The 903,013-nt window shown below is 64.0% G+C and carries 880 protein-coding genes, 11 tRNA genes, 4 pseudogenes and 1 riboswitch (1 of these 896 only partly in view); of the genes and pseudogenes, 435 read left to right on the forward strand and 460 right to left on the reverse strand.

Features of this window, described 5'->3' with window-relative positions:
- A protein-coding gene (locus tag GGD62_RS01665; protein WP_183706890.1) for an ABC-F family ATP-binding cassette domain-containing protein crosses the window boundary here: on the forward strand, positions 1-1,127 show its 3' portion. 496 nt of this gene lie to the left of the window's left edge; 1,127 of the gene's 1,623 nt are visible here — the last part of the coding sequence; the start codon falls outside the window, past its left edge; its stop codon occupies positions 1,125-1,127.
- A gap of 166 nt (positions 1,128-1,293) precedes the next feature.
- Here the strand turns inward: GGD62_RS01665 and GGD62_RS01670 are convergent, their stop codons facing one another.
- Positions 1,294-1,827: an REP-associated tyrosine transposase gene (locus tag GGD62_RS01670; RefSeq protein ID WP_179730647.1), complete on the reverse strand. Its 534-nt coding sequence runs from the start codon at positions 1,825-1,827 to the stop codon at positions 1,294-1,296.
- 130 nt (positions 1,828-1,957) lie between these two features.
- Here GGD62_RS01670 and GGD62_RS01675 point away from each other — a divergent pair, with 130 nt between their 5' ends.
- A complete protein-coding gene (locus GGD62_RS01675) occupies positions 1,958-2,833 on the forward strand; it encodes an MBL fold metallo-hydrolase (RefSeq protein WP_183706891.1) in 876 nt (291 codons plus the stop codon).
- A gap of 155 nt (positions 2,834-2,988) precedes the next feature.
- Here GGD62_RS01675 and GGD62_RS01680 read toward each other — a convergent pair whose 3' ends face one another.
- Positions 2,989-3,237 (reverse strand): hypothetical protein, encoded by a 249-nt coding sequence (locus tag GGD62_RS01680; protein WP_018322918.1) that lies wholly within the window; start codon positions 3,235-3,237, stop codon positions 2,989-2,991.
- A gap of 206 nt (positions 3,238-3,443) precedes the next feature.
- On the opposite strand from GGD62_RS01680, the gene GGD62_RS01685 reads away from it, so the two are divergent.
- Positions 3,444-3,911 carry a cupin domain-containing protein gene (locus tag GGD62_RS01685; protein ID WP_092261985.1) on the forward strand — a complete coding sequence of 156 codons (468 nt, stop codon included), beginning with the start codon at positions 3,444-3,446 and terminating at the stop codon, positions 3,909-3,911.
- 15 nt (positions 3,912-3,926) lie between these two features.
- On the opposite strand, the gene GGD62_RS01690 is transcribed toward GGD62_RS01685, so the two are convergent.
- Positions 3,927-4,490 carry a TetR/AcrR family transcriptional regulator gene (locus GGD62_RS01690; RefSeq protein ID WP_183706892.1) on the reverse strand — a complete coding sequence of 188 codons (564 nt, stop codon included), beginning with the start codon at positions 4,488-4,490 and terminating at the stop codon, positions 3,927-3,929.
- A gap of 87 nt (positions 4,491-4,577) precedes the next feature.
- Between GGD62_RS01690 and GGD62_RS01695 the strand changes: the two genes are divergently transcribed.
- The gene (locus tag GGD62_RS01695; RefSeq protein ID WP_018322921.1) at positions 4,578-4,949 is read left to right on the forward strand and encodes a nuclear transport factor 2 family protein; all 372 of its coding nucleotides are present in this window, start codon (positions 4,578-4,580) and stop codon (positions 4,947-4,949) included.
- A gap of 47 nt (positions 4,950-4,996) precedes the next feature.
- Here GGD62_RS01695 and GGD62_RS40700 read toward each other — a convergent pair whose 3' ends face one another.
- Complete coding sequence (locus GGD62_RS40700; protein WP_409333928.1) at positions 4,997-5,308, reverse strand: alpha/beta hydrolase fold domain-containing protein; 312 nt, start codon at positions 5,306-5,308, stop codon at positions 4,997-4,999.
- On the reverse strand, positions 5,259-5,963 hold the full coding sequence (locus GGD62_RS01700) for an alpha/beta hydrolase (protein ID WP_246799993.1): 705 nt from the start codon (positions 5,961-5,963) through the stop codon (positions 5,259-5,261). The genes GGD62_RS40700 and GGD62_RS01700 overlap by 50 nt, the downstream gene beginning before the upstream one ends.
- A gap of 262 nt (positions 5,964-6,225) precedes the next feature.
- Between GGD62_RS01700 and GGD62_RS01705 the strand changes: the two genes are divergently transcribed.
- On the forward strand, positions 6,226-6,390 hold the full coding sequence (locus GGD62_RS01705) for a hypothetical protein (protein WP_246799973.1): 165 nt from the start codon (positions 6,226-6,228) through the stop codon (positions 6,388-6,390).
- A gap of 133 nt (positions 6,391-6,523) precedes the next feature.
- Positions 6,524-6,727 carry a hypothetical protein gene (locus GGD62_RS01710; protein WP_018322924.1) on the forward strand — a complete coding sequence of 68 codons (204 nt, stop codon included), beginning with the start codon at positions 6,524-6,526 and terminating at the stop codon, positions 6,725-6,727.
- 40 nt (positions 6,728-6,767) lie between these two features.
- Here GGD62_RS01710 and GGD62_RS01715 read toward each other — a convergent pair whose 3' ends face one another.
- Genes GGD62_RS01715 through GGD62_RS01725 form a run of 3 tightly spaced genes read right to left on the reverse strand, consistent with a single transcriptional unit; the run spans position 6,768 to position 9,375 of the window.
- Positions 6,768-7,886, reverse strand: a complete 1,119-nt coding sequence (locus tag GGD62_RS01715) for an HD domain-containing phosphohydrolase (protein ID WP_183706893.1) — start codon at positions 7,884-7,886, stop codon at positions 6,768-6,770.
- A 50-nt stretch (positions 7,887-7,936) separates the two neighbouring features.
- Positions 7,937-8,269, reverse strand: coding sequence for a PilZ domain-containing protein (locus tag GGD62_RS01720; RefSeq protein WP_028144927.1), 333 nt, complete (start codon positions 8,267-8,269; stop codon positions 7,937-7,939).
- Positions 8,266-9,375 (reverse strand): DUF2336 domain-containing protein, encoded by a 1,110-nt coding sequence (locus GGD62_RS01725; protein WP_179730640.1) that lies wholly within the window; start codon positions 9,373-9,375, stop codon positions 8,266-8,268. The genes GGD62_RS01720 and GGD62_RS01725 overlap by 4 nt, the downstream gene beginning before the upstream one ends.
- Before the next feature lie 298 nt (positions 9,376-9,673).
- Between GGD62_RS01725 and GGD62_RS01730 the strand changes: the two genes are divergently transcribed.
- Positions 9,674-10,621, forward strand: coding sequence for an AraC family transcriptional regulator (locus tag GGD62_RS01730; protein ID WP_183706894.1), 948 nt, complete (start codon positions 9,674-9,676; stop codon positions 10,619-10,621).
- Between the two features lie 49 nt (positions 10,622-10,670).
- On the forward strand, positions 10,671-11,261 hold the full coding sequence (locus GGD62_RS01735; RefSeq protein ID WP_092261990.1) for an NADPH-dependent FMN reductase: 591 nt from the start codon (positions 10,671-10,673) through the stop codon (positions 11,259-11,261).
- 6 nt (positions 11,262-11,267) lie between these two features.
- On the opposite strand, the gene GGD62_RS01740 is transcribed toward GGD62_RS01735, so the two are convergent.
- Complete coding sequence (locus GGD62_RS01740) at positions 11,268-13,349, reverse strand: methyl-accepting chemotaxis protein (RefSeq protein WP_183706895.1); 2,082 nt, start codon at positions 13,347-13,349, stop codon at positions 11,268-11,270.
- 105 nt (positions 13,350-13,454) lie between these two features.
- Positions 13,455-13,886: a DUF1810 domain-containing protein gene (locus GGD62_RS01745; protein ID WP_183706896.1), complete on the reverse strand. Its 432-nt coding sequence runs from the start codon at positions 13,884-13,886 to the stop codon at positions 13,455-13,457.
- Between the two features lie 189 nt (positions 13,887-14,075).
- Here GGD62_RS01745 and GGD62_RS01750 point away from each other — a divergent pair, with 189 nt between their 5' ends.
- The 3 genes from GGD62_RS01750 to GGD62_RS01760 all read left to right on the forward strand — a co-directional run bounded on the left by GGD62_RS01750 (position 14,076) and on the right by GGD62_RS01760 (position 16,676).
- Positions 14,076-15,041 (forward strand): DUF2778 domain-containing protein, encoded by a 966-nt coding sequence (locus GGD62_RS01750; protein WP_183707575.1) that lies wholly within the window; start codon positions 14,076-14,078, stop codon positions 15,039-15,041.
- A gap of 66 nt (positions 15,042-15,107) precedes the next feature.
- Positions 15,108-15,365, forward strand: a complete 258-nt coding sequence (locus tag GGD62_RS01755) for a hypothetical protein (RefSeq protein ID WP_018322933.1) — start codon at positions 15,108-15,110, stop codon at positions 15,363-15,365.
- 219 nt (positions 15,366-15,584) lie between these two features.
- Positions 15,585-16,676, forward strand: coding sequence for a TRAP transporter substrate-binding protein (locus tag GGD62_RS01760; protein ID WP_183234109.1), 1,092 nt, complete (start codon positions 15,585-15,587; stop codon positions 16,674-16,676).
- A 147-nt stretch (positions 16,677-16,823) separates the two neighbouring features.
- Here the strand turns inward: GGD62_RS01760 and GGD62_RS01765 are convergent, their stop codons facing one another.
- The 6 genes from GGD62_RS01765 to GGD62_RS01790 form a co-directional block, all read right to left on the reverse strand.
- Positions 16,824-17,594: an ABC transporter ATP-binding protein gene (locus GGD62_RS01765; RefSeq protein ID WP_183706897.1), complete on the reverse strand. Its 771-nt coding sequence runs from the start codon at positions 17,592-17,594 to the stop codon at positions 16,824-16,826.
- Positions 17,591-18,646 carry a dihydrodipicolinate synthase family protein gene (locus GGD62_RS01770; protein ID WP_183706898.1) on the reverse strand — a complete coding sequence of 352 codons (1,056 nt, stop codon included), beginning with the start codon at positions 18,644-18,646 and terminating at the stop codon, positions 17,591-17,593. Before GGD62_RS01770 ends, GGD62_RS01765 begins: the two co-directional genes overlap by 4 nt.
- 6 nt (positions 18,647-18,652) lie before the next feature.
- Complete coding sequence (locus tag GGD62_RS01775; protein ID WP_183706899.1) at positions 18,653-19,474, reverse strand: GNAT family N-acetyltransferase; 822 nt, start codon at positions 19,472-19,474, stop codon at positions 18,653-18,655.
- Positions 19,461-20,498, reverse strand: a complete 1,038-nt coding sequence (locus GGD62_RS01780; protein ID WP_183706900.1) for an NAD(P)-dependent oxidoreductase — start codon at positions 20,496-20,498, stop codon at positions 19,461-19,463. The genes GGD62_RS01775 and GGD62_RS01780 overlap by 14 nt, the downstream gene beginning before the upstream one ends.
- A 26-nt stretch (positions 20,499-20,524) precedes the next feature.
- Positions 20,525-21,295, reverse strand: a complete 771-nt coding sequence (locus GGD62_RS01785; protein WP_091956929.1) for an ABC transporter permease — start codon at positions 21,293-21,295, stop codon at positions 20,525-20,527.
- Between the two features lie 83 nt (positions 21,296-21,378).
- A complete protein-coding gene (locus GGD62_RS01790) occupies positions 21,379-22,026 on the reverse strand; it encodes a TetR/AcrR family transcriptional regulator (RefSeq protein WP_018322940.1) in 648 nt (215 codons plus the stop codon).
- A 100-nt stretch (positions 22,027-22,126) separates the two neighbouring features.
- Here GGD62_RS01790 and GGD62_RS01795 point away from each other — a divergent pair, with 100 nt between their 5' ends.
- The 5 genes from GGD62_RS01795 (at position 22,127) to GGD62_RS01815 (ending at position 25,542) form a co-directional block, all read left to right on the forward strand.
- Positions 22,127-23,143 (forward strand): ABC transporter substrate-binding protein, encoded by a 1,017-nt coding sequence (locus GGD62_RS01795; RefSeq protein WP_179730631.1) that lies wholly within the window; start codon positions 22,127-22,129, stop codon positions 23,141-23,143.
- A gap of 224 nt (positions 23,144-23,367) precedes the next feature.
- Complete coding sequence (minC, locus tag GGD62_RS01800; protein WP_018322942.1) at positions 23,368-24,066, forward strand: septum site-determining protein MinC; 699 nt, start codon at positions 23,368-23,370, stop codon at positions 24,064-24,066.
- Between the two features lie 19 nt (positions 24,067-24,085).
- The gene (minD, locus tag GGD62_RS01805; protein WP_018322943.1) at positions 24,086-24,901 is read left to right on the forward strand and encodes a septum site-determining protein MinD; all 816 of its coding nucleotides are present in this window, start codon (positions 24,086-24,088) and stop codon (positions 24,899-24,901) included.
- Positions 24,898-25,179, forward strand: a complete 282-nt coding sequence (gene minE, locus GGD62_RS01810; protein WP_018322944.1) for a cell division topological specificity factor MinE — start codon at positions 24,898-24,900, stop codon at positions 25,177-25,179. Before minD ends, minE begins: the two co-directional genes overlap by 4 nt.
- Positions 25,180-25,356: 177 nt before the next feature.
- Entirely contained in the window at positions 25,357-25,542 is a 186-nt protein-coding gene (locus tag GGD62_RS01815) for a hypothetical protein (protein ID WP_018322945.1), read from the forward strand.
- 19 nt (positions 25,543-25,561) lie between these two features.
- On the opposite strand, the gene GGD62_RS01820 is transcribed toward GGD62_RS01815, so the two are convergent.
- Together GGD62_RS01820 and GGD62_RS01825 are read right to left on the reverse strand one after the other, a co-directional pair.
- Entirely contained in the window at positions 25,562-25,813 is a 252-nt protein-coding gene (locus GGD62_RS01820; RefSeq protein WP_179730629.1) for a hypothetical protein, read from the reverse strand.
- 108 nt (positions 25,814-25,921) lie between these two features.
- Positions 25,922-26,311 (reverse strand): hypothetical protein, encoded by a 390-nt coding sequence (locus GGD62_RS01825; protein ID WP_092262000.1) that lies wholly within the window; start codon positions 26,309-26,311, stop codon positions 25,922-25,924.
- Positions 26,312-26,440: 129 nt separating this feature from the next.
- Here GGD62_RS01825 and GGD62_RS01830 point away from each other — a divergent pair, with 129 nt between their 5' ends.
- Positions 26,441-27,226 carry an SDR family NAD(P)-dependent oxidoreductase gene (locus GGD62_RS01830; RefSeq protein ID WP_183706901.1) on the forward strand — a complete coding sequence of 262 codons (786 nt, stop codon included), beginning with the start codon at positions 26,441-26,443 and terminating at the stop codon, positions 27,224-27,226.
- Here the strand turns inward: GGD62_RS01830 and GGD62_RS01835 are convergent, their stop codons facing one another.
- On the reverse strand, positions 27,227-27,457 hold the full coding sequence (locus GGD62_RS01835; protein ID WP_018322949.1) for a DUF6894 family protein: 231 nt from the start codon (positions 27,455-27,457) through the stop codon (positions 27,227-27,229).
- Between the two features lie 369 nt (positions 27,458-27,826).
- The gene (locus GGD62_RS01840; RefSeq protein ID WP_183706902.1) at positions 27,827-28,870 is read right to left on the reverse strand and encodes a hypothetical protein; all 1,044 of its coding nucleotides are present in this window, start codon (positions 28,868-28,870) and stop codon (positions 27,827-27,829) included.
- Positions 28,871-29,240: 370 nt separating this feature from the next.
- Here GGD62_RS01840 and GGD62_RS01845 point away from each other — a divergent pair, with 370 nt between their 5' ends.
- From GGD62_RS01845 to GGD62_RS01855, 3 genes are all read left to right on the forward strand, one after another.
- Positions 29,241-29,837, forward strand: coding sequence for a L,D-transpeptidase (locus GGD62_RS01845; RefSeq protein WP_177237477.1), 597 nt, complete (start codon positions 29,241-29,243; stop codon positions 29,835-29,837).
- Positions 29,838-29,949: 112 nt separating this feature from the next.
- Complete coding sequence (locus GGD62_RS01850; RefSeq protein ID WP_183706903.1) at positions 29,950-30,936, forward strand: hypothetical protein; 987 nt, start codon at positions 29,950-29,952, stop codon at positions 30,934-30,936.
- 17 nt (positions 30,937-30,953) lie between these two features.
- Positions 30,954-31,136 carry a hypothetical protein gene (locus GGD62_RS01855; RefSeq protein WP_018322952.1) on the forward strand — a complete coding sequence of 61 codons (183 nt, stop codon included), beginning with the start codon at positions 30,954-30,956 and terminating at the stop codon, positions 31,134-31,136.
- Positions 31,137-31,146: 10 nt separating this feature from the next.
- Here GGD62_RS01855 and GGD62_RS01860 read toward each other — a convergent pair whose 3' ends face one another.
- Positions 31,147-31,578 (reverse strand): hypothetical protein, encoded by a 432-nt coding sequence (locus GGD62_RS01860; RefSeq protein ID WP_018322953.1) that lies wholly within the window; start codon positions 31,576-31,578, stop codon positions 31,147-31,149.
- 119 nt (positions 31,579-31,697) lie between these two features.
- Complete coding sequence (locus GGD62_RS01865) at positions 31,698-32,162, reverse strand: MarR family winged helix-turn-helix transcriptional regulator (protein ID WP_026202849.1); 465 nt, start codon at positions 32,160-32,162, stop codon at positions 31,698-31,700.
- Positions 32,163-32,260: 98 nt separating this feature from the next.
- Between GGD62_RS01865 and GGD62_RS01870 the strand changes: the two genes are divergently transcribed.
- The 5 genes from GGD62_RS01870 to GGD62_RS01890 all read left to right on the forward strand — a co-directional run bounded on the left by GGD62_RS01870 (position 32,261) and on the right by GGD62_RS01890 (position 36,677).
- Entirely contained in the window at positions 32,261-34,183 is a 1,923-nt protein-coding gene (locus GGD62_RS01870) for an FAD-binding monooxygenase (RefSeq protein ID WP_183706904.1), read from the forward strand.
- A gap of 171 nt (positions 34,184-34,354) precedes the next feature.
- Positions 34,355-35,371, forward strand: coding sequence for an SH3 domain-containing protein (locus tag GGD62_RS01875; protein ID WP_183706905.1), 1,017 nt, complete (start codon positions 34,355-34,357; stop codon positions 35,369-35,371).
- 212 nt (positions 35,372-35,583) lie between these two features.
- On the forward strand, positions 35,584-35,811 hold the full coding sequence (locus GGD62_RS01880; RefSeq protein WP_244550826.1) for a hypothetical protein: 228 nt from the start codon (positions 35,584-35,586) through the stop codon (positions 35,809-35,811).
- Positions 35,812-36,078: 267 nt separating this feature from the next.
- Positions 36,079-36,285, forward strand: a complete 207-nt coding sequence (locus tag GGD62_RS01885; protein WP_018322958.1) for a hypothetical protein — start codon at positions 36,079-36,081, stop codon at positions 36,283-36,285.
- 71 nt (positions 36,286-36,356) lie between these two features.
- Positions 36,357-36,677 (forward strand): hypothetical protein, encoded by a 321-nt coding sequence (locus tag GGD62_RS01890; protein WP_179731385.1) that lies wholly within the window; start codon positions 36,357-36,359, stop codon positions 36,675-36,677.
- Between the two features lie 14 nt (positions 36,678-36,691).
- Here the strand turns inward: GGD62_RS01890 and GGD62_RS01895 are convergent, their stop codons facing one another.
- From GGD62_RS01895 to GGD62_RS01905, 3 genes are all read right to left on the reverse strand, one after another.
- A complete protein-coding gene (locus GGD62_RS01895; RefSeq protein WP_183706906.1) occupies positions 36,692-37,261 on the reverse strand; it encodes a TetR family transcriptional regulator in 570 nt (189 codons plus the stop codon).
- The gene (locus GGD62_RS01900) at positions 37,261-37,605 is read right to left on the reverse strand and encodes a multidrug efflux SMR transporter (protein ID WP_092262009.1); all 345 of its coding nucleotides are present in this window, start codon (positions 37,603-37,605) and stop codon (positions 37,261-37,263) included. Before GGD62_RS01900 ends, GGD62_RS01895 begins: the two co-directional genes overlap by 1 nt.
- A gap of 189 nt (positions 37,606-37,794) precedes the next feature.
- Complete coding sequence (locus tag GGD62_RS01905) at positions 37,795-38,358, reverse strand: O-methyltransferase (protein WP_183706907.1); 564 nt, start codon at positions 38,356-38,358, stop codon at positions 37,795-37,797.
- Positions 38,359-38,455: 97 nt separating this feature from the next.
- Between GGD62_RS01905 and GGD62_RS01910 the strand changes: the two genes are divergently transcribed.
- Together GGD62_RS01910 and pdxY are read left to right on the forward strand one after the other, a co-directional pair.
- Positions 38,456-39,088: a TetR family transcriptional regulator gene (locus tag GGD62_RS01910; protein WP_183706908.1), complete on the forward strand. Its 633-nt coding sequence runs from the start codon at positions 38,456-38,458 to the stop codon at positions 39,086-39,088.
- Between the two features lie 45 nt (positions 39,089-39,133).
- The gene (gene pdxY, locus GGD62_RS01915) at positions 39,134-39,952 is read left to right on the forward strand and encodes a pyridoxal kinase (protein WP_183706909.1); all 819 of its coding nucleotides are present in this window, start codon (positions 39,134-39,136) and stop codon (positions 39,950-39,952) included.
- A gap of 3 nt (positions 39,953-39,955) precedes the next feature.
- Here pdxY and GGD62_RS01920 read toward each other — a convergent pair whose 3' ends face one another.
- Positions 39,956-41,260, reverse strand: a complete 1,305-nt coding sequence (locus tag GGD62_RS01920; protein WP_183706910.1) for a hypothetical protein — start codon at positions 41,258-41,260, stop codon at positions 39,956-39,958.
- A 333-nt stretch (positions 41,261-41,593) separates the two neighbouring features.
- Here GGD62_RS01920 and GGD62_RS01925 point away from each other — a divergent pair, with 333 nt between their 5' ends.
- The 4 genes from GGD62_RS01925 to GGD62_RS01940 all read left to right on the forward strand — a co-directional run bounded on the left by GGD62_RS01925 (position 41,594) and on the right by GGD62_RS01940 (position 42,935).
- A complete protein-coding gene (locus GGD62_RS01925; protein WP_210317737.1) occupies positions 41,594-41,758 on the forward strand; it encodes a Flp family type IVb pilin in 165 nt (54 codons plus the stop codon).
- 64 nt (positions 41,759-41,822) lie between these two features.
- Positions 41,823-42,077: a hypothetical protein gene (locus tag GGD62_RS01930; RefSeq protein WP_246799974.1), complete on the forward strand. Its 255-nt coding sequence runs from the start codon at positions 41,823-41,825 to the stop codon at positions 42,075-42,077.
- Between the two features lie 172 nt (positions 42,078-42,249).
- Positions 42,250-42,498, forward strand: coding sequence for a hypothetical protein (locus GGD62_RS01935; RefSeq protein ID WP_179730619.1), 249 nt, complete (start codon positions 42,250-42,252; stop codon positions 42,496-42,498).
- 290 nt (positions 42,499-42,788) lie between these two features.
- Positions 42,789-42,935 carry a hypothetical protein gene (locus GGD62_RS01940; protein WP_183230836.1) on the forward strand — a complete coding sequence of 49 codons (147 nt, stop codon included), beginning with the start codon at positions 42,789-42,791 and terminating at the stop codon, positions 42,933-42,935.
- Between the two features lie 18 nt (positions 42,936-42,953).
- Here the strand turns inward: GGD62_RS01940 and GGD62_RS01945 are convergent, their stop codons facing one another.
- A complete protein-coding gene (locus tag GGD62_RS01945) occupies positions 42,954-43,514 on the reverse strand; it encodes a bifunctional transcriptional activator/DNA repair enzyme AdaA (protein ID WP_026202855.1) in 561 nt (186 codons plus the stop codon).
- A 125-nt stretch (positions 43,515-43,639) separates the two neighbouring features.
- Here GGD62_RS01945 and GGD62_RS01950 point away from each other — a divergent pair, with 125 nt between their 5' ends.
- Both GGD62_RS01950 and GGD62_RS01955 read left to right on the forward strand, forming a co-directional pair.
- A complete protein-coding gene (locus GGD62_RS01950; protein WP_183706912.1) occupies positions 43,640-44,062 on the forward strand; it encodes a nuclear transport factor 2 family protein in 423 nt (140 codons plus the stop codon).
- 80 nt (positions 44,063-44,142) lie between these two features.
- On the forward strand, positions 44,143-45,063 hold the full coding sequence (locus GGD62_RS01955; protein ID WP_183706913.1) for a DMT family transporter: 921 nt from the start codon (positions 44,143-44,145) through the stop codon (positions 45,061-45,063).
- Positions 45,064-45,070: 7 nt separating this feature from the next.
- On the opposite strand, the gene GGD62_RS01960 is transcribed toward GGD62_RS01955, so the two are convergent.
- Both GGD62_RS01960 and GGD62_RS01965 read right to left on the reverse strand, forming a co-directional pair.
- Complete coding sequence (locus GGD62_RS01960) at positions 45,071-45,421, reverse strand: zinc ribbon domain-containing protein YjdM (protein WP_018322971.1); 351 nt, start codon at positions 45,419-45,421, stop codon at positions 45,071-45,073.
- 110 nt (positions 45,422-45,531) lie between these two features.
- Positions 45,532-45,705 (reverse strand): hypothetical protein, encoded by a 174-nt coding sequence (locus GGD62_RS01965; RefSeq protein ID WP_177237474.1) that lies wholly within the window; start codon positions 45,703-45,705, stop codon positions 45,532-45,534.
- 390 nt (positions 45,706-46,095) lie between these two features.
- On the opposite strand from GGD62_RS01965, the gene GGD62_RS01970 reads away from it, so the two are divergent.
- From GGD62_RS01970 to GGD62_RS01985, 4 genes are all read left to right on the forward strand, one after another.
- Positions 46,096-46,743, forward strand: coding sequence for a cell envelope biogenesis protein TolA (locus GGD62_RS01970; protein WP_183706914.1), 648 nt, complete (start codon positions 46,096-46,098; stop codon positions 46,741-46,743).
- 162 nt (positions 46,744-46,905) lie between these two features.
- On the forward strand, positions 46,906-47,442 hold the full coding sequence (locus GGD62_RS01975; RefSeq protein WP_183706915.1) for a helix-turn-helix domain-containing protein: 537 nt from the start codon (positions 46,906-46,908) through the stop codon (positions 47,440-47,442).
- Between the two features lie 250 nt (positions 47,443-47,692).
- Positions 47,693-47,974, forward strand: coding sequence for a hypothetical protein (locus GGD62_RS01980; RefSeq protein ID WP_018322975.1), 282 nt, complete (start codon positions 47,693-47,695; stop codon positions 47,972-47,974).
- 410 nt (positions 47,975-48,384) lie between these two features.
- On the forward strand, positions 48,385-48,930 hold the full coding sequence (locus GGD62_RS01985; RefSeq protein ID WP_018322976.1) for a hypothetical protein: 546 nt from the start codon (positions 48,385-48,387) through the stop codon (positions 48,928-48,930).
- 157 nt (positions 48,931-49,087) lie between these two features.
- On the opposite strand, the gene GGD62_RS01990 is transcribed toward GGD62_RS01985, so the two are convergent.
- On the reverse strand, positions 49,088-50,095 hold the full coding sequence (locus GGD62_RS01990; RefSeq protein ID WP_183707576.1) for a hypothetical protein: 1,008 nt from the start codon (positions 50,093-50,095) through the stop codon (positions 49,088-49,090).
- A gap of 115 nt (positions 50,096-50,210) precedes the next feature.
- Positions 50,211-51,005, reverse strand: a complete 795-nt coding sequence (locus GGD62_RS01995; RefSeq protein WP_183234133.1) for a transglycosylase SLT domain-containing protein — start codon at positions 51,003-51,005, stop codon at positions 50,211-50,213.
- Between the two features lie 149 nt (positions 51,006-51,154).
- On the opposite strand from GGD62_RS01995, the gene GGD62_RS02000 reads away from it, so the two are divergent.
- Positions 51,155-51,625, forward strand: coding sequence for an SMI1/KNR4 family protein (locus GGD62_RS02000; RefSeq protein WP_183706916.1), 471 nt, complete (start codon positions 51,155-51,157; stop codon positions 51,623-51,625).
- Positions 51,626-51,797: 172 nt separating this feature from the next.
- On the opposite strand, the gene GGD62_RS02005 is transcribed toward GGD62_RS02000, so the two are convergent.
- From GGD62_RS02005 to GGD62_RS02020, 4 genes are all read right to left on the reverse strand, one after another.
- Entirely contained in the window at positions 51,798-52,313 is a 516-nt protein-coding gene (locus GGD62_RS02005; protein ID WP_183706917.1) for a ParB N-terminal domain-containing protein, read from the reverse strand.
- 588 nt (positions 52,314-52,901) lie between these two features.
- A complete protein-coding gene (locus tag GGD62_RS02010) occupies positions 52,902-53,864 on the reverse strand; it encodes a reverse transcriptase family protein (RefSeq protein WP_183706918.1) in 963 nt (320 codons plus the stop codon).
- Positions 53,861-54,172 (reverse strand): helix-turn-helix domain-containing protein, encoded by a 312-nt coding sequence (locus GGD62_RS02015; RefSeq protein ID WP_183706919.1) that lies wholly within the window; start codon positions 54,170-54,172, stop codon positions 53,861-53,863. Before GGD62_RS02015 ends, GGD62_RS02010 begins: the two co-directional genes overlap by 4 nt.
- Positions 54,173-54,812: 640 nt before the next feature.
- Positions 54,813-58,586, reverse strand: coding sequence for a vitamin B12-dependent ribonucleotide reductase (locus GGD62_RS02020; RefSeq protein ID WP_183706920.1), 3,774 nt, complete (start codon positions 58,584-58,586; stop codon positions 54,813-54,815).
- Between the two features lie 761 nt (positions 58,587-59,347).
- On the opposite strand from GGD62_RS02020, the gene GGD62_RS02025 reads away from it, so the two are divergent.
- On the forward strand, positions 59,348-60,244 hold the full coding sequence (locus GGD62_RS02025; RefSeq protein WP_183706921.1) for a DMT family transporter: 897 nt from the start codon (positions 59,348-59,350) through the stop codon (positions 60,242-60,244).
- A 19-nt stretch (positions 60,245-60,263) separates the two neighbouring features.
- On the opposite strand, the gene GGD62_RS02030 is transcribed toward GGD62_RS02025, so the two are convergent.
- Both GGD62_RS02030 and GGD62_RS02035 read right to left on the reverse strand, forming a co-directional pair.
- A complete protein-coding gene (locus GGD62_RS02030) occupies positions 60,264-62,063 on the reverse strand; it encodes a cache domain-containing protein (protein WP_183706922.1) in 1,800 nt (599 codons plus the stop codon).
- An 8-nt stretch (positions 62,064-62,071) separates the two neighbouring features.
- Positions 62,072-63,022: an ABC transporter substrate-binding protein gene (locus GGD62_RS02035; RefSeq protein ID WP_246799975.1), complete on the reverse strand. Its 951-nt coding sequence runs from the start codon at positions 63,020-63,022 to the stop codon at positions 62,072-62,074.
- Positions 63,023-63,609: 587 nt separating this feature from the next.
- Here GGD62_RS02035 and GGD62_RS02040 point away from each other — a divergent pair.
- On the forward strand, positions 63,610-65,187 hold the full coding sequence (locus GGD62_RS02040; protein WP_183706924.1) for a sensor histidine kinase: 1,578 nt from the start codon (positions 63,610-63,612) through the stop codon (positions 65,185-65,187).
- Between the two features lie 93 nt (positions 65,188-65,280).
- Here the strand turns inward: GGD62_RS02040 and GGD62_RS02045 are convergent, their stop codons facing one another.
- From GGD62_RS02045 to GGD62_RS02055, 3 genes are all read right to left on the reverse strand, one after another.
- Entirely contained in the window at positions 65,281-67,539 is a 2,259-nt protein-coding gene (locus tag GGD62_RS02045; protein WP_183706925.1) for a CHASE3 domain-containing protein, read from the reverse strand.
- A complete protein-coding gene (locus tag GGD62_RS02050) occupies positions 67,536-67,958 on the reverse strand; it encodes a response regulator (RefSeq protein WP_018322990.1) in 423 nt (140 codons plus the stop codon). The genes GGD62_RS02045 and GGD62_RS02050 overlap by 4 nt, the downstream gene beginning before the upstream one ends.
- Positions 67,959-68,323: 365 nt before the next feature.
- Positions 68,324-68,998 (reverse strand): BA14K family protein, encoded by a 675-nt coding sequence (locus tag GGD62_RS02055; RefSeq protein ID WP_183706926.1) that lies wholly within the window; start codon positions 68,996-68,998, stop codon positions 68,324-68,326.
- A gap of 243 nt (positions 68,999-69,241) precedes the next feature.
- Here GGD62_RS02055 and GGD62_RS02060 point away from each other — a divergent pair, with 243 nt between their 5' ends.
- Complete coding sequence (locus tag GGD62_RS02060; RefSeq protein ID WP_183706927.1) at positions 69,242-69,649, forward strand: NADH:ubiquinone oxidoreductase subunit NDUFA12; 408 nt, start codon at positions 69,242-69,244, stop codon at positions 69,647-69,649.
- 364 nt (positions 69,650-70,013) lie between these two features.
- On the opposite strand, the gene GGD62_RS02065 is transcribed toward GGD62_RS02060, so the two are convergent.
- Both GGD62_RS02065 and GGD62_RS02070 read right to left on the reverse strand, forming a co-directional pair.
- Positions 70,014-70,733, reverse strand: a complete 720-nt coding sequence (locus GGD62_RS02065; RefSeq protein WP_183234144.1) for a DUF899 family protein — start codon at positions 70,731-70,733, stop codon at positions 70,014-70,016.
- Between the two features lie 82 nt (positions 70,734-70,815).
- A complete protein-coding gene (locus tag GGD62_RS02070) occupies positions 70,816-71,502 on the reverse strand; it encodes a DJ-1/PfpI family protein (protein ID WP_092262074.1) in 687 nt (228 codons plus the stop codon).
- A gap of 95 nt (positions 71,503-71,597) precedes the next feature.
- Between GGD62_RS02070 and GGD62_RS02075 the strand changes: the two genes are divergently transcribed.
- Entirely contained in the window at positions 71,598-72,536 is a 939-nt protein-coding gene (locus GGD62_RS02075; RefSeq protein ID WP_183706928.1) for a GlxA family transcriptional regulator, read from the forward strand.
- On the opposite strand, the gene GGD62_RS02080 is transcribed toward GGD62_RS02075, so the two are convergent.
- Together GGD62_RS02080 and GGD62_RS02085 are read right to left on the reverse strand one after the other, a co-directional pair.
- Positions 72,533-73,537, reverse strand: a complete 1,005-nt coding sequence (locus GGD62_RS02080; RefSeq protein ID WP_183706929.1) for a Na+-dependent transporter — start codon at positions 73,535-73,537, stop codon at positions 72,533-72,535. The genes GGD62_RS02075 and GGD62_RS02080 overlap by 4 nt on opposite strands.
- A 32-nt stretch (positions 73,538-73,569) precedes the next feature.
- A complete protein-coding gene (locus tag GGD62_RS02085) occupies positions 73,570-74,517 on the reverse strand; it encodes an alpha/beta hydrolase (RefSeq protein ID WP_183706930.1) in 948 nt (315 codons plus the stop codon).
- 208 nt (positions 74,518-74,725) lie between these two features.
- On the opposite strand from GGD62_RS02085, the gene GGD62_RS02090 reads away from it, so the two are divergent.
- Positions 74,726-75,754, forward strand: coding sequence for a DUF2155 domain-containing protein (locus GGD62_RS02090; RefSeq protein ID WP_183256808.1), 1,029 nt, complete (start codon positions 74,726-74,728; stop codon positions 75,752-75,754).
- Positions 75,755-75,765: 11 nt separating this feature from the next.
- On the opposite strand, the gene aat is transcribed toward GGD62_RS02090, so the two are convergent.
- From aat to GGD62_RS02140, 10 genes are all read right to left on the reverse strand, one after another.
- Entirely contained in the window at positions 75,766-76,446 is a 681-nt protein-coding gene (aat, locus tag GGD62_RS02095; protein WP_092262040.1) for a leucyl/phenylalanyl-tRNA--protein transferase, read from the reverse strand.
- Between the two features lie 60 nt (positions 76,447-76,506).
- Entirely contained in the window at positions 76,507-77,610 is a 1,104-nt protein-coding gene (locus GGD62_RS02100; RefSeq protein WP_183706931.1) for a sensor histidine kinase, read from the reverse strand.
- A complete protein-coding gene (locus tag GGD62_RS02105; RefSeq protein WP_018323001.1) occupies positions 77,607-78,047 on the reverse strand; it encodes a response regulator in 441 nt (146 codons plus the stop codon). The genes GGD62_RS02100 and GGD62_RS02105 overlap by 4 nt, the downstream gene beginning before the upstream one ends.
- 5 nt (positions 78,048-78,052) lie before the next feature.
- Complete coding sequence (locus GGD62_RS02110; protein ID WP_183706932.1) at positions 78,053-79,570, reverse strand: CHASE3 domain-containing protein; 1,518 nt, start codon at positions 79,568-79,570, stop codon at positions 78,053-78,055.
- 106 nt (positions 79,571-79,676) lie between these two features.
- On the reverse strand, positions 79,677-81,035 hold the full coding sequence (gene accC, locus GGD62_RS02115) for an acetyl-CoA carboxylase biotin carboxylase subunit (protein ID WP_018323002.1): 1,359 nt from the start codon (positions 81,033-81,035) through the stop codon (positions 79,677-79,679).
- Positions 81,036-81,116: 81 nt separating this feature from the next.
- Positions 81,117-81,605 carry an acetyl-CoA carboxylase biotin carboxyl carrier protein gene (accB, locus tag GGD62_RS02120; protein ID WP_018323003.1) on the reverse strand — a complete coding sequence of 163 codons (489 nt, stop codon included), beginning with the start codon at positions 81,603-81,605 and terminating at the stop codon, positions 81,117-81,119.
- A gap of 37 nt (positions 81,606-81,642) precedes the next feature.
- Positions 81,643-82,110 (reverse strand): type II 3-dehydroquinate dehydratase, encoded by a 468-nt coding sequence (gene aroQ, locus GGD62_RS02125; RefSeq protein WP_092262044.1) that lies wholly within the window; start codon positions 82,108-82,110, stop codon positions 81,643-81,645.
- 258 nt (positions 82,111-82,368) lie between these two features.
- Entirely contained in the window at positions 82,369-83,169 is an 801-nt protein-coding gene (locus GGD62_RS02130; RefSeq protein WP_018323005.1) for a DUF1236 domain-containing protein, read from the reverse strand.
- Positions 83,170-83,377: 208 nt separating this feature from the next.
- A complete protein-coding gene (locus tag GGD62_RS02135) occupies positions 83,378-84,145 on the reverse strand; it encodes a DsbA family protein (protein WP_183706933.1) in 768 nt (255 codons plus the stop codon).
- Between the two features lie 88 nt (positions 84,146-84,233).
- Positions 84,234-85,634 carry a M48 family metalloprotease gene (locus tag GGD62_RS02140; protein ID WP_179730595.1) on the reverse strand — a complete coding sequence of 467 codons (1,401 nt, stop codon included), beginning with the start codon at positions 85,632-85,634 and terminating at the stop codon, positions 84,234-84,236.
- 177 nt (positions 85,635-85,811) lie between these two features.
- On the opposite strand from GGD62_RS02140, the gene GGD62_RS02145 reads away from it, so the two are divergent.
- The 3 genes from GGD62_RS02145 (at position 85,812) to GGD62_RS02155 (ending at position 89,066) form a co-directional block, all read left to right on the forward strand.
- The gene (locus tag GGD62_RS02145) at positions 85,812-86,999 is read left to right on the forward strand and encodes a pyridoxal phosphate-dependent aminotransferase (protein ID WP_183706934.1); all 1,188 of its coding nucleotides are present in this window, start codon (positions 85,812-85,814) and stop codon (positions 86,997-86,999) included.
- A gap of 89 nt (positions 87,000-87,088) precedes the next feature.
- Positions 87,089-87,646 (forward strand): biotin transporter BioY, encoded by a 558-nt coding sequence (locus GGD62_RS02150; RefSeq protein WP_092262049.1) that lies wholly within the window; start codon positions 87,089-87,091, stop codon positions 87,644-87,646.
- A gap of 85 nt (positions 87,647-87,731) precedes the next feature.
- Positions 87,732-89,066 (forward strand): dicarboxylate/amino acid:cation symporter, encoded by a 1,335-nt coding sequence (locus tag GGD62_RS02155; RefSeq protein WP_018323010.1) that lies wholly within the window; start codon positions 87,732-87,734, stop codon positions 89,064-89,066.
- Positions 89,067-89,151: 85 nt separating this feature from the next.
- Here the strand turns inward: GGD62_RS02155 and GGD62_RS02160 are convergent, their stop codons facing one another.
- Together GGD62_RS02160 and GGD62_RS02165 are read right to left on the reverse strand one after the other, a co-directional pair.
- Positions 89,152-90,384 carry an FAD-binding oxidoreductase gene (locus tag GGD62_RS02160; protein WP_018323011.1) on the reverse strand — a complete coding sequence of 411 codons (1,233 nt, stop codon included), beginning with the start codon at positions 90,382-90,384 and terminating at the stop codon, positions 89,152-89,154.
- 68 nt (positions 90,385-90,452) lie between these two features.
- The gene (locus tag GGD62_RS02165) at positions 90,453-92,750 is read right to left on the reverse strand and encodes a ribonuclease E/G (protein ID WP_312014236.1); all 2,298 of its coding nucleotides are present in this window, start codon (positions 92,748-92,750) and stop codon (positions 90,453-90,455) included.
- Positions 92,751-92,771: 21 nt separating this feature from the next.
- Between GGD62_RS02165 and GGD62_RS41645 the strand changes: the two genes are divergently transcribed.
- From GGD62_RS41645 to GGD62_RS02200, 8 genes are all read left to right on the forward strand, one after another.
- Positions 92,772-93,605, forward strand: coding sequence for a hypothetical protein (locus tag GGD62_RS41645; protein WP_312014237.1), 834 nt, complete (start codon positions 92,772-92,774; stop codon positions 93,603-93,605).
- A gap of 616 nt (positions 93,606-94,221) precedes the next feature.
- Entirely contained in the window at positions 94,222-95,517 is a 1,296-nt protein-coding gene (locus tag GGD62_RS02170; protein ID WP_183706936.1) for an N-acetylmuramoyl-L-alanine amidase, read from the forward strand.
- Positions 95,518-95,839: 322 nt separating this feature from the next.
- Positions 95,840-98,350, forward strand: coding sequence for a penicillin-binding protein 1A (locus GGD62_RS02175; protein WP_018323014.1), 2,511 nt, complete (start codon positions 95,840-95,842; stop codon positions 98,348-98,350).
- 108 nt (positions 98,351-98,458) lie between these two features.
- Positions 98,459-99,590, forward strand: a protein-coding gene (prfB, locus tag GGD62_RS02180; RefSeq protein WP_183706937.1) for a peptide chain release factor 2 whose coding sequence is annotated in 2 segments (ribosomal slippage) — positions 98,459-98,527 and positions 98,529-99,590 — 1,131 coding nt in all. Because the reading frame shifts where the segments join, the coding sequence is not laid out codon by codon here.
- Positions 99,591-99,592: 2 nt separating this feature from the next.
- The gene (locus GGD62_RS02185; RefSeq protein ID WP_183706938.1) at positions 99,593-100,474 is read left to right on the forward strand and encodes an NAD(P)-dependent oxidoreductase; all 882 of its coding nucleotides are present in this window, start codon (positions 99,593-99,595) and stop codon (positions 100,472-100,474) included.
- 14 nt (positions 100,475-100,488) lie between these two features.
- Positions 100,489-101,358: a DMT family transporter gene (locus tag GGD62_RS02190; RefSeq protein WP_183706939.1), complete on the forward strand. Its 870-nt coding sequence runs from the start codon at positions 100,489-100,491 to the stop codon at positions 101,356-101,358.
- A gap of 80 nt (positions 101,359-101,438) precedes the next feature.
- Positions 101,439-102,350: a DMT family transporter gene (locus GGD62_RS02195; RefSeq protein WP_183706940.1), complete on the forward strand. Its 912-nt coding sequence runs from the start codon at positions 101,439-101,441 to the stop codon at positions 102,348-102,350.
- Between the two features lie 107 nt (positions 102,351-102,457).
- Positions 102,458-103,693 (forward strand): ABC transporter substrate-binding protein, encoded by a 1,236-nt coding sequence (locus tag GGD62_RS02200; RefSeq protein ID WP_183706941.1) that lies wholly within the window; start codon positions 102,458-102,460, stop codon positions 103,691-103,693.
- Between the two features lie 28 nt (positions 103,694-103,721).
- Here the strand turns inward: GGD62_RS02200 and GGD62_RS02205 are convergent, their stop codons facing one another.
- Both GGD62_RS02205 and GGD62_RS02210 read right to left on the reverse strand, forming a co-directional pair.
- Positions 103,722-105,074 (reverse strand): M23 family metallopeptidase, encoded by a 1,353-nt coding sequence (locus GGD62_RS02205; protein ID WP_026202863.1) that lies wholly within the window; start codon positions 105,072-105,074, stop codon positions 103,722-103,724.
- A 109-nt stretch (positions 105,075-105,183) separates the two neighbouring features.
- On the reverse strand, positions 105,184-105,873 hold the full coding sequence (locus tag GGD62_RS02210; RefSeq protein WP_183706942.1) for a peroxiredoxin: 690 nt from the start codon (positions 105,871-105,873) through the stop codon (positions 105,184-105,186).
- A gap of 204 nt (positions 105,874-106,077) precedes the next feature.
- On the opposite strand from GGD62_RS02210, the gene GGD62_RS02215 reads away from it, so the two are divergent.
- The gene (locus GGD62_RS02215; RefSeq protein WP_183707577.1) at positions 106,078-109,887 is read left to right on the forward strand and encodes a DUF3971 domain-containing protein; all 3,810 of its coding nucleotides are present in this window, start codon (positions 106,078-106,080) and stop codon (positions 109,885-109,887) included.
- A 191-nt stretch (positions 109,888-110,078) separates the two neighbouring features.
- On the opposite strand, the gene GGD62_RS02220 is transcribed toward GGD62_RS02215, so the two are convergent.
- The 4 genes from GGD62_RS02220 to tyrS form a co-directional block, all read right to left on the reverse strand.
- Positions 110,079-111,773 (reverse strand): methyl-accepting chemotaxis protein, encoded by a 1,695-nt coding sequence (locus GGD62_RS02220; protein ID WP_183706943.1) that lies wholly within the window; start codon positions 111,771-111,773, stop codon positions 110,079-110,081.
- Positions 111,774-112,136: 363 nt separating this feature from the next.
- Positions 112,137-112,574 carry a DoxX family protein gene (locus GGD62_RS02225; RefSeq protein WP_179730583.1) on the reverse strand — a complete coding sequence of 146 codons (438 nt, stop codon included), beginning with the start codon at positions 112,572-112,574 and terminating at the stop codon, positions 112,137-112,139.
- Between the two features lie 220 nt (positions 112,575-112,794).
- Positions 112,795-114,042, reverse strand: coding sequence for an MFS transporter (locus GGD62_RS02230; RefSeq protein ID WP_018323025.1), 1,248 nt, complete (start codon positions 114,040-114,042; stop codon positions 112,795-112,797).
- A gap of 57 nt (positions 114,043-114,099) precedes the next feature.
- A complete protein-coding gene (gene tyrS, locus GGD62_RS02235; RefSeq protein WP_183706944.1) occupies positions 114,100-115,353 on the reverse strand; it encodes a tyrosine--tRNA ligase in 1,254 nt (417 codons plus the stop codon).
- A 165-nt stretch (positions 115,354-115,518) separates the two neighbouring features.
- Between tyrS and GGD62_RS02240 the strand changes: the two genes are divergently transcribed.
- The 4 genes from GGD62_RS02240 (at position 115,519) to GGD62_RS02255 (ending at position 118,799) form a co-directional block, all read left to right on the forward strand.
- Entirely contained in the window at positions 115,519-116,622 is a 1,104-nt protein-coding gene (locus GGD62_RS02240; protein WP_183706945.1) for an anhydro-N-acetylmuramic acid kinase, read from the forward strand.
- A gap of 829 nt (positions 116,623-117,451) precedes the next feature.
- Positions 117,452-117,697 carry a hypothetical protein gene (locus tag GGD62_RS02245; protein ID WP_183706946.1) on the forward strand — a complete coding sequence of 82 codons (246 nt, stop codon included), beginning with the start codon at positions 117,452-117,454 and terminating at the stop codon, positions 117,695-117,697.
- Positions 117,698-117,788: 91 nt separating this feature from the next.
- Positions 117,789-118,466, forward strand: coding sequence for a glutathione S-transferase family protein (locus GGD62_RS02250; RefSeq protein WP_183706947.1), 678 nt, complete (start codon positions 117,789-117,791; stop codon positions 118,464-118,466).
- Positions 118,467-118,475: 9 nt separating this feature from the next.
- Positions 118,476-118,799: a multidrug efflux SMR transporter gene (locus GGD62_RS02255; protein WP_018323029.1), complete on the forward strand. Its 324-nt coding sequence runs from the start codon at positions 118,476-118,478 to the stop codon at positions 118,797-118,799.
- A 110-nt stretch (positions 118,800-118,909) separates the two neighbouring features.
- Here GGD62_RS02255 and GGD62_RS02260 read toward each other — a convergent pair whose 3' ends face one another.
- Positions 118,910-119,557 (reverse strand): alpha/beta hydrolase, encoded by a 648-nt coding sequence (locus GGD62_RS02260; protein WP_014495555.1) that lies wholly within the window; start codon positions 119,555-119,557, stop codon positions 118,910-118,912.
- 350 nt (positions 119,558-119,907) lie between these two features.
- On the opposite strand from GGD62_RS02260, the gene GGD62_RS02265 reads away from it, so the two are divergent.
- The 8 genes from GGD62_RS02265 (at position 119,908) to GGD62_RS02300 (ending at position 127,512) form a co-directional block, all read left to right on the forward strand.
- The gene (locus tag GGD62_RS02265) at positions 119,908-121,047 is read left to right on the forward strand and encodes a cysteine desulfurase family protein (RefSeq protein WP_183706948.1); all 1,140 of its coding nucleotides are present in this window, start codon (positions 119,908-119,910) and stop codon (positions 121,045-121,047) included.
- 125 nt (positions 121,048-121,172) lie between these two features.
- The gene (gene sufB, locus GGD62_RS02270) at positions 121,173-122,669 is read left to right on the forward strand and encodes a Fe-S cluster assembly protein SufB (RefSeq protein WP_018323031.1); all 1,497 of its coding nucleotides are present in this window, start codon (positions 121,173-121,175) and stop codon (positions 122,667-122,669) included.
- Between the two features lie 62 nt (positions 122,670-122,731).
- Positions 122,732-123,484 carry a Fe-S cluster assembly ATPase SufC gene (sufC, locus tag GGD62_RS02275; protein ID WP_020508824.1) on the forward strand — a complete coding sequence of 251 codons (753 nt, stop codon included), beginning with the start codon at positions 122,732-122,734 and terminating at the stop codon, positions 123,482-123,484.
- Between the two features lie 11 nt (positions 123,485-123,495).
- Positions 123,496-124,800, forward strand: coding sequence for a Fe-S cluster assembly protein SufD (gene sufD, locus GGD62_RS02280; protein ID WP_183234165.1), 1,305 nt, complete (start codon positions 123,496-123,498; stop codon positions 124,798-124,800).
- Complete coding sequence (locus tag GGD62_RS02285) at positions 124,797-126,044, forward strand: cysteine desulfurase (RefSeq protein ID WP_183706949.1); 1,248 nt, start codon at positions 124,797-124,799, stop codon at positions 126,042-126,044. Before sufD ends, GGD62_RS02285 begins: the two co-directional genes overlap by 4 nt.
- A complete protein-coding gene (locus GGD62_RS02290; protein WP_018323035.1) occupies positions 126,041-126,412 on the forward strand; it encodes an SUF system Fe-S cluster assembly protein in 372 nt (123 codons plus the stop codon). Before GGD62_RS02285 ends, GGD62_RS02290 begins: the two co-directional genes overlap by 4 nt.
- A gap of 49 nt (positions 126,413-126,461) precedes the next feature.
- Positions 126,462-126,860: an iron-sulfur cluster assembly accessory protein gene (locus GGD62_RS02295; protein WP_018323036.1), complete on the forward strand. Its 399-nt coding sequence runs from the start codon at positions 126,462-126,464 to the stop codon at positions 126,858-126,860.
- A gap of 211 nt (positions 126,861-127,071) precedes the next feature.
- Positions 127,072-127,512 (forward strand): TfoX/Sxy family protein, encoded by a 441-nt coding sequence (locus GGD62_RS02300; RefSeq protein WP_092258570.1) that lies wholly within the window; start codon positions 127,072-127,074, stop codon positions 127,510-127,512.
- A 56-nt stretch (positions 127,513-127,568) separates the two neighbouring features.
- Here GGD62_RS02300 and fabA read toward each other — a convergent pair whose 3' ends face one another.
- The 4 genes from fabA to GGD62_RS02320 all read right to left on the reverse strand — a co-directional run bounded on the left by fabA (position 127,569) and on the right by GGD62_RS02320 (position 132,311).
- Entirely contained in the window at positions 127,569-128,099 is a 531-nt protein-coding gene (gene fabA / locus GGD62_RS02305; protein ID WP_179730576.1) for a bifunctional 3-hydroxydecanoyl-ACP dehydratase/trans-2-decenoyl-ACP isomerase, read from the reverse strand.
- 198 nt (positions 128,100-128,297) lie between these two features.
- The gene (locus GGD62_RS02310; RefSeq protein ID WP_092258564.1) at positions 128,298-129,365 is read right to left on the reverse strand and encodes a GGDEF domain-containing protein; all 1,068 of its coding nucleotides are present in this window, start codon (positions 129,363-129,365) and stop codon (positions 128,298-128,300) included.
- A gap of 165 nt (positions 129,366-129,530) precedes the next feature.
- Complete coding sequence (locus GGD62_RS02315; RefSeq protein ID WP_092258561.1) at positions 129,531-131,048, reverse strand: DEAD/DEAH box helicase; 1,518 nt, start codon at positions 131,046-131,048, stop codon at positions 129,531-129,533.
- A 300-nt stretch (positions 131,049-131,348) separates the two neighbouring features.
- Positions 131,349-132,311, reverse strand: a complete 963-nt coding sequence (locus tag GGD62_RS02320; protein WP_183706950.1) for a helix-turn-helix domain-containing protein — start codon at positions 132,309-132,311, stop codon at positions 131,349-131,351.
- Positions 132,312-132,518: 207 nt separating this feature from the next.
- On the opposite strand from GGD62_RS02320, the gene GGD62_RS02325 reads away from it, so the two are divergent.
- The 5 genes from GGD62_RS02325 to GGD62_RS02345 all read left to right on the forward strand — a co-directional run bounded on the left by GGD62_RS02325 (position 132,519) and on the right by GGD62_RS02345 (position 137,465).
- On the forward strand, positions 132,519-134,027 hold the full coding sequence (locus GGD62_RS02325) for a caspase family protein (RefSeq protein ID WP_018323042.1): 1,509 nt from the start codon (positions 132,519-132,521) through the stop codon (positions 134,025-134,027).
- A 226-nt stretch (positions 134,028-134,253) separates the two neighbouring features.
- Positions 134,254-134,472, forward strand: coding sequence for a hypothetical protein (locus tag GGD62_RS02330; RefSeq protein ID WP_018323043.1), 219 nt, complete (start codon positions 134,254-134,256; stop codon positions 134,470-134,472).
- Positions 134,473-134,787: 315 nt separating this feature from the next.
- Positions 134,788-135,039, forward strand: coding sequence for a hypothetical protein (locus GGD62_RS40705; RefSeq protein WP_246799977.1), 252 nt, complete (start codon positions 134,788-134,790; stop codon positions 135,037-135,039).
- A gap of 233 nt (positions 135,040-135,272) precedes the next feature.
- Positions 135,273-136,520, forward strand: coding sequence for an FAD-dependent oxidoreductase (locus tag GGD62_RS02340; protein ID WP_183706951.1), 1,248 nt, complete (start codon positions 135,273-135,275; stop codon positions 136,518-136,520).
- A 180-nt stretch (positions 136,521-136,700) separates the two neighbouring features.
- Positions 136,701-137,465, forward strand: coding sequence for an outer membrane protein (locus tag GGD62_RS02345; RefSeq protein ID WP_018323046.1), 765 nt, complete (start codon positions 136,701-136,703; stop codon positions 137,463-137,465).
- A gap of 115 nt (positions 137,466-137,580) precedes the next feature.
- Here the strand turns inward: GGD62_RS02345 and GGD62_RS02350 are convergent, their stop codons facing one another.
- The 4 genes from GGD62_RS02350 to parE all read right to left on the reverse strand — a co-directional run bounded on the left by GGD62_RS02350 (position 137,581) and on the right by parE (position 142,119).
- Entirely contained in the window at positions 137,581-138,351 is a 771-nt protein-coding gene (locus GGD62_RS02350) for an SDR family NAD(P)-dependent oxidoreductase (RefSeq protein WP_183234175.1), read from the reverse strand.
- Positions 138,352-138,372: 21 nt separating this feature from the next.
- Complete coding sequence (locus GGD62_RS02355; RefSeq protein ID WP_028144810.1) at positions 138,373-138,558, reverse strand: hypothetical protein; 186 nt, start codon at positions 138,556-138,558, stop codon at positions 138,373-138,375.
- 305 nt (positions 138,559-138,863) lie between these two features.
- Positions 138,864-139,646 (reverse strand): outer membrane protein, encoded by a 783-nt coding sequence (locus GGD62_RS02360; protein ID WP_018323049.1) that lies wholly within the window; start codon positions 139,644-139,646, stop codon positions 138,864-138,866.
- 427 nt (positions 139,647-140,073) lie between these two features.
- A complete protein-coding gene (parE, locus tag GGD62_RS02365) occupies positions 140,074-142,119 on the reverse strand; it encodes a DNA topoisomerase IV subunit B (protein ID WP_018323050.1) in 2,046 nt (681 codons plus the stop codon).
- Positions 142,120-142,393: 274 nt separating this feature from the next.
- Between parE and GGD62_RS02370 the strand changes: the two genes are divergently transcribed.
- The 3 genes from GGD62_RS02370 (at position 142,394) to argC (ending at position 144,795) form a co-directional block, all read left to right on the forward strand.
- Positions 142,394-142,924, forward strand: coding sequence for a DedA family protein (locus tag GGD62_RS02370; protein ID WP_018323051.1), 531 nt, complete (start codon positions 142,394-142,396; stop codon positions 142,922-142,924).
- Positions 142,925-143,149: 225 nt separating this feature from the next.
- Complete coding sequence (locus GGD62_RS02375; protein ID WP_183706952.1) at positions 143,150-143,815, forward strand: FMN-binding negative transcriptional regulator; 666 nt, start codon at positions 143,150-143,152, stop codon at positions 143,813-143,815.
- Positions 143,812-144,795, forward strand: a complete 984-nt coding sequence (gene argC / locus GGD62_RS02380; protein WP_183706953.1) for an N-acetyl-gamma-glutamyl-phosphate reductase — start codon at positions 143,812-143,814, stop codon at positions 144,793-144,795. Before GGD62_RS02375 ends, argC begins: the two co-directional genes overlap by 4 nt.
- A 130-nt stretch (positions 144,796-144,925) precedes the next feature.
- Here the strand turns inward: argC and GGD62_RS02385 are convergent, their stop codons facing one another.
- Positions 144,926-145,324 carry an MAPEG family protein gene (locus GGD62_RS02385; RefSeq protein ID WP_018323054.1) on the reverse strand — a complete coding sequence of 133 codons (399 nt, stop codon included), beginning with the start codon at positions 145,322-145,324 and terminating at the stop codon, positions 144,926-144,928.
- A gap of 67 nt (positions 145,325-145,391) precedes the next feature.
- Complete coding sequence (locus tag GGD62_RS02390; protein ID WP_026202867.1) at positions 145,392-147,200, reverse strand: alpha/beta hydrolase; 1,809 nt, start codon at positions 147,198-147,200, stop codon at positions 145,392-145,394.
- A gap of 253 nt (positions 147,201-147,453) precedes the next feature.
- Between GGD62_RS02390 and GGD62_RS02395 the strand changes: the two genes are divergently transcribed.
- The 5 genes from GGD62_RS02395 to GGD62_RS02415 all read left to right on the forward strand — a co-directional run bounded on the left by GGD62_RS02395 (position 147,454) and on the right by GGD62_RS02415 (position 152,541).
- Complete coding sequence (locus GGD62_RS02395; RefSeq protein ID WP_049815128.1) at positions 147,454-147,729, forward strand: hypothetical protein; 276 nt, start codon at positions 147,454-147,456, stop codon at positions 147,727-147,729.
- A 216-nt stretch (positions 147,730-147,945) separates the two neighbouring features.
- Positions 147,946-149,166: an LL-diaminopimelate aminotransferase gene (locus tag GGD62_RS02400; RefSeq protein WP_018323057.1), complete on the forward strand. Its 1,221-nt coding sequence runs from the start codon at positions 147,946-147,948 to the stop codon at positions 149,164-149,166.
- A gap of 29 nt (positions 149,167-149,195) precedes the next feature.
- Positions 149,196-150,512 carry a homoserine dehydrogenase gene (locus GGD62_RS02405; RefSeq protein WP_179730564.1) on the forward strand — a complete coding sequence of 439 codons (1,317 nt, stop codon included), beginning with the start codon at positions 149,196-149,198 and terminating at the stop codon, positions 150,510-150,512.
- A 165-nt stretch (positions 150,513-150,677) separates the two neighbouring features.
- On the forward strand, positions 150,678-151,679 hold the full coding sequence (gene glpX / locus GGD62_RS02410) for a class II fructose-bisphosphatase (protein WP_018323059.1): 1,002 nt from the start codon (positions 150,678-150,680) through the stop codon (positions 151,677-151,679).
- 142 nt (positions 151,680-151,821) lie between these two features.
- Positions 151,822-152,541, forward strand: a complete 720-nt coding sequence (locus tag GGD62_RS02415; RefSeq protein ID WP_183706954.1) for a haloacid dehalogenase type II — start codon at positions 151,822-151,824, stop codon at positions 152,539-152,541.
- Between the two features lie 10 nt (positions 152,542-152,551).
- Here the strand turns inward: GGD62_RS02415 and GGD62_RS02420 are convergent, their stop codons facing one another.
- Together GGD62_RS02420 and GGD62_RS02425 are read right to left on the reverse strand one after the other, a co-directional pair.
- On the reverse strand, positions 152,552-153,892 hold the full coding sequence (locus GGD62_RS02420; RefSeq protein WP_183706955.1) for a TAXI family TRAP transporter solute-binding subunit: 1,341 nt from the start codon (positions 153,890-153,892) through the stop codon (positions 152,552-152,554).
- Between the two features lie 132 nt (positions 153,893-154,024).
- Positions 154,025-154,603: a TetR/AcrR family transcriptional regulator gene (locus GGD62_RS02425; RefSeq protein ID WP_018323062.1), complete on the reverse strand. Its 579-nt coding sequence runs from the start codon at positions 154,601-154,603 to the stop codon at positions 154,025-154,027.
- A 272-nt stretch (positions 154,604-154,875) separates the two neighbouring features.
- On the opposite strand from GGD62_RS02425, the gene GGD62_RS02430 reads away from it, so the two are divergent.
- The gene (locus GGD62_RS02430; RefSeq protein ID WP_183706956.1) at positions 154,876-156,078 is read left to right on the forward strand and encodes an efflux RND transporter periplasmic adaptor subunit; all 1,203 of its coding nucleotides are present in this window, start codon (positions 154,876-154,878) and stop codon (positions 156,076-156,078) included.
- A gap of 5 nt (positions 156,079-156,083) precedes the next feature.
- Positions 156,084-159,230: an efflux RND transporter permease subunit gene (locus GGD62_RS02435; RefSeq protein ID WP_183706957.1), complete on the forward strand. Its 3,147-nt coding sequence runs from the start codon at positions 156,084-156,086 to the stop codon at positions 159,228-159,230.
- A gap of 52 nt (positions 159,231-159,282) precedes the next feature.
- Here GGD62_RS02435 and GGD62_RS02440 read toward each other — a convergent pair whose 3' ends face one another.
- Positions 159,283-160,254, reverse strand: coding sequence for an MBL fold metallo-hydrolase (locus GGD62_RS02440; protein WP_018323065.1), 972 nt, complete (start codon positions 160,252-160,254; stop codon positions 159,283-159,285).
- A gap of 224 nt (positions 160,255-160,478) precedes the next feature.
- A complete protein-coding gene (locus GGD62_RS02445; protein WP_183706958.1) occupies positions 160,479-161,144 on the reverse strand; it encodes a GntR family transcriptional regulator in 666 nt (221 codons plus the stop codon).
- Positions 161,145-161,263: 119 nt separating this feature from the next.
- Between GGD62_RS02445 and GGD62_RS02450 the strand changes: the two genes are divergently transcribed.
- From GGD62_RS02450 to GGD62_RS02485, 9 genes are all read left to right on the forward strand, one after another.
- A complete protein-coding gene (locus GGD62_RS02450) occupies positions 161,264-162,058 on the forward strand; it encodes an enoyl-CoA hydratase/isomerase family protein (protein WP_183256841.1) in 795 nt (264 codons plus the stop codon).
- Positions 162,059-162,068: 10 nt separating this feature from the next.
- Positions 162,069-163,328, forward strand: a complete 1,260-nt coding sequence (locus GGD62_RS02455; protein WP_092258509.1) for a CaiB/BaiF CoA-transferase family protein — start codon at positions 162,069-162,071, stop codon at positions 163,326-163,328.
- Between the two features lie 55 nt (positions 163,329-163,383).
- Positions 163,384-164,376: a tripartite tricarboxylate transporter substrate binding protein gene (locus tag GGD62_RS02460; protein ID WP_179730559.1), complete on the forward strand. Its 993-nt coding sequence runs from the start codon at positions 163,384-163,386 to the stop codon at positions 164,374-164,376.
- Between the two features lie 229 nt (positions 164,377-164,605).
- Complete coding sequence (locus GGD62_RS02465; RefSeq protein WP_092258503.1) at positions 164,606-165,088, forward strand: tripartite tricarboxylate transporter TctB family protein; 483 nt, start codon at positions 164,606-164,608, stop codon at positions 165,086-165,088.
- A 10-nt stretch (positions 165,089-165,098) separates the two neighbouring features.
- Positions 165,099-166,637, forward strand: a complete 1,539-nt coding sequence (locus tag GGD62_RS02470) for a tripartite tricarboxylate transporter permease (RefSeq protein ID WP_018323069.1) — start codon at positions 165,099-165,101, stop codon at positions 166,635-166,637.
- Positions 166,634-167,638: a 4-hydroxythreonine-4-phosphate dehydrogenase PdxA gene (locus tag GGD62_RS02475; protein WP_183706959.1), complete on the forward strand. Its 1,005-nt coding sequence runs from the start codon at positions 166,634-166,636 to the stop codon at positions 167,636-167,638. The genes GGD62_RS02470 and GGD62_RS02475 overlap by 4 nt, the downstream gene beginning before the upstream one ends.
- Positions 167,639-167,770: 132 nt before the next feature.
- Positions 167,771-167,986, forward strand: a complete 216-nt coding sequence (locus GGD62_RS02480) for a hypothetical protein (RefSeq protein WP_179730557.1) — start codon at positions 167,771-167,773, stop codon at positions 167,984-167,986.
- Positions 167,980-168,108: a hypothetical protein gene (locus GGD62_RS41460; RefSeq protein ID WP_018323071.1), complete on the forward strand. Its 129-nt coding sequence runs from the start codon at positions 167,980-167,982 to the stop codon at positions 168,106-168,108. Before GGD62_RS02480 ends, GGD62_RS41460 begins: the two co-directional genes overlap by 7 nt.
- 12 nt (positions 168,109-168,120) lie before the next feature.
- Positions 168,121-169,179, forward strand: coding sequence for a glycosyltransferase family 4 protein (locus GGD62_RS02485; protein ID WP_183706960.1), 1,059 nt, complete (start codon positions 168,121-168,123; stop codon positions 169,177-169,179).
- A 174-nt stretch (positions 169,180-169,353) separates the two neighbouring features.
- Here the strand turns inward: GGD62_RS02485 and GGD62_RS02490 are convergent, their stop codons facing one another.
- From GGD62_RS02490 to GGD62_RS02500, 3 genes are all read right to left on the reverse strand, one after another.
- Positions 169,354-169,770, reverse strand: coding sequence for a cupin domain-containing protein (locus tag GGD62_RS02490; RefSeq protein ID WP_183706961.1), 417 nt, complete (start codon positions 169,768-169,770; stop codon positions 169,354-169,356).
- 50 nt (positions 169,771-169,820) lie between these two features.
- Positions 169,821-170,564 carry an SDR family oxidoreductase gene (locus GGD62_RS02495; RefSeq protein WP_091956819.1) on the reverse strand — a complete coding sequence of 248 codons (744 nt, stop codon included), beginning with the start codon at positions 170,562-170,564 and terminating at the stop codon, positions 169,821-169,823.
- Between the two features lie 363 nt (positions 170,565-170,927).
- Positions 170,928-172,004, reverse strand: coding sequence for a methyl-accepting chemotaxis protein (locus tag GGD62_RS02500; protein ID WP_092258484.1), 1,077 nt, complete (start codon positions 172,002-172,004; stop codon positions 170,928-170,930).
- 280 nt (positions 172,005-172,284) lie between these two features.
- Between GGD62_RS02500 and recJ the strand changes: the two genes are divergently transcribed.
- The 3 genes from recJ to GGD62_RS02515 all read left to right on the forward strand — a co-directional run bounded on the left by recJ (position 172,285) and on the right by GGD62_RS02515 (position 175,894).
- Positions 172,285-174,126, forward strand: a complete 1,842-nt coding sequence (gene recJ, locus GGD62_RS02505; protein WP_183706962.1) for a single-stranded-DNA-specific exonuclease RecJ — start codon at positions 172,285-172,287, stop codon at positions 174,124-174,126.
- A 65-nt stretch (positions 174,127-174,191) separates the two neighbouring features.
- Positions 174,192-175,001 carry an SDR family NAD(P)-dependent oxidoreductase gene (locus GGD62_RS02510; RefSeq protein WP_183706963.1) on the forward strand — a complete coding sequence of 270 codons (810 nt, stop codon included), beginning with the start codon at positions 174,192-174,194 and terminating at the stop codon, positions 174,999-175,001.
- A 95-nt stretch (positions 175,002-175,096) separates the two neighbouring features.
- Positions 175,097-175,894, forward strand: a complete 798-nt coding sequence (locus tag GGD62_RS02515; RefSeq protein ID WP_092258474.1) for an aldolase — start codon at positions 175,097-175,099, stop codon at positions 175,892-175,894.
- 110 nt (positions 175,895-176,004) lie between these two features.
- On the opposite strand, the gene GGD62_RS02520 is transcribed toward GGD62_RS02515, so the two are convergent.
- A complete protein-coding gene (locus GGD62_RS02520) occupies positions 176,005-177,234 on the reverse strand; it encodes a lytic murein transglycosylase (protein ID WP_183706964.1) in 1,230 nt (409 codons plus the stop codon).
- Positions 177,235-177,382: 148 nt separating this feature from the next.
- Here GGD62_RS02520 and GGD62_RS02525 point away from each other — a divergent pair, with 148 nt between their 5' ends.
- The 3 genes from GGD62_RS02525 (at position 177,383) to GGD62_RS02535 (ending at position 178,236) form a co-directional block, all read left to right on the forward strand.
- A complete protein-coding gene (locus tag GGD62_RS02525; RefSeq protein WP_026202873.1) occupies positions 177,383-177,643 on the forward strand; it encodes a hypothetical protein in 261 nt (86 codons plus the stop codon).
- Positions 177,644-177,716: 73 nt separating this feature from the next.
- Positions 177,717-177,968 (forward strand): hypothetical protein, encoded by a 252-nt coding sequence (locus GGD62_RS02530; RefSeq protein ID WP_183234191.1) that lies wholly within the window; start codon positions 177,717-177,719, stop codon positions 177,966-177,968.
- Positions 177,969-178,050: 82 nt separating this feature from the next.
- Positions 178,051-178,236, forward strand: a complete 186-nt coding sequence (locus tag GGD62_RS02535) for a hypothetical protein (protein ID WP_183234192.1) — start codon at positions 178,051-178,053, stop codon at positions 178,234-178,236.
- Positions 178,237-178,243: 7 nt separating this feature from the next.
- Here the strand turns inward: GGD62_RS02535 and GGD62_RS02540 are convergent, their stop codons facing one another.
- Positions 178,244-178,771 (reverse strand): MarR family winged helix-turn-helix transcriptional regulator, encoded by a 528-nt coding sequence (locus GGD62_RS02540; protein ID WP_179730551.1) that lies wholly within the window; start codon positions 178,769-178,771, stop codon positions 178,244-178,246.
- A gap of 54 nt (positions 178,772-178,825) precedes the next feature.
- Between GGD62_RS02540 and GGD62_RS02545 the strand changes: the two genes are divergently transcribed.
- Positions 178,826-179,305 carry a carboxymuconolactone decarboxylase family protein gene (locus GGD62_RS02545; protein ID WP_183706965.1) on the forward strand — a complete coding sequence of 160 codons (480 nt, stop codon included), beginning with the start codon at positions 178,826-178,828 and terminating at the stop codon, positions 179,303-179,305.
- Positions 179,306-179,325: 20 nt separating this feature from the next.
- Positions 179,326-179,829, forward strand: a complete 504-nt coding sequence (locus GGD62_RS02550) for a cupin domain-containing protein (RefSeq protein ID WP_183707578.1) — start codon at positions 179,326-179,328, stop codon at positions 179,827-179,829.
- A 7-nt stretch (positions 179,830-179,836) separates the two neighbouring features.
- Here the strand turns inward: GGD62_RS02550 and GGD62_RS02555 are convergent, their stop codons facing one another.
- The 3 genes from GGD62_RS02555 to efp form a co-directional block, all read right to left on the reverse strand.
- Positions 179,837-180,829 (reverse strand): DUF808 domain-containing protein, encoded by a 993-nt coding sequence (locus tag GGD62_RS02555; RefSeq protein ID WP_018323086.1) that lies wholly within the window; start codon positions 180,827-180,829, stop codon positions 179,837-179,839.
- An 84-nt stretch (positions 180,830-180,913) separates the two neighbouring features.
- On the reverse strand, positions 180,914-182,536 hold the full coding sequence (locus GGD62_RS02560) for a M23 family peptidase (RefSeq protein ID WP_183706966.1): 1,623 nt from the start codon (positions 182,534-182,536) through the stop codon (positions 180,914-180,916).
- Between the two features lie 24 nt (positions 182,537-182,560).
- Complete coding sequence (gene efp, locus GGD62_RS02565; RefSeq protein WP_018323088.1) at positions 182,561-183,127, reverse strand: elongation factor P; 567 nt, start codon at positions 183,125-183,127, stop codon at positions 182,561-182,563.
- Between the two features lie 162 nt (positions 183,128-183,289).
- On the opposite strand from efp, the gene epmA reads away from it, so the two are divergent.
- Genes epmA through GGD62_RS02580 form a run of 3 tightly spaced genes read left to right on the forward strand, consistent with a single transcriptional unit; the run spans position 183,290 to position 185,749 of the window.
- Positions 183,290-184,354 (forward strand): EF-P lysine aminoacylase EpmA, encoded by a 1,065-nt coding sequence (gene epmA / locus GGD62_RS02570; RefSeq protein ID WP_183234196.1) that lies wholly within the window; start codon positions 183,290-183,292, stop codon positions 184,352-184,354.
- A complete protein-coding gene (locus GGD62_RS02575) occupies positions 184,351-185,445 on the forward strand; it encodes a lysine-2,3-aminomutase-like protein (RefSeq protein WP_183234197.1) in 1,095 nt (364 codons plus the stop codon). Before epmA ends, GGD62_RS02575 begins: the two co-directional genes overlap by 4 nt.
- A gap of 43 nt (positions 185,446-185,488) precedes the next feature.
- Positions 185,489-185,749 carry a hypothetical protein gene (locus GGD62_RS02580; RefSeq protein ID WP_183234198.1) on the forward strand — a complete coding sequence of 87 codons (261 nt, stop codon included), beginning with the start codon at positions 185,489-185,491 and terminating at the stop codon, positions 185,747-185,749.
- 59 nt (positions 185,750-185,808) lie between these two features.
- Here the strand turns inward: GGD62_RS02580 and GGD62_RS02585 are convergent, their stop codons facing one another.
- From GGD62_RS02585 to GGD62_RS02615, 8 genes are all read right to left on the reverse strand, one after another.
- Entirely contained in the window at positions 185,809-186,894 is a 1,086-nt protein-coding gene (locus GGD62_RS02585; protein ID WP_183706967.1) for a 3-deoxy-7-phosphoheptulonate synthase, read from the reverse strand.
- Positions 186,895-187,127: 233 nt separating this feature from the next.
- Complete coding sequence (locus GGD62_RS02590) at positions 187,128-187,706, reverse strand: HdeD family acid-resistance protein (protein ID WP_092258444.1); 579 nt, start codon at positions 187,704-187,706, stop codon at positions 187,128-187,130.
- Between the two features lie 69 nt (positions 187,707-187,775).
- Positions 187,776-188,813 (reverse strand): PrsW family glutamic-type intramembrane protease, encoded by a 1,038-nt coding sequence (locus GGD62_RS02595; RefSeq protein ID WP_183706968.1) that lies wholly within the window; start codon positions 188,811-188,813, stop codon positions 187,776-187,778.
- Between the two features lie 283 nt (positions 188,814-189,096).
- Positions 189,097-189,252, reverse strand: coding sequence for a hypothetical protein (locus GGD62_RS40560; RefSeq protein ID WP_210317714.1), 156 nt, complete (start codon positions 189,250-189,252; stop codon positions 189,097-189,099).
- A gap of 59 nt (positions 189,253-189,311) precedes the next feature.
- Positions 189,312-189,569 carry a hypothetical protein gene (locus GGD62_RS02600; RefSeq protein ID WP_183706969.1) on the reverse strand — a complete coding sequence of 86 codons (258 nt, stop codon included), beginning with the start codon at positions 189,567-189,569 and terminating at the stop codon, positions 189,312-189,314.
- A 137-nt stretch (positions 189,570-189,706) separates the two neighbouring features.
- Positions 189,707-190,696, reverse strand: a complete 990-nt coding sequence (locus tag GGD62_RS02605) for an acyl-CoA desaturase (RefSeq protein ID WP_092258438.1) — start codon at positions 190,694-190,696, stop codon at positions 189,707-189,709.
- Between the two features lie 122 nt (positions 190,697-190,818).
- A complete protein-coding gene (locus GGD62_RS02610) occupies positions 190,819-191,445 on the reverse strand; it encodes a pilus assembly protein PilZ (RefSeq protein ID WP_026202874.1) in 627 nt (208 codons plus the stop codon).
- Between the two features lie 215 nt (positions 191,446-191,660).
- A complete protein-coding gene (locus tag GGD62_RS02615) occupies positions 191,661-192,299 on the reverse strand; it encodes a hypothetical protein (protein ID WP_183706970.1) in 639 nt (212 codons plus the stop codon).
- Positions 192,300-192,778: 479 nt separating this feature from the next.
- Here GGD62_RS02615 and GGD62_RS02620 point away from each other — a divergent pair, with 479 nt between their 5' ends.
- The 3 genes from GGD62_RS02620 to GGD62_RS02630 all read left to right on the forward strand — a co-directional run bounded on the left by GGD62_RS02620 (position 192,779) and on the right by GGD62_RS02630 (position 195,118).
- The gene (locus GGD62_RS02620) at positions 192,779-192,982 is read left to right on the forward strand and encodes a hypothetical protein (protein WP_183706971.1); all 204 of its coding nucleotides are present in this window, start codon (positions 192,779-192,781) and stop codon (positions 192,980-192,982) included.
- A 575-nt stretch (positions 192,983-193,557) separates the two neighbouring features.
- The gene (locus tag GGD62_RS02625; protein WP_183706972.1) at positions 193,558-193,998 is read left to right on the forward strand and encodes a hypothetical protein; all 441 of its coding nucleotides are present in this window, start codon (positions 193,558-193,560) and stop codon (positions 193,996-193,998) included.
- Positions 193,979-195,118 carry a hypothetical protein gene (locus tag GGD62_RS02630; protein WP_183706973.1) on the forward strand — a complete coding sequence of 380 codons (1,140 nt, stop codon included), beginning with the start codon at positions 193,979-193,981 and terminating at the stop codon, positions 195,116-195,118. Before GGD62_RS02625 ends, GGD62_RS02630 begins: the two co-directional genes overlap by 20 nt.
- Positions 195,119-195,237: 119 nt before the next feature.
- Here the strand turns inward: GGD62_RS02630 and GGD62_RS02635 are convergent, their stop codons facing one another.
- Complete coding sequence (locus tag GGD62_RS02635) at positions 195,238-195,456, reverse strand: hypothetical protein (RefSeq protein WP_246799978.1); 219 nt, start codon at positions 195,454-195,456, stop codon at positions 195,238-195,240.
- 325 nt (positions 195,457-195,781) lie between these two features.
- Between GGD62_RS02635 and GGD62_RS02640 the strand changes: the two genes are divergently transcribed.
- Complete coding sequence (locus GGD62_RS02640; protein WP_183706974.1) at positions 195,782-196,360, forward strand: hypothetical protein; 579 nt, start codon at positions 195,782-195,784, stop codon at positions 196,358-196,360.
- A 101-nt stretch (positions 196,361-196,461) separates the two neighbouring features.
- On the opposite strand, the gene GGD62_RS02645 is transcribed toward GGD62_RS02640, so the two are convergent.
- Positions 196,462-196,638 carry a hypothetical protein gene (locus GGD62_RS02645; protein WP_183706975.1) on the reverse strand — a complete coding sequence of 59 codons (177 nt, stop codon included), beginning with the start codon at positions 196,636-196,638 and terminating at the stop codon, positions 196,462-196,464.
- Positions 196,639-196,803: 165 nt separating this feature from the next.
- The gene (locus GGD62_RS02650) at positions 196,804-197,055 is read right to left on the reverse strand and encodes a DUF6894 family protein (RefSeq protein WP_179739396.1); all 252 of its coding nucleotides are present in this window, start codon (positions 197,053-197,055) and stop codon (positions 196,804-196,806) included.
- Between the two features lie 322 nt (positions 197,056-197,377).
- On the opposite strand from GGD62_RS02650, the gene GGD62_RS02655 reads away from it, so the two are divergent.
- From GGD62_RS02655 to GGD62_RS02695, 9 genes are all read left to right on the forward strand, one after another.
- Entirely contained in the window at positions 197,378-197,902 is a 525-nt protein-coding gene (locus GGD62_RS02655) for a hypothetical protein (RefSeq protein WP_183706976.1), read from the forward strand.
- Between the two features lie 3 nt (positions 197,903-197,905).
- Positions 197,906-198,490 carry a hypothetical protein gene (locus tag GGD62_RS02660; protein ID WP_183706977.1) on the forward strand — a complete coding sequence of 195 codons (585 nt, stop codon included), beginning with the start codon at positions 197,906-197,908 and terminating at the stop codon, positions 198,488-198,490.
- Between the two features lie 164 nt (positions 198,491-198,654).
- Positions 198,655-199,164: an HK97 family phage prohead protease gene (locus GGD62_RS02665; protein ID WP_183706978.1), complete on the forward strand. Its 510-nt coding sequence runs from the start codon at positions 198,655-198,657 to the stop codon at positions 199,162-199,164.
- Positions 199,161-199,379, forward strand: coding sequence for a hypothetical protein (locus tag GGD62_RS02670; RefSeq protein WP_183706979.1), 219 nt, complete (start codon positions 199,161-199,163; stop codon positions 199,377-199,379). The genes GGD62_RS02665 and GGD62_RS02670 overlap by 4 nt, the downstream gene beginning before the upstream one ends.
- A gap of 6 nt (positions 199,380-199,385) precedes the next feature.
- Positions 199,386-199,589: a hypothetical protein gene (locus GGD62_RS02675; RefSeq protein WP_183706980.1), complete on the forward strand. Its 204-nt coding sequence runs from the start codon at positions 199,386-199,388 to the stop codon at positions 199,587-199,589.
- 455 nt (positions 199,590-200,044) lie between these two features.
- Positions 200,045-200,263, forward strand: a complete 219-nt coding sequence (locus tag GGD62_RS02680; RefSeq protein WP_183706981.1) for a hypothetical protein — start codon at positions 200,045-200,047, stop codon at positions 200,261-200,263.
- On the forward strand, positions 200,260-201,663 hold the full coding sequence (locus tag GGD62_RS02685) for a hypothetical protein (RefSeq protein WP_183706982.1): 1,404 nt from the start codon (positions 200,260-200,262) through the stop codon (positions 201,661-201,663). Before GGD62_RS02680 ends, GGD62_RS02685 begins: the two co-directional genes overlap by 4 nt.
- Positions 201,664-201,798: 135 nt before the next feature.
- Complete coding sequence (locus GGD62_RS02690) at positions 201,799-202,002, forward strand: cold-shock protein (protein WP_091956977.1); 204 nt, start codon at positions 201,799-201,801, stop codon at positions 202,000-202,002.
- 149 nt (positions 202,003-202,151) lie between these two features.
- Entirely contained in the window at positions 202,152-202,316 is a 165-nt protein-coding gene (locus tag GGD62_RS02695) for a hypothetical protein (RefSeq protein ID WP_179736417.1), read from the forward strand.
- Positions 202,317-202,329: 13 nt separating this feature from the next.
- On the opposite strand, the gene GGD62_RS02700 is transcribed toward GGD62_RS02695, so the two are convergent.
- Positions 202,330-202,512 (reverse strand): hypothetical protein, encoded by a 183-nt coding sequence (locus GGD62_RS02700; RefSeq protein WP_183706983.1) that lies wholly within the window; start codon positions 202,510-202,512, stop codon positions 202,330-202,332.
- Positions 202,513-202,600: 88 nt separating this feature from the next.
- Here GGD62_RS02700 and GGD62_RS02705 point away from each other — a divergent pair, with 88 nt between their 5' ends.
- The 4 genes from GGD62_RS02705 to GGD62_RS02720 all read left to right on the forward strand — a co-directional run bounded on the left by GGD62_RS02705 (position 202,601) and on the right by GGD62_RS02720 (position 206,765).
- Complete coding sequence (locus GGD62_RS02705) at positions 202,601-204,706, forward strand: phage tail length tape measure family protein (RefSeq protein ID WP_183706984.1); 2,106 nt, start codon at positions 202,601-202,603, stop codon at positions 204,704-204,706.
- A gap of 111 nt (positions 204,707-204,817) precedes the next feature.
- Positions 204,818-205,597 carry a hypothetical protein gene (locus GGD62_RS02710; protein ID WP_183706985.1) on the forward strand — a complete coding sequence of 260 codons (780 nt, stop codon included), beginning with the start codon at positions 204,818-204,820 and terminating at the stop codon, positions 205,595-205,597.
- Between the two features lie 130 nt (positions 205,598-205,727).
- Positions 205,728-206,003 carry a hypothetical protein gene (locus GGD62_RS02715; protein WP_183706986.1) on the forward strand — a complete coding sequence of 92 codons (276 nt, stop codon included), beginning with the start codon at positions 205,728-205,730 and terminating at the stop codon, positions 206,001-206,003.
- A gap of 3 nt (positions 206,004-206,006) precedes the next feature.
- Positions 206,007-206,765 (forward strand): HNH endonuclease, encoded by a 759-nt coding sequence (locus GGD62_RS02720; protein WP_183706987.1) that lies wholly within the window; start codon positions 206,007-206,009, stop codon positions 206,763-206,765.
- A gap of 151 nt (positions 206,766-206,916) precedes the next feature.
- Here GGD62_RS02720 and GGD62_RS02725 read toward each other — a convergent pair whose 3' ends face one another.
- Both GGD62_RS02725 and GGD62_RS02730 read right to left on the reverse strand, forming a co-directional pair.
- A complete protein-coding gene (locus GGD62_RS02725) occupies positions 206,917-207,135 on the reverse strand; it encodes a DUF6894 family protein (RefSeq protein WP_179739362.1) in 219 nt (72 codons plus the stop codon).
- 296 nt (positions 207,136-207,431) lie between these two features.
- Positions 207,432-207,644 carry a helix-turn-helix transcriptional regulator gene (locus GGD62_RS02730; RefSeq protein ID WP_183707580.1) on the reverse strand — a complete coding sequence of 71 codons (213 nt, stop codon included), beginning with the start codon at positions 207,642-207,644 and terminating at the stop codon, positions 207,432-207,434.
- A gap of 140 nt (positions 207,645-207,784) precedes the next feature.
- Between GGD62_RS02730 and GGD62_RS02735 the strand changes: the two genes are divergently transcribed.
- Genes GGD62_RS02735 through GGD62_RS41795 form a run of 3 tightly spaced genes read left to right on the forward strand, consistent with a single transcriptional unit; the run spans position 207,785 to position 209,820 of the window.
- Positions 207,785-208,252: a hypothetical protein gene (locus tag GGD62_RS02735; protein ID WP_210317715.1), complete on the forward strand. Its 468-nt coding sequence runs from the start codon at positions 207,785-207,787 to the stop codon at positions 208,250-208,252.
- Entirely contained in the window at positions 208,221-208,727 is a 507-nt protein-coding gene (locus GGD62_RS02740) for a hypothetical protein (RefSeq protein WP_183706989.1), read from the forward strand. Before GGD62_RS02735 ends, GGD62_RS02740 begins: the two co-directional genes overlap by 32 nt.
- Positions 208,690-209,820 (forward strand): tyrosine-type recombinase/integrase, encoded by a 1,131-nt coding sequence (locus tag GGD62_RS41795; RefSeq protein WP_409333932.1) that lies wholly within the window; start codon positions 208,690-208,692, stop codon positions 209,818-209,820. The genes GGD62_RS02740 and GGD62_RS41795 overlap by 38 nt, the downstream gene beginning before the upstream one ends.
- Here the strand turns inward: GGD62_RS41795 and GGD62_RS02750 are convergent.
- Positions 209,780-209,854 (reverse strand) — tRNA-Glu (locus GGD62_RS02750). The two genes, GGD62_RS41795 and GGD62_RS02750, sit on opposite strands and share 41 nt — an antisense overlap.
- 227 nt (positions 209,855-210,081) lie before the next feature.
- On the opposite strand from GGD62_RS02750, the gene GGD62_RS02755 reads away from it, so the two are divergent.
- Genes GGD62_RS02755 through GGD62_RS02765 form a run of 3 tightly spaced genes read left to right on the forward strand, consistent with a single transcriptional unit; the run spans position 210,082 to position 210,811 of the window.
- On the forward strand, positions 210,082-210,336 hold the full coding sequence (locus GGD62_RS02755) for a PilZ domain-containing protein (protein ID WP_018323099.1): 255 nt from the start codon (positions 210,082-210,084) through the stop codon (positions 210,334-210,336).
- A gap of 56 nt (positions 210,337-210,392) precedes the next feature.
- On the forward strand, positions 210,393-210,638 hold the full coding sequence (locus GGD62_RS02760; RefSeq protein WP_018323100.1) for a hypothetical protein: 246 nt from the start codon (positions 210,393-210,395) through the stop codon (positions 210,636-210,638).
- Positions 210,639-210,643: 5 nt separating this feature from the next.
- Entirely contained in the window at positions 210,644-210,811 is a 168-nt protein-coding gene (locus GGD62_RS02765) for a hypothetical protein (RefSeq protein WP_091956777.1), read from the forward strand.
- A 228-nt stretch (positions 210,812-211,039) separates the two neighbouring features.
- On the opposite strand, the gene GGD62_RS02770 is transcribed toward GGD62_RS02765, so the two are convergent.
- Positions 211,040-211,678: a glutathione S-transferase family protein gene (locus GGD62_RS02770; protein WP_018323101.1), complete on the reverse strand. Its 639-nt coding sequence runs from the start codon at positions 211,676-211,678 to the stop codon at positions 211,040-211,042.
- A gap of 301 nt (positions 211,679-211,979) precedes the next feature.
- Positions 211,980-212,432: a VOC family protein gene (locus tag GGD62_RS02775; RefSeq protein ID WP_018323103.1), complete on the reverse strand. Its 453-nt coding sequence runs from the start codon at positions 212,430-212,432 to the stop codon at positions 211,980-211,982.
- 276 nt (positions 212,433-212,708) lie between these two features.
- On the opposite strand from GGD62_RS02775, the gene GGD62_RS02780 reads away from it, so the two are divergent.
- A complete protein-coding gene (locus GGD62_RS02780) occupies positions 212,709-212,873 on the forward strand; it encodes a hypothetical protein (RefSeq protein ID WP_183706990.1) in 165 nt (54 codons plus the stop codon).
- A gap of 170 nt (positions 212,874-213,043) precedes the next feature.
- On the opposite strand, the gene GGD62_RS02785 is transcribed toward GGD62_RS02780, so the two are convergent.
- The 3 genes from GGD62_RS02785 to GGD62_RS02795 all read right to left on the reverse strand — a co-directional run bounded on the left by GGD62_RS02785 (position 213,044) and on the right by GGD62_RS02795 (position 214,402).
- Complete coding sequence (locus GGD62_RS02785; RefSeq protein WP_026202876.1) at positions 213,044-213,310, reverse strand: hypothetical protein; 267 nt, start codon at positions 213,308-213,310, stop codon at positions 213,044-213,046.
- 184 nt (positions 213,311-213,494) lie between these two features.
- Positions 213,495-213,797 carry a hypothetical protein gene (locus GGD62_RS02790; RefSeq protein WP_018323106.1) on the reverse strand — a complete coding sequence of 101 codons (303 nt, stop codon included), beginning with the start codon at positions 213,795-213,797 and terminating at the stop codon, positions 213,495-213,497.
- Positions 213,798-213,910: 113 nt separating this feature from the next.
- The gene (locus tag GGD62_RS02795; protein WP_183706991.1) at positions 213,911-214,402 is read right to left on the reverse strand and encodes a hypothetical protein; all 492 of its coding nucleotides are present in this window, start codon (positions 214,400-214,402) and stop codon (positions 213,911-213,913) included.
- Positions 214,403-214,749: 347 nt separating this feature from the next.
- Between GGD62_RS02795 and GGD62_RS02800 the strand changes: the two genes are divergently transcribed.
- Positions 214,750-215,046: an HU family DNA-binding protein gene (locus GGD62_RS02800; protein ID WP_018323108.1), complete on the forward strand. Its 297-nt coding sequence runs from the start codon at positions 214,750-214,752 to the stop codon at positions 215,044-215,046.
- 41 nt (positions 215,047-215,087) lie between these two features.
- Here GGD62_RS02800 and GGD62_RS02805 read toward each other — a convergent pair whose 3' ends face one another.
- Positions 215,088-215,288 carry a hypothetical protein gene (locus GGD62_RS02805; protein ID WP_183706992.1) on the reverse strand — a complete coding sequence of 67 codons (201 nt, stop codon included), beginning with the start codon at positions 215,286-215,288 and terminating at the stop codon, positions 215,088-215,090.
- Positions 215,289-215,717: 429 nt separating this feature from the next.
- Between GGD62_RS02805 and GGD62_RS02810 the strand changes: the two genes are divergently transcribed.
- The 4 genes from GGD62_RS02810 (at position 215,718) to GGD62_RS02825 (ending at position 217,083) form a co-directional block, all read left to right on the forward strand.
- Entirely contained in the window at positions 215,718-215,855 is a 138-nt protein-coding gene (locus tag GGD62_RS02810) for a hypothetical protein (protein WP_162832227.1), read from the forward strand.
- Positions 215,856-215,979: 124 nt separating this feature from the next.
- Positions 215,980-216,228, forward strand: a complete 249-nt coding sequence (locus GGD62_RS02815; protein WP_183706993.1) for a hypothetical protein — start codon at positions 215,980-215,982, stop codon at positions 216,226-216,228.
- A gap of 183 nt (positions 216,229-216,411) precedes the next feature.
- On the forward strand, positions 216,412-216,558 hold the full coding sequence (locus tag GGD62_RS02820) for a hypothetical protein (protein ID WP_177237190.1): 147 nt from the start codon (positions 216,412-216,414) through the stop codon (positions 216,556-216,558).
- A gap of 327 nt (positions 216,559-216,885) precedes the next feature.
- Positions 216,886-217,083 (forward strand): hypothetical protein, encoded by a 198-nt coding sequence (locus GGD62_RS02825; RefSeq protein WP_018323112.1) that lies wholly within the window; start codon positions 216,886-216,888, stop codon positions 217,081-217,083.
- A gap of 8 nt (positions 217,084-217,091) precedes the next feature.
- Here the strand turns inward: GGD62_RS02825 and GGD62_RS41465 are convergent, their stop codons facing one another.
- On the reverse strand, positions 217,092-217,217 hold the full coding sequence (locus GGD62_RS41465; protein WP_283813256.1) for a hypothetical protein: 126 nt from the start codon (positions 217,215-217,217) through the stop codon (positions 217,092-217,094).
- 85 nt (positions 217,218-217,302) lie between these two features.
- Positions 217,303-217,533, reverse strand: a complete 231-nt coding sequence (locus tag GGD62_RS02830; protein WP_179730536.1) for a hypothetical protein — start codon at positions 217,531-217,533, stop codon at positions 217,303-217,305.
- Positions 217,534-217,814: 281 nt separating this feature from the next.
- Between GGD62_RS02830 and GGD62_RS02835 the strand changes: the two genes are divergently transcribed.
- Positions 217,815-218,105, forward strand: coding sequence for a hypothetical protein (locus tag GGD62_RS02835; protein WP_091956770.1), 291 nt, complete (start codon positions 217,815-217,817; stop codon positions 218,103-218,105).
- 68 nt (positions 218,106-218,173) lie between these two features.
- Here the strand turns inward: GGD62_RS02835 and GGD62_RS02840 are convergent, their stop codons facing one another.
- Positions 218,174-218,338: a hypothetical protein gene (locus GGD62_RS02840; RefSeq protein ID WP_162832225.1), complete on the reverse strand. Its 165-nt coding sequence runs from the start codon at positions 218,336-218,338 to the stop codon at positions 218,174-218,176.
- 237 nt (positions 218,339-218,575) lie between these two features.
- Here GGD62_RS02840 and GGD62_RS02845 point away from each other — a divergent pair, with 237 nt between their 5' ends.
- From GGD62_RS02845 to GGD62_RS02865, 5 genes are all read left to right on the forward strand, one after another.
- Positions 218,576-219,337 carry a Sir2 family NAD-dependent protein deacetylase gene (locus tag GGD62_RS02845; RefSeq protein WP_183706994.1) on the forward strand — a complete coding sequence of 254 codons (762 nt, stop codon included), beginning with the start codon at positions 218,576-218,578 and terminating at the stop codon, positions 219,335-219,337.
- A gap of 197 nt (positions 219,338-219,534) precedes the next feature.
- Entirely contained in the window at positions 219,535-220,197 is a 663-nt protein-coding gene (locus tag GGD62_RS02850; RefSeq protein ID WP_026202878.1) for a cold-shock protein, read from the forward strand.
- Between the two features lie 169 nt (positions 220,198-220,366).
- Positions 220,367-220,852, forward strand: coding sequence for a DUF192 domain-containing protein (locus tag GGD62_RS02855; protein WP_018323119.1), 486 nt, complete (start codon positions 220,367-220,369; stop codon positions 220,850-220,852).
- A gap of 111 nt (positions 220,853-220,963) precedes the next feature.
- Positions 220,964-221,040: transfer RNA gene (locus GGD62_RS02860), tRNA-Pro, on the forward strand.
- A 760-nt stretch (positions 221,041-221,800) separates the two neighbouring features.
- Positions 221,801-221,995: a hypothetical protein gene (locus tag GGD62_RS02865; RefSeq protein WP_018323121.1), complete on the forward strand. Its 195-nt coding sequence runs from the start codon at positions 221,801-221,803 to the stop codon at positions 221,993-221,995.
- A gap of 110 nt (positions 221,996-222,105) precedes the next feature.
- On the opposite strand, the gene GGD62_RS02870 is transcribed toward GGD62_RS02865, so the two are convergent.
- Positions 222,106-223,281, reverse strand: a complete 1,176-nt coding sequence (locus GGD62_RS02870) for an OpgC domain-containing protein (RefSeq protein WP_183706995.1) — start codon at positions 223,279-223,281, stop codon at positions 222,106-222,108.
- A gap of 254 nt (positions 223,282-223,535) precedes the next feature.
- Between GGD62_RS02870 and GGD62_RS02875 the strand changes: the two genes are divergently transcribed.
- The 3 genes from GGD62_RS02875 to GGD62_RS02885 all read left to right on the forward strand — a co-directional run bounded on the left by GGD62_RS02875 (position 223,536) and on the right by GGD62_RS02885 (position 225,149).
- Positions 223,536-223,841 (forward strand): ETC complex I subunit, encoded by a 306-nt coding sequence (locus tag GGD62_RS02875; RefSeq protein ID WP_179730534.1) that lies wholly within the window; start codon positions 223,536-223,538, stop codon positions 223,839-223,841.
- Between the two features lie 279 nt (positions 223,842-224,120).
- The gene (locus GGD62_RS02880; protein WP_018323124.1) at positions 224,121-224,612 is read left to right on the forward strand and encodes an Lrp/AsnC family transcriptional regulator; all 492 of its coding nucleotides are present in this window, start codon (positions 224,121-224,123) and stop codon (positions 224,610-224,612) included.
- A 243-nt stretch (positions 224,613-224,855) separates the two neighbouring features.
- The gene (locus GGD62_RS02885; RefSeq protein ID WP_183706996.1) at positions 224,856-225,149 is read left to right on the forward strand and encodes a DUF3551 domain-containing protein; all 294 of its coding nucleotides are present in this window, start codon (positions 224,856-224,858) and stop codon (positions 225,147-225,149) included.
- 89 nt (positions 225,150-225,238) lie between these two features.
- Here GGD62_RS02885 and GGD62_RS02890 read toward each other — a convergent pair whose 3' ends face one another.
- Entirely contained in the window at positions 225,239-226,267 is a 1,029-nt protein-coding gene (locus tag GGD62_RS02890; RefSeq protein ID WP_179730532.1) for an AraC family transcriptional regulator, read from the reverse strand.
- 168 nt (positions 226,268-226,435) lie between these two features.
- Between GGD62_RS02890 and GGD62_RS02895 the strand changes: the two genes are divergently transcribed.
- From GGD62_RS02895 to GGD62_RS02910, 4 genes are read left to right on the forward strand one after another with little or no spacing between them, the layout of a single operon-like run.
- The gene (locus GGD62_RS02895; protein WP_085964294.1) at positions 226,436-227,563 is read left to right on the forward strand and encodes an isovaleryl-CoA dehydrogenase; all 1,128 of its coding nucleotides are present in this window, start codon (positions 226,436-226,438) and stop codon (positions 227,561-227,563) included.
- A 25-nt stretch (positions 227,564-227,588) separates the two neighbouring features.
- Positions 227,589-229,193, forward strand: coding sequence for a carboxyl transferase domain-containing protein (locus GGD62_RS02900; RefSeq protein ID WP_183706997.1), 1,605 nt, complete (start codon positions 227,589-227,591; stop codon positions 229,191-229,193).
- A 4-nt stretch (positions 229,194-229,197) separates the two neighbouring features.
- Positions 229,198-231,201 (forward strand): acetyl/propionyl/methylcrotonyl-CoA carboxylase subunit alpha, encoded by a 2,004-nt coding sequence (locus tag GGD62_RS02905; protein ID WP_183706998.1) that lies wholly within the window; start codon positions 229,198-229,200, stop codon positions 231,199-231,201.
- A gap of 1 nt (position 231,202) precedes the next feature.
- Positions 231,203-232,114 carry a hydroxymethylglutaryl-CoA lyase gene (locus GGD62_RS02910; RefSeq protein WP_183706999.1) on the forward strand — a complete coding sequence of 304 codons (912 nt, stop codon included), beginning with the start codon at positions 231,203-231,205 and terminating at the stop codon, positions 232,112-232,114.
- A gap of 160 nt (positions 232,115-232,274) precedes the next feature.
- On the opposite strand, the gene GGD62_RS02915 is transcribed toward GGD62_RS02910, so the two are convergent.
- The 4 genes from GGD62_RS02915 to GGD62_RS02930 all read right to left on the reverse strand — a co-directional run bounded on the left by GGD62_RS02915 (position 232,275) and on the right by GGD62_RS02930 (position 236,172).
- Entirely contained in the window at positions 232,275-233,201 is a 927-nt protein-coding gene (locus tag GGD62_RS02915) for a dihydrodipicolinate synthase family protein (protein WP_179730528.1), read from the reverse strand.
- 74 nt (positions 233,202-233,275) lie between these two features.
- Positions 233,276-234,259 (reverse strand): TRAP transporter substrate-binding protein, encoded by a 984-nt coding sequence (locus GGD62_RS02920; protein WP_183707000.1) that lies wholly within the window; start codon positions 234,257-234,259, stop codon positions 233,276-233,278.
- A gap of 24 nt (positions 234,260-234,283) precedes the next feature.
- Positions 234,284-235,549 carry a TRAP transporter large permease gene (locus GGD62_RS02925; protein WP_028144739.1) on the reverse strand — a complete coding sequence of 422 codons (1,266 nt, stop codon included), beginning with the start codon at positions 235,547-235,549 and terminating at the stop codon, positions 234,284-234,286.
- A complete protein-coding gene (locus GGD62_RS02930) occupies positions 235,549-236,172 on the reverse strand; it encodes a TRAP transporter small permease (protein WP_183707001.1) in 624 nt (207 codons plus the stop codon). Before GGD62_RS02930 ends, GGD62_RS02925 begins: the two co-directional genes overlap by 1 nt.
- 216 nt (positions 236,173-236,388) lie before the next feature.
- Here GGD62_RS02930 and GGD62_RS02935 point away from each other — a divergent pair, with 216 nt between their 5' ends.
- Positions 236,389-237,072: a GntR family transcriptional regulator gene (locus tag GGD62_RS02935; RefSeq protein ID WP_183707002.1), complete on the forward strand. Its 684-nt coding sequence runs from the start codon at positions 236,389-236,391 to the stop codon at positions 237,070-237,072.
- A 120-nt stretch (positions 237,073-237,192) separates the two neighbouring features.
- Here GGD62_RS02935 and GGD62_RS02940 read toward each other — a convergent pair whose 3' ends face one another.
- Genes GGD62_RS02940 through dctP form a run of 3 tightly spaced genes read right to left on the reverse strand, consistent with a single transcriptional unit; the run spans position 237,193 to position 240,121 of the window.
- Positions 237,193-238,551: a TRAP transporter large permease gene (locus GGD62_RS02940; protein WP_018323135.1), complete on the reverse strand. Its 1,359-nt coding sequence runs from the start codon at positions 238,549-238,551 to the stop codon at positions 237,193-237,195.
- Complete coding sequence (locus tag GGD62_RS02945; RefSeq protein ID WP_092258376.1) at positions 238,548-239,102, reverse strand: TRAP transporter small permease; 555 nt, start codon at positions 239,100-239,102, stop codon at positions 238,548-238,550. Before GGD62_RS02945 ends, GGD62_RS02940 begins: the two co-directional genes overlap by 4 nt.
- Complete coding sequence (gene dctP, locus GGD62_RS02950; RefSeq protein ID WP_179730524.1) at positions 239,099-240,121, reverse strand: TRAP transporter substrate-binding protein DctP; 1,023 nt, start codon at positions 240,119-240,121, stop codon at positions 239,099-239,101. The genes GGD62_RS02945 and dctP overlap by 4 nt, the downstream gene beginning before the upstream one ends.
- 337 nt (positions 240,122-240,458) lie before the next feature.
- On the opposite strand from dctP, the gene GGD62_RS02955 reads away from it, so the two are divergent.
- Positions 240,459-240,704, forward strand: a complete 246-nt coding sequence (locus tag GGD62_RS02955) for a pentapeptide MXKDX repeat protein (protein WP_018323138.1) — start codon at positions 240,459-240,461, stop codon at positions 240,702-240,704.
- 109 nt (positions 240,705-240,813) lie between these two features.
- Here the strand turns inward: GGD62_RS02955 and GGD62_RS02960 are convergent, their stop codons facing one another.
- Entirely contained in the window at positions 240,814-241,161 is a 348-nt protein-coding gene (locus tag GGD62_RS02960; RefSeq protein WP_018323139.1) for a DUF6481 family protein, read from the reverse strand.
- Positions 241,162-241,426: 265 nt separating this feature from the next.
- On the opposite strand from GGD62_RS02960, the gene GGD62_RS02965 reads away from it, so the two are divergent.
- The 3 genes from GGD62_RS02965 (at position 241,427) to GGD62_RS02975 (ending at position 242,940) form a co-directional block, all read left to right on the forward strand.
- Positions 241,427-241,663, forward strand: coding sequence for a hypothetical protein (locus GGD62_RS02965; RefSeq protein ID WP_026202882.1), 237 nt, complete (start codon positions 241,427-241,429; stop codon positions 241,661-241,663).
- Positions 241,664-241,742: 79 nt separating this feature from the next.
- The gene (locus GGD62_RS02970; protein ID WP_179730522.1) at positions 241,743-241,973 is read left to right on the forward strand and encodes a hypothetical protein; all 231 of its coding nucleotides are present in this window, start codon (positions 241,743-241,745) and stop codon (positions 241,971-241,973) included.
- A 175-nt stretch (positions 241,974-242,148) separates the two neighbouring features.
- A complete protein-coding gene (locus tag GGD62_RS02975) occupies positions 242,149-242,940 on the forward strand; it encodes a hypothetical protein (RefSeq protein ID WP_018323141.1) in 792 nt (263 codons plus the stop codon).
- A gap of 454 nt (positions 242,941-243,394) precedes the next feature.
- Here GGD62_RS02975 and GGD62_RS02980 read toward each other — a convergent pair whose 3' ends face one another.
- The gene (locus tag GGD62_RS02980) at positions 243,395-243,553 is read right to left on the reverse strand and encodes a hypothetical protein (RefSeq protein ID WP_183234219.1); all 159 of its coding nucleotides are present in this window, start codon (positions 243,551-243,553) and stop codon (positions 243,395-243,397) included.
- Between the two features lie 700 nt (positions 243,554-244,253).
- Here GGD62_RS02980 and GGD62_RS02985 point away from each other — a divergent pair.
- A complete protein-coding gene (locus GGD62_RS02985; RefSeq protein ID WP_018323145.1) occupies positions 244,254-244,472 on the forward strand; it encodes a hypothetical protein in 219 nt (72 codons plus the stop codon).
- 124 nt (positions 244,473-244,596) lie between these two features.
- Here GGD62_RS02985 and GGD62_RS02990 read toward each other — a convergent pair whose 3' ends face one another.
- The gene (locus GGD62_RS02990) at positions 244,597-244,824 is read right to left on the reverse strand and encodes a DUF2171 domain-containing protein (RefSeq protein WP_179730520.1); all 228 of its coding nucleotides are present in this window, start codon (positions 244,822-244,824) and stop codon (positions 244,597-244,599) included.
- A gap of 116 nt (positions 244,825-244,940) precedes the next feature.
- Here GGD62_RS02990 and GGD62_RS02995 point away from each other — a divergent pair, with 116 nt between their 5' ends.
- Positions 244,941-246,227: a hypothetical protein gene (locus GGD62_RS02995; RefSeq protein WP_183707003.1), complete on the forward strand. Its 1,287-nt coding sequence runs from the start codon at positions 244,941-244,943 to the stop codon at positions 246,225-246,227.
- Positions 246,228-246,260: 33 nt separating this feature from the next.
- Here the strand turns inward: GGD62_RS02995 and GGD62_RS03000 are convergent, their stop codons facing one another.
- Positions 246,261-246,512: a hypothetical protein gene (locus GGD62_RS03000; protein WP_018323148.1), complete on the reverse strand. Its 252-nt coding sequence runs from the start codon at positions 246,510-246,512 to the stop codon at positions 246,261-246,263.
- Between the two features lie 117 nt (positions 246,513-246,629).
- Positions 246,630-246,706 (reverse strand) — tRNA-Arg (locus GGD62_RS03005).
- Between the two features lie 425 nt (positions 246,707-247,131).
- Here GGD62_RS03005 and GGD62_RS03010 point away from each other — a divergent pair.
- From GGD62_RS03010 to GGD62_RS03035, 6 genes are all read left to right on the forward strand, one after another.
- The gene (locus tag GGD62_RS03010) at positions 247,132-252,336 is read left to right on the forward strand and encodes an alpha-2-macroglobulin (protein ID WP_183707004.1); all 5,205 of its coding nucleotides are present in this window, start codon (positions 247,132-247,134) and stop codon (positions 252,334-252,336) included.
- Between the two features lie 122 nt (positions 252,337-252,458).
- On the forward strand, positions 252,459-254,567 hold the full coding sequence (gene pbpC / locus GGD62_RS03015; RefSeq protein WP_183707005.1) for a penicillin-binding protein 1C: 2,109 nt from the start codon (positions 252,459-252,461) through the stop codon (positions 254,565-254,567).
- Positions 254,568-254,617: 50 nt separating this feature from the next.
- Positions 254,618-256,360: a glycosyltransferase family 39 protein gene (locus GGD62_RS03020; protein ID WP_092258356.1), complete on the forward strand. Its 1,743-nt coding sequence runs from the start codon at positions 254,618-254,620 to the stop codon at positions 256,358-256,360.
- A 1-nt stretch (position 256,361) separates the two neighbouring features.
- Positions 256,362-257,207, forward strand: coding sequence for a phosphatase PAP2 family protein (locus GGD62_RS03025; protein ID WP_183707006.1), 846 nt, complete (start codon positions 256,362-256,364; stop codon positions 257,205-257,207).
- Positions 257,208-257,275: 68 nt separating this feature from the next.
- Positions 257,276-258,013 (forward strand): glycosyltransferase family 2 protein, encoded by a 738-nt coding sequence (locus GGD62_RS03030; protein WP_183707007.1) that lies wholly within the window; start codon positions 257,276-257,278, stop codon positions 258,011-258,013.
- Positions 258,010-258,348, forward strand: a complete 339-nt coding sequence (locus tag GGD62_RS03035) for a lipid-A-disaccharide synthase N-terminal domain-containing protein (RefSeq protein ID WP_018323154.1) — start codon at positions 258,010-258,012, stop codon at positions 258,346-258,348. The genes GGD62_RS03030 and GGD62_RS03035 overlap by 4 nt, the downstream gene beginning before the upstream one ends.
- 9 nt (positions 258,349-258,357) lie before the next feature.
- Here GGD62_RS03035 and GGD62_RS03040 read toward each other — a convergent pair whose 3' ends face one another.
- Together GGD62_RS03040 and metC are read right to left on the reverse strand one after the other, a co-directional pair.
- Positions 258,358-260,049 (reverse strand): Na/Pi cotransporter family protein, encoded by a 1,692-nt coding sequence (locus GGD62_RS03040; RefSeq protein ID WP_183707008.1) that lies wholly within the window; start codon positions 260,047-260,049, stop codon positions 258,358-258,360.
- Positions 260,050-260,246: 197 nt separating this feature from the next.
- Positions 260,247-261,431, reverse strand: coding sequence for a cystathionine beta-lyase (gene metC, locus GGD62_RS03045; RefSeq protein ID WP_183707009.1), 1,185 nt, complete (start codon positions 261,429-261,431; stop codon positions 260,247-260,249).
- Positions 261,432-261,820: 389 nt separating this feature from the next.
- Here metC and GGD62_RS03050 point away from each other — a divergent pair, with 389 nt between their 5' ends.
- The 8 genes from GGD62_RS03050 (at position 261,821) to GGD62_RS03085 (ending at position 275,807) form a co-directional block, all read left to right on the forward strand.
- The gene (locus GGD62_RS03050) at positions 261,821-262,837 is read left to right on the forward strand and encodes an amino acid ABC transporter substrate-binding protein (RefSeq protein WP_028144715.1); all 1,017 of its coding nucleotides are present in this window, start codon (positions 261,821-261,823) and stop codon (positions 262,835-262,837) included.
- Between the two features lie 24 nt (positions 262,838-262,861).
- Entirely contained in the window at positions 262,862-264,067 is a 1,206-nt protein-coding gene (locus GGD62_RS03055) for an amino acid ABC transporter permease (RefSeq protein WP_183707010.1), read from the forward strand.
- The gene (locus tag GGD62_RS03060) at positions 264,064-265,584 is read left to right on the forward strand and encodes an amino acid ABC transporter permease (RefSeq protein ID WP_183707011.1); all 1,521 of its coding nucleotides are present in this window, start codon (positions 264,064-264,066) and stop codon (positions 265,582-265,584) included. Before GGD62_RS03055 ends, GGD62_RS03060 begins: the two co-directional genes overlap by 4 nt.
- A gap of 11 nt (positions 265,585-265,595) precedes the next feature.
- Positions 265,596-266,333, forward strand: a complete 738-nt coding sequence (locus GGD62_RS03065) for an amino acid ABC transporter ATP-binding protein (protein WP_183234228.1) — start codon at positions 265,596-265,598, stop codon at positions 266,331-266,333.
- Between the two features lie 101 nt (positions 266,334-266,434).
- Positions 266,435-268,675 (forward strand): tetratricopeptide repeat protein, encoded by a 2,241-nt coding sequence (locus GGD62_RS03070; RefSeq protein ID WP_183707012.1) that lies wholly within the window; start codon positions 266,435-266,437, stop codon positions 268,673-268,675.
- A gap of 114 nt (positions 268,676-268,789) precedes the next feature.
- Positions 268,790-271,063: a tetratricopeptide repeat protein gene (locus tag GGD62_RS03075; RefSeq protein ID WP_183707013.1), complete on the forward strand. Its 2,274-nt coding sequence runs from the start codon at positions 268,790-268,792 to the stop codon at positions 271,061-271,063.
- Between the two features lie 115 nt (positions 271,064-271,178).
- Positions 271,179-273,404: a tetratricopeptide repeat protein gene (locus GGD62_RS03080; protein WP_183707014.1), complete on the forward strand. Its 2,226-nt coding sequence runs from the start codon at positions 271,179-271,181 to the stop codon at positions 273,402-273,404.
- Between the two features lie 162 nt (positions 273,405-273,566).
- Positions 273,567-275,807: a glycosyltransferase family 41 protein gene (locus GGD62_RS03085; RefSeq protein ID WP_183707015.1), complete on the forward strand. Its 2,241-nt coding sequence runs from the start codon at positions 273,567-273,569 to the stop codon at positions 275,805-275,807.
- A 61-nt stretch (positions 275,808-275,868) separates the two neighbouring features.
- Here GGD62_RS03085 and GGD62_RS03090 read toward each other — a convergent pair whose 3' ends face one another.
- Positions 275,869-276,903 (reverse strand): cysteine synthase A, encoded by a 1,035-nt coding sequence (locus GGD62_RS03090; RefSeq protein WP_183707016.1) that lies wholly within the window; start codon positions 276,901-276,903, stop codon positions 275,869-275,871.
- 722 nt (positions 276,904-277,625) lie between these two features.
- Here GGD62_RS03090 and GGD62_RS03095 point away from each other — a divergent pair.
- The 9 genes and pseudogenes from GGD62_RS03095 (at position 277,626) to GGD62_RS03135 (ending at position 289,759) form a co-directional block, all read left to right on the forward strand.
- Positions 277,626-279,110: an efflux transporter outer membrane subunit gene (locus GGD62_RS03095; RefSeq protein WP_183707017.1), complete on the forward strand. Its 1,485-nt coding sequence runs from the start codon at positions 277,626-277,628 to the stop codon at positions 279,108-279,110.
- Entirely contained in the window at positions 279,100-280,503 is a 1,404-nt protein-coding gene (locus tag GGD62_RS03100) for an efflux RND transporter periplasmic adaptor subunit (protein WP_183707018.1), read from the forward strand. Before GGD62_RS03095 ends, GGD62_RS03100 begins: the two co-directional genes overlap by 11 nt.
- Before the next feature lie 37 nt (positions 280,504-280,540).
- Positions 280,541-283,690 (forward strand): efflux RND transporter permease subunit, encoded by a 3,150-nt coding sequence (locus tag GGD62_RS03105; protein WP_183707019.1) that lies wholly within the window; start codon positions 280,541-280,543, stop codon positions 283,688-283,690.
- A complete protein-coding gene (locus tag GGD62_RS03110; protein ID WP_183256882.1) occupies positions 283,690-286,794 on the forward strand; it encodes an efflux RND transporter permease subunit in 3,105 nt (1,034 codons plus the stop codon). Before GGD62_RS03105 ends, GGD62_RS03110 begins: the two co-directional genes overlap by 1 nt.
- A 37-nt stretch (positions 286,795-286,831) precedes the next feature.
- On the forward strand, positions 286,832-287,569 hold the full coding sequence (locus GGD62_RS03115; RefSeq protein ID WP_092258319.1) for a tRNA-uridine aminocarboxypropyltransferase: 738 nt from the start codon (positions 286,832-286,834) through the stop codon (positions 287,567-287,569).
- A 199-nt stretch (positions 287,570-287,768) separates the two neighbouring features.
- The gene (locus GGD62_RS03120) at positions 287,769-288,485 is read left to right on the forward strand and encodes an ABC transporter permease (RefSeq protein ID WP_246799980.1); all 717 of its coding nucleotides are present in this window, start codon (positions 287,769-287,771) and stop codon (positions 288,483-288,485) included.
- Between the two features lie 163 nt (positions 288,486-288,648).
- Positions 288,649-289,254, forward strand: a pseudogene (locus tag GGD62_RS03125) (ABC transporter ATP-binding protein); the annotation flags it as partial.
- An 84-nt stretch (positions 289,255-289,338) separates the two neighbouring features.
- Positions 289,339-289,412: transfer RNA gene (locus tag GGD62_RS03130), tRNA-Cys, on the forward strand.
- 200 nt (positions 289,413-289,612) lie between these two features.
- Entirely contained in the window at positions 289,613-289,759 is a 147-nt protein-coding gene (locus GGD62_RS03135; RefSeq protein WP_018320409.1) for a hypothetical protein, read from the forward strand.
- 83 nt (positions 289,760-289,842) lie between these two features.
- Here GGD62_RS03135 and GGD62_RS03140 read toward each other — a convergent pair whose 3' ends face one another.
- On the reverse strand, positions 289,843-290,040 hold the full coding sequence (locus GGD62_RS03140; RefSeq protein WP_018320410.1) for a hypothetical protein: 198 nt from the start codon (positions 290,038-290,040) through the stop codon (positions 289,843-289,845).
- 260 nt (positions 290,041-290,300) lie between these two features.
- Between GGD62_RS03140 and GGD62_RS03145 the strand changes: the two genes are divergently transcribed.
- From GGD62_RS03145 to GGD62_RS03195, 11 genes are all read left to right on the forward strand, one after another.
- The gene (locus GGD62_RS03145) at positions 290,301-290,561 is read left to right on the forward strand and encodes a hypothetical protein (RefSeq protein ID WP_026202356.1); all 261 of its coding nucleotides are present in this window, start codon (positions 290,301-290,303) and stop codon (positions 290,559-290,561) included.
- A 320-nt stretch (positions 290,562-290,881) separates the two neighbouring features.
- Positions 290,882-292,045, forward strand: a complete 1,164-nt coding sequence (locus GGD62_RS03150; protein ID WP_183707021.1) for a PspA/IM30 family protein — start codon at positions 290,882-290,884, stop codon at positions 292,043-292,045.
- 10 nt (positions 292,046-292,055) lie between these two features.
- On the forward strand, positions 292,056-292,715 hold the full coding sequence (locus GGD62_RS03155; protein ID WP_018320413.1) for an OB-fold-containig protein: 660 nt from the start codon (positions 292,056-292,058) through the stop codon (positions 292,713-292,715).
- Between the two features lie 22 nt (positions 292,716-292,737).
- A complete protein-coding gene (locus GGD62_RS03160) occupies positions 292,738-294,432 on the forward strand; it encodes a flotillin family protein (RefSeq protein ID WP_018320414.1) in 1,695 nt (564 codons plus the stop codon).
- 207 nt (positions 294,433-294,639) lie between these two features.
- Positions 294,640-295,008 carry a hypothetical protein gene (locus GGD62_RS03165; protein ID WP_018320415.1) on the forward strand — a complete coding sequence of 123 codons (369 nt, stop codon included), beginning with the start codon at positions 294,640-294,642 and terminating at the stop codon, positions 295,006-295,008.
- Positions 295,009-295,144: 136 nt separating this feature from the next.
- Positions 295,145-295,219 (forward strand) — tRNA-Asn (locus GGD62_RS03170).
- A 216-nt stretch (positions 295,220-295,435) separates the two neighbouring features.
- Positions 295,436-295,609, forward strand: coding sequence for a hypothetical protein (locus GGD62_RS03175; protein ID WP_018320416.1), 174 nt, complete (start codon positions 295,436-295,438; stop codon positions 295,607-295,609).
- A 137-nt stretch (positions 295,610-295,746) separates the two neighbouring features.
- Entirely contained in the window at positions 295,747-296,400 is a 654-nt protein-coding gene (locus GGD62_RS03180; protein WP_092258300.1) for a protein-L-isoaspartate O-methyltransferase, read from the forward strand.
- 205 nt (positions 296,401-296,605) lie between these two features.
- Positions 296,606-297,991, forward strand: a complete 1,386-nt coding sequence (locus tag GGD62_RS03185) for a TolC family outer membrane protein (protein WP_179731376.1) — start codon at positions 296,606-296,608, stop codon at positions 297,989-297,991.
- 303 nt (positions 297,992-298,294) lie between these two features.
- Complete coding sequence (locus GGD62_RS03190) at positions 298,295-299,053, forward strand: PopZ family protein (RefSeq protein ID WP_183707022.1); 759 nt, start codon at positions 298,295-298,297, stop codon at positions 299,051-299,053.
- 126 nt (positions 299,054-299,179) lie between these two features.
- Positions 299,180-302,056 carry a valine--tRNA ligase gene (locus tag GGD62_RS03195; protein WP_183707023.1) on the forward strand — a complete coding sequence of 959 codons (2,877 nt, stop codon included), beginning with the start codon at positions 299,180-299,182 and terminating at the stop codon, positions 302,054-302,056.
- Positions 302,057-302,166: 110 nt separating this feature from the next.
- Here the strand turns inward: GGD62_RS03195 and GGD62_RS03200 are convergent, their stop codons facing one another.
- Entirely contained in the window at positions 302,167-302,769 is a 603-nt protein-coding gene (locus GGD62_RS03200) for a DNA-3-methyladenine glycosylase (RefSeq protein WP_183707024.1), read from the reverse strand.
- A 130-nt stretch (positions 302,770-302,899) separates the two neighbouring features.
- Here GGD62_RS03200 and lipA point away from each other — a divergent pair, with 130 nt between their 5' ends.
- A complete protein-coding gene (gene lipA / locus GGD62_RS03205) occupies positions 302,900-303,856 on the forward strand; it encodes a lipoyl synthase (RefSeq protein WP_183707025.1) in 957 nt (318 codons plus the stop codon).
- Positions 303,857-303,862: 6 nt separating this feature from the next.
- The gene (locus GGD62_RS03210) at positions 303,863-304,330 is read left to right on the forward strand and encodes a type II toxin-antitoxin system RatA family toxin (RefSeq protein ID WP_183707026.1); all 468 of its coding nucleotides are present in this window, start codon (positions 303,863-303,865) and stop codon (positions 304,328-304,330) included.
- A gap of 110 nt (positions 304,331-304,440) precedes the next feature.
- Here GGD62_RS03210 and GGD62_RS03215 read toward each other — a convergent pair whose 3' ends face one another.
- The 6 genes from GGD62_RS03215 to GGD62_RS03240 are packed head-to-tail and all read right to left on the reverse strand — an operon-like array spanning position 304,441 to position 309,584.
- Entirely contained in the window at positions 304,441-305,256 is an 816-nt protein-coding gene (locus GGD62_RS03215; protein ID WP_026202358.1) for a c-type cytochrome, read from the reverse strand.
- On the reverse strand, positions 305,256-306,878 hold the full coding sequence (locus GGD62_RS03220; protein WP_183234246.1) for a b(o/a)3-type cytochrome-c oxidase subunit 1: 1,623 nt from the start codon (positions 306,876-306,878) through the stop codon (positions 305,256-305,258). The genes GGD62_RS03215 and GGD62_RS03220 overlap by 1 nt, the downstream gene beginning before the upstream one ends.
- Positions 306,865-307,431 (reverse strand): cytochrome c oxidase subunit II, encoded by a 567-nt coding sequence (locus GGD62_RS03225; protein ID WP_038946743.1) that lies wholly within the window; start codon positions 307,429-307,431, stop codon positions 306,865-306,867. The genes GGD62_RS03220 and GGD62_RS03225 overlap by 14 nt, the downstream gene beginning before the upstream one ends.
- Positions 307,428-307,604 (reverse strand): hypothetical protein, encoded by a 177-nt coding sequence (locus GGD62_RS03230; protein ID WP_018320427.1) that lies wholly within the window; start codon positions 307,602-307,604, stop codon positions 307,428-307,430. Before GGD62_RS03230 ends, GGD62_RS03225 begins: the two co-directional genes overlap by 4 nt.
- 7 nt (positions 307,605-307,611) lie before the next feature.
- On the reverse strand, positions 307,612-308,868 hold the full coding sequence (locus tag GGD62_RS03235; protein ID WP_409333929.1) for a cytochrome c: 1,257 nt from the start codon (positions 308,866-308,868) through the stop codon (positions 307,612-307,614).
- Between the two features lie 8 nt (positions 308,869-308,876).
- Positions 308,877-309,584, reverse strand: a complete 708-nt coding sequence (locus GGD62_RS03240; protein ID WP_179730492.1) for a c-type cytochrome — start codon at positions 309,582-309,584, stop codon at positions 308,877-308,879.
- Positions 309,585-310,529: 945 nt separating this feature from the next.
- On the opposite strand from GGD62_RS03240, the gene GGD62_RS03245 reads away from it, so the two are divergent.
- From GGD62_RS03245 to GGD62_RS03255, 3 genes are all read left to right on the forward strand, one after another.
- Positions 310,530-311,306: a mechanosensitive ion channel family protein gene (locus GGD62_RS03245; RefSeq protein WP_104463736.1), complete on the forward strand. Its 777-nt coding sequence runs from the start codon at positions 310,530-310,532 to the stop codon at positions 311,304-311,306.
- A 160-nt stretch (positions 311,307-311,466) separates the two neighbouring features.
- Positions 311,467-313,857, forward strand: a complete 2,391-nt coding sequence (locus GGD62_RS03250; protein WP_183707027.1) for a TonB-dependent receptor — start codon at positions 311,467-311,469, stop codon at positions 313,855-313,857.
- An 18-nt stretch (positions 313,858-313,875) separates the two neighbouring features.
- Positions 313,876-314,694, forward strand: coding sequence for a class I SAM-dependent methyltransferase (locus GGD62_RS03255; protein ID WP_246799981.1), 819 nt, complete (start codon positions 313,876-313,878; stop codon positions 314,692-314,694).
- 10 nt (positions 314,695-314,704) lie between these two features.
- On the opposite strand, the gene GGD62_RS03260 is transcribed toward GGD62_RS03255, so the two are convergent.
- Together GGD62_RS03260 and GGD62_RS03265 are read right to left on the reverse strand one after the other, a co-directional pair.
- A complete protein-coding gene (locus tag GGD62_RS03260; RefSeq protein ID WP_092258255.1) occupies positions 314,705-315,313 on the reverse strand; it encodes a CinA family protein in 609 nt (202 codons plus the stop codon).
- A gap of 3 nt (positions 315,314-315,316) precedes the next feature.
- Complete coding sequence (locus GGD62_RS03265; protein WP_183707028.1) at positions 315,317-316,498, reverse strand: bifunctional 2-C-methyl-D-erythritol 4-phosphate cytidylyltransferase/2-C-methyl-D-erythritol 2,4-cyclodiphosphate synthase; 1,182 nt, start codon at positions 316,496-316,498, stop codon at positions 315,317-315,319.
- Between the two features lie 280 nt (positions 316,499-316,778).
- Here GGD62_RS03265 and dusB point away from each other — a divergent pair, with 280 nt between their 5' ends.
- From dusB to ntrC, 3 genes are read left to right on the forward strand one after another with little or no spacing between them, the layout of a single operon-like run.
- Positions 316,779-317,780, forward strand: coding sequence for a tRNA dihydrouridine synthase DusB (dusB, locus tag GGD62_RS03270; protein WP_183707587.1), 1,002 nt, complete (start codon positions 316,779-316,781; stop codon positions 317,778-317,780).
- Entirely contained in the window at positions 317,777-318,946 is a 1,170-nt protein-coding gene (locus GGD62_RS03275) for a nitrogen regulation protein NR(II) (protein ID WP_092258633.1), read from the forward strand. The genes dusB and GGD62_RS03275 overlap by 4 nt, the downstream gene beginning before the upstream one ends.
- 9 nt (positions 318,947-318,955) lie before the next feature.
- Positions 318,956-320,398, forward strand: a complete 1,443-nt coding sequence (gene ntrC / locus GGD62_RS03280) for a nitrogen regulation protein NR(I) (RefSeq protein WP_028144677.1) — start codon at positions 318,956-318,958, stop codon at positions 320,396-320,398.
- Between the two features lie 206 nt (positions 320,399-320,604).
- Here ntrC and GGD62_RS03285 read toward each other — a convergent pair whose 3' ends face one another.
- Complete coding sequence (locus GGD62_RS03285) at positions 320,605-320,751, reverse strand: hypothetical protein (RefSeq protein ID WP_177237179.1); 147 nt, start codon at positions 320,749-320,751, stop codon at positions 320,605-320,607.
- A gap of 179 nt (positions 320,752-320,930) precedes the next feature.
- On the opposite strand from GGD62_RS03285, the gene GGD62_RS03290 reads away from it, so the two are divergent.
- The 4 genes and pseudogenes from GGD62_RS03290 (at position 320,931) to fabI (ending at position 326,156) form a co-directional block, all read left to right on the forward strand.
- On the forward strand, positions 320,931-323,159 hold the full coding sequence (locus GGD62_RS03290; RefSeq protein ID WP_183707029.1) for a DUF3141 domain-containing protein: 2,229 nt from the start codon (positions 320,931-320,933) through the stop codon (positions 323,157-323,159).
- A 29-nt stretch (positions 323,160-323,188) separates the two neighbouring features.
- A complete protein-coding gene (locus GGD62_RS03295) occupies positions 323,189-324,151 on the forward strand; it encodes a phosphate acetyltransferase (protein WP_183707589.1) in 963 nt (320 codons plus the stop codon).
- Positions 324,152-324,155: 4 nt separating this feature from the next.
- Positions 324,156-325,371, forward strand: a pseudogene (locus tag GGD62_RS03300) (acetate/propionate family kinase).
- On the forward strand, positions 325,368-326,156 hold the full coding sequence (fabI, locus tag GGD62_RS03305) for an enoyl-ACP reductase FabI (protein ID WP_018320440.1): 789 nt from the start codon (positions 325,368-325,370) through the stop codon (positions 326,154-326,156). Before GGD62_RS03300 ends, fabI begins: the two are co-directional and overlap by 4 nt.
- A gap of 10 nt (positions 326,157-326,166) precedes the next feature.
- On the opposite strand, the pseudogene GGD62_RS40715 reads toward fabI, so the two are convergent.
- Positions 326,167-326,810 (reverse strand): annotated as a pseudogene (locus tag GGD62_RS40715) (CoA-transferase).
- 246 nt (positions 326,811-327,056) lie between these two features.
- Between GGD62_RS40715 and GGD62_RS03320 the strand changes: the two are divergent.
- From GGD62_RS03320 to hflX, 4 genes are all read left to right on the forward strand, one after another.
- Complete coding sequence (locus tag GGD62_RS03320) at positions 327,057-329,453, forward strand: PAS domain-containing sensor histidine kinase (RefSeq protein ID WP_179730487.1); 2,397 nt, start codon at positions 327,057-327,059, stop codon at positions 329,451-329,453.
- A gap of 18 nt (positions 329,454-329,471) precedes the next feature.
- Entirely contained in the window at positions 329,472-330,842 is a 1,371-nt protein-coding gene (locus GGD62_RS03325) for a sigma-54 dependent transcriptional regulator (protein WP_018320442.1), read from the forward strand.
- A gap of 312 nt (positions 330,843-331,154) precedes the next feature.
- Complete coding sequence (hfq, locus tag GGD62_RS03330; protein WP_007591126.1) at positions 331,155-331,403, forward strand: RNA chaperone Hfq; 249 nt, start codon at positions 331,155-331,157, stop codon at positions 331,401-331,403.
- 11 nt (positions 331,404-331,414) lie between these two features.
- A complete protein-coding gene (hflX, locus tag GGD62_RS03335; RefSeq protein WP_183707031.1) occupies positions 331,415-332,794 on the forward strand; it encodes a GTPase HflX in 1,380 nt (459 codons plus the stop codon).
- A 159-nt stretch (positions 332,795-332,953) separates the two neighbouring features.
- Here hflX and mazG read toward each other — a convergent pair whose 3' ends face one another.
- Positions 332,954-333,808 (reverse strand): nucleoside triphosphate pyrophosphohydrolase, encoded by an 855-nt coding sequence (gene mazG / locus GGD62_RS03340; RefSeq protein WP_183707032.1) that lies wholly within the window; start codon positions 333,806-333,808, stop codon positions 332,954-332,956.
- A gap of 125 nt (positions 333,809-333,933) precedes the next feature.
- On the opposite strand from mazG, the gene queC reads away from it, so the two are divergent.
- Positions 333,934-334,647 carry a 7-cyano-7-deazaguanine synthase QueC gene (gene queC, locus GGD62_RS03345; RefSeq protein ID WP_183707033.1) on the forward strand — a complete coding sequence of 238 codons (714 nt, stop codon included), beginning with the start codon at positions 333,934-333,936 and terminating at the stop codon, positions 334,645-334,647.
- Positions 334,648-334,745: 98 nt separating this feature from the next.
- Here the strand turns inward: queC and GGD62_RS03350 are convergent, their stop codons facing one another.
- The 4 genes from GGD62_RS03350 to nthA all read right to left on the reverse strand — a co-directional run bounded on the left by GGD62_RS03350 (position 334,746) and on the right by nthA (position 338,263).
- Positions 334,746-336,470, reverse strand: a complete 1,725-nt coding sequence (locus tag GGD62_RS03350; protein ID WP_183707034.1) for a hypothetical protein — start codon at positions 336,468-336,470, stop codon at positions 334,746-334,748.
- A gap of 124 nt (positions 336,471-336,594) precedes the next feature.
- Positions 336,595-336,972, reverse strand: coding sequence for a nitrile hydratase accessory protein (locus GGD62_RS03355; RefSeq protein ID WP_183707035.1), 378 nt, complete (start codon positions 336,970-336,972; stop codon positions 336,595-336,597).
- Positions 336,969-337,631, reverse strand: coding sequence for a nitrile hydratase subunit beta (gene nthB / locus GGD62_RS03360; protein ID WP_018320448.1), 663 nt, complete (start codon positions 337,629-337,631; stop codon positions 336,969-336,971). The genes GGD62_RS03355 and nthB overlap by 4 nt, the downstream gene beginning before the upstream one ends.
- Complete coding sequence (gene nthA / locus GGD62_RS03365; RefSeq protein ID WP_183707036.1) at positions 337,628-338,263, reverse strand: nitrile hydratase subunit alpha; 636 nt, start codon at positions 338,261-338,263, stop codon at positions 337,628-337,630. Before nthA ends, nthB begins: the two co-directional genes overlap by 4 nt.
- A 121-nt stretch (positions 338,264-338,384) precedes the next feature.
- Between nthA and GGD62_RS03370 the strand changes: the two genes are divergently transcribed.
- The 4 genes from GGD62_RS03370 to GGD62_RS03385 all read left to right on the forward strand — a co-directional run bounded on the left by GGD62_RS03370 (position 338,385) and on the right by GGD62_RS03385 (position 342,818).
- Positions 338,385-339,191, forward strand: coding sequence for an enoyl-CoA hydratase/isomerase family protein (locus tag GGD62_RS03370; protein ID WP_183707037.1), 807 nt, complete (start codon positions 338,385-338,387; stop codon positions 339,189-339,191).
- A gap of 111 nt (positions 339,192-339,302) precedes the next feature.
- Positions 339,303-340,775: a DASS family sodium-coupled anion symporter gene (locus GGD62_RS03375; protein ID WP_183707038.1), complete on the forward strand. Its 1,473-nt coding sequence runs from the start codon at positions 339,303-339,305 to the stop codon at positions 340,773-340,775.
- Between the two features lie 236 nt (positions 340,776-341,011).
- The gene (locus GGD62_RS03380; protein WP_183707039.1) at positions 341,012-342,163 is read left to right on the forward strand and encodes a methionine ABC transporter ATP-binding protein; all 1,152 of its coding nucleotides are present in this window, start codon (positions 341,012-341,014) and stop codon (positions 342,161-342,163) included.
- Positions 342,153-342,818, forward strand: coding sequence for a methionine ABC transporter permease (locus GGD62_RS03385; protein ID WP_092258218.1), 666 nt, complete (start codon positions 342,153-342,155; stop codon positions 342,816-342,818). The genes GGD62_RS03380 and GGD62_RS03385 overlap by 11 nt, the downstream gene beginning before the upstream one ends.
- Before the next feature lie 6 nt (positions 342,819-342,824).
- On the opposite strand, the gene GGD62_RS03390 is transcribed toward GGD62_RS03385, so the two are convergent.
- Entirely contained in the window at positions 342,825-343,811 is a 987-nt protein-coding gene (locus tag GGD62_RS03390; protein WP_183707040.1) for a helix-turn-helix domain-containing protein, read from the reverse strand.
- Between the two features lie 181 nt (positions 343,812-343,992).
- On the opposite strand from GGD62_RS03390, the gene GGD62_RS03395 reads away from it, so the two are divergent.
- The 5 genes from GGD62_RS03395 (at position 343,993) to GGD62_RS03415 (ending at position 352,074) form a co-directional block, all read left to right on the forward strand.
- The gene (locus GGD62_RS03395; protein ID WP_183707041.1) at positions 343,993-345,183 is read left to right on the forward strand and encodes a serine hydrolase; all 1,191 of its coding nucleotides are present in this window, start codon (positions 343,993-343,995) and stop codon (positions 345,181-345,183) included.
- A 15-nt stretch (positions 345,184-345,198) separates the two neighbouring features.
- Entirely contained in the window at positions 345,199-347,196 is a 1,998-nt protein-coding gene (locus tag GGD62_RS03400) for a primary-amine oxidase (protein WP_183707042.1), read from the forward strand.
- Between the two features lie 624 nt (positions 347,197-347,820).
- Complete coding sequence (locus GGD62_RS03405; RefSeq protein WP_183707591.1) at positions 347,821-349,815, forward strand: TonB-dependent siderophore receptor; 1,995 nt, start codon at positions 347,821-347,823, stop codon at positions 349,813-349,815.
- A gap of 56 nt (positions 349,816-349,871) precedes the next feature.
- Positions 349,872-351,161, forward strand: a complete 1,290-nt coding sequence (gene fsrB / locus GGD62_RS03410) for a siderophore utilization protein FsrB (RefSeq protein ID WP_183707043.1) — start codon at positions 349,872-349,874, stop codon at positions 351,159-351,161.
- 85 nt (positions 351,162-351,246) lie between these two features.
- On the forward strand, positions 351,247-352,074 hold the full coding sequence (locus GGD62_RS03415) for a hypothetical protein (RefSeq protein ID WP_183707045.1): 828 nt from the start codon (positions 351,247-351,249) through the stop codon (positions 352,072-352,074).
- Between the two features lie 9 nt (positions 352,075-352,083).
- Here the strand turns inward: GGD62_RS03415 and GGD62_RS03420 are convergent, their stop codons facing one another.
- The 7 genes from GGD62_RS03420 to GGD62_RS03450 are packed head-to-tail and all read right to left on the reverse strand — an operon-like array spanning position 352,084 to position 360,960.
- Positions 352,084-353,079 (reverse strand): FAD:protein FMN transferase, encoded by a 996-nt coding sequence (locus GGD62_RS03420; protein WP_183707047.1) that lies wholly within the window; start codon positions 353,077-353,079, stop codon positions 352,084-352,086.
- Positions 353,076-353,648 (reverse strand): nitrous oxide reductase accessory protein NosL, encoded by a 573-nt coding sequence (locus tag GGD62_RS03425; protein WP_179730474.1) that lies wholly within the window; start codon positions 353,646-353,648, stop codon positions 353,076-353,078. Before GGD62_RS03425 ends, GGD62_RS03420 begins: the two co-directional genes overlap by 4 nt.
- Positions 353,645-354,472 (reverse strand): ABC transporter permease subunit, encoded by an 828-nt coding sequence (locus GGD62_RS03430; RefSeq protein ID WP_018320462.1) that lies wholly within the window; start codon positions 354,470-354,472, stop codon positions 353,645-353,647. Before GGD62_RS03430 ends, GGD62_RS03425 begins: the two co-directional genes overlap by 4 nt.
- Entirely contained in the window at positions 354,469-355,389 is a 921-nt protein-coding gene (locus GGD62_RS03435) for an ABC transporter ATP-binding protein (protein WP_018320463.1), read from the reverse strand. The genes GGD62_RS03430 and GGD62_RS03435 overlap by 4 nt, the downstream gene beginning before the upstream one ends.
- Positions 355,386-356,723 carry a nitrous oxide reductase family maturation protein NosD gene (locus GGD62_RS03440; RefSeq protein ID WP_210317744.1) on the reverse strand — a complete coding sequence of 446 codons (1,338 nt, stop codon included), beginning with the start codon at positions 356,721-356,723 and terminating at the stop codon, positions 355,386-355,388. Before GGD62_RS03440 ends, GGD62_RS03435 begins: the two co-directional genes overlap by 4 nt.
- Positions 356,724-356,765: 42 nt before the next feature.
- Positions 356,766-358,712 (reverse strand): TAT-dependent nitrous-oxide reductase, encoded by a 1,947-nt coding sequence (nosZ, locus tag GGD62_RS03445; protein ID WP_183707051.1) that lies wholly within the window; start codon positions 358,710-358,712, stop codon positions 356,766-356,768.
- A 22-nt stretch (positions 358,713-358,734) separates the two neighbouring features.
- Positions 358,735-360,960 carry a NosR/NirI family protein gene (locus tag GGD62_RS03450; protein WP_246799996.1) on the reverse strand — a complete coding sequence of 742 codons (2,226 nt, stop codon included), beginning with the start codon at positions 360,958-360,960 and terminating at the stop codon, positions 358,735-358,737.
- Between the two features lie 251 nt (positions 360,961-361,211).
- Between GGD62_RS03450 and GGD62_RS03455 the strand changes: the two genes are divergently transcribed.
- The 4 genes from GGD62_RS03455 (at position 361,212) to GGD62_RS03470 (ending at position 367,184) form a co-directional block, all read left to right on the forward strand.
- A complete protein-coding gene (locus GGD62_RS03455) occupies positions 361,212-362,087 on the forward strand; it encodes a ferritin family protein (protein ID WP_183707054.1) in 876 nt (291 codons plus the stop codon).
- Between the two features lie 489 nt (positions 362,088-362,576).
- Positions 362,577-363,608: a TRAP transporter substrate-binding protein gene (locus tag GGD62_RS03460; RefSeq protein ID WP_183707056.1), complete on the forward strand. Its 1,032-nt coding sequence runs from the start codon at positions 362,577-362,579 to the stop codon at positions 363,606-363,608.
- 15 nt (positions 363,609-363,623) lie between these two features.
- Positions 363,624-365,513, forward strand: coding sequence for a TRAP transporter large permease subunit (locus GGD62_RS03465; RefSeq protein ID WP_179730469.1), 1,890 nt, complete (start codon positions 363,624-363,626; stop codon positions 365,511-365,513).
- Between the two features lie 21 nt (positions 365,514-365,534).
- A complete protein-coding gene (locus tag GGD62_RS03470; RefSeq protein ID WP_183707058.1) occupies positions 365,535-367,184 on the forward strand; it encodes an acyl-CoA synthetase in 1,650 nt (549 codons plus the stop codon).
- A 90-nt stretch (positions 367,185-367,274) separates the two neighbouring features.
- Here GGD62_RS03470 and GGD62_RS03475 read toward each other — a convergent pair whose 3' ends face one another.
- The 9 genes from GGD62_RS03475 to GGD62_RS03515 all read right to left on the reverse strand — a co-directional run bounded on the left by GGD62_RS03475 (position 367,275) and on the right by GGD62_RS03515 (position 377,090).
- Entirely contained in the window at positions 367,275-368,252 is a 978-nt protein-coding gene (locus tag GGD62_RS03475) for a TRAP transporter substrate-binding protein (RefSeq protein WP_183707060.1), read from the reverse strand.
- Positions 368,253-368,290: 38 nt separating this feature from the next.
- Positions 368,291-369,604 (reverse strand): TRAP transporter large permease, encoded by a 1,314-nt coding sequence (locus GGD62_RS03480; protein ID WP_183707062.1) that lies wholly within the window; start codon positions 369,602-369,604, stop codon positions 368,291-368,293.
- A gap of 2 nt (positions 369,605-369,606) precedes the next feature.
- Positions 369,607-370,155: a TRAP transporter small permease gene (locus GGD62_RS03485; RefSeq protein ID WP_312014239.1), complete on the reverse strand. Its 549-nt coding sequence runs from the start codon at positions 370,153-370,155 to the stop codon at positions 369,607-369,609.
- Positions 370,156-370,365: 210 nt separating this feature from the next.
- Positions 370,366-371,163 (reverse strand): MBL fold metallo-hydrolase, encoded by a 798-nt coding sequence (locus GGD62_RS03490; protein WP_183707066.1) that lies wholly within the window; start codon positions 371,161-371,163, stop codon positions 370,366-370,368.
- A gap of 13 nt (positions 371,164-371,176) precedes the next feature.
- Positions 371,177-371,953 (reverse strand): TatD family hydrolase, encoded by a 777-nt coding sequence (locus tag GGD62_RS03495; protein ID WP_183707068.1) that lies wholly within the window; start codon positions 371,951-371,953, stop codon positions 371,177-371,179.
- 12 nt (positions 371,954-371,965) lie between these two features.
- Complete coding sequence (gene metG, locus GGD62_RS03500) at positions 371,966-373,987, reverse strand: methionine--tRNA ligase (protein ID WP_183707070.1); 2,022 nt, start codon at positions 373,985-373,987, stop codon at positions 371,966-371,968.
- Positions 373,988-374,095: 108 nt separating this feature from the next.
- Positions 374,096-375,142, reverse strand: a complete 1,047-nt coding sequence (locus tag GGD62_RS03505; protein WP_183234276.1) for a DNA polymerase III subunit delta' — start codon at positions 375,140-375,142, stop codon at positions 374,096-374,098.
- Entirely contained in the window at positions 375,139-375,825 is a 687-nt protein-coding gene (gene tmk, locus GGD62_RS03510; protein WP_183707072.1) for a dTMP kinase, read from the reverse strand. The genes GGD62_RS03505 and tmk overlap by 4 nt, the downstream gene beginning before the upstream one ends.
- 2 nt (positions 375,826-375,827) lie before the next feature.
- Complete coding sequence (locus GGD62_RS03515) at positions 375,828-377,090, reverse strand: D-alanyl-D-alanine carboxypeptidase family protein (protein ID WP_183234278.1); 1,263 nt, start codon at positions 377,088-377,090, stop codon at positions 375,828-375,830.
- Between the two features lie 153 nt (positions 377,091-377,243).
- Between GGD62_RS03515 and GGD62_RS03520 the strand changes: the two genes are divergently transcribed.
- A complete protein-coding gene (locus tag GGD62_RS03520; RefSeq protein ID WP_092258146.1) occupies positions 377,244-378,197 on the forward strand; it encodes an alpha/beta fold hydrolase in 954 nt (317 codons plus the stop codon).
- Here GGD62_RS03520 and GGD62_RS03525 read toward each other — a convergent pair.
- Positions 378,194-379,120 carry a septal ring lytic transglycosylase RlpA family protein gene (locus tag GGD62_RS03525; RefSeq protein WP_049814989.1) on the reverse strand — a complete coding sequence of 309 codons (927 nt, stop codon included), beginning with the start codon at positions 379,118-379,120 and terminating at the stop codon, positions 378,194-378,196. The two genes, GGD62_RS03520 and GGD62_RS03525, sit on opposite strands and share 4 nt — an antisense overlap.
- Before the next feature lie 780 nt (positions 379,121-379,900).
- Here GGD62_RS03525 and GGD62_RS41470 point away from each other — a divergent pair.
- Positions 379,901-380,029 (forward strand): hypothetical protein, encoded by a 129-nt coding sequence (locus GGD62_RS41470; protein ID WP_283813258.1) that lies wholly within the window; start codon positions 379,901-379,903, stop codon positions 380,027-380,029.
- Between the two features lie 17 nt (positions 380,030-380,046).
- Here the strand turns inward: GGD62_RS41470 and GGD62_RS03530 are convergent, their stop codons facing one another.
- Complete coding sequence (locus GGD62_RS03530; protein ID WP_183234279.1) at positions 380,047-380,337, reverse strand: hypothetical protein; 291 nt, start codon at positions 380,335-380,337, stop codon at positions 380,047-380,049.
- Between the two features lie 156 nt (positions 380,338-380,493).
- On the opposite strand from GGD62_RS03530, the gene GGD62_RS03535 reads away from it, so the two are divergent.
- Complete coding sequence (locus GGD62_RS03535; protein ID WP_018320482.1) at positions 380,494-381,072, forward strand: TIGR00645 family protein; 579 nt, start codon at positions 380,494-380,496, stop codon at positions 381,070-381,072.
- A 17-nt stretch (positions 381,073-381,089) separates the two neighbouring features.
- Here GGD62_RS03535 and GGD62_RS03540 read toward each other — a convergent pair whose 3' ends face one another.
- Positions 381,090-381,410, reverse strand: coding sequence for a DUF1476 domain-containing protein (locus GGD62_RS03540; protein ID WP_183707074.1), 321 nt, complete (start codon positions 381,408-381,410; stop codon positions 381,090-381,092).
- Between the two features lie 259 nt (positions 381,411-381,669).
- Between GGD62_RS03540 and GGD62_RS03545 the strand changes: the two genes are divergently transcribed.
- On the forward strand, positions 381,670-381,894 hold the full coding sequence (locus GGD62_RS03545; RefSeq protein WP_092258134.1) for a hypothetical protein: 225 nt from the start codon (positions 381,670-381,672) through the stop codon (positions 381,892-381,894).
- 58 nt (positions 381,895-381,952) lie between these two features.
- On the opposite strand, the gene GGD62_RS03550 is transcribed toward GGD62_RS03545, so the two are convergent.
- The 3 genes from GGD62_RS03550 to GGD62_RS03560 form a co-directional block, all read right to left on the reverse strand.
- Positions 381,953-382,144 carry a hypothetical protein gene (locus GGD62_RS03550; protein ID WP_018320485.1) on the reverse strand — a complete coding sequence of 64 codons (192 nt, stop codon included), beginning with the start codon at positions 382,142-382,144 and terminating at the stop codon, positions 381,953-381,955.
- Between the two features lie 159 nt (positions 382,145-382,303).
- Entirely contained in the window at positions 382,304-382,996 is a 693-nt protein-coding gene (locus tag GGD62_RS03555; protein WP_183707076.1) for an endonuclease/exonuclease/phosphatase family protein, read from the reverse strand.
- Positions 382,996-385,029, reverse strand: coding sequence for a VTT domain-containing protein (locus GGD62_RS03560; RefSeq protein WP_183707078.1), 2,034 nt, complete (start codon positions 385,027-385,029; stop codon positions 382,996-382,998). The genes GGD62_RS03555 and GGD62_RS03560 overlap by 1 nt, the downstream gene beginning before the upstream one ends.
- 268 nt (positions 385,030-385,297) lie before the next feature.
- On the opposite strand from GGD62_RS03560, the gene GGD62_RS03565 reads away from it, so the two are divergent.
- Complete coding sequence (locus GGD62_RS03565; protein WP_179730457.1) at positions 385,298-385,906, forward strand: hypothetical protein; 609 nt, start codon at positions 385,298-385,300, stop codon at positions 385,904-385,906.
- A gap of 85 nt (positions 385,907-385,991) precedes the next feature.
- On the opposite strand, the gene GGD62_RS03570 is transcribed toward GGD62_RS03565, so the two are convergent.
- Positions 385,992-386,735: a DUF2786 domain-containing protein gene (locus GGD62_RS03570; protein WP_183707080.1), complete on the reverse strand. Its 744-nt coding sequence runs from the start codon at positions 386,733-386,735 to the stop codon at positions 385,992-385,994.
- A gap of 185 nt (positions 386,736-386,920) precedes the next feature.
- Positions 386,921-387,562: a hypothetical protein gene (locus tag GGD62_RS03575; protein WP_183707081.1), complete on the reverse strand. Its 642-nt coding sequence runs from the start codon at positions 387,560-387,562 to the stop codon at positions 386,921-386,923.
- Positions 387,563-387,750: 188 nt separating this feature from the next.
- Here GGD62_RS03575 and GGD62_RS03580 point away from each other — a divergent pair, with 188 nt between their 5' ends.
- Together GGD62_RS03580 and GGD62_RS03585 are read left to right on the forward strand one after the other, a co-directional pair.
- Positions 387,751-388,830 (forward strand): dsDNA nuclease domain-containing protein, encoded by a 1,080-nt coding sequence (locus GGD62_RS03580; RefSeq protein ID WP_183707083.1) that lies wholly within the window; start codon positions 387,751-387,753, stop codon positions 388,828-388,830.
- Positions 388,831-388,883: 53 nt separating this feature from the next.
- The gene (locus GGD62_RS03585; RefSeq protein WP_183707085.1) at positions 388,884-390,581 is read left to right on the forward strand and encodes a hypothetical protein; all 1,698 of its coding nucleotides are present in this window, start codon (positions 388,884-388,886) and stop codon (positions 390,579-390,581) included.
- Between the two features lie 4 nt (positions 390,582-390,585).
- Here GGD62_RS03585 and GGD62_RS03590 read toward each other — a convergent pair whose 3' ends face one another.
- Entirely contained in the window at positions 390,586-391,224 is a 639-nt protein-coding gene (locus tag GGD62_RS03590) for a recombinase family protein (protein WP_183707087.1), read from the reverse strand.
- A gap of 208 nt (positions 391,225-391,432) precedes the next feature.
- Between GGD62_RS03590 and GGD62_RS03595 the strand changes: the two genes are divergently transcribed.
- The gene (locus tag GGD62_RS03595; protein ID WP_183707089.1) at positions 391,433-392,443 is read left to right on the forward strand and encodes a hypothetical protein; all 1,011 of its coding nucleotides are present in this window, start codon (positions 391,433-391,435) and stop codon (positions 392,441-392,443) included.
- Positions 392,444-392,532: 89 nt separating this feature from the next.
- On the opposite strand, the gene GGD62_RS03600 is transcribed toward GGD62_RS03595, so the two are convergent.
- From GGD62_RS03600 to GGD62_RS03655, 12 genes are all read right to left on the reverse strand, one after another.
- A complete protein-coding gene (locus GGD62_RS03600) occupies positions 392,533-393,285 on the reverse strand; it encodes a hypothetical protein (protein WP_183707091.1) in 753 nt (250 codons plus the stop codon).
- Positions 393,286-393,343: 58 nt separating this feature from the next.
- A complete protein-coding gene (locus GGD62_RS03605; protein ID WP_183707093.1) occupies positions 393,344-394,102 on the reverse strand; it encodes a hypothetical protein in 759 nt (252 codons plus the stop codon).
- Positions 394,095-395,948 (reverse strand): hypothetical protein, encoded by a 1,854-nt coding sequence (locus GGD62_RS03610; RefSeq protein WP_183707095.1) that lies wholly within the window; start codon positions 395,946-395,948, stop codon positions 394,095-394,097. The genes GGD62_RS03605 and GGD62_RS03610 overlap by 8 nt, the downstream gene beginning before the upstream one ends.
- Before the next feature lie 9 nt (positions 395,949-395,957).
- Positions 395,958-396,464 (reverse strand): hypothetical protein, encoded by a 507-nt coding sequence (locus GGD62_RS03615; RefSeq protein WP_183707096.1) that lies wholly within the window; start codon positions 396,462-396,464, stop codon positions 395,958-395,960.
- Positions 396,465-396,475: 11 nt separating this feature from the next.
- Positions 396,476-398,158 carry a site-specific integrase gene (locus tag GGD62_RS03620; RefSeq protein WP_183707098.1) on the reverse strand — a complete coding sequence of 561 codons (1,683 nt, stop codon included), beginning with the start codon at positions 398,156-398,158 and terminating at the stop codon, positions 396,476-396,478.
- A 91-nt stretch (positions 398,159-398,249) separates the two neighbouring features.
- A tRNA-Ser gene (locus tag GGD62_RS03625) sits at positions 398,250-398,339 on the reverse strand.
- A gap of 156 nt (positions 398,340-398,495) precedes the next feature.
- Positions 398,496-398,759, reverse strand: coding sequence for a hypothetical protein (locus GGD62_RS03630; RefSeq protein WP_018318038.1), 264 nt, complete (start codon positions 398,757-398,759; stop codon positions 398,496-398,498).
- Between the two features lie 70 nt (positions 398,760-398,829).
- Positions 398,830-399,000 carry a hypothetical protein gene (locus tag GGD62_RS03635; protein ID WP_018318037.1) on the reverse strand — a complete coding sequence of 57 codons (171 nt, stop codon included), beginning with the start codon at positions 398,998-399,000 and terminating at the stop codon, positions 398,830-398,832.
- Positions 399,001-399,029: 29 nt separating this feature from the next.
- Positions 399,030-399,536 (reverse strand): hypothetical protein, encoded by a 507-nt coding sequence (locus GGD62_RS03640; RefSeq protein WP_183707100.1) that lies wholly within the window; start codon positions 399,534-399,536, stop codon positions 399,030-399,032.
- Positions 399,537-399,592: 56 nt separating this feature from the next.
- Positions 399,593-399,943: a phasin gene (locus GGD62_RS03645; RefSeq protein WP_179736747.1), complete on the reverse strand. Its 351-nt coding sequence runs from the start codon at positions 399,941-399,943 to the stop codon at positions 399,593-399,595.
- 27 nt (positions 399,944-399,970) lie between these two features.
- Positions 399,971-400,834, reverse strand: coding sequence for an alpha/beta fold hydrolase (locus tag GGD62_RS03650; protein WP_018318036.1), 864 nt, complete (start codon positions 400,832-400,834; stop codon positions 399,971-399,973).
- Positions 400,835-400,842: 8 nt separating this feature from the next.
- Positions 400,843-403,350, reverse strand: coding sequence for an alpha/beta hydrolase (locus tag GGD62_RS03655; RefSeq protein WP_183707102.1), 2,508 nt, complete (start codon positions 403,348-403,350; stop codon positions 400,843-400,845).
- A 127-nt stretch (positions 403,351-403,477) separates the two neighbouring features.
- On the opposite strand from GGD62_RS03655, the gene GGD62_RS03660 reads away from it, so the two are divergent.
- The 5 genes from GGD62_RS03660 (at position 403,478) to GGD62_RS03680 (ending at position 406,875) form a co-directional block, all read left to right on the forward strand.
- Positions 403,478-404,404 (forward strand): alpha/beta fold hydrolase, encoded by a 927-nt coding sequence (locus GGD62_RS03660; protein ID WP_183707104.1) that lies wholly within the window; start codon positions 403,478-403,480, stop codon positions 404,402-404,404.
- The gene (locus tag GGD62_RS03665) at positions 404,401-405,003 is read left to right on the forward strand and encodes a hypothetical protein (protein WP_183707106.1); all 603 of its coding nucleotides are present in this window, start codon (positions 404,401-404,403) and stop codon (positions 405,001-405,003) included. The genes GGD62_RS03660 and GGD62_RS03665 overlap by 4 nt, the downstream gene beginning before the upstream one ends.
- A gap of 99 nt (positions 405,004-405,102) precedes the next feature.
- A complete protein-coding gene (locus GGD62_RS03670; RefSeq protein ID WP_026201957.1) occupies positions 405,103-405,750 on the forward strand; it encodes a CoA transferase subunit A in 648 nt (215 codons plus the stop codon).
- Positions 405,751-405,754: 4 nt separating this feature from the next.
- On the forward strand, positions 405,755-406,405 hold the full coding sequence (locus GGD62_RS03675; RefSeq protein ID WP_092258110.1) for a 3-oxoacid CoA-transferase subunit B: 651 nt from the start codon (positions 405,755-405,757) through the stop codon (positions 406,403-406,405).
- An 11-nt stretch (positions 406,406-406,416) separates the two neighbouring features.
- Positions 406,417-406,875, forward strand: coding sequence for a MaoC family dehydratase (locus tag GGD62_RS03680; RefSeq protein WP_026201956.1), 459 nt, complete (start codon positions 406,417-406,419; stop codon positions 406,873-406,875).
- Here GGD62_RS03680 and GGD62_RS03685 read toward each other — a convergent pair.
- Positions 406,861-407,001, reverse strand: a pseudogene (locus GGD62_RS03685) (SDR family oxidoreductase); the annotation flags it as partial. The gene GGD62_RS03680 and the pseudogene GGD62_RS03685 overlap by 15 nt on opposite strands.
- On the opposite strand from GGD62_RS03685, the gene GGD62_RS03690 reads away from it, so the two are divergent.
- Entirely contained in the window at positions 406,984-407,127 is a 144-nt protein-coding gene (locus tag GGD62_RS03690) for a hypothetical protein (protein WP_183707630.1), read from the forward strand. The pseudogene GGD62_RS03685 and the gene GGD62_RS03690 sit on opposite strands and share 18 nt — an antisense overlap.
- A 6-nt stretch (positions 407,128-407,133) precedes the next feature.
- On the opposite strand, the gene GGD62_RS03695 is transcribed toward GGD62_RS03690, so the two are convergent.
- Positions 407,134-408,225, reverse strand: coding sequence for an AI-2E family transporter (locus GGD62_RS03695; RefSeq protein ID WP_018318029.1), 1,092 nt, complete (start codon positions 408,223-408,225; stop codon positions 407,134-407,136).
- Positions 408,226-408,385: 160 nt separating this feature from the next.
- Between GGD62_RS03695 and GGD62_RS03700 the strand changes: the two genes are divergently transcribed.
- On the forward strand, positions 408,386-408,907 hold the full coding sequence (locus GGD62_RS03700; protein ID WP_183707108.1) for a GNAT family N-acetyltransferase: 522 nt from the start codon (positions 408,386-408,388) through the stop codon (positions 408,905-408,907).
- Positions 408,908-409,084: 177 nt separating this feature from the next.
- On the opposite strand, the gene GGD62_RS03705 is transcribed toward GGD62_RS03700, so the two are convergent.
- The 14 genes from GGD62_RS03705 to pncA all read right to left on the reverse strand — a co-directional run bounded on the left by GGD62_RS03705 (position 409,085) and on the right by pncA (position 424,856).
- Positions 409,085-409,408 (reverse strand): hypothetical protein, encoded by a 324-nt coding sequence (locus tag GGD62_RS03705; RefSeq protein ID WP_183707593.1) that lies wholly within the window; start codon positions 409,406-409,408, stop codon positions 409,085-409,087.
- Positions 409,409-409,649: 241 nt separating this feature from the next.
- Entirely contained in the window at positions 409,650-409,967 is a 318-nt protein-coding gene (locus GGD62_RS03710; RefSeq protein ID WP_018318026.1) for a hypothetical protein, read from the reverse strand.
- Between the two features lie 387 nt (positions 409,968-410,354).
- Positions 410,355-412,205 (reverse strand): dihydroxy-acid dehydratase, encoded by a 1,851-nt coding sequence (ilvD, locus tag GGD62_RS03715; protein WP_179736735.1) that lies wholly within the window; start codon positions 412,203-412,205, stop codon positions 410,355-410,357.
- A 242-nt stretch (positions 412,206-412,447) separates the two neighbouring features.
- Positions 412,448-413,308, reverse strand: coding sequence for an ABC transporter permease (locus GGD62_RS03720; protein ID WP_183707110.1), 861 nt, complete (start codon positions 413,306-413,308; stop codon positions 412,448-412,450).
- A complete protein-coding gene (locus GGD62_RS03725) occupies positions 413,305-414,234 on the reverse strand; it encodes an ABC transporter permease (RefSeq protein ID WP_018318023.1) in 930 nt (309 codons plus the stop codon). Before GGD62_RS03725 ends, GGD62_RS03720 begins: the two co-directional genes overlap by 4 nt.
- On the reverse strand, positions 414,234-415,220 hold the full coding sequence (locus tag GGD62_RS03730; RefSeq protein WP_183707113.1) for an ABC transporter ATP-binding protein: 987 nt from the start codon (positions 415,218-415,220) through the stop codon (positions 414,234-414,236). Before GGD62_RS03730 ends, GGD62_RS03725 begins: the two co-directional genes overlap by 1 nt.
- A complete protein-coding gene (locus tag GGD62_RS03735) occupies positions 415,217-416,200 on the reverse strand; it encodes an ABC transporter ATP-binding protein (RefSeq protein WP_183707115.1) in 984 nt (327 codons plus the stop codon). Before GGD62_RS03735 ends, GGD62_RS03730 begins: the two co-directional genes overlap by 4 nt.
- Position 416,201: 1 nt before the next feature.
- Positions 416,202-417,839 (reverse strand): ABC transporter substrate-binding protein, encoded by a 1,638-nt coding sequence (locus tag GGD62_RS03740; RefSeq protein WP_183707117.1) that lies wholly within the window; start codon positions 417,837-417,839, stop codon positions 416,202-416,204.
- A gap of 23 nt (positions 417,840-417,862) precedes the next feature.
- Positions 417,863-418,678, reverse strand: a complete 816-nt coding sequence (locus GGD62_RS03745; RefSeq protein ID WP_183707119.1) for a sugar phosphate isomerase/epimerase — start codon at positions 418,676-418,678, stop codon at positions 417,863-417,865.
- Between the two features lie 449 nt (positions 418,679-419,127).
- Positions 419,128-420,333 carry a DUF1236 domain-containing protein gene (locus GGD62_RS03750; protein WP_246799982.1) on the reverse strand — a complete coding sequence of 402 codons (1,206 nt, stop codon included), beginning with the start codon at positions 420,331-420,333 and terminating at the stop codon, positions 419,128-419,130.
- A gap of 133 nt (positions 420,334-420,466) precedes the next feature.
- Positions 420,467-420,847, reverse strand: a complete 381-nt coding sequence (locus tag GGD62_RS03755) for a GrlR family regulatory protein (protein ID WP_244550681.1) — start codon at positions 420,845-420,847, stop codon at positions 420,467-420,469.
- A 32-nt stretch (positions 420,848-420,879) separates the two neighbouring features.
- Entirely contained in the window at positions 420,880-422,913 is a 2,034-nt protein-coding gene (locus tag GGD62_RS03760; RefSeq protein WP_183707123.1) for an NAD(+) synthase, read from the reverse strand.
- 172 nt (positions 422,914-423,085) lie between these two features.
- Complete coding sequence (locus tag GGD62_RS03765) at positions 423,086-424,201, reverse strand: alpha/beta fold hydrolase (RefSeq protein ID WP_183707124.1); 1,116 nt, start codon at positions 424,199-424,201, stop codon at positions 423,086-423,088.
- Between the two features lie 16 nt (positions 424,202-424,217).
- Entirely contained in the window at positions 424,218-424,856 is a 639-nt protein-coding gene (gene pncA / locus GGD62_RS03770; RefSeq protein WP_018318014.1) for a bifunctional nicotinamidase/pyrazinamidase, read from the reverse strand.
- 247 nt (positions 424,857-425,103) lie between these two features.
- Between pncA and glk the strand changes: the two genes are divergently transcribed.
- The 3 genes from glk to GGD62_RS03785 all read left to right on the forward strand — a co-directional run bounded on the left by glk (position 425,104) and on the right by GGD62_RS03785 (position 426,744).
- Entirely contained in the window at positions 425,104-426,090 is a 987-nt protein-coding gene (gene glk / locus GGD62_RS03775; RefSeq protein WP_183707595.1) for a glucokinase, read from the forward strand.
- 151 nt (positions 426,091-426,241) lie between these two features.
- Positions 426,242-426,445 (forward strand): hypothetical protein, encoded by a 204-nt coding sequence (locus GGD62_RS03780; RefSeq protein WP_018318012.1) that lies wholly within the window; start codon positions 426,242-426,244, stop codon positions 426,443-426,445.
- 143 nt (positions 426,446-426,588) lie between these two features.
- Entirely contained in the window at positions 426,589-426,744 is a 156-nt protein-coding gene (locus tag GGD62_RS03785; protein ID WP_183707125.1) for a hypothetical protein, read from the forward strand.
- 111 nt (positions 426,745-426,855) lie between these two features.
- Here GGD62_RS03785 and GGD62_RS03790 read toward each other — a convergent pair whose 3' ends face one another.
- Together GGD62_RS03790 and GGD62_RS03795 are read right to left on the reverse strand one after the other, a co-directional pair.
- Complete coding sequence (locus GGD62_RS03790; protein WP_018318010.1) at positions 426,856-427,233, reverse strand: response regulator; 378 nt, start codon at positions 427,231-427,233, stop codon at positions 426,856-426,858.
- A gap of 111 nt (positions 427,234-427,344) precedes the next feature.
- Entirely contained in the window at positions 427,345-428,142 is a 798-nt protein-coding gene (locus GGD62_RS03795; RefSeq protein WP_183234301.1) for a Spy/CpxP family protein refolding chaperone, read from the reverse strand.
- Positions 428,143-428,610: 468 nt separating this feature from the next.
- Here GGD62_RS03795 and GGD62_RS03800 point away from each other — a divergent pair, with 468 nt between their 5' ends.
- The 6 genes from GGD62_RS03800 (at position 428,611) to GGD62_RS03825 (ending at position 434,866) form a co-directional block, all read left to right on the forward strand.
- Positions 428,611-429,951 (forward strand): ABC transporter substrate-binding protein, encoded by a 1,341-nt coding sequence (locus GGD62_RS03800; protein ID WP_018318008.1) that lies wholly within the window; start codon positions 428,611-428,613, stop codon positions 429,949-429,951.
- Positions 429,952-430,098: 147 nt separating this feature from the next.
- Positions 430,099-431,037 (forward strand): carbohydrate ABC transporter permease, encoded by a 939-nt coding sequence (locus GGD62_RS03805; RefSeq protein ID WP_018318007.1) that lies wholly within the window; start codon positions 430,099-430,101, stop codon positions 431,035-431,037.
- On the forward strand, positions 431,037-431,948 hold the full coding sequence (locus GGD62_RS03810; protein WP_018318006.1) for a carbohydrate ABC transporter permease: 912 nt from the start codon (positions 431,037-431,039) through the stop codon (positions 431,946-431,948). Before GGD62_RS03805 ends, GGD62_RS03810 begins: the two co-directional genes overlap by 1 nt.
- 6 nt (positions 431,949-431,954) lie before the next feature.
- On the forward strand, positions 431,955-433,055 hold the full coding sequence (locus GGD62_RS03815; RefSeq protein ID WP_018318005.1) for an ABC transporter ATP-binding protein: 1,101 nt from the start codon (positions 431,955-431,957) through the stop codon (positions 433,053-433,055).
- Between the two features lie 34 nt (positions 433,056-433,089).
- The gene (locus GGD62_RS03820) at positions 433,090-434,079 is read left to right on the forward strand and encodes a hydroxyacid dehydrogenase (RefSeq protein ID WP_183707127.1); all 990 of its coding nucleotides are present in this window, start codon (positions 433,090-433,092) and stop codon (positions 434,077-434,079) included.
- A gap of 259 nt (positions 434,080-434,338) precedes the next feature.
- Positions 434,339-434,866 (forward strand): hypothetical protein, encoded by a 528-nt coding sequence (locus GGD62_RS03825; protein WP_183707129.1) that lies wholly within the window; start codon positions 434,339-434,341, stop codon positions 434,864-434,866.
- A 66-nt stretch (positions 434,867-434,932) separates the two neighbouring features.
- Here GGD62_RS03825 and GGD62_RS03830 read toward each other — a convergent pair whose 3' ends face one another.
- Positions 434,933-435,430 (reverse strand): DUF1993 family protein, encoded by a 498-nt coding sequence (locus GGD62_RS03830; RefSeq protein ID WP_183707597.1) that lies wholly within the window; start codon positions 435,428-435,430, stop codon positions 434,933-434,935.
- A gap of 126 nt (positions 435,431-435,556) precedes the next feature.
- On the opposite strand from GGD62_RS03830, the gene GGD62_RS03835 reads away from it, so the two are divergent.
- The 7 genes from GGD62_RS03835 (at position 435,557) to GGD62_RS03865 (ending at position 444,516) form a co-directional block, all read left to right on the forward strand.
- On the forward strand, positions 435,557-436,336 hold the full coding sequence (locus GGD62_RS03835; RefSeq protein ID WP_092258061.1) for a transporter substrate-binding domain-containing protein: 780 nt from the start codon (positions 435,557-435,559) through the stop codon (positions 436,334-436,336).
- 14 nt (positions 436,337-436,350) lie between these two features.
- Positions 436,351-436,839 carry a hypothetical protein gene (locus GGD62_RS03840; RefSeq protein ID WP_183707131.1) on the forward strand — a complete coding sequence of 163 codons (489 nt, stop codon included), beginning with the start codon at positions 436,351-436,353 and terminating at the stop codon, positions 436,837-436,839.
- 201 nt (positions 436,840-437,040) lie between these two features.
- Positions 437,041-437,904: a DUF2147 domain-containing protein gene (locus GGD62_RS03845; RefSeq protein WP_183707133.1), complete on the forward strand. Its 864-nt coding sequence runs from the start codon at positions 437,041-437,043 to the stop codon at positions 437,902-437,904.
- 458 nt (positions 437,905-438,362) lie between these two features.
- Positions 438,363-441,155, forward strand: a complete 2,793-nt coding sequence (locus GGD62_RS03850) for a PAS domain-containing protein (protein ID WP_183707138.1) — start codon at positions 438,363-438,365, stop codon at positions 441,153-441,155.
- Positions 441,152-442,729, forward strand: coding sequence for a CHAT domain-containing protein (locus GGD62_RS03855; protein WP_183707140.1), 1,578 nt, complete (start codon positions 441,152-441,154; stop codon positions 442,727-442,729). The genes GGD62_RS03850 and GGD62_RS03855 overlap by 4 nt, the downstream gene beginning before the upstream one ends.
- Before the next feature lie 16 nt (positions 442,730-442,745).
- Positions 442,746-444,002, forward strand: coding sequence for a hypothetical protein (locus GGD62_RS03860; protein ID WP_183707142.1), 1,257 nt, complete (start codon positions 442,746-442,748; stop codon positions 444,000-444,002).
- Positions 444,003-444,159: 157 nt separating this feature from the next.
- Positions 444,160-444,516, forward strand: a complete 357-nt coding sequence (locus GGD62_RS03865) for a hypothetical protein (RefSeq protein ID WP_092258046.1) — start codon at positions 444,160-444,162, stop codon at positions 444,514-444,516.
- Between the two features lie 86 nt (positions 444,517-444,602).
- Here GGD62_RS03865 and GGD62_RS03870 read toward each other — a convergent pair whose 3' ends face one another.
- Both GGD62_RS03870 and GGD62_RS03875 read right to left on the reverse strand, forming a co-directional pair.
- Entirely contained in the window at positions 444,603-445,007 is a 405-nt protein-coding gene (locus GGD62_RS03870) for a cupin domain-containing protein (RefSeq protein WP_018317994.1), read from the reverse strand.
- Positions 445,008-445,022: 15 nt separating this feature from the next.
- A complete protein-coding gene (locus GGD62_RS03875) occupies positions 445,023-445,721 on the reverse strand; it encodes a ribonuclease activity regulator RraA (RefSeq protein ID WP_018317993.1) in 699 nt (232 codons plus the stop codon).
- Between the two features lie 258 nt (positions 445,722-445,979).
- On the opposite strand from GGD62_RS03875, the gene pxpB reads away from it, so the two are divergent.
- From pxpB to GGD62_RS03890, 3 genes are read left to right on the forward strand one after another with little or no spacing between them, the layout of a single operon-like run.
- Positions 445,980-446,711, forward strand: coding sequence for a 5-oxoprolinase subunit PxpB (gene pxpB, locus GGD62_RS03880; RefSeq protein ID WP_183707148.1), 732 nt, complete (start codon positions 445,980-445,982; stop codon positions 446,709-446,711).
- A complete protein-coding gene (locus GGD62_RS03885; RefSeq protein WP_183707149.1) occupies positions 446,708-447,745 on the forward strand; it encodes a biotin-dependent carboxyltransferase family protein in 1,038 nt (345 codons plus the stop codon). Before pxpB ends, GGD62_RS03885 begins: the two co-directional genes overlap by 4 nt.
- Positions 447,746-447,777: 32 nt before the next feature.
- Complete coding sequence (locus GGD62_RS03890; RefSeq protein ID WP_018317990.1) at positions 447,778-448,548, forward strand: LamB/YcsF family protein; 771 nt, start codon at positions 447,778-447,780, stop codon at positions 448,546-448,548.
- A gap of 127 nt (positions 448,549-448,675) precedes the next feature.
- Here the strand turns inward: GGD62_RS03890 and GGD62_RS03895 are convergent, their stop codons facing one another.
- From GGD62_RS03895 to GGD62_RS03915, 5 genes are all read right to left on the reverse strand, one after another.
- The gene (locus tag GGD62_RS03895) at positions 448,676-448,828 is read right to left on the reverse strand and encodes a hypothetical protein (protein WP_165637618.1); all 153 of its coding nucleotides are present in this window, start codon (positions 448,826-448,828) and stop codon (positions 448,676-448,678) included.
- Between the two features lie 205 nt (positions 448,829-449,033).
- A complete protein-coding gene (locus GGD62_RS03900; RefSeq protein ID WP_183234311.1) occupies positions 449,034-450,647 on the reverse strand; it encodes a sulfite reductase subunit alpha in 1,614 nt (537 codons plus the stop codon).
- On the reverse strand, positions 450,644-452,431 hold the full coding sequence (locus GGD62_RS03905) for a NirA family protein (protein WP_183707150.1): 1,788 nt from the start codon (positions 452,429-452,431) through the stop codon (positions 450,644-450,646). Before GGD62_RS03905 ends, GGD62_RS03900 begins: the two co-directional genes overlap by 4 nt.
- A 337-nt stretch (positions 452,432-452,768) precedes the next feature.
- Positions 452,769-453,932, reverse strand: a complete 1,164-nt coding sequence (locus GGD62_RS03910) for a CmpA/NrtA family ABC transporter substrate-binding protein (RefSeq protein ID WP_092258031.1) — start codon at positions 453,930-453,932, stop codon at positions 452,769-452,771.
- Entirely contained in the window at positions 453,929-454,519 is a 591-nt protein-coding gene (locus GGD62_RS03915) for an ANTAR domain-containing response regulator (protein WP_008564898.1), read from the reverse strand. Before GGD62_RS03915 ends, GGD62_RS03910 begins: the two co-directional genes overlap by 4 nt.
- A gap of 111 nt (positions 454,520-454,630) precedes the next feature.
- Between GGD62_RS03915 and rimO the strand changes: the two genes are divergently transcribed.
- Complete coding sequence (rimO, locus tag GGD62_RS03920) at positions 454,631-455,956, forward strand: 30S ribosomal protein S12 methylthiotransferase RimO (RefSeq protein ID WP_183707151.1); 1,326 nt, start codon at positions 454,631-454,633, stop codon at positions 455,954-455,956.
- 138 nt (positions 455,957-456,094) lie between these two features.
- On the opposite strand, the gene GGD62_RS03925 is transcribed toward rimO, so the two are convergent.
- The 3 genes from GGD62_RS03925 to GGD62_RS03935 form a co-directional block, all read right to left on the reverse strand.
- Entirely contained in the window at positions 456,095-456,514 is a 420-nt protein-coding gene (locus tag GGD62_RS03925; RefSeq protein WP_183707153.1) for a carboxymuconolactone decarboxylase family protein, read from the reverse strand.
- Entirely contained in the window at positions 456,447-456,878 is a 432-nt protein-coding gene (locus tag GGD62_RS03930; RefSeq protein WP_091963536.1) for a MerR family transcriptional regulator, read from the reverse strand. The genes GGD62_RS03925 and GGD62_RS03930 overlap by 68 nt, the downstream gene beginning before the upstream one ends.
- Positions 456,879-457,056: 178 nt before the next feature.
- Positions 457,057-458,004, reverse strand: coding sequence for a hypothetical protein (locus GGD62_RS03935; protein WP_183707155.1), 948 nt, complete (start codon positions 458,002-458,004; stop codon positions 457,057-457,059).
- 125 nt (positions 458,005-458,129) lie between these two features.
- On the opposite strand from GGD62_RS03935, the gene GGD62_RS03940 reads away from it, so the two are divergent.
- From GGD62_RS03940 to GGD62_RS03950, 3 genes are all read left to right on the forward strand, one after another.
- Entirely contained in the window at positions 458,130-459,287 is a 1,158-nt protein-coding gene (locus GGD62_RS03940; protein WP_183707157.1) for a tetratricopeptide repeat protein, read from the forward strand.
- A 96-nt stretch (positions 459,288-459,383) separates the two neighbouring features.
- Positions 459,384-460,025 carry a hypothetical protein gene (locus tag GGD62_RS03945; RefSeq protein ID WP_183707158.1) on the forward strand — a complete coding sequence of 214 codons (642 nt, stop codon included), beginning with the start codon at positions 459,384-459,386 and terminating at the stop codon, positions 460,023-460,025.
- A gap of 269 nt (positions 460,026-460,294) precedes the next feature.
- Positions 460,295-461,485, forward strand: a complete 1,191-nt coding sequence (locus GGD62_RS03950; RefSeq protein ID WP_183707160.1) for an acetylornithine transaminase — start codon at positions 460,295-460,297, stop codon at positions 461,483-461,485.
- A 165-nt stretch (positions 461,486-461,650) separates the two neighbouring features.
- On the opposite strand, the gene GGD62_RS03955 is transcribed toward GGD62_RS03950, so the two are convergent.
- The 3 genes from GGD62_RS03955 to pcsA all read right to left on the reverse strand — a co-directional run bounded on the left by GGD62_RS03955 (position 461,651) and on the right by pcsA (position 464,198).
- Positions 461,651-462,625, reverse strand: coding sequence for a quinone oxidoreductase (locus GGD62_RS03955; RefSeq protein ID WP_018317978.1), 975 nt, complete (start codon positions 462,623-462,625; stop codon positions 461,651-461,653).
- A gap of 74 nt (positions 462,626-462,699) precedes the next feature.
- Positions 462,700-463,434 (reverse strand): TerC family protein, encoded by a 735-nt coding sequence (locus GGD62_RS03960; RefSeq protein ID WP_018317977.1) that lies wholly within the window; start codon positions 463,432-463,434, stop codon positions 462,700-462,702.
- The gene (pcsA, locus tag GGD62_RS03965) at positions 463,431-464,198 is read right to left on the reverse strand and encodes a phosphatidylcholine synthase (protein ID WP_026201945.1); all 768 of its coding nucleotides are present in this window, start codon (positions 464,196-464,198) and stop codon (positions 463,431-463,433) included. The genes GGD62_RS03960 and pcsA overlap by 4 nt, the downstream gene beginning before the upstream one ends.
- Positions 464,199-464,284: 86 nt before the next feature.
- On the opposite strand from pcsA, the gene GGD62_RS03970 reads away from it, so the two are divergent.
- Positions 464,285-465,469 (forward strand): UbiH/UbiF family hydroxylase, encoded by a 1,185-nt coding sequence (locus GGD62_RS03970; protein ID WP_018317975.1) that lies wholly within the window; start codon positions 464,285-464,287, stop codon positions 465,467-465,469.
- A 225-nt stretch (positions 465,470-465,694) separates the two neighbouring features.
- Here GGD62_RS03970 and GGD62_RS03975 read toward each other — a convergent pair whose 3' ends face one another.
- Positions 465,695-466,648 (reverse strand): AEC family transporter, encoded by a 954-nt coding sequence (locus GGD62_RS03975; protein ID WP_018317974.1) that lies wholly within the window; start codon positions 466,646-466,648, stop codon positions 465,695-465,697.
- A 106-nt stretch (positions 466,649-466,754) separates the two neighbouring features.
- Here GGD62_RS03975 and hspQ point away from each other — a divergent pair, with 106 nt between their 5' ends.
- Positions 466,755-467,087 (forward strand): heat shock protein HspQ, encoded by a 333-nt coding sequence (hspQ, locus tag GGD62_RS03980; RefSeq protein WP_018317973.1) that lies wholly within the window; start codon positions 466,755-466,757, stop codon positions 467,085-467,087.
- A gap of 74 nt (positions 467,088-467,161) precedes the next feature.
- Here the strand turns inward: hspQ and GGD62_RS03985 are convergent, their stop codons facing one another.
- Positions 467,162-467,986: an invasion associated locus B family protein gene (locus tag GGD62_RS03985; protein WP_183707162.1), complete on the reverse strand. Its 825-nt coding sequence runs from the start codon at positions 467,984-467,986 to the stop codon at positions 467,162-467,164.
- A 261-nt stretch (positions 467,987-468,247) separates the two neighbouring features.
- Here GGD62_RS03985 and GGD62_RS03990 point away from each other — a divergent pair, with 261 nt between their 5' ends.
- From GGD62_RS03990 to GGD62_RS04000, 3 genes are all read left to right on the forward strand, one after another.
- Positions 468,248-470,092 carry an extracellular solute-binding protein gene (locus GGD62_RS03990; RefSeq protein ID WP_183707599.1) on the forward strand — a complete coding sequence of 615 codons (1,845 nt, stop codon included), beginning with the start codon at positions 468,248-468,250 and terminating at the stop codon, positions 470,090-470,092.
- Positions 470,093-470,096: 4 nt separating this feature from the next.
- Positions 470,097-471,599, forward strand: coding sequence for a class I adenylate-forming enzyme family protein (locus tag GGD62_RS03995; protein ID WP_183234321.1), 1,503 nt, complete (start codon positions 470,097-470,099; stop codon positions 471,597-471,599).
- Positions 471,600-471,684: 85 nt separating this feature from the next.
- Complete coding sequence (locus tag GGD62_RS04000; RefSeq protein ID WP_179736666.1) at positions 471,685-472,908, forward strand: GGDEF domain-containing protein; 1,224 nt, start codon at positions 471,685-471,687, stop codon at positions 472,906-472,908.
- Positions 472,909-473,023: 115 nt separating this feature from the next.
- Here the strand turns inward: GGD62_RS04000 and mfd are convergent, their stop codons facing one another.
- Together mfd and GGD62_RS04010 are read right to left on the reverse strand one after the other, a co-directional pair.
- Positions 473,024-476,542: a transcription-repair coupling factor gene (gene mfd / locus GGD62_RS04005; protein WP_183707164.1), complete on the reverse strand. Its 3,519-nt coding sequence runs from the start codon at positions 476,540-476,542 to the stop codon at positions 473,024-473,026.
- Positions 476,539-476,829: a succinate dehydrogenase assembly factor 2 gene (locus tag GGD62_RS04010; protein ID WP_179736662.1), complete on the reverse strand. Its 291-nt coding sequence runs from the start codon at positions 476,827-476,829 to the stop codon at positions 476,539-476,541. The genes mfd and GGD62_RS04010 overlap by 4 nt, the downstream gene beginning before the upstream one ends.
- A 185-nt stretch (positions 476,830-477,014) precedes the next feature.
- On the opposite strand from GGD62_RS04010, the gene recG reads away from it, so the two are divergent.
- Positions 477,015-479,123 (forward strand): ATP-dependent DNA helicase RecG, encoded by a 2,109-nt coding sequence (gene recG / locus GGD62_RS04015; protein ID WP_183707601.1) that lies wholly within the window; start codon positions 477,015-477,017, stop codon positions 479,121-479,123.
- Between the two features lie 112 nt (positions 479,124-479,235).
- On the opposite strand, the gene GGD62_RS04020 is transcribed toward recG, so the two are convergent.
- The 3 genes from GGD62_RS04020 to glmS all read right to left on the reverse strand — a co-directional run bounded on the left by GGD62_RS04020 (position 479,236) and on the right by glmS (position 482,880).
- Positions 479,236-480,093, reverse strand: a complete 858-nt coding sequence (locus tag GGD62_RS04020) for an NAD(P)-dependent oxidoreductase (RefSeq protein WP_183707166.1) — start codon at positions 480,091-480,093, stop codon at positions 479,236-479,238.
- Between the two features lie 129 nt (positions 480,094-480,222).
- Positions 480,223-480,969 (reverse strand): DUF502 domain-containing protein, encoded by a 747-nt coding sequence (locus GGD62_RS04025; RefSeq protein WP_183707168.1) that lies wholly within the window; start codon positions 480,967-480,969, stop codon positions 480,223-480,225.
- A gap of 84 nt (positions 480,970-481,053) precedes the next feature.
- The gene (gene glmS, locus GGD62_RS04030; protein WP_183707170.1) at positions 481,054-482,880 is read right to left on the reverse strand and encodes a glutamine--fructose-6-phosphate transaminase (isomerizing); all 1,827 of its coding nucleotides are present in this window, start codon (positions 482,878-482,880) and stop codon (positions 481,054-481,056) included.
- Between the two features lie 276 nt (positions 482,881-483,156).
- Here glmS and GGD62_RS04035 point away from each other — a divergent pair, with 276 nt between their 5' ends.
- The 3 genes from GGD62_RS04035 to GGD62_RS04045 all read left to right on the forward strand — a co-directional run bounded on the left by GGD62_RS04035 (position 483,157) and on the right by GGD62_RS04045 (position 486,198).
- The gene (locus GGD62_RS04035) at positions 483,157-484,410 is read left to right on the forward strand and encodes an integrase family protein (protein WP_183707172.1); all 1,254 of its coding nucleotides are present in this window, start codon (positions 483,157-483,159) and stop codon (positions 484,408-484,410) included.
- Between the two features lie 358 nt (positions 484,411-484,768).
- The gene (locus GGD62_RS04040; protein ID WP_183707174.1) at positions 484,769-485,092 is read left to right on the forward strand and encodes a hypothetical protein; all 324 of its coding nucleotides are present in this window, start codon (positions 484,769-484,771) and stop codon (positions 485,090-485,092) included.
- Positions 485,093-485,256: 164 nt separating this feature from the next.
- Entirely contained in the window at positions 485,257-486,198 is a 942-nt protein-coding gene (locus GGD62_RS04045) for a hypothetical protein (protein WP_183707176.1), read from the forward strand.
- Positions 486,199-486,246: 48 nt separating this feature from the next.
- Here the strand turns inward: GGD62_RS04045 and GGD62_RS04050 are convergent, their stop codons facing one another.
- A complete protein-coding gene (locus GGD62_RS04050; protein ID WP_183707177.1) occupies positions 486,247-487,212 on the reverse strand; it encodes a DUF4268 domain-containing protein in 966 nt (321 codons plus the stop codon).
- 1,384 nt (positions 487,213-488,596) lie between these two features.
- Between GGD62_RS04050 and GGD62_RS04055 the strand changes: the two genes are divergently transcribed.
- From GGD62_RS04055 to GGD62_RS04070, 4 genes are read left to right on the forward strand one after another with little or no spacing between them, the layout of a single operon-like run.
- Positions 488,597-489,043 (forward strand): hypothetical protein, encoded by a 447-nt coding sequence (locus GGD62_RS04055; RefSeq protein WP_210317721.1) that lies wholly within the window; start codon positions 488,597-488,599, stop codon positions 489,041-489,043.
- Between the two features lie 4 nt (positions 489,044-489,047).
- Complete coding sequence (locus GGD62_RS04060) at positions 489,048-490,631, forward strand: hypothetical protein (protein WP_183707181.1); 1,584 nt, start codon at positions 489,048-489,050, stop codon at positions 490,629-490,631.
- On the forward strand, positions 490,628-490,942 hold the full coding sequence (locus tag GGD62_RS04065) for a hypothetical protein (RefSeq protein WP_183707183.1): 315 nt from the start codon (positions 490,628-490,630) through the stop codon (positions 490,940-490,942). Before GGD62_RS04060 ends, GGD62_RS04065 begins: the two co-directional genes overlap by 4 nt.
- A 53-nt stretch (positions 490,943-490,995) precedes the next feature.
- Positions 490,996-491,826, forward strand: coding sequence for a hypothetical protein (locus GGD62_RS04070; RefSeq protein WP_183707185.1), 831 nt, complete (start codon positions 490,996-490,998; stop codon positions 491,824-491,826).
- 551 nt (positions 491,827-492,377) lie between these two features.
- Here GGD62_RS04070 and GGD62_RS04075 read toward each other — a convergent pair.
- The 3 genes from GGD62_RS04075 to GGD62_RS04085 form a co-directional block, all read right to left on the reverse strand.
- Entirely contained in the window at positions 492,378-493,409 is a 1,032-nt protein-coding gene (locus GGD62_RS04075; RefSeq protein ID WP_312014240.1) for a serine/threonine-protein kinase, read from the reverse strand.
- A complete protein-coding gene (locus GGD62_RS04080; protein WP_183707187.1) occupies positions 493,406-493,876 on the reverse strand; it encodes a hypothetical protein in 471 nt (156 codons plus the stop codon). The genes GGD62_RS04075 and GGD62_RS04080 overlap by 4 nt, the downstream gene beginning before the upstream one ends.
- Before the next feature lie 113 nt (positions 493,877-493,989).
- Positions 493,990-495,228, reverse strand: a complete 1,239-nt coding sequence (locus GGD62_RS04085; protein ID WP_183707189.1) for a hypothetical protein — start codon at positions 495,226-495,228, stop codon at positions 493,990-493,992.
- 281 nt (positions 495,229-495,509) lie between these two features.
- On the opposite strand from GGD62_RS04085, the gene GGD62_RS04090 reads away from it, so the two are divergent.
- On the forward strand, positions 495,510-495,728 hold the full coding sequence (locus GGD62_RS04090; RefSeq protein ID WP_018317962.1) for a hypothetical protein: 219 nt from the start codon (positions 495,510-495,512) through the stop codon (positions 495,726-495,728).
- A gap of 145 nt (positions 495,729-495,873) precedes the next feature.
- On the opposite strand, the gene glmU is transcribed toward GGD62_RS04090, so the two are convergent.
- Complete coding sequence (gene glmU, locus GGD62_RS04095; RefSeq protein ID WP_183707191.1) at positions 495,874-497,229, reverse strand: bifunctional UDP-N-acetylglucosamine diphosphorylase/glucosamine-1-phosphate N-acetyltransferase GlmU; 1,356 nt, start codon at positions 497,227-497,229, stop codon at positions 495,874-495,876.
- Positions 497,230-497,402: 173 nt separating this feature from the next.
- Between glmU and GGD62_RS04100 the strand changes: the two genes are divergently transcribed.
- From GGD62_RS04100 to GGD62_RS04120, 5 genes are all read left to right on the forward strand, one after another.
- Positions 497,403-498,788 carry a hypothetical protein gene (locus GGD62_RS04100; RefSeq protein WP_183707193.1) on the forward strand — a complete coding sequence of 462 codons (1,386 nt, stop codon included), beginning with the start codon at positions 497,403-497,405 and terminating at the stop codon, positions 498,786-498,788.
- Between the two features lie 175 nt (positions 498,789-498,963).
- A complete protein-coding gene (locus GGD62_RS04105; protein WP_018317959.1) occupies positions 498,964-499,221 on the forward strand; it encodes a hypothetical protein in 258 nt (85 codons plus the stop codon).
- Between the two features lie 230 nt (positions 499,222-499,451).
- Entirely contained in the window at positions 499,452-499,892 is a 441-nt protein-coding gene (locus GGD62_RS04110) for an MgtC/SapB family protein (RefSeq protein WP_018317958.1), read from the forward strand.
- 74 nt (positions 499,893-499,966) lie between these two features.
- On the forward strand, positions 499,967-500,122 hold the full coding sequence (locus tag GGD62_RS04115; RefSeq protein ID WP_183707194.1) for a hypothetical protein: 156 nt from the start codon (positions 499,967-499,969) through the stop codon (positions 500,120-500,122).
- 91 nt (positions 500,123-500,213) lie between these two features.
- A complete protein-coding gene (locus GGD62_RS04120) occupies positions 500,214-500,594 on the forward strand; it encodes a hypothetical protein (RefSeq protein WP_018317956.1) in 381 nt (126 codons plus the stop codon).
- Here GGD62_RS04120 and GGD62_RS04125 read toward each other — a convergent pair.
- Positions 500,554-502,113 carry a beta-(1-6) glucans synthase gene (locus GGD62_RS04125; protein WP_312014241.1) on the reverse strand — a complete coding sequence of 520 codons (1,560 nt, stop codon included), beginning with the start codon at positions 502,111-502,113 and terminating at the stop codon, positions 500,554-500,556. The genes GGD62_RS04120 and GGD62_RS04125 overlap by 41 nt on opposite strands.
- Positions 502,114-502,481: 368 nt before the next feature.
- Between GGD62_RS04125 and GGD62_RS04130 the strand changes: the two genes are divergently transcribed.
- From GGD62_RS04130 to GGD62_RS04155, 6 genes are all read left to right on the forward strand, one after another.
- Entirely contained in the window at positions 502,482-503,072 is a 591-nt protein-coding gene (locus tag GGD62_RS04130; protein ID WP_018317955.1) for a hypothetical protein, read from the forward strand.
- Between the two features lie 234 nt (positions 503,073-503,306).
- Entirely contained in the window at positions 503,307-505,973 is a 2,667-nt protein-coding gene (locus GGD62_RS04135; RefSeq protein WP_179736650.1) for a glycosyltransferase, read from the forward strand.
- A 347-nt stretch (positions 505,974-506,320) separates the two neighbouring features.
- Positions 506,321-506,396, forward strand: a tRNA-Lys gene (locus tag GGD62_RS04140).
- A 287-nt stretch (positions 506,397-506,683) separates the two neighbouring features.
- Positions 506,684-507,331, forward strand: a complete 648-nt coding sequence (locus GGD62_RS04145; protein ID WP_183707196.1) for a hypothetical protein — start codon at positions 506,684-506,686, stop codon at positions 507,329-507,331.
- On the forward strand, positions 507,328-507,615 hold the full coding sequence (locus tag GGD62_RS04150; RefSeq protein ID WP_183707198.1) for a hypothetical protein: 288 nt from the start codon (positions 507,328-507,330) through the stop codon (positions 507,613-507,615). Before GGD62_RS04145 ends, GGD62_RS04150 begins: the two co-directional genes overlap by 4 nt.
- A gap of 14 nt (positions 507,616-507,629) precedes the next feature.
- Positions 507,630-508,286 carry a hypothetical protein gene (locus GGD62_RS04155; protein WP_183707200.1) on the forward strand — a complete coding sequence of 219 codons (657 nt, stop codon included), beginning with the start codon at positions 507,630-507,632 and terminating at the stop codon, positions 508,284-508,286.
- Positions 508,287-508,291: 5 nt separating this feature from the next.
- On the opposite strand, the gene GGD62_RS04160 is transcribed toward GGD62_RS04155, so the two are convergent.
- From GGD62_RS04160 to GGD62_RS04185, 6 genes are all read right to left on the reverse strand, one after another.
- Complete coding sequence (locus tag GGD62_RS04160) at positions 508,292-509,551, reverse strand: DNA-packaging protein (protein ID WP_183707202.1); 1,260 nt, start codon at positions 509,549-509,551, stop codon at positions 508,292-508,294.
- On the reverse strand, positions 509,548-510,183 hold the full coding sequence (locus GGD62_RS04165; RefSeq protein ID WP_183707204.1) for a hypothetical protein: 636 nt from the start codon (positions 510,181-510,183) through the stop codon (positions 509,548-509,550). The genes GGD62_RS04160 and GGD62_RS04165 overlap by 4 nt, the downstream gene beginning before the upstream one ends.
- A 390-nt stretch (positions 510,184-510,573) precedes the next feature.
- The gene (locus tag GGD62_RS04170) at positions 510,574-512,946 is read right to left on the reverse strand and encodes a bifunctional DNA primase/polymerase (RefSeq protein WP_183707206.1); all 2,373 of its coding nucleotides are present in this window, start codon (positions 512,944-512,946) and stop codon (positions 510,574-510,576) included.
- Between the two features lie 14 nt (positions 512,947-512,960).
- Positions 512,961-513,308, reverse strand: a complete 348-nt coding sequence (locus GGD62_RS04175; protein WP_183707208.1) for a hypothetical protein — start codon at positions 513,306-513,308, stop codon at positions 512,961-512,963.
- Between the two features lie 109 nt (positions 513,309-513,417).
- On the reverse strand, positions 513,418-514,056 hold the full coding sequence (locus GGD62_RS04180; protein WP_183707210.1) for a hypothetical protein: 639 nt from the start codon (positions 514,054-514,056) through the stop codon (positions 513,418-513,420).
- A gap of 48 nt (positions 514,057-514,104) precedes the next feature.
- Complete coding sequence (locus tag GGD62_RS04185; protein ID WP_183707212.1) at positions 514,105-514,374, reverse strand: helix-turn-helix domain-containing protein; 270 nt, start codon at positions 514,372-514,374, stop codon at positions 514,105-514,107.
- A 127-nt stretch (positions 514,375-514,501) separates the two neighbouring features.
- On the opposite strand from GGD62_RS04185, the gene GGD62_RS04190 reads away from it, so the two are divergent.
- Complete coding sequence (locus tag GGD62_RS04190; protein ID WP_183707214.1) at positions 514,502-514,882, forward strand: hypothetical protein; 381 nt, start codon at positions 514,502-514,504, stop codon at positions 514,880-514,882.
- Here the strand turns inward: GGD62_RS04190 and GGD62_RS04195 are convergent.
- The gene (locus GGD62_RS04195; RefSeq protein ID WP_183707216.1) at positions 514,879-515,211 is read right to left on the reverse strand and encodes a hypothetical protein; all 333 of its coding nucleotides are present in this window, start codon (positions 515,209-515,211) and stop codon (positions 514,879-514,881) included. The two genes, GGD62_RS04190 and GGD62_RS04195, sit on opposite strands and share 4 nt — an antisense overlap.
- A gap of 581 nt (positions 515,212-515,792) precedes the next feature.
- On the opposite strand from GGD62_RS04195, the gene GGD62_RS04200 reads away from it, so the two are divergent.
- The 4 genes from GGD62_RS04200 (at position 515,793) to GGD62_RS04215 (ending at position 518,629) form a co-directional block, all read left to right on the forward strand.
- Positions 515,793-516,152, forward strand: a complete 360-nt coding sequence (locus GGD62_RS04200) for a hypothetical protein (RefSeq protein WP_183707218.1) — start codon at positions 515,793-515,795, stop codon at positions 516,150-516,152.
- A 309-nt stretch (positions 516,153-516,461) separates the two neighbouring features.
- Positions 516,462-516,704, forward strand: coding sequence for a hypothetical protein (locus GGD62_RS04205; protein ID WP_183707220.1), 243 nt, complete (start codon positions 516,462-516,464; stop codon positions 516,702-516,704).
- Positions 516,705-517,120: 416 nt separating this feature from the next.
- The gene (locus GGD62_RS04210; RefSeq protein WP_183707222.1) at positions 517,121-517,312 is read left to right on the forward strand and encodes a hypothetical protein; all 192 of its coding nucleotides are present in this window, start codon (positions 517,121-517,123) and stop codon (positions 517,310-517,312) included.
- Between the two features lie 450 nt (positions 517,313-517,762).
- Positions 517,763-518,629: a hypothetical protein gene (locus tag GGD62_RS04215; protein WP_183707224.1), complete on the forward strand. Its 867-nt coding sequence runs from the start codon at positions 517,763-517,765 to the stop codon at positions 518,627-518,629.
- Positions 518,630-518,847: 218 nt separating this feature from the next.
- On the opposite strand, the gene GGD62_RS04220 is transcribed toward GGD62_RS04215, so the two are convergent.
- Positions 518,848-519,021 (reverse strand): hypothetical protein, encoded by a 174-nt coding sequence (locus GGD62_RS04220; RefSeq protein WP_183707226.1) that lies wholly within the window; start codon positions 519,019-519,021, stop codon positions 518,848-518,850.
- Between the two features lie 533 nt (positions 519,022-519,554).
- Here GGD62_RS04220 and GGD62_RS04225 point away from each other — a divergent pair.
- The 7 genes from GGD62_RS04225 to GGD62_RS04255 all read left to right on the forward strand — a co-directional run bounded on the left by GGD62_RS04225 (position 519,555) and on the right by GGD62_RS04255 (position 524,930).
- Entirely contained in the window at positions 519,555-520,292 is a 738-nt protein-coding gene (locus tag GGD62_RS04225; RefSeq protein WP_183707228.1) for a hypothetical protein, read from the forward strand.
- 222 nt (positions 520,293-520,514) lie between these two features.
- Positions 520,515-521,279, forward strand: coding sequence for a hypothetical protein (locus GGD62_RS04230; RefSeq protein ID WP_183707230.1), 765 nt, complete (start codon positions 520,515-520,517; stop codon positions 521,277-521,279).
- 91 nt (positions 521,280-521,370) lie between these two features.
- Entirely contained in the window at positions 521,371-522,381 is a 1,011-nt protein-coding gene (locus GGD62_RS04235) for a hypothetical protein (RefSeq protein ID WP_183707232.1), read from the forward strand.
- Positions 522,382-522,447: 66 nt separating this feature from the next.
- Positions 522,448-522,909 carry a hypothetical protein gene (locus GGD62_RS04240; RefSeq protein ID WP_183707233.1) on the forward strand — a complete coding sequence of 154 codons (462 nt, stop codon included), beginning with the start codon at positions 522,448-522,450 and terminating at the stop codon, positions 522,907-522,909.
- 283 nt (positions 522,910-523,192) lie between these two features.
- Positions 523,193-523,495, forward strand: a complete 303-nt coding sequence (locus GGD62_RS04245) for a hypothetical protein (protein ID WP_183707235.1) — start codon at positions 523,193-523,195, stop codon at positions 523,493-523,495.
- A gap of 135 nt (positions 523,496-523,630) precedes the next feature.
- Positions 523,631-524,023, forward strand: a complete 393-nt coding sequence (locus tag GGD62_RS04250) for a hypothetical protein (protein WP_183707237.1) — start codon at positions 523,631-523,633, stop codon at positions 524,021-524,023.
- Positions 524,024-524,186: 163 nt separating this feature from the next.
- Positions 524,187-524,930 (forward strand): hypothetical protein, encoded by a 744-nt coding sequence (locus tag GGD62_RS04255; protein WP_183707239.1) that lies wholly within the window; start codon positions 524,187-524,189, stop codon positions 524,928-524,930.
- Positions 524,931-525,095: 165 nt separating this feature from the next.
- On the opposite strand, the gene GGD62_RS04260 is transcribed toward GGD62_RS04255, so the two are convergent.
- Together GGD62_RS04260 and GGD62_RS04265 are read right to left on the reverse strand one after the other, a co-directional pair.
- Positions 525,096-525,404: a hypothetical protein gene (locus GGD62_RS04260; RefSeq protein WP_183707242.1), complete on the reverse strand. Its 309-nt coding sequence runs from the start codon at positions 525,402-525,404 to the stop codon at positions 525,096-525,098.
- The gene (locus GGD62_RS04265) at positions 525,401-526,126 is read right to left on the reverse strand and encodes a hypothetical protein (RefSeq protein WP_183707244.1); all 726 of its coding nucleotides are present in this window, start codon (positions 526,124-526,126) and stop codon (positions 525,401-525,403) included. The genes GGD62_RS04260 and GGD62_RS04265 overlap by 4 nt, the downstream gene beginning before the upstream one ends.
- Positions 526,127-526,340: 214 nt before the next feature.
- Here GGD62_RS04265 and GGD62_RS04270 point away from each other — a divergent pair, with 214 nt between their 5' ends.
- Positions 526,341-526,610 carry a hypothetical protein gene (locus tag GGD62_RS04270; protein ID WP_183707246.1) on the forward strand — a complete coding sequence of 90 codons (270 nt, stop codon included), beginning with the start codon at positions 526,341-526,343 and terminating at the stop codon, positions 526,608-526,610.
- Positions 526,611-526,741: 131 nt separating this feature from the next.
- Here the strand turns inward: GGD62_RS04270 and GGD62_RS04275 are convergent, their stop codons facing one another.
- The 3 genes from GGD62_RS04275 to GGD62_RS04285 form a co-directional block, all read right to left on the reverse strand.
- The gene (locus tag GGD62_RS04275) at positions 526,742-527,032 is read right to left on the reverse strand and encodes a hypothetical protein (protein WP_183707248.1); all 291 of its coding nucleotides are present in this window, start codon (positions 527,030-527,032) and stop codon (positions 526,742-526,744) included.
- Between the two features lie 139 nt (positions 527,033-527,171).
- Positions 527,172-528,098, reverse strand: coding sequence for a Ku protein (locus tag GGD62_RS04280; RefSeq protein WP_183707250.1), 927 nt, complete (start codon positions 528,096-528,098; stop codon positions 527,172-527,174).
- 139 nt (positions 528,099-528,237) lie between these two features.
- On the reverse strand, positions 528,238-528,972 hold the full coding sequence (locus tag GGD62_RS04285) for a hypothetical protein (RefSeq protein WP_183707252.1): 735 nt from the start codon (positions 528,970-528,972) through the stop codon (positions 528,238-528,240).
- Between the two features lie 133 nt (positions 528,973-529,105).
- On the opposite strand from GGD62_RS04285, the gene GGD62_RS04290 reads away from it, so the two are divergent.
- Positions 529,106-529,816, forward strand: a complete 711-nt coding sequence (locus GGD62_RS04290; protein WP_183707253.1) for a methyltransferase — start codon at positions 529,106-529,108, stop codon at positions 529,814-529,816.
- A 116-nt stretch (positions 529,817-529,932) separates the two neighbouring features.
- Here the strand turns inward: GGD62_RS04290 and GGD62_RS04295 are convergent, their stop codons facing one another.
- On the reverse strand, positions 529,933-530,202 hold the full coding sequence (locus GGD62_RS04295; protein WP_146101412.1) for a hypothetical protein: 270 nt from the start codon (positions 530,200-530,202) through the stop codon (positions 529,933-529,935).
- A gap of 128 nt (positions 530,203-530,330) precedes the next feature.
- Positions 530,331-531,536: a hypothetical protein gene (locus GGD62_RS04300; RefSeq protein WP_183707255.1), complete on the reverse strand. Its 1,206-nt coding sequence runs from the start codon at positions 531,534-531,536 to the stop codon at positions 530,331-530,333.
- 194 nt (positions 531,537-531,730) lie between these two features.
- Between GGD62_RS04300 and GGD62_RS04305 the strand changes: the two genes are divergently transcribed.
- From GGD62_RS04305 to GGD62_RS04315, 3 genes are all read left to right on the forward strand, one after another.
- The gene (locus GGD62_RS04305; RefSeq protein ID WP_246799983.1) at positions 531,731-532,015 is read left to right on the forward strand and encodes a hypothetical protein; all 285 of its coding nucleotides are present in this window, start codon (positions 531,731-531,733) and stop codon (positions 532,013-532,015) included.
- A gap of 63 nt (positions 532,016-532,078) precedes the next feature.
- The gene (locus tag GGD62_RS04310) at positions 532,079-532,423 is read left to right on the forward strand and encodes a response regulator (RefSeq protein ID WP_183707257.1); all 345 of its coding nucleotides are present in this window, start codon (positions 532,079-532,081) and stop codon (positions 532,421-532,423) included.
- A gap of 241 nt (positions 532,424-532,664) precedes the next feature.
- Positions 532,665-534,200, forward strand: coding sequence for an FAD-dependent monooxygenase (locus tag GGD62_RS04315; RefSeq protein WP_183707259.1), 1,536 nt, complete (start codon positions 532,665-532,667; stop codon positions 534,198-534,200).
- Here GGD62_RS04315 and GGD62_RS04320 read toward each other — a convergent pair.
- A complete protein-coding gene (locus GGD62_RS04320; protein WP_183707261.1) occupies positions 534,190-535,815 on the reverse strand; it encodes a recombinase family protein in 1,626 nt (541 codons plus the stop codon). The two genes, GGD62_RS04315 and GGD62_RS04320, sit on opposite strands and share 11 nt — an antisense overlap.
- A 483-nt stretch (positions 535,816-536,298) precedes the next feature.
- On the opposite strand from GGD62_RS04320, the gene GGD62_RS04325 reads away from it, so the two are divergent.
- The 5 genes from GGD62_RS04325 (at position 536,299) to GGD62_RS04345 (ending at position 539,613) form a co-directional block, all read left to right on the forward strand.
- Positions 536,299-536,556 (forward strand): hypothetical protein, encoded by a 258-nt coding sequence (locus GGD62_RS04325; protein WP_210317722.1) that lies wholly within the window; start codon positions 536,299-536,301, stop codon positions 536,554-536,556.
- Between the two features lie 37 nt (positions 536,557-536,593).
- Positions 536,594-537,316, forward strand: a complete 723-nt coding sequence (locus GGD62_RS04330; RefSeq protein ID WP_183707265.1) for an SOS response-associated peptidase — start codon at positions 536,594-536,596, stop codon at positions 537,314-537,316.
- 426 nt (positions 537,317-537,742) lie between these two features.
- Positions 537,743-538,528, forward strand: coding sequence for a hypothetical protein (locus GGD62_RS04335; RefSeq protein WP_183707267.1), 786 nt, complete (start codon positions 537,743-537,745; stop codon positions 538,526-538,528).
- Between the two features lie 396 nt (positions 538,529-538,924).
- Positions 538,925-539,107 carry a hypothetical protein gene (locus GGD62_RS04340; protein WP_312014248.1) on the forward strand — a complete coding sequence of 61 codons (183 nt, stop codon included), beginning with the start codon at positions 538,925-538,927 and terminating at the stop codon, positions 539,105-539,107.
- A gap of 275 nt (positions 539,108-539,382) precedes the next feature.
- Positions 539,383-539,613 carry a DUF6894 family protein gene (locus GGD62_RS04345; RefSeq protein ID WP_183707269.1) on the forward strand — a complete coding sequence of 77 codons (231 nt, stop codon included), beginning with the start codon at positions 539,383-539,385 and terminating at the stop codon, positions 539,611-539,613.
- Between the two features lie 471 nt (positions 539,614-540,084).
- On the opposite strand, the gene GGD62_RS04350 is transcribed toward GGD62_RS04345, so the two are convergent.
- The 8 genes from GGD62_RS04350 to GGD62_RS04385 all read right to left on the reverse strand — a co-directional run bounded on the left by GGD62_RS04350 (position 540,085) and on the right by GGD62_RS04385 (position 547,819).
- Positions 540,085-541,494, reverse strand: a complete 1,410-nt coding sequence (locus tag GGD62_RS04350) for a hypothetical protein (RefSeq protein ID WP_183707270.1) — start codon at positions 541,492-541,494, stop codon at positions 540,085-540,087.
- 433 nt (positions 541,495-541,927) lie between these two features.
- Entirely contained in the window at positions 541,928-542,356 is a 429-nt protein-coding gene (locus tag GGD62_RS04355) for a hypothetical protein (RefSeq protein ID WP_183707272.1), read from the reverse strand.
- The gene (locus tag GGD62_RS04360) at positions 542,353-544,659 is read right to left on the reverse strand and encodes a phage tail length tape measure family protein (RefSeq protein ID WP_183707274.1); all 2,307 of its coding nucleotides are present in this window, start codon (positions 544,657-544,659) and stop codon (positions 542,353-542,355) included. The genes GGD62_RS04355 and GGD62_RS04360 overlap by 4 nt, the downstream gene beginning before the upstream one ends.
- Positions 544,656-544,886 carry a hypothetical protein gene (locus GGD62_RS04365; RefSeq protein WP_183707276.1) on the reverse strand — a complete coding sequence of 77 codons (231 nt, stop codon included), beginning with the start codon at positions 544,884-544,886 and terminating at the stop codon, positions 544,656-544,658. The genes GGD62_RS04360 and GGD62_RS04365 overlap by 4 nt, the downstream gene beginning before the upstream one ends.
- Before the next feature lie 76 nt (positions 544,887-544,962).
- A complete protein-coding gene (locus GGD62_RS04370) occupies positions 544,963-545,616 on the reverse strand; it encodes a hypothetical protein (RefSeq protein WP_183707278.1) in 654 nt (217 codons plus the stop codon).
- 86 nt (positions 545,617-545,702) lie between these two features.
- A complete protein-coding gene (locus GGD62_RS04375) occupies positions 545,703-545,906 on the reverse strand; it encodes an AlpA family transcriptional regulator (RefSeq protein ID WP_183707280.1) in 204 nt (67 codons plus the stop codon).
- Positions 545,907-545,996: 90 nt separating this feature from the next.
- Positions 545,997-546,491, reverse strand: a complete 495-nt coding sequence (locus tag GGD62_RS04380) for a hypothetical protein (protein ID WP_183707282.1) — start codon at positions 546,489-546,491, stop codon at positions 545,997-545,999.
- Positions 546,488-547,819 carry a site-specific integrase gene (locus GGD62_RS04385; protein ID WP_246799984.1) on the reverse strand — a complete coding sequence of 444 codons (1,332 nt, stop codon included), beginning with the start codon at positions 547,817-547,819 and terminating at the stop codon, positions 546,488-546,490. Before GGD62_RS04385 ends, GGD62_RS04380 begins: the two co-directional genes overlap by 4 nt.
- 213 nt (positions 547,820-548,032) lie before the next feature.
- Between GGD62_RS04385 and GGD62_RS40565 the strand changes: the two genes are divergently transcribed.
- Positions 548,033-548,197 carry a hypothetical protein gene (locus GGD62_RS40565; protein ID WP_179736648.1) on the forward strand — a complete coding sequence of 55 codons (165 nt, stop codon included), beginning with the start codon at positions 548,033-548,035 and terminating at the stop codon, positions 548,195-548,197.
- Between the two features lie 1,769 nt (positions 548,198-549,966).
- Here GGD62_RS40565 and GGD62_RS04395 read toward each other — a convergent pair.
- Positions 549,967-550,206, reverse strand: coding sequence for a hypothetical protein (locus GGD62_RS04395; RefSeq protein ID WP_157644262.1), 240 nt, complete (start codon positions 550,204-550,206; stop codon positions 549,967-549,969).
- 379 nt (positions 550,207-550,585) lie between these two features.
- Between GGD62_RS04395 and GGD62_RS04400 the strand changes: the two genes are divergently transcribed.
- Both GGD62_RS04400 and GGD62_RS04405 read left to right on the forward strand, forming a co-directional pair.
- Entirely contained in the window at positions 550,586-550,780 is a 195-nt protein-coding gene (locus GGD62_RS04400; protein WP_018317951.1) for a hypothetical protein, read from the forward strand.
- A 1,313-nt stretch (positions 550,781-552,093) separates the two neighbouring features.
- A complete protein-coding gene (locus tag GGD62_RS04405; RefSeq protein WP_018317950.1) occupies positions 552,094-552,264 on the forward strand; it encodes a hypothetical protein in 171 nt (56 codons plus the stop codon).
- A 52-nt stretch (positions 552,265-552,316) separates the two neighbouring features.
- Here the strand turns inward: GGD62_RS04405 and GGD62_RS04410 are convergent, their stop codons facing one another.
- Positions 552,317-552,523, reverse strand: a complete 207-nt coding sequence (locus GGD62_RS04410) for a hypothetical protein (protein ID WP_183707287.1) — start codon at positions 552,521-552,523, stop codon at positions 552,317-552,319.
- A 211-nt stretch (positions 552,524-552,734) separates the two neighbouring features.
- Here GGD62_RS04410 and GGD62_RS04415 point away from each other — a divergent pair, with 211 nt between their 5' ends.
- Complete coding sequence (locus GGD62_RS04415) at positions 552,735-552,977, forward strand: hypothetical protein (RefSeq protein ID WP_026201940.1); 243 nt, start codon at positions 552,735-552,737, stop codon at positions 552,975-552,977.
- Positions 552,978-553,037: 60 nt separating this feature from the next.
- Here GGD62_RS04415 and GGD62_RS04420 read toward each other — a convergent pair whose 3' ends face one another.
- Both GGD62_RS04420 and GGD62_RS04425 read right to left on the reverse strand, forming a co-directional pair.
- On the reverse strand, positions 553,038-553,706 hold the full coding sequence (locus GGD62_RS04420; protein ID WP_018317947.1) for a hypothetical protein: 669 nt from the start codon (positions 553,704-553,706) through the stop codon (positions 553,038-553,040).
- Between the two features lie 1,193 nt (positions 553,707-554,899).
- Positions 554,900-558,229 carry a DEAD/DEAH box helicase gene (locus GGD62_RS04425; protein ID WP_409333931.1) on the reverse strand — a complete coding sequence of 1,110 codons (3,330 nt, stop codon included), beginning with the start codon at positions 558,227-558,229 and terminating at the stop codon, positions 554,900-554,902.
- Between the two features lie 560 nt (positions 558,230-558,789).
- Between GGD62_RS04425 and GGD62_RS04430 the strand changes: the two genes are divergently transcribed.
- Together GGD62_RS04430 and GGD62_RS04435 are read left to right on the forward strand one after the other, a co-directional pair.
- On the forward strand, positions 558,790-559,029 hold the full coding sequence (locus GGD62_RS04430) for a hypothetical protein (protein WP_018317945.1): 240 nt from the start codon (positions 558,790-558,792) through the stop codon (positions 559,027-559,029).
- A gap of 165 nt (positions 559,030-559,194) precedes the next feature.
- Positions 559,195-559,479, forward strand: coding sequence for a hypothetical protein (locus GGD62_RS04435; protein ID WP_092257955.1), 285 nt, complete (start codon positions 559,195-559,197; stop codon positions 559,477-559,479).
- A 6-nt stretch (positions 559,480-559,485) separates the two neighbouring features.
- Here the strand turns inward: GGD62_RS04435 and GGD62_RS04440 are convergent, their stop codons facing one another.
- Complete coding sequence (locus GGD62_RS04440; RefSeq protein ID WP_018317944.1) at positions 559,486-559,878, reverse strand: NUDIX hydrolase; 393 nt, start codon at positions 559,876-559,878, stop codon at positions 559,486-559,488.
- 143 nt (positions 559,879-560,021) lie between these two features.
- A complete protein-coding gene (locus tag GGD62_RS04445) occupies positions 560,022-561,101 on the reverse strand; it encodes an AI-2E family transporter (RefSeq protein ID WP_018317943.1) in 1,080 nt (359 codons plus the stop codon).
- Between the two features lie 150 nt (positions 561,102-561,251).
- Between GGD62_RS04445 and GGD62_RS04450 the strand changes: the two genes are divergently transcribed.
- The 3 genes from GGD62_RS04450 (at position 561,252) to GGD62_RS04460 (ending at position 562,264) form a co-directional block, all read left to right on the forward strand.
- Positions 561,252-561,464 carry a hypothetical protein gene (locus GGD62_RS04450; protein ID WP_026201938.1) on the forward strand — a complete coding sequence of 71 codons (213 nt, stop codon included), beginning with the start codon at positions 561,252-561,254 and terminating at the stop codon, positions 561,462-561,464.
- Positions 561,465-561,596: 132 nt separating this feature from the next.
- Positions 561,597-561,824, forward strand: a complete 228-nt coding sequence (locus GGD62_RS04455; RefSeq protein WP_018317941.1) for a hypothetical protein — start codon at positions 561,597-561,599, stop codon at positions 561,822-561,824.
- A gap of 137 nt (positions 561,825-561,961) precedes the next feature.
- On the forward strand, positions 561,962-562,264 hold the full coding sequence (locus tag GGD62_RS04460) for a hypothetical protein (RefSeq protein ID WP_018317940.1): 303 nt from the start codon (positions 561,962-561,964) through the stop codon (positions 562,262-562,264).
- Positions 562,265-562,289: 25 nt separating this feature from the next.
- Here the strand turns inward: GGD62_RS04460 and GGD62_RS04465 are convergent, their stop codons facing one another.
- The 3 genes from GGD62_RS04465 to GGD62_RS04475 all read right to left on the reverse strand — a co-directional run bounded on the left by GGD62_RS04465 (position 562,290) and on the right by GGD62_RS04475 (position 563,776).
- Entirely contained in the window at positions 562,290-562,724 is a 435-nt protein-coding gene (locus GGD62_RS04465) for a hypothetical protein (RefSeq protein WP_018317939.1), read from the reverse strand.
- 162 nt (positions 562,725-562,886) lie between these two features.
- Complete coding sequence (locus tag GGD62_RS04470) at positions 562,887-563,105, reverse strand: hypothetical protein (protein ID WP_183707289.1); 219 nt, start codon at positions 563,103-563,105, stop codon at positions 562,887-562,889.
- Positions 563,106-563,491: 386 nt separating this feature from the next.
- Positions 563,492-563,776: a hypothetical protein gene (locus tag GGD62_RS04475; protein ID WP_179736643.1), complete on the reverse strand. Its 285-nt coding sequence runs from the start codon at positions 563,774-563,776 to the stop codon at positions 563,492-563,494.
- Between the two features lie 186 nt (positions 563,777-563,962).
- On the opposite strand from GGD62_RS04475, the gene GGD62_RS04480 reads away from it, so the two are divergent.
- From GGD62_RS04480 to GGD62_RS04490, 3 genes are all read left to right on the forward strand, one after another.
- Positions 563,963-564,550 (forward strand): formyltransferase family protein, encoded by a 588-nt coding sequence (locus tag GGD62_RS04480; RefSeq protein ID WP_183707291.1) that lies wholly within the window; start codon positions 563,963-563,965, stop codon positions 564,548-564,550.
- 172 nt (positions 564,551-564,722) lie between these two features.
- Positions 564,723-565,073, forward strand: coding sequence for a hypothetical protein (locus tag GGD62_RS04485; RefSeq protein ID WP_026201935.1), 351 nt, complete (start codon positions 564,723-564,725; stop codon positions 565,071-565,073).
- The gene (locus GGD62_RS04490) at positions 565,018-565,563 is read left to right on the forward strand and encodes a hypothetical protein (protein ID WP_177237166.1); all 546 of its coding nucleotides are present in this window, start codon (positions 565,018-565,020) and stop codon (positions 565,561-565,563) included. Before GGD62_RS04485 ends, GGD62_RS04490 begins: the two co-directional genes overlap by 56 nt.
- Before the next feature lie 53 nt (positions 565,564-565,616).
- Here GGD62_RS04490 and GGD62_RS04495 read toward each other — a convergent pair whose 3' ends face one another.
- On the reverse strand, positions 565,617-566,015 hold the full coding sequence (locus GGD62_RS04495) for a RidA family protein (RefSeq protein WP_183234336.1): 399 nt from the start codon (positions 566,013-566,015) through the stop codon (positions 565,617-565,619).
- A 152-nt stretch (positions 566,016-566,167) separates the two neighbouring features.
- Between GGD62_RS04495 and GGD62_RS04500 the strand changes: the two genes are divergently transcribed.
- Entirely contained in the window at positions 566,168-567,043 is an 876-nt protein-coding gene (locus GGD62_RS04500) for a DMT family transporter (RefSeq protein WP_179736636.1), read from the forward strand.
- 201 nt (positions 567,044-567,244) lie between these two features.
- Positions 567,245-568,678: a caspase family protein gene (locus tag GGD62_RS04505; protein ID WP_018317931.1), complete on the forward strand. Its 1,434-nt coding sequence runs from the start codon at positions 567,245-567,247 to the stop codon at positions 568,676-568,678.
- 94 nt (positions 568,679-568,772) lie between these two features.
- Here the strand turns inward: GGD62_RS04505 and GGD62_RS04510 are convergent, their stop codons facing one another.
- Together GGD62_RS04510 and cysK are read right to left on the reverse strand one after the other, a co-directional pair.
- On the reverse strand, positions 568,773-569,015 hold the full coding sequence (locus tag GGD62_RS04510; protein WP_018317930.1) for a BrnA antitoxin family protein: 243 nt from the start codon (positions 569,013-569,015) through the stop codon (positions 568,773-568,775).
- Positions 569,016-569,018: 3 nt separating this feature from the next.
- Positions 569,019-569,996 carry a cysteine synthase A gene (gene cysK, locus GGD62_RS04515; RefSeq protein WP_018317929.1) on the reverse strand — a complete coding sequence of 326 codons (978 nt, stop codon included), beginning with the start codon at positions 569,994-569,996 and terminating at the stop codon, positions 569,019-569,021.
- 221 nt (positions 569,997-570,217) lie between these two features.
- Here cysK and GGD62_RS04520 point away from each other — a divergent pair, with 221 nt between their 5' ends.
- Positions 570,218-570,436, forward strand: a complete 219-nt coding sequence (locus GGD62_RS04520) for a hypothetical protein (protein WP_018317928.1) — start codon at positions 570,218-570,220, stop codon at positions 570,434-570,436.
- A gap of 15 nt (positions 570,437-570,451) precedes the next feature.
- On the opposite strand, the gene tgt is transcribed toward GGD62_RS04520, so the two are convergent.
- A complete protein-coding gene (gene tgt / locus GGD62_RS04525) occupies positions 570,452-571,597 on the reverse strand; it encodes a tRNA guanosine(34) transglycosylase Tgt (RefSeq protein ID WP_183707293.1) in 1,146 nt (381 codons plus the stop codon).
- A 190-nt stretch (positions 571,598-571,787) separates the two neighbouring features.
- Between tgt and GGD62_RS04530 the strand changes: the two genes are divergently transcribed.
- The 4 genes from GGD62_RS04530 (at position 571,788) to GGD62_RS04545 (ending at position 576,012) form a co-directional block, all read left to right on the forward strand.
- Positions 571,788-572,996, forward strand: coding sequence for a patatin-like phospholipase family protein (locus GGD62_RS04530; protein WP_183707295.1), 1,209 nt, complete (start codon positions 571,788-571,790; stop codon positions 572,994-572,996).
- A 136-nt stretch (positions 572,997-573,132) separates the two neighbouring features.
- Complete coding sequence (locus tag GGD62_RS04535) at positions 573,133-573,879, forward strand: TetR/AcrR family transcriptional regulator (RefSeq protein ID WP_179736627.1); 747 nt, start codon at positions 573,133-573,135, stop codon at positions 573,877-573,879.
- 251 nt (positions 573,880-574,130) lie between these two features.
- Complete coding sequence (locus tag GGD62_RS04540; protein ID WP_183707611.1) at positions 574,131-574,733, forward strand: PepSY domain-containing protein; 603 nt, start codon at positions 574,131-574,133, stop codon at positions 574,731-574,733.
- Between the two features lie 241 nt (positions 574,734-574,974).
- Positions 574,975-576,012, forward strand: coding sequence for an aspartate-semialdehyde dehydrogenase (locus GGD62_RS04545; protein WP_183707297.1), 1,038 nt, complete (start codon positions 574,975-574,977; stop codon positions 576,010-576,012).
- Between the two features lie 126 nt (positions 576,013-576,138).
- Here the strand turns inward: GGD62_RS04545 and queA are convergent, their stop codons facing one another.
- The 5 genes from queA to coaD all read right to left on the reverse strand — a co-directional run bounded on the left by queA (position 576,139) and on the right by coaD (position 579,368).
- Positions 576,139-577,212: a tRNA preQ1(34) S-adenosylmethionine ribosyltransferase-isomerase QueA gene (queA, locus tag GGD62_RS04550; RefSeq protein WP_183707299.1), complete on the reverse strand. Its 1,074-nt coding sequence runs from the start codon at positions 577,210-577,212 to the stop codon at positions 576,139-576,141.
- A gap of 166 nt (positions 577,213-577,378) precedes the next feature.
- A complete protein-coding gene (locus tag GGD62_RS04555) occupies positions 577,379-577,843 on the reverse strand; it encodes a peptidylprolyl isomerase (protein WP_018317921.1) in 465 nt (154 codons plus the stop codon).
- A complete protein-coding gene (locus tag GGD62_RS04560) occupies positions 577,840-578,262 on the reverse strand; it encodes a hypothetical protein (protein ID WP_092257920.1) in 423 nt (140 codons plus the stop codon). Before GGD62_RS04560 ends, GGD62_RS04555 begins: the two co-directional genes overlap by 4 nt.
- 9 nt (positions 578,263-578,271) lie before the next feature.
- Positions 578,272-578,835 (reverse strand): peptidylprolyl isomerase, encoded by a 564-nt coding sequence (locus GGD62_RS04565; protein ID WP_018317919.1) that lies wholly within the window; start codon positions 578,833-578,835, stop codon positions 578,272-578,274.
- 35 nt (positions 578,836-578,870) lie between these two features.
- Positions 578,871-579,368, reverse strand: a complete 498-nt coding sequence (gene coaD / locus GGD62_RS04570) for a pantetheine-phosphate adenylyltransferase (RefSeq protein ID WP_183707301.1) — start codon at positions 579,366-579,368, stop codon at positions 578,871-578,873.
- A gap of 261 nt (positions 579,369-579,629) precedes the next feature.
- Here coaD and GGD62_RS04575 point away from each other — a divergent pair, with 261 nt between their 5' ends.
- The 3 genes from GGD62_RS04575 to GGD62_RS04585 all read left to right on the forward strand — a co-directional run bounded on the left by GGD62_RS04575 (position 579,630) and on the right by GGD62_RS04585 (position 582,991).
- On the forward strand, positions 579,630-579,887 hold the full coding sequence (locus tag GGD62_RS04575; protein ID WP_183234341.1) for a hypothetical protein: 258 nt from the start codon (positions 579,630-579,632) through the stop codon (positions 579,885-579,887).
- 174 nt (positions 579,888-580,061) lie between these two features.
- Positions 580,062-581,915: a potassium transporter Kup gene (locus GGD62_RS04580; protein WP_183233044.1), complete on the forward strand. Its 1,854-nt coding sequence runs from the start codon at positions 580,062-580,064 to the stop codon at positions 581,913-581,915.
- Between the two features lie 134 nt (positions 581,916-582,049).
- Positions 582,050-582,991: a phosphotransferase family protein gene (locus GGD62_RS04585; RefSeq protein ID WP_246799985.1), complete on the forward strand. Its 942-nt coding sequence runs from the start codon at positions 582,050-582,052 to the stop codon at positions 582,989-582,991.
- Between the two features lie 9 nt (positions 582,992-583,000).
- Here GGD62_RS04585 and gyrA read toward each other — a convergent pair whose 3' ends face one another.
- On the reverse strand, positions 583,001-585,739 hold the full coding sequence (gene gyrA / locus GGD62_RS04590) for a DNA gyrase subunit A (RefSeq protein WP_018317914.1): 2,739 nt from the start codon (positions 585,737-585,739) through the stop codon (positions 583,001-583,003).
- Positions 585,740-586,093: 354 nt separating this feature from the next.
- A complete protein-coding gene (locus GGD62_RS04595) occupies positions 586,094-586,591 on the reverse strand; it encodes a single-stranded DNA-binding protein (RefSeq protein WP_018317913.1) in 498 nt (165 codons plus the stop codon).
- 448 nt (positions 586,592-587,039) lie between these two features.
- On the opposite strand from GGD62_RS04595, the gene GGD62_RS04600 reads away from it, so the two are divergent.
- The 6 genes from GGD62_RS04600 to GGD62_RS04625 all read left to right on the forward strand — a co-directional run bounded on the left by GGD62_RS04600 (position 587,040) and on the right by GGD62_RS04625 (position 594,258).
- Entirely contained in the window at positions 587,040-587,789 is a 750-nt protein-coding gene (locus GGD62_RS04600) for an outer membrane protein (protein WP_018317912.1), read from the forward strand.
- A 235-nt stretch (positions 587,790-588,024) separates the two neighbouring features.
- Positions 588,025-588,699 (forward strand): outer membrane protein, encoded by a 675-nt coding sequence (locus GGD62_RS04605; RefSeq protein WP_018317911.1) that lies wholly within the window; start codon positions 588,025-588,027, stop codon positions 588,697-588,699.
- 220 nt (positions 588,700-588,919) lie between these two features.
- Positions 588,920-589,666 (forward strand): outer membrane protein, encoded by a 747-nt coding sequence (locus tag GGD62_RS04610; RefSeq protein WP_026201934.1) that lies wholly within the window; start codon positions 588,920-588,922, stop codon positions 589,664-589,666.
- 288 nt (positions 589,667-589,954) lie between these two features.
- The gene (gene uvrA, locus GGD62_RS04615) at positions 589,955-592,930 is read left to right on the forward strand and encodes an excinuclease ABC subunit UvrA (RefSeq protein WP_183707305.1); all 2,976 of its coding nucleotides are present in this window, start codon (positions 589,955-589,957) and stop codon (positions 592,928-592,930) included.
- Between the two features lie 80 nt (positions 592,931-593,010).
- Positions 593,011-593,574, forward strand: a complete 564-nt coding sequence (locus GGD62_RS04620) for a DinB family protein (RefSeq protein ID WP_183707307.1) — start codon at positions 593,011-593,013, stop codon at positions 593,572-593,574.
- Positions 593,575-593,619: 45 nt separating this feature from the next.
- The gene (locus GGD62_RS04625; RefSeq protein ID WP_183234344.1) at positions 593,620-594,258 is read left to right on the forward strand and encodes an HAD family hydrolase; all 639 of its coding nucleotides are present in this window, start codon (positions 593,620-593,622) and stop codon (positions 594,256-594,258) included.
- Positions 594,259-594,330: 72 nt separating this feature from the next.
- Here GGD62_RS04625 and GGD62_RS04630 read toward each other — a convergent pair whose 3' ends face one another.
- The 6 genes from GGD62_RS04630 to GGD62_RS04655 form a co-directional block, all read right to left on the reverse strand.
- Entirely contained in the window at positions 594,331-595,284 is a 954-nt protein-coding gene (locus tag GGD62_RS04630) for a cytochrome D1 domain-containing protein (protein WP_183234345.1), read from the reverse strand.
- Positions 595,285-595,286: 2 nt separating this feature from the next.
- Positions 595,287-595,868: an SRPBCC family protein gene (locus GGD62_RS04635; RefSeq protein ID WP_026201933.1), complete on the reverse strand. Its 582-nt coding sequence runs from the start codon at positions 595,866-595,868 to the stop codon at positions 595,287-595,289.
- Between the two features lie 748 nt (positions 595,869-596,616).
- Complete coding sequence (locus GGD62_RS04640) at positions 596,617-597,384, reverse strand: AAA family ATPase (RefSeq protein WP_183707309.1); 768 nt, start codon at positions 597,382-597,384, stop codon at positions 596,617-596,619.
- 107 nt (positions 597,385-597,491) lie between these two features.
- Entirely contained in the window at positions 597,492-598,352 is an 861-nt protein-coding gene (locus GGD62_RS04645) for a PCC domain-containing protein (RefSeq protein ID WP_183707311.1), read from the reverse strand.
- A gap of 9 nt (positions 598,353-598,361) precedes the next feature.
- A complete protein-coding gene (locus tag GGD62_RS04650; protein ID WP_183707313.1) occupies positions 598,362-599,969 on the reverse strand; it encodes an acyl-CoA synthetase in 1,608 nt (535 codons plus the stop codon).
- A 105-nt stretch (positions 599,970-600,074) separates the two neighbouring features.
- Positions 600,075-600,572 carry a hypothetical protein gene (locus GGD62_RS04655; protein WP_183707315.1) on the reverse strand — a complete coding sequence of 166 codons (498 nt, stop codon included), beginning with the start codon at positions 600,570-600,572 and terminating at the stop codon, positions 600,075-600,077.
- A gap of 94 nt (positions 600,573-600,666) precedes the next feature.
- Between GGD62_RS04655 and GGD62_RS04660 the strand changes: the two genes are divergently transcribed.
- Positions 600,667-601,026 carry a hypothetical protein gene (locus GGD62_RS04660; protein WP_018317901.1) on the forward strand — a complete coding sequence of 120 codons (360 nt, stop codon included), beginning with the start codon at positions 600,667-600,669 and terminating at the stop codon, positions 601,024-601,026.
- Positions 601,027-601,111: 85 nt separating this feature from the next.
- Positions 601,112-601,387, forward strand: coding sequence for a GNAT family N-acetyltransferase (locus GGD62_RS04665; protein WP_092257871.1), 276 nt, complete (start codon positions 601,112-601,114; stop codon positions 601,385-601,387).
- Between the two features lie 49 nt (positions 601,388-601,436).
- Here GGD62_RS04665 and GGD62_RS04670 read toward each other — a convergent pair whose 3' ends face one another.
- Positions 601,437-601,778: an SPW repeat protein gene (locus tag GGD62_RS04670; protein ID WP_312013773.1), complete on the reverse strand. Its 342-nt coding sequence runs from the start codon at positions 601,776-601,778 to the stop codon at positions 601,437-601,439.
- Positions 601,779-602,149: 371 nt separating this feature from the next.
- On the opposite strand from GGD62_RS04670, the gene GGD62_RS04675 reads away from it, so the two are divergent.
- Positions 602,150-602,425 carry a GNAT family N-acetyltransferase gene (locus GGD62_RS04675; RefSeq protein ID WP_018317899.1) on the forward strand — a complete coding sequence of 92 codons (276 nt, stop codon included), beginning with the start codon at positions 602,150-602,152 and terminating at the stop codon, positions 602,423-602,425.
- Between the two features lie 66 nt (positions 602,426-602,491).
- On the opposite strand, the gene GGD62_RS04680 is transcribed toward GGD62_RS04675, so the two are convergent.
- The gene (locus tag GGD62_RS04680) at positions 602,492-602,893 is read right to left on the reverse strand and encodes a DUF3597 domain-containing protein (protein ID WP_026201930.1); all 402 of its coding nucleotides are present in this window, start codon (positions 602,891-602,893) and stop codon (positions 602,492-602,494) included.
- A gap of 214 nt (positions 602,894-603,107) precedes the next feature.
- Positions 603,108-603,230 carry a hypothetical protein gene (locus GGD62_RS41475; protein ID WP_018317897.1) on the reverse strand — a complete coding sequence of 41 codons (123 nt, stop codon included), beginning with the start codon at positions 603,228-603,230 and terminating at the stop codon, positions 603,108-603,110.
- On the opposite strand from GGD62_RS41475, the gene GGD62_RS04685 reads away from it, so the two are divergent.
- Complete coding sequence (locus GGD62_RS04685; protein WP_183707317.1) at positions 603,229-604,137, forward strand: DUF2189 domain-containing protein; 909 nt, start codon at positions 603,229-603,231, stop codon at positions 604,135-604,137. The two genes, GGD62_RS41475 and GGD62_RS04685, sit on opposite strands and share 2 nt — an antisense overlap.
- A gap of 130 nt (positions 604,138-604,267) precedes the next feature.
- Positions 604,268-605,092 carry a lytic murein transglycosylase gene (locus GGD62_RS04690; protein ID WP_018317895.1) on the forward strand — a complete coding sequence of 275 codons (825 nt, stop codon included), beginning with the start codon at positions 604,268-604,270 and terminating at the stop codon, positions 605,090-605,092.
- Positions 605,093-605,159: 67 nt separating this feature from the next.
- On the opposite strand, the gene GGD62_RS04695 is transcribed toward GGD62_RS04690, so the two are convergent.
- Positions 605,160-605,423 (reverse strand): hypothetical protein, encoded by a 264-nt coding sequence (locus GGD62_RS04695; RefSeq protein WP_183707319.1) that lies wholly within the window; start codon positions 605,421-605,423, stop codon positions 605,160-605,162.
- Between the two features lie 662 nt (positions 605,424-606,085).
- On the opposite strand from GGD62_RS04695, the gene GGD62_RS04700 reads away from it, so the two are divergent.
- The 4 genes from GGD62_RS04700 to GGD62_RS04715 all read left to right on the forward strand — a co-directional run bounded on the left by GGD62_RS04700 (position 606,086) and on the right by GGD62_RS04715 (position 609,563).
- A complete protein-coding gene (locus GGD62_RS04700; protein ID WP_007590701.1) occupies positions 606,086-606,238 on the forward strand; it encodes a DUF1127 domain-containing protein in 153 nt (50 codons plus the stop codon).
- 129 nt (positions 606,239-606,367) lie between these two features.
- On the forward strand, positions 606,368-607,795 hold the full coding sequence (gene trmFO, locus GGD62_RS04705; RefSeq protein WP_183707321.1) for a methylenetetrahydrofolate--tRNA-(uracil(54)-C(5))-methyltransferase (FADH(2)-oxidizing) TrmFO: 1,428 nt from the start codon (positions 606,368-606,370) through the stop codon (positions 607,793-607,795).
- Between the two features lie 7 nt (positions 607,796-607,802).
- Positions 607,803-608,897, forward strand: coding sequence for an AMP-binding enzyme (locus tag GGD62_RS04710; RefSeq protein ID WP_183707323.1), 1,095 nt, complete (start codon positions 607,803-607,805; stop codon positions 608,895-608,897).
- Positions 608,898-608,990: 93 nt separating this feature from the next.
- The gene (locus GGD62_RS04715) at positions 608,991-609,563 is read left to right on the forward strand and encodes a CAP domain-containing protein (protein WP_049814866.1); all 573 of its coding nucleotides are present in this window, start codon (positions 608,991-608,993) and stop codon (positions 609,561-609,563) included.
- A gap of 12 nt (positions 609,564-609,575) precedes the next feature.
- Here GGD62_RS04715 and GGD62_RS04720 read toward each other — a convergent pair whose 3' ends face one another.
- Entirely contained in the window at positions 609,576-610,049 is a 474-nt protein-coding gene (locus tag GGD62_RS04720) for a VOC family protein (protein WP_183707325.1), read from the reverse strand.
- A 120-nt stretch (positions 610,050-610,169) separates the two neighbouring features.
- Between GGD62_RS04720 and GGD62_RS04725 the strand changes: the two genes are divergently transcribed.
- A complete protein-coding gene (locus GGD62_RS04725; protein WP_244550678.1) occupies positions 610,170-611,366 on the forward strand; it encodes an aminotransferase class V-fold PLP-dependent enzyme in 1,197 nt (398 codons plus the stop codon).
- A 61-nt stretch (positions 611,367-611,427) separates the two neighbouring features.
- On the opposite strand, the gene GGD62_RS04730 is transcribed toward GGD62_RS04725, so the two are convergent.
- Positions 611,428-611,889 carry a cupin domain-containing protein gene (locus GGD62_RS04730; RefSeq protein WP_183707327.1) on the reverse strand — a complete coding sequence of 154 codons (462 nt, stop codon included), beginning with the start codon at positions 611,887-611,889 and terminating at the stop codon, positions 611,428-611,430.
- A 127-nt stretch (positions 611,890-612,016) separates the two neighbouring features.
- Between GGD62_RS04730 and GGD62_RS04735 the strand changes: the two genes are divergently transcribed.
- Complete coding sequence (locus GGD62_RS04735) at positions 612,017-613,570, forward strand: winged helix-turn-helix domain-containing protein (protein ID WP_183707613.1); 1,554 nt, start codon at positions 612,017-612,019, stop codon at positions 613,568-613,570.
- A gap of 31 nt (positions 613,571-613,601) precedes the next feature.
- Here GGD62_RS04735 and GGD62_RS04740 read toward each other — a convergent pair whose 3' ends face one another.
- The 6 genes from GGD62_RS04740 to yajC are packed head-to-tail and all read right to left on the reverse strand — an operon-like array spanning position 613,602 to position 619,263.
- On the reverse strand, positions 613,602-614,846 hold the full coding sequence (locus GGD62_RS04740) for a threonine ammonia-lyase (protein WP_183707329.1): 1,245 nt from the start codon (positions 614,844-614,846) through the stop codon (positions 613,602-613,604).
- Positions 614,847-614,891: 45 nt separating this feature from the next.
- Positions 614,892-615,755, reverse strand: coding sequence for a phytoene/squalene synthase family protein (locus GGD62_RS04745; protein WP_183707331.1), 864 nt, complete (start codon positions 615,753-615,755; stop codon positions 614,892-614,894).
- 7 nt (positions 615,756-615,762) lie between these two features.
- Positions 615,763-616,146 carry an Mth938-like domain-containing protein gene (locus GGD62_RS04750; RefSeq protein WP_018317885.1) on the reverse strand — a complete coding sequence of 128 codons (384 nt, stop codon included), beginning with the start codon at positions 616,144-616,146 and terminating at the stop codon, positions 615,763-615,765.
- A 60-nt stretch (positions 616,147-616,206) separates the two neighbouring features.
- Positions 616,207-617,226 carry a protein translocase subunit SecF gene (gene secF / locus GGD62_RS04755; protein WP_018317884.1) on the reverse strand — a complete coding sequence of 340 codons (1,020 nt, stop codon included), beginning with the start codon at positions 617,224-617,226 and terminating at the stop codon, positions 616,207-616,209.
- A 10-nt stretch (positions 617,227-617,236) separates the two neighbouring features.
- The gene (gene secD, locus GGD62_RS04760; RefSeq protein ID WP_018317883.1) at positions 617,237-618,841 is read right to left on the reverse strand and encodes a protein translocase subunit SecD; all 1,605 of its coding nucleotides are present in this window, start codon (positions 618,839-618,841) and stop codon (positions 617,237-617,239) included.
- Between the two features lie 47 nt (positions 618,842-618,888).
- Positions 618,889-619,263: a preprotein translocase subunit YajC gene (gene yajC / locus GGD62_RS04765; protein ID WP_014495068.1), complete on the reverse strand. Its 375-nt coding sequence runs from the start codon at positions 619,261-619,263 to the stop codon at positions 618,889-618,891.
- A gap of 182 nt (positions 619,264-619,445) precedes the next feature.
- Here yajC and GGD62_RS04770 point away from each other — a divergent pair, with 182 nt between their 5' ends.
- Complete coding sequence (locus GGD62_RS04770; RefSeq protein WP_183707333.1) at positions 619,446-620,438, forward strand: ATP-binding protein; 993 nt, start codon at positions 619,446-619,448, stop codon at positions 620,436-620,438.
- A gap of 177 nt (positions 620,439-620,615) precedes the next feature.
- On the opposite strand, the gene GGD62_RS04775 is transcribed toward GGD62_RS04770, so the two are convergent.
- Positions 620,616-622,016: a LysM peptidoglycan-binding domain-containing M23 family metallopeptidase gene (locus GGD62_RS04775; RefSeq protein ID WP_183707334.1), complete on the reverse strand. Its 1,401-nt coding sequence runs from the start codon at positions 622,014-622,016 to the stop codon at positions 620,616-620,618.
- Between the two features lie 109 nt (positions 622,017-622,125).
- Positions 622,126-622,776, reverse strand: coding sequence for a protein-L-isoaspartate(D-aspartate) O-methyltransferase (locus GGD62_RS04780; RefSeq protein ID WP_018317880.1), 651 nt, complete (start codon positions 622,774-622,776; stop codon positions 622,126-622,128).
- Positions 622,777-623,004: 228 nt separating this feature from the next.
- Here GGD62_RS04780 and GGD62_RS04785 point away from each other — a divergent pair, with 228 nt between their 5' ends.
- Positions 623,005-623,376, forward strand: coding sequence for a response regulator (locus tag GGD62_RS04785; RefSeq protein ID WP_008547195.1), 372 nt, complete (start codon positions 623,005-623,007; stop codon positions 623,374-623,376).
- A gap of 3 nt (positions 623,377-623,379) precedes the next feature.
- On the opposite strand, the gene surE is transcribed toward GGD62_RS04785, so the two are convergent.
- The 12 genes from surE to GGD62_RS04845 form a co-directional block, all read right to left on the reverse strand.
- Positions 623,380-624,147: a 5'/3'-nucleotidase SurE gene (gene surE, locus GGD62_RS04790; protein ID WP_018317879.1), complete on the reverse strand. Its 768-nt coding sequence runs from the start codon at positions 624,145-624,147 to the stop codon at positions 623,380-623,382.
- A 95-nt stretch (positions 624,148-624,242) separates the two neighbouring features.
- Positions 624,243-624,605 (reverse strand): hypothetical protein, encoded by a 363-nt coding sequence (locus GGD62_RS04795; protein WP_183234355.1) that lies wholly within the window; start codon positions 624,603-624,605, stop codon positions 624,243-624,245.
- Between the two features lie 149 nt (positions 624,606-624,754).
- Positions 624,755-626,086 (reverse strand): serine--tRNA ligase, encoded by a 1,332-nt coding sequence (gene serS / locus GGD62_RS04800; protein WP_179736574.1) that lies wholly within the window; start codon positions 626,084-626,086, stop codon positions 624,755-624,757.
- A 211-nt stretch (positions 626,087-626,297) separates the two neighbouring features.
- Entirely contained in the window at positions 626,298-627,116 is an 819-nt protein-coding gene (gene tatC, locus GGD62_RS04805) for a twin-arginine translocase subunit TatC (RefSeq protein ID WP_018317876.1), read from the reverse strand.
- Positions 627,113-627,607, reverse strand: coding sequence for a Sec-independent protein translocase protein TatB (gene tatB, locus GGD62_RS04810; protein ID WP_018317875.1), 495 nt, complete (start codon positions 627,605-627,607; stop codon positions 627,113-627,115). The genes tatC and tatB overlap by 4 nt, the downstream gene beginning before the upstream one ends.
- A 90-nt stretch (positions 627,608-627,697) precedes the next feature.
- Positions 627,698-627,931 carry a twin-arginine translocase TatA/TatE family subunit gene (locus GGD62_RS04815; RefSeq protein WP_018317874.1) on the reverse strand — a complete coding sequence of 78 codons (234 nt, stop codon included), beginning with the start codon at positions 627,929-627,931 and terminating at the stop codon, positions 627,698-627,700.
- Between the two features lie 167 nt (positions 627,932-628,098).
- Positions 628,099-628,863, reverse strand: coding sequence for an SMC-Scp complex subunit ScpB (scpB, locus tag GGD62_RS04820; protein ID WP_177237162.1), 765 nt, complete (start codon positions 628,861-628,863; stop codon positions 628,099-628,101).
- Between the two features lie 21 nt (positions 628,864-628,884).
- Positions 628,885-629,724 carry a ScpA family protein gene (locus GGD62_RS04825; RefSeq protein WP_018317872.1) on the reverse strand — a complete coding sequence of 280 codons (840 nt, stop codon included), beginning with the start codon at positions 629,722-629,724 and terminating at the stop codon, positions 628,885-628,887.
- Positions 629,721-630,749, reverse strand: coding sequence for a beta-N-acetylhexosaminidase (nagZ, locus tag GGD62_RS04830; RefSeq protein ID WP_179736572.1), 1,029 nt, complete (start codon positions 630,747-630,749; stop codon positions 629,721-629,723). Before nagZ ends, GGD62_RS04825 begins: the two co-directional genes overlap by 4 nt.
- A gap of 46 nt (positions 630,750-630,795) precedes the next feature.
- Positions 630,796-632,376: an SPOR domain-containing protein gene (locus GGD62_RS04835; protein WP_183707336.1), complete on the reverse strand. Its 1,581-nt coding sequence runs from the start codon at positions 632,374-632,376 to the stop codon at positions 630,796-630,798.
- Between the two features lie 141 nt (positions 632,377-632,517).
- Positions 632,518-634,308: an arginine--tRNA ligase gene (gene argS / locus GGD62_RS04840; protein ID WP_183707338.1), complete on the reverse strand. Its 1,791-nt coding sequence runs from the start codon at positions 634,306-634,308 to the stop codon at positions 632,518-632,520.
- Between the two features lie 9 nt (positions 634,309-634,317).
- On the reverse strand, positions 634,318-635,514 hold the full coding sequence (locus GGD62_RS04845) for a deoxyguanosinetriphosphate triphosphohydrolase (protein WP_210317723.1): 1,197 nt from the start codon (positions 635,512-635,514) through the stop codon (positions 634,318-634,320).
- A gap of 135 nt (positions 635,515-635,649) precedes the next feature.
- Here GGD62_RS04845 and erpA point away from each other — a divergent pair, with 135 nt between their 5' ends.
- Complete coding sequence (gene erpA / locus GGD62_RS04850; protein WP_183230741.1) at positions 635,650-635,979, forward strand: iron-sulfur cluster insertion protein ErpA; 330 nt, start codon at positions 635,650-635,652, stop codon at positions 635,977-635,979.
- A gap of 9 nt (positions 635,980-635,988) precedes the next feature.
- Here erpA and GGD62_RS04855 read toward each other — a convergent pair whose 3' ends face one another.
- Entirely contained in the window at positions 635,989-638,319 is a 2,331-nt protein-coding gene (locus tag GGD62_RS04855; RefSeq protein WP_183707342.1) for an ATP-binding protein, read from the reverse strand.
- Positions 638,320-638,453: 134 nt separating this feature from the next.
- Here GGD62_RS04855 and xth point away from each other — a divergent pair, with 134 nt between their 5' ends.
- Positions 638,454-639,251: an exodeoxyribonuclease III gene (xth, locus tag GGD62_RS04860; RefSeq protein WP_018317865.1), complete on the forward strand. Its 798-nt coding sequence runs from the start codon at positions 638,454-638,456 to the stop codon at positions 639,249-639,251.
- Positions 639,252-639,312: 61 nt separating this feature from the next.
- Here xth and GGD62_RS04865 read toward each other — a convergent pair whose 3' ends face one another.
- Both GGD62_RS04865 and ilvD (GGD62_RS04870) read right to left on the reverse strand, forming a co-directional pair.
- Positions 639,313-640,143, reverse strand: a complete 831-nt coding sequence (locus tag GGD62_RS04865) for a tetratricopeptide repeat protein (protein WP_026201921.1) — start codon at positions 640,141-640,143, stop codon at positions 639,313-639,315.
- Positions 640,130-641,851 carry a dihydroxy-acid dehydratase gene (gene ilvD / locus GGD62_RS04870; protein WP_179736566.1) on the reverse strand — a complete coding sequence of 574 codons (1,722 nt, stop codon included), beginning with the start codon at positions 641,849-641,851 and terminating at the stop codon, positions 640,130-640,132. Before ilvD (GGD62_RS04870) ends, GGD62_RS04865 begins: the two co-directional genes overlap by 14 nt.
- 880 nt (positions 641,852-642,731) lie before the next feature.
- On the opposite strand from ilvD (GGD62_RS04870), the gene GGD62_RS04875 reads away from it, so the two are divergent.
- A complete protein-coding gene (locus tag GGD62_RS04875) occupies positions 642,732-643,190 on the forward strand; it encodes a hypothetical protein (protein ID WP_183707344.1) in 459 nt (152 codons plus the stop codon).
- A 218-nt stretch (positions 643,191-643,408) separates the two neighbouring features.
- On the opposite strand, the gene GGD62_RS04880 is transcribed toward GGD62_RS04875, so the two are convergent.
- The 6 genes from GGD62_RS04880 to GGD62_RS04905 all read right to left on the reverse strand — a co-directional run bounded on the left by GGD62_RS04880 (position 643,409) and on the right by GGD62_RS04905 (position 649,402).
- Positions 643,409-643,990: a hypothetical protein gene (locus tag GGD62_RS04880; protein WP_183707346.1), complete on the reverse strand. Its 582-nt coding sequence runs from the start codon at positions 643,988-643,990 to the stop codon at positions 643,409-643,411.
- A gap of 53 nt (positions 643,991-644,043) precedes the next feature.
- Positions 644,044-646,281 (reverse strand): TonB-dependent receptor domain-containing protein, encoded by a 2,238-nt coding sequence (locus tag GGD62_RS04885; RefSeq protein ID WP_183707348.1) that lies wholly within the window; start codon positions 646,279-646,281, stop codon positions 644,044-644,046.
- Positions 646,282-646,394: 113 nt separating this feature from the next.
- A riboswitch (cobalamin riboswitch) is annotated at positions 646,395-646,610 on the reverse strand.
- 43 nt (positions 646,611-646,653) lie between these two features.
- A complete protein-coding gene (locus GGD62_RS04890) occupies positions 646,654-646,917 on the reverse strand; it encodes a hypothetical protein (protein WP_244550660.1) in 264 nt (87 codons plus the stop codon).
- Between the two features lie 99 nt (positions 646,918-647,016).
- Entirely contained in the window at positions 647,017-647,226 is a 210-nt protein-coding gene (locus GGD62_RS04895; RefSeq protein WP_183707349.1) for a hypothetical protein, read from the reverse strand.
- Between the two features lie 138 nt (positions 647,227-647,364).
- Positions 647,365-647,541: a hypothetical protein gene (locus tag GGD62_RS04900; RefSeq protein WP_018320305.1), complete on the reverse strand. Its 177-nt coding sequence runs from the start codon at positions 647,539-647,541 to the stop codon at positions 647,365-647,367.
- Between the two features lie 124 nt (positions 647,542-647,665).
- On the reverse strand, positions 647,666-649,402 hold the full coding sequence (locus GGD62_RS04905; protein WP_183707351.1) for an adenylate/guanylate cyclase domain-containing protein: 1,737 nt from the start codon (positions 649,400-649,402) through the stop codon (positions 647,666-647,668).
- Between the two features lie 322 nt (positions 649,403-649,724).
- Between GGD62_RS04905 and GGD62_RS04910 the strand changes: the two genes are divergently transcribed.
- Positions 649,725-651,911: a transglycosylase SLT domain-containing protein gene (locus GGD62_RS04910; RefSeq protein ID WP_183707353.1), complete on the forward strand. Its 2,187-nt coding sequence runs from the start codon at positions 649,725-649,727 to the stop codon at positions 651,909-651,911.
- A gap of 80 nt (positions 651,912-651,991) precedes the next feature.
- Here GGD62_RS04910 and GGD62_RS04915 read toward each other — a convergent pair whose 3' ends face one another.
- Genes GGD62_RS04915 through GGD62_RS04925 form a run of 3 tightly spaced genes read right to left on the reverse strand, consistent with a single transcriptional unit; the run spans position 651,992 to position 652,924 of the window.
- Positions 651,992-652,300, reverse strand: a complete 309-nt coding sequence (locus GGD62_RS04915) for a hypothetical protein (RefSeq protein ID WP_245283271.1) — start codon at positions 652,298-652,300, stop codon at positions 651,992-651,994.
- A 43-nt stretch (positions 652,301-652,343) separates the two neighbouring features.
- Complete coding sequence (locus GGD62_RS04920; protein ID WP_177237119.1) at positions 652,344-652,532, reverse strand: hypothetical protein; 189 nt, start codon at positions 652,530-652,532, stop codon at positions 652,344-652,346.
- Positions 652,529-652,924, reverse strand: a complete 396-nt coding sequence (locus GGD62_RS04925) for a hypothetical protein (protein ID WP_092256935.1) — start codon at positions 652,922-652,924, stop codon at positions 652,529-652,531. Before GGD62_RS04925 ends, GGD62_RS04920 begins: the two co-directional genes overlap by 4 nt.
- A 711-nt stretch (positions 652,925-653,635) precedes the next feature.
- Between GGD62_RS04925 and GGD62_RS04930 the strand changes: the two genes are divergently transcribed.
- The 3 genes from GGD62_RS04930 to GGD62_RS04940 all read left to right on the forward strand — a co-directional run bounded on the left by GGD62_RS04930 (position 653,636) and on the right by GGD62_RS04940 (position 657,194).
- The gene (locus GGD62_RS04930) at positions 653,636-656,059 is read left to right on the forward strand and encodes a PAS domain S-box protein (protein ID WP_183707354.1); all 2,424 of its coding nucleotides are present in this window, start codon (positions 653,636-653,638) and stop codon (positions 656,057-656,059) included.
- The gene (locus GGD62_RS04935; RefSeq protein WP_092256941.1) at positions 656,056-656,721 is read left to right on the forward strand and encodes a response regulator transcription factor; all 666 of its coding nucleotides are present in this window, start codon (positions 656,056-656,058) and stop codon (positions 656,719-656,721) included. The genes GGD62_RS04930 and GGD62_RS04935 overlap by 4 nt, the downstream gene beginning before the upstream one ends.
- An 86-nt stretch (positions 656,722-656,807) precedes the next feature.
- A complete protein-coding gene (locus GGD62_RS04940; RefSeq protein WP_183234364.1) occupies positions 656,808-657,194 on the forward strand; it encodes a response regulator transcription factor in 387 nt (128 codons plus the stop codon).
- A gap of 53 nt (positions 657,195-657,247) precedes the next feature.
- On the opposite strand, the gene GGD62_RS04945 is transcribed toward GGD62_RS04940, so the two are convergent.
- From GGD62_RS04945 to eno, 16 genes are all read right to left on the reverse strand, one after another.
- A complete protein-coding gene (locus tag GGD62_RS04945) occupies positions 657,248-658,219 on the reverse strand; it encodes a tripartite tricarboxylate transporter substrate binding protein BugD (RefSeq protein WP_183707356.1) in 972 nt (323 codons plus the stop codon).
- A gap of 213 nt (positions 658,220-658,432) precedes the next feature.
- Positions 658,433-659,674, reverse strand: a complete 1,242-nt coding sequence (locus GGD62_RS04950; RefSeq protein ID WP_018320296.1) for a threonine synthase — start codon at positions 659,672-659,674, stop codon at positions 658,433-658,435.
- A gap of 211 nt (positions 659,675-659,885) precedes the next feature.
- The gene (lpdA, locus tag GGD62_RS04955) at positions 659,886-661,307 is read right to left on the reverse strand and encodes a dihydrolipoyl dehydrogenase (RefSeq protein WP_183707358.1); all 1,422 of its coding nucleotides are present in this window, start codon (positions 661,305-661,307) and stop codon (positions 659,886-659,888) included.
- 17 nt (positions 661,308-661,324) lie between these two features.
- A complete protein-coding gene (locus GGD62_RS04960) occupies positions 661,325-661,558 on the reverse strand; it encodes a hypothetical protein (protein ID WP_018320294.1) in 234 nt (77 codons plus the stop codon).
- 22 nt (positions 661,559-661,580) lie between these two features.
- Complete coding sequence (locus GGD62_RS04965; protein WP_183707360.1) at positions 661,581-662,933, reverse strand: pyruvate dehydrogenase complex dihydrolipoamide acetyltransferase; 1,353 nt, start codon at positions 662,931-662,933, stop codon at positions 661,581-661,583.
- A 62-nt stretch (positions 662,934-662,995) separates the two neighbouring features.
- Entirely contained in the window at positions 662,996-663,448 is a 453-nt protein-coding gene (locus GGD62_RS04970) for a nucleoside deaminase (RefSeq protein WP_183707362.1), read from the reverse strand.
- Positions 663,449-663,450: 2 nt separating this feature from the next.
- Positions 663,451-663,753: a DUF5076 domain-containing protein gene (locus GGD62_RS04975; protein ID WP_018320291.1), complete on the reverse strand. Its 303-nt coding sequence runs from the start codon at positions 663,751-663,753 to the stop codon at positions 663,451-663,453.
- Positions 663,754-663,756: 3 nt separating this feature from the next.
- Positions 663,757-665,142 carry a pyruvate dehydrogenase complex E1 component subunit beta gene (locus tag GGD62_RS04980; protein WP_183707363.1) on the reverse strand — a complete coding sequence of 462 codons (1,386 nt, stop codon included), beginning with the start codon at positions 665,140-665,142 and terminating at the stop codon, positions 663,757-663,759.
- Between the two features lie 29 nt (positions 665,143-665,171).
- A complete protein-coding gene (pdhA, locus tag GGD62_RS04985) occupies positions 665,172-666,194 on the reverse strand; it encodes a pyruvate dehydrogenase (acetyl-transferring) E1 component subunit alpha (RefSeq protein WP_018320289.1) in 1,023 nt (340 codons plus the stop codon).
- A 268-nt stretch (positions 666,195-666,462) separates the two neighbouring features.
- Entirely contained in the window at positions 666,463-667,980 is a 1,518-nt protein-coding gene (gene adh, locus GGD62_RS04990) for an aldehyde dehydrogenase (protein ID WP_018320288.1), read from the reverse strand.
- Between the two features lie 259 nt (positions 667,981-668,239).
- Complete coding sequence (locus tag GGD62_RS04995) at positions 668,240-669,199, reverse strand: GAF domain-containing protein (protein ID WP_183707365.1); 960 nt, start codon at positions 669,197-669,199, stop codon at positions 668,240-668,242.
- A 217-nt stretch (positions 669,200-669,416) separates the two neighbouring features.
- The gene (locus tag GGD62_RS05000) at positions 669,417-669,734 is read right to left on the reverse strand and encodes a septum formation initiator family protein (protein WP_018320286.1); all 318 of its coding nucleotides are present in this window, start codon (positions 669,732-669,734) and stop codon (positions 669,417-669,419) included.
- Between the two features lie 190 nt (positions 669,735-669,924).
- Entirely contained in the window at positions 669,925-670,476 is a 552-nt protein-coding gene (locus GGD62_RS05005) for an NADPH-dependent FMN reductase (RefSeq protein ID WP_018320285.1), read from the reverse strand.
- Positions 670,477-670,767: 291 nt separating this feature from the next.
- Positions 670,768-671,766, reverse strand: a complete 999-nt coding sequence (locus tag GGD62_RS05010) for an MBL fold metallo-hydrolase (protein WP_092256965.1) — start codon at positions 671,764-671,766, stop codon at positions 670,768-670,770.
- A 120-nt stretch (positions 671,767-671,886) separates the two neighbouring features.
- Positions 671,887-673,020, reverse strand: coding sequence for a zinc-binding dehydrogenase (locus GGD62_RS05015; protein ID WP_092256967.1), 1,134 nt, complete (start codon positions 673,018-673,020; stop codon positions 671,887-671,889).
- Positions 673,021-673,064: 44 nt separating this feature from the next.
- Positions 673,065-674,348: a phosphopyruvate hydratase gene (eno, locus tag GGD62_RS05020; protein ID WP_179736470.1), complete on the reverse strand. Its 1,284-nt coding sequence runs from the start codon at positions 674,346-674,348 to the stop codon at positions 673,065-673,067.
- Between the two features lie 175 nt (positions 674,349-674,523).
- Between eno and GGD62_RS05025 the strand changes: the two genes are divergently transcribed.
- On the forward strand, positions 674,524-675,501 hold the full coding sequence (locus tag GGD62_RS05025) for a lyase (RefSeq protein WP_183234372.1): 978 nt from the start codon (positions 674,524-674,526) through the stop codon (positions 675,499-675,501).
- Positions 675,502-675,552: 51 nt separating this feature from the next.
- Entirely contained in the window at positions 675,553-676,005 is a 453-nt protein-coding gene (queF, locus tag GGD62_RS05030) for a preQ(1) synthase (protein WP_177237123.1), read from the forward strand.
- A 22-nt stretch (positions 676,006-676,027) separates the two neighbouring features.
- Here the strand turns inward: queF and GGD62_RS40725 are convergent, their stop codons facing one another.
- From GGD62_RS40725 to GGD62_RS05050, 4 genes are all read right to left on the reverse strand, one after another.
- Positions 676,028-679,468: an autotransporter domain-containing protein gene (locus GGD62_RS40725; protein ID WP_246783184.1), complete on the reverse strand. Its 3,441-nt coding sequence runs from the start codon at positions 679,466-679,468 to the stop codon at positions 676,028-676,030.
- Between the two features lie 272 nt (positions 679,469-679,740).
- Complete coding sequence (locus GGD62_RS05040; protein WP_183707367.1) at positions 679,741-680,946, reverse strand: MFS transporter; 1,206 nt, start codon at positions 680,944-680,946, stop codon at positions 679,741-679,743.
- Positions 680,946-681,794: a 3-deoxy-8-phosphooctulonate synthase gene (gene kdsA / locus GGD62_RS05045; protein WP_183707369.1), complete on the reverse strand. Its 849-nt coding sequence runs from the start codon at positions 681,792-681,794 to the stop codon at positions 680,946-680,948. Before kdsA ends, GGD62_RS05040 begins: the two co-directional genes overlap by 1 nt.
- 128 nt (positions 681,795-681,922) lie before the next feature.
- The gene (locus tag GGD62_RS05050; protein ID WP_179736464.1) at positions 681,923-682,249 is read right to left on the reverse strand and encodes an NIPSNAP family protein; all 327 of its coding nucleotides are present in this window, start codon (positions 682,247-682,249) and stop codon (positions 681,923-681,925) included.
- Positions 682,250-682,432: 183 nt separating this feature from the next.
- Here GGD62_RS05050 and GGD62_RS05055 point away from each other — a divergent pair, with 183 nt between their 5' ends.
- The 3 genes from GGD62_RS05055 (at position 682,433) to GGD62_RS05065 (ending at position 685,259) form a co-directional block, all read left to right on the forward strand.
- Entirely contained in the window at positions 682,433-683,107 is a 675-nt protein-coding gene (locus tag GGD62_RS05055) for a response regulator transcription factor (RefSeq protein ID WP_179736462.1), read from the forward strand.
- 5 nt (positions 683,108-683,112) lie between these two features.
- Positions 683,113-684,489, forward strand: coding sequence for a HAMP domain-containing sensor histidine kinase (locus tag GGD62_RS05060; RefSeq protein ID WP_183707614.1), 1,377 nt, complete (start codon positions 683,113-683,115; stop codon positions 684,487-684,489).
- A 107-nt stretch (positions 684,490-684,596) separates the two neighbouring features.
- Positions 684,597-685,259, forward strand: coding sequence for a class I SAM-dependent methyltransferase (locus GGD62_RS05065; protein ID WP_179736460.1), 663 nt, complete (start codon positions 684,597-684,599; stop codon positions 685,257-685,259).
- A gap of 4 nt (positions 685,260-685,263) precedes the next feature.
- Here the strand turns inward: GGD62_RS05065 and GGD62_RS05070 are convergent, their stop codons facing one another.
- From GGD62_RS05070 to tpiA, 3 genes are all read right to left on the reverse strand, one after another.
- Complete coding sequence (locus GGD62_RS05070; RefSeq protein WP_183234375.1) at positions 685,264-686,895, reverse strand: CTP synthase; 1,632 nt, start codon at positions 686,893-686,895, stop codon at positions 685,264-685,266.
- Positions 686,896-687,061: 166 nt separating this feature from the next.
- Positions 687,062-687,448, reverse strand: a complete 387-nt coding sequence (secG, locus tag GGD62_RS05075) for a preprotein translocase subunit SecG (protein WP_183234376.1) — start codon at positions 687,446-687,448, stop codon at positions 687,062-687,064.
- Between the two features lie 141 nt (positions 687,449-687,589).
- Positions 687,590-688,345, reverse strand: a complete 756-nt coding sequence (tpiA, locus tag GGD62_RS05080; protein WP_018320273.1) for a triose-phosphate isomerase — start codon at positions 688,343-688,345, stop codon at positions 687,590-687,592.
- A gap of 223 nt (positions 688,346-688,568) precedes the next feature.
- On the opposite strand from tpiA, the gene GGD62_RS05085 reads away from it, so the two are divergent.
- From GGD62_RS05085 to moaC, 4 genes are read left to right on the forward strand one after another with little or no spacing between them, the layout of a single operon-like run.
- Positions 688,569-690,467, forward strand: a complete 1,899-nt coding sequence (locus GGD62_RS05085) for a SurA N-terminal domain-containing protein (RefSeq protein ID WP_183707371.1) — start codon at positions 688,569-688,571, stop codon at positions 690,465-690,467.
- A 14-nt stretch (positions 690,468-690,481) separates the two neighbouring features.
- Positions 690,482-691,501 (forward strand): anthranilate phosphoribosyltransferase, encoded by a 1,020-nt coding sequence (gene trpD, locus GGD62_RS05090; RefSeq protein WP_092256981.1) that lies wholly within the window; start codon positions 690,482-690,484, stop codon positions 691,499-691,501.
- Between the two features lies 1 nt (position 691,502).
- The gene (gene trpC / locus GGD62_RS05095) at positions 691,503-692,324 is read left to right on the forward strand and encodes an indole-3-glycerol phosphate synthase TrpC (protein WP_183234379.1); all 822 of its coding nucleotides are present in this window, start codon (positions 691,503-691,505) and stop codon (positions 692,322-692,324) included.
- Between the two features lies 1 nt (position 692,325).
- Positions 692,326-692,826 carry a cyclic pyranopterin monophosphate synthase MoaC gene (gene moaC / locus GGD62_RS05100; protein ID WP_018320268.1) on the forward strand — a complete coding sequence of 167 codons (501 nt, stop codon included), beginning with the start codon at positions 692,326-692,328 and terminating at the stop codon, positions 692,824-692,826.
- A 14-nt stretch (positions 692,827-692,840) separates the two neighbouring features.
- Here moaC and GGD62_RS05105 read toward each other — a convergent pair whose 3' ends face one another.
- On the reverse strand, positions 692,841-693,434 hold the full coding sequence (locus tag GGD62_RS05105) for a CGNR zinc finger domain-containing protein (RefSeq protein ID WP_183234380.1): 594 nt from the start codon (positions 693,432-693,434) through the stop codon (positions 692,841-692,843).
- A 139-nt stretch (positions 693,435-693,573) separates the two neighbouring features.
- Between GGD62_RS05105 and GGD62_RS05110 the strand changes: the two genes are divergently transcribed.
- A complete protein-coding gene (locus tag GGD62_RS05110) occupies positions 693,574-694,989 on the forward strand; it encodes an amidase (protein ID WP_312014242.1) in 1,416 nt (471 codons plus the stop codon).
- Positions 694,986-696,242 (forward strand): MFS transporter, encoded by a 1,257-nt coding sequence (locus tag GGD62_RS05115; RefSeq protein WP_183707375.1) that lies wholly within the window; start codon positions 694,986-694,988, stop codon positions 696,240-696,242. Before GGD62_RS05110 ends, GGD62_RS05115 begins: the two co-directional genes overlap by 4 nt.
- On the opposite strand, the gene GGD62_RS05120 is transcribed toward GGD62_RS05115, so the two are convergent.
- A complete protein-coding gene (locus GGD62_RS05120) occupies positions 696,223-696,387 on the reverse strand; it encodes a Flp family type IVb pilin (protein ID WP_179736444.1) in 165 nt (54 codons plus the stop codon). The two genes, GGD62_RS05115 and GGD62_RS05120, sit on opposite strands and share 20 nt — an antisense overlap.
- A 327-nt stretch (positions 696,388-696,714) precedes the next feature.
- Between GGD62_RS05120 and GGD62_RS05125 the strand changes: the two genes are divergently transcribed.
- Positions 696,715-699,447: an EAL domain-containing protein gene (locus tag GGD62_RS05125; protein WP_183707377.1), complete on the forward strand. Its 2,733-nt coding sequence runs from the start codon at positions 696,715-696,717 to the stop codon at positions 699,445-699,447.
- Positions 699,448-699,539: 92 nt separating this feature from the next.
- Here GGD62_RS05125 and GGD62_RS05130 read toward each other — a convergent pair whose 3' ends face one another.
- Complete coding sequence (locus tag GGD62_RS05130; RefSeq protein ID WP_018320263.1) at positions 699,540-700,877, reverse strand: S41 family peptidase; 1,338 nt, start codon at positions 700,875-700,877, stop codon at positions 699,540-699,542.
- Between the two features lie 354 nt (positions 700,878-701,231).
- Here GGD62_RS05130 and GGD62_RS05135 point away from each other — a divergent pair, with 354 nt between their 5' ends.
- From GGD62_RS05135 to GGD62_RS05165, 7 genes are all read left to right on the forward strand, one after another.
- Positions 701,232-702,365, forward strand: a complete 1,134-nt coding sequence (locus tag GGD62_RS05135) for an alpha-hydroxy acid oxidase (RefSeq protein ID WP_018320262.1) — start codon at positions 701,232-701,234, stop codon at positions 702,363-702,365.
- An 8-nt stretch (positions 702,366-702,373) separates the two neighbouring features.
- Complete coding sequence (locus tag GGD62_RS05140) at positions 702,374-703,003, forward strand: HAD family phosphatase (protein WP_183707379.1); 630 nt, start codon at positions 702,374-702,376, stop codon at positions 703,001-703,003.
- A gap of 170 nt (positions 703,004-703,173) precedes the next feature.
- Positions 703,174-703,380 carry a hypothetical protein gene (locus GGD62_RS05145; RefSeq protein WP_049814976.1) on the forward strand — a complete coding sequence of 69 codons (207 nt, stop codon included), beginning with the start codon at positions 703,174-703,176 and terminating at the stop codon, positions 703,378-703,380.
- A gap of 227 nt (positions 703,381-703,607) precedes the next feature.
- A complete protein-coding gene (gene glp, locus GGD62_RS05150; RefSeq protein WP_183707381.1) occupies positions 703,608-704,819 on the forward strand; it encodes a gephyrin-like molybdotransferase Glp in 1,212 nt (403 codons plus the stop codon).
- A gap of 175 nt (positions 704,820-704,994) precedes the next feature.
- The gene (lexA, locus tag GGD62_RS05155) at positions 704,995-705,696 is read left to right on the forward strand and encodes a transcriptional repressor LexA (RefSeq protein ID WP_026202323.1); all 702 of its coding nucleotides are present in this window, start codon (positions 704,995-704,997) and stop codon (positions 705,694-705,696) included.
- Between the two features lie 528 nt (positions 705,697-706,224).
- Positions 706,225-706,659, forward strand: a complete 435-nt coding sequence (locus tag GGD62_RS05160) for a hypothetical protein (protein ID WP_018320255.1) — start codon at positions 706,225-706,227, stop codon at positions 706,657-706,659.
- Positions 706,660-706,877: 218 nt separating this feature from the next.
- Positions 706,878-707,819 carry a GAF domain-containing protein gene (locus tag GGD62_RS05165; RefSeq protein ID WP_179736437.1) on the forward strand — a complete coding sequence of 314 codons (942 nt, stop codon included), beginning with the start codon at positions 706,878-706,880 and terminating at the stop codon, positions 707,817-707,819.
- A gap of 9 nt (positions 707,820-707,828) precedes the next feature.
- Here the strand turns inward: GGD62_RS05165 and GGD62_RS05170 are convergent, their stop codons facing one another.
- Both GGD62_RS05170 and GGD62_RS05175 read right to left on the reverse strand, forming a co-directional pair.
- Positions 707,829-710,105: a ComEC/Rec2 family competence protein gene (locus GGD62_RS05170; protein WP_183707383.1), complete on the reverse strand. Its 2,277-nt coding sequence runs from the start codon at positions 710,103-710,105 to the stop codon at positions 707,829-707,831.
- A gap of 94 nt (positions 710,106-710,199) precedes the next feature.
- The gene (locus tag GGD62_RS05175) at positions 710,200-710,433 is read right to left on the reverse strand and encodes a DUF2171 domain-containing protein (protein WP_024341296.1); all 234 of its coding nucleotides are present in this window, start codon (positions 710,431-710,433) and stop codon (positions 710,200-710,202) included.
- 387 nt (positions 710,434-710,820) lie between these two features.
- Between GGD62_RS05175 and GGD62_RS05180 the strand changes: the two genes are divergently transcribed.
- Positions 710,821-712,143 carry an MFS transporter gene (locus tag GGD62_RS05180; RefSeq protein ID WP_183707385.1) on the forward strand — a complete coding sequence of 441 codons (1,323 nt, stop codon included), beginning with the start codon at positions 710,821-710,823 and terminating at the stop codon, positions 712,141-712,143.
- Positions 712,144-712,278: 135 nt separating this feature from the next.
- On the opposite strand, the gene GGD62_RS05185 is transcribed toward GGD62_RS05180, so the two are convergent.
- From GGD62_RS05185 to GGD62_RS05195, 3 genes are all read right to left on the reverse strand, one after another.
- A complete protein-coding gene (locus tag GGD62_RS05185; RefSeq protein ID WP_018320230.1) occupies positions 712,279-712,641 on the reverse strand; it encodes an SPW repeat protein in 363 nt (120 codons plus the stop codon).
- 171 nt (positions 712,642-712,812) lie between these two features.
- On the reverse strand, positions 712,813-713,199 hold the full coding sequence (locus GGD62_RS05190) for a nuclear transport factor 2 family protein (RefSeq protein ID WP_092257165.1): 387 nt from the start codon (positions 713,197-713,199) through the stop codon (positions 712,813-712,815).
- A 7-nt stretch (positions 713,200-713,206) separates the two neighbouring features.
- On the reverse strand, positions 713,207-714,883 hold the full coding sequence (locus GGD62_RS05195) for a glutamine--tRNA ligase/YqeY domain fusion protein (RefSeq protein WP_183707387.1): 1,677 nt from the start codon (positions 714,881-714,883) through the stop codon (positions 713,207-713,209).
- A gap of 178 nt (positions 714,884-715,061) precedes the next feature.
- Between GGD62_RS05195 and GGD62_RS05200 the strand changes: the two genes are divergently transcribed.
- From GGD62_RS05200 to GGD62_RS05240, 9 genes are all read left to right on the forward strand, one after another.
- Positions 715,062-716,984, forward strand: coding sequence for a hypothetical protein (locus GGD62_RS05200; RefSeq protein ID WP_183707389.1), 1,923 nt, complete (start codon positions 715,062-715,064; stop codon positions 716,982-716,984).
- A gap of 143 nt (positions 716,985-717,127) precedes the next feature.
- Complete coding sequence (gene gltX / locus GGD62_RS05205; RefSeq protein WP_018320225.1) at positions 717,128-718,558, forward strand: glutamate--tRNA ligase; 1,431 nt, start codon at positions 717,128-717,130, stop codon at positions 718,556-718,558.
- Positions 718,559-718,705: 147 nt separating this feature from the next.
- Positions 718,706-720,010 carry a citrate synthase gene (gltA, locus tag GGD62_RS05210; protein ID WP_018320224.1) on the forward strand — a complete coding sequence of 435 codons (1,305 nt, stop codon included), beginning with the start codon at positions 718,706-718,708 and terminating at the stop codon, positions 720,008-720,010.
- Between the two features lie 262 nt (positions 720,011-720,272).
- The gene (locus GGD62_RS05215) at positions 720,273-721,451 is read left to right on the forward strand and encodes an ROK family transcriptional regulator (protein ID WP_179738720.1); all 1,179 of its coding nucleotides are present in this window, start codon (positions 720,273-720,275) and stop codon (positions 721,449-721,451) included.
- 57 nt (positions 721,452-721,508) lie between these two features.
- Positions 721,509-722,795 (forward strand): ABC transporter substrate-binding protein, encoded by a 1,287-nt coding sequence (locus tag GGD62_RS05220; protein ID WP_183707391.1) that lies wholly within the window; start codon positions 721,509-721,511, stop codon positions 722,793-722,795.
- Positions 722,792-723,715, forward strand: coding sequence for a carbohydrate ABC transporter permease (locus GGD62_RS05225; protein ID WP_183707393.1), 924 nt, complete (start codon positions 722,792-722,794; stop codon positions 723,713-723,715). The genes GGD62_RS05220 and GGD62_RS05225 overlap by 4 nt, the downstream gene beginning before the upstream one ends.
- Positions 723,708-724,565, forward strand: a complete 858-nt coding sequence (locus tag GGD62_RS05230; protein WP_179738723.1) for a carbohydrate ABC transporter permease — start codon at positions 723,708-723,710, stop codon at positions 724,563-724,565. The genes GGD62_RS05225 and GGD62_RS05230 overlap by 8 nt, the downstream gene beginning before the upstream one ends.
- A gap of 10 nt (positions 724,566-724,575) precedes the next feature.
- Positions 724,576-725,685 (forward strand): ABC transporter ATP-binding protein, encoded by a 1,110-nt coding sequence (locus GGD62_RS05235; RefSeq protein ID WP_183707395.1) that lies wholly within the window; start codon positions 724,576-724,578, stop codon positions 725,683-725,685.
- Positions 725,682-726,449 carry an SDR family NAD(P)-dependent oxidoreductase gene (locus GGD62_RS05240; RefSeq protein WP_183707396.1) on the forward strand — a complete coding sequence of 256 codons (768 nt, stop codon included), beginning with the start codon at positions 725,682-725,684 and terminating at the stop codon, positions 726,447-726,449. Before GGD62_RS05235 ends, GGD62_RS05240 begins: the two co-directional genes overlap by 4 nt.
- 137 nt (positions 726,450-726,586) lie before the next feature.
- Here GGD62_RS05240 and lpxB read toward each other — a convergent pair whose 3' ends face one another.
- The 3 genes from lpxB to lpxA are packed head-to-tail and all read right to left on the reverse strand — an operon-like array spanning position 726,587 to position 729,430.
- A complete protein-coding gene (gene lpxB, locus GGD62_RS05245; RefSeq protein ID WP_183707398.1) occupies positions 726,587-727,765 on the reverse strand; it encodes a lipid-A-disaccharide synthase in 1,179 nt (392 codons plus the stop codon).
- Positions 727,762-728,619, reverse strand: coding sequence for an LpxI family protein (locus tag GGD62_RS05250; protein ID WP_049814974.1), 858 nt, complete (start codon positions 728,617-728,619; stop codon positions 727,762-727,764). Before GGD62_RS05250 ends, lpxB begins: the two co-directional genes overlap by 4 nt.
- Positions 728,620-728,638: 19 nt before the next feature.
- Complete coding sequence (gene lpxA, locus GGD62_RS05255) at positions 728,639-729,430, reverse strand: acyl-ACP--UDP-N-acetylglucosamine O-acyltransferase (protein WP_018320215.1); 792 nt, start codon at positions 729,428-729,430, stop codon at positions 728,639-728,641.
- 174 nt (positions 729,431-729,604) lie between these two features.
- Between lpxA and GGD62_RS05260 the strand changes: the two genes are divergently transcribed.
- Positions 729,605-729,928: a KTSC domain-containing protein gene (locus GGD62_RS05260; protein ID WP_092257190.1), complete on the forward strand. Its 324-nt coding sequence runs from the start codon at positions 729,605-729,607 to the stop codon at positions 729,926-729,928.
- A 30-nt stretch (positions 729,929-729,958) separates the two neighbouring features.
- Here the strand turns inward: GGD62_RS05260 and fabZ are convergent, their stop codons facing one another.
- From fabZ to GGD62_RS05340, 16 genes are all read right to left on the reverse strand, one after another.
- On the reverse strand, positions 729,959-730,420 hold the full coding sequence (gene fabZ, locus GGD62_RS05265) for a 3-hydroxyacyl-ACP dehydratase FabZ (protein ID WP_018320213.1): 462 nt from the start codon (positions 730,418-730,420) through the stop codon (positions 729,959-729,961).
- A complete protein-coding gene (gene lpxD / locus GGD62_RS05270) occupies positions 730,417-731,484 on the reverse strand; it encodes a UDP-3-O-(3-hydroxymyristoyl)glucosamine N-acyltransferase (RefSeq protein ID WP_092257194.1) in 1,068 nt (355 codons plus the stop codon). Before lpxD ends, fabZ begins: the two co-directional genes overlap by 4 nt.
- 125 nt (positions 731,485-731,609) lie before the next feature.
- Positions 731,610-734,147, reverse strand: a complete 2,538-nt coding sequence (gene bamA / locus GGD62_RS05275; RefSeq protein WP_018320211.1) for an outer membrane protein assembly factor BamA — start codon at positions 734,145-734,147, stop codon at positions 731,610-731,612.
- Between the two features lie 177 nt (positions 734,148-734,324).
- Positions 734,325-735,476: an RIP metalloprotease RseP gene (gene rseP / locus GGD62_RS05280; RefSeq protein WP_038949774.1), complete on the reverse strand. Its 1,152-nt coding sequence runs from the start codon at positions 735,474-735,476 to the stop codon at positions 734,325-734,327.
- 44 nt (positions 735,477-735,520) lie between these two features.
- Entirely contained in the window at positions 735,521-736,744 is a 1,224-nt protein-coding gene (dxr, locus tag GGD62_RS05285) for a 1-deoxy-D-xylulose-5-phosphate reductoisomerase (RefSeq protein WP_092257197.1), read from the reverse strand.
- Between the two features lie 4 nt (positions 736,745-736,748).
- Positions 736,749-737,591 carry a phosphatidate cytidylyltransferase gene (locus GGD62_RS05290; RefSeq protein WP_183234394.1) on the reverse strand — a complete coding sequence of 281 codons (843 nt, stop codon included), beginning with the start codon at positions 737,589-737,591 and terminating at the stop codon, positions 736,749-736,751.
- Entirely contained in the window at positions 737,588-738,346 is a 759-nt protein-coding gene (locus tag GGD62_RS05295) for an isoprenyl transferase (protein ID WP_018320207.1), read from the reverse strand. The genes GGD62_RS05290 and GGD62_RS05295 overlap by 4 nt, the downstream gene beginning before the upstream one ends.
- A 100-nt stretch (positions 738,347-738,446) precedes the next feature.
- Positions 738,447-739,010, reverse strand: a complete 564-nt coding sequence (gene frr, locus GGD62_RS05300) for a ribosome recycling factor (protein WP_026202318.1) — start codon at positions 739,008-739,010, stop codon at positions 738,447-738,449.
- 69 nt (positions 739,011-739,079) lie between these two features.
- Positions 739,080-739,796, reverse strand: a complete 717-nt coding sequence (pyrH, locus tag GGD62_RS05305; RefSeq protein WP_026202317.1) for a UMP kinase — start codon at positions 739,794-739,796, stop codon at positions 739,080-739,082.
- 60 nt (positions 739,797-739,856) lie between these two features.
- Positions 739,857-740,780, reverse strand: coding sequence for a translation elongation factor Ts (gene tsf, locus GGD62_RS05310; protein WP_018320204.1), 924 nt, complete (start codon positions 740,778-740,780; stop codon positions 739,857-739,859).
- A gap of 132 nt (positions 740,781-740,912) precedes the next feature.
- Positions 740,913-741,908, reverse strand: a complete 996-nt coding sequence (locus tag GGD62_RS05315; protein ID WP_018320203.1) for a 30S ribosomal protein S2 — start codon at positions 741,906-741,908, stop codon at positions 740,913-740,915.
- 220 nt (positions 741,909-742,128) lie between these two features.
- Entirely contained in the window at positions 742,129-744,651 is a 2,523-nt protein-coding gene (locus tag GGD62_RS05320; RefSeq protein ID WP_183707400.1) for a caspase domain-containing protein, read from the reverse strand.
- 142 nt (positions 744,652-744,793) lie between these two features.
- Positions 744,794-745,321 carry a DUF2846 domain-containing protein gene (locus GGD62_RS05325; RefSeq protein WP_018320201.1) on the reverse strand — a complete coding sequence of 176 codons (528 nt, stop codon included), beginning with the start codon at positions 745,319-745,321 and terminating at the stop codon, positions 744,794-744,796.
- A 144-nt stretch (positions 745,322-745,465) separates the two neighbouring features.
- Positions 745,466-746,209 carry a carbonic anhydrase gene (locus tag GGD62_RS05330; RefSeq protein WP_183707402.1) on the reverse strand — a complete coding sequence of 248 codons (744 nt, stop codon included), beginning with the start codon at positions 746,207-746,209 and terminating at the stop codon, positions 745,466-745,468.
- Between the two features lie 128 nt (positions 746,210-746,337).
- A complete protein-coding gene (dnaE, locus tag GGD62_RS05335) occupies positions 746,338-749,841 on the reverse strand; it encodes a DNA polymerase III subunit alpha (protein WP_092257207.1) in 3,504 nt (1,167 codons plus the stop codon).
- A 489-nt stretch (positions 749,842-750,330) separates the two neighbouring features.
- Positions 750,331-751,053 carry an outer membrane protein gene (locus tag GGD62_RS05340; protein WP_018320197.1) on the reverse strand — a complete coding sequence of 241 codons (723 nt, stop codon included), beginning with the start codon at positions 751,051-751,053 and terminating at the stop codon, positions 750,331-750,333.
- A 253-nt stretch (positions 751,054-751,306) separates the two neighbouring features.
- Between GGD62_RS05340 and GGD62_RS05345 the strand changes: the two genes are divergently transcribed.
- Together GGD62_RS05345 and GGD62_RS05350 are read left to right on the forward strand one after the other, a co-directional pair.
- Positions 751,307-751,627: a DUF3551 domain-containing protein gene (locus GGD62_RS05345; RefSeq protein WP_183257043.1), complete on the forward strand. Its 321-nt coding sequence runs from the start codon at positions 751,307-751,309 to the stop codon at positions 751,625-751,627.
- A gap of 1 nt (position 751,628) precedes the next feature.
- A complete protein-coding gene (locus tag GGD62_RS05350; protein ID WP_018320195.1) occupies positions 751,629-751,895 on the forward strand; it encodes a DUF3551 domain-containing protein in 267 nt (88 codons plus the stop codon).
- A 50-nt stretch (positions 751,896-751,945) separates the two neighbouring features.
- On the opposite strand, the gene GGD62_RS05355 is transcribed toward GGD62_RS05350, so the two are convergent.
- Both GGD62_RS05355 and GGD62_RS05360 read right to left on the reverse strand, forming a co-directional pair.
- Complete coding sequence (locus GGD62_RS05355; protein WP_026202315.1) at positions 751,946-752,584, reverse strand: HD domain-containing protein; 639 nt, start codon at positions 752,582-752,584, stop codon at positions 751,946-751,948.
- 44 nt (positions 752,585-752,628) lie between these two features.
- Positions 752,629-753,090, reverse strand: coding sequence for a carboxymuconolactone decarboxylase family protein (locus GGD62_RS05360; protein WP_018320193.1), 462 nt, complete (start codon positions 753,088-753,090; stop codon positions 752,629-752,631).
- 108 nt (positions 753,091-753,198) lie between these two features.
- On the opposite strand from GGD62_RS05360, the gene GGD62_RS05365 reads away from it, so the two are divergent.
- Positions 753,199-754,608, forward strand: a complete 1,410-nt coding sequence (locus GGD62_RS05365; RefSeq protein WP_183707405.1) for a PLP-dependent aminotransferase family protein — start codon at positions 753,199-753,201, stop codon at positions 754,606-754,608.
- Between the two features lie 22 nt (positions 754,609-754,630).
- Here the strand turns inward: GGD62_RS05365 and map are convergent, their stop codons facing one another.
- From map to GGD62_RS05380, 3 genes are all read right to left on the reverse strand, one after another.
- Positions 754,631-755,380 (reverse strand): type I methionyl aminopeptidase, encoded by a 750-nt coding sequence (gene map, locus GGD62_RS05370; protein WP_183707407.1) that lies wholly within the window; start codon positions 755,378-755,380, stop codon positions 754,631-754,633.
- Between the two features lie 132 nt (positions 755,381-755,512).
- Entirely contained in the window at positions 755,513-756,412 is a 900-nt protein-coding gene (locus GGD62_RS05375; protein ID WP_183707409.1) for a GNAT family N-acetyltransferase, read from the reverse strand.
- Positions 756,413-756,465: 53 nt separating this feature from the next.
- Positions 756,466-757,842 carry an FAD-binding oxidoreductase gene (locus GGD62_RS05380; RefSeq protein WP_183707411.1) on the reverse strand — a complete coding sequence of 459 codons (1,377 nt, stop codon included), beginning with the start codon at positions 757,840-757,842 and terminating at the stop codon, positions 756,466-756,468.
- A gap of 109 nt (positions 757,843-757,951) precedes the next feature.
- Between GGD62_RS05380 and GGD62_RS05385 the strand changes: the two genes are divergently transcribed.
- Entirely contained in the window at positions 757,952-758,860 is a 909-nt protein-coding gene (locus GGD62_RS05385; protein ID WP_183707413.1) for a LysR substrate-binding domain-containing protein, read from the forward strand.
- Positions 758,861-759,002: 142 nt separating this feature from the next.
- Positions 759,003-760,310: a hypothetical protein gene (locus GGD62_RS05390; protein WP_183707415.1), complete on the forward strand. Its 1,308-nt coding sequence runs from the start codon at positions 759,003-759,005 to the stop codon at positions 760,308-760,310.
- Positions 760,311-760,353: 43 nt separating this feature from the next.
- Here the strand turns inward: GGD62_RS05390 and GGD62_RS05395 are convergent, their stop codons facing one another.
- Positions 760,354-761,133: a helix-turn-helix transcriptional regulator gene (locus tag GGD62_RS05395; RefSeq protein ID WP_183707417.1), complete on the reverse strand. Its 780-nt coding sequence runs from the start codon at positions 761,131-761,133 to the stop codon at positions 760,354-760,356.
- A gap of 110 nt (positions 761,134-761,243) precedes the next feature.
- On the opposite strand from GGD62_RS05395, the gene GGD62_RS05400 reads away from it, so the two are divergent.
- Positions 761,244-762,323 (forward strand): zinc-binding alcohol dehydrogenase family protein, encoded by a 1,080-nt coding sequence (locus GGD62_RS05400; protein WP_183707419.1) that lies wholly within the window; start codon positions 761,244-761,246, stop codon positions 762,321-762,323.
- An 84-nt stretch (positions 762,324-762,407) separates the two neighbouring features.
- Here the strand turns inward: GGD62_RS05400 and GGD62_RS05405 are convergent, their stop codons facing one another.
- From GGD62_RS05405 to GGD62_RS05450, 10 genes are all read right to left on the reverse strand, one after another.
- A complete protein-coding gene (locus GGD62_RS05405) occupies positions 762,408-763,112 on the reverse strand; it encodes an ABC transporter ATP-binding protein (RefSeq protein WP_018320184.1) in 705 nt (234 codons plus the stop codon).
- Between the two features lie 7 nt (positions 763,113-763,119).
- The gene (locus tag GGD62_RS05410) at positions 763,120-764,400 is read right to left on the reverse strand and encodes a lipoprotein-releasing ABC transporter permease subunit (RefSeq protein WP_018320183.1); all 1,281 of its coding nucleotides are present in this window, start codon (positions 764,398-764,400) and stop codon (positions 763,120-763,122) included.
- A 90-nt stretch (positions 764,401-764,490) separates the two neighbouring features.
- Entirely contained in the window at positions 764,491-765,810 is a 1,320-nt protein-coding gene (gene proS / locus GGD62_RS05415; RefSeq protein WP_018320182.1) for a proline--tRNA ligase, read from the reverse strand.
- Between the two features lie 144 nt (positions 765,811-765,954).
- Positions 765,955-767,517: a CopD family protein gene (locus GGD62_RS05420; protein ID WP_183707421.1), complete on the reverse strand. Its 1,563-nt coding sequence runs from the start codon at positions 767,515-767,517 to the stop codon at positions 765,955-765,957.
- Positions 767,517-768,047 carry a YcnI family protein gene (locus tag GGD62_RS05425; RefSeq protein ID WP_179738762.1) on the reverse strand — a complete coding sequence of 177 codons (531 nt, stop codon included), beginning with the start codon at positions 768,045-768,047 and terminating at the stop codon, positions 767,517-767,519. The genes GGD62_RS05420 and GGD62_RS05425 overlap by 1 nt, the downstream gene beginning before the upstream one ends.
- Positions 768,048-768,076: 29 nt before the next feature.
- Positions 768,077-768,613 (reverse strand): copper chaperone PCu(A)C, encoded by a 537-nt coding sequence (locus GGD62_RS05430; protein WP_018320179.1) that lies wholly within the window; start codon positions 768,611-768,613, stop codon positions 768,077-768,079.
- 27 nt (positions 768,614-768,640) lie between these two features.
- On the reverse strand, positions 768,641-769,138 hold the full coding sequence (locus GGD62_RS05435; RefSeq protein ID WP_179738895.1) for a TlpA disulfide reductase family protein: 498 nt from the start codon (positions 769,136-769,138) through the stop codon (positions 768,641-768,643).
- On the reverse strand, positions 769,135-770,346 hold the full coding sequence (locus GGD62_RS05440) for a sialidase family protein (protein WP_179738764.1): 1,212 nt from the start codon (positions 770,344-770,346) through the stop codon (positions 769,135-769,137). Before GGD62_RS05440 ends, GGD62_RS05435 begins: the two co-directional genes overlap by 4 nt.
- A 26-nt stretch (positions 770,347-770,372) precedes the next feature.
- The gene (locus tag GGD62_RS05445) at positions 770,373-772,526 is read right to left on the reverse strand and encodes a TonB-dependent receptor (protein WP_183707615.1); all 2,154 of its coding nucleotides are present in this window, start codon (positions 772,524-772,526) and stop codon (positions 770,373-770,375) included.
- 345 nt (positions 772,527-772,871) lie between these two features.
- A complete protein-coding gene (locus GGD62_RS05450; RefSeq protein WP_183707616.1) occupies positions 772,872-773,246 on the reverse strand; it encodes a DUF2946 family protein in 375 nt (124 codons plus the stop codon).
- Positions 773,247-773,726: 480 nt separating this feature from the next.
- Between GGD62_RS05450 and GGD62_RS05455 the strand changes: the two genes are divergently transcribed.
- The 4 genes from GGD62_RS05455 to GGD62_RS05470 all read left to right on the forward strand — a co-directional run bounded on the left by GGD62_RS05455 (position 773,727) and on the right by GGD62_RS05470 (position 777,843).
- A complete protein-coding gene (locus GGD62_RS05455; protein WP_183707423.1) occupies positions 773,727-774,131 on the forward strand; it encodes a globin in 405 nt (134 codons plus the stop codon).
- Between the two features lie 139 nt (positions 774,132-774,270).
- Positions 774,271-775,293: a sugar ABC transporter substrate-binding protein gene (locus tag GGD62_RS05460; RefSeq protein ID WP_018320172.1), complete on the forward strand. Its 1,023-nt coding sequence runs from the start codon at positions 774,271-774,273 to the stop codon at positions 775,291-775,293.
- 6 nt (positions 775,294-775,299) lie between these two features.
- On the forward strand, positions 775,300-776,802 hold the full coding sequence (locus GGD62_RS05465) for a sugar ABC transporter ATP-binding protein (RefSeq protein WP_183707424.1): 1,503 nt from the start codon (positions 775,300-775,302) through the stop codon (positions 776,800-776,802).
- Positions 776,803-776,814: 12 nt separating this feature from the next.
- Positions 776,815-777,843, forward strand: coding sequence for an ABC transporter permease (locus tag GGD62_RS05470; protein WP_183231707.1), 1,029 nt, complete (start codon positions 776,815-776,817; stop codon positions 777,841-777,843).
- A gap of 272 nt (positions 777,844-778,115) precedes the next feature.
- Here GGD62_RS05470 and GGD62_RS05475 read toward each other — a convergent pair whose 3' ends face one another.
- From GGD62_RS05475 to GGD62_RS05495, 5 genes are all read right to left on the reverse strand, one after another.
- On the reverse strand, positions 778,116-779,156 hold the full coding sequence (locus GGD62_RS05475) for an ABC transporter ATP-binding protein (protein WP_183231708.1): 1,041 nt from the start codon (positions 779,154-779,156) through the stop codon (positions 778,116-778,118).
- A complete protein-coding gene (locus GGD62_RS05480; RefSeq protein WP_183231709.1) occupies positions 779,149-780,129 on the reverse strand; it encodes an ABC transporter ATP-binding protein in 981 nt (326 codons plus the stop codon). Before GGD62_RS05480 ends, GGD62_RS05475 begins: the two co-directional genes overlap by 8 nt.
- Positions 780,126-780,947, reverse strand: a complete 822-nt coding sequence (locus GGD62_RS05485; protein ID WP_018320167.1) for an ABC transporter permease — start codon at positions 780,945-780,947, stop codon at positions 780,126-780,128. The genes GGD62_RS05480 and GGD62_RS05485 overlap by 4 nt, the downstream gene beginning before the upstream one ends.
- A gap of 274 nt (positions 780,948-781,221) precedes the next feature.
- On the reverse strand, positions 781,222-782,145 hold the full coding sequence (locus tag GGD62_RS05490; protein ID WP_179738899.1) for an ABC transporter permease: 924 nt from the start codon (positions 782,143-782,145) through the stop codon (positions 781,222-781,224).
- Between the two features lie 60 nt (positions 782,146-782,205).
- Complete coding sequence (locus GGD62_RS05495; RefSeq protein WP_092257285.1) at positions 782,206-783,795, reverse strand: ABC transporter substrate-binding protein; 1,590 nt, start codon at positions 783,793-783,795, stop codon at positions 782,206-782,208.
- A gap of 116 nt (positions 783,796-783,911) precedes the next feature.
- Between GGD62_RS05495 and GGD62_RS05500 the strand changes: the two genes are divergently transcribed.
- A complete protein-coding gene (locus GGD62_RS05500) occupies positions 783,912-784,961 on the forward strand; it encodes a hypothetical protein (RefSeq protein WP_246799986.1) in 1,050 nt (349 codons plus the stop codon).
- A 223-nt stretch (positions 784,962-785,184) separates the two neighbouring features.
- Here the strand turns inward: GGD62_RS05500 and mtnK are convergent, their stop codons facing one another.
- The gene (gene mtnK, locus GGD62_RS05505; RefSeq protein WP_183707426.1) at positions 785,185-786,474 is read right to left on the reverse strand and encodes an S-methyl-5-thioribose kinase; all 1,290 of its coding nucleotides are present in this window, start codon (positions 786,472-786,474) and stop codon (positions 785,185-785,187) included.
- A 267-nt stretch (positions 786,475-786,741) separates the two neighbouring features.
- On the opposite strand from mtnK, the gene GGD62_RS05510 reads away from it, so the two are divergent.
- Both GGD62_RS05510 and GGD62_RS05515 read left to right on the forward strand, forming a co-directional pair.
- Positions 786,742-787,191, forward strand: a complete 450-nt coding sequence (locus GGD62_RS05510) for a YidB family protein (RefSeq protein ID WP_183707428.1) — start codon at positions 786,742-786,744, stop codon at positions 787,189-787,191.
- Between the two features lie 33 nt (positions 787,192-787,224).
- Positions 787,225-787,488, forward strand: coding sequence for a GlsB/YeaQ/YmgE family stress response membrane protein (locus tag GGD62_RS05515; protein WP_018320158.1), 264 nt, complete (start codon positions 787,225-787,227; stop codon positions 787,486-787,488).
- A gap of 90 nt (positions 787,489-787,578) precedes the next feature.
- Here the strand turns inward: GGD62_RS05515 and GGD62_RS05520 are convergent, their stop codons facing one another.
- The 23 genes from GGD62_RS05520 to GGD62_RS05630 form a co-directional block, all read right to left on the reverse strand.
- Entirely contained in the window at positions 787,579-787,926 is a 348-nt protein-coding gene (locus GGD62_RS05520) for a hypothetical protein (protein ID WP_028141470.1), read from the reverse strand.
- A 47-nt stretch (positions 787,927-787,973) separates the two neighbouring features.
- Positions 787,974-788,249 (reverse strand): DUF1467 family protein, encoded by a 276-nt coding sequence (locus tag GGD62_RS05525; protein ID WP_028141469.1) that lies wholly within the window; start codon positions 788,247-788,249, stop codon positions 787,974-787,976.
- Between the two features lie 9 nt (positions 788,250-788,258).
- A complete protein-coding gene (gene mce / locus GGD62_RS05530; RefSeq protein ID WP_018320156.1) occupies positions 788,259-788,663 on the reverse strand; it encodes a methylmalonyl-CoA epimerase in 405 nt (134 codons plus the stop codon).
- A gap of 13 nt (positions 788,664-788,676) precedes the next feature.
- Positions 788,677-790,347, reverse strand: a complete 1,671-nt coding sequence (locus GGD62_RS05535) for a ribonuclease J (RefSeq protein ID WP_018320155.1) — start codon at positions 790,345-790,347, stop codon at positions 788,677-788,679.
- Complete coding sequence (locus GGD62_RS05540; RefSeq protein ID WP_183707430.1) at positions 790,347-791,153, reverse strand: biotin--[acetyl-CoA-carboxylase] ligase; 807 nt, start codon at positions 791,151-791,153, stop codon at positions 790,347-790,349. Before GGD62_RS05540 ends, GGD62_RS05535 begins: the two co-directional genes overlap by 1 nt.
- Before the next feature lies 1 nt (position 791,154).
- A complete protein-coding gene (nuoN, locus tag GGD62_RS05545; protein WP_092257304.1) occupies positions 791,155-792,591 on the reverse strand; it encodes an NADH-quinone oxidoreductase subunit NuoN in 1,437 nt (478 codons plus the stop codon).
- 22 nt (positions 792,592-792,613) lie between these two features.
- A complete protein-coding gene (locus tag GGD62_RS05550) occupies positions 792,614-794,122 on the reverse strand; it encodes an NADH-quinone oxidoreductase subunit M (protein ID WP_179738791.1) in 1,509 nt (502 codons plus the stop codon).
- Positions 794,123-796,219 carry an NADH-quinone oxidoreductase subunit L gene (nuoL, locus tag GGD62_RS05555; protein ID WP_183707432.1) on the reverse strand — a complete coding sequence of 699 codons (2,097 nt, stop codon included), beginning with the start codon at positions 796,217-796,219 and terminating at the stop codon, positions 794,123-794,125. It abuts the gene before it with no gap.
- 8 nt (positions 796,220-796,227) lie between these two features.
- Positions 796,228-796,536 (reverse strand): NADH-quinone oxidoreductase subunit NuoK, encoded by a 309-nt coding sequence (nuoK, locus tag GGD62_RS05560; RefSeq protein WP_008547737.1) that lies wholly within the window; start codon positions 796,534-796,536, stop codon positions 796,228-796,230.
- Entirely contained in the window at positions 796,533-797,171 is a 639-nt protein-coding gene (locus GGD62_RS05565; protein ID WP_018320150.1) for an NADH-quinone oxidoreductase subunit J, read from the reverse strand. The genes nuoK and GGD62_RS05565 overlap by 4 nt, the downstream gene beginning before the upstream one ends.
- Positions 797,172-797,180: 9 nt before the next feature.
- Positions 797,181-797,675, reverse strand: a complete 495-nt coding sequence (nuoI, locus tag GGD62_RS05570) for an NADH-quinone oxidoreductase subunit NuoI (protein ID WP_191093171.1) — start codon at positions 797,673-797,675, stop codon at positions 797,181-797,183.
- Positions 797,676-797,683: 8 nt separating this feature from the next.
- Positions 797,684-798,751, reverse strand: coding sequence for an NADH-quinone oxidoreductase subunit NuoH (gene nuoH, locus GGD62_RS05575; protein ID WP_018320148.1), 1,068 nt, complete (start codon positions 798,749-798,751; stop codon positions 797,684-797,686).
- A gap of 10 nt (positions 798,752-798,761) precedes the next feature.
- Positions 798,762-800,837, reverse strand: coding sequence for an NADH-quinone oxidoreductase subunit NuoG (gene nuoG / locus GGD62_RS05580; RefSeq protein WP_183707434.1), 2,076 nt, complete (start codon positions 800,835-800,837; stop codon positions 798,762-798,764).
- A gap of 5 nt (positions 800,838-800,842) precedes the next feature.
- Complete coding sequence (gene nuoF / locus GGD62_RS05585) at positions 800,843-802,168, reverse strand: NADH-quinone oxidoreductase subunit NuoF (RefSeq protein ID WP_018320146.1); 1,326 nt, start codon at positions 802,166-802,168, stop codon at positions 800,843-800,845.
- A 15-nt stretch (positions 802,169-802,183) separates the two neighbouring features.
- Positions 802,184-802,390 (reverse strand): hypothetical protein, encoded by a 207-nt coding sequence (locus GGD62_RS05590; protein WP_092257322.1) that lies wholly within the window; start codon positions 802,388-802,390, stop codon positions 802,184-802,186.
- A complete protein-coding gene (nuoE, locus tag GGD62_RS05595) occupies positions 802,390-803,001 on the reverse strand; it encodes an NADH-quinone oxidoreductase subunit NuoE (protein WP_018320144.1) in 612 nt (203 codons plus the stop codon). The genes GGD62_RS05590 and nuoE overlap by 1 nt, the downstream gene beginning before the upstream one ends.
- Positions 803,002-803,013: 12 nt before the next feature.
- Positions 803,014-803,979, reverse strand: coding sequence for an FkbM family methyltransferase (locus GGD62_RS05600; protein ID WP_183234941.1), 966 nt, complete (start codon positions 803,977-803,979; stop codon positions 803,014-803,016).
- On the reverse strand, positions 803,979-805,175 hold the full coding sequence (locus GGD62_RS05605) for an NADH-quinone oxidoreductase subunit D (RefSeq protein ID WP_018320142.1): 1,197 nt from the start codon (positions 805,173-805,175) through the stop codon (positions 803,979-803,981). Before GGD62_RS05605 ends, GGD62_RS05600 begins: the two co-directional genes overlap by 1 nt.
- A 2-nt stretch (positions 805,176-805,177) precedes the next feature.
- Positions 805,178-805,792: an NADH-quinone oxidoreductase subunit C gene (locus GGD62_RS05610; RefSeq protein WP_018320141.1), complete on the reverse strand. Its 615-nt coding sequence runs from the start codon at positions 805,790-805,792 to the stop codon at positions 805,178-805,180.
- 11 nt (positions 805,793-805,803) lie between these two features.
- Complete coding sequence (locus tag GGD62_RS05615; RefSeq protein WP_026202310.1) at positions 805,804-806,391, reverse strand: NADH-quinone oxidoreductase subunit B family protein; 588 nt, start codon at positions 806,389-806,391, stop codon at positions 805,804-805,806.
- Positions 806,382-806,747 carry an NADH-quinone oxidoreductase subunit A gene (locus GGD62_RS05620; RefSeq protein WP_018320139.1) on the reverse strand — a complete coding sequence of 122 codons (366 nt, stop codon included), beginning with the start codon at positions 806,745-806,747 and terminating at the stop codon, positions 806,382-806,384. Before GGD62_RS05620 ends, GGD62_RS05615 begins: the two co-directional genes overlap by 10 nt.
- A 568-nt stretch (positions 806,748-807,315) precedes the next feature.
- Complete coding sequence (locus tag GGD62_RS05625; RefSeq protein WP_183707437.1) at positions 807,316-809,571, reverse strand: TonB-dependent siderophore receptor; 2,256 nt, start codon at positions 809,569-809,571, stop codon at positions 807,316-807,318.
- A 177-nt stretch (positions 809,572-809,748) separates the two neighbouring features.
- Complete coding sequence (locus GGD62_RS05630; protein ID WP_092257331.1) at positions 809,749-810,264, reverse strand: MarR family winged helix-turn-helix transcriptional regulator; 516 nt, start codon at positions 810,262-810,264, stop codon at positions 809,749-809,751.
- A gap of 215 nt (positions 810,265-810,479) precedes the next feature.
- On the opposite strand from GGD62_RS05630, the gene GGD62_RS05635 reads away from it, so the two are divergent.
- From GGD62_RS05635 to pepT, 6 genes are all read left to right on the forward strand, one after another.
- Positions 810,480-811,670 carry an aromatic ring-hydroxylating dioxygenase subunit alpha gene (locus tag GGD62_RS05635; RefSeq protein WP_183707439.1) on the forward strand — a complete coding sequence of 397 codons (1,191 nt, stop codon included), beginning with the start codon at positions 810,480-810,482 and terminating at the stop codon, positions 811,668-811,670.
- A gap of 62 nt (positions 811,671-811,732) precedes the next feature.
- Complete coding sequence (locus GGD62_RS05640; RefSeq protein ID WP_183707441.1) at positions 811,733-813,028, forward strand: MFS transporter; 1,296 nt, start codon at positions 811,733-811,735, stop codon at positions 813,026-813,028.
- A gap of 142 nt (positions 813,029-813,170) precedes the next feature.
- Entirely contained in the window at positions 813,171-813,374 is a 204-nt protein-coding gene (locus GGD62_RS05645) for a hypothetical protein (protein ID WP_018320134.1), read from the forward strand.
- 160 nt (positions 813,375-813,534) lie between these two features.
- A tRNA-Asp gene (locus GGD62_RS05650) sits at positions 813,535-813,611 on the forward strand.
- Positions 813,612-813,814: 203 nt separating this feature from the next.
- Positions 813,815-814,144 (forward strand): HU family DNA-binding protein, encoded by a 330-nt coding sequence (locus GGD62_RS05655; RefSeq protein WP_018320133.1) that lies wholly within the window; start codon positions 813,815-813,817, stop codon positions 814,142-814,144.
- Between the two features lie 102 nt (positions 814,145-814,246).
- Entirely contained in the window at positions 814,247-815,497 is a 1,251-nt protein-coding gene (gene pepT / locus GGD62_RS05660) for a peptidase T (protein ID WP_183707443.1), read from the forward strand.
- A 62-nt stretch (positions 815,498-815,559) separates the two neighbouring features.
- On the opposite strand, the gene GGD62_RS05665 is transcribed toward pepT, so the two are convergent.
- A complete protein-coding gene (locus GGD62_RS05665; protein WP_018320131.1) occupies positions 815,560-816,447 on the reverse strand; it encodes a hypothetical protein in 888 nt (295 codons plus the stop codon).
- 350 nt (positions 816,448-816,797) lie between these two features.
- Here GGD62_RS05665 and GGD62_RS05670 point away from each other — a divergent pair, with 350 nt between their 5' ends.
- The 6 genes from GGD62_RS05670 (at position 816,798) to GGD62_RS05695 (ending at position 823,979) form a co-directional block, all read left to right on the forward strand.
- Positions 816,798-817,019, forward strand: a complete 222-nt coding sequence (locus GGD62_RS05670; protein WP_179738807.1) for a hypothetical protein — start codon at positions 816,798-816,800, stop codon at positions 817,017-817,019.
- 121 nt (positions 817,020-817,140) lie between these two features.
- Positions 817,141-817,503: a hypothetical protein gene (locus tag GGD62_RS05675; RefSeq protein WP_183707445.1), complete on the forward strand. Its 363-nt coding sequence runs from the start codon at positions 817,141-817,143 to the stop codon at positions 817,501-817,503.
- Between the two features lie 54 nt (positions 817,504-817,557).
- Positions 817,558-818,832: a divalent metal ion exporter subunit IhpA gene (ihpA, locus tag GGD62_RS05680; RefSeq protein WP_183707447.1), complete on the forward strand. Its 1,275-nt coding sequence runs from the start codon at positions 817,558-817,560 to the stop codon at positions 818,830-818,832.
- Positions 818,829-819,803: a divalent metal ion exporter adaptor subunit IhpB gene (gene ihpB / locus GGD62_RS05685; RefSeq protein ID WP_092257353.1), complete on the forward strand. Its 975-nt coding sequence runs from the start codon at positions 818,829-818,831 to the stop codon at positions 819,801-819,803. Before ihpA ends, ihpB begins: the two co-directional genes overlap by 4 nt.
- On the forward strand, positions 819,796-823,014 hold the full coding sequence (locus GGD62_RS05690) for an efflux RND transporter permease subunit (RefSeq protein WP_183707449.1): 3,219 nt from the start codon (positions 819,796-819,798) through the stop codon (positions 823,012-823,014). Before ihpB ends, GGD62_RS05690 begins: the two co-directional genes overlap by 8 nt.
- A gap of 2 nt (positions 823,015-823,016) precedes the next feature.
- A complete protein-coding gene (locus GGD62_RS05695) occupies positions 823,017-823,979 on the forward strand; it encodes a cation diffusion facilitator family transporter (protein WP_183707451.1) in 963 nt (320 codons plus the stop codon).
- Between the two features lie 208 nt (positions 823,980-824,187).
- Here GGD62_RS05695 and GGD62_RS05700 read toward each other — a convergent pair whose 3' ends face one another.
- Complete coding sequence (locus tag GGD62_RS05700; protein ID WP_183707618.1) at positions 824,188-825,048, reverse strand: class I SAM-dependent methyltransferase; 861 nt, start codon at positions 825,046-825,048, stop codon at positions 824,188-824,190.
- Between the two features lie 372 nt (positions 825,049-825,420).
- Between GGD62_RS05700 and GGD62_RS05705 the strand changes: the two genes are divergently transcribed.
- The 3 genes from GGD62_RS05705 to GGD62_RS05715 all read left to right on the forward strand — a co-directional run bounded on the left by GGD62_RS05705 (position 825,421) and on the right by GGD62_RS05715 (position 827,956).
- Positions 825,421-827,253 (forward strand): caspase family protein, encoded by a 1,833-nt coding sequence (locus GGD62_RS05705; RefSeq protein ID WP_183707453.1) that lies wholly within the window; start codon positions 825,421-825,423, stop codon positions 827,251-827,253.
- Between the two features lie 73 nt (positions 827,254-827,326).
- Positions 827,327-827,761: a hypothetical protein gene (locus GGD62_RS05710; protein ID WP_246799987.1), complete on the forward strand. Its 435-nt coding sequence runs from the start codon at positions 827,327-827,329 to the stop codon at positions 827,759-827,761.
- A gap of 118 nt (positions 827,762-827,879) precedes the next feature.
- Positions 827,880-827,956, forward strand: a tRNA-Val gene (locus GGD62_RS05715).
- Between the two features lie 139 nt (positions 827,957-828,095).
- On the opposite strand, the gene GGD62_RS05720 is transcribed toward GGD62_RS05715, so the two are convergent.
- The 3 genes from GGD62_RS05720 to clpX all read right to left on the reverse strand — a co-directional run bounded on the left by GGD62_RS05720 (position 828,096) and on the right by clpX (position 832,594).
- A complete protein-coding gene (locus GGD62_RS05720) occupies positions 828,096-828,500 on the reverse strand; it encodes a GFA family protein (RefSeq protein WP_179738821.1) in 405 nt (134 codons plus the stop codon).
- A gap of 72 nt (positions 828,501-828,572) precedes the next feature.
- Positions 828,573-830,996 carry an endopeptidase La gene (gene lon / locus GGD62_RS05725; protein WP_018320119.1) on the reverse strand — a complete coding sequence of 808 codons (2,424 nt, stop codon included), beginning with the start codon at positions 830,994-830,996 and terminating at the stop codon, positions 828,573-828,575.
- Positions 830,997-831,322: 326 nt separating this feature from the next.
- Complete coding sequence (clpX, locus tag GGD62_RS05730; RefSeq protein WP_018320118.1) at positions 831,323-832,594, reverse strand: ATP-dependent Clp protease ATP-binding subunit ClpX; 1,272 nt, start codon at positions 832,592-832,594, stop codon at positions 831,323-831,325.
- Between the two features lie 178 nt (positions 832,595-832,772).
- Between clpX and GGD62_RS05735 the strand changes: the two genes are divergently transcribed.
- Positions 832,773-832,994 carry a hypothetical protein gene (locus GGD62_RS05735; protein ID WP_143109056.1) on the forward strand — a complete coding sequence of 74 codons (222 nt, stop codon included), beginning with the start codon at positions 832,773-832,775 and terminating at the stop codon, positions 832,992-832,994.
- Between the two features lie 93 nt (positions 832,995-833,087).
- Here the strand turns inward: GGD62_RS05735 and GGD62_RS05740 are convergent, their stop codons facing one another.
- From GGD62_RS05740 to GGD62_RS05750, 3 genes are all read right to left on the reverse strand, one after another.
- A complete protein-coding gene (locus tag GGD62_RS05740; protein ID WP_018320117.1) occupies positions 833,088-833,723 on the reverse strand; it encodes an ATP-dependent Clp protease proteolytic subunit in 636 nt (211 codons plus the stop codon).
- A 305-nt stretch (positions 833,724-834,028) separates the two neighbouring features.
- Complete coding sequence (tig, locus tag GGD62_RS05745) at positions 834,029-835,390, reverse strand: trigger factor (RefSeq protein WP_092257370.1); 1,362 nt, start codon at positions 835,388-835,390, stop codon at positions 834,029-834,031.
- Positions 835,391-835,562: 172 nt separating this feature from the next.
- Positions 835,563-835,647, reverse strand: a tRNA-Leu gene (locus GGD62_RS05750).
- 154 nt (positions 835,648-835,801) lie between these two features.
- Here GGD62_RS05750 and GGD62_RS05755 point away from each other — a divergent pair.
- Positions 835,802-837,130, forward strand: coding sequence for a multicopper oxidase family protein (locus GGD62_RS05755; protein WP_183707455.1), 1,329 nt, complete (start codon positions 835,802-835,804; stop codon positions 837,128-837,130).
- Positions 837,131-837,138: 8 nt separating this feature from the next.
- On the opposite strand, the gene GGD62_RS05760 is transcribed toward GGD62_RS05755, so the two are convergent.
- From GGD62_RS05760 to GGD62_RS05775, 4 genes are read right to left on the reverse strand one after another with little or no spacing between them, the layout of a single operon-like run.
- Entirely contained in the window at positions 837,139-837,426 is a 288-nt protein-coding gene (locus GGD62_RS05760; RefSeq protein ID WP_018320114.1) for an addiction module antidote protein, read from the reverse strand.
- Positions 837,427-837,428: 2 nt separating this feature from the next.
- Positions 837,429-837,725, reverse strand: a complete 297-nt coding sequence (locus GGD62_RS05765) for a type II toxin-antitoxin system RelE/ParE family toxin (protein WP_179738831.1) — start codon at positions 837,723-837,725, stop codon at positions 837,429-837,431.
- A gap of 9 nt (positions 837,726-837,734) precedes the next feature.
- A complete protein-coding gene (locus tag GGD62_RS05770; RefSeq protein ID WP_183234437.1) occupies positions 837,735-838,199 on the reverse strand; it encodes a GNAT family N-acetyltransferase in 465 nt (154 codons plus the stop codon).
- Positions 838,199-839,698, reverse strand: a complete 1,500-nt coding sequence (locus tag GGD62_RS05775; protein WP_183234438.1) for an NAD(P)H-hydrate dehydratase — start codon at positions 839,696-839,698, stop codon at positions 838,199-838,201. Before GGD62_RS05775 ends, GGD62_RS05770 begins: the two co-directional genes overlap by 1 nt.
- Positions 839,699-840,081: 383 nt before the next feature.
- On the opposite strand from GGD62_RS05775, the gene GGD62_RS05780 reads away from it, so the two are divergent.
- On the forward strand, positions 840,082-840,420 hold the full coding sequence (locus GGD62_RS05780) for a P-II family nitrogen regulator (protein ID WP_007603495.1): 339 nt from the start codon (positions 840,082-840,084) through the stop codon (positions 840,418-840,420).
- A gap of 151 nt (positions 840,421-840,571) precedes the next feature.
- Complete coding sequence (gene glnA, locus GGD62_RS05785; protein ID WP_018320110.1) at positions 840,572-841,981, forward strand: type I glutamate--ammonia ligase; 1,410 nt, start codon at positions 840,572-840,574, stop codon at positions 841,979-841,981.
- An 83-nt stretch (positions 841,982-842,064) separates the two neighbouring features.
- Here the strand turns inward: glnA and GGD62_RS05790 are convergent, their stop codons facing one another.
- The 10 genes from GGD62_RS05790 to GGD62_RS05835 all read right to left on the reverse strand — a co-directional run bounded on the left by GGD62_RS05790 (position 842,065) and on the right by GGD62_RS05835 (position 852,560).
- On the reverse strand, positions 842,065-843,183 hold the full coding sequence (locus GGD62_RS05790; protein ID WP_183707457.1) for an asparaginase: 1,119 nt from the start codon (positions 843,181-843,183) through the stop codon (positions 842,065-842,067).
- Between the two features lie 81 nt (positions 843,184-843,264).
- Positions 843,265-844,026: a slipin family protein gene (locus tag GGD62_RS05795; RefSeq protein ID WP_018320108.1), complete on the reverse strand. Its 762-nt coding sequence runs from the start codon at positions 844,024-844,026 to the stop codon at positions 843,265-843,267.
- Complete coding sequence (locus GGD62_RS05800) at positions 844,023-845,444, reverse strand: nodulation protein NfeD (RefSeq protein WP_183234944.1); 1,422 nt, start codon at positions 845,442-845,444, stop codon at positions 844,023-844,025. The genes GGD62_RS05795 and GGD62_RS05800 overlap by 4 nt, the downstream gene beginning before the upstream one ends.
- Positions 845,445-845,625: 181 nt before the next feature.
- Positions 845,626-845,883, reverse strand: a complete 258-nt coding sequence (locus GGD62_RS05805; RefSeq protein ID WP_157644376.1) for a 4-oxalocrotonate tautomerase — start codon at positions 845,881-845,883, stop codon at positions 845,626-845,628.
- A 482-nt stretch (positions 845,884-846,365) separates the two neighbouring features.
- Positions 846,366-846,899, reverse strand: a complete 534-nt coding sequence (locus tag GGD62_RS05810; protein ID WP_183707459.1) for an REP-associated tyrosine transposase — start codon at positions 846,897-846,899, stop codon at positions 846,366-846,368.
- Positions 846,900-847,182: 283 nt separating this feature from the next.
- Positions 847,183-848,787, reverse strand: a complete 1,605-nt coding sequence (locus tag GGD62_RS05815; protein ID WP_183707461.1) for a TRAP transporter large permease subunit — start codon at positions 848,785-848,787, stop codon at positions 847,183-847,185.
- Positions 848,784-849,323 carry a TRAP transporter small permease subunit gene (locus GGD62_RS05820; protein ID WP_092257388.1) on the reverse strand — a complete coding sequence of 180 codons (540 nt, stop codon included), beginning with the start codon at positions 849,321-849,323 and terminating at the stop codon, positions 848,784-848,786. Before GGD62_RS05820 ends, GGD62_RS05815 begins: the two co-directional genes overlap by 4 nt.
- 304 nt (positions 849,324-849,627) lie before the next feature.
- Positions 849,628-849,864, reverse strand: a complete 237-nt coding sequence (locus GGD62_RS05825; protein WP_094892050.1) for a hypothetical protein — start codon at positions 849,862-849,864, stop codon at positions 849,628-849,630.
- Between the two features lie 1,120 nt (positions 849,865-850,984).
- A complete protein-coding gene (locus GGD62_RS05830; RefSeq protein ID WP_183707463.1) occupies positions 850,985-851,758 on the reverse strand; it encodes a gamma-glutamyl-gamma-aminobutyrate hydrolase family protein in 774 nt (257 codons plus the stop codon).
- Between the two features lie 91 nt (positions 851,759-851,849).
- The gene (locus GGD62_RS05835) at positions 851,850-852,560 is read right to left on the reverse strand and encodes a hypothetical protein (protein ID WP_183707465.1); all 711 of its coding nucleotides are present in this window, start codon (positions 852,558-852,560) and stop codon (positions 851,850-851,852) included.
- 141 nt (positions 852,561-852,701) lie between these two features.
- Between GGD62_RS05835 and GGD62_RS05840 the strand changes: the two genes are divergently transcribed.
- The gene (locus tag GGD62_RS05840) at positions 852,702-853,838 is read left to right on the forward strand and encodes an AI-2E family transporter (protein WP_210317724.1); all 1,137 of its coding nucleotides are present in this window, start codon (positions 852,702-852,704) and stop codon (positions 853,836-853,838) included.
- Positions 853,839-853,899: 61 nt separating this feature from the next.
- On the opposite strand, the gene GGD62_RS05845 is transcribed toward GGD62_RS05840, so the two are convergent.
- The 6 genes from GGD62_RS05845 to GGD62_RS05870 all read right to left on the reverse strand — a co-directional run bounded on the left by GGD62_RS05845 (position 853,900) and on the right by GGD62_RS05870 (position 857,581).
- Positions 853,900-854,196 carry an antibiotic biosynthesis monooxygenase gene (locus GGD62_RS05845; protein WP_183707469.1) on the reverse strand — a complete coding sequence of 99 codons (297 nt, stop codon included), beginning with the start codon at positions 854,194-854,196 and terminating at the stop codon, positions 853,900-853,902.
- A 103-nt stretch (positions 854,197-854,299) separates the two neighbouring features.
- Positions 854,300-854,539: a hypothetical protein gene (locus GGD62_RS05850; protein ID WP_183707471.1), complete on the reverse strand. Its 240-nt coding sequence runs from the start codon at positions 854,537-854,539 to the stop codon at positions 854,300-854,302.
- Between the two features lie 59 nt (positions 854,540-854,598).
- Positions 854,599-855,819, reverse strand: coding sequence for a diguanylate cyclase (locus GGD62_RS05855; RefSeq protein WP_018320096.1), 1,221 nt, complete (start codon positions 855,817-855,819; stop codon positions 854,599-854,601).
- A 229-nt stretch (positions 855,820-856,048) separates the two neighbouring features.
- A complete protein-coding gene (gene rpsI, locus GGD62_RS05860) occupies positions 856,049-856,528 on the reverse strand; it encodes a 30S ribosomal protein S9 (RefSeq protein WP_018320095.1) in 480 nt (159 codons plus the stop codon).
- 1 nt (position 856,529) lies between these two features.
- On the reverse strand, positions 856,530-856,994 hold the full coding sequence (gene rplM, locus GGD62_RS05865; protein ID WP_011087726.1) for a 50S ribosomal protein L13: 465 nt from the start codon (positions 856,992-856,994) through the stop codon (positions 856,530-856,532).
- A 158-nt stretch (positions 856,995-857,152) separates the two neighbouring features.
- The gene (locus GGD62_RS05870) at positions 857,153-857,581 is read right to left on the reverse strand and encodes a PaaI family thioesterase (protein ID WP_018320094.1); all 429 of its coding nucleotides are present in this window, start codon (positions 857,579-857,581) and stop codon (positions 857,153-857,155) included.
- 85 nt (positions 857,582-857,666) lie between these two features.
- Between GGD62_RS05870 and GGD62_RS05875 the strand changes: the two genes are divergently transcribed.
- From GGD62_RS05875 to GGD62_RS05890, 4 genes are all read left to right on the forward strand, one after another.
- A complete protein-coding gene (locus GGD62_RS05875) occupies positions 857,667-858,491 on the forward strand; it encodes an enoyl-CoA hydratase (protein WP_179738848.1) in 825 nt (274 codons plus the stop codon).
- Between the two features lie 123 nt (positions 858,492-858,614).
- The gene (locus tag GGD62_RS05880; protein ID WP_038973477.1) at positions 858,615-859,199 is read left to right on the forward strand and encodes a CoA-binding protein; all 585 of its coding nucleotides are present in this window, start codon (positions 858,615-858,617) and stop codon (positions 859,197-859,199) included.
- Positions 859,200-859,348: 149 nt separating this feature from the next.
- Positions 859,349-860,629, forward strand: coding sequence for an O-acetylhomoserine aminocarboxypropyltransferase (locus tag GGD62_RS05885; RefSeq protein ID WP_018320091.1), 1,281 nt, complete (start codon positions 859,349-859,351; stop codon positions 860,627-860,629).
- Positions 860,630-860,803: 174 nt separating this feature from the next.
- Positions 860,804-861,148: a hypothetical protein gene (locus tag GGD62_RS05890; RefSeq protein ID WP_183707473.1), complete on the forward strand. Its 345-nt coding sequence runs from the start codon at positions 860,804-860,806 to the stop codon at positions 861,146-861,148.
- Here the strand turns inward: GGD62_RS05890 and GGD62_RS05895 are convergent, their stop codons facing one another.
- Positions 861,149-862,231: a COX15/CtaA family protein gene (locus tag GGD62_RS05895; RefSeq protein ID WP_183707475.1), complete on the reverse strand. Its 1,083-nt coding sequence runs from the start codon at positions 862,229-862,231 to the stop codon at positions 861,149-861,151. It lies immediately after the preceding gene.
- Between the two features lie 97 nt (positions 862,232-862,328).
- Between GGD62_RS05895 and GGD62_RS05900 the strand changes: the two genes are divergently transcribed.
- The gene (locus GGD62_RS05900) at positions 862,329-862,550 is read left to right on the forward strand and encodes a DUF2842 domain-containing protein (RefSeq protein WP_183234445.1); all 222 of its coding nucleotides are present in this window, start codon (positions 862,329-862,331) and stop codon (positions 862,548-862,550) included.
- Here the strand turns inward: GGD62_RS05900 and GGD62_RS05905 are convergent.
- Positions 862,534-863,577, reverse strand: a complete 1,044-nt coding sequence (locus tag GGD62_RS05905; RefSeq protein WP_183707476.1) for a polysaccharide deacetylase family protein — start codon at positions 863,575-863,577, stop codon at positions 862,534-862,536. The two genes, GGD62_RS05900 and GGD62_RS05905, sit on opposite strands and share 17 nt — an antisense overlap.
- Before the next feature lie 127 nt (positions 863,578-863,704).
- Here GGD62_RS05905 and GGD62_RS05910 point away from each other — a divergent pair, with 127 nt between their 5' ends.
- Complete coding sequence (locus GGD62_RS05910; RefSeq protein ID WP_183707477.1) at positions 863,705-864,886, forward strand: GNAT family N-acetyltransferase; 1,182 nt, start codon at positions 863,705-863,707, stop codon at positions 864,884-864,886.
- Between the two features lie 140 nt (positions 864,887-865,026).
- Here GGD62_RS05910 and GGD62_RS05915 read toward each other — a convergent pair whose 3' ends face one another.
- Complete coding sequence (locus tag GGD62_RS05915) at positions 865,027-867,351, reverse strand: exopolysaccharide transport family protein (RefSeq protein ID WP_183707478.1); 2,325 nt, start codon at positions 867,349-867,351, stop codon at positions 865,027-865,029.
- A gap of 205 nt (positions 867,352-867,556) precedes the next feature.
- Between GGD62_RS05915 and GGD62_RS05920 the strand changes: the two genes are divergently transcribed.
- The 4 genes from GGD62_RS05920 to GGD62_RS05935 all read left to right on the forward strand — a co-directional run bounded on the left by GGD62_RS05920 (position 867,557) and on the right by GGD62_RS05935 (position 871,764).
- Positions 867,557-868,690 (forward strand): glycosyltransferase family 4 protein, encoded by a 1,134-nt coding sequence (locus tag GGD62_RS05920; protein ID WP_183234449.1) that lies wholly within the window; start codon positions 867,557-867,559, stop codon positions 868,688-868,690.
- Between the two features lie 120 nt (positions 868,691-868,810).
- Positions 868,811-870,358: an undecaprenyl-phosphate glucose phosphotransferase gene (locus GGD62_RS05925; protein ID WP_177237148.1), complete on the forward strand. Its 1,548-nt coding sequence runs from the start codon at positions 868,811-868,813 to the stop codon at positions 870,356-870,358.
- A gap of 9 nt (positions 870,359-870,367) precedes the next feature.
- Complete coding sequence (locus GGD62_RS05930; protein WP_183707479.1) at positions 870,368-870,514, forward strand: hypothetical protein; 147 nt, start codon at positions 870,368-870,370, stop codon at positions 870,512-870,514.
- Positions 870,514-871,764, forward strand: a complete 1,251-nt coding sequence (locus GGD62_RS05935) for an O-antigen ligase (RefSeq protein WP_183707480.1) — start codon at positions 870,514-870,516, stop codon at positions 871,762-871,764. Before GGD62_RS05930 ends, GGD62_RS05935 begins: the two co-directional genes overlap by 1 nt.
- Here GGD62_RS05935 and GGD62_RS05940 read toward each other — a convergent pair.
- Positions 871,739-872,209 carry a MarR family transcriptional regulator gene (locus GGD62_RS05940; RefSeq protein WP_049814971.1) on the reverse strand — a complete coding sequence of 157 codons (471 nt, stop codon included), beginning with the start codon at positions 872,207-872,209 and terminating at the stop codon, positions 871,739-871,741. The genes GGD62_RS05935 and GGD62_RS05940 overlap by 26 nt on opposite strands.
- Before the next feature lie 147 nt (positions 872,210-872,356).
- Here GGD62_RS05940 and GGD62_RS05945 point away from each other — a divergent pair, with 147 nt between their 5' ends.
- A complete protein-coding gene (locus GGD62_RS05945; protein ID WP_183707481.1) occupies positions 872,357-873,553 on the forward strand; it encodes an FAD-dependent monooxygenase in 1,197 nt (398 codons plus the stop codon).
- Positions 873,554-873,666: 113 nt separating this feature from the next.
- Here GGD62_RS05945 and GGD62_RS05950 read toward each other — a convergent pair whose 3' ends face one another.
- Genes GGD62_RS05950 through GGD62_RS05960 form a run of 3 tightly spaced genes read right to left on the reverse strand, consistent with a single transcriptional unit; the run spans position 873,667 to position 876,447 of the window.
- Complete coding sequence (locus GGD62_RS05950; RefSeq protein ID WP_183707483.1) at positions 873,667-874,845, reverse strand: trans-acting enoyl reductase family protein; 1,179 nt, start codon at positions 874,843-874,845, stop codon at positions 873,667-873,669.
- A 9-nt stretch (positions 874,846-874,854) separates the two neighbouring features.
- Positions 874,855-875,637 carry a DUF169 domain-containing protein gene (locus GGD62_RS05955; protein ID WP_179738877.1) on the reverse strand — a complete coding sequence of 261 codons (783 nt, stop codon included), beginning with the start codon at positions 875,635-875,637 and terminating at the stop codon, positions 874,855-874,857.
- Positions 875,638-875,697: 60 nt separating this feature from the next.
- Positions 875,698-876,447, reverse strand: a complete 750-nt coding sequence (locus GGD62_RS05960) for a YdcF family protein (protein ID WP_210317756.1) — start codon at positions 876,445-876,447, stop codon at positions 875,698-875,700.
- Positions 876,448-876,632: 185 nt separating this feature from the next.
- Between GGD62_RS05960 and GGD62_RS05965 the strand changes: the two genes are divergently transcribed.
- The 3 genes from GGD62_RS05965 to GGD62_RS05975 all read left to right on the forward strand — a co-directional run bounded on the left by GGD62_RS05965 (position 876,633) and on the right by GGD62_RS05975 (position 878,515).
- Complete coding sequence (locus tag GGD62_RS05965) at positions 876,633-877,574, forward strand: acetamidase/formamidase family protein (protein ID WP_183707485.1); 942 nt, start codon at positions 876,633-876,635, stop codon at positions 877,572-877,574.
- 200 nt (positions 877,575-877,774) lie between these two features.
- On the forward strand, positions 877,775-877,972 hold the full coding sequence (locus tag GGD62_RS05970) for a hypothetical protein (protein ID WP_007603456.1): 198 nt from the start codon (positions 877,775-877,777) through the stop codon (positions 877,970-877,972).
- A gap of 72 nt (positions 877,973-878,044) precedes the next feature.
- Entirely contained in the window at positions 878,045-878,515 is a 471-nt protein-coding gene (locus GGD62_RS05975; RefSeq protein WP_183707487.1) for a GcrA family cell cycle regulator, read from the forward strand.
- Between the two features lie 319 nt (positions 878,516-878,834).
- On the opposite strand, the gene GGD62_RS05980 is transcribed toward GGD62_RS05975, so the two are convergent.
- A complete protein-coding gene (locus GGD62_RS05980; RefSeq protein WP_183234456.1) occupies positions 878,835-880,391 on the reverse strand; it encodes a porin in 1,557 nt (518 codons plus the stop codon).
- Positions 880,392-880,793: 402 nt separating this feature from the next.
- Here GGD62_RS05980 and GGD62_RS05985 point away from each other — a divergent pair, with 402 nt between their 5' ends.
- Positions 880,794-881,300: a MarR family winged helix-turn-helix transcriptional regulator gene (locus tag GGD62_RS05985; RefSeq protein ID WP_026202299.1), complete on the forward strand. Its 507-nt coding sequence runs from the start codon at positions 880,794-880,796 to the stop codon at positions 881,298-881,300.
- Between the two features lie 18 nt (positions 881,301-881,318).
- On the opposite strand, the gene GGD62_RS05990 is transcribed toward GGD62_RS05985, so the two are convergent.
- Together GGD62_RS05990 and GGD62_RS05995 are read right to left on the reverse strand one after the other, a co-directional pair.
- A complete protein-coding gene (locus GGD62_RS05990; protein ID WP_018320072.1) occupies positions 881,319-882,434 on the reverse strand; it encodes a S9 family peptidase in 1,116 nt (371 codons plus the stop codon).
- A 251-nt stretch (positions 882,435-882,685) separates the two neighbouring features.
- A complete protein-coding gene (locus tag GGD62_RS05995) occupies positions 882,686-883,657 on the reverse strand; it encodes an SDR family oxidoreductase (RefSeq protein WP_183707489.1) in 972 nt (323 codons plus the stop codon).
- A gap of 489 nt (positions 883,658-884,146) precedes the next feature.
- Here GGD62_RS05995 and GGD62_RS06000 point away from each other — a divergent pair, with 489 nt between their 5' ends.
- Positions 884,147-884,386, forward strand: coding sequence for a hypothetical protein (locus GGD62_RS06000; RefSeq protein WP_092257446.1), 240 nt, complete (start codon positions 884,147-884,149; stop codon positions 884,384-884,386).
- A 138-nt stretch (positions 884,387-884,524) separates the two neighbouring features.
- Here the strand turns inward: GGD62_RS06000 and GGD62_RS06005 are convergent, their stop codons facing one another.
- Positions 884,525-885,490: an alpha/beta hydrolase fold domain-containing protein gene (locus tag GGD62_RS06005; RefSeq protein WP_183707490.1), complete on the reverse strand. Its 966-nt coding sequence runs from the start codon at positions 885,488-885,490 to the stop codon at positions 884,525-884,527.
- A gap of 163 nt (positions 885,491-885,653) precedes the next feature.
- Here GGD62_RS06005 and GGD62_RS06010 point away from each other — a divergent pair, with 163 nt between their 5' ends.
- Complete coding sequence (locus GGD62_RS06010) at positions 885,654-886,238, forward strand: TetR/AcrR family transcriptional regulator (RefSeq protein ID WP_246788768.1); 585 nt, start codon at positions 885,654-885,656, stop codon at positions 886,236-886,238.
- 28 nt (positions 886,239-886,266) lie between these two features.
- Here GGD62_RS06010 and GGD62_RS06015 read toward each other — a convergent pair whose 3' ends face one another.
- On the reverse strand, positions 886,267-887,223 hold the full coding sequence (locus tag GGD62_RS06015) for an outer membrane beta-barrel protein (protein ID WP_312014243.1): 957 nt from the start codon (positions 887,221-887,223) through the stop codon (positions 886,267-886,269).
- 337 nt (positions 887,224-887,560) lie between these two features.
- Between GGD62_RS06015 and GGD62_RS06020 the strand changes: the two genes are divergently transcribed.
- From GGD62_RS06020 to GGD62_RS06035, 4 genes are all read left to right on the forward strand, one after another.
- Positions 887,561-887,878, forward strand: a complete 318-nt coding sequence (locus tag GGD62_RS06020; protein ID WP_246799988.1) for a hypothetical protein — start codon at positions 887,561-887,563, stop codon at positions 887,876-887,878.
- A 193-nt stretch (positions 887,879-888,071) separates the two neighbouring features.
- The gene (locus GGD62_RS06025; RefSeq protein ID WP_179738892.1) at positions 888,072-888,437 is read left to right on the forward strand and encodes a hypothetical protein; all 366 of its coding nucleotides are present in this window, start codon (positions 888,072-888,074) and stop codon (positions 888,435-888,437) included.
- A 1,054-nt stretch (positions 888,438-889,491) separates the two neighbouring features.
- Positions 889,492-890,106, forward strand: a complete 615-nt coding sequence (locus tag GGD62_RS06030; RefSeq protein WP_183707492.1) for an RNA ligase family protein — start codon at positions 889,492-889,494, stop codon at positions 890,104-890,106.
- Between the two features lie 73 nt (positions 890,107-890,179).
- Positions 890,180-890,773 carry a cupin domain-containing protein gene (locus tag GGD62_RS06035; RefSeq protein WP_246799989.1) on the forward strand — a complete coding sequence of 198 codons (594 nt, stop codon included), beginning with the start codon at positions 890,180-890,182 and terminating at the stop codon, positions 890,771-890,773.
- A 154-nt stretch (positions 890,774-890,927) separates the two neighbouring features.
- Here the strand turns inward: GGD62_RS06035 and GGD62_RS06040 are convergent, their stop codons facing one another.
- A complete protein-coding gene (locus GGD62_RS06040) occupies positions 890,928-891,194 on the reverse strand; it encodes a hypothetical protein (RefSeq protein WP_183707493.1) in 267 nt (88 codons plus the stop codon).
- A gap of 264 nt (positions 891,195-891,458) precedes the next feature.
- Between GGD62_RS06040 and GGD62_RS06045 the strand changes: the two genes are divergently transcribed.
- Positions 891,459-892,799, forward strand: a complete 1,341-nt coding sequence (locus GGD62_RS06045) for an adenylate/guanylate cyclase domain-containing protein (protein WP_018320062.1) — start codon at positions 891,459-891,461, stop codon at positions 892,797-892,799.
- Between the two features lie 142 nt (positions 892,800-892,941).
- Here GGD62_RS06045 and GGD62_RS41480 read toward each other — a convergent pair whose 3' ends face one another.
- The 9 genes from GGD62_RS41480 to GGD62_RS06085 all read right to left on the reverse strand — a co-directional run bounded on the left by GGD62_RS41480 (position 892,942) and on the right by GGD62_RS06085 (position 898,756).
- Positions 892,942-893,067, reverse strand: coding sequence for a hypothetical protein (locus tag GGD62_RS41480; protein ID WP_283813263.1), 126 nt, complete (start codon positions 893,065-893,067; stop codon positions 892,942-892,944).
- Between the two features lie 84 nt (positions 893,068-893,151).
- Complete coding sequence (locus GGD62_RS06050; protein ID WP_183707494.1) at positions 893,152-893,829, reverse strand: hypothetical protein; 678 nt, start codon at positions 893,827-893,829, stop codon at positions 893,152-893,154.
- A 187-nt stretch (positions 893,830-894,016) separates the two neighbouring features.
- Positions 894,017-894,094: transfer RNA gene (locus GGD62_RS06055), tRNA-Pro, on the reverse strand.
- 109 nt (positions 894,095-894,203) lie between these two features.
- Entirely contained in the window at positions 894,204-894,788 is a 585-nt protein-coding gene (locus GGD62_RS06060) for a MerR family transcriptional regulator (RefSeq protein ID WP_183234464.1), read from the reverse strand.
- Positions 894,789-894,812: 24 nt separating this feature from the next.
- Positions 894,813-895,154, reverse strand: coding sequence for an integration host factor subunit alpha (locus GGD62_RS06065; protein ID WP_026202294.1), 342 nt, complete (start codon positions 895,152-895,154; stop codon positions 894,813-894,815).
- A gap of 134 nt (positions 895,155-895,288) precedes the next feature.
- Entirely contained in the window at positions 895,289-896,269 is a 981-nt protein-coding gene (locus GGD62_RS06070; protein ID WP_018320056.1) for a beta-ketoacyl-ACP synthase III, read from the reverse strand.
- Positions 896,266-897,327: a phosphate acyltransferase PlsX gene (gene plsX / locus GGD62_RS06075; RefSeq protein WP_183707495.1), complete on the reverse strand. Its 1,062-nt coding sequence runs from the start codon at positions 897,325-897,327 to the stop codon at positions 896,266-896,268. The genes GGD62_RS06070 and plsX overlap by 4 nt, the downstream gene beginning before the upstream one ends.
- Positions 897,328-897,626: 299 nt before the next feature.
- A complete protein-coding gene (locus GGD62_RS06080) occupies positions 897,627-898,196 on the reverse strand; it encodes a DUF177 domain-containing protein (protein WP_183707497.1) in 570 nt (189 codons plus the stop codon).
- The gene (locus GGD62_RS06085) at positions 898,193-898,756 is read right to left on the reverse strand and encodes a ubiquinol-cytochrome C chaperone family protein (RefSeq protein ID WP_018320053.1); all 564 of its coding nucleotides are present in this window, start codon (positions 898,754-898,756) and stop codon (positions 898,193-898,195) included. Before GGD62_RS06085 ends, GGD62_RS06080 begins: the two co-directional genes overlap by 4 nt.
- A gap of 98 nt (positions 898,757-898,854) precedes the next feature.
- Here GGD62_RS06085 and GGD62_RS06090 point away from each other — a divergent pair, with 98 nt between their 5' ends.
- Both GGD62_RS06090 and GGD62_RS06095 read left to right on the forward strand, forming a co-directional pair.
- Positions 898,855-899,340 carry an outer membrane protein assembly factor BamE gene (locus GGD62_RS06090; RefSeq protein WP_177237153.1) on the forward strand — a complete coding sequence of 162 codons (486 nt, stop codon included), beginning with the start codon at positions 898,855-898,857 and terminating at the stop codon, positions 899,338-899,340.
- Between the two features lie 218 nt (positions 899,341-899,558).
- The gene (locus GGD62_RS06095) at positions 899,559-900,557 is read left to right on the forward strand and encodes a tripartite tricarboxylate transporter substrate binding protein (RefSeq protein WP_183707499.1); all 999 of its coding nucleotides are present in this window, start codon (positions 899,559-899,561) and stop codon (positions 900,555-900,557) included.
- Between the two features lie 167 nt (positions 900,558-900,724).
- Here the strand turns inward: GGD62_RS06095 and GGD62_RS06100 are convergent, their stop codons facing one another.
- Positions 900,725-902,845 carry a sodium-translocating pyrophosphatase gene (locus tag GGD62_RS06100; protein WP_018320050.1) on the reverse strand — a complete coding sequence of 707 codons (2,121 nt, stop codon included), beginning with the start codon at positions 902,843-902,845 and terminating at the stop codon, positions 900,725-900,727.
- Positions 902,846-903,013 lie beyond the last annotated feature (168 nt).

Here is a 903,013-nt window from a genome sequence, read left to right on the forward strand (position 1 = left end):
GGAAGATGCGCGTAGCGCTGGCGCGTATTCTTTTGATGCGCCCGGACGTGATGCTGCTCGACGAGCCGAGCAACCATCTCGACCTCGAAAGCCTGATCTGGCTGGAAAAATTCCTGCACGATTACGAAGGCACGCTGCTGATGACTTCGCATGACCGCGAGTTCATCAACCGCGTGATCTCAAAAGTGATCGAGATCGATAGCGGCTCGCTCACCACCTATACCGGCGACTACGAATTCTACGAGCAGCAGCGCGCGCAGAACGAGAAGCAGCAGCAGGCGCAGTTCGAGCGCCAGCAGGCGATGCTCGCCAAGGAAATCAAGTTCATCGAGCGCTTCAAGGCGCGGGCCTCGCATGCCGCCCAGGTGCAGAGCCGGGTGAAGAAGCTCGACAAGATCGAGCGGGTCGAGCCGCCGCGCCGCCGCCAGAGCGTGGCATTCGATTTTCCGCCGGCACCGCGTTCGGGCGAGGACGTCGTGGCGCTCAAGAACGTGCACAAGGGCTACGGAGCCAAGCGCATCTATGACGGGCTCGATTTCATGATCCGGCGCAGGGAGCGCTGGTGCGTGATGGGCGTCAACGGCGCCGGCAAGTCGACGCTGCTCAAGCTCGTTGCGGGCGCGAGCGAGCCGGACCAGGGCACGGTGACGGTCGGCGGCAGCGTGAAGATGGGCTATTTCGCCCAGCACGCGATGGACCTGCTTGACGGCGAGCAGACGGTGTTTCAATCGCTCGAATACGCGTTTCCGACCGCGGGACAGGGAAGCCTGCGCGCGCTCGCCGGCTGCTTCGGCTTCTCCGGCGACGACGTCGAGAAGCGCTGCCGCGTGCTGTCAGGCGGCGAGAAGGCGCGGCTGGTGATGGCCAAGATGCTGTTCGACCCGCCGAACTTCCTGGTGCTGGACGAGCCGACCAACCATCTCGACCTCGCCACCAAGGAGATGCTGATCACGGCGCTTTCCGATTTCGAGGGCACCATGCTGTTCGTCTCGCATGACCGGCATTTTCTGGCGACATTGTCGAACCGGGTGCTGGAGCTGACGCCGGAAGGCATCCATCAGTTCGGCGGCGGCTACACGGAATATGTTGCGCGCACCGGGCAGGAGGCGCCGGGGTTGCGGTCGTAATTGGGGGGCGGGTAGCCCGGATGGAGCGCAGCGCAATCCGGGATTCGTGCCACACGGGCAGTCGTGCGATGCGGATGGTCGCCCCGGATTACGCTTCGCTCCATCCAGGCTACGAAGTGCAGGTCGTTGGACCCGTAGCCCGGATGAAGCGCAGCGCAATCCGGGATCAGTCTCCACGTTCGCCGAAATTGCCTGTGATCTCGCCAACGCCTCCCCAATCGGGAGCGAGCATACCAGCCCGAACGTAGCGATGGAGCGATGAGTACGGCCAATCGACCGGTGACGCGACGAGCCCGTGCTTGACCGGATTATAATGAATGTAATCGGCGCATCGTTCGAAATCCGCATCGTCGCGGACGGTGTGCTCCCAGAAACGCTTTTGCCACAAAGCGAATTCGCCACGGTCGTTGCGGGAGATCGGGGCGCCGGACGACGCCAGCCGGTGAGTGAATAGGCTCTTGATCCGCCGCCATCTCCCGGAGAAGTCAGCGTCTTCGTCCGGGAGCGTCATGATGACGTGCAGGTGATCGGGCAGGATCACGATCGCGTCGATCTCGAATGGTCGTTCGGCCCGTGTGACGCGGAATGCGCCGCGCAGTTGGTCGACATGATCGATCAGCGCGGACGATGTTCGATCGTCCAGCGTCACGGTGAAGAAGAAGGTGCCGCCGGGAAGAAGATTGCGCCGATAGCGAACCATGCAGACCGTCCCGGATTACGCTTCGCTTCATCCGGGCTACAACCAGATCGAGAGATTTGCAATCAATTCGCTCGCTTGAACGCCCCGGCCGCCCTCGCTACGCTTTTGAAAAAAAGGGAGTGAAACGGCGATGAAGCAACTCCGGATCGGCGAGATCACCATCGACGCCGTGATCGAGCGGGAGGGGCCGTGGCGGCGGCCGCGGGATTTCTTCCCGGCCTATGACGAGGGCGTGTTCGGCCGTCATCTGCCGACGATGGAGGCCGAGGTGTTCGACGCCGCGCGCGGCATGCTGGTCATCACCTACCAGACCTTTGTGGTGCGCACGCCGCGCTACACCATTTTGGTCGATACCTGCACCGGCGAGGACAAGGGCCATCCGCCGCCGTTCGATTTTCCGGGCAAGGAGCGCTGGCGCAACGAGCTGTTCGCGCTCGGCATCGGTTTTGAGCAGATCGACTACGTGTTCTGCACGCATCTGCATATCGATCACACCGGCTGGAACACGAGTTTGCGCGACGGCCGCTGGGTGCCGACATTTCCGAATGCGAAATACGTCTTTCACAAGGGTGAATACGCGGCCTGGGAAGCGGAGAACGCCAAGGGCAGCAATCCGCCCGGCACCGTGTTTCGCGACAATTGCCTGCCGATCGTCGAAGCGGGGCAGGCGCTCTTGGTCGACGATGATTACGCGCTCGACGACACCATCACGCTGACGCCGACGCCGGGACATTCGCCCTGTCATTGCTGTGTGAACATCTTTTCGAAGGGCCAGCGCGCGGTGGTCGCGGGCGACCTCATGCATCACCAGATCCAGTGCCGCGAGCCGGACTGGTCGGCGAAGCCGGATTGGGACCCGAAGCAGTCGGCTCTCTCGCGGCGAAAATTCTTCGCCTCCGTGGCGGACACCGACACGCTGATTTTACCGGTTCATTTCCCGGCGCCGACGGCGGGGCTGATCAAGCCGCTGGGCGACGCGTTTGATTATAAGTTCAAGCGGGAGTGAACCTCTTCAGCTCGCCCCGCTTGCGGGGAGAGGTCGAATTTGCGCGAAGCGCAAATTCGGGTGAGGGGGACTCTCCTCGGGCTCAGCTGTCACCGCCCCACGGAGACTCCCCTCACCCCAACCCTCTCGGGGCGAGGGGGTAGATCGAGCGCGCCTTACGCGCTGACCTCGCACTTCTTCATAAAGCTGTTCTTGGCAGCGCCGGCGAGCGGCTTGCCGTCGGCGCTCACGGCCTTGGGCGTGCAGGCGTCGGCCTTGCACTTCTTCAGGAACGAGGTCTTGGCGGCGCCGGCAAGCGGCTTGCCGTCCTTGCCGACCGCCTTGCTCTCGCAGGTTTCTTGCGCGAAGGCCGAGCCTGCCGCAAAGGTGGCAACGATTGCAGCCAGGAAAATCCGCTTCATCATGGGTGTCTCCGTAAAACCAGAAATGGCGGAGAGATTGGAGCCGGGAATCGTGGCGCAATCAAGCTGGATGAGGGCCTGCCGTCCGGTCCGGCTGGCGATTTTTTCGAGTGGGAGTTGGCAACAGGCTCGCTTCCTGTTGCACTGCTCGCTGACCGCGGCGGGCAATGCTGCTAGGCTTGGCCAGCTCAGCTGGATGGAGCATCGTGATGGACGCCGTGATCCCGAAACACTGGGAAGCCGCCGATCAGCATTCGCACCTGGTTCGGCCGCAAGACATGGATTGGCAGACGACGCGCTTTCCCGGCTGCGAGGCCAAGACACTGCTGTTCGATCGCCGCACCGGCCTGATGACCGCCTTGATGCGATTTGCGCCGGGATCGGTGCTGCCGGATCACGAGCATGTCGGCATCGAGCAGAGCTGGGTGATCGAAGGCGCACTCGTCGACAAGGAGGGGCCGGCCAAGGGCATCGCCTGCAAGGCCGGCGAATTCATCTGGCGCGAGGCAGGCAGCCGGCATGCCGCCTGGTGTCCGGACGGGGCCCTGATCCTCGCGATCTTCCAGGTGCCGAACAAGTTCTTCGAAGCCGACGGCCGCGTGGTCGACGCCGCCGGCCAGGATTGGGACGAGACTTGGGGGCACACCGGCGCAGAGGGAACGCGGAGCGCGCGATAGGCCGCTCTGCACAGTCTAAACCTTGCCGCCGATGCTTCTGATGAGCATGGCGACCTGAACGGCGATCAAGCGCCGCATCTCCTTGCCGCTCCTGGCTGTTTCCCGCAGTCCGCGCATGCCGAACACGAGGCAGCGCGCCAAAACTTCGGGCTCGTCCGCTCCCCTTGCGGACCGCACCTGATCGCCGATGAGCTCGACGACCAGGGACTGGAAATTGTCATAGACCTGTCGGACTGCGGGGAAGCCGAGGTCGAAGAGATCGGCCGAATCCGGATGCGCCTCGACCAGGTCGAAGCCATGACATCCCCAGGATTTGCAAGCGTGGAGCAGCTTGGCGTGAAGCCCGTCGAGGCGGGCGATCGCGGCCCTGATCTCGCGATGCTTCTGCTCGTCCATTCCCTGGATGACTGCCGCGAACACCGCGTCCTTGTCGGGGAAGAGCAGGTAGAGCGCGGGCCGCGATATCCCCGCCTCGGAGGCGATGTCGCCCATCGTCGTTCGGGCATAGCCGTAGCGCGAAAAGACCGTGGTCGCAGCCGCGACGGCAAGCTGTTCTTTCGAGGCGCGGGATTGAACCATGATCTCCCCATCAATCGTTCACATCTTGACAAAATTTCGATAATTGTCAATTTGTCATGATTAGGAAAAGCCAGAGGGTGTTGCGAGATGAACGACGAAGCGCGACTGAGGACGTGGAACGCCTATCAGGCCGCATGGGGGCCCGTTGAGGAGAGCGAACGGCGTCGGCTGCTCGAACAGAGCGTGGCCGCCGATTGCGTGTACACGGATCCGGGCTCGCAGGTGGCGGGGCGGGAAGCCTTGATGGCCCGCATCGGGCAGACGCAGCAAAAATTTCCGGGCGCCTACTTCAGGAACGACAGCTTCCTCGAACACCACGAGCAGGCGCTTTTCCGCTGGACCATGTACGACGGCGCCGGCCGCGTCTTCGTCAAGGGCGAGAGCTTCGGCCGCTTTGGCGAAGATGGTCGCCTGGTTCAGGCGACGGGCTTCTTTGAGGTGGCGGCGGCCAACGGCTGACCGTCCGCTGCCGCTTGAGATCGGGTCCGCCGTGTCTCGGCTCTGCGTCAGGTCCCGCGCGCCAGCAGGGCCTTGAAGTCGGCTCGCGCGCGCTGCGCCTCGGCACGCGCCACGTCCGAGGCGTCGCCCATGCCGAAATAGCCGTGGATCAGGCCGGGGCCCTCGTGATGCTTGACCCGCACGCCTGCGGCCTCCAGCGCCCGCGCATAGGCAGCGCCCTCGTCGCGCAGGGGATCGAACCAGGCGGTGGTCACGACCGCGGGTGCAAGGCCCGCAAGTGAGGCGGCCCGCAGCGGCGAGACGCGCCAATCAAGGGCGTGATCGGGCTCGGCGAGATAATGGCCGCAAAACCATTCCATCGTGGCACGCGTCAGAAAGTAGCCCTCGGCATTCTCGGCGCGTGAGGGATAGCGCGCGTTCTCGCGCACGTCGGCGTAAGCGCCGAGGACGTCGGTCGGTCACGGGGTAGACCAGCAATTGCGCGGCGAGCTTGATGCCAGCATCGCGGCAGGCGATCGCAGTGGTCGCGGCGAGATTGCCGCCGGCGCTGTCGCCGGCAACGCCGAGGCGTTTTGCGTCGCCGCCAAATTCCGCGACGCGGTCGAAGATATCACTCACGGCGGCGAAGGCGTCCTCGAACGCGCCCGGAAAGCGCGTCTCCGGCGGGCGGCGATAGTCGACGGAGATGACGACGGCGCCGGTCTCGATCGCGAGGTTGCGCGCCTGCCGGTCATGGGTATCGAGGTCGCCCGCGACCCAGCCGCCGCCGTGGAAGAACACCACGGTTGGCGCGGGCGTGCTGCCGATCCGGTAGACGCGTGCAGGAAGCGGGCCGGCGCCACCTTTCACCTTGATGTCCTCGACGCTGGCGACGGGCGGCGGCGGGATGGCGGCGCGCGAGGCAGCCAGTGCGCGCAAGGAATCGCGGGCGCTCTGTGGCGTCATGACCGTGGGATCGCGCATCGGCATGAGCGGAATGATCTGGGCGATGACGGGATCGAGTGGCGCGGCCATGGTTGCGGTCCTCCAGGGTTCTTGGTCTTGCTTGCCGCTTAGCATAGATTTTGCGCGCCGCATCGGCAACCGGCCGTGTCGTCAGGCCGGTGGATGAAGGGCGGGGAGGCTTTAGAGGGTGGAATTCGAAACGCTGGTCTAGTCATGCCGCAGCGTGCGTGGCTTCAAGAACGAGCCGGGTCGATCTCGGTGCGCCCTGCTACGGCATCGTGCTCGCGGCACGGACCGCGGTCTCGGCTCTGTCACCAACGGGCAGGGCATCATGCGCTCCGACATCGTGCGCGAGGTCGCGAGAAATTCCGGAGGACGAGATGATCATGACCTGCGTCGCGATGGGCTATCCCGACGACGACTCGCCGCGAACGCCGTTCGCTCGGACCGCGAGCATAACGAAGAGTTCGTGCGCTACGTGGGTTTTGCCGATTAGCACGATGAAGAGGAGATTATTCTCTCGCAAAATTTTTTTGGTGCGGAGTCGTTCGCGGCCTCTTGCAATCTCGAAGATGCGGGAGGAACAATATGCAGACTGAGAGGTTTGTTGCTGGCGCGAGGGAATTGACATGCGGCGGCTGGCTAGCCTGGTTCGATGGTTCTTCGGCCCGCGGCTGCGGCGCCCCATCGATGCTGATCCAAGTCTTCCTTTCACACCCGAAGAGTTCGGCCGGCTGATACGCAGCGGCAGGCATGAGGACATGAAGCTGCTGGCCGACGGGCTGGCCTGCCGGTCCATCCCGCACCGCGCCAGCCATCGCGCCACGCACTAGCCGGGCTCGCTTCGCGGCCATCGCCATAGGCCAGCCGGCCTTATCGCGTGAGCGCGACCTCCTTGAACGAGGTCACCAGCGCTTTCTCCAATTTTCCGCTCATCCCGCAGAGGACGTCGTAGGCTTCCGCACGAGGCATGGTGGGCTTGTAATGCCGGTGCTCGATCAGCGCTGCGAAGATGTCGGAGATCGTGAGAATCCTTACGACGTCGCCGATGCTCTCGGCGCAGAGCGCATCGGGATAGCCGCTGCCGTCGAGGTACTCGTGATGATGACGAACGGCATCGAGAATTTCCGGTGAAATCTTGTCGTGGCCCTTTAGAAACTCATGGCCAGCGGCCGGATGGGTCTCGATCAGGCCACGTTCCTCCGCATCGAGGCGGCCCGGCTTGTCGAGAATGGCCAGCGGAATCTGCGCCTTGCCGATGTCGTGGAACATGGCTGCCGAGTACAGACGCTCCAGATCGGCTCTTCCGACACCGAGGCTCAGGCCGAAGTCGATGGCGAGGCCGGTCACGAGCAGGCAGTGCTGATAGGTTCCCTCGTGGTGGCGCCGTACCGTCGAGAGCCATTCCGAAAGACCTCGCTCGGTTATGCGATCGGCGATCTGGCGGCCGGCCTCCTTGGTGCCGTCTATGTCAAGAGGTTGGCCCAGGGTCACAGCCGTGAACATCGATGCGACAGCGGTCGCCGCCGCCTCGACGGCGTTGTCGGACCGTGACATCCCGCCCGGCGCGGCGGAGGACGGATTCGCCGGATCGCACAGCGCAGACAGTAGTTTGGGCCGGTTGATCGTACCGGACAGGACGTGCGTCGCCCCGAGCGCGTAGGCTTGCGAGATACCGACGTGAGAGCTGTGCTCGAGGAGAAATATCCGCTTCTTCGCCTTGGCGAGCTTGCCAGCCCGTCTCTTGAGGGCGGCGATATTGTCGACGTCGCGCAGGTCCGCGCGGATGACGATGGCGGCGGGCACCTGCGACAGCTTGGCTTCGGCGTCCAGCCGTTCGCCGGCGATGGCGAAACGGTCCTCAAGGATCGTGCAGACGCCGGCCAGCCTGTCGGACGTATCCGCCAGCACATGCACGAAGGAGCGGGCCGCTTCCTTCTCGCGGATGCCGTCCGCGTTGACGGGGCTGAGGATGGTTCGCGCGTTCTGCACGGCTCGACCTGGACTATCGTGGATTGCAATAATTGGGATGAATTGTTGGCCTATTTGCTTCGGGCGACGGTCTGCGTAGCAGCCGAGGGTGCGCTCGCCGGCTTCTTTTTGCCGTCAGCGGTGACGAAGTGAATGCCGGCCGTGGTGCCATCGATCCAGACCAACTCGCAGCGCCGATAGGCGAGCCCGGTCGACGACAGCAGCATGAAGAATTCCTTGGCCTGCAGCACGTCCAGCGTGCCCTCGACCTCGACCTTTGCGCCTGTCTGCGACACGTCGAGCAGAACGCAGCTGCGCCGCCATGTGCCGTCAGAGCCCATCAGATTGACGGCCTGCCTGTGGTCCATCCGCACGCGCGCCGCCTTGCGGCCGTCGAACTTCATCGGCTACCCCCCGTTTTTGCGCCGCGATCTCGCCGACTGCTCTCCTTGACGCTTGCGGCGATTTCCCCCCAACGCACCGTCCATTGACTGGTCGACAGAAGCAGAGTCTCGAAAACGTGTTGTGCGCGTTCGCGCTCGGCAAAGGAAAGCCTGGTGCCGCTGCGGTTGCTCAGGATGGCAAGCGTGGTCTGCCAGTTCAGCCGCGACGCCCGGCAGGCCATCACCAGGCCTTCGCAATCGCCGTCGGTCATGACGTGCTCGACGATCTCGATGGGGGTCCCCGAAAGCACCGACAAGGCGGTGAACAAATTGGCGGTCTCGCCGCGGATCGCGAAGCGGTTCACCGCAGAATCGTTGAGCTTGCCGATGCGGTTGAGCGCGACGATCTCCGGCCGTGCGCTTGCATAGGCGGCCGCGCTGGGCAGCTTGGGCACGATCGGCGCTGCCGCTCGAGGACACGAGACGGTGGAAGCCTTTGGCTCCGCGCGAGCATCGGGGGCCGGCGAGGCCGGCAGCAATTTCCGCAGGACCGGATCTGGCGTGCCTGGTCTGAGCGCCAGGGCCTTCGTGAGTTCGTCATCGCTTGCGCACGTTTCAACGAGCGCGACGTAGGCGGCATCGGAGAACCGCGCCCCTGCGTTGCTGATCAGCGCAAGGTGAACGGCGCGGCCGCCGCGCTTGATGAGCGTCTCGGTCAATCGGGGTTCGATGCGCGCTCGGACAGCGATCGCGAGTTGCTGCGGTTCGCCGCTCGAAATCGCGATTGTTTCGAGATCGGACGTGGAGAGCGCCTGCGATTTGAGCAGAACGGGGCAGGCCACGCCGGGATCGTCGTGTAAGGCAAGACGTTGCAGGGTCTTCGGCGGAGCCACTTTGAGCTCGGCAAGCGCCGCGCCGAGTTGAATCAATGCGCTGGCCTCGACCCGCTCCGTCAATCGAAGCAGGACGCCGTCGACCACACTGGCCAGCAATTCCTGAGGCCGGTCGCGGCTGCCGGTGAGCAGCTGCAAAATGCCTTCGAGGATGCGAGCGCAGCGGTCCAGCGGGCAAGTTGCGACCGCATCCTCCAACTCGACCAAAATATCAGCAGGCGAATTTGCCATCATGGCAGGAGCCTGAAATAAAATAGCTATACGATTTAACGAGCTTTATTGGGCCTCAAAGATGTTAATTTTTAATTTTGAGAATTAAATCCCAGAGTATTATACACCGCGGCATTTCGGGAAATGCTATCGAAAATCGGCAAGGCTCGACGTCCCGGCTTGTCCTTTCAGTTGGACCCTTCCCAATTGATCAGGACACGTTAGGATTGATTCTTCAGGTCCGACGAGAAACCAAAAAGGGGAAGCGGATCGGCACCGTTGCCGGATGCGCGTCGATTGCGACACCGGGTTTCGTATTTTCATGAACAGCATTGATGACGTGCCCAGGCTGGCACTCAAGACATTTCGTTTTTCAGACGTCGACGAATTTCGAAGCGCCATACGCGGGCTGAATTTCGAGTTCACGCCTTTCGTACGGAAGATTTCGTCTGAGCAGACAATTCTGTCGTTGCCCGGGTGCGACGTGAATTTGACGTGCGCGTTTCCCCGGGTCGTTGATGCACAGCTCGTCGGGAATTGCACGGCGATCGGCTTCACGATGGACGACCTCAACGTCCCCATTCGCTTCAATGGCTCGCAACGTGCGCGCCCGGCCGTGGTCATCGGCAGCGGCGGCGCGGCCTACACCGTCATCGAGGAGGTGCAGCGGCAAATCGCCTCAGTGGTTTTCAGCCCGGAGGTGAGGGACCGCGGCTGGCCCAGAGCTTCCCAGACCTTCAAGATTTTCGAAACGAGTGCCGCTGGCCTGGACCGGCTGCGCCGTGTGGTGCGTGAGGTGCTGGCCGCGGCCTCAGAGCCCGTCGAGGCGTCAGATCTCCCGGTCAAGGCAAGAGCAATGAAGGAATCCCTGCTCGCGGCCGTCGACCACGTGTTGGGAGATGTCGTTTCGGTCCGCTGGACGCTGCGCCCCAATGACGAGCGGAACTTCAGGATGTTCCGGGATATCAGTGCGCTACTGTCCGATGACCTCTCGCAGCCGATCTACAGCGAGGAGATTGCCCGCAAGCTCGGACTGTCCGTCCGCACCATGCACGACGTCGTCCGCCGCTATCGCGGCATGAGCCTGCACCGTTACTTGCGCCTGCGCCGGCTGTGGCTGGTGCGCCGACGGCTGCTCGCCGGCGCCGACAGCGTCAAGGCGGTGGCGCTTGCGTTCGGCTTCTGGCATCTCAGCGATTTCTCCCGAAGTTACCGCGACCAGTTTGGCGAGACTCCGTCGCAAACGCTGGAGCGCGGACGCGGGCGATAGTTGACGGATCGAGTAGGGCCGGACGCCGGTTTTGTGCTACCATCCGGCCATGAGCAATCGCATCCTCGTCCTCTACGGTTCCTACCGTTCCGACCGCATGGGCATCCGCCTTGCGAATTTCGTCATCAATCGGCTGCGCGCGCGGGGCGACGATGTCACCTTGATCGACGCCAAGGCGATCGGCCTGCCGATGCTCGATCGCATGTACAAGGAGTATCCGAAGGGGTCGGCACCCGAAGCGTTGGAGATTCTGGCCGGACAGATCCGCGACGCCGACGGATTCGTCTTCGTCACCGGCGAGTACAATTGGGGCATCCAGCCCGGCCTGAAGAATCTCACCGACCACTTCCTCGAAGAGTGGTTCTGGCGACCGGCCGCGATCGTGAGCTATTCCGCCGGCCGCTTCTCGGGCGCGCGCGCCGCGACCGCCTGGCACGGCACGCTGTCGGAGATGGGCATGGTGGTGGTGTCGAGCACCATCGGGGTCGGCCCGATCGCACAGACATTGTCGGCCGACGGCGAGCCGATCGGTGATGGCGGCAAGGCCCTGGAGCGCGCGTTCCCGCGCTTTGCCGACGATCTCGCCTGGTGGATCGAGGCGGCGAAGGCGCAGCGGGCGCGCAAGGCGCCGCCTTATTGAACTTGTCTACGCCGCCCTGACTTCGCCGAGGAAGCGGTCGAACTGGCCGGCGAGATCGCGCGACTGGGTCGAGAGCTGCTCGGCGGCGCCGAGCACTTCCCTTGCGGCCGCGCCGGTATCGTCGGCGGCCCGCTGCACGCCTGCGATGTTGGTGTTCACCTCCTGGGTGCCGCGGGCGGCCTCCTGGACGCTGCGGGCGATCTCCTTGGTCGCCGAGCCCTGCTCCTCGATCGCTGCGGCGATCGCGGTGCCGATCTGGTCGATCTCGCCGATGACGTCGGCCACGTTGCGGATCGCGGCCACTGTCTCGTCGCTCGCGGTCTGGATCGCCGTGATCTGCTCGGAGATTTCGGTGGTGGCCTTGGCGGTCTGGCCCGCCAGCGATTTCACCTCGGAGGCGACCACGGCAAAGCCGCGGCCGGCCTCACCGGCGCGGGCGGCCTCGATGGTCGCGTTCAGCGCGAGCAGATTGGTCTGCTCGGCAATGCTCTGGATCAGCGTGACGACGTCGCCGATCTTCTGCGCGCCCTCGGCGAGGGTGCGTGCGGTGTCGCCGGTGCGGCGGGCGTTCTCGACGGCGCGGGCCGCGATCTCGGTGGATTGAGCGACCTGACGACCAATCTCGGAGATCGAGGAGGTCAGCTCCTCGGTGGCGCTGGCGACGGTCTGCACGTTGGTCGAGGTCTGCTCCGAGGCTGTGGCGACGACCGCGGCCTGGCTGTTGGTCTGGGCCGCCGTCGAAGTCATCGACTGGGCCGTGCTTTCCATGGTCGAGGAGGCCCGGGACAGGCCGCCGACGAGCTCGGTGACCTTGGCCTCGAACGCGCGGGTGAGTTCGTCGAGCGCCTGGGCGCGGCGCATCTTGCCGTCGTTCTCGGCCTGCTTCTCGGCCGCGAGCCGGTCGGCCCGGATCATGTTGTCCTTGAAGACCTGGACGGCGGCAGCCATCGCCCCGATCTCGTCGGAGCGCTCGGCGCCCGGGATGCTGTCCGCAACCTCGCCCTCGGCAAGCCGCGACATCCGGTTCGTCAGGCCGACGATCGGCGCGCAGACGCGGCGGCGAACCATCACGATGAGGCCGACGCTCGCGACGAGCACGGCGGCAAGGCCTGCAAGCGCGATGGTGAAGCTGGTGCGCGCGGCCGAGGAGGCGCCGGCGAGGATCTGCTCGGCATTGTCATAGAACGCGTCGCGGACCTCGATGATGGTGCCGAGGCCGCGCTGCGTGGCGGCGTAATAGGTGTCCATATCGTGTTCGTACTTGCCGCTGACGGCGCCGTCCTTAACGAGCTTGAGCTCGCGGCCGAATTCCTCGACATAGATCGAATTCAACTTTTCCAGCGCGGTCGCGACGTTCGCCGGCGTTGCCGGATTGCCGCGCAATTCCAGAAGGGCCATCACGAGTTGGTCGTTGCGGCCCTGCGAGCGGCCGATGTCAGCCTTCTCGGCATCGGTCGCCGGCTTCTTGCCGCCGACGAGGTTCTTGTGCAGGCTCGAGTTGAAGCCGCCGACGTCGCGCAACGTCATGGCGGTATTGGCGTAGCTGGCCTGCCGGTAGGCGTCGCCGTTCAGGATCGCCATGCGGCGGACCTGCTCGTTCAGCAGCGCGGTCACGCCGCTGTTGAGCACGGCATTGTCTGCGACGATCTTCTTGGCTGCGTCCTTGCGGGTCTCCGCCGGCCCGGTGAGCGCCTTGTCGATGGCCTCGCGCAAGGCGGTGAATTTCGCATTGATGCCATCGATGTTGCTGCCGACGCTGTTGCCGTCGTCGAACGAGCCGGGCAGCTCCTTGCGCAGCGCGTTCATCCTGTCGCGGGCGCCGTCGGTCTGCTTGCGCAGCTTGTTCTGTTCGGCGAGCAGTGCAGGGTCGATCGTGGCGGGGCCGTAGAGGATGTTGGTGGAAAAGCCGCGCTCGGGGTTGAGATAGCGCGGGATGTCGCTGGCTGCGCGGACGATCGCCAGGCGGCCTTGCGCCTCGCCGATCCGCTCCATCGTCTGGTACTTGGTCACGGCGACGTAGACGGCGAGGCCACCGCCCACGGTCGAGAGTGAGACGATGGCGGTGGTCAGCAGCGTTCCGATTTTCATGATCTGTCCGGCAATTGGCGCGGGGAGAAAGATATTCTCCGGAAAATAGACAGACCGTATTAATCGCGGGTTTACGCTGGTGGATGCCGCGGGTGCGCGCCTGGCTTAGCGACCGAGGGTGGCAAGGATTTCCAGCGTCGCGGCGTCGCGTTCGCCTGCGAAATAGCGGGCGAGCGCCTCGCCGAACACGGGCTCATCGGAGACCGCGCCGAACAGCGTCATCGACGAGCGGAATTTGGAATCGTCCGGCGCGCCGAGGATCGCGTTGATGCTCCGGCCCTGAACCGCGAGCACCAGCCCGGTGCATTCGATCAGGCGCGCCCCGAGCACGGGATGGGCGAGATAGGCCTTGGCCTCCGCGGGGGAGCCGATGTCGTAGCGCTGCGACATGGCGCTGAAGCCGAGGCCGGCGATCTGAGGGAAGACGAACCACATCCAGTGAGTCTGCTTCCGGCCCCGGGCCAGCTCCCCCTGGACGTCGCGAAAAACCGGATTCTGAGCCGTTACGAAGCGCTCTAGATCGAAAGGATCGGTCATTGGATACCTTAGGAGGGCTTGCCGGCCGCGATTATGCCTAACTTTTGGCCCCCAATGTGGTAACTGGTATAGAGTCTCCGGGCGGGGGTTGGGCCCCCCGGGGGTCGATTTGGGGATCTGATGGTTTCCGACGCAGCACATGCCGAGAGGCTGTTGTCGCGCCGCCGTGTCGGGCGAGCCGAGAGAGTTCTGCTGTCTCTGGCCGCCGTCGCGATGGCGCTTGGCGCCGCCGCCTGGGTCACTGACATCGGGAATTCGAATTTTGGCAATTCGACCCCGCTAATCACTGCTGCGCTGCCGCCGGCCAATGCCCCTTCTTTCGAGGACCGTTTCGCGTCGGCGTCCGGCAACCCGCCCGCCCGCGACCTTGGCCTGCGGACGATGGAGCGTTCCGCCCTGAGTGCGGTCCAGCTCAAGCTCCGCGACGCCAAGGCGATGCTCGCCCAGAAGCTCCAGGGCGACGATTGGCGCACGACCCTGACCGATGATGACCGGCACGTGGTCGACGAGACGAGGCCCTCGCAGCGTGCCGACGCCATCCCGATGCCGCGCTCGCGCCCGACCCAGGCGGACTTCTCCGCCCAGATCGCCTCCAGCCAGGCCTATGCGGAGACCAACCCCAAGGTCGACAACCGCAACTTCTTCGAAAAATTCACCGACAAGATCAGGCTCGCCTCGCTGACGCCCAGCGACGGCCTGTTCGGCAAGGCGCCAGATCTGGCCGCCCTCGGCTACGATTCGCGGACGGCGGTCTATGACATCAAGGCCAAGGCGCTTTACCTGCCGAGCGGCGTCGCGCTGGAAGCCCATTCCGGCATGGGCGCGCTGATGGACGACCCCAATCATGTCGACCAGCGCATGGTCGGCGCGACCCCGCCCGCAACCTACGACCTGAAGCCGCGCGAGAAGCTGTTCCACGGTGTCCGCGCGCTGCGCCTGACGCCCACCGATGGCACCAGCGCGCTCGGCCGCGTCGGCCTTCTCACCCACAATTACATGCTCGGGCCGCGCGGCGATTCCAACGGCTGCGTTTCGATCAAGGACTATGATCGCTTCCTCAAGGCTTACGACAATGGCGAGTTCAACCGTCTGGTCGTGGTGCCGAGCCTGAGCGGATCTGCGACTGCCTCGCAGCGCGCCAGCACCGACTCCTGATATTCGCCTGCTGCGGCGGGGCTGCCGTTTCCCCTTCGTTAAGCCGTCATCGTCCAGAAGCAGCCCATGAGTGATCCATCAAGTTCCGAGACCCCGCTGCGTACGACGTTCAAGATCAAGCTGAACGGCGACACGTTGGCGATCGCGACCGTCGGTCAGGCCTATCAATTCCTGACCAACTTCAAGTCGGTCGAATGGATGGAATTCCGCTCCCTGCACGAGGACGCCGTCGAGGCTCTGGAAGGCGCAGCCGGTAACGCGATGCTGGCGGTGCAGGCAACCAACGCCGTGCGCGCGCTGTTCGTCAGCGCCAAGCTGCTCTGAAGCCCTTCAGCTCATAGTCTCGTAGCCCGGATGGAGCGCAGCGTAGTCCGGGACCCCTGTCGCTTGTGGCACGATTCCTGGATTTCGCTCCGCTCCATCCAGGCTACAGGGCCATCTCCTCGCGCATCTTGAACTCCGCTACGGGAACGGGCAAACGGTCCGCGAAGATCGCCGCCGCAAGCCATATGTTTGAAATTTAGTTCAGGGAGAGACCCCATCATGAAACGCCGTACATTTCTGCAGGGCGGCGCGGTCGCCGGCGCGACGACGCTGGTTGCCGCACCTGCGATCGCGCAGAGCGCGCCCGAGATCAAATGGCGCCTGACGTCGAGCTTCCCGAAGTCGCTCGACACCATCTACGGCACGGCGCAGACCTTCGCGAAATACGTCGCTGAGGCCACCGACAACAAATTCCAGATCCAGACCTTCGGCGCCGGCGAGATCGTTCCGGGCCTGCAGGCGCTCGATGCCGTCAGCACGGCCTCGGTGGAGATGGCGCAGACCCCGCTCTATTTCTACATCGGCAAGGAGCCGGCGCTGGCCTACGCCACCGGCGCGCCGTTCGGCATGAATCACCGCCATCAGGAATCGTGGTGGCACTTCGGCGGCGGCGCCGATCTCACCAACGAGGCGCTGAAACCGTTCAAGGCGCACGCCATCCTCTGCGGCAATTCCGGCACCCAGATGGGCGGCTGGTTCCGCAAGGAGATCAAGACCGTCGACGATCTCAAGGGCCTCAAATTCCGCATCGCGGGCATGGGCGGCCACGTGCTTGCCAAGCTCGGCGTCGTGCCGCAGCAGATCGCAGGCGGCGACATCTATCCGGCGCTGGAGAAGGGCACGATCGACGCGGTCGAATTTGTCGGCCCCTATGACGACGAGAAGCTCGGCTTCCAGAAGGTCGCCAAGTACTATTACTTCCCGGGCTGGTGGGAAGGCGGCGCGATGCTGCACATGATCGTCAACGACGAGAAATGGGCGTCGCTGCCCAAGCAGTACCAGGCGATCGTCAACCAGGCCGGCGCGGCGGCCGGCGCCTGGATGCTCGAGAAATACGACAGCGTGAATCCGGCGGCGCTGAAGCGGCTGATCGCGAACGGCGCGGAGCTGAGGGCGTTCCCGCAACCGGTGTTGGAGGCTTGCTACAACGCCACCCAGGAGCATCTGAACGAGCTCGCCGCCAAGAGCGACCTGTTCAAGCGGACCAAGGAAAGCCACGACGCGTATATGAAGGAGCTGCTGTTCTATACGCAGATCGCGGAGAACTTCTACGACAACTATCTGCTCAGCAAGATGCGCAACAAGAGCTGATTGTGAGGAGGGCGCGGTGCCGCGATCGCGCCGCGCTCTCGTAGGGTGGGCAAAGGCGCACTTGCGCCGTGCCCACGTTCTTTGTGCCGCTTGCAATGGTGGGCACGCTTCGCTTTGCCCACCCTACGAGACCTTTGGTGTGGCGAATTACGCCCCAAGCCCCAGCTTCGCGTAGATCCGCCTTGCATAGGCGCCGAACGCATCGGTCGTCTTGAGCGGCAGATCGCGCGGGAAGGGCAGGTCGATCGGGAAATAGTCGGCCATCTTCGCAGGTCCCGCCGTCAGCACCGCGCAATGCGAGGACAGGAATACGGCTTCCTGGATCGAATGCGTGACGAAGATGATGGTCTTGCCGCTCTCCCGCCAGATCCGCAGCATCTCCAGATTCATCTGCTCACGCGTCAGCGCGTCCAGCGCGCCGAACGGCTCATCCATCAGGATCAGCTTTGGGTCGTGAATGAAGGCGCGTGCGATCGCGGTGCGCTGCTGCATGCCGCCGGAGAGCTGCTGCGGATATTTCTGCTCAAAGCCGGCAAGGCCCACGAGGTTGAGAAGATCGCGCGCCCGCTCGCGGGCGGCCTTCATCGGCAGGCCGACGATCTCGGCCGGCAGCAGCACATTGTCCAGGATCGTCCGCCATTTCAGCAGCAAGGCCTGCTGGAACACCATGCCGATGTCGCGGGTCGGATCGAACGGGCTGTTGGCGTTGCCGATCTTCACCGTGCCGCCGTCGGCGCCGTGCAGGCCGGCCAGGATCTTCATCACCGTGGTCTTGCCGCAGCCGGACGGGCCGACCAGCGACACCAGCTCGCCTTCCTGCACGTCCATGGTGACGTCGGACACCGCCAGGAATTCGGCGCCGCCGCTGCGATAGACCTTGCGGACGCCCTGCAGGCTGATGAAGGGGGCAGGGCTCATGCCAGCCACTTGTCCCGATTGGCGGCAACGAAGGCATCGTCGCTGAGATCGGCGTGCTCGCGCGTGACGCGGTCGATCTCCTCTTTCTGGCCCGGGCTGAGGCCCTCGTTCGGATCGAGGCACCACAGGCCTTGCATCAGGCCCTGGCGCCGCAGCACCTCATGGCAGCCGGCGATGCAGCCGTGGAAGTTGTTGGCGACGTCGAAGAAGGCGCTGTTGCAGTCGGTGACGCGGGCATCGAGTGCCAGCAGGTCGGCCGGCACGCTGTCCTTGTGCCGCGCCGCCTTGCAGCGCTCGAACTGCTTGATCGCACTGGCCGTCCACACCGACCAATGGCCGAGCAGGCCGCCCTTGAAGTAGGTGCGCGTGGTGACGCCGTTGTCGCGCAGATCGAACGGCAGCATCAGATCGAGCAGGATGTGGTCGTCATTGCCGGTGTAGAGCGCGACGCGGTCGAGCGCGCCGGCGGCCGCGACGCCGCGCAGGACGTCGAGGGTACGATAGCGGTTGAACGGCGCGATCTTGATCGCGATGACATTGTCGATCGAGGCGAAGCGCTGCCAGAACCGGGCGGAGAGGATGACGCCGCCGACGGCCGGCTGAAGATAGAAGCCGACCAGCGGGATCTCGGCGGCGACTGCCGTGCAGTGCGCGATGATCTCGTCCTCGGAGGCGCTCTTCATCGCGGCGAGGCTGAGCAGGCCGGCATGATAGCCGATGTCGCGCGCGGTGCGGGCTTCGGTGACCGCCTGGTTTGTCGGACCCGCGAGGCCTGCGACCATCGCCAGCGGTCGCCTGGTCCAGCTCGCCGCGGTCTCGGCGGCGAGCTCGAGCACCGGACGGTAGAGACCGACGTCGCGGATCGCGAACTGCGTCGTGTGCACGCCGACGGCAAGGCCGCCAGAGCCGGCGTCGATGTAATAGCGCGTCAGCGCACGCTGATGCGTCTTGTCGAGCTGGCGCTCGGCGGTGAGCGCGAGCGGATGCGCCGGTAGCACGGTGCCCTCAGTGATCAGGTTGCGGATGTCGCTGTTGATCTGGCTGTGATGCATGATGTCCTATCCGAATTCAGGGCCGGCGACGGCGAATGGCATTTCCTCGCCCGTGACGGTGGCGGGGCCGAACCGCATGCGCTGGAACGGCCGCTCGATGGTCCAGCTGGAGGCGGTCAAGCCTTCCAGGAACGCTGCTTGCGACGCGACGGCGTCGAGTAGGAGCGGGCTGGTCTCGGAACGCACGATCGCGTCAACGAGCGCCAGAGCTGCCGCGGCATTGTCGGCCAACAACGGGCCAATATGGCGGGCGGTCCGGCCGTCGCGAACCAGTGCGATGGCGCCGTTCGCACCGACGATGCGCGAGCCGGAACGCTGTGCGAAGGCGGAGAGGAGGGCGGTCCGGTCGAAACCGATGGCCCGCCGGTCCCGTATACGAAGCGCATCGAGCGTCGCGGATGACGATGGCGGCGCTTCGGCCCGCGCAGGCTTCATCAGCTTCAGGCGGCGCAATTGCAGGGTCGGAGTAAACCCCAGCGGTCCGTAAACGGCGGCGCCGTCCGGCGTGGCATCGAGCCAGCTGGTCAGGCCGTTCTGACGCGCCGTCTCCAGGCAGGCGTCGACCAGACGGGTGGCAAGGCCACGGCGGCGATGCGTGCCTGATACCAGCACCATGCTGATCCAGGCGTTGTTGCCGGAATAGGGCAGCAGTGCTGCGGTTGCGACCAGCCGCATGCCGTCGCGAATGCCGAACACGACGCCGTCGCGCAGGAAGATGCGCCAATCCTCGTCGGTCTGGTTCCAGTGCGCTTCCGTCGACAACGCCAGCCCCGCGGTCGCGTCGTCGACGCCGAGCTGGACGATGTGCGGGGCGTCAGTAACGGCCATCGCGCACCTCGTATTTGGTGGGCTTGCCGAGGCTCGGCATGGCGCGCGAGACCCAATCGGCGGTCCAGCCGATCAGCTGCTCGGTGTCGACGACCGGAAGGCCGAACAGCTCGACCGCCTTCGACGTGTCGGTCAGCCATGCCGTCGGCTCTTCCTTGCCGGTCAGCACCGGCGCGCGGCCGAACCTTGCGCCGAAACTTTGGGCGAGATCGCGCACCGCCAGAATCTCGTGGCCGCTGACATTGATCGGCGAGGTCGGTGTCGTGCAATGAGCGAGGCAGCGCAGCGCCTGCGCCGAGGCATCGCCCTGCCAGATGAAATTGACATGGCCGAGGCTGACGTCGATCGGCGTGCCCGTGAGCACCTTCGTCGCGATGTCGTGCAGCACGCCATAGCGCATGTCGATCGCGTAATTGAGACGGAATAGCCGGCCCGGCGTTGCGAATTTGTGCGAGAAATACTCGAACATCCGCTCGCGGCCGACGCAGGACTGGGCGTATTCGCCGGGCGGGTTCGGCGCCATCTCCTCGGTCGAGCCTTTGCCGTCGACGGGGACGAAGGGATAGATGCAGCCGGTCGAGAACGCCACGATGCGCGAGGACGGGAAGGCCTGTGCCACCAGCGCCGGCACATGCGCGTTCATCGCCCAGGTCAGCGACAGATCGCCCTCGGCGCCGAACTTGCGGCCGGCCATGAAGACGATGTTGGGCGCCTTCGGCAGCGCCGCAATTGCCTTCTCGTCCATCAGGTCGCAATTGATGGTTTCGACGCCGCGCGCGTGCAGCCAGTCCTTCACGCCGGCGTCGCTGAAGCGGGCCACGCCGATGATCCGGCGATCGGGCGCGGCGGCCTTGGCGAGCCCGGCCAGCGTCGGGCCCATCTTGCCGCCGACGCCGAGGATCATGATGTCGCCCTCGACCTTGGCGAGGTCGTCGATCAGCGCTTGCGTCGGACGGCACAGCAACTCGTCGAGGGCTGCGATATCGGGGATGGTCTTCGGCAGCGTCTGGCGGGTGAGCAGCATGGATTTGTCCCTTGGTTCTGCCGTTGTCAGGTTTGCCTTGCGTCACCGACCACGAACATGCGTTCGAGGATCAGGACGAGGCCGTAGAGAGCGACCCCGAGCAGCGTCAGCAGCACGACGGCCATCACCATCGCGGGCGTGTCGAGCGCCGACTGCACCTGGATCATGAGGTAGCCGAGCCCGCGCTCGGAGGCGATGAACTCGCCGACGATGGCGCCGGCGACCGCCAGGATGGCGCCGACCTTCATGCCGGAGAACACGTAAGGCAGCGATCCCGGCAGCTGGATCTTGCGGAACAGCGTCCAGCGCGAGCCGCGCAGGGATTTGACGAGATCGAGCAGATCCGGCTCGACCTCGCGCAGGCCCCGCGCGGTGGTGAGCAGGATCGGAAAGAAGCAGATGCTGAAGGCGATCAGGATGTTCGGGATGATGCCGTAGGAGAACCAGACGATGAAGAGCGGGCCGAGCGCGACCTTCGGGATCATGTTCAGCGTCACAAACAGCGGCAACAGCACGAGGCTGAGCAGCGGCGCCCAGCTGAAAATCACGGCCAGCGCGACGCCGACGAAGGCGCCGAGCGCGAAGCCGCCGAGGATCTCGACCGCTGTCACCAGCGTATTGGCGCCCCAGGCGTAGCTCGCGGTTCCCAGCGTCTGCACCGTCGCCAGCGGGGAGGGCAGGATGAATTTCGGCACGTGAAAGGCATCGACCGCGACCTGCCAGAGCACGAGCACGGCGAGGTGCACGATCAGGATGATCGCAAAGCTGCGCGAGGCGCGTGCGCTGTCTCCTGCCACCGATTGCTCCCTGTTGGCGCGGCGGCGATGCCGCAGGTCGCAAGCCTAGCCGCCTTCCGGGGAAGTTTCAACCAGTTGGTTGATTAGGGCCGGAGCGACTGCAGCACCAGGTCGGCGACATGGCGGCGGCGGGCGCGCCGTGCGGTGCGGCTCGACAGGTCCTTGCCGAAGATCGCCGACAGCGTCGGCGTGTTGGAGAAGAAGAAATAGCTGAGGCCCGCAATGGAGATATAGAGCTGGACGGGGTCGACGCCCTTGCGGAACACGCCCGCGCGCACCCCCTCGTTGAGAATGTGGGAGACGCTCTTCACCAGCGGGGAGTGCATCGCTTCCAGCCGCGTCGAGCCGCGGACGTGGCGGGCGCCGCCGCGGTTCTCGTCGTTCAAAAGCACGATGAAATCAGGGTGTGCGGCCAGATGGTCGAACGAAGCCTCGATCAGCTTGCGGATCGCCTTCTCCGGCGGCAGGCCTTCGAGATTGAGCTTGCGCTCCTGCTCGCGGATGTCCTCATAGACCCATTCGAGTACGGCGAGGTAAAGCGCGTCCTTGTCGCCGAAATAGTGGTAGACGAGCTGCTTGTTGACGCCGGCGCGCTCGGCGATCTCGTCGACGCGGGCGCCCGCAAAGCCGTGCCGGGCAAATTCCAGGCGCGCCGCGGTCAGCAGCTTGTTGCGGGTGGCGACGGGGTCGCGGCGCTGCGGCACGGTGTCGCCAGATCGTTTTGCGGGCATTTCCAACCAAACAGTTGACAAGTTGAGGGCGGGCTTGTTGCATTGGTATCCTCACAAGGGGAGAGCGACAAGCCGGGTCGCGGCAATGAGGAGAGATGCGATGAAGCGTTTGCAGGCGGCGGGCTCGGCCCTGGTCTTGACCCTGATGCTCGGTGCAGCCGCGGCGCCCGCGCATGCGGGCGAAGCGGTCAATCTGATCCTGAACTGGACGCCGACGGCCGATCACGCGCCGTATTATTATGCCAAGGCGCAGGGCTGGTACGAGAAGGCGGGCATCGACCTCACGATCGAGACCGGCAAGGGCTCGGGCGTTTCCGCCGCCAAGGTCGGCTCCGGCGGCTCGCCCTTCGGCGTCGCCGATCTCGCCACCATGCTGGTGGCCAAGAGCAAGGGCGCCGACACGGTCGCGGTGATGAGCGTCTATGCCAATACCGGGCAAACCTTCTACTGGCTGAAGAGCTACGGCGTGAACGGCGTCAAGGACTTTGCCGGCCACAAGATCGGCAATCCGCCCGGCGATGCCTCGCGCGTGATGTGGCCGGCTTTTGCCAAGGCCGCCGGGCTTGCGCCCGATGCCGTCGGCTTCGTCAATGTCGGGCCGACCGCGAAGATCGCGGCATTGAAGAGCCACACCGTCGACATCATCAGCGACTTCTACAACGAGCACGATCTGAAGGTGATCGAGTTCGGCCAGGACCTTGGCTACGTCAACTGGAAGGACATCGGGCTCAACCCTTACGGCAATTCGCTGATCGTCAACGGCGCCTACTTGCAGAAGAATCCGAAGGTCGTCGAAGAGTTCGTGCGCGTCACGCAGAAGGCCTTTGCGGCCTGCGTTGCCGACGTCGCGCCGTGCCTGAAAGCGCTGCTCGACCAGGTCTCCGGTCTCGACCAGGCGAACCAGGAGCGCCAGTGGGAGCGCATCAAGTTCCTGATGACGGACGAGTTCACCACCACCAAGGGTCTCGGCTGGATCGATGGCGAGCGGATGAAGAAGGACTACGAGCTGGTCCAGACCTATCTCGGCATGGAAAAGCCGTTCGATGTGACGACGGCGTTCACGACCAAGATGCTGGATCCGAACATCAAGATGGATGCGAGCAAGGTGAGGAAGTAGGGAGGGCATCTTGGCCCCCACACAGCGGTGTCATGCCCCGGCTTGACCGGGGCATCCAGTACGCCGCGGCCTTTCGACGAACCCATAGGGTGTCTGAGTACTGGATCGCCCGCCTTCGCGGGCGATGACAGTTTGGGACGGGTAACCCACGGAGAAATTAACCGGCCGTTAACCATATCCGCCGCATCGTTAACCATTCAATAACAGGGAACGAGTCGGCCGATATGGAGGCTGCAGTCAAACCTCAACGCCAAATGGTGCGCCTGCGCGGGCGCTCTTATGTGGCCTTCGTGTTTACGCCGACGGTTCCGGTGCAGGACTGGCTGCACGAGATCGATGCCACCATTGCGCGCTCGCCGGGCTTCTTTGCCGGCCGGCCCGTGGTGATCGACCTGTCCTCGGTCGATCTCAGCCAGTCCGGGATCGGCCATTTGCTCACGAGCCTTCAGGACCGCAACATCCGCGTGCTCGGCATCGAGGGTGTTGAGGAGGCGAGGCTGACCCCGATGATGCCGCCGCTGCTCTCAGGCGGGCGCAGCTGCGTGATCGAGCCGAACGCGCCGAAGAAGGCCGAGACGAAGTCCGAGGCCAAGCCGACATCGCTGCTGCTGGAGAACCCAATTCGATCGGGCCAGACCGTGATCTTTCCCGAAGGCGACGTCACCATCCTCGGCTCGGTCGGCTCGGGTGCCGAAGTCGTCGCCGGCGGTTCCATCCACGTCTATGGCGCGCTACGCGGCCGCGCCATGGCGGGCGTGAACGGTCGCACGAGCGCGCGCATCTATTGCCAGAAGATCGAAGCCGAACTGCTTGCAATCGATGGGTTTTATCAGACCGCCGACGATATCGACGAGGCCCTGCGCGGCAAGCCGGCCCAGGCCTGGCTGCAGGGCAACACCATGCGAATTACCGCGCTGAACTGACCAGAAGGAGATTTCAGAAATGGCAAAGGTACTGGTCGTGACATCAGGCAAGGGGGGCGTCGGCAAGACCACGACGACCGCCGCGCTGGGGGCCGCGTTGGCGCAACGCGGCGACAAGGTCGTCGTCGTCGACTTCGACGTCGGCCTGCGCAACCTCGACCTCGTGATGGGCGCCGAACGCCGCGTCGTGTTCGACCTCATCAACGTGGTGCAGGGCGTTGCAAAGCTGCCGCAGGCGCTGATCAAGGACAAGCGGCTGGAAAACCTCTGGCTGCTCCCAGCCTCGCAAACCCGCGATAAGGATGCGCTGACGGAAGAGGGCGTCGGCAAGGTCATCGACGATCTGCGCAGCCGTTTCGACTGGGTGATCTGCGACAGCCCCGCCGGCATCGAGCGCGGCGCCTCCATGGCGATGCGCTTTGCCGACGAGGCCGTGATCGTCACCAATCCGGAAGTCTCTTCGGTGCGCGATTCCGACCGCATCATCGGCATGCTCGATTCCAAGACGGTGCGGGCCGAGAAGGGCGAGCGCGTCGAGAAGCACATTCTCATCACCCGCTACGACCCCTCGCGGGCCGCGCGCGGCGAGATGCTGACCATCGACGACATCCTGGAAATCCTCGCAACGCCCTTGCTCGGCATCATCCCCGAGAGCCAGGACGTTTTGAAGGCCTCCAATGTCGGCACACCGGTGACGCTGTCGAACGCGGACGGCGCACCGGCGCGGGCCTATATCGACGCGGCGCGCCGGCTGTGCGGCGACACCGTGCCGATGCAGGTTCCGACTGAGCGCAAGCGTTTTATGGATCGTCTGCTGCGACGGAGGGCTGCATGAGCATGGGTCTGCTTCGGCTTCTCCGCGGCAAAAAGGCCTCTGCACCCGTCGCTCGCGAGCGGCTGCAGATCCTGCTTGCCCATGAACGCGGAATGCGTGGCCAACCCGATCTGCTCGGGGTGCTGCGTGAGGAAATTCTCGCCGTCGTGTCCAAGCATGTCACGCTTGACCCGACCAAGGTCATCGTCCGGCTCGAGCGGGGCGACGACGTATCGACCCTGGAGGTCGATATCGAGGTGCCCAACGACTTCGATCGCAAGAAAGCGGCGGTCGCATAGGGGACGCGGCCGACGAACTCCAGCTTTGGGGTGGGTGAGAAGGCGGTCCGCTGGGCATAGCGGGCCGCCTTTGTTTTGGGACCATAGGGACGGTGCGGAACGAGGTCCCGCCCTCAATCGTTGTCAACGACCGCGGGAGCGATGCGGCCTGCGGTCTGGTCAGACGGGAGAGCGCCCATGATGTCCGAGGTCCAGGTCCACACCGTCGCGCGGCAGATGCTCGAACGGCATGGTTTTGCTGCGATTGCGAAGGCCGCTGAGCAGGCCCAGGCCTGCGAGGGCCGCGGCGAGGCCGATGAGGCCAAGGAATGGCGTCACATCGCCGACGCCATGAGGATCATCCGCGGGCCGGCCCACAGCTGATCGCTGGACCGGAATCACTTCAGCGTTCCTCTCGATCCGGCCCTCGTGACGGGGATCGATGCTGCGTCTGCGGCTGGCCGCGCTCGCCCGCCTCCCTGCAGGGGAGCTGTTCCCACGATCCGTCCGGCGCCTGCTGATAGGCGCTGCACGAGGACGACGAGGTCGATTTGTCCTCGCCCTTTTGGGCGTCGGAATTCTTTGCCTGTGCCGGGGCGCCCAGCGTTGCGCTCATCGCGAGCACGCCGGCGACCATGAGATGCGTCATCCGCATTGGGCTTCTCCTGTGCGAAAGGAGCCCGCATGCTGGCGAGGAATGTGACGATTATTGGCCGAAACGAGGGTTCCGCCGCGGTGTGCTTAACGCCACGACAGCCGCTTGCTAGCCGCCCTTGGCCCGGATCAGGCCGGCGAGGTTGGTCTTCTGGGCCTCGCACCAGTTGGGCATGCCGAGGCGGCGCTGGTTGAGATCGGTCGCCTGGGTCGCCACCGCGACCTCGGCCATCAGATCGTCGTCCTGCTTCTCGCCCATCTTGCCGCCGGTATGCATCCAGGCAATCGCCTTGCGCACCTTCTCGGTGGTGCCATCAGGCAGCTTCATCTGCTGCGCCTTCTGCACGAGATCCTGGTAGACGACGTCCGTGCCCGGACATTCGACCTTGGTGGCAAAGGCTTGCAGGACCAGGGTCACATAGGTCGAGCGTAGATGGTCCTCGGCCTGGGCCGGAGCGGCGATCAGCAACAGGCCAGCCATCAGGAAACCGTAGCGCATCCTTGGTATCTCCTCCATTTTTTGGAAGGCTAGCGTCCGGCGGGCTGCTCCGCAATGGTGCCGGGGCGAATTTGTCGCGCCCCGGCGCGGTGCGCTATCGTGGCCCGCATCCCGGCCTCGGAGAGGGACATGAGCCTGTTCAGCACGCCATTCGATCCTGCCAGTGACACAGCGCTCGTCACCGGCGCGGGCAACGGCATCGGGCGCGCCATCGCGCAGGCCCTGGTCGGCGAGGGCGTCCGGACCGTGTTCGCCGACATCAGCGCGGAGCGGGTGAAAGCCGCGATCGGCGCGAGCAAGAGGCCCGAGCTGGCGGTGCCCTGGGTCGGCGATCTCGCCGAATTGGATGCGTGCGACGCGCTGCTTGCCGCCGCGGACGCAGCGTTGGGCGGGATCACGCATTTCGTCCACAGCGCTTCGCCGCCGCGGCGAGAGGCCGATCATGCGCTCGCGGTCGATCGCAGGATCTGGCAGCAGATGCATGCCGTCAATCTCGATGCCGGCTTTCACCTGGCGCGCGAACTCGCAAAGCGGCTGATCGCGGCGAAGCGGCCGGGCTCGTTCCTGTTCCTCACCTCGCTGCATGCGGGCACGCCGCGCAACCTGCCGCATTATTCGACGGCGAAGGCGGCGATGGCGATGCTGGTGAAGGAGTTGGCCAAGACGTTCGGCCGCCACGACATCCGCGTCAATGCGCTGGTGCCCGGCGCGATCGCCGCCGGTGGGTTCGTTGCGGACCCCGCGCTGGCGCGGCACATTCCACTCGGGCGTCTCGGCGAGGCCAATGACCTTGCGCCGATGGCGCTCACCGTATTGTCGAACAAGCTCTCCGCTTACGTCACCGGCGCAGCCTTCGTCGTCGACGGAGGATTGTCGCTGACGAACTGGTTCGAACCGCCCGCGCTTGACGAGTAGTCAGCGGCGCCAGGCCGGCACGGGATCGAGCGGCGTGCGGTAAAGCTCGTTGTCGTCGCGATCGGTGACGCGCACCGCGCAACCCTTCTGCTGCAGCTCCGGCTTCACCTGCGACAGCTCGGTGGCGAGCTGGTCGGCACGATCGGAGGCAACCTCGATGTCTTCGAGGATGATTCCGCCCTGGTTCCTGAACTCTCCACCAACCACAAGATCGAAAGAGTAGTACGGCATCCGAATTCCCCGGTGTGACGAGATGAGCTTCAGTGGAAGTCTCAACACATGTCGGATGGTACCACTGAGTCGACATCTACCGATGAACGGACCGCGCAATCTCTGTGCTTATGGCGCAGAAATGATGTGCAACGTGTGACGGCCTTAACATTTAATTAAATATGTTGGCGTGATCATAAGGCATGGAATTGCAGCAGAACCGGGCTCCGGGAACCGGCAGCTGCAAGAGAAGGCCGCCGGCATAGATCCCGACGGCCTTTTCTCTTGAGCGAGAAAAATCGCTTTCCGTAATTGTCCGGACTCAACGCGTCACATCGACTCGGACAGCGTACGCGAGTGGTCGCAGCGCGCTGCTTGCGCGGTCTCAGTCTAGCGCAACGGCATCGGCGGACGCACGACCGGTCCGTCGTCATCGGCAACTGCTTGGGTCGTGGTAACAGGTGCGGCCGGCGGCGGCATCGCGGCAGCCTGCGAAGGCGGCGGCGGAGCTGCGAGCGGCGCGGGCGAATAGGCCGGCATGTAGGTGTGCGACACGACCGGCTTCGGTTTGCGAACCGGCGGCGGTGACGGAGCTCGCGGTGGGACCGCAGCAGCACGTGCGCGCGGATCAACAGGCTTGACCTCAGCGACCGGCTTCGGCGCAGGCGGTTTTGCCATCTCGCGCGCCATCTGCTCCTGTCCGGCCTTCAACTCGGCGATGTTGGCCTTGAGCGCTTCGATCTGCTGCGCCATCGCGGCGAGGTCGCGCGTCATCGCTTGCACCGACTGTGCTGCATCGGGCTGCGTGGCGGAGGGCGTGGCGGCCGCGACCTGGACTGCGGGTGGCGTCGCAGATTGATCGGCGGTTTGATCGGTTGCCGGTTGCGCTACGGGCGGGGCGGCCTGTTCCGCGGGCGGCGCGGCCTGTGCGGCAGCGACCGGCGCGGTCTGCGATGTCGACGGCAGCAGCGACGTCAATGCCGGTGTCCATTCGGCGAGCATCTGTTTGGCGGTGTCGCCGTGCTTCTCCCACGCGATGGTGGCGGCGGCACTGCCGCCTGCAAACAGAAACGTGACGAAAGCGCCGCGCAGCCACTTGCCCGCGGCGGATCGCTTCCGCGGACCGAGACCATCGCTCGCCGCGACGCGGACGGCCGTGTCGACAGAGGGCGGAGGCGCCGCCTGCGGCTCCGAGACGGGACTGAATTTGGGCTCAATGGAGATTTTGCGATCGAGCAAGGGTTTGGGCTCCGGGGCGAATTTCGGCTCCGGACGCGTCGCGATGTCAGGCGCGAGCGCGGGCGCAACGCTGACGGGGCGCGAAGCCAGCACAATGTCGGGCGAAATCTGAATCGCGTCGTGCGGATCGTTGTCCTTGACCGTGTCCTTCACGATCTCATCGACGATTTGCTTGGGGTTCAGCGTCGCGAGCATCGCAGCTCCTTTGAAGCCCGGTGTTCGAAAGCCGGGCGCTTGAAATACTGGTCGTCCGCATTGGTGCGAGCCGATCTATTGGGGCGAGCCCATCCCAACCGGGTGAGCCTCGCACGATGACGCACGAGTCCAGCCGGGTTTGACCAAAGCAAGGCGAGGGGATGGAGATGATGCGACTGTCTTCTGCCGTTTGTGGTGATGGAACCCCTTTTGTTGAACACGCGCACGTGTTCCGCGCTGCCTTGTTTTCAGCACGATTTTGGCAGCATCTGGGGATGCTGGGGGCGCTGCTATCCGCTATCGGGGGCCGGCGGTGCCAAGATCTTTAATCGCTTTGTTCGTCATTGCCTTGCTGCCGCTGGGCGGCTGCATGCAGGCCACGCTTTCGCCGTCGACCGACGCGAGCATGACGCCGCGCGACCGGCAGTTGCTTGCGCACACGCCTTACGCGCAAGCGAATGTGCCCGAGCAATATCTCCGTCACGTCGTCGACTACCAGCGCAAGGAGCAACCAGGTACCATTCTGGTCGATACCGACGCGCGCTACCTCTATTACGTGCTGCCTGGGGGCAAGGCGATCCGCTACGGGGTCGCGGTCGGCGAGGAAGCCATGGCGTTCTCCGGCGTCGCGCGGGTCGGCCGTCTGGCGGAATGGCCGGATTGGGTTCCGACGGCAGATATCCAGGCGCGGCTCGGGCCGTATCCGGCGCGCGTTCCCGGCGGTCCCGCCAATCCCTTGGGCGCGCGGGGCATCTATCTCTATTCCGGCAACAAGGACACGCTCTACCGCATCCACGGCACCAACCAGCCGGAATATATCGGGCAGGCGATCTCGTCCGGCTGCATCCGGATGCGCAACGAGGACGTGATCGATCTCTACGACCGGGTGAAGCTCAATTCGATGGTCGTGGTGCTGCCGCCCGGACAGAACGCGCAGGCCGAGACGGGCGCGCGCTGGCGCGGGTGAAGGCTCGCAGGGCGTGCACGTCCGGCGCGCTGCTTGCGGACAATTTTAGCCATTGTCTTGCGCGGTCTCTAACGTCTCGCGCCTAGCGTGCAGCGAGCAAGGGGTTGCTCGCATGTATCTCGTGAAGAATTCGCCGCGCGCATTGTTCGCAGCGCTGATTCCGCTGGCCATCGTCGAAGCCGTGCTGCTGGTCTATGCCCTCGCGGGCGGACAGGTGAACGATCCGGTGGGGGTGCCCGCGCCGGATCAGATCCTGGTGCTGTATGCTGGCCGCATGGCGATGAACGCCGCCTTGCTGTTCGCCGGACATATTGTGCTGCGGCAATGGACGGTCTCCAGCCGGCTCGCCTACGGCCTGATGGGCGGCGTCATGGCGGCGGTGAGCTACGGCATTGCGATCCGCAACCACATCCAGCTGACGGCGCCCGGCGACGGCACAGTGATGACGATCGGACTGTTGCCGACCATTGCGGGAATGATCGGTGGCTTCCTCTACGGCCAGTTCGCCGGGCTGAGCCCTGTTGCGCGCGTAGCCGTGGATGCTTCCGCTGCCGACGCGTCAGGAAAGCGGCCGCCGCTGGCGTTCAACGGGCCGGTTCGCGTCCGCACGTCCTTCGCGGGCATCATCATCGCCGCGCTGATACCGACGGTGCTCGCAACTCTGCTGCCCTACACGTTGGTGCCGCTGCTGATGAACGGTTTCGGCGACAAGAGCACCGCACATATCTTCGCGGCGGTGATCCCGGCGCAGACCTTCATGGTCATGATGGTAATCTCTGTCATTCCTTCGAGCATCTTCATGCTCTGCGTTCACCACGCCGCGCGAGCGATGAGCCGCCGCAACGCATGGGAGTACGCGGCGATTGGCGGCGTTGCGGCGTTCGCCTGCATGCTGTTGCTTGCGTTCGCGGTGCCACTGCTTGCCTTTCTCGTGGTGCCGGCAGCATTCTGCGGGGCTGTCATGGGCGCGATCTACCGCCGCTTCGCCGGCCTCGAGCCGATGCCGCTACCGGAAGCCGTGATCGCGACCGATCCGAACACGCTGGTCGATGCCGATCATCCGTCGCGCCACCAACATGGCGTCATCCTCAGCAACTGATCGCCTGGGACGGAGACATGAAAGAGCTTGCGGCGCTTGGCGCGGGATTGGCAATCGCGGCCGTGGCGGTGCTCTGGTTCGCGACCGGGCCCGTGGTGGTGGATGCCGAGATCAAGCCGCTTCAGCCGAGCGCAGATATGCCGGCCTTCAGGCCCGTTCCGAACGAACTGGCCGGCCCGACCGGTCGCGACAACCGGTGACGATCTCGCTCTAGTTCTCAGGCCGGGCAACGCGCCATTGCAGCGTCGTCGCATTGCCGTTGGCTTCACCCGGCGTCTTGTCGGCGGGGGAGGTGTAGAGCGGGCGATAGCGATACGCCCACATCCTGCTGCCGTCGTCGCGGCTGATCACGGTGAAGTCGCCGACCGCCTTGGCGTCGGCCGTCGCGGCGAGCGGCACCCAGCTCTCGGTGCACTTGCCGTTGCAGTTCGACGTCTTTCCCGTGGTGTCGCGCTCGTAAGTGTAGAGCGTCATGCCCTTGAGATCGACGAGCTTGGGTCCCTGCTTGGTCAGAACAACCTTCGCCGGCGCGACCGTCGCTTCAGGCTTGGGCGGAGGAGGGTCGCCGCCGCCATGGCCGTTTGCGAGCGCATGGCCGGACGTGAGTGCGATGGCTGCGGCCGCGATGAGAAACCTGAACATCCGAACCCCCGAAGCGCAAAGTTAATCGCGCGTTAAGCGCAGAATGTTGCGGACCGTAGCAGCCGAAGGTTAGTTCAAGGTTTCGCAGCCCTGCGACAATTGCGGGCAAACATACCGTATCATACCGGAGTTTCGCGCAGCGGTGCGCGGCTCAGATCGTTGCCGGCGGCAATCGCCTTGCGCAGCAGCCGCATCAGATCCTCGCCCTCTTTTGCGCTGAGACCACGCAGCAGGATGCGCTGGGCCGATTCCACGGCTGGGGTGATCTTGCGCAGCGTGCGCCGGCCTTCGTCGGTGATCTCGAGCTCGCGGGCGCGGCGATCGCGGCTGGAAGCGCGGCGCTCGGCCAGTCCCTTCTGCACGAGGCGGTCGATCACGCCGGTGATGGTGGTGCGGTCATAGGCGATCAAGCCTGCCAGCGTCACCTGGTCGAGCCCCGGATTGGCCTTGATGGTCGCGAGCGCGGCGTATTGCACCGGCGTGAGATCGAAGCCGGCATCCTCGACCTCGGCCAGGAACACCGCGACGGCGATCTGCTGGAACCGGCGTGCCAGATGCCCGGGCATGTCGTTGTTGTCTTTCACCGAATTCTCCTCGAAGGCGGGGCGGTGCGCGATCGTTGACAAGTATACTGATAGTCAGCATACTGAGCAATATCAAAACAGGTTGACGGGAGAGGCTCATGCAATTCCATCTGAATGGATTTCAGCCGGGCGACCCTGACATTGCCGACCCCGCCGAGCGCGTTCAGGCCCCGGGCGCGGCGGGCGCCGTGCCTAGCGAGGTCGATGTCCTCATCGTCGGCTGCGGTCCTGCGGGCCTCACGCTCGCTGCCCAGCTCGCGCAATTCCCCGACATCAAGACCTGCATCGTCGAGCAGAAGCCGGATCGCTTGCTGGTCGGGCAGGCCGACGGCATCGCCTGCCGCACCATGGAAATGTTTCACGCCTACGGCTTCAGCGAGCGCGTGCTGAAGGAGGCCTATTGGGTCAACGAGACGACATTCTGGAAGCCGGACGAGCGCCTGCCCGAGACCATCGTCCGCAGCGGAAGGGTGCAGGACGTCGAGGACGGCCTGTCCGAATTCCCGCATGTCATCCTCAACCAAGCGCGCATCCATGACGGCTTTCTGGACGTGATGCGCAAATCGCCGGCCAAGCTCGCCCCACATTACAGCCGCCGCCTGCTCGACCTCGAGATCGATCCGGACGCGGGTCCAGCCGACCATGCCGTGACCGCGCGCCTCGAACGCGTTGATGTCGGAAGCGAGGGCAAGGTCGAGACGATCAAGGCGCGCTATGTCGTCGGCTGCGATGGCGCGCGCAGCACCGTGCGCAAGTCGATCGGGCGCGAGCTGCATGGCGATTCCGCCAACCACGCCTGGGGCGTGATGGACGTGCTGGCGGTGACCGATTTTCCGGACATCCGCTTCAAGTCGCTGATCCAATCGGCGAAGGACGGCAGCCTGCTGATCATTCCGCGCGAAGGCGGCTACATGGTCCGCATCTATGTCGAGCTCGCCAAGCTCGATGTCGGCGAGCGCGTCGCCAGCCGCAACATCACCGCCCATGACGTGATTGCGAAAGCGCAGAGGATCCTGAAGCCCCATACGCTGGACGTGAAGGAGATCGCCTGGTGGTCGGTCTACGAGATCGGCCAGCGTCTCACCGACAAGTTCGACGACGTGCCGGAAGCCGAGATCGCAACGCGCCTGCCGCGCATCTTCATCGCCGGCGATGCCTGCCATACCCACAGTCCGAAAGCCGGGCAGGGCATGAACGTCTCGATGCAGGATGCCTTCAATCTCGGCTGGAAGCTTGCCGCCGTCCTCCGGAAGCAGTGCGCCCCACACCTGCTGCATTCCTATTCGGCGGAGCGTCAGGCGGTTGCGAAAGAGCTGATCGATTTTGATCGCGAGTGGGCGGGGATTCTGGCTTCGTCAGCAAAAGCGGGCGGCGCCGACGCCGCCAGGACGCAGGACTATTTTGTCAGGCATGGCCGCTACACCGCGGGCACGGCGACACATTACGCGCCATCGATCCTCACTGGTGCAGCCTCGCATCAGCACCTCGCGCAAGGCCTCGTCATCGGCAAGCGCTTCCATTCCGCCCCGGTGATACGGCTGGCGGATGCCAAGCCGTTTCATCTCGGCCACGCCGCGCAGGCTGATGGCCGCTTCCGGATCTATGCGTTTTCGCCTGCTGAAAATCCCGCAGCATCGGACTCGGCCATTCGTAAATTGTGCAATTTTCTCGCGGAATCCCCGAAATCTCCGATCCGGCGATACACGACCCGAAGCTCCGACATCGACAGCGTGATCGATCTGCGGGTGGTGTTTCAGCAGGATCATCGAGAACTCGCGATCGAGGCGATGCCGCCCATGTTGCTTCCGAGCAAAGGCCGTTACGGCTTGTACGACTACGAGAAGATGTTCTGTCCGGACCTCAAGAGCGGCCAGGACGTTTTCGCCATGCGCGGCATCGATCGGAAAGCCGGCTGCATGGTCGTGGTGCGGCCGGACCAGTATGTCGCGAACGTGCTGCCGCTCTCTGACTTCGCCGGGCTTGCGTCGTACTTCGACGCGTTCATGTTGCAGGCCAACTGATTGCAGGTCGACTGACGGTCCGCCAGCGCCGCTTACGCGTTGCGCCGATGAATGGCGGATGAATATTGAACCGCGCGCGGCACGCGTTTCAATCTTTCGATGGATGGGCGCGCCATGTGCGGAACACCTGTTCTGCCCGCGCGTTCCGACTCGAAAGAGGAGGAACACGCCATGACATTCAAGAGCGTTTTGGTTGCCGCATTGCTGCTCGCGCCAACAGCCGCATTGGCCGCGCCGGGCATCGTCACCGTCTCGACCGGCCTGCGCGCCGGGCCGGGTTCAGGCTTTCCCCTGGTCGATCGCATCCCCGGGGGCGCCCGCGTCAACATCCATGGCTGCCTGCGCGGCAATGCCTGGTGCGACGTCAGCTTCTCCGATGATCGCGGCTGGGTGTCGTCGCAATATCTCGAATATCTCTATCGCAATCACTACGTCTATCTCCCCGACTATGTCGACCAGATCGATGTGCCCGTCGTTCCCTTCGTGCTGACCTCGTATTGGTCGAGTTACTATGGGGGACGTCCCTGGTATCGACGCCATGCCTATTGGAGTAATTACTGGACCTCTCATCAGAGCGTCGCGACGCGGATGACGATTGATCCGCGCGCGGCCCGCATCGGCCGCGCGGCAACGCGCGACGGGGCGATCGCACTCGAACGCAGCGGTGTGCGCGGCAAGGGAGCCGCCGCGATCTCAACGCGCGACGCCGCGACTACACAGCGCGATGCGGCGATCGCGAAGCGCGACGCTGCGATCGCGAGGCGGGACGCTGCGGTCGCCAAGCGCGGCGCTGCGGTTACGCCCGACCGGACCCGCGTTGGACCAAGTGAGCGCATCGCGCATGAGCGGACCAATGTGCAGACCCGCAATCCGCGTGATGCACAAGCCCGCATGATGCGTGAGCAGGCCGCGACCCGCGCCCCGGTGCGCGCGCAGCCGATGGCCCGCACGCATGAAGCGCCGCGTGCGTCGGCCGCGCCTTCAGCACGTCCCGCGACGCCGCATGTCGCCCAGCCAAGCGTGAGCCATGGTTCGCCGATGAATGCCCGTGCGCAGATGCCGGCGCCGCGCGCGGCCGCGCCTGCCATGCCGCACGGCGGCGGGGGTGGTGCTCCGCATATCAATGCCGCCCCGCGTGGCGGCGGCGCCCCGGCGGGCGGGCCCGCCGGCGGACATCAGAAGCACTAGCTTTGCAAGGAAAAGCCCGGCCCTGATGCCGGGCTTTTTCTTCGCCGTGCCGAGGCCTTTACAATTTAAGTCAGATCTTCGCGGGCAGATTTCATCGATCGTAACATGTCTACCCAAAGGTGTAAGCATCCACTCGGGGCAGCGGGGCACGGGAGGATGATATGAGACAGAGCCAGGCGGAGACGCGCCGCCAAAATGTCGCGAAGCGTTCGATGACGAAGGAGGCCAAACAGCTGACCGGCCTGATTGCCGGGCTGCGCGAATCCCTCGAAGGGATCCACAAGGAACGGACGAGCACAAAGCTCACCGGCGCCGAGATGGGCATGCTCGACGAGCGTCGCAACAACCTGCTGCTCACCATCGCAGCCCTCGACGACCGCCTCTCCGCGGTGCAGGGGCTGATCGATCTCGGCCGACCCCACATCATCCGCGTGCACTAGCGGGGGCTCGGCCATGGGACGTGCGGTTCCGTTGCTGCCGTGACGGGCCGCCCCCGGCGGTCGATCCGGCACGCCATGGTCCAGCACGGCTGGTAGACGGCCCCGTCGTCGCAGGGAAAACCTGCGGCGGGCCGGAATCGCATCCCAGCGGGGCACGGCTCGACGCCGGTCGCCGGCGCCGATCATCGGAGCCATGCCTGCGGTTGGCACCAAATTGCCATGCTCCCGGCGAATTGCCGCCAAAGCCCGCTGCCACGAGGAGGCCGGGTGCAGGGCGACGCAAGGGGATGCGAATTGGCCTACAAGATGGTCGCAGAACGCGACAACGAGAAGTACAGTTTCGCTCGCGAGAGCCGGCTGCTCATCGTGGCGAAGGCGAAGGTGTGGGCGAGCGAGGGATGGCGGGTCGTCATCACCGACCAGGACGGCAAGGCCTACGCACCGCCGGAGTTCGATCAGCTGTCGGCGGCGTGACCGAAGGGCGGGCGAGGGGACGGCATTTGGGATCGCTGTTTCGACTGGGGCGCGATCGGATCGTGCCCGTGATGACTTTTGCAGCCGCCGCTGTTCTGACGGTGACGGTCGCCGCCGCGCAAAATCTCGACGCCGGCAAGCCGCCCGCAAAGCTCTTCGCTGAGGGCTGTGCGACCTGCCATCGCAGTCCGCGCGGCCTGGCCAAGGGTCGCTTCAGCCTGACGTTAACCTGGTTCCTGAAGGACCATTACGCGACCAGCTCGGACTCGGCCAAGGCGCTCGCGGCGTATCTTGAGTCAGTCGATACTCCGCCGCCGCGCGCTGCTGCCAAACCCGCCAAGAAGCCCACCCGGTCCGCACCGCATCCGCCCAAGCCGGTGCAGAGCCAGTAGGGCGTGCGAGGCCGCTATCTGCGCCGATTGGTCTGCGCGAGCAGCCGTGCGTGCACGGCGCGTAGCTCGGCGCTCATCCGCGTCTGTCCCGTCGTGACATAGGAGAGCCATGCGCCGTCGGCGGCCAGACGCACGATTTGCAGATCGGGCGCGTCGTCGGTCGTGCGATGACGCTTCAGGCGCGCCTTGATCCAGTCGTTCCAGAGCCGGCGCAGCGGCGGATCGGTGACGACGACCATGCTCAACGCTGCCCATGGGGTCGCGAAGCCGAAGGCCTTGCCGGTGAACACGGCATTCACATAGGCCCGCGTGAAGCGGCCGCGCGGCTTCGGATCGGCTTCAATCGCGGCGTCGATCTCGGCATCGACGCGCGCGAGCAGGTCGGCAAACAGGCCCTCGATCAACGCCTGCTTGCTGCCAAAGTGGTGAAACAGCCCGCCCTTGGTGACGCCCGCCGCCACTGCGACCGCCTGCACCGTGACGCCGGCGACGCCGTGGTCCATGGCGATCGCCGCGGCACAGTCGAGCAGGGCGCGCCGGACCTGCTCGGGCTGCTTGGCGCGGGTGTAGCGGTTCTCCGGCATCAATGCGCCGTGGTCTGCGAGAACAGGTTGATGACCACGACCCCTGACACGATCAGCGCGATGCCGACGAAGGCCGCGGAGTCCAGCATCTGGCGGAACAGCACGAAGGAGACGGTCGCCGTCAGGATGATGCCGACCCCGCCCCAGATCGCGTAGGCGATGCTCAAGGGGATGACGCGGATCGCCACCGACAGCGCATAGAACGAGGCGACATAGAACAGCACCATCGCCAGCGTCGGCCACGGGCGGCTGAACTGGGCGGATTGCTGCAGGAAGGCGGACGCCGTGACCTCGAGAACGATGGCGAGGGCGAGCGCTGCGTAGGCACTGAAGGCGGAGGTCATGGTCAGCTCCGGCGGGGGCGATAGAAAGATACCGCGCGGTAGGTATGTTTAGCACGCCGTGTCCGGCTTTGACCAGGACGAGGTATCACGTGTGCGTGACGCGGCTGCGACACCCGGCAACGCAGCATGAAGCCGCCGCGTGGTGAACAAGCGGCGGCTCGAAAAATTTCGTGGCGTTTCGGCCGGTGTTCAGCTGATCCGCATCGAGAGTTCGACGTCTTCGGCGAAGGGCGTGGACATGTAGCCGCTGCCGGGCGCGCGCACGCGCGCCAGATAGTCCGGGCTGTCGTCGGCATTGTCGGGCAGATCGGTGCTGAGCGTCTTCAGCGCGTCGCCTTCACGGACTTCGACCAGATCGATCAAGCCGCCGGCGATCAGGTTCTCCCGCGCCCGCGCCGCCTTGGACGGCTCGAACTCGCTCGTGATGAGGTGGCCGCCGCCATTGTCGCGCAGGCCTGCGGCGAGGTGCAGCGTCGAGATGCCGAACGACGTGCCGAACTCGACGATCACCCGGGCGCGGGAGCTGCGTGCCAGCATGTAGAGCAGGTGGCCCGTCTCGCGCGAGACCGCGAGCGGCGCGTCCTTCAGGCGTCCGTAGAGGTCGCGATAGTCGGTCTTGCTTCGCATCAAGCGCGCCCGATCTGCGTCGGACAAATCTGCGACGGCGACGCGCGTTGCGCCATTTGCCGCCTCGGCCTCGTCGAACAGGCGGTCCAGCAGCGGCGCAAGCGATGTGATGGTCGGGGTGGTCATATGAGGTCTCCAGAGTTGGCGAAGAAACGCGCGCTTGCGTGCCGAGTGAAATACGACTAATTCGTCGCATTTCCTATTCGCATTGCCTGAGTGAGCCATGGCCGATCGTCGAAGCCGTTCAATTTCTTCACGAAAACAGCCGCAACAGGCCCGCTCCAGCGAGCTTGTCGCGGCCATTCTCGATGCTGCTGTTCAGGTCCTGACCAAGGAGGGCGCGCAGCGTTTCACCACGGCGCGGGTGGCGGAGCGGGCCGGGGTGAGCGTCGGCTCGCTCTATCAATATTTTCCGAACAAGGCCGCGATCCTGTTCCGCCTGCAAAGCGATGAGTGGCGGCGCACGAGTGACCTTTTGCGCGGCATCCTCGAAGACCGGGTGAAGCCGCCGCCGGCGCGGCTGCGCGCGCTGGTCCATGCCTTTATTCTGTCCGAGTGCGATGAGGCCGCGATCCGCGGCGCGCTCAGCGATGCCGCGCCGCTCTATCGCGACGCGCCCGAGGCGCAGGACGCGCGCGCCGCCGGCGAGGGGATCATCGCGGCGTTCATGCGGGAAGCGTTGCCCAAAGCCTCCGAGGCGACCCGCGCGCTTGCCGGCGAGTTGATCAAGACGACGCTGAGTGAGGTCGGCAAGCGGTTTTCGGAGACGCCGCGCAGCGAGGCCGAGATCGCGCGTCATGCTGACGGGCTCGCCGACATGTTCTGCGCTTACCTCGGCGAGCTGGCGCGACGCTGAGGCTACTCTTGCCACACACGACGTTTGACCTTACGGACCTCTTTCATGCTCGTGATCTCCATTCAAAGCCAGGTGGTCCACGGCCATGTCGGCAACAGCGCGGCCGCCTACGCCATCCAGGCGGAGGGCGTGAACGTTGCGGCGGTGCCGACGACGCTGCTGTCCAATCATCCGCGCTATCCGAGCCTGCGCGGGCGGGTGCTGGAGACCGAGCTCATTGCCGATCTTCTGACGGGCGTGGAGGAGCGCGGTCTGGTCGATGAGGCCGCCGTGCTCGTCACCGGCTATCTCGGCTCGCCGGGCAACGCTGCCGTCATCGCCGATTTCGTCGAGCGGGCGCTCACGCGGAATTCCAAGCTCGTCTATCTCTGCGATCCCGTGATCGGCGATGATGGCCGCGTCTATGTCGCCGACGGCATTTTGGACGTGGTCCGGCACCGGCTGCTGCCGGCAGCGAAGCTGGCGACGCCGAACCAGTTCGAGCTCGAGCTGCTCTCAGGCCTCAGAACTGCGGATGCGCGGGGCCTGCGCGCGGCGTGTGCGGCGTTGGCGGGGACCGGCCGCATCGAAATCGTCGCCACCGGCTGTACGCTCACCGATACGCCCGAAGGGCAGGTGGAGACGATCCTGTGCGCTGACGGGCAATTGTCGCGCTTTGCGACGTCGCGCCTGCCGATCCGTCCCTACGGCACCGGTGATCTCCTCACCGGCCTGATCGCCGCGCATCTGGCCAAGGGCCAGGCGACCGAGGCCGCGGTACGGCTCGCGGTCGAGACCATCTTTGCGGTGCTCGTGCGCACGCAGGACGCCGGCACAGCCGAGATGCGGCTCGTGCCGCTGCCGACGCCGCGACACCAGCCGTAGGCCTCAGGTCGCGCGCTTGCCGGTCGATTGCGCCGACTTCTGCGGCTTGGCCAGGCTCTTCTGCTCACGCGCGGCCTGTGCCTTTTGGGCCTTTGACGGCTTGGCGCTCGCAACAGTCCGCGTCTTCTTCGATTTGGCGCTGGCGACTTCCTTGCGCTCGCTCGTGCCACGCTTTGAGATGTATTCAGCGCCGTCGACCGGGCCGACATGCGGCGGATCGCGGCCGAGATAGGGCCGGCCGATGCCGTAGGCCTTGCCGTTGGCGTCGACCCACTTCCACAGAATTTCCGTCGAGACCCAGCGCTGCGCGCGGTTGTTGCCCTGGGTGCTGACAATATCCGCCGCCATGCCGTGGCCGTAGCCGCCGCGCGTGCTGCCACCGTGATAGGAGCGGTCGGAGGCGGCCTTCAGGCCGCTCGCGATCGACTGGCGATAATCGTCACGGAACGCGCTGGTGATGCCGGGCGAGAGTCCGGCGGCTTCCGCAGCGAGCAGCGTGCGGAACAGCTTCCGCTTGAAGCTCTTGTCCATGCCGCCGATGACGTAGTCCATCATCGACATGCCGGCGTGCTCGGCGGCCTTCGGATCCTTCCATGTGAAATCCTGGTCGACCAGCTTGGTGAAGCTGCGCATCACCGTGACCGTCTTGCCCTTGCGCTTGATGGTGACGGCGCGGCGCTCCTGGACCTTGATCGAGTCCTCTTTTGCGGTGCGCTGATAGAGCGCCCAGAGGTAGCGGTCGATGCAGGCATCCATGACGAAGCATTCGTCGAGCACGGCGACGGTGTCGGCCGGCGGCGATGCCTTGCTCGCAGGCGTAACGGGGCCGCTCGCGATCGCCGCGGGGGACAGCGCGTCGGTCGTCACGATCTCGGTAGGATCGGCAGATGCGAGCTTGACGGGCGCCGGCGCTGCAACTGGAGCAGTCTCGCTGATGACGGGCTCTGGTTCAGGCGATATCTGCGGCGCGGGCGCCGTCTCCGTCGGAAGGATCAGCGCCGGATCTGCCGAGGCGAGCTTCATGGCGGGAGGCTCGGGCACCGCTTCAGTGATCATCGGGGCCGGGGCCGCAGCGACGGCAGCCGCGATGTCGGCGGTCAAGGCGATGCCGTCCTCGATCGTCGCAGCGTGCGGCACGTCCGCGAGGTCGAGCCGGCTGAGATCTTTCGCGCGCGACACGGCAGCGGCATTGGCGCCGCTGTTCTCGATGAGGGCAGGGGCATAGGCGGAGAGGGAAAGTGCCAGCCAGCCGGCGAGAACGGCCGAGGGGCACGCGACCGCCACCAGAAGAGACCGCCGATCGTTCATGATCCCTGCCTCCAAACGGTTCTGTTCGGACACGCTCTGTCGGAACAGTCATGATGCAAAAACAATCTTGCACGGAAAGGCACGCAGCGCCTCGATTGTTCGGAGGACCGTGTGGCGACGCAATGGCGTAATTCGGTGAAATCGGGCTTTTCGCGGAGGTGTTGCCAAGCTGCAACGCGAGTTCCCACCGCAGTTTTCAAGGGAATCGTCGGCAAATGCGGCGTTCATTGTCGTCAACTTGAAGCCATTGGGTTTACTCAATCTTGGATTGTGGTCGTGCATTTCTCGCCTGCCGGCCGTTCCGGCAGAGTTGGGAAGGACACGATTGTGAAGTTGAAATGCAAATGGGCTGAATTCGCCGCCGATGAATCCGGCGCCACCGCGATCGAATACGGCCTGATCGCAGCCGGCATCGCGCTCGCGATCATCGAGATCATCTATGCGCTCGGCACCGACCTCGTCGGAAAGCTGCAAGCGCTGGCGACGGCGTTGAAATAGGGCGTCGCGCCACGGCATCGATGACGGGGTGCGGAGCGGGCATCCTCCGCTTGATGAGGGCGTCTTGCCTGACGCGTTGCCGCAACTTTGTTGCGGCTGGCGCGTTTGGTGGGCCATGACGCATTCCTCGCTTCGTCCCATGGACGCCTTCGATCCCACCGAACCCGCCATCCTGCACGATCGCCTGACGGATACGATCATCACCTGGACCGCTGACCAGGCCGACGATTACCGCCAGGCCAGCCGCCCGGGCGAGGACGGAACCGTGGCCTGGAAGGCCTATCTGTTCGATGGCTGGGGCAATGTGCTCGGTGGCTGAGCACCGTCCATAAAACCGTCATGTCGCGGCCGGCGGTGATTCGGCCAACGCCTTGTACGCATTAAACATATCGCCATGCATAACACGCGCTGTTGCAATGCAACAAAGCATGTCGCATTGCAGCAAAACGCGCCTAAATATGCTCCGACTCTTCCACTCAGGAGCATCACCAATGAACAAGAAGACTCTGTCGATCGCCGCCGCCATCCTGACGATCGCGGGCAGCACCGCGGCTTTCGCCGCCGAACTGCCGACTTACGAGACCAACGGATTTCCGGTCTCGCCCTTGCAGGTTCGCGTCCTCGGCGCCGCGCATGTCGAGCAGCAGACCGCTGCGCCGACCACGCTGGCCTCGGTCCACCAGGCGAAGGCGCTCAGCCCGCGCAAGGTGAAGACCGCGACCGTTGGCGTGGCCCACTAAGCTGACATCGTGACCGGCAGATGGGTTCCGCGGAGAGGCGGGACCCATCTGCATCACGTGATCGAAGTCGACGCTGCTCGCGCATCGCATCGTGCAAGGTCTCGGCACGATGAATTGACACCGATGCGCTGATTGAGAATCCGGCCGCGAACAAGTTCGCGTGAATGTGCCGGTGATGTATGCCCGTTCATAACGGGCTTGATCCTTTTAACAGTTGCTTTGCACGTCGGGTTGCTTGATGCGGCCGCCGCATTGTTGCGGCCAATTTTGAAATCATAATGGAGGCCATTATGCCCGTTGCGCAGAAAGTCGTTGCCCCCACCACGTCGCCGCGTGCGTTCATTCTCAAGCAGACAGCTTTGTTCGCCGCCGCCGCTTTGTTCGTGTTCGTGCTGAGCCTGACCTACGGCCTCGATCTCAGCCCCGGATTTTTCTGAGCGATCTTCCGCCGCGCGCTAAGCTCTCCGCGCGCGCAGGCTTGACGGCGCGCGGCCGTAGAGCTCGGCGAAGGCGGCGTTGAATCTGCGCAGACTGCCGAAGCCGGCCTGGAATGCGATATCGGTCATGCTGTCGTCGCCGGCATCGAGCAGGCGCTTGGCGCGCTGGACCCGCAGCGTCCTGGCGAGCTGATGCGGCGTGGCGCCGACGTGGCGCTCGAACAGGCGCGCCAGGTGACGCGAGGAGATGCCGAGCCGCATCGCCAGATCGACCACCGAGCCTTCGTCGAGCGCGCCGTCATCGATCAGCTTCATGGCCCGCGCCACCGTGGAGCGCGTGCCGTTCCAGGCCGGGCAGAACGGCGCGGTTTCGGGCCGGCAGCGCAGGCAGGGCCGGAAGCCGGCGGCTTCGGCCGCCGCTGCCGTCGGATAATAGGCGACGTTGCGCGTCAGCGGCTGCTTGGCCGGACAGACCGGGCGGCAATAGATGCCCGTGGTCTTCACCGCCGTGAAGAAACGGCCGTCATACCGGGGATCACGGCGGAGGCGGGCGGCGTTGCAGACATCGAAGCTCAGCATGGCCGGATCATAACGCATGAGGGCAGGGGCGAAAGGGCTGCGGGATGACCGAGTCCGATTGTGGCGAGCTGCAAGGCGCATCGCGGCCTAGAAGGCGCCCCTCAACGAAAACGAGGAAGCGCATCATGTCCTGCCCAAAAGATATCGTCCTGAACGCGTGGAAGATCTTTTCGACGCGCGATGCCGAGCGCATCGCCGCATTGTTCACCGATGACGCCGAATGGATCGCGCCGAAGGGCAATGCCACCGCCGTCGCGCTCGATCACACCGACCACATGGTGGGACCGCACCAGATCGCGCGCTTCATCGCGCAGGAGATGCACAGGATGTTCTCGAACATCGATATCGCGTTCCGCGGCGTCTATGCCGACGGCGATGTCGTGATCGTGGAGGAACGGATGCGCGCCACGCTGGTCGGCGGCAAGCCCTACGAGAACGACTATTGCTTCGTGTTCACGGTGGCGGGCGACCGGATCCGGCAGGTGCGGGAATACATGGATACGCGCAAGGGATGGCAGATGGTCTTCGAACAGGAGGCTGATGCGTGAGCCCCACAATCACCGCCGCGTGCCAGCCCTGCAGCCGCGTGGGTTGAGCCGATATACGCGCTGACATAAGGCTTGACCCCATGGACCAGCGAACGAGCGGCGCCGACGCTCTATCTCAGAACAAGGATGCGGCGCCGGCACTGCTCGGCGTCACTTGCGGCCTTGCCGCGGCGCTGTTCTGGGCGCTCGGCTTTGCCGCCACGCGGCATGGCCTCAAGCTCGGCTTCACGCCGGTCGATCTCCTGGTGCATCGCTATGTCTGGTCGGGGATCGCGTTCCTGCCGCTGGTGTTCCGCGCCGGCATCTCCGATCTCTGCGGCATCGGCTGGAGCAGGGGCCTTGTGCTGATGGTGCTCGGCGGCCCCGTGATGTCGCTGATCTCCTACACCGGCTTCCTGTTCGTGCCGCTCGGCCATGGCAGCGTGATCCAGCCCTCCTGCGCGACGCTCGGCGGCCTGCTGCTCGCGGCGGTCGTGCTGAAGGAGCACATCTCCGCCTCGCGCCTTGCCGGCGCGGTCGTCATCGTCGGCGGCCTCGGTGTGATCGGGGCGGAATCGATCGGCCATATCGGGGCCGACGGCGTGCTCGGCGATTTGATCTTCGTGCTCACCGGATTGATGTTCGCCGGCTTCGGCGCAGCTCTGCGCCACTGGCGCGTCTCGGCCGTGTCGGCTGCGCTGGTGATCAACGTGCTGTCGCTGCTGCTGCTGCCGGTCTACATCGCAACCGTCGGGCTCGGCCATGTCGCGGCGATCGGCGTGACCGAGAATGCGATCCAGGCGCTGGCGCAGGGCGTGCTCGCCGGCCCCGCCGCGCTCTATCTCTACGCCGTCTCGGTCCAGCGCCTCGGCGTTGCCCGCGCGGCGGTGTTTCCGGCCTGCGTGCCGGCGCTGACACTGCTCACCGGCTGGCTGCTGCTCGGCGAGCCGCCGACGATGCTGCAGGCGGCGGGACTGGTGACGGTGCTGTGCGGGTTCTATCTGGCGCAGCGGCAAAGGTAAGCGCGAGCTACGCCTTCTTCACGAACTCCGACTTCAGGTTCATCGCGCCGATGCCGTCGATCTTGCAGGCGATGTTGTGACCGTCGCTGGCGTCCTGCAGGCGGATGTTGCGCACCTTGGTGCCGCCCTTGACCACCGAGGAGGAGCCCTTGATCTTGAGATCCTTGATCACGATGACGCTGTCGCCGTCCGCGAGCACATTGCCGTTGGCATCGCGCACGCCCGCGTCCTGCGCGGTGTCCGCCGCCGCCTCCGCCGCACCGCTCCATTCATGGCCGCATTCCGGGCAGACCCAGAGATCGCGGTCCTGATAGGCGTGCTCGGAGCTGCAGGCGGGGCATTTCATCGTGTCGGTCATGGCAAGTCTGGTCTCATGCTTCGTTCGCGGCGCGACCGTAGGGGCAGGATTCGGGAAAGCAAGGGAAAGCTGCGGCCTGCTCGCAATCGCCGTCGCCTGCCGGTGCGATATCACCGAAACAGCGCGACGAAGATCACATAGAACCAGCCCAGGATGCCGTGGATGATCGCCCACAGGATGGAATGGTTGTTGGTGTAGGAGATCGCGATGGCGAGCGCCGAGCCGAAGCCGACGCCGTATTTCGCGCCCTCGACGCGGACGCCGTAAGAGCGATTGCCGTTCATGGTGATGCCTCCGTGAGTCGTTGACGGGCGCGAGCCTATGCGGTTGCCGCGATCCTGGCGACCGGCTTGATCCATGAGGCAATGTCGCCCTTGCGAGTTGACTGCCTCAACACCTCCGACACATCGAATCGCGAAAACAACCCCATGCACAGTAGAGACAGCCTTGATAAGGCTCGTGTTTTCGGTTGTGCCGAATAATGTTCTGATGCGTCGGGCAAAACAGTGGCATGATGCGATGGTGCCGCTCGTCCGCGAGGCGCTTTGAGCGGAGTGCGCAGCACGGATGGAGCGCAAGCGTAATCCGGGATTTCATCCTTCCGAGACAAGACCCGGATTGCGCTTCGCTCCATCCGGGCTACGCTGCGCCGGCAGTCGAGATAACGGGACCACATGCCGGCAAAACCGAAACGAAAACTGAAGACCTACCAGACCTCGCTCGGCTTCTATGACCAGGCCATCGCCGCGCCTTCGATGAAGGCGGCGCTGGAGGCCTGGGGCGCCAGCTCCAACCTGTTCCATCAGGGCGCGGCGAAGGAGACTGACGATCCCGATATCGTCGCGGCGACCATGGCAAAGCCAGGCGTCGTGCTCAGGCGCCCCGTGGGATCGGACGGGCGGTTCACCGAGAGCGCCGAGCTGCCCACCGATCTCGTCGATGACGACGCCAGGCCCAGACGCAAGGCCAAGGGCAAGACGCGATCGACGAAGGCTCCCTCCAAGGCCGCCAACAAATCATCCGGCAAGATCGACGCTCAGGCCGCCCGCAAGGCGGCTGCGGCATTCGAGAAGGAGGAGCGGCGGCGCGAGGCCGAGCGCCGCAAGGAGGAGGCCGCCCGTGCCAAAGAGCGCGCGCGCCGCGACAAGGCGGTCGCCCTCGCCGAGGCGGCGCTGGACAAAGCGAGACGGGAGCACGATGCCAAGGCGGAGGAGATCGACGCCGAGCGGGCCGCACTGGATGAGCGCGCCGCGGCGGAGGAGGCGCGTTGGGACAAGCAGCGGGCGAAGCTGGAGCAGACCCTGCGCCGCGCGCGGGAGTAGGGCCTTGCTACGATCCAAGAGATCGCGAGAGCAATTCCTTTACCATGCCATCCAGTCCCGGCTGAGGCGGCTGCCGGTTAGGAGTTGCAGGAAAGTTCTGCGCTATCTTCGTCCCGATTTCGGCAGCGTTGGAAACGCTGCCGCAAGTTTTCGGGAGCTGTCATGAGCGATCATCGCGCCGCAGTCAGGCATCACACGTTGCGCACCGGCATGGTCGAATTCGACAACGGCACCGGCAGCATCGTCAGCGTGCCCTGCACGATCCGCGATGTCTCCGGCACCGGCGCGCGCGTGGCTCTGAACAGCTCGGCATGGGTGCCGGAGCAGTTTTCGCTGATCTTCTCGAACGGTCTGCGCAAGGGCTGCCGGCTCGCCTGGCGCAAGGAGCGGCTGATCGGCGGCGCGTTCGCGGACGGCTATGCGAGCGTGGACGAGCAGGTGGCCATGATGACCGCGGACGAGCAGGCCCGGCATAGGCTGGGGATCGGCGCGCGCGTCAAGGCCGCACGCGAGACCCGCGGCTATACTGCGGCCCAGCTCGCCGAGCGCCTCAGCGTCACCCCCGCCTTCGTGTCGCAGGCAGAGCAGGGCGAGGCGGACATTCCGCTGTACCAGCTGATGCACATCGCCGATCTGCTGATGGTCAGTCTCGACGGGCTCGTCGCGGGGCCGGTGCCTGAGGATGTCGACGCGGGGTAGGGTTTCGCAAGCCTCCCGTAGCCCGGATGGAGCGAAGCGCAATCCGGGATGTTGCCACCGGATTCACTGGTCCCGGATTACGCTGCGCTCCATCCGGGCTACGCGCGCTGAAGCGCCCAAGCGCGCGCCTCGTCGCTGAGGAGCCCGCTCAAGGCGGGCGTCTCGAAGCATGGCCGCAGAAAAAGTCGCGCGAAATTTGCTTGCCTTGCCCCGAGTCCTTTTGCACTCTTGCCGCGAAGGAGACCACCGCATGACAAAAATGACCGCCGCCTGCGCGCTCGGAACTGCCCTGGTGCTGAGCAGCCTTGCAACATCAGGCGCGGAAGCGCGGACGCGGAAAGCCGTCGTCGTTCGAGCCCCACAAGAGCGGCTCATCGTCACGGCGCCGGTGCTGAGGCCGACGCCGTGGGATTACAATGTCGTTCCGCGCTATCGCTATCGCCCCGAGGACGACAAGGTCGATCCCTACGGCCCGCCGCTGGTGCCGTCCTATGTTCGCTATGAGGGATGGCGCTGGCCGTATTGGTGGTAGTGATCGACGCTTCGCCGTTCGGAGCTTCGTAGAGTGGGCAAAGGCGCACTTGCGCCGTGCCCCACGTCTTCTCCTCGATCAGCCAAGACGTGGGCACGCTTCCGCCTTCGCTCTTCGAGCTACGGCGGACAAGTCGCTTTGCCCACCCTACGGCACTGCGCTTGCGGCGGCCCTCGATCCGCCATGCTCGATTGGGGCCGGGCTCGTTCAGCAATTCGGACCGGTTCATTTGTGTTTGACAGGTCCGGAGCTTGAGAAAACGACATCTCCTCCAACTGATACGCCGATAAGTTGAAGTTTGATTGCTCGTCATCTCTGCGTGCAGAGGTGACGATTGGGAAAAAATGGCAAAGTGGAGGCTGTCAAGAGTACATCGAGGTAGAACGACACTTATCCCCGTAATAAACCCGATGCTGTTTGGGGTTCTGGGCGTATCGGGAGGATCAGTCGTGGCAAGTGTTGAACAATTGCACAGACGAGAGGGAGTGAACTTGGTCCAACTCGAAGCGGACATCACGTCGATCCGCTCGGGAAGCTCCATTACTTCAATTAATTTGCCTGATTACGTCGAGCACACCGCGGGCGTGTCGCGCGTCGGTGCGCTCAGTGCAGAGGCGGTCGTTCGCGACTATGAGTCCGCTGCAAAAGAGATCGAGGCCATGGGCACCGAGTTGATCGACGCCGCGCGAAAATGCGAGGCGCTGACGGCTCAGGTTCATGATGCGATCGCCTTCATGCGAGAAACGGCGGCGGGGTATCGTGAAGAGGGACGGAAGATCTTCCAACGCATCGAAGAATGCGCGCTGTTCACCGAAGACGTGCGCAAGACCTGCGAACAGGTCAAACGCAGAATGGCTGGAGTCTCGTTTGGCCCATCTTCCGATGAGGAGCTTGCGCCGCAAGATCCCGAGCTGACGGGGATCGCGGCCAAGGTGACGATGAGCGAGATACGGTAAGGCGAGCGGAGAGCATAGTAGCTTCGTAGGGTGGGCAAACGCGCACTTGCGCCGTGCCCACGTCTTCTCCTCGATCAGCCAAGACGTGGGCACGCTTCCGCCTTCGCTCTTCGAGCTACGGCGGACAAGTCGCTTTGCCCACCCTACGGCAGCTCGCTCACCAATCCGGATCGCCGTAATAAGGGTCGTAGGGCGGCGGCATCCACGGGCCTCGCGGCGGCGGCCTCGGCCGCCGTGGCGCGGCGTCTGGTACGTGCGCCCGGGCACGCGCAGCCGAATCGTTGTTCACCACGCTGCGCGCGACCGGCTTGGCGGCTGCAGAGGCGGATGACGCCGGTGACGCGGTCAGTTGCGTTTGCAGCGCCTGGACCTGTGCGGCGAGGCGCGCATTGTCCGCCGCATCCTTCTCTTGCGCTGTCTTGAGCTGTTGAATGGTGTCGGCCTGCTCGCGCAGGGTCTGCTCGCTCCGGCTTTTCAGTTGCTCGAGCTTGCCGTTGATGCTCGCAAGCTCGCTCGTGATGGCCTTGAGCGATTGCGCCAGCTCCGATGACGACGCCTCAGGCGCCGCGGCGCCGGACTTTGGAGCGCTGTCCGTTTCCTTGGGCACTGGCGGCGCGGCCACCGGGCTCGGTTCATCCGCAGCAGCCAGCAGCACGACGGGCGGCTGCACCGGGTTTTCCACCGCGGACGCCTGCGGGGGCGTGCTCGCGGCCGGCGGAGCCCATCGCGCCATGATCGACTGGCCGATCGATTGGGCCTCATCGCGATATTGCGAAGCGACGGCGGCACCGAGCAGGGCGATCGCCAGCACGAGAATGACCAAGGCGCGCATCATGGCCGGATCGTTCTTCAAGCCGCGATCGCGACCCCCGGTATTCGGAACGTAGGGGCTCGGAACCCTGGCATCGGGTTTCGGCGCCTCGTCTCCGGGAGTGGCGGCTGCTGTCGGCGCGGCGCTTGCACGTGAGGCCCGCGGGGTCTCGCTCTCGCGTTCCATTCCGGAAACCAGTCGGTCCAACCGCGCCAGGTCCTGCTCCGCGCTCTTGATCCGGTCGTAGGCCTGCGCGAACCCGCTATCGGCGCGCGCCTCGTCCGGCTTGGGGGCGTCAGGCTTGCTGGTATCAGGTTTGGGGTCGTTCGTGTCAGGCACCGATGCGCTCTCCATCCGGTCGGGCGTCAATGGGAGGCAGTCCGATCAAGAAGGATAGGTCTCGCCGCTGTCCGACACAACGCGCACGCAAAGGAAAAATTATGGCGGGACGGGAGCGGGGCTGTGCTCTTCAATGATCCTGGTCCGCCGCCAGCCGCGCAAACTGCCGCTTCATCGCATTGACCCTGCCGACATAGCCCGCGACGAGATGATCGCCGCAGCGTGTCCCAGCGATCATCACAAACTTGCGCCGCGCATAGGCCGCGGCGGGACCTGCGCCGCAGAGATGGATGAAGGCGGCCAGATCCTGCTTCTGCTGCGCGCTCGGCTTCACATCGCCGGCGAGCGTGAGAACCATGGTTACTTGGCGGTCCAGATATACCGAAGCCAGCTCGATGGCGTGGCTCGGGATCGCGCGGACGTAGAGGAAGGGATACCCGCAGCCGGTTTGCGTGACCGCGTTGCCGCGGACACAGAACCGCGCGGCTTCCATGAAGGCCGGATCGGTCATCTGGAAGAGCCCGACGGCGCTGGAGGCGGGCTTGTAAATCGCCAGCGGATTAAGACTCCACCGCCAGCGCCAATAGGTGCGCGCCACCGGATTGCCCGAACTCTCGACCTGCGCCAGCGCGGCCAGCAATTCCGGCGTGATCGCAGCCGTGGAATAGGTGTGGAAGAGCGGCCCGTATCTCGCCCAGGTCTCGGCCGGCTCCTTGTCGAGGGCGTGACCGACGACGACGAAGAGTTCGGTTGGCTTGCGGAAGATCTGATAGGCGATGTTGAGGAGCGCGAGGGCTGCCAGAAGGATCAATACGCTGCCCGTGATCCGGACCGTCCGCGGCGCGCGCGCAAACTTCTTTCGCGCCCACTGGACGCTCCGCCGGACACTGCGCAGGCGGAGGAGGAGCTTGCTTTTCCTTGGCATGGGCGCTGTGGGCGTAAATCGCGGAGACAATGATGCATGGCGCCACCATCAAGACATGAAGACCATGCAGCTGGGATCACGTAGCATAGACAGAGCGCTCGGCCCCAGTGGCGGCGACTGCATGACCACGGGACAGGACGCCTAGGCCCATGAACTATCTCGATCTCATGGACAACCGACGCCCACCGGCGTCCGCCGACGCCATCCGCGCGCTGGAACAACATATCGGCGCGCCGCTGCCCGCGCCCTACAAGGCGCTGCTGGCGCAATCCGACGGCGGCGGCTTCGAGCCCTGCGGCGTCGAGCTGCCCTGGCGCAACGACCGCACCGTCCTGGATCTGCTCTTCACGACCCATCCGACCGACAGCTACGGCGTCATCGACAATTACGACATGTATCGGAGCATGAACCGAATCCCCCGCCTGAGCTGCCCCTTCGCGCCCGATCCCGGCGGCGACCTGTTCCTGCTGAGCCTCGAGCCGGACAGCTATGGCCAGGTGTTCTACTGGGAGCACGAGCGTGAGCCGCCGGACGGTGGCGAAGAGTTCGCCGATTTCGCGAATACGAACGAACTGGCGCCTGATCTTGAGAGCTTTATTCTCGGGTTGGGGGAGGCGTGAGTTCGGAGATTAATCCCCAAAGATCAGGCCAAAAGAGTTGAGTGCACTGTCACTGAAATTTGGTAGCCCGGATGGAGCGCAGCGCAATCCGGGATGTTGCCGCAGGGTATACCGCCCCGGATTTCGCTGCGCTCCATCCGGGCTACGCGCTCCATGTGCTAATTGCCGACAATCAATAGCGGCCGCCGCTGCCCTTTTGCTGCGTGATCCAGGCCGACAATGATTTCGGTGCCGCCTTCGCAGTCCGGCCCGGTGATGCCTTCGGATTGTCGCGGACGCCTTTCGCCAGACGGGTGCGCGGCGATTCCGTTGCGCCAGCGCCCTTCAAGCTAGCCGTCGATGCCTCTGCGGCTTCCTTCTCGAGGCGCAACTGTTTCAATCGCGCCATCTTGATGCGCTCCGCCTCGACTTCGGGTCGCTCGGCCAGCAGCGGCTTGGATTGAGCAAGCTCGGCCGGGACCAGCACACCGAGAATGGTCGTCTCGCCGAGCGCCTTGCAGGCCTCTAACCGATGCAGTCCCTCGACCAGAACGAGGCGGTCTCCGTCGAGCCTGATAGAAATGGGCTCCTGTTGTCCGATCTCCATAATACTCTCCGCGACCTCCGCGACGGTCTCGGGCTTGATAGCTTTCTTCTGCTTCGTGGAAACGAAGATCTTCACGATCGGGAAGCTTTCCGGTTTGGGCATAACTCGACTCCGCTTCTACCGGGCCCGTCGGAACCCATGCCGGTGGTAGAGGGAGTTTAGGGGGGAAGGGCTCGGCCGCAAAGGCAATTTCGGCCGGCAGGGTACTATGAGCAGCGATGCCGGAACCGATCTGCGATGAGGGCGAGAGTCCTAGATTTGCGCCGTCCACCAAAGGCGAGCCGAAGTCGCAGATCGGAGCGAGTGAATTTAGTGCACTGTCACCGAAATCCCCAATGGCGTGTCTCGTTTCGCGCGGCCCATCCAACGTGATAGCTTAGATTGCAACCAGGAGGGACGATGAGCAGCGGTATCAGCAAGTCGGAGCGCGGCGGCAACTCCGCCTATCTTCAAATGCGCGCTTGGTACGATCAGAAGACCGGACACATATACCTGACAATCCCGGGCACCGGCTGGTTTCATACCACCGTTACTGACGATCCAAAGAGCGTCCGGGGTAACCCAAACCTTTACGCGAAATTGGCTCGCGCACTCAAGGAGCCGGCGTGCCCGGGCCTGACTTCGACGCGACCGAAGCTATCTCTGAGTAGCTCGCTGCGCTGGATGGGTTTCGCAAGTGCTCCACCCATCCTACGGGCTAGTTTTGGTTTGGACGCTAGATGCCGCGATATTCGCGCTGACCGTGTCGGCGCGCGCACGGAATTTCGGATCGATTTGACCTGCTGCTCTTAAGCGACCTAACAGTGGCTGAGCAATTCGGTTGATTTCTAGCGGCGTCTTGGCTGCCGTCAGATCATCGAATCCCTTCTTGATTTTCAGGTGCAATTTATTGGGCACGCGTCGCCCTGATTTGGTATTGCAGACGCCTGTTATGACTTTGGGTTGCGAAGCCGCAAATGCGCGAGCTTTGTGAGATTTCAAGCCCGACCGCGATATTATCTTTCCGATTTCGTGCAGCGTATTCTTTGATGCCCGCACGCCGCTTAGCGTCAAATCGTCAACGTAGCAGGTCATGATCAAGCCTTGCGACAAAGCAAATTTATGAATCTCGTCAAACATAGGTTTGAAGGAATAGTAAGCAATAATTGGACTTGCGGCGCCGCCGGTTGGCAGGTGAGCGTCAAAGGTGAGAATGTCAGCAAGCAGCCCTGCCACATCTCGACGGCACCGCATTCGCTGAAAGAAAAAGTCGAATATCACTGCACGCGAGACTGACGGGAAAAATTTCTTTACGTCGATCTTAATCGTAGGAACTAGCGGATTGTGCGCTGATGCGTTGTCGACGTAAGATTTTCCGCGGACGGCCGAATAAAGATATGCCGGTACTGCGACCCGCGACAACAGGGTATGCACTCTCGCGTGAAGCGTTTGCAGCCGGCGTTTCGGCCATTGTATTGCACGCGACTTTCCATTGCCGTCTTCAATTTGAAATAGCCGGTAGTTCCCGGTGTCGCGCGCCAATGGTGAGAGATCGCTTGCTTTGAGCTTGTGTCGGGGGGTGGATAATCGGTGCGCAAGGTCAGCCGGCGAGGAAATGGCATAGAGCCAACACTGCTCGGGCTCTAAATCGCGTCGAGCCTTCTTGCGCGTCATTTGCGCCCCGAGGCGGTATCGTGAGTTGTCTCCTCAAGCCACTCCAGCATCTTTAAGACCTTGTTTGCCGCAAATGAGCGCGATCTTTCAGGGAAGTCGGATCCCGATCTCTCGGCAAAGAGAAGGAGCGACGACAAGGGAATTTTGAAGAACGTCGAGTATCGCTCAAGCACGTCAATGCTGGGTTTTTTGCCTCCCGGCTTTTCGAGTTCGGAGACGAACGAGCGCGAAAGATCGAGGGCGTCAGCAAGTTCGGCTTGCGACATTCGATGATATTGCCGGATTAGCTTGAGAGCCCGGTCGTACATCACTTCCTCAACTTCACGAGAATTGGGAAAATTAGCTTAGAAGTCGCCGAACAGCCTGTTCAGAAGTTTTGCAATTCGCTCCACCAAGACGATGAGGCGCATCGCAATCATGAACGTCTGCCTGTTAACAAGGTTTCGACCGAAGCCGCGAACCCGCTTCCAGAACACAGAACGCTTTCGCTCGTAGTTAGGTGGATCGCAGGTATGCACCATTGACCATCTCCCTGTTCCCCAGAGCGGAATTGCCCCGGTGCCTGTGAACAAAGAGCATCTCGAGCGAAAGGACCTCTAAGCTTCCCAGGCGCGCATCGAGCCTGATCGATGCGCGCCGATGTTCGCGGGGCACGCAGCGCGCAACGCACGCCGAATGAGCCGGACATTGGAGGGTTCTTTCGAACCCCTAGAGTGGTTGTAACGCCACTCGGTGTAGGAGGCATGATGGCACCTAACTGGGCCCACCATTTCTGATTCGCGCTCCTTCAGCAAATAAAATTCGCTGACAGCGAACTTTATTCACAGGAAAGCGGTTCGAGTCAATTGATTTCGTGGAGAAGAAATGGGCTTGGCTGGGCCACCCAAATGCGACCCAGCCAGTGTGCCGAAGAGGAAAAGGCGTTATTTTATAAAGGCTTTCAGGCCTTCAAGAACACCCCGTCGTGCTGCCGCACGTATCGCACTTCATACAAGTCCCATTCCGCACCAGCGTGAAGTTGCCGCACTCCGAGCACATCTCGCCTTCGTAGCCCTTGGCCTTGGCCTCCGCGCGGCGCTCGGCCTTGGTGGGGACGAGGGTTTGGGCGGTGCTGCCGGCCTTGCTCCACTGCAGCGCCTCGAGCTTCTCCGTGGGCGAGAGGTCGTGGGCGGCTTCCTGCTTCAGGGCGACGGCGCCTTCGAGGGCGTCGCCGACGCGGGCGCTGGTGCCGTGCGCGGCGAGCGCGGTGACCTTGCTGCCGCCGGTGGGGGCGCCGTCATTGCCCGGCGCGATGGCGGCGGAGCCGCCGCGCATCACGACGAGGTTGTCGGTGCGGGAGCGGGTGAGGCCGCGCGAGACCAGCCGGGTCGCGTGGTGGCCGCCGTCCTCGTCCGGCTCCTTGCCTTCCTCGACGCCCTTGCCGAGCGCGTCGAAGCCGGTCTCGTTGGGATCGACATGGGCGAGATCGAAGCGCGACATGTAGCTCACCGCCAGCTCGCGGAAGACGTAGTCGAGGATCGAGGTCGCGTACTTGATGCTGTCGTTGCCCTGCACGGGGCCCGCCGGCTCGAAGCGGGTGAAGGTGAAGGCGTCGACATATTCGTCCAGCGGCACGCCGTATTGCAGGCCGAGCGACACCGCGATGGCGAAGTTGTTGATGAAGGAGCGGAGCGCCGCGCCTTCCTTGTGCATGTCGATGAAGATCTCGCCGAGACGGCCGTCGTCATATTCGCCGGTGCGCAAGTACACCTTGTGGCCGCCGACGACCGCCTTCTGGGTGTAGCCCTTGCGGCGATCCGGCATCTTCTCGCGCTCGCGCATCACGATGATGCGCTCGACCAGCTTCTCGACGATCTTCTCCGAGACCTGGGCGGTGCGCGCCGCCATCGGCTTCTCGTAGAGGCTCTCGACCGCATCGTCCTCGTCCTCATCGTCGCTGATGAGCTGCGAGTTCAGCGGCTGGGAGAGTTTCGAGCCGTCGCGATAGAGCGCGTTGGCTTTCAGCGCCAGCTTCCACGACAGCATGTAGGCGGACTTGCAGTCCTCTACAGTTGCGTCGTTCGGCATGTTGATGGTCTTGGAGATCGCACCCGAGATGAAGGGCTGGGCAGCGGCCATCATGCGGATGTGGCTCTCGACCGACAGATAGCGCTTGCCGATCTTGCCGCAGGGGTTGGCGCAGTCGAACACCGCATAGTGCTCGGCCTTGAGGTGCGGGGCACCTTCCACCGTCATGGCGCCGCAGATGTGGACGTTGGCCGCCTCGATCTCGCGCTTGGTGAAGCCGACGGCCTGGAGCAGGTCGAAGCCGGGGGCCGCGATGGCTTCCGCGCCGATGCCGAGCTGGTCGCGAATAAAATCCTCGCCAAAGGTCCACTTGTTGAAGGCGAACTTGATGTCGAAGGCGGTCGGCAGGGCCTTCTCGACCTTGGCGATGGCTTCATCGGTGAAGCCTTTTGCCTTGAGGGTCGAGGCGTTGATGCCGGGCGCGTTGGAGAGCGAGCCGTGGCCGACGGCGTAGGCCTCGATCTCCGCGATATCAGCTTCGCGATAGCCGAGCGCGCGGAGCGCTGCGGGGACCGCGCGGTTGATGATCTTGAAGTAGCCGCCGCCGGCGAGCTTCTTGAACTTCACCAGCGCGAAGTCGGGCTCGATGCCGGTGGTGTCGCAATCCATCACCAGGCCGATCGTGCCGGTCGGCGCGATCACCGTGGTCTGGGCGTTGCGATAGCCGTGCTGCTCGCCGAGCGCGAGCGCCGCATCCCAGGCCGCCTTGGCATGGGTGACGAGGTCCTGTTGCGGGCAGGAGGCGTGGTCGAGCGGCACCGGGTTGACGCTGAGCGCCTCGTAACCGGAGGCCTCGCCGTGCGCGGCGCGGCGGTGGTTGCGGATGACGCGCAGCATGTGCGCGGCGTTCTTCTTGTAGCCGGGGAAGGTGCCGAGCTCGGCCGCCATCTCCGCGGAGGTCTTGTAGGTGATGCCGGTCATCACAGCGGTGAGGGCACCGCAGAGCGCGCGGCCTTCCTTGCTGTCATAGGACAGGCCCATGGTCATCAGGAGGCCGCCGATATTGGCGTAGCCGAGGCCGAGCGTGCGGAACTCGTAGGAGAGCTCGGCGATGGCCTTGGACGGGAACTGCGCCATCATCACCGAGATTTCGAGCACGATGGTCCAGAGCTGGCAGAGGTGCTCATAACCCCTGACGTCGAACTGCTTGGTCTCGGTGTTGTAGAACGTCAGCAGGTTCGCGGAGGCGAGGTTGCACGCCGTGTCGTCCAGGAACATGTATTCCGAGCACGGATTGGAGGCGCGGATGTCGCCCGACGACTTGCAGGTGTGCCAGTCGTTCATGGTGGTGTTGAAGTGCAGGCCCGGGTCGGCCGAGGCCCAGGCGGCGTAGCCGATCTTCTCCCAGAGGTCGCGCGCCTTCAGCGTCTTCGTCACCTTCTTGGAGGTGCGGGCGTTCAGATTCCAGTCGCCATCGGTTTCCACGGCGCGCAGGAAATCGTCCTTCAGCGAGACCGAATTGTTGGAGTTCTGACCGGAGACGGTGAGGTAGGCTTCGCTATCCCAGTCGGTGTCGTAGGTGTCGAACTGGATGTCCTTGTAGCCCTGCTTGGCAAACTGGATGACGCGCTTGATGTAATTGTCAGGCACGAGGCTGCGGCGCGCCAGCTTGATCTCGCGGCGGAGGGCAGGGTTCTTCTCGGGGTCGAAGCAGTCGTCGCCCGAGCCTTCGCAGTTGACGCAGGCCTTGAGCACCAGCTTGAGGTGCTTCTGGTTGATCTTGGATCCCGTGACGAGGGCTGCGACCTTCTGCTCCTCCTTCACCTTCCAGTCGATATAGGTCTCGATGTCGGGGTGATCGACGTCGACCACGACCATCTTGGCGGCGCGGCGGGTGGTGCCGCCCGACTTGATCGCGCCGGCGGCGCGGTCGCCGATCTTGAGGAAGCTCATCAGGCCGGACGAGCGGCCGCCGCCGGAGAGCTTTTCGCCTTCACCGCGCAGGCGCGAGAAGTTGGAGCCGGTGCCGGAGCCGTATTTGAACAGACGGGCTTCGCGGACCCAGAGGTCCATGATGCCGCCCTCGTTGACGAGGTCGTCACCGACGCCCTGGATGAAGCAGGCGTGCGGCTGCGGATGCTCGTAGGAGGATTTCGAGCGGGTCAGCTTGCCGGTGAAGGGGTCGACGTAATAGTGGCCCTGGCCGGGGCCGTCGATGCCATAGGCCCAGTGCAGGCCGGTGTTGAACCATTGCGGCGAGTTCGGCGCGACCATCTGCATGGCGAGCATGTAGCGGAGCTCGTCGTAGAACGCCTGGGCGTCCTCGTCGGTCGAGAAGTACTTGCCCTTCCAGCCCCAATAGGTCCAGCAGCCGGCGAGGCGGTCGAACACCTGCTTTGCGCTGAGCTCGCTGACATAGCGCTCCTTCTCGGGCAGCGCGGCGAGTGCGTCAGTATCGGGCACGGAGCGCCACAGGAAGGAGGGGACGGATTCCTCCTCGACCTTCTTCAGGCGCGCGGCGACGCCGGCTTTGCGGAAATACTTCTGGGCGAGCACGTCGGAGGCGACCTGCGACCACTCGGTCGGGACCTCGACGCCATCAAGTTTAAACACGACCGAGCCGTCGGGATTCCTGATCTCCGACGTGGTCTGGCGGAAATCGATTCCCGCGTAAGGTGACTGTCCTGCCGTGGTGTGGCGCCGCTCAATCCGCATCGTCTTGCCCCGTCCTTAAGTTTTGACCGGTCCCGCCTCCGTTCAGGCGTGCCGGTCGACATTTCGTTTCGCGGCGCTGTCAGCCATTCGGCCTTTGGCACCGCAGTTCAGCCGGTGGATCCGGCTCTTGTTCTCCCGACGCGATGGCTCGATGCGCGCACCGATCATCCGCCGGCATGTCCAGACACATCCGCCCCCAAGGGGATGAGCCCGACATGCGTTCAACGCCCCACAACGTCACTTCTACCGATGCCATTCGAGCCTTTTGCCGGCCCGTTCTGGCGCCCGAAAAGTCCGCTTATCGCGGGCAGACAAGCCCTCATCCGCTGCCTTTGGCTGGCTTGGCGGAGTTGAGATTTGCGAGACCCTTTGGGGGAGTGCCGGCGGGACGCAAACTCACTCGCGCCGAACGGACCGAAAGCTAGGACTCTCCGTTGCGCCCGTCAAGAACTAGTGCGAGTTCCTGAATCAAATACTAAATATGGTGGATTGCGGGGGATAACAGGGGGCAAGCCCGCGCCTGTTGTGGAGGCAAGTATCAGTGAGTCCTCAGAGATTCCCAACCGAAAAAATTTGCATCCCGTGGTGCTGCGGATGCTTCATCCCGCTGTTCACAGGGCAGGTATATTTTTGAGCAATGGGATTGCGTCAGCGGGACTCACGTAGCCCTACGGAAGGTGAGGGCAGGCATGCCCGCCGAGGTGGTGGTGAGAGCGGCGAATCCGGGCCAAGCTGAGGGTCGATTTTGCCGGACCACCCACATGCTTGATTCGACCCGCCGGGATGCGCGGCCGCGCATCGCCCCGGCCGGCCTGATGTTCCTTGCCATCACCTCGATCGGCTGGGGCTTCAATTGGCCGGTGACGAAATTCCTGCTCTCCGAGCTGCCGCCGCTGACGCTGCGCGGGGTGACCGGCGTGCTGGGGGCGGTGCTGCTGGCGGCGCTGGCGGTCATCCGCCGGCAGAGCCTCACGGTGGACCCCGCGATCTGGCCGCGCCTCCTCACCGCCGCCGTGCTCAACGTCACCGGCTGGATGGTGCTGATGGGCCTGGCGCTGCTCTGGCTGCCGGCGAGCGAGGCGGCGCTGATCGCCTATACGATGCCGGTCTGGGCCTCGATCATCGCCTGGCCGGTGCTCGGCGAGCGGCCGACCGTGCCGCGCACGCTGGGGCTGGTCATGGCCTTCGTCGGCCTCGCCTCGATCATGGGCGGCAACGGCATCGCCGCCAGCGTCGAGAAGCTGCCTGGCATCATCATGGCGCTGTGCGGCGCGCTGGGCTTTGCCGTCGGCACGGTGTTCTCGAAGAAGTACCCGATCCATCTGCCGCCGATCACGGCCGCGGCCTGGCAGATCGGGATCGGCTGCCTGCCGATCTCGATCATTGGCCTCCTGGTCGAGACCACGCATCTGTCCCAGGTGACGCCGATCGGCTGGTGGCTCCTGGTCTATTCGACCGTGGTGCAGTTCTGCATCGCCTATGTCAGCTGGTTCGCAGCACTCGCCCGCCTGCCGGCCTCGGTTGCCGCGATCGGCACCATGGCGGTGCCCGTCATCGGCGTCGTCGCCTCCGCGATCGCGCTCGGCGAGCCGCTGGGGGCAGGGCAGATCGCGGCGCTGATCTTCACGCTGGCGGCGGTGGTGCTGGCGACGCGTTAGCCGTCCGGCCGCCGGGGTATCAGTGGTCCTGAGGCTCTTTCTCCCGCCGGCGTTGTCCGGAGCCCGGCGATTTCAACCGCAGGTCAGCAGGTGCGACAGCAAAGACTTCGAGGGCCTGGTCGTAGCCTTTGATGGTCCGCTGTCCGAGCGATGCCAACGGAACGCTATCCCTTACCCTTCCAGCGATAGTGGGATCAGCCAGGATCTGCGCGTCCTTCGCGAGATTGCAGAGCCGCGACGCCAAATTCACCACGGCTCCCATCGCCGTGTAGTCCAGCCGACCGTTATAACCAACCGTTCCTACCGTTGCCGGTCCCATCGCAACGCCCACACCAAAGCCGATCGCGTGGCCGGCGTCGCACCATTTGCCGGCAAGGGACTGCACCGTCATTTGCAGGTCGATCGCGAGTCGGACCGCTTGAGTTGCCGGCTGATCGCATGCGACCGGGGCATTGACCAGGAGCATGACTCCGTCGCCGTCAAAGCCGATGAGCGTTGCCTCGTGACGAGTCGTCACGGCGCCGACGGCCTCGTAGTACTCTCGCATGACGGCCATGATGACATCGGGCTCATTGCGGGTGGAGAACGCCGTGAAGCCGCGCAAGTCGCCAAAAATGACAGCCACTTCGCGTCGCTGCCCTTCGAGCAGCTCATGAGAATGCTCGACCAGTTCGGCGACCTGTGACGGCAGGAACTGCTTCAGCCGTTCGATCCGCGCGGATTTCTGCTGCGAGATCGCCAGTTCAGAAGCCATTTCATTGAAGCGCAACGCCAGTTGCTGCAACTCGTCACCGCTGAAGATTTTGATGCGATGCTCGAATTGTCCAGTTCTGATCCGCTCCACGCCCTCTTCCAGTTGCTTGATCGGGCCGGACATTCTGTGCGCGCGCCAATAGGCGAGCGCTAGCGCGATGAGAACACCAAAGGCAATGAGAATTGACGAGCGCCACAACGCCGCGCGAATTGATGCAAAGGCTTCCGAGACCGGCTGCATCGCGATCACCGTCCATCCCACATCGGCGGCCTGAACTGATAGCGCCACCACCGGGTTGCCTCGGTCCCCGGTTATCACCGCCGCTCCGCTCCCCGCGCCGGCGAGATGCTTGATCCGGCCGAAGCTGCCCGAGCTGGCGCGGCCGCGCAGGACCAGACTGATATCGGGATGTGCGATCAGATGACCGGAATCATCGACAACAATGGCGTAGCCGGTCTCGCCAATTCTAATGGCTGCGATGACATCCCAGATCAGCTTCAGATTGACCTCGGCGATCGCAACCCCCGCGGCCGGCAGGCTCCCGGCAACCGCGATCCTCATGTAGGGCTCTGAATCTCGCTGGTACTGAACCGGTCCATACCAAACCTTGTTGGCGCGTGCGCCCAGAACAGCGGGATCCGTAGACATATCAATGCCGCGCCCGGTCCTGTTCAGATGCAGCCTGGAAACAAAGACCCGTTCGGTACCGGTCTCATCCAGCAGCGAAACCGAAACGATTGCGGGCACCTGCTGGAGGAGGCGCAAGGCATCGATCTTGTGTTGCGCATCGTCTCCGGCAGACCAGGGAAGCTGTACCATCCAACCCAGCTGATCTCGGATGCCATCGGTGAACGCCTCGATCCTGTCGGACGCCGCGCGGGCATCGGCCTGCAGCACCGCGCTGATCTGGCGGCGCTGGTCTCGGTAACCGAAAGAAGCCTCGACGGCAGCGCCGAGTATCAGAGGCACGACCGCAGCGACAAACAACGTCGCGAAGTACTTGCAGAACAGCGAGCGACGCGGGGGCATCGCACACGAAGAGGACTGCGCAGCACCGTCCGTCATAACTACTCTCAGGAGATCACCTTGCTGGCGCGAAACAGGATTGACGACACATCCAGGTCGATACCCAGAAGCCTGGCTGTCTTCAGATTGACTGCCAGTTCAAACTTCTCGGGGCGCATCACCGGAAGATCTGACGGATTTTCACCGCGCAGGATGCGATCGGCATAAGTGGCAAGCCGAAAATAGGTCGTGCGCTGGTTTGCGCCGTAACTCAAGAGACCTCCAGCGTCACAATATTCAGACCAGCCAAACATCGAAGGCAGCCGGTGCGCGATTGCAAACTCCGCAATCTTCGCACGATGCACCAGCGTCACGACATCGGGAAACACGAGGAGAGCATCCGCGTCCACCTTGCCGGCAGCCATCAACCCATTCTCGATTTCGCGAGCGCCACAGAACGGAACGTAGGCTGCCTCAATGCCGAGCTTCCGGCACGACTCCAAAGTCGCACGCCATTCCAATGGCTCTCCCGGATGATCCGTGTTGGAGAGAACCGCCAGTTTTCGCAGCTTTGGATAAATGTCCTTGAGCAGCTCAACGCGCTTTCCTGCCAGCTCGAGCGACAGGAATGTGCTGCCGGTGAAATTGGTGCCGGGGTGAGCAAGGCTCTTCACCACACCCAAGGCGACGGGGTCGCCGCTCAATGCAAACAGCACGGGGATGTCGGTGACCGCAGTCATGACGCGTGTCGCCGGACCGCTCGAGACCACAAGGTCGATATCCCCTCGCTGCAACTCGGAGACGATCTTGCGCAGTGCCTGCGGATTTCCAGGGGCATAATGCGTCTCGAAGGTGACGGTCTTGCCCTCGACGTATCCCAGCGCGCGTATTCCCTCGCGAAAGCCGTCCAGGAAGGGATCTGGTTGGGACTCGGTGGAGACCCAGAAGATCCGATGCAGCTTGGCTCCGCCCTGCGCCCGTGCGATCGCAGGCCAGGCCAGTCCGCCACCAATCAACAAGATGAACTCTCGTCTTCTCATGCGAGCACCTGTCGAAGCTGCGCCGTCAATTCCGGCCGCAGACCAAGATCCTAGCTGTGCATCTGATGACTGCGCTCGGTATCGCGCTCCGCAAGCGGACTGTCGCGACACCGGCTCCAACATGTGTCGCTGAGAGCATGCTCAGGGATTGGGTTGGTGAGACGATTTGTCCTTGAGGTGCGCTTGAGTTTTGCTTGAGACCGGCCCGATCGAGATCAAAACGGCCTTACTTGGTGCATAGCGCGGTGTCAGAACACCTCGGCGGCGGATCCGGGCGGGCTCCGCGTCTTAAGAGGACAACCGGAACTCACATCAGGAGCCAGTGCCCTCGACCTCTTATATGGTGTGATTGCAGCGCGCCTTCGGCAGTTCACGCCCTAGAGTACTCATCAAGGCAATGTCCGCTCCAGAGGGACGAGCGGAGATATTCCGATCGGCCGGAGTACTACGGCTTGTGACCCAAGCCGGACGTTAAGTGGCTAGTCTGCGGCTGACCTGGGCGAACCGCCCTTCCGTTCCGATGGCCAAGACAGATAAGATGCCCGCGCTCGACCCAGGGGCCGGAAATGACGCGCGTGGTAAAGACGGGCAACAAGGCAGCCAAGGCGAGAGCCCGCAGGAGAAGTTCGCCAAAAGGTCGCAAATCGGCCAAGACCAAGCGCGGGATAGCCCCATCTGTCACTCGTCGCGAGGCAGCTTCGGTTGCCGATCTACAGGCGCAGCTTGAACGACGGACTGTGGAGCTGGATCAATCGCTGGAGCAGCAGACCGCGACTTCGGAAGTGCTGCAAGTCATATCCAGTTCGCCTGGTGAGCTTGGGCCCGTGTTCGAGGCCATGCTGGAAAATGCCGTGCGCATCTGCAGCGCCAGTTTAGGGACGCTGCTCCTATACGAAGGCGACAGGTTCCGGCGGGTGGCGCGAATGGCCGCGCAAAACGTGCCGCAATTGTATGCGCCCGACCAGGAAACGCCGCCACACTTCATCGCGCCGTTTGATGGGACGCCTTCGCTGGGGCGCCTCGTCGAGACCAAGGCGCTGGTTCACATTGCCGATATTGCCATCGAGTATCCCGACGATCTGATCTACAAGGTCGCCGCAGCCCGCACCGTTCTGATTGTGCCGATGCTCAAGGAGAGCGAGCTTATCGGCGCCTTTGCCGTCTACCGCAAGGAGGTGCAAGAGTTCAGCGACAAGCAGGTCGAGTTGCTAGAACATTTTGCGGCACAAGCGGTGATCGCCATCGAGAACACGCGGCTGCTCCGCGAGCTGCGCGAGCGCACTGACGATTTGACTCGTTCCCTCGACGACCTGCGCGCCGCGCAGGACCGCCTGGTGCAGACCGAGAAGCTGGCGTCGCTCGGTCAACTCACCGCCGGCATCGCCCACGAGATCAAGAATCCGCTCAACTTCGTCAACAATTTCTCCGCGCTCTCTGCCGAGCTCATCGACGAGCTGAACGATATGCTGAAAGCCGCCGCTCTGAACGACAAGCTCCGCGAGGAAGTCAACGAACTGACGAAGTTGCTCAAGGAGAATCTGGAAAAGGTCGGGCAGCACGGCAAGCGCGCCGACTCCATCGTCAAGAACATGCTGCTGCATTCCCGCGAGGGGCCGGGTGAGCAGCGGCCCGCCGACATCAATTCGCTGGTGGATGAAAGCCTCAATCTTGCCTACCACGGCGCACGCGCCGAAAAGCCCGGCTTCAGCATCACGCTGCAGCGCGACTTCGATGCGAATGCGGGTGCGGCCGAGCTGTTTCCGCAGGAGATCACGCGCGCGTTGCTTAATCTGATCTCGAACGGTTTCTATGCCGCGACTAGGCGAAAGGCCGAAGCAGCCGACGATACCTTTGAGCCTGTCCTTAGCGCTGCCACCAAGAACCTTGGCAAGACAGTCGAAATCCGGATTCGCGACAATGGTGTCGGCATTTCACCCGAAGTCAGAGAAAAGATTTTCGATCCCTTCTTCACCACTAAACCGGCCGGAGAAGGAACGGGGCTCGGCCTCTCAATGACCCATGACATCATTGTCAAACAACACGGCGGCAGGATCGACGTCGAGACCGAGCCTGGCGCTTTTACTGAGTTTATCATTACCCTGCCGCGCGGCAACGGCACCGCATCCGGCCCGCGGCCGGAATGATTGCTTATGGCCCTTCTTGGACCTCCTGCTACGTCCGCTACTGCGCCGTTGTTTGGGGGATAGGCGGACATCGCGGATTTATGAGTGCACGCGCTAGCTCGCCGTCATCGTCCCGCCGCCCAGCGCCTTCCTGATCATCTCGGCGAGCTGGTTTCTCCGATAGGGCTTGGTCAGCAGCATCACGCCGTCATCTAACTTGCCGTGATGGACGATGGCGTTGTCGGTGTAACCGGAGGTGTAGAGCACCTTCACACCCGGCCGCAGTTTGGCCACCTCGTCGGCAAGGTCGCGTCCGCTCATGCCGCCGGGGATGACGACGTCGGTGAAGAGGAGATCGAACGGCTGGCCGGCCGCGATCAATTCCAGCGCGGATTTGCCGTCGGGCGCGGCAACCGTCTTGTAGCCGAGGCTCTCGAGCTGCGCAGTGACGAAGTTGCGCACGAGATTGTCGTCCTCGACGACGAAGATGGTCTCGGCGCCGCCTTCGGCCTGCGGGGCGTGGGCTGCGACGACGTCCGCCGTGCCTTCGCCCGGCGGCAGATAGAGCTTGATCGTGGTGCCGTGGTTTTCTTCGCTGTAGATCTTGATGTGGCCGCCGGACTGCTTGACGAAGCCGTAGACCATGGAAAGGCCGAGGCCTGATCCCTTGCCGACTTCCTTGGTGGTGAAGAAGGGCTCGAACGCCTTCTGCTGGATGTCGGGCGACATGCCGGTGCCGGTGTCGCTCACCGCGAGCATGACGTAGGGGCCGGCCACCACGTCCGCATGGGCCTGTGCATAGGCCTCATCCAGCACGACGCGGTGGGTCTCCAGCAGCAGCTTGCCACCGTTCGGCATGGCGTCGCGCGCGTTGATCGCCATGTTGAGCACGGCGTTGGTGAGCCGGGACGGATCGATATGCGCGGTCATCGGCCCCTGTTCAAGCACGGTCTCGATCTGGATCTGCTCGCCGAGGGTGGGACGCAGAAGTTTCGCGATGTCCGCGATCGCGGCGTTGATCTCGACGTTGCGCGGCTGCAGCGGCTGCCTGCGCGCAAACGCGAGCAGATGCTGGATCAGCTCGGCGCAGCGCTCGGCAGCATCGTCGATCAGCCGCGCCGCGCGCTGGAGCTCGGGCTGCTGCTTCAGGCTCGCCACCAGCGTCTCGGTGTTGCCGGAGATCACGGTCAGCATGTTGTTGAAGTCGTGCGCGACGCCGCCGGTCAGCTTGCCGATCGCGTCCAGCTTCTGCGACTGGTACAGCTGCCGCTCGGTCTCGCGCGACATGGTGGCGTCGTGATAGACCAGCACCGCGCCCGTGATGTCGCCTTGCCCGTCCAGCATCGGCCGGCCGCTGATCATGAGATGGCGGGGAGCATTGCCGCTGTGCGGGCGGACGATCATCTCCAGATCCTCGAACTTCTCGCCGCGCAGCACGCGCACCGAGGGCAGCTCGTCGGCCTTCATCGGCGTGACCCCGTCGCCGTGAAACACATCTGACAGCGCGCGCAGATTGCGCAGGTTCATGCCGGCGCGATGCAGCAGCATGCGCTCCGCGGCCGGATTGGACAGCAGGACGTTGCCCTCGGCGTCGATGACCAGCACCGCCTCCGCCATGCTGTGAAACGTGCTTTGCAGCACGTTGACCGACAGGCGCAGCTCGTCATGCGCGGTCACCAGATGCTCGGTCCGCTCGGCCACCGCCGCTTCGAGGGCGTGCTTGGCGGCTTGTGTTTGCTCGAGCGTGCTCTGCAGCTGCACCGTGGCGCGCTGGCTCTCGCGCATCACCAGCGCCACCAGCAGCAGGATCAGCACGGCGCCGGCGACGTCGATGCCGAGCAGCACGATGCCGGTGCGGCGTGAGTCCTGGGAGCGCGCGGTGAGCAGGCGTTCTTCATCCGCGCTCAGATGGTCGAGATTGCCCATCACCGTGTCCATCAGGCCGCGGCCCTCGGCCTTGCTGTTGAGCGCGGCAATGCCGGCCTGGTCATTCGCCGCGCGCAGGCGCATCGCTTCGGCGGCGATCTCGACCCGGCGCAGCGCCAGCGGTTCGGTGCCCTCCAGCAGCGTGACCTGATCGGGATTGTCGCGCACGCCGCGCTTCAGCTCGGCCAGCGCCGGTGCGATCTGGACCCGCACGCCCTGAAACTCGTCGGCGAGCGTTTGGCTGCGATAGAGTTCATAGCCGCGGGCGGCGCTCTCGGCGCGGCGCAGCAGCACGCGCAGATCGGAGATCTTCTTCTGCACCTGGACGGTGTGGTTGACCCACGCCGCGTCGGACCGCGACTTGACGTCGAGGGCGATCGAGGCCGCGGTGATGATCAGGAGGATGGCAAGTCCAGCACCGAGAATGACGCGCTGCGTTGGGATCAAGGGGCTTCTTTCTTGTCCTTCGGCTGTGCGCTCTCGCCCGGACCGGCGAGGCATTCCCGGATCGTGGTCAGCAGCGCTTCCGGCGTGAACGGCTTGCGCAGGCAGCGCGTTGCCCCGAGCTCCAGCGCCATGCGGAGGAAATCGGGAGAGGGCGAGGCGGATGAGGCGAAGGCATAGCCGGACATCGCGATCAGCGGAGTAGCCGGCGCGCGCTCGTGAAAGATGCGGATGGATTCGAAGCCGCGCATATGCGGCATGAAGATATCAACGAGCATCACCTCAAAGGCCTGCGCTTCCAGCGCAGCCAGTCCTGTTTCGCCGCCGTCGGCCAGCGTGACGTCGAAGCCCTGACGTTGGAGGAGGACCTCGATGGTCGCGCCGACCATCGGATCGTCATCAACCACGAGAATACGCGGCATGACACTTCCCAGTAATCGAAGTCCCCACTGTGATTGGTGATATCCGCGAATCGTGCCTCGGGTCAATTTTGGATTGGATCGGGGTAGATATGCACGGTGCGGTGCATAGGCTGCGGCGCGTGTTCCGTGCCTTATCTTGGGCCACGGGTCATCTATGCGCCATGGTTCGCGCGGGAGCGCACGCGGCACGCGAAGTGGGAGCAGCTTCGATGAAAGGTTGAAGCAAAGTCGAGGGGATCACGAGGCCGAACGCGATCGGCAAGACGACTGGCGAAACTGCAGCGGCTCGCAGAACAGACATGGGCGGCGCCCGGCCATCACCGGCGCCGCCCATGGGGTTTGTTGCATCGTCGATTCAGACCGTCTTACGGGCAGGGATGCCGCTGGCCGTCATAACCGAGATAGGTGCCCGAAGCCGGGTCGTATGACTTGTAGCGCCGCGCGCAATAGGCAGAGTCGCCGCCGCTATCCGGCACCACCGCCACGGTCGGCTCATCATAGTAGCTGTCGCCATAGTAGTAGGGGTCATCGTAATAGCCGCCGCCGTAATAGGCATACGAGCCGAGCCCGCCGATCGCCGCACCGGCCGCGAAGCCCGGCCAGAAGCCGCCGCGACGATGATGATGATGATGCCAGCCTCCGCCGCTCCAGTTGCCGCCGCGGCCTTGCCAGGTGCCGCTGTTGGCGGCTGCAAAGTTACGGCTGACGCCACCGGTAAAGGACGTGCCGCCGCCCGGACGGACCGCTGGGCCGGCCGCGAAGCTGCCGCCACCTCCCTGCAACGCAGGGCCGCCGCCAACCCGTGCTCCGCCACCGAAGCCGCCGCCACCCATGCGCGCGCCGCCGCCACCACCGAAGTGAGCGCCGCCGCCACCGCCACCGCCGATGTGAGCACCACCACCACCACCGCCACCGCCGACGTGGCCGCCACCACCGCCGCCACGGCCACCGCCGCCGGGCCCCTGTGCAAAGCTCGGTGAAGTCATGGGTAGAACGAGCGCCAGCGCTGCGGCGGCACTCAAGACTTTCAGACTTTTCATGATAAAACTCCTTTCCCGGAAGCAAACCCTATGAAAGGGCTGGAGTTCCTGGGATCACGCCGGTTTGCGCGTGAACGGAGCCTCGCTCTCAATGGCTGTACCCCGCATGAACGGATCGCGTCCGATTTGCGGCAGCGTTCATGGCGAGGCCGGCGCATTTGCCGAGGGCACCGCCGCCCCGCCGAACTGGACATTTCGCCGCCCGGATGGCATCAGGACCCGACGAAGCAGGGCCCTTGCCGCATGAAACAATTCTTCCTCAAGTTCTTCACCTGGTGGAACGGCCAGACTTTTGGCACCCAACTCTGGACCAAGCGGTACGGAGAGCTGGTCGGCCAGGACGAGCAGGGCAATCTCTACTATCGCACCCGCGGCGGCGCTGTCGATCTCACGCTCGGCTTCGAGCGACGCTGGGTGGTCTATAACGGCTATGCGGAAGCCAGCCGGATCCCGCCGTCCTGGCACGGCTGGATTCATCACGTTGTCGATGTGCCGCCGACCGAGGCCAACTATCAGCCGCGCGAATGGGAAAAGCCGCACCAGCCGAATCTCACCGGCACGGCAAAGGCCTATCGGCCCTCGGGCTCGACCCTTGCCAGCGGCAGGCGTCCGAAGGCGACCGGCGATTATCAGCCCTGGACGCCTGGCTAGGCTTTCGGTCCTTCCTCGAATCTCGATCGTTCGGTTGGATGCACGCGCATCCGCCTCACCCTGCTGTGGACAACGGGAACAGCGGGGATGCCTTCTGCGTGGGCGTTGCAGCCGCGCAAGCCATGTGGCTCAATGATCCCATCTTACGGAGATGGGAAACCATCGCGTTCGGTTCGGGCAACAGCTCGCGACTGTCCCGAAATGCAGCGGCCGCCGACAAGGACTCGATCGGGAGATAGGCCCCCGGTCTGGAAGGTCCGAAATCGCCCGATGTGAATGTGCAGCCGCCGTAAGACAGGAAAGGCCGCTTGGGAAACCGAGCGGCCTTTTTCTTTGAGGCGCTTCGTCGGCCGGTTTGTGCGCCTCAGTCGTAGCGCACCTTCGGGAAGAAGTCGCCGCGGCCTTCAGGTGTCATGTCGAGCAGGCCCCAGAGCGGATCGACCAGATCACCGGCGCGATGATGCTGCTTCGGCGCGGGCGGCGCGAAACTCATCTCCGAGCCCCAGAAGTGCCTGATCTTGCCGTTCGCTCTCTTGAAGACGTTGAAGATCGTCTCGTCCCAATTCTGCCCGTCGGGAACGTGGTGCTGCGCGCGCATACCCTTGGAGAACTTCGAGGTGTCGCCGAAGTAATCCGCGTCAAAGGAGTTGCCAGCGGTGGACAGCAGCGACAGATGCTCCCAACCGCGTTCGTGGGCCCAAGCGGCGAGACGCGCGATCGGCGATTTTGCAACGATGTGAAGCGCGGCACGCTCGCCGACATGCCTTGCGGCGCCGTCGAGCCCGTCAAGCAAATGGGTGCAGCCGGGGCACGGCAGCTCGCGCTCCGGCCCATACATGAAGCTGTACAGGATCAGCGTGTCATGCGGGCCGAACAGCTCCGACATCCTGACCTGTTCCGGCATGCTCGTTTTGCCGATGCGCTCGAAGACGTAATCCTGGGGCACCTCGCCACCGAGCGGCAGCGCGCGACGCCTGGCAGAAACGACCTCAATCTGAGCCCGGAGGGCAATCTCCTCATCCAGCAATGCATTTCGCGCGGCACGATACTCAGTGCTTTCATTGGGGTAGTGGAGATGCTCCATGATTGCGCTCCGGATGCTGTGAGTTTCGTGCGCATTCAACTCGTTCCCCGAAACCTCGGTTCCGTCGCCGAAAGTGGAACGTCTACACCACCCGGTCCGCAGCGCGCTTCACCGCCTCGAGCCGCCGTGCATGGTTTTGCGCGCCGCGCTCCCGGAGCAAGGTCATCACTTCGGCCGGCGCCGTATCGGGCGAGCCCGAATTGAACGGCGGGGCGGGGTTATATTCCATCTGGAGCTGGATCGCTTCCGCGGTGGTGCGATTGACGAGGATCGACACCAGCGTCAGCGCGAAATCGATTCCTGCGGTGACGCCGCCGCCGGTGATGCGGTTGCGGTCGATGCAGACACGTGCCTTGGTCGGCGTGGCGCCAAATTGGGCCAGCATCTCCATCGCGCTCCAATGGGTGGCGGCGCGGTAGCCCTTGAGCAGACCGGCAGCGCCGAGCGCCAGCGATCCCGTGCAGACGGAGGTGACGTATTTTGCGCCCTCGGCCTGCCGGCGCAGGAAGTCGAGCACCTCCTCGTCATTGAGCAGGTCGTCAGTGCCGCGGCCGCCGGGTACGCAGATCACGTCCAGTTGCGGGCAGTCGGCGAATGTCGTGGTCGGCGTCAGCGTCAGCACGGAATCGCTCGGCACCGGCTCGATCCGCTTCCAGATCAAATGCAGCTGTGCGCCGGGCACCATGGCGAACACCTGCAAGGGACCGGTGAAGTCGAGCTGGGTGACGCGCGGGAACACCAAAAGTCCAATCTGGAGCGGTGACGACATCGGCAGATCCTCCAAAGATGAGCTTGACGGGCGAAGATTGGCATGGTGCGGTTGTGTCTGAAATGGCGTAATTCCCTCTATTTCGGACATGTCCTATGATCGGCATCCTGATCTTCCCGGATTTCCAGCTGCTCGATGCGGCCGGCCCGATCTCGGTGTTCGAGGTCGCGGCGCGCTGCACCGGCAAGACGCTTGCGCTACGCGTGCTGGCCGCGGGCGCGGGACTGGTGCGCAGCTCGTCGGGCGTCGAGATGATGGCGCGTGATTTCAAGTCGGCGAATGCGATCACGACGCTGGTGATCGCGGGCGGCGCGGGCGTTGCGGATGCCGCGCGCTGCGAGGTCACGCGCGCCTTCGTGCAGCGGCTGGCGCGGCGCGGCGTGCGAGTCGCAAGCGTCTGCTCGGGCGCCTATGTGCTTGCCGAGGCGGGACTGCTCGACGGCCTCCGCGCCACCACGCATTGGGGGCGGACGCGCGATTTCGTCGCGCGGTATCCGAAGGTGAAGTTCGAGCCGGACCAGATCTTCACCCGCGACGGCAATGTCTGGACGTCAGCCGGCATCACCGCGGGCATCGATCTGGCGCTCGCGATGGTCACCGAGGACCATGGCGAGGAGATCGCGCAGCAGGCCGCGCGGCAGCTCGTGCTCTACCATCGCCGCAGCGGCGGCCAGTCGCAGTTCTCCTCGCTGCTGGAGCTGAAGACACCGAACGGCCGCTTCGGCGCGCTGTTGTCCTGGGCGCGCGAAAATCTCGACGCGCCGCTGACGGTGGAGGACCTCGCCGATCGCGCCGGCATGAGCGCACGGCATTTCGCCCGCGCGTTCGCCGCCGAAACCGGCGCGACGCCGTCGAAAGCGATCGAGCGGCTGCGGCTCGAAGTCGCGCGCGAGCGCGTGCAGTCCTCGCGCGAAGCGATCGAGCTCGTCGCCGAGGCGACCGGGTTTGGCGATCCCGAAAGAATGCGCCGCGCCTTCATCCGCGCTTTCGGCCAGCCGCCGCAGGCGCTGCGGCGCGCGGCGCGGGCGGGTTAGGGGATGCTCGTCGCAGCAGAGCTGGAGGTGTTCGCGCGTGCCGTCAGGCGCCGCGCGATCGGCATCAGCATGTAGGGCGCGAGATGGATCGGAAACTGCGTCATCGCGAAATAGAGCCAGGTGGTAGGCGGCAATGCGCCGGCCGTAGCCGCCAGCATCAAGCCGAGATTGCGCTGTGACACCATCAGCCCGAGTGCGAGCGCGCGCTCGGTGCCGATGCGGCGGAATAGCAGCGTGGTGATCGCGAGCAGCGTGAAATAGATCGCGAATGAGAGAGCTGCGAGGCCGAGGGTGAACAGCGGCTGTGCGAGAAGGTCGCTGACGACATCGCCCATGATCGCAGCAGCGAAGATGAAGAGGATGATGATGTTGAGGCCGTCGATCGGCGTCTTGTGACGCTGGATCGCCTCCGCGCCGAAGATCCATCGGATCGCTGTGGCGGCCAGCAGCGATGCTGCGAGGATGCCGAGCAGTTTCAGGCCCAGCGTCAGCGGTGTGACGCTCAGCATGTCGCCGAGAAAGAGGCCGGCGAATAGCGAGGCCGTGAAGGGCACCAGCGCGGTCGAGGTCACCAGCGTGATCAGCACGAGCGTGGCATCGAGACCCATCAGTGCGGCCAGTGCCGGAGAGGCCATCATCGGCGAGGCCATGCTCTGGAGCATCAGCGCGAGCGAAAGCCCGGGGGCGCGAGCCGTGAGGCCGGTTGCGTGGGCGATCAATCCGACGATCAGCGGCACGCCGATCGTGGTCCAGGCCGTGGCGGTTGCAACCAGCGCCGGTCGGCGCAGATGGCTGTAAAGGGCGGCCAGATCGACCCGCATGAAGGAGATGCAGAGCAGGCAGAGGATTGCCTCGGTGAGATAGGGACGCAGCAGCGCGCCGAGCGGTGGCACCGCAGCCGCGATGAACACGACAGCCGCGACTCCGCGCGTGCCCTGGCTGCCGAGCCATGTCAGGACGCGCAGCGGGAAGGTGATGATGGTTTGGAGAAGGACAGGCATCGGTATCGTTGATGCGTCGGGCTATGGGACTGTCATCCCAATCCCTTCAACCATGCGCCGATCTCGCCGACGGCGACATTGGCCTGCTGCAACAACTTGCCCATCGTGAAGAAGCCATGGAATTGGCCGGGATAGTGCTTGTGCGTGACGGGTACGCCGGCCTGCTTGAGCCGCGCGGCATATTCGTCGCCTTCGTCGCGCAGCGGATCGGCGCCGGCGGTCAGCACATAGGCGGGCGGCAGGCCGGCCAGGTTTTGCGCACGTGCCGGTGAAGCGCGCCAGTCATGGATGTCGGCGGCGCCATTGAGGTAGTGGTCGCGAAACCAGCGGATCACCGAATGCGTCAGCAGCACGCTGGTCTCGGGCTCGCTGTGAGAGCCGTGCGTCATGGCGAAATCGGTCGCCGGGTAGATCAACACCTGGCCTGCGAGTGCGGGACCGCCAGCCTCGCGCGCGGCGAGCGCGACGACCGCGGTGAGGTTGCCGCCGGCGCTGTCGCCGCCGATCGACAGGCGCGAGGCGTCGATGCCGAGCTCGCGCGCGTTTGCGGCGATCCATTGGGTCGCGGCAATGGCGTCCTCAATGGCCGCGGGAAACTTGTGCTCCGGTGCGAGACGGTAGTCGACCGAGATCACGATCAGCGCGCCCTCAACCGCGAGCTGGCGGCAGACGACGTCGTGGGAGTCGAGATCGCCGATCACCCAGCCGCCGCCATGGAAGAACACCAGCGCCGGCGACAGGCCGTCGTGTCGGCGCGGCTCCTTCGGCACGTAGAGGCGCGCGGGGATCGCGCCGTGCGGCGCCGGGATCGATAGCGGCGTGGCCCGCGCGAGCTCCGGCGGCTTGGGGTTGGTGGCAAAGCGGGCCTGCGCATAATAGGCGCGCGCTTCCGGCGCGGTCAGGGTCTCGTAGGCGGGGCGGCCGGCCTCCTGGAACGCCCTATAGACGGCGGCGGCATCGGGATCGAGCATAACGGGCATGGAACGGCGCACCTCGGGGTTTCCGGTTATCGTTGAATGTGATTTTCGGGGCGATGCCCGCCGCGCGCCCCAAGGAGGGGCTTTCCGACTATCCCACCCGTCAGCCGCCCTGGCCAGCGGGCGGCGGGCAGGGCAGGGATGCCGCCCTTCCCCCGCCGTATTCCCCGTGTTAACCGGAGGGCCTGCGAGCGGCGGTATCCCCTGTAGAATGTCCAACAAGCCCGATTCGCTGTTGAAGCCGCGCGAGATGTTTCGAACCATTACCCTGACAGGTCTTGCGGCGCTTTTGGCCGCCACCGCACTGACGGTTGCGACGCCGGCTCAGGCGCAGATCGGCACGATTTTTTCCGATCCGCCGCCGCTGCGGCCGCCCGGCAACATTCCGCGCGGCCAGCCCCAGCCGCAGCAGATCCCCGATGACGACGAAGAGGTGCCGGAGTTGCCGCCGCAGGGCCGCGTGCTGCCGTCGCGCCCGATGCCTCCGCCGCCGGGCCGGCAGGGCAATGTGATGCCGGGGCCGGTCGAGACCCAGCCGCTGGCGCCGCCGCCGGGCTCCACCGTCGCCCCGCCAAACCAGCCGCCGCCTGTGGCGGTCGCGCCGCCGGGCCAGCCGGGTGCGCCGGGTCGCCAGCCGCAGCAGAAGGGCGGGCCGGGCGGCGCCGTGCCGCAGACCCCGGCAAGCCTGCAGCCGGGCGACGAGGTCGTCACCGAGCCGCCGGCCCAGAAGATCGTGAACAAGAAGGCGACCTTCTCGGGGCTCGACAAGATCACCGGGCGCATCATCAATTTCGACGAGGAGATCGGCGAGACCGTCCAGTTCGGCGCGCTCAGGGTCAAGACCGACGCCTGCTACACGCGACCGGCGACCGAGGCCACCAACACCGACGCCTTCGTCGAGGTCGACGAGATCACCTTGCAGGGCGAGGTGAAGCGGATCTTCTCGGGCTGGATGTACGCGGCAAGCCCGGGCCTGCACGGCGTCGAGCATCCGATCTACGACATCTGGCTCACCGACTGCAAAGAGCCGCAGCAGACCATTGCGACCGCAGCGCCGGATCCCGCGACCAAGCCTGCACCGCCGCCGCCGCCCGCGCAGAAGAAGGCCGCGCCGAAGCAGGTGCAGCAGCGTCCGCCGCAGCCTCTGCCGCCGATCCAGCAGCAGCAATCGGCACCGCCGCCGCCTCCGCCGCCGGAGCAGCGACCAGGTCTGTTCGGTATCCCGGGGTTTGGCCGCTAGGCCTGGCTAGATTATTGCCGCGCGGCGATGATCTCGAGCGCGCGTGCGCCTGGGATCACCTCACCCGCCGAGAGCTTCAGGAAATCGCCCGGCTCGCCCGCGAGCGCCTTGTCGAGCAGCGCGGTGTAGCGCCGCCGCGAGATCTCGGCCGCACCAAAGCTCTTCAGATGTTCGGTGACATATTGGGTGTCGAGCAGCTCGAAGCCGCCATGGATGAGCCGCGCGACCAGATGCACCAGAGCGACCTTCGAGGCATCGCGCGCGGTGTGGAACATGCTCTCGCCGAAGAAGGCCCGTCCGAGGCTGACGCCGTACAGCCCGCCGACGAGGTCCTCGCCCTGCCAGGCCTCGACGCTGTGGCAATGGCCGAGCTCGAATAGGCCGCCATAGAGGTCACGGATGCGCTTGTTGATCCAGGTGTCCTCGCGTCCGGCCTGCGGCGCGGCGCAGCCGGCGATCGTCGCCTTGAACGCGGTGTTGACGGTTACGCGAAACACATCCGAGCGCACGGTGCGCGCGAGCCGCGAGGCGACGCGAAATCCGTCGAGGGGGATGACGCCGCGCAGCTCCGGCTCGACCCAGAACAGGGTCGGGTCTTCGGCGCTTTCGGCCATCGGAAAGATGCCGCAGGCATAGGCGCGCAGCAGCACGGCCGGTGTGATTTCAGACGGGGCGGAGTCGCGCGAAGTCATGGTTCGCAACCATAGCAGGATCGCGACGCGGTTGCGATGGGGGTGAGCAGGGCAGCGAGATCAGCTCGCGGCGGCGGTGCTGGTCCTGCCGGAGGCTGCCGGCATGCGCGCGAATTTCAGCACGATCCGGGTTCCGGAATGGGCGGGATCGCGCTCGACCGTGGCGTCGAGCTTCGAGGCCATGGCCGCGACGATGCGCTGGCCCATGCCGGTTGAGCGCGGATCGGCCTTGACGTTGTCGCCGACGCCGTTGTCGGTGATCGACAGCAGGACATCCTCGCCCTGCGCGTGCAGCTCGACATGGATCGGGCCGGCGCCGTCGGGATAGGCGTATTTCACCGCGTTCATCACCAGCTCGTTGACGATGATGCCGACGGCGACCGCGCGGTCGGGATCGATCTCGATCGGCTCGGCCTTCAGCGTCAGGCGCGACATCCGGTTGCCTTCGGCCGAGCGGCGGAGATCCTCGAGCAGCGAGTCCAGATACTGGTTCAGGACCACGCTCTTCAGATCCTGCGAGGTGTAGAGGCGGCGGTGCACTTGCGCGACCGCGGCGACGCGGCCCATCGCGTTGGTCAGTGCCGCCTTGACCTCGTCCTGCGCGGCGGAGCTTGCCTGAAGGTGCAGCAGCGAGGCGATGATCTGGAGCGAGTTGCCGACGCGATGGTTGACCTCGCGCAGCAGCAGCTCGCGTTCGGCGGCAAGGGCGGCGTAGCGGTCGCGCGAGGCATGAATCTCGGCCTCGGCTTCCTCGCGCGCCTTCTGCAGTTCGGCCTGGCGCAGCGCGCCCTCGATTGCGACGTGGAGCAGGGGGATGAAATCGCCCGTGACGTCCTTGACGAGATAGTCGGCCGCGCCGGCCTTCAGCGCGGTCACCGCGATGCTGGAATCCTGCGAGGCCGTGACGAACACCACGGGCGGCGCACCCGGGATCGCCATGATTTGCTCCAGCGTCTCCAGCCCGTCGAGGCCGGGCATGTACTGGTCGAGCGCCACCACGTCGATGCCGCCCTCGGCCGCAGCGCGGCGGATGCGCTCCAGGCCTTCCTCGCCGCTCGCGGCATGGACGACCCTGTAGCCGCGCCGCGTCAGGCCGCGATCGACCAGGCGCGCCAGCGCACTGTCGTCGTCGATGTAGAGCAGTGTTGGCGTGCGCTGGTTCATGGGGCGGCGGGAGGGACCTGGATGACCGAGAAGAACAGGCCGAGCTGCCGGATGGCATTGGCGAAATTCTCGTAGTTGACGGGCTTGGTGATGTAGACGTTGCAGCCGAGCTCGTAGCAACGCTTGATTTCCTGGGAATCGTCGGTGGTGGTCAGCACCACCACGGGCGAAGCCTTCAGATATTTGTTTTCCTTGATCTGCCTCAGGATGTCGATCCCGGTCATGTCGGGCAGGTTGAGGTCGAGCAGGATCAGCAGCGCATTGCCCTTCTGCACGAGCCCTGAGCCGTCGGCGCCGAACAAATGCTGCATTGCGTCCGTGCCGTTGGGGAACGAGACGATCTCGTTGTTGACTCCCGAGCGGCGGATGTTGCGCTCGATCAGGCGGGCGTGGCCCTCATCGTCCTCGATCATGATGATGGTGACAGGCTGGGTCATCGATCTCAGTTCCGGTTGCTCACATTCCAGGCGATCGGCAGCGTGATCGTGAAGGTGCTGCCCGCGTCCAGTTCCGACGATACCGACATGGTGCCGCCGAGGCGACGCACAAGTGCACGCACATGCGCAAGACCAATGCCCTGGCCGGGCTTGTCCTGGGTTCCCGCACGGCGGAACAGGTCAAATATCCGCTGATGGTCCTTCGGATCGATGCCGCGGCCATTGTCGCTGATCTCGAAGATAGCGTAGCCGAGCTTGGTGCGCCCGCGGATTCTAATTTCGCCGGGCACCCCGCGCTTCAGGTACTTGATCGCATTGTCGATCAGATTGGAGAAGATCTGCTCGAGTGCGAGCCGGTCGCTGACGATGTCAGGCAGCGGCTCGAGGTGGATCTCGGCCTGCGCCTCGGCCGCCTGGTGCGCCAGTGTCGACACGATGGCCTCGATCAGCTCGCTGGTGTCGATCTTCACCGGCTGGAATTCGCGTCGGCCCTCGCGGGTGAGGTTGAGGATGGCCGAGATCAGCCGGTCCATCTTGGCGATCGACGTCTTGATGAAGCCGAGCGCCTCGGAAAAATCCTCCGAGAGCTGCTTGTCGGCGCCTTCGAGCACGATCTCGCCGGGCGCGCCTGGCGCCAGCGGCGGCCCGCCGGCGGGGACTTGGGTGAGGCTGCCGATGCGGCGGAAGACATCGCCGCTGAGCTCTTCGAGCTCGCTGGTGAAGCCCATGATGTTGACGAGCGGCGAGCGCAGATCGTGGCTGACGATATAGGCAAAGCGCTGGATCTCTGCGTTGGCTTCGCGCAGATCCGCAGTGCGCTCGTCGACGACGGACTCCAGATTGACGTTGGCATCGCGCAGGCGCGCTTCGGCCTCGTCACGAGCGCGGGCCGAGCGCCGCACCAGCCAGGTCGAGATCAGGGCCAGCAGCACGACGAGGCCGGAGCCGATGCCGGTCATCGATGCAGCCAGGGTCTGGCTCCGGTCGGAGTTGGCCGTTCGGACCCGGAACAGCCGCTCCTCCTCGCGGATCATCGCGTTGGCCAAATTGCTGATGGTGGTTGTGGTGTTGCCGGCCGCGGCCTCGCGGATCAGCGCCGTGGCCCGGTCCGGTTGGCCGTCCTTCACGAACTTCATTTCGCGCGAGAACTGGTCGAGTCGGGTCTCGATCGCCGCGCTCAGTTTTTCGATGCTGTCGCGTTGCGCCGGATTGTCGCCGATCTGGCGCGTGAGCTTGTCGAGCGCCGGAATGATCGCTGCGACGGCCTTCTCGTGGTCCGACTGGAAATCCGGTCCCTGCGTCAGCAGAAAGCCGCGGGCGCTGCTCTCGGCGCGGCGGATTTCAAGCAGTAGGGCGTTGATCTGGCTCTCCGCCTCGATCGTGTGAAGCACCCATGTGCTGTCTTCCCTCGCCTTGTTGACGAGATAGACCGAGCCGGCGCTGATCACGGTCAGAATCAGAAGACCCGCCGAAATCAGCAGGATCTGCCAAAATGCGCGCCGTCGATGGGCCTCGGCCGTCACGACGGCCTCGCTCTGTCACGTTCAGCGGAAGTCAAAACGCCCCCTTGGAACTGTCCCCGCGTCGAGAACGCGATGGGGGCCAAAGGGTTCCACGACGAAAGTGGATTTATCGCGGAGCGGGTTCCGTCTTGCCGGCCAGATACTGTTCCAGCCAGTGGATGTGATAATCGCCGTTGATGATGTCGTCTTCACGCACCAGCGCGCGGAACAGCGGCAGCGTGGTCTCGATGCCTTCCACGACCATCTCGTCCAGCGCCCGGCGCAGCCGCATCAGGCATTCGGCGCGTGTCTTGCCGTGCACGATCAGCTTGCCGACCAGGGAATCGTAATAGGGCGGGATCGTGTAGCCCTGGTAGACCGCGGAATCGATCCGGACCCCGAGTCCGCCGGGCGGATGGTATTGCAGGATGCGGCCGGGCGAGGGACGGAAGGTCTGGGGATTCTCGGCGTTGATGCGGCACTCGATCGCATGGCCGATGACCTGGACCTCTTCCTGCCTGGCCGGCAAATCGCCGCCGGCGGCGATGCGGATCTGCTCCAGCACGAGGTCGATGTCGGTGATGCTCTCGGTGACGGGATGCTCGACCTGGATGCGGGTGTTCATCTCGATGAAGTAGAACTCGCCGTCCTCGAACAGGAACTCGATGGTGCCGACGCCGAGATATTTCATCTCGCGCATGGCTTTCGCACAGGTCTCGCCGATCTTGGCGCGCGCGGCCGCGGCAAGGACAGGCGAGGGGCCCTCTTCCCAGACCTTCTGGTGGCGGCGTTGCAGCGAACAGTCGCGTTCGCCGAGATGGATCGCGCCGCCGCGGCCGTCGCCGAGAATCTGAATCTCGATGTGACGCGGCTTCTGGAGGTATTTTTCCAGATAGACCGAGGCATCGCCGAAGGCCGATTTGGCCTCGTTGGCCGCCGTCGACAGCGCCACCTGCAGGTCGGCCTCGCTGTGCGCCACCTTCATGCCGCGGCCGCCGCCGCCGGCCGCCGCCTTCACCAGCACCGGAAAGCCGATCTTCCTGGCGATCGCCAGCGCGTCGTCATCGGGACCGACCGCGCCGTCGGAGCCGGGCACCACGGGGATGCCGAGCCGCTTGGCGGTCTTCTTCGCCTCGATCTTGTCGCCCATCAGGCGGATGTGCTCGGCCTTGGGGCCGATGAAATGCAGATTGTGCTCGGCGAGGATCTCCGCAAAGCGGGCATTCTCGGACAAGAAGCCGTAACCGGGATGCACGGCATCGGCGCCGGTGATCTCGCAGGCCGCGAGCAGCGCGGGCACGTTGAGGTAGCTGTCCTTGGATGCCGGCGGTCCGATGCAGACGCTCTCGTCCGACAGGCGCACATGCATGGCATCGGCGTCGGCGGTGGAGTGCACGGCGACAGTCGCGATGCCGAGCTCCTTGCAGGCCCTGAGGATGCGAAGGGCGATCTCGCCGCGATTGGCTATGAGGATCTTGTCGAACATGGTGTCCTGTCGCGAATGGCGAGTGGCGAATGGCGAGTAGGGAAGGGGTGGACCATTCGCTATTCGCTATTCCCCATTCGCTTACTCAATAATCACCAGCGGCTCGCCGTACTCGACCGGCTGGCCGTCCTCGACCAGGATCTGCGTCACCGTGCCGGCGCGCGGCGAGGGGATCTGGTTCATGGTCTTCATGGCTTCGATGATCAGCAGGGTCTGTCCAACCGAGACCTTGCTGCCGACCTCGATGAACGGCTTGGCGCCGGGCTCCGGTGCCCAATAGGCGGTGCCGACCATCGGCGAGCTGACCGCGCCAGGATGCTTCGACAGGTCGGGTCCGGCGGCGACAGGCGCGGCGGAGGCGACCGGCAGGGCGGCGGGAGCGGCTGCCATCTGCATCGGCATGGTCGCAGCAACGCTGACGTTGCGGGCAACGCGCAGGCGCAGGCCCGCACGTTCGATCTCGATCTCGGTGAGACTGGTCTCATCGAGCAGCAAAGCGAGCTCGCGGACGAGCGCGGAATCCTCGCTGGAAAACTTTGCGGCTGCTTTGTCGTCTGGCTGGCGCGCCATGTTGTTTGATCCGAATGTTCTGTTTGATGAGGGGGCTTCAGGCTTTGGGCTTGATGGCAAGCTTGGCGGCAAGGCCCTGGATGGCGAGGCGGTAGCCCTCGATGCCGAAACCGCAGAGCGAGGCGAAAGCGGCGCGTGCGGTGTAGGAGTGGTGACGAAAGCTCTCGCGGGCGTGGATGTTGGTCACATGCACTTCGACCGTCGGGATCTGCACCGCGAGCAGCGCGTCGTGCAGCGCGATCGAGGTGTGCGAATAGCCGCCGGCATTGACGATGATGCCCTTCATCTTGCGCGCATGCGCCTCGTGGATGAAGTCGATCAACTCGCCCTCGCGGTTGGACTGCCGGCAATCGGCCTTGAGGCCGAACGTTGCCGCGGTCTCCCGGCACAGTGCCTCGACGTCGGCCAGCGTGGCGTGGCCATACTTCTCGGGCTCGCGCGTTCCCAACATGTTGAGGTTCGGCCCGTTCAGGACGAGGATCGTATCGGTTGCAGGTTCTGCCATTCCAATCCCGGGAAGAGGTGCTCGGCGTGGCGGGGTTATAGGTAACAAAGCGGCCTAGGGGAAGCCTTGAAGGGCCTCCCAGGGGCCTTCAAGTACCTCATCCCCGGTGCAAAAACCTGTGCGGAAGCTACGGAAATCGCTTGTTAACCAGTTCTAATCGTGGCTGCCGGAGGGAGGCTCGCAGGGGAGGGCGACGCATAGGCCAAAGGCCCCTGCCGATCTCTCGGCAAGGGCCCATTTGGGTATCAGCGAAGCAGCTTAGCCTTCGATGATGTAGACGATCTCGCGCGTCTGCGGACGGACGATCACGTACTGACCGCGGACGAAGATCACCTCATAGCCACGCCACTCCGGGTAGATCTCCACGATCCGGGGCGGAAGCGGATGGACTCTGACGGAGGCCGGGATCGCGGTGCCGACCGAGATGTTGAAGTTGACGTTCGTCGTCTCTTCGATCTTGGTCGACTTGATCGCCGTCGAGATTTCAGACCGCTTTTCGGCCGGCGGCGCGGAAGCCGTCGCGGAGGCGGTGCCGGTCGTGGTCTGGGACTTGTCGGTCGTAGCCGCATTGTTGGTCTTGGCAGCGCCGCCCGCCTTGTTGTCCTCAGCCTTCATGTCCTTGGCAGACTTGGCGGGGTCCGACTTTGTCGTCGAGTCCGAGCTCATGCTCTTCGACTTGTCCTGCTGGGACTTGTCCTGCGCACGTTCGTCGGTGCGCTGGCCCTTGGTGGCGCCGGCCTTGTCCTCGGCCGCGTTCTTGTTCATCGCGCCGCCCGGGGAGCGCTCGTCCTTCATCGCGCCGGATTTGTCTTCGGAAGCCCGATCGGACTTCATGGTGCCAGCGCCACCGGCCTGGCCGACGGTGCCCTTGTCATGGCTCATGGAATCGCGGCCGGTCGCGCCGCGCTCCGCGGCGCCGCCGGAAGGCTGCGAATGCTGCATCTGCGCGCCACCGGCGCCGCCGCCGCTGTCACGGCCCATGGTGTTCTGTGCGTTCGCCAGACCGGCGCCGGCGACGAGCGCGAGCGTGGCAACCGAAATCATAAAGCGGTTCAACATCGAATTCTCCTCACGTGTTTCTTTGCGTCATTGCCCGCGCCGACAACGAAAGGAGATTTGAGTTGTTCCGGAACTTCGCCTGTTCCGCGGCATTTGTTTGTTGAATGCCAGATGAATGATTTTGCACGAAGACGCCAACGTTCGGCGCAAGAAAAAGGCCGGCTTGTCAGCCGGCCTTTTCGGGTTTTCAGGATCGTAAAACGTATGATCAGCAGGTTGCCTTGCCGCAGCGGGCAATGCCGATCTTTTCCTTGAGGCTTTCGACGCCGACCGCGCCGATCACGATCTGCTTGCCGATGACATAGCTCGGCGTGCCGTTCATGCCCATCGCTTCGGCGAGCTTGAAGTTCTCCTCGATGGTGGCGCGCACCTCGGGGCTGGCGATGTCCTTCTCGATCTTTGCGGTGTCGAGGCCGGCATCCTTGGCGGCTTGAAGCGCGCGCGCCTTGTCGGCCGCGCCGCGGCCGCCGAGCAGCTTCTGGTGGAAGTCGAGATATTTCTTGCCGGAGGGGTCCTGCATGCGCACGGCGACCGCGACCTGCGCAGCCTCCACCGAGCCCTGGCTCAGCACCGGAAATTCCTTCAGCACCACCTTCAGCTTCGGATCGGCCTTCATGATGGTGAGCATGTCGTCCATCGCGCGCTTGCAGTAGCCGCAATTGTAATCGAAGAACTCGACGAAGGTGACGTCGCCGTCCTTGTTGCCGAGCACGACCTGGCGCGGCGAGTTGAAGATCGCGTCCGCATTCTGCGCGATGCTGGCCTCGTGCTTCTGCGTCTCGGCCGCGGCCTGCCGCTTGCTGAGCTCGGCCATCGCCTCCTCGAGCACCTCGGGATGGCTGATGAGATAGTTCTTGATGATCTTCTCGATGTCGGTGCGCTGGGTGTCGGAGAAACTGTCGGCCGACGCGGGCACGGCTGCGCCGAACAGGGCGAGCGCAAACAACGCGGGAGCAAGCAGGCGCAGCGAAGGCATAGGTAAATCCTCTTATCCAAAGCAGGTTTCGGAATACGTCCCGGCGGACTTAAGCTCGGTGTCGTGACGTCGTGGTATCGGGCGTCGTTCAGTTGCGCGGCGGCTTCGCCGCCACGATGTCGTCGGCCTTGACCCATCCGGGCGTGCCGACGGCGAAACGGGTTTTCGCGCGCGTGGCGAGCTCGCGGGCGGTCTTGTTGTCGCCGCGTAGGTAAGCGGCTTGCGCCGAGGCGAGATCCGCTTCGGCATAGTCGCCCTTCCGGCCATAGGCCATCGCGAGCTGGGTATAGCCGAGCACCGCTTCCGGTTCTCGCGCCACCGCGGCGCGGAGAATCCGAACGGCGTCGTCGGTGTAGGCCTTATTATCGGTTCCAACCAGAGCTTGCCCAAGTAACATCTCGATGAGGGGCGCGTTGTTGGAAAGCTGCGCGGCCTTGCGCAGCGGAGCGACCGCATCGGCCGGCTTGCCGCTCTCCAACAGGGCCTGGCCGCGCACCTCGTAAAAGTACGGGTTGTTGGGCTGCACCTGGATCAGCGCGTCGATCTGGGCCAGCGCGCTGCGCAGATCGCCGTGCAGATAGGTGCTGATGGCGCGGGCATAGCGCGCCGGCATGCTGTCGTTGGTCTGGGGATAGCGTCGGTACACCGTCTCGGGCCGCTCCATGAACGCGGAGATCTTGGCGCGCACCATGTCGTGGCGGAGCTGGAGCGCGGGATCGTCCTTCTTGTTCCAGTAGGGGCTGGAGCTGGCGAATTCCTGAAGCGCGGCGACGCGCTCGGCCGGCATTGGATGCGACTGGAGATAGGGATCGGCGCCGCGCGCGGCGAACAGGCTCTCACTGGTGAAGCGCTTGAAGGTCTCGTACATGCCTTTCGGCGATTGCTGGGTCGCGGTCAGGAATTTCACGCCGGCGCGGTCGGCGTTCTCCTCCTGCTGGCGCTGGTAGGACAGCAGCGTCCGGCGGATCACCTCCTGCGGAGCGGAGATCGCGGCCGCGCCTGCATTGGCGAGCCCGTTGTTGCCTGCGCTGCTGCGCTGGGTGCTGCCTGCGGCGATCGCGCCGGCGCCGAGCAGCATCGCAATGATCATCTGGGTCTGGGCGGCGGCGAGCTGCTCGCGCAGCTTGGACAGATGGCCGCCGGCCAGATGCCCGGTCTCGTGCGCGAGCACGCCGATGATCTGGTTCGGCGTTTCCGATTGAAGGATCGCGCCGTAATTGACGAAGATGCGGCGGCCGTCGGCGACGAACGCGTTGAACGAGCTGTCGTTCAGGATCACCATCTGGATGTTCTGCTTCTCCAGACCGGCGGCGCGCAGGATCGGGCGCGTATATTCGCGCAGCAGCTGCTCGGTCTCGGTGTCGCGCAGGACAGGCGGCCCCTTTTGCTGCGCCCGCGCCGCCGGGAGCGGCAGCAGCGCGATCGCCGCAGCCGTGACGAGGGCGGTGAGGGCGGTGGCCTTCTTGCGCAATGCGATCTGAAGCAACATCAAACGGTCTGGAGAGCAGTTTCGTGATTGGTTTTGGCGATTGGCGGCGGACCGGATACGCGATATGCCCTTATGAGCCTTACCCCTTATGAGCCGCACAATGCGGCCAGTCTGGGGCGCAAGCGCCCCGTTTCCCGGACCGGACGCACCGGCCCGCCAGCGAAATAGCAGAAATCGATGCACGATGCGACATTGAGGAACCGGTTGGGGCAGTGGCTCGAGCCCTCCCGCCGCAGTGATGTTCCCCCGTTCATGGTGATGGACGTCATGGCCGCGGCAGCCCGAATCGAGGCCGCCGGCGGCCATGTCATCCACATGGAGGTCGGCCAGCCCGCGGCCAGGGCGCCCAGCACCGCGATTGCGGCCGCCCACGCGGCGCTCGAGGCCGGGCGGATCGATTATACCTCCGCACTCGGTATTCCCGGTCTGCGCGAGCGCATCGCGCGCCATTATCGCGATGCCTATGGCTGCGACGTCAGCCCTGACAGGATCGTCGTGACCACCGGCTCCTCCGGCGGGTTCATCCTGGCCTTCCTGTCGATGTTCGAGCCGGGCGACCGCGTCGCGGTGACGGTGCCGGGCTATCCGCCTTATCGCCATATCCTCACCGCGCTCGGTTGCGAGCCGGTGCTGATCGAGACCACAAACGAGACGCGCCATGCGCTCACCGGCGAGGCGTTGCTCGCGGCGCATCGCAAGGCGCCGTTGAAGGGCGTGCTGGTCGGAAGCCCCGCCAATCCGACGGGGACGATGATGTCCCGCGAAGCGCTCGCCGGCTTGATGGCGGCGGCCGAAGACGCAGGCATCCGCTTCATCTCGGACGAGATTTATCACGGGCTCGATTATGCGTTTCCGGCGGTCACCGCGGCCGCGCTCTCCAAGCACGCACTCGTGATCAACTCGTTCTCGAAATATTTTTGCATGACCGGCTGGCGTGTTGGCTGGATGGTCGTGCCCGAAATTCTGGTGCGGCCGATCGAGCGGCTGCAGCAGAACCTATCGATCTCGGTGCCGTCGCTGTCACAGATCGCGGCAGAAGCCGCCTTCGACGGCGCAGCCGAGATGGAAACGATCAAGCACGGCTATCAGGAAAACCGGCGAATTCTGATCGAGGGATTGCCGAAAGCCGGCCTGAGCAAGTTCTTGCCGGCCGATGGTGCATTTTATCTGTATGCCGACGTCTCGGACTTCACCTCCGACAGTTTCGAGTTCGCCAAGCAGATGCTGGAACAGGCACGCGTTGCGGCCACGCCCGGCGTCGATTTCGATCCCGTTCACGGCCGATCGTTCATTCGCTTTTCTTATGCACGCTCGCCCGGGGAGATGCGCGAGGCAGTTGACCGGATCGCTCACTGGCTTAAATAGCCGCCAGTTTTCGACCACCACCGGAGTTCAACTTGTCTGCCCGATCTGTCTCGACCGCTGCTGCGCCACATTCTTCTCTCGCCGCATTGATGTGGCCGACCCGGCCGGGCGAAACCGTCGGCGCGATGCGTGCCGTCGTGCTGGTTGCGCTCGGCACCGCTTTGATGGCGCTATCAGCCAAGGTCAGCCTGCCGCTGCCCTATGTCCCGATGACATTACAGACGCTGGTCGTGCTGATGATCGGCGCGGCCTATGGCTGGCGCCTTGGCAGCGCAACCATGATCGCCTACCTCGCCGAGGGCGCGCTTGGCGTGCCGGTATTCGCCGGACCGGTGGGTGGGATTGCACCGCTGGTTGGCCCGACCGCGGGCTATCTGTTCGGCTTCGTCGCTGCCGCTTTCGTGACCGGCTGGCTCGCCGAGCGCGGCTGGGATCGCAGCGTGGCGCTGCTGTTTGCAGCGATGGCGGTTGGCCATATCGTCATTCTGGCCGCCGGGTTCGGCTGGCTGGCGTTCGGCCTCGGGCTGGGCGTTGGAAAAGCCTGGCAGGTCGGCATCGTGCCGTTCATTGCAGCTTCGCTGGTCAAGAATGCGCTTGGCGCGACGTTGATGCCGGCGGCGCGCAGGCTGATCGAGCGTCGCCGGTAAAGCGCGCAAAGAGTTCGCGGTTCCAATTGACAGGGCCGGCCAAGTTGATCTTGGCTGGCCCAGCGTTTTGAGGGGGAGTGAAACAATGACGACGACAACGATGGCGGAGGCGCCGATCGCGCCGCCCGCAGCAAAGCCGTGGTACAAGGTTCTCTACGTCCAGGTGCTGATCGCCATCGTGCTCGGCGCCATCGTCGGCTGGCTGTGGCCACAGTTCGCAACCAACGAATGGATCAAGGCGCTCGGTGACGGTTTCATCAAGCTGATCAAGATGGTGATCGCCCCGATCATCTTCTGCACCGTGGTCTCCGGCATTGCCCACATCCAGGACGCCAAGAAGGTCGGCCGCATCGGCGTCAAGGCGCTGGTCTATTTCGAGGTCGTCTCGACCTTCGCCCTGGTGATCGGCCTCGTCGTCGGCAATCTCGTCAAGCCGGGCGCAGGCTTCGGCAATGCTGCGGCGAGCGAGGCGGCCGTTGCGAACTACGCCAAGCAGGCCGCCGGCCAGAAGTCCGTCGACTTCGTGCTGCACATCATTCCGGACACCGTGGTCGGCGCCTTCGCGCAGGGCGAGATCCTGCAGGTGCTGCTGTTCTCGGTGCTGTTCGGCTTCGCCATCATGAGCTTAGGTGAGCGCGGCCACACCATCCGCAGCTTCATCGACGATGCCGCGCATGCGGTGTTCGGCGTCATCTCGATCGTGATGCGCGCGGCACCGATCGGTGCGTTCGGTGCGATGGCCTACACCATCGGCAAGTTCGGGACCGGTGCGATCCTCAACCTGATCGGTCTGATCGCGACCTTCTATGCCACCGCGGCGCTGTTCGTGTTCGTCGTGCTCGGCATCATCGCGCGCCTGGCCGGCTTCTCGATCTTCAAGTTCCTGGCCTACATCAAGGACGAGCTGCTGATCGTGCTCGGCACCTCCTCCTCGGAGAGCGCGCTACCGTCCATGATGGAGAAGCTGGAGCGGCTCGGCTGCTCCAAGTCGGTGGTCGGTCTGGTAGTGCCCACGGGCTACTCGTTCAACCTCGACGGCACCAACATCTACATGACGCTGGCGACGCTGTTCATCGCACAGGCGCTCGGCGTCGATCTCAGCTTCAGCCAGCAGCTCACCATCCTGGTCGTGGCGATGCTGACCTCGAAGGGCGCCTCCGGCATCACCGGCGCGGGCTTCATCACGCTGGCGGCGACGCTGGCCGTGGTCGATCCGCGCCTCGTGCCGGGCATGGCGATCGTGCTCGGCATCGACAAGTTCATGAGCGAGTGCCGCGCGCTGACCAATCTGTGCGGCAACGGCGTCGCCTGCGTGATCGTCGCCTGGTGGGAGGGTGAGCTCGACCGCGACAAGCTCAACGCCAACCTCTCCAAGCAGATCGATCCGACCGACATGGAGACGGCGATCACGACGGACTGATCTGGACCTGACGGCGCGAGCTGCGCTGTCAGACCTTGAAGTCATAGGGCTGGTCGAGATGCTCGATCAGCCCTTTTTCTTTCGGCTAGAACCGCTCCGGCCGGTACGGCATCGGATCGATCGCAGGCGTCTCGCCGCTCATCATCTCGGCGAGCAGGCGCCCGGTCGCGGGTCCGAGGGTAAAGCCCTGGTGGCCGTGGCCGAAATTCATCCAGAGGCCGGGATGCTGCGGAGCTTGCCCGAGCACCGGCAGCATGTCGGGCGTGCAGGGGCGGGTGCCAAACCACGGATCCGGCTCGACGCGCTTGCCGAGGTCGATCAGCTCGCGTGCGGATGCTTCGGCGCTGGCTAGCTGAACGGGCGTCGCGAGTGCATCCGGGCTCGTCAGCTCGGCTCCGGTGGTGATGCGAATGCCCTTGGCCATCGGCCCCATGGCATAACCGCCGGCCTTGTCGATCAGCGGCAGGTCGAGCGAAGCGCCGCCGCTGTAATGCATGTGGTAGCCGCGCTTGCGCACCAGGGGAATGCGATAGCCGAATTTGTGGAGGAGATCGGGCGACCACGGCCCGAGGGTCACGACGGCGTTGGCGGCGTCGAGACGCCCCTGGTCCGTATCGACCGACCAGCCGGTCGCGGTTTGCCGCAGCGACTGCGCATCGCCAAGCACAATGGCGCCGCCGCGGCGCTCGAATAGCTCGGCATAGGCCGTGACCAGTGCGCCGGGATCGGACACGGTCCAGGTGTCGAGCCAATGGATCGCGCCGGGAAGATCGTCGCGCAGGACCGGCTCGACCCTGGCAAGCTCGCTGCCGGAGAGCACGCGAAAATTCACGCCGAACTCGCGGCGGTCTTCCTCCGCCGTCTTGATCGCCAGATCGAATGAAGCGGCATCGCGATGCAGCATGCGATAGCCGGCGCGGCGGATGAGATTGTCGGCATGGGCTTCGCGAATGAGGATGTCGTGCTCGCTCGTCGCGTAGGCGATCAGCCGCGCCCATGCATCGACGGCCTCGCGATGGCGCTTCGGGGCCGAATGCCACCAGTAGCGGAGCAGGGGCTCGATATGGAGATGAAGCGACGACAGGCTGTAGCGCACATCGTTGGTGCGGCCGGTCGCGATCTTCAGCAGCGTCGCAAGGTCGCGCGGCATCGGATAGGGGCGGACCGCTTCGGCCTGGATCATCCCGGCGTTGCCGTAGCTGGTCTCGCGGCCCGGCTCCCTGCGGTCGACGAGCCTGACGGCCCAGCCGCGCTGCTGGAGGTGCAGCGCCGCGCTCACGCCGATCATGCCGCCGCCGAGAACAATTGCGCTTTGCATTGGAACTGACCTCGCCAAATCAAAAAACGCCCGGCTTGACCCGGGCGTTTTCTCTTGAGTGTTCGGCTTTATTCACCGCCGCCGAAGCGGCGCGACCACCAGCCGGCGCGGCGTGGCGCCGCCGGTGTTTCGCTTGCCGGTTCCGGCACGGGTTCAGCTGCCGGCGGGGCGGCCGGCTCAGGCGCCTGCGCAACCGGGGCTGCGGGCTCGATCGGGCTGCTCGACAGGAAGCTCACCTTTTCCCGGACCGTGGAGCGGCGCCGCGCGGTCTTGTCGTCGGCGGGCTCTTCCTCCGCGGCAACCGCCTGAGGCTGGGCCGGCACCGCCTCGGTCTGCACCTCGGCGCGCCGCTCAGGCTGCGAGACCTCAGGCTCAGCCGTGTGTTCGGCCTGGGCAATCGAGGGCGCAGCCTCGCCGCCGAAGCCGTCGAAATCGGCGACTGCGTCGGAAGCTTCCGACGGCGCATTTGCCGCGAGCTCGTCGCTGATGGAGCCGGCGAGACCGTCCTCGCCGCCACCACGCCGACGGCGTCCGCCGCGGCGACCACGCCGGCGGCGACGGTCACCGCTGCCCTGCTGCTCGCCGCGGGCCGCCTGTTCCTCGCCTTCTTCGCCGTCCTGCTCGGACTCGGCATCCTCTTCGCCTTCGCCGGCCGCAACGGCCGCCTCGGGGAGGGCGGCAGGGCTATCCTCACGCAACTCGCCATCGCGCTGGCCACCGCGGCCGCGCCGGCGACGGCGGCGCTTGCGGCGCTGGCCGTCCTGCTCGGAAGCTGCCTCGCCCGCAGCCTGCTCCTCGGTGAGACCTTCGGTCTCCTCGGTTTCGACCTCGGATTCGAGTTCGGAATCGAATTCCTCGTCGTCATAGGCGTCTTCAACGATTGGCGGCGGGCTTGCTGCCGCCTGCGCCGCCAGCAGCGCCTTGGCGGCTTCCAGCGTATGGACCTGCTCGCCGCGGTCGATGAGATAGGCCTGCGGCCCGCTGACGCTTGCGTCGGCGATGACCGACAGCGTCACCTTGAAGCCGTTCTCGAGATCGCGCAGATGGCCGCGCTTGTGGTTCAGCACATACAGCGCGACGTCGGTGCGGGTGCGGACCACGAGATTGTGGGTCGCGCCCTTCATCAGGATCTCTTCGAGGCCGCGCAGCAGCTGCAGCGCCACCGAGGACACCGAGCGGACATGGCCGGTGCCGCCGCAATGCGGGCACGGATCGGTCGAGCTCTCGAGCACGCTGGCGCGGATGCGCTGGCGCGACATCTCGAGCAGGCCGAAATGCGAGATGCGGCCGACCTGGATGCGCGCGCGGTCCTGCCGCAGGCAATCGGACAGCTTGCGCTCGACCGCACGGTTGTTGCGCTTCTCGTCCATGTCGATGAAGTCGATGACGATCAGGCCGGCGAGGTCGCGCAGGCGAAGCTGGCGGGCGACCTCTTCGGCCGCCTCCAGATTGGTCTTGAGCGCGGTGTCCTCGATATGGTGCTCGCGGGTCGATCGTCCCGAGTTGACGTCGATCGAGACCAGCGCCTCGGTCTGGTTGATCACGATGTAGCCGCCGGAGCGCAGCTGCACGGTCGGCGAGAACATCGCGTCGAGCTGGCTCTCGACGCCCATGCGCGAGAACAGCGGCTGGCCGTCGCGATACTGCTTCACCGCACTGACATTGGCGGGCATCAGCATCTTCATGAAGTCGCGGGCTTCGCGGTAACCGGCTTCACCGGCAACCGAGATCTCGTCGATCTCCTTGTTGTAGAGGTCGCGCAGCGAGCGCTTGATCAGCGAGCCTTCCTCGTAGACGAGGGTCGGGGCCTGCGACTTCAGCGTCAGGTCGCGCACAGTCTCCCACATCCGGATCAGGTATTCGAAGTCGCGCTTGATCTCGGGCTTGGTGCGGGCGGCGCCGGCGGTGCGCAGGATGATGCCCATGCCCTCGGGCACGTCGAGATCCTGCACCACTTCCTTCAGGCGCGAGCGATCCTGAGCGCTGGTGATCTTGCGGCTGATGCCGCCACCGCGGGCGGTGTTCGGCATCAACACGGCATAGCGGCCGGCGAGCGAGAGGTAGGTGGTCAGCGCCGCGCCCTTGTTGCCGCGCTCTTCCTTGACGACCTGCACCAGCATCACCTGGCGGCGCTTGATGACTTCCTGGATCTTGTACTGGCGGCGCGGGCGGAAGGTGCGCTCCGGCACTTCCTCCAGCACGTCGTCGCCGCCGACGGATTCGACGACTTCCTCTTCGGCTTCCTCGCCGTCTTCGTCCTCGTCCTCGTCGTCTTCGCCGGTTGTTTCCGCAGCCTCGGCATGCGGCGCCTCGGCGCTCTCGACCGCAGCATACACGGCATCGGCAGGTTCAGCGGCGGAGGTCACGGCCTCAGCCAGAGCTTCCGCATGCGCTTCGGGGGCGGCAGTCTCCTGCAGCTCGGCGGCGACCACAGGCTCGGCGCCAATCGTTGCGACAGGCGCGGGCGTCTCGTCGGCGTGATCGTGGTCGTGATGATCATGCTCGCCATCGTGACCATGGTCATGATCGTGAGCGTGAAGGTGCCCGTCATCATGGGCATGATGATCGTCGTGATCATGCTCGCCATGATCATGATCGTGGTGATCGTGAGCTTCGTGCTCGCCGTGATGCTCTGTGTCGGCGTGCAGATGCTCGCCTTCGTGCAGGGCGCCCTCGGCGTGCTCCGGCAGCGCCGCGCCTTCGATCGGCTGGGCCGCGGGATCTGCGCCTTCGACGATGTCGCTGCGCACGCGCTCGCCATGACCGCGGCGGCGGGCGTTGCGGTGGCGCGAACGGCGACGGCCGTGGGAGCGGTTCTCGCTCTCTTCCTCGGCCTCGCGATGGGCCTGTTCCTCGGCCTCGATCAGTGCCTGACGGTCGGCGACCGGGATCTGGTAGTAGTCGGGATGGATTTCGCTGAAGGCGAGGAAGCCGTGGCGGTTGCCGCCATATTCGACGAAGGCGGCCTGGAGCGAGGGTTCGACCCTTGTGACCTTGGCGAGGTAGATATTCCCGCGCAGTTGCTTGCGTTGCGCGGTCTCGAAATCAAACTCTTCGACGCGATTGCCGCGGACCACGACGACCCGGGTCTCTTCCGGGTGGGTGGCATCGATCAACATCTTGTTGGGCATGTCTTAACTCTTGGCGGCGGCGGGCGCGATTCACCGTGGGCGCTAGCTGCGCTGCCGGGTGACGCGACGGTCCACCTGATTCGGGGGTGAGGGGAAGGCCGAAACGCCGTCTCTCGCGCCTTGCCGAACCGGAAGCTTCAGGACCAAGGCGGCGCGCGGGATTTTCACTCCGCAGCGTCGCGAATGATCCTTCAGAATTCGTCGGCACAGTCTGGCGCATCAAGCGTCGGCCCGTATGAAACATTGGGCGGCGAGGCCGCCCTTCAATCAGTTGCTGCTGGCCAGGCATGGCGCGAGCGCGCTCGCCTTGAGGATCACGAACCGCTCCCTTGGGATCAAGGGACCGGGTAATGGGTTACGTCGCTGTCAGAACTGTCCCGGTAACGCGAGAGGTAACCCAGGACCGTCCGCCGCCGGCGCTTGACCCGCTCCACCTCGCTGCCGCGCACCGCGCTGGTCTTAGAGGGGAACGGAAAAACGCTGGAATTCCCAAACCTTGAGAGTTCCGGCGCTGCACCGGGAGGCTGAATGCGACACAACCGGAAATATCGGCCGTCAGCATTCCGTACATACGAGGAATGAGCCATCGGTGCAAGGGAGCGTCGCACGGCGGTCACAGTCAGCGAGTTTCGCGTTTCTGTCATTAAGGATCAATTAACCCTGTGGTTCTATTGCGTTAAAAGGGCTGCTCGGAGGCACGGAATCGGTGGCGAGCCGCACAAATCAACGGGTTTTGCTGGGATGCGCACTTCTGTGCGCCGCAGCGTTGCCGTGCGCTGATTCCTCGCGCCTGAGCGCTGCGGAAAGCCAGCCGCAACCCACTGTTGCGGTAGCGAATTTTCCAGTCGCCTCCGCCGCCCGGCTGGCCGGCGACGGCAAGCAGACCCGCTTCATTCTCGACATCGACCAGACCGTTATCTTCCGTGCGGTCACGCTCGCAGACCCGTACCGGGTCGTCGTTGACGTGCCGCAGGTCAATTTTCAGCTGCCCGCGGGCACGGGGGTCGGGGGGCGCGGCCTCGTCAAGGCTTTCCGCTACGGGCTCGTCATGCCCGGCGGCTCGCGAATCGTGTTCGACCTGACGGGACCGGCCCGGATCGCCAATTCCTATGTGCTGGAGGCGGCCAACGGCCAGCCGGCCCGGCTCGTGCTGGAGCTGGAGGAGGTCGACCGGACCGCCTTCGTGCAGTCGCTCGCACCTGAGAACCGCCCCGAGCTGCGACCCACGATCGCCGAGGCGCAGCCTGCAACGGCTCCCGCGACGACAACCCCGGACACGGCGCAGCAGAAGGCCGATGGCCGCCCGGTGGTCGTGATCGATCCCGGCCATGGCGGCATCGACAACGGCACGCAGTCGAGCGGTGAGAGCGAGAAGAACCTGGTGCTGGCCTTTGGACTGGCGCTCCGCGACAAGCTGGAGAAGGCCGGCAAATACCGTGTGGTCATGACGCGGGACGACGACACCTTCATTCCCCTCAATGACCGCACCAAGATCGCCCGGAATCTGAAGGCCGCCTTGTTCGTCTCTATTCACGCTGATGCGCTGCCCCGTGCCGAGGGCGATGCGCAGGGCGCGACCATCTATACGCTGTCCGACAAGGCGTCTGACGCCGAAGCCCAGCGGCTGGCGGACGCGGAAAACCGGGCGGACGCGATCGCAGGCTTCAACCTCGCCGAGGAGCCGACCGACGTCGCCGACATCCTGATCGACCTCACGCAGCGGGAAACCCGCACCTTTTCAAACCGTTTCGCCCGTCTTCTGATGGGCGAGATGAAGTCGACGGTGCGGATGCACAAGCATCCCCTGAAGTCGGCGGGTTTCCGGGTGCTGAAGGCGCCCGACGTCCCCTCGGTGCTGGTCGAGATCGGTTATGTCTCAAATAAGGGCGACCTCGAGCATTTGGTCTCCGAGGGCTGGCGGTCGCGTGCCGTGGGCTCGATGGCGCAGGCGATCGACGGGTTCTTGACCAAGCGGATGGCCACGGCGGGATCGTCAAATTGACGACCGCCGGATCGTCAAATCGACGACCGGGGGATCGTCAAATCGACGACCGGGGGATCGTCAAATCGACGACCGGGGGATCGTCGCAGTGAAAGGGTTTTTCCGTCCCGCCGCAAAAGCCCTAGTTTGGCCACAGCCGGCGCTTTATAAAAATGCCGCAGGGGGTTCCGGAATCGGAGAGAATCCCGCTCGGCAAGCGTCTAAAGTCCGGCACTGATGGTATTGCGTAAGCCGGTGAATTCGTGACGTGAAGATTGGCCCCTGTTTGGGTGCCAAGGGGCTGATACTGAGCTGATCCAGAGATTGAACGGATAAACACATAATGCGCTTGCTGGTGCGGTTCATGGGCTTCCTGTTCGCCGCGGGAACGGTGGTGTTCCTTGTTGGTGTCGGGGCCGTGGCAGGCCTGATCTGGCATTTCTCCAAGGACTTGCCCGACTACTCTCAGCTTCAGGATTACGAGCCGCCGGTGATGACCCGCGTGCACGCGGTCGACGGCTCGCTGCTCGGCGAGTACGCCAAGGAGCGGCGGCTGTATTTGCCGATCCAGGCGGTGCCGAAGCTCGTGATCAACGCGTTCCTCGCGGCCGAGGACAAGAATTTCTACGAGCATGGCGGCATCGACTACACCGGCATGGCGCGCGCGGGCGTGGTCTACATCCAGAATTACGGCTCGAACCGGCGTCCGCAGGGCGCCTCCACCATCACCCAGCAGGTCGCCAAGAACTTCCTTCTGACCAATGAGGTCTCCTTCGCCCGCAAGATCAAGGAAGCCTTGCTCGCGATGCGGATCGAGAAGACCTACTCGAAGGACAAGATTCTCGAGCTGTATCTGAACGAAATCTATCTCGGTCTGGGTGCCTACGGCATTGCAGCCGCCTCGCTGGTCTATTTCGACAAGTCGGTGAACGAGCTGACTGTGGCGGAAGCGTCCTATCTGGCCGCGCTGCCGAAGATGCCGGCGACGCTGCATCCGGTCCGCAACCGCGACCGCGCCATCGAGCGCCGCAACTACGTCATCGACCGTCTGGTGGAGAACGGCTGGATCAAGCAGGCCGACGCCGACAAGGCCCGCAAGGAGCCGCTGGCCGTCACCAACCGGTCCAACGGCGCCCACACCTTCGCCGGCGAATATTTTGCCGAGGAAGTCCGCCGCGACATCTTCGAGCGCTACGGCGAGAAGAAGCTGTATGAGGGCGGTCTGTCCGTCCGCACCACGCTGGATCCGAAGATCCAGGTCATGGCGCGCAAGGCCATGGTCTCGGGCCTCGTGAACTATGACGAGCAGCAGGGCTATCGCGGCGCCATGAGCAAGCTCGATATTTCGGGCGATTGGGGCGTCAAGCTCGCCGAGATCAAGTCGCTGTCCGACATCTCGCCGTGGCGCATGGCGGTGGTGCTGGAGACCAGCGACCAGTCGGCGCGGATCGGCTTCCAGCCGAACCGCGAGCTTGGCGGCGCCGTGAGCAAGCAGCGCGAGACCGGCATCGTCACGGTTGACGGCGTGCGGTGGGCGCGAGCCGTGCAGGGCGGAACCAAAGGCAAGACGCCGACGGCGGTGTCGCAGGTGCTGCAGCCCGGCGACGTCATCTATGCCGATCCGCTCTACAAGGATGGCCAGCCGGTCGAGGGCCAGTACCGGTTGCGCCAGATCCCCGAAGTGTCCGGCGCAATGGTGGCGATGGATCCCTGGACCGGCCGCGTGCTCGCCATGGTCGGCGGCTTCTCGTTCGACCAGAGCCAGTTCAACCGCGCCACTCAGGCCTATCGGCAGCCGGGTTCGTCGTTCAAGCCGATCGTCTATTCGGCCGCCCTCGACAACGGCTATACACCCTCGACCGTCGTGCTCGACGCCCCCATCGAAATCGACCAGGGGCAGGGCGCTGGCGTGTGGCGGCCTGAGAACTTCTCTTCGGGCAAATTCCAGGGACCGGTGACGCTGCGCAACGCGCTGCGGCAGTCGCTCAACACCGTGACGGTGCGGCTGGCGCAGGACATCGGCATGCCCCTGATCGGCGAATATGCCCGCCGTTTCGGTGTCTATGACGAACTGCCGAACTATCTCTCCTATGCGCTGGGCGCCGGCGAGACGACGGCGATGCGTATGGTCACGGCGTACTCGATGCTCGCCAATGGCGGCCGCCGGGTGAAGCCGACGCTGATCGATCGCATCCAGGACCGCTACGGACACACCATCTTCAAGCACGACCAGCGTGAATGCCGCGGCTGCGACGCGCCGGGCGGCTGGAAGAACCAGGCCGAGCCGCAGCTGATCGACCGCCGCGAGCAGGTGCTGGACTCCATGACGGCCTATCAGATCACCGAGCTGATGGAAGGCGTGGTGCAGGCCGGTACGGCCACGGTCATCAAGGAAGTCGGCAAACCCGTCGCCGGCAAGACCGGCACCACCAACGAGGCCAAGGACGCCTGGTTCGTCGGCTTCTCTCCCGACGTCGCCGTCGCCATCTATATGGGCTACGACAAGCCGCGTCCGCTGGGTAAAGGCAATGCCGCCACCGGCGGCCATCTGGCCGCTCCCATCGCGCGCGATTTCCTCAAGCTCGCGCTCGCCGACAAGCCCGCCGTTCCGTTCAAGGTGCCTGCCGGCATCAAGCTCGTGCGCGTCGTCTCCAAAACCGGCATGCGCGCCGGCCCCGGCGAGACCGGCGGAACCATTTTGGAGGCCTTCAAGCCGGGCACGGCGCCGCCGGATAATTATTCGGTCATTGGCGTTGCCGACGCTGACGGGCGTGGCGGCGGCATGCCGGCCTCGCAGCAGCAGCAGCCGGATTCCGGCTTCTTCATGCAGCCGGGCACCGGCAGGCTGTACTGAGGCTAGAACAATAGGGACGTTATTCGCGTCAGCGGTTGCGCTTTGCAGCCGCCGCCGCTACATCCCCCACTCAATTGCACGCGGGATTCCGCGAGACCAGAGAACGACATGCGCGCCGAAATCGAACGGTTGGTAGAAGAGATCAAGCAGTCAGTCGGGCTGCTGAGGAGGCATCTTTGACGTCGAGAAATCGACGGCGCGCCTCGCTGAGCTGAACAAGCTCGCAGAAGATCCCAATCTCTGGAATGATCCCCAGAAAGCCCAGAAGCTGATGCAGGAGCGGACCTCGCTGGAGGATTCGCTCTCGGGCATCGGCAAGGTCGAGCAGGAGCTCGAAGACGACATCGGCATGATCGAGCTCGGCGAGGCCGAGGGCGATGCCGGCGTCGTCGCGGAAGCCGAAGCGGCTCTCAAGAATCTCAAGAAGGAAGTGGCGCGGCGCGAGCTCGAGGCGCTGCTGTCGGGCGAGGCCGACCGGTTCGATTCCTATCTCGAAGTCCACGCCGGCGCCGGCGGCACCGAGAGCCAGGACTGGGCGCAGATGCTGCTGCGGATGTACACGCGCTGGGCCGACACCCACGGCTTCAAGGTCGAGGTGCTGGAAGAGTCCGAGGGCGAAGAGGCCGGCATCAAGTCCGCGACGATCCAGGTCTCGGGCCACAACGCCTATGGCTGGCTGAAGACGGAAGCGGGCGTGCATCGCCTGGTGCGCATCTCGCCGTTCGATTCCAACGCGCGGCGGCACACTTCGTTCTCGAGCGTGCAGGTGTTTCCCGTCATCGACGACAGCATCAAGATCGACATCAAGGAAGCCGACGTCCGCGTCGACACCATGCGCTCCGGCGGCGCCGGCGGTCAGCACGTCAACAAGACCGAATCCGCGGTGCGCCTGACGCACATCCCGACCGGCGTTGCCGTGGTCTGCCAGGCCGGCCGCTCCCAGCACAAGAACCGGGCGCAGGCGTGGGACATGCTGCGCGCACGCCTTTACGAAATCGAGCTGAAGAAGCGCGAGGAGAAGGCTGCCGCCGATCAGGCCGCCAAGACCGATATCGGCTGGGGCCACCAGATCCGCTCCTACGTGCTGCAGCCCTACCAGATGGTGAAGGATCTGCGCACGGGGGTGCAGACCTCCGACACATCGGGCGTGCTCGGCGGCGACCTCGACGACTTCATGGCCGCGACGCTGGCGCAGCGCGCCTTCGGCACCACGAGCGGCGACATCGAGGACGTGGACTAGCCATGCCCCGCGTCGCCTTCATCGGGCTTGGACGGATGGGCCACGGCATGGCCGGCCGCTATCTCGATGCCGGCTTCACGGTGACGCTGTGGAATCGCAGCAAGGCCAAGGCGGAAGATCTGATCGCGCGCGGCGCGCATTGGGCGACCTCTCCGGAGGACGCCGCGATCGACGCCGACGCGGTCGTCACCATGGTGGCCGACGACGAGGCTTCGCGCGCGGTCTGGCTCGGGCCGCAAGGCGCCGCCAAGACGGCGAAATCAGGCACCATCGCGATCGAATGTTCGACGGTCTCCTATGACCATGCCCGCGAGATGGGCCGCGAGCTCAACGCGCGCGGCCTGATCTATCTCGACTGCCCGGTGACGGGCCTGCCGGATGCGGCGGCCGCGGGAAAGCTGACGTTGCTGGTCGGCGCAGATGGCGCCGATCTCGAGCGTGCCCGCCCGTTCCTCGAGCCGATCGGCGCGACCATCCGCCATTTCGGCGCGGTCGGATCCGGCACCGTCTACAAGCTCATCAACAATCTCATGGGCGCGATCCAGATCGCCGGCCTTGCCGAGGGGCTCGCGATCGCCGAGCAGGCCGGGCTCGACATGAAGCTCGTGCTGGACTCGATCCAGGCGGGCGTTGCCGCAAGCCCGCAGGTGCAGCGGCATTCGAAGCGCATGGTCGCCCGCGACTTCAGCGGCGCGACGTTCACGGCAGCGCTGCGGCACAAGGACGCCGCTTACGCCGTGCGGCTCGCCGAAAGCCTCCTGGCCGACAAGCCGCTGGTCTCGCGCGCGGCGGTGGAAGCCTACGCGCAGGCCAAGGCCGCGATGCCTGACGACGACGAAGGCAAGATGATCGAGCTGGTGTCGCGGCCGAAGAAGCCGTCCTAGCCGGTCGCATCCACATGGGGCAGCCTCGTTCGGAACGCGGTCTCGGCATTGCCCTCGTCGTCGCCGCTGCGATTGCGTGGAGCACGGCGCCGTTCTTCACGCGCCTTCTGCCGTTTGATCCCTGGACCATTCTGTTCTGGCGCGGCCTGTTCGCCGGCAGCCTGGTCACCATGCTCCTCGTCGTGATGCAAGGCCGCGCCGGGCTGCGGCAGTTGCTAGTGCCGGGGAAGGCAGGCCTGCTCGTGGCCTCATTGTCCGCGATCGGCATGATTTCGTTCATTCCCGCGCTGCAGATGACCGACGTCATGAACGTGGCGGTGCTGATCGCAACACAGCCGTTCGTCGCAGCCGCGCTGGCTTGGCTGTGGCTCAATGAGGCCGCGACATGGCGCACGCTGATCGCGAGCCTGATTGCCTTTGCCGGCGTGGTGATCACGGTCGGCGGTGTGCAAGCCGGTGCCGATCGCGGTGGCATCGCGCTCAGTTGCCTGATGGTGCTCGCCATCTCCACCATGACGGTGGTGGTCCGGCGCCATCGCGAGACGTCGATGGTGGCGGCAGCCGCGCTGTCGAATTTCATCGGAAGCCTCGTCAGCCTTCCATTCGCCCATGACATCGCTCATGTCGGCGGCAACGGCCTCGCGATCCTTGCGATGTTCGGCTGCCTTCAGGTCGCGCTGGGCTTGACCTTCTACATGCTCGGCTCGCGACTGCTGCCGTCAGGGCAGGCTTCCCTGATCGCGACGCTGGAAACGCCGCTGATGCCGTTCTGGATCTGGGTTGCCTTCCGCGAGATACCCGCCGTCCACGCGCTCATTGGCGGCGCGTTGGTGATTGGGGCGGTAGTTGCGGATATCGCGGGCGATCGCCAGTCACGGGGATGATCTCGAGCAATTTTGTCGGAAACCGGGTGGCGAGATTTTCCGCTTTGTCCTAGGCGAGCAGCCGCGCCGAGGTGAAACGCATGCCCCCAACCGACAACAGGATCGACGCGCGCGACTGGTCGCTGCTCGCGGTGCTCTCCGTTCTCTGGGGCGGCTCGTTCTTCTTCAACGGTGCCGCCTTGCGTGAATTGCCGCCGTTGACGCTGGTGTTTTTGCGGGTCGCGCTCGGGGCGGCCATTCTGCTGCCGCTGCTGCGCATGCAGGGGATCAGCTTTCCCAGAGGCACGACGGGCTGGAAGCCGTTCGTTGCTATCGGGTTGCTCAACAATGTCATTCCATTCTCGCTGATCGTGGCCGGGCAGACTTTCATCCCGAGCGGACTCGCGTCGATCCTGAATGCGACGACACCGCTGTTTACGGTGGTCGTGATGGCCGCGGCGGGCGAAGAGGCCTTGCAGCTGCTGCGCGTGGCCGGTGTGGGGCTCGGCCTTGCGGGTGTGATCATCCTGCGCGGATGGGGAATCGAGACGAGGTCGGGGCAGGGGCTTGGCATCCTGCTCTGCCTTGGCGGAGCCTTCAGCTATGGATTCGCCGCACTGGCAGCGCGGCGAATGCTGAAGGACTCTCCGCCGCTGGGCACGGCGACGTTTCAGCTGATGGCATCGACGGTGATGATGGCAATCATCGCTGGCGTGGTGGAGCAGCCATGGCGCCTCGCAGTGCCGGGTGTCGCGACATGGTCCGCGGTGCTTGGCCTTGCGGCCCTGTCGACGGCGCTCGCCTACATCGTCTTCTTTCAGATCATACGGCGCTCCGGTGCGACCAATGTCATGCTGGTGACGCTGCTCATTCCCGTCACCGCCATCCTGCTGGGATGGCTGGTGCTGGGGGAGCCGATCTCGATGCGCGAGATCGCAGGCGCCATCGTCATTGGCAGCGCGCTGCTCGTGATCGACGGACGCATTTTGAACCTGCTGCGGCGCAGCGAGTAAATTCCGGATTCGCGGTTTCATCTCGCGGAAAATCGAAGCGCTTGCCAGCCGCGAACGGCCTTGCGACACTCCCCACAAAACAAGACTATAAAACAGGGGAGAGACCGATGCCGGGTCGTCGCAAAAACCTTGCTGCCCTCGTCATGCTTGCTGCCGGAGTGCTCATCACGACACCGGTCTCGGCGCAGAAAAAATACGACCCCGGCGCCAGCGACACCGAAATCAAGATCGGCAACATCATGCCCTATAGCGGGCCGGCGTCGTCCTACGGTGTGATCGGCAAGACCGAGGCCGCCTATTTCAGGATGATCAACGATCAGGGCGGGATCAACGGCCGCAAGATCAACTTCATCAGTTATGACGACGCCTATTCGCCGCCGAAGGCGATCGAGCAGGCGCGCAAGCTGGTCGAGAGCGACGAGGTGCTGCTGATCTTCCAGCCGCTCGGCACGCCCTCGAATTCCGCGATCATGAAATACATGAACGCCAAGAAGGTGCCGCAGCTGTTCGTCGCGTCCGGCGGCACCAAGTTCGGCGACCCCAAGAACTTCCCGTGGACCATGGGCTTCCAGCCCAACTACCAGAGCGAAGGACGCATCTACGCCAAGTACATTCGCGATCATTTCCCGAGCAGCAAGATCGCCGTCTTCTGGCAGAATGACGACGCCGGCAAGGACCAGTTCAAGGGCCTGAAGGACGGGCTCGGCGACAAGGCCAGCATGATCATCGCCGACAAGTCCTACGAGGTCAGCGATCCCTCGATCGACTCGCAGATCGTCGCCCTGCACGATTCCGGTGCGGACATCTTCTTCTCATGGGCCGCGCCGAAAGGCTCGGCGCAGGCGATCCGGAAGGTCGGCGAGCTCGGCTGGAAGCCAAAATTCTTCCTGGCCAACACCGCGACCTCCGTCGCCTCGGTACTCAAGCCGGCCGGGCTCGACTACTCCAAGGACATCATCTCGACCATCTATCTGAAAGATCCGACCGACCCGGCCTGGGACAAGGATCCGGCCGTGGTGAAATGGCGGGAGTTCATGGACAAATATTATCCCGATGGCGACAAGACCAATTCCAACAACGTCTACGGTTATGTCCAGGCCGAGGCGATGGCGCAGGTGCTGAAGCAATGCGGCGATAATCTCACCCGCGAAAACGTCATGAAGCAGGCGGCAAACCTGAAGGACTATCACACCGACCTGATGCTGCCGGGCATCATGGTCAACACCTCACCGGACGATTATTTCCCGATCGAGCAGATGCAGCTGATGCGCTTCAACGGGCAAGCCTGGGAGCTGTTCGGCGACGTCATCACCGGCGAGGTCGGCCACGAGCGCAGCCAGTGATGATGTACAGTCGCCTTTTGTCGCGGGCTTAGCCCGCGCTGAGACGCACGCCGGCGCGGAGGAACTTCTGCGGATCGACCGCTTCGCCCTCGATGCGGGTCTCGTAGTGCAGATGCGGACCGGTGGAGCGACCGGTCGACCCGACCAGACCGACGACCTGGCCGATCTTCACGGTCTCGCCGACCCTGACGTTGATCTCGGAGAGATGGCCGTAACGGGTCGAAAGTCCGTTGCCGTGGTCGACCTCGACCATGCGGCCGTAACCGCCGGACCAGCCGGCCGACACCACCTTGCCGTTGGCGGTGACGCGAACCGGATCGCCGGTGGCAGCGCGGAAATCGAGCCCGGTATGCATCGCGGGCCGGCCGAGGAAGGGATCGCTGCGGACGCCGAAGCCGGAGGTGAACTCGACCTCGCCGATGACGGGCTTGCGGTAGGGCACCAGCGCCAGCGTGCGGTTGAGACGGTCCATCTCGGCGCGCGTGGTGTTGATGCGATAGAGCTGCTTCTCGAACGGTCCGGCGTTGGCCGTCAGTTTGACCGGCACGAACGGACCACCCATCGCGGTGCGCGGCACGGCGGATTCGAGATTGGCGAGATTCAGGCCGAGATCGCTGACGACGCCGCGCATCCGGCGCATCCGTGAATCCATGCCTTCCTCGACGGCGCTGAGCGCCGCCATCTGGCGCCGTTCAACCTGGTCGAGCGAGGTCGTGAGCCGGACCAGGACGTTGTCGAAACCCTGATTCTTGGCGAATTGGCTGGTCGGGGGCGCTGCGACAGTGGGTGCGCGCGATTCCAGGCGGGCCTCACGGTCCGGAGGCGCCACGAAGATCACGGTGTCGCTGATCGGCGAGGGTTTAGGCGTGCTCTGGCTCGAATCGCCGCGCTGGGGCGTCGCACGCGGAATCGAGCCGGTTACATCAGGCATGGCTCCGAGCGCCGTCGCCCGGGACTCCAGCGCCGTCTGGCGCTTCATGATCTGGTCGAGTTTCTGGTCGAACTGTTCCTGGTCGAGCAACTGGCGGCTGGTGGTGCGGTCGACCTTGGCGCGCAGCTCGGCGATACGGTCCTCATAGGCGTATTGCATCTCGGCCTGGCGGGCGATCAGCCGGGTCAGGACGTCGTCACGGAAAGCGAAATAGGTAGCGGTTGCCGCCGACCAGAGACCGAGCAGCACCACCGTGCCAACCACGATCCAGAACACCACGGGCCCGAAGCGAACCTGCTTGCCGGCATGGACGATGGTGTAGGCGTCGTCGGTCGCGGGAAGGGGAATCGCTGCGGTTGCCGCGGGGGCAGGACGGCGTTGGGAGGCCCGTCCGCGGTCGTGAGGATGATGTTGGGCGTACTGCGAGTATTGGGCAGAACTTTTCGACATCGGCACTCCCGCGCCGGTCGGATGAGTCCGTACGGCCTAATTGCCGCAGCAATCTGGGCGGTCATGGTTAATTTTCCGGAAACGGGAACGCGCGAATTTAAAGGACTGGTTAAAGACTTCTTGCCGCTTCCAGCACCTCGTCGGCATGACCGTCGACCCGGACATTGCGCCAGATCCTGGCCAGTTTGCCATCGGCCCCGACCAGTATCGTGGTGCGAAGAATCCCAAGGAAGCTCTTGCCATACATGGACCTTTCGCCCCAGGCGCCATAGGCTTCCAGCAACTGGTGCGTCTCATCCGAGATCAGGGGGATACCGAGCTTGTGCTTGTCGCGAAATTTCTCCTGAGCCTTTAACGGATCGGCGGAGACGCCGAGCACGGCAGTGTCGGCAGCCGCGAAGGCACCGGCGAGGCGAGTGAAGTCGATCGCCTCCCGGGTGCACCCCGGGGTGTCGGCGCGGGGGTAGAAGAACAGGACGAGCTTTCGGCCGGCATAGTCCGCCAATGTGACGACCTCGCCGCCGTCGCGGGGCAGGCGGAAGGCGGGGGCCTTCTGGCCCTCGGTCAGGCCCGACTTCGCCTTGGCGGGCGGAGACACCGATTTGGAGGAATTTAACTGTTTCGATGCGGCCGTATGTGATCCTGCTTTTGCTAAGGTCCCGGTTGATTTGCTCGCCGGTGTCCGCGGCGTTTTCGCGGACTTTGTCGGAGTAGAGGCCCGCGTTTTCGGGGTCTGCTTTTTAGCCGTCGGACTGCCGGAGGGCGTTTTGGACGATTTCGTTCGGGATTTCTTGGACATACGCCTTCCTTTCGACGCTTTCGGCGGGTCAACCGAAACGGTATTGCAGCTCTCGTCCGGTGTGCCGGAATCGCGCCCTCGGCTGGGCAAGTCTGGCGGCGCCGGAGTATGGTTACAAGGAATTCCACGCACCACCCCACTGCTCGTTGAACGCGCTCCCGGGGCGAAATGACGAACAGCAGGAATATTCGAGGTATGGCGGCAATGCCGGCGCAGGGAGCTTCGCTTCCCGCGGACGGCTGCGGTCCCGGCGGCGCTCAATCCTATGACGGGCGCCTGTATCGAGAGGCAATGGCAAGGAATAAGTCGCCCCAGGATTATAATCGGGACTTCGATCGGCGCGGCGTTCAGCAACAGCCGCAGGAATGGGACGACGCCGATTGGGATCCGGATCAGGAGGCGGCCGCGGGCCATCGCGCGCGCCGGCTGCTGTCGCGTTCCAATTCGGGCTTTCATCGCTTCGGTGACGGGTTTGGGGCGCTACGCCGCTGGCTGGCTGCCGATCGCTGGCTAAAGCGCGTCGTCCTTGTCGTCGGGACTCTCGCCGTCATCTTCATCGGCTGCTTCGGCGCGCTGTGGTGGCGGCTCGGTGCCGGCCCCATCAATCTCGACATTGCAACGCCATGGCTGGCGGCCGCGATCGAAGACAATATCGGTCACGGCAACACGGTTGAGATCGGAGGCACCCAGATCGAGCGCGCCGGCCGGGTCCGCATCGCCGTCCGCATCCGAGACATCATCGTCCGCGATCGCGATCACGCCATCGTTGCCAGCGCGCCGAAGGCTGAAGTGAAGCTATCGGGTGCGGGCCTCTTGATGGGTCACCTGCGCGCCGAGAGTCTCAATCTGGTCGATGCTGAACTCGCGATCCGCATCGCGCCCGACGGTACCGTCACCGTGTCCGCCGGCGATACCGCAAAGCCGCTGGCAACCGGCGTCGCCTCGAAGAAGGACGCGGGTCTGCCGCCGACATTCCCGCGCAACGGTGTCCCGCCGCCGCCATTCGCCACGGGGCCCGCGAGCCAGGATCCATCCCAAGCCGCCTCTCAAGGCCCGCCTCAGGCGACGGCACAAAGCGGCATCCTTCAGGGCCTCGACTGGCTCGACAGTCTGAGCATGACCGGCCTCGACGGCCAGAATCTCAACGAGATCGGCCTGAAGAACGGCAATCTGATCGTCGACGATCAGCAGCGCGGCAGCAAATGGTCGTTTGAGAACATCACGCTCAGCCTGCGTCGGCCGAGCCGGGGTGGCGTCACGCTCAGCCTGGGCGAAGAGGGCGCGCGTCCGTGGATGCTGCGCGCCACGATCGGGCCTGCCGAGAACGGCGTGCGCTCGGTCGACATCAAGGCCGACAAGGTCTCGACCTCCAACATCCTCCTGGCACTGCGGGTCAAGGATCTCACCTACACCGCCGACCTGCCGCTGACGGGCGAGCTCAAGGGCGAACTCGGCCGCGATGGCGTGCCGACCTTCTTCCGCGGCAAGATCGCGGTCGGCGCCGGCAATATCATCGACACCGACACGCCGGACTATCCGATGGCGATCGACCAGGCCGAGATCAACGTCGAGTGGGACGCCAATCGGCGGGTGCTGGTGGCACCGTTCAAAATCCTGTCGGGCGCGAACCGCCTGACGCTTCTGGCTCATCTGGAGCCGCCCAACGGCACCATCAATGACTGGCAGCTCGGCTTCAGCGGCGGTTCGATCCTGCTCGGCGGCATCGACAACGAGCCGCCGCTCGTCTTCAACCGCATCGCGATCGGCTTCCGCTTCGACACCGACCACAAGCGCCTCTTGCTGACGCAGGCCGACATCAGCAATGGCGAGATCGGCGTTGCCGGCACGGGTGCGATCGACTATTCCGGCGAGCCGCGGCTGACGCTGGGCTTTGCGGGAACGCCGATGTCGGCCTCCGCGCTGAAGCGGATGTGGCCGACGCTGGTCGTTCCCGAGTTGCGCGAATGGGTGATCGAGCGGATCGAGCGCGGTACGCTCCAGCGCATCGAGATCGGCGTCAATTCGCCGACGAAGAACTTGCCGCGCAAGGGCCCGCCCATTCCCGACGACGGCCTCTCGGTCAACATCGTCGCGAGCGGCGTCGCGGTCCGTCCCGTGGACGGCATGCCCGTTGTGCACGATGCCGATCTGAAGGCGCGCGTGACCGGCCGCACCGCGACCGTGACCATCGGGCAGGGCATTGCCGATACGCCCGCCGGCCGTAAGGTCACGATTTCCGATTTCGTCTTCGAGGTGCCGGATATGGCGCCCAAGCCGTCGCCGTCGCGGACCAGGTTCCGCGTCGACGGACCCGTGCCTGCGGCGGCCGAGATGCTCTCGAATGATCGCCTGAGTGATCTGTCATCGACCGTCGTCGATCCCAACACCAGCAAGGGGACGTTCACGGCGAACATCCAGCTCGGCCTGCCGGTCAAGGGCGAGCTGACCAAGGCGGACACGACCTACGCCGTCACCGCCGATCTCAACGGTTTTGCCGCCGACAAGCTGGTGATGAACCAGAAGCTGGAGGCCAACAGCCTCAAGATCGTCGCGAGCAACACGGGTTATCAGGTCAAGGGCGACGTCAAGATCAACGGGCAGGCGGCCTCGCTCGACTATCGCAAGCCCGCCGAGGGCGACGCGGATGTCAGGTTGCAGGCGACGCTGGACGATGCGAGCCGGGCGCGCCTGGGATTCGATCTCAGCCCCGCCGTCAGCGGATCGTTGCCGATCAAGCTGTCGGGCAAGATCGCCGGCAGCCCCGATCAGACGACGAAGCTCGGCGTTGAGGCCGACCTGACCTCGGTCAAGCTCGACAACATCCTGCCCGGCTGGGTCAAGCTGCCCGGCAAGTCGGGCAAGGCCAGCTTCAAGGTCGTGCCGACCGCGCAATCGACGCGTCTGGAAGACATCGTCATCGAAGGCGGTGGCGCCTCGATCAAGGGCTCGCTCGAGGTCGACGCGAACGGCGATCTCATGAACGCGAACTTCCCGACCTATTCGCCGTCCGATGGCGACAAGGCGTCGCTGAAGGTGGAGCGCAGCCAGGATGGCGTCATCAAGGGCACGATGCGCGGCGACGTGTTCGACGGTCGCGGCTTCCTGAAGTCGGCGATCTCCGGCAATTCCAAGGACGACAAGAACAAGATGAAGAACGTCGATTTCGACATCGACGTGAAGCTCGGCGCCGTCGCCGGTTTCAACGGCGAGGCGATGCGCAGTGTCGATGCCAAGATGTCGAAACGCAATGGTGCCATCAAGGCGTTCACGCTGAGCGGCAAGGTCGGCAAGGACACGCCGGTGGCGGCTGACCTGCGCGGCGGCCGTGCGCAGGGCAACCGCGAGGTGATCTACCTCCAGACCAACGATGCCGGCGCGCTGCTGCGGTTCACCGACACCTACACCAAGGCGGTCGGCGGCCAGATGGTGGTGGCGATGGAGCCGCCGACATCCGAGCCGAACACCTCGCGCGAGGGCCTCATCAACGTCCGCGACTTCACGGTGAAGGGCGAGGCGCAGCTCGAACGCGTCGCCGCTGGCGCGCCCAACGGCACCGGCAACGGCGTCTCGTTCAGTGCGCTCCGCGCCGAGTTCACGCGGCAGAACGGCGCACTGACGGTCCGCGACGGCGTGGTCAAGGGTCCCATGATCGGCGCCACCATCGAGGGCTCGATCGACTATCCCGGCAACCAGGTCTGCATGAGCGGCACCTTCGTGCCGATGTATGGCGTCAACAACATCTTCGGCCAGATCCCGTTGTTCGGCATCTTCCTCGGCGGCGGCAACAATGAAGGGCTGATCGGCGTGACCTATGAGGTCGTCGGCACGCCGGCTGCGCCCGTGATGCGCGTCAATCCGATCTCGGCGATGGCCCCCGGCCTGTTCCGCAAGATCTTCGAGTTCAACACCGGCAAGCAGAACTCGCCGTTCGAGGAATTCCCCTCGCAGTCGAACGACGGTTCGACCGGGTCGACGCGCCAGCTCTCGAGCGGCTGTAGCCTGACACGGCGGTAACCACCCATAGTCCCAAGTGCCCGTCATGCCCGGGCTTGTCCCGCCTGCGCGACCGGAGCGGCTTCGGCTCGGCGAAGGCCGGGCATCCACATTCTTCGTCGCGGCCAAAAACGTAGATGGCCGGGACAAGCCCGGCCATGACGAATGTGGCGACGCTCTCGCGCCAAATGTCTTGATTCTGGAGTGCCGCGTTAGGCGGCGCGCACGCCTGCGAGGAATGTCCCGACTTCACCGGAGAGCTGCTCGGCCTGCTTGGACAGGTTCGAGGCGGCCGCGAGCACCATGCCGGCGGCGTTGCCGGTCTCGTTTGCGGCGGTCGAGACGCCGCCGATATTGGTGGTGACTTCCTTGGTGGCTTCCGCGGTCTGCGAGACGCTGCGGGCGATCTCGGCGGTGGCGGCGCCTTGCTCCTCGATGGCGGCACCGATCGAGGTGGCGATGCGGCTGACCTCCTCGATGGTGGCGGTGATGCCGCCGATGGCGTCCACGGCCTCCTTGGTCGCGCCCTGGATCTGCGCGATCTTGTCGCCGATCTCGCGGGTGGCTTCGGCGGTCTGGCTCGCCAGCGACTTCACCTCGGAAGCGACAACGGCAAAGCCGCGGCCGGCTTCACCGGCGCGCGCGGCCTCGATGGTGGCGTTGAGTGCGAGCAGGTTGGTCTGCGCGGCAATGCTGGAGATCAGCTCGGCGACGTGCTCGATCTGCTGGGCGCCGTCCGAGAGCGCACGCACGATGGTGTCGGTGCGGCGCGCGCTGTCGACCGCGCGGCCCGTGACTTCTGCGGACTGAGCGACCTGGCGGCTGATCTCGGTGATGGAGGAGGAGAGCTCCTCGGCGGCAGCCGCGACGGTCTGGACGCGCTGGCTCGCCTCGGTGGCGGCCGTGCCGACCACGGCGGCGCGGCGGTTGGTGCCTTCGGCCGTGGATGACATCGACTTGGCGGTGGTCTCGAGCTCGCCGGAGCCGGAAGCCATCAGGCCGACGAGCTGACCGACGGAGGCATCGAAGCGATCGGCGAGGGCGATCAGGGCGTCGCGCTTCTCCTGCTCGCTGCGGGTCTTGGTGGCGACCTGCTCGGCTTCCAGGTTACGCGCCGTCAGTGCGGTCTGACGCAGGACTTCAAGCGTCTCGGCCATGCGGCCGATCTCGTCGCCGCGGTCGGTCTCCTCGACCGGCTTGTCGATGGCGCCTTCCGAAATCTCCTGCATGCGGTTCTTCTGGCGGTCGAGCGCGCCGAGCACGTCGCGGGCGATCAGCCAGGACAGCGTCGCCATCAGCAGCATCAGGCCGATGCCGATCGCGGCAAGCTCCAGCGTCAGGGCGCGCACATCGGCGTCGATGTCGTCGACATAGAGACCGTAGCTGATGGTCGCGTTCCAGGGCGCGAATTTGCGCGCAAAGACGGTCTTGCGCACGGGCTCGGTCTGGCCGGGGCGGGGGTAGAGATAGGAGGTCACTCCGCCCTGTGCGGTCTCGCCGCCGGCCTTGATGATGGCGTCGGCGATCAAGACGCCGTTAGAGTCCTTGGCCCCAGTGATCTTGCCTTCCAGCTGCTGGTTGGCGCCGTTCACCAGGATGGAGGTGTCGGGGTTGTAGACAACGGGGTAGCCTTGGTTGCCGTTGAAGTTCATGCGGCGGCCACGCTGGTGGAACTGGGCCTTGGCGTCGGCCGGCGTCAGCTTGCCGGCGGCAACCTCTTCCTGAAGCGATTGCGCGTAGTTGTAGAGCAGCTCGACCGCAGTCCGCATCTGCTGGACGCGATCCTCCATCATGCGACTCTTGCTGAGGACGGACGATACGCCGATGATGGCCGTGACTGTGAGAGCTGAAAGACAGACCATGCTGGCGAGCTTGGTCCGGATCTTGAGATGACTCATCAGCTTCATCGCGGCCTCGAAAGAAATGGTTGTTATTGCTCGCGTCGGTAGCATGAAGTTCTTACCAATCATGAATGGACGCGTGCGACGTGCTGCCGCGCGCGCAGCGTTCGCAGCCGGATGCGCAAGCATGCAGGCGGAATCGCGCTTTGCCAGTGCGTGGCGCGTCCGGTCGTCGAGACAGATGATGTCGGAATTTGGTGGTGACCGAGCCGGGCCGGAGCGGCAATGAACCGATTCGTTCACCGCATCGTCATGGCCGTGCTGCTCGTGGCTGCCCTCGTCCTGATCTGGAACGTGCTGGGCGCGCGCTGAGTCGGCACCGGCAGATCCGCCAGTGCCGACTTGCTTTCAGGTTAACTAGCGAGCGCCTCAGCGCCGTGCGTAGGCGTCGCCCGCCGCGTCGCTCTCCTTGCCCATCAGCGCATCGACGCTGACCGAACCGCCGCCGGCGGCCGCGAGGTAGAGGCAGGCGAAGCAGAACAGGATTGCTGCGGTGCCGCCATTGAGCAGCGGCAGGAACACAGGCGCTTCGCCTTTGAGCATGTGGCCCATGAAGTAAGCGAAGGCCATTTCGCCCGAGAGAATGAAAGCGGTGAGGCGGGTGAACAAGCCGAGCATCAGAAGCGCGCCGAGCACGAGCTCGAGCGCACCGGCCGTCCAGATCAGCGGCGGGATGTTCGCGAAGTAGGGGAGCACCGGAAACTTGAAGATCTTTGCGATGCCGTACTGGAACAGCAGCAGTCCGGTGACGAAGCGAAACAGGCTCAAGAGAACCGGTTGAAAGCGAGTGAGATACGGAAAGTTCATTGGTTTGTGCCCTCCATCCAATGCTGCGACTTGGACCGCATTCGGTTTCGCCCTGCAAGCCGTGCACACTCGATTCGTCCTGACATTTTCGTCATGTCGGACAAAACACCGCAGGCCAGGATTTCAGCCCCGTGCGACCGCACTTTTTGCGCGTGTTCCCCGTCGCGCCCATCCGTAATTTGCCGGTGACGCGGATGCGCGCAAGTAACCTCCAGGAAACTTACCGCCGCAAGGCGGGCACGATCAGGAACGGGATCATCCCGAGCACCACGCTCGCAAGTGCGAAAGCAAGCAGCGCGTTATACCCGTGGGTCGCGTCATGGATCAGGCCGCCGCTCCAGGAGCCGAACGCCGAGCCGAGTCCACTGCCGATCGAGATGGTGCCGTAGATGGTGCCGACCCGCTTGCCCTGGAAAATCCTCATCGCCGTGGCGCTGATCAGCGGGCCGCGCGAGCCCATCATGCTGCCGAAGCAGACGACGAAACCGGTGAGCAGCAGGATGTTCGGAGAATACTGCAACAGCCACAGCAGGACGATGCCGAGGATCGAGATCGCGTAGCTCAGCAGCACCGACGGCCGGCGCCCGATCAGGCCGTCGAGCGCGGACACGCCGAGCATGCCAAACACAAGCACGACGCCGGAGAAGCCCCAGGCGGTTGCGGCCTGCAGCGGCGGAAAGCCGGCGTCGATCAGATAGGCCACGATCTGCGCGGCAATTGAGTACATGCCGACGGCAGTGAAGAAGAAGGTCCAGAACAGCGCCCAGAAGGCGTGATGGCGCATGGCACGGAGCAGCGTCCAGCCATTGTCGACGAAATCGGGGTCGGTCCTTTTCACGACATGCGGCGAGCCCGCAGCGAACAGCCGCCACGGCAGCAGCATCAGCGGGAGCAACAGGCCGAGTGCCGTAAAGCCGAACAGCTGGTAGGTGTCGCGCCAGCCGACGTGATCGATCAGGAGCTGCGAGGCCGGCAGCAGCGCCAGCACGCCGCCGCCCATCGCCGAATACACCACCGACATTGCAGTCGGCAGACGGGGTCCGAACCAACGGCCGAGCAGGATCGAGTTCGGCACGATGCCGATGAAGGCAACGCCGATGCCGACGCAGAGGCCGATCGAGAGTTGGAACTGCCAGAGATGTTGCGCGTGGGCTGCGACCAGGAACGCCGCGCCCAGCAGCAACAGCCCGAGCGCATAGACGATGCGTGGTCCGGAATGGTCGAACAGGCGTCCGACGAAGGGCGCAGTGAGACCGCTCGCGAGCCAGGTCAGTGAATAGACCGAGACGATCTGCGCGCGGTCCCAGCCGAAACTTTCCGAAATCGGTTTCAGGAACACCGTAAAGCTGTCGCCGAGCCCGCGGCCGAGCACGGCCAGCGTAAAGCACAGCGCGAGCACGACGAGCGCGGTGCGAACAGCGTCCCGCTGATCGCTCGCGACGTTCTCCCTGGGCGTGTTCTGATCCATTGCCCGTCAGGGAGCGCGCATCCGTGCGCCCTGACAAGCAGCGAAAAGCTCATACGCCTATGCAGGCTTAAGCAGGACGTGCTTCTTCTTGCCGAAGGAGAGCTTGATCACGCCCTCGGGCGTCAGATTGTTTGTCGACAGTGCCATCTTTTCGTCAGTGACCGGCTCGTCGTTGACGCGAAGGCCGCCGCCCTTGATCTGGCGCCGGGCTTCGCCGTTGGAAGCAACGAGGCCCGCCTTGACGAAGGCGTTGAGCACGCCGAAGCCGGCGTCGATCTCGCCCCGCGGAATTTCCACCGTCGGCAGGGTTTCGGCCAGCGCACCTTCCTCGAAGGTGCGGCGGGCGGTCTCCGCTGCCTCCTTCGCGGCCTCGCGGCCATGCAGCAGCGCGGTCGCTTCAGTGGCGAGCACCTTCTTGGCCTCGTTGATCTCCGAGCCGCCGAGCGCTTCGAGCTTCCTGATCTCAGCCATCGGCAGCGTCGTGAACAGCTTCAGGAATTTGCCGACGTCGGCATCCTCGGTGTTGCGCCAGTACTGCCAGAAATCATAGGGCGAGAACGCGTCGGCGTTGAGCCAGACTGCGCCTTGCGCGGTCTTGCCCATCTTGGCGCCCGATGCGGTCGTCAGCAGCGGCGTCGTCAGCGCGAACAGCTGGTGCGTGCCCATGCGGCGGCCGAGATCGACGCCCATGATGATGTTGCCCCACTGGTCCGAGCCGCCCATCTGCAATTTGCAGCCGGTGCGCTTGGCAAGCTCGACGAAGTCGTAGGCCTGGCAGACCATGTAGTTGAACTCGATGAAGCTCATCTCCTGCTCGCGCTCGAGGCGCAGCCGGACGGAGTCCATCGTCAGCATGCGGTTGACCGAGAAGTGCCGGCCGACGTCGCGCAGCATCTCGATCCAGTTCAGCTTGGTCAGCCACTCCGCATTGTCGAGCATGACGGCGTCGCTTGCGCCGCTGCCGTAGCGCAGCACTTTCGCGAACACGCCGCGGATCGATTCCTTGTTGGCCTCGATCTCGGCAATGGTGCGCATCGCGCGCGTCTCGTCCTTGCCGGAGGGATCGCCCACCATGGTGGTGCCACCGCCCATCAGCGTGATCGGCTTGTTGCCGGACTGCTGCAGCCAGTGCAGCATCATCATGGTCAGGTAATTGCCGATATGCAGCGAGCGGGCGGTGCAATCGTAGCCGACATAGGCGGTCGCCTCGCCCTTGGCGGCGAGCGCGTCCAGCCCCTCGAAATCGGAGCATTGGTGGATGAAACCACGTTCCTGCAGGATATTGAGGAAATCCGATTTAAATGCAGTCATCTGTCGGCATGCCCAACAATTCTTGGTTTACTGTTTCGGGAGCAATTTAAGGGTCTTCCGTGGGAACCCGATTGCTGCCCGCCACTTGGCGCTGTGGCATTATAAGATGTGTCCCTCTGGCACAAGATCGGCATGCCGGAGGGGGTCTCTTGAGGACGCTGATCCATGATGTTGACGGCACTCGGTTTGATGAGCGGCACCTCGCTGGACGGGGTGGATGTCGCGCTGATCGAAACCGATGGAAAACAGGTGAAGGCATTTGGGCCGTCCGGCTACCGGGCCTATAGCCCTGCGGAGCGCAATCTGCTGCGTCAGGCCCTCTCCGAGGCTGTGCACCTGGCGCAACGTGACGCCCGGCCAGGCATCCTGGCCGAGGCCGAGCGCGCGGTAACACGGGCCCACGCCGAGGCGGTTGCCGCCTTCTTCGCCCAGAACCGCATGAAGCCCGAGGATGTCGACATCGTCGGCTTCCACGGCCAGACCGTGCTGCACCGCCCCGAGCGGCGCCTGACGGTGCAGATCGGTGACGCCGCGGCGCTGGCGAAGGCGATCCATATCCCAGTGATGCATGATTTCCGCGCCGCCGACGTCGAGGCCGGCGGGCAGGGGGCGCCCTTCGTACCAGTCTACCACCGCGCGCTCGCCAACTCGCTGGATCGCGAGGGGCCGATCGTCGTGGTCAATATCGGCGGCGTCTCCAACATCACCTATATCGACGGCAACGATACGCTGATCGCCTGCGACACCGGCCCCGGCAACGCGCTGCTGGACGATTTCATGTACCGCACCATGAACCAGGCGTTCGATGCGGAAGGAAAGTTCGCAGCCCTCGGGAAGGTCGATGAGGTCTGGATCGCTCGCGCGCTGGAGCTGCCGTTCTTTGCGCTGCCTCCGCCGAAATCGCTCGATCGCAACGATTTTGCCGCCTTGAGGCTCGGCGACGTGGCGCCGGCCGACGGTGCGGCGACCCTGACCGCCTTCACCGCGACGGCGATCACCCGCATCATCCCGTTGCTCCCGCGTCGGCCGCGCAGCTGGATCGTCTGCGGCGGCGGCGCCCGCAACCTCACCATGCTCCGCATGCTGCGGGAGCGGGTGGGATCGGCGACAGTCGAGGCCGCCGAGACGCTCGGCTGGGCCTCCGACGCCATCGAAGCCCAGGCCTTCGGCTTCCTCGCGGCGCGTGGGCTGAAGGGCCTGCCATTGTCCTATCCGACCACCACGGGCGTGCCGATGCCGATGACGGGCGGGGTGATCGCGCGGCCCTGAGCGCGGCTTTTCGAATTGGGGCAACTGCATCGCCCTTTCAATTGGCTTTCCAGATTGCAGACACGCCTTTGCAGTCTCGCGGCAGGTTTCGCCCGAGCCTTGCTGTCGTTCGGCGCCCTCAATCGGACCAGAGGGCGCAGGGAAGGCCGGGCGCCGGCGGCACCCGCAGGTCCGTGGGCGATAAGAACGCACACGGGGTGGACCACAGGCGTGCCGGTCGCCCGGCCTTCCCTGCGCGGATGGTTTTAACGGTGTCCTTCGTGCTCTCCTCGGGGAGCGTTGCACTATTGCCCCCGTCGCCTCACGGCTGATCGATGTGGGACCCGGTCGGGCCGCCGCATCACCGCGAGCCTTGACGCCAGAACCCCGGGCGCCGGGACCACACGACTTCTCCGTCCGCGGACGTCCCCGCCAGATCATCAGGGGCTGACGCGTGCTCGCGCCCGATGTCCAACGTGGCCGCTGTGACCGCGCCGTGTCGTATGCACGTTGCGCCGGGACTCACGGTTGCCCGCCCTGTCCTCACACATCGCGCCGGCGCTACCGCGTCCACCGCACCCCGGCCCGCATCTCGTGACGATCGCGAAGCGCCCCTCTGGCAGGGCCGGGATAGCGCGCATATGCCATAAATCCGAAATTCGGAAAAGCGATATATTTCTGCCGGAAGGGGTTGACGGGTTTTGGGTGTTTTGCCCGACGTGTCGCCACGCCGTCATTTGCTTAGCTTCCACTACAATGGGCGACGGTAGCGAGTACGGAGAACGGAGTTGAGACATGATGGGTTCGCAAGGGCTCAACCCATCCTACGAGCTAGGCACGGGGCCTGACCATGAAACTGGATGATCGTCTTCCGCCGGATTTTCCATTTCTGGCGGACCGGCCGGTCTGGCTGTTCGTTCTGCTCTTGGCGGTCGGAATGACGGCCATGTGGATGACCGACAATCTCTATTTTAGCTGGCTGCACCGCAGGGCCCCAAGGCTGTTTCGTCCCCGTGTCCTGCTGGCCATTCTGGCGGCCTGCGTCGCCTTTATCGCGATCGGAATGGCGATCAACCCACTCCCGGTTCGGCCGTAACGCCAGTTCAATGCAGTTGCATTGATCTTGACGTGTACATGCAAGTGCATTTATATTGGATGCAGTTGCATCGAACCGCCGGGATCGCGCCATGACCGCTTCACTGAAACTGATCAGCCACAAGCTTTGTCCCTACGTGCAGCGCGCCGTGATCGCGCTGACGGAGAAGGGCGTTCCGTTCGAGCGGGTCGATATCGATCTCGCCAACAAGCCGGACTGGTTCTTGAAGCTCTCGCCGCTCGGCAAGGTGCCGGTGCTGGTTGTGACGACCGACAAGGGCGAGGTCGCGCTGTTCGAGAGCAACGTGATCTGTGAATACATCGAGGAGACGCAAGCAGGCCTCAAGCTGCATCCGGCGGATGCGCTGAAGCGTGCCGAGCATCGCGCCTGGATGGAGTTCGGCTCGGCGATCCTCGGCGACCTCTGGGGACTGGAGACGACGACGGATCCGGCGACCTTCGAAACCAAGCGCCAGGCGCTCGCCGCGAAATTCGCGCGCGTCGAGGCAGCGCTTGGCGCGGGCCCGTATTTCGCAGGCGATGCGTTCAGCCTGGTCGATGCGGTGTTCGCACCCGTCTTCCGCTATTTCGATGTGTTCGACGAACTGACCGAGCTCGGCATCTTCAGCGATCTGCCGAAGGTGCGGGCGTGGCGTGCGGAGCTGGCGAAGCGTCCGAGCGTACGCACCGCGGTCGGCGCCGACTATCCGCAATTACTGCGCGCCTTCCTGGTGCGGCACGACGCGCATCTGCTCAAGCTCGCCGCCTGAGGCGAGCCGATGTCACAATCCATGGCCTGGCTGATGCTGGTGATCGCCGGCGCGCTCGATGTCGGCTGGGCGATCTCGATGAAGTACGCGGAAGGCTACACGCGGGTGGGCTGGAGCATTGCTTCGCTCGTGCTGCTCGCGGCCTTCGTCTTCCTGCTCGGGCGCGCCTTGAAGGTGCTCGAGGTCGGCGTTGCCTATTCGGTGTGGACCGGCATCGGGGCTGCCGGAACCTTCGTCATGGGCGTGGTGCTGTTCGGCGAGACCTTGAGCGCGATGAAGCTTGCCGGCATCGCGCTCGTCTTGACAGGGATCGCCGCGCTCAAGCTGGCTTGAGCTGCGAGCCTTGGCTTCGTAGCCCGGATGGAGCGGAGCGCAATCCGGGGCCGTGTATCCGCGGATGGAGTTTCCCGGATTTCGCTTCGCTCCATCCGGGCTACAAAATCTCAGCGCACGTTCGCGAGCCGCATGTCGAGATAGGCGGTGATGGTTTCCATCAGCGGCTCAAGCTTGGCGTCGAAGAAATGGTTGGCGCCGGGGATGACCTGCTGGTCGATCACGATGCCCTTCTGCGTCTTCAGCTTCTCGACCAGCGTGTTGACGTCCTTCGGCGGCACCACCGCGTCCTTCTCGCCATGCACGATCAGGCCCGACGACGGGCAGGGCGCAAGGAACGAGAAGTCGTAGAGGTTGGCCGGCGGCGCAATCGAGATGAAGCCCTCGACCTCGGGGCGGCGCATCAGAAGCTGCATGCCGATCCAGGCGCCGAAGGAGAATCCGGCGACCCAGCAGGCGCGTGCTTCGGGATTGATGGTCTGCGCCCAGTCGAGGGCTGCGGCGGCGTCCGACAATTCGCCGGTGCCGTGGTCGAACGAGCCCTGGCTGCGGCCGACGCCGCGGAAATTGAAGCGCAGCACCGAGAAGCCACGATGCGCGAACGCATAATAGCACTGGTACACGATCTGATGATTCATCGTGCCGTGAAACTGCGGATGCGGATGCAGGATCATCGCGATCGGCGCGTTCTTCTGCTTGGCCGGGTGATAGCGGCCTTCGAGACGGCCGGCAGGGCCAGTGAAAATAACTTCAGGCATCGATGATCTCTTGATTGACTTGCTGGAGAGACGATCCTCGGCAATCAACCGATTGTGGCCTCATCGGCAGGTGCCGACGGAAGCGCGAATGAAGGGTGAGAAGGCGCGCCTTGCGGTGATGCGCTGAAGGCGTGCGGTGACTTGACGGTGCGGGTTCTAACATAGGCAGAGGGTCAAAAAGCAAGCATCTTGAACATCACCCAATGGGCTCAAGGCGTTAGCGTGTCATGGTCGCGTCATCGGCTGCCGCGGATCTGGAATCGCCCGTTGCCAAGCGCATGTCGGGGCGCCATGTCGAGCTGGAGGGGCCCCACGGGCCAAGTTTCCCAAGCAAGGTAATATAATACTAGATGCGGAACCGCGTTTATCTCGACTGGAATGCGACCACACCGCTGCGCGCCGAAGCGCGACGCGCGATGCTCGCCGCCTGGGACCTGGTCGGCAACCCGTCCTCAGTCCATGCCGAGGGGCGGGAGGCGCGACGGCTGGTCGAGGAGGCCCGCGCCGCGCTCGCGGTGGCGGTAGGGGCGCTGCCGCGGAACGTCGTCTTCACCTCCGCAGGCACGGAAGCCAACGCACTGGCGCTGTCGCCTGGCCTGCGGCGGTCATCCGGCGGCCCGGTCGAGCGGCTGCTCGTCTCGGCCGTGGAGCACGCTTCGGTGCTGGCCGGTGGCCGATTCCCGGCGGACAGGGTCAGCCCGATCCCGGTGACGCGTTCCGGTGTGGTTGACCTCGACCATCTCACGAGTCTGCTCGGTGACGGCGCTCCGGCACTGGTTTCCGTCATGGCCGCGAACAACGAAACCGGCGCGCTCCAGCCGGTCGCCGAGATCGCCCGGATCGTCCACGAGGCCGGCGGCCTCCTGCACGTCGATGCAATCCAGGCGCTTGGCAAAATTCCATTTGAAATCAACGCTATGGGCGCGGATCTTGCGACTTTTTCTGCGCATAAGGTCGGCGGCCCCAAGGGCGTCGGCGCTCTGGTCGTGGCGGAGGGACTGACGGGACTGGAGCCGTTGTTGCGGGGAGGCGGCCAAGAGCTGAATCGACGCGCGGGAACCGAGAATGTTGCGGGAATCGCCGGCTTTGGCGCAGCGGTGAAGGCCGCGCTTCAAACTCTTTCCGAAGATGCGGAACAGATGGCAACCCTCAGAATTCGCTTGGAAAACGGCATCCGAGCAATCGCCGGCGCAACGATCTTCTCGAACGAGGTGACGCGGTTGCCAAATACCGTCCTTTTCACCGCGCCCGGCCTCAAGGCTGAAACCGCCGTGATCGGCTTCGACCTCGAAGGCATCGCAGTCTCCTCGGGTTCGGCCTGTTCCTCGGGTAGGGTCCAGCCGTCCCACGTGCTGTCGGCTATGGGGTACGATCCCGCCGTGGCCCAGGGAGCGGTGCGCCTCAGTCTGGGCTGGTCCACGGAACTCGAAGACATCAATAGGGCGTTAGAGGCTTGGCGAAAGCTCGGTAATACCCTACTTAAGAGCTAAGCGATGAAACACGGCTTGAACGGTTCTAAGCGCGTGCTTTCCGCCAAAAAACATCGTAATAGACACCGTAATAATCGTTCGAGTTTGATCCACCGCGGTCCTTGAAACCGCGAGCGGAGGATGGAATGCCAGCCGTACAAGAGACGGTCGAGCGCGTGAAGCGCATCGACGTCGACCAGTATCGTTATGGGTTTGAGACCCTGATCGACTCCGAGAAGGCCCCCAAGGGGCTTTCGGAAGAGATCGTAAAATTCATCTCGCAGAAGAAGAACGAACCCGACTGGATGCTCCAGTGGCGGCTTGAGGCCTATCGGCGCTGGCTGACCATGACCGAGCCGACCTGGGCGCGCGTCGACTATCCCAAGATCGACTTCCAGGACCTCTATTACTACGCGGCGCCGAAGCCGAAGAAGACGGTCACCTCGCTGGACGAGATCGATCCGGAGATCCTGAAGACCTACGAGAAGCTCGGCATCCCCTTGCGGGAAGTTGCCATGCTCGAAGGCGTCGAGCCGAAGGTAGGCGAAGAAGATCCCGCCCGCCGGAAGATCGCGGTCGACGCGGTCTTCGATTCGGTGTCGGTTGCGACCACCTTCAAGGCGGAGTTGAAGAAAGCCGGCGTGATCTTCATGCCGATCTCTGAGGCGATCCGCGAGCACCCTGAACTGGTGCAGAAATATCTGGGCTCGGTGGTTCCGACCTCGGACAATTTCTACGCGACACTGAACTCGGCGGTGTTCTCCGACGGCTCGTTCGTCTACGTGCCGCCGGGCGTGCGCTGCCCGATGGAGCTGTCGACCTATTTCCGCATCAACGAGCGCAACACCGGCCAGTTCGAGCGCACGCTGATCATCGCGGACAAGGGCGCCTACGTCTCCTATCTCGAGGGCTGCACCGCGCCGCAGCGCGATGAGAACCAGCTGCACGCCGCCGTGGTCGAGCTCGTCGCGCATGACGATGCCGAGATCAAATATTCGACGGTGCAGAACTGGTACCCCGGCAATTCGGAAGGCAAGGGCGGCATCTACAATTTCGTCACCAAGCGTGGCGACTGCCGCGGCAACCGTTCGAAGATCTCCTGGACCCAGGTCGAAACGGGTTCGGCGATCACCTGGAAGTATCCGAGCTGCATTCTCCGCGGTGATAATTCGAGCGGCGAGTTCTACTCGATCGCGATCTCGAACGGCTTCCAGCAGGTCGATTCGGGCACCAAGATGATCCATCTCGGCAAGAACACGTCGAGCCGCATCATCTCCAAGGGCATCGCGGCCGGCAAGTCGCAGAACACCTATCGCGGCCTCGTCACCGCGCACCGGAAAGCGACCGGCGCGCGCAACTTCACCGCCTGCGATTCCCTGCTGATCGGCGACAAATGCGGCGCGCACACCGTGCCGTACATCGAGGCCAAGAACTCCTCGGCGACGTTCGAGCACGAAGCGACGACCTCGAAGATCTCCGAGGACGTGCTGTTCTACTGCATCCAGCGCGGTCTCTCGCAGGAGGAGGCGGTCGGCCTCGTCGTCAACGGCTTCGTCAAGGACGTGCTGCAGCAACTGCCGATGGAGTTCGCGGTGGAAGCGCAGAAGCTGATCTCGATCTCGCTTGAAGGGTCGGTCGGCTGATCGCCGACCCTCGCGGTGCGCTTAGGCGCTCCATGCATCATTTGAATAGACTGGACACCAAAATGGCTTTGCTTGAAGTGAAAGACCTCAAGGTTCGTGTCGAGGAGCGTGAGATCCTCCACGGGCTGACGCTGACCGTGAACGAGGGCGAGGTCCATGCGATCATGGGGCCGAACGGCTCCGGCAAATCGACGCTCTCCCACGTCATCGCCGGCAAGCCCGGCTACGAGGTCACCGACGGCCAGATCCTGTTCAAGGGTGAGGATCTGCTCGAGATGTCGCCGGACGAGCGCGCCGCCAAGGGCGTGTTCCTGGCGTTCCAGTATCCGGTCGAGATTCCCGGCGTCGCCACCATGAACTTCCTGCGCACCGCGCTGAATGCGCAGCGCAAGGCGCGCGGCGAGGATGAATATTCGACGCCGGACTTCCTGAAGAAGGTCCGCGAGGTCTCGAAGTCGTTGAACATCCCGCAGGACATGCTCAAGCGCGGCGTCAATGTCGGCTTCTCCGGCGGTGAGAAGAAGCGCAACGAGGTGCTGCAGATGGCGCTGTTCGAGCCGAGCCTGTGCATCCTCGACGAGATGGATTCCGGCCTCGACATCGATGCGCTGCGCATCGCGGCCGACGGCGTCAACGCGCTGCGTTCGCCGGGGCGCGCGATGGTCGTCATCACCCATTATCAGCGGCTGCTGAACTACATCGTGCCCGACGTCGTGCACGTGATGTCGAAGGGCCGTGTCGTGAAGAGCGGCGGTAAGGAATTGGCGCTGGAGCTGGAAGCATCCGGCTACGCCCAGTTCGAGGATGCCGCGTAAGGAATTTTGCGATGAACGTTGCTGTGGCAAAGACCGGAAAGGGCCGCGCGGTGAGCGATCTCTTCACCAGCGCCGAGGGCCGGCTGCCGGGTTCGTCCGCGGTCACCGCTGTGCGCCGCGAGGCGTTCGAGACCTATGAGCGTCTCGGCCTTCCGCACCGCCGGATCGAGGAATGGAAATACACCGACCTGCGTGCGCTGGTCGGCGAGGTGCTGCCGCTGGCAGCCGCGCCCGATGCGGCCGCGCTGCAGCGCGCCGCGGACACGGTGAAGACGCATGCGATCGCAGGCGCGCGCAAGCTGGTGCTGGTCGACGGCGTGTTCGTAGCCGATCTTTCCGACGTGAAGGTGCTCGCCTCCGAGGCCGGCTTCAAGACGTTGCGGGAGACGCTGGAGAAGGATTCCGGTCTGTTGAAGACCGCGTCCGCCGATGCCGTGATCTCGCTCAACGCGGCGATGGCGACGGATGGCGTGGTGCTGTCGATTGCCGACGGTGCGCAGCTGTCCGCTCCGATCCAGATCATCCACATCGCCACCGCCACATCGGCGTCGGCCTTCACCCGCTCGCAGGTCACGATCGGCAAGGGCGCGCACGCCACCATCGTCGAGAGCTTCGTTGCGGCAGGCGCTGCGGCCTACCAGGTCAATGACGCCGTGATCGTTTCTGTCGGCGATGACGCCGACGTTGCACACATTCGCCTGATGGACGATGCACCCGACGCCTTGAACGTCTCGTCGCACTTCGTCACCGTCGGCGCCAATGTGAAGTTCAATTTCTTCAACATGACGACCGGGGCTGCTGTCAGCCGCCTCCAGGGCTTCATCACGCTGGCGGGCGAGGGCAGCGAGCTCTCCGCCAACGGCGTCAACCTGTTGCAGAAGACCGAGCATGGCGACACCACGCTGGTGGTCGACCATGCGGTGCCGAACTGCGTCAGCCGCGAAGTTTTCCGCGCGGTGATCGACGATCGCGCCCATTCGGTGTTCCAGGGCCGCATCATCGTCCGTCCCGATGCGCAGAAGACCGACGGCAAGATGATGACCCGCGCGTTGCTGCTCTCGGATGAAGCCGAGGCCGACAACAAGCCCGAGCTCGAGATTTTTGCCGACGACGTCTCCTGCGGCCACGGCGCGACCGCCGGTGCGCTCGACGACAGCCTGTTGTTCTACCTGAAGGCGCGCGGCCTGCCCGAGAAGCAGGCTCAGGCGCTGCTGATCCAGGCTTTCGTCGGCGAGGCGATCGAGCAGATTGCGGATGACGGTTTGCGCGAGCACGTGATCGGCATTGCCGAGCGCTGGCTGGAGCGGCGGTCATGAGCACGCATCCGGCGGTCAAGAACGGTGCCTACGACGTCGCGCGCGTGCGCCAGGATTTTCCGGCGCTCGCGATGCAGGTCTACGGCAAGAAGCTGGTCTATCTCGACAACGCCGCTTCGGCGCAGAAGCCGAGCGCCGTGCTCGACCGCATGACGCGGGCCTATACGAGCGAATACGCCAACGTGCATCGCGGCCTGCATTACCTCGCCAATGCCGCGACCGAAGCCTATGAGGGTGGCCGCACCAAGGTGGCGCAGTTCATCAACGCGCCCCGTACGGAAGAAGTGATCTTCACCCGCAACGCGACCGAGGCGATCAATCTGGTCGCCTCGTCCTGGGGCGGGCCGAACATCAAAGAGGGCGACGAGATCGTCCTCTCGATCATGGAGCACCATTCCAACATCGTGCCGTGGCACTTCCTCAGGGAACGCCAGGGCGCCGTGATCAAATGGGCGCCGGTCGACGACGAGGGCAATTTCCTCATCGACGAGTTCGAGAAGCTGCTGACGGCCAGGACCAAGCTGGTCGCGATCACGCAGATGTCGAACGCGCTCGGCACCATCGTGCCGGTCAAGGAGGTCGTGAAGATCGCCCACGCGCGCGGCATTCCCGTGCTGGTCGACGGCAGCCAGGGCGCGGTGCATCTGCCCGTCGACGTCCAGGACATCGGCTGCGATTTCTACGTCTTCACCGGTCACAAGGTGTATGGGCCGACCGGAATCGGTATTCTCTGGGCCAAGTACGACCACCTCGTCGCGATGCGTCCCTTCAACGGCGGCGGCGAGATGATCCGCGAGGTCTCGCGCGATGTCGTCACCTATGGCGATCCTCCGCACAAATTCGAGGCGGGCACGCCGGCGATTGTCGAGGCCGTCGGCCTTGGCGCGGCCATCGACTACGTCAATTCGATCGGCAAGGAGCGCATCGCCGCGCACGAGCACGATCTCACGACCTATGCCCAGGATCGGCTCCGCGAGATCAATTCGCTGCGGCTGATCGGCACGGCACGGGGCAAGGGCCCGGTGATCTCGTTCGAGCTGAAGGGCGCGCACGCCCACGACGTCGCCACCGTGATCGACCGCCAGGGCATCGCGGTGCGCGCCGGCACCCATTGCGTGATGCCGCTTTTAGAGCGGTTCAACGTAACGGCCACCTGCCGGGCCTCGTTCGGCATGTATAATACGCGGGAAGAAGTCGATCATCTGGCACAGGCGCTTTTGAAGGCGCGGGATTTGTTCGCATGAGTGACACGGCCGAAATCAAAGCTAGTCCGATGGAGACCCATTCGGCGCTGCCGCCGGAGGAAACCGAGCGGCTGACCACGGAGATCATCGCCGGGCTGAAGACCGTGTTCGACCCGGAAATCCCGGCCGACATCTACGAGCTCGGCCTGATCTACAAGGTCGAGATCAAGGACGACCGCTCCGTCGACGTCCAGATGACGCTGACGACGCCGAACTGCCCGGCCGCCGGCGAGCTGCCGACCATGGTCGAGAACGCGGTTGCCAGCGTCCCGGGCGTCGGCGTGGTCGACGTCAAGGTCGTCTGGGAGCCGCCGTGGTCGCCGGAACGCATGAGCGACGAGGCGCGCCTCGTGCTCAACATGTGGTGACGCGTAACCTCAGCATTGAATTTGCTCCGCAACGGACCAGATAGATAAGATGACCCAGGCGACACCAGCATCCACTCCGAAGCCGCGGCGGCCGCGCCCGCAGGTGATGCGGCTGACGGACGCTGCTGCCCAGCGCATCACCGAGCTGACCCAGCGCGCCGATTCCGAGATCGTCGGCTTGCGCGTCGGCGTGAAGAACGGCGGCTGCGCCGGCCAGTCCTACACGGTCGAATATGCCCATGATGTCCGCCCGACCGACGAGGTCGTGGAGGACAAGGGCGTCAAGATCCTGGTCGATCCCAAAGCCGTGCTGTTCCTGCTGGGCACCGAGATGGACTACAAGGCCGACAAGATGCAGGCCCAGTTCGTCTTCAACAATCCGAACCAGATCTCCGCCTGTGGCTGCGGCGAGTCGGTCGAGCTGCGGCCGGCCAAGATCGACGGGTAGGCCCGGCTCACGCCAAGCGCTCCGCTGTCGTCCCCGCGAACGCGGGGACCCATACTGCGTGGATCTATCTTGAGCGGAAGGTGCCAGTACCGGAGCTGGCACGACTAACAGTCTTCGCTAAACTCCTCCCTGTGATTATCGCGACGAGCGCGAAGCGCTCGCGCTGGGGTCGCTGCGTTCGCAGGGACGACACTAGGGAGTTAGTTGGGCCATGGACCGCGAATTCCTGATCGACCTGTTCGCCGATTTCGGCCCCGTCACCATCCGAAAAATGTTCTCCGGCTACGGCATCTCCGCCGACGGCATCAACTTCGCGCTGTCACTGCGTGCCGGCCTGTTCTTGCGCGCAGACGAGGTGACGATCCCGGACTTTGAAGCCGAAGGCTCAAAACCGTTTCAATATTCGACCCGCGCCAAGACCGTGGTGGTCAACTCCTATTGGGAGCTGCCGGCGCGCCTGTTCGACGATTCCGCCGAGCTCGCGCAATGGGCGAGGGCGGCGCTCGCCGCCGCCCAGCGCGCCAAGGTGAAGACGCGGCCGAAGAAGGTTGCATCGAAGAAGTCCGTTGCCAAGAAGCGGTTGGCAAAGAAGCCAGTCAAGAAGACGGTCCGTAGGGTGGGCAAAGCGAAGCGTGCCCACCGTTCGAAATAATCATGCGCAGATCGTGGGCGCGGCGCTGTGCGCGCCTATGCCCACCCTACGAGAGCTCAGTCTGCGGCCTTGGTCAGGCCGACCCTCATGTCCTTCGCCGTAAACATGCAGATGCCGTCGGCGAGCACGCGGCCGTCGGCTATCCCGAGCACCAGCTTGCCGCGCCTGACCATCCTCATGGCGACCTCGTAACGCACGCATCGCGTCTCCGGCGTGACGGTGCCCGTGCACTCGACTTCGCCGACGCCGATGGCGCGGCCCTTGCCCGGTGAACCTGACCAGCCGAGCCAATAGCCCACCATCTGCCACATGGCGTCCAGTGCGAGCGTCGGCGGCATCATCGCGTCACCGCAATAATGGGCATCGAAGAACCAGTGGTCCGGCGCGATGTCCAGCTCGCCGACGATATGGCCCTTGCCGAATTCGCCGCCGTCCAGGCTGATTTCCGTGATGCGGTCCATCATCAGCATCGGCGGCGCGGGCAATTGCGCATTGCCGGGGCCGAAATAGCCGCCGTCGCTCGATCTCAGCAGCTCATCCCTGGTGTAGGACGATTGCGGCGTGTGAAAATCATGGGGATTGGGCACGACGACAAGTCCTTTGGGGGCTCGGGTGCAGACGGCCAATGTTGTCTTGTCAGATTTTGTTCGCCACGGAATAATGTCAAGCGGCGATGCTGTAGGGTGGGCAAAGCGAAGCGCGCCCACGGTTCGAAATAATCATGCCGAGATCGTGGGCACGGCGCTCACGCGCCTTTGCCCACCCTACGGCAGCTCTTTGAAAATCTACGCCACCCGGCTGTGGGTTTCGACCGCGTATTCCGGATCGGCTTCGCAGATCACGCGATTGCGGCCGTTGCGCTTGGCGGCGTAGAGGCAGGCATCCGCACGCTCGATCAGCGCGTCGGTGTCGTCGCCCGGCTTGAGCATGGAGACGCCGACGGAGATGGTGACGCGGCCGAGGATCTCGCCGGTGGACTTCTTCTTCAATTCCTTCGCCATCACCGCGCGGCGGATATGGTCGGCCACCGTGAGAGCCTGACGCAGCGCGGTGTTGGGCAGCACGACCGCGAATTCCTCGCCGCCATAGCGCGCGGTGATGTCCTGGCCCTTGATGGTCTGCTTCAGCGACAGACCGACGAGCCGCAGCACCTGGTCGCCGGTGAGATGGCCGTAGGAATCGTTGAACGACTTGAAATGATCGATGTCGAACAGCAGCAGCGACAGCGGCTCGCCCGAGGCGAGGGCGCTCTGCACCGCCATGTCGATCATGCGGTCGAAATATTTGCGGTTGCCAAGGCCCGTGAGCGGATCGGTCAGGCTCTCGGCGCGGATCGCCTCAAGGCTCTGCTGGAGATTGCTGATCTCGTTCTTCGACAGCGTCAGCCGGTCTTCCAGCGTCTTGTTGGTCTCGCGCATCTCGCTGGTCGAACGCAGCAGCGTCTCGACGATCGCCTTGATCTGCTCGCGGTTCTTGGCCGACGCCAGTTTCTCGGTGGCTCCCGACAGGCTGGCATCGTAGGAGCCGGTCATGCCGAGTGCATCGCTCAAGACCTTCATCACGTCGTCGATCTCGCCGATGACGCGCGCGCCGACCTTGTCGATGCGGTCGGTGGTCTTGATGTGGGAGAGATAGGTCTCGTAGATCTGCTCGAGATCGGCTTCAGTCAGCTTGCCGCTGCGCGCCAGCGTCTCGTTGACGATCTTGTTGAGAGGCGCGTTGTAGCCGGTGGCGTAGACGTACCAAATCTCATAGTTGCGAGGAATTGCCGTCTGCCGCAGCGATCGGATCTGCCCGAGCGCTACCTCGGCGAACGCCATCGTGCGTTCGTGTTCGTCGAGAACCTTGACCACGGAACATACCCCACAGCGGTCGGTGCGCCGTCGACCGCAGCAATGCTTAAATTATGTTCGTAGGCTAACGGACGATCGTGAACACCCCGTAAATATACGTTCACGAATGCATCTAAAAAATTGTGGGGCGGCTTTGCTCAACCGAAACCTGGGGCGCCTCGCGCCTCAGGCCCCGGCGGGGGAGGAGCGAACCGGCCGCAGCAGAAACGCCGGCAGATGCGAGTGATCGCCCGGCTCGCTGTCGGCCTCGCGCTGACGGCGGGGCTCGGGACGGCCGATCGACGGCACATGCGAATTATTGGACTGCTGTCGCGCGTCGTGACGCGGCTCGGCCCTGCGCTTGTCGTCGGAACGATGCCTTGCTTCAGCGGGCTGTCTTGCCTCCGAAGAACTCTTTGCTTCGGAAGCATGTCGCGTTTCGCCACGGGCCTCGCGCGGCTCATGGCTGCGCTCACGATCACGGCCGCGCTGCGGCTTGCCGCGTCCGCCGCGTGAACGTTCGCGGCCACGCGACTCGCGCGGACGCTCGGCCCCATCGGAGGCTTCGGCGTGGATTTCAAAGTCGCCTTCGGCGCGCGGAATGCTCTGGCCGATCAGCTTCTCGATGGCCACCATCGACTTCTGGTCGAGCGGCGTCACGATCGAGATCGCGGTGCCGGTGCGGCCGGCGCGGCCGGTGCGGCCGACGCGATGGACGTAGTCATCGGGATGGTGGGGGACGTCGAAATTGAAGACGTGGCTGACCTCGGGAATGTCGAGGCCGCGGGCGGCAACGTCCGAGGCGACGAGGAGGGGGAGCTCACCCTTGCGGAACTGTTCGAGCGCCGCCATGCGGGCCGGCTGGTCCATGTCGCCGTGCAGTGCGCCGACGCTGAAACCATGCTTCTGGAGCGATTTGTGAACGATGGCGACTTCGCGCTTGCGATTGCAGAAAATGATCGCGTTCTTGAGGTCCTTGGCCTCGCGCAGCAGGCGGCGAAGCAACTCGCGCTTCTCGTGCGCCTCGCGTCCCGCGGGCACCTGCGACTGCGTGACCGTCACGGCAGTCGTGGCAGGCTTGGACACTTCGACCTTCTGCGGATTGTGCAGGAAGGCTTCGGTGATGCGCCGGATTTCCGGCGGCATCGTCGCGGTGAAGAACAGGGTCTGTCGCGTGAACGGGACGAGCTTGCAGACGCGTTCGATGTCGGGGATGAAGCCCATGTCCAGCATGCGATCGGCTTCGTCGATGACGAGCAGCTCGACCCCGGTAAGGAGCAAGCCGCCGCGCTCGGTATGGTCGAGCAGGCGGCCGGGGGTGGCGATCAGCACGTCGACGCCGCGCGTCAGCTTGGCATCCTGGTCACCGAAGGAAACGCCGCCGATCAGTAGCGCGACGTTGAGTTTCTGGCCGGCGCCGTAGCGGTCGAAGTTTTCCTTGACCTGGGCCGCGAGCTCGCGGGTCGGCTCGAGGATCAGCGTGCGCGGCATCCGCGCCCGGGCCCGGCCCTTTTCGAGGATGGTGAGCATCGGCAGCACGAAGGCCGCGGTCTTGCCGGTGCCGGTCTGGGCGATGCCGAGCACGTCCTTGCGTGCGAGGACGTGGGGGATCGCCTGTTCCTGAATGGGGGTGGGGGTGGTGTAACCGGTGGCCGCCACTGCGGCGAGGACTTTTTCGGACAGTCCGAGATCTGAAAAGGACATTGAGCCTCTGGTCGAAACCGCCGTTCGGAATCGAGGGTAATAAGGCTGTCGCGTTCCACCCCGAAACGGCGCGCTCTCAAAGAAGCTGGGGGTGCTGACTCACGCGAACAAAGCGCCAGGCTCAGGAATCGGTCTTCGATCTGAGCCGCGTCGCCCCGGAACATAGGCGGGAATCGGCCAAAGTCAATGGAGCGGGCGCGGGAAGGTCCTAAAAAACCTGAGGTTTTTACCAAATAGCGGGTGCAACTGGGGTTTTTCCGCCCCAGTCCCGCGCTCCGGCCGGAGCCGCCAAAACGACGGCTAACCCCCATCCGAGCCCTGCGCCCGGAAGTCACCCGGGGCCATGCCATAAGCGGCATTGAAGACCCGGTAGTAGGTTGCCAGGCTCTCGAAGCCGCAGGAGGTCGCGATGTCGGCGATCAGCCGCTCCGGTGCCTCGCGCATCAGGCGGCGGCTCTGTTTCAGGCGTTCGTCCGTCACAGTCTGCGAGAAGCTCTTCGCCGCGGTCTCGAACAGCATGTGCAGGTGGCGCACCGACACGCCGAGCTCGTCGGCCACCATCGTCGGCGCCAGATCCGGGTTTTGCAGGTGGCCCGCGATCAGGCGCCGGGCCCGCGAGAGACGGGCCGTCCGCAGCGCGGCCTGTCCGCGCCGGCTGCCGGGCCTGACGATGCCGCGCTCGATCAGCGCCAGATGGGCCAGAGCCTGGACGAGGGAGGTCGCATCGCTGGCGCCCTGATCCGCGGAGGCTTCGCCGAGCTCGGCAAAGCAGGCACCGAGCAGGGGCGCCAGGGTGGGATCGCTGAACGTCCGGGGCGCAAGCTCGCGCATGCGTTTGTCCTGCGCCGGGATGCTGCTGACCGGAATCTTCAGGATCCGCAAATGGAAGCCCCCGGCACCCAGCGGCGCCGTGCGGTAAGGCAGGTCAGTATGGCTGGTGGCGAAACTGCCCGGGGCGATCGCGAAGTCGTTTCCGCGCATGCCGCCGAACCAGCCGCCGCTGCCGAGCTGCTGGTAGACGCAGATGCTGTCGCCGGGTGCGTAGGCGATGTCGGAGCTGCTGCGCTCGACCGTATATTGCGAGGCCTTCAGCTCGACGAGGCCGGCGCCGCCAAGCTGGCGCAGCGAGAATTCGCCGAAAAAGTCCGCGCGCCGTTCGCGCTCGAGTTCGGCGGTGACGCCGAACAATCCCTTGGAGCGCACCTCGCGCCAATAATCGAAGCGATCGTGCGGCTCGACTTCGTCGGTACACCAGCGATACACGGCAGCCCCCTCGCTTCGAGCGCGTTTGCCTGATGCCAAAGAAAAAGCAGATTCCAGCGCAATCTGCCATAGGCAGATCGTGGAACCGGGGCCCGGGCCCTTGAACCCTCGTTACGTCTGGGCCGACTATCACACAGCGGCAGGGGGTCCAATGAACTGCTGTTCGAGGGAAGCGGCCTAGCGCCGTTCTGCAACGGGAATTTTGCGATGACGCGTCGGCTTTTCGGAATTCTGGCGGCCCTTGGCCTGGCGGCGAGCCTGAGCGGCTTCGTAGCTCCCGCCTATGCCGAGAAGCGTGTCGCGCTCGTCATTGGTAATAACGACTACAGGAACGTGCCGAAGCTGCTCAAGGCGGTCAACGACGCCCGCACCATGGGCGATACGCTGAAGCAGCTCGGCTTCTCGGTGATGGTCGCAGAGAACCAGAGCCGGCAGCAATTCTCCGAGACCCTGCTCGCCTTCGACAAGGCGATCGAGCCGGGCGATACCGCGTTCTTCTTCTACGCCGGCCACGGCTTCGAGATCGCGGGCCAGAACTACCTGCTGCCGACGGACGTGCCGGCAGCGACCGAAGGGCAGGAAGAGCTGGTGCGTGACGCATCGATCCTGGCCGACCGAATCGTCGAGCGCCTCCAGAACAAGAAGGCGCGGACCTCGATCCTGGTGTTCGATGCCTGCCGCAACAACCCGTTCGAGCGCAAGGGCACCCGCGCGGTGGCCGGTGGCGGCGGGCTTGCTCCGATGGTGCAGCTGCCTGAAGGCGTGTTCTCGGTGTTTTCGGCCGGTCCCCGCCAGACCGCGCTCGACCGCCTCTCCAACGACGACGCCAATCCCAATTCGGTGTTCACGCGCACCTTCGCCAAGGAGCTGCTGCAGCCCGGCGAGAACCTCGTGCAGGTGGCGCAGCGCACCCGCCGTGCCGTCAGCGAGATGGCCGATACCGTCAAGCACAGGCAGGTGCCGGTCTATTTCGACCAGATGGTCGACGACGTCTTCCTCAGCGGCATGGCGAAGGACGCCGTCGCGCGGCCGGCTGATCCGCCGCCGCAGAAGCTCGCGGCGCTGCCGCCGGTGTCAGTGCCGCAACTGCCGAAGGAGGAGACCCTCAACGCGCCGATCGCGAGCTTCTCGCGGCACAATGGCGGCTGGAGCGTGGTGTTCTCGTTCGCCGACCCGACGCTCGGCATTTCCTGGCGCATGGCCGGCAAGGGCGATTTCCGCGAGACCGGCTTCATCGATACGCTCGATCCGCGCACGCGCAAGCGGATGCCTAACCCGTCGATCGAATTGCCGCCGGACGCTGCGGCCGGCACCATCGAGGTCCGCTATGTCGATCAATCCGGCGACATGCAGGGGCCGTTCCCGATCCGGTTCGATCCCGAGGCCGCGCTGATCCGCGACCAGCGCAAGATCCTCGACATGACGTCGACGAGCTGGCTGTCGTTCCGCGAGTTCAACGGGCTGCTGGTCTACTACACGCACCTCGTGTCCTATCGCTGCGCCATCCGCGAGGTGCGCATCGGCATCGACACTGCCGTGCCCAACCAGGTGCTGAAGATGCCTGCTTGCGACATGCGCGACCCCAGTGCGATTACCGCCGGCATGCCGCTCTACATGAAGCTTGCCCCCGCCACGCAGTCCGTCTCGGTGGAGCTGACCTATCGCGACGGCAGCGTCTCGGAGATCAAGAGCTTTCGGAGTGCGAACCGGCAGTAGTGATTGACGGCGTTCGCTGGCCGGAGCGCAGCCGTCAAAGCAGGGTGGTGACCCGAGGGAGCGGATTTCTCGCAGCGAGGCTCGGATCCGGCAAAATACAGAAAATCTTACGCAATAGCCTTTAATCAATGCGTGAGCTCACCGAACCGAGCAAACCTCTGTTGCTAACCCCGTAATTTGAGCCGAAGACTGGATCAGGCTGGAGGCTAGGCCGGGGGAACGGCTGATGCCAAAAACGATCCAGGAACAACTGGAAGAGGTGGAGCGTGATATCAAGCTTTATAAGGAATTCGATGAGGCCGAGATAGCTCGCTTCGAACGCGAGTCCTTCCTTTGGACCGCTGAAGATCGCATCGAGTGGCAGGAGACGCAGCGTTCGAATAAGCAATATCTCCGCGAACTTCACGACAAACGCCGTGCCTTGCTCAAGGAGATTGGGGGGTGACTTGGTACGTCTAGGCCCCCAAGGGGACCAATACACGGCGGGATTGTGGGCGTTCCCCAAGGACGGCGGACCCGTGTTCACCCAGGCGAGGGAACAACTCATTGGGTCGTTGGATTGTCCACCAAACCAGGGAGACAATCCATGATCCGCAAGTCCATCCTCGTAGCTTTCGCATGCGCTGCGCTTTCGACGACCGCTTTTGCTCAGGGTGGCGGCGGTGCTGGCGGAGGCGGCGGTGGTGCTGCTGGCGGTGGCAGTGCCGCGGCCGGTACAGGGACCGGCGGCGCGGGATCTGCGGCCAGCTCAGGTGCCGGAATGGGTACCTCATCCAGCAGCGCCAATTCGGGGCCGTCGGCTCCTTCGGGAATGGGGGTTCATGGCACCACCACCGGGGCCAACGTCAACACCAACACCGGCCTGAACAATCCGAACGTTCAGTCCCCGACTGCAAACGGCACCTCGCCAGCGGCCGCGCAAGCTGGACGGAACGCAGGTGTCGGTCATGCACCGAACGGGTTGCCGATCGGCAGTCCCGGCACCGGGACCAGCAATGAGGATCAGAAATAGTTTGGCTTCCGTCCATGAAAGGGCCCGCGCAGTGCGGGCCTCTGATGCCCTTCAGGGTCTTATCTGCTGAAAACAGCAGGGGGTGCCGCTTATTCCGGATCGCAAGGATTGGTGCGATCTGAGCGGCCGGCGTTGGAGATCGCACAGCCAAATTCAAGCGCCATTCGACCGGAATCGGCGTTACATTGCCCGCCATATCTTGATCGAGACTCGCATCGCGGATCGTGGCTGCAATGACATCCGACCAACAACCGAACCGGACGAAAAAAGTCCGTTGCTGCATCGTCGGCGGCGGGCCGGCCGGGATGATGCTCGGCTATCTCCTGGGGCGCGCCGGCATCGAAGTCGCGGTGCTGGAGAAGCATGCCGACTTCTTCCGCGATTTCCGCGGCGACACCGTGCATCCCTCGACGCTTCAGGTGATGGACGAACTCGGTCTGATCGACGGCTTCCTGAAGCTGCCGCACCAGCGCCTACAGAAGATGGACGGCCTGTTCGGCGGCACACCGGTGCGCATCGCCGATCTCAGCCGGCTCCACACCAAATACCCCTTCATCGCCTTCATGCCGCAATGGGACTTTCTGAATTTCCTGCGCGAGGCCGGCCGGCGCTTCGCCTCGCTCGAGGTGATGATGAGCACTGAGGCGGTCGATCTGATCCGCCGCGGCGAGACGATCGCCGGCGTGCGGGCGAAAACGCCCGACGGCATCATCGACATCGAAGCCGATCTCACCATCGCCTGCGACGGCCGGCATTCGACGGTGCGCGAGCGCGCCGGCCTCGTCGTCGAGGAAATCGGCGCGCCGATGGACGTGCTGTGGTTCCGCGCCGGCCGCAAGGCCGACGAGACGGAAAGCGTGTTCGCGCGCGTCGAGCCCGGCAAGATGATGATCACTTTCGACCGCGGCGACTATTGGCAGTGCGCCTATGTCATCGCCAAGGGACAGCATGAGGCGGTGAAGGCGAGGGGACTGCAGGCGCTGCTCGACGACGTCGTGCGCATGGCGCCGATCCTTCGCTCCGGCATCGCCGACGTGAAAAGCTTCGACGACGTCAAGCTGCTGACCGTCGCGATCAACCGCATGGCGCGCTGGACGCGGCCGGGTCTGCTTTGCATTGGCGATGCCGCGCATGCGATGTCTCCGGTCGGCGGAGTTGGTGTCAATCTCGCCGTGCAGGATGCAGTCGCAACCGCCAATCTGCTGGCGGACAAGATGCAGCACGGCTGCCCGTCCGAGGATGAGCTCGATGCCGTGCGCCGTCGCCGCGAGTTCCCGGTGAAGATGACGCAGCGCATGCAGGTGATCGTGCAGAACAACATCATCAGCGGCGCCTTGCAGGGGAGCGATAGGCCACTCAAAGTGCCGCTGATCGTGCGTCTCATCACTGCGCTGCCATGGCTGCAGGGCATCCCGGCGCGCCTGCTTGCGCTCGGCGTGCGGCCTGAGCACGTGCATTCGAAAGCCACGCCGGCATCGTAGCGCAGGAGTTCGGCAGGGATAATTTCGCGTTAAATCGCGCAAGTGGCGTTGCGGGCGTGCAACAGCGCCAACGGATTCACGGACCTGCGCGTGCCCATCCGCCACGTTAACTCTGTTGATTCGAATTTTAGTAACACCCGTCTGTGACCGTGCGTCCATCAAAGGACACGGGGTTGTACCATGCGTAACAAATTGATTGCCGCCTTCGCCTGCACGACCGCTCTGGTTTCGACGGGCGTGGCCTCTGCCGCCGATCTCGGCGCGCGCTACGCGAAGGCGCCCGCTTATGTCGAGCCGCTGTTCAACTGGACCGGCTTCTATGTCGGCGGCCACATCGGCGGCGCCTGGACCAACCAGCAGTTCATCAACAATGGGATCGGTGCGCCGTTCGGCGATCTCGTCCCGGGCGAAGGCTATCGTCAGCGCAGCGCGGGCATCATGGGCGGCGCCCAGATCGGCTACAACTGGCAGGCCAACAACTACGTGTTCGGCATGGAAGGCACGATCTCCGGCCTCGACAACAAGGGCTCGTTCACGAACACCGCGTTCGGTGCGGGCGACGACGTGTTCTCCTGGCGCACCAACGTGCTCGCGACCGTGGTCGGCCGCGCCGGCTTCGCCGTGCAGAACAACCTCTTCTACGTCAAGGGCGGCTATGCCGGCGCGAACAACCGTCTGTCGGTCAGCGACACCGTCGGTGTGTCGGGCTCGGGCGGACAGACCCACTGGGCCAACGGCTGGACTGTCGGCGCGGGCTGGGAATACGGCGTCACCCGCAACTGGATCGTCGGCCTCGAATACAATTACGCGGCCTTCGGCAGCCAGACCTATCAGCTCGGCGGCACCTCGGGGAATTACACCTTCGACGCCAAGCCGCGCGACATCCAATGGGCCGTCGTGCGCGCGAGCTACAAGTTCGACGCACCGGTCATTGCCCGTTACTGAGCACGTCGACGACGCAACGCGACCAACGATCAAAAAAAGCACTGCATAAATTCAAAAGCCCCGGACTTGTCCGGGGCTTCTTTTTTGCGTTGCTGAATGGCCGGAAGGTGTGGCCTCAGGCCATCACCGAGAAGCCGCCATCGACGGGGATCGCGGTGCCCGTGACAAAGTTCGATGCGGGCGAGGCCAGGAACACGGCGATGCCGGCGAAATCGTCGATGTCGCCCCAGCGCCCCGCAGGCGTGCGCGCCAGCACCCGCTCGTGCAATCCCGATACCTGCTGCCGCGCGCCGCGGGTGAGGTCGGTATCGATCCAGCCCGGCAGGATCGCATTGACCTGGATGTTGTCGGGCGCCCAGGCATTGGCGCAGGCACGCGTGTACTGCACGATGCCGCCCTTGCTTGCCGCGTAGGCGGTGGCGAAGCTCGCACCGAAGATCGACATCATCGAGCCGATGTTGATCACCTTGCCGTTTCCTGACGCCTTCAAGGCCGGATAAGCGAGCTTCGAGCACAGGAAGGCGCTGGTGAGGTTGGTGTCGATCACCTTGTTCCACTCGTCGAGCTCGAGCTCGTGCGGCGGCTTGCGGATGCTCATGCCGGCATTGTTGACGAGGATGTCGATGCGGCCGAGATCCTTCACCACGCGCGCGATCATGGCTTCGATCGCGGCCCTTTCGGTGACATCGGTCGCAACTGCGATCGCCTTGACGCCGCGCTGCCTGAGATCTTCGACCGCTGCTTTGGACTTCGCTTCGTTGCGGCCGACCACGGCGATGTCGGCGCCGGCATCGGCAAGGCCGCGCGCCATGCCGAGCCCGATGCCGCCATTACCTCCTGTTACGACCGCGACCTTGCCGCGGAGCTCGAACCGGCTGGATGTCATGCTTGTATTCCCTGGTTTCTTTTATTGATTGCTCTGCCAGATCAGCACCAGCCCGAAGCCGGCCATGGCGGCGCCATAGCCGGCCCAATGCAGCTGGTTGACCATGAAGCTCGATCGCGGCCACGGAACCGTACCCGTGCCCTGTCCAATCCAGAGCAGCCCGACGGCGAGGGCAAACAGGCCTGCTACAAGCAGAAATCTGCGCATGCATTCCTCCCCGTCGGTCCGCTTCCGTCGCGACCCGCGGCATCAATCGCCACGGTCAGGAAAGCTTGGCACCAGACTAGCCGTAGCTTCAGTTCAGATACAATGGCCGCCGATGCAGGGCCGCAGCAGGACGCATGTCCGGGGCAGGAATGATTCCGGCCGCAGCTAATCTTGGCCGCGCTGGTTGCGGACTGTGATGCGATTCCGCGCCCGGCGGATCTGCTGCAGGCTAGCGCGCGAGGGGAGCCCCATAACGAAAAAGCCCCGGCGATGCCGGGGCTTTGACGTCTGAATTTGCGTTCGGATCAGTACTTCGCGACGACCGGACCGGTCCAGTTGAAGCGGTAGACCAGCGAGGTCGAGATCGTCTGGTTCCAGCTGTTGGCGCGGATGTCGCGGCCGACCAGCGCGTTGGTACCGTCGAAGAGCTCGTTCGAGGTCTTGGCGTTGTAGAAGGCCGAACGGTACTCGGTCTTCATGAACCAGCCGGGCGAAGAGACGCCGAAGATGTTCAGGCTGTTCTCGACACCGCCGCCGACGAACCAGCCGTTGCGGTTGTAGCTGTTGAGGTGGATGCCGGCCGGGGTGCCGCCCAGCGTGGTGAAGTTGGTCTGGCCGAAGTGGGCGCCCGAGTAACCGCCGTTGACGTAGGAGAGAACATTCGGGGCGACCAGCCAGCCGAGGCGCACGCCCGCGGCCCAGGAGGTTTCCAGCTTCTGGTTGCCGGTGATGCCGACGATCGGATCCTGGATGGTGGCGCGGATGCTGCCGAACTGGCCGTCAGCGAACACACCGGCGACCCAGGTGCCGCTGAACTGCCAGTCGTAACCGGCGCCGACGGTGCCGAACCAACCGGAGCCGCCCTGGCGCTGGTCGATCGTCAGCGGAACCGCACCAACAGTGGTCTGGACGTGCTGGTCGGCATTGGAGAGGCCGCCGCCGCCGCCGCCGAAGACGTAGAAACCGGTCCAGTTGGCGACGGGCGCCGGCATCGGGGCCTTCACGTAGGGACGGGCACCGAGATCGGCCGCCGAGGCCGAACCGGTCATCGCGGCAACCGCGGTCAGAGCGAGCAAAACCTTCTTCATGATAAAAATCCCCAACCTTGGTCTGTGTAGCAGCGCGAGCGCACTGAAGTTCGTGTCATCTGATGTCCGGACTATAGACGTTTCCCGCCGGAATGCTGTTGCCGGGCAGGCACAGTCGCCGGAAAACGCCGATACGCGGGCATTTCGGTCGCGGTTGTCGAGATCTGGAATAACCCCATAAATTCAAAGCCTTACTGAGATTTTTGGAATTCAACCTCGGGTAAGGTTTCGTTAGCAAATCCCGCCTTGTCCGAAATGGAGGCAGTCGTGCCTCCGCCTGAGCGCCGTGAGTCGTTGGCCGAGTCGCAACGACGATGCCGGGAATCGCTCAAAGCCGTAGGCACCGCAGCGACGTCATCGCCCCGCAAAGCAAAAGAGCCCCGGCTTTTCGCCGGGGCTCTCGATGAAGCGCTGCAGCGCCGAGGACTCAAACGTCCAGCAGCTCTTCGCTGGCAAACTCGGCCTTGTCCGAGATGAACGCGAAGCGCGCCTCGGCCTTGGTGCCCATCAGCCGTTCCACCGAATCCGCCGTGGTGTCGCGATCGTCGGCGAGCAGTACCACCTTGAGCAGCGTGCGCTTGCTCGGATCCATGGTGGTCTCCTTGAGCTGCGCCGGCATCATCTCGCCGAGGCCTTTGAACCGGTTCACCTCGACCTTGGCGTTGGCGTTGAACGCGCTCTTGATCAGCTCTTCCTTGTGCTTGTCGTCGCGCGCGTAGACCGACTTGGTGCCGTGCGTGAGCTTGTAGAGCGGCGGCACCGCGAGGAAGAGGTGCCCTTCGTCGATCAGCCGCGGCATCTGCCGATAGAAGAAGGTGATCAGCAGCGAGGCGATGTGCGCGCCGTCGACGTCGGCGTCGGTCATGATGATGATGCGCTGATAGCGCAGATCCTCTTCGCGGTATTGCAGGAGCTGGCCGCAACCGATCGCCTGCACGAGGTCGGAGAGCTGGGCGTTGGCCGTCAGCTTGTCCTTGCCGGCCGATGCGACGTTGAGGATCTTGCCGCGCAGTGGCAGCACGGCCTGGGTCTTGCGGTCGCGCGCCTGCTTGGCGCTGCCGCCGGCCGAGTCGCCTTCGACGATGAAGAGTTCGGAGCCTTCGGTGCCGGCGTCGGTGCAGTCGGCGAGCTTGCCGGGCAGGCGCAGCTTCTTGCCGGCGGTTTTCCGCGCGGTCTCTTTCTCCTGCCGCCGCCGCAGCCGCTCTTCGGCGCGGTCGATCACGAAATCGAGCAGCCGGTTGGCCATGTTCGGATTGCCCGACAGCCAGTGATCGAACGGATCCTTCATCGCCTGCTCGACGATGCGCTGCGCCTCCGCGGTGGCGAGACGATCCTTGGTCTGGCCCTGGAATTCAGGCTCGCGCACGAACACCGAGAGCATCACGGCGGCACCGACCATCACGTCTTCCGACGTTATTGACGAGGCGCGCTTGCCCTGGCCCACGCGCTCGGCGTGATCCTTCAGGCCGCGCAGCAGTGCGCTGCGCAGGCCGGATTCGTGCGTGCCGCCATCGGGTGTCGGGACGGTGTTGGTATAGGAAGAGAGGAAGCCGTCGGCATCTGCGGTCCAGGCCACCGCCCATTCGCAGGCGCCATGCGCGCCATTGCGGCCGGACTTGCCGGAGAAGATATCCGGGTGCACCAGCGTGTCGGCGTGAATTGCTGCCGCCAGATAATCCTTGAGGCCGCCGGGGAAGTGGAACGTCGCCTCCGCCGGGACGTCCTCGACGCCCTTGAGCAGCTCGGGCGCGCAATTCCAGCGGATCTCGACGCCGCCGAACAGATACGCCTTCGAGCGCGTCATCTTGAACAGGCGCTGCGGCTTGAACGCAGCCTTGGCGCCGAAGATGTCGGTATCGGGCTTGAAGCGGACGCGCGTGCCGCGGCGGTTGTTGATCTTGCCGAGATCCTCGAGCTTGCCCTTGGGGTGTCCGCGCTCGAACGTCATGCGGTAGAGCTTCTGGCTGCGCGCGACCTCGACCTCGAGCAACGAGGAGAGGGCGTTCACCACGGAGATGCCGACGCCGTGCAAGCCGCCGGAGGTCTCGTAGACCTTGGAGTCGAATTTGCCGCCCGAATGCAGCGTGCACATGATAACTTCGAGCGCCGACTTCTTCGGGAATTTTGGATGCGGATCGATCGGGATGCCGCGGCCGTTGTCGGTGACGGTCAGGAAACCATCCGCGGAGAGCTCGACGCCGATGAAGGTCGCATGTCCCGCCAGCGCCTCGTCCATCGAGTTGTCGATGACCTCGGCGAACAGATGATGCAGCGCCTTCTCGTCGGTGCCGCCGATATACATGCCGGGCCGGCGCCGCACCGGTTCCAGGCCTTCGAGCACCTCGATGTCGGCTGCGGTGTAGTCGGCTTCCCCGCCGGTTCCGCGCGAAGCCGCCTTGGCAGGCGCCCGGGGTTTCGGCTCGTCGCCGCCGAAAAAATCGTCTTTTGCTTTGGGTTTCAACTGCTTGGACATATATCTTGATGCGCTTTGAGGGCCGCATAAGCGGCGAATCGGTTAGGCCGACTATGCCACTTCTGACTTGGAAAGGTTACCGCAGGGCAGGCCCGGCGGTGTCGTTGGGAGCCAATCCCGGCGATTTTACGCCGCAGCCCCTGCAATTCCCGGCAATTTGACCGGCCAGTCCGCGGCGAGGCGAGTTTTGTGACTTGATGTCACACAAGCCCTTGGCTTACCAGTCTTTTTCATCGAGCAGCACCTTGAGACGGGGCGGGAAGGCTTTTTTTTGATGGAGCAGTATGCGCACGCCCTGGCCGAATTCGTGCGCGCTCACCAGGCCTGGGCGGCCCCGATCGTGTTCGTGCTCGCCTTCGGAGAGTCGCTCGCTTTCATTTCGCTCTTGGTCCCGGCCTGGGGCGCGCTGGTCGCGATCGGTGCGCTGATCGGGGCGAGCGGGATCAGCTTCTATCCGGTCTGGATCGCCGGCGGCCTCGGCGCGGCGCTCGGCGACTGGGTTTCGTACTGGTTCGGCTACCGCTACAAGGAGAAGGTCGCCCAGATGTGGCCGCTCTCGCGCTATCCGGAACTCCTGCCCAGGGGCGAGGCTTTCGTGCGCAGCTGGGGCATCCCCAGCATCTTCATCGGCCGCTTCTTCGGACCCTTGCGCGCCTCGGTGCCGCTCGCGGCCGGCATCTTCGAGATGCCCTATTGGAGCTTCCAGGCCGCCAATTTCGTCTCGGCCCTGATCTGGTCGGCCGTGCTCCTGATGTTCGGCGACGTGCTCGCCAAGATCATGGAATGGATCTGGCGGGTCATCTGACGCCGAAACCTTGACGGAAACCCGATCTGGCCTTATAGCCGCGCGCCATGATCAACGCTGCGACCATCCTGTTCGCCCGTCGCCGCCGCCGCTCTTTAGCGGTTTGGGCGGTCGATCGCGTTTGAGATCATCGTCTTTGCCGCTGGATCCGATCCGCGGCACTCTCTCTCCTGTCAGCGCGATCTGATCCGGCGGCCCCCCAAGGAGGCCCAGCAGGAGACCACGATGTACACGCCACCCTTTTTCAAGCAGGACCGCGCCGCAAACCTGAAGTTCGCCGAAGAGCGCGGCTTCGGCACCATGTGCGCCTTTGACGGCAAGAAACCGGTCGCTTCCCCGCTGCCGTTCTATTTGACCTATGCCGCCGACGGCACGCCGCAGGCCGCCTTTCATGTCGCCCGTCACAATCCGCTGTTAAAGCTTGCGGACGGCGCAGCGTCCTGGCTGCTCGCGGTCAATGGCCCCGATGCCTATGTATCGCCGGACTGGTACGTCTCGCCGGACCAGGTGCCGACCTGGCTCTACCAGTCGGTGCATCTGAGCGGGCCGGTGCGGATGTTGTCGGACGACGAGCTGGCGGTGCAGATCGCCACGCTCAGCGACAAGTTCGAGAACTGGCTGCTGCCGAAGAAGCCGTGGACATCGGACAAGATGACGGCCGGACGGCTCGAGACGATGAAGAAGGCGATCGTGGGTCTGGTGATGACGGTTGAGGAGGTCGAAGGCAGCTTCAAGCTCAACCAGCACAAATCGGACGCCGACTATGCGGCGATCGCCAATGCGCTCAGCGCCGGCGATGCCGACGCCAAGCAGATCTCAGATTTGATGCGGCAGGCAAGGCCGCAGGTTTTTGCAGACGACACGAACATGCTCGAAGGGAGCGCATCATGAGCCTCGCTGACACCACCAAAGCTCCGACCACCAGCGCGGCGAAGAAGCCCGCGACCGTCTTCGTCGACGGCGGCTCCGGTACCACCGGGCTCGGCATCAACGAGCGGCTGAAACTCCAGAACGACGTCGTCGTGAAGACGATTGCCGACGACAAGCGCAAGGACCCCGCGGCCAAGAAGGCGCTGATGGAGGAGGTGGATCTCGTCATCCTCTGCCTGCCCGACGATGCCGCCAAGGAAACGGTTGCGCTGGTCGACAGCATGGGCGTTGCGGGCCCGAAGGTGCTGGATGCCTCGACCGCGTACCGGGTCGCGCCTGACTGGGCTTACGGTTTTCCCGAGCTGACGGCGGATCAGGCCGGCAAGATCAAGGCCGCTAAGAAGGTCTCCAATCCCGGCTGCTATCCCACCGGCGCGATCGCGCTGCTGCGGCCCATCGTCGATGCCGGCCTGTTGCCGCCCGATTATCCCGTCACCGTCAACGCGGTGAGCGGCTATTCCGGCGGCGGCAAGTCGATGATCGCGAGCTTCGAGGACGGCAGCGCACCGTCCTTCGAGCTCTACGGCCTTGGCTTCGAGCACAAGCATTTGCCGGAGATGCAGCTCTATTCGAACCTGACGCGGCGGCCGATCTTCATTCCGTCGGTCGGCAACTATCGGCAGGGCATGCTGGTCTCGGTGCCGCTGCAGCTCGACACGCTGCCCGGCAAGCCGGATGGTGCGGCGCTCCAGGCCGCGCTCGCCAAGCGTTATGCCGGCTCGAAATACGTCTCGGTGATGCCGCTGCAGAACGAAGCGTCAAAGGGCGGCCGGATCGAGCCGGAGGCGGTCAACGAGACCAACATGCTCGAGCTCTACGTCTTCGCCAGCGACAAATATCACCAGGCCGTGCTGGTCGCCCGGCTCGACAATCTCGGCAAGGGCGCCTCGGGCGCAGCCGTGCAGAACATGCGGCTGATGCTGGGATTGCCGGAGGAGTAGGGCAGTCTCGTGCCCCGGACGCAGCGCAGCGCCGCTTGGCGGTGCGCTGCTGAGCCGAGGGCCCATGTTTTCAGCTTCGTTTGCGGCCATCTGGGTCCCGGCTCGCGCTTCGCGCGTCCGGGACACGAAATCAAACCACCTTGAAGATCGCCAGCACCAGCACGGCCTGGGCGAGGAAGCCGACGGTGAAGGCCAGCGTGCGGAACACCGGGATGCCGATCGCGTAGACGATGAGATGCGCGACGCGGGACCAGAAATAGACGGCGCAGGCGAGCACGGTCCATTTTGTCGAATAGTCGATCGCGTTGAGGATCAGCACCAGCGGCGCAAAGAGCACGAGGTTCTCGACCGCATTGTCGTGCGCGAACATCAGGCGGTTCGCCCATTCCGCCTGCGGCTTGTCGCCGCGCGAGGGATTGGCCAGCGCGCCACTGAGACCGCGGACCTGGCACCGGTTGATGGTGTAGGGAATCCAGAGGATGCCGGTCAGGATCACCGTCAGTGTCAGCCAGAACAATTCGCGCGTCATAGTCCGGTCCCCTCTGTCGTCGCTGCTGCCTTGAGAGCGAGTCTATACAAGAGCGCGGCAGAGTCCGCTATGCGCGAACCCTGACATAGCTGCCGGGCGCGTCCTCGATCGGGGGCAGGGCGTCGCTGCCGACGCTGCGCGCCGGGACTTGCTCCGGATCGAGCTCGCCCAGCCATTGGCGCCAGTCCGGCCACCACGAGCCCTTGTGCTCGACGGCTTCCTTCATCCATTGCGCGACGTTGACGTCCTTGATGTTGTCGTTGGTCCAGTACTGGTACTTGTTCGAGGCGGGCGGATTGACGACGCCGGCGATGTGACCCGAGCCCGACAGCACGTATTTCACCGGGCCGCCGAAGAACTGCGAGCCATACAGCACCGATTCAGCAGGTGCGATGTGGTCCTCGCGGGTGGCGAGGTTGTAGACGGGCACCTTGACCTTGGAGAGATCGAGCAGCGTGTTGTCGAGCACCATCGTGCCGGTGGAGAGGCGGTTCTCCAGATAGCAATTGCGCAAGTAATAGGAATGGTTCGACGCGGTCATCCGCGTCGCGTCCGAATTCCAGTGCAAAAGGTCGAACGCGCTCGGCTGCTGCCCCTTCAGATAGTTGCTGACGACGTAGGACCAGATCAGATCGTTGGAGCGCAGCATGTTGAAGGCCATCGCCATCTTCGAGCCTTCGAGCACGCCGGCCGCCCTCATGTCCTGCTCGAGCGCCGTGATCTGCTCCTCGTCGACGAACACCAGGAGGTCGCCGGCATGGGTGAAATCGACCTGGGCCGCGAAGAACGTCGCGGACGACACGCGCTGGCGGCGCTTCTCGGCGAGCCAGGCCAGCGTGGTCGCGAGCATGGTGCCGCCGACGCAATAGCCGGCGGTATGCACCTTCATCTCGCCCGTGACCCTCTCGATCACGTCCATCGCCGTGAGCGGACCTTCCTTCATGTAGTCTTCCCAGCTCTTGTTGCCGAGCCGCTTGTCGGGATTGACCCATGAGATCACGAACACGGTGATGCCCTGGTCGACGCACCACTTGATGTAGGATTTCTCCGGCTTGAGATCGAGGATGTAGAACTTGTTGATCCAGGGCGGCACGATCAGGAGCGGGGTGCGCAGCACCGTCTCCGTGGTCGGCGAATACTGGATCAGCTGCATCATCTCGTTCTGGTAGATCACCTTGCCCGGCGTCGTCGCCATGTTGACGCCGACGACGAGGTTGTCCGGATTGGACTGGCGGATCTTCAGCATGCCCTTGCCGGCTGCGATGTCCTCGGCCAGCATCTTCAGGCCGCGGGCGAGGTTCTCGCCGCTGCTGGTCACGGTCTCGCGCAGCACCTCGGGGTTGGTCAGCACGAAGTTGGACGGCGAGATCGCGTTGATGACCTGCTGGACGTAGAACTCCGCCTTGCGGCGGGTCTGCGGATCGAGCCCCTCGGCATCGCGCACCAGCTCCTGCGCCCATTTGGTCGTGAGCAGATAGAGCTGCATCACGAAATCGAAGAACTGGTTCGATTTCCATTCCGGGTCGGCAAAGCGCTTGTCGCGCGGCGAGGGCGCGATCGCGGGCGGCGCGTCCTGGCCGGCCATGCGGCGCACCGCCGAGCCCCAGAGGTCGAGATAGTCCTTGGCGAGCTTGGTCTGCAGATCGGAAGAGCGGGACGTATCCGAGAGCCAGTATTCGGCAACCGAGGTGAAGGTCTTGACGACCTCGGTGAGCTCGGGCGGCGGGCGATCCTGCACCTCGCCGCTCTCGCGCGGCTTGAGGTAAGCGGCCAGCGCCTTGCCGCCGCTCTCCATCGCCCGCGCGACATTCATCGCGAAGGCTTCCGCATCGAACTTCGTCTCGGGTTTGGGCGTATCGGTCGTGGCCATACTCATGAGCAGAACAGTAACGATTCATTCCGTATTCGTCACCGCGAAGCTCGCATGTTTGACGTTAAACACTCTCGAAGATGTGTTGCACTGCGACAAATCTTCTTGGTTCCGTCACATTCGGGCCGCACCGCTCGGCTTGGTGGGCAATGGCTGTTTTCTGGCTCGCACCATTTGGGCAGCAATGGTTTGAGCTTGGGCGCGGTCTTGGGTAAGGTTGCCCGGGGCCGTGCTTTGGGACGAGTAGGGGATTTCCCAAGTGTTGGCGTTGTGGGACCTGCAAAAGACGCTGCCGATCCGCGGCGCGCTGCTGATCGCGGCGCTTGCCGTCGGCGGCTGCTCGAGCCAGCTCGCGGATATGACGCCCACGGACGCGCAGGCGCATCCCCGGGAGCCCGGCACCTATCTGCCGGTGCACGACCTGCCGCCGGATCGCGATCAAGCGGTCATCCCGCCGGAGCAACGTGCCAAGATCGAGGCTGAGCTCGCCGCCGCGCGCGATCGCCAGGCCGTCGCCGGCAAGGATGCGAAATGAGCCGCTCCAAGGTAATCGCTGGCGCCCCCGCCTTGCCGTGCTAAAAGACCACAGTTCAGCCGAGAGTCAGGGCGAACGACTTCAGTCTTCGTCGTCGATGATTGCTCTAAGCATTTGATTTTGAGTAATTTTCACGACGGAAATGGACGCGTTTCCGAAGCGCCGTCCAGGCCTGTCGATTCTGTCCTGACCGGTTGCCCCGGAGCCCAGAGAGCCATGGAAGAATTTTACCGCATCCGCCGCCTTCCGCCTTATGTGTTCGAGCAGGTCAATCGGGCCAAGGCGGCCGCGCGGAATGCCGGCGCCGATATCATCGACCTCGGCATGGGCAATCCGGATCTGCCGGCCCCCTCGCATGTGCTGGAAAAGCTGAAGGAGACGCTGGGAAAGCCGCGCACCGATCGCTACTCGGCGTCGCGCGGCATCCCCGGACTGCGCCGCGCCCAGGCCGGCTACTACGCCCGCCGCTTCGGCGTGAAGCTCAACCCCGACACCCAGATCGTCGCGACGCTCGGCTCGAAGGAAGGCTTTGCCAACGTGGCGCAGGCGATCACCGCGCCCGGCGACGTCATCCTCTGTCCGAACCCGAGCTACCCGATTCACGCCTTCGGCTTTTTGATGGCAGGCGGCGTAATCCGCTCGGTGCCGTCGGAGCCGACGCCGCAGTTCTTCGAGGCGGTGGAGCGGGCGATCGTGCATTCGATCCCCAAGCCGCTGGCGCTCGTCGTCTGCTATCCCTCGAACCCGACCGCCTATGTGGCGAGCCTCGACTTCTACAAGGACCTCGTCGCGTTCGCGAAGAAGCACGAGATCCTCATCCTGTCCGATCTCGCCTATGCCGAGGTCTATTTCGACGAGAACAATCCGCCGCCCTCGGTGCTCCAGGTGCCGGGCGCGATGGACGTCACGGTCGAGTTCACCTCGATGTCGAAGACCTATTCGATGGCCGGCTGGCGCATGGGCTTTGCGGTCGGCAATGAGCGCGTGATCGCAGCGCTCGCCCGCGTCAAATCCTACCTCGATTACGGCGCCTTCACGCCGGTGCAGGTCGCGGCGACTGCCGCACTGAACGGCCCGGACGATTGCATCAAGGAGATGCGCGACACCTACCGCAAGCGCCGCGATGCGCTGGTGGAATCGTTCGGCCGCGCCGGCTGGGAGATCCCGCCGCCGGAGGCCTCGATGTTCGCCTGGGTGCCGCTGCCGGAAGCCTTCCGCAGCGTCGGCAGCATGCAATTCGCGACCCTGATGGTGGAGAAATCCGGCGTTGCGGTCTCGCCCGGCGTCGGCTTCGGCGAGCATGGTGAAGGATATGTCCGCATCGCCATGGTGGAAAACGAGCAACGGATCAGGCAGGCCGCGCGCGGCGTGCGACGCTTCCTTGAAAGCGGCATCGAAACGTTGCACAACGTCGTTCCGCTCGCCAATCGGCGTTAAGTTCTCTTCGGCAGGTTTTCTAAGTCATCATGGTTGCACCCCTGAAAGTGGGCATAGCGGGGCTCGGCACCGTGGGCGCCGAAGTTGTCCGTCTGATTGAAACGCAGGCCCGCGTGCTTACAGGCCGCAGCGGCCGCGGCATCCGCGTCGTTGCCGTCACCGCGCGCTCCAAGGCGAAGAAGCGCGGCATCGACCTGCGCGGCGTCGAATGGGTCAAGGATCCCATGGCGCTGGCCACGCATCCCGGCATCGATTGCTTCGTCGAGCTGATGGGCGGCGCCGGCGATCCCGCGCTGTCGGCGGTCGAGGCCGCGCTCAGCGCCGGCAAGTCAGTGGTCACCGCCAACAAGGCGCTGCTCGCGAAGCACGGTTTGAAACTGGCGAAAGCCGCTGAAAAGCACGGCGGCGCGCTGAATTACGAGGCAGCCGTCGGCGCCGCGATCCCCGTCATCAAGACGTTGCGCGAGGGACTTGCCGGAACCGGCATCAACCGCGTCTATGGCATCCTCAACGGCACCTGCAACTACATCCTGACCCGGATGGAGCAGGAGGGCCTGTCCTTCGCCGAATGCCTCGCGGATGCGCAGCGGCTCGGCTATGCCGAGGCCAACCCGTCCTTCGACGTCGACGGCCACGACACCGCGCAAAAACTCGCCATTCTCGCCAGCCTCGCTTTCGGCACGAAAGTTGCTCAAAGCGCGGTGTATGTCGAAGGCATCTCCTCCATCGCGCCGGAAGATCTGCGCGCGGCCGCCGATCTCGGCTACCGCGTCAAGCTGCTCGGCGTTGCGGTGCGCACCGCCAAGGGCATCGAGCAGCGCGTGCATCCGACCATGGTTCCGAAATCCTCCTCGATCGCGCAGGTGATGGGCGTCACCAATGCGGTCACGATCGACGGCGAGGGCATTCCGCCGATCACGCTGGTCGGCCCCGGCGCCGGCGGTGCCGCGACGGCATCCGCCGTCGTCGCCGATATCGCCGATGCCGCGCGCGGCATCCGCGCCAATCCGTTCGGCCGGCCGATTTCTCATTTGCGCGACACCAAGAAGGCGCCGATGGAGCGGCACGAGGGCGGCTATTACATCCGCCTTCTGGCGCGCGATTTCCCCGGCACCGCGGCTGCGATCGCGACGCGGCTGGCAGAGCAGAAGATTTCGATCGAGTCGATCGTGCAGCGTCATCCCAATGGCGGCGCTGCGCCAGCCGACGGCAAGGCGGTCCCCGTGCCCGTCATCCTGATCACCTATGCGACGCATGAGGATGCGGTGCGCCGCGCGCTAGCCGCCGTGCAGAAGGACAAGGTGATCAGCGGACGGCCGCAGGTGATCCGGATCGAGAAGAACTAGAGCGTGCCCCCCGGCCCAGAGGGCCGCGCCAGCGCAAAGCGTTGAAGCGGTTTTCCGGAAAGGTCATGCTGAAACAATGAGGCGGTTTGAGCGAACGAACCGTGGGCGTTGAGAGTTGATGCGGGCAGAGACTTCTGTCCAAAACCGTTTCGAAGGAGTAAGCCGATGTCGACCCATATTTCAGTCCCCCCGCACGCATTGCTCGAGCGCATCCTCACGTTGGAGATCGTACGCGTGACGGAGCGGGCGGCGGTGTCGTCGGCGCGGCTGCGCGGGCACGGTAACGAGAAAGCGGCCGATCAGGCTGCGGTGGATGCGATGCGCCGCGAGCTCAACAAGCTCCCGATCGAGGGTACCATCGTGATCGGCGAGGGCGAGCGCGACGAGGCGCCGATGCTCTTCATCGGCGAGAAGGTCGGCCTGAACGCCGGTCCGCAGGTCGACATCGCGGTCGATCCGCTCGAAGGCACCACGCTGTGCGCCAAGAACATGCCGGGCTCGATCGCCACGATGGCGATGGCCGACGGCGGCACGCTGCTGCACGCGCCCGACGTCTACATGCAGAAGCTCGCGATCGGGCCGGGCTACAACAAGGGCGTCGTCGATCTCGATGCAACGCCGGCCGACAACGTCCGCCGTCTCGCCAAGGCCAAGGGTGTCCAGCCCGACGGCATCACGGTTCTCGTGCTCGATCGTCCGCGCCATGCCAGCATCATCGAGAGCGTACGCTCGACCGGCGCTGCCGTGCGCCTGATCACCGACGGCGACGTCGCCGGCGTGATCCATTGCGCCGACCCCGACAATACCGGCGTCGACATGTATCTCGGCACCGGCGGCGCGCCGGAAGGCGTGCTCGCGGCCGTGGCGCTGCGTTGCATCGGCGGCCAGATGCAGTGCCGTCTCATCCTCGATTCCGACGAGAAGCGCGAGCGCGCGGCCAAGATGGGCGTCAACGATCCCAAGATGATCTACGGCATCGAGGACATGGCGCGCGGCGACTGCCTGTTCGCCGCCACCGGCGTCACCACGGGTTCGCTGCTCTCGGGCGTCAAATTCCGCAAGGACGGCGTGATCGAGACCGAGACTGTGGTGATGCGCTCGGTCACCGGCACCGTGCGCTACATCAAGGCCGAGCATCGTGAGCTCGCGAAGTTCCATCTGGACTGAGTAGGGCATAACAACTGCCCGTCATTCCGGGGCGACGCAAAGCGTCGAGCCCGGAACCCATAACCACGATCGGGAGTATGGATTCCGGGCCTGCGCCTAACAGCGCATCCCGGAATGACAATAAGAATAATCAGGAAGCGCCATGTCCGATCTCTCCGCCGTCAAAGCCCTGGTGTTCGACGTGTTCGGCACCGTCGTGGATTGGCGCACCAGCCTGATCTCAGACTTCATGTGGTGGAGCAGGCAGCGCGGCATCAGCGCCGACTGGACCGCTCTGGTCGATGGCTGGCGCGGCATGTACATGGCCTCGATGGACGATGTGCGCAAACATCCCGAGCGCGGCTATGTCATGCTGGATGATCTGCACCGCCGCTCGCTGGAGAAGCTGGTCGCGCAGTTTTCGATCAATGGCCTCACCGACGCCGATCTCGATTATCTCACCAAGGGCTGGCATCGCCTCAATCCCTGGCCGGACAGCGTGGTGGGCCTGACGCGGCTGAAGTCGAAATTCGTGATCTCGCCGCTATCGAACGGCAATGTCGCATTGCTCACCAACATGGCGAAGTTCGCCGGCCTGCCGTGGGACCTCATCATGTCGGCCGAGCTGTTCGAGCACTACAAGCCCGATCCCGAGACCTATCTCGGCGCAGCAAAGCTGCTTTGCCTCAAGCCGGAGGAGGTGATGATGGTCGCCGCCCACAACGGCGATCTCGCGGCCGCCCAGAAGAACGGCCTGAAGACCGCGTTCGTCGCGAGGCCGACGGAGTACGGTCCGCTCCAGAAGGTCGACTTCGAAGCCACCGGCAATTGGGACATCGTCGCCAAGGACTTTGGCGGGATCGCCGACAGGCTCGGCTGCTGACAGCGCGCTGCTACCGCGACTCGGCGGGTGCTGCAGTCAGCACGGCCCTGCGCTCGTGAATGAGGTTCTCGAGGCGGTGGGCCGCCACGTTGAGGGTGGCAGCATCCAGCGGGTTGTCGTCGCCGTCCAATCTCGCGCGCTGGCTACGAAGCACATTGTCGATCTGGTCTTCGATCGCCAGCAGGTCGGTTTCGTTTTTGGCCTCGCGGATCTGTCGGCCGAGCGTGTACAGCGCGTCGAGTGCCGGTTCGCGCGGCTGGTGTTCGCTCGACCGGAGAAACCGCCACAGCGCCGCCGCGATCGATGCAAGCGCGCCCAGCGCCATCGGCGCCAGAAAAATCACGTTGCTCCACTTGTCGAGGAAGCCTAGCTGGCTGCCATTGTAGAACTCGGCGGCGCCGGCATGGACCGGGAGATATGCTCCGGCATCGGTATCCGGCGCCTTGAACTGGGCGAGGACCGGCCATTCCGACAGGATGTCCCTGCGCGCGGCAGTGATGGCCTGCGTGAAGCTGGCGACGACGTCGTTGTCGAGGCTCTTCTTGGCGACCACATAGACGGCGACGCGCAAGCTTGTGACGTCGTCCGCGGGAACTGGCGGGGACCCGCGCAGCGCTCCCTTGGGGATGTCGAAGCTCTCATAGGCGCGCTCCTTCTCCGCAATCGCGCCTGCATTTTCGATCGGGATCAGAATCGGCGCGGTCTTGGCAGTCTGTGAGAACAGGCGGCGTAGCAACGACAGATACCGCTCGCTGAGCGGCATGACGAAAAGCACCGTGCGCACCTCTTTCGCGTCCAGCGCGCGGCGAACGTCGTCCATCGCGATGTTCTTGAAGACGACATTGGCGCGGCCAAGGTCGTATGCGCTGGTGAGGACGCGGACCACCTTCTGGTTCGTGTCGCCGGCGACAACCCCTACCGTCGTGCGTTTCAGGCCGGCGATATCCGAGATCGCCGATCCCGGCGGAGCCACCAGCAAGGCGACGGCTTCGGTGAGCACGACGATCGCTTGCGCTTGAGAGAGATCGCCGACATCGCCGCGCACGACGGCGAGGTCGGTCTTGCCCGACGAGAACGCCGCGGCGGATTCGATGGGCCCGCCGGTCTCGACCAGCTTGAGGCGCACTGGCGCGTTGTTGACGGCAAGCCTGCTCGCGAGCGCCGAGACGATCCTGGGAGCGTCGCCATCCAGGGATCCGACTGCGATCGACAGTGTCACGGGCCGGGCGTACCAGCGATAGGCAGCGAGGCTCGCGCCGGCGGCAAGCGCTACGATCACGATCACCACCACGAAGCGCAGCCAGCCCGGCAGCCTGGCGGCATCAATCCCCATTTTCGAGAGATCGTCCATGACGCGGCTCGCCCGAGTTTCCGTAGGCCAGCATTGTTGCCGCGAGCGGTCGGATGTTGATTTGCGTCAAGCAACGCTCGGGCTCCCTCGAACCTGTTTGGTCCGACTCCGGGGTTGCGGAGGGCCAGAATATTACGAGGCTTGCGCCTCTTCGGTTGCACAGAACGTCGCGATCGCAAGGTCGATCCGCCGGTCCAGCACGCGGCGATTGAGCTTGAATCCGGTGTCGGTCAGCAGCCTGAAATGATCGTGGCTGAACACCATGCCGAACAGCATTTCGGCGATGAGGCGGAGCGGCACAGCTGCGAAACGAGGCTCCAGGCGAACGGCCTTCAGTAGCTCGACGATATGCTCTGTGCCGCTCTCCATGATGACCTCGGCGAACATGCGCCCCAGCTCCGGCGAGGCCTGACGTTCACCGATGATCAGACGCTGCAGGGCGATCTCGCCAGGCGACAGCGCCACGTCGGCCGCCTCGCGCAGCATGTTTCGAAGTCGGATCACTGGTGATCCTTCCGAAGGGGCATCGGCGAAGTCTGCTTCCGGCAGGCTGCGCAGCAGCATGGCGCGAAACAGTTCGGTCTTGCTCTCGAACAATTTGTAGAGCGTCTTCTTCGACATTCCGGCGGCACCGGCGATGTCGTCCATCGTGGTCGCGGCAAATCCCTTGCTGGTGAAGGTGTCCTTCGCCGCCGCCAGCAGTTGCGTCATGCGAGCGTCGGGGGCGGGAAGGATGACGGCCGGCTTGGTCCGCTCCGACGGCGGAGCAATACGTCTCTGATTTCTGGATTCTCTCGCCATGGACACACCCGCCGTTGAATCTGAGCTGTTTCACGACTGCTTGAACGCCGCTGCGCAGGCAGCCTAGCACTTGACTTCGGGGAAGGAAACTATCAAGTTTCCAGATGGAAACTGAATAGTTTCCGAATGTTTCCGTGCGCGATCCTCCTCGAGGGGCCGCAACTCACCCATGGATCGTCATCATGCGCCCCCCGATCGTCCGCGCTGTTCCCTTGATTGCCCTGCTGCTTGCCGCTTGCGGGGAGCAGAACCCGCAAGCGGCATTGCCGCAGATGGTGCCGGAGGTCGGCATCATGTCCCTGAAACCGCAGGAAGCGAAGATCTCGACGTTGCTGCCGGGCCGCGTCGTCGCCTATCAGGTTTCCGAGGTCCGTCCGCAGGTCACGGGCATTCTGCTCAAGCGCGACTTCGTGGAAGGCGCCGAGGTGAGGGAAGGCGACCTGCTCTATGAGATCGATCCGGTGCAGTACAAGGCGGGTCTGGCGAGCGCCGAGGCCGCGGTGCAGAGGTCGGAGGCAACGCTCGTCAGCGTCAAGCTGAAGGCTGCGCGCAAGACCCAGCTTCTGCAGACCAACGCGGCGAGCCAGCAGGACGTCGATGATGCCGTTGCCGCCTACAAGCAGGGCGAGGCCGACGTGAAGGCGGCGCAAGCCAACCGCGACACCGCCGCGATCTCGCTGGATCGCACCAAGGTCACCGCGTCGATCTCAGGCCGGATCGGCAAGTCGAGCATCACACCCGGCGCGCTGGTCACCGCGAGCCAGGCGACGGCGATGACGACGATCCAGCAGCTCGACCCTGTCTATGTCGACCTCGATCAGTCGACCTCGGAGATGGAGCGCCTGCGCAGCCAGATCGCGAGCGGAAAGCTCAAGCGTCCCGCCGAGGGTGTGCAGGTCGAGCTCCTGATGGAGAGCGGCAAGACCTACGGCCACAAGGGCAAGTACGGTTTCACCGATGCCAGCGTCAACGAGAGCACCGGCTCGGTTTCCTCGCGCGCAGTCTTCGCCAATCCCGAGCGGGCGCTGCTGCCGGGCATGTATGTGCGCGCCCGCGTCGTCGCCGGCGTCGATCCGGCTGCGATCCTCGTGCCGCAGCGCGCCGTCTCGCGCAATCCGCTGGGGCAGGCAGTGGCGATGTTCGTCGACAAGGACGGCAAGGTCGAGCAGCGGATGCTGGAGCTCGGCGAGGATGTCGGCAGCAACTGGCTAGTGCGCTCCGGCGCCAAGGCCGGCGATCGCCTGGTCGTCGAGGGCACGCAGAAGGCCCGCCCCGGGGCGCCCGTCAAGTCCGTGGAGGTCGCGGTCGATCCCGCAACCGGCCTCACCGTGAATCCGACGCGGCAGGCCGATGCGCGGCCTGCAGCAGCCGCAGCCGAGCAGTAACCGTCATGTCCCATTTCTTCATCAAGCGGCCGATCTTCGCCTGGGTCATCGCCATCCTGATCATGCTGGGCGGCGTTCTCGCGATCATGCGCTTGCCGATCGCGCAATATCCGCAGATCGCGCCGACTGTGGTCACGATCACGGCGACCTATCCCGGCGCCAATGCCGAGACCGCGGAGAACTCGGTGACCAAGGTCATCGAGCAGAACATGACCGGCCTCGACTATCTGCAATACATGTCGTCGTCGAGCACCTCGACGGGCCAAGTGCAGATCTCGCTGACCTTCACCAACGAAGCCGATGCCGACATCGCCCAGGTGCAGGTGCAGAACAAGCTGCAGCTCGCGACGCCGCTGCTGCCGCAGGTGGTGCAGCAGCAGGGCATCAAGGTCGTGAAGTCCTCGGCAAGCTTCCTGATGGTGCTCGGCTTCGTCTCCGAGGACGGCCGGCTCGCCGCCAGCGACATCGCCGATTACGTGGCGTCCTCGGTCAACGATCCCATCAGCCGCGTCGCTGGCGTCGGCCAGGTGACGTTGTTTGGCGCCGAATACGCCATGCGAATCTGGCTCGATCCCGACAAGCTGGCGAAATACAACCTCATGCCTGGAGACGTGACTGCGGCGATCCAGACTCAGAACACCCAGGTGACCGCCGGCCAGCTCGGCGGCCTGCCGTCCGTCGGCGGCCAGCAGCTCAATGCCACCATCACCTCGCAGAGCCGCCTGCAGACGGTCGAGCAGTTCAAGGACATCATCCTGCGCACGGCCACGACCGGTCAGACGGTCCGCATCGGCGACGTCGCGCGGGTCGAGCTCGGCTCGAAGTCCTATGATTCCGCCGCGCGCTACAACGGCAAGCCCGCCGCGGGCATGGGCATCAGTCTTGCGACCGGCGCCAATGCGGTCGCGACCTCGGAGGCGGTGAAGGCACGTGTCGCCCAGCTCAGCGCCGCGATGCCGGAGGGGCTCCGCGTCGTCTACCCCTACGACACCACGCCCTTCGTCAAGCTGTCGATCGAAAAGGTGATTCACACGCTGTTCGAGGCGATCGCGCTGGTCTTCGTCGTGATGTTCGTGTTCCTGCAGAGCTGGCGGGCGACCATCATCCCGACCATTGCCGTGCCGGTGGTGCTGCTCGGGACCTTCGGCGTGCTCTCGCTTGCCGGCTATTCGATCAACACGCTGACGATGTTCGCGATGGTGCTGGCGATCGGCCTCCTGGTCGACGATGCCATCGTCGTGGTCGAGAACGTCGAGCGCGTGATGGCCGAGGAGAAGCTCGGCCCGCGCGAGGCGACCGAGAAATCGATGCGCGAGATTACCGGGGCCCTGGTCGGGATCGGCGTCGTGCTCTCGGCCGTGTTCATTCCGATGGCGTTCTTCAACGGCTCGGTCGGAATCATCTACCGGCAGTTCGCGCTCACCATCGTCACGGCGATGCTGCTGTCGGTGCTCGTGGCGCTGGTGCTGACGCCGGCGCTGTGCGTCACGATCCTGAAGCCGCCGAAGCATCATGGCGCGCAGCGCGGCTTCTTCGGCCTGTTCAACCGCGGCTTCGACCGCATGGCGGACGGCTATCAGCGCACCGCGGGCGGTGCGATCAGGCGCATCGCGGGAGTGATGATCGCCTTCGCGGCGATCCTCGCCGCCATGGTCGTCCTGTTCCAGCGGCTGCCGAGCTCGTTCCTGCCCGAAGAGGACCAGGGCACGATCATGACGCTGATCCAGCTTCCGGTCGGCGCCACCTCGACGCGCACGCTCGATGTCATCAAGCAAGTCGAGCATCAATATCTCGACAACGAGAAGGACGCCGTGGACGGCGTGTTCGCAGTCAGTGGCTTCAGCTTCGCAGGGCAGGGACAGAACGTTGGCCTTGCCTTCGTCAGCCTGAAGCCGTTCGACGAGCGCAAGAGTCCTGCAGCCTCGGCGCAGGCCGTGGCCGGCCGTGCCATGGGGGCGTTCATGAAAATCCGCGACGCCATGGTGTTCGCGGTGCTGCCGCCGTCGATTCCCGGCTTCGGCAATGCCGGCGGCTTCGACCTCTATCTCCAGGACACCGGCGGCAACGGTCACGAGGCGCTGATCCAGGCGCGCAACCAGCTGCTCGGGCAGCTCGCGGCGGACAAGCGCGTGGCACAGGCCCGGCCGAACGGACAGGACGACACGCCGCAATTCAACCTCGACGTCGACCAGGCCAAGGCCACCGCGCTCGGCGTCAACCTCAGCGATCTCAACACCACGCTGTCGGCAGCGTGGGGCGGCGCCTATGTCAACGACTTCATCGACCGCGGCCGCGTCAAGCAGGTCTATGTGCAAAGCGATGCGCCGTTCCGCATGGATACCAGCGACATCGGCCGCTGGTATGTGCGCAACGCCTCGGGCTCGATGGTGCCGTTCTCGGCGGTCGCGACCGATCGCTGGAGTTTTGGTTCGCCGCGCCTCGAGCGCTACAACGGCGTCGCCGCCGTCGAGCTGCAGGGGCAGGCAGGGCAGGGCATCAGCTCGGGTGTCGCCATGCAGGCTGTGGAGGAGCAGATGGCCAAGTTGCCCAAGGGCTACGGCCATGAATGGACCGGATTGTCGTTCCAGGAACGGCTCACCGGCAGCCAGACGCTGTATCTGTATTCGATTTCGCTGCTGATCGTCTTCCTGAGCCTTGCCGCACTGTACGAGAGCTGGTCGGTCCCGTTCGCGGTGATGCTAACGGTGCCGATCGGCGTGCTCGGCGCGCTGCTCGCGGCGACGCTGTTTGATCAGGCCAACGACGTCTATTTCCAGGTCGGACTGCTCACGACGATCGGGCTGGCCTCGAAGAACGCGATCCTGATCGTCGAATTCGCGCTGGAGCAGATCGCTTCCGGCCGCAGCCTGGTCGATGCCACCCTGCACGCATCGCGCCAGCGCCTGCGCCCGATCCTGATGACGTCGCTCGCCTTCATCCTCGGCGTGCTGCCGCTGGCGGTGGCGACGGGCGCGGGCTCGGCCAGCCAGAACGCGGTCGGCATCGGCGTCGCCGGCGGCATGATCGCGGCAACCGTGCTCGGCATCTTCTTCGTGCCCGCGCTGTTCGTGCTGGTGAAGCGGATATTCCCAGGTGCCCGGGCGGACGCTGCGGCCTCAGGCGCCGGCGCGGTTGCCGAGCCCGCGGAATAGGGCGCATCAATGGTCCGGACGGCGCGCGCCGTCCGGACCTGATCGCGAGAACCTACAACGTCATCTGCATCGGCTGGGGATAATAGTGGAAGCCGTCGCCGGCCTTGGCGACATGGCCGTAGCCCGGCCAGGCGAAGTGATACGACATCACCGGGACCTTGTTTGCCGCGAGCATCGTGAGCAACTTCACCCGCGATTCCGCCGCCTGCTTCGGGTCGGTGTCGTAGGAGAATTCCATGCGCGGCCGCTCGAGCAGCAGCACGGAATGGTGCGAGAGGTCGCCGAGGAAGGCAAAGGATTTGCCGGCCGACGACACCATGAAGATGGTGTGGCCGACGGTGTGACCGGGCGCGGCGATCGCCTGGACCCCCGGCAGGAATTCCTGGCCGTCCTTGAAGAATACGATCCGGTCACGGACCGGCAGCAGATTCTTGCGGGCGTGAACGACGAAGTCCTTGGCCGGGCTGCCGAGCTTGCCTTCGTCGGTCCAGAAGTCGAAATCGGTCTGCGAGATGTAGATCTGCGCGTTCGGAAACAGCGGCTTGCCGCCTTCGTCGACGATGCCTCCGATATGGTCGATATGGGCATGCGAACACACCACGGCATCGATGTCCCCCGGCTTGATGCCGGCCTCGGTCATGCTCTTCTGTTGCCGGCCGGTGCTGGCGCCGAACATCTTCGATGAGCCCATGCCGGTATCGAACAGGATGAGCTTGTCGCCGGTGTTCACGATCGGGGAGTTCTGTTCGAGCACGACGTTGTCCGGCGACAGGAAATTGTCCGCCAGCATCTTCTTCACCTCTTCCTTGGGAACGCCGGTGAAGGTTCCGGAGGGATCGCCGAGCGGCAGCGGCCCGTCGGACACGACGGTGACCTCGGCATCGCCGAGAACGAAGCGGTGCCAGTAGGGCGTCTGGGTGCCGAGCTTGGGTGCCCGCGCCATCGCGCTGGTGCCGAGCATGGCGCTGGCACCAAGGCCCGCTCCGAGCGTGAGAAGGGACCGACGTGAGACATCGATTGTCATGCGTTCCTCGCTTTTGTCTTTTATTTTGCGCGATTGTTCGCGCGTTGGCACCGGCCTGATCGGCCGCGCGGCCGCTGGTCGGCAGAGAAGTATGCTGCTCCGGCCGCGACAAGCTAGCAAGTGGAATTAGTGCGCAGATTCACGCGGAGCGCGAACGAGCCGCGGCAGCGGGCCGGCCGCGTGTGGACGCGCGCTCCGCCGGCCAGGACAACGCGAATTGCGCCCTACGCAATTCTAAGCGTGAGATCGGTCCCTTCCGTCTCGGCAAAGCCCGCCTGCAACACCTCTTCGCGCTTGTGGCGGAGATGCGCGCGCAAAATGTGGGAGAGGCCGGCGCCGTCGCGGCGCTGGAGCGCGTTCAGGATGGCGTCGTGCTCCTTCACGGCGAGCGCCCAGCGCTGCGGCGTCATCGGCGTGACGTAGCGCGCGCGCCGGATGCGCGCCGTTACTGATGTGTAGAGCCCCGCGAGCACGGGATTTCCGGCTGCGGTGACGATGGCCTCGTGGATGGCGCGATTGCCGCGGTAGTACTGGATCAGATCGCCATCGCGATAATGCAGCACCATGGCCGCGTGCACGGCGGCGACCTCGTCGATCTCGGCGTCCGTGATGCGTTCACAGGCGAGCTCGCCGGCGAGGGCCTCCAGGCCCTGGCAGACCTCGAACAGGTCGCGCATGTCCTTGTCGGTCAGTTTTGCCGCGCGCGAGCCGCGATGCGGCAGCAGCTGCACGAGGCCTTCGGCGGCCAGCACCTTGAGCGCCTCGCGCAGCGGCGTGCGCGAGATTTCAAGCCGCTCACACAGCTCGCGCTCGGGAATCCGCGCGCCCGGCGGGATTTCGCCATCGAGCAGGATGGCCCGGATACGGCCGACGACTTCCTCGTGAAGCATGGGGACCAGCGCTCCAATTTGAATGCAAAACTTGGATATTCGATCGAAACTTCGAAGTTCCAGCTTGCTAATCCCAGATTTTGCATTCAAAAATGTAAAAAACAAGAGGATATGAGGAAATGGACCTGGCAGTAGAGGCAGACGACCTCGTTTTTGAATGCAAAGACGGCATCGGGCGGATCACCTTCAACCGCCCGCAGGCTCGCAACGCCTTCACCTTCGCCATGTACGAGCGGCTCGCCGCGATCTGCGAGCAGGCCAACAGCGATCATGCGATCAAGGTGCTGGTGCTGCGCGGAGCCGGCGACAAGGCCTTTGCGTCCGGCACCGACATCAATCAGTTCCGCGAGTTCAAGACGCCGCAGGATGCGATCGACTACGAGAACCGGATTGATCGCGTGCTGACCACGCTCGAGCAGTGCCGCGTGCCGACCATCGCGGCGATTAACGGCTTTTGCACCGGCGGCGGCGCCGGCATCGCCGCGGCCTGCGACCTCCGCATCGGCACGGCAAGCGCGAAGATCGGATTCCCCATTGCCCGGACGCTCGGCAATTGCCTGTCGATGTCCAACGTCAGCCGTCTTACCGCGCTGATTGGCGCTGCGCGCGTCAAGGACCTGATCTTCACCGCACGCCTCGTCGACGCCACGGAGGCTGCGAGCGTCGGGCTGCTCGGCGAGGTGGTCGAGGACATTGCCGCGCTGGACAAGCGCGCCGACGAGGTGGCCCGGCTCGTCGCCAGCCATGCGCCGCTAACGTTGAATGCGACCAAGCAGGCGGTGGCACGCCTGCAACGGCGGCTGACCCGGGACGAAGGCGAGGACCTCATCCTGATGTGCTACACGAGCCAGGATTTTCGCGAAGGGCTCGATGCTTTCCTCAACAAGCGCGCCCCGCAATGGCGCGGCCAATAGGACAGGCCCGATGCAAAGCGATCGATCGCAATCCAACTCTCGCCGTTCGGGACCGCTGGCCGGCCTTAGGGTCGTCGACCTCACCCATGTCATGGCCGGGCCGACCTGCACTCTGATGCTCGCCGACATGGGTGCCGACGTCATCAAGATCGAGAAATCGCCGAACGGCGACGACACCCGTCATTCGGTGCCGCCGAAGATCGGCGAGGAGGCGGCCTCCTTCCTGATGATGAACCGCAACAAGCGCGGCATCGTGCTGGACCTCAAGACCGAGGGCGGCAAGCAGGTGCTGCGGCGGTTGATTGCGGACGCCGACGTGCTGGTCGAGAACTTTGCGCCGGGCGCGATGGAGCGCCTCGGCTTCGGCTACGAGGCGCTGCACGCGCAATTCCCGGCGCTGATATACTGCTCGCTGTCGGGCTTCGGCCGCACCGGTCCCTACAAGCACCGCAGGGGATTCGATCTCGTCGCCCAGGCCATGAGCGGCATCATGAGCTTCACTGGCGAACGCCCGGATGGGCCGCCCGTCAAATGCGGCCCGCCGCTGTCCGACATCACCGCCGGCCTGCTCGCCAGCATGGGCATCCTCGCGGCCTATACGCACCGCCTCAAGACCGGCGAGGGGCAGTGGGTCGAAACCTCGCTCTATGAAGCCGCCCTGGTGCAGACCTATTGGCAATCGACCATTGCGCTAGCCGCGGGCACGGCGCCGCGCGCGATGGGCTCGGCCCATCCGCTCAACGCGCCGTATCAAGCATTTGAAGCTTCCGACGGTTGGCTCGTGGTCGGCGGCGCCAACAAGAAGCATTGGTTGTTGATGCTGGAAGCGCTCGGAGCAAGTGAGCTCGCCGCCGATCCGCGCTTCGTCACCGGCGCCGACCGCATGGCCAATCTCAAAGTGCTCGAAGCGGTGCTGAGCGAACGCTTCCGCACGAAGTCGCGGGCGCACTGGCTCGCGGCGCTGGACGAGAAGGGTGTGCCGTGCGGACCCGTGCACGACATGCTGGAGGCGCTCAGCGATCCCCAGACTCTGGCGCGCGAGATGGTCGTCGAGGTCGAGCATTCCACGCTCGGCCCGGTCAAGACGATCGGTCTTCCGGTCAAGTTTTCGGAGACCCCAGGCAAAGTGCTATCGGGCGCGCCGGTCTATGGTGAGCATACAAGCGAGGTGCTGGCCGAGTACGGGTTCGACCAGAAGCAGATCGAAGCGCTCGAAAAAGAAGGCGCAATCGTCCTGGCATCGGGAAGGCGCGAGGAACGCGTCGCCTGATCGGACGTCGATAGGACAGACAACAATAAGAGACAAAAATCAGCTGGAGGAAATCATGGGTCGGACGTCGATATTTATGCTCTCCGCAGCCGCGACGATGCTCGCCGGCACGATGCCGGCGCTTAGCGCCTGGCAACCGCAAAAGCCGATCGAGTTCATCGCCACCGCCGGGCCCGGCGGCGGGACCGACAACCTGGCGCGCGCGGTGCAGAACATCATCACCAAGCACAAGCTGACGGAGCAGCCGATCGTCGTCGTCAACAAGGGCGGCGGCAGCGGCGCCGAAGGCTATGTCTATGGCAAGGCCTCCGCTGGCGATCCCTACAAGGTGATCTTCGGCACCTCGAACGCGTGGCAGCAACCGCTCGTCTCCAAGGTCGCCTTCAACTACACCGATCTCACTCCGATCGCGGCGATGGCGCAGGACGAGTTTTTGCTCTGGGTCAAGCAGGACGCGCCTTACAAGACGGCGGGCGACTATCTGAAGGCGGCCGCATCGGGCGAGTTCAAGATGGGCGGCGCCCAGTCAAAGGACACCGACGAGGTGCTGACGCGCATGATCGAGAAGGCCGGCAAGGTCAAGCTGACCTACATCCCCTTCAAGAGCGGCGCGGAGACCGCCGTGCAGCTCGCCGGCGGACATCTCGATTCCCACGTCAACAATCCCAGCGAAAGCCTCGGGCAATGGCGCGGCGGCACGCAGCGGCCGCTCTGCGTTTTCAGCCCGAAGCGGCTGCCACAGGGCGCCAAGGTCACCGCGACCGAGGGCTGGGGCGACGTTCCGACCTGCGTCGAGCAGGGGCTCGACATCAAGCAATATGAGCAGCCGCGCACGGTGTGGTTGCCCGGCAAGGTCACGCCGGACCAGGCCGCGTTCTATGTCGACCTCATGAAGAAGGTGCAGGCCACACCCGAGTGGAAAGACTACATCGAGAAGACGTCCCAGGTCGACACCTTCCTGACGGGCGCCGAGTTCGACAAGTTCATCAAGCAGGATCTCGAACACGTCAAACAGGTCGCGGGCGAGCAGGGCTGGCTCGTCAAGTGAGGTGGGGCGCGCCACCAACTCCGCTGTCGTCCCTGCGAACGCAGGGACCCATACCGCGTGATCTCTCTAGGAGTGCTGGTGGTGGTACCGGCGTGGATGTGACGTCAAGTCTTCGTCAAACGTCTCCCTGGGGTTATGGGTCCCTGCGTTCGCAGGGACGACAGCGAGGGCTGGGCAAAGACGCATGCGCCACTACCGACCCTTGTCCGACGCCAGAGCGGAGCCCCCCATGATCTCACGCCGCGCTCTTGAACTTGCGACTGCCGTGCTCACCGGCGGCTTCGGGGTGTCCGTCGTCATCTCCAGCCTCGACAACGGCATTGGCTGGTCGAGCGCGGGCGTGGACGCCGGCACGTTTCCGTTCCTGACCGGCATCATCATCGTGCTCGGAAGCCTCTACAACCTGGTGCGGGGCGTGTTGCCGGTTGCGTCCCTGGCAAACGTTCCCATCGCGATCACGCCTTTCGAGCTGCGCCGGCTCGCCGGCCTGTTCGTGCCGGCCGCGATCTTCGTGGCCGCGATCCCGCTCGCCGGGATGTACGTCGCCTCGTCGCTTTATGTCTTTGCGGTGCTGGCGATCCCAAAACATCAATCCGTGCCGCGCGCGCTGGGGATGGCGGCTGCGACAGCACTCGCGCTCTACGTCGTGTTCGAGCGCATGTTCCAGGTGAGCTTGCCGCACGGCGCGCTCGCAGCCGCCCTCGGGTTCTGACGGAGGGCCGATGGACAATCTTGGCGAACTCCTCCACGGCTTCACCATCGCGGTCACCGTGCCGCACCTGGTGCTGATGGTCGTCGGCGTGCTGCTCGGCATTCTCGTCGGCGTGCTGCCGGGGCTGGGTGCGCCAAATGGCGTGTCGCTGCTCCTGCCGCTGACCTTCGGCATGCAGCCGGTGTCGGCGATCATCCTGCTCTCCAGCATGTATTGGGGGGCGTTGTTCGGCGGCTCGGTCACCTCGATTCTGTTCAACATCCCCGGCGAGCCGTCGTCGGTCGCGACCACTTTCGACGGCTATCCGATGGCGCGTGACGGAAGGCCGACCACGGCGCTTGCCACCGCCTTCGGCTCGGCCGCCTTCGGCGCGCTAATCGGCGTCATCCTGATCACTTTCCTCGCATCCTGGGTGGCGCAGGTCGCGCTCGCCTTTGGCCCTGCGGAATATTTTGCGGTTTATTTCCTGGCCTTTGCCAGCTTCGTCGGCATGGGCGGCGCCGCGCCGATCAAGACCGTCGTGGCGCTCGCGATCGGCTTTGCCATCGCCGCGATCGGCATCGACACGGTGTCCGGCAGCGTCCGCCTCACCATGGGCGTCGACGAGCTGGTCAAGGGCGTGAGCTTCGTCGTCGCGGTGATGGGCCTGTTCGGCATCGGCGAACTGCTGGTTGCGGTCGAAGAGGAATTCCATGCCCGCGCGGTGTCCTCGAAGATCGACTGGCGCGAGGTGTTCCGCGCCGTCGGCCGCCTGCCGCGACATGGCATTGCGTTGCTGCGCAGCGCCGCAATCGGCTGCTGGATGGGCATCACCCCGGGCGGGCCGACCGCGGCATCCTTCATGAGCTATGGCATTGCCCGCCGCTTCTCGCGCCGGGGCCGCTATTTCGGCACCGGCGAGGTCGAAGGCATCATCTCGCCGGAGACGGCTGACCATGCCGCCGGCACCAGCGCGCTGCTGCCGATGCTCTCGCTCGGCATTCCCGGCTCGGCGACCGCGGCCGTCATGATGGGCGGGCTGATGATCTGGGGTCTCAATCCGGGGCCGATGCTGTTCGTCGACCAGAAGGACTTCGTCTGGGGCCTGATCGCCTCGATGTATGTCGGCAACATCGTCGCCGTTGCCTTGGTGCTGCTGACCGTTCCGGTGTTTGCCGCCCTGATGCGGATTCCCTTCGTGGTCATCGCCCCGCTGATCGTGATCATCTGCGTCGTCGGCGCGTATTCGGTGTCGAACTCCTATCTCGACGTCGTCATGATGCTCGGCTTCGGAATCGTCGGCTATCTCTTCAAGAAGCTGTTCTATCCCTTGGCGCCGCTCGTGCTCGCGATCGTCATCGGCGACAAGGCCGAGGATGCGTTCCGGCAGTCGATGCTGATGTCGAAGGGATCGCTCGGGATATTCTTCGCGAACAAGCTGGTGACATGCCTGATCATGGCCGGCATCGCGCTGTTGCTGCTTCCGCTCGTGCTGCAGCTCGCGCGCCTCTGGCGCAAACCCGCATCCCCCGCGACCGAACCGACGGCCCAGGAGAAGGTGATCATATGACCGCAAAGCCGCTGATTGCATTGGCCATGGGAGATCCCGCCGGCATCAGCCCGGAGCTGACGGCCAAGCTGGTGGCGCAGGACGACGTCCGCGCGAGCTGCCGGCTCGTCGTGATCGGCGACCGCCGCATCTTCGAGGAGGGCGCGCGCATTGCCGGCGTCAAGCCAGTGCTGAAGATGGTGGAGCAGGGGGCCGATCTTCGCGCGGCGGAGGCCGAGGCGCTGTTTCTCGATCTTCGTCACCTTGATCCCAAAGAGGTCGAGCCGAAGACCGCGAGCCTTGCTGGCGGCAGGTTCGCGCTTGCCAACTACAAACACGCGCTCGAGCTCGGCCGCGACGGCCATGTTGACGCGGTCTGCTTCACTCCCTTCAACAAGCAGGCGATGCGGCTCGCCCGCGCCGAGTACGACGACGAGATCGCATTCTCTGCGGAGGTGGTCGGACTCAAGTCGGCGGCGAGCGAGTTCAACGTGCTGGACCGGCTGTGGAACGCGCGGGTGACCTCGCACATCCCGCTGAGGGACGTTGCTGCAAACCTGTCCAGCGAACGCATCCATCGCGCGCTCAAGCTGACCGATTCCTGCATGCGCAACGCCGGCTTCGCGCGGCCGCGCATCGCGGTCGCTGGTCTCAATCCGCACGCGGGCGATGGCGGAAATTTCGGCCGCGAGGAGATCGATATCATCGCGCCCGTGGTCGCGGCCGGCCAGCGCGACGGCATCGCCGCGGAGGGGCCGTTCCCGGCCGACACCGTCTTCCTGCGCGCCAAGGGCGGCGCCTTCGATGCGGTACTGACGATGTATCACGACCAGGGCCAGATCGCGATGAAGCTGATGGGCTTCGATCGCGGCGTGACCATGCTCGGCGGCTTCCCTTTCCCGATCTGCACGCCCGCGCACGGCACCGCCTACGACATTGCCGGGCAGGGAATCGCATCGATCGGCGCCAGTCGCGCCGCGTTGCTCCTCGCCGCGGAGATGGCCGCCCGCCGCGCCGCCTGATTTGCACGCACTGGCAGTGAGCGCTTGCTGCGCTCGCCTTGCGGGCAGGATTAGACTTTCGGGAAAAACTGGAAACTTCCGCCGTCGCGACGAGTTGGCGTCCCATGGATATCTCCAGTGGGAGCTGGGAAGATGGTCGACGACGACCCGCTACGAACGGCGGTCGATACCGCTTGGTGCGTGTACCGCGCCCGCCATGGCGGTGTCGATGCTGCAGACGGCCGTCGATGCCTGCTCGAGCGTCATTTGCGAGGGAGATGGGAAGCGCGCGAGAGTAACGGCGATGCCCAGGAGCTCACGGGTTTCGGGCTTGCCTATCTCGAGCGGCTTTCGGACGACTCATGCTGAGCCTGATTGAGAGCCTCGTGTGCCGCCTGGCGAGCGCAAGCGCGAGGCCGCAGTGGACGCTGCTCGCGATCTCGAACCTTCTGTCCGCGGCCATCGTGCTGATCGTCCGGTCAGCGGTATAGCGGCGGGCTGTCATGCGCATCGCTCAGCTTGCTCCCCTGGCCGAAAGCGTCCCTCCAAAGCTCTATGGCGGCACCGAGCGGGTGGTGGCCTGGCTGGTGGATGAGCTCGTCAAGCTTGGACACGACGTCACGCTGTTTGCGAGCGGCGACTCCCGCACGACCGGCAAGCTTCACCCGGTATGGCCACGCGCGCTGCGACTCGGCCGAAAGGGCGCGGATCCGGGTGCGGCCAACGCAATGCTGCTGGAAGCGATCGCGAAGCGGGCGAGGGATTTCGATGTGATCCACGCGCATATCGACTGGCTGCAACTGCCGTTGCTCAGTCGGCTTGGCGTGCCGTTCATGACGACCATGCACGGTCGCCTCGACTTGCCTGGGTTGCCCGAATTGGTTCGGCAATTCCCCGAGGCTGGTTTCGTGTCGATCTCCGATCACCAGCGCCTGCCGCTTCCGGATGCGAAGTGGATGGGAACGATCCAGCACGGATTGCCGTCGGAGCTGTTGCGCCCCTCCTATGAGAAGGGGGACTATCTGGCGTTTCTCGGCCGCCTGACGGCCGAGAAGGGGCCGGAGGACGCAATCCGTATCGCGCACGCGGCCCGGATGCCTCTGCGCATCGCTGCGAAGATTCCGCGCGCCGAGACTGCCTACTTCAGGAAGCACCTCGAGCCTCAAATCGATGGCGAGAAGATCCAGCTTGTCGGCGAAGTCGATGACGTGAAAAAGCAGGCCTTCCTCGACAGGGCCGCCGCGCTGCTATTTCCGATCGATTGGCCGGAGCCTTTCGGGCTGGTCATGATCGAGGCGATGGCCTGCGGAACGCCTGTGATCGCTTACCGCTCCGGCTCCGTCCCTGAGGTGATCGAGCACGGTGTGACCGGCTTCATCGTCGAGAACGAGGATCAGGCGGTCAAGGCGGTCGGCGAATTGAGCAAGCTGGATCGAAAGAGGGTGCGCGCCGGCTTCGAGGAACGCTTCACCGCATGCCGAATGGCGCGACAGTACGAAGATCGGTATCGCGCGCTGATTGCCAAAGATCGAGAATTCACCGCGCAACGGACGGAAACATGAAAGAAGACGGCGATGTCGCCGACAAAGGCGGGGCGGGTTCGCATCTTTGTCTTCGCCCTGGCGATCTCGCCAGCATTCGCGGCCGAGATCACCGCGGATGCCGTCAATTCCGCCCAGCCATCGAAGAGGACCCTCTCGAATAGAACCCGACCCTGGCGGGAGTGCGTCTGCAGGCTATTTCGGCATAGGCATTGTCAGCTCCTTGTCGGCCGTATCCACCACGAACACGGCAAGCAGCTTGGCAGGCTCGGTATCGCTGGCGTTCGCGCTGATGCCGTGGCGGTCGCCGGGTCTTCCGGAAAAGTTCTCCCCCTTGCGAAAGACCTGGGCCGGGCCGTCATTGACCTGACTGCGGATCGCGCCTTCCAGGACGGTGGCATAGATGAAGGCGGAGGGCGCGTGGATGTGGGCCGGCGACGAGCCCCCAGGACCATACTCGACCAGCACGCCCTTCATGCTCTTGCCGGGGACATTGGGCAGCGCCTGGTCAAATACGACCGTGACCTTGGCCGATGGTGCTGCCGTCTCGGCCGCATGGACCGTCAGGACAGACGCGGCGTAAACCGCCGTTGCGATCAGCAATCTGCGCATGGGATTTCCTTCATTGCCGTTTCTGTGTTGACTGCGGGACTGGCGGCCCCTCAGAGGCGCGCGAGCCATGTTGCGAGCGGCGTCTTCCCGAGCCGAGCCTCGCCGAGCGGGTTCAGCGATGTGTCCTGAATGGAAGCGCCGTAATATTGCGCTTTTGGGTCGCCGACCACCGTACGGCTGTCGCCGGAGGCTTTCTGGCGGCGCGCGACGAACTCATTGAAGGGAGCCTTCTCGGGGCCTGCGATGTCGATGGTGCCATTCAGCGGCCGCCCCGTCGCGATCTCTGCGAGGCAATCGACCACGTCGTCGGCGGCGATCGGCTGAAACAGCGCCGACGGAACGACGATCTTGTCGCCGGCCGCTCCGGCCTCGCCAATGGCGCCGAGGAATTCGAAGAACTGCGTGGCGCGGACGATGGAGTAGGGGACCGCGGAGGCCTTGACGATGGTCTCCTGGGCGAGCTTGGCACGGAAATACGCGATGTCGGGCGAACGATCGGTCCCCACGATCGAGAGCGCGACGTGATGCTTGACGGCTGCGGCGGCCTCGGTCGCGGCGAGATTTCGGCTCGAGCGCTCGAAGAATTCGAGCACGGCGGCGGGCTCCCAGGACGGCGCGTTGGCCACGTCGACCACGACATCCGCGCCGGCCAGCGCCGCCGCGAGGCCTTCCCCGGTCACGGCGTTCACGCCTGATTTCGGCGAGGCCGCTACCGCGTCGTGGCCCTGCTGTTTGAGCTTCGCCACGAGCTTGGATCCGATCAATCCGGTTCCGCCGATCACGACGATCTTCATGGCAGGTCTCCTTGGCATGTAACGAGCGCGAGATGATTAGCCAGGGCGGACTCGCGCGCTCACGTCGATCAACGTGATGCGAAGAGACTCTATCGATCAAGGGCGCGGGGCTCTTGCCTGTTACGGGCGCGGCTTGCCGGAAAATGCTTCAGAAGCCGGAGTGCGATTTCACAAAACCGCTAGGGTCATTCCCTCGCGCCGCAAACACACTCTGCGATGATCGCAGAGTGCCAGTGTTTTGCCCGACTTGTCAAAATGTTTGAGAGAACGAGGACGCAAGCTCGGCTGAAAACACCAATGAAAGCAGCCCTTTGGCTACTGTGCATGGGGTTGTTTTCGCGTTTTCTAGATCGGCCGGCTGTCTCACGCCCCGCAGACGATCACGCCGTACCAGCCGAGCCCGCGATAGGTCTCATAGCCCGGCGTCGCATGGAACGCGACCAGGGCACCCGAGCGGTCATGGTAGAAGCCGGAGCGCTGGCCGTTCAGCGAGATCGAGATGCGCTCGCTGAGGATGCCCTGGCCGTCGGACGCCGCGATGATGCGGAAATTCGAATCGACCAGCAGCACGCGGGCCTTGTCGCTGTCGCCGACGCGCACGCCCTGCACGATGGCGCGGGCCTGCGCCTCCCAGTCGAAGTGGATGGCGAGCACGCCGATCGGGGCGCCGTGGGCCTGGCCGCCGGCGCGAACGCTGGCGCAATAGGTCGCCACCTGCGCGTTGCCGAGCAGCGGCTGGTTCTCGACGTCGCCGGCGACGTAGTCGTCACCGGAGCGCAAGGTTCGCGCCTCGCGAAACCACTTGGTGTGGGCGACGTTCTGGCCGACCACGCGAAAGCGATCGGCGCGGCCGTTGGCGATGACGTTGCCGTCGAGGTCGCAGAGCCAGAGATCGAGATAGACGGTGTAGGCGCCGAGGATCACGCCCAGGCGCTGCGAGGCGTGCGACACCGCTGCGGCGGTCGGCGAGGCCGCGCAATCGACCACGGCGGAATCGGTCGCCCACCAGCGCACGTCGCAGGTGCGCTCATAGAGGTTGCGGTCGATCAGCTCGATAGCGTTGAGCGACAGGTCGACCATGCGCTCGCCGCGCGAGCGCTGGCTCATGCGGTCGATCGAGGCGACGAGATCGCCGGTGCGTTTGGTCAATTGGCTTTCGAGCTCGCGCGCGATGGTCTCGACCTGCTGGCCGACGCCGCGTACCTCCTGTGCCACCACCGCAAAGCCTGCGCCTTGCGCGCCGGCGCGCGAGCTCTCGATCAGCGCGTTCAGCGCCAGCATCTTCATCTGGTTGGTGATCTGCTGGATCGACTTGGTCTTGTCGACCGCGATCTGGTTGACCTCCGCAGTGAGGCGGTTGATCAGCGCGGAGATGTCGGAATCGTCGTCAGCGGGTTCGGTGGCGATCGGCTTGGCCTTCAGACCCAGCGCAGCAGACATCGGGGATTTCCCTTGGCAATGAGGTCTGATCTGCAATGAACCCGGAACAATCGCTTACAGATCGAATACGATTCTTTTTCGAGGATTCCGCCTAACGCCTGCTTAATTTGCTGTTCCGCCGAATGCCCAAATGATAGTCAGTCGGCGCAGCAAATCGGCAATCCACCGCTTTGTGCGACGCGGAGATTGCAAATCCCAGGCGATTCCGGGTCAATCGTCGTCGCCAGCCGAACCGATGCGACAGCTCCGACTTCCGGGTCCCTCTAGCCAGCCCCTCATCATGACGCCGCCCGCCACTGCCTTGCCTGTCGAAGCGCCCCAGGCCTTTCTCGGCGTCGCCCGCTCGCTGACCGACAAGCTCTGGCGCGACCGGCTGGATCCCCGCGGGGCGGCCCAGGCGCTCGCCATCGTGCAGCGGCACCAGCTTCCCGAATTGCTGGCGCGGGTGGTGGCCGGCCGCGGCGTCGATATCGACGCGGTGCCCGACTTTCTCGATCCGACCATCCGCAAGCTCATGCCGGACCCGTTCACGGTGACGGAGATGGAGGCGGCGGCGAAGCGGATCGCGGATGCGGCGGCGAAGGGCGAGAAGGTCGCGATTTTCGGCGATTACGACGTCGACGGCGCGACCTCGGCGGCGCTGCTCGCCTGGCACCTGCGCCATTGCGGACTCGATCCGCTGATCCACATTCCCGACCGCATTTTCGAAGGCTATGGGCCCAATGTCGAAGCGGTTCGTGGGCTGGCGGCCAAGGGCGCCACGCTGCTCGTCACCGTCGATTGCGGCACCACCAGCATCGAGCCGCTCGCCGAAGCCAGGCGGCTCGGCATGTCCGTGGTCGTGATCGACCATCACCAGGCCGGCACCGAGCTGCCGGAGGTTGACGCGCTGGTCAATCCGAACCGGCTCGACGATCTCTCCGGTCTCGGCCATCTCGCCGCGGTCGGTCTCGTGCTGGTGACGCTGGTCGCGGTCAATCGCGAGCTGCGGCAGCGCGGCTTCTGGAGTGCGGAGATGCCCGAGCCCGATCTGCTCGGCATGCTGCATCACGTCGCGCTCGGGACGGTTGCCGACGTCGCGCCCCTGATCGGCCTCAACCGCGCTTTCGTCGCCAAGGGGCTGATCGCGATGCGGCGGCGCGACCATGTCGGTCATACCGCGCTGATGGACGTGGCGCGGCTCAACGGGCCGCCGGAGGCCTGGCATCTCGGCTTCATGCTGGGGCCTCGCATCAATGCCGGCGGCCGCATCGGCCGCGCCGATCTCGGCGTGCGGCTATTGCTGGAAGGCGACGGCGTCGAGGCCGCGCGGATCGCCGCCGAGCTCGACCGCCTCAACGGCGAGCGGCGCGTCATCGAGCAGGCCGCGGAAGCGCAAGCCGAAGCCGAGGCGCTGGCCTCGATCGGGCTCGAGGACAAGCTCGGCGTCATCGTCACGGCGTCCGAAGGCTGGCATCCCGGCGTGGTCGGCCTCGTTGCCTCCCGGCTGAAGGAAAAGTTTTCGCGGCCCGCTTTCGCCATAGCGCTCGAGCCCGGCGGCATCGGTACCGGATCGGGCCGCTCGATCGCGGGCGTCGATATCGGCAAGGCGGTGCGGCAGGCGGTCACTGACGGCATTCTGCTGAAGGGCGGCGGCCACGCGATGGCCGCGGGCGTGACGTTGCGGAAAGAGAAGCTCGCCGAGTTTCGCGCCTATCTCGAAAATGCGCTGGCGCAGGACGTCGCCGAGGCGCGCCACGTCAACGAGCTCTATATCGACGGCGCGGTCTCCGCGCGCGCCGTGACGACGGAGCTTGCGGCGACGCTGAACCGTGCCGGTCCGTTCGGCAGCGGCAATCCGGAAGCCGTGCTGGCGCTGCCGGCGCACCAGCTGGTCTTTGCCGACGAGGTCGGGCAGGCGCATCTGCGACTGCGCTTCAAGTCGGGCGATGGCGCCATCGTCAACGGCATCGCGTTCCGCTCGGTCGGCCAGAAGCTCGGCAACGCGCTGCTGGCCAACCGCGGCCAGCAGCTGCATGTCGCCGGCTCGCTCTCGGTCGACCGCTACCAGGGTGTCGAGCGGGTGCAATTCCGCGTCATCGACGTTGCGCTACCGGACCAGGGGCCATCCGTGATTAGATAACGCAAGATCTGACCAGCTCAGACGACACAAAGTACGTCGCTCAAACAACAAAAAAGGGAGTGAACATGGCAGGGCAGGTTGAGGGCAAGGTCGCGCTGGTGACCGGCGGCGCCTCGGGTATCGGCGAGGCCATCGTCGAGTTGTTCGCGCGCGAGGGCGCGACTGTTGTCATCACCGACATCGATGAGCTGCGCGGGCCCGAGCTCGCCAAGCGCGTGACGAAAGCCGGCGGCAAGGCGATGTTCCTGGAGCAGGACGTCACCAGCGAGGAGCGCTGGATCGATATCGTCGCCGAAATCGCCAAGCGCTATGGTCGGCTCGATATTCTCGTCTCCAATGCCGGCATCGGCATCTCCGTGCCATCGATCGTCGACATGACCCTCGCCGACTGGCGCAAGCAGAATGCGATCAATCTCGACGGCGTGTTTCTCTCGGTCAAGCATTGCCTGCCGCTGATGCGAAAGCATGGCGGCGGTTCGATCGTCATGATGTCCTCGCTCGCGGGCCTGCGCGGGGCGCCGGGCCTGTCGGCTTATTCGGCGACCAAGGGCGGCGTGCGGCTGTTCGCCAAATCGATCGCAATGGAATGCGCGGCGGCCGGCGACGGCATCCGGGTCAATTCCGTGCATCCCGGCATCATCGATACCCCGATCTGGGGCAAGATCCCGACGGGTGCGACCGGCGCCGGCCAGAACGCGCCAATCGATCCCGAGGAGCGTGCCAAGGTCGTCACGCCGCTCGCCCGCGCGGGGCAGGCGGCGGAGATCGCCTCAGGCGTGCTGTATCTGGCCTCCGATGCCTCGCGCTACGTCACCGGCAGCGAGCTCGTCATCGACGGCGGCATGAATGCCGGCGGCGTGCCGCGGCGGGCCTGAGCCGCGCAGGGCAGGGTGGCGGTCGCAGGGGCTGACGCGCAGGCGCAGCCCCTGTACAAGACGGCAGCTTTCGACCGACAGAGGTGTCCTTCGCCATGGCGCACAGCCTTCACGCTTCCTCACCCGCGTCAGCGCCATTCCGCTCGAACCGGCCGGACCTCGCCACCGATGCAATCCGCACCGCGCGCGAGGATCTCGCCGCCTGCTTCCGCATGGCCGCGCGCAACGGTTTTGAGGAAGGCATCTGCAACCACTTCTCGGCCGTCGTGCCTGGGCATGACGATCTGTTTCTCGTCAATCCCTATGGCTATGCCTTTCGCGAGATCACGGCCTCAAAGCTACTGATCTGCGATTTCCACGGCAATGTGCTCGACGGCGAGGGCGTGCCGGAGGCGACCGCGTTCTACATCCATGCCGAGATGCACAAGCGCCTGCCGCGCGCCAAGGTCGCATTCCACACCCACATGCCCTATGCGACGGCGCTGTCGATGACCGAAGGCGATCCCTTGATCTGGGCCGGCCAGACCGCGCTGAAATTCTACGGCCGCACCGCGGTCGATCGCGACTACAACGGCCTTGCGCTCGACAACCAGGAAGGTGCGCGCATCGCATCCGCCGTCGGCGATGCCGACATCGTCTTCATGAAGCACCACGGCGTGATGGTGCTGGCGCCGACCATCGCGGAAGCCTGGGACGATCTCTATTATCTTGAGCGCGCCGCCGAGGTGCAGGTGCTGGCGATGTCGACGGGACGGAAGGTGCTGCCCGTCGATCCCGCGATCGCGGCCGAGACCTACAGGCAGATGCGCGAAGGCGATTCCGAATCCGCCCGGCTCCATCTCGCCGCGATCCGCAGGCAGCTCGACGCCGAAGAGCCGCAGTACCGGCATTAGCGATGAGTGCGTAGCCCGGATGAAGCGCAGCGAAATCCGGGGACTTCAACAGCGGAGGTATTGTCCCGGATTACGCTGCGCTCCATCCGGGCTACGGGCCAACGCGAGGCCTACGACCCCTGCCGCAGCTTGGCCAGCACCTTCAGCCCGCCATAGCCGTCCGCTGGCGCAATCCCCGCGCGCTGCTGGAAATCCTTGATCGCCTTCATGGTGTCGTTGCCGACCCGGCCGTCGGTGCCGCCGGTGTCGAAACCGGCTTTCGTCAATCGCGTCTGCATCTCCTGCACCTCGGCAAGCGTCAGCGCGCGCTCGGAGCCGGGGAAGGGCTGGATGAAGGGCGGCGCCCCGAGGCAGCGGTCGCCGAGATGGCAGATCGCAAGCGCATAGTTCATGGAAGGGTTGTAGCTCTTCACCGAGTAGAAATTCGGTCCGAGCAGGAAGGTCGGTCCGCCCGCAACCGGCGTCCACATTTGTGCGGATGCGTTCGGCTGCGGGAACGGCTGGCCGTCGGCGCGGGTGACGCCGGCTGACGCCCAGGCCGCATAGGTGCGGCTGCCGCTCATATTGCCGGCGGCGCGCACCTCATAGCCCCAATGCTCGCCGCGATGCCATTTGCCGCGGTTGACGAGATATTTTGCGGTCGAGCCCAGCGCGTCGTCGGGCTTGCCGAAGGGCGAGACCTTGCCGTCGCCGTCATAATCGATGCCGACATTGAGCCAGACTTCCGGCATCCATTGCGAATGGCCCATCGCGCCGGCCCAGGATCCCTGCATCTGCTCGGGCGTGCTCCAGCCCTTGTCGACGATGCGCAGCGCATTGATCAGCTCGGTCTCCCAATAGGTCTTGCGGCGCGGCTCGTTCCAGGCGAGCGCGGCGAGCGAGGGAAACACCGGCGTCATGTGGTTCTGCTGCACCAGGGGATCGCCATAAGCGGACTCGACGCCCCACAGCGCCAGCAGCGTGCCCCGCTCGACACCGAAATCCCGCTCAATGCGCGCCAGCAGCGCCTCGTTGTTCTTCAGCGCGATCTTGCCGTTGATGATGCGCCAGTCGGAGACGCGGCGGTTGATATATTGCCAGACCTGCTCGTGGAATTCGGGCTGGCTCCGCATCTGCTTGAACACGCTCATGTCGGGCTCGACCCGTCCCATCGCGCGCTGCCAGGTCGCGGCCGAGATGCCCTTGGCCATCGCGCGTGCGCGAAAGCTCTCGCGCCATTCGTCGAAGCCTGGAGGCGCGGCGAGCACGTGTGTCGGGAATGCGAGCAAAGCGGCTGCACCGAACGTCGATTGCAGCAGGCTGCGGCGAGTCGGATGGGGGGAGGAATCAGCGTGCGTCATGGGCACATTGTAGCCCGAAACATGGCCGGTGTGCGTCGGTTCCTGGAACAGCCGCGCGGCTGATTCTGCGCGGCCCGGGATCATGCTTCTGTCGGAACAAACTGTCGCAGTCCTGCATTCCCTCCGTATCCGGAAGGAGGAAGAGATGATGAGGACATATCTGTTTGCCGCCGCCATGATCACCGCCGTTGCGACGCCTGCGTTCGCTGATGAAGTCGGCGTTCACGTCGGCCCGGTCGGCGCCGGCGTGACGGTCGGTCAGTCCCACGAGTATCGTGAGCGGGATCGCGATCGCGACCGCACCACCGTCATCAGGGAGCGCGAGCCCTCTGATCGCACCACGGTGATCAAGAAGCAGGATGAATTCGGCAATCGCAGCAAGACCGTGATTCATCACGACAACGACTGACGGAGCAGGGCCCCGGCGGAGCGTCGGGGCCCGCCTTGCGCATGCAGTCCGTTCATCGAACATTCGGGGTGGAATGAAGATACACACGCATGCGGAAAGCCATGTCGTCGAACTCGACGACGGATCGCAATGGCAGATCTTTCCCGGCGATCTCGCAACCACGCTGAGTTGGAAGCCCGAGACCGATTTGCACCTCGAGCAAAGCGCCGACCGCGTGAGCTCGCATGTGCTGGTGAATGCTGCCGACAACAGCCGCGTACGGGTGATCGCGGCGGACGAGACCTGGGTCGACGGTGAGGTTAAGAAACTGTTGAAGGGCGGGTAGTCGGCTCCCGCGCTTCCCGATATCCCTGACTTTAGGCCTGTCGTTTTACGGTCGGTTCGCTTCCGCCTGCGTAAGATGCGGCATGCGGGAGCTGTTCGACATCATCCGTGCCAATCCCTGGCCCTTCGGCGCCGGGCTCTTCGTCGTCGTTCTGATGATCATCGCCGAGAACTTTGGCCGCGGTATTCAGGGCGGCGACGGCGGTGCGGGTGGCGATTTCTGGGATGCCGCCGGCTGTGACGGCGGCGACGGGGGAGGCGGCGACTAGGCCTCGCCTAGTCCCCCTGCAGCTCGGTCGCGACGTTGGCGAGCCACCGCCGAATGCTCGCTTCGGCCTTGGCATCGAGGCCATCGGCAAGACGCTTCTCCAGCACCATCACCCGTTCCCGGCACGCCTTCAACAACGTCGTTCCGCGCTTGGTCAGTGTCCATTGCTGGATGCGGCCATGGACGGGATGAGGCGTCATCAGAATCGCGCCGTCGCGTTCGAGGTTGCGGATGATGACCCCGACCGTCTGCGGCGTGAGGAAGGTGAGGCGGGCGACATCGGCGCCTGATAGTCCGGGATAGGCATTCAGCATCGTCAGCACCGCGAATTGCGGCGAGGTCACGCCGAGATCGGCGAGCGTCCGCTCGGTCGTCAGACGGACTGCGGCGTGAGCCTGGCGCAAGAGATAGCCGAGATAGCCCTGCTCGCCGCGCTTGCCTTCGCCGGCAGCGGGAACACGCACCGCCGCGTCGCCGGCAGGTTCGGGCACCGGGCGGGTTTTCGATCTGGTGACGGCATCGGTCTTGCGTGACATGTCAGAGCTCTTATAAGATGTAAGCACACTTATAATAAGACGAGGTGAACCGCAATGTCACATGCCCGTAGCGAATACGAGGATTTCAAGAAGATCGCGCCCGACGCTTATGATCTGGTGCTGGCGCTGGGTCAGCTTGCGGCCAAGGCCGGCCTGGACAAGCAGCTCATCGAGCTCGTCAAGCTGCGCGCCTCGCAGATCAACGGCTGCGCCTTCTGCGTTCAGCATCATGTCCTGCTGTCGGAACGGATCGGCGTTCCCGTCGACAAGCTCCATTTGGTCGCGGTCTGGCGCGAGGCGCCGATCTTTTCGCCGCGCGAGCGCGCCGCGTTGGCCTGGGCTGAGGCGCTGACCGTCCTGCCCGACGGCGTCAGCGAGGACGTCTATGCCGAAGCGGCCCGGGAGTTCTCCGAGACCGAACTGATGTACCTGACCTCGGCGGTCGCCTCGATCAACGTCTGGAACCGCTTTGGGGCTGCGTTTCGCTGGACGCCGGCGCCGCGGCCGGTGGCCGCGAATGCTGCGGCATCCTGATCGGCACGAGGGAGGTCATGATGACAGCAATGAGCTTAACTGCCGTACAGCGTCCGGGGCCGTCACGTTCAACGGCGCTCGCCGTCGTCGCAGGGCTGGCCTGTGCGCTGGCGATCGGCAAGGCGCTGCCGGTGACGATGGATGCCGTCTCCGGCGCGCTGGCGCCGCTCTGCGCCAGCGCGCCGGAGAGCTCGCCGCTCGACAAGGTCGAACCGATCGGCTCCTACGCATTGCCGAACGTGCCGGGCAAGCGCGTCACCATCGTGCGCGTCACCTATGGTCCGGGCGGATTCTCGCGCCCGCATCGTCACGCAGGATCCGTGACCGCCTACATCACAAAGGGCGAGATCCGCTCCCAGCTTGGCGGCGGTCCTGTCGCGACGTTTGGCGTTGGCCAGTCCTTCTTCGAGCCGCCGGGCTCGACGCATCTGGTCTCGGCCAATGCCAGCCTGACGGAGCCTGCGGAATTGATCGCGGTGTTCGTGGCGGACGAGGGCGCGCAGCTCACAACGTTCTTGGAGTAGAGCACGGCTAGGAGGCGCGATCCCGCGATCGCCTCAGCCGTTTCCATGCCGGCGAGAGACCGTATTGGACTGCCGGAATCGCAACCGCGCCGACAAGCAGTCCAAGCACGCCTGAGATGGCTGCCTCGACCGACCATTCGATGATGCCGGCAATGGATGGAAGGGCGTGTGCGGCCGCCTCGGTTGCGGCATGGACCGTGCGGCCGACCACGGGCGGGCCGTATTTTTCGATGCCGTGCAGGATGATGCCGCCGCCAACCCAGATCATGGCGGCGGTGCCGATGGTGCTCAGCACCGTCAGGAACGTGGGCATACCGCGGACCAGCGCGCGTCCAAGCGAGCGGATCGCGGCGCCAATGACTGAGGCGCCGTCGTAGCCCGCAAGGGCCACGCCGGCATCGTCAGCCTTCACGATCAGGGCCACCACGCCGTAGACCCCGACCGTGATACCGAAGCCGACCAGCGCCAGCACCAGCGCCTGCGTCCAGATGCTGCCTGCCGGAAGGGCCGCCAGCGTGATCGCCATGATCTCCGCCGACAGGATGAAATCCGTCTTGATGGCGCTCGCGACCTTCTCGTCCTCGACCGACCGGGCATTCAGCGCGATCGGCTCGAGCTGGGCTTCATGGTGGTGCGCATGATGCGGCATTACGGCTTCGAGCACCTTCTCGGTACCCTCGTAGCAGAGAAAGGCTCCGCCCAGCATGAGCAGCGGCGTCACCGCGGCGGGAAGGAAATAACCAAGCAGCAGGGCAGCGGGAAGCAAAATCAGCAATTTGTTGCGCAGCGATCCGACTGCAATCTTGCCGACGATCGGCAGTTCGCGCTTCGAGGCAAAACCGATGACGTAGTTCGGCGTGACGGCCGCGTCGTCGATGACCACGCCAGCCGCCTTTGCGCCTGCTTTGGCAGCCTGGCTCGCCACATCGTCGAGCGAGGCCGCTGCCACCTTTGCAATCGCCGCGATATCGTCGAGAAGACCGATCAGTCCGACACTCATCACCCCGATCCCTGTTTTTGTTTGAGCCGGCGGTGCGCGCGACAACAAGCTCTTGCACCGCCCTTCGTTGGAGCGAGCAAGCCGTCAATTCTCCTCGCCGCTCGATCCCTCGCGCAGATCCGGCTTGATGACGTCGTCCGGCAGCGCATGGGCGACCGGCTGCGACGTGACGGCGATCTCCGGGCCGACCTCGCGGCCGCGGGCGTGGATCAGGCGTTCGTAGGCGGAGACCAGGGTGACGTAGGGGCTGACCCAGATCCAGCCGTCGCGTGTGAACACCTGCACGTCGAAATGCAGATGCATCGAGGTACCGGCGGGATGGTCGAGATAATTCGAGATCACGCCGATCTTCTCGCCTTCGGTGACGATGCGGCCATTGAGCACGCCATCGGCGTTCATTGCGTGCGGATTCATGTGCATGTAGCGGAAGCGGATGTGCTCGGTGCGGCTGTTGACTTGAAGCGTCGCGGCCTGGTCCCTGGACGCGCGGATCACGATGGCATCGCGCACCGCGACGACACCGCGCTGCTTGGGATCGCAGGGCACGCGGCCTTCGCCGGGCGGTGGGCAGTCGGCCGCGCGGATGTCCTCGCCCTGGTGGCCGTAACCGCCCGCGCATTGCCAGACCTCGAAACTGCGGGACTCGCAGAAATTGTCGCGCCAGGGATAGGCGGTCGTGCTCTCCGTCCTGTCCCGCTTGGCATAGGATTGCGAGCGGACGAAGGCGGGAGCCTTTTCGAGCGGAAAGCGGATCTGTGCATAGGCCATTGCATCGGGATGGCCGCCCTGCTTGCGGTAGCCGGTGTTCGGGATGATATCGCCGCTCGGCCGGTAGCTGAAATCCGGTGAACGGCCCGTCGGGCGATCGAGGATGTTGGAGGCGATGTCCGTCAATGGTCGCAAGCGCTGGCCGCCGGCGACGCGCAGGGCCTTCAGGAAGCGCTCGGCGACCGGATAGGCTTCCTTGCAGGCCAGCCGCCGCGGCTTGGCGACGCTGTCGAGGCACTGGATCGACACCACATAGGCGACGCCGAAACGGGTAAAAGCGTAGCGTACATAGCCTTCCCGGATAAACCTGCGCAGGTCCGGATAGAGCGCTATGAGCGGTTTGATCTGCTCGCCCTTGCCGCCGGTGGGATCGGCGATGTCGTAGACCAGCGCCGATCCCGTGATCTGCACTTCGACCGGCCTTGTGAACACCCGGCCCGGCATGCCGTCGCCGGCGCCGGGCTCGAGCGAGAAGGTCGCGCTGTAACCGGCGGGGCCGGCATCGAACATGTCGACGGGATTGAAGTCCGCCTGATAGCGCGACAGCGCGAGCGTCGCCGTCGCGCCGCTGCGCTGCGCCTCGAGGTAAGCGGCGGCGTCGAACGGCAGCAGCACCGGTACGGGACTGCGGGTGATGCCGGTGAAGAGTCGCGAGGATACCGCGTTGAGCTGCACCAATGCGGGCATCGCGCGGGGATCGTAGCGCGGCACCGAACGGCGAGGGGCGAAGATGAAATCGTCCGCGACCCGGGGGCGGCTGTTGATCTCGGTGCGGAGCTGGTCGAGCGCTGCGCGCCAGTCGACGCGCAGGGCCGTGAGCGAGGGGCTGCGGAATTCATCCGCAGCGAGCGGAGTGGCAATGAGGAGCGAAAGCGACGCCAAAAGAAGCGAGACGAAGCGGAAACCCTTCCCAACCACTGTCTCGCCCCCCGGCGGCACCTGCTGCGATCGCTCTGTTCCCCGTCAGTCCTTGGCGCGTTCTGAGTAGGAGCCGTCCTCCGTCATGACGACGATGCGGGTGCCGACTGCGATGTGCGGCGGCACGGTGGTGCGCACGCCGTTGGAAAGCACCGCCGGCTTGTAGGAGGACGAGGCCGTCTGGCCCTTGGTCACCGGCTCGGTCTCGACCACTTCCAGTGTCACGCGCTGGGGCAGCGCGAGCGAGACCACGTTGACGTCGTGGGTCGACAGCTTGACGGTCATGTCCGGTTGAAGATACGAGGCCGCGTCGCCGACGACGTCCTTGGAGACCTGGACCTGGTCGTAGGTCTCCGGATTCATGAAGTGGAAGCCGTCGCCATCTTCATACAGGAAGGTGTAGTTGCGCTCCTCGATGGTGGCCTTTTCGACCTGGTCGGTGGTCTTGTAGCGCTCGGAGATCTTTACCCCGTCCGAGATTCGGCGCATCTCGATCTGGCTGACCGGGGTGCCCTTGCCGGGGTGGATGTTTTCGGCGCTGACGACGACATAGAGCTTGCCGTCTTGCTCGATCACGTTGCCTTTGCGAATAGAACTGGCGATGACTCTCAAAGCTGTATTTCCTGCTTGCTTGGCCCGGCACCGGCCAGGACGTGATCAATTCGATGGGGGACTTGGGGTCTCAAATCGGACCTCGGCGCCCGTTTCGGGCCGCAACATACTGATTTTGCCGTTAGATGCCAGCATTTTGCTCGGCCGTGGGGCGGTCAGGTAATGGCTGGGGACAAGCCCATCTCACCGTTCTGGTCGCCCGGGCGACATCTCGACCGTCGGCCGTTCCTCCAGGCCAGGGGGGCCATTACCGGGTCTCTACGGGGCTTTTTCGCCGAGCAGGGGTTCGTGGAGGTCGAAACCTCCGTTCTCCAGGTCTCCCCGGGCAATGAGACCCATCTGCACGCCCCCCGGACCGAGATCATGCGGCCGGACGGCAGCCGAGCCCTCCGGTATCTGCGGACTTCGCCCGAATTCGCCTGCAAGAAGCTGCTGGCGGCGGGCGAGACGCGGATTTTCGAGCTCGCCCGGGTGTTCCGCGACCGTGAGCGCGGCGACCTTCATCTACCCGAATTCACCATGCTGGAATGGTATCGGGCAGGCGCCTCCTATGACGCCATCATGGCCGATTGCGTCGTCGTCATCGCCCGTGCGGCGCAGGCGACCGGCATCGGGACCTTCTCGTTCCGGGGGCGGACCGCCGATCCCCTCGCCGAGCCCGAGCTGCTGACCGTAGCGGGGGCCTTTGAACGGTTCGCCGGCATCGACCTGCTGTCGACAATCAGGGACGGCGAGGGTAACCGTGCCGCGTTGGCCGAGGCGGCGAGTAGCAAGGTCCGTGTGGCCGGGGACGACACCTGGTCCGACATCTTCAGCAAGGTGCTCGTCGAGCACATCGAGCCGCATCTGGGGCAGGGGCGTTTGACCATTTTGTTCGAATACCCATCTCCAGAGGCGGCGCTGGCACGGGTGAAGGCTGACGATCCCAGGGTTGCCGAGCGGTTCGAGGTCTACGCCTGCGGCGTCGAACTCGCCAACGGCTTTGGGGAACTGACCGATGCCGAGGAGCAGCGAAAACGCTTCACGGAATCGATGACGGAGAAGCAGCGCCGCTACGGCGAGGCCTATCCGCTCGACGAGGACTTTCTGGCCGCAGTTGCGGCAATGCCGGAGGCCAGCGGCGTCGCCCTCGGCCTCGACCGGCTGGTGATGCTGGCAAGCGGCGCATCGCGGATCGATCAGGTAGTTTGGACGCCACCTGCAAATGAAGCGTCTAGTGAGACATGACGAAAACGAACCTTGCACGCACTTTGCGCGAGCCGGCTGAGCTCGTCGCCGAAGGTCTGGCGCCTGCAACAGCGCTGCCGGCGCTCGAACGCGTTGCCGCACGCTATGCTGTGGCGATCACGCCGGCGCTGGTCGAACTGATCGATACATCTGACCCCGACGATCCCATCGCACGGCAATTCGTTCCGAGCGCCGCGGAGCTTGAGATGCAGCCGGGCGAGGACGCCGATCCGATCGGCGATCATCCGCACTCGCCGGTAGCAGGGATTGTGCATCGCTATCCCGATCGCGTGCTGTTCAAGCTCGTTCACGTCTGCGCGGTCTATTGCCGCTTCTGCTTCCGCCGCGAGATGGTGGGCCCCGGCAAGGACAGCGCGCTGTCGGACGGCGCCTATCGCGCGGCGATCGATTACATCCGTTCGCATCACGAGATCTGGGAAGTGATCCTGACCGGCGGCGATCCCCTGATGCTGTCGCCGCGCCGGATGGGCGAGATCATGGCCGAACTCGCGGCAATCGATCACGTCAAGATCATTCGCCTTCACACCCGCGTGCCCGTGGCCGATCCCGCGCGCATCAGCGACGAGTTGGTTGCGGCACTCAAGGTCGAGGGCGCGGCCACCTGGGTGGCGCTGCACGCCAATCATGCGCGCGAACTGACGGGACCGGTGCGCGCCGCGTGCGCGCGGCTCGTCGATTCCGGAATTCCCCTGGTGAGCCAGTCGGTGCTGTTGCGCGGGGTCAATGACAACATTGCCGCTCTGTCGGATTTGATGCGAGCTTTCGTCGAATGCCGGATCAAGCCCTATTATCTGCATCACGGCGACCTCGCGCCGGGCACGGCGCATCTGCGCACGACGCTGGCGGAGGGGCAGGAGTTGATGCGGCAGTTGCGCGGGCGGGTGTCAGGGCTATGTCAGCCGGACTATGTCATCGACATTCCCGGGGGCGCCGGCAAATCCCCGGTGGGGCCGAGCTACGTCCTGGCGCCGCATAATACCGCACCCCATGCGGGTGATGCGGAAGCCGAAACGCGCTATCGTATCGTGGACTATTGCGGCGACGTTCATCTCTATCCGCCCGAGACGTGAGCGGTGTTGGAGAGCGCGCCGGTTCGAGAACGGAGAAGCAAGAATGAAGAAGATCATGGTGGCAGCATCGCTCGTGGTCTTGCTTGGCGGCACGGCGGCAGCACAGACCGGCGGTTCCAAGGGATCGACGTCCGGCGGCAGCGGCGGAACTTCCGGATCGGTGTTGCCGGCACCGGTCGGTCACCGCCAGCCGCGCGCGGCTGACGTGCCGAGCGAGAAGAATTTGAGCAATCCGAACACCCCCGCGAACAAGGAAGACGCGGAGCTCGATCGCAAGATCAAGAGCATCTGCCGCGGCTGCTGATCCTTTCACCTCTCCCCGTTGGGGAGAGGTGAGGAGAGCGAACGCGTGTTCGCCATGAGCTAGGCCGAGCGCTCCTGCAGTCCGGCGCGCCGGGCGTTGCGGCGGATTTCCACCGCGTCGGCGAGCTGCTCGAGCGCGGTCGCCGTAGTCGGCCAATCGATGCAGCCGTCGGTGATGCTCTGGCCGTAGGTGAGCGGCTTGCCCGGCACGACGTCCTGGCGGCCGGCAACGAGGTTGCTCTCGATCATCACGCCCATGATGCGGCCTTCGCCGCCTGAGATCTGGCCGGCGATGTCGGCCGCCACCAGCGGCTGGTTCTCGGGCTTCTTGCTCGAATTGGCGTGGCTGGCATCCACCATCACCAGCGGCGCGACCCCGGATTTGGTCAGCTCGTTGCAGGCGGCCGCGACGCTTGCCGCATCATAGTTCGGCTTGCTGCCGCCACGCAGGATGATGTGGCAGTCCTCGTTGCCCGCGGTCGAAGCGATCGCCGAGCGGCCGAGCTTCGTCACCGCCATGAAGTGATGCGGATGCGAGGCCGACTTCACGGCGTCCGCTGCGATCCGCACATTGCCATCGGTGCCGTTCTTGAAGCCGACCGGGCAGGACAGGCCCGAGGCCAGCTCGCGATGGATCTGGCTCTCGGTCGTGCGCGCACCGATCGCGGCCCAGGATACGAGGTCGGCGATGTATTGCGGCGTCGTCATGTCGAGGAATTCCGTGCCGGCGGGCAGGCCGAGATTGTTCACCGCCGACAGCACGTTGCGCGCCAGCCGCAGCCCCTTGTTGATATCGAAGCTGCCGTCCAAATCAGGATCGTTGATCAGGCCCTTCCAGCCGACGGTGGTGCGCGGCTTCTCGAAATAGACCCGCATCACGATCTCGAGCTGGTCGGCGAGCTCTTCGCGCAAGCTCGCGAGGTGCTCGGCATATTCCAGCGCGGCCTTGGGGTCATGCACCGAGCAGGGGCCGACCACGACCAGCAGGCGGTCGTCCTGGCCATTGAGGATGGCGTGGATGGCGTTGCGCGCCGCCATCACCACGCGCGTCGCGGTGAGCGTGCGCGGGACTTCCCGCATCACCTCTTCCGGCGTGCTCAGCTCTTTCAATTCGCGGATACGAAGATCGTCGGTCGTGCTCAGCACGGCGGGCTCCTGTTTGTTTCGAACCTGCCGGCCAATAAAAAAGCCGCCAGGTCTGGCGGCTTGTTCGGACGTTTGCTTCAATATTCAGATTGAGCGCGATCCTCCTGCCGCCAGCGAGCTGTCGTAGCTAAAGTACCAAAAATAGCTGGTGGCGACGGTGATCATGGAAGGGCATATAGCGCGCCATCAGCGGATTGTCACCCCCCAATCGGCGCGGCAGGCGACGAGGCAGGTCAGGTGTTGCTGTTGCGCGCCGCCAGCGCCAGGCCGATCAGGCTGGCGCCGCCGAACAGGAGGTTGATACCGACGAGGACGCCGATGGCCCATTCAGCCGAGCTCGGCAGTCCCGTGATCACCATGAAGGAGATCGCGATGTCGACGAGGCCCGAGATCAGCAGCCACGACCAGCGGCCGCTGAGCTCGCGGCGGTGCTCCAGTGCGTACATGATGGTGGCGACGCCCTCGGCAAGGAAGTAGGCGCCGACCACGATGGTCAGCGTCAGCACGGCCTGCATCGGCCGGGCCAGCAGCAGCATGCCGGCGAGCACGGCGAGCGCAGCCGAGATCAGCGACCACCAGAAGCCCGGCGTGCTGCGCGCCCAATAGGTCACGATCAGCCCGCCAATGCCGCTGATCAAGAACATCCAGCCGAGGAAGATCGTGATCGCAAGACTTGCCAGCGGCGGCAGGATCAGCGCCGCGACGCCGAGAATGGCGAGCAGGATGCCTTCGAACAGAAAGGCCTTCCAGTGCGCCTTGACCGTCTGGCTCATGATGGATTGCAGCCGTGAAAAATCCTCGGGCGACGTCATCGGCAGGCTCCAGATCGAAAGGTCAGCGCTCAATCTAGTATGCACGCGGCGCGCTCGCCATCCCGCGGCTCACCCGCCGCCGGGCGCCGAGGAAAAACCTTCCGCGCTGGTGCGGATGCGGTTGCGGCCGAGAACATAGATCGCCGTTGTGACAATCAGAAGCGCCAGGCCGAGCAGGATCGAGACGAAGCCGATCGGGATCAGGGCCAGCGTCAGATTGCGCTCGGGGTTGAGCCAGTGATGGATCGAGGTCAGCACGAAGGCGAGCCCGAGAAAGCCGACGCCGCCGCCGGCGAGCAGCAGCGCCCACATCCGGCGGAGCTGGCTGAGCCGCTCCCGCGCGATATCGGTCCGAGGTGCGTGGTGGCGGGCGACGCGCCGGACCAGGCGGATCGCGAAGGCGATCGAGCTGAAGCCGATCAAGAGACTGGAGGCGCCCAGCCACATCCGCAGCGTCGGATCGAGATCGGGCATTCTTTGCAGGGTCAGCAGCGGAAAGTCGAAGGCCGAATGCAGCGCGAGCGGGCCGGCCAGCATCAGGAGGCGGCTGGAGAGGCGGGCCCAGTCGCGATGGTGGCGGTTCGCGCCCAGCGCCGTGCCGGCGCGTGCGATCGTCAGGTAGGCGCCCGCGATGATGCCGAGCGCGCCGTGGAACGGCACGGTCAGCACGCTGCGCAAGGCGGCCAGCGAGCGCCACATCTCGGCGTGCTGGACCAGATAGGCGAGGTTCTCGTAAGCGGCGAAACCGAGGCCGACCGCGGCGCCATAGACCACGGTGTCCATCGGATTGGCAAAGGTCCGCCGCTTGGTCGAGGAGATCGCCACGATGGCGATCACCTTGACGGCTTCCTCGGGCAGCGCGACGCCGAAGATCGAATGCATGGCCAGCGCCGCCCAGGGGTCGTCGGGCGCGGCGACCATCTTGGCGAAGGGGGCGCGGGCGAGGCCCAGCAGCGAGATGCTGGCCGCTCCTAACAGGAACGCGGTCCAGACCTGGGCCGGCGGTCCCGGACGTTCCTCGGCGGCGATGACAAGCCACAGCATCAGCAGCGCCGGGGCGATGGCGGCCGTTCCGATGACGGTGGGCAATGCTTCAATCAGGTACATCGGCGCCGAAAATAGGTTCCCTTGATCCGCTTATCTACATTCACCGATGCGACCATGTGTCATGCGCTTGCTGTCGGCTCGCTTAACGAGCGCGACAGCCTTCGTTCATCTGCCGTCGCCCGCCCCGCCGTAGAATGCAAGCGTAATCAATTGCATGACAGCACCTGTTCGTCATCCATGATAACGCTCGCGCCGCCGAGCTGAGGCGCGATTGACAAGCCGTATCAAGGAAATGCGTGAGTTTCTTCGATTCACGGCGTAGCCGTGCGCCGGGGCAGGCCAGCTAGCTGCGCTTCGTTGGGCCCTCGCGGGGCGGCGAGGCGATCCGGCGCGCCCGCGACTGCTCGAGCTCCCAGAAGGCGCGGACGAGGCACGCGCCGAGACAGACGACGATGAGCAACAACAGGAAAGCCTGGTCGACCGCGGGAATATGTAGCATGGCGATGATAAAGCAACGCCCATGCCATGCGTTCCCGCAACGGCCGGCGCTTTCCGCCCTCAGTGCGTGGTGAACGGCAGCGGCGCCCCGGGAGCCACGTCGAAGGCGCCGAGATGGAATTCCTCGCCGACGGATGTGTCAGTCTCGCCCGGTTGCGCCAGCAGCGTGAACGCGGCCTGCGGGTAGATCTTCCAGATCTCCAGATCGCCGGCGGTGATGGTGAGCCAGCCGAACGTGTACATGTAGCGTCCGGGCTCGGTGACCCGGCCGACCCTGTCCCAGGTGATCTTGTCCACTGTAACTTTGTCGACTGCCATTCGGTCCCCCGATCGCAAGTCTGCAAATGACGCCCGGCCTGGAGGCACGGACGTTCAAAAGCTGATCCCGCAATGGGGCCGCGATAGGGCGGCGATGCGGAGGCAAGACGGCCTGTCGGAGGCCGCTGCCCGCCGATTCAGCGCGCCGTCGAGGCCGCCTCTGCTTCGGCCGCCCGCTCCAATTGACGGTGCGAGGCGTGGAAGACGTCGTGGACGAGGCCGATCTTTTCCAGGCCCAGGATGATCAGGCCGTTGAGATCGATCTCCCACCAGGCGTGCGAGATGTAGGCGTCCCGCGGGAAGCGGTGATGGTTGTTGTGCAGACCCTCGCCGAAGGTGAGGATCGTGGTCACGAACTCGTTGGTCGAGGCGTCTTCGACGTCGAAGCGGCGATAGCCGTAGGCGTGGCAGACCGACCCGGTGAGCTGGCTGGTGAGGATCAGCAGATAGGCGCGAAGCAGGCCGGAGAACAGCACGCAGCCGATCATGGCGTGCACGCCGCCGAATGTGTAGCCGATCACGCCGGGGATGAAGACTGCCGACATCCCGTACCAGACCCAGCGCGTGCGCACGAAGAACATCGCGATCGGATCGGCGAGGATGTCCTTGGCATAGTATTCGTTGTCGGTGGTAGCCTGGTCGAACACCCAGCTGCCCTGGGCGTGCAGGAAGCCCTTGAACGCGCTGACATAGCGATTGCCGAAGCCGTCGAATTGCGGGCTGTGGGGATCGCCGACGTCATCGGCGTAGAGATGGTGGCGGCGGTGGTTGGCGACCCATTTGGCGATCGAGCCCTGCACAGCCATCTGGGCGATGGCGCAGAAGAAGACACGCATGATCGGACCGGTACGGAAGCTGCGATGGACGAACAGGCGGTGCATGCCGGCACCGATGCCGAACGTCGTCAGCGCGAACATCCAGGCGAACGTGAACAGCTCGACCTTGCCGACGCCTTGCGTCACGGCCCAGATGATGCCGGCGACCGCGCCGACATAGAGGATGCCGAGCAGGAGATAACTCTCGCGCAGCTTGGCCTGGACCAGCGGCCCTTCGGTGACGACGCCGGGTGGAAGCTGCGGCTTCAGCGCGATCTCTGCCGGGGCGAACTCGGCGTCGGCGATGGACATTCCGGGGCTTCCAATACTCAAGGCCCGCAGTGATTGCGGACGTACCGGGTCACACCCTACCGCGCAGGGGTCGCCTTCTCCAGTATTTAGTTAAAAAAGAGTTAAGATTGATCGGGCCGGCTTCAGGCCGACTGCAGCAAGGGCGTGCGGACGATCAGGCGGACGAGGTCATCGCGTGACTGTTTTTCGGCGAATTTGACCGCAAACCCGTGCTCGAACTTGCGGATCACGCGCCCGACGCAGGCGCCGACCGCTAGCGGGGTTCCGACCGGCGGATCGTATTCGCAGGAGATCGCGACGCCAGCCGTGGAGACGTCGATGATGAAGCACGGATGGCTGCTGCCGTTGGCGAGCGTCAGGAACGTGTGCGAGACCTGCGGTACGAAACGCGCGTCGTTCCGCAGCTCCTGGACGCTGGCATCCTTCTGCTTCTTCTCGAGCCAGGTCAGCTTTTCCGACATCCAGGCGCGCCGCGCCCGCGTCATGTCGAGCTCCATCAGGAAGCCCGATTTCAGCGTCGCGCTGATAGTGCACTGGAATTCGCCGAAATCCTGGAAGTAGGATGTGAGGCGCTCGCCGACCTTGCCGACGACGGGCACGTCCACGATCATGCGGAAGGGCGAGACGCGCTTGGTGCGGCAGGCGAAGCTGCGCAGCTTGCCCTCGCAATCATACCAGCGGGGCAGCGAGTAGCTGCCGCTGACCGTGACGTCCACTGCACGCTGCCTGAGGAACTCTGCGACGGACATGAGGTGCCAATGATGTTCGGGATTGCTTCCGTAATTCCACGGTAGCGGTCAAATTCTAAGCAAATGATACTAGCGCGCAGGAGCAGGGGTAAATTTCCGGTAAATGTGCGCCTCGCTCGCCCGGCTGAAAGCGCGGCATAAGGACCCGTTATGCTGCAGGCCGTCTCACAACATCGTCATTGATGGCGCAGTCAAGCAACGACGCGCCGCGGCGGCTAGAGAGATCCGAACATCACCAGCAAAGCCAGCGAGCCCATGGCCATCGCGAACTGGATCGTCGTCCAGACCAGTCCGTTCGGGCTGATCTCCAATCCCAGCGGCGGCAACGCGCGCCGCATGGCCAGCGCCGTGAAGGCTTCGACGACGGCGAGCAGGAGGGCGATGCCGGCGATGAAAGACCAAGTCTCGGCCGGCGGCATCCATGGCGCGAGCCAGGCGGGGACGGAGCCTTTCAAGGCGGCGAGCAACGCGAACCAGCCGAACCAGAATGCCGAGCGCTTGACGATGTCGGGGCCGATCGTTTCGGGCTCAAGGCGGATACCTATCGCTGCCAGCGCGCTTTCGATGCGCTCGCCGTCGGTCAGGACGACGAACGCACCGAGATAGAGCGGAATGCGCGACTGGAAGAGCAGGGCGAGGATACCGAACAGGATTACGTGGCCGATGACGTCGCCGAGAATATCGCTGATTGCGTTCTTGGCGCTGCTGCCTGACGGCACGAGCGCCGCCGGCGCAGAATCTGCGTGACGCTGCGACAGCGATCTGTCGCGCGCCATGTGCTCCAGCATTTTGGCGCGCCGGTCCGATGGATGCTGGCGGGGATGGCCCAGCCATAGCGGAAGGCCCGGCGTCATTGCAGACGCGCCGGACGAACTTTCTATCTGGGGGTCACGCTGCGCCATGGGCCTGGACCGGTTCCAACTGACATTGGTCGGTGGCGAGCAGCGCGGAGGTTCATGCGAAGGCGGCGGAACTTGCGGACGAGCTGTCGTGGCGGCCCATTGCGGCGCCATCTATCGCCGTCGCGTGCACTGGCGCTCCCTAGCGGAACAACCTTTCTGGGTATTCTCAACGACTTAGTCGGTCGGTTAGCCGACAATTCGTCCACTGTAATTGTTGACGAAATTCCACTTTTGGCAACCCGACCGGCTAGCGACGGCGGATGAAACGAACGGGCGCCGAAAAGGGCAAAGTTGAAACCTAGCACCGTCCCTATAGGCCCAAAGCACACCCACAACATCAAAGCCGGAACTGGAGAGGGGCGTACGCGGGCCAGTCGAACCGCTCCCTTTCGGAAGCGTTATTTTGCCGAAGAGGCGCGGGAGGATCGCCAATGACAGAACGCCGTCGCAGGGTGAAACAAACTCTCTCCCTTGAAGAGCGGATGGCCGAACAGGCTGCCAAGCTCAAAGAACGAGCCAACCGGTTGCCGGCCGGCAGAGAGCGGGAGGACCTACTTAAGCGGGCCAGCGTCGCGGAGACCGGCGCTCGCATCAACGACTGGATCAGCTCGCCCGGTCTGCAACCGCCCAAATAAACTACGGAACAAGCGTGCACTTTGGTGCTTATCCCGCCCGACTCTGGAGGAGGGGTGGGTGGGTGACCGAGACCTTCTCTACTACCGCCTGTCGCTGATTTGGCTGGCCATCGTGGCGGGCTTCTTCCTGTACTTTTTGACAAGGTAAAGCCGCCTCAATTGGCGGCCCGTAGTTCTCCGGCCGGAGAACAAAGCCCCGGGGGCCCGTAGTTCTCCGGATAAGAACAAAGTCGATGATAATAGGTCAGCATTTGTTCCACTTGCGTGTATTTATAAGCGGAACACCTAGAAGTAAGACTGCCGATCGCCTGCGCCGCCCTTTCCTCGCGCCTCAACTTTACACTTCGTCCCGGCGCCAACCACATTTGTCATGGGCACATTTTCGCGACCAGCTCTTTACCGGGCCAGCGCTGGCTTCCTAGCTCCCGCAGATTTTGGGGTGCCCATTTAGTGGGAGGGCTCGGGAGTTGCACTAATTGGCAATGGCGGTGTGTTTACCGGATGCCCCCATTTTTCGTGGAATTACGTATTTGTTGTGATGATGACACCGCAACCGAACGTCGACAGAGGCAATAATGACTCTTGAGCAGTTCAGGGATTCACATTGTGAGACTGAGCGCCAGGCGGCGCTTGCCAACGCATTCGATGGCGCAGTTCTTCATACAGTTAAAATGGGCACGTCTATTCGGCTCGCCTCGAAGTTGGCGAACGCGACACTGCAATTTGGCGGCTCCAGAGTCGGTCATAACAATCTTGCCAAGGCAATCGGGTGCAGCCCGCGCACGGTTGCAAAAGCAATTCGCGAATTGCTTGAAAACGATTTTGTCTCTTGCGCAGGGCACACCGTAGACGGCGCGCCGATCTACATCGCAAAAATCCAGGAACACGCTGAGGCGTATCGCACGTGGCACAAGGCCCGGTGCGAGGCGCAAGCCAAGGCGTTGCGGGCGAATACTGAGTTCGTTCCTCCCGCCTATCCGAAGCGGGAGCAGAAGCTTGAAAATAGGGCGGCGTAAGCCTGCGGAACTGGCGTTGCGGCGCCTCGGCGACGATGCAGACGGGGACGGTCGTCTCACCGATGCAGCGCGCAAGCTCTACCGGAAAATCATTGCGAGTTATAATTGGGATAATGGTTACGCCGAGTGTTCGGATAACTTCATCACACAGAAGATGGACACCTCGCTCCGTTCAGTGAAGCGCGGGCGCAAACTATTGTTGAAAACCCGGCGCGTCTCGATTGTCCGCAAGGGTGGCAGGCGTGGCACCGAGACGTGGTCTACCCGCTATGACCTGCCGTTCGGCTATCGCGGCTCTGATGAATTCCGCTTGCTCAACGGCGGCAGGCACACCTTGGATTGGCTCGCAACGCCGGTGACGCTGCCATTCGATAGACCGCTAAGACGCAAGTCCCAAAGTGCCAAAACTGCACTTCCCAAAGTGCCAAATTTTTCAATTTCCCAAAGTGCCACGTTGGCACCCAAACCTATTTCTAAAGAAATAGATATCCCGCCCCCTACGGGGAGCGCGGGGCCTGACGGCCCGCGCGTGGGCGGGAGGGAACTTACTAGAGTTACCACCGCCCCAACAGGCCCGCCTCCAGGTTATGCGGTTTGGCGTATTACGCATGCTGAGTACGTCGGCGCGAAGGGGCAATCGGAAGATGAGTATGACACGTTGTTGGCACACCTGCGCAGTCAGCGCGGCGGAAAGTTCACGCTTCGCTGCCACGTCGATAGCGACGATTACGACAGCCTTGAATCCGCAATGGGTATCGATGGTGAACCAGAGCGGCTGGTTGGGAAGGAGGTCGCCATGAGCACCAACCGCGAAGGCCCGAAAGCGTTCTGTCGGCCACGACCTGAGCCATGGAGGGAATTCACGGTTGTATCCGGTGAATCGCTTGATGATGGTGGAGCGGCGCTTCAAGCGGTGTTCCACGGTGAGGGCCCAGCGCTGCGGCGCTGGCTACTGGGGGCCCGGGACACAGCCGCACTTACTGAGGCATGCGGCGGCGAGGATGGTGCTGTCGGTGCCCGCGTGCGGTTTAGGTTGATGCCAGATGACTCGCTGGAGTTTCGCCTGTTGGTGGCAAGCCCTGGAACGGGCGACTCCACCCATGTAACCGAAGCAGCGTGACCCTGACGGGTCGGGGGCCACCGCAATCCCGGCCACCTTCGCCACTAGCTACCGGCGGCCCCCTTGCACGCGTCATCCCGTAAGTTTCAAGAAAATCACACCAGGCCGCGCAGAACAGCCTATTCCTCCAACTCTCTGAGAATTCTGTCGCGGTGCGAAATGTGCTGCGTCTGACTCAAGTAGAAGTTCTCCAGGAGCTGCCGCGCCTGTATCGTGTCTTGCCCGAGGCGCGTCATGTCCTCCACAATCTGCTCTTGGCTGGCAATGTGCCGCTCGCCTTGAGCAATGTGTCGTTCTGCTTGCTCCAAGTGGCGAAGGTGCATCGAACGATCCGACATAGCGGTCCTCCCTGTCCTGTGCAGGCGGGAGCGCTATCGGTCTCTCAGCCACCGACGCCTACGGGCAGAGCCTCGGCCGGTGATGGGGGCAAACTAGCACAAAGCACCTTGGTTCTAAAGTGAACTCCGAATGTGTGCAGCCGGTAACCGGCCACGCCAAGAGCCAGCAAATGGCCAGAACGTCACGTTGCGAAAGAAATCAATGCACCACGTAAACGACAATGGCCCTATCCAGGCCAGCGACTTCACTGACCTAGCAGCCCGCCGCGCCTGGCTGGCGTCGGCGCCGGCCACACATGCCCCACACCACGAGCAGCCCCCGTGCGTGACCTGGGCCAAGCGGGAGAAGGATGAAACGACCTTCATGGGCCTCCGGCTCTGGCGCACGCTCAACGAGCCGCCGCGCGTGGCTGCGAACGACAACGAGCCCGAGGACGACGCAGAGGCCGGCGAGCAGCCCATGGCTCCGAATATGGACCGCGAGCTGGTCGACGTTAGCGCGAAGCAGCTGATTTGGGCAGTTAAGAACAAGCGGGCACGTTGGGTTGGAAACAAGTTGGTCAAGGTATGGAACGGGCACCAATGGTCCAGTCCAGATGCAGAGTTCGGCAAGGTCCGCCAGCGGAAAAGCGACAAGGCGGATACAGAACAGTTCGACGCTGAGATGCCCGACGCGCAGGCCGAGTTGGCGCGTGCCCTAGACACCGAGAAGCTGCGCGGCACGCTGGGGCACAAGGCCACCAGTATCCTTGACATGGCGGCAGGTGACAACACTCTGTCCGAAATAGGCGAATATCTCGGCTTTGGCGGTCAATATGCCGCCAGGATGGCCGGCAAGGAGGTTCGTGCGGCCGTCGCTGCGCTGAACGCGGCTATTGAGGGCAGTGCGAGGGCGGCGGCTTAGTCTTAGCCAGAAACCCGACGTTCACTTCCGCTCACTCCTCAGGGCAGTAAGCTCAGTTCAGCTTTTGGCGCAGTTTCTTAAGCGCCGTGCGTTCACTCCGTCTAGGGGCAGCTGTCTACTCCTCCCGGGACTGAAAAGCCCCGTCGTCTGATCTCATCCTCAATTTGTTCGATGAGCTTGAGGATTTCGAGACCATCCATGTCCTCACGCGCGGCTTGCCTGAGGCGCTCCACGAGTGCCAGCTCAGTCTTCGAAAAAGGTCTGTCGCCGTTTTCCATCAACCGTCTCCATTCCTTAGGAGGCGGGAGCATTTCGGCTCTCCGTCACCAATAGAGGCCACGGACCACGCGATGATGCCGAAAGCTAGCACTGAGCCGATGACGCTGTCTGGACCAAACTTTAGGCACCCATTGCCTGGTGAACTCGCACCCTGGTCGGCCGCCTTAGGAGAGATTGCTGCCACGGGACGGCGCGGCGACCACCTCAACGGTTGCGGATACGGTCATGACCGGCGATTCTTTTGTCCTTACGTGGACGGAAAGCTTGTCGGTCAATCCCGAAGGGCTATGGTCCCGTATTCCCTCGGCTAGGTATCTCATCGCGGCATCACGCGCAGCCGCGAGATCAGGAAGCTCCTCACCGTTGTCGTCGAGGATGGTGCCGGCGTGATCTTGATAGTCGAAATAGAAGCGCATGCACATCAACGTTGCGTTGCGTCGAGCGTTCCTACCGCTGAGCGCTGGCGAAAGCGGCGTAGTTGGAGGCGATTACTCAAAATTAGCCGTTTCGTGCACTCCCTCAGGGACTCTTCAATCGTGAAGGCTAGGGCGTGTACGCTCGCAAGGCTCCCAAACTCTTTCGCCCTTAGCGGCAGATTTTCTGCCCCGACGTGACGTGCAAACTTCAGCGCCGGTTCGATCCCGGCGCACCTCTTTTTCCGGCCTAACGCCGTGAAGCCGCCAGTCGGCTTTTTATTTGCCCGATCAATCGCAATTCTTAATGATGGAGAATGGCCCCGTGGCCAGCTTGAATAACGTGCTCGATAGCATCGAGCGCCATCTTGATTTCCCGCGAAGTCGGAGCGCCGGCATCGCCCGGCGACTGCAAGAAGCCGACCTCATGCCGATCGGCGCACCGGGCGTTTCGCCGGAATTGGACGAGGATAACGTGCTCGACCTCGTTATTGCGCTGGCTTGCGACGTCACCCTGCATGAGGCGCCGGACGCGGTTCGGTCTTATCACCAGATGACCCCTGGAGGCACGAGCTTAGTCGATGCGCTGTCAGCGATTCCGAATGCACCCATTGCCGTTTCTATCCTGGTTGAGGATGCCCGGTCCTCTGTTGGAGATGCGCGTGCCTCAAAGATCGAGGTTTCGTGCAATTGGCGAGCTGTAGCCATTCATAGGCCTATCGGTGCCGTTAAGCGCTTCAGTCAGCCGGGTGTGCACTGTGCTCACTGGCAGACTAACGGCCATCACAAATCAATCACTATCAATGTCGTGGCGCTTGCAGACGCGCTGGACGAGCTTTTTGGAGAATAGATTTTGGCACCTTTGAAAAAGCCCGCGGCTACCGAGCCGTATCGCATTCCTTCGCTCGCCGAAGCAGACAACGCGTACGCTGACCTGATCGTCAAACGACAGTCGCTCGATGAGCAGTACGGAGCGCTGAACGTCAAGCGCGCAAAACTGCGTCGCGAGATCGAAGCGGCTAAAGCTGCCGGCGGTAAGCGACTTGCGCCCGCTGTAGCCGAATTGTTGGGTGACGCCACGGAAGGCAGCATCGTCGAATTATCGCGGCAGCTGCGCGAAGTCTCGACCGAGATGGCAAACATCGAGGCCGCGATCGAGATCCTACGCCGCCGCACGGATGAGGCGCGCAATGCAGCTTCAAAGCTTGTGTGTAGTGCTGTGATGCCCGAGTACCGGCGCCGCCTCGGTGCGCTGTGCGAGGCTGCAAAGGCGCTTGAAGCGGCTCGGCAGAGCCATGATGAACTACTTGATCAGTTCGACGCTGAAGACGTTCGCAAGGATTATCTGCGGCCGGTTCATCCGTTTTTCATGGGCGATAGGCGCGAAGGCAAGGTGTTCTACTTCCTCAAGGAAGTGAAGGAGGCACACAATGTCTAAGGGCTCCGAGCGCACCTCCGACGTCGCGGATCGAAAGCCGGTCCGTCGCAGTGTCAAACTCCCTGGCGAGAGCCGCCACTCCGAATGCGCGGATTCGCCAGCCGTTATTGCGCGCAAGCTGATCCAAGCCAAGCGCGAGAAGAAATTGCGGGCGACGCGGCGTAATGGCTGAATCGATTTCAGGTTACGCAATCTCGTGGAACCGGCCGGCGATCATCGCGGGACTCTTCGAGGAGCGCTTTGCACGCGGTGCGTTCGATAAGCATCTCGCCAAAAATCCAGATGTTGCCGCGCTCTGGTCGCATGATCCAAGCAGGCCTCTGGGGAAAATTTCGAACGGTACGCTGTCGCTGCGGTCCGACAACATCGGGCTCTACTACTCGCTAAGACCCAATCCCGATGCGCCGCTCGGTCAGGAAGCCCTAGCAACAGTCGGCAACGGCACGATCAACGAGGTAAGCGTCTCCTTCACTCCGGTCGTTGAGGAGTGGGACGATAGTGCTGATATTCCAAAACGATTGATCACAGAAGCAAAGCTCTACGAGATCAGTCTCGTTCTGTGGGGTGCCTACGGCAAGGACACCTCAGCTCAGATCAGCCGAGCACTTAGTAACAACGATGCAGCACGCCGCCGTATTGAAGCAGCACAACGAAAGCGAGGTATTTTGAAATGACAATCAACGGCCTGGTGCACTCATGGGACCGCAGCCGTCGCCGCGGCATTGCCGAACTCGATGACTGCAGCACCGTGCAAATTCATGCGAACAACTTGGACGCGACGCGCCGTCGCCCAGAGTGGCAAGGCCCGTTTGAGATGCGCGCAGGCGATCGGTTCGAATGCGTGCGCGACGATCAAGGGCGCGTGGTGGATATTCTGAAAGTTTGGTGAGGTACAATGAGCTACGCAACTAAGGTCTACCACGAAAGTGGCGGCGACAAGATGACCGTCGTCGCTGGTGGAAGCATTCAAATCGGCAATGCCACGTTCTCCGTCAACGCAGCTGGCAAGTTGATCGTCACCGGGCTGCCGACCGCGAATCCCAATGTCGCTGGTCAGCTGTGGTCGAACAGCGGCGTGTTGACGATCAGCGCGGGCTAGTGGCCGTGGGGAGGGGTGTGGAGCGGGTTTCCAGGCCTCGCCGCTAGCTACCGGCGGCCCCCCGTTTCACGCGCTTCTCCGTTTTAAAAGTTGAGGGTCAATTTTGGCCAGACCACGACTGCCGAGGGCCAAGGCCCTAGTTCAGGGCAGTGACATCATCCACCCTGAGCGCCACCTCCATCGCAACGAACCTACCGCAGCGCCGCTAGGCAAACCGCCGAAGTGGATGACGCCGGCACAAACAACGGCATGGCAGACGTTCGAAGCTGAGGCGCCATGGCTCAATTATTCGCACCGCGGCCTAGTCGAGATTGCCAGCGTCGTACGAGCGCGCCTTGCTTCAGGCCAAGACGTGGGCGTTCAGGCAATGGGGCTACTGAGGCTGTGTCTCGGTTCGATGGGAATGACGCCCACTGATGCGAGCAAGGTGTCGTGGGCGCCTGAGGAGGAGACCGATGACCTGCTCGATTGACGCGCCAAACCTCAGCAAACAGAGGATGACAGACATGGAAGATAAATCTCACGACCTGACCGCCCCGCCGCAGGGCGTAGTCGACGGGTTCGTTTTCAAACCGGCCGGCACGGAGTCCTGGCAAGTCTGGCAAACAATCAATGGTCAGCTCATCCGGATCGATGAAGCGGCTGAACGTGTCGAACCGAAAGTGAACCAATGACCGCACTTAATTCATACTCCACCGGCACAGCCTCCATATCCGCAGGCGGAACGACCGTCACCGGCTCCGGAACTATCTGGTCGGGCGGCAACGTCAAACCCGGCGACATTCTTCAGATCGGCAATTTTCAGTCTATCATTTCGGATGTGACTGATGCGACGCATTTGGTAATTCCGCCGTGGGGCGGCGGCAATCAGAGTGGCGTTGCCTATACGATCTGGCAAGTATCGCCGCAGCGCTTTGCCGGCGCCGAAGCAATGGCGACGGTGAGCCAGCTTGTCGCGGCCTTCAACACGTCCGGCTATTTTGTTTTCGTCGACATTGACGAGACTGTGCCTGATCCGTCGCTTGGAGACGACGGGCAGTTCGCGTTCCAGCCAACCACCGGAAAGACATGGGAGCGGGTCGCGGGCGTCTGGACGTTTTTGGGTATCTACAAAGGATTCAACCTCACAGGCGATTACGATAACGCCACGGTCTATTCCTACGGCGATGTCCAGACGACGTCGGGATCGTCCTATATCTACATCAACGAAACTCCGAGCGCTGGGCACACCGCACCGAACACGACCTATTGGCAATTGCTCGCGAGCAAAGGCGACACGGGTGCGGCTGGCTCCAATGGTGCGACTGGCGCGACTGGACCAGCGGGGGCGGGCGCGACGGGACAATGCAAGCTTGTCAAATCCGGGTCGAATCTTGTCCTGCAACAGTTCAACGGCAACGCGATCAGAATCAACGGCCAGGTCTGCACAGTTCCGAATGCGGGCGTGTCGCTGGCGCCTACCGGCCTCACCCCGGGGACGAGCTATTTTATTTATGCGACGCAGTCGGGCGGCGTGGTCAACGCGCTTGAAGCATCGACGACCGCGCACGCAACGTCGACCACCAGTGGCAACGAAGGTACCGAAATTAAGAGCGGCGACGATGCGCGTTCGCTCGTCGGCATGGCCAGGGTAGTCACGGGGCCGGCTTGGGCCGACAGTGCTACGCAACGTTTTGTAATCTCATGGTTCAACCGTGACCGACGCTCATTGGCTGGCGCGCTCGATGGGACGTCGACAGAGACCTCAACTGGTTCTTATGTCGAAAAAGCGGTCTCGAAGGTTGAGTATCTTTGCTGGGCCGGTGAGCTGCTGCAACTGATCACCTACGGCATTGTCACCAATTCCGTGAACAACGGCGCCGTTGGCCTGATGAACATGCTGGACGGCGTCACTGTCGGCGGGCAGGTCGACGTCAACCCAGGCGGCACGTCGTTCCGTTGTCCCGTTTCCGCGACCTGCAACGTAAACGCAAGCTCAGAGGGTTATCACTATTCGGATTTCGGCCTGCGTGCTTTGGGCGGCGGAACGGCCAGTGCGTCTTATGGCGTGACCCATACCACTGTAGTCGGATAAGGGCGCTGCTCCTATGAGGCTGGCTTTGCCTGTTTTCGAGCAGCAACCGGCGCCGCTGGTGCCGGCGCGGGCGCTAGCCTTTCTTTCGTCTAAATTCGAGCACTAGCTTTGCCTTTTAGAAATGGAGAATTCAAAGTGGCTATGGGTACAGTTAAGTGGTTCAACCCGACAAAGGGTTATGGGTTCATTCAGCCGGACTCCGGCGGCAAGGACGTCTTCGTTCACATCTCGGCAGTCGAGAAGGCTGGTTTTAGCTCTCTTGCCGAGGGCGCCAAAGTCAGCTTTGACGTCGTGAACAATCGCGGCAAGGACTCAGCGGAAAATTTACGAGTCGGTTGATCCGCTTACCTTCCGATCCAACGGGTTCGCGGCTTCGTCGCGGCCCGCGTCGGTTCCAACTCTCCGGCCTGCTCTTAATGGGCCTATCGTCGCATTTCCTCCGATGCTGTCATCGGCCATCCTGCGTTGGTTCGCTGGGGAGTCGAAGGATGAGCGAGCAGGAAGCGGACCGCTATCGAATCGAAGCTGAGGAATGCCGCCGCTTGGCCGAAAGGGCGATTAAACGACCGGATAAGGAAGCCTGGTTGAGGCTTGCAGCTGATTGGATGAAGCTGGCCGAAGGCGCCAGCACAAGCGATAAGCGTGAGGGGTGAGCTTATTGATCTATCAGCGCTGATGTCCGAGCCCGATTCCCAGCACGATAGCCTTCTGACGTAGCGCGCCCTCAGTCCGCTTAGTCATCTTAGCGATTTTGACAACCGGTGTCCGCGCTTTCGAGTGTGCCTTCAATTCTTTGATATCTTCCTTGGTCCACTCACGGCGAACAGGCTTCTTCGTCTTCTTGGCCAAGACCGGCGCTCCTTCGATGTTGAAGGCGCCGTTTAGCACATGGCGCGCGATGCGCAACAATCATTGAAAATCAATTTCGGAGAGCCAATTGGCTGATAACGAACAACTAATTCTATCGATTTCGGCCGACACGCGAGCGATGCAACGTCAGCTCGACAAGTTGGTAGGGCAAATTGGAACGGTCGACAACAGCTTGGCCGAAGCCTTCACCAAGGCGCCCAAGAAGATTGACGACGTCACGAAGTCGCTCGGCGCTGCAAAATTTCAGACCGCTAATCTTGCTGCCCAGTTTCAGGACATTGCGGTTCAGCTTCAGGGCGGCCAGTCGCCGTTTACTGTTGCCCTGCAGCAAGGCACGCAAATCAGCCAAGTCCTGGGGCCAGGCGGCGCAACTGGCGCCGTCAGCCTGCTTGGCGCGGCCTTTAAGTCTCTGATTTCCCCGACATCTCTAGCGACGATCGGCGTGATCGCGCTTGGCGGTGCAGCGGCTCAGTACATCGGCAAGGCGCTTGGCGGCGTTGGTGACCTTGACGATCGCTTGAAAGTGCACGGTGAACTTATCGCATCGCTCAAGGATGCTTACGGCGAAGCTGGCAAAGGTGTTGATACTCTCAGCAAGGGAAGTATCTCCGTCTTCAAGACATTGCTCAGCTTGTCCACTGATAGCCTTCAAAAGGAGCTAGAGCGACTTTCGCAGTCTGCGCTTTCGGCGGCGGTGCCGATGGCGCAGTTCGTAGACGATCTAGGGCGACCCCTTGCCGAGGCGGCCGACAAGTTCGCTCCATTCCGAAAGGCAATTGATGATTTCAATGCCTCCGTGAAGGCCGGCAAGCCTGATGTCAGGGCGTTCCGGGAGGCCGTTTCCAACGTCGTCGACAGCTCGGCTGATCAGAACGTCCGAAAACTTGGTCAGTCGCTCCTCGATATGAGCGACAGCACCAACAAAATCGATCTTGCGCTCCAGAGCGCTCAGAAGTCACTGCGCGGTTTCGGCGCTGAAGCTTTGGCCGCGGCAGAACAGGGCGAGGCCTTTGCCAAAGCGATGAAAACCCTGGCCGGGACGGTCTCGCCAGACTTGACCGATCGCCAGAAGATTATGAAAAATTACACCGATGCACTGGAGAAAGCAGGTAGCACAGAGGAGCGCTTGGCCGTCGCGCGCGTAAGAAACGACCAATTGTCGATCCTCTCTACGAACGAGCGCAAGAAAGCCGCTGAGGATGCTGCCAAGGCCCAAGAGCAGGCGGTAAAACAGTTTCAGAGCACGATTAACTCGACCAACAAGAGAACCGCTGGCCTCGGTGGCGACCTTGAAGCCGTTGGCAAAGGCGTAGGCGAGCTTACGCGGCTCGAAACTCAATACAAACTCACTGAGGCCGCGCAACAGGCATTCGGCAAAGTCGCCCCTGATGTTGCGGCTCAAATTGAGAAGGTCTCTATCGCCGCGGGCGACGCCGCTGACAAATTGGCTCGCGCGAACATCGCGTCAAGAACCGATTTCGCTGTAAAGACCGCATTTCTGACGCCTGAAGATGTTGCTATTGCCAGCCAGCTCAAGAGCATCTACGGCAACGATGTTCCGGCCGCCCTCCAGTCCACGGAGGCAGCCGCATTGCGTAGTGCGTACGCACTCCAGCGGATCGGTGACATCGGTCAAGACATCACTCGCGGCATCTTCACAGACTTCACTCAGCAGATCCGCAACGGCGCCTCCGCAATGGACGCCCTGAAGTCCGCCGGAGTTAACGCACTCACCAAGATTTCCGACAAGCTAGCCCAGATGGCGGCTGACCAGCTTTGGTCGTCAGCGTTCGGCGGGTCGGGTGGCGGCGGGTTCAACATTGGCAGCTTGTTCGGCGGTGGCGGATCCGTGGACACCATCCAGGTCGGCTCGCAGCTCTTTCCGAAATATGCGAAGGGTACGGACTTCGCACCGGGTGGCCCTTCCATCGTGGGCGAAAACGGTCCCGAGCTGGTCAACTTGCCGCGCGGAGCCCAGGTTATTCCGAATGACGTATTGCGCAACGGGATGGGTGGTGGCGTCTCTGCGCCAGTCACAATCAGCATTGACGCTCGTGGCGCTGATGAGGCCGGCCTGGCAAGGGTGCAGGCGCAACTGGCTCAGCTTGAGGCCGAACTGCCTGGACGTGTTGTCGCGACCGTGAAGCGGGCAAGGACTGGGCGGATGTTGTAGGGGGGCTAGACCAAAAGGTGGTCCCCCAAGGCTGTCCCCTGGGCAAGTGGGCCTCTTTCGGAATTCAATCCATGGTTTATAGTAGGCCGTCCCGAGGGGAGTTTCGCTTAGATGAGTTGGTGTGACAAGTTGGCGTCGGTGCCCGGGGTCGGCTTTTTGCTGACGCCGCATTTTTTTTCCGGTGACACTATCATTGAAGCTCTGTCTCCGATGCTGGATGGCCTCGTTGACGCCCGGAGTAAGCCAACATTCACGGTCAATCAGCACGCATCCTTCAATATAACCATCAGTACCGAGGATGGATTTCAAATAGGGGTCGATCACACGAGGGTCCACGTCACCTTCCATCATAAGATGCGGGCTAAACCGGTGAGCGGCGGGCCTCCAATAATGGAGATGCTGTCGGTTCCGAAACCCTATACGAAGCTCTTGGAGGACGTATCCGATCGCCTGATTGAGGTCGCTTGCATGTTGCCGCCGGTGCAGGGAAGGAAATTGGTCGGTGTCGGAGTCATCACGACAACTCATGTGGCCGAAGAAGACGTTCCGCCCGGGGTCGACAAGTTTATAAAGCGAATCTCAGCTCCCTGGGGCAGGGAAGCCGATAGTTTCAACGTGAATGTTTTAACCGTTCTGAACCGCGCGGATGCGTGGACTGATAAGTGCCTGCATCAAGCGGTGAAAGAAGACGACCCCGAAAAGCTTCTAAATCTTACTTTTGATTTCCATCGTCGTCTGAACGCAGGGAATCAAATTAGCCGAGACAATTTCTCGTCGCTACTCTCCCATTGCAAACGGGACGCTTTAGACTACTTTGAGCGCATTGCCGAAGGGAATATGTTTGATGAGTACAATGACCGCGCGCGCGACGGCACAACCGCCAGAGTCTGATCTCGTTGAGTCAACGGCAAGCAGAGATTCGGGGACGCAGGATTCGTCTTCCTCCTCCACTGCTGTTCCGTGGCCCACGTTTGAATCGCATACCGGCGTTTACGCACAGGCAGCCCGGCGAGCCGGTCGCTTGAATGCCGCCAGCGCTTCTGACGAAGAACTTGAAAGCCTGCTAGCCGAGCGTCAGCAACTTTTGGACAAAAAGTTCGACGGGACGATTTCCCGCTCGGAGATGAACCGTCTTACCTACGTGGGTTGGTCGTTAGACCGCATCGAGGATGCAAGATCGGGCGGGGCGCTGGACGATTTGGAGACGGCCGTCGCACGCTACGAACAGTTCTCGAACGAGCTATCTGCTCTAGAGCGGCAGATTCACGACTCGAAATTGCAACGTTCTCGGAAATAGTCCTTGGCTCAGCCTCCGGCGAAATCTGGCCTTCCACAGGCAATGGTCGTTCGGTCGGCAGTAACGCCGGGGCGGCCATACACTGAGTACGCGCTCGATCTCCGTCGCGATTTCATCCATTCTTGTGCATACTGCACAATCACCGAAGCTGAGGCGCAGTCGATCAATTTCACGATCGATCATTACGAGCCGCGAAGCGGCCGACCAGATTTGACCGACGAGTACGGTAATCTGATGTATTGCTGCAATTGGTGCAATCTTTACAAAGGAGATCGCTTTCCGCCTCCTGCTGCACGCGCCGCTGGGCACCGCTTCTTTCGTTGTGATGAAGAACTTTTTGACGATCACTTTGAACTCAAAGGGCTCAATCTCGGTCCAAAGTCCAATGCCGGGGATTACACAATCCACGCAGTTGCACTCAATCGTGCGCAACTTCGCAAGCTGCGAGAGCTGCGCCAGCGCCTGACGGCCTGTCATGCCCAGGTAGCTCAAGGCATTTTCGCGTTGCGCAATGTTCGCGTGGATCAGTTGCCGCCTAATATTCGCGCTCGCGTGTTGGCTCTGATCCGAACAGCGCAGGACACACAGAGCCGCCTGCAGCATGAGATAGACGAAATGTTGCGCGAGCACGCTCGATCGCCGTTCCTGGATCTTCGCGCAGAGTCTGAGGAGGACAGAAAGAAGCGCGAAGAGGACTTGAAGACTATCCAGGGGCTGTACGCAGGCAACTGGCGCGGTAGACAGCAAAAGAGCCAAAAGTAGGCAGCTTGGGGTGGACGTCACCAGCGCGCGCCCCGATGTATGGGAGCGCCAAGCTGCCCTGTCAATTTTGACAGGTGCGGCCCATCCCGAGATGGTGCAAATACCTAAATAGACGAGTGTTATTGCTGCGCAACGCTACAGGGGATGACAGTCATAGAATGATGTCGATCGGGATGGCACAAATGGCGGCGTCGTCATCATCGATTACAAAGATCGAGTACCCTTTGCCTATTAGTTCTGGTCGGGTCTCGCGAATCGAACGAGCGAGTTTGATGGCCTCTATTTGGGCTTCCGTTTCGCCAGGCAAATCATACGCTCCAAAGTCCGAAACGAAATGCGTATCAATGAGCTTGTAGGTAAAAAGAGGCATCGGGCTTGCCTGAGCAAATGCGAAGACAAAGCCCCTGCTGGATTAACAGCAGGGGCTCGCGGATGGATGGCGCGAGGCTCGCGTATGAGGTGTCGCCCCAAGGACCCGCATCACTGAAACAAGCAACCGGCTTCGTTGGCTCGCCGAAATATTGTGCAAGCCGCGCAAATAAAGGGCCCGGCACTCTTTTTCTCGAAGAGTCGCCGGGCGGGTCCGATCCGCCACGGCTCGGCCCTGCAAATGGCGGGCCGCTCTTCGTGTGCCGTTTGGCCATTGAGATGCAGGGCAGCGGAGCGTCAACGTTGGGCCAATCTCACGCCCGGTCCACCGTCCGTCGACTGTCCATCCTCCAAAAAGATGACTCCAGCGGCTTCGAACGCGGCGCGGATGTCAGCCACCGTTCTCGGCAACAACTCCTCTCCGCGTTCGAGTCGCGTGATGGTGTTGGTGGATACACCGGCCGCTTCAGCGACGTCTCTCACACCAAGATTAAGCGCGGCCCGAGCCATCCGAGATTGAGAGGCGGAAATCACAAGAGTCCTCCTGAATAAATACCGCTACACCGTAGCGAAAACGACTTGACGTAGCAATACAGCTCATTATGGTTACAGTGTAGCGATTCCGCTACGGCAGGGGAATTTGGGGTTCTATGTCATATACAAACTGTGAAACGCCGCGGTTGGGCGATTTGGTCTCCATATTGGGAGGAGCAACGCTCGGCCTTGTTGTTGGCTTTAGGAAGGGCGGTTTCATCAAGGCTGCCACGGTTCGCAAAGACGGACGGCGCGATACTGCATATTATATGCTGGAGTCGCTTAGCGAACCGGGACCCGACAACATCGACGAAATGGTGCGCTTTTACGATACATGCGCTGGATTCTACGACGGCTCAGCGGATGCCGAGGGCGACTTTGCGGGGATAGTCGAAAGGATTCGCGAACAGGTGCTTGACCTGATTTTAGCGGTCGGCCAGGCGATTCAGGAAATGAAGTCACCGTACAGTCGAGAGCGAGTTCGTGTCTGCTTGGACTACGCGATGCGTGCGGGCGTGCCGGCCGAACGTTTGGAGCAGGAGCGCATAAGGCTTGATGCAGCTTATCAGCTGGCCTGCTTATAAAACCGAACTCGGCCGCCAGTCATGGCTCGATACTCGGCGGCTGGGGCGGGCCTTTTTCGCCATCACCGGAAGAAAATTACGGGTTTTGACTATGATCCGCGTCGCCTCGATGTATGCTGATCGGTGGCACGCTTTCCGGGCGGCTTGTGCGTCGGCTTTGGCCGGCGAGGTTCGCAGAGCAATCTTTTCAAGGGGCACGCTCTTGCCCGTTCCCGCCAACGACAATCGTGTGCAGCCGCGTGGCCTCCGTCGCGCGGCTGCAGCGCGCTATTTGGGCATCAGCCCGACGCACTTCGACAAGCAGGTCTTGGCTGGTGCCGTTCCTAAGCCGCTGGAGCTATTCGGCGTGAACATCTGGGACCGGGCGGCCCTGGACCTTCTATTCGATGGTGCGCCTCAGCCGGTCAACGACAACGAATGGGACAGCGTTCTGGGCCATGACGAAGAGACCGAGACACCTTCACGTCTACACTGATCGCCACGGCCATGAGCGCATTTACCTGCGAAAGCCGGGCGAGAAGCGCGTTCCGCTGGCTGGACCGCTGTTCAGCTACCAGTTCTGGGAGGCCTACCACAGGGCCGCGCAGGGCGTTTCTGCGGCCATCCAGTCCGATACCCAGCCAGAGGACCGCAACCCGCCCGGTAGCGTGTCAGCGGCGATTGCGGGCTACTATGGCAGCGCGGAATACAAGCAACTAGCCGATAGCTCGCGCAGCAACCGTAGGCGCATCCTGGAGCGTTTCCGGAAGGAGCACGGAACGAAGTCTCTGGCCAAGCTGGAGACGAAGCACATCAACGCCATCATTGATAAAAAGGCCGATAAGCCCGCGGCAGCGAACGAACTGCGGAAGCTCCTGCACATCGTATTCGAGTATGCCATTGGCGCCGGCATGCTCACCGAGAACCCGATCAAGCGGGCCAAGCGCGTCAAGTACGTTAAGCGCTCGCACCGAGCTTGGACGGATGCCGACGTTGAGTCCTATCGCAAGCGGTGGCCTGAGGGCACGCCACAGCGGCTCGGGCTGGAGGTATTCATCCATACCGGCCTGCGCCGCAGCGACGCTGTGCGGCTTGGCTGGAGCCACGTTAGGGACGGTTGGATCACCATCACCACCGTCAAGTCGCGGCACCGAAAGACCCTTAACATCCCGATCCACCCGACGCTCTGGCACCACATCAAAGACACCCCGCGCAACCAGCGGACCTTCCTGCACACGAAGTGGGGCAGGGACCGTAGTGCCAAGGGTGCAACGAACTGGATCCGCGACGCTGCCCACGATGCCGGCCTGCCGTCCGACTCGTCGCCCCATGGCCTGCGTCACGCCATCTGTGTTCGGCTGGCTGAAGCAGGGTGCACCCCGCACCAGATTCAGGCCATCACCGGTCACGACAACCTGGCTGAGATCGAGACCTACACAAAGGCCGTGAGTCAGAAGCGCTTGGCACAAATCGCCATGGATAGTTTGGCTAACCCTCAAAGTGGGTTAGCCAATATCGATACTAACATATTGAAAATGTTGGAAGCTTTGGCGCTCCCTAGCGGAATCGAACCGCTCTCTCCACCGTGAAAGGGTGGCGTCCTAACCGATAGACGAAGGGAGCAAACGCAGGGCCCTGCCGTTGTTCCCGGCACGGCCGCTGGCCGGCCGAGTCGGGCCCGGCGGCTTGCAGCGGGCGAACGTATAGTGGCCTTTCCGGCTTCCGGCAAGCCGTCCGGGACCGGTCTTTTGGCCCCGGTGGACAGCGCCGGCCCCCGGGGTGATCCGGAGGCGATTTCAACGGTTTCTTAGGGTTCCCTGAGTAGCGCTGGAATAGGAGATCTTTCGCCAATGCCACCGCCGAAAAAGCGCGCAGCCCGCAAGCTGCTGTCGCAGCATGCCTGGATCACGCTCGACGGTGGCTTCGCCGCGCGGCATTGCCTGGTCCAGGACATCTCGGATTCCGGCGCCAAGATCACGCTGGACGAGGACGCGAGCCAGCTCCCAGGCGTGATCCGGCTCGCCTTCGCACGCGACGCCCGCACCGGGCGGAGCTGCCAGGTGGTCTGGCGCCGCGGCAAATCAGCCGGCATCAAGTTCATCTGATCGCGGCCGCGGCCGCCCCGATGGCGCCCGGCACCGCTCCGGGCTAGAACGCCGCCATGCGCACGCCGCTTCTCATCCTGATCTCGTTGCTGGCCACATCCGCCGCCGCGGCAGAAGCCTTGCGTCTGCCGCCTGCGGAGCGGCCGCAGGCCGGCAAGGCCCTGCCGCTGAAAGGCGCGGCCGGGAAGGCACGGGCGGGCTCCTGCGCCACTTACGGCCCGCGCTTCGTCATGGTCGAGGGCACCGGGACCTGCGTGAAGATCGGCGGCTCGATCAGCATCGACACCACCGTGAGGCGCTAGAGCCCATGCCGGTGGACCTGCTGCGCCTCGACCTCGTCGTTCCCGTGCTGATGTACTGCGCGCTGCTGTGGTGGGTCGGCCGCGGCCTGAGCTGGACGGCGCGGCTGGCGACCGCGGCGGTGACCCTGGTGCTGATCGTCTGCGTGCTGATGGTTGAGCGCGGCTGGCGGTAAAGCATGATCCGGAAAAGTGCGCAGCGGTTTTCCGAAAAGATCACGCTTAAACAACAACCTAAAGCGCGATGACGCTCCATCCTGATCGCATCGCGCTTTAGAGCCAAAACTAAAAAACGCGAAAACAACCCCATGCACAGTAGCGTCAAGTGCTGAGTTGACGCCGCTGGATTGCGCCGAAACGCGGATTCATCGCGCTCTCGCCGCAGCTTGCGCCGCGCTGCCGGCTCACGACATCGGCGGTGCGACATGCTGTGCAAAACCGGGCCGTTTGCCGAGCTCGGCGAGCCAGCGCGTCAGATGCGGCTGCGCCGGCCGGGTGATGCCCTCGACGCCGAGCCAGCGCCGCGCATAGGAGCCGAGCGCGATGTCCGCGAGCGTGAACGCATCGCCCTCGATGAAGCGGCGCGAGGAGAGCAGGCGGTCGGCGATCGCCCAGACCTCGGCGGCGGCATCGGCATCGCGTTGCACCTGGATCATGTCGCGCTCGGCGGGCGCCGTGCGCACGATGCCCCAGAACACCGGACGGTCGACCGGCTGCACCGTCGACAGCGTCCAGTCGAGCCAGCGGTCGACCGATGCGCGGCTCTTCGGCGCCTCCGGGTAGATCGGCGTGCCGCTTCCATGCGCGAGGCAGAGATAGCGCATGATCGAGTTGGACTCCCACAGCACGAAGTCGCCCTCGACCAGTGTGGGGATCCGCGCATTGGGGTTCATCGCGAGATAGTCGGCCTCGCGGGTCCGGCCGTAACTCATGCCGGCGTCGATACGCTCATAGGGCAAAGCGAGCTCAGTGAGGCACCACAGCACCTTCTGCACGTTGACCGAATTGGCGCGGCCCCAGATCGTCAGCTTGGTGTCAGGCATGAGGCGTCTCCCGCGGCGTTGTCGCTTGCCGCGGGTGATAGCGGAATTCGCCGTTCGGAGCGATGCACGATTGCGGCGCGCCTCTCATGCAAAAAGCTCCGCCCGAGGCGAAGCTTTCGTTGCAAAACAACTCGCAAACTTGAACCCGTCGTCAGCGGCCGAAGAACAGCCACAACAGAATGATCACCGGGATCGGCACGCCAAGCATCCACAGCAACAGCCCTCTCGCCATCACATCCTCCTCCAATCGGCTTCGTTGAAGAGAGAACGTCGGGCGCGAAAGCTTGTTCCTGCCGGGGCCTTACCAATGGCCGGTATTGGGCATCGATGCCCAGGGCTCCTGCGGCGGCTTCGGCTCGCCCTTCTGCAGCAGCTCGATCGAGTGCAGATCGGGCGAGCGGACGAAGGCCATGTTGCCGTCGCGCGGCGGACGGTTGATGGTGACGCCGGCCTTCATCAGCTGCGCGCAGGTGGCGTAGATGTCGTCGACCTCATAGGCGAGATGGCCGAAGAAGCGATCCTCGCCATACTTCTCCTCGTCCCAATTCCAGGTGAGCTCGACCAGGGGCGCGCCACGCGTCTGCGGCTGCTTCTTCAGCGCCTCGAGATCGTCCGCCGAGCACAGGAATACCAGCGTGAACCGCCCCTTGTCGTTCTCGATCCGCCGCACCTCCTTCAACCCGAAAGCATCAACATAGAATTTCAGCGCGACATCGAGATTGCGCACGCGCAGCATGGTGTGGAGGTATCGCATGGTTGTTGCTCCCTAACGTTCGGAGGGTTTTGCTTTGGGACGGGGCGGCGAGAGTAGGAGATAGCAGGAAAGTGGGAGGAGGGGCAGGGGGCGGGGCAAATGTGTGCGAAAGGGAAAAGGTTGGTGAACCGAGCCAGCCGAGCATGGACTGGAGCCGCGGAGTAGGCGGGCTAGCGATGGCAAATGACCTGAGCAGCCCTATCGCGGCCAAGGTCCCTCTGGACTGCTCTGCGACGTTGCGGTTGAACCCCAACTCCGCCGGCGCGACCCATCCATATGCTCCAAGCCGTGCTCAGCGCGATCGTGGATATCCTCCTGTCAGCCGCATGGAGCGCCGTCGTCAGATTCTTCGGTCTGGAAAACGTCGTCGAGATCGTGACGGCGATCTTCGGCTTTGGCTGTATCGTGATCGGCACTGCGGTCTTGTCGCTCGGGCACTGACTAGGGCAATCGTGAGAGATCACCGCAGGCGAGCTTCTCGCCACGTTGATCTTCGGATGCGATTGCCCTGCCTCGACAGGACTCGACCGCAACGGCCGCTGAAGCAATCGGTACGAGATGGCCGCGCCGTTCCGTGGGGAGCGACGCAGTCGGCCGTGCAGAACGCCGGCTTACTTCATGTTGCTGCGGGTCTTCGTGCCGCCCTGGTCGCTACCCGGGCCCGAGCCGCCCTGGCCGGAGGCGTCGGGCTTCACCATTCCGCCCTTGCTCATGCCGTCCTTGCTCATCCCGGTCGTGCCCTTGGTCATCGAGCCTTTGTTCGGGTTTTTCATGCCGGGCTTCTGCATGTTGTCGGACTGCGGGGCGGGGCCTGTCTGGGCAAAGGCGGAGCCGCACATGAGACCGAGTGCGGCGGTCGCGATCATGAACTTCTTCATCGCAAGCTCCTCGTTGGTTGCATGGGCCAACGGGAACGCGGAAGCCATGTTCCTCGGCTAGACGTTCAGGAGGAAAGAATTCTCCGACGCCGGAAGTCGCCGCCCGCGATTTATGTCAGCAGGCGTGCGTTCTTGCGCGGGGGCGAGCTGCCTGGGGCGACGCCGACGTCGTCGCCGGCTGCAACTAGGCTGCAATCCGTTGTTCGACCGGGGCCGTCAGCAGCTTGAGTGCTTGTGCGTGTTGCAGGTCGGGGACCGCGATCGCCGTGTGGCTGTAGATCGCATGGCTGCGCGATTTTGCAATCTTGTCCAGGATCTGGCTGCCCTTGATGACGTGAAGGCCCATGCCCTCGTCAGTGGGGAAGATCGCCAGCACCACGTCATAGGCCGCGATGACGGCCCTGAGTGCCTCGGCCTTGTCCTCGGCGACGTCGACAAAAACACGAACATCAGCCGCGAGTTCACGCAGCTCGTCAAAATCCAGCACTGTGGGGATACTCCAAACGCAACGAGACTGAATGGAGCTTGGCGGCGTTGGGTTACTGAAGTGTCAACAAGGCGTGCCGAGCCACAAGTTTCACGACGAGGTGACTTCACGCTCTAGCGCTTTGCTTCCTCCTTGCGAAGCCGGGCCTCCGCGGCCTCGTCCACGAGGTTCAAGGCGAGGCCGTCATAACTCAGCTTGAGCCCGCGGCCGACGATCCATGTCCATCCCTCTCGCTCCTTGATGGGTTGCGCGTTGAACTGATCGGAGATCGATTTGACGGCAGCGTCCTGCGCCCCCGGATTGTTCAACTCCGCCTTGACGCGCCAGATCGGGTGCCTGGCGTCGACCTCCTCGCTGTCGACCGTGACCTTGGCGCCGTTGATGTCGCATTCGAAGGTGTAGGAGTCTCGGCTCCGGCGGCAGAGATAGCGGCGTTGACTGACGAGCTTGCTGGTCTCGTCGAATGTCATCCCGGGCGAGAAGCCGAAGATGTCGGACTTCTTCACGAGGGCGAGGGACGCAGGCTTCAGGAAGCTCGGCTGGATCGCGACGAGGGCTGCGACGGCGACAACGATCAAACCTGCGATGACGATAGCGAACTTCATGAGCACCCCACGAGCAACCTACAGACCATTATAGGCAGCCGGGCCGTTCTACCATGCCCCCAAAAGCGAAAACCCCGCCTGGGGGAAGCGGGGCTCTCTGGTGGGGTGAAGCTTAGGGACTTCAATGATATGACGCGCCGGCCGCAAAATGGTTCAAACGGAAATCGGAAGGTCCTGCGGCATCTTCACAGGAAGTAGGGAACCCCGCAGAAGCCCTGCTTGCGTTTTCGGCCTCGATGGGTTCTAAGCCCCGTCACTTCATGACCTCTGGCATGAAATCAGCGCGCCCCCGCGCTTCAGGCCGCGTCCCCAGCAGAGTTGCTCGCGCGCACAAAAGGAATTCAGACATGGCGAAGATGACGAAGACTCAATTGATTGATGCAATTGCCGAGGGCACGCAGCTTTCGAAGAACGACGTGAAGTCGGTGATCGAGTACATGGCGACGGTCGGTTACAAGGAGCTCAACGAGTCCGGTGAGTTCGTCATTCCCGGTTTCGTGAAGATGTCGGTCGTGAACAAGCCGGCGACCGAAGCCCGCATGGGCGTCAATCCCTTCACCAAGGAGCCGATGCAGTTCGCGGCCAAGCCGGCGAGCAAGTCGGTCAAGGCCTCGCCGCTGAAGGTTGCCAAGGACGCCGTCTAAGGCGCCGGCGATGTCGTTGCGGCGAGCCGATGCCGCAACGATCAATGGCTGAAGACAAGGTGATGCTCGGCGACGGCGATGCCGAACATCACCACGACGATCAGGACGAACCACAGAGCGCGCCGGTCGGTTCGTCCCGGCGCGCTCTGCGGTTTCCGGCAAGCCGGGCAGACCGAAAGGCCGATCGAGATCTCGGTCTCACAGAACTCGCAGATCATCGGCGCCTCGATGATGAAGGGCACCGGCTCCGGAGCCAGACGCGGTAACGCGGGACCGCCTCATTCGGCCGGTCAATGCGAACGCTGGAAGATTCGTTCCCGTGGCTACGACCCGCTGCACCTGGCAGGCAGCCGTTGCCTTCAAAGAAAAACCCCGCGCTTTCGCACGGGGCTCTTCTGGCTGACGGCGTTGGGATTTCAGCGCCTGGCCGCCAGCCGTATTTCTAACTTAAAGTTGAAAGTCCAAAAAGCAACAGCGCCGCGATGACGGAATATGTTCGTTCACCGCAGCGCTGCCATATGACTGGGCGCTGAAATCCCCAGCTTCAATGGGTCCAGGCGGCGTTGAAAAGGTTCAACGCGATATGGCGGGAAATCGCACGCGAGGGACTGGACTTTTTGTTCTCATTTTGTTCTAGTGAGCCGCCTTAAGGTCCGCTTGGGAGGTGACTCATGACCGTCGAAAAACAGCGCGAAGTGATCAGGCTCTGGAACGAGCTCAGGAAGCTCGAGGGCCCGGCCGCGGAAGAGCTCCGGATCCAAATCCTGGAATGCTTCTCGGAAAAGGAAAAAGTGAAGCGGGCGGCTTGATCTGCTCCGGCGGACGCCGACAACGCCAGGGATCCGGCAAGCGCCGTCTGGTCTGACGCCTCGCGCTTGGTCGGGCGGCTTCGTAGGGGCGACGGGCGACCAACTTGAAGTCCGTCTTGGCGGGGTGTGGTCGCTGCTGCGAGCATTCGCCGCTGATGATTCAGGAACGAACATGTGCCGTCAGCGTTCGGCCTGCATGACTTGCCCGCGATGCGCCAAGCCGATGATGGCGACTTCCGCCAACAGCTTTCGATGCGAACCTTGCCGCGAGATCGTCATCGTGTTTGCGGTCGTGTCGAAATTCCTGCCGCCGAAAATTGTGCCGAGCTACGTCGCTGAAGAGGTTGCGTCGCGCGTTTTCATCGATCGTTAGGAATCGCTTCGCACTGATTTTTCCGATTCCGATTCGTTCTTGGAGAACGAAATGGAGTCGGATGCAGAACATGTCGCGCCTACCGCACGCGATGCGGCCACACGCATCAAAACGAGACAGCGTGATGCTTCGCACAGTCGCGTCCGCGCCTTCTCCGTAAGGAGTGAGGCGAGGGAGAGCGAGATGAATGCGTGCTGGTTTCTCGCCGAGATCGCGAAAGTGTTCTGGTACGATCGGCACCCGCGCTTGCGCAAAGGCAAACCGTCAGTGCCGCAAGTGCCGCCGCCGGGATCGAAATCTCCCGAGGCCTCGTCTCCTGATGCGCCGTGAGCCGATCGTCGTGCCTGCGCGCACGTTTTGTTAAGAGTTGCTCCGCGCCGATTTCTTCGATTCCGATTCGTTCTTCGAGAACGAAATGGTGTCGAAGCTGGAACAAAGCCGGTCGCCAGGCTGCGGTCGCTTCGGCTTCCTGCGATATGGCAAGCGGCTCGCTGGAAATCCCAGGCACTCCGCAAACTCCTAACGATCATTTGCGCGGAAGCCGATAACCCTATTCGGTTAGGTTAAAAGCCTAATCGCGTTGCGATTGGCGCTCGTTGCGGTAGGTGTCTGGCAAGGACAAGCAAGAAACGACCTTTGCCAAGAAGCATTTTTATCATGACACCTTTTTCAGAGCCGTCCTTTTACCAAGGCGACCGACAGACCTACCGGCGCGTCGCCATCGTCGGCGCGCTGTTCTGTCTCGCTTTCGTGGTGATCAGCTTCTCGCTGCGGCCGCAGCTCGAGGACACGCGCGTCGCGGTCAAGGCCGACCGGCTGGTGCGCACGGCGGGCCAGGCGGCGCACGCCAATTAAAGGCGGCGCTAGCGATCGTCGCTGTGGATGCGATCGTCGGCCGGCACCTGCGGGCCCGCGGTGCCGCGCGAGGCGAGCGCCACGAAACCGGCATAGCCGGACAAATTGAGCAAAACTTCGAGCCACGCGGGCATGTCGGCCTCTTCCGCTCTCCGAAGAGGGATTCAACGTCCGCGCGCAATTCTGGTTCCGTGCTCCCGGAAGGAACTCGAAAGAACTTCAAAGCGGAGAGGAGGGGTCGAGCCGCCGGCCGAGGGTCGCGACGGATTCGCTCGACGGCTGCTCTTTCAGGAACTCGGCGATCGCCCGCGCCAGCTCGCCGTCGCTCATCGGCGTCGGCGGCGGATGCAGGGTGCCGACACCGAAGCTGCGAACGATCTCGTCGTAGTGCTGATCTTCGGATCTGGGAACCAGCTTCCGGATACGGGCCAGCAAAGCGGATAGCGGCAAACTCTCCTCCTCGGTCGTTCGCCCCGCTGGCAGCAATCTTCGTCTGCTGCCATCTGCTCCCGTGAAACTGAAAACCCCGCCAGCATCGCGGAGATGCTGACGGGGCTTCGTGCTGTTGCCTCAACCCGGATGGCGGAGGCTCCCGCACTTAAGGAGGCAATCGCTGGCCGGCGATTTCGTTCCGCCCGCATCGGCTTTTTTTGCCCCGCCCGGTTCCGCGCCCTGCGCGCAACCATCGCTGGCGCTCGTGGTTATCTCGGCGAGACGCGAAGGAGGAGAGCATGAAGAAAACACTGGCAGTTCTGGCCACCGTCGCAGCCGTTGGCGTGACCGCGGTTGCGGCCCCTGCGCCTGCCGAGGCGCGCGGGCGCGGCATCGGCCCGGGCCTCGCATTCGGCCTCGCCGCCGGTGCGATCACCGCGGGTGCGGTCGCAGCGTCCCATCCGTACGGCTATTACGGCCCGCGCTACGGCTATTATGACGGCCCCGACTATTATTACGGGCCGGGCTCCTACGCCTATTACGGCGGCGGACCGTACTACCGGCGCCATCACCACTGGCGCCATTGGTAGCCACTCTCAAGCGAAAAGCCCGGAGCGATGCTCCGGGCTTTTTTCACGTGCATTGATCGGGACGTGAACTACGGCCAGAGCGAGGGCCGTTCGACCTTGCGGGCGTTCTCCAGGGTCGACACGAAATACTCTTCGCGCTCGCGCTTGAATTTTTCCTGCGTGGCACGGAAGGCGGCGACACGGGCTGCGATTTCATCGCGCTCACGAGCTTTGCGTTCTTCGTCTTCGGTCATGACCATCCCCTCGGGTTTACTTAACTCAAGCACTGCCGCCGCATCATCTTGAGTCGCATTGACACATCCATTGGGGCTCCTGAATGGGGCGTCAATGGGGAGGAGGCATTGCAGGATTGTGATATGCGAAGGTCGGAAAAAATTGCCGAGCGCTTCGCGCTGGCGCTTGATAAGAGCGTCAACAGTCTTGCCGCTTGCGCATGACGCTGTCAGGCAAGACGAATCGGGAGGCCGCGATTGATTGCATCGGATCTTCAAAGCGGCGTTGAACGGCTCGGCGACATGATTGCCGAGGCGAGGATCATCGTGCCGTTCACCGGCGCCGGCATCTCGACCGAATGCGGCATTCCCGACTTCCGCTCGCCGGGCGGAATTTGGACACGCAACCGTCCAATCCCGTTCGACGAATTCGTCGCGAGCCAGTCAGCGCGGGACGAATCCTGGCGCCGCCGTTTTGCGATGGAGGAGGTCTTCGCGGCGGCGAAACCCGGCCGCGGCCATCGGGCGCTGGCCTCGCTCTACCGTGCCGGCAAGGTTCCCGCCGTCATCACCCAGAACATCGACAATCTGCACCAGGTCTCCGGCTTCGCCGGCGAGGACGTAGTTGAACTTCACGGCAATACTACTTATGCGCGCTGCATTGGATGCGGGCAGGCCTATCCGCTCGATTGGGTGAGGCGTCGCTTCGACGACGACGGCCTCGCGCCTAATTGCACCGCGTGCGACGAGCCGGTGAAAACCGCCACGATCTCCTTCGGCCAGATGATGCCCGATGATGAAATGCAGCGCGCCACCGCGCTCTCGCGAGCCTGCGACCTCTTCATTGCGATCGGTTCCTCACTCGTGGTCTGGCCCGCGGCGGGCTTTCCGATGATGGCAAAGAACGCCGGTGCACGCCTGGTGATCATCAATCGCGAGGCGACCGAACAGGACGACATTGCCGATCTCGTCATCCATCATGACATCGGCGAAGCGCTCGGGCCCTTTGTCGCCAATTGAGGCATCAATTTGATTCGCGGCTGTGCAAGCTGTTCATAGGTTCCGGCGAATCTCTTTTTTGTCTATGCCTCGCAACCGGGAGTGTTATCTTTTGAGTCGAAAGATTCGCGTCGCGTCCAGTTGAGAAGGTTCTCGAAAGACGCGTGATTCGATGCCGCTGCTGAGGCGGGTCGCATGACAGTGTGGGGTCCGGGGTTATGGGGTCGTCGGACGGATTTGAGTCCAAGAAGCTCGGGGTTCCCGGGCAGGGGGCATCGCCCGGGCGGATTACGCCGGGCGAGCACGGCAGCGCCGGTCGCGAGAGCGGGCTCAGTCCGTTCAGCGGGCTCGGCGAGACCAGCGCCAATCTCGTCGAAGTCCACGGCGTCATCAAATGGTTCGACGCCTCCAAGGGCTATGGCTTCATCGTTCCCGACAATGGTTGGCCGGACGTGCTGCTGCACGTCACCGTGCTTAGGCGCGACGGCTTCCAGACCGCGTACGAGGGCGCCCGCATCGTCGTCGAGTGCATCCAGCGCGCCAAGGGTTACCAGGCGTTCCGCGTGGTCTCGATGGACGAGTCGACCGCGATCCATCCGGCGCAGATGCTGCCGCCGCGTACCCATGTCACCGTCACCGCGACCAGCGGGCTGGAACGGGCCCAGGTCAAATGGTTCAATCGGCTGCGCGGCTTCGGCTTCCTGACCTGCGGCGAGGGCACGCCCGACATCTTCGTGCACATGGAGACCTTGCGACGCTTCGGCATGACCGAGCTCAGGCCCGGCCAGTATGTCCTGGTCCGCTTCGGGCCCGGCTCGAAGGGCATGATGGCGGCCGAGATCCATCCCGAGACCGGATCGCCGGGATTGCAGTCGCACTAAGCGCGGGGAGACTCGCGCTCTAGCCTCCAAGTCCCTGCAAGCTTCAAATCGCCCAAGCTTCCCCTTCCCGCAATCGTGAGCAGGGCCGCGTCGGCAGACCCGTGTGCCTCTGGCTTTTCCGGCGACCGCCGCGTAAGGACTGGTCCAGTCCCACGCCTCGAGTGCCCCCATGAATCCTGATCGTAAGGCTGTCTGGTCCGCTCTGAAGGGCTGGCTCGCCGCCGTCCTCGTTATCGCCGGCTGTGTCGTTGCCGGCGCGCCGGCCGGCGCCGCCAGCTTCCAGCCGCTCGAGATCGTCACCAAGAACGGCGTGCAGGTGTTCTCGGTGGAAGTAGCCACGACCGAGGAGGAGAAGCAGACCGGCCTGATGTACCGCAAGGAGCTGGCGGACGGCAAAGGCATGCTGTTCGACTTCAATCCCGAGCAGGAGGTGTCGATGTGGATGAAGAACACCTATGTCTCGCTCGACATGATCTTCATCCGCGCCGACGGCCGCATCCTGCGCATCGCCGAGAATACCGAACCGATGTCGACCAAGATCATCTCGTCCCGGGGGCCCGCCAGGGCCGTGCTGGAGGTGGTGGCGGGAACGGCGCAGAAATACGGCATCCGCCCCGGCGACCGCGTCGGCCATCCGCTGTTCGGCAGCAAATAGGCGGGCAGGCGGGCGCCTCGGGGCTTGACGGCGTCCTGGAAGCCTTGCTGGCGCCTTGGAAGCCTTGCTGGCGCCTTGGGAAGCGTGTATCGACGGGGCTCGCCGGACATTCGGGGTATAGCGCAGCCTGGTAGCGCGGCAGTTTTGGGTACTGCAGGTCGTTGGTTCGAATCCAGCTGCCCCGACCAATTCTGGGGGGAATCTCCTAGGCTTTTTCCCTGCGACCTCCGACGTGATCTGACAGGCAGGGCTTACGGCGCCCCCGCGATTTCTTCGCGATGTTTCAAGGCCACTGCGCCCTCGCGGACCGAGACAGAATTGCCGAGGCCGGATCGAACCTTTGGCTGTCGCCATAGACATAAGTGTGTTGGGGATTTCAGCGCCCAATGTCTAAACGGACGCCGCCAAGCGATGATATTCCGCTTGCGCGGCGTTGCGCTTTTCAGGTGTCGCTTTTTCGATCCTGCCCATCAGCTCGAGGCGTACCAGCCTAGCGGAAACGGCAGCAGGGGCCATATCCCGTGGTTGTCGTTGGCGGCTTTCGGCAGCTCATGCCCCGGCATCCTTGCGATTGGCGCAGGAGGCGTCGATCGCAGCGCCAGGCGCAGACGTTCACACTGCAAATTCATTGTGTCGCCCTGACGAGATTCTCGAAATTTCAATTCACAAAATTGGACGTCAGCTCAATCAAATCGCCACGCGCCCAAGATGGCGCGGTCATTCTCAAATCGCGCGCGTATTGTAGATAAATCGGCGCCGGCTTTCAACCGATCTCGGCCCCAAGCCGCGCGAAGTAAGGTTGACTGGTTAGGTTAAGGATGAGCGGTTGTTGCGGCCGCTTCGGCGATCGTTATCAGATCGATTCCGGCTCGCGATGGGCTGCCTGCAAGTCGTGCTCACACAAGGTCACGGTTCGTCGCAGCGCGCATATCCTGTGAGTTCTGCGTCATGTCTTTCGATCGCAACTTCAAAACCGCCGGTCCGCAATCGAGCTGGAGCGAGATCTGGCACCTCTGGACCGTGATCGTGCCCCGTCGCTCGATCAACGGGCAGCTCGTGGTCGGCAAGGTCTGGCGCCGCCATGACGGCCGCGACTGGATCTACAAGAAATTCACCGAGTTCGACGGCGAAGAAGCCGCTTGACGCGCGACGAGCTCGGAATGAACCATCATCGCGCCTTGGGCCATTGCTGAGGCCGTCGATCTCGGCCATGGCGGTTGAAGGTCGCGCTTCAACCGCCAGGCGTTGCCGGATCAGGCCGCCTTCGCCGCGCTTGCCGCCGGCTTGGGTGGCGGTGGCTTCAGCGGCTTGTCCTGCTTCTTCGACCACGAAATGTAATAGGCCACCGTCGTCATGATCGCGATGCCGGCGACGCTGACGAAGATCTGTGCGAGCAGCGAGCCCGAGCTCATCGACAGCTCGAAATGGCCGACGAACGACAGGAACACGCCGACGCAGAACACGGCGAGCGACTGCTGGCCGCAGACGATCAGGGGATCGAACACCTTCCATTCCAGCCCCGGCCATTCCTTCGGCACGAAGCGGATCACCAGGATCACGATCACGACGAAGTGGATGAAGCGGTAGGGCGCGAGGTTGGTCTTGTCGTTCGGATTGAAGGCCGAGAACAGCCACTCCGGGAACATGCCGCCGAACGTGGGGAAGCGGCCGGCCATGGTCATGACCAGCGCGAACAAGAGATAGCCGAGACAGAGATAGAGCGTGATCGGCGCGTTGATCAGCGTCATCGAGCGCCGTGCGCCACCCATCGCGCACCAGGCGCCGAACACGAACAGCACCTGCCAGCAATACGGGTTGAAGTACCACTGGCCGGCCGGATAGGCGTTCAGATTCCAGCCGAAGTGACGCGCCGCCAGCCACAGCACGATCGCCAGCACCATAGTCAAATCGGGCTTGCGCAGCATGAACCACAGCACCGGCGGGAACAGGCCCATCAGCACGATGTAGAGCGGCAGCACGTCGAGATTGAGCGGCTTGAAGCGCAGGAACAGGCCCTGGCGTAGCGTCTCGGTGGCGTTGTCGACGAGGCCGGCGACGTTGAACTCGTTGATCATCTCGCTATCGCCGAAGCGCAGCGCCAGATAGCTGATCGAGGCGATATAGATCACGAACAGGATGATGTGGGCGACGTAGAGCTGCCAGACCCGCTTGGTCAGCCGGGTGGCGCCGACCAGGAAGCCGCGCTCCAGCATCATCCGCGCATAGACGAACGAGGCGGTATAGCCGGAGATGAACACGAACAAGTCGGCCGCGTCGGAAAAGCCGTAATTGCGCGTCGTGACCCAGTTCACGACATTGTCGGGGATGTGGTCGAGGAAGATCGCCCAGTTCGCGACCCCGCGAAACAGGTCGAGCCTGAGGTCACGGCCTTTTTCAGGGAGCGTGGCGTTGATGTTCAGGAAGGCCATGCGACGGGAGCTTTCGGGAGGGGCGGTTACGCTGATGTCGTCGAAGCAGTGCCGCCGGGCGGGCCCCCAGCGCGAAAGGTGGGTACGCAATTGTCACGGTGCAGCATAATGACTATACCGGTGGTGAGGGGTGCCCGGGGCCGGAATCACCGATCAGTTCCCAATCGGTGTCTGTATACTATCCCTGAGGTTTCCACCAACTGCTACCGTGACGCATCGAAATCGAACGAAAAGACGAAGAGGCCGGACCGCCAATGACCGCACGCATTTTCAAGCCCGCCAAGAACGCGATGCAATCCGGCCGGTCCAAGACGAAGGAATGGCAGCTCGACTACGAGCCGGAGCAGCCCCGCGCGGTCGAGCCGCTGATGGGCTGGACCTCGTCGGGCGACATGAAGCAGCAGATCACGCTGCGCTTCCACAGCAAGGAAGAGGCGGTCGCCTATTGCGAGCGCAAGGGCATCGCCTACCACGTGATCGAACCGCAGGATTCAATCCGCCGCCCGGTCGCCTATGCCGACAACTTCTCGTTCCGCCGCGGCGAGCCCTGGACGCATTGAGAAGGCGGCTGCTTCGACTTCAAACGACGTGATGTTCTCGTCATGCCCGGGCTCGTCCCGCCTGCGCGGCCGAAGCCGCTTCGGCGAGGCAGAGGCCCGGGCATCCACGTTTTGGGTGGGCGTGAACGAATGTGGATCGCCGGGTCAACCCGGCCATGACGGTCGTGGGAGGCATTCCTCCCGAACGCGATAGCGTCGCGCCCCGGGGTTCGGACCCTTGGCACCAATTCCGCCACGTGCTTCGCTGGTCCTGACATCGGGACCACGACGGGGTGGGGTATGGCGGGGCGTGACCAGCTCGACGGCGTCGATCTGAAGATATTATCCGAGCTGCAGCAGGACGGGCGTATCCGCAACAACGAGCTGGCGCTGCGCGTCGGCGTGTCCGCGCCCAACTGCCTGCGGCGGCTGAAATCGCTGTTCAGCCGCGGCGTGATCCGGGCGGTGCGGGCCGTCATCGACGAGCGGCGGCTCGGCTATGAGGTGGTCTCGTTCGTCTCGATCCAGCTCGGCAGCCAGGCCCAGCCGGTGCTCGAGGCGTTCGAGAGTTCGATCGCTGCTATCCCGCGCATCCAGCAGTGCTGGCGGATTTCGGGCGACACCGACTATCTCCTGAGATGCGTGGCGCCGAGCGTCGAGAGCATGCGCCAGCAGCTGCTGCATTTCGCGGCAATGCCTGACGTGAAGAACGTCCGCAGCTTTCCGGTGTTGGGCGTCGCGAAGGATGTGCCGCTGCCTCTGCAGGACGTCGCGGCGGTATCGGCGGGATAGCGGAACGTTCCAGGCGCCGTTACTCCACGATCGCGAAAAATCGGACGGCGCTACGCGTCGTCGACGTCAGCACTATAATGCTGATTAACTCACATAACTGTGACATGTGATTTCGGAAGTCCTGCGATGCGCTGAGACGAGATTGCCGGTCTCGGTGCGCCGCCTAGATGCAAGGGGTGAACCTCAGCCTGCGTCGCATCCTGAGGACTCTTTTGTGGGACCCCTGAAGCTGGAAAAGACACCATGATCTCGACCTCGAAGACGATTGTCGCATCCGCTGCGACGCTGTTTGCATCGGCGTTTCTCATGATGACCGCGCCCGCCGCGCAGGCGGAAGAGTACTGCATCACCAACGGCGCCCAGGCCGCTCATGGCTGCGGCTATCCGACGATGGAAGCTTGCCGGGCTGCGGCGGGCGGGATCGGGGGCACCTGCTCGCAGAGCGGCGGCGCGAAGACCTCGAACGACGCGCTGGCCTATCAGCCGAAGCAGTCGCGCACCAAGCTTCGCCCGGGCGCGCAGACCAACTCGAATTAACGCCTGAATACGGGTTTCGAGACTGCGGCCTCCGAGAATTCATCTCGGAGGCCGCAAATTCATGACAGTGATGCGACGGCGGGCGTGTCTCAGCGATACCGGCCGCGAAACTCGCGCGGCGAGGCACCGGTCCAGGTGCGGAACGCGCGGGAAAAGCTCTTCTCGTTGCGGAAGCCCGCGATCTCCGCGATGCGTTTGATCGGCGTGCGGCCTCGCATCAGCTCCTGTTTTGCCAGTTCGAATTTTGCCTCTTCCTTGAGGTCGCGCAACGAGGTGGCCTCCTCCCGCAGGCGCCGATGCATGGTGCGAGTGGAGAGCGCAAGCTCGCTCGCGACGTCCTCGGCACCAAGACTGCGTCCGCGCGCATTGCGGAGCACGCGGCGGACACGCTCGACCAGCAGCCGGTCGCGCCGATAGGGCAGCACGGTCAGCCTGAGCGCGCCCTTGAGCATGTTGTCGAGATCGGCGGCGCTGCGCGTCAGCGGCAGCGAGAGATAATGCTTGTCGAAGATGATAGCGGCGCGGTCCGCATCGAAGCGGACGGTCCGGCAAAAGATGGTCGGATAGACCGAGACATGGCCGGGCTCCGCGTACGGGAACTCCGCCGCGCGGAGCGCGATCTGGGAATCGACGGCCCAGCAGGAGAAGCCGAGCACGTAGCGGAGCAGGGTGACCAGGCAGAATTCACGCAGCGGCCCGAGATCGCGCAGCTCACGGATGGAGACCACGGCGGTCTCCTCACTGAGCTCGAGATGGAGCAGCACGTCCTCGGTGAGCAGGCGGTGATGCCGGCACCACCGCTTGAGCGCCACCTCCAGCGTAGGCGCCGTGATCGAGGCGCGGCACAGCATGCCGTAGGTGCCGAAGGGCAGGCGGCGCGAGAACCAGCCGAGCGCCTCGTCGTCGAGCTCGCGCATGGCATGGCCCGCCAGGGCCTCGAACTGGGCGGCCGTGACCCGCCCGTCCGGAGAATTGACAAGGTCTGGCGCTACCTGACCCCGCTGCAACGCCTCGGCCGGATCCCGTCCGTATCGCGCATAGGCGGCAACCACGCCCCGCACGAAGGCGGCGGGGGTGACGGCGCGGCGCGGGATCGCGGTTGCGGCTTGAAAGGGCATTGCGAACCTTTGGGAATTCCCTCGGGAAAATCCTCGCCAAGTTTGGCGGAAAATGCAACCTTTTCGACCGCAAGAGGGCCCTGACCCCGCTAGGTTCGGTCCCCAAAATACGGAGGAATCGCCTTGAACATCCCGAGCATCGACTTCGATCTGGGCGAAGACGTCGGCATGTTGCGCGACACGCTTCGCGCCTTCGTGGAGGCCGAGATCACCCCGCGCGCGGCCGACATCGAGAAGGCCAATCTGTTCCCCGCAGACCTCTGGAAGCGCTTCGGCGACCTTGGCCTGCTCGGCATGACCGCGCCGGAGCAATATGGCGGCTCGAACATGGGCTATCTCGCCCACATCGTCGCCATGGAGGAGATTTCGCGCGGCTCCGCTGCCGTGGGGCTGTCCTACGGCGCCCATTCCAACCTCTGCGTCAACCAGATCCGCCGCAACGGCAATGACGCGCAGCGCCAGCGCTATTTGCCGAAGCTGATCTCCGGCGACTATGTCGGCGCGCTCGCGATGTCCGAGCCGGGCGCCGGCTCCGACGTGGTCTCGATGAAGCTGCGCGCCGACAAGCGCGGCGACCGCTACGTCCTCAACGGCTCGAAGATGTGGATCACCAATGGCGGCGACGCCGACGTGCTGGTGGTCTACGCCAAGACCGATCCGGAGGCCGGGCCGCGCGGCATGACGGCTTTCCTCGTCGAGAAGGGCTTCAAGGGTTTCACCCACGGCCAGCATCTCGACAAGCTCGGCATGCGCGGCTCCAACACCTATCCCTTGTTCTTCGACGATTGCGAGGTGCCGGAGGAGAATGTGATGGGCAAGGTGGGTGAGGGCGTCAAGGTGCTGATGTCCGGCCTCGACTATGAGCGCGCGGTGCTGTCGGGCGGCCCGCTCGGGATCATGGCGGCCTGCATGGACGCGGTGGTGCCCTACATGCACGAACGCAAGCAGTTCGGTCAGCCGATCGGCGATTTCCAGCTGATGCAGGGCAAGCTCGCCGACATGTACGCGACGTGGCAGGCCACGCGCGCCTATGTCTATGCGGTGGGACGCGCTTGCGACCGCGCCGACCACGCCCGCAGCTTGCGCAAGGATGCGGCCGCGGCGATCCTCTATTCCGCGGAGAAGGCAACGTGGATGGCCGGCGAGGCGATCCAGGCGCTCGGCGGGGTCGGCTATACCAGCGAATTCCCTGTGGGGCGTCTGTGGCGCGACGCCAAGCTGTACGAGATCGGCGCGGGGACGTCCGAAGTTCGCCGCATGCTGATCGGCCGCGAACTGATGTCCGAGACGGCTTAAAAACCTTCACCTCATTGGAATCAACATGCCGCTCCATTCCAGCATCGATCCGTCTTCATCCGACTTTGCGCGCAATTCCGAGGCCATGCGCACCCTGGTCGCGGACTTGCGTGAAAAGCTCAGCCAGGTCGCCGGCGGTGGCGGCGAGGCCTCGCGCAACCGCCACACCTCGCGCGGCAAGATGCTGGCACGCGAACGCGTCGACCTGCTGGTCGATCCCGGCACCTCGTTCCTGGAGCTGTCACCGCTCGCGGCCTACGGCCTCTATGGCGGCGATGTGCATTCGGCGAGCGTCGTGACGGGCGTGGGGCGCATTTCGGGGCGCGAATGCATGATCGTCGCCAACGACGCCACGATCAAGGGTGGCACCTATTACCCCATGACCGTGAAGAAGCATCTGCGTGCGCAGGACGTGGCGCGGCAGAACAATCTGCCCTGCGTCTACATGGTCGATTCCGGCGGCGCCTTCCTGCCGCTGCAGGATGAGATCTTCCCGGACGAGCGGCATTTCGGCCGCATCTTCTACAACCAGGCGCAGATGTCCTCCCAGGGCATCCCGCAGATCGCGATCGTGATGGGCTCCTGCACCGCCGGCGGTGCCTACGTCCCCGCGATGTCGGACGAGAGCATCATCGTGCGCAACCAAGGCACCATCTTCCTCGGCGGCCCGCCGCTGGTGAAGGCCGCGACCGGCGAGGTCGTCAGCGCCGAGGAGCTCGGCGGCGCCGACGTGCATTCGCGCCAGTCGGGCGTGACGGACCATTACGCACAGAACGATGCGCACGCGATCGGCATCGCGCGGCGCATCGTCGGCACGCTGAAGCCGTCGGTGCGGCCGAACCTCAATATGCATCCGGCGCGTGAGCCGCTGTTTGCTGCGGAGGAGATTTACGGCGTGGTGCCGGTCGACGGCAGAAAGCCGTTCGACGTGCGCGACATCATCGCCCGCGTCGTCGATGGCTCCGAGTTCGACGAATTCAAGAAGCTCTACGGCACGACGCTGGTCTGCGGCTTCGCCCATATCTGGGGCTATCCGGTCGGCATCATCGCCAATAACGGCATTCTCTTCAGTGAGAGTTCCCTGAAAGGCGCCCATTTCATCGAGCTGTGCTGCCAGCGCGGCATTCCGCTGGTGTTCCTGCAGAACATCACCGGCTTCATGGTCGGCAAGAAGTACGAGGCCGGCGGCATCGCGCGCGATGGCGCCAAGCTGGTGACCGCGGTTGCGACCGCATCGGTGCCGAAATTCACCGTGGTGATCGGCGGCTCCTACGGCGCCGGCAATTACGGCATGTGCGGCCGCGCCTACTCGCCGCGCTTCCTGTGGATGTGGCCGAACGCGCGCATCTCGGTGATGGGGGGCGAGCAGGCCTCGATGGTGCTGAGCCAGGTCCGCCGCGACAATATCGAGGCCAAGGGCGATAGCTGGTCCAGGGAAGAGGAAGACAAATTCCGCGAGCCCATCCGGGCGCAATATGAAAGCCAGGGGCACCCATATTATGCCACGGCGCGGCTGTGGGACGACGGCGTGATCGACCCGGCCGATACCCGCCTCGTGCTCGGCCTTGGCCTCTCGGCGGCGTCGAATGCGCCGATCGAGCCGACGAAATTCGGCCTGTTCAGGATGTGATGCGATGGACCGCTCAAAGCTCTACCGCCGTTTTCGCACCCTCCTGATCGCCAACCGCGGCGAGATCGCCTGCCGCGTCATCCGCACCGCACGCGCCATGGGGCTGCGCACGGTCGCGGTCTATTCCGAGGCCGATCGCGACGCGATGCATGTCGCGCTTGCGGATGAAGCCGTGCTGCTCGGGCCGGCGCGGGCTCGCGACAGCTATCTCAATGTCGAGCGGCTGATCGAGGCCGCGCGCAAGACCGGCGCCGAAGCCGTGCATCCCGGCTACGGCTTCCTGTCGGAGAATGCCGAATTCGCACGGGCCTGCTTCGATGCAGGACAGGTCTTCGTCGGCCCGACCGCCGGGATGATGACGGCGATGGGCTCGAAGTCCGGCTCGAAAGAGCTGATGGAGAAGGCCGGCGTGCCGCTGGTGCCGGGCTATCACGGCGAGGCCCAGGACGAGGCGACGCTTTCGAAGGCGGCCGACAAGATCGGCTTTCCCATCCTGGTGAAAGCCTCCGCCGGCGGCGGCGGCCGCGGCATGCGGATCGTGCGTTCGGCCGACGAGCTCGCGCCCGCGATCGTCAGCGCCAAGCGCGAGGCCAAGGCCGCGTTCGGCGACGACCGCATGCTGATCGAGAAATATGTCGACAATCCCAGGCATATCGAGGTGCAGATCATCGGCGACAGCCACGGCAATCTGCTCTCGCTGTTCGAGCGCGAATGCACGTTGCAGCGCCGACACCAGAAGGTGATCGAGGAAGCGCCGTCGCCGACGCTCAATCCCGCGCAGCGCGAGGCGGTTTGTGCCGCCGCGCGAAAGGCCGCAGGCGCGGTGAACTATGTCGGTGCCGGCACCATCGAGTTCGTCTCCGACGGCAAGGACGTTTTCTTCATCGAGATGAACACGCGTCTGCAGGTCGAGCATCCCGTGACCGAGCTGATATCAGGCGTCGACCTCGTCGAATGGCAGCTGCGCGTCGCCTTCGGCGAGGCGCTGCCGTTGAAGCAGGACGAGATCAAGCTCAACGGCCACGCGGTCGAGGCGCGCGTCTACGCGGAGAATCCGACCAAGAACTTCATGCCGTCGGTCGGCAGGATCTCGACCTGGCGGCTGCCCGCCGAGACCGGTGGCCTGCGCATCGACGCCGGCTACCGCGAGGGCGATAGCGTCTCGCCGTATTACGACGCCATGCTCGCAAAGATGATCGCATGGGCGCCAACGCGGGACGTTGCGATCGAGCGCCTGAACCGCGGGCTGGAAGAGTCCGACGTCCGCGGCATCGTCACCAACATCCCGTTCCTGTCGGCGCTGATGACGCATCCGAAGGTACGGACGAATGCGATCGACACCGGCTTCATCGAGCGTGAGCTGGCGGTGCTGACACAGGCCGCGCCGGCGCCGGGTGAGCTCGAGCTGTGCGCCGCGGTGGCCGCTATTATCAGCGACGAACGACAGGCGGCACAGGCGGAGGCGAATTCGCCCTGGCGGACCTTTGGCTGGCAGCCGGTCGGCCGCCGCCAGCGCAGCTTTGCTTTTCGCGTCGGTCACGGCCCCGAGCAGAAGATCGTGCTGAACTACGGCAGCGGTCCGTCGACGCTGATCATCGGCGAACGCGAATTGGCATTTGCGATCGCGCCGCGCGACGGCGGCTTCGACCTGACGCTTGACGGCGTCAAATCGTCGGTCGCCGCGGTCGTCGCCGGCCATGAGCTTTACCTGCGCACGCGCAACGGCCGCTTCGACCTGCATTGGGTCGATCCGTTCGGCGGCGAGAGCGAGGAGCATATCGGCGAGGACAAGATCGCGGCGCCGCTGCCGGGCACCGTCGTCGCCGTGCTGGCCGAGGAGGGGGCCAAGCTCGAGAAGGGCGCGCCGATCCTGACGCTGGAAGTGATGAAGATGGAGCAGACGCTGCGCGCGCCCTATGCCGGCGTCTTGAAGTCCATCAAGTGCAAGGTCGGCGACATCGTGCAGGAGGGCGTCGAGCTCGCGGTGGTCGAACCTGCGGGAGAGTGACATGAGCGACCCCGTCCGCATCATCGAAATGGGGCCGCGCGACGGCCTCCAGAACGAGAAGACACCCGTCAGCGTCGAAGCCCGTATCGCCTTCGTCGAGGCGCTGGTCGCGGCCGGCCTCGATACTGTCGAGGTCGGCGCGTTTGTCTCGCCCAAGGCGATCCCGCAAATGGCGAGCTCGGATGCCGTGCTGCGCGGCGTGAACCACATCAAGGGCGCCGAATTCCACGTGCTGGTGCCCAACGAGAAAGGCTATGACGCAGCGCGCGCCGCGGGCGCGAGAGTGGTCTCGGTGTTCGCCGCGGCCTCCGAGGGATTTTCTCGCGCCAACATCAATTGCACGGTCGCGGAGTCCATCGAACGGTTCAAGCCGGTGCTGGCGCGCGCCAAGGCCGATGGCGTGAAGGTGCGCGGCTATATCTCCTGCGTGCTGGGCTGTCCGTTCGACGGTGAAATCAAACCGAAGGCCGTCGCGGATCTCGCCAAGACGCTGTGGGATCTCGGCTGCTACGAGGTCTCCCTCGGCGACACCATCGGCGTCGGCACGCCTGATAAGGCCAAGGCGATGCTGCGCGCGGTTGCCGCCAACATTCCCGCCGCCAATCTCGCAATGCATTTCCACGACACCTACGGACAGGCGCTCGCCAATCTCTATGCCGGCCTGGAGGAGGGCGTCCGCGTCATCGACGCTGCCGCCGGCGGCCTCGGCGGCTGCCCCTACGCGCCGGGAGCGACCGGCAATGTCGCGACCGAGGACGTCGTCTACATGCTCGAGGGCATGGGGATCAGGACCGGCGTCGACATGGACAAGCTGCTGGCGGCCACGAACGCGATCAGCGGCGTGTTGGGCAAGCCGCCGGTGAGCCGGGTGGCGTCAGCACTGAATGCGAAGAGGAAGCGGGCGGCTTCGTAGGTCTTCGCCATTGTAAGCGCAGGTGCCGTAGGGTGGGCAAAGGCGCCTAGCGCCGTGCCCACCATCTTTTTATGATTGAGACAGGTGGTGGGCATGCTTCCGCCTTCGCTCTTCGAGCTACGGCGGACAAGTCGCTTTGCCCACCCTACGAGACCTGCGCTCAGGCAGCCTTCAGACCCACATCCGGCAGGCGCGGCCGGCTCTTGAGTGCCTTGGCCATCATGGCCTCGACCTCGGCCTTCTCCTGCGGCAGCAGCGCGAGGCGCGGCGGCCGGGTCAGTGCGGTACCGCGGCCCATGATGTGCTCGCACAGCTTGATGCACTGGACGAGGTCGGGGCGCGCATCGAGATGCAGGAGCGGCATGAACCATTCGTAGATCGGCATCGCCTCGGCGAAACGCCCGGCCTTGGCCAAACGAAACAGCGTCTCGCCCTCGCGCGGAAAGGCGTTCGACATGCCGGAGACCCAGCCCACGGCGCCCATGGCGATGCTCTCGACGATGACGTCGTCGAGGCCTGCGAACAGCACGAAGCGGTCGCCCACCATGTTCCTGGTGTCGATGAAGCGCCGTGTGTCGCCGGAGGAATCCTTGAAGCACACCACGGTCTCGACGTCAGCGAGCGAAGCCAGGATGTCAGGCGTCACGTCGTTCTTGTAGATCGGCGGATTGTTGTAGAGCATCACGGGCAGGTCGGTCGCGGAGGCGACGGCGCGGAAATGCGCCGCGGTCTCGTGCGGCTTGGACGAATAGACCAGCGCCGGCATCACCATCACGCCGTCGATGCCGACGCGCGCGGCTTCCTTCGCCGTCTCGACCGCAAACGCCGTGGTGAATTCGGCGATGCCGCACAATACGGGCACGCGGCCGGCAGCGACCGACTTCGCCGTCTCCATGATCGCGACCTTCTCCTTGCGCTCCAGCGAGGTGTTCTCGCCGACCGAGCCGCAGACGATCAGGCCCGAGACGCCGTCGCGGATCAGACCGTCCATCACCTTCGCGGTTGCGTCGATGTCGAGCGAAAGATCGTCATGGAATTGGGTGGTGACGGCCGGGAAGACGCCTTCCCAGGAAACGCGGCGGCTCATTGATTTGACTCCAAGTAAGATTGCCGGCGGGGGGCTGGATCCGCCGGGCGCGGTGAAGAGGATGGCGGGTGGGATCAGAGCGTCGCGCCGACCTTGCGCAGCTCGGCGAGAACCGGTGCCTTGGGCAGCCAGATCTTGTCGAATTCGGCGATGACGGCCTCGGTGTCGCCCGCCGGGACCTGGCGGATCGGGATCGGCGCGTTCTTGAAGTTCTCGATCAGCGCTGGCTCGTTGCCGGCGAGTTCGTCGATCTGCGCATCCAGAGTCGCCTTGACAGTCTTGGCGATCAGCTCGCGGTCGGCGGCGGGGAGCGACTGCCAGACCCGGCCGGAAACGACGGCCGCCATCGGCATGAAGACGGCATTCATCTGCAGGATCACCTTCGACACCTTGTCGAAGCGTTGATTCCAGGAGAATTCGAGATCGGCCTCGAGTCCGTCGACCTGGCCGTTGGCCATGGCGTCGAACACCTGCGGCGTCGGGATCGGCGTCGGTGCCGCGCCGAGCGAGGAATAGAAATCACGATAGACCGGCGTCGGGTTGATGCGCAGCTTCATGCCCTTGATGTCGGCGAGCGTCGTCAAATCCTTCGACGAGAACACCGCGCGCATGCCGGTGATGCCCCAGCCGAGGCCGATGGTGCCGGTCTCCTGCGGCAGCACCTCGAACAGCTTCACGGCCGCCGGATGCCGCACAAATTTCGCCACCGCCGGCGTCGAGCGCACGATGTAGGGCGCGTTGATCGCGGCGATGTGCGGCACGCGCGAGCCGAGCTCGGCGGCCTGGATGAAGCCCATGTCGAGCGCGCCGGATTGCAATTGCTGCATCATCGCGGGCTCGTTGCCGAGCTGGCCGGAGTGGAAGACGGTCAAGGTCAGGCGGCCGTTGGTTGCGGCCTTGAGATCGTCACCGAATTTGAGCGCGGCCTTGTTCCAGGAATGGCCGTTCGGAGTAATCAGGCCGAGGCGGAATTCCTTGGCCTGGGCGAGCGCCAGCGACGGCGCAAACACCGATGCGGCGGCACTGGCGGCGAGAAAGCGGCGGCGTGTAAGCGGCATGGTCGGGCTTCCTTTTGAACGGGACTATTTGATGAGGATCAGCGAGAGCGACGGATAGAGCGAGAGCAGCACCAGCAGGACGCAGGAGATGACGAAGAAGGGCAGCGTCACCATGAACATCTTGCCGGGCTTGGCGCCGGTGACGGCGGCCGCGACGAAGAAGCAGAGCCCGACCGGCGGCGACAGCAGGCCGAGCACGAGATTGATCACCACCACGACGCCGAAATGCCGGGGATCGATGTGATAGACCTCGGTTGCAACAGGCAGCAGGATTGGCACCGTCATGATCAGGCCGGGAATGCCGTCGATGACAGTGCCGATCACCAGCAGGATGACGTTGCAGATCAGCATGAAGCTGACCGGGTCCTTGGCGGCCGTCTGGATCCAGGCAGCCGTCTCCTGCGGCACCTTGCCGAAGATCAGGACCCAGGAGAACACCGCGGCGGCCGCGACCAGGAACAGCACGATCGCCGAATAGATCGCGCTGCGCAGCATCATCTGCGGCAGCTGCGAGAACTCGAACTCCCGGGTCCAGTATTTTCCGACGAGTGCGGCGGCCACAGCGCCGACCGCGGCGGATTCCGTCGCATTGGCGAGACCGCTCAGAATCGTGCCGACGATGACGACCGGGATCAGCAGCGTCGGCGACGTCCGCAGGATCGTCATGACGCGCTGGCGCGGCGTCTGATAATCCGCGCGCGGATAATTGTAGACATAGCCCATCAAGGCGATGACGAGGCAGAACATCACGGTGAGGATGACGCCCGGCACGATGCCGGCGATCAGCATGTCGCTGACCGAGACCTGCGCGAGCACGCTGTAGACCACGAACATCACCGAGGGCGGGATGATGGGGCCGAGCATGCCGCCGTAGGCGGTCAGCCCCGCAGCAAACGTCTTGTCGTAACCCTTCTTCTCCATCTCCGGCACCATGATCTGGGCCATGATCGCGACCTGCGCGGTCGCCGATCCCAGGATCGAGGAGATGAACATGTTGGCGAGGATGTTGACGTAGGCGAGCCCGCCTTTGAGCGAGCCGACGAAGGCCATCGCCATGTCGACGATGCGCCGTGTGATGCCGCCGCCATTCATGATCTCGCCGATCAGGATGAAGAGGGGAATCGCGATCAGGCCGTAGCTGTCGACGCCGCCGAACAGCTGCAGCGGATAGGACTGGAACAGCACGGGATTGCCGGATGCCGCGATGTAGACGAGGCCGGCGAGGCACAGGCAGAGGCCGATCGGCACGCCGACCAGCATGAAAACCATAAAGGCCGCCGACGTGATCATCAGTTGACCCCGTCGAGCTCGGAGAGCTGGAAGCCCTTTGGCGGCACGCGCGGCACCAGGCTGAGATCTTCCAGCAAATTGGCGAGGCCGTGAACGGTCATCGACACCGCGAAGATCGGCAGCGTCAGGTAGAGCACCCAGGTCGGCCAGTTCAGCGTCTGGGTGTGCTCGGTGTACAGGAAGTTGAAGGTTTCGGCCGCGAGCTTGCGCCCGTCGAAGCCGGCGCGGGCAAGGCCGATCGGATCCATCCAGAGCACACAGGTGACGATCAGGGCGGCGCCGAACACGACGACGAGGCCGGTCGAGATCACCTTCGCGATTTTCTGGTGTCGCCCCGAAAGACGCTCCGTCAGCATGGTGACCGCGAAGTCGAGCCGCAGCCGCGTCATCGCGGAGGCACCGATGAAGGTCAGCCAGACCACGCAATAAACAGCGGATTCGTCGATCCAGTAGATCGGAAAGCGCGCGTAGCGAGTGACGACGTTCACCAGGATCAGGCCGGTCAGCACATACATCAGGCCCATCAGCGCAAGGCGCTCCACGGCGAGCAGGGCGCTGGAGGCGCGAATGACCATCCGTCGAACGCCGAACGCGCGGTTGGCCGGGATCGTCTGCTCGATCATGAAAGAGGCCCCACACCCCGAAAATTGTCGTGCTATCGACAAATGTATAATTTATACAATCTGAGTGTCAAACGGAGATTGCGGTCATTTCGGCGGCAGGCCGCGCTTTTGCTGGGCACGCTGCTTTGTGGGACGCCCGGCTTTTGCTGGAGCGCCCGACATGCAAGAGAGAGACCGCTTCGGCCGGACGAGTCGGGAAGGACAACAGAAGGTCAGATGAAACAGCCTCTGAAGCATCGCACCCTGTCGGCCGCGATCGTCGACCAGCTCAGGCAGGCGATCCTCGACGGTACCTATCCGGCCGGGTCGCAGTTGCGGCAGGATGCGCTCGGCGAGGCCTATGGCGTCAGCCGCATTCCGGTTCGCGAGGCGCTGTTCCAGCTCGAGGCCGAGGGACTGGTGCGGATCGTGCCGCAGAAGGGCGCCATCGTCTCGGAGCTGTCTCTGGACGAGATCAACGACGTGTTCGATCTGCGTTGCATCCTGGAGCCGCGGCTGCTGGCGCAGTCGGCGCCGCGTTTCTGCGCTGACGATTTCGACGGGCTCGACGACATCCACAAGCGCTTCGAGAAGGCGATCAAGGCGAAGAACGTCAGCGAATGGGGACAGCTCAACGCCGACTTCCACATGGCGCTTTACGTGCACGCCCCGCAGCCGCGCACCCGCGCGATCGTGCTGTCGCTGCTCCAGACCAGCGACCGCTACACGCGTCTCCAGCTCTCCAACACCAAGGCGATGGGGACCGCCGAGAAGGAGCACGCCCATATGATCGCGCTCTGCCGCGCACAGAAGGTCGAGGAGGCCTGCCGCTTTCTGGAGCGGCACATCGAAGCCGTGCGCAAGGATCTGTTGCAGGTGGTGGCGATCGCGCCGCGATCTCGGCGGAAGAGCGAGCCATGATCAATGCGCTCGTAGGGTGGGCAAAGGCGCATGGCGCCATGCCCACCATCTCTCCGTGACCGCAATCGCGAATGGTGGGCACGCTTCGCTTTGCCCACCCTACGGCAGCCGTGATTGCTGTTACCTGCTCCCGTCCGGCCCCATCACCAGATCCGGCAGCCCGGTCGAAATCGCCGGAAAGAAGCACAGCAGCAGCACCGCCAGCATCATCAGCAGCACGAACGGCAGCGTGCCCCAGATCACCTCGCGCAGGGGAATGTCCGGTGCGACGTTGCGGATGACGAAGATGTTGAGGCCGACCGGCGGGTGGATCAGCCCCATCTCCATCACGATGGTCATCACCACGCCGAACCAGATGATGTCGAAATTGGCGGCACGCAGCGGCGGCAGGATGATCGGCGCCGTCATCAGGATGATCGAGACCGGCGGCAGGAAGAAGCCGAGCACGACGACCATGACGAGGATCGCGAACAGCAGCTCCCAGCGCGGCAGGTGCATCGCGACGATGGATTCGGCGACCGATTGCGAGATGTGCAGATAGCTCATCACGTAGGAATAGAGCAGCGACATGCCGATGATCATCATCAGCATGGTCGATTCCCGGATCGTCGACTTCATGATGGGCGCAAGGTCGCTCGGCCGCCACACGCTGTAGATCGCCGCGATCAGCGCCAGCGCCAGCAGGCCGCCGAGGCCGGCGGTCTCTGACGGCGTCGCGTAGCCGCCATAGAGCGCGATCATGACGCCGGTGAGCAGCAGCACGAACGGGATCACGCGCGGCAGCACGCTGAAGCGTTCGGCGAGCGTGTATTCGTCGCGGGCGAGAATCGCAGCTTCCGGGCCACCGTTCTTGTAGATCGCTTCTGCGGCGGCGTATTCCTGACGGAAGCGGATCACGGCGTAGGCGCCGAACAGCGAGACCAGCAGCAGGCCCGGTCCGATGCCGGCGAGGAACAGCCGTCCGAGCGATTTTTCGGCGGCGACTGCGAACAGGATCATGGTGATCGAAGGCGGCAGCAGGATGCCGAGCGTGCCGCCGGCAGCGATGATCCCTGCGGCAAAGCCGCCGGAATAGCCGCGCTTGCGCATCTCGGGGATGCCGGCCGAACCGATCGCCGAGCAAGTCGCAGGCGAGGAGCCCGCCATCGCCGCGAACAACGCGCAGGCGAACACGTTGGCGACGCCGAGCCCGCCGGGCACGCGATGCAGCCAGGCATGCAGGGCCGAATAGAGATCCTGGCCGGCGCGCGACTTGCCGATCGCGGCGCCCTTCAGGATGAAGAGCGGGATCGACAACAGCGTGATCGAGGCCATTTCCTCGTAGACGTTTTGCGTCACCGTATCGAGGGACGCCGCCGGCATGTAGATGCCCATGAACACGACCGCGACCGCGCCGAGCGCGAACGCAATGGGCATGCCCGAGAACATCACGAGCAGCGTCGCAACGCCGTAGGCAACGCCGATACCGAACACGCTCATGAACGCTTGGCTCCGGTAAACGGCAGCGCAAGCTGCACGAGGATCTGGATGCAGAGCAGGCTCATGCCGAACGCCATCAGCGAATAGGGAATGGCGAGCGGCGGCGACCACATCGAGTTGGAGACCTGGCCGTCGACATAGGCCTCATGGGCCAGCGTCCAGGACTTCCAGGTGAAGAAGGCGCAGAACAGGAACGTGAAGGCGTCGACCAGCCAGAGCCTGATCCGGTTCGCGAGCGGCGAGAGCAGGCCGACAAAGGCCTCGATGCCGATATGGCCGCGGTTCTGCTGCACATAGGCGGCCGTCATGAAGGTCGCGCCGACCAGCAGGAACACGGCGGCCTCGTCCTGCCAGTAATTGGCGGCCTTGAACAAGGCGCGGCTGAGCACGCTGTAGCTCAGGATGGCGCAGGCCGCGACCAGTGCGATCGCGGCGAACACGACGATGATGCTGTTGAGGATGGCAAGACCGCGATCGATCGCCGCCGCAAGGCCGGTCCCTGCGGCAGCGATGGTTTGATCGTCACGATCCGGAAGCGGACCGTGGCTCATGCGGCGACGTCGATGGCGAGCTTGAGCAGGTTCGCCGCGGTCGCGGTCTTGGCGCTGTAGTCCTTCCAGGCGGTGTCGCGGGCGATGTCACGCCACTTGCCGACGGTCGCGGCGTCGAGCACCGAGACCTTGGCGCCGGCCTTCTCGTAGACCTTGGCGACCTCGACGTCGTCGTCCTGCGCGCCCTTGCGGCCGAAGGCCTCGAGCTCGGTGCCGACCGCGAGCAGGATGTCCTGCTGGTTCTTCGGCAGCTTGTCGAAGATCGCTTTCGACATCATCAGCGGCTCGAGCATGAACCAGTAGGAGGCGCCCGCGCCCGAGGTCAGGGACTTGGCGACCTCTTCCAGACGGAACGAGATCAGGCTGGTCGAGGAGGTGATGCCGGCATCGCAGGCGCCGGTCTGCATCGCCGCGTAGATTTCGTTCGAGGGCACCGACAGCACCGAGGCGCCGGCGGTCTGCAGCACCATGTCCATCTCGCGCGAGCCGCCGCGCACCTTCAGGCCCTTGGCGTCTTCCGGCGCGACGATTGGCTTGGAGCGGCTGGCGACGCCGCCGGCCTGCCACACCCAGGTCAGCAGGATGATGCCCTTGTCGGCGAGAAAGTCGGTCAGCGCCTTGCCGACCGGCTCCTTCTTCCAGCGCAGGCCCTGGTCGTAGGTGGTCACGAGGCCGGGCATCAGGCCGATATTGGTCTCCGGCAACTCGCCGCCGGCGTAGGGCATCGGATAGAGGCTGATGTCGAGCGCGCCCTTGCGCATCGCGGAGAACTGCGCGTTGGTCTTGATCAGCGAGGAGTTCGGATAGATCTCGGCGGCGATGTCGCCGTTGCTGCGCTTAGCGACTTCAGCAGCGAACATACGGCAAAGCCGGTCCCGGAAATCACCCTTGTCGATGGTGCCGCCCGGGAACTGGTGCGAGATCTTCAGCGTGGTCGCGGCCTGCGCGGTGCCGGTGCCGAAGCGGAGAATGGCGGGTGCGGCGACCGCGGTCGCGAGCAGATGGCGGCGCGTGAGCATGGTGTGATCCCTCTGAGCGTTTCTTCGAACGGTTCTTGTTGGCGTGATTTGGGCGGGTCATTTGACCGGCACGTAGGCCCATCCTAGCCGGTCTTTCACCCGATATTCTCTCATCTGATAGTTCGAGACCGAATGCCGCGGCAAGGGGGGTGGTGACCGTGCTGCGCTGCACACATCCGCTTTCCACCGCAGGCCCCGGCCTCCCTAGAACGGCGGATCGCAGCAGGCTCGTCAAAAATTTATCTCGCGGCGAGGTAACAATGCGAGGCGTCCATCCGTCGAGATTGAATAGCGGCGTCCGTCGCTGACAAACACCATCTCGAAGGAAAGATGATCCATGACCATTCGCACCCGTATCGTGCTCGGCGTCTCCGCTGCCGCACTCTCGCTCGGCCTCGCGCTCGCGCCGGCCGCCTTTGCTCAGGACAAGATGGGCAAGGATGACGGCATGATGAAAAAGGACACGATGTCCAAGGACGGCATGATGAAGAAGGACACCATGTCCAAGGACGACGGCATGAAGAAGGATCACATGTCGAAGGACGGGATGAAGAAGGACGACGGGATGATGAAGAAGAACTGATCTTCGACTGTCGTCCGCAGCAGACGGACGTGCGTCGAAAACCCAGGGGCGGTCACGTTGACCGCCCCGGAATAGTCAGTTCAACTTCAGTTGAACGCGACCGGGAATGCTACTTGCGCTTGGCCTTGCGGGCGGCGTAGCGGGCGTCGCGCTTGGCCTTCTGCTCGGCCTCGATTTCAGCCTGCTTGGCGATCGCTTCCTCCGCCTCGCGGGCGATCCGGGCTGCCTCTGCCGCTGCGGCCTCTTCCGCGATACGCTTCTGCTCGGCCTTTTCGGCCTCGCGCGCTGCCTTTGTCTCGGCGCGCTTGGCCGCGAGGGCCTCGCGCTCGGCGCGTCGTGCCGCAACCGCCGGATCGTCGTGACCGGGCTGCGACTTGAATTTGTTCAAAAGATTTTTGCGTGCTTCCTGCGCCGCCTTTTGTCGGTCGGAGAAGCCTGGTTCCCTGAATCCACTCATCGAACGAACCTTGTCTTCCTCACTTTCAGCCCTACATCACTGCGTGTTGGTACGTCGGCTGGGCATAGCGGGCGCCACGCGACGCAGAAGCGTGTACATCGGCGCGCGTCGCGAAGCCACCCATAATCGCAGCCGATCAGGTAGACGAAAAATCGCCGCCCCGACGATCTCGTAGCCCGGAAAAACTGCCGAATTGTGATGTCCCTCATAAGGGAGCACGCGGGCGACGCCTAGCGTCCGCCCCGATACGAGACGGAGCACGGGCATGACGTTCTTCCGCTTCCACCAAAAGGCGCTCGCAATCGCCTTGGCCCTGATAGCCGTTGCCGGCGCGGCGCTGCTGCTCGCTCGTCCGCAGCCCATCGAGAGTGCCGTCCTGGGTGCCGACTGGGAATGCACCCAGACCGCGTTCGTGCTCACGACCTGTGCACCGCGGCTCCAACAGGCGATCCCGGCGGTCGAAACCTCGCGCAAGGATGCGATCCGGGCGACCCGAGGCTGAACCCGACGAACTGGGCTGATCGGGATGTGACGGGACGTCGCAGAGGTGGTAAGCCGGCACGCCCGCGCGGTAGGTAGCCATGTCCACGTCCAAGCTCGAGTCCAAGCCCGAACGGGGCGAAAAGCCAAAATCCCAGCCGAAGCCTCAACCCGGTGATAACCGCCGTGGCGCGATCGCCGGCTTGATCATCGCGATCCTGATCCTCGGTGTCGGCTGGTGGCTCGCGCGGGACCTCACCGCGGCCAGCAAGATGCAGGACTGCCTGATGTCCGGGCGGAGCAATTGCAACGTGATCGAGCCGGCCCGCTAGAAGCGGTCCAGCACGGCCCGTCGAGCCGAAAAAATGCCGTGATCTTAACCATTTGTAACGCGACATAGCTGACCAAAGCAGGTCAGCTATGTCAGCCGGCATCAAGCCGAGCGCGATCCGAATCGTCTATCGCGCCAGGCACCACGGCATTCGAGAGAGTAGGGGTCAAGCACGCATGAGTGCGTCCAGCCGCATGAAGATCATCATTTCCTTGGTTTCGGCCATGTCGTTGCTCGCGCTTTCGGCACAGGCCCAGGACGCCGGGCCGTCGAGGGACGCAAGGCCACCAAGGGACGCCGGCCAGCCTCCGGCCCGCCCGGGCGCAGGGGCACCGCCTCCGGACAGTCAGAACATGCGCAGGGGCCCGCCGCCGCAGCAGGCGGCCCGACCCGCGCCGCAGCCCGGTGGCCAGCCCCATGCTGGTCCCGGTCCGCACGGCGCCGGCGGCCCGCCGCCGGGACGCCATGTCGCCCGTGGTCCCGCTCCGACGCGCGACTGGGGCGGACAGGCCTATCGTGGCAATCGCTCATGGGATGGTGGGCGCTGGCGCCACGAAGTCCACAACGGCCGCTCCGGCTGGTGGTGGGACGTTGGCGGCGTCTGGTATTATTATCCGCAGCGGATGGCCGGTCCGCCGGCCTACATCTCCGAGGAGTATTACGACGACGTGCCGGTGGCCTATGCCCCGCCGCCGCCTCCGGTCGCCTATGCACCGCCACCTCCGCCGCCGCCGGCTGATCCCGGCGCGAGCGCGCTTGGCGGCGCCATCGTCGGCGGCGTGCTGGGCGGACTGATCTCGGGTAACGCCACAGGGGCTGCCGCGGGCGCGGTTCTCGGCGGCGCGACCGGAGCCATCGCCGGTGCCACCGCCGCATCCCAGCCGGGCTACTACTGGGCGCAGGGCAATTGCTACTACCGCTATCCGGACGGGCAGTACGTGGCGACCGATCCGCGAGCGTGCCGCTAAGGCAATGGTCGCATCCTGACCTGAAAGAGGCGGGCGAAAGCCCGCCTCTTTTGTTCTGGTGCCGCCAACCGATTGTCTCGATGCGCATGTCGGCGCGACGTTCGGCGGCGCACAACAACTGCCTCAAAATAGCACTGGCTCCCGGTGCCGCTTCACGCGATTCTCAAAAGAAAAAACGTTGGGAACACGATTCGCGGGGACGTGGGACATGCTGGATGCAATCCAGATCAGCTTGGCGCTTTGGGCCATGATCGTTTGCGGCGGGATCAAGCTGGGGCAGGTGGTGCACTGCCTGTTCTAAAGCGCGATGAGATTTGGATGAATCGTCATCGCGCTTTCGGTTGTTGTTTGCGCATGATCTTTCCGGAAAACCGCTTCGCACTTTTCCGGATCATGCTTTAGCGCACGATCGCTGCCGCGAGCCTTGCTCGCCAGCGCGACGGATCGGCCTGCGTCACACGAGCCAGTTGAAGAACGCAATCGCGCCCCAGACCAGGCCGGCGATCCAGGCCAGCATCACGATGCCGATGGTCCCGAGATAGGCGATGCCGAGCAGGTCGGTCCTTTTTCGTTGCGTCGGGACGTTGGCCGGAGCTGCTGCTTCTTGTGTCATGACGGGAAATACCATCGATGCCTTCGCGGGCTGCTGGAGCGTCGAGACATGGTCTAACCGAGATGCAGGTCGCGGACTGTGACACAATTCACAGATCGCCTGGATGAAAGCCCAGCCAAATGGCTTCGCAATCAGCGCATGCACGCAGTGAAGCAGTCGTGCCGGCCGTTTGCCTCAGTCCGGCAGACGCGGACGTTACCCCGCAATCATACGGACGAAATTGCCATGGGCTTGTCCAGATGGCCGGCTAGAGTCGGTCTCATGTGTACCAAGTACGACCCACAGCACGAAGCGGAGGCCGCGATGAAGCGGGCCGCGGCATCGGAAGGCGCCGATCGGCAACGGCTGATCCAGTTGGCGCTGGCCTGGCACGAGCTGGCCCGCGAGCGGCGCGACGAGCGGGCGGACTGAGGGCAAACGCAGGGGAATTTCGCGTCAGACGATGACGGGCCGAGCCCGGCCGATAGGTTGATCTGCATGAGAAAGCCCCGTGCTCGGGGGACAAGCACGGAGCCCTTCAAAGCCGACCGGGGCTGGCAGGTCGGCACCACCTGATTTCAAGCCATCCAACGTGCAGGTCGTGATCTCGTTCCCCGCCGCTGTGCATTTTGTTGTGCTCTGCTTGATACGCCTGGCGTTGCGCGGGGCAACGCCTCGCTCACGCTCAGGAACCTCCGTTCCCCGCGGACGTTGGCCGTCCATGACCGACCCCGAGTTACGCGCCCAATCCTTCGACATTGCCTGGAAATATCTCGACCGATCCGGCCTGCTCACAGGCGAGCACGAGGACTCCGCTCGCTTCATCCTGAACCGGATCGATAGGTTGATGCTGCGAGGAGAGCGGCGCAGGCTGTTGTTGTCGAACGCTGCGATCGACGCGTACCTGCTGCGGCCGACGCTCGTGCCCATGGCTACGTGATCGATCTGACGAAACGCGATGTTAAGAAAGGCGCAGCGCCGATTTTGCGATTACGATTCGTGCTTTTGGAACGAAGCGGAGTCGGATCGTGAACAAACAAAATGCCCCCGAAGGGGCTCAATGTTCAGGCGGCTTCCGTCTTCGGCACGGCGTCGGCATTCATTGAGAGCTTGACGACATCGCCTTCGACGGCACCCACATATTTCGTGTCGATGTAGTGATGATGGTCCTTGTGACCTTCCGGGCTGTCCTTCCGCGTCAGCTTGATGCGGTTGCCCTCGACTCGGTCGACCGTGCCGACATGTACGCCGTCCTTGCCGATGATCTTCATGTGCTCTCTGATCTCAGACATGTTGTCCTCCTTGCACCGTCTCAACGGCCAGGATGGACGTTCGTTGCAGCGGGCGCGCGTTGGACCCAAGGCGATTTCCGCACGTTGTCATCCGATCGGATCTGCCCAAGACGCGCATGGAGACCATTCAGGCCTATCTCGAACGGAAGCACTGGGAACTCGGGCTGTTGAATGACTGCCTGAGGCATCGGCTCGATTTGACGCGTCCGCGATCGGTCGACGAGGTCGTCAGGTCTAAATTCCAGATCACTGCGGCGCTCAGGGCAGAGCACGAGCTGCACGAGTGGAAGGCAACGGAAACAGCCTGGTCGCACACCGCCGATCCCGTCAGCGGGCCCTTCAAGTTCAGTTACGATTACCAGCGTGCCGATCTTACGGTGCGCGGTCCTTCCTTCTATGAGCTCGACGGCGGCTGCATGAGCGCGGCGATCTATACTGCCTCAGGCATGGCTGCGATCTCCGCCGTGCTGCTCGCCTCCGCGCAAATCGTCGAGAAGGCTGATTTGCTGGTGCTTCCCGGCTCCTATGGCGAGACACTGGAGCTGATCCGGGGTCTTGTTCCTCATCTGCGGCTCGCGGCTTTGAGTCTGCCGCTGAGCGATGCGTTTGCTTCGGCGAATTCCCCGAAAATTCTTCTGTTGGATTCCTGCTCCCGCGCCGGCGCTTTTGAGGCGGCGATCCGAAGCGACGGCTCGGGTCTCGATCTCGTGATTTTCGATACAACATGCTTCGCGGGCAGCTCGGGCCGGATCCGGCGCGTCCTGAGCTGGGCCCGGCGATACGGAACTCCACTGGTGCTGGTGCGAAGTCACAACAAGCTCGATTCGCTCGGGGCGGAATATGGCCGCCTCGGCTCGGCGGTTTTCGTGCAGGGGAATGAGAACCGGCAGCGGGCAGGGCGGCCTGATTGGACACGTCTCGCAGCCGAAACCCGGAACGCGGTGCGGCTTCTCGGCGGCGCGGCGTTGCCGGCGCACTTCCCGCCCTTTGTCGGCAGCGCGGTCTACTGGGCCCTCACGAAACGGCGTGTTGCGGCGATCCTGCGCAACGGCCGAAGCATGGCCCGCCATTTCGCTGCAAAGCTCCCGGCGCTCTCGGCCGAGCTCCATTTCGCCCACGGTCTCTACGTCACCTTGCGGGGTAGGCGCCCTCTCGACGAGGCGAGCGCGCGGCAGGCCGCCGAGGACATGAGCAACGAACTGCGCGCCGAGGGCCTCCCGATTCGCCATGCCGGCAGCTTCGGTTTCGACTTTGCTGCGACCGAGTGGTTTCACGACGCGACCACGGATCAATATAGTGTGCGGGTGGCGGTCTCGGATTTGCCGACAGAGGTCTGGGGCGATCTCACCTCAGCGATTGCGCGCTGGTGGCAGGTTAGTCAGTCGACTGGTGGCAGAGGATGAATGTCGTCGCTTGCGCGGACGAGGGCGTCTCGATCAGTCGATCGCCAGGCAATGCTCCAGGGCCGGCTTTTCGTTGTTGTCGCGGCTGGGACGCGCCCACTCCTGAACGGCGAAGGCAAGGTGATGCTGGCCCATTCCAGCGCCAACGATCGATGCCTGAGCTACCTTGATGGGCCTTGTGACCACACTGGTGTTCACCACGCCTGCGTCGATTGCCAGATACGACATCGCGACGATCGCCACCGCAGATGCGATAGCCATTCTCGTCCATTCGGTAGGAAGCATCGGAGTCCTTAACGCGGGCGCAACCCGCCCGGCGCATACATAGGGCTGATCTGCGCCGTTCAAAGGCCGGCGTATGGTTACCCACGCGTTCGTGAAGGGCGGTGGATTTAATGAGACTGGCGATCCCAGCAGGACTCGAACCTGCAACCCGCGGAGTAGAAATCCGCTACTCTATCCAGTTGAGCTATGGGACCGTCGCTGCGCCGACCTCGGTTTTTGAGGCCGGCTGTTCATCTACCATGCCAAATATGAAAAATATCGTCTTTCGCCAAGTCTGAACCGAACCCTTTTCCTCAGAGCCGCGACAAAGCGAGACGGTGGCATGTCAGGGTGCCGGGTTGAGCGGCCGCGGACTGGACGATGGATCACATCGGACGATGGATCACATCGCCGGGAACGCTGGCCAGCTTCCGGGATGTGGCCGCCGGTCGACGGGTCGGGTATCGCTGCGCCATCAGGACGGCGTGAGCGGCGGTATCTTGATCGGTCTCCTCTGGGCTTGCCTTTCCATGGCGAATGCGACGATTTGCACCTTTGGTTCCATCGCCTTGAGTCCGTCACCTTTCCGCGCATTTCATGCTGCCAGCGGGCGGCTGTCCGCGATTTCCGGGAGTCCACGATGATCGGTCTTGTTCGCGCCGTCACAATCTGCGCCACGCTGGCGCTCGGCTTCAGCGCAGCACACGCTGCCGACAAGGCGTTCAAGCGCGATGACCTCGCCGATTCCGCGATCAAGCTGGAGGCCCAGATCAAGAGCGAGGCTGGGCCCGTCGCCAAGACCAATGCGACGCTGAAGACGGACGCCGACGCCGCCTTCCGGCGCAATGATTACCGCACCGGTCTGTCGGTGCTCGGCCAGATCGCGGCGACCACGCCGGAAGACGCTGGCAACTGGCTGCGGCTTGCCAAAGTCATCTTCCAGATATCGCCGAAAAGCTCGAGCGAGCGGACCTTCCTGCTGGAACGCGCCTCGACCGCGGCCTACATCGCCTACCTGCGCGCCGGCAATCCGGGCGAGGAGGCCGACGCGCTTGCGGTGCTCGGCAAGTCGCTGTCGGAGCGCAAGCTTTGGCGGCCGGCGCTGGATTCGCTGCGCCTGGCGCTCGACCTGCGCGAGGTCGCCGACGTCCGCGGCCAATATGAGAAGATGCGGGACGAGCATGGCTTCCGGCTGCTCGACTACACCGTGGACTCGGATTCGGCGAGCCCGCGGGCCTGCTTCCAGTTCTCCGAGGAATTGGCAAAACGCACCGACTTCGCGCCGTACCTCGCGCTGGCGGGGCAGGACAAGCCGGCGCTGTCGGCCGAAGGCAAGCAGCTCTGCGTCGACGGGCTGAAGCACGGCGAGCGCTACAACATCAATCTGCGCGCCGGCCTGCCGTCCACCGTGAAGGAGGGGCTGCCGAAATCGGCCGAGTTCAACGTCTATGTGCGCGACCGCAAGCCGTTCGTGCGCTTCACCAGCCGGGCTTATGTGCTGCCCCGAACCGGCCAGCGCGGCATCCCCGTGGTCAGCGTCAACACGCCCGCGGTCAATATCAACGTGTTCCGGATCGGCGACCGCAATCTGATCAACACGGTGGTCGACAGCGATTTCCAGAAGACGCTGTCGAAATACCAGCTCTCCGATCTCGGCGACGAGCGCGGCGTAAAAGTCTGGACCGGCGAGCTCGCGACCGCGATGACGCTGAACCAGGACGTCACCACGGCATTCCCGGTCGACCAGGCGCTGGGTGAGCTCCAGCCCGGCGTCTACGTGATGACGGCCGCCGCCAAGGGCCCGGGCTCGGACGACGATTACCAGCTCGCCACGCAATGGTTCATCGTCTCCGATCTCGGGGTGTCCGCCTATTCCGGCAATGACGGTATCCATGTGTTCGTGAACTCGCTGGCCTCGACCGATCCGGTCGGCAAGGCTGAGGTCCGGCTGGTTGCCCGCAACAACGAGATCCTGGCGACCCGCAAGACCGACGACAGTGGCCACGTGCTGTTCGAGGCGGGGCTTGCGCGCGGCGAGGGCGGCCTGTCGCCGGCGATGCTGACGGTCACGGGCGAGAAGGCCGATTATGCCTTCCTAAGCCTGAAGTCCTCCGCCTTCGATCTGTCCGATCGCGGCGTCTCCGGCCGCGTGGTGCCCGCAGGCGCCGATGCCTTCGTCTATGCCGAGCGTGGCGTCTACCGCTCCAGCGAGACCGTCTATCTCACCGCGCTGTTGCGCGACGGGCAGGGCAATGCCGTCAGCGGCGGACCGCTGACGCTGGTGATCGAACGTCCTGACGGCGTCGAATACCGACGTGCCGCGCTCGCCGACCAGGGCGCCGGCGGCCGTACGCTGTCCGTGCCGCTCAACTCGGCCGTTCCGACCGGGACGTGGCGGGTGCGCGCCTTCACCGACCCGAAGGGCTCCTCGGTTGGCGAGACCACCTTCATGGTCGAGGACTATGTTCCCGATCGGATCGAATTCGACTTGTCCGCCAAGGACAAGCTGATCAAAGCTAACGCTCCAGTGGAGCTTAAGGCGGACGGCCATTTCCTCTATGGCGCGCCCGCGTCCGGCCTGCAGCTTGAAGGCGACATGCTGGTCGCGCCCGCAAGCGAACGTCCGGGCTTTGCCGGCTACCAGTTCGGCGTCGCCGATGAGGAGACCACCTCCAACGAGCGCACGCCGCTTGAGAACCTGCCCGAGGCCGACGCCAACGGCGTTGCGACCTTCCCGGTGACGCTGGACAAACAGCCGGCCTCGACCCGTCCGCAGGAGGCACAGATCTTCGTCCGCATGGTGGAGACCGGCGGCCGCGCCGTCGAGCGCAAGATCGTGCTGCCGGTTGCGCCCGCGACCGCCCTGATCGGCGTCAAGCCGCTGTTCGGTGACAAGAACGTCGCCGAGGGCGACAAGGCCGAGTTCGATGTCGTGTTCGTCTCGCCCGAGGGCGAGAAGCTGCGCCGCGACGGCCTGCGCTACGAGCTCCTGAAGATGGAGTCGCGCTACCAATGGTACCGCCAGAACAATTACTGGGAGTACGAGCCGGTCAAGTCGACCTCGCGCGTCGCCGACGGTGATGTGACGGTTGCCGCCGACAAGCCGGCGCGGATTTCGCTCAACCCCCAGCCTGGGCGCTACCGGCTCGATGTGAAGTCGAACGATGCCGATGGCCCGGTGACCTCGGTGCAGTTCGACGTCGGCTGGTATTCCGACGGCAGCGCCGACACGCCGGACCTCCTGGAGACCTCGATCGACAAGCCGCAATATTCCTCCGGCGACACCATGACGGTGTCGGTCAATGTCCGCAGTGCCGGCAAGCTCACCATCAACGTGCTCGGCGACCGCCTGCTGACGACGCAGACGATCGACGTCAAGGAAGGCACCGCGCAGGTGAAGCTCCCGGTCGGCAAGGACTGGGGCACCGGCGCTTACGTGGTGGCGACGCTGCGCCGGCCGCTCGATGCCGCGGCCCAGCGCATGCCGGGCCGGGCGATCGGCCTGAAATGGTTCGGCATCGACAAGCAGGCCCGCACCTTGCAGGTCAAGCTGTCGCCGCCGGCGCTGATCCGGCCGAACGCAGCGTTGACAATCCCGGTCAAGCTCGACGGGCTCAATCCGGGCGAGGACGCCAAGATCGTCATCGCCGCGGTCGATGTCGGTATCCTCAACCTCACCAATTACAAGCCGCCGGCGCCGGACGATTACTATCTCGGCCAGCGCCGCCTGAGCGCCGAAATCCGCGATCTCTACGGGCAGCTGATCGATGGCATGTCCGGTACGCGCGGCCAGATCAAGTCCGGCGGTGACGCCGGCGCTGGTGAGCTGCAGGGTTCGCCGCCCGCGCAAAAGCCGCTGGCGCTCTATTCCGGCATCGTCACGGTTGGCGCCGATGGCAGTGCGGAAGTCAGCTTCGACATTCCGGAGTTCGCCGGCACCGCACGCGTGATGGCGGTGGCGTGGACCGCGACCAAGCTGGGCCGCGCCAACACCGACGTCGTGATCCGCGACCCCGTCGTGCTGACCACGACGCTGCCGCGCTTCCTGCTCAACGGCGACCACGGCACGGTCAACCTCGAGATCGACAATGTCGAGGGGCAGGCCGGCGACTACGTCATCAACGTGAAAACGGGTGGACCGGTGAAGATGACCGGCAATCCCGCGACCACGGTCAAGCTCGCCGCCAAGCAGCGCAACTCGTTCACGCTCGCGATCGACGCGACCGCGGCCGGGCAGGCGACGCTCGACGTCGACATCAAGGGACCGAACGGGCTGACGCTGGCGCGCCACTACGCGTTCGACGTCAAGGCGGCGACGCAAGTGCTGGCGCGGCGTTCGATCCGGACGCTGGCGAAGGGCGAGAGCCTGACGCTGACCTCGGACATGTTCTCCGACCTGGTGCCGGGCACCGGCAGCGTCTCGGTCTCGGCGAGCCTGTCGACCGCGCTCGATGCGGCGACGATCCTGAAGGCGCTCGACCGCTATCCCTATGGCTGCTCGGAACAGATCACGAGCCGCGCGATGCCGCTGCTCTATGTCAACGACCTCGCGGCCGGCGCGCACCTCGCCATGGATACCGAGGTCGACCAGCGCATCCGCGATGCGATCGAGCGGCTATTGGCCCGCCAGGGCTCGAACGGCTCGTTCGGCCTGTGGTCGGCCGGCGGCGACGATGCATGGCTCGACGCCTATGTGACGGACTTCCTGACCCGCGCCCGTGAGAAGGGTTTTGCGGTGCCGGACGTGCTGTTCAAGAACGCGCTCGACCGTATCCGCAATTCCGTCGTCAACGGCAACGAGCCGGAGAAGGACGGCGGGCGCGATCTCGCTTATGGCCTCTACGTGCTCGCACGCAACGGCGCAGCGCCGATCGGCGATCTCCGCTATCTCGCCGACACCAAGCTGAACAACCTCGCGACGCCGATCGCGAAGTCGCAGCTTGCGGCGGCTCTCGCCCTTGTTGGCGACCGCAATCGCGCCGAGCGGGTCTATGGCGCCGCCCTCGACAGCCTCGCGCCGAAGCCTGTCCTGGAGTTCGGCCGCACCGACTACGGCTCGCAGCTTCGCGATGCCGCAGCTTTGGTGTCGCTTGCCAGCGAAGGCAATGCGCCGAAGGCGACGCTGACGCAGGCGGTGTCGCGGGTCGAGACCGCGCGCGGGCTGACGCCCTACACCTCCACGCAGGAGAATGCGTGGCTGGTGCTGGCGGCGCGAGCGCTGGCCAAGGAGAACCTGTCCATGGAAGTGGATGGCCAGCCGGTCAAGACCGCGCTCTATCGCAGCTACAAGGCGGACACGTTGAGCGGCAAGCCGCTGAAGATCACCAACACCGGCGATGCGCCGGTGCAGGCGGTGGTCTCGGTGTCGGGCTCGCCGGTGACGCCGGAGCCGGCCGCGTCCAACGGCTTCAAGATCGAGCGCAATTACTTCACGCTCGACGGCAAGCCGGCCGACATCAGCAAGGTCAAGCAGAACCAGCGCTTTGCCGTGGTGCTGAAGATCACCGAGGCCAAGCCCGAGTACGGCCACGTCATGGTGTCCGACTATCTGCCGGCGGGCCTGGAGATCGACAATCCGAAGCTGGTCTCATCGGGCGACAGCGGCACGCTGGACTGGATCGAGGACGGCGAGGAGCCTGAGGATACCGAGTTCCGCGACGATCGCTTCACGGCGGCGGTCGATCGCGCCTCGGATTCGAAGTCGGTCTTCACCGTCGCCTATATCGTGCGCGTGGTCTCGCCCGGCAAATACGTGCTGCCGCAAGCCTATGTCGAGGACATGTACAACCCCTCGCGCTACGGCCGGACGGGCACGGGCACGGTCGAGGTGCGGACGGCGAAGTGAGTGCTGATTGAATGAGCGCAGCGGAGCCACATACTCAGTCGTCATGCCCGGGCAAAAGCGCGGAGCGCGTCTTCGCGCAAATGTCCCGGGCATCCACGAACTGTGGCGCAGCGGGCAAGAACGTGGATGGCCTGGACAAGCCCGGCCATGACGCAGCAAGGGGCCGCGGCCTTCGTATCCTCTCCGCCCTCGCACTCTCTTTCATCCTCGCCATCACCGGCTTCGTCGGCTGGGTCTACTCGCTCGGACCTCTCCCGCTCGACGAAGCCCGGCACGTCTCCACCACCATCGTCGACCGCAACGGCAAGCTGCTGCGCGCCTACGCCATGGCCGACGGCCGCTGGCGGTTGCCGGTCGATGCCAAATCCAGCGTCGACCCGACCTATCTCAAGCTGCTGTTCGCCTATGAGGACCAGCGCTTCTATGCCCACAACGGGCTCGACCCGCTCGCACTCGGTCGCGCCGCGTTGCAGATTGCGACGCGCGGCCACATCGTCTCTGGCGGCTCGACCATCAGCATGCAGCTGGCGCGGCTGATGGAGCCGCGGCGGCAGCGCTCGCTCTACGCCAAGCTGCGGCAGATGGTGCGCGCGATCGAGATCGAGCGCAGCATGAGCAAGGAGCAGATCCTCGACCTCTATCTCGCGCTCGCGCCTTACGGCGGCAATCTCGAGGGCATCCGCGCCGCCTCGATTGGCTATCTCGGCAAGGAGCCGAAGCGGTTGTCGCTGGCCGAAGCCGCGCTGCTGGTCGCGCTGCCGCAGTCGCCGGAGACGCGCCGCCTCGATCGCCATCCCGAGGCCGCGCGCAAGGCACGCGATCGCGTGCTCGACCGCATGGTCGAGGAGCATGTGGTCAGCGTGGACGACGCAAGGCAGGCCAAGGCCGTGCCCGTACCAAGGCTGCGCAAGCCGATGCCGATCCTGGCGCCGCATGCGTCCGACACGGCACTGTCGACCGTCAAGGATAAGCCGGTCATCAAGCTGACGCTCGACGCGAACCTGCAGAAGGTGCTGGAGCCGCTGGCGCGCGACCGCGCCATTGCGCTCGGGCCGAACATCTCGGTCGGCATCATCGTGGTCGACAATGAGAGCGGCGACGTGCTCGCGCGCGTCGGCTCGGCGGATTATTTCGACGAGAGCCGGGCAGGGCAGGTCGACATGACCCGTGCGATCCGCTCGCCGGGCTCGACGCTGAAACCTTTCATCTACGGGCTCGCCTTCGAGGACGGTTTCGTCCATCCGGAGAGCCTGATCGACGATCGGCCGGTCCGCTTCGGCTCCTACGCGCCGGAAAACTTCGACATGACCTTCCAGGGCACGGTGCCGGCGAGGAAGGCGCTGCAACTCTCGCTGAACGTGCCGGCGATCGTGCTGCTCGATCGCGTCGGATCGAGCCGGCTGGCGTCGCGACTGCGGCAGGCCGGCGGCAATCTGGTTCTGCCCAAGGACGAAGCGCCGGGGCTTGCCATGGGTCTGGGCGGCGTCGGCGTGACGCTGCAGGATCTCGCCCAGCTCTATACGGGCTTTGCCCGCCTCGGCACCACCAAGCCGCTGCGCGAGGTGATCGCTGACAAGGACGACCGCGAGCCGCTCCGGCTGCTGGATCAGGTCGCGGCCTGGCAGGTCGGCAACGTGCTGCTGGGAACGCCGCCGCCGGAGAACGCCGCTCACAACCGCATCGCCTTCAAGACTGGCACCTCCTACGGCTATCGCGACGCCTGGTCGGTCGGGTTCGACGGCCGGATGACCATCGGGGTCTGGGTCGGCCGGCCCGACGGCGCGCCGGTTCCCGGCCTGATCGGGCGCGTCGCCGCCGCACCGATCCTGTTCGATGCCTTCGCCCGCAGCGGCAAGACGCTGACCGCATTGCCGAAGCCGCCAAAGGGAACCCTGGTTGCCAGCAACGCCAAGCTGCCGTTGCCGCTGAAGCGGTTCCGTCCGGTGGGGGAACTGGTGCGGACCGGCCGTGAGCAGGCGCTGCGTATCCAGTTTCCGCTGAACGGCTCGCGGATCGACGTCGATCGCTCCGGGGGGCAGGAGAGCGCCGCGATGCCGGTCAAGGTCGCGGGCGGCGTGCTTCCCATGACCGTCATGGTCAACGGTACGGCGCTCGGCGAGATCGACGGACGCCGCCAGCGCCTGATCGATCCGCCGGGTCCGGGCTTTGCGCGGCTCACCGTGATCGACGCCACGGGCGCCGCGGACACAGTCGTCATTCGAATTCAATGACCCTGCCTTAAGCGGTTGTGGCGATGGCGGTTTCAGCGTAAGCGGAACCAATGGCCGAGACCTACCCAACCCCCCGTTTTGGAGCGCCCCGCGAGCCAAAATCGCCTGCAAATCCGGGCAGCGGGCTCGTGCGCATGCTCGATGTCGCCACGGCCAGCCATGCCCGCGCCGTTGCCTTCCTGCTCGTGTGCGCGCTGCTGTTGTTCCTGCCGGGCTTCTTCACGATCCCGCCGATCGATCGCGACGAGGCGCGGTTCGCCCAGGCCACCAAGCAGATGGTCGAGAGCGGCGACTATGTCGATATCCGCTTTCAGGAGGACGTCCGCTACAAGAAGCCGGTCGGCATCTATTGGTTGCAATCGGCGACGGTCGAAGCCGCCTCGATGCTCAAGCTGCCGAAGGCCGAATTGCGGATCTGGGTCTACCGGCTGCCGTCCCTGTTCGGGGCGATCGGCGCCGTGCTCATGACCTATTGGGCCGCGCTCGGCTTCGTCACGCGGCGTGCCGCGGTGCTGGCGGCCCTGATGATGTGCGCTTCGGTGCTGCTCGGCGTCGAGGCGCGGCTCGCCAAGACCGACGCGATGCTGCTGTTCTGCGTGACCGCCGCGATGGGTGCGATGGCGCGAGCCTATCTGTCCTGGCAGCGCGCCGAGGACGAGACGCATCCGCCGTGGAGCTGGCCCGCGATCTTCTGGACCGCGCTTGCGGTCGGCATCCTGATCAAGGGCCCACTGATCCTGATGTTCGCAGGGCTGACCATAGCCGCGCTCGCGATCCAGGACCGCGATGCCTCCTGGCTGTGGAAGCTGCGCCCGGTCTGGGGCCTGATGTGGATGCTGGTGCTGGTGCTGCCCTGGTTCGTCGCGATCTTCTGGCGCGCGGGCGATGCCTTCTTTGCCGATTCCGTCGGCGGCGACATGCTGAGCAAGATCGGCGCCCAGGAATCCCATGGTGCGCCGCCTGGACTTTACCTGGCGCTGTTCTGGATCACGTTCTGGCCGGGCGCACCGCTCGCGGCGATGGCGGCACCCGCGGTGTGGCGGGCGCGGCGTGAGCCCGGCGCGCAGTTTCTGCTGGCCTGGCTGATCCCGTCCTGGATCGTGTTCGAGGCGGTGCTGACCAAGCTGCCGCATTACGTGCTGCCGCTGTACCCGGCGATCGCCATCCTCACCGCCGGTGCGGTGGAGCGGCGCGTGCTGTCGCGCTCCTGGCTGATGCGCGGTTCGGCCTGGTGGTTCGCGATCCCCGCGGCCACCTCGATCATCGCGGTGGTCGGCGCCGTGATGCTGACGCGGCAGCCCGCTTTTGTGGCTTGGCCGTTTATCGCGGCATCGCTGATTTTCGGCCTGTTCGCCTGGTGGCTCTACGACAACAACCGCGCCGAGCGCTCGCTGCTCAACGCGCTGGTTGCGGCCTTGATGCTGGCGGTGGTGGTGTATGGCATCGTGCTGCCGTCGCTGACGCCGCTGTTTCCGAGCATCGAGATCGCGCGCGCCTTGCGCAACGTCACCTGTGTCGGGCCAAAGGCGGCTGCGGCCGGCTATCACGAGCCGAGCCTCGTCTTCCTGACGGGCACCCAGACCCTGCTCACGGACGGGTCGGGCGCGGCCGACTTCCTGAGGCAGGGCAGCTGCCGCTTTGCGCTGATCGAGCAGCGTTCGGAGCGGAGCTTCGTGCAGCGCGCCGAGGCGATCGGGCTGCGCTACAAGGTTGGCACCCGCATCGACGGCTACAATTTCTCGCAAGGGCGCGCGATCTCGATCTCGATCTTCCGCTCGGAAGGCACCGAATAGGATGCCTGTTACGACCAGCCCCGCGCCCCGTCCGGGCTATCCCGCGCAATTGCTCGCCGTGTCCCGGAGCGCGCTGGCGCAGCTCGTCCGCACGCCCTCGCATTCGCGCCGCGCAGAGGCCGCGCGAAAGCTGGCGCGGCATTCGCTGTGGCTCAGTGCGACGGGCGCGGCTCTCGTCATCGCGCTGATGCTCGCGTTCGACCAGACCGAGATCCAGCTGATGCCGGCGCGCGGCACGCCAAGCCTGTGGCCGATCCGCATCCTCACCGATTTCGGCAAGGACGAGTACCTGCTCTCGGTGCTCGGGGGCGTGCTGGTGGTGTTGGCGTTCGTTGCGGCGGGGCTTCACGGCACAAGCCGCGCGCTGCTCCTCGGTCTCGGCACACGGCTGCAGTTTGTGTTTCTGTCGATTGCCGTGTCGGCATTCGTTGCCGAGGTCCTGAAATATGTCATCGGCCGCGGACGTCCGTTTGTCGGCGGCAAGGCCAATCCGTTCAACTTCGTGCCGTTCGAGGGGACGGGGGCCTACGCCAGCCTGCCGTCGGGCCATGCCGTGGCAGCGTTCGCGCTGGCGTTTGCCGTGTCGGCATTGTGGCCGCGCTTGCGCGTGTTCATGTTCGCTTACGCAATCGTGATCCTGTTGACGCGGCTGGTGCTGGTCGCCCATCACCCGAGCGACGTCGTGGCCGGCGCCCTGGTCGGCACGGTCGGCGCCATGGCGGTCCGCTATTGGTTCGCGGCCAGGCGGCTGGGTTTTGCCATCCGCGCGGATGGCACCATTGTGCCTCTTCCGGGGACAGTCTCGGGCCATCTCAAAAGGGTTGCCCGCGGGGCATCCGCCCCATAAAAGCGGCTGCCTGCCGGGACCGCCGGTTCCCAGGGGTCCCCAGGCCCACTTCCAACCACGAGCCGCCTTTGTCGACGTCCCAGCCCTCGGTTTCCATCGTCGTTCCCGTGCGCAACGAAGCCGACAACATCGCGCCGCTGATCGCGGAGATCGGCGCGGCGCTCGATGGCCGCTGGGCCTATGAGATCATCTACGTCAACGACGGCTCGACCGATGCGACCGGCGAACGGCTCGCGGCGATCATGGCGCAGCGGGACAATCTGCGCCAGCTTCGCCACGCCAGATCAGGCGGCCAATCCGCGGCCGTGCGCAGCGGCGTGCGCGCGGCGCGCGGGGCGATCGTGGCGACGCTCGATGGCGACGGCCAGAACAATCCAGCCTTCCTGCCCGACCTGATCGCGGCGGTCGAGAAGGGAGCAGGGCGCGTCGGCCTCGCTGCGGGGCAGCGCGTCGGACGCAAGGATACCGGCTTCAAGAAATTCCAGTCGCGCGTGGCCAACGGCGTCCGCAACTCCATCTTGAAGGACGGCACGCGGGACACCGGCTGCGGGCTCAAGGCATTCCGCCGCGAGGTCTTCCTGATGATGCCCTATTTCGACGGGCTGCATCGCTTCCTGCCGGCGCTGGTCCGCCGCGAAGGCTACGACATCGCCTACGTCGACGTGATCGACCGGCCGCGCCATTCCGGCGTGTCCAACTACGGCTTCTTCGACCGGCTGTGGATCGGCATCATGGATCTCGCCGGCGTATGGTGGCTGATCCGCCGCAAGAAGCCGACACCAGATGTGACTGAGGTGAACGCATGATCATTCAATACGGTCAGGCGCTGAGCAATTATCTTTACGACGTCTTCGTCGCCAAATTCGATTTCTGGCTGGCATTCGGCCTCGTCGCGCAGCTGTTCTTCACCGCGCGCTTCCTGGTGCAGTGGATCGCGAGCGAGCGCGCCGGCAATAGCGTGGTGCCGATGGCGTTCTGGTTCTGCTCGATGGGCGGCGGACTGATGACGCTGGTCTACGGCGTCGTGAAGCGCGAGCCGGTCATCATCCTCGGACAATCGCTCGCGACCATCATCTATATCCGCAACATCATGCTGATCATCAAGAACCGCGGCCGCGCCTCGAAGACGCTCGATCGCTGAGCCCAGGTTTTAGTGCGGCAAGGCCGAGGCCGCGCCTGAGGTTGGCAGGGCGGCTGTCTCCGCCTCGGTCCTGCGATAGGGCACGCCGGCCGCGTCGAGCACGGGATAGGCGACCGAGCAGATATGCGAGTGGATGCGCCTGAGGTCGCGCAGCACGTCGAGATGCAGCGACGTCGTTTCGATGGTTTCGGGGCGGCCCTCGCGCAGGCGGTCGAGATGTCGCTCGACCGCGGCGAGCTCGGTGTTGCGTAGCGCGGTTTTCTCAACCAGCAGCTTGCGCGCCTCGTTGGCATCACCGGACATGAAGACCCCGAAGGCGATCCGCAGCGAGTCCATCGTGCGCTTGTGGAAGGCGGCGAGTTCGTCGGCCCCTTCCGCCGAGAACTGGAAGCGCCGCTTGATCTTCTTGGTGGCGAGCTCGCTCAGGCTCTTGTCGATGATGTCGCCGATATGTTCGAGATTGATGGCGAAGGAGATGATCTCCATCGCACGCCGTCCTTCGCTCTCGTCGAGGCTGCCCCGCATCAGCTTGGTCACGTAGAGCTTGATGGCCTCGTCGAGACCGTCGACGAAATTGTCCATCTTGGAGACCTGGTCGACCAGGGCACGGTCGCCGGTCATCATAGCCGCCATCACCTTGCGCAGCATGACTTCAACGAGGTCGCCCATGCGCAGCGTCTCGCGGGCGGCGTCGGCGAGCGCCAGTGACGGCGTCTCCAGCGCGGTCTCGTCGAGATAGCGCGGGCGGGCCGGATCGGCCTCTTGCGCGCGATCGGGCAGGAGGCGTGTCAAGAGGCGCGACATGGTGTCGAGCAGGCCGATGAAGAGGACGGCGGTGCCGACATTGAAGGCGATGTGGAAAGCCGCCGTCATCCTGGCGAGATCTGGCTGCCAGGCGTGCATGTGCTCGGCGATCGTGCCCAGGAAGGGCAGGACGAGGGCAATCCCGACGACGCGGTTGATGAGGTTGCCGACCGGCAGGCGGTAGCTCGCGGGGTCGTCACGCCTGGCGCCCTCGAACACGGGATTGATGGCACTGCCGAGATTGGCCCCGAGCACCAGCGCCAGCGCCGCGTCGGGCGTGATGAACTGCGAATAGGCCAGCGACATGATCAGCAGCACGCTGGCGACGCTCGAATGCACGGCCCAGGTGACGAGGGCGGCGATGACGATGCACAATATGGGATCGCCCGTGATGGCCGACATCACGATGCGGACGCCCGGTGCGTTCTCAGCCGGCGCCAGCGTGTCGAGCAGGATGTGCAGCGAGAGCAGCATCAGGCCGAGGCCGATGCAGACGCGGCCGATGTCCTTGATCCGCGATCGCGGGCCGGAGCGGAAGGCGACGAGGCCGAGCACGAACAGGACCGGCGCGACGGCTGCGATGTTGAACGACAGCACCTGCACGATCAGCGTCGTGCCGACATTGGCCCCGAGCACGATGGCGAGCGCCGCGGCGAGGCTGACGAGGCCTTCGGCGGCGAACGAGCTCGTGATCAGGGCGGTCGCGGTGCTGCTCTGGAGCAGCGCGGTGAGGCCGAGGCCGGCTGCGAAAGCGCTGCCGCGGTTGCTCAGCGCCTTGCCGAGCAGCCGCCGCAGGTCAGGACCGAAGGCGCGCAAGATCCCGCTGTGGACCATATGCAGGCCCCACAGCAACAGCGCAACGCCGCCCATCAGATCGAGCAGAACCAACGTTCCCATGCTCCGTGTCCGGATTGGAGTCGATTGGTGAGGCTAGCGCCAAATGCTTGAGGTTCAAACCTTTTGTTGGCGCGTCGGCGTTAACGTTTACGCCAGCTGCACGTTCCCGCGGCGCGTTGAGCGTCCGTCGCGGCGCGTTGAGCGTCCGCCGCGGCGCGCGTTGGCGCGTCCGCAGTCGAGATGCCTTGTGAGCAGGCTCACATTGCCGCTTTGAGGGCAGCGAAGCCGCGGTCGAGATCGGCCTTGAGGTCGTCGACGCTTTCCAGTCCGATATGCAGGCGCAGCGTCGGGCCGCCGGGCGCCCACTTGGTCGCTGTGCGATAGGCATCGCAATCGAAGGGAATCGCAAGGCTCTCGAAGCCGCCCCATGAAAAGCCCATGCCGAACAGCTTGAGCGTGTTCAGCATGGTGTCGACGGCCTTCTGCGGCGCCGGCTTCAGCACGATGCTGAACAGGCCGGACGCGCCGGTGAAGTCGCGCTTCCAGATCGCGTGGCCGGGATCGGTCTCCAAGCCGGGATGCAGCACACGCGCGACCTCGGGCCGGCTAGCCAGCCAGCGCGCCATGTCGAGCCCTGAGCGGTGATGTTGTGCCAGCCGCACCGACAGCGTGCGCAGGCCGCGCAGCGCCAGGAAGACGTCGTCGGGTCCAGCGCAGACGCCGAGCAGGCGGATGCCCTCTGCGACCATCGGCCAGGCCTTGGCATTTGCCGAGATGGTGCCGAACATGATGTCGGAATGGCCGCTGATATATTTGGTTGCGGCCTGCATGCTGATGTCGACGCCCTGTTCGAGCGAGCGGTGATAGAGCGGCGTCGCCCAGGTGTTGTCGTCGATGACAAGCGCGCCGCGCCCATGCGCGACCTCGGCGATGGCGCGGATGTCCGGCATCTCGAACGACTGCGAGCCTGGTGCCTCCACCAGCACCGCCCGGGTGTTGGGCTTGAACAGCTTGTCGATGCCGGCGCCGATCATCGGATCGAAATAGCTGGTCTCGACGCTAAAGCGGGTGAGCATGCCGTTGCAGAAATTGCGCGAGGGCCGATAGACGTTGTCGCAGACCAGGAGATGGTCTCCGGCCTTGAGCACCGAGAGCAGGGTGGTCGAGATCGCCGACAGCCCCGACGGCACGATGCCGACGCCGGCGCATTGCGGTCCCTCCAGCGCCATCAGCGTCTCCTGGAACGCCTTGGTGGTGGGGGAACCGTGACGGCCATAGGTGAACTCGCCGCGATGGGCGTGCAGGTCCTCGGCGGTCGGGTAGAGCACGGTCGAGCCGTGAAAGACCGGCGGATTGACGAACCCCTTCTGCGCCTTGGTGTCGCGGCCGGAGGTGACCAGCCGGGTCTCGGCCTGCTGCTCTTGGGGGTGCGAGGAATCCATGCGTCTGCTTTCAAAACCGCGTTTCCGCTCGGGCTTGGCGCCTGACGGGCTGGCCGAAAGGCCGCTGTCGTTAATAACAGAACACAGAAGAGTCCCGTCAACCCCTTGACCCGGCACGCCAGTCGTTCTGTGATGCGCAGGTGCTATTCAGTCGCCGCATGTTGAGGGGCCTGCCGCGACCTTCGATCCATCGTCTGACCGGACCTTGCGCCACAGCCATATCGGCGGGCGCCTGCGGCGGGGATTAAGGTATGGCCTCCCGGGATCGGCGGGTGTTCGGCAAGGTTTTCCAGCATGACTCTTGCAGGGCTGGCCTTGATACGCCTGGCCCTGGCAGCGATGATCCTGAGACAACGTTCCTTGAGACGACTTTGAAAGGCCCAAAGCCCATGAAACGCGTAACCCTGGCTCTCACCCTTGCTCTCGCCGCCGGCCTCTCCGCCCAAGCCGCCGACGCGCAAACGCTCAAGACGGTCAAGGACCGGGGCATGCTGTCCTGCGGCGTCAGCCAGGGCCTGCCGGGCTTCTCCTCGCCCGACGACAAGGGCAACTGGACCGGCCTCGACGTCGACGTCTGCAAGGCGATCGCCGGGGCGATCTTCAACGACGCGACCAAGGTCAAGTACGTGCCGCTGTCCGCCAAGGATCGCTTCACCGCGCTGCAATCCGGCGAAATCGACGTGCTCTCGCGCAACACCACCTGGACCATCTCGCGTGATACATCGCTCGGCGCCAATTTTACCGGCGTGACCTATTATGACGGGCAGGGCTTCATGGTGAAGAAGTCGCTCAAGGTGAATTCGGCGCTCGAGCTCAACAGCGCCTCGGTCTGCGTGCAGACCGGCACCACCACCGAGCAGAATCTGGCCGACTACTTCAAAGCCAACAACATGAAGTACGAGGTGATCGCGTTCGGCACCAACGACGAAACGGTCAAGGCCTATGAGGCCGGACGCTGCGACGTCTTCACCACCGACCAGTCGGGCCTGTACGCCAATCGCCTGAAGCTTGCCAATCCCAACGACCACATGGTGCTTCCCGAGATCATCTCGAAGGAGCCGCTCGGCCCCATGGTGCGCCACGGCGACGATCAGTGGTTCGACATCGTGAAGTGGACGCTGTTCGCGATGGTCACCGCCGAAGAGCTTGGCGTGAGCTCGAAGAACGTCGACGAGAAAGCGAAGCTGGAAAATCCCGAGTTGAAGCGCGTCCTCGGCACCGACGGCAATTTCGGCGAACAACTCGGCCTGACCAAGGACTGGGTGGTGCGGATCGTGAAGGCGGTCGGCAATTACGGCGAGGTGTTCGATCGCAATGTCGGCGCGGGCTCGCCGCTCGCCATCAATCGCGGTCTCAACAATCTCTGGAACAAGGGCGGTCTTCAGTACGCGCCGCCGATCCGCTGATCATCCTGATCCGCTGGCAGCGGCATGAGCACCGAGGCCCGAAAACCGCCACCCCAGATCGCGCTGAAGATCAGGCGCGTTCTGGGTGGCAAGGCAGGCTGGAACGGCATTGCCGTCCAGTTTGCCTTCGCGGCGATCCTGGGCTGGATCGGCTATGAGATCGTCTCCAATGCCCGCGCCAATCTCGAAAACCAGCACATCGCCGCCGGTTTCGGCTTCCTCAGGAATAATGCCGGCTTCGACGTCAACCAGACCCTGATCTCCTATACCGGTTCGGACACGTTCCTGCGCGTGTTCGTGGTCGGGCTCCTGAATACGCTCGTGGTCTCGGTGGTGGGTATCGTCTTCGCCACCTTGATCGGCTTCATCGTCGCGCTGTGCCGGCTGTCGCCCAATTGGCTGCTGTCCCGCGTCGGCGAGATCTATGTCGAGATCATCCGCAACCTGCCGCTGCTGTTCCAGATCCTGTTCTGGTACCTCGCGGTGCTGGCTGCCTTGCCCAATCCTCGGCAGAGCATCTCGCTGCTCGGCGTTGCCTTCATCAGCAATCGCGGCCTCGTCATTCCTAGCCCGATCGGCGGGAGCGGCCTCGCGCCATTCCTGGCGATGCTGGCGCTCGGTATCGCCGCATCACTGGCCTTGCGCTTCTATGCGCGGCGCGCGCTGTTTCAGGAAGGGCGGATGATCCGGATCTGGCCCACCGTGCTGACCCTGCTGTTCGGGCTGCCGCTTGCCACGATGTTGGTGTTCGGTCTGCCCTTCACCTTCGAGCTCCCGCAGCTGAAGGGATTCAATTTTGCCGGCGGATCGCGGATCATCCCGGAGTTCGTGGCGCTGACGCTGGCGCTGTCGACCTATACCGCCGCCTTCATCGCCGAGATTGTGCGCGCCGGAATCTTGTCCGTCCACAAGGGGCAGATGGAGGCGGGGGCCTCGCTCGGCCTCAGCCGCGGCAACACGCTGCGGCTGATCGTGGTGCCGCAGGCCATGCGGGTCATCGTGCCGCCGCTGACCAACCAGTACCTTAATCTCACCAAGAACTCGTCGCTGGCGGTCGCGATCGGCTATCCCGACCTCGTCTCGGTGTTCGCCGGCACGTCGCTGAGCCAGACCGGGCAGGCGATCGAGATCATCGCGATGACCATGGGCATCTATCTCCTGATCTCGCTGCTCACCAGCGCGATCATGAGCGTCTACGGGTGGCGCGTCAGCCGGAGTCTGGGCGCATGAGCGATATCGCCTCGAGCAGCTTCGTCCGCCGCGACCTGCTCACCGAGCGTCCCGCACCGATGAAGACCACGGGCTTTGTCGGGCTGATGCGCACGCGCCTGTTCAACTCGCCGACCAACATCCTGCTCACGATCGTCGGCGTCCTGCTGCTGTGGTTCACCATCGTTCCCTCGGTCAGGTTCCTGATGGTCGATGCGGTCTGGAGCGGCAAGGACCGCACGGCATGCCTCTCGGAGAACGCCGGCTTTGCGGTCGGCGCCTGCTGGCCCTACATCCAGGCCAAGCTGCCGCAATTGATCTATGGTTTTTATCCCGAGGCCGAGCGCTGGCGGGTCAACCTCGCGTTTGTCCTTGCGGCGGTCCTGCTTGTGCCACTGCTCGTGCCGCGTCTGCCGGCAAAGGGGCTCAACGCCAGTCTGTTCTTCTTCGCATTTCCAGTGGTCGCGTTCTTTCTGCTGCACGGTGGCGGCATCAAGGGCTTTGGCCTCAGTTGGACCGCCGGCCTGCTGGAATTGTTCGACGAGAGCATCATCGGCGCCGGGCAGGCCGTGCTCGGTTTCAGCAAGACTTCCGCCGTCGCGCCGCTGTTGTGGGCGGTCGGGAATTTCATCGTGCTGGTCGGCACGGCGATCTCCTGGCTGATCCTTCCGCTGACCTGGTTGCGCGATCAGATCCAGGGAGCGGGTCAGTCGGTCTGGGCCGATTTTGCCGTCACGACCGCAGTCGTGTCGTTGATCGCCTTCGGCCTCGGCGGCGGCTTGCGCACGGGTTGGCGCGCTCTGGCCTCGAGCATTGCTGCCTTCTTCGCCATCGCCGCGGTGATCAAGCTGATGGGTCTCGATCGCGGTGGACTGCCGGTCGTGACGACGAATTTGTGGGGCGGCCTCCTGGTGACGCTGGTGGTCTCCGTCACCGGCATCGTCACCTCGCTGCCGATCGGCATCGCGCTGGCGCTCGGCCGCCGCTCCACCATTCCGCTGATCCGGATCTTCTCGATCGCCTTCATCGAGTTCTGGCGCGGCGTGCCGCTGATCACGGTGCTGTTCTTCGCCACCTACATGCTGCCCCTGTTCCTGCCGGGCAATTTCACCGTCGACGGTCTCGTCCGCGCGCTGATCGGCATCGCGCTGTTCACGGGCGCCTACCAGGCCGAGAACGTCCGCGGCGGGCTCGCTGCGATCCCGCGAGGGCAGGGCGAGGCGGCCGCGGCCCTGGGGCTGTCCTGGTGGAAGACGACCTCGCTGATCGTGCTGCCGCAGGCGCTGCGTCACGTCATTCCGAACCTCGTCAACAGCTTCATCTCGTTGTTCAAGGACACCTCGCTGGTCTCGATCGTGGCGCTGTTCGACCTGTTGGGCTCGCTCAGGGCCTCGTTCTCGGACCCGAAATGGTCAACGCCTTCGACCGCGTTCACCGGCTTCGCCTTCGCCGGGATCATCTACTTCATCTTCTGCTTTGGAATGTCGCGCTACTCGCTGTTCGTCGAGCACCGCCTCAACGCCCACCGTCGCAACTGATCGAGGTCACCATGTCCGACCCCATCGTCAAGATTTCCGGCCTCAACAAATGGTACGGCGACTTTCACGTGCTGCGCGACATCGACCTTGCGGTCGCGAAGGGCGAGCGCATCGTGATCTGCGGGCCCTCGGGCTCCGGCAAGTCGACCCTGATCCGCTGCATCAACGCGCTGGAGGAATTCCAGGAGGGCGAGATCGTCGTAGACGGCATCGCGCTCGGGCCCAACCTCAAGCACATCGACGCGGTCCGCCGCGAGGTCGGCATGGTGTTCCAGAGCTTCAACCTGTTCCCGCATCTGACCGTGCTGGAGAACTGCACGCTGGCGCCAATCTGGGTGCGCAACATCCCGAAGAAGGACGCCGAGATCAACGCGATGAAGTTCCTGGAGCGGGTCAAGATCCCGCATCAGGCCAACAAGTTTCCGGGGCAGATGTCCGGCGGCCAGCAGCAGCGCGTCGCGATCGCGCGGGCCCTGACGATGAACCCGAAGGTCATGCTGTTCGACGAGCCGACCTCGGCGCTCGACCCCGAGATGGTCAAGGAGGTGCTGGACACCATGGTGGACCTCGCCGAGGAGGGCATGACCATGCTGGTCGTCACCCACGAAATGGGCTTTGCCCGCGAGGTTGCCAACCGCGTGGTCTTCATGGATGCCGGCCAGATCATCGAGGCCAACACGCCGAACGAATTCTTTGCGGCGCCCCAGCACGCCCGCACGAAACTGTTCCTGAGCCAGATTTTGCGCTGAGCACCTGCCATCCGGAGACCGCGCCGGTCTGACCGGGCCGCCAGCCTGGCACCATCCGAATCAGCTGTGCCTCTTTCCGGGCCATCTTCCGGAGAGAGACCTTGCAGAGCAGTGTCGGCGCGCGCGCATTCCAGAATGCGCGATTGCAAAAGAAGTTGAGGAAGCAGGCGGACGCCGTCATGTCGCTCGCCGTCGAGGCGCTCCGGCAGGGCAGATTTGCCGAGGCCGAGACGCTCTGCCGCGGCATTGTGGAGGAGGTTCCGGATCATTTCCATGCCACGCACCTGCTTGGCCTTCGCGCCTATGAGGGCGGGCGGCTGGAGGAGGCGCAACAGCTGTTCGAGCGCGCGATTGCGCTCGATCCGCGCTCGCCCGATGCCCATGGAAATCTCGGCGCTGTGTATTTCGATGTCCAGAAGTTCCAGGACGCCCGCGCATGCCAGGAGAAGGCCATTGCGCTGAAGCCGAATTGTCCGATCACCCTCACCAATCTCGGCAATACGCTCCTGAACGTCGGCCTTGGCGAACAGGCGATCAGGCTGCACGAACGCGCTATCGGGTTGCGGCCCGACTACGCCGATGCATTTTGCAACCGCGGCATGGCGGAGCTGATGATCGGCCGGTCCGAGCGCGCCAAGGAGAGTTTCGATCGCGCCCTGTCGCTTCAGCCGCGTCATGCGGAAGCGATCGCCGGCAAGGGCATGGTGTGCATCGAGCTCCGGCATTACGAGGAGGCGGAAGCCGCCCTCGCCGCAGGCTTGGCGATCAAGCCGGGTTCACCGCGGATTCTGGCCCAGCGCGGACGGCTCAATTTCGATCTGCATCGGCTGGAGCAGGCGGCGGCGGACTTCGATGCGGCGCTGGCGCAATCGCCGCGGCTCGAGCTCGCGCTGCGTGGCAAGGCGCAGGTCAATCTTCTCTTGGGAAACACGACGCAGGCGATTGCGGCCGTCAAGACCCTGCTCGAGGACAATCCGCGGTCCGATTACGCAATCGTGCTTCTCGGCGCCTGCTACGCGAACCAGGGAGACGTCGCGACGGCGCTCGAGCACCTCGACGCGGCGCTCGAGATATCACCTGACTATGCGGATGCGATCGCACGCAAGATCTTCATCCTGGATTATCTGCCCGAGGCCGATTTCGCGGTCCAGCAGGCGGCGCGGAAATCCTGGTGGGATGCGATCGGCGCCAGGCTGCCGCAACGGACACTGCCGCCCCGGGCGCTCGATCCGGACAGGCGGATCGTCGTCGGCTATGTCGCGTCGGAATTCAGGAACCACTCGGCCGCGTTCGCGCTGTTGCCGGTGCTGCGCCAACACGATCACACGAGGTTCGAGATCGTCTGCTATTCCTGCTGGCCGCTGCAGGACGAGATTACCGAGAGATTCAAGCCTCTCGCGGACGTCTGGGTCGACGCCGCGCAGCTTTCGGACGACGAGCTTGCCGATCGCATCCAGGCGGACAAGATCGACATCCTGATCGACGTATCCGGGCATACGGCCGGCAACAGGCTGCCTGTCTTTGCCCGCAAGCCGGCCCCGATCCAGGTCACGGGTTTCGGACACGCCACGGGCACCGGCCTTCAGACCATGGATTACGTGCTCGCCGATCCCATCTTCATTCCGCAATCGGCGCGCCATTTGCTGGCCGAAAATGTCCATGATCTGCCCTGCCTGATCACGATCGATCCCATCCTGGACGTGCCGCCCTCGGAGCTTCCCATGCTCCGGAACGGCCATGTGACCTTCGGCGTGTTCAACCGCATCTACAAGATCTCGGATGATGCGATCCGGGTGTGGTCGAAGGTGATGCGTGAGGTGAGGGGGTCGAAGATCATCATCAAGCACGGGCTGCTCGACGATCTCTTGCTGCGCGACGGCCTGATCGCGCGGTTCGTGGCGCAGGGCATTGCCGAAGACAACATCACCTGCCTGGGCTCGACCACGCGCCACGAGCATCTGCTGGCCTTTGCGCAAGTCGACATCTCCCTCGACACCTTCCCGCAAAATGGCGGCATCAGCACCTGGGAATCGCTCTATGCGGGCGTTCCGGTCGTCGCCAAGCTCGGCAATGGCTCTTCGGCACGCGCCGGCGGCTCCATCGTGGCGGCCGTCGGCCTCGACGACTGGGTCGCCGAGGATGACGACGGCTACGCCGCGATCGCGTGCAAATATGCGGCACAGCCCGCTCATCTGGCGAAATTGCGGGCGGAACTGCCGGCTCGGATCGCAGCCGCGCCTGCCGGCAACGTCGAACTTTACACGCGTGAGGTCGAAGCGGCCTATCGCCGGTTCTGGCACGATCATTGTGCCGCGGCCTCGGAACGCGGCGAGGTGGCGTAGCCCGACCTTGCGTTGCCCCCCGGGAAATCCCGGAGTCGCTGCTGGTCCGGTGACCGGCCGGCCATGGCTGCGAATCAGTTAGACTCGCCTCAGGGCATCCTCCGGAGAGACACCTTGCAGAACAGCGGCGGCGGCGCGCGCGCATTCCAGAATGCGCGATTGCAGAAAAAATTGATGAAGCAGGCCGATGCCGTCATCGCCGCTGCGGCGAACGCCTATGGCCAGGGCCGATATGCCGAGACCGAGGCGCTGTGCCGCGAAATCCTGAAAGCCCTTCCGGATCACGTCGACGCCATCCACCTGCTCGGCATGTGCGCCCACGACGGCCGGCGCTTCGAGGAGGCGCAGCAGCTGCTGGAGCGCGTGATTGCGCTCGATCCGCGCCTGCACGATGCCCATAACAACCTCGCGACCGTGCATTTCGACCTCGGCAATTACGAGGACGCGCGGCGCTGCCAGGAGAGGGCGATCGCGCTGAAGCCCAATTTCGCGGTGGCGCTGACCAATCTCGGCAACACGCTGATGCATATGGGGCTGTACGAGCAGGCGCTCGAAATGCACGAGCGCGCCATCAAGGTCAAACCGGATTATGCCGATGCGCTCTGCAATCGCGGCATGGTCGAGATCGTGCTTGGACAGATCCTGCGCGCCAAGGAGAGCTTCGATCGCGCCCTGCTGTTTCAGCCGCGTCACGCCGAGGCCATCGTCGGCAGCGGCATGGTCAGCATGGAGCTGCGGCACCACGAGGAGGCGGCAGCCAAGTTAGCCACGGCGCTTGCGATCAAGCCTGGCGCGCCGAGGATCCTGGCCCAGCGCGGGCGGCTCAGTTACGAGCTGCAGCGCCTCCACGAGGCGCTGGCGGATTTCGATGCGGCGCTTGCGATTTCGCCCAAGCTCGAACTGGCCCTTCGGGGCAAGGCGCAGGTCTGCCTCGTCATGGGAAAGACCGCGCAGGCGATGGCGGCGGCGACGACCTTGATCGAGCGCAACCCGCGCTCCGAGATGGGGTTGGCGCTGATGGGCTTCGCTTATTCGAACCAGGGAGAGATGGACGCTGCGATCGAATATCTCGATCGTGCGCTGGCGCTCCGGCCGGACTATGGAGACGCGATCAGAGGCAAGATCTTCCTGCTGGACTACCTCGCGGATGCCGATTTCGCGGTCCAGCAGGCTGTACGAAAGTCATGGTGGGATGCGATCGGCTCGAAGATTCCGCAAAGGAAGCTGCCGAAGCGGCCGCTGGATCCGGACAAGCAGATCGTGGTCGGATATGTCGCGGCCGAATTCCGGCAACACTCGGCGGGACTCACTTTGCTGCCCGTGTTGCGCCATCATGATCACGCCAAGTTCAAGATCATCTGCTACTACTCCTGGCCGGGAGCGGACGAGTACACCGCCATGTTCAAGCAAATGGCGGACGTCTGGGTCGACGCTTGGCAGATGTCGGACGACGAACTCGCCGATCGCATTCAGGCCGACAATGTCGACATCCTGATCGACGTTTCGGGCCACACGACCGGCAACCGGCTGCAATGCTTCGCGCGGAAGCCGGCTCCGATCCAGGCAACCGGCTTCGGACACGCAACGGGCACGGGCATGCAGACCATGGACTACGTGCTCGCGGATCCCATTTTCATTCCGCCATCGGCTCGACATTTGTTTCCGGAAAAGATCTACGATCTGCCGTGCCTGATCACGATGGAGCCGGTCACCAATCTGCAGCCTTCCGAGCTGCCAATGCTCCGCAACGGCTACGTCACCTTCGGCGTGTTCAACCGCATCTACAAGATCTCGGATGATGCGATCCGTGTGTGGTCGCGCATCATGCGGGAGGTGCCGGGATCGAAGATCATCCTCAAGCATGGTTTGCTCGATGATGCCTTGCTGCGCGATAGCCTGATCGCACGCTTCATCGCGCAGGGCATTGCCGAGGAGGACATCACGTGCCTCGGCACCACCTCGCGCGACGATCACCTGATGGCCTTTGACAAGATCGATATTTCGCTCGACACGTTCCCGCAGAATGGCGGCATCAGCACCTGGGAATCCCTCTACAAGGGCGTTCCCGTCGTCGCCAAGCTCGGCATTGGAGCTTCTTCGCGTGCCGGCGCCTCCATCGTGGCCGCCGTCGGTCTCGGCGACTGGGTCGCCGAGGATGACGACGGCTATGTCGAGATCGCCCGCAAATATGCGTCGCAGCCCGAGCATCTGGTGAAGTTGCGCGCGGGTTTGCCGGCTCAGATCGCGGCCTCGCCCGCCGGCAATGTCGAGATCTATACGCGTGAGCTCGAAGCGGGTTACCGTCAGTTCTGGCGCGACTATTGTGCCGCAGGCGCGGAAAGCGGCGACGCTGCGGTAAGCGGGGCGGACGCATCCGGCGGTTCCTGAGCCGGATCCTGCAACACGCCCCGGAACGCCCGGAGGGATTTCGGCTCCGGCCGACCGGCCGGCCCGGAACGCGAATCAGTTAGACTCGCCACGGGCCATCTTCCGGAGAGACATCTTGCAGAGCAGCGCCGGCGCGCGCGCATTCCAGAATGCGCGGTTGCAGAAGAAATTGAAGAAGCAGGTCGACGCCATCATCGCTGCCGCGGCGAGCGCCTATGGCCAGGGCAGACATGCGGAGACCGAGGCGCTCTGCCGTCAGATCCTGCAAGCCATTCCGGATCATTTCGACGCGACGCATCTGCTCGGCCTGAGCGCGCAACAGGGCGGGCGCCTGGAGGAGGCGCAACAATTGCTCGAGCGCGCGATCGCGATCGATCCGCGTTCGCACGAGGCCCATAACAATCTCGCGGCTGTGCATTTGGCCCTTCAGAAATTCGAGGCCGCCCGTGCATGTCAGGAAAAGGCGATCGCACTGAAGCCGAATTTTCTGCCGGCTCTGGTAGGCCTCGGCAATACCTCGCTTCAGATGAACCTGCCCGAACAGGCGATCGAAATGTACGATCGCGCCATCAAGCTGAAGCCCGATTATACCGATGCGCTCTGCAATCGTGGTCTGGCCGAGCTGGCGCTGGGCCGGTTTGCCCCTGCCATGCAAAGCTTCGAGCGTGCGCTGTTGTTTCAGCCGCGCCATGTCGAGGCGCTCGTCGGCAAGGCGGTGGTCGGCCTCGAGCTCAAGCATTACGATGATGCGGAAGCTGCTCTCGCAGCGGCGCTCGCGATCAGACCCGGTTCGGCGAAGATATTGGCGCAACGCGGGCGGCTCAATTACGAGTTGCAGCGTCTAGAACCGGCGGTTGCCGATTTCGAGGCGGCGCTTGCGATTTCGCCCAAGCTCGAACTGGCTCTCCGAGGCAAGGCACAGGCTTGCCTCGTGATGGGAAAGACAGCGCAGGCGATGGCGGCCGCAGCGGCCTTGATCGAGCGAAATCCGCGCTCGGAGACAGGGCTGGCGCTGATGGGCTTTGCTCATTCGAACCACGGGGACATGGACGCCGCGATCGAATATCTCGATCGCGCCCTGGCGATCCGGCCGGACTATGAAGATGCGATCCGGGGAAAGATCTTCTTGCAGGACTTCCGTGCCGAGGCCGATTTCGCGCTCCAGCAGGCGGTGCGGCGGGATTGGTGGGACGTGATCGGCTCCAGGATACCGCGGCGGACGCTGCCGAAGCGGCCGCTCGATCCGGACAAGCAGATTGTGGTCGGCTATGTCGCTACCGAATTCCGACAGCACTCGGCGGGGCTAACTTTGCTGCCGGTGCTGCGCCATCATGATCACACCAACTTCAAGATCATCTGCTATTCGTGCTCGCCGTCACGAGACGAGATGACCGCCAAATTCAAGTCGCTGGCGGACGTCTGGGTCGATGCGTGGCAGCTCTCGGACGACGAGCTCGCCGATCGCATTCAGGCCGACAATGTCGACATTCTGATCGACGTTTCGGGACACACGACCGGCAACAGGCTGCGGGTCTTCGCGCGGAAGCCGGCTCCGATCCAGGCCACCGGATTCGGACACGCGACGGGCACGGGCATGCAGACCATGGACTATGTGCTCGCGGACCCCGTCTTCATTCCGCAATCGGCACGGCATCTGCTGGCCGAAAAGGTGTTTGACCTGCCGTGCCTCAACACCATCGATCCGATCCTGGATGTGCCGCCGTCGGACCTTCCCATGCTCCGCAACGGCCATGTGACCTTCGGCGTGTTCAACCGTGTCAACAAGATCTCGGACGAGGCGATCCGGGTGTGGTCGAGCGTGATGCACGAGTTGATCGGATCGAAGATCATCGTCAAACATACGCTGCTTGACGATCCCATGATCCGCGACGGCCTGCTTGCGCGACTCGTGAACCAAGGCATCCCCGAACAGAACATCACCTGCCTGGGCTCGTCAGGGCGGGCGGATCATCTGCGGACCTTCGCGCAAGTCGATATTTCGCTCGATCCATTCCCGCAGAATGGCGGCATCAGCACCTGGGAATCCCTCTATGCGGGCGTTCCTGTCGTGGCCAAGCTCGGTCATGGCGCCTCATCGCGTGCCGGCGGCGCCATCGTGGCGGCGGTCGGGCTTAACGACTGGGTCGCCGAGGATGACGACGGCTATGTCGAGATCGCCCGCAAATTTGCCTCGCAGCCCGAGCATCTGGCGAAATTGCGCGCGGGCCTACCGGCTCGGATCGCGGCTTCGCCAGCCGGCAATGTCGAGATCTACACGCGTGAGCTCGAAGCGGGTTATCGTCAGTTCTGGCGCGACCATTGTGCCGCCGCTGCGGGGTGAGGCAACGCCGTCGCCGGCGAGGCGGGCGCGCCCAGCGGCTCCTGAGCCAGGACAGTCCAGCGCGGGCCCGGGATATCCCGGGTAATTTCCGGTCTCGCCGACCGTCAGGCTAACTGCGCGAATCAGCTAGACTCGCCGAGCACCATCTCCCGGAGAGACATCTTGCAGAGCAGCGCCGGCGCGCGCGCATTCCAGAATGCGCGGTTGCAGAAGAAATTGAAGAAGCAGGCCGACGGTATCATCTCCGCAGCGGCGAGCGCCTATGGCCAGGGTAGATATGCGGAGAGCGAGGCGCTTTGCCGCCAGATCGTGCAAGCCGTTCCGGATCATTTCGACGCTACGCATTTGCTCGGCTTGAGCGTGCAACAAAGCGGGCGCCTGCAGGAGGCGCAGCAGCTGCTGGAGCGCGCAATCGCGATCGAGCCACGCTCGCACGAGGCCCACAATAATCTCGCGGCAGTGCATCTGGCCCTTCAGAAATTTGACGCCGCTCGCGCCTGTCAGGAAAAGGCGATCGCGCTGAAGCCGAACTTTGCGCCGGCCTTGGCCGGCCTTGGCAATACCTTGCTTCAGATGAACCTGCCCGAACAGGCCATCGAGCTGTACGACCGCGCCATCGCCCTGAAGCCCGACAATGCCGATGCGCTCTGCAATCGTGGCCTCGCCGAGCTGGCGCTGGGCCGATTTGACCGCGCCAGGCAGAGTTTCGAGCGCGCTCTGTTGTTTCAGCCGCGTCACGCCGAAGCCCTTATCGGCAAGGGCGTGGTCGGGATCGAGCTCAAGCATTACGACGAGGCGGAAGCCGCGCTCGCAGCGGCGTTCACGATCAGGCCAGGTTCGGCGAAGCTCCTGGCGCACCGCGGACGGCTCAATCTTGCGCTGTCGCGGCTGGAACAGGCGGCGGCGGATTTTGACGCAGCCCTTGCGCTTTCACCGAAGCTCGAAGTTGCGTTGCGGGGGAAGGCGGAAGTCGCGTTGAGCATGGGTAATACCGCGCAGGCGATCCTGGCCTGCACGGCTTTGCTCGAAGAAAATCCGCGCTCGGCGATCGCATTGGCGCTGCTGAGCTCCTGTTTTGCCAACCAGGGCGAAATCGCAGCCGCAATCGAACATCTCGACGCCGCGCTCGAAATCGCGCCGGACCAGCCGGACCTGCTCGCGCGGAAGATCTATTTTCTGGACTTTCTCTCCGACGCCGATTTCGCGATCCAGCAGGCGGCGCGCAAATCCTGGGGGGATGCGATCGGCGCCAGATTGGCGCAGAGGACGCACGCACCCCGGCAACTCGATCCTGACAGGCGGATCGTGGTCGGGTATGTCGCGGCCGAGTTCTGGTACCACTCGGCGGCGTTCGGTCTTTTGCCGGTGCTGCGCCACCATGATCACGCCAAGTTCGAGATCGTCTGCTATTCGTGCTCGCCGGTACGAGATGAGATGACCGCCAAGTTCAAGTCGCTGGCGGACGTCTGGGTCGACGCCTGGCAGCTTTCGGACGACGAACTGGCCGATCGTATCGAGGCTGACAAGATCGATATCCTGATCGACGTGTCAGGGCATACGACCGGCAACAGGCTCCCGGTCTTCGCCCGCAAGCCCGCCCCGATCCAGGTCACGGGCTTCGGACATGCCACGGGCACCGGCCTTCAGACCATGGACTACGTGCCGGCCGATCCGATCTTCATTCCGGAATCGGTCCGTGGTCTACTGGCTGAAAAGGTCTGCGATCTGCCTTGCCTGATCACGATCGATCCCGTCCTGGATGTGCCTGCTTCGGAGCTTCCCATGCTCCGCAACGGCCATGTGACCTTTGGCGTTTTCAATCGCATCTCCAAGATCTCGGATGAGGCCATCCGCGTGTGGTCGAGGGTGATGCGCGAGGTGCCCGGATCCAGGATCATCATCAAACATACGCTGCTTGACGATCCCATGCTGCGCGACGGCCTGCTTGCGCGGCTCGTGAACCAGGGCATCCCCGAACAGAACATCACCTGCCTGGGCTCGTCAGCGCGCGAGGAACATCTGCGGGCCTTCGCGCGAGTCGATATTTCGCTCGATACGTTCCCACAAAATGGCGGCGTGAGCACCTGGGAATCCCTTTATGCGGGCGTTCCTGTCGTGGCCAAGCTCGGTCACGGCGCCTCATCGCGTGCCGGCGGCGCCATCGTGGCGGCGGTCGGGCTTAACGACTGGGTCGCCGAGGATGACGACGGCTATGTCGAGATCGCCCGCAAATTCGCGTCGCAGCCCGACTATCTGGCGAAGTTGCGCGCGGGCCTGCCGGCCCGGATTGCAGCTTCGCCCGCCGGCAATGTCGAGATTTACACGCGCAGGGTCGAGGAGGGGTACCGCCGGTTCTGGCGCGACTATTGTGCCGCTGCTGCGAAGCGCGGCGAGGTCATATAAGCCGGACGAACCGCGCTGAGCTTTGTGACGCGCGTCCCCGACCCGAGGGTGCGCGTGACGATCACACGAAGGGCGGCTTGATGTTGCTGCGCTTCTCCAGCCAGTCCGGCACCGGCAGGTTCTTGGCGCGCATGAAGTCCGCGTTGAACAGCTTCGACTGATAACGGCTGCCGGAATCGCACAGCACGGTGACGATCGTCTTGCCGGGTCCGAGCTGCCTGGCGAGGCGCATTGCGCCCACGATGTTGACACCGGTCGAGCCGCCGAGACACAGGCCCTCGTGCTGCAGCAGTTCGTAGATCACGCCGACGGCTTCGGCATCGGGAATGAGATAGGCATCATCGACCTTCGCGGTCTCCACGATGGCGGTCGCCCGGTTGAGGCCGATGCCCTCGGTGATCGAGCCACCCGGCGTCGCCTTGGGATCGCCGGTCCTGAAGTATTCATACATGCCGGCGCCGTGCGGATCGGCGCATGCGATCCGCACGTTCTTGTTCTGCTCTTTCAAGTAACGGCTAACACCAGCCAGCGTGCCGCCGCTGCCGACCGAGCAGACGAAGCCGTCGACCTTACCGCCGGTCTGCTCCCAGATTTCGGGTCCGGTGGACTCGTAATGCGCCTTGGCATTGTCGAGGTTATTCCACTGGTCGGCGAACAGCACGCCATTGGGTTCGGTCTTGCGCAGCTCGTCGGCGAGGCGGCGGCCGACATGCTGGTAGCTGTTGGGGTTGGCGTAGGGCAAGGCCGGCACCTCGATCAGCTCGGCGCCGCACAGCTTCAGGAAGTCTTTCTTCTCCTGGCTCTGCGTTTCCGGGATCACGATCAGGGTGCGATAGCCGCGCGCGCTGGCGACGACCGCAAGGCCGATGCCGGTATTGCCGGCGGTCGATTCCACCACGAGACCGCCCGGCTTGAGCTCGCCGCGCTTCTCGGCCTCCAGGATCATCCATTTGCCGGCGCGGTCCTTGACCGACTGGCCGGGATTCATGAACTCGGCCTTGCCGAGAATGGTGCAGCCGGTCAGTTCCGAGGCGCGCTTCAGCTTGATCAGCGGGGTGTTGCCGATGGCTTCGACAACGTCATTTCGAATGGTCATGTCAGGGAAATCGCTACCAAGGGGGTTGATCTGGTTGGCGAGAACGTAGTGCTTGGAAGGCCAAAGGGGAAGGCTTTTGCGTTGCGGCGAAACCGAGCGAAACCTCTGCTCAAACAGCAATATTCCCAAGAGGCGCGCCCGGCGGCGATGCGCTCGGCCGCAAGCCGGGATATCGATAGGAGGAAACGCCTGCGCTCCGTCAGGCCAGGGAAGATGACAGTCGTGACCAGCCAACTCGCGACAAACTTTTTCCAAGGCCGAGGCTTCTCGCCATCGAGGGCCGTGGATGACGCCCGGATGGTCGAATCATATCGGCCCGAGGAACGGCTTTCTGTTCGGCGATTGACGGGCTTGTGAGATTACTCAGCCAGGGCGCGACTGAGGCGGGGCGTGGTGCGGTCGGATGGAAACGCCCAAGTGCCGCTGTGGCAGCAATATCACATGAAATCTTGGTAAGCTTGATCGTGTATCCCAATGTTTCAAAATGAGAAAAATCCCTGCGAGACAGCCGTCTTTTGAATTTCGAGCGGTTCGTTTCCACTTCGTCGGCGTGGCCATCTCGCAACTGCGGGACTGTCCCGCAGTTCAGCGCCCGGCTAGTATGATTTTCGAGGTTCCGCAGAAAGCATCGCCGCTGTGAACGAGTTGTCCAAAGCCCCCCGACTGTCGCGCCGCGAATCGGCTAATCCGGCTGCGCGGCGGTTCGATCTGCCCCGCGGGGGATGGATGTGACAGAGGATGTTCCTGCGATCGCCATGCGGCGATCTGAAGGTTCTGCATCCCGGACGCTGCGCGCGGCGCGCTGGATTGCGGTGATGTGCCTTGCCGCCGGTTCGGGTGCTTGCGTGCTGACCCAGGATCTTCCCGATCCCGCCCTCGACGTTCCCACGCAGTACAAATACGCGGGCAAGGGTGATGCGCCGCCGTCACTGGATTGGTGGCGCGGGTTCCGCTCCGCGGAGCTGACGCAGCTGATGGAGGAGGCGCAAACCGTCAACCTCGACATCGCCGCCGCCGTTGCGCGCATCGTCCAGGCCGACGCCCAGGCGCGGCAGGCGGGGGCTGCGCTGCTGCCGACCGTCTCGACAGGCGGATCGGAAACCTATTCGCGCACCTCGGGCTCCAGCGCGTCCGGCCTCTCCATCGGCGGCCGCGAAGTCGTCAATTATTCGGCCTCGCTGAGCGCGAGCTACCAGCTCGACTTCTGGGGCCAGAATCGCGATGCGCTGCAATCGGCGGAAGAGACGGCGAACGCCAATCGCTTTGACCGCGACACCGTCGCGCTGACGACGCTGGCGGCCGTCGCCAACGCCTATTTCCAGGTGCTGGCCTCGCAGGACCGCATCAGGACCTCACAGCGCAACATTGCGAGCGCGCAGCGCATCCTCGATGCGGTCAGGGAGCGGCGCAGGGCCGGCACCGGCACCGATCTCGACGTCGCCCAGCAGGAGAGCGTGCTTGCCAACCAGAAAGCCCTGGTGCCGCCGCTGCGCCAGACGCTGGACCAGAACGTCAACGCGCTCGCCGTGCTGGTTTCGCGCCCGCCGGAAAGCGTGCGCGTGCTCGGCGGCTCGCTGGACCGGATCGCGATCCCGCGCGTCACGCCCGGCCTGCCTTCGGAGCTGCTGACGCAGCGGCCCGACATCCGCCGGCAGGAAGCGCAGCTCGCCTCGGCGACGGCGAATATCGGTAATGCCCGTGCTCAGTTCTTTCCGACCATTCAGCTCACCGGCAATGGCGGCTATCAGAGCTCGGCTTTGGTCTCGCTGTTCCAGCCGCATGCGGCCTTCTTCCAGCTCGTCGGCAGCGCCACGCAGCCGATCTTCGACGGCGGCAAGATCCTCGGCAATTTCGAGTTGGCCAAGGCGCGGCAGGACGAATTGCTCCAGACCTACCGCAAGACCATCATCCAGTCGTTCGCCGACGTCGACAATGCGCTGTTCTCGATCAAGCAGACCACGATCAAGCTGCAATTGCAGCGCGACGTCGTCGTCGCCTCACGCCGCGCCTTCGATCTCTCCGAGCAGCAACTGCGCGCCGGCACCGCCGACATCGTGACTGTACTCAACACTCAACTGACCCTGTTCCAGGCGGAAGACGCGCTGTCACAGGCGCAACTGGCCCGCTTGCTCGCCATCGTCAGCCTGTATCAGGCGCTCGGCGGTGGCTGGGAGCCGCGAATGGAGAAACCGGTCAATGCTCTTTAAGCCGGATACCAAGCAGGACGCGAAGGAGGGGGCGGCGAAGAAGTCGCGCGGCCGCGGTTTCGTCATGACCCTGATCACGCTCGCGATCCTTGGTGGCCTCGGCTATCTCGGCTGGAACGCGATGCACCAGAAGCCGGCTGCCGACCGCAACGCGCGGCCGGACCTGCCGGTGCCCGTGCTGGCGGCGACGCCCCGCGTTCAGGACGTTCCGGTCTATCTCGACGGCGTCGGCGCAATCCGCGCGCTCAACACCGTGACCGTGCGCTCGCAGGTCGACGGCAAGCTGATCGCCGTGAATTTTACCGAAGGGCAGGACGTCAAAAAGGGCGACGTGCTCGGCGAGATCGATCCCGCGCTCTACCAGGCAACCTACGACCAGGCGGTCGCCAAGAAGGCGCAGGACCAGGCCCAGCTCGCCAACCAGCGCATCGACCTGACACGGTACGAGCAGCTCGCTGCCTCCAACGCCGGCTCCAAGCAGCAGGCCGACACCCAGCGCGCGCTGGTCGCGCAGACCGAGGCGCTGGTCAAGGCCGACCAGGCTGCGATCGACAACGCGGCGGCGACGCTGAGCTACACCAAGATCGTGGCGCCGCTCTCAGGGCGAGCCGGCCTGCGCCAGGTCGACCAGGGCAACATCATCCACGCCGCCGACACCACGGGCCTCGTGGTGATCACGCAATTGCAGCCGATCGCGGTGTGGTTCAGCCTGCCGCAGCAACAAATCATGCGCGTCAACGCCGCGGCGTCGAAGGGTACGCTGGCGGTCGACGTGTTCGGCAATGACGGCATCACCGTGATCGATACCGGCAAGCTCACCGGCATCGACAACCAGGTCGACCAGACCACCGGCACGCTCAAGCTCAAGGCCGAGTTTCCCAACGCCAACTACCAGCTTTGGCCGGGCCAGTTCGTCAATGTCCGTCTCAAGGTCGAGACGCTGACGCAGGCGCTGGTGGTGCCGACCTCGGCCGTGCAGCGCGGCCCGATCGGGACATTCAGCTATGTCATCGGCGAGGACAATATCGTCTCGGCCAAGCCCGTGACCGTGACCCAGCAGAACGAGCATGACGCGGTGATCGCCAGCGGCCTGTCGGCGACCGACAGCGTCGTCACCACGGGCTTTGCCAATCTGTCCGACGGCTCCAAGGTGACCATCGGCCGCGACGACCAGACCCCGTCGGCCGATCTCGCCCCGCGCAAGCGGTCGCGCGGGCCTGACGCCCAGAAGAAGGATGGTGCCAAGGAAGGGCAGAAGGAGCACCAGAAGGACGGACAGGGTAAGGACGGCGAGTTCCGCGCCAAGCGCAAGAGCAGCGAGGGCGACCAGAAGGGGCAGACCGGGCCGGCCCCCGGGCCGGGGGCGGCGGGAAGTGGAGCCAAGCAGCCATGATCCCGACAACAGCCGCTTGAAGCGGCAGGCAGATCCCATGGGTGTCTCCGAACCCTTCATCCGCCGTCCGATCGCGACCTCGCTGCTCGGCATCGCGCTGCTGATCGGCGGGCTGCTGGGCTATTTCGCGCTGCCGGTCTCGGCGCTGCCGCAGGTCGATTTCCCGACCGTGCAGGTGACGACGCAGCTTCCCGGCGCGAGCCCCGACGTGATCGCCTCACTGATCACGGCGCCTTTGGAGCGGCAGCTTGGCCAGATCCCGTCGCTGTCGGCGATGAACTCGACGAGTTCGTTCGGTGTCAGCCAGATCTCGCTCCAGTTCGATCTCAACCGTGACATCGACGGCGCGACCCAGGACGTGCAGGCCGCGATCAACGCAGCGGCGGGCGTGCTGCCCAAGACGCTGCCTTATCCGCCGACCTACGCCAAGGTGAACCCGGCGGACGCCCCGGTGATGACGCTGGCGCTGCGCTCCGACACCATCTCGCTGCGGGCGATGAGCGACATCGCCGACACGCTCCTGGCGCAACGGCTGAGCCAGATCTCCGGCGTCGGACGGGTCTCGGTGCTGGGCGGGCTGAAGCCGGCCGTACGCATCCAGGCCGATCTGGCGCGGCTCGCCGCCTACGGCATCGCCATGGAAGATCTGCGCACCGCGATCGCCAATGCCAATGTCTCGGGGCCGAAAGGCTCGCTCGACGGCGCGCAGCAATCCTACATCATCGCGGCCAACGACCAGATCGCCGCCGCCGATGCCTACAAGCCCGTCATCATCGCCTACCGCAACGGCTCGCCGGTCACCATCGCCGACGTCGCGCGGATCGTCGATGGCCTCGAGAACGACCGCACCGGCGGCTGGTACCAGGGCACGCCCGCCGTCATCATCGACATCCAGCGCCAGCCCGGCGCCAACGTCATCGACGTCGTCAGCCAGATCCGCGCCGAAATCCCCAAGGTGCAGCGCGCGATCCCGGCCGGGGTGAACCTCACCATCGTCTCCGACCGCACCGTGACCATCCGCGCCTCGGTCCACGACGTGCAGTTCACGCTGGTCCTCAGCGTCGTGCTGGTAACGCTGGTGGTGCTGCTGTTTCTGCGCTCGCTGCGGGCCACCCTGATCGCCGGCGTGGCGCTGCCGCTGTCGCTGATCACCAGCTTCGGCATCATGTATTTCGCCGGCTTCAGCCTCGACAATCTGTCGCTGATGGCGCTGACGATCGGCACCGGCTTCGTCGTCGACGACGCCATCGTCATGATCGAGAATATCGTCCGCCACATGGAGAACGGCGACGGGCCGATGGAGGCCTCGCTGAAGGGCGCCAGCGAGATCGGCTTCACCGTGATCTCGCTGACGGTGTCGCTGATCGCGGTCTTCATCCCGCTGCTGTTCATGTCCGGCCTCGTCGGGCGCATGTTCGGTGAATTCGCGTTGACCTTGACGATCGCGGTGGTGACCTCGGCCGTGGTCTCGCTGACGCTGACGCCGATGATGTGCTCACGGCTGCTCAAGCACGCCCATGAGGAGCTGGCGGTGCCGGGCCTCGCCGCCATCAGTCGCTTCATCGACCGCACCGTGGAGGCCTATCACCGGACGCTGCTCTGGGTGCTGGAGCGCCAGCGCGCCACGCTGGTCGTGACCTTCGCCACGCTGATTGCGACCCTCGTCCTCTACGTCGTTGCGCCAAAAGGCTTCCTGCCGCTGCAGGACACCGCCTCGATCACGGCCGTGACGGAGGCGGGGCCGGACGTGTCGTTCGCGGAGATGCAGAAGCGGCAGGGCGAGGTCGCCGACACCATCAAGGCGGATCCTGACGTGGTCGGCGTGGTCTCGGTGATCGGCGCCGGCTCGGTCAATCCGACCACCAATGTCGGCCGGCTCGTCATGACCTTGAAGCCGCGCGGCGAGCGGCGCGACGATGTCAGCGTGGTCGTGAGCCGGTTGAAGCAGCGGGTGGCGGGCATTCCCGGCATGACCGTCTATTTCCAGCCGGTGCAGGACGTGCAGATCTCGACCCAGTCGAGCCGCTCGCAATACCAGTACACGCTGACCGGCACCGATGCGGCGCTGGTGTCGGAATGGGCGCGCAAGCTGGTTGCGGAGATGCGGCGCGATCCCCTGTTCCGCGACGTCTCCTCGGAGGCGCAGGAAGGCGGCCTGCGGGCGCAGCTCGACGTCGATCGCACCCGCGCGGGCCAGCTCGGCGTCAGCCTGCAAGGCATCACCGATACGCTCAACGATGCCTTCGCGCAGCGCCAGATCTCGACCATCTACGGCCAGGCCAACCAGTACCGCGTGGTGCTGGAGGCGCTGCCGATGTACCAGCGCGATCCCTCGATCCTGTCAAAACTCTATCTGCCGGGCGCCGCGAGCACTACAGTCGGCGCTCCCAATGCCCAGGTGCCGCTGTCGGCCGTGGCGACGCTGAAGCGCACCACGGCCCCGCTCGCGATCTCACACCAGGCGCAATTCCCGTCCGTGTCGCTCAGCTTCAATCTCGCGCCGGGTGCCGCGCTCGGCGATGCCGTCGAGGCCGTGAAGGCGATCGAGACCCGGATCGAAATGCCCAACAGCATCGTCGGCGTCTATGCCGGCGATGCCGCTGAGTTCGCCAAGGCGCTGGCGGGACAACCCTGGCTGTTGCTTGCGGCCGTGATCACGATCTACATCGTGCTCGGTGTGCTCTATGAGAGCTACATCCATCCGATCACGATCCTGTCGACGCTGCCCTCGGCCGGCGTCGGGGCGATCCTGGCGCTGGTGTTGTGCGGGCAGGACCTGTCGGTGATCGGCCTGATCGGCATCATTTTGCTGATGGGTATCGTCAAGAAGAACGCGATCATGATGATCGACTTCGCGCTCGAGGCCGAGCGCGGGCAGGGCATGTCGCCCAACGAGGCGATCGTGCAGGCCTGCCTGTTGCGCTTCCGTCCCATCATGATGACGACACTGGCGGCGCTGTTCGGCGCCTTGCCGCTGGCGATCGAGAGCGGCACCGGCGCCGAGCTGCGCTTTCCGCTCGGCATCTCCATCATCGGCGGGCTGCTGCTCAGCCAATTGCTGACGCTCTACACCACGCCCGTGATCTACCTCGCGCTCGACCGCATCAACCGCCGCCTCGAGCAGGCGCTGCCGCCGGCCGAATCCGGCGGCCCGCCGGTCGCGGGCGCGACCGAGGGGATGCAGTGATGGCATCGATCTCGGAGCCCTTCATTCGCCGCCCGGTTGCCACCACGCTGCTGTCGATCGGGTTGTTCCTGCTGGGTGTGGTCGCCTACGATTTCCTTCCCGTCGCCTCGGTCCCGAACGTCGACTTCCCCGCCATCTTCGTCTCGGCCAGCCGGCCCGGCGCCGACCCGTCGGTTATGGCGGCCACGGTGGCTTCACCACTGGAGCGGCGGCTCGGCGAGATCTCGGGCATCAATCAGATCACCTCGACCTCGACGCTCGGCAACACCAGCATCCAGCTCCAGTTCGACATCGGCCGCAACATCGACAAGGCCGCGCGCGACGTGCAGGCGGCGATCAACGCCGCGATGGTCGATCTGCCGAGCGACCTGCCGACGCTGCCGCGCTTCCGCAAGGCCAACACGGCCGGCGCGCCCGTCTTCGTGCTGGCGCTGACCTCGAAGACGCTGTCCGCCAGCGCGATTTACGATGTCGCCGACACGGTTCTGGCGCAGCGCATCTCGCAGGTGCCTGGAGTCGGCGACGTCACGGTATCAGGCGCCGACCAGCCGGCCGTGCGGGTCCAGCTCAACCCCGTCGCGCTGTCGAACGCCGGCATCGCCACCGACGACGTCAGGACCGCGATCGTCAACGCCAACCCGCTCGGTCCCGTCGGCATCTTCAACGGCGAGCGCCAGAGCGAGACGCTGGCGCTCAACAAGCAGATGCGCACGGCGAAAGAGTTCCGCGACATCGTCATCAAGAGCGCCAACGGCAATTTCGTGCGCCTGTCCGACGTCGCCGACATCGAGGATTCCGTCCGTAACGCCCGCTCGATCGCCTGGTTCAACAAGCAGCCGGCAGTGCTGATCCAGATCACCAAGCAGGGCGATGCCAACGTCATCGACACCGTTGACAGGGTGAAGGCGCTGGTCCCCCAGCTGAAGCAGTGGATTCCGGCCGGCGTCGAGATCTCCACCCTGGTCGACCGCACCGGCACGATCCGCGCCAGCGTGCTCGATATGCAATGGACGTTGCTGGCGACCGCGGTCCTGGTGATGGTCGTGGTGTTCGTGTTCCTGCGCAGGCTGACGCCGACCATCGCGGCCGGCATCTCGGTGCCGCTGGCGCTGGCCGGCACCTGCGCCGGCATGTGGGTCGCGGGCTTCTCGATCGACAATCTGTCGCTGATGGCGCTCGCGATCTCCGTCGGCTTCGTGGTCGACGACGCCATCGTCATGATCGAGAACATGTACCGCAATCTCGAGCACGGCATGCGGCCGTTCCGGGCAGCGCAGGAGGGCGCGAAGCAGATCGGCTTCACCGTGGTCTCGATCAGCCTGTCGCTGATCGCGGCATTCACGCCGCTGATCTTCATGGACGGTATTGTCGGCCGCCTGCTGCGCGAATTCTCGCTGACGCTGACCTTCGCTATCCTGGTCTCGACGCTGGTGTCGCTCACGGTCACGCCGATGATCTGCGCCCATTACATCCGGCAGGCCACGTCCGGCACGGCGACGCTGTTCGATCGGGTGATCGAGGGCTCGCTGTCGCGCATCGTCGCCTTCTACGCCCGGACCTTGCGCACCGTGCTGGACTATCCGCTGGCGACGCTGCTGGTGTTCTTCGCCACCATCGGCCTCACGGTGACGCTCTACATCAAGGTCCCCAAGGGCTATTTCCCGACCGACGATTCCGGCTTCGTGATCGGAGCGACGCGTGCCTCGGCCGACATCTCGTTCCAGTCGATGCTCGGTCTCCAGCAGCGGCTCGCCGACATCGTGATGCAGGATCCGGCCGTGGCCGGCATCGGCTCGACCGTCGGCGCCGGAGGCGGGCCGGGGGGAGCGACCTCGAACCGCGGCATCATGTATATCAGCCTGAAGCCGCCGGAGGAGCGCGACCACGTCTCGACGCAGGTCGTGATCGACCGTCTGAGGCGCGCGCTGTACCCCGTGCCAGGTATCCGCCTCTTCATGTTCGCTGCCCAGGACGTCCGTGCCGGCGGGCGGCAGAGTGATTCCGACTTCCAGTACACGCTGACCAGCACCGACCTCGGTCTGCTGCAGAAGTGGGCGCCGATCGTGGCCAAGCGCATGGAGAGCGTCGAGGGCATCACCGACATCTCCAGCGACCGCGATCCCGGCGGGCTTCAGCTGACCCTGAACATCGATCGCCAGAAGGCCTCGGCACTCGGCGTCAGGGTTCAGGACATCGACAACGCGCTGAACAACGCGTTCTCGCAGCGGCAGATCTCGATCATCTACACCCAGCGCAACCAGTACATGACCGTGCTGGAGATCGATCCCAAGTTCCAGGTCGATCCCTCCAACCTCGAGCGCATCTACGTTGCCGGCGCGAACGACGCGCAGGTGCCGCTGTCGGCCGTGGTGCATGCGACGCGTGGGTTGGCCGCGCTCGCGGTTTATCACTCGCAGTCGTTTCCCTCGACGACGGTGTCGTTCAACCTGCTGCCGGACGTGCAGCTTCAGGCAGCGACCCAGAACATCCAGCGGGCGGTGGAGGAACTGCACATGCCCGAAGGCATCCGCGGCAGCTTCGACGGCAACGCCGGCGACTTCGCCAAGACCAGCGGCCGCCAGCCGCTCCTGATCCTCGGCGCGCTGGTGGCGATGTATATCGTGCTCGGGGTGCTCTATGAGAGTCTCGCCCATCCGCTCACGATCATCTCGACGCTGCCCTCGGCGGGGTTAGGCGCGCTGCTCGCCTTGCAGCTCACCAACACGCCGCTGACGGTGATCGCCTTCGTCGGCATCATCCTCTTGATCGGCATCGTCAAGAAGAACGGCATCATGATGGTGGATTTCGCGCTCGACGCCGAACGCCAGCGCGGCCTGTCCTCGGCGGAAGCGATCTTCGAGGCCTGCCAGGCGCGCTTTCGGCCGATCCTGATGACGACCATGGCGGCGCTGTTCGCCGGCATTCCGCTGGTGGTGGCGACCGGCCCCGGCACGGAGCTGCGCCGTCCGCTCGGCATCACCATCATCGGCGGCCTGTTCGTCTCGCAGATCCTGACGCTCTACACCACGCCGGTGATCTACCTCTTGATCGATCGCCTGCGGCGCCGGTCCGCGCCGCGCCCGGTGCCTGCGCCGGCGGAATAGGTTGTTGAAGCGCCGCATCAAGCGTATAGCGGCGCCCATGTCGAACCCGCCAGACACGGCCGCCGCGCCGGCCGATCCGATCCCCGAGTGCCCGCATTGCCAGAAGCCGATGCCGCTGTGCATCTGCGACAGCGTCACGCCGATTGAAAATCGCCTCTCACTCCTGATCCTCCAGCACCCGCAGGAGCAGGACAGGGCGCTCGGCACCGCGCGCCTGCTTGCCAGGCATTTTGCCGATGCCACGGTACGGGTCGGCCTGTCCTGGCCGAGCCTGTCCAAGGCGTTGGGACGGCCGGTCGAGAATGCCGCGCGTTGGGCCGTGCTCTATCTCGGCTCGGCCCGCGCCGCCGATCTCGAAGCGGAAGGCGAAATCGTCGCGCTCAACCGCAAGGGCGAGGTCGCGGAGAACCAGCGCGCGATCCTCGGCAAGCTTGAAGGCGTCGTGCTGCTCGACGGCACCTGGAGCCAGGCCAAGGCGCTGTGGTGGCGCAATCCCTGGATGCTGAAATGCCAGCGCGTCATCCTCAACCCGGCGCACCCCTCGCGCTATGGCCGTCTGCGCAAGGAGCCGCGCAAGGACGGGCTCTCCACAATCGAGGCCGCGGCGACGATTCTCGCCGGGCTCGAGCGGCGTCCCGACATCGCCGAGACGCTGAATGCGAGCTTTGAACGCCTGTTAACACGCTACCGCGAGGTCCAGGCCGAGATGCCGGAATTGGCGCCAAAACCTGCCCCGAAGGGCCGGCGCGACTTCCGGCGGCGCAAACGAGCCTGACTTCGGCCCGCATCATCTGTACGGTCGATTGCACCGCGAGAGGCGGGCGTTTAGAGACGATCGGCCGGTACAGGTCGCGATCTGCTGCCCTGTTGCGGCCTTGGAGAGTGGCAACCGAAGGGGCAGTCGAATTCAGCTCGCAGCGAAGGAAATCCTGGCACAGGCGGCGCGGCCCGATCGTTGGGGCACGCTCGCGCTGATGGACATTTCGCTGCGCTACCGCCGGACCGTGATCGGCCCGCTCTGGATCACGCTGACGCTGGCCGCGACGATCGCAAGCGTCGGCACCGTCTATGCGGCCCTGTTCAAGCAGGACATCGCCACCTTCCTGCCGTCCTTCGCAGTCGGCCTGATCGTCTGGACCCTGATCGCCACGACGCTCCAGGAGGGCTCCAACATCTTCGTGGTATCAGGCCATCTCATCAAGGCGGTGCCGGCCCCGCTGATCGTTCATGTCCTCCAGATGATCGCGCGCAACGTCCTCATCTTCGCGCATCATTTGGTGATCGTCGTGCTGCTCTACGTCGTGATGCCCTGGCCGCTGCGCTGGAGCATGCTGCTCGCGCTGCCCGGCTTTGCGATCCTGTTCCTCACGCTGCTCGGCGGCTCGGTCGCGCTCGGCATGCTCTGCGCGCGCTTTCGCGACATTGGTTCGGCGATCGTCAGCGGCCTGCAATTCGTGTTCTTTCTCACGCCGATCATCTGGACCGAGGACAGCGCGCGCGGCACCGCGTTTCACTGGCTGACGCGGGTCAATCCGTTCGCGACGCTGCTCGATCTGGTGCGGCGGCCGCTGTTGTCGCAGCCGACCGATGCGGAGCAATGGCTGTTAGGGGCCCTCTATGCGATCGTCGTGGCCGTCATCGGCCTCGGCTGCTACGCAAAATACCGCCATCGTGTGGCGTATTGGCTGTGATGCGCGCATGACCAGGACGGCCCACATCGTGCTTCGCGACGTCTCGGTCACGTTTCCCGTGCTGTCGTTTCGCGACCGCTCGCTGCGCAGCCGGTTCGTCAGCGCCGTGACGCTGCGGCGGAAGGCGGCGGTCTCGCACCTCATCACGGCGTTGAACGAGGTCAGCCTCGACATCCGCGCCGGCGACCGCCTCGCCATCATCGGCGCCAACGGCGCCGGCAAGACCACGCTGCTGCGGGTTCTCGCCGGCATCTACCATCCGACGGCGGGGAGCATCGACGTACGCGGCCGCTGCCTGTCGCTGTTCGATTTGCAGGCCGGCTTCGACGAGGAAGCAACCGGATACGAGAACATCATGCGGCGCGGCCTCGTGATCGGCGCGCGGCGCGCCGAGATCGACGCGCGGCGGGCGGAGATTGCCGAGTTCACCGAGCTCGGCGACCGCCTCGACCTGCCGCTGCGCACCTATTCCAGCGGCATGATGCTGCGCCTGATCTTCGCGGTCGCAACCGCGGTCGAGGGCGAGATCGTGCTGCTCGACGAATGGATCGGCGTCGGCGACCAGCAGTTCCGCAAAAAGGCGCGGCAGCGGCTGGATGAAATCGTCGCCCGCGCCGGCATCCTGGTGCTCGCCTCGCATGACATCGAGCTGATCCAGAGCACCTGCAACCGGGCGATCCTGCTGGAGCAGGGGACGATCATCGCGGCCGGCGCAACCGATACGATTCTCGCGCAATATCTTGCGGGGTCCGGCGGGAGGAACGCGTAGCGGTTCGAAGGTCCCGTGACGGCCAAAATCGGACGAAGGCGGTTGCCTAAACCCTTCATCCCCTATATTGCTCCGGCCTTACGGGGCCACGTGGCGGAGTGGTTACGCAACGGTCTGCAAAACCGTGTACACCAGTTCAATTCTGGTCGTGGCCTCCATCATATCCCTCTGATCTCCCAGCACAATTCGATCTCGCCGCCGGCTCCGCTGATGCTGCGCGAAATGTTCTGCCGACCTGAGAGGCGGATCGATCTCCGGGTTTGTCCGGAGCTCGCTGGCCCCCCCGATTCAGTCTCGTTGGCATAGACTTCGCATCTGCGAAGCGATGCGACTGACATCAACGAGCGCTGGAGCACCCGTGGGCGACATCGTCCGATTTGTCCCGAAATCCGAGCTGGAGCGGGCCCGCCTCATTCGCGAGGCTCGCGCGATCTATGACAGCATCTTTCCATCGGCCGCACCCGACCGGGTGCCGCAGGATGGCGAGGATCGCATCAAGACCTGATCGGCGCAGCGCCAAGTTTTACGCCCAGTGCCTATGGCAAGACGCCCGCGAAGCGGGCTCTCGGGCTCAGGGTGAAAGCAGCTTCAGCAGGCCGCGTACCAGCCGTCGGGGAACGGCAGAAGGGGCCAGGCGCCCTCATTGTCATTGGCGGCTTTGGGCGTCGCGTGAAAACTCCACGAGCGGGGCACGAATTCCTCCTCCGGCGCGGGAGCAAAGTCTTCAATGACCATGGCGTCCCGGACGGCATCCAGCAACAAGTTGAATTCGGCTTCGCTTCTCATCGCACCCTCGCAGAACGCGGACGGCGCAATGTCGCAAAGCCGGTTTGTTACCCGGTTGAGCGGATCGTTCGCATTTTAACGATCCGGCGATCGGGTCCCGATTGGTTAGCGGTTTGTGAAAATCCCCTGTGAAACCTTAGGTTCCTCCGCTGGGCCGGCAGTGTGAAAGAGATCACATCCTCGGCGGTTTATTTCTCTTAACCCTTTTCGCAAGCGGCCCAATGCGGGCCGGAGCGGGCAGGGCGAAGGGAAGACTGGTCATGAAGGCGAGGTTCTTGCGGTTTGCGGGTGTGAAGAGCCGGGCCCGCCGCGCCTCCACGGTCGGGCTGTTCCTGACGCTGTTTGCTTCCACCGCCCACGCGCAGGGGACAGCCGAACAGCGCCGGGCCTGCACGCCCGACGTCTACCGGCTCTGCGCCGGCGAAATACCCAACGTCCGCGCCATCACGGCGTGCCTGCGGCGCAACCGCTCGAGCCTGAGCGAAGCCTGCCGCAGCGTATTCGATCAGGCCGGCGGTTAAGGGGCCTGTGGATGTGTGCGCAGCAAGTGGCTCGCGTCGGCTGACGAATTCGCGATAGCGGTTCTGTGGATATGCTGCGGACAGGCTGTGGATAGCCTTTGAGCCGATGCGAGTGAGAGAAGACGGGCTTGCCGAGCGCTCGCTGCATTTCGTCTCAAATTGCAACCCGTGCGTGCAAGAAGTCTTGATTGGGTGTGATCTGGGGGTGAACGCCCGGCTTGAACGCGCGTCCCGGGCACAACGACTAATAGTAAGAGTGCATGAGGATCAGGGAAACGTGATCAGACCTCCTCTTTCTAAAGCACCAAAATGGTGCTTTAGTGCTTTCCATGAGTCAATCGCCCCGAAACGCGCCATCTGCGCTGCGTTACAGGCTTGCCCCTGACCCGGCCGCCACGGCCGCGCTGGAGGCGACGTTTAGGGCTTATGACCGCATGATGGAGATCCTCGATGAGGTCGCGCGGAGCCACAATGTCGGCTCCAACGTCGTCCTGCTGCATGCCCACGCCTATAACCCGATCCGCAAACAGACCGCGCTGCCCTCGCGCCTGGTAACGCTGGGCCTGCGTGACCGCGCCGAGTATCGCGCGGCACAGGGCCGCCGTCTGCCGCTCGACGACAAGCTCGCCAAGATCAAGGGCCCGGCCACCATTTCGATCGCGACCGTGCAAGGGCGCTTCAGCGTGCCCTTCGATTATGCCGGCTATGCCGAGGGCTGGGGGCAGAGCGTGCCCGCTCGCCTCATCCGCACCGACGACGGCTTTGAAGTTCACTACGGCGTCACGCCGAACAATCTGCCAGAGGAGGAGAACGCCATGGATACCATCGCTGCCGCTCCCGAAAACTTCCTGTCCCGGGTCGGGCGCCTGATCGCCGGGATCGCCTATGACGCGATCGAGCAGGCCGAAGGCAAGAACAAGCTGAAAGTGGTCAGCCAGGCCATCCGCGAGATCGAGCGCGCCGAGAGCGAAGCGCGCGACGCGCTCGCCGCTGCGCGTGCCGAGGAATATCGCCTCAATGCGCGCCGCACCGAGATCGAACGCGAGATGGCCGATCTCGCGCCCAAGATCGAGGGCGCGATCGCTGACAGCCGCGACGATCTCGCCCGCGCCGGCATCGCGCGCCAGATGGATCTGGAGGCCCAGTTCGATGTGCTCTCCCGCGCCATCGACGAGAACAACGAGAAGATCGAGCAATGCATCACCTCGCTGCGCGCGGTGCTGTCTGCGCTGCAGGACGCCGAGCAGCGCCGTGCCGATCTCGAAAAGAGCGAGGCGGCCGCAAGCCCTCAGGCCTCGACGTCATCCCGAAAACAGGGCGGCGGCTCTGCGGCAGCGAAGGCGCTGCGGGCGGGCAGGGCGGTGGCACGCGCCACCGGCGTGCCGCCGGGCATTCCCTATTCGAGCGACATCGACGAGCTCAGCACGCTGCATCGCGACAAGGAAATCGCGGCGAGGCTCGCGCGGTTGAAGTCGCGCTCCTGAGTGCCGTGTCATGAGCGCTCTGCTCGAACACGTCATGTCGCCGGAGGTCAGGCCGTTCGCGATCGCGGCGGCCATGATCCTCATCGTCGGCTCGATCGAAGTGGTCTCGATGCTGGTCGGGGCTTCCTTGAGCGAAATGCTCGGGACCAACATCGATTTCGGTCACCCCAGCGACAATGGCGTGATCAACGCCATTTCCTGGATCAATGTCGGCGGCGTGCCGCTTCTGATCTTCCTGTTGCTGCTGCTCGGCGCCTTCTCCATCACCGGCTTCCTGATCCAGGACATCGCGCGAATGGTTGCGGGGCCCTTGCCGGCAACAGTGGCCTCGGTGGGGGCCGTCGTGATCTCGGTTCCGGTGGTCCGCGCTGCCAGCAGGGCGATCGCGCGGGTCATTCCCAAGGATGAAAGCTATGCCGTCGGCTTAGGGGATCTCGTCGGCCGCATCGGTGAGGTCGTCATCGGCCCGCTCGACCAGGGGCCGCCCGGCAAGGTCAGCGTCGCCGACGTCCACGGCAACCGCCATTTCGTCTGGGCGGTTGCGGCGCCGGCGTCATCGCCCCTGCCACAGGGAACCATGGTCCTGCTGGTCGATCGCGACGGCACCCGCTTCGTGGCGGTCAGGGCCGACGATGAACTCAAACCTTCCAAGCCCACTCTAAACAGCTAGCAAGTCATTATCGGAGAGCATCATGTTCGACATCGCAGTCCCGGCCATGATCGGCGTCGCGCTGATCGTCGTCCTCGGGATCGTCTTCACCATCCTCTACAAGCGCGCCACCCGCGACGAGGCCTTCGTGCGCACCGGCCTCGGCGGCAAGAAGGTCGTGCTGGACGGCGGCGCCATGATCCTGCCGATCTTCCACTCCTATGCCAGCGTCAATCTGAAGACGCTTCGGCTCACCGTGGAACGCAAGGAGCGGGAATCCCTCATCACCAAGGACCGGCTGCGCGTCGACATCGTCGCCGAATTCTACGTGCGCGTCCGGCCCGACGATGAGAGTATCGCGCTTGCGAGCCAGACGCTGGGCGCACTGACCAATGACGCCGAAGCCCTGCGCAACCAGGTCGAGGCGAAATTCGTCGATGGCCTGCGCTCGGTGGCGGCGACCATGAGCATCCTCGAACTCCAGGAGAAGCGCTCGGACTTCGTCAAACATGTGCAGGCGACAGTCGAATCCGACGTCAAATCCAACGGCCTCGAGCTTGAATCCGTGTCGCTCACGAAGCTCGACCAGACCGACGTCAAGTTCTTCAACCCGGAAAACTTCTTCGACGCCGAAGGTCTCACCCAGCTCAAGACCGTCACCGAGACGCGCCGGCGTGACCGCAACGCCATCGTGCGCGACAACGAGGTGGCGATCGCCCAGAAGGACCTCGAGGCGCGGCAGCAGACCCTCGGCATCGAGCGGACCAAGAAGGAGGCCGAGCTGTCGCAGGAGCGCGACATCGCCAACAAGACCGCGAGCACCCGCGCCGAGGTCGCAACCGCGACGCAGACCGCGCGCCTCACTGAGGAGAATGCCCGCATCGATACCGACAGGGCGGTCGCCGAGAAGGAGGCGGGCGCCAAACAGGTCAAGGAAACCGCGGTGATCGAGTCGGATCTGGCGATCAACAAGCGCAAGACCGACGCCCAGCGCGAGATCCAGATCGCGACCCAAGAGAACGAGATCCAGATCGCGTCCAAGAGCAAGCAGACCTCGGAGGCCGTTGCCGAGGCCAAGACCGCCGAAGCGATCGCGGTCTCCGCGGAGGAAAAGGTCGTGACCGCACGCGCGGTCGAGGTCGCCGATCGTGCCCGTCTCACCCAGGTGCTGGCCGCGCGGACCGAGGCCGAGCGCAAATCGACGGAGCTGATCGTCGCGGCCGAAGCCGAGAAGAAGGCCTCGCTCGATCGCGCCGAGGCCGTGAAGACGCTGGCCACCGCGGAAGCCGAGTCCAACAAGATCAAGGCCGTGGGTGTGCGCAACATCGGCGAGGCGGAAGCGGCCGTCATCACCATGAAGAACGAGGCGCAGAACAAGCTCGGCAGCAACGTCATCGACTTCGAGATCGCCAAGAAGCGGATCGAGACGATGCCGTCGGCGCTGGCCGAGATGGTCAAGCCCATCGCCAACCTGAAGGACGTCCGTATCCTGCACACCGGCGGCGCGTTCGGCGGCAACGGCACCGGTGGAGGCAATGTCGGCTTCGGCGAGGGACTCGCTGGCGAGCTGCTCAAGGTGCACGCGCTGCGTCCGATGATCGACGAGATCCTGCGCCAGAGCGGCTTTGCGCCCGGCGAGGATCCCGTGAAGGCGCTGGTCGGCGCCGTGACCGGGAAGAGCAACGGCGCCGCCGTGCCCGCGCCGGCACCAGAGAAGACGAACACCGCCGATCTATGAATGCCCGTTCATTGCTGCGGAGAATTCGAATCGATAAACAGGCTGAGCGCGTCTCGCGTCGCGCAACGTGCCGGAGTGACGATCGATCGTCTTGAACCTTTCGATCGCACTCCGGACGGATCTTCCAAGGCAACGACATTGGTTGCCGCGGCGCCTGCGCCGATCGACGCCAGGCGCTGAAGCCTGTTTTCGATCGGGGAATTTCATATGAAATATTTTCTGTCTGGACTGATCGCGATCGGCCTTTCGATCGCCACCATGCCCTCGTTCGCGGCCGATGCCCGCAACGTCACCGTCGTCAACGAGACCGGCTATGCCATCAAATTCCTGGGCTTCAACGCGCCGGACGATGGCCTGGACGAATGGGACAATGAGCTCGAGAAGGTCTTGCAGAACCAGGCCAGCACCTATGTCGAGTTCGACGAGGACGACGAGGGCTGCGTCTGGAACATCCGCGTCGACTGGCAGAACTACGACGAAGCCGTGCTCTGGAAAAACGTCAACCTCTGCAAGATGACCGCGCTTCGGCTGCGTTACGATCCCGGCACCAAGACCACCTCGTTCCTTGCCGAGTAGTCTCTGGCAGACTTGGCCCGGAGGAGGGGGCATCCCAGCCTTCCTCCGGCGCATTGCGGATGATGACGAATTCGTCCTTTGCAAGCGCAAGCGGCTTTGTTATACGCAGCCGCGCGCGAACGACTGGTTCGCCTTTTCCTCGGTAGCTCAGCGGTAGAGCATCCGACTGTTAATCGGATGGTCGCTGGTTCGAATCCAGCCCGGGGAGCCAAATCCTTCCGCAAGGTCAACGGGTTACGGGCGCATTCTCGCGCGATATGCAATCTTGTTGCCTTGCCCTCCGAACCGCGTTTTCGCGATCCCGGCTGGGAATCGCATTCAAGCAGATGTGTTGTGGGTTGGCCCCGTCACGCCATGCGGACGGCGCCAAATCGACTCAATTGAAATCGAGTTTCGCGATAGCCGGATCTTAACGGAGCTGATTCCCATGCCAGACATCCAGGTCGACCATATGGCCCCCTCGATTCTGCCGGCCGACATTCCCGAGCTCAGCGACGACGAATGCCTCGCCTGTCTGGCGCGTGCGGTCGAGACGCCCGATTCGGCGCGGCTGGATGAGGTCGCCGCTCTGATCGGCCGCCTTGCGGTGGCCATCGAATAATCCGTCCCGACCCTGATGCGGTAACATGCGGAGGCCTTAGCTGCGCAGGCTAACGGCCGTGTTGCGTTTTGGCCGTGCATGCTCCAAAGATGCCGCGAATTTCGTCCGCGGCATCGTCCGCCTTGCAGGGTCCGCAAATGTCCGGTTTCTCGACCGCGCGCCTCAAAATGGTCGATGGCCAGGTGCGCACCAATGACGTCACTGACCGTCGTGTTCTCGATGCCATGCTCACGGTTCCGCGGGAAGCCTTCGTGCCGGCCGACCGGCAGGCGTTGGCTTATCTCGACCTCGACCTCGACGTGAGCGAAGGCGCGGCCAAGCGGTTCCTGATCAAGCCGCAGCTGACCGGCAAGCTGCTCCAGGCCGCCGAGATCGGCGAGGGCGACAACGTGCTGGTGGTCGGCTGCGCCACGGGCTACCTCGCCGCACTGACCGCCAAGCTTGCACGCCAGGTCACCGCCACCGAATGCGATTCGGCTTTGGCCGCGAAAGCCAAGGCCGCCCTGAACCTTGCCAACGTCACCTGCAAGGCCGCGGCCTGCGCCGAAGGCGATCCGTCCGCCGCTCCCTTTGACGTGATCATCCTCAATGGGGCGACTGAGGTCGTGCCGGAAGCGCTGCTCGGGCAGCTGAAGGAGGGCGGGCGTCTGGTGGGGGTGTCGGCCGAATCGAGGCCGCCGCGTGCCATAATCGTGACCCATACCCATGGTGAATTCGGCCATCGGGCCCTGTTCGACGCTGCCGCTCCGGTCCTTCCCGGGTTGGAACGGGCTGCCGCCTTCGTGTTCTGACGGCCCAAAACGCGATAAAATCCCGTTCTGAATCAGAAGTGTGGCCGGGATGCTGCACGTAAAGAGTTTCCACCGAGAACTACCCTCAGGTAGTTCCGTCGCGCTTGACCGCGTCTTATGTTGCGGCGGGGCAACGACTCCACTCGTAGACGGTAACCCAGCTCGCGGGCACGAGCCGGGCGTTAGAATGAACGGAATTTTTGGGATGCATGGGGTGAAGCTCTTCACCGGAGCTGCGGTTTCGGTCCTGCTGCTCGCGCTTGCCGGGCCGACGCCTGCCTTGGCGGACACGATCGAGTCCGCGCTGGTGCGCGCCTATCAGAACAATCCACAGCTCAACGCACAGCGCGCCCAGGTGCGCTCGACTGACGAAAACGTGCCGCAGGCGCTCTCGGGATATCGCCCGAAGGTCTCGCTGACGGCGAGCGGGGGCATTCAGTACTCGGACTTCAAAAGCGCCTCCAACAGCGATCCGATTAACGGTAAAGGCTATCCCCGAAGCGTGGGACTGACTGCCACCCAGACGCTCTACAACGGTAACCAGACTGCCAACAGGACGCGCGCCGCGGAGAGTCAGGTTTCCGGCTCCCGCGAAGCGCTGCGCAGCCTCGATCAGAGCATATTGCTCCTGGCCGCCACGACCTACATGGATTATCTGCGCGACTCGGCGACGCTCGAAGTCCAGCGCAGCAACGTGCGGGTGCTCGAGCAGACGCTCAAGCAGACCCGTGACCGCTTCAATGTCGGCGAAGTGACGCGAACCGACGTTGCGCAATCGGAAGCACAGCTGGCGGCTGGCAGGACGCAGGCCCTGACCGCGGAAGCAAATCTCACCACGACGCGCGCGAACTTCCGCCGCATCATCGGCAACGAGCCGACGAATCTGGCACCCGGCTCGCCGGTGGATCGTTTCCTGCCCGCGACGCTCGCTGCCGCGGTCGAGCTCGGCCTCGTCGAGCATCCGAACGTCACCGCCGCGATGTTCGGCATTGACGTCAATTTCTTGCAGGTCAAAGTTGCTGAGGGCGCTCTGCTACCCACGGTCACCCTGCAGGCGGGCGTGACCCAGGCCTACGAACAATCCTTGATTCAGTACCGCTCGCTCAGCGCTTCCGCGCTCGCGCAGATCTCGGTGCCGATCTATCAGGGCGGTAGCGAATATTCGCTGATCCGGCAATCCAAGGAAAACCTGGCGCAGCAACGTCTCAACCTCGAAAACACGCGGGATCAGACCCGCGCGACCGTCGTGCAGTGGTGGGGTTCGCTGCAGGCCGGCAAGGCGCAGGTGCAGTCCGCGCAGGCGCAGGTGACGGCGTCCGAGATCGCGCTGAATGGCGTGCGCGAAGAGGCCAAGGCCGGTCAGCGCACGACCCTGGACGTCCTCAACGCGCAGCAGGCGCTGGTCAATGCGCGCGTCGCGCTGGTGACTGCGCAGCACGACCGGGTTGTTGCATCCTATAACGTCCTCGCCGCCGTCGGCCGTCTGGCGCCGCAGGTTCTCGGCCTTGCAACCACGGTTTACGATCCCAGCGTTCACTACCATCAGGTCCGCGATAGCTGGGCCGGCGTGCGTACGCCTGACGGGCGCTGATTCCCGTACTCGCCCGGTCGGCCTCATGAATTGCCGAGGCCGACCGGCGCTTTGCTTGCAATCATCAAAATCCCTGACATAGCCTTGCCAAGACGATGCGGGTCGATTCGCCTCGCAGTGATGCCGTGTGCGTAAAGCTTGAGTGCCGGGGGCAGGGGCGCACCGCTGCACGTTGAGCCGTGATCTGGGGACAAGTCGGGCTGCCGCGACGAAAATGTCGGGCCGCCCATCCGGAACCGGCCAATCCTGTCGTGCTTGGTGTAAAACAACGCATGCGAGGGCGTTGATGATGTGGAGTCGGAGATGACGCAGCCTGCAAAGGTCACAGAACCCTCGATGGAGGAGATTCTGGCCTCGATCCGGCGCATCATTGCCGACGATGAGGCCAAGCCGCCGCCGGCAGAGGCCGCAAAGCCCGCGCCAGCTCCTGCTGCGCCCGCACCCAAGCCGCAGGCGATGAACGACATTCCGCCCTCCAAGGTTGCCCCTGCCAAGCCTGCCGCTGAAAAACCTGCGCCACCTCCGGCCGCAAAGCCGGCAGCGGCCCCTCCGCCTGCGGCGGAGGCATCACCGAACAGCCAGGACGACATCGACGCGCTGTTGGCGGGGCTGGATACGGCCACAACCGCGCCGGAGGTCCGCGAGCCTGAGCCGGAGCCCGAGCCTGAGCCCGACGTGCTCGAATTGACCGACGAGATGGCGATGGATCCGACGCCGCCTCCGCCGCCGCCGAGCTTCCGCAAGGTCGAGCCGCGTGACGATCTCGAATTCGCCGAATCGCCGCCGCCGCGCCCGACGCCGTCCTACGCGCCGGTGGACTTCGATGCCCCGCCGCTGCCGCCGCAGCAGCCCATGCTCGCGCAGTCCACCGTCTCGGCGGTCGAATCCGCCTTCAACTCCCTGGCTCATACGGTGCTCAGCAGCAACGCGCGGACGCTGGAGGATCTGGTCAAGGAGATGCTGCGTCCGATGCTGAAATCCTGGCTCGACGACAATTTGCCGGGCCTCGTTGAACGCATCGTGAAGGCCGAAATCGAGCGGGTCTCGCGCGGCGGGCGCTGATACGGCCCTGCGGCCCCGATAAAGCCCTGCTCCTGCGGCATATTCGGTCTGCGGACCGGGCAGGAAAGCCTTTGCCGCTGAGCTTCCCGTTGACTTGACCCGCACACGCGGCTTTCTAACAGCCCCATGATCGAGAAAAATTACCAGCCCGCCGATATCGAAGCCCGCATGTCCGTGGTGTGGGAGGACAGCCTTGCCTTCAAGGCCGGCCGCCCCGACCGCCGCGACGCCGTGCCCTTTACCATCGTGATCCCGCCGCCGAACGTGACGGGCTCGCTGCACATGGGCCACGCCCTCAACAACACGCTGCAGGACATCCTGTGCCGGTTTGAGCGGATGCGCGGCCGCGACGTGCTGTGGCAGCCCGGCACCGACCATGCAGGCATCGCCACCCAGATGGTGGTCGAGCGGCAGCTGATGGAGCGCCAGCAACCCGGCCGCCGCGAGATGGGCCGCGAGAAGTTTCTGGAGCGGGTCTGGCAGTGGAAGGCCGAGAGCGGCGACACCATCATCAACCAGCTCAAGCGGCTCGGCGCCTCCTGCGACTGGTCGCGCGAACGCTTCACCATGGACGAGGGCCTGTCGAAGGCCGTCATCAAGGTGTTCGTCGAGCTGCACCGCGACGGCCTGATCTACAAGGACAAGCGGCTGGTGAACTGGGACACCAAGCTGCTGACCGCGATCTCCGATCTCGAGGTGCAGCAGACCGAGGTGAAGGGCCACCTCTGGTATCTGCGCTATCCGATCGAGGGCAAGACGTTCAATCCTGAGGATCCCTCGAGCTTCATCGTCGTCGCCACCACGCGCCCCGAGACCATGCTCGGCGATACCGGCGTTGCCGTGCATCCCGAGGACGAGCGCTATCAGAAGCTGGTCGGCAAAAACGTGATCCTGCCGCTGGTCGGCCGCAAGATCGCGATCGTCGCCGACGATTATTCCGATCCCGAGAAGGGCTCTGGCGCGGTCAAGGTGACACCGGCGCACGACTTCAACGATTTCGAGGTCGGCAATCGCCACGGCCTGCGCCGCATCAGCGTGATCGACAGGGAAGGTTGCCTCGATCTCGTCGACAACGAGGACTATCTGCGCGACCTGCCGGAAGGCGCCTCGCAATTCGCCGAGGAATTCCACAAGGTCGACCGCTTCGCTGCGCGCAAGCGCATCGTCGAGCGGCTTGAATCGTTCGGCTTCGTCGAGCGGATCGAGCCGCACACCCACATGGTGCCGCACGGCGATCGCTCCAACAGCGTGATCGAGCCGTACCTCACCGACCAGTGGTATGTCGACGCCAAGACGCTGGCAAAGCCCGCGATCGCGGCGGTGCGGTCGGGCGAGACGTCGTTCGTGCCGAAAAACTGGGAAAAGACCTATTTCGAGTGGATGGATAACATCCAGCCCTGGTGCATCTCGCGCCAGCTTTGGTGGGGCCATCAGATCCCGGCCTGGTACGGCCCCGATGGCAAGGTGTTCGTCGCCGAGACCGAGGAGGAGGCCGTCAGCCACGCGCTCGGCTATTACGTCGAGCAGGAGGTCATCACGGCCGAGCAGGGCCGCGAGATGGCGCTCGACCGCATCAAGCGCGAAGGCTTCATCACCCGCGACGAGGACGTGCTCGACACCTGGTTCTCCTCGGCGCTGTGGCCGTTCTCGACGCTCGGCTGGCCCGAGGATGCCCCCGAGGTGCAGCGCTATTACCCGACCAATGCGCTGGTGACCGGCTTCGACATCATCTTCTTCTGGGTCGCCCGCATGATGATGATGGGCATGCACTTCATGAAGGAGGTGCCGTTCTCGACGATCTACATCCACGCCCTTGTCCGCGACGAGAAGGGCGCCAAGATGTCGAAGTCGAAGGGCAACGTCATCGATCCGCTCAACCTGATCGACGAATACGGCGCGGACGCGCTGCGCTTCACGCTGGCTGCGATGGCCGCGCAGGGCCGCGACATCAAGCTCGCCACCAGCCGCGTCGAGGGCTACCGCAATTTCGCGACCAAGCTCTGGAACGCCTCGCGGTTCGCCGAGATGAACCACTGCGCCGTGCCCGATGGTTTCGAGCCGGCGAAGGCCAAGGAGACGCTGAACCGCTGGATCGCACATGAGAGCGCGCACACCACGCGCGAGGTGACCGAAGCCATCGAAGCCTATCGCTTCAACGATGCAGCCGGCGCGATCTACCGCTTCGTCTGGAACGTCTATTGCGACTGGTATGTCGAGCTCGCAAAACCCGTGCTGCTCGGCCCCGACAGCCCGGCCAAGGACGAAACCCGTGCCATGGTCGCCTGGGCGCGCGATGAGATCCTGAAGCTGCTGCATCCCTTCATGCCCTTCATCACCGAGGAGCTGTGGGAAGTGACGGCCAAGCGCGACGGTCTGCTCGCATTGGCGCAATGGCCGCTGAAGCCGGCCGAGCCGACACCGGAGCAGCTCGCAATCCTCGCTGCAGCGGCTGGACCGACCGAACCGCTGATGTCGCCGATGCTGGTCATGCCGATCTTCGACCACGCCGACTTCACCGATCCCAAGGCGGAAGCCGAGATCGGCTGGGTCATCGACCTGATCACGCAGATCCGTTCGGTGCGTGCCGAGATGAACATTCCGCCGGCAACGCTGACGTCGCTGGTGCTCGTCGGCGCCTCCGCCGAAACCAGGGACCGCGTGCCGCGCTGGACCGACGTCATCAAGCGCATGGCGCGGCTGTCGGACATCTCCTTCGCCGACCGCGCGCCTGACGGAGCGGTTCAGCTCCTCGTCCGCGGCGAAGTGGCCGCGCTGCCGCTGAAGGGTGTGATCGACGTCGCTGCCGAGCGCACGCGTCTCGACAAGGAGATCGGCAAGGCCGACGCCGATATCAAACGCGCCGAGTCCAAGCTCGCGAACGAGAAGTTCGTCGCCAACGCAGCCGAGGAGGTCGTCGAGGAGGAGCGCGAAAAGCGCGAGGCCGCGCTCGCGCGCAAGGCCAAGCTGCTCGAGGCGCTGGAGCGGCTGAAGCAGGCGTCGTGACCTCGCTGTCATTCCGGGATGGTCCGAAGGACCAGACCCGGAATCTCGAGATTCTCCGGTGCGCAATTGCGCACCGTAGTTCGCGTCTTCGTCGCGCCCCGGAACGACGACTACTTCGGAAACGGCTTGCTCAGAAACTTCGAGCCCCTGACGCCATAGCGCCAGGGCAGCTCGACGGCCTTGGTAATGCCGATCCGGATGCCGGCCACTACCTCGACATCGTCCGTCCGCGCATGCAGCGCGATCGGCGGCCGGTCCAGCGGCAGGGTGTTGTGCGCAATGGTGATGCCGAGCGCCTCGGTCAGCTTGCCGGGGCCCGAGCACAGCGCGTGCACATCCTGGAGATGACGGCGGCGGCGCATCGCGGCGATCCCGTGCGTCGGCTCCAGCGCGCGGATCAGCACGGCGCTCGCCGAGCCTTCCTCCTCGCAGACGAAGTTCACGCACCAGTGGATGCCGTAGGAGCGATAGACATAGGCAAAGCCCGGCGGGCCAAACATCACCTGGTTCCGCGGCGTCGGCCCGTTGTAGGAGTGCGCCGCCGGCTCGGTATGATGATAGGCCTCGACCTCGACGATGACGCCGCCGACGCCGTCGACCAGCATGGTCGCGCCAATCAGGTCCCGGGCGACCTCGCGGACGTCGCGGTCGAAAAAGCCGCGCTTGAGCAGCTTGCCGAGCCGCGGGGTGGAAGTCTTCGATACTGGAGCCATTCGAGGTGAGAATTGCCTGAGAACAGAGCAGGATATTGCCCATATCTGCCATGTTCCCTGAAGCGGCGCGAGCCGGGTTGCGATGCGGGGCGAGACCGACTAGGTAGGACCTGAACAGACCGGACATCCCATGGTCGTTATTGTCGATACCATCACGAACCCGCTGCGCCCGCGCCACCCCGAAAAGGTGAATCGTCCTGACTCCGCTTCGCCGCCGAAGCCGGACTGGATTCGCGTGCGCGCGCCGAACACCCGCGGCTACGCCGACACCCGCAACATCGTGCGGTCCAACGGCCTGCACACGGTGTGCGAGGAGGCCGGCTGCCCGAACATCGGCGAGTGCTGGGACAAAAAGCACGCCACCTTCATGATCATGGGTGACACCTGCACCCGAGCCTGCGCGTTCTGCAACGTCAAGACCGGCCTGCCCAATGCGCTGGATGCGGCCGAGCCTGAGAACGTCGCCGAGGCGACCGCCAAGCTCGGCCTTGCCCATGTCGTCATCACCTCCGTGGATCGCGACGACCTCGCTGACGGCGGCGCCGAGCACTTCGCCCAGACCATCCGCGCGATCCGCGCCGCGTGCCCCACGACCACGATCGAGATCCTGACGCCGGACTTCCTGCGCAAGGAGGGGGCGCTCGAGGTGGTGGTTGCCGCCAAGCCCGACGTCTTCAACCACAATCTCGAGACCGTGCCGTCGCGCTATCTCACGGTGCGGCCGGGCGCGCGCTATTTCCATTCGATCCGGCTGTTGCAGCGGGTCAAGGAGCTCGATCCCACCATCTTCACCAAGTCCGGCATCATGGTCGGCCTCGGCGAGGAGCGCCACGAGGTGCAGCAGGTGATGGACGATCTGCGCTCCGCCGACGTCGATTTCCTGACCATCGGCCAGTATTTGCAGCCGACCCGCAAGCACCACGCCGTGATGCGCTACGTGCCGCCGGACGAGTTCGCCTCTTACGAGAAGGTCGCCTACACCAAGGGCTTCCTGATGGTGTCGGCGAGCCCGCTCACCCGCTCGTCGCATCATGCCGGCGAGGACTTTGCGAGACTGAAGGCCGCGCGGGCCGCGACGGCCCGCTGAACCGCCATGCCCAAATTTTCGAGCAAGCGCCGTGTCAATCACAGCGCCACCGAGATGTTCGATCTGGTCGCCGACGTCGAGCGCTACCCGGAATTCGTGCCGCTCTGCAGCGCGCTGAAGGTGCGCCAGCGCATGGCCAAGCCTGATGGCACCGAGGTGCTGGTCGCCGACATGACGGTGTCGTTCAAGCTGGTCAAGGAATCCTTCACCAGCCGCGTGAGCCTCGACCGCGCCAATCTGAAGATCCTGGTCGAATATCTGCAAGGTCCTTTCAGCAACCTGGAAAATCGCTGGACGTTCGAGCCCAAAGGCGAGGGCGTCTGCGACGTCGGGTTCTTCCTGTCCTACGAATTCAAGAGCCGCATGCTGGCGCTGCTGATGGGCTCGATGTTCGACGCCGCCTTCGCGGGCTTCTCGACCGCGTTCGAGAAACGGGCGGACGCGATTTACGGGCGGAAGCTGGCGTCGTCGTAGGTGTCGATCGCCTGTAGCCCGGATGGAGCGAAGCGTAATCCGGGGCAGTTCGCGCGTCGAAGCACCGTCCCGGATTGCGCTTCGCTTCATCCGGGCTACGAGAATCGACTTCAATCCACCGCCTTCACCACATCGGGCGGCTGCGAGGCGTAATACGCCGCGGCCTGCTCGATCTCCTGCGGCGTCATTGCGCGGGCGATGTTGCGCATCTGCTGGCTGATGTCGTTGCGGCGCTCGCCGGAGGCGAAGGCGTGGAGTTGCGCCTTCATGTAGGCCTCGGACTGCCCCTCCAGCCACGGGCTGCCGGTCTTGTTGTCGAGGCTGCCGTGGCAGGAGCCGCAGGGCGCGATCCCGCGCATCGGCGCGCCGTAGATGACGATGTTGGGTTTCGGCAGTTGTGGCGTCGGGTGATAGGCCGGAAGCCGCGGCAGATAGGCGTAATAGTTCGAGAGATCGGCGATCTCCTGGTCTGTCAGGTTGACCGCAAACGGCGACATCACGGCATTGGTGCGCGCACCCGAGCGGAAATCGTGCAGCTCCTTGTAGATCACGGCCGCATACTGGCCGGCGAGATTGGGCGAGTCCGCGCGGCTGACGCCGGTCGGGCCATGACAGATCGCGCAGCGCTGCGCCAGCGTCGCGCCGCGGCCGATCGCCTCCTGGCTCGGACGTGACAACGTGTTCGAGGTCAGCACGACCCCGGACAGGCGTTTTGCCTGTTCGGGCGCCGTGACGCCGGCCGCACGCTGCGGTACGCCGGCGGCACTGCAGATCGCGTCCCAGACATTGGCGAACTGAACCCAGGGCTGCGCGAACGGCAGCACGATGAAGCCGGCAATCGCGGTGACGACGAGGATCGCGGCGGTGATGCCGACGCCAGTCCTGAAATGGCTGTTGCGGAAGGTGAAGAGGTCGCGCGTGCTCATCACTGCGCCCCCACATAGACGGCCGGCACCGAGGTGCCCGAACTCAGCGCCAGATTCAGGATCGGATAGCCGTAATTGGTCAGCGTGAGGCCGATCATCAGCGCCACCCACAGCGCATGGGTGTTGAGCGCGACCGGCACGGTTGTCGGCTGGTGCACGGCCAGCGCGAAGCGATAGGGCCCGGCGTCGGCCTGCGGCGCGCGCATGCCGCGCGCGAGGATGACGATGAACATGATGCCCGACGCCAGCAGGATGAAGCCGCCGATCGCCGAGAGGGTGACGGAGAGCGCCTGCGGCGCGATCGCGGGATCGCCGAAATCGAAATAGGCCATGCGGCGCGGCATGCCCAAAATGCCGACCCAGTGCCACGGGAAGGTCGTCACGATCATGCCGATGAACCACAGCCAGAGCTGGGTGCGGATCAGGCGGAGATCGATCAGCTCCCGGCCGGTCAGATGCGGCCACAGATCATAGGCGATCGCAAAATACATGATGACGATGGCGCCGCCGAAGATCAGGTGGAAATGGCCGGTGATCCACTGCGTGTTGTGGATCGAGGCATCGAGCTGATAGCTCATGTTGATGAGGCCGCCGGCGCCGCCGAAGCCGAGCATGACGAAGGAGAACGCCAGCGCCAGCATCATCGGGTTGTCCCAGGGCAGGGCCCCGATCCAGCCGAACATGCCGCGGCCGCCGCGCAGGCGCGCCGCGATCTCGACCGAGGCGCAGATCGTGAACACGGTCAGCAGCGTCGGCAGCGCAACCAGCGCGGTGAAGGCCGAATGGATGAACTTGAAGCCGGCGCCGACTTGCGGATCGGCGAAGGTGTGGTGCATGCCGATCGGCATCGACACCACCAGGAACAGGATGAAGGAGATCCGCGCCATCGAGTCGGAATAGACGCGGCCGCCGATCGCGCGCGGCACGATGGTGTAGTAGGCGATGTAGGTCGGCATCAGCCAGAAATAGACGATGGCGTGCAGCGTCCAGGAGAAGAAGACGCGGGCGAGGCCGGCATCGATGGTGGCCTTGAGGCCTGCCGCAACCGGAATGATCTGCAGCAGCAGCTCGAGCGCGGCGCCGACCGCGGTCCAGGCCCAGAGGTAGGAGCCGGCGACATTGGCGAACATGGCGAGCGGCACTGGCGCGCCGGGATTGGCCTTGCGCCAGACGCGCAGATTGACCGACATCAGCGCGACCCAGATCCAGGAGCCGACCACGACCAGGACGACGCCGAGATAATAGAAGACGTTGCCGATCAGCGGCGGATAGAAGGTGTAGAGCACCGAGGCGCGGCCGAGCGCGATCGGGATCACCGCCATGACGCTCCCGGCGACGATCAACCAGAATCCGGCCCAGGCCCAGCGCACACCGACCAGGCGCTGCTGTAGCGCGGACTCGCTGATGGCGTAGCCGAAGGCCATCGCCACCAGGGTCGGGAAGACGTAGCCCATCACCGTGCCGTGGGCGGTCAGCGAGCGGTAATAGAGCTCGGGGTTGGAGAGCCAGGTGCCGATCGGGCTGCGGATGAACATCTGCCAGGCGCCGAGCGTGAGCGCGATGCCGAATACGGCGAAGGCCAGCCAGAAATGGGCGAGGATGAGCTTCCTATTGACCAACACAGCTCAGCCTCCCGCCACCCTTCGCGCGATCGGCGAATTCAGTCTTGTCGATCACCTTGACCTTGCCCCACATGCCCTCATGGCCAAAGCTGCAAAACTCCTGGCAGGGCATCAGATAGTCGCCGGTCTTCGCGAAGCGCATCAGCTGCTCGGAGATGTAGCCCGGCACCAGCATGGTGTTGACGTTGGTGCCCTGGATCAGGATGCCGTGGACGACGTCGGCGCTGGTGGCCCGCAGCGTGATCGGCGTATCCGCGGGCACCACGATGCAGGCTGGCGTGAAGGAATATTGCTGGCCGATTGCGCGCACGGTGACATTGCCGTTGGCCTCCAGCACGCTGCCGAGATTGCTCTCGACGAATTCGCCGGACAGATGCAGGCGCGAGGGATCGGTGATCTCGACGCGCGGCTGCGGCATGGTCGCGCGATGGATGCCGGCGAAAGCCGCCAGCAGCGCCATCATCACGATGATGATCACGGCGATGGTGGCCCAGCGCCGCTCGACGCGGGCGGCGACCTCGGCGCTGTCGTGATGCGTTTCCTCTGCGCTCATTGCAGCGATCCGCGGGGCAGGAAGACGAACAGATAGAAGGCGAGCCACATCGCGACCACGCAGGCGGTGGCGATGCCGGCGAGCACGATCGCGCCGGACGGGCCTTGCGCGACGACCTCCTCGACGGCCTGGTCGGCGCTCGCGGGGCTGGTCGGCGGGTCGGAGTTGATCATGTGATTCTCAGTTCAGCGGTGCGGAGCGCAGCTCGTTGGCCTCGCGCGCCGAGACCGGCGTGCCGCGATTGCCCCAGGCGGTGCGGATGTAGGAAACGACGGCGGCGATCTCGTTGTCGGACAACAGGCCCGCGAACGGCGGCATGCCGTAGGGCATCGGGTTGCCCTTGGTGCCCGGCGGATAGCCGCCATTGAGCACCATGCGGATCGGATTGACCGCGGACTGCATCTCGATCGACTGGTTGTTGGCGAGCGGCGGCCAGTGCGGCGGCTTGCCTTCGCCCTGCGTGCCGTGACAGCTCGCGCATTGCTTGTCGTAGACGGTCTTGCCGAGGCTGATCAGCAGGCTGCTTTCGGTGGTCGGCAGCGTCGAGCTTGCCGGCGGCGGAGGCGAGGGCTCCGCAATGCCCTTGAGGTACACCGCCATCGCGCGGGTGTCCTCGTCATTGAGATATTGCAGGCTGTTGTGCACGACCTCGGCCATCGGGCCGTAGACCACTCCGCGCATGGAGACGCCGGTCTGGAGCAGGTCGGTGATGTCCTTGATGCTCCAGTCGCCGAGGCCGGCCTCGCGATTGGACGTCAGCGAGGGCGCGTACCAGTTCTGCATCGGGATCAGGCCGCCCTTGAAGGCATCCGATTGCGAGGTGCCGCCGAGCGCATTGATCGGCGAATGGCACATGCCGCAATGGCCGAGGCCCTCGACGAGATAGGCGCCGCGATTCCATTCCGCCGATTTCTTCGGATCGGGCTTGAACTCGCCTTCGCTGAAGAACAGCGTGCGCCATCCCAGAATGAGCTGCCGGTTGTCGTAGGGAAAGCGCAGTTCGTGCGGCTTGTTCTTCTGGCTCACCGGCGCGATCGAGCGCAAATAGGCGAAGATCGCGTCGCTGTCGGCGCGCGTCACCTTGGTGTAGGACGCGAACGGCATGGCCGGATAGATCAACCCGCCGTCCGGGAAACGGCCGCTGTGCATGGTCTTGTAGAAGTCGTCGGCGCTCCATTTGCCGATCCCGGTATCCGGGTCCGGCGTGATGTTGGAGGTGTAGAGTGTGCCGAACGGTGTCGGCATGGCGCGGCCGCCGGCGAACAGGCGGCCTTCCGGCGCGGTGTGGCACGCCGTGCAATCGCCGGCACGGGCGAGATATTCACCGCGGGCGATGATGTCGCTGCTCTTGTCCTGCGCCTGCGCGGCCGTGGTGAGCGCGGCGAGGGCCAGGAGCTTGATCGGTAACAGTGCGGTCGACAGTTTCGAGCCCATCATCCGCCTCGTCAGTTGGGCTGGCTGCCGCAGCCGAAAGGCAGCGCGTAGGTGCCTTTCGGCACGGGGGCCGGGTTCGTGGGCGCCGGTCGTGTCGCGAGCCAGGCCGCGACCGCGGTGACGTCCGCCTCGGTCAGATGGCCTGCGACTTGCTGCATGCAGTCTGGCGATTTCGCCGTGCGGGTGCCGTAGCGCCAGGCGCCGAGCTGGGCGCTGATGTAATTGGCGCGCAGGCCGAGCAGGCCGGGGATGCCGGGTTGCATGCCGGCGAGTCCCGGGCCATGGCAGCTGACGCAGGCCGGAATGTTGCGGCTGGCATCGCCGCTGGTGGCGAGCAACTCGCCCAGCGCCAGCACGTCCTTGCTGACCTCGCTCGGCGCCGGCTGCGGTAGCGGCGGATGTTCGCCAGCGAAATATTCCGCCATTGCCTCCAGATACGGATCCGGCAGAAACTCCAGCAGATAGTTCATGGGCGGATATTTGCGGCGGCCGCTGCGGAAGGCGAGCAGCTGATTGTAGAGATAGCCGGCGGGCTTGCCGGCTAGCCGCGGGAAATAGACGTCGCTGGTGCCTTCGCCCTTGTTGCCGTGACAGGGCGTGCAAGCCTCGACCCGCGCCGCCATCGTGTCTGGAGGCTGGTTGGCCGTTTGTGCGGCCGCACCATCAATGGTGGCCAAGGTGATGGTTACGGCGACTGAAGCCGCGGCGCGAGCGAACAATTTCGTCGCCCTCCAAATGCTGGTCCGGTTGATTCCGGCTCACAACGTAGAGCGGCATTATTGCGCCAATATTTTCTCGCGCAAGATCGGAGACGCGTGATGACGTTTGGTCGCGCCGTCTGCATTCGCGATTCCGATCGAATTGGACAAACTTGCGTGCTTTTTTCAAAAACTGAGCATAACGCTGCGGTCTCGCGACAGTTCCTGCCCGAGTCCTGCATTGGTCATGTCGCCCTCAGATGTCGGAGGGCGCAGGGAAGGCCGGGTGCCGGCTGGCACCCGCGGTCCACTGTGCGAATCCTGCGTGACAAGAAGCTGCACAGCGGCATACAGGTGTTGCCAGGACAACCCGGCCTTCCCTGCGCAGTGGTTTGACGGCTTATGCCGAGCTCTCCCCGGGGAGCGATGCACTATTGCCCCCGTCGCCTTGCAGATGACTGACGTGCGCACCCGGTCAGGCACCACACATCACCACAAGACTTGACGCACAGACCCCGGGCGTCAGGACGACACGGTTTTGCCGTACGCAGATCACACCGGTCGTGTGCGCGATAGGCTGTTGCTCACGGTTGCCCGCCCTGCAATGCCTCTCGCGCCGATGTGACGAACGTCCACCGCAGCTCACCCCACGTTTCGTGACGATCGCGATACGCCCCTCTGACCGGGGTGAGGTGGCGAGACAATGCGACAAAGCCGAAATTCTGTAAAGGCGAATCTTTTCGCCAGCGCGCCTTGCCCTACGGCTAGCGTGTTTTGCCCGTCGGGCAACGCAAGACATTGTAGGCCGTAGGGCGGATTAGCCGAAGGCGTAATCCGCCATTCTGGTCCCGCGACGAGAGACGCGGCGGATTACGCTTCGCTAATCCGCCCTACGGGACCGTGTTCCCTTCGGGATCAATTCGCGCCGCAGTGAGTTTGCAACGGATTGTCCGGGTTGGAGCCGCCATGACCATCAATTTCGACACGTTGAAAGCCTCGCTCGTCCTGTATGGCTTGAACGCGATTTACGCGATCCTTCTGCTCGCGATCGGCTGGTACCTGTCGGGCGCCATGCAGCGGTTCGTCACGCGCCTGTTGAGCGTCACGCATCGCGTCGACCCGCTCGTGACTTTGTTCGTGGGCAGCCTTGCACGTTACGGCGTGCTGGCGGTGGTCGGCATCGCCGTGCTTCAGCTGTTCGGCATTCAGACCGCGAGCCTCGTTGCCGTGCTGGGCGCGACATCGCTCGCCATTGGTCTGGCACTTCAGGGCACGCTCTCCAATCTCGCCGCCGGCGTGATGCTGCTGTTGTTCCGGCCGTTTCACATCGGTAACGATGTCGAGGTCGCCGGCAAGGCGGGCAAGGTAAAGTCGCTGTCGCTGTTCATGACCGAGCTGGTCGCGCCCGACAACACGCAGATCCTGTTGCCTAACGGGCAGGTGTGGGGCGCGGCCATCATCAACCGCAGCGCCTATCCCGGCACGGGCGAGGTCAAGGTTGCGTTTCCGGTCAGGGCCGGATCGGCCAACGCGCTGGCAGACCAGATCCTGAAACAGCTGCGCGACGATCCCCGCATCGCCAAGGGTGTCGCACCGTCGGTCAATGTGTCGAAGGTGATCGCCGCCGATCCCGCGGCGCCCGTCGTGGAATTGACGGTCAGCGCAAGGGTGAATCCGTCAGATGCCGATGCGGTCAGGCAGCGGGTGCTCGACCATGCGAGCGCGCTGCTGGCGGCGGCATAGCCGCCTCAGCCGAGGCGAGTTGGAACGAAACTAATTCCAAGCTGAGCGCTATTTGCTCCAGCGCAACCAGATCCCGACCGCGCGCGGCGAGGTTCGCGCGTGATCGCGGCGGCGTGCCACATCGCCGCGTGGAGAGTGGGGGCTGGACTTGGGAAGCAAGATGAAGAATCCGTCATTGGGGCGAGGGCGCTCGCGGCGCGCATGTAGAACGAAGGGTGCGGTGCTGTTGTCCTGGACAGCGTCCGGCTTGCTGCTGCCGGCCCTCGCCGGGGAGGCTTGCCTGGCGCAATCGGCGGCGCCAGGCGCGTCGGTCCAGCTCGATCCTGTCGTGGTGGAGGCGCCGAAGAGCGCGGCGAAGCCCCCGGCGGCATCTCGCGAGCGGGTCGCGGCGCGGCGCGGCGCCGCCAAGCCGCAATCTCGCAGCGGTGACAATTCCGGCGACGAGGTTGCGGGGCATGCTGCCCCGGCTGCATCGGTGCAGGAGCGCTTCGAAGCGCTCGCAGGCGGCGTCGCGCTGGTCCGGCGCGAGGATATCTCACCCACGGGCAATCCGACCGTGTCACGTGCCCTCAGCGGTGTTCCCGGTGTCGTGGTGCAGAATTTTTTCGGCGGCAACGACCAGCCGCGCATCCAGATCCGCGGCTCCGGCCTGCAGCAGAATCCGGTCGAGCGCGGGCTGCTGGTGCTGCAGAACGGCTTGCCCATCAATCGCGCCGACGGCTCCTACATCGTTGGCTTCGCCAATCCGCAGCAGGCTGAGGCCATCGAGGTCTATCGCGGCTACATGGCCAACCGCCTCGGCGCCACCGTGCTCGGCGGCGCGCTGAACTTCGTGTCGCCGACGGGATCGTCCTCGCCGGGCACGCAGGCCGCAATCAGCGGCGGCAGCTTCGGCCAGATCAATGCCAGCGCGCAGACCGGCGGCAGGAAAGACAATGTGGACGCGCTGGTGCAGGCCGATTTCAGCCGTCGTGACGGCTTTCGCGACTACAACTGCTCCGAGCGCAGCAGTTTCAATGCCAATGTCGGCGCCGTGCTGTCCGAGAATGTCAGCACGCGCTTCTTCATCGGCTACACCGATCTCGGCTTCGATGTGGCGGGACCGCTGACCAAGAGCGCGATGCAGGCCAATCCGCGGCAGGTGTTTGCCGGGCCGACCTTCATCCCGCCATCGACCTCGATCAATCCGGGGCCCAACGTGGTGCGCGACAGGCCGCGCCGCGAGGCCGAGCAGTTCGTGGCGGGATCGCGAACCACCGCGACGTTCGACGCGCATCTGTTCGACGTGGCGCTCGGCTATACCCACACCGACGACATGTTCCGCTTTCCGATCTCCTCAGGCGTCCGCGCCACGCGGGGTGACGATGCGACCGGCGTGTTCCGCTACGCCTACAAGCCCGACAGCGCGGCAGCGTTGCCGCTCGTGGAAACGACCGCGCAATATTCGGTGGGATCGGCGGATCGGGAGAATTTCATCAACCAGGCCGGGCAGACCGGCGTCAAGTTCGGCGAGAGCCGACTCGATGCGACGACGCTGGCGCTGCATAGCGGCCTCAATCTACCGATCTGGGACCGGATCACCGTGTCGCCGGCGATCGCCTATGGCTACGCCACGCGCGACAATGACGACGTCTACCGGAGCGCGACGCGGCCGACGATTGCCTACAATCCGGCAAATCCGACCATGCTGCTGCCGAACGGCGCAGTGCCGACGCAGAGCTCGATCTATGCGCGCAGCTATTCGGCGTGGAGCCCCAGCCTCGGCGTGACCTTCCGGCCCGTGCCCGGCCAGACCGTCTTTGCCGCGGTCAGCCGCAGCTTCGAGCCGCCGTCACATGACGATTTGCTCGCGACGATCAACGGGACGCCGAACAGCAGCCCGGGGCGGCCGACGCCGGGCAATCCGGGGCTCGTCGCAGCAGCGTTCGCGACGACCAATCTGAAGGCCCAGACCGCCACCACGGTTGAGGGCGGCTGGCGCGGCCGCGCCGGCATCCTGTCGTGGGACGCGGTCAGCTACTATTCCTGGGTCGACAACGAACTGCTCAGCCTGCGCGACTCCACCGGCGCGTTGATGGCAGCGTTCAATGCCGACCGCACCACGCATCTCGGCGTCGAGCTCGGCCTCGGCGTCAGGATCACGCAGCGGCTGACCGGCCGCGTCGCCTACACCTACCAGGACTTCCGCTTCGACAACGATCCGCTGCGCGGCAACAACCGGCTCGCCGGCGCGCCGCCGCATCTCGTCAACGCGGTCCTGCAATATCAGGCGACCGACGCCTGGAAGCTCGAAGGCGTGGTGCGCTGGAGCCCGGGCCACATGCCGGTCGACAACATGAACACGCTGTTTGCCGATCCGTTCGTGGTCGCCGATCTGCGTACCGAATACCGGATCAGCGAGCGCTTCTCGGTGTTCGGCGAGATCACCAATCTGTTCGACGCGACCTATGCCGCATCGACCCTGATCGTCGATCAGGCGCGACCGGACCAGGCCGCGTTCATCCCCGGCGACGGACGCGGCTATTACGGCGGCATCCGGGCGCGGTTCTAACTTGCAAAGGAGACTCCCATGATTGCAGACCACACGATGCCACCGGTCGACCTGCCCGGAGGCGATCTCGACGTGGCGAAGATGCCGGGTCACTGGCTGCTGGCCCGGCTCGGCAAGCGCGTGCTGCGTCCCGGCGGTCTTGGCCTGACGCGCGCGCTGCTGCACGGGCTGGTGATCGGCGCCGAAGACGATGTCGTCGAGTTTGCGCCTGGGCTCGGCGTCACCGCGCGCCTGATCCTGGCGCGAGGCCCGCGAACCTATGTCGGCGTCGAGCGCGATGCGCAGGCGGCGGCGTGGACGAGGCAGCAGCTGCTGGCGAGGCGGAATGTCTCGGTCATCGTCGGCACGGCCGATCGGACGACCTTGCCGGCCGGTTCGGCGTCGGTCGTGATCGGCGAGGCGATGCTGAGCATGCAGACCCAGGAGCAGAAGCGCCGCATCGCGGCGGAAGCGTTCCGGCTGCTTCGCCCCGGCGGACGTTACGGCATCCACGAACTCGCCGTGACGCCGGACAATATGCCGTTCGGCCAAAGGCAAGAGATCGATCGCGCGCTCTCCGGCGCTATCCATGTCGGCGCGCGTCCATTGTCCGGCGAAGGCTGGAGAGGGCTGCTGGAGAGTGTCGGCTTTCAGATCGAGGCGGTCGAATTCGCGCCGATGCATCTGTTGCGGCCGCGGCGCCTGGTGCAGGACGAGGGCCTCGTCGGCGCCTTCCGGCTCGCCAGGAATCTGTTGCTGGATCGTGCGGCGCGGCGCCGGGTGCTGGCGATGCGGCGGGTGTTCGAGCAGCATCGCGCCAATCTGGCTGCGATCCGCGTGATTGCCCGCAAGCCGTAAGCGGGGGTGCTCAGCCCCGCGGCGACCGCGGCGTCCGTCGTTTGGCCACATGCCGGCGCGGCGAGCGCGTCACACGCGGGCGCAGGCGGCTTGCAGCGGGACGGCGCGGCTTGGCCTGGGGCTGCGGGCCGCGGGCCAGATCCATCAGCATGCGCAGCGCCTCGACCACCGAGCGGGCGCGCACCGCGGTGCGGCCGATCGCGCCGAAGCGGTGCTCGCGGTGGATGATGCGCCCGTCGCGCGCGGCGGCGGCGAAATGCACGAGACCGACCGGCTTGCCGGGCGTCGCGCCGCCGGGACCAGCTATGCCGGTGATGGCGACGGCGAGATCGACGCCGGCACGCTCCAGCGCGCCGACCGCCATCGCGGTCGCTGTCTCCTTGCTGACGGCACCGAAGTTCGTGAGCGTGCCGGCTTCGACGCCGAGCATCGCGCGCTTGGCGTCGTTGGAATAGGTGACGAAGCCGCGGTCGATCACGTCGGAAGAGCCGGGGATGTCGGTCAGCGCGCCGGCGACGAGGCCGCCGGTGCAGGATTCAGCCGTCGCGATCGTCAGCTTGCGCATCCGGCACAGGTCGAGCAGCGAGCGGGAGAGGGCGCGTGCGTCGCTGCCGCCCATGACCTAGACGCTCCAAGGAAGACGGATGGTGGCGCTCGCGGTCGCCGCGATGCCTTCCTCGCGGCCGGTGAAGCCGAGCCGCTCGCTGGTGGTCGCCTTCACCGCGACGCGCGAGACGTCGACGCCGGAAATCTCGGCGATGCGCGCACGCATGGTGTCGCGCAGCGGGCCGATCTTCGGCCGCTCGCAGATCATGGTGACCTCGAGATTGGCAACGCGGCCGCCGCGCTGGGTGACGCGCTCGATGGCGTATTTCAGGAACTGGTCGGAGGAGGCGCCCTTCCACTTGGCATCGCTCGGCGGAAAGTGCGAACCGATGTCGCCGTCGGCGAGCGCGCCGAGGATGGCATCGACCAGCGCATGCAGGCCGACGTCGCCGTCGGAATGAGCGAGAAAACCCTTGGTGTGCGGCACGCGCACGCCGCAGAGCATGAGATGGTCGCCCTCACCGAAGGCGTGCACGTCGTAGCCCGTGCCGGTCCTGATATCGCCGAGCTGGGCAGCCAGGCGCGCTTCCTCGCGCACGAAATCCTCGGGAGTGGTGAGCTTCATATTGGCAACATCGCCTTCAAAGGTTGCAACCGTCAATCCCGCCCATTCGGCAATCGCGGCATCGTCGGTGAAATCGCTGCGGCCGTCCTTCGCGGCGCGACGATGCGCTTCGAGGATGACGTCGAAACGAAAGGATTGCGGCGTCTGCGCGATTCGCAGCCGCGCACGGTCCGGCGTGCCCTCGACATTGCCGCCATCGCCGGTCAGCTTGATGGTGTCGGTGACGGGAACGGCGGGGATGGCAGCGCCGGTGCGGCTCGCCGCCTCGATCGCGCGCGAGATCAATCCTTCCGAGACGAATGGGCGGGCGGCGTCGTGGATCAGCACGATGTCGGGCTCGTGCTTGACCAGCGCTTCGAGGCCGGCAAGCACCGAGGCCTGCCGGGTCGCACCGCCATTGGTCGGCGGCTCGTGCTTGAGCCCGGCGACCGCGGCCGTGAACATGGCGCTGTCATCAGGGTTCACCACCGGCTGCACCGCAAACACGTCGGCGTGGCGGCTGAAGGCTTCCATGGCGCGGTAGATCACGGGCACGCCGCCGATCTCGCGATATTGCTTCGGCCCGCCGGCGCCCGCACGCAGTCCACGCCCGGCTGCCACGAGGACGACTGCGGTGCGTTGTGATTTCGCCATAGGACTCGAATACTCAGTTGGTGATGGAGAGTCGGGGAGTGGGGTGATTGCCGCATGCCTCTAGCACGGCAGGCCCGCAAAAAAAGGGGGTTTCCCCGGATTGTTGGAAACAGCAATTTGCTGCACTGCACTTGAAAGATTTGCAGAATTGTCTAAACTGTAGGCATGACGCTTGACTGCACAAGAATTGTGCGCAAGATAGGTCATGGCAGGCGCGATGAGGCCCTGCCCAGTCAACGAGAACCCCGTGACCGGTTCGGCAGTATCCGGCTCTAAGCCGTTGAAAATAGGCGATATTGATGTCGCCACCCCGGTCTTCCTGGCACCGATGTCGGGGGTGACTGACTCGCCCGTCCGCCGGTTGGCCGCCGAGCTTGGCGCCGGTCTCGTCGTGTCCGAAATGACTGCCAGCGATGAGCTCGCGAGCGGCCACCGGATGTCCCGGTTGCGTTGCGAAGCCACCGGCATCGGCCCGCACGTGGTCCAGCTCGCCGGTTGCGAGACGCATTGGATGGCGGAGGGCGCCCGGATCGCGGAAGCCGAAGGCGCCGATATCATCGACATCAACATGGGCTGTCCGGCCCGCCACGTCACCGGCGGTCAGTCCGGCTCGGCCTTGATGCGCGACCTCGACCATGCCGTCAGCCTGATCGATGCGACCATCGCGGCGGTGAAGGTGCCGGTGACGCTGAAGATGCGGCTCGGCTGGGACGACCGCAGCCGCAACGCCCCGGAACTGGCGCGGCGCGCGGAAGCCGCCGGCGTCAAGCTCGTCACGGTGCATGGCCGCACCCGCAGCCAGTTCTACAAGGGCGAGGCCGATTGGGATGCGATCCGCGCCGTGCGCGAGGCCACCTGCCTTCCGCTCGTCGTCAACGGCGACATCACTTCCTACGAGAAAGCGCTCGCGGCGCTCGAAGCCTCCGGCGCCGACGCCGTGATGATCGGCCGCGGCGCGCAGGGCCAGCCCTGGCTGCCCGGTCAGATCGGCCGACGCCTGCAGGGCGGGGCTGAGGAGGCAGCGCCCTCGCTGGAGACGCAGCTGCATTATGTCCGCACGCTCTATGAGGGTGTCTGCGCGCTCTACGGTCTGCGCATCGGCCTCAGGCATGCCCGCAAGCATCTGGGCTGGGCGCTCGATGTCGCAGCCGAGGTAAGCCGCGCGCCGGCCGAAAAGCTGAAATCCTGGCGCCAGAAGATCCTCACCTCGGAAGATCCGCGCCTCGTCCACCAGTCGCTGCAGGATGCCTTCGACGACTTCGGATGGAGCGCTGCTGCATGAGCTCCGCCGCTGAACATCGCCGGCCGTCCGACAGCGACGCGATCCTGGATGCCTTGCCCAATCCCGTGCTCATGATCGGGCCGGACGGCAAGATCGTCGCCGCCAATATCGCGACCGAGGCCTTCTTCGATATCTCGACGCAGTTCCTGAAGCGGCAGTCGCTGAAAGAGCTGGTGCCGTTCGGCAGCCCCTTGCTGGCGCTGATCGACCAGGTGCGCTCGTCGAATTCGCCGGTCAACGAATACAAGGTCGATCTGGGCACGCCGCGCATGGGCGGCGACCGGCAGGTCGATCTGCATGTCGCGCCGCTGACCGAGCGGCCCGGCCATATCGTGGTGATGCTCCAGGAGCGCTCCATCGCCGACAAGATGGACCGCCAGCTCACCCATCGCAGCGCGGCGCGCTCGGTGATCGCGCTGGCCGCGATGCTGGCGCACGAGATCAAGAATCCGCTTTCCGGCATCCGCGGCGCGGCGCAGCTTCTCGAGCAGCAGGCCTCGTCCGAGGACCGCATGCTGACGCGCCTGATCTGCGACGAGGCCGACCGCATCGTGACGCTGGTCGACCGCATGGAGGTGTTCGGCGACGAGCGCCCCGTATTGCGCGGCCCCGTCAACATCCATTCGGTGCTCGACCACGTCAAGCGGCTGGCGCAGTCCGGCTTTGCCCGCAACATCCGCTTCATCGAGGACTACGATCCCTCGCTGCCGCCGGTGCTGGCGAACCAGGACCAGTTGATCCAGGTGTTCCTCAATCTCGTGAAGAATGCCGCAGAAGCCCTGATCGACATCCCCGACGCCGAGATCCAGCTCACCACCGCGTTCCGCCCCGGCGTGCGCCTGTCAGTCCCCGGTCAAAAATCCCGGGTATCCTTGCCGCTCGAATTCTGCGTGAAGGACAACGGACCAGGCGTGCCGGACGATCTTCTGCCCAACCTGTTCGATCCCTTCGTGACCACCAAGCAGACCGGCTCGGGCCTGGGCCTTGCGCTGGTCGCCAAGATCGTCGGCGATCACGGGGGCATCATCGAATGCGAATCTCAGCCGCGCAAGACCACCTTCCGCGTGCTGATGCCGATGTATTCCACATCGGTGAAACATGCCGATCAAAGCAGTCGCGCCGACTCTGCCGGGAAGCCGTCGCCTGCGTCACAGGGGGCGAAATGAGGATTAACGATGCCCGCAGGTAGCATTCTCGTAGCAGATGACGATACCGCCATCCGCACCGTTCTCAATCAGGCACTGTCCCGCGCCGGCTACGAAGTGCGGCTGACCGGCAATGCCGCAACGCTGTGGCGCTGGGTTAGCCAGGGGGAGGGCGATCTCGTCATCACCGACGTGGTGATGCCGGACGAAAACGCCTTCGACCTCTTGCCGCGGATCAAGAAGATGCGGCCGAATCTGCCCGTCATCGTCATGAGCGCGCAGAACACCTTCATGACGGCGATCCGCGCCTCCGAGCGCGGGGCGTACGAATATCTGCCGAAGCCGTTCGACCTGAAGGAGCTGATTGCCATCGTCGGCCGCGCGCTGGCCGAGCCGAAGGAGCGGGTCTCGACCCCCGATGAGGACGCCGAGATGGAGGCGATCCCGCTGGTCGGCCGTTCGCCGGCGATGCAGGAAATCTACCGCGTGCTGGCGCGGCTGATGCAGACCGATCTCACCGTGATGATCACGGGCGAGTCCGGCACCGGCAAGGAACTGGTGGCGCGCGCGCTGCACGATTACGGCAAGCGCCGCAACGGCCCGTTCGTCGCGGTCAACATGGCGGCGATCCCGCGCGACCTCATCGAATCCGAACTGTTCGGCCATGAACGCGGGGCCTTCACCGGCGCCAACACCCGCGCCTCCGGCCGGTTCGAACAGGCCGAGGGCGGCACGCTGTTTCTCGACGAAATCGGCGACATGCCGATGGAGGCGCAGACGCGATTGCTGCGCGTGCTGCAGCAGGGCGAATACACTACCGTCGGCGGCCGCACCCCGATCAAGACCGACGTGCGTATCGTCGCGGCCTCCAACAAGGATCTGCGCGTCCTGATCCAGCAGGGCCTGTTCCGGGAAGATTTGTTCTTCCGCCTCAACGTCGTGCCGCTGCGGCTGCCACCGCTCCGCGAGCGCATCGAGGATTTGCCCGATCTCATCCGTCACTTCTTCGCGCTGGCCGAGAAGGACGGCCTGCCGCCGAAGAAGCTCGACGTGCTGGCGCTGGAGCGGCTGAAGCAGCACCGCTGGCCCGGCAACGTCCGCGAGCTGGAAAACCTCGCCCGGCGCCTCGCCGCGCTCTATCCGCAGGACGTGATCACGGCTTCCGTCATCGATGGCGAGCTGGCGCCGCCCTCGGTCAGCCCGGGCGCCGCGGTCCAGCAGGGCGTCGACAATCTCGGCGGCGCAGTGGAGGCCTATCTGTCCTCGCACTTCCAGGGCTTCCCCAACGGCGTGCCGCCGCCCGGCCTCTATCACCGCATCCTCAAGGAGATCGAGGTGCCGCTGCTCACGGCCGCGCTCGCCGCCACCCGCGGCAACCAGATCCGCGCCGCCGACCTGCTCGGCCTCAACCGCAACACGCTGCGCAAGAAGATCCGGGATCTCGACATCCAGGTCTATCGGAGCGGGGGCTAGTTCCCTCGCGACAAACGCTAAACGCGTTTAGGCGGACGGTGGCTCAGCTCCCCCTACCAAAGCGGAGCTGAGCCTGTCCGGATCGCGCTGGCCGTTTTGGCTGACGCGGTGAGCAGAAGTCGGAATGGGGCCGAAATGTTCCGCGGTCACACATGTTCCGCGGTCACACAAGGGTGAGGCATTCAGTCGCCCGCGACCGCGATCCATCACCTGAACAGTCGCTCGGTCGACGGCATCAGGCGCGCGACGTCTGTCGTCGGCTCCTGCAGACCGGGACCGTTGACCAGCAGATCGGACGCCACGATCAGCAGCAGAACGGCAGAAACCATTATCGCGAGGAAGAACCTATCCATGCCATGTCAAGCCGGAATGGCCGGAAACAGTTCCCCCGTCTGACATTATCGATCTACCTCTAGAAGGTTCCAAGATCTGGCGTCCCGCTATGCCGGAAACCGCTGACCGTTGACCTATGTCAACGTCGCCGGTGACATCTCTCCTTGAGTGGCCTCGCACACAACGAGGTCAGATTGCGATGGAAAATCTGAAGCCGCCTGCCGGTCCCATGTCGGAGCTAGTCGCCTCCGCCGTGGAGTATCTGGTCGATGCCGGACAGCGGAGCGTGTTGTTTCTGGACATCATGCGCCAGCGCGGCGACCAATATCGCGAGCACCTCGCGCAGACCGCGCCGCATGTGCTGCAATATGCCGCCGAGTTGATCACGGACGGCCGCAAACTCGACGAGCCTGTCAACTACGCGCTCGTACGCATCATCCCGCCCAAGACTGTCGCGATCGACATGAGGCGGCGGCCGTTCGTCGTCGTCGATCCGCGCGCCGGCCATGGTCCCGGCATCGGCGGCTTCAAGGCGGACAGCGAAATCGGTGTCGCGATGCAGGCGGGACATCCCTGCTACTTCATCGGGTTTCTGCCCGAACCCATGCCCGGCCAGACGATCGAGCGCATTGCGCGAGCCGAAGCGAAGTTTCTTGAAACTGTCATCAGCCGTCACCCCGACGCCGACGGCAAGCCTTGCGTCATCGGCAATTGTCAGGCCGGCTGGGCGATCATGATCCTGGCGTCGCTACGGCCGGAGCTGTTCGGACCGCTGATCATCGCCGGCGCGCCGCTCGCTTATTGGGCGGGCGTGCATGGCAAATATCCGATGCGCTATTCCGGCGGCCTCTTGGGCGGAAGCTGGTTGACGGCGCTGACGAGCGATCTCGGTGCCGGCAAGTTCGACGGCGCCTGGCTGGTGCAGAATTTCGAGAACCAGAACCCCTCGAACACACTCTGGACCAAGCAATACAACGTCTATTCCAAAGTCGACACCGAGGCCGAGCGCTATCTCGACTTCGAACGCTGGTGGGGCGGGCACGTCAATCTCAACGCCGAGGAGATCCAGTTCATCGTCGATGAGCTGTTCATCGGCAACAACCTCGCCGCCGGCCGGATCGAAATGTCGGACGGGGAGAAGGTCGACCTGCGCAATATCCGCTCGCCGATCGTGGTGTTCTGCTCCAAGGGCGACAACGTCACCCCGCCGCAGCAGGCGCTGGACTGGATTCTCGACTGCTACGCCGACGTCAATGAGATCAGGGCATATGGCCAGACCATCGTTTACACCATCCACGAAAGCATCGGTCATCTCGGGATCTTCGTGTCCGGAGGCGTCGCCAAGAAAGAGCATTCCGAGTTCTCCAGCAACATCGATCTGATCGACGTGCTCCCGCCCGGGCTCTACGAGGCGACGTTCGAGGCGAGGGGCAGCGAGACGCTCAACGCCGACCTTGCAACGGGACAATGGGTAATGCGTTGCGAGGCCCGTACGCTCGCCGACATCCGGGCCATGGGCGGCAATTCCCCCGAGGATGAGCGGCGGTTCGCCACCGCCAAGCGCATCTCGGAGCTCAATCTTGCAGCCTATCAGAAATTCGTGCAGCCCTGGATCAAGAAGATGGTGACGCCACAGGCGGCCAACTGGGCGCGCGAGATGCATCCGCTACGCATGCAATATGAGGCTTTCAGCAGTCAGAATCCATGGATGTCCGTGGTGAAGGCGGCGGCCGATCGCGCCGAAGAGAAGCGCAGGCCGGTGTCGCAAGACAATCCGTTCCTGGCCTTCCAGGAGCATGTGTCGAAGCAGATTGTGCATGCGCTCGACAGCTGGCGCGATGCCCAGGAGGCGCTGAGCGAGACCGTCTTCCTCAACGTCTATGGCTCACCTGCGCTCCAGGCCGCTGTCGGCATCGACCCCAACGCCGAGTCAACGCGGCGCCGTGAGATGTCGGACGAGCATCGCGCCATGCTCGAAAGCAGGATTGCGGAGTTGAGGGCGAAGATTGGTGACGGTGGCCTGCGGGAGGCTGCTATCCGCGCGCTGCTCTATGTCGGCTCCGCGCGCGGCATGGTGGACGAGCGCAGCATCGAGGCGCTGCGCCAGGTCAGGCGCGACCATGCCGGCTCCCGGATGACCCTGTCCGCATTCAAGATGCTGGTACGCGAGCAGTTCTTCATGCTGCTGCTCGATCGCGACGGTGCGCTGGCTGCGATCCCGAAATTGCTGCCCGACGACATGAGCCAGCGGAGGCAGGCCTTCGCCGCGATGCGCGAGGTGCTGTCGGCGAGCGAGGACATCGCCGGCGAGCGCGCCAGGCGCCTGAAGCAGATCGCCGGCCTTTTTGGTCTGGACGGTGAGGGGGAGCTGACGTCGAACGTCGCCCCTTTCGACCCCAAAGCGGATTCCAAGGCAAGAGCGTCGTAACGCGGATTGGCGGAAGCGGGAGTGACATGATGTCGGCCGACACGACGGGGGGCCATTCCGGCAGCAAATATGACCGCCTGATCGCGGCGGCGAAGGCGGGGGCGCCCCTGCCGACCATTGTCGTCCACCCTTGCGACGAGACCTCGTTGCGCGGCGTCGTCGACAGCGCAAGCGCAGGCGTCATTCGGCCGATACTTGTCGGGCCCGAGAGGAAGATCAGGGAGACAGCCGCGAAATTCGGCCTGGAGGTCTCCGGGTTCGAGATTGTCGATGCTGCGCATAGCGATGACGCCGCGGCCAAGGGCGTCGAGCTCATCCATGCCGCCAAGGGCGATCTGCTGATGAAGGGCAGCCTTCACACCGACGAATTGATGCGCGCCGTCACGGCCAAGACCGGTGGCCTGCGCACCGACCGGCGCATCAGCCACGTCTTCATCATGGATGTGCCGGCCTACGCCGAGACCATTTTCGTGACGGATGCCGCGATCAACATCTTCCCCGATCTCGACGCCAAGCGCGACATCATCCAGAATGCGATCGACCTCTACAACCAGGTCGGCTTTGGCAAGACCCCGCGGGTCGCGATCCTGTCGGCGGTCGAGACCGTGACCTCGAAAATTCCCTCGACGATCGAGGCCGCCGCCCTGTGCAAGATGGCCGATCGCGGCCAGATTACCGGCGGCGTCCTCGATGGCCCGCTGGCGTTCGACAATGCGATCGACATGGAAGCCGCGCGGATCAAGGGCATCACCTCCGAGGTCGCCGGCCGTGCACAGATCCTGGTCGTTCCGGACCTCGAGGCCGGAAACATGCTGGCCAAGAACCTCGCCTATTTCGCCAAGGCGGACGGCGCGGGCATCGTGCTCGGCGCCCGCGTGCCGGTGGTGCTCACCTCGCGGGCGGATTCTCCGCGCGCACGCATGGCATCCTGTGCGGTTGCAGCGCTCTATGCTCGCGCCCGGCGCCAGAAGGCGCCGACAGTGGCCGCGTGACGCCATGGATACGATCCTCGTCGTCAATGCCGGCTCCTCCAGCGTCAAGTTTCAAGTCTATTCGATCGAGGGCGAGGGGACCCTTCGGCGGAAGATCAAGGGACAGATCGATGGCATCGGCAGCCGGCCGCGTCTGCGGGCCGGCGGCACGAGCAACGGCCCATTGGTCGATCGCGCCTATCCGATCGAGGCCGTGCCGGATGTCCCGGCGGCAATGGCTGTTGCCGGCGACTGGTTGCGGAATGAGCTTCGGGTGACGCCGATCGCGGTCGGTCACCGCGTCGTGCATGGCGGTCCGGACTATTCGCGGCCGGTCGTGATCGACCACGGCGTCGTGTGCCGTCTGGAGCGCTTCGTCAGTCTGGCGCCGCTGCATCAGCCGCATAACCTGGCGCCGATCCGCTCGCTCCTCGCGAACTTCCCGACGCTGCTCCAGGTGGCCTGTTTCGACACCGCCTTCCACCGCACGCACGACGCGGTCGCAGACCACTTTGCCATCCCGCACCAGCTTCATGCCGAGGGCGTGCGGCGCTATGGCTTTCACGGCCTGTCCTATGAGTACATCGCTCGAACGCTGCCCCGTGTCGCGCCCGAGATCGCCGGCGGACGCGTGATCGTCGCCCATCTCGGCAGTGGCGCCTCGATGTGCGCCTTGAAGGATGGGCGCAGCGTCGAGAGCACCATGGGCTTCACGGCGCTCGATGGCCTGCCGATGGGAACGCGGCCGGGGCAGATCGATCCCGGCGTGGTGCTCTATCTCATCTCGGAGAAGGGGATGTCGGCTTCGAGGGTGCAGGACTTCCTCTACCGCGAGTGCGGACTGAAGGGGCTTTCCGGCGTCAGCAACGACATGCGCGAGCTGGAAGCGAGCACCGATCCGCGTGCGCGGCTCGCGATCGACCATTTCGTCTACCGGATCGGCCTCAACGCGGGCATGCTGGCCGCGGCCTTGCAGGGCCTGGATGCCTTCGTCTTCACCGCCGGCATCGGCGAGAATTCGGCATCGATCCGGGCGCGCGTGGCAGCGCAGCTCGCCTGGCTCGGCGTCCGCCTCGATGCCGGTGAGAACGCCCGCCATGCGCCCCTGATCTCGGCAGCCGACAGCCGCGTCCCCGTCTATGTCGTCCCGACCGACGAGGAGCTGATGATCGCACAGCACACGCTATCGCTATTGGATGGACGGTCAATTGATCAACACGAGACCTGAGAGGGTGTCATGATCCCAGTATTTCCGGAAAGCAAGGTGGCCCTGAAGGGAAAGAAGGGACTGATCGTCGGCATCGCCAACGACCAGTCGATCGCCTGGGGATGTGCGCGCGCGTTTCGTGCACTGGGTGCTGATCTCGCGGTGACCTATCTGAACGACCGCGCCAAAAAGCATGTCGAGCCGCTGGCGCAGGCGCTGGAAGCGCCGATCTTCATGCCGCTGGACGTGATGGCCGAAGGGCAGACCGAGGCGGTGTTCGAGCGCATCGCGTCAGAATGGGGGCAGCTCGATTTCATGCTTCATTCCATCGCCTTCTCGCCGAAGGAAGCGCTGCACGGCCGTGTCGTCGACGTCGGCCGTGACGGCTTCCTCAAGACCATGGATGTCTCATGCTGGTCGTTCTTGCGGATGGCTCATCTCGCCGAGCCGCTGATGAAGAACGGCGGCACGCTTTTCACCATGACCTATTACGGCAGCCAGATGGTGGTGGAGAATTACAACGTGATGGGTGTCGCGAAAGCCGCGCTGGAAGCCTCGGTCCGCTATATCGCCGCGGAGCTCGGCCCGAAGGGCATCCGCGTGCACGCGATCTCGCCGGGTCCGCTGGCCACCCGCGCGGCTTCGGGGATTCCCGAGTTCGATGAGCTCATGGACAAGGCGCAGTCGAAGGCGCCGGCGCGCAGTCTCGTCAGCATCGACGATGTCGGGAACGCCACCGCGTTCCTCGCGCTCGACGGCGCCAAGCTGATCACGGGCGGCGTGCTCTATATCGACGGCGGCTATCACATCATCGATTGAGGCCGCCGGATCAGACGTTCATTTCCGGGATGTCGGGAACAGCCAGCTCGGCTTCCGTGAGCGCCATGACGTCGCCGACACTGACCCCGGGCGCGGTCTCCAGCAGCGTCGCCCTGCCGCCGGAGAAGCCGGTCACGGCCATGTCCGTGACGACGAGATCGACCGACCGCGCCGAGGTCAGGGGCAGGGTGCATTGGGCGACGATCTTCGACTTGCCCCTGGCCGCGTGCTGCATGGCGACGATGACGCGCCTGGCGCCGCTGACGAGGTCCATCGCCCCGCCCATGCCGGGCACCATCTTGCCGGGGATCATCCAGTTGGCGAGGCGGCCCTGCGCGTCGACTTGGAGGCCGCCGAGCACGGCACAAGATCGACCTTGGTCTCGTTCGTCCGCACCTGCTGCTGGGTCTTGGGATTGAGCCCGACATGCGTCGCGGTCAGACGCGACACGAGCGATGCGTCAAACAACTTGCCGACGCCTTTGCCCGGCAGTGCGGCATCGTTGCAGATCGCCGACAATCCGGTCTTCTGCTGCCGGACCATTTCATCGAGCAAGCGCTCCGGTGTTCCAATACCCATGAAGCCGCCGACCATCACGCTGGCGCCAGCGGGAATCATCGCAACGGCGGCTTCTTCAACGGCCACAGCCTTCATGGGTGGAACTCCGGTCGGGCATGAGCCACATTGGCGCGAGCGGCCACCGCGCACTCTTGATCTGCGTCAAGGCTCGCCCTCGTTCGCGAATGACGATGCCGGTGCCACGCGCAGCGCCAGAGCTGTGGATGCGCCGGTCCGCCGCGGCGGGGGCGCCGCGGAATTGTCGCAATTCGGCAACAATGTGGTACGAATACATCAGTATCCGCCCATCGCGGACCCGTTTTCAGCACCACTATTGCCGGAATGACCAGCGCAGACACCTCGGCCGCACACTTTGACACGACACCAGCGGAAGAGCCCCGGCGTTGGTCGGCGCGGCGCTGGCTGGCGCCCTTTGCCGTGGCGCTGGCGCTGCTCTCGGCCTTCCTGACCTTTCTGGTTCTGACCGGCCTGACCACGATCGAGCCGACGCCGGCGGTGGTCCGCTCGATCTACCTGACCAACGCGGCCACGATCCTGTTGCTGGTCGGGATCATCATCCGCGAGCTCTGGCAGCTGATCCTGGCGCGGCGGCGGGGCAGGGCGGCGGCGCGGCTCCATGTCCAGGTCGTCAGCCTGTTCTCGATCGTGGCGGTGCTGCCGGCGGTGCTGGTCGCCGTCGTCGCCAACGTCACCATCGAACGCGGCCTCGACCGGCTGTTCTCCGGCCCGACCAAAGAGGTGATCCAGAATTCGCTGACGATCGCGCGGGCCTATATGCAGGACCATGCGCAGCTGATCCGCGGCGACATTCTCGGCATGGCCAACGACATCGCGCATGCCCGGCCGCTCTACGACCAGGATCGCCGCTCGTTCCGCGAGATGCTGAGCGCCAGCGCCAGTTCCCGCAACCTGCCGGGCGCGATGATCATCGACAAGAACACCAACATCCTGGAATCCGCCGACACCGGCATGCGGCTCGCCTATTCGCCGCCCGCGTCCGACTTCCTCAGCAACGTCAACGAGTCAGAGCCCGAGATCGCGGTCCTTCCCGATGCGAGCTTCGTGGCCGCGGTGATCCGGCTGCGCGCCTTCAGCGACACCTTCCTCTATGTCGCCCGTCCGCTTGATCCGAACGTCGTCAATCAGCTCAAGCAGACCGAGGTCAGCGTCGCCGAATACGCCCAGATCGAGTCGCGCCGGCTCGGCATCCAGGTTGCCTTTGCGCTGATGTTCGCCGTGATCGCGCTGACCATCCTGATGGCCTCGGTGCTGATCGGCCTGAACTTCGCCAATTCACTGGTCTCGCCGATCCGGCGGCTGATGAACGCGGCCCACACGGTCTCGACCGGCGACCTCCATGTCCAGGTGCCGGTGCACCAGTCGGAAGGCGATCTCGCGCAGTTAGGCGAGACCTTCAACAAGATGACGCAGGAATTGCGCAGCCAGCGCGATGAGCTCGTCAACGCTAGCGACCTGATCGACAGCCGCCGTCGCTTCATCGAAGCGGTGCTGTCCTCCGCAAGCGCCGGCATCATCGGCGTCGATGCTTCCGGCAGCGTCGGCATTTTGAACCGCTCGGCCGAGAAACTGATCGGGCACTCCGAGGCGGAGACGCTTGGTCATCCGCTCTCCGACGTGCTGCCCGAGCTGGACGAGATGATGAAGGCGGCGCGGGAAGGGAGCCAGCGTCTGGTGCAGGGCCAGATCACGATCACCCGCGACGGCACCGAGCGCAATCTCTCGGTCCGCGTCAGCGCCGAGAAGAACCAGCCGCATGACAGCTACATCATCACGCTCGACGACATCACCGAGCTGGTCTCGGCGCAGCGCACCTCGGCCTGGGGCGACGTGGCGCGCCGCATCGCGCATGAGATCAAGAACCCGCTGACGCCGATCCAGCTTTCGGCTGAGCGCATTCGCCGCAAATTCGGCAAGGGCATCACCGAGGCCAAGGACAAGCAGATCTTCGAGCAGTGCACGGACACCATCGTGCGCCAGGTCGACGACATCAGGCGCATGGTCGACGAGTTCTCGCGCTTTGCACGGATGCCGAAGCCGGTGATGGAAGGCGAGGACGTCGCCGACACCGTGCGGCAGGCCGTGTTCCTGATGAAGGTCGCCCATCCCGAGATCGATATCGAGGCCGAATTCAAAGACGATCCGCTCCGCGCCCAGTTCGACCGGCGGCTGATCTCGCAGGCCGTCACCAACATCGTCAAGAACGCCACCGAGGCGATCGAGCAGGTCCCGCCGGAGGAGCTGGGCAAAGGCCGCATCGACGTGGTCGTGTCGCGCGAGGGCGAGGACGTTCTGATCGACGTCATCGACAACGGCATCGGCCTGCCCAAGGTCGCGCGCTCGCGGCTGCTCGAGCCCTATGTCACGACGCGCGCCAAAGGCACCGGCCTTGGCCTTGCGATCGTCGGCCGCGTGCTGGAAGACCATGGCGGGCGCATCGAGCTGAAGGATGCTTCCGACTTCCGCGAGGGCCAGCGCGGCGCCTGGATGCGGATGCGCTTCGCAGTCTCCGGCCAGCCGGCGAAGTCCGAGGGAGCCGAGCAGGCCCCGGCGGCCGCGGTCAAGGACGCAACCGGCGAAGAGGCCGGCGCTCCTGTCAAGGACCCGGCGCAGGAAACAAAAGAGCTGGCGGCCGAAACCAAAGAGGCCGCTGAAAAGACCAATGATTCAACGAAAATCGAAGCCTCAACAGGCAGCTGACAAGACAGGGCGCGACCCATGGCAAGTGAAATTCTGATTGTCGATGATGAGGCCGATATTCGGGATCTCGTCGCAGGCATTCTCGAGGACGAGGGTTTTGTCACGCGGACTGCGCGCGACAGCGACTCTGCACTGGCTGAAATCGCCAACCGGCGGCCGCATCTGGTGTTCCTCGACATCTGGCTGCAGGGCTCCAAGCTCGACGGCTTGCAGCTCCTGGAGCAGGTCAAGAAGGACAATGCCGACCTGCCGGTCGTGATGATCTCCGGCCACGGCAACATCGAGACCGCGGTGGCCGCGATCAAGCGCGGCGCCTACGACTTCATCGAGAAGCCGTTCAAGGCAGACCGGCTGATCCTGGTCGCGACCAGGGCGCTGGAGAACTCGCGGCTCAAGCGCGAGGTCAAGGAGCTGAAGCAGCTGGCGCCGAGCGCAAGCCAGCTCGTCGGCCGCTCGCCGAGCATGAACCAGCTGCGCCAGACCATCGAGCGCGCGGCCAAGGCCAACAGCCGCATCCTGATCGTCGGCCCCGCCGGCGCCGGCAAGGAATTGACGGCGCGCACGTTGCATACGGCCTCGGGCCGCGCCGACGGTCCCTTCGTCGTCATCAACGCCGCCGCGATCACGCCCGAGCGCATGGAGCACGAGCTGTTCGGCGTCGAGCAGTCCAACGGCGAACAGGCGCGCAAGCCGGGCGCGCTCGAGGAAGCCCATGGCGGCACGCTGTTCATCGACGAGATCGCGGACATGCCGCGCGAGACCCAGAACAAGATCCTGCGGGTCCTGGTGGAGCAATCGTTCCAGCGCGTCGGCGGCACCGCCAAGGTGCAGGTCGACGTCCGCATCATCTCCTCGACCGCGCGCAATCTCGAAGAGGAGATTGCGGCCGGCCATTTCCGCGAGGACCTCTATCATCGCCTCTCGGTGGTGCCGATCCGCGTGCCTGCACTGTCGGAGCGGCGCGAGGACATCCCGGAACTGATCGACTATTTCATGGAGCAGATCTCGGCCGGTAGCGGCCTGCCCAAGCGGCAGATCGGCCAGGACGCGATGGCGGTGCTGCAATCGCATGTCTGGCCGGGCAATGTGCGCCAGCTCCGCAACAACGTTGAAAGAGTCATGATTCTCGCCGCCGGCGGGCCGGAGGTCATCATCACGGCCGACATGTTGCCGCAGGACGTCGGCTCCATGGTGCCGGCGATGCCGACCAGCAACAATGGCGAGCACATCATGGGCCTGCCGCTGCGCGAGGCGCGCGAGGTGTTCGAGCGCGACTATTTGATTGCACAGATCAGCCGTTTTTCAGGAAATATTTCTCGCACGGCCGAGTTCGTTGGCATGGAACGGTCGGCGCTGCATCGAAAGTTGAAAGCGCTCGGTGTCGGCTAGCGCGTGTTGGTGCGAAGCGGGTACCGGTTCGCATTGGGAAAACGCCGTCAGAACAAGATCTAACGCCGCGACGTTGCGGCGACACCTTTGAATAAAACGAGGAAATTCATCGATTTCCGTAGTTTTTCGGGGCAATACGGCGCCCGCTGCCGCGTGAAGCGGCTTGCCTAATAGGTCCACCTGTCCTCTAATTGCACAGCTGTTCCTTCCGAGGGGGATCTCATGAGGAACGGCAACCGGGAGAGGCTCCGAACTTCACAAAGAGGGCCGCAACCGGCGCAATAAAAAGAAACTCAAAGCGAGAAAAAAACAATGGCGGCAGACCGCGCACAAAACCTACAGGACACCTTCCTTAATCACGTTCGCAAAACCAAGACGCCACTGACGATCTTTCTGGTCAACGGAGTGAAGCTCCAGGGCATCGTGACCTGGTTCGACAATTTCTGTCTATTGCTTCGGCGCGACGGTCATTCGCAGCTCGTCTACAAGCATGCGATCTCGACCATCATGCCGGGTGCGCCGATCCAGTTGTTCGAAGGCGGCGAGGATCAGCCGGCTTGAGAGTGATCTGATTGGAACCCCGGAATTTCGACGGGGATGCCGACCGTCCGCGGTCGGCAGGGGCTAAGCAGACGGGGCGGGTGCTTGTCATCGGCCCCTATTTGCGGGTGCGCGGCGGTGCCGACGCGCAATCGGAGACTCATATCCAGCGCAACGCCGAGGCCCGGCTCGATGAAGCCGCCGGCCTCGCGCGTGCGATTGATCTCGTCATTGCCGACGCCATCATCACGCCGATCAGCCAGATCAGGCCCGCGACCTATATCGGCAAGGGCAAGGTCGAGGAGATCGCGGCGCTGGCCAAGAGCCTCGACGTCGAGCTCGTGGTGATGGACTGCGCGCTGGCACCGATCCAGCAGCGCAACCTCGAAAAGGAACTGCACGCCAAGGTGCTCGACCGCACCGGCCTCATCCTGGAAATCTTCGGCCGCCGCGCCAAGACCAAGGAAGGCTCGCTCCAGGTCGAGCTCGCGCATCTCAACTACCAGCGCTCACGCCTGGTGCGCTCATGGACCCATCTGGAGCGCCAGCGCGGCGGGTTCGGTTTCATGGGCGGTCCCGGCGAGACCCAGATCGAAGCCGACCGCCGCCTGATCCAGGAGCGCATCTCCAAGCTCGAGGGTGAGCTGAAGAAGGTGCAGGCGACGCGGCGACTGCATCGTGCCGGCCGCCAGCGCGTGCCATATCGCGTCGTCGCGCTGGTCGGCTACACCAATGCCGGCAAGTCGACGCTGTTCAACCGCCTGACGCGTGCCGACGTGCAGGCCGCGGACATGCTGTTCGCCACGCTCGATCCGACGCTGCGCGCCCTCAACCTGCCGCATGGCGGCAAGGCGATGCTGTCGGACACCGTCGGTTTCATCTCCAACCTGCCGACCCAGCTCGTCGCCGCCTTCCGCGCCACGCTGGAGGAGGTGCTGGAGGCCGACGTCATCCTGCATGTGCGCGACATATCCCATGAAGATGCTGAGGCGCAGCAGAGCGACGTCGACGCCGTGCTGCGCCAGCTCGGCATCAACCCCGATGATTCCGGCCGCATCATCGAGGTCTGGAACAAGATCGACCGCTACGATTCTGAGCAGCGCGAAGAGCTCCTGAACATCGCCGCACGCAGGCCGGAGGATCATCCGGCGATGCTGGTCTCGGCCGTGTCAGGCGAGGGCGTCGACGCGCTGCTCGCCGCAATCGAGCAGCGGCTGGCGGCCAAGCGCACCACGCTCGATCTCTCGATCGACGCCGCCGACGGCGCCGGCATCAGCTGGCTGCACCGCAATGCCGAGGTGCTGGCGAAAGAGCTGCACGACGGCCGTTTTGATATGACCGTGCGGGTGGACGAGACCAAGCGGGATATCGTGGTGTCGCGGTTTGATGCGGTGCCGCGCCTTCCTGCGTAACAGCTGTCGTCTCGGACAAACGCAGCCCTCGTAGGGTGGGCAAAGGCGCGTGAGCGCCGTGCCCACCATTTGCCCGTTGTTGAAAGGCGTGGGCACGGCGCGCGAAGTGCGCGCCTTTGCCCACCCTACGAATTGTCCTTCGCCAAGACGACAGCAGAATTAGCGGCTCGCTTCCTTGCGCCGTTCCTGCGCCGATTGCTCATCACCCTTCGCCGCATTCCACAGTGCATCCATCTCCGCCAGCGAGGCCTGCTCCAGCGTCCGGCCCTGCGCTTCCAGCGCGCGCTCGATATAGGCAAAGCGCCGCTCGAACTTTGCGTTGGTCGCACGCAAGGCGGCCTCCGGATCGGCGTCGACATGGCGGGCGAGGTTGACGAGGGCGAACATCAGGTCGCCGGTCTCCTCCGCAATCTCCTGCTTGTCGTTGCGGTCGAGCGCAGCCTCGATCTCGTCGGCTTCCTCGCGGATCTTTTGCAGCACCGCGCGCGGGTCGTTCCAGTCGAAGCCGACGGTGGAGGCCTTGCGCTGCAGCTCCATGGCGCGCGTCAGCGCGGGCTGGCCGGCCTTCACGCCTGACAGCAGCGATTTGTGAGATGGCGCGTCCTCCGGCGGCCGGCGCGCGGCGCGCTCGGCTTTCTCCTCGGCCTTGATGCGGTCCCAGACTTCCTTGACGTGGGAGGAGGCGAGATTGCCGTCCTTGTCGGCGAAGACGTGCGGATGGCGCCGGATCATTTTTCGCGTGATCGCCTCGACCACATCTCCGAACGCAAAGGCGTTCTGCTCCGAGGCCATCTGGGCGTGGAACACCACCTGGAGCAGGAGGTCGCCGAGCTCTTCTCTGAGGTCGTCGAGATCGCCGCGGCTGATGGCGTCCACCACCTCATAGGCCTCCTCGATCGTGTAGGGCGCGATGGTCGCAAAATCCTGCTCGAGGTCCCAGGGGCAGCCGGTCACCGGCGTGCGCAGCGCCGCCATGATCTCGATCAGGCGGGAAATGTCGCGGGAAGGGGTCATTGCGGGCGCTCTCCTGGCTCCAAAACCTTATGCCAAAAGGAGCCCGCCGTTCCCAGCGCGGCGGCGCGGAACAGGCCGATTTCCACCGATTGGCGGGCGGTCTGCGCAGTGCTAAAGCGCGGGCCATGAGTGACGCATTTTCATCACAAACCGCGCTGGTGTTGTTTTCCGGCGGCCAGGATTCCACCACCTGCCTCGCCTGGGCGCTGAGCCGCTTCTCGCGCGTGGAGACTCTGGGGTTCGACTACGGCCAGCGCCATGCCATTGAGCTGGCCTGCCGTGGGCGGCTGTTCGACGGGGTGAAGGCGCTGCGCGCCGATTGGGCCGCGAAGCTCGGCGAGAGCCATACGCTGTCGATCCCGACGCTGGCCGCGGTGTCCGAGACCGCGCTGACGCGTGACGTCGCGATCGCGATGGGCGCCGACGGCCTGCCGAATACGTTCGTGCCCGGCCGCAACCTGGTGTTCCTGACTTTCGCGGCGGCGCTGGCCTACCGGCGCGGCATCACCCACATCGTCGGCGGCATGTGCGAGACGGATTATTCCGGCTATCCCGATTGCCGCGACGACACCATCCGCGCCATGCAGGCCGCGCTGTCGCTCGGCATGGCCAGACAATTCGAGCTGCACACGCCGTTGATGTGGATCGACAAGGCCGCGACGTGGAAGCTGGCGCAGGATCTCGGCGGCGACGGGCTGGTCGATCTGATCCGCGAGCATTCCCACACCTGCTATCTCGGCGAACGCGGCGCGCAGCATGATTGGGGCTATGGCTGCGGCGAGTGTCCGGCATGCAGCCTGCGGGCGAAGGGCTGGCGGGAGTTTGTGGCGGGGAGGTAGCGTCATCCCCGACATGCGTCCCAAGCAACGGGTCGATCGCGCGTTACGGGACCGACCCTTCCTGAAGACTTCACGTCACTTGCCCGAGGGCATGGACGTCAGCCGAAGGGCGGCGTCCGAAACACGAAGCTTGTCTTGATCTCTTCCCAGGGCTTCCATGGATCTGAACGATCACCGCAGCCTGATTTATAGGCGGTCGAGATGGCCGACAGGCTCGCCGCGGTCGGCTTTTCGATCAGCATATTCCCAATCAGAAGTCCGTCGACATTGGTAGCCTTGGGATCCGTGAAGCCCACGATGACATTGACGAGTCTCTGGTTACCACCTCCGGAATCGAGCAAGACCAGCATCTGCGCCGAATACTTTGTGAGAAGCTGCTTGTCCGGAGCGAGGAAACATCCGTACCGTATCGACGCACCAATCGGCCAGCCCACGATCTTCGCCGCAAGAGAATCCCTGAGCACGCCGGTGCTGGACGGCAGGAGGTCAGGCGCATCGAACGATTCGGTCGCAACCCTTGCATCGAAGTAGGGTGCCAGTTTTCTGGCACGAACTTCAGGTGAGAGATTTGCCGCGGAGATTGCGCTCAGCGTGCGGCCAAATTCGTTGAGAAACTCCCTGATCGAGCTCCAGCGGATCGGGTCCGCAGCGTCCTTTGCTGGATCTCGCGCGGGTCCACTGTTCTCTTGCGGAGCCGCGCGGGCGGAGAGGGGATCTGTCAACCCCATCGTCTTGAGAGCCTCGCGTTCGATCGCCCTGAAGCAGGGGTCCTTCAGGTCCTTGATCGTAGCGTCTCCAAACCTGTCGAACTCCTTGGCAAGAATGACTATCATCTCTTCCTTCGTGAAGAGATACCCGAGCGCTTCACGGATCTTGCCGCATCCCGTCCTCGACGTGTTGACATCGGTGCTGATGACCATCGTGTCCCAGTTGCCTGCCTTGGTCGTAAGATAGGCCGCAATGTCGATCCCGGTCTTCTCGGATATGAGCTTCTGGAGCGGAGCGCCCGGCGCATTCAGCTTGGGGCCGGTGAACGTCAGGAAAGCAGAACGTTTGCCGATTCGAGATATCGTGAATTTCGAACTGTCGGAGAGAAGGAGCGTCACGCTCTTTTCGTTGACGTCGAACGTCGCCATGGGCTGCTGCGTATTGACCTCGTCAAACGCTTTCACGATCTCATCGATATCGCTCTTGTTGTCCTTGATGGCGTCGCTGATCTTTGTCGCTTCTGCTGCGATCGCCGCACCACCAGGACCGGCGAAAACGAAACCGAGCACTTTCGAAACGATGCGGATGGCACTGTAAGTCGATGGATTGACGGTCGTCGTCTTCGATTGCAGCAGCTTGAATTTCAGCTTCAGCGTCGAATTGAACGAGATGTTCGTTGCAAGAAAACTGTCACAGCCGGTCACCGTGGTATTCCCGCCGGCATCGCGCTTGATTTGCGCGATCAGATAAGTGAGCGGCTTGGGTGGATCGGCGGAGTTCCTGCTGATCTGCTCGATGTCGACCGAAAGAGCGAATTCGCGATTCTCGGACAGCAGGCCGACGGACCAGGCGCGATCGACAAACTGCCGTGCGAAGCGCTCAAGCCCTGCGGAATTGCAGTCTATCTTGATGTCCGCGTAGCTGAAGTCTGCGACCTCGCCCGGCTTGTAGAGAACGGAAGAACGGTCTGCGACGATCTGCTGAAGATTGGTGTCCTTCCGAGGTGTCTTGTCCAGACAAAGCCATTCAGGAACGTTGCACGCTGCTTGGCTTGGAGTCGGAAAGGCGGAAATGGCGATAAGCAGCAACACAAAAGCCGCGATCCTTGCGAACATAATGCCCCCCAAAACGCAATTCTTGATTGAAATAAGCGTTCGTGTGCGCCGCGATATTACAACCACTGATATGAATTTGAAGGGTCTTTTTGTCGGCAATCTGAAGTAGCCGAGCTTCGCCTGCTCAGCCAAAATCCTCCGGCCTGAGCTCAATCGGCTTGCCGTGGGGGGTGCGGTCGGCGGCGTGGTCCCAGGCATCGCGGTAGCGGTGCAGGGTTTCCGTCGAGGCGACACCCTTGCGCGCGACCAGACCCTCCAGCGTGGCGAGCCAGTGCAGATAGTAGGTCTCGCCCGTATCAGGATCGCCGGCCGCCTGCGCGCGCTTGATCTCGGAGGCCAAGGCGGCTGCCCATTCCGGCCAGGTGAACACGCCGCGCTCGTGCAGGCTCAAGGCCATCGCAAACGCATGCGCCTCCCAGGGCGCGCGGAACACCGGGCCGTCGTCATCGCGCGGAATGCTGGGTATGGCCGCGGTGGCTGCGGCAGCAGCGGTACCACTCATTGCGCCGGATCCAGATAGGGCTCGAACGCGTCGATCGAGACCTTCAAGGTGGGATCACCATCCTCGCCCCAGAGATCGCGGCCCTCAAACACCACCGTGTAAAGCCATTGCGGGTTCTCGCCGAGTTCCATCGCCGCCGAATCCGGAAACACGTGGCAGCCATGGTTCAACTCGACCACGCCGACATGGCCGCGCACATAGCGCGGCAGCCGCGTGTGCGTGGCCGGATGGATGTTCTTGGCGCGCACGCGATCGCCGATCTTGAACTTCGCCGGGGCCGGGGCGGGGCGAGCGAACTTGCCGCGCACCATCACGCGCTCGACATTGGCGAGATCGAACCTGCCGTGCTTGAGCGCCTTTGCCGGCTGCATCGCGTGGCCGGCGGCGACCTCCTCGCGGGTGAGATAACCCTTCTCGACCAGCATCTCCTCGAGCCCGAGAAACCACTTCTTGTAGTAGGAGCTCGACAGATAGACGTGCGGAGGCAACGTCTCGCGATAGAAGCGCGAGGTGTCGATGTTGAAGGCGCCGGCCGCGCCCATCGCGCGCACCATCGCCAGCACGCGGGACTCCCACTCCTCGTGGAACATCGGCTCGTTCGGCTCCGGCTCGACCTTGCCGAAACCGTCCATGCCGCCCATGTCGTGCACGCCGTTCATGACGGCGCTCCCGGCGTCTTGGGGAAGCCGGTGCCGATCATGGAATCGCGCGTGACGAGCTCGGTGAGCTGCTCCTCGCTCCAGCCCTCCGTGCCCGCGGGGCGCATCGGCAGCACCAGGAAGCGCGTCTCGGCGGTGGAATCCCACACCCGGATCTCGATGTCCTTCGGCAGGGTGACGTCGAAATCGGCGAGCACGCCACGCGGATCCTTCACCGCGCGGGAGCGGTAGGGCGCCGCCTTGTACCAGACCGGCGGGAGGCCCAGCATTTCCCAGGGGTAGCAGGAGCAAAGCGTGCACACGACCATGTTGTGACGCGCGGGCGTGTTCTCGACCACGACGAGATGATCGCCGACGCGGCTGACATGGCCGAGCGTGCCGATCGCCTTGGAGCCGTCCTCCAGCAATGCCTTTTTGAACGCCGGATCGGTCCAGGCCTTGGCGACGACGCGTGCGCCGTTGTGCGGGCCGATCTTGGTCTCATAGGCCTGGATGATGGCGTCGAGCGCGGCCGGCTCGACATAGCCTTTTTCGGTCAGGATCGTCTCGAGCGCGCGCACGCGCAGCTCGGTCTCCGACAGCTCGGAATGGTCGTGATCGTGGTGGTGGTGATGGTCGTGATCGTGGCTCATGACGTCGAAGATAGGCGCAATGGCCCAGGCCTGTCGAGTATCCGCTGCGGCGCATCCGGGTCCCATATTCGTGAGGCCGGATGTAGGCTAGCATCGCGGCAGAGCAGACGGGGAGACGTTGGTGACGGACTACGTGAAGATCGAAAGGGGCCTCGGGCCCGAGGGGCGGATTGCGGTGGTGCGTTTCGATCGGGGTGACGGCATCAATGCACTGTCACCCGAGGCATTGCGGCAGCTGACCGCGGCGGCGCGCAGCTTCGAGGACGATGCCGCGACGTCGGTCGTCGTATTGACCGGCAGCTCGGGCGCATTCAGCGCCGGCTTCGACCTCAAGGACGCCGAGGGGCGCTCGCGCAAGGAGATGGACCTCGGCACGCTGCGGCGGCACCTCAAGCTCGGGCCGCGTCTAACGCACGCCTGGCAGGAGATGGAGCAGATCACGATCGCGGCGATCGAGGGTTTTTGTGTCGGCGGCGGTGTGGCCCTCGCCGTCGCGCTCGACTTCCGCATCATGGGCCGCGATGCGCATCTGCGCGTGCCCGAAATCGGGCTCGGCATGAACATGAGCTGGCAGAGCATCCCGCGCATGCTGCATCTGATGGGGCCCGCCCGCACCAAGCAGGCGGTGATCCTGGCTGATGAGCGCATCTCAGCGGATGAGGCCCATGAATGGCGCCTGGTGGAGCAGGTGGTCGATCCCGGCCATGCCTTCGAGGCCGCCATGGACCTCGCCCGGAAGGTCGCCGCGCAGCCGCCGCTCTCGGTCGCGATGACGAAACTCACCGTCAACCGGCTTGCGCATGCGCTGGACGATGTCGCCAGCCACATGGACGTCGACCAGTTCGCGCTCGCCAGCTTCAGCGAGGATCACAAGGAGGGCGTCGAGGCGTTCCTGGGCCGCCGCAAGCCGCGCTTCAAGGGGCGCTAGATCTATGCCCGGCCATTGATCGCACAACCGGCAGTCCCTATACGCGGCGCAGGGACAAGAGCAGGCTGCGCGCACGGGCCGCACAGGCAACGACGATCGAGGGGAGGGTCCATGACTGCTAGCTCACAGGCGCCGGAGGCGAAAGGCTTTCGCTGGAAACTGGTCGCGCCGCTCGCGGTGTGGCTGGTGATCTATCTGTGGCCGGTGCCTGCAGGGCTCAATGTCAATCAGTGGCACTATTTCGCCGTGTTCGAGGCCGTCATCACCGGGCTCATCCTGGAATCGATGCCGGTGGGCGCGGTCGGCTTCATCGGTCTCACGGTCGCGGGCGTTGCCGGCTATATCGACCCCGATCCGACCAAGTCGCTGCGCTGGATGCTGGCGGGCTTTGCCGAGAGCACGGTCTGGCTCATCGTCGGCGCCTTCGTGTTCTCGATCGGCTATCGCAAGAGCCAGCTCGGCCGGCGCATTGCATTGGTGCTGGTGCAGCGCCTTGGCCGCAACACGCTCGGCCTTGGCTATGCCGTGGCAATGTCCGACTTCCTGCTCGCGCCGGCGACGCCGTCGAACACCGCGCGCAGCGGCGGCATCGTCTATCCCATCATCAGCAACATCCCGCGCATCTATGGCTCCGAGCCGGGGCCGACCGCCGGCAGGATCGGCACGTACGTGATGTGGACCGCCTTTGCCGCGACCGCCGTCACGAGCTCGCTGTTCTTCACCGCGCTTGCGCCCAACGCGGCGGCGCTGGCGATCGCCAAGAAGACCGCCGGGGTCGAGGTCAGCTGGGGCCAGTGGTTTCTCGGCTTCGCGCCGCTCGGCATCCTGCTGATGGTGCTCGTGCCGCTGCTCAGCTATCTGGTGTGCCAGCCGGAGGTGAAAAGCAGCCCCGAGATTTCCGAATGGGCCGCGAAAGAGCTCGGCGCCATGGGCCCGATGTCGCGCAACGAGTGGATCATGCTCGGCTTGATCGTGCTCGCGATGTTCCTGTGGATCGCGGGCTCCAGCCCGGACATCCACATTCCCGTGCTCGGCTCGAACTTCGTCAATGCCACCACCGTCGTGTTCATCGTGATCTCCCTGATGCTGGTGACCGGCGTGATCGAGTTTGCCGACATTGTCAGCGAGAAGAGCGCCTGGGAGGTGTTCTTCTATTTCACCTCGCTGCTGACGCTGGCCTCCGGCCTCAACGAGATCGGCTTCATCAAATGGTTCGCGACCGAATACGCAAAACCGCTCACCGGGCTGTCGCCGTCGACGGCGATGCTGCTGCTGGTCGCGCTGTTCTTCTGGATTCACTATTTCTTCTCGAGCATCACCTCGCATGCCGCCGCCGTGCTACCCGTCGTGCTCGCGGTCGGATCGGGCATCCCCGATCTGCCGGTCACGACACTCGCGATGCTCTGCATGTACTCGCTCGGCCTGATGGGCGTGATCTCGCCTTACGCGACCGGACCGGCGCCGATGTATTTCGGCAGCGGCTATATCGGAAAGGGCCAATTCTGGGGTTTTGGCCTGATCTTCGGGCTGCTCTATTTCGCCGGGCTCCTGCTGATCGTGCTGCCCTGGTTGCAGATGGGATGAGCCGGGTGGGGCGCTGATAGCCCCGGTGGAGGAATATTCTTCTCCGGGGAGAGTTTGGGAAAACTTCGTCCAACTCCTTCCGAATATCTGACATTGCAACACAGTCCTGAAAGGGCGATGGTGCGTGCTGCGGTGCAGCGCGTTCCTCGCGAACCCTCACCGCGATTTCACCCCGTCGCTCGACGCGACCCGGTTCCCGTACGCCCAAGGGCAGGCGGGCAAGCGAACTATTGTGCATGAAGGCCGCTTCCATGAATGCCCACCAATCGCTCGCGGTCGGACAGCCGATCGAGAGGTGTGAAGCGATTTCACCTGCCGCAGCTGAGCCGGACGCGATGGTCCGTTTCGCCGGCATCTCGAAGACCTATCCGGCCTATCGCGGCAAGCCCGGCGTCAACGCGCTGCAAAACATCGACTTCGCGATCCCGCGCGGTTCCATCACCGGCGTGATCGGCCGCTCCGGCGCCGGCAAGTCGAGCCTGGTGCGCCTCATCAACGGGCTGGAGAAGCCGACCACGGGGCGCGTGATCGTCGACGGCCGCGACATCTCCGCGTTGGCGGGGCGCGAGCTGCGGCTGGCGCAGCGCTCGATCGGCATGATCTTCCAGCATTTCAACCTGCTGTCGTCGCGCACGGCAGCGGACAACATCGCGTTGCCGCTCGAGATCGCCGGCTGGTCCAAGGCCGACATCAGGGCCCGCGTTGCCGAGCTGCTCGCGCTTGTCGGCATCGCCGACAAGCATGACCGCTATCCGTCGGAGCTCTCCGGCGGCCAGAAGCAGCGCGTCGGCATCGCGCGGGCGCTGGCGACGCGGCCGAGCGTGCTGCTGTCGGACGAGGCGACTTCGGCACTCGATCCGCAGACCACGCGCGCGATCCTCGATCTGCTCGCGAATATCAACCGCGAGCTCGGGGTGACCATCGTATTGATCACCCACGAAATGTCCGTGGTGCGCCAGCTCGCCCGGGACGTCGTGGTGCTCGACGCCGGCCATGTGGTCGAAAGCGGCCATGTCGCGGACATCTTCACCCACCCCAAGCATCCGATCACGCAATCCTTCCTGGCGGAGGTGACCGGCGACAGCCTGCCGGTCTCGCTGGCGAGCCGGATCGTGGCGGAGCCGTCCGCCGGCGGGCAGGCCGTGATCCGCCTCGGGGTGCGCGGGGCAGGGGCCGGCGACACCCTGGTCGCGCGGCTCGCCCGCGAGCTCGGCCTCGACGTGTCGCTGCTGGCGGCACGCATCGACGAGATCGGCGGCCAGCATGTCGGCTCGCTCGTTCTCGGCATTCCTCTCGGTATTTCTGGCGGCGCGGAGGCGACGGCGCGCACGCTCGCCTTTCTCTCTCAACATCAATTCCCGGCGGAGCATCTCGGCTATGTCGCCTGAACTCATCAACCTGATCGTCCAGGCCACCTTCGAGAGCCTGTACATGGTCGGCATCGCGGCGCTGCTCGGCACCGCCTTCGGCCTTCCACTCGGCGTTTTCCTCGCAACCAGCCGGAAAGGGGAGCTGTTCGCAGCTCCCATCGTCAATCGCGTCCTCGGCATCGTCGTCAATGCGACGCGGTCCACGCCCTTCATCATCCTCGTCGTCGCCATCATCCCGTTCACGCGCTTCGTTGCGGGGACCTCGATCGGATCGACCGCCGCAATCGTGCCGCTGACGATCGCGTCGGCGCCGTTCATCGCGCGTCTGGTCGAAGGTGCCATCCGCGAGGTCGATGGCGGCCTGATCGAGACGGCGTCCTCGTTCGGCGCGTCGCCCATGCAGATCGTGTTCAAGGTGCTGATCCCCGAGGCGCTGCCGGGACTTCTGCTGGCACTGACGCTCGCGGTGGTCAGTCTGCTCGGCTACTCCGCGATGGTCGGCGCGGTCGGTGGCGGTGGCTTGGGTGATCTCGGCATCCGCTACGGCTATCAGCGCTTCATGCCGGAGATGATGCTGGCCGTCGTCGTCGTGCTGATCGCACTGGTGCAGCTCGTCCAGAGCGCCGGCGATTATCTGGCGCGCCGGGTCAACCGCCGGCTGCGGCATCGCTGAGCCGGATCAGGTACACCTCGCGCGCCGCAGTGTCTCCGAGGGCTTTTCGGAGAAGTGACGCTTGTAGTCGAGCGAGAACTGGCTGAAGTGCCAGAAGCCGTGCTGCACGGCGACGTCGTAGACGGAGGCATCGGTGCCGCCGGCGCGCTTGAGATCGCGCCGCACGCGGTTCAGCCGCATCGCGCGCCAGTAGTGCATCGGGCTCGTGCCCAACACCTCCTGAAAGCAATAGCCGAGCTTGCGCGGGCTGGCGCCGACCGCCTTGCAGACCTCCAGCAGCGAGAGCGAGCGATCGCCGCTGCCATGCATCAGCGCCCGCGCACGATCGACCGTGCGCTTGCGCGCCGCGGCGCTGCGGCCGGGATCGCTGGGGCGTGCGGTCGGCAGCATGTCCATGATCTCGACGAGAAGGGCGTCTTCCAGCGCCTGCCCGACGGCCGGATCGTCGAACCGTTCGGGGGCAGTCGAGATGGTCTCGTGGATCGCGGCAAGGTGAGCGCGCAATCGCGCGACCGGTGCCTGCGCCATCTCGATCACCCGCAACTGGTGCCAGACCGCGCGCGGCAGCTCGATATCGAGCCGGGCGGCAAGCTCCTCGATCAGCGCCGCGCTGGCGACAACACCGCGCAGCTCGAATGATTTCGGCGTGCACATATCGACCTCGGCGTCGATGCAGGCGATGACCTGGGCGCCTGCAACGCTGGCGCCGTTGCAATTGACCTCGCCGTCACCGTGCCAGGGCAGACCGATGCCGAAGCTGTCGGCCCCCAGCTGGCCGTATTGGCGGACCTGCTGGCTGGTGATCTCGCGGAAGACGTCAAGCTGGGGCAAGGAGAGTTGGGTGAAGCTGCCCCTGAAGGCTCCGGCGCTGATCTGGTCGTAGCTGAGCCGCCAGCGACCGAGCGAAGCGCAATGCTCGTCGACATCGGTACTGCTGGCCTGAAACAGGCCGACAGCCGAGTCCAGAGTCGGAAGAGTTGCGCCTAAGGGCATGACGACACGTCGAAATTCACCACCCGACAGCGGGCAAGAACCACGCCAGACTGGCACGGCCATAGGCGCTGTCCAGCAAAATATTGCCGGATCTCGATAACGCCCGATGGCGCCGCGGTGCAGGCTTCGGTCCTGCCGTTCCGACATCGCGGCCGGGACAGCACTTTGCGGAGGGATCGAGATGCGACCGACCGAGATCATGCGCGGCAGCCCGCCCGCGCCCGAGGCGCAGGTGACGCGCGCCAATTGGCGCAGCTTTCCCGCGATCCGCTGGGGCTTTACCCACACCCGTGAAGTGCTGCCGACCGCAGAGATCCGCCGCTCGGCGCAGCCGACGCAGATACGAAGCGCTCCGCGCGAACTGGCAAAACTCGCTTTCACCGCGCCTGATGGCAAAGAGACCACGATCGAAGCCACGCTCCGCGAGACGTTTGCCGATACGCTCCTCGTCATGCACCGGGGCACGCTGATCCACGAATGGTACGGCGATGGCATGAGCGTGACCACGCCGCATCTGATCTGCTCGATCAGCAAGGCGATCGCCGGCACGCTCGGCGGCGTGCTGGCCGCGCGCGGGCTGCTCGATCCCGAGGCGAGGGTGGTGCGTTACGTGCCGGAGTTGGAGACGTCGGTCTACGCCGGCTGCACTGTCCGCAACCTGCTCGACATGGCCGTCGCCATCAAGTTCGAGGAGGATTACGAGGACCCCGCCGGCGACGTTGCGCGCTATCGGTTCTCCTCGGGCTGGGACGTGCCGCCGCCGGGCGTCGAGGCAGGCCACCAGCGCGCCTATCTCGCAACCTTGCGCGGCACCGGCGAGCCGCACGGCAAGGTGTTCCACTACGTCTCGCCCAACACCGAGGTGCTCGGCTGGGTCTATGAGCGTGCCTGCGGGATGCCTTACCATCGCATCCTCTCCGAATATCTCTGGCAGCCCCTGGGCGCGGAGGACGACGGCTCGCTCACGCTCGACAGCCACGGCATGGGCCGCATCGCCGGCGGCATCTCGGTCACCGCGCGTGACCTCATCCGTTTCGGCGAGATGATCCGCTGCCGCGGCGTGGTCGAGGGGCGGCAGGTGGTGCCGGGCTGGTGGATCGACGACATCCGCGAGAACGGCGATCCCAAAGCCTGGGCCGACGGCGACCTCGCCGAGTTCTTCCCGGGCGCGCGCTACCGCAGCAAATGGTTCACGATCGATCCGTCGCGCAACGCGCTCACCGCGATCGGCATTCACGGCCAGCACCTCTATGTCGACCTCGACTCGGACACCGCCATCGTCAAGCTCGCGACCCAGCCCAAGGCGATGGACGTGCCGATCGACCAGCGCTGGTTCGCCGCCTTCAGCGCCATCACCGCGCATCTCGCCTGATTTCTGGACATCCCCATGCTCGATACCGTCAAAGCCAAATCGCAAGCAGAGACCGCGGCGCCGCATCCGCTCGATCCGCTGACGGCCGAGGAGATCACCGCCGCCTGCACACTGGTGCGCGCCGCCGTGGCCTCGCCGGAGAACTGCCGATTCCCGGCGGTGCGGCTGGAGGAGCCGACCAAGCATGAGCTGGCCGCGGGTGGGGCAGGGCGCCGTGCCTTTGCGTTGACGCTCGACGTCGCCACGGGCGAGACCATCGAGCATATCGTCGATCTCGGCCGTGGCGAGATCGTCGGGCGCAAGGTCGTCCCGAACCGCGAGGCGCCCTATGGGCAGCCGCCGGTGATGCTGGAGGAATTCTTCAAGTGCGAGGCCGTGGTCAAGGCCGATCCGGGCTGGCGGGCGGCGATGGTGCGGCGCGGGCTTTCCGACAAGGACATCGAACTGGTCCAGGTCGATCCGTTCTCGTCGGGTTTCTTCGACAAGGAGTTCGAGCGCGGTGCCCGTATCGTGCGTGCCGTCAGCTATTTTCGCGAGCACTTGCAGGACAACGGCTATGCGCACCCGATCGAGGGCGTGGTCGCTGTCGTTGACCTGATCGGCGGCAAGGTCATCGACCTCACCGATGAGGATCCGATCGTGCCGATTCCGCGCAAGAAGCGAAATTATGGCGCGCACGAGGTCAAGAACCCGCGCACCGACATCAAGCCGCTGCACATCGAGCAGCCGGAGGGTGCGAGCTTTCGCGTCGAGGGCTGGAAGGTCGACTGGCAGAAATGGAGCTTTCGCATCGGCTTCACGCCGCGCGAGGGCCTCGTGCTGCATCAGCTCGCCTACCAGGACGGCGCGCGCAAGCGCTCCCTGATCCATCGCGCCAGCGTTACCGAGATGGTGGTGCCTTATGCCGATCCGACCGCGAACCATTTCTGGAAATCGGCGTTCGATGCCGGGGAATATGGCCTCGGCATGCTTGCGAACGCGCTCGAGCTCGGCTGCGACTGTCTCGGCAACATCCGCTATTTCGACGTGCCGGCCGCCGACAGCAAGGGCGAGCCCTTTGTCATGCAGAACGCCATCTGCATGCATGAGGAAGACTATGGGATCGCCTGGAAGCACTATGAGTTCCGCAACGGCCTGTTCGAGGTCCGCCGCTCGCGGCGGCTTGTGATCTCGTTTTTCGCGACCGTCGGCAATTACGATTACGGCTTCTACTGGTATCTCTACCAGGACGGCACGATCCAGTTGGAGACCAAGCTGACCGGCATCATCCAGACCGCCGCGGTGCGATCTGGCGAGACGTACAAATGGGGCGGCATGGTCGACGACAATCTGGGCGGACCGACGCACCAGCACTTCTTCAACGTGCGCCTGCACATGGATCTCGACGGCGGCGGCAACACCGTCACTGAGCACGATTTCGTGCCGCGGCCCTGGGGTGACGACAATCCGCACGGCAACGTCTTCGACACCACGACGCGGGTGTTGTCGCGCGAGCATGACGCGGCTGCGATCGCCAATGGCCAAACCGGCCGGTTCTGGAAGATCAGCAATCCCAATGAGACCAACTCGGTCGGCAATGCTCCCGCCTACAAGCTCGTCGTCAGTCCGAGCCCGCTGATGCTGGCGCAGGAGGGCAGTTACGTGCGCAAGCGCGGCGGCTTCGCCACCAAGCATGTCTGGGTGACAGCATTCGATCCGGCCGAGAAATACGCAAGCGGCGATTATCCCAACGTCCATGCCGGCGGCGATGGCCTGCCGCGTTATGCCGCGAAGGACCGCAACATCGAGAATGCCGATATCGTGGTGTGGCACTCTTTCGGCCACACCCATGTCTGCAAGCCCGAGGACTTCCCGATCATGCCGGTGGAATATGCCGGCTTCCTGCTGAAGCCGACCGGCTTTTTCGCCGCCAATGCGGCCGGCGACATCCCGCCGGACCGCAACAGCCGCAGCGTGCTGGCACACGAGAGCAACACTGCCGACGAATCGTGTTGCCGCGCCGGCAAATCATAGAGCCGGATCGAGCTCGATCGGATTTCCCGGCAGCGCCGACCGTCGTAGTTGGCGATTCTCGCGCGGTAGCAGGCTGATCGTTTCCAGCCATTGCCGAATGGTGAGGGAGCGTTTCTGTCTAGAAGCATTCCAAATCTGTGGGCACGACGGATGCGCGGCACCGGACGCGGCAATTCGGCATGAGCGCATTCGTCGCACGCGCCGCGCACGCCTCTGGAGAGATTCTAACCTCGTTCCTATCGCACTCCGAAACCGCCTGAGTTAGGGCGGGGCACCAAAAATGATACCGGCAAAGCCGGCAGTGCGTGGGGCCGAAAAGACGTGACCGACTACCAACTTTCTTCGCGTGAACGCGCGCGTCGTCGACAGATTCGTGTGCTGCTGCTCGGGGCGGTCAGCACATTCTCGCTCGTGGTTCCCTTCGGTTCCGTGGAGGCGCAGACCCAGATTCCCGCTGTCACCGTCGACGCGCCGGTTCAGCGCGCCCGTCCTGCGGCGGTTGCTTCGTCGCGAAGGGCGGCGACACGCACCTCTCGCGCCAATCGTCGCACGCCTGCGCAGGCCGCCGCGCCGACCCAGTCGGCATCATCGAACGGCGCAACGGGCGAACGTGCCAATGGTCCGGTGCGCGGTTTCGTCGCCACGCGGAGCGGTACGGCCACCAAAACCGATACACCGCTGATCGAAACTCCGCAGTCGGTTTCCGTCGTCACCACCGACCAGGTCAGGAATCAGGGCGCTGTCTCGATCGGCGAGGCGCTGCGCTATACCGCCGGTGTCAGCGGCGACGTCAATGGCGGCTCGGACACCCGCTTCGGCGCGCTCCAGATCCGCGGCTTCGACACGACCATGTCGGGTCTCTACGTCGACGGCCTGCGGATCCCCTCGAGCAACTACGTGCACTTCAATGGCCTCGATCCCTACGGGGCCGAGCGCCTGGAGGTGCTCAAGGGACCGTCATCGGCGATGTATGGCGGCAGCGGCACCGGCGGCATTCTCAACTACGTGACAAAACTGCCGACGGCGCAGCAGTTCGGCGAGGTCTCGATCTCCGGCGGCAGCTTCAACCGCTACCAGGGCCAGTTCGACATGGGCGGCCCCGCCAACAAGGAAGGCACCGTGCTGTGGCGCCTCACCGGCGTCGTCCGCGACGGCCAGACCCAGGTCGACTTCACCAAGGACAACCGCGTCTTCATCGCGCCCGCCGTCACCTTCAAGCCGAACGAGGACACCACCATCACGCTGCTGGCCAACTACCAGCGCGACCGGGCAGGGTGGGGCCTTCAGTTCCTGCCGGCCTCGGGCACGGTGTGGCCGAACAACGGCCGCACCATCCCGGTCTCGTTCTTCGCGGGCGTGCCGGGCTTCAATGCGTTCAACACCGAGATTGCGACCGCCGGCTATCATCTTTCGCACAATTTCACCGACAACATCACGTTCCGGCAGAACCTGCGTTACGCCTATCAGCACAACGAGGAAAAGACCTTCTACGGCACCGGATACACCGACGAAGCGGCGGGGCAGCTGGGGCGTTTCGGCAGCTATAGCAACTCCTACATCAACTCCTTTGCGGTGGATAACCAGCTCCAGGGCAAGTTCAATACCGGCATCCTCAGCCACACCACCCTGGTCGGGCTCGACTATCGCAACACCACGTTCCGCGATACGGCCTTCGCCGTCACAACGTCAGCGCCGGAGATCAACGTCTTCAACCCGGTCTACAGTTACGACTGGGCCCTCGGCGGCATGTACGACAACAAGGGCATCAAGCAGTCGCAGCTCGGCCTCTATGCGCAGGACCAGATCAAGCTCGGCCGGCTGTCGTTCCAGCTCGGCGGCCGCCAGGACTTCGTGACGACGCAGCTCGACACCAATCTGCCCCCGGCCGATACTTCGACATCGAAGGACGCCTCGGCCTTCACCGGCCGCGCTGCCGTCATGTACAATTTCGACAACGGCATCGCGCCCTATTTCAGCTATTCCGAGTCGTTTCTGCCGCAGCTCGCGACCAGTCCTTCCGGACAGATGCTCGATCCCGAGACCGGCGTGCAGTACGAGGTGGGCGTCAAGTATCAACCGGTCGGCTGGAATGCGCTGTTCACCTTCGCCGCCTTCGACCTGACGCGTGACAACGTCGCTGTGTACGTGCCTGCAACCACCTTTTACGAACAGATCGGGCAGGTGAAGTCGCGCGGTATCGAGCTCGAAGGCTCGATGTCGCTCGCCGACGGCTGGAATCTGCGGGCGGCCTACGCCTATATCGATGCGATGGTCACGCAAGATCCGGTCAATGTCGGCAAGGCGCCGGTCACCGTGCCGCTCAACCGCGCCTCGCTGTGGAGCGACTACACGCTTCAGAACGGCCTGCTGGCGGGCTTGCAGTTCGGCGGCGGCGTTCGCTATGTCGGCGCGACCTGGGGCGATGATGCCAACACCTTCAAGGTGGGATCGGCCACAGTGCTAGATGCGCTTCTTGCCTATACCCGTGACAATTGGCGGCTGTCGCTGAACGTCACCAACCTTGCGGACACGGGCTATGTCGCGGCGTGCTACGGCCTTTCGGGCTGCATGTATGCCGAGGGACGGAAAGCCATCGGCAAGCTGACTTATCGCTGGTGAAATCGAAGACGGTCCGACGATGGCGGGCCGGACCTGCTGGATGAGAGTGCAAGACGATGAGAGCGATATTCGGCAAGCTGCATCGCTGGGCGGGACTGCTCACGGCCGGATTCCTTTTCTTCTCCGGCATCACCGGGGCGATCATCTCCTGGGATCACGAGATCGACGACGTCCTGAACAGCCATCTGTTCGACGTCTCGACCAAGGGCCCGGCGATCCCATCGATCGAGCTCGCCAAGATGATCGAGCAGCGCGATCCCCGCGCGCGCGTCGTCTACCTCTTCATGACGCCGGAGGAGGGCCACTCGCTGTGGTTCTTCGTCATGCCGCGGATCGATCCGGCGACCGGCAAGCGTTTCGCTCTCGACTACAATCAGGTCTTCCTTGATCCCAACACCGGCGCGGAGCTGGGCCGGCGCTATTGGGGCGCGGTGTGGCCCGTCACGCGGGAGAATTTCGTCTCGTTTCTCTACAAGCTGCACTACACGATGCACATTCCGGAGTTCTGGGGCAGCGATCGCTGGGGCATGCGCGTGCTCGGCGTGATCGCCATCATCTGGACCATCGATTGCTTCGTCGGCTTCTACCTGACACTGCCCTCGCGCAGACGCGCCAAGGCGGCGCGGGCGCCAGCCGTCACGCGCCAGCTCGATCGCGGCTTCTGGGCGCGCTGGGCGCCGGCCTGGATCATCAAGACCTCCGGCAGCGCCTACCGGATCAATTTCGACATCCACCGCGCCTTCAGTCTCTGGACCTGGGGCGTGCTGTTCATCATTGCCTTCACGGCGTTCTCGCTGAACCTCTATTTCGAGGTGTTCTCGCCGCTGATGAAGATGGTGTCGAACTACACGCCGACACCCTATGAGCAGCGGCCTTATCGCGATCTCGACGATCCCATCGAGCCCAAGGTGACTTTCGCCGACATCGCCGCCCGCGCCGCCGCCGACGGCAAGGCGCGGGGGTGGACGATCCCGGTCGGCTCGGTCAATTACGGCCCGGCCCATGGCGTCTATGCCGCCGCTTTTTTCCACCCCGGCGACGACCACGGCGCCGGCGGTGTCGGCCCGGCGCAGCTCTATTACGACAGCGAGGACGGCCGCCCGATCGGCGAGCGGCTGCCCTGGGTCGGTACCGCCGCCGACATCTTCGTCCAGGCACAATTTCCGCTGCATTCGGGCCGCATCGTCGGACTGTTCGGCCGCATCCTGATCTCGATCATGGGGCTGGTCGTGGCGGCACTCTCGGTCACCGGCGTCGTGATCTGGTGGCGCAAGCGCCGCGCCCGCATCCGCGTGCGCGAGACCGCGGCGGTGCGTCTGACCCGGCAGTTGACGCCGGCGGAGTAGGGCCCCCGCACGGTCGTTGGGGATGAACCTTCCCGCCTCCAGCCGGCACAAAGACTGGAGATCGCTCCCAGTCCGCGGACATCGAATGAAATCGCTTGCCTTGCTCTGCCTGCTCGTCCTGGCGACGCCCGTCCATGCGGCCACGCCCGAGCAGCACTATCTCGACCTGCGCGACCGCTACATCGCAAAATTCTCGAGTGCCAAGGAGAGCGACGAGATCTACAAGCAGCATGATGCGGCGCTGAAGGAGCTGGCAGGCGTGCTGCGCGGCCTGGTGGGGCCGGTCACAATCAAGGGGCTCCCCGCAGACGGCAAGTCGAACGTCGACACGCTCTTCAAGAGTGATATCGGCTTCGGCCATCTCGACGGGCTAAGCTTCGCCTCGGAAGGCTACAAGACGCAAGCCGTCGTAACCACGAGCCCGCTTCTGGCGCACTGGCTGCGCGAGCATCGCGAGGACGGCGTGCCGCAAGAGAGCGGCGCCGCGTTCAAGTCCGACCGCTTCTATTATCATGCGATCCAGGACGCCGCCTTCGCCAAATATGCCGAGCTGCCGATCACAAAGCCCGCATCCGCGAGCGCTGCAGTTGCCGTGCTCGGCGTGCGCGGCAATGGCGGGCTCAAGGGACCGCCGGATGAAATCGACGTCGTCGCGACCAAGGGCGACAAGGTCTACTTCCTCGCCACATCGAACGCCGTGAAGACGGCTGAAATCCCGGCCTGCGAGCGCGTGTGGAAGCAGATGATGGCGAAGCCCATCAACAAGAAGGACCCGCGCGGCGACATGGCCCGCGAGGATCAGGCCATGGACGCCTACACGAAATGCTTCGCCAGGGAAGCGCCGAGCCAGAGCTGGTACGCCGCGGCCGTCAAGAAGGCGCAGAGCCAGCTGGAGCTGCTGCCACTGCAGTAGCGCGCAAGGTTACGCCGACAATTCGACCGATTGGCCGGCCCCATTGATCAGATGCACGCGGTCGATGTCGACATGCGGCAAGAGCGATCGAATCTTATCTTCCGGCATCAGGCTAAACGCCGTCGACAATGCGTCCGCCGCGGTCGCGCTGCGGGACACCGTCGTCACGCTGCGATAGCGGTGGGCGCAGCCGCCGGATCTCGGATCGAACAAATGATTGAAGCGCGCGCTGGAATCGAACTGGAAGCCGTAGCCGCCCGAGGTGGACACGGCGCGGTCGACGATCGGCAGCACCGTCTTCGTGCGGCCCACAATGTCGGGATCGGCGATGCCGATCTCCCAGGGCCGTCCGTCCGGACGCGCGCCGATCGCGCGGGCCTCGCCCATGTCGACCAGGCTGCGAGAGATGCCATGCGCCCGCAGCAGGTCGACCACCTTGTCCGTGACGTAGCCTTGCGCGATCCCGTTCAGGGTGACGGCCATGCCCTTGGGCATCACGATCCGGTCGCGGCTGATCGACAGCCGGCTGCTGCCGATGCGGGCGAGCGCGGCCTCGATCGCGGCCGCCGCAGGACCGGCCGGATCCGCGTCATCTCGCGCGAAATGGCTGGCGTAGAGCTCCCACAGCGGCTGCACCGTGACATCGAACAGACCGCCCGTCAGCGTGGAATAGTGCTGCGAGGTCGATAGCAGATCGACCATTTCGGCGGCGGGATCGATCAGGACACCGGTCCGGTTCAGCGCGACCAGGGCGGAATCGTTCAGGTAAAGGCTGAACAGCCGCTCGAGCCGCCGCGCCTCGGCGCAGGCCAGCGAGGTCAGTCGCTCCGCCCGGCTGCGGTCTTCGTCGTGGATCTCCATCGTGGCCACCGCGCCCAGCATCGTGCCACGCCAGGTGACCGGCGCGATCTCTGCACGAACGGAGTGTCCCGGAGCCAGCGCGCCGAGGCCCGCGGCCGCCGCGCTGATCCGGATGAAGCGTCGGCGCGTCAGTGTTCGCGTCATGGCGTTCTCCTCGATCGTTCGCCCGGCGGCCCTTCGGCCGCTTCGTCGGCCGCAACGGCGCCGGCGGCATTCGCCGACGTCAGGACATAGTCCCGGGGCACGTCGTCGAAGCCGACGATCCGGCCGCCGTTTTCTCCGGCGAACTTCTCGGCCGCCGCCCGGTCCGAGAACGGAACGGCCTCGTCACCGCCCATGCCGCTTTTGACCCGGCTCTCGATCACGTACAGCGCCTTGCGTGCCTCGATCCAGTTGTCGGCACCGGGCTTGTCCCACTCAGGCGCCTTGCCCATGTCGGACACGTAGATCGCCTGAATGTCCTTGGGCTCGTCCGGCAGCATGGTGAAGGCGATCGTGTCCCGCACCGACGAGAACCAGACGGGCTCGATCAGGCTCGCGGCAAAGACATGGCCCTTCGGTCCCGGGTGCTCGAGCACGTTCATGCCGCAGTAATGGCCGATGTCCTCGGCGGTCATCCGATGCGGCGGCGGGATCTTCGCGGCCTGCTTCTCGTTGCAGCCGGCGAGCACGAGCGGCACGAGCAAGGCAAGGAGGATCGTTCGGCGCCTCATAGCTCCCTCCGCGAGAAGGCGAGCGCGGCCAGCCCCAGCGGCAGCAGCGTCCAGCAGAGCAGGGCGGTCAGAAGGACCGGTATCGTCAGGGACGTGGTTTGGGCAAGGCCAGCCATGCCGGCGAAGGTGCTGACATTGGCGAACCCGGTCAGGTTGATCAGCCGGTAGGCGTCGGTCGGATTCGACAGCAGCATGGCGTTGAGCACGCTCGCCGAGATGCTGCGCCCCTGATCGAGCGCGAGCACGCCCAGCAGCGCCATGTCGTAGATCAGCACCAGCAGCAGCCATAATCCAATGCAGATGCCGGCTGCCGTTCCGCGGTCGCGCACGAGCGCGCTGACCAGATATCCGATGGCGACGAAAGCGGCGCCGAGCAGCACCGAGGAGCCCACCATCGCCGCGAACGCCAGAAAACTGTCGCTATCAATCTGGCTGCCCGTCGCCGCCAGCGCTCCGACCGCCGCGCCGTAGCCGAGGCAGGTCGCAAAAGCGAGGACGGCGAGGTGGCCTAAGAACTTGCCGAGCAGCACCTGCCATCGCGCGACCGGATAGCTCAGCAGCAACAGCATCGTTCCGCGTTCCATCTCGCCGACGATGGCGTCATGGGAAATCAGAAGCGCGATGAGCGGAACGAGAAAGATCGTCAGGCTCGACAGGCTGACGATGACCACATCCAGGGTGCGAACACCCACGTTTCCGGTCGGCGCGCTGCCGAGAAAGGTCAGCGACAGGGCAAGCCCGGCGAGCAGGAGCGTTGCGGCAAGCACCCAGCGATTGCGGATGGCCTGGTGGACTTCCTTGGCGGCGATGATCAGGACATTCATGGCGCCTGCTCCGATTGCCGGAGGAAATGAGCATAGAGCTCGTCGAGGGTGGGCGGGACCACGTCGACGTCCTCGACCGAATTGCCGGCGGCCGTCGCGCGATGCAGCAGCTCGATCTTCCGCTCCGGCGCGGCGTCGATCTCGACGATGTGGCCGTTCAGACGGCGGCAGGTGGCGTCTTGCGGAGCCCAACCCGGCATCTCGCTGGGCGCGAGGCCAGCCACCTTGAGACGGATCCGGGTCGGGAGCCGGGCGAGACGACGCAGCTCGTCGATCGAACCGTCCGCGACCTTGATGCCGCGATTCATGATGATGACCCGGCCGGCGCGCTCCTCCAGCTCGGTCAGCGCATGCGACGACAGCAGCACGGTCGCGCCGCGAGCCGCGAGCCGCGCGATGATGTCGTAGAAGGTCTGCCGCAGCTCCGGATCGAGACCAGTGGTCGGCTCGTCCAGCAGCAGCACGCGCGGCTCGCCAAGCAGCGCCTGCGCGAGCCCCAGCCGCTGGCGCATGCCCTTCGAATAGGTGTTGACCCGGCGGCGGCTGGCGGCTCCGAGTCCGACCGCGTCGAGCAGCTCCAGCGCCTTGGCAACCGGCTCTCGTTTCAGCCTGGCGTAGAAGGCCTGCGTCTCGCGGCCGGTGAGGGCGGGGTCGAAGGAGACGTTTTCGGGGAGGTAGCCGAGCTGCCGTCGGCCTGCGAATTCGCCGGCGGCGGGATTGTCTCCCAGAACCTCGATGGCGCCTCTGGTCGGCCGGATCAACCCGAGCATGAGCTTCATGAGCGTGGTCTTGCCGGCGCCGTTGTGCCCGATCAAGGCCACCAGCTCGCCCTGGCCAAGCGTGAACGACGCACCGCGCACGGCCTCGACCCGGCCAAACACCTTGGTGACGTCGCTGACACGTACCGTGCTGGTCATCGTGTTTCCTTCACCGGGGTCCGCGGCGGCGACACCAGCGGATGGCTGTCGACCACGCCGCCCGGCAGCAGCGCGGGAAACTGTGCCTGCGCCCAGCGGATCACCTGGACGGCGGGACTGTTGATCAGGACCTTCGCAGCCGGCGCCGTCCACAGCACGCGGTCGATGAGGTCGTTCGGCCGGTACGCCGTGTCGGCGATGCCGTCGCCATTCAGGTCGAATGCCGGATTATCGCTCCAATAGTTGCCGCGCCCTCCGGTCGACCAGTCGAGGTGCCGGGTGCCGACATATTTCACCTGGTTGGCGTTGCTGACGAAGGAATTGCCGGTGATCTCGTTGCCTTCGGAGCCCGCCGTGAAGTGCACGCCGATGGCGCAGCGCTCGAACCAGTTGTTGCGGAATTTGTTGTGATTGGTGTTGTAGATGAACACGCATTTCTCCGGGCCGCTCTTGAGCGTGCTGTCCCGTGCCTGCTGCGGAAGCATTCCTCGCTCGTCGGCGGGACCGTCCTCCGCCCTCTGTGTCATCGAGCCGAGCGGGCCACCCGTGACCCGGTTGCCCTCGATCTGGGCATAGTTCGCGTAGTTGAAGAGCAGCCCATAGTCACGGTCGTGATCTGAGGAGTTGCCGCGGATCACCAGACGGTTCGAATACATGATGGCGTAACCGACATGGTTGCCGATCGAAACGTTGCCGCTGATCTCGCTGTCGTTGGTGTACATGTAGTGGACGGCGAAACGAACCTGCTCGAAGCGATTGTCGATGAAGCGGTCCTTGCTGCTGGAGATCGAGAAGATGCCGTCGCGGCCGTAGCGGAACATGTTGTTCGCGATGGTGACGTCGGGCGCGTTCCACAGCGAGATGCCGTTGCCTGCCTCGCTGAGGCGCCCGCCGCGCAGTCCCTCGATCTCGTTGAGGACGACCCGGGAGCCCCTGGCGCCGTGCACATAGACGCCGAAGAGGTTTCCCACCAGGTGGTTGTCCTCGATCTTGGCGCGCTCCGCGGTCTTTTGCAGGAAGATCCCGGAATTCATCTGCTGCAGATCGCGGCCGGATGCCCGGATGGTCACGCCGCGGATTGTGACGTCGGGCGCGCTGACGGTGATGACGTTGCCGGAGCCGTCGCCGTCGAGCACCGCGCCTCGGCTCCCGACCAACTCCAGGGGACGGTCGATCCGGATCGAGCCGTGATATTCGCCGGGAGCAAGCTCGACGACGTCGCCGGCGCGCGCACCATCCAGCACCGCTTGCAGCGGCTGCCCAGGCGCAGCCGTCAAGGTCTCCGCATCGGCGAAGCCGGACAATCCGGCGGCGACCAGCGCCGCCGGAAACATGCGTGACAACAGACCCACGAGGTCGCTCCGATCAGACCGACTTCAAACCGATTTGGGCTCGACGAACATCCGGCCTTTCATCTCCATGTGCATGGCGTGGCAGAACCAGGAGCAGTAGTACCAGTAGACTCCCGGCTTGTCGGCCGTGAAGGTCACCGACGAGGTGGCCATCGGCCCGATCTCCATGTTGATACCGTAGTTGACGATACAGAAGCCGTGCGTGAGATCCTCGACTGCGTCGATGTTCGTGATGAAGACGGTGACTTCCTCGCCTTGCTTGACCTGGAACTGTTCGAGGCCGAACGCTGGCGCGGTCGACGTCATATAGACGCGCACCTTGTTGCCGTCGCGAATGATCTTCGAATCGGCCTCCAGGTTGATGCCGTCCGCCTTGGCCTGCTTGACCGCATCCGCAAACATCGGATCCGCGCGATCCCAGATCGAGATCGGGTTGATCTTGGAGCGGTGGACGATGGTCGCATCATGCGGCTCGGCGAAGCTCGGGCCGTCATGCACCAGCTTCATCTGGTCGCCCGAAATGTCGATCAGCTGATCGTTCTCAGGCTTGAGCGGCCCGACGTTCAGGAAGCGGTCCTTCGAGAACTTGTTCAGCGAGATCAGCCATTTTCCATCGGCCTCCTTGGTCTGGCCCATCGAGGTATGGTTGTGGCCCGGTTGATAATGGACGTCGAGCTTCTGGATGATGGGGTTGACCTTCTCACCCTTGAAAGCCCGCTTGGCGAGGTCGAGGTTCCACTTGCAGACCTGGCTGTCGAGGAACAGGGTCGTGTAGGCGTTGCCCTTGCCGTCGTAGGCGGTGTGCAACGGGCCGAGGCCAAGCTCAGGCTCGGCGACGACGACGTCGCGCGGCTTGATCTTGTCGTCGAACAACTGGTCGAACAGGCGCACGTCCATCACGGTCACGGTGGGGGAGAGCTTTCCGGCCGCCACGATGTGGATGCCGTCCGGAGCCGTGTTCATGCCGTGCGGATTGTTCGAGACCGGAACGTAGCGCGTGTAGGCCGACCCCTTGCGGCCGTCGATCACGGGCACGCCGTTCATTTCCTTGAAGTCGCCCTTCTTTACGGCCTCTTCGATCCGCTTGATGTTGAAGATGACGACCCAGTCCTGCTCGCTGGCGGTCATCTCCGCGAGCGTGACACCTTCCTCGCCGTTGTAGCAGGTCGCGAAGCAATACTTGCCCTGGTAGTCGGCGTCGACATTGTCGAGGTTGCCGCTGACGATCACCTGCCAGGCCACCTTCATCGTTTCGCCGTCGATCGCGCTGAAGATGGAGTGATACTGCTTGGGATCGTCGAGGACCTTGCCGTCATTGGGCAAGGGCACGCCGTCCTCACCGTTGGCGAACACATAGCCCGTGCGCGGATATTTCTGCAGACGCAGGCCGTGGACCGTGTGCTGGTTCGGCAGTTCGACAATCTTGTCGCATTTCATGATGTCGAGCCGCACCCGCGCGACGCGGCTGTTGGCCTTGTCGTTCATGTAGGCATAGCGACCGTCATAGGTGCCGTCCGTGAACGAAATATGGGGGTGGTGGAGGTCGCCGTTCATGAACGTGCCGCCGCGGTTCTTGAGGAATTCGCGGGTCGCGGGCTGCATGCCTTCGGTCAGAACCTTGAGGCTTTCATTGGTCTGGCCCCAACCGGTCGCGCTGCACCGGTTGAACACCGGAACACGCATCAATTCGCGCATCGAGGGGAGGCCGACGATTCGCATCTCGCCGGACTGGCCGCTCGAGAAGAACACGTAATATTCGTCGAGCTCGCCGGGCGCGACCTCGGTCTTCTGCACGGCCGGCCGTGCCGCCGGCGCTTTCGGAGCAGCATTCTTGGTCTGCGCGTCCGCAGATGAGACGAAGCCGCCGTCCTTGATCGCCGCTCCGCCAGCCAGGCCCACGCCCGCTGCGGCCGCCGTCGTTCCCAGCACGGTTCGTCGGCTGACGCCCTTTGCCTTTTCGTTTTCACTCATGATTGCCTCCTCGGCTTTCGGTTCAGTTTGGGGGTGGAGTCGCGACGGGTGAAACGCCGACAGGTTTGCCGCCGGCGGTGATGACGGTCGCTGGACCCTTGCCGCCTGGGCGCATCGCGGGCGAGGACATCGCCGCGAACTTCTCGCGCTTGAGCCGCACCTGGATCATGTGCGGGCAGCGGTGATCGTCGTAATAGAGCTCCTGACAATGCATGCAGTAGATGCACTCATTGACGTTGATGTGCCCCTCAGGATGGATCGACTGCACCGGGCATTCCTTGGCGCAGCGTTGGCAGGGTGACCCACATTCTTCCCACCGGCGGAGCCATTCGAACGTCCGGATGCGGCCGGGGATCGCGAGCGCGGCGCCGAGCGGGCAGAGGTAGCGGCAGAAGAAGCGTTCGATGAAGAGGCCGATGACGAGCAGGGCGACTGCGTAGGCGACGAACGGCCAGCTTCGCGAAAACTTCAGGATGATCGCGGTCTTGAACGGCTCGACCTCGGCGAACCGCTCGGCCATGTCGACCGAATAGAGCGATAGGCCGAACAGACCGAGGAAGATGATGTACTTGATCGGCCATAGCCGTTCGTGCAGCCCCCACGGCACCGTTATCTGGGGCACCCTCAGCCATTTCGCGGCCGTGTTGGTGAGCTCCTGGAGCGCGCCAAAGGGACACAGCCAACCGCAGAACGGACCTCGGCCCCAAAACAGAAGCCCGCCGGCCGTTGCAGCCCACAGAATGAAGATCAATGGAGCGGCGAGGAAAAATTCCCAGCGGAAACCCGTCACCAGCGCATTGGTAAAGGTGACGACGTTGACGACGGAGAGCTGCGCGTTGGCGTACCAGCCGAGCCAGACCAGAACGAGGGCGAGATATCCCCGCCGCACCCAGGTGTAGAACACCGGTCGGCGCACCAGCAGGTTCTGGAAGAAGAAGATGCCGGTGAGGACGGCCAGCATGAACGCGGTGATGCCGATCGAGACGGTGCTCGACCGCCAGATCCGCATCCACAGAGGTTCGTCCGCCTCCGGGGGCGGTGCGGCCGCAGCGTTGGCCTGCTGCGAGGCCGGAGGCGCCGCGCTCTCCGGTACCGTCACCGCACGCTGCTCGCGGCGTATATAGCTGTCGGGCAGGGCATAGCCGAGATCGAAAGTCAGGAATGCCTTGTCGCGGCCGCCGAGACTGCGTTGCACCAGCAATTGAAGCTGCCACGGCTGCGTCGGATCCAGGGTGAACTCAGGCGGGGTGACGAACAGGCCGATTTCCCTGAACTCGGGCGCGCCGACCGCGTCCAGTGCGCCGAGCCGGGTGTGGTTGCGGTCGCGGAAGCGGGTGCTGTTGCCTTCCTGCAGGATTTCGATGCGATCGAAGATGCCGCCGCGGACATAGGCCGAACCCTTGAACGAGTAGGGGCCGTTGCCGGCAACGACGATGGCCTGCTGCCCGGGCTTCAGGCTGTCCTTCAGCCGCTGATAGCCGTCCTCGCCAAGCAGGCTGCGGCCGATCGTGGGCGCGGTCACCAGTGCCACGTAGAGGTCGATGAAGGTATCGCTCGCGTCACCCGGTTCGGGATACTGGCTCGCCGCGGCGCTGCCGGACTTCGCAAAGGCTTCGTTGATGTCGCCGATGCCGAGATGAAGCCGGCGCACCGAGCCGTCGCCGACGAGGCTCTCCCAGTCGCGCACTTCACTGCGCCCGAGATCGAGCGTCTTGACGACAGGGGGAAGGGCGGCCGAAGCCGCCGCGCCGTCACCGCCGCCGATGCGTCCGCCGCGGATGAGCTTGGACGCGGCGCGGACGACACTGTCACCCATCACCAGCACGGTGACGGTCGCGCCGCTCACGATGTCGACCTGCGGCGGCTTCTCGGCACCACTTGCGACAGGCTTCATGTCCTTGCCGATCAGGGAGTTCATGGCGGCGACGATGCGCGCCTCCGGAATGCCGACCAGCACGATCGGCTCCTTGTGATCGACGAGCTTGATCCCGGTGATGACGCCCTTCGGATCAATTCCGGCAAGCAAGTGAATCGGTTTGCCCGAGTACCCGACAGAGTTCGCAAAATCGGAGTTGAGGAAAACGAATCCCTGAAGCTGATCGCCGCGGTACACCGGTACGATGGGCGGATCGCCTTGCGGCGGGCCGAAACGATCCGCATCCGGGAAAAATTCGGCAGGCGTAAGCTTCGGCAGGTATGCTGGTAAGTCACCGGCGGCGCATGCGGGCGAGACGTACGCCAGACACATCAGCAGCAAGCCCGCAAGCGCTAGCGCCGCACGCCTTGTGAAGGCGGTATCGTCATCCGGTCGCTTCAACATATCGGTTCAAATGCGATCTGCGCGACCCACCGGGACGCGCGTGCCTTGAGATTCTTCTTCGATGATTTGTCGCCGCTGACGTGTCAAAGTCATCGCGCGTGCCCACATCTGTCAAGGCCAGCGAAAATATTTGTATTCGCGCTGAGCTGAATCAGAAGCCTGCATTTGGAGTCCTTGCCATGCCATTCCTGCGCACTTCATTGCTGAGCGCTGAGCCCGCAGGTGTATTGCAGTCGCTCGACGAACTCTTTGCGCTAGCGCATGCAATGGAGCAGGAGGCAGCCAAAAGGTATGATGCTCTTGCTGATGACATGCGCGAACAGGGCAAGGATGATCTCGCAGACGTGTTCGCGAAGCTCGCCGCCGCCGAGCGCGAGCATGTCGACAGCGTCACGCGGTGGTCGCAATCTCGGCGCGGCAAGATCCCGGATCCCGCTATGGTGCGTTGGGAGGCGCCGGAAACGCTCGCCCCGGAATCCGCCGCTGAGGTCAAAACGTCGCGCTTGATGACGCCGTACCGCGCGCTCGCGATGGCGGTCCGCAACGAGGAGCGCGCCTTTGCGTTCTGGTCTTATCTCGCCGCCTATTCCGATGACCGCGATATCAAGAAGGCGTCCGAGGCAATGGCCAAGGAAGAGCTCGGCCATGTCGCGACGCTGCGGAAGGAGAGGCGCCGCGCCTATCATCGCGAGCACGAACGGAGCGGCGCCGAGGCATCGTCCGTGCCTCTGCGGCAAATTGATGCGCAAAGGCTCGAGCTTCGCCTGGTCCTGCAGCTCAGCGACATGGAACGACGCCTGAGCGGGCCAGCAGCAATCCGGACCCAGGACATTCGCCAGCAGACGATCGAGATGGCCGACGCCACGGTGGGCCTCGGGAGCTTTCCGGCGTCCATGGAGCGCAAAGGCCCACTGGAGATCGCCGAGGCCCTGGTCGACGGCTACCTCGACGGCGCCGAGCGGTCGAGCGACGCGGCCCATCTCGAACGCCTGCAGCAACTTGCCGAGCGCGCGATCTCGCGGCTGGCCTGGCTGCGATCGCTTTCGGCGGACTGACGCGCTTACGGCACCCTGAGAGCTGCTGCACACCAGAGCCGCATAGCCGCTCGGCCGGGGCAGTGGCCGCACGTCCTTCACTGGTGGAAAAGACGCACAGGTTTGGCGATAGGCGCTCAGTTCAGGCGGAGATCCGATCGGCAGGTCACGTGGGGCCGTAGCCTAATCCATAATTCGCATAAGATATATTATGGAATATCTTTATATACAATCAGATCAAATATTTAGCCGCAATTCCTGCCACCGCACCTTCGCCCAAGCGCGATTTTCAGTCCGGGCCGCGACGCCGCTCCGGGTCTCGACGGCTACTGTGCATGGGGTTGTTTTTCAGATTTTGAATCCGGCCCATCTCTGCGAAAGCCGATATTGCCGGGACCTTGTCCGGCTGCAATAAGCGAGGCCTCGCGAGATCGCAGATGACCTTCAGGCCTTCCGTCCGTATAGGTTTGCATCTCAGAACAACAACAAACCTTCCGAGGAAGCAGACCCATGGTCTTTTCAACGCGCTTTTCCCGACGCACGCTTCTCAAGGCCTCCGCCGCGACCGCGGTCCTGGGCGGCATCGGTGCGCCCCATGTGGCCCGCGCCCAGAGCGCCGAGTTCACCTACAAATACGCCAATAACCTGCCGGACACCCATCCGCTGAACGTACGCGCCAAGGAGATGGCGGCGGCGATCAAGACCGAGACCAACGGCAAGTTCGACCTCCAGATCTTCCCGAACAACCAGCTCGGGTCCGACACCGACATGCTGAGCCAGATCCGCTCGGGCGGCGTCGAGTTCTTCACGCTGTCCGGCCTGATCCTGTCGACCCTGGTGCCGGCGGCGTCCATCAACGGCATCGGCTTCGCGTTCCCGGACTACGACACGGTCTGGAAGGCCATGGACGGCGACCTCGGCGTCCATGTCCGCGGCGAGATCAAGAAGGCCGGCCTCGAGGTCATGGACAAGATCTGGGACAACGGGTTCCGCCAGACCACCTCGTCGAGCAAGCCGATCACCGGTCCTGACGACCTCAAGGGCTTCAAGATCCGCGTGCCGGTGTCGCCGCTGTGGACCTCGATGTTCAAGGCGTTCGACGCGGCGCCCGCCTCGATCAATTTCAGCGAGGTCTATTCGGCGCTCCAGACCAAGATCGTCGAAGGCCAGGAGAACCCGCTGGCGATCATCTCGACCGCCAAGCTCTACGAGGTGCAGAAATACTGCTCGCTGACCAATCACATGTGGGACGGCTTCTGGTTCCTGGCGAACCGCAGAGCCTGGGAGAAGCTGCCGCAGGACGTGCGCACCATCGTCGCCAAGAACATCAATGCCGCTGCCGTCAAGGAGCGTGAAGACACCGCCAAGCTCAATGCCAATCTGCAGCAGGAGCTCGCGGCCAAGGGCCTGACCTTCAATCAGCCCACGGTGGCGCCGTTCCGCGACAAGCTGCGGACCGCCGGCTTCTATGCTGAGTGGAAGGGGAAGTATGGCGACCAGGCCTGGGACCTCCTGGAAAAGGCCGTCGGCAAGCTGTCGTAACGCGTTGGGGCCATCATGGCTCATGTCGAGGTCGAGGTGACCGCAGTGGCGGGCGAGGCGGCGTTTCAGTCCCCTCGCCGACCTTCCGTGCTGGGTTCGGTCGAGCGCGCGCTCGGTCTCGTCGTCGAAATCCCGGCGGCGATCCTGGTCGTCGCCGAGATCGTGATCCTGTTTGCCGGCGTGGTCGCCCGCTACGGCCTGCACCGGCCGCTGATCTGGTCGGACGAGCTCGCCTCGATCCTGTTCCTGTGGCTCGCCATGCTGGGAGCGGCGGTTGCGTTCCGCCGCTCCGAGCACATGCGCATGACGGCGGTCGTCGCCAGCGCCAAGCCTGCGATGCGGGCCTATCTCGATCTGGTCGCGACCTCAGCGGCGCTGGCGTTCCTGGTCCTGATCGTCTGGCCCGCCTGCGACTACGCCTATGAGGAAAGCTACATCACGACGCCGGCGCTGCAGATCTCCAATATGTGGCGCGCCGCCGCGCTGCCGGCCGGCATCGGGCTGATGGCGGCCTTTGCCTTGCTGCGGCTGCTGCGCGCGGCCGATTACCGGATGGTCGCAGCTGCCGTCGTCAGCGTTGCCGTCATCATCGGCCTGTTCTGGCTGGCGGAGCCGTTGCTGCGGCCGCTCGGCAATCTCAACCTCGTCATCTTCTTCGTCGGCGTCGCCGGCTTCTGCGTCTTCGCCGGCGTTCCCATTGCGTTCGGGTTCGGCCTTGCGATCTTCGGCTATCTCGCGCTGACCACGCGCACGCCTGTCATGGTGCTGGTCGGGCGGATGGACGAGGGCATGAGCCACCTCATCCTGCTCTCGGTGCCGCTGTTCGTATTCCTGGGACTGCTGATCGAGATGACCGGCATGGCGCGGGCCATGGTGGCGTTCCTGGCGAGCCTGCTCGGCCATGTCCGCGGCGGCCTGCACTACGTGCTGGTCGGCGCCATGTACCTGGTCTCGGGCATATCAGGCGCCAAGGCCGCGGACATGGCGGCCGTCGCGCCCGTGCTGTTTCCGGAGATGAAGCAGCGCGGCGCCAGGCCCGGCGATCTCGTCGCGCTGCTGGCGGCCACCGGAGCCCAAACCGAAACCATTCCGCCGAGCCTCGTGCTGATCACGATCGGCTCGGTGACTGGCGTCTCGATCGCCGCCCTGTTCACCGGCGGCCTCCTGCCCGGCGTCGTGCTTGCGATCACGCTCTGCATGCTGGTGTGGTGGCGCTACCGCCACGAGGACATGAGTCACGTGCGCCGCGCCAGCGGTGGCGAGATCGGCAAGACCTTCGTCATCGCCCTGCCCGCGCTCGCACTGCCCTTCGTGATCCGCTACGCCGTGGTCGAGGGCATCGCGACCGCGACCGAGGTATCCACCATCGGCATCGTCTATGGCGCCCTGGTCGGCCTCCTCGTATACCGCCGCTTCGACTGGTCGCGGCTGTTTCCGATGCTGGTCGAGACCGCCGCGCTGTCGGGCGCCATTCTGCTGATCATCGGCACGGCGACCGGCATGGCCTGGGGCCTGACCCAATCAGGCTTCTCGCGCTCGCTGGCGGCGGCCATGACCGGATTGCCCGGGGGAGCGGCGACCTTCATCGCCGTCTCGATCCTGGCCTTCACCATCCTCGGCAGCGTGCTGGAGGGCATCCCGGCGATCGTGCTGTTCGGGCCGCTGCTGTTTCCGATCGCCCGGGCCGTCGGCGTGCACGAGGTGCACTACGCCATGGTGATCATTCTCGCTATGGGAATCGGACTATTCGCCCCGCCCTTCGGCGTCGGCTATTATGCCGCCTGCGCCATCGGACGCGTCGATCCGGCCGAGGGCATCCGCCCGATCTGGGGCTATCTGCTGGCGCTGCTGGTGGGATTGATCATCGTCGCGATCTTCCCGTGGATCTCGATCGGATTCCTTTGAGGCGTTTGACGGAGGGTGTCGATGAGTGAGCGGCAGAACCAGTACAATATCGGCCTCGACAAGACCCCCGCCAATTACGTGCCGCTGAGCCCCCTCAGCTTCCTCGCGCGCAGTGCCGCCGTCTATCCCGATCATGTCAGCACGGTCTACGAAGGCCGCAGTTTCACTTGGGCGGAGACCTATGAGCGCTGCAAGCGTTTTGCGTCCTGGCTCGCGCGCAAGGGCATTGGCGTCGGCGATACCGTGGCGGCGATGCTGCCGAACATTCCTGCGATGAACGAGGCGCATTTTGCCGTGCCGATGACCGGCGCCGTGCTCAACGCGCTCAACATCCGCCTCGATGCGCCTTCGATCGCATTCCAGCTCGACCATGGCGGCGCAAAAATCATCCTGGTTGATCCCGAGTTTTCGGGCGTCATAAGTGACGCGCTGGCGCAGATGAGCGGGCCAAAGCCATTCGTGGTCGACGTCGACGACGCATCATTCAAAGGCGGCAGTCGCATCGGCGAGATCGAATATGAAGCCGCAGTCGCGGAAGGCGATCCTGCGTTCACGGCGATCCTGCCGCAGGACGAGTGGGACGCGATCGCGCTGAGCTACACCTCGGGCACGACCGGCAATCCCAAGGGCGTCGTCACCCATCATCGCGGCGCCTATCTCAACGCCGTCAGCAACATCCTTGCCGGCAATCTCGGCCAGCATCCGGTCTATCTCTGGACGCTGCCGATGTTCCACTGCAACGGCTGGTGCTTTCCCTGGACCATCGCGGCATCCGCCGGCATCAATGTCTGCCTGCGCAAGGTCGAGCCGACCAGGATCTTCGAGCTGATCAAGCAGCACGGCGTCACCCACATGTGCGGCGCGCCGATCGTCTACAACACGCTGATCAACGCGCCCGATGCGCCCAAAGGCAACGCGGCGCGCCGGGTCGTCGGCCTGATCGCAGGTGCCGCGCCGCCGGTCGCGGTGCTCGAAGGCGCCGAGAACATCGGCATCAAGCTGACCCATGTCTACGGCCTGACCGAGGTCTACGGCCCCGCCTCCGTCTGCGCCGAGCAGCCCGGCTGGGACGAGCTTCCGCCCGCCGAACGCGCACGCATGAAGCGCCGGCAGGGCGTGCCCTACCCGCTCGAGGAAGGCGTCACCGTCATCGATCCGAAGACGTTGCAAGAGGTGCCGCGCGACGGCGAGACCATCGGCGAGGTCATGTTCCGCGGCAACATCGTGATGAAGGGCTATCTCAAGAACGAGAAGGCGACCAAGGAAGCTTTCGAGGGCGGCTGGTTTCACACCGGTGATCTCGGCGTGCTCGACGAGCGCGGCTATGTCATCATCAAGGACCGCTCCAAGGACATCATCATTTCCGGCGGCGAAAACATCTCCTCCGTCGAGGTCGAGGACATCCTCTACAAGCACCCGGCCGTGCTGTTCGCCGCCGTGGTCGCAAAGCCCGATCCGAAGTGGGGCGAAGTGCCTTGCGCCTTCGTCGAGCTGAAGGACGGCGCCAGCGCGAGCGAAGCCGACATCATCGCGTTCTGCCGCAGCCACATGTCGGGCTTCAAGACGCCGAAAGCCGTCGTGTTCGGACCTATCCCGAAGACTTCGACCGGCAAGATCCAGAAATTCCTGCTGCGCAACGAGGTCGGATCCGCGAAGGCGATCTCGACCTAAGTCGGTACGTCACGAGCAGGCTGTCTCGATATCGCAGAAGCCACCTCCGCCCACACGCCGGAAAGCGGTGAACGGAGGGCTTCGTCGTCCTCACATCTTCTTATAGGCGTCGACGATCGCCTGACCATCGGCGCCGGCCTTCTTGAGCCAGTCGGCCGTGAGCTGCTCGCCGATCTTCTGGAAGCCGGCCTTCAACGCCGGGCTCGGCGGCTCGACGGTCATGCCCTTGGCCTTGAGCTGATCGATGTACCAGGTGCTCTTGTCCTGCCAGGCCTTCCAGCCGCGGGTTTCCGCCGTTGCCGCCGCCTTGAGGATGGCTTCCTGGGTCGGCTTGTCGAGCGCCTCGAACGCGGCCTTGTTGACGAAGGTGTAGTCCTTCGGGATCCAAGCCTGCACGTCGTAGAAATACTTCAGCGACTCCCAGGCCTTCGCGTCGTAGCCCGTGCCGCCCGAGGACATGAAGGAATTCACCACGCCAGTGGCAAGCGCCTGCGGCAGTTCCGCCGCCTGGATCGTGACCGACTGCGCGCCGACCAGCTCGCCGATGCGCGCGGTGCCGACGTTATAGGCCCGCCATTTCAGGCCCTTCATGTCTTCGATCGATGCGAGCGGCTTGTTGACATAGACGCCCTGCGGCGCCCAGGGCACCACGAACAGCAGCTTGAGACCCTGCGCATCGAGCTTCTTGGCGATTGCAGGCTTGGAGGCCTGATACAGCTTCATTGCGTCAGGGAAGCTGGTCGCCAGGAACGGCACGACGTCGACGCCGAACAACGGATCCTCGTTCTCGTGGATCGAGAGCAGCACTTCGCCCATCTGCGCCTGCCCGGTCACCACCGCGCGCTTGATGTCGGGTGCCTTGAACAGCGAGGCGCCGGGATGGACCGTGATCAGGAGCTTCCCGGACGTGGCGGCTTCGACGTCCTTGGCGAAGGCGACCAGGTTTTCGGAGTGCGGATTATCGGCGGGATACGCTGCCGGCAGATTCCATTTGGTCTGAGCCAAAGCGGGTGTCGCGGCCACGACCACGCCGGCGGTCAAGAATGCGCGAAACAAACGAGACATCATCAGGCTTCTCCTCACAGTCAATTTAAACACCGGTACGCTCAGTCTGGGAAGGCGAGCTTGGGCAGGAACATCACGATCTGCGGATACTCCGTGATGATGAAGACGGCGGCCAGCAGCAGGATGAAGAACGGAAACGCCGCCCGCGCAACGGTGAACGTGTCGCGCCCGCTCATGTTCTGCAGCACGAACAGATTGAACCCGACCGGCGGCGTGATCTGCGCCATCTCGACGTGGATGATAAGGTAGACGCCAAACCAGACCAGATCGAGTCCGGCCTGCCTGACCATCGGCAGCACGATGACGGCGGTCAGCACGATCATCGAGATGCCGTCGATCAGGCAGCCGAGGATGATGTACATGATGCTCAAATACAGTGCGAGCATGCTCGGCGTGAGCTGCTGCCCCTGGACCCAGGTGGCGAGCGCGGCAGGAATGCCCGTATAGGCCATCGCGGCCGTGGTATAGGCTGCGCCTGCCAGGATCAGCATGATCATGCAGGTCAGGCGCGTCGCGCTCATGATGCTCTCGAGAAAGTTCTTGCGCGTGAGCGTGCCGCTCCACCAGGCCAGCAGCAACGCGCCCGTGACGCCCCATGCCGCGCATTCCGTGGCGGTCGCAAAGCCCAGCACCAGCGAGAAGAAGACCGCCATGATCAGGAGCATACAGGGCGCGAGCTTTGCCGACTCCCGCAGCTTCTGTCGGAATGGCATCGGCGGATCGCGCGGCGGGACCTTCTTGGGATTGAGCAGCGACCAGATGATGATGTAGCCCGAATAGAGCGCCATCACGAGTACGCCCGGCAGGAAGCCGCCGAGGAACACCTGCAGCACGGAGACATTCGCCGTGACCGCGTAGACCACCATCGGGATCGAGGGTGGGATCAGGAGGCCGAGCGTGCCTGAGCCTGCGAGCGAGCCCAGGCTCAAGCCCTTGTCGTAGCCACGCTTGTCGAGTTCGGGCAGCGCGATCTTGCCGATGGTCGCGCAGGTCGCTGCCGAAGACCCCGACACCGCCGCGAAGATGCCGCAGCCGATCACGTTGACGTGGGTCAGACGTCCCGGCAGCCACTGAACCCAGGGCGACAAGCCCCGAAACATTTCTTCCGACAATTTGGTACGGAAGAGAATTTCGCCCATCCAGATGAACAGCGGCAGCGCAGCCAGCGTCCACGACGCGCTGGCGCTCCAGGTGGTGGTGGCGAGCACGGCGCCGAGCGGCAGGCTCGTGGTCAGCGCCATCGCCACGAAACCGACGAGCCCGAGCGAGACCGCGATCCAGACGCCGCTTCCCAGCAGCAGGATCATGACGCCGAGCAGGATGAACGACAGCTCGATCATGCCGAGATTGGCCATGGTCAACCTCCGCCGCCCTGCGAGATACGCTCGATGAATTCATCCGGCGTCTCGTCCGGCGAGCCCTTTTCGTAGGTCGGCCGGTAGCCGGCGACGACATTGACCATCTCATCGATCAACGCGATCGACAGGATCGCAAGACCGCCGGCGAAACCGAGCTGCGGAATCCAGAGCGGAAGCGGGACGACGCCCTGCGCCACATCGTTGAAGCGCCAGGAATCGTAGGTCATCTGCACGGCATAGCGGGTGAAATAGAGAATGAAGGCGGTGGCGATACCGAGGGCCACGATCTCCGCGATCTGCTTGGTCCGACCATGCAGGCGTTCCAGCAGCAGGCCGACGCGGATCATCTCTCCGCGCTTGAAGGTATGCGCGAGGCCGAGGAAAGCCATCGCGGCCATGCACCAGGACGCGAAATCATCCCCGGCGGGAATGTTGATCGCAAACTGGCGCCCGACCGACATGGCCATCATGATTGCAAAGATCGCAACCAGGAAGACGCCGGCGGCGTAGCCTGCCCCGAGATAAAGGAGATCCAGCGCTCGGCGCACCAGTCCTCCGGCCGTTACGTCGTCCCCTGCCACGCGATCCCCATCTCACATGAGGCGATTCAGTCGACCCGGCGGTCACATATCGCTCGCCGCCGATCCTCTTCAATATCGCCCTTGCCCAGCGTCTGTCTTTCAGACGTTAGATCAACATGATGCAACCGATGCAAGCAAGGACTATGCCTGCTTGTGGCGGGAGTTTCTACCGCAGGTTCAGCGCGTCTCCAGCCGCAGCCCGTCAAAAGCGGGCTCGACGCCCGCGGGCAGCGATTGCCGGATGACTTCGTAGTCGACATCGGCCGTCATGTTGGTGATGACCGCGCGCTTCGGCTTGAACCGTTCGATCCAGGACAGCGCATCGTTGATGCTGAAATGGCTGACATGGTTGGTGTAGCGGAGGCCGTCGACGATCCAGAGGTCAAGATTCTCCAGCGCGCCCCAGCTCTCGCGCGGGATGTCGTTGAGGTCGGGTGTGTAGGCCGCATCGCCGATACGATAGCCGAGCGCGGGAATGGCGCCGTGCTGCACCAGGAAGGCTGTCATCGTCACCGCGCCGCCCTTCCCCAGAATGGTCTGGCTTTCGCCCGCCTCGATCGAATGCCGCGTCAGGATCGGCGGATAGTCGCTGCCCTCCGGCGAGATGAAGCAATACGAGAACCGCGCCATGATGTCCTTGGCGGTCGACAGGTTGAAATAGGTCGGGATACGACGGCGCATGTGCATCACGACCGAACGCAGATCGTCCATGCCGTGGGTCTGATCGGCGTGCTCATGGGTCAGGAACACCGCGTCGATGTGATCGACATTGGTCGAGAGCAGTTGCTCGCGCAGGTCCGGCGAGGTGTCGATCACGATGCGCGTGGTGCCGTGCTCGGACTTCCGCTCGACCAGTAGCGAACAGCGGCGGCGGCGGTTCTTGGGATTGTTGGGATCGCAGGCGCCCCAGCCCAGCGCCGGGCGCGGCACGCCGGCGGAGGAGCCGCAGCCCAGGATCGTCAGCGTCAGCGTCATGCGGCTCCCGGTTTCAAGCTTTCACCTTCGAGAACAGGCGGAAGAAGTTCTCGCTGGTCTGGCGCGAGATCTCGTCAAACGATACGCCGCGCGTTTCGGCCAGCACTTTGGCGACCTCGACCACGTAAGCGGGCTCGTTGCGTTTTCCCCGGAACTTGCCGGGCGCAAGATAGGGCGAGTCCGTTTCGACCAGGATGCGATCGGATGGCAGTTCGGCGGCCAGCGCCCGCAAGGTCTCCGATTTCTTGAAGGTCAGGATGCCCGTGAAACCGATATAGAGCCCGAGCGACACCGCCTTCAGCGCCAACTCGCGTCCGCCGGTGTAGCAATGCAGCACGGCGCCAAATGCTCCCTTGGCCGCCTCCTCCTCCAGGATGCGTGCGCAGTCCTCGTCGGCTTCGCGGGTGTGGATCACCAGCGGCAGGCCGGTGGTGCGGGCGGCGGCGATGTGGGCGCGAAAGCCCCTCGCCTGCGCCTCTGGCGAGCCGTTGTCGTAAAAATAGTCGAGCCCGGCTTCGCCAAGCGCGACGACCTTGGGATGCTCCGTCAGCGCAATCAGCTCATCCGATGCGATCCCGTCCTCCTCATTCGCATTGTGCGGATGAGTGCCGACCGAGCAGTAGACGTCCTCATAGCGCTCACTGATGGCCAGAAGCTGATCGAGTTTCCGCACCCGGGTCGAGATCGTGACCATGCGGCCGATGCCGGCCGCGCGGGCCCGCGATACGATCCCGTCGAGATCTTCCGCAAAGTCCGGAAAATCCAGATGGCAGTGGCTGTCGACCAGCATCGCGCAAACGTCCTAGGCTGCCGGCTCGATGTAGCGCGGGAACGCCGGCGTCGGCGCCGGCAGGGTCGAGCCGGGCGCGATGCGCTTGGCACCGCCGAGCATGGCGAAGTTGCGCTCCCCGTCCGGGATGCCGAGGCTGTCGAGCAGCAATCCCGAGGCGGTCGGCATCGCGGGCTGCGCCAGGATCGCGATCTGGCGCACGACTTCGGCGGTGACGTAGAGCACCGTCTTCTGCCTTGCCGGGTCGGTCTTGGCGAGCGCCCACGGCGCCTCGCCCGCGAAATAGCGGTTGGCCTCCGCGACCACGGCCCAGACGGCGTTGAGCCAGTGATGGATCTGCTGCGTTGCCATGGCCTCGCGCGATGCGGCGACCATGCCGTCGGCCATCGCCAGGATTGCCTTGTCGTTGTCGCTGAATTCGCCGGGCTCGGGCAGCACGCCGCCGAGTTGCTTGGCGATCATCGACAGCGAACGCTGCGCGAGGTTGCCGAGATCGTTGGCGAGATCGGCGTTGATGCGCGCCACGATGGCCTCGTGATTGTAGTTGCCGTCCTGTCCGAACGGCACCTCGCGCAGGAAGAAATAGCGCACCTGGTCGACGCCGTACTGGTCGGCAAGATTGAAGGGATCGACGACGTTGCCGACCGACTTCGACATCTTCTCGCCCCTGCTGAACAGGAAGCCGTGGGCATAGACGCGCTTCGGCAGCGGAATCCCGGCCGACAGCAGGAACGCCGGCCAATACACCGCGTGGAATCGGATGATGTCCTTGCCGATGATGTGCACGTCGGCCGGCCAATAACGCCAGTTTCCGTCGTTCTCATCGGGGAAGCCGACGCCGGTGATGTAGTTGGTCAGCGCGTCGACCCAGACATACATCACGTGCTCTTCGTCGCCAGGCACCTTGACGCCCCAATCGAAGGTGGTGCGCGAGATCGAGAGATCACGCAGGCCGCCTCTGACGAAGCTCACCACCTCGTTCTTGCGGGAATCCGGCCCGATGAAATCGGGATGATCCGCATAGAGCTTCAACAGCTTGTCCTGGTATGCCGACAGCCGGAAGAAATAGCTCTTCTCCTCGACCCATTCGACCGGCGTGCCCTGCGGGCCGAGCCGGACGCCGTCATCGTTCAAGCGCGTCTCATCCTCGGCGTAATACGCCTCGTCCCGCACGGAATACCAGCCGGCATAGATGTCGGCATAGATATCGCCGTTCGCTTCCATGCGCCGCCAGATCTCCTGGCTGGAGCGATGATGCTGCTCCTCGGTGGTGCGGATGAAGCGGTCGAACGACACGTTCAGACGCTCGTCCATCTCCTTGAAGCGACCGGCATTGCGGGCCGCGAGCGCTGAGACGGCCATGTTCTCGCCGGCCGCCGTCTGCACCATCTTCTGGCCGTGCTCGTCGGTGCCGGTCAGGAAGAACACGTCCTTGCCGTCGAGCCGCGCAAAGCGTGCCAGCACGTCGGTCGCGATCGCTTCATAGGCGTGGCCGATATGCGGACTGCCATTGGGATAGGCGATCGCCGTCGTGATGTAGAAGACATTGTCGCGCGCGGGCGCGGCCACGGGCGCGGCAGCCCTTGGTGTGGCTGCGGGCGCTGCGGCTTGCGGAGCTGCAGCGGGCTTCGGCGCGCGCGGGGCCTTCGGTTTGGCAGCCTTCGGCGGCGTGGCGGCGGCGGGGGCCGGCGCTGCGATCACAGGCGCGACCACCCTCGCCTTCTTGTCCACCGTCTTCGCGGGAGCCTTGGCGGACTTCCTGGCGGACTTCTTGGCGGATTTCTTGGCTGATTTGTTAGCTGGCTTCTTGGCGACGGCCGGCTTCTTCGCAGCCTTCTTGACCGCCTTCTTTGCCGTCTTCACGGCGCTCTTCTTCGCGCCCTTCTTGGCCGTGGCCTTCTTGGTCTTCTTGACTTTCTTGGCCGCCTTGGCGTTGGCCTTGGACGCACGTGCCTTCACGGCCTTCTTTGCGGCTTTCTTCGCAGCCTTGTTGCGGCCCTTGCCTTTAGCAGTTTTCTTAGCTCGCGTTGCCACGACGAATTCCTTTACCGGCTTCTCGAAATCTGGAGACGAACCTGGGTTCGATTATTGATTTGCGCATGATCTTTCGGAAAACCGCTGCGCACTGTTCCGGATCATGCTTTAGCGCGTTGCGTCCGCCAGCCAGCCAAACACCGAGAAAACCAAGGGCTTTCGCTCCAGATTGTAGGTTTCGGTGTCGCGCGCGGCGCGGACGATCTTTTCCCATACCTCAGCTAGGCGCGCAAGGCGCGGCAGGTTCTGGTTGGCATTGGCGTCGTCCGCATGCAGGCGTTCCGCGATCCAGCGATCGATCCCGTCGATGAAGGCCGCGAGCGCGACGCGGTCGCTGGTGGGAAGCGAATCGCCGAGCGTGTGCAATTCGCGCGGATCGACTTGCGGCAGGCGCGCGAGCAGCGCCGCCGTGCGCTGCTGCAGCTTGAGCGCATCGCCGCCGAGGAGCGTCAGAGCCCTTGCAACGCTGCCCTCGGAGGCCTCCGCGGCCTCGCGCAGCGCGGGATCGCTCGGATCGAGATCGGCGGCCGAAGCCGCAGCGCCAATCACATCATCCGTGGCGAGCGATCGCAGGCGCAGCTTGCGGCAGCGTGACTGGATGGTGGCGAGCACGCGCGCGGGCGCGTGGCTGACCAGCAGGAACAGCGATTGCTGCGGCGGTTCCTCAAGGATTTTCAGCAGCGCGTTGGCTGCATTCGGATTGAGCTCGTCGACGGTGTCGACGATGCAGACGCGCCAGCCTTCGGCCGCGGCAGTCGAGCCGAAGAAGCCGATCGTCTCGCGCGTCTCGTCCACGGTGATCACGGTGCGCATCACGCCGCGATCGTTGGCGGTACGCTCCAGCGTCAGCAGGCCGCCATGCGAGCCGGCCGCCACCTGCCGCGCCACGGCGTCATCGGGATCGATCGCGAGGTCTTCGGCGCGCTGCACGGCTTCCGCCAGCGGCTGGCCATGGGCGAGCACGAAGCGCGCCATGCGATAGGCCAGGGTCGCCTTGCCGATGCCCTGCGGACCGCCGATCAGCCAGGCGTGAGGGATGCGGCCGCTGCGATAGGCCGTCAGCAGCGCGGTCTCGGCTTCGCGATGACCGAACAGTTTCGATGTCTCGCGCGGATGCGGAATGGCGGTTTCGCGCTCGGTCTGACGCGGGCTCATACGGAAACCACCGAGGCTGGTGTGGGAAGGAGACGATCGCGCAGCGCCGTCCAGACACGGCCTGCGACCGTGTCAGGGTCGGAATTGGCGTCGATCAGCACGCAGCGTGCGGGATCGTCCTCGGCAATCTTGCGATAGGCCTCGCGCAGGCCCTGGTGAAAACCGAGCTTCTCGCCTTCGAACCGGTCGGGCGTGCCGTTGCCGCGGCGCGCGGCGGCGCGCTGGAGGCCGATCTCGACCGGCAGATCGAGAATGATGGTGAGGTCCGGCTTGAGATCGCCGATCGTGACCCGCTGCATCGCGTTGATCAGGCCCTCAGGCACTTGGCCGAGGCTGCCCTGATAGGCCCGCGTCGAGTCGGCGAAGCGGTCGCACAGTACCCAGGTGCCCTGGTTGAGCGCAGGCAGGATCACGGTGCGGACATGGTCATCGCGCGCGGCGGCGAACAGCAGCGTTTCCGCCTCGGGGCCGAGCAGCTTGCCCATGCCCGACAGCACCAGATGACGCATGATCTCGGCACCCGGCGAGCCGCCCGGCTCGCGCGTGACGCGGATGCGGAGCTTTGCCGCCTTGAGGCGGTCGGCAAGCTTCTTGATCTGGGTCGACTTGCCCGTGCCCTCGCCGCCTTCAAAGGTGACGAAGCGTCCGCGTCCGGACGGCCGCTGTAGCGCGCTCTCACTCATGATCAGAGCTTCTCGGCTCCTGCGCGGAACATGCCGATCACGAGCTCGCTGGCGCCGTCGATCGCGCGTCGCACGGTCGAGCCGGTGCCGATCGCTTCCGCCGCATAGACCGGCGTCTCCACCGCGATGTTGCCGCTGCGCCAGACCTTGACCACGCCGACCCGTTGGCCGGCCTCGACCGGCGCCCGCACCGGACCGCTATAGACGACGCGCGCAATCAGCTTGTCGCTGCCGTTCTTGTGCACCATCACCTTCACCGGAGTCTTGGCGACGAGCTTGACCGAACGGCTCTCGCCGCCGAACACCTTGGCGTAGCCGACGGGCTGCTCGGCCGCGATCAGCGTGCGGGTCTCGAAATTGCGGAAACCCCATTCCAGCATTTTCTTGGCTTCCGTCGCGCGATCCTCGGGGTCTTCCAGTCCGTTGACGACGACAATCAGCCGCGTGCCGTTCTGCACCGCCGAGCCGACCATGCCGTAGCCGCCTTCCTTGGTATAGCCGGTCTTCAGGCCGTCGGCGCCTTCCATCGAATTGAGCAGCGGATTGCGGTTGGGCTGGCGGATCTTGTTCCAGGTGTACTCCTTCTCGCCGAACAGTTTGTAGAATTCGGGGAAGTCCAGGATGATGTGCCGGGCGAGCATGCCGAGCTCGCGCACCGTCATCTTGTTGGCGGGGTCGGGCAAACCGTTGGAGTTGCCGAAGGTCGATTTGGTCATGCCGAGCTCGCGGGCGCGCTTGGTCATGAAGTCCGCCGCGAAAATCTTCTCGTTGCCCGCCATGGCCTCGGCGAGCGCGATGCAGGCATCGTTGCCGCTCTGGATGATCGCGCCGTGCAGGAGATCGTCGACCGAGACCTTGCTGTTGATGGCGGCGAACATGGTCGAGCCGCCCGAGGGCGCGCCGCCCCGGCGCCAGGCGTTCTCGCTGATCCGGTACTCGTCGGTCAGCTTGATGTCGCCCTTCTTGATGGCATTGAAGACGACCTCCGCCGTCATCAGCTTCATCATGCTGGAGGGCGCTCGGAGCTCGTCGGCGTTCTTCTCGAACAGCACGCTGCCTGAGGAGGCCTCGATCAGGATCGCGGTCGGGGCATCGCCGTCGAATCCGGCATCATCAGGCTTCTTGGCGCCCTGGATGCTCTGGTTGGCGGCGAGAAGCGCCCCGCTCCAGCCGATGCTTGCCACCAGAATCGCGGCGACCAGCCCGCGCGCCAGTGTTCCGGCTGTGAGCCCGTTACGACGAAGCAAAGGAAGACGAAATGCCATGGCGAAGCCCTGAGAGAGGCGTTCTAACAGTTGGAACAGATGCGAACAACACGCGGTTCGACGCCTGTCCCTGAGATTGCACGATTCTCGCCGCGCCCCTATCGTGGCGCCTTATGTTTCTCGACCAAACCCCTGAAACAAGGCGGAAAAGCGATGTCCTCAACCCGCGTGATCAAGGCCAACGGCATCGATCTCTTCATCCGCGAAGCCGGCCAGGGTCCGCTGGTCGTGCTGTGCCATGGCTGGCCGGAGCTGTCCTATTCCTGGCGCCACCAGATCCCCGCGCTGGCCGCGGCCGGGTTTCACGTCGTCGCCCCCGACATGCGCGGCTACGGCCAGAGCGCTGCGCCGCCTGAGGTCGCGGCCTACTCGATTTTCGACACGGTCGGCGACATGGTCGGTCTCGTGCAGGCGCTCGGCGAGACCAAGGCGATGGTGGTCGGCCACGATTGGGGCGCACCGGTTGCCTGGCATGCGGCGCTGTTCCGGCCCGACATCTTCACGGCGGTCGCGGGCCTCAGCGTGCCGCCGCCGTTCCGCGGCCGCGGCAAGCCGCTCGACCTCTTGCGCCAGGGCGGCGTCACCAATTTCTACTGGCAGTACTTCCAGGCGCCCGGCGTCGCCGAGGCCGAGCTGGAACGAGACGTCGCCCGCACCATGCGCATCGTGCTCGGCGGACGCGGCCTTGCCGATCCCACTGCCGCCATGTTCGTGCAGGAGGGCAAGGGCTTTCTCAGCCACGCCACCACCGAGGAGCCGCTGCCCGGCTGGCTCGGCGAGGCCGACCTCGCCTATTTCACCGAAAGCTTCCGCAAGTCCGGCTTTCGCGGCGGGCTGAACTGGTACCGCAACATCGACCGCAATTGGGAGCTGACGGCGCCCTGGCAGGACGCGCAGATCCATCAGCCCTCGCTGTTCATCGCCGGCTCCAGGGACGCCGTCATCACCGGCCTGATCGGTGCCAAGCGCGTCAACGAGCTCGAGCGCGTGCTGCCCAATCTGAAGCAGAAGCTGATCATCGAGGGCGCCGGCCATTGGGTGCAGCAGGAACGGCCCGACGAGGTGAACGCGGCGCTGGTGCAATTCCTGAAGGAAAGCGCAGCCTAATAGAGCCCGCGGCCGCTCAGGATGCTGCGGGCCTCGGCGGCCCCGTCGGCCGATGACGGCGCGTTCTCCGCCGCGTAGCGGCCGTCCGCGTCATAGGACACGGCGCGCGCGTTGTGGACCGCCCGCCCCCGGCCGCGGCTCGAGGCCGACATTTCCGAGGTCGCATTGAGCGAGGCCATGTCGGCGGAGGTGGTGCCGAGATTATAGGGCCGCCCCTCCGGCATCGGCACGTCGCCGCGAATGGCACCGCGGCTCGATCCCGGCAATTCCGGCACGAAGGGCTTGGCCGAGGCGACCCGGACCATCGAGGGCGACGGCGCCGGAACGCCGGTGCGCAGGGTCGCCAGAAGCTGGCGGTCGTCGGAGCCTTCGAGCGGCGCCCGGCCGACATATTCGACGCGGACCTTGGCGACGCCATTGCCTTTGAATTCAAGCAGTTCGGCGGCCTTGTTCGAGACATCGATGAGGCGGTTGCCGTGATAGGGGCCGCGGTCATTGACGCGCACGATCAGCGACTTGCCGTTCGAGACATTGGTCACCCGCGCATAGGACGGCATCGGCAGGGTCGGATGCGCCGCGGTCAGCGAGGTCATGTCGAACACTTCGCCATTGGCGGTCAGGCGGCCGTGGAAGTCATCGCCGTACCAGGACGCCATGCCCTCGGCGCGGTAGTTGACGTCCTCCTCGGGCACGTAGGTCCGGCCGGCCACGACATAGGGCTTGCCGACGCGGTAGGTGCCGCCGCCCTTCGGGACCGGGTCCCCGAACGCCACGACCCGGGGGCTCGAGGACACGCCATATTTCGGATCGACGCGGCTGGCGAATTTGTTGGAGGAGGCGCAATTGGCCAGCGCAACGCAGGCCGCGACCGCCGCAGCGCCACGCGCGGCCCGCAAAACCGAATCTGACCGTCGGATCCCCATGCGCCCCAAATACCACTTTGCCGGAGGCGTACCCACCCCGCTTTGGCTACGGGGAGCGCTGTCCGGTCCTTTAATCCGAGGCGGCCCACCACCGCGTCGGATGCGGTAACGATAACGCAACCCGAACACGGCGGAAATGGGGAGCCCACAGCGATCCCGCCGGGATGGTAAACGAGACGTTCGCATTTTTCCGTTGTTCTACGGAGCGATGGCGCCAACCCTGTGCCACGGCTGGACATTCTGTTGCGCCAAATCCTCACTCCACCCCCATTGTCGCTGCCTTCACTGGAATTCTTTTGACTGTGCAAGGCCGCACGCGTTCTCTCGGATGCAAGGGCGGGATTTGGAATTTAACGATGATCGAGACGGTTTCGGCACTGATGGGTCTGGTAAGCGCGGGGATCTTCCTGGCCCATGCGTTTGAAGGCTACCGCACGAGGGCCTAAGGGCACTCGCGCGAGCATCACCTCTTTCAAGACGGCGCGTTCGGACAATTTTGATCGATCCGACCGAGCATTGAAAACGAGAGCGGCAGGTGTCACATGCGCAACCATGACCTGGTATCTGACGGCTTCCTGGCATTGACCGCCGGCGGCTTGGTTCTGCTCTGCTCGAGCCTCGTGGCACTGGCGTTCGCCTAAGCCCCGCTTCGTTACCCTCCAGCACAGCTCCACCGCGGCGCAGTATGCGCCGATGTCCCGCTCCCAATCTGTTGATTGAATTCCCGCGTTCGGTGCCTCGACTCATTTCCAGAGGCCATCACCAACGAGGGTGACACAAATGCTTGCCGAGAAATTCTTCCTGGTCCTGGAATCCCTGATCCGCGGCGACCGCACCTATCCGGACGGAAGCCCCCGGGTCATCAGCACCTCCCCGCACGTGCCGGTCAGGCTGCCGGCGCATAAATAGCCGGCGTCACGCGCCACTCAGCGCAGACCCAGCAGGGAGCGGCGATAGCGGCTGTCACGGGCCTCGTTCAGGCAGACGAAGCTGCCGTCGAACCCCTGGCCGTACCGCTTCTGACCCTTGCGGTAGTAGATGCCCTTCCTGAAGTCGAGCCAGACCACCTTGTCGTGCGGGCAATGACGCTGCGCCTGCGCCTCGTAGCGAAACGGCGTCAGCGGTGTCGCCGAGACCTCCGCGGAGCCCGCGCCAATCATGATCGCGCCGGCGAGCGCGATGCCGCCGGACCATCTGCGAAAGCCGCTCCTCGTCACTCCCCGCCTCCCGATCCACACCGTCGCGCGATGGCCGTTCGGCACGCTAGCACGAAATGGCGATCAGCCGATGGCGGGACGTGCGGCGCGTCTTCCGCCGGCCATGTTGTCGGGCTAGATGAAAGCGATCGTTTCGATTGCGAGGATGCAGCCTGAATGTCGGTTGAGCCTTCACCCCAATCCGAACCTCGTTCGCCCTCGCCGCGCCTCGGCCTGCTGCCGATGATCATCTTCGGCTCGCGCTGGCTGCAACTGCCGCTCTATCTCGGACTGATCGTGGCGCAATGCGTCTACATCGCGCTGTTCCTGAAAGAGCTCTGGCACCTCTCCTGGCACGCCCTCGACCTCACCGAGCAGCAGATCATGATGAGTGTGCTGGCGCTGATCGACGTCGTGATGATCTCCAACCTGCTCGTGATGGTGATCGTCGGCGGCTACGAGACGTTCGTCTCGCGGCTCGACCTGCAGGGCCATCCCGACGAGCCGGAATGGCTCGGCCACGTCAATGCGAGCGTGCTCAAGATCAAGCTCGCCATGGCCATCATCGGCATCTCCTCGATCGCGCTGCTGCGCACCTTCATCGAGGCCGGCAATCTCGGCTCGAACCGCGCCGGCTTCACCGAGACCGGCGTGATGTGGCAGGTGCTGATCCACCTCACCTTCGTCGTTTCGGCGATCGGCATTGCCTATGTCGACAGGCTCGGTGACTCCGGCACGCGCAAGCAGGCCGAGTGAGGTTACCAACGTCGACCTTATTGCTTGTCCACTTCGAGCTGCGCCAGCGCCTGGTGCAGGCACTCCTGAAGCTTCAGCGCGACCTGCTCACGCGCGATGCCCTTGGCGGCGAGATCGCCTGACACCTCGTCTACGACATCGGCGATCGCCCGGCTCTCCAGATGGTCCGTCACCAGCGTGGTGGCGTAGCTTGCCGCGGCATCGCCGCTCAGCCCGAGCTGGCCTGCGGCCCAAAGCCCGAGCAGCTTGTTGGACCGGGCGGTGGCCTTGAACATGAATTCCTCGTCGTGGACGAACTTGGCCTCAAAGCCCTGCTCGCGCTTGTCGAACGTGGTCATGGTCAGCTCCATTTGCGCTTGCGCTGATAGGTGTCGGACTGGCTGGGGGCGAACGTCTCCCGTGCTTCACGTCAGTTCGGATCAGTTGAAGCTTCCGGCGGAAGCCAAACGCCGTCAAGCCTGCCGATGCGCCCCCGCGCCGGGCGCGTGCATGGCCCGCACAAGCCCGGCGCCAGCCGGCTCGGCTAGGCAGAGATCGTTTACTGATCGTTAAGCAGACTCAGCGCCGCATGGCTTGGGGCATACCGAGAGCTGACGCATGAACAAAGAGCTGCGGGAGTTTCGACGGCTTGAGCGGGTTTGCCTGGAGCAGGCCGCCCTCTCCACCATGGACCTCGCGAAAAGCGGGCTGCTCAAGGTCGCCGACGATTGCCGCATCGCAGCCGAAGCCATCGAGGCGCAATCGCCCCGCGGCGCGTTCACAGGGGCCGTCCAGGCGCTGAGGCTGGCTTGGAGCGCGACGCGGACGCCGAAACGGCACTAGCCGGCGGCATCGCCCGGACAGATCGCGTCAGAAGATTGCGGGCGGGACCCGCGCTGGATCAGGCCTTCGCCGCCGCCGCCTCGCGCGCCAGCCGTTCGGCCTTCAGCCGCTCCTTGTTGGCGTAAAACGCCTTCTGCGCCTCTTCATGGTCGCGCATGGCCTTTTCGGCCTCGATCCGGCGTGCCGCATCGCGCGCCTGGCGCTGCTCGGGGGTCAGGGGTTTGCGTCGGAAGGAAAGGTCTTCAGTCATGCGGAGACAACGCAGACCCGGCGAAAGGGTTCCAATGGGCGGACCCGGCGGCCCTGCAAATTGGAACTCGAGCCGTCCGCCCCGCCCGAACGGGCTCCAACAAATATCGAAAAACAACCCCATGCACAGTAGCTATGCTGTTGTAGAATAAAGCTTTTTCTAGGCTCTCGAAGGCCCCTGGATATCAACCTCGGCGATGACGGGCAGGTGGTCCGAGAACGCCCTCGCCTCCGTGTCGGTCCAGACTTTCGCGATCCGGCTATCAGAGGTCGCATAAATCCGGTCGAGCCGCATCAGGGGCAAGCGCGATGGGAAGGTGCGCAGCCGCGTACGGTTTGGGCAGGCCTGCGCGAGCACGCGCCGCACCGACTTGACCCAAAACCAATCGTTGAAATCGCCGAGGACGACGGTCCTTTCGGGTTTCACCAGGCTCACCAGGGTTTGTGCCTGGGCATGCCGCTCGTGGATGCTCAGGCCGAGATGCGTGGCAACCACGCGCATGTCACCGACCGGCGTCAGGAGGCCAGCGGCAATGGCCCTGCGAGGCTCGCGCTCCCGATACGACACGTCGACGATTTCGGGCACCCCGGAGAACGGAAAGCGGCTCAGGAGCATCTGACCGTAGTCGCCATCCGCGGTGACAATCGACTTGGCGTGAACCCGGTGATCGCCGACGACACTCGCGAGCTTCGCAAACGGATCGTCGGACCTCGATCGCGAATCCACCTCCTGAAGCGCGACGACATCAGGAGCCCATTTGCGAAGGATGGAGCAGACCCCCTCCAGATCGAACTTCGGATTGAGATTGAACGTGCCGTGCACATTCCACGTCATGAAACGCACCGGCGCCATCAGCGCCTCCCGGCGAGCCAGGTCGCGAGGAATTGCGCGCCTGCGCAGACGCCGAGCCAGCCCAGGAACGCCAGCACCAACAGCAACATGCTGGTCCAGGATGCATGGCGGGCCAAATCCGCGATCTGAGCCCCCAGCACGGCCATGGCAAGAATACCGGGCGTCATGCCAAGCAGGGTTCCGAGCAGGAAGTCGCGCAAAGGAAGCGTGCTCGCGCCAGCCACGACGTTCACGACCGAGAACGGTGCGATGGGAATCATCCGGATGACGACGACAGCCAGGACGCCCTTGCCAACAACGCGGTCCTGGATCCGCGCGGCGCGTCGTCCGAGCAACTGCTGGAGCCGCTGCCGTCCAAGGGCCCGCCCGATCACGAAAAGGACGAAGGCGCTGAGCAAGACGCCGGCGATCGCAGTGGCGAAACCCAGCCATGGCCCAAGCGCGGCAGCCGTTGCTGCAATGAGCACGAGCACCGGAAACACCACCAGCCCGCCGACGACAAAAGCCGCGATTGCGAGTGGCGGCCCCCAGACGGATTGGGAGTAAGTCGACAGCAAATTCGAGACGCGGCCCGTGTCGGCCAAATCGCTCAAGGAAGTGTACGACCAGGCTATTGCCAAGCCAAAAAGCGCCACGGCGATCGATACGATCCCGATGACGGTCTTCGTGCTCCACATGCGCGATGCCGCCCGCTCGAGATGAAGGGGCCGCTCAGGGTCCGCCACCGGCTGAACCATCGTGGCCAGAGTGCTGGTCAGGACGGAGGCTTCCACTGCCCGCAGCGTCTTCGGGCCATCGGCTTTCGACACCTCGTCCATAAGAGCAAGAAGACGATCGTCGTTTTGCCTGACGCTCCGTTCGTCGAGGCCACAAAAATGGGCTATCAGGCGACGCCGAACTGAAGCGACGGACTCCCGATGTTCGTCGGATGCGGCTTCAAAAATCAGATCACATTCGCTGTCGGCGCCCATCGACCGGTTGTTCAAATTGGCCGAGCCTATCCTCAAGATCCTGTCATCGACGATCATGAGCTTGCTGTGCACCATCACGGCCGCTTCCGTGTCTCCCTCTCGTGTGACCGGGTAGACGAAGCGGATGCGATCTGCCACGCCGGCCTCGCTGAAGCAGTCGATGAACGCGCCACGGCCGTTCTGCATGGCCTGGGATTCCAGCCACGAGGAATGCAGTTTTGGAGCGACGACCAGAACCCGGAGCGACGGCACGCGCTGCATCTGCTCCGCCAACTCATGCGCGATCTTGATCGCGCTGGTGAACTGGTTCTCGATGTAGATGAAGCTCGTCGCGGACCGGATCGCTGCAATCAAGGAGCGTTCGACCTCCCTGATGGTCGAACCTGCAGGACAGACCACCTCGGTCCGGGCGATCCCAACCGGCATGAGCTCAGCCTCGACCGGCACATGCGACGGCCAGCGCATACTCTTTTGCGCATGCCGATCCTGCATCTGTTGGCCTGCCGCACGCCAGCGCTCCTCGGCGAGCTCGAACAGCGAGGCGGCAGCATCCCCGTCGACCACGCATTGAACATCATGAAACGGCGGGTATGGCTTGCCCTGGGGGTCGCAGCGCAGTTCGTGATCGACGCGATGATCGCTCGTGTCCCAGCGCCTGATCGTCAGATCGAGCCCGCCGACGAACGCCAGTGAACCGTCGATAGAGACGATCTTCTGGTGCTGGGCCGAGCCGAACGGAAGCGTGGAATCCAGATGAAATCGGACGCGGCCGTCCGTGTCGGCGGTGAATTTGGCCGCGGAATTCCATTCCCGTTCGGAGGCGTAGAACGAGACGAAGTCCCAGACCAGAATGTTGATCCGCAAGTCCGGCCGGCGGTGAACGAGGGCGCGCAGAAATGGGCCGAGCTGTTCCGGCAAGCCGTCATCCGCCCGCCCCGACGATCCGACCAGCCTGGTCTCGCTATGGATATCCCACCCGACGATGTAGACGAGATCCTGCGCCGCGAGCAGCGCCTCGCGCAGGGCCGCGAAATAAGCGGCCGCATCGTTCAGAACCGCCACGCGCCGCGCCTTGCACCGCCGCCAGACGGTGTCGCCGGGTATCAGGGTGGATGAGCTCTGAAGCAGGTGGACCTCGCAATTTGCATTCGCGTCTAAACGCGCTGAATGCTCAAGGGGTTCCACGAATCCAGGAGGTCGAGGTTGCCAGGCACTGAGTCTGCGCTGTGCGCCGTCGCAATTTCGTGAGACCGCAACATCATTGAGACAGGTCAATACGAGCAGGCCGAAGCTCTGGGAACCTCACGTCGGCAAGCAGATGGAGACGGCCATGTCACAGCAGAGCAGCATGCACTTCTACCTCAATTGGGCCAAGGAGCGGATCGACGAGATGGACGCCGCATTGGCCTCGTTCGAGGTCAAGGCAGGTCAGGCCAAGGCCGAGTCCAAGGTGAAGACGGATCAGCTCCTGTCCGATCTGACGACGCGCCGTGACGCGTTTCAGGCAATGCTCAAGTCCCAGGCGGAAGCAGGTGAAGCCGCCTGGACGGACGCCAAGGCCGATTTGGAAAAGCAGTGGGCGGGATTCGAGGCCCAGGTGAAAACCTACTTCGAAGGCGCCGGCAAACAGTTGGAGCAGCAGCAAGCCACTTTCAAGGACGTCGCAGCGGCCCAAGCCAAGGCCTGGCGCGAAGCGGCGGACAAATTCCGCGAGGCCGCGGGTAAAGTGACCGCAGCCCGCACCGTCGATGTCGATGCCGCGCTCAAGCAGATGAAATCCGATGCGTCCGAAGCCGAAGCGCGTCTGCAGAAGCTGAAGCAGGCCGGCAGCGAATCCTGGTCGGTCCTGAGCGAGGCGCTCGCCGAGTCCCGGAAGGCGTTCGATCAAGCGAACCAGGCCGCCTGGAACGCGCTGAAGGGTGGCGGTCCGAAGAGCTGAGGTTTTCGGTTTGCCAAGGCGGCCCACTCGAAAAGACGGGCGTAGGGCACGTGTGGCACGGCGTAGCTCACGCGCCCTGATGCGCTCAGCTTCCTTTGGCAGTGGCCCCTGACCGCGCTCTACCAAGGCCGGAATGAATGGCCAGCGACGCTCCGGCGGCGTCACCGGCTTCATAGGCCGTCATCGACACCATCCGTCCGGTGCTGCGCTGGGTCCGGAGCTTGAGGTCGAGCTTGTCGAATTCTGCATCGACCACCGAGGTCTTGAGGACCACCAGCCCGCGGCCGGTGCCTTCGTTGACCTGATCGCGACTGGCCTTGATTGCCACCAGCCTGTCCGCGATCGACGCCACCATCCCGAGCGCGAACGAAGCATTGGCCAGATGCCGCTCTTGGTGCCGGAACCGGGCGTAGTCGACCGAGATCTTGAAGCGCCCAAGTTCGGCGCGCACGGCGCCGTCGATCAGCTCGGCCAGGTAATGCGCGACCTCGACATCGGCGCCGAGACCGAAGAACACATAGATGTTCTCGCCGGCCGGATTCTTCTCGCGCCAGACCCGGCAATCGCAGAAATGAGCGATCGCGCCGATGCAGTCGTCGAGCGGAATTCGCTTCTTGCGATGGGTCTCAAAGACCCTCCGTTCGCACGGCGAGGCGCGCAGCTCGACGTCGGAGAGCGACAAATCGTGGCGATCCAGCAGTTCGGCAACCTTGGCGGCGGCAGACAGCGCCTCGTCCTCGGTACAGCCATTGGCGATGGTCTTGGCGCGCAACGCCTGAATGCGGAGCTTGAGCTTGCCGAGCCCGTCCGGATTTAACGCCTGGTCCACCGATCACCTGCTCGGGAAAGCCCGACCGAGAGACCCCGTTCGGATCGACTGGCGGAAGGGGTGGGACCGCCTGCTAAACGATCGAAGTCATTGATCTACTGAGGGAAAGTTCGACCCTTAGCATGCCAACTGTAGCACGTCGCCGTAGCACGGTCGAGCCGGTGCATTCCCCCGCAATCCGAGACCTATGTTGCGTCGGTGCGAAACAACACTCGGCAGGTCGCACCGAGCGCTTCGACCTCTCCAAACTCGTGGATTGAAAGGTACGGGCTGCGGTTTTTGAGAATTTGTCTGACCTCTCGCTGCCCAAAGGTGATCAGTTGAAGAAAATTGCCGATTGTCTTCCCGGACTGCTTCGCCCTCGCTTGCGCCTCTTCAACGTGTGTCGAGCGACGCGGCCTGAAGTCAACGGCCAAGTCTACGTCTCCGAGGTCTGCCGCATCTTCGATGTAACTACCAAAAACGCGCACCTCGCGGACGCGGTGGGTCAGCTCGTCACGACCATTCACGAGCCGCACGCGCTCAAGGAAGTCAGCCACCAGCTCATCCGCCTCGCTGCGGGTAATGCGCCGAACAAACTTTGCGTTGCACAGTTGCCTTCCAAGGTCACTCGCAATGTAGCAGTTCTGGCCTGACGCATTTGGGTCGATCTCGATGTAGCCAGCCTCAAGCAGCGCATTTTGGACCAGCTCCGCCTTAGCCCGATCGCAATGGAGACGATCGCTGATTGCTGATAGCTGGATCGGGCCATCGTCGGCCCACCTCAAAAGGTCCCGCACTTTCATCAATCGCACGCCAGCGATTTCTTCGTCACGTCTTACCTGCATAGCGTTCTGTCTCGGGGCCGAATGTTGCGATGCAAAATTCCAAGTGCTCAAGCCCCTACCCGCCGACCTTCCGCCGCGATCGGCCCATCATAGGTCGAAAGTGGAACGGCAGAAGGGCCCGCTAGAGGCTCGTGCCAGTTGCGTGATACCCGAAGCTCGCGTCTAATGGCTAGGCTTTGCGGGGGCTTATGACTGGACTAACAACAACGCTCGTCGCGGCCAAGCCGCGTGAGAAGGCGGGACCTCGAACCGGGGCGCGTTATGCGTTCCAGCTTCACGTGTCACTCTCGAAGGTGCTGGACGTACATGCGTCAGGAGCAGACTACCGGGCACTCTTCGATCACTTCGACGATCTTGTCCTACTCAACAAGTCCAACAGCCCGGATCGGATCGACTTTTTCCAGATCAAAGGCAAGCAGCAAGGCAGTTGGACCGCGAGTGGCCTCTGCGCCTTAAGCGATGACATTCCTAGAACCATTATTGGCAAAATGTATCACAACACAAGAGACTTTGGTTCGGCTGTTGGGGCATGCTCATTTCTCACGAATGCACCATTTCAGCTCACGCTTGCTGACGGCACGAAGACAACGCCGGACCACATAAAGATCACGTACGCGAGCGTTGGGGCAGACGATAAAAAGCGCTTCTCCGCTGCACTGGACGCCGATTTTCCGTCACCTCGTACTCCTTCAGAAGACGATGTGTTATGCTTTGAGCGGACCGACGTTCCCGTGACCGGGTACGACGTGTTCTTGAAGGGAAAGTTGGTTGATGCCGCGTCCACAAAGGACGGCCTGGCAATCACTGCCCTCTATCGCACCCTTATTGAAGATGTCACGGCGAGAGCACATGACACGACGGAATGCACTTGCGTATCCGATGTGTACTCGCGCAAGTCTTTAGGGCGTGATGAAATCGAGGCGGCCTTCACCGCGGCTGAAGCGCGCAGGGGAATACTTGATGACTGGGCCGTCGTCGATGATGCGCTGAAGGAAGCAGGTCGCGGCACCGTTGCTCGTATCAAAGCCAAGACAGCGATGGTCTCTTATCTACGCGATCGCTCAAGACGTGCCCATGAGGCCGTCGTTTTGGCCGCCGACGTGCGCGATGCCTTGCATAAGGTCAAAGCTTCAGCACAACAATGTGGAAGCTTGTTGACGGCCACAGAACTTGTCAAGGCGGCCCTCCCCGCGTCCATGCTATCTCACCCGATAGAGATAGTCGAAGCTGCGATCCTCTTGGAGCTATATGAGGCGCTGAATGGATGAGCAGCGCGTGTTCGGACTGCGACGACTGCTGCTAAACATTGGGGGAAAGCGGCGTGACCACAATGAAATTCAACAAGGTCTGGCTTCTATCTCAGGAGGAGCAGCGCGCCTTGATGATCGAGTTCGACCCGGGCGCGACGGTTCTTCGGGCCGCGAACGGGTTCGGCAAGTCGGCCCTCCTAAAAAGCCTGTATGATACCTTCGGTGCCGAACCACATCGGATCGATCAGAGCTGGCGAAGCGCGCAGGTAGTTTCTGCGGTCGATTTTGAAGTGGATGGAAAAGCACACACGATAATGAAGTTTGCGGGCACGTATACCGTGTTCGATGCGTCTGGGAGGCGCGCCCTGCAAACGACATCTGTCACGCACGAGCTGGCTCCATTCCTTGCGGACCTATTAGATTTCAGGCTGCTGATGACAGATCAACGCGAGCAAGTGGTGGTGCCACCGCCTGCATACGCATTTGCGCCTTTCTACATGGATCAGGACAAGAGCTGGACATCGGCTTGGGAGCCGTTCCGGAACATGTACTTGCCTCGCTCATCTGCAACGCTTGCTGAGTATCATACCGGCCTTAAGCCCAACTCTTATTACGTAGCTCAGGCAGAGAAAGACCGCTTGGCCGTTACCTTGCGAGACGCTCGCGCACGTTTGCAGGGCCTCAGCGACGCTGTCGAGCAACTCCGAGCAGTGGAGCCCGAAACAGCCATCTATTTCAATCTTGAAGACTACGAGGCCGAAACAAATCACCTACTCGCTGAGTGTGCTCAGTTATTGGACCAACAGACAGCGCACAGAGCAAAGATGTCCGAACTAGTCGATGCACGCGCTCTTTGGCAATCACAGATACAGGTGACCCGGGCAGCTCTTGGCGAACTCGATGATGTATTTAAGAGCGCGGTAGGACACCCTATCGATGTTGAGTGCCCGACCTGCGGCGAGCACTACACCAATGACATCGCCGCAAGGTTCAACATCGCGGCGGATACCGAGGCTTTGGTTGCGGTTCTGCGCCATGCCCAAGAGCAGCAGGAAAAAATACAGAAGCAGATCGAGGCGGGACGAACAGAAATTGGCCAAATCGAAGCTTCGGTCTCCAGAGTTCGAGCCGTCCTTGCTGTTCGTAAGAATGATCTCACGTTCGGGGAGATCGTAGCTGCAGAAGGGCGAAATGCAGCGACCCGTACCTTGCGCGACCGCATAGGAGCGGTGGAAACCGAGATCGGCCAGCTCGTTACGCAGATGGACGAGAAGAGTGCCGAGATGCGTAAGTCTCTGGATCGCAAGCGTGCGCGAGTTATCAAGGACTTCTTCTCCACCAACTTAGTTAGCTTCGCACAGGAACTTGATGTCCGCATTGGTGACGACCGCACGGCGTCAATCTCGGCGACCCCCCATGCTCGCGGTAGTGAAGGTCCGCGTGGTCTTGCGGCATACAGCTACGCCTTATTGCATACTGCGCACGAGTTTGGGTCGTCGGCCTTTTGTCCAATCGTGATCGATGCGCCGAACCAACAAGGACAAGACGCTCAACACCTGCCAGCAATCATATCATTCTTGGTCAAACGGCGGCCGTCAGCCACCCAGTTGATCCTTGGCGTCGAGGAGGCTGTTGGCATTACGAGCAACGATGCACGCATCCAAGATGTTGGTGAGCGCAAGAACCAGTTGCTGAGCAGCAAGCAGTTTGCGATGGTCCGCGAACATTTGCGCCCTTACTTGGCTCAGCTTGTAACGCCGCCTAGCTAATGCTTCAGGTGGCCCATTGCGCCAGCGCTGCTTCGGCCCCTGCTGGGTCCCCCTTGATCCGATAGATTGTCTGTCGGCTTAGTCCTGTTGCTGTCGCGATCTGCCCCACGCCCGCTGACTGCTCCAGCATATTTCGCACGGTTTCAAGTTGGTCCTTGTCAAACGTGGGCTTCCGTCCACGGTACTTCGTCTCACCTGCCGTCGCCTTCGCGAGAGCGATGCCGCCGCGCTGTGCTTCCTTAATGGCCTCAGCGTTGGCCTGCGCAGTGGCGGCCATGAAGGCAATGAGCGCGTCCCTGACGGCCTGCTGCATTGGGTCTTTGGTTGCTCCGTCGAAGGTGAGCCCGTTGATCACCGTGCGGATCACGACGCCGCGCCGCATGAACTCCCTGATGGTGTCGCAAACGTCCCCGTAGTTGCGCCCGAGCCGATCAATCCAGCGAACGACGAGAATGTCCCCGCTGCGGAGAATGTCGAAGAGGCGCTTGCCCTCGGGACGTTCGACGAGCCGTGTGCTGATGCCCGAGACGCCATGGTCCGCGACAACGCGGTCGATCTTGAAGCCTGCGGCCTCTGCTCCGATCCGCTGATGCTCGACAGTCTGGTCGCTGGTGGAAACTCGTGCGTAGAAAATCGTGGCCATCGATTGCCTCTGTTGTCCGTAAGGGTATCGTCCGTTGTTTCTCATGTCCGTTGACCGAAGTCAACCCTAGCGGACGTGCTTTCGGATGCCTTGGGCTTGTCCGCACGGGCATACCTCAGCGGACACGTATCAGCGGTGGATACAGGCTCATGGCGATAGCCTGAGTTCCACCTCAGCCGTAAGTTGTCTCCGGCCGAGGAGAACGTGAATGGCTGATGATGAGGTATCCAAGGAGCTTGCGTCGCTGGCGCGGGTCCAAACCTACGACACGAGCACGTTGCCCAGACGTGACGACCTCGGCCGCGAGTTGTCGTTCGAGGAAGCCGTTCCCCTCGCCGATCGAGCGGTCCAACTATTCCAGCTCGTGCCGTTGGACTTGCTGCCGCACGTTCCGAAGAGCAACCGCCAACAGGTCCGACAGGCTGCCGATCAGTTCTTCAACATCCTTGAGCAGATGCAGAAGTTCTCGGCGCAGCAAAGTTCGGCGACCGAAGTTCGACTTAGCTTGATCAATCAACTGAGGGACAATTACGAGCCTTGGTACACCGCACTGATGCCAGCGATCGTGTATGCGATCAGTACCCGGCAAGATTTCTCACGCCTTGAGCGGGAAGCAAGAGCAGCATCTCAGGCGGCCACGGACGAAGCGGCAAGCCTGACCAAGAAGTTGATTGAGCACGAAACTGAGGCCAACCGCGTGCTCGCGGAGGTGAGGAAGGTCGCTGCAGAACAGGGAGTTGGGTTTCAAGCGACCTACTTCAAGAGCGAGGCGGACAACCACGATCTCGCCGCGGTTCGGTGGCGCACCTACACGATCATCGCGGGCGCGGCTCTCGGTGCCTTCGCGGTCGCTGCCATGTTCCTCCATAAGTGGGACGTGCTGCACCCGTCCGACGCGACGGAAGCGGTGCAATTCTCGTTGGCCAAACTCGGATTGTTCGCGGTACTTGGTTTCGCCCTGATCCTGTGCTCGAAGACTTTTTTGGCGCACACTCATAATGCGATCGTCAACCGCCACCGACAGAACGCCCTGCTGACGTTTCAGGCGCTCGTCAACGCTGCGAAGGAGGAGAGCAAGAAGGACATCATCCTCACACACGCGTCCGCCTGCATGTTCTCCCCGCAAGAGACAGGTTTCACAAAGCATTCGACCGAGGGGACGTCGAACGTCATCCAGCTACTAACCAAAGCTCCCGGAGCCGAGAAGGCAGCGGGCTGACCATTAGGAACGAGGGGGGCATGGGGGTTTCCGCTCTCCGGCTCATCCTCGACCCGGGCTTCACATTTTTTTGCCGAGTATCCGCGAACCTATTCGCTTTGAGAGACAAGGTTCTCGCCAAGGGCGTGCAGCTTCGTTCGAGCAACGCCGATGTCTTCGAGGATGGCCAACTGTAAGGCCCCAATGCTCGCGAGCGCGGCGCTAATCGTGGCCCCTAGCCTCGCCTCTGCTTCTGTGGCCTCGTCTCGCAGCGCAGCCGCCTCTTCGTCACTTGGCGTATCTTCATCATCAAGGTAGACATCCCAGTTCATGACCCAAAAGGCGCGGGACAGTATCGTCAGCTTCGAGATCAGGTCAGCCCTTGCCGCCGCAACCTGCTCTCCGTCGAGCCGTAGCGACTTCTGGCCAGACACGAAGTCCAAGAAACCGTCGATCTGTTGTGATGCATCGTGCGCCCAAAAGCTCACATTATCGACGCGCTCTGGGTAGAGCTGCAGTTCCTCCCGAACGACCTTGGCTCGCGTCACAAGCGCGTTGCGCATCCTACCGAGGGTCGATACCCGTTGCCGAAGTGCTTCACCCTTCAGAATGTCGGTCTGCATCCCCTGCAGCCGTACTTGCCGCCATACCGGGAATACGGCGATCGCTGCTATGACGGCGGCGATCATCGTCTGATACCGCGAGAGAAGAAATTCCGCACAGCCGAACGGAGCATTCTGGGGGTCAAGCGGACAGCCCGTTGAGAATGTTGCGCCCAGCGCAAAGCCGGCGATGCCAGCGAACACGACTGCGGCCAAGTATCCCACCGCCGTATTCCAAGTCCGATCGCTCACCCGCTGCATCTGTGTATCTCCAACTAAGCTGCTTACATGCCCCAATGACCGCGCGACCCAGAAGTCGTCACGTCCTGCGGCGAACGGCCAACTTCCTTGGCGCGGCTCTCGCTGCGCTGGCTGTGCCCACGACGGGCAAGCCCTTGGCATTGGCGTACAGCAACTCTACCGCCTCTTGAATGTCTTTGCCGATGTACCTGAGTACATTCCCTCGACTTGCCGGATAAACGTGAAGCTCTTTTGTCCCGCCAAGTCCTTGCGGCCACTGCTTGTGTGAGCCTGAGGCAAGGCGATGTACAAGCTTCGCGGCCTGAACACGCTTGAACTCTTCAGTATCTACGGCTTGAATGTCGTCGCGGACGATCATCTCTACAGCAAGCCAAATAGCTACTACCAGCAGCGGATCGATCTTGTGCTTGCGCAGCCGCGCCCAGGCCTTGGTAGCTCGCTCACGCGGTGGCAGGCCCCGCAGCCGGAACGCCTCCTCATGTTGGCCCGCATTCGCGTACAATGTCGTAACCCGCTGTACTGCATTGACTACCCAACGGTCGGTCTTGTGAGCAAGCAGCCACTCCACCGCTGCGCGACGGTACGGATTGATCTCGGTGGCGTTGTAGCTTCGCTTATAGGGGCTTCCGTGCCGGGCGTAGTGGTCTGCATGCGGCCTGCAAAAGCGCGTGTCGAGACCATCGCCGGTCCCTGCTCGGGCCGTGTGCTTGCAGCCGACTACTCGGCACATCTTGAACATGTGACTAGGCTCTTGAGCGCGGCCCTTGACCTCGGCTTTGCGAGCGGCACGGCGCTTCCACCGGGCGATGTCAGTCATCTTCGTCTCCGAAGTAGTAGCGGTATGGGTGCCAGAAGCCCGGCGGCTGACTGTCAGCGTCAGTCGTCTCCCTAATGCCGTATGCTTCCAAGGCTGCGCGGAAGCCCTTGTGGCCACGCACGCTCTTGAAGTTGTCCTTCGTGACGCCGAGGTGGCGATAGACATCGGCTGGTGGAATGACCTCGGAGGCATCGGCCTCGACCCGACTAACGATGTAGTCGAAGGCCCTCTCAGCGTGCCCCTTGAGCGGCTTCGGGATCGGAAGCCAATCGCCGATGGATGCGCCGGGGAAGACCTCACTCAACAGTGCGGGGATGCCCGAGCCCTTATGCGCGATGATGAACGCGCGGCTGGCAGGACAGCAACCGTTCTGGAGGCGTCTCACCGCCCCCCGACAGAGGGCCTGCAGAATGCCGTGAGCATGTTCGCCGCGTCGGACCTCGTCGGTCCACTCAAACGCACCAGAAGCTGACGGCAGTGCAGCGGAAGCCCTTCCGGTCGCCTCGTAGGCTGGCTCGGGCTTGAAGAGCACACCCGCCAAGATGACGTTCGGGATGTGCGCGAAGTCGTTCGTGGCGTCATGCCGCCCCCATGTCACGAACTTCACCTTGCCCACGCCGGTAGACAACCGCTGCTTGACCAGCTTCTCGAAATCGAGTTCCGCTGTGGCCTTGTGGTGGACGACAAGCCAATCCTCCTCGGGCCTCGTCTTGATCGTCTTGGCCACGCCTTTCGCTATGGTCTGGGCGTCGTACACGAACGCATCCTTACCGCCCCCCCGATCCCATACGCCGATGGTTAGCCCCGCGTAGTTCTTCTTCGCGGAAGGCAAGCGCTGCATGCCGCCTCTGTGCCGCTCCCAGAGATCGTAGGTGGCGCGGACACGGGCCGATGCGTCCAGCACCATGACCGGCTGCAAATCCGCTGGGAGGCTCTCTCTGTAGTCGAGGATCGAGAGCCGGTAGCGACGCCTCACGGTGACGGTGCGCCCGAACAGCGGCCAGATCAGCTCGACGGCCTTCGCAGCCTGCCCTGTGGTGATCCGTCGAGCTTCTGGCTCGGTGAACTCATGAATGCGCGGTAGGTTTGGCAGTTCGATACGATCCCCCTCGCCCGCCTGGACGATCTGGTCGAACACCTTGTCGAGGTCTGCCGTGAACCGGGGACGAGGCCCACGCAGCTCGGCCGGGATCGTGTGGAGTTCGTCAAGCGTGACCGTCAATGGCTCCCCCGGCAGCATTGCTTCGTCCCAGATGCGAACCATCCTCGGACGGCCATCGTAGTGGAACGCGGAAACGGCCTCGAAGCTGTTGGAGTTTCGGCAGCGAGCCACGACCATCTGGTGGGTGGTGAACAGGATGCGGGCTTCGTTTGGATCGGCGGTGGCGATTGCGTTGACATCGTTGTCACTGGTCAGCACGGCGAACCGATCAAGACCAGCTTCCGTCGCAATAGCCCGGATTTGGTCCTTGCGATTGGCGCAGATGATTGCCGACGCTCCTCGATGGTCGGGAGACCGCAGCAACTCCCGCAGGAAGTGAACAAGGAGCTGGGTCTTGCCGATGCCGGGATCGAGGCTGGACACATACACCGACTTCGGACAGGTGCCGTTCGCCATGGTTTCCAAGACGCCAGCAACAGCAGCGAGCCCGTCCCACATCTCCCTCGTGAGCGAGTGCCCGAAGGCCCCGAAGGAACCCTGCAGTGCCCTCACGGTGGCACCGGCAAGGCCGTCTTGGGTGAGCCCCAAGGGGGTGAAAACCTCACTAAGAGAAGTGGAATTATCACCCCCTGCCGGAGCCATAGGCCGGGCGTCGGCAGAGCCGAAGTTGTCACGGATCAGCATGTCGATGGTCTATTTGTGAGTTTCGTTGGCTTCGGGAGCTGCCGATGTTGCGGCAGGCTGCACATTCTCGACACCCCGCGTCTGCAGGCGGCGAAGGATGGAGAACTTCAAGGTGGGGTAGATCGCGAGAATGAACAGGACGTTCCCCTTCTCGACCAGATCGGCCTCGATGTCGGTCAGCGGGAGGTGTGAGAAACCGAAGCCGAAGTGTGCCGCCCTCATGTCGCGGATTGCTCGGTCGGGATCGGTCCAATCCCAGAGCCGGGCGGAACTGACGAGGGCCTTCAGATAGTGCTCGCCGGTATCGGCGGCCTTCCTGATGCGACGCCTCCCATTCTTGACCTCGACTTCCACATCGACGGGATCGAAGGTCTCTCCAAGCTGTTCGGCGATTTGCCTTCGAGCTGCGATCAGGGCGTGGCGAGCGGACTTCACCTTGCCCAGTCGATCCTGTTCACGAGCGTAGCTGATCAGCCGAAAGATGGGCTCGGCTTGCTTCTTGAGGGCTTCGGGCATCTCCTCTGGCATCACGCCACCGCTCTGGCCGGAGTGGTCGAAACGTGAAGGTGCCGCAGGTTCAAGCCCTCATAGGACACGTTCGCGACGGCCTCAGCCAGCACCGAGACGAACGCTTCAAGATCACCGCCATAGTCATCGTCTACACCGTCGCTGGCCCATCCTCCTAACGCTTGGACCACGTCACGAGACAGCTTTGCTCGTCTTAGGGCGTCACGATAGTTGTGCCGCAGGGAATGGAAGGTCACGCGGGGCTGCTTGACACCGGCTTTGGACAAGAACCGCCCGAACCACTTCGACATCGTCGAGAAGTAACCGTACCTGTCGCGCTCCAGCTCTGGGAATAGGCGAACACCGTTGCAGCTCCTAACGAAGTCGAGGAACCCCATGGCAATCAGTTCCGAGTGGAGCGGCACGAACCGCTCACCGGCATCAGTCTTGATCCGCTTCCTGTCTTCGACCTCCATCTCATCAGGGTCTCCTTCGGAGAGCATGAGACACCAGATGCCCCCGATCTGGCGAACGTCCGCCTTGTGGAGTTGACACGCTTCGCCTTGGCGCAGCCCGTGGAAGAGAGCCAGCAGCGGTACCCAGAAGCGGCCACGCCTTGGATGGTTCGGGCCCCGCTTCGCGTAACCGTTCTCGTCGTCGACACAGCCCGTGTAGAGAGGCATCTGGAACAGCTTCGGCAGATCACCCAGTGGCACCGGCTTGCGCTTGTTCTTGTCCTTGACCGGGTCGGCCAACTGCAAGTCCGCGGCTGGGTTGCGATCTGCGAGTTCCTCTTTGACTGCCCAGTTGAAGAGTGACGACTGGTTGATCAGGTACGAATTGATCGTTCCTACAGACATGAGCGGCTTGCCGTCGATCTTGGCCAGCCGCGCGGCATCCTGCAGGGACTTGCCGGGATAAACCTTCCGGGCGTTCTTAGGGATTGTCTGCAGCAGCGCCCGAACTCGCTTGCAGTCCGCTCGGTTCACATCTCGGACCAGCTTGTCCGGCCCCATGAGCTCCTCGATAGCGTCGAACACGATCCGATAGCTGAGCAGGGTCTTCTCTCCCCGCGTGACGCTGGGATCGGCCAAGTAGTCGTCCATGAGCTGCCGCAGGCTGAGACCTCCTGTGGGCTTCTTGTGCGCCTCTCCGAACCTCTGCACGAGATCGTCGGTGCCATAGTCGTTGTTGGCACGACGCAGGAGCGTAGTAGCAGCGTCGCTGATGGTGTCGCGCAAGGCAGGCAGGAACCGAGCCCTTGTATCTTCGTCGATCTTCCCGACCGTCGAGGAGCGACTAAGCAGCTCGGCAAGGTGAGGACCGATCTCTGCTTCCAGCTCAGTCGGGCTCTGCGTCCGCGACATCTTGTCGATGAACTTCTCGTAGATGACGGGACCACCGGGGCGGTCTCCCCATTGCCGAATGGCGAACTCGTAAGCCTTCCCGCACAGCCGAACGATCTCACGCTGAGACAGGTTCGCTGGTGGGCCCGCCTCGGTTGCCCGGAGCCGGTCCATCTCGGCATCGAAAGCCGAACTCGCGGCGCGGACCCTCCGCACGGCTTCGCGGTAGTCAGAGGTCCCAAGGGACTTCCACCGTTCCTTGCCCTTGAACAGATGCAGCAGATCGGCGGGGTACGAGGCTCGGAGGTAGTAGGTGTTTTTGCGCTTGTGTAGTCGAGGGTGAGGCACGTCTTCCATGGGCTCGCTGTAGCAGCTCACTGTAGCACCCATCAACTGGAAGCCATTGGAACTGCAGAGTTTTTGGAAGATCAACGACTTGAAGGGGAACTGGCGGAAGGGGTGGGATTCGAACCCACGGTACCCTTGCGGGCACGCCGGTTTTCAAGACCGGTGCCTTAAACCACTCGGCCACCCTTCCCTCGTACCAATGCCAGGGAGTTAGCTTAGCTTCGGACTGAGCGCAACGCGAACTTGGACCCAATTTGGACCGATCGGTACGATGCCTGCGGTCTCATACCGATTGCCGATTCGCGTCCACAGATGCGGGCACCCGGGCTAAACCGCGGCCTAGGGCCTATTTCGGCAGGCATTCGACGTTGTAGGCGATGATGATCTGAGCTGGATCCGCTTTACCCAGGCTCTTGAGATCCTCCAAGCCGCTTCGGAGCTTGGCACCCGCCTCGCTCAAGCTTCCTTCAAGCGTGGCTTTGGCCTTCCGGCACCGCTCTTCGTTGGAAAACTCCTGGAAGACAACCGTCGGAAGGAGTCGCCATTCCGCCTTGTCGTTCGTCGCGGCAGGACTGATCGAGTAGGAAAAGACGTACATCAGCACCCACATCGCTTTACTCCAGCCTTGGCCGGCTCGATCCGTGCGAACTTAGATGGTCACGCCTGGACACACCTACGCTTTACTTGGAGGGCGCGCGATCAAGCCGCGATCGCTGCGCCCTCATGCGCTTGATCTCTCGACGCAGGTCTTCACTCTTTTCGTCACGCTGCTCTCCGCTCGATTTGATCTGATCATCTTGACGCAATTTTTCGAGAGCTTTCTCGACCGAGAGCTTGTTCGTTCCGGCCATAACCGACCTCACTTGCGCTTCTGCGTTCATCAATAGGGATAGTAGGGATTACCCTGCGGACAGGTCCAGTTGCCATAAGCGTCGTAATAGCAGCCCTGATTATAGGAGCCGCTTCCGTAGTAGGCGCCTGCCGCAAGAGCTCCGGCTGCCGCACCGTAAGCGAGGCCGCGGCCGGGATAGTAGGGATAGCGTCCGCCATAGCCGGGATAACCGGGCCGCCCCGCAATCGGATAGCCTGGACGGCCCGGACGGCCCGCGATTGGGTGGGTCGGACGTCCCCGCCGACCTGCAATGGGTCGGCCGCCGGGACGGCCCGCAATTGGGTGACTCGGCCGGGGCCGGCCAGCGTAGCGATGTCCGCCGCCGCCATGGAAGCGCCCGGCATGACCGCCGCCGGCAAAATGCGCGCGCCCGCCGCCGCCATGAAACCCACCGCCACGACCGCCGCCACCCCTGCGAGCATAGGCGTCATCGGGCACGAGCGTGGCGCCGACAAGAATGAGAATAGCGAACGCCGCCAGCAGATATTTGAGCATGATCCGTCCTCCTTCTAAGAACGTGGATCCCCCGCCCCGCAGACAACGACAGCGCGTCAAGCCTTCGGACTGAACATGCCTCCCGCCGCCTTCATCGCAGACTCGCTCATAGCCCGGCCCTGGTCGGTCAGCGAGCGCATTTGGTCCTGGAAGAAATCGGCTTGAAGCTTGAGCGCATCCTGCATGTCCTTTGCGTTGATCAGCTTGTCGCCGAGATCGAAAGTTGCGGTGACATTGTGCTGCATGAAGGCGCAGAACTCCTTCGCCTGGTTCGCGACCGGCAGTGGCGACGAGCCGAGAGCACGCTCCAGCAATTCGAAATAGTCCGAATTGGCCTTGCGCAGGCGACCGAGCGCCTCGCTCAGTGACGCACGCATGCTCTCGGCGGACGCGTTGATTTCGACCATGATGTCGCTCCTTTCAGACGGTTTCGCTCATGCGGGAAGTCCTCCGAACCAGGCGCCGAAATAGCCGGCATAGAGCGCCGGCCGTTCGAGATTCATCGAGTGCCCGATGCCGGGCACGATGACGAGGCGGCAATCCGGCATCGCCTCAGCCATCACACGCAGGTCGGCCGGAAGAATCCAGCCGTCCCATTCGCCCCACAGCACCAGATGCGGATGCCGTAGCTGCGGCATCCGGCGCTCCAGCTCGCGGCTTTCCTTCTCCTGCGTCAGATTGACAGCAGTGCCGATCCAGATGCCTTCGGAGACGCCAAAGGTCTGGTCGATGATGCGATCGAACAGGGCCTGGATCTCAGGCAGTCCTTCGCGAAAACGCGGAATCGCGTTCGGCGCCATGCTCTCGGGCACGAACAACGAGGACGCCGCCGTTGCCATGATCGTTCGCGTCAATTCCTTGTTCGCCATCATCGCGCGGAAAAGGCCGATCTGATCGGCATTGAAAGCCATGCCGAGCGGCGTCACCGGATCGAGCGAGAACACACGGCCGAAGCGTTGCGGCTGCATCAAGAGCATGCGCGCGGCGATGATGCCGCCGGTCGAATGCGTCGCAAGATGGCAATAGCTGATCTCGAGCGTATCGAGGGCGGCCAGCATGTCCTCGGCATGCTGCTGCATGGAATAGTTGGTGTAGTTCGCGGTCGGCTTCGGCCGATCGCTGTCGCCGCAACCACGCCAGTCGATGGCGACGACGCGCAGGCCCGTCGGAAACAGTGGCGCGGCAAGCTCGATCCAATCCTTGCTGGCGAGATTGCCGTGGATGAAGACGACCGTGACGTCGCCCCGCCCCCACTCCCGCCAGCCGAGTTGGACCTCACCTGCCTGCACCCTTGCCATGTGCGGCCCTATTTGTTCAGGCCGGCCGTAGGCGCGGCTCCCGGAGGAGTCGGCGCCACCGGCAGGGCAGATACCACGGCCCCCTTTATCATGCGATCAATGCTCGACGGCGAAGAGGTGTCGACACTACCCTTGGTTACGAAATCCACGACGTCCACCGAGAACTCCACCGGATTATCGGTGTGAATAAAGTGCCCTGTTTCCGGGTAGATCTTGAGGATTGGTCGGTTGCCGGCATTGGTCATCCGCGTCATGAACGGCGAGATCACATCGCGACCGAGATCGGTCAGCCCGTTGAAGGCGGGCGTCGGGATGAACGGCTCCTTGTCGCCGAAGGCCAGGAAGATTGGCGCCTTGATCTGCGTGAGCCGCTCGTAGAGGTTCTTCGGGTCGTCCTGCTGGAGCTCAGCCCGGATGGTATAGATGTCGAAAATGAAGACGTTGCACCATTGATCGAGCTCCTTCGGGTTGCCCCTGATGAGGCCGACGCGCTGATCGGTGTGGAAGCGGGCATATTCACTGTCACTGTAGAAATACCCGCTCTTCGCCGCCGACACTGCGCCGGTGTTTGGGTCACGCTTCTTGAAATAGAAGAAATCGCGGACACCCTGCTCGTCGCGCGCCTTCTCAGCGGCGAGAATGCCAGTCTGATCCCAGATTGACTTCCACTTGTCGAAATCGCGGCCGAGATCCGGGTCGAACAGTTTTGCCTTCTTGTCCTTGGCGATCGTGATGTCGCGCGGATATTCCTCGAGGCCCGATGGCGCTTCGAGCGCCAGCGCCTGCACGGCGTCGGGCCAGGTCAGGGCATAGCCCATCACGAACTGACCGCCGAGCGAGTGGCCAAGATACACCGCCTTCTTCACGCCGAGCTGATTGACCACGAGGTCGTAGATCACCTCGCGCATGTCTTGCATGGTGCGCGCCGGGCTCTTGTCGAGATTGCCGGGCCCGGACATCCCATAATGCGGCAGGTCGGGCACGATCACGCGCACTCCGCTCCGCAGCGCATATTGCATGATGTTGCCGTAGTGGCCGCCGAAGGCGCCCTTGCCGTGGATGATGACCAGCACCTTCGGGTCTCTGTCGGTGCCGTTGTATTCATCCATGTAGCCGATCTGCCAGGATTTGCCGCTCTTGTCCTTGGCGTTGGAGAATTTGACCGGATAGGGATATGTCACAAAGTCCTTCCAGAAGGATTTTTCCGGATCGATCTTCTCGGAAACACCGGGCACGCGATAGTTCTTGTCGGCGAATTTCTGCGCGCGATCGAGGCTTGCAACGTCGTCCATGAAAGCGACGAATTTCGGATCGTTCTTGCGCTGGTTGATGATCGGGAACACGCCGTAATGCGCGACCGGGCTTTCCTGCGCGATCAGGTCCGCGCCGGGCACGCGATCGACCGCCTGCTGCGCCAGCTTGAAGTTGAGCCAGAGATCGTTGGTGATGTGCATCACCAGCGTTCGCGCCTGGATGCGGCCGAGATAGGGATTAACGTTGTGGGTCTCGCCGACCCGGTTGCGCCAGACGAGATCGACCGCGTCATAGAGCTTGGCGCGATTGATGACGTTCAAACCGGCCTTCTCGTTCGGCGGATGCCAGTAGAAAATTTCGGGCTGCACGGCGCCCCAGTTCTGGGTTGTGCGGAATGCGAAGTCATAACCCGTCATGCCAAGGATCGACCAGCCGAACGCGACACCCGGCACCGGATGCTTTTCCTTCGGCAGCTTGTAATAGTCGCCCTTGGTCTCTTGCCAGACCGGATCGCCCTGGATCGCGGCCGTCATCATCTGGAACGTCCAGTTGCCGACGGGATCCTCTCCATCCGACTGCGTGGTGCCGCCGATCGGCATCAAGGCGCTGACATATTCTGGGTGCATGACGCCCCAGACATAGGTCTGCGTACCGCCCATGGACACGCCCGTGACCAATGCAACACGCGCGACCTTCAGTTCGTCGCGCAGCAGACGATAGTTCGCCTGCACCATGTCGTAGTAGCTGTATTGCGGAAACTTGATGCCGAGCCCATCGGACGGCTTGCTGGCGCCCCAGGTGCCGAGCGGATCGACCATGATGACATAATAGCGGTCTGTATCGATCGGCCGTCCCGAACCGATGATCGGGACGCCCCCCGACAAGGCAGCGCCCTTGACCCACTGCTCGTACATGTCGGTGGAGTCACCGGAATAATAGGAGTTGATCACGACGGCATTGGTAATCTCGCCTGCGGCGTTGCGCCGCGCGTTACCGATGGCGATGTAGGCTGTTCTCAACTTGCCAGCGCCGAGGGACTCGAGCGTGACACCCCCCTCGCCGCCATTCTCCCACTTGGAGGGATTGGAGAGGTCGTACTTGCCGCCAAGGCGGAAGTTGGCGATCTCGTAGGTCTTCTTCAGCCCGTCATGCTGCACCTGCGACGAGCGGCGCGTGAAGGGTTGTGCAACTGCCAGAGCGGTGCCGACCAGCAGTACAATCAGGCTGACGGAGCAACGTTTCACGAAACCGGTCGTGGACATGACGGATTCCTCCCTGGACAGTTCTTGAAACGCTAGGAAGGTCGCAACGGGGATCTTTGATCTAGCTCAACGGAATCCGCTCGCGACAGTTGAGCATCGTAGCCAGCGATGTCGGTAGTCTTGTGCGATGCCCTTTCTCAATCACGGCTCGTATCGAATACGCTACGAGCTCGATGGGCCGGCGAAAGCGCCGGCCTATGTTTTCGTCAACGGACTGACACAATATTCCGAGCTATGGGGCGCCTATCGCGAGGCGCTGCTGACACGAGGCTTTCGCGTGGCAACCTTCGATCTCCTCGGTCAAGGGGTCTCCGACAAGCCGACGCTCTTTATCAGTCAGGACGACCAGGTTGCCGCGCTGAGGCTTCTGATTGAAGCGCTTGGCGAGGGGCCGGTCTTCCTGAGCGGCATCAGCTTCGGCGGCCTGATCGCGCTCCGCTATGCGATCGAGCATGGGCAGCGGCTGTCCGGACTGGTGCCAATGAGCTGCTTCGCCGAGCTGACGCCGCAGCTTTTGCTTCTCGGCAACGCCCTCCGGACTGGCCTGATCCTGGGAGGAACAGGCTATCTCCAGGATCTACTGCTGCCTATGAACCTCTCCGACCAGTGGTTGAAGCCATTGTTGGACAAGCTCGACAGCGTCAAGCGCCAGGGCTGGCTGGTGAACGATGTCTATGCGCTTCAAAATCTGATGGAGTCCTTTCTCGACTTCCAACCGCTAACGCCCCACCTGTCAGCGATCTCGGCTCCGACCATGATCCTCAATGGTGAGTTCGATTTTCTGACCCCGCGTCATCTGCACGAGACCCTGCGGGTTGAGATTCCGAACAGCTCGCTAGTGATCATTCCCAAGGCTTATCACGCTTTCACACTGGAAAAAGGCGCGCTGACGGCCGATCTTCTCGCGCGCTTTGCCGACGATGTGCTGGCCGGCCGCTGGCAAGGCAATCAAGCGGTATGGGTCGCGCCCGAGGAGCCCGGCGGCGAGCTGACGCCATTCCCTGACGGTTACGATCACCTGCGCGCTATCCCGGTCAAGCGAGCACTGGCATGAGCGGATTCCTGGGTCCGCTCGAGCTGGACGGCCGCGTTCCACCGGGCCAGCAGACGCGGATCGCAGCATTCCTGATCTCGGCGCATGGCGCTCTCGCTCGGCAATTCGCCTTCACGCTGCCCGTAAGACTCGACGCAGCGTGGCAAACCGAATTGAACGCACAGTTCTATCGCGAGACGGAGATCGTTTCGCTGCTGATGCGCGCAACTTCCTGGAGCCCGGATTTTACCTTGGGATACATGGTTGCGTCCTGGGAGACCGCCTGGCTGCCCGCCCCGATCGACGGAATCCCGGACCCTCGTCTCGCCCAGGCGGTTCACCTTGCAACGCTTGCCCATGCCGTGCATGCGGGCATCCGACCGGCCGCGCTGCTCCCGATCGAGGCCAATGCGCAGGATCCCTTTGTCTCGGCGCTGCGACGGATCGAGTTCGAGAGCAGCCGGCTGCTGCAATCCCAGATTCTGTTCCTCAAGGGCACGGACCTTGCGCCGCATCGGGATGCGGTGAGTGCTGCCCTCGAACAACGTCATGCCGCCGTTCGCAAGCTCTGGCGCGAGGTACTAGGGAGCATCGGTATCGACGCAGCAGGATCGGAATGAGCGGAAGCCTTGACGCAGATCAAAGGACGAGAGGCGCCGGGCGCCAACATCCGCCTACTGCCGCCCTCTGCCATCGTGGGCCGATCCCGGAGTTCAATGATGAAGGCCATTTCCATCGAAGAAGCCGTCGCAATGATTCCGGCGGGCGCCAGCGTTATGGTGGGTGGCTTCATGGGAGTCGGGACGCCGGAGCGCCTGCTCGACGAAGTCGTGCGCCAGAACAAGACCGGCCTGACCTTGATCTCGAACGACGCGGCGACGCCCGGCAAGGGTGTCGGCAAGTTGTTCGATCAGGCATTGGTGTCGAAGCTGACCGCAACACATATCGGCCTCAATCCAAAAGCGCAGCAGCAGATGTTGGCGAGCCAGATTGCGGTCGATCTCGTCCCGCAAGGGACCTTCGTCGAGCGCATCCGCGCCGGCGGATGCGGTCTCGGCGGTGTGCTGACGCCCACGGGCGTCGGGACGCTGGTCGCCGAAGGCAAGCGTCAGATCGAGATCGACGGCAAGCCATTCCTGCTGGAAACGGCGCTGCGCGCACAGTTCGCCCTCGTCCACGCCTTCCTCGCCGATTATCTCGGCAACCTCGCCTACGCGCTCACCTCGCGCAATTTCAACCCGGTCATGGCGATGGCGGCCGACACCGTCATCGTGACGGCCGAGCATATCGTGCCCGTTGGCGTGATTGCGCCCGATCACGTCGTCACCCCCGCGCCGCTCGTCGACTATCTCATCACCAACGGGTGACATCATGGATCCCCAGATCATCATCGCCCGGCGAGTCGCCAAGGAGCTGAAGACGGGCAATCTTGTCAATCTCGGCATCGGCATTCCGACGCTGGTCGCAAACTACGTGCCATCAGATCTGAAGGTATTCTTCCAGTCGGAGAATGGGCTGATTGGCACAGGGCCGATTCCCGAGCAAGGCATGGCTCATCCGACGCTCACCGACGCCGGCGGGCGTCCCATCAGCGCGTTGCCGGGTGCCTCAACCTTCGACAGTGCGATGTCCTTCGGACTGATCCGCGGCGGTCATGTCGATGTCACGGTGCTCGGCGGGCTCCAGGTCGACGCGCATGGCCATCTCGCCAACTGGATGATCCCCGGCAAGATGGTGCCGGGCATGGGCGGCGCCATGGATCTCGTCAGCGGTGCCAAGCGCGTCATCGTCGCCATGCAGCACGCGGCCAAGGGTAAGTCGAAGATCGTGGCAAAATGCTCGCTGCCGTTGACCTCGGCGCGGCCCGTCCACCTTGTCGTGACCGACATGGCCGTGATCGGCTTCCCTGGTGGCAGGGCGACCCTCTTGGAAACGGCGCCCGGCATCAGTGTCGGAGAGGTCATGGCCGTCACCGAGGCCGAACTGGCCATTCCTGACAGCGTCCTGGAAATGAGACTTTGAGCAGAGCGATCATGCGCATATTCAGCGACTTCGACGAGATCAAATCCGCTATCGGCACCGAGATCGGCGCCAGCGACTGGATCGAGATCACCCAGCCACGCATCAATCAGTTCGCCGAGGCGACCTGCGACGAACAATGGATCCATGTGGATCAGGAACGTGCCAGCAAGGAGATGCCGGGCGGCAAAACCATCGCTCATGGCCTGCTGTCACTTGCCCTGGCGCCGCTGTTCATCCGCTCTGTCATCGGCCTAAAGGGCCTTCGCAACACGCTGAACTACGGCGCTGACCGGATCAGGTACCTCGCCCCCGTGCCGGCGGGCTCAAGACTGCGCGGCCGCGTCACGGTCGCCGAAGCCGAGGACGTGCCGCCGGACGGACTGCGCGTGAATTATCATCTCGTGATCGAGATCGAGGGCGGCAAGAAGCCCGCCTGCGTCGCCGAGCTGATCGCCCTGCACTATCGCTGAGAACGACATGTATGACCAGCAAGACACGTCCATCGTCTTCAGAAGGCCGTCGCGGTCGACATCAACGACGCGCCCGTGCAGAGCCTCCTTGGGCGAAAAGGCGATGGAATGAACCAAGAAATCGAGCTATCCCCACTACGACTCGATGCGCTCGAACACGGCTTCATCGGGGAGCTTCAGATTTCAATCGCCATGTTCGACCTCGTCGTCGTGCAAGGCATTCAAGAGGCGCCGCCATCGCTGAGACGTTGATTTAAGTCAACGGTCAGCGACAAGCTGCGCAGGCGGCACGGCGCGGTCGATGCGGATCCAGGCCGCTGCGAGCTCCCAGGCGACCGAGAGAATGATCGGTCCGATGAACAGACCGATGATCCCATGCGCGAGCGTGCCACCGATCACTCCGATCAGGATGACGAGCGCCGGCGTGGAGAGGCCCCGTCCCATGACCAGCGGCTTCAGGATGTTGTCGAGGAGACCGACGATGACGAGAAATACGGTCAGGAGCAGCGCCGTGGTGACGTCCTTGTCCATCCAGATCCAGATGACGACCGGAATGAGGACGATCCCCGCACCGAGCTGCACGATCGACAGCAGCAGAACAATGACGGCGAGCAGCCCCGCGCTCGGGATGAGCGCCAGCTTGAATCCGATGCCGGCGAGCAGCGCCTGGATAATGGCGACGCCGATGACGCCCTGCGACACCGCCCGGATGGTCCCAGCCGCCAGCTCGAGGAAATGTTCGCTCTGTTCCGGCACGATGCGGAACAGGAAACCGCGGATTGCGCTGACGAGCTGCGGACCATATGGAAAGAGAAATCCGGCGACCAGCACCGACATCAGGAACTGCAGGGTGCCAAGGCCGGCGCTGCCTGCGAATGACAGCATCATGCCGGCAATCGGCTTCAGATATGGCGCAACCTCGCGCACGGCCGCGCGGATGTTGGTGTAGGCCTGATTCCAGAGATCGTAGAGCTGCGGCCCGACCAGCGGCCAGTCCTTGATCCGCTCCGGCGCCGCCTGCAGCACGAGATCGCCGCTGCCGAGTTGCCCTGCGAGTTCTCTGACGCCGTCAACCGCACTGAGGCCGAGCCAGGCCGCCGGACCGATGACGATGCCGAGCATGGTGAAGGTGAGGAGCACCGCCGCTGTCCGCGGGCGGCCGCCCAAACATTTCGCGAGCCAATTGAAGACCGGATAGAACGCCACGGCAAGTACCGCGCTCCAGGTCAGGATCGGCACGAAGGGACGGATGATCAGGAGCGTCCACAGGATCAGCAGTGCAAGCAAGCCGAGCCGGATCACGAGCTGAACGACGTCGCTGGTGGAAAAAAGTTGGCGAAGTGTCTTCAAGGTCTGAGGCCCGCGCCCGGCTGATTGGCTCCATGCGGAAAGCCTAGCGGCCGGACCGGGACTGCAGGCTTGATCCAAATCAACCGGCAAAGGACTGAAGGCGGCCTGATGGGACGGGTGCCGTGGTCACGTAGCGGCTCAACAATTGCGACGCGAACGCATGTCGAATGCAGCAAATTACGCGCGAAACGAACAGCTCCGCGACGGAACGGCCGTAGAGATTCGTGCTCTCCGGCCAGATGACGAGGCCGCCATGCTGGCCGCGGTTGGCGAGGTGGGCACACAGTCCCTCCAGCGCCGCTTCTTCATGCTAAAACGTCATTTCTCCCAGAAGGAGCGCGCCTTTTTCGTCGAGGTCGACTTCAAGGACCATGTTGCGCTGGTCGCGTGCGTGGCGAATGCAGGTCGGAGCACCATCGTGGGCGGCGCGCGATATGTCGCAGCCGGGCCCGGCTGCGCCGAGACGGCCTTCATGGTGATCGACGCCTGGCAAGGACGCGGCATCGGCGGACTGCTGCTGCGCCACCTGATCAGCCTTGCCCGCGAAGCCAGGCTGAAGGAACTGACCGCGGAGGTGCTACCGGACAACGCTGCGATGCTCAGGGTGCTTGGCAGATTTGGGTTCGAACGCGCAGAACGCCGCGAACCTCACACAGTCCATATGGTATTGACGCTGACCTGATAGAATCTCTCGGACGACGCCTCAAGCTCCGCGCAAAACACTGCCGCCCTCTGGTACATGTAGCTCGGCAACAACGGCTTACCGGTTCAAAGATCCGCTCCCTTTAACACCGCGCAAAAGAAAACGCGGCGCCCCGTGAGGAGTGCCGCGCGAATGTTCTTCGTGACTGCCTCTCGCTCAGTACCCGCAGGACGCGCATCCCATCTGCACCGGGGCGTAATAGGAATACCCTGGCGAGACCATCTGGACGCGTTGGCGCGTGGCGTATTGCGGGGGGATGCGCTCGTACTGGACGCTCGGCGGCGCGACCATCACGGTCTGCGGCACCATCACGGTGCGGTACTGCGCGGGCGTGCGATGCGCGACGACGGAGCCCGGGACGACCATCACGGTCTCGTCGACGGTGCGGTACTGCGGCGCGACGTATTGCTGCTGATAGCAGGTCTGGCACGGCGGCGGTGCGTAGCAATTGTAGCAGCCGGCGGAGGCTGCGCCCGTCATGGAAATCGCGGCGACGGCGGTCGAGAAAACAACAGCGAGAGTACGCGACATTGCGGTGGTGCCCCAATTGCCCAAAATGGATTTGCGAAGGTCGCGGGAGTATACGCCGCAAAACCCTGCTCTGCCGAACTTCGTCGGGGCATCCTTAATGCGAACGGCCGATCGCAGCCGACCGGTAAGAACTCATTGACCACGCGCATTAACGCGAAAGCGCTCATCCGCCTCCGTCAAGGTCGAGCTATCAGTGCCTCGCCGCTCTTTCCAGAAACTCCAGCAGCGAGGGATCAGTTTCTTCGAATTCGACAAAGCGGCGGCGCAGCTCGTCCGCTATTTCTGCGGTGGCATCTCGTGACCATCCTTCCGCAGTGTTGAAGGCCACGACACGTGCCGGATGGAGATATTGCCCCTCGACGAGATGTCTGAGCAGGGTCGCCCGATTGGCATCCTCCTCGGCAGTTTCGCACCAGGCGCGGCCGAGCCGCCGGCCAAAATCATCGAGCACGAGGTAGACGTCCCGGTCTGTCGTCATGGGCGGCACGAGCGATGGAGATTGACTCATGGCTTACTCCGCTACTGGCATCCGCACCGTCGCGGAGGATACGGCGACCGCCCGGCCGGATTCGGAAAATGGATTTCGGGTTATTTTTCTTAGGATTGCACGATTAAATAAAAAAACAAACAAAATTAATAAAAATTAAATAGCAAAACGCGCGCAAATACACTAAATTCACAGGGCCTGGCGGGCGAGCCCGCACGTCGGGTGCCCACTTCGCAAAGCGGCTCTCGCCTCCACCCCCAATAGCCCACACCCCAGGAGGCGGGGGCCGTTCCTTTGCGCCCCCCGTCCCGGCTTCATTTGTGTGTCCTGCAAAACCCATCTGCGCGTTCGCGGGGGGACCGCGAGCGCTTCGGAGGAATCGACTCCCGTCTGTGGCGGGTCGAGGCGTTATTTCGGACGACGCTTGACCTCGCGCACGGCACCGCGCGCGGCGCTGGTGGTGAGCGCGGCGTAGGCCTGCAGCGCGGTCGAGACATTGCGCTTGCGCGCAGCCGGCTGCCAGGCGGCATCGCCCTTCGCCTCTTCCGCGGCGCGGCGCTTGGCGAGCTCCTCGTCGGAGACCTCCAGGCTGATGCTGCGGTTCGGGATGTCGATCGCGATGCGGTCGCCGGTGCGCACCAGGCCGATGTTGCCGCCTTCGGCGGCTTCCGGCGACAGATGGCCGATCGACAGGCCCGAAGAGCCGCCGGAGAAGCGGCCGTCGGTGACGAGCGCGCAGGCTTTGCCGAGGCCCATCGATTTCAGGTAGCTCGTGGGATAGAGCATCTCCTGCATGCCGGGGCCGCCGCGCGGGCCTTCGTAGATGATGACCACGATCTCACCGGCGACGACCTTGCCGCCCAGGATGCCCTCGACGGCGGCGTCCTGGCTTTCGAACACGCGCGCGGGGCCAGAGAATTTCAGGATCGAGGCGTCGACGCCGGCGGTCTTCACGATGCAGCCGTCCTGCGCGAGGTTGCCGTAGAGCACGGCGAGACCGCCGTCCTTGCTGAAGGCGTGCTCGAGATCACGCACCACGCCTTTCTCGCGATCGGCGTCGAGCTCGTCGTAGCGGCGCTCCTGGCTGAAGGCGACCTGGGTCGGGATGCCGCCGGGCGAAGCACGGAAGAAGGTGCGGACCGCCTCGCTCTTGGAGCGCTTGATGTCCCAGCGCTCAAGCGCGTCGTTCATGGTCGGCGCATGCACGGTCGAGACCGAGGTGTCGATCAGGCCGGCGCGGTCGAGCTCGCCCAGAATGCCCATGATGCCGCCGGCACGATGCACGTCCTCGACATGCACGTCGGCGACCGACGGGGCGACCTTGCACAGCACGGGCACGCGGCGAGAAAGCCGGTCGATGTCCTTCATGGTGAACTCCACCTGCCCTTCATGGGCGGCGGCGAGCAGATGCAGCACGGTGTTGGTCGAGCCACCCATGGCGATGTCGAGCGTCATCGCGTTCTCGAACGCCTTGAAGTTGGCGACGTTGCGCGGCAGCACGGATGCGTCGTCCTGCTCGTAATAGCGGCGCACGAGATCGACGATGGTGTGGCCGGCCTCGACGAACAGGCGCTTGCGGTCGGCATGGGTTGCCACCACCGTGCCGTTGCCGGGCAGCGCGAGGCCCAGCGCCTCGGTCAGGCAGTTCATGGAGTTGGCGGTGAACATGCCCGAGCAGGAGCCGCAGGTCGGGCACGCCGAACGCTCGATCACCTTGACGTCGTCGTCGCTGACCTTGGAATCGGCTGCAGCCACCATGGCGTCGATGAGGTCGACGGCCTTGGTCTTGCCTTGCAGCTTGACCTTGCCGGCCTCCATCGGCCCGCCCGAGACGAACACGACGGGGATGTTGAGCCGCAGCGCGGCCATCAGCATGCCGGGCGTGATCTTGTCGCAATTGGAGATGCAGACGAGGCCGTCGGCGCAGTGCGCGTTGGCCATGTACTCGACGCTATCGGCGATCAGCTCGCGCGACGGCAGGCTGTAAAGCATGCCGTCATGGCCCATCGCGATGCCGTCGTCGACCGCGATGGTGTTGAATTCCTTGGCGACGCCACCGGCCTGCTCGATCTCGCGGGCGACGAGCTGGCCGAGGTCCTTGAGATGGACGTGGCCGGGCACGAATTGGGTGAAGGAGTTGACGACCGCGATGATCGGCTTGCCGAAATCGGCGTCCTTCATGCCGGTCGCGCGCCAGAGGCCGCGGGCACCCGCCATGTTGCGGCCGTGGGTGGTGGTGCGGGAGCGATAGGCTGGCATGGCGGTTTCCGTCCTCGGTTTGACCGGCCGGGCGGGAAAATCTGGTGCCGCCTCAGGCCTTTGTGGCCGGATAGCGCACGCGGGGAACGCGCGCAACGGGAACTTGGGGCGGACAGGGCTCCCCTGCTCCCGGCGCGGGCCGCTTCGTAGCCCGGATGAAGCGGAGCGCAATCCGGGACAGGTCTCACCCCAATTTACCGCCGTCCCGGATTACGCTTCGCTCCATCCGGGCTACGGGTGCCCTATTGCAGGGTCGGATCGAGCCGGTCGCGCAGCCAGTCCCCGATCACCGAAACCGCCAGCGTGGTCACCACGATCGTGGTCGCCGGCGCCAGCATGATCCAGGGCGCCCGGGTCACATATTCGCGGCCGTAACCGACCATGTTGCCGAGGCTGGTCATCGGCGGCTGCACGCCAAGGCCAAGGAAGGATAGGCCCGACTCCATCAGGATCACCTCGGGGAAGACCAGCGTGGTCGAGACGATCAGGGTCGAGGCGATGTTGGGCAGGATGTGCCGGAGGTAAATCCGGGGCGGCGTCGCGCCTAACTGGCGGACCGCGGCGGCATAGCCTTGCGCATTGGCGGAGATGGCAAGGCCCCGCGCGATGCGGGCATAGCGCTCCCAGCCGAACAGTCCCATCAGGCCAATCAGCAGCGGCAGCGAATTGCCGAAGAAGGCGAGCACAGCGAGCGCCATGATCAGGAAGGGCATGCTGGCCTGGAAGTCGGTCAGCATCAACACGAGCTGCTCTACGGCCCCTCGGAAATGCGCGGCGAGGAAGCCGAGCGTGGTGCCGACAACCGCCGAGATGGCGGTTGCGCCGAAGGCAATCAGCAGCGAGATCCGGATGGAGACGAGCAGCCGCGACAGCACGTCCCGGCCGAGCTCGTCCGTGCCGAGCCAGTGCGCGGCATTGCCAGGCGCTGCGAGCCGATTGCGCAGGTCGAGCTGGGTAAAGCCGTAGGGCGCGATCTTCTCGGCGAAGGCCGCAATGACCAGCATCGCGACAATCCAGGCGACCGCGAGCGCGACCGAGATTGGGATCGCCGGCAGGCGGATGCGACGGCGGACGGCCGCGTCCTTCAGCGTCGCGTCGGTCATGCGTGGGCTCCTTTGGCGCGCAACCGCGGATCAAGGAAGCCGTAGAGGAAGTCGACGATCAAATTGGACGTGACCATGGTCATCGCCACAAGAAGCAGGATGCACTGCACGACGGCGAGGTCGCGATTGGCAACCGCAACAACGAGAAGCCGCCCTACTCCCGGCCAGGCAAATACACTCTCGACCACCACCGCGCCCGCGATCAGCGTGCCCACCATGAAGCCCAGAATGGTGACGGTCGGAATCGCCGCGTTCGGCAGCGCATGCGACGTCACCACCCTGCGCCACGGCACGCCCTTGGCCGACGCGGTGCGGATATAGGGTTGGCCCAGCACCTCCAGCATCGCGCTGCGGGTGAAGCGCGCCAGAACGGCGGCACCGCCGAGGCTGAGCGTCGCGATGGGCAGGATCGCGTGGCGCCAACTGTCCTGCCCGCCCGAGGGCAGCCAGCCGAGCTGCACGGCGAACACGAGCACCAGCAGCAGCGCCAGCACGAAGCTCGGCACGGTGAAGCCGGCCACCGCCGTCATCATCACCGCGCGGTCGATCGCGGAGCCCCGGTGCAGCGCGGCGTAGATGCCGGCGGGAATGCCGAGCGCGACCTTGAAGGCGAAGGCCGGCAAGGTCAGCGCCAGCGTCGCCGGAATCCGCTCCAGCACCAGCTCGATCGCGGGTCGCCCGTCACGCATGGAGCGGCCGAGCTCGCCCTTGGCGATGGCACCGAAGTAATCGAGATACTGAAACCAGATGGGATCATCGAGGCCCCAGGCCTTGCGGAACGCCGCGAGCACCTCGGGCGGCGCTTCCGGTCCCAAAATCATCAGCGCGGGATCGCCGGAGAGACGCAGCACCACGAAGGCGAAGGTGACGACGAGCACGATCGTCAGCGCCGCACGTCCAATGCGAATGGCGAAATAGCGTCCCATCACGCGGCGTCCCGAGTCTCGGCGCCGGTGACGAGATGGCAGGCGACCTGCCTGTTGCCGCCGACGGCCGCAAGTGCCGGCACCTCGCGCGCGCAACGTGCGATCGCGCGCGGGCAGCGCGGATGGAAGGCGCAACCTTGCGGTCGCGCGGCCGGGTTTGGCGGATCGCCCGCGAGCACGATGCGGCCGGCGCTGCGGCGGCCTGGCGCGGGCGAAGCCGAGACCAGCGCCTGGGTATAGGGATGCTCGGGCCGCGCGAACAGATCGTCGGCGCTGCCGATCTCGACGATGCGGCCGAGATACATCACGGCGACGACATTGCTGATCTGCCTGACGACGCGCAGATCGTGGCTGATGAACAGCAAGGTGAGCGAGAGCTGGGCCTGGAGATCGCAAAGCAGGTTCACCACCTGCGCCTGGATCGAGACGTCGAGCGCGCTGACCGGCTCGTCGCAGACCAGGAAATCCGGTTTTGTGGCGAGCGCGCGCGCCAGCACGATGCGCTGGCGCTGGCCGCCGGACAGTGCGCCCGGATAACGCGCGCCATGCGCCGGGGTGAGCTCGACGGCGCGCAGCAATTCGCGGACGCGCTCCTCGCGCGCGTCGGGCGTGCCGAGCCCGTGAATGTCGAGCGGCTCGCGGATTTGCGCGGCGACCGGCAAGCGCCGGTCCAGTGCGCCGAGCGGGTCCTGGAAGATCATTTGCATGCGGGCGCGTTGCGCACGCCATGCGGCCGTGCCCGGCGCAGCCATCGGCTTGCCGTCGAACCTCACCTCGCCGCTATCGGGCGGCTCCAGACCGAGCACGATGCGTCCGGTGGTGGACTTGCCCGAGCCGGACTCGCCGACGAGGCCGAGCGTCTCGCCTTTGGGAATGGTCAGCGACACGCCATCGACGGCACGGACCGCCGTGCTGCGGCCGAACATGCCGGAGCGCATCGAATAACTGCGGGAGATCGAGGACACCTCGACGAGCGGCGGGCTCATTCGGCGGCGATCCCGAGCAGCGCGCGGCGCGAAGCTTCGGCGCGGATGCAGGCGACAGCGCGGCCGTCCGCGATCGGCGCCAAGGTCGGCGCGGCACGCGTACACGGCTCGGACGCCAGAGTACAACGCGGCGCGAAGGCGCAGCCATCAGGCATTTTCGCGGGATCGGGCACCGTTCCCGGGATGGCGGTGAGACGGCGGCGTGGTCCGTCGAGCGGCGGCAGCGCGCCGATCAGGCCCTGGGCATAGGGATGCAGGGGATCGGCGAACAGCTGGTTGCTGGGGGCCTGCTCGACGATGCGGCCGGCATACATCACCGCGACGCGGTCGCAATTCTCCGCGACGACGCCGAGATCGTGGCTGATCAGCACCATCGCCATGCCGAGCTCGCGGCGAACCGTCGAAAGAAGCTCCAGGATCTGGGCCTGAATGGTGGCATCGAGCGCGGTGGTCGGCTCATCCGCGATGAGGAGGTCCGGATTTCCGGCGAGCGCCATCGCGATCATGATGCGCTGGACCTGGCCGCCGGAGAATTCGTGCGGATAGGCCTCTAATCGCCGGCCCGCATCGGGAATGCCGACGAGATCGAGCAGCCGCCGCGCTTCCGCCTTCACGGCGTTGCCTTGGAGATCCCGATGCAGCGACAGCGCTTCGCAGAGCTGCCTGCGGATGGTCAAGACCGGGTTGAGGGCGCTCGCCGGATCCTGGAAGATCATGGCGACGCGCCCGCCCCTGACCTGGTCGAGCTCGGCGGCCGGCGCGCCCAGGATCTCCCGTCCGTCGAGCCGCACCGAGCCCGAGACCTTGGCATGCCGCGGCAGCAGCCCGAGCGCGGCAAGCCACGTCACCGACTTGCCCGATCCGGACTCGCCGACGAGGCCGAGAGCCTCGCCCTTGCCGAGAGCGAGATCGACACCGCGCAGGACCGGCACGCCGCTGAAGGCGACGCTCAGGCCTGCAATGCTGACCAGCGGCGTCACCTCAGGCCTCGAAATTGCCGGCGCGGAAATCCATCGCGAACGCCGGTGACGCCTTCCACTTGATCGACTTCGGTTTGGCCGTGAACGTCGCGTTCTGGTGCAGCACCGTGTAGGCGGGGTCTTCGCGCTCGGCGATCTCCAGCATGCGGCGGAACGCCTTCTTGCGGGCGGCACGGTCGGTCGAGGTTTCCAGGAACTCCGAGAGCTTGTTCAGCTCGACATTGGTCCATTCACCGATCTGCTGTTGCTGGCCGTTCGGACCGTGCTGGGCGACCAGCGAGGAGACCGGATCGTTGAAGGCGGCCGAGTTCGACCAGTCGCGCACGGCGCGGGCCGACCCGCGCTCCATGATCTGCGACCAGTTCTCCTTGGTCTCGATCTGGACGTTGAGGCCGACCGACTTCCACATCTCGACCAGCACCTGCGCGGTCGCGACCTGGTTGGTGTAGTAATTGTTGAGCAGGCGATACGGAATCGGATCGCCCTTGTAATTGGCCTGCTTGAGCAGATCCTGCGCGAGCTTCGGATCGTAGGCCGGCACGCTCCAGTCGGCGTTGAACATGTCGCCGTAGAATTCCCACTGCAGCCCCTTCGGCACACGGGTGCGGCCGGCCCACAGGCTGTCAACGATGGCCTGGCGGTCGATCGCGTGGGTGAAGGCGCGCCGCACCAAGGGATTGGCGAGCTGGGCGTGGTTCTTGTCGAACACGGTCAGGCGGTGGTTGAGGATGGTGCCGCCCTGCACTTCGAACGCGGCGTTCTTCTCGATGCCGGCGATCTGGTCCGGCGGGATATCGCAGGCGAACTGGTATTCGCCCGAGAGCAGTCCGTTGATGCGGCTCGCGACTTCGGGCACTTCGAGGAAGCGGATGCGCTTGAGCGGCGGACGGCCGCCCCAATATTCGTCATGCGCTTCGAGGGTCAGCGACACGTCGGGCTTGAGCTCGACGACCCTGTAGGGACCGGTCGTGACCGGCTTGCGCGCCCAGTCGAGATAGCTCGCGGATTCGTCCCAGGCGCGGCGGTTCATGATGTCGGAGCCATAGCGCGACAGCCGGCCTTCGATCGTCACGTCTGGCGTCGCGTTGTAGAAGCGCACGGTGTATTTATCGACGGCGTCGACGCGCACGAGATCCGGCCAGATGCGGCGGGCAACGGCCGGCACGTCCGGCGGCAATTCCTTGCCCGGACGCGGCGTCGGGATCTTCTCGAAGGCCTGGATGGTCGAGCGGCTCTTGGCCTCGGTCTCGCCGAACATGCGCTCGCGGCTGAAGGTGAAGACGACGTCCTCTGCGGTCATCTCGTCGCCGTTGTGGAATTTGACGCCCTGACGCAGCTTTACCTCGACGGTCTGGTCGTCGATGCGGCGCCACTCGGTGGCAAGGCCGGGCACGGCCTCGAGGTTGCCGCGCCAGTTCTTGGAGATCAGGCCTTCCCAGATCGAGGAGAAGAACACGCGCTCGCCGACATTGGACTGCTCGCGCAGCACGTCGAGCACGTTCGCATTCGTCACCTTCTGCACGGCGATCGTCACCGACGGACGGTTGTCGCCCTGCGCGATGGCAAAACGCGGCAGCAGCAGCGTGCTTGCGGCGGCGGCGCCGGTCTTGAGGATGGTGCGACGGGTGAATTTGCTCATGGCGGTAGCCCCAGATGATGCGGTTATTCGGCAAGATCGAGCGCGGCGAGATGGGCTGCGCCGGCGCGGACGTCGTCGTGGTTGCGGAGTTCGAGGATCAGCCGCGGATTGGAAGTCAGCCGTCCCAGCGCGCGGAACACGGCGACCCAGGGGATGTTGCCTTCGCCCGGCGCCCAGTGCCGGTCGGCAAAGCCGTCGGTGTCCTGCAGATGCACATGGGTCAGCATGTCGCCGGCGGTCTCGACGTAATAGTCGACCGGCGGCGCACCGGTGGAGATGTGGGCGTAGTTGGCATGCCCGGTGTCGAGCGAGACGCGGACCTTGGCACTTTCGAGCGCCCTGGCGAGACGGACGCGGTCGCGCGGATCCTTGTCCTCGATGTTCTCGATGACGACCTCGCAGCCGATGGTCTCGGCGCGCGCGATCACCTCGGCGAGCGTCGCCTTGACGCGTTCGACCAGATTGCCGCGATTGTCAGGATAGAGATCGAGATTGTTGTGATCCCAGGTCGTGAACGGCGAATGGATCACCATCTGCGTCGCGCCGAGGAACTCGGCGGCATCGAGGCCCTGGAGCAGGCGCTTGGTCACGGCCTGGCGGATCATGGGATCGTGGCTGTCGATCTTGAAGCCCCAGAACGGGCCGTGGATGCCGAGCCGGCCGGTATGGCCCGCCAGCATCTGCTTGATCTCGCCGGCGGTGCTGCGCCAATCGCTGTCGAGGAGATCGGCGCGGAAGAAATCCTGGATTTCGAGATCGCGCTGCCGGTCGAGAAGCCAGTCGCGATGCGCGGGGATCGATTTGATGGACAATGCGGCGCCCAGCACCGGCTTCGACATGGCTTGCTCCTTCGCCGTCAGCGATGACGGGAGCAGCGCTAGACCAGTTCAATGACAGGCCCGTGAAATCGAGGCTCAGCGGCGCCGAGGAGATGTGGACATCCTGCCGATCGCGTGCGGCGGATCATGCACCTGCGATCAGACCACCGGTGCAGAACGGGCACATGGCAAGCGGTATCTATGCCCGTAGTGATCCGGAATGGAATCCTATCGCGATGTCACGTACATCGCGTGCATCGATCGGCGGCCACTTCCACGGGCATCACCCTCTGATCGCGCTACATGGGGTTGGGGGACCACATGGGGCGGGGGATTGAAGGCTGGGGCAAGGTGACGAGGTCCGGACTCCTAGGCACTCCGGACCTCGAAACTTTCAGATTGAACGCAGCAACGCGCCGTCCGGTTGGGGCAACCGGGCGGCGCGTTGTCGTTTCAGCCTCGTCTTTCGATCAGCGTGTCTGCGGCTCGATCGTCACCGTGCAGTCGCCCTGCCCTTGCGTCGCGACCACGATATTGCCGGCGGCCGCCCCAAGGGCGACCGGTGCGGACGAGCTGCCATCCGGCATCTGAACCGTCACGCTCAGCGAATCCGCGCGCGCGGTCGAGCCGACGGTTGACGGCTCTGCCTGGGCGACATTGCCCGACGCATCACGCCGCATGACCTGACAGTTCACGCTGTTGCTCGTCGTGCCTCCGGCGGCTGCCATGTTCGACGAGGCCGCGCCGCCCATCTGCGCGCGGGCTCGCGACGGATCGCGCGGCACCTGGCTGACGATGCGATGCGTCCGCGGCTCCACGATGACGACGTCGTCATCGGTCGCGAAATACTCGTAGTCCCGATATTGGGGCTCGATCGTGACGATCTCGGGCGGCAGCCGGTAGAGACGCACGCGCGGCGGGATCGTCTCGCCGATCCGGATCGAGATGTTCAGGTTGCGCTCCGGCTGCGCCAACCGCGCACGGCTCACCGTTTCGGACATCCGCACCTGCTTCTCGGTGGTCACGCTGGTCTGCTGACCAACCTGCGTGTTGGTCTGGGTGGTCTGATTGGCTTGATTGGTCTGCGTGCCGGAAGGCGCAGTTTGCGCATTGTTGGTCGGAGCCGCGCGGTTCGTGTCCGTCGCGGTGGCCGGCCGGTTGTTCTGTTGCGCCGGCTGTTGCTCGGCCGCATTGCGCGGAGGCTGGTTCTGCTCCTTCTGGTTGGCCGCGGCTCCCGTCCGCTCGTTCTGCTGGCCAGCCGGGCCGGTCTTGGACTTCTCGGTCTCGGCCGTTGATTTCTGCGGCGCGGACTTGTCCTGCTTCGTCTCGGCGCTGCTCTTGCCGGTCTCGCGACCTTGTTTCGCCGTGTCGGCTTCGCGGTTGCGATCTCGCGATGGCTCGCGGGACTCCTGTGCCTGCTCCTTCGCATTGGGCTGGCCGCGTTCGGCGGCGGTGCCCGGTCGTCCCTTCTCTTCGTCTGCACGGCGGCCGCCGCCCTTCTCCTCGCGGCCGGCTCCCTGCATTTTCTCTTGTGCGCCCTGGGCGCGCTCTTGAACCCGTTCTTGAGCTGCACCACCGCGCTGGGGCGCGGCGCCTTTCGCCGGTTCCTCGGTCCGTTTTGGCTCGTCTCTGCGCTCACCGGGCGCCTGGGCGTAGGCAATGCCGGACGCGAGCATGAGCCCGACGGCCGCAGTCGATAACATCAAGTGTTGACGCATGGTCCCTCTCCTCGACAATTCGCAACAACAGACGCGAACGTTCTGTGGGTGCGAAGGTTCCTGAGCAGGAACGAGGGCCGGTCACGCGGACTTACATCGCATCCTTCAATGTGAGGCGGGCCGTGAATGTCACGGTGGTCTTGCCGACCAGCGCCATGCCTTCGACCTCGGCGCCGCCGGCGGAGTAGTCGCCCGAGAAGCCGCAGGTGACCTCCCTGCCTCCGAACGCAAGCGTCCTGCCGACCGCTTCGGTGTGCTGATTGACGATCATATCGCCCCGCCACTTGCCGTTCCGGAAGGTGTAGGTGCCGGTGTAGTAGAAATAGCTGTCGCCGCCCATGATGCGTCCGTCGCACAGCACGACGACGCCCCGAGCCTGCCCGCGCTTGCCGTCGCGCATCTCGATGTCGAAGATATAGAGGCCGTTGACGACCCTGGCCTCCTCCGCTTCCGCTCCATCCCCTGCCGACATCAGATCATCTCCCCAACGATCCGCCGTCCCGATCAGTTCGGCACGTTCCGCTCGAGATCCTCGAGCCATGCCGCCACGCTCGAATCCGACGGCGCGCGCCAGTCGCCGCGGGGCGACAACGAGCCGCCCGCCGAGACCTTCGGGCCGTTCGGCATCGCCGAGCGCTTGAATTGGCTGAAGGCGAAGAAGCGGCGCAGGAACACCTCGAGCCAGCGGCGGATGTCCTTGAGATCATAGGCCTTGCGCCGGTCGCGCGGGAACGCCGGCGGCCATTCGCCCTTGGCGACATCCTTCCACGCGTGCTGCGCCATGAAGGCGATCTTGGACGGACGCATGCCGAACCGCAGCGTGTAGAACAGGTTGAAATCCTGCAGCTCGTAAGGGCCGACGGATGCTTCGGTGCTCTGCGGCTTCTCGCCGGGCTCGACCGGCACCAGCTCGGGCGAGATCTCGGCGACCAGGATCGAGCCAAGCGTCCGGTTGACGTCGTCGCTGAACTGCTTCGATGAGATCACCCAGCGGATCAGATGCTGGATCAGCGTCTTCGGCACGCCGGCATTGACGTTGTAATGCGCCATCTGGTCGCCGACGCCATAGGTGCACCAGCCGAGCGCGAGCTCGGAAAGATCGCCGGTTCCGATGACGATGCCGCCGTGATGGTTGGCGAGCCGGAACAGGTAATCCGTACGCAGGCCCGCCTGAACGTTCTCGAAGGTGACATCGTAGACCTTCTGGCCGTTGCCGAAGGGATGGCCGATATCCTTCAGCATCTGCGTCGCGGTGGTGCGGATATCGAGCTCCTGCCAACTCGTCTGCAACGCCTGCATCAGCGCCAATGCATGGGTCTTGCTTTCACTGCCGGTGGCAAAACCGGGCATAGTGTAGGCCAGGATGTTTTCGCGCGGCAGACCGAGCAGGTCGACCGCCTTGGCGGCGACGATCAGTGCATGGGTGGAATCAAGCCCGCCCGACACGCCGATCACGACGCGCTTGGTGCCGGTCGCGCGCATGCGCTGCACGAGGCCGGCGACCTGGATGTTGTAGGCCTCGTAGCAATCCTGCTCGAGCAGGCTTTCGTCGCTCGGCACGAACGGAAAGCGCTCGACCTTGCGCAGGAAGCCGATATCGGCGGCCGGCGGCTTCAGCGCGAATGTCACCTTGCGGAAAAACGCCTCGCGCTGCCGGCGGTTGTCGTCGAACGTCCCCATCGCGGCACGTTCCTGCCTGAGCAGATCGAGATCGACGTCGGCCAGCGTGATCTGGCCGCCCTGGCGGAACCGCTCGCCCTCGGCCAACAGCACGCCGTTCTCATAGATCGAGGTCTGGCCGTCCCAGGAAAGATCCGTGGTCGATTCCCCGGCCCCAGCGGCCGAATAGACGTACGCCGCGAGGCAGCGCGCCGACGTCGATTGGCACAGCAGCGCGCGCGAACGCGCCCGGCCGATCGTGATCGGGCTGCCCGAGAGGTTGATGAGCACGCTGGCGCCCGCGAGTGCAAGCTCCGAGGCCGGCGTTACCGGGATCCACATGTCCTCGCAGATCTCGACGCCGATGGTGAGGCCCGGAACGTCCTCGGCCGCAAACAAGAGGTCAACGCCGAACGGCGCATGCAGCCCGCCGAACGCGATCGTCTCTCCGACCATGCCGGCGCCGGAGGCGAAATGCCGCCCTTCGTAGAATTCGCGGTAGGTCGGCAGGTACGTCTTCGGCACCACGCCGAGGATGTTGCCGCGGTGAATGACGACGGCACAATTGTAGATGCGATGACCAAAGCGTAGCGGCGCTCCGACGATCAGGACCGTCATCAGCCCCGCCGAGCCCTCGACGATGCCTACGAGGCCGCGCTCGACCGCATCGAGCAGCGGATCCTGCTTGACGAGGTCTTCGATCGCATAGCCGGACAGGCACAGCTCGGGAAACACCGCGACCGCCACCGACTGCTCATGGCAGGCATTGGCCGCCGCCAGCACGGCCTTGGCGTTGGCCGAGGGATCGGCGACATGGGACGTGGTGACACAGGCCGCCACGCGCGCAAATCCGTGGGCGTAGATCGAGTGGAAAGTCATCGAGCGCAGTACCCTTAATCTCTTCGCTGCCGCAGCCGTCAGCTCCAGTCCCTATGTAGCCCATCGACCCGGTCCCGTGCAGGCCATCCGCGGTCATGCATAACGGATTTGCGCCGCGGTCTGCCCGGCGACGTCTGCCAAGCGCCTTGGTCTGCCCGGTACCTTTGCGAGCTCAGGCGCTGCGGGCCAGCACGCCGGACAGATCGTCGCGCAGCCAGGCGGCGATCCGTGGCCAGGCATGCGCGTGGGTGCGCGCACCCATGAACAGGCCGAGGTGATTGCTCGGCTCGGAAGCCGCCGCAATGAAGGCCGGCGCCGTGCCGAGGAGGCCCGCAGTGGCGAGCGCCTGCGCAGCCGGCACGACCTCGTCGTCGAGCCCGGCCAGCAGGAAGACCGGCGCCTTGACGTCCCTCGGATCGACCGTGCGACCAAGAGCGACGAAACTGCTGCTAGCGATCTGGTTCTCCCGGAAAATCCGGTTGACGATCTCCAGATAATATTTGCCCGGCAGATCGAGCGTCTCGGCGTTCCAGCGGTCGAACCGCGCGAGCAGCGCCGCGCCCTCCGCGTCCGACAGGTCTCTCTGCAACGCCGTTACGATATCATCGCGGTTCGGCGCCTTGGACCAGAAGCGCAGCATCTCCTCGCCGCGGACATTGCCGCCGCCGCGTACGACGAGCTGGTCGTAGACCATCTCGGGCGCGTTGCGGGTGAGCCGGCACAACGAGGACTCGATCGACAGATCCACGGGAGCGCCGACCAGCACCAGCCGCCGCACCTTGGCCGGAAAGCGCGACGCATAAAGCAGCGACAGCCAGCCGCCCTGGCACAAGCCGACCAGATCGACCGGCGCGCCGATCTCGTCGATGGCGACATTGAGATCGCCGAGATAGCTGTCGATCGAGAGATAGCGCATGTCCGGCGTCGCCGACCGCCAATCGGTGAGATAGACCCGGTCGATGCCGCCGGCTTGCAGCGACTGCACCACACTGTGGTCGGGTGCGAAATCGGCGATCAGGGCCCGATGCAGCGCATAGGGCGCGCAGACCAGCGCCGGCTGGCCGGACCGGGTCTGCGAGCAATCGCGCAGGCGCATGGTCGCGAGCTCGAGCGCGACGGTGCTCGGCGTCGTCCAGGGCAGAGTGCTGTCGCCCTGCTCCGCCGGACCGCGCTCCAGCCACCAGAAGCAGCTGTCCATCGCAAGGCGCGCCGCTGCAAACGGCCACAGCAGCGGGTCGTCTGGGGCAGGCCCCTGTGCGCCGCTCTGTTTGCCGGTCTGCTTCACCATGGCCATCTCACGATCGTCACAGGAACGCCTCGAGGCTCACGATGGAGATGCCGAGGTCGCGAAAACTCCGATGGGCCGCAGCGACCGAGCCGTCGAGATCGATGCCACGGCAGGCGTCCTCGATGACCGCGACCTCGAATCCTGCCTTGCGGGCATCCTCCGCCGAGAAGCGGACGCAGAAATCGAGCGCGAGGCCGGCGACGATCACGGTCTTCAGCTCGCGTTCGCGCAAATATCCAAGCAGGCCCGTCGGCGTTCGCTTGTCGTTCTCGAACAGCGCCGAATAGGAATCGATGCCACGGCGAAAGCCCTTGCGCACCACGAGGCTCGCGCTGACGACGTCGAGATCGCGATGGAACTCCGCCCCGGAGGTACCCTGCACGCAGTGCGCCGGCCAGAGCACCTGAGTGCCGTAGTCGAGCTCGATGGTCTGGAACGGCTGCTTGCCCGCATGGTTCGGCGCGAACGAGACGTGGTCGCGCGGATGCCAGTCCTGGGTCAGCACTACATTGGCGAATTTTTGGGCGATTCGGTTGATGGCAGGGACGACCTTCTCGCCGCCGGGCACGGCAAGCGCCCCGCCGGTGCAGAAGTCGTTCTGCACGTCGATCACCAGCAGCACGTCGCGGTCGGAAATCTTCATCGCCGGTCTCATTCGATGTGCCCGGCGCGCCGGCACCGGACAAGTCCCCTGAGTGTCGGCCTTCCCGCGCAGCTTCGCAACCGCCCGCGCCGTGCGAATTGGTCGCCAGACGGCCGCCATGATGCAACGGTTTGGCCTCGTCCGTGTTGACTAGGCGCACCCAAGGGCGGATTCTCGCACTGTCCGTGACTGCGCGGATCGGGTCGAAGGACTGGAGGACAGGGTTGTCGTGCCGCAAGGCGGCGGCGGCCACGAAGTCATGAATATCGGCAAGACAGGACAGATACTTCTCGCCGATATCGGCGGCACCAATGCGCGCTTCGCGCTGAGCCGGAGCGAATTGGGCCGCGGCGACCAGACCGGACCGATCGATTATGTGAAGGTCGCCGACTTCCCGACCGTCCGCGAAGCCATCGCGGACGTGCTGGCGCGCCGGTCCGGCGGCGAGCCGCCGCAAAGAGCCGTGCTGGCCGTGGCAGGCCCCGTCACCAACAACCGCTGCGTCATGACCAACAGTCCCTGGGTCATCGACGGCAACGAGCTGCAGCCGGCTCTCGGCTTCGACAGCGTCCATGTGCTCAACGATTTCGAGGTGGTGGCCTGGTCCCTGCCCGCCTTGCAGCCTGCGGATCTGATCCCGCTCGGCGGACAAAACGGCCTGGCCGGAGAGCCGTTGCTGGTGGTTGGCCCCGGAACCGGCTTTGGCGTCTCCTGTCTGGTCGAACGCCACGGCGCGCGCCTCGCCGTCGTCACCGAAGCAGGACATGCGACCCTGCCGGCGGAGAACGAGCGCGAGGAACGTGTGATTGCGTGCTTGCGCCGCCGCCTTGGCCACGTCTCCATCGAACGCGGCGCGCTCTCGGGTTCCGGGCTGCAAAACCTCTACGAGGCCTTGGCTGAAGTTGACCGCGCCCAGGTGCCGCATCGCGATGCTGCCGCCATCACCAAGGCCGCGATGGAAGGCGCCTGTCCCGTCAGCCGCGCAACGCTGGAGATGTTTTGCGCCATCCTTGGCTCGGTCGCCGGCAATCTTGCGGTGACGTTCGGTGCCCGCGGCGGTGTCTATGTCGCCGGCGGAATCGTGCCGCGTTTCCCCGAGTTCCTTCTCGCCTCTGCGTTCCGGGCGCGCTTCGAAGCCAAGGGGCGCTTCCAGGACTATCTGCGCAACATCCCGACCAAGCTCGTGACGAAGCCAGACGCGAGCTTCGTCGGCCTGAAGATGTTCGCCGACTCAAATCCAAATTGAAGTTCGGTCGTCCTTCCTGGTTCGGTTCCATTAATGCACAGCTGATTGCCGCGCACGCGCGGTTCCATACATGAACGTGCTTGCCTGCGTGTTCCGGATGAGAAACAATCCTGCCGTGTGTTTGTGTGTGGCGTAGTTGCGGGGGCGTGACATGCGTAAGCAGGATTTTGGTTTCGACTACCACCGCTATCATCGCCTGCTGAGCGAGGCGGATGACGAAGACAAGCGGCTGGCGCTGATCGACCTTCTGATCGAGGAAAAGGCCCGAGACCGGCTGGCCGCCCAGCGCGCTTCCGACCGCGCGGCCATGACGGCCCACACCATTGCCAGGGTGCTGAAGAACGGCCGCAACTGAGACTTGCAATCCGGCCCGCAGCGCCGGAGAGTTGCGGAATCCGATTGGGATTCCGTTAAGGATGTCCCCCAATCTGACGTCAAACTTTTTGCCCTAGGGTTCCCTCACCTGATGCAATTCAGGGTCAACAAGGGGGCAATGACATGAGCATGATTTCGATCGCCGCGATGCCGGCCGTCGTCGAAGCGCGTTTCGCCGATTCGTCCTTCAGGACCATCTTGCTGTTCTGCTGCACGGGCCTGGTCGCCTCGTTCGGCCTGATGGCGTACGGCATCGACCTCGGCGCCGGCCTGATCTGAGACCACGACAAATCCTGCCGCCAAATGGCCGCCCCTGACGGGTGGCCATTTTCGTTGGGCTATCTCAGTGCGGCGTCTTCGCCGTCACCAGTGCGGCGTCCTCGCCGTCACTCAGTGCGGCGCTTTGGCCGGGGCTCCCGGAAACATGGAATCGATCATCGCCTTGAGCTGATCCATAGCGATCGGCTTGCGCAGGATCGGCCTGCGTCTGAGCAAGGACGGCAGCAATTCCGGACCGTACCCCGTGGCGAACATGAACGGCTTTCCGCGACGTTCGATCAGGTCGGCGACGGGATCGACGTAAAGGCCCATCAGGTTGATGTCGAGGATGGCCATATCGTATTGCGCGGTCATGGCGAACGCGCTGGCGTCCCGGACATTGTCCGCTTCCGCAACGACGTGGTGGCCGAGTTCCGTCACCATGTCGGCGATCATCATCCGGATCAACGCCTCGTCTTCGACCAGGAAAACGGAGAGTCCGTCCGCCATATCAACCCCGCAGTCAGCTTGCGAAGATAATCATACCTCAATTTTGGAGAGGATTCACGAATTCGTGGCCGGCTCCGTTAATTCAGACGCGCCCGATCCGATTCAACTTGATCAATCCAATCCGCGTTCGTGGCTCAGCCGCACCATCTCCTGAATGAAGACCTGCTTCTGCTTGTCATCGAGGCTCGAAAAGAGCGGCTCGGCGGCGTCGGCGACATTGCGCTGGTCGGCGGCGCGGTCGATCAGGAACTGCGCCTCGTTTCGCATCTGCTCGATAATGTCGTCGGGCGGATCCCGCTTGGCGCGCGCAACCCGCAAGTTGAGCCGCTCTGCACCATTATGCCCAAGGTAGTGCATTGCGCTCGAGAAGCCGTACCAGTGCTTCTCCTGATCAGCCGTAAGATTCAGCTGAGTCTTGATCCGCTCGATATAGGAATCGCTGTTGGCGACGATCTGCTCAGCGGTCTGCTGCGGCGCGCCGGTCTGGGTGAGGACGGTGACATCCTTATTGTCCTTGCCCTGCGGTGCGTTCTTGGCCTCCTTGCTCGCCTTGGCGCCCTTGCCTGCTTTGGCGCCCTTCGCATCCTTGTCCTTGGCATCCTTGTCCTTGGCCGCGCCCTGCTGCTTGGCATCCTTGCCTGCATCCCTGGCGGCCGGGGCCTGATTGCCGTTGTTATTGCCGACGCCGAGCACGCCGGTGAAAACGCCGACCACGCCGCCGATTGCACCGCCGAGCACGCCACCGACGGGACCTGCCGCCTTGTTTCCGGCCGCCGCGCCGTCCTGAACGCCTTTGACCAGGCCTTGAGCTTGGGCCACTGCGGCCGCACCGAGCAGCAGCGTAAGCACGGCCCCCAGTGCGAACCATCGCCGCATGTGAAGCCGCGCAGACGGCGCCGGGTTGATCATTCTCGTCTCCATCGTCGATCTGACTGGCGTGTTGGGGCGGAGTCACCCGCCAGCTGCAACTCTATCGTTTCCGCCGCTTCGCGGTCCAGACGCGGCCGAATGCTGTCCACGCCCGAAAAGTCTTTCGCGCGAAGCGGTTATGCAGGCTTATTCGAAACTGCGGCGTAATTGCGCACGGATCGTTCCGGGCCGGCTCTCGCGACGTGTGCGTCGCAAAACAAGCGATCGCAGCTCACCACCGGCACAGCGCTGCCGCGTTCGAGGACGCAACGTTAGTTCTAGGCGCGAGCCGTTCGGCTTTCTCGACAGACGCGGTCAATCATGATCTGATCGCGCTACCAATTTGCTGCGGCCTGCGTGAATTGTTCACCTGGGCCGACGGCATCAATAAGAAAATCCAACAACAAGAACTCGGAAAAGAAGTCTTAGAGGAAACTCCAACAACAAACACCCAGGCGAGGAAACGAGATGTCACGCAAGACACTGACGCGACGTCAATTTGTGGCTGCCACTGCAATGTCCTCCGCGGCGCTGATCACAGCGCCCTATGTCCGGGGCGCTTACGCCGCCGGCAAACTCTCGATCGGTTTCTGGGACCATTGGGTGCCGGGCGCCAACAAGGCCTCGACCGACCTCGTCAACGAATGGGCCGCGAAGGAGAAGGTCGAAGTCTCCATCGACTACATCACCAGCAACAACAAGAAGATCGAGCTGACCGCCGCGGCCGAAGCCCAGGCGAAGTCTGGTCATGACATCCTGCAGATGCCGAGCTGGTGGCCGCAGGCCTATGCCGAGAATCTCGAGCCGCTCAACGACGTCATGGAGCCGCTTCTCAAGCAGAACGGTGAGGTGAACGGCACGGTCAAATATCTCGGGCAGTCGGGCGGTAAATGGCTCGCAGTGCCCGCGACACCCGGCAGCCAGATCAAGGGCCCCTGCTCCCGCATCGACCTGATGAAGAAGCATGCCGGCATCGACGTGCAGGAGATGTACCCGGTCGGCGGCCCGCCCAAGGTCGAGAACTGGACCATGGAGACCTTCCTGAAGGCAGCCGAGGCTTGCCACAAGGCCGGCGTTCCGTTCGGCATCGGTCTCGGCGAGACCACCGACAGCGTGGACACCGCCGGCGCGATCTTCCAGTCGTTCGGCGCCGAGCTCGTCAACGCCAAGGGCGACATCACGGTGAAGACCGATCAGGTTCGCCAGGCCATGGAGTTCTACAAGAAGCTGATCGCCTTCCTGCCGCCGGATGCGCCGTCCTGGGACGACGCCTCCAACAACAAATGGCTGATCTCCGGCCGCGGCGCGATGATCCTCAATCCGCCGAGCGCCTGGGCCGTCGCCAAGCGCGATGCGCCGCAGGTTGCCGAGCAGTGCTGGACGCACGGATTCCCGTCCGGTCCGAAGGGCCGGTTTGCACCGTACCTGCCCTATTTCTGGGGTGTCTGGAGTTTTGGCAAGAACAAGGAGGCGGCCAAGAGCCTGCTCGTTCACATGTCCTCGCCATCGTCGATCGAGAAGTTCGTCGCGGTGAGCGGCGGCTACGACCTGCCGGCCTACGCCAACATGACCAAGCTCAAGACATGGGAAGAGGAAGGGCCGCCGAAGGGAACGCTCTTCCACTATCCCGACCCCTACAAGCATCAGACGCTGTCGATCGCGGCGTCCCCGGCACCGCCCAAGATCGCGCAGCAGATCTATTTCCAGGCGACGCTGACCAAGATGGCGCTGCGTTTTGCACGCGGCGAGACCATGGATCAGGCCCTCGCCTGGGCCGAGGGCGAGTGCGAAGGCTTCATGCGGAGCTAGGTGGGGTGTGCGGGGCGGTTCACGCCATCTGCGTGAGCCGCCTGCATCCCGTCATCGAATTCGCATGGCCGGGAAGCCGACCCCAATGGCCGGCTTCGCGGTTGGACAAAGAAGTAGATCCAATAGAGCTGATTCAAGGAAGCTGAGATGGCCGATGTCGTCGTCGAGCAAGGTCGCGCCGTCCGTGCAAGGGGCGCGCGGAAGGGATCAAGCCTGCGCAACGCGCTCGGACGGAAATCGACGGTGGCGTTCTTCCTGACGCTTCCGCTGATCCTTCTGATCGTCCTGCTCGTGCTCTACCCCGCCTTCTACTCGGTGTACCTCGCGACGCTGAACAAGGCGATGACGAAGTTCGTCGGCCTCAGCAACTTCACCTTCCTGTTCAAGCGCGAGACGTTCTGGATGGTGGTGCGGCAGTCCTGCATCTTCGCCATCACCGCGGTGGTCTTCAAGGCGCTGATCGGTTTCATCGTCGCGCATTTCGTCCACAACATTCCGGGCAAGAAGCAGCGCAAATGGCGCGGCATGCTGCTGGTGCCCTGGGTGATTCCGCCGGCGATGAGCACGCTGGCCTGGCTGTGGCTGTTCGATCCCTCCTACAGCGCCTTCAACTACACGCTGTCCTTCTTCGGCGTCGGTCCGATCCCCTGGCTCGGCGACACTTTCTGGGCGCGCTTCTCCGTCATCCTGGTCAACGTCTGGTACGGCGCGCCGTTCTTCCTGATCATGTACCTCGCCGCGCTGAAATCCGTGCCCGAACAGCTCTATGAGGCCGCGGCGATCGACGGCGCCAATTGGTGGCAGCGGATCTGGTACGTGACGCTGCCGATGATGCGCAACATCATCGCCATCACGACGCTGTTCTCGCTGATCGTGACCTTCGCCAATTTCGACATCGTGCGCATCCTGACGTCAGGGGGCCCGCTGGATACGACGCATCTGTTCGCCACCTGGGCATTCCAGGTCGGCATCCAGAGCAGCGATATTCCGCTCGGCGCCTGCGTCTCCCTGTTCATGGTGCCGATCCTCGCCGTCGCAGCGATCTTCATCCTGCGCGATGTCAACAAACGCGGGAATGAAGCCTGATGAGCACGCTTGCAATCGACAAGGCCGGCCCTTCCCGCAAGATCAAATACGGCAGCATGAGCCGCGACCGCACCTGGGCGCTGCGCTGGTCTTATTTCTTCCTGGTGCTGTTTGCGATCTTCTTCCTGACGCCGCCGATCTACATGCTGATCACCTCGCTCAAGAGCAGCGCGGAAATATCGGCGGCGACCAATCCCTGGTGGGTGTTCCATCCGACGCTGTCGAACTATGTCGAGCTCCTGAGCTCGAACCAGTTCCTGCGCTTCTTCTGGAATTCGTCGATCGTGTCGATCGTGGTCGTCATCATCACGATGCTGATCAGCATCCCTGCCGCCTTTGCGCTGGCCCGGATGAAGTTCTGGGGCTCGGCGACGCTGGCCACCGGCGTCTTCCTCACCTATTTGATCCCGGACAGTCTTCTGTTCATTCCCCTGTTCAAGGTGCTCGGAATGGTCCAGGACATCACCGGCATCACGCTGCTCAACAGATGGTACGTGCTGCTGTTCATCTATCCGACGCTGACGGTGCCGTTCTGCACCTGGATCATGATCGGCTATTTCGCCTCGATCCCGAAGGAGCTGGACGAGGCCGCGCTGATCGACGGCGCCTCCTGGCTGCAGACCCTGACGCGGATATTCATCCCCGTCGCGCTGCCCGGCCTGATCGCCGCGACCATCTTCGCGTTCACCGTATCCTGGGCGCAGTTCCTCTATCCCCTGGTGTTCACGACCTCGGTGGACCAACTGGTGCTGCCGGTCGGCATCACCACGACGCTGATCAAGGGCGACGTCTTCAACTGGGGACAGATCATGACCGGCGCGCTGCTCGGCGCGGCGCCGCCGCTGATCATCTACGCCTTCCTGATGGACTACTACATTGCCGGCCTGACCGCCGGTGCGACAAAGGGTTGATGTCTCATGGCTGACGTTGCTTTACGGAAAGTGGTTAAGCGTTACGACGACGTCGAAGCCGTGCGCGGCATCGATCTGGATATCGCCGACCACGAGTTCATCGTGCTGGTCGGCCCCTCCGGTTGCGGCAAGTCGACGACGCTGCGGATGATCGCGGGCCTCGAGGACATCAGCGACGGCGACATCATGATCGGCGGCGACGTCGTCAACGACGTGCCGCCGAAAGACCGCGACATCGCGATGGTGTTCCAGAACTACGCACTCTATCCGCACATGACGGTCGCGGAGAACATGTCGTTCGGGCTGCGCCTGAAGCATTATCCCAAGGCCGAGATCAAGGCGCGGGTCACGGAAGCCGCCCGCCTCCTCGACATCACCGACCTGATCGACCGCAAGCCGAAACAGCTCTCGGGCGGCCAGCGCCAGCGCGTCGCGATGGGCCGGGCCATCGTGCGCAACCCGAAAGTCTTCCTGTTCGACGAGCCGCTGTCCAATCTCGACGCCAAGCTGCGCGTGCAGATGCGGATCGAGATCAAGAAGGTGCACCAGAAGGTCCGCACCACGACCGTGTACGTCACCCACGACCAGGTCGAGGCGATGACCTTGGCCGACCGTGTGGTGGTGATGAACAAGGGCAAGATCGAGCAGATCGGCACCCCGAATGAGCTCTACCACAAGCCGGCCACGCGCTTCGTCGCCGGCTTCATCGGGTCGCCCGCCATGAACTTCATCCCGTGCCGGCTCGAGGACGCCGGCGGCACGCTCCAGATCCGGCTCACCGACCGCATCGCGTTCGCGCTGCCGCCGGCCCGCGCGGCGCGCTACAACGCGCTGCCGCGCACCGACAAGCTGCTGCTCGGCCTGCGGCCCGAGCATCTCACCGAGTCGCATGCGCATCTGGGGCCGGGCGTCGAGACCTTCGAGACCGTGCTCGACGTCACCGAGCCGATGGGAATGGAGACCCTGGTCTATTTCGGGCTCGAGGGCACGCCGATCTGCGGCCGCGTCGATCCCAACGCCGGCGCCAAGGACGGGGCACCCATGCGTTTGGCGATGGACCTCAATAACATGCACCTGCTAAACGAGGCGACCGGCGTCGTGTTGTGACGCCGGTCCAAGAAACTCGCGCAGGCAGGGGACGATGGCGACCAACAAGAAGAAGATTTTCGTTACACAAACTTTGTCGCAAGGGGCACGCGCCCTCCTCACCCAGCGGGACGATATCGAGCTCGTCGAGTTTGCGAACCTGATTTCGGCCAGGGATTTCGAGGCCTTGCTGAAGAGCCATGCGCCGGTCCATGGCGTGGCGCTCGGCGCCACCGCCTTCGGCGAGACCGAGCTCGAGGCGTCCAAGGACATGAAGGTCGTGACCCGCATCGGCGTCGGCTACGACGCCGTCGACGTGCCCGCCCTTTCCCGCCGCAAGGTGCCGCTGATGGTCGCGGGCAGCGCCAACTCGCCCTCGGTCGCCGAGCAGGCGCTGTTCATGATGCTGACGCTGGCCAAGCGCGCGAACGAGTTGCACACCTGCGTCAAGGAAGGCAAATGGGCCGACCGGCTCGGCATGCTGCCGTTCGATCTGTACGGCAAGACCGTGCTGATCATCGGCTTCGGGCGCATCGGCAGCCGTACCGCCAAGCGGTGCCTGGCGATGGAAATGACCGTGCAGGTCTACGATCCCTACAAGCCAGCCGCCGAGATCAAGGCCGCCGGCTGCGAGCCCGTCGCCGACCTCGACGTCGCGCTGCCTCACGCCGATTTCGTCACCATCCACTGCCCGAAGACGCCGGAAACCGTCGGTCTGTTCGATGCAGCGCGGATCGGCCGGATGAAGCCGAAATCCTATCTCATCAACACCGCGCGCGGCGGCATCGTGAAGGAAGCCGCGCTGTACGACGCCCTGGTCTCCGGCAAGCTCGCCGGCGCCGGCATCGACGTGTTCGAGGTGGAGCCGCCGCCGGTCAGCAACGCGCTGTTCGCGCTACCCAACGTCATCATCGCCCCGCACGTCGCCGGCGTCACGGTGGAGGCGGTCAGCCGCATGAGCGAGCAGACCGCGCGCAACATCCTGAGTGTGCTGGACGGCGATCCCATCCGGCAGAACATCATCAATCAGGACGTGCTGGGCTGAACAAGCCGAAAGCGGATGGACAAAGCGCGATGAATCGTCATCGCGCTTTAGTTATTGTTTGAGCATGATCTTTTCGGAAAACCGCTGCGCACTTTTCCGGATCATGCTTAGTCCACCCGCCTTCGGAAGGCCAGAATGCGTCCCATTTTGGTGCAGATCGAGCCCCAACTCAGCCTTAATCAAGCGCGCGTAATGGTGACGGAAGCGCGGCGGCAGCGGGACAGGACTAGCCGGCCGTGCCGAGCTGGAGGATCACCCCTTGTCAGAGATCGACCCGACCGACCACGCGCTGGCGACCATCGCCAGCATCCTGGAGCACCCCGAGCCCGTCCTCGTCATTCGCAAGACCGAGACGGAGATCGTGGTTGCCGGAGAGCGCGAGCACGTGGACCCCGACGAGCATCAGGTCGTCGATGAGTATTCGGCTGTCGACGAGCATCCGTCGGTCGACGAGCATCAGTCAGTCGACGAGCATCCAATGGTCGAAGAGCAGCCGCTGGTGCCGGAGCACACCGACGCCGACGGCTACAGCAAGGTCGGGCCCGGGCCCATGGTGGCGATCCGCCTGAAATGGACGGTCCATCGCGGCGATGACGGCCAGTATTACGTCCACGAGACCATCGGCGAACAGTCCACGCCCGTGGTCAGCGGCCCCATGACGAGCGAGGCCGCGGTGCATTTCGTCGACGTCCAGCAGGACGAGGCGAACAGGCGCTTCGAGCAGCTGCGCAGCGAGATCGCCGGCCGCAGCTCGCTCGCCGATTACGAGCGCAAGGGCGAAGCCTAGCGCTCCGGCCTCAGGTCTCGGTGTACACCCCTCCCGAAAGGAGAGGTGTACACCGAGCACCGCCAACTACTTCCTTCCCAGATAATCCTTCTTCACCAGCTCGACACCTGCATGCCGCAGCAGGTCGTAGGCGGTCGTGACGTGAAAGAAGAACTGCGGGACACTGAACGTCAGCAGCAGCGCTCGCCCGGTGAAGGGCAGCTCGGTCCCGTTCTTCAGCCTGAAGAAGACATTCCGTTCCGCCGCCGCATCGATCTCCGCACGCGGCAGGCTTTCGATGAACTCGATCGAGGTTGCGATCCGCGCCTGAAGTCCGGCCATGTCGTGCTCTAGCGCCGGCAGCGTCACCGGCTCGAGCTCCGCCAACAAGGCCGGGGCGACCACGGCATGCCGGCAGGCCTCGCCGACCTGCTGCGCCAGATCGTACATGTTCGGGGCCAGCCGCATACCGAGCAGAACGGCCGGATTGAACTTGCGGGCCTCCGCATACGCCACGCCCTTGTCGAGCAGTCCCGACAGGTTGCGCAAATGCGGGACGAAGAGGCCGACAGAGCCCTCGTACATCGAGATCGTCACGTCAAGATTCCCTTCAATTCCATCTCGCCAGCGACTAGCATCTGGTCTAAATCCACACCTCAAGAGCTGCACAATGACAGCTCGCGCAGGGGTGGAAAAGACATGATCGTTCGGATGGCTGTTCGAATCTTGGCGGCCGCGGCCGTGGCGTTGCTGGCAAACCTTTCGGCCCACGCGCAGCAGGCGCCCTCGCGCCTCGACGAGATCGTCAAGCGCGGCACCTTGCGCGTCGGCATGACCGGCGACTACAAGCCGTTCACCTATCTGGACAAGGCGACGCAAAAATTCAGCGGCTTCGACGTCGACATGGCGGAGGCGCTCGGCAAGGCGCTCGGGGTCAAGGTCGAGTTCGTTCCGACCGCCTGGCCGAAGCTGATGAAGGATTTCGAGGCCGACCAGTTCGACATCGCCATGGGCGGCGTATCGGTCACGTTCGACCGGCAGAAGAAGGGCTTCTTCTCGACGCCGATCATGCGCGAAGGCAAGACGCCGATCGCGCGCTGCGCCGACGTCGGCAAGTACCAGACGCTCCCTGATATCGACAAGAAGGGCACCCGCGTGATCGTCAATCCTGGCGGCACCAACGAGCGCTTTGCGCGTGCCAACATCAAGGACGCCGAGATCACCGTCTTCTCCGACAATACCGTGATCTTCGACGAGATCGCCAAGGGCAACGCCGATCTGATGATGACGGACGCCTCCGAGACGCGCTACCAGCAGAAGCAGCACGCCGGCGTGCTCTGCGCGGTGCATCCCGAAAAACCGTTCGACTTCTCCGAGAAGGCCTATTGGCTCCAGCGCGACATGGCGCTGAAGGCCTTCGTCGACCAATGGCTGCATATCTCGATGGAAGACGGCAGCTACAAGAAGATCTATGCAGCGTGGTTCGACTAGCAATGCGACGGGAATTGGCAATCGCAATCGCGCTCGGGATCGGCGGGGTCCACGGTGCGGTCGCGAAGACGAAGTTCACGCCCGCGACAGGGCCGGCCTGCGAGGACGAGTCGACAAATGAACTCGGCCTGTGGACCTGCCCGGGTCCGGCCGGTTACGTGGTGAGCTTTGCCGACGAAGGCAACATCGTATCTGTCACGATTGCGCCTCGGAGCGCAATCGAGAAGGTGTCCGGGCCGACCGCGCAATGGCGCGGCGCCGGCAAGTCGTTCGGCGAAAAGGTGCAGTGGATCATGCGAGCCGGCGTGCCAAGGGCCGCGGTGATCCGCACCTGGCGACGGGTCGGCGAGGATGAGAAGGAGCTCCAGGAGCTCTCCGTGTTCGCGATCGATGGCACAAAGGCCTGCCTCGTTGGTTCGGTCGATGTTCATGCCGACAAGGCGAACGACGCAGCGCTTGCCCGCGCCCACCAGGCCGCCAATGCGGGTTGTCCGCGGAGGTAGACGCGGCGCGCTGAATCTTCGCCGCTCAGGCGCGCCAAATTCGAGCGGGGCCGCCCTGCCCAACTCCGGGCAGAGTTCGGCGTTATTGAACCAAGGTCGGCACGCGCACGACTTATACCGAGGACAGTGATCTAGATCACTTTTGAAGATCGAACCGGGGCGTAAGAGTCGGTCCGGGGACTATCTGCTCAGGAGATGGAAATGAGGAAGCTGTTGGCCGCGGCCGCATTCCTGTTGGCGAGTACAGCTGCTCAAGCACAGTACACTTTCGAATATGGCGGACGCACCATCCGGATCGATCCCGACCGCGGCACGGTGCAGATTCCCGGCGTGTACGACAACACCGGCCAGGCCAAGGCCAAGAAGGCCAAGAAGAACGACCAGTCGCCGCAGCAGGCCACGGTCGATCCGCAGGCACCAGCCGCTCCAGCTCCCGCTCCCGCCGCCCCGCCCGCAGCCGTGCAGGCGCCCGCGGCTGCTGCGGCCGTGGCGCCGCCTCCTGCGCCACCACCGCCGGCGCCTCCGCCGACCACGACCGCCACCAACGCGCCGGCTGACACGGCCGTGCTGCCGCCGCCTGCGCCGCCCCCGGCCCCTGCGCCCGCTGAGCAGCAGGCAGCGCCCACCGTGGCGCCACCGCCCGCTCCGACCGTCGCTACTGCACCATCGGCGCCGCCTCCGCCGCCCGCTCCGGCGCCTGCCGCCGCTCCCGTCCAGGCGGCCGCAGCCACGCCGGCTCCGGCAGCCGCGGCCACACGCGACCTCAGCTCGCCGCTCGGCGTCTGGCTTACCGAGGAAAAGGAAGGCAAGGTCCGCATCGAGCAATGCGGCAGCAATCTCTGCGGCTACTCGGTTGATTCCAAATCGAACCAGAATGGTGAGCAGGTTCTGATCAACATGAAGCCCAGCAAGGACCAGAAATGGTCCGGCCGCATCCTCGATCCGAACTCCGGCTCGACCTACGATTCGACGATCGCGATGAAGGGCACCGACCGCCTGCGCGTACAGGGCTGCGCCTTCGGCGGCATGTTCTGCGGCGGCCAGACCTGGACGCGGGTGAATTGAGCGGCGCTGATTGCACGTGAGCCAACCTGGCGCAGGTAGGCTGACGTTTTCGTCACACAGCCTGCAATCTATGATCCGACTGGCCGGGATAGTCGTCGCTATCCCCGCCCATGCGAGCCGAGGCCTCGTGTCGTAGGACCGCTCGATTCAAATGCCCCCATTGTGAACCATTTCATACTCTGCCCGCCGAAGTTGCTTCTAGTCTGGATTGATCGCCAGACTATTTGCGACCTGTCTACCGCGCAGTCGGCACCGTTTCGCCGAGATTGAGTAAACCGAAAAAGTCATTTGCCGATCTTCTTTCGGCGCCGATAGTTGCGTAAGCGAGCGAGGTTGTTATGGAGGAACTCCGTGCGACGCCATCGCTAGTCTCAGGTGACTGGGGCCCCGGCTTGTTGATGTCGGAGGAAAGCATACGACGCCATGTGATCGGCGCGCTCCGAAGTCGGCAGACAAGCTTGACGACCGCGCTGCAGCCACTGGTCAACGAGCAAGCGCGGATGCTGGTTTCGGAGTTCGGTTTCGACGCTCAGACCGTCGGCAAAATCCTGCAATCGCAAAATACCATGCTGAGCGTATTGTCGGATCGGTATGACGCGCTCGATGAAGCCGCACATTACAGCGAGATTCCCTTCGTCGAACTGGCGAACGACGGCCGCATCGTCTATTCGAATGCGGCATTCGACAAGCTCATTCCCGGCAGGCGCGGCGCTGCTTTCTCCGGCTTGTTCGGCCCCCGTGCAGCCGACGTGTGCATGGCCCTCCGGGCAAATCACAACACGAGTTTACGCGCAGACATCCAGACCCACGAAACGGTCCGTCAGGTCAGAGTCGAGATTGGACCGTTGCGCGACGAGGATGGAAAGCCGGGCAATTACGCACTCCTGCTCGACCAGAGCGCTGAACAGAGCCGTCTCGATGCCTTGCAGGATGGCGTGCTCCGCACCGACTTGACAGGCAAGATCCGGTTCGCAAACGAGCGCGCGGTGCAGGTTCTTGGCTTCTCGGAACTGGAACTCAAGGAGATGTCGCTCTCCCTCGTGTTCGGATCCGAGGACGAGGGAACGACGAACCTGTTCGCCGAATGGATCACCAAACAAACGGGCTTCTCGAGCTTCGTCAGGCTCCGCCCGAAAGACGGTCGTTCCGTTCTGGCAAGGGTGAGCGGAACACCTTACATGGAAGCACCGAACAGCTCGGCAGGGCTGTTGGTGCTGTTCGCTCCTCTTGCCGAAGATCGCGCCCGTCGTGAGCTCAAGACGATTCTAGCCGAGCACGATGATCCGCAAGAGATCATCGAGGCAACGCTTCAGGCCATCGGCAAAGTCATCCCGTTCGAAATGAGCACGTTCGGGGTCTACAACGATCTCAGCGATTATTGGCGAGCGGTCACCGTCTTTCCCAGACCTAGCTGGGAGTGGAGCACGCGTTGGTTCAAGGTGCCGCCCGGCGTGATCGATTGGCTCGAGCAGGGCAAGACGTGGGACAACAATTTGGCCGCGTTCGTCGAGCGCCTCAATCCGGAGGAAATGGACAACCCGGTGAGCAAGGCCATCATCGCCGACGAATTCGAGTCGATGATCGTATTGCCGATCCGCAAAGCCGGAGGCCGGTTTGGAAGTTCGCTTGCTCTGCTGTCCCGCAAGCACCAATACACGGCCTCGGATCTGCGCACGCTGCAAAATCTCGGCGTCGAGGAGATATTGCAGGCCGCAGACGCCGCCATGGAACACGCCCAGGCACGCGCCTTGCGCAAACTCAAGGACGATTTGAACAAGGCAGCGAGCGCACGCGCCATCGCTGAGCTGCTGGCCACAGGCACCACGAAATGCCTGGGCTGGGAGTATGTCGGCGTGTTCCGGGTCGATCGCCGCCGCAGCAAGTTCGTGCTGGTCGCCGAGCACGTCAAGAACGACCGAAACCTGCTCGTGAAAGCTCCTGACCGCAGGGCCGAGTACACCCAGGAGCTGTCCAGCGGCATGCTCGGCAGCTGCCTGGCCGAGCGGAGCATACTGGTTGTTCCTGACATCAGCGATACCGAGAGGAACTACGGCTTCATCAAAACCGCACCCGATCAGCGATCCGCCATGACAGTGCCCCTGTTCGTGAATGGCAAGATCGAACTGATCCTGGACATGGAATCATCGGAGTTCAACGCGTTCCGGGGGCCTGATCAGGACGCGGCAAGTGGCCTCGCCGCCGACTGCGAACAGATCTTTGCGGCTCGCTGGCACGAAGCGATCGAGCACGCGCTCATGGATAGAATCGAGCAGGCGGCCGTGATCGTGGATGCCGTTGGAACGATCTGCCACATGAATGGTGCAGCCGAGAACATCTTCGGCCAGGCGCGTGACAAGAAGCTCTCGTCATTTGGCGCCCGGAACGAAGATTCCGTGCAACTGGCGGAATGCGGGATCCAGCACCGTCTTCACATCCACCTGACGATCGGCGACGCACCGCGCACCGAGCTGACGACTCTCGCAAATCGCGAGCCGTTGAATGACGATTATGGTCATCAACTCTGGCTGTTTACCAGCCTTGCCGACCAAAGCCGGGAGAGCGACTGGGGTTATCTGGAAGAGACCGTCACGGCCGTTGCACGCGAGACCCGCGCCCCACTGTTGATGGCCGATGGCCTGCTGCGCGGCGCCGCATCGCTCCTGAGCAAACCAGAGCTCATGAGGAATTGCGCCGAGCTGCTCGAGCAGGCCGCCAACCACCTGCTGAGGGCCGACCTTACTTTCGAACGTCTATCCGATCGTCTGACCGTTCAGCAGACGCCGCAGGAGGCCCCCGAGCAATTCGACGTATTGGAAGTGCTTTATCACGAGGTCGAAGGCCTTCCCGTCGAGGATCGTGCCGCGATCGACCTCGTCGACCAGATTGCGATGCGTCATCCGGTGTTGGTCAAGGGATGGGCGAAGAGGTTGAGCTTTGCATTTCGCTCCGCCCTCAGCTCTCTGCTGTTGTTGCGCATCACGCCGAACGACAGGTTGACCGTGACGATCGCGGAACGGCCGCCGCATCGCCTCTCGGTGTCCATGCGCCTGCCCGCGACGATTACCGACGCTCTGGCACCGTCGGCGGCGGACCCGATCGAGCAGAGCCAGCACCGGGCACGGCAGATGGCTAGCATCGCGATCGAGGCGATACGCAAGGCTGCCGAGCAGCACGACGGCACTCTGGTCGAGTTGGACGGCGCGGGACTCGAGTTCAACCTGCCATTGTGCGCGCAGGAGGCACCGGTATGACAGCAAAGATTGCCATAGCCACCGCCGAACCAAGCATGTTCGAAACCCTGCGGGGACATCTGCTCGCGGCCGGGGTGGCCCTGGAGGACTTGTACGACAAGCCTCTGATGACCCCGGACCAGACCAGCGAGTGGCTCATCGCGAATGAGACTGAATTGCTCGCGCTCGACGCCCGGTTGCCGACTGACCCCAGCGCCGTATTCGACACACGCACGACCCTTGGCGCGAAGCACGTGCTCAACACCGTCGTCCTGGCCCAGGACCCCCACACCTCCGTGCTGGTCATCGCACCTTCGTTCGGAACCTGCGCGGACCTGGAGGAAGAGTGCAGAACAGCAGGCAATGCGTTGATCCTGCCGATGGACGCGCTGCAGCTGCACCGGCATCGGATCTTGCGCCCGTTCATTGCGATGCTCACCGGGCATCCCGACGAGACGGATGCGATTCCGGGCGCGTTCCGCGTGATCGAGATCGAAATCCATAGCGCCAAGGTGGAATGCCGGCTCGGAACGGGTGAAGACGGCTCTCCTATGCTTCGCTGGAACACCATCAGCGATCTCGATGACCTCAAATCTGCCGCTCAGACTTATGCGCGCGATGAGATGCCGCTGAACAACTGGCTCGGCCAAACGCGGGACATCGGAACTCGCCTGTTCAAAAGCTTCGTTGTCAAAGCGATCGGCGAACATCTGTTCTCGCAGATCGAGAAGTCCGCGGGCGGGCTGGTGGGACTGTCGTTCCGGTTCGTCATCAGCGACGCCGGCTTTTATCCGGTGCCCTTCGAGGCGAGTGTACGTTATCTCTCGGAGGAAAATGGGCCATTCGTGCTGCTCTATGCGCCGATCGTCCGGCGCATTCCATCCTTTGTCCGCGGAAGGGCCAGTGAGCGGGCGCGGATCAAACCGGGTGCAAAACTGATGTTCGTTCGTTCTCAGATCGGCGAACATCCCGATCTGAAGCTCGACAGCGCGATCTGCGATGGCAAGAAATTCGACAAGCTTGGCAATATCGATACCGAACTGAAGCACGTGACAGAGCTGGGTGCCGCGGGCTGTTTCGATTTGAAGGTCGTCAACTTGTCGGACGCCCCTCCGGGCGAGGCCGCCCCCTATCTGCTGAAGCAGCTCGACGCATTCCGGCCGACCATTCTCCACTACGCCGGTCACGCCTGGAGCGATGGCCAGAAAACCGCAACCCTCGTCCTTCCCGGACTGCAACCGCAGCAAGCGGTCGGCCTGAAGCTCGACAGGGTGGCGGCATCCGACGGGCTTTCAACGACGACACTGGTCTACCTCTCGGCCTGCCGTGGCATCTCGAAGGGCTGCGTTCAGCAACTGGTGATGAACGGAATCCCCTACGCCTTGGGCTTCCGATGGAATGTCGAGGACGAACGCGCGCCGCAGTTCGCCAGGGAGTTCTATGACGAACTCCACAAGACGCGATCCGTTTGCGTCGCGTTCCGCAAAGCCTGTCGCGCATCGTGGGAAAGCCTGAACTACGACGAAGAAAGTCCGATCTGGCTCTCACCGATCTTGCTGGCGCAGTCGACCGATTGGGCAGCTCGCTGCCAGTGAGCAACCACTGAGCTGCTTGGAGTGGAAGGATGTCATGACAGTTTGGGCCACACTCAAGAACGTCGTGGAGCACTGGGCGAGCCGCGAGTTGCGGCGCCCCTATGTCGGTTACGTCGCGTCGAGCGGTGGCAACGCGATGACCGCGGGACAGACCTTCCTGCCCGAAGCGAGCTATTTCGGCGTGCGTATGGTCGAAATGGGCTTGCGCGAGGGCGGCAAGTTTTTCAACTCGTTCCTTCCGCTCGGCGTCGTGCTCACCGAGTTCAGCTTCGGCGACGGGCGTCAGCGCCGACCCACGATCCTGAGCAATGACGAGATCGCCGCTCAGCTGAAGGCCGCCGGTGCCGCTCCGGGGTATGTCGACTTCAAGAATATCTACGCCGTCAGGCGCGCGCCCATGAAGCAGGACAATTTGTCCCTGTTCGTCGGGCTGTTCCGCCTTCCGTTTCACGACGTCGCGCAACAGGTCCTGCAACTGGCGGCCGACCTGACCACACAGACCGGGCTCGCGCCGGGCGTTTCCGACGGGTTGCGCGTGGCTGAAAAGATCTACGACCGGGTCGCGGGCCTGTTCGGACTCAACATCGTCACGCCCTTGTTCTCCTATGCCGACGGCAATGCGCTCGCCCGCAGCGGCTATCTCCTGGTTGCCGGCCCCGACCTGGACGAAGCGGTTGCCAAGCGACTGGTGGTGACCGACGACAGATTGCTGCTGGACGGCCAGCGCGTGTCTGGCCTGGACTATTGCCTTCTGGCCATAGAGTTCACGGCCAGCCTGCTGCCCGAGGGACCTGATACGATCAACCCTCTCACGCAGCTCGGATTTCACCGACACTGGCAGGGTGTTGCAAGCAGCATCATGAAGCGGGAGCTGGAGCATGCAGACGAGCAGATGCTGACTCTGCGCTCCGAGGTGATCACTTCGCCTGAGCTCGCCGAAAACGATCGCCTCGTGGCCATCGGCGCCTACCAGACCAGCTACGATAAGCTTGTGGAGCGCGTGACACCCAAGAATGCTCACCGCGGCTGGGAAGAGGCACTCCTGGCCGACCCCAACGACAAGTCAATCGCCAAACCGGCCGTGACGGAGCTCCTGAAGGGCATGCAGATCCGCCTGCTTACCGGCATCAAGGACGCCCCTGATGATCCGGACAAGCTTTTTGCGTCCGAGGCGTTCGCATTGCGAAAGACAGTCGGCAAGGCCCCGCTGGTCGATACAAACTCCGCCGTCTCGCTGGCGCGCGTGATCGATCGGACCGCGAAAGCAAGGTGATGGCACGAACGCCTGCTTGCACGGCTCTGCCCGGCTGATGCGGCGGCGCTCCGACACGATCGCGTTGGACCATCCGCCCGCATCCGTGACACCCCTCACATCGGTCCGCCCCATGTCGTGACACGATGCCCCGCAGGTTCAGCCAATGGGGCGTGTCATGCGACATCTTTGCAAGGGTATCTTCGCCGCGATCTGGGCCGCCGCCCTGCTCTGCGGACAGGCAAATGCGGCATCGACCAGCTTCGACGGCGCCTGGAACGTGCGGATCTCGTCCTCGAGCGAGACCTGCGGCAACGGCGCCACCGTCGCGATCGGTATCAACAATGGGCAGATCGCATCGACCAGCGCCGCGGTGACGGCATCGGGCCGCGTGGCGGACGCCGGCAGCATCAACGTCACCTTGAGCACCGGCATCAAGCGCGCCGTCGGCTTCGGCCGGCTCAGCGGCACCTCGGGCTCCGGCACCTGGCGCGGCGCGCTGTGCACGGGCACGTGGACGGCGGAACGGATGTAGGTTGCCATGTCCCGGGCGCGGTGCAGCCTAGGCGATGCGAAGCATCGTCCGGTAACGCTGCGCCGCTGATCCGGGACATGTGCGCCTCAGCCCAGCGCCGCGCCGTACTCCGCGTCGGTCACCGGCTCCAGCCAGGTCGAGTAGGTCCCGTCGAGCGCCTCCTGCATGGCGATGTGGCACATGCCGTTGGTCGGCGAAGCGCCGTGCCAGTGCAATTCACCCGGCGGGATCCAGACGGTGTCGCCGGGGCGGATCTCCCTGACAGGACCGCCCTTGGTCTGGACGCGGCCGACGCCGGAGATGACGTAGAGCGTCTGCCCGAGCGGATGGTGATGCCAATTGGTGCGCGCGCCGGGCTCGAAGGCGACGCGCGAGCAGTTCAGCCGTGCCGGCGCGGGCGCCATGATGATGGGGTCTTGCCACACGGTACCGGTGAAGTTTTCCTTGGGCGCGCGGCGGGTCAGCCGCGTGCCGGCAACAGTGATCTCCATGGGGTCCTCGCTTCGTTACTTCTTGCTGGCGGCGTAGCGCGCCTTGGTTTCCGCGTTCATGGGGTAGAGGCCGGGCAGCACCGCGCCGTTGTTCACCTCGTTGACGATCCAGGCCTCCATCCGCTCCTGCTCGACGCCCTCGTTGAGCACGTGCTCGAGCATCGCCTGCGGGATCAGCACGCAGCCGTCCTGGTCGGCGACCACGATGTCGTTCGGAAACACAGCAACCCCGCCGCAGCCGATCGGCTCGCCCCAGCCGACGAAGGTCAGGCCGGCGACCGAAGGCGGCGCGGCATAGCCGTCGCACCACACCGGCAGGTTGGTGCCGAGCACGCCCTCGACGTCACGCACGACGCCGTCGGTGACGAGCGCGGTGACGCCGCGCTTCATCATGCGGGCGCAGAGGATGTCGCCGAAGATGCCGGCATCGGTGATCCCCATGGCATCGACCACGGCGATGCAGCCCTCCGGCATCGCCTCGATCGCGGTGCGGGTCGAGATCGGCGACGACCAGGATTCCGGCGTCGCCAGATCCTCGCGCGCCGGCACGAAGCGCAGCGTGAAGGCCGGCCCCACCAGACGCGGCAGGCCGGGGCGCAGCGGCCGCGCGCCCCGCATCCACACGTTGCGCAGGCCCTTTTTCAGCAGGACCGTGGTGATGGTGGCAGTGGTGATGCCGGCGAGGATCTTGCGGGCTTCGGGGGACAGCGACATGGAAACAGACGAGCTCCGGATGGGCGGGAAAGAACGAGCGCATCTTGCGAGCCGGGCGCTTTGCGTCAAGGGCCAAGAGGCTATCAATAACGCAGGGCCGGTGGGCTGTTATGCGACGCGATAACAAAGCCTTATCGTGGCCTCCTGCATTAATTTATTGGACTTGCGGGCGCATTTACGCGAAGCAGGGGTGAGGCGGAACTCAAGGTCGAGCCCGCTCCCGCAAAAGCCCGATTTCGACAGCTCTTCGACAGCTCAATGGCCGCGACGCTCCCCCCGCCCCGCCTTCTGCCCAGTGGCGACAGCGCCGTCACGGTCGAGTTCAGCCGCACCATCGACGACGATGCCAACCAACGCGTGCTGGCGCTGGACAAGGCGCTCGCAGCAAGCCCGATCGATGGCATCACCGAGACTGTGCCGACCTATCGCTCGCTGCTGGTGCACTACGATCCCGGCAAGATCGGTTTCGATGCGTTGGGCGACCAACTGCTCCCGATCGCTATCCAGCCGCCGCCGCCGGTCACCAAGGCGCGGCGCTGGCGCGTTCCCGTCGCCTATGGCGGCGAGCATGGCATCGACCTCGAGGATGTCGCCAAGGCGCTGAGCACCACGCCTGATGACATCGTCGCCCGGCATGCGGGCGGCGACTACAAGGTCGCCATGATCGGATTCACGCCGGGCTGGTCCTATCTGAGCGGCCTCGACAAATCGCTGCACATGTCGCGGCGGCAAAATCCTCGGCTGCTGACGCCCGCCGGCACGATCTCGATCGGTGGCGTCCAGGCCGGGATCCAGTGCCTCGCCGCCCCGAGCGGCTGGCATCTGCTCGGCCGCACGCCTGTCAGAACCTATCAGCTCCACCGCGATCCAACCTTCCTCACCGAACCCGGTGACCGCGTGACGTTCTTCTCCATCGATCACAAGACCTTCGAGGAGCTGGACCGCGCTGCGGAAGCCGGCGCGATCGTCGCCGAGCAGGTGGACGCATGAGCCGGCTCGTCGTCGCCAGCATCGGCCCGGCAAGCTCCGTGCAGGACGGCGGACGCCACGGCGCACAGCGCTATGGTCTGACGGTCAGCGGCGCCATGGACCGCCTGTCGCTGGCTGCGGCGAACACGCTGGTCGGCAACGAGCCGTTCGCGGCCACTGTAGAGATCGGCCCGTTCGGCGCCGCCTTCACCGCGCGCGATGGCGCCGTGCGTGTTGCAATTTCAGGCGCGCCGCGCAATGCGGACGTCGCCGGAAACCCGGTCGCGATGGACACATCGGTGACGCTGAAGGACGGCGAGATGCTGACGCTGGGCTTTGCCCGCGGCGGCGCGTTCACCTATCTCGCCATCGAAGGCGCCATCAAAGGCGAGATGGTGTTCGGCAGTCTCGCGGTGAATGCCCGCGCCGGCCTCGGCAGCCCCTACCCGCGCCCGCTCCAGGCCGGCGATGAATTCAGTGTCGATGCCGCGAGCGGCGCGGCGGAGCTGCGCATCGAGCTGCCGAAGCCTGCGACAGGTCCGATCCGCGTCGTGCTGGGGCCGCAGGACGACGAGTTCGACGACGCCAACAAGGCGCTGTTCCTGGGCAGCGAGTGGAAGATCTCGGCGACCTCCGACCGCATGGGCTACCGGCTCGAAGGCCCCGCCATCAAGCATCTGCACGGACACAACATCGTCTCCGACGGCACGGTCAACGGCAGCATCCAGGTGCCCGGCAACGGCTCGCCGATCGCGCTGATGATGGACCGCGGCACCTCCGGCGGCTATCCGAAGATCGCAACGGTCATCACCGCCGACGTCGGCCGCCTCGCCCAGACCTCGGCCGGAACCGCGTTCCGCTTCAGGGCTGTGAGCATGGCCGAGGCGCAGGACGAGGCGAGGAAATTTGCGCAACTGATCCGCAACCTGCCCGATCGCCTGCGCTCTGCCGACACCGTCGCGCTCAACATCGAGGCGCTCAGCGATGCCAACGTCGCGGGCTATGCTGTCAGCGCCGTGGACGCCGGGACCTGGCAGGTGACGGCGGAGCCATAAACGACACGACGACCAGAGGCGGAGAGCAACCCATGAAGACGATCGATCTCAATTGCGACCTCGGCGAAGGTTTTGGCGCGTGGGAGATGGGCAACGATCCCGCGATGATCGAGCTCGCAAGCTCGGTCAACGTCGCCTGCGGCTTCCATGCCGGCGACCCCGACATCATGCGCCGGACGGTAGAATTGGCGAAGGCGCGCGGCGTCTCGGTCGGCGCCCATCCCGGATATCGCGACCTGCACGGTTTCGGCCGCCATCCGATCGCGGGCCTGAAGGCGTCCGAGATCGAGAACCTCGTCGCCTACCAGATCGGCGCATTGCAGGCGATCGCGACCGCGGCCGGCCACAAGGTCACGCATGTGAAGGCGCATGGCGCGCTCTCCAACGTCGCCTGCGAGGACGACATGACGGCGAAGGCGATCGCCGCCGGCATCCGGGCGGTCGATCCCAGCCTGATCTTCGTCGTGCTCGCCAATTCCAAGCTGGTGAAGGCCGGCGAAGCCGCCAATCTGCCGATGGTGCACGAGGTGTTCGCCGACCGCGCCTATGAGGACGACGGCAATCTCGTCTCGCGCAAGAAGCCCGGCGCGGTGCTGCACGACGCCAAGGCGATTGCCGACCGCGTGGTGCGCATGGTGCAGGACGGCGCGGTGGTCTCGGTGACGGGCAAGGTCATCAAGATGCGCACCGACACGGTGTGCATTCATGGCGACACGCACGGCGCCGTCGAGATCGCGCGGACCTTGCGTCAGGCGTTGAAGGATGCAGGGATCGAAGTGGCGCCGTTCAAGCGCGGGGCGTGAGGCACATCAGGTGCCGCGGTGCCGTAGGGTGGGCAAAGGCGCATAGCGCCGTGCCCACGACCTCTGCATGATTGACACAGGCGGTGGGCGCGCTTCGCTTGCCCACCCTACGAGACCGAGCAAGACCTTAGAACGGGTGTATCGACAACGTGCCGAACACGATCGCCGCGATCACGGCAAACGCACTGTAGAGCGCGAAATGATGCATGCTCGCCCCGGTCCGACGCGAGAGCGAGCGCGCGTAGAAGTGCAGCCTGGCTTCCGCCGATAGTTCGCGCATGGTCGATCTCCAACGCCCCATTTGCGGGATTATGAGGGATCAACCAGGGCGGGAGGCAAGATACCGGAGGAAATAGCGATGTGCCTCCTTTGAGGAGGCCGCATCGCAGATGTAAATTCTCTCCAGGTACGGGTTCCGAGAATCTTATTCGTTCAAATCCGAGCCGATTGGAACCGGCCCGGATGACTGTAGCCCGACGATCGCCTTAGTACACGTCAGCCTGGAAGCGGCCGGTCTTCTTGAGTTCGGCGACGAAGCTGACAGCTTCGTCGGTCGAACGGGCCCCGAACTGGGCGACGATGTCGACCAGCGCACGCTCGACATCCTTGGCCATGCGCTTGGCATCGCCGCAGATGTAGAGATGCGCGCCTTCGGCGAGCCAGGTCCACACCTCGCGGCCGACCTCGCGCATGCGGTCCTGCACGTAGAACTTCTTCTCGCCGTCGCGCGACCAGGCCAGCGACATGCGCGTCAGCAGACCCGAGGTCTTCATCGCATTGAGCTCCTCCTGGTAGAAGAAGTCGCAATCGCTGCGCTGATGGCCGAAGAACAGCCAGTTCTTGCCCGGCGCGCCGGTCGCCTTGCGATCGAGCAGGAAGGCGCGAAACGGCGCGATGCCGGTGCCGGGACCGATCATGATCACGGGCGTCTTCGGGTCCTGCGGCAGGCCGAAACCGTGCGCCTTCTGCACATAGACCTTGAGATTCTCGCCTTCTGTGATGCGCTCGCCGAGGAAGGTCGAGGCGACACCGAGACGCTTGCGCTTGCCGACGACGTAGCGCACGGAATCGACCGTCAGGGACAGCTTTCCGGGCGTCGCATTGTGCGAGGACGAGATCGAATAGAGCCGCGGCTGCAGCGGCTCGAGCGCCTCGACGAAAGCCTCCGGATGCGGCCGCGTACCCGAAAACTTCTGCAGCGCCGCCATGACGTCGAGCGTGGCGGCATCGCCGTCGGGGTCCTCGCCCTGCGCCAGCGCCCGCGCCTTCTCGCGTTGCGCGCCGCCGGTGATGAAGGAGATCAATTCGAACAGCGTGTCGGGTGCCGGCGACAGCGAGACGTCGTCGATCAGCACCTCGCGCAACGTCTTGCCGTTGACCTTGGTGGTGTGGGAGGCGCCGAGCAGCGCGATGATCTGGTCGACGAGGCCGACCTCGTTGCGCGCGAACACGCCAAAACTGTCGCCCACGACGTAGTCGAGCTTGCTCTCGGAGAGATCGAACTCGACGTGATAGGTTTCCTTCTCGGACTTGCCCTTGTTGAGCAGACGGCGCGAGAGGAATGTCGCGGTTACGGGGTTGTCGCGCGAGCGGCCCGGCTCCGCGATCGTCACGGTCACGGCCGGCGCGGTCACCGCGTCCGTCTTGTCCGCCGCCTTGGCCGCCGGCGCCTTGTCCAGCTCCTCGTACAGCGACTTCAGCATCCGCGCGGTTTCCTTGCCGCCGGGAACACAGAGGTTGAGCCGCGCTTCGCTGCGGCCCGCGATCGCTTCCGAATAATCGTGGCAATTGTAGCCGCACTGGCCGCAATCCTGCTGCGCCATCGCCGCCATCATCTTGCGGCGGACGGGACGGCCCTCCGCAAGCTTCATCCGGTCGGCGATCGGCATGGTCTGGTCGTGCCAGGGCGCCTCGCCGTCGTCACCGTCGCCGGCTGCGCCTTGCATGACGGCGGCGCCCTGCTCCGCCGACAGCGGCGCGGCGACATCGGGCGAGAGCAACCCGGCAAAGAAGCCGTTCAGCCAGGAGCGCTGCGCGTCGGAGAACGGGGCGCTGGCGGGGATGATATCGAGTTTCGGCGGAGGCGTGATCTGGTTCATGCGGACACCTGTGCATCGGCAAGCTTGCGCAGCGTTTCGCCGTCATGGCGGCGCGCAAAGGACAGGAAGGTTTCATCGGGTGACGAGCGATGGGCGATATAGGCCTTGAGCAGTCCTTCGACCGTCTTCGGTGCGTCCTCGGCCTTGAGGTCGTGATAGACCTCCTGCCCGACATCGGCGTCGGGGCCGAACCCGCCACCCGTGAAGAGGTGATAGCCCTCGACCGTGTCGTCCTCGTTCACCGGCACGCGCGCACCGATCAGGCCGATATCGCTGATGTAATGCTGTGCGCATGAATGGTGGCAGCCAGTGACATGGATGTTGACCGGCTTGTCCATGGCGACGCGCGGCTCGCACCAATCACCGATCTCGGCCGCGCTGCGCTTGGTGTTGGACGCCGCGAAACGGCAGCCGGCGTTGCCGGTGCAGGCGATCAGTCCGGCGCGGATGTGCGAAACCTCGACCGCGAGCCCGATCTGCTTGATGGCGGCGACGGCGAGCGCGACGTTCTCGTCGCGCACCCCTGATATCAGCAGGTTCTGCCAGACCGTCAGGCGGATCTCACCGTCGCCGAGGTCGCGCGAGACCTTGGCAAGACCGCGCATCTGATCGCAGCTGAGCTTGCCGAGCGGCAGCGAGACGCCAATCCAGTTGAGGTCGTCCTGCTTCTGCTTGTGCACGCCGACATGCGCCATGCGGTCCGCCGCGGGCCGAGGCGCGAACGCCTCTTCCGGCACGTGCGTGAACGGCGTCTTCAGCCGTTCCTCGACGAGCTTGAGAAAGCCGTCATGGCCCATGGCGTCGAGCACATACTTCAGCCGCGCCTTGTTGCGGTTGGTGCGATCGCCATAGTCGATGAACACCCGCACGATGGCATCGGCGACAGCCGTCGCCTGCTCCGGCTTGACGATGATGCCGGAATATTTCGCAAAGTCCTTGTGGCCGGTGATGCCGCCGAGGCCGAGGCGGAACCAGATTCCGGGCTCGACGCCAAAGCCGTCCTTCACCTCATACGCCGTGAAGGCGATGTCGTTGGTCTCCTCGAGCACCGCGATCCTGCCGGCGCCGTCGAAGGCGACGTTGAACTTGCGCGGCAAGCCGTAGAGCGAGCGATCGTTGAGGATGTGGTAGTGCCATTCGCGCGCATAGGGCCGCGTGTCGATGATCTCCTGCGGATCGATGCCGGCCGTCGGCGTACCCGTGACGTTGCGGATGTTGTCGGCGCCGGAGCCGCGCGAACACAGGCCGAGGTCCTGGATACCCTCGATCAGCTTCACGGCATTCTTCGGCGGAATCTCGCGAAGCTGGAGATTGGCGCGCGTCGTGACGTGGCTGTAGGGACCGCAGAGCTCGTCGGCGAGATCGGCAAGGCCCGACATCTGCCAGTGCTTCATGATGCCGTTCGGAATCCGCAGGCGGCTCATGTAGGAGTCCTGCGTCGGCGCGACATAGAAGATGCCGTAATAGCGCCAGCGGAAATTGTCCGCCGGGCTCGGCGGCGTATTGTCGAGCGCCTGCTGGCGCAGCCGCGGATAAGCATCGAAGGGATGCTCGTCGCGCTTGAACTTCTCCTGGTCGGCGAGCTTCTTGCCCGACGCGATGACCTTGTCCTGCGCCTTGATGTGCACGGCATCGGGACCAACAGGCTCGGCGTTCGGCTTGCCGGCGCCGCCTCCGCCGCCGAGACCGCGACCGACCCGGCTGATCTGCAGACCGGTCGTAAAACCTTCGAGATAGCGTTTCTGCTCGTCGGTAAAGTCGACTGCGAGCGTATCGATTTTCATGGTCGGTAACGAAGCTCCTGCGGCCACCTGGGTGGCATCGACGGACATTGGCGCGACCCGCGAGGAACTGGGCTGGCTCTTAAGAGCCGGCTTCGTTTCCTGACGGTCCGATCAGCTTCGTTGCTGCGGGACTCGGCTCAGCAGGCACCTGTGACAAGCTGGCCGCACTGCAACATTCAAGTTGCGTGCCAGCTTGGCCAAAATCGAAAATATCGCTATTTCAGATGATTAGGCGCCACCCCGGGAATTCCCGGGCGGCGAGCTTTCACGAAATTCGGGCAGCCGGATCAAATTTTAGGCAACGAAACTTACTGCCCAAAAAATACGCAGGCTCGAATCAAGCCTTCCATCGCCCGACCTCGAAGGCCCTAAGATGCCCCTGGATGTCGTCGGGATTGAACACCGGGCCGGCGAATGCCCCGAACGCGGCGGGAGCCTGCTCGGGCGGCCGGCGGCCGAGGGCCGCATCGTAGAGGTCGGGCCTGAAAACGGCCATCGCCGTCTTGACACCCTCCGGACTGAGCGCCGTCTGCCCCCAACGCACCATCTGCGCATAGAGCCAGGCGGCCTGGACCGGATCGGGCCGCCCCGCCTCTTCCCGCCCCACCAGGAGATAGCGGCCGCTTTCGCGGAACGTGCCGTCAGGGGAGATCTTCAGCCGCCCAGTCAGGGTGCGCTGGATCACTTCGGCATCGACGCCGATCCGCTCGGGCTGCGCCAGAATATGCGCCGCCTCAGCCAGGTTCGCGGGCTGCTCGATGAACTCGGCCCCCTTCACCGCCGCGCGCACCAGGCTGGCGACGACGTCCGGATGCGTGTCGGCCCAGACCTGGCGAACCGCCAGCACCTTCTCCGCCGCGCGCACGAGAATGTCGGAGACGAAATGCAGGATGTGACCGATGCCGAGATCGACGGCGATCGAATTCCAGGGCGCACCGACGCAGAACGCATCGACATGGCCGCTCTTGAGGCTGTCGACCATGTAGGGCGGCGGCAGCACCACGAGGCGGACGTCTTCGTCGGGATCGACGCCAGCCGCCGCCATCCAGAACCGCAGCTGATAATTGTGGGTCGAGAACGGGAAGGTCATGCCGAAAGTCAGCGGCTCGGCACCCGCCTTGCGCCGCTTGGCAACCACCTTCGCCAGCGCTTTCGCCGTGGCCATCGGATCGAAACGGTCGCCGTCGATCTCCTCCATCAGCGCGGCATGGAGCGCCGGCGACACCGTAATCGCGTTGCCGTTGATGCCGAGACTGAAGGGCGCGGCGATCGGCACCTTGACGTGACCGAGCCCGAGCGAGGATGCGATCGCCACGGGCGCGAGCAGATGAGCGGCGTCGAACAGGCCGATATTGAGCTTGTCGCGGACGTTGGACCACGACACCTCGCGCACCAGCTCGACCTCGAGCCCTTCGGCGGCGGCAAATCCCTTGTCGACGGCGACGATCAGCGCTGCGGCATCGACCAGCGGGATGAACCCGATGCGGAGGGGAACGGTCATTTCAGCATCTCCGACGCGGTGATGATCGACTGTGCGATCTCGCCGATTTTCTTCTTCTCGCGCATGGCGGTGGAGCGCAGCAGCACGTAGGCCTCGTCCTCGGTGAGGCCCTTCACCTTCATCAGGATGCCCTTGGCGCGTTCGATGATCTTGCGGTCCTCGAGCTGCGACTTGGTGCGCTCGAGCTCCTCCTGGAGCTTGGCAAAGGCGTTGAAGCGGGACACGCAGAGGTCGAGGATCGGCTTGATGCGCTCCTTCTTCAGCCCGTCGACGATGTAAGCGGATACCCCCGCCTCGACCGAGGCCTGGATCGAGGCTGAATCGCTCTGGTCGACGAACATGGCGATCGGCCGCTTCACGGCGCGGCTGACCTGGAACATCGCCTCCAGCACGTCGCGGCTGGGGTTCTCGAGATCGATCAGGATGATATCGGGGTCGACCGCATAAATACGGGCAAGCAGGCTCTGCATCTCGCGGATATGGACCACTTGCGTGAATCCGGCCTCCCGCAATCCTTCCTCCAGGATCGCAGCGCGGATCGGGCTTTCGTCGACGATCACGATTTTGGGCGACTGTTCGGCGCTCATAGCTCACTCACGGCAGGTGATTCATCCATAGCACGCCGGAACGCCCTGCAAAGGGTTGTAATTGTGGGCAATTGGGACTAGCTCAGGCCGGTCAATCAGGCAGATTTGGATATGGATCAGACGGCTGCGCCCAAGGTCAGCTTCGTGTCGCTCGGGTGTCCCAAGGCATTGGTGGATTCCGAGCGCATCATCACGCGCCTGCGCGCCGAGGGCTATGAGCTCGCCCGCAAGCACGATGGCGCCGATATCGTCATCGTCAACACCTGCGGCTTCCTCGACAGCGCCAAGCAGGAATCGCTGTCGGCGATCGGCGAGGCCATGGCCGAGAACGGCAAGGTCATCGTAACGGGTTGCATGGGCGCGGAACCCGAGCAGATCGAGCAGGCCTATCCCGGCGTGCTCTCGATCACCGGTCCGCAGCAATACGAGAGCGTGCTCGACGCCGTGCACCGCGCGCTGCCGCCCGCTCACAATCCGCATTTTAACCTGGTGCCGCCGCAGGGCATCAAGCTGACGCCGCGCCACTACGCCTATTTGAAGATCTCCGAGGGCTGCAACAACCGCTGCACCTTCTGCATCATTCCGAAGCTGCGCGGCGACCTCGTCTCGCGTCCGGCCAATGACGTGCTGCGCGAGGCCGAACGCCTGGTCGGCGCCGGCGTCAAGGAGCTCTTGGTGATCTCGCAGGACACCTCGGCCTATGGCGTCGATCTCAAATATGCCGAGAGCCCGTGGAAGGACCGCCAGGTCCGCGCCAAATTCCTCGACCTCGCGCGCGAGCTCGGCGAGCTCGGCGCATGGGTCCGGCTGCAATATGTCTACCCCTACCCGCATGTCGACGAGGTCATCGCGCTGATGAACGAGGGCAAAGTGCTGCCCTATCTCGACATCCCGTTCCAGCATGCGAGCCCAGAGGTGCTGAAGGCGATGAAGCGCCCGGCGGCACAGGACAAGACGCTGGCGCGGATCAAGCGCTGGCGCGAGGAATCTCCTGATCTTGCCTTGCGCTCGACCTTCATCGTCGGCTTCCCCGGTGAGACCGACGCCGATTTTGCCTATCTGCTCGACTGGCTCGATGAAGCCGAGATCGATCGGCTCGGCTGCTTCAAATACGAGCCGGTTGCCGGCGCGACGTCGAACGCGATCGAGAACCCGGTGCCGGAAGAGGTCAAGCAGGAGCGCTACAACGCGCTGATGGCCCGGCAGCAGAAGATCTCCGCGCGCAGGCTGAAGCGCAAGGTCGGCACCCGCCAGCAGATCATCATCGACGAGGTCGGCCCGACGGTGGCCAAGGGCCGCTCCAAGGCCGATGCTCCGGAGATCGACGGCGCGGTGTATCTGACGAGCCGCCGCCCCTTGCGCGTCGGCGAGATCGTCACCGCGAAGATCGAGCGCGCCGACCAATACGATTTGCACGGCAGCGTCTCGGGGTTCTGAGACTGCAAGACGCCGCCAGCCATTGCGGTCCCCAGCGTTCGCAGGCGAGACCGGCGCGCGCCTCGCCATTCCACCAGCCCGCGTTCAGGCTGCGTGCGCTGAACTATGGCGATGCACGATACACCGCGCCGATGTTCGTCATGTCGCGTCTCCCGACGCCTGCCGTCCGTCATGCGCGGAAAACACCTCCTTGGCTGCGAACAGCCCGTTCACTGCCGCCGGGAAGCCCGCATAGACGGCCATCTGCATGATGATCTCCACGATCTCGTCGCGAGAAAGCCCGACGTTCAGCCCCGCCTCGATATGCACTTTGAGCTGAGGCGCGGCATTTCCGAGCGCCGTCAGCGCGGCGATCGTCGCGATCTCTCGATCGCGCAGGCCGAGATCCGGGCGGCAGTAAATGTCGCCGAAGGGAAACTCGATCACGTACCGTGCGAAATCCGGAGCGATGTCGGCGAGTGAGGCGACGACCTTTTCGCCGGCCTTGCCGTCAATGCGTGACAGGGCCCGCTGGCCGCGATCGAAGCGGCTTTCGGCGTGTGTTTGGGCGTGCGTCATTTTCCTTCGTCCTCTGTTCGTCGCCGGCGTAGCCGGCAATCTTGGTATCAAGGACGAGCAGGCATTCCTGGAGTTCAGCAATCTGCGTGCGAACCTGTTCGCGATGGATTTCCAGCATCTGCCGCCGGGCTGGCCCGGTGGCGTCGCCGTCATCACGAAGCGCCGCGTAACGCAACATGTCCCGGATTGGCATTCCGGTGGTCTTGAGCCGACCGAGGAATTCGATCCATGTGAGGATTGATGCGTCAAAATCACGTTGACCGGAGCGATCCCGGTCAGCGTATGGAAGCAGCCCGATGCGCTCATAGTAGCGCAGCGTGTGAGTCGACAAGCCGGTTCGTCTTGCAAGGTCGCCGATCTTCATGTGTGCCCGTTCTCGTACTGACGCACGTACAGATACCCCTTCGAGCGCGCTCTAAGTCAAGAGGGATCGAAGGTGCCGTCCCCGCGAGGTCAAGCAAGGGCTAGAACGCACTGATGGCGCGACAGCGGAAGGTCTCGGCGCGCCCGGCTGCACGGCAGCCCCGCGGAATTCCGAAGGTTCAGGAGGTCGCCAGCCATTTCGGCACCCAGCGCTCAGGTCGGGGTGCGCGGGCGAGGTCGGCTTTCGCCTCGGAGAGCACCGCCGGCTCGCCGTCGATGGTCGGGCGTAGATCGTATTCGAAATTCGGCATGACGCGGCCGTCGGCATAGAGCCCAAAATTCATCGCGTACCACAGGCCAAGCTCGGGCTGGGCGCGGCGCATCTCCTCGCGCAGGTCGCGCAGCAGCGATTCGATCGAGGCGGCTTCCTCGAACGGCTGTGGTCCGTGCGAGAGCACGCGCGCCTCGTATTGCTTGCCGACGATCGCGATCTCGAATCTCGTCCGGTCCCAGGGCTTCTTGCCCTTGGGCAGATGGGCGGCCAGCCGCCAGCCGAGCTCGGCCATCAGGCGGTGATTGGCCCAGTAATCTTCGCGATCCCGGCTCCATTTTTCCATGAAGCCGCGGAAGTCAGGCAGTTCCGACGAATTGTCGTCGGGCGTCGCCGGCTCGCCGAGCGGCCGTCCGGCCAGCCATTGCGCGAGCTCGACCGTCTGCGGCTCGACCTCGTCATGCGGCTTGAGATCGCTCCAGGCATTGTCGAATTGTTGCGACGTCAGTTTGGCGAGCAGGCCGTCGAGGCTCGGCGCCAGCAGCTCGTAGTCGCCCTCCGAGCCCAGTCCCACGATCGGCGGATTGTCGCGGTCGAGACCGGCGCCGTACCAGCCGCCGACGGCCGAGCCGTCCGGCAGCCGCATGAACAGCGAAAACCTGTCCCGCAAGGGGCTGCCGTCGGTGATCGGCGCGTGATCCGAGAACTGGCCCTGCAGCGAGAAGCAGCCGACGCTGCCCCAGGGTCGCCCCTTGAGCCAGGTGGCAAAGTCGACCAGCAGCGGCGGCGCTTCGATACCCGGCGGAAATGCGCCGCGAATGCTGTCGAGGTCGATGGGATAAGGCGTATCGGACAAGGCTGAAAACTGTCTGGTTGGTCCCGTCCCTCTTGGTCTCGCCCGAATTGCGTCCGGTTCGAACCAAGTCGCGTCCTTCGATCACAAACGCGCTAGAGGCGCAATGGTTTCGATGCGGTACGCAAATGGAATACGACGAAACATCAGGAATTTGGTTCAAGCTGGCGACCATTGGCATGGCGATGGCCCTGCTCGCGCTGTCCACCCCCGCTACGGCGCGATCCCCCTCAGCCGCACAGCTGCGCCAATGGTGTTACGAGGACGACGACGCGGGCCACGAGGAACGGCGCATCGAGGGCTGCTCGGCCGTGCTCAAGGCCAATCCCAACGATGTGCATGCGCTCGCCAATCGCGGCGAGATGCTTCGGCGCAAGGGCGACGCCGCGCGTGCGCTGGTGGACTTCAACCGTGCGATCGAGCTCAATCCTGGGCATTCCGACCTCTGGTACAACAGGGGAATTGCCCATGACGATCTCGGCGAGAAAGATCACGCCATTGCCGACTACACGCGTGCCATCCGGCTGAACGCCCGCGACCCGCTCTACTACAACAACCGGGGCAACTCCCACATTCACAACAAGGCGTACGAGCGCGCGATGGCCGACTACGATCAGGCCATCAAGCTCGATCCGAATTTCGCGCTCGCCTATTTCAATCGCGGCACCGCCTTCAGCAACCACGGCGACGACGCGAGCGCCCTTGCGGACTTCGATGTGTCGATCAAGCTCAACCCGAATTACGGGCCGGCCTACGGCAACCGCGCCCGCGTCTATCGCGACCGCGGCGACCGTCCCCGAGCGCTGGCCGATTTCGCCAGATCGATCGATCTCAGTCCGAACAACGACCGCGACTTCTATGCGCGCGCGAACATGTATTTCGATACGCACGACTACACGCTGGCGCTCGACGATTACGACCGCTCCATCAGAGCGAATGCGAGCCGTGCGGACGTGTTCAATTCGCGATGCTTCACCCGCGCGATCGTCGGCCGCCTGCAGGAGGCGCTGGCCGATTGCGAGCAGTCGCTGAAGATGGCTCCCAACGATGCCGACACGCTGGACAGCCGCGCCCTCGCCCATCTCAAGCTCGGCAACCTCGACGCGGCGATTGCCGATTACGATGCCGCGCTGAGCATCAAGCCGGGGCTCGACGGCTCGCTCTACGGCCGCGGATTGGCGAAGCGCAAGAAGGGTGACGGTGAAGGCGCCGAGCGCGACATCGCGGCCGCAAAGGCAATCAATGCCGGCATCGCCGATGTATTCTCGCATTACGGCGTCGAGTAACCGTCACGCAGGCGTGTGACACTATAGTGCATTCACGCAGAGGTCACGGACTCGTCCTAGTTCTGCCGCGCCTTTTAACGCGAGCGAGGAATGCGAATGAGCCGTCTCTCGAACATGCTGCGCAGGCAGCGCTTCGACGATTACCGCTTGTACCACCAGAGCACCATCAACCAGACCCTGCATCTCGTCAGCGCCGTGATCTTTCTCGGCTGCTACGCCTTGCTGTTCAAGGACGCAGCGCTCGCGGGCATCGTCGGCTGGCTTGCGATGCTGACGCGGCAGACCGGGCATTTCTTCTTCGAGCCGAACGGCTATGATACCGTCAACGACGTCAGCAACGACTACAAGGAAGCGGTCAAGGTCGGCTACAACCAGACCCGCAAGATCATCCTGCTGCTGGTGTGGGGCAGCGCGCCGGTTGCGCTGTATGCGTTCCCTTCCCTGTTCGGGCTGTTCGATCCGCCCGCCACGCGTCTCGATTTCGTCCATCACGTCGGCATGCTCTGGCTCGCGATCGGCGTCAGTGGCGGTCTTGCCCGCATGCTCCAGCTCTTCGCCACGCGTGACGTCACGACCGGCCTCGTCTGGGTGTTCAAGGTGCTGACCGACCCCTTCCACAACATCGCTCTGTACTGGAATTCGCCGCTCAAGCTGCTGCGCGGTGAGCTGATCGACACCGCGATCGCGGACGCGGATTGGGGCGATGAAGAGGCCGTGGAGGCCGCGCACCCGACGTGACGATGCACGCTCGGCGAGCATCCTGCAAAAAGCCTGCTTGACAAGCCCTGCTATTCGGCTGTACGGACGCGCCCCATGATCAACGCCCGGACCAACCTGCGCACCGAAATGCTCCGTCGTCGCTCCCGCGACGATGAGAGGGTGCGCCATGTCCGACGACGCCGCTGAACCACTGAATTCAGCTGAAGTTTTCGAGAAGGCCGCACCCGCAAGGTGCGGCCTTTCTGCTTTTTGCGCCCGTTTTCCACCCGCCTCCAGAGGAGTTCGACATGACCACGCATCCGTATGACGCGCTGATGGACATCACCGCACGGCCCAAGGCCGTGTTCGTCCGCGGCGCGGGCTCCTACCTCTGGGACGACGGCCGCAAGCGCTATCTCGATTTCGTGCAGGGCTGGGCCGTGAACTGCCTCGGCCACTCCCCGGCCGCGGTTGCCGACGCGCTTTCCGCACAGGCCAGGCGGCTGCTGACGCCGAGCCCGGCGTTCTACAACGAGCCGAGCCTCAAGCTGGCGCAAGCGCTGGTCGCGAACAGCGCCTTCGACCAGGTGTTCTTTGCCAATTCCGGCGCGGAAGCCAACGAGGGCGCGATCAAGCTCGCGCGCAAATATGGCAGCCTGCACAAAGGCGGCGCGTTCGAGATCATCAGCTTCGAAGGCGGCTTTCACGGCCGAACGCTGGCGACGATGTCGGCCTCGGGCAAGAAGGCGTTCGAGCCGCTGTTCGAGCCGAAAGTATCAGGCTTCAAGAAGGCGAAGCTGAACGACATCGCCTCGGTCGAGAAGCTGATCAACGACAACACCGTCGCGGTGATGCTCGAGCCGATCCAGGGTGAATCAGGCGTCTGGCCCGCGACCGATGCGTTCCTGCAGCAGCTGCGCGCGCTGACCGATGCGCACGGCCTGCTGCTCATTTTCGACGAGATCCAGACCGGCATGGGCCGGACCGGAAAACTCTTCCACTACGAGCACACCGGCATCGCGCCCGACATCATGACGCTCGGCAAGGGTATCGGCGGCGGCGTGCCGCTCGCTGCCCTGCTCGCAACCGAACGCGCCTCGTGCTTCGAGCACGGCGACCAGGGCGGCACGTTCAACGGCAACCCGATCATGTGCGCGGCGGGGCTCGCCGTGCTCGAGGAGGTCAGCAAGCCCGACTTCCTGAAGCAGGTCGCCGAGACTGGCCTCTTGCTCGAGAGCGAGCTGCAGAAGGTCTCGGCCCGGCACGGCCTCGGCGGTGTGCGGGGACGCGGGCTGCTGCTCGCGCTCGACCTCAAGCTGCCGATCGCGCCCGGCATCGTCGCGCAGGCGTTCGAGGAAGGCGTGCTCCTCAACGCGCCGCAGCTCGACACGCTGCGCTTCATGCCAGCGCTGAACGTCGCGAAGGCAGAGATCGCCGAGATGATCGATTGTCTCGATGGGATCTTGACCAAGGCCGGCGCGGCACGGCGCGTGGCGTAGCAAATGTCTCGTTCTCCTGGAGGCAGTGCCGTAGGGTGGGCAAAGCGAAGCGTGCCCACCACTCAGAAAGGGTGGGCACGGCGCTTCGCACCTTTGCCCACCCTACGAGAGCAGCATCCGCGGAGACAGTTCTGATTTTCTCGCTTCGCCCGCAATGACGGGAACCTACGGCTTCAAAATCGAAGCCCCCGTGGTCTTGCGGCTTTCGAGATCGATATGCGCCTTCGCGGCATCCTTCAGCGCGTAGGCGTGGTTGATCGGCACGTGCAGCTTGCCGTTGATCACGGCGGCGAACAGCGTGTCGGCGCCTTCGAGCAGCTCCTTGCGCGTGCCGACGTAATCGTTGAGCTTCGGCCGCGTCGCAAACAGCGAGCCGTGATTGTTGAGCTCGGCGATCGCGAACGGCGGCACCGGGCCGGAGGCGTTGCCGAAGGAGACGAACATGCCGCGCGGCTTCAGGCACGACAGCGAGCCCGGAAAGGTCGCCTTGCCGACGCCGTCATAGACGACGTCGCAGCCCTCGTTGCGGCTGATCTGCTTGACGCGCGCGACGAAGTCTTCCTCGTTGTAGAGGATGACGTGATCGCAGCCATTGGCCTCGGCGAGCTCGGCCTTTTCGCGCGAGCCGACCGTGCCGATGACGTGGGCCCCGAGCGCCCTCGCCCATTGGCAGGCCAAGAGGCCGATGCCGCCGGCGGCGGCATGAACCAGCACGCGGTGATGCGGCTCGACCTTGAAGGTCTTGTGCAGGAGATACCACACCGTCAGCCCCTTGAGCATCAGCACGGCGCCCTGCTCGTGGGTGATGTGATCGGGCAGCTTGACCAGCTTCTCCCAGGGAATGTTGCGCTCGCCGGTATAGGCTCCGAGATTGTGGTAGTAGGCAACGCGATCGCCCGGATGGAAATGCGTCACGCCGGGCCCGACGGCGATGACCTCGCCCGAGGCCTCGTTGCCGGCAATGAAGGGCAGCCCCGGCGCCTTGTAGAGACCGGTACGGTAATAGACGTCGATGAAGTTCAGGCCGACCGCATGCTGACGGATGCGCACCTCGCCGGGGCCGGGCGCCGGGACATCGACGCTCTCATAGACCAGGGCTTCTGGGCCCCCGACCTTGTGCACACGGACCGCTTTGGTCATCACCTGACCTCCTCTTCTCAAAGGCCAGCGAAAGACATCGCGCCCGCCTTGTCAACTCGATGTAGCTGGAACGCCTAAACCGACGGCGTGCTGGTCTTCCTGCGATTGCGCTTGGCCAGCACGTTGAAGAATTCGACGGCCGCCGAGAACGCAATTGCAAAATAGATGTAGCCCCGCGGAATATGGAATTGGAATCCGTCCGCGACCAGCGCAACGCCGATCAGCACGAGGAACGCCAGCGCCAGCATTTTCGTGGTCGGATGCTCCGCGACGAAGCGCGACACCGGGCCCGACGAAATGTACATGATCAGGCAGGCGATCACGACCGCCGCGATCATGATCTCGACGTCCTGGGCCATGCCGATCGCGGTGATGATCGAATCCAGCGAGAACACGATGTCGATGACGATGATCTGGATGATCACCCAGAAGAAGGCGCTACCGCCGGATTTCTGATCGCCCTCGCCGTCATCGGCCTCGACCTCGGCGTGGATCTCGTGCGTCGCCTTCGCGATCAGGAACAGGCCGCCGCCGATCAGGATGAGGTCGCGCCAGGAGAAGTCCGAGCCCTTGAATGAAAAGACCGGCGCGGTCAGGCCGATCAGCCAGACCAGGACGCTGAGCAGCATGATGCGGAAGACCAGCGCGAGAGCGAGCCCGATCTTGCGGGCGCGATCGGCCTGTTGCTGGGGGATGCGCGAGACGATCACCGACAGGAAGATGACGTTGTCGATGCCGAGCACGATCTCGAGCGCAGTCAGGGTGAGCAGCGCGGCCCAGGCTTCGGGGCTGGTCAACAGATGCATCATGCGAAGGATCTTACCAGTCGTATCAACGCATCGCTGAAGCTGATCCAGAGCGCGATCGCGCAGAGCGCGACGGTGACGCCGGCGCCGACGCGGAAATCCATCTCCAGCACGTAGAGGGCGAGCAGCGCCCAGATCGCGATCAGCGACATCGTCAGCCAGCGCAGCCGCACGACGCGGACCGGATGCAGCACGTGGAACGGCACGAAGGTCAGCACGACGAGCGCGGCCACCAGCAGCGTCGACCACAGCGGCGGCCAGTGCAGCAGGAACAGATAGAACGCCGCCGCATTCCACAGCGCCGGGAAGCCGCGGAAATGATTGTCGTCCGCCTTCATGCGCAGATCGGCGAAATATAGTGCGCTGGTGACGATGATGGCGACGCCGAGCAAGGGCGCCGCGACCGGCAGCAGCAGGCCGCTGGCGACGATCGCGTAGGCCGGCACGAAGACATAGGTGACGAAGTCGACCACGAGATCGAGCACGTCGCCCGACCAGTTCGGCTGCACGTTCTTGACGTCGAGCCGGCGCGCGATCGGCCCGTCGACCGCGTCGATGATCAGGGCGACGCCCAGCCATTGAAACATCGCCGCCCAGTGCTCGCGCACGGCCTCCAGCATCGCCAATAGCGCGATCGCCGCGCCGAACGCGGTGAAGATGTGCACCGAAAAGGCCGCGGCGCGGATCGCCGGTTTCGGCTTCAGGGAATCCTGCTGGGTATCCATGGCTTCTGCTATCAGAATGAGGCCGGTTTGCACATCCGCCATTGCGGCGCCCGGTCGCACAATCAGTCAGAAAATCAGGCGGAATCAGCGGGCTTGAATTTGCCGCCGGGCGTGTCATTTGTCGTTCCATGACAGACGCATCGACACTCCATGACGCCGCCGTGATCGGCGGTGGACCGGCCGGACTTGCCGCAGCGATCGCGCTGGCGCAGGCGGGTGCCCGGACCGCACTGGTGGCGCGGCGCATTCCCTATGCCGACAACCGCACCACCGCGCTGCTCGGCGCCTCCGTCGAACTGCTGGAGACGCTCGACGTCTGGTCCCGCTGCAAGGACAAGGCCGCCGCACTGGAGGTCATGCGCCTCGTCGACGACACCGGCCGGCTGTTCCGCGCGCCGGAGGTCCGGTTCTCCTGTCACGAAATCGCGCTCGACGCCTTCGGCTACAACATCGACAACCGCTCGCTGATGCTGGCGCTGGAAGCGCGTGCGGCTGAGCTGCCCAATCTCGTCCGTTTCGACGACGAGGCTGAAAGCGTCGTCATCGAAGCCGACGACGTCGCGGTCCGCACGGCCTCCGCGCAATTTCTCTCGGCCCGCCTGGTGGTCGGCGCCGACGGCCGGCATTCGCTGTGCCGGGAAGCTGCCGGCATCGCGGTGACGCGGCGCGAGCTGACGCAGACGGCGCTGACCTTCAACGTCGGTCACACGCGGCCGCATCGCAATGTCTCGACCGAGTTCCACACGCCGCATGGCCCTTGCGTGTTCGTGCCCCTGCCCGGCGACCGCTCCAGCATCGTCTGGGTCTCGGCGCCTGCGGAGGCCGAACGGCTCCGCGGCCTCAGCGATGCCGAGCTGTCGGCCGCGATCGAGAAGCAATCGCATTCGATCCTCGGGCGCATGACCGTCGAGCCCGGGCGCAACCTGTTCCCCCTCGCGATCGAACGTCCAAAATCCTTCGGCCGCGACCGCATTGCGCTGGTCGGCGAAGCAGCCCATGTGGTTCCGCCGATCGGTGCCCAGGGCCTCAATCTCGGCCTGCGCGATGCCGCCGACATTGCCAGGCTCGCGGGCGAGGTCATCGCAGCCGGCCAGGATCCCGGCTCGCCCGACCTGCTCAAGCGCTACGACCGCGCACGGCGTCCGGACGTTTTGAGCCGCACCTTTGCGATCGACATCGCCAACCGCTCGCTGCTCAACGATTTCCTGCCGCTCCAGCCGGTCCGCGCCGTGGGCATGCACCTGCTCGGCGCCATCGGCCCGCTCCGGCGATTTGCGATGCGCGAAGGCCTGACGCCGACCTGGCGAAGGTAGTTTCTCAGGCGCGATAGCGCGCGATGAATTGGATTAAGTTCGATCGAGCCGCGGGCTCGGTCCAACCTCTTCCGCTTGCGGGGGAGGTCGGCGCGAAGCGCCGGGTGGGGGCTCTCTCCTTTTAGGGATTTTCTCTGCAGACTTCAGACAATCCCCATGCGGAGATACCCCCTCCCCGACCCTCCCCCGCAAGCGCACCGTTCGTATCGCCAGCAGTTCTGGCTCTCACGGAAACACCAGCCGTCCGCTCTGAAGCAGCCACATCACGCTGGTCAGCGTGACCACGGATGCAAAGGTCCCGAGCAGCACCGCGACGGAGGCGGATTCGATCCAGGCATCGTTCTGCCGGGCGATGACGAACACGTTCAGCGCCGGCGGCAGCGAGGCCATCAGCACGGCGGTCGCAGCCCAGGGCTGCGCGAAGGGGCCGAACGCCAGCATCAGGCCGAACGCCGCCAGCGGATGGATCAGGAGCTTGACCGCGATCACGCCCGGCACTTCCCACGGCACCCGGTCGAACGGACGCAGCGCCACGGTCACGCCGAGCACGAACAGAGCGGTCGGAGCGGCGGCGTTCTGGAGGAAGGTGATGGTGCGGTCGAGCGCGACCGGCATCTCGATATGCAGCGCCGCGACCGCGGCACCGAAGCAGGCCGACATGATCAGCGGGTTGAGCACGATCTGCTTCAGCACGACGCCGAAGGCATGCACGATCGAGGGATGGTCGCGGTCGGAGAGCTCGATCAGGAGCGGCACGATCGTGAACAGGAAGATGCTGTCGCAGCAGAAGATCAGCGCGGTCGGCGCCGCAGCCTTGGTCCCGAGCACAGCGAGCGCCAGGCCAGGACCCATATAGCCGATATTGCCGTAGCCGCCGGAGAGACCTGCGAGCGTCGCCTCGCGCAATGTCAACCGTCCCAGAACCTTGCCGACCACCAGCGCCAGGGTGAATGCCGCAACCGTCGACAGCGTGGTCGCGACCAGGAACGGCGGGTTGTTCAATTCCGCAAACGGCGTCTTCGACATGATCGCAAACAGCAGCGCCGGCAGCGACACGTAGAGCAGGAAGAAGTTCATCCAGGCGAGGCCCGATTCCGGCAGGGACTTGGCCTTGCCGCAGGCAAAACCGACGAAGATCAAACCGAAATAAGGTAGCGCCAGATTGAGGATATCGACCATCGGTGAAGTATTTTCTGAAGACTTGGGGGCTATCTGCCCCTGAAGTGAACGTTAATTCCAGATGAGGCCACTAGCATCGGCCACAATCCTGGTCTATCGACGGGGAATGATTAAAGCGCGGACCGCCAAATTCCAGATCGGACAGGTCGTACGCCACCGGATCTTCTCGTTCCGGGGCGTGATCTTCGACATCGATCCGGAATTCAACAACACCGAGGAGTGGTGGCTGTCGATCCCCGAGGAGGTGCGGCCCCACAAGGACCAGCCGTTCTACCACCTGCTCGCGGAGAACGCGGAATCCGAATACGTCGCCTACGTGTCCGAGCAGAACCTGTTGCCGGACGAATCCGGCGAGCCGATCCGGCATTCGCAGGTGGCCGAGATCTTCATCAAGAACAAGGATGGCGGCTACCGCCCGCGCAATCCCTCGCTGAACTGAATTTCACTGGCAGACGGCTAGCAAAAAAGGCGCTCGTGAGAGCGCCTTTTTCATGTCCAGGACCCTGGTCCCGATTACTTCTGGCCGGCCGGAGCGGCCCCTGGGGCAGCACCACTCTGCTCTAGCTTCTTGCGCTGCTCATCAGCCTTCTTCTGAAGCTCTTCCTGGAGCTTCTTCTGATTTTCCTCGAACACCTTCGGATCGGTCGGCGGACCGTCATAGGCCTTCTGGAATTCGCCGGCGAGCGGCAGCGGCAGGGTCAGCGGCGCGCCGTTGGCGTTGATTGCCTGGACAACGAGATTCTGGCCCTTCTTCATGCTGTTGATGAGCTCGGGCGTCGCCTCGTAATCGGACATGCAGCCGTTCTGGAAGCAGATCACATAGGGCTGCTGCAGCGGCGCGTTGCTGTCGACGATGATGCGGGTGCCGTGCACGAGCTGCATGCCGAGCGGCAGCGTCACGCGCAGGATCTTCTTGGGCTCGCCTTCCGGCTCGATGATGACGGCGGCGATGACCGGCTGGCCCGATTCGATGCGGCCGTCCTTGCCGGTGAAGCAGACCTGCTTGGCGTTGGCGTCCTGGCCCTTCAGGCAGAACTTGGTCCAGGGGGCGTAGATCAGCTGGATCTGCTGATCCGCCGGCTGAGCCGCGCCCTGCTGCGCCGGAGCGCCTGCAGCGGGGGCCTGCTGGGCGGGGGCCTGAGCGGCCGGTGCCGGAGCCTTCGGGGCGGCCTTGGGAGGCGCTTTCGGGGCCGGAGTCGCCTTGGGCGCCCCCGGGGCCGGGGCCGGCGCCGGGGTCTGGGCCTCGGCGGCAAACGGAACGGCCAACGCCGTCGCCGTCAACAGGGCGAGAAGTCGCCCACGCGGCCGGACGGACGCGGCCAAGTAACGGAAATTCATTGCGGAAAACCCTTTCTGAACGGGAAGCGCCCGAACCGCTCCGAAGCGCCGAACCAAGCCGCCTTGGGCGCGGCTCTCTTCCCGTCAATTGAGGCAGATAAGTGACGGGCTCGGCGCTCTTGCGCGATTGCCCGCCTTCTTAACGTGGCCGACGAAAAGATCAATGCCGACAACCGTCTTTGGCCACATCCGCGGCTGCGCCCGGTGAAATTCCCTGTGATAGGATTCGAGGCTAGCCGGTCCTCGAATCAACGTGTGCCGATGTTCAAGTTCCAGCGCCTTTTCGAGGGCCCCGGTCTCCGCCTTTGCGTCCTTGGCTCTATGCTCGCGGTCGGGCTGTCCGCTGGCGGCGCGCGGGCCGAGGAAGCCCACGCCATCGCCATGCACGGCAAGCCGGCCATGCCGGCCGATTTCACCCACATACCCTATGCCAATCCCGATGCCCCCAAAGGCGGCCGCTTGACCTGGGGTGTTCTCGGAACCTTCGACAGCCTCAATCCCTTCATCGTGAGGGGATTGGCCGTGCAGCAGATACGGAGCTACGTGGTCGAGAGCCTGCTCGCGCGCGGCAATGACGAGCCGTTCACGCTCTATGGCCTGCTCGCCAGGAGCGTCGAAACCGACGACGAGCGAAGCTTCATCACGTTCCACCTCGATCCGCGCGCCCGTTTCTCCGACGGCAAGCAGGTCACGGCCGAAGACGTGCTGTTCTCCTGGCAGCTGCTGCGCGATCACGGCCGCCCCAACCACCGGCAGTACTACGCCAAAGTTGCCAAGGCCGAGGCGACCGATCCTCTCACCGTCCGCTTCGACCTCGCAGGCGCCAACGACCGCGAGCTGCCGCTGATCCTCGGCCTGATGCCGATCCTGTCGAAGCGAGCGGTCGATGTCGCGACCTTCGAGGAGACGACGCTGACGAGCCCGATTGGCTCCGGACCCTATCGCGTCACGGCCGTGAAGCCCGGCGCCAGCGTGACGCTGACGCGCAATCCCGACTATTGGGGCCGCGACCTTGCCATCAACCGCGGGCTCTACAATTTCGACGAGATCCGGCTCGACTATTTTCGCGAGGCCAACGGCCAGTTCGAAGCATTCAAGCGAGGCCTTTATGATTTCCGCGTCGAGCACGAGCCGCTGCGCTGGCACGACGGCTACGATTTTCCGGCCGCCAAAAGCGGCGAGGTGATCCGTGACACCGTCAAGCCGGGCCTGCCGCAACCCTCCGAATTCCTGGTGTTCAACACCCGCCGTCCGATCTTCTCCGACATCCGCGTGCGCCAGGCGCTGACGCTTCTGTTCGATTTCGAGCTGGTCAACCGCAACTACTTTTTCGGACTTTATTCGCGCGTTGCCGGCTATTTCGCCGGCTCGGACCTGTCGGCCTATGGCCGGCCTGCGGACGCGCGCGAGCGCGAGCTGCTCAAACCCTTCGCCGCGCAAATTCGGCCCGACATCATGGACGGCAGCTACCGTCTGCCGGTGACTGACGGATCGGGACGCGATCGCACCACGCTGCGCGCGGCGCTGAAGCTGCTGTCGGACGCCGGCTACGAGCTCGACGGCACGGTGCTGCGCAACCGCGCGACCAAGGCGCCCTTCACCTTCGAGATCCTGGTCACGACCCGCGATCAGGAACGCATCGCGCTCGCGTTCCAGCGCGACCTCAAGCGCGCCGGCATCGAGCCGAGCGTGCGAACGGTCGACCCCGTGCAGTTCGACCAGCGTCGGCTCGCTTACGAATTCGACATGATTCAGAACCGCTGGGACCAGTCGCTGTCGCCCGGCAACGAGCAATATTTCTATTGGGGCAGCGCTGCCGCGGACAATCCGGGGACGCGCAACTACATGGGCGCCAGGGATGGCGCGGTCGATGCCATGATCGCCGCCCTGCTCGAGGCCCGTGAACATACGGATTTCATCTCGTCGGTGCGGGCGCTCGACCGCGCCCTGATCGCGGGCTTCTACACAATCCCCCTGTTTAACGTATCCGAGCAATGGATCGCGCGCTGGAATCGGATAGAACGGCCCAAGGCCACCTCGCTCTCAGGCTATCTGCCGGAGACCTGGTGGTCGAAGGGGCAGCCGCAAGCTCATCAAGCAAAGTGACGCCGTGAACCAGCCAGCAATATCGCCGACGCTCGACACGTTGTTTCAGCGCACGCTGATGCGGCAGCCGCACGCGCCCGCCCTGCTCGACCCGCTCAACAAGGCCCGCGTGACCGGGCATCAGCCGCGGCGGATGACCTACGCCGAGGCAGACACGGCCATCGAGGCGCTGTCGGCCTATTTCGTCGAATCGGGCCTGCCGGCCAATTCCGTCATCGCCATCCAGCTGCCCAATACGGTCGAGTTCGTGCTGACGGTGCTCGCCGCCCATCGCGCCGGCCTCGTCGTCGCCGTGCTGCCGCTGCTCTGGCGGCACGCGGAACTCACCGCCGCGCTCAACCGCACCGCGGCGCGCGCGATCGTCACCATGAGCACGGTCGACGGCGTCAGCTATGCCGATCTGGCGATGCATGCGGCCGCCGAAGCCTTCTCGATCCGTCACGTCTGCGGCTTCGGCACCGATCTGCCCGAAGGCATGGCTTCGCTCGACGACGTGTTGGCCCGCCCGCCGGGCACCACGCGCGCCGTGATCCAGGACGGCCGCAAGGCGGCGATGATCTCCTTCGACGTCACCGCGGAAGGCTTTCGCCCGGTACCGCGACCGCATTTCAGCGTGATCGCCGGTGGCCTTGCGATGTCGCTGGAAGCCGACATCCGGCAGGGCGCGACCGTGATGGCGGCATTCACACCGATGTCGTTCGCAGGGCTCGCCTCCTCGCTCGCGGTGTGGCTGCTCTCCGGCGGCGCGCTGGCGCTGCATCATCCGTTCGAGAACGACGTGCTGGAGCAGCAGATCAACGAGCATGGATGCGAGGTGCTGATCGCGCCGGCGCAGCTTGCCTTGCGGCTCGGCGATGCCGACCTGGCGGCGCGGATGCCGACCTTGCGCAACGTCGTCGGCCTGTGGCGCGCGCCCGAGCAGGTGGCGGCGAGCGATGCCTGGATCGCGCCACATGCCCCGCTGACCGACGTCTACCTGTTCGGCGAGGCCGGGCTGTTCGGCGCCCGCCGCGGCGAGGACGGCATGCCCGTTGCGGTGATGCCCGGGCCGCATGGCGCTCCGCGCGAGCAATCCGGCTCGTCCATTGCCGGCGAGATCCTGCTGACGCCGAAGGGCACGCTCGGCCTGCGCGGCGCGATGGTGCCGATCGCGGCCTATGCCCCGCCGCAGCCGGTCGGCGACACGCTGATCGCGCAGCCGCCGCGAGACTATGTCGACACCGGCTATGCCGCCCGGCTCGACCGTCCGAGCGGCGCAATCTGCATCACCGCGCCCCCCTCCGGTATCATGGCCGTCGGCGGCTACCGCTTCCTCTCCAACGACCTCCAGGAATGGGCGCGCCGGCTCGGCCAGGGCGCCCTGCTCACCGCGCTGCCCGATCGGCTGTCCGGCCACCGGCTGGCCGGACGCGCCCAGGACAATACCCGGGCCCGCGAGGCGCTCAGCGAGCTCGGGCTTAACCCCCTGATGGTCGAAGCTTTTCGCGACCGTTCCGGGCCGGTCTAGCCGCAGTTTCGCCTGGTGCGTTGACGCTGCATTAAGGCGGCCAAACTAGATTGCGGGGCATCTGTCGCGTGATCAGAGTTTGCGAATGTCCCAGGCGGGCCCGATCCTGTTTGTGTCCAATGCCGAGCGGCCGCCCTTCATTGCGGCGCTGGACGAGGCCCGGCTCTTTCCCGTCGTCGACACCGACTGGGCCAGCGCAGCGCGCGCGGTCGAGCAGGTCCAGCCGGCCGCGGTTCTCGCCCAGATGTCCGGCGGTCACGAGCCGCATATTGCGCCGCTCGCCAAGAAGATCGCCGACCAGCCGCTTTACCTTCCCTTCGTGGCCCTCGATGCGATGGGCATGCTGCCTCACAACGCCCTGCCGTTCTCTTCGCGCGGCGGCAATTCCGACCGCCTCATCGCGCGGCTTCGCGCCGCTTTGCGCGTGCGCACCCTGCACGCCACGGTGCTGCGCCGGCTGCCGGAAGTGAAGGTCGCGCTGCCGGAGGGCGATCCGGCCCGCGATGCCACCGTGCTCCTGATCGGCCGCGGCTCGGCCTATCCCGCGCTCTCCGTCGCGCTCGGCGAACGCGCCGGCGTGGTCGGCGCGCTCTCGATCGAGGCCGCCGCGAAACACCTCAACACCCGCGACCTCGACGGCGTCGTGCTCGCCGAAGGTTTTACCGCGCGCGTCACCGACGCCTTTCTCACGGTGCTTGCCGAGGACACCCGCTTTCGCAGCCTGCCCGTCGTCGTCACCGCGCACCAGCTGACGCAGACTTACGACCTGCCCAATCTCGAGCTGATCCCGGGCGAGCCGGCGAAGGTCGCGGCCAATGCACTGCCCCTGATCCGCCAGCATGCGATGGAAGCACAATTGAGCCGCACGCTGCGCTCGATCGATGCCGGCGGCTGGCTCGATCCGCGCAGCGGCCTGCTGACGGTCGAAGCCTTCGCCCGCGATTTCGCCAAAGCGGTCGAGCAGACGCTGGCCCGCGGCGGCGGTCTCTCCGTCGCACGCTTCGCCTTCGACCCCGGCAATTCCCGCGCCCAGCTCGATGCTGCCCGCATCCTCAGCCGCCTGATGCGGCAGATGGATTTCGGCGCCGCGCAGAAGGACGGCTCGGTCATCGTCGTGTTCGCGGAAACCGACTTCCGCACCGCCCACATGATCGCCCGCCGCCTCTCGGCGGTGATGCGTCACACCTCCAACGGCAAGCACGAGATGCGCAGCGAGCCCGTCGTCAGCGTGGATTCGCTGTCGCCGTCGGATACGGCAAGGTCGTTGCTGGGGCGGCTGTCCGCGGATGCGTCGCGAGCGGCGTCGTAATTACAACCTCGCTGCCGTAGGGTGGGCAAAGCGAAGCGTGCCCACGGTATCCCTCGTCTTTGAAAGATGGTGGGCACGCTTCGCTTCGCCCACCCTACGATATCTCGCCCGATCCTCACGCCGCCTTCTTGCTCTCCGCGAGCTGCGCCAGCTGCCGCATGATCTCCGTCGTCCCCACGAGACGCTCTTCCGGCGTCTCCCAGTCCTGCAGGAACACCACCTTCATGTCGGGCCGCACCTTGGCGGCCTGGCCGTAGCTGCGGATGAACGACACCAGGCGGTCGGGATAGGCGAAGGAATTGTCGCGGAAGGCGATGACGGCGCCCTTCGGGCCGGCGTCGATCTTGCCGACATTGGCCCTTCGGCAGAACGCCTTGATCGCGGCGACCTTGAAGAGGTAGCGCACCTCGTCCGGCAGCACGCCGAAGCGATCGCGCATCTCCGCGCCAAAATTCTCGATCTCCTCCTCGGTGTCGAGATCGGCCAGACGCCGGTACAGTGACAGCCGCACCGAGAGATCGCCGACGTAATCCTCCGGGATGAGCACGGGCATGCCGATCGTGATCGACGGCGACCAGCGGTCGGCGGCGGGCTCGGAGACGCCGGCCTTGAGGTTGACGATCGCCTCCTCCAGCATCGACTGATAGAGCTCGAAGCCGACCTCCTTGATGTGGCCGGACTGCTCCTCGCCGAGCAGATTGCCGGCGCCGCGAATGTCGAGATCGTGCGAGGCGAGCTGGAAGCCTGCCCCCAGCGTCTCCAGCGATTGCAGCACCGTGAGCCGGCGCTCGGCCTGCGCCGTGATCTTCTGCTGCGCCGGCAGTGTGAACAGCGCATAGGCGCGCAGCTTGGAGCGGCCGACGCGGCCGCGCAGCTGATAGAGCTGGGCTAGACCGAACATGTCGGCACGGTGGACGATCAGCGTGTTGGCGTTGGGAATGTCGAGGCCGGACTCGACGATCGTGGTGGACAGCAGGATGTCGAACTTGCCGTCGTAGAACGCGGTCATGATGTCTTCAATCACCGCGGGCGGCATCTGGCCGTGCGCGACCGCGACCTTCATCTCCGGCACGTTCTTGTCGAGGAAATCCTTGACCTCGGCGAGGTCGTCGATGCGCGGCACCACGTAGAATGCCTGGCCGCCGCGATAGCGCTCGCGCAGCAGCGCCTCGCGGATCATCAGCGGATCATGCGGGGCGACGAAGGTGCGCACCGCGAGACGATCGACCGGGGGCGAGGCAATGATCGAGAGCTCGCGCACGCCGGTCAGCGCCAGCTGCAGCGTGCGCGGGATCGGAGTTGCCGACAGCGTCAGCACGTGCACCTCGGAGCGCAGCGCCTTCAGTCGCTCCTTGTGAGTGACGCCAAAATGCTGCTCCTCGTCGACGATGACGAGGCCGAGGTCGCGGAACTTGATCGCCTTGCCGAGCAACGCGTGGGTGCCGACGACAATGTCGACCGAACCGTCGGCGATGCCCTTCTTGACCAGATTGAGCTCCTTGGTCGCGACCAGGCGCGAGGCCTGCGCAACGTTGACCGGAAATCCCTTGAAGCGCTCGGTGAAGGTCTTTGCGTGCTGGCGCGCCAGCAGCGTGGTCGGGACCACGACGGCGACCTGCTTGCCTTCGAGGGCCACGGCAAAGGCCGCGCGGAGCGCGACCTCGGTCTTGCCGAAGCCGACGTCGCCGCAGATCAGCCGGTCCATGGGACGGCCGAGTTCGAGATCCTTCAGCGTGGATTCGATCGCGCCTAGCTGGTCCTCGGTCTCGTCATAGGGGAAGCGCGCGCAAAACTCGTCATAGAGGCCCTGCTGCACCGGCAGCTTGGGCGCTTCGTGCAGATGGCGCGCGGCGGCGATCTTGATCAATTCGCCCGCGATCTCGCGGATGCGGTTCTTGAGCTTGGCCTTGCGGGTCTGCCAGCCACCGCCACCGAGGCGATCGAGCTCGACCGTGGTCTGGTCCGAGCCGTAGCGTGACAATAGCTCGATGTTCTCGACCGGCAGGAACAGTTTTGTTTCGGCGGCATAATGCAGCTCGAGACAGTCATGCGGCGCACCCGCGACATCGAGGGTCTGGAGGCCGATGAAACGGCCGATGCCGTGATCGACGTGGACGACGATGTCGCCCGCGGCAAGGCTCGTCACCTCCGAGATGAAATTGTCGAGCTTGCGGCTGGCCTTGCGCGGCCGCACCAGGCGGTCGCCAAGGATGTCCTGCTCGCTGATGAGCGCGATCTCGTCGGTCTCGAAGCCGCTTTCGAGGCCGAGCACGGCGAGCATGGTCTCGTTGCGCGGGGTCGCCTGCACCGTCCGCCAGCTGTTGACGCTGGTGGTGTGGGCCAACTTGTGGTCGCGCAACATCGAATTCATGCGGTCGCGCGAGCCTTCGCTCCAGAGCGCGATCACGACCTTCTTGCGCTGGGCGTGCAGCGCCATGACATGGCTGACCACGGATTCGAATACGTTGACCGTCGTGTCGTTGCGCTCCGGCGCGAAATCGCGGCCCTTGCGGGCACCGGCGTCGACGACACTGGTCCCGTCAGCCGGAACCGAGAACTGCGTCAGCCGCAGCAGCGGCATGTCGCTCTCGCGCTTGGTCCATTCCTCGCCGGTCAGATAAAGCCGGTCTGGCGGCAGCGGCTTGTAAATGGCGCCGCCGCCGGGATGCTCCATGGCGTCGCGGCGGGCCTCGTAATAGTCCTGGATCTGCTTGAAGCGCTCGCGGACGGCGTCCTCGGCCTGCGGCTCGATCGCGATGGGCGCGCCTTGCAGATAGTCGAACAGCGTGTCCATCCGATCCTGGAACAGCGGCAGCCAGTGCTCCATGCCGGGATGGCGGCGGCCCTCGCTGACAGCCTCATACAGCGCATCGTCGCGCTCGGGCGCGCCGAACTCGGCGACATAGCCCATGCGGAATCGGCGGATGGTGTCGGTGACGAGCTGGAATTCCGAGATCGGCACCAGGTCGAGCGAGCGCATGTCGAGCAGCGTGCGCTGGGTCTCGGCGTCGAAGGAGCGGATCGATTCCAGGCTGTCGCCGAAGAAATCGAAGCGGACGGGCTGATCGAGGCCGGCCGGAAACAGATCGAGGATGCCGCCGCGCACGGCGTATTCGCCGGGCTCGCGCACGGTCGAGGAACGGTTGTAGCCGTTGTGCTCGAGCCAGGCGACGATAGTGTCCATCGGCACCACGTTGCCGGGCGCAACCGACAGCGCCTGCGCCGCAACGAGCTCGCGCGCGGGCACGCGCTGCACCACCGCGTTCACCGTGGTCAGCACGATCAGCGGCTTGTCACTGCCGGTGAGCGAGGCCAGCCGTGCCAGCGTGGTCAGGCGTTGTGCCAAGATGCCGCCATGCGGCGAGACGCGGTCATAGGGCTGGCAGTCCCAGGCCGGGAAAGTCAGCACCGGCAGATCGGGAGCGAAGAACTGCAGCGCGCGTTCGAGCTGCTGCATGCGCGGACCGTCGCGGCAGACCACGGCAAGGCTGACGGCCGGCTTCTTCGGCCGCGCCGCGATGGCGCGGGCGAGATCGGAGACGACAAGGCCTTCGGCGCCTTCCGCGACATTGGCGAGCGTCAGCACACGGCCGGGCGCAAGCAGCTCGGCCGGAGATTTCATTCCCTGCTTCATGCGTCGCGGTCCGCGATCGGATAGGCCTTGATGCGGGCAAACAGCGCGCCGGTGACATCGGCCGGCAGCACCTTGTCACCGGTGATGGCGGCATAGAGATCGGGATCGTTGACCTCGAGCAGCGTCTCGAGCTGATCGAGCTCGGCGTCGGACAGATTGCCGATCTCGGCATCCGCGAAGCGGCCGAGGATCAGGTCCATCTCGCGCGTGCCGCGGTGCCAGCAGCGGAACAAAAGCCGCTTGCGGCGGTCGTCCAGCCCGCTGCTCGATCGTGTCGTTCCCGTCATGTCTCAAATCCAGTCAAACGCAGAAAGCCCGGACGTGCCGGGCGGGGCTGATATAGCCATTCGAGGTGGCCGTGTCAGCCCTCGATTTGGCAAGCCTGCCGCCCGGGTTGCGGCCGCGAAAAAAGCCGTGGATGCCCGGCATAAAGCCGGGCATGACGGGCCGAAACGATCCTAGATTCGCATCCATGCGCCCCAGCCTGCTCAATCCGCTGTTTGCCCCCGTGACCAGCCTGCCCGGCGTCGGTCCGAAGCAGGACAAGCTGCTGCAGTATTTGCTCAGCCGCAATGAGACGCCGCGGCTGGTCGATCTGCTCCTGCACCTTCCGAGCCAGGTGATCGACCGCCGGGCGCGGCCAAAAATCCGCGACGCGGCGGTCGGAACCATGGTGACGCTGGAGGTCACCGTCGACCGCCACCGCCCGCCTCCGCCCCGCAATGCCCGCGCGCCCTATCTCGTCTATGCCAGCGACGACACCGGCGACGTCGTGCTGACCTTCTTCCGCGCCAAGCCCGGCTATGTCGAAAAACTGCTGCCAATGGGGGAGAAGCGCTACGTCTCCGGCACGCTGCAGATGTATGAAGGCATCCCGCAGATCGTGCATCCCGACCGCGTGCTGGACGAGGAAGCGATCTCGAAACTCTCAGGGATCGATCCGGTCTATCCGCTAACGGAAGGCCTGGCGCTCGGCTCGCTCCGCCGCGCGATCGCCCAGGCGCTGCAGAAGCTGCCTTCGTTGCCGGAATGGATCAGCCCGGAGGTGATGCGCCGCTGCAGTTTCCCGCCGATCGCCGAAGCGCTCAACCGCGTGCATCAACCGGTCGAGCTGACGGACATCCTGCCCGACCAGCCGTTCTGGTCGCGCCTCGCCTTTGACGAGCTGCTGGCCGGCCAGCTCGCGCTCGCCCTGATCCGCGCGCAACTCCGCCGCCCGGCCGGCGTCCGCAACGCCGGCGACGGGCATTTGCGCAACAAGATCATCGACGCCCTGCCCTATGCGCTGACGCCCTCTCAGCGCAGCGCAGCGGCGGCGATCGCCGAGGACCTGCAACAGCCGGTGCGCATGCTGCGTCTGTTGCAGGGCGACGTCGGCTCCGGCAAGACCGTGGTCGCGCTGCTCGCGGCCGCAGCCGTCGCCGAAGTGGGAAAGCAGGCGGCGCTGATGGCCCCGACCGAAATTCTGGCGCGGCAGCACATCAAGACCATCGCGCCGCTCGCCGAGCGCGCGGGAATGCGGGTCGCGATCCTCACCGGCCGTGAAAAGGGCAAGGAGCGCCGCGAACTGCTGGCGCAGCTCGAAGCCGGTGAGATCGACCTCGTCGTCGGCACCCACGCCCTGATCCAGGACGACGTGATCTTCCACGATCTCGCCCTCGCCATCGTCGACGAGCAGCACCGCTTCGGCGTGCGCGAACGCCTCGCGCTGACGTCCAAGGGCGAGGCGGTCGACGTGCTGGTGCTGAGCGCGACGCCGATCCCGCGCACGCTCGTGCTGACCTATTTCGGCGACATGGACATTTCCGAGCTGCGCGAAAAGCCGGCCGGCCGCCAGCCGATCGAAACCCGCACCATATCGATCAGCCGCCTCGCCGAAGTCACTGACAGCATCGGCCGCGCGCTGCAGGCCGGCAAGCTGGTTTACTGGATTTGCCCGCTGGTCGAGGAATCCGAGGCAGAAGGCACCGAACACCTCACCAACGCGACGAAACGTTTCGAGAGCCTGCAGAAGCGTTTTGGCGACCGCGTCGGCCTCGTCCACGGCCAGATGAAGGGCACCGAGAAGGACCGCGTGATGGGCCAGTTCGCCGCCCACGAGATCGGCTTGCTGGTCGCGACCACCGTGGTCGAGGTCGGCGTCGACGTGCCGGCGGCGACCATCATGGTGATCGAGAATGCCGAGCGTTTTGGCCTTGCCCAGCTGCACCAGCTGCGCGGCCGCATCGGACGCGGCTCGGAGGCCTCGACCTGCCTGCTGCTCTACTCCGAGCCGCTCGGCGAGATGTCGAAGGCACGCCTGAAGGTGATCCGCGAGACCACCGACGGTTTTCGCATCGCCGAGGAAGACCTCAAGCTGCGCGGCGAAGGCGACGTGCTGGGCGTGCGCCAGAGCGGCCTGCCCGGCTACCGCATCGCGCGCTCGGAGGTCCACGGCCAGCTCATCACCCAGGCCAGAGACGAGGCGCTGCGCATCCTCAAGGACGATCCAAAGCTGAAGGGCGAGCGCGGCGAAGCTCTGCGCTGCCTCTTGTATCTGTATGAGCGCGACGAGGCGATCCCGCTGATCGGGGCGGGCTGAGGTTCAGGCGCGACGTCTCCTCCTCGTCATTGCGAGCGCAGCGAAGCAATGACGCATGGACACACAGACCCGCGCACTTCGACCAAACTGCCGGAGCGATGGTGCGGGGCCACTAGGCCTTCTTCCGCGCGATCCCCGTGGCAAACGCCTTCATCAGCGCCGCATCCGCCGCCTCGCCGCTCGCATCCTTTGCAAGATGCTCGAACCATCTGGCAAAGCCTTCATAGATCTGGCTGGCCGGATGATCCGGGCCGAGGAAACCGGAAATCTCACGCATCTCGGCGACCCAGCGATAGGCCTTGGGGATCATGTCAGGCAGGGCGACGTCGAGCCGCGCCAGGATCGCCGGCTGGCTCAGCGCCAGTTCGTTCCGCAACGCGTCCGCAGCGCCCGCTTTCGTCGCCGCGACCACCATGGCCGAGCCGATGCCGGCGAGGCCCTTGACGATGCCGGCGTAGGACATCTTTAGAGCCGACGCCGCGCCGACCGGGCCCTCGACGATTCGCACATCGAGGCCAAAATCCTTCAGCACCGCGACGTCCTTCGCGTGCTCGCCGCACACATAAAAGGCCGGGCTCTTGCCGCCCGGCTGCGGCGGAAAACCGATGATGCCGCCATCGACGAACGGCGCCTGCGCCGAGCCGATGATCTCCTCAATTCTCTGCACGGTATCGACGTTGACGGCGTTGCAATCGACCACGATTGGCTTCTTGTCGCGCCTGACGATCAGCGCGGCCAGCCGTTCAGCCAGCGCGACGGCTTCGCCCGGCGGCACGATCGAGAGGATGATGTCGGCGCCCGCAATTTGATTGTCATCGGCACCGACCATGCCGGCTTCCGCCGCGCGTTTCCGCGTCGCCTCGCTCCGCCCGTCCAAAGACGTCAGCACGCGCGCGCCATGCTCAACGAGGCGGCGGGCGACGGCGCTGCCCATGGCGCCGGGTGCGAGAATCGCAATGGTCTTGGACATCATGTACTCCAGATCGAATTCCGAGCGAGGCGCTCAGGCGAACCGGAGACTATCAGAGGATGCGAACGCGCGCGTGACCGACGGCCATCCCGCAGCGGAATGGCCCTACTCCACCTTCGCAGGCTCGGGCTAAAGCGCGGACGCGTTGGCGATGCGCGCGGCATTCGCCATGCCCGCGAGTGCCGCGGCCTTTTTCGGATCGGGTGCCGAGCCCGGCTGCACCACGCCTGCCGACATGATCAGCGTCGCCGCGTCCTCGGCGGTGAGGTCGACCTCGATGATCTTGCTCTTCGGGACATAGAAGAAGAAGCCGGTGGTCGGGTTCGGCGAGCACGGCAGGAACACCGAGACGTGCTCCTCCTGCCCCGGCAGGTTGCGCGCGATGTCCTCGTTCGGCGATTGCGAGATCAGCACGATCGACCACATGCCCGGCGAGGGAAACTCGACCAGTCCGACCTTGCGGAAGCTCGAGCCCTTGCCCGAGAACAGCGTCTCGAACACTTGCTTCAGGCCGCGATAGATGGCGCGCACCGCCGGGATCCGGCCGAGGAACGTTTCGCCGACATCGACGAGCGTCCGGCCGATCAGATTGGCCGCGAGGAAACCGACCAGCGTCAGCGTGAAAAATGCGACAACCAGTCCCCAGCCGGGAACGACATACGGCAGATAGGTTTCCGGCCGATAGGCCAGCGGCACGAACGGCCGCACCACGCCGTCGACCCAGGTGACGAACCACCAGACCAGATACAGGGTGATGGCGATCGGCCCCGTCACCACGAGGCCAGTCAGAAAATAGTTGCGGAAGCGGCCCATCAGGCCGGTATGCGGTTCCGGGAGCGGATCAAGAGGCGCGGGCGCGTCGTCGCGGGGGGTCATTCGGGTTCCAGGTCGGTCGCAGCACACAAGCTAGGGTCTTCTAGCAGGTTTTGGAAGACCGCGACCGCCTGATATCCCTTCTGCCTATTCCACGGTCACCGATTTCGCGAGGTTGCGCGGCTGGTCGACGTCGGTCCCCATGACGACAGCCGTGTGATAGGCGAGCAGCTGCACGGGAACGGCATAGACCATCGGAGTGAAGGCCGCCGCCATGTCGGGCATGACGATGGTGACGAGGGACTCGACGGTCGCCTCCTCCGCACCCTTCGCGTCCGTCATCAGGATGATGTTGCCGCCGCGGGCGGCGACCTCCTGCATGTTTGACACCGTCTTTTCGAACACCCGGTCGTGCGGCGCGATGACGACGACAGGCATCGTCTCGTCGATCAGCGCGATCGGCCCGTGCTTGAGCTCGCCGGCGGCATAGCCCTCGGCGTGGATGTAGGAAATCTCCTTCAGCTTTAGCGCGCCTTCGAGCGCAAGCGGGAAGCTGGTGCCGCGGCCGAGATAGAGCACGTCGCTGGACTTGGCGATCCGGTGCGCGAGCTTTTCGATCTGCAGCTCGGTGGTGAGCGCATCCGCCATCAGGCGCGGGACTTCGACGAGGCCGTGAACCAGCTTGGTTTCGTCCTCATCGGACAATTCGCCTCTGGCCTTGCCGGCCGCGATCGCAAGGTTTGCCAGCACCATGAGCTGGCAGGTGAAGGCCTTGGTCGAGGCGACGCCGATCTCGGGGCCCGCGAGCGTCTGCAGCACGGTCTCGCTCTCGCGCGCGATCGTCGAGGTCGGGACGTTGACGACGGCGACCGTATGCACGCCCTCGGCCTTGGCATAGCGCAGTGCCGCAAGCGTGTCGGCGGTCTCGCCCGACTGCGAGATGAAGATGGCGAGATCGCCCTTGCGCAAGGGCGCCTCGCGGTAGCGGAATTCGGAGGCGACATCGACCTCGACCGGCACGCGCGCAAAGCGCTCGAACCAGTATTTTGCGACGTAGCCGGCATAGCTCGCGGTGCCGCACGCCGTAATGTTGATGCGCTGGATGTTCTTGAAGTTGAACGGCAGCTTGACCGGCAGCGCGACACGTTCGGTCGCCATGTCGACGTATCGCGCCAGCGTATGGCCGACCACTTCCGGCTGCTCGTGGATCTCCTTCGCCATGAAGTGGCGATAGTTCGCCTTGTCGACCAGCGAGGTCGAGGCGGCATGCTTGATCTTGTCGCGCTGGACGGCATTGCCGTCCTTGTCGAAAATCGACGCGCTCTTGCGGGTCAGCACCGCCCAGTCGCCGTCCTCGAGATAGCTGATCGTGTCGGTGAACGGGCCGAGCGCGATGGCATCCGAGCCGAGATACATCTCGCCGTCGCCGTAGCCGATCGCCAGCGGCGGCCCGTTGCGGGCACCGATCATCAGGTCGCCATCGCCGGCAAAGATGAAGCCAAGCGCGAAGGCGCCGCGGAGCCGCCCCAGCGCCAGTTTGACGGCTTCGACCGGCTTGTTGCCGCGCGTGAGCAAATCGTCGACCAGATGCAGCACGATCTCGGTGTCGGTCTCGGTGTGGAACACCGTGCCCTTTTTCTCGAGTTCCTCGCGCAGCTCGCGGAAATTCTCGATGATGCCGTTGTGGACCACGGCGACGCGATCGGTCGCGTGCGGATGGGCGTTGTTGACGGTGGGCTTGCCGTGGGTGGCCCAGCGGGTGTGGCCGATGCCGGTGGTGCCCAGGAGCGGCTCGGCTTCCAGCCGCTTCTCCAGGTTCTTCAGCTTGCCCTCGGCGCGCCGGCGCTCGAGGTGCTTGCCTTCGAGCGTGGCGACGCCCGCCGAGTCATAGCCGCGATATTCAAGACGTTTGAGCGAATCCACCAGCTGCTCTGCAACCGGCTCGCGCCCGAGAATGCCGACAATCCCGCACATGCGGATCACTATCCCCCAAATCGTCGAAAAATCGCCTAAACGACGCGCTCGGTTTTTAGCGAAAATCCCAGGGAACCATATACTCAATATTTATTGCGGATTGTGAGGTTTCCAACTTGCTAAAGGCTGTCAAGCCCTGCCACTCAATGACATCTAAGTTCATGTATTTACTCGCATTTTTTAGCTTTTCGTCTATATTGACACTGTTGTGCGTTGTCGCTGCCTGTCAACGCATTGCACTCAACCTGTCCTCAACAATTGTTTGCGTTCCCAACAATGTCACATCGCGATGAACGGATTGATTTCACGGATTTTAAAATCCGCAGCCTGAAGGTCGGAACGAAGCTCGACAAGGAAGGTAAGCCGACTCAAGTCCCCAAGGATTTCTATGATGACCGTGTGCGCGGTCTCATTCTCCGGGTCAATCCCGAAGGTACGAAGACGTGGCGTGTCATGTGGTACCTCGCGGGCGGCCGTACCCGCGTTACGAAGCTCGGCCGATATCCTATCATGTCCATAGCAGCGGCTCGCGACGCGGCAGTAGACTTCCTGCGTGACCCGCAGAAAGCGGTCGCAAAGCAAAACGACATCCCGTCGCTGTTCCAAGATGTCGCTGAAACCTTCATTCTCAAGCATGTCAAAGAAGGCGGACACCTTACTGCTAAGGTAACCGAACAGCGCATACGCAAGCACCTGGTCCCGGCATTCAAGGATCAGGAGTTTGCGCTAGTCCGACGTGCCCAGCTTATCAAGCATCTCGACGACACGATTGAAAGCCCGTCGATGCGGGATGCGGTCCTCACGATTTTCAGGACAATGGCGAACTTCTACGCTCTGAACCTCGATCCGACGGAAGACTACGTCAGCCCAGTCATCAAAGGAATGTCCAAATACGACAAGCGCGCTCGAAACCGGGTTCTTACCTCGGAGGAGATCGTCACGTTCTGGCGTGTCACTGGAGAGATGGGGACGTTCGGAGCCTTGTGTCGCTTCCTTCTCCTGACGGGACAACGCCGCGAGAAGGCAAACACTCTCGAGTGGACGCATCTACGGAACGGAGTGTGGCATCTCCCCGTAGTCGAGGGCGCAAAGGGACATCCGGCTGAAATCAAGCTCCCTGCCCTCGCGCTCGCAATCATTCAAGCCCAACCGCGCATTTACAAATGCCCCTACGTGTTCCCAGCCCTCCGTGGGCGAGGACCGTTCAACGCTTGGGGACAGTGGACGAAAGAGCTGCAGGACAAAATGCGCGACGCACTTCCGCACTCGCGGCCCTTCACGACCCACGACCTACGCAGAACGTTTCGGACGACGCTCGACACCCTCAAGCCTGCAATTCCTTTTGAGGTCAAAGAGCACGCAATCGGACATGCCGTTGGGACGAAGGTTGCCCGGACATATTCTCACTATGACTTCTTGCCTGAGATCGCGGACGCCGTTGCCGCGCTCGCCGCCCATATCTCCAACCTCGTCACCCCGCCCTCCGGGAACGTCGTCCGTCTGAAGACGAAACGCAGTCGTCAGAACTGATTCCGTCAGGATCGCAGCGGAGGGGGCACACGCCCGTTCTGATGCGTCCCCTATCCCTTCCCTCCCCAAGGGATAGAAAACGGCTCTAGACCGCTCCCAGCGAGCGCATGGGATCATTGCCCGGGCCCTCCTCCTCTGTCCTGCGCGACAGATTGTACGTATCCGGATATCCCCTTGTGCTCGCTTGTCAATTCGTGTCATCCTGGCGACAGGCCACACGAAGTGGCGATCGTCGGGGGGAAGTCCCCGACCTCTCGATTGCGGAACCACCGCGGTATTCCTGACAGGGCCCGGCGCAATCCTCTAACTCTCGCAACTCACCTCTTTGAGGTGAGAGCGGTAGCTATTGGATGCAGCCATGAAACGGCCCGCAAATCGGAAATCTACCCAACTCAACGTCTCTACCCGGCCTCTCTCTCCCGACGCACAGTTGTGCGATCGGCATCAAGCCGCTCAACTCCTCGGCGTCAGCTTCAGCACCATTCGCAATCTTGAGCGACACGGCAAGCTGACGGGCCGCACGCTGACGGACTCGCCATCTTCGCGAAAGATGTTCGAGGTCGCGGATGTTCTGGCGCTCGCGCGCGTGAGCAAAGCCTGCCGGCTTCTGCCTGATCTCGGGTCCGTGATTGTCGTGAACGGTAGGACCTATCGCGAGGTAATTGACGAAGCCGCGACTTAAAAGAAATGGCCCCATGCTGTTGCCGCAGCGTGGGGCCTTCTTCAATCCTCTGATGCATGCGGAGACACGCATCAATGCCCCGAAATATAACGCACTACCTCAACGCGAACAAGCCGCAAGTACTCACAGGCGTCTCTCCATTTAATGGGATCGCGCCGAGTGACATGCACGCCTACCACGACAAGCTCGCATTTTGGATCGAGAGATCTTTCAGCGAGAAAGAGAAAGACTTCATTCGCCGAGAATGTGGGCCCGGCGGGACGGACCTCGACCGAGAGGAAGGAAAGCGCCGAGCACGCTTCAATCCCAAACTGATCCAACGCATCGAAACAAGGCAACCAAGCCAAGACCTGCTCAAATTCCTGAGCACTGTCCCCGGCCTCTATCTCAACATGGTCGAATTCACACTCGACCTGATCTTTGAGAGCGAGGAGGATCGCGACGAGATGTACCAATATCTGGACCGGCACCTAGTCAAACGAAATCATCGGGGCGAGGTTCGGTACGTCAAGCGCACGCGTTACACAGACCGAAGATGGGCGCCAACGAACCTCGTGATGTATCCCCCGGAATTCGCGAAGCTCACGGGGGAAGTCTATTGCCTGCATCTGGAGTTCAGGGTTTGTGGCGTTCGCGCTCTCGACCGCATGGAAATTCGAGGCGTGACGGACCTCGTCAATTTCGATCACCATGCATTTTGGGCACCTCGACTCCTGATCAAGAGGATTGGAGACTTCGCCCGCCTCGGCCGCATCCAATCAAATGGAGAGAGGAGACAGAGGAAGCACACACCAAACAAGCCGCGCATCTATACGACCAGACGCGGCTTTCGGTATCACACTGATGCGCGGATTGGTCAAACCCTATGGCGTGCGAAGGAGACCGTGCAGAAGATGATTGACGATGCTAGGAAAAAGAAAATTCCTGTCAGTCGCAGTCTCATCCCTATCGATAACAGGGCACTCCTCCCTATCCGTAAAATCGAGAAATCGGGAAATCTCAATGGAAGCAACGGGATGGGCGAAGCAAATGTGAAATGTCTTGCTAATAAGAGAACCCCTTCTCCAATCAAGCCCAAGATCAAGCGGGAAAGACTTCAGTCCTGAACCTGTTTCCCTTTGATCCCTTGTCCTCTTGAGAGCCTTTCAAGCCTCCTAGATCGTAAGGTCTCTTACGCGAGGAGCGAAGACCTTGTGCATCTGGATCAGTTTCTCCGCTAGCCAGCTGATCTGGCGCGGCCAGTCGGTTTCGTCTGCGGGATCGGCGTTCTCGAGAAGCAGCGCGATGCGAGCGTCCTGCTTGTCCGGTAATTCTTGCCAATCCAAAGAGTACCCGAGCTCGCGCTCTATATCTGTCCTCTGCTCTCTCAACTGTCCAAACAGGGACTTTGCTGGCGAACCTGTCATGTAGAGTTCAGCGCGGAGTTGTTTTTTCTGCGTGTTCATCGCACCGCCGATGCCCATATAGCTTCGGCCGATCCGATAGTGTATCCAAGACTGCGGCTGCGGCTTGCGATTTCCCGAGATCGGACCACCGATTTCATCCAGCTTCGCATTCAGCGCCGCCCAATATCTTGCCTGCATCAGCTTCGTATCTGATTGCTCGCTATCATCGATTACGCGGGCGGCCTTTGCGACCGAGTGTGACCACTCGTTTGGCTTGGAGACGATGTTGAACTTGGGGGCGGCAGGCGATGACCCAATCCGCCACAATTCAACCTCCAAGCCGAAAAACCTAAAACTGTCGTTCGTGATTTTGTTCAGCCAGTCCAGCGTTGAACGGTGTTCTTCTGTGAAGCGAGCGGCAATCCACACGATGGTTACCGCGTCCAAACCTGAGGCATACGTCAGCAGCTGGCCGAGATGAGTGTGATCAGTTCGTTCTAGCTGGTTTTCGATCAGAACCCATCGATCTGTATCGAGGTCCTTGCAAAGAAGGTCTGCTCGAAAGGGGCCCACGGAACGTTCCTGAGCCTCTAATTCGAGATCGATGTTAAGAGTTTCGCCCAAGACGGCCATATTTTCAGGCTTGGCGAGCCATGGCGTAAAGCTAGTAGCCTCGCTGATCCAGATGTCGCGCAGGTCAACACGCTCAAGGCGCCCCAATAGCTGATCGGTCATAGTGCCCCCGTCGGCAAGTTCGCTTCAGGTCTCATACTTCACTGCCGGATATGAGCGCTCTCACCTTAGCCACTCTGGCTTGCAATGCTCCGCAAGCCACCTGAGACGCAGGTCCTTGTTCCCAGATGGGCCGCCCCACATACAATAGCATTTGTCCGACTTGTTAAAGGCGATGTCGCACGCTTTGCCATTCTCATCCGTCGCCTTAGTCTGTTGCGACGAGGACGGCGTTGGTTTCGATGCTATTCCAACGAACGCCGCGCCCGCCAGAACGCACAAAGCGCCCGCGAGGAGCCCTTGCAATCGTGACTTTGGCTGGCGATCTAGTTCTTCGTTTCCAACCGTCATACGCATCGTGCAATCCCGACTTTCAGACGTTGCTCAAGATCACCGACGAAGCCACAGCAAATGGTTGAGGCCACTTGTAAAGACCCCTGAAGGTTAATTTTTCGCTTGTGACGACGTGCTCCCGACAACCGCTGCGCTGGACAGAACGGGGGAAGATACGTCCTGAGAACCAAACACCACCCAGAACCGCTCCGCTGCGCGGCAATCGGCACCCTAGCAACAAGGATGGACAGGACAGATCGGGGACGTGATGGCGTGACATCGAGGCGGCGAGTGCTATCCTACCCTCCCCTCGATGATCACACCCGAGGGAAAATCCCAAAATGTCCAACTACCTAGACCAATCGAATTCATATGGGGCGCCCGCAGGCCCAGGTTACAAGCGACGCACGAGGCGTGAACGGCTCCGCAACGAAGGGACACACGAGAAGACGGAGAGAAAATTCAAGCAGCGAGGCAAGCCCTATTCCGCAAAACCTGCAAGAGACGAACACCTGAAAAAGACGATCACACCAAGGGGATTAAAGGAAAGAATTCGTCGCCTTGTCCTCATCTATCCCGATCAATCCGCACTCGACATCTGCGAGGCCCTTCACAATCACGGATGGCCGGGATCGGGTGTCCTCGTCGGAGGCGTCCGGCAGGAAATGCGCGAGATCATCAGATTGCTTGATCAACACGACCTTATCGATCGGAACGCGCTGAGAGCCTTTCGACGTGAACACCAAGATGAGGCGAAGATCAGGTGGGATCGATAGTCTAAAGGTCATCGAGACGGGGGAGAACGCATCACGCTGAAATTCTTGCGCACGCCGCAAATGTATCTCTCGCTCTATTTAGTTCTCGGCACTTGATGGACGCCTGAATTCTTGAGTGAGCGCTAACATTGTTGTCCCCCGACACAATTGTAGGGAGACATTCTGCCGTGTTTTCAACGGCATGGCATTTTGGTGTTGACAAGGTGCGGTACAGGTCGAGTGATTGTCGTCTCGAACAACGCGAAATATTCGCGCGACGATCTCATGTAGTTCGGGAAATGCACGGCACACGACGGAAGACGACCCCTCAGACACGCGCGGCGCTTTCCGCGATCACGAACGGGTCGCGCCTATTCGCGGAGCGCGTTGATCTGCGCACGCCCAGAGGAAAGCGTTTCCGCGACCTCATCACAGGCTACTCCGCATCCTTGGGATCAAAGATCACGGAAGCAGACCGTGCCATCATTCGCGATCTGTCGATGCTGCAAGTACTCTCCGAGGACATCCAACAGCAGTACATGCAGTCGGGCGAGATGAAGGAGTCTGAATTCGTCCAGTACTCTCGCATCGTCAACGCCATCCGGCGACATCTAAAGACCCTCGGTCTTCTCGACATGAAGCGCGACGCCGATCTGCATGACGAGGAGGATCATCTCGACCCCCTCGCCTACATGCGGAATGGCGGCTCCCGTCGTTCACACCGAGAACGGCTAGACGGGGATTGATGCCATGGGTCTCAAACGCATCAGGCTTAACGATGCAGACGAGACCCCCGCCACACCTCGAAAAGAGATCAAACCCGACCTCGGCCCCACACTGCTGGATGCCGTATACGATCCGAATGTCTTCTTGTCCTCTTTCACAGACCCGGATGATTGGGCTGCCTGGTGGGCATTCATCGCGGCGATCTTCGCCTACGACATGTCGCCCGAACAATTGGCGCTCTTCCAGAAATGCACCGGTCGGAATGCGCCACCCTCGAAACAGGTCAAGGAAGCTTGGCTTGTGGTCGGAAGACGCGGCGGCAAAAGTCGAGTCCTCGCATTGATTGCGGTCTGGTTAGGTGCCTTCTTCAATTACAAGCCCTACCTCGCTCGTGGACAACGCGCAGTCGTTCAGGTCATGGCCGCAGATCGCGAGCAGACCAAAGAGATCATGGACTACATCAAGGGGTTCCTCACGGGCTCGAAGATGCTCGCGCGCCTCATCGAGAGTTCTACGGCGCGTTGGGTCCGGTTGAAGAATTCGGTCTCAATTGAAGTCACGACCGCGAGCTACAAAACATCCAGAGGCAGGACCACAGTTGCCGTACTCGCGGACGAGCTGGCGTTCTGGTCAAGCGAGGACAGCACAAATCCAGATACCGAAGTGATCGCGGCTGCACGTCCCTCGATGCTCACTATACCAAATTCAATGCTCCTCTGCGCGTCCTCGCCACATGCTCGCAAGGGTGCGCTGTGGAACGCATATAAGAAGCATTACGGTCAGGAGTCGGATCGGATCGTCGTGTGGCAAGCCGACACCTTAACCATGCGACCGAATGCGCCCGCTTTCGTCCGCGAGGAAATCGAACAAGCCTACATCGACGATCCCGCGCAAGCCTCCGCGAATTTTGGCGCGCAATTCCGTGTTGATGTCGAGCAGTTCGTCTCGATGGAGGCTGTTGACGCTTGCCTCTCCGACGAACGCGAACGACCCTACTTCTCGCAACACAAGTATCACGCCTTCGTCGATCCATCCGGGGGCAGCGGCAAAGATAGCTTCACCCTCGCAATCGGGCATACTGAGAACGGCATAGCGACACTCGACGTTCTGCGGGAATTCAAGCCTCCCTTCAGCCCGAGGAATGTCGTCGAGAATTGCGCGGCGATCCTCAAGTCCTACCGGGTAACGAAGATCGTTGGCGATCGCTTCGGAGGCGAATGGCCGCCTGAACAGTTCAAGGATGTGGGGATCATCTACGAGGCATCAGCGAAGCCAAAGAGCCAGATTTACTCTGAATTCCTCGCAGTCTTAAATAGCAAGAAATGCGACCTGATCGATCATCCTCGCATGGTGACGCAGTTGCTTGCGCTTGAGCGACGAGCAGCGAGATCAGGCAGGGAAAGCATCGACCATCCCCCGAACGGACACGATGACGTAATCAATGCCGCGAGTGGCTTGATTGTCATGTGCCTTGGGGGAGGAGCGAAACGCTACAGGTATGATGCAACGTTAAGTTGGGTCGGAGGCCCCAGTCCTTCGCAACAGGAACGCAGCCCCGCTGCACAACGACTATCAAACCTCTTGATGACGAAAGGTATCCTGAGATGACGAACTTCATTGTCTTCGATCGTGACGGCAAGCGCGTTCAGCGCAACGGCGTTTTGCAGCCCGGTGATCGCCTGACTATCCCCATTAGTCTGATGGATAGCGGACAACGCAGCGCAATCTCCTTGATGGATGCGAACGCGCCTCCCTCTCGGGAGCAACTTCAAACGATGCGGGATGAGCGCAATCGCCGTTTGGAGAGCGCCTGGCGTGGCGACGCCGCGCAAGATGGGCCAAAGCCGTCAGCAGAATTGTCTCGGGAGGAAGCGCTGGCCGCAAGAGATCGACGCCTCTCGGACATGTGGAAGCACTGACATCAACGATCCTGCCGCCTCCTGCGCGGCGGGATCATAAACGGAGGACACGGATGGATCACCAGTCGAGGTTACCACCCAAGGCACATCTCAAGATTTTGGCACTCGAAGATGGCGAGCAAGCAGCCCTAACGCTTGCTTCCTCAACGACGAGGAAGATTTCGGAACTGCAACTAGCCCTCAATCTCAATCCAAATAGCCCAAACGCCGATGCGATGAGGCTTGAGGTCGAGAGACTGGAGCTTCTTCAACGCAAGTATCAGGATCAGCATCGTCAGCGAGCAGACCTCAATAGCAGGGTTAAGCGATATCTTAGCTTGCTACCTGCTAGCGCTCACCTCGCAGACGCAAGACCGACAAGGATCAAACTCAAGGATGGTGAGACGTTCCTTGCGGCAGTCGAACGCATCCGTGCGGAGATAGCCCGCCTTGCATCTGATCGCCTCAACGTCGAGCAATGCGCGCTGCCTGCGTCCGAGATGAAAGCGCAAGCCAAAAAGTGGATCACCGAGAGCGCGATCAAGGGGCGGCCGACGATCAAAGCGTCTCATGAAAGGTTCGAGGTCACCTTCCTCGATCCAAATGCCTACTCCGTGCATTTCGATGTGCCGAGCCTGCTCGCATGGTTTGATCCCGAAGGCATGGAGTTGAAGATCAACGAATTGATCGATGCCATGCCCATCCCAAAGCTCGCGTTGACGCCATCGGAGAAGACCCAGCGCCTGCGCAAGATTGCAGACGATGTTCTCGAGCTGGAACGATTGGAAGAAGCCCTCATCGTTGCTGCCGAGGAGACGGGTCAACATGTGCCTAGGCGTCCGAATTGTGATCCGCGCGCACTGCTATGCATTGTCGTTGATCGCCAGAAGGTCGCAGCGGCATGAGAAATTCCCTTCGCGTGTCATGCTTCCGCGCGAAGGGGATAACTCCGGCCTGCGTTATCCGTCCGCGGCCGGACATGGACTAGTCGGATCGTGTCCATGCTCGCGTAAGAACGCCGACAGCTTGCGGCCCGTGGTAGTTCCGGGCGTGGCAAGCATTCTGATCGCGAGCATCACCCGCGATCAGTAGGCCCGCCGTCTCTCCCCCTACCCCGGAGCCCTGAGAGACGGCGGGTCCTCATCCATCCCAAAAATGGGCCGTTAACTAAATCTGTGCCATGCGTCGATCAGAGGTTGCGCGACTCACGCGTTCACATTATGTTCTTCTGGTTGATTTCGGAACAAGGATGAGAACCATGCTCCAGCTTCCGAGATGTCGACACTGTCAGCGCCTTTGGCGACCTCGCCAAGGCGTCGTGGCCGCTCAGGCATATTGTTATCGGTGCCGCGCCGAAAGGCGAGCCATCGCGAAGACGACATTCTCACTCAGACCACTCACAATAGATGATTTGCGAGGACCATATGTATTGCCCCGCAAAAAGGCCCGGTGAGCTTTATTTGATCTTTTGGAAGAGCGCGCACAGTTCGCGATCCGCCATTTTGTAATCGACGCCTTTGGATGAACCAAAGCTCCGTTTGTTGCCCTTGCCGGTGGGCTCGCTCCATGCAGACCAGTCGTACGCGTTCGCTCCGACGCGATCCCAAATCACAAAGTACTTTCGATTTTTGTGCAGGCAGTTCCAAGTGATCTTATCCGGTGTGACGTGACATTCCCAACGAGGGGTCGTCTCTAGTCTCGAATAAGCTTGGCTTACTAGGTTGGCTGTTTGGTACCGAGTAGTGGTGTCATCGTGCATCATCGTCCGTAGGACAGTGCGCCATGCCTTGGGGATATGGGGCAAGAACGGAAGATGTTTGGCGAAGCCGCCCTTCCCGACGACATGGCGCGGCTGCGGCAATGTCGAATACCATTCCTTCCCGTGAAGCAGCCGATAGATCGTCATACCGAGTGCCCATATGTCACTCTTCACGCTTGTACCGCCGCCACCGAGCACTTCGGGAGGAAGATGGTCGCTGTATCCTTTGGCTGACGCATACCCCACAATGATATTGTCAGTAACCAGTCCGAAGTCGCCGAGTTGAGCGACATCATGTTTGTTCAACAGGATGTTTCCCGGCTTGATATCCCGGTGGATCATTCCCCTGGCATGCAGGGCTGCTAAACCCATCGTTACTTGCGTTGCATATTTCCGCACTTCACCTAGCGCCAGCGGACCTTGCTCAAACTTCGTTTGCAAACAACCGCCTGAACAAAAATCCATCACAAGATGAATTGCATCACTCGTCGCGCTTTCAAGCAATCCGTGCACCTTAACAACGTTCGCGTGCTCGGCACGACTTAGCCTTTGACCTTCGCCGAGTAACCCGGCGCGACGACCCTGCCAGTCGGCATCGCTTTCCGTCGGCTGTTTCGTGAAGATTTTAACGGCCACCTGTCCGTGCACATCGTCACTGCCCGAATGCACTTTACCAAAATAGCCGCTTCCAATTTCAGGCCCGATTTGAAGATTTGAGACTAGCGTCACTGGTCTTTCCGCGCAGCTAGCATGATCATGACTGCCTCGCGGCTCCCAACCCGCAGTTCGATACCTGTTACTTGCTGTTTCCAGAAGTCGTTGTCTTTAACGTAATCATCGACATTCCGCTCACCGAATGTCTTGCTGATTGAGGCCTTCGACTTGCATTCGACGGGGACAATAGCCGCGACCGCCGCCATGATGGCGCCGCGCAGTTCAGCCGACTGCAGGAGCGCCATGGTCGCGGCTCCGCCGCTAACTGCACTTTCCTTCATGACGACTTTCTTGATGCCATTCTCTCGCACGTAACCTGCTATCTGTTGGGAAAGCGTGGCGTAGGCCTGAGACTTGTCCCCTGGCTGCAATGACCACGTCTGGTCGCTCTGAAGCGTCAGCGGATTACCGCCATCCACCTCAGCGTCGACGGTTATTGCTTTGTCGCCTGACACGACTATCCCCAGCCAACGTTCAGCCATCACTCCAGTCCCGCAGTGTGTGGGAGAAAAAGCGAATCAATATACCACCGGTTGCAGCGCCGGAAAACCGAATAGCGTGCTGCGGGACAATATAACCACAACTCGCCGTCCAATTACCCATCGTCTTCCGTATCCGACATGTCCTTCGGGACCTGCCACCAGCTGCCCCGCTTGCGATGGACTGAGTGCGCAATAGACATCATCTCTACGTCGTCTTCATGTGGCGCCTGATGAGGCGGCAGTGTCGGCTGCTTACTGAATTCCTTGAGTTTCTTGACGAGCTCTGCGTCGCGCTCAGGATTTGCGTCTCTAGGTTCTTTTTTCTCATTGCGAATGCCGGGGCGAAGATGCCTATCCCAAAGGTCGGCAACGATGTTGCCGTCCGGAGGCGCGTGAGCAAAACTCATCAGGCCCTGCTCTTTGACCTCCTCCGGAAAAGTTAAGAAGTGCGAGTTCACCGCCTTGAGACTAGCCTTCAGATCGATGCCCCAGACGAACTCCTGATTGTCCCGCATGAACAAACTCGCAGTTCGACGATGCAGTTTGTCGGACGAGATGAACAGCTGGCTGAACGGAAGGTAAAACAGATACGCGATGTCCGTACGATTTGACGGCCTGTTGCTGTCAATGAGGCGGGCCGCAAGCGCGAATTGGAAGAATACTTCAACGGCAACGACGTGCGCAGCGTAAGGTGCATACTCGCTCAAAGAGCGCTTCCCGTCCCGCCGCCACGCCTCGATGATCGGACGATGAAGATGCTGCGGCACGTGCAGAAACGTAACTGCAAGAGCGAGAACGGACATTGCGTTCGCTTTATGCGATACAACGGCAAGTGCCATGTCTCTGGCCTGATCGAGAGTATTACATGATTTTCCATCGATGCCGACCGAACGCAATTCACTCGCGACCTTGTTGAGATCGAGTTCAGAAAGAGACTTCCGCCAATCAGCAGCTGCGACCTTTTCGACCTCGAAGAATTCGCCCTTCTGCCATCTGTTGAATGCCCGCTCTTCCGGACCGAGGTCATAGACCACGCCCTTAGGTACAGGACGCCCACCTGATCGCGGGATGCGACCATCTAAAGGCATGTGGTTGCCGAGCAAATCCTGAGTCGCGATGTCGGCATGGAACGCGCAAGGCGAGCCGCCCATCTCGGGGAACTTCTGCGCAATGTCCTTCACTACGGAGAACTCGGCGCTTCCCCGCTTCGACGCGTCCTTCCCGAGATCGGCCAACGTTTCGACGAAGAATATCGGGCAGGCGACCGGCATAAAGAACCGATCAAACCAAACCGCTTCGTCCAAACTGATGGATTGAAGGAACGATTTATCAAAAAGAGAAATTGGGCCCATGTGCAACCTCGATGGCGCAGGTGGGCATCTTTATCGCGAGTCGCCGCGGAACGGGTCCGATCCCGTTTCCCTATCCACTCTATTTGCACTCAATCTTCGCGAGGCCAATGACATAAATAGTTGATTTTACGGGGTAAATTTCGCTCAACCTTATTGCGGATTGAGACAGCATGGACCGCAACCTGAGCTTCGCCTGCGTCGAATTGGCCGGCCTTAGACCGCGCACGTTAACTTGTTGTCAATATGTTTGACCAACGATTCCGGTGCAGGAGAGCAAAGCCATGAAAGGCTCGTCCGACCGCAAAGGTCTGTCATCGATGTACTTGCGCGCCAGCGAAACCACGGGCACGCACCTGGCGCATTGGCCGCCGCCCCAGCGCGGCAAGGAAAGCAAGCCGGTCTTCCTGAAGCACGCTCAAGGCGAGCCGGCCAAACGCGCCAAGCCGCGCGGCTGGCGCCTGACCCGCGCGATCTTCTCCGAATTCGCCGACGACGAGTAAGGCCACGTAAGAAGCCCCTCATGGTGAGAAGCGCGTCTCGAACCATGAAGGCCCGCATCTCGCCCGCGGCCGTCCTTCGAGACGCCCGCTTCCAGCGGGCCCTCAGGATCAGGGCGGAGTGCGCTGCGACACAACAGAATAGTGCCTATTTCTCCGGTTTCTTCCCGCCCGTCTTCAGCTCGCGATAGCGCGCCGCGCCGCCTTCCCGGATGGTCTGCTGGTTGCGCTCCAGCGCCATGGCGTCGTCGGGCACGTCGCGGGTGATGACCGAGCCGGAGCCGATATAGGCGCCATTGCCGATTTTCACCGGGGCAACCAGCGAGGAATTGGTGCCGACGAAGGCGCCCTGCCCGATGATCGTCTTGTGCTTCTTGAAGCCGTCGTAGTTGCAGGTGATGGTGCCGGCGCCGATGTTGGAATTGGCGCCGACGGTGGCGTCACCGATATAGGAGAGATGATTGACCTTGACGCCGGCCTCCAGCGTCGCTGCCTTGGTCTCCACGAAATTGCCGATGCGCGCGCCGTCGCCGAGCGAGGTGCCGGGCCTCAAGCGCGCATAGGGGCCGATCGAAACGTTCTTGCCCAGCGTCGTCTGCACGATATGCGAGAAGGAATGGATCACGGTGCCGTCGGCGATCGACACGCCGGGGCCGATCACCACGAAAGGCTCGATCGTCACGTCCTTGCCGAACACTGTGTCGGCGGCGAGATAAACCGTCTCCGGCGCGATCAGCGTGACGCCGGCTTCCATCGCCGCTTTGCGCAAGCGCGCCTGCATCACGCCTTCTGCTTCCGCAAGCTGTGCCTTGGTGTTGATGCCGCGCACCTCGTCCTCGCTGGTCTCGATCACCACAGACTCCCATCCCTGTTCGCGGACGATGCCGACGGCGTCGGTCAGATAATATTCGCCCTTGGAATTCGCATTGCCGATTTTGTCCAGGATCGCGAGCGCCCGGCGACCGTCGATCGCCATCACGCCGGCATTGCACAGATCGATCTCGCGCTCCTCTGTGCTGGCATCGGCTTGCTCGCGGATCGCGACCAGGCGTTCGCCCTCGACGATGAAGCGGCCATAGCCGGTGGGATCGGCGGCGCGAAAGCCGAGTGCGGCAATCGCAGCGCCCCTGGCGAGCGGCGCGCGCAGCCGCGCAAAGGTCTCGGCCGAGATCAGCGGCGTATCGCCGAAGGCGATCAGAAGATCATCGACGCCGCGCGCGATCGCCTCGCGCGCCGCCAGCACCGCATGGGCGGTGCCGAGCCGCTCGGCCTGCACGAAGGTGAGCGCGTCGGGCCTGCTGCGCTTTGCCTCGTCCGCAACGGCCTGGTGGTCGGGACCAATCACGACCGCGAGCGAGGTGCCGGTTCCCTTGGGCGCCGCGGCGAGCACGTGGGCGAGCAAGGTCTGGTGGGCTACCGGATGCAGCACCTTCGGCAGGCTCGATCGCATGCGCGTGCCTTCGCCGGCGGCGAGCACGATCGTGAGGCTGGAACGGGCGGTCATCGAAATCCTGTCAGATAAGGCGAATCAATTGGCGCGACGGGCGGGCAGCCGTCCTCAAAAGCTATTGCCTTGCTACCCCCGCAAACGCCCGGAATTCAAGTGCGACACGCTTTTCCTGTTAATGTTTCCTGATTGATTCGGGGAAGCCGGACAGGGCTGGGCACTTAACGTTCATGGCAAAGGATTCCGACCCACTGGCGGATGCCTTCGGCACCAAGGAGACCGGCGGGCTGTTCTCCGGACTTGTAGCCGAGGAAAGCGCGTTCGACCGCCGCATGATGTGGCGGCTGGGCTCTTGGGGTGTGGCGGCGGTAGGCGCCGTCATCATCGCGGTGATGGCCAACCAGGCCCAGCTCGGATGGCGGCGCGACCAGGTCGCGTCCGCCGATCTCGCGCGCCAGGCGGAGCGGCTCCAGGCGCTGGCCAAGGAGAGCCAGAACGAGGCCCGCCGGCTCGCGGCCGCCATCGAGACACTGAACACAGATCGCGACCGGCTCTATTCGCGCGTCACTGTGGTCGAGCAAGGGCTCGATTCCGTCACCGGCGCCATCGCCAAGCAGCCCACCACCCCGCCGCAGGCCGGCAAGCCGCAGGATGCCGCGCCCACGGCCCCCAGCGTCGCGCCCGTCGCCTCGACCCCCGCCTCCGCCGGCGACAAGCCGCGGACCGAGGCCGCCAAGGACACGCCCAAGGATACCCCGAAGGAAACGGTCAAGGATACGCTCAAGGAAGTTTCAAAGGAGCCGTCGAGCTTGCCACCGCAGACTGCCGCCGCCGCCTCGCTCGTGCAGCAGCCGCTGGCAACGACTTCGGCGCTGCCGACCATACCGCTCGTGCCGTCCAAGTCGATCATGGCGCCGCCCGATCCGGCGGCGTCGAAATTGATTCAGCCCGAGTCAAACGAGAAGGCCGCTGAAAAGAAGGTCGAGCCGGCGCCCGCCCCGACCGAGGTCGTCGCGACAGCCGCGAAGGCGCCTGAGGCAGCCGAGAACGAATCCCCCGCCATCGCGGTCCAGCAGACGCGTTTTGCGATCGACCTCGGCGGCGCAAATTCGATCGACGGCCTGCGCGCGCTCTGGCGCGGCCTGAGCAAATCCAATCCGGAGATTGCAGCGCTGCGACCGATCATCATGATCAAGGAAGGCAACACCGGCCTCGGCATGCAACTCCGCCTGGGTGCCGGGCCGCTGGTCAACGCTGCTGCCGCCGCAAAATTCTGCGCGAGCCTCGCCGAGAACGATCGTCACTGCGAGACCACCGTTTTCGACGGCCAGCGCCTGTCGATGCGCGGCGGTTCGGAGAAGGGACAAGAGAAGTCCCAGGACAGAGTTCAAGAGAAGAACTCCGAGAAGAGCCAGGACGCGGTCCCGCAAGCCGAAACCGCGCCCGCGCCGAGCGCAAAGCCCGAGAAGCCGCAACGCCGCCGCAGCTACTCCTCCAAGCGCTCGTCGAAGCGCGAGGAGCCCGCGCCCCCGCCTGCGGCACAGCCGGCTCCGGCGAAGCCGGAGACTGCGTCTGCGTCCGCGGGATCGACGCTGTCGTCGTTCTTCAGGCGATAAACATTGCACCTGAACGCGCGGTGAACGCCGACGTGCTTTTCCGCGCGCCGATGAACCTAAATTTCGGTCCGAGAAGAGAAACCACCTGCCGATTGCCAAGTTGTCCCGGTCGTGAACCGGAGCGGCCGACATGTGAAATCGTTCGCGCCCGTCTCCATGACCAAGGGAGAAACACGTGAAGACATTGATCATCGCAACGGCCGCGCTTCTGGCGGCAGCTCCGGCGCTCGCGCAAACGACGAAATCGCCGGGCGCGTCGAGCAACGCGCCGGGTCAGCAAATGCACAACACCAAGAAGCCTTCGACGGGACCCGGCGCATCCGAATACGCCCCTGGTCACCAGACCAATACCACCGCAGGACCGGGCCACTCGGAAAGCGCGCCGGGACAGAAGATGCAGAACACCACGGGCTCGAACACCAGCAAGAAGTGACGGTGCGCGGTCGCGTTCAGCTCTGACAGATGGCGCCGACCGGACTGGTCGGCGCCATCGCCTTGTCGAACGGCGGCTCTCCGCCTGATCGTCGATGATCGCTCGGAGTTGCGCGAGCATGCGACCATCGGACGCTCGGATCTCAGCGGCTCTTTCTCACCAAGCGGGCGTTTAGTCCCGATCTGCCGGGCGCACGCCAAGCGTCCGTCTCCCGAAACGCGCGAGCATCGATGAACGAGCTGGATGATGTGCTGAGGCTTCTCGTCGCGGCGGGAACAGGGCTGCTGATCGGCATCGACCGCGACATGAACGACAAGCCGGTCGGAATGCGCACCCTGGCGCTGGTCGCTCTCGGCTCCGCGCTGGTCTCGATCTCCGTGATCGAGTTCCAGAATCTGCGCGACCACCCGGACGCGATCTCCCGGGTCATTCAGGGCGTCGTTGCCGGTGTGCTGACCGGCGTCGGCTTCATCGGCGCCGGCGTCATCCTGCACGACGCCAAGGCGAAGACCGTGCACGGCCTCACGACCGCGGCGACTGTCTGGATTGCGGCGGGCCTTGGAATTGCCTGCGCGCTCGGAGCCTGGCTGCTGGTCGCCGCAGCGATCGCCGTCACGTTGCTCGTGCTGTTCGTTCTCGGCTGGGTCGAGCGCCGGCTCGGATTGAAATAGCGCACATACCAAATGATACGGAAGAGGTCCGCGTAAGACGGCAGTATCCGCGACGGATTTGATTCGGAGCGGAGATGACGGACGGGAAGTTTCTGGAGGAGCAACTCGCGTTGATCCGCGAGCTGGCCGAGCAGGCGGATCCCTACATCAGGAAACGCCTGCTCGCATTGGCTGAGAAATACGAGCGACGGCTCGCGGACCAGAAACGGGCGATGCAAGGCCGGCTTTGACGGCCCCTCGCGCACGCATTGGGCGAGCCGGATCAACAGAAACATCGCCTGCCCTGTTGCCTGCCCGCGCCATCACGACCATATTGCCGCCATGACAAAAAAGCCCTTCCGCCTCTCGCCCTACCAGGTGCAGTTCCTGATCGTCGTCGGCTTCGCGTCCGTCGGCTATGCGCTCTATCTGCGCTACCTCGCGATCGAGCTGTCGCAGGTCGCTCTCGCCTGCGACGCCGGGCTGCAGACGATGATCTGCAAGGCGCGGTCGGTCTCGACGGTGCTTTTCAAGAATTCGGTGTTCGGCATCGTCGCGCTGGTGGTTGCGACGCTGAACCTGATGCGGCCGTCGATCGTGCTGCTCACCGTCGGCATCATCGCCGCCGGCCTCGGCATCGTGCTCTACAATGTCGTGCTGTCGGGCCTGGCGATCGGCCTGTTCATTCTTGGGTTTGCTCGGCCCGCGCCCGCCACAGCGTAAGCGCGAACAACAGATAGATCGTGCAGGTCCACAGCGACTGCCAATTGTCGCGGCCCTCGTTGAAGAGCACGAAGACTGCCGACAGCGCCAGCACGCCCGCGAACACCGATTCCGCGATCGGACGCTGGCCGATCTGCGGCCGGTTCAGCATCAAAAGCGCGAACGGCACCACCGCCATCGTCAGCGCGGCGTAGGGGAAATCCTTGTAGCGCGGGTCGAACACGAAGCCGAGCGCGGTCGCCGCCGCGATCACCGCGGTCACCGCCAGCGTCAGGCCGAGCACGGCGGTGAGCTTCGACCATTTCCGCCCCTCGCGCGGACCGAGCAGGTCGAGGAAGGTCGGAAGGCTGCGGCCGATCACCATCGCCTGCGCACAGAAGATCGGCGACAGGATGCCGGCCGCGAGCAGCGCGCCCCAGAGCAGCCAGCCACCGATGCCGTAGCTCTCATAATAAAGCTTGTCGGCGCCGATCCCGAGCAGGCTGCCCGCCGTCGTCGCCGAGATGGCGACGCCGAGCCAGGCCGAGAAGCGCGGCGTCCACGGCCGCCGGCGCAGCGTGATGAGCGCGACCGCGAACACCAGCACGGACAGGCCCATGCCCGCGCCCATGTACCATTTCCAGTACGGGAAATTGCTGATCGGCTCGCCCGGCGGATATTTCAGGCTCCGGCGCACCGAATCGTACAGGCCCCAATAGCCGCCGACGGTGCCTTCCAGCTTGCGCTTCCACGGCTGGTCGTAGGACTCGATCAGGTTGACGCGAAACTTCTGCGCCTTCGCCAAGCTGAGGATTTCCGAGACCACCCGCGCCTGGTTGGTGCGTGAGGGCAGCGCGCCGTCGCGCATGCGCCCTTCGCTCGGCCAGCCGGTCTCGCCGATCAGGATTTCCTTGCCCGGAAACGCCACCGCCATGCGCTCGCGGATCGCCTCGACATGGGCGGCGGCGAATTTCGCCTTCACCGGCATATCCTCCCAATAAGGCAGGATGTGAATGGTGACGAAGTCGACGGCGTCATAGACCTCGCGGTTCTTCAGCCAGAATTCCCAGACGTCGGCATAGGTGACGGGCACGCTGACCTGCGTCTTCACCAGGCGGATGATCGAGACGAGGTCCGCCGTCGTCATCTCACCGCGCAGCAGCACCTCGTTGCCGACGATGACCGCGGTGATGATGGCGGGGAATTCCTTGGTGAGGCGAATGGCGAGGGCGGCCTGCTCAAAATTCTTGCTGCGGTTGCTGGAGAGCCAGATGCCTTGCAGCACTTTCAGCCCGCCGACCTTGGCGGCGATCGCCGGCACCTGGTCGAGCCCGTTCTCCATCGAATAGGTGCGGACGCAGTCGGTGATTTCCTTGAGCTGGCGCAGATCCTGCTCGATCTGCTCGGCGTCGATATGGGTCCACGCGTTCAGCGGCGTCTGCTCGCCGCGGAACGGCGCGTAGGAGACGCATTGGACCTTCTCGGCGGGATCGATCGGGGCGCGTGCAAGCGTGATCGGCGTCGCCAACCACCACCACACGGCAGCAATCGCACCCAGTGAAACGAGCAGAAGCGCCAGTGGCGTACGAAGAGAAATCGGTTCCGTCCTCCGCGAAGGGTCCGTCGATTACCTGCTTGCACGCCGTCTGCCAAGGGGGTGTCCAAAGCGGCTGTCCAAGCGGGGGTCCAAATGCCGATCCACACTCAAGGATCCGCGCCTGCCCCAAAGGAATTGGGCTGCGGCCCTTCGACCGGGGCCTAGCATCGTGACTTTGCTGGACAAAATTCCAAATACAGGTCATGGACTCGGAAAGACTTTTCCGCCGCATTGGAGACCCATTTGGACGCCATCACCGGCGCGTCCGCGGGATCCTGACGCGGACGGCCAGCGGATACATTGGGGAATTCATGCGGCAACGGGTGTTCGAGTCACGAAATGCGGTCCTGCGGCAGTTCGCCGCCACCTTGGCCGTCTCCTGCCTTCTCGTTCTCGCCGGTCTCGGTGGCGCTTCCGCCCAGAGCGGCACGCCCGCACCGGACCAGGGCAAGGCTGCCGCCCAGCCCGCCGACGCCGCCAAGGATGCGGCCCAGAACCAGCGCCGCACCGACGAATTCGCCGAAGCGGCCCAGGTCATCAACGGCCCGGCCGGCAATCCCGAATGCGTCTGGCTCGGCCGCCGCGTGGTGCGCCTGATGTGGCGGGATGACCTCGATACCGCGTTCCGCCATCTCGACCTCTACGACCGTTTCGGCTGCCCCGGCGGTCACATCCAGGCCGCCTTCCGCTGCCTGACCCGGTTCGGCGGCCAGATCGATCCCAAGGTCGCCGAGACCCTGGACAGCCGCGTGCACGCCTGCTGGATCAACCCGGCGGCCCAGCCGCAGCAGGCGGCGGCCGCAGCGGCACAGCCGGCCGCTCCCGCTGCCAACAATGCGCAGCCGCAGCCGACCGCCAGCCCATCGCCCGCGGCAAGCCCGACGCCGGCGCCCCAGAAATAGCCCAAGGTCTTAAATAGCCTTGGCCGTTTCAGCTGTCGTTCAGGAACGATCGGCCATAAACGCGGTTGGCACTGCCGCGCGTCGTTCGAAAAAGGCCATGCCCTCATAAGGACATGAGGCCATGACAGTTGTGAAACCGTGCGGCGGAGATATGCTCCCTTTGCCGCGGACTTGGTCGGATCTCGGGGTCGGATCCGCTTCCCTGCCCCCTCAGCCCCTTCAGGTTTAGCCGCGATGCGCGTTGTCGCCGCCGTTCTGTTGCTCGTCTCCGCGCTTCACGCTGGGCTGTGGGGAGTCTTACGCGACAAGGAACCCGCGCCCGATTTCAAGGGCCTGTTGCCGAGCGTCTCCTACGCGCCGTTCGAAGGCTCGGCTCACCCCGACATCGACAACATCCCGACGGTCGAGAAAATCCGCGCCGACCTGAAGACGCTGTCGACCATGACGCGCGCGATCCGCCTCTACTCGTCCACCGGCGGCGTGGAACTGGTGCCGCCGATCGCAGCCGAGTTCGGCCTCAAGGTCACCGTCGGCGCCTGGATCGACAAGGACAAGGATCGCAACGAGCGCGAGATCAAGGCCGCCATCGAGCTCGCCCGCAAGAACAGCAACGTCGTCGGCGTCGTCGTCGGCAACGAGGTGATCTACCGCGGCGAGCAGAAGGTCGAAGACCTCATCGACATGATCAAGAAGGTGAAGGGCTCGGTCCGCGTGCCCGTCACCACCGGCGAGATCTGGAACATCTGGCGCGACAATCCCGACCTCGGCTCCAGCGTCGATTTCATCGCCGCCCACGTGCTGCCCTACTGGGAAAACTTCCGCTCGGACCAGGCGGTCGACCAGGCCGTCGACCGCTACAATCTCTTGCGCAACCTGTTCCCCGGCAAGCGCATCGTGATCGCCGAGTTCGGCTGGCCGAGCCAGGGCTACAATCTGCGCAACGCCGATCCGGGCCCGTTCCAGCAGGCTCTGATCCTGCGCAACTTCGTCAGCCGCGCCGAAGCCATCGGCATGGAATACAACATCGTCGAGGCCATCGATCAGCCCTGGAAATTCTTCGAAGGCGGCGTCGGTCCGTATTGGGGCATCCTCAACGCCAGCCGTGAGCCGAAATTCGCCTGGACCGGTCCGGTCGAGAACCCCGACTATTGGAAGCTGATGGGTATCGCGCTCCTGGTCGGCATCCTGCTGTCGCTGCCGATCCTGCGGATCGAAAAGCCGACCGCGAAGCAGGCCTTCCTGCTGTCGGCGACGGCCAACGGCGTCGGCGCCTGGGCCGCGACCGTGTTCGCGTTCTGGAACAGCCATTACTTCATCTTCGGCTCCGCCTTCGCGCTGACGCTCGGCATGATCCTGCTCGTTCCGCTGGTCCTCATCGCGATGGCGCGCATCGACGAGATCGCAGCGGTCGCCTTCGGCCGGTCGCCGCAGCGACTGCTCAGCAAGGGCAAGCCGGTCGAGAATGTTCCCGAGAATTACTGCCCAAAGGTCTCGATCCACATTCCCGCTTATTTCGAGCCGGTCGAGATGCTCAAGCAGACACTGGATGCGCTGTCGCGGCTGAACTATCCGAACTACGAATGCGTGGTCATCATCAACAACACGCCGGATCCCGCGTTCTGGCAGCCGATCCAGGACCATTGCCGCGCGCTCGGCGAACGCTTCAAGTTCATCAACGCCGAGAAGGTTCAGGGCTTCAAGGCCGGCGCTCTTCGGATTGCGATGGACCGCACCGCCGCCGATGCCGAGATCATCGGCATCCTCGACGCCGACTATGCCGTCGATCCCGACTGGCTGAAGGACCTCGTGCCTGCCTTCGCCGATGCGCGTGTCGGCCTCGTGCAGGCGCCGCAGGAGCATCGCGACGGCGATCTGTCGATCATGCACTACATCATGAACGGCGAATATGCCGGCTTCTTCGACATCGGCATGGTCCAGCGCAACGAGGCCAACGCCATCATCGTGCACGGCACGATGTGCCTGATCCGCCGCGCGGCGATGGACATGGCCGGCGGCTGGTCGTCCGATACGATCTGCGAGGATTCAGATCTCGGCCTCGCGATCCAGGAGCTCGGCTGGACAACCCACTACACCAACCACCGCTACGGCCAGGGTCTCCTGCCCGACACCTACGAGGCCTTCAAGAAGCAGCGTCACCGCTGGGCCTATGGCGGCCTCCAGATCGTGAAGAAGCACTGGCGCTACTTCCTGCCCGGCAAGAGCCGGCTGACGCCCGACCAGAAGCGCGAATATGGCCTGGGCTGGCTGAACTGGCTCGGCGCCGAAAGTCTCGGCGTGGTCGTGGCGCTGCTCAACCTCGTCTGGGTGCCGATCGTCGCCTTCGCCGACATCGCCATCCCCGACAAGATCCTGACGCTGCCGATCATCGGCGCCTTCATCGTCTCGCTCGCGCACTTCCTGTCGATGTACCGCGCCCGCGTCGCGATCAAGCCCGGCCAGATGCTCGGCGCCATGATCGCCGCGATGAGCGTGCAGTGGACGGTGTCGCGCGCGGTGGCACAGGGCCTCATCACCGAGCACATCGCCTTCGCCCGCACCTCCAAGGGCGGCCTGTCCAGGATGTCGATCGAGTTCCAGGCGTTCTGGGAGGCCGTGATCGGCACCCTGCTCGTGATCGGCGCCGGCGTACTGATCGCCTCCAACAGCTACCGCCAGATCACCGAGATCTACATCTTCGCCGGCGTGCTGGTGCTGCAGAGCCTGCCGTTCCTGGCGGCCGTCGCCATCGCCATCCTCGAGCTCAGCCGCATCAACTCGTTCCAGTTCTGGCGCGACAGCGCGATCCGCACCGCCGAGCTGATCGGCCTGCGTCCGGTCGCGCTGCCGGCCCCCGGCACGCCGCAGCCCGTGCCGAACGAGGTGCGGCGGGAGACGAACTGACAAACCCTCATGGTGAGGAGCCCGCCAAAGGCGGGCGTCTCAAACCATGCAGGCCAAGCTGGGTCCGGCGACCTCTGACAGTTCGGCGTGGATGACGGCCCGCCAATCGGGTTGAGCTTTCCGCCCTAAGCGGCGGAAACCGCAAGCAAATCCCCGCCCCTGCCGCGTCTTTCAGCAACCACCCAAGCTATTGACCTCAGCGCCCCATCCCCCTACACAGCGCGGGCCGAAAGCATGATCCGGAAACAGCCGGTTTTCCCCGCGACGCCCTTAAGCGCAGCGGCAAGACATGCTTCTCGAATGTCCGACCACGATGGCGATCTCTGACGTGCCATCAGCGGCCATGGGAGCGCGTAGCTCAGCCGGTAGAGCACGTGACTTTTAATCACGGGGTCCTGGGTTCGAGCCCCAGCGCGCTCACCAAGACAAATCAAACACTTACGACAGATTCGGAAGTCGATCCGCGCACCTTCGGTTCATCGGGGCCACTTGTAGGGCCACAACGAAATTTTCAGCATCGGTTATGTCGGCCCTTGAAGTCGCGCATAAGTTGAGCTTTGCTGCAAAGCCTGTTGGGGGGGGCGGCGACGATGAACATTTCGAGAGTAGCCATGCTTTTGCTTGGCGGGATTCGATTGGCGCCCATTTGTAGGGTGGCGATTGCAGCGCAAAATAGCTGCGGACATCCGCCTAGGCTCGGCTAATCGAAAATGGCATCGACAATCCAAACGTTTCTCGGCGAGTTGCCCGACAGCTTGCTGCCGCGTATTCGAACGGGCTTCGACGCATTATCGAAGCTTTCGGCACCCGACAGAAGCGCCGTCGTCGCCAAATTCCTAGATTCGTTCCAACGCACGGGTGACCTGGATCGGGATTGGCTTGATTCGACCGTATCGATCTCACGGATCGAAGCTAGCGCCATACTGGCTGCCCTTTCGGTCTCGGTCGGTGTTTTATCTCAAACGGAAGGGACTCCAGAAGACTTCGTACAGGCCGCTCGCGGCAAGCTCTTTGACGATTCCGCAATCAGAGCTGCGCAGGAAGCTGCCTCGATTATTGCAAGCGAAAGACCGAGAATCAGCGATACAATTGAGCGCCGCACGCTAAGCGCACAAACACTGCCGGCCTTGGAGAGCTTCGACGTGTCCGTCGACTTTCGTTTCGGTTTTGACAAAAACAACGAAATCAAGTCGGGGGTCCCTGTTGCACTGGTCCATGTCGACACGGACGCGCGGGCAGAACTCTTTCTTCAGATGTCTCGATCAGACGTCGAAATGCTCGTCGAAAAATTGAACACCGTTCTCAAGCAAATGGATGCAGCAGTAAAAGCATTCGCCAAAACCGACGTTTTCAAATGATCAATTTTACGGAAATTACGAAGGACTTTTCGATCCCTTTGGTCGTTTACGTGGCTGTGGGAGTGGTCGTGCTGTGGTGCAAAACCAGCAAGGCCAATCGGAACATCTATGGTCTATCGCCCGTTATTGCTTTGTTCTTAAGCAATGAAAGGGCCAGAAGCATCGTCGAGCTTATTGTATTCCTAACCATTGGCTGTCTAATATCGGAAGGGTTTGTCGTGCCGGGCACTCCAGCGCAAGCTGTTGCTGCCGGGCTCGGATGGACTGGACTGCTTACCAAATGAAATGGAAATCAGTCATGCCCAAGTTTTCCATGTCGCACGCGCATTATCGGAAGGCCATTAACGCTTGCATCGCCGCGGTTATTCTTGTGGCTGTGGGCCAGCAGTTCTTTCACATTGATAGTTGGCTAGTTGCCGTAATTCTTGCTTCAGCCACTGCGCTGGCACTAGGACTGCGGTTTTTCTGCTCCACTTCGGATAACCACCAGCCGACCCGCGTCGAATCCAGTCTGGAGGATAAAGAAGCGGCGGATGTTCTGAAGCAACTTCCCGCGATTATCCGCAGTCGCTCCCTTGCGACGGTCTGGCCTAAATCAGACTATACAGATTTGATGGCCCTCTATGTCGCCAATCTACAGGTCGCGGCTAGTTCAGAGTTGGCAGCAGAGCGTGACATCGCAGATCAACTCCTATCACGCCTGCTCTCGCATCGAACAATCCATCAGAAAATTCCGCAAAGCGAGCGGATCAGGCAGGTACTGCTGGATGAGTTTGCTGGATACGAAAATCCCTGGATGAAAGACGTCCCGATTGGCGCCGTTCACTTGCGCATTCGTGGAAACTTCGTCGAACTGCACGTTGTGCCCACTCGAAAGCAGTCGGCTCGGGAGGAAATCGCGCAATCCCGAAAGATCTTCCCAGACCTATCGATGGCTCGCTCAGTGGCACACTGAGAAAGTCATATCCGCAGCTCCGTGATGATCGTGATGTTCTGCGGCCCGCTCAGCTCGGTCAATGCCCACACCAGGGCGTCGACCCGATCGGGCGAATAGCCGACCTTCGCGCGGTCGAAATCAGATGTGAACGCACACATCTGATCTTCCAACACATCGAACCCGCCGACATGGTGCACCTTGCGCTGTTCGTAGAGCGCTGCGATCGGCTCGGCGCGCACTACTTTGCCGCGACTCGCGTGAACGGCCTTGAAGCTCACACGCGAGTCGAGTGCGCGAATTGTTGCCTCGACCATGGCGCCGCCGTTATTCACTTCAGCCAGGATCCGGTCGGCCTTGTGCCGCCGGTACGCTGAAATTGCCACGGCCGCCCACTCGTGCGGCGCGTACCGACCAGAGCAGTCCTCCAGCACATAGATCGTGCCATCGCGCGTGACGCCGGCAACGACGATGCCCGTTTCGTCGGATCCTTCATTGTTCGAAACGGCCGGGTCGATCGCTACGACGATGCGACGCAGCTCGGGCACCGTCGACACGCGGTCGCGGTCCAGCCAATCCAGTTGCCACAACGCGCCGGGATTGTCCGAAAGCAGCTCGGCGTTCAGCTCCTGCCGACCGAGGCGCGTCCCTTCGTACCGCTGGCGCACGGCGGCCAGGAAGGTCGGCGCAAGGTTGGCTTCGTTCTCGAAGGTCGAGCCGCGCGTCACCACGACGTCCCTGCCCTGACGCGCCAACAGCTCTTTGAGCAGCTTGATCGGCCTCGGAGTGGTCGTCACCAGCCAGCGAGGGCGGTTGCCTAGGCGCAGACCGAATTGCAGCATGTCCCAGGTGCCCTGCACATCGGTCCACGCGGCCAGCTCGTCCGCCCACGCAGCGTCGTGCTCCGGGCCGCGGAGCCGGTCGGCTTCCTCACTGGAAAAGGTGGTCGCGATCGCTCCGTTCGGCCAGGTCAGCCGGCGCTTGCTCGACTCGTAGATCGGCCTATTCCACGGTGGCGCAGTGTTGAGCAGGCCCGAGACGCCCTCGACGAGCGTGTCGCGCGCGTCCGCGGCGGTTGCGGCTACCAGGGCGATGCGGCCGGCCTGGCGCGTCTCGACGAGTTCGTGCACCCAACCTGCCCCCGCGCGGGTCTTCCCCCATCCACGGCCGGCGAGCGCAATCCAACCGTTCCAATCGCCCGGCGGTGGGAGCTGGCTCGGACGGGCTTTGGCACGCCATCCGCCGTCCTCCAATGCGTCGGCGAGCGCGGCGGCTATGCTGGTCATCGGGCGGCCTCCGGTAGCGGTACAGGACACAGCATCGGCAGCGCGACAGCGTCGATCACCGCGGGCGCCCTGCTCCCCTCGGTGGGCTCGGTGTCCAATTCGTGCAGGGCCGCTACGACCGCAGCGCGTGCGGCTCCGTGCGGTGCCAGGGCTCGCAGGATAGCCGCCTGCACCTTCGCGAACTGCGGACTATTCACGATCGCCACGTTGTTTTGAATGTTGATGGTGCCCTGCGCGATGGTGGCGATCTCACCTGTGACCTTGCCGATCTTCTCCAAGACGCCGATGAGTTGGCCAGCGACGATCGCCGCACCGCGCGCGTCGCCGGCCTCGGTGGTCGCAGCAAGCTGCGACATGAGCATAGTGCGCACTGCGCGGAAGTGGTCGAGCACGGAGGCGCCCTCGTCGGCCGCCTTCGCTGCCAGGTCGGCGAGCTGCGCCGGCCCGACGAGATAGGACGCTTTCAGTTCGGGGCTGACGTGATTATGCCAATGCCGGCCGATGGCGTCCTTGGACAAGCCGAACTTCGTGGCCAGGCTGTCGAGCGAGGCGCCGCCCGCACGCAACAGTTCGATTCGCCAACGCTCGTCGTGAGCGCAGACGGTGCATTTAGGTCCCGTTTTCATCTGCAAAAATCCGGCGCGAATTACGCTAGTGGCCCCATTGTGGCCCCGGAAAGTGAAATTTCGGTTTCGCCTGAAAAGTGCAAGGCTTTGCAAGCAGTTGAAAAACAGACCCCGTGATTAAATATCGTGAGCGTGGATGAAAGCGATTGAAACAAGGTGCGACAAGGCCGAAAGATCGGCGCGGATTGAAGATGGCATTGCGCATCACCCTAGTCGGCGCCTTAACGCGCTCTCCACGGCCGCGGCTGACCTCTGGGCGGGCTGGGCGCACCGGGCGCGGTTTCTCATGTGCCTATATTTCTCTCCCCTATTCTCTCTGTTTCTCTGTCTACACATTAGTGAACTCAGATTCTGACAACATAAAAAACCGCGCCCATACTGCCCAGCACGCCCGCATCAGGAGCGCATCGGAACTAACGGCGGTGCGACGGCGACGAAGGTGATTTGCCTTGCCGCTGCCACCCGATCTGGCTCCGCCAATTCTTGACGGGCGTAGATCGTCGTCTTGCCACATGGCGTGCGCCACCGGCCGCCGCTGTCCCGAGCGTCGGGGTTCGTCACGGCGACGTATCCACATTCCGCAAGCCGCTTCGGGATTGCTCGGCGAAGTTTTGCGTCCTCGAACATCAACCGCAGCTGACTGTCTCCTGGCGTCCGTGCCCTGATCATCTGCAGCGTGAGCGCATCGGGCTTACCCATGCTTTCGATCACGTCGGACAGGTCCCCGCTTTCAGGCGCCACGCCAGCCGCCACGACCATATGCCAAGCGGCGGTTTTCGGAGGGGGCGCCTTTGCGTTGAACGCGGTCAGGTCCAAATTGGCCAAGAAATGCGCAACCGCTTCGCTCCCGCCGTTCTCGAACCACGCGTTGATGCGGTCCCAATAAACCGGATCGAAATCATCCTGCGTCCGGGTAGACACGCAGACAAAGTGCCGGCGGTCGTCGGGTGCAAGGTAAAGAGCGTCCAAGTGGTTCGACGTCATGATCACGCCGCAGACGTTCGCCGCGGCGTATTGCGGCACGTGCTTCGTGTTGATCCGATGCGCCTCCGGCGGGTTGGTGATTACGTCTTTGGTTGCGTCGTAGAAGCCATACCGGGACTCGCCGCCGAGGTCGTGGACCTCGTTAATCCGGAGGATGACCGACTGCAGATAGTCGTTCCATTCTGAATTAAAGAACGTCTTTGCAGTGATCTGCTTGAAGTTCTGCGAACCAATCGCGGTGATGGCAGGCTTTAGGATCGTGTCCTTGCCGATCCCCTGCGAACCGATGAAAACCAGGGCGTGGTTTACCTTGTCGCCAGGTCGCTGCACGCGGTGAGCCAGCCATTGAACAATGTGGTCGGCCTCCTCCGGATAGATCGCGCTGATATGATTCAACCACTTGGAAACGTCGCCCTCGACGCGCTCGATGTAGGGCGGAACGTACCGATTGAAAGTCCGGTCGCCGGGGCTGCGGATCCATCCGTCGATCGTGAGAACCTTGCCCTCGATGATCTTCGGTTCCCCGGGGGCCCATCCCATCGACTTGACGAACCTGTGTTGCGAAAGCCACGTGGTTGCAAGGGCGCCTGGCCCCTCTGTTCGCATTGCGTCTTTGACCCGGCCGATGTGCTTGTCGACGCTGCTGGGGCTGAACAGTTCGCCAGTCCGCTCATAGATCATTTTGCCCGACGGCAGATGCGCCCAATAGTCGTTGAGGGCGTGGGCCTGATCGATTGGCAATTCGGGATGATCGGGGAGCGGCCCGAGCAGCGCCGCTTGATATTGCTCCCGCTCGCGTCGATGCTGCTCGAGAGTTTCAGCGGGGATCTGGACCGGAACTCGACCGGGACACATCTGAGGCTGTGGGCAACCGAACTGCTCCTTGAACATCCATGTGATGTCGCGTTTTAACATAGCCAGCAGCGTCTCGAGGTTCTCGCCTTCCGTCTTGAAATCGGCGGGATTCCACCAGCGTCGGGTGATCGTCTCGCGCTGTTCGGCCCACGACATCGCCAAGAATGCTTTGAGCCCGTCTTCGCCAGGGAAGGAAAGCTTGATCCGCTTACCAATCGAGATCCATTCGTCATTGCCGAGCATTTCGACGCCGCTGCTCCAGCGTTCCAGCTTCTTGCCGATCCACCAGCAAAGCTGATCGTAGCGGACGCCGTCGTGCGACACGCCGCCGACTGCGTCGGGCACCGGCCCAGTGATTGGACCGCCTTCGGGGCGCTTCAGCACGTCGAACAGAGGTGCTGTTTTGTCACTATACGGGATCGGCGGCGGCGCGTCGGCGGCCAGCAGATACGGCCGGCCGCCAAACGCGGAGCCTGGCGCGACGTTGTAGGCAAGATTGCGCACCGAGATTCGCTCGCCATCGTCCGCGGGCGCCGTTTCCGGCCGGAAATGCGAAATCCTGACCTTGTGGTGTCCGCGATGCTTATGCGGATCGAACCCGGGGGGACAGCGGAATGCAAAGTGCCACCCGCCGCTCGGTGAATGTCCGTACGGCGTGGGAACGTCTATGCCGATCTCGGCGCACCAGGCGGCAAACTGCGCCCATGCTTCGTCGCGATCGCCGTGCGCATCGACATCAAGCAGAACGAGTCCGGAGAGGCAGGCGCTGATGCCGAGCTGATGCCCTTTTTGCCGCCAGGCTTTCCAATCCGTCGAATCTAGGGTCGCATCGTAAAAGCCATGAGCGCACGCCGGCGTCTTCGTATCACTCAAAAGCGGAAACAGCGCCATTCCGTGCTGCTCGGCGTAGTCGAAAAATGCGTCGATCATTGGAGTTATTGCTCCTATCGCGCCACAGCGGCGCGGCCGCGATGCTCGATTTCAGCGGCGAGTTCGGGGAGCGCCTGAATCATCTGATCAAGCCGTTGGCGGGTCGCAGCGCAACGGTGCGGTGGGTTCTCGTCGCTGTAGAACCAGACCTGGGATTCGTGTTCGATCCACATGTCGGGCCGGCAGGCGGTGACGGTCGGCTGTCCGACCTGAATTGAAGTCGGCACGCGGTTTTTATCGTGACAACAAAATGCCGCCGGCGTGATGCGCACGATGGGTTGATAGCGGCGATTGAAGATGATCGTATCGCGGCTGGCGAGATAGGCCCCATAGGGCAGTTGGTCAAAGTCGAATTTGCGCACTTCGGGCACTCCTCAATTGAGTCCCAAACCGAAAACTGATTGCAAAAATCGCGAAACGTGCTAGGTAAAAGCCGCCAAGCAATTTACGAACACGTCCGCGGCCCTGCGATCAGTCCTGATCCGGGGCCGTTTCGTCGTTTGCGGCGAGTTTTTCGAACACGATCCTGTTGAACCGTATGATGCGCTCGATTGCGCGTTCGACGGGGGGCGATGCTTTCGCCGGCTCGAATTTGAAAATGGCGTAATTGTTCGCCTGAGGGCGGTCGATCGTTACCGTAACGGCATGATCGCCGTGGAATTCTGCTACCACGTTGGCGTGAACGCCAGCCTCCCAAGCCGCAAATGCGTTACTGCGCATACTGCCGACAATTCCGTCGAGCGCGTGACCTAGATCGTCGAACTTGATCCCGAGTCCCTCGACGAACTGGAAAGCGACCCGCGCGTTGTCTTCGAACGAGAGCTTTGATCTCAACGGATTGTATGTCGCGAGAGAAAGCTCGAAGCGCCTGAACCGCTTCACGTAAGCGACGCGGGATTCTCCCTTTGGTGGATCAAATGTACACGCCAATAGCGCGTTCACCCGGTCCGAATTGGTCATCGTGACGCCGCCGTAACGGCCGGGCTCACCTTTCGAGATCAACTTTCCGGCCTGCATCTCCCGGAAGCGATCGGCGGTCGTCCCGAGGGGAAGAGAGTCAAATCCCGCGACCGTTGCCTTCAGTGCGTTTGCTTTCATGATGACAGACACGATAGCATTTTAAATATTGAAAGTCAACGTTTACGCCTTATGGCGTCGCTATCGAAGCATGCACCGAATTCCCACGCCCTGAGCATTCCCCGCCAGGAACGTGATGCCCGCCTCGGTAAGTGCCCGGTTAATTTTCTCTATCGCTTCATCGCGTGCGACTGATCGCCATTGCAGGTTGGATTCGATCCGCGGCTCGCCGTCTATCTTCTCGATCTCTTGAACAGTTGAGATTCCGATGCCAGCAGCCTTTGCCAGGTCGGCGGCCGTCCATTTGAGAAAAGCCCTTGCCGCTCGGATTTGAGCCCCGGTGATCCGCATTTTCCACTTCTCCGACTTCAATGTTGACAATCAACATAAACGGTCCGTTCAATCATAGTCAATGATTTTAGTTGACTATAGATGCGCGAATCTTTAGGCTCTCAGCATCAACAACGGAGCCGCCGACATGTTTACCCCAGCCAATTGCACCAGCGTCCACAATCTCCCCGGCGCATTCTTCTCCAACCCTGTCGCCTACATAGAGTCCGCTCTGGAGCGCCGCCAATATGAGGCGGCCGTGCAGACGTTCGCCAAAGACGCGAGCCCTGCCGGCATCAGTGCATCCATCGCTTCAGCCCGGCGGTACGGCTTCAAAATGACCAGGGTCGAAGCGCGCGAGGCGGCGGTCGACGGACTGCGTGAGACCCTTTCGGCGCTTGGCTATGACGAGACGGAAATTCGGTGGCATGCGGCCCGCCGCGGACGGCGCGACTTTAGCCTGTTCGGTTTGGATGAGCGTAGCTCCGCTGCGCGCTGGGAAGTACGGAGGATGCGCCGTATACATTAGGGCTTCGTGCGGGGCGGCCGGGCTCCCGCCCGTGCCGCTGCGCTTTTGCGCTTGGTTTGCAACTGCGACAGAGCAAGGTCGAGCGCAGCGCGCGATAGATCCATTGAGGCAGCGCCTGGTCGATCTTGCGGGACCACCCTGACAGGCGTGACGCGGCAGTTGACCTTTACTGCCTCTTTGACATTCGCCGCGGTCGTTAAAAGCTTTTTGCCGGGCCTGTAGCAGATGAGCTTTCCAGCTCGGTAAAGACGTTTCAGGGTCTCAGCGTTGGCGTCGGGAATGACCTTGGCCGCGTCATCAAGGGGAATCAGAGCATCGTTATCGGTCACGCGCAGGCCTCATATTCAAAGCAAGCGCCGTTCCCCTTAACTCCTTCCATACGTTCCAAAGGCGCTGTCGCAGTTGCTCGGCCTCTCCCGCGGGCGGTTGAGCGTACCACGTCGGGTGCTCGGCGAGGTGGTCTGCCCATGCAGCGTCAAACTCATCCTCCCACCGGTATCGCGGCCTCAGAGGATCGTTTATGGAAGTGCCTGCCTGCTTGGCCGCATCCTCGCGCATCCACTGTTCTAGTGCTGCGTCTCGGTCATCCTGATGCCGAGGCGCCTCAATGCCCGACAACTTGTCTAGGGCTAAATCAAGCGCTCTGCGGTCCCAACGACGCGTTCCGGGAATTGGGGCCGGCACAATGCGAAGCGCGACCCATTTTGCCCAGGTTGTTGCCGTCACACGGCAATAGGCGGCGGCTTCACGCCCGGTCATTAGGCGAGGTTCACACACGGTCATGCGCGGTCGCTAGCACGGCCGCGACTGGCTTTATGTTGACAATCTACATAAGCATTTGTTTGCACATGATATTTTTGGTTGTATTTCTCTTCGCGCTGGGGTTCGATGGACCAGGAGGGTTTGGCCGATGAAGGTTTGTTGGACGTCTGGAATTGCGCTGATGCTCTTGAGCGGCACCGCTCTTGCTGCGACCAGTCAGGACAATGCGAAGCGTGCGATTTTGGCGAACAAGTCCCGAATGTTCAAAGATCCCGATTCAGTTCGGGATGCCGCGATCGGCACCGTTGCACCTTGCCCTAGCGGCAACGGGGATTGTGTGTGCCTCGAATTGAACGCCCGCAACTCACAAGGCGGTATGTCTGGCCTCCGGATAGTCGGTGTGCGCATCGACGGCGCATCGGCCGAAGCCTTCGGCGAGATGGCTGACACCTCCACGTGCGGCAAGATGGTGCCCTTCCCGGCGCTGAATGGCCCACGTCGCTCATAACATGGGACGCGCCCCTCTGATCTCTCAGGCCTTGACTAGTATTCCTCTCTATCCGAGCGAAGCGGAAATCGCTGTTCTCGTCTTGGGCGACAAGCGCGCGAAGGATTGGCCGGCGGTCGCAAAGCACCTTGAGAATAAGGAAGGCTTGCCACGCGTCGACAAACAAATGGGTGGCCGCTTTTGGCCGTCTGTGGAAGCTTATTTCCGGCAGCGACATGGAATGTACTTATTGCCGCATTCCGGAGACGTGCCTCCTAAACCGCGCATGGCCGGCCACATTCGATTTATACCGCCGCCGGACGTCGAAAAGTGACCCGCCCCGATTCCTTCTCCTACGCCCCGCGCGGCCTGTCCCGCGACGAAGCGGCGCGCTATATTTGCGTCGGGACGACCAAGTTTGACGAGATGGTTGCTGATGGGCGGATGCCAAAACCGAAGAAAATCGACGGACGGGTCGTATGGGATCGGTTGCGGATCGAAGCGGCTTTCACTGATCTGCCGGACGTGGAAAACGCCGTGAATCCGCTGGACCGGATGTTTGGAGAACCTTGAAAGCCCGCCCTCCTCCCGTGCGAAGTCGGCCGCCTACCGAACGGCCAGCCGCCGCTCTCGATAGGCCTTTATCATGGCCTCAGAGACGTCCGCTGGATAACGAAGCGGCGCGGCCCCCCCCGGCTTACTGTAGGCACTCTGGCCGCCGCAGGCCCTGCCATTGCGCATGCGATCGTCCGGGCATGCGCAGGGGTGCCCTTGAGCGTGGTAGGCCCTCCTGCTCTCCTCGATCAGCAACGCCGCGATCGCTGCGGCAGTCAGCACCTCGATTGTCCGAGCAGGCTTGGCAGTCTCGGACGCGGCGGCCGGGACCGTCTTTTGAGTTTTTCGGAGCCGCGGCCGGAAGCGATAAATCGAGCGGGACGGCCGCACGGGTTGGCGGAGCTTTCGCAAGCTCCGGAAGTCGCACGGGTGGCATGGGCGACGGGGCGCGGGAAATCAAGGGGGCGCGCAAGGGTCTGCCGCACCAGCTGATTGCGATCTTCGGCTGGAAGACGGCGGCCCAGGCCGAACTGTACACGGAAAAGGCCCGCCGCCGGCAAGCAGCTGCTGGCTGGCGGCGGGATGGGGTTGATCAGCGTCAAAGGGACCTAGTCAATTTCGACTAGAAGCGGCCCAATTGCCTTGATTTGCCTGTGAATCGGCACTAACTCGCCTTCCTGCCGGAACCAACAACCTTGACGACCATTGGGTTGTAGGCGACAACACCCGCAAGCGGAGCTGGAAAATGTGGCGATTCCGTCCCATTTTGAAACGACAAATTAACCGCGGGTCAGCAATCTCCCAGCATTGCGACCGACTCAGGGGGAAGGGTCATGGCTGATGTCGCGGCGATGGTTGGACTGTTGATGCTGATGCTCGGTTGCACAAGCGCCCTAATCGGCGCCGGCATGGCTGCTGGCACGCGCTACATCGACAGGACCCTGCGCGTCGATGCACGACCCACCCCTCTCGTGCGTCCGTCGCATCCTTCCGGCTCAAATTGGCGAGTAGACGCGGCCTAGCATTTCAGGCTGACCGTGCCCCTGCGACAGCGTCTCGTCTGGATCCGCGACGAGTTGAAGTCGTTGCTCGCAAAGGAAGTTCTCAAGCGCATTGCCCTTGGCTTGCTGGCGCTCGTCGGTGGATGGGTGTGGGCTGTCCTGCTAAGGGTGTTCGACGAGGCCTCTACAGGCGTCCCGTTTTTCGAACGCCTGAAGCAGATTTTTATTGCGATCAGGAAAGACCCGCTGGATTTTTCGCTCCAGCTGCTTTTCGACTATCCCGGCCAAACCTTCCTTTCCGTACTGCTGATCGGCGGTTACCTGGTTCTCTTCGCCGTCATATGGCGTACGCGCCGCACGCTGCGTGTAGCACAGATCGAACGTACGCTCGCTGTGCGAGCTGGCATTGGGGGCTGGTGGCCGAATGCAAAGCCCGGCGACGATGGCAGCGCACCGTGGGCCGATCTTTGTGCGGAAATCGCGCGCCCCGAAAACCGAACCTTGCTGGTGCTGGGTGCGAACGGGATCGACACGTTTGGGCGCCCGGGGGCACCGCTCCATGATGTGCTTCAAGCATTCCGCGGTACAGTTCGGGTGATCTTGGCACATCCCGACAGCGAGCAAACCAAAGGCCGCGCAGCAGCCGTTGGTGTAAAGGCCGTCGAATACAAGAGAGCCATAACAACCTCGGTTGCACTGTTGCGCGACCTACGGCGGCAGCATCACGCCGTCGACGGGCGCTTCTACGATGGGCAACCAAACTGGAAGATGATCATCACCAGCCGCACGGCCTGGATTCAATATTACGCGCCGGGCCAACACGTCGATGGATCCCCGGTCTGGCGCTTCGACGGGAACGATGACGGCAGCGGACTGTACTATCTGTTCGCCGCAGAGTTTGAGCGAATTTGGCGCCGGTGCGAAGAGCACGAGATGTTCTGATCAGTGATCAAGCCCATGGCGTCTCAGCATTGCCGCGAAGGTGGTCATGCCTCGCTTCTCAAGCTCTTCGATGAAGATTTTCCAAGCCGGAATGTTGCGATGATAGGGAGAGCTATCCGCTCCCGCATAAAGACCACCGGTTGGCCCGCTGTACAGCCCGCCACCGGGTCCCGCGTAGAGCCCACCGCCAGCACCTGCGTACAAACCGCCACCAGCACCTACGTAAAGGCCTCCTCCTGGGCCAGCATAAAGACCGCCGCCTGGACCACCGTACATTCCTCCCCCGGGGCCAGCGTATAGTCCTCCGCCCGGCCCTGCGTATGCGCCTCCACCCGGGCCAGCGTACAACCCTCCTCCAGGCCCAGCATAACGGCCGCCACCGACTCCGGCATACTGGTTCCTTGACCAACTCATCCCGCCCCTCCTATTTAGCCTTGGGCGGGCATAACAGCATGACACAACCTGTTCGCAAGTAGAAAAGGTGGGCCACAGATCGGAAATTGGCTTGGCATCACGTGGAATCGGGTTGAGGCCCACCTTACGCGAAAACCTTGCCCCTCCACGGAAACCCCCTCCGCTAGGAAGTCGCACCTCACGACCACGGGGCTATGGAGTCCCACCTCGCCTTGAGCCCAGCCCCTTAGGGTCGTGACGCTACTTGACCATCGCGGCCTAAGCCTTGCATCGACCCGCTCTGCCTTGCAGGTCCAGGACGACCCCTCGGCCATGCATCCCGGGTCCTCGGGCGACTTCGATCAGATGCTTGAGACAGCCGGATGCCGACCGCCGCTCGCCTCCACTTCTACCGGTACTCCACGGCTCTCAGACCTTTTGACGGTGGGGTGTGACGGCTCGCTCTCCCAACAGCCCTTGCGCTCGCGCGCAAGTTGCGCTTGCATAGCCCCTTTCGACGGGGGATTTCAGCATGCGTATTTTCATTGTTGTGGCGGCTTGCGCCGCCACGGCCGGCTGCATGACGGCGGGCGAGACGGTCTCATTCAAGGCCTCCAATCCGCAGCAACAAGCTCTCATGAGAGACGGGCAGCCTGCCCTCGTCTCTAGACAGAAGAGCTCCGTGGTTCTCGTTCGACCGGCAGCCCGTCAGCTTCAAGCGAACGGCCGTCCCGTGTTCGTGGTGGGCATCAACAACATGAGCCGCCAACCTGTCGAGTTTCGGGTAGGACAAGTTGAGGCGGTGCAGCACGCCGCGGGCTCCGACTTCGAAATGAAGATCGTCACCTACGAGATGCTGGTCCAGGAGGAAAAGAACCGGCAGGTCGCCGCGGCGCTTCTAACCGGCGTCGCCGCCGGCGCCAACGCATACAGCGCCTCTCGGGCGGGCTACGGCAGCTACACAACGCCGAGCGGCCGAACGGGCACCTTCTACAGTCCGACGGCGGCGGCGATCGCACAAAACAACGCGGCCGCACAGAACGAAGCGATGGTCTCTGCCACTATCGAAACAGGCCAGCGCAACATGGCCGTGCTCGAGCAGGCGGTGATCAAGGACAATACCCTCCTGCCAGGCGAATGGTACGGCGGTCAACTGCACCTTGCGCCGCCGACGGACCAGGGCGGAGCTCAGAAGAGCTACACGATCGTGATCACTGTTGGGCCGGACCGCCACGTGATCGATGTAGCTCAGGGGCCTGCGGGGGCATAGGCGCCTGAAGGCCACTGGATCAACGCCCCCGATGATGCGGGCCGCCTCGCTGATCGAAATCAGCTCCAAAGGCGTTGCATCAGATTTGCCCCCGCAGCTAGCGATAAAATGGGGCCGGGCCACCGATTTTGCATTTCGTCCAGGGAGAGCCCGCCATATACTTATGGTTGTTGCGCCTCAAAGGCACAATTCTTTATTCTGACCAATACGGAGATAATTGAGATGAAAACAAACGCTGCAGTTTGGGCAATAATCTTGACTTCGTTTTTGACAGTATCGACATCGCCTGCCAGTGCGTGCGTCGGTCTGGATTGTTTGAAGAAGGCCATAATTCCGGAGCCTCCGAGCGCGGACGAAGCCCGCAAGACCGCGATGAAGCTCGTTGACGCCGCCAAGACAGGTGATCCGCAAAAGATAAAACTCGCAACCGGGGCTCTGCTTCTCACCAATAATATGGCTTGCCCCACTTGCTCGGGTTTAGCACGCGAGGTCCTTCCTGGACTAACCGACGATCAGATTCAACGGATCGTCGGCAGCGGATGGCTAGTCTTCGCCAGCACGGGATCACCAATCTTGGTAGTCGTGGACGTCGCAAACAATGTCGCTTCCGAATACAGCCTCGATCAAGACTCGCCGCCTATATTGGCTACGCCGGAGTCTGCACGAAGAAAGCCAAAGGTGTTTCGTGCTGAACCACAATGCTTGATCGTGAAATCTGGATCGGTGCACGCCGGGTGGAAATCACCTCCCGCTCTGATCGATCAAGGTGGCAAGAGATACCAATTTCCCGACGTAGACTTGGTCCCCGGCGATCGCATTGACGCACAAGCCACAGAGTTGTGCACGCAGTGGAAGTCGAAAGACGTGGCTGTTCTGAAAACGGCGACTTTCCGATACCAAGGAAATTCGACTGCCTCGACATCATCCAACGTTGTCAAATATTTCCTGCGTGGAAGCAGCAGTTCACAACCGGTCGCAGCAAGATAATGCTCTCTCAGCCTGGAGTCCGATGTGAGCCATTAACGGACTCCAGCACCCTCCTTGCATATACCCAGCTTCTTAGAGTTGAGAAACCATCGTGTCAGATAGGATAGATGAAGCGCGCCAGGTCGCACGTACCCTCCTCAACGATCTTGAGACGGTCACGGTGCGAACCGAAGGCGTCTTGATGAAGGCGAAGCGGCTGGCGCGGCTTATGCGGGATTCGGACGCGCAACTCTGGCTAGAGTACGAGACCAGCGGTTATCCCAGTGAACACTTCAATCCTACTGACTTAGGAACATGCGAACGATACGTGCGCCAGTCAGGACGGATCGATCCGACCGGCAAATACTGGATTGCGAGCCTCCCTCAGATAGAAGCGATCGGCGAAGGTTATAAGCAGCGCGCAGAAGCTATGGTCGGAACCGTTGATAAATCAGTAGTTGTCGAAAACTATCTTGTAAAGCGTGCGACTGAAGAATTCCTGGCCAATCAGACTCAGCAACAAATCGCTGCTCGCAAACTCTACAACGACAATGAGGCCCTGGCGGTCGCGCTTCGAGCCTCTATACACAGCTATGCGACTGATGTGTTCCTCGCCATCGAGCTGGGAGACGCGGCTCAGGACATTTTCGAGGAAGCCAGGAAACGCATCGATAACTTCGTTAGATCTCACGCACCGAAAGCGGCAGAGCAGCTCGTTGCAGTGAATGAACGAATGGCCGAAGGCTCCCTAGAATCGTACTCTCATGCATTGACTACCTGCCGCAGGCTCCTCCTAACTGTCGCAGATGCTTTGTTCCCCGCTCGGTCACAACCGTACACGGACAAATCAGGGAAGCCCCGGGTCGTAGGTTCCGAAAATTATAAGAACCGCCTCATGGCGTTTGTAGAAGAAAACGCCGCGAGCGAAGGATCGACAGTCCTAATCCAATCCGGGTTAGAGCATCTGGCCGCTCGGTTAGACGCCGTGAATGCCAAGGTATCAAAAGGCGTCCATACAGATGTCACTCAGGAGGAGGCTCGATTGGCAGTCATTCATACGTACCTATTTTTGGGGGAAGTTGCCCGAGCAAGCAAAACATCTACCGTGCCGCTCCGCTCCTAGACTCCGATAACAGCTCATAGCGGACGCTCTTGCCGAAACGAATCAGCCGCGGACCACGGAAGACCAATGCGAAAATTTCTGATGAAAATCGTTTGGGAAGTCTTCGATGTCTCGCCAGCCGCACTGCTGGGGTCGACAATCCAATTCCTGGCCATCTTCGGCTTAGGCAAGGTCGCTCAGCGAGGTTGCGTCCTCATTGACAATCCGACGCTCACGTCATGGTGTGAAACTGAAACTTTGGGATACGTCTCTAACGCAGTTCCCGCGGTCATCCTGGGTCTGATCGTTGCATGTGTGGCGGTGGCACTAAGCGGCATCATTCTAGCACTTCCGATATACGCCTTAATCGCTGGAATCGCTTTGGCTGCCTTTTGCACAGCGTCACTTCCGCAGCCGTTCAACTACATCTGCGGCGCAATCATTCTCGTGTTAGTTGTCATTGGATACATTGCGTTCGTTAAGTGGATGACGGGCGGCGACTATGGTGATCGAGGCGGCAAAGGCCCCGATTGGTCAAAACACATTTAACATCGGTTGCTTCTGGCGTCCGATAACCGCTCTTAGCGGACTCCAGGATCTCAACGACCCCGACAGCGGTTGACGAACAGATACCAGGCAACCATCGCGAACCTCAAAAGGAGTCGCTCGCAAGATGATTGGCATTAGAATCCCGGTAGTCGCACTGAGCGACGAAAGCAAAGAGACTTCCGACCGCGTGGCTGGAAGACCCTGCGTTCGCACAGGTTTCTCGTGGGAATCGTTGAATGGTGAACCAAGCTCGAATGACCCACGGATCAACTGGACCCTCAGCATGGTCGACACCGGTGCGGATTTCACTGTTTTAGATCTGTCGTTCGCCGACCCGCTCGCAGCAATGAAGATTCCGCTGAGGCTTTTCGAAGCGCGGAGCGTGGTAGGCAGCAGCAAACCGTTGGCGGTTTACCGAGGCACAATCGTGGTCACCAACGGCTCACGCTGCATCTCTTACGAAACCGAGTTTGTGGTCTCTGACGTCCGCTCTGGGTACTACGTCGTTCTCGGGCGTGACTTCCTGAAGCACACCACGTTCACTTACAATCGTGCTCGCGGAATCGAATACCTAACGTTCGGGTAGTCAGATCAAAGCCCCTGAGGGAGTGGACTACGCCCCGGCGCGAAACCGCTCGCCTCTTGATTGACGGCGACGGTCATTGGTGGTGGCATAAGCCCTCAGCAATTTAGCCGCGCATCGCACCAAGAGGTTTCACACATGGAAAATGACGACCCGAGAATGAAGCTGTTCGGCACCGTGAAGACGCTGATTGACTGGCAGTTTAAGATCGCCGGTTGGCTTATCTTAATTGGTGGACTTAAGTTTTTTGCCGAACGCACCAATAGCCCGCTGATTAAATTTCTGTCCGAGGTCTATATCCATCTCCCCACATTGTTGCTCAACTGCGCGGTGCTCGCCTGGGCCGGCTTCCGACTGTACGAAACGACGTTCGACGAGCCTGGTAGACGTCGCGTCTGGGAGCGGGTCTTGATAGTGGTTGCGACGATCGTCACCATGTTGCTTATAGCTTCACTCACTCTTCCTCTAGTACACGCCGTCGTTGACGGCGTCGCCACCGTCCAAGCGACTCCTGCAAAGTGCACCCCATAATTCCCATACCGCACTAGGGGGCCCAAGACGATCGAGCACTCTTCCGCGCCCCTGAGGGAGTGAAGACGCCACCCTTGCAAGGCTGGACAGGGTGTCAATGGATCGACACGCGCACGCCAATTTGGGGCAGTCTACGAAGCTTTCAATCCTTGGTGGATGGCAAATGTCGAAGTTCGAAGGTTCTCACCTAAAGATCAAACGGGCCTACCGCCACATTGACGAGCTCAATCGGATGTTCGCGACCTTCCTGAAAACCGATTTCTGGACGATCACGGTGGAGAACCACCCTCAAACCGGAGTGGGCAAAATTGCGGTGACGTCCATCGCAGATCTCCCAGCCGAGGTGCCGCTTATCATTGGGGATGCTGTGCATTGTCTTCGCGTCGCCCTTGATCACGCCATCGCTGGCATACTCGGTGAACGAGGCAATCGAGAGACGTTTCCTGTAGGCAAAACACGGGAAGATGTGAAAACCCATAGTACGTACCGACTGATACAAAAGACCTCACCTGATCTTGCCGGAGTGATCCTCGAGACGATAAAGCCCTACGATACGGGGCAGCCATCGATTTGGGCGGTCTCCAAATTTGACAACCTTGACAAGCACAGACTTCTCATACCGACCGTAACCGTCCAAACAATCTCTGGAGTATCCTTGGAGAGTAAAGACAAAAACGTCAAAGTGATCGACAACAGATTCATCCTGGACGCCTTCGGCAAGTACACCATCGGTAGGATCGCTCCCGGAATAGAGATTGAAGTAACACACAAGGGCAGCGCTGAAGCTGAGATACTTTTCGCTAGTGGGCAGCCCCTCGAAGGACAGGCCGTCATTCCGGCACTCCTCAAGATGGCGGAAGCATCGTCGGAGGCTATTAAGGCGATCGAGGATCATCTTGCCTACTAAGCCGCACGTATGTGGGTCCTGACCAGACGTAGACTGCCAACCGCTCTCAGCGGGAAGTGCCTCAATAGTGTCCTGAGAGGAGTGGACAGCGCGGTCTAGGACGCGCGGAAGGCTGCGATCCCCGCCGCCATCTCGTTCACTGCCGTCTCGTTGATGTGCCATCGATCAGTCGGATCGTTCAGCATCCGATCCTGGTTGATGACCCCATTCGTGTTCGCTACCCAGTCCCGCCAATCCAGGAAGTTGTTCGGCAAGCGGGAGCGGAATTCGTTCGCGACAGCCTCGGCCCGGGTCGACGCTGGCACCCATGCCCAAATTGAGGTCGAGAAAGACTGTGGTTCCGAACGTAACTAGGACCATGAATTTCACCCGATAGATGGTGGACCACACGATGCGGTTGCGTGTGTCGGTAGCGAGATCTGCGTCCGTCGCTTCGAACCACACCTGCGTTCCGTTGAACGTACCCGGCGTCATCGCAATGATCGTAGCACCGAGCATCTTGCGCGCGCAGGCGCCGCGGCGAATCCGACAAGCAGAATCGCGCGATCGCGCTGGGCTGCGAGAGTTTTTGGCAAGTGCTCGAGCACTATTACAACAGCCCGGCCGTTGTCGGTTTCTTGCGGGTTGGCTTCGATCGCGGCGTGCGGCGAATGCCCCGCATCGTGCCTTGACGGTGTTGGTCGGAGCTCGAACCCGGCGGCCTGGTGGGCGCTCCGGATCGCGGCGACGCGCCGCTGGATCGTCGAGGCCTTGCGTCCGCCGTCGGCGAGCTGCGCCCCGTAGCGGGCGACGGTGGCTAGCCGAACTGGAAGCGGATCTTCGGAGACTGTTCCCCACCGAGTCGCAAAGTCAGCGCGACCAGCGGCATAGCCCCTGCGAGTACTGGAAGACTTTTCCGCCGCGAGATAGGCCCGCACCGAGGCCATCGGGTCGACGAGGGCTGTCGACTCTGACATATGTCCCAGCTTCCAGGTCATTCCCGTCGGTCCCGGCAAGGAAGTAGAAGGCCTCAGATGATTGTGACTGAGGTACAAGATCACGCAATAGCAGCGCGAATGGCCCTGATCGTGGGCGCAGACCGGTTCGATCACCTCTTTCGAGCGGTCCGGTTCGACGAAGTGGATGGTGATATCCTTTATGTCTACGCCCGGGATGAGGACGCAGCGGCGCAGATGGAGGACGAGTTTGCTCTGCACATTTCGATCATAGCTTCCAAGATACTCGAGCGTCCGATCAATGTAGTGCTCGTGCTTCCCCGGCAGCTGCTAAAATCCAACCGGTAGCTGTCCACAGACCGCCCTGGAACAGGTGGACAAGATCGACCCTGCACATTTGCGAATCCCTGCCCTGTGCTAACCGCTCGGAACGAACAGAAGGGCGGAAGGATTCGTCCCGGCAGGAGCGATCTCGATGCTGATGATCAAGGAAAGACGGCCGGCGGTCCGCACACTGCGCGGATGGGCGCTGAGCGTACTGCAGGAGACCCACGCCATCCGCGAGTGCGAAGAGCATGGGTGGGCGCAAGACCGTGCCGACCCGCTTGCGCGCGAGCGTGCCATCCAGATCGCCCGCCAGGAGCCTCCGGTCGGAGTGTCCTCGGACGATGCGGTAGCGGAGGTCCAGGACGTGCTGGATTCGACCGGAGACACCTGCCCCGAGTGTTCGCCGGATTCCGACTAGGCCGTTGATTCGGAGCCGGCTGCGGGGGCGACCGTACGGCGGGCGATTTCCCGTCAGGGCAGCGCCGGACGGATCGAGCGTTGCCGCTCCAGCCTAACGATCATGGCGGCCATCTTCACCTGCAGCTACCGCTACGGCGTGCCGTCCTTCGCCCGGCATTTCGCCAGGTCGTCGCGCTGGACCCACCCATATCGAGACTCACCCGAATCCTTCTCGAAGTGAACCACGAAGACCCAGTCGCGGTAAGTGTCCCGAATCGCGACCTTCTGGCCCTTCTCAATCGGGAGCCAGCGCGGCTCAGTTTGTCCGCCCGGCCGGTTCGCTAGCTCCGTTTCCTTCGGCATAGTGCACTCGGTGTAGGAGGCATGCGAGATGGCGGGGAACGCGATAAGAGCCGCGCAGGCCAGAAGAAGCTTTTTCATCACGGGGATCCGGGAACGATGGTGGAAGTGGACGGACGACGCGTCCACCGCAAGTGCTTGCGCCGTTGCCGCCGACGGATCAATCGGGGACCAGAAACGGAGTTAACCGGAACCGCCAAGGTGCGCGCCGGTCTGCCGCTCAAGCCGACTTCCGCCGCGTCCCCGTCGCCGGCTTCTTGGCCGCCGCTTCCTTCGCAGGCTTCTTGCCGGCGATGGGCATCAACATTTCCTTCTGGCTAACTGACGCCTTCTTTGGCTTCTTGGCGGGCTTCGCCTCCTTCGCCGGCGCAGCTTCCCGACCGACGCTCTGCCGCAACGCCTCCATCAGGTCGACCACGTTCTCACCCTTCGGCCGCTCTTTCGGCCGGATGACCTTCCCGGCACGTTTCTGGTTGATGAGGTCGATCAGCGCAGTTTCGTAGTGGTCCTCGAACTTCTCCGGATCGAAACGCCCCGCCTTCTGATTCACGATGTGCTTGGCGAGGTCCAGCATGTCCTTGGTAACCTTCACGTCCTGGACCTCGTCGAAGTATTCCTGCTCGCTGCGGACCTCGTAGGGATAGCGCAGCAGTGTGCCGACAAGACCCTTGTCCATCGGCTCCAACGCGATGATGTGCTCGCGATTAGTGAGCACCACCCGGCCGATCGCAACCTTGTTCATCTCCCGGATTGTCTCTCGGATGACCGCAAAGGCATCGTGGCCGACCTTGCCGTCGGGCCGAATGTAATAGGGGCGGATCAGGTAGCGCGGGTCTATGTCGGTCCTGTCAACGAACTCGTCGATCTCGATGGTCCGTGTGGACTCCAGCGCGATCTCCTCGAGCTCCTCTTTCGAGACTTCGATGTACTGTCCCTTTTCGAGCTCATAGCCCTTGACGATGTCTTCGTTGGACACCTCGTCGCCGGTGTCCGCGTCGACTTTCAGGTACTTGATGCGATGGCCCGTGGCCCGGTTGAGCTGGTTAAAGGCGATCTTCTCGCTCTCCGACGTAGCCGGGTAGAGCGCCACGGGACAGGTGACGAGGGACAGGCGCAGGAAGCCTTTCCAATTGGCGCGAGGGGCCATCTACTCGGAACTCCGGTGGGTTACACCGATTCAAGACGAATGGCCTAGCCAAGTTCCGACACCCAAACTGAAATGCATTGCCCTCCCGAGCGGAAAGAACGGATGGTGTACAATCACACGGGCGTCGCATCCGAGCTATTCAGACGGCCTGAAGTGGAAGATCTTTTATAGCTTCCCACTGATCCTCCGCAGTGGTGCCGGACCATCGATCTCGAGCTCGATTCGGCTGCCATGCAGCGATTGGATCAAGGCTGCCGGTTCTGGTGAAGAACGCGTTGGCGCCGTAGGCGGATACTGCTGCCAATCCGTAGCCGGTCCGAGAGCAAAGTTTGGCGAGCGCCGTCAGCGAAGCCCCATGATACCAGCCCGAAGCGTGCTCCTGTAAACGGCTGAACCCAGGATCGTATGGAACGGTCACCGAGTTGGGCCCGAAGCTGGCGTTGTATTCTACAGAGATGACCGACGGATTGACCCCGATCAGCTGCTCTAGAAACCAATAATCATTGCCATCGACATCGATCGAGAGAATGCCGAGTGATGCAAATTTTGTTCGAATGAAGTCGAGATTGCTCAGCGAGATAAAGCAATTGCGAATATCCAGCCACTTGGGCAGCAAGACTTTTGCGTCCTGCACCTGGTCGGCCGAGCCGTCAATCAGCAGTCCCTGCCAGTTTGGGTCATAGGCAAACGCGGCGCAGTTGAAGGCGACTGGATGAAAGCCGAACTCTACGAACGTTCGCGGGGCTGATTCTTTGGCCACAAGATCGTTCAGAATTTCGGTCTCATCCCCCTCGCCTCTCGCCCCCCGCAGGAAACGTCTTGCACGATAATTTAGTCTTCGAACTTGAGGGATTGCCCTCAGAACCTCGCGCATACCGCACCGCAAATTGACACCTAAGCAACAATCAGCAATCTACCGAAACAATTTGCGGTTGTCTCGCTTTTAGTGGCCTTTTGGCACGCGGCTTTAGCGTCGTCGGGTCCGGATCAGTTTTACGGTGAAATCGATGGGCGTTCTGCATACGATCGAGCATGGCTTTGTGAGGCCGGCACTGCGCCGAATAAGGCCGGCGAAGCGCGTCGTCCTTGGTGGGATCACGGTCGAGTATAAGAGCGAGCTCGATGGAGGCGGTATCGAGTTCGGCCAAGACTTCATTCCATTTTTGCGCTCCCGCGGAATGCCTAAACAGCCTCGCCTCTTCGAGTGGTGCGCTGGGCCGGCATTTATTGGCTTTTCGATGCTGGGCCACGGCTTGTGCGAAACGCTGTGCCTGGCTGACATCAATCCCGCGGCGGTGAACCGTTGCAAGAACACGGTCAGGCTGAACCACCTTGAGGATCGCGTCTCAGTCTACGAGTCCAACAATCTGCGGAGCATACCCAAAAGCGAGCGCTGGAATTTGGTGGTGAGCAATCCGCCCCACTTCATTGACCAGTATGAAGGCGATATCCGCGCTCACGACCCTGATTGGGCCATCCACCGGGAGTTCTTCAACACGATACACCCGTACCTAGCCGACGACGGCGTGATCGTTCTTCAGGAGAACAATCGCGGTTCGACCGTTGAGACCTTCCGCGAGATGATCGACGTAGCGGGCCTTGAAATTGTGTTCACTCAAGGCGACCACAAAGAGCTTACACGCGAGAGCGAGTTCTATTTTATCGGGATCATAAAGAAGGGCGCGAACGTCCCCAGTTGGGCCGCCAAAGTCTCCTGAAAAGCCTGAGACTCATATAGGTCGATGCCGCCCGCCCATGCCGAGCACATCCGCGGCGGAAGGCAGACACGCTATCGCCGCCAATCGAGCGATTGAATTTGCCAAGAGTATTCTGCTCATCCCCAGGGTTTTCCGGAATCCGGCACCACGATCCAGTAACGCTTACCCACAATGCCGTCCGGCGGCCGCGTCATGATGACAAAGCGATAGAGGTTGTGAGATGCGCGCTCGTTGAGCGACCAGAGCGACCGTTCGAGCTGGCGGAGCCGGCCTCCAGACAATTCGACGAGGATGGCCCGATCGTCATCCGCCGCTAGCGAGTTGCTGCGCATCAGCCGAAAGGTCTGCGCCCTCAGCTTGCCGTCGACCGGTTCGAAATCAAGCATCTCGACGATACGCCCCTGCGGGCGTGGGCCGGCTGCGCTCAGCGCAGCCCAGACTGCAACTGGCGTAAACAGGAGGTGACAAGCGAACATGATCACCAAGGCAACCTCGGCTGCAGGGTCCACACGCCTCAACCGACCGGCCTCCGCAATGGCCACGTTACAAGGCCGCGCAGCATCCAATTTTGCGCGACGGTACTCCTGGTTGCCCGCAGATGCCCGGCGAGGCCGAGCGTGAGCAGCAGAACGAAATCGTGACTGATACGTCCATGCGCCAGGCTCAGCAGCACAACGAACAACGTCATGCAGGCCACGAAGCGGTAATCCGCGAGCACGCGGGCGAGCGGAGTCACTGAGCGCCAGGCGGCGGCGACCGACGCGATGAGGAGCACGCCGGCTAGCCAGCCGAACTCGATGGCGACCTCGACGAAGCTATTATGCGTGCCGAGGCCCGGCACGCAGCTGTGGACGGCAAAGCCTCCAGCGCCGATTCCGAATGGCCCTGCTTCGGGCAAAATCCGCAAAGCGTCGGCCAGCAGCTGCTTGCGGATCGCGATCGAGTTGTCGAAATCGACCGCAGGGCAGCCAACCGCCACCGGAGTCAGCATCCGGGCGTTCGGCGCAACCGCGGTAACGCCCGTTGCGGTCAAAAGATGCCGCCCATAGACTGAGGCCGCACTCCAGCGGGCAGCGGCACCGGCGCCGATCGCAACGGCGAGCAACGCCACTAACACCAGACCGCGCCGCCGCGCCGCGCCCTCGCACAGAAGCGCGCCGGCGAGCGCGACCAGCTCAAGGGCGAGCAACGAGAACCGCACCATAGAGGCTGCAAACACTGCCGCAGCCAGTACCGCAAGCATACTAATCCCAGCGAACGCCATGCGCGGCAGCCGGTCGGACGTCACGGCGGCGATCACGACGATGCCAAGCAGCATGGCGAACTGCGCCGGCGCCGCATCGAACTCGCCGAACACATAGGGCTTGCCGTGATGGTCGGACCATTGCTCGGCGAGTGCAACCGTCGTCGCAAGCATTCCGATCGCGACGACAATCGCGCCGACCGTCAGCACACCTCGACGCGCGTCGCGCGCTGGCGCCAGTCGGCCCGCGCCATAATGCGTCAGGGTCACGCCCAGGAGGATCAATTCCTTCAGGTCCGCAAAACCATTCAAGAGGCACGCCACCGCGATACTGACCGCCAGCGCAGCGGCAAGCCCGTCGCAAAGATTGGGTCGAATCTCGCGCCAAGGCGCCATCACGACCAGTAGCCCAATCGGCACAACCAAGGCGAGCCCCGTGAATTTGGAGCCGAGGCCGAGCAGACCATGCGCCAGCACAACGACGGAGCCAGCCGCAACGGCCAGTCCTAGTAATGCACTGCGAATACTTGATGTTTCCAACGGTCGCCGGCCCCACGCAAAGCACGAGGATCCACGTTTGACGCAACTCCTGCTTGATAGCAAGCGATAGTTGTAGAGCACCATAGTACCCGCATCAACGTTCTTGCCTATAGATCGAAGGGTGGCATCTGATGACGCGGCCGGTGCCGCCCGAGAGCCGGCATGGGCAACGAGCGAAGCAAGCCGAACGAAAAGGTCGCTCAGCATTGGCTGGCCAGGAGGATCGAAAAATGACATCGAAGTCCTCGCGGAAACTCTCCGATTCAAAACCGCGCACCGGCAACAACGGCACCTCTCGGCAAACAGTCATCAAGGATGCCAGCGAGACGAAGGACGAGGACCGCGACCTGGCCCACGGCGAGGGCGGTACCATCGGCCTCCCGACGAAACCCGGCGATTTGTCGCAAGACGATTAGCCCCGCCGGAACCTACCTGACGAGAGGTGCGTTGAATGCTTCGTCAGAAGGAACGTTCCTGCGATGAGCCGCACTGTCCTGGTTGTTGACGACGATCCCGCCGTCCTCGACGTGATCGTGGGCATGCTGGAAGATCTCGGCTGCGAGGTGATCAGCGCCCAAAGCGGCCTGGATGCACTCGAACGGCTCGAGCAGAACCAGGACATCTCCATCCTCATCACTGATATCAACATGCCCGGCATGGATGGTCATGAACTGGCCGAGCTGGCCAAGCGCGCCCGCCCGGAGCTGAAGATGCTGCAATTGTCGGGTCGCGAGCCCCGGCGCGGCGGCCTTCCGATGATCAGGAAGCCATTTTCGTTCGAGGAGCTCGCCGACATCATGCAGCGGACCACCGGCGTCAGCTGACCATCCAATGCCCCAAAAGAAAACCCGCCGCAGATTGCTCCGCGCGGGCTGAACCAAACTCTTTCGATGATGCCTTTATGCCGGTGTTTTGCCCGACGTGTCAACGCGGCGAACGCGGAAGAGGAAGCCCCTCCTCCCAACTCAATATGTGGTGCGCAACGGGCTTGCTTCAAGTCCCCGCCTCTGCCGTAGAACCCCCGACCCAGGGAACATCCAAAGCAACCAGCCGAGGGGTCACGACATGCCTGTACTGCTTCCGACGTCCCGTTCACGCCGCCAGCCACAGGGAGCCGACGCGCGGAACCAGATGCCGCCGGACCATGCCGTGGTGATCGCCGGCGGCGGCCCGACCGGGCTGATGCTGGCTGCGGAGCTCGCGCTCGCCGATGTCGACGTTGCCGTCGTCGAGCGCCGTGCCGACCAGGCGCTGGTCGAGACGCGCGCCGGCGGACTGCACGCGCGCACGATCGAGCTGCTCGATCAGCGCGGCGTCGCCGACCGTTTCCTGCGCGAAGGGCAGCGCGTCCAGCTGGCAGGCTTTGCTTGGACGCGGCTCGACATCAGCGATCTCCCCACAAGGCACGCTTACGGTCTGGCGCTGCGGCAGACCCACATCGAGCGCATCCTGGCCGACTGGGTCGCGGAGCTCGCGGTCCCCTTCTATCGCAATCGCGAGGTCACGGGCTTTGCGCAGGACGAAACCGGCGTCGACGTGACGCTGTCCGGCGACGAGCGCCTGCGCGCAGACTATCTCGTCGGCTGCGACGGCGGTCGCAGCCTGGTGCGCAAGGCCGCCGACATTGATTTTGCCGGCACCTCACCGACACTCAGCAATCTCATGGCCGAGGTCGAGATGCGCGAGACGCCGGCCTTCGGCCTGCGTCATGATGCGCTCGGCTTTCACGGCCTCAGCAAGACCGAGAGCGGCCGCGTGCTGGTCGTCGTGACGGAAGCAACGCTCGCGCGCACCGGCGAGCCCTCCTTGCGCGATCTCAGCGAGGCCCTCGTCGCGGTCTACGGCACCGATTTCGGACTGCAAAATCCCGCCTGGATCTCCCGTTTCACCGATGCGGCACGGCAGGCCACGACGTATCGCAAAGGACGCGTGCTGCTCGCCGGCGATGCCGCGCATATCCATCACTCCGTCGGCGGGCAAGGCCTCAACACCGGCGTGCAGGATGCCGTCAATCTCGGCTGGAAGCTGGCGCAGGTGGTCCATCGCATCTCGCCGGACAGCCTGCTCGACAGTTACCACACCGAGCGCCATCCCGTCGGCGCGCGCGTGCTGCGCAACACCATGGCGCAGATCGCTCTGCTCCGCCGCGGCGACGACGGCCTCAAGGCCGCGCGCGAGACCGTCTCCGAATTGCTCGGCATGGACGAGCCGCGCAAACGTTTTGGCGCCATGATGAGTGGCCTCGACATCCGGTACGATCTCGGCGAAGGCCACGCCCTGCTCGGCCAGCGCATGCCCGATCTCGAGCTGATGGTCGAAGGAAAGAAGCTAAGTCTGTTCACGCTGCTGCACGGCGCGCGCGGCGTGCTGCTCAATTTTGGTGAGCGAGGCGGCATCGACAACGCGCGCTGGACAAATCGCGTCGATGTCGTCGACGCCGGCTACGATGGCGCCTGGGAGCTTCCTGTCATCGGGCGGGTCGCCGCGGCAGATGTAGTTCTCGTGCGGCCCGACGGCCATGTGGCCTGGGTGGGAGACGGAAACCATCCGGATCTCGCTAATGCGCTGACGGCCTGGTTCGGGCCACCCACTACGCAGTAACTGGCGTGCCTCGCTCAAGGTCCGATGGCATTGGCATCCTCAAAAAGCCGAGATTGCTTAAACGCCGCTTGATCGTATCGATGATACCAACGACAGTTCCATATCGTCGCAAGCCAAATCGCTCCCGGTTCCTCTCACTAAATCTCAAGTCGCGACCAACCAACTGGGATGCAGGCATCAGGAGATAATCCCTGATCTCTCTATTGCCCTCGCTCAATCGAATTACGACAACAAGGCCCCCCGGAAGATGCCGGCCGCGTATGATATACCAGCTAGAATTTGTTGCCGCGCGAGCGAGCCGACTACGCGCCACGCGGAACGATATCGCGACCCCGTGAACCCTGATGATCTGATGAACTTGATCGATCCTGACATCCTCGCCAGACTTGGCCAGACCCGCGGCAACCTTTAGAACCAAGGTTTCAATCATATCGCGTCGGACCGTCCGGGATTCAATGTACTCGTAGTTTCGTTTCGGGGCGTAACCAATCAGTCTATATGCCGCCCTCAGGCTACCAAACCGCGTTAGGTATGCCACTGAGCCGGGGATACCCTCCGTCTCATTGATGATGTCTCTGCTTAGCCTCCCTCTTCGGTGAAGCAACACCCTCAATCGCTTGAGCATTTCTTCGTCTGACACACTCCAGCATTGTCGCCGATCCTCAAGAATCTTCTGCGCCTTCGCGAAGACTTCCTTGTCTACTATTGGCTCGAATGCCCTCTCCTTCTTGATCCATTGTTCGGGCGGATTTTTCTTTCGAACTGTTCGCAGCTTGCAAGTGTGGCGGTTGTAACGATTGATGCCGATGTAATTGTCGTTTTGCAGCAGATAGCGAATCTTGCAGAAGGTCCATGGTCGCCCCCGGTCGACACTGCCCGCAAGATTAAGCTCCCGGGCGATTTTCTTTTCGGTGAGATGACCATTCACGAAACGATCAAATATCAGCCTCACTGTCTCCACTTCGTGTTGCGGGCCTGGACGTAGCATAACGCGATCGGTTCGAAGCGACTTCCATTCCCCGCTCTCCAGTATTCCTCTTGATCGCCCGCTTTCATCAATCAGCTCTCTCCGAAGCCCGAAGCAAGGGCGGCCGCCTTGTCGATAGCCAAGCCTTGAGAGATGACACGCGCCGGCGTGCACCTTAACTCCCAGTTCTCGGCTGTATTCGGCTGCCATCACCCGTTTGATATTCTTGACGATGCCGGAAATGACACTTCCATCATTCTCGAACTGCTCTGCGCAATAGCAAACGGTCATGCCTGCTTTCCTACAGACAAATTCATAATGAGCGCTCTCGTCGATGTCTTGAAATCGGCCCCAACGACTGACGTCGTAAATGAGGATGTGATCGAAATTCACTCGACCTTGGCAAACGTCCGTGATCAACCCGGTTAGGCCCGGTCTATTCTTTATTCCGAGACCGCTCTCACCATCATCTCGATAAGTTCGAACTATCTCTAGTCCGCGCGCTTGTGCGTATGCGGCGATGACAGCAGCTTGGTTCTCGATGGAGTAGCGTTGGTGATCAGTGGACATGCGTACATATTGCGCAGCGCAAAGCGCTCGCTGCGCCTTGGGTAAAAAGATGCGGTGCGGAACGAGCGAATTGATCATCGGACCGACGCCTCGCACTTTGGCAATTTACAACCGCCAAACCGGCACGTGAAATTCACGTCTTCAAGATGGATCACCCCACGGCCAACCGTACCTAGCCACCCAAGTCAGAAGCGCTGTCGCAAAAGCCAGGATTAAACCGCCCCATGGTGTCGTTCGACGCGCAGCGCTGATAGATCGCAAATAGAGGAACGCCCCGAGCAGTGTTCCGTAGTTTCTTTTGAAGTCTCCGTTGAGCTTGGAAATCTTCGATAGCTCGGAAGGAGTTCCTAGTTCATCCGCCATAGCGCTGGTCCTCTCGATTACAGCCAGCGCGCCATAGACCACTGTTTTGCCCGACGGAGCAAGCGAAATTTCGGTATTTCAAAAAAACTGCCAGCAGTGACCTTTGGTCGGTATTGACCAAGCAATTGCGATCCAGCCGCGTGTACCCGCAAGCCCCAGCGGCTGGTCACCACCCCGACTCGCTCCTATTCTTGCGCCATGACCAAAGCAGAGAACAGGGCGGCAGCGAAGGCGTGGCACAGGGAGCGCATGCACCTGCGGATGGAAGACGCCCGGGCCGAGGCAGTTGCAGCAGACCTCGCCGAGCTCGGCCGGCTGCGCCACTACCTTGTGTTCGGCAGGAAAGACGTCCGCGCCGACCGCGATAAGCTGATGAGGGCCATCGATGACTATGTGGAAGAAATGACCGGCGACCGTACCAAGCTTCACGCGCAGGGATCGACTATCGGCGCCTAACGAGCAATCTGAAGCCGTCCTCCATCGTAATTGAAGAATGTGCAATCTTTACAGCATCACCACCAACCAAGCCGCGATCAGCTCGCTGTTCCGCGTCGTCAATCAATACGTGGGCAATCTGGCGCCGATGTCAGGCGTCTTTCCTGACTACAACGCTCCGATCGTCCGGACAGGTGCCGGCGGTCGCGAGCTTGCGCTTGCTCGCTGGGGCATGCCGTCGTCCTCTAAAGCGCTCATGGACGCCACCAAGAAGAGAGCTGAGAAGCTGCAAGCCAAGGGCAAGGCGGTGGACTTCAAAGAACTGCTCCGGATGGAGCCAGATACCGGCACCACCAACATCCGCAATGTGAACTCCAAGCATTGGACACGTTGGCTCGGCGTCGAGAACCGCTGCGTGGTGCCATTCAATTCGTTCAGTGAGTTCAACAAAGCCGAAGGCGGAGACATCTGGTTCGCGCTAGACGAGACCCGGCCCCTCCTATGCTTTGCCGGCATTTGGACCAATTGGACGTCCGTGCGGAAGGTCAAGGAGGGCGAGACCACCAACGACCTCTACGCATTCCTGACGACGGAGCCCAATGCCGAAGTCGGCGCCGTCCATCCGAAGGCTATGCCCGTGATCCTGACGACCGCTGATGAGGTGGAGATCTGGATGAACGCGCCTGCTGATGAGGCGCTAAAGCTACAACGGCCGCTTCCTGACGGCGCACTGCGCATTGTTGCCCGCGGCGTGAAGGAGGATCCTGCACCGGCGAAGTAGCTTCGTTGGGGATGGATGGGGCGTGCAATTGAGCGAACAGGCCCGCCGGCGTGACCGGCGGGCCTCTGTGGCCGTGCCGCGCCGATCGTGCGGACTGTCGCGGCGCAGCCGCGGGCGCGGGTGCGGAACCTTCTCGCTCAGGAGGCAGCCACCGGTCGCGCCTCCCGGCTATCATCGCAAAAAAACACGCCACATCCGTCCTTGTCGTTCCCTGAGTTCTGAACATACTTCCGCCTCCTCGACTGCGTTAAAAACGCCAGTTCAGTTCTGGGTGAGCTGGTAAAAAAGACGACTTGATACGTGCAGCTCCATGCTCACCTTTGGGATTCGCAGGCTCAAAAACCGTCTTGTTGAATGTTAGCTCGCCGTAGCGCAGATGCGGATCGCTCTCAGGCGGGTGCCATTGCTTTTGATGTGGAGCGCCAAATGGATTCCAAGCTGAGCGACAAGCTCGCGGAAGAGCAGATCACGAAAAGCTTGGAGGAGCAGTTATTTAAACTGGTCAACCCAGCGCGCGAAGAGGAAGTCGGTCCTCTGGCCCCGCCGATCAGGAGGAAGACGTCTCGCGCCACGCCAGCAACGATTCATCGCTCGGCGGGTTGGCGCTACGTGGTTTTCGGTTCTCTATTGATAGCATCCATAGGTGTCGCTGCCTGGCGGTGGTCACCCTCCGTTGATAAGGCGATGGTGCCCCCCTCAGACCGGGCACCTTTGACACAGGCCGCGCCGACTGCAATTGCCCTGTCTTCCGAACTTGCGCGGCAGCTCCAACCGCTTGCGCGCGATTTCGCTGCCTTGAGGCAAACGGTCGAACAGCTCGAGGTGAGACAAGAACAATTGGTGCGCGATAATGAGAATCTTGTGAGCCAAATCAAGGCGAGCCGGGAAGAAATGGCGCGTAACAACACTACCGTCGACCAGATCAAGGCGACCCAGATTCAGATGGCGCGCGACAGCCAAACGCTCACCGAGCGGCTCAACGCAAGCCAGGAACAACTCGCCCACGTCATCGCCAACGCCGCAGAGCCAAATGTGATGCATGAAGAGCCAAAAATGAGCCCCGAAGAGCCAAAGGCGACGTCCAAAATACCACTGCCGCGGACGCGGCAGTCGGCCAATGTCGCCCAGACGCAAAAGCCGGCGCCAACCCCCGCGCTGCCGCCAGTCAAGAAACCGCAAACATCATCGGCGTGGCCCTGGTCGACGCGCTAGAGCGATCGGAACCGATCAACCGGGCCCGGCGAGTGCCCGATGACCCCTCTGGTCATTGCTAGGCTTGGTGCAACTGGGATTTCAGCGCTCAGTTGGAGAATAAAAACTGCCGGGACATTCATTTCGAGCCTGGCAGCGTTCCACTTCGAGACGCGCGGGACAGTTGCCAGCGTAAACTAAATGAACGGCCTCAGCTCGGCGGGAGCTGAGGCCGTTGGGGATTGCTCCGGTTTCAGGGGGGCTCTTGGGACACCGGAGCAGAGAAGCAATCCTTCAAGTTGCCACTTGTTCCCGACTCGTAAACGCTGCGCGAAATCTTATCTTCGGCCGATGCGTATGGCGTACGAGCTCTGCCTGGCTACCGCCAGCAAGTAGGTCCCGAACGGGCCGGACTGGATTCATGAGGTGAAGCACGACGGCTACCGGATGATAGTTATCCGGGAGAACGAACGCGTGCGCCTCCTCTCCCGAAACGGCACCGACTGGACGATGCGTTATCCCTGGATTGCTGAGGCGGCGCTGAAGAACCGCCAGAAGCAATTCGTAATAGGATGCAGCGGGTTCATATTGTTCGGGTGATCACAGATAGTGGCGAGCGCCAGCTGTGGCTTGCGGCAACCGCTCGGGACAACGCAATCGACGAGGTGCTCGATGCCGTCCCTGAGGGGTGGACGGCTAGCCTTGTTCAGCAGGAGCTGGGGGCCGATGTCGCCGCAGCCCTGAACATGCAGCCGGGGGAAGTCCGGCGACATAAGGTGTCATAGGTTCATCGGTTGCGACCCCAGGTTGTTCGCATGCACTACAAGTAGACTGGTCGGCTGGAACGTGCGCCTGCGTGTCAGCATTACTGACACATGCCGCGCTATTTCTTCCATGTGACCCACGAGCGCTACGAACCTGACCTTGAGGGCGAGGAGCTGCCCGACAAGCACGCCGCTTGGCATGAAGCCACGGTGACGGCTGGGCAGATACTCCAAAGCCTCGATGGGAAGCTAACGCCGGACCTTGGATGGCGGATGGAGGTAGTGGACGAGTTCCAGAACACCCTCTACGTCCTCCACATCCACGCCGAGAAGCCGAAGTAAGACCGCTTCAGCGGGCGGCCTCCCGGCCCCGCTCGGAGTATTTTGGCACAAAGGAACGACTCTTCGGCCAGCAGGATTGGGAGTTCGGTCTGTGGCGCGATCTAGACGCGCCATCCACCCGGGACGGTCCGTCGTCAGACGCGCGTTTGGCGATGGGCCGGTTCTCGCATTCGGCGCAGTCTCTTCCCTTAGGAACTACCGGCAAGCCTCAGGCTTGGTGCTGTGCTCCGGCTCCATGCCCCCCGTGGGCCGGAGTAAGTCCAACGGCCCCAGTCGCCGCCAAATGGCTGGGGCCGTTTTTTTGCGGCTGTCGCGTTCGATGGCCTATGATTGCGGGCGGTGGGGTGCATCGATCAAAGTCGGGCCTGACGTCAGCGTCCCGGCTACCGCAGTTCAGGCAGACGAAGCGGGGCTCAACATCGTATACCCGCTCGGCGGCAGCTTCGCCATTTGATGGTTGCGCGTGCTCGCCTATCCAACTGTTGCCATCGCCTTGAGCCCGTAGATCGCCGACGCCGTGCCGCCTCCGATGGCCCGCAAGCCGAACGAAACATAATGGTATCCGTCCGTTCCCGCTTTTTGATTGATCATACCGGATGCAGGAATTCGATATGTGGCCGCCGTTGGGTTTACGTCCCAATTGTCTCCGACCACGCCATCGAGAAGGATCGCAAACCCGCATGCGCCTGTGCTCGTGTAGTTCGTCAGCGTCCCGGTGATCTTCGCGTCGACGACCTCATTTGCCCACGCAACAAATTCCGCTTTGGAGACGGTCTTTTCAGTGTAGCTGCTCGTTCCTGTGTCGGTCGATACTCCATCCGCTGCACCAGTCACGTCGCGGCTCTCGCGGTTGAACCATGATGCAACAAATCGCTGCGCGGCTGTGTCGGCCCAAGCCGGCCCCGTAACGACCCTGGCCATGCCGACAAGCGAGCGCGTGTTGTCGCCGGTCTTGATCTCCGTGCCTTCGTTGCCGCTTGTCGTCGATGTCGCGTGAGCCGTTGTCGAAGCTTCGATCGCGTTGACGACGCCGCCAGATTTGGTCGCATAAATGAAATAGGTGGTGCCCGGGGTGAGACCGGTCGGCGCCAGCGACACGCCTCCGTTCGGGATCGTGCACACCTGGCCGTTGACGCGGGTTACGTTGCCGTTGAGCGGTTGCAGGACAAGATTTGAGCCAGATTTGACCAGCTTGCATTGTCCTGTCGCGCCCGCCCCCGCTGGTCCGGTCGCGCCAGTCGCACCATTCGAGCCATCCACGCCGGCCGCACCTGCATCGCCCTTGCTCGCGAGCAGTTGCCAATAGGTCGTGTTCGGCGCGGGATGCCCCGCACTCGGTGTTTCATTGATGTAGATGTAGGACGATCCCGACGTCGTCTGCACATCGCCATAGGCATATACAGTCGCGTTATCGTAATCGCCGGTAAAGTTAAAGCCGCGGTAGATGCCCAAATAAGTCCAGACGCCGCCGGTCTTTACCCAGACCTTACCGGTGGTTGGCTGAATTGCGGTCTGATCTTCCTCGCCGAGCGATGGATCCGGCACAGTCTCGTCGTCGCCGACAACGACAGGGATTCTGTTCGAGCTAAGATCCGCGACCAGTTCATTAACCGATTGCATCGCCTGCGCGCCGGCAAAGCGCTGCGGCGAAACCTTCCAAATCGAATAGGCGACGCCACTCTGGTTGCCGCCACCCCACGGCGGAATGACTAGATGCGTCGCGTCGGTCACATCCGAGATGACTGATTGAAAATTGCCGATCTGGAAAATATCGCCGGGCTTGACGTTGGTGCCCGACCAGATCGCCCCGGAGCCGGTGACGGTTGTTCCGCCCGCAGAAACGGAGGCGGTGCCGGTGGTGTAGCTGGCAAGTGCGGTCATCGGGATTGCTTCCTTGCTTCGACGATTGCGTTTGCTTCCGCGATCGGGAGCCATTTTCCATCCAGCTTGCGCCAAGCTTTGTCCTTGGAGGGCTGCCAAGCGAGCCAACCGCGCGCGTCGTGGTGTGGCTCCGTGAGTTCGGGCGGCAGATTGTGGAGGTCTATTTTCATCTGGGGTCCTGTTGTTTGTGACATCCGGCCAACGCAGGCGCGTCCGCCTGGTCAACCGTTAGACCGGCTGATCAATCGTGGCGTCCCGCGACTGACGTCGATCGTCCGAACCACACGCACTCCCGGCATCTCACCGAGCGCACTCGGGCGCGGAGCACCGTCCGGTGGGCACGGAGCCGACCGGCTGGCGATCTCTTCAAATTCGTGCATCCGCACAAGGCGAGCAGATCGTCACTGCTTATCGTTCCGAGCTTTCTCTGGTGTCATTTGAAACCCCGCAATTCAGCCCAAGTGGCAAAGCCTGGATGGTCATCGAACCATCGCGCAAGGTGCCTGCGCTTTTGTTCGCCGATGAACCGTGCCGCGGTGTCACTCCATTCTTTGTGCAAACAAAAACGGTAAGCCCAAGCACTATCGAGCTGGGCGATTGCACCCATTTCCAAATGTTCGACCGCGGCAGTCACGTAGGAAGCCAACGCTCCCAAACACGTGGACGTTGCCTGCTTACCAAGAATGGCCGCCATCAGAGCGCTTTGCAGCAATCCATCGAATTGCGTCGCTCTTTCGTGCCAGTCACGAGCATGAAGAGCAGCGTCAATCCATTGCTCCATGAACGGCTGACGCTGGGTCTCGAGGGGCAGAAGCGGATAGAACTTCTGCTCAATATTTGCGAGCGGAAAGCTGATGCTCATACTTCCCGCCTTTTCTTGGCCGTGTGGAAGATCCGCACCGTGTCCGCGTAACGGGCGGCGCGGTCACGGGCCAATTCCTCGCGGAGCTGCGTCACCGTCTCTTGCGAGGCGCCTTCGCCGATGCTGATTTGCCGGTTGTCTTGCATGACCACGGCGGGACCGCTATTGCCGGCGGCGCGGTTCATGTGTCCAACCAAGCCGCCGTCCGCATAACCGCGCAGGCTGTCCAGATTGGCGACGCCAACGCGACGCACGGTGACGGCGTCCATCACATATTCGCCCTTGTGGACGATGCCGGCCGGCTGGAACTTGCCACCGTTACCGGTGTAACCGCCGCCCGCGAACATGGGGAACGACAGACCGCCCGTACCGGCGCCGAGATCACCCGCCGCGCTCATGACGCCCACGCTGCCGCTTCCGCCGCCGAACAGCGAACCGAGCCCGAAACCGCCCGACGAACCGCCGAACGCCGAGGCGAACAGCTTGTCGGCCGCCATCTGCATCAGCTTGTCGCTGATCTTACCGAGGGCGTTCAGACCTGCGGACTTGAACGCATCCCACATGGTTGCGCCGGCTCGGAGTTGCTGCCCGAACTCGACGAAGAACCCACGGTTGACGCTCATTCCCTCGACCATCAGGGAGTCGAGTTGCTTGCGGGCGTTGCCGGCATCGTTCAATGCTTGCTGGAACTGCGGCAGGAGCGACCCGGCGACCTTGGCTTGGTCGTTCAGGTCTTCTACGGTCTTGGCTGCGAGGGTTGCAGCTCGGCTAAATTGCTCAATGTTGCTCGGGTCGAACAACTTTCGGTCCGCCCAGTTCTGCAATGTGTCGGCTGCGGCTTTGTTCGCGTCTCGAAAGCTGAAAATACCGATGCTCGCCTGCTCTTGCACACGCGCCAACTCCGCTTGCGCGCGGACGGCGTTCAGGACCGCGTCGCGCATCTTGCCGACACCGACGCCGTTCTGAATAAAGGCGGCGTCAAGTTCGAGCGACTTCGATTTGACCTGATCTTCGACCGTTGCCAGGCTACCGAGCAATCCGATCGTCTGTTGAGCCTTGCCGATGTCGATCAGCCGCTCGGTGCCCGTCTTGGGCTCGGCGATCCCCGCGCGCTGGTTGAGGCCGCGCTGCATCTGGCCGGCGTTCAGCGGACGGTCAAACGAACCGAAGCGGTCGGCGAAGTTGGGATCGCTGGACAGCGCGCCGGCCGCCGTTTTGGCGAGATTGTAGGCGCCGGCCGTTAGCGGGTTGATCGATAGCGCCTTGTCGCCGATCGTCTTTAGCCAGTCCGGAACCTTGATGCTGGCGAGTGCGGCGGTGATATCGACGACGCCGGACTTGAAATAATTGACCATGTTGGTGGTCGCCTTATTCCAAGCGTCGTCGAATTCGCGGGCCTTGCGGATCAGGTTGAGTTCGGCCGATTCGTTGAACTTCACCGAGCCGTCGACCGCCGCCTGAATGCCCTTCGAGCCCTGTTCCATGAACCGGACCCACGCGGCATCGCTCGGCAAGCCTGCCTCGCGCAAAATCTTCTGTTTCTGCACGTCGCCGGTGGCGCGCGCGACGAGATCGGCGACGCTGCCGAGGTAGCCGGACAGATCCTTGGCGCTCTTGCCATTGGCGTTCATCAGCGAGTTCAACGAGCCGAAATTCCGCTGCGCCTGGTAAGCGCTATCGGCGAACTCGGTAATGCCCTTGGAGAACTCGTCGTTGCCGATGCCCTTGGCGGACGTCGCTTGCTGCAATCCGTGGATCTTGGTCAGCGAAAGGTCGGTCGAGCGGGACAGGTCATCGAGCGCCAGCGTGCTCTTGATGATGCTGTTCGCGGCGACGGCGAATCCAGTCGCGATAAGCGCAGCGCCACCACCAAGCAGGCGCATCGGCGTCAAAATGCCGGCAATGCTCGAACCGATTTGGCGCAGCGCGCCGCCGACGGTGCCGGTTTTGCTCGAACCGAAAATGTCCGCGATCTGCGCGCCTTGCTGCGCCAGGACCATGAACGGCGACTGGCCGGAGACGAGCGAAACGCCAACGTCCTGCATCTGGCGGGACAGGTTGATCATCTCGTGGCGGGCGAGACCAGTCGAGGCGGCGACCTTGTCGATTCCCTTCGCGGCCGTTTCTGCCGACCGGCTTATTGCCACGACATTCGCGCCGGTCGTCCTGGTCGCGGCCTGAAGCTTGTCGGCGCCGGCCGCTGCCGCGTTCGCCGATGCCTGAAACTTGTCGAGCGCGGTCGATGCAGCCGTTACGGGACTGCTATCGATCGCAAGACCAAGGCGGGCAATATCTGTGCTCATGCTGCCATCTCCATCGACGCCATGTCGAGCTTTCGTCCGATCTCGCACGAGACGTCGAAGATTTCTTCGAGAGCCGGCGCAGCCGGACCTTCCTTGAATTCGCGGAGCCGATCGAATGCCTGGTCGCGCATCTTGGCCAGTCCAGCTTCATCGGCACCGCTGCGGACGCCATTCAGCAAAGCCGCCCCGAAGTCGAGCACGATCGTTTTCAAATTGCTGGTTGTCATGTGTCGTGCTCGATAGATTGAGTGGGGGCTTGAGAGACGTTTCGCACCGACGATCTAGCGCTCGATTGCCCAAATGTCAGTCTGGCAGCGCGCTGTAAGCCGAAAGCCCGTTTGCATCGACGAAGGCAGCACGATCTTTTTCGGTTTTGAAATCCGATTTTCTGCTGATCGATTTCGGCACTGCGGCCGTCGGTAGCGCCAAATAGGCAGCAAGGCCGTGTTTCTTGACCCAGGCGGCTCGTGCCTTTTCGGAATTGAAATCGGATTTGCTGGCGACTTCTGAAGCGTCCTCGTTATTCACTTGTGGCATCCCACGTCCATTGAACATTGAGGGAAACTTCACGGTCGTCTCTCTCATCAGATCATCGATCGTGGCGAGCCCGCGCGGTCCTTTGCCGACCAGGGGCGTCCCGTCCTCGGCCAAGATCGAAACGACACGCTTTCCGTCCACAGTGTCGATCGCGAGTCGGCGCTGCAGACGTCCAATCAAAAGCTCATCGCCCTCGGGGGATACGTTCGCATTTCGTAGTGCTGCGCTGAGAATCAGTCTTCGCTCGTTTTCGAGGGTAAGCTTCAGTTCGTTTTCAACCGGGGATACGTGTGTCTCGACGTAGGTTTTCAGATCGGACAATTCGAGATGATAGCGCCCTGATTTCGCATCCTTGATATACAGTTCGCGAAACTCCGCTCTCACTGCTTCGAGGCTCGCTTCGGTGATATTTAGCGGCATGTCTTCGCGCTCTTCGAGTGATTGCAATTCTTACGAAATAAGGGGAACGAGTGTTGCGAGTTTGCTTAAGATGTTGACTGTCAACATCAAGCCGCGATGGGTCGACTGCGCTCGGCGATGCGCGCAGCGATATGTTGGTCGACTTCGTTCTCGACCCATGCGACTTTGAGATGAGAGACCCGAACTCGCTTCGGGAATTTTCCGGCCTTTTCCCAACGCCATAGCGTCACCATGCTGGCGTTGATGCCCTTCTCCGAAAGGCCGGCGTAGCCAATGAGCTTCTGCGACACGGCGTGCTCCTGAAATTCAATGAGCACACTCTGTTAGATTTCTAACTATATGTAACCGCAGCCATGATCTTGGGTCCTGACTGCGCTAGTTTAATCCTTCGGCCCGATCACACCGTCGAACATTCCGTCGTGTTTTGCGGGGCTCAATCCCCACCGAGACCGCGGCCGACGCAAATGCTGCCGCAAATCCTCCGGTTCCATTTCGAATTGCGCGGCAGCATTTGCAATCGCCATATCCTCTCCGAGCGACTCGCGCGTTTCGGAGACTTGCTTCATCGCTTCGAAGATTTTCAGATAGCGGGCGTCGAGATAAAAGCGGCGGCCCTCCAGTTCAAACGGCACATATTGCGGCCGCTTCTTGGTTTTGCGCGGTTTCTTGAATCCGTTTTCGAGTCCGCTTGCTAGCCAATTGCGAACATCATCATTATTGAGCGGCAGCTCGAAGCGGCGAAGGCATTCGGCTAGCGGGATGAAATCACCGCCACGCGCCCAATCGAGGGCATAGTGCCACTCGTGCCATGCGGCGATAGATTCATCATCGGATTCATCGTCCGGCGGACCCGGGAGAGGAACATTGCTCATCATGCTACTTCCGCCACTGCGCGCATCGGTACAACGTTGTCAACCGGCGGATTCAGGATCATGTCCAGCGTTGAAGCCAGCGCTTCGAACGCCTTCCGCATCTCATCCAAATATTCGTATCGGTCGTAAGTCTCGCGCACGCCGCCGATGACGTGGCCCATGCAACGCTCGGCGTGGTCGGCGTCGACCTTGGCGCGGCTCATGAGGCTGCGGCCGGTGCGGCGCAGATCATGAAGCTGCCACTGCTTCATGGGCGCCCTACCAGCCTCCTTGCGGATCTTGGAAACGATCGCGTCGAGTTCCTTCTTTGCCTTACTGAACCCGCTGAAGGCCTTCGCGCCGTCGAGTTGTCCGCCGCTGGTCGTGGTCGAGAACACGTACCAGGAATTACTCTTGCAGCCGGCGGGCTTCTCACCGATCAGTTCAAGGATAGCTGGCGTGATCGGGATGACGTGGTCGAGCTTATTTTTGTACCTCGATCCGGGGATCGTCCACAGATGGCCTTCGAGTTCGCTCGTGTGCATTCGCGCCGACTCGTTCCGGCGGGTCATGCATAGAAGCAGAGACTTCACATAGCGGGGGTAGCAGGCCGGCTGTTCGATCTGCTCCAGAGCCTTCCAAACGTCCCTGATCTCGTCATCCGCCAAGATACGCTTGCGCGCGCGCTCTTTGGGTTTCGTCTTGGCCATGCCGCGGACGATCGGCGATTTGAACTCGTCGTCCTGCACCATTTGCCAGTTGAAGGCCTTGCGGACGTGCGCCAGGACCCGGTCAGCCATGACCTTGCCGTCCCTCTTCCCCTTCGCCTTCCGACTCTCTGCCGCGATTTCTGCCGCGATCTCATTGAGCATGGTGGTGATATCGCTGCGCTTCAGGTCGTAGATCGACCTATCGCCAATCCGTGGCCTGACGTGGCTGGTGAAGGCGGCCTTGACCTGATCGCCGCTTCGAAGCCCCTCGACATGGTCCTTTTCGAAGGCGTCGAGCACCGCATTGACCGTCGTGGCGCCCTTTCGAAGCTGCGCTTTTCGCTGTTCCTCCTCAACTCGGGCCGGGTCCTTGCCCTCGCCGATCAGCTTCAGCCAGGCCCGAGCCTTATCTCGCGCGTCTGCAAGATCGATCTCGCCCACCTTCCCGATCTCGCGCCGGCTCGCGCTGGCCTCACCGGGATATCGAGTCCGGAGCACGAACGTTTTCGCGCCCTTCTCGGTCACACGCACCCCAAAACCCGGCACCACCGAATCCGCGAACCACAGCCGCCCTGCCGCGGGCGCCTTGAGCCGAGCGACCATCGTCGTGGTCAACTCTTTGCGGTGCTTCTTTGCAGGCATCAGGGCCACTCCGGGGCCACAAGAATCTGAAATAGCGCGCAGCCCTATGAAATCCATTGTTAGCGCATTTCGGCGCAAGTATCAACACTTTCAATAGGTTATGTAAGGAAATGAAACAGGATGAAATCCAAAGAAATCCGGAAAACTATAACTTTTAATCACGGGGTCCTGGGTTCGAGCCCCAGCGCGCTCACCAAAAGCCGGATCAATAGCTTGGCCAACAAGACCAGCCGAACCGAAAAACTCTGCGCGGGCCCCGTGTCGGCGAATCGATTGCGCGTGAACATGAAGAACATTCCTGCGGAGTTTGAGGACATACTCGCGACGGAACTGGTTGCGCGTTATCTCGATCGCGTGGGCGCAATCATCACGGGGTAGATCGTCATAGTGATCTTTGCACACCTACGGGGCGCTAGCTCGGGCGCATTCCGAAGCCCAAGTAATTGATAATCGACTCCGGCTTGCGGCGCGCTTCGATAGCGGCATGCCCGGCTCTGCTCGACGCCACACGCCCACGCACGCGGACGGCCGACCGGTGAAGATCACGTTCGGCAAGATGCGCGAGATGGCTTGCAGGGCGTTGTGTTCTACCGCCATTGCGGCCATCACGTAGCGTTGAGCGCCGATCGCTGGCCTGATGTTGTCCGCCTGTCTGATATCGAGCCGCGCTTTGTCTACGCTGCCTATGGCAACCGCTGAGCCGATGAGGCCCGGCAAGGCCGATGGCCCGCCTATCGCGGATGACGCGCAATCCCCGGCAAAGGATCGCTTCGCGTTGTCCAGGCTCCGCGATCATCCCACCACTGATCTGGTTAAGATTGTTCATTCTCTTGCAGGGGAAAATTTGCCTGTGTGCGCCTTGATGTGGCTCGCCGTCAGGAGGCCATGGAGGCGTATAGCGATGGGACAAACGACCCGAATTTTGAAGCGGGCAAATGTCCTGCCCGATCTCCTGAAAATGCTTCAGGAACTCGAGGAGCTCAGAGAAAGGGTTCGGCTCGCCGAGGCCGCGCGCGTGTTGCACTAGGCCCACGCGAAAAGTCCCCATCCCCTTTCGGGGGCGCTTTGGCGCGTCAGTCCCGCAAGCCCGAGGACGCGGTCTCCGAGCGAAGTGTCGTTCCATCTCGACATGCGCTGACGTCTAGCGGGTTCTAAAAATCGCACTTTTCTGTCGCTGGTCCGTACTTGCCGCTGTAGAAGCGCACCCGACCGAGGACTTTTGACCTGCCAATTGAGCTTGAGCAGGGCCCGAGAAGCTCCTCCCGCTGCGACCTCGTCGCGCGCGAACTTCGGAAGGTAGAGCGGCGTAAGGCTAAAAACGCAATCGACGTCTCCGGAATGAGGAATGTACAATTCGGTGACGGCCGGTCGCGATTTCGACGTCGACATGGTTCGCACTCGAGTTCATGCGCAATAGAGCTCTGGTAGCTCGTCGCCGCAAACGAGTGCCAGATTCCGATAAACCCCAGTAGTCGCCCCGAGATGAACTCCCCGCAGCATGCGCCTATTGTGCCCTACCCCTCCAGGCATTTTGGCGATGGTTTGCGTAGCGAAAGACAGCCCGCCCGTTCTGATCTGCTCCAAGTGCGGACGGCCGATGACGTTTTTGGCCACGCTTCCCGCCATCCTCAATCTGCCTGCAGTCCATGCTTTCCAGTGCCGCCCTTGTCTGCGCGTCGACACCATTCCGCTGGCATAGCACTCGGCGCGTAAGTCGGTTTGAGCTCTTGCAAAACCCATCGCTCGTTGCGATCAGCGCCGCTGCGATCCGCGATCGATTATCGGAGCGATCCTCAAAAGCCCGCGAAGTGACCGACCGACTTGCCTGCGATGGGTTTCGCAAGTGCTCAACGCGCTAATCTGAATCTCACGAAGCTCAAGCCGTGCAACGCGAAGATCGGTCCCGCCCCTAGAAGGCTGGAACGGCACCATCTCTGCCAAGTTATCCCGCTACCGGAGGTAACTGGAGGAGGTAGACATGCCGGTATTCATACTCTGGGCCGTCCCCACGGTGCTCGTCATCGGCGGCGTCGGCTACTATTTTCTTCGCGTAGTTCACTAGTTGGGTATTTCGGCCACGCTCGAATGCTGATGACGGTTGCCAAAATCTAGCCGGCATTGGCATTGCCGGTAGCCCGGCGTCGACGTCATTGCCCGACGCTGGGCGGCCGCGCCAGGCGCCTCTTTGGCCGATCGGATTTTGCCGACGATGATTTGGGTTTAGCAGTCCGGTGGATTGGTGCGGCCGGTTTGCGGTCGGCGCTACGCATCTTCTGCATTTGCTCGGCCGCGATCACGCGGGAGCGCAAATTTTCCAACTCGGAGAGCCCGGAAGCGAGCTCGTCGAAACGCTGTTTCAGCACAGCGGTGTGATCACCAATGCCCATTGTACGCCCCTTGGGCCACTCAAAGACCGACCGAGACAACCGGGAAAACTATGCGGTCGGAAATGCGGTGGCGAGGGGACAGTTCCCATTGAAAGTGCCGCGCATCGTCGCAGCGCGTCCGCTGCAAAATGGCTCAAGGCCCCCATATCGCGAACGCGGAGAAGATCAACTTCCCGGGATACGATCGATCGGTCGGGCTATCGCCAGTGACGGCCCCGGCGGTGGGGGCTTCTGGGGTGGGGAGGCCGGGGCCGCTGGAGGTGCTTGGACCTTTGGGGAAGGCCAAGCCACCGTAGACTAGGAAAAAGCGGCAATCACTTCTGTTCGCTTTCGTACATTGCCTGTACGTTCCATTTGCGGGGAACGGAGCAATGGCCCAATGAAGGATTATCTGGCTCAGATCGAGAAGCTCCGGAAAGATGCGGCCGAATGCGCCCTGATCCGCGATTTGGCAACCGATCCAGGCAAGCGCGAAGTGTTCGACCGGCTTGCAAGCCACCTCACGGTCCTGGCTGACCAAGTTGAAATGGCTATGCTTGAGCGGAAGACCGCGACTGCCCCGACTCGGCCCTAAAAAGGCGCGCCGCGAATCCCGCGGTCCACTTTTTGCGGACATCGTCCAACTGATTTGCTCGACTTGTCTTCAGCTTTCGGGGTCTGCAGCACGTAGGTGCGTTGTGAGCCTCCGGCCGGGCCCAAGTTCGGCAGCGTCCGGGGCAACGGACCGTCAATGCAATCGCCTCCGGAGCTTCCTGATCAGCTCCCGCAGATCGTCCGCATACGCTTCGAGGTTAGCCAAGGCCTCGTCCATGCGCCGCGTGTCGCGCGCGGGCTTTGGTCTCGGCGGGGCCGGTGGTTCGTCGTTCGGAGTCATGGCCGGGATGATTGCGAAGGGCTGACGGGGGCCCGTTGTTGACGTGGATCACGGAACGCTGTTCCCCGCGTTGTCAGCGTATCGGGATCGGCGGTGATCTGTGCGCGCCGCCCCGCCTCAAGCACGCGGGAGCGAAGACTTTCCAATTCGAATAATTGAGACGTGAGCTGTTCTAGGCGTTCACGCAGCAGCACAGCGGCGTCAACCGCTTGACCATGATGTTCTCGCCCGTCGTGCAAGCCCCCAACCAAGCTTCGAAGAAACTTGGATTGGCCCGTCGCTGGACCAATCGGGACAATGATGCAATCGGACTAGAATCTCCCGGCGCTGTTCCGGCACCAACATATGTTGCTTCAGCCAAAAGTTAATGAAGGCGAGGACGTGCGGCCGAAGTTTCGTTGGCGTAGCGGCAAGACACGCTTCTCGAATGTCCAACCACGATGGCGATCTCGTCAAAGCCAAAGTGGTCTCAGTCCCCCATTCGCGACCTTGCCCATGTAGCACGTAGAATGGGTTGAGCACTTTCGAATCCCATCGTTCGTTGCAAGCAGCGCCACCGCGACCGGTCTCCCGAACGGCACTCTTATCGCAAAGAAACCGCCCAATTTCCGATAGAGTCCAGTAGTCGCCCCGAGATGAACTCCACGCAACATCTGCCTATTGTGCCCTTCCCCTCCAGGCATTTTGACGATGATCTGCGTAGCGAAAGGCAGCCCGCCCGTTCTGATCTGCTCCAAGTGCAGACGGCCGATGACGTTTTTGGCCACGCTGCCTGCAATCTTCACGCTTCCCGCAGTACAGGCCTGCCAGTGCCGTCCCTGTCTGCGGGTGGATACACCATCCCACTGACTTGAGGCCGAAGTTGCTGATCGCGCTCCACGCCTGCCGGCGACAGTGCCTCCTACCGCTCCCTGCTAGTGCCTGGCATCTGCAGCCGCTCCGGGAGCCACTCTCAAAAACCCGCTGACAACCCGCCGGAAACGTGTAGGATTCACCAAAACCGGAGGAACGGCATGTTTGAAATCAACGGTTTCGACACGGCGGGCGTCGTCAGTCTCAAGCGGCTGTCACTCGCCGCCGCCCTCAAGAAAGCCAAAGAGCTTACAGAGGACGGGTGCTGGGACGTTCAGGTTGTTGATCCCGCCGGCCGGGTCTACACCTCGTTCGAGGAGCAGGCCGCCTAGCCGCCCCGCCCTTCCGGGCCATTCGAACCATCATCAGCGCCCGTTTCCGCGGCTATCCGCCTCGGCCGACGTTTGACGAGGCGTTGTTCAGCCAGCGCAGCGTTGCATCGTCGCTCCAGCCAGGGACGGCAAAGCGCGCCGCCGGAATTGCATTCGCGCGGGGCCGGTCCACCGCAGGATGGCGTGCGCGATGCACCGGCGCGGCATTTGCGGAGGCGCACAGCGCCAGCAACAGACCCATGGCAAGAAGAGAGCGCATCGCATCAACTCCAATCGAGCAATCGCCCGCTGTCATCTGATGCACCGATCGGCTCACCACAACCGATTGCGGTTTCACAAGCAGGAGAGAAGCGCGGGCACCTGCGCTGGTGCAGGCAGCTCGCAACTGCCGCGCACCATGCCATTGCCAGTCAACTCGTTTGGGAGCAGGCTCTCTCGAGGCGCTCAAGACGCCGCACAGGGAGCGAACCATGAAGGAACACGGCCTGGATGGCCGCCACCGTGACAAGGATGGCGCGATCAGCAAGAAGCACGGCAACACGCTGGTCGGCACGTTGCGCAAGATTTACGGAAGGGGTTTTGCGGCCGGCTATCCCGATACGACTGAGCTCAGCGAGGTCCTGCTGCAGCTGAACGAGACGTCGCTGAGCCAGTTGCGTCGCGATCACGACACCGGGCATCTGCAGCACAAGATCGACCACGTCGCGAAGTGACGGACTGTCAGACCTGACGGTCAATCCGGGCGACCTCGGTCAATCCCGAAGTTGCAGTCGTCAGCTTTCCGGAGCCGCCGTCGCAGCCGGCACAGTCAGCGGCGCGCCTCCGACCGAAACGGGACCGAGGGGCTTTGCTTCGCGAACCATCCGCTTGCGCATCGCGGCGGATAGTCCGTAGCGCGCATGCGCTCTTCGAATGGACGAGGTGACGTCCGACGTCATCGCATTTTGCAGCGTATCGATCTTCGCGATCAGCGTGGACAGCTGCGACGATATCTTCTTCACGTCGACCCGTTCGTCCGTGATGCTCTGTCGCAGCGACAGCAGCACCATTGAATCCTGCTGCAGCAAAACCGAGTTCTGGTCCGTTGCCTGATTGGTCTGTTGCAGCAATGCGGTGTGTTGCTGCTGGGCCGACTGAATGTCCTTCAAGGCCGCGACGACCGGATCAGGCTTTGGCACGGATGCTTCCAGGCGCGGAAGCAGTTCAGCCAGGCTGCCGACATTCAGCGACCGAAAATCGGACGGCGAGGTGTAGATGGCCGCCGCGCCGTTGATGGCCAAGGCACACACCGACAGGGCCAGGACCGATTTCCGGCTGGACTGCTTGATCGGAACCGGGGCTTCCTGGACCGCGGGTTCCTGCTCCGCTGCGGCGGCTGCAAGTGCTACTGCGTCGAGTTCTTGGGCGAAGCTTTGCATTTCGAAGGTCGTGGTCATTTGCATTGACCCCAGTGAGCGAGCAACAGGAAACCGCCCCTGGACCGCCCTCGCGACGACCCCTTGTACGCAGCACCCTTACACAACTGCCTAAAATTGTGAGCATTTTGGATTAATTCTACGTTAGCGGCCGACCACGCCGCCCCCGGCCGATTACGGGGAACGTGCGAAGACCAGAGGCGCTACGCTGACAGCTGCCGCAGGGTGGGCGAAGGCGTTCTTCAGCTGCAATGAACGAAGACGTGGGCACGGCGCTCTGCGCCTTTGCCCACCCTACGGCAGCCGTTCCTAGGTCAGCATCTGACCAAAGGCCTTTCCGAATTTGGCAGAATGCCTCTGTTTTGCCCGACGGAGCGAACGAGCCTAGCCGCGGATTCAAAACACCTTGTGCCAGCAGCACTTAGCTACTGTGCATGGGGTTGTTTTCGCATTTTTATGCGCTCTTCCCCTCATCCAGCACTCCGAACAGCTCCTCCATCCGCTCGCAGATTACAAACCTGGTCCTTTCGGGCTCGTACCGCGTTTGCGCGACACAGTCGTTCGCCGCTCGACCTGGGCCTTGGCATCCAGCACCTTGTCTCCAGCTCGTGCGGCTCGCTGGTCTGAAAGGCTCGAGCCTCTCCCTGCGAGAGCATCCGAGCCAACGCCGGTGTTTCCCTGAGCCTGTGTTGCCGGCCGTAATCTGTTTTGGGAGGACGCCGAACCAGTGGCCTTTTGATCCTCATTGCTCGTGCCGCTTCCAATCGCGCCGATCGGCAGGCCATTTTGAGCGTGACCAACCCCGGCATTTCTCGCAGCCTGAGTTGCCGCCCGCGACCTCGCGGGCGTGGCGGGCTGAACGTTCGGATTGGTCGGTTGGCTGTTGGTGCCCAGATCTCCGCCGGCGGCGGTGTCCTTCGTCCCCATCCCCGCGGGTGCGGAAGGACCTGCATTGCCCGCTCCCGTCCCCATTCCAGAAGGCGCCGAGCCGCCAGCGCTACCCGGCCCCGTTCCCATGCCCGCTCCTGCCGACCCGGCATTTGCGCCGCCTGCTTGCACCAGGGCCAACAGACACGAGCTTGCGACAATCGCGACAATGATCGGAGGAATGGCATGTGACATCGGACAATCTCCTTCGCCACGCCCCGATTAACTATAATGGTGGAACAGGGACTCCGCTACGAATTCGCAGTTGTTCGCGCTGACGAACGCGCGAGCCCTCACCCCTCGTCCAGCAGCTCGAACAGCTCCTCCACCCGCTCGAACGGCGCGTCCTGCATCTTGGCGTGATGGACCACGCGGTCGCCGTCGCGTTGCAGCGATCTTCCCTTCGACTTCCGCAGGCGTCCGGGCAGGAACGTTGCGGCCGCAGCTTCAGGGCCGACGTCGAGGCGGATGATGCCTCTGCGCTTGCATTCCAGCCTGAGCCTGGCTGCGGCGAAGAAGTCGCGCGCGACCTTCGGCAGCGGGCCGAAGCGGCGGGCAGTTTCCTCCTCGAGGTCTTCGAGGTCGTCCTCATCCGTGCATCTCGCGGCGCGCGCATAGAGCTCGAGCCGCACCGGCTCGGACTGCACATAGGTCTCGGGCAGCATGTCCGCGACCGGCAGGTTCAGGTCGGGCACCCACACCGCCTGCCCCTCGTCGAGCTTCTCCGAGGCCATCTTGAGGAGATGGCTGTAGAGCACCGGCCCGAACACCTGGACGTGGCCGGATTGCTGCTCCGAGAACAGGTCGCCGGCGCCTCGCAGATCGAGGTCGCGCTCGCTGATGGCAAAGCCCGCGCCGGGCCGGCTGAACTCTTCGAGCACAGCCAACCGCTTCTCGGATTGTCCGGACTGCGTCTCGGTCAACAGATGGGCGAAGGCGCGGATGCCGCCGCGGCCGACGCGCCCGCGCAGCTGATGCAGCTGGGCGAGGCCGAACTTTTCAGGCCAGCACACCACGATGGTGTTGGCGCGGGGAATGTCGAGGCCGCTCTCGACGATGTTGGTCGCGAGCAGGACGTCGGCCCTGCCCTCAACGAAACTCATCATGCGGTCGTCGATCTCGTCGGCCGCCAACCTGCCGTGCAGGCAGACAATGCTTAAGTCCGGCGCCACGGCCTGCACCCGCGCCAGCATGGGATCGAGATCCTGGATGCGCGGACAGATCAGGAAACTTTGGCCGTGGCGGCGCTGCTCGCGCAGCAGCGCGGAGGCGATCGCCGCATCCGACAGCGGCGCGATCCTGGTCGCGACCGGCAGCCGGTGCACCGGGGGCGAAGCGATCACGCTGAGGTCGCGGAAGCCAGCTAGGCCCGCGGCAAGCGTACGCGGGATCGGCGTCGCGCTCATCATCAGCACATGGACGTTCTTGGCGAGGCCGGACAGCTTGGCCTTCTCGGCCGCACCAAAATGCTGCTCCTCGTCGATGATGACGAGGCCGAGATCGTCGAACCTGACATCCTTGCCACCGAGCGCCTGCGTGCCGATCACGACCTTGATCCGGCCGCTGCGCAGTCCCTCCTTGGTCTCGCGCAGCTCCGCGCCCGAGGTCGCCCGCGACAGGTTTCCGACCTCGATGCCGAACGGCGCAAATCGCTTCTGGAACGTTGCGACATGCTGCCGAGCCAGCACCGTCGTCGGCACTGCGATCGCCACCTGCTTGCCGGACAGCACGACGGCGGCCGCCGCACGCAGCGCCACCTCGGTCTTGCCAAATCCGACGTCGCCGCAAATCACCCGGTCCATCGGGTGGCCGGAGGCAAGATCGTCCAGCACGTCGGCGACCGCCTTGGCCTGGTCGGTCGTCGTGAAGTAAGGAAAACGCGCGACGAACTTCTCATAGGCCGATCCCGGCGGAACCAGCTTTTCGCCGCGCCGCTTGCGGCGCTGGCTGATGTGCTTGGCGAGCGCCTTGCCGGCGACCTGGATTTCGCGCTCGGCCTCACCGCGGCGCGCCCACCACGTGCTGCCGTCCGCCTTGTCGAGCGAGAGCTTGCCGAGCTCGGCCGCGTAAGGCCACATCAGGGCCAGATCGGGCGGCGGCACCAGCACCGCATTGTCGCCGGCGAATTTCAGGCGGATCATCTCCCGCATTGCGCCGCCGCCGGTATTCACGGTCTGCAGGCCGTCGAGCACGCCAAGGCCGCGCTGGAGATGGACGACCACCGTGCCCTGCTCGGGCACGTCGGCATGATCGAAGGCCGCGCTCCAGGCGCGCGCCATCGGCTGCGGATGATGCGCCCGGCTGCCGAGCACGTCGGACGCCGTCACGACGACGAGAGGCTTCTTGCCCGGCATCACGAAGCCTGCATCGAGATCGGCCAGCAGCGCCGACTCGCCGCTCCGCCCGCGCGCCGCGTCGTCCCAATCTTCGCAGCGCTGCGCCTTGAGGCCGCTCATCCGCTCCATCACGCGCAGATCGTCCTCATGCGCTGCGGCGAGGATCAGTCGCGATCCGGCCCGGCGCGTCTCCTCGACGAAGGCACGCAGCGCCTTCCTGGAGGAAGTCAGTTTCGAAAACTCCGGGACCGTCTGGAAGGATGAAGCGCGCGGCAACACCTTCATGCCCCGGGAGAGCTGCTTCCAGTCCCGCCGTCCGAGATATTCGCGCTCACGCTCCGCACGAGGCGCGGCCTCCTCGATCGTGTCGAACCAACCGTCGGCATGCACCGGCACGCCCGCATCGGCGATCCATTTGGCGCGTCCGCAATAGTCGAACAGGCTCGCGCGCTTGCCGCGTTTGCCGGCAAGGCCAAGCCGCTCCGACATGGGATCGACGACAAGTTCCCTGGTCTCGAAGATGATCCTGTGCTCGTTCGGATCGAACGCCACGATCCGCCTGATCGCGCGATCCGAATGCTCGATCCGGAACGGCCCCAGCGCGCCGGCCGGAAATATCTCGAAGGTCTGGCCGTGGAACAGCGCCCCACCCGGATAATCCGGCTCGTCGTCGAGATCGTATCCGAGCGCTTCGAGGTGCGTCTCGAGATCCTGTTCGGAGAACGTGCCGCCCACCTTCAGGCTCACGCTCAGGCGCGACAGGCTCGCCGGCAGCGGCAGGCGCTCCATCACGGCTTCCGCCGTCGAGACGAGAAAGAGCGGCTTCTTGGCTTTCGCAAGGCGCCTCAGGACGGAGGCTCTGCGCCCTGCGAGCTCGTGCGACGGCTCGAGCTGATCGAACGGCAGAGTGTTCAATCGCGGAAATACCAGGACCTCACAGGAGGGGTCGAGCGCGTGAATGACACTGCCGAGCCGCTCCGCCCTGTTCTCGTTCTCGGCGAGAAAGACGATGCCGCTGCGTCCGGACTGCGTCCATTGGGCAAGCAGATGGAGCGCCAGCATGCCGAGCGGCGACGAGGACGAGATCGCAGCGCGCTGCGCCGCTTTGCTCTTCCTTGGCGACGTCTTGGTTGGCAGCGCCTTGCGTGGCGACGTCTTGCTCGGTGACGTCTTGTGCGGTGACGCCTTCTTCGGCGGCGTCTTGGCCACCCGCGCCTTTTTGGTAAGCCTCACTTGGATCCGTTTCTGGTCGTAAGCCGTCGTCAACTGAACGCCAGCCGCCCTCATTCCGATTCGGCGACTTCTCGCCTTGCATATGGGATTTGCCCGGTGAACGCACGCCGGGTGGCAACGTTCGGCGCGGCGCCGCGATCCCGACAATTTGGCTGTTGATCGAGCTCGGGCCGGAACTAGCGCGGCGCGAGATCTGCGTCTGTCGATGCGACACTTGGCGCGATTGTAAACATTCTGCGCCCGGAGAGAAACGAAAAACCCCAGCGCTTGGAGCCACGCTGGGGCGTTTCGAGCAAAATGAACTGGTCAAGCAATGACGTCTTCATAGCAGCGATTTCACCGCGCGCTTGTGAACTGGTTCACACACGCCAAACAAACGACCTCGGTGAGACCGAGGTCGCCAACCTTTGTGGGGAAGGTTTACTCCCGGCCTGGGGGTTTTGGGGCTTGGGGATGGGCCGGGAGCCAGGATTCGACGTTTGCCGTGCCAAGTCGTTCCAAAGTCGCCGGCGGAGGTTCGCCCGCGCGGCATCACGCCGGAACGGAGTACCGCATTCCCCGGTTTGAGCGCGCACCCGTCGCGCGCTAGGATGCCTCCTTTTACGGAGGCTCATTTGAAACCAGTCATTTTCATCGCCGCCATTGCACTCCTTGCAACGGCTCCCGCACGCTCTCAGCCGCTGGTCGATCCCAACAAGGTTGCTCCCGAATTCCGCGAGGCGGCCGAGAAGCGCCGGGCCGAGCAGTTGCGCCAGCGCGAATGCGCGCTGAAGGCGGATCTCGAGAAAGTGCTCCCGAGGGATCGCACCGCCTTTCTCAACCAATGCCTCGACACGATGGCGGCCAAGCAATAGCGACTGCCCGGCTGTTCCAGCCGGCCTCTTCCACCGCCGGCCACGGCCGGCCGATGGCGCTTGCCCGCGCGGTCTGCGAGCATTCCGCCACCAAGGCATTCAAGCTTTCTTCAGACATTTGGGATCAGCTGACGATCCATTTCCCAAAGTCATTGTTGTGCGCGCATGAGTTCAGTCCAGATTCAGTGCACGCGGTGCAAGAACGTGTTTCGCGATCGCGCCGGGCGGTTGCAGGACGGCTATTCCAGGCAATGTCCGAGCTGCGAAGTGGTGCTGTTCTTCGCCGAGGATTCCCAACATCCCTTCGTCAAGCGCGCGATGCGCGATGCGCGCAAGGTCCGCAAGGAGATGCGCGAGGCCGAGGCCGCGAAGCTTGCTGCGCCCGAACCGCAGGGGGCGCAGTCGAGGAGGTTCGCCGGACGAACGCGATCGGCGGGACGCGAGGACTAGCCTAGCTCACCGCCGCCTCTGCTTCCTCGGAAACAGGCGGTCGCGGATATAGCGCGAGGTCGGCGTCAGACGGATGCCGCGCGGCTTCTGCCAGGCGGCACGGTCGATCTCCTTCTTGTCGCCGATCGCCAGCCTGCCTTTGGCGGTCTTGGCAATGAAGATCGCGTCGCTCATCTTGCGACCGGAACGCTTGTTCCTCGCCGTCACTTCCTTCCAGAGGCTGATCCTGCCAAGCTTCAGCTTGGGCAGCTCTTCCCTGATCTCACGCCGCAGGCAATCCTTGTCGGACTCGCGCGCGCGCTTGCGACCGCCCGGGAACATCCACAGGCCGTCCGACCGGCGTCTGACCAACAAGACCTTGCCGCGCCGGGCGGCAACCAGTTTGGAAGACTTCGCCATTGCTGCCGTCATTGAAACCAGAATCGTCCCGATCGTAACTTGTCTAGTCGAACAGACAAGTTCCCGGCCCGTTTTGATCACAGGCCGCGATCCCTCGGGTCCTGGCGCGACACGGCGGAAGGATCGCGCCGTTCGAGGCGAGATCAGCCCTCGGACGCCCCCGCCCGATCCTCCGTCCTGATCCAGGCCATCATCATCTCCCAGGCCACCGACAGGATGATCGGCCCGATAAACAGGCCGACGATGCCATGGGCCAGCGTGCCGCCGATGACGCCGACGAAGATCACGATGGTCGGCGTGGTCAGGCCGCGTCCCATCACGAGCGGCTTCAACATGGTGTCGAGGAAGCCGACGACGACGAGAAACACGGTGAGCAGCAGCGCCGTGGTGACGTCCTTGGCGGTCCAGATCCAGATGATGACAGGCAGCAGCACGAGGAAGGCGCCGATCTGCACGATCGAGAGCAGCAGCACGATGAAGGCGAGAAGGCCGGCGCTCGGCACCGCCGCGAGCTTGAAACCGATGCCGGCGAGCAGCGCCTGCACGATCGCGACGCCGATCACGCCCTGCGCCACGGCGCGGATGGTCGCACCCGCGAGCGACAGGAAATGCTCGGTCTGCTCGGGCACGATGCGAAACAGGAAACCGCGGCTGGCCGCGACCAGCCGCGGCCCATGTGGAAACAAGAAGCCCGCCACGAACACCGACACCAGGAACTGGAGCGTGCCGACGCCGGCATCGCCGGCGAGCGAAAGCAGCGGTCCCGCCAGCGGCTGCAGATACGGCGCCACCTCGCGTACCACCGCGCGGACGTTGGTGTAGGCCTGGTCCCAGAGTTCGTAGAGCAAGGGGCCGACCAGCGGCCACGATTTGAGCTGTTCGGGCGCGGCCTGAAGCGCCAGATCGCCGGTGCCGAGCTGATGCGCCAGCTCACGCACGCCGTCCACCGCGCTGATGCCGAGCCAGGTCGCCGGGCCGATGACGATGCCGAGCGTGATCAGGGTCAGGATCACTGCTGCCGTCTTGGGCCGGCCGCCGAGGATTTTTGCGACCCAGCTGAAGGCCGGATAGAACGCGACCGCGAGCACGCCGCTCCAGGCCAGGATCGGCACGAACGGGCGGATGATCAGGAAGGTCCAGATGATCAGCAGGGCGAGCAGGCCGAGCCGGATCACGAGCTGGATGACATCCTCTCCCGTCAGGAGCTGACGGAGACTTTTCACGGGCACTGCTTTCCTTGCGGCATGAACGCAACTTCCGGTGCTTGCGAGGTCTAGCCGTTATTGCCAGCAACGCATCCGCCGTCAAGGCGACTGGAACTGCCGGGGCCCACGATTAGGAACACATCGGGGCCATCCCGCATTCGAAAGACGATGACAGACCCTCCCGGAGAATCCGATGCACGCGCGGGAATGCACCGCGGTATCCGCTATTCCCTGAGGCCGAACGCCGCGCCGGGCTATTGGCAATATGCCTATGCGATCGGCGGCAGGGTCCGCTCCGGACGGGTGCAAGGCAGGCTGCGGCAGCTCGCAATCAGGCGAGTGCAGATGCGCATCGACCGGGACATGCGAAACGGCAGCTGATCCGGCTGCGCAGCCCGCGACGGCGGCCGGGCTTGGCTAACGCCCGTTAACCGGATTTCCCTGCCCCGGTTTACGCCGTTGCAAACGCCCGTGACTATCTTGGGTCGAGGTCAACAAAAAGCATTCCATCAAATGGCCAACAGCATCTGGACGATCGAAGAATTCTCCTGTGCAGGTTGCGGCATGAATTACACCGCGACCAGGGAAGAGCACAGCGAAGCCCACACCGGCAGCTTTAAATGCAGCATCTGTAGCGGCGTGGTGCATGCCTGGTCCGGCAAGCATCATTTCTTCGGCTGGCAAGCCGTGAAGACACGGCCGCCCGTGTTCGGCAAGCGCTGGGCCGACGTCGAGTGGTAGGCTGTCCAACCTCTGATTGCGCCGTGCCAGTCATCCTGGACGGACCGGAGGATCGGCCGAATTGCACCGGTACCGTTTGGACTCCGTTCACCGATCGCCGCTAGATCAGGACGGATCCTTCGCGCCGAACAGCAGACATGGCCGACCTCAACGCCGTCCTTACCAGGCTCAACGACCGCCTGCTCCGTCTCGAGGGCGAGCTGTTCGTGCTGCGCTCATTGGCGCGCGCGACGCTGACGGCGGGCGACGACCATGCGGCGCGCATGCGCAAGCTTGTCGAAGCCGCAAAGATCGCGCTCGACGACGAGGCCAAGCGCCCTCTCGACAAGCCGACACGCAAATATGTCGATGCAGCCACCGCGCTGGTGGAGGAATTGCTGGTCGAGCCGACCCCGGCTCGGCCGCTATTCACGGTGATCGACGGCGGCCGGCGCGACTGAGCGCCCGCCTCAGTAGGGCGATCGATTACCGCCCGTACATGCCGGGCGCACGTGCGCGGTTCGGATAGCACTGTCCGCTCGAATAGTTGTAATCGTAGCCGTCCGGGCAGAGTCCGCCGCGTCGTCCGCCGTAGGCTTCGGGACGCCCGTAAGCGCCGGGCCCGTGCGCCCCGTTCGGATAGCAGCTGCCGTTCGAGTAATTGTAGTCGTAGCCGTGCGGACAGAGGCCGCCGCCGCGTCGTCGTCCGTAGTATTCGCCTGGCCCTGGATCCCGGGTATAGACACCCGGCGAATGATAGTCGTTGGGATAGCAGCGGCCGTTCGAGTGGTTGTAATCATAGCCGTGCGGACATTGTCCGCCCGGACCACCCCTGAACTGAACTTGCTGCACCATGGGCTCCGGCGATGCCGCGGGCACGGTTGCGAATGCAAGCAGGCCGGCCAGCGCAAGCTCGATCATGACGTCTCCTCCAAATCACGGGGACAAGCCTAGCAGGATTCGTGTCCCACGAAACAACCCGGGGATTGAGACATGGCCGGCCTGAACCATGCATGAACCGGTTTTCGGCCTGCGACGATGCGTCGTCCCCACTCCGCGCGGGAGCCCGCCTCGCTGCCCCCGCTAGACCGGGTTGGAATTTTCCGCGTTGAGCCGGCCAAGGCCGGCCTCGATGATCGCGATCTCCTCGTCGATCTGGCCGATAGGCAGGCTGAAATCATAGCCGGACCTGCTCTTCAGATCGACCGCGAGCCGCTGTCTGTGCATCATCAGCTGATCGAGCCCGCGCCGGTTCTTCAGCCGCACATAGCTGTCGACAATCTGCTCAATTGCGCTCGGCATGAAATCTGTCCCGGCGAAAAAGGCCCGCGCGGCGCACAAAGGCCGGCGGGACATTTTCGGTGTCGCGGTACGCAATACAAATCCGCGACGGATTCGTCGATACGCCAGGCTGGTTGAGATCGTGTTACCGTTCGGTGATTTCGTGATGCGTGGCACGAAAAGGCCGCTGGCGATTATGCCAGCGGCCAAAGCCGGGTTCGAAAACGGATGCGGGTTGAAATGTCGCCAGCCCCGGTAGACGCAGGTCTAGCAGCCGGCCGCAAATACCTCTGTTAAAAACGAAACACAGGAACCGGTTTTATCGCCTGCATGCAGGCCCGTCGTGGCCGTGCGGCAACGCCAAAACATGCTCCGGAAAAGTGCGCAGCGGTTCTCCGGATCACGCTTTAGTCCGTGACGCAGAAATAGGTGCGCGGATATCTGCGATAGGCGCCGTAGCGATAGTGCGGCCGGTAAGCGTAGCCGCGATAGAGCGCCGGCGGCTCCTCACCGTAATAGGCACCGTGATAGAAATTGGTGACAGGCCCTCCGGCGCAACGATAGGCGTCCCAGGTCGGCCCCACGAACGGCGCGACTCCGGTCTCCGGCGGCACAGCAGGGTACGGCCCGCCGGCATGGGCCGGAGGGGCTACGATCAGCATCGCGAAAAGGAAAAGCCAGGCGCCTCGCATGCACTCGCTCCCAAGCCGTGCAATGCAGCTATGGAGCACCGGAACGGTCGCCTGCGCAATCGCGAAATCCGTCGCGCCCCGCCGGCACATTGTTGATAACCGGCGCAAACGCCGCGCGGGGGGTGACAGGGCGTCCGGACGTGTTATCGGGAGGATGACGCAGTTGCGAGACCGGATCGGACACCCATGCGCATTACCCTCGTCGGCTCCCGCCATTTCGGCGTGACCACCCTGAACATGCTCCGGGAGCACGGCGTCTCGGTCGTCCGGGTCGTCGTCGCCGATGCCGAGGATCGGCTGGCCGCGTCCGCCAAGGCGGCCGGCATCGAGGTCGCGGTCCAAGCCAATCCGAAGCTGGTGGTGGCCTCCGAGATTGCCCCCGATACCGACCTGATCATCACGGCGCACAGCCACGCCCGGATCGGCAAGGACGCGCTCGCCGCCGCCAAGTTCGGCGGGATCGGCTACCACCCCTCGCTGCTGCCACGCCATCGCGGCAAGGCCGCCGTGGAATGGACCATCAAGGAAGGCGATCCGATTGCCGGCGGCACCATCTATCATCTCGCCGACCGCATGGACGCTGGCGCCATCGCCGCCCAGGATTGGTGCTTCGTCAAGAAGGGCGAGACCGCCCGCGAGCTCTGGGAGCGCGCGCTCGCTCCGCTCGGCCTCAAATTGCTCGCCGACGTGATCGATTATGCCAAGGTCCACAAGGCGCTGCCGTCCAAGACTCAGGACGAGCAGTTCGCGACCTCTGCACCGAGTCTCTCCTGACGTTTACCCTTAACGTGAAGGGGCCTTGATTCCGCTTCGAAAATTGGAGCCGGGATCGCAAATAAACCATTGTTTCCACAGGAACAATTTTCGATTTGGCGTCGCAACAAATTTCCGTCACATTTCGTCCGAATAAGCGTCAGCATATCAGACAAATTCAAGGACGGAATTCATGCGTTTTGGTCGCATCGCGGCGTTCTGTGCCGCTGCAGTTTTGACCGGCACCCTCGCCGCTCCCGCCCTCGCCCAGAGCCCCTATGACGGCAACTGGCAGGTCATCATCGTCACCAAGAGCGGCACCTGCGAGCCGACCGCAAGCTCCATGCTGACGGTTGCCGACGGCCGGATCACCGCGCCCGGCGCTAACGTTTCCGGCACCATCGGCAGCGGGGGACTTGTGAAAGTTTCGATCAATGGTGCATATGCCAACGGTCAACTCAGCGGCAACGCCGGATCGGGGAAGTGGAATGGAGCATCTGCAGGCATACCGTGCAGCGGGCGGTGGGAAGCATCGCGCCAATAAACCAATTGAGGCTCGCGCCCGGAACCGGCGGCTGCTGATTGCGGCCGCCGTTTTGTTTGCGGCAGGGATCGCCAACACCGAAAGCATGGCCCAGTCGGGCCCCTTCGCCCCGCTGGCGGGTACCTGGAGCGGCGGCGGCGTCGTCACCCTGGACGACGGCTCGACCGAGCGGATCCGCTGCCGGGCCAGATACGCCCCGATCGGACCGACCATGGAGATGTCGCTGACCTGCGCCAGCGACGCCTACAAGTTCAACCTCGGAGCCAACGTCAAGGCTGAAGGCGGCGCGATCGCCGGCAGCTGGTCAGAGGCCAGCCGCAACATCTCTGGCTCGCTTCAGGGCCGCGGTGCCGGCGGAAACTACGAGCTGGTCGCCTCGGCCGCCGGTTTCAATGCCAACCTCTCGCTGAAGACGTCCGGCAACAAGCAGAACGTCTCGATCCGCGCGGATAGCCAATTCCGCGGCGCCAACATCTCGCTGTCGAAGTAAGACCGTAAAGCGACACGGCAGTCGATCCGGCGAGCGCGCCGGGTCGACTTTTTTTATGCGCCGGGCACGAACGCCGTGACCTCGATCTCGACCTTGGCCCGCTCGTCCACGAGGCCACCGATATAGAGCAGCGTCGAAGGCGGGAAATTGCGTCCGAGCGTTTCCTTCCAGGCGGCGCCGATGCCGGCACCGGCTGCTTCATATTCGCTGCGGCTGGTCAGGTACCAGGTCAGGCGGACGATGTGCTCGGGGCCGGCGCCGGCCTCGGCCAGAAGCTTGATGATCCGCTTCAGCGCGGCCGCGACCTGCGCGGCCATGTCGGGCGTGTAATTGCCGGCCTCGTCGCCGCCGGTCTGGCCGGCCAAAACCACCCAGCGGCCAGGGCCTTCCGCCACAATGCCGTGAGAGAAGCCGCGCGGTTTTTTCCATTCGGCCGGCTGCAGGATCTGCATGAGCTGAGTTCTCCCATTTTTTGTCGTTGTTCGTTGATGCCTTAGCACGTTGCGGTGCATCGCTGCATCCGCAGATTTGGCCGTTGCAAACGGCGGCGATGTCGTCGATACCGGCCGTCCTTTCACATTCCATCCACCAGCACCCTGCCTCAATGAGCGCGACACCGTCCAAAACGATGGCTGCATTGTGGATGGCCGGCTGGCTGTCGCTGATGCTGGTCATGGCGGTTGCCGGGCGCGAGACCACGCGGGAGCTCAACGTCTTCCAGATCATGGAAGTGCGTTCGGTGATCGGTCTCACGCTGCTCCTGCCGCTCATCTACCGCGCCGGCGGCTTCAAGGCGGTCGCGACCAAACGCCTGCCGCAGCACCTTGCACGCAATGGGGTCCATTATTTCGCGCAGCTCGGCTGGTTCTACGCACTGACGCTGATCGGAATCGGGCAGGTGGTGGCGATCGAGTTCACCATGCCGATCTGGACTGCGGTGCTGGCCGCAACGTTCCTGTCTGAACGCATGACGATTTGGAAGATCGCCGCCGTCGTGCTCGGCATCGTCGGCGTCGTCATGATCGTGCGACCCGCCACCAGCGAGATCAATCCGGGCCAACTGATCGCGCTCGGGGCTGCAATCGGCTTCAGCGTCTCGATGATCCTGGCGAAGTCGCTGACTCGGACCGAGAGCGCCTTGTCGATCCTGTTCTGGATGATCATCGTGCAGATGGTCGTGGGCCTGCTGCCGACATTCGCCGTCTGGACCTGGCCGTCAGCCTATCTTTGGGGATGGCTGTTCGTCATCGGCGTCTGCGGCACTTTCTCGCACTATTGCCTGGCCAGCGCGCTCCGACATGCCGACGCGACGATCGTGGTTCCCATGGACTTCCTCCGGGTTCCACTGACTGCGACGGCCGGCTGGCTGCTGTATTCCGAGCGGCTCGACGCCTGGACCGTGCTCGGCGCTGTGCTGATCCTGTGTGGCAATCTGCTGAATTTGAAGCCGGCCTCAGCGGTTCCCGCCCGCGCGCCGTGAACCTCGCGCTGCCTCGCGCGACAAAACAAAGTGGCCGTGTGATTTGGATCACGTTGGGAATCATTCCCATCGTGCACATTCGGCCACACAGCAGCGGGTTGCACGCAACGGACCGCCGTTTCGGTGGCGCGAAGTCGGGCACTTCGTGTAGGTTTGTTGCCAATTCGTTGCTGCCTGCAATTCGATTCTGGGGATTTCAGAATGCGCTATCTCACCCTCCTCGCTTCGCTCATGTGCGTGGCACTGTCGGTCAGCGCCGCGAAGGCCGACCGTCGTGTCGCCTTCGTCGTCGGCAACGGCTCCTACAAGAACGTCGCACAATTGCCGAACCCGCCGATCGATGCCAAGGCGATGGCGGCGACGCTGCGCAATGTCGGCTTCGAGGTGATCGAAGGCTCCAATCTCAGCCGCGACCAGATGACGGAGAAGCTGCTCGACTTCGGCCGCAAGGCGCAGGGCTCCGACATCGCGCTGTTCTATTATGCCGGCCACGGCATCGCCGTCAGCGGCACCAATTACCTGCTGCCGGTCGACGCCGACATCAAGTCGGAGATGGACGTCAAGCTGGGCGCCGCCATCAACATCGATCTGACGCTCGAGCAGACCATGGGCGATGCCAAGGTCAAGCTTGTCTTCCTGGATGCCTGCCGCGACAATCCGTTCGCCGCCAAGATCAAGTCGAACTCCGCGACGCGCAGCGTCAACGTGCAGAGCGGTCTTGCCGAGATGAAATCCGGCGAAGGCACTCTCATCGCGTTCGCCACCGGCCCTGGCCAGACCGCGCTTGACGGTCAGGAGGGCAACAACAGCCCTTTCACCCGTGCGCTGATCGACAACATCACCAAGCCCGGCATCGAGATCCAGCAGGCGATGACGTCGGTGCGCGCCCAGGTCAATGAAGAGACCCGCAAGGGTCAGCTGCCCTGGGGCCACACCAACTTGACCGGCTCGGTCTATCTCAACCAGGCTCCGACAACCCAGGTCGCCAACGCGGCGCCGACCGCGTCTGGCATCGTGCCGGCGGCAAGCGGTAGCTCGGACGGCGTCGAGCTCGAATATTGGCGCTCGGTGAAAGAGTCCAACAAGCCGGAAGAGCTCAACGCCTATCTCTCCGCCTATCCGAACGGTCAGTTCAAGGCGCTGGCGCTGGCACGCCTCGCGGCCATCAAGAGCGGCCCGTCGACCGCGACGCGCACCCTCAACGCCGGCGTCGATCCGGCGACCTTTACCGACGAGGCCACCCAGCTCACCGAGGATCAGATCGGCCTCGACAAGACCCAGCGCCGCGACGTGCAGCGTCGCCTCACCGGGCTCGGCTTCGACACCAAGCAGACCGGCGTGTTCAGTGATGAGACCCGGACCGTGCTCAAGCGCTGGCAGGCCGCGCGCGGCTATCCCTCATCGGGTTACCTCAACAAGCACCAGCACAAGGCCCTGATCTCGGAGGTCCAGGCCGCCCCGCCGACCGCGAGCGACAACAGCCAGAAGGCGGCCCGCCGTGCCGCCGCGCCCGCGGGCAGCAGCGCACCGGCACCGGCACCGGCTCCCCAGCGCAGCAATCCCGGCGATGCCGCCGGCGCGGCGTTCGTGGGCGGCGTCGTCGGTGGCATGATGGGCGGCATGTTCCGCCGCTGAGATGCGGTAAGCTTGAAAACACAAAAGCCCGGCTCGCACCGGGCTTTTTCTTTGGTGCGACGGTGTCGCAGCATGCCCGCCATTGCGAGGTTGGCTACTTCCCCGCGGCCTTGCGCAACGCATCGTTGATGCGGTCCTGCCAACCCGGTCCGCCCTCCTGGAAAAACTCCAGCACGTCCTGATCGATGCGCAGCGTCACCTGCTCCCTGATCCCCGGCGCCACGTTCGGCTTCGGCGGCGCCGCGGCGACCTTGGCTGTCACCTTCTTGAATGCCGCCTCGGCCTCGGTCCTGGCATCTCCGAGCGTGCGCGGCCGCCTCGGGGGTTGATCCGCCATGTCCTAGATTCCCTCAAACAGCGCTGTCGAAAGATACCGCTCCGAGAAGGACGGCACGATCGCCAGGATGGTCTTTCCCGCCGCTTCCGGCCGCTTGCCGATCTGGATCGCCGCAGCGATCGCCGCGCCCGAGGAGATGCCGCCTGGAATGCCCTCATGCCGCGCCAGCGCGCGCGAGGTCTCGATCGCCGTCGTCGAGTTGATCTTCACGATCTCGTCGATCACGGCGCGGTCGAGGATGTCGGGAACGAAGCCGGCGCCGATGCCCTGGATCTTGTGCGGCGTATGCTGTCCGCCTGACAGCACCGGACTTTCCTCCGGCTCGACCGCGACCACGCGAAGTGAGGCCTTGCGCGGCTTGAGCACCTGGCCGACGCCGGTGATCGTGCCGCCGGTGCCAACCCCGGCCACGAAGAAATCGATATTGCCGCCGGTGTCGTTCCAGATCTCCTCTGCGGTGGTGCGGCGGTGCACCTCGGGATTGGCGAGGTTCTTGAACTGCTGCGGCATCACCGAGTTCGGCGTCGTCTTCAACAGCTCCTCGGCGGCGGCGATCGCGCCTTTCATGCCCTGCGCCGCCGGCGTCAGCACCAGCTCGGCACCGAGAAAAGCCAGCATCTTGCGCCGCTCGATCGACATCGATTCCGGCATCACCAGCTTGAGGCGGTAGCCGCGCGAAGCCGCCACGAAGGCGAGCGCAATGCCGGTATTGCCGGAGGTCGGCTCGATCAGCACGGTGTCGGGCTTGACGATTCCCGCCTTCTCCATCGCGATGATCATGGCCGCGCCGATGCGGTCCTTCACGCTCGCGGCCGGATTGAAATATTCAAGTTTTGCCAAAATCGTGGCATTCACATCGTGCATGCCGGGCAGCCGGCGCAAGCGCACGGTCGGCGTGTTGCCGAAGGCGTCGACGATCGAGTCATAGATCCGGCCGCGGCCGGGTTGGTGCGCTGCACCCGTGGTGGACGATGCGTCCATGATGAACTCCCTGTGACGACACTTGCGCTTCTTACGCAGCTCACGCGCAGTTACGGATAGCCTGCGACGACACGCAAGCGAGAATGCGGCACATGTTAAATACGCTGCATCGCAAAATCGCGTGAGCTTCAATTAGCAGAAAACCAACGCATTTGTGTTGCGACCTCGTCAACTGATTCTGCTTATGTTAGACTTAGGTCTCAAAGCAGGGAGGTCACACGATGTCAGCAGTTGCTGAAGTGATGCCGACCGTAGCGCTAAGGCGTGATCCGCGTTGCAGCGAGTTGCCGACCTGTCCCGTGTGCGCCGACTCCATGGTCGCCGCCGAAGCATCTGCGTATGTGTCGGACCATTTCATCAGCTATCTCTGGACCTGCGACAATTGCGGCTATGGCTTTGTCACCAAGCACGCCGTCAAGCAGCGGATCGTGTGCAACTGAGCTTGGACCGTTGATCTAGCGCGGGGCGATATCGCCCCTCGCCCAGTCCGCGCGCGTACGCTGATAGAACTCATCGAATTTTCCATGTGCGATCGCGTCCCGGATGCCCTGCATCAGGAACTGGTAGTAAGCGATATTGATTTCAGACAGCAGCATCGCCCCCAGCGTCTCGCCCGCCTTGACGAGATGATGCAGATAGGCGCGCGCGCAGTTGCGCGCCGACGGCCATGAGCTCTCCTCATCCAGCGGACGCGGATCGTCGGCGTGGCGGGCATTGCGCAAATTCACCTGGCCGAAGCGGGTGAAGGCGACGCCGTGACGGCCATTGCGCGTCGGCATCACGCAATCGAACATGTCGATGCCGCGCTTGACGGCTTCGAGGACGTCGTCGGGCGTGCCGACGCCCATCAGATAGCGCGGGCGCTCTTTCGGCAGCAATGGTGCGGTCTCGTCGATCATCGCCAGCATCACCGCCTGCGGCTCGCCGACGGCAAGGCCGCCGATTGCATAGCCGTGGAAGCCGATTGCCACGAGACCTTGCGCGCTCTCGTGGCGAAGCTGCGGGATGTCGCCGCCCTGCACGATGCCGAACAGCATGTAGCCGTCGGGCGCGCTCTCGAAGGCGCGCTTGCTTCGCTCGGCCCAGCGCAGCGACAATTGCATCGCACGCTCGATGTCGGCGCGCTCGGCCGGCAGCCGCACGCACTCGTCCATCTGCATGGCGATATCGGAGCCGAGCAAGCGCTGCACCTCGATCGAGCGCTCCGGCGACAGCTCGACCTTGGCACCGTCGATATGCGAGCGGAAGGTGACGGCGTTCTCGGTGACCTTCCGCAGGTCCGACAGCGACATCACCTGGAAGCCGCCGGAATCCGTCAGCATCGGCCCGTTCCAGCCGGTGAACTTCTGCAAACCGCCAAGGGCTGCGATCCGCTCGGCGCTTGGACGCAGCATCAGGTGATAGGTGTTGCCGAGCACGATGTCGGCGCCGGCATCGCGCACCTCGCGCCAGTGCATGCCCTTCATGGCGCCGGCGGTGCCGACCGGCATGAAGGCGGGCGTGCGCACCACGCCATGAGGCGTGGTCAGGCGCCCGGTCCGCGCGGCGCCATCAGTGCCGAGCAATTCAAAGTGATTGGGAAGATCATGGTCCGGATTCATGGCCGTGCTTATTGCGTGTCGGAGGAAGCCGATCAACCCGCCCAACCCACACAGTGGCCGGTCAGTGCCTCGGACTGGGACATAATCGACGCGAAAAGTCGTACCGCCGCCCTTGTTAAACAAAACGATACAGTGTAGTTTTATCTTGGGGGCTGACGAGATGCCGCGGCGAATTTGCCGGCGGCGGTAAATGCGTGATCGCCAGCCACCGACAATGCCCTTCGCTTCCTGCTCGACTGACGTCGCCGGCCGCTCGCATGACTGGATCAGGCAGACAGGCGGCCGCCTGGCCGGATTTCTGGTCCTGGTGTGCAGCCTGGTGCTCGGCGCCTGCACCTCGATGCCCCGCACACCTTATACGGCCGCAGAAGCCAGCACATCGCGCGTGCTCGAGATCGATGGCCTCAGGCGCTACGCCGACGAGCCCATCACGAAATTCAGCTTCGAGAAGGACACCAGCACCGCGACGAAGTCCTATCTGGCGCTCTCCGGCGGCGGCGCCGATGGCGCCTACGGCGTCGGCGTGCTCAACGGCTGGACCGCGGCCAGAACCCGCCCCACCTTCTCCGTCGTCTCGGGCGTGAGCACCGGCGGCCTGATCGCGCCCTTCGCGTTTCTGGGCTCGCAATACGACGATACGCTGAAGGAGGTCTATACCAGCGGCATCGCCGAGACCCTGTTGAACGATCCCAGCATCATGCGCGTGCTGTTCGGATCCGGCCTGTTCGGCAACACGAGGCTGCGCGAGCTCGTCGCCCGCTATGTCGGGCCGGAGGTCATGGCGCAAGTCGCGCGCGAGAATGCCAACGGCCGAAAGCTCCTGGTGGTGACGACCGATCTCGACACCCAGCGCACCGCGATCTGGGACATGGGCAAGATCGCCGCGGTCGGCACGCCCGAGGCGCTCAAACTGTTTCGCGACGTGATGGCGGCCTCCGCCAGCATCCCCCTTGTGTTTCCCCCAATCATGATCGACGCCGAGGGCCAGGGCCGCAAGTTTCAGGAGATGCATGTCGACGGCGGCGTGACCGCGCCGGTGCTGACGCTGCCGGAAGCCCTGCTTTTCCAGGGCAACCGCCTGCCCGGCAACGCGAAGATGGACATCTACATCCTCGTCAACAAGAAGATCGAACGCAATTTCGAGCTGGTCTCCAACGGCACCATCGATGTCGCCTCGCGCAGCCTGTCGGCGATCACCCAGTCGCAGACGCGCTCGATCATCTTCTCGACCTATGATTTCGCCAAGCGCAACCGTCTCGGCTTCCACCTCTCCTACATCGCGCGCGAGTATCCGGCGCCCCCTTCGGAAGGGTTCGACACCGCCTATATGCGGGCGCTCTATCAATACGGATATGACAAGGCCGCTGCCGGTCAGGCCTGGAGCTCGACGGTACCGTGAGCTTCCCGAGACGGAACGAGGCCCTGCCGAAACCGTTGACGATACGGCCAATTCGGCCAGATTCGCGATGACGCCTCCCCTCCTGCGCGATATAGAGCGAATGACGACTGTCAGAAACGCGCAGGAATCATTGGGCATGGGATTGACTGCGACCAGGACGAGACCAGCAGCGCCGCGGCGCGAGGTGCCGAAATCCCGCGGCGGCCGGCCGACGAAGACCGCCGCCATCGAGCGCGACCAGCGGCTGATCGAGGTCGCCACCCGCCTGTTCCTGGACCGCGGCTTCGACGCCACCTCGCTCGACGCGGTCGCGGAAGCGGCCCGGGTCAGCAAGCCCACCGTCTATTCCCGCTACGGCGACAAGCGCGGCCTGTTTGCCGCCGTGCTGAGGCGCGAGATTGCGCGCTGGCTTGCGCCATTGTCGGCCGCCGCCGAGACGCAACTCTCCAGCGCCTCCGACATCTCGGTCGAGCAGCGGCTGGTCGAGATCGGGCGCGAGATGCTGACATTCACCTGCGGACCCGACGCCGTCGCCTTCAGCCGCATGATGACGTCGCAGGCCATCAACTTCCCCGACGTTGCCAAGCTCGGCAAGGAGGAAGGCTGGATGAAAGCCGTCGCCACCACGGCGCGCTTCTTCGACCGTCTGGTGGCGCAAGGCGCGCTCGACGTCGAGGATACCAACATCGCGGCAGAAGTGTTCCTTGACGTCGTCGTCGGTCACACCCACCGCATGGCGACCTTCGGAACGGCCCTCGAGATGAAGGCCGCCGAAAAGCGCATGCGCGCGGCCATCAAGCTGTTCCTGGCCGGCGCGCTGGGGCCTGCCGACCGCGCCCAGGACACCAAGGGCAGCACGCAGCGCCGCCGCCCCTCCCGCTGACAATTCCGTGAGCGCGCGATCTATCCCCACGGGGGTACGGCCGGCGGCATTGACCAAAATAAAACGATACGGTATGGTTTAGTTATAAGGCGATATGGACCGCTTTTTCACCAGCCCCAAAGAGGTCCGTATCGCTTCGATCGCCGCGGCGGGTACAGCCCGTCACGACGCTCCGCGGCCGACCGATGCCCAAGGTCGGCCGCGTCTTCTTTCGGATGATCAGGCCCGCTCGCCGCCCAGAGGTTTCGAGCATGAAGACAACTGAACGACATATCTCGCGATTGCTTGCGATCGCCCTCTCCGCGCTGCTCCTCGCCGCGCCTGCGCGAGCGATCGTGACCGCGGGTACGCCGACCGCCCTTCACAGCGACACAGATGGTGATGCCGAGGCCGACCACCAAGCCGTCAGCCGCGAGATCGAGCGCTTCCGCAGCTCGTCGATCTCGATCAGCCAGGCCATGTCGATCGCCGAAGCCCGGCACGCCGGCGCCACCACGGCGGATGTGAGTTTCGACGGGGCCGCCCGGGTGCCGGTGTATCGGGTGAAGACCCTGCACAACGACCGGATCTGGCGCCACACCATCAATGCATCGACCGGCGAGCTCGTCGGCGGCGAAGCCGCCCTCCCCCTCACTGAGCTCGACCACGAGGACCGCGACAACCTCGCAGCGCTCGGTGCGATCAGGCACCGCCTCGCCGATGCCGTGCGCGTCGCCGAACGCGCCGCCTCGGGCAAGGCGATCAGCGGCGGGCTGGTGCGCGAACGCGGCCGGCTCAACTTTTCGATCGTCGTCGTCAGCGGCGACGACCTCAAGGAGGTCACCCTCGAGCCGCCGGGCGCCCGGGCGAAATAACGGGAGTTCGGCCCCGGCATCGACCGGGGTGAAAAGCCATTGACGACCGCAAGACTCTCCCGCATAAGTCGCCGTCATGTTCACGACCACCAAACGCACGACCAAAACCACCACGGCCTCAGGGGCCCGGGGAGGCGTGCGCGCGTAGTCGTCGACTAAAACGCATCAGCTCTACGGCAAGCCCCGCCCTCGTTGGTCCGGGGCTTTTTTGTTGCCTAAATCTCAGCTCAACCGAAATGCAATGGAGGACAAAGTGAGTAACGATCCCGTCGTCGCGATTGTCGGCGTCACCGGTGCGGTGGGCGCCGAATTCATCGACACCATGGACAAGCGCGGGTTTCGCGTCGGCAAGCTCAAGGCGCTGGCCAGTGCCCGCTCGGCCGGCAAGACGGTGTCGTTCCGCGGCCAGCCGGTCGTGATCGAAGAGCTCAATGAGCGCTCCTTCGAAGGGGTAGATATCGCCCTGTTCTCCGCTGGCGGCAGCATCTCCAAGAAGTTTGCGCCGATCGCGGTGAAGTCCGGCGCGGTCGTGGTCGACAACTCCTCCGCCTTCCGCATGGATCCGAACGTGCCGCTCGTGATCCCCGAGATCAACGCGAACCGCATCCGCGACCACAAGGGCATTATCGCGAACCCGAACTGCGCCGCGATCACCGCACTGGTGCCGCTGTGGCCGATCCATCAGACGAACCGCATCAAGCGCGTCATCATCTCGACCTACCAGGCCGCTTCCGGCGCCGGCGCGGCCGCGATGGAGGAGCTGGTCGAATCCACCCGCGCCAATCTCAACGGGCAGGTCTATACGCCGGAGGTGATGCCGCACCCCTACGCCTTCAACCTTTTCAACCACAACACTGCCGTCGACCCTGACACTGGCTACAACGACGAAGAGACCAAGGTCATCAAGGAGACCCGCAAAATCTTCGAGGACGAGAGGATCGCGATCGGCGTCACCTGCGTGCGCGTGCCGGTGCTGCGCGCGCATTGCGAGGCCATCACCTTCGAATGCGAGAAGGAGATCACCGAGGACCAGGTCCGCGCCATCATGGCCCGGGCGCCCGGCGTGAAGGTCGTCGACGACCGCGTCAAGAACTACTTCCCGATGCCGATCGACGCCTCGGGCCAGGACGACGTCCTGGTCGGCCGCATCCGCAAGGACCTCAGCGATCCCTCCGGGCATTCGATCTCGATGTTCGTGGCGGCGGATCAGCTTCTCAAGGGTGCTGCGCTGAATGCGGTTCAGATCGCGGAGCTGTTGCCGCAGCGGGTGATGGCGTAGTCGATGTCCTAGCAACTGGTATCGTAGGGTGGGCAAAGGCGCGCAAGCGCCGTGCCCACCGTTCTTCTCCGCATTCAAGAAAGACGTGGGCACGCTTCGCTTTGCCCACCCTACAGCGCCAGCGCTTTAGCCGCGCGACCTGAAGAGCAAGCACGCATCGCCATACGAATAGAACCGATACCCGCTCGCAATCGCATGCGCGTAGGCCTGCTTCATCGTCTCCAGCCCCGAAAACGCCGACACCAGCATGAACAGCGTCGATTTCGGCAAATGGAAATTGGTCATCAGGATATCGACCGCGCGAAAGCGATAGCCGGGGGTGATGAAGATCGAGGTCTCGGCAGCGAACGGCTGGATGGTGCCGTCTTCGCTCGCGGCGCTCTCGAGCAAGCGCAATGACGTGGTGCCGACGGCTATGATACGGCCGCCGTTCTTTCGTGCCGCGTTGAGCTGCTCCGCCGTCTCGGCGGAGATCGTGCCCCACTCCGCATGCATCTTGTGGCCTTCGGTGTCGTCCACCTTCACCGGCAAAAACGTCCCTGCCCCGACATGCAGCGTGACCTGGTTGATGCCGACGCCGCGCGCGCGCAGCGCCTGCTCCAGCGCCGGGGTGAAGTGCAGGCCCGCGGTGGGCGCTGCGACCGCGCCTTCGTTCACGGCGAACATGGTCTGGTAGTCGGCGAGATCCTGATCGTCGGGCGTGCGCTTGGAGGCGATGTAGGGCGGCAGCGGCGGACTGCCGAGATCGGCGATGGCCTGATCCAGCGCCGGGCCGTGGAACGAGAACGACAACGTGACCTCGCCCTCGAGGCCCTTGGCCTCGACCTCGGCATCGAGATGGCCGAGCAGGCAGACCTTGCCTTCATTGCCGAACCGGATGCGGTCGCCGGCTGTGAGCTTCTTCGCCGGCTTCACCAGCGCCTGCCAGCGCGAGCCGTCGAGCCGCTTGATCAGCGTCGCCTCGATCCTCGGCTCGGTCTCGCGGCCGATGCGGCGGCCCTTCAATTGCGCCGCGATCACCTTGGTGTCGTTGACGACGAGCTGGTCGCCCGGCTTCAGCCATTGTGCGAGATCGGCGATGGTCTGGTCGCGCAGTGCGCCGTTCTCCACGACCAGCATCTTCGCGGAGTCGCGCGGGCTCGCCGGACGCAACGCGATGCGCTCGGCGGGCAGGTCGAAATCGAACAGGTCGGTGCGCATGTCGGGCTCAGCGCCGTGCAGTCACTCCTCATCCTGAGGAGCGCGGAACGCGCGTCTCGAAGGATGAAGGCCCGGCTGCATCAGCTCGGCCTTCATGATTCGCTCGGCGATGCAAAGCATCGTCCGTAGACGGCGCTTCGCGCCTCCTCACCATGAGGGGAATTGCTTACTCAGCGTCAGCCGCCATCCGCGCCTTGACGATCTTGTCGGGATTCTGCACCGGCTCGCCGCGCTTGATCTTGTCGACGTTCTCCATGCCCTCGGTGACCTTGCCCCACACGGTGTACTGGTTGTCGAGGAAGCGGGCGTCGTCGAAGCAGATGAAGAACTGGCTGTCGCCGGAATCCGGGTTGGCGGCGCGCGCCATCGAGGTGGTGCCGCGCACATGCGGCTCCTTGTTGAACTCGGCCTTCAGCTTCTTGCCCGAGCCGCCGGTGCCGGTGCCCTGCGGGCAGCCGGTCTGCGCCATGAAGCCGTCGATCACGCGGTGGAACACGATTCCGTCGTAGAAGCCCTCCCGGACCAGCTCCTTGATGCGCGCGACATGGCCGGGCGCGAGGTCGGGCCGCATCTCGATGGTGACCGGGCCCTGGGTGGTCTCGAGGATCAGGGTGTTTTCGGTGGCGCTCATGCTCGTCTCTCTTGCGTTGGGGGTGAAGTCTTGTCAGGCGTTTTGCGGCTGCGGAACTGGATCGCGAATGGACGTCCCGCGGCGGCACCGGCCATTGCCTCGGTAAATGGCATCGGCGTGCAGCGTTGCAACGCCTCCATCACCGCGATCCGGTATTGCAGCCGGTCATTGTCGGAGGCCTCCGCGGATTCATAGGAGATCCTCGGATGGCCCAGAATGTCGCCGGACCGGTTAAAGCTCACGACGACGGTGATGTCGAGTGGGCGAGCCTTGGCGGCAGGCGGCGGTTTCCAGCAGGTGCGCAGGTGCCGGAAGATATCCTGGATGGTATTGACCTGCCTATCCTCGGCGGCCGCACTGGACACGCCGAGCAACAGCACCGCAGCAACGAGCAGGAGCCTGTCGCCACAACGTGCCATCGCCTTCTCCTATTTGATGTCGGAGGCGACCTGCACCTTCACCATCTTGTCGGGATCGGTCACGGCGCCGCCGGGGGAGCCGGGAGGAGCCTTCTTCAGCTTGTCGACGACCTCCATGCCCTGCACGACCTCGCCGATTACGGTGTACTGGTTATCGAGGCTGCCGCCGTCGGCGAACATGATGAAGAACTGCGAGTTGGCACTGTCGACGCTGTCGCCGCGCCGGGCCATGCCGACGATGCCGCGGGCGAAATGCACCTTGGAGAATTCCTGCTTCAGGTTCGGATATTTCGATCCGCCGGTGCCGTTGAAGTTCTGCCCGTCGCCGGTCTGCGCCATGAAGCCGTCCATGACGCGATGGAACGGCACGTTGTTGTAATAGCCCTCGCGCGCGAGCTGCTTGATACGCTCGGCATGCTGGGGCGCGATATCGGTGCGCAGCTTGATGACGATGCGGCCCTTGGTGGTGTCGATGACGATGGCGTTGGCCTTGTCGAGATTGGCCGGCAATTGCTGCGCCACCGCCGGCACCGCGAACAGAAGCGCGGCAAGAACTGCGAGAATTCGGATCATGACAACTCCGGATCAGAGAGAAAGGAAGCGCCCCGTTATGCGGCGAATTTTGCCTTGAGCTGGGCCGCAACCTGCGGCGGGACGAAGGCCGAGACGTCCCCGCCCATGCCGGCGATCTGGCGCACCAAAGTGGCGGTGATCGGGCGAACCATGGGAGAGGCCGGCAGGAAGACCGTATGCACCTCCGGCGCCATCGCCTCGTTCATGCCGGCGAGCTGCATCTCGTAGTCGAGATCGCTGCCGTCACGCAGGCCCCGAATCATGATCGTCGCACCGTGCTTGCGCGCCGCCGTGACCGACAAATCATCAAACGTCACAGCATCGAGCACGCAGCCGGCCTTGGCGGCCAGCGGCCCGCAGACGTCATGGAGCATCTGCAGCCGCTCTTCCGTCGAGAACAGCGGCTTCTTGCCGGGGTGGACCCCGATCGCGACCACGAGCCGGTCGCACAGGGAAACGCTGTGCCGGACCACGTCCAGATGGCCGTTGGTGATGGGGTCGAAGGAACCGGGATAGAAGGCAATGCGCGGCATGGCCCCGTCCTACCGCGCCCGGCCCGGCCCGGCAAGCCGGGCCGGTTCCCCAGCCATTTTCCGGCGAAATATCCCGCCGGCCCTGTCGGCGATGGCCGGTTTGTTTCGTCCTGAGGGCGACCACGAAACAAAGCGGCGCGGACACGAAACCATTTCCCGTGCCGGCGAAGACGTCCGGAAACTGGCCATGGTTACTAATCCGGCCAACGAATGACGGGCCGCACACTGGGCGTAGGCGGCCGCATCACAGGGGACTGTCAAATGATCAAGGCTCTTTCAGCGATCGCTCTGTCTGCGTGTGTCGCCGCCGCCCTTACCCTCCTGCCCGGCTTTGCCCCGCGCGTCGAGGCCAGCGTGCCGCAGCCGCTGGCCAAGAGCGACCGGCTCGATATCCGCGCCATCGGCAAGGACTGCTCGCAGCAGGCCTGGCCCAATTTCGAGGCCTCCTGCCTGCGCAAGGCCGGCACCAAGGCGAATGTCCGCGAGGCCCGCCTCGTGACCGCCAACCGCACCCCGTAGGCCTGTCAGCTTCACGTCACATAATCCCGATGGAGTTTTGCGACGTCTCGTCGCAGACTGCGTTGCTCGCGCCCGCCGGAATGGCCCGTCGGGCGCGATCCTATCGGGGGGTTGCCGTTGTCCAGTACGCCCGCTGTCGCTTCCGGCCACCATCCTGATCCGCTACCGCTTGCCATGACCATGGGCGCCCTCGGGGTGGTCTATGGCGATATCGGTACCAGCCCGCTCTATGCCCTGAAGGAAGCCGCCAAGGCGGCTGCCCATGGCGGCACACTCAGTCACGATGCAGTCCTGGGGATTGCCTCGCTGATCCTCTGGGCCCTGCTGCTGATCATCTCGCTGAAATATGCGCTGCTGATCCTTCGCGCAGACAATCGCGGCGAAGGCGGCATCGTCGCCCTGCTGGCGCTGCTCCATGCCCGCCACGCCCAGCCAGGCACATGGCGCGCCCATCTCCTGGTGGTCGGGCTCGTCGGCGCTGCGCTGCTCTATGGCGACGGCGCGATTACGCCGGCCATCTCGGTGCTCTCAGCCATCGAGGGCCTCAAGGTCGACGCCCCCTCGCTTGCGCCGGCCGTGGTGCCCGTGACCGTCGCCATCCTGATCGGCCTGTTCATGATGCAGAAGCAGGGCACCGGCTTCATCGGCCGCATCTTCGGGCCTGTGATGCTGGCCTGGTTCGTCGTGCTCGCGGCGCTCGGCATCCACGGCATCGTCAAGGCGCCGGCGGTGCTGGTGGCGCTCAGCCCGCTCTACGCCTTCGACTTCCTGATCCACCAGGATTTCCACATCTCGTTCGGAATTCTCGGCGCGGCCTTTCTCGCGGTGACCGGCGGCGAGGCCATGTATGCCGACATGGGACATTTCGGCCGCCTGCCGATCCGCCTCGCCTGGTTCGCCATCTGCCTGCCCGCGCTGGTGCTGAATTATTTCGGCCAGGCTGCTCTCCTGATCACCGATCCCACGATGATCGAAAATCCGTTCTTCCAGCTCTGCCCCGACTCCCTGCACTATCTGCTGGTCGCATTCTCGACGGTCGCGACCGTGATCGCCTCGCAGGCGATTATCTCCGGCGTGTTCTCGCTGACCCAGCAGTCGATCCAGCTCGGCTTCCTGCCGCGCATGCTGATCCGTCACACCACGAGCCACGCGATCGGCCAGATCTACGTGCCGCTGGTGAACTGGCTGCTTGCAGCTGCGACGCTCGGGGCAGTCCTGAGCTTCGGCACGTCGGACGCGCTTGCCGGCGCCTACGGCATCGCGGTTTCGCTGCTGATGGCGATCACGACGCTGCTCGCCGCGCTGGTCGCGATCCAGTGGGGCTATTCGCCCTGGCTCGTGGTGGCCGTGAACGGCGCCTTCTTCGTCATCGACGTGATCTTCTTCTCGGCCAACTCGATCAAACTGTTCGAAGGCGGCTGGTTTCCGCTGCTGCTCGCCGGCCTCGTCGCCTTCCTGATGCTGACCTGGCGCGCCGGCGTTAAGCTGGTCGAGGCCGCGAGGGGCCGGCTCCGGCAGCCCGAGGAAGACCTGATCGAGACCGCCGTGAACAAGTGCAGCGCAAGACTGCCCGGGACCGCCGTGTTCCTGGCCTCCGCACCGCGCGGCGTGCCGCTCGCGCTCACCCAGTTCGTCAGGCACAACCGCGTGCTGCACGAGCGCGTGCTGCTGGTCACCGTGCTGATCGAGGAGCTTCCGCACATCGCGGACGAGGAACGCGCCGAGGTGATCGACATCATTCCCGGCATCACCCGCGTGATCCTGCATTACGGCTTCATGCAGAACCCGACGATCTATGAAGGCCTGAATCTCGTCTGTCGCCAGAGCAAGCTGCCCGGCATCGACCTCTCCGACATCACCTATTACGTCGGCCGCGAGACCATCATTCCCAGCGAGGACATTCCCGGCATGTGGGTCTGGCGCGAAGGCGTGTTCGCCTTCCTGCAGCGCAACGCCGAACGATCGGCCGCGTTCTTCGGCGTGCCGACCAAGCAGGTGGTAGAGTTCGGCACGGAGCTGGAGATTTAGGGCATGGCGCGTAGCCCGGATGGAGCGCAGCGCAATCCGGGACTTTTGAGCCTTGCGAGAACCCGGATTTCGCTTCGCTCCATCCAGGATACAAGCCTGACCTTGAAGCCATGACAACCAGTGACGCTCCTTCCTTGAAGCTGAAGCCACGCCTGCCGGTCTCGGCCGATCAGGTGCAAGCGATCATCCGCCGGATATACCCGCAGGCATCGCTGCTCGGCATCACAGAGCTACATGGCGGGGAGATCAGCACCGTGCTCGAGATCGCGCTGGCGGATGCGCGCCCCTGCATCCTCAAGGTCTATCCGGAATCGCTGCAATGGAAGATGGCCAAGGAGGTTTACGTCCTGGGGCTCCTGCGAGACCTCGGCACGTCCATTCCCAAAATCCTGCTTGCCGACGACACGCGAACGGCGATCGAGCTGAACTATCTGCTCATGACCCGGCTCGACGGCACGGTACTCGGCCGACGCGAGGCAACGCTGTCGGAGACCGAGCTGTTTGCGATCTACGCCGAGATGGGCGCGACGCTACGCCGGATCAACGACGTCGCCCTCGACAGCTTTGGCTATATCGGCCCCAACGGCGTCTGGACGGCGCATCCGAGCAACCAGGCCTACATGTCGGCGCAGTTCGACCGAAAGCTCAGGGAGTTTCTCACACGCGGCGGCGATCCAGCTTTAGCCGAGCGTCTTCGCGACAGCGTCACGGCACGACAGCAACTGTTCGAGGCAGCAATCACCCCTCGACTGTGCCACTACGATTTCCATGCTGGCAATGTGCTGGTGACGTCGCAGGGCGCACCACGCCTGACGGGCATCGTCGACTTCGAGAACGCGACATCGGGCGATCCGTTGATGGATATCGCGAAGGCGCTGTACTATTTCACGCCGAAGGATGCGCCAAAGCGCGACGGATTGCTCGCCGGCTGTGGTCAGATGGGGCGCCCCGACTGGCAGGAGACGCTCGATCTCTATCGGCTGTACTGCACGCTGGAGCTCTGGTGCTGGATGGCACAGATCGGCAAGCGAGAGGCGCTTGCCGACCTCACGAGCGAGCTTGCGAACGGCGTGTAGAACGGGGCATCACGCCCCGTTCCCGTTCTCGCCATTCCCGCTCTCGGCCTCTTCGGTGATGTGCTCGACCGAGACGACATGCTCGTCCTCGGCGGTGTCGAACACGATCACGCCTTGCGTCGAGCGGCCGGCGATGCGGATGCCTTCGACCGGGCAGCGGATCAGCTGGCCCTTGTCGGTGACCAGCATGATCTGGTCGGCATCTTCCACCGGGAAGGACGCGACCAGATTGCCGTTGCGGTTGTTGACGCTCATGGCGACGATGCCTTTGCCGCCGCGGCCGGTGGTGCGGTACTCGTAGGACAATGTCCGCTTGCCATAACCGTTGACGGAGACGGTGAGCACGACCTGCTCCTGCGCCGACATCTCGGCGTAACGCTCCTGCGCGAGCTGGAAGCTGCCGGAGGTCTCCTCGGCCTCGGCGTCCGCGGCGGCCTCTTCGGCCGCAGCTTCGCCGGCGACGGCGCGGCGCATCTTCAGGTAGGCCGAGCGCTCGTCCGAGGTGGTCTCGACATGGCGCAGGATCGCCAGCGAGATCACCTTGTCGCCTTCGCCGAGCGCGATTCCGCGCACGCCCATCGAGGTGCGCCCGGTGAACACGCGCACATCGGGGACCGGGAAGCGGATACACTGGCCGCCGGCGGCGGTCAGCAGCACGTCGTCGCGCTCGGTGCAGATCTGCACGTCGACGATCGACTCGCCGTCATCCAGCTTCATGGCGATGATGCCGGAGCGGCGGACGTCGACGAAGTCTGACAGCTTGTTGCGGCGGACATTGCCGCCTGTCGTGGCGAACATCACGTCGAGCTCGCCCCAGGTGGATTCGTCCTCCGGCAGCGGCATGATGGTGGTGATGCGCTCGCCCTGCTCCAGCGGCAGGATGTTGATCAGCGCCTTGCCGCGCGCGTTCGGCGCGGCCATCGGCAGACGCCAGACCTTCTCCTTGTAAACCTGGCCGCGCGAGGAGAAGAACAGCACCGGCGTGTGCGTGGAGGCCACGAACAGGCGGCTGACGAAATCCTCGTCGCGGGTCTGCATGCCGGCGCGGCCCTTGCCACCGCGGCGCTGCGCCCGGTAGGCCGACAGCGGCACACGCTTGACGTAGCCGGCGTGGGACACCGTGACGACCATGTCCTCGCGCTGGATCAGGTCCTCGTCCTCGACCTCGCCTTCCTGCTCGATGATGACGGTGCGCCGCGGCGTGGCGAACTCGGCCTTCACCTCGGCGAGCTCGGTCTTGATGATGCCCAGCACGCGCTCGCGCGAGCGCAGGATGTCGAGATAATCGGCGATCTCGCCGGCAAGCTTGTCGAGCTCGTCGCGGATTTCGTCGCGGCCGAGTGCGGTGAGACGCTGAAGGCGCAGGTCGAGAATGGCCCTCGCCTGCTCCATCGAAAGCCGGATCGTGCCGTCCGCGCTGATGCGGTGACGAGGATCGTCGATCAGGGTCAGCATGTCCTCGACGTCCCGGGCCGGCCAGTCGCGCGACATCAGCGTGTCGCGCGCGGTGGTCGGGTCCGGCGAGGTCCGGATCACGCGGATCATCTCGTCGATATTGGCCACCGCGATTGCCAGACCGACCAGGATATGGGCGCGGTCGCGCGCCTTGGCGAGCAGGTACTTGGTGCGCCGCGTGACGACCCGCTCACGGAAGTCGACGAAGATCGCGAGCAGGTCCTTCAGATGCATGATCCGAGGACGGCCGCTGTCGAGCGCCACCATGTTGACGCCGAAGCTGGTCTGCAGCGGCGTGAAACGGTACAGCTGGTTCAGCACCACATCCGGCACGGCGTCGCGCTTCAATTCGATGACGACGCGGTAGCCTTCGCGATCCGATTCATCGCGCAGGTCGCCGATGCCCTCGATCTTCTTTTCCTTCACCAGCTCGGCGATGCGCTCGACCATCGTCGCCTTGTTCACCTGGTAGGGAATCTCGGTGATGATGAGCGCCTCACGCTCCTTGCGGATGGTCTCGATCGCGACCTTGCCGCGCATGACGATCGAGCCGCGGCCGAGGTGATAGGCGGAGCGGATGCCCTGCCGTCCGAGAATGACGCCGCCGGTCGGGAAATCCGGTCCGGGCACGATGTTGATGAGCTCGTCGATGGTGAGCGCGGGGTTGTCGATCAGCGCGACGCAGGCGTCGATGACCTCGCCGAGATTGTGCGGCGGGATATTGGTCGCCATGCCGACCGCGATGCCGCCGGCGCCGTTGACGAGAAGGTTCGGGAACTTGGCCGGCAAGACCGACGGCTCGGTCTCGTTGTTGTCGTAGTTCGGCTGGAAGTCGACGGTGTCCTTGTCGATGTCGGCCAGCAGAGCCAGCGCGGCCTTGGTCAGGCGCGCTTCGGTGTAACGATAGGCAGCCGGGGGATCGCCGTCGACCGAGCCGAAATTGCCCTGGCCGTCGATCAACGGCACGCGCATCGAGAAGTCCTGCGCCATGCGGACCATGGCGTCGTAAATCGACTGGTCGCCGTGCGGGTGATACTTACCGATGACGTCACCGACCACGCGGGCGGATTTGACGTACTTCTTGTCGGGCGTGTGCCCCTGCTCGTTCATCGAGAACAGGATGCGGCGGTGCACCGGCTTCAGACCGTCGCGGGCATCAGGCAGCGCCCGCGCCACGATCACGCTCATGGCGTAGTCGAGATAGGACTTCTTCATCTCCTCGAAGATGGAGACGGGGCGAATATCCGAGGGTTGCCCCGGCTGGTCGCCGGGCTTGTCGTCGTCGTCAGCCAAGGGGAAATCCGGTGAGGTTTTATCTGGGAATCATATAGCGCATCGAGACCCTGATAACCACCCTCGCAGGCTTCAGGGAAGCGCTTTTTCCGCTTATTTTTCCAATAGCTTACGGCCTTAAGGGGAGCGTCTCGGAGGGACCGGGAACAGGCCTTCCGAAATCGCCTCTGGGACCCCTGTCGATCGCGCGTCAACGCGCCCTTCGACGCGATTGCGCTGGGCAATCCGAGTTCAACCCAAACATGAAGCGGGCCTGGAAAACCCGAGCCCTTCCTGCCGATTAGTAAGGTTTGCTGACACGAAATGAGAAGGCGCCGCTCAGCCGGCAGCGCCCCCTGATCGTCCGGTCCGTTCTCAGAACGGGATGTCGTCGTCCATGTCGCTGTTGCGGCCACCGCCGCCGGCGGCGACGGGACGGCGCGGCGCGCTGCTGACTGGACCGGAGGAGCCGAAATCGCCGCCCGGCTCGTCGCCGAAGCTGCCGCCTCCTCCGCCGCCGCCACGGCCATCGAGCATCGTGAGCGTCGAATTGAAGCCCTGGAGCACGACCTCGGTCGAGTACTTCTCGACGCCGCTCTGGTCGGTCCATTTGCGGGTCTGGAGCGCGCCCTCGATGTAAACCTTCGCGCCCTTCTTCAGGTATTGCTCGGCGACCTTGCAGAGCCCTTCATTGAAGATCACGACGCGATGCCACTCGGTCTTTTCCTTGCGCTCGCCGCTGTTCTTGTCGCGCCAGGTCTCGGAGGTGGCGATGCTCAGATTCGCGATCGGCCGCCCGTCCTGGGTGCGGCGGATTTCAGGATCCTTGCCGAGATTTCCAACCAGAATGACCTTGTTGACGCTTCCCGCCATCGCCGCTCTCCACTCCGAATGCCACTGAATTTCCTAAGGCCGAGCGCGCTGCCCGCGTTCCTCTGCGCCCTGTTAAGGCGACCCTATACGCTTGCAGGGGCTGATCAGCCCATCACCCCCGAGGTTATCCCCACATATAGCACCGACCGGCGATTTGTTCCAGATTTGTTCCTGCAGAAATCGCCGCCAAATGTGGAGACGCGATGGCATCCAGATGGCGCTGCGATGGCAATCGGGATGGAACCAAATCGGGTTCCCGTGAACGGCAAAAACTACTTAACATTCATTAAGTTAGAGGTAGGTCGATTACATCCAACTGTTGCACTCCGGGCACGGACTCTGCCGCAGAATCGAGCTATCGTCGTGCCTGGAATTGATGCAATGGGCCTCGCGCCTGATCGTCCGCCTTGGGGAACTCAGAGAGGCGGACACGACTGGGGAGATTACAGTGAAGAAGATTTTGTTTGGCTTCGCCGGCGCGGTTGCGCTGACCCTCTCGGCTCCGGCCGGTGCTGCGGATCTCGCAGCGCGTCCCTATACAAAGGCGCCGGTCGCGCCCCCCGCTCCGATCTATACCTGGACCGGCTTCTACCTCGGTGTGCAGGGCGGTGGTGCCTGGGGCCGCAGCGACGAAACCTTCTTTGGCGGTCCGAATACGGCGCTCTTTGCGGGAAGTCAGAACTACGACACCACCGGCGGCTTTGTCGGTGGCGTGGTCGGCTACAACTGGCAGGCGGCCAACTGGGTGTTCGGCATCGAGGGCGACTATCATTGGGCTGACATCAACGGTCGTTCGGCCGAGATCAATGCCGGCCTCGGCGACACCTATTTCACGAGAATCCGCGGCTTCGGCGACATCAAGGGCCGTCTCGGCTACTCGACCGGCCCCGCTCTCTTCTTCGTCAGCGGCGGCGCTGCGGTCGGCGACATTCAGCATCGCTACGATGGCGTCCCCGGAAACGTCTTCATCCAGAACAACACCCGCTGGGGTTGGACCGTCGGCGCCGGCGCGGAATACATGTTCGCTCCGAACTGGTCGGCCAAGGTCGAATACAACTATATCGATTTCGGCAAGAGCACGATTCAGTACAGCCCCGTCGTGACCAACCGGTCCGAGTGGACCGATACCGTCCACACGGTCAAGGCAGGCGTGAATTATCACTTCAACTGGGGTGCGCAGGGCGTCGCGCGGTACTGATATCCCTCTGACATCATTGACGTCTAAGGCCGGCCTCGCGCCGGCCTTTTTCGTTTGGCGCGACATGAACGGGGGGCAATAAGTCAGTAACCATCACCTTTTCGACTGCTGTGGCTTTTCGGAGACACAACTTGCGGCTTTAGTGGTGTAAGCACGGCATTAGTTGGGCCGTTGAGTCCGCTGCCCTTCCGGTCAGGAAGGCAACAACAGAAACTGGGACTGGGATTAGTTGAAAATGAAGAAGGTTTTGTTGGCTTCGGCCTGTTTGTTCGCTCTCGCTGCGCCCGCTTCGGCGGCCGACCTCGCAGCCCGCCCCTACACCAAGGCTCCGATCGCTCCGGCGGCTGCCGTCTACAACTGGACCGGCTTCTATCTCGGTATCGTCGGTGGCGGCGCCTGGGAAAACGCTTCCGGCGACCCGAAGATGAAGGGTGGCTTCGTCGGCGGCACCGCCGGCTACAACTGGCAGGCCGGCAACGTCGTGTTCGGCATCGAGGCTGATGGTTCCTGGGCTGACGTCAGCGCCTCGGCGACTGCTCTCGGCATCACCGTGTCGTCCAAGACCGACGCGCTCGGCACCGTCCGCGGCCGCATCGGCTGGGCCGTCAACAACGTGCTGTTCTACGGCACCGGTGGTTACGCCTGGATCGACAACAAGGTCAGCGTCAGCGCGCTCGGCGTGACCGTCTCCGACAGCAAGTTCCACTCGGGCTGGACCGTCGGCGCCGGCGTCGAGGCGTTCTTCGCTCCGCAGTGGTCGGTCAAGGGCGAGTACCTCTATCGCAGCCTCGGCGGCGAGACCTACTTCTCCGGTCTCGGCGCTCCGGTCACCACCGGCACGCTCAACTTCCACACCGTGCAGGTCGGCGTGAACTATCACTTCGGCGCCCCGGTTGTTGCCAAGTACTAAGCTACACTTCAACGCCTCGCGTTACGAAAGGCCGGCCTCGCGCCGGCCTTTTTGTTTCTTGCGCGCCAACCGGCTCGCTCGCGTTTTCGCAGAGATGTGGCCCCCGGGTGACACAACCTTTGGCTTTAATGGTGTAAAGCAATGACATTAGTCGGGTCATAGGTCCGCTGGCTCTTCCGCTTTTCGGAAGGTCAGAAAGAAACGGAACTGGGGAATGGATATGAAGAAGCTTTTGCTGGCTTCGGCCAGCTTGTTCGCACTTAGCGCGTTGGCACCCGCCTCGGCGGCCGATTTGGCGGCCCGCCCCTACACCAAGGCTCCGGTCGCGCCGATCGCGATGTACAATTGGAGCGGTTTCTACATCGGTATCAACGGCGGCGGCGCCTCGAGCCGCAACTGCTGGGACGTCAACAATATCTTCGGCATTGCCGGTCCGGACACGGCTGAAGGCTGTCACAATGCGACCGGCGGCGTCGTCGGCGGCCAGGTCGGCTACCGCTGGCAGTCGGCCAATTGGGTGTTTGGTCTCGAAGCTCAGGGCGACTGGGCCAACCTGAAGGGCTCGAATACGAGCTTGGTGCTTGGCCCGCTGGTCAACCAGACCAAGATCGACGCAATTGGCCTGTTCACCGGCCAAGTCGGCTATGCCTGGAACAACGTGCTCTGGTACGTGAAGGGTGGCGCGGCCGTCACGCACGCCAAATATAACGGTCTGCTGGGTGGCGTCGTCCTCGACAGCGCGAGCGAGACCCGCTGGGGTGGCGCGGTCGGCACCGGCATCGAATTCGGCTTCGCACCGAACTGGTCTGTTGCGATCGAATACGACCACCTGTTCATGGGCAAGCGCAACAACTCGTTCACGATCCTCGGCGTCAACGACCGCATCGACCGGATCAAGCAGGACGTCGACATGGGTACCGTCCGCCTCAACTACACCTTCGGCGGCCCCGTGGTCGCCCGGTATTGATCTGAAGTCCTGATCGCTACCGACGTCCCATCGTCACGAAAGGCCGGCCTCGCGCCGGCCTTTTTGTTTTTGCGAGCACGCTAGTCGCGCAGTTCCGCAACGCCCCTGCTGCCAGATGCCGCCAGCGCGCCAACATTCCGTTGACGATTCGCAAGTCCCACTGGAAATCCGTCTCCGTTCTTCCTACGTTCGCTGACAACCCCATCGGCGCCGATCCCGGTTCCGGGCGAGCGCGCCTTTTTTATTGGCGCGGTCGCGCACCCATGGGATTCCTTGAGGGCAACTCGGATGGATGAAGTGATCAAGGCGAAGCGCCAACAACAGAACGCGGGCTCCAGCCTGCGCGCAATTACTATCCGTGGCGCGCGCGAGCACAACCTCAAGAACATCGACGTCGAGATTCCCCGCGACAAGCTGGTGGTGTTCACCGGCCTCTCCGGCTCCGGCAAATCCTCTCTCGCCTTCGACACGATCTATGCCGAGGGCCAGCGCCGCTACGTCGAATCGCTGTCGGCCTATGCGCGCCAGTTCCTCGAGATGATGCAGAAGCCTGATGTCGACCAGATCGACGGCCTGTCGCCGGCGATCTCGATCGAGCAGAAGACGACGTCGAAGAACCCGCGCTCCACCGTCGGCACCGTGACCGAGATCTACGACTACATGCGCCTGCTCTGGGCGCGCGTCGGCGTGCCCTATTCGCCGGCCACCGGCCTGCCGATCGAGAGCCAGACCGTGTCGCAAATGGTCGACCGCGTGCTGGCGCTGCCCGAGGGCACCCGCCTCTATCTGCTCGCGCCGGTCGTGCGCGGCCGCAAGGGCGAGTACCGCAAGGAGCTCGCCGAATGGCTCAAGAAGGGCTTTCAGCGCGTCAAGATCGACGGCACTTTCCATGAGCTCGCCGAGGCGCCGACGCTCGACAAGAAATTCCCGCACGACATCGACGTCGTCGTCGACCGCATCGTGGTGCGCGCCGACATCGGCCAGCGCCTCGCCGAGAGCTTTGAGACCGCGCTGAAGCTCGCCGAGGGCCTTGCCGTCGTCGAGTTCGCCGACGCACCCGCGGCCGCGCCCGCCGAGGAGAAAAAGAAGACGGCGAAGATCCACGACAAGAGCGGCCCCGAGCGCATCCTGTTCTCGGAAAAGTTCGCCTGCCCGGTCTCCGGCTTCACCATCCCCGAGGTCGAGCCGCGCCTGTTCTCGTTCAACAACCCCTACGGCGCGTGTCCGGCCTGCGGCGGCCTCGGCGTCGAGCAGCATGTCGACGAGGACCTCGTCATCCCCGACAAGGAGCTCGCCATCGGCAAGGGCGCGATTGCGCCCTGGGCCAAGTCGTCGTCGCCCTATTACGTGCAGACGCTGACCGCACTCGGCAAGCACTACAAGTTCACGCTGACCACCAAGTGGAAGGACCTGGCCAAGAAGACGCAGAACGCGATCCTCCACGGCTCCGGCGAGGACGAGATCAAGTTCTCCTACGAGGACGGGGTGCGCTCCTACGACACCAAGAAGCCGTTCGAGGGCGTCATCACCAACATCAACCGCCGCTACCGCGAGACCGAGAGCGAGTGGGCGCGTGAGGAGCTGGCGAAGTATTTCCACGACGTGCCCTGCGAGGGCTGCAAGGGCTTTCGGCTCAAGCCCGAGGCGCTCTGCGTCAAGATCGGCGGCAAGCATATCGGCGAGATTTCCGAGCTGTCGGTGAAGGGCGCCGGTGCATGGTTCGAGACCGTGCCGGGGGCGCTGAACGCGCAGCAGAACGAGATCGCCGGCCGCATTCTCAAGGAGATCCGCGAACGTCTCACCTTCCTGCTCGACGTCGGCCTCAACTACCTCACGCTGTCCCGCTCCTCCGGCACGCTGTCCGGCGGCGAGAGCCAGCGCATTCGCCTGGCCTCGCAGATCGGCTCGGGCCTGACCGGTGTGCTCTACGTGCTGGACGAGCCCTCGATCGGCCTGCACCAGCGCGACAACGCGCGCCTGCTCGACACCCTCAAGCGGCTGCGCGACCTCGGCAACACCGTGATCGTGGTCGAGCATGACGAGGACGCCATTCTGCTCGCCGACCACGTCCTCGACATCGGCCCCGGCGCCGGCATGCATGGCGGCAACATCATTGCCGAAGGCACGCCCGCCGAGATCATGCGCAACCCGAAATCGCTGACCGGCAAGTACCTGACCGGCGAGCTCGAGGTCGAGGTGCCGGAGCGGCGCCCGCCGAACCACCGCCGCACCATCAAGGTGGTCAACGCGCGCGGCAACAATCTCAAGAACGTCACCGCCGAAATTCCGCTCGGCCTGTTCACCGCCGTCACCGGCGTGTCCGGCGGCGGCAAGTCGACGCTGCTGATCGACACGCTGTACAAGTCCATCGCCCGCAAGCTGAACAATGCCAGCGAGGGCGCCGCCCCGCATGACCGCATCGAGGGCCTCGAGCACATCGACAAGATCATCGATATCGACCAGTCGCCGATCGGCCGCACCCCGCGCTCCAACCCCGCGACCTACACCGGGGCCTTCACGCCGATCCGCGAATGGTTCGCCGGCCTGCCCGAGTCCAAGGCGCGCGGCTACGAGCCCGGCCGCTTCTCCTTCAACGTCAAGGGCGGCCGCTGCGAGGCCTGCCAGGGCGACGGCGTCATCAAGATCGAGATGCACTTCCTGCCCGACGTCTACGTCACCTGCGACGTCTGCAAGGGCAAGCGCTACAACCGCGAGACGCTCGAAGTCCTGTTCAAGGGCAAGTCAATCGCCGACGTGCTCGACATGACCGTCGAGGAAGCCGCCGAGTTCTTCAAGGCGGTGCCGCGCGTGCGCGAGACTTTTCAAACCTTGCACCGCGTCGGTCTCGATTACATTCACGTGGGCCAACAGGCGACAACACTCTCGGGCGGTGAAGCGCAACGCGTCAAATTGGCAAAAGAGCTGTCCAAGCGCGCCACCGGCCGCACGCTCTACATCCTGGACGAGCCGACCACCGGCCTGCATTTCCACGACGTCAAGAAGCTCCTGGAGGTGCTGCACGAGCTGGTCGCACAGGGCAACACGGTCGTCGTCATCGAGCACAATCTCGAAGTCATCAAGACCGCCGACTGGGTCATCGACCTCGGCCCCGAAGGCGGCGACGGCGGCGGCGAGATCGTCGCCTGGGGCCCGCCGGAAGACATCGCCAAGGCGCCGCGGAGCTACACGGGCAAATTCCTGGAGCCGGTGCTGAAGAAGGCACGGAAGCCGAAGCGAAGGAGCACGAGCGAGGCGGCGGAGTAGCAGCTTTGCATTGAAGCCGCAGCGCTGTAGGGCGGATTAGCGTAGCGTAATCCGTCACTATCCGATCGGGACGAACCAACATGTCCGCTGGACTCGTGCAGACCTATCGCGCCTTCGCCCACAACAATGCCTGGGCCAACCATCGGCTGCTCTCGGCTTGCGCCGCGCTGTCCCAGGTTGAATTCGAAGCCCACCGCACCGGCTTCTTTCCGAGCCTGCAGCGCACCCTGAACCACATCCATGTCATCGATCTCTTCTATATCGATGCGCTGGAGGGGGGCTGGGTCGGACCGGCGGCCTGGAAAAACGAAGTGCCCTACCCTTCCCTTGCCGCGCTGAAGCCCGCTCAAGCTGCGCTCGACAAGCGGCTGATCGCCATCTGCGATACGCTGACGCCCGCACGACTCGATGACATCGTGAAGATCAATCGCGACACGCAGGTGCAAACCGAGCGCCGCGACCGGCTCCTGATGCATCTCTTCCAGCATCAGATCCATCATCGCGGTCAGGCGCACGCCATGCTGTCCGAGACAGCCGTCGCCCCGCCTCAGCTCGACGAGTTCTTTGCCGAGGGAGAAGCCCCGCTCCGGGCCGCCGAGTTCGCTGCGTTGGGCTGGACCGAAGACACCGTGTGGAAATTCTAGTTCAATCGCCGGATGGACGAAGCGACATCCGGAGCCTTTCCTCACATGCCCTACTCCCTCGCCATCTTCGATCTCGACGGCACTCTCGCCGACAGCTTTCCGTGGTTCCTGCGCACCGTCAACGACATCGCCGACCGCTTCGGCTTTCGCCGCGTGCGGGATGAGGACGTCGAGGGGCTGCGGCATGCTTCGACGCGGGAGATCCTCAGCCGCCTCGAAGTGCCGCTGTGGAAGCTACCGGCAATCGCGGGGCATGCGCGGCGGCTGAAGGCGGAGGCAACTGGCGAGATCTCGCTGTTTGCGGGCGTCGAGACCGTGCTGCGGTCGCTGACGGACAACGACGTGCAGCTCGCGCTGGTGACGTCCGACAGCGAGGCCAATGCGCGCGAGAAGCTTGGCGAGACCGCCGCGCTGTTTTCGCATTTCGACTGCTCGGCCTCGCTGTTCGGCAAGCCCGCGAAATTCCGCCGCGTCATCCGGCGCGCCGGCGTGGAGCCCGGCCAGGTCATCGCGATCGGCGACGAGGTGCGCGACATCGAGGCAGCGCGCAGCGTCGGGATTGCCTGCGGCGCGGTGTGCTGGGGCTATGCGGCACCGGCAGCGCTGCGGGCACACGGGCCGGATCACGTGTTTGAGCGGATGGAGGAGATTGCAGACGCGGTGTGCAATCGTAGGGCGGATTAGCGCAGCGTAATCCGCCGATCGATCGCCGATGCAAGATGGCGGATTACGCTGCGCTAATCCGCCCTACACACCCTACTCCGTCTTGCGCAGGAACGCTCCGAACGCCCTTGGGCCATCGCCGGTCTTGATCTCGCCGATCACCTTCAGCTCGGCTGCGTCGATGATATCAAGCGTATTGCTCTCCCAGCACGCGACGATGATGCGCTTGCCGTCAGCGGTGGCGTTGATGCCCTCAGGATAGTCGCCGACATTGATGCGCTTGATCGGCTTCAGGCTCGCCAGATCGAACACGCTGACGGTGCCGCCATATTGATCGGTGACGAAGCCGCGGCCTAGCGTCAGCGCCACCGCATAGGGGCGCATGCCGACCGGCACGCGGCCGATCTCGCTCCCTTCTGCAATGTCGATCACGGAGACGTCGTCGGAGCCGACATTGGCGGTGTAGGCGCGCTTGCCGTCGGCATCGATGGTAACGCCGAACGGACGGGTGCCGACCTTGATCGTCGCCTTGCGCTGGCGCGTCGCGGTGTCCACGACCGAGACGCTGTCGTCATCGCGGTCCGCCGAGAGCAGCAGCTTGCCGTCGGGCGTCACCGCAAGACCCGATGGCGAAGCGCCGACCGCGATGCTGGCTGTGACGCTGCGCGAGGCCGCATCGATCACCCGCACCGCCGCCGCGTACCAATCGGCGACATAGACGGACTTGCCATCGGGCGCCACCGCAATGCCGAGCGGCCCGCCGCCGACCTCGATCCGGCCCGTCACCTGCCGCGTTGCGGCGTCCACCACCGTCACCGCCTTGGCATCCGGGCTCGTGACATAGGCGAAGCGTCCGTCGGCGCTGACGGCGATTCCGGCCGGCTTGCCGCCGATCGGGATGGTCGCGACGCTGCGTGCTGCGGCGAGATCCACGACCATCAGATCGTCGCTGAGCTGGTTGGTGACGAACGCCTCCTCGGCAGCGGCGCTGCCGAGGCTGGCATGACAAAGGCTGGCGGCAAGCGCCGCCAGAACCAGCATCCGCACGATCAGCTACCGCTCTCGATCTTCTTCTTCAGGGCTTCGAGGCCGGTCTTGTAGAGCCCGCTCACGGCCTTCATCGCGGCCTCGTCGCTCAGCTCCGGCGGCGGATCGTTGTTGGGAAAGCCGCGGTAGAACGCCCCGGCCCATTCCAGCTTGGATTTGCCGTCGGAAGCCGGCGACACCGTCAACGTCGAGGAATAATTTGTCACCGGCAGCACCTTCACGTCGACCTTGGTGATCCGGTACGAATAGCTCATCATGTCGGGCTCGTATTTGTAGAGCTCCTCATCGACAGTCGCCCCGCCCGTCAGCGTCAGCTGGCGCGTCGCGCCGACCTCGTTGCCCTTCTCGCCGGTGGTCTTGGTGACGGGCGGAAGCCAGCCCATGTCCTGGAAGTTGCGGATCGCGGCCCAGACCTTGTCCTGCGGCGCGTTGATCTCGATGGATTCCCGCACCTTCTGCCGGGTCGGCCCATGCGCCCAGGCCGCCGGTGAAAAAGCCGGGCCCAAAGTCGCCGTCAAGCCTGCCGCCCCAACCACAGCCAGCGCCGCAGCCATGGCCGTGCGCCGTCCAATCGTCACCCTCATCTCGTTTCCTCATACGTCCAGTTGATCGTGCGCGACTTGGAATGCGCGCTGCGGTCATCCTAGCGCATTTTGGGGCCGAGGGGAGACCGGTTCGTGGCGCCGTTGCGGCGGAGCTCGGCACGACCCACAAGCTGTTGCGCGACCCGGCGGGCAAAACACCCATGGGAGGGTCAACGCCACCGAATTGAAATATTTCTCTTTATCAGAAGTTCGGATTATCGTATAGAAGGACATCCCAACCCGGCCGAGGGGCGCATCGCGATCGTCACGACACGCGGGATGGGACGTGGTGGACGCGGGCTGCGTCGGCGCGAAGGTGGTTTGCAGGGCGGGTCACACCGTGAGCAAGGACTAACGCGCACACGACCGGTGCAGCCTGCGTACGGCAAAATCGTGTGGTCCTGGCGCCCGGGGTCTGTGCGCCAAGTGTTGCGGTGATGTTGCGGCCCGACCGGGCGCGCGCATCAGCTATCCGCAAGGCGACGGGGCAATAGTGCATCGCTCCCCGGGGAGATCACGACATAAGCCGTAAAACCACTGCGCAGGGAAGGCCGGATGTTTGGCTTCACCTGTATGCCGCTGTGCAGCTTTTTAAGCACACGCTTTCGCACAGTGGACCGCGGGTGCCAGCCGGCACCCGGCCTTCCCTGCGCCCTCGGCACTTTTGAGGGCGGCAACTGAAGCAAAAGCTCGGGCACGATGTGCCGCGAGAACGGGAAACCGCGCGAAGGAGCACCGGATGGTACATTCATTCCGCCAGCGTCGCCTCGACGAACCCGTGCGGATCCGAACAAAACTCGCGCATCAGCCGGTAGTGATCCGTCGCCTCGACCGTCACCGGCTCCAGCCCGTATTTCCCGAGCCGCAGCAGCCGCGCATTCGGGTAAGCCATCAGCATCGGCGAATGCGTTGCCATGATGACCTGGCAGATCCGGGAATCCTCCATGCGTCGCAGCAGCTTCAAGAACTCGATCTGGCGCGCCGGCGACAGCGCCGATTCCGGCTCGTCGAAGATGAAGATGCCCTGGCGCTGACAGCGCTCCTCGAAAAAGCGCAGGAAGCCTTCGCCGTGGGAGTGCGACAGGAAATCGGGACCGACCTGGCCGGCGTCACGCGCGGCCTTGTCCAGATACCGCGCGACCGAGAAAAAGCTCTCGGCACGAAAGAACCAGCCATTGCTGATCTTCGGCAGCCAGCTCGCGCGCAGCGCCTTGCCGAGCTGGCCGCCCATCTTCTCGCGCGCCTCTGAATGATCGACCGGCATGTAGCCCTTGCCGCCCCCGGCATCGTCGTAGCCGGCGAGCGATGCGATGCCTTCGAGGATCGTCGACTTCCCGGTGCCGTTCTCTCCAACAACGATCGTGATGGCGGCGTCGAAGCTGAGCTCGAAATCATCCAGGAAGATGGGCAGGCAAAACGGATAAGCCTCGCGATCGTGAACTTTCGACGGGTCGAGCCAGACCCGCTTCAGATACGGCGCCGGCAGGTTGATCGTGCGATGACCTCGCCGGCTCATAGCCGCCTCTCCGTCCATTCCGCCACCGGCATTCCAAGCCGGAACGTAACGGGAACAATGATGCCGCGCAAGTGGCAGGGGCTCCCGGCGCGAGCCCCGTTCGCAGCCTAGTCCAGCGCCTCCAGCACCAGCTCCATCGTCATCAGCACGGGGTTGTCGCCGCGGACCAGGCGCCCCTCCGCCAAGCCGCCGGTGTAGTCGACCAGCGCAGCGTCGAGCGCAGCTTCGAGCGCGCCAGAGGGCCCGAGCGCGATCAGCCCGGCCGTTACCGCAAGCTCAGTCGCGAAAGGCTCGGTCACCCTGCCATGGCTGAAGCGAGCGCCGATGGTCGAGCCGACGCCGCCATGGATCTTCGCGCCCGCGATGCCGTGCGCACGGCAGAACTCTTCGAGCGCGCCGGCAAAATCCTGATTAGGGCGCAGCCGGAGCGCGAAGGCGCGGCTCGTGGTGCGCGCGCCGGTGCTCGCAGCCGCCACCGGCCCGAACAGCTTGAAGTTGGTCTCGGGATCGGGCTCGGCGGTGAACATCGCGCCGTCAATGCCGAAGGCGTCGACTTCGAACGGTTCGGCGACAACAGTCTCGTCTGGCAGCATGTGGCCGCCGCTGGTCTTGCCGCCCGCCTCCGTCCACAGCCCATGGCAGTGAAAGAACGGCGCTCCGTCGCGCGTGCCGAGCGTCATGGAGCCGAGCTTCGTGCGCGTCACGCCGCCGGGCCGGTACGTGTCGCTATAGAACGCCGCATTCTCGCCAGTCTTCGACAGCGCCGGCATGACATAGGCGAAAGGCTTGAGCGCGCCCTGCCTGAAGTTCAGCACGCCGCTCGTAAAACCTTCGGCCGCAAAGCCGCGCCGCGCGGCTTCCAGCAGCGGCAGACCTGCCTGAAGCGTGAAGGAGAAGGCGCGCCCCCTCGCCTCCACCCATTGAATGCGTTCCGCGATGGGCGCGCCCGGCTGCTTGATATTCCGCATCACCTGTGCTCAGCCCGCCTTCGTCTTGTCGAGATCGAGCAGCCCGCGCGCCTCGAGCTCATCACGCACCATGCGCTTCGGCACCTTGCCATAGCCCGATTTCGGCAAGGCCTCCCAGAAGAAGAACCGCTTCGGCATCTTGTAGCGCGGCACCTTCGGCGAAAGGAACGCCGCCATTTCGGCCTCGCTCACCGCCTTCGCACCTTCGCGCGCCACGCAGACGGCGACGCCGACCTCGCCCCAGGTCGGATCGGGCACGCCGAGCACGGCGACCTCGCCGACCGCGGGATGCGTCAAGATCTTCTCCTCGATCTCGCGCGGATAGATGTTGGAGCCGCCGGAGATGTACATGTCGGAGGCGCGGCCCGTGATGTAGACGAACCCCTCCTCGTCCATGTGGCCGAGGTCGCCGGTGCGGAACCAGCCGTTGCGGAACGCCTTCGCATTGGCTTCGGGATTGTCGTAATAGCCTGCGAGCACCGCCGGCCCGATCACGCAGATCTCGCCGCTCTGGTTGGCTGCGAGCTCGCGGCCTTCATCATCCTGGATCGAGACCTGCATGCCGGTGCGCTCGAAGCCGCAGGTGCCGATCTTCGCGTGCGGGCCGTCCACGGGATCGTGCAGCGCCGCCGGCAGCACGGTGATGTTGCCGGTGACCTCGCCAAGGCCGAAATACTGCACGATGACCTTGCCGAGCTTCTTCAGCGCGGTCTTCTGATCCTCGCGATACATCGGCGCGCCCGCATAGATCACGTGCCGAAGCGAGGAGTGATCGTATTTGTCGACGGCGGGGTGCTCGACCATCATCTTGAGGATCGTCGGCACCGTGAAGAGATTGGCGACCCGATGGGTCTCGATCAGGCGGAACGCTTCGTTGATGTCGAATTTCTCGGTCGGCAGCAAAACGGTGCAGACGCCGCGCGCGGTCTGCACCAACTGATGCACGCCGGCGCCATGCGACAGCGGCGCCACCACCAGCGAGGCGTCATTCTCGGTGACGCCGGGCGTCAGATCGGCGAGATGGTTGGTGACCACAAAGCCCATCTGGCCGTGGGTCAGCACCGCGGCCTTGGAGCGGCCGGTAGTGCCCGAGGTGAAGAAGAACCAACAGGGATCGTCGTGCTCGACAGCGACATTCGCGACATTGGCGCCGGCCTGCGAGGCAATGGCCTCAGCAACCGAACGCTCGCCGAACGCGCCCTTGCCGTCGACGCTCCAGGTGAACTCGAGCGCGCCGCCTTTCACGGCCGCCGCATGCTCGGGAAAATCGACATGGCACAGAAACGCCTTGGCGCCGGAGGCCTCTGCCAGATAGGTGACCTCATCCGGCATCAGGCGGAAATTGGTGGGCACCCAGACCGCGCCGAGCCGGAACGCGGCGAACATCGAGAAGAGCATCTCGTCGCCATTCTTGGAATGGACCAGGATACGGTCGCCCTTGGCAATGCCACGCGCGGCGAGCGCTGCGGCCAACGCCGAGACCTGCGCATCGATCTGCCGCCAGCTCCAGGATTTGTCACCCCAGACGAAACCGGGACGCGCGCCATGCCGCCGGGCATTCTGGGTCAGCATGTAAGCGAGATTCATGACGCGGCGCGACATGCGCAGGGGCTGCATGGGGATTCCTCTTCGAGGGCGGGCGGCGCGCTGGCCGCCGGCTCATTGCAGCCCATTTATCGCCATCGCCCGCGCCCCTGCAAGGCCGCCGGATGCACGGCTCCCCTACGGTTGCTTGAACGCAAACGGCGTCGCCGTGATCGCCTTCTGCTTGACGCAGGTCTGCGGACCAAAGCCGGCGCAGAAGCTGCCATGAAGATCGAAGCGGACGGTGCGCGTAGCGCCGCGCTTCATCGGCGGGGCCATGATCCTGTAGCGGAGGACATAGCCGTCAAACACCGGGCGAATGTTGCCGTCCGGCAGCGTCACCAGGATGTTGATGACGCAGCCGCCAGTTCCGCAATAGGTCGTCTCGCGATCGCCGCATTTGGTGTCCTGGAAATCGACGATGTAGTCGTCGCGGCCGTCACCGGTCAGGTCGATCTTGCGCACCGTATCGGGCGCGAAGGTCACCTCGCCACCGTCCTGGCTGGTGCATTCCTCATTGGCGTAGCGCAGTGCCTTCTGCACGCCGGGCGGATAGTCGGAGGGATCGAACGGCTTTGCATCCTCCGCGCGCGCGGCGGAGGCGAACAGAGCGAGCAGAAGCATCAAATAGCGCATGCGCGTTTGTCGCCGGCGCGGCCGCAATCGTTCAGAAAATTTTAAACATGATCGGCGCACCCTTCCTCAGTTCTCGCGTACAGAGTGTCGCATCATGGTCAAAGCGCCCGCCTTCCTCCTGTTGTCGCTGGCGCTCGCCGGATGTGCCGTGGCGCCACAGGCGCATCTGGCCTCCGATCCCGCCTTCAAGCCTGCACGTTATGCCTGGGATGGCGCCGGCGAGGATCCCAATCGGCCGCGGGCAGCAGCACAGCCAGCGCGGACCTCGGCCCGATCCGAGCGGAACGGCTCGCAAGCCGGACTTCAGCCCCATTCGAAGGAGTGGTGGCAAGCGCAGGACGGCAGCGAGGCCGAGCAGGATGCCAGGGTCAACCGCTCCCTGGTCATCTGCCAGGGATGCCTGCGCCCGCCGCAGCAGCCCGAAGATTCCAGGCTCGCCAAAGCGGCCGATTGAACCGAACGACCTCAGCTACTGAAACCAGGCGACCTGACCGCGCGTTACCGCTTCGCGCGAGGATCGCAATTGGAGGTGCGACGACATGAGCGACGTCATCGACAACAAGGACCATCACTGCTTCGAGCTCGAGGTCGAGGGCCATGTTGCGACCGAGCATTACAAGCTCGACGGCGGCGTCATCACGTTCGAGCACACCGACGTACCAAAGGAGCTCGGCGGCAAGGGCGTCGGCTCGAAGCTGGTGCAAGGCGCGCTCGACCAGGTCCGCGCCGCCGGATTGAAGCTGATCCCGCAATGCCCGTTCGTGAAGGCATGGATCGAAAAACATCCGGATTATGCGGACCTCGTGGCGAGGTGAGAGCACAGGCCCGCCGCCCGTAGCCAGCGGGCCTGCCGACAGCTACGGCCTATCGTCCGTGCTTGAGCATGTCCTGATCATTCAGATCCCAGTCCTGCCACAGCTGAAGGATGCCCAACAGCACCACCGCCGCGCCGAGGCTCGTGTGGTAGATGCGGAGAAAGCCGTCAGCGGAATAGCCGAGGGCGTAAGGCGAGGCGATGAGCCACAGTCCGACGAGGATCGTCGTCACCTCCTGCCAGCGCTGCAAGGCGACATATTCGAGCTGGCTGATGCCAAATACGACCAGGCCGATTGCGACCGCATTCAGGATCGCCGTCGGGTGCCCGGCAATCGCCGGATCCTGGACGGGAAACCACGGCGAAGCCACGATCAGCGCGCCGAGCAGCATCCCGCACCAGTCTTCCCATGTCCGATGAGTATTCAAGAAACCAAAGTCCGACATCGTAACCTCCTCCAAAGAGGCATACGTCTGCGGCTGGCAATCATGACACTCCGAATGTCTAGCGACCCTGCCGGCCGCATTCGGGCGTATGTCCTTGAGAGGACGTGGGAGCCGCCGTGGAACTTGCAAGAGTGGCGCCGGTAATTATTGGAGCCGGCGTGGTGTTCACCAGGGATGGCTTCTCATACTGCACTGCAGCTACAGGCACGCGCGTTTGCAGATATCTGCCGTGCGGCAAGCTCCCATGGCCGCGCCTTGCCAAGGACCGGGACGGGCTCCTAGATCAACGCCTCAGACCCACGTCGGAAGGATCTTGCATGGTGGCATCGGTACGGGACAACAAGGACAGGAGCCGCTTCGAACTCGATGTCGGCAACGAGGTCGCCTTCGCCAATTACCGGCTGACCTCGACGGCGGTCATCATCACCCACACCGAGACGCCCCGCGCGCTGCGCGGCCGCGGCATCGCCTCCGAGCTGATCAAGGGCGCGCTGGACTTGATCCGGCGCGACGGCCGCAAGGTGATCGCCGGCTGCGGCTTCGTGGTCGACTATCTCGACAGGCATCCGGAGAATGCGGATCTGGTCGGCTGAAAGCAAAAAGGGCCCGCGCGATCGCGAGCCCCTGCGGCACGACCGGCATTCGGTCAGTGCTTGCGGTCAGTGCTTGATCTCAGGCGGCAGCTTGCCGCCATTGGCGGCGAGCTTGGACATCACCTGCTTGTGCAGCCAGACGTTCATGCTGGCCGAGTCGTTCATGTCGCCGCTGTAGCCGAGCTCCTTGGCGAGATCCTTGCGCGCAGCAAGGCTGGAATCGATGTCGAGCGCCTTCATCAGGTCGACGATCGAGGTGCGCCATTCCAGCTTCTCGCCCTTGTGCGCGGCCACCGCCTTGTCGACGATCGCCGCCACATCGACCGCGGCCATGGGCGCGGAAGCCGGCGCCGACGCTCCAGGCGCGGCCCCTGCGGGCGCACTACCCGGCGCCGCGCCACCGGCGGGCGCGGCGGAAGCCGGCTGGCCGCCGAAGATCGCGCTCATGATTTTCCCGAAAATGCTCATGTCTGCTCCCCGAAAAGGATCCGTTGGAAGGGCCTTGAGTGGCACTTATAGACCAAGTTACTGCGTAGCGCCCGCGAAGTTCTGCGAACCACCACGCAGCATCAGCTTATCTGCGGCGAAATGACGACCGAATGACATCGTCGAGGTTGCGATGCGGCATCGAATTTCACCCAAGCGTGAGGACAGGACTCGGAAATGGGCGTACGCTTCCAGCTCAGCTCGCGATGTCGTCCGGAATTCGCGTCTGGTCGGGATCGCGGGACTTCAGAGAATGGCGGCCGCTTGCGCCGTTTGCCGGCGCCGAATTCGGCCGCTCGGCAAGGGAGCTAGCGACCATGGCTACACTCTACCAGGGCAATGTCCCCACGATGGCCCAGCCCGCGGATGCGGCTGGACCGGTGATCCGAACCATCCAGCTGTCTGATCTGCACGATGCGCTCAGGCGCGGCTGGGAAGATTTCAAGGCCGTGCCGAGCCACGCCATCCTCCTCTGCGTGATCTACCCGGTGCTCGGCCTCGTGCTCGCCCGTGTGGTGATGGGCTATTCGGTGCTGCCACTGCTGTTTCCGCTCGCCGCCGGCTTCGCGCTGATCGGCCCCTTCGCAGCGCTCGGTCTCTACGAGCTTTCCAGCCGGCGCGAACGCTATGAGGAAGCAAGCGCCTGGGATGCGATGGAGGTGCTGCGTTCGCCCTCGTTCGGAGCGATGCTCGGCCTCGGCACGTTGCTGCTCGCGCTGTTCGTGACCTGGGTTGCGACCGCGCAGGCGATCTATGTTGCGGCGTTCGGCTATGAGGGCGTCACCGGAATCTCGGACTTCATGACGCGCGTGCTGACGACGCAGCAGGGCTGGTGGCTGATCGTGGTTGGCTGCGGCGTCGGTTTCCTGTTCGCGCTCGCCGCGCTCTGCATCAGCGTCGTGTCGTTCCCCTTGATGCTGGATCGCCACGCCGGCGCGTTCGAGGCGATGAGCACCTCGCTGCGCGTGATCGCGAGGAACCCGGTGCCGATGGCGGCCTGGGGCGTGATCGTAGCGGTTCTGCTCGCGCTCGGCACCATCCCGGCGTTCCTCGGCCTTGCCGTGGTGATCCCCCTGCTCGGCCATGCCACCTGGCATCTCTACCGCAAGGTGATCGTCTCGGAGCCCGGTGCACGTCCGGTGCCGCCCCCGCCGCATCGTCCGCGCAAGCCGGCTGCCGACTTCCCGGCCAACCTCTTCCCCTGGCGTAACAGGACGGGCGCCTGACGATATCGTGACATGCGATCCTGCCCTGGTTCGGGCAGGATCGCGGCCTGTCGCACGCCTTGCTTTGGCCGCGGTTCCGATCGAGATTGCGCGCCCCGGTCAGATCGCTTCACGGAATTCATTACCTCGAATGACCTCGACGATTTCTCGTCTCGCTCTCGCAGCCTTCGCCCTCTCCGCGTCAATCCTGTCCGCCCAGCCAGCGTTCGCCGCGGTTGCCTGCGGCTCGGGCAATTTCGATGCCTGGCTTGCGGACTTCAAGACCGACGCTGCGGCCAAGGGGATCTCACAGCAGGCCATCGCATCTGGTCTCGCCGGCGTGACGCTGGATCAGAGCGTGCTCAACCGCGACCGCTCGCAAAAGGTCTTCGCCCAGACCTTCGAGGAATTTTCCGGCCGCATGGTGCCGCCGCGCCTGGAGCGCGGCTCCAACAGGATGAAGCAGTACGGCTCGGTGCTGTCGCGCATCGAACAAACCTATGGCGTCCCCGGCGAGGTTCTGGTCGCGATCTGGGGCCTGGAGACCGATTTCGGCGTCAACACCGGCAAGTTCGCCACGATCCGGTCGCTGGCAACACTGGCCTATGACTGCCGGCGCGCCGAGCAGTTTCGCGCCGAACTGCTCGACGCACTGCGCATCGTCCAGCGCGGCGATCTCGTGCCAGCCGAGATGAAGGGCGCCTGGGCCGGCGAACTCGGCCAGACCCAGTTCATGCCGTCGTCCTGGATGAAATACGCCGTCGATTTCGACGGCAACGGCAAGCGCGACCTCCTGCACAACGCGCCCGACGTGCTCGCCTCCACCGCCAATTATCTTGCCGGCTATGGCTGGCAGAAGGGCAAGGATTGGCAGCCGGGCAGTCCGAATTTCGCGGTGCTGCAGCAGTGGAACAAGAGCGAGGTCTATTCCAAGACCGTCGCCTATTTCGCCACCCAGCTGGCGCGCGCCCCTTAAAGACCCATCAACAAACGCGTAGGGCCGATCGTCTGACCGGCCCTCTCTCGTGCGTTTGCCTACCCGTTTACTTGGCCATGGTGGCGTGCATCGCCTTGTTCAGATGCGCGCCGCACGCACCCATTTTGCCGTTGAGCAGCGAATCCTGGGCAGCCGCGATCTCCTTCTGCGCGACGAACTTGCTGTCGCCGTCGGCCATGTTCTCGATCGCGGTCTCGGTCTTCTCCAGATTGGCCGAGCTGCAACCGCCCGTGGCATGCTTGGCGGCCTCGGCCGGCGCGACGGCGAACGCGACGGCGGCAATTGCAATAACCCCGAGTAACTTCGTCATGATGTTACTTCCTTCTGTTGTTCTTGAGACAGGACCAGCGACATTGCCGGCCTCTGCAACATGACTTTCCCCCGGACGCGGCAACTTGCCGCAATAAATTCCCCGCGAGAATTGCGTGATGTTGCGCATCACGCAGAGCCGCATGCGAAATTTCTGATTTTCATTGCATCCCGGTAATCATCGTCACACGCTCGGCGTGTGTGCCCTGCGCTATCGTGGGTGCGAATGGGCCGTTCCGACGTATCCTGCCGCGAAAAAGCCCGTGGGACCCCATTCGCGCCTACAGTTCCATCCCACAAATAATGAATATATATTCAAAATAACGATTTTCGTTTCATGCGAATCGCGCATGCCCGACTTGGGTGTAGAAGCTGACGATCCGACTTGCTGGTGACAGGCACGCAACTTATTTCGGCTATGATCGAGATCAGTCGACAGCCCTTAAACCCGTGATTTCACGGAAGTTTGTCGCCAGATTCGGTCCATACAATTCAAGCCTTGGGCGGGACTGGCGAGAGGTTAAGCCTCCCTTACTCGCGGTATGCGTTACTCGCTTAGCTGCATCGCAACATCGGAACTTTCGCAGTGCACCACTCTCACCTATATTCATTTCAACGATGCAGCCCGGGCAAGGGTTGAATCGAAACTACAGGAGACTACCAATGCTGCTCTCGCTCATCCGCATGATCCAGGCCTTCCGGGACTATCAGCGCAATGTTGCCGAGCTGTCCCAGCTCAGCGATCGCGAACTGGCCGACATCGGCCTCGATCGCTCGGACATCCCGCGCGTTGCCGCCGGTCAGTATCAGGGCTGATATCGTTTCAGCCCTTCCACCGGAACGGACCGATAGCGCCCGCCTCGTGCGGGCGTTGTCGTATCTAGCGGCAGAAAACTCGATCTCGGCGATTCCACTCCACGCCGAAAAGCGCTACCTGTCCGCCCCATGACAGGACCTCAATCCAACATCGTGCACGTGATCGGCGCCGGCCTTGCCGGCTCTGAAGCCGCCTGGCAGGTGGCCAAGGCCGGCGTGCCCGTGGTGCTGCACGAGATGCGGCCGACCCGCATGACCGAAGCGCACCGCACCGACGGGCTCGCCGAGCTCGTCTGCTCCAATTCGTTCCGCTCGGACGACGCTGCCAACAATGCCGTCGGCCTGCTGCATGCGGAGATGCGCCGGCTCGATTCGCTGGTCATGCGCGCGGCCGATGCCAACCAGGTGCCCGCCGGCGGCGCGCTCGCCGTCGACCGCGACGGCTTCTCCACGGCCGTCACCAAGGCGCTGAACGACCATCCCCTGATTCAGATCGCCCGTGGCGAGGTTGCATGCCTGCCGCCGGCCGACTGGAGCAACGTCATCGTTGCCACCGGCCCCCTCACCTCCGCACCGCTCGCCCATGCCATCCGCGAGTTGACCGACGAGAACGCGCTCGCTTTCTTCGACGCAATCGCGCCGATCGTGCACCGCGAATCCATCGACATGTCGGTGGCGTGGTTTCAGTCGCGCTACGACAAGGTCGGCCCCGGCGGCACCGGCGCGGACTACATCAACTGCCCGATGACCAAGGAGCAGTATGACGGCTTCGTCGCCGCGCTCATCGCCGGCGAGAAGACCGAGTTCAAGGAGTGGGAAACCAACACGCCCTATTTCGACGGCTGCCTGCCGATCGAAGTGATGGCGGAGCGCGGCCCCGAGACCTTGCGCCACGGCCCGATGAAGCCGGTCGGTCTCACCAATCCGCACGATCCCACGACCAAAGCCTACGCGATCGTGCAGCTGCGCCAGGACAACAAGCTCGGCACGCTCTACAACATCGTCGGCTTCCAGACGAAGCTGAAATACGGCGAGCAGCAGCGCATCTTCCGCACTATTCCCGGGCTGGAGAAGGCGGAGTTCGCCCGCCTCGGCGGCCTGCATCGCAACACCTTCCTGAACTCGCCAAAGCTTCTCGACAGTCAGCTGCGCCTGCGCGCACAGCCGCGTCTGCGCTTTGCCGGCCAGATGACGGGTTGCGAGGGCTATGTGGAATCGGCCAGCGTCGGCCTGATCGCCGGTCTCTATGCAGCCGCGGACGCGCGCGGCGAGACGCTTGTCAGCCCGCCCGGCACGACCGCGCTCGGATCGCTGCTCGGCCACATCACCGGCGGCCATATCGAGACCATCGAGCCCGGCACACGCTCGTTCCAGCCGATGAACATCAATTTCGGTCTATTCCCACCGCTTGCGACCGCGCCGACAAAAAAGCCCGACGGCACGCGCCTGCGCGGCAACGAAAAGACGGTGGCCAAGAAGCAGGCGATGAGCGCACTGGCACTCGCCGATCTCGATCGCTGGATCGCCGATCATTTGCGCATTGCCGCAGCCGCGTGAGTTTGCAATGAGCCTCCCCAAAGACGACGCCGCGACGCTCTCGGCGCGCTGGACCGAGGGCGTGCTGCTCAAGCGCGACGTGTTCTCGACCGTCGAACGCGGGCGCTTCCGTACCGACATCGGCGAAGTCGACGCCGTGCTACGCCGGCTCGACGAGGTGCCGTGGTGGTCATTCCTGCTGGCGCGCCATCTGTTCGCCCGCGAGAAGCACGCACTGCGGCTCGCCAAAGGCCTCAACGTTGGACCGGAGCTGCTGTGGGCCGGACGCCGCGCGCTGGTGCGCGGCTTCGTCGACGGCGTCGCTTTGCATCTGGCCAAGCCCCATGGCGACCTCGCCTATTTCCGTTCGGCCAAGGTGGCCCTGCGCCGGCTGCGCCGCGCCGGTATCTGCCACAACGATCTTGCCAAGGAACAGAACTGGCTGGTCGGCCGCGACGGCCTCGCCTATGTCACCGACTTCCAGCTCGCCGCCTGCTTTGCGCGGCGCGGCCGGCTCTATCGCATCCTCGCCTATGAAGACCTCCGGCATCTGCTCAAGCACAAGCGCTCCTACGCACCTGAGGCGCTGACACCGCGCGAGCGAAAGATCCTTGCGAAGAAGTCATTCGCCGCCAGCCTGTGGCTTGTCACCGGCAAGAAAGTCTATCGCGCGATCACGCGCGGCCTGTTCAACTTCACCGACCGCGAGGGCGGCGGCCGCAGGCTGGTCAATGATGCGCCGGTGCTGACCGAGCTGATCCGCAAGAACCCGGCCGTGCGCGACACCGCCATCGTGGCTTTCGCGGACCGCCGCTCCGGCGTCGGGCTCTATGCCTTCGTCGAAGCCGATCAGGGCACGCTCGAGGGCCAGTTGCGGAACGAGCTTTCGGCCGCCAAGGGGCCGAAACCGCCGGAGCACATCCAGGTGGTTCACGCGCTACCGCGCGACGCCAGCGGCAAGCCGCGCACCGAGATCCTGCAACTGGTCGCCATGAACCAGCTCGACCTGATCGAGCCGATGATGAAGAATGACCAGGACCGCGCTTTCCTCAAGGACATCCTGGAACAGCGAAAAAACCTGCGCGACCGCTTCAATTTTGAGGCGAACCTGCCAGCGAACTGACGGGCAGTCTCGCCTTGAAGCGTCCACATTGGCGATAGAGAAGCGGTCGGACAAGTCAGGCTCGGCGGGGTCATGGGCACTCGGGGGACGATGATGCATCGCGTGGTTGGCGGCCTGATTGCCGGCCTTCTGCTGCTGGCGGCCGCGCCCGCAATGGCCGAGACCCCGGCCGAGCTGATCTCCAGCTTCCGCCTCAAGCACGGTGAGGTTCGCGTCGTCCGCGATTCCACCCTCGACCGCATCGCCATGGACCAGGCCCGCGCGATGGCGGCCAAGGACGACCTCAGTCACGACGCGCTCGGCCCCTTCAATCGCCGTGTCGCGCCCGCCGGCGCCGGCCGCGCCGCCGAGAACATCGCCTACGGCTACGACAATTTCGAGAAGACCCTGGGACAGTGGATCGACTCGTCCGGGCACCGCAAGAACCTGTTGCTGCACAACGCCTCCCGCGTCGGCATCGCCAGCGCCAGGAATGCCAGCGGCAAGCGCACCTATTGGGCCATGGTGATCGCGGGCGATTACGAGCCGAAGGGCAAGGGCAAGAAGAAGGACAAGGAGCCCCTCGTCGCCGTGAAACGCGAGGTTGCCGTGAAACGCGAGGCCGCACCCGCGAGCAAGCCCAAGCCCAGCAGCTGTCACATCAAGCTGCTCAGCCTCTGTATCTGAGGCAAGCCAACGTCAGCCGCGTCGTGCCGCCTCGATCGCAGCGACGTCGATTTTCCTCATCCCCATCATCGCATCGAAGGCACGCTTGGCTTCAGCGCCGCCGGCCGCCAGCGCCTCGGTCAGCACGCGCGGGGTGATCTGCCAGGAGACGCCCCATCTGTCCTTGCACCAGCCGCACGCACTCTGCTGTCCGCCATTGCCGACGATGGCGTTCCAATAGCGGTCCGTCTCCTCCTGGTCATCGGTTGCGATCTGGAACGAGAACGATTCGTTGTGCGTGAAAATCGGACCACCGTTGAGGCCGAGACAGGCCACGCCGGCGACGGTGAATTCGACGGTGAGCACATCCCCCGCCTTTCCGGACGGGTAATCGCTGGGCGCGCGGTGGACGGCGCTCACCGCGCTGTCGGGGAACGTCTCGGCATAGAAGCGGGCAGCCGCCTCGGCATCCCTGTCGTACCAGAGGCAAATCGTGTTCTTCGCCATCGTGCGTCCTTTCAATTCCCCACCAAATTTTGCTTTCAATCAGCATAGGCATCGGGATCCGGATGCTCCAGTTTGCCCGATCTTGCTCGTTGCGTCATTGTGTCTAGCTGAGGGAACCCGATGGCAGAGGCTTCTGACTTGATCGACATCGCCCGAATTCGCGCCGACACACCCGCCGCCTCCCGGCTCGCATATCTCCACAACGCAGGCGCTGGCCTGATGCCGGCGCCGGTCGTCGCGGCGATGAAGGGACACATCGATCTGGAGACCGAGATCGGGGGCTACGCTGCCGCCGATCGCGAGGCCGACCGGCTCAACGCGGTCTACGGCTCGGTGGCGCGTCTCTTGAATGCCGCGCCCGATGAGATCGCGCTGGTGGAGAATGCGACGGTCGCCTGGCAGATGGCGTTCTATTCGCTTCCGTTTCGCAAGGGCGACCGAATCCTGACCGCCGAAGCGGAATACGCCGCCAACTATGTCGCCTTTCTCCAGGTCGCCAAACGAACCGGCGCGGTCATCGACGTGGTGCCCAGCGATGCGAGCGGCGAGCTCGACGTAAACGCGCTCGAACGGATGATCGATGAGCGCGTAAAGCTCATCGCGATCACCTGGGTCCCGACCAATGGCGGGCTGGTCAATCCGGCGGCAGCTGTCGGCAAGATCGCGCGAGCGCACGGCATTCCCTATCTGCTCGACGCCTGCCAGGCGGTCGGCCAGATGACGGTGGACGTCGAGGCCATCGGCTGCGACATGCTGTCGGCCACGGGGCGAAAGTTCCTGCGCGGCCCGCGCGGCACCGGCTTCCTTTACGTCCGCCAGGCGCTGCTGCAACGACTAGAGCCGCCGATGATCGATCACTTCGCCGCGCCCTGGGTCTCGCGCGATGAATATCGGCTTCGCGACGATGCACGCCGCTTCGAGACCTGGGAGAACAACTACGCGGCCCGGCTGGGCCTCGGCGCCGCCGTCGATTACGCCCTGGAGATCGGCATCGCTCCGATCGAACAACGCTGCCGCATGCTTGCCGGCCGTCTTCGCGGCGGCCTTGCCGCCCTTCCCGGCATCACCATTCGCGACCTCGGACGCGCGCCGGGTGCCATCGTCAGCTTCACGCTGGACGGGCACGAGGCGGATGCCGTTGTCGCCAGCGCCGCTACGGCAGGCATCACCATCGGCGCTTCAGATCCGTCGAGCACGCGTATCGATGCCGAACTTCGCGCCTTGCCGCATGTCGTGCGGGCATCGCCGCATTATTACAACACGGAAGCCGAGATCGATCGGCTGATCGCTCACCTGGCGGATCTGGCGACACGGTAGCAAAAAGGCCGGCGCGGCCGGGCCGACCTTGAAGTCGATCCAGCCTCGCGCCGTCTGGGCTTCAAGCTCTTGTCGTCAGCGCCGAGAGCTGGTCGGTATCGAAGCGGGCGCGTAGCTCGCTGATGGCTTTTGCATCCGGGGGACCACTTGCCGTCAGCTTCGCCAGCTCCTCGAAGTAATGCTCGTGTCCCGGCGGGGATACGGTCATGAGCACGCGCGCGGGCTTCTCGCTCGCGTTGGTGATGTCGTGAGGAACACCGGGAGGAATGAAGAGGAAGGTCCCTGGGGTTGCCCGGACAATCTCATCCCCGACGAACCATTCACACTCGCCGTCGAGCATGTAGAAGGTCTCTTCCTGAACACGATGAACGTGCCGGCCGGTGGCGAATCCTGCCGGAATTGTCCAATCGAACATGCTCGTATGCCCAGTGTCCTCGCCCGTCACCAGGAAGGCCATTGGTTGGCCGCGCAGCGTGACCCCCTCGGTCTCGCCGGGCCTGCGGATGACGTGTCTCGCGGTCATGTACACCTCCATCGCTTGTTGCAGCGTTCCTCACGGCTCGCGCGATGGTGGTCCAGTCCAGCCGGAAAGTCGCAAAGCCGTTCGGAAAACGTTGCAAAAAACCTGCGAAATGTGGCCTTCTTCGATGATGGCCACGATCCTTGAATTTGGTCCCTTTCGCCTCGATGGCGATGCGGGGATCCTGTTCCACGGTGCTGAGCCGACCGCTCTCGGCCAGCGCGCAGTATTGCTCCTGGCGCTCCTCGTCCGGCAGGCTGGTGTGCCGGTTTCAAAGGATGCCTTGATCGAGGCGGCCTGGCCCGCCCAGGCCGTCGAGGACAGCAACCTGACCGTCCAGATCGCGGCGGTGCGGCGCACGCTGGCGGACATCTCCGGCGAGGCGCGTTGGATCGAAACGCTGCCGCGCCGCGGCTATCGCTATGTCGGCCCGACCGTGACGAAGTCTGATCCGGATCCCGCACGAGCAACACCGCAAGCGCTGTTGCCGTCATTGCCCGACAGGCCGTCGATCGCAGTGTTGCCTTTCACGAACTTGAGCGGCGATGCGGCGCAGGACTATTTTGCCGACGGGATGGTCGACGACATCATCACCGGCCTCTCGCGCATCAATTGGCTGTTCGTGATCGCGCGGAATTCCACATTCGCCTACAAGGGCCGCGCGGTGGACGTGAAGCAGGTCGGCCGCGAACTTGGTGTACGCTACGTGCTGGAAGGCAGTGTCCGCAAGACCGGCACGCTGGTCCGCATCACCGGCCAGTTGATCGATGCGTCGACTGGCATGCACGTCTGGGCCGAGCGATTTGACCGCCGGTCCGAAGACGTCTTCGCCCTCCAGGACGACATCGCATCGTTGACCGTCGGTGCGATCGCGCCCAGCCTGCGGCGCGCCGAGATCAATAGGGTCAGGCGCAAGCGGCCGGACAGCCTGGATGCCTATGATCTCGTCCTGCGCGCCCAGCCGGACGTCGATTCCGGCATGCCGGCCCAGGTCACCCAGGCGCTCGTGCTGCTCGAACGTGCGATCGCGCTCGAGCCTGCGTACGCGCTTGCGCACGGCAATGCAGCGATGTGCCATCACTGCCTGTTTCTTCGAGCCGGTTTGCAGGAGGCCAATCGGCAGGCCTCGATCCGCCACGCGCGCTCGGCCATCGCTCACGGCCAGGATGATGCGCTTGCTCTCACGCTCGCGGGCTTTTCGATCGGCATGGACGGGCACGATCGCTCCGCAGCGTTCATCGCGTTCGAGGCCGCGCTCGCCATCAGCCCATCATCGGCGCTGACCTACATCCTCGGCAGCGTCATGCTCGGCTGGGGCGGAGATGCCGACCGCGCTATCGAATGGAGCGAACAAGGCCTGCGGCTCAGTCCGTTCGATTCCTGGGCTTTCGCCGCGTTCGATGCCCAGGCTCTTGGGCACTTCCATCGCGGCCGATATGAGGAAGCGTGTCGCGCCGCTTACCGCTCGGTTCAGGCCAATCCTCGCCACAGCATCACCCATGTGCAATTGGCCGCGGCGCTGGCAAAGCTTGGACGATTGCAGGAGGCGAAGGCGGCGGCCACGCGGGTGCTGGAGCTGCACCCGACGTTCCGCTATGGCCGTCAATTTCAGGGCGTCAACTGCGCGCCAGCGCTCGCTTCCTCTCTCGGCGATGCCCTCCGCATCGCAGGCCTTCCGGAGTAGCGCCGAGTTCGGCCTGGCGTCTCCACGCGCCCTACGTGCAGCGCGCGCTTAGTCCGGATGCACTGAGCTTTGCCATCACCTCGTCGAGATGGGCGCTGTCGCGGGTCTCGATGACGAGTTGCAGCAGCGTGGCCTTGGCCGGCAGGTCGGAAAAGGTCCGCTGGTGCGAGACCTCGATGATATTGGCGCCGGCCTCGGCCAGGAGGGCCGCGACGGCGGCCAATTGCCCGGGTCTGTCGGGAATGTCGAGCGAGAGCTGGGTCAAACGCCCCTCGCGCGCCAGCTCGCGGGTGAGGACGGATGCGATCAGCCGCGTGTCGATATTGCCGCCGCTCAGGACGAGGCCGACCTTCTGGCCGGCAAAGCGGGTCGGATCGGACATCAGCGCGGCAAGGCCGGCGGCGCCGGCGCCCTCGACGACCGTCTTCTCGATCGAGATCAGGGTCGCAACGGCGCGCTCGAGCTCGGCTTCGTTGACGAGCGCGATGTCGTCGACGAGGCGGCGGACGATTTCGGTGGTGATCTTGCCGGGCGATTTCACCGCGATGCCTTCGGCCAGCGTGTCGCCCCGCGCCGGCAGATTGCCGTCATGGATGGCGTTGTACATCGAGGGATAGAGCCAGGCCTCGACGCCCAGGATTCGCAGCGACGGCTTGATCGATTTCGCCGCGATGCCGATGCCGCTGATCAGGCCGCCGCCGCCGATCGGCACGACCAGCGTGTCGAGCTCCGGCACGGCCCTCATCATCTCCAGCCCGACCGTACCCTGCCCCGCGATCACCAGCGGATCGTCGTAGGGGTGAACGAAGATCATGCCTCTGGCTTCGCCGTGGCTGCGCGCGAACGCGGCCGCCTCCTCCAGCGTCGCGCCCGTGACGACCACCTCCGCGCCGTGATGCCTGGTGTTCTCGACCTTCACCATGGGCGTGCCGACCGGCATGACGATGGTGGCGGGAATGCCGAGCCGTTTGGCGTGATAGGCCACGCCCTGCGCGTGGTTGCCCGCCGACATCGCGATCACGCCCCGCGCGCGCTCCTCCGGCGTCAGCGCGGTGAGGCGGTTGAGCGCACCTCGCTCCTTGAACGAGGAGGTAAACTGGAGGTTCTCAAATTTGAGCCAGATCTCGCAGCCGCAGATGCTGCTCAGCGTGCGGCTGTAGCTGCAGGGCGTCTCGACGACGGCGCCCCTGATCGTCTCGGCGGCAGCTTGAACGTCGTCAGGAGCGACCGGAAAGCCGCTGAGGTCGGACGATGTGGTTTGGGACAACTCAGCCATGGGACAGCATAGAGCATCCGGCGGTTCGAGGCGATAAGCCAGCCGCTATTTGGTAAATTCCCGGGAACGTGAAGCCCGCCACAATGTCCAGAGCGTACGCAGCCGCGACGTCGGCTGCGGCGCAAACGGATCGCGGCCGGGCTGCGACAGGCGCTTGAGATCGGCCCTGACCTGGCTCAGCGGCAGAAACGCCGGACGCGCCTGCACCGGAACGTCCGCCAGCAGCGACAAGGCCGTGGTCAAATGCTGCTGCGCCTCGCCTGCAAGCTGCTCCAGTACGGCGCGGAGGCTCGCCGTCTCCTTGCCAGCGAACACGTCCTCCATCTGGCAGCCATGGCTCGCCAGCACCTGTTGCGGCAGGAATAGCTGCCGGCGCGACGCATCGCGCGGCAGGTTCGCGATGATTTGCACGATGCCCTGCGCCAATCCCGCATGACGGGCGAGATGTTCGACCGCCCCCGACGGCGGCCCCAGGACCTGCGCCGCCAGACCAAACAACGCCGACGAGGTCGCGGCCAGATAGCCCTCCAGCGCCGCCATGGTCGGCATCGGATCGTTGTAGAGGTCGAACTGGTGCTCGTCGACGAGCAGCGACAGCGGCTCGACCGGCAAGTCGAACTCGCGGATCGCACGCAGCAGCTCCGCCGCCACGGGATTGCCCTCGGCACTGCCGTGCACCAGGCCGGAAAACAGATCGGTCCACCATTGAAAGCGGATTTCGCCGGGCAAGGGCTGGCTCACCTGGTCGCGGACGCGGACGATCTCGACATTGAAGGCATAAAGCGCCAGCAGCGCGCGGCGCTCGGCGGCAGGCGCGAACAGTGTCGCGGCATAGCGCGGAAAGTCATGGCTGCGCACGAGATCGGCGCAGAAAGTGGCGGAATCTGGCGGCGGCGCGGCGCTGCTCATGTGCTGTTCATGGCACCGCGATCAGCGCAGCGGCAACCCGCCGCCGTTCGCCGATCATGATGTTGTAGGTGCGCACGGCGGGACCGGTCTGCATCGTATCCAGCACCACCCTTACCGCCTTGAGCGCCTGCCGCAGCGCCGGCGGCGGCAGCCAGACCCCGGTTCCGGTGCCGATCAGCAGGGTGTCGATGCTGTTGGCGGCCGTGAAGACCCGGTCCAGCGAATAGCGGTCGATCCTCGCGGGATCCGTCACGTCCCAGGCCCAGATCGCGTCGGGCAGGCACAGCAGCGAGCCCCGATGCGACATGCCGGCGAAGGCGAAGCCGCCCTTGCCATAGGCCTCGATCGGCGCCGAGCGCGGGAAATGCGGTGCGTTGGGATCGCCAGCCATGAGCTTCGTCCGAATGGGCTTACTGCCCTCGCAAACGCCTGCGAGGGCATGCGGTTCGGATCATGCCTTGCTTTTCTTCGCCGGCGTAGCTGTATCGGGCGCATCCTCGCGATGCTCGCCGACGCCGAGATAGATCAGGATCGGCGCCGCGATGAAGATCGAGGTGTAGGTGCCGACCAGCACCACGCCGAACATCATCACCGCGGTGAAGCTGTGGATGGCGTGACCGCCGAACAGGAGCAGCGCCAACAGCGCCAGCGTCACCGTGAAGTGGGTGATGATCGAGCGCGACAGCGTCGAGTTGATGGACTCGTTGAGCAGCTGCGGCATCGGCATCTTCTTATAGCGACGCAGCATTTCACGGATGCGGTCGTAGATGACGACGGTGTCGTTGAGCGAATAGCCCAGAATGGTCAGCAGCGCGGCGATGCTGGTCAGGTCGAAATCGACCTGGCTGATCGACATGAAGCCGATCGTGAGCACGATGTCGTGCACGTTGGCGATCATGGCGCCAAGCGCGAACTGCCATTCGAACCGGAACCAGAGATAGATCAGGATCGAGATGATCGCGAGCATCAGGCCGAGCATGCCGTAGGCGAGCAGCTCGCCGGCGACGCGCGGGCCAAGCACCTCCGTACGCTGGATGTCGACGCTGTCGCCGAGCGCGCCACGAAGCTTTTGCAGCGCAGCCTGCTGGGCGGCGTCGCCGCCCGGCTGTTCCGCAACGCGGATCAGGACGTTCTCAGGGCCGCCGAACTCCTGCAATTGGACTTCGCCCAGTCCCAGCGCGTCGAGCTTGGTGCGCATCGCCGCGATGTCAGCGGTGCCGGACTTTGCCTTGACCTCGAGCAGCGTGCCGCCCTTGAAGTCGATGCCCAGATTTAGCCCATGGGTGAAGAACAGCGTAATCGCTACGATCGACAGCACTGCCGAAATCGGGAAGCTGATCCGGCGGAAACGCGTGAAGTCGAAATGCGTGTTGTCCGGGACGATCCGCAACGACGGCAACAGGCCGAGGGCTGCGACCACAGTGAGAATGGCGATGAGGACGCCGAGCCCGATGAGAACGGTGTGAGTCACGATCAGGCTCCTAGATCGGCACGCTCTGCGGCCGCTTCCACCGCACCCACCAGGCCACGATCAGCCGGGTCATGGTGAAGGCGGTGAACACCGTGGTGATGATGCCGATGCCGAGCGTCACGGCGAAGCCGCGCACCGGGCCGGTGCCGATGTAGAACAGCACCGCGGCGGCAATGAAGGTGGTGATGTTGGAATCGAGGATGGTCGCGAGCGCCCGCTTGAAGCCGGCGTCGATCGCCGAGATCGCGTTGCGGCCGCCGCGCAGCTCCTCACGGATGCGCTCGTAGATCAGCACGTTGGAGTCCACGGCGATACCGACGGTGAGCACGATGCCGGCGATGCCGGGCAGCGTCAGCGTTGCGTTGAGCAGGGACAACAGGCCAAAGATCATGGCGACGTTGATGGCCACGGCGATGTTGGCGAACACCCCGAACAGCCGGTAGGTCAGCAGCATGAAGATGATGACGAGGATCGAGCCGACATAGGCCGCGAGCTCGCCCTTCTCGATCGAGTCCTGGCCGAGGCCCGGACCGACGGTGCGCTCCTCGACCACCGTCAGCGGCGCCGGCAGCGCGCCGGCGCGCAGCAGGATCGCCAGATCGTTGGCCGATTGCACGGTGAAGCTGCCGGAGATCTGGCCCTGGCCGCCGGTGATGGGCTCGCGGATGACGGGCGCCGAGATCACCTTGTTGTCCAGAACGATCGCGAACGGCAGCCCAACGTTCTCCTGCGTGGCCTGCGAGAACTTGCGCGCACCCGAGGTGTTGAACTTGAAGCTGACGACCGGCTCGCCCGTGCGCTGGTCGAAGCTCGCCTGAGCGTCGGTCAAATCGCCACCGGCGACCAGCACCTGCTTCTTGACCACATAGGGCGTGGGCGGCGGCGAGGCGCTCATCAGCAGTTCGGATTCCGGCGGCAACCTGCCCGCTTGCGCCTGATCCGGCGGCACGGAGGTATCGACCATCCGGAATTCCATCTTCGCGGTCCTGCCCAGCAGTTCCTTCAGGCGGGTCGGGTCCTGAAGGCCGGGGACCTGCACCAGGATGCGGTCATTGCCCTGGCGCTGGATCACGGGCTCGACGGTGCCGAGCTCGTTGACGCGGCGTTCGACGATCTGGATCGACTGCTCGATGGTCTTGCGCAGGCGATCGAGGATCGCAGCCTGCGGGACGCTCAGGCGGATCACCCCGCCGCCGGCATCGGTCACCTCGAGGTCGCGCTGACCGCTGGATCCCATCAGGCCGCCCAGCGGCTGAGACAGTTCGCGCAGCTTGGCGAGCGCAGCCTGAGCGTCAGTTTCCTTGGTGATGCGAACCTCGACCGCGTCGTTGCGCACGGTGACGCCGCCGGTGAAACCGATCTTGGCATCGCGCAGCGTGCGGCGAACGTCGTCGCGGATCTGGTCGAGCCGTTCCTTCTTCACGTAGTTGGAATCGACCTCGAGCAGCAGGTAGGAGCCGCCCTGGAGGTCGAGGCCGAGCACGAGCCGGCGCTGCGCCCAGGCCGGCCAGGTCTTGACCTGTGACTCGGGGAAGAAGTTCGGGACCGCGCAGAGGCACACGATCAGCGCCGTCAGGATGATCCCGAGCGCCTTCCACCGCGTGAAATACAACATCGACTGGACCTGTCAGATCAGGAGACTTGAGATGCTCGCGGACACGCTCACTTCGAGGCGGCGTCGTCCTTGGCGGCTTCCTTGCTATCCTTGGATTCCTTCGCCGGCTCGCCCTTGGCGCGCACGCCCGAGATCATCTGGCGCATCTGCCGCACACGCACGCCGTCGGAAATCTCGAACTCGATCTGGTCGTCGTCCACGACCTTGGTGACCTTGCCGACGAGGCCGCCCGAGGTCACCACGGTGTCGCCGCGGCGGATATTCTTCACGAGGTCGGCGTGGTCACGGACCTTCTTCTGCTGCGGACGCAGAATCAGGAAGTACATGATCACGAAGATCAGGGCGAACGGCAGCAGCGACATCAACATGCTGTTGGTGTCGCCGGCGCCCGCGGCCTGGGCATACGCAGGGGTAATCAGCATTCGGACGATCCTCGTGAGAACGGGGGAAAGCCGGTCAGGCCCTCAAAGGCGACCGGTTCGGTCAAATTCGCGCGGACTATAGCGGCCATTGCCCCAATTGCAACGCTGCCAGACTGCCCTTTTGACCCACCTTGCGGCGCGCCGTCAGGCCCGATAAGGCTGCGTTCTCAGGAACTTCGGACATGCCCAAAAACCTTAGCAAAAGCCCGGCCGGCAAAGGCCCCCGCACCCCTGCCCGCAAGCCCGCCCCCGTCGCGGCAAAACGCCCCAAGGGGGCCGTCAAGGCAGCCCTCGAGGCGGCCCCAGACCTCTCCCAGGAGCGCATGGTCCGCGCGCTGGAGACCATTGCGGCGCACCTCTCCGCCCAGGGCAAGCCGGCCCTCGAACGCGAGTCGTTCAAGCAGGCCGATGCCTATGTCTGGCACCCCGACGGCCGCCTCGCCGCCGTGCCGCGGGTCAGCCGCGTCGAGCTGTTCCTGCTCAAGGGCGTCGACCGCATGCGCGACATCCTGATGGAGAACACCGAGCGCTTCGCCAACGGCCTGCCCGCCAACAACGCGCTGCTCTGGGGCGCGCGCGGCATGGGCAAGTCGTCGCTGGTCAAGGCGGCGCATGCCAGCATCAACGCGGAGCGAAAGCCGGCGGACAGGCTGAAGCTGATCGAGATCCACCGCGAGGACATCGAAACGCTGCCGATGCTGATGGAGAAGCTCCGGGACGCCAGCTTCCACTTCATCGTGTTCATCGACGACCTCTCCTTCGACGGCAACGACGCGTCCTACAAGTCGCTGAAGGCCGTGCTCGAAGGCGGCATCGAGGGCCGGCCCGAGAACGTCATCCTCTACGCCACCTCCAACCGCCGCCATCTGCTCGCGCGCGACATGATCGAGAACGAGCGCTCGACCGCGATCAATCCCGGCGAAGCGGTCGAAGAGAAGGTCTCGCTGTCGGATCGCTTCGGCCTGTGGCTCGGCTTCCACCGCTGCAGCCAGGACGAATACCTCGCCATGGCGCGCGGCTATTGCAGCCATTTCGGCATTGAGGTCGACGATGAGGCGCTGGAGCGCGAGGCGCTGGAATGGTCGACCACCCGCGGCTCCCGCTCGGGCCGCGTCGCCTGGCAGTTCGTGCAGGAGCTGGCGGGCCGGCTGGGCGTGAAGCTGACGGCGAAGTAAGGCTGGCTTTCACCCCACTCACAACTGTCATTCCCCGCCTTGTGCGCAATTGCGCACTGGAGCGGGGAATCCAGTTCGCCGCAGCCTATCGGCTCAACCACAACTATCTCTTGAATACTGGATCGCCCGCTTTCGCGGGCGATGACACCGTTCGTGTGGTGAGGGGCTGGCGGCGCCTCACGCCCCGTTCAGGAACTGAAGCGGGTCAACCGGGCTCGATCCCTTGCGGATCTCGAAGTGGAGCTGCGGCGACGCCACCTCCCCGGATTGACCCGACTTGGCAATGACCTGACCGCGCTTGATGGTATCGCCGCGCTTCACCATCAGCTCACTCGCATGGGCATATGCGGTGACGTAGCCGTTGGAGTGCCGAACCAGGACCAGATTGCCGTAACCCTTCAGCTCGTTGCCGGAATAGGCGACGACGCCGTCTTCCGCCGCCTTCACCGGCGTCCCCTCGGGCACCGCGAGATTGATGCCGTCGTTGGACTTGCCATTGGTCTTGGCGCCGTAGCTCGTGACCACCTTGCCGCGCACCGGCCAGCGGAAGGTCGGCAGCGCGCTGGTGGTCTCCGCAGCTTTCGCTGGGGTCTCGGCGGGCTTCTCTTCGACGTTGGTCGTGGCCTGGGCCAGGCGAGCGCTCTGCACCGGCGCGGCGACAGCCGCCATCTTGGTAGCGGGCGCGGGAGCGGCAGCAACCGGCTGGAGCGTGCCGACAACCGGAGCAGCCCCGACAGGAGCCGCTGCAACCGGCGCCGCAAGGGCAGCGGTCTTGGCACCGGGCACGGTCAACTTGGTGCCGAGCTTGAGCTTGGCCGACGGATCGAGGCCGTTGGCACGGGCGAGCTCGGCCGACGTGATATGGTTCTTGCGGGCGATGCTGGCGAGCGTGTCGCCGTGGTTGACGAAGTGGGTGCTCGGCGGCGCCGCAATGGCCGCAACCGGCTTGGCTGCAGGCGCCATCGCGGGAGCCGCAGCGACGGGAGCCAGCGCGGGCGCGGGCGCAGCGGCCGTGGCCGGATGCGGAATGATCAGCTGCTGGCCGGGCGAGAGCGAACGCGGCCCCTTGTAGCCGTTGGCGGCAAGGATCGCCTGCGGCGTGACACGATAACGCTTGGCGAGGACGTCGAGCGTATCGCTGGTGCCGACGATGATCTTGGTCCCTCCGGCCGGCTGAGCCGCGGCAACGGAGCGCGGCGGAACGGTGGCCGTGGTCTCAAGATGCGGCTGCGTCGGGGGCGCGTAGGAGCTGACGCCGCGCCCGCCTCCGGACACGCCACCACCACCCGCGACCGGATAGGATTGCGGTGGGGACACCGCCGGCGGCGGCAAGGGCTGCGACTGATAATAGCCGGGCTGCGTCTGCGGCCGCGAATATTGCGGCAGCTCGCGCTGCTGCGGCGGCGGGGCCTGCTGCACCGAACCGGTCTGGTCAGAGGAGAAGGGGTTGGAGAAGTTCGACTGGGACAGCCGCGACGACATGTCGGCGCTGCATCCTGCGAAACTGAAGGAGATCAGCGCCAGCACCGCGACCTGCGGTACGCGGCGCGAGTAAAGCAACTCGGCGACGACGGACATGGTTACTCACTCGTACGCAACAGAACTGGTGTTTTAAGTAAACACGCGCCGAGTAAATAACGGCTTAACCCTCCCAATAAGATGTTGGCGGCGCAGCCGATCCGGAAATCTACAGCTCCCGCGCCACCCCAGGCAGTGCCGGCACGAAGCGGACCTCGACGAGTTCCTTGCGCTCGATCCCGGCTTCGGTGCGGGTCAGGCGGACCAGCGTCTGCACGCCCTGATGCGGGCCGACCGGCGCGATCAGGATGCCGCCGACCTCGAGCCGCTCGACCAAATTGTCCGGAAGCTGCTCCACCGCGGCGGTGACGATGATGCGGTCGAACGGGCCGATATTGGGCGGCAGATTGAGACCGTCGCCGAGCATGACCTCGACATTGTGACAGTCGAGCTTTTCGAGCCTGGCGCGTGCCGTATCGGCAAGCTTGCGGTAGCGCTCGACTGTCAGGACCTGGCCGGCGAGCCGCGACAGCACGGCGGCCTGATAGCCGGAACCTGCCCCGATCTCGAGCACGCGATGCCGCTTCTGGAGCTGGAGCTGCTCGGTCATGTAGGCCACGACGAAGGGCTGGCTGATGGTCTGCCCGCAGGCGATCGGCAGCGCGCTGTCACGATAGGCGCCGTCGCGATCGGCCTCGTCGACGAAAAGCTCGCGCGGCACCTCCTCCATGGTTCGCAGCACCGCCTGATCGCTGATGCCCCGACGCCTCAGCGTGAGCTGAAACATCATCTTTTCCGGCGGATGCTGATGGGAGGTCATTGCCTGCTTGTGCTGTCTTGCCGGGGCCAGTGGACGTTAAACCCGGGCGCAAGAATCGTGTTCCTGCTCAGGAACCCATGATAACCTTCGCCTGGAGCATTTGACCACAAATTGGCTTGCCACGGGCGAGCCGCGATGACCATTTTCAGGTATCCGTTCGTCGAAACGCGCATTGCGTCAATTCGTGTTATCTGCGAACGTTTTTGGCAATGGGCAAGGGACTCAACTATGACCGCGACAGGGCTTTCCGGCCGCTCTGTATTTCTCGTCGAGGACGAGGTGATGATCAGGATGATGGTCGCGGACATGCTCGAAGAGCTCGGCTACAAGGTCGCAGCTGAGGCTGGCGACATCACCGAGGCCATGCGGCTCGCCCAGGCGACCGAGTTCGACATCGCCATTCTCGACGTCAACGTCAACGGCAAGGTGATCTCGCCGGTCGCCGATGTGATCAAGGCGAAGGGCTGCCCGTTCATCTTCGCCACCGGTTACGGCTCCTCCGGCCTGCCCGAGCAGTACCGCGACCGGCCGGCGCTTCAAAAGCCGTTTCAGCTCGACGCACTCGGCAAGACCATCGAAGCCGCACTTCGCGGCGGCTAGCCGCTATTTCAGCGTCGCGCTGAGCTCTTCCGAAAACGCTTCGTTGGTACGGTCGAGCCTGAGCGGCGTGACCGAAACATAACGCTCGCGAAGCGCCGCCAGATCGGTGCCGTCCGCCGGGGTGTCCATCATCGCGGCGCGCTCGAAGCCGATCCAGAAATAGGGATTGCCGCGGCCGTCCTGGCGCTCATCGATCCTGAGGAAACCGAGATTGCGCTTGCCCTGGCGCGTGACGCGGATGCCCAGCACATCCTCGGGCGCGCAGGACGGGAAATTGACGTTGATGACGGTGTCCTTCGGAATGCCCGCGGCAATCACCTTGCGCAGGATGTCGGGCCCGAATTTGCGGGCGGTGTCCCACGGCGGGCGCTCGCGGGTCTCGACGCTGAACTCCTGCGACAGCGCGAATGAGGGCAAGCCCAGGATAGTGCCTTCCAGCGCGCCGGCGATGGTGCCGGAATAGACCACGTCCTCGGCGACGTTGCGGCCCTTGTTGACCCCGGACAGCACGACGTCGGGCAGCTTGGCACCGAGGATATGGCGCGCGCCCATGATGACGCAGTCGGTCGGCGTGCCGCGCACGGCAAAGTGCCGCGGACCCACTTCGCGCAGGCGCAAGGGATCGTTCAGCGACAGCGAATGCGACACGCCGGACTGGTCGAGCTCGGGCGCCACCACCCAGACGTCGTCGGACAATGCGCGCGCGATCTCCTCCACGACCTTGAGGCCGGGGGCGTGGATGCCGTCGTCATTGGTACAGAGAATGCGCATGCGAAGGGTCGATTCCAAAAAAACGGGGTCTGAGCGGTCTTATCCGGCTCCGGCCGATCAGGCAAACCGGCTGATCGGAGGTTCCCGGCCACGTCCTACCGGCGGATGCGCCATTGCGGCAGGAAGCGCGCCAGCCGCCCCTCCGCACGCAGACCCATCGCGGGTACCGCCGGACTGACGATCGGCGCCTCGATCACGCCGAGCGCCTCCAATTGCGCAACGAACGCATCCGGCTCCGGCGTCTGCGGAAAGCGTTCGCGCGCCACCGTCAGCGCGTTGTCAAAGTCGGCGGCATTCACACCGGGCTTGGCCCGCCGGCTCTGCACGAGATCCTCGTCCCAGAGCCGCGCGCTCTCGATGTCGAGCACACCGCGCAGGCGCTGATCCACGGCCTGGATGCCCGCCCCCGTCACCGCCCATTGTCGGCCGACCCAGAAGATGTCGCGGTGCAAGGCCATGAACGGTGGGTTCGCGTTGCGGGGCCGGCAGGATAGCCGGCCGCCAGATCTTCGCAACCGATCGTTTCCAGCATTTCAGACGGGCAACGCGATTCTCGTCTTGACGCGTTTTCCTAACGCGAACCGTACCCACTTCGCCCGAAAACGCTTTAGTCGCGCCCGATCACCTTCACGCCCCCCATATAGGGCTGCAGCACGTCGGGGACTGCGATCGAGCCGTCCTCCTGCTGATAGGTCTCCATCACGGCGATCAGCGCGCGGCCGAGCGCGGTGCCCGAACCGTTCAGCGTGTGGACGAAACGCGGCTTGCCGTCGGGACCGCGCGAGCGCGCATCCATGCGCCGTGCCTGGAAGTCGCCGCAGACCGAGCAGCTCGAGATCTCGCGGAATGCCCCGCCCTCGCCCTGCCCCGGCATCCAGACCTCGATGTCATAGGTTTTTTGCGACGAGAAACCCATATCTCCTGCGCAAAGCGTCATCACGCGATAATGCAGGCCGAGCCGCTGCAGCACCTGCTCGGCGCAGGACAGCATCCGCTCCAGCTCGTCCTTGCTCACCTCCGGCGTCGTGATCGAGACCAGCTCGACCTTGGTGAACTGGTGCTGGCGGATCATGCCGCGCGTGTCACGCCCGGCAGCGCCCGCCTCGGCGCGGAAGCACGGCGTCAGCGCAGTGAGCCGCATCGGCAGCTGCTTCTCGTCAAGAATGGATTCGCGCGCGAGGTTGGTGAGCGAGACTTCCGCGGTCGGAATCAGGCCGAGGCGCTCAGTCCTCAGCCGCTCCTGGTCGGGCGAGGCAAGCAGCTCGCCCTTGATCGCCCAGAACTGATCGTCCTCGAACTTCGGCAATTGGCCGGTGCCGAACATGATCTCGTTGCGCACCAGCAGCGGCGGATTGATCTCGGTATAGCCGTGCTCGTCGACGTGCAGGTTCAGCATGAATTGTCCGAGCGCGCGCTCGAGCCGCGCCAGCGCCTTCTTCAGCACGACGAACCGCGCGCCGGAGAGTTTTGCCGCCGCCTCGAAATCCATGTAGCCCAGCGCCGTGCCGAGGTCGTCATGCAGCTTCGGCGCAAAGCTGTAGTTGCGCTTGTTGCCGAACACGTGGTGCTGGACGTTGCCGTGCTCGTCGACACCATCGGGCACTTCGTCGAACGGAATGTTCGGGATCGCGGACAGCTCTTTGGTCAGCTCCTCATCGGCGGCTTTGGCGGCGGCCTCGAGCTGCGGCATCGTAGTCTTGAGCTCGGCGACTTCGGCCATCAGCTTGGCCGCGCGCGCCTCGTCCTTGGCCTTCTTGGCATCGCCGATCTCCTTGGACGCCGCGTTGCGCCGCGCCTGCGCCTGCTCGGACGCCAGGATCGCCGCGCGCCGCGTCTCGTCGATCGCGAGCAGCGAGGCCGACAACGGCTTCAGGCCGCGCCGGGCGAGGCCGGCGTCGAAGGCTTGCGGATTGTCGCGGATCGATTTGATGTCGTGCATGGCTGTGGTCCTGGATCGGCGCGTAAACAGACAACGGCAAACGTTGTACGTCAGCGCGTCCCCTAGCACAGCTGCCATCATCCGCGAAGGCGGATGATCCAGTATTCCAGAGACGGTGGTGATTCTCCGAGGGGCCGCGGCGTACTGGATTCCCCGCATCAGTGCGCAATTGCGCACCAGGCGGGGAATGACACCGGAGCGTGGGGCCGCCCTACTCCGCCGGATTGGCCGGCGTCGACACGTCGGTGCCGGTGGCGGCCTGCGCCGCGGCGGCGGCCTTCTTCTCCACCATCGCCACCGCGATGATCGAGCCCTCATAGAGCGCCATCAGCGGAATCGCCAGCGAGCACTGGCTGATCACGTCGGGCGGCGTCAGCACCGCCGCGATGACGAAGGCGATGACGATGAAATAGCGCCGCTTCTCGCGCAGCATCTTCGAGGTGATGATGCCGATGCGGCCAAGCAGCGTCAGGATCACCGGAAGCTGGAAGGCAATGCCGAAGGCAAAGATCAGCGACATCATCAGCGACAGATATTCGCCGACCTTCGGCAACAGCTCGATCTTTGCGGTCTCGTCGCTGCCGAGTTGCTGCATGCCAAGCGAGAAGCGCGCCAGCATCGGGAACACAACGAAATAGACCAGCGCCGCACCCAGCACGAAAAAGAACGGCGTCGCGACCAGATACGGCAGGAAGGCCTGCTTCTCGTGCTTGTAGAGCCCGGGCGCCACGAACATGTAGACCTGCCCCGCCACGATCGGGAACGAGATGAAGGCCGCGCCAAACATCGCCAGCTTCAGCTGGGTCAGGAAATACTCCAGAAACGCGGTGTAGATGAGCTTGGCGTTTGCGGGGTCGCCGACGGCCAGGACATATGGCCATACCAACACGTTGAATATCTGCTTGGCGAAGAAGAAGCAGAAGATGAACGCAATGCCAAAGCCGAGCAGCGCCTTGATCAGCCGCGAGCGCAGCTCGATCAGATGGTCCATCAGCGGGGCTTTGCTGGCCTCGATATCGGCGTCGGTCATGACGCTTTGGCGTCCTTGATCGCTTCGGATGGCGCGGTGTCCTGCGCAACCGGTGCCTGCTCGACCTCACGGGTGATCGCGAGCGGCTCGTTGGCGGCCGCATGCGCCTCGGCTTCAATGAAGGTCGCAGGCGTCGGCGCTTCCGGGGTGGTTGGTGTTACCGGCGGTTCGACCGCCGTTGTGGTCGACGTCTCTGCCGGCTTGTCCAGCGCATCGACACGGAGCGCGTCGCTGACGTCCTTCTGCAGCGAGGTCAGCGGATTGAAGCTGGTCGCGGCTTCCTTGACCTCGTCGAAGCTCTTCTTGAGGTCGGCCATTTCGGCCTCGCGCATCGCTTCCTGGAACTGGCCCTGGAATTCGGCGGCCATCTTGCGGGCCTTGCCCATCCATTGGCCGACCATGCGCAGCACGCCCGGCAGCTCTTTCGGGCCGATGGCGATCAGGGCCACGACCCCGATCAGGACCAGTTCACTCCACCCGATGTCGAACATGAGGTCTTCCGTTCACGCGAAGCCGCAGCCGGCCCAATCCCTTGCGCGCAGGATCGGGCCGCACCCCGCGTCTCGCGTGCTTCTTCCGGCTCAGACGGCCTTGCTGCCGACGTCGGACCGCGCCGCGGTCGGCGCACCATTGTGCTCGATGGACTTGGCCGGCTCGGGCTTCTCGGCGGGCTTGTCGTCGTCCTGCATGCCCTTCTTGAACGCCTTGATGCCCTGCGCCACGTCGCCCATCAGATCCGAAATCTTGCCGCGGCCGAACAGCAGCAGGACCACTGCGATCACCAGGATCCAGTGCCAAATGCTGAGTGAACCCATCCTGCAACCCTCCAAACGCGCATGGCCGGGGACCCGGCCGATCTTCACCGAAACCTAGGCTTGGCAGGTCTCAAAAACAAGGACCTAGGCAGCGCCAATTCGCTGTTGGCACTACGTAATCTTGCTAGTGTTAACCGGTCGCAGGGCACCGGTAAAACGCAAAGGCCTCACTCTTCGGTGCCGCCTTCACCGCCCCCCTCATTGCCGCCCTGCGGCGCCTCTTCCGGGGTCTCGGGCTCGACCGCAGGCGCCAGCGCAAGATCGAGGTCCTCGCCCGGTTCCAAGGGATCCTCATCCTCGCGAAGCTGCGGGTCGTCCGACGGCGTCGGCACGCTGAATCCGGTCGGCAGGCGCGAATCCAGCAGACCCGTGCCCTTCAGCTCCTCGAGGCCCGGCAGATCGCCGAGCTGTTCCAGGGTGAACTGCGACAGGAAGTCCTCGGTGGTTCCGAAGGTCAGCGGACGGCCGGGCGTCTTGCGGCGGCCGCGCGGCTTGATCCAGCCGGTCTCCAGCAGCACGTCGAGCGTGCCCTTCGAGGTGACCACACCGCGGATCTCCTCGATCTCGGCGCGCGTCACCGGCTGGTGATAGGCGATGATCGCCAGCACCTCGATCGCCGCACGCGACAGGCGGCGGGTCTCGGTGCTCTCCCGCGTCATCAGCCAGGCGAGATCGCCCGCCGTGCGGAAGGACCATTTGTTGGCGATGCGAACAAGATTCACCCCGCGCAAGGAATAGTCGGCCTGCAATTGCTCGAGCGCGGCCTTGACATCGACGCCCTCGGGCATGCGCTTGGCCAGCGTCGCGGTATCCAGTGGTTCACTCGAAGCGAACAGCAGCGCTTCCAGCAGCCGCAATTCCTCGGGACGTGCCTGGGATTCGTTCTCCATCGGCTCGGCCTCTTCTATCCGCACTTCAGCCAGGCTTGCCATGGCAGATTCTCCTTCTTGCACTTAACCGACCGGCGCATCAGGCGCAGGAGCTGCGTCCGGCACCGGTTTGGGGCGCCCCTTCCGGAAATAGATGGGCGCAAACGCCTCTTTCTGGTTCAGCTCGAGCTGACCTTCGCGAACCAGTTCCAGCGCGGCGGCGAAGCTCGAGGCGAACACCGTCGCGCGCTGCGTCGGATCGGCGACGTGCCGGACCAGGAAGTCGTCGAGCACGCCCCAATCGTCCTGCTCGCTGATGCTGCCGACCAGCCGCTCCAGCGTGGCGCGCGCCTCGGCGAGCGACCAGACCGTGCGCTTGGCCAGATGCACGCTCGCCAGCACGCGCGACTGGCGCTGCGAGGCGTAGGCGGTGAGCAAATCGTACAGCGTCGCCGTGTATTTCGGGTGCTTGATCTCGGCGATCTGCTCGGGCTCGCCGCGCGGGAAGATGTCGCGCAGCAATTGCTGCCTGTTCATCAGCCGGTTGGCGGCTTCGCGGATGGCCTCCAGCCGGCGCAGGCGATTGGCGAGCGCGGTCGCCATCTGCTCGGCGCTCGGGCCCTCCGCGCTCGGCGGCTCGGGCAGCAAGAGGCGCGACTTCAGGAAGGCGAGCCATGCCGCCATGACGAGGTAGTCGGCGGCAAGCTCGAGCCGGATCTTTCGCGCGGCTTCGATGAAGTGGAGATACTGGTCGGCCAGCGCCAGGATCGAGATCTTGGCGAGGTCGACCTTTTGCTGTCGCGCCAGCGCGAGCAGCAGATCGAGCGGGCCCTCATAGCCCTCGACGTCCACCACCAACGCCGGCTCACCCTCGGCGAGCTCTGCGGGCCGCCCGGTTTCGAAAGATAGAATTTCTGCGGTCATGCGGAAGCCGTGTTTGCCCGTGCGATCAATGCGTCCAGCTCAGTGCGTGCGGCGACGCGGTCGAGCGGTTGCGGCGCCTTGCGCGCGGCGAGCGCGGCGTTCGCCCGCTCCAGCGCCCGGCCCGACAGCTCAGGTGTCTGGCCGGCGACCTCGCGCATCTCCTCGATATTGCCGTTGCAATGCAGGGCCATGTCGCAGCCGGCCGCGAAGATGGCGCGGGTCCGCTCGGCGATATTCCCCGACAGCGCGTTCATCGACACGTCATCACTCATTAACAATCCCTGGAACCCGATTGCGCCGCGAATCACGTCAGCAATCATTGTCGCAGATGTCGTCGCCGGATGGGCGGGGTCGACCGCGCTAAACACAACATGTGCAGTCATGGCCATCGGCAGGTCCGAAAGCGGCTTGAACGCGGCGAAGTCGGTCCGTTCCAGCTCTCCCCTCGGCGTATCGACCGTCGGCAGCTTGAAATGGGTGTCGGCAGTGGCCCGGCCATGGCCGGGGATGTGCTTGAGGACCGGCAGCACGCCGCCCTGCTCCAGGCCCTCGGTGACCGCGCGCGCGATCGCCGCGACCTTGCCGGGCTCGGTGCCATAAGCCCTGTTCCCGATGACCGCATCGGCGCCCTCGACCGGCACATCAGCGAGCGGCAGGCAATCCACGGTGATGCCGAGATCGGCAAGATCGGCCGCGATCAGGCGGGCGGACAAGCGCGCCGCGGTGAGCCCGAGTGCCGAATCAGTGTCGTACAAGGTCGAGAAAACGGCGCCCGGCGGGTAGACCGGCCAGTGCGGCGGACCCAGGCGCTGCACCCGTCCGCCCTCCTGATCAATCAGGACAGGCGCGTCGGCGGCACTCGCCGTCGTCCGCAATTCCGCAACCAGTGCAGCGACTTGAGCTGGGGTTGCGACATTGCGCTTGAAGAGGATGAAGCCCCATGGGCGCTGGTCGCGGATAAACTCCCGCTCGACGGCGGTCAGTTCCGTTCCGGATACACCGGTAATGAAGGCCCGCGTGCTCATAACGGCCGATTAACCCTGACCCGCGAGGGGGTCAAGGAAACGGCCGTTAATTCCTCTGGACGAAGCAGGCGGACAAGCCTGCAGACTTCAGGCTGTTGCAGGCGTGCGTCGCCTCCTCGGCCGAACCATAGGGACCAGCGAAGGCGCGGTAGACGACGCCCTTGCCCTTGTCGGTGAGGTCGACGCGCTTGATCACCGGCGAACGGGAGCCGAGCACGCTGCCATATTTGCTCTGAAGCACGCGGTACGACGCGGCCGCGCTATCCTCGCTCTGCTGCGAGGAGACCTGCACGATGTAGCCACCGCCGCTGCTGGCGGGCGCGATTTGCGTCGGGGTGGTCGCAGCCACCCGCTGCGGCGGTTCGGCCGCCGGGACCGATTGCGGCGCCAGCGACATCGGCTGGTTGGCGCTGGCATTGGCCGAAGTCGGCGGATTGCGCGGTGCCGGCGGCACCACGGGCGCGGCAACAGGCTTCGGTGCAGCCGTCGGCTTGGCGGCGGCGGCCGATTGCGGCGTGGCGCTATCGGTCTGATCGCCCTTCACGGCGACAGTCCTGATCGGGCGCGGCGAACTGTTCGACATCGTGCCGTTGCTCGCGCCCGTGCTCGGCGGCGGCACCGCAGACGGCGACACGCTCGCCACCGACGGCGGGTTCGCGTTCTGGTTCAGCGGCGGGAACACCACGCGAGGACCACCCGCCTTGGCGTTGACGTCGACCGGCGCTTCTTCGCGCGGCACGATCTTCTCGGTGCCATCGCCGCTCACCATGCGATCCGGCACCTTGGCCGAGGAATCCGACGGCGCGGGTACGATCTTGGTCGGAGTGTTGTCGGCCTTGATGATCGGCGGCTCACCGCTGCGGGGCGATCCGACATAGGTCTTGTAGGCGAAGGCGGCGCCGGTGCCGACCACGGCAAGCGCCAGGATCGCTGCGACCGTCATCATGCCGCCGCGCTGCTTCTTGGGCTCTTCGGGCTCCGCCTCCGGATAGTCGCTCTGATACGCGTAGGGATCGTCGGGATAGGCCGGATCGCGCTGATAGTCCTGCTCGCCTGCCTCCAGCCGGCCATAGAGCGCATCGTCGTAACGCGCCGGATCGGGCTGCTGATGCGCCTCCTGATAGGCGTGTTGCTGGTAAGCCTGATCCTGCTGGTAGGCCTGATTCTGGTAGGACTGCGCCGGATAGGCATGATCCTGATAAGCCTGCGGCTGATGAAGTTCAGGCTCGGGCGCGGCGGGCTGGGCTGAATAGCGGTGCAACGGATGGACCGGGTTCACGGACACGGGATAGTCGGGCTCGGGAGCTGGCGCCGGCTGCGGCTGCACGTTGGCGCGCCGCATCCATGAGGGCGGCCCGGGCTGCGCTGGCGGGGCCTGCTCGGCATAGTCCTGCTGATAATCGTCTTGCCGATCCGCTTGCCGATAGTCGTCGTCCTGATAGCTCTGTGCGGGCGCAGGGACTGCCGGCGGATGTGCGCCGGGCCGCCCCTGAGCTGCGAACGGATCGGTCTGTCCGATCAGGCGGGCGAGCTCGGCCAAGGGATCGCTTTCCGCCTTGCCATGCTGGGCGCCACCGCGACCATAGTCATCGGAGGGAAACGGTCTGTCCTGATATCGTTCGGCCATCGTGATGATGCGTCCCTTCGGGAAAGCCGCGCGCCCCTCGACCAAGGCACGGCTTTCGACCCACAAGGCTTTCAACCAAGTCTAAGCGATCCGGCTTCTGCCGGTTACCCCCGATATTCCCCTTAAGTAGTTCGCCCCAAACTACCGCATCTCGTTCGGGGCATGGACGCCGAGGATGGCGAGGCCCGATGCCAGAACCGAGACGACGCCCTGGACCATGGCCAGTCGCGCCTTTGTTAGATCTGCATCATTATTGATAATGAAGCGTAAATAGGGCAAATCGCGCCCCTTCGTCCAAAGTGCATGAAATTCGCTGGCTAAATCATAGAGATAAAAGGCAATTCGGTGCGGCTCGTGGGCCGCGGCGGCAGCTTCCAGCATGCGCGGAAATATTGCGAGCCGCTTGAGCAGGTCGAGCTCGACGGGGTCTGACAGCCGTTCCACCGCCGACTCAGCGAGCCAGGCGATCCGCTCGCCGGCATCCTCCGGCAGTTCCGGGAACACCTCCGCTCTCGCGTTTCGGAAGATCGAGTGGCCGCGGGCGTGGCCGTACTGGACGTAGAACACCGGGTTATCGCGCGACTGTTCCATGACCTTGGCGAGGTCGAAGTCGAGCACCGCGTCGTTCTTGCGGTAGAGCATCATGAAGCGGACGGCATCCTGGCCGACCTCATCCACCACCTCACGCAAGGTGACGAAGTCCCCGCTCCGCTTGGACATTTTCACCGGCTCGCCGTTGCGCAGCAGCTTGACGAGCTGGACGATCTTGACGTCGAGCGAACCCTTACCAGAGGTCGTCGCCTTCACCGCCGCCTGCATGCGCTTGATATAGCCGCCATGGTCGGCGCCCCAGACGTCGATCATCTCCGCAAAACCGCGGTCGAACTTGTTCTTGTGGTAGGCGATGTCGGCGGCAAAGTAGGTGTAGGAATTGTCCGACTTGATCAGCGGACGATCGACGTCGTCGCCGTAAGCCGTCGCTTTGAACAGCAGCTGCTCGCGGTCTTCCCAATCCTCGACCGGCGCGCCCTTCGGCGGCGGCAGGCGGCCTTCGTAGACATCACCCTTGGCCTTCAGGAAATCGATGGTCTCGGCAACCCTGTTGTTGCCGGTCTCGATCAGCGAGCGCTCGGAGAAAAACACATCGTGGCGGATGTTGAGGGCGGCGAGATCGTCCTTGATCTCGTCCATCATCATCGCGATCGCCTTGGCGCGCACCGTCGGCAGCCACTCGACCTCGCTCATCGCGAGGAGCTTGTCGCCGTGCTCTTTCGCCAGCGCCGCGCCGACCGGCTTCAGGTAGTCGCCCGGATAGAGCCCCTCCGGGATCGCACCGATGTCCTCGCCGAGCGCCTCGCGGTACCTGAGGAACGCGGAGCGCGCGAGCACGTCGACCTGGGCGCCCGCGTCGTTGATGTAATATTCGCGCGCGACGTCGTGGCCCGCGAACTGGAGCAGGCTCGACAGCGCGTCACCAAACACGGCGCCGCGGCAATGGCCGACATGCATCGGACCGGTCGGATTGGCCGAGACGTATTCGACATTGACCTTGGACCCGCCGCGGACGCGGCCGTAATCGGCGCCCTCGCGCAGCACCGTCCGCAGCGCCTCGGCCCAGGCGGCCGGCCTCAAGGTCAGATTGATGAAGCCGGGACCGGCGACGTCGACCTTGGCGATCAGCGCGTCCGCGCGCAGCCGCTCTGCGATCCGCTCGGCGAGGTCGCGGGGCTTTGCCTTGGCCTCTTTCGCCAGCACCATGGCGGCGTTGGTCGCCATGTCGCCATGGGAGGGATCGCGCGGCGGCTCGACCACCACGCGCGCGAAATCGATGCCCTCGGGCCAGTTGGCTTCCGCCGCCAGCGTACGGCAGGCGGCGTGCACGCGTGCAAGCACGTCGGCGAACAAATGCAGTGCTGAGGATGTGTCGGGCATGGCCGCCGCCTAACGCAAATCGGGGGTCGAGTCAAAAAGCCGCTGGTGCTCGGTCAGGGCGAAACGGTCGGTCATTCCGGCAATGAAATTGCCGATCCGGCGGGCCCGGTCACCCTCATTATCCGCCTCCGCCCCCAGCAGCCATTCCGGCGGCAGCTCGCTAGGGGCTTTCAGGTATTTCGCGAACAGGTCGAACAGGATCTGCTCCGCCTCCCCCATCACCCGCATCACCCGCTTGTGACGGTACATGTGCTGATAGAGGAAGGTCTTGATGGCGGCCTCTTCCTCGGCGACCTCGGCCGGAAATGCGACCAGCGCCCGGCTCTGCTGGCGGACATCCTGGGCCGATTGGGGCTTCACCGCGGCGAGGTTCTTCTGCGCCTGCGCGAACACCGCGCCGATCAGGTGCGAGATCAGCTCGCGCACCAGCTCGGCACCGCGCCTGAGGTCTTCGAGATCGGGATAGTGCGCTGAGGTCTCGGCGATGATCTCAGCCGTGAGCGGCATCACCTTGAGATCGTCGAGATGGAACAGGCCGGCGCGCAGGCCATCGTCGATATCGTGGGCATCATAGGCGATGTCGTCGGCGATGGCGGCGACCTGCGCCTCCAGCGAGGCGAAGCTCCACAATTCGAGGTCGTAGGTCTTGATGTAGTCGGCGATTCCGACGGGAATGCCCTGCTCGCGATAGCGCCCCACCGGCGCGCCGCCGCGGTCGGTCAGCGGACCGTTGTGCTTGACGATGCCCTCCAGCGACTCCCAGGTCAGGTTGAGCCCGTCGAAATCAGGATAGCGATGCTCGAGCGAAGCGACGACGCGGAGCGTCTGGGCGTTGTGGTCGAAGCCGCCAAATTCCTTCAGGCAGGCGTCCAGCGCCCGCTCGCCGGCATGGCCGAACGGGGGATGACCGAGATCATGGGCCAGCGCCAGCGTTTCGGTGAGGTCCTCGTCCAGCCCGAGTTGCCGGGCCAGCGCACGGGCGATCTGCGCCACCTCCAGCGAATGGGTCAGCCGGGTGCGGTAATGGTCGCCCTCGTGGAACACGAACACCTGGGTCTTGTACTTCAGGCGGCGGAACGCGGTGGAATGGATCACCCGGTCGCAATCCCGCCGGAACGGGCTGCGGGTCCGGCTCGGCGGCTCCGCGACCAGCCGGCCCCGGCTGCTATCGGGATCGCAGGCATAGGGCGCGCGGGGGGCTGCCATTCCGACGGACACGACGAATTTAGTCCCTATCCATTTGATTCTGCGTATCCTTGCACTTAACTATGCCGGACGCGGGATACCAAATGAATTGGGCAAGTGAACCTGGTATGACCGCGCGACTATCGGAGACGAGCCATGACGACCGACGTGACCATCAGTGACCGCGCCGCACGCCGGATTGGAGAGATCCTCAAGGGCGAAGGCTCTGGCGCGATGCTGCGCATCTCCGTCGAGGGCGGCGGCTGCTCGGGTTTCCAGTACAAGTTCGACATCGACCGTGCGCGAACCGACGACGATCTCGTGATCGAGCAGGAAAATGCAGTGGTGCTGGTCGATTCCGCCTCGCAGCCGTTCCTGGCGGGATCGCAGGTCGATTTCGTCGACGACCTGATCGGCGCTTCGTTCCGCGTCAACAACCCCAACGCCACGGCGTCCTGCGGCTGCGGGACCAGCTTCTCGGTCTAGCCCGACCGCCTACGCGCCTGTTATCTGCTTCTCCTCGTCCGTCCACTCCATCTCGGCCGGCATCAGCTCCGGTTGCAGCGGCGCGTCCTCTGACATCGTGTAGCCGTCAAGCGCGCGCAGCAAGGCCGCGACCAGCGCCGGCTTGCGCAGCGGCTTGGCGAGGAAGTCCGACATGCCCGCCTCGCGGCAGATCCTGACGTCCTCGGGGAAGGCATTGGCGGTCAGCGCGACGATCGGCAAAGCTTCGCAGCGCCCGCCTTGCGCGCGGATGGCGCGGGTGGCCGCGAGCCCGTCCATGTCGGGCATGCGCACGTCCATCAGCACCACGTCGCAATTGCCTTCGGATGCTGCCGCGACGGCCTCAGCGCCGTCGGTGACGACGCGCAGCTCGACGTCGAAGGCCCCCAACATCTTGCTCACGACCATGCGGTTGACTGCATCGTCCTCCGCGACCAGCACCTTCAGCGGCCGATCGAGACCGGCGATACGGGCCTTGAGCTCGTCGGCCTCGTCGTGGCCGGCCGTCTGCTCGGAGGCCTGGGCCTGGCTCCAGGGCAGCACCAGCGTGAAGCGGAAGGTCGAGCCCTCGCCCGGCGCCGAGGTGACGCCGATGGTGCCGCCCATCTGCTCGATGATGCGCCGAGAGATCGCAAGGCCGAGGCCAGTGCCGCCGAAGCGGCGGCTGATCGAGGCGTCTGCCTGCGCGAAGTCGCTGAAGAGCTGGCCGAGCTTTTCGGGAGCGATTCCGATGCCGCTGTCGGTCACCGTCCATTCGACGGTCGCCAGCAAGTCGCGGCGCGCCTGGCAGGTCGCCGAGATCGTCACCTCGCCTTCATCGGTGAACTTCACCGCATTGGACGCGAGGTTGAGCAGCACCTGGCGGATGCGTGCGACGTCGCCGCGCAGCGTCGGCGGCAGGTTCGGGTCGAGTTCCAGCTTGACCGTCAGCCCCTTGCCCTTGGCGCTCGCGCGCACCACGGTCGCGACCGCCTCCACCAGCGCCTGCGGAGCGAAGTCGATCACCTCGAAGGTGAAGCGCCCGGCCTCGAGCTTGGACAGGTCGAGGATGTCGTTGAGGATGCGCTGGAGATTGTCGCCGGACTCGCGGATCGTGGTGACCGCCTCGCGCTGCTCCGGATCGAGCCTGGTCTCCAGCAGCATGCTGGCAAGCCCGAGCACGCCGTTCATGGGCGTGCGGATCTCGTGGCTCATCACCGCGAGGAAGTCCGACTTGGCGCGGCTCTCGGCCTCGGCCTTTTCCGCGCGCCAGCGTTCGGTCACGTCGCGCCCGAAGCCGCGATAGCCGAGGAACTGGCCCTCGCGATCATAGGCCGGCTTGGCCGTCAGCGACCACAGTCGCGCCTCGCCGCCGGCGACGACCTTGAGGTTCATCTCGTGCAGCGGCTCGTTCTGCTCCATCAGGCCGACGACGTTGTAGGCCGCGCTCTTGTCCTCCGGGCACAGCATGTCGAGCACGTCGGCGAAATGCGATCCCTTCAACAGCGGCAGCGGCAACTGGGCGACATCCGCGAAGCGCTCGGGCACGTCGATCAGATGCCCTTCGGCATCGGTCTGCCACAGCCAGTCGCTGGCGTTCTCCTGAAAGTCCTTCAGCAGCAGCGAGATGATCTCGGTCTGGCGTTCGAGCTCGAGCTGGGCCTTGAGATTGCCGAGGAACAGATTGCCCTGCGAGACGATACTGCGCGCCATGAAAAATGCGAACAGCAGCAGGAACACCGCCGTCACCAGATACGGCCCGGCGCCGCAGAGCAGCATCGCACCGGCGCAGGCGGTCGTCATGGTGGCGAGATAGACGAGGCCGGCACGCGGGAAGGTCGACAGCGTGAAGGCGCCGCCCGACATCATGCCAACCATCAGGCAGGCCAGGATCAGCTGGCTGGTCGGCTCGATGCGGCTGAACAGAGCGAGCGGCAGCGCGCCCCAGATCGCGGCGAGCAAGACCGCCTGCCGCAGCATCTGCCGCGCGGCGCGAGGCGAGGCCTCCTGCGGCGGTTTCTGGTGCGACCGCCGCCAGGCGCGCACCGCGAGCGAGGCGGTGGCGGCGAGCGTCAGGCCCCAGATCGCGAGGAAGTCGTTCCAGCCCCTGCCCCAGAACAGGATCAGCACGATGGCGACGTTCAGCATCGTCACCGCCATCGTCACGGGAATCAGCCGCGTCACGGCGTCGATCTGCTTGGCGCGGATGCGGCGGATCTCGCGCTCGCTGAGATCGGCGGTCAGGCCGTCCTCGATCTCGAAGCCGCCGAGCCAATACAGGAACGCGCCGATCAGGCCGTCACGCGGCTCGGTTTGCTTCATCGACTTGTCAGGCCATCCCATTCGCGGAACCTTTTGACGATCAATGGCCTGCCGCCTGCTTAAGCCGGGTTAATTTTGTGGGAGATTTTGCGGCGTCCTTGACGGGCGCGTTTGCAGTTTGTTCTAACCATGGCCCCTGCCCGGAGCCCGCCGACATGACCATCAGAGTTGCCACCTGGAACGTGAACTCGGTCCGGCAGCGGATCGACCTCCTGCTGACCTGGCTCAGGGAATGCCAGCCGGACATCGTCTGCCTCCAGGAGATCAAATGCGTCGACGAGGCCTTTCCGCGGCTGGAGATCGAGGCGCTCGGCTACAACGTCGTCACCCATGGCCAGAAGACGTTCAACGGCGTCGCGCTGCTCTCCAAGCTCCGGTTCGACGAGACCAAGTCGGGGCTCGCCGGCGACGACGAGGACGCCCATGCCCGCTTCATCGAGGGCGTGGTGACGCTGAAGTCGGGCGTGATGCGCATCGCTTGTCTCTATCTGCCCAATGGCAATCCGGTCGGGACCGAGAAATATCCCTACAAGCTCAAATGGATGTCGCGGCTTCTTGATTATTCGAAAGAGCGCCTCAAGACTGAGGAGCCGCTGATCCTCGCCGGCGACTTCAACGTCATCCCGCACGCCCGTGACGTCCATAACCCCGCCGCCTGGACCGAGGACGCGCTGTTCAAGCCGGAGACGCGGGAGAGCTTTCAGTCCCTGCTCGGCCTCGGGCTGACCGATGCCTTGCGGGCAGTCACGGATGAGCCCGGGCTTTACACCTTCTGGGACTACCAGGCCGGGGCCTGGCAGAAGAACCAGGGCCTGCGGATCGATCACCTGCTGCTGTCGCCCCAGGCCAGCGACCGGCTCGCCAATGTCGGGATCGACAGCTATGTGCGCGGCTGGGAGAAGCCGTCGGACCACGTGCCGGTGTGGGCGGATCTGGATCTGGAGGCGGCGTAGGCTACGCAGAATTGGTGGGCACGCTGCGCTTTGCCCACCCTACGAGACCGAGATTGCCGAGCTACTGCCGGCGGCCGCCCTGCACCCACTGTTCCAGCATTTGCAGGCACATGGCGCGGTCGTCGTCGGAGGCCTTGGCGAAGGCGCGGCTGTAGCTTTCCTTGATCCAGGTCTCTTCGGCGCCGGCGCTGTCACGCGCCAGCGTCAGCCACATCAGGCCGCGCGCGGCCTGCCGCGGCAGGCGGTCGCCGTTGAACAGCATCTGGCCGAGCAGCGCCTGCGCCTCGTGCTGGCCCTTCTGCGCGGCGAGGCCGAGCCAGCGCGCGCCATAACGGAAATCCTCGCGCGAGGCGTCCGGCGTCTTCAGGTAGAGCCGGGCGAGATCGTATTGAGCGTCGGCATTGCCGAAATAAGACGCCGCATAGGAGAACATCTCCCGCGCCCGCTCCGGATCCGACTTGACCTTCGAGTTCGGGATGCCGCTCAGATAGTAGCGGCCGAGCGCGACGAAGGCGTTGGCCACGATCTGCGCCTGCGGTGCCGACGGGCTGTCCTCGGCATGCGCATTGGCGATCCGGCTGAAATATTCGAAGGCGCGCAGATCGTCCTGGGCGACGCCGTCGCCATTGGCGTACATGCGGCCGAGCTTCCACTGCGCGATGGGGTGGCCACCCTCGGCGGCATACTGCAGCGCACTGAGCGAGGTCTCCTGAGGCACAGCCGCCGGCGCGACCTTGCCGCGCGCGGTCACCGCGGTCCCCGGCAAGGTGGTCACGACCGGGATGGTCGCGTCCTTCGGGTTGACCGGAGCCCCGTCGAAGGCAAGCGCCGGGGCGGCCAGCGCACCGGCCCCCAACACAAACGCAACTATGGCACGCCTAGATGTCCGCATAGCACTGTTTCTCGTGCGCGCCGCCCGGATGGGTCACTGCCCCCCCGACCGCTGGTCCAACCTGTTGAGCATACTTCCAGAGCGCACCTGACGTGTGGTTAGTCGCGCGAGCGGTCCATTTGGTCTTGCGCTGGGCCAGCTCGGCGTCGCTCAATTTTACGTTAAGGGTACCGGCGACCGCGTCGATCTCGATGATGTCGCCGTCCTCAAGCAGCCCGATCGGGCCGCCAATGGCCGCTTCCGGCCCGACATGGCCGATGCAGAAGCCGCGGGTGGCGCCGGAGAAGCGGCCGTCGGTGATGAGCGCGATCTTGCCGCCCATGCCCTGGCCGGTCAGCGCCGCGGTGGTCTGGAGCATTTCCCGCATGCCGGGGCCGCCCTTCGGCCCCTCGTAGCGGATCACGATGACTTCGCCTTCGTGGTAGGTGCGCTTCTGGACCGCCTCGAAAGCATCCTCCTCACGGTCGAAGCACCTGGCCGGACCGGTAAACCTGAGGTTGGACATTCCCGCGACTTTCACAATCGCACCTTCTGGCGCCAAATTGCCCTTCAGACCGACCACGCCGCCAGTGACGGTGATGGGCTTGTCTGCCGGGTGCACCACGTCCTGGTGCGGATTCCACTTCACGCTCTTGAGGTTTTCGGCGATCGTGCGGCCCGTGACGGTAAGGCAATCACCGTGCAGGAAGCCGTTGTCGAGCAGCGTCTTCATCAGAAGCGGTATGCCACCTACTTCAAACATGTCTTTGGCGACATAACGGCCGCCCGGCTTCAAATCCGCGACATATGGTGTCTTTTTGAAGATTTCGGCAACGTCGAACAAGTCGAACTTGATGCCACACTCATGCGCGATCGCCGGCAGGTGCAGCGCAGCATTGGTCGAGCCGCCCGAGGCGGCGACCACGGCGGCGGCATTCTCCAGCGCCTTGCGGGTGACGATGTCGCGCGGCCGGATGTTTTCGGCGATCAGGTCCATCACCTTCTCGCCCGCGGTCATGCAGAAGGCGTCGCGGATTTCATAGGGTGCCGGAGCACCGGCCGAGTAAGGCAGTGCAAGGCCGATCGCCTCGGACACGGTCGCCATGGTGTTGGCGGTGAACTGCGCGCCGCAGGCACCCGCCGAGGGGCACGCCACGCGCTCGATCTCGTCGAGGTCCTCGTCCGACATGGCGCCGACCGAGTGCTTGCCAACGGCCTCGAACATATCCTGCACGGTGACCTGCTGCCCGCGGAACGTGCCGGGCAGGATCGAGCCGCCATAGATGAAGATCGAGGGCACGTTGAGACGGACCATCGCCATCATCATGCCCGGCAGCGACTTGTCGCAGCCGGCGAGCCCGACCAGGGCGTCATAGGCATGGCCGCGGACGGTCAGCTCGACGGAGTCGGCGATGCATTCGCGCGACGGCAGCGAGGAGCGCATGCCGTCATGGCCCATCGCGATGCCGTCGGTCACGGTGATGGTGCAGAACTCGCGCGGGGTGCCGCCGGCCGACGCCACGCCCTTCTTCACCGCCTGCGCCTGGCGCATCAGGGCGATGTTGCAGGGAGCCGCCTCATTCCAGCAGGATGCGACGCCGACGAAAGGCTGGTGGATCTGCTGGGTGGTCAGACCCATGGCGTAGAAATAGGACCGATGCGGCGCGCGCGCAGGGCCTTCCGTCACGTGACGGCTCGGCAGCCTCTGCTTGTCAATCTTCGCGCTCATCGCAAACCAGTTTCCTCGGTCAACCCTTTCAGACCCGAAAAATCAGAGCCAAGATTTGAATCGACCTTGGGATTTCTCGTCGCCTTCGAAGACCGCCGCTGCCCTAGAACATTAGAGCGATTTTATTCATGTTTGGGTGTGGCCAAAAAGCGGCGGTGATGCGAACCACCAGTGATGACGGTTAAATCGGAACCGAGTGTTGCGTAGACAGCACAATCGTTACCGGGAAGACACGGGGTGGACTACTTCAATACCCTCGCGGTGAGGCTGATTCACAACTTCAGATTTTCTATCGGCAACAACACTTCCCCATTTGCTCCACGAGGCGGTGACCGCGCGGGTGAGTCGGGGCGCGCTGCTCATCAAGGATTCTTCCCTCGTGTCCCGGACAAGCCGCAACGCCTCTTAGCGTTGCGGCGCAGAGCTGGGACCCAGAAAGCGACAGGGCGCTGCGCTGCGTCCGGGGCACCAGCGGAGTTATGACGCACGCTTTTCCACGCCGTCATTGCGAGCGAAGCGACTTGTCCGCCGAAGCCTCGGCGAAGGCGGAAGCAATCCAGAGTCTTTCCGCGGAGGGATTCTGGATTGCTTCGTCGCAAGCGCTCCTCACAATGACGGAGCAGGAGGCACCATCGCGATGCTCCAATGCATATCCCAGCTGCAGTGCCGTAGGGTGGGCAAAGGCGCATCGCGCCGTGCCCACGATCTCTGTCCATAAGCAACAAGGCGTGGGCACGCTGCGCTTTGCCCACCCTACGAGATCGAGATTGTGGCACGCAGCTCAGCTCACGGACATGCCTTCGCGTCCTCGCGGCGCAATTCGCCCGAGCTTTGCTTGGTCTCGCTACCCTCTCATCCAAGAGGGCGCAGGGAAGGCCGGGTGCTGGCTCGCACCCGCGGTCTGCTGCGCGAAAAGCACGCGCAGGAAGAACCGCACAGCAGCATACAGGTGGTGCCGATCACTCGGCCTTCCCTGCGCAGTGGCTGGACGGCTTATGCCGTGATCTCCCGGGAGCCGACCATTCCTTCTGGCCTCCCTCGCCCCGCGAATTGGATGATGCAGTCTGCCCGGTTGGGCTCGCTCGCACCTTCGCAAGGACTTGACCGTGGCAACGACGGCCAGGACCACACGGTTTTGCCGTACGCGCGTTCGCTGGTCACCACATTATCTCCCGGCCTTGTCGACGTTGCCGAAAGAATGTGGCGAGACGAACTGAACAGCGCCGCTCGTCCGCACGAAGCCTCGGGCTCACAGGGACAACCCGCCCTGCCCGCACCTCTCGTGCCGACGCTGCCGCGTCCACCGCAAGCCCGGCTCGCGACAGTGACGACCACATAGTCGCCCCTCTTGGATGAGCCGGGATGGACGACACATACGCCGAAACCGAATTTCGGTAAAGCGGAATATTTTTAGCGACGTGGATTGACAGAGGGCGAAACAGGCACGATCGCGTAGCCCGGATGGAGCGCCAGCGTAATCCGGGACGGTGCACAATGCCGGGCGAGCGGCCCCGGATTGCGCTTTGCTCCATCCGGGCTACGGCCACGATCGGCCGCTCAGGCCGACATCGCTCGGTTGCGCCCAGCCGGATCGCCCAGACGGACGATCTCACAGATGGCGACGAGGCCGGCGAGCCAGACGGCGCTGGTCAGTCCAATGCGCGTCACGATGGCTGCGGTGAAGGCGCCCTCGCCGCCGAGGAACGGCGTCGCGGCGAGCAGCGCGAGCTCGTAGATCCCGTAGGCGGCGACGAGCGTGATCGCCAGCATCAGTGGCGTGCGGCCCTGCGGCAGCAGGCCGAGCACCGTCGACGAGGCCGCGGTCGCCAGAAGCGCGGCCGCGCCGATCACGAAGCCCCAGGCAATGGTGCCGACGTCAACGGGATAATGCAGCACGCCGAAACCGATGGTCTGGTTGACGAGCCAGGCACCGGTGACGACGAGCAGCGCCGGACGCTGCGGCAGCATCGCCGCGGCAACGACGGCGAAGGTCGCGAACGGCGTGGCGCAGGCGAACGCAAAACTTGCGAGCGCGCATGACGCCGTCAGCAGCGCAAAGCAGAACATCGGCGCATGGCGCGGCGCGACCGGGTGAAGCCGGAAGCGATCGCCACCAGATGGCAGGATGCTGAGAGCCATGGTTGAATCTCCTTCTTTCGAATTCTAGTCCATTTAGGGGCCCGTGACGAAAATCAGAACGTTGCGCCGGCCTTGAGCAGATAGGTGCGGCCGGGCAGCGGATAGGCGCTGAAGCGGCCGTCCGTGAAGGTGCTCGCGATGGCGTAGTCGTAGTAGAGCGCGTTCAGCACATTGTTGATGCTGAGGGACCAGAAGTAGCGCTCAACCTGGCCGCTGAGCTTGAGATCGATCGTGCCGTTGGCGGGAATCGGCTTCTGGGTGCCCGCCTGGTCGTTGTCCATGCGTCGCTCGCTCCAGAAGCGCGCGGTGGCATCGAGCACCACGTAATTCTGCCAGATGTTCCAGGTGATGCCCGCACTCGCCGTGTAGCGCGACACCAGCGGCACGTCGTTGCCGGCCCAGATGCCTTCGCGGAAGACCGCGCGGGTGTAGGCCACGCCGGAGCGCAGCAGCAGGGCATCGTTGACGCGATAGGACAGGCTGGTCTCCGAGCCGTAGCGGCGGGTCGGATCGAGATTGGTGTTGTAGAACAGGACCGGATTGAAATGGACCTCGTTGGTGAGATCCATCAGATAGAGACTACTCTGCAGCTGCAATCCGCCTCCCTTGATGCGAACACCGCCCTCGATATCCCCAGAGGTCTGGGTCTTGAGCTGGAACGTTTGCGGGATCGCAGCGAAGGTCAAGGGATCGAAGGAAGGCCCCGAGGAAAGGCGCTCGTCGACATCAGGCGTGCGGAACGCGCGCGCAATGCGGCCGAACAGCGAGACCTGGTCGTTGAGGCGATGCTCGGCCCCGAGATGCAGCGCATATTGGGTCTCGTTGCTCGTCAGCGGCAGCGCGCCGATGTCGGCGTTGAAGGGAGCTGCCGGGTCGAAATTGTCGCGTGCCGCAAGTCTGACGTTCTGCACACGCGCTCCGTAGGAGATGTCCGTCGTGGACGCGATTCCCAATGTGTGCTGGACATAACCCGCAACCGTCTGCTGCCTGAGGTCGTAATTGTGCCAGGGGGAGAGCCCCTGCCCCGCGCCGCGGTTCTGCTCAAAGCTCGCATCGTAATAGTCGATGCCGGTCAGGAGCTGCGACGGCATGCCGAGCAGCAGGCTCTTCACGCTGAGCCGCGGTGTGATCGACCAATTCGTCAGATGGGAACCGACATAGGTCGACGTGAAGAACGCCGGAACCGGCGTCGGGGTGGAAAAGAAAGCACTCTGCTGCTTCTTGTCGCGCACGCCGCCGTCGACAATGAGATCGACGCCGTTGACCAGGGTCTTGGTGAAGCCCGCGGTCGCACCAAAACCCTGCTGGTTGGCGTAGTTGAACGGCGTGCTTGTCCCTCGCCGGTTGGCCCTGAGCTCGTCGAGGCCGATGGAGGGATCGACGGTGCGGCCGCCCGGCAGTCGCAGCTCCTGATTGTCGCCGCTGACGGTAAGAAAAGCACTCAGGCCCAGCGTCGTGTAGTTGAGATTGCCGACGCCGTTCTGCTGCGAATAGCGATTGTTGTCGCGGTAGCCATCGGTCCTGACCGTATTGCCGTAGAACGAGGTCGACCACGGACCGGAATTGAGCGAGGTCGAGACATTGCCGAGCCTGGTGTTGAACGAGCCGAAGCCGGCCTCGATGCGCGCGGTCACGGGCGGTCCGCCGACGCCATTTTTGGTAACGATGTTGATCACACCACCGACCGCGTTGTCGCCGTAGAGCACCGCGCCGGAATTTCCCCGCGTGACCTCGATGCGTTCGATCGAATTGAGCGGGATGGTGGAGAGGTCCACCTGCGCCATGTCGACGTCGTTCAACCGTCGTCCGTTGACCAGCACCAGCGTGTTGGCGGTGGCAAAGGCGCCGAAGCCACGCAGGTCCACGCTGGTCTTGGCGCCGATCTGGCCGCCATAGAGCGTCGTGAGTTGGGCCCCCGGCGTCTGCATCGCGATGATCTCGGCAAGCGTCTGCGATGGCGAATGCGCGATATCCGCGGCCATGATGACGGTCGTGGCAGCCCCGACGATGCCGCCGCCGCCGGCGGCAGCCTCACCGCCGGAGCCCGATGAGCCGGCGCCATTGCCTGCCGGCGCGACAGTCGTCCTCGCCCGCTGCCGAGTCGCCTCGCCGTCACCGATCGCCCTCGCCCGCGTGCGGTTGTGATCGTCGGGCTGCGTCACTTCGATCGGCGGCAATTGCTCGGCAAGCGCGTGCTGGGCGAAGGCGGAGGACAGATCGAGCGAATGGAAGGAAACGGATGCGAGCAGGCCGGCGGCAAGGCGCCTGGCGGCAGAGACGATACGGGACACAATTGTAACCTCGGTATGACGTCAGTGGCACGTCACAGCGAACGAGGTTTCACGGCAGAGCGATGGATTGCTCCGGTGAAGCTAATGTCTGTACTCCCCGACCGACATCTTCGCGTGTGACCACGGCTGACGGCAGGTCTCCTGGCTCGCGGGTCGTAACCTTGCGTCGCCTTCCCAGGACCGAGTTTCCCAGTGGCATGAGACGAAAGATTCACCGCTTACAGTTGCGGGGGCAGCCGTGGCGTTGAGACAGATCCCTGCGTTGGGACAATCCCGCACCACATTCCCTTTTGATCTCCCTGAGGAGAACCGTCGCCGATCATTTACGAGCCGTTGGCCCCGGGAGTCAATCGACCGGTCGATGCCGGGCGCTCAGGTCCGCCCTCGCACACGTTGCGCCTGGGCCCAGGCGACAGCGACGTCGCGCGGCGGAACATCGACGCGCTTGATCGGGGTCAATTCGCCGGAGGCCGAGACGATCGCGGTCTCCTCGCGACGACAGCGCGTGCAGACAAAGCGGACCTCGTGCGGGGACGCCGACCAGCTCGACCGCTTCACATTGGCCGCCATCGGCCAGGCATCACAATGCGAGCACGACACCAGAAATCGACCGGGATCGAGCATACCCATTTCCATCGGACTCCGCGTCCTGCCCACCTGCTTCAATGATTAACCCAAGTGAATCGTTCCGGTGCCCCAGCACCGCCCCTGGGTGCGCCGGAGAAAGCGGTAGCCTCAGCGCGCGCCCTTGAGGGTGCAGGAGGTGGTGCAGGTGACCGTGGTGCCGCGATCGCACGATTTGCACGCACTGACGCACTGGTTCATGTCGCGGGGATTGTAGCTGTAGTTCCGCATCGGGCAGGTCAGCGTCGAGCCGGTGATATCCTGCTCCTGGTCGCAGGCCGCCGTCATGAGCGCGACTATGATCACGGCAACGAGGCGCATGTGATTGCCCTGTCAAGCATGGCAAATGACACTCGCGAGGTGCGCTGCAATGCAGCGAACCCCGGCCTTTCCACCACGAGCGATCGCTCGCGACGTCAAGGATGCGCGCCAAACCTTAAGAACGGATTGCAGCCGGCGTCAGGCCGCAGCCTTGGTCGCGATCGCCTGCCGCATGTCCACCGCCAGCTGACGGTACTGTTCCGAGAGTTTCAGATAGAACTCGCGCTTGGTGCTGTCGGTGGCGAGCTTGGCGATCAGCTCGCATTCGGCGGTGAGCGTCTCGAACCGTTCCAGCCTGTCCTGAAGTTCCGTCATCGGCGTGTCCCCGTCAAACGCCTCAAGGACATCCAACCTAAGCCCGGGAAATAGGTCACGGCGAACATCGTTATCGAGTAGAAACGTTTTTTCCGGACAGGGCGGGCCGACCCAACAAAAACGGCTATTTCTGCTCCAGGCGCCAGGCGCCGTCCCACCCCTCCTCCGGCGGCTTGGCCTCGAATTGCGCGATGCGGCCGAGCATCGTGCGCGAGGGGCCGTCGCCGGGGACGGCTTCGAGCGCGGCGTTGAAGGCGGCGCGCGCCTCGTCGAAGCGGCGGGCCCGATAGGCCGCGAGCGCTTCGGCATAATGCGTGCGCAGGCTGTCCTGCGCGGCGGTGAGCGCGCCGGCCCGCGCCATCACCTCGAAGATCGGCTGCGGCGCGCTCTGGCCGGCGACCGCCAGACGATCGATCTCGCGCAATTCGAGCCGCGCTCCGATCGCATCAGCAGTTGCCTGCGAGATCAGGATGCGGGTGCCGTAGACCTTGTTGACGGCCTCCAGCCGCGACGCCAGGTTCACGGCATCGCCCATCACGGTGAAGCTCATCATCAATTCGGAGCCGATGCTGCCGGTCAGGACCTCGCCGGTGGCGATGCCGATCCGCAGGTCACACGGCGCCGGCATGGCGCGGATGCCGAGCAGGTCGGGCAGCTGCTTCTGCAGCGCGGGCACCTGGTCGACCATCTCGGTTGCGGCGATGCCGGCCAGGAGCGCCTGCTCGTCCTCCTCGATGAAGGGCGGGCCCCAATAGGACATGATGGCGTCGCCGATATATTTGTCGATGATGCCGCGATTGCTCCTGATCGGTCCGGACATCACCGTGAAATAGTGGTTCATCACCCTGACGAGGCCACGCGGGGTCATGCCCTCGCTCATCGAGGTGAAGCCGCTCATGTCGCAGAACATGATGGTCATGACCCGGCGCTCGCCGTCGATCGCGACCTCGGGCCGGTCGATAAGCCCCTGCACCACCTTGGGATCGATGTAGCGGCCAAAGGTCTCGCGGATGCGCTCGTTGTGCCTGAGCTGCTCGGTCATGCGGTTGAAGGCCGCGGCGAGCTCGCCGATCTCGTCCTGCGTGGAGACGGTGATGGTCTTGTCGAAGCGGCCGGCCTCGACCTCGCGGGTGCCGGCGAGCAGCAGCCGCACCGGGCGCGTGATGCCGCTGGACACCAGGAGCGCAAAGGCAAAGCCGACGATCGCCGCGAGCAGGGTCACGACACCCGAAACGACGATCGCCTGATGCTGGCGGCTGATCACCTGCGACGTCGAGAAGAACACCTGCGTCAGCATGTCGGCGCGGATCGCATCGACCTTGCGGTTGAACTGATCGCGTAGCACGTCGATGTGTTCCAGCGTGCCGCGGGCCTCGGCCATCTGCCTGGCGTCGACCTGCTTGAGCAGCTTTGCATGGTCCTCGTTCAGATCGCGCCGCAGCTCGGTGACGGCGGTCTCGATGCGGATATCGATCCGTCCCAACGCGGCATTGTCCGAATACGTCCTGGGGTCGTCGATGATCGCGTTGACAAGCGAACGCGCGGCCTCGGCCTCCTCCTCGATCTTGCGATCGGATGTCTCGAACTCGCGAAGGCGCGCCGCATAGGCCTCTTCGTCCGACGGTGACTCCATTTTGGTCATGACCATCCGCCGCAGCGCCAGCCCCCGCTCCAGCGAGCGGATGTTGGCGCGAGCCAGATGGCTGTAGGCCGGGATGTAGCGGTTGGTGAGCTCGTCAAGCAGGACGCCGACCTGGCTCGACATCACCATCGACAGGATCGAGGTGACCAGCATCAGGACGATCAATCCGAGGGCGATACCGACGATCTTGCGCCTGATCGACTGGTTGAAAATCGGCATAGCTGCAGGGACAAAGGCCAAAGGGACGGAGCAAGGGAACTCCATACACCGGATCTGGCTGCGGGAACACGCGCAATCTGCTTCCTCCTGGCGCCCTGAACCAAGCCTGACCGTCGCAGGCCCGGATCGTTAACAAAGGTTAAAGAAGCTGACCTTTGCTCCCCAGCCGAAGTTCCCTGGTCACATCCGTATTTTGCCGCATTGTTGCGACAGCGTGAGGAATGCGAAACGATGCCGTGGCATCGTTCTCGATGTCGTTGATTCTCAAGCCGCATGTCGTCGCGGACCTTGGTTTGTAGTGGTTTCGCAGGGGGACCATGGGATGAACCAGTGCCTACGCTCGCTCGCGTGTCTCGTTGCCGTGGCCGCAATGGCCCTCCTTCCGACCGAGCTGGCGGCCAAGAGCAGCCACAAATCGTCCGCGCCGAAGAAGTCGCATGAGGCGAAAGCCGGCAAGCAGCGTCATGCCGCGGTGAAATCGCGCCATGGCAAGCATGCCGAGGCCAAGCGCAAGTCGAAGAAGACCGGCGACGATCCGCCCGAGAAGCCGGCCGCCCCGCCGCTCACCGGGGACCTCGCCGCGCTGAAGGATGCGATCGACCTCGCGCGCAAGGGCAAGACGGATGATGCGAGCGCGGCGCGCGACCGCATCGCTGATCCCGCCGGACAGAAGCTCGCCGACTGGTTCATGCTGCGCCATTCCGAGAGCACCGCCAATTTCAAGCGTTATGCCGCCTTCCTCGCCGCCAATCCGGGTTGGCCGAGCAGCGCCCTGCTTCGCCGCCGCGCCGAGGCGCGGCTGTGGCAGGAGAAGGCCGACGCGGCCACCGTGCACAAATTCACCATGGACCGCCCGACCAGCGCCAAGGGCAAGTTCGCCCTCGCCCGCGTGCTGCTCGCTGAAGGCGACGCCGACAGGGCCGCGCGGCTCGTGCGCGAGGCCTGGCGCACCGACGAATTGTCCGAGCGGAGCGAGGAGGATTCCTACGAGGCGTTCCGCGATCTGCTCAACTCCGAGGATCATCGCGCCCGCATGGACAAGCGGCTCGGCGCCAAGGACTATGCGGCTGCGCGGCGCGCCGCGAAACGGCTCGGCGAGGATGAGCTCGCGATCGTCAAGGCCTGCGCCGCCGTCACCGGCAAGGCCAGCAAGGCCAAGGATTATCTCGAGGACGTACCGACTGAAGCGCGCCGCGATCTCGGCTATGTGCTGTGCCGCGCCCAATGGCACCTCCAGAAGGATCGCATCGACGACGCCGCCGAGGTGATCCTGGCCGCCGCGCCCGACACCATGGCCGCGCAGGACACCGACGCCTGGTGGCGCGAGCGTCGCATGCTCGCGCGCAAGCTGCTCGACCAGGGCAAGTTCAAAACGGCGTATGACGTGGTGCGTACCGCCGCGGTGCCCGAGAAGGAAGTCTACCGCGTCGACTATCATTTCATGTGCGGCTGGATCGCTCTGCGCTTCCTGAATGATCCCCAGGCGGCCATGGTGCACTTCGCCGCCATCGATGCAGGCTCGGCCAATCCGATCGCGCTGTCGCGTGCCCATTACTGGCGCGGCCGTGCCGCCGAGGCGATGGGTGCTGTAGCCGATGCTCGCATGAGCTACCGGGCGGCCGCGCGCTATCCGACCGCCTATTACGGCCAGCTTGCGCGCGCAAAGCTCGGCCTCGATCGCATCGAGCTGCGACCGCCCTCGCCCGTGCTGGCCGCGCTCGACACTCCGCCCGCAGACGAGCGCGTGCGCGCCGCCGACATGCTCTACGGCATCGGCGAGCGCGACACGGTGTTCTATTACGCCGAGGATTTCGCCAAGGAGAGCACCGACGTCGCGGCCCTCGAGGGGCTCGGCGAACTCGCCGGACAGCGCCGCGATGCGCGCGTGATGCTGGAGGTGGGCAAGTCGGCGCTGGCGCGCGGGCTCGCGCTCGACCATTACGCTTTTCCGACCATCGGCATCCCCGAGCACCAGCAGGTCGCGCCCGCGATCGAGACCAGCGTGATCTATTCGGTGGCGCGCACCGAAAGCTCGTTCGACCAGCGCGACAAGTCGCCGGCCAATGCGGTCGGGCTGATGCAGGTGACACCTGAAGCCGGCCGCGACACCGCCAAGCGCTTTGGCCTGACCTACGACTGGGACAAGATGGTCTCCGATCCCGTCTACAACACGCAAATGGGCGCGGCCGAGCTGAGCGCGCTCCTGTCGGAATATCGCGGCAACCAGATCATGACGTTTGCCGGCTACAATGCCGGCCGCGGCCGCGTGCGCGAATGGGTGCAGGCCCGCGGCGACCCCAGGGATCCCAACGTCGATCCGGTCGACTGGGTCGAGCGCATCCCGCTGTCGGAGACGCGCAACTACGTCCAGCGCGTGATGGAGAACGTGCTGGTGTACCGCGCACGGTTCGAGGGTAGCAGCATGGTCGCCGGCAAGTCCGAACAGCGCGTCACGACGCAGGAAGTGAGCGCGGCACCAACGGGATCGGCCGCAGCCCCCTCACCCTAGCCTCGCCGCCGCCGGGGCTTGACGCGGCGCGGGCTGGACGCGGTGACTGCGGCCGACTGCTCTGCGCGGCCGTCATCGAGCTAGCCGTCACCTCCTTCCGTGGTCAGAAGGTCGTACTCGCGCAGATATGCCTCGGCCAATGCGCGCGACAGCGCGCCGATCTGAATCATCCAGCTCCAGCTCGAGATCGCCGCCAGCGCCGCGATCGTCTCGAGCGAGCTGCCGGGCCACAGCATGTCCATGGCCGTCTGCTGACGGTAGCAACCGTAGTCGCAATACCGCTCCTGCTTGGACACATGACGGACGTAACTCGCACCCAGCGGCCGCGCGCATGCGCGGCAGACGCCGCCGTGGCAGGGATGTTCCTGATTGACGAGCATGAATCTCAATGCCGTGTCCTCTCCTGCCGAATGCGTTCTGCGGCCCGACTACTCAAGATGCCGCGCGCGTGCGTCCCTCGATCAACGGCGCGGACTCGTGATGAAGTGCGTAGCAGTCGTAGCCGCAGTAGCGCAGCAGCGTCCTGGCGTCGCGCAGATAGCCACCATCGATCTCCTCGCAGCACCAAAGGCACGACGTCTTGCGGAACGGGGTTCTGCCGTTCACCAATATGAATCTCACGTGGCACCTCCCAGCGCGAAACAGTAGACCAGGTCGACCAGAGAGGCGGACGGCGGTGGCGCGCAGATATGGTTGCGGCCGTCGGGATTGTCTCTGTTGCGCTCGACCTTCTGCGACGGGATCAGGATGTATTTGCCGTCTTCCCGGCGCCGCGCGTAGATCCTGCCGTCGACGTAGCGAATCTCGGTCGGGTAGCAATCGGCATTGTTGCAGCAGCTCAGAACCGGATTGTCCGGCATGTGCCAGCTCGAATAGAACTTCTCGTGCAGCAGTTGATCCTGAGGCGGATGGTGACGATGTGAACCATCCGGTCCGGCTTCGTCGGCCTCCACGCCCGTCACCAGCGAAAGTGGCAGCGCGATCGCCAACAGGAGCTTGCAGGTACGGTTCAACGCAGCCTCCCGACGAAGAAATTGCCTGAGGTGGCAGACGCGGCGGCTGGTCCTCAGGCCGCCTGATATCGGAACAACCAGCGACGGTCGCGCTCGCGGCGCGCCCTGAACCGGTCGAGGCATTTCCTCGAGCAGACCGGCGTCCGCCAGGAATAGTATCGGATCAGGCCAAACTTCGCCGCGCAGACAGCACAGCCTTTGGACTCGGGACGGCGCTCGGAGTAGTCGGGGCTATCGCACATCATCCTCTCCTCTTGACCTCTTAGGGGTCCCGGCTTCCTTGTGCGCAAGCACGGGTCGCCACGGTCGTCACGGAAAATGCGGCTTCTCAATCGTGACTGCCAATTCATCCGGCAAGTCAGGGGCGGATGCAGAGCCTGGCTCTTTTGGGGCAACACCCCCGGAGCCTTTCAGCAATTTGTGCTCCGCAATCGTCTCCTCTCGATTGGCTGCCAAACTAGGCCGGCTGCAACGCATCGCTCAATTGTACGGAGGTAAATGCGCGCTAGAACTAGGGTTGTGCGAGCTATACATAGGTTTGGCCGTAGTTTTGCGGACCTCTGCCCGCCCGCGCAACGAGACGGAGCAACGCGCGCAAGCTGCACGGCAACCGGGAGTTTTGCCGGCAATCCGACTTTGGTCGGAGCCAATTGCCCCTGTTCGGGCAAAGTGCTCTACTCGCCTTGACGCTGGCGCGCCGGGACGCTTGCGATGATGCCTGGCCAGATCACGAAAATCGGGACTTCGGCCGCACAATTCCTGCTCGGCGGCCTTGCGGCGCTTCGATCATTCGGCAACGGCGAGAAGGACCGGTCCGCGGTAGCTGAGGCCTCGCGGCAGAACGCCGATCTGCGTGACGCCATGAAGCAATGGCGCGAGGTGTTCGAGCACAACCCGGTCATGTACTTCATGGTCGATCCGGCCGGAACGGTGCTCAACGTGAATACGTTTGGCGCCGCACAACTGGGCTACACGACGGCGGAGCTGATCGGCCAATCCGTGCTGAACGTCTTCTTCGAGGAAGACCACGACTTCGTTCGTCAATGCGTCGCTTTGTGCCTCACGACCGTGGACCAGTCGCATACCTGGGAGATTCGCAAGTTCCGGAAGGACGGGTCGGTGCTCTGGGTCCGCGAGAACGCCAAGGCGATGTTGCGCGGCGACGGCACGCCGATCCTGCTGGTCGCCTGCGAGAACATCACCCAGCGCAAGGAGACCGAGGATGCGCTGCGACAGAGCGAGGCCTACCTCGCCCAGGCCCAGGAATTGAGCCACACCGGCAGCTTCGGCTTGAACCTCGCCACCGGCGAGGCGGTCTGGTCGAGGGAGACTTTCCGCATCTTCCAATGCGACCCTGCGACGAAGCCGACCCTGAACTTCGCCTTTCAGCGCATCCATCCGGAAGATCGCGACACAGTCCGCAGCACCCTTGATCGGGCCTACCGGCTGGCGGAGGATTTCGACCACGAATACCGCCTGCTGATGCCCGACGGATCGATCAAATATCTCCATTCCGTGGCGCGCGCCGTGCGGCACCCATCCGGGCGCATCGAGTTCGTCGGAGCGGTGACCGATGTCACGATTGCGAAGGAAGCGGAACAGAGGCTGCGTCGCAGCGAAGCCTATTTGGCCGAAGCCCAACGCCTCAGCCAGACGAGCAGCTGGGCCTGGGACGTTCATCGTCAGGAGTTCGCCTACCGCTCGACTGAACTGTACCGACTGTTCGGGTTTGAGCCGGACCAGACCGATGTCCCGGCCCGGGCTTTTCAGCAACGTATCCTGCCGGAGGACTTTCGGCGGATTGTCGAGGTGGAACGTGAAGCTGTCAGGCAAAAGCAGCCCTTCCAGATCGACTTCCGGATTGTGCGCCCCGACGGCTCGATCAGACGCGTCCACAGCGAGGGACATCCTGTGATCGGCCGCGACGGCGAGGTGATGGAAATCATCGGCACGCACGTGGACGTCACCGAGCAGTTCGCGGCGAAAGATGCGCTGCATAAGGCGTTCGACGAGCTCAAGACATCCGAACAGCGATTCCGCGACTATGCCGAAACCGCATCCGACTGGTTCTGGGAGACCGGGCCGGACCACCGCATCACCAGGATATCGGAGCATGCCGAAACCTCCAGCGCGGCGCCGAAGGGCCTGATCGGCCTGACCCGCTGGGACATTCCGCCCGACGCCGAGTTCGAGCCGGAGAAATGGGAGCAGCATCGCGCGGCGCTCGATGCCCACGTTGCGTTCCGCGATCTGATCTACCGCAGCAGGGATGGCAACGGATCTCCAATCTACGTTCGGACCAGCGGCAAGCCTTTCCATGATGCGGCAGGCAATTTTCTCGGCTATCGCGGCGTCAGCAGCGACGTCACGGCGGCAATCCGCGTCGAGCAGGCGGAAGAGGCGCTGCGCAAGGCGCAAGGCGAGCTCGCCCACGTCACCCGCGTCACGACGCTCGGCGAACTGACCACCTCGATTGCCCACGAAATCACCCAGCCCATTGCCGCGGTGATCTCCAATGCGGACGCTTGCATCGCTTGGCTTGACCGCGACCCCGCCGACCTGAAGGCCGCGCGCCGTTCCGCAGAATGGATTGTCGAGGACGCCAACCGGGCAAGCGAGGTGATCCGCCGGATCAGAGCGCTTGCGAAGAAGACCGAGATCGAAATGGCTCCACTCGACATCAACCAGGTCGTCAGGGAGGCAGTGGCGCTGGTTCGGCGCGAGCTCGCGATCCATGCGGTGTCGGTGCGAATGGAGTTGGCGTCCGACCTGCCCAGGATTTGCGGCGACCGGATCCAGCTGCAGCAGGTGCTGATCAACCTGGTGGTGAACGGCATCGAAGCCATGCATGCCAATGTCGACCGCCCGCGCGAGCTGGCGATCCGCTCGAGCCGGACGGACGACGATCGCCTGCTCCTCACCGTGACGGACCGCGGTGTCGGCCTTGGCAAAGACGTCAAGGAACGCATCTTCAACCCCTTCTTCACGACGAAATCGGGCGGTCTCGGAATGGGACTCTCGATCTGCCGATCGATCATCGAGGCTCATGCGGGCCGGCTTTCGGCCATTCAAAATGAAGGGAGTGGTGCAACATTCCAGATCGCCCTGCCCTTGCCACACAAGGACACGTCGTGACTGATCATGCCAAGCAGGCCCAGGCGAGCGCCGCTGATCCGATCGTCCTGATCGTCGATGATGATCCGTCGATGCGCCGTGCGCTCACCAATCTCTTTCAATCGGTCGGTCTCAAGGTCGAAGCCTTCAGTTCGGCGGCGGAGATCATGGAAGCCAAACCGCCTGCGGTCCCCAGTTGCCTCGTGCTCGACATCCGCCTGCCAGGCTTGAGTGGCCTCGACCTCCAGGCGGACCTCGCTAAAGCCAATATTCACACGCCCATCATCTTCATCACCGGTCACGGCGATATTCCCATGACCGTAAGAGCCATGAAGAGTGGTGCCGTCGATTTTCTGACCAAGCCGGTGCGCGACCAGGACATGTTGGATGCGGTGCAGGCTGCGATCGAACGCGATCGCAAGCGGCGCGATGCCGAGCAGTCGATCTCGGGCGTGCGATCCCGTTACGAGGGGCTGACGGCGCGCGAACGCGATGTGCTCGCCCTGGTTGCATCCGGCCTGATGAACAAGCAAGTCGCCGCCGAGCTGGGATTGGCTGAAATCACCGTGAAGATCTATCGCGGCCAGATCATGCGGAAAATGGCAGCGAAGTCGTTGGCGGACCTCGTCAGAATGACCGACGCGCTCGGAATCCCGCGCAACAGGGGTCATCTGCAAACCTAAGTATGCTTTCCAATCTCGCTCCGGTGGCCCACCTTCCCCAAGCGGCTGAATCGCGGCCGGCGGCTCCCCGTGCAGGAGCGATCATATTGTCAGCGTCTTCGATCATTTCCGTCATTGATGATGATCCCTCCGTTCGCCTTGCGACGAACAACCTCCTGACGTCGCGCGGGTACACGGTCTACACCTTTGGCTCGGCTCACGAATTTCTCCAATCCGCCGAACTTGAGACGACCTGCTGCGTGATCACGGACGTGCAGATGTCGGTCATGAGCGGCGTCGAGCTGTTGACGCATATGCGCGGTCTCGGGCACGTCACGCCTTTCATCTTCATGACGGCTTTTCCGGACGAGTCCGTACGCGACCGCGCACTGAGGGCCGGCGCGACCTGCTTTCTCGCCAAGCCGTTTTCAACGCCGGCCCTGATGCAGTGCCTGGAGACCGCACTGTCGGAGCCCGGTGACGCCACGATGTGATGCGGCGGCGCCGGATTCCCACGCCAGGACAGGCCTGCGGCCATGCGACGTGCTCAATCCACCTTGATGTTCGCCGCCTTGATCATCGGCCACCATTTGGCGATCTCGGCCTTCTGGCGGGTGCCGAGCGCTTCCGGCGTGAGCTGATCCTTGGGCGTCATCTCCAGCCCCTGGCTTTCGAGCTGCTTCTTCACGGCGGGATCGTTCAGCGCCTCCACCGCCGCAGCATTGAGTTTGGCAACGATTTCCTTGGGAGTGCCCTTCGGCACCCACATGCCCGACCACAGCGTCATGTTGAAGCCTTTGAGCCCCGCCTCTTCCGCTGTCGGAATCTCCGGCGCCGAGGACAGGCGCTTGTCGTCGGTGACGGCATAGGCGCGGATGGTGCCGGCGCGGACCTGGGCAATCGAGTTGGAGGTCTGGTCGACGATGACGTCGATCTGACCGGCGATGAGATCGTTCAGCGCGGGCGCCGTGCCGCGATACGGCACGTATTGCAGCTTGATGCCGGAGACGCTCTCGAAATAGACGCCGGCGATATGGCTGCCGGAGCCCGCGCCGGCGGTGCCCGCTGTCGGCGGCGACGGGCGTGACTTCAGCCATTCGATCAGCTCTTTCAGCGACGTCGCCGGCACAGCGTTCTTACTGACGACGATCATCGGATTGCTCGGCAGCAGCACCACCGGCTCGAGGTCGGCCACGAGGTCGTATTTGAGCTTGTAGACGGCGCCATTGGCGACGTGGGTGCCGAGATGGCCGAAGGAGATGGTGTAGCCGTCCGGCGGCGATTGCACGGCACGGCCGACGCCGATCGACCCGCCCGCGCCGGTGACGTTCTCGACCACGAGGGGCTGGCCGAGCGCAGTTCGCATCCGCTCGGCGAGCACACGCGCCATCGCATCCGACGGGCCGCCGGCCGAGAAGGGCACGATGATGGTGATGGGACGGGAGGGATAGTCATCGGCGCGCGCGGCGCCGGTCACAGTGAGAATAGCAAACAGCGCAGCCCAGACGGCCTTCGTCATTGTCTTCTCCCCAGCGATGTCGTTCTTGTTTTTCTTCACCTCGCCCCGCTTGCGGGGAGAGGTCGGAATTCGCGCGTAGCGCGGATTTCGGGTGAGGGGGAGTCTCCGCAAGTTCAGCTGTCACCGCCCCCGCGGAGACTCCCCCTCACCCCAACCCTCCCAGCGCGAGCGAAGCTCGTCGCGCCCCCGCAAGCGGGGCGAGGGAGAAGCAAGCTAGAACTGCGTGTAGTCGATCGGCTTGTGACGGTCGAGCGTGCGGGTGACCGGCGGCAGCGGGTATTTCAGGCCGGTCGCGCAATTGAACAGCATGACGCGGTCATCCTTCGAGACGCGGCCGTCGGCGAGGCTGTCCTTGTAGGCGGCGTAGGTGGCGGCGCCCTCGGGGCAGAGCAGCAGCCCCTCCTCGCGCGCGACCTCGTTCAGCGCCGACGAAATCTTGTCGTCGTCGACCGCGATGGCAAAGCCCTTACTCTCGCGCACCGCGCGCAGGATCAGGAAATCGCCGATCGCCTGCGGCACGCGGATGCCGGACGCGATGGTGTGAGCGTCCTCCCAGCGCGTCGCATGCTCGGTGCCGGCGTCATAGGCCCGCACCATCGGCGCGCAGCCGGAGGCCTGCACCGCGACCATGCGCGGGCGCTTCGAACCGATGAAGCCGATCTTCTCGAGCTCGTCGAACGCCTTCCACATGCCGATCAGGCCGGTGCCGCCGCCGGTCGGATAGAAGATCACGTCGGGCACGTCCCAACCGAGCTGCTCGGCGAGTTCGAGGCCCATCGTCTTCTTGCCCTCGATGCGGTACGGCTCCTTCAAGGTCGAGGTGTCGAACCAGCCGACTTTTGCCTTGCCCTCGCCGACGATCTTGCCGCAATCATCGATATAGCCGTTGACGCGGTAGACGGTCGCGCCCTGCAGCTCGATCTCGCTGACGTTCACCTCCGGCGTATCGGCCGGGCAGAAGATCGTGGTCTTGATGCCGCAGGACGTCGCATAGGCCGCCAGCGCCGCGCCGGCATTGCCGTTGGTCGGCATCGCCATGTGCTTGATGCCGAGCGCCTTGCCCATCGACACCGCCATCACGAGACCGCGCGCCTTGAACGAACCGGTCGGCAGCCGCCCCTCGTCCTTGACGATGATCTCGCCGCCGCCGAGCTTCTTGCCGAGCTTCGGCAGCCGGATCAGGGGCGTGGTGACTTCGCCGAGCGAGACGATGTCCTTGCACTTGCGCACCGGCAACAGCTCGCGGTAGCGCCACATGTCGCCGGGCCGCTGCGCGAGCGCGTCCTTGGTCAGCGCCTTCTTTACGCCAGCGAGATCATAGCGGACGAGCAGCGGCTTGCCGGCCTTGGAGAGATTGTGGACCTGGTCGGCCGCGTAGTGATCGCCCTCCATCGCGCATTCGAGATGGGTGACGAAGGTCGGGCGTTCGATGGTGAGGTTGTCGTTGTCGTGCATGGGTTCATTCCCTCTTCTTGTTTTCGTATTTCTCTATCAAACCCGTCACCCTGAGGCGCCGGAGCGAAGCGAAGGCCTCGAAGGGCGACGAGCCCGGCTGCTGCAGCTCGGCCGTTCATCCTTCGAGGCTCGGCCAGCAGTGCTATGCACCGCTGGCCTCGCACCTCAGACTTACAAGGATGACGGGTCCCACAGACCGCCGGCTCATCCATCAGATATTCAACACCCGCCCATACGCATCCAGCACGGCTTCCTTCATCATCTCCGACAGGGTCGGATGCGGGAACACTGTGTGCATCAGCTCTTCTTCCGTGGTCTCCAGGTTCATGGCGACGACGTAGCCCTGGATCAGCTCGGTCACTTCAGCACCGACCATGTGGGCGCCGAGCAACTGGCCGGTCTTCTTGTCGAAGATGACCTTGACCAGGCCCTGGTCCTCACCGAGCGCGATCGCCTTGCCGTTTCCGACGAAGGGGAAGCGGCCGACGCGAATCTCCCGGCCGCTCTCCTTGGCCTTGGCTTCCGTCAAACCAACGGACGCGACCTGCGGCTGGCAATAGGTGCAGCCCGGGATCAGGTTCTTGTCCATGGGATGCGGATGCAGGCCCTTGATCGCCTCGACGCAGATCACGCCCTCATGTTCGGCCTTGTGGGCGAGCATCGGGGGCCCCGCGACGTCACCGATGGCATAGATGCCGGGGACGTTGGTCTTGCCGTAGCCGTCGATCACGATGACGCCGCGGTCGGTCCTCACGCCGATTTTTTCCAGGCCGAGATTCTCGATATTGCCGACGACGCCGACCGCCGAGATCACGCGCTCGAACTCGGTCGTGACAGGCTTGCCCTTGCCATCGTCGATGGTGGCGACGACGCTGTCGGCCTTCTTCTCCAGCTTGGTCACCTTGGTCGAGGACATGATCTTGATGCCCTGCTTCTCCAGCCGCTTGCGCGCAAGGCCTGCGATCTCGGCGTCCTCGACGGGGAGGATCTGCGGCAGCACCTCGACTACCGTCACGTCCGAGCCCATGGTGTGGAAGAACGAGGCGAACTCGATGCCGATCGCGCCGGAGCCGACCACCAGCAGCGATTTCGGCATCTTCTCCGGCACCATGGCCTCGAAATAGGTCCAGATCAGCTTCTTGTCGGGCTCGAGCCCGGGCAGCACGCGCGGCCGCGCGCCGGTGGCGAGGATGATGTGCTTGGCCTGGTAGCTCCCCTCGCCCAGCGTGCCCTTCGGCGCCTCGACGTCGGACTTCTTCACGGTGATCTTGCCGGGCGCGTCGATCGAGGCCGCGCCCCAGATCACGCCCACCTTGTTCTTCTTCATCAGGAAGCCGACGCCGTCGTTCAGCCGCTTGGAGACGCCGCGCGAGCGCTGTACGACGGCCTTCGGGTCGAACGAGACCTTCTCCGCCGAGAGGCCGTAGTCCTTGGCGTGCTGCATGTAGTGATAGATCTCGGCGGAGCGCAGCAGCGCCTTGGTCGGGATACAGCCCCAATTCAGGCAGATGCCGCCGAGATACGACTTCTCGACGATCGCGACCTTGAAGCCGAGCTGAGCGGCGCGGATCGCGGTGACATAGCCGCCGGGACCGGAGCCGATGATGATGATGTCGAAGGATGTGTCGGCCATGGCGGCTCCCGTTCAACTCAAGAGGCGCCGCGGGCGCGGCGCTTGACCAGAAAAGACCTCACCAGCCATTCGAGCATCAGCGCCAGGACCATGACGGCCAGAGCAATGAGCACGATGGGCTGGGCGATGTTCCGTGCCAGCTGCTCGCCGGCAAAGAACGCAGAGTGCAGAAAATCGAGCCCGATCGGGTTGAGCGCGACGACGGCTCCGAGCAGCAGCGATATCCATGGCCAGCGGGTACGGACATGCAAAATTGCGCCCTCTGCCGCCGCGTCAGACCATCATCATGACGGGGTTTTCGATCAGCTGCTTGAACGCGCCGATCAGCTCGGCGCCGAGCGCGCCGTCGATAGCGCGGTGATCACAGGACAGGGTCACGCTCATCATGTGCGCGATCTCGATCTTGCTGCCGCGCACGACGGGCCGCTCCTCGCTGGTGCCGACCGCGAGGATGGTCGCATGCGGCGGGTTGATCACGGCGGTGAAGTGGCTGATGCCGTACATGCCGAGGTTGGAGACCGCCGTGGTGCCGCCCTGGTACTCCTCGGGCTTCAATTTTCGGGAACGGGCGCGCGCGGCAAAATCCTTCATCTCGTTGGAGATGGTGGACAGCGTCTTGGTCTCGGCCTTGCGGATGATCGGCGTGATCAGGCCGCCGGGCATCGCCACGGCGACGCCGACGTCGGAATGGTGGTGCTTGACCATGCCGCTTTCGGTCCAGCTGACATTGCAGTTCGGGATCTTCTGCAGCGCCACCGCCATCGCCTTGATGACGAAGTCGTTGACCGAGATCTTGTAGAGCGGCTTCTTCTCCTTGTCCTTCGGCGCGGCAGCGTTGATCTCCTCGCGCGCAGCGAGCAGCTTGCCGATGTCGCAGTCGATGGTCAGGTAGAAGTGCGGGACGTTCTGGATCGATGCGGTCAGGCGCTGGGCAATGGTGCGACGCATGCCGTCATGCGGGACGATGTCGTAGGAGCCGGGCTCGAACAGCGACAGGATCTGCTTGTCCGACATGGTGGGCGCGATCGAGGGCGCACCGGACGGTGCCGCGGCAGGCGCCTTGAGGCCCTTGCCCGACTTGGCCTGCTCGACGTCGCGCGCGACGACGCGGCCGTGCGGGCCGGTGCCTGATACCATCGCCACGTCGATGCCGGCGTCCTTGGCGAGACGCCGCGCCAGCGGCGAGGAGAACACGCGACCACCTTGGCCGTTGCTCTGCGCGGCCGGAGTTGCGGCCTGCGGCGCAGGTGCAGCAGCCGGCGGCGCGGCTTTGGGAGCGGCAGGCGCAGCCGCGGGAGCTGGCGCCGCAGCGGGAGCCTCAGCGGCTTTCGGAGGTGCGGCCGAAGCGCTGGGCTTGGCGGCACCCGCAGCCTTCACGTCCTCACCTTCGCCAGCGAGCACCGCGATCACGTCGTTGACCGGGACGTCCTGCGTGCCCTCGGGCACCAGGATCTTGGCGATCGTGCCCTCGTCGATGGCCTCGACCTCCATCGTCGCCTTGTCGGTCTCGATCTCGGCGATGACGTCGCCGGACTTGACCTTGTCGCCTTCCTTCTTCAGCCACTTGGCGAGGTTGCCCTTCTCCATCGTTGGCGAGAGAGCGGGCATCAGGATGTTGATGGGCATGCTGACCTCAAGAAGAACTTTGCAAAATGTCGCCTCCGACAGCGGAGACGAACAGACCAGGTTTAGTTGCCGATGTCGCCCTGCCACAGGCGCTCATTGGCAGGGATGGAACGCCAATTCTTCATCATGCTGATGGAGCGCTCGTCGGCAAGATCGATCCAGGGGATGCCGAACTTGTCGAGGATGTCCTTGGATCCCTCGAAAGTGACGGATTCCCCGATCACCACGAGCTTGACCTTGAACAGCCCCAGCGCGCCGGCGCACATCGAACATGGCGACAGCGTGGTGTACATGACCGTGTCGTGGAACGAGATCGCGCCGGCCTCGCGCAGGCAGCTCATCTCGCCGTGCAGGATCGGATTGTTCTCCTGCACGCGGTTGTTGTGGCCGCGGGCGATGATTTTGTTCTCGCGCGTCAGCACCGCGCCGATCGGCAGGCCGCCCTGCGCGATCGAAGCCTCCGCCTCGCGGATCGCCTCCAGCATGAAATCGAAATGATGGGATTCGATCGCCACGGTCAGTGTCCCTTGCCGCGCGGCGTCGTGGTGCCGGTGTCGGTGGGACGCTCGATCTCGGCCTGGAACATCTCCAGGATCCGGTTCAGCGCGTCCTCTTCGGTATATTCGCTCTCGCGCGCATAGGCGCGCGCGGCGTGGCGGGCGAGATCGACGAGCAGCAGCCCCCACATGTCGGGCTCCTCGAAGGCGCGCTGGAACGCCATCGACAGCCCGCCGTCCAGCACGAACACGCGCAGGATCTCGACCGCGTCGTCGCGGGTCATGACGTCGGGCGGAAGTGGCTGCTCCTTCGGGCCCGCCATGGTCTACCTGTAGCAGACGGCTTTGGCGGCCTCGACGACTTCTGCCGCCGAGGGCAGCGCGAGCTTCTCCAGGTTCGCGGCATAGGGCATCGGCACGTCCTTGCCGGAGACGCGCGCAACCGGCGCATCCAGATAATCGAAGGCGTTCTCCATGATGCGCGCGGCAATCTCGGCGCCGACGCCGCTCTGGGCCCAACCCTCTTCCACCGTGACGGCGCGCCCCGTTTTCTTCACCGAGTTGATGATGGTCTCGGTGTCCATCGGACGCAGCGTGCGCAGGTCGATCACCTCGGCCTCGATGCCCTCCTTGGCGAGCTCGTCGGCCGCCTTCAGCGCATAGGTCATGCCGTTCGACCAGGAGATGATCGAGACATGGCTGCCAGAACGCACGATGCGGGCCTTGCCGATGGGGATCACGAAATCGTCGAGCTTGGGCACCTCGCCGGTGTGACCGTAGAGCACCTCGTTCTCGAGGAAGATCACCGGATTGGGATCGCGGATCGCGGCCTTGAGCAGGCCCTTGTAGTCGGCGGCCGAGAACGGCGCGACGACCTTGAGGCCCGGGACGTTCGAGTACCAGGCCGAATAATCCTGGCTGTGCTGGGCGGCGACGCGCGCGGCCGCACCGTTCGGCCCGCGGAACACGATCGAGCAGCCCATCTGGCCGCCGGACATATAGAGCGTCTTGGCCGCGGAGTTGATGATCTGGTCGATCGCCTGCATGGCGAAGTTGAAGGTCATGAACTCGACGATCGGCTTGAGGCCCGTCATCGCGGCGCCGACGCCGACGCCGGCAAAGCCGTGCTCGGTGATCGGGGTGTCGATGACGCGCTTGGCGCCGAACTCCTGGAGCAGGCCCTGCGTGACCTTGTAGGCGCCCTGATATTCGGCGACCTCTTCGCCCATCACGAAGACGTCGGCGTCGCGGCGCATCTCTTCGGCCATGGCATCGCGCAAGGCCTCGCGGATGGTCTGCGTCACCATCTCGGTGCCCGCGGGCACTTCCGGATCGGGCTCGGTGACGGCCTGCGGCGCAGGAGCGGCCTTGGGTGCGGGCGCCTCGGCCTTCGCCGCAGCGGGCGGTGCGGACTCGGCAGCCTTCTGCGCGGCCGGTGCAGGCGCTTTGGCAAGATCGGCGGCGCTTTCGCCGTCGGCGAGAATGGTCGCGATCGGCGTGTTCACCGCGACGTCGGCGGTGCCCTCGGGGATCAGGATCTTGCCGAGCGTCCCCTCGTCGGTCGCTTCGACCTCCATGGTCGCCTTATCGGTCTCGATCTCAGCGATGACATCGCCGGACTTGATCGTCTCGCCCTCTTTCTTCAGCCATTTGGCGAGGTTGCCCTTCTCCATCGTGGGCGACAACGCGGGCATCAGCACTTGAATTGGCATATCGACTCCAAAAGAAAGCTTGCGCGCGTTCAGCGGTAAACGTCGGTCCAGAGCTCGGCGGCATCCGGCTCGGGATCATGTTGGGCGAAATCGGCGGACGCGTTGACGATGTCGCGCACCTCGGCGTCGATCGCCTTGAGATCGGCCTCGCCGACCTTGGCGGCCAGGAGGCGGTTGCGCACCTGCTCGATCGGGTCCTGGTCGTGGCGGACCTTCTCGACCTCCTCGCGTGTGCGATATTTTGCAGGATCGGACATCGAGTGGCCGCGATAGCGATAGGTCTGCATCTCCAGGATGAAGGGACCCTTGCCGGCGCGGCACCAGGCGGCGGCTTCGTCGCCGGCGGCCTTGACGGCGCGGACGTCCATGCCGTCGACCTGCTTGCCGGGAATGTTGAAGGACGCGCCGCGCTTGGAGAAATCCTGCTGCGCCGAGGCGCGCGAGACCGAGGTGCCCATGGCGTAGCGGTTGTTCTCGATGACGAAGATCACCGGCAGCTTCCAGAGCTCCGCCATGTTGAAGCTCTCATAGACCTGGCCCTGGTTGGCCGCGCCGTCGCCGAAATAGGTGACGCTGACATTGTCGTTGCCGCGATAGTGATTGGCGAAGGCCAGACCGGTGCCGAGCGAGACCTGGGCGCCGACGATGCCGTGGCCGCCGTAGAAGTGCTTCTCCTTGCTGAACATGTGCATGGAGCCGCCCTTGCCCTTGGAATAGCCGCCGCGGCGGCCGGTGAGCTCGGCCATGACGCCGTTGGCATCCATCCCGGTGGCAAGCATGTGGCCGTGGTCGCGATAGCCGGTAATGACCTGATCGCCCTGCTTCAGGGCCATCTGCATGCCGACCACCACGGCCTCCTGGCCGATATAGAGGTGGCAGAAGCCGCCGATCGCGCCCATGCCGTAGAGCTGGCCGGCCTTTTCCTCGAACCGCCGGATCAGGAGCATGTCGCGGAGCGCCTTGAGCTCCTGCTCCTTCGTGAATTCCGGGGGCGAACCGCCGTCGGTCTTGTCCTGTGGAGTGCTTGCGGCGGCTTTCTTGGGTGCGGCCATGGGAATTCCGGGTCAGAGAAAACTTTCGTCCTCTCTAACCCAACTCAAACGCCCTTGGAAAGCACCGCAGCGGCATGGCACGACTTTCATTATGCCGCAGTGCAACGTGGCCGAAATATTGGAAAATCTTTGGCGCTGATCGGGCAACAAATCTATGCGCGCCACGTGCGCGTGCAGATTCGTGGCCGGATCAAGAACTATGGACCATGCCGATCCGGGCCTTCGGAGCGGACGGCGCCAAGATGGCGCCGCCCTCTCCGCACCTCGATCAGAAGAAGCCGAGCTTCTTCGGGCTGTAGCTGACCAGGAGATTCTTGGTCTGCTGATAATGATCGAGCATCATCTTGTGGGTCTCGCGACCGACGCCCGACTGCTTGTAGCCGCCGAACGCCGCATGGGCGGGATAGGCGTGGTAGCAATTGGTCCAGACCCGGCCGGCCTGGATGGCCCGGCCGAAGCGGTAGCAGCGGTTGGCATCGCGGCTCCAGACGCCGGCCCCGAGGCCGTAGAGCGTGTCGTTGGCGATCTCGAGCGCCTCCTCGTCGTTCTTGAAGGTCGTGACCGAGACCACGGGGCCAAAGATCTCCTCCTGGAAGATTCGCATCTTGTTGTGGCCCTCGAACACGGTCGGCTTGACATAGAAGCCGCCGGCGAGATCGCCGCCGAGCTCGGCACGTCCGCCGCCGGCGAGCACCTTGGCGCCCTCCTGCTTGCCGATGTCGATGTAGGACAGGATTTTTGCGAGCTGCTCGCCGGATGCCTGCGCGCCAATCATGGTGGCGGCATCGCGCGGGTCGCCCTGCTTGATCGCGGCGACGCGCTTCAGCGCCCGCTCCATGAAGCGGTCATAGATGTCGGCGTGGACCAGCGCGCGGCTCGGACAGGTGCAGACCTCGCCCTGGTTCAGCGCGAACATGACGAAGCCCTCGATCGCCTTGTCGAAGTAATCGTCGTCCTCGGCGGTGACGTCGTTGAAGAAGATGTTCGGCGATTTGCCGCCGAGCTCCAGCGTGACCGGAATGAGGTTCTGGCTGGCATATTGCATGATCAGCCGGCCCGTCGTGGTCTCGCCGGTGAAGGCGATCTTGGCGATGCGCGGGCTCGATGCCAGCGGCTTGCCGGCCTCAAGGCCAAAGCCGTTGACGATGTTGAGGACGCCTGGCGGCAGGATGTCGGCGATGATCTCGGCCCAGACCATGATCGAGGCCGGGGTCTGCTCGGCGGGCTTGAGCACGACGCAATTGCCGGCGGCGAGCGCGGGGGCGAGCTTCCAGCAGGCCATCAGCAGCGGGAAGTTCCAGGGGATGATCTGGCCGACCACACCGAGCGGCTCGTGGAAATGATAGGCGATGGTGTCGTGGTCGATCTCGCCGATCGAGCCTTCCTGGGCGCGAACGACGCCGGCGAAGTAGCGGAAGTGATCGATGGCGAGCGGGATGTCGGCGGCGCGGGTCTCGCGGATCGGCTTGCCGTTGTCCCAGGTCTCGGCGATGGCGAGACGCTCGAGATTTTCTTCCATGCGATCGGCGATCCGGTTCAGGACCGCGGCGCGCTCGGCGACGCTGGTACGGCCCCAGGCGCCCTTGGCGGCATGCGCCGCGTCGAGGGCCAGCTCGACGTCCTGCGCGTCCGAGCGCGCGATCTTGCAGACGACCTGGCCGTTCACCGGCGAGGCGTTGTCGAAATATTTGCCGGAGATCGGCGCGACGAATTTGCCGCCGATGAAGTTGTCATAGCGTTCGGCAAAGGGAACTTTGGTGACGCTGAGGAATTCCACCTTGTTCATTGATCACTCCCGATGTTTGCTGTTTGCGCAATTCGTCGCGTGACTCGCGACTTGCGCGGACGATGTCGCGGGAGGTGTTTTCTGTCAGCCCCGATGGGAGCGATGGCGGGGCCGACCTGTCGCAGTTCTGCGACAGTCGCGGGCCGCGTCACTCTCGCACCACGTCGCAAAAAGAGCGACGCGCTGCGTCCGGGCACGAGCCTGGAGTGCCGAGCGCGCGGCATCAACACCGCAATGATGATTGAGGTAGCAGCGCGGCTCAGTGGTTCAGTTCGAACCGCTTGAGCTTTCTGTGCAGCGTGGCGCGGCTGACGCCGAGGGCCTTGGCGGCCGCCGAGACATTGCCGCCGGCGCGAAGCAGCGCCCGCTGCACCACCGCGCGCTGCCCGCCGGCGAAATGATCGCGCGCGGTATCGCCGCCGAGCAGATCGGCCGCGGGCACCGGCTGCAAGGCCCGGCCCGGCGCGATTCCGAGCGCAGCCCGGGCGGAGCGGGTTGCGCCGATCACGAGATCGTCCGCATCGACCGCAATGAGGCCGCCGCATTGGCCGTCCGCAGCTTGGGTCAAGACGATGCGGGCATGGCTGAACGCCGTGCGGAACAGATCGGCCTCGATACGCTTGGCCGCCTCGCCCGTCGCAAGCGCGATCAGACTGGAAAACGCGTCGGTGCGATCGGCGCGGCAGGAGGAGACGTCGAGCACGCCCGCAAGCGCCGCTTCATGGTCGTAGATCGGAACGGCGGTGCAGCTCAAAAGCGTGTTGCGGGTGAAGAAATGCTGGTCGCGGTCGATCGTCAGCGGACGCTGCTCGACGAGGCAGGTGCCGATGCCGTTGGTGCCTTCGTGCTCCTCGCTCCAGAGCGCACCGGTCCACAGCCCCCAGGATTGAAACGTGGCATCGTCCGCCGCCGTGCCGCGACGATCGACCGGCACGCCCTCGCCGTCGGCGAGCAGCACGCAGCAGCCGCTCGCGCCGACGGCCTGATAGAGCCGGTCCATCGCGCCTTGCGCCGCCGCCAGCAGCGGCGCGATGCGCTCGCGCGCCTGATGCAATTCGGCTTCGGTCAGCCGCATCGGCGAGGTGCGGCCGCCGGGATCGAGATGATGCAATCTGGACGAACGGCGCCACGAGGCCACAAGCGCGGATCGTGCCGCCTGGCCTGACGCGATGGCGGCCTCGACACGGGCCGCGTGATGCCGGGGCATTGACCCATTCATCACTGTTTCCTCCGGATGACAGACTAGAACGCGCCGGCCCTGCCCGCTTGATCTGCGTCAACTTCGGAAGAGTGCCACCAGAAGCCATGGGCCCGCCGCGGCACTGCCGTCAAGGCGGAGACGAGGTTCCGGACTTACGACCTTCGCAGGAGGAAGGGCACTGTGGTCGGATTTCGGCAGCGGCTTTCGTTGTCGGTTTCGAAAGCTGCGGAAAGCGCTAATGCGCCGGGATCATCCGGACGAGATCGCGCGGATTAACGTAGTCGAGCTGGAAGCGCGCCCGCTCGTCCAGCATGTCGGGGTCGATCCGCTCGGACCGCAGCAGCGACACCCGCTGCTCGCTCCTGGCGCGCTCACGCTTGAGCTGGGCCAGTTCGCTGGTCAGCGCGATGATCTCCTGGTCGAGCTCCTGGCGGGCGTTGAGGCCGTATTTGCCGGTATAGGCGTTGACGCCGAAATAGCCGACGATGGCGGCCGCCATCGCGTAGAGGGCAAGACCGGTCAGGATCGATTTCAGGCGCGCGCGGGAGACCATCTTGGGAAGATGGGACAGGTTGGTTAAGGCGGTATTAATTGCCCCTGCCGCCGATCGTCATGCCCGGGCTTTGCCCCGCCTGCGCGGCCGAAGCCGCTTCGGCGCGGCGAAGGCCCGAGCATCGACGTTCTTGGTCCGCAAAGACGTGGATGGCCGGGACGAGCCCGGCCATGACGGAGCGTGTTTCGCCTCAGCCGTGGTGCTTGGTCACATGCGCGGCGAAGGCGTCGATATAGGCCTGGAGCACGGGCTTCAGCGAGTCCTTGGTGAGGTTACCTCCGGCGTCGAAGGCATCGCCGACCGCGTTCAGATAGATCTCCGGCTGCTGCATGATCGGGCCCGCAATGCCCGGCAGGATGTTCTGTAGAGTCTTTGCGGCGCTGACGCCGCCGAGCGGGCCCGGCGAGTTCGAGACGATGCCGACCGGCTTGCCGTTGAACGAGCTCTTGCCGTAGGGCCGCGAGGCAACGTCGATGGCATTCTTCAGCACGCCCGGGATGGCGCGATTGTATTCGGGGGTGACGAAGATGACGCCGTCCGACTTCTGGAGCTTGTCGCGGAAGGCCAGCCAGTCCGCGGGCGGCGCGCCCTCGAGGTCCTGGTTGAAGAACGAGATGCCGGCCGGCGTGACGACTTCGAGCTTGAGCGAGGCTGGCGCAAGCTTGGCCAGCGCATTGGCGATCTTCAGCGAGAAGCTGTCCTTGCGCAGGCTGCCGGCGATCGTGACGATGTTGTAGGCCATGGATTGTCCTTGAGGGCTTGAGCTGGAGTGCCGGGCGGCACTTAAGCGATCCGGATCATTTAATGCAAGTGCATGAACCGGCCCGATTTGGAAACGCTGTGTTTCGCGAAAGCAGATGTTTGGGACGTAGCCTGGATGGAGCGCGGCGCAATCCAGGACCCTGCCCCGGAGCTACGCTGGTCCCGGATTACGCTGCGCTCCATCCGGGCTACGATTGATCCGCGCCATTCGTTCCAAACAAATCAGGCCGCCAAGCGGCGGCCCGATCTTTCGCACGGACGGTAACCCCGATCAGATCGTCGGATTCCACGCCGACGGGACCAGGCGGTATTTGGCGCCGTCCTTCACGACATGACCGACCGCCGGGAACGTGAAGTGGAAGCCGACCACGGTCGCTTTCTCCGCCGCCGCCATGTCGTAGAACTTGTGGCGCGTCGCCTGCGCCATCGCTGCATCCATGTCGAAAATCACGTGCCAGTCGGGATTGCGCAGGAAGAATTCCGGGATGTTGGTGACGTCGGATTGGATCAGCACCTTGGCATCGCCCGATGCGACCGCGAACGAGGTGTGGCCCGGCGTGTGCCCCGGAGTTGCGATCGAGGTGATGCCCGGCGCGACCTCCTTGCCCCACTCGTACTTCGTCACCTTGGACTCGAGGCCAGCGAAGATCTTCTTCACGTTGGCGAAATTGTTCTTCAGCGCCTGATTGGACTCGGCCTTGGCAGCGTTCTCCTCACTGGCCCAGAACTCCCACTCCTTGCCGGGCACCATGATCTCCGCATTCGGAAAGGCCAACGCGCCGTCGGCCAGGCGAATGCCGTTGATGTGGTCGCCATGCATATGCGACAGCAGCACAACGTCGACGTTCTTGGGGTCGACGCCAGCAGCCTGGAGGTTCTGCAATGTGCGGCCGACAGCGCCTTTGCTCGCCTCGAGATTGGCAATGCCGTTTCCCGTGTCGATCAGGACGAGCTTCGAGCCGGTATTGATGAGCTGCGGGTTGAACGGAATCGTGACCATGCCCTTCGGCATGTAAGCCGCCTCACCCGCCGCCAGCGCCTCGTCCTTCGGTATGTTGGCGACGAACTTATCCGGCATCGGGAAGGTGCGCGCACCGTCATTGATCGAGGTGCACTCGTAGCTGCCGACCTTATAGCGATAGAAGCCCGGCGCTTGCGTGCCGGTCGGCGGCACTGAGGCATTGGCCGCGGTCGGCCCGAAGCCGGATACGGCAGCCGCACCGAGTGCGGCGGCGCCCGTGAGCAAATGACGGCGATTGAGATCAGTCATGGAGAGGTCCCCTTCTGAGCGCCCCGCGGTTTGTTCCGCGTTCAAATGGCGGCGGAATAATCTCCGGCTTCGCTCAGAAGGCAAGACCTTCCTTCGGTGACCTGCGGTCGCAGATCACGATTATTTATTTGGGTTGATGAGGAATTTTTCGCCGGTGGCGCGTTTGGCGTACACCGCGATGTTGGCGGGATCGAGCACCTCGGTCAGCGACACCACCTTGGTGTAGTGACTGGCGAAGGTGGTCTTGAGCTCGGACGCGACGCGCTGGCGCAGGCGACCGATCTCGGCCGGACCGATGTTCTGGAGAAACGGCGTCAGCAGCCAGCCGCCGACGCCCCAGGTCAGTCCGAACGACCGGCTCAATTCGGTCGGACGGTTGTCGAGGCTGCCGTAAATGTAGATCTGCTTGTACACGTTGGAGCCGTAGCGGCTGTATTCCTTCGCCGTCTTGTTGGCGGCAACTTCCATGGCGGTCAGGATCTGGCTGGCCAGCTTGCCGCCGCCGATGGCATCGAAGGCGATCGTGGCGCCGGTCTCGACCAGCGCATTGGTGAGATCGTCAGTAAAGCTCGGTGCGCTGGAATCCACGACGTGCTTGGCGCCGATCTTGTACAGGATATCGGCCTGCTCCTTGCTCCGGACGATGTTGACGAGGCCGATGCCGTCCTTGATGCAGATCTTGTTGAGCATCTGGCCGAGATTGGAGGCGGCGGCGGTGTGCACGAGCGCCTTGTGGTTCTCCCGCCGCATCGTCTCGGTCATGCCGAGCGCGGTCAGCGGATTGACGAACCAGGACGCGCCGTCCGCGGCCGTGGTGCCCGCCGGCAGCTCCATGACGTCGCGGACCTTCAGCACGCGGTACTGCGTGTACATCGCGCCGCCGATCATCGATACGGTCTTGCCCATCAGCGCCTTCGCAGCATCCGACGATCCGGCCCCGATCACCGTGCCGGCGCCCTCGTTGCCGACCGGCAGCGACTGATCGAGCCGGGCTCCCATCATCCGCATCGCAGCCTCCGGCATCGTCGCGGTGATGACCGGCATCTCCTTCGTGCCGGAGGCCTTGGCGGCCGACATGTCGGCGGGCCCGATCAGGAGTCCAAGGTCCGACGGGTTGATCGGTGTCGCCTCGACGCGAACCACGACCTCATCGTCGGCCGGCTCCGGGGTCGGGACATTCACGAGGGACAATTCCAGCTCGCCGCTCTTCTTCAGCAGCGAACGCAGTTGCAGTCCGGTCTTGCCGTCGCTCATGTCGATCCTCCCCTGTCCGTCTTTTCTCGAGTCGAAGCGCTGGCTTATGCCAGTGCTTTCAGTGCGGCCTTGCCACCATACAGCGCCTGCTTGCCGAGCTGCTGCTCGATGCGCAGGAGCTGATTATATTTGGCGGTGCGGTCGGAACGAGCAAGGGAGCCGGTCTTGATCTGACCGCAATTGGTGGCGACCGCGAGGTCGGCGATGGTAGAATCCTCGGTCTCGCCGGAGCGGTGCGACATCACCGAGGTGTAGCCGGCCTTGTGCGCCATCTCGACGGCGGCGAGCGTCTCGGTCAGCGTGCCGATCTGGTTGACCTTGATCAGGATCGAGTTGGCGCGGCCGGTCTTGATGCCGTCGGCGAGGCGCTTGACGTTGGTGACGAAGAGGTCGTCGCCGACCAGCTGGCACTTCTTGCCGATCAGGTCGGTGAGCTCCTTCCAGCCGTCCATGTCGTCTTCCGACATGCCATCCTCGATCGTGACGATCGGATAGCGCGAGACGAGGTCGCCGAGGTACTTGGCCTGCTCGGAGATCGAGCGGGTCTTGCCCTCGCCTTCATAGACGTATTTGCCGTCCTTGAAAAACTCGGTCGAGGCGCAGTCGAGGCCGAGCACGATGTCGGTCCCTGCCTTGAAGCCGGCCTTGCCGATCGCGTTCATGACGAATTCCAGCGCGGCATCGGCGGACGGCAGGTTCGGGGCAAAGCCGCCCTCGTCGCCGACATTGGTGTTGTGGCCGGCCTTCTTCAGCTCCGACTTCAGCGTGTGGAAGACCTCAGCGCCGTAGCGCAGGCCTTCGGCGAAGGACGAGGCGCCGACCGGCAGGATCATGAACTCCTGGAAGTCGATCGGGTTGTCGGCGTGCACGCCGCCATTGATGATGTTCATCATCGGCACCGGCAAGAGGCGTGCCGAGGTGCCGCCGACATACCGATAGAGCGGCATGTCGAGCGAATTCGCAGCCGCCTTGGCGCAGGCGAGCGAGACGCCGAGGATGGCGTTGGCGCCGAGCCGGCTCTTGTTCGCGGTGCCGTCGAGGTCGATCATGATCTGGTCGATCTGGGCCTGCTGCTCGGCATCGAGACCGCTTAAGGCCTCGAAGATCTCGCCGTTGACGGCACCGACCGCCTTGCTGACACCCTTGCCGAGATAGCGCGCCTTGTCGCCGTCGCGCAGCTCCACCGCCTCATGGGCGCCGGTGGAGGCGCCGGACGGCACCGCGGCGCGGCCGAGCGCGCCATCCTCCAGCACGACATCGACCTCGACGGTGGGATTGCCCCGGCTATCGAGGATTTCGCGGCCGATGATGTCAATGATGGCGGTCATGATGTGCACTTCCGTTCGTTGGAGCTGATCGGTTCGCCGCGGGTCTTACACGGGCCGCAAGCAAATGTGAACGCTTGAGGGTGGCACTTCGACTGACGCGTGAAGGCGCCAGGATTAAGGTCGAGGGCATCGGTCTGTGCGTGCATCCTCAATCCCAAGCAGTCGGGGTAACGCCATGAATCGCCGCCAGTTTCTTGCTTCCAGCACCGCCCTGTTCGTGGCTCGCCCAAGTTTTGCCCAGGAGGGCCCGTTCCGGACAAAATACTTCCCGATCAGTGCCGGTATCGGCCTGCACGATCTGACGCCTGCCCCTGACGGTTCGGTCTGGTTCACGGCGCAGGGCAAGGGCTTGCTCGGCAGGCTCGATCCCCGGGATGGCAGTTTCAAGACGGTCGGCCTCGGTCAGGGCGCCGCGCCGCATGGCGTGACCGTCGGCCCCGATGGCGCGCCCTGGATCACCGAGGGCGGCCAGAACGCGATCGCACGGGTCGATCCCGGCGATTTCAAGGTCACGCTGTTCCGCCTGCCGGAAAAGTTCGCCTCGGCCAATCTCAACACCGGCGTGTTCGACAAGGAAGGCACCTACTGGTTCACCGGCCAGTCCGGCTATTACGGCCGCCTCGCGCCGCGGTCCGGCGAAATGAATGTGTTCAAGGCGCCCAAGGGCGTCGGCCCCTATGGCATCACGGTGACGCCCAAAGGCGAGGTCTGGTACGCCTCGCTTGCCGGCAGCTATATCGCGAAGATCGACCCGGCAAGCGGCGATGCCGCCGTGGTCGCGCCACCGACGCCGAACCAGGGATCGCGGCGCGTCTGGTCGGATTCGAAGAGCCGGATCTGGGTCAGCGAGTGGAACAGCGGCCAAGTCTCGGTGCACGATCCCGCCGACGGATCCTGGAAGAGCTGGAAGCTGCCGGGCGAGCGTCCCCGCGCCTACGCTGTCTTTGTCGACCACAAGGACAAGGTCTGGCTGACGGATTTTTCGGCCAACGCCATCGTGCGCTTCGATCCCGCCACTGAGACGTTCAACGTCTTCGCCAGCGACAGGGCCAACGCCAATGTGCGCCAGCTCGACGGCCGACCGGGCGAGCTCTGGGGCTGCGAGTCCGGCAACGATCGCATCGTCATGATCCAGACGATCGCGGCCGGTTGACGGCAGCGGCATTTGCGTCCATCCCGGCATCCGAAACAGGATGTGACGACGATGGCGAAGAAATCCCTCCAGCTCGGTCGCGCGGTCGAATGGCCGCACACACCGGAAGACGCCCAGCTCGACCGCGTGCCCAATCCGCAAAAGGGCACCGACTATCTGGTGCGCTTCACCGTGCCGGAATTCACCTCGCTCTGCCCGGTGACGGGCCAGCCGGATTTCGCGCATCTGATGATCGACTACGCGCCTGATGCGTGGCTGCTGGAATCGAAATCGCTCAAACTCTACATCGCGAGCTTCCGCAATCACGGCGCCTTCCACGAGGACTGCACCGTGATGATCGGCAAGCGCATCGCCGGCGAGATCAAGCCGAAATGGCTGCGGATCGGCGGCTACTGGTATCCGCGCGGCGGCATCCCGATCGACGTGTTCTGGCAGACCGGCCGCGTACCCAAGGGCCTGTGGGTGCCGGAGCAAGGCGTCGCGCCCTATCGCGGGCGGGGGTGAGCCGCGCGTCCCGCGCCTGCGATCACCACGCGTACCGCACGACGCCCTTGCCTGCGTAAGAGCGCGTGACGCCCGAGAATTCGCCCTCGAACGTGCCAGCGGCCGACCAGCCGTTCAGCCATTTCTTCTCGACCGATCCCGTCACCAGCGCGGAGGCCGAGGCCATTGGCGCGCCGTTTACGATGAAGCTCGCGCCGGGCAGAGTTTGGAACGTGGCCCCGATAGCGCGGTCAGGATTGAAATCATGCGCCCAGGCGATGCGGCCGCGTAGCGTGACAATGCCATCTGCCTGCGCGAAGGCCTTGTCCGTGCGCAGGCCGAGCTCAGTGCGGGTGTCGGTGACGCTCTTCGAATTGTAGGCCAGCGCAAACTGGTTGCTGCCGACGATGGCCTGCTCGGCGTAAGCCGGCAGGTCGAAGGTGGTGAACTGGGCCGCGGCATAGGGCGTGAAGCCGACGCCCTGCGTGACGATGCGGTAGCCGCCCTCGAGCCGGCCGGAATAGGCGTTGGCGTTGAACTCGGCGCGCAAGCGATCGACGCCAGCAACCGTCAGCGTGCGATCGGTCGTGATGTCCTGCCAGCCATAGGCCAGCGCGCCGGTGATATAGGCGGGCCCGACGATGTGCCGGAAGAACGCGCCAGCCTGGAACAGGTCGGAGCGGCCGCCGCCGAGCGCATTGGTCACGGTGAAGTTGGTGCCGCCGCCGGCGAGCGCGAAACCGACCAGCGTATCGCGGGAGATGCGATAATCCGCGCCGACCGCGGTGCCGTAGAGGTTGCTTGTGGTGGTGTTCGAACCGATGGTGGTGTTCCCGTCGGTTTGCTGCGCTCCGCCGAACCCCGCCGCCCAGACGCTCCAGCGCTGCTCGAACCCTGGCACGATTGGCGGTGCCTTGGCGTAGATCGCGGCATAGGCGTCGCGCTCGCCCTTCGAGCGGCTCACGCCCTTCGCGGCATAAGTCATGCTCTCCTCGGCAAAGGCATTCGGCGCGCCGCCGGCGCCGACGGGATCGCCACGGCCGGCCACGAACGGATCCGTCATCACGCCCATGAACTGGTTCATCGCGTTGAACGTGGTCTGCTGCGAGGCGCTGCCGACCTCGCCAGAGAGCTGGGTCAGACCGACCGGCGTGAGGCCACCGAACGCCATCGGGATCGTGCCGTTGCTGTTGAAATAGTTGATGATGGCGTTGCCGACGCTCTGTTGGTTGCCATTGAGGCTGCCGGACGGCGGCGCGAAGTTCAGCGCAAGATTCAGATAAGCATGGGTGGTGTCATAGCTCAGCGTCGTGTGGAAGCCCGACGGCAGGCCGGTGTTCGCCACGATGGGATCGAAATGGCCGCTGATGCTGCCCGCATTCAGGATCGTGTACTGCTTGGCGACGTAAGAGCCAGCGACAAAATGCGCACCGACGGTGGCGCCGCCAAGTGTTGCGCTTCCCGTCACATTGGCAAAGCTGGAGGTTACGGGATCGACGAAAACACTGAACAGGGCCCCTGATTGCATCGCGAGGCTTGCCGCCGTCATGGACGTTCCCGGCCCGCCCGCACCACCCGGCGAAAAAATGCCACCCGCGGCGACCTGGAGCGCCCCCACCGTGCCGATGCCGGCCAGCGCTGCAGTCGCGTTCACCGTGGTGAGGCTCGATGACGCCATCGAGCCATCGACAACGAGCGTGCCACCGTTGACCGTGGTCGTGCCCGTATAGGCGCTGCCGTCGCCCGTCAGGCTCATGATGCCGGAGCCCGTCTTCACGAAGGAGCCACTCCCGGTCAAGGACCCCGCGAAGGTCGAGGATGAATTGTCGCCGCCCACCGTCATGGTGAAGGCACCGGTATCGAGCACGCTGCCCGCCACGCCGGCTACCGATCCAAAGCTCGCGCCGACACCGGCAACGTCGGCGATCGCGCCGGCGGTGGCGAGGGTCACGCGTCCCGACACGCTGCCGCCTCCCGAGTTCAACTGGCTAGGGGCCGAGATCGTGACGTTCCCGTTGATCGTTCCGTTGAGCGCGATGTATTCGGAGATGCTGTTGATCGACGCATTCACCGTGCCGGTGGCGTCGATGATCATCTTGCCGTCGTTCAAGATGGTATTGGTGGCGTTCAGCACTCCAGAAACGCTGACTTGGCCCCCGGAGTTCGTGAAGGTGGTGGCATTGACGGTACGCCCGGCGTCGATCCAGACCGCGTGAACCATCGCGTTGGACTGATTGATCAGCGTGGTGACATTGAGATCGCCGCCGGAAACGATGAGGTCGGATGCCGCGCCGGTGGTAAGGGTACCGTTGACGGTGAGCGCACCGGTCACCGTGAAGGTACCGCTTTGATGGTCGACGTTGCCGTTGAGCGTGCCGGCTGCGTTCGCCGTGCCGGAATTCGTCAGTCCGCCATTGACCGTTCCAGTTGTCGTGAAGGTGCCGCCGGCTGCGTTCGTCGTCCCGGCAGTTGTCGTCACCGTACCGCCGTTGGTGAACGTGCCGGCGTTGTTGATGATGCTGGTCGCGCTCAGCGTCCGGCCAGCCGAGACCTGGACCGCGGTGGCCGAGGTCGAATTGTTCGTGAGCGTCGTGATGCCGGTGAAGCTGCCGAACTGCACGGCCAGGCTCGACGTCGCGTTGTTGGTCACCGCACCGTTGGTGGTGAGATCGTTGATCAGCGCGAAGGAGCCGCTGCCTTGATTGGTGATGCCGTCATTGAACACGCCCCTCGCGTTGGCCGTGCCCGAATTCGTCAGCCCGCCGTTGACCGTGCCCGTCGTGTTGAAAGTGGCGCCCGCGGCATTGGTCGTGCCGCCGGTCGTCGTGATCGAGCCATTGTTGAAGAAGATGCCACCGTTGTTGGCAATGGTCGTCGCAGAGATGATGCCGCCTGGGACATTGGAGAAACCGGTGGTGGTGGTAATGTCGCCGATCAGGGTACCTTGATTGCTCGCGATCGCACTGACGGTCAGCGACGTCGTCAGGGTGCCGGTGTTGACGAAGGTCCCGGCAGTAACGCTCGTGGTGGTGAACGAGTTGGTGCCGGACAGCGTCAACCTGCTGGACCCTGCCTGCGAGATCGTGGCGCCCGTCATGTTGTTGCTGATCGAGATGAAAGTGCCGACGCCGACGGCATTGTTGGTGATGCCGGTGACAAAATTCACTGCCTGACCGCTTATCGCGTAGCCCTGGGACGTAGCGTCGAAAATCCAGGACTGGGGTGAGATGGGGCCAAGGGTGACGGTGACGGCCGTCGTGCCCGTGGCGGAAAAGGTCGCGGTTTCGCCTGCGGTGTCGGGGACGGTGTTAGTCGACCAATTGGTTGGCTCGCTGTAATTGCCGTTGGCGACGCCGCCGTCCTGCCAGACCTGCGCTCGCGCCAAGGACGGCAGCAATACAACCGCCGCAAGAGCTGTGCCGGCCAGAAAAGCCCTGCTGAACAGCGCCACGCGCGTGGGCCCAACCCCGTCCGCCCGGATCATCAAAAATTCCGCTGGGGCCCTACGCTGCCCTCAATCGCCAGATATTCTTCAAACGAGAAAAATCTAGCTGCTTCGCCGCCAGCGAGCCACTGATGATCGGTTTCGTCGGCGGATGAGTCGGCGATTTCCACTACGGTGTGATTGTAAGGCAACAGAAGGTTGCATATTTACCAGGCACCCGACGATATCGCACTGGAATACGCGCTCAGCAGATCGACTTTGGCGTGTGTGTCGCGATGGGCGCCGAGGCCGCTTAGGTCACCGAATGCAGGTCAGCGCGCGTCGGACGGTGCCCGCGCCTTGAGCAATTGAGCGCAGACGAAGCCCAGCACGACCATGATCGCGGCGCTCGCGAACAGGGTCGGCATCTTGCCGGCATGCTGGAGCCCAAAGCCATAGGCGAGCGGTCCCACCGTCTGCCCCATGAAGAAAAAGAACGAATGCAGCGACAGCGCGGTGGCGCGCGCCTCGACCGAGAGCTCGCTGGCGAAGACCTGAAGACAGCCATGGGCGATGTAGAAGCCCCATCCCATCACGATGAGATTCAGCGCCTGCACTTCCCAGCGCGGACCGAACGCGACGGCGACGAGTTGCGAGGCGACCAGCGTCATGCCTGCGATCATCATGCCCTTGACGCCGAGCCACGGCAGCAGACGCGACACCGTCAGCGTGTAGAACAGGCCGCCGACCGCAAAGCCGGCGATGACCATGCCGGCGATCGACAGCGAGGTCTGCCCCAGCTCGAACAGAAACGAGGCGATGTAGGGAAACAGGCCGAGCACACAGCAGCCTTCGATGAACACCGCCGAATAGCAGACATAGGCATTCGGATTGGTAAAGATGGTGCGATAGCCGGCCTTCAGCGCCGACAGGCTCGTCTTCGGCGGGTGCTTGACCTTGGCGCCGCGAAAGCCGGCGGCAACCGCGATCGACGCCACGATCACAAGCGCGCCGAGCACCGCGAGCACGCCGCGCCAGCCGAGGAAATCGCCGATCAGGCCGGAGGCCGAGGCACCGAGCAGATTGCCGGTCATGGCGCCGGCAAGCGTGCGGCTGATCGCGACCTGACGTTTCTCGGGCCCGACGAGATCGCTGGTCAGGCTGAGCGCCACCGGAAACACGCCGCCGGAGCCGATGCCGGCGAGGATGCGGGTCGCAAACAGAACCGAGAACGAGGACGAGAGCGCGCCCAGGATGTTGGCAAGGCCGAGCAGCGCGAGGCAGCCGATCATCAGCCGCGTCTTGCCGAACAGATCGGCGGCGGCGCCGACAATGGGCTGGATGATCGAGAAGGTGAAGGCGAACACCGCGGCAAAGCCCGCGGCGGTGGCAATGCTGACGCCAAAATCCTCGGCGACATGCGGCAGCACCGGATCGAGTGCGCGCGCCGAAAGCGCCGCGGCGAAGCTCGCACCTGATATGACGTAGAGGGCGGCCGGCAGGCCCTGATCGTGCGGCCGCGCCTCGCCTTGCTGCATCAGCGCGGGTTCTTTGCCAGCGCGTCGAACGCCATCAGCCTGGCGATCAGCGCCTCGAACTCGCGCAGCGGCACCATGTTGGGGCCGTCGGAGGGCGCGCGATCAGGATCGGCATGGGTCTCGATGAAGACGCCGGCGACGCCGACCGCCACGGCCGCGCGCGCCAGCACCGGCACGAATTCGCGCTCGCCGCCCGAGGAGGTCCCCTTCCCGCCCGGCTGCTGCACCGAATGGGTGGCGTCGAAGATCACCGGCGCGCCGGTGGTGCGCGCCAGGATCGGCAGCGCGCGCATGTCGGAGACCAGCGTGTTGTAGCCGAAGGAAGCGCCGCGCTCGGTGACGAGCACGTTGGGATTATCCGCGCTGGTGATCTTCGTGACGACATTCGCCATGTCCCACGGCGCGAGGAATTGCCCCTTCTTGACGTTGACGACCTTGCCGGTCGCGGCGGCAGCCAGCAACAGATCGGTCTGCCGACAGAGGAAAGCGGGGATCTGGAGGATGTCCACGGCCTGCGCCACCTCGGCGCATTGCGTGGCCTCGTGCACGTCGGTCAGGACAGGCAGGCCGAGCGAGGAGCGGATTTCGGCGAAGATCGGCAGCGACTGCGCCAGCCCAAGGCCGCGCGCCGCCGACGCGCTGGTGCGGTTGGCCTTGTCGAAAGAGGTCTTGTAGACGAGGCCGATGCTCAGCCGCGCCGCGATCTCCTTCAGCGCGGAGGCGACCTCCAGCGCATGCTGACGGCTTTCGAGCTGACAGGGTCCTGCAATGATCGAGATCGGCAGATCATTGCCGAACTTGACCTTTCCGATGGTGACGACCGGCGCCGCTGAATGCGAAGAGCTCAAGGCAAATCCCTCGTTTCGGCGCGACCATAGCCGCGATGAGGGTCGGATCAACCCTATTCGGCCCGGACGGTCAGAATATCAGGGTTGCGCCGGGGCTCCCATTGCGGCTGCGCAGCGCCGGCCGGCGCTCACTTCACCGCGGAGAAGGCCGTCGGCGCCAGGATCTGGCTGTCGATGTTGGCGACGATCTGGCCGTCGGCTTCGCTCTCGGCACGAGCTTTCATCCAGTCCGGATCGGCGATGAACTTGCCCCACTTCGTCTCGCGCTCGGCGAGCGACTCCCAGGCGAGGAAATAGGTCAGATCCTGATTGGATTCACCGATCACGGTCGTGAAGAACCCGGCCTGCTTGATGCCGTGCTTCTCCCAGATCTTCAGCGTTGCGGTCTCGAACCGCTTCAACAGCGCCGGCAGCCGGCCGGGGACACAGCGATAGACGCGCATTTCGTAGATCATTCATGTTCCTCCCTGAACAGGTCCGGCGGTTATAGCGGCCGGCCCCGACGGTGTCTTGAGCCCGCCCGGCCGCCCCATGTGGCGTTCTGCGCATGGCTTGAGCTCCGGCACTGCCAGATCCCGCAATGCTGCCGCAATGATCGGGCCGCTAGAAAGGCGCAGTTGCGGTTCGGGGCCTGTCACATGCGGATTTTGCTGGTCGAGGATGAAGCGGAAATGGCCTGCGCGCTGGCCTCGGCGCTGAAGCGCTACGACATGGTGGTGGACCATGCTCCGACGCTGGCCGAGGCGGAGGAAGCCATTTCGGCCGACGTCCATGCCGCCGTCCTGCTCGACCGCCAGCTTCCCGACGGCGATGGCCTCGCTTTGATCCCAAAGCTCCGCGCGCGCGCCGACGGTGTGCCGATCATTGTCCTGACTGCCCGCGGCGAGCTCGCCGATCGCATCGCAGGGCTCGACGGCGGCGCCGACGACTATCTGGCAAAACCGTTTGCGGTCGAGGAGTTGCTGGCGCGGCTGCGCGCCGTGCTGCGGCGGCCCGCCGGCCTCTCTCCTGACGTCATCCGCGCCGGACGGCTTGCCTTCGACCTCGGTCATCGCGAGGCCAGCATCGACGGCACCCCGTTCGAGCTGCCCCGCCGCGAGCTGCTGGTGCTCGAAAAATTGGTCCGCCGCCTGGGCCGGACCGTGCTGCGCTCGGCGCTGGAAGAGGCGGTCTACAATTTCGACGACGAGATCCAGTCCAACGCGCTCGACACGCATGTCTCGCGTCTCAGGCGAAAACTCGCGGACGCCGACGCAGGCATCGAGATCCACGGCATTCGCGGCGTCGGCTATCTCCTGAAGAAAATGCCATGAGCGCCATGAGCACGCACGACGATCCCTATTGCCTGCGCTCGCGCTTGAGCTGGCGCCTCCTCTCGCTTCAGGCCGCGATCCTCGTTGCGCTGGTTGCCGTCGTCCTCGCCGGGCTTTGCGCCTCCGGCTTCGTGCTGGCCGAGCGCGACGAGGACCGCGTCATCGATGTCGTCCAGCGCGCGCTTACGCGCGATGCACAAGGCGGACTGACCTTGCGGCCGACGCCCGAGCTGCGGTTGTTGCGCAGCGAGACGCCAGACCTCTGGTTCCTCGTGCGGGACCGGCGGGGCCACTCGCTGAGCGAAGGCGACGTGCCAGCCGAATTCGCCGCGATCGGCAGCGGCCTCGACCAGATCAGCCAGGCGCGGCTTGGCTGGCAGATGTTCCAGGACGATCCGCGCCAGCCGGCGGCGCGGCTGAAGCGGGTCGACACCGATGCGGGCAATTTGCAGGTCATCACGGCGACACAAGGGCGTCTGACCGGCGCCAAGGCGCTGTTCATGACATCCCTTGCGTTCCTCGGCATCGCCCTGCCCGGCCTGCTGCTGATGGGAACGGCGACGTTCATCGCGACGCCGATGATCGTGCGGCGCGCATTCAGGGGGCTCGATACCGCGGCGGACGAGGCCCGGCGCATCGATATCCACCAGCGCGGCGCGCGGCTGCCGGTGGAACGTATTCCGCTGGAGGTCATGCCGCTGGTGACCGCGATCAACGATGCACTGGCGCGGCTCGACCAGGGCTATGCCCGCCACAAGCGCTTCGTTGCGGATGCCGCGCACGAGCTGCGCACGCCGATCGCGATCCTGAACACGCGCCTGGAGTCGCTTAGTCCCGGGCCGGACAAGGCCCGCCTGCTGGAGGATGCCGCGCGGCTGGCGACGCTTGCCGAGCAATTGCTCGACATCCAGAGGCTCGACCGCTGCGGCCATCCGTTCACGCGCGTCAATCTCGCCGCCGTTGCACAAAGTGTCGCCGCCGATCTCGCTCCCCTGGCGATCGCAGCTGGCTATGAGCTTGCCCTCGATGCGCCGGCGAACCCCGTTGAGACGATCGGCGATGCGGCCGCGCTCGAGCGCGCGCTGACCAACCTCGTGCAGAATGCGATCCAGCACGGCCCGCGTCGCGGCACGATCGGGATTCGCGTCAGCAAGCCCGCGAGCATCGAGGTCACGGATGAAGGGGCCGGCATTCCTCCCGATCAGCGCGAGCAGATCTTCGAGCCGTTCTATCGGCTCACACCGCTCGATCGCGGTGCCGGCCTCGGCCTCAACATGGTGCGGGAGATCGTGCAGCTGCATGGCGGCCACGTCTCGGTGGCGGACGGGCCGGACGGCGGCGCCTGTTTCCGGATGACGCTGCTGGAGGTGCGGCAAAGCTGATTCAATCGTATTCACGTCCGACAGCGCAATGCTGTCGCAATGCGCTCCCGCGACATTGCATGCGTCGCACCTCCATCGAGGTGCAAACTCAAGTTGCCGGAGTGCGCATGCCCAACGATTTCCTTTCCTTTTTCCTGTCCTGGATGTCGTCCCCGCGTCGGGTCGGCGCGATCGCACCATCGGGTGCGGCGCTCGCCGATCTCATCACGCGCGAGATCAGTGCAACGACGGGACCGATTCTCGAGCTCGGTCCCGGCACCGGCGCGTTCACCTACAAGCTGCTCAAACGCGGCGTGCGGCCGCAGGACCTCACGCTGATCGAATACGGCTCCGACTTCATGAAAGTCCTGCAGATGCGCTTTCCCGGGTCGCGCGTGCTGTGGATGGACGCAGGCCGGCTCGCGACCGAGCGCCTCTACGACGGCGCCCCCGTCGGCGCGGTCGTGAGCGGCCTGCCGCTGCTCAACATGTCGAGGCGCAAGGTCATCTCGATCCTCAGCGGCGCGTTCAGCTATGTCCGCCCCGGCGGCGCCTTCTACCAGTTCACCTATGGCATGAGCTGCCCGGTGCCACGGCCGGTGCTCGACCGGCTCGGCCTGCGCGCAAAGCTGGTGGATCGCGCCCTGCTGAACGTGCCGCCCGCCGCGGTCTACAGGCTGACGCGGCGGCCGCAGATGAAGCTGATCACTGGATCCCTTGCGCCCGAACCATCAGCGCGGGTCGCGTTGGCGCCGATTCATCATGCACGCGACTACTCCGCCGCGCGCTGATCCATCAGACGAGCCGGCTCTGCTTCGCTGCCGCCGCGATGAACGACGCGAACAGCGGATGCGGCTCGAACGGGCGCGACTTCAGCTCGGGGTGGAACTGGACGCCGATGAACCAGGGATGATCCTCGTACTCGACGATTTCAGGCAGCACGCCGTCCGGAGACAAGCCTGAGAATTTCAGCCCATGCTGCTCGAGGCGGTCCTTGTAGGCGGTGTTGACCTCGTAGCGATGACGGTGGCGCTCGGAGATCTCGGTCGCGCCGCCATAGACCTGTGAGACGCGGCTGCCGCGGTTGAGCGCGGCGGGATAGGCGCCAAGCCGCATCGTGCCGCCGAGATCGCCGGCCTGCGAGCGCTTCTCGAGCTCGTTGCCGCGCAGCCACTCCGTCATCAGGCCGACCAGCGGCTCCTTGGTCGGGCCGAACTCGGTGGAGTTGGCGTCCTCGATGCCGACGAGATTTCGCGCCGCCTCGATCACCGCCATCTGCATGCCGAAGCAGATGCCGAAATACGGCACGTCGCGTTCGCGCGCGAACTGCGCCGCGCGGATCTTGCCTTCCGCACCGCGCTGACCGAATCCGCCAGGCACCAGGATGCCGTTAACGTGCTCGAGGAACGGCGCGGGATCTTCCTTCTCGAAGATCTCGCTTTCGATCCAGTCGAGGTTGACCTTGACCTTGTTGGCGATGCCGCCGTGCGAGAGCGCCTCGATCAGCGACTTATACGCATCCTTCATGCCGGTATATTTGCCGACGATGGCGATGGTGACGTCGCCCTCGGGATTGCGGATGCGCTCGTTGATCTGGTGCCAGCTCTGGAGCACCGGCGGGATGCGCGATTCGATGCCGAAGGCGGCAAGCACTTCATCGTCGAGGCCTGCAGCGTGATAGGCTTCGGGCACGGCGTAGATGCTGTCGGCGTCGCGCGCCTCGATCACGGCGCTTTCACGCACGTTGCAGAACAGCCCCAGCTTGCGCCGCTCTTCCTTGGGAATCTCGCGGTCGGTGCGGCAGAGCAGGATGTCCGGCTGAATGCCGATCGAACGCAGCTCCTTCACCGAGTGCTGCGTCGGCTTGGTCTTCAACTCACCGGCGCTCGGAATGTACGGCAGCAGCGTGAGGTGGATGTAGATGGCGTGATCGCGCGGCAGCTCGTTCTTGAGTTGGCGGATCGCCTCGAAGAACGGCAGGCCCTCGATGTCGCCGACGGTGCCGCCGATCTCGACCAGCACGAAGTCGTAATCGTCATTGCCGGAGAGGACGAATTCCTTGATGGCGTTGGTGACGTGCGGAACCACCTGGATGGTCGCGCCGAGATAATCGCCGCGGCGCTCCTTGGAGATGATGTCCTGATAGATGCGCCCCGTGGTGATGTTGTCCTGCTTGGTCGCAGGACGGCCGGTGAAGCGCTCGTAGTGACCGAGATCGAGATCGGTCTCCGCGCCGTCATCGGTCACGAACACTTCGCCGTGCTGATACGGCGACATCGTTCCGGGATCGAGGTTGAGATAGGGGTCGAGCTTGCGGAGGCGGACCTTGTAGCCCCGGGCTTGCAACAGCGCACCGAGTGCCGCTGAAGCCAGACCCTTGCCGAGCGAAGAAACCACGCCGCCGGTGATGAATATGTACCGCGCCATGGGACTTAACCTCTAATCCCTCGAATTCGATTCGCCAAAGCGATTCGTATTCCGCCCCAAAGATTTTGCGGGCCTGTGGGTGAGCCAAAACTAAGAGTGGTGCCAGTGCCTTGATGGGGATTGTTGATGCAGGACGGTAGCCACCGCCCTGCATGGCCCCCCTGCTTTATTGCGAACGAGGCACCTGCGGGCCGCTCGGAGCCGGCGCCTGCTGCTGCTCGTCGACCTTCTTCAGCGAATCCAGGATGCCGCCCGACGTCGGCGGCGCGATCGGCGATCCGCCGGCCGGCTGGCCCTGCGAGGCCGGGGTGCCGATGATCGACGACGGCGCGCGGCTGTAGCCCGCATGCCAGGACAGGAACATGCTGGTGAGGAAGAAGCCGGCGGCGAGGATCGCGGTGGTCCGCGTCAAGAGGTTCGCGGTGCCGCGGCTCGACATGAAGCCTGCGCCGCCGCCCATGCCGAGGCCGCCGCCTTCCGACTTCTGGAGCAGGACGGCGCCGATCATGACGGCGACGATCATGAGGTGGATGACGATGACAACGGTCTGCATAGTATCCTTCCGTCACAAGCGGGCGGCGCCTGACGGCGGCCGATCGCGCTTCGCGGGTTTTCCTGAAGTTGCGCGGTGTTACACGATCAGAGGGGGCATTGCCACCCCCGATCGGGACCGGATCAGCCGCTTTGAGGTTAGCTAGGGGCAGCCCTTGGCGATCGCAAGGAAATCGGCCGCCTTCAGGCTGGCGCCGCCGACCAGGGCGCCGTTGACGTTCTTGACCGCCATCAGCTCGGCCGCATTCGAGGGCTTGACCGAGCCGCCGTAGAGGATGCGCATCTTCCCCCCGTCGGTCTTGAACCTGGAGGTCAGGACCTCCCGGATAAACCCATGAATCTGCTCGACATCCTTGGCCGTGGGGGTGAGCCCGGTGCCGATCGCCCAGACCGGCTCATAGGCCACGATGAGATTCGCGGCCGTCGAGCCATCAGGCAGGGAGCCGGCGAGCTGCCCGCGCAGGATGTCCAGGGTCTGGCCGGCGTCGCGCTGGCCTTGCGTCTCGCCGATGCAGACGATCGCCGTCGCACCGGCGCGCCAGACGGCCTCGGCCTTCTGCCGGATCAGGGCGTCGCCCTCGCCGTGGTCGGCGCGGCGCTCGGAATGGCCAACGATGACGGCGGTCGCCCCGGCATCAGCCAGCATTTCGGCGGCGATATCGCCGGTATGGGCACCGGAGGCCTTGGGGTGGCAATCCTGGGCGCCTACCGCGACTTTCTTGCCGCGCGCCTTGTCGGCGAAGGCCGCAATCAGGGTCGCAGGCGGGCAGACCAGCAGATCGGCCTTGCCGGTCACCTCGGCCGCACCATTGAGCATGGCGTCGAACTCGGCAGCCTGGGCTTTCAGGCCGTTCATTTTCCAATTGCCGGCGATCAGGGGGCGGATGGCGTCGGTCATGTCAATTTCCAGCAAAATGAGGTTTGTGCATGCGCTAGCAGAGGACCTGCTGCAGTTCCAGAGACCAGAGGCTTTTAACCGCAGCCGCAAACGGTCGCCGGACCCGAGGTTGCGGGGGGAAAGCCACCACTTTATGATGATTGATCAATTTGGTGACGCGCTTTTGCTGAATCTGCATTAAGACGCGCTCCCGTTCCCCTCCTGCTCAAACAAGTTGGACCAAATGCTTCGAGGAATGCGCAAGGCCTCATCAAACTGGCTCGGCAAGACGATTATGGCCGTGGTGATGGGCGTGTTGATCGTCAGTTTCGGCATTTGGGGAATCGCCGACATCTTCAAGGGCTTCGGGCAGTCCACGGTGGCCAAGGTCGGCAGCACCGAGATTTCGCTGAACGAGTTCCGCCAGATCTACACGGACCGCCTGCAACAGATCAGCCGCCAGTTCGGCCGTCCGCTGACGCCCGACCAGGCGCGTGCCTTCGGCCTCGACCGCCAGGTGCTGCAGCAGACGATCGCGGAAGCCGCCCTCGACGAAGAGGCGCGCCGGCTCGGGCTCGGCCAGTCCGACGACCAGATCCGCCAGGTCATCATGAACGACCCCAACTTCAAGGGCGTCGGCGGCAGCTTCGATGCGAACCGGTTCCAGGCCGTGATCCGCAATTTCGGCTATACCGAGCAGCGCTACGTCGCCGAGCAGCGCAAGGTGTCGCTCCGCCGGCAGATCACCGGCACGATCGGCGCCGGCCTCGAGCCGCCGAAAGCCATGATCGACGTGCTGACGCGCTTCCAGAACGAGCAGCGCGCCATCGAGTTCGTCAGGCTCGACGCCGCCCAGGCCGGCCAGATCGACGCGCCCTCGCCCGAGGCGCTCGCCGCCTATTTCGAGGATCACAAGGTTCAGTTCCGCGCGCCCGAATACCGCAAGATCTCCTTCGTCGTGGTCTCGCCGGAAGAAATCGGCAAGTGGAGCGAGGTCTCCGACGAGGACGCCAAGAAGATGTTCGAGCAGCGCAAGGACCGGCTCGGCACGCCGGAGAAGCGCCAGATCCAGCAGATCGTGTTTCCCAACGTGACCGACGCGCAGGCCGCACGCGAGCGCCTCGTCGGCGGAATGTCGTTCGAGGATCTCGGCAAGGAGCGCGGGCTGAGCGCCTCCGATGTCGACCTCGGCCTCGTGACCAAGTCTTCGCTCGCTGCCGCCGTCGGCGATGCCGCCTTCGCGCTTCCCGCCGGCGAGATCAGCCAGCCGATCCAGGGCGGGCTTGGCGTCGCGATCGTCAGGGTCGACAAGATCGAGCCGGGCAAGGAGGCGGACTACGCCAGCCTGGCCGGCGACATCAAGCGCGAGATCGCCACCGAACGCGCGCGCGTCAAGGTCGCAGATCTCCGCGACAAGATGGAAGACGAGCGCGGCGGCGGCGCCAGCGTGATCGACGCTGCGCAGAAGCTCGGCCTCACCGCCGTGACCATCGACGCGGTCGATCGCTCCGGCCGCGCCCCGAACGGCCAGCCGGTCGCCAACATTCCGCAGGGCCTCGACGTGGTGTCGCAGGCCTTCAACACCGATGTCGGCGTCGACAACGACTCGATCTCGTTCAAGGGCGGCTATGTCTGGTACGACGTGCTCGCCATCACGCCTTCGCGCGACCGCAATCTCGACGAGGTCCGCGACCAGGTCGAGGCGCGCTGGCGCCAGGACCAGATCGCCACCAAGCTCAAGGCCAAGGCGACCGAGATGGTGCAGAAGCTCGAAGCAGGCGGCAAGCTTGCCGATGAAGCCGCAGCGATCGGCGCCAAGGTCGAGACCGCAACCGGCTTCAAGCGCGACGATACGCCCGCCGGCGTGCCCGCAGCCGTCGTATCGGCCGCCTTCCGCACCGCCAAGGACGGCGTCGGACAGACGCCGGTGACCGGCGGCACCGAGGTGATCGTGTTCCGCGTCACCGACATCGTCGAACCCGCGGTCGACGCCGCCTCCGACGCGATCAAGAAGCTGAAGGAAAGCCTCGACCGTGCCCAGACCGAGGAGCAGGTCGCCTCTTACGTCAACAAGCTTGAAACCGACATCGGGACCACCATTAATCAGGCCGCCTTCGCGCAGGTGACCGGCGCGAACCAGTGAGTTGAAAGCACGCGATGGACGACCTGAAATCGATCATTGGAAAAGTGGCGACCGGCGCCAGCCTGTCGCGTGAGGAAGCGGCTTCCGCCTTCGACGCCATGATGTCGGGCGAAGCCACGCCCTCGCAGATGGGCGGCCTGTTGATGGCACTGCGGGTGCGCGGCGAAACGGTGGACGAGATCACCGGCGCCGTTACGGCGATGCGCTCCAAGATGCTGAGCGTGACGGCACCGCCGGAAGCCGTCGACATCGTCGGCACCGGCGGCGACGGCTCCGGCTCGGTCAACGTCTCGACCTGCGCCTCCTTCATCGTCTCCGGCGCCGGCGTGCCGGTGGCCAAGCACGGCAACCGCGCGCTGTCGTCGCGCTCGGGCGCCGCCGACGTGCTGGCCTCGCTCGGGGTGAAGATCGACCTCAGGCCCGAGCAGGTCGGCCACTGCGTGCGCGAATGCGGCATCGGCTTCATGTTCGCGCCCGCTCATCACCCGGCCATGAAGAATGTCGGCCCGACGCGGGTCGAGCTCGCGACACGCACGATCTTCAATCTGCTCGGCCCCCTGTCCAACCCGGCGGGCGTGAAGCGGCAGATGGTCGGCGTGTTCTCGCGGCAATGGGTGCAGCCGCTGGCGCAGGTGCTGAAGAACCTCGGCTCTGAATCCGCCTGGGTGGTGCACGGCTCCGACGGCCTCGACGAGATCACCCTCACCGGCCCGACCTTCGTCTCCGCGCTCCACAACGGCGAGATCCGCAATTTCGAGGTGACGCCGGAGGACGCCGGCCTGCCGCGATGCGAGGCCGGCGCGCTGAAAGGCGGTGACGCCGACGCCAATGCAATCGCCCTGCAGAGCGTGCTCGACGGCAAGCCGAGCGCCTACCGCGACGTCGCGCTGATGAACGCCGCCGCCGCGCTGGTGGTGGCCGGACGCGCCAAGGACCTCAAGGAGGGCGTCGCGATCGGCATCAAGTCGATCGACAGCGGCGCGGCCAAGGCGAAGCTGAAGCACCTGATTGCGATCTCGAACGGCCAAGCCTGACATGTCGGACATCCTGACCAAGATCGAAGCCTATAAGCGCGAAGAGATCGCAGCCGCCAAGCGCGCCGAGCCACTCTCGGCGGTCGAGGCGAAGGCCAAGGCGCAAGCCGCACCGCGCGGCTTCGTGCGCGCGATCAAGGCCAAGCACGCCAATGGCGACTACGCGCTGATCGCGGAGGTGAAGAAGGCCTCGCCGTCGAAGGGGCTGATCCGCGCCGATTTCGATCCGCCCCAGCTCGCCAAGGCCTATGAGGCCGGCGGCGCGGCCTGCCTGTCCGTACTGACCGACACGCCCTCGTTCCAGGGCCATCTCGACTTCATGGTGGCGGCGCGTGCAGCGACGGCACTGCCGGTGCTGCGCAAGGATTTCATGTTCGACACCTACCAGGTGGCGGAAGCGCGCGCGCACGGCGCCGACTGCATCCTGATCATCATGGCCGCGCTCGATGATACCACCGCCAAAGACCTCGAAGACGCCGCGCTCGCCTACGGCATGGACGTGCTGATAGAGATCCACGACCGCGCCGAGCTCGACCGCGCGCTCAGGCTCCGCTCGCCGATGATCGGGGTCAACAACCGCAATCTTCGCACGTTCGAGACCACGCTCGCGACCAGCGAAACGCTGGCGCCGCTGATCCCCGGGGATCGACTGATGGTCGGCGAGAGCGGCATCTTCACGCCCGCCGATCTTGCCCGGCTCGAGCGCGTCGGCATGTCGACCTTCCTGGTCGGCGAGAGCCTGATGCGGCAGGCCGACGTCACCGCCGCGACGCGCACGCTGCTCGCGCGCCAGAGTGCGGCGCGCGCGACGGGCACGCGCTGACATGGCGCGCAAGCCGGCGAAAAAAGCCGTCCCGGCCCTCACCCATATCGGCGCCTCCGGCGAGGCGCGGATGGTCGACGTCTCGGACAAGCCCGCGACCGAGCGGCTTGCGGTCGCGGAGGGCCGCGTCGTCATGACCAAGGCGACGCTCGATCTGATCGTATCCGGCAATGCCAAGAAGGGCGACGTGCTCGGCACCGCCCGCATCGCCGGCATCATGGCCGCCAAGCGCACCTCGGAGTTGATCCCGCTCTGCCATCCGCTGGCGCTGTCGAAGGTGACGCTCGACATCGAGCCCGACGCAAAACTGCCGGGTTGCCTCGTCCGCGCCAGCGTCAAGGTGACGGGTCCGACCGGCGTCGAGATGGAGGCCCTCACGGCCGTCTCGGTCGCCTGCCTCACCATCTACGACATGATCAAGGCGGTCGAGCGCGGCGTGCGCATCGAGGGCATCCATCTGGTCGAAAAGCTCGGCGGCAAGTCCGGCCATTACCGCGCCTGACTGCGCAATCCGCTCTATTTCGCCTCGCGCTGCCGCTCGCGATAAGCGCGCGTCTTGATCCGGTTGCCGCATAGCGTCGACATGCACCACCGCCGCGTCGATGGTTTCGACCGGTCGAAGAACACCCGGCGGCATTCCTCCGACGCGCACATCTTCAGCCGGTCCAGCGTTCCCACGAGGGTTGCGTCATGAAGCTCGATCGCGATGGCCGACAGGCCGGCGAGCGCATCCTCGCGCGCCGCTGACAGCGTTGCGCCACGGCCTGCGAGCGCCTCGACCCGCAACGGGAACGGCGCCAGCGCGTCATTGAGCGCGCCAAGAACGCTCTTGTTCCGGAGCCGCTCGCTCGGCTCACACTGCAGATAGGCACGCAACGCCCCGCGCAGCCTCAGCGCAGTCTCGAACATTGCCGGCGTGACATGGCCGCCCTTGGCGCCAAGGCCGCGTTCCCGCATCCAGTCCGCCAGGTCCTTCGGGCCACTGAGCTCATCGCTCTCCGGGTGCTCCACGCCGAAATGCGTGAAGTGGCGAACATCGAGCGTGTTGGCGAAATCGTAGAGGTTCGCCAACGCGTCGGGAACCTGGAATTTGCGCGACTCTTTCGACATCGGAACACCAAAGATTTGAACACCAGTAAAACAGATTTACTGGTTGACAGCAAGCGACACCTGTATCTTACTCATACTGGTGTCGAACGATCCCTCGGGGTCGAACGCCTCTGCTATCACCGGAATGGAGAACCGAGCCGTGGCCGACGCCCTGCACTATCTCGAACTCACCGCGCTCGCGGCACACCTCAAGGCGCGCGAAATCTCGGCGCTGGAGGTGACGCGCGCGCAACTCGACCGGATCGACTCCATCGACCGCGATCTCGGCAGCTACGTTCACGTGATGGCGGAAACGGCCATGGCCGAGGCGGAAGCCGCGGACGCCGACATCGCGCAGGGCCGGTATCGGGGGCCCCTGCATGGCGTGCCGATTGCGCTCAAGGACCTGTTCTGGACCGAGGGCATTCCGACGGCGGCAGGCACCACGCTTCATCGCGACTTTCGTCCCAGTGCAGATGCAACCGTCGTGCGCCGGCTCAAGAACGCGGGCGCCGTCATCCTCGGCAAGGTGCAACTCACCGAGGGCGCCTATGCCGATCACCATCCGCTGGTGAAACCGCCGAAGAATCCGTGGAATGCGAGCTACTGGCCGGGTATCTCGTCCAGCGGCTCGGCGGTCGCGACGGCTGCCGGACTTTGCTTCGGCTCGCTCGGCTCCGACACCGGCGGTTCGATCCGCTGGCCCTGCGCCGCCAACGGCCTGACCGGATTGAAGCCGAGCTGGGGCCGCGTCAGCCGCCACGGCACGTTCGAGCTTGCCGCGACGCTCGACCATGTCGGACCGATCGGCCGCAGCGCGGCCGACGTCGGTGCGCTGCTCGGCGTCATCGCCGGACACGATCCGAACGACCCGACGTCGCTGGTCGATCCGGTGCCCGACTATCTGGCCGCCGCCGCACAGGACGTGCGGGGCCTGCGGATCGGCGTCGATTCCGCCTGGAACAGCGACGACGTGGACGTTGCGACCCAGCGCGTGCTGGCGGACGCCATCGATGCCTTCCGCGCGCTTGGCGCCGACACCGTTAATGTCCGATTTCCCGACGTCACGCAGGCGATCGCCGACTGGACGCCGAACTGTGCGGTGGAAGCTGCGGTCGCTCATGAGGCGACCTATCCCGCTCGCAAGGATGAGTATGGTCCGATCCTCGCCTCCGTGCTCGAGACCGGCCGCGCTCTATCTGCTCTCGACTATCAGAAGATCCTGCTGCGGCGGCTGGCGCTACGCGGCCGGGTGACTGCGCTGTTCGAGACCATCGACCTGCTGCTGATCCCGGTGCACCCGTTCCCGCCAGTGACGCTTGCCATGATCCAGACGCTCGGCGAACAGCCGGATCTGATCGCGAAGCTGCAGCGCTACACCTGCCCGTTCGACATGACCGGTCATCCCACCATCACGCTGCCAGGCGGTGCGTCGACGGACGGGCTGCCGATCGCGTTCCAACTCGTCGCCGCCCATCTGGACGAGGCCACGCTCGTGCGCGCCGGCGCGGCCTTCCAGCGGGCCACGTCCTGGCACCGTCGCCATCCTTCCCTCACCTCGCGGAGGCAGCATTGACCATTCAATCCACGCTCGCTCAGCGAGGTATTTTCCATGGCTGGTTCGTCGTCGCGGCGGCGTTTGCCGTCATGTTCGTCGGCTTCGGCTCCGCCTACACGTTCAGCGCATTCCTCGAGCCGCTCCAGCGCGATTTCGGCGCCTCGCGCGGTTCGATCTCGCTGGTGTTCTCGATCGCGGGCTTTCTGTACTTCGCGCTCGGCCTCGTCAGCGGTCCCCTCGCCGACCGGTTTGGCTCGCGTCCGTTGGCCGTCGCCGGCATGATCCTGGTCGCGGTCGGGCTCGCGGCCGCTAGCGCTGCCCGGTCCGTCGTCGAGGTCTATCTCGCCTACGGGCTCGGCGTCGGCCTCGGCGTCGGATGCGCCTATGTTCCGGCCATCGGCGCCGTGCAACGCTGGTTCGTCAGGCGCCGCGGCTTTGCCTCCGGGCTCGCGGTGAGCGGCATCGGGCTCGGTACGCTGGCGATGCCGCCGCTCGCCTCATTGCTGATCGCCTCGGTGGGCTGGCGCGGAGCCTATCTGGTGCTGGGCGCGATTGCGCTGGTGCTGGGCGGCGGGATGTCGCTGCTCATCGAGAACGATCCGAAGCACCGCGGCCTCGGACCCGACGGCGATCCGCCTCGCGATGCCGCGGGCGCCAGCAACGCCGGCGGCGCATCCGTGCGCGAGGCGGTCCGGTCGACGCGATTTGTCGCCCTCTATTTATCGTGTCTGGTCTGCTCGTTCGGAGCCTTCGTCCCGTTCGTCCATCTCGTGCCCTACGCGCGCGATCACGGGGTCGCGGCGTCCTCTGCAGTGCTGCTGCTCGGCGTGATCGGGGCCGGCAGCACCGCAGGCCGCTTCTTTCTCGGCGCACTCGCCGACCGGATGGGCCGCGACCGCTCGCTGATCATGGTCCTGACCGGAATGGCGCTCGCGATGGCGATCTGGGCCATTGCCGCTGAGGTCTGGACCCTCGCCGCTTATGCCTTCATCTACGGCGTGTTCTACGGCGGCTGGGTCGCGGTGCTGCCCTCTGTGGTCATGGACTATTTTGGCGGACGCAATGTCAGCGGAATCATCGGCATTCTCTACACCAGCGTGGCGTTCGGCACGCTGATTGGCCCGAGTGCGGCCGGCTTCGCCTACGACGTCAACCACAGCTACACGATGCCGATTCTGACCAGTGCCGCCGCGAACATCCTCGCGGCGCTGATCATGGTGGCGATACTGGCGCGCAGCGGAACCCACGCGATCAGCGCAGTGAAGAGCTGATCGCAGTGAATTTGCTGTTGAGCTTGGCGCCCATGCCGTTCACGACGGTGATGATGGCCAGCGCGATTCCGGCCGCGATCAGGCCGTACTCGATCGCGGTTGCCCCACGCTCGTCGGCGAGGAAGTTCTTCAGGGTGTTTTTCATCGTTGCGTCCTCTCTGTGTCGTCAGCAGGCATGTCGTCGTCAGCAGGCATGTCGCAAATCACGTGCCAACGCCGATTTGAGGCTCCCCAACACGTTGGATGGTTAGGGCTTGGTTGATTGTGGCGTGGCCGGCAGGAATTGACCGGCGCCCTCCAATGCCTTCGGCAATTCCTGCCCGCTGTATCGCGGACCTCAGTTGCATTTGCGCGCGACCGTTCACACAGCGTTAACCGCGCTTCCTAACTTCGCCTCCACACCGTTCCCGTAAACCAACGGGTGTCTTCGGGGCCAGAATTGATCCTGACGTGTGCACGGCAATGATCCAGCATGATGACGAGATTCGGCAGCCGCCTCTTTGACCAGGCCTTCGTGCGCAGCGGACCGATCCGCTGGCTGGTCGTGGGCGGCACGCTGCTGATCGCGGCCATCGCCGTCGGCTCTGTCCTGATGGCGCAGAATTTCCGCGAGCGGGCGCTGCGCAACTCCAGCCGCGAGCTGGAAAACACCGTGCTGCTGCTCACCCATCATTTCGATCAGCAATTGCAGGACTTCGCGGTCATCCAGAAGGATTTCGTCGCCCACGTCCGCACGACCGGAATCACGACCGTCGAGGACTATCGCAAGCGCCTTTCGGGCCAGGACATCCACCGGATGCTGCGCTCGAAGATCGAGGCGCTGCCCTACATCGGGGGCGTCAACATCATCGATGCCGAAGGCAATCTGATCAATTCGTCGTCGGCATGGCCGGCTCCGAAGGTGAGCGTTGCCGATCGCGCCTATTTTCGCACATTCAAGGACGATCCCAATTCGCCGGATGTCCTGATCGAGCCGCTGCACAGTCGCATCTCCGGCGCCTGGACCGTCCTGATCGTGCGCAAGATCGTCGGGCCGAACGGCGAGTTTCTTGGCACCGTTGGACGCGGCATCGAGCCCGCCAATTTCGAGAAATTCTTCGCATCCGTCGCGCTCGGCGAAGGTGCGACGATCTCGATGCTGCATCGCGACGGGACGCTGCTCGCCCGCTATCCCCACTCCAGCGAATTGATGGGGCGGAATTTCAAAACTGGTCCGGTGCAGCATCAGAGGGTTTTCGACCTCGATCACTTCGCCGGCCGTTTCACGAGCCCGGTGGACGGAGAAGACCGGCTGATCTCCTCGCGCGCGCTGCCCCATTTCCCGATCCTGATGATGGCCACCACGACGCGCGCCTCCGCCCTGACGGACTGGCGCGAGCAGATCGGCATGCTGATCTCGATCGCCGCCTCTTCCGCACTCGCCATCGCAGGCTTGCTGATCGCGATCGTGCGCAAGCTGCTGGAGCAGCACCGCCTCTCGCGGGAACGGCTGACGCTGGAAAAGCAGCGGCTCGATCGCGCCGTCAACAACATGACGCAGGGACTCTTGCTGTTCGACGCCGAGCAGCGGCTGGTGGTCTGCAACCAGCGCTATCTCGAAATGTACGGATTGTCGGCCGAGATCGTGAAGCCCGGCTCGAGCTTCCACGACATCATCGCCCATCGCAAGGCAACCGGCTCGTTCACGGGCGACATCGACGACTATGTCGTGCGCGTGCTGAAGGGCGTCCATACGCGCAATTCCATGGTGGTCGACACCTCCGACGGCCGCTCGATCCACATCCTCAACGAGCCGCTCACGGACGGCGGCTGGGTGGCGACCCATGAGGACATCACCGAGCGCCGCCGGATCGAGGAGCGCATCACGCACCTCGCCCATTACGACGCGCTGACCGACCTGCCGAACCGCACCATGTTCCACGAGCATCTGCGCGAAGAGCTGGCCGCGGTCGGCAACGACGAACAGATCGCGGTGCATTACATCGACATCGACGAGTTCAAGGGCGTCAACGACGCGCTCGGCCATCTCGTCGGCGACGAGCTGCTGAAATCGATTGCCGCAAGCCTGCGCCGCTGTGCCGGCCCGGCGGATTTCGTGGCGCGGCTCGGCGGCGACGAGTTCGCCATCGTCCAGAGCGCGGTGGCATCGCTCGACCAGGTCAACGAGCTCGTCGCACGGGTCTTCGCCGCCATCCGCGCGCCGTTCGACTGCATGGGCCACCATCTCACCACCGACGCCAGCATTGGCATTGCGCTCGCGCCGGAACACGGCACGGCGCTCGACCAGGTCCTCAAGAACGCGGACATGGCGATGTACGCCGCCAAGTCCGCCGGACGCCGCACCTATCGCTTCTTCGAGCCGGAGATGGATGCCAAGGTCCGCGAGCGCCGGCAGCTCGAGAGCGACCTGCGCCACGCCATCGCCCAAGGGGGGCGCGACGGCGGCCTCGAGGTCTATTACCAGCCCTGCCTCAGCCTGAAGGACGAACGCATCACCGGCTGCGAGGCGTTGGTGCGCTGGCGCCATCCCGCGCGCGGCATGGTCTCGCCGGCGGAGTTCATCCCGATCGCCGAAGATACCGGTCTGATCAACGAGATCGGCGAATGGGTGCTGGCGACCGCCTGCCGGGACGCTGCGAACTGGCCCGACGACATCCGCCTCGCCGTCAACGTCTCGCCGGTGCAGTTCAAGAGCGGCACGCTGGCACTGAAGATCATGGCGGCGCTCGCTGCTTCCAACCTGCCGGCGAGCCGGCTCGAGCTCGAGATCACCGAGGCGGTGCTGATCCGCGACGACGACACGGCGCTGGCGATCCTGCACCAGCTGCGCGCCATCGGCGTGCGCATCGCGCTCGACGATTTCGGCACCGGCTACTCGTCGCTGAGCTATTTGCACCGTTTCCCGTTCGACAAGATCAAGATCGACCGCTGCTTCGTCGACGACATCGCCGGCCCCGACGGCTCGGCCAGCATCGTCCAGGCCGTCGTCAATCTGGCGGCCGCGCGCCGCATGACCACCACGGCCGAGGGCGTCGAGACCGAGGAGCAGCAGCGTCTGCTCCGCGCGCTCGGCTGTTCCGAGATGCAGGGCTATCTGTTCAGCGCCGCGAAGCCCGCCGACAAGGTGCTGGAGCTGTTTGCGCTGCATCGCAGCCGGCTCGCCCAGCGCGGCGGCGCGAAAGCCCGCCGCCGCGAGGCGAGTTAGGTCCGCTGCGGACACACCGCTAAGGTTCCAAACGAAATCGCCCGGGAGCGGTCGTCCACTCCCGGGCGATCGATGTCTGGAGGCCGCCAGACCTAGTTCGGCACTGCAGCCTTCGACGCGGGCTTTGCGGCCACTGCATTCGCGCTCACGCCGTGCAGGAAGTCGTACGCGGCATGCAGGGCCTTGTCGTCCTCCTCCTTCGGCGGAACGTAGGACTGCGATCCGGTCTGCTCGCCGCCCTCGCCGGCTGAGAGATGCCCGCGCATCTGGGACTCCGCCATGGTGTCCATGCGGCCCTTCAGCTCAGGCGGCACGTCCTGCAGGATCTCGATGTCGGGGGCGATGCCCTGGGCCTGGATCGAGCGGCCCGACGGGGTGTAGTAGCGCGCCGTGGTCAGCGCCAGCGCGCCATTGCCGGCACCGAGCGGAATGACCGTCTGCACCGACCCCTTGCCGAACGAGCGCGTGCCGATGATGGTCGCGCGCTTGTGGTCGTGCAGCGCGCCGGCCACGATCTCGGAAGCCGAGGCCGAGCCGCCATTGACCAGGACCACCAGCGGCTTGCCCTTCGTGAGGTCGCCGCCATGCGCAGTGAAGCGCTGGGTCTCTTCTGGACTGCGGCCGCGGGTCGAGACGACCTCGCCGCGCTGGAGGAAGGCGCTCGACACGGACACAGCCTGGTCGAGCAGTCCACCCGGATTGTTGCGCAGGTCCATCACGTAGCCGGTGAGCTTCTCCTGCGGCACCTGCTTGGAGATCGCGGCGATCGCCTTCTTCAGGCCGTCGGTGGTCTGCTCGTTGAACGAGGTGACGCGGATATAACCAATGTCGCCGTTCTCGACGTGGAAGCGCACCGGGCGCACATGGATGATCTCGCGCGTGATCGCGACGTCGAGCGGCGCGTCAGCGCCCTTGCGCACGATGGTGAGCTTGGTCTTGGTATCGACCGGGCCCTTCATCTTGTTGACGGCCTGCTCGAGCGTCATGCCCTGCACGGCCTCGCCGTCGATCTTGCTGATGAGGTCGCCGGACATCAGGCCTGCCTTCGAGGCGGGCGTATCGTCGATCGGCGAAACGACCTTGACGAGGCCGTCTTCCATCGTGACCTCGATGCCGAGGCCGCCGAACTCGCCGGAGGTGGTCTCCTGCATCTCGGTCCAGGCCTTAGCGTTCATGTAGCGCGAATGCGGGTCGAGCGAGGTCACCATGCCCGTGATCGCGCCTTCGATCATCTTGGCGTTGTCGGGCTTCTCGACATAGCTCGCTTTGACGCGCTCGAACACCGTGCCGAACAGGTTGAGCTGGGAATAGGCATTGTCCGCGCTCGCTGCCGCCCGTGCCGCCCATACACCACCGTGCGGGCTGGCGACCAGAAGGGTGAGACACGCTCCGGTGAGCGCGCCCAGAGGGAACAGCAGGGTTTTCCGCATGGATGGGCTTGCCTTTTTGCTTGGCGGTTCGCTTGAGCTTGCTTGGGCTCGTCTCTCGAGACTTGGGAAGCAGACTTGGGAAGCGCCATGCAATTGGCGATCCAATCCACTTCTCACAATACCATTCTGGTTTCTTCAAGGCCGGGATGCACCGCCGACCGGTACACCGCAAAAATCGCTTCGTTCGGGCCTAAACTTTTGGCAACGTTGCAGGACTGGCCCGCCCCCAAAGGTACCTAAAGGGGCAATCGGTGCGCCCGTCCACGCCGCGCAGCCATGCCATTTTAGGATGGTTTTGGAACGCTGGACGGGTTAGGCGATGACACAAGGCTTCAAATTCTCGGGAGGATAACAATGAACGAAGCACCCCGGATCCGGCCGGAACGGAACGTCGAGCTCGGCGCCAGCAACGAGCCGTTCCAAAACCTGCACGAATTCATTCGGAAAGCGCGGGCCAACCTCAACCAGAACGCCTGGGACTACATCGTGGGCGCCGCCGAGACCGAAACCACGATGCGCCGCAACCGCATGGCGCTGGACGAGATCGCCTTCCGCCCGCGCGTGCTGCGCGACGTCCGCAAGGTCGACGGCTCGGTTCAGCAGTTCGGCCGCAGGATGCGCCTGCCGGTGGTGCTCGCCCCCGTCGGCGCGCTCGAGATCTTCGATCCGGATGGCGCGGCGAGCGTCGCGCGCGCTGCCGGCACCTTCGGTGCAGCGCACATGCTTAGCTCGGTGTCCGAGCCCGGCCTGGAGCAGACCGCCGAAGCCGCACCCGATGCGCTGCGGCTCTATCAGCTCTATGTCCGCGGCGACGACGCCTTTGTCGCCGATGTCGTCAGCCGGGCCGAGAAGAGCGCCTATGCCGCCTTCTGCCTGACCGTCGATACCGCCCATTACAGCCGTCGTGAGCGTGACATCGCCAAGCGCTACGTTCGCGAAAGCCGCCTGCGTGCCACCGGCGGCGATTTCCAGAAGGGCCTGGAGTGGCGGACCGTGAAGATGATCAAGGACAAGTTCAGGATTCCGCTGATCCTGAAGGGCATCGCCACCGCCGAGGACGCCCTGATCGCGATCGATCACGGCGTCGAATGGATCTACGTCTCCAACCATGGCGGCCGCCAGCTCGACCACGGCCGCGGCGCCATGCATGTGTTGCCCGAGATCGTCGAGGCCGTGAAGGGCCGCGCCAAGATCATGGTCGACGGCGGTGTCTGTCGCGGCACCGACATCGTCAAGGCGATCGCGGCGGGCGCGGACATGGTCGGGATCGGCCGGCTGCAATGCTGGGCGCTAGCGGCGGCTGGCGAGGCCGGCGTCGCGCGGATGCTGGAGCTGCTGGAGGACGAAGTGCTGCGCTGCCTCGGCCTTTTGGGCGCCACGTCATTTGCCGAGGTCGACAAATCCTGCCTGCATCCGGCGACCGCCACCAACGCGCCGAGCGTCTTCAGCGCATTCCCGCTATTCGACCACGATCCCTATCGATACTGAGTGAAAGGATGCAAGTGAACTCGCTTTCTCCCGGCAGCGCGGATGCGCTTCTGTTCGATCTCGGGCGCGTGGTGCTCGACATCGACTTCTCCAAGGCGATCGCCTGCTGGGCGGGACATGCCGGCTGCCAGCCCGAGGCCATCGTCGCGCGCTATGTGCGTGATGAGGCTTACCGGCTGCACGAGGTCGGCAAGATCAGCGACGAGGACTATTTCGCCTCGCTGCGTGCTTCGCTCGGCATCGGCATTTCGGACGCCCAGTTCCTGGAAGGCTGGAACGCGATCTTCGCCGGCGAGATGCCTGACATCGCCGAGCTGCTGCCGCGCGCGGCGAAGCAGATGCCGCTCTACGCCTTCTCCAACACCAACCGGCCGCATGTCGACTATTTCTCGAAGGAATACGGCGAACTGCTCGGCCATTTCCGCGCGCTATATCTGTCGTCCAGCATCGGCCTGCGCAAACCGGATGCGGAAGCCTTCGACCATGTCGTCGCCGCCATCGGCGTGCCCGCAGGACGTATCGTTTTCTTCGACGATCTCGCCGAGAATGTTGAAGGCGCGCGGTCGCGCGGACTGACAGCGGTGCATGTGACGTCGCCGCGCGACGTCGGGAACGCCTTGACGGCATTGGGCATCTGACGATCTCCGCGCAGCGGGAGACGCCAACGTCGCACAAGTCTTCCGGAACCAATTTTTGCCCAAAATGAGGAACCAGAGCGCTTTGTGTATTTTTGTACGGAGTTCCGGGAACGGAATGGCCCCTTACGGACTCTTGAGTCCGTTGGGACTTCTACACCGGACTTATGCACGTGCTGGGCAAAACCTATCTCACCAAGCAAGCCTCTCTCCTGCTCGAATTCGCAAGAACCACCTCGGATTCGGACCTTTCCGCCAAGCTGATCAGCAAGGCCGCCGACCTGAAATCCCAGGCCGATCCGCTGCCCGACAAGGATCAAGGGCCGAAGGCTCCCGACGTCGCGCTGGACGCCGGGCCGGACCGGCCGAGCGGGAGTTGAGCGATGCTGGCCGTGGCGCTCGTCATTCTCGTCCTCGCCATGGCCACCCTCCTGCCGATCGGTCTCGTTCTCTGGATCATGCCACGCCAAGCCTGAGCCTGCCTTCCATTCTGGGCCGGATGCGGCAGGATAAATCCTGCCCGCTCCGCCATTTTGCCTCTGCCCCCGCGCTCGGCTAGAAGACTGTCGGAACATTTCATCCGAACGTGCCGAGCAGGAGTTTCGCCGTGGCCTTGATGCCGGTTTCCGACGCCCTTGCTACGGTGCTGGCGGGTGCAGAGCCGCTGCCTGCAGAGATGGTTTCACTCGACGAAGCCTACCATCGCGTGCTCGCGCAGGACGTCGCTGCGCGGCGCACCCAGCCGCCCCAGGCGATGTCGGCGATGGACGGCTATGCCGTGCGCGCGGCCGATGCGGCAACAATGGATTCCAGGCTGACGATGATCGGTGAGGTCGCAGCGGGCCGTCCGTTCACGGGAAAGGTCGGCGCCGGCGAAGCCGTACGGATCTTCACCGGCGGCGTCGTTCCGGACGGCGCGGATGCGGTCGTGATCCAGGAGGACACGATCGCCGAAGGCAAGCACATAACGATCAAGGAAGCCGCGATCGTGGGTCGGCACATCCGCCCCGCCGGCGTCGATTTCCGCGAGGGCGACGTTCTCCTGCGCAAGGGAACCCGTCTGACGGAGCGCGATCTCGCCCTCGCCGCCGGAATGAACCACCCGCAACTCGCCGTTTGCCGCCGTCCGAAGGTCGCGATTCTCGCCACCGGCGACGAACTGGTGATGCCGGGCTCAACGCCCGGGCACGGCCAGATCGTCTATTCCAACGGCTATGCCCTGCACGCGCTCGCCCGCAGCGAAGGCGCCGAGACCATCGACCTCGGTGTCGCCGCCGATACGCTGGAGGCCACCACCGCCGGCATCCGCCGCGCGCGTGAAAGCGGCGCCGACATCCTGGTCACGACCGGAGGCGCATCGGTCGGCGACCACGATCTGGTCCAGCAGGCGCTCAAGGACGAAGGCATCGCGATGGCGTTCTGGAAGATCGCGATGCGGCCCGGCAAGCCGATGATGCACGGGCGGTTAGGGGCGATGGGCGTCATCGGCCTGCCCGGCAATCCCGTGTCGTCCTACGTCTGCGCCTTCCTGTTCATGGTGCCGCTGATTCGCGCGCTATCAGGCCGTTCCGTGATTCATCATCATCGCGAGCGCGTCGTGCTGGGCCGCGATCTCGGCGCCAACGACCAGCGCGAGGATTATCTGCGCGCGCGCCTGGAAAAGCGCGACGATGGCGCGCTCGTCGCCCTTCCCGTCAGCCATCAGGACTCCTCTCTGCTTGCGAATCTTGCTGCAGCACAGGTACTTCTCGTGCGCGCACCGTTTGCGCTGAAGGCCGAGGCCGGCAGCCCCTGCGAGGTGCTGCGGCTCCCCGTCTGAACTGCGCCGCCACACGCATTCCGTGAGTTTCGTTCTGTTCACGGTAAATTAAGCAGTTGCGGAACACATATCGAACATATAGTGTCCGTTCATGATTTGTTTCGAGATGTAGCCGCTTATCGCTGAACTCATCGTCTCGGAATCGAACGACATCAACCGGGGGACTTTGTTCGAGATGTTAACGCGCAAACAATACGAGCTTCTGCGGTTCATCAGCGAGCGCTTGAAGGAAAGCGGCGTGCCGCCGTCCTTCGACGAGATGAAGGATGCGCTCGACCTGCGCTCGAAGTCAGGCATCCATCGCCTGATCACCGCGCTCGAGGAGCGCGGCTTCATCCGCCGCCTGCCCAACCGCGCCCGGGCCATTGAAGTGATCAAGCTGCCGGAGCTCCAGGCTGCCGCCGGCAACCGACGCGGCTTCACGCCAAGCGTCATCGAGGGCAATCTCGGCAAGCTACGCGCGAGCTCCAGCCCGTCCGCGGACGAGGGCGAGCGACCCGTTGCGGTGCCCGTGATGGGCCGCATCGCGGCCGGTACTCCGATCGAGGCTTTGCAGACCCGCAGCCACACGATCAGCGTGCCGCCCGACATGCTCGGCTCCGGCGAGCATTACGCGCTCGAAGTGCGCGGTGATTCCATGGTCGAGGCCGGCATCCTCGACGGCGACATGGCGCTGATCCAGCGCAACGAGAGCGCCGATACCGGCGACATCGTGGTGGCACTGATCGACGACGAGGAAGCCACGCTCAAGCGCTTCCGCCGCCGCGGCGCCTCGATCGCGCTGGAGCCCGCCAATGCCGCTTATGAGGTGCGCATCCTGCCGCCGAACCGCGTGAAGATTCAGGGCAAGCTGATCGGGCTTTACCGCAAGTACTGATACCGGAAGTACTCGATACTGAAGTCTTTAGCGCCTCGCGCGCGCCTTCGATCGGCCTCGCCGATCAGAGATTGGAGCGGATAACGGTCCGCTCCGGCTGGATAGTCTTTCTGGTATCGCACAGATTGTCCGGCCCCTCCTCCTTTCGCGACATCCTCGGCAGGCCGCGCGACGCAACATCGCTTCGCGGCCTTTCGAGTTCGAGGGGGGACGGCCCAAATGCGCAGCTCGTTTGAGTGCAGCCGCAGCAACGCTGATCGCATCACCAGCATCGCGTTGCCGCGCAATCGCATCACTCCGCCGGTCGTTGACACGCGCGGTTGTCGAGACGCGGCTGCCAAATGCACGGAAGCCGACTTTGTTCCTAACAAATTCGGAAAAGATGGAAAAGATAATGTGATCGGGGCTCGCGGATCCCAGCCGCAGATTTGCCTACAACCGAGCAGACCGTCACGTGCTTCCACTCTGGTAGGGGCCTGCGCCTCCGAAAGAGGTGCGGGTCGCTATCTCTGCATTGAGGAGCACCCGATGTGTGACTACAGCCTGCATGCCGTCGCGACGCGCCCCGCAGAAGTCGGCGAGACGATCGTTACGACAACATTCCGCGGCACCTCGACGCGCGGCTTCGCCTCCGAAGCCGATCTCTCCGTCGCGGTCTGCCTGCTGCCGGGGACGGAGCTCGCCTTCGCCGACGACGTCCGTTACGACAACCGCTGGATCTGGACGCGCACCGTCAACTCCCGCGTCGGCAAGTTCGGCAAGATCGATCCGCACATTCCCGATCGCCATCATGACGCGATCGAATTCCCGGACGGCAAATCCGTGCTGGTGACGCAACTGGTCGAAGGCCAGCGCGCAACCGTGCTGCAACTGCCGGTGACCCAGCCGATCGGCGAGCGCGAGCACAAGCCGCAGATCATCGCCGACAGTCGCCCGACGGTCACACGACTGCCGATCGGCTGACGCCCTCCGCCCGATAAGCCGAGGGCCAGGATTGAAATGCCGTCGCCGGCCGAGGCCGGCGAGCCCGGTGGGTTTTTGTTTCATGAAATTCGATCGGCGAGCGCCGCCGCCTCGCCTCGTCGCCGCACGAAGTTTGAGCCGTGCTGCCTGAATTTTGAACGTCCGCTCCGCAGCCAAATGACCGATGCTGTCGTGGTTTGAGGCGGCGGACACGCTCGATGAAAACCTTCATTCGCGTCGTTGAACTCTGGGTGCCTGACCGGACGCGCATGCGGCTGGAATTCGGCGGCGGCCTCTACGATGAAGGGCTGTCCGCGTTCAAGGCCGTCAGCGAAGAGCTGCACTTCGGATATGACGAGGGGCTTCCAGGCAAGGCCTGGGCCTGCGGCCATCCCGTCATCCTCACGAAATTCGCCAACTCCTATTTCAAGCGGATCGATCAGGCCGTCGCGGCCGGCCTCACCTGCGGCGTGGCGGTGCCGGTGTTCGCAGGCGAATTCCTGCAAGCCGTGATGGTGCTGTTCTGCGGCGACGACGAGGCGCATGTCGGCGCGATCGAGCTCTGGCACAACGATCCTGATCTCTCCCACGAGATGGGCCTCGTCGACGGCTATTACGGCGCGGCGGACATGTTCGAATTCAACTCCCGCCACACCAGGTTTCCTCGCGGCTTCGGCCTGCCCGGACGCACCTGGAAGGCGGGCCTGCCGCTGATCATCAAGGACCTGCACGACGCCAAGAGCTTCCTGCGCTGGGAGGACGCCGCCAAGGTCGGGATCAATCTGGGGGTCGGCGTACCCTACCGAACCGGCACCGACCAGACCTGGGTTTTGACATTCCTCTCGGCGCAGGCAACGCCGATTGCGCGACGCTTCGAGATCTGGGTCCCGAACGAGGCCCGTTCGGCACTGGTCTTTCGCGCCGGCGATTGCAGCGCGCAGACCGACCTTGCCGCACGCTATGCGGACAAATCCATCGCCCGAGGCGAAGGCAGCATCGGCGGCGCCTGGGCCACCGGCATGCCCGCGCTCAACGACGATCTCACCCATGACGGCTCGATCGCCGGGTCCGAGGCCTGCGCAGCCGGGCTGAACCGGATGGTGGCCCTGCCAGTCATCGGCAACGCAAGGCTCGAGGCCGTGCTGGCCTGGTATCTGTAATCGATGGCGTCAATCGTCGGCCTGCAAGTCTGTCTCCGATGGCGTTGCATCGCGGGTGCGGGGAGCCGCCTTCGGCACGAGGCTGCCGTCGAAATCACCTTCGCCGACACCGGCCGGTGACCACGGGCGGTTCGTGCCGCTCGCCCTCACCGCCTGAACCGAAAAGCCGTCGCCGCGCTGCGTCAATGCCAGCGCGCCCTGGCGAGCGAGCCGCTGCCGATCCACCACCATCGCGGCACAATCCGGCGGCGCGGGCCGCGACGTCACCACCAGCGCGGCGCGGCTGCAATCGTCCGCCAACGCGTCGATGCGCGAGGCCAGCGCGACCAGCCGTCCGTCGGCGAGCGGCGTCACGCAGCCGGACTCGTCGCACGATATGCCGCTCGCCAGCGCGCTACTGCCGGCATCGCGCGGATCAGCGTCGGCAGACAACCACTCCTTCAGCAGGAAATTGTCCTTGCCTGCCCTGATCAGATGCAAACGCCCGTCCGCGCCCCGCACCGCGACGCTCGCGCCGTCCCCGGCGATCAGGATATCGGGCTGCCGCACCGACAGCCCCCAACCGATGGAAAGCAGCAGCACCACGGCACCGCCCCAGCGCAGGGGCGTGCGCAACAGGCCCATCACGATGACCCCCAGGCTCGCTGCGATCAGCGGCGCGATGCCGAAGGCCGGGATGCGGCCGACCGCGCCCGGCAGTGCCGCCACCCAGCGCGAGACCGCGACCATCCAGTCGATCCCGATCCCCATCAGCCACCAGAACACGCCGTCGAGCCCGAACGGCGCTGCGAGCAGGCCCAACAGCCCCGCCGGCATCACCAGCGCAGAGACCACCGGCATCGCGCCGAGGTTGGCGAGCACGCCGTAGGGCGTGACGCGGTGGAAGTGGAAGGCGGCGTAGGGCGTGGTCGCAAGCCCTGCGATCAGCGAGGCCAGGAACAGCATCGCGATCTCGCGGCCGCCCCACAGCGCGATCCGCGCTGTCGCCGAATGATCGGGGGACGCAAACAGGTTCGGCATGCCGATCTGCACCAGCGCAACAAGTCCGAGCGTCGCGGCGAACGACATCTGAAAACTCGGATGCACCAGCGCCTCCGGTGCGACCGCGAGCACGATCAGCGCCGCCACTGCGAGCGTGCGGAAGGTGATGGCGCGGCGATCGACCATCACTGCGATCAGCACCACCGCCGTCATGAAGAACGATCTCTGTGTCGCGACCTCCGCGCCCGACAGCAGCAGATAAAACGCAGCCGCGACCAGCGCTGCGGCCGCCGACCATTTCTTGATGGCAAAGCCGGCCGCAAGTCCCGGGATCAAGGCCAGCAATGCGCGCACCGCGAAGAAGACCACGCCGGCGACGACCGCCATGTGATAGCCGGAGATCGAGAGCACGTGCCCGAGCCCCGAGATGAACATCGCGTCGTTGACCGGCGTGGAAATCGCATCGCGCCGCCCGGTGAGCAGCGCTGTCGCGATCGCGCGGTTATCGCCCTCAAGCGTGGCCCGGATGCGCGCATCGATCGTATCGCGCAGGCCTTGCATGAAGGCGGCATAGCGCAGCCGCAGGCCACCGGCATCGGGCGGGATTGAGGCCGTGATCGCGCCCATCACGAAGCCGGAAGCGCCGATGCCCTGAAAGAACATGTCGCGCGAAAAGTCGTAGCTGCCGGGACGCACCGGCGAAAGCGGCGGCATCAGCCGCGCCTTGAGCTGCACGAAGCTGCCGACCTCGGGTGCAGTGCCCTTGCGCACCGACAGCCGGACGCGCTCCAGCTTGACCTCGCTGCGCTGCGCCTCCATCGCGGTGACGCGCAGCACGAAACGATCGGTGCGCTCGCGGATATCGCGGGCCTCGACGAAACCCGACAGCGACACCGAATAGAGCGGCTTGGCCAGCACGGGGTGGGCGATGCGCGCCGTCTTCCAGGTCGCCACGGCAAAGCCGGAAGCGACCGCCGCAATCATGATCGCAGGCGCAAAGAGCCGGCTCCGCCGCAACAGGATCGCGCCAAACGTGAGCGCGATCGCCGTCGCGGCAACGACCCACAGCACTGGCTCATGATCGGCGGCAAAATAAAGGGCGATGCCGCCGCCGAAGGCGACCGGCACCCACGGCAACAGTCGCCCCGCGCCGGCCTCGGCGCGGGCCCATTCACGCAGCGTCTCGACGATTGCCGGCCAAGCTCCAAAGCCCGCGGGGGCAAAGCCGCCAGCCGGTGCAGCACGGCCGACCGGCCACGTCCCGGCAACTCCCTGGGAGCGTATTGGCCGGCCCGGCTCCGCCATATCCCTGCACCTAACGCGACGCGACTGGCAGTGAGGCTACCGGAACGTGCGACCGCGCGAATAGCGGTACAGATCGGGAACGCGAGAAGGCGCCCTACTTTTCCTCTTCCATGGTCACGGCGACCGACGCCTTGGCAGAGAGCCGCACCTTGTTACCCTCGACATCGGCAACGAGACCCTTGTCGATGAAATGATGATGGCCTTTGTGGCTACCCTCACCGCTGTCCTTCTTGGTCAACTTGATGCGATTGCCTTCGACGCGATCGACCGTGCCGACGTGGACGCCGTCGGCGCCGATGACTTCCATATGCTCTGCGATATTCTGCATGGTGGGTTCCTTTTCCGGCCCCCTCACAACGCCTGAGACGCCTTTCCGTTCGCTGGTTACCAGACGTCGCGGACAATTCGAGTCCTTGCGATCTCTGTCGCAAAAACGCCCCGTGTCAGATCGATTGAGCCGAAAGTCTCATAAGTTGGCAGCCCGTGGTGGGATTACACTACGGTTCCCCGCCTCCCTGACAGACGGGCAGGCAGTGGTGGCTCGCGGCTCTAAGGCCGCCGGAGCTCTTCTCAGGTGGCGCCAAACGCGCCTGAGGTCAGACGTTGCCGACGCAACTCTTTGAATTGGCGCCTGCAACGCCGCGCATCACGCTCTCCGCGAGAAGATCGACGCTGAATCAAGCGAGGAGGCGTTTTGAAACCATAGGAGGCGCACATGCAGGTACCGAGCGATTTTCGCCGCGTGATCATCGCTGCGTCGGTAGGAAACATCATCGAATGGTATGATTTCTATATCTTTGGCAGCCTGGCCGCAGTTCTATCGGTCAAGTTCTTTGAGCAGTCCCACCCCATCGCCGCCCTGCTCAGCACGATCGCGCTGTTCACGGCAGGATTTCTGATCCGTCCGGTGGGAGCATTCCTGTTCGGATGGATGGGTGACCGGGTCGGCCGCAAATATACGTTTCTCGTCACGCTCAGCGGAATGGGACTGGGCACGGGAGCGATCGGATTGATCCCAACCTACCAGTCGATCGGGCTGACGGCTGCGATCCTTCTCTTCGGCTTGCGCATGATCCAGGGGCTGTGCCTGGGCGGCGAATATGGTGGCGCCATCACCTATGTTGCCGAGCATGTGCCTGACGACAAGCGCGGCTACTACACCGGCTGGCTACAGACCTCTCCGACTCTCGGGATCGTGGTATCGCTGGCAGTCATCATCCTGACCCGAACCTATGCCGGCAATCAGGCCTTCGACGAATGGGCGTGGCGCATTCCGTTCCTGGTGTCCTTCCTGCTGGTGGCCATCGCGATCTATATTCGCCTCCAGCTCCAGGAGACGCCGATCTTCCAGGAGATCAAGGCCCGCGGAAATATGACGAGGAATCCGTGGAAGGAGGCCTTCCTCAGCTCGAACATCAAATACATCGGGATCGCCATCGTGGTCCTGATCGGACAGGGCGTGGTCTGGTACAGTGGTCAATTCTGGGCGCTATACTTTCTGCAGCAGGTCTCCAAGGTGGACCCGCTGACCTCGGCCTACATCGTGGGAGCAGCATTGCTCATTGCAACGCCGAGCCTGATCTTCTTTGGCTGGCTGTCGGATCAGATCGGCCGCAAGCCGGTGATCCTCGGAGGCATGCTGCTCGCCGCGATCACGTACTATCCGCTGTATCTGTGGCTGGGATCGGTCACGCAGCCCGGAAACATCAACTATCCGACCGCTATCTTCATCATCTTCATCCTCGTTTGCTACGTCGGGATGGTGTACGGGCCGGTCGGCGCATTTCTGGCAGAATTCTTCCCCGCCAGGATCAGGTACACGTCGGTCTCCGTGCCGTACCACATCGGCAACGGCTGGGGTGGCGGATTGGTGCCGTTCATCACCTCGGCGGCATTCGCCGCGACCGGCAGCATCGGCTACGCACTGATCTACCCGATCGTGGTCCCCGCGGTGTGCTTCGTGCTCGCTGTCTTCCTGATGCCGGAGACGCGCAAGATCAGCATCTGGCAACCGATCGAGCCCAGAGCCGCATTGTGATGGCTTGTGATGGGATGACCTGGTGCAGGACCGCGAGGCCCTGCACCGCACATTTCCTTCGGAATGCCGGAGCCAAATCCCCCCTCTCCGACCGTCAGTGGATAGAGGTCGGCGAAGTTCGGCTAACCGCTCTTGTCAGCCGGCTGGATGATGCCAGCGATCGTGCCACCAGGCGGTGAAGTCACGATCGGTCATCAGTTCCCAGCCGCCGAGCAAGATCACCAATATGCCCGACAATACGCTGCTCACCGTGGCTGATGCTGACTCATAGCCAATGGTCCAAGGCGCCAGCACAAGAGCCAGACCCAGCAGCATTTCTCCCCACTCTTCCAGATATGACGGGATGACAAACGCTTCTACGGCAAAGAGCACGACGCCGAGCCCGAGCGCGATGGTGATCCAGACAGCCGCTCCGGACAAGCCCAGGATGAAGGACGACAGGACCAGCCATACGCCGACCAACAGGCTGGCAGCATCTTGCCAATGTTGGATGCGCATAATGCTCACCTCCCCTCTTCCAATTAGATGGGGCGCACCGATGAAAATGCATCCATCCAACCTGCGTTATGTTGCCGCTGCGCTGATCCGGGGCGCCAATCCTGACACGTATGTCGCTGGAAAGGGCCCCAGCAACCGCCTTGCGTCAGGACGCAGGACGTTCCGCTGCCGCTAGATCAGCGATGTCCGCGACGAGGCGTGGTGATTGACGATCTTCCAACCGCCGTCCTCGCGGACGATCACCCAGCTCATCTTGACGATGAGATCGTCCCGCTCGCCCGCGAGATCGAACGTGATGGTCGCGGCCATGTTGATCAGATCAGGGCCGGCCTGCGCTGCGTTCACATCGGAAAACACAGCGCTTGGCTTGCGCCAGCGCGGCAGGCCGTTGAAATAATCGGCAACGCCGTCCCTGCCCCGATAGAGTCTTGGGTTGGAGCCGAAGAAGAACGCGCTCTTCGAATAGAGCGATGACAGCGCGGCCGCATCGAGAGTCGCGAAGCCGGCGCACCATTTCGCGATGATGGCGGAAACGATGGCGTCGGCTTCGCTGCTCATGTGCGCCTCAACCTTTCGCGACTTCCTTCGCGAACGTGTCGCGCAGGCCGATGGTGCGCGAGAACACCGGCTTGCCGGGCGTCGAGTCCTTGTCGCGCACGAAATAGCCCTGGCGCTCGAACTGCATCGGCTCGGTCGAATTGCTCTGTGCGACCGATGCCTCGATCCGCGCGTCCGCGAGGATCTCCAGCGACTGCGGATTGAGATCCGCCGCGAAATTCGAGGCGTCCGGGCTCGGATTGGCGAACAGCTGGTTGTAGATGCGGATCTCCGCGGGCACCGAATTCGCCGCCGGCAGCCAGTGCATCGTCGCCTTGACCTTGCGGCCGTCGGGCGCGTTGCCGCCCTTGGTCGCGGGATCGTAGGTGCAGCGCAGCTCCACCACCTCGCCGGCATCGTTCTTGATCACGCCGGTGCATTTGACGAAATAGGCGTAGCGCAGCCGCACCTCGTTGCCCGGCGACAGGCGGAAGAACTTCTTCGGCGGATTCTCCATGAAGTCGTCCTGCTCGATATAGAGCTCGCGGCCGAACGTGATTTTCCGCGTGCCCGCCGAGGGATCGTCCGGATGGTTGATCGCCTCGAGCTCCTCGGTCTGCCCTTCCGGATAGTTCTCGATCACCACCTTGAGCGGGCGCAGCACGCCCATGCGTCGCTGCGACGTGCGGTTCAGCTCCTCGCGGATGCAGAACTCGAGCATGCCGACGTCGACCACGCTGTTGGCCTTGGCAACGCCGATGCGCTTGACGAATTCACGCAGCGCGGCCGGCGGCACGCCGCGGCGGCGCATCCCCGCCATCGTCGGCATGCGCGGATCGTCCCAGCCTGCGACATGGCCGTCGCGGACGAGCTGGGTCAGCACGCGCTTGGACAGCAGCGTATAGGTGAGGTTCAGCCGCGCGAATTCATACTGGTGCGGCTGCGACGGCACCGGCAGTTTTTCGATGAACCAGTCGTAGAGCGGCCGGTGGTCCTCAAACTCCAGCGTGCAGATCGAATGCGTGATGCCTTCAATGGCGTCCGACTGGCCGTGCGCGTAATCGTAGCTCGGATAGATGTGCCACTTGGTGCCGGTGCGCGGATGATGCGCATGCAGGATGCGGTACAACACGGGGTCGCGCAGATTGATGTTGCCCGCGGCCATGTCGATCTTGGCCCGCAGCACCCGCGTGCCGTTCGGGAATTCACCGGCCTTCATGCGGCGGAACAGGTCGAGGTTTTCGTCGACACTGCGGTCGCGGAACGGCGAATTCTTGCCGGGCTCGGTCAGCGTGCCGCGCGAGAAGCGGATCTCCTCCTGGGTCTGGTCGTCGACATAGGCGAGCCCGTCGCGGATCAGCTGCTCCGCCCATTCGTACAGGCGCTCGAAATAGTCCGAGGCAAAGAACAGGTTCTTGCCCCAGTCGAAGCCGAGCCAGCGCACGTCGGCCTGGATGGAATCGATATATTCCTGCTCTTCCTTGACCGGGTTGGTGTCGTCGAAACGCAGATGGCAGCGGCCAGGAAACTCCTGGGCGATGCCGAAATTGAGCGCGATCGACTTGGCATGGCCGATATGCAAATAGCCGTTCGGCTCCGGCGGGAACCGGGTCACGACCTCCCTGTATTTGCCCTGATCGAGGTCGGCCTGGATGATGTCACGAATGAAATCGCGCCCAACCTCAATCGCCACCGGTTCTGTCATTACGAAAATCCTGCAGGGAAATCAGCGGTCCTTCTGCCAAATTCGGGAGGCTGAGCCAAGCCCGGTTTCGCGTCAGTCGTAAGCTCTTCAGCAACTATTATAGGTAGATTTTCTCGAATTTCGCACTCCATGGATGGCATACTTGCCACACCGCAGGATGCTCCGAGGTTCTCCATTCATGACGGTCGTCGCTCGCTTCGCCGCCTTCCTGGCAATGGCACTCATCGTGTTTGCATGTGGCAGTGCCAATCCGACCCTCGCGGAGGAAGCTCAAGCGGCTGCCGGCGGCACGACCGTTGAGAGTCCCGGCCGGGGTGAACTCAAGGGCTTCGTCGCAACCCCGCAAACCGAGGCCGGGGGTAACCGGGCCTTCCTGATTGCGCCCAACAGCCTGTGGTTCATCGCCACCTCACCCCGGGCTTCGGGGGCGCGGCTGATTGACATCAACAATGGCATCACGCTGCGAATTCTCACCAGCCCGGGCCTGCACATTGCCGCCGTGTCAATTTCGTCCGACAGCAAGACCGTCTTCGCTCGGGACTACGATGGACATAGCGTCGCCTGGGACGCGGCGACGGGGCGGCCGGCCTCAAACGCGCCGCCAGCGGATTTCCACGACATCGCGAAGCTTTCGTTGTCCTACGAGAGCAACGATGCCAGCAACCGTGTTCCGCCAGAACTGCTGTCGCGCCATCATCTTCAGTCCCACTTCCCGCAATTGAAGCAGTTCGACGAGATTACGCTCGATCCAGCGCAAGATTACGCGATCGTTGGTTCCGTCGGCGACGCCGATTGGAAGGCGTTCCAGATATGGGATTTGAAGCAGGAAAGGACTGCGGTCTTCTTCCGGCTTGCGAGCGATACCTGCGGCTTCAGCCCTCCGGCGTTCGACTACGATGGCAAGCACCTCGTCTTTGGCAACAGCAGGGGCGAAAGCGAACCCAATCATCTGGATTTTGCGGTCTTCGAGATTGCCTATTTCGGTCCGGACAAAGGGCCCAAAACGGCCAGGGCAACCCAGACCCTGGGCAACAAGTGCAGCGTTCCCTTGGATTTCGACGGTGGGTACGAGCAGAACTTCTCTATTGCTCCGGGAGGGGAATTGATCCTGAGAGGTGGGGGAATTCCTGGCAGTCCGGAGTGGGCTGCATGGGACCTCCGCAATGGCAGGAAAGTCGCTTCCATTCGTCCGGATGGCTACGGCACCGTTTCCGACGACGACAGGACGATCGCCGTCCTACACGATATATCGCGCGATGGTTCGTCGTTGAGACAGTCGATGACGGTCAGGCGCGGAGGCAAACAAGCGACCTTCGAGATCCCCCGGAGCATGCGGTCCGAGAATTGGCGGCCTATCGTACTGTCCCCGAACGGCCATTGGATCGCATCGAAAGTAGGCGGGACGGTCGCGGTCTGGTCCTCCGACAACGGCAAGACGCTACGAGAGCATCACGTCGGCGATGGCAGAATCAGCGACATTCTGCGGCTCTCGGATGCGGGCGATCCGCTGCTGATTAATGACGACGAAGGTACCGTTTTCGTGAAAGGCACTTGGCGCCCGGCACGGTCCGAGAAAAGCGGGTTGATCGTACCGCTCACGTCGAATTTTCACGCGCAGTGCGGCGTAATTTTCTGCGATCGGATCATCGCCGAACTCGGCGTCGTCGAACGCAAGAGCCTCAAGGGCCCCCTGCCAGAAAACCTCCGACGTGACCTGTCGGCTGACGGCCGTTTCAAGATTGTCCGCTTGGACTACACGGCCAGTGGCGTCTCCAGGGGCACCGACATCGTCGATGTCGCGGACGGACACATTGTCATGCATGTCGACAAGGATGACATCCGCTTCCTGTCCGATAGCCTGCACATTGTCGCACGGGATGCCGACTTCGGCGGCTTCGTCGAATACGAGATCGCCACGGGGAAACAGCTTTGGATGGCAATCCCGAATTGGAGACAGGACGGTTTCCACATGATCCTGGCGGACGGCCGCGTGCGCTACACTCCGCCGCGAACGGCCGATTTGCGGCTGGTCCGGGGATTTGAAACCCGACCGTTCGACGCCACCGCAGCGAAGCAGTTCGTTGCGCCACCTGATCGCTGACCAGCGTCAAGGGCCTCGACAGCCGCCGACGCGGAACAGAAGCGACGCTTAGCGCTTGATGATTTCCGGCTTTCGTTGCCGCCGGTTCCTGCTATACCCACGCGCTTGCGAGACCTGTCCTCATCGTCCACCACCTGCCACGAATGACCACATCCCCAATCGTCACCCGCTTCGCTCCCTCTCCGACCGGCTTCCTCCATATCGGGGGCGCCCGCACCGCGCTGTTCAACTGGCTGTACGCGAAGAAGCACGGCGGCAAGATGCTGCTCCGGATCGAGGACACCGACCGGGAGCGTTCCACGGAGGCTGCGATCGGTGCCATCCTCGACGGCCTGAAATGGCTGGAGCTCGGCTGGGACGGCGAGGTCATCTACCAGTTCAGCCGCGCCGCGCGCCACCGCGAGGTCGCCGAGCAGCTGCTCGCCGACGGCAAGGCCTATCGCTGCTACGCCACCGCCGAGGAACTCGCCGCCATGCGCGAGAAGGCGCGCGCGGAAGGGCGCACCCGCCTCTATGACGGGATGTGGCGCGACCGCGATCCCGCGGCAGCCCCGTCCGACGTCAAGCCGACGATCCGCCTGCGCGCGCCGCAGACCGGCGAGACCGTGATCGAGGACCAGGTCCAGGGCCGCGTCGTCTGGCAGAACGAGAACCTCGACGACCTCGTGCTTTTGCGCGGCGATGGCAACCCGACCTACATGCTCGCTGTGGTGGTCGACGACCACGACATGGGCGTGACCCATGTGATCCGCGGCGACGATCATCTGATCAACGCCGCGCGCCAGAAGCAGATCTATGATGCGATGGGATGGGCTCTGCCGAGCATGTCCCACATCCCCCTGATCCACGGCCCGGACGGCTCGAAGCTCTCAAAGCGCCATGGCGCGCTCGGCGTCGATGCCTACCGCGCCATGGGATATTTGCCGGCCGCGCTACGCAATTACCTCGTCCGGCTCGGCTGGAGCCACGGCGACCAGGAGATCTTCTCGACCGAGGAGATGATCGCGGCGTTCGACCTCGCCAGCGTCGGCCGTGCCGCCGCCCGCTTCGATTTCGCCAAGCTGGAAAACCTCAACGGCCACTACATCCGCCACGCCGACGATCAATCACTCGTGAAGATGTTCGAGGACGTGCTCGACCATCTCGTGCCCGCGCGCGACGAGCTTAAGGCCAAGTTAAACGACACCACGCGCGCCCAGCTTCTCAAGGCCATGCCGGCCCTGAAGGAGCGCGCCAAGACGCTGATCGAGCTGATCGACAGCGCTTATTTCATCTTCGCCGACCGGCCGCTGGAGCTCGATCCCAAGGCGCAAGCGCTGCTGACGCCAGAGAACCGCAAGCTGATCGGCCAGCTTCATTCCGCGCTGGAGAAAGTCGAGACGTGGAGCGGCGCCACCACCGAAGCTGCGCTGCGCGCTTTTGCCGAGGAAAATAGTCTCAAGCTCGGCGCGGTCGCCCAACCCTTGCGGGCCGCGCTGACCGGACGGACGACGTCGCCTGGTATATTTGAGGTTTTGGACGTCCTGGGACGCCAGGAAAGCCTCGGCCGGCTTAAAGATCAGTCTACGACGTAAGTCGAGCATGCGTGCGGTGATCTTGCAGCGCACACAGCAATAATATACCCATCTCCCCCGTACCTTCTGGAACATCCGGCCTGCCCCATCATCTCGCAAAGGGGGCCTCCGGCTCCGGCCCGCTTCACATTTCATCGGGGACCTACGATGGACGCAAAACCGAGCAATAAGACCGCTACGCTGACGGTCGGAAACAAGAACTACGATCTCCCGATCCACAGCGGCAGCGTCGGGCCTGATGTCATCGATATCGGCAAGCTCTACGGCCAGTCCGGCCTGTTCACCTACGATCCCGGCTTCACCTCCACCGCGAGCTGCCAGTCCAAGATCACCTATATCGACGGCGACGCGGGCGTGCTGGAATACCGCGGCTACCCGATCGAGCAGCTCGCCGAGAACGGTGACTTCCTCGAGACCTGCTATCTCCTGCTGTTCGGTGATCTGCCGACTGCCGCGCAGAAAAAGGATTTCGACGACCGCGTGACCCATCACACGATGGTGCACGAGCAGATGGCCCGTTTCTTCCAAGGCTTCCGCCGCGACGCCCATCCGATGGCGATCATGGTGGCTGCGGTCGGCGCGCTCGCCGCGTTCTATCACGACTCCACCGACATCAACGATCCGAAGCAGCGCATGATCGCTTCCATGCGCATGATCGCCAAGATCCCGACCCTGGCGGCGATGGCCTACAAGTACACGGTCGGCCAGCCCTTCGTGTACCCGAAGAACTCGCTCAAGTTCGCCGAGAACTTCCTGCACATGTGCTTCGCCGTGCCGTGCGAGGACTACAAGATCAACCCGGTGCTGGCTGACGCGCTGGACAAGATCTTCATCCTGCACGCCGACCACGAGCAGAACGCCTCGACCTCGACGGTGCGCATCGCCGGCTCGTCCGGCGCCAACCCGTTCGCCTGCATCGCCGCCGGCATCGCGTGCCTGTGGGGTCCGGCGCATGGCGGCGCCAACGAAGCAGCGCTCGCGATGCTCGCCGAGATCGGCTCCGTGGACAAGATTCCCGAATTCATCGCCAAGGTGAAGGACAAGAACTCCGAAGTCCGCCTGATGGGCTTCGGTCATCGCGTCTACAAGAACTACGATCCGCGCGCCAAGATCATGCAGAAGATGTGTCACGCCGTGCTCAAGGAGACCGGCCATGGCGACGATCCGATGCTGAAGGTGGCGCTCGAGCTCGAGAAGATCGCGCTCAGCGACCAGTACTTCATCGACCGCAAGCTCTACCCGAACGTCGACTTCTATTCGGGCATCACGCTGAAGGCGATGGGCTTCCCGGTCTCGATGTTCACCGTGCTGTTCGCGGTCGCCCGTACCGTCGGCTGGATCAGCCAGTGGAGCGAGATGATCGAGGACCCGCAGCAGAAGATTGGCCGCCCGCGCCAGCTCTACACCGGCGTCACCCGCCGCGATTACGTCGCGATCAAGGATCGCAAGTAAGTCTTTCGCCAACACGGCTTTCGGAACGGCGCCATTGCAGGATGGCGCCGTTTTTGTTTTGGGGCGGTGCCGTAGGGTGGGCAAAGCGCAACAGATACGAAGTCGTGGGCACGCTTCGCTTTGCCCACCCTACGAGACCAATCGGGCCGTGACACTCTTGCTGCCGCGCACAACAACAAGTCCACGCTTACGGCTGCAAACGCCTTGACAGTCAGAGCGCTCCGCGCGCAAATTCTTACACTAAGTAAGAATTACGACAGGGATGGAAATGCCGGAGCAGCCGAGAAGTCGGCGGCAGACGCGCGCTGCCATTTTGACCCATCTGCTTCAGTCGGGCGGCTCGTTTCGCCCGCCGCTGGCCAAGGCCGTGCGCCTCTCCGAAGCGAGCCTGTCGCGCATCCTGCTTGACCTGAAGGCCGAAGGCCTGATCGAGGAAGTACGGCGCCCTGCCCCTTACGTCGGCGGCCCGACCGGCCTCGTGTCGCTCGATGGAGCGGTCGCCCTCGCAGCCTTCGAGCTGACCGCTCAGCACCTCAGCGTCGGCGTCGGCGGCCTGTCGGGCGAGCTGCACTACACCGAGCGCGTACCGCTGCCGAAGACGCCGACCGTCGAGACCGTCGGCCGGGCCTTTCGCGAAGCGATGACATTGTTGCGCGACTGGACGCGGCGCCGCCGCGTCGTCCTCTCGCAGGTCGGCGTCTCCATTCCGGGCCTCGGCCGGCTCAGCGCCGCGGGTAATCCCATCATTCCCTGTGACGTCGGGCGCATCAGCGACATGTTCGGCGAGATGTTCGCCGACGTGCCCGTCGAATTCACCAATTCGGTCGTGGCGCACGCCACATTCCATCGCTGTCGCACGGAAAACTATCCGTTCAATGACACGCACCTGTTCGTGTTTGTCAGCCATGGCGTTGCGGGCGCCTGGATGGATGATCCCGCCGAGACCGACGCGCTCCAGCCGATCGAGCTCGGTCACATGGTGTTTGGCGAAGGCGGACCGCGCTGTCGCTGCGGCCACCTCGGCTGTGTCGAGGCCTATACCTCGCTTCCGGCGCTGGCCGAGCTTCTCGGCGTGCCCGAGCCGGAGTTGCTCCAGCTCGGCAGCGATTGGGTGACTGCGATCCCGATCTCCTCGCGCGTGCGCCAGGAGCTGCGGCATCGCCTGTATCGCCTTGGGCTTGCGATCGGCAACACGCTGAACGTCAAGCCCTGTCACGGCGTCGCCATCTCCGGCTGGCCTTCGCTCCTTGCGGAAGGCGATCGGAAAGCGCTGGTTGACGGCGTCGATGCCTGCCTGCTCGGCGGCCGCAAGCATGCGCAAGTGTCGCTGGCTTTCGTGCCGCCGTCGAACGGCAATGATCCCAGGGCCGCGCTGGCCTTCGCCGCGTTCTGCCTCGCCTGCCGCGGCGGCATGCCGGCCGCGTCGACGGAGGCCGCCTGAGATGGCCTGAAGCTGCGCGGCTCGCGCGCAAGAGAGTTCACACCGGGAGGAACTGCCATGCCGATCACGACAACAAGGCGCCGTCTGCTCGCTGGATCCGTTGCCACGCTCGCACTGCCGGCATTTGCCCGCGCGCAAGGCGCGGTCAAGCCGCGCCTGACCGCGATCTCACAATGGTCCGCGGGCAGCGACGGGGCGGCCATCACCGCGCTCGGCAAGACGTTCGAGGAGAAAGGCGGCGTCTGGCAGCACTCACCCGTCCCCGGTTTCACCACCGAGATGATGAACAAGCTGCGGGCCCAGATCATGGCCGGCGATCCGCCGGCCTGCTCGCAGCTCAAGGGTCCCGAGATCGCAGCCTGGTCGAAGATTGCCCCGACTGTCGATCTCGACGCCGTGGTCGCGGCCGCCGGCTATGAGAAAGTTGTCGCGCCGGACCTTGCGAAATTGCACAAGCCGGGCGGCAAATGGATCGCACTGCCGTTGCAGATCTACAGCACCAACATGCTGTTCTTGTCCAAGCGCGCGATGGACAAGGCCAAGGCCGACAAGGTCCCCGTCACCTGGGCTGACTTCAACGACCTCGCCGAGAAGATGAAAGCGGGCGGCGTCCCCTATCCCGTCGCCAACGGCGGCACCCGCCCCGACGACGGGCAAAAATTCGAAGCCGCCCTGGCCGGCATTAGTCCCCTCGCATACCGCGCCGCCATCATGAATCTCGAGAAGAAGGCCCTGGAGGGCCCCGAGATCAAGGCTGCGTTCGCGCAGGTGCGCAAGATCGCCGACTGGATGGACCCCAATGTCGGCGCCCAGCACTTCTCGACCAACCTCAAGCGCTTTATCGACGGCGACATGGGCATGATGATCATGGGCGGCTGGGCGCAGGGCGTGTTGCGCAATGCCGGCTTCAAGTTCGAGGACTTCATGATCGCGCCAGGTCCGAGCGACAATAGCAAGCCGGTGTTCCTGTTGAACGCCGATGCCTTCATCTTCTGGCAGCGCAAGGAGCCTGACCTGCAAGCCGGCCAGACCCTGATGGCCCAGCTCGTCATGGATCCGGCGATCCAGACCATGTACTCGCAGATCACGGGATCGATCCCCGTGCGCACCGACGTCGATCTGTCCGGCGAAGGCTGGACGGACGGTCAGCGGCGGACCGCGGCAGCCCTGAAGGACGCGATCGCCAGCAACCAGGCGGTCCTGAGCCTTGCGCACAACATGGCGCAGGAAAACGGCATGACCGCCGCGATGATCGACGTGATCACGGAGTACGTGAAGAACAAGACGATCAAGCCCGAGCAGGCAGCCACCCGTCTCGCCGAGGCCATCGAGGGCGCGCGTTGAGCAATGCCGTCTCGATCAGACCGGGCCGGCCGGCGCTTCCCGAATGGGTGCGCCGGCTGCCCGAATATCTGATGATCTGGGTGCCGCTGCTGCTGTCGGCCGCGCACCTCGTCTCGTTCTCGCTGTGGACGATCTGGATCTCGTTCACGCCATCGACGCTGATCCCCGTCTCGGGCTGGGTGGGCTTGCGCAACTACTCGGCGGTCGCGGCGTCGCGGAATTGGCAGATCGCCTTCGACAATCTGCTGCTGTTTGGCAGCGCTTTCGTGCTGCTGAGCTTGGTGACAGGCCTCGCCCTTGCGATCCTGCTCGATCAGCGCATTCGCGGCGAGAACCTGCTGCGATCCATCTTCCTCTATCCCCTTGCGGTGTCGTTCGTGGTCACCGGCACGGTCTGGAGTTGGCTGCTCAATCCTGGCCTTGGAATCCAGAAGCTGGTCCACGACCTCGGCTGGACCTCCTTCAAGTTCGACTGGCTGATCGACCGCGACATGGCGATCTGGACCATTGTGATCGCCGCGATCTGGCAATCCTCGGGCTTCGCCATGGCGCTGTTCCTTGCCGGCCTTCGCTCGGTCGACACCGACATCATCAAGGCCGCGCAGATCGACGGCGCGGGACCGATCCGAATCTACCGGCGCATCATTCTGCCGTCGCTTTGGCCGATCACCATCACCGTCGTCGTGATCCAGTTGCAGTTCGCGATTTCCACGTTCGACCTCGTGCGCGCGCTCACCAATGGCGGACCGGGAATCGCGACCCAGCTGCCGGCACTGGTCGTCTACGACCTGATGTTCCAGCGCAGCCTGCTCGGCCGGGGCGCGGCGGCGGCGGTGCTCATGTTGCTCATTCTTCTCGCGGTGCTGCTGCCGTATGCGGCGTGGCGATATGTCCAGCGACGGCGGGCCGCCCATGCGTGAGCGGACCTTCGCACCAAGCCGGATCTTGATCTACCTCATCGTCCTGCTGATCGCTGCAGCATGGCTCGCGCCATTGGCTGTTGTCGTGCTGAACTCGCTCCGCAGCAACGAGGAAATCGCGCAGGGCTCGATGATCGGCTGGCCGCAGCACTGGGCCTGGAGCAACTACCTGGCTGCCTGGAGCGGCTTCTGCGTCGCCGAGACCTGCGCCGGCATCCGGCCGTACATGCTGAACTCCGCCCTCGTCACGATTCCTGCGACGATCTTCTCGACCCTGCTCGGTGCCGTCGCCGGCTACGCCGTATCGCTCTGGCGCTTTCGCGGCGACACCTGGATCTACGGCATCGTGACCCTCGGCCTGTTCCTGCCCCAGCAGATGCGCCTGCTTCCCTGGACCATCGTGCTGCGCGACATCGGTCTCATCAACACGCTGGCGGGCCTCGTGCTGATTCACACGATCCAGGGGCTCTCCTTCACCACGCTGTTCTGCCGCAACTATTATGTCGCCATCCCCCATGAATTGATCAGGGCCGCGCGCATCGACGGCGCCGGGTTCTTCCGCATCTTCTGGCGCATCATCCTGCCGCTCTCGCCGCCGATCCTGATCGTCACCGTGATCTGGCAGTTCACGCATATCTGGAACGAGTTCCTCTATGGCGTGACGTTCACGAGCGGCCAGCAGCAGCCCGTCACGGCCGCTCTCATCGCGCTGTCCGCTGCAGTCGCAGACATCCCGCAGCACGGCGTGCAGAGCGCCGCGGTGATCATCGCGGCGCTCCCGACGCTGTTGATCTATCTCCTTGGTGGCAAATACTTTGTCCGCGGCCTGACTGCCGGGGCCGTGAAATGATGGAGTTGTCATGGCAGCACTGAGCATTCGAACCCTGTCGAAGCGCTACGCCAATCTGGAGGTGCTAAAGGGCGTGGATCTCGACATCGAAAGCGGCGAGTTCACGGTGCTGGTCGGGCCATCCGGCTGCGGTAAGTCCACGCTACTCAACATCGTCGCCGGGCTCGATCATCCGAGCGCAGGGACCGTCGAGATCGGCGGACGCGTGGTCAATGACGTCCCACCCAAGGATCGGGACATCGCCATGGTGTTCCAGTCCTATGCGCTCTACCCGTCGATGACCGTGCGTCAGAACATCACCTTCGGCATGGAATGCCGTCACGTCCCCAAAGCGGAGCAAGACGCTGCGGTCGCGAATGTCGCGAAACTGCTCCAGATCGAGGCACTGCTCGGCCGCAAGCCATCGCAGCTCTCCGGCGGCCAGCGCCAGCGGGTGGCGATGGGCCGTGCGCTGGTGCGCGATCCCCTGCTCTTCCTGTTCGACGAGCCGCTGTCCAATCTCGACGCAAAACTGCGCGTCGAGATGCGGATGGAGATCAAGCGGCTGCACCAGCGCATCGGCGCGACCATCATCTACGTCACCCACGACCAGATCGAGGCGATGACGATGGCGACCCGGATCGCCGTGATGCATCGCGGCGTGGTGCAGCAGTTTGCCGATCCCGATACCGTGTACCGCTATCCCGCCAATCTGTTCGTCGCACGCTTCATGGGCTCGCCGCCGATGAACACCATGCCGGCGCGGCTCGAGGCTGACGCCGGTGGTCCTGTGGTCGTGATTGGCGCCGGGCGGCCGGACGAAGTTCGCCTTCGTCTGCAGGGATACGATGCCGCGGCACCTTATCTCGGCCGCGAGGTGGTGTTCGGGATCAGGCCGGAATGCATCGCGGAGGGCAACCGCGTGTTCTCAGGCGGTGCACCCATCGTCGTCCACGCGCCGGTGGAGATGGTCGAACCCACCGGCGCCGAGACCATCGTGCTGCTGCGGCTCGGCGGCGAGTCCGCGCTGGCGCGCATCACGCCGGACATGCGCCCCCCGCCGGGGACGGCGGCCCCCTTTGCGCTCGATACGCGCCGCATTTGCCTGTTCGACCCCGAGACGGAGCGACTGATCGCATGACAAAGACGAGCTATGCCGGACTTGCGGACCGCGTCGTACTGATCACCGGCGGCGCCAGCGGCATCGGGGCCGCCTTCGTGCGCGCCTTCGTGGCGCAGGGAGCGCGCGTTGCGTTCCTCGATGTGGATGAAGAAGCCGGCGGGGCTCTGGTCGCGGAGGTGAGCGCTGCGTCCGAAACCGCGCCCTTGTTCTTGCCATGCGACCTCCTGGACATCGAGGCCTTGCGCGCCGCCATGGCACAGGTGCAGCGATCGCTCGGGGATGCCGCAGTGCTCGTCAACAACGCCGCTAATGATCAACGCCAGGTGCTGGCCGAAGTGACGCCGGCAGAGTTCGACTGGATGATCGGCGTCAATCTCAAGCACGTCTTCTTTGCCGCGCAAGCGGTGGTGCCGCAGATGCAGGCGCGCGGCGGCGGCTCGATCATCAACATGTCGTCGATCGCCTGGATGCGCGGGGCGCCGGGGCTGCCGGTCTACGCCGGGGCAAAGGCGGCGATCGTCGGTTTCACCAACTCGCTCGCCCGGCTGGTCGGCCCCGACCGCATCCGCGTCAATGCGATTGCACCGGGCATGGTGATCACCGAGCGCCAGCGCCGGCTGTGGTATCCGGACGAGCAGGTCATCGTCCAGATGCGCTCGCGTCAGGCCGTACCAGACGCAGTGACGCCCGAGGACATCGCCAATATGGCGCTGTTCCTCGCCTCCGACGAAAGCCAGCGCATCACCAGCCAGTGTTTTCGGGTGGATGCAGGACTTGCGTAGAACTTGATCCGGCCACAATGGCGCAACGTTCACGGTCTCGTAGGGTGGGCAAAGCGAAGCGTGCCCACGAATTCTTCTCATCGCGACGAATCGTGGGCACGGCGCGACGCGCCTTTGCCCACCCTGCGAGACCTCCGTTACCGCCTGCCCTTGCGCATCGTTGCCAGCACGATGTCGGCGGCGAGCACGCTCGGTGACTTGTTGCCGGTCGACATGATCTCATCGAGCTGGGCAAAGGCCTCGACCTGCTGCTTGCGCAGCGGCGAATCCGTCAGCACCTCGGCGAGCGCCGGCGCCAGTTTCTCCGGCGTGCACTCCTCCTGCAGGTACTCCGGAATCACATCCCTGCCGATCACGAGATTGGCGAGGATCACCGAGGAGACGCGGATCGCGCGGCGCAGGATGAAGGCCTCGATTGCACCGACGCGGTAGGCTGTCACCATCGGAATACCCGACAGTGCGAGCTCCAGCGTCACCGTACCGGACTTGGCCAGCGCCGCACGCGCGATCCGGAACACGGCGCGCTTCTCGTTCTCGCCGGTCACAACCCTTGGCTTGACCGGCCAGCTCGCGATGCCCTCGCGGATGGTGGCTTCCAGATGCGGCATCGTCGGCAGTATCAGTTCGAAGGCACGGCCTTCCGCCTGCAAGCGGCCGAGCACCCGGCCAAACACGTCGAGATGGTGCCTGACCTCGCTGCGGCGGCTGCCGGGCAGCACCAGCAGCACCGGCGGCTCACTGTCGCGACGTGCCTGCTCCTCTGCGTTCGGCCGCAGCGAGGGCAATTGCTCGATGAGGGGATGGCCGACATAGCTGCATGGCGGTCCGCCGAGCTTGCGGTATTCCTCGGGCTCGAACGGCAACAGGCCGAGCACATGGTCGACATATCCGAGCATGGTCCGCGCCCGCCCCGGCCGCCACGCCCAGAGCTGCGGCGAGACGTAGTCGACGACCGGGATCGCCGGGTTCTTCGCGCGCACGCGGCGGGCGACGCGATGGGTGAAGTCGGGACTGTCGATGATGACGAGCGCGTCCGGCGCCGCCTCGGCCACGGCGTCGGCCGTCTCACGGATCAGCCGCAGAATTTTCGGCAATTGCTGCACCACCGCGGCGAAGCCGACGATCGACAGCTCCTCGATCGGAAACAGCGATTCCAGCCCCTCGCGCGCCATGGTACGTCCGCCGACGCCGACGAACTGCACGCCGTCGCCGAGGCGCTGGCGCAGCACCTTCATCAAGGCACTGCCGAGCCGGTCACCGGATTCCTCCGTGGCGATCAGGAAGATCTTGCGCTTGGGATCGCGCGACTGCATCACGCCGGCAGTCCGATGACGAAGAGATATTTGGCGTCCGCGAGGCCGATCATCGCCTGCGGTTCGGCGGCGATGGTGTTGCCGGCGATGACGGCGAGGCCCGCAAGGCCAGCCGCCGCGACGCCCTCGATGGTGCGCGGGCCGATCGTCGGCAGGTCGAAGCGCAGATCCTGGCCGCTCTTCGGCGCCTTCACCAGAACGCCGCGGCCGGCGGCCGCGCGAATGCGTCCCTCCTCGCGCAGCCGCGCGACGCGCGCGAGCAGCGCGTCGGTGCCCTCGATGTCCTCGACCGCCACCACATGGCCGTCGATCACCACCGCAGCCTGGCCGATGTCGAACGGGCCAAGCGCGGTCAGCACCGCGCGGCCGCGCGCGATGTCGGTCTTGCTGGTATCGCTGGGCCAGGCGCGACTGATGCAGCCCTCGGGCATCAGGAGATCGGGTGCGAGGTCCTTGATGCCGACCATGCGAAAGCCGTCCTGCTCGAGGATACGGCCGACGCCGGACAGGAGATGATCGTCGCCGCCGCGAAAGGCGCGGATGACATTGCCGAGCAGCCGCATCGTCTTGACGTCGAACCGGATCTCGGAGAGCGAGGGCCGCACCAATGTGCCGATGAAGATCAGGTCGCGGCAGCCCTCCTCGCGGAACAGCCGCATTGCGCGACCAAGCTGGCCGACCGAGATCCAGCGATGGCGGAATTTCTCCACCCGCGCGGGATCGCAGGCCCCGCGCAGCGGAAACAGCACCGGCGTGATGCCGCGGGCGGCAAGCGAGTCGGCAACCGCAAACGGCATCGCGCCTCCGCCGGCGACGATGCCGACCGGCGATGAGATGTCCGACGCCGCCGATGTCATGTCCGCGGCCATCCCGAAATCACTTCGCAATGGCGGGAAGACAGAGCGGGCGCTTGCCCTTGCCGATGAAGTCGAGGATTTCGGCGATCGCCGGATCTTCGCCCGCGAGCGGGCGCGCCGATTCCAGCCGCTCGGCGAAGGTGCCGGGGCCGTGGAAGAGCTTTTGATAGAACCCGCGCACCGTCGCCAGTCGCTGCTTGGTGAACTTGCGCCGCTTCATGCCGATCAGGTTGAGGCCTTCCAGCGCCGCATATTGGCCATTGACCAGCCCAAACGGGATGATGTCATCGCGCACGCCGCACACGCCGCCGACCATGACCTGCGGTCCGATGCGGGTAAACTGGTGCACTGCGGAGAGGCCGCCGATGAAGACGAAATCGCCGATCTCGGCGTGACCGCCGAGCGTCGCCGAGGTCGCGAAGATCACGTCGTTGCCCACATGGCAGTCATGGCCGACGTGGCTGCAATTCATGAAGTAGCCGCGATCGCCGACCGTGGTGATACCACCGCCGGCGACCGTGCCGGCGTTCATCGTCACGGATTCCCGTATGGTGCAGCCCGATCCGATCCGGAGCTTCGTCAGCTCGCCCCGGTAGCTCAGCGACTGCGGTGGCGTGCCCAGGGAGGCAAACGGATAGATGGTGCAATCATCGCCGATGGTCGTCTGCGCGGTGATATGCACATGCCCAATCAGCTTACAGTTCGCGCCGATCACGACATTTGAGCCGATGATGCAATACGGCCCGATCTCGGTGCCCTCGCCGATCACGGCGCCGTCCTCGACCCGTGCGGTGGGATCAATCTTGCTCATCAAGCAATCTTACTCGTCAAGAAGGTCTGGTTATGCGTTGAAGTCGCTCAGTTTTCCGGTGGTTAGCGCGACTATGCCCGATCTGTCCAGTGACGTATCATCTCTGCCTGTTTCAAGTACCGGATGAGGTGCCTTCCCGGCTCCTCAACAACTTCATGCGGAGCTTCAGCTTTCATGGTCAGGGCCCTGGCACTTCTGCTCGCACAGCTCGCGGCCGCACCGATCGTGTCCGAGACGGTCGAGACCGGCGAACGCCACCCTATCGACCTCGCGACATTCGAATGCCGCGACATCAACCGCAGCACGGTGCTTCAGCGTGTCTGCTACGACCGTACGCAGCGCGACCTCGTCGTCGCGACTGGCGGCAGCTATACGCGCTATTGCGGCGTCGCGGCCGAGACAGCCGACCGTCTCCTGGGCGCACCGTCCATGGGCCAGTTCTTCAACCAAAACATTAAGCGCGAGGCACCCGGCGGCCGCTACGATTGCGGCGCGTGAGGAATCCGTCCAGCGCGGCCCGCGTGCCGCTCAGTCCGTCAGCATGGCGCCGACGTCGGCTTCCGCGACCACCTGCCCGTTGACCTTGGCGTCGCCGTGAAACCACCACATGGCCTTGCGGCGGCCGACCGAGCGCATGTGATACTCGATGGTATCGCCGGGCAGCACGGGCTTGCGGAATTTGCACTTGTCGATGGTGAGGAAATAGACCGCCCGCGGCTTTTCGGTCCCTTCGACGGACTTGATGCCGATCACGCCCGCGGTCTGCGCCATCGCCTCGATCATCATGACGCCGGGATAGACCGGGCGCTCCGGGAAATGCCCCTGGAAGGCCGGCTCGTTGAAGGTGACGTTCTTGATGCCGATGCCGCTATAGTCGGCGCGGATGTTGATCACGCGGTCGATCAGCAGCATCGGAAAGCGGTGCGGCAGCGTCTGGAGGATGGCATTGATGTCCACCAGCTCGAACTTAACAGGTGATTCCGCCGTCATTCCCGTCCCTCATCCTTCGGATCAGCCCTGCTGTCGCGTACCAAGCGCTCCACCGCGATGATCTCCTTGAACCATTGTTTGGTCGGCTTGGCGAAAAAGCCACCCCAGCGTCCGCCCGGCGGGATGTCGTCCTTGACGCCGCTCATCGCGGTCACCTGGGCCCCGTCCCCGATCTTGAGGTGGTTGTTGATGCCAACCTTCGCTCCGAGTGCCACGTTGTCGCCAATGGACAGGCTGCCGGCGAGCCCGATCTGGGCAGCCAACAGGCAGTGCCGTCCGATCGTGACATTGTGACCGATCTGGACCTGATTGTCGATTTTCGTCCCCTCGCCGATCACGGTGTCGCGCAAGCTGCCGCGGTCGATCGTGGTCCCGGCGCCGACCTCGACGTCGTTCTGAATCAGCACCCGCCCGGTCTGGGGCACCTTCAGATGGCCCTCGGGGCCGAAGAAGATGAAGCCGTAGCCGTCCTGGCCGATCGAGCAGCCGGGATGGATCAGCACATTGTTGCCGATCAGGGCGCACTGGATCGCGGTGCGCGCGCCGACATTGCAGTCCCGGCCGATCTTGACGCCGGGCCCGATCACTGCCCCGACGCCGACCACCGTGCCGCTGCCGATCTCCACGTCCGGGCCGATCACGGCCAGGGGATCGACGATCACGCCGTCCTCGAGCCGGGCCGAGGGATCGATGATCGCCGACGGCGCGATGCCGTCATTGCCGACCCAGGATTGCGGCCTCAGCGCTTCGCCGTGCCATTCCCGCGCGATCCTGACAAAGGCCCGAAACGGCTGCGCCGCCCGCAGCACGGCCACGTGCGCGGGCACTTGGGGCTCGAAGCGCGGGCTCACCAGGCAAGCGCCAGCCTTGGTCGCCTTGAGCTCATCGGCGTATTTGAGGTTGTCGAAGAACGCCAGATGCATCGGGCCCGCTTCGTCAAGCGAAGCGAGGCCCGTGATGATGTGGCCGCCCCTGGCGGGATCGACCAGCTGCGCTTTGGTCAGCGTGGCGATGTCAGCCAGCGTTGAGGCAGGCGGCTTTGTGAAGAAGGTCGGCTGCGCCATTCCACCCCGTCGCGGTCCGGCTTCGGCATGAAGCGGTCGAGCCGCATCATGCTCCATCTCTTGGATCGGCACGATCCCTTTCGGAAACCGGTTCCAGTGATCCGGATCGTGCCGTGCTGATCGAATTAGAACGTGGTGCCGCCGCCGAACCGGAACTCCTGCGTGCGATCGTACTTGCCCTTGCTGAGCGGCACGGCGTAGTCGAAGCGCAGCGGACCGAACGGCGACTGCCAGATCAGGCCGACACCAACCGACGAGCGGACCACCTTGCTGTCGTCATACACGAGGCCGGTACAGGTGCCGGCGCTCGATGGATTGATCGACGACGGGATACAACCAGGTGCATTGACTTCGTTGGTGCCTGAGACGCCGTTAAACGCCCAGCTGGTTGGTCCTTGGTAGTCGTAGAGGCCGCCGGCATCGGCATAAACCGCACCCTTCAGACCCACTTCCTTCGGCAGGAACCAGAACGGCATCTGCAATTCGAGCGAAGCGCCCCAGTACTTGGTGCCGCCGAGGGCGTCCTGCGTACCGAAGGGGTTCAAATCGCGCGGGCCGATGCCGTTCGGAGCAAAGCCGCGGACGAGGTTCGAACCCATCTGGAAGTGATCGAGCATGCGCAGATCGCTGCCCATCTTGTTCAGCATGCCGCTCTGCAGGCGGACGAGGCCGACGATGTCCGACACCAGCGGAGTGTAGTACTTCGCATCGATGACCGACTTCATGTAGGAGACGTCGCCGCCGACGCCGGCGAAATCCTGACGGAAGTCGATGAGCAGACCGTCGGTGGGGTTCTTGTTGTTGTCCAGCGTGTTGTAGGTCAGCGTGTAGCCGAGCGCCGAGGTCAAAGTCTTGCCGTTGGCAAGCTCCTTGCGCACCGGCAGCGAGGCTTCACCGTCGCTGTAGCAGCCGAGGCCGTTGGTGGAGACAAGACTGATACCGTTAGCGGCGGCGTAAGCCGGGCTTGGATTGAATGCCGCGGAGCCGGCAACGTTGTTACAGTTCGCCAGGTAGTTCGGCAGGGTGATTTCCTGCTGGTAGATCGAGTAGCGCAGCTGGAGCGCCAGATCTTCACGCAAGGAGAAGCCGAGGCGCGGCGAGAAGCCGAGCGTCTTGGTGCCGTAGGAGATGTAGCTGTTGGACAGCTGCTGGCGCTGATAGAGGTCGAGGCCGAGCGCGACGCGGTAGTCGAGCAGATACGGCTCGACGAACGACAGCGAGTAACCGCGTGCGTATTGGCCATAGGTCACCGACGCCTTGGCGAACAGACCGCGGCCAAGCAGGTTGCGTTCGGAGATCGAGACTTCGGCCAGCGCACCGTCGGTGGTGGAGTAACCGCCCGAGATCGAGAAGTCGCCGGTCGATTTCTCTTCCATGTCGACGATCAGGACGACGCGATCGCTCGACGAGCCGGGCTCCGTCGTGATCTTCACGCTCTTGAAATAGTCGAGGTTCTTCAGGCGCCGCTCGGCACGGTCGACCAGGGCGCGGTTGTAGGCGTCGCCCTCGGAGATATCGAACTCGCGGCGGATCACGTAATCGCGGGTACGCGTGTTGCCGCGCAGGTTGATGCGCTCGATATAGGTGCGCGGACCTTCGTCGATGTTGAACACGACGGAAACGGTGTGCGCCTCGAAATTGCGGTCGCCGCCGGGCCGGACCACGGCGAAGGCATAGCCGCGGCGCGAGGCCTCGATCTGCATCTCCTCGACCGACTTCTCGACCGATTCGACGTTGTAGAGCGAGCCGACATTGACGCGCGAATAGGCGCGCATCGACGAGGGATCGAAGTTCGGAATGCTGGAGCGGAAGTCGATCGCGCCGACGCGGTACTGCGATCCTTCCTCGATCTTGAAGGTGACGTTGAAGCCCTTCTTCTCCGGATCGTACTCGGTGAGCGCGGCCACCACCTGGACGTCGGCGAAACCGTTCTTGAGATAGAAGCGGCGGATCAGGTCGCGGTCGGCTTCGACGCGATCGGGATCATAGATGTCGCCGCTGGCCAGGAAGCTCAGCAGGTTCGATTCGCGGGTCTTGATGACGTCCCTGAGGCGATAGGACGAGAATGCGACATTGCCGATGAACTCGATCGACTTGACGCCGGTCTTGGCGCCCTCCTCGATCGTGAAGATGAGATCGACGCGGTTGTTCGGCTGCTCGATGACCTCGGGCGTTACGCGCACGTCGTAGCGGCCGGACCGGCGGTAGATTTCAGCGATTCGCAGCGTGTCGGACTGCACCATGGCGCGGGAGAAGGTGCCGCGCGCCTTGGACTGGACCTCAGTGGTGAGCTGCTCGTCCTTGATCTTCTTGTTGCCCTCGAAGGCGATGCGGCCGATCACCGGGTTTTCCACCACGGAGACGACGATCTGGCCGCCGCCGCCGCGGTTGATTCTCACGTCCTGGAACAGGCCGGTCTCGATCAGGGCCTTGAGGCCGTCGTCGATGGCGCCTTGATCCAGGCGGCCGCCCGGACCCGGCTTGAAGTAGGAACGGATCGTCTCCACCTCGACCCGGCGATTTCCTTCGACGGAAATCGACTGCACGGTCTGAGCGAGCGCAGACGAAGACACAAAAACAGCCCCGACCGGGGCAATCACCGGCGCGCCGAACATGATCAGGGTTGCGAGCAAGCCCCCCCGGAGTCGCAGTCCAAACTTCATCGCGCAACGCGCCCTTATCATTCCGAGCCAGACCCAACCCCAACGCCGGTCTGGAAGATTCCCCAAGTTCAGGCCGCTTGTAGCCAATTTCACCGACGCCGCAAACGGCCGAAAGCGCCGTAATTTCAATTTCATTCCAAGACGTTGCTCATCAGCAACGCCACAAAAAAGCCTCCATCAAGATGCCGCCATCCGCAGGATGTCGTTATAGGTCGCAAACACCATCAACATCAGCACCAAACCGAGCCCGATTCGGAACCCCATCTCCTGAGTCCGCTCGGACAGGGGCCGGCCGCGGACGACCTCCGCCGCATAGAACATCAGGTGGCCGCCATCGAGCAGCGGGATCGGGAACAGGTTCAGCAGGCCGATCGACACCGACAGCACCGCGCACAGATTGATCACGAACTGGAACCCGGCGCTGGCCGCCTGCCCCGACATCTTCGCGATGCCCAGGACGCCGCTGACCTCGTTGGGATTGCCGTTTCCGACGAACAGAGAGCCCAGGAACTTGAAGGTGCTGGTGATGATGAACCAGACCTGCTCGACCCCGATCTTGAGCGCCTCGCCGATGCCCACCGGGGCGGTCGAGGCCTCGCCGGCCTGCGATTTGTGCTCGACGCCGAGCACGCCGAGACGGTGGCTGTTGCCGAACGGATCCTTGCGCTCGAGCAGGGCCGGCGTTGCGGTCAGCGAGACGATGGCGCCGTCCCGCTTCACCTGGAAGGCAAGCGCCGAACCCGCATTCATCGCAACGATTCGCTGCATGTCGGCAAAGCTCTCGATCGGCTTGCCGTCGATCTGGACGACGACGTCCCCGATCTTGAAGCCGGCCGCGGCCGCGGCGCCATCGGCGACGACGCCATCGACACGCGCGATCGTGCTCGGCTTGCCGTAATACAGCGCCATGCCCGCGAAGATCAGCGCGCCCAGGATGAAATTGGCGATGGGTCCGGCCGCGACGATGGCCGCGCGCGGGCCGACCTTCTTGTGGTGGAAGCTGCCGGCGCGCTCCTCGGTCGTCATGGCCGCGAGCGTCTGGGCCGAGGGGGTCGAGGCCTCGCTCTCGTCGCCGAAGAACTTGACGTAGCCGCCGAGCGGGATGGCCGAGATCTTCCAGCGGGTGCCGTGGCGGTCATTGAAACCGACGAGCTCAGGTCCGAAGCCGAGCGAGAAGGTCAACACGCGAACGCCCGCCCAGCGCGCGACCAGGAAATGGCCGAGTTCGTGGAAGAACACGACGATCGTCAGGACGAACAGGAAGGGAACCGCGTAGCCGAGGAGCCCATGGCTCAACGTATTGAAACTATGGACAAAAAAGTCGATCATCGAATTCCCTCATCCAGCGCCGCAAGGCCCTGGCCCCGAACCATCTAGGATGCCTTTAAGGCAATTTGAGGCAATAGGGCGGCAGCTCTATTTCGAGCAACATGGTCAACAGAGATTGCATCATCGGCGGACGTCAGGGGCGCCTGGTTCCCGCTGCGGATCCAGTCGTCCAGTGTTGCCTCCACCAGCCGGGCGATCGCGCCGAACCGGATCTTGCCGGCGATGAACGCGGCGACCGCGACCTCATTGGCCGCGTTGTAGACGGTGGTCGCCCCCTTCCCGGTCCGGAGCGAGTCGAAAGCCAGCCGTAGTCCGGGAAAGCGCTCGAAATCGGGCGCCTCGAAGGTCAGCTGGCCGATCTTGGCGAGGTCCAGCTTGGCCGCCGGCCCCTTGATGCGGTCGGGCCAGCCCAGGCAGTGCGCGATGGGGGTGCGCATGTCGGGCGCGCCGAGCTGGGCCATCACCGAACGGTCGGAGAACTCGACCATGCCGTGAATGATCGACTGCGGATGCACGAGGACGTCGATCTCGTCGGGCGACAGCGCGAACAGGTACGACGCTTCGATCACCTCGAGCCCCTTGTTCATCATCGACGCCGAATCGATCGTGATCTTCTGGCCCATGCTCCAGTTCGGGTGCTTCAGGGCCTGCTCGAGCGTCGCCTGCTCGATGTCGGCCGGCTTCCAGGTGCGGAACGGGCCGCCCGACGCGGTGATGATGACGCGGACGAGTTCGTCCCGATTACCCGAGGCAAGCGCCTGAAACAGCGCATTGTGCTCGGAATCGGCCGGCAGGATGCAGGCGCCGGCCTTGGCGGCGCGCTGCATGAAGAAATCCCCGGCGCAGACCAGACATTCCTTGTTGGCCAATGCCACATGCGCTCCGCGGTCGACCGCGGCGAGTGCCGGCTTCAATCCGGCAGCGCCGCTCACGGCCGCCATCACCCAATCGGCCGGACGCGCGCCGGCCTCGATCACCGCGCTTTCGCCGGCACCGCATTCGGTGCTGGTCCCGGCGAGCGCGGCCTTGAGCTCGGCGAGCTTGGAGGTGTCGGCGATCGCGACGTAGCGCGCGGAGAATTCCTTGGCGAGCTTGGCCAGCGCTTCGACATTGCCGTTCGCCGTCAGCGCCTCGACGCGATAGCGCTCGGGCGAGGCGCGCAGCAGATCCATCGTGCTGTCGCCGATCGAGCCGGTGGCGCCGAGAACCGTGACGCTGCGGACGCTGGACGCCGCAGCCTTGTTATTACGCAATGGAACCGCGCTCATATCCTCACCAAACCATAAGACCGCTTCCGGCGCTATGCACACCATGGCGGAGAAAGCCGATAATCCATGCCGCCAGGATGGCGGCGACAAAACCGTCCAGGCGGTCCATAAGCCCGCCATGGCCGGGAATTAAGTGACTGGAATCCTTGACACCGAAGCGCCGCTTCACCGCGGATTCGAACAGATCGCCCAGTGCCGACACCACCGAAAGGATGGCGCTGACGAGCAGCAATGGTCCCATCTTTCCGAACCCGCAAGTCGCAAAGCCCACCGCAACCAGAAGGCTTGCGGCGAAGCCGCCCAGCGCCCCGGACCAGGTCTTTTTCGGGCTCACCCGCGGCCAGAGCTTCGGCCCGCCAATGCTGCGACCGGCAAAATAGCCGCCGATATCGGTCGCCCAAACCACCAGCAGCACGAACATCAGCGCGGAGAAGCCGTTGACGAGATCCTTCCGCACCAGGATCGAGGCCAGCAGCGCTGCCGCTGCATAAGCGAATCCGGTCGCCGCCCAGAGGAACTTGCCGCGCGCGATCAGCGTCACGATCGCGCCGCCGACGAGGCCGACGATGATTGAGGTCTTCAGCCCGCCAAAAGCGACGGCGGCCCCCATCATCGCGATGACGATCGTCCCCGCCCCGGTCAGCGCGGCCGAGCCCGCGCCCACCACCGTCAGCCATTCCGCGAACAGCCCGATCGACACCAGGGTGACGAGCAGCGCCCACAGCCAGCCGCCGGCATAAGCGACCGCGATGGTCAGCGGCGCCAGCACCAGCGCTGCGAGGACCCGCATCACCAGATTGTTCGGGGCAGGCTTGGCGCCCGCCGGTGCGGCGTCTTGTTCGCTCACGAGGCGGTTTTCGCGACCAGGCCGCCGAAACGGCGCTCGCGCCTGGCGAATTCGGCGATCGCGCTTTCCAGCGCCGCCTTGTCGAAATCGGGCCAGTGGATCGGCACGAACACGAGCTCGCTATAGGCGGCCTGCCACATCAGGAAATTGGACAGGCGCTGCTCGCCGCTGGTGCGGATGATGAGATCGGGATCGGGAATGTCGGGCGCATCGAGATGCGCGCCCAGCGTTTCGGCGTCGATCGTGGCAGGATCGCGCTTACCTTCCGCGACCTCGCGCGCCAGCTTCTGCGCCGCCTTCGCGATCTCCTGCCGCGAGCCGTAATTGAAGGCGACGACGAGCGTGAGGCGCGTGTTGTCGCGCGTCAATTCCTCGGCCTCGTTAAGCAGCGCGCAGATGTCGCTCTCGAGCCCATCGCGTTCGCCGATGATGCGGACCTTGACGCCGTCGCGATGCAGGCTCGCCAAGTCGTTGCGGATGAAGCGGCGGAGCAGACCGAAGAGATCGCCGATCTCGCTCGCCGGACGCGACCAGTTCTCCGACGAGAAGGAGAAGATGGTGAGGTAGCGGATGCCGAGCTCGTGCGAGGCACGCACGACGCGACGCAAGGCCTCGACGCCGCGGCGATGCCCTTCCGCACGCGGCAGACCGCGCGCGGCCGCCCAACGCCCGTTGCCATCCATGATGATGGCGACATGCGCGGGCGCCTCGGACCGATCGGGTCCTTCCGTTGCGGGCGCGGCGGCGTTCGACATTGAAGGTGGCCTTAAAGCATGATCCGGAAAAGTGCGAAGCGGTTTTCCGAAAAGATCATGCGCTTACAATAACCTGAAGCGCGATGACATTCATCGCGCTTCAGACGGTGAGGATTTCTTTTTCCTTGGCGGCCAGCAACTGGTCGATTTCGGTGATCGTACCGTCGGTCGCCTTCTGCACCTCGTCGGCGTGGCGCTTCTGGTCGTCCTCGGACATTTCGTGGTTCTTCTCGAGCTTCTTGAGGACGTCGAGGCCATCGCGGCGGACGTGGCGCGCGGCGACCTTGGCGGCTTCCGCATATTTATGCGCGACCTTCACCAGTTCCTTGCGCCGTTCCTCGTTCAGCTCGGGGATGCGCAGGCGCAGCACCTGGCCTTCGGTCGCGGGCGACAGGCCGAGGTTGGAATCGACGATCGCCTTCTCCACCGCCTTGACCATCGACTTGTCCCAGACCTGCACCGAAATCAGGCGGGGCTCCGGCACGCTGACGGTGGCGAGCTGATTAAGCGGCATGTGGCTGCCATAGGCGTCGACCTGCACCGGATCGAGCATCGAGGCGGAGGCGCGCCCCGTCCGCAGGCCGCCGAGCTCGTGCTTGAGGGACTGGACGGCGCCCTGCATGCGGCGCTTCACTTCGTTGAGGTCGAAAGTACCGGTGGGCATCACGTTTCTCCTTCAAGATCCCGGCGACCGCTCCGCGACCTTCCCTAAAGGCACGCGACGGATGAGCGGTCAGCCGGCGACAATGGTTCCGTGGCCGACGCCACGTAGAATCGCGCCGATCGAACCCGGCTCCGCGATCGAGAATACGATGATAGGCAGCGACGTCTCGCGGGCAAGCGCGAAGGCGGTCGCATCCATCACCTTGTAGCCGCCCTCGATCGCCTGCGAATGGGTCAGCCGGTCAAACCGCGTGGCGGACGGATCCTTCTTCGGATCGGCCGAGTAGACGCCGTCGACATTGGTCGCTTTCAGCACCGCCTGGGCGCCGATTTCGGCGGCGCGCAGCACCGCGGTCGTATCGGTGGTGAAGAACGGATTGCCGGTTCCGCCGCCGAGCAGCACGATCCGGCCCTCGGCGAGATATTTGTGCGCCGCAGTGCGGGTGAACAGCTCGGAAATCTCGGGCATGACGAAGGCCGACAGCGTGCGCGCCGGCGTGCCCTTGCGCTCGATCGCCGCTTCCAGCGCGAGGCAGTTCATCATGGTGGCGAGCATGCCCATGGTATCGCCGGTCGGGCGCGACACACCGCGGGAGGAGACCTCGACGCCGCGCACGATGTTGCCGCCGCCGATCACGACTGCAACCTCGGTGCCGAGCTTGCGGGCCGCGATCAGATCGTCCGCAACCCGGTCGACGGTCGGCTGATCGATGCCAAAGCCTTGCTGTCCCGCGAGATATTCGCCGGACAGCTTGATCACGACGCGACGATAGACCGGATCAGACATGAGCACTTTCCTTGTCCGAGCGCCGCTTCCGGCGGCACGCCGGAAGGAACGTTCCGGCGCTTACTTCTTGCCGCTGGCCGCAGCGACCTCGGCCGCGAAGTCGCTTTCCTGCTTCTCGATTCCCTCACCGAGAGCATAGCGCACAAAGCCGGCGATCTTCACAGCGCCGCCGACCTTGCCTTCGGCTTCCTTCAACGCCTGCGCCACCGACTTGCCGGTGTCGTGGATGAAGGCCTGCTCGAGCAGGCAGACTTCCTTGTAGTAGGTCTTGAGGCCGGACTCGACGATCTTCTCGATCACGTTCTCGGGCTTGCCCTGCTGGCGATATTTGTCGGCGAGCACGTCCTTCTCGCGCTTGACGACCGCCGGATCGAGGCCGGACGGATCGAGCGCCAGCGGATTCGCGGCGGCAATGTGCATCGCGATCTGGCGGCCGAGCGTTGCGAGCTCATCGGCCTTGCCGGGCGATTCCAGCGCCACGATCACGCCCATCTTGCCGGCGCCCTCGACGACCGCGCCGTGGACGTAGTTCGACACCACGCCCTGGCTCACTTCGAGCGAAGCTGCGCGGCGCAGCGTCATGTTCTCGCCGATGGTGGCGATCGCGTCATTGATGGCGGCTTCGACGGTGACGTCGCCGACCTTGGCGGCCTTGATCTTCTCGACATCGGAGCCGGCGTCGAATGCGACCTGGGCGACCATCTTGACGAGGCCCTGGAACTGACCGTTGCGCGCGACGAAGTCGGTCTCGGAGTTGACCTCGACCACGACACCCTTGGTGCCCTTGGTCAGGGCGCCGATCAGGCCCTCGGCCGCGACGCGGCCCGACTTCTTGGCGGCCTTGGACAGGCCCTTCTTGCGCAGCCAATCCTGCGCCGCTTCCATGTTACCGTCGTTTTCGGTCAGCGCGGCCTTGCAGTCCATCATGCCCGCGCCAGTCGACTCGCGCAGGTCCTTGACCATCGCAGCTGTGATCGTTGCCATCGTTGAAAATCCTTTGTGCCTGCTGGTTCGCCGCGGCGTGGCATCGAAGCGCCCCGCCGCGGTCCATCTCAGGGATTCGCGTCAACTGAAATGGTGGCCGGATCTTGTCCGGCCAACCCATCGCTCTCTTGACTATTCCGCTTCCGCGGTCAGCGCCTTGGCCTTGGCCACCCAGGCGTCCGCACGGCTCGGCAGACCGACTTCTTCGCCGATCGTGTGCGCGGTGTCGTGATCGAGCTCGGCGAGCTGCCAGAAGTGGAAGATGCCGAGGTCGTTGAACTTCTTCTCGATCGCACCCGACACGCCCGGGAGCTTCTTGAGGTCGTCGGCGGTGCCGCGCGGACCTGCGAGGCCCTGGAAGCCGCTCGACGAAGCCGCCGGCAGCTCTTCAGCGAGCGGACGGGCCGAGGCGCCGACGTCGATGCCCGAATCGCCCTGGGCGCGGGAGATGCCGTCGATCGCGGCACGCGCGATCAGGTCGCAATAGAGCGCGATCGCACGACCGGCGTCGTCATTGCCCGGCACCACATAGGTGATGCCCTTCGGGTCCGAATTGGTGTCGACGATCGCAGCGACCGGGATGTTGAGCCGCTGGGCTTCCTGGATCGCGATGTCTTCCTTGTTGGTGTCGATCACGAAGATCAGGTCGGGCAGACCGCCCATGTCCTTGATGCCGCCGAGCGAGCGGTCGAGCTTGTCGCGCTCGCGCTGAAGCGTCAGGCGCTCCTTCTTGGTGTAGGAGCTGGCATCGCCGCCCGAGAGCACGTCGTCGAGGTGACGCAGACGCTTGATCGAGGCCGAGATCGTCTTCCAGTTGGTCAGCGTGCCGCCGAGCCAGCGCGAATTGACGAAATACTGCGCGCAGCGCTTGGCAGCGTCCGCGACGCCGTCCTGCGCCTGGCGCTTGGTGCCGACGAACAGGATGCGGCCGCCCTTGGCGACGGTGTCGCTGACCGCCTGCAAGGCGTTGTGCAGCATCGGCACGGTCTGCGCGAGGTCGACGATGTGAATGTTGTTGCGAGCGCCGAAAATGAACGGAGCCATTTTCGGATTCCAGCGGTGAGACTGGTGACCAAAGTGCACGCCAGCTTCAAGCAGCTGACGCATGGTGAAATCGGGTAGCGCCATCGTTCTAATTCTCCGGTTGGTTCCTCCGGAAACGTGTGAGCAAAACGGAGCGTCCTCGCCCCGGTTGCCACCGGACGGCCTTGTGAGCCATGTTTCCGTGTGAGATGGCGCGCTATATAGCGCCATTTCGGCCAGAAGCAAGGAAATAAGGGCCGTTCAGAGGCGGTTTTCGCCTGCGAGAGGCCCTTTCCCTGGAGACCGGGCCTCTCCTAGCACCCGATTAGCATCTGGGCTGGTTCGGCGGGCACTTCTTGGCCGCCGGCGGCGGAGGTGCGGGACGCGGCGGAGGCGGCGCGGCCGGGCGCGGCGGGGGTGGTGGCGCAACGGCCATACGCGGCGGCGGCGGGGGTGCCGGTCGGGCCACCGGCGGCGGTGGAGCGGGCCGCGCCATGGGCGGAGGCGCCGGCCGCGCGACGGCAACCGGAGGAGCCGGGCGTGGCGGCGGAGGTGCGGCCATCCTCGGTGGCGGCGCCGACACATGTGGCGGGGGTGGTGGCGTGGGCCGCGCCACGGCCTGCGGCCGCGGCGGCGGGGCCGCCGATGGCAGATGCTGCGGCCTGATCGGCTCACGTGCCGCTGAAGGCGGCGGCGCGATCGGCCTCCCGGCCGCGGCCGGAGGTGTCGCCGGCGCGCCTGCAGCGGCGGGCGGCGAGCCAGCAGGCTCACGGGTCGCAGACTTGGCGCGATCCGCAGGCCCGGTGCCGGGCGGCGTCTGTGCCACCGGCGGCCTGGGGGGCTGGCCGGGCACAGCAGTCGGGTTGGTCACGGCGGGCGCAGCGGTTGCCGGCGCGGCAGCCGTTGGCGCATTGGAATGAGCAGGCAGTGTTGTGCCGGGACCGGCCGTTGTGCCGGGAGCAGCCGTGGTTGGCGCCGCCGGACGAGCCGGCGGTGTCACACCGGGTGCGGTCGCCGTCGGCGGTACGGGCCTTCCGCCCGGCAGAGGCCCTGCCCCCGCTGGCGGTGGCGGCGGGCCGCCATGGGCACCAGGAACTGGCAGCGTGTTGGCCTGGGGCAGCCTGGTCTGCGGAGCAAGTGTCGGCGCCGTCTGCGGCGCAGCCGTTGGCGCTGCGGTCGGCGCGACTGCCGTCATCGGCGTCACCGGAGGCGTCCCGGGCCTCGCCGTCGGCTGGATCGTCGCGCTCGGGGGCATCGGCGCCTTGCCCTGCTGGATCAGCGCGGCGCGCTGCACGACCGCCTGCGGCACGGCAGGCCCGGCCGGGTTGGCACGGCCGGCAATCGCTGGCGCCAGATTGCCCGGTCCGGCCCCTGCGCCGGTAGCCGGTGCTGGTGCCGGCAGGCGGTTGATCACGGTGTTGATCACCGTCGTATTATGGATGTTCTGGTAGATGATGTTGTTCGGCGGCGGCGCGACATAGACCGGCGGCCTGACGAACACCGGGATCGGCACGAACACCGGCTGCGGCAGCACGAACAGGCCGACCACGGGCAGCGGCGGCGGCAACACGACGAAATCCGGCGGCGGCGGCGGCAGATAATAGACCGGAGGTGGCGGTGGCGGCGCGAAGCCGAAATCGGGATCGCTGAAATACAGCACCGGACGGTCGACATAGACCACCTCCTCCGGCGGCGGTGGCGGCACGTCGTAGTCGATCATCGCAAAGCTCGGCGGCGGCTCGGACGGCGCCGTGAGGATCGCGAGGCGCCGGCGCGCGTCCGCCGCATGCGGCCCGCGCGGATAGCGGCGCAGATACGACCAATAGGCTTCCGGCGTGTCGTTCCGGTAAGTGCGTCGCCAGGTGATCGCTTCGCGGCGCGCCGCGACGATCGCCATCACGCGCTTCGCCAAGGGATCACCGGGATAGGCGGCGAGAAACTCCTCATAGGCCGGCAGCGTGTCGCGCTCGAGCGCGGCGGCATAGGCATCCCGCACGCCGAGGTCGCGGATCGGTTTGCTCCGGATCGCGGCGACCTGGTCGGGCGCGGCCTCCGGCGGCGGCGCGTCAGGCCCGCGCTCGAAGAACGAGAATGGCGCCGAGATCTTCTGCTCGTTCCAGGGTACCTGCGCGCCCTTGGAGGCCTCGTTGACGCGCAGGCGAACGCGGTCGAACACCTCAGGCAGCGGCAGGCCGCCGGTCCGGATCATCTCGGCCAGCGACTGGGCGTAGATGCCGTAGGGCCCCGGCTCCTCCGGCGCGACCGTGCCGGGCGCGGCGTTGAACGCGATCAGCATGTTCGGCTCCGGCTCGACCAGCGCCAGACCGCTCGCGATCGGCTGGCCGCCCTCGATGAAGGGCTGCGCGCGGGCCGCATCGAGCACGACGATGTTGGCCTTGAGCGGGATCGAGGCGAGCTGGCGCACATAGTCGCTGATCCGCAAGGCCTCGGTCGGAACGTCGGTGTCGCGGGTGATGTTGGAATCGACCGGGATGAAATAGTTCTCGCCGGCAAGCTGCACGCCGTAGCCGCCGAGATAGATCATCGCGACCGTGCCCGGCCCCGAGGCCTGGGCCTTCTGGATGAAGTCGCGAAAACTCTTGCGCAGCGTGTCGCCGTCGAGATCTCGGGCACCGACGACGTCGAAGCCGGCCGCCTGCAGCGTCTGCGCGATCAGGCCGGCGTCGTTCGCAGTCGTTGCCAGCGGCGACTTGGCATAAGCGCCGTTGCCAACCACGAGCGCGATGCGCTTCTCCTGCTGCTGCGCGTTTGCTGCTCCCGGCGTGCCAGCGGCAAGGGCCACGATCGGCAGGAGAAGGCAAATGAAGACTCGGAACGTCCCACGCATGGCTTGCTTGCCCGCTACTGTAGTTGAGGTGCCACCACGCATGAGGCGCGCGGCCGGCTGAACGGCGGTTGAACGAAAAGCTCGGATTGAGGCAGTGGCGTGGCCACGCCGCTGCTGGCGTCAGCTTCAGGTCAGCCTCACCTTACTCCACAGCTTGCAGCTCGGCGAGCTTCGTTCGCGCGGTCGCCTCGTCCAGCGCAATGAGTTCGGCCGGCCCCGGATTCGCCTCTCCTGCCGTCGCGATGGAAACAGCCGCAAGCCCGACCAGGCCGCCGAGGACCGCGCCGCCCGTCGCGGCGTCGTGCCTGGGGCTGCTCTTGATGAGATAGAAATGCGTCCGGCCGGCTTCCATCACGATCTCGCGCTTGGTGTCGCCCGGAAACATCAGCTCCGTCACCAGCAATTCATGGCGACCCGCGGGACGATCGGCATAGGCATATTTCCCGGCGACGATTTTGCCGAGTGCAGCACCGTCGAGCTTCACCTCGCAGGCGCAGATCGCCATGCTGAGGCCATTCCTCTTGTCCTGGAGCAGGACGACGCGCGAGTGCCCGGCGCGCGGAGGCCCGACCTTTCTTGACACAGAGGCAAAGTCGGTCCCGACCTGATCGCTGACACAGCCCACCAGCATCACACCAACGGCCAACAACAACGCGCCCCGTCGCAGCATCGCACACCCCAGTCCATTCCCCGGGATTCATGCTAGCTGGAATCAGCGACAGGTTGCAACAACGCCCGGCAACCATCGCGTGGATGGCGCGGGCCGGGCGTCGGAGCTGCTGCACACGACGCCCGATGCTCCAAACGCCGGGCTCTAGCCCTGGGCGATCAGCTCGACGGTCCCCGTGCTCAGCCGGTAGATGCCGCCGACCACCTTGAGCTTGCCCTGTTCGACCGCTGCGTTGAGAAGCGGGGCGGCCGATTTCAGCTTGGCAACGTTGTCGATGACGTTCTGGCGAATGGCGTTGTCGAGCGCGTTCCCGCTCTGCTTGGCGGCCGTCTTCACCGAAGGTGCGATCGCGGAGACCAGCGTGGGGATGTGTCCCGGCAGCGGCTTGTCGTCCTTCAGCGACTTGATGGTCGCATCGACCGCGCCGCAATTGTCGTGGCCGAGCACCAGGATCAGGGGCGTGCCCAGCACGGCGACGGTGTATTCCATGCTCGCAACCGTCTCGTCGCCGGCAAAGTTTCCGGCAACGCGGCACACGAACAGATCGCCGCGTCCGCTGTCGAACGCATATTCGGGCGCGATGCGCGAATCGGCGCAGCTCAAGACGGCGGCGTAGGGATTCTGACCGCCGACCAGCGCTTCGCGCTCATGCGTGAAGTCGTGGCGGCGCGACACACCCGACACATAGCGCGAATTGCCCTCCATCAGCCGCTTGAGCGCCGCATCGGGCGAAAGCACGTTCTGGGGTTTGGGCGGCGCCTTCGCCTCCTTGGCTAATGCGGTCCCGCCAAACGCCGCCACTCCGAGTGCCGAAGCGGCAAGAAGCATCATCGAGCGCCGGGAGTGGGCAACCGATTGATGCAGATTTTCAGAGCATTTGTCGCACATGGCTGTTGTTCTTCCTGGCTTCGCCGATCGAGATTCTCGGAACAACAACTAATAGCTGCGTGCGAGCGACTTCGAAACCGGGCGGGAGCCAAATAGTTAAGCTTTGGTTTGCGGCGGTGCCGACAGTATCAGAGCTGCTGCACGTCCACCACGCCCGCGACCGCCTTGATCGCGCCGGCAATCTGCGGCGAGACCTTGAAACGGCCTGGCAGCTTCATCTCCACCTCGGTCTCGAGGTCGAGCATCATCACCAGCGAGACCTCGCCGTCGCCATTCGAGCGCGGCGCGATACCGGGACTGCCGACCTTCGGCGCGGCGCCGTTCGAGGCGGCCATGTCGGGACCGGCCAAGCGCTTGGCGATCGATTCCAGCGGCTTGGTGTCGCGCAGGAAGATGCGCAGGCCCTTCTGCGTCTTGGCGGCGGCGTCATCCAGCGGCTCGGCATGCAGCACGCGGGCGCGGACGTCCTCGCCCTGCAGCTCGGCGCCGAGCTGCAGCAGCACGGCAGCGCCCGGCTCCAGCACGTCGCGATATTGCGCGAGACCTTCGGAGAACAGCACCGCCTCGAAGTGGCCCGTGGGATCGGAGAGCCCCATGATGCCCATCTTGTTGCCGGTCTTGGTGCGCCGCTCCATGCGCGAGACCACGGTGGCCGCGACCTTGCCGGCGGTGGCACCGGTCTTCACCGCGCGCGAGAATTCGGCCCATGATTGCACCCGCAGCCGCTTCAGCACGGTGGCGTAATCATCGAGCGGATGGCCCGACAGGAAGAAGCCGACGGCGTCGTATTCGCGGCGGAGCTTTTCGGCCGGCAGCCAGGGCTCGATCTGCGGCAGCATGATGGTCGGCGCATCCGCCGACATGCCGAACATGTCGTTCTGGCCGATGGTCTCGGCCTGATGAGCGCGCTGGCAGGCGGCCAGGATCGAGTCCGCGCCGGCGAAGACGCGGGCGCGGTTCGGCTCCAGCGTGTCGAAGGCGCCGGCGGCGGCGAGACTTTCGATGATGCGCTTGTTGATCGCGCGCGGATTGACCCTTGCCGCGAAGTCCGCGAGCGAGGTGAACAGCCCGCGCTTGGTGCGCTCCTCGATGATCTGCTCGATCGCCTGGATGCCGACGCCCTTGAGCGCTGCGAGCGCATAGTAGATGACCTTGTCGCCGACCTCGAAGGTCGCGCCGGAGCGGTTGATGTTCGGCGGCTCGACCTTGATGCCGAGGCGCTGCGCCTCGGAGCGGAATTCGGAGAGCTTGTCGGTGTTGTTGAGATCGAGCGTCATCGACGCCGCGATGAACTCCACCGGATAATGCGCCTTCATGTAGGCGGTGTGATAAGACACCAGCGCATAGGCCGCCGCGTGGCTCTTGTTGAAGCCGTAGTCGGCGAACTTCGCCAGGAGCTCGAAGATGGTCTCGGCCTGCCCCTTCGGCACGCCGTTCTTCACCGCGCCCGCGACGAAGATGTCGCGCTGCTTGTCCATCTCGGCGCGGATCTTCTTGCCCATGGCGCGGCGGAGCAGGTCGGCGTCGCCGAGCGAATAGCCCGACATCACCTGCGCGATCTGCATCACCTGTTCCTGGTAGATGATGACACCGAAGGTTTCTTTCAGGATCGGCTCCAGCACGGGATGCAGATATTCCGGCTCCTCGTCGCCGTGCTTGCGCGCGCAATAGGTCGGGATGTTCGCCATCGGACCCGGGCGATACAGCGCCACCAGCGCGATGATGTCTTCGAAACGGTCGGGGCGCATGTCGACGAGCGCGCGCCGCATGCCCTGGCTTTCAACCTGGAACACGCCGACCACCTCGCCGCGCGCCAGCATCTGGTAGCTCTCGGCATCGTCGATCGGCAGCGTCGCGAGATCGACGTCGATGTTGCGCGGCTTGAGCAGCTTGCAGGCGACATCGAGCACAGTCAGCGTCTTCAGGCCGAGGAAGTCGAATTTGACGAGGCCCGCCGGCTCGACCCATTTCATGTTGAACTGGGTCACCGGCATGTCGGATTTGGGATCGCGGTAGAGCGGCACGAGCTCGCTCAAGGGGCGATCGCCGATCACGATGCCGGCGGCATGGGTCGAGGCGTGGCGGGTGAGGCCTTCGAGGCGCTGGGCGATGTCGAAGGCGCGCGCCACGATCGGATCTTCGTCGCGGAACGCCTGGAGTTTTGGCTCGCTTTCGATTGCGGCCGCGAGCGTGACGGGCGCGGCCGGATTCTGCGGCACCAGCTTGGTCAGCTTGTCGACCTGGCCATAGGGCATCTGCAGCACGCGGCCGACGTCGCGCAGCACGCCGCGCGCCTGCAGCGTTCCGAAGGTGATGATCTGCGCGACCTGGTCGCGGCCGTAGCGCTCCTGGACGTACCTGATCACCTCGCCGCGGCGGTCCTGGCAGAAGTCGATGTCGAAGTCCGGCATCGAGACACGTTCGGGATTGAGGAAGCGCTCGAACAGCAGGCCGAACTTGATCGGGTCGAGGTCGGTGATGGTCAGCGCCCACGCCACCAGCGAGCCTGCGCCGGAACCGCGGCCCGGCCCGACCGGAATGCCCTGGCCCTTCGCCCATTTGATGAAGTCGGACACGATCAGGAAGTAGCCCGCGTATTTCATGCGCATGATGACGTCGAGCTCGAACGCCAGGCGCTTGCTGTAATCCTCATCCGTCGTGCCCTGCGACAGGCCGTGGACCCGCAGGCGATTGGCGAGCCCCTCCTCCGCCTGGCGCTTCAGCTCCGCGGCCTCGACTGCGGCGGCATCCGAGCTCGACGCGGCGCCGACGGTGAAGAACGGCAGGATCGGCTTGCGCGTCATCGGGCGGAACGAGCAGCGCTCGGCGATCTCCACCGTCGAGGCCAGCGCCTCCGGAATGTCGGCGAACAGCACCGCCATCTCGGCGCGGGTCTTGAAACGATGATCCGGCGTCAGCTGCTCGCGCTCGGTCTCGGCGATCAGCCGCCCGCCGGCAATGCACAGCAGCGCGTCATGCGCTTCGTAGTCGTCGGTCGCGGCGAAATACGGCTCGTTGGTCGCGACCAGCGGCAGTCCCTTGGCGTAGGCGATGTCGATCAGGCCGCTTTCGACGCGCCGCTCCTTCTCGGTGTTGTGGCGTTGCAATTCGATGTAGAGGCGGTCGCCGAACAGGCCGGCCAGACGCTCGCAGCGCAGGGCGGCAAGCTCGGCATGACCGCCGGCAAGCGCCAGCGAGATCGGCCCGTCGGGTCCGCCCGTCAGCGCGATCAGCCCCTCGGTCTCGCCCTCGAACCAGTCGAGCTTGACGAACGGCGCGTGGCTATCCGGCGACTCGAGGAAGGCGCGCGAGTTGAGCCGCATCAGGCTGCGATAGCCGCGCTCCTGCGCGGCCAGCAGCACCACGCGCGACGGCCCCATCGCGTTGCGAGCATTCGGATCCTGGTCGCCGAAATCGATCGCCAGCTCGCAGCCGACGATCGGCTGGATGCCGGAGCCCGCCATCTTGTCGGAAAACTCCAGCGCACCGAACAGATTGTCGGTGTCGGTCAGCGCCAGCGCCGGCTGGTGGTCCTTCTTGGCAAGCTCGGCCAACTTGGCGATCTTGATCGAGCCCTTGAGCAGCGAATAGGCCGAGTGAACGTGAAGGTGGACAAATCCGGCGCTCGGCATGGTCGCGTGACGGCCTCTTGCAGATGGAATGGAGCGGTCGCGGGCTCCTCAAAGGCATCATGCACTCGCCATTTGCCTTCGCTTGCCGACTCGCCTCGCAATGGTGAGGTGTCGCAGCTTCAGAGTCCACGCCGGAGCGGCCAATTGGCCGCGTCGTCCCGCTTTTCCCCAAGGGGGCACCGGTCGGGAGAGCATCGGTTTACAAAAACCGCTGCCCCTAGAGCTGCGGTATGACCTGCGCCCAGATCGCGATCATCCCGACGAACAGCGTGATCGACGCCAGTGCGGCGGCCTCTTCCACGAAAACCCTGAACATGGCTTGCTCCCTTGTTGGAACGTATGCAGAACATTGTTCTCATTTCGTTCTCAAGAGTCAAGCCTGGCGGACGCCCTCCAAAGGCAATGGTTAACTCGCTGAATTCACGCAATAAAAAAGCCCCGGCCTAAGCCGGGGCTTTTCGAGGACCGCTCGTTGACGAGCGATCAGTCTCAGTAACGGCCGAGGATCGGACCGCCGAACTTGTAGTTCAGGCGGACGAGACCCATGTCGACGTCCTGCTTGACGCGCTCGACAGCGCCGCTGGCAAAGGTGATGTCGTGGTCGCCGAGGAAGATGTGGTTGTACTCGACGCCGACCGTCCAGTTCGGAGCAAAGCCATACTCCAGGCCCGCGCCAACCGTGGCACCCCAGCGGGTCTCGTCAGCCCGGTCGAGGTTTGCACCCGTAACAGTGCTGTAGACGTCGTACTTGTTGCTGACGACAGCCGCACCGCCCTTTGCGTAGAGCAGGACGTTGTTCCAGGCGTAGCCAACCTGGCCGGTGATCAGACCGAACGAGTCGACGCGCGTACGATTCCGGAATCCGGTGATGCCGCTGATGTTGTCACCCGAGAAGTCGGCCCAGTTGCCCTGGCCTTCGAGGCCGAACACGAACTGGCCGGACTGCCAGCGGTAACCGACCTGACCACCGACCGTGCCGCCGGTCGAGTTGTGCGAGCCTTCCGCACCGAAGTTAACCAGGTTCCACGACGTGTCCGCCGAACCGCCGCCGCCGTTGACGCCGATATAGAAGCCGCTCCAGTCATAGACCGCGGCGATCGCCGCCGGCGGTGCCTTGGTGTACGGCCGAGCTGCGAGGTCAGCAGCCAGCGCCGGCGCAGTCGCGCTCAGCGCGACAAGGCTCACAGCGGCAAGCAACAAATTCTTCTTCATTTGAGTCCCGTTCCAGTTTCGTCGTTAGGCCCCCTGGCCGCAGCGTGGTCATAACAGTGATCGACGGAATTGCTGTAACCTCGACGCAACAGTTCGCTCCAAAGGCCCGCGCTTCATTAATGAAGATTTATCAGCGCGTTCTGGAAACCCTTTGAAATAAGTGTTTTCTGTAGTTCCATTGTCGGCGACACGAGATAAATTGCATGCGCGCGTAACAACGTCGCGCGCACATTCGCGTGATGGAGAATTGAAGATGCGCAGACGAATTGCCCTCCCCATTGTCGCCACACTTTCGCTCGCACTCGCCACATTCGCATTCGTGTCGAGCGCATCCACACCCGCGCGCGCGTTCGGCACGCATCATCCATTCTGCCTCACCGGCGATGAATGGCCGGGCCTGAGCAATTGCAGGTTCGACACCTATGCGCAATGTCAGGCGAGCGCATCGGGACGCGCGCTGACCTGCATCGCCAATCCGTATTTCGTCGGACAGAGCGACGACCCCTACGCCTATCAGAATCGTCCGCGCGCGCAGACGCAGGGCTATTCACCGGGCTACTTCCTGCCGCGCTGAGATGCGCTGCGCTCGCCTCGCACTGGCCGTGATCGGCCTGCTTCTCGCGGGCGGATCTGCATGCGCGCAGACCTATGATCCGAGCTATCCCGTGTGCATGCAGATCTACGGCCAGGTCGGCTATTTCGACTGCCGCTACGGCTCGCTCGAGCAGTGCCGATATCTCGCCGTCGGGCGTTCGGCGACATGCGTGATGAACCCGTATTTTCCGCTGAAGAAACCAACGCGCCCTCGCCGCTCGAGCCCGCCGCCTCGCCCCGGATCCTAACCGTTCAGTTTCCGGCGGAGATAGGGCGGCGTAGGCGTGCGGCGATCGGCTCAGCTCTGCCAGGGCGTGCTGCGGATGCGCGTGCACGCATTCGGCTTGCGGAAGCTGGGATCGTGATCCTCGATGTAGTCGAAATTGACCGTCCCGAACGTCGTCTGCGGCTTCTTCAGCGCCGAGCAGGTCTGCACCTTCAGGAACTCGTTCTTGAAGTCACCGCGCGGAAACGCCGAGATCACCTGGCCGCGCTGCTCCGGCGTGTAGTCGTCATACCCAATGCCGACGACGTCCACCAGGACACCCGCGTTGGTGAGCGCGATTTCCGGCCGCATGAATTGCGGAATGCCGGGCGTGGTGTGCAGCGCGATTGCCTCCCACACCAGATCGGCTTGCGGCTCGGCGATGCCGCGCGCCCGCAAGAACTCACGCGCAGCGTCGGCTCCGTCAACCTCAAATCGCTTTGTCTGCGTGTGGTAATGGTCGACGAGGCCGAGATCGTGAAACAACGCCGCGACATAGAGAAGTTCGGGATCGAATTTCAGCTGCTGACGCAGCCCCTTCATGGCGCCGAAGACGTAGACCCGGACGGAATGGTTGAAAAGCATGTCGTCTTCGTAGCTGCGCACCAGTTCAGCCGCCTCGCGCGCCAGCTTGCTGTCGGGGATTTTGACGCCGGAAATCACACTCATCATCTTCAAGCTCCTGCTTTGCGTTTCGGCTGATGCCGCGCGATCCGTCAGGCCGCCTTCTCGAGCGCAGCCTGCGGAGTATTTCGGAAGCTGATCGACATGCGATTGTACGCATTCATCAGGCTGATTGCGATCGTAAGATCGACAAGCTCGCGCTCGCTGAAGACCTTGCGGGCGGCTTGATAGGCCTCATCGGGCACGTTGGTCTCGGCGACGCGGGTGACAGTCTCGGCCCAGGCGAGAGCCGCGCGCTCGCGGTCGTCGAAGAGATCGCCGCCCTCGGCCCAAGCCTGCAGCAGCGCGAGCTTTTCGACCTTCACACCGCTCTTCAGCAGATCCCGCGTGTGCATGTCGAGGCAGTAGGCGCAGTTGTTGATCTGCGAGATGCGCAGGTAAGTGAGGGTCACCAGCGTCGCGGGAAGCCCGCTCTGCATCACGTAGCCATAGACGCCGCCCAGTGCCTTCGCGCCTGCCGGCGCAATGTGGTTGTAGTTGAGACGTTCACTCATCCGCTTTCTCCTTGATCATCGAGGAAGCCCCTCTTTCCTCCCTCAGATGCCCCTGTCGTGGTCTATAAAAAAGAACCAAGAACGCGAGAAAATCGTGTACCAAGGATCATGACCAGATCGCTGCGGTTGAAGCTCGACCGGTCGGCGAAGACGCCGCTGGCGGAGCAAATCCACAGGGGGATCAGGGCCGCCATCGAGCGCGGCGTGCTCGCCCCGGGCGCGCGCCTGCCCTCATGGCAGGATTTGGCGGCCCAGCTTGGCGTCGCGCGCGGCACCGTGCGCTCAGCCTATGAAAAGCTCTCATCGGCCCAACTGATCATCGCGGCCCGCGCGACAGGCACGCACGTCGCCGACCGACCGTCCATTCCCGTGCGGCGGGACAAGGCGCCGGACCCCGGCTCGTTCATGGAGATGTACCAGGAGCTCACGGCGGGGCCGGCGATCTTCCAGATGGGCGTGCCTTCGCAGGAGACCTTTCCTGCGACGCTGCTCGCGCGAATGCGCGCACGGGCAATTCGCGTCGAGATGAGCGCACCTGCGATCTACCCCGATCCGCGCGGCGAGCTGGACTTGCGCCGCGAGATCGCGGCCTATCTTGCGCTGGCGCGCGGGATCGAATGCGCACCGTCCCAGATCATCATCTCCAGCGGCTTCAGCGGCGGCCTCGGCCTGGCGCTCCGTGTCCTCGACCTCGGGCAAAGGAAGAAAGTCTGGATGGAGGATCCCGGCTTTCCCTTCACCCGGCACGGCCTCGAACTTGCGGGATTGTCGATCGTGCCAATCAAGGTTGACGCAGATGGGATCGATGTCGACGACGGCCTGCAACAAGCGCCCGACGCCGCGCTGGTTGTCGTGACACCGGGGCAGCAGGCGCCGCTCGGATCCACGCTGTCACTGGCACGTCGATCGCGCCTGCTCGACTGGGCAACCCAAAACAACGCGTGGGTGATCGAGGATGACTATCTCAGCGAACTTCAGCTCAAGGGCCGGGCCACGCCGGCGCTCGCCTCGCTCGATCGCGCCGGCCGCGTCATTCACATTGGCTCCTTCAGCAAGACCGTAACGCCTGCCCTACGGCTTGGCTTTGTCGTTGCACCGGCCGCTCTGGCGTCGCGATTTGCCGAGACTGCGGCGTGCCTCGCGCCGGCACCCGGACCAGCGGTGCAGCTCGCCACGGCAGACTTCATCCGCGAGGGCCATTATCTGCGGCATCTGCGGCGCACCAAGCGCGCCTACACCGCGCAAGGCGATGCATTGCTGAAGCAGCTTCGAACGCGCACCCCGAACGTTGCGATTGCAGGACTGGCCGCGGTCCTGCGCTTGCCGGACGGAGCGCCTGATCTCGCCATCGCCAGGCAAGCTGCATCGTTCGGACTGGCGCCCACGCCGCTCTCGCTCTGGTATGCCTCGAAGGCTTCGGCGCGTCCGGGACTGTTGCTGGGCGTCGCGACGTCTCCACTCAAAAGGATCGACGCGTCCTGCTACCGGCTCCTTCAGATCATCGACCGTCTGACATGATCCGACTCCGACCTCGGCGGCCTTAACCCGCCCTCGTCACGATCAAAGGTCCGTTGCGGGTGGCGACAACCGTGTGCTCGTATTGAACGGTCGGCGCCTCGGGGCTGCTGTAGAGCGTCCATGGGTCGTCGCCATTCTCCGCCCATTCGGCACCCATGGAGAGGAACGGCTCGACGGTGAACACGAGGCCATCCTTCATGATGCGGCGTTCGGAGCGGTCGGGCCAGGTTGCGATCTCCGTCGGCTCCTCATGGAGCGACAGGCCGACGCCGTGACTGGCCAGATTCCTGACCAGGCTGTAGCCGTTCTTTCGCGCAAATGTCCCGATCGCCTGGCCGATGCCGGCAATCGGCCTGCCGGCGCCAACCTGCTGCAGGCCGGTCCACATCGCCCGCCGGCCGTCCCGGCAAAGACGTTCGATCGCGCGGTTTACGGGGGGAACGGCGAACGAGGCTCCCGTATCGGCAAAGAAGCCGTTCTTCTCGGCTGACACGTCGATGTTCACGAGGTCGCCGCGCGCGATCCGCCGTTCGCCCGGAATGCCGTGAGCGATCTCCTCGTTCACGCTGATGCAGGTCGCCCCGGGAAAATCATAGGCCAGCTCCGGCGCCGAACGCGCGCCAGCGGCCTCCAGCAACTTTCGTCCGATTTGGTCGAGCTCGGAGGTGCTCATGCCCGGCTCAATCACCTTCCCCATCGCCTCCAGCACATTGGCGACGATGCGACCGATCTCTTTCAGGCGCGTCAGGTCGTTGTCATCGGAGATTGTCATGTCAGGGCTCTTGTCCGGGAGGCCCGGACATAGCCCCTGCAAGGTCGGCTTGCAAACGCAGCAGGTACGCCAGAATCGTTCGCGCAGCCGCGTCAGCGTTCCGCCAACGCGGGATCGCAAGTCCTGCCAGACCTACATGAAGCCCGGATTGCGCGGAAGGTAACTAACCCAATCTCCGAACTGTCGATTGGACATCAGCAGCATCGGGAACGTCAGATGCATGCCGTAGTCGGTCGCCACCTTGAGCGCCGGCTCGCTCGAACCCGGCAGGAAGGCCGAGATGGTTGCAACATCGCTCCGCGCCGCCAACGAAAGCGCAGCCGCAAAGGCGGGGCCAACCAGATCCGGCCGGCGGACCGCGAGCGGACCAATGTGACCATCCGAAATATAGACATACCCGACGCACTCGCGGCCGGCGTGAATGGTGAACCCGTTCGTCGTGCTGTCGCCGATGAGATATCGATGATGCTTCGCTCTGGGGACGCCGAGAGCGCTGACATCGATCGGCACCAGGTTTTCGAACCGGGCCGTCCCGGCGGCAAGTGGTTCAAGACGGAGCAGCGGCTCGGCCAGCCGCGACGCCAAGCGCTTGCTGGGCACGCTGACCATGTAGATCAGACAGCGCGGGAATAGTCCGTGACGGATGTAGAGGCCCTGCGACACGTTGTTGAAGGCGAAGGTGATCAACGCTTTGACGGATGCTCCGCGCGTTACCGCGTGAGCGAATGACTTGCCGAGCAATTGATTGCCAATGCCGTCGCTCTGGCGATCAGGCGCCACGAACAGCTGCGCCAAGAACCAAAGCTCGCCACATACCCAACTCCACGCGAAGCCGACAATGTCTCCATCGTCCTCCGCAACCCATAGACCTTCGGGATCATCCGCAAGCGAGAAGGCTTGAAAATGCTGCGGGCGAGAGGAAGCCATCTTGCCGAACCCCCGCCGTTCCGTGAGTTCGTTGATGCTGGCGACCACGAGCTCGTCGGCTCTCGCCAAATCGTCGCTACAAGCGGGTCGGCACACGACAGCCATTCTCGAATTCTCCCGAAGACGGCCATGAGAGCGACGAAATCCTCAACCGGCCATCAGGCCAGGGGCCGGATGTTCTGGTTCATCCGGAAGAAATTCGTCGGGTCGTATTTCGCCTTGATCCGCTGCAGGCGCCGGTAGTTCGGTCCATAGGCGGCCGCGACAGGATCGCCCGTCTCGTCATCGTCGAGATAATTGACATAGCGGCCGGAGGCGAAGAAAGGTCGCATCCTTTCGTAGGTGTCGCGCGCCCAGGACATGCAGCGGCTGGTATCGCTGGCCTGCATCCACTGCGCGAGAATCAGGAAATTATAGCCCTCCTGCCGATGTGGGAATGCCGTATCCCCGGCATCGACGCGGGCCGCCGCGCCGTGGACGTGTTCGACCAGGAACTGCCCCATGGGAGTCGGGCAGCGCGCGAAGCATTCGATCATCGTCGCAATCGCGCCGTCACTGAGCTCCGCGAGGAAGTTCGATTTCCAATAGTTGAAGGCGCCTTTCGGATAGTTGGCGTCGAGCATGCGGTTGAGGTCGCAATAGGGAATCGGCCCGACTGCATCCAGGATCGGAGTCCCGAACTGTTTCAGCGGCCGCACCGCTCGTTCGGCATCCGCCAGCGGTCCGCAGTGACTGGTGACCAGGACCGCGACCTCCGTGCCGGAGCCGTCCGGCGCATGCGTCAGGGATGCAAACAGCATGTGCTCGTCCGCGAGCGACCGCGTGCTGGTCCGGAAGAATTCGAGCACCTCACGGGAGCGTTCGATGGGATGGACGATCGGACCGCCGGTCATGATCGGTCCGACCGTATGAAGATCGTATTCGAGACTGGTGGCGATCCCGAAGTTTCCGCCGCCGCCGCGGAGGGCCCAGAACAGATCGGGCTCCTCCTGCCTGCTGGCGCGCAAAACCTTGCCATCGGCGGTGACGAGTTCGACGGCTCGCAGATTATCCAGTGCCAGACCGTACTTGCCCATCAGCCAGCCCAGTCCTCCGCCGAGGGTCAGGCCGGCAATCCCGGTGGTCGAGACCACGCCGCCGGTGACCGCAAGTCCGTGAAGTTGCGTTTCGCGATTGACCTCGCCCCAGGTGGCCCCGCCCTGCGCCCAAACGGTCTTGCCGACCGGGTCGACCCGGACACCCTTCATGGGCGAGAGGTCAATCATGATCCCCCCGTCGATGGTCGCGCGTCCTGCTACATTGTGGCCGCCGCCGCGAACGGCGACTTCGAGGCCGAGCTTGGTCGCAAGAGCGACGGCGTCGACGACGTCGGCCACGCTGCGGCACCTGGCGATCAATGCCGGCCGCTTGTCGACCAGCCCGTTATGGACCTTTCGCGCTTCGTCATAGCCCTCGTCCGCCGGTTTGAGCAGTTGCCCTCCAAAGGAGGTGCCAAGATCGGCGGCAGCGCTTGCGACAGATGCGATGGACGACATGACCTGATCTCCTCAGCTTGACCCGCCATATCCTCGACCGCGCACTATCTCCGCGCAAATCCGAAGAATTCAGGTGACGATGAATTAGTTTCACCTAGACTGGGCGGGCATGCACAAGCTCCCGCCCCTGATCGAGCTTCGCGCTTTTGAAGCCGCCGCCCGCCATCTGAGCTTCAAGAAGGCAGCGGCAGAACTCGGCGTGACGCCAACGGCGATCAGCCACCAGATCGGATTGCTCGAGCTTTATTGCGGTCGCGCTCTGTTCCGCCGCAGACCAAGGCCGCTCTCGTTGACCGATGCCGGAGCGCGGCTTTTCCCCGCCATACGCGGCGGGCTCGAGGTGTTTGCCGCGGCCATTGCGAGCGTCAAGCAGGAAGGCGCCCAACAGCCTCTCCGGGTGACGACAACCAACGCATTCGCCAGCCGCTGGCTCGTGCCCCGCCTGCCCCTGTGGCGCAAGTTGCATCCCGACGTGCCGCTAGAGGTCATCGGCACCGACACGGTGCTCGATCTGCAGGCCGGAGACGGCGACGTCGCCATTCGCTACGCGACCAGCCGAGTACGGCCGACAGACGGCATCGTCGAAGATCTCTTCACCGATACATTCTGGGCCGTCTGCAGTCCGCGCCTGCTTGCAACGGGTCGCCTGAAGCGACCGGTCGACCTCGCAAATCACGTCCTGATCCACTCTTATTGGTCGCCGGCCGATCGTGAGCCGCCCACCTGGCAGCGATGGCTCTCCGCGGCTCAGCGCAGATGGCGTGATGTGCCCCCGTTCAAGGACATGCAGCATCTGAGTTTCCGCGAGGAATTGCACGCCATCGAGGCGGTGATCGCAGGACAAGGAATCGGAGTGTTCAGTGATGTGCTGACGGCACACGACCTCGCCGCCGGTACGCTCGTGAAGGCGTTCAAGTTGAGCTTGCCTGGCTACGGCTTCCATGTGGTCAGCAAGGCAGGCCATCCGCACGCGAGAACCATCCGCGCCTTTTCGGAATGGCTGCGGTCAAATCCTTGATCCGCGTCCCTGTGCCGTTCGAGATGTCCGCTCCGGATCCCGGCGAAAAAAACGTGGACCGCCATGCCACCGCAAGTTGTGACCACGCCGATCGTCGTATAGCGTCAGTCACGGTCCCTCACCATACGTAGTCGATCGCTCCATGCTCGCCCGAATATTGCTTCTGCTGGCCTTGCTGTCGCTTCCCGGCGCATTGCGTGCCGAAGGAACCCCGGCCGAGAAACCCGGCTTTGCCTCCAGGCTGACGATCTATCTCGCCAAAGGCGCGCCCGACGCGTGCGGGCCGGGCTGCGACCGCTGGATCGCGATCGAGGGCCAGATCGATCAGGACGCAGCGTCCCGCATTCGCCGCTTCCTCGCCGGCGTCAAGGACCTGCAGCGTCCGATCTACCTCCATTCGCCCGGTGGAAACGTTGAGCAGTCCTATGCCATCGCCCGGCTGCTGCGCAGCCGCAAGGCGATCGCCCGGGTTGGCCGGACGATCGCGACGGCGTGCGCCGCGGGCACGCAGATCGACGCCGCATGCCTGAAGATCAAGAACGCGACCGGCGAGGTCGAGGCCGAACTCACCACCTATCATGCGATGTGCAACTCGGCCTGCGGCTACCTGTTTCTCGGAGCGACCTCTCGCGAGGTTGCGCCCGATGCCGCGCTGGCGGTCCATAACTCCAGGCTGATCCTCCGGTTTCGAGGCGATCCGCCTCCGGAAGTGGTCGCCGAAGCGCGGCGGCGCCGGATCGCCGGCGCCGACCGCGACCGCGCCGCGTTCATTACGGCGATGGGAATCAGCCGCGAGCTCGATGCGCTGATCAGCACCGTGAAGTTCGAAAGCCTGCACGTGCTGACGCGGCCCGAGCTCTACCGGTTCGGGATCGACACGCGACCGCTGGCCGAGACGATGTGGCGGCTGGAAAAGGGAGCGCGGCCCTTCATCAGCAAGATCGCCGCGGTGAAGAAGGAGAGCGACGCCTCGTTCCGGACCATGGAATGGCGCCTGTATTGCGAAAACAAGAAGCGCGTGCCGCTGATGTTCGCGGGTGAGATCGACGCATCGGCCGCCGGCAAGAAAACGATTCTGATCGCAGCCAGCGCCGACATGAGCAAGCAAGCCGGAGGGCCTCCGGTGCGGTTCGGGAAGTACGAGGTCTGGAACGGCGCCGTCGACCCCGACATGGTCAAGGCGGTACTGGCCTCGCACTCCCTGCAGGTCCGGGAAACCACGCCGGAACCAGAGGGACGGGCTGACGTCACGAGCTTCAATATCGATACGACCGGTTTGGCCTCGGTGTGGACGCAGCTCGGGACGTCGTGCACCTCGGTGGCGACAGGCCCGGCCAAACCCTGGCCGGCGAATTCTCTGCAGCCGACACCCTGGACGGACAATCCATGGACAGCAGGCGGTACCCTGCCGAACGCCAGCGCAACGCCCGCGGCCACGCAGTCGCCGTAGCGCGCAGGCTTGCAGTCTTCAAGAGCTGGAGCCTGCCCCTCCCTCAGTCCTCGACCGGCGTGTAGATCACCAGCTTCAGCGCGGGATCGTCGTTGGCCTGGAAGCTGGTGTGCTCGAACCGGAGCACGCCCCTGGTCGGGTGGTTCATGGTCTTGAGCCCCGCAGCGGTGTTGCGGATGTCGTGGGCTTCCCACCATTTGACGAATTCCGGACTGCCCTGGCGCAGCCGCGTCAGCAGCTCCGTGAAAGCGGGATCGCCGGCCCAAACGTCGTGATTGGCGCGGAACATCGCGACCATGCTTCTGGCGACGTCGGTCCAACTCGCGCCGTAGAATTTTCGCGTCAGCTTGTTGGTCATCACCAGCAGCAGCGTATTGCGATCCTGCTCGGGCAACTGCCCGAAGCCAAAGACCTCCTCGGCCGCCGCGTTCCAGGCCAGCACATCCCAGCGGCGCCCGGTGATATAGGCAGGCTGAGACAGGCTCTCGATCATCCGCCGAATGGGCGGCGGCACGATCTCGCGCGTGAACGTCCCTCTGGCGCCGTCGCGCGCCAGAGCCTTCAAATGCGCGTGCTCGGTCTTGCTGAGGCGCAGCGCGCGGGCCAGCGCGTCGACGGTGGTGACCGACGGGCTGACGGTTCGGCCCTGCTCGAGGCGGATGTACCAGTCGACGCCGATGCCGGCGAGCTGCGCGACCTCCTCGCGGCGTAGCCCCGCGGTGCGCCGGCGCCCGCCGATCGGAAGCCCGACGGTCTTCGGCGATAGCTTTTCGCGGCGAGACCTCAGGAAGTCGCCGAATTCAACGCGGCGCGGATCGGCCATGATGTCGCTCCCCCATGGAGGGTCTTTGGAATACTAGGATAATACCAGGCCTTCTTGGCCCGTCCAAGGCGGCGCATATGGGTTTCACCGCGACTTTGAGGTGAACATCCATGAAAGCAGCCGTACTCAAATCCCTTGGATCGCCGCTGGTGATCGAGCATGTCCCGGAGCCGACCATCGGTACCGGAGAGGTGATTGTCGATGTCGTCGCAACCCGCGTGCTGTCCTATATGAACGAGGTCTTCAGCGGGGAGCGCAACTATGCGCTCGATCTCCCGATCATCCCGGGACCCGGCGGCATTGGCCGGGTGCGCGCCATCGGTCCGGACGCAACCAAGCTTGCGATCGGCGACTGGGTGTTCTGTGATCCGACGGTGCGCTCGCGCGACGACAACGTTGCGCCCGATATCGCCCTGCAAGGGCTCACCGCCGCCGGCCCCGGCGGCATGCTTCTGCAGAAGCATTTTCGCCACGGCTCCTTCGCCGAGCAAATGAGGGTGCCGACCGAGAATGTGAAGCGGCTCGGTGCGATCACGTCCGAGGAAGCGACGCGTTGGTGCGCGCTGGGCACGCTGCTGGTGCCCTATGGCGGCTTTCTTGCCGCAAACCTTCAGCCCGGCGAGACCGTGCTGGTGAGCGGGGCCACCGGCAATTTCGGCAGCGCGGCCGTCTCGATCGCACTCGCGATGGGCGCGGCCTGCGTGGTCACGCCGGGTCGCAACGAGAAAATCCTCGCTGACCTCGTCCGCCGCTTCGGCAGCCGCGTGCAACCGGTCAAGCTTACGGGCAATCAAGAGCACAACCGCGAGGCGATGAAGCGCGCAGCGCCCGGCCCGATCGATTGCGTGTTCGACATCATGCCGCCCTCGGTGAGCACGGAGGTCGTGCGCGCGGCGATCATGACGGTGCGCCCCTATGGACGCGTCGTGCTGATGGGCGGCGTCGGCATGGCCGGCGGCGCGGGCCTCGAGCTGCCCTATCCCTGGATCATGCGCAACTGCATCAGTATCCACGGCGTCTGGATGTACCCGCCCGATGCCGCGAGCCGTCTGATCGCGCTGGTGCGCGCGGGGCTGCTCAGGCTGGAGGAATATGAGACGACGGCCTTCGACCTCGACCACGCCAACGAGGCGGTGGCGTACGCCGCGGCCAATGGCGGGCCGTTCAAGATGACGGTGATCAGGCCTTGAGTCTCAGGGTGCGACGAAATGGCGATTTTTTCGCAAGCCCCGCCAAGCACTTGGCTACTGTGCATGGGGTTGTTTTCGCGTTTTTTACTCGAGCTCGACCACCTGGCCGTTCGACAGCGACACCCGCCGGTCCATGCGGCCGGCGAGCTCCATGTTGTGGGTCGCGATCAGCATCGAGACCTTGGTCGCCTTCACCAGCTGCATCAGGGCCTGGAACACATGGTCCGCCGTGTGCGGATCGAGGTTGCCGGTCGGCTCGTCCGCAAACAGCACGCGTGGCGCGTTGGCCACCGCACGTGCGATCGCGACGCGCTGCTGCTCGCCGCCGGACAGCTCGGCCGGGCGATGCGTGATGCGGTCGCCGAGGCCGAGATAGCCCAATATCTCCTTGGCGCGCTTGACGCTCTCGGACTTCTTCAGGCCACGGATCATCTGCGGCATCATCACGTTCTCGAGCGCCGAGAATTCCGGCAATAGCCGGTGCGACTGGTAGACGAAGCCGATATCGGTGCGGCGCAGCTGGGTGCGCTCGATGTCGGGCAGCTGCGAAGTCGGCGCGCCCGAGACATAGACCTCGCCGGAATCAGGCGCTTCCAATAGTCCCGCGATGTGCAGCAGCGTCGATTTGCCCGAGCCTGACGGCGCCACCAGCGCCACCGACTGGCCGGCCCACAGCGCGAGCTTGGCGCCATCGAGGATCGTCAGCGGCACCTCGCCCTGCAAGTACTGCCGCTTTATCTCGTGGAGATAAATGACCGGAACGTCTTCCGCCCCCTGCTGCTGCTCCATCAACCCCTCACTCGTACCGCAGCGCTTCGACGGGATCGAGGCGCGCGGCGCGCCACGACGGATACAGCGTCGCCAGGAACGACAGCGTCAGCGCCATGATGACGACGGCCGTGGTCTCGCCGACGTCGATCTCGGCGGGCAGTTTCGACAGGAAATAGAGCTCTGGCGAGAACAGCTCGGTGCTGGTCAGCCATGACAGGAATTGCCGGATGGATTCGATGTTCAGGCAGATCACGAGGCCGACGACAAAGCCGACCAGCGTGCCGACCACGCCGATCGAGGCACCCGTGATCAGGAAGATGCGCATGATCGAGCCCTGCGAGGCGCCCATCGTGCGCAGGATCGCGATGTCGCTGCCCTTGTCCTTCACCAGCATGATCAGGCCGGAAACGATGTTGAGCGCTGCGACCAGCACGATCATGGTCAGGATCAGGAACATCACGTTGCGCTCGACCTGGAGCGCGTTGAAGAAGGTCGAATTGCGTTGCCGCCAATCCACCAGGAACACCGGCCTGCCCGCAGCCTCGGTCACGGCCTGACGGAAGGCGACGATCTGATCGGGATTGGTGGTGAACACCTCGATCGAGGTGACGTCGTTGCTGCGGTTGAAATAGGCCTGCGCTTCCGCGAGCGGCATGAACACGAAACCGAGATCGTATTCGGACATGCCGATCTCGAACACGGCGACGATCTTGTACGGTTTTATGCGCGGCGTCGTGCCCATGGGCGTCACCGCACCCTTCGGCGCCACCAGCGTGATGCTGTCGCCGGCATGCAGCGACAGCTGGTCGGCGAGGCGCCGGCCGATCGCGACGCCCTGCCCGTCGTCAAAGCCCTCGAGCGAGCCCTGCTTGATGTTCTTGGCGATCGAGGTGAGGTTGTTGAGGTCGTCGGAGCGGATGCCGCGCACCAGCACGCCCGAGGCGTTCCAGGGCGAGGACGCCAGCGCCTGGCCGTCGACCACGGGCGCTGCAAGCCGGATGCCTTTGACCTGGCTGAGGCGGTCGGCGACGTCCTTCCAGTCGGTCAGCGGCGATTCCAGCGGCTGCACCAGGATGTGCCCGTTCAGCCCCAGGATCTTGTCGAGCAGCTCTTTGCGGAAGCCGTTCATCACGGCCATGACGATGATCAGCGTCGCCACACCCAGCATGATGCCGAGAAAGGAGAACCCGGCGATGACCGAGATGAATCCCTCCTTGCGGCGCGCCCGCAAATAGCGCGCCGACAGCATCCACTCGAATGGCGCAAAAGGCGCGGTTTGCACGGTTTCGGTCATGGTCTCATCCATCGCTCGATAATCCCATGATTCGGGGTCAATTGTGGCCGGATTGGCGGCCGCGATATCGGGCGATGAACAATATTCAGCCGACCAGGCTTATCAGCCCACAAGTCTTGCGACCGCGTCCGCAGGCGACATGGTCTCGCGGGAGCCGTCGGCTCGCCGCTTGATCTCGACCTTGCCGTCAGCGAGCCCCTTCGGGCCGATCATGATCTGCCAGGGGATACCGATCAGGTCGGCAGCGGCGAATTTGGCGCCGGCGCGCTGGTCGGTGTCGTCATAGAGCACGTCGACGCCCTTGGCGGTGAGCTCGGCATAAAGCTTCTCGCAGGCCGCATCGACGGCGGCATCGCCCTGCTTGAGATTGAGAATCGACACGCGGAACGGCGCGACAGCCTCCGGCCATTTGATGCCGGCATCGTCATGGCAGGCCTCGATGATCGCGCCGAGCAGGCGCGAGACGCCGACGCCGTAGGAACCGCCATGGATCGGCACATCGACACCGTCAGGTCCCGCCACCAGGGCCTTCATCGCGTCGGAATATTTGGTCCCGAAATAGAAGATCTGGCCGACCTCGATGCCGCGGGTGTTCACCCGCTTGTCCGCGGGCACTTCCTGCTCGAAGCGCGCGGCGTCGTGGACGTCCTCCGTGGCGGCGTAGACCGAGGTCCATTGCTTGATGATCGGCGTCAGGTCGCTGTCGTAGTCGACGTCCTCGCCCGGCACCGGCAGGTCCAGCACGTCGCGATTGATGAAGACGCCGGATTCGCCGGTTTCGGCCAGCACGATGAACTCGTGGCTGAGATCGCCGCCGATCGGGCCGGTCTCGGCGCGCATCGGGATCGCCTTCAGCCCCATCCGCGCAAAGGTGCGCAAATACGCCACGAACATCTTGTTGTAGGCGACGCGCGCCGCGGCTTCGTTGAGGTCGAACGAATAAGCGTCCTTCATCAGGAACTCGCGGCCGCGCATCACGCCGAAACGCGGACGCTGCTCGTCGCGGAATTTCCATTGGATATGATAGAGATTCAGCGGCAGGTTCTTGTAGGACTTCACATAGGCGCGGAAGATCTCGGTGATCATTTCCTCGTTGGTCGGCCCGTACAAGAGCTCGCGCTTGTGGCGGTCGGCGATGCGCAACATCTCCGGACCATAGGCGTCATAGCGGCCGCTCTCGCGCCAGAGATCGGCAAGCTGCAGCGTCGGCATCAACAGTTCCAGCGCGCCGGAGCGGTCCTGCTCCTCGCGCACGATCTGCTCGATCTTCTTCAGCACGCGGAAGCCGAGCGGCAGCCAGGCATAGATACCGGCGGCCTCCTGCCGGATCATGCCGGCGCGCAGCATCAGCCGATGCGAGACGATCTCCGCCTCTTTCGGATTTTCCTTCAGGATGGGCAGAAAGAACCGCGACAACCGCATGGTAATACTCTGGGAATCAGTGATGGGTTGCAGTGAAACCGGATTGAGAGCGAAAACACAAGACCGGGAATGAGGAAAAGCCGCTAACGCAACGGAATTCCTGTCATTTTTCCGTCGGACTTCAGGTTCAGCCCGAGCTGCGTCTCACGGCGGCGTGACGTCGAGTTCATCTACGAGCGTGATCTGCTCGAAGTCGGTCACCAGCGCGTCGATCCGCACGTGCCAGCGGCCGGCAAAGGGCAGCTCGACCTTGCGCACATGCCAATAGCCATCGGGCCCGAGCGAGGCTCTTCGCTCCATCGGCTCGATGCCGCGCTCGGGCAGGCTCAGGGTCAACGTCGCCTCCTTGGCCGCCAGCGGCGTCCCCTCGCCGGTCATGAGCTGGAGCACGACATCATTGGCCCCCGCCTTGCCTGGCGAGACCAGGACCTGGAACATCGCCTTGTCGCTATGGATGTGGATCGCCAAAGGCGTCTCCGGCACGGTCGTCCGCGGCGGCGGCGTGAAGCGCCAGCCGGCGACCACCGCCAGGATGGCGAGAGCAATCGTACCTTCCAGCACGATCGAGCGCTTGAGCGCAGGCGTCCCTGTCTCGTTCCGGGCCAGAGCGGGAGTCAACCGGAACCGATTGAGCGCGGCCAGCGCCAGCAATCCCGTGACCAGAACTAGCTTGACCGAGAGGATCAGCCCGTAGCGAGTCTCGACCAGCGCTCCAGGCTTTTCGAGCTGCACGATCGCGAGTGCGAGGCCGGTCAAGGCCAACACGCCGACCGCGAGCGCAGCAATGCGGGAAAAGCGGTTCACAATCGCGAGCGTCGCAATCGTCGGCTTCGATACCAGCGCTACGAGCGGCGCGAGAGCACCGATCCAGATGGTGACACCGAGGCCATGAAGAAAGATTGCAGGCCGGGTCAACGCCTCAGGCGGGGCCGTTGCGGCGTGCCCGGTCATGGCGAGCGACAGACCGACGCCGACCAACGCCATGATCGCAAGAGCACGCGCGTACCACGCACTGCGCAGCGCCATCAACGCGAGTAGCATCGCAAGCAGGGCAACCAGCAGCGCAGGGCCGGCGCTGGTCGCGAGCGCGACTTTCCAGGGAGCAGCGGTCGCGAGGGCTGCCAGCGGCAGCCCGAGGAGATCGAGGCCCAACGCGCCGACGGACGCCACCGCGCTCGGGAGACCGAGCGCGAGCGCCATGCGCGGCACGGCCATGCCGGTCATCGACCAAGCAACCCAGCGCGCGAAGAACACGCCGCCGACGCCGATGAACAGCCCAACGTACAGGCCGACGCGCGCCAGCCAGATCAGCGCGTTCAACCCGCTATCCTCAGCGGCGGCAGGCTTCGTCGCGGTCGGCATGCCAATCGAGAAGATCACCGATCCGGTGACGGGATGACCGTCCTGCGAGATCACGCGATAGCTGACGACCGCGGTCCCCTCAGGCAGATCCGCCGGCATCGCGACCGAAATCGTCTCGCCCGATGCGCTAACGCGCGCATCATCCCGCGCCCTGCCCGCACCATCGATCAGCCGGATCGCGCCCGGCGTTACCGCCTCGCTGAAACGCAGCTCCACCGCCTTGGGCGCGGCCGCGAGCATGCTGCCGCTCGCCGGCTCAACCGAGACCAGCGCCGCATGCGCCGACGCACCGCTTGCGAAGCCGGCAACGAGGAGCAGCGTCGCAAGCGCGGCGAAGAGGCGCATCAGGGTTTTGGCAGCAGTTTCACGCCCGGCGCCGGCGACTTGCCCTCGGACTTGCCCTCATGCGAATGCCCTGCCCCCGCCGCCGGAATTTCGATCCAGCGGCTGACGCCGGCCTCGCATTCCTGAACGACGGGGAAGTACAGCACCGTGTTCGGCTTCAGGCTGTCGGTCAGGAACGTGCTGAGGACGAATTCGTCATAGTTCTTGTCCGGCAGCTTGCCGCCGGACCACGCCACCTCCTTGACGCCGGAGGAGAGCTTGTTGCCGTGATAGTCGTACTCCGCGGCATATTTGCCCTCGACGACATCGATGGTCCAACCGGCCTTCGGCATCGGCTTCACCGCGATCACCCCTTCCGGAATCTGCACCCGGATCTTCACCGTCGGCGAGCCCGCGCAGCCATGCGGCACAGTGAAGACGGCCTTGTAGGACGTGCCGACAGTGGCTTGCTTGGTCTCGATCGACACGTGCGCCGCCGCCGGCGAGGCGGCGAGCGCGGCAACCAGGATCAGGCAGGATTGCTTCGACATGTTCGGTCTCCCGAGAGTCCAGATCCGTCTCATTTCATCTTCATTCCCGAGTGATCCGGCATTTTCTTCATGTCCATATGACCTGAATGCCCGGCATCGCCAGGCGCCTGCGCGCCGACGCCCTGGACGTCGAGGGACACCGCGACCTTGCCGGCCTTCTCGAATTGCAGCGTCACCGGCACCTTGTCGCCCTGCTTGAACGCGCCCTTCAGCTCCTGGAGCATCAAATGATTGCCGCCGGGCGCGAGCTTCACCGTCTTGCCGGCATCGACCACCAGCCCCTTGTCGAGCGGGCGCATCTTCATCACGCCATTGTCCATCGCCATCTCGTGAATCTCGGCCTTGCCCGCGATATCGGCGGACACGCTGACCAGTCTGTCGGCCGCCGTGCCCTTGTTCTCGATGGTCAGATAGCCGCCGGCGACCTTCGCGCCGCCCGGCGTCGCCCGGCTCCAGGCCTGCGAGACGACGAGATCGCCGGCCTTGACCTCGTCGGCGACCGCCGGTGCTGCGGAGATCGCGAGAGCGAACGCAGCGAGCAGCACGTTTTTCGAGATTGTCTTCATATCGGTATTCCCTTTGCAGACTGAACTTCAGTGTTTGGAGCGTTGTTGCGCTGACCATTTTTCGAGATCGGCAATTTCAGCCGAGCCTTCGATCGTCGTGACGGTCCCTTCCGGGGAGATGAGCATGGTCCTGGGGATGTCGCCCTGCCAAGCCGGATCGATCTCGAACCGCAAACGCTCGACAAAGCCGTCGTTGAAGATGAAATTTTCGGTCGACGACAGACCCGCCTTGTCGAGCATCGATTGCGTGGCGGCCGGCAGGTTCGGCACGAGATCGGCGCTGACAGTGACGACGTCGACGTCAGGATGATCCTTGGCAAACTGGCCGAGCAGCGGCAGCTCGACCTTGCAGGGGCCACAGGTCACGCCCCAGAAATGCACGAGCACGGGGCGGCCGGCGTGCCCCCGAAGGACCCTTTGCCAAGTGCCGCGTTCGAATGGCTTCAAAGCGGGAGATGCGGCAAGCGCAGCCACTGAAGCGATCAGAACGACAAGTCCCGCAATGCCTACAAATCGAAATCTCATGGTTGGTCCTCGATAGCCCTGAGCCGATAGCCATCCGCCTTCGTCATCCACGACAGGTAGGTCTGCTTGCCGTTGGAGACGAGCAAAGGATGGTCGGACGTGTCGGTCGTACTCGATATCGTCTTCGGCGGCGACCACGTCTCGCCATCGTCGCGGGAGATCGTCATCTGGACCGAGGTCTTCTCGCCGTCGAACTCCTTCCAGACCATCACCGTTCCCGGCGCGCCCGCGAGCACGAAGGGGCGCGTCGGATTGCGATCCGGCCGCCCCAACGCCATCGGCGAAGAGAACGTGCGGCCTTCGTCGCGCGAGTGCGCGTAGAAAAGTCCCTTCCGCGCCTTTCCGTTGGTGTACCAGGCGACGTGATAGGTGCCGTTCGGCGCAACGGTGAGGCTCGGCCCATGGTGTGGGCAGGCATTGATCTGCCAGTCGTCGTTGCTGACCCGGCGGACTTCGCCTGGCGTCGCGACGTCGGTGAAGGTCATCACCGCGTGGTCGCGCACGCCGCCCTCAAAAATGTTCCTGAAGATTGCGACCGGCCGCCCAGACGCAGCGAATGCCAGCCCCAACCGGCAGCATTCGCAGGTGCCCTCACGCGCCAGCTTCGCGTCTGCGTAGGCGGTGCCGCCGTCGCTGGACGACGTGAAGAACAGCCCGGCCCCCTCGTACTTCTGTCCCGCTTCCTTCGCAAAAATGCGATTGCGCTTGTCCAGCCACGCCGCAAATACTGTTCCATCCTGATCGAGCGCCAGCGCCTCGAAACGTTGGCTCTCGTTGCTGGCGGTGATCGGCTTCAGCTCCGCGAAGCTTTTCCCGCCGTCGGCCGAGCGCGTGGTGAACACCTGACCGTTGAAGGCCTCGTCCCTGAAGGTCGAGAACGCGAGCGCGATGCCCCCCTTGCGGTCGACCACGATCTTCGGCCGCGCATCCGGCCCCCAATCGAGGTTCAGCCGCTTCGTCGTGACTTGAGTGGGCGTCGAGAAACTTCGGCCGTAGTCCTGCGAACTTGCGACCGAGACCTGCCCTCCCGCCATCCAGACCAGCCACAGCGTCCCGTCCGGACCGAAGGCGGGCGTCGCCTTGGTCGCACAGCGCAGCGTCGGCTCCTCGCACGCAGCTTCGGACGCGTGCTTGCCGTGCATCTGCCCCAGCGCCGCACCTTGCAGGCATGCGAGAGCGGCTATCGCGAGCAAGCCAGTTCGGATCATGGCCCTATTCCCTTCGAGAGCCCGGATCATTTGAAGGCCACCTTCATACCTGCAACGAAGAGGCGTGGCGAGCCCGCATAGATCGACCCCGGTGCCGTGCTTGCGAGCGTGTTCCCTGGAATTTGCAGGCCGGCCGCCGTCACGGTGTTTGCGATGTTGTTTGCCGACGCAACATAGGTGCGATCGAATACGTTCCTGACCTCAAGAAACAGATTGAGTGACTTGAAGGTGTCCGACACCAAGTCGGTCTTGTAATGGACGTTCACATTGACCAGCTCGTAGCCCGGCGCCTTCAGCAGATTCGCGTTGTCCATGTAGAAAGAGTCCTTCCACTGAACCTCGACGAAGCCGCCGAGGCCTGCCAGCGGGCCGGCGAACTCGTCGTAACCAATTCGAGCCGTCAGCTCGTTAGGCGAGATACCGGGAATTTTATTGCCGGCACGGTTGAAGCTGAAGACGGCGCCATTGGTGATGTTCTCGACATATTCGGTGTAGACCTCGTCAAGATAGGTGTACGCCGCCATGAACCGCCAGCCCGGATAGAACTTCCAGTCGGCGGCAAGCTCGATGCCCCGATGCTCCGATCGCGGCGCGTTGAACGAGTAGTTTACACCCGCGACCGATGTGGCCTGGTTGACGATCTCGTTACGGAAAAACTCGTAAAAGCCGGTCGCGCTGAGCTTGAACGCGCTGTTCGGCGTCCAATCGAAACCGAGATCGTAGCCAAGATTCTTCTGGGCCTGGAGCTGCGTATTGTTGCCCGGCAATCCCGTTTGAGCGACGAAAAGATTTGAGACCTGCGGTGTGCCATACCCCGTGGCAACGCGTGCCCGGAACAGCCATTCGTTGTTGAGATTGTAGAGCAACGCCAACTCTGGCGCAGTATTTTGAAACTGCCGGTCCGCGGTCGTCGGCGTCGTCGTGGTGATGCCGGTGGGACCAGCATATGAATAGGCCGTGTTGGTGCCCTTGAGCAAGGTCGTCTCCCAACCGATGCCCGCAACGGCCGTTAGCGACGATGTAAGCTTGAGCTCTTCCCTGGCACGAACACCATAATTGGTCGTCTCGCTGTAGAGATTGCTCGACAGCCTGCCGAGCGTCGCGTTGCCTCCCGGCATCACGTTTCGCGTATCGCTCGATGCCGTCAGGGTGTTGTAGAAGGCGCCGAAGAACGCGGTGGACTCCAGGCCGAGAATCTCTCCGCGCTTGGTGAGATCACTCATGTAGTTGTAGGACGGGAAGTCGCCGATCGAGCTGGTGGAGCCAGTTGGCTGACTGATGTTCCGGTCGTCGAACACGAACTGGTTGCGCCAGGTCGTATTGTTGTCGAAATCGTGCTCCCACCGGCCCCCGACGATGGTGCGGCGGTCGTTGCGGCCGAGCCCGGCCTGTACGGCCGTCTCCGTATCGGTCCCGGCGGTCGCGTTGAAGCCATTGTTGAACAGCCTGACCGTACCGCATCCGGGCGCCGCCGTGGCACCGGTCGCACAGCCCTGCTGGAAGGGATTGGTGTAGAACTGGTTCAGCGACTGCCGCAGCGGCAGCCGCGCGCTGAGATCGTTGTTGATGATCTTGACCGTGAAGCGGTCGTCCGGTGTCGCCTTGAGCGTGCCGAGGAAGTTGACGGTCTGCGTATTGAACCAACTATTGCCGATATAGCCGTCGCCTCTTGTGTCGCTCGCAAACAGCGAGCCCTCGAAATTCCCGACCTTCTTGCCGGCCGCAAGGTAATTGTTGAGGTAGCCATAGCTGCCGCCATCGACGCCGTATTCGACGCCGTCGATCGTGCCGCCCGGCCGCGTGCGAAAATTGAGCGCGCCGCCGGTCGCATAATTGCCGTAGAGCGCCGATGAGGGGCCGCGGATCACGTCGATCGCACCATAGGCATGGGGATCGATCAGGTCGCTACGCGACAGTCCGTCCGGCTGCGTGACGGGGAATCCGTCGTCGAAGATCACGAGATTGCGGATGCCGAAACCGTTCCGGGCATTGGATCCGCGAATCGAGATGCCGAAATCGCGCGGACCATTACCCTGCTTGATCGAAATGCCCGGACTGTCCCGCAAGACGTCGCTGACCGAAAACGAGGGCCGGTTGTCGAACTGGCTGCGATCGATGGTCGTCGCGGTCTGACCGGCCGGCGCCTGATTGAGACCGGCCCGCACTGCGCCGGCGGACATCGTGTTGTTCTGCCCCGAGGCGCCATCGGTCGCGTTCGGCGCGACCGGCCTCGCTGCGCGCGCCGCCGAAGCGGAGCGCTGCCGCGTTGACCGGGTGATTGGCTTGGGACGGGACGTCTTGGGCGCCTCGACCGTCACCGCGGGAATCGCTTCCGAGGCAGCCTGGGCGAGCGCGTCTGAACCGATCGGGGACACCAGTCCGAAAAGCACAGGCAAGCCCGCGCGCCCCATCGCACGAATGCGTAACATCTCTTGAATTCCTGACATCCGGTACCTCGACCGGTCCATTGAGCACGCCCATCGGCACAGCAACGGCGCGCGCCAATGGTTCGGTTTGTCGCTACGTCAGGAAAATTGAGGTGGGGCGCGGGCCTGGGCGCTCGAACCCCTGGGAGCGGCGATGGCGGACGCATCCGCCGGCTGCCACACCACGCGCGCGGCATGGCGGAAGGGAATCGAGAGTGCCGCGTGCGTCGGCGAATCGAGCGACGCGCCCGCCTGGGCCAGGCAACACAGGGCGCACGCGCCCGCATGCGCGGTCGGGGTGCCTGTCCGATCGTCGAGGCCGCCCTGCTCGCTCACGCTGTGGCAGATGACGGCGGCAGACAGCGGATCGGCGATGGCTTGGCCCGTCGCCCAGCAGGCGGCAATCGGCGCCAGCACCTGCATCGCCAGGGCGAGCAGGACCAGAGGTAGGAATTTCTGTAACCGCGCGCGCATCCGCCGAACCGTTCGTTCGTCTGCCAACTAAACACCGCGCCGGGCCCAAGTCGAGATCAGTTCCGCCGCCTTCTTGGCCCAGCGCAAATTTGTCGGAAAACCATGGTCGGGCTACCCCATCATGGGCTCGGGGGCCGGCATTTGAGCCAGATCAAAAGGCCCGACATCCACATATTTCTTATATTTGTCATATACTTGCGGGGTCCGAAGCCCGATCATTTCGTCTATTGCTCGAATTTTGAACATTCGTTGCCGAAAATGATGACAAGTGAGAAAAGTTGATCTAGCATCCCCTTGCTCAGGCTGGCCGTGAGGTCGAAGTCTGGTGGTCCAAGTCTCGGGAGGAGCCCCTGGCGCGCAAAACGCAGCGTCGCCCCGTCAATCAAGAGCAAATCTTAGAATCGGGGATAATAGGGTCGACACAATTTTTGAGCGGGGCCAGGGCCCCGCTCTTTTTTTGTCCGCATGGCACTTTCGCCGATGAATATGCCCTCCAATCCAGTCGAACTCAGCTTTGAACTCGCGGCCTCGCGCTGCGCCGATCTCACGCCCCTCGTCTACCAGCGCCTGTTCGACGAGCATCCCGAAACGCAGGCGATGTTCCGCTCGGAGGGCTCCGACCTCGTGAAGGGATCGATGCTCGCGCTGACGATCGAGTCGATTCTCGATTTCGCCGGGATGCGTCATGGGCATTTCCGGCTGATCGCCTGCGAGGTGGCCTCACACGACGCCTATGGCACGTCGCCCCAGCTGTTCACCGCCTTCTTCACCATTATCAGGGATACGCTGCGCGATCTGCTCGGCGATGAATGGTCGATCGAGATCGCGCAAGCCTGGGACACATTGCTCGTCGACATCGACGCACTCGCCGGCACGACGGCCTGACGCTTTGCGCTGCACCAACGCGGCGTGCTGCGATGGCGCGTGTGATTGCAGATTGAGTGGCATCAACTCTTGTGAGACACTTTCGACATCGGTTGCGCAATCAATGACGCGCCGACGATAAGATTTATGGGAGCGAGCGATGTCCGGGACGAAAGATTTCTCGACGACGAGGCGCGATCTTCTTCAGGCGGCTGCGACCGCCGGCGCCGGAGCTGCCCTCCTCGGCAGCATGGGCATAAACCCCGCATTGGCCGCCGAGGTCGGGCGAAGCGAGAAGCCGTTGAAGGCGGCGTTCTCCAATGCAGGCCTGCAGGCTACATGGTGCGCGCAAGGAAAGCAGGCCGCCGAATTCTGGGGCAAGCTGTTCAACGTCGAGGTCACCTGGTTCGACGGCCAGCTCGACGCCGTGAAGCAGCGCGCGGCCATCGACAACATGGCCTCGCAGAAATGGGACTTCGTCGCGATCCAGGCCTTCGGTATCGGCACCCTCACCCAGCCTGTGCAGAAGATGATCGACGCCGGCACGCCCGTGATCGACATGGACACGCTGATTGCGCCGCTCGACCAGATCAACGTCCACTCCTTCCTCGCTCCCGACAACGAGTTCATGGGCGCCTCGGTGACCCAGGCGCTGTGCAACGCGATGGGCGGCAAGGGCAAGATCATCATGACGCAGGGCGCGCTCGGCCACACCGGCGCGCAAGGGCGCGCAAAGGGCTTCACCAACACGGTGAAGCAATTCCCGGGGATCGAGGTGCTCGACACCCAGCCGGCCGACTGGGACGTCTCCAAGACCGCGCGCCTCTGGGAAACATATCTGACCAAGTATCCGCAGATCGACGCGGCGTTCTTCCACAATGACGACATGGCGCTCGCCGCTGCCAACATCATGAAGGCGCGCGGCCGCACCAACATCCTGATCGGCGGCGTCGATGCCATGCCGCCGGCGATCCAGGCGGTGAGCGAAGGACGCATGTTCGCGACCGTCCGCAATCCGTCCTGCCGCATCCATGGCGGCGCCATCATCGCGGGCGTCTCCGCCGTGGTCGGCGGCGAGAAGAGCGGACAGGGCATTCCCAAGAACGTCGTCACCGACGGCCCGGTCGTGACCAAGGCCAATGCCGCCGGGATGCAGTGGATGCAGGATCACTTCCTGATCTGAGCTTTCATGCCCGAGGTGCGTTCGCCCATCCTTGAACTGCAGGGCATCACGAAGAGCTTCGGCGGCGTCGAAGCGCTTCGTGGTGTCGACTTCGCGCTCCATCCCGGCGAGATTCACGGTCTCGTCGGCGAGAACGGGGCTGGAAAAAGCACGCTGATGAAGATCATCGCCGGCGTGCATACCGAATTCTCCGGCCGCTTCCTGATCGACAGTCAGGAGACGCATTTCCGCTCGGCGCGCGATGCGCATGCGGCCGGCATTGCCATGGTGCACCAGGAGCTCTCTGTCGCGCCCGACCTCACGGTCGCTGAGAACGTTTTCCTTGGCAACCAGCCAACCAACGCCCTTGGCCTCGTGCAATGGCGGCGCATGGCGCGCGAGGCCGGCGAGCAGCTCGCCCGCTTCGGCATCGACGTCGATCCGATGAGCCGGCTGGGTGATTTGCCCATCGGGCTGCAGCAGCTGATCGAGATCGCGCGCGTGCTGTTCTCCGGCGCCCGCATCGTGATCCTGGACGAGCCGACCTCCGCCCTCTCCCCGCCCGAGGTCGAGCGGCTGTTCGCGACGCTGCGGCGGCTGCGTGAAGAAGGCACCAGCATCGTCTTCATCTCGCATTTCATCGAGGACATCCTGCGCGTGTCCGACACGGTGACCGTGTTCCGCAACGGGCGGAAAGTCGCAGAGACGGCCAGCGCCGCCACCAGCAAGGGCGCGCTGATCGAGGCCATGATCGGGCGCGGCGGCGAAGCGCTCGAGCACAGCTACACCGACGACCTGCTGCTGCCGCAACCGAGCGACAGCGCGGTGGTTCTGAAGGTCGACCAGCTGACGCTCGCCCGCAGCCTGAAGGACATCTCCTTCGAGGCCCGCGCTGGCGAGGTGCTCGGCATCTACGGCTTCATGGGCTGCGGCCAGCAGGAGCTGTCGCGCATCCTGTTCGGCAAGCTGAAGCCTGATAGCGGCGCGCTTCTCGTCGAGGGTCAGCCAAAAACCTTTGCCAGCACGGCGGCGGCGCGGCGCGCCGGCGTGGCGCTGGTGCCCGAGAGCCGCCGCGACATGCTGTTTCACCAGGAGCCGGTCTACAAGAACATCTCGATCAGCATTTTGGACCGCATCTCCTCCCTGCTGCTCAAGCCGGCGCAGGAGCGCGATATCGCGAAGCGTCAGGTCGAGCAATTGCAGATCCGGCCGCCGGTGGTCGGCCTCGATCTCGGCATGCTCTCCGGCGGCAACCAGCAGAAGGTGGCGCTGGCAAAATGGCTGACCTATCCGCCCAAGCTCCTGGTGCTGTGCGAGCCAACCCGCGGCATGGATGTCGGCGCCAAGAACGACGTCATCAACATCGTTCGCGACCTCCGCGCCAAGGGGCTTGCGATCATCGTGCTGTCGACCGAGCCGGAAACGGTGCTGTCGCTGGCCGACCGCATCCTCGTGCTCAAGCGCGGCGCACTGGTGCGGGAATTCAGGAACGAGCCGGTCAGCAAGGACCGCCTGCTGGAAGCGGCGTGACGGAGAAGCACAATGACGAGCAGTGAGACGGCTTTGGCGGCGGGGCAGCGGGCGCGCGGGCTGGCGCCCTTCCTGCGCTCGCAGATGCGCAACATCGCCCCGTTCCTCACCCTGATCTTCCTGTCCGGCTTCTTCGCCTTTGCCAGCCCCTCCTTCGCGACGCTCGACAATCTCGGCAACATCCTCACGCAAGTGTCGGTCACCGGCATCATCGCCGTCGGCCTCACCTTCGTGATCCTGTGCGCCGAGATCGACCTCTCGATCGCCAGCATCGCCAATGTCACGGGCATCGCGGTCGCCTACTTCACGCTGCAGGAATCCTACGTCAACATCGCCAACATTCCCCTCCCCGGCGCGGTCGCCATCTTGCTATCGATCCTGCTCTGCGCCTTGCTCGGCCTCGTCAATGCGCTGGGGGTGACCGTGATCGGCATCCCCTCCTTCATCATGACGCTGGCGATGATGCAGATCGCCGCCGGCATCTCGGCGCTGCTGGTGCGCGGCCAGATCGCCTACAAGGTGCCGAGCCTGATCACCACGCTCGGCTCAGGCTCGATTGGCGGCATCCCCTGGCTCGTCATCATCGCCGCGCTGATGCTGCTCGGCGGGCATCTGGTGCTGACCTACACGCGCTTCGGCCGCTACGTCTACATGGTCGGGGGCAATCGCGAGGCGGCCGAATATTCCGGCCTCAACGTCAAGCTCATCCTAGGCGCGGTGATGGTGATCTCGGCGGTGTGCTCGGGCATCGGCGGCATGCTCGGCGTCGCCCATTTCGGCAGCGCGCAGCAGAACGAGTTCGACACCTATCTGCTCGACTCCATCGCCGCTGTCGTGGTCGGCGGCACCAGCCTGTTCGGCGGCCGCGGCGGTATCGGCAACACCATCGTCGGGCTGTTCGTTCTCGGTGTTCTCAACAACGGCCTCGACCACGTCAACATCGACAGCTTCCTGAAGATCCTGATCCGCGGCCTGATCCTGCTGGCAGCGCTGGTCATCAACGTCTATGCGCAGCGGCTGAGAGAAAAGGCGGCGGACTAGACAGTCCTCAAAACAAAAACTGCGAAAACAACCCCATGCACAGTAGAAACTGTGAGGAAATTCAGCTGCTTATCGAAGCCGCAAGTGCGTGAGCGCACCACACCGGGATTTGACCCGTCGGGCAAAACAGTAGCAGAAGCAACAATGAGCCCGTCATCCCTAAGGTGCGCAGCAGGCGATGCGACAGCATCGCATGCGGAGCCTCGAAGGACGAACGGCCACGCTGCCAGCCGGGCCGTCGCCCTTCGAGGCGCGTTGAAGAACCGGCCACCTCAGGGTGACGGTGATAGGGCAAGGCTCGCTGCACCGATCTCGTCTGCCCGCCAACACCTCACCGCGTGTCCATCGGCTCGCGTCTCCAGCAGCGGCCCCGGCTCGTGCCGGCACACCGCCTCCGCATAACGGCATCTTGGGCTGAAGGCGCAGCCGTTTGGGGGATTGAGCGGGTTGGGCAGGTCGCCGCCTGTAGTGGCCAGCGGGGCATGGTGTAGCGGATCAGGAATCGCGGCGATCAGGGCCTGCGTATAGGGATGCGCGGGGCGCTCGAAGATCTCGCGCCATTGGCCGTTCTCGACGATGCGGCCGAGATACATCACCGCGACGCGGTCGCTCATGTGCTCGACGACGCCGAGATCGTGGCTGATCATGATGTAGGACAGGCCGAGCGTGTCCTTCAATTCAAGCAGCAGATTGATGATCTGGGCGCGGATCGAGACGTCGAGCGCCGAGACCGGCTCGTCGCAGATGACGATTTTGGGGTTGAGGATCAGCGCGCGGGCAATGCCGATGCGCTGGCGCTGACCGCCGGAGAATTCATGCGGGTAGCGGCCCGACTGTTCAGGCCGCAGGCCGACATGCCGCAGCATGGTCGCGACGCGGTCCTCGATCTCGCTTTTCGCGGTGACGCCGTGCACACGCAGCGGATCCTCTAACGTGCGGCGAACGGTCTGGCGCGGATTGAGCGAGGCGTAAGGGTCCTGAAACACCATCTGCACGGTGCGCGCCAACGCCTTATCGCCGGATTGCCTGCTCCTCACGACCTGCCCCTCCAGCATGATGCGGCCGCGCGTCGGCGTCAGCAGGCCCAGGATCGACAATGCGACCGTCGACTTGCCGGAGCCCGACTCGCCGACGAGGCCGAGGCATTCCCCGCGCTTCAGCTTGAGATCGACGCCATCGACGGCCCGGAGCATCCGCTTGCCGCGGCCCAGCAGGCCGCCGCCGAGCGGAAAGTGAACCGCAAGATCCTCGACGCTGAGGATGAGGTCATCGTCCGGCCTTCGGTCACCCAGCATGTTTTGCGGCTCATGCATGGTGATGACACCTGACCAGACCGCCCGCCGCCAGCAGATCCGTCTCCGGCGCGACTCTTCGGCAAATATCGGTCGCCTGCGCGCAGCGCGGATTGAATCGGCAGCCCTCAGGGAAATTCGTGATCGCCGGGACGACGCCCGCGATCTCCTTGAGCCTAGTGCGGCCGAGTGCAGCGCGGCTGCCGAGCCGCGGCAGCGAGGCGACCAGGCCTTGCGTATAGGGGTGCGAGGGCGAGCGAAAGATATCGGCTGAGCCGCGCTCCTCGACGATGCGGCCGGCATACATCACGGCGACGCGGCGGCAGACGTTCGCGACCAGGCCGAGATCATGGCTGATCATCAGGATCGCCGTTCCCCGCTCGGCGCACAAATTCCGCATCAGCTCGATGATCTCGGCCTGCACGGTCACGTCGAGCGCCGTGGTCGGCTCGTCGGCGATCAGGAGATCCGGACCGCAGGCGAGCGCAATCGCGATCATCACGCGCTGGCGCATGCCGCCGGAGAGCTGGTGCGGGTAATCGTTGACGCGGCGCTCAGGCGCGGGAACGCGGACGCTCGCCAGCGCCTCGACCGCCAGCCGGCTCGCTTCCCGCCAGCTCTTGCCCTTGTGCAGCACGAACATCTCGGCGATCTGCCGGCCCACGGGTGAGACCGGGTTCAGCGCCGTCATCGGCTCCTGGAAGATCATGGCAATGCGGTTGCCGCGCAGCTCCCGCTGCCTGGCGGCGGAGAGGTGCTGGATCTCCTGCCCCTCGAACCGGATGACGCCGCCGCCGATCGAGAGCGGCGGCCGCAACAGCCCGATCAACGCGAGCGCCGTGATGCTCTTGCCGCAGCCGGATTCACCGACGAGGCCGAACGTCTCGCCGCGCGAGATGCGGAACGAAACGCCCTCGGCCGCCGCGACGCGCCTCGATCCGTCGTCGAGATCGATGCGCAGGTCCTCGACTTCGATCAGCGGTGCGCCGGTCATGTCCGCCGGCTCCGCGATTGGGGATCGAGAATGTCGCGCAGGCCATCGCCGAGCAGGTTGAGGCCAAGCACCGTCAGGAAGATGGCGAGGCCTGGAAATACCGAGAGCCACGGCGCCGTCGTGATCTGCTCGCGGGCCTCCGACAGCATGCTGCCCCAGCTTGGAAACGGCGGGCGGACGCCGAGGCCGAGGAACGACAATGCGGCTTCGGACAACACCGCGCTACCCATGCCCAGCGTGCCGATGACGATGATGGGGCCCAGCATGTTCGGCAGCAGCTGCGTGATCATGATGCGCAAATCGCCGTAGCCGAGCACGGTCGCAGCCTGCACATAGCCCTGGCTCCTCAGCGACAGCGCCGAGGCCCGCGCAATCCGGCACGTAAAGGACCAGTTGGTCAGCCCGAGTGCGATCAGCAGGCTGGTCAGGCCAGGTCCGAGCACCGCCATGATCGCCAGCGCGAAGATCAGCGAGGGGATCGCGAGCATGAGATTGGTCAGGGCGTTGACGACATCGTCCCACCAGCCGCCAAAATAGCCAGCGCTCAGCCCCAAGGCCACGCCGATGACGCTGTTGATGAGCTGCGAGATGATACCGACCGTCAGCGAGACCCGCGCGCCATACACGACGCGGGAATAGATGTCGCGGCCCTGGTCGTCGGTCCCGAACCACCAGGTCCAGCTCGGGGGCTCCTCCGCATTCATCAAATTGGCGTCCATCACGGGATCGGTGTGCGCCAGCCAGGGTGCGAGCAGGCCGACCAGGATCGCCAGCGCGAACAACACCCCACCGATGACGAGATTGGCGCGGAGCTTCATTGCAAGCGCTCCACCGCGAAAAGGATAATCGTGTGTGGCTTTAGCGAGAACTCGCCGCGGGCGCGTTTGGCCTCTCCCGCTTGCGGGGGAGGCCGACGCGCTCGGAGAGCGCGGCGGGTGGGGGCTCTCGCCACACAGGGAACCCCGATGCGGAGACACCCCCACCCCAACCCTCCCCCGCAGGCGGGAGAGGCGGCGCAGCACCCGTGACGCCACACCGCGCGCCTCGTATGCGATTGCCTTCCCGTCCAAGCGTGATGGAGCCCGCCAGCGCTCATGCGTATCTGATCCTGGGATCGATCACGCCGTAGAGTACGTCGATCAGCAGATTGATCGCGAGAAAGGCCAGCACGACGACGAGAATGGAACCCTGGACCGCCGGAATGTCGCGCTGCAAGACACTGTCGACCAGCAATGAGCCGATCCCCGGCCACGAGAACAGTTTCTCGACCACGACCGCCTGCCCCATCAGGCCACCGAATTGCAGGCCGACGGTGGTGAGAATGATGACGAGCGCGTTGCGCATCACATGCCACTTCACCACCCGCGTCTCGCTCATGCCCTTGGATCGCGCGGTGCGGACGAAATCGGCGGTCATGATCTCGAGGACCGCGGCGCGCGTCGTCCGGGCAAACAGCGCCATCGGCGAGACGCCGAGCGTCACCGCCGGCAGGAGCAGATATTTCAGTCCGCCATCGCCATAACCGAAACTCGGCAGCCAGCCGAGCTTCAACGCGAACAGGTACATCAGAACCAGTCCGAGCCAGAATTTGGCGATGGAAAGGCCCGACACCGCGACGACCATGGCAAGCGTATCGACGATTCCGCCCGGTCGCAGTGCTGCGATGAAGCCAAGCGGCACGCCGATCACGACCGAGAACGCCATGGCTGCGAAGATCAGTTGCAGCGTCGGCCATGCCCGCTTGGCGATCATGGTCGTGACAGGCTCGCGGGTCCGGAACGAGGTGCCGAAATCACCGGTCGCGAGCTTGGCAATGTAGGCGCCGAAACGCACGTAAACGGGATCGTCGAGGCCGAGCTGCTTCTTCATGCGCAGCTCGACCTGCGGATCACTGTCGTCGCTCATGGAGGAGACGATGCTGCCGGGAACGACGCTGAATAGCACGAAGACCAGCAGCACGACGGCAAGCACGGTCGGAATGGTCTGCAGCAGGCGACGGAACAGGAAGGAGAGCATCGGCACTTTTCCTCTCTCCCTCCATCGTCTGTGGCGACGGAGGGAGCGCGGGAGCGCATGTCACTTCGCGGGCGAGGTCTCGTCGACCCAGAGGTCTTCGACGTTCTGATGGGTCAGCTCCGTGGCGTTGAGCTGAATCCCCTTGAGCCACGGCTGCACCGCCATGACCGCCTTGTTGTAGTTGAAGAACCAGACCGGTGCCTCCTCGTAGAGCAGCGCATTGGCCTTTTGCAGCAGCTGGGCGCGCTTTGCCGGGTCGTCGGCCTGCCCGGCCTCGTCGACGATCTTGTCGAAATCGGCGTTCTTGAAGATCATGTAGTTGCAGGCTGGCTGCGGCGTCGACGAGTGGAAGCATTTGAGGGCCGCCTGCGGATCCGGGCCGCTCGCCTGGGAATAGATGAAGGCCTGGTAGTCGCCGGTGCGAACCACCTCCGCCAGCACCGCGGTCTCGACCTGCTTGACCTTCGCCTTGATGCCGACCTTGTCCAGCATCGGGATCACGGCCGAGACGATCGGCAAGCCCCAGCTCTCGTTCTGGCTGGTGGTCCATTCGAATTCGAAGCCGTTGGGATAGCCGGCCTCGTTAAGCAGCTGCTTGGCCTTGGCTGGATCGTAAGCGTACGGCTTCATCGCCTTGTCGTAAGCGGGCGAGGTCAGCGGCAGCCAGCTGGTGGCGCGATAGGCCTTGCCCTTGACCAGCTTGTTGATGATCAGGTCGGTATCGATCGCGTAGTTGATCGCCTGTCTCACGCGCTTGTCGGCGAACGGCTTGAATGACGGATTCATCCCCATGTAGCGGGTGAAGACCTCGGCGACCTCGACGATGGTGCCCTTGAGATTGGCGTCGGACTGATAGGCCACATATTGCGCGGGTCCGAGCACCGAGGTGTCGACCTCCTTGTTGCGGAAGGCAACATCGCGCGCCGCGGCCTCGCCCATGATCGACACGACGATCTTGTCGGCATAGGGCTTCCCGGGCTTGTAGAACCGGTCCCACCGCTCCAGGACAATGCGCGATCCCGGTACGTGCTCGACGAATTTGAAGGGCCCGAGACCGATCGGCTTCTGGATAAAACTCTCCTTGGCGCCCTCGTCGGCGGGATAGATCGAGGTCAGCGCGGTGAAGAAGTAGAAGCCGGGATCGACCTTCTCGGTCAGCTTCATCTCGACGGTGAAGTCGTCGATCTTCTTCAGCCCGGAGATTTCCTTGGCCTGGCCCTTCTCGACCGCGGCCGCGCCCTCGATCACGCGGACAAACCGCGCGCCGGGATAGGCCTTGGTGCCGTCCATGATGCGGGTGTAGGACCAGATGACATCGTCGGCCGTCATCTTGCGGCCATTGTGGAAATAGGCGTCATCGCGCAGCTTGAAGGTGTGAACGAGACCCCCGCCCGAGACCACATCCTCCTTGGCAAGCTCCAGGACCGGCTTGCCCTCCGCGGAATTCCAGATGTAGAGCGAGCGGTGCAGCGCCTTGGCGTAGATCTCGTCCTGGGCGCGCTGCGTGGTGTGAATGTCCAGGCTGGTGAAACTCGAGCCATAGGGCGCGGTCATCCGGATGGTTCCGCCCTTGCGCGGCGTCTGGGCCTCCGCAGATCCAGCGAGCGCCAGTCCCAAGCCCGCGACGATCGCCATCATCCTGAACATCATGTGTCCCCCACCAACGCAGGTATTCCGATCAGGGATTTGATCATTCGCGGCCTGTCGAATGCAAGCTTCGTTTTTGATGGAGACCAATGTCAGTTCCGGAAGGCGGCCGTTCGGCGATGCCTTCGGGGCCGGTTGCATCCGCCCGGCGATGCAAGCCCTCGATTGACGCGGTGCGTCATCGAGCAACGGGAATAGTGAACATTTCTCGCGATCGGCGCGACCAAGCTCAGGACCGTTATCTGAGCCCCAGGGATCGCGGAAAACAAGGATCGCGCAAAAAAATGACCCGCCGAACGCTAGGTATCCTGCTCGCCGGCAGTCTGGTCGCCGCGACAGCGGCGATGGCGATCCCCGTCACGCCGGACCCTGCCCGCGACGGCCCGACGAAAAACATTCATATCAATTGGTCCCACACCAAGCGGTCAAACGGGTTTGTCGACGATACATGGTGGGCACTCAGGGACCGTTGCGCCCCGGACTATCTTGGCGAGCGCCTGCTCTGCGACACTGTCGGGCTTCTGACACAAGCCGCGAGCCGGACATTCGAGGCCAAGATGTCCGACGACATGGGCCTGCCGCTGGTCGACCGTTGGACCCTGATGACCGCGAAGAATTCGCCTTTCATGAGGTCGGCTCACGTCGAGACGCCGCTCGGTCTCGAGGACGTGCTCGGCTTCTATCGCGCTGCACTCGAAAAGCGCGGCTGGACCGAGAACGACGGAGCGGTCGTCGCGCCCGACAGAGCCGTCGTCGCCTTCACGACGTCAGACGGGCCGGCGCTGCTCCGGCTCGTCCGTCAGGGCAACACAACGATCGCCGACCTTGCGCTGCGCAAGCCGTTGGCCGCCACGGCCAAAATCCGGCCGGCGCCGGGACAAGTGATGTTGTTGCTCGGCAACAAGACGGATGAAGCGGCCGACATCATCGTCAATGAGCGAACCATCAGACTGGCGGCTCACGCCGGAGAAGAACTGATCGATTTTGACGCCGCTGCGGATGAGTTGCCTGATGGCCAGAAAATTGATCTGCCGCCGGGCCAGTACAAGGTCACCCTGAAGCTCAAGGGCAGCGCGGCCCAGACGCGTGAGTTCGAGGTCGCGGTCAACGAGACCTGGGGTCTGCTGGTCGGCCCCGAAGGCGCGCCGCTGCCGATGCGAATGTATTGAGCGCGCGCTGGCGTCTTGGACCGTCATCCTGAGGTGCGAAGCATGCGATGCGAACGCAGCGCGTGCCGAGCCTCGAAGGATGAACGGCCGCGATGCAGCCGGGCTGTCGCCCTTCGAGGCCTTCGCTACGCTCCGGCACCTCAGGGTGACGATGAAACATTGGCGCCTGTTGCACCCCTTTGTCATTGCGAGCGCGGAGGCGCGCTCCTCGCCATGAACTCTCTCAACCCGTTAGCTCCGGCCTCCAGTCCCGCAGTTTTCGCGCAGCACCCGTTACATCGCTAATCGTCCGAAACGTCCCTGTCTCCACCATCATCGCCCTCGCCAGCCGCACCGCGCGGGCTTCGCTGACGGCGCGCTTCTTCGGATCCTCGATCAGCTCGAAGTCGATGTTGTGGGCAAGGCCGAAGATGCGGCGGATGGTCTTTGCGGCGGCGAAGCCGACCGTGTCGGCGAACAGGCGCTGCATGTAGGCTTGGCGCTCGGCCTCCAAACGCGCAGCGCCCTGCGCGCCGGCAAAGAGTGAGACCGGATAGGCATCGCCAGTGCCATTCGCTCGCCAGAGGTCGAGGAATTTGCCGGCGAACTCGTTCCAGACCTGCTCGATCGTCTCCAGCACCCAGGCCTCGAACGCGGCCCGCTCGCCCGGTGCGCGCTCGTGCCCGGCGGAGGCAAAATAGGCCATCACAAGGTTGGCCAGCACGGCGCCGACGTCGAACCCCATCGGGCCATAGAATGCGAATTCCGGATCGATCACCCGCGTCTGGTTGTTCGTCACCATGATCGAGCCGGTGTGGAGGTCGCCGTGGAGCAGCGCCTCGGGGCTTGCCATGAACTTCAGCTTCAGCCGGGAGATCGCGACATGCAGCTCCATGTCATCGCGCAGGCTTGCAGCGAGCGCATCGAGATACGGCGCAGTCCAGCGGTTTTGCTCGGCGATGCGGTAGGGATCGGTGAAGATCAGATCCTCGGTGATCTTGCAGAGCGCATGATTGCCGGCGAAGGCCGCAATGCCCTCCTTCTTCTCGGCCGCGGACAGCGCGAGGTCGGAGGTGAAGAACAGCGTTCGCGCCATGAAGGTGGTGATGTCACCGACGAAGCCCGGATATTGCGTTCCCGCAACCAGCCCCTTGCGCATGATGATGTGAGGCTCGAGCAGCTCCATCACCGTCAGCGCCAGGGCCTCGTTGTGATGCAGCAAAGCCGGCACGAGGCCGGGCGCGAGCTCGGCCTGCCGGGACAGAGCCAGATATTCGTAATGGGCCCGCGACAGCGGCAACGGCCAGCTTTCGCCGACGAGGCGGACATAAGGCAGCGCCTGCTTGACGGCGACGCCGCCGCGCCCGCCCTTCATGATGAAGACGAGATTGAGATTGCCGTCGCCGACCTCGGTGATCTCCCAGGAGACCGGCTCGCCGCCGAGGAGTGCGGCGATATCGGGAAGGCCTGCGAGATAATCCCGCAGCGCCGCTTCATGCAGAATTCGATAGTCCCCCGCCCGGTCCCCGGTCATGACCCCACCCCATGCTTGGCATGGCCTGATCGTTACCCGCGCTTCTGTGAAGCTCGGGCGATCCCGGCCATTCTTTTGGTCGGATCGTAATCGCAATCAAGGCGGTCCGCCACCCGTGTATCGCCGGCGCACCCCGGGACCAGTTGCACCGAAAGTTCTTCGTGTCGGACGACCAAGCCGGGCGTCGCGAGCCCACCATTTGCCGATTTTTGGAACACAAGCGGGCTGAGGCAGTTTTGCGTGTCTGAGATTTTGAAGGAGTTAGCGATGAGCCGCGGAATGCCCTCCATGACTGCCCTTCTGGCGATGCTGGCCGTGGCCGGCTATCAGAACCGCGACAAGTTGGCAGAGCTGCTGAAAGGTGCGACCGGCGGCTCATCCGCGGGCGGTCAGCAGCCGCCTGGAGGAGTGCTTGGTAATCTCGGCGGCATGCTCGGCGCGGGCGGGATCGGGGGCCTGCTCAATGGCGGCATTGGCGAGCTCCTGGAGCGGTTCAACCAGAACGGCCAGGGCGAGGTCGCCGATTCATGGGTGAAGCCCGGACCCAACAAGGAGATCTCGTCGCCTGAGCTGAGGAATGCGATCGGCTCCGACGTTCTGGAGAAGCTCGAACAGCAGACGGGGCTCTCGCAAGACGAGATCCTCACAAGGCTATCCCGGGAATTGCCCTCGGCGGTCGACAAGTACACGCCGGACGGACGTCTGCCTGAGGCATAGCTGTTACCGCTTAAATCTGGAAGAGGTGTGGAAATGGGTCTTCTCTGGACAATCATCATCGGCTTCGTCGCCGGCGTGATCGCCAAGTTCATCATGCCTGGCGACAACGAGCCGTCCGGCTTCATCCTGACGACCATCTTGGGGATCGTCGGCGCCTTCGTTGCGACTTACCTCGGGCAGGCGCTCGGATGGTATCGTGCCGAAGAAGGTGCCGGACTGATCGGTGCGGTCGTCGGCGCGATCATCGTGCTGTTCGTCTACGGGCTCTTCGCCGGCCGACAACGCCGAGCGATCTAGCCCGCCTGCGTGAGCGGCTGATCGGGCGTGCGCGAACTCGCGCCGCATCGAGCAGGCGGCGGCGCGCTCATGCCTGCGAGCGCCGGATCGTTACTCCCGCTCCAGGAAGCTCGACCCGATCTCGGCCTTTCTTTTGATCGGATCGTAATCGCAATAGACGCTGTCCGCCACCAGCGTGTAGCTGGCGCTGACCGTGTATTTGTCGAGCTTGGCGGAGTTCAGGCCGATCACCGAGGTGCTCTTGCCTCCGTTCCATTTGAACGGCGTCGAGCTCTTGGCCTGCTCGCAGGCCATCACCGCTTCGTTGAAGACATAGCCCTCGACGAACGCCTTCAGGGTGCGCACCTGCGCGGCCATCCGCCATTCGAAATAGCCGATGGCACCGATGCCGGCGACGATCAGCACCAGAAGTGCAATGACGATCCTCTGAAAAGTCATTCGGTCCCCCAAACAATGTCGTCAGCAAAAACGTCTAGCAAGAACGTCTAGAAAGGCATTCCCATCAATTTCGACAGGCGCTCGATCGAGAGATAGCCGGCGTGATAGGCCGCGAGGCCGAGGCCGTAGATGATCGCCGAGATGATGGTGGTCCAGATCAGCTTGCGGCCCATCCGCGTCAGGATCGGCGCACCGGGGTCGGTGCCGGGCGCCCCGACGCCATCCTCGTGCTGGCTGCGTACGCCGAACGGCAGCGTCAGGAACAGCGCGACCCACCAGATGACGAAGTAGATTGCGATCGCGGTTGAGATCTGGATGGCCATGGTTCGGCCTTATGCCTGCTCGATCTCGACCAGCGCGCCGGAAAAATCCTTCGGGTGCAGGAACAGCACCGGCTTGCCATGGGCGCCGATCTTCGGCACGCCGTCGCCGAGCACCCGCGCGCCCTCCTTCACCAGCGTGTCGCGCGAGGCGATGATGTCGACGACCTCGTAGCAGACATGGTGGATGCCGCCGTCGGGGTTACGCTCGACGAATTTTGCGATCGGCGAGGCCTCGCCGAGCGGTTCGATGAATTCGATCTTGGTGTTGGGCAGCGTCGCGAACACGGTGATGACGCCGTGCTCGGGCAGCGGCACGGCTTCCGAGATCTGAGCGCCGAACGCGGCGCCATAGATCCTGGCGGCCTTGACGGCGTCCTTGGTCGCGATCGCGACATGGTTGAGCCGGCCCAGCATGTGTCTTCTCCCCTTACACTGTCAGTACGTGTACCAGACAGGGGGGCTTTTTGCCCCAATGTTCGTTGATCACGGCCCGGACAGCACGTCGCACCGACTCGCCCAATGCGTCGGGGTCGCGGCGGCGCGCCTTCGGCAGGCCCTCGATGGTGGAGACCACGGCATCGAAGACGAGGTCGTCGAAGGGCTCGCCTGCCCTGTTCTTCTCGGGGATGCCGACCAGATCGACCTCGGGATCGTCGGCCAGCTCGCCCTGCTCGGTCATGGCAATGGCGACGAAGGCACAGCCGGAAAACGCCATGCGCCGCCGCTCGACCACGGCTCGGGACTTGGAGTCCTCCAGGATCGTGCCGTCCTTGTAGAGGCGGCCGGAAGGCACTTCGCCAATGATGCCGGGATCGCCCGGGCCGAGCTTGATCAGGTCGCCGTTGCGGACCACCAGCACGCGCGGCACGCCGGCGGCGCGCGCGAGCTTGGCGTGCTCGTTCAGGTGCAGCGCCTCGCCGTGGACGGGGATCAGGAGCTGCGGCTTCACCCAGCCAATCATGTCGCGCAATTCGTCGCGGCGGGGATGGCCGGAGACGTGGACCAGATGGTCGCGGTCGGTGATGATCTCGACGCCCTGCAGCACGAGGTTGTTGATGATCGAACCGACCGCCTTCTCGTTGCCCGGGATGGTCCGCGAGGAAAAGATGACGCTGTCGCCGCGGTTGAGCGTGATCTCGGGATGGTCGTCATTGGCGATGCGCGCCAGCGCCGCGCGCGGCTCGCCCTGGCTGCCGGTGCACAGCGCCAGCACCTTGTCCTGCGGCAGATGGCCGTAAACCTCGGGCGAGCGGAAATTCTGCACGCCATCGAGATAGCCGCATTCGCGCGCGACCTGCACCACGCGCTCCATGGCGCGGCCAACCACGACGACCTCGCGGTCGGCGGCCCTGGCAGCGGCAGCGACGGCCTTGATGCGCGCGACGTTGGAGGCGAAGGTCGTGACCGCAACGCGGCCCTTGGCTGATTTTACCAGGTCGATGATGGTGCGGGCGACCTCGGCTTCCGAGGGCGAACGGCCGTCGCGCACCGCGTTGGTGGAATCGCCGATCAAGGCGAGCACGCCTTCCTCACCGAGCTCGCGCAGCCGCTTCTCGTCGGTGGGCGCGCCAAGCGTCGGGGTCGGGTCGATCTTCCAGTCGCCGGTGTGCAGCACCGTGCCGGCTTCGGTGTGGATCGCCAGCGCATGCGCCTCCGGAATCGAATGCGCGACGGGAATGAACTCGACGTTGAACGGGCCGACGTCGACGCGGCCGCCGGACGGCACCACCGTTACCGGGATCTTCGGCGCGTTGCGCTCGGCGGCGCATTTGGCCTCGAACAGGGCAGCACTGAATTGCGTCGCATAGATCGGGCATTTCAGCTTCGGCCAGAGATCGATGATGGCGCCGAAATGGTCCTCATGGGCGTGGGTCAGCACCAGGCCCATCAAGTTCTTGCGCTCCTTCTCCAGGAAGCTGATGTCGGGCATGATCAGGTCGATGCCCGGCAGGTGCTCTTCGTCGCCGAAGGAGACGCCGAGATCGACCGCCATCCAGGCGCGCTGCTGGCGGTTGCCGAGGCCATAGATCGACAGGTTCATGCCGATCTCGCCGACGCCGCCGAGCGGCGCAAACACCAGTTCGTCGGGCTTGGCCATCACGCAGCTCCCACGGAGGCGGCCGAGCCGAAGAACACCTCACCCGCGGCGACCGGTACCCGGCGGCCCTCCGCGGTGCGGACGATCAGACAGCCGGTGTCGTCGATGGTGTCAAAAATGCCTTCCAGCGTCATCGTCCCCGTGTGGATTGCGACCCGCTCGCCGAGGCCGGCGGCGCGATCCAGCCACAGCTTGCGGATCTCGGCAAAGCCGCTGCCATTGTCCCAGATGCCGCGGAACTCGACCCAGGCGTCGGATAGTGCCGAGAACAGCTCCTCGGCACTGATCTGCACCCCGAGCGCCGCCAACGACACCGCGGGCGTCGGCACGCCCTCGGGCGCTGCAACGACATTGGTGCCGATGCCGACGACGACGGCCAGGCGGTCGCCGATGGCTTCGGCTTCGAGGCCAATGCCGACGAGCTTCTTGCCTCCGGCCAAAACGTCGTTCGGCCATTTCAGGGCGTAGCGCGGACGATCAGGGCCGAGGCGGATTGCGGCCTCGAGGCTGACCTTCTCCAGCGCGGCCTCCTCGGCTAGCCCGGCGGCAAAGCCGAGGGTGGCGGCGACGGCAGGCGCGACGTCCATGACCTCGAGGATGCTGGCGGCGAGATTGCCGCGGGGCGCGATCCAGGCGCGTTGACGGCGGCCGCGGCCGGCGGTCTGCTCCGACGTGACGAACCACATCGGGCCGAGCTCTCCGGCCCTCGCACGTTCGATCGCCTCGGTATTGGTCGAGCCGGTCCGCTCGAACGCCGCGAGCCTGTAGCCCGCGGACGATGCGCGAGGACCGAGCGCGAAACCCATCCTAGAACAGCGACTTTGCCGCGGCGGAGGCGACGCTCACCACGGGACCTGCGAACAGCGCGAACAGGATATTGAACAGGCCGAAAACCGCCAGCACCGTCTTCACCTCGACGCGCACCGGATCGACCTGGCCGGCCGGCTCGTCGAAATACATCGTCTTGACGATGGCGAGGTAGTAGTAGGCGCCGACCACGCTGGTCAGCACGCCGACGACCGCGAGCGTGAACAGGTTCGCCTTGATGGCGGCGACGAAGACGTACCATTTGGCGAAGAAGCCGGCGAGCGGCGGAATGCCCGCCAGCGAGAACAGCAACATCGCGAACATGAAGGCGAGCAGCGGATTGGTCCGCGACAGGCCGGCGAAATCGCTGATCTGCTCGACCGCCTGGCCGTTGCGGCGCATGGCGAGGATGATCGAGAACGAGCCCAGCGTCATCGCGACATAGATCACGATGTACATCAACACGCCCTGCGCGCCCTCGACGGTGCCGGAGGCAAGGCCGACTAGCGCGAAGCCCATGTGGCCGATCGAGGAATAGGCCATCAGGCGCTTGATGTTGCTCTGGCCGATCGCGGCGAAGGAGCCGAGCGCCATCGAGGCGATCGCCACGAACACCAGGATCTGCTGCCACTGCGAGACGATGCCCGGGAAAGCGGTGAGCGTGACGCGGGTGAACACGGCAAGCGCGGCGACCTTCGGCGCCGACGCGAAGAAGGCGGTGACCGGGGTCGGCGCCCCCTCGTACACGTCAGGCGTCCACATGTGGAACGGCACGGCCGAAACCTTGAAGCAGAGGCCGACGAGCAGGAAGACCAGACCGAACACGAGGCCGACATTCGAGATCGTCGCGGCCGCCGCGATGCCGGTGAAGCTGACCGTGCCGGTGAAGCCGTAGATCAGCGAGGCGCCGTACAGCAGCATGCCCGAGGACAGTGCGCCGAGCACGAAATACTTCAGGCCGGCTTCGGTCGACTTGGCGTTGTCGCGGTTCGAGGCCGCGACGACATAGAGCGCCAGCGACATCAGTTCGAGGCCGAGATAGAGCGAGATCAGGTCGCCGGCCGAGATCAGCACCATCATGCCGAGCGTCGAGAGCAGCACCAGGATGGCGTATTCGAAGATGCGGCGCGAGGGGTCGGACAGGAACTCGGTCGACAGCACCAGCGTCACCGCCGAGCCGATCAGGGCCAGGATCTTCATGAAGCGGGCGAAGTCATCGACGATGAAGCTGCCGCCGAAGGTCACCTGCTTGCCCGCGGGCAGCATGTATTCGAGCACGCCGACCACGACCAGAAGCACGACCGCCAGCGAGGTGACCGCACCGGTCGTCCCCTGCCCGCGATAGGCGCCCAGCATCAGCAGAGCCATGGCGCCGACCGCGAGCACGATCTCGGGCAGCACCGGCGCCAGTTGATAACCTGCAGTCTCAAAGCTCATGGCGATATCCTGACCTGCCCGATCACTGGAGCAGTGCGGCGGCCTTCACGGCCGTCACAGCGGTGTTGTAGTTGTTGACGAGTTGCTGGACCGAGGCGGCCGACATGTCGAGCACCGGCTTCGGATAGACGCCGAACAGGATCGTCAGCGCGATCATCGGGAACAGCGTCAGGCACTCCCGGAAGGTGAGATCCTTCATGCTCGCCAGCGATGGCTTGACCAGCGCCCCGAACACGACCTTGCGGTAGAGCCACAGCGCGTAGCCGGCCGAGAGGATCACGCCGAAAGTGGCGAAGAACGCGGTCGGGATCGAGACCTTGAAGGTGCCGAGCAACGTCATGAACTCGCCGACGAAGCCTGATGTGCCGGGCAGACCGACATTGGCCATGGTGAAGACCATGAAGGTCAGCGCGTAGAGCGGCATCCGGTTGACGAGGCCGCCATAGGCCGCGATCTCGCGGGTGTGCAGGCGGTCGTAGACGACGCCGACGCAGAGGAACAGCGCCCCGGAGACGATGCCGTGCGAGATCATCTGGAACATGCCGCCGGCGACGCCCTGCATGGTGCCGGCGAAGATGCCCATGGTGACGAAGCCCATATGCGCGACCGAGGAGTACGCGATCAGCTTCTTCATGTCCTCCTGCATCAGGGCCACCAGCGAGGTGTAGATGATGGCGATGGCCGAGAGCGTGAAGATCAGCGGCGCGAAGTCGTGCGAGGCCAGCGGAAACATCGGCAGCGAGAAGCGCAGGAAGCCGTAGCCGCCCATCTTCAGCAGGATCGCGGCGAGGACCACCGAGCCCGCGGTCGGCGCTTCGACGTGCGCGTCGGGGAGCCAGGTGTGCACCGGCCACATCGGCATCTTCACCGCGAAGGAAGCGAAGAAGGCGAGCCAGGCCCAGGTCTGCAGCGACCTCGGCACGGCAGTGTGCATCAGCGTCGGAATGTCGGTGGTGCCACCATTCCAGTACAGCGCCATGATGGCGAGCAGCATCAGGACCGAGCCGAGCAGCGTGTAGAGGAAGAACTTGAACGATGCGTAGACCCGGCGCGGACCGCCCCAGACGCCGATGATCAGGAACATCGGGATCAGGCCGCCTTCGAAGAACAGGTAGAACAGCACGAGATCGAGCGCCGAGAAGGTGCCGACCATCAGCGTTTCCAGGATCAGGAACGCCATCATGTATTCGCGGACGCGGTTGGTGATCGCCTTCCAGCTCGCGATGATGCAGAACGGCATCACGGCGGTGGTGAGGATCACCAGCGGCAGCGAGATGCCGTCGACGCCCATGTGGTAGGTGATGCCGGTGGCGAGCCAGTTCGCCTTCTCGACGAACTGGAAGTCGGGATTGGCCGGGTCGAACCGCATGACCAGGATCACCGACACCGCGAAGGTGATCAGCGTGGTCCAGAGCGCGATCCAGCGCGAGTTGCGCTTGGCCGCCTCGTCATCGCCGCGGCTGAGATAGACGATCAGCGCGCCGACCAGCGGCAGGAACGTCGTGACCGATAGGATGGGCCAGGTTGTCATTTACTGGCCTCCAAAGCCGAACATGAACCAGGTGATCAGGCCGGCGGCGCCGATCAGCATGGCGAATGCGTAGTGATAGAGATAGCCGGTCTGGATCTTCACGACGTTGCGGGTGACGTCCAGGACGCGAGCCGAGACGCCGTCGGGGCCGAGGCCGTCGATGATGAAGCCGTCGCCCTTCTTCCAGAGCTGATAGCCGATCCACTTCGCCGGACGGACGAAGATGATGTCGTAGAGCTCGTCGAAGTACCATTTGTTGAGCAGGAACTGGTACAGCATCGGCTGCTCTTTAGCGAGCTGCACAGGGATGTACGGCCGGCGGATGTAGAACAGGTACGAGACGAGGAAGCCCAGCACCATCATCACCGTCGGCAGGAAGGCGATGGTCTCGGGGATGTGGTGCATCTCCTCGATGATGTGCGGGTTCATCTTCACGGATTCGCGGAAGAACTCCTCGATGCCGTGACCGGCGAACAGCTCCTTGAACGGGAAACCGGCGACGATGGAGCCAACTGCGAGCACGCCGATCGGGATCAGCATCCAGATCGGAGCCTCATGCGCGGCCTCATAGTGATGCTCGTCATGCGGCTCGCCATGGAAGGTCTTGAAGATCAGGCGCCAGGAGTAGAACGAGGTCAGGCCGGCGGCGACGACCGTCATCAGGAAGCCGTACATCGCAAACGGAATGTGCGAGGCGTAGGCGGACTCGATGATCGCGTCCTTGGAGAAGTAGCCGGCGGTGAGCGGGAATCCGGTGAGCGCGAGCGTGCCGACCACCATCACCGCATAGGTGTAGGGGATCTTCTTCCAGAGCCCGCCCATGTTGCGGATGTCCTGCTCGTGGTGCATCGCGTAGATCACCGAGCCGGAGCCCAAGAACAGCAGCGCCTTGAAGAAGGCGTGCGTGAACAGATGGAACATGCCGACCGAATAGGCCCCTGCTCCCATCGCCACGAACATGTAGCCGAGCTGCGAACAGGTCGAGTAAGCGACGATGCGCTTGATGTCGTTCTGGACGAGGCCGATGGTCGCGGCGAAGAACGCTGTGGTCGCGCCGAAGAACATCACGACGGCCTGCGCATTCGGGGCGAGCTCGAACAGCGGCGACAGGCGCGCCACCATGAAGACGCCGGCGGTGACCATGGTCGCGGCGTGGATCAGCGCCGACACAGGCGTCGGGCCCTCCATCGCGTCCGGCAACCAGGTGTGCAGCAGGAACTGCGCCGACTTGCCCATCGCGCCCATGAACAGCAACAGGCAGGTCAGGGTCAGCGCATCGGCGTGCCAGCCGAGGAAGTTGATGGTCTTGCCGGTGAGGCCGGGCGCGGCATGGAAGATCGTCTCGAAATCGGTCGAGCTGGTCAGCATGAAGATCGCGAAGATGCCGAGCGCGAAACCAAAGTCGCCGACGCGGTTGACCACGAAGGCCTTGATCGCCGCCGCATTCGCCGACGGCTTCTGGTACCAGAATCCGATCAGCAGATAGCTCGCCAGACCCACGCCTTCCCAGCCGAAGAACAGTTGCACAAGGTTGTCCGCCGTCACCAGCATCAGCATGGCGAAGGTGAACAGGCTGAGATAGCCGAAGAAGCGCGGCCGGTTCGGGTCCTCGTCCATGTAGCCGATGGAATAGAGGTGCACGAGCGAGGACACGGTGGTCACCACCACCAGCATCACGGCCGTGAGCGTGTCGACCCGCAAGGTCCACCAGACCTGAAGATCGCCGGAGAAGATCCAGGGCAGCAGCTGGACCCTGATGTCGTGGTGCATGAAGCCGACATCGACCAGCGTCATCCAGGACAGCGCGGCCGAGACGAACAGCAACGCGGTGGTGATCAGCTCGGCACCGCGCGAGCCTGCCGCCGCCGGCTCGACCGGGCCGTGGCCGTGATCATCGTGGGCGTCGTCGCGATGGCTCTCGTGGATGACGGACGCATCCTCGTTGATCGTATCGGACGCATGGGCGTGCGCGTGGCCATGGTCGCCGTGATGATCGAGCTCGTCGCCCGAGGGGTTGCGGGCATGCGCGCCGAACAGCGCGATCAGGCCAGCCAGAATGGCGCCCAGCAGAGGCAGAAAGACAATTGCCTGAACCATGACTGAGCTCAGCCCTTCATCAGATTGACGTCCTCAACCGCGATCGAGCCGCGGTTGCGGAAATAGACCACCAGGATGGCGAGACCGATCGCGGCTTCAGCGGCAGCGACGGTCAGCACCAGAAGCGCGAAGACCTGGCCGACGATGTCGCCGAGGAAGGTCGAGAACGCGACGAGGTTGATGTTGACCGAGAGCAGGATCAGCTCGATCGACATCAGGATGACGATGATGTTCTTGCGGTTCAGGAAGATGCCGAGGATGCCGAGCGTGAACAGGATCGCGCCGACCGCCAGATAGTGTCCGAGCCCGATCGTCATTTCACCCACTCCGCCGCGTCAGAGTCCTGGAGCCCCTGCCCCGGCGCCACCTTGCGCATCGCCATCGCCATATCGGGCGTACGCGCGTTCTGAACGTTGATGTCCTGCCGCTTCACGCTCGCCTTGTGCCGCAGCGTCAGCACGATGGCGCCGATCATGGCGACCAGCAGCACCATGCCCGAGAGCTGGAAGTAGTGGATGTACTTCGTATAGAGCACCAGCCCGAGCGCCTCGGTGTTCGAAACGTTGGCCGGGATCGCCGCCGTAATCGTCTTGGCGACGCCGGGATTGATGACCCAGAAGCCGACGGTGAGCAGCAGCTCGAACAGGAAGATGCCGCCGATCACCAGGCCGACCGGCAGGTACTCGATGAAGCCCTCGCGCAGCTCGGTGAAGTCCACGTCGAGCATCATGATCACGAACAGGAACAGCACCGCGACGGCGCCGACATAGACGACGATCAGGATCATCGCCAGGAATTCGGCGCCCATCAGCACGAACAGGCCGGAGGCGTTGACGAAGGCCAGGATCAGGTACAGCACGGAGTGCACGGGATTGCGCGAGACAATCACCATCACGGCCGAGGCGACGCAGACGCCGGCGAAGAGATAGAAGAACAGCGCGGGAAGGATCATGCCCTCACCTCACCGGTACGGCGCGTCGAGCTCGATCGCTTTCGCGATCTCGCGTTCCCAGCGGTCGCCGTTGGCGAGCAGCTTGGCCTTGTCATAGAACAGTTCCTCGCGGGTCTCGGTCGCGAACTCGAAGTTCGGACCTTCGACGATGGCGTCGACCGGGCAGGCCTCCTGGCAGAGGCCGCAATAGATGCACTTCACCATGTCGATGTCGTAGCGCACGGTGCGGCGGGTGCCGTCGTTGCGGCGCGGGCCGGCCTCAATGGTGATGGCCTGTGCCGGGCAGACGGCTTCGCACAGCTTGCAGGCGATGCAGCGCTCTTCGCCGTTCGGATAGCGGCGCAGCGCATGCTCGCCGCGGAAGCGCGGCGAGATCGGGCCCTTCTCGAACGGATAGTTCAGGGTCGGCTTCGGCTGGAAGAAATAGCGCATGGCGAGGAAGAACGCCGAGACGAATTCCGACAGCAGAAGCGAGCGTGCAGTGGCGTTGACGTTGATACCCATGACGGCCCTCACTTCGGCGCGATGCCGGCGAAATGCAGCACGCCGGCCACCACGATCACCATCGCCAGCGACAGCGGCAGGAACACCTTCCAGCCGAGGCGCATCAATTGATCGTAGCGGTAGCGCGGCACGATCGCCTTTGCCATCGCGAACAGGAAGAACATGAAGAAGACTTTGAGCGAGAACCAGATGATCCCCGGCACCCAGTTGAAGGGCGGCAGGTCGACCGGCGGCAGCCAGCCTCCGAGGAACAGGATCGTCGCCATCGCGCACATCGTGACGATCGCGACATACTCGCCGAGCATGAACAGCAGATACGGCGTCGAGCCGTACTCGACCATGAAGCCGGCGACGAGCTCGGATTCGGCTTCCACGAGGTCGAACGGCGGGCGGTTGGTCTCCGCCAGCGCCGAGACGTAGAACACCACGAACATCGGGAACAGCGGCCAGACGTACCAGTTCAGGATGGTGAGCTGCGGCAGTCCGATCAGGCTGGCGAGCCCGCGGACGTGCTGGGCCTCGACCACGGCCGACAGGTTCAGCGTGCCGGCGCAGAGCAGCACCGTGATGATGACGAAGCCGATCGAGACTTCATAAGACACCATCTGCGCCGCCGAGCGCAGCGCGGCCAGGAACGGGTATTTCGAGTTCGACGACCAGCCGGCCATGATGATGCCGTAGATCGACAGCGACGAGATCGCGAAGATGAAGAGGATGCCGACATTGATGTCGGAGATCACCCAGCCGAGATTGGTCGGGATCACCGCCCAGGCGGCGAGCGCGAGCACGCATGAAACCAGCGGAGCAAGGAGAAACACGCCCTTGTTGGCGCCGGCCGGAATGATCGGCTCCTTCAGCACGAACTTCAGAAGGTCGGCGAAGGATTGCAGCAGGCCCCAGGGGCCGACCACGTTCGGGCCGCGCCGGATCTGCACCGCCGCCCAGATCTTGCGGTCGGCGAGCAGGATGTAGGCGATCGCCACGAGCAGGACGACGAGCACCAGGACGCTCTGCGCGACCATGATGATCAGCGGCCAGAGGAACCCGGTCCAGAATGCGCTTTCGAAGAATTCCATCAGATCACGCTCACTCCGCTGCGGTCAGCATGTGCCCGGAGGCGAGGCGCGAGCATTCCGCCATTACGGCAGACGCACGCGCGATTGGGTTGGTCAAATAGAAGTCCTCGACCAGCGGCTTGAACGGCGCCTTCTCGGGCGAACCGCCCTTCCCCGCCAGCTTCTTGATCTGGTCGGCCGAGCCGGCCTCGATCTGGTCGAGACGGATCAGATGCGGCACGGCCTTGAAGATCGCCTGGCGCAAGGCGGCCAGCGAGTCATAGCCGAGCTTCTTGCCGAGCGCCTCCGACAGCGCGCGGACGATCGCCCAGTCCTCGCGAGCTTCGCCCGGCGGGAACGCGGCGCGGCCCGTCATCTGCACGCGGCCTTCGGTGTTGACGTAGATCGCGGACTTCTCGGTATAGGCGGCCGCCGGCAGGATCACGTCGGCGCGATGCGCGCCGCGGTCACCATGGGTGCCGATATAGACAACGAAGGTGCCGTCGGGCGCGTTGATCTCGTCGGCCCCTAACAGGAACAGCAAGTCCAGCGTGCCGAACGTCGTCATCTGCGCGGCGTTCAGGCCCCCGCCGGTGGCAGAGAAGCCGATATCGAGCGCGCCGACGCGCGAAGCGCTCTCGTGCAGCACGCCAAAGCCGTTCCAGCCGTCCTTGACCGCACCGACATCGAGCGCGAGCTTGGCAGCGGCCGCGAGAATGGCGGCGCCGTCGTGACGCGAGGCCGCACCCGCGCCGACCAGGATGATCGGATTCTTGGCGTTCTTCAGGACGTCCATGAAGGAGTGCTTGCCGGCCGCGAGCTCACCGAGCGTCTCGGGGCCCGCACCGAGGTGATCGTAGTCGTAGGTCAGATCGAGCTTCGGGCCGATCACACCGACCTTGAAGCCGCCGGCGCGCCAGCGCTTGCGGATGCGGGCGTTGAACACGGCCGCCTCTTTCCGCGGGTTCGCGCCGATGATGAGCAGCGCATCCGCCTGCTCCACACCCGCCAGCGTCGGGTTGAAGATGTAGGAGCCGCGGCCGAGCACGGGGTCGAAGGCGTCGCCGCCCTGCACCGCCAGATTGCCCGAGCCGTATTTGGCGAGAAGGTCCTTCAGCGCGAACATCTCCTCGACGCCGGCGAGATCGCCGGCAATCGCGCCGATGCGCTTGCCGTCGGTGCGGGCCGCTTTCGCAGCGATCGCGGCGAACGCCTCGGTCCAGCTCGCCGCGCGCAGCTTGCCGGCTTCGCGGATGTAGGGCCGGTCCAGGCGCTGGGTGCGCAGGCCGTCGACGACGTGGCGGGTCTTGTCGGAGATCCACTCCTCGTTCACGGCCTCGTTGATGCGCGGCAGCACGCGCATGACTTCGCGGCCGCGGGTGTCGACGCGGATCGCCGACCCGACGCCGTCCATCACGTCGATCGACTGGGTCTTGCCCAGCTCCCAGGGACGCGCCGCAAACGCATAAGGCTTCGAGGTCAGCGCGCCGACCGGGCAGATGTCGACGAGATTGCCTTGAAGCTCCGAGGTCAGCGCGTGCTCGAGATAGGTCGTGATCTCCATGTCCTCGCCGCGCCCCGTCGCGCCCATCTCGGGGGCGCCTGCGACTTCCGCCGAGAAGCGGACGCAGCGCGTGCATTGGATGCAGCGGTTCATCGAGGTCTTGACCAGCGCACCGAGATATTTGTCCTCGACCGCGCGCTTGTTCTCGGCGAAGCGGCTGGTGTCGACACCATAGCCCATCGCCTGGTCCTGCAGGTCGCACTCGCCCCCCTGGTCGCAGATCGGGCAATCCAGCGGATGGTTGATCAGAAGGAACTCCATCACGCCTTCGCGTGCCTTCTTCACCATCGGCGAACGCGTCGAGATCTCCGGCGGCTCGCCCTTGGGGCCCGGACGACAATCGCGCACGCCCCAGGCGCAGCTCGCGACCGGCTTCGGGCCGCCCTTCACCTCGACGAGGCACATCCGGCAATTGCCGGCGATCGACAGCCGCTCGTGATAGCAGAAGCGCGGAATCTCGGCGCCGGCCGCCTCGCACGCCTGAAGCAGCGTGTACTCGGCGGGGACATCGATCTCTTTGCCGTCGATGATGAGCTTGGTCATTCTTCTTACTCCGCCGCGACCATGTTCACGGGATCGCGGACGCCGATATCGTCGACATCGGCCTTATGCGAATACTGGTCGATGCGCGCTTCGATCTCGTGACGGAAATGCGCGATCAGGCCCTGGATCGGCCATGCCGCGGCATCGCCGAGCGCGCAGATGGTGTGGCCTTCGACCTGCTTGGTGACTTCGAGCAGCATGTCGATCTCGCGCTTGTGGGCGCGGCCTTCGGCCATGCGGGTGAGCACGCGCCACATCCAGCCCGTACCCTCGCGGCACGGCGTGCACTGGCCGCAGCTCTCGTGCTTGTAGAAATAGGAGATGCGGGCAATGGCGCGGATCAGGTCGGTGGACTTGTCCATCACGATCACGGCCGCGGTGCCGAGGCCCGAGCGCAGCTTGCTCAGGCTGTCGAAATCCATCGGCGTGTCGATGATCTGCTCGGCCGGCACCATGCGCACCGACGAACCGCCGGGGATCACGGCCTTGAGGTTGTCCCAGCCGCCGCGGATGCCGCCGCAATGCTTGTCGATCAGCTCACGGAACGGGATGCCCATCGCCTCTTCGACGTTGCAGGGCCGCTCGACATGGCCGGAGATGCAGAAGAGCTTGGTGCCGACATTGTTGGGACGGCCGATGCCGGCGAACCAGGCCGCGCCGCGGCGCAGGATGTCCGGCGCAACCGCGATGGACTCGACGTTGTTGACGGTGGTCGGACAGCCGAACAGGCCGACATTGGCCGGGAACGGCGGCTTCAGGCGCGGCTGGCCCTTCTTGCCTTCGAGGCTTTCGAGCAGCGCGGTCTCTTCGCCGCAGATATAGGCGCCGGCGCCGTGGGCGACGTAGATGTCGAACGGCCAGCCGTTGACGTTGTCCTTGCCGACCAGCTTGGCTTCATAGGCCTGGTCGATCGCGGCCTGCAGGTGCTCGCGCTCGCGGATGAACTCGCCGCGGACATAGATGTAGCAGGCATGCGCGTTCATCGCGCAACTCGCGATCAGGCAGCCCTCGATCAGGAGATGCGGATCGTGCCGCATGATCTCGCGATCCTTGCAGGTGCCGGGCTCGGATTCGTCGGCGTTGACGACGAGATAGCTCGGCCGGCCGTCGGTCGATTCCTTCGGCATGAACGACCATTTCAGACCGGTCGGGAAGCCGGCGCCGCCGCGGCCGCGCAGGCCTGACGCCTTCATCTCGTTGATGATCCAGTCGCGGCCCTTGTCGATGATGTTCTTGGTGCCATCCCAGGCGCCGCGGCGCCGCGCACCCTCGAGCCCCCAATCGTGGAGGCCGTAGAGGTTCTTGAAGATGCGGTCCTTGTCCTCGAGCATATCAGCGCTTTCCGATCAACGAATGGTCTGCTTGTAGGCAAGTCCGGCGGCGCAGACGGCGAAGGTCAGCGCCCAGAGCAGAGAGGATTCCAGCGACGCGTTCAGGCCGAAACGCTGCAGCAGGAAAATGAAAGCGGCCGCCACGGCGGCGTGCAACGCGATGAAGCCCCACTTTTTCATGGCATCGCTCTCCTGCACGGAAGGCTGCGAGAGATCACCCATCAGGTGCTCTCCTTCAGCGTGGTCGGCCCGGTGATCGGCGCCGAGAACTGGCGGCCGTTCTGCGGACCGGGCTTGGGCGGATTGCCCGAGGCGAAACCGTCGAGCACCTTGCCGAAGCTTTCCTTAGTCAGGTCCTCATAGGTGTCCTTGCCGATCAGCACCATCGGCGCGTTCACGCAGGCGCCCAGGCACTCGACCTCTTCCCAGCTGAAATTGCCGTCCTTGGAGAGATGGAAGGGCTCGTGATGGATGCGGTGCTCGCAGACGTGGATCAGGTCCTCGGCGCCCCGCAGCCGGCACGGCGTGGTGCCGCAAACCTGGACATGGGCCTTCTTGCCGACGGGGGCGAGCTGGAACATCGTGTAGAAGGTCGCCACCTCCAGCACGCGGATGTAGGGCATGTCGAGCATGTCGGCGATGACGCGGATCGCGGCTTCCGAGACCCAGCCGTCGTGCTGCTCCTGGGCCCGCCAGAGGATGGCGATGACGGCGGAGGCCTGACGTCCCGCCGGATATTTCGCGATCTGCTGCTTGGCGAATGCGAGGTTCTCCTCCGTGAACGCAAAGCTCGCGGGCTGGACTTCCTTCGGTGCTAATCGGCGAACGGACATCTCTTCAATCTCTCACTGCATGCGGCGCGCTGTTTTCGCATTCAGGGCTTCGATCCTGTCCTGCCAAAATGCGCTTGCGGTGCCGAAAACGTTGTAGCCGACATGGGTCGAGACCTTGATGCGGTCGAGGATCGACAGCTCGGTCACGGTCTCCATCCGGTTGCTGCGCGGATCGAACACGATCAGCTTCAGCGGGGTCTGTTCGAGGATGAAGCGCGACACTGCATGAGAGCGGTCGCTGCCGTGCTCCTCGCACATGATGACGCTGTCGGCCTGGAGCAGACGCGCGCCGCCCTTGATCGCCTCGATCTCGACGCCCTCGACGTCGAGCTTGATCAGGTATTTGCCGGCGCTTGCCACCTTGCCGTCCTCGATCAGATTGTCGAGTGCGATGACCGGCACGTCCTCACCGCCCGCGGAGGGATCGCCGGCGATGCTGAAGGCCTCGTGCTTGGTGCCTGAGAGACGCGCGGTGCCGCGGGTGGCGCCGATCGCGCATTTCATGGCCTCGAAGCGATTGCCGTTGACGCGGGCGTTGTTGGCGAGCTTCGGATAGTTCTGCCCCGACGGCTCGATCGCGATCGCCTTGTGCGAGCCGAACGGCTTGCTCGACACCAGCACCGACCAGTAGCCGTAATTGGCACCGCAATCGAGCAACGTGTAGTCGACGTCGACGCTATCGGCGAACAGCAGCTCGAGCTCGTCTTCATAGTTGTAGGAGCGGTTGAGCAGCTTGCTCCAATAGCCGTCGCCGTAAGGGAACTCGAACACGGCGTCGGGATTGAGCCTGATCGCGATGTTGCGCTCGGGCAGCGTCTTCCGAAGCAAATTCGCGCAGGCGATGTAGCCCATGTGCGAGAAGTGCGAGGAGATCTTCGATCCCGTCACCAGCGCCAAGGCAGCCGTCCGCTCCCACAGGTTGGCCCCTTCAAGGGCCCCCGAGGCGCGGTCAAACTGGATTGGCGCCTGCTGCCCCATCACCGATCGACCTCTCCGAACACGATGTCGAGCGAGCCGAGGATCGCCGAGACGTCGGCGAGCAGATGGCCGCGGCAGATGTGGTCCATCGCCTGCAGATGCGCAAAGCCCGGCGCGCGGATCTTGCACTTGTACGGCTTGTTGGTGCCGTCGGAGATCAGATAGACGCCGAACTCGCCCTTGGGCGCCTCGACCGCGGCGTAGACTTCGCCGGCCGGCACGTGAACGCCTTCGGTGTAGAGCTTGAAGTGGTGGATCAACGCTTCCATCGAGCGCTTCATCTCGCCACGGCGCGGCGGCGCGACCTTGTTGTCGGCGACGACAACGGGGCCCTTCCCGTCGGGCGCGTTCAGCTTCTGGATGCACTGCTTCATGATGCGGATGGACTGACGCATCTCTTCCATGCGGATCAAATAGCGGTCGTAGCAGTCACCGTTCTTGCCGATCGGAATGTCGAAATCCATCTCGGCATAGCATTCATAGGGCTGCGACTTGCGCAGGTCCCAGGCCGCGCCCGAGCCGCGCACCATCACGCCCGAGAAGCCCCACTCCCAGGCCTCCTTCAGCGGCACCACGCCGATGTCGACGTTGCGCTGCTTGAAGATGCGGTTGGCGGTGAGCAGGCGGTCGAGATCGTCCACGACTTTCAGGAACGGATCGCACCAGGCCTCGATATCGTCGACCAGCTTCTGCGGCAAATCCTGATGCACGCCGCCGACGCGGAAGTAAGCCGCATGCATGCGGCTGCCCGAGGCGCGCTCGTAGAACACCATCAGCTTCTCGCGCTCTTCGAAGCCCCACAGCGGCGGGGTCAGCGCGCCGACGTCCATCGCCTGCGTGGTGACGTTGAGCAGATGCGACAGGATGCGGCCGATCTCGCAATAGAGCACGCGGATCAGCTGGCCGCGGCGCGGCACCTCGATGCCGAGCAGCTTTTCAGCCGCCATGCAGAAGGCGTGTTCCTGGTTCATCGGCGCGACGTAGTCGAGCCGATCGAAGTAAGGGATCGCCTGGAGGTAGGTCTTCTGCTCGATCAGCTTCTCGGTGCCACGGTGAAGCAGGCCGATATGCGGATCGACGCGCGCGACGACTTCGCCGTCAAGCTCCAGCACCAGACGCAGCACGCCGTGCGCGGCCGGATGCTGCGGACCGAAATTGATGGTGAAGTTGCGAAGATTTTCAGGTTGCTCGTTCATGATCAGACCTTCGGTCCCGCTTTTTCATCTCCCGGAAGCACCGGATAATCGGCCCCCTCCCACGGAGACAAAAAGTCGAACTTGCGGAATTCCTGGTTGAGCCGGACGGGCTCGTACACCACCCGCTTCTCCTGGTCGTCGTAGCGGACCTCGACGAAACCGGTGGTCGGGAAATCCTTGCGCAGCGGATGGCCCTCGAACCCGTAATCGGTGAGGATGCGGCGCATGTCGGGATGGCCGACGAAGAACACGCCGTAGAGGTCGTAGGCCTCGCGCTCGAACCAGTCGGCGCCGGGGAACAATTCGATCAGCGACGGCACCTGGGTGGTCTCGTCGGCCTGGGCCTTGAGGCGGATCCGCGCGTTCAGGGTCGGTGACAGGAAGTGATAAATCACGTCGAAGCGCTTCTCGCGCGAGGGATAGTCCGCGGCCGTGATGTCGGTGAAGTTGATGAAGCGACAGCTCGGATCGTCGCGGAGGTACTTGACCACCTCGACGATCTTGCTGGCTTCGACATCAACCGTAAGCTGGTTGAAGGCCACCGAATGACCGATGGCGGCGCCCGGAAGCGCGCTAACGATCGTCTGCCCCAGTGCGTCGAGCTTGGCGTCGTCCATGACGTAAAACCTTAGCGTTCGATGGTGCCGGTGCGCCGGATCTTCTTCTGCAGCAGCAGCACGCCGTAAAGCAGCGCTTCCGCCGTGGGCGGGCAGCCCGGCACATAGATGTCGATCGGCACGATGCGGTCGCAGCCGCGCACGACCGAGTAGGAATAGTGATAGTAGCCGCCACCATTGGCGCAGGAGCCCATCGAGATGACGTAGCGCGGCTCGGGCATCTGGTCGTAGACCTTGCGCAGCGCCGGCGCCATCTTGTTGGTCAGCGTGCCGGCGACGATCATCACGTCGGACTGGCGCGGCGAGGCACGCGGCGCGAAGCCGAAGCGCTCGACGTCGTAGCGCGGCATCGACACCTGCATCATCTCGACCGCGCAGCAGGCGAGACCGAAGGTCATCCACATCAAGGAGCCGGTACGGGCCCAGGTGATGAGGTCGTCGGTCGCAGCCACGAAGAAGCCCTTGTCGGACAGCTCGGAATTGACCTCGAGAAAGAACGGATCATTGGCCCCGACCGGCCGGCCGGTCGACGGATCCAGGATGCCCTTGGGGGCCGGCGCGATAGCCGGACCTGTGGACGACACGGGGTTCAATCCCATTCGAGTGCTCCCTTCTTCCATTCATAGGCGAACCCGACCGTCAGCACGGCGAGGAACACCACCATGGACCAGAAGCCGGTCGCGCCAAGCTTGCCGAACGCCACCGCCCAGGGAAACAGGAACGCCACCTCGAGATCGAAGATGATGAAGAGAATGGCGACCAGATAGAAGCGGACGTCGAACTTCATGCGCGCGTCGTCGAAGGCGTTGAAACCGCACTCATACGCCGACAGCTTTTCCGGGTCCGGCTGCTGGAACGCCACGACGAAGGGCGCGATCAGCAGCACGAGGCCAATGAGGCCCGCTACCCCTATAAAGACGACGAGTGGAAGATAGTTCTGCAGAATGCCGCTCATGGCGAGCCCTTTTTCCCGCAGCCTCGGGACAGCCACGGATTCGTCCGATTTGGAATTATTCTGAGCCTTAGCGCAGTGCACCAATGGGCGCAAGACACGCTCTTTTTAGGCCCTTTGCCGCCCCCAGAACGGTGAAAATCCCGGAATCACCCCGCGTTGGTATGGAGCAGATCGTCAGGGCCAGCAAGGGCGGTTCGGGCCCGCGGCCGTGGCGTCTGCTGTTTGGGAAGGCCCACTTTATGTAGGCCGCGGCGCGGCAAAATACACATTAAAACGACGATTGCCGCTGGTCGGCCGCATTCCCACCCACCAAGCCCGCAGCCGCTCCGAGCAGCCTATCCACAGGCAAGGCAGGCACGAGCCATGCATCGCGCGGGGGGCGAGCCCCGCCTCAGGCGATATATTGCAGTCCGGCCGGGGTCCAGCCGCGAGCGCGGCGACGGCGACATCCTGGGCCGTCGCGCGCGCCGCGCTCGGATGAGCTTCGGGCTGGGGGGCATAGCCCGGGAGCTCATCTATCTCGTGAGGAAGAGCGGCGGCGCCAGATGGCGCCGCCCTTATCCCGCCCTCACCATTTGTAGGAGACGCTGGCGGTGACACGCCGGCGATCGCCGTAGAAGCACGACGTGGCCGACGCGCAGCTCGCGACATAGATCTTGTCGGTCAGGTTGATCACGTTCAGCGCCGTACGCCAGTTCTGCCATTCATAGTGGAGCGCGAGATCGCCGAGCACGACTGCGGGAACTTCGAGGGTGTTTGCAGCATCCGCCCAGGACGGGCCGATGTAACGCACGCCACCGCCAAAGCCGAACCCTTCCAACGGTCCATCCTTGAAGGTGTAGTCGGCCCATCCCGACACCAGAAGCTGGGGCGTATTGGTCGGCGTCTTGCCGACGAGGGTCGGGTCGAGGTCTTTGCTGTTGAAGAGATGATAGGACGTGAAGGCGCCGATGAACTTCAGCTCCTTCGTGGCATTGGCCACCGCTTCCAGCTCGATGCCGCGCGAGGTCACCTCGCCGGTCTGGTTCTGCAAGACCGGAACGCTGCCCGGTAATGTCGTCGCGACGTTTTGACGGACCAAATCGAAAGCCGAAACCGTGAAATAGCCATCGAAGCCTTTTGGCGCGACCTTCACGCCGATTTCGGCCTGCTTGCCGGTCTCCGGCAGGAACAGCTGGTTCGTCGCATTGAGGCCGATGATCGGATTGTAGCTCGTCGAATACGAGACGTAGGGCGCGATGCCGTTGTCGAAATTGTAGATCAGTCCGGCGCGGCCGCTGAACCTGCTGTCGTCACGGCTGGCAACGGTTGCGCCGGTGTCCCGCGCTTCTTGCGTCGTTTCGACCCAGTCATTGCGGCCGCTCAGCACCAGCGTGAAGTTGCCGAGCTTCATCTGGTCCTGGAGATAGGTGCCGGCCTGCTTCTGTGTGATGAGGAAGTTACGGAACGGCGCGCTCGGCAACGCAACCTCGGCTCCCCCATAGGCCGGATTGAAAACGTTGATCGAGGGTACGCCGAATCCGAAGGCTTGATAATCGTCGATCTGGTAGCCTCTCAGATCGACGCCGAACAGCATTGTGTGTCTGACCGGACCGGTGTTGAAGCGATACTCGAGCTGATTATCGAGATTGGCCTGGTTGGCGGTGTTCTTCGCGTACCAATTATATCGTCCCATCGTGGCGGTGTTGATGCTGTCCCAATCGTTGCCGACATAGCCGCGATAGCTGATGTCGACATGCGCAAAGCGGGCGTTCTGGCGGAACGTCAGGTCGTCGGTAAGATTGCGCTCGAACTGATAGCCCAGCATCTCCTGCTCGCGCGTGAATTTGTCCACGCTTGGATCTCCGACAAAGAAGCTCGTGGGAATCTTGCCGAACGGCGCGTTCGTCACCGTGCCCTGGTAGGGCAGGAAGTTGATGCCGCGGGTGTCCTGCTTCGAGGCAGACGCAAGCACTGTGAAGCTCGTGTCGGCATCCGGCTTCCACGTGAACGACGGTGCGATGAAGTAGTTGTTGTCGGGCGTGAAGTTGACCTGCGTGCCGCCGTTCTGGACCTGGCCGACCACGCGCGCGAACAGTTTGCCGTTCTCGGGGCTCGTCGCGACCGGACCGCCCATGTCGAAACTGACATAGGCATTGCCGAAATTATTGACGCCGGCCTCGATGTAGCGGATCGGCTCGGCCGGCGGCATCTTGCTGATGACGTTGACGATGCCACTCGGGCTTGATCCCCCGTAAAGCACCGCCGACGGACCGCGCAATACCTCGACCCGCTCCATGTTGGGGGTCTGCAGTTTCCAGCTGGCATAGGACGTGTAGAACAGCTGCATGCCGTCGAGAAACAGTCCGATGTCCTCGGACTTGAAGCCGCGGATCAACCACCAGTCGTTGCGGGTATCCGTGCCGAAAGTCCCGGCGCGCACGCCGGCGGTGTAGCGCAGGACCTCATCGAGCTTGTTGGGCTTCTGGTCGCGGATCTGCTCGGCGCCGATGACGGACACTGACTGCGGCGTCTCGATGATCGGCGTGTTGGTCTTGGTGCCGGACGAACTGCGACCCGCGACGTAGCCGTTCACTGGGCCGCGCGGCGTCTCGACGAAGCCGACGTTGCGCTGCGGCTGCGGCCTGTTCCTGTTGGCGATCTGCTCCGACGACCGCGGCGCACGGCGCTGAGGGGTCGTGGTCGCGCGGCGGCGCGCGTCCGGGGCGGTGACGGTCACCGGCGGCAGGCTCGCTGCGCCACCCTGCGCGGACGATTGTGCAAGCGATGCCTGCGGCATCAAAACCCAAGCGGACGCGGTCGCCAACACGGCCGACCGCAGCATTCCAAGACTGTTCAACGCGCCACCCCAAAGCTGCATGTTCGATGCGTCATGCCGCCTGTCCCCGGACGGCATGCGCCTGGAGGTGACGCTTATGGGAGCGCGCGAGAATTCCCTAATTGAAAGCTTCTTAGAAAGACTCTTAGAAGCGATCCAACATGTTCAGAGATTGCTGGATGATCAGCGCGCGTTCTTCTCGCTCTCGAGCATCTCGGCGGCGATCGCCGTGAGCTGGTCGACCTGTCCCAGCAGCGTGTGGAACTCGGCTTCGCTCAGCTGTTCCAGCAGGCGCCGATTGCGCTCCTGCGCGCCCTCGACGATCGCATCATGCGCGGCGAGCCCCGCTGGGGTCAGCGAGATCAGCACCTCGCGGCTATCTTTCGGATTCGCGGTTTTCGCGATCAGCTTGCGCGAGAGCAGATTGGCCAGCGCGCGGCTGATCTGCCCCTTGTCCTGGCCGACGGCTTCGGCAAGCCGCGCCACGCTCATCGGCGGCCGGCGGCCCAGCGAGGCGACGAGACCGAACTCGACCGAGGACAATCCGGTAAGGCGCTTGTAACGCAGGATCGCGCCGCGCTTGAGCAGATTGGCAAGCACCATCAGTCGCGACGACAGCATCACGGTGATCGGGGCCGACGGTTCGCTCTCGTCCGCTGCGGGCGACGTCGCCCCGCCCCTGCTCTCGGTCTGGCTCATCATCCACCTCTGCCAAGAAAGCCCAAGCCTGCCAAGCCCGACGCTGCCAAGTCCGGGCCTGCCAAGTCCGAGCCTGCCAAGTCCGGCCGGACGCTTCATCAAATGCGATTAAGAGGCATTTGGAATATCGTTGACATTGTCATCGAATTATCTTTCACTGGATCCAAGGTGCCAAAAAGGCCCGGCCATCACGGCCAAAGCGGGAGGAACCAGGTATGACCATCACCCAGCGGGATCGTGACCTCAGCACGGCCTACGCGATGAAGCCGGCGCACACCCGCACCGAACTCACCTCGGTCGCGCGCGGCACGCCGATGGGCGAGCTGCTGCGCCGTTATTGGCACCCGGTCGGGCTCGTCGGGGACGCCACCGACACACCGAAGAAGGTGCGCGCGCTCGGCGAGGATCTGGTGCTGTTCCGCGACAGGCATGGCCGAGCCGGCCTGTTGCACGCCCGATGCTGCCACCGCGGCACGACGCTCTATTACGGCAAGGTCGAGGAGGACGGCATCCGCTGCTGCTATCACGGTTGGAAATTCGACACCGAAGGCCATTGCCTGGAGCAGCCCTGCGAGCCCGGCGGCGGCCAGTTCAAGGACAAGGTGCGCCAGCCCTGGTATCCGGTCGAGGAACGCTACGGCCTGATCTTCGCCTATATGGGACCCGCCGAGAAACGCCCGGTGCTGCCGGCCTACGAGTGCCTGGAGAACATGGACGACGGCGAGCTGGTCGAGGCCGATGATTCCTCGATCGGCGGCGGCGGTCCCGCCATCATCCCCTGCAACTGGCTGCAGCATTTCGAGAACGTGGTCGACCCCTATCACGTGCCGGTCCTGCACGGCTCGTTCTCGGGTCCGCAATTCACCAACATGATGGCCTCGATCCCCGAGGTGAAGTTCGAGAAATCGCCGCGCGGCGTTCTCGTGCGCTCCGAGCGCAAGCAGGACGACGGCAAAGTGTTCTATCGCGTCAGCGAGGCCGCGCTGCCGACCCTGCGCGTCGTGCCGAACCCGCGCGTCGCGCAGTTCGCCCGCGTCGAGTCGATCGGCTGGGTGCTTCCGATCGACGACGGATCGTTCCGCATCTACGTCGCCGGCCGTGTCAAGAATCCCGGCGACATCAGCCGCATGCGCTCGAAATTCAACGGCAAGTTCTGGTGGGACATGATGGAGGAAGAGCACCAGCAATTTCCGGGCGACTATGAGGCCCAGGTCGGCCAGGGCGAGGTGACGATCCATTCCGAGGAGCATTTCGGCCAGAGCGACCGCGGGATCCTGATGATCCGGCGCATGCTGAGCGACCAGCTCGACGCACTCGCCGCAGGCCGCGACCCGATCGGCGTCTCGTTCGATGCCGGCGCGCCGCCGGTCGAATTCGAAGCGGGGAATTACATCCGCGAAGGCTGACCTTCCAGCCCCTACTTCCGGGCTGGACCATTAACGACAATAAACACAAATTGGGGGAAGCGATGGTCGATGTGACGTCACAGATGTCGGTGCAAACGGCTGCCGCGGCAAAGCCCCCGGCGCGGCGCTATTACGTGCTGGGGCTGCTCACCATCATCTACGCGCTGAACTTCCTCGACCGCACGATCTTCAACGTGCTGATCGAGCCGATCAAGAAGGAGTTTGCGCTCAGCGACACCATGATGGGCCTGCTCGCGGGCTTCGGCTTTGCGCTGTTCTATTCCCTGCTCGGCATTCCCATCGCGCGCGTCGCCGACCGGCTCAACCGGCGCAACATCGTGGCCGTCGCCTTTGCATTCTGGAGCGCCATGACGGCGCTGTGCGGCGCGGCCACCAGCGTAACCTCGCTGGCACTGGCGCGCATCGGCGTCGGCATCGGCGAATCCGCCGGCTCACCCGCCTCGCAGTCGATCGTCGCCGATCTCTTCGCCAAGAACGAGCGCCCGCGCGCGCTCGGCATCTACGCCATCGGCACCTATCTCGGCGTCTTCCTCGGCTATTTCGTCGGCGGCTACGTCAACCAGCACTATGGCTGGCGGATGGCCTTCTATGTCGCCGGCCTGCCCGGCATCCTGCTCGCACTGGTGCTGTGGCTGACGATCTCCGAGCCGAAGCGCGGCGCGATGCAGGAGAGCTTCGTGCCCGAGCCGCTCGGGCCAACGCTACGTTTCCTGGCGTCGCAGCGCAGCTTCATCATCGTCCTGATCGGCTTCTGCCTCACCACCTACACGAACTACGCCACCGCGGCCTGGATCCCGCCGTTCCTGGCGCGCGTGCACCATCTGTCGAGCGCCGAGATCGGCACCTATGCCGGCACCTTCAAGGGCCTCGCCGGCATGGCCGGTACCCTGCTCGGCGGCTTCGTCGTGGCGCAAGTGAGCCGCCGCGACGACCGCTGGAAGCTGTGGGCGCCCGCGATCACCTCGGGCCTCGCTGGCCCGGTGTTCGCGCTGTGCATGCTGACGCAGGATTTTGCGATGATGGTCGCCATGCTGGCGCTGACCTCGTTCCTTGTCGGCTTCCATCTCGGCCCGATCTTCGCGATCGCGCAGACGGTGGCCAAGCCCAGCATGCGCGCGCTCGCCTCCGCGCTGATCGCGCTCACCGCCACCTGCTTTGGCCAGGGCGTCGGCCCGCTCGCAGTCGGCATGGTCAATGACGCGCTGAAGAGCGGTTATGGCGCAGAGGCCGTGCGCTATTCCCTGCTCTCGGCGGCGGTCACGACCACGCTCGGCGCCCTCTTGTTCATCTGGGCCGCCCGCGCGATCCGGGACGACATCGGCCGTGCCGCGGCCTGAGACCGACCCGGTGAGCCCGCCCGGCGAAACCAGCCGGGCGGCGAGATGAAACCATTTTGCGGAACCCGCGAAACCATCCGGAAACAGATGGTCCTTAAGACATGAGCCTACAGACGGCGGCAAAGCCCGTCGGGAGGCTCAGATGAACCACTCAATTCACTCTGCTGATCGTGCGACCCACCTGAAGATCGTGGTGGTGGCGCTGGTGGCTGGCATCACAGTGGCGGCCTTCGGCATCGCAGCCCGCACCAATGCCGATTACAGCCAGACCGCCCAGTCCACCCACGTCATCAAGGCCGGCAAGCCGGTGGTGGTGACGAGCGCCGGCACGTCCGAGATTCGCTGATACGTCCTCTTCCGGGCTGACCGATGGCCGCCTCCGGGCGGCCTTTTTCGTTTTCCAGAGCAATGCTTAGCCGAGTTGCACCGGTGAAGCGCAACGTCCTTGACTTCACTCAGCCCCGCCTTTAATTCCCCCCTCGTTCCGCGCGCATCGAGCGAACCACGCGGGAGTAGCTCAGTTGGTTAGAGCGCCGGCCTGTCACGCCGGAGGTCGCGGGTTCGAGCCCCGTCTCTCGCGCCATTTTGGCAATCCCTTCATAGTCTTAGCTTGAACTTCTCGACTTCTGCCGCATCTGCGCGGGCGATTGCCGGCCGCTGGCGGGAACTCTCGGCATAGTCAGCCCGCGCCCGAATCGTCTACGTCTCAAAGGACTTAGAGGGATCCCCACGCACTCTCGGCTTTTCCAGGGATACCCTGTCATTGGACAACCGAGGAGGCCAGTCATGGCTAAGAAGGATCCGGCCAAGAAGGATTCGACAAAGAAGGCAGCTGCTCCCGCCACTATCACGCTCAAGCACCTCGCCGCCGATATCGCCGAGAGCCAGGAGCTGTCGAAAAAGCGCGCCGAGGCGGTCCTGACCGACATGGTCGATTTGATCGCCAAGCACCTTAGGAAGGGCGACCGGGTCCGCATCGTCGGGCTCGGCATCCTCCAGGTCCGCAAGCGCGCCGCCCGCACCGGCCGCAATCCCGCCACCGGCGAGCCGATCCACATCAAGGCCAGCAAGAAGGTTACCTTCCGCCCGGTCAAGGAACTGAAAGAGGCGATCTGAGGCTACGCTTCGTTAAGCCTGATCCCACCTCCTTCCTGCCGCAACGCGGCCCGCTTTTCTGGTATACCGGCTGCTCCCCTGACCCCGGCGGTTTGACCAGAAATGTCCTCCCTCACCTTTTCGCATACCGTGACCGAGCGCTTCCTGCGCTACGTCACCATCGACACCCAGTCCGATCCGGAATCCCCTCGCTCGCCCTCGACCGAGAAGCAGAAGGATCTTGGCCGCATGCTCGCCGCCGAGCTCAAGGCCATGGGCGTCGCCGACGCACATCTCGACGATTACGGCTACGTCTACGGAACGATCCCGGCCACCACGGACAAGAAGGTGCCGGTGATCTGCTTCTGCTCGCACATGGACACTTCGCCGGACGTCACCGGCAAGGACGTGAAGCCGCAAGTTCTGAAGAACTATCGCGGCGGTGACATCACCCTGCCGGGCGACACCAGCCAGGTGATCCGCTTCAATGAGCACCCTGCGCTGAAGAACCAGATCGGCAACGACATCATCACCACCGACGGCACCACGCTGCTGGGCGCCGACAACAAGGCGGGCGTTGCCGAGATCATGGATGCCGCGCACTTCTTCATCAACAACCCCGATGTGAAGCACGGCACCATCAAGATCCTGTTCACGCCGGACGAGGAGATCGGCCGCGGCGTCGACAATGTCGATCTGAAGAAGCTCGGCGCCGATTTTGGTTACACCATGGACGGCGAAAGCGCCGGCTGCGTCGAGGACGAGACCTTCTCGGCCGACGGCGCCACCATCACCATCAACGGCGTCAGCGCCCATCCCGGCTACGCCAAGGGCAAGATGGAGCACGCGATCAAGATCGCCGCCGCGATCGTCGAGCGGCTGCCGAAGGAAGGCTGCTCGCCGGAGACGACCTCGGGCAAGCAGGGCTTTCTGCATCCGATCGGCATCGAGGGCGCGCTGGAGCAGGCAAGGCTCTCCTTCATCGTCCGCGACTTCACCGAGGAAGGGCTGAAGGAGAAGGAGGTCCTGCTCGAGACCATCGTCAAGGACGTGATGAAGGACTATCCGCGCTCGACCTACACGTTCGAGGTGCGGGAGCAGTACCGCAACATGAAACAGGTGATCGACCGTCACCCGCACGTGCTCGAATACGCCATCGAGGCGATCCGCCGCGCCGGCCTGCGCCCGATGCGCACCGCGATCCGCGGCGGCACCGACGGCTCGCGCCTGTCCTTCATGGGCCTGCCCTGCCCCAACATCTTTGCCGGCGAGCACGCGTTTCATTCGCGGCTCGAATGGGTCAGCCGGCAGGACATGGAAAAGGCCGTGCAGACCATCGTGCATCTGGCGATGATCTGGGAGGAGAAGGCCTGACGCCTCCCATTGTTATGCATGCCGAAATGGCCGGGCTTGCCGCTCGGCCATTTGCTTTGGAGCTACGGCACCGGCATTGCGCGCGGATTGCGATGGAAGCGATTTGAGCTCGCCATCCAATTCGGCAATGGTTCTCCATCGCGGTGTCGTCCGCCGGCCACCGCCGCCGCCCACGCCACCGCGGCACCGATCAGGGTCGCGGCCGCGACCGAGAACGCCACGATGATCGAGTTGCGCCGCGCACGGTTGATGGCGGTCTTGGAGTCCGCGATCAGCGCATCGACCCGCCGTTCGGCGTCGGGGGCCTGCAGCCCCGTCAGACCAGCAACCTGCTGCACCAGATAGGCTCGGTCGTCGGTGCTGACTCCGCTATGGCTGGACGACGTCATCAGAATCCGTCCCGCCTCAGCGCGTGCCTCCCTCAGATCGATGTTTGGGGCGCGACGCGGCGCGCGGAACAGCTTGTCGAGCTCGTAGCTGAGCAGCGGCTCGGCCGCGGACGTATTGCTTGCCGAGCTGCGCATCGGCGAACGGTCGATCGCGGCAGCGCCGAGCAGCGCGAGCAGAGCCGCGCCAGCCAGCACGGCCAGGGCCCAGGAGGTCAGCCCATGCAGGCCGTCCCGTCGTTCGCCATCGTCTTCGATCGTCGCCAGCGCGGGCGCCGGTCGCGTCGTCCGGCCGGCGATGTAGCCGCCGAACCCGAAGCTGATGATCGCCTGGATGATCAGGTACAGCCCGGACAGCAGCGCCAGCGCCGCCGAGGCATCGCGCCATGTCGGCGAGGCTGAGCTGACACCCAGGCCGACCGCGACGCCAAAGCCGATCAGGATAAACGACATTGCACCGGCGGCGAGAGCGCCTGCGAACACCGAGCTCCACTGGATGGTCCGGCGGTTGTCGGACGCCGCCCCGCCGCCCTCCATCATGTCTTCCCGTACGAGCGTTTCCATTGCCGTTCTCTCAGCGCAGGCCGAAGAACGACAGGATCGCCATGATCACGACGATCAGGCCGATCAGATAAATCAGTCCGTCCATAGTCCCATCCTCCTCAAACATTCCTGATCGCTAATCGGGACGAATGAGGAACGTTCCTAATTCGGCATCGAAGTGCGGAACGAACCGGCCCGATGCGCATTGTCTGCTCAAGTCCCAAGGATGAAGATTGTGAGCACGAAGGCCTCAGCCGGTCAGCCCCGGGCTGGGGCCTTCCTTTTGCGTTTCCTGTCCTATGTTAACGACGCCGGCTCTGCGATCATAAAGGATGCCACCGGGGCGGAACCTCCGGATCGGGGAGAGCCGCGTGGACCGCAGAACGGCGTGCCTTCATCAGGCAGATGCATTTCGGGAAAAGGCGATCGCCGATCCCGAGCAGCACGACAGATGGATCGATGAAGCCATCAAATGGCTGGAGCGGGCGATGGAAGCCGGCCGTTGCGCAATCGACCCGGCCGAGGACGGCGACACCGGCGATGTTCCAGAAGCGGCAGCCGACGCTCAACTGGGCCTGATCACGCGCCAATGAGAAGCGCTGGCATTTGCGGCCAGCACTGCGGCAATTCTTCAAGGGACGTAACAATGTTGCGGGTCGACACTGTTCCCGCCCCCATGCTAGGCCGGGCACAGACCGCAACCAGAGTGACGTCGTGCCCGCGAACCGCCAGCCCTCAGGAACTTGCCGCCGGTGCAATTGGCGCGGGCTCCTGTCTGTGCTGATCGCGGTCGTCTATCTGCTCGCGGGCGCGCTGCATGGCTCGCACGACATCGACGTCACCACGCCCGGCGGCGGCTCGGAGATCGCCGCGGTCCTTGATGGCCCTACCGGCCATAGTGACCACAAGGCCATCGGCGAACATCATTGCCATGGCTGCTTCTCGCTGACCGTGACACAGCCGGCGCCTGCGGCCGCATCGGTCGCGCTTGCAGCTGCATCGAGCCCGCAGCATGCGCCCCGGCTCGCCGGAATTACCCCCGATACCGATTCTCCGCCTCCCAAACATATTGCCTGAACGGATTGGTCGGGCGTGCGCGCCCATTAGGTTCATCCTTCACAGGTCGGTTTTATGTTTCGCAGGAGAATGGCCGCGCGCCTGGCGTGCGCGGTGGCGTGTCTGATTGCCGGATCGGCGATTGCGCCGTCGCACGCCCAGACTTTGACGATGCGGAGCGCGCTGTCGCGCGCGCTGGCCGCGAGCCCGCGGCTGACGGCGGCGGAGCGCGACGTCGGCATCGCCACGGGCCAACGGATCCAGGCCGGCGCCCTGTTCAATCCGGAGCTGTCTTACGAGCAGGACGATTCATTCGGTTCCGGCAAGTACCGCGGGACGCGTTCGGCCGAGACCACGCTCCAGATCAGCCAAGCCTTCGAGCTGTTCGGCAAGCGCGACGCGCGGATCGCCGCCGGCGCGGCCGGTATCGAGGTCGCCGCGATCCAGCGCAAGGCGGTCAGGCTGGAGGTGCTGGCGGAGACTGCGATCGCCTTCCTCAGCGTGCTCGGCGCGCAGCGGCGCATCCAGATCCTCGACGAGCAGATTGCCGCGATCGACCGCTTGACGCCGCTCTTGCGCCGTCGCGTCGAGGCCGGCGCCTCCTCGCCGGCCGAGACCGGCCGCGCTGAAGTCGCCTCCGCCCTGGTGAAGGCCGACCGCGAGCGCTTCAAGGCAACGCTGGCCAGCGCCCGGCGCGAGCTTGCGGTGCTGATGGGCGAGGCATCCGCGAAATTCGGCGAGGTCTCCGGCCGGCTCGACACCATGGGCAAGCCGCCGACGTTCCAGTCGGTGGTAGCCGCCATCGACGCCAATCCGCAGCTGGTGCGCTGGACCGCGGTCTTCGCCCAGCGCAATGCCGAGCTCTTGCTGGCACGGCTCAAGCTCTATCCGGACGTGCGGATCGCGGCCGGATGGCGTCACTATAACGAGACCAATGACGATGCGGTGCGGCTCTCCCTCTCGGTGCCGATCCCCGTGTTCGACCAGAACCAGGGCAACATCCTCTCGGCGCAGGAAAGCCTCGCCAAGACCAAGGCCGAGCGCGAGGCCAACCGCAACGCGCTGATCGTGATTGCCGGCCGCGCCTACGACTCGCTCCAGGGCTCGCTGCGCGAGCTCGCGGTGCTGCGCGAGACCGCGATCCCCAAGGCCGTCGAGGCGTCCGAGGCGATCTCGCAAGGCTACGGCCAGGGCCGCTTCACCCTGCTCGAGGTGCTCGACGCGCAGGCGAGTGTTACCCAGGCGCGGCTGCGCGAGCAGGAGGCGCTTCAGAATTTCCACGCAGGCGTTGCGACCATCGAAGGCCTCGTCGGCAATCCCTTCACGCTGGCGCGGGAGAGCGCACGATGAAGACGTCCTCCACCATTCTCGTCGCCATCGTTGCCGCCGCCCTCGGCGCTTACGGCTATTCCCTGCTCGGGCCGGCCACGCCCGCGCATACCGAGCACACTGAGCATTCCGAAAAGAAGCCGAACGACCATGTCGAGCAGGATGAGCACGGCGCCGACCGCATCCGCATCTCCGACGTCAAGCTGGCAGCCGCGGGCGTCACGCTCGCCGAAGCCGCGAGCGCGACCCTGACCGACACGCTCGCCTTCAACGGCATTCTGCGCGCCAACCAGGAAGCCGTGGTGCAGGTGACGCCGCGCTTTCCGGGCCTCGCCAAATCGATCCAGAAGCGCATCGGCGACAAGGTCGGCAAGGACGATCTGCTCGCCGCGATCGAGAGCAACCAGAGCCTCACCGTCTATGAGCTGAAGGCGCCCATAGCCGGAACCATCATCGAGCGGCAGATCTCGCTCGGCGAATACGCCTCCGAGCAGAAGCCGGCCTTCGTCGTCGCCGACCTCTCCACCATCTGGGTCGACCTGTCGATCTACCGGCAGGACCTCCGGCGAGTCCACCTCAACGACGAGGTGCTGATCGATCCCGACGATGGCCGCGGCGAAATCAAGGGCACGATCTCCTACATGGCGCCGATCGGCTCCAGCGAGACCCAGACCGCGCTTGCACGCGTTGTGCTGCAAAATCCGGACGGCCGCCTGCGGCCCGGCCTGTTCGTCACGGCACGGCTGATCCTCGCCGCACGCAACGTCGCGGTCGCCGTGCGCCGCAGCGCGATCCAGACGCTGGAGAACCGGACCATCGTGTTCGTTCGCGAGGACGGCGACAAGATCGAGGCACGCCCGGTCGAAACAGGCGATTCCGATCCGCGCCATGTCGAGATCAAGGCGGGCCTGTCGGCAGGCGAGCACTACGTTGCCGAGAACAGCTTCGTCGTGAAGGCGGAGATGGGCAAGGGCGAGGCCGAACATGATTGAGCGCCTGATCGCCGTCTCGCTGCATCAGCGCTGGCTGATCCTGCTGTTCGCGCTCGGCGCCATCGCTTTCGGGACCTGGAATTTCCAGCGCCTCCCGATCGACGCGGTGCCTGACATCACCAACGTCCAGGTCCAGATCAACACCCGCGCGCCCGGCTATTCGCCGCTCGAAACCGAGCAGCGCATCACCTTCCCGGTCGAGACCGCGATGGGCGGCCTGCCCAAACTCGACTACACCCGCTCGCTGTCGCGCTACGGCCTCAGCCAGGTGACGGTCGTCTTCAAGGACGGCACCGACATCTTTTTCGCCCGCCAGCTCGTCGGCGAACGCATCCAGCAGGTCAAGGACCAGCTTCCCGCTGGTGTCGAGGTCGCGATGGGTCCGGTCTCGACCGGGCTCGGCGAGATCTTCATGTACACCGTCGAAGCGAAAGCGGGCGCCAAGACGCAAAGCGGTCACGACTATTCGCTGACCGATTTGCGCACGGTGCAGGACTGGATCATCAAGCCGCAGCTTCGCAACGTGCCAGGGGTGATCGAGGTCAACACCATCGGCGGCTTCGAGCGGCAATTCCACGTGCTGCCGGACCCGGGCAAGCTGATGGCCTACCGGCTCGGCTTTCGCGACGTCATGACGGCGCTCGCCGCCAACAACGCCAATGTGGGCGCCGGCTATATCGAGCGCAACGGCGAGCAATATCTGGTTCGCTCGCCGGGCCAGGTCGGCAATATCAGCGAGATCCAGGACATCGTCATCGGCTCGCGCGGCGGCAATCCCGTCCGGATCAGGGACGTCGCGACCGTCACGGAAGGCCGCGATCTGCGCACGGGCGCCGCGACGCGCGATGGCGAGGAGACCGTGCTCGGCACCGCCATGCTGCTGATCGGCGAGAACAGCCGCACCGTGGCCCGCCGCGTCGCGACCCGTCTGGAGGACATCGCCAAATCGCTGCCCGATGGCGTCGTAACGCGAACCGTCTATGACCGCACCGATCTGGTCGAAGCCACCATCCGCACGGTCAAGAACAACCTCCTCGAGGGCGCGGCGCTGGTGGTGGCCGTGCTGTTCCTGATCCTCGGCAACATCCGCGCCGCGCTCGTGGTGGCCTGCGTCATTCCGCTGTCCATGGCGATGACGATCACCGGCATGGTCGAGACAAAGGTCAGCGCGAACCTGATGAGCCTCGGGGCGATCGACTTCGGCATCATCGTCGACGGTGCCGTGATCATCGTCGAGAATTGCCTGCGCATGCTGGCCGCGGCCCAACGCGAGAAAGGCGGCCTGCTCACGACCTCCGAGCGGCTGCGCGCGATCCTGCGCGGGTCGAGCGAGGTGATCAAGCCGAGCCTTTTCGGAACGCTGATCATCGCCGTGGTCTATCTGCCCGTGCTGACGCTGACGGGCGTCGAGGGCAAGATGTTCACACCGATGGCGTTGACCGTGCTGATGGCGCTGGGCGCAGCCGTGCTGTTCTCGATCACCTTCGTGCCGGCGGCCGTCGCCATCTTCGTCACCGGCAAAGTGTCCGAGCACGAAAACCTGTTCATGCGGATCGCCAAGCGCGCCTATCTCCCCCTACTCCGCTTTGCCATCGACAACCGGCTCGCGGTCGCCGTCATGGCTGCATTCATCGTGGCGGCAAGCGGCATCGCCGCTTCGCGGATGGGCGGCGAGTTCATTCCAAGCCTGGACGAAGGCGACGTCGCGCTGGCGTCGATCCGGATTCCCGGCACCAGTCTGACGCAATCGCTGGACCTGCAGAAGGCACTGGAAAAGCGCATCACGCAAATTCCGGAGGTGAAGGAGTTTTTCACCCGCATCGGCACCGCTGAGATCGCGACCGATCCGATGTCCCCGGCGCAGACCGACGGCTACATCATGCTGAAGCCGCGCAGCGAATGGCCCGACCCGGGCAAATCGAAATCGGAGGTGATCGAAGCCATCGACAAGGCCGCCGACGACATTCCCGGCAGCGCCTATGAGATCTCCCAGCCGATCCAGTTCCGCGTCAACGAGTTGATCTCGGGGGTGCGCAGCGACGTCGGCGTCAAGATCTTCGGCGACGACCTCGACATCCTGCAGGGCGCAGCCAAGCAGGTCGAGGCGGCGATCCGCGGCATCCGGGGCGCCAGCGACGTCAAGATCGAGCAGGTCGCAGGGCTTCCGATCCTCACCGTCCGTCTCGATCGCCAGGCGCTCGCCCGCTACGGCCTCAGCGTCGGTGAGGTGCAGGGCATCGTCGAGATCGCGGTCGGCGGCAAATCGGCCGGCAAGCTGTTCGAGGGCGATCGCCGCTTCGACATCGTGGTTCGCCTGCCGGAGCATTTGCGTGGCAATCTCGAGGCGATCCGGGCGATCCCGATCCCGCTGCCGCCCGGCGAGGACGCAGCAACCGGCACGGCCGTTCGCACCGCGCTGTCCGCCTCCCCGCTCACCCAGATGCGCTATGTGCCGCTGTCGTCGGTCGCAACCGTCGATGCGACGCCCGGCCCGAACCAGATCAGCCGCGAGAACGGCAAGCGGCGCATCGTCGTCACCGCCAATGTCCGCGCGCGCGACCTCGGCTCCTTCGTCACCGAAGCCGAGACGGCCGTCGCCGAGAAGGTCAAGCTACCTCCGGGCTACTGGATCGGCTGGGGCGGCCAATTCGAGCAATTGGTCTCCGCGACAAAACGACTGATGATCGTGGTGCCGGTGGCGCTTCTGCTAGTGTTCCTGCTGCTGTTCATGGGCATGGGATCGGCGGCGGACGCGGCGCTGGTGTTTTCCGGCGTGCCGCTGGCGCTGACCGGCGGCGTCGCCGCGCTCTTGCTGCGCGGCATTCCCCTGTCCATCAGCGCCGGTGTCGGCTTCATCGCGCTGTCGGGCGTCGCCGTCCTCAACGGCCTCGTCATCATCGCCTTCATCGAGCGGCTGCGCAGCGAGGGGCGGCCCCTCGTGGAGGCCGTGCGCGAAGGCGCGCTGACGCGGCTGCGCCCGGTGCTGATGACGGCGCTGGTCGCCTCGCTCGGCTTCGTGCCGATGGCGCTTGCGACCGGTGCCGGCGCCGAGGTGCAGCGGCCGCTGGCGACCGTGGTGATCGGCGGCATCATCTCCTCGACCGTGCTGACATTGCTGGTGCTGCCCGCGCTCTACGTGCTGTTCCGCCGTGACGCCGCAAACGAAACGCCTACAATGGCGCCTGATTTGGCGACGTCCGGGGAGCGCTAGAATTGGGCAGCCAGGACCATCACGGTCATCACCACCATGATCATGGCGACCATGGTCATGGTCACGACCACGGTCACGGCCATGTCCATGCCCCCGCCAATTTCGGCAAGGCGTTCGCGCTCGGTATCACGCTCAACACCGCGCTGGTCGTGGCCGAGGCGATCTACGGCTATCTCGGCAACTCCACCGCCCTGCTCGCGGACGCCGGCCATAATCTGTCCGACGTCCTCGGTCTGGTCGTGGCCTGGGGCGCCTCGATCGCGGCACGGCGCGCGCCGAGCGGCCGCTTCACCTACGGTTTTCGCGCCTCCACCATCCTGGCGGCGCTGGCCAATGCGGTGTTCCTGCTGGTCGCGACCGGCGCAATCGGCTGGGAGGCGATCCTGCGCCTGCGCGAGCCGGAGCCGGTCGCGGGCGTGACCGTGATGGTGGTCGCCGGCATCGGCATCCTCATCAACGGTTTTACCGCCCTGCTGTTCGCAAGCGGACGCAAGGACGACATCAATATTGAAGGCGCCTATCTGCACATGGCCGCCGACGCTGCGGTCTCGCTCGGCGTCGTGGTCTCGGCCGCGCTGATCATCTGGACCGGCTGGCTCTGGCTCGATCCCGTCACCAGCCTCGTCATCTGCGCCACCATCCTGTGGAGCACGACCAGCCTCTTGCGCGGCTCGATCGACATGTCGATGGCGGCAGCGCCCAAGGGCACCGACCTCGCCGCGATCAGAGCTTTCCTGCTCGCGCGTCCCGGCGTGTCGGCGATCCATGATCTCCACGTCTGGCCGATCTCGACCACCGAGACGGCACTGACCTGCCACCTCGTCATGCCCGCTGGGGCCGGCGATGCCTTCCTGATGGAGACGGCGCAGCTCCTGAAGGCGACCCATCGCATCGGCCACACCACGCTTCAGATCGAGACCCATCCGGACAATGGCTGCGCGCTGGCGCCGGATGATGTGGTGTGAGAGGGGTGCGTAGCCGCTCCAGTCTCCGCTGTCGTCCTGGACAAACGAAGCGCAATCCGGGATCCATAACCACAGTGCGTGGTTTGGCGAAGACTCGGAGTGACCAGCTTCGCGCCAAAGTTCTCCCTGTGGTTATGGGTCCCTGCGCGCGCGGGAACGACACGGAGTGTGGGGCAGTACGGCACACTACGTCGCGAGGCAGCGAATCCTACCCCGCCTTCGCGGTCACGATCCAGATCGCGCCCTGCAACGCGACGCTCTGCCCCTTCTGGAACGGCGCCAGCATCTCGCGGATCGAGGCTTTTGCAGCTGCGTACGTCTCCGGCGGATGTCCCTGCAGCGCGCGGCTGGCGGGGCCGATCTGCAAGGCGCCATCAACCGCGGCATCGAGGCCGCCGCCGATCGCCACATCCATCGCCAGATTGCGCGGCTCCATCGCCATGTCGACGAAACCCGCTCCCTTCAGGATGCGCATCACGCGCTCTTCCGAGGCGAAAGCGAACGGGCCCGGCTCCTCCGGCCCGACCGGCGGCATCTTCGGCACGTGTTTGTAGACCGCCATCAGCGGCGCCATCATCCACGGATTTTCCTTTGGCTCGCGCCAGCATACGAAGGCGAGCCGCCCGGTCGGCTTCAGCGCTCGCCGCAGATTGGTGAAGGAGGCAATGGGATCGGCAAAGAACATCACGCCGAAGCGCGAGGCCAAGAGATCGAAGCTCGCCGGCTCGAACGGATGCACGGTGGCGTCGGCCAGCACGAAATCGAGCGGCAGGCCCTTTGGCGCAAACGCGCGCGCCTGTGACAGCATCGGCTCGGACACGTCGAGGCCGAGCGCGAACCCATCGGGCGCCACCGCCTTGGCGAACGCGAACGTCGTCGCGCCGGAGCCGCAGCCGACATCGAGGACGCGCTCCCCGGGCCTCGGCTTGGCGCGTTCGATCAGCGCGTCGGCAATCGGTCCGAGCAGGCTCTCCTGCGCCGCGTGGCGATCGGCCCAGCGCTGGCCGCTCGGGCCGTTCCAATAGGCGATCTGGTCGGCGTTTTGCTCGTGGCCGCTTGGCTGCTGCATGGTGTTCCCGGTCATTCCCATTCGCGATGCCCATCCCGTCGCGGTTTTGCAACCACTCAGGGGCGATACCACGTCGGGATGGCGGGCGCACCCTTCAAGGAGTTAAGGCTGGTCGCGCTCCGGGGCCCGGAATTACGAGATTACGCTGGTCGAACGGTCCTGGCTGATGCGTCGCGCTTGCCGCAGACAAGCCCGGCAGACATGTCGGTAGATGAGATCGAGCAGAGCACACATTGGCCAACCCTCCGTTGTGACTTGCGGGCGGACATTGGCCGATGCCGGTACTGGCGCCTGTGATGTTCGTCACATTAGGCGCCTTTGCCTCCAGGGCACACTGCGACTACTCTGATCACATTGCGATTTGGGGCTGCAATGGGCGCATTTCGGATTTTTCTATTTTTATTGACGGTCTTGTGTCTCGGCTGCGGATCGGCGCACGCTGAAAAGCGCGTGGCTCTCGTCATCGGCAATTCCGCCTACAAGAGCGTGCCCCGGCTGACCAATCCGGTGAACGACGCCTCGCTGGTCGGCGGCATGTTCAGGAAGGCCGGCTTCGACACCGTGGACGTCAAGCTCGACCTGAGCGTCGTCGACATGCGCAAGGCCCTGCGCGAGTTCGGCAGCAAGGCGCGCGAGGCCGAGGTCGCCGTCATCTATTATGCCGGCCACGGGATCGAGCTGGACGGCAACAATTATCTCATTCCGACCGACGCCGCGCTGGAAACCGATACCGATGTCTTCGACGAGGCTTTCCCGCTCGATCGGCTGTTGTTCGCCATCGAGCCGGCCAAGCAGCTTCGCCTCGTCATTCTCGATGCCTGTCGCGACAATCCCTTCGCCAAGACGATGAAACGGACGGTGGCCGCACGCGCCATCGGCCGCGGCCTTGCCAAGGTCGAGCCGACCAGCCCGAACACCATGATCGCCTTCGCCGCCAAGGCCGGTTCGACGGCCTCGGACGGCGACTCCAAGAACAGCCCGTTTGCCGCAGCCCTGGTCGAGCGGCTGCCGACGCCGGGGCTCGACCTGCGCAAGGCTTTCGGCTTCGTCCGTGACGACGTGCTCAAGAACACCGCTTACAAGCAGGAGCCCTATGTGTACGGCTCGCTCGGCGGCGACGACGTTCCGCTGATCGCGGCGAAGCCTGTCGTCGCCGGGCCCCAAGCAAATCCCGATAGCGAGATTCGGCGCGACTACGAATTGGCGCTTCAGCTTGGGACACGCGACGGATGGACCGCCTTCCGCTTTCCGAGCGGCTTCTATACCGATCTCGCCAAAGGCCAGTTGAACAAGATCGCCGCCGAGGAAACCCGTGCGACCACGGCAGACAAGGCCCGGCAGGCGGAAGAGGAGAAGGCCCGCCTCGCCGCCGAGCGCGCCAACAAGGCCGAACAGGAGAAGGCGGCAGCCGCGGCCAAGGTGGCCGAGGAGAAGCGTCTCGCTGCCGAGAAGGCCAAGCAGATCGAGGAGGCCAAGGCCGCCGCTGCGGAGCAACGACGGAAGGACGCCGAGGCGGCAGTCGCGAAGGCAATGGCCGAGAAGCAGGCCGCGGAGAAGGCGCTCGCCGAGAAGCTGGCGAACGACAAGGCCGCCGCCGAGACGGCCGCAAAGCTGGCCGCGGAGAAACAGGCCTCTGCCAGCGCGGAGCAGAAGGTCGCAGCGATAGCGCCCTCTTCGACCCCGCCGACAATGTCGCCGCAGGAAACGACGAAGCTGGTTCAGTCGGAGCTGCGCCGCGTCGGCTGTCTCTCCGCCTCCGCGGATGGCGACTGGAACGCTTCGTCTCAACGTTCGCTGACGCTGTTCAACAAATACGCCGGCACGAAGTTCGATGCCAAGCTCGCGAGCTTCGATGCGCTGGATGCGATCAAGGCCAAGCCGGGACGCGTCTGCCCGCTGGTCTGCGACCATGGCTTCAAGGCCGATGGCGATGCCTGCGTGAAGATCACCTGTCGCGCTGGCTACCGCGTCAATGACGACAACGAATGCGAGAAGGTGCAGGACAAGAAGCCGGTCGCCAAGCGCGACGACGCGCCCGCACGGGACACGGAACGCAAGAAGACCGAAGCTGCTCCGTCCAAACCGCAATCGGGACAGGCCGGCTGCCGTCCGGTCCGGCCCGGCTGCCGCCTCGAAGGCAATTCGCCGGCGCTCTTTGCGAAGGGGAATATGGGCGGATACACAAACGTGGAAGTCTGCAACTGAGTTGCGCTTTGGGCTCCGGACCCGACGTAGCCGGTCTCATCCGCGCGCATTACGGCCGCATTGGTTTCACCGAATGGCCACATCGGAATCAGATGCCAACCAGATTTCGTCGATAGGTTTCGCCATTCCTCAAACTGGAAAAGGCATGACCATGCGCAGCTTCACGGCATCCGTCATCGTTGCAGCTCTCTGTCTCGGAACACCGGCTCTGGTGCAGGCACAGGGCGCATCGTCGCAACCCGGCGCGGAACAGCCGTCCACGCAGTCCAGCACGGAAATCCGGAGCATACAGGTTGTGGACGTCAAGGAATTGCAGCCGGCCGTGCGCGCGAAGGTCGATGAACTCGTGGCGCACACAAGCGACAAGGACATCCAGTCGCTCCGGCAGTCCATCGACGCCACACCGCAAGCAGCCTCCGTGCTCAAGGCCAAGGGCTTAAGCTCGTCACAAGTCGTCGCGATCAACATCGCCGACGGCGTCCTGACGATGTTCACCAAGACAGCCTGACAATCAGGCGGGGTTCCGGGCCGAGGCGTTGCGCAGCGGCGGCGAACACGATCGCCGCCTCCTCGGGCGCGCTCGGCCCTTGCTCCGACACCCGCCGAGGCGCTAAAGAGGCGCCGTGGGGCGGTTAGCTCAGCTGGTTAGAGCATCTCGTTTACACCGAGAGGGTCCGCGGTTCGAATCCGTGACCGCCCACCAGCCTTCGCTCGCTTCGCGAGCTACGGCTCGGCAGGCCAGCATTCGTGCTCGTGGCGCGAAGCGAGCGAAGGCTGCCGCGCCGAAGCCGAACCGGTGAAGGCGGGCTCTGAGCCGCGAGCTTCGGCTCGACAAGCCAACCTCAATCCTGCGGCCTCCCCGGCAGCAGCGGCACCGCGTCGATCCACACCGCCGCCGACTGGCACCAGATCTGCCTGACGGGGCGCAATTTGTCGCGCTGACGGATAGAGCCCCAACGGATGCCCCAATCGTCGGCCTGGTCGCCCTCGCCGCTGGTGAACAGCGGGGAACCGCAATCGGCGCAGAAGTGCTGGAAGCGCATCCGGCCGTTGTCGCCGCGCTTGCCGTAGATCTTGGGCGTGCCGCCGGTCAGGCGGACATCAGCGCCGGCACAGACGGCGGTCACCCGGAACGGCGAGCCGGTCAGTGTCTGGCAATCGGTGCAGTGACAGACCGAGACGGCCTCCGGATCGACCTCGGCCTCAAAGGTGATTGTCCCGCAATGGCATTGCCCGTCGATCTGCATCGGCCTCCTCCCCCTGCCCCCAAAACAAAAACGGCGCCCGAAGGCGCCGTTTTATCATCTTTTCGCTAAGCCTCAGTGAGCGGTCAGGCCGCCGGCGGCTTCATCGCCATCCGGCTTCACCGTCACCTTGGTGTCCTCTTCCCAGACGATCGGCACCGGCTTCTTCACCAGCGCCTTGGCGACGACGTCGTCGAGGCGCGAGACCGGGATGATCTCCATGCCGCCCTTGATCGCATCGGAAATCTCCGTGAGATCCTTGGCGTTGTCCTCGGGGATCAGCACCGTCTTGATGCCGCCGCGGGCCGCAGCCAGCAGCTTCTCCTTGAGGCCGCCGATCGGCAGCACCCGGCCGCGCAGCGTGATCTCGCCGGTCATCGCGACATCGTGGCGGACCGGGATGCCGGTCATGACCGAGATGATCGCGGTGGCCATGGCGACGCCCGCGGACGGACCGTCCTTCGGCGTCGCGCCCTCCGGCACGTGCACATGGATGTCGCGGCGATCGAACATCGGCGGCTCGATGCCGTAGTTGATCGCGCGCGAGCGGACGTAGGACGCCGCCGCCGAGATCGACTCCTTCATCACGTCACGCAGATTGCCCGTGACCGTCATCTTGCCCTTGCCGGGCATCATGACGCCTTCGATGGTCAGCAACTCGCCGCCGACATCGGTCCAGGCAAGGCCGGTGACGATGCCGACCTGCGGCTCGCTCTCGATCTCGCCGAAGCGGTACTTCGGCACGCCGAGCAACTCTTCCAGAGTCTTCTCGGTGACCTTGACCGACTTCTTCTTGGAGATCATCAGCTCCTTCACCGCCTTGCGGGCGAGTGTGGAGAGCTCACGCTCCAGGTTACGCACGCCCGCTTCGCGGGTGTAGCGGCGGATCAGAAGCAGCAGCGCGTCGTCGTCGATCGAGAACTCCTTGGAGTCTAGGCCGTGCTTGGACACCGCGTTCGGGATCAGATGCTTGCGCGCGATCTCGACCTTCTCGTTCTCGGTGTAGCCGGCGATCCGGATGATCTCCATGCGGTCCATCAGCGGGCCTGGAATATTGAGCGTATTCGCGGTCGTGATGAACATCACGTTGGACAGATCGTAGTCGACCTCGAGATAGTGGTCGTTGAAGGTCCCGTTCTGCTCGGGGTCGAGGACCTCGAGCAGAGCCGAGGACGGATCGCCGCGGAAATCGGCGCCCATCTTGTCGATCTCGTCCAGCAGGAACAGCGGATTGGACGACTTCGCCTTCCGCATCGACTGGATGATCTTGCCGGGCATCGAGCCGATATAGGTGCGGCGGTGACCGCGGATCTCGGCCTCGTCACGCACGCCGCCGAGCGAGACGCGCACGAACTCACGCCCCGTCGCCTTCGCGATCGACTTGCCGAGCGAGGTCTTGCCGACGCCGGGAGGACCGACGAGGCACAGGATCGGGCCCGTGAGCTTGTTGGCGCGCGACTGCACCGCCAGGTACTCGACGATGCGTTCCTTGACCTTCTCCAGACCATAGTGATCGGAGTCCAGGATGGCTTGCGCCGCTTCCAGATCCTTCTTCACCTTGGACTTCTTGTTCCACGGGATCGACAGCAGCCAATCCAGGTAGTTGCGCACGACGGTCGCTTCCGCGGACATCGGCGACATCTGGCGCAGCTTCTTCAATTCATGCTGCGCCTTCTCGCGCGCTTCCTTGGAGAGCTTGGTCTTGGCGATCTTCTCTTCGAGATCGGCGAGCTCGTCGCGACCGTCGTCGTCGCCGAGCTCCTTCTGGATCGCCTTCATCTGCTCGTTGAGATAATACTCGCGCTGGGTCTTCTCCATCTGGCGCTTGACGCGTGAGCGGATGCGCTTCTCGACCTGCAGCACCGAGATCTCGCTCTCCATCAGACCCAGCACCTTCTCCAGGCGCGTGGTGACGGACAGCGTCTCCAGGATACCCTGGCGATCGGCGATCTTGACCGCGAGATGCGAGGCAACGGTGTCGGCGAGCTTGGCGAAATCGGTGATCGCCTGCACGACGCCGACGACCTCGGCCGAGATCTTCTTGTTGAGCTTCACATAGCTCTCGAAGTCGGACACGACCGAGCGCGCCAGCGCTTCCGCCTCGACCGACTTCGCATCGGTATCGGCCAGCGCAATGGCGGTCGCTTCGTAATAGTCGGCGCGATCGGTGTATTTCTGCACGCGCGCACGCTCGAGCCCTTCGACCAGCACCTTTACGGTGCCGTCGGGAAGCTTCAAGAGCTGCAGCACGCTGGCAAGCGTACCGGTCTCGTAAATGGCGTCGGGCGCCGGATCATCGTCGGACGCGTTCTTCTGCGTCGCGAGCATGATCAGCGCGTCGTTCTTCATCACCTCTTCGAGCGCGCGGATCGACTTCTCGCGACCGACGAAGAGCGGAACGATCATGTGCGGGAAGACGACGATGTCGCGCAGCGGCAGCACGGGATAGGCGTGCGTTTCGCCATGAACGATGGTTGGCCTGGGTTTTGGATTAGTCATGGCCTTTTCCTTTTGCTTTGCCCCCTTGCACGCAGCCCGCCATGCTCATGCGCAACCGCCACAAGGTGCCGAGGTGATCCGCAAAACCGATCGGTCCGTTTATCGCGTTGGACCGGCTCGCCGGATCGGAACTGAGGCGAATCTGGAAGAGAATTTTCGCTCGCCGCCGACATTAGGTGGCTATCGACCCGGGGGGTGTCAAGTCATTGAAAAACGCGCGCCATCAGGCGCTTACGCAACGCGGTAAGCGACGCAACACCGGCTGCGGAGATACATTTCCGCAGCCCAGTTTGAGGATACAATTGGAGCGTTCCAGCGCCGAAAGATCAGGCGCTGGCGTTCTCGACGGCGCGATCGGACCGATCGGCGTAGATGTAGAGCGGACGCGCCGTTCCTTCCACGACTTCGCGCGAAATCACGACCTCTTCCACACCTTCCAGGCCCGGCAGATCGAACATGGTCTCGAGCAGGATCGCCTCGAGGATCGAACGAAGGCCCCGCGCACCGGTCTTGCGCTCGATCGCCTTGCGGGCAACCGCGCCAAGCGCCTCGTCGGCGAAGGTCAGCTCGATGTTCTCCATCTCGAACAGCCGCTGGTACTGTTTCACCAGCGCGTTCTTCGGCTCGGTGAGGATCTTCTTCAGCGAGGTCTCATCGAGGTCCTCGAGCGTCGCCACGACCGGCAGACGGCCGACGAACTCGGGGATGAGGCCGTACTTCAGAAGGTCTTCAGGCTCGACGTGACGGAAGATCTCGCCGGTACGGCGGTCTTCCGGCGCCATCACCTGGGCCGCGAAGCCGATCGAGGTCGACCGTCCGCGCGCCGAGATGATCTTCTCGAGGCCGGCGAAGGCACCGCCGCAGATGAACAGGATGTTGGTGGTATCCACCTGCAGGAATTCCTGCTGCGGATGCTTGCGGCCGCCCTGCGGCGGGACCGAAGCCACCGTACCTTCCATGATCTTGAGCAGTGCCTGCTGCACGCCCTCACCCGACACGTCGCGCGTGATCGAGGGGTTGTCGGACTTGCGGCTGATCTTGTCGATTTCGTCGATGTAGACGATGCCGCGCTGGGCGCGCTCGACGTTGTAGTCGGCGGCCTGGAGCAGCTTCAGGATGATGTTCTCGACGTCTTCGCCGACATAGCCGGCCTCGGTCAGCGTCGTCGCATCGGCCATGGTGAACGGCACGTCCAGGATGCGGGCGAGCGTCTGCGCAAGCAGCGTCTTGCCCGAGCCGGTCGGACCGATCAGCAGGATGTTCGACTTCGCGAGCTCGACGTCGTTGTGCTTGGTCTGGTGGTTGAGGCGCTTGTAGTGGTTGTGCACCGCGACCGACAGGACCTTCTTCGCATGGCTCTGGCCGATCACGTAGTCGTCCAGGACCTTGCAGATTTCCTTCGGCGTCGGAATGCCGTCGCGCGACTTGACCAGCGAGGATTTGTTTTCCTCGCGGATGATGTCCATGCAGAGCTCGACGCACTCGTCGCAGATGAAGACCGTGGGACCCGCGATCAGTTTGCGGACTTCGTGCTGGCTCTTGCCGCAGAACGAGCAATATAGCGTGTTCTTGGAGTCGCTCGTGCCGACCTTACTCATTCATGTCTCCGTCCGCGGTTCGATCCCGTTCCGCTCGATCGCTCCATTCCGACACAGTGGTCGGCATGAAGCTTAAGTAGAGCAAATTCCGTACCAAAAAAGACCCTACGCGTTACATCCCGTGCGAATCACGGTCACTCGATTCTCCGCGATCATAGCCGATCAATCGTAGCCAACCATGCTGTCACCCGACTATCAAGAATTCGCTAATCGGGGGTCGCCGGCTACCCGTGACAATACCGTGATTTCCGGTCTTGGCACGGGCGAAGTGATCGAAATCACCCCGGCGTTGCTGGATTACCACGAAAAACAAGCACGAAAGCGGAACTTTCTGCTTGTCGCAGGGCGCAAATACCGTTTTGCGACGCGCGCACGCGTCCATAGCGTGAACGCCAACTGACGGTATGAGGCGATCCCAAGGAGTTGCCCAAGGGCTGAACAAGGGATCGCCGCAGAGCCCTGAACAAGGGATCGCCGCAGAGCCCCAGTAGTGCTACGGGGTCTTCGCCGCCGCCGGTTCCTCGGCACGCTTGTCGATGACCTTGTCGACCAGGCCGAACTCCTTGGCGTCGTTCGCGGTCAGGAACTTGTCGCGTTCCAGCGCGTCCTCAATCGCCTTGTAGGTCTGGCCGGTGTGCTTCACGTAGATCTCGTTGAGCCGCTTCTTCAGGTTCAGGATTTCCTGCGCGTGCAGCATGATGTCGGTGGCCTGGCCCTGGAAGCCGCCGGAGGGTTGATGGACCATGATGCGCGCGTTCGGCAGCGAGAAGCGCATGTCCTTCTCGCCGGCGGCGAGCAGCAGCGAGCCCATCGAGGCCGCCTGCCCCGTGCACAGCGTCGAGACCGGCGGGCGGATGAACTGCATGGTGTCGTAGATCGCAAGGCCCGACGTCACCACGCCGCCCGGCGAATTGATGTACATCGAGATTTCCTTCTTCGGATTTTCCGCCTCGAGGAACAACAGCTGTGCGACGACCAGCGTCGACATGCCATCCTCGACCGGACCGGTCAGGAAGATGATGCGCTCCTTCAAGAGGCGCGAGAAGATGTCGTAGGCGCGCTCGCCACGGTTGGTCTGCTCGACCACCATGGGCACGAGGTTCATGTAGGTTTCAACCGGATCGCGCATGAGTCACCTAGGGTTTTTAAGAGGCGGACATCGCCAGGCTTGACTGCCAGTTTGAGCTGGATCTGCTGAAGGCCGATGGACGTCCCGTGATGCAGGAACTTAGTAGAGGTAGAAGGCGTACCGACAGATATAGCCCAATTCGCGCCTGACAAGTGCGGAGCGCATTAAGGCTTAATCCGTCGGGCAGTTGAAGCTGATTCGCACAAAGAGGCCCAGCCGGCCATCTGGCTAGCTGGGCCTCTTCGCTGATCATCCTTAATGGATGGCTGCCTCAGAGCCCCATTCCGATGGTATCGGAACGGGCCTCAGGCCGCGGTCTTTTCCGCTTCGTCGTCCTTGTAGAGGTCCTCGCGCGAGACCTTCTTCTCGGTCACGTTGGCGAGCTCGAGGATGAAGTCGACGACCTTGTCCTCATAGATCGGTGCACGGAGCTGGGCCAACGCCTGGGCGTTGCTGCGGTAATAGTCCCAGACCTCCTTCTCGCGGCCGGGCATCGAGCGGGCGCGCTCGATCACGGCGCGGCCGACCTCGTCGTCGGTCACAGTGATCTTGTTCTTCTCGCCGATCTCGGAGAGCACGAGACCGAGCCGCACGCGGCGGTCGGCGATCTTGCGGTACTCCTCCTTGGCCTTGTCTTCAGTGGTGTCCTCGTCGGCAAAGGTCTTGCCGGCGGAGTCCATCTCGGCCTTGACCGAGTTCCACATCAGATTGAACTCCTCGTCGACCAGCGAGGGCGGCGCCTCGAAGCGATGGGCTTCGTCGAGGCGGTCGAGCAGCGCGCGCTTGACGCGCTGGCGCGTCGCGCCGGCGAACTCGACGTTCAGACGCTCGCGCGCGGCTTCCTTGAGCTTGTCCAGCGATTCCAGGCCAAGCGTCTTGGCGAACTCGTCGTCGATCGCGATGTCCTGCGGCGCCTCGATCGAGGTCGCGGTGGTCTCGAACTCGGCCGGCTGGCCGGCGAGCTTGTCGTTCATGTAGTTCTTCGGGAACGACACCTTCAGCGTGCGGGTCTCGCCCGCGCCGATGCCGATCAGTTGCTCCTCGAAGCCGGGAATGAAGGTGTTGGAGCCGATCACGACCTGGATGCCTTCGCCGGTGCCGCCCTCGAAGACTTCGCCGTTGATGGAGCCCTTGAAGTTGATGGTGACGCGGTCGCCGGAGGCGGCCTTTTCGCCCTCGGCCTTCGCGGCATAGCCGCGGTTGGTGTCGGCGATGCGCTTGATCGCCTCGTCGACATCGGCGTCGGTGACATCGGCGACGGGCTTCTCGACCTGGAAGGACTTGAAGTCGGCGAGCGCGATTGCCGGCACCACCTCGATCGCAACCGTGTAGGTCAGATCGGTCTTGCCGCTCAGGAGCTCCTCGACCTCGGCCTGCTCGCTCGGCATGGTGATCTTGGGCTCGGTCGCAAGGCGGAAGCCGCGCTCGGAGAACAGCTGCGTGTTGGTGTCGCGGATGGTCTGGTCGATGGTCTCGGCCATCACCGAGCGGCCGTAGACCTTCTTCAGGTGAGCAACCGGCACCTTGCCGGGACGGAAGCCGTTGATGCGGACCTTGTCCTTGAGGTCAACGAGCTTGGCACCAGCCTTGGCGTCGAGATCAGACGCGGGAACGCTGATCTTGAACTCGTGCTTCAAACCTTCCGAGAGGGTCTCTGTGACCTGCATGGCGTCCAATCTTCTTCTCGTTCGGTCCCGGCGCGCATGCATCGGGACGCTGTCATCAATCGATCCGGCGCGAGGCAAACGCCTCAACGCCGGTGCTTCATCGAACCGGCTCCCGGCGGACAAACTCCGCGCGAAAGCAGGTCTCGTAATCCGTGCAAACGCGATAAGCGCTTGGTGCGGGCGGAGGGACTCGAACCCCCACAACTTTCGTCACTGGAACCTAAATCCAGCGCGTCTACCAGTTCCGCCACGCCCGCGTGAATTTGCATCCAAACCGGCCGCGATGCCGCGGGCGGCCGGGCTTATAACATGTGCCTGACTGTTCGCAGCAAAAAAATGGCCCGATGGAGGCAGGCTTTACGTAGGCACGATCGCTGGACTTATCCAGCGTGGCGTGGTCCGGATCGGCCCATGAAAACGCGGTTCTTTGACCCGACCCGACGTGAGCTTTTGGCCAGCCTTGCCGCCGGGCTTGGCACCGGGCTTGGCGCCTCGGCGGCCGGGTTGGTCGCCAGCAGTGCCGCGCCGGCCCTGACCGCCCAGCTTTCCCTTCAGGCAAGGCCGCAAACCCTGGCTCTCAGGCCGGGGCAGCCCGCTACACCAATCTGGGAGCTGGCCGCCGTAAGCCACCTCGGGAACGTCCGTCTCAAGCGCGGCGATCGCTGCGAGGTGGTGTTTCGCAACGACCTGCCTGTCCCGCTTGCCCCAACCTGGTACGGCCTCAATGGCCCAGCCGCGGCCGACCCGCTGCGCGGGCGCGCGCCCGCCCCGCCCGGGACGACCGAAACCTCAATTATTTCAGTACCAAGCGCGGGAACCCTGCTGGCGGACTTCCGCCTGTTCGAGGACGTCCTGACGCGGCCTGCGCGCCCGCTTCCGGTCATCGCGCAGGAGGCAAACACTGGCATCGTCGATCGCGACGAGGTCCTGCTGATCGAGGAATGGCGGCTGCGGTCAGACGGCACCGCACTCCCCCCGGGACGCGCTCCAAAGGACGCGACGCCGCTCTATACGCTTAACGGGCAGACTTCATTTGAACTCTCAGCTGCAGCTGGCGAGCGTTTGCGGCTGCGCTTTATCAACGGCTCCCAACGCACTGTTCTGGCGATCAAATTAGAAAACCACGACGTCCGGGTGATGGCCCTGGACGGACAACCAGCCGAACCGTTTCCGGCGCGCAATGGCGCTCTGGTCCTGGCCCCGGGCGGGCGTGCCGATGCCATCGTGGATGCGGCCAGCTCGGCCCCGATTCTGCTCCATGACGGCAAGGAGGCGCATCCGATCGGCTCGCTTGCCGTCTCCGGCAGGCTGGAGCGCCGCGCGCCGCTGTTGCCGCCGCAGCCGCTTCCTTCCAACGACCTGCCCGACAAGCTCGATCTCAGAGGAGCCCTGCGGTTCGATGTCGCGCTCGGCGCGGCCGATGCTGGGTGGGCACGGTGTGCCGACTTCTCCAGATCCTCCGCCTCGGCCTTCCGCGCCAAGCCCGGCCGCACCGTCGTGCTGGCCCTCAAGAACCCCGGCCCAATGTCGACCGTCTTCCATCTGCACGGCCACCACTTCCGCCTGCTCGACAAGCTCGACGACGGCTGGAAGCCGTACTGGCTCGACACGCTCGCGGTCGAGCCCAGCCAGACCCAGCGCATCGCCTTTGCGGCGACCGCATCCGGACAATGGCTGCTCGAATCCGTCGTCACGGACTGGGCCGCGCCGCGGCTGGTGCGCTGGTATGGGGTGGAGTGAGGTTGCGGCTATGCGTGCGGTTTGGCCGTCAGTTCGATGCCGAGCGCCTTCATCACTGCGATGGTCGTTTTGAGCGTCGGATTGCCGTCGGTACTGAACGAGCGATAGAGCTGCTCGCGAGAAAGACCGGTTTCCTTGGCAATCTGCGCCATCCCCTTCGCACGGGCGACGACGCCAAGCGCATGCGCGATATAGGCAGCGTCCTCGGTTTTGAACGCCTCTTCCATGAACACGGCAATGGCTTCATCGGATTGAAGGTCCTCGGCCGGATCGTAAGTCGTCAGCTTCTTGCCCATCTTTATTCGCTCCACATCTCGGCAAGGCGCTTGGCCTCCTTGATGTCTTTCGCCTGCGTGGCCTTGTCGCCCCCACACAGCAAAATGATGATCGTCTTGCCCCGCTGCTGAAAATAGATCCGATAGCCGGGGCCGTGGTGGATACGCAGTTCGCTCACCCCATCGCCGACCGGCTCAACGTCGCCCGCGTGGCCTTGAGCTAGCCGATCCAACCGCGACGCGATCAACGCTCTGGCGCGCTCATCCCGCAGACGCGATCGCCACTTTCGGAACGTCTCAGTCTGCTTGAGTTCGACCACCTGTAGTTTTTAGACTACAATCGATCTCCGATCAAGTGGTCTTCGCTCCCAGAGGTAGCGAGCATCGGGCTCTCTCTCCTCGTTCCTCGAGCCGTCGGATTCATCGACCAACTCGAACCCACGCGCCTCATAGAAGCGCCGCGCCGGCGCATTACGCTGGAAGGTCCAGAGCTCGAGCCGGTCGTAGGCGCCTTTGGCGACGTCGAGGAGCTCACTGCCGGCGCTGCGGCCCTGGGCTGGGGGGAGCACGTAGAGCTGCTCGATCCAGCCCTCGCGGAACGCGATGATCCCGCTGAGCACGTCGCCGTCAAAACATCCCCACACCCGGCACGTCGGAAAGACACGCTCGCGATAGAACCAGCGGTCCTCGTCCGGCGTGTGCAGCCCGGCGAGCCATGGCATCGCCTGGTCAAACGCGATCCGATGGACTTGCGCCGCTGCGCCCATGTCGGCGAGCGCGAGCTGTCTGAGCACTAGTACTCCACCCCCAGCGCATCATAAATCCGCCGGTGCACGGCCGGCAGCGTCTCGGTCAGGTCCTCCGCGATCAGGCCCGGCCCGGCTTCGCGTCCCGCCTCGCCATGCATCCAGACGCCGATGCTGGCGGCCTCGAACGCCGGCACGCCTTGCGCCAGCAGCCCTGCGATGATGCCGGCGAGGACGTCGCCGGCGCCCGCGGTAGCGAGCCAGGGCGGCGCGTTGGCGGCGATGGTGGCGCGGCCGTCGGGGGCGGCGATGGTGGTGTCCGGGCCCTTCAGGAGCACGACGGCGCCGGAGCGCTCGGCGGCATCGCGCACGCGCTCCAGCTTGGAGCGGCCCGGAAATTTGTTGCTGAGGTCGGAGAACAGGCGCGGAAATTCGCCCTCGTGCGGGGTCAGCACCACCGCATTGTCTTGCGAGGACTTGATCGATTCGAACAGGCGCTCGGGGGTTGCGGCAAAGCTCGTCAGGGCATCGGCATCGAGCACCAGACGACGCTGCGCACTGAGCGCGGTGTGAACGAGATCGCAGGTGCGCTCTCCGATACCCGCGCCGGGGCCGATCATGCAGGTGTTGTAGCGCTTGTCGCCGAGCAGCTCGCCGAACTCGACGACGGTATCGACGGGGCGAACCATGACGGCCGTGAGCGCGGCCGCATTGATCGCGAGCGCATCGCGCGGGCTCGCCAATGTCACGAGGCCCGCCCCTGCCCGCAGTGCGCCGCGCGCGGCCAGCCGCGCAGCGCCGGTCGCCGCCGCATCGCCGGAGACCGCCAACACATGCCCCCGCGCGTATTTGTGGCCGTCGATACGCGGTACCGGAAAAGCGGCGCCCCAGACATCCGGATCGTCCTCGAACGTCTGCGGCGCGATCTCGTCGAGCACCTGCGCGTCGATGCCGATGTCGGCGACGCGCACGCGGCCGCAATGCATCCGGCCGGGGAGCAAGAGATGCGCCGGCTTCTTGCGAAAGAAGGTGACGGTCTCGGTGGCGTTCACCGCCACGCCCATCACCGCCGCGCTGGTGCCGTTGATGCCGCTCGGCAGGTCGACCGCGAGCACGGGGGCGCCGTTGGCGTTGATCGCCTCGATCATCGCGCGCGCCTCGCCACCGACGGGACGGCTGAGGCCTGCGCCGAACAGCGCATCGATGATCAGCGCCGGCCGTCCGATCGCCTGCGGATTGAACGGGAGCACCGGGTGCTTCCAGCCGCGCGCGGCGGAGGCCGCGTCGCCCTGGAGCTGGTCGCGCTCGCACATCAGGATGACTGAGACCTCCCGCCCCTGCGCGGCGAGCTCGGCGGCTGCGACAAAACCATCACCGCCATTGTTGCCGGGGCCGGCCACGATCAGAATCGGCCCCTCCTCCACCAGCGCCTGGGCGGCATCGGTGACGGCCTGGCCCGCGCTCAGCATCAACTTGAAACCGGGCGTGCCGGCCGCGATGGTGAGCTGGTCGGCGCGCTGCATTTCAGCGGTGGTCAGAACTTCCATGCCACTTCCCTGGTCCAAACGCCTTTTCAACAGGCACCGTTCCGTTCCGCCCCACCCTCGGGAACATCGATCTGCACACATATTGAACCGTTTGCCTATTTCGTAGTCTTCGGTATTTTGTGCAGGTCGGCACCACTACTCAGAGATGCTCGTTAAAAGGCTGATAACGCTCCAATAATCAGGGCATTTGCAACTTGGCATAGACCCTGCTTTCGAGGAAGCCGCTTCGGTTTGTCGTGCTCACTGGCATTTATCAAAGTGTGGCCGGCCGTTGTTGCCGGATTGGTCAGGGATCCCGGCATAGCGAAGACAAGATCGTGCGTTAAGAAAAGCGCATCCTGACGAAGACGTTGCTATTTGATCGAAAGGCCGGGAGGCGCGCAGTGAAGAAAATCGAAGCCATCATCAAGCCATTCAAGCTCGACGAGGTGAAGGAAGCGCTTCAGGAAGTCGGCCTTCAGGGCATCACCGTCACCGAAGCCAAGGGCTTTGGCCGGCAGAAGGGGCACGCCGAGCTCTACCGCGGCGCAGAATACATCGTCGACTTCCTGCCCAAGGTGAAGATCGAGATCGTGATCGGCGACGATCTGGTCGAGCGCGCCATCGACGCCATCCGCCGCGCAGCGCAGACCGGTCGCATCGGCGATGGTAAGATCTTCGTCTCCAACATCGAAGAGGCGATCCGCATCCGAACCGGCGAATCCGGGCTGGACGCTATCTGAGCCGGGTGCTATCCCGAATTTTGCGACACTCCGACTAGAAAGAAGGCTGCTTCGGCGGCCTGATTTCGTTTGTGCGGTCGCGCAAAACTCGCCCGAGCGAGAATAATTTTGCTCATCTGGAAACCGACCCGCAGAGCCAAAAGGGGTATGCATGAAGACCGCCAAAGACGTCCTGAAATCGATCAAGGACAACGACGTCAAGTACGTCGACCTGCGCTTCACCGATCCGCGCGGCAAGTGGCAGCATGTGACGTTCGACGTCAGCATGATCGACGATGACATCTTCGCCGAAGGAACGATGTTCGACGGCTCCTCGATCGCCGGCTGGAAGGCGATCAACGAGTCCGACATGTGCCTGATGCCCGATCCGGTCACCGCGACGATCGACCCGTTCTTCGCCGAGACCACCATGGTCATCACCTGCGACGTGCTCGAGCCGACCACCGGTGAGCCCTACAACCGCGACCCCCGCGGCATCGCCAAGAAGGCCGAGGCCATGGTGAAGTCGATGGGCGTGGGCGACAGCGTGTTCGTCGGCCCCGAGGCCGAGTTCTTCGTGTTCGACGACGTGCGCTATTCGGCCGAGCCCTACAAGACCGGTTTCCGGCTCGACTCCTCGGAGCTGCCGACCAACTCCGACACCGAATATGAAGGCGGCAATCTCGGCCACCGCATCCGCACCAAGGGCGGCTACTTCCCCGTGCCGCCGCAGGACTCGGTGCAGGACATGCGCTCGGAGATGCTCGGCGCCATGGCCAAGATGGGCGTCAAGGTCGAGAAGCATCACCACGAGGTCGCGTCCGCCCAGCACGAGCTCGGCATGAAGTTCGACACGCTGACGCTGATGGCCGACCACATGCAGATCTACAAGTACTGCATCCACCAGGTCGCGCACATCTACGGCAAGACCGCCACCTTCATGCCGAAGCCGATCTTCGGCGACAACGGCTCGGGCATGCACGTGCACCAGTCGATCTGGAAGGACGGCAAACCGGTGTTCGCCGGCAACAAATACGCCGACCTGTCGGAGACCTGCCTGCATTACATCGGCGGCATCATCAAGCACGCCAAGGCGATCAACGCCTTCACCAACCCGTCGACCAACTCCTACAAGCGTCTGGTCCCGGGCTATGAGGCCCCGGTGCTGCTCGCCTACTCCGCGCGCAACCGCTCGGCCTCCTGCCGCATCCCTTACACCGCTTCGCCGAAGGCCAAGCGCGTCGAGGTGCGCTTCCCCGATCCGATGGCCAACCCGTATCTCGGCTTCGCCGCGATGCTGATGGCCGGCCTCGACGGCATCAAGAACAAGATCGATCCGGGTCCGGCGATGGACAAGGACCTTTACGACCTGCCGAAGGAAGAGCTGAAGCAGATCCCGACCGTGTGCGGTAGCTTGCGCGAGGCGCTGGAAAACCTCGACAAGGACCGCGGCTTCCTCAAGGCCGGCGGCGTGTTCGACGACGACTTCATCGACGCCTATATCGAGCTGAAGATGACCGAAGTCGCCCGCTTCGAAATGACCCCGCATCCGGTCGAGTTCGAGATGTACTATTCGGGCTAAGCAGCCCGGACGTCTGCGACAAGCAAAAGGCGCTCCGCAAGGAGCGCCTTTTCGTTTGAATCGTAGCGTGTACGACCTGCCCGCTACCAGGTCGCCGTAAAAGCCTTCTGCAGCTCGGCCGGCGCCGTCACGCCGCCCGCGATCAGCAATTGCGTGAGCACGCGCGCCTTCTGCGGATTGAGGTCCTCGGACACGACGAAGCCGTTCTTGTCGTCGTCGACCTCGACGTTGCGCGTCACGAAGCCGGAGCGAACCCGCGTCGAGCGCACCACGATGATGCCCTTCTTCGCCGCCGCTTCGAGCGCGTCGAGCGCCGGCTTCGAGGTGTTGCCGTCGCCGACGCCGGCCAGCACGATGCCCTTGGCGCCGTGCGAAATGGCATCCTCGATCGGAACGGCGTCCATGTTGGCGTGCGAGTAGACGATCGCTACGCGCGGCAATTGCTCGCCGGCCGGAAGCTGATAGGTCGCGCGCTTGAGACCTTGAGCCTGCGCCATGAAGCGAATGCCGCCGGCGGTGTCGACATAGCCGACCGGGCCGTCATTGGCGGAACTGAACGTCTCGATGCTGGTGGTGTTGGTCTTGGTGACCGAGCGCGCGCCCTGAATCTTGTCGTTCAGCACCGCCATCACGCCGCGCCCGCGCGAGCGCGGGTCGGCCGCCACCTGCACCGCCTCGTAGAGATTGCCGGGGCCGTCCGCGCTCACCGCCGTCGCCGGCCGCATTGAGCCGACGATCACCACCGGCTTGTCGCCCCGCACCACGTTGTCGAGAAAGAACGCGGTCTCCTCCAGCGTGTCGGTGCCGTGGGTGATGACGACTGCATCCGCCTCGTTCTTGTCGAAGGCCTCCTGGATGCGACGGGCCAGCGCAAACCAGACCTTGTCGTTCATGTCCTGGGATCCGATCGACGAGATCTGCTCGGCATTCAGCTTCGCGAGCTTGTCCAGCCCCGGCACCGATTGCATCAGCTGCTCGCCCGAGATCTGGCCGGATTTATAGGCGCCGGTCGCTCGCGCGTCGGCCTGGCCTGCGATGGTGCCGCCGGTCGCAAGCACGAGAATGCGCGGCAGGCTGCCCGATTCCGCGGCCTGCGCCGTGGCGATTCCCCACGACCAAAGTGCGAGGGTGATCAGCGGAACGGCGAGGATCAATGGCCGATTTCGGCGGTGGATTGCGGGTCTGGCGGCATGCTTCGTCATCGAATTCTCCTCCCGTTCAAGTTGGGAGCGATATTCGACACGCCCAATGGGGCCGAAGATGGGTCGGCCCAATGCTTGTCGCTAAGGATTGTCCCGCCGCGGCATAAAATGGTCGAGCAAGCCCGTCGGCAGCGGGAAGACCACAGTCGACGACCGTTCGCCCGCGATATCGTGCAGGGCCGCGAAATAGCGCAGCTGCATCGCCTGAGGCTCCTGCGCGAGAATCCGGCCGGCCTCGACGAGCTTTTCGGCAGCCTGCTGCTCGCCCATCGCATTGATCACCTTGGCGCGCCGCAACCGTTCCGCCTCCGCCTGTTTGGCAATCGCGCGCACCATGGTTTCGTTGATATCGACGTCCTTGATCTCGATGCCGGTCACCTTGATGCCCCAGACGTCGGTCTGCTTGTCGAGGATCTCCTGGATGTCGGCGTTCAACCTGTCGCGCTCGGCAAGCATCTCGTCGAGCTCGTGCTTGCCGAGCACCGAGCGCAACGTCGTCTGCGCGAGCTGGCTGGTGGCGGCCATGTAATCGCCGACCTTGATGATGGCTCGTTCGGGATCGACGATGCGGAAGTACAGAACGGCGTTGACCTTGACGGACACGTTGTCCCGCGAAATCACGTCCTGCGGCGGCACGACCTGCACCATCACCCGGAGGTCGACTTTGACGAGCTGCTGCACGACCGGAATGAGGATGATGAGGCCCGGGCCCTTCACGCCGGTAAAACGGCCGAGCGTGAAGATGACGCCACGCTCGTATTCGCGCAGGATCCGAATGGCCTGGGATAGAAACATGATGACAAGCAGCAGAAGCGCCGCATAAGTCAGATATTCCAGCATCATGATGTACCTCCCTCACCGGTCCTGGCCGGTGCGCGCCGTATCAGCAGCGTCAGGTCGACGACGTTCGCGACTTCGACCGTCTCTCCGGGCTTGAACGTTTCGGCGCCACGCGCCTGCCAGCGTTCACCATGGGCGAAGACGTGACCTTCGCTCCCACTCCAGTCGAGAACCTCGGCGGGCAAGCCTCGCATCGCCTGCGCGCCGACCCGCTCCGGAGCCCGGGCGGCCCGCCGAAGCGAACCAAGCACGACCAGAGCAAAGCCGGCGAACACGGCTGCCGTGATGCCGATCACCCACCACGACAGGTGGTAACCAGGCGCCTCGACCCTGAAGAGCATCAGCGCTCCCAGCACGAAAGCGATGATCCCCCCGAGACCGATCACCACCGTCGGATTGAAGGCTTCGACGGTGAGAAGAACGATGCCAACCAGCATCAGGGCAAGGCCGGCATAGTTGATCGGCAGCAAATTGAGCGCATAGAGACCGATCAGCAGGCAGATCGCGCCGACCACGCCGGGAGCGACGGCCCCGGGAGACATGAACTCGAAGATCAGGCCGTAGATGCCGACCATCAGGAGAATGAACGCCACATTCGGATCGGTGATGACCGCCAGGAAGCGGGATATCCATCCGGGGTCGATGGCTTCGACGACCGCATCCTTCGTCGCGAGACGCTGCGTCTTGCCGCCTGCAACCTCGACCTCGCGGCCATCGAGCTGCCTCAGCAACTCAGCCTGATCGCGCGCGACGAGTTCGATGGCATGGGACTGCAGCGCGCCGTTGGCAGAGAGAGTGGCGGCCTCACGGACCGCCTTCTCCGCCCAATCCGCATTGCGGCCACGCAGCTCCGCAAGGCTGCGGATGAAGGCAACCGCGTCATTGGTCACCTTTGCCGTCATCGCATCCTTGAACTGATCCTTGGACTGATCCTTGGGCTCGCTCTGCTGGTCGCCGTCCTTCTTGTCCTTGCCGCCCTTGTCCGGTGTACCGCCCGGCAGCCCCGGCAGCGGTCCGCCAATCTGCACCGGCGTTGCCGCACCGATATTGGTGCCCGGCGCCATCGCCGCGATGTGGGTCGCATAAAGGATATAGGTCCCCGCGCTCGCCGCGTGGGCGCCGGAGGGAGCGACGTAACCGACGACAGGGACGGGCGAGGCCAGCACATCCGCAATGATCTCGCGCATGCTGGAATTGAGACCGCCGGGCGTGTTGATTCTCAGAAGCACGACCTCGGCGCGCCGTTCGCTTGCCTTGGCCAAGGCCTCCTTCACGTAACTGGCCGACGCAGGGCCAATGGCCCCTTCGATCGACACAATCAGTGCAAGGCGGCTGTTCTCCTCCGCTGAGCTGGGAAGGAGGCAGCAGATCAAAGCAACGACGCCAATCGCCGCAACGAGGGCCGCCTTCATGGTCTGCACGGCAGGGCTCCCTTGCAGAGCATATGGTGTTGGTCTCTCGAACCTCAATGCAGCCGTGCGCTGGTGCAGGCCCCTGTCGTGATTGTGCGATGCAATGGAAACCGCCCCGTAGATCGGTTGAGCACGGGGCGACGGCGGGCGAACCATGCCTTGAGCTGATCCGCCCACGCATTCCGTGCTGCTAGCGCCGCGCGATCCGCGCCCCGTCCGCTCCGATCGCGCCGAACGTGCTCGCGATGATCTCAGCGGTCGGCTGCATGCCGCCGAGCGACCAGTGCGAGGACTCCTGCTCATCGATCCCGACCCAGACGTTGCGGCGGAAATCCGGGCTGCCCTGCCCTTCGACCTCGACCAGGAGGTCGGTAACGCAGCCGATCAAGGCGATCGCGCGCACGACCGGCCATGAGGACGAGAGCAGCTTTCGCAAGGCGTTCCGCAACCGCACCTTGATGTCACCGCAGGCCTATCGCGCGCGACGGATGGAGCGGACGATGTGAGGCGCCTTCGAGTCGCCCGCTTTCGTTCTGCATTCGACTCCACTTCGTTCTCAAAGAACAAATCAGAGCCGCAAAAATCGGGGCGGACCAATTCCTACTGATTGGTTTACGTGGGGCGGATTAGCCGAAGGCGTAATCCGCCGACTGCTGGTGACGCTCACGCGCTCTCCAAAGTCGCCATCCGTGCTGCCGTCTCTTGCCCGGTCCTCCGGAAATAATCCGGACTGTACGTCTCGGGGCATTGAAGCTGCCCAATCAAGACAAGATGGCGGATTACGCCTTCGGCTAATCCGCCCTACACACCAGCGCGCGTCGTCACTCGTCCGGAAAATTCACACCGATTGCGGTCACCACCGGCGCCCATTTCGCCAGTCCTCGTAGGGCGGATTAGCCGAAGGCGTAATCCGCCGACTGCTGGTGACGCTCACGCACGTTCGCCAAAGTCACCGTCCGTGCTGTTCTCTCCTGCCCAATCCTCAGGAAACAGGCCCGCCTCGACATCTCGGTGGAACGACGAATGCGGCCAGTCCAACACGCGGGTCACATAACCATGCTTCACGGGATTGATGTAACAATACTCGACATGGCGTGCGTAGTCGGTTTCGTCGCGGATGAGGTGCTCCCAGAATCGGTTCTGCCATATGCCACGCTCCCGTCCTGCGATCTGTACCGCGGTCAAAGGCTCCGTCTTCGGCAAGGTCTTCGCGAACCGCGTCTTGATCAATCTCCACCGCATGGAAAAATCGGCATCGCCGTCCGGAAGCGTCCAGACTGCATGAAGGTGGTCCGGAAGAACGACAAACGCATCGATCGCGAAAGCATAGTCCCGACGCGTCGCTGCAACAGCCGCGCGCAGCGCTGCGATGTGCTCGACGAGCAGCCTCTGCTTGCGGTCGAGAAGATTGACCGTGAAGAACCAGCAACCACCCGGAACAAATGCACGGCGATAGTTTGGCATTGAAGCTGCCCCATCAAGACAAGATGGCGGATTACGCCTTCGGCTAATCCGCCCTACGGTGCACTTTGAGCGAATGCGGAGGATGCGAGCAGGAGAAGAAGTGTGGCAGTGACGCTGCGCATCATCGAAAGGCAATCCCATTTCGAGAACGGGTTGAAACGTAGCGCGCACGGCTCATCCGACACAACTCGAAAGCATCGGTGAGATTGCGAACGTCGATCCGCGCTGCGGGCTGTGAGCTGGACCCGGGAGCGCGCTTCCCCGTCATCGCGGGGATACTTCCTCAATTCTTCGGCTGGCCGAAATCGAGCGGCGGCGGCAGCTCGACGTCGGGAATTTCGATCTTGATCTTGTCCAGATCCACCTTGATGGGAGCATCCAGCAGCCCGGTGACCGTGATCGGGAATGCGATGACGACCGCAACCATGATCGCCTGCAGGCCGATCCAGGGCATCGCGCCCCAATAGATGTCCGAGCTCTTGACCTCCTTCGGCGCCACGCCGCGCAGGTAGAACAAGGCGAAGCCGAACGGAGGATGCAGGAAGGAGGTCTGCATGTTGACGCAGAGCATGACACCGAACCAGATCAAGGCAGCGTCCGCCCCGACGATGGGGGTGAGCAGCTTCTGCGCGATCGGCGCGATCATCGGGATGATGATGAAGGCGATCTCGAAGAAGTCGAGGAAGAAGGCGATGAAGAAGATGAACAGGTTCATGAAGATCAGGAAGCCCCAGACCCCGCCCGGCAGCGATGTCAGCATGTGCTCCAGCCAGACCCCACCGTTGCAACCGAGAAAGACGATTGAGAAGCAGGTCGATCCGATCAGGATGAACGTCACCATGCAGGTGATGCGCATCGTGGTCTCGTAGCCCTGCTTGACCAGCATGCGCAGGTCCGGAATCCTGATCGCCTCGATGCAAACCCAGGCGACGGCGAGATAGGCAATCGCGAAGGCGATCTTGAACGGCAGATTCGGCGTGAGGTAGATGCCGATGATCGTGCCGGCGCCCGCCGCCGCAACGCCGACCAGCAGCACCTTGTGACCAGCCGAGCTGAAATCCTTGTGATGGATGACGGCAAGGACGATGGCGCCGACGGCGCCCATCGCGCCGGCTTCGGTCGGGGTGGCAAGGCCAAGCATCATCGTGCCGAGCACCACGAAGATCAGGACGGCGGACGGGATGATGCCCAAAAGGCATTTGCGCCAGAGCGCCCAGCCCGTGAGCGTCCTTGCTTCCTTGGGCACTGCCGGAACGTGCCCCGGCTTGATTACGCTCAGCGCAAACGTGTAGCAGGCGAAGAGTGCGATCTGGAGGATCGATGGGCCCCAGGCGCCCAGATACATGTCGCCGACCGACTTCCCGAGCTGGTCCGCGAGCACGATCAGAACCAGCGAGGGAGGCACCAGCTGGGTAATGGTGCCGGAGGCTGCGAGCACGCCGGTGATGTAGCGCATGTTGTAGCCGTAGCGGATCATCACCGGCATCGAGATCAGCGCCATCGCAATGACCTGCGCCGCCACCGTCCCCGTGATCGCACCGAGGATGAAGCCGACGATAATCACGGAATAGCCGAGACCGCCGCGAACCGGGCCGAACAGCTGCCCCATTGAATCCAGCATATCCTCGGCGAGGCCGCATCGTTCGAGGATCGCGCCCATGAACGTGAAGAACGGAATTGCCAGCAGCAGCTCGTTGGCGAGAACGCTGCCGTAGATGCGCTCCGGAATGGCCTGGAGGAAGCTGAATCCGAAAAATCCCTCGTGAATCGCGAGAAATCCGAACGAAAGCCCGAGAGCGGCCAGCGTGAAGGCGACCGGAAATCCGATCAGCATGGCCAAGACCAGCCCGCCGAACATCAGCGGCGGCATCATCTCAATCGTGATCATTGGGTCGGCCGCTCATATTTTGCGTCGATCGTGACTTCACCGCGCAAGGCGGCGGCGCGTTTGATGGCCTCCGAGACGCCCTGCAGAGCGACCATGAAGAACCCGGCCGGCAGCACGAACTTGATCGGCCACCGCAGGAGGCCGCCCGCGTTGTTGGACATCTCTCCGATGATGAACGAATTGTAGAACATCGCCCATGAGAGGTAGCTGAGGAGCAGGCACGCCGGGACGAGGAAGACCAATGTCCCGATCAGGTCGAGCCACAGCTGGCCGCGTTCGGACAGCATGAGGTAGAGGATTTCGACGCGCACATGCTCGTTGCGCTTGAAAGTATAGGACGAGCCGAACATCACGATGACGGCGAACATGTACCACTGCGTCTCGAGCCAGCTGTTGGAGCTGTAGCTGAAGGCATACCGGATCATCGCATTTGCGGCGCTGACCACGCAGGCCGCGAGCACCAGAATATTGCAGACGCTACCGACCTTTTCGTTCAGCCAGTCGATAGCCGTACTCACCGCCAACAATGGGCGCATCGATGCCTGGTCCCCCTTGCTGAGTGCTACCCCCGAACGCGCAGGACCATGGCGCTGTATCAGCGACCGTCCAGGTCTGCGCGGGAGCTAGTTCACCCTCCTGATGCTTCCGCTCGTTCTTGTTGTCGGTTTTCGCCGAGATGTGTTCGGGTCTCGGCCGCGCGTGAAGCACGGCACCTTTACCGTCACCAATTTCGTGGTCAACTGGAAAATGGACAGTTTGCCGCAGCGATCGCAAAAATGGGTCACTGTGCCTAATTTGGCCGATGCACGGGGCAGCCGGCAATCCGGCTCTCGGACCCGCCTAACCCTCGACGTCGTACTGCTTGCAGAGATGATCGCCGATCTGGACAAGCATGGCGACGCATTCGGGGTAGCCGGGCCGATCCGAGGTGGCCCGATCTGCGCTGGCCCGAAACTCCCAGGAACGACCATCGCGGAGGATCGAAATCGTCATTCCATCGGGACAGTCGGCATGAACCTTCAATTCGGCCTTGGCCATGGCGATCAGCTCGCTTTCGGTCTTCACAGGTCTGCTCATGAAAGTCATCCTCCGTCGCGGGACAGAACTTAAGGTGTATCTGCCGAACCCACCAAGCAAGTCTTTCCGATAAAGCGGCTTCCGGCATTGGGATAGCGCAATGCGTCCCTGCCATGGCCAATCCCGCGACGCGTCGGGCAAAACACCCGGTCAAGCCCTCCGCGTAAAAATATTCTACTTCCCCGAATTTCGGATTTGTGGCATACCCTCCCTCATCCCGGCCCTGCCAAAGGGGCGCTTCGCGATCGTCACGAGATGCGGGCCGGGTGGCGGTGGACGCGGTAGCGCCGGCGCGGCTCGGCATGATGACAGGGCGGGCAACCCGTGAGTCCTCAGGCGACGCGATACGACACGGCGCGGTCACAGCGGTTTCGTCGATGCCTGGGGGCGAGCACACGCAAGCTTCCGGATATTCCGGCGGGATCGTCCGCGGACGGAGAAGTCGTGTGGTCCTGGCGCCCGGGGTCTGTGCGTCAAGGCTTGCGGTGATGCGGCGGTCCTACCGGGCACGTGCATCGATCATTCCCGCAAGGCGACGGGGGCAATAGTGCATCGCTCCCCGGGGAGAGCACGAAGGACACCGTTAAAACCAGCCGCGCAGGGAAGGCCGGGCGACCGGCATCACCTGTGGTCCACCCCGTGTGCATCTTCGTCGCGCACGGACTTGCGGGTGCCGCCGGCGCCCGGCCTTCCCTGCGCCCTTTGGTCTTCATGGGGCGCGAACGACAGCAAGCCTCGGGCGAAACGCGCCGCGAGACTGCGAAGGCGTGTCTGCACACTCACTCACCGTCATCGCCCGGCCAGTGCGCAATTGCGCACTAGGACCGGGCGATCCAGTATTCCAGAGACCGTTGTGATAGAACCGATAAGCCGCGGCGCATGGATTCCCCGCTCCAGTGTGCAATTGCGCACAAGGCGGGGAATGACAGCGTCCCTTGGAGAAGCAAGCTGTCACCTCGTACTCCGTCATGCGAGGAGCTCTTGCGACGAAGCAATCCAGAATCGCACCGTGGAAAGACTCTGGATTGCTTCCAGCCTTCGCCAAGGCTTCGGCGGACAAGTCGCTGCACTCGCAATGACGAGCTTAACGCAGCTGTGCGCCAGATTTCGCTCTCGTGCCCTACGCCGCCGCGCGCTGCCGCGCGACCAGCGCTTCGCCGAAGGCTTCGAACAGCTTGCGGTTGATCGGATTGTGCTGGGGATCGTATTCGGCGTGCCATTGCACGCCGAGCGCAAAGGTCGGGGCTTCCGCGATCCGGATCGCCTCGATGGTGCCGTCCTCGGCGACACCCTCGACCAGCACGCGCTTGCCGGGCTCGAGGATGCCCTGGCCATGCAGCGAATTGACCCTGATCTTCTCGCAGCCGAGCAGTTTTGCGAACGCCCCGCCCGGCGTCAGCTCGACGTCGTGACGGTCGGCAAACACCACGGTCGGATCGGGGTGGATCTCGCCGTTCTCGAGCCGGGGCATGCGATGGTTCATGCGGCCGGGAATTTCGCGGATCTCCGGATGCAGCGAGCCGCCGAAGGCAACGTTCATCTCCTGCAGGCCGCGGCAGATGCCGAACAGCGGTACACCGCGGGCGACGCAGGCGACCGAAAGCGCCAGCGCCACCTCGTCGCGATGGATATCGTACGGCTCGTGGCGCTCACACGGGTCGACATTGAAGCGGGTCGGATGGACATTGGCGCGGGCGCCGGTGAGCACGATCCCGTCGACCACGTCGAGCAGCGCGCCGATATCGGTGATATCGGGCGCACCTGCGAACATCATCGGCAGGCCACCGGAAACCTCGGCCACGGCGCGCAAATTTCGCTCGCCGACCATCTGGACCTGAAATCGATTTTCGACGCGATGGGCATTCCCGATCACGCCGACGACCGGCTTTCTCATCTGTCGTTCCGCGCCTCTCCGATAAGAAGATTCTCCAAACATGCCCTTGGGCTGGAACAAATTCAACAGAAGGGATCGCGGGACGGCAATGCTATTTTCGCGCAAATGCCTCCCGGGCCTCGCCCCCGGCGGGCAGCCCGGCGGCCTGCAGTGCAGTTGCCGCCGGATCGCCCGGCGCGGCCAGCCATGGCAGTTTCGCGTCGATGCCGCGCGTCACGGGCTCTCCGAGCGCCCCACCGAAATCAACCGGCCAGAACCCGTTGGGCACGACTTCGACCGTGAGGCCACGGATCGCATAACCCTCGCCCAGAACCGCCTCCGCGTGGTCGGCGGCGACAAGGCGCGCCGTCTTGGGATCCTTGGGATCGCCAAAGCTGACGAGCACCGGCACGAGGTCTCCCTGCACCGGGACAACGCCGGTCTGCCGGTGGATATCGTTGAACGAGACGCGGTTGCCGCGCGCGGCGCCATAGGCACGGAGCGCGACATAATTGATGTCGTCGAAGTCCAGCTTCGCGTCCTGCCGGTGCGCCAGCAATGCCACCAGATTCTTGCCTTTGGCGCCGGCCTGGCCGAGGTCGACGAACACGGCCTCCCCGCGCGTGGTGGTGCGGCCGCCGCGGTTATAGTTGCGGTCGGGCACGACGGCCAGAACGCCGGATCCGGTCTTGATGCCGTCAGGTGTCGTGACCTCGACCGTGAGACGAAATTTGTGGCCGGGCCGGTTGATCCGGATCTGGTCGCCGACCACGATCACGGCCAGAAGCCCGAGCAGACCGGCCCATTTGCTGATGAAGCTCAAACCGCCCCCATTTTTCTTTCCTCATCGCTCTGCACCGTTGGCAAGCCGACGTCAAACCAGCGCGTTGACGCGGTCTTGATCCGAAGCGCGTTTGTCGAGAGAGTGCAGCGCGCATTGCGCTGAAAAGGACCCGATGTGACCATGTCGTCCAAAGATGAACGCTCCCGGACCCGCGGCGACCTCGCTTGGGCGATCTCGGTCGGGGGCATCGGTGTCGTGCTGTTCACCGCGCTGCTCGCCTTCACCTGGTATTTTGCTGCCACCCTGCTGCTGATCTTCACCGGCATGCTGCTTGGCCTCGGCCTCAACGCGCTGACGGGCGCGCTCGGCCGCCGCGTGCCCCTGCCGCATCCGGTGCGGCTCGCGATCGTCTGCACCGCGCTCGCTTTGATGCTCGCCGGCATCGCCTATCTCGGCGGCGCCACCATCGCCGAACAGGCTTCGCTGCTGAGCAAGACCATCAAGTCGCAGATCGGGAACGTGAAGTCGTTCCTGGACAACCACGGCATCGACACCAGCTTCTTCGATTTCGGCAACGGCGCGACCGACGCCTCGGCCACTGCGCCCTCGGAGACGGCGCCCGCACCAGCAGCGCCCTCGCGCGGTCCCCTGCCCGGCGCCGGCGCGCTGGCCTCCAGCGGTGGCGCGATCGTGAGCCAGACCTTCAAGCTGCTGCTCGGCACCATCCACGGTGTCGGCAACATCTTCATCGTGCTGTTCCTGGGCTTCGCCTTCGCCGCCCAGCCCGCAATCTATCACGATGGTCTGCTGTTCCTGGCGCCGGCGAGGCACCGCACCCGCGTCGCCCTCATCATCGACCGCACAGCCGAGACGCTGGAGCGCTGGCTGATCGCGCAGATCATCGTCATGCTCGCAGTCGGCGTGGTGACCTGGATCGGGCTTGCCGTCATCGGCATCCCCAGCTCGTTCATCCTGGGAATTCAGGCCGGCCTGCTCGCCTTCATCCCGACCATCGGGGCCATCATCGCCGGCGTCGTCGTGGTGCTGGCGAGCCTCGCCTCGGGCTGGATCCCGGCGCTATCGGCCTTTCTGCTCTTCATGGGCGTGCACGCCATGGAGAGTTACGTGCTGACGCCGATCCTGCAGCGGCAGGCGCTGGACATCCCGCCGGCCACCCTGTTCGCGTTCCAGATCCTGCTCGGCGTCGTGTTCGGCATCTGGGGCCTGGCGCTGGCACTGCCGCTAGTGGCCATCGCCAAGGTCATGATCGACCATTTCAAGACCTATGAGGCGGCGCCTCTGGCAGAAGCGGCCTAGAGCATGATCCGGAAAAGTGTGCAGCGGTTTTCCGATAAGATCATGCTCCAGAAATAAGCCCTCAGGTCGTGAGCACAGTCTCGGTGTGCTCGACCTCGGGCGGCGAGGCAAAGTACAGGCCAACGAGGCCGCGCCATTCGGTGAAATTCTCAGAGCCGCGGAAATCGACGGTGTGGTTTTCCAGCGTCGCCCATTTCACCATCAGCCGGTAGCGCTCCGGCTTTTCGATCGATTTGTGCAGCTCGAAGCCGTGAAAGCCCTTGGAGCGGCCGAAGGCGGCCTTGGCTTTGGCGACGGCGGCCTCAAAATCCTTCTCGCTGCCCGGCTTGACGTCGATTTGCGCGATCTCGGTGATCATCGGTTTCCACCCGTTTTTTGTTCGATAGGCGTGTCTAGCGCAGCCGGCGAAAAAGAAAAAGGCGCCGAAACGGCGCCCTGGTCGGCCCAAAAATGCAGGTCTCTCAGACCAGCAGCAGAATGGTGCCCGCCACGATCAGGGCGCAGCCGATGAACAGCGCGAGCGGCCAGTAGCTGCGGCGGCCGTGCGTGTAGCGCCCCTGCGCGCGGCGCTCGGTGATCAGCGCGCTCTCGTATTCATCCGCAGTGGAGAACAGACAGGCGAAACCGCTGCGTGCCGAGGCTGCAGCGGCTTCGAGCGACATCAGGGCAGCTTGCGGGTTCTGTCGACGGATCGATTCCATGACCGCAATGGTAGGGATCGAATGGTAAACAGAGGATTACCGCGATGCTGCCTTGCGTCTCAGGCGGTGGCCGGCCGCGGCTGCGGCGCACTGATCCGCGCAGCGCTCTGGCGGCGCCAGTTCTCCAGCGACAGCGGCAGCTCCTCCGCCGCCTCGACGCGGTTACGGCCGCCGCGCTTGGCCTGGTAGAGCGCGGTGTCGGCGGATGCCAGCAACACCTCGAGCTCGGTGCCGGCAGGTCCGCCGGCGACGCCGATGCTGACGGTGGTGTCGACCGGGCCTTCGTCGACCACGACGCCGGAGGTCTCGAACGCCTCGCGCACGCGCTCGGCGACCAGCACGCCCTCCTCCAGCGAACACGGCAGCAGCGCTGCGAATTCCTCGCCGCCGATGCGGCCCGACATGTCGGTGATGCGCAAATTGCTGACGACGACGGTCGAGAACAGTTTCAGCATCTCGTCGCCGGCGGGGTGGCCGAAGCGGTCGTTGATCGACTTGAAGTGATCGATGTCGAAGATCATCACGGTCACGGGACGTCCGGCCTTGGCCTCGCGCTCGATCACGCGGCCGCAGGCTTCCGAGAAGCCGCGGCGGTTGAGCATGCCGGTCAAGGGGTCGGTCGACGCAGCGGTGCGGTGCGCGGTCACGGTGCGCTCGGACACCAGCATGAAGATCACGAACACGGTGCCGACGGCATAGAGGATCAGTTCGACCGCGAACACCTTGACCCAGATGCTCTGGGAGAAGCCGGCATCGTGCGGACGCAGGAAGCTGCCGATCAGGACCGGCAGCATCAACACGCAGCCATGCATCACCGGCATCACGAAGGCGGGCCAGCGCCGCTGCAGGCTCTTGCGCCGTTCGGTCCAGAGCTCGCTGGCGGTCAGTGCCGCATAAACCGAGACGATGCCGGCGCCGACGATCATCCGCAACATGGATGCCTCGGGGGCGAGGAGCGTGACGGCGGCGACCCAGGCGAGCGCACCGAGCACGAGGCCCGGCCAGTTCGGCTTGCGGCCGTGGAAGACGCGCGCCGCATTCCACACCATGCCGCAGGCGACGAAGCCGACCGCGTTCAGCGCAAGGTAAAGATGCGGGCCCAGCCTGTCGCCGGCTGCGGTCCACAGCGCGACGGAGGCGGCACCGAGCAGATACGCGGTGCCCCACCATTTCAGTGCAGGGCTGTTCTCCTGCCTGCCGAAAAACACCATCATGGCGCCGAGCAGTGCGGCAACCATGGTGGCGACCAAATAGAGCGTGATGCTATCGAGCGACATCATGTCGGCCCCCTCTAGAACATAGCAGTTACGCGACCGGCCCCAGCCGTTTGCGCGCCCTTCCGAATGCGACGCTAGGTCGCGCGGGTTCCATTCAGGTTTTCGCGGGAGGCCAAGTTTTCGGGAAACACGCCATCAATTTGCATACAAACGAACAACAAAAAGGGCGCTGAAATCAGCGCCCTTTTGCATCTCATTGAAGCCGCTTTCGCGGCGAATGTGACCGAAGCGATTAACGCTTCGAGAACTGGAAGGACCGGCGGGCCTTGGCCTTGCCGTACTTCTTGCGCTCGACCACGCGGGAGTCGCGGGTCAGGAAGCCGCCCTTCTTGAGCACGGAGCGCAGCTCCGGCTCGAAATAGGTCAGCGCCTTCGAGATGCCGTGACGGACCGCGCCGGCCTGGCCCGACAGGCCGCCGCCGGCAACCGTGCAGATCACGTCGTACTGGCCGGAACGCTGGGCCACCGAGAACGGCTGCTCGATCATCATGCGCAGCACGGGACGGGCGAAATAGACCTCGACCTCGCGCGAGTTGACGGTGACCTTGCCGGCGCCCGGCTTGATCCAGACGCGGGCGACCGCGTCCTTGCGCTTGCCGGTGGCATAGGCGCGGTTGAACTTGTCGACCTTCTTCTCGTGCTTGGGCGCATCGGGCGCCGCCGCCGTCTTGAGCTGCGAGAGCTGGTCGAGCGACTGGATGGATTCGGCCATGTTATGCGGCCCTCGTGTTCTTGCGGTTCAACTTGGCGATGTCGATCTTCTCGGGCTGCTGCGCCTCGTGCGGATGATCGGCGCCGCCGTAGACACGGAGGTTGCCCATCTGCACGCGACCGAGCGGGCCACGCGGGATCATGCGCTCGACGGCCTTCTCGAGCACGCGCTCGGGATGCTTGCCCTCGAGGATCTGGCGCGCGGTGCGCTCCTTGACGTGGCCGACATAGCCGGTGTGCTTGTAATAGGTCTTCTGCTCGCGCTTGCGCCCCGTGAGGACCGCATGCTGCGCATTGATGATGATGACGTTGTCGCCGCAATCAACGTGCGGGGTGTAGGTCGGGAGGTGCTTGCCGCGCAGGCGCATGGCGACGATGGTGGCGAGGCGGCCGACGACCAGACCCTTGGCGTCGATCAGCACCCACTTCTTCGTCACCTCAGCCGGCTTTGCCGAAAAGGTTTTCATGTCAGAGTTTCCGTGGACGGGGAGCATCGGCGCGAACACCGCGCCGGACTGCGCGGTTTTCTAGAGAAGAGACGCGCAACGGTCAATGCCCATGGATCGAAATTAGCATCGCAATATCAATGGCTTGAAAATATGGTGCTATATTACCTGCAAAAAGCTCAAACATTTGGAATGGAATAGGTCGAGGTGACATGGGCGATCGGATCGGGCGAGCTGCCGGACAGCAGTTTCACCTCCCCGACCGCCAGCCGCTTGCCGAGCTTGAGCAGCCGCGCCTCCGCCAGCACGTCCTGACCGGGCTGGCCCTTGCGCAGGAAGTTGATGTTGAGATTGGTGGTCACGGCGAGCCCGACCGGCCCGATCGCGGACAGCAGCACCACGTACATCGCGAAATCGGCCAGCGCCATTAGCGTCGGGCCGGACACGGTTCCGCCCGGCCGCAGCATCCTTTCGCTGTAGCGCTGGCGCAAAAGGCAGGTCTGGCCATCCGCGCTTTCGATCGTGATGTCGTCGCCGCTGAAGGCCTGGGGAAACTCGTGACGGAGGAACTGCTCGACCTCTGCCACGCTCATTTTCGCTGACGCCATGCTGTTCCCCACCCTCGCTTCGCTTGCCCTGTTACATTAAGTTATCTGCGTCATTCAAATGCAATAATCCAACGGAAACGCTTCGATGTCCGCCCAGGCTGCCCGCGCCCCCTCCCCGCAACCGCCGATCCTGCTGCGCGAGACCGTAGGCCCGATCGCCGTGCTGACGCTGAACCGCCCCGCCGCGCGCAACAGCCTGTCGGCGGCGATGATCGCCAGCCTGCATGCGGAGCTCAACGAGATCCGCGATGACAAGGCCGTCCGCGGCGTCGTGATCGCGGCCAACGGTCCGGCCTTCTCCGCCGGCCACGACATGAAGGAGCTGACCGCGCGCCGCACTGACGCCGATCGCGGCCGCGCCTTCTTTGCCGAGATGATGACCGCCTGCAGCGCGATGATGCAGGCGGTCGTGCACCTGCCAAAGCCTGTGGTCGCTGCCGTCCAGGGCATCGCGACCGCGGCTGGCTGCCAGCTCGTGGCAAGCTGCGATCTCGCCATCGCCTCGGAGGCAGCACACTTCGCCACGCCCGGCGTCGACATCGGCCTGTTCTGCTCGACGCCGATGGTGGCGCTGTCGCGCAACGTGCCGCGCAAGCAGGCGATGGAGATGTTGCTGACGGGCGAGCCGATCCCGGCGACCCGCGCCCGCGAGATCGGGCTCATCAACCGCGTGGTGCCCGCCGGCACTGAACGCGACGCCGCGATCGAGCTCGCGCAACAGGTCGCGCTGAAATCCGCCTACACCGTCAAGCTCGGCAAGGAAGCATTCTACCGCCAGGCCGAGATGAGCCTTGCGGATGCCTATCGCTATGCCGCAGAGGTGATGACCGAGAACATGATGGCGCGCGACGCCGAGGAAGGCATCGGCGCCTTCATCGAGAAGCGCGCGCCGACATGGCGGGACGAATAGTCAACTCCTCATCCTGAGGAGCCGCGGAACGCGGCGTATCGAAGGATAGAGGCCCGACTGTGGCTTGATGGTTCGAGACGCGCGTGCCGCGCTCCTCACCATGAGGGTCAGAGAAAGAAAAAGATGAACCACGACGCCTATTCCGACAATTACATCCGCGCCATCCTCAACAGCGTGAAGTCGATCGCGATGGTCGGCGCCTCGCCGGTCAACGTGCGACCGAGCTATTTCGCGTTCAAATATCTGGCGCAGCGCGGCTACGACATGATCCCGGTCAATCCCGGCCATGTCGGCAAGGAGCTGCTCGGCAAACCCTTTATCGCCTCGCTCTCCGACATCGGCCGTCCCATCGACATGATCGACATCTTCCGCAATTCCAGCCACATCATGCCTGTCGTCGAAGAGGCGCTCACGCTCGACCCGCTGCCGAAGGTGATCTGGATGCAGCTCGGCGCGCGCGATGACGTAGCGGCGGCGAAGGCGGAATCGGTCGGTATCAAGGTGGTGATGAATCGCTGCCCCAAGATCGAATATGGCCGCCTGTCATCCGAGATCTCCTGGATGGGCGTGAATTCGCGCACGCTCAGCTCCAAGCGCGCGCCGGCACCGACGCAAGGCATGCGGCTATCCCTCAATCGGATGAGTGTCGGCGGCGGCGACACTGCGGCCTCCGATCGCGCGGCCAAAAACAAGACCGAGCAAAGCTGACGCAATTGCGAGGGATTCATTTTGCCAACGCGACAATGCGTAGCAAGATCATTCCCAAATGGTCTTGACGTGAAGCGGCGCCTTGACGGCGGGCGCGGCGCCCATCAGCATGCCGCGCGATTTCAGACCAAGAGAACAGGACGCCCTCAATGAGCGATCGCCTTCCGGGATTTTCAACCCTCGCCGTGCATGCCGGTGCACAGCCCGACCCCACCACCGGTGCGCGCGCGACGCCGATTTATCAAACCACCTCGTTCGTGTTCAACGATGCCGACCACGCCGCCTCGCTGTTCGGTCTGCAGGCGTTCGGCAACATTTATACCCGTATCGGCAATCCCACCAACGCCGTGCTGGAAGAGCGCGTCGCCGCGCTCGAAGGCGGCACGGCCGCGCTTGCGGTGGCTTCGGGCCATGCCGCGCAGGTCGTGGTGTTGCAGCAATTGATGCAGCCCGGCGACGAGTTCATCGCCGCGCGAAAACTCTATGGCGGCTCGATCAACCAGTTCACGCACGCCTTCAAGAGCTTCGGCTGGAACGTGGTGTGGGCCGATCCCGACGACGTCGTGAGCTTCGAGCGCGCGGTGACGCCGCGCACCAAAGCGATCTTCATCGAGTCCATTGCCAATCCCGCCGGCAGCATCACCGACATCGAGGCAATCTCGACGGTGGCCCGGAAGGCGGGCGTGCCGCTGATCGTCGACAACACGCTGGCCTCGCCCTACCTGATCCGCCCGATCGACCACGGCGCCGACATCGTCGTGCACTCGCTGACGAAGTTTCTGGGCGGTCACGGCAATTCGCTCGGCGGCATCATCGTCGATGCCGGCACCTTCGACTGGTCGACCGGCGGCAAATATCCGATGCTGTCGGAGCCGCGACCGGAATATCACGGCATCCGGCTGCAGGAGACCTTTGGCAATTTCGCCTTCGCGATCGCCTGCCGCGTGCTGGGCTTGCGCGACCTCGGCCCCGCGCTGTCGCCATTCAACGCCTTCATGATCCTGACCGGCATCGAGACGCTGCCGCTGCGCATGCAGAAGCAATGCGACAATGCCAAGGCGATCGCCGAATTCCTCGCCGGCCATCCGGCGGTGACGTCGGTCAGCTATGCCGGCCTTGCGAGCGACAAGTACAACCAGCTCGCGCGCAAATACGCGCCGCGGGGCGCAGGCGCCGTGTTCACCTTCAGCCTGAAGGGCGGCTATGACGCCGGCGTCAGCCTGGTGTCGAAACTGCAGCTGTTCTCGCACCTGGCCAATGTCGGCGACACCCGCTCGCTGGTGATCCATCCGGCCTCGACCACGCACAGCCAGCTCGACGACGCCGCCAAGGTGAAGTCCGGCGCCGGCCCCGACGTGGTGCGGCTCTCGATCGGCATCGAGGACAAGGAAGATTTGATCGCCGATCTGGAACAGGCGCTGGGGGCGTAGTCACCGCCGTCATTCCGGGGCGCGCGGCAGCGCGAGCCCGGATTCTCGACGCCCGGTTCGGTGCTTTGCACCGCCCCCGAATGACGGTCGCTTTGGCGACCGTCAGTTAACGATCATTAACCATATCTGCCCCATACATCGTCTTTGGATCGCCCTTTTGATTCGGAGCCGACGATGCTGCGCTGGATGGTGCCTGCCCTTGCGGCGATGCTGACGGTTTCAGCCACCGTTGCCGCCGACTTGCCGGTCACGCCGAAGCGGCGGGCCGCAGTTCCACCGCAGGAGCCGCCGCAGGTCTATGTCGATACCGATCCGGATGCGCTGATCTCGCCGGCCTATGGCGTCGGCAGCTACATCCGCAATCTGCCGGGCACACCGCTGCTGCCGGGCTCGCACACCCTGCCGGGCTATTATGGCCGCCCCTGGAGCTACGACTATCAGGGTGCGTATTACGGTGGGAAGCAGGTCGATTATTTCTGGCGCCTGCCCTATTCGTGCGGCATCTACGGCTATTGCTGATCAGCCGGGCTGGCCAACTGGAACCGCGCGCGGTTGCGCCTCCGCAGGTCGCCGCGAAGCGAGCCGCTCCACCTGCATCACCGCAAGCGTCAGCACGACGATTGCGACCGCCTGGTGAGACAGCGCGAGATCAATCGGCACCTGGTTGAGCAGCGTGAGAATGCCGAGCACCGCCTGCAGGCTCACCGCCGCGAGCAGCCAGAGCGCGCCGCTTGCCGCCGCACCTGCGCGCGAGCGCACCGCGTCGACCGCGTGGAGCGCGGCCAGCGCGAACAGCGCATAGGCGGTCATGCGGTGCTCGAACTGCACCGTCAGCACATTGTCGAACATGTTGCGCCACCACGGCGTCTCGAACCACAGCCGCTCGGCCGAGGGAATGAACGCGCCGTCGATCTGCGGCCAGGTGTTGTAGGCGCGCCCCGCGCGCAGGCCCGCAACCAGTGCGCCGAAATAGATCTGCACGAACGTCACGACGAGCAGCAGCGCGCTCGTGAAGCGCAGCCGCGCCGGTGCTGCGATCTGCGGCCGCTCCTTGAGCCGCCGCACCGTCCAGACGATGCCGGCGAAGATCAGCAGCGCGAGCACAAGATGCGTCGCCAACCGATATTGCGACACCTCGACCCGTCCCGTCAGGCCCGAGGCCACCATCCACCAGCCGACCGCGCCCTGGAGACCGCCAAGCGCGAACAGCAGCCATAGCCTGCGCTTCAATTCACCGGACAGGCCACCGCGCCACAGGAAGAACAGGAACGGCAAGAGATAGGCGACGCCGATGAAACGACCGAGCAGCCGGTGGCTCCACTCCCACCAGAAGATCTGCTTGAACTCGGACAGGCTCATCCCCGCATTGAGCTCGCGATATTGCGGGATCTTCTTGTAGGCCTCGAACGCCTCGGTCCACTGCGCCTCCGACAGTGGCGGCACGCTGCCCGTGACCGGCTTCCATTCGACGATCGAGAGGCCGGATTCCGTCAGCCGTGTCGCGCCGCCGACCAGCACCATCAGCGCGATCAGTGCGGCGACCGAGATCAGCCACCAGCGCACGGCGCGATGCGGGTTGGTTGGGACAAAATTCGTCGTCATTTCAGAGGTTAAAACCAGGGCTTGAACCGGACTGCGTGCCCCTTATAGTCCCCCGCTCCCGCAGCGCAAGTTACGCGAAAGCCGCTAGTAGTCCGTCATGACGATCCGCACCCGCAAGTTCCTCGGCGCCATCCTGCTCCTCGTGCTGGCCACCGTCTGGGCCCTGCTCGGCATGGCGGCGGCGCAGATTCCGTGGATCGCCGAGTCCGGCTGGCGGCAGGCGATCTACTACGTGGTCGTGGGCATGGGCTGGGTGCTGCCGGCGATGCCGATCGTGAGCTGGATGCAGCGACCTGATCGCGTCAAGTCTGGCTTGTAGCGGTCGGCCTCACCGGCGCAAACGCAACACCCGACACCAGTACGCGCAACATGCGTAGCGAGCGCACGCGGCCATCCCAGGAAATCCGCGGCAGCGCGCGCAGATTGGTCCGCCCCTCCGCGTCCACGATGCCCGGGATCGTCGACACCGCGCTGGCAAAGCCGGCCTCCTCCGCCATCACGACGTGGCTGCGCCGGAACGAGGTGCGGTCGCCGAACGGAAAGGCGAGATGCCTGACATCGCGGCCGAAAGCGGCTTCGGCAACGGCCCTGCCCATCGCCATCTCGCGCAGCGCCGCACTATCCTTCATGTTCGCGAGAACCGGATAGTTCACGGTCGCGCTGCCGATCGTCACGAGCGGATCGGCGGCCAGCTTCGCCAGATCCTCCCAATCCATCGACGCCTCGCGCGAGAGCGCGGCAAGATCAATGCGGTAGCGCGTACAGAGATCGGCGATCGCGGCCGATAGATCCGCCGGTGACAGCGAGCGCAGCCAGCTCTCGAGATGCGAGAACAGCGCCTGCTTCTCGGCATTGCCGGTGACGGTGAAGCGCTGCTCCCTCTCGCCCATCATCAGGCTGATGCGGCTCTCGCGCGCGATCACCTGTTCGAGCCCGAGCCACCAGGCCTGCCCGACACCATCGGGAAACGCGGTGGGCACGTAGACCGTGAAGGGCACGGCGTGATGCGCCAGCACCGGATAGGCGAAGTCGATGAGATCCTTGTTGGCACCATCGAAGGATAGCGCCACGAAACGCCGTTTCTCCGGCAGTGTCACCGCGCGCCGGCAGACCTCGTCCATGCCGAGAAAATCGTAGTTCCAGCGCTTCAACGCGCGAATGGCACGGTCGAGAAATTGCGGCGTGATCTCGTTCGCGCGCAGCGGCTGAAACCCGCCGCCCCGCCGTGGCCGCACCCGCGCAAAGCGCAGGATGGCGCCGGCACCTCGGCTGCGCAGCGCGGCCTGGCCGGTGAACCAGGCCAGCTCGAGGCGCAGCCGTTCCAGCCATCTGTCGTCGGATGCCAAGATCCCACCTTCGCGCCCCCAGGGCGCCGTTCCCTCTCCATTGTCCTTACCCTTTGTTGACATTTCTTTGCAAAGGTCGGCCACAGGCCGAATTACGTCTATTTTGATTTCTCGACAGGTTTCGCGAATGACCATGGCTGCGGCGATGCAAAGCCGGACGGCAGAAGCGCCAGCGCGGTCGAAAGCGAGCCGTATCGCGCATGTCGATATCGTCACCGATCTCGGCGCCGCCGAGGCGGTCTGGCGCGCCTTCGAGGAGCCCGGCCATCTCTTCACGCCCTATCAGCGGTTTGATCTGCTGAGCCCCTGGCAGCGACTGGTCGGCGAGCGCGAGGGCGCGCGGCCCTTCGTCGTGATCGGCCGCGACGCCGATCAAAGGCCATTGATGCTGCTGCCGCTCTCGCTGCGCCAGAGCCACGGCGTGCGCACGGCCGCTTTCATGGGCGGCAAGCACACGACCTTCAACATGGGCCTGTGGGATGCCGCGTGCGCCGCACAGACTAGCGCCGCCGATCTCGATACGCTGCTTACGCCGCTGCGCGAGCACATCGACGTGCTCGCGCTGACGCAGCAGCCGCTGCGCTGGCACGGCCAGCAGAATCCGTTTGCAGCTCTGCCGCGACAGAGCCCGATCAACGGCTGTCCGCAACTGGTGATGGAGCCGGGCGAACCGCCGGCATCGCGGATCAGCAATTCGTTCCGCCGCCGCCTCAAGAGCAAGGAAAAGAAGCTCCAGCACCTCGCCGGCTATCGCTATCATCTGGCGACGTCCGATGCCGACGTCACCCGGCTGCTCGATTGGTTCTTCCGCGTCAAGCCGGCGCGGATGGCCGAACAGAAGCTCCCGAACGTCTTCGCCGAGCCCGGGGTCGAACGGTTCATCCGCAGCGCCTGCCTCGCGCCGCGCGGCGAAGGCCGCGTCATCGACATCCACGCGCTCGAATGCGACGACGAGGTGATCGCGATCTATGCCGGCGTCGCCGACGGCCAGCGCTTCTCGATGATGTTCAACACCTACACGATGTCCGAGCACGCCCGCTACAGCCCCGGCCTGATCCTGATGCGCTACATCATCGATCGCTACGGCGAGCGCGGCTACCGCTCCCTCGACCTCGGCATCGGTTCGGACGACTACAAGCGGATGTTCTGCAAGGACGACGAAGATATCTTCGACAGTTTTGTTCCGCTGACCTCGCGTGGCAAGCTCGCGGCGATGGCGATGTCATCGCTCAGCCATGGCAAGCGGCTGGTGAAGCAGAACCAGATGCTGTTTGATCTGGCCAGGCGGCTGCGGCAGGCGTTCGGGTAATATCTCTCCGCGAACGCCGATATCGTAGGGTGGGCAAAGCGAAGCGTGCCCACGTCTTTTGCGGCTGTCTTGGACACGCCGTGGGCACGGCGCAAGTGCGCCTTTGCCCCACGATTCCGAGTGCGCGGAGAAAGAAGAGCCTACGCCGCCACCACGCGGGGCGCATCCACCGCACCCGAAGCCTGCACCGGCTTGCTCAACATCGTCGCCTCGCTGAAGCCGACCGCCCTCAGCTGCTCGCACATCAGCGTGCGCGCATCGCTTGCCATCGACGCATCGGGCACCACGACGGCGCGGGCATGCGCCGTCAGCAGCTCGGCCGGAAGGTCGGAGGCGCTGCCGGCGTCGATCAGCACGTGATCATAGGCGCGCAGCAGCGCGTCGATGGCCAGCGTCACCCGCGGCGATTGCAGCACGCTGCGGTCGAAGCCGGGACGGCCGGCCATGACGAGATGCAGCCGCGAGAGCTTGTCCCGGGTGATGATTTGCGCGAACGACGCCTCGCCCTGCATCAGCTCGGCAAGGCCGGGCGCCGAAGCGTCGACGGACACCGCGGCAATCGTCGGCGAGGACGCGGCGAGATCGACCACGACGACGCGCGCCTCGCGCGCCAGATGCCGGGCGAGCGTCAGCGTCGACAGCGTGATGGCTTCACCGGAAGCGGTGCCGAGCACCGTGACTTTCCTCGCCGCAGCGCCCGCGGCGCGCAGTCTGCCGGCCAGATGTTCGATCTCGGTGAACTCTGTGACGTCGGCATCATCAGGCATCTCCGGCTGAAGCGGCGCGGGCTCTGCCATGACCGCATCGGCGATCGACTCGACCTCGGGCCGGACAACCGGATGGACGACCGGCTGGACAGCCGGTTCCTGGCGCGCCGGTGCCTGCGTTTGCACCGGGCTGAACGCGGCCACCGTGCGCGGCGCGGTCTGGCGCAACAGCTCGCCGGTTACGACGACGCCGGACGAGAGCAGCAGCGTCGCGAGCGTCGCGATCAGCACGATCGGCAGCTTCTTCGGATAGGCCGGCGTGTTCGAGACGATGGCGCGCGAGATGATGCGGCCGTCGGTCGGCGCCGTGTCGATGGTCTCGCGGGTATTGGCCTCGCGGTACTTGGCGAGATAGGTCTCGAGCAGATCGCGCTGCGCCTTGGCCTCGCGCTCCAGCGCGCGGAGCTGGACGTCCTGGCCGTTGGTCGAGGTCGCCTGCTTCTTGAGCTGCTCGAGGCTCACGGTCAGGCCATCGACCCGGCCGCCGGCGATCCGCGCGTCGCTTTCGAGCGAGCGGGAGATTTTGGCCGCCTCGTCGCGGATTTGATTGTCGAGATCGCCCAGCTGCGCCTTCAGCTCCTTGATCCGCGGGTGATTGCCAAGCAGGGTCGACGACTGCTCGGCGAGCTGCGCACGCAGCGTGACGCGCTGCTCGGACAACCGCCGCATTAATTCGGAGTTCACGACCTCGGAGGCCTCGATCGGCTTGCCGCTCTGGAGCATCTCGCGGATCAGGCGCGCCTTGGATTCCGCGTCTGCCTTCAGCGCGCGCGCATTGTTGAGCTGGGTGTTGACCTCGCCCATCTGCTGGTTCGACAGCGTGGTGTTGTTGGTACCGACGAACAGGCTCGACTTGGAGCGGAAGTCCTCGACCCTGGCCTCGGCGTCGGAGACCTTCTTGCGCAGGCTCTCGATCTCGCCGGCGAGCCACTGGCTGGCGTTCTTGGCCTGCTCCTGGCGCGCGCCCTGCTGGAGCACGAGATAGCCGTCGGCGATCGAATTGGCGACGCGCGCGGCAAGGTCCGGATCGGCGGACTGGAATTCGACCACGATCACGCGCGACTTGTCGACGGCGTAGGCCTGGAGACGATCGTAATAGGCATCGAGCACGCGCTCTTCCGGCGTCATCGAGAACGGATCGCGGCCGATACCGATCATCGCGGCCAGCGACTTCAGCGGCGAGATGCCTTGCAGCACGGGATCGAATTCGGGGCGTTCGGCGAGCTTGTTCTTCTTGATGATTTCCCGGGCCAGATCGCGCGACAGCACCAGCTGCACCTGGCTGGTGACGGCCTCGGCGTCGAGCGCCTGCCGCTCCTCGGTGCGGTCGCTGCTCGGACGCAGGAACACGTTCTCGCGGCCATCGATCAGGATGCGCGATTCGGACTTGTAGCGCGGCGTGACGAGATTGACGACGGCAACGGAGGCGACGAGCGCCAGCACCGTCGGCACGATGATCCAGCCGCGCTTGCGCGCCAATGCCGCGCCGAGCGCGTGCAGATCGATATCGCCGGATTCGACTTGGGCCTGCTTGGTGACGATCGGCGCAGGCTTTGCTTCAAGCCTGACTTCAGTCTTGGTCTCGACCTTGGTCTCAGGCTCGGTCTCAGCCTTGGGCGCGACTTCGGGTTTGGCCTTTGAGACGGCTCGCGCAACCACGGCCTTGTCCTTGCCGGCACGCCAGAACGCTAAACGCATCGAACACTCCCGCAGGGGCAACGCCACTAAGCTACCTCAACCGTGGCGATTACACTCCATTAAGGTTGCCGCTGGGTTAATCGCGGCATGCGGCGACTTGCGCAGGCGCACTCGTCACCGTTTGTTAACCACGGGGCCCCTTAATCCGTCTCGATATTCTCCGAGGAATTGTTCGGCATTCGCCGTCGCGCGCTGGTTTTGACTCATGCCCCCCTCTCCTGACCGGCCGCTTCGCATCCTGCACGCCGTGCGTGCTCCGGTCGGCGGCATCTTCCGCCACATCCTCGACGTCGCCAACGGCCAGGTCGACCGCGGCCATCATGTCGGCATTCTCGCCGATAGTCTCACAGGCGGCGAGCGCGCCGACAAGGCCCTTGCCGAGCTCGCGCCGCGGCTGAAGCTCGGCGTGCACCGGCTCGCGATCCGCCGCGAGCCGTCGCCGGACGATGTCCTGGTCTGGCTTCGCATGCGGCGCCTGATCGCCACGCTCAAGCCGGACGTCATGCACGGCCACGGTGCCAAGGCCGGCGCCTTCATCCGCATGCGGCGACGCTCCGACGACACCATCCGCATCTACACGCCGCATGGTGGCTCGCTGCACTATCCCCTCAACACCTTCAAGGGCGAGTTTTACGCGCGGCTGGAACGGGCGCTGATGGACGCGACCGATCTGTTCCTGTTCGAGAGCGCGTTCGCCCGCGACACCTATCAACGCATCGTCGGCACGCCCAAGGGCGTGGTGCATTGCGTCTTCAACGGCGTCACGCCCGAGGAGTTCGAGCCCGTCGTGACCACCGACGATGCCACCGACCTCGCCTATGTCGGCGAGTTCAGGCACATCAAGGGCGCCGATCTCCTGGTCGATGCCGTGGCGCGCCTGCACGAGGGCGGCAAGAAGATCACGCTGACGCTTGGCGGCGACGGCGAGGAAACCGCGGCGCTGAAGGCGCAGGTCGAGAAGCTCGGCCTCACCCATGCGATCCGCTTCATCGGTCACGTCAAGGCGCGCTACGGCTTCTCCAAGGGGCGGCTGCTGGTCGTCCCCTCGCGCGGCGATTCCATGCCCTATGTCGTGATCGAGGCCGGCGCGGCCGGCATTCCCATGATTGCTTCCCGCATCGGCGGCATCCCCGAGATCTTCGGCTCCGACAGCCCGGCCCTGTTCGCGCCGAGCAATTCCGAGGCGATGGCCGAGGCGATTGCCGCGGCGCTCGATGATCCCCAGACCACCGCGCAGCGCGCCGTGTCCTTGCGCGAACGCATCTCGGCGCATTTCTCGCAAGCCGCCATGGTCGACGGCGTGATCGCCGGCTATCGCGACGCATTTGCCAATCATTAACCATCGTTAAGCCCGCTTTAGAAAATCTTCCGATTTGTTCGATAATCGAAGGACCAGGGGATGCCGCCCGGGGCGCCAACGCTATTGGCCCGCGGGTGCTTGAAATGGACGTGGAAGCCCGTGGAACCGCTCAACGCACGCTCGATGCTCGATGCCGCGACCAGCGCCGCGGCCAAGCCCGCTGACCAACCCTTCGTGGAGCGCCGCCGCCGGCTCTCACCCGCAGCCCTCGACGTCGTCAACCAGAAGGTCGCTCGCGCCTATTCGCCGATCGTGATCGCCGGTTTCGTGCGCGTGGCCGACTTCGCGCTGCTCAGCCTCGTCGGTATCGCGCTCTATGTCGGCTATGTCATGCCGCTCTCCGGCTTCAGCTGGGTCTATCCCGCGGAGGTCATCGCCGTATCGATCGCCGCCGTGGTCTGCTTCCAGGCCGCCGACATCTATCAGGTGCAGCTGTTCCGCGGTCAGCTCCGGCAGATGACACGGATGATCTCGTCCTGGTCGTTCGTCTTCCTGTTGTTCATCGGCATCTCCTTCTTCGCCAAATACGGCAGCGAAATCTCGCGGCTGTGGCTTGCCGCCTTTTACTTCCTCGGTCTCGCCGCGCTGCTCGCCGAACGCCTGGTGCTGCGCTCGCTGGTGCGCGGCTGGGCGCGCCAGGGCCGGCTCGACCGCCGCACCATCATCGTTGGCTCCGACAGCAATGGCGAGCAGCTGGTCGAAGCGCTGAAGGCGCAGGAGGATTCCGACATCCACGTGCTCGGCGTGTTCGACGACCGCAACGACAGCCGCGCGCTCGACACCTGCGCCGGCGCGCGCAAGCTCGGCAAGGTCGACGACATCGTCGAATTCGCCCGCCGCACCCGCGTCGATCTCGTGCTGTTCGCGCTGCCGATCTCGGCGGAAACGCGCATCCTGGAAATGCTGAAGAAGCTCTGGGTGCTGCCGGTCGACATCCGCCTCTCGGCGCACACCAACAAGCTGCGCTTCCGGCCCCGCTCCTATTCCTACCTCGGCGAGGTGCCGACGCTCGACGTGTTCGAGGCGCCGATCACCGACTGGGATCTGGTGATGAAATGGCTGTTCGACCGCGTCGTCGGCAGCCTCGCGCTGCTCGCGGCCCTGCCGGTGATGGGCCTGGTGGCGCTGGCGGTGAAGCTCGACAGCCCCGGTCCGGCGCTATTCCGCCAGAAGCGCTTCGGCTTCAACAACGAGCGCATCGACGTCTACAAATTCCGCTCGATGTACCATCATCAGGCCGATCCGACCGCCTCCAAGGTCGTGACCAAGAACGATCCGCGCGTCACCCGCGTCGGCCGCTTCATCCGCAAGACCAGCCTCGACGAGCTGCCGCAGCTCTTCAACGTGGTCTTCTCCGGCAACCTCTCCCTGGTCGGCCCGCGCCCGCATGCGGTGCAGGGCAAGCTGCAGAGCCGGCTGTTCGACGAAGCCGTCGACGGCTATTTCGCCCGCCATCGCGTCAAGCCCGGTATCACCGGCTGGGCCCAGATCAACGGCTGGCGCGGCGAGATCGACAACGAAGAGAAGATCCAGAAGCGCGTCGAGTTCGACCTCTATTACATCGAGAACTGGTCGGTGCTGTTCGACCTCTACATTCTCCTGAAGACGCCGATCTCGCTGCTGACCAAGAACGAGAACGCGTATTGAGCTTCCGTCATGCCCCGGCTTGACCCGGGCATCCAGTACGCCGCAGCGGCAGCTGTTTTGCGCAATGGCCGCCACGGCGTACTGGATCGCCCGGTCGAGCCGGGCGATGACAGCGGAATTTGTGACGACGAGTTGCGTAAGCGTATGAGCATGTGATGGCGTATGCGGCGACAGCCGATGGAGTGAACGTAGCCGTGCCGGCTGCGCCGGGCGTGCTGGCCCTACAGCGCGCGCTGGTGTGGCTGGTCGGCGCCTCCGGCGCGGTCGTCTTCATCGAGCCGAGCCCCTACGAGATCATGACGCTGCTCGCGGCCGTCACGTTCTTCGCCACCGGCCTGCGGCTGCGGCTCGCGCTGATGCCGCTGGTGCTGATGCTGGTCCTGCTCAATGTCGGCTACACGATCAGCGCCATCCCGCTGTTCGAGCAGTCCGAGGTGGTGAGCTGGATCGCGACCTCCTGGTACATGGCGGTGACCGTGGTGTTCTTCGCCATGGTCACGTCCGAGGATACCGCAGCCCGGCTCGACATGCTCCGCCGAGGCCTCGTGGTCGGCGGAATGATCGCCTCGCTGCTGGCGGTCGCCGGCTATTTCCACCTGGTGCCCGGCGGCAACGACCTTCTCACACTCTACGGCCGTGCGCGCGGCACGTTCAAGGACCCGAACGTGCTCGGCGCCTTCCTGATCCTGCCCGCGCTGTTTGCGCTGCAGAGCGTGGTTTCGGACAGACTGGGGAAGGCGTTCCGCAACGTCATCGCCTTCGGCATCATGTCGCTGGCGATCCTGCTCGCCTTCTCACGCGCCGCCTGGGGCGGCCTGGTGCTGACCTCCGCCTTCATGCTGGCGCTGATGGTGCTGACCAGCCGCACCAACGCGCAGCGCTCGCGCATCATCATCATGGCGATCGTCGCCGCCGTGCTGGGGCTGGCGCTGATCGCGGTGCTGCTGTCGTTCGATTCCACCGCCGAGATGTTCAAGCAGCGCGCCAGCTTCGACCAGAGCTACGACGAGGGCCGCTTCGGCCGGTTCGGCCGCCACATCCTGGGTGCGGAGATGGCGCTCGACCTGCCGTTCGGCATCGGCCCGCTGCAATTCCACCGCTTCTTCCCCGAGGACACCCACAATTCCTATCTCAACGCCTTCATGTCCGGCGGATGGCTCTCCGGCGTGTGTTATCCCGCGCTGGTCTTCACCACCGTCATCATGGGCTTCCGGCACATCTTCGTCCCGGTGCGCTGGCAGCGTGCTTATCTCGCAGTGTTCTCCGCCTTCGTCGGCACCGTCGGCGAGAGCTTCGTGATCGACACCGACCACTGGCGGCACTTCTGGATGATGCTGGGCGCGATGTGGGGCATGATCGCCGCCGCGCAGATCTACAAGATCAGGGACGACGCTTCTTCAACTTGAGAGCCGGACGCTTTTCCGGTGGCGTGTCGAGCAGGCCCTTCAGCGCCTCGGTCGCTGCGAGCACACCCTTGTAGCCTTCGTTGGCGAAACGCAGCAGCAGCCGCAATTCCTCGTCGGAATAGCCGCCGAATACCTTCTCCATCGCCTGCTGCATCGGCACGTAGAATTGGCCGATCTTCATCGCCGCGTCCGGCACGACGGCGATGAAGACCTTGCGGCGGTCTTTCTCATCCCGCTCACGGCGCACCAGGCCGGCCTTTTCGAGCCGGTCGACCACGCCGGTGATGGCGCCCGTCGTGAGGCCCGTGACCTCGGCGAGCCTTCCTGCGGTGACGCGTCCCTCGAGATACAGGATGTCCATGCATTCGAGATCGGAATTGGCAATTCCGGCAACGTTGGCAACGGTTTGCCCATAGAGCACGCCCTGCGCCGACGACCGGCGCATCGCCTCCTCGAGCTCCTGCAGCAGCGCGTTGCGCGCCTTCGTCCTTGACAAGGCCGACCTCATATCTTAGGCGATATATATCTTAGCCACTAAGAGATTTAGCGACCGTAATTCCTCCTAGCACCACGGAAACGTCGGGAGCAAGCCATGTCCTATCGACCACGCAAGGCCCTAATCATCGGCGCCGGCATTGCCGGACCCGTGGCCGCGATCCTGCTCCGCCGCGCCGGCATCGAGTCCGCGATCTACGAGGCCTGGCCCTATTCCAAGGGCATCGGCGGCGGCCTGCAGATCGCGCCGAACGGCATGCATGTGATGGACGAGATCGGGCTGGCGAACGAGTTGATCAGCCGCGGCTCGGTCGCGGAGGCCTTCGACTTCTATTCGCAGGGCGGCGCGAGGCTCGGCTCGATCAATCGCGACATGCAGCGGCGCTTCGGCCAACCCGCCGTGAACGTCTGCCGCGCCACGCTGAACGAAATCTTGATCGACAAGGCCTGGTGCGCCTGCGTTTCGCTCTATTTCGAGAAGCGCTTGATCAAGATCGAGGACCGCGGCGACCAGCCGATCATCGCCTATTTCGCCGACGGCACCACGGCCGAGGGTGACTTCCTGATCGGCGCCGACGGCGTGCACTCGATCGCCCGTCGACAGGTGGTGCCGGACGGACCGCAGCCCTTCAACACCGGACTGATCGGCTTCGGCGGCTTCGTGCCGCACGCCGTCCTCGACGGCAGGCCGATCGGCCGGCACGTCGAGACCACGTTCGGCCAGAGCGGCTTCTTCGGTTATGGCTATTGCAGCCCAGATCCCACGGACGGCGTGATGTGGTGGAGCACGCAGCCCGCGCACGGCATGGACGCCGCGATGTTTCGCGCCCTCGACCCGACGACGCTGAAGCAGCATCTGCGCGGCTTCCACCGCGGCTGGCACGATCCGATCCCCGACATCATCGAGGCCGCCGAGAACATCGTCGTCACCGACACGCTCGACGTCGCGACCCTGCCGACCTGGTCGCGCAAGCGCTCGTTGTTGATAGGCGATGCCGCGCACGCGACCAGCCCTCACGCCGGCCAGGGCGCCTCGCTGGCGCTCGAAGACGCGATGCGGCTTGCCCGCCTGATGCAGGAGGGCCAGGAGCTCGGCGCCACCTTCCAGGCCTTTGAGGCCGAGCGCCGCCCGCGCACCGAGAAGATCGTCGCCATGGCGCGCCGCAACGGCAACAGCAAGCGCGAATTCAGCGCCGGCGGCGCGTGGATCAGGAATCAGATGATCAAATTGTTGTTGCCGTTGGGATCAAAGAACATGGATTTCATGTACGCATATGACGCGCGGGCAGCGTAGCGGCACGAACGCTGCCGTAGGGTGGGCAAAGGCGCAAAGCGCCGTGCCCACGATCTCGTCCTAATCGCGACAATGGTGGGCACGCTTCGCTTTGCCCACCCTACGGCACCGAGCTAGCTCTCCACAGTGAACGTCAGCCCCGCATTGTCCTGCAGCCGCTTGATCAGCTTGTGCTGCATCGCTGCGCCCGGGGTCCAGAACCCGGCCGGAACGTCCGCGGCGTCGCGGAGCAGGCAGATCGCGCATTCGGAAATCATCTTCGAGGTCGAGCCGTAGCCGGGATCGCGGTCGCCGGTGACGCCGGCGCGGACCTGGCGGCCGTCCGGCGCGATCGCGACATAAAGCAAATTGAAGAGTCCGTTCTCGCGCTCTTCCTTCGACGGCCCCTCGCCCGGCTTCGGCGCGTTCGGGCCGGTCTTCTCGGCATTGACCGCCATCACGCGCTTGGCGTTGGCCTCGCCCTTCTCGCCGGGACCGGTCAGGACCATCTCGTCGTAGACGAACTCACGGCCGTAGGGAAAGCCCATCAGCATGTTGGACCGATGGACGTTGCGCGTGTTGATCAGCGCCATCATGAACGGCGCGGCCCAGGATTGCAGATCCTCCTCGTAAGCCGCCCTGTTGCCTTTCGGCTGCTTCGGACCGGTAAATCCGGGCGTCAACGCAAAATGGTCGTTGAGAATGGCGACGAGGCTGAGATCCTTGGCGACGGCATCGAAGGTCGCTTTCGCGCTCGCCGCGGTGCCGCCCGACAGGGTGCCGCGCATGTCGCGCACGCGGCCCTTGACGCGCGCAGCCGGCGCACCGAACACGCGCCTGGCCTCTTCCTGCACGAAGAACGTGCCGAGCTCGAACGGCACGGAATCATAGCCGCAGGAAAACACGATGCGCGCGCCGCTCGCCTTGGCCGCCGCATCGTACTTGTCGATCATCTGCCGCATCCAGACCGGCTCGCCGCAGAGATCGAAATAGTCTATGCCCGCAGCGATGCAGGCCGCGAGCAGGTCCTCGCCATAGAATTGGTACGGACCGACCGTCGTGATCACCGATCTGGTCTGCGCCACCATCGCCTTCAGCGAGGCCGCGTCCGATGCATCCGCCACGATCAGCGGCGTATCCGCGGGCGCACCGATCGCGTCGCGCACCGATTTGAGCTTGTCGAGGCTACGGCCTGCCATCGCCCACTTCAGCGCCTCGTCGTCCTTGTAATTCGCCGCCAGATACTCGGCGACGAGCTGGCCGGTGAAACCGGTCGCACCGTAGACGACGATGTCGAATTTCGCAGAGCTCATGACTGGCCTTTACTTTTTCGCGTAACTTACGCCCATACCGGCGCGGACGTCGCTTTGAATGCCATAGGGCGGGATCGGATAGCGCAGGCCGTTCTTGGCCAGCGCCTTCATGCCTTCAATTGCCTTGGCGAGATGCGAAGGCTTCAAGGCCATCAGCATCTCCTCGTCCGGCACGCCGCCATAGCGCCGTTCGGCATAGCATGGCAAGGACAGGCTGGGCTCCCCGGTCTTGAGCGCCCGGCCCCAGGAATCCGCGCAAGCCGTCTCGCCGACGACGCCCCATTCGAACTTCTTGTAGCCGGTATATTGCAGCCCGTTGATCAGGATGATCATCTGACCGGGGGTCGCATAGACGAGGCAGATGTCGGGCGGATCGAGCCGGCCGCTGGCGAGCGGACTGACGGCAAGCGCCTCATAGTGTCCGAACGGAACCACGTCCAGCGCCTCCTGGCGCTTGCGCGCGTCCTCCGCGGTGCCGTGCCAGACCCCGACATAGTTCTCGCCGGCGAGCCATTTGTCGTCCTGCGGCGCAAGGCCGATCACCGCGCGGCACTGCGCGCCGACAAGGTCGTCGGCGGTGATGCCGACGGTCCAGCCGAGCCGTGCGGCCATGCTGACGATCTGGTCGGTGGTGTGGATCGCATTCGGCCGCCGGATTTTCGGGATCGCCTCCATGTCTGCGGCGCGCGCGAACAGCTTCATGCCGATCACATTCGTCTTCAGCCGCAGCAGGCTGTTGAGATCGGCGACGAGGCCGCCAAGATCGATGCTGTCTGCACTCTGCTGTTGCATGGCTTCCTCCGGGCCGGCGATCGTGCGCCGGTGTTGTGTTCTTATTTTGCAGCTCTCGTTCTAGTCCTTGCCCGGTCCCGGAAGCAACTCGCCGGTCCTGCCCATCAGCCGGTAAGCCACCAGGCCGATCCACTCGCGCACAGCAACTTCGGTTCGGCCCAGCCCGTCCGCGCCCATATTGGTGAAGGAGAAGAGATCGTCACGGCCGCCCATCCGCCAGTCCACGGGATAGGCCTCGACGTCAAATCCGGCCTTGCGGAAGATTCCCATCGAGCGCGGCATATGAAAGCCCGACGTCACCAGCAGCCAGCGCTCGCCCGGCTTCGGCGCCACCAGCTCTTTCGTGAAGATCGCATTCTCCCAGGTGTTGCGGGAGCTGCGCTCCAGGATGAGGCGCTGCTTCGGTATGCCGAGATTTTCCATGATCGGCGCGGAGTAGTCGGCCTCCCGCGCGTCGGTCGCGACCAGGTTCGCGGTCCCCCCGGTAAAGACGATGCGCGCATTCGGATAGCGGCGCGCGAGCTCGGCCGGTGCAAACAGACGATCGGCGGCGTGCGCGACCACGGGCGTGCGATGCGCCGCCGACAAATCGGTGTCGACCGAGCCGCCGAGCACGATGATGCCGTCGGGCGCGCCGCGCGAGGGGTCCCACGCCGGAAAGCGCGACTCCAGCGGATAGATCAGGAGATTGCCGAGCGGCGAGAACGCCGCCAGCGCCAGCAGCACCAGCGTGGTCACCGCAAGCTTGCGGCCGAGCGCGGCAAAGCGCGTCGCCATCAGCACCAGCGACAGGATACCGAGCTCGACCATGAAGTTGATCGGCAGCAGCGCGGTGCCAAGCGTCTTGGAAAGCACGAAAAACAGGGGAGCCTCGCTGGAATGAACTGGCCGGTCCGCGCGGGGCTTGACCTGCCCGGCGATCTTCAGAAATCTTCTTGAAAGAGGATCGATCGCCGGGTCAAGCCCGGCCTGATGAAAGCGACCGGACGCGGCAAATGACCCATCACCACCTGCATTCGAGCCCCAAAACCTGCCATTGGGGCTTCTTCGAAGCCGCGCTCAAGCCCGTGCTGACGATCAAAAGCGGCGACGAGGTGACGGTCGACACCATCAGCGGCGGCGCCGACATGCTGCCCGATCGCGACAAGTTTCACATTCCGCCGGAGATGTTCGAGATTCATGCCAATAACGAGCGCATGCTGCCCGGCCACATTCTCACCGGCCCGATCGCGGTCGAAGGCGCCCAGCCCGGCGACGTGCTCGCGGTCGAGATCCTCGATGTCCAGCTCCGGCAGGATTGGGGCTGGAACATGATCAAGCCGCTGTCCGGCACTCTCCCCGACGATTTCCACGAGACCCGCATCCTGAACATCCCGCTCGACCGGGCGCGGATGGTCGGCCGCATGCCGTGGGGCCTCGATCTGCCGCTGAAGCCGTTCTTCGGCGTGATGGGCGTGTCGCCGCCCCCTAGCTGGGGCCGCATCTCCTCGCTGATCCCGCGCGCCATGGGCGGCAATCTCGACAACAAGGAGCTCGGCGCCGGCGCGACGCTCTATTTGCCGGTGTTCGTGCCGGGCGCGATGTTCTCCTGCGGCGACGGCCACGGCGTGCAGGGCGACGGCGAGGTCTGCGTCACCGCGATCGAGACCGCGCTGCAGGGCCGCTTCCGACTGACGCTGCGCAAGGACCTGAAGTTCGACTATCCACGCGCCGAGACGGCGACTCACTACATGACCATGGCGATGGATCCCGACCTCGACCAGTGCGTCGTGCGCGCGTTGCGCGACATGATCGCGCTGCTCGGCGAGACGCGAAACCTGTCGCGCGAGGATGCCTACACGCTGTGCAGCCTGGCGGCCGATCTGCGCGTAACCCAAACCGTCAACGGCGCCAAGGGCATCCACTGCATGATCGAAAAGGCGATCGTGCACGGCTGAGCCGGCCCGCTCCTCCCGACCTATCGACGCCACGCCGCCGCCGGGACTCTCGCGCGGCGCGCCTCGTCGCGTCTAATTTCCCGTGCGATTCCAACATGCTGAGCATCAAGCTCAGCCTGGATTTGACTTCCACCCCCGAACCTAAATAGAGTCTTAATCGTTACTTTTATGTATCCGGGTAAGAGGCTAGCGTTCGGGCCATGGCCACCGAAAAAGCCGAGACTGACCGTATTCCCGTAACCTTGGCGCTCTCGACCATCACCTATTTGGAGAAGCTGGTGAGACAGGGCACCCACGGCACCAGCGTTCCCGGCGTCGCACGTACCCTGATCGAGGAAGGCATCCGTCTCGCCATCAAGGACGGGCTTTTGTCGATTCGCGACAATGGCAGGACGTGAGCGCGCGCCGAACGTGAGGCGGACGGGTCTCGGAAGGCGGATGGCTACATCTGCAACCTGGGACCGTGACACATGCCTGTTCTTTCACCCACCTGGACCGACGATCGCATCGAACTTCTGAAGCGGCATTTCGAGGCCGGCCTCTCCTGCCGCGAGATCGCCGCCGATATCGGCGTCAGCCGCAACGCGGTGATCGGCAAGCTGTCCCGCCTCAATCTCACGCGCGGCCGCACCATCGACGAGCGCAAGGTTCAGGACCGGCCGGCGCGGGCGCCGAGAGCCGTGCCGCGGCTGCAATATGAGATGCTCGCCACGATCTATGGCGACACCGACGCACCCGTGGCCACAGGTCCGATCGACGACGCCAATCGCTGCTCGCTGATGGAGCTGGCCGAGAACCGCTGCCGTTGGCCGATCTCGACGCCGGGCGCCGAGGATTTCTGCTTCTGCGGCAACGCCGCGCCCGACGCTCAGCCCTATTGCGCCGGCCACAGCCGCCTCGCCTACCGACCGAACTCACGCGCCCACGTGATGCGCGGGTAGCATCTGCTTGACGCGTTTTCTTGACTCGAACCGGTATCCACTTTGCTCGAAAACGCTGTGCCTCCCAAAAACGAAAAACCTCCGGCGGGGCATCGCCGGAGGTTTCTGGAGGCTTAGCGTGAAGCTAAGAGCCGCAACTTTCGTATTTGGCTTGGAGATATATAGCTTAGTAACTCATGTAAGTAAATAAATCTGAGGCGATTGAATCGCATAGCTCGTCTTCGTCCGCCGCACGGACGGTTGGATTGCGAAGATCTCCACAAACAAAAAGCCCCGGCGGTCTCCCGCCGGGGCCCTGTCGCATCGAGGGACGTCAAGCTTACCAGTTGCGCTGGGCGCGCAGCAGCATGCTGTAGGTGTCCTGGTCCTTCAGCTCGTAAGTCGCCGCCGGCTTGGCGACGCCCGTCAGTGCTCCGGTCGTGATCACGCCCGAGTACTTCTGGTCGAGATGGCTGTAGGTGAAGTCAGCCGAGAAGGTCAGGTTCTTCACCGGCGTCCAGCGTGTGATGACACCGACCTGGCCGATGTTGAAGTCCGGGTTGCAGGAGCCGGTCAGGGTGGCGAACGCCGCGCTGCCGCAGATCATGCTCTTCGCCGTGCCGCTGTAGTTGACCGCAGCCCACGCGCCGTACAGCGCCGTGTTCCAGTACGGGCTCCAGTTGTGGGTGAAGGCACCCCGGAAGCCGTAGGTCTTGGTCAGCTCGAGCTGCCCGCCCGGTCCGAACACCGCGTCGGACACGCCGGCGAAGCCGATGCTCTGATAGGCGGCATTCGAGCTGCCGAACATCGAGTAGCTGGTCGCGGCCAGCTCCTGGAAGTTGTAGCGGCTCGCGCCTTCGGTGTAGACGCCCGAGATGTTGATCACGTCGCCGGCGCCGGTCGGGATGTTCTTGATGCCCAAGGCGAGCTGAACGGCCCAGCCCCATTTGTCTTCGGGATGACCGGTGGCTTCGGTCGCACCGTAATAGCCGACATGGTTGTCGTGCGCGGCGACCGACGCCTGGAACAGGCCCCAGGCCTGGTCGACGCGAACCATGGCGACGAGGTCGGGCGAGCGGGTGCCGCCGAGGTCGTTGGAGCCGTAGGCACCGCCGAGAACGCCGGTGGTGGACATGCCCGCGGTGTTCCAGATGTTGGTCTGGAAAACCTGCGTCTGGTCCTGCGCCGAGAACGCGGCCGTCACACCCTGGCCGAAATCGGCGGTGTAGGTGAACTGGGTCACGCCGTTGGTGGTGCCGCTGCCGCCGACGAGCTGGTCGAAATTGTTGCCGGGATAGTTGATCCAGGGCGCGTCGAACTGCGACACGGCCTTACCCATGGTGAAGCCGGCGAACTGGACGAAGGCGTAGTAGACGCCGAGCGCGCCGCCGGAAAGATTGCCGTCGGTGCCGTTGATGTTGCCGCCGCTCGAGCCGGTGAGGCCGGTGCCGGCCGCGTTGAGGCCGATCGTGCCGCTGTACTGGGTCGCCCCCGTGCCCGAACCGGTCCCGCCATAGCTGCCGGTCGTCCAGGTGAAGACCGCGTCGAAATAGGTGCGGACCACGCCGTACTCGGTCGCGGTGCGCGTGTCGATGTTGAGATCTTCACGAGCGCGCATCGAGTAGTAGTTGGTGAGGCGGTTGTTGGCCGCGAACACGCCGTTGTACTGGGCGCTGTAATTGCCGCCGGCGTTGAGCGCCACTTCGGCACGCACATAGCCGCCGAGCTTGATGCAGGTGTCGCTGCCCGGGATGTAGTAGAAACCCGCGCCGTACAGCGTGCAGATCTTGACGTACTCGACTGCCTTGGCCTTGACCGGAAGATCGGCCGCCTGGGCTCCAGCGACGGCGATCAGACCCGCCGCAGTGCCGAGCAAAAGGCTCTTCACCACTTTCATCTCAAAAACCTCCAAGTTGCTCATTTTACGGAGACCGGACCGTGAGGCCCCCCAAGATCCCCGTCTCCATCAATCCGCTCGGCCGCTTTCGGACACACCCGCTTTAGACGCGAGCAACGTGAGCGAACCACCTGCAACGGGACGATCGAGAACCCCCCACCGTCAGGGACCAATATGCCTGCGTCGTTGGCTAATCAAAATAGTTTATTAAGTCAGCTTTCCGGTTTTCGCTAAGCCTGTGCCCCGCGCGCAACACCGGGGCCGAGGCAATCGCTGAGCTGATCATCTTTGTAGTTTTAGTGACGAAATTACCCTGCCCTGCACTTGCGTCAGAGCAGGCTTGCGTGGACTATGGCCCTCCACGAACACCGGCCTGAACAATCGGTTCACGGGAGTGACGCTGTGTCCGCGACGAGGAAAGAAGGAGCGCGCCTGCGCTCGATCGGCAATCTGGATATCATCAGGCGCTTCACCTGGGAGATATCGTCGATCAACATGTATCTGGAGGAGCTGCGTCAGTTCTGGGCGAAGACGCTCGGCATCAGCGGTCCGCAATGGCTGATCCTGATGGCCATCTCCGATCTCGACAAGGACGACGGCATCCCGGTCAACGTCGTCTCCAAGCTCCTCCACGTCGATCCGTCCTTCGTCACCACCCAGTCCAAGCTGCTCGAAAAGAAGGGTCTGCTGCGCCGTCGCCCCTCGCCGACCGACGCCAGGGTGGTCCGGCTGTCCCTGACCGACAAGACCCAGAAGCACATTGCAAGCCTCAATGAGCAGTACAAGACGATCCGCGAATTCGTCTTCCAGGAGTTCGACGAGAACGAATTGACGGAATTCACCGGCAAGCTCGCGACGCTGAAGAACCGCCTCCAGAAAGCCTGCGTCCGGATCTCGCTCGACTTCTAGGGTCCTGGGGCCCCGCGCTCAGATCCGCCGCGCGGCGGTGCCGAGCCGCGATTCGAGCCAGTCGAAGATGTATTCGTTGGCAAGGCTCGGATTGTCTGCATGGGCCTGCGCCGCGCCGGTTTCGGCCGCGGTGAACACCTTCAGCATGACATCCGAGGTGGCGAGCCGGGAGCTCTCGACGATCTGACGCGCCCGGTCGGCCTTGAGCCAGCCGTCCTCGCCGAGCGTGATCAGCACCGGACAGTCGGCGCTGGAGGCCATCAGCGGCGCATGCGGCACCGGCACGATGCTGACGTCGCTCATCGCAAATCGGCTGGCAAAGAAGGCCCGCTCGTGCAGGTCCCACAGGCCGCCGTCGCAGACGGCGGCGGCAAGCCGCGGCTCCTGCAACACCGCGCGCGCCACGAAGGACGAGCCCCAGCCGTCGGCGATGATCCCGACCCGGGCGAAATCGATGTCGCCGCGCGTCTCCAGATAGTCCATGACGCCGGGAATCGCGCTCTCGAGATCCCGGCGCCGCAACAGCGCGTCGAGATAGTCGTCGCGCTGGTCGCCGAACAGGTCGAGCGCCAGCATCGAGAATCCACGCTCGCGCGCATGCGGCACGAGCTTGAACAGGAATTCCTCCTTGCGATGGCCGGGCTCGCCGATGCAGATCACGGTCGGAGCCCGTCCGCTTTCCGACGGCGCGGGAAGGAAATAGCCCTGCAGCGCATGTCCGTCGAGCCAGGGGATCGTCACGACTTCGCCGGCCGGGCCGCGCGCCGCGAGGTAGCGGCGGGCACATTCCTGCATCGCGAGCACCGCGACCCAGCGGCGCTCGTCGGCCGGGTCGAGCGGCATCGCCGCCGCACCGTAGTAGTTCATGGCGCGCAGCCAGTTGCGCTGCGCGCTCGCCATGTGGCCTTCCGCGAACGCGGCCTCGGCGCGCTGCCGATTGGCCTGCGCGAGCTTCTTCCACTCGCGATGCCAGGACCGGTCGTCACCGCGCTTCAGCTGCCGCGCGATCATCAGGCATTCGGCGATCGTGGCGCCGCCCTCCTGGGCCGCGGTCAAGAGCCGCGTAAATTCAGCGGAGATGTCCTCCCGCTCCGGGCAAAGGATCCAGTCGTCGGAGAGGCATGCGGGAATCATCGGAGCTACGCTCTATCATCGCGTTATCCCTGATTGACTAAACTATTTCAGTTTACCGACCAAGCAGCCGTGCACCGAATGAGAGCCGTTCGAGATCACCATCGCTTGAACGAAACGGCCCCCTCGCATGCGTGACATTCCAATTCGTCATGAGGCGATGAACATTGGCAGGAGGTGGCACGTACAATTATCTGCGCACCTCTTGCCATGATGATTATCATACCTATATCCGCGCGCCTTTCGAGGCGATCTCAACCGAGCCGCCAGCCGACCTCCTGCGTAAAGCTATCGTAGAAGGCGCGGTCATAGGCCTGCTCCGGCGTGGCGCGCACGCGTTCGTCGAGACGCTTGGCGTCCTCGCCGACGAGGATGCGCCATCGCTCCGCCTTGACCCCATCGAGAATGATCTTCGCGGCCTGTGCCGCCGTCGTCGGCGCATCCTCCAGGAAGCTGCGGGCGCGCTCGGCGAACGCCGCCTGGATGTCCTCGTCCGACATCTTGTCGGCATCCGGCACGCCGGCCGCGACCATCCGCTTGCGGGTCAGCGCGACCTCGTCCGCGTTGAGCCGCTCCGACCCGTCGGCGCTCTGCACCTTGCGCGAATTGGAGACGATCGAGGTGCCGATGTGACCAGGCATCACCACCGAGCATTTGACGTGCGGGGCGTGCAGGCGAAGGTCGTTGATCAACGCTTCGGTAAATCCCTTCACCGCGAACTTGGCCGAGCTGTAGGCGGTGTGCGCCTGGCCCATGCCGATCGAGGCCCAGAAGCCGTTGACGCTCGCGGTGTTGACGATGTGGGCCTCGTCCGCCGCGACCAGCATCGGCAGGAAGTTGCGCACGCCGAGATAGACGCCGCCCCAGCAGATGTTGAAGGTGCGCTCCCACTGCTCGCGCGTGTTGGTGAACAGGCTGCCGCCACCGCCGATGCCGGCGTTGTTGAACAGCAGATGGATCCTGTCGGTCTTCTGTTGCTCGGCGAGCTCGTCGCGAAAACGCTTCAGGTGATCCTCGATCGAGACGTCGGCGACATGCGTCGTGACGCGCAGGCCTTGCGGCAGCTTCTCGATCTCGCAGAGCCGCTTGGTCTCCGCCATCGCGGCTTGCGAGACGTCGCACATCGCGACATTGCAGCCCTCGGCAACGAGTTGCCGCGCGAGCTCGCGCCCCATTCCCGTGCCGCCGCCGGTGATGACCGCGATCTTTCCTGCGAAATCCTTCATGGGACTTTCGGCCCCTCCCTTGTCGGTATGTTTCTTCACAGCGCCGCTTGCCGGACGCGCGCACGAAATGTAGCAGCGCCGCATCCGCAAATGAAAGCGGATCGGCGAAGCAATCTTCGGCATCAATTATTTCGGCGTGCGGACTATTGGCCTGCAGTCGCCACGCTGTCGTTGCAGATGAGAGGAGACCGCGAAGCGGTCGTCTCGAAGGACGAGGCGCTTGCTCAATCGTCGCCGGAAGCACACGCGATAGCCCGGCCGTTGCGCGGGAGCGTCCGCGGCGCTGCTGCCACAGTTGGGGCAAAAGTGCCCGGTTCCCGTATTTGTCCGGCTTCGGTTTATGGGTAATTTTTTTACAATCCGAATCGTCAAATGGACTCCGGACGCTGGGTCGAGTCGGCCAGGCCAGCGTGTTGTTTGCGTGTCACAGGCTCTGGCACTCCGCTTGCATCCTCTTCGTGGTCTGAAACTACCGATGAGGTGACAGGAATGTTCGTGACCGTCGTTGCCGTGCTCTGCCGGCTGAGTGCAGCCAGCTCAGGCAGTTGCATCGAGGAAATCGTGACCGACAGCAACATGACGCCCGAGATGTCGTTGATGCAATGTGCGATCGGCGCACAGGCGCCTTTGGCGAAATGGATGGGCGAGCATCCGATCTATCACGCCAATTGGCGCCTGGATCGGTACAAATGCGTGCCCGGCCATTACGAGATCAAGGGCCACGCCTAAGGCCCCGCAAAACTACTGATCCGAAGACGACGGATACGAGGAAACGCCCGGGGGCCGCTTGTCCCTTCGCGGGCACTGCCAGCGCCAAGCCCTCAGCGAGGCGGCGCGCCCTGTGACCACGGTCACACGCTTCTCCCATCACGCCACCGCGCGCATGATGAGCGCCCGCGCTTTGCGTCCCTCCGGCGTCGGCATCAGCGCGTAATTGTGCGGCTGGTCACGCAGCAGATGCAGCTCGACCGGCACGCCCACCGCCCTCGCCCGCTCGGCGAGATCGACGCTATCAGGATAAAGCAGATCGCGCGTGCCTGCGAAGATCGTCATCGGCGCAAGCGCACGAAAGGCGCCGTTGAGCGGGCTGACGAAGGGATGGCCGATATCGAGCTCGCCGGCGTAGAGCCGCCCGGCCTCGACGATGCCAGGAATGTCCTGGATCGGATCGCGCTTTGCGATCTCGACCTGCTCCGGACGGCTGACCGAGGCATCGGCCGCGGGTGAGATCAGCACCATCTGGTCCGGCTGCCGATGCCCGCGATCGCGCAGCCATTGGCACGCCGCGAGTGCGAGGCCAGCGCCGGCCGAATTGCCGGCTACCGTGACCTTCGCAGATCCCGCGTCTTCCAGCAGCATGCGCAACAGCTCGGCCGTCGCCGGCACGACATCCTTCGCGGTGGCGCGCGGCGCCAGCGGATAGATCGGCACGACGCACACGACGTTCGCCTTGCGCGTCATCTGGCCTATGAGGCGCCAATGCGCCGGCACGATCTCGTTGATGTAGCCGCCGCCATGCAGGAACATCACGAAGTTGCAGCCCTCATGTCCCGACGCCGGCGCGGTGTAATAGACCGGCCAGCCGCCCATCTTCGTCAGTGTCACCTCGACGTCACGCCCCAGGTTCGGCGGCTCGAACGAAGCCGGTTGCAATGCGAGCTTCTGCACATGCGCCTGCACCGCTTCGGCTGATGCCAGCTGCTGCTTGTAGGGCAGCAGGGCGAGCAGCGCGTTGAAGCCGCGGCTCTGCAGGCTCGGCCCGGGCTCACGGCTCCGAGGCGCGCAAAGATCTGGACAAAACTGCAGGGCCGACACGATCCTTGCGACGCTCATGGTCAGTTCTCCGCTTGGCTGGGCATCCATATGGCGACGAAGAGGCTTGCCGACAGGTCGCCATATGCGCGTATAATGCGAGCATTCGCTCGCTTTTCCTACTCGCATTCGGATCGCAAAGCCCATGGCGCGCACGCCGCCGACAAAACCCCGGAAAAACGCTTTGCAGGCGCGATCGCGCGCCACCGTCGACGCGCTGGTCGAGGCGACTGCTCGCATTCTGGTCCGCGACGGTTTCGAGAAGGCCAGCACAAACCGCATCGCCGAGATCGCCGGCGTCAGCGTCGGCTCGCTCTACCAGTATTTTCCGAGCAAGGAAGCGCTCGTCGCCGCCGTGATCGACCGTCACAACGAGGAGATCATGGGCCTCGTCCGCACCGCGCTCGCGGAAGTCGCCGACCTGCCGATCGACAAGGCGGTGCGAAAGCTCGTCACCGTCGCAATCGAAGCCCACCGCATCGACCCGAAACTGCACCGGGTGCTCGCCGAGCAGATCCCCCGCACCGGCCAGCTCAAAGACGTCGAAGCCTTCAACCGCGAGGTCCATGACCTCGTGCGCACCTATCTCGAAAGCCGCCGCAAGGAGATGCGCAAGATCGACCTCGACGTCGCAACCTTCGTCTGCGTCAGTTCGATCGAGGCGGTCGCGCACAACACGGTGCTGAACGGACCCGAAATGCTGTCGGAGAAGATGGTGCGGACGCTGGTCGACGAGACGACGCGGATGGTGGTGGGGTATTTGAGGTAGGCGGCCCTTAGAGAGATCTGATCCAGGCTCAAAAGTGATAGTTCACGCCCACTCGCGCCACGTGGAAATCCGCCCGGCCGAAATTCGCCGTGTATTTGGACAGGGTCGGGCCAATGCCCGTTGCGAGTGCGGTGGCCGTCACTGACGATTTGCCGAGGTCGACGTAGAGATATTCGGCCTTGAAGCTCCAACGAGGCGCAAAGCGCCATTCGCCGCCTCCACCCACCGTCCAGCCAGCCAGAATGCGGGAATCGGTGCCCGTGAAGCAAGTCGATCCGATCGTACAACTGAATGAAGTGCCGCCGACGGAGACACTGAAAGCGCCACCCGGTCCGTTCGCGATGTAGTCGTCGAATGTCGCTACTCGACCAAAAGCAAAGCCGCCGGTCCCATACAGAAGAACGTTAGGCGTGACCAGCGCCCCCAGACGCCCACGAATGCTCCCCCACCAGTCAATCTTTTGCTCGGCCGAGATGGTCTGCGCGAAAGCTGGGGGCAGAATCGGCGTTGTTTCGCGACCGCTTCCGCGCAAGCTGGATGCGCTCAAGTCACCTTCAACGCCGACGAGCCATTTGCCACCCAGCTGCCAATTGTACCCCGCTTGCAGGCCCCCCGTGGCACCACTCATCGAAAAATCGTGAGGGCTGGGAGCAACCTGCCCCGCAAACGGAGGCGCAATCGGAACTCCAGGATTGAAGATGAAAGCGGAGGCCGCGTCACCGGTGAAATTCACGGTCCGGTCTGCCCATGCGCCGCCAACGTTGCCGCCAGCATAAAATCCCGTCCAGCTTGGGCTGGAGTCAGCCGTGCGCGCTTTCGTGAAAAGTGCGGGGCTTTGGTCAGCAGCTTCCGCCCCCGACGCGACACTCGCCAAGACTGCTACAGCAGCCAGTGCTCTTCTCACGGGACGCCCCCTCCGCGATTCCAACGCGCCCGAAATTCTTAAATCATGTTGACGCTGCACGCTGTGACGCCAGGGCAACACTCGCGGAACGTTGCAACCCAAGCGGAAACGTGCGGCCCACGGTAAACCCGGCCGAAAAGGAATTTGCTTCTTTGAAAAATGGTCGGAGCGAGAGGATTTGAACCTCCGACCCCTAGTCTCCCAGGCGACGGCAGATCGTTGCTTCTACGGGAGAATTTTTGGAAACGACGGAGCGGCTTCGGTTTGCAAAGACAGGGTCTTTTACCGAAATTGTAAACCGATCGGGAGGCTGCACACGGCGCCAGCGAACGGCCGAGCGTGGCTGTGCTTGATACACACTTTGCTACACATCGCCGGGAATTGGTTCTCTCTGTGTTCTCATGCCATAACGCCGCCCATGACCGACGAACTCTCCCTGCGCCGCGCCGTGATAGGCGGTAAAACCGCGCCTGACGACTATGTCATGATCTGGGACGATCTTCACATTGGCCGCATTTTCAGAACCACTGCCGTCGGCGGCGGCGCCGATTGGTCCTGGTCATGCTTTCTGCCCAACGTGCCGCAGCGGAGTGCCCATCGCGGCCACGCCGCCAGCCTGGACGCGGCCAAGATGGCGTTCCGATCCGCTTGGGCGGCTTTGCAATCGGACCCTCAGTTACGACGAGATCAAGCAGGCGCGCGTGACCGACGCCGACCGCAGCCGCCCCTGGCATAAGGGCGCATGACGGGAGCGCCGGCGAGTTCGACGAGCCGATCGCGCTGGCTTTCCAGGAACGAAGGCCCGGGGATGAGATTATGAGTCTCGCTGGCTTGCCGCCGAGCTGGCGGAGCGGACCCCGGCCCATACCCCCCTAGCGCCCCTGCGAGCCGGGGCCGTCTCTCCGCTGCTTTTGTATCGGAGTATGCGTATGCGTTCCTCGCCCTCGATCGTGCCGGCCGATCGCCTCGACCGCGACATCTACCTGGTGCTTGAGGATTTCGGCGCGGGTGCCGGGTGCGCATGGCGTGAGACCGACGAGGCCGACACCGATCTCGAGACCGTCCTACAGGACATCCTCTCCGGCCAATATGCCTATCCGCTTCGGATCGTGCGCTTCAATGCGATCGAGGGCTGGTCCCGCGACGCGACGTCCGACCTTGCCGACGCGCTGGCCGAGCGCGCCGCCAACTCCGACGCCGAGATCTCGCCGGCTCTGCAGGATTTCATCAACGCCAACGCGACGCGACGATTTGACCTGCAGCTCGCCCTGCCCCTGCGCGGCGCTGCCCGATGACATCTGAAGGCAGGCCTGTGGGCTCGGCGAAATGCGCCGCGGCCGGCCGGCGCGCGGGGCGAACATGCCATTCACGGCCGCGTGTACGAAGCCAATTGAGGCCTCCAACGAAGCGAAGCTGAAACAATGCAATCCGATACTGCGACGGTAACGACCGTTGCGGGAGGCTCAAATGCGTAGCCTGATTTTCGGTACGGCTCTCCTGGCGCTGGCGACCATCGGATGTTCCACGTTTATTTCCGCTGCCCTTTCTGCCGCGAGGGATGCAAAGGCCGCAACATTCTCAGAACGGTTCGCGCCGGCAATGACTCTCCCAGCCGGCTAGGTCCGCCAGCGTAAACGGCGAGCCGATTGCGACCGCCTTAATGGGGAGCTTTGCCTTCTCGGTTGAGCAGCTCCAGTCGTCGTTCTAGCTCTTGCTTCTTCGCCGCAAGCTTCTCCGCCAAAACATCATTGACGACGGTGTGGAGTCGCCACAGCTCTTCGAGAGACATGCTCTCAAGAGGCTTCCGATCCATGAATCCCCCCGACTCACGTATCGCACAAGGTTAGCGACAAAAACGAGACACTGCCACTTTCTCCCGACGAGATTCACATTTGCGAATGAAGGTACAAAGGTGAATGCCCTCCCTTAGCTTGCTGGGCATATTGGTTGGGAGCATGCTGCATTGACTGATAACATTCCGGCGCAGAGCCGATATTTCGTTCGAATGGGCGGCAAGGGTTGGATGGTTTACGATCGAGTACGCAAGGGCCCGACACTGATAGAGACCGCCTGGGCAGCCAATTTGACAAAGGAGCAAGCCGAACAAATCCTACGCTCGCTTACTTCTTCGGCCGCGGAGAAGCCACTTTCTGCAACCGACCGAGGCCCACGCTAGCGCGATACCGGAGCGGCCTCAAAAGGGCGGCCTCAGCTGGGGCGGCAGCTGAGGCCATTGGGGTCTGCTCCGGCTTCAGGGGGGCTTAGGATGGCCGGAGCAGAGAGACAATTCGCCCGATTGCCACTTGTTCCCGATCTCGCAAATTGAGCGGGAAGTCTTATTTTCGGTCCATGCGTATGACGTACGAGCTCTGCTTGGCTACCGCCGCCAAGCACGTCCCTTCAGGGACTGACTGGATCCACGAGGTAAAGTACGACGGCTACCGAATGCTGGTCATTCGGCAGAACGAGCGGGTGCGCCTCCTCTCTCGCAACGGTACGGATTGGACCAAGCGCTACCCCTGGATCGTCCAGGCCGCGCTGAAGAACCGCGAGCGGCACTTCGTCGTCGACGGAGAGGCCGTGGTGCTCGGCGTCGACGGCGTCTCCGACTTCAACGCCCTGCATTCGCGTCGGCATGATGACGAGGTGCAGCTTTACGCCTTCGATATCCTTGTGCGCGGCGGCGAAGATCTGCGGCCCCTGCCCCTCTCGCTGCGCAAGAGCAACCTGGCGCGCTTGCTGCGCGGCCGGCCCGACGGCATGTTCGTTGCGCCATTCGAGGCAGGCGAGATCGGGAGCGAGCTCTATCGCGCCGCGGTTCGCATGGGCCTCGAGGGGCTGGTCTCCAAGCGTCGCGATCGGCGCTATAGCAGCGGTCGCTCCAAGGACTGGATCAAGGTCAAGAACCGGACGCATCCCGCGATGTCGCGGGTGATGGACGCCCTCAATAGCCCTTCCGTTTGATGCGGTAGTGGTCCCGATCTGAACACGGGAAAGCCGCTGTCATGTCAGCTGTCTGGAGAGGACCGAACGTCACATGATCGTTCGCCTGACGGCTGCTCATGACCCAATTCGGACTTGGTTTGCCATGGGCGATTCAAGCCCTTCCGAAAATGAATTTAAGCGGTTCAGTCTGAGTATTTTTGTAGTATCCTGTTGGACCTTCCAGCTCCGCAATATTTGGGAGGAGGTTTGGATGAACAAGTCCTTTGCCGGTGCCATTTTGATCGCGTTGGCAAGTTCTGCGATGGCTCAAGATGCGATGAAGGTGGTCAAGCCCGAGCATCCGGTCTTCAGGGGCGCGCAAACCGCCCTCTTGATCGGTGACCTAACAAAGGCCGAGACGATCGTCCAGCGGGTCAAATTCCCGCCGAATTATAAAGTTCCGCCGCATACTCATCCCTATGCCGAGGTCGTCACCGTGATGAGTGGCAGCTTTGGGAACGCCATGGGGGAAAAGTTTGATCCCTCGAAAGGCGAGATATTGAAGCCGGGCTCCGTCTTCACGCTGTCGGCGAAGCACCCCCACTATGTATGGACGACAAACGAAGAAACGATGGTCCAAATTGTATTCACCGGGCCGGGGGGCATTGTGTTCATCGATCCAGCCGACGATCCGCGCAAGAAGTAAAAACGAAGCGCCGAAGCATAAAAAGAGGCCACCTCAATCGGGTGGCCTCTTTCGTCATTCCGGCACCGGCGCGATGTCGGCTGTTGGCCCTTAGCGGACCTTCACGGGGATGCTCGCTGAGGGCCGCTTGTGACCCAAAGCGGACACAGGCCGCTTAGTCCTCTGCTCGAATTTCGTGACCAAACCTATCGATAAAGCGCTGGCGAATTTGCACGAACCACCGCTTTTCATACTCTGCGACGAAGCCCTCGGCCGTCAGTACTGCGTGTGCAAATTGGTCCGCAGTAAGAGTCTTGGTTGATGCAATTCGTTGGGCGTCAGCGGGCGGAATGCAGAAGCCCCAATCAACGCAGAGTTCGCTCAGCAGGTGAGACAGGCGGTCTTCCAACGAAGAATCCTGCTTGATCGGCCGAAAACCCATGGTTGTACCCTTTGCCTTCCCGGTAGGACGGATAGCACAAATAAGACTTCCGGTCCTGGCCCATAGCTGACCAACCTCGGCATGGTGCGTGATGGCAGCTTCTGACCCTAAGCGGCCTTCGCGGCCGTGGCATCACTCTGGTTTCCCCAGTTTTTGCCGGCACCTACGGGTAGGCGGCAGTCAAGCCCGTCAAAAGTCCCACTAGCCTGACGCGGAATGTGATACGACACTCGCGCAGCGTGGTTTGTCGCGCAGTAGGCCAACATGGCTGACATCCCGACCACTCACTACGTCAAAAGTGATGACGTCCATATTGCCTATCAGGTGATTGGCGACGGTCCACGCGACCTGCTGTTCGTCCCCGGTTTTGTCTCCAATGTTGAAGCGCTTTGGCAATCGCCGGGCCGCGCCTATTTTTTCCGCAGGCTTGCAACGTTTGCGCGAGTCATCATTTTCGACAAGCGCGGCACCGGAATGTCTGATCGCGGTTCCCAGATCTTCACACTTGAACAGCGGATGCACGATGTGCAGGCGGTGCTGGACCAGGTCGGTTCCCAGCGGGCCACCTTGTTTGGCGTATCCGAGGGCGGTCCGATGTCGCTGCTCTATGCCGCGACGTATCCCGAACGCACGTCCGCTCTGGTTCTTTGTGGCACTTATGCGCGACGCGCGTGGGCTCCTGACTACACATTCGGATGGACTGATGCGCAGTGGAGCACTTTCCTCGATGACATTGAGCACCACTGGGGCACGACAGATGCAATGAGTTTGCTGATGTGGGCGCCCAGCCTTGCCGGCAATACGCAGGCACTTGAGCAAGTTGCTGCCTACTTCAGGGCCTCAGCAAGCCCAGGGGCGGCATCCGCGATCATGCGCATGAACCGGGAAATTGATGTCAGAAATATCCTCCCCGTCACGCGTGTACCGACCTTAATTTTGCATCGCACCGATGAGCGCGTCATCGACGTGAAGCATGCGCGCTACATGGCGCAGATGATTCCTTCCGCCAAACTGATTGAGCTCAGTGGTCAGGACCATGTGGTCTGGGTAGGCAGTCAGGACGCAATCCTTGATGAGGTCGAAGAATTCGTCACTGGGCATCGGCAGGCAGCCCAGCCAGATAGAGTGCTTGCGACTGTGCTGTTTGTCGACATTGCGGGATCGACGGAACGCGCCGCCATGCTCGGCGACGGCGCCTGGCACGTACTGCTCGACGCGTTCTATGCCAAAGCGCGGGGCGTGCTCGGCCAGTATCGCGGGCGCGAAATCAACACCGCCGGCGACGGTTTCCTTGCCACGTTCGACGGACCTGCGCGCGCCGTACGCTGCGCCAGCGCAATCCGCGATGCGGTGCGCTCGCTCGATTTGAAGGTCCGTTGCGGTTTGCATACCGGTGAGTGCGAATTCGTCGCGCACGATATCGTTGGCATTGCCGTGCATATTGGCGCGCGCGTGGCGGCGCTAGCTGCGCCGGGTGAAGTTCTGGTCTCACAGACGGTTCGCGACCTCGTAGCAGGCTCCGGATTGACGTTTGAAGAGCGCGGCCGTCACACACTCAAAGGCGTGCCTGACGAATGGCGTCTGTTCCGTGCGGTGATTACCTAGCCCGCTTTCACCCCGCCATGTGGTCAGAGCACCGAAGGACCGCTTTTGGCCCTTCAGCGACATTGGAAGATTGCTGCTTCTCCGCCGCTGTTCGGGCTTAAGCGGACATTAGCGGCGGCCAGCCGCTTAATGAGTACACGGACTAGTCATCGAGCTTTTCGGACGTGATCGCGCCGGTCTTGGCGTCGGCGTGAAATTCCATTCTCTGGCAGCAGCAAGCATCCATGAACGCCAAGAACGTGGCATAGTCCCCCAGTTGCGATTCCATCCCATGCTATCGCTTCGAGTTTTAGTGTCGCAATACACGCTGGAAGAAGTCCCTGATATTCTCTTCCGATTCTTCGCCCGCGAACTATGCCGGAGGTAGCGGCTCGAGCTCTTCCTTGCCGTAATAGCCAATCACGCGGTAGGAGACGACTTTGCCCGATGACCGCGATACAACAACATCCACAAAATAGATTGCTTGATAAGGATTTTCTTCGTCCCCGATCATTTGCTTTTTTAGATGGCTCATCTCGTCAGTGAAAAACACTGCATGCGGCTTTTCATCTATTTCCTCTATCAAAGCACGGTCTGGAGTTGTTTTGGCTTCCGACTTCACGGAGTCTCTCTCCAACCTTTTCCAAACCATAGGAACGCGCTGCAAAACCTCCGCCTTCGGATTCTGAAGTAGCGTCTTTTCGAGCGCAGCGGTTTCAATAATCGATGACGCTTCCTGAGCTGTGACAGTCAACAATTGAACGGTAACCGGACCGTTGATCACATTGAATGTCTGCGATCCGCCGTGACTTGCGATCGGTTTCACTATGTTCGTTGCATCGTCGCAGTCTTTAATGGAGAGATTGTCGGCTGCTGTCGCCTCTCGCTTCTTAGCAAAAAGGTCGATCAGAGACTTAAGATGCTTGCCGAACTTTTCGATCAGCTCGACCTTGTCGATTAGTGGTGCCAGCAAGGGGCCGGCCATTGCCACGGTTGAGACGAGGTCGGGTACTAAGTTGATGTCGATACTGCCGGGTTTGACAACCGACACCAGAAGGCGCGCCTCTGAGTTCTTAGTGGCTAACTCGTTCTCATGTTTCTTTAGGACGCGTCCTAAATGCTGCTCCCCTATGCACGACTGAAGAACAGCGCCAGAACGATTATTGTAAACTGCCTGTAAAGCGGCGGCTCTTTAATAATCGGCCGGCCCACGGGACCATTGAAATATTTGAAGAATTTGGTCGGAGCGAGAGGATTTGAACCTCCGACCCCTAGTCTCCCAGACTAGTGCGCTAACCGGGCTGCGCCACGCTCCGAACGTCGTTCCATTAGCTAGGATCGGCGCGATGCGCAAGGCGAGGCCGCAGCATTTTGCCGTCCGGGCCAAAGTCCCCGGCACTGCCCGCAAGCCGGCGAAGCCCGCCCCTACCCGTCCTTCAGCGCCTGATCCAGCATCTCGCGGCAGGCGACGAGGTCGGCAAGGACGCGCCCGAGCCGTTCCCGGTCCAGCGCGCTGGGGCCGGCCGGGGCCGCGGCGGCGGTGCCGCCCTTGCGGAAGGTGGTGAGGATTTCCTCGTCGTCGACCTCGGTGAAGCGGAAGTCGATGCCTTCCTCCTCATCACCCTGGTAGTCGTCATCGTCGGTGTCGGTGACGCCCTTGATGGGCGCCTCCTCGTCGTCGGGCTCCATCAAGCTGGCGCCGATGGCGTCCTCGATGGCGCCGAACGAGACCGCGGCGGCGCTGTCGGCAAGGCCCTGCACCGATTTGACGCCGTGCTCCTTCAGAATCCGCTGCACCCCGCGGATGGTGTAGCCCTCCCCGTAGAGCAGACGGCGGATGCCCTTGAGCAGGTCGACGTCGTCGGGGCGGTAATAGCGGCGGCCGCCGCTGCGCTTCATCGGCTTGATCTGGGAGAATCGGGTCTCCCAGAACCGCAGCACGTGCTGCGGAATGTCGAGCTCCTGCGCTACTTCGCTGATGGTTCGGAACGCATCCGGCGCCTTGTCCAAATGCCAAATCCTTTGCGAGAGGCGTTACGCCTCTTGTGGAGCCTTGCTGGCGTCACCGTTGGCGCGGTGCTGGCCGTTGATCCGCTGCTTCAGGATCGCCGAAGGCTTGAACACCATGACGCGGCGCGGCGAGATCGGCACCTCGGTGCCGGTCTTCGGGTTGCGGCCGATGCGCTGACCCTTCTTGCGGACCATGAAGGACCCGAACGAGGACAGTTTCACCGTCTCGCCCTTTTCCAGGCAGTCGGTGATCTCCTTCAGCACGAGTTCCACGAAGGCGGACGATTCCGTGCGCGACAGGCCCACCTTCTGGTAGACGGCTTCGCACAGATCGACACGCGTTACGGTTTTACTTTGATCGGTCATCGCCCTGCCCCACATCACGGCGAACAATTGTTGTCTGAAATTATGAGGTTACGATACGGCGGTCAACAGCGCTCATCAATGCACACGCATCGATAATCGGCGCTGATTCCGGCAAAATTTTATCGACTGTGGCCCTACCAGCGCACGAGCGCGGAGCCCCAGGTGAAGCCGCCTCCCATGGCCTCCAGCAGGACCATGTCGCCCTTCTTGATGCGGCCGTCCTTGCGGGCCACCGACAGCGCCAGCGGAATCGAGGCGGCCGAGGTGTTGCCGTGACGGTCCACCGTCAGCACCACCTTCTCCGGCGCGATGTGGAGCTTGTGGGCGGAAGCGTCGATGATTCGCTTGTTGGCCTGGTGCGGTACGAACCAGTCGATGGTCTCGGCATTCAGCCCGGTCGCCTGGAAGGCATCGACGATGACGTCGGTGATCATGCCGACCGCGTGCTTGAAGACCTCGCGGCCCTCCATGCGCAGATGGCCGACGGTCTGGGTCGAGGACGGCCCGCCGTCGACGAACAGCTTTGCCTTGTGGCGGCCGTCGGAGCGCAGATGCGTGGTGACGATGCCGCGGTCGGTCGCGGCCTTGCCCGGCTGCTCCTGCGCCTCCAGCACGACCGCGCCGGCGCCGTCGCCGAACAGCACGCAGGTGCCGCGGTCGTTCCAGTCGAGGATGCGCGAGAAGGTCTCGGCGCCGATCACCAGCGCGCGCTTGAACGCGCCGGTGCGCAGGAAATTGTCGGCGGTGGCGAGCGCGAACACGAAGCCGGAGCATACCGCCTGGAGGTCGAAGGCCGCGCCGTGGGTGATGCCGAGCCCGTGCTGCACGGCAACGGCCGTCGCCGGGAAGGTGTTGTCGGGCGTCGAGGTCGCGAGCACGATCAGGTCGATCGACTGCGCGTCCATGCCGGCATCGGTGAGCGCGGCCTGCGCCGCCTTGATCGCCAAATGCGAGGTGAACTCGCCCTCGGCCGCGATGTGGCGCTCGCGAATGCCGGTGCGCTGCACGATCCACTCGTCGGAGGTGTCGATACGCGCCGCCAATTGGGCGTTGGTCACCACCTGCTCCGGCAGATAGGAGCCGCAGCCCAGCACGACCGAACGAATTTGAGTCACGAAACAGCCTCCTGCGCGGCCTGCACGGAATTGAGTGCACCACCCTCGCGGTTGAGCATCTGATTGATCTTGTTCAGGAGATCGTAGTGAGCCATCTCATAGCCAACATCGATCGCATAGGCAAAGCCTTCGGCGCTGGTTCCACCGTGGCTCTTGACCACTAATCCGTTCAAACCCAGGAATACGCCGCCATTGGACTTGTTCGGGTCCATCTTATCGCGCAGGGCCTGGAAGGCGCTGCGCGCAAAGAGATATCCGAGCTTCGACAGCCAGCTCCGCCGCATCTCGTTGCGGAGTAAGTCCGCCATCTGCCGGGCGGTTCCCTCGGCGGCCTTGAGCGCGATGTTGCCGCTGAAACCTTCGGTCACGATGACGTCGGCCAGCCCCTTGCCGATACCGTCGCCCTCGACGAAGCCGATATAGTCGAGCTCCGGCAGGTTCCTCGCACGCAGGATCTCGCTGGCCTCGCGGATCTCCTCGTGCCCCTTGATCTCTTCGGCCCCGATATTGAGCAGCCCGACCGTGGGCCGCTTCTTGTCGAACAGCACGCTCGCCATCGCCGCGCCCATCACCGCGAGCGACACCAGATGGTGCGCGTCACCGCCGATGGTGGCGCCGAGGTCGAGCACGACGGACTCGCCGCGCCTGGTCGGCCATATCCCCGTGATCGCGGGACGGTCGATTCCGGGCAGCGTGCGCAGGTGGAAGCGCGACATCGCCATCAGCGCGCCGGTATTGCCGGCGGAGACCGCGACACCCGCCTCACCCTTCTTCACGGCGTCGATGGCAAGCCACATCGAGGAGGTCTTGCGGCCGCGCCGCAGCGCCTGGCTCGGCTTGTCCGAGCCGCTGACGGCCACGTCGGTGTGGATGATCTTCGAAGCCGCTTTGAGGGCGGGATGCTTCTCAAGCTCGGGCTCAATCCTGGCGCGGTCCCCGACCAGCAGGAACTCGGTCTCGCGATGCCTCTGAAGCGAGATGGCGGCGCCAGGAATGACCACGGCGGCGCCGGCGTCGCCCCCCATGGCGTCCAGCGCGATGCGAACCTTGCTTGGCATAAAAGTCCTGGAAACCTGGTCTGGTGCGGTCTTGGATCAGCGGGACCGCAAAATGAGTTCGCCACGGACATGGCGGCCGGCCAAGCGCCACGCCGCACCCGGGCCGGGGCGCGACAATAGCGTTTTGTACCCCCGAAACAACCTCTTGCCCCCAGCCTTTTGCATCCGGGGCGATCCGGCCGCGAACTCCTGAATCTGCAAGAAATGCACTGAAATCAGCCAGATAAAGAAGGCTTTGAAACCATCCCGGCAAATGCCTCGCGCACCGCCGCAAGACGATCCCTGGGGGAAATGCCCGGCTATTGGCCCTTCTTGTTGTCCTGCAGCGCCTTCAGGGCCGCGAATGGATGGTCCTCCGGATCGGGGGCGGTGACCTCCGGCTCGAACACGACCCCCTCCTTGCGCGGATAGGGATCGATTGCCAGGAACAGGGCGTCGGTGGCGAGCCGGCCAAGGTCGATGATGCCACCCACGATCGCCTCGGGCGGGTCGGCGACCTCAGGCGCCGCCTCCTCGTCCTGCCCCTCCGCGATCAGGTCGGCCAGACGGCGCGCCTCGGCCTCGGGGGCGAACACCAGGTCCACCTCCTCCTCGATCTCGCTTTCGATCGGATCGAGCGTGACCACGCAGGTCTGGCCGATTCGGGCCCGGACGGTGCCGGTCACCTGGACCCGGCCGCCACTCCTGGGCACCACGTCGAAGTCGGCCTGGGCGGACAGGATCTCGCGGAGGCCTGCGACCTCCGCCATCGCCTGCCGCTCGGCGACCGAGGCCTCGAGCTTGCGGTGCAGGCCGGTGTCGGGGATTTGCGCGACGATGACGGGGGCCCGCCAGGGATCGGGCTCGGATCCGGTATTGGGTCGGCTCATGGCGTGTCGCCCTCGAGAAACGCTGGAGGAAACCTGAAGGAGGCGCGCAGCAGCGCGGCCTCGTCGGCCCGGCCGAGATCAGCCTCGGTGGCCCGGGCATAGGCCGCGAGCCGCCTCGCCTGGTCCGGGCTGGTCCCATTCAAGATATTCTTGCAGATCGCCTCTGCCAGGGCCTCGCCGCCGGCCTCGATGGCCTGGTCATAGGCCTGGACGCGGCCGTAAAACGCCTCGCCAAACGCCCGCATCCGCTTCGGCACGGTCTGGTCGCCGACCCCCATCTCGCGCAGATTGTCGTCCATGTCCTCGCAGAAGCGGTCGAACAGCGCCTGCGACAGCTCCGAGGCTCCTGCGGTGGCGCCCTGGACCGTACGCAGGCGCCGCAGCAGCAGCCACAGATGCAGCAGCAACAGGTCGAAACGCCCGTTAACCGTATCGGGCACGCCCAAGTCGCGGTAAAATATGGGTTCTCGCGCCTGCGTCACGATCATGCCATAGATGGCTTCAATGGTGCCCGACGGGGTTAGCCGGGGTTTCCTGAAGTGATTGAACGGCCAAAGCATTGTGGTTTCCGCAAGCGGGCGCGCGCGAGTTGCATTCAGACGCCCAGCCCGGTACTTCAGCGCCTCGCGCGACGCAAGGGGACGGAATCAGTTCCGCTATGACGACAACGAACCAGATCAGCCTGCGCGCGGGTACGCGGCGCGGCCTTCACGCACGCTGGCGCGGCTTGCGCATGCTCGCCGCCGTCGCCCTGGTCGGCGCCGCGCTCACGGGCTGCACCGGCGAGCAATTCCAGAAGGGTTATATCCTGCCGCCCGGTGCGCTGGAGCAGATTCCGATCGGCGCGAGCCAGGACCAGGTGCTGATCGTGATGGGCACGCCCTCCACGGTGGCGACCCTCGACGGCGAAGTGTTCTACTACATCTCCCAGCGCTCGGAGCGCATGGTCGCCTTCATGAACCAGAAGGTGGTCGATCAGCGCGTCATCGCGATCTATTTCGACAAGAACCGGCGCGTGCGGCGCCTCGCGAATTACGGCCTGCAGGACGGCAAGATCTTCGACTTCATCAGCCGCACCACGCCGACGTCGGGCCAGGAGATGAGCTACCTCACGCCGCTGTTCAAGCTGCTCAGCTTTAACTGAGCCCCGGAGCGTTTTCGGGCGAAGCCGGCGACCGGCTCACTTCAGGAAAACGCTTCAAGACAAGCATCCAGAACGCCTTCCAATTCCGCCGGAAGGTATATGCCCTCCGCCTGCGGCGTCGTGCCGCCCTCCGCGCGGCACTGACCGCCGCGCGCGACTTGCCGTCGCATCTGCGGTTTCCTACGCTCCCTGCAAAGAAAGAAGCAGGGAGCGGATTCGTGCCTAAGACTTTGTCCCGACGTCGCGTGCTCACCGGAGTGGCCGGCCTTTCGGCCGCAGCGATCCTGCCGCGATCGAGCCTTGCCGACTGGAAGCCGACCGAAAACGTCCGCCTCGTGGTGCCGGCTGCGGCCGGCGGTTCGACCGACGTGTTGGGCCGGCTCCTGGCCGCGCATCTGCAAACCGCCTGGGGTCAGTCGGCCGTCGTGGAAAACCGCTCGGGCGGCGGCGGCACCATCGGCACTGCCGAGGTGGTTCGTGCCAAGCCCGATGGCCACACCATCCTGGTCGGCAATCCCGGTCCGAACGCGATCGCCTACAGCATCTTCAAGAATCTGACCTACAAGCCGGACCAGCTCCAGCCGGTCTCCAACATGATCCGGATCCCGAACATCGTGTCGGCGCATCCGAAGACCGGCATCAAGTCGGTCGCCGAGCTGATCGCCTTTCTCAAGGCCAATCCGGACAAGCTCAGCTACGCCTCCTCCGGTGTCGGCCAGAGCCCTCACCTCACCGGCGCCTGGTTCCTCCAGCTCACCGGCCTCAAGATGACGCACATCCCGTTCCGTGGCGCCGGACCCGCGCTCCAGGCGGCGCTGGCGGGCGACATCCAGATCCTGTTCGACAACCTCTATCCGAGCCTGCCGCAGGTGCAGAACGGCACGCTCAACGGCCTCTGCGTCACCACCACCGAGCGCAGCGACCTTGCGAAAGACCTGCCGACCATGCGCGAGAGCGCGCCGGAGCTGGCGAATTTCGACGTCTCGTCGTGGTTCTCGGTCTTCCTGCCGAAGGGCGTCTCGCCCGAGGTGCTGAGCGCGCTCAATCTCCAGGTCAAGGCGATGCTGGAGCGCGACGACATCAAGAAGCAGATCGCGGCCATGGGCGCCCGCGCCGACTACGGCACGCCCGAGCAGTTCGCCGCCTTCGTGGATGCCGAGACGAAGAAGTTCGCCGGCATCATCCAGAAGGAAGGGCTGCAGATGGACGTGCATTGACGCACGGCCGCGATCTGTAGGGCGGATTAGCGAAAGCGTAATCCGCCTTCGATGCGGTTCGGGCGGTGGCGGATTACGCTTCGCTAATCCGCCCTACGCACTGTCACTACAAACAAATACCCCGCGGCTCGCACCGCGGGGTTTTGTCTTGTCTCGTCTCTCGCCGCTTAGTGCGCCAGGATCGCCAGCAGCAGCAGGGCCACGATGTTGGTGATCTTGATCATCGGGTTCACCGCGGGACCCGCCGTGTCCTTGTAGGGATCGCCGACGGTATCGCCGGTCACCGCCGACTTGTGGGCGTCAGAGCCCTTGCCGCCGAAATGACCGTCCTCGATGTACTTCTTGGCGTTGTCCCAGGCGCCGCCGCCCGAGGTCATGGAGATCGCGACGAACAGGCCCGTCACGATGACGCCGAGCAGCATGGCACCGACGGCGGAGAACGCCGCCGACTTGCCGGCCACGCCGCCGCCCGCGATCGCGTAGATCAGGAAGTAGACGACGATCGGTGACAGCACCGGAAGCAGCGAGGGGATGATCATCTCCTTGATCGCCGCCCGGGTCAGCAGGTCGACCGCCTTGCCGTAATCCGGCTTGTCGGTGCCCTGCATGATGCCCGGCTTCTCGCGGAACTGACGCCGGACCTCCTCGACGATCGCGCCGGCGGCACGGCCCACCGCGGTCATGCCCATCGCGCCGAACAGATACGGCAGCAGGCCGCCGAACAGCAGGCCCACCACCACATACGGGTTGTTGAGCGAGAAGTCCGGATTGACGCCGGCGAAGTAGGGATGGCGCGCGGAGTCTGCAACGAAGAATTTGAGGTCCTGGTTGTAGGCCGCAAACAGCACGAGCGCACCGAGACCGGCCGAGCCGATCGCGTAGCCCTTGGTGACCGCCTTGGTGGTGTTGCCGACCGCGTCGAGCGCGTCGGTCGACTTGCGCACCTCCTTCGGCAAGCCCGCCATCTCGGCGATGCCGCCCGCGTTGTCGGTGACGGGGCCGAACGCGTCGAGCGCGACGACCATGCCGGCCAGCGCCAGCATGGTGGCAGTCGCGATCGCGATGCCGAACAGGCCGGCGAGGCTATAGGTGACCAGGATGCCGGCGATGATCACGATCGCGGGGAGCGCGGTCGCTTCCATCGAGACGGCAAGGCCCTGGATCACGTTGGTGCCGTGGCCGGTCACCGAGGCCTGGGCGATCGACTTCACCGGCCGATAGTCGGTGCCGGTGTAGTATTCGGTGATCCAGATGATCAGCGCGGTGACGACGAGGCCGACCACGCCGCATTGGAACAGCGCCATGCCGGTATAGTCGACACCATCGAGCTTGCCGAAGCCGATCAGGTAGTAGATCACCAGCGCGATGCCGATCAGCGACAGGACGCCGGTTGCGATCAGGCCCTTATAGAGCGCACCCATGATCGACTGGCTCGGCCCGAGCTTGACGAAGAAGGTGCCGATGATCGAGGTGATGATGCAGATGCCGCCGATCGCGAGCGGCAGCGTCATCATGTTGGCGAGGATCGGCGTCTTGGCGAAGAAGATCGCGGCGAGCACCATGGTGGCGACCGCGGTCACCGCATAGGTCTCGAACAAATCGGCAGCCATGCCGGCGCAATCGCCGACATTGTCGCCGACGTTGTCGGCGATGGTGGCCGGGTTGCGCGGATCGTCCTCGGGAATGCCGGCCTCGACCTTGCCGACGAGGTCGCCGCCGACGTCCGCACCCTTGGTGAAGATGCCGCCGCCGAGACGGGCGAAGATCGAGATCAGCGAGGCGCCGAAGCCGAGCGCCACCATGGCGTCGATGACGGTACGGCTGTCAGGCGCAAGCTTCAGCGAATGCACCAGGAAGCCGAAATAGAGCGTCACGCCGAGCAATGCCAGACCCGCGACCAGGAGGCCGGTGATCGCGCCGGCCTTGAAGGCCAGCTCGAGGCCGCCGGCGAGCGAGGTGGTCGCGGCTTGCGCGGTGCGCACGTTGGCGCGGACCGAGACATTCATGCCGATGAAGCCGGCCGCCCCCGACAGGACGGCGCCGATCAGAAAGCCGATGGCGACGTAGATTCCGAGGAAATAGACAAGCAAGAGGAAGATGACCACGCCGACGATGCCGATCGTCGTGTACTGGCGCCGCAGATACGCCTGTGCACCCTCAGCGACCGCTCCCGCGATCTCCTGCATGCGCGGCGACCCCGCATCCGCGCTTAACACCGAAGACGTCGCCCAAATCGCGTAGACGACGGAAAGCACTCCGCAGAGCACTATCAACCATAATGCTGTCATGTGATTTTTGCCTCAGATCCTTGATGTACCCCCGGCGCCTTTTGTTGTCCGTCGAGCGGTGCGGCGCCTTGATTTCGAACAAAGCCGCCCCTTGCCCAAAAGGGGCGGCCTTAGTCGGTAGCAAGCTTGCCAAAATCAAATTGAGGGTGCAACGCCGGATAAGGCCGA

This window comes from Bradyrhizobium sp. ERR14 (assembly GCF_014198235.1).
Lineage (GTDB): Bacteria > Pseudomonadota > Alphaproteobacteria > Rhizobiales > Xanthobacteraceae > Bradyrhizobium.

Excerpts from the sequence above, each read along its gene's own strand:
- GGD62_RS01670 (WP_179730647.1), bottom strand. The coding sequence starts at position 1,827 with ATGGTTCGCTATCGGCGCAATCTTCTTCCCGGCGGCACCTTCTTCTTC.
- GGD62_RS01675 (WP_183706891.1), top strand. The coding sequence starts at position 1,958 with ATGAAGCAACTCCGGATCGGCGAGATCACCATCGACGCCGTGATCGAG.
- GGD62_RS01680 (WP_018322918.1), bottom strand. The coding sequence starts at position 3,237 with ATGATGAAGCGGATTTTCCTGGCTGCAATCGTTGCCACCTTTGCGGCA.
- GGD62_RS01685 (WP_092261985.1), top strand. The coding sequence starts at position 3,444 with ATGGACGCCGTGATCCCGAAACACTGGGAAGCCGCCGATCAGCATTCG.
- GGD62_RS01690 (WP_183706892.1), bottom strand. The coding sequence starts at position 4,490 with ATGGTTCAATCCCGCGCCTCGAAAGAACAGCTTGCCGTCGCGGCTGCG.
- GGD62_RS01695 (WP_018322921.1), top strand. The coding sequence starts at position 4,578 with ATGAACGACGAAGCGCGACTGAGGACGTGGAACGCCTATCAGGCCGCA.
- GGD62_RS40700 (WP_409333928.1), bottom strand. The coding sequence starts at position 5,308 with ATGGAATGGTTTTGCGGCCATTATCTCGCCGAGCCCGATCACGCCCTT.
- GGD62_RS01700 (WP_246799993.1), bottom strand. The coding sequence starts at position 5,963 with ATGGCCGCGCCACTCGATCCCGTCATCGCCCAGATCATTCCGCTCATG.
- GGD62_RS01705 (WP_246799973.1), top strand. The coding sequence starts at position 6,226 with ATGCGCTCCGACATCGTGCGCGAGGTCGCGAGAAATTCCGGAGGACGA.
- GGD62_RS01710 (WP_018322924.1), top strand. The coding sequence starts at position 6,524 with ATGCGGCGGCTGGCTAGCCTGGTTCGATGGTTCTTCGGCCCGCGGCTG.
- GGD62_RS01720 (WP_028144927.1), bottom strand. The coding sequence starts at position 8,269 with ATGAAGTTCGACGGCCGCAAGGCGGCGCGCGTGCGGATGGACCACAGG.
- GGD62_RS01725 (WP_179730640.1), bottom strand. The coding sequence starts at position 9,375 with ATGATGGCAAATTCGCCTGCTGATATTTTGGTCGAGTTGGAGGATGCG.
- GGD62_RS01730 (WP_183706894.1), top strand. The coding sequence starts at position 9,674 with ATGAACAGCATTGATGACGTGCCCAGGCTGGCACTCAAGACATTTCGT.
- GGD62_RS01735 (WP_092261990.1), top strand. The coding sequence starts at position 10,671 with ATGAGCAATCGCATCCTCGTCCTCTACGGTTCCTACCGTTCCGACCGC.
- GGD62_RS01740 (WP_183706895.1), bottom strand. The coding sequence starts at position 13,349 with ATGAAAATCGGAACGCTGCTGACCACCGCCATCGTCTCACTCTCGACC.
- GGD62_RS01745 (WP_183706896.1), bottom strand. The coding sequence starts at position 13,886 with ATGACCGATCCTTTCGATCTAGAGCGCTTCGTAACGGCTCAGAATCCG.
- GGD62_RS01755 (WP_018322933.1), top strand. The coding sequence starts at position 15,108 with ATGAGTGATCCATCAAGTTCCGAGACCCCGCTGCGTACGACGTTCAAG.
- GGD62_RS01760 (WP_183234109.1), top strand. The coding sequence starts at position 15,585 with ATGAAACGCCGTACATTTCTGCAGGGCGGCGCGGTCGCCGGCGCGACG.
- GGD62_RS01765 (WP_183706897.1), bottom strand. The coding sequence starts at position 17,594 with ATGAGCCCTGCCCCCTTCATCAGCCTGCAGGGCGTCCGCAAGGTCTAT.
- GGD62_RS01770 (WP_183706898.1), bottom strand. The coding sequence starts at position 18,646 with ATGCATCACAGCCAGATCAACAGCGACATCCGCAACCTGATCACTGAG.
- GGD62_RS01775 (WP_183706899.1), bottom strand. The coding sequence starts at position 19,474 with ATGGCCGTTACTGACGCCCCGCACATCGTCCAGCTCGGCGTCGACGAC.
- GGD62_RS01780 (WP_183706900.1), bottom strand. The coding sequence starts at position 20,498 with ATGCTGCTCACCCGCCAGACGCTGCCGAAGACCATCCCCGATATCGCA.
- GGD62_RS01790 (WP_018322940.1), bottom strand. The coding sequence starts at position 22,026 with ATGCCCGCAAAACGATCTGGCGACACCGTGCCGCAGCGCCGCGACCCC.
- GGD62_RS01795 (WP_179730631.1), top strand. The coding sequence starts at position 22,127 with ATGAAGCGTTTGCAGGCGGCGGGCTCGGCCCTGGTCTTGACCCTGATG.
- minC (WP_018322942.1), top strand. The coding sequence starts at position 23,368 with ATGGAGGCTGCAGTCAAACCTCAACGCCAAATGGTGCGCCTGCGCGGG.
- minD (WP_018322943.1), top strand. The coding sequence starts at position 24,086 with ATGGCAAAGGTACTGGTCGTGACATCAGGCAAGGGGGGCGTCGGCAAG.
- minE (WP_018322944.1), top strand. The coding sequence starts at position 24,898 with ATGAGCATGGGTCTGCTTCGGCTTCTCCGCGGCAAAAAGGCCTCTGCA.
- GGD62_RS01815 (WP_018322945.1), top strand. The coding sequence starts at position 25,357 with ATGATGTCCGAGGTCCAGGTCCACACCGTCGCGCGGCAGATGCTCGAA.
- GGD62_RS01820 (WP_179730629.1), bottom strand. The coding sequence starts at position 25,813 with ATGCGGATGACGCATCTCATGGTCGCCGGCGTGCTCGCGATGAGCGCA.
- GGD62_RS01825 (WP_092262000.1), bottom strand. The coding sequence starts at position 26,311 with ATGCGCTACGGTTTCCTGATGGCTGGCCTGTTGCTGATCGCCGCTCCG.
- GGD62_RS01830 (WP_183706901.1), top strand. The coding sequence starts at position 26,441 with ATGAGCCTGTTCAGCACGCCATTCGATCCTGCCAGTGACACAGCGCTC.
- GGD62_RS01835 (WP_018322949.1), bottom strand. The coding sequence starts at position 27,457 with ATGCCGTACTACTCTTTCGATCTTGTGGTTGGTGGAGAGTTCAGGAAC.
- GGD62_RS01840 (WP_183706902.1), bottom strand. The coding sequence starts at position 28,870 with ATGCTCGCGACGCTGAACCCCAAGCAAATCGTCGATGAGATCGTGAAG.
- GGD62_RS01845 (WP_177237477.1), top strand. The coding sequence starts at position 29,241 with ATGCAGGCCACGCTTTCGCCGTCGACCGACGCGAGCATGACGCCGCGC.
- GGD62_RS01850 (WP_183706903.1), top strand. The coding sequence starts at position 29,950 with ATGTATCTCGTGAAGAATTCGCCGCGCGCATTGTTCGCAGCGCTGATT.
- GGD62_RS01855 (WP_018322952.1), top strand. The coding sequence starts at position 30,954 with ATGAAAGAGCTTGCGGCGCTTGGCGCGGGATTGGCAATCGCGGCCGTG.
- GGD62_RS01860 (WP_018322953.1), bottom strand. The coding sequence starts at position 31,578 with ATGTTCAGGTTTCTCATCGCGGCCGCAGCCATCGCACTCACGTCCGGC.
- GGD62_RS01870 (WP_183706904.1), top strand. The coding sequence starts at position 32,261 with ATGCAATTCCATCTGAATGGATTTCAGCCGGGCGACCCTGACATTGCC.
- GGD62_RS01875 (WP_183706905.1), top strand. The coding sequence starts at position 34,355 with ATGACATTCAAGAGCGTTTTGGTTGCCGCATTGCTGCTCGCGCCAACA.
- GGD62_RS01880 (WP_244550826.1), top strand. The coding sequence starts at position 35,584 with ATGACGAAGGAGGCCAAACAGCTGACCGGCCTGATTGCCGGGCTGCGC.
- GGD62_RS01890 (WP_179731385.1), top strand. The coding sequence starts at position 36,357 with ATGACTTTTGCAGCCGCCGCTGTTCTGACGGTGACGGTCGCCGCCGCG.
- GGD62_RS01895 (WP_183706906.1), bottom strand. The coding sequence starts at position 37,261 with ATGCCGGAGAACCGCTACACCCGCGCCAAGCAGCCCGAGCAGGTCCGG.
- GGD62_RS01900 (WP_092262009.1), bottom strand. The coding sequence starts at position 37,605 with ATGACCTCCGCCTTCAGTGCCTACGCAGCGCTCGCCCTCGCCATCGTT.
- GGD62_RS01905 (WP_183706907.1), bottom strand. The coding sequence starts at position 38,358 with ATGACCACCCCGACCATCACATCGCTTGCGCCGCTGCTGGACCGCCTG.
- GGD62_RS01910 (WP_183706908.1), top strand. The coding sequence starts at position 38,456 with ATGGCCGATCGTCGAAGCCGTTCAATTTCTTCACGAAAACAGCCGCAA.
- pdxY (WP_183706909.1), top strand. The coding sequence starts at position 39,134 with ATGCTCGTGATCTCCATTCAAAGCCAGGTGGTCCACGGCCATGTCGGC.
- GGD62_RS01920 (WP_183706910.1), bottom strand. The coding sequence starts at position 41,260 with ATGAACGATCGGCGGTCTCTTCTGGTGGCGGTCGCGTGCCCCTCGGCC.
- GGD62_RS01935 (WP_179730619.1), top strand. The coding sequence starts at position 42,250 with ATGAACAAGAAGACTCTGTCGATCGCCGCCGCCATCCTGACGATCGCG.
- GGD62_RS01940 (WP_183230836.1), top strand. The coding sequence starts at position 42,789 with ATGCCCGTTGCGCAGAAAGTCGTTGCCCCCACCACGTCGCCGCGTGCG.
- GGD62_RS01945 (WP_026202855.1), bottom strand. The coding sequence starts at position 43,514 with ATGCTGAGCTTCGATGTCTGCAACGCCGCCCGCCTCCGCCGTGATCCC.
- GGD62_RS01950 (WP_183706912.1), top strand. The coding sequence starts at position 43,640 with ATGTCCTGCCCAAAAGATATCGTCCTGAACGCGTGGAAGATCTTTTCG.
- GGD62_RS01955 (WP_183706913.1), top strand. The coding sequence starts at position 44,143 with ATGGACCAGCGAACGAGCGGCGCCGACGCTCTATCTCAGAACAAGGAT.
- GGD62_RS01960 (WP_018322971.1), bottom strand. The coding sequence starts at position 45,421 with ATGACCGACACGATGAAATGCCCCGCCTGCAGCTCCGAGCACGCCTAT.
- GGD62_RS01965 (WP_177237474.1), bottom strand. The coding sequence starts at position 45,705 with ATGAACGGCAATCGCTCTTACGGCGTCCGCGTCGAGGGCGCGAAATAC.
- GGD62_RS01970 (WP_183706914.1), top strand. The coding sequence starts at position 46,096 with ATGCCGGCAAAACCGAAACGAAAACTGAAGACCTACCAGACCTCGCTC.
- GGD62_RS01975 (WP_183706915.1), top strand. The coding sequence starts at position 46,906 with ATGAGCGATCATCGCGCCGCAGTCAGGCATCACACGTTGCGCACCGGC.
- GGD62_RS01980 (WP_018322975.1), top strand. The coding sequence starts at position 47,693 with ATGACAAAAATGACCGCCGCCTGCGCGCTCGGAACTGCCCTGGTGCTG.
- GGD62_RS01985 (WP_018322976.1), top strand. The coding sequence starts at position 48,385 with ATGCTGTTTGGGGTTCTGGGCGTATCGGGAGGATCAGTCGTGGCAAGT.
- GGD62_RS01990 (WP_183707576.1), bottom strand. The coding sequence starts at position 50,095 with ATGGAGAGCGCATCGGTGCCTGACACGAACGACCCCAAACCTGATACC.
- GGD62_RS01995 (WP_183234133.1), bottom strand. The coding sequence starts at position 51,005 with ATGCCAAGGAAAAGCAAGCTCCTCCTCCGCCTGCGCAGTGTCCGGCGG.
- GGD62_RS02000 (WP_183706916.1), top strand. The coding sequence starts at position 51,155 with ATGAACTATCTCGATCTCATGGACAACCGACGCCCACCGGCGTCCGCC.
- GGD62_RS02005 (WP_183706917.1), bottom strand. The coding sequence starts at position 52,313 with ATGCCCAAACCGGAAAGCTTCCCGATCGTGAAGATCTTCGTTTCCACG.
- GGD62_RS02010 (WP_183706918.1), bottom strand. The coding sequence starts at position 53,864 with ATGACGCGCAAGAAGGCTCGACGCGATTTAGAGCCCGAGCAGTGTTGG.
- GGD62_RS02015 (WP_183706919.1), bottom strand. The coding sequence starts at position 54,172 with ATGTACGACCGGGCTCTCAAGCTAATCCGGCAATATCATCGAATGTCG.
- GGD62_RS02020 (WP_183706920.1), bottom strand. The coding sequence starts at position 58,586 with ATGCGGATTGAGCGGCGCCACACCACGGCAGGACAGTCACCTTACGCG.
- GGD62_RS02025 (WP_183706921.1), top strand. The coding sequence starts at position 59,348 with ATGCTTGATTCGACCCGCCGGGATGCGCGGCCGCGCATCGCCCCGGCC.
- GGD62_RS02030 (WP_183706922.1), bottom strand. The coding sequence starts at position 62,063 with ATGACGGACGGTGCTGCGCAGTCCTCTTCGTGTGCGATGCCCCCGCGT.
- GGD62_RS02040 (WP_183706924.1), top strand. The coding sequence starts at position 63,610 with ATGACGCGCGTGGTAAAGACGGGCAACAAGGCAGCCAAGGCGAGAGCC.
- GGD62_RS02050 (WP_018322990.1), bottom strand. The coding sequence starts at position 67,958 with ATGCCGCGTATTCTCGTGGTTGATGACGATCCGATGGTCGGCGCGACC.
- GGD62_RS02055 (WP_183706926.1), bottom strand. The coding sequence starts at position 68,998 with ATGAAAAGTCTGAAAGTCTTGAGTGCCGCCGCAGCGCTGGCGCTCGTT.
- GGD62_RS02060 (WP_183706927.1), top strand. The coding sequence starts at position 69,242 with ATGAAACAATTCTTCCTCAAGTTCTTCACCTGGTGGAACGGCCAGACT.
- GGD62_RS02065 (WP_183234144.1), bottom strand. The coding sequence starts at position 70,733 with ATGGAGCATCTCCACTACCCCAATGAAAGCACTGAGTATCGTGCCGCG.
- GGD62_RS02070 (WP_092262074.1), bottom strand. The coding sequence starts at position 71,502 with ATGTCGTCACCGCTCCAGATTGGACTTTTGGTGTTCCCGCGCGTCACC.
- GGD62_RS02075 (WP_183706928.1), top strand. The coding sequence starts at position 71,598 with ATGATCGGCATCCTGATCTTCCCGGATTTCCAGCTGCTCGATGCGGCC.
- GGD62_RS02080 (WP_183706929.1), bottom strand. The coding sequence starts at position 73,537 with ATGCCTGTCCTTCTCCAAACCATCATCACCTTCCCGCTGCGCGTCCTG.
- GGD62_RS02085 (WP_183706930.1), bottom strand. The coding sequence starts at position 74,517 with ATGCCCGTTATGCTCGATCCCGATGCCGCCGCCGTCTATAGGGCGTTC.
- GGD62_RS02090 (WP_183256808.1), top strand. The coding sequence starts at position 74,726 with ATGTCCAACAAGCCCGATTCGCTGTTGAAGCCGCGCGAGATGTTTCGA.
- aat (WP_092262040.1), bottom strand. The coding sequence starts at position 76,446 with ATGACTTCGCGCGACTCCGCCCCGTCTGAAATCACACCGGCCGTGCTG.
- GGD62_RS02100 (WP_183706931.1), bottom strand. The coding sequence starts at position 77,610 with ATGAACCAGCGCACGCCAACACTGCTCTACATCGACGACGACAGTGCG.
- GGD62_RS02105 (WP_018323001.1), bottom strand. The coding sequence starts at position 78,047 with ATGACCCAGCCTGTCACCATCATCATGATCGAGGACGATGAGGGCCAC.
- accC (WP_018323002.1), bottom strand. The coding sequence starts at position 81,035 with ATGTTCGACAAGATCCTCATAGCCAATCGCGGCGAGATCGCCCTTCGC.
- accB (WP_018323003.1), bottom strand. The coding sequence starts at position 81,605 with ATGGCGCGCCAGCCAGACGACAAAGCAGCCGCAAAGTTTTCCAGCGAG.
- aroQ (WP_092262044.1), bottom strand. The coding sequence starts at position 82,110 with ATGGCAGAACCTGCAACCGATACGATCCTCGTCCTGAACGGGCCGAAC.
- GGD62_RS02130 (WP_018323005.1), bottom strand. The coding sequence starts at position 83,169 with ATGTTGAACCGCTTTATGATTTCGGTTGCCACGCTCGCGCTCGTCGCC.
- GGD62_RS02135 (WP_183706933.1), bottom strand. The coding sequence starts at position 84,145 with ATGCCTTCGCTGCGCCTGCTTGCTCCCGCGTTGTTTGCGCTCGCCCTG.
- GGD62_RS02140 (WP_179730595.1), bottom strand. The coding sequence starts at position 85,634 with ATGTTGCTTCAGATCGCATTGCGCAAGAAGGCCACCGCCCTCACCGCC.
- GGD62_RS02145 (WP_183706934.1), top strand. The coding sequence starts at position 85,812 with ATGCACGATGCGACATTGAGGAACCGGTTGGGGCAGTGGCTCGAGCCC.
- GGD62_RS02150 (WP_092262049.1), top strand. The coding sequence starts at position 87,089 with ATGTGGCCGACCCGGCCGGGCGAAACCGTCGGCGCGATGCGTGCCGTC.
- GGD62_RS02155 (WP_018323010.1), top strand. The coding sequence starts at position 87,732 with ATGACGACGACAACGATGGCGGAGGCGCCGATCGCGCCGCCCGCAGCA.
- GGD62_RS02160 (WP_018323011.1), bottom strand. The coding sequence starts at position 90,384 with ATGCAAAGCGCAATTGTTCTCGGCGGCGGCATGATCGGCGTGAGCGCG.
- GGD62_RS41645 (WP_312014237.1), top strand. The coding sequence starts at position 92,772 with ATGCGCTTCGGGGGCGGCAGTCTCCTGCAGCTCGGCGGCGACCACAGG.
- GGD62_RS02175 (WP_018323014.1), top strand. The coding sequence starts at position 95,840 with ATGCGCTTGCTGGTGCGGTTCATGGGCTTCCTGTTCGCCGCGGGAACG.
- GGD62_RS02185 (WP_183706938.1), top strand. The coding sequence starts at position 99,593 with ATGCCCCGCGTCGCCTTCATCGGGCTTGGACGGATGGGCCACGGCATG.
- GGD62_RS02190 (WP_183706939.1), top strand. The coding sequence starts at position 100,489 with ATGGGGCAGCCTCGTTCGGAACGCGGTCTCGGCATTGCCCTCGTCGTC.
- GGD62_RS02195 (WP_183706940.1), top strand. The coding sequence starts at position 101,439 with ATGCCCCCAACCGACAACAGGATCGACGCGCGCGACTGGTCGCTGCTC.
- GGD62_RS02200 (WP_183706941.1), top strand. The coding sequence starts at position 102,458 with ATGCCGGGTCGTCGCAAAAACCTTGCTGCCCTCGTCATGCTTGCTGCC.
- GGD62_RS02205 (WP_026202863.1), bottom strand. The coding sequence starts at position 105,074 with ATGTCGAAAAGTTCTGCCCAATACTCGCAGTACGCCCAACATCATCCT.
- GGD62_RS02210 (WP_183706942.1), bottom strand. The coding sequence starts at position 105,873 with ATGTCCAAGAAATCCCGAACGAAATCGTCCAAAACGCCCTCCGGCAGT.
- GGD62_RS02215 (WP_183707577.1), top strand. The coding sequence starts at position 106,078 with ATGCCGGCGCAGGGAGCTTCGCTTCCCGCGGACGGCTGCGGTCCCGGC.
- GGD62_RS02220 (WP_183706943.1), bottom strand. The coding sequence starts at position 111,773 with ATGAAGCTGATGAGTCATCTCAAGATCCGGACCAAGCTCGCCAGCATG.
- GGD62_RS02225 (WP_179730583.1), bottom strand. The coding sequence starts at position 112,574 with ATGAACTTTCCGTATCTCACTCGCTTTCAACCGGTTCTCTTGAGCCTG.
- GGD62_RS02230 (WP_018323025.1), bottom strand. The coding sequence starts at position 114,042 with ATGGATCAGAACACGCCCAGGGAGAACGTCGCGAGCGATCAGCGGGAC.
- tyrS (WP_183706944.1), bottom strand. The coding sequence starts at position 115,353 with ATGACTGCATTTAAATCGGATTTCCTCAATATCCTGCAGGAACGTGGT.
- GGD62_RS02240 (WP_183706945.1), top strand. The coding sequence starts at position 115,519 with ATGATGTTGACGGCACTCGGTTTGATGAGCGGCACCTCGCTGGACGGG.
- GGD62_RS02245 (WP_183706946.1), top strand. The coding sequence starts at position 117,452 with ATGAAACTGGATGATCGTCTTCCGCCGGATTTTCCATTTCTGGCGGAC.
- GGD62_RS02250 (WP_183706947.1), top strand. The coding sequence starts at position 117,789 with ATGACCGCTTCACTGAAACTGATCAGCCACAAGCTTTGTCCCTACGTG.
- GGD62_RS02255 (WP_018323029.1), top strand. The coding sequence starts at position 118,476 with ATGTCACAATCCATGGCCTGGCTGATGCTGGTGATCGCCGGCGCGCTC.
- GGD62_RS02260 (WP_014495555.1), bottom strand. The coding sequence starts at position 119,557 with ATGCCTGAAGTTATTTTCACTGGCCCTGCCGGCCGTCTCGAAGGCCGC.
- GGD62_RS02265 (WP_183706948.1), top strand. The coding sequence starts at position 119,908 with ATGCGGAACCGCGTTTATCTCGACTGGAATGCGACCACACCGCTGCGC.
- sufB (WP_018323031.1), top strand. The coding sequence starts at position 121,173 with ATGCCAGCCGTACAAGAGACGGTCGAGCGCGTGAAGCGCATCGACGTC.
- sufC (WP_020508824.1), top strand. The coding sequence starts at position 122,732 with ATGGCTTTGCTTGAAGTGAAAGACCTCAAGGTTCGTGTCGAGGAGCGT.
- sufD (WP_183234165.1), top strand. The coding sequence starts at position 123,496 with ATGAACGTTGCTGTGGCAAAGACCGGAAAGGGCCGCGCGGTGAGCGAT.
- GGD62_RS02285 (WP_183706949.1), top strand. The coding sequence starts at position 124,797 with ATGAGCACGCATCCGGCGGTCAAGAACGGTGCCTACGACGTCGCGCGC.
- GGD62_RS02290 (WP_018323035.1), top strand. The coding sequence starts at position 126,041 with ATGAGTGACACGGCCGAAATCAAAGCTAGTCCGATGGAGACCCATTCG.
- GGD62_RS02295 (WP_018323036.1), top strand. The coding sequence starts at position 126,462 with ATGACCCAGGCGACACCAGCATCCACTCCGAAGCCGCGGCGGCCGCGC.
- GGD62_RS02300 (WP_092258570.1), top strand. The coding sequence starts at position 127,072 with ATGGACCGCGAATTCCTGATCGACCTGTTCGCCGATTTCGGCCCCGTC.
- GGD62_RS02315 (WP_092258561.1), bottom strand. The coding sequence starts at position 131,048 with ATGTCCTTTTCAGATCTCGGACTGTCCGAAAAAGTCCTCGCCGCAGTG.
- GGD62_RS02325 (WP_018323042.1), top strand. The coding sequence starts at position 132,519 with ATGACGCGTCGGCTTTTCGGAATTCTGGCGGCCCTTGGCCTGGCGGCG.
- GGD62_RS02330 (WP_018323043.1), top strand. The coding sequence starts at position 134,254 with ATGCCAAAAACGATCCAGGAACAACTGGAAGAGGTGGAGCGTGATATC.
- GGD62_RS40705 (WP_246799977.1), top strand. The coding sequence starts at position 134,788 with ATGGGTACCTCATCCAGCAGCGCCAATTCGGGGCCGTCGGCTCCTTCG.
- GGD62_RS02340 (WP_183706951.1), top strand. The coding sequence starts at position 135,273 with ATGACATCCGACCAACAACCGAACCGGACGAAAAAAGTCCGTTGCTGC.
- GGD62_RS02345 (WP_018323046.1), top strand. The coding sequence starts at position 136,701 with ATGCGTAACAAATTGATTGCCGCCTTCGCCTGCACGACCGCTCTGGTT.
- GGD62_RS02350 (WP_183234175.1), bottom strand. The coding sequence starts at position 138,351 with ATGACATCCAGCCGGTTCGAGCTCCGCGGCAAGGTCGCGGTCGTAACA.
- GGD62_RS02355 (WP_028144810.1), bottom strand. The coding sequence starts at position 138,558 with ATGCGCAGATTTCTGCTTGTAGCAGGCCTGTTTGCCCTCGCCGTCGGG.
- GGD62_RS02360 (WP_018323049.1), bottom strand. The coding sequence starts at position 139,646 with ATGAAGAAGGTTTTGCTCGCTCTGACCGCGGTTGCCGCGATGACCGGT.
- parE (WP_018323050.1), bottom strand. The coding sequence starts at position 142,119 with ATGTCCAAGCAGTTGAAACCCAAAGCAAAAGACGATTTTTTCGGCGGC.
- GGD62_RS02370 (WP_018323051.1), top strand. The coding sequence starts at position 142,394 with ATGGAGCAGTATGCGCACGCCCTGGCCGAATTCGTGCGCGCTCACCAG.
- GGD62_RS02375 (WP_183706952.1), top strand. The coding sequence starts at position 143,150 with ATGTACACGCCACCCTTTTTCAAGCAGGACCGCGCCGCAAACCTGAAG.
- argC (WP_183706953.1), top strand. The coding sequence starts at position 143,812 with ATGAGCCTCGCTGACACCACCAAAGCTCCGACCACCAGCGCGGCGAAG.
- GGD62_RS02385 (WP_018323054.1), bottom strand. The coding sequence starts at position 145,324 with ATGACGCGCGAATTGTTCTGGCTGACACTGACGGTGATCCTGACCGGC.
- GGD62_RS02390 (WP_026202867.1), bottom strand. The coding sequence starts at position 147,200 with ATGAGTATGGCCACGACCGATACGCCCAAACCCGAGACGAAGTTCGAT.
- GGD62_RS02400 (WP_018323057.1), top strand. The coding sequence starts at position 147,946 with ATGGAAGAATTTTACCGCATCCGCCGCCTTCCGCCTTATGTGTTCGAG.
- GGD62_RS02405 (WP_179730564.1), top strand. The coding sequence starts at position 149,196 with ATGGTTGCACCCCTGAAAGTGGGCATAGCGGGGCTCGGCACCGTGGGC.
- glpX (WP_018323059.1), top strand. The coding sequence starts at position 150,678 with ATGTCGACCCATATTTCAGTCCCCCCGCACGCATTGCTCGAGCGCATC.
- GGD62_RS02415 (WP_183706954.1), top strand. The coding sequence starts at position 151,822 with ATGTCCGATCTCTCCGCCGTCAAAGCCCTGGTGTTCGACGTGTTCGGC.
- GGD62_RS02420 (WP_183706955.1), bottom strand. The coding sequence starts at position 153,892 with ATGGACGATCTCTCGAAAATGGGGATTGATGCCGCCAGGCTGCCGGGC.
- GGD62_RS02425 (WP_018323062.1), bottom strand. The coding sequence starts at position 154,603 with ATGACGCAACTGCTGGCGGCGGCGAAGGACACCTTCACCAGCAAGGGA.
- GGD62_RS02430 (WP_183706956.1), top strand. The coding sequence starts at position 154,876 with ATGCGCCCCCCGATCGTCCGCGCTGTTCCCTTGATTGCCCTGCTGCTT.
- GGD62_RS02435 (WP_183706957.1), top strand. The coding sequence starts at position 156,084 with ATGTCCCATTTCTTCATCAAGCGGCCGATCTTCGCCTGGGTCATCGCC.
- GGD62_RS02440 (WP_018323065.1), bottom strand. The coding sequence starts at position 160,254 with ATGACAATCGATGTCTCACGTCGGTCCCTTCTCACGCTCGGAGCGGGC.
- GGD62_RS02445 (WP_183706958.1), bottom strand. The coding sequence starts at position 161,144 with ATGCTTCACGAGGAAGTCGTCGGCCGTATCCGGGCCATCCTGCTCGAT.
- GGD62_RS02450 (WP_183256841.1), top strand. The coding sequence starts at position 161,264 with ATGGACCTGGCAGTAGAGGCAGACGACCTCGTTTTTGAATGCAAAGAC.
- GGD62_RS02455 (WP_092258509.1), top strand. The coding sequence starts at position 162,069 with ATGCAAAGCGATCGATCGCAATCCAACTCTCGCCGTTCGGGACCGCTG.
- GGD62_RS02460 (WP_179730559.1), top strand. The coding sequence starts at position 163,384 with ATGGGTCGGACGTCGATATTTATGCTCTCCGCAGCCGCGACGATGCTC.
- GGD62_RS02465 (WP_092258503.1), top strand. The coding sequence starts at position 164,606 with ATGATCTCACGCCGCGCTCTTGAACTTGCGACTGCCGTGCTCACCGGC.
- GGD62_RS02470 (WP_018323069.1), top strand. The coding sequence starts at position 165,099 with ATGGACAATCTTGGCGAACTCCTCCACGGCTTCACCATCGCGGTCACC.
- GGD62_RS02475 (WP_183706959.1), top strand. The coding sequence starts at position 166,634 with ATGACCGCAAAGCCGCTGATTGCATTGGCCATGGGAGATCCCGCCGGC.
- GGD62_RS02480 (WP_179730557.1), top strand. The coding sequence starts at position 167,771 with ATGGTCGACGACGACCCGCTACGAACGGCGGTCGATACCGCTTGGTGC.
- GGD62_RS41460 (WP_018323071.1), top strand. The coding sequence starts at position 167,980 with ATGCTGAGCCTGATTGAGAGCCTCGTGTGCCGCCTGGCGAGCGCAAGC.
- GGD62_RS02485 (WP_183706960.1), top strand. The coding sequence starts at position 168,121 with ATGCGCATCGCTCAGCTTGCTCCCCTGGCCGAAAGCGTCCCTCCAAAG.
- GGD62_RS02490 (WP_183706961.1), bottom strand. The coding sequence starts at position 169,770 with ATGCGCAGATTGCTGATCGCAACGGCGGTTTACGCCGCGTCTGTCCTG.
- GGD62_RS02495 (WP_091956819.1), bottom strand. The coding sequence starts at position 170,564 with ATGAAGATCGTCGTGATCGGCGGAACCGGATTGATCGGATCCAAGCTC.
- GGD62_RS02500 (WP_092258484.1), bottom strand. The coding sequence starts at position 172,004 with ATGTCTGCTGCGCTGGGTCTGAAGGCCAAGCCGATCGCCACCGAACCC.
- recJ (WP_183706962.1), top strand. The coding sequence starts at position 172,285 with ATGACGCCGCCCGCCACTGCCTTGCCTGTCGAAGCGCCCCAGGCCTTT.
- GGD62_RS02510 (WP_183706963.1), top strand. The coding sequence starts at position 174,192 with ATGGCAGGGCAGGTTGAGGGCAAGGTCGCGCTGGTGACCGGCGGCGCC.
- GGD62_RS02515 (WP_092258474.1), top strand. The coding sequence starts at position 175,097 with ATGGCGCACAGCCTTCACGCTTCCTCACCCGCGTCAGCGCCATTCCGC.
- GGD62_RS02520 (WP_183706964.1), bottom strand. The coding sequence starts at position 177,234 with ATGACGCACGCTGATTCCTCCCCCCATCCGACTCGCCGCAGCCTGCTG.
- GGD62_RS02525 (WP_026202873.1), top strand. The coding sequence starts at position 177,383 with ATGAGGACATATCTGTTTGCCGCCGCCATGATCACCGCCGTTGCGACG.
- GGD62_RS02530 (WP_183234191.1), top strand. The coding sequence starts at position 177,717 with ATGAAGATACACACGCATGCGGAAAGCCATGTCGTCGAACTCGACGAC.
- GGD62_RS02535 (WP_183234192.1), top strand. The coding sequence starts at position 178,051 with ATGCGGGAGCTGTTCGACATCATCCGTGCCAATCCCTGGCCCTTCGGC.
- GGD62_RS02540 (WP_179730551.1), bottom strand. The coding sequence starts at position 178,771 with ATGTCACGCAAGACCGATGCCGTCACCAGATCGAAAACCCGCCCGGTG.
- GGD62_RS02545 (WP_183706965.1), top strand. The coding sequence starts at position 178,826 with ATGTCACATGCCCGTAGCGAATACGAGGATTTCAAGAAGATCGCGCCC.
- GGD62_RS02550 (WP_183707578.1), top strand. The coding sequence starts at position 179,326 with ATGACAGCAATGAGCTTAACTGCCGTACAGCGTCCGGGGCCGTCACGT.
- GGD62_RS02555 (WP_018323086.1), bottom strand. The coding sequence starts at position 180,829 with ATGAGTGTCGGACTGATCGGTCTTCTCGACGATATCGCGGCGATTGCA.
- epmA (WP_183234196.1), top strand. The coding sequence starts at position 183,290 with ATGGCTGGGGACAAGCCCATCTCACCGTTCTGGTCGCCCGGGCGACAT.
- GGD62_RS02575 (WP_183234197.1), top strand. The coding sequence starts at position 184,351 with ATGACGAAAACGAACCTTGCACGCACTTTGCGCGAGCCGGCTGAGCTC.
- GGD62_RS02580 (WP_183234198.1), top strand. The coding sequence starts at position 185,489 with ATGAAGAAGATCATGGTGGCAGCATCGCTCGTGGTCTTGCTTGGCGGC.
- GGD62_RS02590 (WP_092258444.1), bottom strand. The coding sequence starts at position 187,706 with ATGACGTCGCCCGAGGATTTTTCACGGCTGCAATCCATCATGAGCCAG.
- GGD62_RS02595 (WP_183706968.1), bottom strand. The coding sequence starts at position 188,813 with ATGTACCTGATTGAAGCATTGCCCACCGTCATCGGAACGGCCGCCATC.
- GGD62_RS40560 (WP_210317714.1), bottom strand. The coding sequence starts at position 189,252 with ATGCTACATATTCCCGCGGTCGACCAGGCTTTCCTGTTGTTGCTCATC.
- GGD62_RS02600 (WP_183706969.1), bottom strand. The coding sequence starts at position 189,569 with ATGGCAGTCGACAAAGTTACAGTGGACAAGATCACCTGGGACAGGGTC.
- GGD62_RS02605 (WP_092258438.1), bottom strand. The coding sequence starts at position 190,696 with ATGTCCATCGCCGACGCCGAGTTCGCCCCGGCAGAGATCGCGCTGAAG.
- GGD62_RS02610 (WP_026202874.1), bottom strand. The coding sequence starts at position 191,445 with ATGTCCGTCGCAGAGTTCCTCAGGCAGCGTGCAGTGGACGTCACGGTC.
- GGD62_RS02615 (WP_183706970.1), bottom strand. The coding sequence starts at position 192,299 with ATGACGCCGGGCCTTCCGCTATGGCTGGGCCATCCCCGCCAGCATCCA.
- GGD62_RS02620 (WP_183706971.1), top strand. The coding sequence starts at position 192,779 with ATGACAGAACGCCGTCGCAGGGTGAAACAAACTCTCTCCCTTGAAGAG.
- GGD62_RS02625 (WP_183706972.1), top strand. The coding sequence starts at position 193,558 with ATGACTCTTGAGCAGTTCAGGGATTCACATTGTGAGACTGAGCGCCAG.
- GGD62_RS02635 (WP_246799978.1), bottom strand. The coding sequence starts at position 195,456 with ATGTCGGATCGTTCGATGCACCTTCGCCACTTGGAGCAAGCAGAACGA.
- GGD62_RS02645 (WP_183706975.1), bottom strand. The coding sequence starts at position 196,638 with ATGGAAAACGGCGACAGACCTTTTTCGAAGACTGAGCTGGCACTCGTG.
- GGD62_RS02650 (WP_179739396.1), bottom strand. The coding sequence starts at position 197,055 with ATGCGCTTCTATTTCGACTATCAAGATCACGCCGGCACCATCCTCGAC.
- GGD62_RS02665 (WP_183706978.1), top strand. The coding sequence starts at position 198,655 with ATGGCTGAATCGATTTCAGGTTACGCAATCTCGTGGAACCGGCCGGCG.
- GGD62_RS02670 (WP_183706979.1), top strand. The coding sequence starts at position 199,161 with ATGACAATCAACGGCCTGGTGCACTCATGGGACCGCAGCCGTCGCCGC.
- GGD62_RS02675 (WP_183706980.1), top strand. The coding sequence starts at position 199,386 with ATGAGCTACGCAACTAAGGTCTACCACGAAAGTGGCGGCGACAAGATG.
- GGD62_RS02680 (WP_183706981.1), top strand. The coding sequence starts at position 200,045 with ATGACCTGCTCGATTGACGCGCCAAACCTCAGCAAACAGAGGATGACA.
- GGD62_RS02685 (WP_183706982.1), top strand. The coding sequence starts at position 200,260 with ATGACCGCACTTAATTCATACTCCACCGGCACAGCCTCCATATCCGCA.
- GGD62_RS02695 (WP_179736417.1), top strand. The coding sequence starts at position 202,152 with ATGAGCGAGCAGGAAGCGGACCGCTATCGAATCGAAGCTGAGGAATGC.
- GGD62_RS02710 (WP_183706985.1), top strand. The coding sequence starts at position 204,818 with ATGAGTTGGTGTGACAAGTTGGCGTCGGTGCCCGGGGTCGGCTTTTTG.
- GGD62_RS02725 (WP_179739362.1), bottom strand. The coding sequence starts at position 207,135 with ATGCCTCTTTTTACCTACAAGCTCATTGATACGCATTTCGTTTCGGAC.
- GGD62_RS02730 (WP_183707580.1), bottom strand. The coding sequence starts at position 207,644 with ATGGCTCGGGCCGCGCTTAATCTTGGTGTGAGAGACGTCGCTGAAGCG.
- GGD62_RS02735 (WP_210317715.1), top strand. The coding sequence starts at position 207,785 with ATGTCATATACAAACTGTGAAACGCCGCGGTTGGGCGATTTGGTCTCC.
- GGD62_RS41795 (WP_409333932.1), top strand. The coding sequence starts at position 208,690 with ATGACGAAGAGACCGAGACACCTTCACGTCTACACTGATCGCCACGGC.
- GGD62_RS02755 (WP_018323099.1), top strand. The coding sequence starts at position 210,082 with ATGCCACCGCCGAAAAAGCGCGCAGCCCGCAAGCTGCTGTCGCAGCAT.
- GGD62_RS02760 (WP_018323100.1), top strand. The coding sequence starts at position 210,393 with ATGCGCACGCCGCTTCTCATCCTGATCTCGTTGCTGGCCACATCCGCC.
- GGD62_RS02765 (WP_091956777.1), top strand. The coding sequence starts at position 210,644 with ATGCCGGTGGACCTGCTGCGCCTCGACCTCGTCGTTCCCGTGCTGATG.
- GGD62_RS02770 (WP_018323101.1), bottom strand. The coding sequence starts at position 211,678 with ATGCCTGACACCAAGCTGACGATCTGGGGCCGCGCCAATTCGGTCAAC.
- GGD62_RS02775 (WP_018323103.1), bottom strand. The coding sequence starts at position 212,432 with ATGCGATACCTCCACACCATGCTGCGCGTGCGCAATCTCGATGTCGCG.
- GGD62_RS02780 (WP_183706990.1), top strand. The coding sequence starts at position 212,709 with ATGCTCCAAGCCGTGCTCAGCGCGATCGTGGATATCCTCCTGTCAGCC.
- GGD62_RS02785 (WP_026202876.1), bottom strand. The coding sequence starts at position 213,310 with ATGAAGAAGTTCATGATCGCGACCGCCGCACTCGGTCTCATGTGCGGC.
- GGD62_RS02795 (WP_183706991.1), bottom strand. The coding sequence starts at position 214,402 with ATGAAGTTCGCTATCGTCATCGCAGGTTTGATCGTTGTCGCCGTCGCA.
- GGD62_RS02800 (WP_018323108.1), top strand. The coding sequence starts at position 214,750 with ATGGCGAAGATGACGAAGACTCAATTGATTGATGCAATTGCCGAGGGC.
- GGD62_RS02810 (WP_162832227.1), top strand. The coding sequence starts at position 215,718 with ATGACCGTCGAAAAACAGCGCGAAGTGATCAGGCTCTGGAACGAGCTC.
- GGD62_RS02820 (WP_177237190.1), top strand. The coding sequence starts at position 216,412 with ATGAATGCGTGCTGGTTTCTCGCCGAGATCGCGAAAGTGTTCTGGTAC.
- GGD62_RS02825 (WP_018323112.1), top strand. The coding sequence starts at position 216,886 with ATGACACCTTTTTCAGAGCCGTCCTTTTACCAAGGCGACCGACAGACC.
- GGD62_RS41465 (WP_283813256.1), bottom strand. The coding sequence starts at position 217,217 with ATGCCCGCGTGGCTCGAAGTTTTGCTCAATTTGTCCGGCTATGCCGGT.
- GGD62_RS02835 (WP_091956770.1), top strand. The coding sequence starts at position 217,815 with ATGAAGAAAACACTGGCAGTTCTGGCCACCGTCGCAGCCGTTGGCGTG.
- GGD62_RS02840 (WP_162832225.1), bottom strand. The coding sequence starts at position 218,338 with ATGACCGAAGACGAAGAACGCAAAGCTCGTGAGCGCGATGAAATCGCA.
- GGD62_RS02850 (WP_026202878.1), top strand. The coding sequence starts at position 219,535 with ATGGGGTCGTCGGACGGATTTGAGTCCAAGAAGCTCGGGGTTCCCGGG.
- GGD62_RS02855 (WP_018323119.1), top strand. The coding sequence starts at position 220,367 with ATGAATCCTGATCGTAAGGCTGTCTGGTCCGCTCTGAAGGGCTGGCTC.
- GGD62_RS02865 (WP_018323121.1), top strand. The coding sequence starts at position 221,801 with ATGTCTTTCGATCGCAACTTCAAAACCGCCGGTCCGCAATCGAGCTGG.
- GGD62_RS02870 (WP_183706995.1), bottom strand. The coding sequence starts at position 223,281 with ATGGCCTTCCTGAACATCAACGCCACGCTCCCTGAAAAAGGCCGTGAC.
- GGD62_RS02875 (WP_179730534.1), top strand. The coding sequence starts at position 223,536 with ATGACCGCACGCATTTTCAAGCCCGCCAAGAACGCGATGCAATCCGGC.
- GGD62_RS02880 (WP_018323124.1), top strand. The coding sequence starts at position 224,121 with ATGGCGGGGCGTGACCAGCTCGACGGCGTCGATCTGAAGATATTATCC.
- GGD62_RS02885 (WP_183706996.1), top strand. The coding sequence starts at position 224,856 with ATGATCTCGACCTCGAAGACGATTGTCGCATCCGCTGCGACGCTGTTT.
- GGD62_RS02890 (WP_179730532.1), bottom strand. The coding sequence starts at position 226,267 with ATGCCCTTTCAAGCCGCAACCGCGATCCCGCGCCGCGCCGTCACCCCC.
- GGD62_RS02895 (WP_085964294.1), top strand. The coding sequence starts at position 226,436 with ATGTTGCGCGACACGCTTCGCGCCTTCGTGGAGGCCGAGATCACCCCG.
- GGD62_RS02900 (WP_183706997.1), top strand. The coding sequence starts at position 227,589 with ATGCCGCTCCATTCCAGCATCGATCCGTCTTCATCCGACTTTGCGCGC.
- GGD62_RS02905 (WP_183706998.1), top strand. The coding sequence starts at position 229,198 with ATGGACCGCTCAAAGCTCTACCGCCGTTTTCGCACCCTCCTGATCGCC.
- GGD62_RS02910 (WP_183706999.1), top strand. The coding sequence starts at position 231,203 with ATGAGCGACCCCGTCCGCATCATCGAAATGGGGCCGCGCGACGGCCTC.
- GGD62_RS02915 (WP_179730528.1), bottom strand. The coding sequence starts at position 233,201 with ATGAGCCGCCGCGTTTCCTGGGAAGGCGTCTTCCCGGCCGTCACCACC.
- GGD62_RS02920 (WP_183707000.1), bottom strand. The coding sequence starts at position 234,259 with ATGCCGCTTACACGCCGCCGCTTTCTCGCCGCCAGTGCCGCCGCATCG.
- GGD62_RS02925 (WP_028144739.1), bottom strand. The coding sequence starts at position 235,549 with ATGATCACGTCGGCGGCCTTTATGGTTTTCATGCTGGTCGGCGTGCCG.
- GGD62_RS02930 (WP_183707001.1), bottom strand. The coding sequence starts at position 236,172 with ATGATCGAGCAGACGATCCCGGCCAACCGCGCGTTCGGCGTTCGACGG.
- GGD62_RS02935 (WP_183707002.1), top strand. The coding sequence starts at position 236,389 with ATGAAACAGCCTCTGAAGCATCGCACCCTGTCGGCCGCGATCGTCGAC.
- GGD62_RS02940 (WP_018323135.1), bottom strand. The coding sequence starts at position 238,551 with ATGAGCGTGTTCGGTATCGGCGTTGCCTACGGCGTTGCGACGCTGCTC.
- GGD62_RS02945 (WP_092258376.1), bottom strand. The coding sequence starts at position 239,102 with ATGAGCCACGGTCCGCTTCCGGATCGTGACGATCAAACCATCGCTGCC.
- dctP (WP_179730524.1), bottom strand. The coding sequence starts at position 240,121 with ATGCTCACGCGCCGCCATCTGCTCGCGACCGCGGTCGCCGCACCCGCC.
- GGD62_RS02955 (WP_018323138.1), top strand. The coding sequence starts at position 240,459 with ATGACCATTCGCACCCGTATCGTGCTCGGCGTCTCCGCTGCCGCACTC.
- GGD62_RS02960 (WP_018323139.1), bottom strand. The coding sequence starts at position 241,161 with ATGAGTGGATTCAGGGAACCAGGCTTCTCCGACCGACAAAAGGCGGCG.
- GGD62_RS02965 (WP_026202882.1), top strand. The coding sequence starts at position 241,427 with ATGACGTTCTTCCGCTTCCACCAAAAGGCGCTCGCAATCGCCTTGGCC.
- GGD62_RS02970 (WP_179730522.1), top strand. The coding sequence starts at position 241,743 with ATGTCCACGTCCAAGCTCGAGTCCAAGCCCGAACGGGGCGAAAAGCCA.
- GGD62_RS02975 (WP_018323141.1), top strand. The coding sequence starts at position 242,149 with ATGAGTGCGTCCAGCCGCATGAAGATCATCATTTCCTTGGTTTCGGCC.
- GGD62_RS02980 (WP_183234219.1), bottom strand. The coding sequence starts at position 243,553 with ATGACACAAGAAGCAGCAGCTCCGGCCAACGTCCCGACGCAACGAAAA.
- GGD62_RS02985 (WP_018323145.1), top strand. The coding sequence starts at position 244,254 with ATGACCGACCCCGAGTTACGCGCCCAATCCTTCGACATTGCCTGGAAA.
- GGD62_RS02990 (WP_179730520.1), bottom strand. The coding sequence starts at position 244,824 with ATGTCTGAGATCAGAGAGCACATGAAGATCATCGGCAAGGACGGCGTA.
- GGD62_RS02995 (WP_183707003.1), top strand. The coding sequence starts at position 244,941 with ATGGAGACCATTCAGGCCTATCTCGAACGGAAGCACTGGGAACTCGGG.
- GGD62_RS03000 (WP_018323148.1), bottom strand. The coding sequence starts at position 246,512 with ATGCTTCCTACCGAATGGACGAGAATGGCTATCGCATCTGCGGTGGCG.
- GGD62_RS03010 (WP_183707004.1), top strand. The coding sequence starts at position 247,132 with ATGATCGGTCTTGTTCGCGCCGTCACAATCTGCGCCACGCTGGCGCTC.
- GGD62_RS03020 (WP_092258356.1), top strand. The coding sequence starts at position 254,618 with ATGGCCGAGACCTACCCAACCCCCCGTTTTGGAGCGCCCCGCGAGCCA.
- GGD62_RS03025 (WP_183707006.1), top strand. The coding sequence starts at position 256,362 with ATGCCTGTTACGACCAGCCCCGCGCCCCGTCCGGGCTATCCCGCGCAA.
- GGD62_RS03035 (WP_018323154.1), top strand. The coding sequence starts at position 258,010 with ATGATCATTCAATACGGTCAGGCGCTGAGCAATTATCTTTACGACGTC.
- GGD62_RS03040 (WP_183707008.1), bottom strand. The coding sequence starts at position 260,049 with ATGGGAACGTTGGTTCTGCTCGATCTGATGGGCGGCGTTGCGCTGTTG.
- metC (WP_183707009.1), bottom strand. The coding sequence starts at position 261,431 with ATGGATTCCTCGCACCCCCAAGAGCAGCAGGCCGAGACCCGGCTGGTC.
- GGD62_RS03050 (WP_028144715.1), top strand. The coding sequence starts at position 261,821 with ATGAAACGCGTAACCCTGGCTCTCACCCTTGCTCTCGCCGCCGGCCTC.
- GGD62_RS03055 (WP_183707010.1), top strand. The coding sequence starts at position 262,862 with ATGAGCACCGAGGCCCGAAAACCGCCACCCCAGATCGCGCTGAAGATC.
- GGD62_RS03060 (WP_183707011.1), top strand. The coding sequence starts at position 264,064 with ATGAGCGATATCGCCTCGAGCAGCTTCGTCCGCCGCGACCTGCTCACC.
- GGD62_RS03065 (WP_183234228.1), top strand. The coding sequence starts at position 265,596 with ATGTCCGACCCCATCGTCAAGATTTCCGGCCTCAACAAATGGTACGGC.
- GGD62_RS03090 (WP_183707016.1), bottom strand. The coding sequence starts at position 276,903 with ATGACCATTCGAAATGACGTTGTCGAAGCCATCGGCAACACCCCGCTG.
- GGD62_RS03095 (WP_183707017.1), top strand. The coding sequence starts at position 277,626 with ATGGATGTGACAGAGGATGTTCCTGCGATCGCCATGCGGCGATCTGAA.
- GGD62_RS03100 (WP_183707018.1), top strand. The coding sequence starts at position 279,100 with ATGCTCTTTAAGCCGGATACCAAGCAGGACGCGAAGGAGGGGGCGGCG.
- GGD62_RS03105 (WP_183707019.1), top strand. The coding sequence starts at position 280,541 with ATGGGTGTCTCCGAACCCTTCATCCGCCGTCCGATCGCGACCTCGCTG.
- GGD62_RS03110 (WP_183256882.1), top strand. The coding sequence starts at position 283,690 with ATGGCATCGATCTCGGAGCCCTTCATTCGCCGCCCGGTTGCCACCACG.
- GGD62_RS03115 (WP_092258319.1), top strand. The coding sequence starts at position 286,832 with ATGTCGAACCCGCCAGACACGGCCGCCGCGCCGGCCGATCCGATCCCC.
- GGD62_RS03120 (WP_246799980.1), top strand. The coding sequence starts at position 287,769 with ATGGACATTTCGCTGCGCTACCGCCGGACCGTGATCGGCCCGCTCTGG.
- GGD62_RS03140 (WP_018320410.1), bottom strand. The coding sequence starts at position 290,040 with ATGAGAAGCGAAGCCGAATTCAACTTGTTGCTGGATGCCGTCCGGGAC.
- GGD62_RS03145 (WP_026202356.1), top strand. The coding sequence starts at position 290,301 with ATGAAGGCGAGGTTCTTGCGGTTTGCGGGTGTGAAGAGCCGGGCCCGC.
- GGD62_RS03155 (WP_018320413.1), top strand. The coding sequence starts at position 292,056 with ATGAGCGCTCTGCTCGAACACGTCATGTCGCCGGAGGTCAGGCCGTTC.
- GGD62_RS03160 (WP_018320414.1), top strand. The coding sequence starts at position 292,738 with ATGTTCGACATCGCAGTCCCGGCCATGATCGGCGTCGCGCTGATCGTC.
- GGD62_RS03165 (WP_018320415.1), top strand. The coding sequence starts at position 294,640 with ATGAAATATTTTCTGTCTGGACTGATCGCGATCGGCCTTTCGATCGCC.
- GGD62_RS03175 (WP_018320416.1), top strand. The coding sequence starts at position 295,436 with ATGCCAGACATCCAGGTCGACCATATGGCCCCCTCGATTCTGCCGGCC.
- GGD62_RS03180 (WP_092258300.1), top strand. The coding sequence starts at position 295,747 with ATGTCCGGTTTCTCGACCGCGCGCCTCAAAATGGTCGATGGCCAGGTG.
- GGD62_RS03185 (WP_179731376.1), top strand. The coding sequence starts at position 296,606 with ATGCATGGGGTGAAGCTCTTCACCGGAGCTGCGGTTTCGGTCCTGCTG.
- GGD62_RS03190 (WP_183707022.1), top strand. The coding sequence starts at position 298,295 with ATGACGCAGCCTGCAAAGGTCACAGAACCCTCGATGGAGGAGATTCTG.
- GGD62_RS03195 (WP_183707023.1), top strand. The coding sequence starts at position 299,180 with ATGATCGAGAAAAATTACCAGCCCGCCGATATCGAAGCCCGCATGTCC.
- GGD62_RS03200 (WP_183707024.1), bottom strand. The coding sequence starts at position 302,769 with ATGGCTCCAGTATCGAAGACTTCCACCCCGCGGCTCGGCAAGCTGCTC.
- lipA (WP_183707025.1), top strand. The coding sequence starts at position 302,900 with ATGGTCGTTATTGTCGATACCATCACGAACCCGCTGCGCCCGCGCCAC.
- GGD62_RS03210 (WP_183707026.1), top strand. The coding sequence starts at position 303,863 with ATGCCCAAATTTTCGAGCAAGCGCCGTGTCAATCACAGCGCCACCGAG.
- GGD62_RS03215 (WP_026202358.1), bottom strand. The coding sequence starts at position 305,256 with ATGAGCACGCGCGACCTCTTCACCTTCCGCAACAGCCATTTCAGGACT.
- GGD62_RS03225 (WP_038946743.1), bottom strand. The coding sequence starts at position 307,431 with ATGAGCGCAGAGGAAACGCATCACGACAGCGCCGAGGTCGCCGCCCGC.
- GGD62_RS03230 (WP_018320427.1), bottom strand. The coding sequence starts at position 307,604 with ATGATCAACTCCGACCCGCCGACCAGCCCCGCGAGCGCCGACCAGGCC.
- GGD62_RS03235 (WP_409333929.1), bottom strand. The coding sequence starts at position 308,868 with ATGATGGGCTCGAAACTGTCGACCGCACTGTTACCGATCAAGCTCCTG.
- GGD62_RS03245 (WP_104463736.1), top strand. The coding sequence starts at position 310,530 with ATGACCATCAATTTCGACACGTTGAAAGCCTCGCTCGTCCTGTATGGC.
- GGD62_RS03250 (WP_183707027.1), top strand. The coding sequence starts at position 311,467 with ATGAAGAATCCGTCATTGGGGCGAGGGCGCTCGCGGCGCGCATGTAGA.
- GGD62_RS03255 (WP_246799981.1), top strand. The coding sequence starts at position 313,876 with ATGATTGCAGACCACACGATGCCACCGGTCGACCTGCCCGGAGGCGAT.
- GGD62_RS03260 (WP_092258255.1), bottom strand. The coding sequence starts at position 315,313 with ATGGGCGGCAGCGACGCACGCGCCCTCTCCCGCTCGCTGCTCGACCTG.
- GGD62_RS03265 (WP_183707028.1), bottom strand. The coding sequence starts at position 316,498 with ATGGCGAAATCACAACGCACCGCAGTCGTCCTCGTGGCAGCCGGGCGT.
- GGD62_RS03275 (WP_092258633.1), top strand. The coding sequence starts at position 317,777 with ATGAGCTCCGCCGCTGAACATCGCCGGCCGTCCGACAGCGACGCGATC.
- ntrC (WP_028144677.1), top strand. The coding sequence starts at position 318,956 with ATGCCCGCAGGTAGCATTCTCGTAGCAGATGACGATACCGCCATCCGC.
- GGD62_RS03285 (WP_177237179.1), bottom strand. The coding sequence starts at position 320,751 with ATGGATAGGTTCTTCCTCGCGATAATGGTTTCTGCCGTTCTGCTGCTG.
- GGD62_RS03290 (WP_183707029.1), top strand. The coding sequence starts at position 320,931 with ATGGAAAATCTGAAGCCGCCTGCCGGTCCCATGTCGGAGCTAGTCGCC.
- GGD62_RS03295 (WP_183707589.1), top strand. The coding sequence starts at position 323,189 with ATGTCGGCCGACACGACGGGGGGCCATTCCGGCAGCAAATATGACCGC.
- fabI (WP_018320440.1), top strand. The coding sequence starts at position 325,368 with ATGATCCCAGTATTTCCGGAAAGCAAGGTGGCCCTGAAGGGAAAGAAG.
- GGD62_RS03320 (WP_179730487.1), top strand. The coding sequence starts at position 327,057 with ATGACCAGCGCAGACACCTCGGCCGCACACTTTGACACGACACCAGCG.
- GGD62_RS03325 (WP_018320442.1), top strand. The coding sequence starts at position 329,472 with ATGGCAAGTGAAATTCTGATTGTCGATGATGAGGCCGATATTCGGGAT.
- hfq (WP_007591126.1), top strand. The coding sequence starts at position 331,155 with ATGGCGGCAGACCGCGCACAAAACCTACAGGACACCTTCCTTAATCAC.
- mazG (WP_183707032.1), bottom strand. The coding sequence starts at position 333,808 with ATGACCCCTTCCCGCGACATTTCCCGCCTGATCGAGATCATGGCGGCG.
- queC (WP_183707033.1), top strand. The coding sequence starts at position 333,934 with ATGAGTGACGCATTTTCATCACAAACCGCGCTGGTGTTGTTTTCCGGC.
- GGD62_RS03350 (WP_183707034.1), bottom strand. The coding sequence starts at position 336,470 with ATGTTCGCAAGGATCGCGGCTTTTGTGTTGCTGCTTATCGCCATTTCC.
- GGD62_RS03355 (WP_183707035.1), bottom strand. The coding sequence starts at position 336,972 with ATGAGTGGTACCGCTGCTGCCGCAGCCACCGCGGCCATACCCAGCATT.
- nthB (WP_018320448.1), bottom strand. The coding sequence starts at position 337,631 with ATGAACGGCGTGCACGACATGGGCGGCATGGACGGTTTCGGCAAGGTC.
- nthA (WP_183707036.1), bottom strand. The coding sequence starts at position 338,263 with ATGAGCCACGATCACGACCATCACCACCACCACGATCACGACCATTCC.
- GGD62_RS03375 (WP_183707038.1), top strand. The coding sequence starts at position 339,303 with ATGACTGCTAGCTCACAGGCGCCGGAGGCGAAAGGCTTTCGCTGGAAA.
- GGD62_RS03380 (WP_183707039.1), top strand. The coding sequence starts at position 341,012 with ATGAAGGCCGCTTCCATGAATGCCCACCAATCGCTCGCGGTCGGACAG.
- GGD62_RS03385 (WP_092258218.1), top strand. The coding sequence starts at position 342,153 with ATGTCGCCTGAACTCATCAACCTGATCGTCCAGGCCACCTTCGAGAGC.
- GGD62_RS03390 (WP_183707040.1), bottom strand. The coding sequence starts at position 343,811 with ATGCCCTTAGGCGCAACTCTTCCGACTCTGGACTCGGCTGTCGGCCTG.
- GGD62_RS03395 (WP_183707041.1), top strand. The coding sequence starts at position 343,993 with ATGCGACCGACCGAGATCATGCGCGGCAGCCCGCCCGCGCCCGAGGCG.
- GGD62_RS03400 (WP_183707042.1), top strand. The coding sequence starts at position 345,199 with ATGCTCGATACCGTCAAAGCCAAATCGCAAGCAGAGACCGCGGCGCCG.
- fsrB (WP_183707043.1), top strand. The coding sequence starts at position 349,872 with ATGAGAGCGATATTCGGCAAGCTGCATCGCTGGGCGGGACTGCTCACG.
- GGD62_RS03415 (WP_183707045.1), top strand. The coding sequence starts at position 351,247 with ATGAAATCGCTTGCCTTGCTCTGCCTGCTCGTCCTGGCGACGCCCGTC.
- GGD62_RS03420 (WP_183707047.1), bottom strand. The coding sequence starts at position 353,079 with ATGACGCGAACACTGACGCGCCGACGCTTCATCCGGATCAGCGCGGCG.
- GGD62_RS03425 (WP_179730474.1), bottom strand. The coding sequence starts at position 353,648 with ATGAGGCGCCGAACGATCCTCCTTGCCTTGCTCGTGCCGCTCGTGCTC.
- GGD62_RS03430 (WP_018320462.1), bottom strand. The coding sequence starts at position 354,472 with ATGAATGTCCTGATCATCGCCGCCAAGGAAGTCCACCAGGCCATCCGC.
- GGD62_RS03435 (WP_018320463.1), bottom strand. The coding sequence starts at position 355,389 with ATGACCAGCACGGTACGTGTCAGCGACGTCACCAAGGTGTTTGGCCGG.
- GGD62_RS03440 (WP_210317744.1), bottom strand. The coding sequence starts at position 356,723 with ATGTTTCCGGCGGCGCTGGTCGCCGCCGGATTGTCCGGCTTCGCCGAT.
- nosZ (WP_183707051.1), bottom strand. The coding sequence starts at position 358,712 with ATGAGTGAAAACGAAAAGGCAAAGGGCGTCAGCCGACGAACCGTGCTG.
- GGD62_RS03450 (WP_246799996.1), bottom strand. The coding sequence starts at position 360,960 with ATGTGTCTGGCGTACGTCTCGCCCGCATGCGCCGCCGGTGACTTACCA.
- GGD62_RS03455 (WP_183707054.1), top strand. The coding sequence starts at position 361,212 with ATGCCATTCCTGCGCACTTCATTGCTGAGCGCTGAGCCCGCAGGTGTA.
- GGD62_RS03460 (WP_183707056.1), top strand. The coding sequence starts at position 362,577 with ATGGTCTTTTCAACGCGCTTTTCCCGACGCACGCTTCTCAAGGCCTCC.
- GGD62_RS03465 (WP_179730469.1), top strand. The coding sequence starts at position 363,624 with ATGGCTCATGTCGAGGTCGAGGTGACCGCAGTGGCGGGCGAGGCGGCG.
- GGD62_RS03470 (WP_183707058.1), top strand. The coding sequence starts at position 365,535 with ATGAGTGAGCGGCAGAACCAGTACAATATCGGCCTCGACAAGACCCCC.
- GGD62_RS03475 (WP_183707060.1), bottom strand. The coding sequence starts at position 368,252 with ATGATGTCTCGTTTGTTTCGCGCATTCTTGACCGCCGGCGTGGTCGTG.
- GGD62_RS03480 (WP_183707062.1), bottom strand. The coding sequence starts at position 369,604 with ATGGCCAATCTCGGCATGATCGAGCTGTCGTTCATCCTGCTCGGCGTC.
- GGD62_RS03490 (WP_183707066.1), bottom strand. The coding sequence starts at position 371,163 with ATGACGCTGACGCTGACGATCCTGGGCTGCGGCTCCTCCGCCGGCGTG.
- GGD62_RS03495 (WP_183707068.1), bottom strand. The coding sequence starts at position 371,953 with ATGCTGGTCGACAGCCACTGCCATCTGGATTTTCCGGACTTTGCGGAA.
- GGD62_RS03505 (WP_183234276.1), bottom strand. The coding sequence starts at position 375,142 with ATGAGCCCGCGTCAGACCGAGCGCGAAACCGCCATTCCGCATCCGCGC.
- tmk (WP_183707072.1), bottom strand. The coding sequence starts at position 375,825 with ATGAGTGAGAGCGCGCTACAGCGGCCGTCCGGACGCGGACGCTTCGTC.
- GGD62_RS03515 (WP_183234278.1), bottom strand. The coding sequence starts at position 377,090 with ATGGCATTTCGTCTTCCTTTGCTTCGTCGTAACGGGCTCACAGCCGGA.
- GGD62_RS03520 (WP_092258146.1), top strand. The coding sequence starts at position 377,244 with ATGTCCTCAACCCGCGTGATCAAGGCCAACGGCATCGATCTCTTCATC.
- GGD62_RS03525 (WP_049814989.1), bottom strand. The coding sequence starts at position 379,120 with ATGGGGATCCGACGGTCAGATTCGGTTTTGCGGGCCGCGCGTGGCGCT.
- GGD62_RS41470 (WP_283813258.1), top strand. The coding sequence starts at position 379,901 with ATGCTTGCCGAGAAATTCTTCCTGGTCCTGGAATCCCTGATCCGCGGC.
- GGD62_RS03535 (WP_018320482.1), top strand. The coding sequence starts at position 380,494 with ATGTCGGTTGAGCCTTCACCCCAATCCGAACCTCGTTCGCCCTCGCCG.
- GGD62_RS03540 (WP_183707074.1), bottom strand. The coding sequence starts at position 381,410 with ATGACCACGTTCGACAAGCGCGAGCAGGGCTTTGAGGCCAAGTTCGTC.
- GGD62_RS03545 (WP_092258134.1), top strand. The coding sequence starts at position 381,670 with ATGAACAAAGAGCTGCGGGAGTTTCGACGGCTTGAGCGGGTTTGCCTG.
- GGD62_RS03550 (WP_018320485.1), bottom strand. The coding sequence starts at position 382,144 with ATGACTGAAGACCTTTCCTTCCGACGCAAACCCCTGACCCCCGAGCAG.
- GGD62_RS03555 (WP_183707076.1), bottom strand. The coding sequence starts at position 382,996 with ATGGCGCCGGTGCGTTTCATGACGTGGAATGTGCACGGCACGTTCAAT.
- GGD62_RS03565 (WP_179730457.1), top strand. The coding sequence starts at position 385,298 with ATGTCACAGCAGAGCAGCATGCACTTCTACCTCAATTGGGCCAAGGAG.
- GGD62_RS03575 (WP_183707081.1), bottom strand. The coding sequence starts at position 387,562 with ATGCAGGTAAGACGTGACGAAGAAATCGCTGGCGTGCGATTGATGAAA.
- GGD62_RS03580 (WP_183707083.1), top strand. The coding sequence starts at position 387,751 with ATGACTGGACTAACAACAACGCTCGTCGCGGCCAAGCCGCGTGAGAAG.
- GGD62_RS03590 (WP_183707087.1), bottom strand. The coding sequence starts at position 391,224 with ATGGCCACGATTTTCTACGCACGAGTTTCCACCAGCGACCAGACTGTC.
- GGD62_RS03595 (WP_183707089.1), top strand. The coding sequence starts at position 391,433 with ATGGCTGATGATGAGGTATCCAAGGAGCTTGCGTCGCTGGCGCGGGTC.
- GGD62_RS03600 (WP_183707091.1), bottom strand. The coding sequence starts at position 393,285 with ATGCAGCGGGTGAGCGATCGGACTTGGAATACGGCGGTGGGATACTTG.
- GGD62_RS03605 (WP_183707093.1), bottom strand. The coding sequence starts at position 394,102 with ATGACTGACATCGCCCGGTGGAAGCGCCGTGCCGCTCGCAAAGCCGAG.
- GGD62_RS03610 (WP_183707095.1), bottom strand. The coding sequence starts at position 395,948 with ATGCTGATCCGTGACAACTTCGGCTCTGCCGACGCCCGGCCTATGGCT.
- GGD62_RS03615 (WP_183707096.1), bottom strand. The coding sequence starts at position 396,464 with ATGCCCGAAGCCCTCAAGAAGCAAGCCGAGCCCATCTTTCGGCTGATC.
- GGD62_RS03620 (WP_183707098.1), bottom strand. The coding sequence starts at position 398,158 with ATGGAAGACGTGCCTCACCCTCGACTACACAAGCGCAAAAACACCTAC.
- GGD62_RS03630 (WP_018318038.1), bottom strand. The coding sequence starts at position 398,759 with ATGTGGGTGCTGATGTACGTCTTTTCCTACTCGATCAGTCCTGCCGCG.
- GGD62_RS03635 (WP_018318037.1), bottom strand. The coding sequence starts at position 399,000 with ATGGCCGGAACGAACAAGCTCTCGGTCGAGAAAGCTCTCGAAAAATTG.
- GGD62_RS03640 (WP_183707100.1), bottom strand. The coding sequence starts at position 399,536 with ATGCTCAAATATCTGCTGGCGGCGTTCGCTATTCTCATTCTTGTCGGC.
- GGD62_RS03645 (WP_179736747.1), bottom strand. The coding sequence starts at position 399,943 with ATGGTCGAAATCAACGCGTCCGCCGAGAGCATGCGTGCGTCACTGAGC.
- GGD62_RS03650 (WP_018318036.1), bottom strand. The coding sequence starts at position 400,834 with ATGGCAAGGGTGCAGGCAGGTGAGGTCCAACTCGGCTGGCGGGAGTGG.
- GGD62_RS03655 (WP_183707102.1), bottom strand. The coding sequence starts at position 403,350 with ATGTCCACGACCGGTTTCGTGAAACGTTGCTCCGTCAGCCTGATTGTA.
- GGD62_RS03660 (WP_183707104.1), top strand. The coding sequence starts at position 403,478 with ATGCCCTTTCTCAATCACGGCTCGTATCGAATACGCTACGAGCTCGAT.
- GGD62_RS03665 (WP_183707106.1), top strand. The coding sequence starts at position 404,401 with ATGAGCGGATTCCTGGGTCCGCTCGAGCTGGACGGCCGCGTTCCACCG.
- GGD62_RS03670 (WP_026201957.1), top strand. The coding sequence starts at position 405,103 with ATGAAGGCCATTTCCATCGAAGAAGCCGTCGCAATGATTCCGGCGGGC.
- GGD62_RS03675 (WP_092258110.1), top strand. The coding sequence starts at position 405,755 with ATGGATCCCCAGATCATCATCGCCCGGCGAGTCGCCAAGGAGCTGAAG.
- GGD62_RS03680 (WP_026201956.1), top strand. The coding sequence starts at position 406,417 with ATGCGCATATTCAGCGACTTCGACGAGATCAAATCCGCTATCGGCACC.
- GGD62_RS03690 (WP_183707630.1), top strand. The coding sequence starts at position 406,984 with ATGAACCAAGAAATCGAGCTATCCCCACTACGACTCGATGCGCTCGAA.
- GGD62_RS03700 (WP_183707108.1), top strand. The coding sequence starts at position 408,386 with ATGTCGAATGCAGCAAATTACGCGCGAAACGAACAGCTCCGCGACGGA.
- GGD62_RS03705 (WP_183707593.1), bottom strand. The coding sequence starts at position 409,408 with ATGACGGGCGCAGCCTCCGCCGGCTGCTACAATTGCTACGCACCGCCG.
- GGD62_RS03710 (WP_018318026.1), bottom strand. The coding sequence starts at position 409,967 with ATGAGTCAATCTCCATCGCTCGTGCCGCCCATGACGACAGACCGGGAC.
- ilvD (WP_179736735.1), bottom strand. The coding sequence starts at position 412,205 with ATGCCAGCCTATCGCTCCCGCACCACCACCCACGGCCGCAACATGGCG.
- GGD62_RS03720 (WP_183707110.1), bottom strand. The coding sequence starts at position 413,308 with ATGACCGACGCGACGCTGAAGGACGCGGCCGTCCGCCGTCGCATCCGC.
- GGD62_RS03725 (WP_018318023.1), bottom strand. The coding sequence starts at position 414,234 with ATGGGACGCTATTTCGCCATTCGCATTGGACGTGCGGCGCTGACGATC.
- GGD62_RS03730 (WP_183707113.1), bottom strand. The coding sequence starts at position 415,220 with ATGAGCCCGCCGCTCGTCGAGGTGTCCTCGATCTCCCGCAGTTATTCG.
- GGD62_RS03740 (WP_183707117.1), bottom strand. The coding sequence starts at position 417,839 with ATGAGCAAATTCACCCGTCGCACCATCCTCAAGACCGGCGCCGCCGCC.
- GGD62_RS03745 (WP_183707119.1), bottom strand. The coding sequence starts at position 418,678 with ATGTCGAAGCCGGTGCTGGGCGCCGCATTGTCCATCAAATCGATCCCC.
- GGD62_RS03750 (WP_246799982.1), bottom strand. The coding sequence starts at position 420,333 with ATGCTCGCGTCCGGCATTGCCTACGCCCAGGCGCCCGGTGAGCGCAGA.
- GGD62_RS03755 (WP_244550681.1), bottom strand. The coding sequence starts at position 420,847 with ATGTCGGCAGGGGATGGAGCGGAAGCGGAGGAGGCCAGGGTCGTCAAC.
- GGD62_RS03760 (WP_183707123.1), bottom strand. The coding sequence starts at position 422,913 with ATGACTTTCCACTCGATCTACGCCCACGGATTTGCGCGCGTGGCGGCC.
- GGD62_RS03765 (WP_183707124.1), bottom strand. The coding sequence starts at position 424,201 with ATGGTGAAGCAGACCGGCAAACAGAGCGGCGCACAGGGGCCTGCCCCA.
- pncA (WP_018318014.1), bottom strand. The coding sequence starts at position 424,856 with ATGAGACCGGCGATGAAGATTTCCGACCGCGACGTGCTGCTGGTGATC.
- glk (WP_183707595.1), top strand. The coding sequence starts at position 425,104 with ATGAATATCGGCAAGACAGGACAGATACTTCTCGCCGATATCGGCGGC.
- GGD62_RS03780 (WP_018318012.1), top strand. The coding sequence starts at position 426,242 with ATGCGTAAGCAGGATTTTGGTTTCGACTACCACCGCTATCATCGCCTG.
- GGD62_RS03785 (WP_183707125.1), top strand. The coding sequence starts at position 426,589 with ATGAGCATGATTTCGATCGCCGCGATGCCGGCCGTCGTCGAAGCGCGT.
- GGD62_RS03790 (WP_018318010.1), bottom strand. The coding sequence starts at position 427,233 with ATGGCGGACGGACTCTCCGTTTTCCTGGTCGAAGACGAGGCGTTGATC.
- GGD62_RS03795 (WP_183234301.1), bottom strand. The coding sequence starts at position 428,142 with ATGATCAACCCGGCGCCGTCTGCGCGGCTTCACATGCGGCGATGGTTC.
- GGD62_RS03800 (WP_018318008.1), top strand. The coding sequence starts at position 428,611 with ATGTCACGCAAGACACTGACGCGACGTCAATTTGTGGCTGCCACTGCA.
- GGD62_RS03805 (WP_018318007.1), top strand. The coding sequence starts at position 430,099 with ATGGCCGATGTCGTCGTCGAGCAAGGTCGCGCCGTCCGTGCAAGGGGC.
- GGD62_RS03810 (WP_018318006.1), top strand. The coding sequence starts at position 431,037 with ATGAGCACGCTTGCAATCGACAAGGCCGGCCCTTCCCGCAAGATCAAA.
- GGD62_RS03815 (WP_018318005.1), top strand. The coding sequence starts at position 431,955 with ATGGCTGACGTTGCTTTACGGAAAGTGGTTAAGCGTTACGACGACGTC.
- GGD62_RS03820 (WP_183707127.1), top strand. The coding sequence starts at position 433,090 with ATGGCGACCAACAAGAAGAAGATTTTCGTTACACAAACTTTGTCGCAA.
- GGD62_RS03830 (WP_183707597.1), bottom strand. The coding sequence starts at position 435,430 with ATGTACGAGGGCTCTGTCGGCCTCTTCGTCCCGCATTTGCGCAACCTG.
- GGD62_RS03835 (WP_092258061.1), top strand. The coding sequence starts at position 435,557 with ATGGCTGTTCGAATCTTGGCGGCCGCGGCCGTGGCGTTGCTGGCAAAC.
- GGD62_RS03845 (WP_183707133.1), top strand. The coding sequence starts at position 437,041 with ATGAGGAAGCTGTTGGCCGCGGCCGCATTCCTGTTGGCGAGTACAGCT.
- GGD62_RS03855 (WP_183707140.1), top strand. The coding sequence starts at position 441,152 with ATGACAGCAAAGATTGCCATAGCCACCGCCGAACCAAGCATGTTCGAA.
- GGD62_RS03865 (WP_092258046.1), top strand. The coding sequence starts at position 444,160 with ATGCGACATCTTTGCAAGGGTATCTTCGCCGCGATCTGGGCCGCCGCC.
- GGD62_RS03870 (WP_018317994.1), bottom strand. The coding sequence starts at position 445,007 with ATGGAGATCACTGTTGCCGGCACGCGGCTGACCCGCCGCGCGCCCAAG.
- GGD62_RS03875 (WP_018317993.1), bottom strand. The coding sequence starts at position 445,721 with ATGTCGCTGTCCCCCGAAGCCCGCAAGATCCTCGCCGGCATCACCACT.
- pxpB (WP_183707148.1), top strand. The coding sequence starts at position 445,980 with ATGGCCGCGACGCTCCCCCCGCCCCGCCTTCTGCCCAGTGGCGACAGC.
- GGD62_RS03885 (WP_183707149.1), top strand. The coding sequence starts at position 446,708 with ATGAGCCGGCTCGTCGTCGCCAGCATCGGCCCGGCAAGCTCCGTGCAG.
- GGD62_RS03890 (WP_018317990.1), top strand. The coding sequence starts at position 447,778 with ATGAAGACGATCGATCTCAATTGCGACCTCGGCGAAGGTTTTGGCGCG.
- GGD62_RS03895 (WP_165637618.1), bottom strand. The coding sequence starts at position 448,828 with ATGCGCGAACTATCGGCGGAAGCCAGGCTGCACTTCTACGCGCGCTCG.
- GGD62_RS03900 (WP_183234311.1), bottom strand. The coding sequence starts at position 450,647 with ATGAACCAGATCACGCCTCCGCCGAAACTCGATATCATCCCCGCCAGC.
- GGD62_RS03905 (WP_183707150.1), bottom strand. The coding sequence starts at position 452,431 with ATGAAAATCGATACGCTCGCAGTCGACTTTACCGACGAGCAGAAACGC.
- GGD62_RS03910 (WP_092258031.1), bottom strand. The coding sequence starts at position 453,932 with ATGACCGTTCCCCTCCGCATCGGGTTCATCCCGCTGGTCGATGCCGCA.
- GGD62_RS03915 (WP_008564898.1), bottom strand. The coding sequence starts at position 454,519 with ATGAGCGCCGAACAGTCGCCCAAAATCGTGATCGTCGACGAAAGCCCG.
- rimO (WP_183707151.1), top strand. The coding sequence starts at position 454,631 with ATGGATCAGACGGCTGCGCCCAAGGTCAGCTTCGTGTCGCTCGGGTGT.
- GGD62_RS03925 (WP_183707153.1), bottom strand. The coding sequence starts at position 456,514 with ATGACGCACGCCCAAACACACGCCGAAAGCCGCTTCGATCGCGGCCAG.
- GGD62_RS03930 (WP_091963536.1), bottom strand. The coding sequence starts at position 456,878 with ATGAAGATCGGCGACCTTGCAAGACGAACCGGCTTGTCGACTCACACG.
- GGD62_RS03940 (WP_183707157.1), top strand. The coding sequence starts at position 458,130 with ATGGAATACGACGAAACATCAGGAATTTGGTTCAAGCTGGCGACCATT.
- GGD62_RS03945 (WP_183707158.1), top strand. The coding sequence starts at position 459,384 with ATGAGCCGTCTCTCGAACATGCTGCGCAGGCAGCGCTTCGACGATTAC.
- GGD62_RS03950 (WP_183707160.1), top strand. The coding sequence starts at position 460,295 with ATGACCACGCATCCGTATGACGCGCTGATGGACATCACCGCACGGCCC.
- GGD62_RS03955 (WP_018317978.1), bottom strand. The coding sequence starts at position 462,625 with ATGACCAAAGCGGTCCGTGTGCACAAGGTCGGGGGCCCAGAAGCCCTG.
- GGD62_RS03960 (WP_018317977.1), bottom strand. The coding sequence starts at position 463,434 with ATGATGCATCTGTTGACCAGCCCCGAAGCCTGGGCCGCGCTGCTCACC.
- pcsA (WP_026201945.1), bottom strand. The coding sequence starts at position 464,198 with ATGGCGGATGTGCAAACCGGCCTCATTCTGATAGCAGAAGCCATGGAT.
- GGD62_RS03970 (WP_018317975.1), top strand. The coding sequence starts at position 464,285 with ATGACAGACGCATCGACACTCCATGACGCCGCCGTGATCGGCGGTGGA.
- GGD62_RS03975 (WP_018317974.1), bottom strand. The coding sequence starts at position 466,648 with ATGGTCGATATCCTCAATCTGGCGCTACCTTATTTCGGTTTGATCTTC.
- hspQ (WP_018317973.1), top strand. The coding sequence starts at position 466,755 with ATGATTAAAGCGCGGACCGCCAAATTCCAGATCGGACAGGTCGTACGC.
- GGD62_RS03985 (WP_183707162.1), bottom strand. The coding sequence starts at position 467,986 with ATGAATTTCCGTTACTTGGCCGCGTCCGTCCGGCCGCGTGGGCGACTT.
- GGD62_RS03990 (WP_183707599.1), top strand. The coding sequence starts at position 468,248 with ATGTTCAAGTTCCAGCGCCTTTTCGAGGGCCCCGGTCTCCGCCTTTGC.
- GGD62_RS04000 (WP_179736666.1), top strand. The coding sequence starts at position 471,685 with ATGTCCCAGGCGGGCCCGATCCTGTTTGTGTCCAATGCCGAGCGGCCG.
- mfd (WP_183707164.1), bottom strand. The coding sequence starts at position 476,542 with ATGAAGCAGGGAATGAAATCTCCGGCCGAGCTGCTTGCGCCCGGCCGT.
- GGD62_RS04010 (WP_179736662.1), bottom strand. The coding sequence starts at position 476,829 with ATGACGGGAACGACACGATCGAGCAGCGGGCTGGACGACCGCCGCAAG.
- recG (WP_183707601.1), top strand. The coding sequence starts at position 477,015 with ATGCGCCCCAGCCTGCTCAATCCGCTGTTTGCCCCCGTGACCAGCCTG.
- GGD62_RS04020 (WP_183707166.1), bottom strand. The coding sequence starts at position 480,093 with ATGTCCAAGACCATTGCGATTCTCGCACCCGGCGCCATGGGCAGCGCC.
- GGD62_RS04025 (WP_183707168.1), bottom strand. The coding sequence starts at position 480,969 with ATGACCCCCCGCGACGACGCGCCCGCGCCTCTTGATCCGCTCCCGGAA.
- glmS (WP_183707170.1), bottom strand. The coding sequence starts at position 482,880 with ATGTGCGGGATTGTCGGCATTCTCGGGCGCGAGCCGGTTGCAGAGCAG.
- GGD62_RS04035 (WP_183707172.1), top strand. The coding sequence starts at position 483,157 with ATGTCACATCGCGATGAACGGATTGATTTCACGGATTTTAAAATCCGC.
- GGD62_RS04040 (WP_183707174.1), top strand. The coding sequence starts at position 484,769 with ATGAAACGGCCCGCAAATCGGAAATCTACCCAACTCAACGTCTCTACC.
- GGD62_RS04045 (WP_183707176.1), top strand. The coding sequence starts at position 485,257 with ATGCACGCCTACCACGACAAGCTCGCATTTTGGATCGAGAGATCTTTC.
- GGD62_RS04050 (WP_183707177.1), bottom strand. The coding sequence starts at position 487,212 with ATGACCGATCAGCTATTGGGGCGCCTTGAGCGTGTTGACCTGCGCGAC.
- GGD62_RS04055 (WP_210317721.1), top strand. The coding sequence starts at position 488,597 with ATGCACGGCACACGACGGAAGACGACCCCTCAGACACGCGCGGCGCTT.
- GGD62_RS04060 (WP_183707181.1), top strand. The coding sequence starts at position 489,048 with ATGGGTCTCAAACGCATCAGGCTTAACGATGCAGACGAGACCCCCGCC.
- GGD62_RS04065 (WP_183707183.1), top strand. The coding sequence starts at position 490,628 with ATGACGAACTTCATTGTCTTCGATCGTGACGGCAAGCGCGTTCAGCGC.
- GGD62_RS04070 (WP_183707185.1), top strand. The coding sequence starts at position 490,996 with ATGGATCACCAGTCGAGGTTACCACCCAAGGCACATCTCAAGATTTTG.
- GGD62_RS04080 (WP_183707187.1), bottom strand. The coding sequence starts at position 493,876 with ATGGCTGAACGTTGGCTGGGGATAGTCGTGTCAGGCGACAAAGCAATA.
- GGD62_RS04085 (WP_183707189.1), bottom strand. The coding sequence starts at position 495,228 with ATGGGCCCAATTTCTCTTTTTGATAAATCGTTCCTTCAATCCATCAGT.
- GGD62_RS04090 (WP_018317962.1), top strand. The coding sequence starts at position 495,510 with ATGAAAGGCTCGTCCGACCGCAAAGGTCTGTCATCGATGTACTTGCGC.
- glmU (WP_183707191.1), bottom strand. The coding sequence starts at position 497,229 with ATGACCGCCCGTTCCAGCCTCACGATCGTGCTCGCCGCCGGCGAAGGC.
- GGD62_RS04100 (WP_183707193.1), top strand. The coding sequence starts at position 497,403 with ATGGCAAAGGATTCCGACCCACTGGCGGATGCCTTCGGCACCAAGGAG.
- GGD62_RS04110 (WP_018317958.1), top strand. The coding sequence starts at position 499,452 with ATGAACGAGCTGGATGATGTGCTGAGGCTTCTCGTCGCGGCGGGAACA.
- GGD62_RS04115 (WP_183707194.1), top strand. The coding sequence starts at position 499,967 with ATGACGGACGGGAAGTTTCTGGAGGAGCAACTCGCGTTGATCCGCGAG.
- GGD62_RS04120 (WP_018317956.1), top strand. The coding sequence starts at position 500,214 with ATGACAAAAAAGCCCTTCCGCCTCTCGCCCTACCAGGTGCAGTTCCTG.
- GGD62_RS04130 (WP_018317955.1), top strand. The coding sequence starts at position 502,482 with ATGCGGCAACGGGTGTTCGAGTCACGAAATGCGGTCCTGCGGCAGTTC.
- GGD62_RS04135 (WP_179736650.1), top strand. The coding sequence starts at position 503,307 with ATGCGCGTTGTCGCCGCCGTTCTGTTGCTCGTCTCCGCGCTTCACGCT.
- GGD62_RS04145 (WP_183707196.1), top strand. The coding sequence starts at position 506,684 with ATGGCATCGACAATCCAAACGTTTCTCGGCGAGTTGCCCGACAGCTTG.
- GGD62_RS04150 (WP_183707198.1), top strand. The coding sequence starts at position 507,328 with ATGATCAATTTTACGGAAATTACGAAGGACTTTTCGATCCCTTTGGTC.
- GGD62_RS04155 (WP_183707200.1), top strand. The coding sequence starts at position 507,630 with ATGCCCAAGTTTTCCATGTCGCACGCGCATTATCGGAAGGCCATTAAC.
- GGD62_RS04160 (WP_183707202.1), bottom strand. The coding sequence starts at position 509,551 with ATGACCAGCATAGCCGCCGCGCTCGCCGACGCATTGGAGGACGGCGGA.
- GGD62_RS04170 (WP_183707206.1), bottom strand. The coding sequence starts at position 512,946 with ATGATCGACGCATTTTTCGACTACGCCGAGCAGCACGGAATGGCGCTG.
- GGD62_RS04185 (WP_183707212.1), bottom strand. The coding sequence starts at position 514,374 with ATGCGGATCACCGGGGCTCAAATCCGAGCGGCAAGGGCTTTTCTCAAA.
- GGD62_RS04190 (WP_183707214.1), top strand. The coding sequence starts at position 514,502 with ATGTTTACCCCAGCCAATTGCACCAGCGTCCACAATCTCCCCGGCGCA.
- GGD62_RS04200 (WP_183707218.1), top strand. The coding sequence starts at position 515,793 with ATGAAGGTTTGTTGGACGTCTGGAATTGCGCTGATGCTCTTGAGCGGC.
- GGD62_RS04210 (WP_183707222.1), top strand. The coding sequence starts at position 517,121 with ATGGGCGACGGGGCGCGGGAAATCAAGGGGGCGCGCAAGGGTCTGCCG.
- GGD62_RS04220 (WP_183707226.1), bottom strand. The coding sequence starts at position 519,021 with ATGCCGGAGTCGGTGGCGGCCGTTATGCTGGGCCTGGAGGAGGGTTGT.
- GGD62_RS04225 (WP_183707228.1), top strand. The coding sequence starts at position 519,555 with ATGCGTATTTTCATTGTTGTGGCGGCTTGCGCCGCCACGGCCGGCTGC.
- GGD62_RS04230 (WP_183707230.1), top strand. The coding sequence starts at position 520,515 with ATGAAAACAAACGCTGCAGTTTGGGCAATAATCTTGACTTCGTTTTTG.
- GGD62_RS04240 (WP_183707233.1), top strand. The coding sequence starts at position 522,448 with ATGCGAAAATTTCTGATGAAAATCGTTTGGGAAGTCTTCGATGTCTCG.
- GGD62_RS04245 (WP_183707235.1), top strand. The coding sequence starts at position 523,193 with ATGGTCGACACCGGTGCGGATTTCACTGTTTTAGATCTGTCGTTCGCC.
- GGD62_RS04250 (WP_183707237.1), top strand. The coding sequence starts at position 523,631 with ATGGAAAATGACGACCCGAGAATGAAGCTGTTCGGCACCGTGAAGACG.
- GGD62_RS04255 (WP_183707239.1), top strand. The coding sequence starts at position 524,187 with ATGTCGAAGTTCGAAGGTTCTCACCTAAAGATCAAACGGGCCTACCGC.
- GGD62_RS04260 (WP_183707242.1), bottom strand. The coding sequence starts at position 525,404 with ATGACGCCGGGTACGTTCAACGGAACGCAGGTGTGGTTCGAAGCGACG.
- GGD62_RS04270 (WP_183707246.1), top strand. The coding sequence starts at position 526,341 with ATGCTGATGATCAAGGAAAGACGGCCGGCGGTCCGCACACTGCGCGGA.
- GGD62_RS04275 (WP_183707248.1), bottom strand. The coding sequence starts at position 527,032 with ATGAAAAAGCTTCTTCTGGCCTGCGCGGCTCTTATCGCGTTCCCCGCC.
- GGD62_RS04280 (WP_183707250.1), bottom strand. The coding sequence starts at position 528,098 with ATGGCCCCTCGCGCCAATTGGAAAGGCTTCCTGCGCCTGTCCCTCGTC.
- GGD62_RS04285 (WP_183707252.1), bottom strand. The coding sequence starts at position 528,972 with ATGCGCGAGGTTCTGAGGGCAATCCCTCAAGTTCGAAGACTAAATTAT.
- GGD62_RS04290 (WP_183707253.1), top strand. The coding sequence starts at position 529,106 with ATGGGCGTTCTGCATACGATCGAGCATGGCTTTGTGAGGCCGGCACTG.
- GGD62_RS04295 (WP_146101412.1), bottom strand. The coding sequence starts at position 530,202 with ATGCTTGATTTCGAACCGGTCGACGGCAAGCTGAGGGCGCAGACCTTT.
- GGD62_RS04305 (WP_246799983.1), top strand. The coding sequence starts at position 531,731 with ATGACGCGGCCGGTGCCGCCCGAGAGCCGGCATGGGCAACGAGCGAAG.
- GGD62_RS04310 (WP_183707257.1), top strand. The coding sequence starts at position 532,079 with ATGAGCCGCACTGTCCTGGTTGTTGACGACGATCCCGCCGTCCTCGAC.
- GGD62_RS04315 (WP_183707259.1), top strand. The coding sequence starts at position 532,665 with ATGCCTGTACTGCTTCCGACGTCCCGTTCACGCCGCCAGCCACAGGGA.
- GGD62_RS04320 (WP_183707261.1), bottom strand. The coding sequence starts at position 535,815 with ATGATCAATTCGCTCGTTCCGCACCGCATCTTTTTACCCAAGGCGCAG.
- GGD62_RS04325 (WP_210317722.1), top strand. The coding sequence starts at position 536,299 with ATGACCAAAGCAGAGAACAGGGCGGCAGCGAAGGCGTGGCACAGGGAG.
- GGD62_RS04330 (WP_183707265.1), top strand. The coding sequence starts at position 536,594 with ATGTGCAATCTTTACAGCATCACCACCAACCAAGCCGCGATCAGCTCG.
- GGD62_RS04335 (WP_183707267.1), top strand. The coding sequence starts at position 537,743 with ATGGATTCCAAGCTGAGCGACAAGCTCGCGGAAGAGCAGATCACGAAA.
- GGD62_RS04345 (WP_183707269.1), top strand. The coding sequence starts at position 539,383 with ATGCCGCGCTATTTCTTCCATGTGACCCACGAGCGCTACGAACCTGAC.
- GGD62_RS04350 (WP_183707270.1), bottom strand. The coding sequence starts at position 541,494 with ATGACCGCACTTGCCAGCTACACCACCGGCACCGCCTCCGTTTCTGCG.
- GGD62_RS04355 (WP_183707272.1), bottom strand. The coding sequence starts at position 542,356 with ATGAGCATCAGCTTTCCGCTCGCAAATATTGAGCAGAAGTTCTATCCG.
- GGD62_RS04360 (WP_183707274.1), bottom strand. The coding sequence starts at position 544,659 with ATGAGCACAGATATTGCCCGCCTTGGTCTTGCGATCGATAGCAGTCCC.
- GGD62_RS04365 (WP_183707276.1), bottom strand. The coding sequence starts at position 544,886 with ATGACAACCAGCAATTTGAAAACGATCGTGCTCGACTTCGGGGCGGCT.
- GGD62_RS04370 (WP_183707278.1), bottom strand. The coding sequence starts at position 545,616 with ATGCCGCTAAATATCACCGAAGCGAGCCTCGAAGCAGTGAGAGCGGAG.
- GGD62_RS04380 (WP_183707282.1), bottom strand. The coding sequence starts at position 546,491 with ATGATGAGCAATGTTCCTCTCCCGGGTCCGCCGGACGATGAATCCGAT.
- GGD62_RS04385 (WP_246799984.1), bottom strand. The coding sequence starts at position 547,819 with ATGCCTGCAAAGAAGCACCGCAAAGAGTTGACCACGACGATGGTCGCT.
- GGD62_RS04395 (WP_157644262.1), bottom strand. The coding sequence starts at position 550,206 with ATGGGCATTGGTGATCACACCGCTGTGCTGAAACAGCGTTTCGACGAG.
- GGD62_RS04400 (WP_018317951.1), top strand. The coding sequence starts at position 550,586 with ATGAAGGATTATCTGGCTCAGATCGAGAAGCTCCGGAAAGATGCGGCC.
- GGD62_RS04405 (WP_018317950.1), top strand. The coding sequence starts at position 552,094 with ATGTTTGAAATCAACGGTTTCGACACGGCGGGCGTCGTCAGTCTCAAG.
- GGD62_RS04410 (WP_183707287.1), bottom strand. The coding sequence starts at position 552,523 with ATGCGCTCTCTTCTTGCCATGGGTCTGTTGCTGGCGCTGTGCGCCTCC.
- GGD62_RS04415 (WP_026201940.1), top strand. The coding sequence starts at position 552,735 with ATGAAGGAACACGGCCTGGATGGCCGCCACCGTGACAAGGATGGCGCG.
- GGD62_RS04420 (WP_018317947.1), bottom strand. The coding sequence starts at position 553,706 with ATGCAAATGACCACGACCTTCGAAATGCAAAGCTTCGCCCAAGAACTC.
- GGD62_RS04425 (WP_409333931.1), bottom strand. The coding sequence starts at position 558,229 with ATGAGGGCGGCTGGCGTTCAGTTGACGACGGCTTACGACCAGAAACGG.
- GGD62_RS04435 (WP_092257955.1), top strand. The coding sequence starts at position 559,195 with ATGAGTTCAGTCCAGATTCAGTGCACGCGGTGCAAGAACGTGTTTCGC.
- GGD62_RS04440 (WP_018317944.1), bottom strand. The coding sequence starts at position 559,878 with ATGGCGAAGTCTTCCAAACTGGTTGCCGCCCGGCGCGGCAAGGTCTTG.
- GGD62_RS04450 (WP_026201938.1), top strand. The coding sequence starts at position 561,252 with ATGACAGACCCTCCCGGAGAATCCGATGCACGCGCGGGAATGCACCGC.
- GGD62_RS04455 (WP_018317941.1), top strand. The coding sequence starts at position 561,597 with ATGGCCAACAGCATCTGGACGATCGAAGAATTCTCCTGTGCAGGTTGC.
- GGD62_RS04460 (WP_018317940.1), top strand. The coding sequence starts at position 561,962 with ATGGCCGACCTCAACGCCGTCCTTACCAGGCTCAACGACCGCCTGCTC.
- GGD62_RS04465 (WP_018317939.1), bottom strand. The coding sequence starts at position 562,724 with ATGATCGAGCTTGCGCTGGCCGGCCTGCTTGCATTCGCAACCGTGCCC.
- GGD62_RS04470 (WP_183707289.1), bottom strand. The coding sequence starts at position 563,105 with ATGCCGAGCGCAATTGAGCAGATTGTCGACAGCTATGTGCGGCTGAAG.
- GGD62_RS04475 (WP_179736643.1), bottom strand. The coding sequence starts at position 563,776 with ATGCGAGGCGCCTGGCTTTTCCTTTTCGCGATGCTGATCGTAGCCCCT.
- GGD62_RS04480 (WP_183707291.1), top strand. The coding sequence starts at position 563,963 with ATGCGCATTACCCTCGTCGGCTCCCGCCATTTCGGCGTGACCACCCTG.
- GGD62_RS04485 (WP_026201935.1), top strand. The coding sequence starts at position 564,723 with ATGCGTTTTGGTCGCATCGCGGCGTTCTGTGCCGCTGCAGTTTTGACC.
- GGD62_RS04490 (WP_177237166.1), top strand. The coding sequence starts at position 565,018 with ATGGAGCATCTGCAGGCATACCGTGCAGCGGGCGGTGGGAAGCATCGC.
- GGD62_RS04495 (WP_183234336.1), bottom strand. The coding sequence starts at position 566,015 with ATGCAGATCCTGCAGCCGGCCGAATGGAAAAAACCGCGCGGCTTCTCT.
- GGD62_RS04500 (WP_179736636.1), top strand. The coding sequence starts at position 566,168 with ATGAGCGCGACACCGTCCAAAACGATGGCTGCATTGTGGATGGCCGGC.
- GGD62_RS04505 (WP_018317931.1), top strand. The coding sequence starts at position 567,245 with ATGCGCTATCTCACCCTCCTCGCTTCGCTCATGTGCGTGGCACTGTCG.
- GGD62_RS04510 (WP_018317930.1), bottom strand. The coding sequence starts at position 569,015 with ATGGCGGATCAACCCCCGAGGCGGCCGCGCACGCTCGGAGATGCCAGG.
- cysK (WP_018317929.1), bottom strand. The coding sequence starts at position 569,996 with ATGGACGCATCGTCCACCACGGGTGCAGCGCACCAACCCGGCCGCGGC.
- GGD62_RS04520 (WP_018317928.1), top strand. The coding sequence starts at position 570,218 with ATGTCAGCAGTTGCTGAAGTGATGCCGACCGTAGCGCTAAGGCGTGAT.
- tgt (WP_183707293.1), bottom strand. The coding sequence starts at position 571,597 with ATGAATCCGGACCATGATCTTCCCAATCACTTTGAATTGCTCGGCACT.
- GGD62_RS04530 (WP_183707295.1), top strand. The coding sequence starts at position 571,788 with ATGCGTGATCGCCAGCCACCGACAATGCCCTTCGCTTCCTGCTCGACT.
- GGD62_RS04535 (WP_179736627.1), top strand. The coding sequence starts at position 573,133 with ATGGGATTGACTGCGACCAGGACGAGACCAGCAGCGCCGCGGCGCGAG.
- GGD62_RS04540 (WP_183707611.1), top strand. The coding sequence starts at position 574,131 with ATGAAGACAACTGAACGACATATCTCGCGATTGCTTGCGATCGCCCTC.
- GGD62_RS04545 (WP_183707297.1), top strand. The coding sequence starts at position 574,975 with ATGGAGGACAAAGTGAGTAACGATCCCGTCGTCGCGATTGTCGGCGTC.
- queA (WP_183707299.1), bottom strand. The coding sequence starts at position 577,212 with ATGCGCACCGACCTGTTCGATTTCGACCTGCCCGCCGAGCGCATCGCG.
- GGD62_RS04555 (WP_018317921.1), bottom strand. The coding sequence starts at position 577,843 with ATGAGCGCCACCGAAAACACCCTGATCCTCGAGACCACCCAGGGCCCG.
- GGD62_RS04560 (WP_092257920.1), bottom strand. The coding sequence starts at position 578,262 with ATGGCACGTTGTGGCGACAGGCTCCTGCTCGTTGCTGCGGTGCTGTTG.
- GGD62_RS04565 (WP_018317919.1), bottom strand. The coding sequence starts at position 578,835 with ATGATCCGAATTCTCGCAGTTCTTGCCGCGCTTCTGTTCGCGGTGCCG.
- coaD (WP_183707301.1), bottom strand. The coding sequence starts at position 579,368 with ATGCCGCGCATTGCCTTCTATCCCGGTTCCTTCGACCCCATCACCAAC.
- GGD62_RS04575 (WP_183234341.1), top strand. The coding sequence starts at position 579,630 with ATGATCAAGGCTCTTTCAGCGATCGCTCTGTCTGCGTGTGTCGCCGCC.
- GGD62_RS04580 (WP_183233044.1), top strand. The coding sequence starts at position 580,062 with ATGACCATGGGCGCCCTCGGGGTGGTCTATGGCGATATCGGTACCAGC.
- GGD62_RS04595 (WP_018317913.1), bottom strand. The coding sequence starts at position 586,591 with ATGGCGGGAAGCGTCAACAAGGTCATTCTGGTTGGAAATCTCGGCAAG.
- GGD62_RS04605 (WP_018317911.1), top strand. The coding sequence starts at position 588,025 with ATGAAGAAGGTTTTGTTGGCTTCGGCCTGTTTGTTCGCTCTCGCTGCG.
- GGD62_RS04610 (WP_026201934.1), top strand. The coding sequence starts at position 588,920 with ATGAAGAAGCTTTTGCTGGCTTCGGCCAGCTTGTTCGCACTTAGCGCG.
- uvrA (WP_183707305.1), top strand. The coding sequence starts at position 589,955 with ATGGATGAAGTGATCAAGGCGAAGCGCCAACAACAGAACGCGGGCTCC.
- GGD62_RS04620 (WP_183707307.1), top strand. The coding sequence starts at position 593,011 with ATGTCCGCTGGACTCGTGCAGACCTATCGCGCCTTCGCCCACAACAAT.
- GGD62_RS04625 (WP_183234344.1), top strand. The coding sequence starts at position 593,620 with ATGCCCTACTCCCTCGCCATCTTCGATCTCGACGGCACTCTCGCCGAC.
- GGD62_RS04635 (WP_026201933.1), bottom strand. The coding sequence starts at position 595,868 with ATGAGGGTGACGATTGGACGGCGCACGGCCATGGCTGCGGCGCTGGCT.
- GGD62_RS04640 (WP_183707309.1), bottom strand. The coding sequence starts at position 597,384 with ATGAGCCGGCGAGGTCATCGCACGATCAACCTGCCGGCGCCGTATCTG.
- GGD62_RS04645 (WP_183707311.1), bottom strand. The coding sequence starts at position 598,352 with ATGCGGAATATCAAGCAGCCGGGCGCGCCCATCGCGGAACGCATTCAA.
- GGD62_RS04650 (WP_183707313.1), bottom strand. The coding sequence starts at position 599,969 with ATGCAGCCCCTGCGCATGTCGCGCCGCGTCATGAATCTCGCTTACATG.
- GGD62_RS04655 (WP_183707315.1), bottom strand. The coding sequence starts at position 600,572 with ATGCGCTATTTGATGCTTCTGCTCGCTCTGTTCGCCTCCGCCGCGCGC.
- GGD62_RS04660 (WP_018317901.1), top strand. The coding sequence starts at position 600,667 with ATGGTCAAAGCGCCCGCCTTCCTCCTGTTGTCGCTGGCGCTCGCCGGA.
- GGD62_RS04665 (WP_092257871.1), top strand. The coding sequence starts at position 601,112 with ATGAGCGACGTCATCGACAACAAGGACCATCACTGCTTCGAGCTCGAG.
- GGD62_RS04670 (WP_312013773.1), bottom strand. The coding sequence starts at position 601,778 with ATGCTGCTCGGCGCGCTGATCGTGGCTTCGCCGTGGTTTCCCGTCCAG.
- GGD62_RS04675 (WP_018317899.1), top strand. The coding sequence starts at position 602,150 with ATGGTGGCATCGGTACGGGACAACAAGGACAGGAGCCGCTTCGAACTC.
- GGD62_RS04680 (WP_026201930.1), bottom strand. The coding sequence starts at position 602,893 with ATGAGCATTTTCGGGAAAATCATGAGCGCGATCTTCGGCGGCCAGCCG.
- GGD62_RS04685 (WP_183707317.1), top strand. The coding sequence starts at position 603,229 with ATGGCTACACTCTACCAGGGCAATGTCCCCACGATGGCCCAGCCCGCG.
- GGD62_RS41475 (WP_018317897.1), bottom strand. The coding sequence starts at position 603,230 with ATGGTCGCTAGCTCCCTTGCCGAGCGGCCGAATTCGGCGCCGGCAAAC.
- GGD62_RS04690 (WP_018317895.1), top strand. The coding sequence starts at position 604,268 with ATGACCTCGACGATTTCTCGTCTCGCTCTCGCAGCCTTCGCCCTCTCC.
- GGD62_RS04695 (WP_183707319.1), bottom strand. The coding sequence starts at position 605,423 with ATGACGAAGTTACTCGGGGTTATTGCAATTGCCGCCGTCGCGTTCGCC.
- GGD62_RS04700 (WP_007590701.1), top strand. The coding sequence starts at position 606,086 with ATGCTGCTCTCGCTCATCCGCATGATCCAGGCCTTCCGGGACTATCAG.
- trmFO (WP_183707321.1), top strand. The coding sequence starts at position 606,368 with ATGACAGGACCTCAATCCAACATCGTGCACGTGATCGGCGCCGGCCTT.
- GGD62_RS04710 (WP_183707323.1), top strand. The coding sequence starts at position 607,803 with ATGAGCCTCCCCAAAGACGACGCCGCGACGCTCTCGGCGCGCTGGACC.
- GGD62_RS04715 (WP_049814866.1), top strand. The coding sequence starts at position 608,991 with ATGCATCGCGTGGTTGGCGGCCTGATTGCCGGCCTTCTGCTGCTGGCG.
- GGD62_RS04720 (WP_183707325.1), bottom strand. The coding sequence starts at position 610,049 with ATGGCGAAGAACACGATTTGCCTCTGGTACGACAGGGATGCCGAGGCG.
- GGD62_RS04725 (WP_244550678.1), top strand. The coding sequence starts at position 610,170 with ATGGCAGAGGCTTCTGACTTGATCGACATCGCCCGAATTCGCGCCGAC.
- GGD62_RS04730 (WP_183707327.1), bottom strand. The coding sequence starts at position 611,889 with ATGACCGCGAGACACGTCATCCGCAGGCCCGGCGAGACCGAGGGGGTC.
- GGD62_RS04735 (WP_183707613.1), top strand. The coding sequence starts at position 612,017 with ATGGCCACGATCCTTGAATTTGGTCCCTTTCGCCTCGATGGCGATGCG.
- GGD62_RS04740 (WP_183707329.1), bottom strand. The coding sequence starts at position 614,846 with ATGGCTGAGTTGTCCCAAACCACATCGTCCGACCTCAGCGGCTTTCCG.
- GGD62_RS04745 (WP_183707331.1), bottom strand. The coding sequence starts at position 615,755 with ATGAGCAGCGCCGCGCCGCCGCCAGATTCCGCCACTTTCTGCGCCGAT.
- GGD62_RS04750 (WP_018317885.1), bottom strand. The coding sequence starts at position 616,146 with ATGGCTGGCGATCCCAACGCACCGCATTTCCCGCGCTCGGCGCCGATC.
- secD (WP_018317883.1), bottom strand. The coding sequence starts at position 618,841 with ATGTTGTATTTCACGCGGTGGAAGGCGCTCGGGATCATCCTGACGGCG.
- yajC (WP_014495068.1), bottom strand. The coding sequence starts at position 619,263 with ATGCTGATTACCCCTGCGTATGCCCAGGCCGCGGGCGCCGGCGACACC.
- GGD62_RS04770 (WP_183707333.1), top strand. The coding sequence starts at position 619,446 with ATGCCCAAAAACCTTAGCAAAAGCCCGGCCGGCAAAGGCCCCCGCACC.
- GGD62_RS04775 (WP_183707334.1), bottom strand. The coding sequence starts at position 622,016 with ATGTCCGTCGTCGCCGAGTTGCTTTACTCGCGCCGCGTACCGCAGGTC.
- GGD62_RS04780 (WP_018317880.1), bottom strand. The coding sequence starts at position 622,776 with ATGACCTCCCATCAGCATCCGCCGGAAAAGATGATGTTTCAGCTCACG.
- GGD62_RS04785 (WP_008547195.1), top strand. The coding sequence starts at position 623,005 with ATGACCGCGACAGGGCTTTCCGGCCGCTCTGTATTTCTCGTCGAGGAC.
- surE (WP_018317879.1), bottom strand. The coding sequence starts at position 624,147 with ATGCGCATTCTCTGTACCAATGACGACGGCATCCACGCCCCCGGCCTC.
- GGD62_RS04795 (WP_183234355.1), bottom strand. The coding sequence starts at position 624,605 with ATGGCCTTGCACCGCGACATCTTCTGGGTCGGCCGACAATGGGCGGTG.
- serS (WP_179736574.1), bottom strand. The coding sequence starts at position 626,086 with ATGCACGACATCAAATCGATCCGCGACAATCCGCAAGCCTTCGACGCC.
- tatC (WP_018317876.1), bottom strand. The coding sequence starts at position 627,116 with ATGACCGACGCCGATATCGAGGCCAGCAAAGCCCCGCTGATGGACCAT.
- tatB (WP_018317875.1), bottom strand. The coding sequence starts at position 627,607 with ATGTTCGACATCGGGTGGAGTGAACTGGTCCTGATCGGGGTCGTGGCC.
- GGD62_RS04815 (WP_018317874.1), bottom strand. The coding sequence starts at position 627,931 with ATGGGTTCACTCAGCATTTGGCACTGGATCCTGGTGATCGCAGTGGTC.
- scpB (WP_177237162.1), bottom strand. The coding sequence starts at position 628,863 with ATGGCAAGCCTGGCTGAAGTGCGGATAGAAGAGGCCGAGCCGATGGAG.
- GGD62_RS04825 (WP_018317872.1), bottom strand. The coding sequence starts at position 629,724 with ATGACCGCAGAAATTCTATCTTTCGAAACCGGGCGGCCCGCAGAGCTC.
- nagZ (WP_179736572.1), bottom strand. The coding sequence starts at position 630,749 with ATGAGCACGCGGGCCTTCATTACCGGTGTATCCGGAACGGAACTGACC.
- GGD62_RS04835 (WP_183707336.1), bottom strand. The coding sequence starts at position 632,376 with ATGGCCGAACGATATCAGGACAGACCGTTTCCCTCCGATGACTATGGT.
- argS (WP_183707338.1), bottom strand. The coding sequence starts at position 634,308 with ATGCCCGACACATCCTCAGCACTGCATTTGTTCGCCGACGTGCTTGCA.
- GGD62_RS04845 (WP_210317723.1), bottom strand. The coding sequence starts at position 635,514 with ATGGCAGCCCCCCGCGCGCCCTATGCCTGCGATCCCGATAGCAGCCGG.
- erpA (WP_183230741.1), top strand. The coding sequence starts at position 635,650 with ATGACGACCGACGTGACCATCAGTGACCGCGCCGCACGCCGGATTGGA.
- GGD62_RS04855 (WP_183707342.1), bottom strand. The coding sequence starts at position 638,319 with ATGGGATGGCCTGACAAGTCGATGAAGCAAACCGAGCCGCGTGACGGC.
- xth (WP_018317865.1), top strand. The coding sequence starts at position 638,454 with ATGACCATCAGAGTTGCCACCTGGAACGTGAACTCGGTCCGGCAGCGG.
- GGD62_RS04865 (WP_026201921.1), bottom strand. The coding sequence starts at position 640,143 with ATGCGGACATCTAGGCGTGCCATAGTTGCGTTTGTGTTGGGGGCCGGT.
- ilvD (WP_179736566.1), bottom strand. The coding sequence starts at position 641,851 with ATGAGCGCGAAGATTGACAAGCAGAGGCTGCCGAGCCGTCACGTGACG.
- GGD62_RS04880 (WP_183707346.1), bottom strand. The coding sequence starts at position 643,990 with ATGGCTCTCAGCATCCTGCCATCTGGTGGCGATCGCTTCCGGCTTCAC.
- GGD62_RS04890 (WP_244550660.1), bottom strand. The coding sequence starts at position 646,917 with ATGGAAATGGGTATGCTCGATCCCGGTCGATTTCTGGTGTCGTGCTCG.
- GGD62_RS04895 (WP_183707349.1), bottom strand. The coding sequence starts at position 647,226 with ATGCGCCTCGTTGCCGTGATCATAGTCGCGCTCATGACGGCGGCCTGC.
- GGD62_RS04900 (WP_018320305.1), bottom strand. The coding sequence starts at position 647,541 with ATGACGGAACTTCAGGACAGGCTGGAACGGTTCGAGACGCTCACCGCC.
- GGD62_RS04905 (WP_183707351.1), bottom strand. The coding sequence starts at position 649,402 with ATGCCGATTTTCAACCAGTCGATCAGGCGCAAGATCGTCGGTATCGCC.
- GGD62_RS04910 (WP_183707353.1), top strand. The coding sequence starts at position 649,725 with ATGAACCAGTGCCTACGCTCGCTCGCGTGTCTCGTTGCCGTGGCCGCA.
- GGD62_RS04930 (WP_183707354.1), top strand. The coding sequence starts at position 653,636 with ATGATGCCTGGCCAGATCACGAAAATCGGGACTTCGGCCGCACAATTC.
- GGD62_RS04945 (WP_183707356.1), bottom strand. The coding sequence starts at position 658,219 with ATGACGAAGGCCGTCTGGGCTGCGCTGTTTGCTATTCTCACTGTGACC.
- GGD62_RS04950 (WP_018320296.1), bottom strand. The coding sequence starts at position 659,674 with ATGCACGACAACGACAACCTCACCATCGAACGCCCGACCTTCGTCACC.
- lpdA (WP_183707358.1), bottom strand. The coding sequence starts at position 661,307 with ATGGCCGACACATCCTTCGACATCATCATCATCGGCTCCGGTCCCGGC.
- GGD62_RS04965 (WP_183707360.1), bottom strand. The coding sequence starts at position 662,933 with ATGCCCATCAACATCCTGATGCCCGCTCTCTCGCCAACGATGGAGAAG.
- GGD62_RS04975 (WP_018320291.1), bottom strand. The coding sequence starts at position 663,753 with ATGGCGGGCCCGAAGGAGCAGCCACTTCCGCCCGACGTCATGACCCGC.
- GGD62_RS04980 (WP_183707363.1), bottom strand. The coding sequence starts at position 665,142 with ATGCCAATTCAAGTGCTGATGCCCGCGTTGTCGCCCACGATGGAGAAG.
- pdhA (WP_018320289.1), bottom strand. The coding sequence starts at position 666,194 with ATGGCCGCACCCAAGAAAGCCGCCGCAAGCACTCCACAGGACAAGACC.
- adh (WP_018320288.1), bottom strand. The coding sequence starts at position 667,980 with ATGAACAAGGTGGAATTCCTCAGCGTCACCAAAGTTCCCTTTGCCGAA.
- GGD62_RS04995 (WP_183707365.1), bottom strand. The coding sequence starts at position 669,199 with ATGAATGGGTCAATGCCCCGGCATCACGCGGCCCGTGTCGAGGCCGCC.
- GGD62_RS05000 (WP_018320286.1), bottom strand. The coding sequence starts at position 669,734 with ATGGTCTCCCGCGCGCGCCTGAAATCGATCCTGACCGGTCTTGCCCTC.
- GGD62_RS05005 (WP_018320285.1), bottom strand. The coding sequence starts at position 670,476 with ATGGCCTACAACATCGTCACGATCGCCGGCAGCCTGCGCAAGGACAGC.
- GGD62_RS05010 (WP_092256965.1), bottom strand. The coding sequence starts at position 671,766 with ATGACTGATCTCAATCGCCGTCATTTGCTCACGGGCGCCGCCGCACTC.
- GGD62_RS05015 (WP_092256967.1), bottom strand. The coding sequence starts at position 673,020 with ATGAGCGACGGCAAGACCGGACTGCAACTGCGTTCGCTGCTGAAGAAG.
- eno (WP_179736470.1), bottom strand. The coding sequence starts at position 674,348 with ATGACCGCCATCATTGACATCATCGGCCGCGAAATCCTCGATAGCCGG.
- GGD62_RS05025 (WP_183234372.1), top strand. The coding sequence starts at position 674,524 with ATGAATCGCCGCCAGTTTCTTGCTTCCAGCACCGCCCTGTTCGTGGCT.
- queF (WP_177237123.1), top strand. The coding sequence starts at position 675,553 with ATGGCGAAGAAATCCCTCCAGCTCGGTCGCGCGGTCGAATGGCCGCAC.
- GGD62_RS40725 (WP_246783184.1), bottom strand. The coding sequence starts at position 679,468 with ATGATCCGGGCGGACGGGGTTGGGCCCACGCGCGTGGCGCTGTTCAGC.
- GGD62_RS05040 (WP_183707367.1), bottom strand. The coding sequence starts at position 680,946 with ATGCAGCAAGGCGAGGCGCGGCCGCACGATCAGGGCCTGCCGGCCGCC.
- GGD62_RS05050 (WP_179736464.1), bottom strand. The coding sequence starts at position 682,249 with ATGATCTACGAAATGCGCGTCTATCGCTGTGTCCCCGGCCGGCTGCCG.
- GGD62_RS05055 (WP_179736462.1), top strand. The coding sequence starts at position 682,433 with ATGCGGATTTTGCTGGTCGAGGATGAAGCGGAAATGGCCTGCGCGCTG.
- GGD62_RS05060 (WP_183707614.1), top strand. The coding sequence starts at position 683,113 with ATGAGCACGCACGACGATCCCTATTGCCTGCGCTCGCGCTTGAGCTGG.
- GGD62_RS05065 (WP_179736460.1), top strand. The coding sequence starts at position 684,597 with ATGCCCAACGATTTCCTTTCCTTTTTCCTGTCCTGGATGTCGTCCCCG.
- GGD62_RS05070 (WP_183234375.1), bottom strand. The coding sequence starts at position 686,895 with ATGGCGCGGTACATATTCATCACCGGCGGCGTGGTTTCTTCGCTCGGC.
- secG (WP_183234376.1), bottom strand. The coding sequence starts at position 687,448 with ATGCAGACCGTTGTCATCGTCATCCACCTCATGATCGTCGCCGTCATG.
- tpiA (WP_018320273.1), bottom strand. The coding sequence starts at position 688,345 with ATGACCGACGCCATCCGCCCCCTGATCGCCGGCAATTGGAAAATGAAC.
- GGD62_RS05085 (WP_183707371.1), top strand. The coding sequence starts at position 688,569 with ATGCTTCGAGGAATGCGCAAGGCCTCATCAAACTGGCTCGGCAAGACG.
- trpD (WP_092256981.1), top strand. The coding sequence starts at position 690,482 with ATGGACGACCTGAAATCGATCATTGGAAAAGTGGCGACCGGCGCCAGC.
- trpC (WP_183234379.1), top strand. The coding sequence starts at position 691,503 with ATGTCGGACATCCTGACCAAGATCGAAGCCTATAAGCGCGAAGAGATC.
- moaC (WP_018320268.1), top strand. The coding sequence starts at position 692,326 with ATGGCGCGCAAGCCGGCGAAAAAAGCCGTCCCGGCCCTCACCCATATC.
- GGD62_RS05105 (WP_183234380.1), bottom strand. The coding sequence starts at position 693,434 with ATGTCGAAAGAGTCGCGCAAATTCCAGGTTCCCGACGCGTTGGCGAAC.
- GGD62_RS05120 (WP_179736444.1), bottom strand. The coding sequence starts at position 696,387 with ATGAAAAACACCCTGAAGAACTTCCTCGCCGACGAGCGTGGGGCAACC.
- GGD62_RS05125 (WP_183707377.1), top strand. The coding sequence starts at position 696,715 with ATGATGACGAGATTCGGCAGCCGCCTCTTTGACCAGGCCTTCGTGCGC.
- GGD62_RS05130 (WP_018320263.1), bottom strand. The coding sequence starts at position 700,877 with ATGCGGAAAACCCTGCTGTTCCCTCTGGGCGCGCTCACCGGAGCGTGT.
- GGD62_RS05135 (WP_018320262.1), top strand. The coding sequence starts at position 701,232 with ATGAACGAAGCACCCCGGATCCGGCCGGAACGGAACGTCGAGCTCGGC.
- GGD62_RS05140 (WP_183707379.1), top strand. The coding sequence starts at position 702,374 with ATGCAAGTGAACTCGCTTTCTCCCGGCAGCGCGGATGCGCTTCTGTTC.
- lexA (WP_026202323.1), top strand. The coding sequence starts at position 704,995 with ATGTTAACGCGCAAACAATACGAGCTTCTGCGGTTCATCAGCGAGCGC.
- GGD62_RS05160 (WP_018320255.1), top strand. The coding sequence starts at position 706,225 with ATGTGTGACTACAGCCTGCATGCCGTCGCGACGCGCCCCGCAGAAGTC.
- GGD62_RS05165 (WP_179736437.1), top strand. The coding sequence starts at position 706,878 with ATGAAAACCTTCATTCGCGTCGTTGAACTCTGGGTGCCTGACCGGACG.
- GGD62_RS05170 (WP_183707383.1), bottom strand. The coding sequence starts at position 710,105 with ATGGCGGAGCCGGGCCGGCCAATACGCTCCCAGGGAGTTGCCGGGACG.
- GGD62_RS05175 (WP_024341296.1), bottom strand. The coding sequence starts at position 710,433 with ATGCAGAATATCGCAGAGCATATGGAAGTCATCGGCGCCGACGGCGTC.
- GGD62_RS05180 (WP_183707385.1), top strand. The coding sequence starts at position 710,821 with ATGCAGGTACCGAGCGATTTTCGCCGCGTGATCATCGCTGCGTCGGTA.
- GGD62_RS05185 (WP_018320230.1), bottom strand. The coding sequence starts at position 712,641 with ATGCGCATCCAACATTGGCAAGATGCTGCCAGCCTGTTGGTCGGCGTA.
- GGD62_RS05190 (WP_092257165.1), bottom strand. The coding sequence starts at position 713,199 with ATGAGCAGCGAAGCCGACGCCATCGTTTCCGCCATCATCGCGAAATGG.
- GGD62_RS05195 (WP_183707387.1), bottom strand. The coding sequence starts at position 714,883 with ATGACAGAACCGGTGGCGATTGAGGTTGGGCGCGATTTCATTCGTGAC.
- GGD62_RS05200 (WP_183707389.1), top strand. The coding sequence starts at position 715,062 with ATGACGGTCGTCGCTCGCTTCGCCGCCTTCCTGGCAATGGCACTCATC.
- gltX (WP_018320225.1), top strand. The coding sequence starts at position 717,128 with ATGACCACATCCCCAATCGTCACCCGCTTCGCTCCCTCTCCGACCGGC.
- gltA (WP_018320224.1), top strand. The coding sequence starts at position 718,706 with ATGGACGCAAAACCGAGCAATAAGACCGCTACGCTGACGGTCGGAAAC.
- GGD62_RS05215 (WP_179738720.1), top strand. The coding sequence starts at position 720,273 with ATGGAAATGCCGGAGCAGCCGAGAAGTCGGCGGCAGACGCGCGCTGCC.
- GGD62_RS05220 (WP_183707391.1), top strand. The coding sequence starts at position 721,509 with ATGCCGATCACGACAACAAGGCGCCGTCTGCTCGCTGGATCCGTTGCC.
- GGD62_RS05230 (WP_179738723.1), top strand. The coding sequence starts at position 723,708 with ATGCGTGAGCGGACCTTCGCACCAAGCCGGATCTTGATCTACCTCATC.
- GGD62_RS05235 (WP_183707395.1), top strand. The coding sequence starts at position 724,576 with ATGGCAGCACTGAGCATTCGAACCCTGTCGAAGCGCTACGCCAATCTG.
- GGD62_RS05240 (WP_183707396.1), top strand. The coding sequence starts at position 725,682 with ATGACAAAGACGAGCTATGCCGGACTTGCGGACCGCGTCGTACTGATC.
- GGD62_RS05250 (WP_049814974.1), bottom strand. The coding sequence starts at position 728,619 with ATGACATCGGCGGCGTCGGACATCTCATCGCCGGTCGGCATCGTCGCC.
- lpxA (WP_018320215.1), bottom strand. The coding sequence starts at position 729,430 with ATGAGCAAGATTGATCCCACCGCACGGGTCGAGGACGGCGCCGTGATC.
- GGD62_RS05260 (WP_092257190.1), top strand. The coding sequence starts at position 729,605 with ATGGTCAGGGCCCTGGCACTTCTGCTCGCACAGCTCGCGGCCGCACCG.
- fabZ (WP_018320213.1), bottom strand. The coding sequence starts at position 730,420 with ATGACGGCGGAATCACCTGTTAAGTTCGAGCTGGTGGACATCAATGCC.
- lpxD (WP_092257194.1), bottom strand. The coding sequence starts at position 731,484 with ATGGCGCAGCCGACCTTCTTCACAAAGCCGCCTGCCTCAACGCTGGCT.
- bamA (WP_018320211.1), bottom strand. The coding sequence starts at position 734,147 with ATGAAGTTTGGACTGCGACTCCGGGGGGGCTTGCTCGCAACCCTGATC.
- rseP (WP_038949774.1), bottom strand. The coding sequence starts at position 735,476 with ATGATCGACTTTTTTGTCCATAGTTTCAATACGTTGAGCCATGGGCTC.
- dxr (WP_092257197.1), bottom strand. The coding sequence starts at position 736,744 with ATGAGCGCGGTTCCATTGCGTAATAACAAGGCTGCGGCGTCCAGCGTC.
- GGD62_RS05295 (WP_018320207.1), bottom strand. The coding sequence starts at position 738,346 with ATGTCGAACGCCGCCGCGCCCGCAACGGAAGGACCCGATCGGTCCGAG.
- frr (WP_026202318.1), bottom strand. The coding sequence starts at position 739,010 with ATGCCCACCGGTACTTTCGACCTCAACGAAGTGAAGCGCCGCATGCAG.
- pyrH (WP_026202317.1), bottom strand. The coding sequence starts at position 739,796 with ATGTCTGATCCGGTCTATCGTCGCGTCGTGATCAAGCTGTCCGGCGAA.
- tsf (WP_018320204.1), bottom strand. The coding sequence starts at position 740,780 with ATGGCAACGATCACAGCTGCGATGGTCAAGGACCTGCGCGAGTCGACT.
- GGD62_RS05315 (WP_018320203.1), bottom strand. The coding sequence starts at position 741,908 with ATGGCGCTACCCGATTTCACCATGCGTCAGCTGCTTGAAGCTGGCGTG.
- GGD62_RS05320 (WP_183707400.1), bottom strand. The coding sequence starts at position 744,651 with ATGCGTGGGACGTTCCGAGTCTTCATTTGCCTTCTCCTGCCGATCGTG.
- GGD62_RS05325 (WP_018320201.1), bottom strand. The coding sequence starts at position 745,321 with ATGCTGCGACGGGGCGCGTTGTTGTTGGCCGTTGGTGTGATGCTGGTG.
- GGD62_RS05330 (WP_183707402.1), bottom strand. The coding sequence starts at position 746,209 with ATGTGCGACAAATGCTCTGAAAATCTGCATCAATCGGTTGCCCACTCC.
- dnaE (WP_092257207.1), bottom strand. The coding sequence starts at position 749,841 with ATGCCGAGCGCCGGATTTGTCCACCTTCACGTTCACTCGGCCTATTCG.
- GGD62_RS05340 (WP_018320197.1), bottom strand. The coding sequence starts at position 751,053 with ATGAAGAAGAATTTGTTGCTTGCCGCTGTGAGCCTTGTCGCGCTGAGC.
- GGD62_RS05345 (WP_183257043.1), top strand. The coding sequence starts at position 751,307 with ATGCGCAGACGAATTGCCCTCCCCATTGTCGCCACACTTTCGCTCGCA.
- GGD62_RS05350 (WP_018320195.1), top strand. The coding sequence starts at position 751,629 with ATGCGCTGCGCTCGCCTCGCACTGGCCGTGATCGGCCTGCTTCTCGCG.
- GGD62_RS05355 (WP_026202315.1), bottom strand. The coding sequence starts at position 752,584 with ATGATGAGTGTGATTTCCGGCGTCAAAATCCCCGACAGCAAGCTGGCG.
- GGD62_RS05360 (WP_018320193.1), bottom strand. The coding sequence starts at position 753,090 with ATGAGTGAACGTCTCAACTACAACCACATTGCGCCGGCAGGCGCGAAG.
- GGD62_RS05365 (WP_183707405.1), top strand. The coding sequence starts at position 753,199 with ATGACCAGATCGCTGCGGTTGAAGCTCGACCGGTCGGCGAAGACGCCG.
- map (WP_183707407.1), bottom strand. The coding sequence starts at position 755,380 with ATGACAATCTCCGATGACAACGACCTGACGCGCCTGAAAGAGATCGGT.
- GGD62_RS05375 (WP_183707409.1), bottom strand. The coding sequence starts at position 756,412 with ATGGCTGTCGTGTGCCGACCCGCTTGTAGCGACGATTTGGCGAGAGCC.
- GGD62_RS05380 (WP_183707411.1), bottom strand. The coding sequence starts at position 757,842 with ATGTCGTCCATCGCATCTGTCGCAAGCGCTGCCGCCGATCTTGGCACC.
- GGD62_RS05385 (WP_183707413.1), top strand. The coding sequence starts at position 757,952 with ATGCACAAGCTCCCGCCCCTGATCGAGCTTCGCGCTTTTGAAGCCGCC.
- GGD62_RS05390 (WP_183707415.1), top strand. The coding sequence starts at position 759,003 with ATGCTCGCCCGAATATTGCTTCTGCTGGCCTTGCTGTCGCTTCCCGGC.
- GGD62_RS05395 (WP_183707417.1), bottom strand. The coding sequence starts at position 761,133 with ATGGCCGATCCGCGCCGCGTTGAATTCGGCGACTTCCTGAGGTCTCGC.
- GGD62_RS05400 (WP_183707419.1), top strand. The coding sequence starts at position 761,244 with ATGAAAGCAGCCGTACTCAAATCCCTTGGATCGCCGCTGGTGATCGAG.
- GGD62_RS05405 (WP_018320184.1), bottom strand. The coding sequence starts at position 763,112 with ATGGAGCAGCAGCAGGGGGCGGAAGACGTTCCGGTCATTTATCTCCAC.
- GGD62_RS05410 (WP_018320183.1), bottom strand. The coding sequence starts at position 764,400 with ATGGATGAGACCATGACCGAAACCGTGCAAACCGCGCCTTTTGCGCCA.
- proS (WP_018320182.1), bottom strand. The coding sequence starts at position 765,810 with ATGCGGTTGTCGCGGTTCTTTCTGCCCATCCTGAAGGAAAATCCGAAA.
- GGD62_RS05420 (WP_183707421.1), bottom strand. The coding sequence starts at position 767,517 with ATGCGCCTCTTCGCCGCGCTTGCGACGCTGCTCCTCGTTGCCGGCTTC.
- GGD62_RS05425 (WP_179738762.1), bottom strand. The coding sequence starts at position 768,047 with ATGTCGAAGCAATCCTGCCTGATCCTGGTTGCCGCGCTCGCCGCCTCG.
- GGD62_RS05430 (WP_018320179.1), bottom strand. The coding sequence starts at position 768,613 with ATGAAGACAATCTCGAAAAACGTGCTGCTCGCTGCGTTCGCTCTCGCG.
- GGD62_RS05435 (WP_179738895.1), bottom strand. The coding sequence starts at position 769,138 with ATGAGATTTCGATTTGTAGGCATTGCGGGACTTGTCGTTCTGATCGCT.
- GGD62_RS05440 (WP_179738764.1), bottom strand. The coding sequence starts at position 770,346 with ATGATCCGAACTGGCTTGCTCGCGATAGCCGCTCTCGCATGCCTGCAA.
- GGD62_RS05445 (WP_183707615.1), bottom strand. The coding sequence starts at position 772,526 with ATGTCCGCCGGCGCAGTGCGGGCCGGTCTCAATCAGGCGCCGGCCGGT.
- GGD62_RS05450 (WP_183707616.1), bottom strand. The coding sequence starts at position 773,246 with ATGCGCGCGCGGTTACAGAAATTCCTACCTCTGGTCCTGCTCGCCCTG.
- GGD62_RS05455 (WP_183707423.1), top strand. The coding sequence starts at position 773,727 with ATGAATATGCCCTCCAATCCAGTCGAACTCAGCTTTGAACTCGCGGCC.
- GGD62_RS05460 (WP_018320172.1), top strand. The coding sequence starts at position 774,271 with ATGTCCGGGACGAAAGATTTCTCGACGACGAGGCGCGATCTTCTTCAG.
- GGD62_RS05465 (WP_183707424.1), top strand. The coding sequence starts at position 775,300 with ATGCCCGAGGTGCGTTCGCCCATCCTTGAACTGCAGGGCATCACGAAG.
- GGD62_RS05470 (WP_183231707.1), top strand. The coding sequence starts at position 776,815 with ATGACGAGCAGTGAGACGGCTTTGGCGGCGGGGCAGCGGGCGCGCGGG.
- GGD62_RS05475 (WP_183231708.1), bottom strand. The coding sequence starts at position 779,156 with ATGCATGAGCCGCAAAACATGCTGGGTGACCGAAGGCCGGACGATGAC.
- GGD62_RS05480 (WP_183231709.1), bottom strand. The coding sequence starts at position 780,129 with ATGACCGGCGCACCGCTGATCGAAGTCGAGGACCTGCGCATCGATCTC.
- GGD62_RS05485 (WP_018320167.1), bottom strand. The coding sequence starts at position 780,947 with ATGAAGCTCCGCGCCAATCTCGTCATCGGTGGGGTGTTGTTCGCGCTG.
- GGD62_RS05490 (WP_179738899.1), bottom strand. The coding sequence starts at position 782,145 with ATGCTCTCCTTCCTGTTCCGTCGCCTGCTGCAGACCATTCCGACCGTG.
- GGD62_RS05495 (WP_092257285.1), bottom strand. The coding sequence starts at position 783,795 with ATGATGTTCAGGATGATGGCGATCGTCGCGGGCTTGGGACTGGCGCTC.
- GGD62_RS05500 (WP_246799986.1), top strand. The coding sequence starts at position 783,912 with ATGCCTTCGGGGCCGGTTGCATCCGCCCGGCGATGCAAGCCCTCGATT.
- mtnK (WP_183707426.1), bottom strand. The coding sequence starts at position 786,474 with ATGACCGGGGACCGGGCGGGGGACTATCGAATTCTGCATGAAGCGGCG.
- GGD62_RS05510 (WP_183707428.1), top strand. The coding sequence starts at position 786,742 with ATGAGCCGCGGAATGCCCTCCATGACTGCCCTTCTGGCGATGCTGGCC.
- GGD62_RS05515 (WP_018320158.1), top strand. The coding sequence starts at position 787,225 with ATGGGTCTTCTCTGGACAATCATCATCGGCTTCGTCGCCGGCGTGATC.
- GGD62_RS05520 (WP_028141470.1), bottom strand. The coding sequence starts at position 787,926 with ATGACTTTTCAGAGGATCGTCATTGCACTTCTGGTGCTGATCGTCGCC.
- GGD62_RS05525 (WP_028141469.1), bottom strand. The coding sequence starts at position 788,249 with ATGGCCATCCAGATCTCAACCGCGATCGCAATCTACTTCGTCATCTGG.
- mce (WP_018320156.1), bottom strand. The coding sequence starts at position 788,663 with ATGCTGGGCCGGCTCAACCATGTCGCGATCGCGACCAAGGACGCCGTC.
- GGD62_RS05535 (WP_018320155.1), bottom strand. The coding sequence starts at position 790,347 with ATGGCCAAGCCCGACGAACTGGTGTTTGCGCCGCTCGGCGGCGTCGGC.
- GGD62_RS05540 (WP_183707430.1), bottom strand. The coding sequence starts at position 791,153 with ATGGGTTTCGCGCTCGGTCCTCGCGCATCGTCCGCGGGCTACAGGCTC.
- nuoN (WP_092257304.1), bottom strand. The coding sequence starts at position 792,591 with ATGAGCTTTGAGACTGCAGGTTATCAACTGGCGCCGGTGCTGCCCGAG.
- GGD62_RS05550 (WP_179738791.1), bottom strand. The coding sequence starts at position 794,122 with ATGACAACCTGGCCCATCCTATCGGTCACGACGTTCCTGCCGCTGGTC.
- nuoL (WP_183707432.1), bottom strand. The coding sequence starts at position 796,219 with ATGGTTCAGGCAATTGTCTTTCTGCCTCTGCTGGGCGCCATTCTGGCT.
- nuoK (WP_008547737.1), bottom strand. The coding sequence starts at position 796,536 with ATGACGATCGGGCTCGGACACTATCTGGCGGTCGGCGCGATCCTGTTC.
- GGD62_RS05565 (WP_018320150.1), bottom strand. The coding sequence starts at position 797,171 with ATGATCCTTCCCGCGCTGTTCTTCTATCTCTTCGCCGGCGTCTGCGTC.
- nuoI (WP_191093171.1), bottom strand. The coding sequence starts at position 797,675 with ATGGGTATCAACGTCAACGCCACTGCACGCTCGCTTCTGCTGTCGGAA.
- nuoH (WP_018320148.1), bottom strand. The coding sequence starts at position 798,751 with ATGGAATTCTTCGAAAGCGCATTCTGGACCGGGTTCCTCTGGCCGCTG.
- nuoG (WP_183707434.1), bottom strand. The coding sequence starts at position 800,837 with ATGACCAAGCTCATCATCGACGGCAAAGAGATCGATGTCCCCGCCGAG.
- nuoF (WP_018320146.1), bottom strand. The coding sequence starts at position 802,168 with ATGCTCGAGGACAAGGACCGCATCTTCAAGAACCTCTACGGCCTCCAC.
- GGD62_RS05590 (WP_092257322.1), bottom strand. The coding sequence starts at position 802,390 with ATGGGTGATCTCTCGCAGCCTTCCGTGCAGGAGAGCGATGCCATGAAA.
- nuoE (WP_018320144.1), bottom strand. The coding sequence starts at position 803,001 with ATGTCCGTTCGCCGATTAGCACCGAAGGAAGTCCAGCCCGCGAGCTTT.
- GGD62_RS05600 (WP_183234941.1), bottom strand. The coding sequence starts at position 803,979 with ATGGGGCAGCAGGCGCCAATCCAGTTTGACCGCGCCTCGGGGGCCCTT.
- GGD62_RS05605 (WP_018320142.1), bottom strand. The coding sequence starts at position 805,175 with ATGAACGAGCAACCTGAAAATCTTCGCAACTTCACCATCAATTTCGGT.
- GGD62_RS05610 (WP_018320141.1), bottom strand. The coding sequence starts at position 805,792 with ATGGACGACGCCAAGCTCGACGCACTGGGGCAGACGATCGTTAGCGCG.
- GGD62_RS05615 (WP_026202310.1), bottom strand. The coding sequence starts at position 806,391 with ATGGGATTGAACCCCGTGTCGTCCACAGGTCCGGCTATCGCGCCGGCC.
- GGD62_RS05620 (WP_018320139.1), bottom strand. The coding sequence starts at position 806,747 with ATGAGCGGCATTCTGCAGAACTATCTTCCACTCGTCGTCTTTATAGGG.
- GGD62_RS05625 (WP_183707437.1), bottom strand. The coding sequence starts at position 809,571 with ATGCTGCGGTCGGCCGTGTTGGCGACCGCGTCCGCTTGGGTTTTGATG.
- GGD62_RS05630 (WP_092257331.1), bottom strand. The coding sequence starts at position 810,264 with ATGAGCCAGACCGAGAGCAGGGGCGGGGCGACGTCGCCCGCAGCGGAC.
- GGD62_RS05635 (WP_183707439.1), top strand. The coding sequence starts at position 810,480 with ATGACCATCACCCAGCGGGATCGTGACCTCAGCACGGCCTACGCGATG.
- GGD62_RS05640 (WP_183707441.1), top strand. The coding sequence starts at position 811,733 with ATGGTCGATGTGACGTCACAGATGTCGGTGCAAACGGCTGCCGCGGCA.
- GGD62_RS05645 (WP_018320134.1), top strand. The coding sequence starts at position 813,171 with ATGAACCACTCAATTCACTCTGCTGATCGTGCGACCCACCTGAAGATC.
- GGD62_RS05655 (WP_018320133.1), top strand. The coding sequence starts at position 813,815 with ATGGCTAAGAAGGATCCGGCCAAGAAGGATTCGACAAAGAAGGCAGCT.
- pepT (WP_183707443.1), top strand. The coding sequence starts at position 814,247 with ATGTCCTCCCTCACCTTTTCGCATACCGTGACCGAGCGCTTCCTGCGC.
- GGD62_RS05665 (WP_018320131.1), bottom strand. The coding sequence starts at position 816,447 with ATGGAAACGCTCGTACGGGAAGACATGATGGAGGGCGGCGGGGCGGCG.
- ihpA (WP_183707447.1), top strand. The coding sequence starts at position 817,558 with ATGTTTCGCAGGAGAATGGCCGCGCGCCTGGCGTGCGCGGTGGCGTGT.
- ihpB (WP_092257353.1), top strand. The coding sequence starts at position 818,829 with ATGAAGACGTCCTCCACCATTCTCGTCGCCATCGTTGCCGCCGCCCTC.
- GGD62_RS05690 (WP_183707449.1), top strand. The coding sequence starts at position 819,796 with ATGATTGAGCGCCTGATCGCCGTCTCGCTGCATCAGCGCTGGCTGATC.
- GGD62_RS05700 (WP_183707618.1), bottom strand. The coding sequence starts at position 825,048 with ATGCAGCAGCCAAGCGGCCACGAGCAAAACGCCGACCAGATCGCCTAT.
- GGD62_RS05705 (WP_183707453.1), top strand. The coding sequence starts at position 825,421 with ATGGGCGCATTTCGGATTTTTCTATTTTTATTGACGGTCTTGTGTCTC.
- GGD62_RS05710 (WP_246799987.1), top strand. The coding sequence starts at position 827,327 with ATGGCCACATCGGAATCAGATGCCAACCAGATTTCGTCGATAGGTTTC.
- GGD62_RS05720 (WP_179738821.1), bottom strand. The coding sequence starts at position 828,500 with ATGCAGATCGACGGGCAATGCCATTGCGGGACAATCACCTTTGAGGCC.
- lon (WP_018320119.1), bottom strand. The coding sequence starts at position 830,996 with ATGACTAATCCAAAACCCAGGCCAACCATCGTTCATGGCGAAACGCAC.
- clpX (WP_018320118.1), bottom strand. The coding sequence starts at position 832,594 with ATGAGTAAGGTCGGCACGAGCGACTCCAAGAACACGCTATATTGCTCG.
- GGD62_RS05735 (WP_143109056.1), top strand. The coding sequence starts at position 832,773 with ATGCTGTCACCCGACTATCAAGAATTCGCTAATCGGGGGTCGCCGGCT.
- GGD62_RS05740 (WP_018320117.1), bottom strand. The coding sequence starts at position 833,723 with ATGCGCGATCCGGTTGAAACCTACATGAACCTCGTGCCCATGGTGGTC.
- tig (WP_092257370.1), bottom strand. The coding sequence starts at position 835,390 with ATGCAGGTCACAGAGACCCTCTCGGAAGGTTTGAAGCACGAGTTCAAG.
- GGD62_RS05755 (WP_183707455.1), top strand. The coding sequence starts at position 835,802 with ATGAAAACGCGGTTCTTTGACCCGACCCGACGTGAGCTTTTGGCCAGC.
- GGD62_RS05760 (WP_018320114.1), bottom strand. The coding sequence starts at position 837,426 with ATGGGCAAGAAGCTGACGACTTACGATCCGGCCGAGGACCTTCAATCC.
- GGD62_RS05775 (WP_183234438.1), bottom strand. The coding sequence starts at position 839,698 with ATGGAAGTTCTGACCACCGCTGAAATGCAGCGCGCCGACCAGCTCACC.
- glnA (WP_018320110.1), top strand. The coding sequence starts at position 840,572 with ATGAAGACCGCCAAAGACGTCCTGAAATCGATCAAGGACAACGACGTC.
- GGD62_RS05790 (WP_183707457.1), bottom strand. The coding sequence starts at position 843,183 with ATGACGAAGCATGCCGCCAGACCCGCAATCCACCGCCGAAATCGGCCA.
- GGD62_RS05795 (WP_018320108.1), bottom strand. The coding sequence starts at position 844,026 with ATGATGCTGGAATATCTGACTTATGCGGCGCTTCTGCTGCTTGTCATC.
- GGD62_RS05810 (WP_183707459.1), bottom strand. The coding sequence starts at position 846,899 with ATGCCAAACTATCGCCGTGCATTTGTTCCGGGTGGTTGCTGGTTCTTC.
- GGD62_RS05815 (WP_183707461.1), bottom strand. The coding sequence starts at position 848,787 with ATGATCACGATTGAGATGATGCCGCCGCTGATGTTCGGCGGGCTGGTC.
- GGD62_RS05820 (WP_092257388.1), bottom strand. The coding sequence starts at position 849,323 with ATGCGCCCATTGTTGGCGGTGAGTACGGCTATCGACTGGCTGAACGAA.
- GGD62_RS05825 (WP_094892050.1), bottom strand. The coding sequence starts at position 849,864 with ATGAGCAGACCTGTGAAGACCGAAAGCGAGCTGATCGCCATGGCCAAG.
- GGD62_RS05830 (WP_183707463.1), bottom strand. The coding sequence starts at position 851,758 with ATGAGAAAGCCGGTCGTCGGCGTGATCGGGAATGCCCATCGCGTCGAA.
- GGD62_RS05840 (WP_210317724.1), top strand. The coding sequence starts at position 852,702 with ATGTCGTCCAAAGATGAACGCTCCCGGACCCGCGGCGACCTCGCTTGG.
- GGD62_RS05845 (WP_183707469.1), bottom strand. The coding sequence starts at position 854,196 with ATGATCACCGAGATCGCGCAAATCGACGTCAAGCCGGGCAGCGAGAAG.
- GGD62_RS05850 (WP_183707471.1), bottom strand. The coding sequence starts at position 854,539 with ATGGAATCGATCCGTCGACAGAACCCGCAAGCTGCCCTGATGTCGCTC.
- GGD62_RS05855 (WP_018320096.1), bottom strand. The coding sequence starts at position 855,819 with ATGATGTCGCTCGATAGCATCACGCTCTATTTGGTCGCCACCATGGTT.
- rpsI (WP_018320095.1), bottom strand. The coding sequence starts at position 856,528 with ATGGCCGAATCCATCCAGTCGCTCGACCAGCTCTCGCAGCTCAAGACG.
- rplM (WP_011087726.1), bottom strand. The coding sequence starts at position 856,994 with ATGAAAACCTTTTCGGCAAAGCCGGCTGAGGTGACGAAGAAGTGGGTG.
- GGD62_RS05870 (WP_018320094.1), bottom strand. The coding sequence starts at position 857,581 with ATGGCGTCAGCGAAAATGAGCGTGGCAGAGGTCGAGCAGTTCCTCCGT.
- GGD62_RS05875 (WP_179738848.1), top strand. The coding sequence starts at position 857,667 with ATGTCCGCCCAGGCTGCCCGCGCCCCCTCCCCGCAACCGCCGATCCTG.
- GGD62_RS05880 (WP_038973477.1), top strand. The coding sequence starts at position 858,615 with ATGAACCACGACGCCTATTCCGACAATTACATCCGCGCCATCCTCAAC.
- GGD62_RS05885 (WP_018320091.1), top strand. The coding sequence starts at position 859,349 with ATGAGCGATCGCCTTCCGGGATTTTCAACCCTCGCCGTGCATGCCGGT.
- GGD62_RS05890 (WP_183707473.1), top strand. The coding sequence starts at position 860,804 with ATGCTGCGCTGGATGGTGCCTGCCCTTGCGGCGATGCTGACGGTTTCA.
- GGD62_RS05895 (WP_183707475.1), bottom strand. The coding sequence starts at position 862,231 with ATGACGACGAATTTTGTCCCAACCAACCCGCATCGCGCCGTGCGCTGG.
- GGD62_RS05900 (WP_183234445.1), top strand. The coding sequence starts at position 862,329 with ATGACGATCCGCACCCGCAAGTTCCTCGGCGCCATCCTGCTCCTCGTG.
- GGD62_RS05910 (WP_183707477.1), top strand. The coding sequence starts at position 863,705 with ATGACCATGGCTGCGGCGATGCAAAGCCGGACGGCAGAAGCGCCAGCG.
- GGD62_RS05915 (WP_183707478.1), bottom strand. The coding sequence starts at position 867,351 with ATGCGTTTAGCGTTCTGGCGTGCCGGCAAGGACAAGGCCGTGGTTGCG.
- GGD62_RS05920 (WP_183234449.1), top strand. The coding sequence starts at position 867,557 with ATGCCCCCCTCTCCTGACCGGCCGCTTCGCATCCTGCACGCCGTGCGT.
- GGD62_RS05930 (WP_183707479.1), top strand. The coding sequence starts at position 870,368 with ATGCCCCGGCTTGACCCGGGCATCCAGTACGCCGCAGCGGCAGCTGTT.
- GGD62_RS05935 (WP_183707480.1), top strand. The coding sequence starts at position 870,514 with ATGGCGTATGCGGCGACAGCCGATGGAGTGAACGTAGCCGTGCCGGCT.
- GGD62_RS05940 (WP_049814971.1), bottom strand. The coding sequence starts at position 872,209 with ATGCGCCGGTCGTCGGCGCAGGGCGTGCTCTATGGGCAAACCGTTGCC.
- GGD62_RS05945 (WP_183707481.1), top strand. The coding sequence starts at position 872,357 with ATGTCCTATCGACCACGCAAGGCCCTAATCATCGGCGCCGGCATTGCC.
- GGD62_RS05950 (WP_183707483.1), bottom strand. The coding sequence starts at position 874,845 with ATGAGCTCTGCGAAATTCGACATCGTCGTCTACGGTGCGACCGGTTTC.
- GGD62_RS05955 (WP_179738877.1), bottom strand. The coding sequence starts at position 875,637 with ATGCAACAGCAGAGTGCAGACAGCATCGATCTTGGCGGCCTCGTCGCC.
- GGD62_RS05960 (WP_210317756.1), bottom strand. The coding sequence starts at position 876,447 with ATGGTCGAGCTCGGTATCCTGTCGCTGGTGCTGATGGCGACGCGCTTT.
- GGD62_RS05965 (WP_183707485.1), top strand. The coding sequence starts at position 876,633 with ATGACCCATCACCACCTGCATTCGAGCCCCAAAACCTGCCATTGGGGC.
- GGD62_RS05970 (WP_007603456.1), top strand. The coding sequence starts at position 877,775 with ATGGCCACCGAAAAAGCCGAGACTGACCGTATTCCCGTAACCTTGGCG.
- GGD62_RS05975 (WP_183707487.1), top strand. The coding sequence starts at position 878,045 with ATGCCTGTTCTTTCACCCACCTGGACCGACGATCGCATCGAACTTCTG.
- GGD62_RS05980 (WP_183234456.1), bottom strand. The coding sequence starts at position 880,391 with ATGAAAGTGGTGAAGAGCCTTTTGCTCGGCACTGCGGCGGGTCTGATC.
- GGD62_RS05990 (WP_018320072.1), bottom strand. The coding sequence starts at position 882,434 with ATGATTCCCGCATGCCTCTCCGACGACTGGATCCTTTGCCCGGAGCGG.
- GGD62_RS05995 (WP_183707489.1), bottom strand. The coding sequence starts at position 883,657 with ATGAAGGATTTCGCAGGAAAGATCGCGGTCATCACCGGCGGCGGCACG.
- GGD62_RS06000 (WP_092257446.1), top strand. The coding sequence starts at position 884,147 with ATGTTCGTGACCGTCGTTGCCGTGCTCTGCCGGCTGAGTGCAGCCAGC.
- GGD62_RS06005 (WP_183707490.1), bottom strand. The coding sequence starts at position 885,490 with ATGAGCGTCGCAAGGATCGTGTCGGCCCTGCAGTTTTGTCCAGATCTT.
- GGD62_RS06020 (WP_246799988.1), top strand. The coding sequence starts at position 887,561 with ATGACCGACGAACTCTCCCTGCGCCGCGCCGTGATAGGCGGTAAAACC.
- GGD62_RS06025 (WP_179738892.1), top strand. The coding sequence starts at position 888,072 with ATGCGTTCCTCGCCCTCGATCGTGCCGGCCGATCGCCTCGACCGCGAC.
- GGD62_RS06030 (WP_183707492.1), top strand. The coding sequence starts at position 889,492 with ATGCGTATGACGTACGAGCTCTGCTTGGCTACCGCCGCCAAGCACGTC.
- GGD62_RS06035 (WP_246799989.1), top strand. The coding sequence starts at position 890,180 with ATGATCGTTCGCCTGACGGCTGCTCATGACCCAATTCGGACTTGGTTT.
- GGD62_RS06040 (WP_183707493.1), bottom strand. The coding sequence starts at position 891,194 with ATGGGTTTTCGGCCGATCAAGCAGGATTCTTCGTTGGAAGACCGCCTG.
- GGD62_RS06045 (WP_018320062.1), top strand. The coding sequence starts at position 891,459 with ATGGCTGACATCCCGACCACTCACTACGTCAAAAGTGATGACGTCCAT.
- GGD62_RS41480 (WP_283813263.1), bottom strand. The coding sequence starts at position 893,067 with ATGGAATCGCAACTGGGGGACTATGCCACGTTCTTGGCGTTCATGGAT.
- GGD62_RS06065 (WP_026202294.1), bottom strand. The coding sequence starts at position 895,154 with ATGACCGATCAAAGTAAAACCGTAACGCGTGTCGATCTGTGCGAAGCC.
- plsX (WP_183707495.1), bottom strand. The coding sequence starts at position 897,327 with ATGCCAAGCAAGGTTCGCATCGCGCTGGACGCCATGGGGGGCGACGCC.
- GGD62_RS06080 (WP_183707497.1), bottom strand. The coding sequence starts at position 898,196 with ATGAGCCGACCCAATACCGGATCCGAGCCCGATCCCTGGCGGGCCCCC.
- GGD62_RS06085 (WP_018320053.1), bottom strand. The coding sequence starts at position 898,756 with ATGCTTTGGCCGTTCAATCACTTCAGGAAACCCCGGCTAACCCCGTCG.
- GGD62_RS06090 (WP_177237153.1), top strand. The coding sequence starts at position 898,855 with ATGACGACAACGAACCAGATCAGCCTGCGCGCGGGTACGCGGCGCGGC.
- GGD62_RS06100 (WP_018320050.1), bottom strand. The coding sequence starts at position 902,845 with ATGACAGCATTATGGTTGATAGTGCTCTGCGGAGTGCTTTCCGTCGTC.